This window comes from Microbacterium candidum (assembly GCF_030315975.1).
Taxonomy (GTDB): Bacteria; Actinomycetota; Actinomycetes; order Actinomycetales; family Microbacteriaceae; genus Microbacterium; species Microbacterium candidum.
This window is the reverse complement of record NZ_JASXSZ010000001.1, coordinates 171,309-1,087,096: the sequence shown is the minus strand read 5'-3', so window position 1 is coordinate 1,087,096 and position 915,788 is coordinate 171,309. Positions and strand designations below refer to the sequence as shown.

Below are 915,788 nucleotides of genomic sequence, written 5' to 3'. Positions count from 1 at the left end.
TCGCACGAAGTCCTCGACGGGCGTGAAGTCGACGTCGTAGCCGAATCGCCGTGGACCGGAGAGCTTGAGACCCTCGGGCGAGCGCCAGCGCGCGTCGCACGGGAGGCCGATGATGGCGACGCGGAACCCGTAGCGGATCTCCTCCGCGGGGATCGGTTCGCCCGAGTCGAGCTCCAGCGCCATGATGAGGTCGGGGCTCGTCGCGATGATCGTTCCATCGCGTTCGGCCATCAGATTCTCGTTCTGGAAGTGGACGACCATCTCGCGGCCCTTGTCGTCGTTCAGTCCGCTGATCTCGGCGCGGCCGATCGTCCACCCGCCCTCGTTGCGCCGTTCGACGTGTTCGACCTTGCCTTCGAACAGCAGGATGCCGTTCTGGCTGTCGATGACGGCATCCACAGCGGAACGGTGGTCTGCGCGAGCCTCGCGGATCGCACGGCCGACGTCGGCCGCGGCGCTCAGCACACCCCGCACGAGCCAGGCCTTGGCCTGCGCTCCGGTCATCGGATACAGCGCCAGCGTCGTGTTCGCCCCGCTCGTCACCACGGCGGCCCGGGCGATCAGCTCGACCCATGCGTTGTCGTCGCAGTTGAGGAACATGTTGTTGCCGTGCTCGTCGACCATCACGAGTGGGGTCGCCTTGCCGCCGTACAGCGTCGGAGTCACCATCTCGAGGTGGGGGTAGGCGCGCCCCATGCCATCGGCATCGATCACGGGCACGCCGACGACGGCTGCCGTCGCGAATGGAGTGACCGCGTTGAGCCCGCCCGCCTCCGCGGGGCACACGTAGTCGTACTTCTTGCCGGTGTGCTTCTCAAGCTCACGCAGCACCCTGTCGTACTCGTGCGCGCGCGGCACCTTCTCGGTCAGGACTCCCGGCGCGCCCATGCCCGCGATGAACACAACGTTCGCGTCATCGGGCACTTCTTCGACGTCGACGAGCGGCACGGGGCCGAAGCGACGGATCGCATCGCGCGCGAGGAGCTTTCCGATGTACGGATCGCCGCCGCCGCCGGCGCCGAAGATCGTGGAGCCGAGGGTGATGTCATCGAGGGCTGCCTCGTCGATGAGTCGCATGTCAGTTGCCTTTCTTGAGTGCGATGAACGGTCCGACGGCCTTCACGCGGGCGTGCACGGCCGTGCCTCCGGGAAGGTGAGTGAGCGGGACCTCCTCCGCCTCGATGATCCGGACATGCTCGGCGTCCGCGCCGGCTTCCACGGCCCGGGCGACTGCGAGTTCCTTCGCCTCCTCGAGCACCTGTGCACGGGTCTTCCCCTCGAGGCTGTAGACGCTGTCGACTTCTCCGCCCGCCTCCGCGTAGGAGGCGCCGACTGCGTTGGCGACGCCGGCGTTCTCCGGGATGATCATCCCCTCGAGGCCGCCGATGGCCTTGAGCAGCGGCGCGCCGCCGCCGACGGCGATGATGGGCACGTCTCCCGAAGTGAGCTTGGCCTTCTCCACCGCCCTGACGAGCATCTCGCGGACGACGTCGAGACCGCGTCTGACGGTATCGGGATCCAACCCGGTGACCAGGTGGGGGTCGCCGATGGGATCCGCGCCGGCGGCCACGCCAATGTCCGTGAAGGTCGTCGTCCCGCCTCCGAAGACGAGAGCCTCGGTTCCGATGCGGTACCCGACGCTCTGCGGCCCGACGGTCGCACCGTCGTCCGAGATGATCGTGCCACCGCCGAGCGCGAGCGAGAGCACGTCCGGGATTCGGAAATTGCTTCGCACTCCAGCCAGGCTCATGGCGATCGTCGACTCACGTGGGAACCCGTGCCGCAGCATGCCGATGTCCGATGTGGTGCCTCCCACATCGATCACGACGCCGTCGGTGATGCCCGCGAGCAGCGCTGCTCCGCGCATCGAGTTCGTCGGCCCGGAGGCGATCGTGAAGATCGGGAAGAGCCGCGCGCGCTCCAGCGTCATGACGGTGCCGTCGTTCTGCGACAGCAGAATCGGCGCGGTGATGCCGACGCCGCCGACCACGCGCTCGAGTCCGCTGATCACGCGATCCGCCAGATCTCGCAGCGCTGCGTTCAGGATCGTGGCGTTCTCGCGCTCGAGGAGACCCACACGGCCGACGAGCGCCGATCGCGTGATGGTGGACTCGGGCAACTCCTCTTCGAGGATCTCCGCCGCGCGGATCTCGGGGTCCGCGTTGACCGAGGAGAACACCGAGCTGAGCGCGACGTGGCGGATGCCCGCCGCGCGGATCTTCCCAGCTACTTCGCGCAGACCCTTCTCGTCGAGCTCGTTGAGCAGTCGGCCGTCGAACTGGGATCCTCCACGAACGACGTGGAAGTTGTCGCCGATCACCGGCAGCAGGCGGTCCGGCCAGTCGATCGTCGGCAGGAGGGACTGTGGCGGGGTCGCGATCCGGACGGCCGCGACCGTCGCGAGGTCCTTGCCCTGCGCGATGGCGTTGATGAAGTGGGTGGTTCCGATGAAGACCGCATCCACCTGGGCGACGTCGATCGCCGACAGCACTTCGATGAGGGCGTTCAAGATGCCGGTCGTGACGTCCTCGGTTGTCGTCGCCTTGGTCGCGGCGACGACCGTGTCGCCGTCGAGGACGGCGGCGTCGGTGTTGGTGCCGCCGACGTCGATGCCGATGCGCAGGCCCATAGTTTCTCCTGTCGTGGTTGGGGTGAGCGGATGTCAGTCTTTGCGCGTGCGGTCGAGCGCGACGGCGAGGATGAGCACGAGACCGGAGGCGGTGCCTTGCCAGAACGAGCTGATGCCCGCCGCGTACAGCAGACTGTTCAGTACGCCGAGGAAGAGCACGCCGACGAGCGTGCGGGTCGCGCTGCCATAGCCGCCGGAGAAGCGTGTGCCGCCCAACAGGACCGCTGACAGCGCCACGAGCTCCATCCCGGACCCGGCGGTGGTTTGCGCCGAACCGAGGGTTCCGACCGTCAGGATGCCTGCGACGGATGCCGCGAACGCGCTGATCGCGAACGAGATGATGACGACGCGCGCGACCGGGATGCCAGCAAGTCGTGCGGTCTCGGGGCTCGCACCGACGGCGTATAGTGCCCGGCCGAACCCGGTGCCGCGCAGGACAAGGGTCGCGACGACGAACACGACGAGAGCAATGATGACGAGATTGGGGACGATGCCGACGTAGCCGTTGGACAGGGTCTGCAGCCAGCTGATGTCGACGTTCTGGCTCTGGCCGCCGAGCAGAACCTGCACCTGGCTGCGCAGGATGGAGTAGAGACCGAGTGTCACGATGAGGAAGGAGATCCTCACCTTCGTGATGATGATGCCCTGCAGAGCGCCGATGAGCGTCCCGATGATGATGGAGAGTGCCACGGCTGGCACCGCGGGCATAGTCGTCGAGAGTACGGCGAGGATGGCGCCGGAGAGGCCGACCATCGAGCCGACGGTGAGGTCGGCGGCGCGACCGAGAACGACGAATGTCTCGCCGATCGCGACGATCAACAGCACCGACGAGAACGTGAGGATGTTGAAGAAGTTCGTCACCGACCGGAAGCTCGGGAAGAGGACGAGGCCGATGATGATGAGGACGACGAGCGCCGCGGGAAGCATGATGTCCGTGGTGTGCGCGCGGACGTACTGTCCGGGCCCTCGGCGGGTAGACATCAGAGTCGTGGTGTCGATCATCACAGCTGTCCGTTTCGAGTCGGGTCGTTCTCAGTCAGATGGGGGATGTCCTGCTCGGCCGACGCGCCGTCGTCGAGACCCGATGCCAAGGCCACCAGTCGCGCATATGGGGTGTCGGCGGGCACGTCCGCGACGACGCGGCCGTCCACCATCACGTAGAGCCGGGATGCGATCTCCTGGAGCTCCTCGAATTCGGAGCTGACCACGAGAACGCCGCCGCCGCGCAGGACGAAATCGCGCATGAGGTCGTGGATCGCGGCTCGACCGGCGCGGTCTACGCCCTGGGTGGGCTCGTCGGCGACCAACAGCCGTGGTTCGTTCATGAGTTCCCGTGCGATCACGACGCGCTGCGCGTTGCCGCCGCTGAGCGCGGTGACCTCGACGCTCTGAGACGGCGTCTTGATCCCGAATCGATCGATGGCCCGCTGCGTCGCGGACTTGCTCGGGCTGAATCTTGTGACGCTGGCGAGGCTGCGGCGAACGAGATCGCCCACTTCGATGTTCATCGCAACCGAGAGCGGCGGAAAGAGGCCTTCGTTCAGGCGGTCCTCGGGGATATACGCGATGCCCGCCCGACGCGCCGCACGCGCCGAACGCGGCGGGCGTCCACCACGGAAGCGCACGCCCTGCGGATCCCCCAGAACCCCGGCGACGAGCTTGCACAGACGAGTGCGACCGCTTCCTGCCATGCCGACGAGCCCCACGATCTCGCCGGAGCGCACCGACAGGTCGGACACCTCCAGCCCAGAGTGCGACCGATCGGTTGTGACGCTGAGCACGTCCTCGCCGAGGACCGGTGCGTCGGTCGGGCGCTCGTGGGCTGAGACGGCCACTCCACGGCCTGCGGCCAGCGAATCGATGATCTCCTCGATGGACACGTCCGCGACAGCGGCGTCCAGTTTCAGCTTCCCGTCGACGAGCACCGCGACACGATCGGCGAGGCGGACGATGTCGCGTAGCCGATGACTGACGATCACGACCGCTCCCCCTCTCGCGGTCACTCCACGCGTGATCTGCTCGACCAGTTCGACGCCCCGGTCACCGAGAACGGCTGTCGGCTCATCGAGCGCGAGCACGTGAGGGTCTGTCAGCATCCCGCGTGCAAGACCCAGCACCGCGCGATCCGCTTTGCGGAGTTCGCCTGCGGGGATGTCCGGGTCGACGTGCGGCAGCACCTCGCGGACGCGATCACGGGCCGAGGCTCGCGTCGCGCGATTCGGCGCCGGACGCCACAGATGGGTCTGACCGACGATCAGGTTCTCCCACGCCGGCAGCGTGGGTGCCATCAAGGGCTCCTGCGGTACAAGCGCGACGCCCGCCGCGAGGGCGGCCGCCGGCCGGTCGAAGACGATGTCCCCGTCCGGGCCGACGACCGATCCTGATGTCGGTCGGCGCTGGCCCGTCAGCACGCTCAGAAGCGTTGTCTTCCCGGAGCCGTTGGCACCGACGATGGCGAGCACCTCCCCGGGATTGATGTCGAGTGTGACCTGGTCGAGAGCCCGGTTCCCGGGATACTCCACCGTCACGTCGCGGAGTCCGATCAATGTCGACACGGAACTCAGCCCATGGGGATCTTGACGTAGTTGACGAGCTGCTCCGGCGACTTCCACTCGGATACGTTGTCCTTGGTCACCATGCACTTCTCCGCGGACGGGGAAGGGATCTGCTCGGACTTCGTGTACGTCTTCCGGCCGGTGATCTCAGCGACGATGGCCGTCGCCAGCAGCTCGCCCATCTGCACAGGCTGGATGTCGCACGTGCCGAGCAAATCGCCCGCCTTGATCGCATTGATCGCGTCGATCGTGGCGTTCCGGCTTGTGAACAGGATGTTCTTGCCAGCCTGCTTCGCGACGGCGATGGCCCCGAGAACCGTCTCGTCGTTGTATACGAACACGCCCTTGACATCGGGATTCTGCTGCAAGATGCCCTGCATGACCGTCTTGCCGCCATTGGCATCGTCCGTGAGATTCCGCTGCTGCTCGACGTTGCCCACGATGGTCATGCCGGCCTCCTGAAGCGCCTTGGTCGCGCCGGCCACCTCGTCGTTGACGTTGATGACGTTCGGGCCGCTGATGATGGCGACCTTGTCCCCCTTCTGCAGTTGCGACGCGAGGTACTTCGCCGACGTGTAGCCCTGCTGGTTGTCATACAACGCGATGAAGGCGTTGACATCGAAGGACGGCTTGCCGAATGCTGCGAAGACCGGGATCTTCGCCGTCATCGCCTGCTCGACCTGAGGTCGCGAGGCGGTCGGGTCGAGCATGAAATACGCGATCGCCGCGGGGTTGCTCTGGATGGCGCGCGTGATCGCCTGGGACTGGGCGCCGATGTCGAGCTGCCCTGTCGTCGGGTCGACGGCGAGCGAGCGGGTCATCTTCACGCCGTTCTTCGAGAAGACCGAGTTCATGCCCTGCGCGACGGCGACGGTCGTCGGGTTCGAGTCGATGACATCGGCGTACCAGACCGACTTCCCCGAGGCGCCCGCCGCGCTCGAACTGTCGCCGGCCGTGGTCTCGGGCCCCGTGCAGGCCGTCAGCACCAATGCGAGCGCGCTGGCGGCGGTCGCCGCGGCAAGGAGGAGTGACTTCTTCATGGCGTTCCTAGGTTCGGGAGATGGAACAGGACAGTCAGCAGATGCTGATGCTGCATCGCACGTCGTCGTGCGTCACAACTGTCCCAGCTTGGCCCAAATCCTTCTCGAATGGAAGAGGAACGTCAAAAATACTTTGTATCTGTATGGTGTCGAATGTTTGATCCGACGCGTTTGTAATGTTTCTGGAGGGCTGGGCTACTCCGCGATCGTGTCACGCTCGTCATCGTCGGAGGTGAGCAGCCGGGCGGTCAGTGACTCCAGCGGGATGCCGCCGAGTCCGAATGTCGTCTCCATCCGGGAGACGTTCGGCAGCTGCCAGAGGCGATCGAGGAGGAGCTCGCGCACGTGCGCATGGTCGCGCAGACGGAAGCGCGCGATCATGTCGTAGCGACCGGCGAGGACCGTGAGGTCCTCCAACTCCTCGATCGCACGCAGCGCGTCCGTCGTCGGTTCGATGTCGTTGCCCGTGTCCAGGACGATGAGGACGAAGACGAGCACGCTGTACCCGAGACGGTCCCAATCGATCGCTGCCGCGTACCCTTTGATGACGCCCAGCCGCTCGAGACGCGCGACGCGCTCAGCGACTGCGGGTGCCGACATCTGAACGTTGCGGGCCAGCGCGCGATGCGACAGCCTCGCATCCGCCGATAGCTCCAGGAGGATCGCGCGGTCGATCGCGTCGATCGCCACCGATTCGGCAGGCCGCTCGACCAGCCGCGAAAGGGCCGCCGTGTTCCTGTACTTCTTCGCCACTTCGCCTCCTCGGGCGCTCTGCCCGCGGTCAGTGTAGCCGCGACCCGGCGGACTCACTTCGCGCCGTACCAGGCGAGATACCGCTCAAGGCCGATGCGCAGGGTCTCCCGGCTGCTCGCGAGCGAGACGCGCAGCCGGTCGGCCGCGACCGCGCCGAACGCGGTGCCCGGTGCCATCGCCACGCCGTGATCGATCAGTTCCAGAGCCGCGTCGCGCGCGTCCCGCCCACCCGGGACGGGAAGGAGCGCATAGAACGCGCCGGCGGGCGGTTCGATTCGGATCCCGGCTGCATCCAGTTGCGCGACCAGGAGGTCACGACGCGCGCGGTACTCGTCGCGCATCTCCGACACGGCGCCCTGTGGCCCCTCGAGTGCCGAGAGCGCACCCACTTGCACGATTGGCGAGAGACAGGACGTGGTCGCCTCCTGCGCGTAGGCGAAGCGCGTCGACATCTCGGGCGGCACCAGCAGATAGCCGACACGCCACCCCGTCATCGCGTAGGTCTTGGAGAAGCTGAACGCTGCGATCACCGCATCCGGTTCGAGGAAGGCGGCCCCCGCAGATCTGCCCTCGTAGATCAGCTCGTCGTATACCTCGTCGGATACGACCATGATTCCGCGCGAACGCGCGCGGGCGACGATCTCGGCGACGAGCGCTCGCGGCATCACCGCGCCGGTGGGGTTCCCCGGAGAGTTCAGGACCAGCACGCGCGTGCGGTCGTCGGCGAGCGCGAACAGGGTATCGACGTCCGGCAGCCAGCCGTTCTCTGCGCGCAGCGAGTACGCGAGCGGACGTGCGCCGAGCTCGCGCGCGACGTTGACGTAGTTCGGCCACGCAGGGTCGGGCACGAGGATCGAGTCGCCCGCCCGCAACAGCAGAGAGAACGCCAGCGCGATGCCCTGGGCTGCGCCGTGCGTGACGATGATGCGAGCGGGGTCGACCTCGCTGCCATACCGGCGGGTGAGGGACTTCGCGATCGCGACCCGCAGTTCGGGGACGCCTGCCCCCTGGACGTAGCCGACCGGGGCGATGCAGGCCCTCACACCGGCCTCCGCGATGTGCATCGCACAGGGGGAATCCGGTTCCCCGACCTCCAAGCGCGCGATGTCCTCGCGCCCCATCGCGAGCTCCATGATCTCCCGGATGCCGGAGCCGCCGGAGCGTGCCGAGGTCGCCGCTGATGCCGCGACGGTCGTCTTCGCCATGGAACCCCCTGAGTTCGAACGTGAAGTATGAACGCCTACAACTTTACGTTCAATAAGTCGTGTTCCAACAGAGATTTCATTTGAACTCCACCGTGATGCGTACCGTCGATCGGAGTAGACATGAGCGGCGCCCCGAGGATCGGCCCGTCGTTGCTGCGCGACGACGTCGGCGCCCCGCGTGGATGTGCTGCTCGTATGGCCGGTCGATCGTCAGATGTCGGTGCGGCCGCCGGCATCACCGCGTCCGCTCAGCCTGCATCCAGGGGCTTTCCATCCCTTCGCGTGGCTTCGCCGTCCGTGTTTGATCGGGGGACCTGTCGACGTCAGGAAGCGATCCGGACGACGATCTTGCCCATCACTCCGCCCTCGATGAGCCGTGAAAACCCGCGCGGCGCCTCGTCGATGCCGATGACCTCGGCGACCGGGGGACGGATGCCGTGCGTCGTCACGAACCGCAGCATCCGGGTGAACTCGTCGAACGTGCAGCCGGTGGAGCCGACGACCGAGAGCTGGTTGAAGAACACGCGGGCCAGATCTGCCGAGGGCATCGCCCCACTGGTGGCGCCGGCGATGACCACCGCGCCCCCACGGCGCAGGACGCGCAGCGAGTGGGCCCAGGTCGCTTCCCCCACTGTCTCGATAACCAGATCGACGAGCTCGGGCAGCCGCGCCCCCGTCTCGAGGGCGATCGCACCGAGCGACGCGGCGAACGCGCGGCCCGCCTCGGTCCTGCTCGTCGCGTAGACCTCCGCGCCGGCCGCCCGCGCGAGGAGGATCGCCGCGCTGGAGACGCCGCCTGCGGCGCCCTGGACGAGAACGCGCTGTCCCGGCACGAGGCGTCCGCGCGTGAACAGCATGCGATACGCGGTCCCGAAGGTGACGGGCAGGGCCGCCGCCTCCTCGAACGACAGGAACTCGGGCTTGGGCGCCAGATGCCCGCGAGGGACGGCCACCTTCTCGGCGAGGGTCCCGTCCACGGTCTCCGACAGGAGGCCCCGCGCAGGGTCGAACGTGATGTCGCCGAACCCGGCATCCGGATCGCCGAGGGTCGGGTAGATGACGACGGGGTTCCCGGCCTCGTCCCAGCCGGCGGCATCGCAGCCGAGCGTGATCGGGATGCGCTCCGCGGGGTGCCCGACGCCGCGCAGCGTCCACACGTCGTGCGGGTTGAGGGCCGCCGCGGCGACCCGCACCATCGTCCACCCCGCAGGCGGAATCGGCTCCGGGACGTCCTCCAGGCGCAGACCGCTCAGCGGCTCGTCGTAGTCCTGGGAGACCGCGCGCACGGCCCGCATGTCAGACCGTCTCGATCAGCATCGAGACGCCCTGGCCCACGCCGACGCAGAGCGTCGCGAGGCCGAGCGCCGCATCCTCGCGCTCCATCCGGCCGAGGAGCGTCACGACGATCCGGGCGCCGCTAGATCCCAGCGGATGACCCAGCGCGATCGCGCCGCCGTCCGCGTTCGTCCGTGCCTCGTCGAGTCCGAGACGGCGGATGACGGCCAGGGATTGGGCTGCGAAGGCCTCGTTGAGCTCGATCGCGCCGATGTCGCCGAGCGACACGCCCGCGCGGGCGAGGAGCTTCTCGGTCGCCGGGACCGGCCCGACGCCCATGATCTGCGGCGGCACGCCGGCCGAAGCCGCCCCGACGATGCGCGCGCGCGGCACGAGCCCGTACCGGCGGACCGCGTCCGCCGAGGCGACGACAACCGCGGACGCGCCGTCGTTGAGCGTGCTGGAGTTGCCCGCGGTCACCACCGACCCGCCGCGCACGACGGGGCGCAGGGCGGCGAGCACCTCCGCGGAGGTCTCCCGTCGCGGCCCCTCGTCGACGTCGACGATGCGCGGCTCGCCGCGCGACGGCACCGGCACGGGGACGATCTCGTCGACGAAGCGGCCGCCGTCGATGGCGGCGATCGCGCGGCGCTGCGAGCGCAGGGCGAAGTCGTCGGCATCCTCCCGGGAGATCCGGTCGCGCCGCGCGACCTGCTCCGCCGTCTCGGGCATCGAGAAGGTCGTCCCCTCCTGGGCCGCGAACACCGGGTTCACGAACCGCCAGCCGAGCGACGTGTCGAACGCCTCGCCGGGCTTGCCCCACGCCCGGTCGGGCTTGGCGGTCACCCACGGCGCACGGGTCATCGACTCGACGCCGCCGGCGACGACGACATCCGCTTCCCCCGCCCGCACCGCCTGCGCGGCGTTCGCGATCGCTGTCAGCCCGGAGGCGCACAGCCGGTTTACGGTGTAGCCGGGCACGGAGTCCGGCAGCCCCGCGAGGAGGAGCGCCATGCGGGCGACGTTGCGGTTCTCCTCGCCCGCGCCGTTGGCGTTGCCGAGGATCACCTCGTCGATGTGCGCGGCCTCCACGCCCGCCCGCCGCACGGCCTCGCCCACGACGAGGGCGGCCAGGTCGTCCGGACGCACGCCGCTCAGCGCGCCGCCGTAGCGGCCCACCGGGGTGCGGACGCCGCCCACGAGATACACGTCGGTCATGTCATCCTTCTTCCGTCTTCAGGAGAACGCCGAGAGGCCCGTGATGGCGCGCCCGATGAGCAGTTCCTGGATCTGCGCCGTGCCCTCGTAGGTGTGCACGACCTCCATGTCGGTCAGGTGACGCGCCACATGGAAGTCGAGGAGCAGCCCGTTGCCGCCGAGGAGGTCGCGCGCCTGCTGGCAGATGCGGCGGGCCTTGTCGGCGGTGGCGAGCTTCGTGATCGAGGCCATCGTGCCGGTCCACGTCCCCTCGGCCTGCAGCTCCGCCATGCGGTGGCACATCAGCTGGATGGCGGACAGCTCCGCCACCATCTGCGCCAGCGTCGACTGCACGAGCTGGAACCGGGCGATCGGTCCGCCGAACTGCTCCCGCCGCGACGCGTAGGCGGCGGCGATCTCGAAGGCGGCGAGGGCGTGGCCGAGCGACTCCCACGACGCCCCGCCGCGTGTGCGCTCGAGCACGCGGCCCGCGTCACGGAACGAGTTCGCGCCGGGCAGGCGGTCGGATTCGGGGATGCGCAGCCCGTCGATGCGGATGTCCGGCTGCAGGATGGCGCGCTTGCCGATCTTGCCGGTGATCACCTGCGCGTCGTACCCCGCGGGGAAGCCCTCGTCGGGCTCGCGGTGCATCACGAACGCCTTCACCTTGCCGTCGGCCTCGTCCCGCGCCCAGATGACGACGACGTGCGCGTAGCTCGCGTTGCCGATCCAGCGCTTGGAGCCTTGCAACACCCATTCGTCGCCTTCGCGGCGCGCCGTGGTCTCGAGGCCCACCGAGTCGGATCCGTGCGCCGCCTCGGTCAGCGCGAAGGCGCCGATGAGCTCGAGTGCCGCCATCCGCGGCAGCCAGCGCTGCTTCTGCTCCTCGCTGCCGAGGAGGGCGATCGTGCCCATCGTGAGGTTCGACTGGACGCCCATGAACGTGTTGAGGGAGCCGTCGCCGCGCGCGAGCTCGGTGGTCACGATGCCGGCCTGCAGCGGCGTGAGCCCGGGGCAGCCGTAGCCCTCGATCTGCGACCCGACGACCCCCAGCTCCGCGAACGCGGGAAGGACCTCGAACGGGAACTCCGCGCGCTCCCAGTAGTGGTTGATGACCGGCAGCACGCTGTCCTCGACGAACCCGCGCACCTTCGCCCGGAGCGCGAGTTCGGCGGGGCCGAGCCGGTCGTCGAGCCGGAAGAAGTCGGTGTCGCGCGCGTCGGCGATTCCCTCGGCGAGGGCGGCGACGAACGGATCATCGAGAGTCATAGTCGTACCATCCCTTGCCTGTCTTGCGGCCGTAGTCGCCCTTCTCGTACAACGCGACGAGCGCGGGGTGCGGCAGCTCGGCCTCGTCGCCGGTCTGTTCGTACACCGCGATCTTGTTGCGGTATGCAACGTCATTGCCGACGAGATCCATGAGCTCGAACGGCCCCATCGGGTGCCCGAGCGCCTCTCGCGCGGCGGCGTCGATGTCCTGGTAACTCGCGATGCCGTCGCCGTACATGCGCAGCGCCTCCTCGCGGATGGCCCACAGCAGCCGGTTCGCGACGAACCCGGGGATTTCCCGGTTCAGCACGACCGGGGTCTTCCCGAGCCGCTCCGCGAGTGCGGTGGTCGTCGCCACCGTGGCGTCGCTCGTCTCCGGGCCGCGCACGACCTCGACGGCCCGCATGACCAGCGGCGGCATGAAGAAGTGCAGATTGCACACCCGATCCGCGCGCCCGGACGCGTCGGCGAGCTCCGAGGACGGGATCGTCGACGAGTTCGTCGCGAGGATCGCGTGCGCCGGGGCCGCAGCGCCGAGCCGTGCGAACAGCTCGCGCTTGATGTCGATCCGCTCGATGGCCGCCTCGATGACGTAGTCGGCCGCGGCCGCCGCGGTCTCCAGCTCGGTCGTGAATCGCAGCCGCGCGAACGCGGCATCCACGTCCTCCTGCGTGCGGCGTCCCTTCGCGACCTGTCCCGCGAGGCGGTCCCGCAGCTGCGCCTCGGCGCGCGGGAGCTGCTCGGCGGAGACGTCCTGCACCGTCGTGTCGATGCCGGCGAGAGCCGCGACCATGCCGATCTGCGAGCCCATCGCGCCCGCGCCGACCACGAGGATCCGCTCCACCATGTCACGCCCCCCGGAACTGCGCCGGCCGCTTGTCGATGAACGCCTGAGTGCCCTCGACCTTGTCCGCCGTGCCGTACAGCAGCGCCTGCGCCAGCCGCTCCAGCAGCAGGCCCGTCCGCTGATCGGTCTCGAAGCCGTTCGACACAACGAGCTTCGCGAGCCGCACGGCGAGTGGTCCCTTCGTGAGGATCGCGTCGGCGATGCGCTGCGCCGCGGCGAGCTGCTCGCCCTGCGGCACGACCTCGGTGACGAGCCCGACGCGCAGCGCCTCCTCCGCTCCGACGAAGCGACCCGTAAGGATCAGCTCGATCGCGCGGCCCTTGCCGATGAGGCGCGAGAGCCGCTGCGTGCCGCCCGCGCCGGGCAGCACGCCGAGGTTCGGCTCGGGGAGCCCGAACTTCGCGCTCTCCGTCGCGATGCGGATGTCGCACGCCAACGCCAGCTCGTTGCCGCCGCCGAGCGCGAACCCGTTGACCGCGGCGATCGTCGGCTTGTCGTATGCCTCGACGGCGTCGAAGAGCTTCTGGAGCCGTGCGTTGAGCCCGTCGACGACGGTGTAATTCGTGAGCTGCGCGATGTCGGCGCCCGCGGCGAAGGCCTTCTCGCCCGCGCCGGTGAAGACGACGACGCCGACGGCCGGGTCGTCGCGGAACGCGTCGAGGGCGGACTGGATGCCGTCCCACACCGCGTAGTTGAGCGCGTTCAGGGCCTCCGGCCGGTTGAGCGTGACGATGCCCAGCCGGCCCTGGACCTCGGTCTCGACGGCGCTCACCGGAAGGCTCCGATGCCGGTCAGGTGCTGGCCGAGGATGAGCGTGTGCACCTCGTCGGTGCCCTCGTAGGTGCGCACGGACTCGAGGTTGGCGGCGTGCCGGATCGGCGAGTGCTCGATCAGCACGCCGTTGCCCCCGAGGATCGTGCGCGCCTCACGCGCGATCTTGATGGCCTCGCGCGTGTTGTTGAGCTTGCCGACCGAGATCTGCACCGGGTCGAGCGTGCCGGCATCCTTCAGGCGTCCGGTGTGGAGGGCCAGCAGCGCGCCCTTCTGGATCTCGAGCACCATGTCCACGAGCTTCTGCTGCGTGAGCTGGAAGCCCGCGATCGGCTTATCGAACTGCGTGCGCTCGAGGCTGTAGCGAAGCGCCGCCTCATAGCTGTCGCGCGCGGCGCCCAGCACGCCCCAGATGATGCCGTAGCGGGCCTCGTTGAGGGCAGAGAACGGGCCGCGAAGACCCTTAGCCCCCGGCAGCATCGCGGATGCGGGCAGGCGGATGTCGTCGAAGTGCAGCTCCGCCTGGATCGACGCGCGCATCGACAGCTTCGGCTCGAGGGTGATCGCCTCGTACCCGGGCGAGTCGGTTGGGACGATGAATCCGCGGATGCCGTCATCCGTCTGCGCCCACACGACCGTCAGCTGCGCGATCGGCGCGAGGCCGATCCACCGCTTCGCGCCGGTGAGGATCCAGTCGTCGCCGTCGCGCCGCGCGTACGTCTTCATGCTCGACGGGTCGGAGCCTGCGGTCGGCTCGGTCAGCCCGAAGCTGCCGATGATCTCGCCCGCCGCCATGCCGGGCAGCCACTGCTGCTTCTGCTCCTCGCTCCCCCAGCGGTGGATCGAGCTCATCGCGAGCGAGCCCTGCACCGAGACGAAGGTGCGAAGACCCGAGTCCCCCGCCTCCAGCTCCAGGGCGGCGAGCCCGTACTCGACGGCGCTGCGACCGGGGCATCCGTACCCCTTCAGGTGCATGCCGAGCACACCGAGCCTGCCGAATTCGCGCGAGATCTCGACCGGGAAATGCGCGCTCGCGAACCAGTCAGCTATGTTCGGGCGGATGTGCTCGTCGACGAACGCGCGCACGCGGTCGCGCGTCGCGCGCTCCTCGGCGCTGAGCAGCGCGTCGATGCCGAGGACGTCGGATCGCCCGCGCAGCTCGTCGATGTCGGCGACGGTCATGCGGATGCCCCCACCTGTCGCACCGTGTCCGTCACGGTGACGGTGCCTTCGAGCTGCGCGCGCAGCTGGAACTTCTGGATCTTGCCGCTCGGTGTTCGCGGCAGGCTCTCCACCACGACGACCTGCTCCGGCCAGTACGGCTTCGCGACGCCCTTCTCGGCGAAGTACGCGCGGAGATCCTCGAGGGTGAAGATCGGCGAGCCGGGGTTGATCGTGACGACCGCGCACGCGATCTCCTGGAGGCGCGGGTGCGGCAGGGCGACGACGGCGACAGTGTCGATCCACGGGTGCCCGTAGAGGATGTTCTCCACGTACGCGACCGGGATGTTCTCGCCGCCCCGGATGATGACGTCCTTCGTCCGGCCCTGCAGCCGGATGTAGCCTTCGGCATCCATTGTCGCGATGTCGCCCGTGTCGAACCAGCCGTCCTCGTCGATGAGGTCGCGCGCGGTCTGCAGGTCGTCGCCGACGTAGCCCTGGAACAGAAACGGCCCGCGCACCTGCAGTCGGCCCTCCTCGCCCACAGGCGACAAAGCGCCGTCGGCGGTGAGGACTCGCACCTCCATGCCCGGGAGTGCCTTGCCGTCGGTCGCGGCGATCTTCTCGCGCAGGTCGTCGGGGTGGCCCATCGTGACGAGGCAGCACTCCGTCTGCCCCCATCCGCCGAACACGGTCATGCCGGGGATGCGCTCGGCCGCCTCGGTCAGGAACACGCCGGGGATCGGCGCCCCCATGCAGCAGAATCGCCGCAGCGACGACAGGTCGCGGACGGCGAGGCCGGGCGCGTTGATGAGGTCGTGCAGGAACGGCGTGGCGCCGGAGGTGTGCTGGATGCCGTGCTCGTCGACGAGTGCGAGGAACTCGTCGACGTTCCACACGTCCTGGAAGACGCCCGTCCCGCCGAGGATCGTCGGAAGCGACACACCGTACAGGTACCCGGTGAGGTGCCCGAAGGTCGACGCCATGTGCACGACGGCGGTGTGGTCCATGCCGAGCCGGTCCGGCCAAGGCATCGACCCCGCGATGAGCGTGTTGTGCGTGTGCATCACGCCCTTCGGGCGGCCGGTCGTGCCCGAGGTGAAGATGAGCAGCACCAGCTCGTTGGGGTCGGGTCGCAGGCCCGCCAGCTGCGCCGGGTCGCGGCGCTCCTCCCACGGCGTCGCGGCGAAGTCGTCCCAGCTCTGCGCCCAGTCGGGCAGTTCGGCGGTGGGGCGCACGACCAGCACGTGCTCGAGCGACGGGATGCCGGAGCGCAGGCGCCCCGCCATCGCGACGTAGTCGAATCCGCGGAAGTCGCCGGTCGTGACGAGCAGCTTCGTCTGCGCCGCCTGCATCATGTAGCCGACCTCGTTGTCCCGGTAGATCGGGATGAGGGGATTGGTCACCGCCCCGATCCGCACCGCGGCGTAGTGGGCGATGAGCCACTCGCGCCAGTTCGGCAGCTGGATCGAGATCGTGTCGCCGGGGACGATGCCGAGCTCGAGGTATCCGAGGGCCGCGCGGTCCACCTGCTCGCGGAACTCGCGATACGTGATGCTGCCGCGCGCGTCGACGATGGCGGTCTGATCGGGGTGCGCGTCGGCCGCGGCATCCAGGTAGTCGGTCAGGACGGTGTTCTTCCATCCGCCGCTGCGGGTGAACTGCTCGATCTTCTCGTCGGTGAGAAGCGTGTCGAAGGGCATGACGGGGTTCCTTCCACTCGTCGTTGAGTGCGTGCGTGCTGTGTTCAGCTCATGGTGAGTCCGCCGCTGACCGACAGCGTCTGGCCGGTCACGTAGGCGGAGGAGTCCGCGGCGAAGAACGCCACGGCGTTGGCGAGGTCGGACGGCTGGGCGAGCCGCCGCATCGGGATGGCCTTCTCCAGCGCGGTGCGCAGGTTCGGGTTCTCCTCGCTGATCCCGGCGAACAGCGGGGTGTCCGCGGGGCCGGGGCAGACGGTGTTGACGCGGATGCCGTAGCGGGCGACCTCGCGGGCGAGCGTCTTCGAGAACGCGATGATCCCGCCCTTCGCGGCCGAGTACACCGCCTCGCCCGACGAGCCGACACGGCCGGCATCCGATCCGATGTTGACGATGGCGCCCGCGCCCTTCTCCTTGAGGATCGGCAGGACGGCCTGCGACATGTGGAGGGTGCCGTACAGGTTGATCGCGATGACGCGGTCCCAGTCTGGGACCTTGCTCGTCATGAACGGCTCGACCTTGTCCCACCCGGCGTTGTTGACCAGGACGTCGACCGTGCCGAACTTCTCGAGCACAGCGGCCACCGCCGCATCCACGCTCGCCCGGTCGGTGACGTCGGTGCGGATGCCGAGGGCTCCGCCGCCCAGTTCCGCCGCCGTCGCGACGGCCGCCTCCTCGTTGATGTCGCTCACGACGACGCCGGCCCCGTCGGCGGCGAGTCGCGTCGCGATCCCCTTGCCGATGCCGCTCGCGGCCCCGGTGACGATGACGATCTTTCCTTCCAGCGCTCCCATGCGCCTACTCCCTTCCTCGGCGCCGCTCACGGCGCGAACTCCCGCCCGACGGCCTGCCGGGCGATGATGAGCTTCATGATCTGGGCCGTGCCGTCGCCGATCTCGAGACCCATGACGTCGCGCAGGCGCTGGCCGATGGGCCGGTCGGTCTTGTAGCCGTACTGGCCGTGCAGCAGCAGGCACTCGTGAAGGGTCTCCACGGACACCCGCGGGGCCCACCACTTGACCATGGCCGCCTCGCTCGTGTGCGGCAGGTCGTTGTCCTTCAGCCACAGCGTCTTGTAGCTGAGCTGCTTGGCAGCCTCGATCTTCGTCATCGCCTCCGCGAGCGGGAAGGCGACCCCCTGGTAGGTGCTCAGGGGCTTGTCGAACGCATCCCGTCTGCTCGTGTACTCCCACGTCTCCTCGACGGTGACCTCGGCGACCGCGAGACACTGCAGCGCGATGAGCGCGCGGCTGAAGTCGAAGCCCTGCATCACCTGCGTGAAGCCCTTGCCCTCGTCCCCGAGGAGGTTCTCCTCCGGGATCCAGGTGTCCGCGAAGTGCACGAACCCGCGCCCGACGGCGATCGTCCCGAGGTCGCCCACCGGGTCGCGGGTCACCCCCTCGGCTGCGAACGGCACGAAGAACGCGCTGATCCCGCGGCCGCGCTTGCGCTCGTGCGGATCCGTCTTCGCGAAGACGATCACTCCGTCGGCGACGCGGTTGAACGACATCGACTTCGTGCCGTTGAGGACCCAGCCGCCGCGCTCGCGACGCGCGGAGAGGTGCGGGTTGCCGGCATCCGATCCGCCGTGGGGCTCGGACAGCCCGATGCCGACGATCGACGTGCCGGCGATCATGCGCGGAAGCCACTCGTCCTTGACGGCGTCCGTGCCGTTTCGCGCGATGACCTGGCCGACGAGGGAGGCGACCACCTGCACGTACGCGACGTTGAAGTCGCCGCGGCTGATCTGCTCCGTGATGAGACCGCTCAGCAGGCGCGGCGCATCCCGCCCGCCGTAGCGCGACGGAAGCTCGGGGGCGATGAAGCCGAGCTCGCCCATGCGGGCGATGATCTCAGGCTCGATGCGGCCGTCCCGCTCGCGCTGCTGATAGCGCGGAGCGAGCTCGGCGTCGGCGAAGGCGCGGGCCTTGGCCTGCCAGTCGCGCTGGTCGGCGTCGAGGGCGAAGTCCATGTCAGTGCCAGGCCACGTAGCTGTCGAACTCGGGGGCGCGCTTCTCGGCGAACGCGGCGGCGCCCTCCGCGCCCTCCGGCGACGAGGTGAACAAGTCGAGCGCGGTCATCGCCATGTTGCTGAGACCGGCCTGGTGGTCGGTGTCGGCGTTGAACGACTGCTTCAGCATGCGGATCGCGGTCGGGCTCTTCTCGGCGATCTCGGCGATCCACGCCTTCGCTTCGTCGAGGAGTCGTTCGGGGGCCACCACCGCGTTGACCAACCCCCAGCGCTCGGCAGTCTGTGCGTCGTACTGACGGCACAGGTACCAGATCTCCCGCGCGCGCTTCTCGCCGACGATGCGGGCGAGGTACGCCGACCCGAACCCGGCGTCGAACGAGCCCACCTTCGGGCCGGACTGGCCGAAGCGCGCGGTCTCGGAGGCGATCGACAGGTCGCACAGCACATGCAGCACATGGCCCCCGCCGACCGCGACGCCATTGACAGCCGCGATGACCGGCTTGGGGATGTCGCGAATCGTCTTGTGTAGGTTGCCGATCTCGAACATGCCCGACTCGCTCGGACCGTAGTCGCCGGTCTCCGCACGCTGCTTGACATCACCGCCGCTGCAGAACGCCCTGTCCCCTGCACCCGTGAGGATGACCCCCCGCACCTGCGGGTCCGACCACGCGGATCGGAACGCCTTGATCATCTCCTCGACGGTCCGGGCGCGGAACGCGTTGTAGCGTTCAGGCCGATTGATCGTGATGATCGCGGCGTGGTCCGCGATCTCATAGGTGATGTCTTCGTAGTCGGTCATCATCGTCCTCCTGTGGTGTGAGGCGCCGCTGACGGGCGGAGCAGCGCCGGATAGTCCGCTCGGCGCTCGGGGACGATGAGGCCCCCGAGAACGATCGCGGTCTGATGGGTGACATATGCCTCGAGATCGAAGGATCGCTCGAAGTACCAGTGCTTGAGCGCCCACGCGTGGGCGAGCATCACCAGGTCATAAGTCATGAGTTCCGCGTCCACCGCGGTGAACAGGCCGGCGTCGATGCCGCGACGCACGGCGCCCACGAGCGGCTTCATCGTCGCGACCTCGCGTCGCTTCAGCTCGCTCTGGCCGTCGGCGCCGAGCGTCTTCGACTCCCGGTAAGTGAGGACCGCCGCGTGCCTGTGCTCGTCGATCGTCTCGCAGTAGGCACGGAATCCGGCCGCGAGGGCGAGCACAGCATCGTCTCCCGCTCGGTCGACGGCCGCGGGAACGCTCATGGCGACGTCGTCGAGCACCTGGACGGTGATCGCGAGAACCAGATCCTGCTTGTTACCGAAGTACTTGTAGATCAGCCCCACGCTGACGCCGGCTTCATCCGCGATGGCCTGCATCGAGACCGCGTCGGCGCCTTCGCGGCCCATCAGCCGGGCCGCGGCCCGCAGCACCTGCCGTGTACGCAGATCGGCGCGAGCCGCCCGAGCGGTCCTCATCGCCTCCGCTACCTGGGCATCCGTCATCTCAAGCCCCCAAATAATGAATCTGTGTTCATTTGAAATGAATCTAGATTCATTTTGGTGTCATGTCAAGACACGGCGCACATTCCCCCGAGCCCCTACCGCTGCATTCACCGGCCGGTTCGTGCGGTCAGGCAAGCGTGGTTGCGTGAATGTCCAGGGACACCGTCGGGGCGCGAAGCAGTCGCTCCCGCCGGTTCACTGGGCGGGTGAGATCTCCTGGGTCCCGATGACGGCGAGCAGTCGCAGACGCTCGTAGCTTTCGGTGCCCGGGGTCGCGGTGAGCACGAGAAGGGTCTGTCCCTGTTCAGGATCGACCAGGAGTTGGCAATGCATGTCCATCACGCCGACCTCGGGGTGCTGCAGCCCCTTCTCGCGCGAGTGCGTAGACGTCACCTCGTGCGACTCCCACAGCGCCGCGAACTCCGCGCTCTCCGCGAGAAGGGCATCGACGATGGCGCCAGCGCGAGAGTGTGCAGGATGCTTCGCGTACGCGGAGCGGATGTCGGCGGTGAAGGCCCGCGACAGCGCCGCATGGTCCTCGGGTGGATACACATCGCGGGTTGCGGGGTCCATGAACCAGCGGTAGCCGATGCTTCGCATGGGGCCGACGAATCGGGTCTCGTCCCCGAACGGTGCCCGTGCAGCCGGCGTCTAGTACGCGCATCAGACCGGGTGACACGTGCTCGCCGCGCAGGGCTCGTGCGGGTGCCGTGTGACTCGCGAGGCGAAACAGGTGGTCGCGTTCGTCGAGGGTGAGTCGCATGCCGCGGGCGATCGCGGCGAGCATCTGCCCGGAAGGCCGCGGACCGCGGGCCTGCTCGAGTCGACTGTAGTAGTGGACCGACATGTCGCAGAGGGCGGCGACCTCTTCACGCCGTAAGCCCGACGTGCGGCGCCGCGGGCCGCGCCGAAGACCCACGTCCTCCGGCTGCAATGCCTCTCGGCGACGCCGGAGGAAGTCGGCGAGAGGCGCTCTGTCCATGATTCGAGTCTCGGGCAGACGTCGGCTTTCAGCCAGGCATCGCGGATTCGTCCGTGACGCCTGTCGGCTCATGCCCTGAAGCGGATGCCGGTGAGCTGTTCGGAGATGTCCCACACTCGGACCGCGTCGCGCTCGCTCTGTAGTCGCGTGTACAGCGGCTGCTCCGCCGGCAGCCCGCCCAGGTGCCGAAACCCCCTCGGCCCATACAGCCGACCGCCGCGCGCGTCCGGGTCCGTCGCCGCGTACACGGCTGGCAGCGCCGCGGACGACGGCGTGCCGACGAGGAGGCCGCGTGCCGACATCCATCGGATCGCCTTCACCACCGTGGTGTCTTTCGGGCGCCCCATTCCCGGTTGCGCGGCGAGAAGATTCGTCTGCACGATGCCGGGGTGCGACAGGTTGCTCCGCAGCCGCCAGCCCGCCGCATCCGATCGCCGTTGCAGCTCCATTGCGAACAATCCGAATGCGATCTTCGACGAGCTGTATGCCTTCATCGGGTCGTACCCATGCGCCCAAGCGAGGTCGTCCCACCTCATCGCTCCTTGATCGGCGGCGATGCTCACCTGGCTCGTAATGCGCTCGAGACCTGCCTTCAGGAGCGGCAGGACTGCGCGATGAGCGCGAAGTGCCCGAGATGGTTGGTCGCGAACTACAGCTCGTTCCCATCGACGGTGAGCTGTCGACTGGGCGGGTTCATCACCCCCGCGTTCGCGATCAGGATGTCGATCGTGCTGCCGTCCCGCAGCAGCGTGTCGGCGAACGCGGCGACCGACTCGAGCGACGCGAGGTCCAGCGGAAGGACCTGGATGCGCGCACGGGGTGTACGCGCACGGATCCGCTCGGCGGCAGCTTCCCCTTCGCCTCATCGCGCACGGGCACGACGATGGCCGCGCCGGCCCGCGCGGGACGTGCCGCAATCTCGAAGCCGACACCGTCGCTCGCACCCGTGACGAGCGCGCGCCTGCCGTTCAAGTCGGGAACTCGGATGTCGAGCGGTTGCGGCATGAGCCTTTCCCTCCGGGTAGTCGTCACTCATCCTGCGCGCACTTCGCACCCTCGTTCAGGGTCCGATCAACCAGGGATCGACGATCCTTCCCTCGCGACCCAGCTCTTGTCCTGCTCGCTCGTGGCCGGACCCTCGTTCCAGAGCACGCTCCTTCACGTTCGCGCGGGAGGCCTGCTCGCAATCGGGGTGCGGTAAGCAAGCGAGAGTCCGTCCTCTGGCCCCGGCACTTCGCGTCGTCTGCAGCAAGCAGACGTACTTTCCTTGCCCGTGAATTCCGCGGTCGGCGTGCTGTGCAGATTGCACGCCGACCGTTCACTGGACGGACATGTGGCCCAGTGCCTCCCGGACTGGTGGCGCCTACCTTCTGAGCAATCGCCCTCAACGCCTCGTTGAGTCCCAGGAAGGTGTACCCGCATGAACCGGAAGGTCCTTACCGCCTCGCTTGCACTGATGGCCACGGCGGTTGCGCTCGTGGGATGCTCCAATACGGCGTCCACTGCGTCGCCCTCCGACTCCCACACCCTCGAGATCGCGTTCTTCAATCCCGTCGCGACCAATACCTACACCGCCGCGAACCTGCGCGGCGTCGAGGCGGCCGCGAAGGAGGTCGGCGCGCACGTCACGAAGTTCGACGCCGCCTTCGACCCGACCACGCAGGTCAGTCAGGTGCAGGACGCGCTCACGAAGGGCGGGTACGACATGTTCGTCATCAACCCGCTCAACCCGGCCGCGCTCGCCCCGGTCATGACGCAGGCGCGGAGCAAGGGCGTCGAGGTCGTGTCGCTGCTGTCGACGATCGGAACCGACAACACGACGCTCCAGTCGTCCGTCGACGGCCTCATCACCGTCGGCGTTGACCTCGCCCAGACCGGCAAGTACATCGGCGGTCTCATCGTCGACGCGTGCGCCGGCATCGACCCGTGCAAGGTCGCGTACATGCCCGGCGACTCGGCGCAGGCATCCGACCAGCTGCGCACCGCCGCCGTCAAGAAGACGCTCGCGGCCCACAGCTCGATCGAGCTCGTCTCCGAGCAGCCCGGCGGCTTCGACCGCGCGACCGGCCTCGCGACGGCGCAGAACATCCTCACCGCCCACCCCGACCTCAACGTCATCGCGGCCGCGTCGGGCCAGCCGATCGCCGGCGCCATGCAGGCCATCGAGCAGGTCGGCCGCACCGGCAAGATCACGGTCGTGAGCAACGGCGCCACCGAGGAGGACATCGCCGGGATCCGCGCGGGCACGATCTACGGAGCCCCGCTCTCCCTGCCGTACACGGAGGGCTACGAGGGGGTCAAGCTGGCGCTCAAGGCCCGCTCCGGCGAGAAGGTGCCGACCGCGGTCAGCGTGCTCGACTACTCCAAGATCGGCCCGGTGGCCACGAAGAAGACCCTCAGCACCGACGCCGGCAAGGCGTTCCAGGCGGAGTGGACCGCCGGATGAGATCGCGGCCGGGCGGCCCGGCGACGCCCCCCCGCGCCCGCGCCCGCACGGCCGCCCCCAGCATCCGACGCCGGACCCAGGACGGGGAATCGTGAGCACCGAGCATCAGGGCGTGGACACGCCCCACATCATCCGTCTCACCGGAGTGACGAAGCGGTTCGGCGGCCAGGCCGCGGTCTCCGACGTCGACCTCGCGTTCCGGCGCGGCGAGATCCACGCCCTCGTCGGAGAGAACGGCGCGGGGAAGTCGACGCTGTGCTCCATCATCGCGGGCGCGCAGTCCGCGGACGAGGGCGAGCTCGTCGTCGACGGACGGACGGTCTCGTTCGACACGCCCGCCGCCGCGCTCGCCGCCGGCATCAGCCTCATCGCGCAGGAGGTCGCGCTCGTCCCCGCCCTCACGGTCCGCGAGAACGTGTTCCTCGGCCGCGAGCCGAACGTGGCCGGGGTGCTCACCACCAAGGAGCTCGAGCGGCGGTACGCCCAGCTCGACGCGCGCATCGGCTTCGGCATCCCGAGCCGCGCCCGCGTCGGGAGCCTCCCGTTCAGCAGCCAGCAGAAGGTCGAGATCCTCCGCGCGCTCGCCCGCGAGTCACGCGTCATCATCCTCGACGAGCCCACCGCCGCGCTCGGTCCCGGCGACGCCGCGCTCCTGTTCGACGCCCTCGAGGAGCTCCGCGCCGACGGCGCGACCATCGTCTTCATCTCCCACCACCTCGACGAAGTGCTCGCGATCTCGGATCGGGTGACGATCCTCCGCGACGGCCGGGTCGTGCGCACCGCGGACACCGCCGACGAGACGCACGCGAGCCTCATCGCCGGGATGCTCGGCCGGCCGCTGACGTCCGTGTTCCCACCCAAGGCGCCCGCCGGCGCCGGCGAGCCGATCCTGTCGGTGCGCGGCCTCACGCGCCGCGGCGCGTTCGAGGACGTCTCCTTCGACCTGCATCCGGGCGAGATCCTCGGCGTCGCGGGGCTCGTCGGCGCGGGGCGCTCCGAAGTGGCGCGCGCGATCTTCGGCGCGGACCCGGTCGACCGCGGCGAGATCCTCCTGCGCGGCCGGCGCATCCGGGCCCGCTCGCCCCGGCATGCGAAGACCCTCGGCCTCGCCATGGTGCCGGAGTCGCGCCGCAATCAGGGCCTCGTGCTCGCGCTTCCCGTCGACGACAACCTCACGATGGCCACGATGGACCGCGACCAGGTCGCCGGCATCGTGCGCACCCGCAAGGTCGCCAAGGCCGCGACCGACATGGTGCGGCGGCTCGACATCCGTCTGAAGAAGCCCGGAGTCGCCGTCGAGCGGCTCTCCGGAGGCAACCAGCAGAAGGTCCTGTTCGGCAAGTGGCTCATGACCGACCCCAAGGTGCTCATCGTGGACGAGCCCACCCGGGGCGTCGACGTCGGCGCCAAGAAGTCGATCTACGAACTGATCGCGGATCTCGCGAGCAACGGCGTCGCGGTGCTGCTCATCTCGAGCGAGCTCGAGGAGATCCTCGGCCTCGCTCACCGGGTCGTCGTCATGAACCGCGGACGCGTCAGCGCGCAGCTCGAGGGCGACGACCTCACGGAGCGGTCGATCATGAGCGCCGCGTTCGCGAGCGAGCAGCAGCACGGATGAGGGAGGAGACGGCGATGGACGTCAAGACGGAGACCGCGACGCGCACGGCCGCATCGGCGAAGGATGCGAAGACGGAGGCGCCGCCCTCCCGGGGCGCGCTGCACAGGGCGGGAGGGTTCCTCTCGCAGAACGTGATCGTCGTGATCTGCATCCTGCTGTTCGCGTTCATGTCGATCGCCTCGCCGGTGTTCCTGTCGCCGATGAACGTCACGAACCTGCTCGATCAGTGGGCGAGCGTCGGCATCATCGCGTGCGCCGGCACGTTCGTGCTCATCAGCCGGATGTTCGACCTGTCGGTCGGCGCGATCTACGCGCTGTCGGGCGTGGTCGCGGCGACGATCGCGAACGCGACGGGAGTCGCATGGATGGGCTTCGCCGCCGGCATCGCGACCGGGATCGTCGTCGGACTGATCAACGGCATCGCCGTCGCCGTCGTCAACATCAACCCGTTCATCGCGACGCTCGCGACCTCGCTCATGCTCGCCGGCATCGCCGTCGCGATCTCCGGTGGCCTGCTCGTGAGCGTCACCGACCCCGCATTCACGGCCCTGGGCCAAGGGGTGGTCCTAGGACTCACGATCCCCGGGGCGGCATTCGTCGTCATCTTCTTCATCGCGTGGTTCGTCCTCGCACGCACCGTCTACGGCCGCCGCGTCTACGCGGTCGGCGGCAGCCCGGAGGCGGCGCGTCTTTCCGGCATCGGCGTGCGACTCGTGCACACCAGCGTCTTCGTGCTGTCGGGCCTCGCCGCCTCGATCGCGGGTGTCCTCGCGGCGAGCAAGATCGGCGCCGGCCAGGCGGACGTGGGCGCCAACCTGCCGCTCATCGTGATCGCCGTCGTCGTGGTCGGCGGCACCAGCATCTTCGGTGGCGAGGGCGCCATGTGGCGCACGGCGCTCGGCGTTCTGCTCTACGCCATGATCGGCAACGGGTTCTCGCTCCTGAACGTCAACACCACGATCCAGCAGATCGTGCAGGGCTCGATCCTCCTCGTCGCCGTCGGGCTCGACGCCTGGTCGAAGAGGCGCCGCGGATGACCGACGTGCCGAAGCTCGTCGATTTCGCGAGCGACAACGTGGCGGGCGCGCATCCCGACGTGCTGGCGGCGATCGCCGCAGCGAACACCGGCGCCGCGGCGTCCTACGGAGCGGACGACGTCACGGCGCGCCTCGCCGAGCTCGTCACGTGGACCTTCGGCCCCGCCGCGACGGGATTCCCCGTCCTGACGGGGACAGGCGCCAACATCGTGGCGCTGCACTCGATGGTCGGCCGCTGGGAGTCAGTGGTCACACCCGTCAATTCGCACATCAACACGGACGAATGCGGCGCCGCCGAGATCGGCGGACTCAAGCTCATCACCAGCCGCTCGGCGCATGGCAAACTCACACCCGCCGACATCGAGCGCGCCGCCGCTGAGATCGAGAATCGCCACCGTTCCCATCCCGGTGCCGTCTCGATCAGCCAGTCGACCGAGCTTGGGACGTCCTATAGTGCTTCGGAACTGACCGCACTCGCTGCGACCGCCCATGCCGCCGGGCTCTCGGTGCACATGGACGGGGCGCGCCTCGCGAACGCGGCCGCGCATCTGGGGACCTCGCTTGCGGCGCTCACCACCGATGTCGGCATCGACCTCGTATCGTTCGGCTGCACGAAGAACGGGGCGATGGCGGCGGACCTCATCGTCGTCCTGAATCAGGATGCCGCCCACGGCCTGCCTTCCATTCAGAAGGCAGACACGCAGCTCTCCTCCAAGATGCGTTTCGTCTCAGCACAGATCGTAGCGCTGCTCGAGAACGACCTGTGGCTCGCCAACGCGCGCCGGGCCAACCGCCTTGCAAGCCGGCTGGCGGCGGGCCTCGCGGCGATCGAGGGAACGACGATCATGGCACCCGTCCAGTCGAACGCGGTGTTCGCGCGCTTCGCGCGCGAAGTCGAGGCGCGCCTCCTCTCGCGCTACGCCCTTCATATCTGGGACGCCGATCTCCGCGTCCTGCGGATCATGACCTCGTTCGACATGACGGATGCCACAGTCGACGAGCTGCTCGCGGTGGCGCACGGCTCGTAAGCCGCCTGACCTCGCCCCGGACGTCGAATGGACGCCTCCGGGCATCAGCGCTCGCCCGCGCGAGCCATGCAGACCCGCGTTCACCACGCGATCCGTACCCGCGCTTACTCAGAGAGGGTGCACCCATCCGCGTGTGTCCTCGACGACGCCCTCCTGGATGCCGAGCAGCCGCTCGCGCAGACGCGCGCTCCACTGTCCCGCGCAGCCGTCGCCGACAGTGAACTCGCCGTCGCGATGACGCACACGCCCGATCGGTGTCACGACGGCGGCGGTACCGCACGCGAACGCCTCGAGGACGGTGCCGGCCAGCGCTCCCGACTCCCATTCGGCGAGGTCCACGCGGCGCTCGGCGGTCGTCAGACCAAGATCCGGGGCGAGCTCGAGAAGGGATGCGCGGGTGATGCCGTCGAGGATCGTATCCGAAGTCGGCGGCGTCACGAGAGTCGGGCCGCCGCCCTCATCGACGACGAGGAAGATGTTCATCCCGCCGAGCTCCTCGAGGTAGCGCCGCTCGATCGCGTCGAGGAACACCACCTGATCGCAGCCGTGCTCCGCGGCGACCCTCTGGGCGATCATGCCGCCCGCGTAGTTGCCCGCGCACTTCGCCGCTCCAGTGCCCCCGGGCGCCGCGCGGACGTAGTCGTGCGTTGCCCACACGGTGATCGCGTCGAAGCCGCCGGAGAAGTACGGGCCTGAGGGCGAGGCGATGATGCTGAACAGATATTCGTTCGCGGGCCGGGTACCGAGCGTCGCCTCAGTCGCGATCATGAACGGCCGCAGGTACAGGCTGTGACCCGCCTCTACCGGCACCTGCTCCCGCTGAGCGTCCACGAGCAGCTCGGCCGCGGCAACGAACGTCTCCTGCGGCAGTTCTGGCATCGACATCCGCCGGGCAGATGCCTGGAACCGCGCGGCGTTGCGCTCAGGGCGGAACAGCCGGACGTCGCCCGCCGCGCTGCGATACGCCTTGAGCCCCTCGAAGATCGCCTGTCCGTAGTGGAAGATCATCGTCGCCGGGCTCAGGGAGAGGTCGCTGAGCGGGTCGAGACGCAGCTCGCTCCAGCCGTCGGCGACCGTCCAGCGCGCCGTAACGGTGGCGGGCGCGAACGCGACACCGAACGGGCGGGACCGCGGTGCGGAGGACGAGGCAGCGATTGTCATGGTCCCACGCTAGGCGCCACGGTCAGCCCCGCCGAGAGGGGGTGTGCACAGTCGGAGCGGCATCCCCGTGCACGGTGCACGACGCCCGCTCAGCCCGCTGGCGGCACTCCCGGCGCCGACTCGAGGAGCTCGCCGAGTCCGTGGCGGAGCGCGTCCACGTCACTGCCGAGCGCCAGCAGCGACACGTCCCCGAATCGCGAGGTGATGTCCGCGTTCCCGCTGTAGATCCCGCTCACCAGGCCGCGGCCGCGGGCGCTGTCGACGACCTTTCGCGCCGCCTCGATGGTGCGCGGGTCCGCGACACCGTCGGTGCCGAGAGACAGCGACAGGTCATACGGTCCCACGAAGACGCCGTCCACGCCGGGCACGCAGAGGATCTCGTCGAGCGCCGCGAATCCCGCCGCGGTCTCGATCATCGGCAGCAGGAGCGTGTGCGAAGCCGCGCGCGCGACGCCGAGCGATGTGCGAGAGATGCCGCTGCTGCGCGCGCCCGCCGGCGGGAGCCGGACAGCCCGGACGAGAGCCGCTGCCTGTGCGGCGGAGTCGACCGCCGGTACGATGACGGCATCCGCTCCACCGTCGACGACACGGGCGATCAGCGCCGGGTCGTGCCCATCGATGCGCACCGCGACCGGGAAGCCCGCGGCCTCGCACGCGCGCACGAGCGGCGGCAGCGCGTGAAGCGGGATGTCGCCGTGCTGCAGGTCGATGCCGATCCAGTCCAGCTCGAAACCGGCCAGGGCCTCGATCCCGAACGGACCGAGCATCGTGACCCACAGGCCGATGCGCGCCGGTCCGGTCTTGGCCGGGTCGACGCGCATCGGGTGCTCCGGAGGGAGGGTGGTCACAGGTTGCGGGCCTTCGCGGGCGGCGCCATGTACGTCAACCGGCTCGGTGTGAGGCCCATCCGGACCGAGCTCTCGATCCACGTGACGGCGGCCGCGGTCGGGTCGACGACCGGGACGACGAAGCCGCGGCCGGCGAGCCGCGCCTTGAGGGCGTCCGCCACCCCGAGCATGCCTGTGCATCCGAGGATGATGACGTCCGCCTCGCCCGCCTCGATCGCCGAGACGGCCTGCTCCTCGAGTCGGTCGAGGAGGATGCCGTCATCCCCGTCGAGGCCGAGCACGGGGATGTCGACGACGCGGATCGTGCCGATCCGATTGTCGACGTCATAGCGGCGCGCGAGGCCGCGGATCATCGGAAGCACATTGGGCAGGACCGTGATGATCCCGACCTTCTCGCCGAGGCTCAGCGCTGTCAGCACGGCGGGCTCGAAGCCTCCTACGACCGGCGCGTCGATGATCTCGCGCGCCGCGTGCACACCCGGGTCCCCGAAGCAGGTGATGAAGACGCCGTCGACGCCGTCGACGGCGCACTCCTCGATGCGATCCAGGATGCCAGGCGCCGACAGCGCCTCGTCGTACTCGGACTCGATGCTCGCTGTGCCGCGGGCGAGCGAAACGACCGATACTGTCGTCGTCGGCAAAGCCCACGCCTCCACCTCGGTGCGGACATGCTCGATGAAGCCGTCTCCGATGACGGGCAGGATGACGCGGAGGTGCATGGAAAACTCCTTCGTTGTGCGACTAGTGGTCTTGAGGAGACGCTAGGCCTGCGGCCCGCCGTGGCGGCTGTGCCGCATGCACACCTCGAAAAGACGGCTGTGCGTCCTGCACCGGTCGCCCGGGCGGATGCCGATCAGGGTGCGGGCGGATGCGACGGACCCGCGTCGATGGCGCGCACGGCCATCTGCAGAGCCAGGCGCAGGCTCGCGTCGTCGAGGTCGACGCCGAGCCTGTCGCGCAGCTGCTGAAGGCGCGCCGTCACCGTGTTGCGATGCACGTTCAGCGCCTGAGCGGTGAAGACAACGGATCCGCCGTTCTGCAGGTACGCCGTGAGGGTCGCGAGCAGGTGGCTGCTCGCGGGGTCGCTGATCGGAGCGAGCGCCGACTCCGCGAAGGCGCGCGTGACATCGGACTGCTGCAACGTCGCCAGCAGCTGGGCGACTCCCAGCTCGTCGGTGTGGTCGACGGAGGGCCGGAACTCGCGGCTGCGGGCGAGGTATCCGGCATTGCGAGCCTCGGCGAGCGTATCGGCGAGTCCGCGGCTGCCTCTGTGATGCCGACCGACGCCGACGACGAGGCCCCACTCGCGCGGCAGGTCGGCGAGCGCGAGGCGGAGCCCGCGCACGAGGGCGCGCACGTCATCGGCCGACGGCTCAGCACGATCGGTGACCCACATCGCCCACCCTCCGGAATGGTCGGCCATACCGCCAAGCCGGATGTCGTGCCTCGCGAGCTCGCGCCGCAGCTGCGCCGCGGTCGAGTCGCGGTCGGAGGGAGCACGAGGGTCGTCGGTGACGACGTAGATGCCGGTGTGCCACTCTTGGAGGCGCCAGCCGACGCTCGCCGCCTTCTCGATGACGTCACGGCTCGGATCATCCGCCTCGCCGATGACCGAGTTCAGCAGATGCGCGAGGAACACGGCGTCGCGATCGAGCCGAGCGGCCTCGCCCACGAACCACGCGCGCACGTATGGCTCTGCGAGCGCCAGGATATCGGCGACGATCGTCCGCCGCATCCCATCGAAACCGTCCACCACAGCGACGAGCCATGCCCCCGCGGCCGACGCCTGCGGGAGCACGACGGGCTGGGCGACGACGCGATCGCCGCGCTGGGCGACCGCCAGATCGAAGCGGATCTCGCTATCGCCGGCGGCGTCGCCCGCGATGCGGCTCCCGTCTGCCGTGAGCACCGCGACCGACGTCTCAGCGAGCGCCGCCGTGCGCAGCGTGATCGCATCGAGGTCTTTCGCGGTCGCGAGCGCTTCGGGGACGCGCAGCAGAGCGTCCGCCCGTGTCACGTGCGGCGTGCGCACGCGCACGGCCAGCTCGACCGCGAGAGGAAAGGGATCCTCCTGCACGATCCACAACACGGGGAGCCCGAGCCGGTCGGCAAGGCGGATGCCGGACAGCAGCGGATGCCCGTGTGCAGCGATCACGAGCACGGCGGACGCGCCCAGGTGGTCGGCGCGCCGCACGAGCGCGTCGATCTTGTACGCGGGCGTCACGTCCGCCTCGCCGCACACGACGAGCGCTCCGGCAGCGCCGTCAGCGGTCGGGATGTCTCGGGCGGAGGCGTACATCACGACGTCGTCCACAGCGCGGTCGACGCCTGCCCCGCCCGCGACGACCGACGCCGATGTGAGGACGGGTTCGGAGAGCAGCTGGGCGACGGAGGTCATACGTGCGTCTCCTCGACCTCGATGCCGTACGCCGCCGGTCCGACCGTCGCGATATCCGCGACGGCCCATGGATGCAGCGGCGCGAAGCTCATGAGCAGCACCGTATGGCCGCGGCGCAGTTCGTCGGATCGCATCGGCGTGAGCGTCACGTGATCGATCACGACGATGACCTCGGGCGCTCCGGTCACGATCGTCCCGTCGACAGTCGCGAGCGCATACTCCTCCAGGAAGTCGACCCGGATGATGGCGCCGGTCACGACGTCGTGCAGCGTCGCACTGCCGACGTGCCTTCCATCGCGCGGGCGCACCTCGTCGATCCGGGCGGTCGCGACGGGAGTCGCACCGAGAGCCCGCGCGAACTCCTCGAGATCGCCCGCGCGATGGCTTGCAATGTACGCACGATAGCGGTGTCCCAGTTCGCAGGCCGTGCGGACGCTCCCCCGGATGCCGTGCGCAGCGAGGTCGCCCGCGCGGATCGGGTACATCGCGGTCGCTGCGAGACCGCCCATCGCGGCGGCCCCGCTGGAGAGCAGACGCTGGGTCGCTCCCGTCGTTGCGCCATCGTAGACCGCGACATCGCCGGCCGGAGAGGCGATCGCGATTGGCTCCGGGCGGTGTCCGGCGACCGCGAGGGTCGTCTGCGTGATGAAGGGGAAGGCGCGCCCCATGATGTCGCCGTCGATGAGCGGCACCTCGAGTTCCAGAGCGCAGGTCGCGCCGAGCACCGCGTTCAGCCCCCCTATCTCGATGATGCCGATCGCACCGATCGCGGACTGCAGGCGGTCGGCGAGTGCCCGCACTGCCAGCCGGATGTCATGCGGGTCTACCAGCCGTTCCGAGTAGACGTCCGGCGAGCCAACCATCCCGACGTGCACCACGAGGAGGTCGGGCGGCAGCTCCGCCGCCGGGACCAGGCGGAGCTGCCGTCCCTCGTCCGCGGCGATGCGCAGCTCGGTCGTCAGCAGGAGTCCCCCGATGCGCACGTCCCCGCCGCCCCCCGAGGCCAGGAGGCGTGCGCCTGCGACGAGGTCCTCCGCGTCTTCTAAGCCGAACCGGTCCTTCCTCACGACTCCATGATCTCAACAAGGAAGGCGCCGCGGCGAGGCATCTCAGACGGGCTGATACTCGTGCGCGTAGCCGAAGTAGGCGGGGCCGGCGAGCTCGAGACCCTCCGGCGAACGCCAGCGCGGGTCGCACGGGGACGCGATGACGCTCACGCGCAGTCCATACCGGAGCTTCTCCGTCGTGACGGCCTCACCGCTCTCGGTATCGAGCACCGAGATGAGGTCGGGCACGCTCGCGAGGACCTCCCCTCCCCGCCGCGCAACGAGGTTCTCGTTCTGGAAGTCGATCTCGAGCGTCGCCCCGACATCTCCCCCGACGCCGTCGAGCCGCGCGAGACCACGAGCAAAACCGCCGACCGTATTGCGCTCGACGTCGGTGATCTTGCCCTGGAAGAGCTGCCTCCCGCCCGTGACCGACACGGCGGCGAGCACCGGGTCCTCATGCGACTCCCGCGCGAGCCGCACGGCGTGGCCGATCTCCTCGCACAGCGTCAGTGTGTCGTGCACCATGAGGTCCTTGAGCTGACGCCCGGTGAGCACGTAGAGGCTCATGCCGCCGCTGCATCCCATGTCGGTCACAACCGAGCGGGCGAGGCGCTCCGCCCACGCGTTGTCGATCGTGTTGAAGGCCACGGCGTTGCCACGCTCGTCGGCGAGTGCCATAGGGCTCGCGGTGATTCCACCGAGCGTCGGAATGAGCATCTGCAGTTCGGGGTAGGCGCGCCCCATCCCGTCCGCGTCGATGAGCGGGATGCCGAGCTCAGCCGCCGTGACGATCGGGATCATCGAATTGAGCCCGCCCGCCTCGAGCGAGACCGTGTGGGTCGCTCGGCGACCGATGACCGACTCGATGGCGCGGAGCGACGTGACCATCTCGTTCCCGGTCGGCAACTTCTCGAGCATGACGGTCGGAGCACCCATGAACGCCGAGGGCACGACGGTCGCGTCGTCCGAGACCTCGTCCGCCGACAGGAGCGTCACCGGACCGTGCCTGCGGATCGCCTGCTCAGCCAGCAGCAGCCCGACGTACGGGTCGCCACCGCCGCCCGTGCCGAGGATCGCGGCGCCGCGCGCCATGTCGGCCAGGTTCTCGACATTGATCTCACGCATGTGTGCCTCCCACGGCGACTTCGACATTGAGGGTTCCGACGGCCTTGACGCGAATGCGGGCGGCGCTGCCGGGCAGGTACGCTAGCGGCACCTCCTCGACGTCGACGACCCTCACGCTCGAGGGGTCGGCACCCGCGGCGACCGCCCGGTCGACGGCCTCCTGGCGCGCGTCGTCGAGCACCGACTGCCGCGTGCCAGGGGTGACGCTGAACACCCGGTCGACCTCGCCGCCGATCTCCGCGATGGCGGCGCCGATCGCGTTGGCGACGGCGTAGTGGTCGGGTCGGAGGACGACCGATGCGGCGAACATCTCGTCGGGCACGAGGAAGCTTCCCCCGCCGACGGCGACGACCGGCACGGGCTCCGCGGACACCTTCATCCGATCCACGACGTCGTTGACCCGCTCCGCGATGTTCGCAAGCGTCGACGTCACCAGCGCCCGATCGAGATGGCGAACGAGAGAGCCGTCCCCGACCTCGGCGATGCCGTGAGCGACGGCGATGTCGGTCGCGGTGAGCTGCACGCCGCCGAAGACGAGCGCCTCCGTCGTGAGGCGGTGACCGACGCTCTCGGGGCCGACACGGAGGCCGATCTCGGCATCCTTCACGAGGCTTCCTCCACCGATGCCCACCGAGAGGACGTCCGGCATCCGGAAGTTCGTCTGCACATCGGCGACGGAGACATCCGTCGTGGCCTCGCGCGGGAAGCCGTTCTGAAGCATCCCGACGTCGGTGGTGGTGCCGCCCACGTCCACGACGACGCAGTCCTGCTGCCCTGAGAGGAAGGCTGCGCCACGCATCGAGTTGGTGGGGCCGGATGCGAACGTTGCGACCGGGTAGCGCCGCGCGTAGTCGATGTCCATGAGCGTGCCGTCGTTCTGGCTGAGGAAGACCTGTGACGTGATGCCCGCCTCGGCGACCGTGCGACGCAGGCCCGCGGTGACGTGCTCAGCGAGCTCGCGAAGCGACGCGTTGATGATCGTCGCGTTCTCGCGGCCGAGGATGCCCATCCGGCCGATCTCGTGTGAAAGGCTCACGGCGGCGTCGGGCAGCTGCTCGGCGAGGATCTGCGCGGCGCGCTGCTCGAACTCCGCGTTCACTGGGGAGAACACCGATGAGATTGCGAACGAGCGGATGCCCGCACCGTGCGCATCCTCGATCGCCCGGAGGAACTCGCCCTCATCGAACGGGGAGAGCTGCGAGCCGTCGTACTCGTGCCCGCCATGGCACAGGTAGCTACGGCCCTGAATCGCGTCGACGAGCCGCTGCGGCCATCCGATGAGCGGGGGGAGGGAACTGGTGGCCGGCAGCCCGAACCGAATCGCGGCGGTCGGGGCGAGACGGTTCGCCTCGACGAGCGCATTGATGAAGTGCGTCGTTCCGATCATCACCGCCGAGATGGCACCAGGGTCGACCTTCGTCGACTGCGCGATGCCGGCGATCGCCTGCACCATGCCCGTCGTCACGTCGGCACTTGTGGCCGCCTTAGTCGCGCCGAGGACCTGTTTGCCCTCGACCAGCACGGCATCCGTATTGGTGCCGCCGACATCGATACCCAACCTGAGCACTGCCCACGCTCCCTTCGCTGCGTCGCAAGACGCACAGTGTCACCTTCCAGACAGTAGAGCGAGGGGTGCGCCAGCAGATTGGGCAGTTCGCCCAGGTGCGCGTCGTCCGCGAGGCACGACGCACCGGCGGGATGCCGACGCTCGCCGCGTCCGGAACCATCCGCGCGGCACCCAGCGCGCGTCGAGCCGTCGTCCTTTGCACGACGATCGGACCGCAGTCGCAGATCGCCGACCGCGAGATCGACCAGCCGGGAACGCCGACGGACGCCGAATGTCATGAGCGCGGTCCAGGTGATGCTGCGCTGGCATCTGCAGGAAGGCCGCTCCGCGATCCCAAGTCGGTCAAGCTCGCCCGCATCGCGGAGAACTCCGACATATTCGGCTTCGAGTAGACGTAAGCGATCCCCGCACAGTGCATCACCCCTGCGGGGTGGCGTCCCCTCGCGGGACTCCGCTCAGCTGTTCCGCGGAATGACGCGCCGTGGGACCCTCCATCCGCTCTGACGAGGGCAGGTTGAGCGTCCCAGATGTCCCCCAGGTATCCCCGCAGGGGACACCTGGGAGGCACAAATGGCGAGATTTGAGGTCCGAGATAACGGGCAGTAACCCTGGCAAAAAACGCTTCTGACCAGGTATTCTTTGGCGGAGACGGAGGGATTTGAACCCTCGGTCCCCTTACGGGGACTCCACCTTAGCAGGGTGAAATGGCCAATCCGGACCTCCGTTGACCGAAGGTTCGCTTTGTCGCGGAATCATGCGGCATTCCAGGCATGATCAGGTGATTTCACCTTGACAGACGGTCACTCGTGACACACTCCACACACTCGAGACTCACGGAGAATCGGCGTCCTCAGGATGCTCGGGGACACCTGGGGGACACCTGGCACGAATCGGAAGCGGTTGCCGTTATTGCAGATAGGAGTATCATGGTGGACATGGCAGCACATGCACTCGCGACCGTGCTCGACCCGGTCGACCCCGCCGTGCGCGCCGACGCGAAAAGTCTCGCGGCGCGGCTCGTCGGCGACACCCCGGTCGAAGCCGCGGTGCGCTCCATGCTTGACGACGTCGCCCACGGGGCGCGGATCGTGGTGCTGCGAGCCGAGGACGAAGTCACACCCGCCGAGGCCGCCGAGCTCCTCGGCGTGACCCGCCAATTCGTCGACCGCCTCTGCGAAGACGGCGTGCTCCCCTTCCGCCGCCTTCCTGGCAGCAGGCACCGCCGCATCCGCGTGCAAGACGTCCTCGACGTCGCCGCCGAACGCGAACAGCGGCGCACCGGCCGCGACGCGCTACGCGCAGCACTCAGCGCATAAGGGATGGCACGTCAGCAAAGGGTCTTCATCGACACCAGCGAGCTGTTCCCGTTCACGATCATGGACGTGCTGCTCACCCTGTCCGAGGACTTCCTCTTCACCTGGGTCTGGACCGACGAACTCCTGGACGAGTGGGAGCACGTCATCGTTCGCGAGGGCATCCGGACACCTGAGTCCGCACACTCGGTCACGGATGCGGTGCGTGCGCATTTCGGTCGCTACCGGATCGACCCGGGTCTGTATCGCGACAAGGTCACCGATGACCTCTCCCCCGACCCTGGCGATCGCCTCCACGCCGCGGCGTGCGTGTACGGCGACGTCGACGTGCTGCTCACCCGGAACCTTAAACACTTCCAGGCTCCGGCCATCGGTCAGGCCGGGGTGCAGGTGATGACCTCAGACTCGTTCCTGAGCACCCTGCTCACCCGCCGGCGCGTCGCGGTGATCGAGTCCTTCACCCGCGCCGCGCTAAGCAAGAAGAACCCGCCCGTCACGCCGGTCCAGCTGGCCGCAGGATCGCCACCGCGGGCGCCCCACGATTCACTGAACGACTTCGGCCTCACCTCTTGCTCCGAAACGCAAGGCCCCACGTGCTCCCGCTCGCCCATCGCAACGAATCTGGCGGGCGAAGCGAGGAACCCTCGCACATCGGCATCACACATCGAACCCATCCAGATCCAACGGGCTCACCCGGTAACCCGGAGTGGAACGTCACGCCGAGCGGCGGGCCTCGAGAAACCGCGCCGCCTTGTCCGAGCGTACGTGGCCAGCAGGGACGGCGCGGCCCTCCAGAGCTGCGCTGGAACGAGTTGATCGCTCTACCGCACGACGGAGCGCGTCACTGTCCACCTTCTTGCGCATGGCCGGGTCACCTCCATCCGTATTCCAATCTGCACCCTACTGTCGACGACCGATAAACATCGGCCCCGAAGCCGGGCGCTTAGGGAGATCCGCTCGCGGGCGCTGTTCGATGAGACGACGTCACGCGCCCTCGGACCCCTGGCGGGCCGAGTGCTCAGGACAGCTGCGACCTGAAAAACTCGTCTGCGAGGGCGCGGCTTCGGCTGGTGTCACCCGTCGGGGGCATCGATTCGAAGTGTTCGGCGCGCTCGAGCTCTCGCGCGACAAACCGTTCCAGGATGCCCGGCGGGGTTCCCGAGCCGAGCTCACGGGTGTGGGACTTCAAGGCGATGACCTCTTGTGCGGCGTCCTGGGTGACGGCATCGACGTCTCCTTCCTCGAGAAGGGTCGGCAAGTCCATTGGCGGCACCGCGCACGTCGGGTGCGTGTCGAGCCACCTCAACGCCGCGGCAGGACGCAGCACATAGAAGAGCCGTTTGAGTGTTGGCGCGTTCGCCCGCTGTCGGGTGGCGACGTGGAGATAGTGCCTGCCGATCGCACTGCGCTCCGCGATCCCGTTCGCCAGCTCCAGGAGGCCGTCACGGAATGCCGCGTCGCCGGTGTAGACGATGGGCGATCGCAGCCACTCGATCGCGGTGGCGTTACCTTTCGCGACAAGACGAACGGACTTGGCAAGGTCCCATCCGTTGACATCGAAGGTGTTGTCGAGTGGGGTCTCGATCACGTCTCGCTCGGGCCAGAGCGAGAGGTACCGGTCGCGGGGACGAACAAAGAGGAACCTGCAGTCGTAGTCGCTGTCAGGTGACGGGAATCCCCACGCGCGACTGCCGCTCTCGATCGCCCAAGGAATGCGCACATCATGATCGTGCTCGATCGCCGCCAGCCGACGATCGATCTCGGCGACGACCAGCGGGTCCATGGAGGGAGGGATGTGTCGCACGGCTCGACGATATCGCCCGTCCGCCGATGGGCTGCGACGCCCCCTCTGCGGTGTGTAGCGTCCGACGCCTGGCTACCCGGCGACGCTTCCCCATCGCACGTCGCCATGCAGGAACACGACACTCGCCCCCTCGCCAGTCCACAGATCAATCCATGTCGGCGAGCCGTACTCGTGGGTGAACTGCGGCTTGCCCGCGGAGACTGCCTTCGCGATGTCCACAGGATCCGGCCACGACGGCCTGCAACCGCCACCTCCTCCGCAGCCGCATCCTTCAAATGCGACGCGGGCGCCGAGCCGCACAAGGTCGGTCGCCTGGCGCGGCGTCACGTTGGCCTTTGTTCGCCGGACGACCATGCCCTCCGGTGTAAAGAAGTCCCCGTTGAGGTTGAAGGTGCCAGGCCGAATGGCTGCTCGACCGACCGCGGGTGCGGAAGAAGTCGTATCAAGCTCCACCACGGATTCGCGATTGAGCTTGCGCTTGCGGCTCTTGGGCACTGTCCGATCTTCGCACGGGCGACGCGAGCGCACCCAAAGGCCAGCCAGAAGCCGCTCGTCCTGCGAACCGAGATCGCTGTTGTCGATCACATCGCACATCCCCCGCGATCCGCGGAGGGGTGCACCACCCGTGCAAATCGGGGGACACCTGGGGGGACCCTTGTCGCAAACGGAATGCGAAATCGCCAGATTCCGGATCGAGAATAATCACCAGAAAAGCACCGCTGACCGGGGATTTGTGGCGGAGACGGAGGGATTTGAACCCCGCCGCTGAGACCGCACCCGGGTGTGTTGAGGTGCGTTCGCGTTGATTCAACGTGGGTGGCGGGCACCTTCGATGACGCTGACGACGTGTGATGTCTCAGGACATCGGTGACAGTTCTGCATCAGGACATCGGTGACGGTTGGTGTCTCAGGACATCGGTGACAGTTCCCTTGGTTGGGGGCCTCGCGGTTTCCCGTTGCCGACGTACTTGACGCCCGGTGGTGGCCAGAGGTGTTCGATGATGAGGGTGCCGCGGTCGTCGAAGACCATGATCCCGGCGGACTCGTAGAGGACGTAGGCCTCTTTGCCCCGCAGCGGGTAGCTGACGTTGAAGCTGCAGCCGCGGGCCTTGATCGACCCGTTCGGGTGGACGGTGGCGACGCGGATCCCGTCGAGCACGCGACCGTTCAGGGACGGCGATGGTGCGGGCGGGAGCGGGTCGTTCGGTTTCCGGGTGACCGGCCGAGGTCTCGGCGGGTCGGCCTTCGGCGTCGTTTCCCAGGCCTGCAGTGGCGTGATCCGGCCGGGCAGCGACTGGTGCGGGGCGCTCGGTGTTGTAGATGTGGTCGAACGCGTCGACCTGCGCCTGCAGCTCGCGGAGGTTGCGGGCGAGGGGCTGCTTGTCGAGGTAGCGGAACAGGGTCTGGTGGAACCGCTCGTTCTTGCCCTGCGTGGTCGGCTTGTACGGTTTCCCGGTGATCGGCTCCACCCCGAGCCGGGTGACATACTCGACGAGCTGGCCGATGATCCCGCGCCGCGACGGGTTCAGTGCGACGCCGTTGTCAGACAGTAATCGCTGCGGGACCCCGTGGTGCTTGATCGCCTTGCGCACCACGCGGATCGCATCCTTCGAGGTCTCCCCGACGGCGGCGTGGGAGGCGACCGCGTACCGGGAGTGGTCGTCGATGAGCTGGAAGATCACGCACTTGCGGCCGCCGGCGAGGACGTACTCGGTCGCGTCGAGCTGCCAGCACGCGTTCGGCGCCGGATACACGAACCTCCGGTATGCGGCCCGCGGCTTCTTCCTCGGCTCCGCGCGGGCGACACCGGCCTGGCGGAAGATCCGCGCCAGCGCGGCGATCGACGGCACCGGGGTCATCCCGAGGGCGATCATCTTGTCGTGCACGCTGATCGGCCCGTGATCCAGCCCCGACGATTCCAACGCGGCACGCACCCCGATCGCCTGCTTCTTCACCTCGTCGCTGATCGTGGTCGGGCTGGTCTTCGGTCGCCGGGAGCGCGGCTCGAACGCCGCGGCCTGCCCCTCCACGATGGCCCGCTTACGGATCGCGTAGAACGTCTTCCGCGAGATCGAGTACTCCGCGCAGAACGTGGTCACCGCCCCGCGCGGCGCGTCCGGCGGCCACTGCGCGATCGCGAGACGGACACGGGGATCAACAGGCTCAACACGACTCATCCCTCACAGATAGAGGAACAAGTGTCACCACCAACGAGCGCCGAAGTGTCACCGATGTCCCGATACAGAACTGTCACCGATGTCCTGAGAGATGACAATGACGCTGACGACGCACGAACTCGTTCAGTTGTTCGCAAATTCTTCGCATGTCGGGCACCTTCAGGTTGCCGACACGTGTTCGCGGTGGATGGAGGACGGAGGACGGAGGACGGACACGGTCACGACGTCAACACTGATAGTAGGCGGTCGCGCCGGACCGACTCGTGGGCGAACGACTCACCGAACATCGAGGTTAGTGTCGTGGGGTGACAGTCGAGACCACTCGGGCCCGGAATGTCGTCGACGAAGTTCGCTCCTGGGCCGGAAGCGACGCGATGGCGGCACTCCTGGCGCTCGTAGAGCGCGCCGGCACTGACGACGACGCCCCCTGGCTGCACTTGAACGAGCAACTCCCCGTCTGGCTCGTCAAGCTGCTCGCAGACACGGATGGTGCAAGCTCGGATCCGACCATCCAGCTAGTCGACAGCCTGATCGCGCTCGAACGGCGCGCCGCCGACAGTTTCAACTTCCGCAGTCGCGACGGCAGCACGTACCGCGAGCGTTCAGAGGCCGTCGAGGCTGATTTCGACGATGCGACCCGTGCACGCATCGTTGAATACACCGCAACACTGGGACTCGTCGAAGCGACGCCGCCCGCACACGATACGTATGACATGACGCTCATTCTTGGCGGCGGATTCCGTTCTCCTCTGCTGCGGACCAGGTATGCCGCACTCCTCGAGCGGCAAGGCATCGGCCTCGGCGATGTTTACCTTCTCGGCAGCCCCCGATTCCTAATCACCAACGACCCCGCGGAGAGGCCAGTGACCTCTCAATACGCTCCCGGCGCGGTCGACGAGTTCGACCTCATGGTCGCGGCGGCTACCAGCGAGTTCGGCTTGTCCCCGCAACCAATGACGTTCTTGTGCGGTTGCGCCTCCGTCTCACTGATCTGCCCGAGTTGGCGTCATCGCGACTCCATTGGCGCTGCCGAAGTCCCACCCGAATACACGCACGAGCGGTCGACTAGCCTCACTTTGAGTGATGGGCGTGTATGGGGCTCTGCCATCTCGGCGAGTACCAGTCGGCCCCCTTACCGCCCAGACACTTCCGACACACTCGAATTGTTGGTCCGACACGCTGATCCGACGCCCGGGCAACGCGTCCTCTTGGTTACCACACAGGTCTTCGTCCCGTTTCAGCGATTCGACGGCCTCAGACGGCTCTACCTGCCTCATGGGCTCAATGTCGATGCGGTTGGTTTCGGCGCAGACTGGGGCGACCGACCGCAGACAGCGGAGTACCTCCTCCAAGAAACGCTGTCCGCAATCCGATCGGCTCGTCGCCTGTTGGTAGATGCGGTGGCAATTCTGCTGAGCCACGCCGGACATCCTGTGCAGGCTCCGCCTGCCGACAATCGATGACGGGGCGATCCGCGTCGAGGTGTTCCCTCTCGTGTATTGGTGTACCGCTTCGAGGTGGTTGATTCCGTATTTCGTGCGGGTCGCGAGGCAGAGGCGGAGCACGGTGTTACGCGCCGGTAACCGCGCGCGTTCCGCGAGGTCGCTGAACACGTGGCGCAGCACCGCCCGGCGTCCTCTCCGCCCTGCACCCCGCCAGCCGCTCCCGCTGGACCGGCATCGTCCTCGCCGCGATCGGCAGGATCCGCGCGCTGCCCGCACCCGCCCGCTGAACCCCCGGCACCGCCAACCACCATGACCCCGAGGACCGTAGACCCGCGACCGCAGCGCCACGCAGTCACGTCGTACCCTCATGCCAGAATCAGCACCACAACCCCGGCAACGACGCCGAACAAGCCCGATCAACGAGCCGATGAAAGATCGAGGCTAGTCTCATTACCCGACGATCTGTATGTCATTAGCGACGGGGCCCTTTTGCCCGCGCCCCGTGTTGTAGGCGAGTCTTGCTCCGTGCGTTACTCTTTCTCGCTGATCCGCTGGCACGTTACTCAAGTGGAAGAAGACGTCGGGGCCACCATCGTCTGGGGAGATAAAGCCGAACTCCTTCTGGGCGAAGAAGCGCGCGACGACTCCCGCCTGTGACGGTACGCGTCGACTGTTGATGAGGCGGGGGTGAGCTCGTCGCAACCGTGGTTGTTCGGGTTCTGGTACCCTGTCGATAAGAAGCTCCCGAATGCCATCTCCACGCACATGGACTCGCGATTTGAGGCGATCGCTCGGGTTCATGTCAGAACTCCAGCTCAACCGCCCTTCGTGATGGCGGTATTGACTTCGTTCGAAGTCGAGAAGGCAGATCCCCTCATCTGACGCGGGGAGTTCGACCTTGCTGAACGTGAACTCTTCCTCAAAATGCAGATACGTGAGTTCTGTCCACCCCTGAAAGATTCTCGCGATGGAGCCGTCCGCGAGCAAGTAGAGACTGGCTGTTTCGATTTCTTCTCGCTGATACCAAGACTTCCCACCCAGCTTCTCAATACGCGAAAATCGCCTGGATTCGAGGAGCCAGCCAGGGACGTCCAGCGCTTCAGCGGAAGGGCCACCACTGTGAGGCACCTTATACAAAATGGGGTAGGCTGTTGGTGTGAGGACAGAAGCTACGTCACGCCCAAGTCGGGTTAGAAGATGAGGGTCCAGTTCGGTCTTCGCGTATCGTGCTTTTCGCTCAGCCCAATGGTCCGTTGGCCGCTGATCAGTCATCAATGCTCTCTCTTACGCTCTACGGCCATCGATTGGCCCTTGGCCCCCCACTGAGCCTGGACACGATCGCTCCTCCCGCAGCTTTGGGCAAGCAACCGTACCAATCGCTCTGGATACTCGCGCATATCATCGCCCGCCGGTTCCCGGGTAATTGATGGTTTCGTGGAAGCTGTATCGCACACGTGGGGGGGTCGCTGCTGCATCGTCGCGTGTACTGGTGAGCAGGGTACCGAAGTCTTCCCGCCAGACGCTGTAGAGTTTGCCGCTGCGTTCGTCGAGCACGTCCCAGACACGTGATCTAGGCTGTACGAGACCCATCGCGCCGGCTGTCCATCCGCGTTGGATGAGCCAGTCGGTGAGTAGGGCGATGCGCGTGTACGTCATGACTGTCTGGCATTCCGGGTCGGCGATCTCTTCCGGCGTGAGGACTCTCGTGAGGGCGTCCTTGTCGACAAGTGCGCCGTTGAGCGTGTCGTATTTCAGGGCGGGGAGCACTCCACCGGACAGGAAGCTGTGCCAGAGCATCGAGTGCATCAGCCGCGGTAGCTCAGATACCGAAATTGGCTTGTCGATGGTTGTGACGGCGAGGTGTACCTCGTTCAGTTCGCTTTTGTAGTCGCGGGACCTGAGTTGATTATCGAGTTTGAAGGCCGCGGCGGCGGTGGCCGCAGCGCAGGTGCACCGGTAGAGGATGTCCCAGGCGCGAAAGAGGAAGTTCTCGTCGGCGAGGAATCCATCCGAGTAGCGTTGCGTGGCGAGTTCCCCGTCAGCGTGGAGTTGTTCAATGATCTCGACGGCACGAGTGGAGTGATGCAGTGCCGCGTTCGTTAATTGGGTCCATTGGCGCTGCTCTATCCCTTCCTGCCACTCGGGATCGCCGCCCAGCATCTGCTCCAGCCACTGCACAGCCGAGCCAGCGAGGTTCATGCACAGCTGCTCTTCCATGATGAGCTGATCGCGAAGAACCTTCGCTCCGCCTTGGCGCTGACGTTTGAGGGTGTTGAGACCCTGCAGACCTTCGGTGATCGCGCCGTCATAGCTGCGCTTCTGTAGTGCGAGTGCGTCATTACGTCGCAACGCCGCTTCCATCGCCTCACCCTGGGTACTCTTCAGCAGCGCTGCCTTCAGATCGCGAAGCTGACCGTCCCACAACTTCTTCCGGACCGCCGGTGACGCGACCGCGAGGTTCGCGGCGTAGTCCGCAAGCTGGATAACGGCGCGGCCGTTGCCTCGTGTCCGGTCTGCCTCCCGGATCGCGCGGCGCGCGCTGATGTAGTCCCTTGCCTTCACCGGACCTGGCGCCATTCGGAGGAGATCGCTCTCGAAGAAGAGTTTCGCGACGGCGGGCGACACGTTCCGGATGAACGCGGGAAAATTCGGTTTGCTGACTATCTTCAGCTTCGGCAGCTCCGCCTGTTGCTTCCTGTGCGCAACCGCGCGCATCCGGTGGTTTTCCTCGGGACGGCTCGGGCTGAACGGCTCGAACATGTCGAGCGCGCGCCTGATCGTCGCTCCGGCGGCCTTCGGATCCCAGTCCCGCAACACGGTGTGGAGACACATCGCGGCGACAGCGGCGATGATCGGCTTGTCCGTCGCGCCGGCCTTCCGCGTCCCCGCACGCTCTTCCGGGGTGCGGAGATCCTCCATCGAATACCACTGCCAGAGGCGCACCACGTGATGCTGGTAATAGATCTTCGCTCCGGCGAGGTGACGGTCATCACGGATGTAGTCGCTGATAGCCTCTGCCGTGCGGCGCATGACGATGATCCGTTGCCGCTCATCCCCAAGTCGGGCGAGCTGCATAAGTTCGCCCAGTAGCCACTCAGCCATGTCCTTGAGCCAGCGCCCCTCACCATCCCGGGGCCAATCCTTTGGATCCGCTTCCTGCCACGTGGGTGGGGCGGGAGACGGGTGTCGTGGCAATGGAATCAGCGACGGCTCCTGCCGGCGATACCAGTCCTTCAGCGCGTCGAGTGCCTTCGAATTCGCAGCGACCTGGTCGGTCCACCGGGCGATACGTCTGTCTGCGGCTTCGCGCGCCTTTGGATCTTCGGGGCGTTCGACGCGGGGGAACCGGTCGACGCCCCACGCGGCACGGACTGCGGCGATCGCCGTTGCGGGTTCGATGCCGTGTGGTTTGAGGAATTCCTCCGGTTCGGTCTCCGCAGCACTGATCACAGTTCTCAAAGCTGAACGCGCCCGGGCGAGGAAGTCGAGCCTCCAGGCGCCGTAGGTGTCGTACACGACCAGCCCGGCTGCACTGCCCTGCTGCACGGTGTGAGCGCCTGGTTTCACTTGAGTGATGTGAGCGCGATACAGGTTGGCGAGGGCCGCGATGCTGCCATCCTGCGCGAATTCCTCCGGCAACTCGGTCTCGTCCCCGACGAGCTCGTCAGCGTTCAACTGCTGACGCCAGGTGGCGAGCCGCTCTGGGTCGAGTTCCACTGCCTCAACCCAGACTTCGACAAAGTCCGGGTTGTTCGCAATGGCATCAGCGTAGGCCGACAGAAGATCGATCTTCTCCTGCCGCGTGTAGCGCTTGCGTGCTGGCATGAGACCCAGTATGGCGATCGGACGCGGATTACCGCGAAGAATTCGGGTCCGGGAGCGGTGGATTCGCCCAGTTCTGACAATTCCGAACCGCTTGTGTCGGGACGGGAACCGCTCGCTCACGTCTTGCAGTCAATGTCGTTCAAGCTCGCTCACGCCACCCAGATAAGGAGATCGAGATGAACGAGAAGCCGCACACAATGGTTGCCCTCCCGCCCGTCCAGAACCGCCGGCACCGCCGTCGCAACGGCGCCGACACCGTCGGCCGTCACCAGCACCACCGTTGTAGCGCCACGGGCCTGATCCGCTACCGCGACTCGCACCAAGCCGCTCAGGCACTCGAAGGAGCCCGCCGCATGCGCGCATCTCAGGAAGCGTTCCTCGGCGAGACGAGTCGGCGTGAGACTCGTGCTTTCCGTTGCGATGCCTGCGGCGGATTTCACCTCGCCGGCGAGGTTCTCGGCGTCCGCAGGCCGCTGGTTGCGCACGACGGCATCTCCCTTGGCCGCGACCTTGTGAAGCTCCCGACCGGCCGCCGACGTCACCGGCGTATCACGGCCATTGCCCAGGTCGCCGCGGCGTGCGCGGCATGAAGCCCGGTGATAGGAGCCCCGCGCACCAATCTCGCCGACCGACTGCTCTCGACCTCGTGCGTGAAGCTTGTGCCGGTGCCCTCGCCCCTGAAGAACTCGCCGTTCGCCTCCGGAACCGAGTCTATGTCCCTCGTCGTCGCGTGTACGGGACTGTCCCGCAGGAGTTCCTGACGCCCGACAGCCTCGACGCCGTCGACGTCGCCTACTTTGACTGCGGCCTGCTCGGCGACGACGAGTATGCCGAGATCATGGAGTCCGCCGTTGTGCAGGACCCATCCTTGTCGTCCGGAGGGAGGTGATTCCATGGCCATCAACGCCCAACACACTGCGCGCGCCATGTACGTCTGCCGCGCCTGTGGCACGGAGTGCGCATACCCAGAGCGGTACATCCGATGCCCCGTGTGCGGCATCAAGTGGAGCTGACCGCACCACGGACACTTCCATCCCGTCCTGTCGGCTTCCGCCCATCGCTTCGGCGGAGGCCGACAGGACACCCTCAACTTGAACCCCACCCACATATGTCAGCAGATACGAAGGCCTACTCCTGTGAGCAACGAACGCAGTCTCAACCGACGAGATCCGGTCGAGGAGACGTACGCACTAATCGTCGAGCGGCTTGAGTCGTCACCCAGTCCCGCGGCGCCCATCCTGTCGATGGAGACCGTGGCCGCCGCATGGCACGAAGTCCTGGCGCAGATCCTCCAACTGCGCGTCGGTGAGCGTCTCAGTACAGGCATGACGTCGGCGCAGCTTGACGAGTTCGAACAGCTCATCGATGACGACCAGGACGACGCCGCCCAGGCATGGCTCGAAGAAAATGCACCCCACTACCCGCAAGTCGTCGACCATGTCATGACCGCGCTGGTTGTAGAGGCTGCCGACTGGTTTGGCTCGGGTCGCTTTCGGCTTCACGGTATGAACCAGGATGCCCGATGAACGAGTTCTTCGCCTCCAAGCCCCCTCTGATGGTGACACGGTACGACGTCGACGCGCTGCTGCGTGGGGATGACCCGGGCAAGCGTTCGTGCACGGACTCTCGCGACCTCGTCCACCTCGTACGGTACCTGCCCGAAGGCTCGGGTGTGCGGATCGTGCTACATTCCGCTGGTGGTTCCGGGCGTGTGACCGCGTGGCTGGAGTCGTTCGGGACAGGCGCAAGTGCACTGACCGCACCGGATCTCCGCTACGCGTGCGCGCTGTCGCTCGTGCTCAACGCCGGCAGGACCGTCCCCGTATCGGACTGGCCGTCGGGCGTCGTGTCCGCGTTCGAGTTGGAGCGCATCCAAATGGCGCCGATGTTCACCACGACGACAGAGGACAACGCGTTCCCCCCCGACTGGGTCATCGAAGCCAAGTCCGTGGATCAGGTGACCTTCGCGCAGCCGGTGCCGGCGCCGGATAGCGGGGCGGAATTGCTCGGCGCGCTGTCGCGCGCGACTCACGACATCTGGGTCGTGACCACTCTGGTCGCCCCGAGCGTGCTTGACCAGCGCCTGGTCCTCGACGAACTCGACGCCGTCATCAGCCGCGGCGTGCGGGCCGCGTACGCGGGCGCGATCGTGTGTGCGCGCACGATCGTGGCGAGCACCGGACCGGTCTCGCCGGCGGTGCTGTCCGGACTCGCGAAACGCTCCACCGAGGTCGAAGCCGTCCCGATCGACCCGCGCGAGGCCCGCACGCTATGGATCGACCCGACGCGGGCCGTGCAGGGCCACGCGGTCGCGGAAGGCCATGCGGTCGCCCTTACGCGCGTCCCCGCCGCAGGATCAGGCAAGGGTCTCGGCATCCCCAGCCGCGTACCCTCGCCAGACGCTCGTCCGCTCGACCCTCTGATGCCCGAGCCGGCGGTACCGATCCGGCTGGGCGTCGCAGTAGACATCGGCGGCGATGTGGTCGAAGTGCAACCGGATGCGCAGGACGCGCGGCGGCACTACTTCGTGGAGGGCAAGAGCGGGTCGGGGAAGAGCGCGTTCCTGAAGAACATGGCGATCTCCTGGCTCGACACCCCGTACCCACTGCTGTGCCTTGACCCGCACGGCGATCTCGCACACGCGATCGCCGCGCACTCGGCTGACCGTATCGACCGCCCCACCCTGTATGTGCGACACGGGGATACCGAGCATCCGATTGGGCTCAACGTGATCGCGGGCGCCAACGCCGACACCCGATCGCAGAACGTCGACGCGCTCCTGGACCACATGCAGCAGGTACTCGACCCCCGGCGGGAGGGCATGTTCGGCGATCGCGCGAAACGCACCTTCTGGCTTGTCGCGGAAGCAGCCTCGCACGTGTACGGCGACCGACTGACGGTCCAAGTCGTGCAGACCCTGCTGCTGAAACAGCAGCACATCCGCGACCTCGCCGACCGCATCCAGCGCGTCGCACCCGACATCGCGCTCCGCCTACGGTCGGAGCTCGTCAACCTTCACGAGAAAGAGTGGTCCGAACTCATCTCCTGGTACCAGTCACGATTCCAGATGTGGCAGCGAACGCAGGCCCTGCGCAAGATTACCGGCACAGGTGTCGACGCCATCGACATGCTCGCCGTCCTCGACGGTCACACCAACCTGGTCGTCGATCTCGCTTCACCCCAGCTCGGCGACCCAGTGGCCGGGATCCTCGGCGGCATCTACCTCCGCAAACTCCGGGAAGCGATGGGGTGTCGGAAGGACCGTGACGTCCCGGTACTCGTCCTGTTCGACGAGGCACACATCTTCCAAGACGAAGCCCCCGACCGGCTCCTCGCCGAAGGACGCAAGTATGGCCTGTCACTCGTGATCGCAACCCAATCGATCGACAACCTCACACCACGCCTCGCCCGCGCCATCGAAGCGAACGTCGGCTCCTACATCTCGCTCCGCACCGGACTGAACGGCGCAAGCACAGCAAGCGCGCGACTCGGCGGATGGCCCGCGAACGACCTAACCCGACTACCCGACCTGACTGCGGCCGCATCGCTGTCCTCACGCGGCATACCGACTGATCCGTTCACACTCCACGTGGACTACTACAAGCGGCTGGAAGCCGACGGCTGGACACCCGAACGCCTGGCGGATGCTGCCGAGGCGGTCGCCCAGCACACGCTGCAGAAGCTGTGGCTGCCGCACGCCGACATGACGGTACCCACCGATGACGAAGTGATCAGCAAACTGCAAAGGCCGAGCGCACCGCGCCCGAACACATGGACGACTCATCCCGCCGAACCTCGAGCGGACGTGTCGCGCAGACTGGACGCCTGGTTTGAGGCACGTTACGGCACGGCACCCGATACCGATGATCCGCGCGCCGACGACGACGAGCACTTCGACGTCATCCTGGACTCCCCGGGCTCCCGCACCATCGCGGTCATCAAGGTCATACGAAGGGTGACGGGTCTCGGCCTTGCCGGAGCGAAGGCAATCGTCGACTCGGCAGCCAAGTCCGACGGCGGGAATATCGCCGCCCTCACAGACGCGCCCCGAAATGTGGCTATGGGACTCGTCGACGACTTGTACAACCTTGGCGCCCGAGCGCACGCAACTCAATCAGTGCGAGCTCAATCGTGAGCTACGTCGAAGAGCACGACACGGCGGTCGTCGCGTCGAGCACGTTGCGGCGGATCAGCACTAACCTGACCACAGCTGGGAAGTCGTTTTGGCAACACTTCCGTGGCAACCACTGGGGACAGCAAGCACGACCTGTGAGGGGGACCAGCCAGTGAGCATGCATGAGCAGGATTCAATGTGGCAGGCCGTCGGGACGAACCCGAGCGGATGCAGGCCAGTTCGCCCTGTGGATTGGGCGCCACTCGGCGACGCGGAGTTCACGTTCGTCGAGATGATCCGCAACACGCTCCCAGACAGCGACAGGCTCCCAGAAGGCGTCGACAAATTCCAGGTTGCAGATGCGTGGGCTACGGGGCTGAAGCGGGTGCGCGGCGGCGCAGGATTCGAACACTCGTGGCGCGACGACTCCGACGAGATACTCAATCCCAGCTGGGTCACGTTCCTCTCCGTGGCGTTCGATCGCACGTCTGGACGGGTAGCGGCTGTCGGTCGCCTCACCCACGAGAACTGGGCAGCCTCGCCGGCCTACGATCTGGGTGCGATCACCGGTAGCAACGGCATGTCATGGGCCATGAATGGCCATCGTGACGGGTTGGCGTACCCGGTCTGGGGCCTGTACGTCGGGAGTTTCGCCACCGGTATGCTTGCACCAGCAGACTTCCGCAGCAACCTCTCTTCCGTCGACATCGACCCCGCCACCGGCACCATCGCGGTCTTCGAATCCCTCGGGAGCGTAGGCTGCGTCGCGGTGTACGACCACGGGTCACGGTCGCGTCGGCGGCTCACGGTAGTCGAGCCGATTACAGGAAACGAACGACTCACCTTCAGTGCGGACGGGCGCTGGCTCCTCGTCCCCAGAGACGACCGTAGCATCCTGTGCGAGGTGGCAACCGGACGGCACGTAGACCTCCCCATCGCGAATGCTGACTGGTGGCCCGCAGCCGACTCCATGCTGGTCACGATGCGCCGCTCAGACGACGGACAGTGGGCACCCTATCTGTACAACCTCGAACAGAACGCTTGGGTGCAGAAACTCCCCGACATTCACGTCGACGACACATCGCTCAGCGACGTCTATATGTGGGCCCCCGTCGTCAGCCCGGACGGGACGCGTGCATTGATCCGTACTCACGCAGGTGTCGATGACCAGTATCGGCAGGCTTACGGTGCCGGTGCGCATCTCATTCACGTCGATCTTCTCTCCGGGGAGGGGAGCTTCCCGGTAACCCCACTGCTAGACCGGACATATCCATGGGAACGGGATGTCTCGGACGCCCGCTGGAACGGGGAGCCGCGCAGGACGACCGTCCATGTTCACCCCGACATTGAGGCGGCAATGCAGGCGCCGACGTTCGAGAGCGAGCATCTCGCCCCGGACTTCTACTCCGAGGAAGCGGAAGAGTTCATGGTGAAGACCATCAACCGCGCGATCGAACTCACGCAGGCCGGACAGTCAATGGCCCATTTGATGCCCGACGCCATCGCCGCACTGGCCGTACTCCGCGCAAGCCGGGACCGCTGGGACGGTCAGCAGGAGTGGCTAGATGGCCTCACCGAAGTAACCTCGCGCATGGCCATGACTGGAGAACTCGCCGCAGTCGACGGTGACGCCTGGACAGACTTCGCCAAAGCATTCTGGCAACTCCGCGAAACGCCTGCGGATATCCCAAACCCAATCAGCGCGTCCTGGGTCTCGGGAGACAAGCACTGGAGGCTTTAGCAGCATCGGCCTGAAAGCCCGGGACCCGCACGCGCTGAAGTCCGGGCCACTCCCGAAGCGAAGCCGGACACAGTGGCCGTCCCGGGACCACTGGGACGCCCTCGGCGTGAGTGGCTGCGCCAACTCATGGCAGTCGCGAGGTCCTCGTGCTACTTGTCGCTCGGCGGCGCGAAGAGCAGCGCAGCCGTGAAGGACGACGATCTTGCCACCCGCAGGCGCATGCCCCCCACCCCGCGACCGGGACGCGACCGCACGGGTGACGGGTAGGTACATGGTAGAAGGAAGGTACTGCGCGAGGACCCAACTCACTCTGGCACCGCGGCCCACTCCGAAGAGCACCCAGTTCCTAACCGCGGCCGGCACGCCAATGTTTTGCCGCTGTGCATGCCATGGAGGCGCGAAATCGACCTGAGTTGGTTATGTGTTTGTGTTTGGGATGAACGGCGTTAGACGGTCGCTGAGTTGGGACCATCCAGAGTCCGCGATGCTCGGTACCAGATTCTCCGACCATGCTGCGAGCGACCACTGATTCGCTTGGCTTCGGATGGCCTCGGCGAACTCCGCAAACATCGGATCCTCCTGAACCAGCTCGCCGATCATCGCCACGATGCTGTCGATCCACGGTGTGATATCCCCGTTCCAATCAACCTCGTGAACTTTGGCGACGATCGCGCCTGTTCGCTCACGCTGATCGTCCGTCAGATCAACCATCGAATCTGCCTCTTCCTCTTGATGTGAAGCGCTCTAGGTCTGATGGAGACTCGCGCTATTTGATTCCGACCGGCAGTTCGCGGTCGTTGGGGACAGCATAGAACGCGTTCTCGAACTCGATGGGCGGGATGTCGGCGAGGTAGCCGTGGAGGGATTCCGTGTTGTGCCAGTGCACCCAGCCCAGAGTGGCGAGCTCGAGGTCCTCGACCGTTTTCCACGGTCCTGGATGCGTGGGTCCGTGGACGAGTTCGGTCTTGTAGTACCCGTTCACCGCCTCGGCCAGGGCATTGTCGTCGCTGTCGCCGACGGTCCCGATCGACGGCGTGGCACCGATCTCCGCGAGTCGTTCCCCGTAGCGGATCGACGTGAATCTCGTTCGCCCGACGCGGCTCCCGCACCTCACGCTCGAGATCCGCGATCCGCTGCGCGTCCGCCGTCGTCACTCCCGGCACGATGCCCCCGTCGACCTCGGCCTGCCGCACCCACGTGCGCAACGCCTCGGGGTGGATGCCGAGCTGGTCCGCGATCCGCTTGATCGCCCCGGTCTTCGACGCCGGATCGCGACGCGCGTCCAACGCGAGACGAGTCGCCCGCTCCTTCAATTCCTCGCTGTACTTCCTCGGTCCTGCCTTGACTCTCATCCTTCACAGGTTTGAGAGCCTGCATCACACCCGGGGCGCGCCAACTCATGGCAGTCGCGAGGTCCTCGTGCTACTTGTCGCTCGCCGGCGCGAAGAGCAGTGCAGCCGTGAAGGACGACGATCTTGTCACCTGCAGGCGCAATGCTCCCCACTCCGCCACTGGGACGCGACCGCCCGGGATGACGGGTAGGTGCACCAGCGAGCACTAACGTGAGCGTCGGCGAAGTCGGTGCCGGCAAGACCGCTGCGATCCACGCCACCTCCCGTGAGCTTGATCGCTCTGGCCACGAGATCATGGTGTTCCCCGACCCACCGTCCGGAACTGCGGCATCCAGTTTCAGATCCTGGCCGCCACGGCTGATCCTTGCCGCCCTCGCCATCTTCGACTAGCCATTTCCAACCCCGTACATGATCACCGGGGGCGTCGCCGACAACGGCCACAGTATCTGCAGCGACCCTAATTTCGCCGACCGGTCTGACCGGCTGTTCTGCTACGACGTGATCAACGATCCACGACGCGGGATTCAAATCACTGCCGCCCTCATCGCGACCAATGCCACCAGTAGGAACACCGTCGACGTCGGTATGGCAGGGCTCCCGAACGACGCGAGCTGCTGACGTTCCCGCGTCCTCGACAAGCGCGGTACCCGCGCAGTTCATTCGCTGCGGCGCCGCGACACCGAGCGGATCCGAACGCCTGCTGCGGACATTTCCGCTCTCGTTCTGTCGGGTCCCGCTACGCGGGTTCGGTTGGTGCCGGGAGGTCCCTCCAGACTGAACCCCACCACCACCCCCCACAAGGAAGAACGAAAGATGAATCGTCCCGGCAAGTCCCAAACTCCTGTCAGTACAGAGCGTCGGCAAGTGCGATTGACGGGCTTCCGCGTGTTTCCGAGCCGAACGTCCGAGATCCCGCATCCCGAGACGAAGTACCCCGTCGACCACAAGGTCAACGACCTCGGCCCGCACGAGAACGCGGACATGTTCCGTGAGACCGTCCGCGACATGGTCGCCGGCATGGCGGCCCGGGGCGCCTTCGACCAGGACAACCTCGAGGCCCTGTCCCACACGACCGATGGCTGGCTGCAGACCTGGATCGGCCTCGCACACCAGACGGCGGTGCGACGCCGGGAAGTCGCTGAGCAGCTCCTCGCGCAGTCCCTGCAGTACCAGCGCGAGGTCGTCCTCGAACTCGATGACCTGCACCGCCGCCTGGTCGAGGTCACCGCGGCCCGGGATGAGCTGCTCAACCAGTTGGGCTTCACCCGCGACGCGCTGCGCACGGAACAGCCCGCCGCCCCGGCGCGGGAGCTTCCCGAGTCCAGGATCCGCGCCCTCCGCACGCCCCCTCAGGACCAGGACACCCCCTCGTCCGGCGACACTCCGCCGGATGAGGAATTGCCGATGCCGCGCATCGGGCCGTCCCACCCGTCCCCGCTGCCAACCGCCGGGTTCGCCGCATCCGCCGAAACCACCCCCCTCATCGCCCACTAAGGACACCGATCACCCGTGAACACCACACTCGAACCCTCCATCACCCACTCCCCCGCTCCGGCGGACCCGCCCGATGCGCGCACCCCCGACGTGCACGCATACGCCGAAGCGCGCACGCGGCTGCGCAGTCGTGTCGTCCCGATCGGAATCACGACCATCCTGCTGGCCGTCGCGGGCGCCGCAGACGTGACGCTCGCGATCCCCGCCTTCAACGGGGTCCTCGGCCAGAACCCGCTATTGTCGTTCGTCTGTGGAGTCGCGTTCGTCGCGATCGCGATCGGCGCCGCGGTCAACGCCGGCCGAGAACTGCGCCACGGGAACCGGGTCGCCGTCTATGCGGCCGGAGCCGCCGTGCTGCTGCTCATCACCGGGCTCCTCGTCCTGCGCATCACCGCAGCCGGCATCAACTCGTCGGCTGCGGCATTCGAAGGATCCACACCCACCCAGAACGGGGCCCTCGCCGAGATCCCCGTCGCGATCGTGTTCGCCGCGCTGATGCTCGCGACCTCGATCCTCGCCGCGATCGACGGGTACCTGCTCACCGTGCCCCGCCAGGTGAAGAACCTCCGCGCGCTCGGTCAGGAACAGGACCGCCTCCGCGCCGCCATCGCGACCACGGACGCCGAACTGACCCGTCACGTAGAGAACACCGCGATGGCCGAGGCTCGCATCGAACACCTCCCCGAAGACCTGCAGAACGCCCTGGACGGGCTGGAGGCGTTCGCACGTGAACTGCAGGAGCTCGCACGCACCGAGATCACCCGGCTCCTCGGCTCCCCCACCGCGACCAGCGGGCTCGACAACCCCTCCACGAAACCCGCCACCGTCACTCCCCGGTCCACGACCACCCGCACCGCCACCACTCCTGAAGGAACCCCGGAATGAGTACTCTCACCACACCCCGTCCCGCTCACGTCCAGGCGATGAGCACCCGCCTGGTCGGCCCGATTCGCTACCCCCTCGCCGTCCGCCTCTACGACTCGTGGTGGATCGGACGGCGCGATGCGGACCCTCAACTCGCGCACACCCCTGCCCGCGGCGAGCAGCCGTCCGCCTCACTCCGGGCACTGGACGCCGTCCGCGGTGAACGGTGCGAACGCGAGTGGATGAGCGCCGAACTCCGCGCGGCATCGCTCATCGACCGCCGCACGGGCCTGACCCGCATGGCGGAAGCGCTGCGCGCGCAGATCGACGAGTGGACGACCCAGATCGAGGAGCAGGGCGCCGTGAGTCCGGAGGACCTCGCTCACGTCCCGAAGACGGAGGCACACCTCGATCCCGCGCAGCGCACCGCCCGCCGACAGCGCGAGGCGGCCGCCCGCGTCGCCCCTCTGGTGAGCGTGCGGGACGCTGCCCGCCGTGAACTCGCCGGCATCCCCCGGGAGCTCGCCGACATCGACGGGAAGCTGACGACCTTGTTCGACTCGCTCCGTGCCCGCGTCACGGCGATCACGCACTACTACGAACGCCGCTGCAACACCCTGATCCGCGGATACCTCCGCCGTGCCCCTGGCGACGCCGACCACCCCCTCAACACGCGGATCCCCCTGCGGCGCCCGGCCTGGGCCGACGCACCCAACCCGTGGGTTCCCACCGCCGCGACACCCACGATCAACGAGGAGCCCGAGAAGTGAACATCGTAAAAGCAGAATCCGCTCGTGCGCTCGTGAAGGAAAGGCGGCGATCCGTCCGCCGCCCGTCCAAGTGGTTGTTCGCCCTGCTCGCTGCCGCTGTCGTGCTGTTGACGGCCGGGTGCGGGGTCGTCGACGGGCCTCAGTCCACTGTGACACCGCGTGGGGCCGCGGATGCGCTGGTCGTGATCGCCGGCGTCCACCAGGGCATGCCCGCAGCCGACATCCCCGTGGAACTGCAGAAGACCGTCACCACCGCGGTGGAAGCGAAGGCACCGGTCACGGTCGTCGCGAACGACGGCACCCCCCGGGTCGTGTTCCACGCCGCCGACTACAGCATCAACACCGCCAACCCGCAAGCACACGACAACACTGTTAACGCCGTCGTCCGGGCGATGCTCACCGCGGTGAAGTCCGCGCGGGCATCATCCAACGGGGACAACCTCGGCGGGAGCCTGTCTGTCGCGAGCGACCAGCTGACCGCGGACAAAGCCAAGGCCGGCGCCATCATCATCGTCGACAACGGACTCAGCGACCTCGGCTACCCGGCGCTCACCACACCCGGACTCCTCGACACCAACGCGGGCAACCAGGTCGTGCAGTTCGCGCGAGACCACCACCAGATGCTCTCCCTGCCGCACGGCACCACCGCCTACCTCGTCGGGTTCGGGTACACCGCGGCGCCGCAGCAAGACCTCACACCCGCGCAGCGCGGGAACGTGACCGACACCTGGGGCGCCTACCTGCGCGCCGCGGGGGCGACGGTGACCACGATCACCGTGCCGCGGTTTGGTGACGGCCCGAAGACGACATACACCAGCACGCTCGTCACACCCGGTACCTACGCACAGCTGAGTGTCACCCACACCGGCACTACCGTGCAGGCGAACCTTCCCGCGGACGTGCTGTTCGACTACGGCAGCGCCGCCCTCCGCGGTGACGATGCGACGACCACCGCGCTCCAGGAGGCGGCCACGTTCCTTGCCGCCACCCCCGGCCCCGTCACGATCACCGGGTACACCGACCAGACCGGCACCGCCAGCAGCAACCTCGTGCTCAGCCGGGAAAGAGCGATCTCGATGCGTGACTGGCTCGTCGCCCATGGCGGCATCGACCCGAACAGGCTGACCGTCGACGGGAAAGGCGAGGCCGACCCGGTCATCCCGAACGCGACCACCCCGGAACAGAACCAGCAGAACCGTCGCGTCACCATCACCGTCGCGACCACGGCCGGCAGCAACTGATACCAAAACCCGCCATCATGAATCGAACGTCACTGGCCCGTCGCCGCCTCGGTACTCCGCGGCGGCAGGACAACACCAAGATCATCACGACGTCCCTTGACGGACAGCAGAAGAATAGGAGGACTCCATGCGAATCACCGGGCTCGGTCACGCCGGCATGTTCATCGAGACGAGGGGCGGCAGCATCCTCTGCGACCCCGTCCTCGGGCCGAGCTTCTTCGGCTCGTGGTTCCCGTTCCCGGACAATCGGGGCCTCGACTGGGAGCGCTTCGGGAAGGCCGATTTCCTGTACATCTCGCACCGGCACCGTGACCACTTCGACCCGCGTCTGCTCGAGCGGTACGTCCCGAAGGACGTCAAGGTCCTGCTGCCGGAGTATCCGACCGACGACCTCGAGACCGACCTGCGCGCGCTCGGGTATGACAACATCGTCCACACGCAGGCGGGTGTCCCGCTCGAGTGCGGCGACCTCAAGCTCATGGTCACTCCGCTGCGCGCACCGAGCGACGGACCGATCGGCGACTCGTCGCTGTCGGTCGACGACGGCACCGCGAGCATCCTCAACCAGAACGACTCGCACCCGCTCGACCTCGAGAAGCTGCTGTCGTTCTCGAAGCCCGACGCGTACTTCACGCAGGTAAGCGGCGCGATCTGGTGGCCGATGGTGTACGACTTGCCCCAGGATGCCAAGCGGAACTTCGCGAAGCTCAAGCGCGACGCGCAGAACAAGCGCGCCCTGTACTACATCGAGAAGGTCGACGCCGAGCATGTCTTCCCGATGGCGGGCCCGCCCATGTTCCTGCGTGAGGAGCTCTTCCGCTACAATGGCTGGGGGCTCGAGGACGACGCGATCTTCACGGATCAGCAGCAGTTCCTCGACCACATGGCCGTCGAGCGCCCCGACCAGAAGGGCTACCTGTTCGTGCCGGGCACGCAGATCGACCTCGTCAGGGTTGATTCAGAACGCGCTGACCTCACGGTGACCCAGACCCTCTACACGGACGCCGAGATCGCACGGATCTTCGGCGAGAAGTGGGAGTACCTCGCCGAGCAGCGCGACTCGCGCCAGGACGAGGTCCGCGCCGAGGAGGCACGGCGCGCGCCCGTGCTGCCGCCCGAGGAGATGCTCGCCGCCATCAAGGAATGGTGGGAACCGCTCCTGCGCCGCGCCCGCACCATCCGGGACGGCGTCGGCGGCAACGTCCGCTTCCGCATCGGCGAGCTCGACATGGTCGTCGACTTCCCGCGGGCGAAGGTGCGCGAGTACGCCGGCGAGGAGTGCATCTACTGGTACACGATCCCCGCCGACCTCGTCTCGACGAACATCGCCGACCACGAGATCGACTGGTCGAACTCGATCTTCCTGTCGATGCAGTTCGAAGTAGGGCGCTCGGGCAAGTTCAACGAGTTCCTCACGACGTTCCTGAAGTGCCTGTCGGCCGACCGCATCGAGTACGTCGAGAACTGGTACTCCGAGCAGACGGACCAGACCGAGGACGCCCAGCTCGGCGACTGGGTCGTGCAGCGCCGCTGCCCGCACCTGCGCGCCGACCTCACCAAGACGGGGAAGATCGAGGACGGCGTCCTCACGTGCAGCATGCACGACTGGAGCTGGGACCTCGCCACCGGCAAGTGCCTCACGAGCCAGGGACACCCCATCCGCGCGACACAGAACGCTTGAACGGAGACCGCCATGCCACTGTTCGGAAGGAAACCTGCGGAGCACAGCGCGACCGGCTACGACAACTGGCGCGACCCGCACGTCGAACCAGCGACGACCGACTGGGAACGTCGTGTCAACGCCTTCGCATCGAAATCCGCGCGCGCCCTCCTCAGCGCTGGCGTGCCCTTGTTCCGCAGCCAGTGGGCACGCGACGGAAAAGACACCTACCAGGAGGCGTTCTGGCTTGTTGCGGTCGATGGCGACTTCGCCAATCGACCGTACGTCAAGTTCTCCCCTGGCAAGAGTGGGGGGTCCAATCCGCCAAGTCGCGGACAAGGTGACTACGTCGGCTTTCTCCGGGGATCGGCGCTGCTGTTGACAAAGTCCGGGGTTCTGTGCGGGGCCGATGTCGAAGGGTTCATCACTCCCGCCGGCCGTGTTGACGGTCGATGCATGGACATGCTGTTCCACAACGTCCGCCGCGACACCTATATCCTCAGCGGCTCAGACGGGTGGGGCTGGTACAACCAGGGCCGCTGGCGCTCCGACCCGCGCTCCAACCTACGGGTGTACGGCGTCGATGCTCACGTCGACTCCATCAGATTCGACAGCCGCTACCGGCGCAACAATGAACCTGACCCCGGGTACGGGACCAGCGCGGCACTCTCGAGTTTTGTGAAGAACGGTGGGGCTACGCGATGGCCGCGCCACTTCATCACATTCGACTACTAGCCCGTCCCGTGCACGACGGCGAGGCCCGGACCTGCTGCCTCGGCGCCTAAGAGGAGCATCCGCAGATCCGGCACGTGAGCGACATGAGCAGGGACCAGCAACGACCGACGACGACAACTGAGCTGGGAGAGGGGGTGAGGAGTATGGCATGTGCATGCGTGAACGCGGGCAAGCCCCAGTGCGCGTGGTGCAAGGAGGCGATCCAGCTGGGTCGCCCCCCAGCACAACACAGCTGCCAATGGTACGGCGGCTGCTCATGACCGAGCACGGGTGTCGGCGCGTGAGGCGCCGGCACCCGACACGAACCACCTCACGAATCACGAAAGATGGATGATCACGAGCACAGCGAGCGCACCGTTCCACGGCGGCGGGGGCATGCTCGCGCGCCCAGTCATGGCGTGCCTCCTCTGGTTGAGTCTCATCGAGCGGGAGCCTGCTCACGACCTGCCTCGACGATCAACGCTGCTTGGGGAGTTCGTGTGGATCTCCGCGTGCGCTGTTGGCGGCATGCTCACCGGATACGGAGGGTGCATCGCGGCAGCCTCTGCGCCGGCGTTCGTGGAGGGGCGTGTGGGAGGTTTCGCACACGCGTCCGCGATGCATGTGGCGGACGTGGCCGGGAACGACTGGTTCGCTGATACCGGGCAGGTGAGGACGCGGTTCGCGTTCGTCACGAACACGAACAGCCTGGCGGCCGGCACCTTCGTCGTCCGAGCCGTAGGACCCCACGCCCGCCTGGACGCGGTCGCTATCGCGTGCCAGACGGCGGGGTATCGGAAGGTACCGGTCCGGAGCCAGACCATTGCGTACCTCCAAGGTGTCACCTGGCCATGCCACGCACTGCTGGTCGAGCTCACCCGCACGGACCCCCATGAGACCACCGTCGCCGAGATCGAACTCCGCGCTGACGCGCAGGAGGAGCTCAATGACACGCAGACCCCACGGCGGCGTTCGAAGCCTGTAAGAGGGAACTCGAATGTCGCATGAGATCGCGCCGCCATGGCCAGCGGATCTCACCTTCATCGTCGAGTGTCGGAGCTCCGCAGGCCGCTCGTCGGAGGTCCGGCATCCGGTGACGATCCACCGGGAATGGTCGGTGAGCACCCCACACGATCTGGATGCCGAGCGGGTCGCAGTCGCGTTCGGCGGGTACACGTCGTGTCTGGGCCTTGTGGACGAGACGATCCCGGCGCTGCGTCCCGTGATGCCATTGCTCGCGCGGACAGTGAGGCCCGCGATCCGCCAGGACAAGCGAGGACAGTTCCGGCCGGCCGTGCGTGATCTCATCGCGGGCTGTTGCCGGGGCCGGGCATTCCCGAGCATCGGTTCCGTCTGTGAGCACCTTCGTGATCCGGTGCACGTATGCGCAGCCCTCGGTGTCGCGTCCACCTGGCAGGTGCCCGACGTTCTCCGCGCAGTGGGCGCCGCCTGCGCTCCCACAGAAGAAGCCCTCTCTCGGGCCGTGCTGCGTGTGCGTGAACCGACCGGCGTGATGCAACTGTGGCGGGCTGGCATCCACCCAGCCGACATTCCGGCGCTGGCAGAACCAGCGGGATCGATACCCTGCCCCTTGCCGGTGTCGTACTACCTGGGTGTCGCGTACAACAACGTGGACACCATCTGGTTGAACGAGGTGCTGGTGCGCCATCCCGATGCCGACGCTGCAGCATGGCTCGCCTGGCTCCCCGCCGCACTCCAGGTGGATTCCGAGGAATGGGGAAGCTGGCTGAGCTTCGGGCTCCGACGCGACAACGTTGCGACCGCCGTGCAGGAGCGGATCCCCGCATCGACCGTGGGCCCGGTCGCAGAAACGGCGGGGTGGTCCCGGGGCCACGCGGCGCGGATGATCGTCGACTGGGCGAGAACAGGATGCTATCCAACTCCGTCCGACTTCGCCGCGCTCGTCCGCCTGGGCTTGGACTTCTCCGTCCCGTCGAAGAAGGTCCTCGATTCGCTCTCAACCACGATGAACACACAGCCCTATTCGCTCGACCCGAGGCAGCGAACGGACCTCGGCCTGCTGCTCGTCGCACTCGGCACCCGATCAGCCGTCATCGGGGCGCTGGGCGACGGCGTCCGCGCGTTGGCGGATCTGGATCGGAGCCGCGCAACCCTCCGGACCCGGAGGTCGAGATGAGCGACCTCGGTCCGGCACCGGCCGGTCAACTGCTGACGGTGAACGTCGAGTGCACAGGCAGTCCGGTCGACCGTTTCGGTGTGCTGCACCCGGTCACGATTCGTCCTGACTGGACCGTCCACACGGTGCATGATCTCGACGCGGAACGGGTCGGCGTCCTGTTCGGGGGATGGTGCTCGTGTCTGCACTTCGTCGAGCGGATCGTCCCGGCTTTCCGTGAGGGGTTGCAGCTGATGGCGGCGCCGCGTGGTCTGCCGCGCGACGGGGATGTCTGGGACAACTTCCCCTCGCAGGGGTGCCCGCAGTCCAAGCATTTCCACCACGATCTTGAGGCAGCTGTGCGGCACGAACTCTCCGCCGCCCACGTGTCCGGGCAATACGGCGCGGACGGGTGGGCGGATCGGCAGGTCGCGGCCGTCGCGGAGGCGCAGTTCCGAGCTGTGATGTCCGCCGCGGCAGCGGTCTGGGCGAACGCCGCCGATCCAGACCTTGTGACGGGTGGCCGTGACGGGTACCTCGAGTTGTGGGCGGCGGGGATGCTGCCCACCCAGGTCGCGGAGATCGCCGCCGCGTTCCCGGACCAGGCGCTGTCGTTCTCCACCGCGTTCTTCCGGCGGATCCATTTTCACGGCATCGACATCGACTGGCTGCAAGCTGTCGTCACTGCGTACCCGACAGGACTGGCAGAGTGGGCGGCGCAACTGGACAGAGGCTCCCTCCGGGTCGATCCTCGCGAGTTGCGCCGGATGCGAGACCTAGGGCTGACCGGGCACGACGCGATCGGACTGATCGAGGCGGGTGTTCCACTGGCCGCAGTTACCGAGCTTGCGGTGTTGCCGAACGTGAGCGGCTCGACCGCGGCACGCTGGCTCACTCTTTGGTACAAGATCGGAGTCCACCCAGGCCCCGATCATTATCAGGTCCTCGCCGCGCACCAGGCGCTTCACGATCGCCCCTCGCACAGCACGCTCGACATGCTCTGCAACTCGCTGGACAGTGTCGCTACGCCCCTCCCGGATCGTACCGAGGTTGCTGTCATGCTCGCCCTGACGGGCGACCCAGAGCGCGTCAGCCAGGCTGTCCGCCGCGGGGTGCGACGCGCCGTCGACCTCGTCCCCGCATCATCCGTCCCATCCGGCATTTCAAGGAGCATCTCGTGAGGATCCGCACCCGCACTGACTACGACAACGCCCTCATTGCGCTCGGCATCTGCGTGAGCGCCCGAATCCCGGTGCTCCTGTGGGGCAACCCCGGTGAGGGCAAAACCGCGGCGGTAGAGTCCGCGGGGCTGCGAGGCTGGCATGTAGAGACGGTGATCATCACCCACTCGGAGCCTTCGGATTTCGCCGGCCTCCCCGTGGTCACGCCGCAAGGCACGGTGACGTTGGCGCCGCCGGCGTGGGCGAGTCGGCTGGCGGCGTTCGAGGGGCCGTCGATCGCATTCTTCGACGAGTTCTCCACCGCATCCCCCGCCTTGCAGGCTGCCGCGCTGCGTCCGCTCACTCACTACCAGGTCGGGTCGGTGCAATTGCCTGCGACGGTGTCGTTCGTCGCGGCCGCGAACCCATCCGACATCGCGGCCGCCGGATGGGAACTCGCAGCCCCTACCGCATCGCGGTTCGTGCATCTCGACTGGGGCATGCCCTACGAGGTGTTCGCCGAAGGACTCGTCACGGGCAAATGGCCCACCCTCCCCGTCTATGACTCCCCGGACGACTACGACCGGCACCTCGACGATGAACGCGTCCTTGTGTCCGGATTCCTGCGGGCCCGGGAATCGCAGCTCAGCGTCATCCCCAGCAGCGCGGCCGACCGCGGCAAGGCGTTCCCGACCCCGCGGACGTGGGACTACGCGGCCCGGCTCTCCGCCCTCGCCCGCGCCGTGGGCGTCGGTGATGATGTGCGCAGGCTCGTCGTCGCCGGTGCCGTCGGTGACGCTGCAGCGTTCGAGTACCTGCGGTGGACCGCATCCCAGGACCTCCCCGACCCGGAAGCACTTCTCGCCAACCCTGATCCTGCACTCATCGCCGGGCTGCGCGCCGACCGTGTGTTCGTCACCCTCCAGGGAGTGCTCGCCGCGTACTCCCGTACCCCCAACACCGACCGGTGGCGGGCCGCGATCGACGTCTGCGCCGCCGCCGCGCAAGCCGTCGGCATCGACCCCGCCGTCCCCGTCGTCCGGTCACTCATGCGCCCAGGACTGCGCCCCGACGGCGCGCCCGTGCCCCCGTCGATCAAAGCATTCGCTCCCGCGCTCGCCCTCGCCGGCCTCCTCAACGCGCCCTCATGACCATGGATCTGCAGAAGCTCTCCGCCGCGAAACTCTGGCTGATCAGCACTCCGACGGGCACCCCGACCGCGGAGAGTCCCCGCGATCTTGCCTATCTCGCGCACGCCCTCTACGCGCTCATCCCGGTCCGCAACGACACCGTGCCTCGGATGACGTGCGACGAATGGTGGCGGATCTACATCAACCCCCACTGGCTCGACACCGCCCCCGTCAGCGACATCGCCGCGGAACTCGCGCACGTGACCTGGCACCTGCTCTCCGACCACACCGGCCGCGCACGCAGTCTCGGCGTCGACCGGACCACCGTCCACGACTGGACCACCTCCGCGAACATCACCATCGCCCACACCCTCGCCCCCGACCACCTCGCACCCAGACACCTCCCGACCTGGGAAGACACCCGCCTCGGCCCAGGACGACCGGCGGAGGAATACTTCGCCGCGCTCAGCAGGCTGCCGGTCGCCAACCCCACGCACAAAGGACCGGAACCTGAGGACCTGTCGGCTGGATGCGGGAGCGGGGCGGACGGACTAACCAGGCACGATGAGCACGGACCGGGCACCGACATCGGCGCCGTGACTGAGTTCGAGGCCCGTGAGATCCGCCGTCGTGTCGCGGTCGAGTACCGCGACCACCAGACTCGTCGCGGCACCACACCCCGTGACCTCCTCCGCTGGGTCGAGAACACCCTGCAACCCGAAACCCCGTGGGAACCCATCCTCACCGCAGCGGTCCGACGCGCCGTCGGCTGGGCCGCCGGTCGCGGCGACTACACGTACACGCGCCCCTCCCGTCGCGCCAGCGCCGTTCCACGAGTCGTGCTTCCTGGGCAGCACCGACCTGTCCCCCGCGTGTCGATCATCGTCGACACCTCCTACAGTGTCGACGATGCGCTCCTACAACGAGCCCTCGCCGAAATCGACGGGGTCATCCAAGCACTCGGCATCCCCGGATCCAGCATCACCCTGTACTCGGTCGACGCCGCCGTCCACACCACACAGAAACTCCGAAGCGCCGCAGGCGCGAAACTCATCGGCGCGGGCGGCACCGACCTCCGCATCGGGCTCACCGCGGCACAAGCCGAACGCCCCCGCCCCGACATCATCGTCATCCTCACCGACGGAGACACCCCCTGGCCCGCCACCCCACCACCCGGCGCAGCCATCATTATCGCCCTCCTCGGGCACAAAGGCGTCGCTGAACTGCCGCCCACACCCACGTGGGCCATCCGGGTCGAATGCCTTCTCAGCGAACGGTGATCCTGCACGTCTGGGCACGTCGCGGGACCCCACGCCCGGGCGACAGTAGAATCTGGCCCAGCAGCCGAGGGCTTCGGCGAGCGGAACGATGAGGGGAGAGCCGAGATGGCGGACTGGCGGCGGATTCGTACGGAATACGACCGCTCGGCCGTGGACTGGCAGAAGCTTCACGCCTACGCACGAAAGATTGCGAATGAAGTAGGTCGCCGCGACCCTCACGCCTCATCTTGGAAACTCATGTCGCGCTACTGGAGGCGTGCCGACAAGATGCCCTCCTACACGGAGACATTCCGAAACAGCATCGACTACCTGCTGCTACGCGACGGGACACTCGTTGTCGAGGTGGTTTCCTGGAGCGAAATGCTCAATCCCAGCTACTGGGAAACCCCAAAGGAAAGTTCCCGCCACCCGTTCGATGACGAGACCGTCCAGATGTTCGATTTCGAACCCAGATACTACCTGTCCAGGGACGGGAACGTTGAGACCAACCGTGATCACGGGCCTAAACTCCTCGTGCACGCGAAGGGTGTCGGTCTTTCCAAACGCCTCAAGGAACTACTCGGATCGTAGGGATCATTGTGTTGTCGAAAGCGTATATCGACCCCGACGAGTGGAGTGAGAGCTTCACGCCGTCAGCCATCAACACACTCCGGGAGCGGTGTAAAGAAGCCGCGAATACATTACGTGCGCGCGGGACGCAACCCACCGAGCTCGCAGCCGTGGACGAGGTGGTAACGGTCCCCCGCTCGTTCATGGGATTCAACCGACGCCCTGAATATCGACGAGAACGGCGAGTACTCCTGTGGGGGTGGCCGCTCCGCGAAGTACAGACGCTCATGGGAACCTCAGGGAACGAGTGGTTCCGCTGGACCGTGACCGCAGCTTTAGGCGTCGACGGCAACCTATACCGAGTCGAACTACATCGTGAGCAACGCAACGGCGTCCCGACCTCTGACGATGGAAAGGTCACAGTCTCCCTGCTTGCGGATACTGAGTTTGACTTGTTCGAAGTAGTGGATCCGGAGAACTTCCGCAACACGGGGCCGATCGGGTACTGGAACAGATTCCCGGGCCACCTCGGCAACATGGTCGACACGCTGCTGGCTTGAAGGTCATCCCGTGAACAGTGATTTCGGGGCGTCGCCGATCCAAGCGAACCTCTGGATTGGCGGCGCACCATTCGGTGGAATGCACGGCACCGACCAACAGATCACTGACGCCGCGGCCGCCGCGGGAGTCACCCTGGTCATGGACTGCCGCACTCGGGCGGACGACGGCAGGGACCGCTTCTCGAGACCGGCGGGTTCAGAGCCGCACACCCTGGATTGCGATGAGAAAACCTCCAACGACGATTGCGATACCCCGGGGAACTGCCATAGAGTTTCGGCTACCATCCAGAGGCTCGCAGCAAAGGAGAATCCGATGTCGATACTGACACTCCAGGCCACGGCGATGGACCGCGTCGACCTCCCGCTCAACGTGCAACTCGCCAAGCCAATGCCAATGTACGCTGGCGGCGACGACCCCACTGCGGCGAAATGGGGGACCCACGTTCCTACCGGCCCGGGCGATAACCATGACGACATAAACACGGACTACAGCATGGATTAACGCTTGGTGTTGATTATCACTGATGACCCTGGAGGAGTTCAGCCGGTTGTCCAGGAGCTGCGCCGCCGCGGGAGACGACCAACCGTTTTCTCACTGGGGGCATTAGGGACCGGCGAAATGACAGTTACGCTCCAGGTCACCAACCAAGGAGGAGCGTCAGGACTGTTACAGTGCGACGGGAGAATCTATCGAATGGGTGCGGGCGTCCGTGTGTGGCGCTGGAAGGACAAGGCGTACTCGCACCTACAAAGCTTGGATCCTGAACCCGCCATTAACGAGATGAAGATTGCTCAGCTCCGCTCGACTGTCCGCTCCATCTGGGAACTACCGGCGGACTGGATGAACCGACAATCTGCTGATCTTCGATTCGACCAGAACAAGATGTTGGGGGCCGAGGTCGGATTCCGGCACGGGTTGGTCTCTCCACCGAGCATTCTGTCCAATGACCCCTTGGCAGTAGGCAACTTCATTCGCGCGAGTCGCGCCAAGATGTTCGCCGTTAAGACCCCGGCTATGTGGGCCGCCAACGTTGAGGGCGGCGAGACCCTGGCGACGTACACTTCACGCCTCTCCAAGTCAGAATTGCTAGATCGCATCGGAGCAGTAAGACATGCTCCTGTGATCGTGCAGCCATACGTGTCCAAGGCGTACGAACTGCGCGTGACGGTGGTCGGCGATCATGTCTTCACTTGCAGGATTGACTCTCAGGGACTCTCCGAATCCGCCGTGGATTGGAGATCAGCGCACGTCGGGGAAATTCCACACACGGCCTTCAAATTGGATGCGGATTTGGAGCAACGCGTAAAGGGCTTTATGTGCGAGGCCGGACTCGAGTACGCAACCTTCGACTTTATTGTTACGCCACAAGAGGAGACTTTCTTCGTTGACTGCAATCCCGCCGGGCAATACCTATGGGTCGAGAGCCGAACGAGGCTTCCCATTACGACTGCGATAGCGGACTGGCTCGAAGGGTCGGCGAACTGAGCGACTATTGCATGGCGCTGTGATGCCCAACTGTCTGGGCCTCGGTCTATTTGTCCCACAAAGCTCGGGCCCCCGCACGAGATCGGTCCGCACGACCTACCTACCCCCGCATTTCGCGCGGCGCGGGAACCTGCTCGAGGACGGGCAGACCATCGAGACGATAGAGGACGTTCCTTTTCACTCTCTGGTGTGCGGCAGAGCCAGGGCCGTCGGGGCATACTCGGCTAATGGTCTAGCCGAGTACCTTCACATCTACCGCGCTCTGCCCCTTCGGGCCATTGCGGACGTTGAATGCGACGAGCGCCCCGGCCGCGAGCTTCTCACGTTGAGCTTCATCGACTTGATTCTCATGGAGAAAGACCTCTCGCGCGCCACCGTCGGGAGACACGAATCCAAACCCCTTCGCGCTGATCCATCGGACGATCGTGCCCTGTGAGGTCGGTACCCGCTCTCCTTCTTTCGAAAGCGTCGGAAAACGTCGGCGCAATACAGCCTGATGATCGGTATCCGCGAGTTCAATGAGCGCGGCCCGAATTCCGTCACCCTTGTGATGAACGAAGCTCTTGAGTCTGTCACTGGGGTCGCGATCGGTATTGAGCTGAGAATCGCCGTTCCTTCGACTCACCGATCTCTTTTCGAAGTCAAGTCGAGCCCGCAGCGTGTCGAGATCACATGGGTGGGCGTACGCCTTGTCTTCATTTTTGTACTGAATACTCGAGTCGGTGAGACTGCGGTAGACCTCAGCGAACTCTCCCGTGTCAAGAAGATACGTATCGTAGAGCACGATCTCTTCGGTAGCTTCCCAGTTGCTGCCACGCCCAGGTCTTCCGTATTCTGTTCGCATCGACCATCTTCTGAAGTCAATGAGCCAGCACGCGTCGCCGAGAACAGATTCACCTCTTGACGTCGAATGCTTATCTGGGTTGAAGGTGACGCGGTATCCAGGTTTGGCGGGATACTTTACGACTTCGACCGCGAGTGCATGGACAAGTTCCGGTCCGAGAACGGATTGATCATACTTGGCGCGACGCGCGGTCCAGTCGCTCCGCTTATCCATGTACGCCTCATTCGTGGGGCTTTCGCAAGCAGTAAGTTCTCCGGGTGCGCGCTGCGGATATCTTCGCGAGCGGACCACGGTATCGGCATGCTAGCGCATCTCCAGGCGCTCAGCGACGCGTGCAGTTTGGCTTCTAGCAGCGCACGTTGGGTCGCTGAGGCGAGCCGTGGAGCCTGTATCGAACACGAGAACCCGACCATTGCCGCAGGTCGGTGCTCCGGACGAACGCGACCCGTATGTCCGACTCGTCGGCGTTCAGGACTTGCCCGCCAGCGGTCGCCGCCGTACAGCGAGCGCGTTCGGTGGGGGCGCACGTCGGCAGCCTGATCTCGACGCCGCCGTCGCCGTCGCCGTCGAATCGCTCGCGGTGGACGCTCGGGCACGCCACCTCCATCGCTCCGCGCCCGTCTCGGACGTTGCTCAGCTCCGCCGACCCGGTCGTTGGGCGCCTCGTCGTTCGCGAGCTCCCGCACAGTCTCGACTCGGCTCGTCTCCCACCACGTCGGGGACTGTACGTTCAACGGTGTAACTCCGATCAAGGAGGAACATGATGAGCAAGCAGGTTGAGACGGTCTCGGCCGTTTCAGGAGGACTGAGCACGGCCGACGAAAAATCGAAGTTGGTTCACGGCGAGGATTTCGACTACCCAACTCAATTTGCTCTGCTCTCGAATCATCGAAAGGAACCCAATGAACGAACTCAGCTGGGAGAGCGCGCGCCGCGTCCTTCTGAGTGAGGGGGAGAATCAGTCCGGCATGACGCGGTCCTTCCTCGATGCAGCCGCGTCAGTCACCCCTCACCACAGCGTCAATGGCGGACCCTATCGCTCGTCGCGAGGGCTTGGCGCATGGCCGCTGTCCTATTACGGCTTCGGGGCTGGGCGACTTGGTGACTATCGAACGACGCTCATGCTCGAGCAGGATGGCACCTATTCTCATTTCCTCATCGGGGAAGACGGTGAGATGGAGACGGAGAGGCCTCACTTGGGACCAGGCGTTGATACCGACTCAACGGTTCTCGGGCCCTCACTATTCGTGCAGTTCGTAGTCCGATACGACGGTGCCGAGTCCTTTAGCATTGATCGCCCTGCTTGGGATGGGCCGTCCGGAGTGGAACCCATGGTGGACGTGCTGGTGCGAAGCCTGCTCGCGATCGCAGACCAAGGACTCCCCCCAATCTTCACTTGGGAGAGCCAACTGAACGGCGCTTAACTCGGCGCGGAGAGGTCCCGCCCAAGCGAGAAGGGTGGGATCGTGAAGAGTCGGTAGCGCAGACGCTTGGGTTCCTATCGGCGGGCCTCATGCTCGGGGGTGGGCGAGGAGCCCGGCCCACGCGATCAACGAACGCGTCGATCCCGCCACTCTTCTACGACGTGGCCGAACCGCTCTGGATCGGAGTTCCACGTCATCGTGTGGTCCGCGGCGAAGGTCTCGAGGCGAATAAGGTCGGGGCGCAGCGCCGCGACCCGCGCGGAAGCTGCGATCGGGGATGATCTGTCTCGAGTGCCGTGGAGAATCAACGTCGGAATGGACAGATCGCATGCACGATCGAGCCAGTTGAACGGCGCGAGGTGCACCGCGACGTGCAGTCCGACCAACCGGACGAGCGTCGGCCTCTCTAGCCAGGGGCCGCCCAACGGACCGAACCATGATGGCAGCCCCGCTCGAGCGCAGTTTGCGGCAATCGTGGCGCCCCAGTCCAGCACAGGTGACTCGAGGACCAGGGCGTAGATCGTGTCGGCGAACTCGGGGTCGGCGGCGAGTTGGAGAGCGATCGCGGCGCCCATCGACCAGCCGAACAGGACGATCCGCTGAGCGCCTTGAGCGATGGCGTAGCGAAGCGCCGCGGCAACGTCTTCCGTCTCGGTCGCGCCGAGCGTGGAGCGGCCAGAGCCCACCGTCGGTCCTTCGCCGTCGTTGCGGTAGCTGACAACTAGCGAGGTGAAGCCGAGGTCGGATGCCACGCGGACCCCGCGCAGTGCCCCCGCGCGCGGACTCCCCAGCCCGTGGATGTGGATGGCCCAGGCGTCGCCTTCGCCGTCGGCGGGACGGATCAGCCAGGCCGGCGCCGGACCGACGTCCGTCTCCACAGTTGCGTCCGCGGCATCCAGGCCGGCATCCGCGGGATCGCGGTAGTAGATGCCACTCCATGACGCGTGCTGCCCCGTACGCAGTGCACCATCCGGAGCAACTGACGTGATCTCGCGGGTGACCGTGACCGCATCCCCGTCGAGGACGGCCCCGAGCTTCACCCAGCCGCCGTTGTCGAGCCACAGGTTGTAGAGGCCGGGCGCGGCAGTGCGCGCCGTCCGGTCGAGGACCACGGCATCCTGATCACCGCGCCGGACGACGTCGCGAACCATCAGGTCGAAGACGCGCTCGCCGACCGGAGCCGTGAGTCGCCGGGCGATCATGAAGCCGATAGCACCGGCCGCCGCCGCGGCGGCACCCACCGCGACGGCAGCCGCGACGACCCACCTCACTGCGACTCCTTCGACCGATCGCCACGAGCGGGGTCGCCACCGATCAGCTGCGCCTCGGCCTCCTCGAGCAACTCTCGCTCATCGTCAGTCAGCGCGAACGACGCCTCCGGGTCGATGACCGCATCCCGAATCTCGACGATCTCGCGGTGGAGCTGCGTCTCGGCATCGGCGTCGTTGAAGCCGGCGTCCGCCACCTGGCTCAGCCCGGGACGCACCGCAGTCGCGCGTTGCCAGATCGGCGTGACCTGCTCCACCAGGTCCCGAGTGTGGTCGGCGCGGGAGCGAGCTTGTGCGCGACGCACGGCAGGCTGGCCTGCGAGGCCCGCACAGAGGAATACGAAGGTTGCAAGGTAGAGCGGCCCGTAGACCTCGCCGAGGCTGAGCATCAGGCCGAGGTCCCCGGTCACGTGCGCGACATCCATCACGATGATCACGATGGAGAGCGCGATGCCGAGCACGCTGCCCACCAACACGGAGAACGGAGGGACTCGCTCCGCTCCCTTCGTCCCGCGCACCTGGCGCGTGGTGACCGCGACCATCGCTGCCAGCACGATCGCGTCATACGTGAACTGGATCATCGAGTAAACGGCGGCGGCCGGCTGCGCGCCGAGGTCGAGCATGAACGTCGTGGTCGACGGACCGCGATCGATGAAGAAGAAGGCCACCACGACGCCGGCGAGTGCGACACCGAGAACCCCTCGCCCGAGCGCGATCCGAACCGCGCCGGACGTGTGCTGTGACGCTTTGGCGATCGCGCGACCGAGGAAGAAGATCCCGACCATCAGGGCGAGGTCGGCGAGCAGCGTTACGACATTGGTGCCGCCGAAGAGGCGATCCACCCAGAGGTACAGCCCGTCGATGTTGAGCGTCGTCGCGATCGCGATCGTCACCGCTGAGTAGAGGATGCTGCGCTCCGCCCGCCCCCGCCGCAAGATGAGCTGGCTCGCGACGAGCAGCCACATCAGCGCGGAGACGAGGATGGGGATCATCCGAAGATCTCTGAGAATCGCGACTCGTGCGCCGCCGAACCGCGGATGGCGGCGGCCAATCGGTCCGCGAGCGCTTCGGCGAGGATCTCGGGCTCCGTGTCGAGATGCTGCCGGCGAAGGAGTCGGCGGAGCGTTGCAGGTGGGATGTCGGGGAAGAGGACGTCGCACGGGTCGACGAGCAGATCGTCGCCATGGTTGAGAAGCATGTGCGCGAGCTCGTGCAACACGAACTGCTGTCGATGCAGCGCCGAGTCGGTCGGCACGCAGAGCACTACGTCGACGCGTTCGGTCGGGAGCCACAACGCGTTGATCCCCTCCCGCGGCGGGAGCTCCGCGCAGTCGACGATCGTCAGCGGGCGTTCCTGCCGACTCTGCATCGCCGCGAGGAGGTCGTCGTACGAGAACTCGTCGCCGAGACCGAGATCGTCCATGGCCGCCGCGACATCCGCTGCGATATTCACGGTCGTCACCTCCCGCGGCTGCACCAGCCGCTACGAATGGCTCAGCTGCTCGTCGAGGAACCGGGTGATGGCTCGCAATGCCTCTGGCGAGACATCCCCGAGGGTGCGCGCGGCGTACGACTTGACCTTTGCCGCGCGCATCGCCCGAACGAGGTCGAGCTGCGCCGCCACCTTCGCCGGCATCGCCGCGCCCTCCCCGCCGACGAGGAAGTCCGCATCGACGTCGAAGAACTCGGCGAGGCTCTCGAAGAGCCGCCGGTCCTGAACATACCGATGGCCGTTGACCATATAGGTCCACCGCGAGCGCGACAGGCTCACTCCACGCTCGCCGACGAACGCCGCGATCTGAGAGTAGGTGGGTTCGGCGCCAGTCTCGGCGATGGCGACGTCGAGCAGCAGACGCAGGCGCCGTGCGAGGTCCTGCGCCGCTTCCTTGCTCTCGTCTTCGGTCATCGCTCTGCCGATTGTCCTTCCGCGTCGCTCGGGTTGGGCATGCCCAACGGGGCCCACGGTACGCGTTGGTCATGCTCAATTCAAGGCTTGTGCAACTCGGCACAACGTGTCAGGCTCAACGTAACGCGCGTTTGAGCATGCTCAAACACTGGGGAGCGAACCGTCGGAGCAACAGCAAAGAAGGGTTCGGGATGCAGTACCCCAGCGAACGCGCGCGAAAGCAGGATTCGGAGCGACTAGAACTCTCCCAGCACCTGCTCGAGCCGCATCACCATCTCGGTGACCCGCTTGTCGTCCACGATGTATCGCACGCGCTGCCCGCGCACCGCGACGTCCCGCGGTGGGTCAGCGATGATGAGGCCCGCATCCAGGAGCTTCTCGAGTCCATTCGCCACCGTCATCTTCGGGATCTCGAGATCGTCGGCGATCTCGGCCCGCGTGCGCCCAGGGTTCTTCCGCAGGTAGCCGATGATGCTCGCCTGCATGATGTTCCCGAGAGCCTTGATGGGATCCTCCGCGTACTCACTGTTCGCGGGGCGGGTGTAACGCGGCACGGCTTCAGTCTGTCGCACGCTCGGACGCCCGTCCAGATGACAGAAGCAGAAAGTGCTTCACAATCAGAGTGTAGCGTTGTATGCTTCCCTCATGTCAACGGCAGCGATGGATGCGAAGGACTTGGGAGGTAGAAGATGACCGAGCCCCGCACCTGCAGCGGCCGAGGACTGATCTGGGCACTCATCGGAGGCGCTGTCATCGTCGCCGCGATCGCGGCGATCGTGATCGCGTCCCTCACCGCGGAGCAGCCCGTGGCGAAGTCCACGACCACGACGCGACCGACGAACTCGACCACATCCGCCGCAGCATCCGGCGCATACGTCGACGCGTCGGTCAAGCGGAAGGGCTGGGTCCCCGAGCCGATCACGACCGACCGCGATCGTTACACGCGGGCGGCGCTGGCCGCGGCATCCACTTTCGATACCCAGAAGAGCAGTCGGTCTGACTGGCTCGCGTTCCTCGACACGTGGTTCACCCCCGATATTCGCTACACCTCGGAAAGCGATCGGGCGGATGATATGAAGGCCTCGCAGCTCGAACTGCGGCAGGCCGTCGTACTTCCCGAGTCCGATTGGAACTCGCTCGCGAATGAGAAGGGTCGCGTCGTCGCGGCTGTCCCGGGCAAGATCACGTACGCGGATGTCCCCGGCGACAGCACCGGGACGATGAAGGTCGGCACTGCCGACGTCGTGCTGACGTACACGCGTTCGGACGCGAGCGGGAACGAGTCGTCGTACAACGAGACCGCGCGCGTCAGCGTTCAGGTCCTCTGCGGTGCGGGGTCGATCCCGACGCCGAACTCGGCGCAGCAGCCTGGCGACTGCAAGGTCGTCCGATTCATTTCGGGGTCGCAGGAGCCCTGACATGGGTGCCCCGGTCGCGGTGACCGCAGCCCTCGTGAAGACGAGGACTGGCCGCCGGATCGTGGTCGGGGCGCTCAGCATCCTGTTCATCGGGACCGCATTCATCCTCACTCCGCTCATCGCGATCCCCTTCGCGGTCGCGGGACAGTCCGCTGCCGCCGTGGTGACGCAACAGCAGCCCGTCCCGGTTGCCAACGGCGCGTGGGGCTATCCGCTCGCCGGCGGCTACTCGAAGGGCCGGGGGTTCGGGCTCAACCCGGTGCATGGCTGCAGCTACTGCACCGAATTCCACCCCGGCTATGACATGTCGCAGGCCTGTGGCGTGACCGTCTACGCCGCGGGCCCGGGTCGCGTGATCACGGCGGGCACCTACTTCGGCTACGGCAACGCGGTCCGTATCGACCACGGCGGCGGGCTCACCACCTTGTACGGGCACATGGCCTGGGGGTCCCTCCGCGTCGCGATCGGCGCCGACGTCGTCGCCGGAACTCCACTCGGCGCCGAAGGCGACACCGGACACTCGTTCGGCTGCCATGTCCATTTCGAGGTCCGCCAGAACGGGGTCGCCATCGACCCACAGCCCTTCATGGCCGCTCGCGGCCTTCCACTCAAGTGACGCAACCAGGGGGTACACCATGCACGCACAAATCGTTCCGGCGGTGAACGTCCCACCGATCTCACCGGACTTCTCCGCACCGTTCTTCCACGGCTTCCAGGTCGTGGCCTCCTACATCCTCGCGGGCGCCATGATCGTCGTCCTGATCATGCTGATCCTCGCCGGGACATCGCTCGCGTTCCGCGGCCTCGCCTCCGACCGCGTCCGGACCTGGGCGGGCGAGAACATCGCGTGGATCTTCGTCGCTGCGGCCGTCCTGGGCGGTGCGAGCGGCCTGTTCAACTGGTTCATCAACTTCAACTTCGGCTTCTGATGCGCGCGGCACGGCTCTTCACGATCGGATGCCTCGTCGGCATCGGATTGGCGATGAGCGCGCTCGCCCCCGCCCAGGCCGCCGGTCCGAGTTCGCAGCCGCCGCCTGCGGGCGCAGCATCCGTCACCGGTCAGCCGTGGTCCTCGCCCGCGTATCCCGTCGACTGCCACCAAGTCGGTAACCAGATCAGTTGCACCCCGCAGAACACGGCGGACGTGAAAGCTCAGCAGTGCTTCATCGACGTGTTCATCGCCGGCTCGAAGGCGACGCTCTGCACGACGTACGAGGGCCATGTCGGCGCGATCAAGCTGAGCGGCGGGAAGCCGCTGCTCGTCCAGTACGGGTGCCAGGTCGCGGATGTCGTCTGCCTGACGTTCGAGAACGCCGGCCGCGGGATGGCGCTCTCCGCGACCAGCATGATGTCGGTCGTCGCTCAGAACATGCGGTTCGACACCTCTTCCCTGCTGTGGAACGCGGCGGAGCACGAGTGGTCGTTCTGGCAATGGGCGATCCTCGCGGTCCTGTTCATCTCAATGGTGTGGGCGATCACCGCGGCGATCGTCTCTGGCGACCGCGCCGAGCTCGTCGCGGCATTCGTGCGCAGCTTCATCGCCTTCCCGGCGACGGCCGCCACCCTGTGGCTGTCCGGCAAGCTGCTCAACGCGATCGACGACCTCACCTGGTACGTCATGAACCGAGACGGGAAGGATGCGCTCTTCGCGACCCTGCAGTCGGTCATGTGGGCCGGCGGCCAGGCGAACTACTTCTTCGCCTTCGTCATCCACGGCCTGCTCATGATCGCGATGGTGCTTCTCATGCTCGTCTTCGCGTTCCGCAACATCGTCCTCGCGGCGCTGTTCGCCGTCGGGCCGATCGCATGGATGCTGTACCCCGTGCGGAGCGTCGGCCCGCAGTGGGTTGTCCGCTACTTCTCCGCCGTCGCAGTGCTACTGCTGACGGGCCCGCTCACCATCGGATTCCTCACGCTCATCATCAATGGCCTCGCAACCGTCAAAACGATCTGGGACCCGCAGTCCTGGCCGCTGCTGATCGGGCTCGTCCTTGTCGCCTTCGCACCCTTCGCGGTCTTCGGGCTGTTCAGCTTCGTCGGAGCCGTCGCCGCCGACTCGGTCGGCTCGCGCATCGGATCGGGTGCACGAAGCACCGCGACGAGCGCAGCCAGAACGGCCGGCCACATCCCGAGCCGCATCGGCGCCCTCCCCGCGGGAAAGTCTGGCGCGACCGCGGCAGCTGGGAAGAGCGGCCCCTCATCGGGTGGTCCACCGCGCGGCCCCTCCTCGCCGTCTGGACCGTCGACCACGTCGGGACCGCCTCGGCCGTCGTCGCCGACATCGACTGCGAAGAGCCCCACGCCGCCGACGAACACCCCGGCGACCAAGGCATCCACCGGCACTCCCCCACCGCCGCGAACTGAGAGGACCGCGTGATGACCGCTCAGGACCTCGCCCGCCCCGTGCGGCTTCCCCGCCGGTCGCGGCAGGGCATCGCGATGGGGATGGATGGATGGCAGCTGACCTGCGTCGCAATCGCCGCCATCATCATCCTGATCGCGGTCAACCGATTCGGCCCGCCCGGACTGCTGTACGCCGTGCCGATCTACCTGCCCATCGGCGCGTTCGCGTTCGTGACAGTGCACGGCGACTCGGCGCCGCACCAGGTCGGCCTCTGGCTCATGAAGCAGTTCCGCCACGCGACCGGCGCGACCAAGCAGCTGTATCGACCGGAGCGACCTCACATTGCCGGGACGCTGAACCTCCCCGGCATCCGCGCGTCCGTCCAGATCTGGGACGTCGAGGGCGTCGCGTGCGTCTACAACCCGCGCGACCGGTCCGCGTCGGTGACGGCGGAGGTGGATGTCGAGGGGTTCCTCATGAAGGACATTCCGGAGCGGTTCGACCTGGCGCAGCAGTGGTCACCGGTGCTCGCGTCGTTCACCCAGCGGCCTGGGATCAAACGCGCGGTGCTGCAGGAGCGCACCATCCCGACGACGATCCGCGCCGCCCGCGCGCACTACGACTCCGTGACCACCCGTCGGCGCGTGAACACCGACTCCGCGGTGAACCGGAACTACGAGCAGGTCATGGATCACGCGGAGCCGTTCGCGGTGTCTCACCGCAACTACCTCACCTTCACGCTCGACCTCATCGCGCTCGGCCCGCAGCTGAAGGCCCTCGGCGGCGGCGAGGCAGCGATCAAGTCCCTGGCGGCGCTCGAGGCACGAAACCTCGCCGATGCGCTCCGCGCGGCCCGCATCAACGTGCGCGGGTGGCTCTCCCCGCGCGACATAGCTGCACTTGCCCGAGTCGCGTTCGACCCGGAGTTCGCCGCGAACGTGCAGAACCGAGACACCGTCGCCCAGGGCGTCGACGTGCTCGCGATCGGTCCGATGTACCTCGAGGAGCCGCGCGGGAAGAACGGCGTCGTGTATAGCGACTCCGGCGTGCACACGACGATGTGGATCCACGAGTGGCCGCGATCGGATGCCGCAATCGGGTTCGTCGAGCCGGTCGTGTTCGCCCGGATGCCGACCACCGGGGAGGCGATCACCCACATCCTCTCGATCGTCCTGACCCCCGTGTCGGTGAAGAAGGCGATGAAGCGGATCGAGGACGACAAGAAGGTCTGGCGCGGCAACGAAAAGCTGCGCGCCAAGCGCGGCGCCGACGGCTCCGCGGCGGACGCCGCCGACTGGGAGGCCCTCGAGCGGCAGGAGGAGGAGATCGTCGCCGGGCACGGCGAGTTCCGGTACGGCGCATATCTGACCGTCACGGCTCCCGATGAGGAGAAGCTCGATCAGGCGATCGCCGGGATGCGGAATGCGCTCGCCCGTGCCGGGATGGAACCGCAGATCCTGTACTGTCAGCAGGCCGAAGCACTCATGGTCAACGCACTCCCGATCGGGCTGGGGATGAAGTGATGGCCCGCTACGCCGCAATGTTCGAGCCCGGAGACCTCTCCCGACACGACCGGCACGCCCACGAACGGCAGGCCGCGCGGGTGACCCGCGAGGCCGGGCCGAAGAAGGCGGCACGTCGCGACCGGATGCTGCCGGAGCCCGCCGTCCGCGGCATCTTCGGCCCGGGGCTGGTCAAGGGTGGCTACTGGAACCTCGCCCGCCCCTCCATCCCGGCGCACCAGGCCACGTCGCAGCAGCTCGCCGGCATCTACCCCTTCGTCGCAGACGCCGGGCTCGGGCACCGGGGACCGATCCTCGGGGTCGACCTCAATGCCGATGCGCTGTGGCACTTTTCGCCGTGGGAGGCGTACGTCGCCGACGCCGGCCGCGCCACCCTGTCCACGAACCTGCTCGTGCTCGGCGCGTACCGGGCCGGGAAGAGTGGCACGATCAAGACCCTCGTCGCCCGCTCGATCGCGTTTGGGCATCAAGCGGTCGTCCCCTCCGATCCCAAGGGCGAGTGGGTCGCCGTCGCCGAGGCCATCGACGGCGGAGTCGTCATCCGCATCGGCGGGGGCAGCGCAGCGCGCCTGAACCCGCTCGATCGCGGGCCGCGGCGCTCGGATGCCGACGATGAGCAGGATGCCCAGATGGTGCGGCAACGCCGCATCACCACCCTGGTCACGCTCATCGAGATGGCACTCGGCAGCGGGCACCTCACCGCCGTCGAACACGCCGCCATCCACGAAGCCCTCGAACGCTGCATCGCCGCAACCGGCGACCACCCGACCCTCCGCGGTGTGTACGAGCAGCTCGGCCGGATCGTCGACGATGCCGGCACCGACTTCCGACTCTCTGACGGCGCTGTCCAGCCCCGGTTCGTCCTTCGCCGGTTCGTCGAGGGCGACCTCTCCGGACTGTTCGAGGACGAGTCCACCGTTGCCTTCGATGCGGAGGCACCGATCGTCGTCGTCGACACCTCCGAACTCTTCGCGCGCAGCGAGCTCGTCGCCCAGCTCACCCAGGTGTGCACGACGGCGTGGATCCAGGCCGTCGTGTCGGACCGGTCCGCGCACCGCACCCGCTACCTGATCCGTGAAGAGGGATGGCGTGACATGACGAGCCTCGCCGCGCTGCAGATGTTCCAGCAGTGGCTGAAGCTCTCGCGCCACTACGGGATCAGCAACGTCGTCATCCTGCACAAGCTCGGCGACCTCGACGCGGTCGGCGACACCGACTCGAAGGAGCGCAACCTCGCCTACTCGATCGTCGGCGACATCGAGAACAAGTTCATCTTCCGCGTCAACCACCAGGAGACCGCAAGTCTCCGCGAGCGACTCAACCTCCCCGCGACCCACGCAGAGGATGCGCGACGGCTCCGGATCGGCGTCTTCCTCGCCTACGTCGGCCAGCACTCGTACGTCGTCGACTGCTTCGCCACCTCGACCGAGTGGGAGTACGAGCTCTTCAAGACGGATGACGCGGTCCGGCAGGACGATCACGTCGATGGGATGCCGGTCAGCATCCGCCCCGACGACCTCGACGCGTTCTGGCCCGAGCACCCTGACACTAGCCTCGACGGCTGGCTCGCCGCCACCGGGAAGGAGGGCTCACGATGAGCCTCGACACCCAACTCCACGCCCACGCCGCCGTCGCCGGCCCGATCGCCGAATTCACCACCCCCGACGGTCGCAGCGAACCCCTCACTGCCACCGCCGAGCAGGACATCCGCCAAGTCATCGTGCAGCGCGCCGCCGAAGAAGCGGCACGCGCCGGCATCCCCGTCGAACTCGTCACGAGCGGAGATCTCGGGGACCACCGCATACTCGTCGCCGCTGATGGCAGCCTCGCGAAGCCCGCCACCGCGGCTGAGCACGCGACCCCAACGCCAGACCGAGAGGAGGTGAACGAGAAGGCTCCGGAACGGCCGGGCTCGCCGGCTGTTCCGGAGCCGCACCCTCGTGCCTCCTTCATCACTCCGAACGCCGAGGCGCAGCCACGCGTCGGATTCCTCGCGCGCCTCGGCCTCGGCCGTCAATCGCGCGCCGAACTCGAGCGCGCTGAGAACGAGCGAGCCGTCTCGCAGCAGTGGGCCGGATGCCGCACCGTCGCGGTCGTCAACGGCAAGGGCGGCGTCGGCAAGACGATGACGACGGCGATGATCTCCGCCGTGTTCGCCCGGCACGGCGGCGGCAATGTGCTCGCCTGGGACAACAACGACACCCGCGGCACTCTCGGCTGGCGTACCGAGCCGGGGCTCTACGACTCGACGATCCGCGACCTGCTCCCGGCGGCCGAGGACCTGCTGTCGCCGACGGCATCCATCTCCGATATCGCGCGGTTCGTGCACCACCAGCCGACGGATCGATACGACGTGCTCCGCTCTAACCCGGAACTGCTCGCCACCGACCAGCGCATCACGACCGCCGACTTCGACCTGCTCATGCAGGTCGCAACCCGGTACTACCGGATCGTCGTGTTCGACTCTGGCAACGACGAGTCCGCCGACCGCTGGCTCCGGATGATCGACTCGTCATCGCAGCTCGTCATCCCCACCGTCACCGCTCCCGAGTCCGCAGAATCGGCCGCTCTGCTCCTCGATGCGCTCCGGCAGCGTGACGACCGGTCACGCTCGCTCGCCGACAACGCGGTGGTCGTGGTCACCGAGGCTGAGACGAGAGGGATGGCGGCGGCCCATCGGATCATCGACGGCTTCGCCGGCCAGGTCCGGGCCGTCGAGCGGATCCCGTTCGATCCAGCACTGAAGTCCGGGCCGCTGCGCCTCGACGACCTCCGTGCGCCGACCCGGGACGCGTGGATCCGAGTCGTCGCGGCGATCGCGCGGGGACTGTAGGAGCACGCCATGCGCGACGGAATGCTGGGCAAGGCGATGGCCGTCATCGCCGCGAGCGCCGTGATGCTGAGCCTCGTCTTCTCGCTCCTCACGGACACGGTTACCCAGGTCGCCTGTGACGCACGGCCGAGAGCGAGCAGCATGTTCTCCGGTCTCTGGCTCGGGCTCTCCGGCAATGCTGCCGTCTACCGCGCGCCGGCCGGATGCGCGCTTCCGGTCGTTGCCATCCGGATCGTCGACCTCGCCGCCGTGCTCGCGGTCATCGCCTTCGCCATCTGGGGTCTCGTCGCCTACCGTCGCTACCTGCAGTCCGACGCCGCGTTCGTCTCCGATCTGCGCTCGCGTACGGGCTTCGCCGAGGCCTCCGAGATCCGCGCCCATATTTCCGCGAAGGCCGTGCTGCGCCGCGCGCGTCAACTTCGCCCGGACGTGCCACATCCCAAAGCCACGGACGTCGGATGGCGAGTCGGTCGCTCGCGCGGGATGGATGTCTTCGTGTCCATCGAGGACTCCGTGGCGCTCGAGGGTCCGCCCCGGTCGGGCAAGGGCTACCGCGTCTTGATCTCCGCGATCCTCGACTGGTCCGGCCCGCTCATCACCACGTCGACCACGAACGACAATCTCACGGCGACAATGCGGATGCGGGAGCACCGCGGCGACGTCCACGTCTTCGACCCGCAGGGGCTGTCCGGTGTGCGGCATCCGTTGCGCGTCTCGCCGATCGAGGGATGTGAGGACCCGCTCGTCGCGATGCAGCGCGGATCAGCAATCATCACCGGCACTGCGCTCGGAGCCTCCGCAACGAACGGCGAATGGGCGCAGGCCTCCGGCGTCGTCCTCGGCCGACTCCTCCACGCCGCGGCCGTCGGCAACCTGACCATCGCCGACCTGTACGACTGGGGCACGAGCCCGATCGTCGCCCGCAAGGCTGTCGAGGTGCTCCGTGCCGACGGCGCACACGGCTGGGGCGACAACCTCGAAGCGACCCTCGCCGGCGACGACAAGCTCGTCTCGTCGATCTGGTTCGGCGTCCAGGGCGCGGTCGCGCCTCTCGCGGTACCGAAGATCCGCGAGGCCCTGATGCCACAGCGAGGAGACCGCATCTTCGACCCGCGCGAATTCCTGGATGCAGCGAACACGCTCTATCTCGTCGGGTCGGCGTCCGGCGCCTCGGCGATGGGTGGGTTCCTCGGCGCGATGCTCGACGACGTCGTCGAGGTCGCCCGCATCCGCGCCCTCGCCACCCCGGGCTCGCGTCTCACACACCCGCTGGGCCTCATCCTCGACGAGATCGCCAACATGTTCCGCTGGGGTAGCCTCCCTCAGGTGATGGCCGACGGTGGCGGCCGCGGCATCTGCACGTTCGTCGTGCTGCAGGCGCTCTCGCAGGCCGAGACCTCTTGGTCGCGCGCCGAGGCCGACACGATCTGGGGTGCGGCAACCGCGAAGGTGCTGCTGGGCGGCGCGTCCCACGTCAACCACCTGCGCGACGTCGAGGCACTGCTCGGCAGTCGCCAGGCGCGCCGCACGCAGCGGTCGTGGTCGACGCGTGAGGCCGGCCATTCGACCAGCGAGCAGCACGAACGCCTTCCGCTCATGTCGGTCGACGAGATCAGACGGATGCCGCAGACCATCGGCCTGCTCGCCTACCGGACCCGCCGCGGCGTGCTCCTCGACCTCTCCGGTTGGGACGAGCGCCGCGACGCCCGCGCCATCAAGACGGGCAAGCGCGAGACCGAGACGGAGCAGCGCGCGGTGTTCGACGACGCATACCGGCCGGCTCCCGGTCCGGTGGTCGATGACGATCTGGATGCTGGGGCGGTGACGAGCGAGTGACGAACCGCCGAAGATCCGGACTCCGGAACTCCTACAGATCTGAATTCCTCCGCTCCCCCGCCTGGTTCGCGCGCCGTGACCGGTGGTTCCGGAAGCAGCAGCGACTGGGCCGCCCGCTCGCATGCGCGGCCTGCGGGCGCGCCGCATCCAAGGACCAGCTCGAGCTGCACCACCTCGACTACCGCGGGGTCATCCGGGCGGACGGAACGTGGCGCGCCTTCGAACGCCACGCAGACCTCGTGCCGCTGCATCCGTACTGCCATGAGTTGCTGCACCGGCTGATCGACCGTGACGCCGTCCTAGCCAGGCATCGCTCCCGACGGGACGCGTCGTCACTCGCGCTGGAGAGGCTGCGGGTCAAGCTGACCACTTTCGAGGAGTCGCTATGAAGGAGCGTGACAACTTCGACACCGACGCGCAGGTCGCGGCGGAGATGGCAGGCTTTCACGCCGAATCCCGTGGCGGCGCGTCGGACCCGCTCGGTGCCCACGCGGTGAACTGGCGAAGGATGCCCGACGCCGACGCTCCGCGCGAGTGGGTGGAGCTGCGGGCCTGGGTCGAGTGGTTCACAGTCCGCTACAGCATCCCCGTGAGCGTCGTGCCGAACTGCTGGTGGAAGCACGGCGCCCTCGTAGAGGAACTCTCGGCTCTTCACGTCGCGCATCTCGCCTCCTTCGACGCGAGTGATAGCGGCTTCGGGGCGATCGGATGGCACGAGCGACTCGCGCTCGCCACTCCGCGGCTCAGCCGGGCCGGCGCCGGCTGCGCGAGCGGACACAGCGCGACACGCCCACGGTCATGGGCGGGCGCGACCGATGAGGCGGAATGGGCCGCGTGGGCCAGTCAGGCCCACGCTCGCTGAGGCACCGCGGTGCCTCTCGAGTGAAGGGAAGAAGGATGACGACGAAGATCCCGGTCACGATCGAGGGCAACCTCACCGGTGACCCCGAGCACGGCGCGAGCGAGTCGGGCAGCGAGTATGCCCGGTTCACGGTCGCCGTCAACGACCGCCGTCTCAACGAGACGACGAACACGTGGGAGGACGCCGGCACGGTGTTCCACCGCGTGGTGGTGTTCAACCAGCAGTCGCGGCACGTCGCCGACTCGCTCCGCAAGGGCGACTCGGTGATCGTTGCCGGCGACCTGCGTTTCGGCACCTACGTCGACAAGGAGTCCGGCCAGACGCGCGAGACCCGCGACGTCGTCGCAGACAACGTCGGCGCGTCGCTGAAGTTCGCCGATGTGTCGGTCGACCGCGCCCCAAAAGCCACGAGCCCCGCGGCTGACGCCTCGGGGCCGGTGGCTACGCCGGTCTCGTACACCGGCGCCGGGGTTGCCCGCTGACCTATCGCAACAGGAGAGCGGGGCGAGAGTCACAACAGGAGAGCGGGGCGAGAGTCACGATACTCTCGCCCCGCTATCCCTACTTGGTGTAGTGGTGACATCAGCCCTCGTCGAGAGGGTCATTGGTGCCCAGCAGATCTCGAATTCGGCGATTGACTCGCTCAGCCGCCGCGTGCCGTTCGCACATCCAGAGACCGTCGAACGGCTCGATCGCGACACCGCCGCAGTTCTCACCGAACTCAACTCTCTGCCCGCAGAAGTGCCTTACCTCCGGCTTGAGGCGCTCCGGCGCGAGATGGCTTGACCTCCACCAATTGCCGTTTCGCTTGTCAAGGTGCTCGGGGCAGTACCACGTCCAGTGGCCGCCGCCCGGAACATCCTGACTGCTCGTTGTCCAATGGCGAATCAGCGTCACGTCATGGATGTCGTACCAGGGGCGATTCTCTCCGATACCGCAGTAGCTGCACTGATTCTGGCTATCGTGACCGGGATGGTGATTCCGGTCATCGATATCCGCTTCGCAGACCGGGGTCTCAACGAGCATGTCCCACGTGTGCATGTGTCGCCCTCCTTAGCGCGCTGTCACTCGAGGCGCCGAAAGATCTGCAGCATCGCGCGCCTGAGCCAGGACCGCTGCATATTCAACATCTTCGAGCCCATAGATGGGCTTTCCCGTCGTGGGCTCAGTCCTGAACTGCCAGTTGACGTCGAACCCGACACGCCGACCCTTTCGACCTGACCACGCAAGGGCGCCTGGAATCTCCCGCGGCCCACCCAACTTGAGTGCATCGACAATCGCGTCGGCGGTGACCATCGAGGGCGCCGCGCTGATCCACAGACTCCAGATCGCGGCTTCCTTTGTTGTCAGCGACTTCCACCATGCGATCGCGGGCTCGAGCGCCACCTCCATGGGGCGGTCGTCAGCCTCGTCAATGCCGCTGACCTTGCCGTCGCGCCAGTCCGCGAACCATCGGTAGAACTCAGTCTCGCGTTCCACCGGAACGTGCACTCGCACCTCAACCATCGACACAGTTACTCCTTCGCTATCTATTCCTATCTATTAGATAGAGTAGAGCTCTGTACGCGACCGCGTCAAGGCCCGCGCGAAGTTACGTAGACCCGGGATCGGGAAGGCAGCCGCACGCGGCTCACGCGCGTGGGCACGGAGTCGGCTGGGCGGTCAAGGCGGGGTACATCACGAGATCCCTCCTCGCATGCGTTCACGGTCGCCGTCAACGACCGCCCGTCTCAGCGAGACGACGAACACATGGGAGGAGGCGGGCACAGTGTTCCACCGCGTGGTGGTGTTCAACCAGCAGTCTCGGCACGTCACCGGTGATGTCCGGTTCGGCAGCCACGTCGACAACGAGGCCGGCCCGACGCATGGGACCCGCGATGTCGTGGGGGAACAACCTCGGTGCGTCGCCGAAGTTCGCCGACGTGTCGGTCGACTGCGCCCCAAAAGCCACCGGCCCCGCGGCTACGCGTACAAGCGATGAACGTGCCAGTCGTCCCCGCCACGGTAGACATCGAAGACGAACGTCTCGCCCGCGTCATCCGTCGCCTGGAATCGCCATCCGTACAGAGGCGCATGAGGCTCGTCGAGCGGGACCGCCCAGATGCTCTCTCGCAGCCGCGTCGGGGTGTCTGTGACGCGCCAGCGGCGGCCCGCGTAGACCATGCGCGCGGGGACGTCGTTGACCATCCAGAGCGTCAGAGCCGTTTCGATAATCATACCGTCCATGACGCTTGATTCTAGAAGATTTGTTCGTATCGCGCTATCATCGATTCGTCAGGATGAAGGGCCGATGCGGTGGGGACGAACAGACGCTACGAGGCCGACTACGACAGGCTCGGCGAGGAGCGCACCCTCGCGGGGTACCTCGCCAAGGGCGGGTTGCAGACCCTCAAGGAACGCGAGCTCGACCTCGAGAAGGAGCCCGTGACCACCGACCCGGATCCGAAGCCGGTCCGAGCGTGGGTGAGGTTCTACGACTATCGGATGAACATCCCCGCCTACGCGCGACGGTGGGCGTCCCGCGCTGTCGAGATCGTGTTCACCGCGCGCGGCAAGGAGTACTCCACGTGGGTGTGGACCAACGCCGTCTCCGAGGACAAGGTGCCGCGGCCGCGGCCGGACAGGTAACGCTGCGGCGTTGCGTCTGGTCCCGGCGACTGGCGAGTAGTGGGCGAAACGTGCTGGACCCGGCTCGCGATGACGGCAAGGTATCCGTAGGGAGCGACAACTTGTCGTACGCATGAAGGTTCGCCCGCGGCGCGTCAGGGCAGGATGGCGTCGACGTAGCCGCCGTCGACACGCACCGCGTCGCCCGTCGTCGCGGAAGCGAGCGGCGAGCGGCGAGCGGCGAGCGGCGAGCGGCGAGGCCACGTACATCACCATACGGGCGATCACCGAGTGCTCTTTGGCGCTCGTCACGCGACCTTCGTGGCGAGGCGTCCGCGGCCGGATTGGTGCCGTCGCGCTCGTTCACGACCTGTTGGACCGGCTCTCCGGTGCCGCCCTGATCAGGGCGGGCACAGCGTGTACGACGCTTCGTCGTCGTTGGGGTCGAAATTCTGTCCGTGTTGCGGGAACCAGACCGCGAGGTGCAGATACACGCTCTTCCCCTGGCAGGTGCCGAGGTCGAATGCCTCGAAGAGTGCAGGCTCGGTCGTCCCCGCCGCCACCGGGGTCCCAGCAGGGACCCAGAGCGCGGTCCCGTGCCCGATGGCAGTCCCACTGCCCCAAGTGTCCCAGCTGATCGTGAAGTATCCTGTTGGGTCGCCGCCGTTGTTGACCACCTCGGGGCGGACGGTGCCGAACCCCTGCTGATGGAGAGATGGATCCCAGGGCATCCCCAGAAGCGGTGCGACCGGGGTGGGCGTCTGGCATGGCGGCGTGTAGGTCGGGGAAGCGCCGTCGTGGACGAAGGTCCAGGCGTTCATGGAGCCGAGGCCGGTCGAGGCGTCCCATCCGGGCTGGGGCAGCGGTGTGGCGAGGTCGCTGGTCCTGCCGTCACCGCCGGTGACATCGAACAGAGGGCGATTCTTCGCGGTGGTCGCGAGCCGGTAGAGCAACGGATTGGCGTTACCCAGAAGTTGGTCGTGGTGGGCTCGCGCATATTGGTCGAACAGCGCAGCGACCCCGGCCCATAGAGGTGCGGAGAGGCTTGTGCCAGTGCCGACGTCAACCCATCCCAGGCCGGTGTTCTCAATCTTGAGCCCCGTCTGAATGGCCGCGTCGGCGGAAACGTCAGGAACCATTCGCGCCGGGCCGACCGGGACGCCGGGACCGGTCTGCCAGCATGGTCGCGGGAAGTACCCGGATGCGCCACCACCAGAAGCAGCAGCTCCAATAGGCAGTGGGGCGAGAGGGCCGAGGGGATTGAAGTCCGAGTCCCAGGCGAGCTCCTGATTGATGTGATCATCGAGAACATCAAGTATCAAAGTTGTGCCGCCCACCCCGGTCACATTCGGGTCAGAGGCTGGAAAAGATGTCCCCGACAACAAGTCCGACTTGGTCGGCGATTCGCTGGACGTTACGAGCGGGCACCACGCACCCCAGTCGCCACTTCCGGCGAAGATTGAAACGTTCAGGCCGTCGGATTGGAAGACGCTGTCCAAGCCGTCCAGTTCCTGCACCGAGAATCCGGGATTGCCCGGCCCGCTGCGGGGCTGATCGCACGCGGTATCACTGATGGATGCCACCAAGTCGTTGTTCGCGGCCACGCGATCCATGAATTCGAGCAGATTCCCGGCAAACGAGGAAAAGTCACTCTCAGGCGAGAACTCATATACATCGATGGTCGCGCCGGGAGCCATGGTATGCACGGCATCAATGTCCTGCAGCACCTCGTTGATACATATCTGGCACGGGTTCGTCGACGGATATGGCGCGCGCTGGTCACCGTGATCGTCGGTGGCGTAGACGTGTAGATCGAGAGGGTATCCAGGCGTGTCCTTGCCGGCGAAGTTATCCACGTACTTCCTGTCGAAACCGCCCAGGGCATAGATGGCCACTCTGATGCCACGACCGTCGACATGTTCGCTCAGCAGAGGTGTCACGTGGTATGCAGTCTGGATCTGCTCGGCCGACAACGGGAATGGCTGGGGATCCCACGGCAAGGTTGGCGCTCCATGCACGGAGCGGTTCAACCCGTAGATCGCGGTGACGCGTGCGGCGATGTCGTCCGACAGGTGGGGTGTGGCGTCGGCGGCAACGTAAGTCCCGTCGGCGCCTTTCGCTTGCCAGTGGTAGAGGTGCGCTCTGAGCGCGGTGGCGATCGTGGCGGCGTCCGCCTGGACGACCAGCATCCGCCCGCGCAGGCCGGCGTGGAGGATGCGGAACCCTTCCTGCCGGAGGTACGTGCTGACGGCATCCTGATCCGAGGCTGACCGGAGGAGCACCTGCAGAACCTCGGACTGTGATCCTCTGACCGGTTCGAGCCGTGTCGCCGTCAACGACGTGCTTCGCGCGGAGGCGGTTCCGGGCAACTGTTGGATCCACGGGCCAGCGAGCACGGCTGCGGCGACGAGCAACAGGGCAATGACCCCGATGCCGATCCATAGGCCGCGATGTGAGTGGGCGTGCATGGCAGTAGACGGTCAAGGTGTGATGCGGGCGATCTGGTGAGCGGTGTTCTCGCTGAACCAGAGTGCGCCGTCGCTGCCTTTGACGATCGGACCGAGTCCACTTTGGCTGGTCGTGACGGGGAATGCGGAGAATTGACCGGTCGTCGTGATTCTCCCGATCTGGTTGGTCGCGTCTGCGGTGAACCAGAGGGCTCCATCGGGACCGGTCACGATGCCGCCGACACCGCTTTGCCCTTGCCCGGACAGCAAGGCATTCGGGAGGGGATACTCGGTGATCTGGCCGCTCGTCGTTATCCGTCCCACCTTGTTCGCGCCGGCCTCGGCGAACCAGAGCGCCCCGTCGGGGCCGACGGCCAGTCCGCGCGGTTCTGCCAGGTCAGTGGGCAGGATGTATTCGCCTACCTTCCCGCTGACGTCGACGCGTCCGACCCCGGTGGTCCCGAGAAACCAGAGGGCTCCGTCTGGCCCGGTGACGATATCGCTGATCCCCGAGAGTGTTCCGCTGAGCGCGTTAGGGAGGGGGAACTCAGCGGTGACCTGGCCCGAGGTGGTCATCCGTCCGATCCGATAAGCGCCGATCGTCGCCGTGCCCTCGGTGAACCAGAGGGCCCCGTCGGGGCCTTTCGTGATGCCGACGGGCGTGTCTCCGGAGGCGGGCAACGCGAACTGAGTGACCTGCCCACCCGTCGTCATCCGCCCGATCATGGAGCTGTCCTGCTCGGTGAACCACAGCGCCCCATCTGGTCCCGCGGTCAGGTCCGAGAGCGTGCCGGCAGTGTTCAGGCGGTACTCCGCGACATGCCCCGTCGTGGTCATCCGCCCGATCTGACCGGACTGGGTGTCCAGGAACCAGAGCGCCCCGTCCGGGCCGACTGTCAAGGCGCCCGTGCCGTTCGGCACCGGATACTCGACGATCTCCCCGGGCGTCGGTCTGGGCGTCGGTGGGGTCGGCGAGGGAGATGCGAGGTGGGGGGCCGGCCCCGAGCATGCGGTGAGAACCGCGACAAGCGCTCCCAGCGCCGCCAACAGGCCGACCGTGTGCCGACAACGCGTTCCGTCCATGAGGGAACCCCCCACACCGCTCACCCACGGCGTTCCCCAGGCACATCGGCTCGCTGTGGCTAACCAGCCGGGCACTCACCGCCCGCGATCACCTGAGGCTTCCTCCTCAGAGGTGGAAAGTACTCCCCAGTGGCACTCGAACTGCGCTCGGTTTGAACGCAAGAATCGTAGCACCAGGCAAGGTTCGCGGCGAGGGGGGTGCGCGTTGACTCATCAAAGACGATCGCGCCTCAACTCGGAAGGAAACTCCGCGCGCGGGTACGCCTGATCGTGTTGACGCTCTTGGTGCTCGGACCATGTTCATCTACCACTTTGTCAATCGATGCGGTAGCACTGATCACAGAGATGGGCGTGTCATAGAGATGGGCGGCCTGTCGGGGCGATCTCAGCTCAATATGACGAATCTTGTTCGGCTATGTCGGCGGCGACTGGGGGGGCACGCTGCTTCCGTCTGTGGGGAGGTCCGATATGTCCGGTGGCCTTGACGGTTACGCGGCGATCTGGAAGTACAAGCATTCGTTTGCCGCAATCGCATACTCCTCGTCGACACGTCAATGGGCGGGGTCCTGGCGATGTGAGAGCTCCGCCCAGGCCGACCTGGTGGCACTCGATGGATGCGGGCCTGGAGCTCGGATCGTGATCCATGCTCAGAATCTCGTCATCGCGCTGGCGGTCGGTGAGAACGGTGCCTGGGGCGCCGACGGTAACTCAAACCCGCGGTATGCGCGACGACGAGCGGTCGCCGCGTGTGCGAGGTTCGGCGGTACCAACCCGCACATCGTCCTCCTGATCCATCCACTCCACGGTGTACAGGAACGAGTGGAACCGCCGCTGTCGTCACGCGAAGCCGATCCCACGCCAAGATCGACAGCGTTCGAGCGGCAGTTGGAGATGACCGCCTGGGGTGCCATCTCGCTCTCCATTCGGGCTCGCGCCTACAGCTACGCCATCCAGAAGCCGTCAGCGCTCCTGGCTGAGGATGAAGCGATCCGCCAGCTCCAGCAGCGTGCCGGGACGGACGACGCGATGGCGGTCAGCGGGCACAGCACCTTCCTCGCGTTGGCCCAAGACATGGGCAGGTTCAGTTTCGGGTGCAACGAGATTGAGTCTCAGTCGGAGGCTGAGGCGCTGCAATCCATCGACGGGCATCGCTCGAGTGCTCGAGTCGTTCTCGTTATTCACACGCGAGCAGGGGTCCGAAAGACCGCTTGAGCATCTCTATGCAGGAGCCGGCCCAGATCCCGAGGATGTCGCTTGCTCCGGCCGTGTGACGCCGACAGCGACGTGGAACGGCTTGTTGCGGACCTGCCCGTCGCGGATCTTCACCACGATCGCGTCGATGAACACGACCAGGTGGTCCCCGGGTCCAGCGGCCGGTTCTGACGGTCTGCCATCTCCTCGATCACCCTTTTCGGTGATTTTCGAGATCGCGTCCTTCGACAGGGACGCTCCATAGACGTCGTCGAAGTGCGCCGCGACCTCCTCCGTCGTCACCCCCGCACGGTCAACCTGCTGGCTGGGACTGCAGCCTCCGCCCTATTCGACTTGTGGGCGAACTCCCGTCGTCTCGTCGATCATCGGGCGGGGCCGCGCGGGGGATAGCGATTTCGGAAGGAGCCTGGGCCCTCGCAGCCGACCATACCCTCGTGTGGTTGCGATACATCGCTCGGGGTGTCGTGCGAGTCAAATGCCGTTCGAGGGGCCGGGCCCCGTCTCGGCACGCGGAGCCACCGTATGTACGCATGCCCGCGCTCGGTCTTCGATCTTCCTGCCGGTATGGGACATGGCGGACCGCAAAGCGCGCTCCACGATCGCTGCGTCCGCAGTCCGCACCGCCCTTGAGTACTCGGCGCCCATCTGACGGAACGCGTGCCCGACCGTCTCAGTCTTTTCACCGAGCGCATGAGCGGTAGGAGTGGCATCCACCACGCTAACCCGGGCAACGTCGCGACCATGGGCACATGCCTCCTCCGCTCGACCCATGGCCGCCGCACCTGCCGACGCGACATCATTCCGCCTCATCCATTCCTGCATCACCTCAAGACGGTCGCGAAGCTCCCGCACCCGCGCACCACGCGACCGCACAACCCGCTCGATGTCGTCGACCGTACCGAACGGCCGCCTCACGCGATCGTTCCATGGTGGCACCTCGGCATCCCGCGCCGCCCGCCCCAGCTCGACCCGGGCCGCGCGCACCGAATCCTCAATCGACACCTCGGGCGTCCCGCGCATCATGCTGTCCGCGACCTGTTCCCTCGCCGCGGCCGCGGTCCACGCGATCGCGATGGCCTCGTTGTGCGCGCGGCCGCGGGTCATGCCGACGTAGAGGCCCGAGGCATCCACGCCCGGCCCGACGATCGAGGCATCCGTCGTCTCGCCCTGGATGCCGTGCACCGTCGACGCGTACGCGAGGTGCACGTGGCTCGCCGCGTAGTCGAGGCTCACCTGGCGCAGGTCCCCGCTGTCGCTGATGCTCGCGAGCTCGAGCGCATCGGGGAGGATGCGGCGGATCGTCCACAACGCGCGATTCTCGACGTCCGCGTTCCTGTCGTTCAGCCGGGTCTGCACGACGTCGCCCTCGAGGAGGCGCTGCTCGTCCTGCCCGACTGCGAGTCGCGCCTGAAGTAGCTGGCCAAGCTCGACCCGACGCTGCTGGATCGCCTCGTTGATCGCATCCGCCTCCTCGTTCGTGCTGGTGACGAGCGCGATGCGCTTGCGCTCGTTCACCCACCGGAAGTACGCCTCGACCATGACGTCGCGCGCTTGCCCGGCATCCGTCACACGGTGGATCTGCCCGCGCTCATCGAGTTCGGCCGCGACGGCGAGAGCGTGATCTTTGGATGCCGGTTCCCGCATGCACAGCGTCAGCGCGGCGTACTCGGGGTCACGGAAGCGGTGCACCGCGGTGAGCTCAACGACCGCGGTCGCGCGGCGGGTCATGCACGCCATCGCGCCGGCGTGCCCGACGGGCATCGCCTGCAGGTGGTCGCCGACCATCGCGATGCCGGCGCCGGTCTCCTCCGCGATGGCCGCGAGGGCGTTCGCCGTGTGGAGGTCGACCATCCCCGCCTCGTCGACCACGACCCGGTCGGCGGATCGCAGCTCGAACCGCCGCGGGCCGCTGAACGCGTATCCCGTGACGGGATCGAGTTCGCCGACGGCGAGGCGTGTCCAGACTTCGGCGCCGGCCTCGTCGCGACCCCATCTCCATCCGTGATCGGCGAGGAGTGCGTGCAGGCTGGATGCGGTCGCCCCGATCTCCCGGCCGGCGACGGATGCGGCCTTCTTCGTCGGGGCCACCACGACGAGGCGTCGCCCCTGGCGCGCGAGGGCGACCCGCACCACCCGGAGCATCGTCGTCTTGCCGGCTCCCGCCGGTCCCGTGACCGACACCAGCCGGTGCGTGCCGGCGATGGCGGCGGCGGCATCCACCTGACCCTGATCGAGCGTTGCCGCGTCCGCCAGAAGGTCCGCACCGAGCTTCTCGACCTCGGGACCGTCGACCGATACGCCCGCGTGGTTGAGCCTATCGAATGCCGCGGCAAGGCCGACCTTGAGCGCCGCCGTCGACGCAGCCATGAAGCCCTTGATGTGTGCGGGACGGTCGTCCTCGCCGTCGAGCAGATCGATCGCGTGCGCGTGGGCACGGCCGACGACGTCGTCGATGACTTCCTGCAGATCGTCTCGATCGGCGACAACTCCGGATGCGGCGACCGCACGCGTCGCGCCCGCGCGCACGTCGAACAGGCTGAACCGCCCGCCACACGCAGTCGACCGGGCATCCGCATCCACAATCGCCTTGGCCGCGAGGAGATCCCGGTCGAGGTCCTCGATCCGCATCCCAGCCGCGCTCACCCCCCGGCGATCCCTCGCAATCGCCGGGTCGAGCGCCGCGAGCTCGTGGCGGATGAGCTGCTCCCACTCCGACTCGTCGACGAGCCCGGGCTTGTTCGGCCGGTTCTGCGCCCACGCGAGCCGGTCGATCTGCTGCAGGATGTCGTGATCCGGCTCCTGCCCGGGATGCTCCGCCCGCCACCCGATGAGCAGCCTCGCGCGATTCGCCTCGATCTGATTCGACCGGCGCGAGAGCGGCCGCACCGCGCCCGCAAGTTCGGCGATCTCGCCATCCTCGTTGAGCGTGTACCCGTGTTCCGCGAGCGCGCGGATCCACCGGGAATCGGCGCGCGCGGCGAGTTCGCCCTCCGCGTTGATCAGCGTGTGCAGCTTCATCGCAACGCGGGAGTCGACGTTTGACCATTTGCCGTCTTCGCCCTGCACCTTCACGTTCAGCCAGAGGTGCCGGTGGATGTGCGGGTCGAGCGCGCGCGAGCGCCGGTGCTGCAGCTCGACGACTTCGATCTTGTGGAGTGATTCGCGGATGCGGCCGCCGGCGCCGCGCCGCGCGTTCAGCTCGCGCTGCCAGGTCGTGATGATCCGCTCGCGCAGCCGGTCTTGGAGAGCCTCGAACTCGCACGCCAGGTCCGGGTTGATGAGCGCCGCGATGCTGTACGACTTGGGCGCGTTGATCGTGCCGTCCAGGATGAGGTCCGCCGTCGGCGAGGAGAGTTCGCGGCCGCGGATCTCATCGGTGAGAGGGTCACGTCCGTCCACCCAGCGGCGGAGCTGCTCGGCGTTGAGGCCGTCTGTCGTGATGACGCCGGCCTCGACCGCGAAGCGTGCGACCTTTGCCACGTCCGCGTCGCTGTACGCCGCGAGCGCCTCGACGCCCGTGACGGTGCGGAGGTGGGAGTCGCAGCTTCCCTTGAAGGCGTAGGCCATCGCCTGCCGAACCCCCTGCGACTCGACACCCCGCTTCCACCGCTCGAGGCCCCCGCGCATGGCCCCAGAGTACGCCGTCAGTGTCTAACTAGCGAGTGCTTACACAGAAAGTGCCTGCGTGCATCGCACTCGGTCCTCGGTTTCCCGGGTCCGCCGCGTGGGTCAGGTAGGTCACGTCAGGTGGTCGCGGACGATGGCGATGTCACGCTCATGATCGCGGACGATCTTGTCAGCCCTTGTCGTGAACTCTGACTTGTGGATGACGATCAGTCGGATGCCCTGTTGCGGCAGGATCGCTGCCTTCCGTTGGTCATACAGCCGGCGCTGTTGACCGCGCGGGACACCAGAAACGGTCGCGCGACGGTCGAACAGCGGGACAACCTGGGTGTGTTGCTTTTCCTGGAACTCAACAACGAACTTCAGCGACGGCCAGTATCCATCAACAGGCAGCTTCCGTGCCCGGCCAGTCGTCGGCGACGTGTCTCCGACGAGCCACGGAAAGGTCGCTTGCCGCTCTCCACGGATCCCGACCACCTCGTCACAGAGGTCGAGAACGTAGTGCTCATCGCTATCTGCGCGCTTGCTCATGATCTACATGTACTCGATGACAGCAACGGCACGGATGACGCCATTGAACTCGTCTCCGCCCGCGGCGATGGACGGCGCAACGATGCGATGGAGCGGTCTACTTGATAGCTCTTGCGCAACTGCATCCTTGATCGACCCCCGCATGAAGTTGTCGACGCGCACCTCCACGATGTCCTGCGTAATGGTGAGCCCCTGAGGCATGACCGTCCTTTCGATGCATCCGAATGTATGCCCGCGACGATACTGCGCGCCTGCGACGTCGGCGCGGGCCGATATCGTGAGCTTGGCGAGAGGAACAGCACCACATGCCCCTGAGTCGCGATGAGCTGCAGCGCCTGCGCATGGCGATCGAGGAGGTCGGCGCGTGGTCAAAGCATGCGGCAGCCATCGCCAATCATCGCGCGCGCGTCACAGCTGAGGCCGACATCGCGTTTCGCGCTCTCCAGGTCCGCATGACTGGGGTGTCGGTTCGAAACGGGAGCCGATGGACCGTCCTGCCGCTGAGGGATACCGATAGCACTCAGCTCGGTCTGCTGACCCGGCAGACCTCGCTCCCCGTGATTGCAGGTACGGATGCGGCATTGTTCGCCCAGCTCACTCGCGAGGTGCCGCGGGCGCTCAGTGAAGCCGTGCAGAACTTCGGTTTTCGCAAGCTGTTCAGTGGCGCGCAGTCGAGAGCGACCGCCGAACGTGCGGGGCGGTACCTTGTCGAATACCAGATGTGGGGCGCGACTTCGGGTGTCGCAGCGACTCTGCAGAGGCTCGACGATCGCGCAAGCCCGGCACCGGGTGTGGCTCCCGCCTATGCACTCCGCCCTGTCGTCGGCCTCGCGCAGCGGCTCACATCGCTCGGTGTCGGAGATCTTGTGCCGGGTGCGAGCGTGACCGGTCTTCCGGCTGCAGTGAGGACGATCCAGGGCGCACTGGAAAGCGAGGGACGCTACCGCCAGCAGGCAGTCGACGCGGGCGTCGCACTCCGGAGAGCGGAGGCGCAGAAGGTCATCGCGGAGATGCCAGTCGATCGCCTCAGGGAGGCGACGCGTGAGCGGATCCGTATTACTCCGTTGTCGGACGCAGGGATCAGGACCGTCCAAGATGTGTTCACCTACGCGGACCGCTTGGCCTCGATTCCCGGGATCGGCGACACATCGGCACACCGAATTCGCGGTGCCGCCCAGACGCTCTGGCAGACCACCTACGAGGAGATGCCGGTACGCATCGACATCGCCAAGCCGAAACCACAGACCTTCGACCTGGTCAGGGAATTGGCAACCTGGGACGCGTCTCGCAAGACCAAGAACGCGACCGGTGACGTCGCGCGTGCGGTTGCGCTCGGACCGTTGGCAGCCGCGCTCGATTCTCATGTGATCCACCTGGCGGTCTTCGGCGCGGGCGCGCATGCGTTCAGTGCGACGGTGGACGCAGTCGTGCACCGCGCGGAGAGCATCTCCGGCGCTGCGGCAGGTTCGACTCCCTCCGACCCCTGGCAGGATTTTCTCGCCCGCCCAGCCGACTACTTCGCCATGCTGCAGGAACTGGGTTTTCTCACCGAAGATGAGGATGCCGTCGCGGGCGGGCTTCCCGAAGAGATCGTGGCCGCCGTCCGAGAGTTCGAGTTGGAGACGGAGAACCTTTCCGTCTCCCTGCGCGGATATCAGGGCTTCGCGGCACGGTTCGCGCTCGTGCAGCGGAAGGTCATCATCGGCGATGAAATGGGACTCGGCAAGACCATCGAGGCTCTTGCTGTGTTCGCGCATCTCCGCTCGAAGGGGTCACACCATTTTCTGGTGATCTGCCCGGCCGCGGTTGTCACCAACTGGGTACGAGAGGTGCACGCGAAGTCGGCTCTCAGAGCCCACCGGCTCCATGGCCCGAGCCGCGCCGATGCGTTGCAGACCTGGCAGCGGCAAGGCGGCGTCGCAGTGACGACGTATGAATCGTTGGGATGGTTGGAGCCACACCTCGCGCAGGTGGAGGAACTCGCGTGCGTCGCGCTCGATGAAGCTCACTACATCAAGAACCCGGGCGCACTCCGCGCCCGGAGGAGTGCACGAGTGATCGACCAAGCAGATCGCGCCGTGCTCCTCAGCGGTACCCCGCTCGAGAACCGCGTCGAGGAGTTCCGCACGCTGGTCGACTACATCCGGCCGGATCTTGTCGTCGATGCCAGCGAGCTGCGCCCACGATTGTTCCGGCAGCAAGTAGCCCCGGCCTACCTGCGGCGCAACCAAGAGGACGTCCTCACCGAGCTTCCCGAACTCGTCGAGGTCGAGGAGTGGTTGCCACTCTCCCACGCCGACGCGATCGCCTACCGGGATGCGGTGATGACCGGAAACTTCCAGGCGATGCGTCAGGCAGCGATGCTCCAAGGCGACGAGTCCGAGAAGCTCCAACGCCTCGTTGAGGTAGTCGAGGAGGCCGAGGACAACGGTCGGAAAGTCATCGTGTTCTCGAACTACCTCAACGTTCTCGATGAGGTCGCGGCGGCGCTTCCCGGTGCGGTGTTCGGGCCCCTGACCGGAGCCGTCCCTGCTGCGAAGCGTCAGACGATCGTGGACGAGTTCTCAGCAGCCGGAGCCGGCGCGGTGCTCGTATCGCAGATCGTCGCCGGGGGCGTCGGCCTGAACATCCAGTCCGCGTCGGTCATCGTGATCTGCGAACCGCAACTCAAGCCAACGACCGAATGGCAAGCCATCGCTCGCGCACGTCGGATGGGCCAGCTCCACACCGTGCAGGTGCATCGGCTCCTCTCCGAAGAGGGCGTGGACACGCGCATCATGCAGATCCTTGCCAAGAAGCGGGAGCTGTTCTCCGACTTCGCAGCAATCAGCGAGACCGCAGAAGCCGCACCCGAAGCGTTCGACGTGTCCGAGGCCGAACTTGTGCGCGAGGTCATCGAGTCCGAGCGCGAGCGGCTCTTCTCCGGCGCGATCGCGGAGGTATAACAGTCCCGGAGCAACGCGCCCGGATTCGTGGAGCTGCCGTGTTGGGTGAGTCAGTCAACGACGTGCAGTACTGCGCCCGAGCCGCTCCGCATTGACGTATGTACCGATGTCGTCCCAGGCATCCTCGTCTTCGATCGCCCACTTCGCGCTATACAAATCGTGGAATTGGACAACGTTCTCGGCGATCTCGGTGAGGTTCCAGGTCAGCGCAAGACTCGCGTCGCTGCTACGCGATGGTGCAATGCTGTGGAGACGGCTCTGCGGAGCGTCGAGAGCCCGCCAATACAACGAATACGTACGAAACACGTTGCGCGCGCGCTGGAGTGCCCAGATGAGCGCGAAGTACGCCTCGATGGACTCAGTCCGCGTCGGTTGGTCGCCCGCTTCATTCGAGTACAGCAGGGTGCCGATTGTGTTCCGCGCCCGCGCGGTTTCACCTGAGGTGAGTGATGCATGCAGGTCGGTAAGCGCCTGTCGACGCTCACGGCGCCGCAACATGACGAACGCGATCGCTGCGGACGCGCCAGCGATCAGGGTGAAGACAACCGAGACCCACGTCGCCAGGTCTCCAGGACCGGAAAACGCAAAGCCGAACATCGATCTCTACTCTGCCTCGAACTCGTTGGTGGTGAACTTCAGGGTGGTGGCGTTCTCGCGGATGGTGCGAAGCTGCTGCTCGGTGAAGCCGTCAGGATGGATGGCGTCGACAGACAGTGAGATCGTGAGTTTCGCTCCGGATGCCGCGAGGTTGGCGAGCACCTCAGTGGCGATCTTGGCGAAGTCGGCGGAGTACCGTTCGGCGCTGATCGGCGCGCTCCCGACGTACCGGGTCACCGCAGGCTTCTTCGTGGGGAGGGGCGCCACCGTGATCGTGGCGCCCCCTGCGAACGATGTCCCACCAGCCGGAGTGTCCGCGCCTGACGCAGTCGCACCGCCCGGCGTCGCTATTGTCGCCACATCCTTGGCGCGCTGAGCCTCGGCCAGTGCAGGCTTGACGATCAGCGTCGCATCGGTGACGGGCGCCCGGCCCGATTCGCCGGGCAGCCAGAGCCCGCTGTAGTGCTTGGTCGCCTCGTCGCAGCCGTCGGCGAGTGCGAAGCTCTCGCTCTGCCAGAGAAGGGGCTGGTTGTCGACGGCGTCGATCAGCACCTCGCGCGAGCGCAGTCGCGGCATGTACGGGTACTGCGCGTACAGGCTCCACAGGTCGCCGACGGTGATGTGACCGGTCGACCATGCTGCGGGCACCTTCGTGTCCAGTGCGAGGCGGATGGATCGTGCCGCGTGTTGGGTGGAGTAGGCACCTGCGCCGCCAAGCTTCTTGGCGACGCGCTCAGCGAGCGAGCCAGCCTGCCCGTCAGCCTTGACCTCCTCTAGCTCGAACGGCGAACCGGGATCCGGAGCAACGGGGTTCAGTACCCACTGGTATGTCAACGCGAGACGGTCGTCGACGGTGCGGCCGAACTGGTCACGCTTGTCGGTGGCCTGCGCGAGTTGCTGCGGCGTCAGGTTGAGCTCGTTCGACTTGTCGACGATCTCCTTCCAGGCCAGGAACGCCCGGGCGGCCTGGTCAAGTTCCGCGAGGCGCTCCTCATCCGGAGCGAGGAAGACGACCATGTTCCGGTTCGCGCGGTTCGCGGTCCCGCGGCGCTCGGTCGCTTGCTGGGCGAAGACACGGGCGGGCGAGTCGTCCTTCTTCCGGCGGTGCGGATACCGCGGGTGCAGGATGACGAGCCGGGCCTGGTCCGTGTCCGGGATGTCGCCCGAATCGGTGGGGCCGACGTGCACTCCCGCGAAGTCCGATCGCGCCCGCTCCTCGGCGCGGAGCCGTCGCACGATCTCGGCCCACACGTCCTCGGGGTGCAGCGCGTCTGCGGCATCCTTCGCCCTGCGCGTGATGTTCGCCTGGGTGTCATACCAGTGCTTACCTGCCGACGAGTAGTAGTACGTCGTACGATCACCGAGCTGGGTCAATGCCGAGTGGAAGTTGCCGACAACGTCGCCGGGCACCGCTGTGCCGATGAACACCCGCTGCGTATCGATGCCCTTGTGTGCGGTGCCGATCGTCGGCGCTGCGCCGAAGAACACAGTGCGGGCCAGGCGTTTGGTCGCCGACCGCTGCCCGAGCACCGGCTTGTCATTGTCGATGCGGGCGGGCTCGGAGTTGACCCCGTCCACGTCAGCGTCGATGACGGCCTTCCACGAGTCCTGGAGGTACTGCGTCAGCTCGGCGTTCACCGACGCGACCGACAGCGGGATGGAACCGGGCAGGATAAGCGGCCCCTGGTCCTCACCAACCCAAAGGGCGTGGATGACGGTGTTCATGAGCCTCAGCACACCACGGGTGCGCTGGAACCGCTCCAGCGATGACCAGTCCTCATAGAGGCGGTCGAACAGCTCCGGATGCAGCGGGTAGGTCTGCTCGATGCGCCGCCCGTACTGCGGGTCTCGAGCCTCCTTCGGGAACTCAGTCGCATTGGCCTGGTAGAACTCGCTGAACGCCTTCGCGGTCGCCGAGATCTGTGCGAGCGCCTGCGCATCCTCCGACTCAAACAGGCGCTGCTTCACGATCCGGTACGCCTCGTCACTCGAGGCTGGCCGCCACTGATCGGCCACCCGGCGCACAACGTTCTGAAGCCGCTTGAGCGCCTCCATACCGTTCGACCCACCGACCTCCTCAGCCGCACCTGCAACCTCGCCACTGTCGTCACCGTCATGTGAGGCGGGGATCGAGATTGCCAGCAGCACGCCGGGGATCGACTTCGCAGCCTCGGTCAGCGACTGCGCGAACGTGAACTGCGTGTCGAAGGTGCCGCCCGCGAGATCCTCGCGGCCATACAGCTGTCGCGCGTACGCAACCCACTCGTCGATCAGGATGACCGCGGGCGCGTACGTCGCCAGAAGCACATGCAGGTCACCGCCCGGGTTGGTGCGCTTCTCGTCGTGCTCTCGCACGATCTCAAACGCCTCGCGCCCGCCAAGCTGCCAGGCGAGCTCACCCCACAGCGTGTTCACGCGGGTGCCGTCGCCCTTCGTCTCGCCTTGCGGTGCGAAATGGTTGCCGACCAGAGCGACCCGGCCGGCCGTGATGCCTTGGGCCGGGTACCCGTTCGCAGTCAGGAGTTCCTGCGCCTCCTGCGGGAATCGGCTCAGCGGCAGACCACCGGCCAGGTGCCACAGCGCGAGCATCGAGTGCGACTTGCCGCCACCGAAGTTCGTCTGGAGGTTCACCACAGGCGAGGCATTCGCATCCCCAGCCAGGCGCTTCACGGCGCGGCCGATGAGGTCGCGCAGACCCTCCGTCAGATAGGTGCGGGCAAAGAACTGCGCCGGGTCGGAATACTCCCCGCTCGTCGCCGCGGGGTCTCGGGCGACCTTGTACAGGTCGGCGGCGAACTCGCTGGACTGGAAGTTGCCGGTCGCCACCTCGTCGCGCGGCTTCAACACCTGCCGCCACGGTGCCAAACCCGATGCGCCCGGCACGACCGACGAGGACTTCAGCGCGCGCGAATCCTGCTTGCCCGTCGCGATCCGCCGCAGGTCAAGCCGAATCGCATCCACCTTGTCGGCCGCGTATCCCTGGCCGATTGCTGCGAGGAGGAGCCGCGAGTAATCAAGCGCTCGGAGCGCCGCGTCGTCGTCGAAGCTCTTGTTGTGCGCCCAGTCGTTGCGCACGGCACGCAGGAGACTCGCGTACGCCTCGAGCTCGTGCGTGATGATGCCCTTGAACGGGTACCAGCCGTGCTTCACACGGCCCGTGATCCCCTCCGTGAGCATGCGGAGCTGCACCTGCGGGTCTTCGCGGCTGTACTCCTTGCCAACGACGTTGATGCCCTTGGCCTCATCGGCCAACTTGACGACGAGCGCCCAGTCGGAATCGCCGATCTCCGGCGCCAGCGTCTCCGAGATGAACGCGTCAAGCGCCTCCGCAAGGATCTCGAACATCCGCCCAATGCGGTCACGGTTGGTAGTCGCCATTTGGATATGCCCCCCGCAGATTAGGCTACTGGGCGTCTACGACAGCGTCGGGTGATCCAGGCCGGGCTGCTGCGATTCGTGGTTGCCCGAAGCTGTGGGGAAGGGATGCCGATGGACGAGAAAGTTGACGGTCTCGATGACCTCGCCTTTGCGAAGGCAAGACGCTACATGAGAGCCCTACGACGAGCGATCCTCACCTACTGGTACGCGACGATCGAGGACAAAGAGGCAGCATTGATCGAAGCGGCGAACGCATGCATGATCGTGAACATCCTCGACGAGTCGGTGTTCCAGGCCTCCCTCCCGGACACCTACCGCACCTCTCGTGCAACAACTCCGGGCGGCCTCGTCGTGATGGGACTCGAGCTCATCCGCAATTGTGAGACCCACGCGATCGTGACCTTCGATGACCTCCTTGTGGAGAAACGGCTCCACAGCGTCCCGCTCACCGATGGCGGCCAGGTGATCCGCACCCTGTGGCACTGGGCCAGCTTTGACGCCCTTCCCCCCGGGTACCTCGAGGTGAAAACCACAGCCACTGATCGCCAGAAGCGCGCACGCGGTGAGGCGCAGGACGGCTATCGGCGGTCCGTGCAATGCCGTTCCGTGCTCGAGACCCTCTTCGACGCGGAACGCTTCTTCACCGACATTGAGCCACGCCTTGCGCGTTCAAGTACAGTGCGTCTCGACTTCGCGTTCGCCGAGGTACCACAGGGCGGCGGAACGGTCCTGCATCGCCCTCTGGAGCACTTCACGAACGCCAGCACTCTCCCGGACCTCGCGACGCGGTGGGACGAAAGGGTTGCAGCGGACGCGCCACCGGCAGATCAGTACGTCCGAAACCTGTTCACACGCAAGACGAAGGATGTGCCGGCAGCTGACCAGCGCGTCGTAACCGACAGAATCACCGACGGCGGCAAAGTCATCGGTCTTGCAGGCTTCACGAGATGCGCCAACGCTAGCGCGAGGTGGGTGGAGCGCGCCGCACAGATTGGGCGGGACATTCACAACGGGTACAACTACGTCTTAGAGCTGGGAGAGGTAGGCGTGTCACTGACTGCCGATGCCAACCTCAAGCTTGCGGCCACGCTCGACGGCATCGATTTGGTCGGTTCGCTCCCTGTCGCTGATGCCGTGTACGGGCTTGACTACCTCCAGTTCGTCGAGGCCTTCCCCGACATGTACGTGACAATGCGGAATCAGTGTGATTAGGCGATTTGCGCGTCCTACTCGTTGAGTGTGTCGAAGTCAAGGGTCGCCGCGATACTGACCGGCATGGCCGTGCGCCTGGAGTCGAGCAGCTCCGACCAGGAGGTGGCGATGCCGTTAAACGAGATAGCGTCCTTCGTCCAGCCGTTCTTCTCGGCGACCTGGAACAGCAGGTACGCCAACTCCTTCACGAGGTCGAGGTCGACCGCGCCGTCGGATCGGCGGCTTGCGTCGTGCAGGAACGCGCCCGCAGCCGGGATGCCCTCGGCCTCCTGGATGCGGATGGTGTGCTGGAGCGCCTCCCACGCCGAGGTGCGCTGATCAGTCGTCACGTCGTAGTCGTCGGGCAGGTCGACGGGACGGTAGAGCTGCACCCTGCCCGCGCGGGCGCTCAAGATGCCTCCGCGCTCCATCGCCGAGACTGCCGTCGCTCGGGCTCGTGCCAGGTTCTCGGCGTCGCCGAACGCCCCGGCGTCATAGCCGTTACTCCGATACCAGGCGATGGCGAATCTCGTCGTCGGATCAAAGTCGCCCTCCTGTTCGGTCAGCAGCTCGTCCAGCACCTCGTTGATACGTGCGAGCGCGGAGCGCACCGTCATCTCCGAGCCGTCGGACTCGATGACCCTCGCGTACCGCGAGAACACTGCCATGCCGGGCCCGATGGCCGACTGCGGAAGGTCAACCGGCGCGATCCCGCCCTGCTGCAATTCGCGCAGCGCCGGGCCAAGCTCGCGCTTCATGGCAGCGATGAAACCACGCCGGTCAGTAATTGGAGCGCCTTCGGGGCGTGGTCGTAGGGAGAGCACAACAGATGTCGCGAGGGCATTGCTACCAATATTGCGAATGCGGGTAGCCAATTCCGACCGCATCGGCCACGTCGCGGTAACTTGCCATCCGGCCCGCACCATCGAGCCGAGTATCGTCTCCCACCCCGTGGAAGCATCGCCCCCTTCGTCCGTCTCGGACTGCTTGAAGGCATAGTAGACGGCTATCGGGTAGTCGCCCGAAGTTGAGTGTCGTGCTCGTGCGAAAACTTGCTCAAAGCCATGTTCGAAGAATCGCCTGGCGCCGTCCGCCCCGTCGTGTCGATACGGATTTGCTACGAGCTCTTCAGCCTTCGGAACCAGGATCGTGCTGAACAGGCCTGGATGGATGTCCCGCAGCGACCGTCGGAGCCAAACATAGAAGTAGTCCGACAAGTCCGAGTAGCCAATGTTGTCGTAGTAGGGCGGGTCGGTTGATATAAGAAGCGAATCGAAGTTTCTTGCTGCGGCGTCGGCAGCGTCAACGACCCCGCGGTTATGTCCCGGGAGGCGCTCCACTGCTTTGACCAGCCAAGCGAGACTGGCGTCGAAGCTCGCGCCTGCTCCTCCTAGAGGGTTGGACTCGGTGAAGTCCCAGGTCATCTGAACGGCCGGTCTCGAGAAGACGCTCCGTTCGTATTCCTTCTTGGGGCCGGAATCCCAAGTGGTCAGCAATGAGTGCCGGTCGCTCATCCGCGAAAGGGCGAGAGCCAGATAGGTCGCAACCGCGTCTGCGTAAGCTGCCGCGCCTGAACCGCCAGTCTCCAACCGTTCGCCTACTCCTGCGAGTGCGAGCTGAGCGTCTCCAAGAGCGCGGTCTCTGACTGCGCTGACGATGTCGCTGAGCGTCGTGAGGGTCACGAGCTGGCGATTCGTGAACAGATCGGCCCATTCCGTGAGCCCGTAAGCCTGCACACGAAAACCGAGCGCCTGTTCGGCAATCGCACCTTCGGGCAACTCATCAGGTCGATCCACCTCAGCGGCAGCGCGATGCGAAGCGTTCGGTGGGAGATAGGTGCGTGCACGGCCTCCCTCGGCGACGATTGCAATCAGGTCGCGTCCAAGCCGCCCTGCCCGCCCCTCGGCTCGAACATAAGACAGGTCAACCGCCGCGCCGCACGAGATGCAAGTTGCTCCGGTGCGGCCAACGGTGCCATCCGTGTCACCCGCGGGCGCATCCTCCGCGCTATGCCCCATTCCGTACTCCACGCGCGAGCCGACCACCCGCGGCACGATGTACGCCTCCTTGCCCTTCTTCTTGCCCAGCCACCATGACCGCACGAGGGGCATCTCGATGCCGCACGCCGGGTTCGGGCAGGAGACGGTGCGCGCCCAGATCCAAGCGATGACAGTCGCTTCACCGCCGCCGGGGAGTGTCGCCTTCGGGTAGAGATGACCGATGCGCTTCTGCGCCTCGTCCCGCATCCAGTCACCGTACCGTCGCACGTCTTCCGCAAGACCCGTCGCCTTCGGCCAGTTGGTGCGAGTGCCTGCAGCACCGGGAAACACCGGCTCGCGCCCGGCGAACTTCGGTGGGATCTCGATGAGCGCCTTGTTGATGAGCACCGCGACGGGATTGAGGTCGCTCGCGTGGGCCTCTAGCCCGAGGCGTTGCGCCTCCAGCGGGATCGTGCCTCCGCCTGCGAACGGGTCGAGGATTGCGGGCGGGTTACCGTTCGTGGACTTCATGATCTCGGCACGGACGGCGTCGAACAGGGCCTCGTCGCCCAGATTGTCCCAATCGACCATGCGCGTGATGAGGTCGAAAAGGCGCTCACGCTCCTGCTTGATGCGGTGGCCGGCCCAGCCTTCGGGGTCTTCGTACCCCTTCTGCCGCGCCTCGGCGATGAACTCGTCCTCTCGCACAGAAGGGTCATCAACGAGCTGCGCAAACAGTACCGCCCGCGCCGTCGCCAGTGGTCGCCGCGCCCACCAAAGGTGCAGCGTGCTCGGGTGCCCGTGACGTATCGACTTCTCGCGCGCCGACTGCTTGTTGATTTCGTCGAGCGGGATCGAGACCTCAATCAGCTTGCGTTTCGGTGCCACGCGTCGACCTCCGTCATATGATGCACGCCCCGCACAGAGATCGCGGGCGTTTCAGCCTATCCACGGCGTGCGACGTCACTGCGCCTTGGCAGCCGATGTCGTCACCCGAGCTTGCCGCTGGGACGCGTTGAACTCGCGAGTGGCGTCCTCAACCACGAGCCCGCCCTCAATCGCCCGCTTCGCCAGTTCAAGCGCTCTCGCGCTGAGACCCTGGAACTGGATGTTTCCAAGCTGACTGGTCATTGCGTAGTAGGCGCGATCATCGCTCTTCAGATCAAGCTTCCAGATGATCGCGTACCCCTGCTGACGGGTCAGCCCTAGCTTTGCACCGAACTGTGTGAGCTGGATGCCGAACTCGCGTTGCGGGTCCATGCGCCGGTAGGCGAGAGCTTCTTCACCGGGTTTGGCCGCCCGTACCGGTATGGCGTCGGCGGCTTTGCCTACACGCAACACGATCTCCTGCGCGCCCGTCTCGGGCGAAACTGGGTCGAAGCTCAGCGTCGCCAGGCCCGGCAGGACGCGCCGCCAGTCACCGCCAGCGCGTAGAAGCTTCTCCGCTTTCGCAACCTCGGCCTCTGAAGGAGGGTCCATTCGACCTGTCGCCGCACCGTCAAGGCTGAGCAACGGGCGGATGCGTGCACGCGCCTCCGGTCCCTTCCGCGTGTTGGGCGCCAGCAGAGATAGCACGGCTCGAATCTCATCCTCGACTAGTGCATGCATGTCCGTCACCGGTTCGGTGCTCACGGGGAGCACCCGCGCAGGCATCAGGACGGAGAGGTCGTCATCGAGGGAGTCCTTGAGCACACGCCGAAACAGCGTAATCGCCGAGCGAAGTCGAACCCAGAAGAGCTGCTCGCCGATCTCGAGGGTGTCATGCGTTGCCATGTCGCGGTCCTGCTTAACCGTGGCGAGGAGGGCGTGTTCGTCGGCGGAGATGATCTCAAGGTCGTCTTTGGCGATCGCGATGCACTTGCCGAGGCTGTGACTGTTCTTGTCCTCCCCCGGCTCGCGGACTGTGCCCCGAATCTGGAAGATGACAGCCTTCAACAACATCTCGAACCCGTGCCCGAGCAGGATCGGCACAGCATGGTTGCGGCCAATAGGCGAGGGTCGGTTATACAGCTCGATCGACAGCGTCAACGACTCCACCGCCGTGTCACGAAAGAGAAGGGTCTGACGTCGCTTCTGCACGGGTCTGGCCTATCTGCGCACGGGAAGTCGTGTGATCGTCGCGTCGCCTTGGCGCTGACGCCCTTCCGACCCAGAACTCTCCCGCCTGGTGAAGTCGACGACTGGGGCCACGCTCTGGTGTTGTTCAGCCGCGACTGACCACGTGATCCATCGTTCAAAGTGGCCGCGGCCGAGACCCAGTTCCACACAGGCACGGTCCGTCGGATCACCGACGCCACCAAAGCGTTGCTTTAGCGCCTTCTGCAGCCAGACCGCCGACTCGGTGGCAACCGGGACAGGTTCGTTCTTATTCCACCCTCGTGCGGATATCTGCTTATAGAGACTGCGTGCGTGATCATCGTCGATGACAGAAAGGTGCCGGAGGCGCAGCACAAGCGCCTTGATCGCGATCCCCCAAACTTCCTTCAGTTCGGCGAGCACGCTGAGTGTTGCGCGTCCGCCAAGCCGATCGAAGTCAGTCAGGAGCGGTTCAGCTGGCGCGAGGAAAGCTGCGGCAAACCGATGAGCTTGTTTCTCGATCTTGGCGGCATCTGACGCTGAGTCAGGTGGCCTACGCGCATGATGTAGCGCGAGGTGCCCGAGTTCGTGGGCCACGGTGAATCGCTGACGATCTCCCGGTACGCCACGCCCATCCGCGCTTCCAGGTCTACTCACTCGAATGACGGGAACGCTGTTCACGCGCGTCGAAATGCCAAGATGCCGCCCAAGTTCGCTGTCCATCGGCAACACGACGCATCCAAGGCGCTCGGCGGCTCGGATCGCATTGCCGATCACCGCGTCCTCTGTGACTCCCGCTTGGACGCGAACAAGGGTCGCGAATTCTTCAATCTCGTCGTCGTCGTTCAAGTCTCCATCGAAGGCCGGAACATCGTCGGCGACGAACCGCAGCTTGAGCGCCTCAGCCGCAGAGACCGCGGTCACGCTGTCGGAAAGAACTCGCTCGACCACCCGACTTGGCGCGTCCGCGTATGCGCGGAGCCACGGCCGTCCGACCACAGCTTCATGAGGCGCACCGCGAAGGTAGGCGGGGGTGCAATCCAGGACGTCAGCGAGCGACTCGATGACTTCGGATGTCGCGGACAGACGATTCGTCTCGATCATGGACATCGCGCCGGCCGATACTCCAGCGCGCTCCGCTAGCTCCGTCTGACTCATCCCGAGCGCGATCCGAAGGCGACGCACAGGCTCGCCAACCGGTTCGGAGTCAGACATTTCCGCTCTCCTTCCCGATTCTCCGCTCGCTCCCATTACCAATTCCCGGCATCGGCTTCGCCGTCAGATTCGTCGTCATCCTCGAACCCAGGAAGTTCCTCACCATGGTCACCGCGGAATCCTCCGCCACTAGAAGGCCCGTTTCCTTCGCCCAGTACAGTCTCCGCACCAAGAATCAGGCGCCCCGGTGCGCCTGGGGTGACACCGAGGACTTCAGCAACAAACAGCTCCTCGATCCAGTCCCCTTCCGCTACGTAACCGAACACCCACGGCTCCTCCGGCCAGAGCAACTCTTCGTTGATCGCTCCCCAAGAGGATGCGCTGTTCGCGACGATCACCGGCTCGCCGGTCATCAGGCGCGTCGCTCTCTTCACGCGGACGATCTGGTAACGAGACCCTGCGTCGACGCGGATCTGTACCGCGCCACCTCGCGCGAGTTCAAAGTCCATGCCGACACGGGCCGCACCAGCCCTTACTGCGTCGGACACAAGGCTCCTCGTGAGTTCGGAGCGAGGCCGCGATGACGTGTGAAACGCACGGTCCTGCCTGATCGCGCTAGAGATGCGATACCCGCGCTCACCGAACACCTCACGTACCTCGAAGGCGACGTCTTTCAGCTGCGCCAGCGTCTCGGGACTCAGATGTGACATGTCTCTGAGCATATTCCACGGTATGTCACATGTCGAGGGCCTGCTCGGAGTGTCGTATCGTTCCGCGGGCGAGACTAGAACGGATCCCTGCCGCGGGTCCACCAGTCATCCCATGAGAGGTTCTGAGAGACCACATTGAAGTCGGTGAGCCAACTGGGCTCGATGCCGTTGAAGGCGTCGCCTATGTAGCGAACCTCATCGCGCTCGGAGCCGAGGGCACTGACCTTGACGAGTGCGAGCCGATGGTCGGGCGCCGTGTTCAGCGCGGTCAGAACTTCGGTGCGTGTGATCGTGAACGTGTCGGCACCTTCGATGCGTGCCTTCACTTCGATGCGGACACCGGCCCCGTCGGTAGGGTACGACAGCACATCGAAGCCGGGGTTGTTGTGTGCCTGCTCGTGCGGGACCCGACCGAGCCGCATCTCGGCGGCGAGCACGGCATCCACCCCGCGTCTTTCGACGCGGGCCCGCGCTTCAGCATCCACGGTGGGTGCCGGCGAGGAAGTGGGCGTCGACGGGACTACGAGCGCAATTGCCGTGATCCGCGGGGACACGGGTGACATGGCGAGCTGGCGGTCGATCATCGCAACCCGGGTCGCGCGGCGCTCCTCAAGCTCCTCAGCACGACGACGCAGTGTCTCGCTCGAGTACCGGACGCGCTTGCCTGCCTGGACGTTCGCATCGGCTTTCAGTGCCTCGGTGTAAAGGCGGTTAGCTTCGCCGGTCAGCCTGGTAATGACGCGCTCGCGAACGCGTTCGAACTCCAACGTCCGCCGGGCGATGGCGTCGGAAGCGAACACAGGCAGCTGCGCCGAGATCACCCAGGAGACAGCATCCTTCTCGCGTTGTGCAAGCCAAGGGAGCCCGACCGCGGTCGCGGCGCCATCCTCGGGCGGCGCGAAGTCGAGGTATGGTGCGGGTCCGGCCTCCAACGAGATTCCACCTTCACCGATGAAGGAGTAGCCGAACTGCTTGCTCACTGTCTCGTTCATCGCATCCCGCACCTCGTTGACGACGCCAATCAACAGGGTGGGCGCGGCGATCGTGTCCGAAGCGAGAACGGTTCCGCGATCGAGCAGGGGCCCATATCGGTCGATAACGAGCTTGAGCGTCGCGTCGTGGAGCGGATGCCCGGGAGCGAGAAGCTCAGCCCTTGGTGCGCCCGGCAGCTCGATCGTCGTGACGTCGAAAGTGACGCGCTCGTATCGGCGGGAGACGGGCGCTCGCCCCGCGCGCTCGCGCACCGTAGCAGGCACAAAGGTGATCTCGAATCGTCCGCGCTCTCGGCGCTCGATCCGTCCGCCGTGTCGGCTGAAAGCTTCAATGAACGCGTCGCGGATGAAATGGGGCTGCAGGCGCCTTGCCTTCGCGTCCTCCATCTCCCGACGGAGCTGCTCGAGGTCACTTGCCGCGAGGACTTCATTGGCGAGCGCTTCGTCGTCCAGGAGCTCCTGCAACCCGGCGGAGACTCCCTCGTCAATCACCTGCCACATCCGCTCCCGGACTTCCGGCTGCTCTCCGTAGCGGATCGCATCACGGATCACTCGCGTGAGGTTGAGGTCTCCAAGCGATGTCCCGAGGACGTTGAAGATCTCACCGTTGTAGGCGCGGCTCTGCTCCTCGATCTTGTCGAGGAGCCGAATGAAGACATCGCCCTCACGGGTGTCTTCGGCGACGAGGTTCCAGAGCTGACAGACTTCCGTCTGCCCGATGCGGTGGATGCGTCCGAAGCGCTGCTCGATGCGGTTCGGGTTCCAGGGGAGGTCGTAGTTGACCATCAGATGCGCCGCCTGGAGGTTGAGACCCTCGCCCGCCGCATCGGTGGCGAGAAGGATCTGAACATCCGGATTCGTCGTGAACTCCGATGTGATCCGACGCCGCTCCCAACGCGGCACGGCGCCATGGATCGCGACCACCGCATCCTGCCGCCCCAGCAGCTGGACAATGCGGCGCTCGAGGTAGTTGAGCGTGTCGCGATGCTCGGTGAACACGATGAGTTTGCGTGGGCGTCCGTCCTCCTGCCGGAGCACTTCGCCATTGATCACCCCACGCAGTTCACGCCACTTCACATCCTGTTGTGAATACAGCAGGCGACGGGCGATCTCCGCAAGCCGCTGGAGATCACGAATCTCGGTCTCAAGTTCGACGGCCGTTCGGGCTGCGGTAGCCGAGTCCACGAGCTCCTCTTCAGCCTGCTCGAGTTCGGCCGCATCAAGCTCGTCGACATCCGGATCGTCCGCGGCGAGCACCGACGGAACATCGCCAGAGGTCGGCTGCACACCATTGAGCAGATCAACGCGCGCCCGTTCGAGTCGAGCCGCGCGTCGGCGGAGCGATTGATGGATCGCCTCCGGGCTGGAAGCGAGACGGCGCTGAAGAACCGTCAGCGCGAACCCGACCGTGTTCTTGCGTTTGCCCTCGAGGCGATCAGCGAGGTTCATGCCGTTTCGCACGTACTCAGTGACCTCGTCGTACAGGTACTGCTCGTCCGCAGACAGCCGGTAGGACGCTGTCTGCGCGACCCGCTCGGGGAAGAGGGGTCGCCCTTCGAATGTGACCAGACGCTCTTTCACCATGCGGCGCATCAGCCCATCGAGCGAAGTCGGCTGTGCACGCTTGTCACCTGGGCCCGCAAATCGGTCCCGGTCCAGCAGCGACAGGAAGGTCTGGAAATCTTCATCCTTGCCGTTGTGCGGCGTCGCCGTCATCAGGAGGAAGTGACGCGCTCGCTCGCTCAGCAGCTCGCCAAGTTGGAAGCGCTTGGATGCCTTCAGCTCGCCCGACCACCACGAAGCGCTCATCCTGTGCGCTTCGTCGACAACGACAAGGTCGAATTCGGCTTGCGCAATTTGGTCAAGCAGCGCCTCATTACGGGCGAGCTGGTCCATCCGCGCAATCAGCAACGGTTTCTGATCGAAGATTGTGCGCCCCGGGATCGGCTCTTCCGCCCCGGGCGCGAGGATCTCGAACTCCAGGCCGAACTTGAGCGCGAGTTCGTCCTGCCACTGCTCGACGAGACCACCGGGTGCGACAATCAGACAGGTCCGGACATCGTCGCGAAGGATGAGCTCCTTGATGTAGAGGCCGGCCATGATCGTCTTGCCGGCACCGGGGTCATCGGCGAGGAGGAAGCGCAGCGGTGTGCGCGGCAGCATCTCGCCGTACACGGCGCGGATCTGATGTGGCAGCGGCTGCACATCGCTCGTGGCAACCGCGAGCATCGGGTCATGCAACCCGGCGAGCATGATGCGCTGGGCCTCTGCTGCGAGGCGGAAGTCTCGCGGGTCGGCGTCGAAAGGGCGGCCGGACTCCAGATGCGGCGAGATCTTCGCCTCGTCATCCCGGAACAACACCACCTGGCCCAACGCGCCGTTGTCGTCCTGGTACGTGACCTCCACCGCGTTCGCGCCGTGCATTTGCGCCGCAAGCACAGTCACGGGCCGCCCGGGCACGATACCTGCCAGTCGTGCGGTTGCGGCGATTTCCTCAAGTCGCAAGGGTGCGTCCTTTCAAGCTGTCAATTGAGGGTATCGACCGATGGTGACGTATAGCCGGAGTCGAGGCGCCTGGGAGGACGACGACGTTGATCGGACGAGCGCCGCGAATTCGCGTTCCCGGAGTGCCGGCAGATTTCCGTGTGCCGCGTGGATGGCCCACGCCGACGGACAAGTGGATTCGCGAGAATGCCTTCTGGCAGCCCCCGCCCGGCTGGGCGCCCGTCCCGAACAGTACCGCGGCTCCGGCAGAGTGGCGGTTCTGGGTACCCAACAAACTGTGGTCCCGGGCGATGGGCAGCTACTTCGGATCGATCGCCATCTGGTCTCGCCTCTCGAACTGGTGCGGGCTCTTGTGGCTTGTGGCGTTGGTCGCCGGGCCCGTCCTCGGCTACCCGCCGGCGCTCCGGATCGCCGGGTTCTCCGCGGCGGTCGCGGCGATCGCATTCCTCATCGTCCATGAGACCCTCAAGTCCAGGAGGTCGAAGCAGTTGCTCGACCACTTCGCGACCGTCGCGGAACGAGGCCGACAGGAAAGACTCAGACGCGAGTATCAGCGCTACCTGACGGCGGTCGCATGACCCTCGACGAAGCTCGCGCCCAGCTCGGCGTGACCGCAGGCGCGACCGTCGATGAGATCCGGGATGCGTTCCGCCAGCGCGCACGCGAGCTGCATCCCGATCTGCATCCTTCGGCGGATGCCGCGGATCGAGCACGGCTTGGCCGCGAGTTCAACAGTGCGCGCGAAGCGCGTGACATCCTCGTGCGCTACACCAGCGATCCGCTCCGCAAGCCCTCCCATCCCAAACCACAGCCCTCGTACGCGTCAACTCCGCCACGTCAGGCGCCGACGCGGCCGCCGAGATCGGGATCCACCGCTCCCCCACCGCGAGTCACGATGCGTTTCGAGGAGTTCGTCGCATGGACGGATGCCGCCGGGTTCGGCGCAGGCGCCCGCTCAGGTCGCTATGTGGACTGGGCGCGGATCATCGTCTGGTCAACGCTCGGACTGGCCGTCGCAGGCGTTGTCGGCGGGGCGATCATCTACTCCGCGGTGATCTGAGAAGTGATGTGCGACGCATCCCGCCGCTCTCGTTGATCGCAATGTCTGTGCTTCGCTGGATCATCGCCCGGCGCCAGCTGAGCCGCTTCCTCCCACGCCTAAACTGACGACGAGAGGGAGGTTCCGTGGACAGCAATCACTCCGCGTGGCGCACAAATGACGTCGTCGCCTACGACGCGATGCGCGAAGCTGTGAACACGGCGATCGCGTTGCTGATGCGTCTCGCCGACGAAGGCGCAATGCTGCAGCGGATCGCGAACGAAGAAGCAGCGGAGATCCGGCGCGAGATGCTCCTCGTAGACGGGTACGACCGTACGGCGATCGACGCTGCCCGCGCAACCTTCGACGCTCGAGTCGCCAATCTTGCGGGTGCGGCACCGTGAGCGACTTCACGCCGTCGGATGCGGAGCGGCGGCGAATCTTCGAGGCGCAGATCGTCCCGGTCGTCTTTCCTGCGATGGCTCGGGCTGATAACCCGACGCTCCTGCTGCTCGGCGGACAGCCCGGCGCCGGCAAGTCGCGCGCAACGACTCGCCTCCTCGCTGAGTCGCCGGCCGGGATGGTGGCGCTAAGCGGGGACGACCTGCGGGCGTTCCATCCGCATTTCCTCGAGCTCACCCGATCGCGGTCTGTCGAGGCTCCGCAGATCCTGGCGGAGTCAACGGCCGGATGGCTGCGCGACTGCATCGTGCACGCGCGCACGACAGGACGATCTCTGCTGCTCGAGGGAACGTTCCACGATCCGGAGGTCGCGGTCGCGACGGCGGAGCTCTTCGCGCGCGAGGGGTTCGCGACGCGGGTCGTCGTCGTGGCAACACCACGCGCGGAGAGTCTCCTGGCGACCACATCCCGCTACCTCCTGGATGCGCGCGATGGACGGGCGTCCCGCTTCACGAGCGTTAGCGTGCACGAGGGCGGATGGGAGGGCACGCGCGCCCTCGTGCGCCACCTCGAGGCGACGCCATCCGTCGACCGACTGACCGTGCTCGGTCGGGACGGCGATGCGATCTTCAATGGCGAGCGGTCCGCGCCCGGAGGATTCGTGGGCGCGAGCGATGCGCTCGTCGGCGGGCAGGTGCCGTCGATGTCGAGCCCGGCCGCGCTGCGGTGGCTCTCCGAACTGCGCGCGATGACCGACTACGCCCTCGCGACGCGACGCCCCGCCGCGCCCGTCGCCGAACTCCTCATCGAACTGCACCGGGTTGCCGTCCGCGAGGTCCTCCCTCGGCTCAACCTTCCCGCGGACTCGCAGGCCCGTCCGGCGGTCGAAGTCACCCTTGCGACTCAGATCGTCGCGCTGCGGCGCGCGATCGCGGCGGAACGGCCGCGCGAGGATGTTGCGGCGCCTGTCGTCATTCCTGTGCAGCCTGACCTTGGCATCTCGCGATGACACCAAGGGCCGGCACTCGTCGAGCCGTCGAACTTCCGGTGATCATGCGTTGACGAAGTACCTTGTAGCTTCGGTGCCAAGCGCCGCGAAGGCGACGAACGCGAGCAGCACCAGGAGGATCGCGCAACCGGTGACGCGCATCATCCCCCTGCCGCTGCGGCGCGAGGCTTCCATGGCGACGAGCGGAACCACGCTGACGAGGCAGGCGGTGCAGACCGAGGCGACAACACACACCGTCGCCGTCATGACGTCAATATTCATGATGACCTCCTAAGGTTGTGACGACATGAACTACTGTCCTCGGCGCCTCTGACATCGTGCGCGAAGAGATCCGACGGCATCGCCGCCCTTCGAGACGCAAGAACGTCCGATCGTCAGCCCGTCCCGGTCTGGTACGGGAGGTCAATGTGCCCGGCGTACGCGCCGCTCGGGAAAGGACCGCGGTCCTCTAGCCATCCGCGCTCCTCGGTCAACTCAGCTCCCGCCATCGAGTCCAGGTATTCGATCAATTCCGTACTGCCCATGAACCAGTAGATGAAGAATAAGCCCGCCCCCATCCCTATCAACTCACGCATGGGATGAACGAGATCCTGAGGGGTAGCCCACGAGGCGGCGGGGATCCTGCGACAGGGGCTGTAGCGATACCTCACCGCTCTGCGAAAGAGTCTCCCGAACAGTTCAGGAGACGCCTGCCCGTCTCGCTCGCGGGGCCTACGGAATGGATCGAGCGCCTCAATGAGGGCGTCGCGTTTGTAGTACGCCAGTTTCTCCCCTGCATCGGCATTTGCGCTGTCGACCACGCGCGCTGGCAGGACCAAGCACAAATGGATGTACCGCGCGATCCGCGCGGCGTCTGTTGCGTCCGAGCCGCTCACGATTCCCCAGTCCACCGGCCGAGCAGCGGGCTAATCCGTACCGCCGCTACCGTGACAGAGGCGGCCAATGCGCTGTTTCGTACATTAAGCTCACACCCTGCAGGCGCCGCGGCGCCCCGCTCACAATCAGTCACCGCCCTCACTCGCGAGCCAGTGACGGATGACGTCGCCGTGCTCGGCATCCCAATCGGGTTCCGTGAGCGCCCAGCGGTGCATTAGGTGGGCGGCGACATCTGGATGCAGCCCGGCCTCGAGGACCTCGGCGAGCGCCTCGGCCTCCTCGAATTCGAGGCTGCAGATCAGCTCGTCGTGGCCCTGCCGCAGTTCGCCGAGCACGTGTGCGAGTTGGTCGACGGATTCTTCCAGGTGCTCAGGCCCGGTGATGGTGTTCATGTTCTTGCTCCTGACTTCTGAGGTGGCTTCCTGGCAAGTGGCGTCGTTGTCGACCGGAGCGGTGCGCAGTGCCGGGACCGTGGAATACCGGAGCCCCGGAGCGCCAGCGGAGGGGTGAGGATATGCCGCGAAAGCCCGGAATGGAGCACTGTAGAGGGAGGTACGATGACCGGCCAGGAAGCGCACAAGGTGGCCTACTCCTCGGCGAGGGCGGCCAACCGGGCGATGAAGGTTCGGCGGTCCGCATCCCGGTCAGTGATCATCGCGTGGATGTCGGCGCGCAGGCTGCCCGCGGTCTCGGCGTGGGTGCCGAGGGCAGCGAGGCACCACTCGACGTCGTCGCGGACGGAGAAGCCGGGATCGTCAATCTCCTTGCCCTCGTAGTAGGTGAAGGCGCAGATCGCGACGCGGTACAGCACGGTCTCGACATTCGCGCGGTCGACTGTGGTGAGTGTGGTCTTCATCGGTCCAGTCCCATCTGATGCTGTTGTTGAAGAAGTAGCGGATGCGGAGCCGCCGGGTCGTTGTGATGAACGCGCCGTGGCGGGTCGTGGTGGCGGAGCCGCTCGTTGACCTCCCGGCCGATCGCGTCGAGACGCTCTTCCTCGAGGCGCTTTGCCTCGCGCTCCTCGTCCGCGATGCGTTGAGCTTCGAGCCGCTCGCGCTCCGCGCTCGACATCGGCCCCGACTTGGCACGCGCGAGTTCCTTCTGCAGCCGCTCGAGCTCTTCCTTCTGCTCGGCGAGGTGGAACGTGGCGCGCGCTCGCGCGCAGTCCCTCAGCCAGGCAGTCACAAGTTCGGGAGGCGTAGCCGCGCCGGCCTTCCGCATCCGTCGAATCTCGCGACCGCTCCATCTGCGAGCGAAGAAGGCTCCTGCCGCATCCTCGTTCGCTTGCAACTCGGTGTGCGTCGCGGCGTGGATGCGGCGGACCGGAAGTCCGACTTCGCGACGACGTCGCTCGCGATCTCGCCACGCCTCCTGCCGGGCGAGTTCCTGCTCCTTGTTGGCGGCGTATCGCTCGCGACGCTTCGCCTTGATCTCCTCCGCGTGCTCGGCGTAGTACCTCGAGCGGCGCTCAAGGTGAGGCTGCGGATCGGCGCGGTACTTCGCCCGTTGCTTCGCGTTCTGATCCTCCTTGTGGCGGTCGTACCAGCGCTTCGCCCGGCCCCGCCGGAGCTCGGCATATCGTTCCGGATCGCTCTCGCGCTGTGCCTCGCGTCGCTGACGTTGGTACTCGAGTTGCTCCTCGCGGTGTGCGGCGTAGTACTGACGGGCGTATCGGCGCCGATCCTCGATCTGCTGCTTGCGTCGGTCGTACAGCTGAGCCTGCGCGTGCGCAATCTGGAGCCGCATGTACTCCGACTCCACGAAGACGCGATCGATCGGTTCGTCGTCCGTCATGACAGCACCTCCCGCGCGGCTTCGCGGATGCTGGTTGCCAGGTGGTCGATCAGGTCGGGACGGAACCCCGACCAGTGATGCTCGGGCTCATCGTCGACCACGACGATCGGCGCTTCGCTGTAGCCGAGGTCGTCAGTGACGTAGGCGCGAGCGTCGCGGCTGGTCGCATCGATGAGGTCAACGATCGTGAACGGGATGCCGGCATCCTCGAGCCGTCGAAGCGTAAGTCGACAGCGCTGGCATTGCGGGCCGGTCGAGTAGACGGTGACGGTGATCATCGCGACGCTCCGATGCCGCCGGCCCCGTCGGACGGGAACGCGTACGGCTGTGCCGCCGGGTGCGACGAAGGACCGGAGTCCGCGAACATCAGTCTTCGTGGGTTCGTGAGTGTCGGACTCTGTGAGTCCGGAGGTTGCGGACTCGGCAACTCTCGGGCTGCGGGGTCGGATGCCGAGACTCCCGCACGTCGTGAGTTGCTGACTTCGGTCCTTGTGTGTGCGGCACTCATAGAGTTGGGAACTTCGCGAGTACCGGACTTCGAGAGCTGCGGACTGACAGACTTTCGGAGTTCGTCCTCGTCCGATCCGCGGAGCTCGTCCTGGTGCGCGAGCAGGAGGTCGATCGCGACCCGGATCAGGGTGTTCTCAGTGATGCGCTCGACCTTGAGCCGCCGGCGGCGCATCAGGGTGCGGGCGAGGGCTGTGAGCGCCGCGTACTGGTCCTCGCGGACGCGGGCCTCCTTGCGCGTCAGCCGGGCGTAGAGCGGAACCGTGGGGTCCGCAGCATCCTGGCCTTCCGCCGCGATGCGCGCGCGGGTCTCGGCGAGCTTGCCGCCGAGGTCGATCTTGGCCACCGTCACCATCTCCCCTGCGTGGCTGGCGCGAGGCACTCGGCCATCTCGTGGCCGAGGCGTGTGACGTCGGCGATCGACCCGGATGTCCGTCGGTTGTCATGCATGCTCGTCACGAGCTGCCCGAGCACAGGCGCTTCCGTCTGCGCTTTGAACTGCCGGAGGCTGGCGTCGAACCTCGGGACGCCGAAGGTCGTGTCGAGCAGCTCCTGCCAGACGCGGAGCTGGTTCGGGATGCGGGTGTCGATCCGGTTGAGGAGCACCGAGTAGCGCAGCGCGCGCGGCTCGATCAGCCGGGTGATGGTCCGCATCGTCGGTTCGACGGCGAGGGGTTCGGGAGTCAGCGGCACGATGGCGAAGTCCGCGGTGTCGAGGACGGTCTCGAGGATGTGGGTGTCTTCGAGGTTGCCGGGCGTGTCGACGAGTACGAAGTCGTAGTCGACGTGGAGGCGGTCCAGGCGCCCGACGACGGCCGGATGCTGGTTGCCGGCAAAGTCGAACGGCAGAGCGGCCGCGGCGTTCTCGGCCCACCACATCGTCGAACGCTGCGGGTCGACATCCACCACCAGCACCCGGTACCGCCGCGACAGCGCGGCGCCGAGCTGCATCGTGACGGTCGTCTTACCGACGCCGCCCTTCTGGTTGGCGATGGCGATGGTGCTCATCGCGATCGCCATCCTCGCTCGGCATGACTTACGACGTTCGTGCCCATGTCAGCTCCTTACTGCGTAAGTTCCGATTGGTTCTACCTTAGTGAAGCACTATCTGCTACTCTCAGCAAGAGGGCATGCGAAAGCGCCGTGCGGTTAGACAAACTAGGGAGGTGAAGGTCGACGTGAAGACACTCGATGGTCAGGAAGTCACGGCGCAGCGCGCCACACAGCCCGTCGGGTCCGCACTGCGCATTGCACCCGAGTTCGTCGCCACGACCGTGGATACGGCGCTCGGCGTGCGCACAGCTCTCATCGCGCGATACCTGCGAGCCGAAGGTCGTTACGTCATCAAGAGCGTGACCAACGAGGCGGTCCGCGATGACGTCGAGCTGAACTATCCAACGGTCGCGAAGGTCGGGATGCAGGCGATCGTGCAGGTCGCCGCACCCCGCTGCATCTTCCTCACTTTGGAAGACGAGCAGGATCCGCTCGCGACGTGGGTCAGCATCGATGAGCTGACCACGGCGGAGGGTCGCATCCTGCCTCCGCCCCTCGCAGCCGAGGTCATCCGCCGAGGCGGCAGCGACGCGCGGATGGAGGTCATTGAGTTGCTCTATGGCAGCGCAGCCCTCGCCGGGCTGCCGCCGGCGAAGCTCATCGAGAAGGAGCTCGGCATCCCGCACCGCACCGCGTCGCAGTGGATCATCGACGCCCGCAAAGCCGGGCGCCTCGAGGGCATGAACTACAACGCCGGTCGACCGGCGCGTGACTGATCTCCGCGACGCGACGACTCACGAGGAAGAGCACCTTGAGTGCTTCTTCTACTCCGAGGCTGAGGCCGCGGACCGGCTCGGTATTCACCGGACGACGCTTCGCAGCCTCGCACTCGCGGGGCACGCCCCCGTGGAGCCGATCGCAGTCACCGAACATCGACGTGTTTACCGCCGGATCGACATCCACCGGCTCGCCGGCCTCGAGTCATGAGCATCGATACACGCAAGACGAAGACCGGGAAGACCTACTACTTCGTCCGCGTGAAGTATGGTCGCGAGGTCATCGGGACGAAGGCATTCCCGACGAGGCGAGAAGCTGAAGCCTGGGAGCGTGATCTGAAGCATCGCGCGGAGACCGGTCTCCCGCTCCCACCCAAGCGCTCCTTCACCCTGCAAGAGCTCGTGGACGACTTCCTTGCCGCTCGCGAGACCGGCAACCCGCACACGGTCGACACCGACCGGAACAACATCGCAGCCTTGCCCAAGGAGCTGCTGCGCCGTCCCCTCGCGTCCATTCACTCCGGTGACATCCGAACGCACCTGATTCGAGAGCTGCAGCTCAAGAAGCCCTCGACGGTGGCCCGTGAGAAGACGACGCTCAGCGCGCTCTTCACCTACGCCGCCGAGCTGGGATTGTTGCATCAGCCGCATCCCGTGCGGACGATGAAGAAGATCCCGGAGCTCAGCGCGAGCGCGGTGCGTGCGATCAGCGCGAAGGACGTGCCGACACCAGCCCGGCTCGCCAAGGTACTCGCGGCCGTCCGCGAGCGACGCCCCGACGTCGCCGACGTCTTCGAGTTCATGTCCCTCACCGGCATCCGGTGGGGTGAGGCGCGAGCGCTGCGCATCAACGCACTCACGGAGGTGCCGCTCCCCCAACTCCTCGTTGACCGCTCGCACTCCGACCGGTACGACGAGAAGGAGACGAAGACCTGGCGAGGAACCCGCACTCTCCCGCTCTCTCCGCGAGCACTCGAGATCTTCCGTCAATACGCCGCCGGGAAGTCCGCGGATGACTATCTGTTCACGAACCAGCACGGCAGGCAACTGTCAGTCGGCACAGTGCGGAAGTTCCCGCTCGGATTCGAACGGCACAACCTGCGCCACTACGCGGCATCGACGTGGCTTCGACTGGGCACCCCGGTGAACGAAGTCGCGGAGTACCTCGGCGATGACCCGCGCACCGTTCTCGCCGTCTACGCCCACATCCTGGGCGAAGGACAGCGCCGCGCTCACGCGCAGCGACTTGCCCATGCAGAGGCCCGAGAACGGGCGGGGGACACCTGGGGGACACCTGGAGCCGAAAACGGCCCGAACCCAGGAGCCACACTCTTCTGAGCAACCGCCAGAAAATGCCTTCTGACCAGGGATTGTTTGGCGGAGACGGAGGGATTTGAACCCTCGGTCCCCTTACGGGGACTCCACCTTAGCAGGGTGGTGCACTAGGCCTGACTATGCGACGTCTCCTTGTGTCCGCCGAGGCGAACACGTGCCCGCCGGAGCGGGCTCAGCACCCGCGAGCGGGCACGTCCGTCAATGATACCTGCTCGCCGAGGGGCCCGCGAACCGGCCGGGCAGAGCCCGCGCACGCGCCCCCGGCAGCGAGAGGCTCAGCCGTTGCCGTTGTAGACCTGCCCCTTCGAGCAGGTGTCCTCGGCTGCGGTGGTACCCGTGACCGTCGAGGGCAGCGTCGCCACCGGTGCCGGCGTCGCCGTCGAACCCGCGCCCGCGGTCGCACCAGGAGTCGGAGCGGTGGTCGGAGTGACTGGCGCGGTCGACGTGCCGGGCGCCGGGGTCTCCTGCACGGATCCGACGCCGTTGTTGCCGGTCAGCTGCAGCTGCTTGTTCTCCGAGAGCGCCGTCAGCAGCGCAGTCGCCGCCGCCTTGTTGGGGATGACGCGGTTCGGGTTCGTCGGGTCGTAGCCCGTCGGATACTGCACGAAGACGAACTGGTCGAACGGCACGCTCTTCATCGCGAGCGCGATCTGCGCGAGCGTGATCGGGTTCGCGAGGGTGTCGCTCGGCGTGATGTTGTTCACAGCAGTGTTCGCGAGCTTCAGCAGCATCGCCGGGTCGGAGAGCACGCCCTCGCCCATGATCTTCTTCACGAGGCGTGACATGTACTGCTGCTGATTCGAGATACGTCCGAGGTCGCTGCCGTCGCCGACGCCGTGACGCGTACGGAGGAACTGCAGCGCCTGGAGACCCTGGATGTTGTGCATGCCCGCGGTCATGTCGAGCCCCGTGAGGCGGTCCTTGAGGTGGCCGGACACACAGACGTCGACGCCGCCGATGGCGTTCGTGATCTGGATGACGCCACCCCACGTGATCTTGGCGGCGAACGGGATCTCGATCCCCGTCAGCTGAGTGATCGTCTTCGCGACGCAGCCGAGTCCGCCGATCTCGTACGTCGTGTTGAGCATGAGCTTGCTAGCGGGAGAGGTCTTGCCGCCGTTCTTGTTCGTGCACGACGGGACGGGGAGCATCATGTCTCGCGGGAACGAGATGACCGTGACGCGACGCGGGTTGCTGGAGATGTGCAGCAGCATGTCGACGTCGTTGTTCTCGGTGCCGGAATCCTTGCCCTTGCAGCGGTTGCCGAACATCGCGTCGTACGCGGGCTCGCATTGGTCCGTGCCGATGAGGAGAAGGTTGACGTCGCCCTGATAAGCGGCGATCCCCGGCGGCTGGGCCGGAACCGGCGCCTCGCCCTCGAGTTTGACCGAGCGCGTCTGGAGCGTCGCGGTGAGGTCGGTGACGGCGTAAGCCGCGACGCCCGCGCCGGAGACGAGCACGACCGCGAGGACCACCGCGAGGCCCTTGAGCAGCTGCGCGAACAGGTTCGGCGACCGCAACTGGCCGTGGCTGGCGATCGGCCGGCGGGACGTCTTGCCGGGCTTGGTCGTCTGGCTCACTCGGGTCCTCTCAGGGTGCGCCGCGGCGGAGTTGCGGAGGGTGTGGGATTCGAACCCACGGGACATCACTGCCCACTGGTTTTCAAGACCAGGTCCATCGGCCGCTCGGACAACCCTCCCGATGACACCGTGCGGGGGCACGGCATGCGTCGATCAGGAGCCGAGTCTAGTCGACGGCGATCCGCTCAATTCTCCGGGACGCGCCTGAGGAGGCCCTGTATGGGCCCTCAGAGACGTCGCAGGATGGCAGCGGCTCCACCGTCGGCGACGGATGCGGTGACCTCGCTCGCCGCATCCTTCACCTCCTGCGGAGCCTGCGCCATCGCGACGGCGCGTCCGCCGTGCTCGCGCGCCCACGCGAACATGCCGAGGTCGTTGCGTCCGTCGCCGACCGCGACGACGCGCGATCCGTCGACATCGAGCTCCCGACGCACGAGCTCGAGACCCGTGCTCTTGTCGACCCCGAGCGGGGCGATGTCGAGCCACGCCGTCCAGCCGATCGCGTAGGAGACATGGTGCAGCCCGATGTGCTCGACGAGCTCCATGAAGTCCTCGTCGGTCTGCCCCGGCGAGACCACGACGACGCGCGACACCGCCTGCGCGGACAGCTCGGCGAAGGGCACCTGCGTCGCGTCCGCGAGGTTCCAGTGGTCGAGCGGCTCCGTGTAGAGGCGGTGCCCGTCGGGCAGCTCGACCATGTAGTGCGCGTCGGGGATGTTCTGCACCAGCAGGTCCAGGACCTCGGACGGGTCGAACGTCTCGGTGTGGAAGCGCTCGTAGCCGTCGCCGTTGCGGCGCATGACGACGGCGCCGTTCGAGCACACGACGAACTCGGACTCGATGCCGAGCTCGCGCATGACCCACTCCGTACCGGCCCAGCTGCGGCCGGTCGCGAGCATGACCTCGTTGCCGGCGGACACGGCGTGCGCGATCGCGTCGACCGTGCCGGGGCCGAACGTCTTCTCGTCGCCGAGCAGCACCGTCCCGTCGACGTCGAGGGCGACGAGCCCGGTGACCTTCTGGGGGATGGATGCGGCGACGCCGGTCGGCAGCGTCACGCGATCGGCTCCATCACCTCGAGGCCGCCGAGGTAGGGCCTCAGGACCTCGGGCACGAGAACGGATCCGTCCTCGCGCTGATGCGTCTCCAGCAGCGCGACGATCCAGCGCGTCGTCGCGAGCGTGCCATTGAGCGTCGCGACGTGCTGCGTGCGCGCGCCCTCCTCCGGCCGGTACCGGATGTCGAGGCGACGCGCCTGGTACGTGGTGCAGTTCGACGTCGACGTCAGCTCGCGGTAGGCGTCCTGCGTCGGGACCCATGCTTCGACGTCGTACTTGCGCGCGGCGCTCGACCCGAGGTCGCCGGCGGCGACGTCGATCACGCGATAAGCGAGGCCGAGGTCCTGCAGCATCTGCTCCTGCATCTGGACGAGCCGCAGGTGCTCGTGCTCCGCATCCTCCGGGGTCGTGTAGACGAACATCTCGAGCTTGTTGAACTGGTGCACGCGGATGATCCCGCGGGTGTCCTTGCCGTAGGAGCCGGCCTCGCTGCGATAGCACGTCGACCAGCCGGCGTAGCGCTTCGGGCCCTTCGAGAGGTCGATGATCTCGTCCATGTGATACCCGGCGAGCGGCACCTCGCTCGTCCCGACGAGGTAGAGATCCTCCTTCTCGAGGCGGTACACCTCATCGGAGTGCTGGCCGAGGAACCCCGTGCCGCGCATGACCTCGGGACGCACCAGCGTCGGAGGGATCATCGGGATGAACCCCGCATCCACCGCTCGCTGGAGCCCCAGCGACATGAGCGCGTACTCGAGCCGCGCCCCGATGCCGGTGAGGAAGTAGAAGCGGCTGCCCGACACCTTGGTGCCGCGCTCCATGTCGATCGCGCCGAGCTTCTCGCCGATCGCGAGGTGGTCCAGCGGCTCGAAGTCGAAGGATGCGCGCTGCCCGTACGTGTGCATCTCGACGAAGTCGGCCTCGCCACCGGCCGGGACATCATCGATGACGATGTTCTCGATGCGGGAGAAGGCCTCCGTGAACGCCTCCTCGGCGGCGGTCACGGCGTGCTGCGCAGCCTTCACCTGCTCGCTGAGCTCCTTCGCCTCGGCGACGAGCGACGCCTTCTCCTCCTTCGGCGCCTTCGCGACGCGCTTTCCGTGCGCGTTCTGCGCCGCGCGGAGCTCTTCGAAGGACGTGATCGCGGCACGTCGCGCGCGGTCGGCCTCGACCGCGGCATCCACCGTCTCCGACGACTCTCCGCGCTTCTCCTGCGAACGCTTGACGAGCTCTGGGTTGTCGCGGAGAAGCACGGGATCGATCATCCGTCAAGTCTCGCACAGCCGTTCCGTGCGCCCGCGGGTTATGTTGTCCCCTATGGGCGACGATTCGGGGCGGCACAAGCGCGCCGCCCTCGTCTACAACCCCATCAAGGTCGACAAGCGCCGACTGCGGGCCGCGGTCGTGCATCACGCGAAGAAAGCGGGATGGCGGCATCCCCTGTTCTTCGAGACGACGGTCGACGACCTCGGCGACGGGGTGGCGCGGGACGCGCTGGATGCCGAGGTGGACGTCGTGCTCGTCGCAGGCGGCGACGGCACCGTGCGCGCGGTGACAGAGACGGTCGCCGGGTCCGGAGTCCCGCTCGCGATCGTGCCGAGCGGCACGGGCAACCTCCTCGCGCGGAACCTCGGCCTGCCGCTCGACGATCCGGAGATCATGATCGCGGCGGCCTACGCCGGCCGCGTGGCGCCGACCGACGTCGGCATCGCGCGGATCACGCGCGAGGGCGGCGACGTCGAGGAGCGCGCCTTCGTCGTCATGGCGGGGATCGGGCTGGACGCCGCCATGATCGCCAACACGCGTCCGGCGCTGAAGAAGTCGATGGGATGGGTGGCGTACGTCGACGGCGCGGCACGGTCGCTCCCCGGCGCGAAGCCGTTCCGCGTGATCTACGAGCTCGAGGAGCAGCGCCTGCACTCCGCGAAGGTGCAGAGCGTGCTGTTCGCGAACTGCGGGCAGCTGCCGGCGGGCATCGCCCTGATCCCGGATGCGACGATCGACGACGGGGTCCTCGACGTCATGCTGATCCAGCCGACCGGGATGTTCGGATGGCTCGGCGTGTGGCGCAAGGTGTGGTGGGACAACAGCGTGCTGCGGCGCTTCCGCGCCGGGCGGCGCATCGTCGAACGCCGCCGCGACACGTCGATCCGCTACCTCCGCGGCGCGCGGATGGAGGTCGCCACCACTCCCCCGCAGCCCATCGAGCTCGACGGCGACGAGTTCGGCGCGGGGCAGAGCATCCGGTGCCGCGTGGAGCACGGGGCTCTGCTCGCGGTCGTCCCGTAGCTCAAGCGTCGCTCTCGGGGGCGGTGGCAGGTTCGGCGGCGGTCTCGCCGGCGTTCTCGGATTCCGGCACCGGATCGAGCGCCATGATCGGGAACGGACGGCCGCGCCAGTCGGCATAGTCGCCGTAGTTCGGCGCGACGGCGATGAGCTTCGCGAGGGCATCCGCGTAGTGCTCGTCGTCGACCTCGCGGGCGATCCGCTTGAGCTCGACCCCGCCGATTCGGATCGTGCATTCCGGGTTCGCCTTGAGGTTCCCGTACCAGGCGGGCGACTGCTCGCGGCCGCCCGCTGATGCGCCGGTGAGCAGGGTGTCGCCGTCACGCGCATACGCGACTGCGACGGTCCGCGGCTCGCCGGACTTCCGGCCGATCGTCGTGAGCGCGGCGACGTCGAAGCCTTTGAAGGTGACGGTCTCTCCACGTGAGATCTTCGCGACGTGGTCGCGACTGAACATGCGGAACCCGAACGCGTAGAGGCGGGAGTTGAGGAGGACGGGTTTGCGCGCCATGGCCGGACAGTAACAGTGGATGCGGCGGGCCGATAGGGGCGGATCGCAACCGGAACGTGACGGACGAGCGGGTGGGGTGTCAGGAAGCGAGCTGTTCGAGCGTCTGGATGCGCCCGGGCGTGGCATCCGCCGGCTCGCTCTCGAACGCTCCGGCGACCGGCGAGATCATCACCTCGTCGAGGCCGTGCTGCTCGGCCAGCGCCGTGAGCCCCGCGCGCACCTCGGCGCCCGCGCCGATGAACCAGCGCTCGCGCATGCGCATCACCAGATCGTCGACGGCGGGATCCGGCGAGGACGCTCGCGCCTCCTCGACGGTCTCGAGCGGCCGGGCGGGGCGTCCGGCACGGAGCCGCCCCATCGCCCGTAGCTGGGGCAACGCACGGGCCTCGGCCTCCTCGGCGGTGGGCGCGGCGACCGCGTTCGCCGTCAGGAACGTCCGGGGCACGGGGTTCGCCTCGCTCGGGTGGTACTGCGTCCGGTACAGCTCGAGCGCACGCTCGAGACCCTCGCCGGAGAAGTGGTTCGCGAACACGTAGGGCAGACCGAAGGATGCCGCGAGCTGCGCCGAGTAGTCGCTCGATCCGAGCAGCCAGATCTCCGGGCTCCCCGCGGCGGCGGGCGTCGCGTGCACGGCGTACTCGCCGCCCGACGTGAACCGCAGCGTCGCGCCGTCCGGCGACACGAGCGATCCGATGTCGCGGACGTGCTCGGGGAAGCGCTCAACGTCGCTCGTCGTGCCCTGCTGGCGCAGCAGCTGCGTGATGACCGGATCGCTGCCGGGCGCGCGCCCGATGCCGAGGTCGATGCGCCCAGGCGCGATGGCCTCGAGGGCCGCGAACTGCTCCGCGACGACGAGCGGCGCGTGGTTCGGCAGCATGACACCCCCGGATCCGACCCGGATACGGCTGGTCCGCGCCGCGGCGGCGGCGATCAGCACGGGCGGCGTCGTCGAGGCCACGGACGGCATGTTGTGGTGCTCGGCGAACCAGTACCGACGGAACCCGAGCTCGTCCGCGCGGGCGGCGAGGGCGAGGGATGCGGCGACCGCCTCGGCGCTCGTCTGGCCGGTGCGGACGGGAATGAGGTCGAGGACGGAGAGTGCGATCATCCTCATCGGCAACGTCGCCGCATCCGCCCTTGTTCCCGTCAGCCCTCTGCTGACTTGCGGCGTATGGCGGTCATCGAGGCCCGCATACTCGCCGTTTGCCGCAAGTCAATGCACGCGGCGAGGGGGGGGAGGAGCAGGGCTGACGGTCAGCGCAGGGCGCCGACGCTGGCCAGTGCCATGCGGACGAGGGAGCCGCGGCCGCCCTCCATCTCGGCGGCGATCGCGTCGGATGCCGCCTCCTGCGGTGAGAGCCACGTGACCTCGAGCGCATCCTGACGCGGCTCGCACGTGCCCGTCACCGGGACGACGAACGCGAGGGACACGGCGTGCTGCCGGTCGTCGTTGAATGCGCTGACGCCCGGGATCGGGAAGTACTCGGCCACCGTGAACGGCGTCGGCTGCGGCGGCAGCAGCGGGAAGGCCATCGGACCCAGGTCGTCCTCGAGGTGGCGGAACAGCGCATCCCGCACCGTCTCGCCGTAGCGGACACGACCCGACACGATCGTCCGCGTGATCTCGCCGAGCGGGGTCGCGCGAAGCAGCATCCCGACTTCGGTGACCGCCCCCATCCCGTCGGTGCGGACCGGGATCGCCTCGACGTAGAGGATGGGCAGACGCCGGCGCACCTCGGCGAGCTCGATGTCGCTGAGCCATCCCGGGTTCGCCGCGGGGCCTCCAGGAGGCGGCCCGAACGTCGGCGATCCGCCGAGCGCACCGTTGAACGGCGTGCCCGCGCCGAGCGGGTCGTCGCCGTTGTCGCCGGGATCCGGATCTGGGGTGCGCACGGGCATGCTTCCTGTATACCCGTCGCGCCGCGAGCGCGCACGGAGGATTCCGCCATGTCGGCCGTCCGGGGGATGATGGGCGGGTGAGTCTGGATCCGGAGGTCGTGCGCTGGTCCGTACCCGAGGCCGAGCGCGCGGGGCGCCCGCTGCTCGTGCTGCTGCACGGCTACGGCTCCGACGAGAACGACCTGTACGGGCTCGTCCCGTACCTGCCCGACAGCTTCGTGATCGCCTCGGTGCGCGCCCCGCTGGCTCCGCCGTGGCCGATGCCGGGCAACGCGTGGTACCCGATCGACGAGCTCGGGCGCTCGGTGGGCGTGACGGATGCGGCGACCCGGTTCATCGCCTGGCTCGACGAGCACACCGAGGCATCCGCCGTCGGTCTCCTCGGCTTCTCGCAGGGCGGCGCCGTCTCGCTGCAGGCGCTGCGCCTGCAGCCCGAGCGCTTCGCCTTCGTGGTCAACCTCAGCGGGTACGTCTCCCCCGGAGCGCTGGAGACGGATGCAGCGCTCGCCGCGCGCAAGCCGCACGTCTTCTGGGGGCGCGGATCGCGGGATGACGTCATCCCGGCCCCGCTCGTCGAGCACAGCGTCGAGTGGCTCCCCGCGCACGTCGAGCTGTCGGGACGCGTCTACCCGGGACTCACGCACAGCGTGTCCGAGGAGGAGTTGGCCGATGTCCGCTCGTTCCTCGAGCACCGTCTTGACGACCTCGCAGAGTAGTGCGCTATCGTGGCCGGGTCCTTGTTCCCGACGTCAGGAATGAAATGACGGAGATCGTCGCCATCGCGCTGTAAGCGCCGATCGTCGATCCTTTCTCGCGCCTCCGGCGCGGATCCGACGTGTCGCGCTTGCAGATATCCATCTCGCGCTGACCGTCGACCTTCTCCCGGGCATCTGATCCCTCGGGCTCTGCTGTCGGCGCGCCCGACATCAGAGGAGGACCTCCATGCCCAGCATCACTCCATCCGTCGTCCTGGACCACGTGTCGTACACGTGGCCGGACGGCACCATCGCCCTCGACGGCGTCACCGGCGCGTTCGGCGCCGGCCGCACAGGGCTCGTCGGCCGGAACGGATCCGGCAAGTCCACGCTCCTGCGCCTCATCGCGGGAGAGCTCACGCCGACCGGCGGTTCCGTGACCGCAGGTGACGTCGCGTACCTTCCGCAGCAGCTGACGCTCGACGTCGACCGTCCGGTGTCGGCGCTCCTCGGCGTCGAACCGGTGCTCGCCGCCGTGCGGGCGATCGAATCGGGGGACGTCGACCCGGCGCACTTCGACACGATCGGCGCCGACTGGGACGTCGAGGCCCGCGCCGCGGCGGCCCTCGACGAGGCCGGCCTCTCCGGGATGCTCGACCGACGCGTCGGCGAACTCTCCGGCGGGGAGGCGGTGCTGGCCGCCGTCGCCGGCATCCGTCTTCGTCGCGCTCCCGTGACCCTCCTCGACGAGCCGACCAACAACCTCGACCGGGATGCGCGCGCACGACTGTACGCGCTCGTGCGGTCGTGGGCCGGCGCGCTCATCGTCGTCAGCCACGACGTCGCGATGCTCGAGCTCATGGACGACACGGCCGAGATCTACGGCCGTGAGCTGTCGGTGTTCGGAGGTCCGTACTCGGAATGGCGCGCATGGCTGGATTCCGAGCAGGAGGCCGCGCGGCACGCCGAATCCGATGCCCGCAAGGACCTGAAGCGGGAGAAGCGGCAGCGGATCGAGGCGGACGCGAAGCTCGCCACGCGGGCGCAGATGGGCCGCAAGGCCTACGAGGAGAAGCGCGTGCCGAAGATCGTCGCGAACGGCCGCCGCATGGCGGCCGAGGTGTCGGCCGGCCGGCTGCGCACCGAGGTCCGCGAGAAGGAGGCGGAGGCACGGGCCGTGCTGGATGCGGCGGAGCGCCGCGTCCGCGACGACGACACCGTGCGCATCGACCTGCCCGACCCGGGAGTGCCCGCCGGGCGCCGCATCGCGACGATCGGCACGCACATCATCCGCGGACCCGAGCGCGTGGCGCTCATCGGCCCGAACGGCGTCGGCAAGACGACGCTGCTCGAGCGGCTGGTGCACGGATCAGGACATGCAGCCGACGGTGACGGATATGTCGGCGGCCCGCCGCATGTCCTGAACGGCGGCCTGTCGGTCGAGCACGTGGGGTACCTCCCGCAGCGGGTCGACGGGCTCGACGAGCATGCGACCGTCCTCGAGAACGTCGAGGCGGCGGCGCCGAGCGTGCCGACGGCGGAGATCCGCAACCGGCTGGCGCGGTTCCTCCTGCGCGGCGACACGGTGCATCGGGCGGTGAACACGCTGTCGGGCGGCGAGAGGTTCCGCGTGGCCCTTGCCCGCCTGCTGCTGGCCGACCCGCCGCCGCAGCTGCTCGTACTCGATGAGCCGACGAACAACCTCGACCTCGACACCGTCGGTCAGCTCGTCGACGCACTGTCGGCCTACCGCGGCGCGGTGCTCATCGTCAGCCACGACGACGCGTTCCTGGAACGGCTGGGGCTCGACGCGACGCTGGAACTGGATGCGGACGGAGGGATCACCCCGCGGTGAGCACGCCGAGCGGCCGACCGACGCGCCGCCGAGCGCCCAGCGACCGGGGCCTCAACCCGCGGTGACGGTGCCCGGCTCCGCGCCCAGCAGCACCTCGCTCGCCCGAGCGAGACGCGCGACGAAGGGCGCGGGGTCGGCGCCGCGCGCCATCGCGTGGGCCGCGAGGCCGTCCATCATTGCGAGGAGCTGAGCGGCCACTGCATCCGGATCCTCCGTCGCGAAGACTCCGCCGCGGCTTCCGTCGGAGATGATCTCCGCGACGAAGACCTGCCAGGCGGCCATCTGCTCATCGATCGCGCCGGACAGCGCCGGATTGCGCCGCGCCTGCGCCCACGCCTCGACCCACACCAGGGTCACGTCGCGGCGGTCCCCACCGAGGATCGCGTCGAACAGCAGAGCGAGTCGGCGCTCGGGTGCGTCCGCGACGATGGTCCGGACGTCGGCGAGCTCGGCGCCCACGACGTCCGCGAAGGCCTCCGCGACGACATCGTCCATGCTCTCGGTGTAATGCGCGACGAGGCCCGACGCGACGCCCGCGCGCTCGGCGACGGCGCGGAGCGTGAGCGCGGCGAGACCCTGCTCGCGGGCGAGGTCGGCGGCGGCCGTGCGGATCTCGGCCGCCCGGGCCGCGGGGGTCTTGCGGGTGCGCTGTGGTGTTGACATCGTGAACGCCAGTGTAGGAAGATCTGTTGTTGATCGCTAGATCAATAAGCGCGAGCCGGAGCCGAAGGGGGCGTCATGGCCTGGAGAATGCCGCACGAGGGTGCGCCGCACGAACGCACGTGGATGGCGTTCCCCGCCGAGGGGCAGACGCTCGGCGACGATCCCGCAGAGCAGGAGCGCTTCTACGAGGCGTGGAGCTCGGTCGCCAACGCGATCATCGACTTCGAGCCCGTGACGATGGTCGTCGACCCGTCCGAGGTCGCGCGCGCACGGCGCATGCTGAGCGTCGAGATCGAGATCGTCGAGGCGCCGGTCGACGAGTTCTGGTTCCGCGACCACGGCCCGACGTTCGTCGTCGACGACGCGACCGGGGCTCTCGGCGCGGTCGACTGGGTCTTCAACGGATGGGGCGACCGCGGCTGGTCGGACTTCGAGAAGTCCGCCGAGCACGCGCGGCTCGTCTCCGGCCTCGTCGGGTCGGAGCTCGTCAGCTCGATGCTCGTCAACGAGGGCGGCGGCATCCACGTCGACGGCGAGGGCACGATCCTGATCACCGAGACGGTGCAGCTGGACAAGCGCCGCAACCCGTACGCCGACAAGGCCCGCGTCGAGGCGGAGTTCGCCCGCACGCTCGGCACGACGAAGACGATCTGGCTGCCCCGCGGCCTGACGCGCGACTACGACGACTTCGGAACGAACGGCCACGTCGACATCGTGGCCGCGTTCGGCCGTCCCGGCACCGTCATGCTGCACCAGCAGCAGAACCCCGAGCACCCCGACTACGAGGTCTCGAAGGCGCTGCGCGAGTTCCTGGACGGGCAGACGGATGCGGCGGGCCGCACCCTCGAGATCATCGACCTGCCTGCGCCCGAGACGATCCGCGACGAAGAGGGCTTCGTCGACTACTCGTACGTCAACCACCTCGTCGTCAACGGCGGCATCATCGCGTGCGGCTTCGGTGACGAGAAGGGGGACGCGCGGGCCCGCGAGATCCTCGAGGCCGCGTACCCCGGCGACCGCCGCGCCGTGACGATCGACGCCCGGCAGATCTTCGCCGGCGGCGGCGGCATCCACTGCATCACCCAGCAGCAGCCCGCCGTCCCCGTCCGCTGATCCGCACCGTCGGTCGCCGAGCTTGTCGAGGCGTCGGCACACGCAGTCAGACCCCCGCCCCACGACAAGCTCGGGGACCGGTGCCACGAAATGGAGCACGCAATGTTCGATGTCGTAGAAGCATCCATCGCCGATCTGCGCGCCGCGCTCGAGTCCGGCGCGACGACGAGCGTCGAGCTCGTGCACGCCTACCTCGCCCGCATCGACGCGTACGACCCGCTCGGCACTGAGACGGCCCTGAACGCCGTCGTGGTGCGCAATCCCGACGCGCTCGCCGAAGCCGAGGCATCCGACGTGCGTCGCGCTGCGGGCGAGACACGAGGCCCGCTCGACGGCATCCCCTACACCGCGAAGGACTCGTACCTCGTGCGCGGGCTCACCGCCGCCGCGGGCTCCCCCGCGTTCGCACAGCTCGTCGCGCAGCGCGACGCGTTCACGATCGAGCGCCTTCGCGCGGGCGGCGCGATCTGCCTGGGCCTCACGAACATGCCGCCGATGGCGAACGGCGGGATGCAGCGCGGCGTCTACGGCCGCGCGGAGAGCCCCTACAACGCGGCGTACCTGACCTCCGCGTTCGGCTCCGGATCGTCGAACGGCTCCGGCACCGCGACCGCGGCGTCCTTCGGCGCCTTCGGCCTCGGCGAGGAGACGTGGTCGAGCGGGCGGGCGCCCGCATCCTGCAACGCGCTCGTCGCCTACTGCCCGAGCCGCGGCGTGATCTCGGTGCGCGGCAACTGGCCGCTCGTGCCGACGCAGGACGTCGTCGTCCCCCACGCGCGCACGATGGCCGACCTCCTCGAGATCCTCGACGTCGTCGTCGCGGACGACGCGGAGACGCGCGGCGACTTCTGGCGCGCCCAGCCGTGGGTGGCGCTGCCGACGGCCTCGGCGGTGCGGCCGTCGTCGTATGCGGATCTGGCGCCTGAGGGTCAGGATGCGGCGCGCGCGACGCTCCGCGGCAAGCGCTTCGGCGTCCCGCGGATGTACATCAACGCGGACCCGGATGCCGGCACGGGCACCGGCATCGGCGGCCCGACCGGCCGCCGGGTCGAGACGCGGGAGTCCGTGATGGATCTCTGGCGGGCCGCACGCGCCGACCTCGAGGCCGCCGGTGCCGAGGTCGTCGAGGTCGATTTCCCCGCCGTCACGAACTACGAGGGCGACCGCGCCGGGGCGCCGACCATCGCCACCCGCGGCATCGTGCCCGCCGACTTCCTGCGCAGCGAGGTCGTCGAGCTGTGCGCGTGGAGCTGGAACGACTTCCTCGACGCGAACGGCGACCCTGCGCTGACCACGCTGGCGCAGGTCGACGGCGCGAAGATCTGGCCGGCTCCGCCGGGCGCTCTGCCCGACCGGTACGACGGCTTCGACGACGACATCAACGAGCTGCCGGCGCTCTTCCGGGCCCAGCCGATCACCGACATGACGACGATCCCCCACATGGCGGAGGGCGTGCGCGGCCTGGAGGAGACGCGGCGCATCGACGTCGAGGAGTGGATGGACGGCCTCGGACTCGACGCGATCGCCTACCCCGCGATGGCCGACATCGGCCCCGCCGACATGGACGTGAACCCCGCATCCGCCGACCTCGGCTGGCGCAACGGGGTGTGGGTCGCCAACGGCAACATCGTGCCCCGGCACCTCGGCATCCCGTCGATCACCGTGGCGATGGGGACGACGGCGGACATCGGGATGCCGGTGGGCCTCACGATCTCCGGACGGGCGTACGACGACACCGCGCTCCTGCGGATCGCTGCGGCGTTCGAGGCGACGGGGATGCGGCGCACCGAGCCGCCGCGAACCCCCCGGCTGTAGCCCCCGCCGCCCGTCGGCTCGCTGCGTTTCGTCTCGCTTCGCTCGCTCAACGACCCGCGGGTAATGCCGCCCGCCGGTCGTTGAGCGAGGGAGGAACGACCGAGACGAAACGCCGCAAGCCGAACTCGAAACGTCAGCGCGTTTCGACTCGCTTCGCTCGCTCAACGACCAGTGGGCATACGCACCACGCGTGGTCGTTGTGCGAGGGAGGAACGACCGAGACGAAACGCGCCGAACGTCCGAGGTCAGGCGGAGGGAGTCACCGTCGGCGCGGGCGTCGGCAGCGACGAACCCGAGCCCGACGCCTTCTTCGCGACGGGCGGGTGCGCTTCGGCGAGCCGCAGCAGCGCGCCGCGCAGGCCTGCGGGATTGGAGGCCACGACGGCGTCGATCGCGGCGAGGTCGCGCTTCGCGCGGAGCCCGTACTTCCCCGCGAGGACGTCGGCCTTGAGCTGCAGGAACGCGGCGGGGCGCTGCGCGGCGGGCAGCGCGCGGATGCCCTTCATGGCCGCGCGGAGGCGCGCCGCATCCGCCTTCGCCGTCCCAGCGGACGGCGCGGGGGTCGTGGCGGCGGCGGGGACGACCGCCGTCGTCGAAGCCGCGCCCGTCGAGGCGTTCGCATCGGCGACGGTGCCCCCGATGACCGCGACTCCCGCGATGCCCGCTCCGACGACCGCGGCGATGACGCGGTTGCGGCGGCGGGACCAGATGTTCGAGAAGGTGTTCATGCGCTCAGCGTGCGCCGCCTGTGCAATCCGTCGGTGAGAGTCATGTTCGAGGTGTGTAAAGCGTGCGGATTCACACCCTGCGCCAATGGACGCGCTGGTGGAATGTGACCGTGGATGCGCGCAACGGGCTCGTCATGCTCGTCGAGGACGAGCCGGCGATCGCCGACGTGCAGCGCCGGTACTTCGTCGACGCGGGCTATGGCGTGCACGTCGAGCGCGACGGCGCGGCGGCGCTGCGCCGCATCCGGGATCTTCGTCCGGTGGCGATCGTGCTCGACATCGGCATCCCGACGATGGACGGCCTCGCGGTCTGCCGGGCCCTCCGCGCGGAGGGCGACTGGACGCCGATCGTCTTCGTGACGGCACGCGACGACGAGGTCGACCGGATCCTCGGGATCGAGCTCGGCGGCGACGACTACCTCACGAAGCCGTTCTCCCCGCGCGAGCTCGTCGCCCGCGTCGGCGGGGTGCTGCGACGGACGGCGCGTCCGGCCGAGGAGCCGCTGCGCAGCGGCGACATCGTCCTCGACGAGCAGCGCCACAGCGTGTCCGTCGCGGGCGAGCCGGTCGACCTCACCGCCACCGAATTCGCGCTCCTCGCGCAGCTCATGCGCGAGCCGCATCGCGTCTTCTCGCGCGAACACCTGCTGTCGGCGGTGTGGGGCATGGCCTCCTACGCGGGCACGCGGACCGTCGACGTGCACGTCGCACAGGTGCGCGCGAAGCTCGGACGGACGGATGCCATCCGCACGGTGCGCGGCGTCGGCTACGGCATGGGCGAGCCGAGCGGCAGCTCGTCGATCGGTGGCGCCGGGTGAAGAAATGGATGCGGACCCTCAGCGCCCGCACGCTCCTCGCGACGACGATCGTCGCGATCGTGGCGGTCGTGGCGACGGCCGCCGCATCCCTCCCGCTCGTGTCGCTCGCTGTCGACCTGCAGGTGCGCCGCGAGCTCACCACTCAGGCGACGACGCTCGCCGCCGCATCCCCCGCCGTCCGCGACCGCGCGGTCGCCGCGAGCGGGCCCGGCGGGACGCGGCTCGCCGTCGTATCCCCCGACGGAACCCTGCGCGGCCCGGCCAAGGCACTCGTGCCGCCGCGCCTGCAGGCACGGCTCGACGTGCCGATCTCGACCACGGTGGATGCCGGCGGCAAGCAGTTCGTTGTGGTGTCCCGGCCGATCGCGGGCGGCGGTGCCGTGGTCGCGGCGCAGCGCGTCGACGATGTGCAGCAGACGAGCCGCGCGATCGTGCTGTCCGTGCTCGGCGCGCTCCTCATCGGTCTTCTGGTGGCCATCGGGGTGGGTGCGCTCCTCGCGCGCGCGACGGCGCGGCCGCTGCGGGCGACGGCGGCGCTCGCGCGCCGAATCGCCGCCGGTGAGCGGGGAATCGACATCCCGCCGCAGCCCATCACGGAGGTCGACGACGTCGCCTCCGCGCTGACGACGCTCGACCGGGCGCTGGCATCGAGCGAGGCGCGGCAGCGCGAGTTCCTTTTGTCCGTGTCGCACGAGCTGCGCACGCCGCTGACGGCGGTCCGCGGCTACGCCGAAGCGCTCGCCGACGGCATGATCGAGCCCGACGAGATGGCGTCGGTCGGCTCAACGCTCGTCGCGGAGACGACCCGCCTCGACAGCTTCGTGAGCGACCTCCTCGAACTCGCGCGGCTCGAGGCCGACGACTTCACGGTGTCTCCGACCGACGTGGATGCGGCGACCCTCGTCGCCGACGCGGGACTGGCCTGGTCGGGCCGGGCACGCGGGATGCAGGTCTCGCTGGTTGCCCAGCCGGGCGCGCCGGCGCTCCTGCACACCGATCCGATGCGTGCGCGCCAGCTCCTCGACGGGCTGATCGAGAACGCGCTGCGCGCGGTGCCCGCGGGAGGGAACGTGATCGTGGCGCGTCCGGATGCGCGCTCGATCGAGGTCCGGGATGACGGCCCGGGACTCACCGCCGACGACCTCGCGCACGTCTTCGACCGCGGCGTGCTGCACGACCGATACCGCGCGACCCGGCCGGTCGGGACCGGACTCGGCCTGTCGATCGCGGTCCGTCTCGCGACCCGTCTCGGCGCGCGGCTCGAAGCAGGACGCGCGCCGGAGGGCGGCGCATCCTTCCGCGTGACGTTCCCCGCGCCGTAAACCGTCAGGCCGGCGGCGCCTGCGGCTCCGGCGAGGCCGCGGGTGCCGAGGGCGCCGCATCCGTCGTCTTCGTCGCCAGCAGGTGATCGTTGATCTGCTGCGTGAGCGTCTGGATCTGCTGCGACATGTCGTGGATCGTACGCGTGAGGTCCGTGTTCTCGACGAGCAGCGTCTCCTGGTCGTTGTAGTCGCGGTCGGCCTTGGCCTGCTGGAATGAGGCTTGGCGGTTCTGTCCGATCATGACGAACGTCGACAGGAAGATCGCCTCGAGCGACACGATGAGGGTCAGCGTCGGCCAGGGGTTCTTCTCGATCCACAGCATCCACACCGTGAACAGGACGATGTGGATGTAGACGAACGCCATGGACCCCGCGAAGGCCGTGATCCAGTCCGCGATGCGCAGCTGGATACTGGCGGCCCGGTGCTGTGCCTGGGCGAGGACGGCGGGGTGCAGGCGGGCGGGGTCGACGTTCTTCAGAAGCCGAGAAGGTCGCAGATACGGACGGTGCGGTTTCGCGTTCGTCGTGGGTGCCGCCGTGGTGGTCATGTCGTCCTCCGCCCGGCAGGCGAGTCCTGCCACGGCGCGAGAGTACTCCCGCTTCTGCCGAATCCGCGTGGGGGTTACCCTCGGGGCGATTCGGGGGACAGCATCCTTACGACTTGCGCCTCGCCTTGCGAGGGTTGAGGCATGAACAACTTCGTGAGACCTCGTGACGGACGGTGGATCGCCGGAGTGTGCGCCGCCGTCGCCCACCGCTTCGGGCTGAGCCCCCTGCTCGTGCGCGTCCTGACTGTGATCGGCGTCGTCTTCCTCGGACTGTCGCTGTGGGCGTACGTGATCCTGTGGATCCTGATCCCGGGTGAGAAGGCGGCCGTCACCTCCTGACCCGTCCTATTGGTCCCGGGCGCCCGGATGTCGGCGGCCCGGACCAAGATGGTGGGATGGGCGACGTGCTCGGGCGCTTCGGCGCGGCCACGCAGGACTGGTTCCGCGGCGCCTTCGCCGCGCCCACCGACGCCCAGCGCGGTGCCTGGGAGGCCATCTCCTCGGGCAAGCACGCGCTCGTCGTGGCGCCCACCGGGTCGGGCAAGACGCTGTCCGCGTTCCTGTGGGCGATCGACCGGGTCTTCCATCCGGGGGCGGCGCCGCCCGAAGACAAGACGCGCACCCGCATCCTCTACATCTCCCCGCTGAAGGCGCTCGGCGTCGACGTCGAGCGCAACCTCCGCTCACCCCTCGTCGGCATCGGACAGTCGGCGCGGCGGCTCGGGATGCCGGCCCCCGATGTCCGTGTGGGGGTCCGGTCGGGCGACACGACGTCGTCGGACCGGCGGAAGCTGCTGACCGCTCCCCCGGACATCCTCATCACGACACCCGAATCGCTGTACCTCATGCTGACGAGCCAGGCGGCCGAGACGCTGCGGGGCGTCGACACCGTGATCGTCGACGAGGTGCACGCGGTCGCGGCGACGAAGCGCGGCGCGCATCTGGCGGTGTCCCTCGAACGGCTCGACGCCCTGCTCGACAAGCCGGCGCAGCGCATCGGCCTGTCGGCGACCGTGCGGCCGATCGACGAGGTCGCCCGCTTCCTCGGCGGCGCGCAGCCGGTCGAGATCGTCGCACCCCGCGCGTCGAAGACGTTCGAGCTGCGGGTGGTCGTGCCGGTTGACGACATGCTGAATCCCGGCGGTCTGGCGTCCCCGGTCCCGTCGGATGAGCCGGCCGAGAGCACCGAGATGACCGGCTCGCTGTGGCCGCACGTTGAGGAGGCGATCGTCGACCGCATCCTCGAGAACAACTCGACCATCGTCTTCGCCAACTCCCGGCGGCTCGCGGAGCGCCTGACCGGGCGGCTCAACGAGATCTACAGCGAGCGGCTCGGGCTCGACCTGCCTGCGCCGGTCGTTCCCGCGGCGACGATGGCACAGGCCGGTTCGACGGCCGGGGCGGACCCGGTACTCGCGAAGGCCCACCACGGCTCGGTGTCGAAGGAGCAGCGCGCCGAGGTCGAGGAGGAGCTGAAGTCGGGGATGCTGCGCTGCGTCGTCGCGACGTCGAGTCTCGAGCTCGGCATCGACATGGGCGCGGTCGACCTCGTGATCCAGGTCGAGGCGCCGCCGTCGGCGGCGTCCGGCCTCCAGCGCGTCGGCCGCGCGGGGCACCAGGTCGGCGAGATCAGCCGTGCGGCTCTCTTCCCGAAGCATCGCGGCGACGTGCTGCACACCGCGATCGTGACGGAGCGGATGCTGGCAGGCCAGATCGAGGCGATCTCGGTGCCGCAGAATCCGCTCGACATCCTCGCGCAGCAGACGGTGGCCGCATCCGCCCTCGGCTCGATCGAGGTCGAGGAATGGTTCGAGACCGTCAAGCGCAGCGCCCCGTTCCGCACCCTCCCGAGGTCGGCGTTCGAGGCGACGCTCGATCTTCTGGCCGGGCGGTATCCGTCTGACCAGTTCGCCGAGCTGCGGCCACGGCTCGTGTGGGACCGCGACAAAGGCACGCTGACCGGACGTCCCGGCTCGCAGCGGATCGCGGTCACGAGCGGCGGCACGATCCCCGATCGGGGACTGTTCGGCGTCTTCGTCGCGGGCGAGTCGCAGAACGCGCGCGTCGGCGAGCTCGACGAGGAGATGGTCTACGAGTCGCGCGTCAACGACGTCTTCACGCTCGGCACGACCAGCTGGCGGATCGTCGAGATCACGCACGACCGCGTCAACGTGCTGCCCGCGTTCGGCCAGCCGGGCAAGGTGCCGTTCTGGCACGGCGACGGCCTGGGCCGTCCAGCGGAGCTCGGCGAAGCGCTCGGCAGGTTCTCGCGCGAGCTGACCACCGGCCCGCGGCCGAAGGCCGAGGCGCGGCTGCGCGAGGCCGGGCTTGACGAGCGGGCATCGGCCAACCTGCTGGCCTACCTCGACGAGCAGCGGGAAGCGACCGGCAGCCTCCCGACCGACAAGACACTGACGGTGGAGCGCAGCCGCGACGAGGTCGGCGACTGGCGCGTCATCCTGCATTCCCCGTACGGCATGCCCGTGCACGCGCCGTGGGCGCTCGCCGTCAACGCGCGCATCCGCGAGCGCCTCGGGGTCGAGGGCTCCGCGGTCGCGAGCGACGACGGCATCATCGCGCGCATCCCCGACACCGAGACCGAACCCCCGGGTGCGGAGCTCTTCGTCTTCGACGCCGAGGAGCTCGACCAGATCGTCACCGACGAGGTCGGCGGGTCGGCCCTCTTCGCCTCGCGGTTCCGCGAGTGCGCGGCGCGGGCGCTCCTGATGCCCCGCCGCAATCCGGGCAAGCGCAGCCCGCTGTGGCAGCAGCGGCAGCGATCGGCGCAGCTGCTCGAGGTCGCGCGCGAGCATCCGACGTTCCCGATCATCCTCGAGACGCTGCGGGAGGTGCTGCAGGACGTCTACGACGTGCCCGCGCTGCTGCAGCTGGCGCGCGGCATCGCGGAGCGCCGCATCCGCCTCGTCGAGACCACGACCAACCAGCCGTCGCCGTTCGCGCGGGACCTGCTGTTCGGATACGTCGGCGCGTTCATGTACGAGGGCGATTCGCCCCTCGCCGAGCGGCGGGCCGCGGCGCTGTCGGTCGACCCCTCGCTGCTGTCGGAGCTGCTCGGCAAGGTCGAGATGCGGGAGCTCCTCGACCCCGATGTCATCGCGCAGTTCGAGCGCGAGGCGCAGCGCCTCGATCCCGAGCGGCGGGCGCGGGGCATCGAGGGCGTGGCCGATCTCCTGCGCGTGCTCGGTCCGCTGGATGCGGCAGAGGTCGCCGACCGGCTGCAGCCCGCCGACGGTTCCGCGGACGGCTCAGCGCGTTTCGACTCGGTCGTTCCTCCCTCGCTCAACGACCCGCAGGCAGACACCGACCCCCGGTCGTTGAGCGAGCGAAGCGAGACGAAACGCAGCGAGGACGGCGCAGCGCGTCTCGACTCGGTCGTTCCTCGCTCGCTCAACGACCCGCAGGCAGACACCGACCCCCGGTCGTTGAGCGAGCGAAGCGAGACGAAACGCAGCGACCAGTGGAGCGACACCTCCCTCTCGGAGGCATCCGCGCACCTCGAGGCGCTCGTCGCGGCGCGGAGGGCGATCCGGGTGACGGTCGGCGGGGTGGCCCAGTATGCGGCGATCGAGGATGCGGGACGCCTGCGCGACGCGCTCGGCACAGCGCTGCCGGTCGGCATCCCCACGGCCTTCCTCGAACCCCTCGCCGATCCGCTCGGCGATCTCGTGGCGCGGTACGCACGCACGCATGCGCCGTTCCGGGCGGATGCTGTCGCCACCCGCCTCGGCATCGGCGCGGCCATCGCGCGCCAGACGCTGCAGCGCCTCGAGGGACAGGGCCGAGTCGCGAGCGGGTACTTCCTGCCTGAGGGCTATGCCTCGGCGACCTCCCGCGGGTCGTCGAGCGAGCGAAGCGAGTCGACACGCACCGGGCCTCCGGACGACCTCGAATGGTGCGACTCCGAGGTCCTGCGGCGCCTCAGGATGCGGTCGCTCGCGGCGATCCGCGGGAGCGTCGAGCCCGTCCCGCCGAGCGCGTTCGCGCGGTTCCTGCCCGCGTGGCAGCACATCGACCGTCCGCTCGAAGGGATCGACGGGGTGCTCGCCGTCATCGAGCAGCTGGCCGGCGTGCCGATCCCGGCGAGCGCGTGGGAGTCGCTCATCCTGCCGATGCGGGTCTCCGACTACTCCCCCGCGATGCTCGACGAGCTGACCGCCACGGGCGAGGTCGTGTGGTCGGGGCACGGCGCGCTGCCTGGCCGCGACGGCTGGATCGCACTGCATCCCGCCGACTCGGCTCCCTACTCGCTGCGCCCCGAAGAGGATGCCGAGCTGTCGACCCTCGAGCAGCAGCTGCTCGAGGTCCTGACGGGCGGCGGCGCGTACTTCGCGAGCCAGCTCCAGCAGATCGTGCAGGCGGAGAACGAGCAGTCCGTCGTCGAGGCGCTGTGGGCGCTGACGTGGGCGGGGCGCATCACGAACGACACGTTCGCACCGGTGCGCGGGCTCCTCGGCGGCGGGTCGCAGGCCCACCGCGCCAAGCGCCGCGCACCGCGAGCCCGGCTGTACCGCGGCATCGCCCTCAACCCGGGCAGCGGTTCGGGCGTCGCGTTCGCCCCGGGCGGCACCTCGGCGGCAGCGGGAAGCCGCGGCGGCCCGGCCGCATCCCCACCGCCGCGACCGCCCGCTCTCGCCGGCCGCTGGTCGGCGCTGCCCGCCCCGGAGCCCGATCCCTCGCTGCGCGCAACCGCCACAGCGAGCATGCTCCTCGACCGCTACGGCGTCGTCACCCGCGGGTCGGTGCAGACGGAGGGCGTACCGGGCGGATTCGCGCAGACCTACCGCATTCTCGCCGGCTTCGAAGAGGCCGGGCACTGCCGCCGCGGGTACGTCATCGAGAAGCTCGGGGCGGCCCAGTTCGCCGCATCCGCCACCGTCGACCGGCTGCGGGAGTTCGCGAATCTCCCGGACCCGCCTCCGCACAGCGCGCTGACGCTGGCCGCGACCGACCCCGCGAATCCGTACGGCGCCGCGCTCCAGTGGCCCGCGCTCGAGGGCATCAGCCACCGCCCCGGACGCAAGGCCGGGGGGCTCGTCGTGCTCGTCGACGGCGCGCTCGTCCTCTACCTCGAGCGGGGCGGCAAGACCGCCCTCGCGTTCACGGACGATGAGCAGCTGCTCGCGGCAGCGACCCTCAGCCTCGCCGAAACGGCGCAGACCCGGCGCCTCGAGACCCTCACGATCGAGCAGGTCAACGGCGTCTTCGTCTACACGACGGAGGTGGGTCGCGCGCTACGGGCGGCCGGGTTCGTCGAGTCGACGCGCGGGCTGACGCTGCGAAGCCGGGCGGCCCATGCGTAGCGTGCGGATCCCGCGTGCCTGAGGGCGACACCGTCTGGCAGGCCGCACACCGGCTCGACACCGCACTGCACGGCGGAGTCGTGACGCGCTTCGACCTGCGCGTGCCGCGGGCGGCGACGTCCGACCTCACGGGCGAGACGGTCCATGAGGTCGTCGCGCGGGGCAAGCACATCCTGCACCGCATCGGCGACTACACGCTCCACACGCACCTCAAGATGGAGGGCGAATGGCACGTCTACGCGCCCGGGCAGCGGTGGCGCAAGCCGGGGTTCCGCGCCCGCGCCGTCGTCGCGACCGAGAGCGCCGAGACGGTCGGCTTCGATCTCGGCGTCGTCGAGCTCGTCCGCACCGCCGACGAGGACCGCATCGTCGGCTACCTCGGCCCCGACCCGCTCCAGGACGACTGGGATGCGGCGACCGCCGCCGCGCACCTGCACGCCGACACCCGCCCCATCCACGTCGCCCTGCAGGATCAGCGCAACATCGCCGGCTTCGGCAACGAGTACGCGAGCGAGTTGCTGTTCCTGCGCGGCATCCACCCGCAGACGCCCGCCAGCCAGACAGACGCGGAGGCGCTCGTCGCCCTCGGCGTCCGCACGATCCGCGCGAACCGCGATCGCGTGAACCGCACGTTCACGGGCGACATCCGCAACACGGACTGGGTGTACGGCCGCGAGCGGCGGCCCTGCCGACGATGCGGGACGACGATCCGGTCGATGTCGCTCGGCGCCGACGCGACCCGCGAGCGCCAGGTCTTCTGGTGCCCGAACTGCCAGCCCGACCGCGAACCGGCAGGCTGAAGCGCCGGCCGCGCCGCCTTCCCCGGCGCGTGCTGCCGATCACGAGCGTGCGCTGAGCATACGAGCGTCCGCTGACCACAACGGATCAGGACATGTCGTCGATCGTGCGCATATCCGCTCCGGCGGCCCGTATGTCCTGAATGGCGCCGGCGGGTCAGCGCCGGCGGGTCAGCGTCAGCCGCGTCAGCGCCGGGCCGCGTCAGCGGCGGCGGGTCAGCGCCGGCGGGTCAGCGCCGGGCCGCGTCAGCGCCGGGCCGCGTCAACGTCGGGCCGCGTCAGCGCCGCGACGACGCCCGCACGCGGAACCGCGCCGGGGTGACGATCGGCCCGGCACTCGGCTCGCCGGCGATGCGCGCCTGCAAGAGATCGAGCAGCGCCCGCATCGTCGCCTCCGGGTTGAGCTCGACCGCGGAGATCGCCGGACGGCTGTGCCGCGTGTGCTCGGAGTCGGACGCCGTCGCGATCATCGTGCGCTCGGGAACCGCGATGCCGTGGGCGTGGAGCCCCGCGAGCACTCCCGCCGCGTGGCGCCCCGTGAGGCACAGGACCGCGTCGGGGATGCCTCCATCCACGATCTCGCCGGCGACGGCCGTACCGCCCTCCTCCCCCGATCCCTCGGGAGCCGCGTGGACGCGGGGCTCGACGTCGTGGTCGGCGCACCAGGCGCGGTAGGTCGATTCGCTGTCGAGGTTCCACGCATTGGGGTCGGTGCCGTGCACGAGCACGATCGAGCGAGCGCCCGCGGCGTGGAAGTGCTCGAGGATGCGACGGAGGGTCATCGCCTCGTCCTCCGTCGCCCAGTCCGTGAAGCCCGGGCGGCTCGGGTCGCGCCCGAGCGTGACGTACGGGATGCCGCGACGCTCGAAGAGCCGCACGACGGGGTCGTCGAGGTGGGGCATCGCGACGATGTAGCCGTCGAGAGACAGCGCGAGCGGCGGGGTCGGCCGCCGCGTCGGGTCGGGCACGAGCATGACGCTGAGACCCCGGTCGGCCGCGAGCGAGGATGCGGCGCCGATGTAGCGCGTGAAGACGTCGACGCCGCGCGGCGCGTACTGGCCGAGCGAGTCGAGCGAGCGCATGACGATGCCGATCGCGCCGACCGAGGAGCGGCGGAGTCCCCGTGCGAGGGCATCGGCCTCGTACTCCATCTCCTCCGCGACGCCGCGGATGCGCAGGCGCGTCTCTGCGCTGAGCGTCCCGGTGTCGTTGAGGGCCATGGAGACAGCGGCGATCGAAACCCCGGCGCGCTGCGCCACATCGCGGATCGTGACCCCTTTGGTGCGCGGCATCCTGTCCCCTCTCACCGTCCCCCCGATATTAAACCTTTAATACCGTTGTATTAAAGGTTTTATGCACTTAGCGTGATTCCGCCAGTCGAGGACGACACCCGTCGAGGACGACGGCACGACACGGAAATACGCGATGAAGCTGCACACCCTGACGACCACCGCCACCTCCCCCGCCGAGCGCGGCCGCGAGATCGGCACTCGCTACGCCCTGCACGTGCGCGATGCCAGCGCGCGCTACCTCGCGCACTTCGAGCTGCTCGGGATCACCGAGACAACAGTGCGCGAGACGGCCGACGCGAGCCACGACGCGCTGCGCGCCTGGGCGCCCGGCATCGCGGAGGAGTCGGACGCGATGGCGGATGCCGCCGGCCTCGAGGCGTGGCAGGTCGCCGCTGTCGGTGCACGCACCGAGATCCTCGCGAAGGCGCCGACCCTCGGCGAGTGCACGACCGCCGTGTACGTTCCGCCGGCGGGCGGCGCCCCCGAGACGATCCAGACGTGGGACTGGCACGACACCCTCGCGCCCGACGGCCTGCTGCTCGCCTTCGCCACGAAGGGCGGCCGCGGCGTGAAGCTCTTCACCGAGTTCGGCACGGCCGCCAAGATCGGCGTCAACGACGGCGGACTGGGCCTGCACTTCAACATCCTGTCGCACCGCTCCGACGGCGTCGACGCCGGCGTTCCCGTGCACGCGATCGCCCGTCGGGTGCTCGAAGAGGCGACGACCGTCGCCGAGGCGCGGGACCTTGCCGCATCCGCCGCCGTGTCGGCATCCACCGTCCTCACGGTCGCGACCGTCCACGACGGCGCGGCCTCGATCGAGATGGCGCCGGACGGCATCGGCGTCGTCCGCCCCGCCGAGGACGGCTGGCTCATCCACACCAACCACTTCCTCGACCCGGTGCTCGCCGCCGGCGACACGATCACCGCCGACGCCGTGTCGACGGAGCGCTTCGAGCACACCCGCGAGGCCCGGGCGGCGATGGTCGCCCTGACGCCCGCGCAGCGCGCCGGCGCGTTCTGCGGCACCGACGGCGCAGGCGCGATCGTGTGCATGCATCCGGATGCCGCGAAGGCCGTGCACGAGCAGTGGGGCACCCTCCTCACCATCTCGCTCGACGTCGCGGGCTTCGGCCTCGACTACCGAGCCGGAACCCCCGACGAAGCCGCTCGCGACGGCCTCGAACGCTTCTGATCCCGACCGACTCCCGGAGGACGACGATGTCACCCCATCTGTACCGCAGCGCACGGATCTTCACCGCCGACCGGCGGCCGTGGGCCGATGCCCTGGTCGTGGTCGACGATCGGATCGCCTACGTCGGCGACGAGTCGACCGCCGCGCGCGTCGCGGGCCCCGATGCCGCGATCCACGACCTCGGCGGCGCGACTGTGCTCCCCGGCTTCGTCGACGGGCACGCGCACATCGTCGGCACCGGCGAAGCGGCCGGCCAGGTCGACCTGTGGGGCGCGGGCTCGCTCGAGGAGATCCAGCGCCGCATCGCCGACTGGGCGTCGGATCACCCGGACGTTCCCCGCATCCACGCGACCGGCTGGAAGCACGGCGACATCCCCGGCGGCACGCCCGACCGCAGCATGCTCGACGCCGTCGCCGCTGGCCGTCCCGTCTATGCGCAGACGTACGACTTCCACTCGATCTGGCTCAACACCGCGGCCCTCGCCGAGGTCGGCATCGACGACTCGACGGTCTCCCCGCCCGGCGGAACCGTCCACCGCGACGCCGACGGACACGCGACCGGCTACGTCGACGAGACCGCGATGCACCGGCTCGTCTGGCCCGTCCTCGACGGGTTCACCGGGGATGCCGAGCGCGACTCCGCCCTGGCCGCTGCTCTCGCCGGCTACGCCGAATCCGGGGTCACCGGATCGACCGACATGGCGCTCGGCGAGGACGACTACGCCGCCATGCGGCGGGCGGATGCGGCCGGCACCCTGACGACCCGCATCGCCGCGTTCTGGCGCATCCAGCCGACCGGCGACGCGGCCGCGAACCTCGCCCAGGTCGCCCGTGCGGCCTCGCTGGCGCAAGAGAAGGCCACGCCCTTCCTGAGGGTCACGGGCATCAAGGTCATGGTGGACGGCACCGTCGACGGCTGCACCGCCTCCCTCGGCCGCCCCTACGCCGACGGCTCGAAAGCCGACCCGGTGTGGAGCCTCGAGGAGCTCGCTCCCGTCGTCACGGCGGCGGATGCGGCGGGCCTGCAGGTCGCGATGCACGCGATCGGCGACGAGGCCGTACGCATCGCGATCGGCGCCGTCGAGGCCGCTGTCGCGGCGAATGGCCCCCGCGAGCGCCGCCACCGCATCGAGCACCTCGAGGTCGTGGAGGCCGCCGACATCCAGCGGCTCGCCGCCCTCGGCATCACCGCGAGCATGCAGCCCGTCCACGCGGATCCGGCCAACCAGGAGAACTGGCGCCACGTCCTCGGCGGTGACCACGACGCGCGCGTCGAGCGCGGGTTCCCCTGGCCGGAGATGACGGATGCGGGCGCCCGGCTGGTCTTCGGCACCGATTCACCGACCGCGCCGCATCAGCCCCTGCCGAACATGTTCATCGCCGCGACGCGGCGCTCGCCGCTCGACCCGTCGCTCCCGGCGAATTTCGCGCACTACGCGCTGCCGCTCGCGGACGCCATCGTGCACGCGACGCGGGATGCCGCATGGGCGAGCCGCTCCGACGACACCCACGGGCGCCTCGCCGAGGGCCTGTACGCGGACTTCATCGTGCTCGACCGCGACGTGTTCGAGGCGCCGGCCGACGAGCTGCTCGATGCGCGCGTCGTCCGCACGGTCGTCGGCGGACGCACGGTCCACCGCGCTGCGCCTGCGGAGGTCCGCTCATGAGCACGACGACCGTCGTCGCCGTCCAGCGGTCGTCACGGTGGGCGGGCTGGCCGACGGTCCGCTTCATCGGCGGCCGCGTCATCGGGCTCATCGTGACGCTGCTCATCGCGAGCGTCGTCGTCTTCGGCGCGCTGTACGCAGCGCCCGGCAACCCGATCACGTTCCTCACGCACGGCCGTACGATGAGCCCGGAAGCCATCGCCAAGCTGGCGGAGCAGTACCACCTCAACGACCCGGTGTGGCAGCAGTACCTGCTGTGGCTGCAGGGCGTGGTGCACGGCGATTTCGGCACGTCGATCATCTACAACCAGCCGGTGTCGTCGATCCTCGCCGCCCGGGCGCCCGCGACGATCCTCCTCGTCTTCATGGCGGCGATCGTCGTTCTCGTCGCCGGGCTGTCGATCGGCGCGTATGCGGGCCTGAAGCCCGGGTTCCTGTCACGGTCGACGATGGCCGGCGCGACCGCGATCATGGCCGTGCCGACATTCGTCGCGGCGGTGGTGCTGATCATCGTGTTCGCCGTGAACCTGGGCTGGTTCCCGGTCTTCGGGGCGGGGACGCCAGGGGTGGATGCGGTGTACCACACCGTCCTTCCGGCCATCTCGCTGGCGCTCGCCTCCGTGGCGTTCGTCGCGCGGCTCGCGCAGGCCGCGATCCGCGCGGAGATGTCGGCCGACCACGTGCAGACCGCCACGAGCCGCGGACTGCCGCGCAGCGTCGTCGTGCGCCGCCACGTCGTGCGCAACGCCGCGATGCCCGTCCTCACAGTGGCGGGCCTCACCATCGCCGGCCTCATCGCGGGCAGCGTCGTCGTCGAGCAGGTCTTCCAGCTCGGCGGCCTCGGCCAGACCCTCGTGAGCTCGGTGCAGCAGAAGGACTTCCCGGTCGTGCAGGCGATCTGCCTCGTCTACGTCACCGCGTTCATCGTGCTGAACACCCTCATCGACATCGCCTACACGCTGCTGGACCCCCGCGTGTCGCTCGGGAAGAGGGACTCATGACCTCGCTCTCCGCTGATGAGCACATGACGACGCTGTCCGCAGACGGGCAGATGCTCGCCCGCGAGGCTCGTCGCCTGCACCGCACCGGGAGCCTTGGCGCCTCGGGCTGGACCGCCGTCGGCGTCCTCGTGGCGGTCGCCGCGATGGCGATCCTCGCCCCCGTCCTCGCCCCGCAGGACCCGAACGCGGTCGACCTGTCCGCCGCGTACGAGGGCTCCGGCGCCGCGCACCTGCTCGGCGCCGACGCGAGCGGCCGCGACCTCCTGTCGCGCCTGATCTGGGGGTCGCAGACCGCGCTCCTCGGCCCCTTCCTCGTCGTCGCCGCCTCCACCCTCATCGGCGTCATCGTGGCCCTCGCGGCAGTGTGGTTCGGCGGCTGGTTCGACCAGGCATCCGTCCGCGTCATCGACGCCGTGTTCGCCTTCCCGGGGCTGCTCCTCGCGATCCTCGCAACTGCGCTGTTCGGCGCGGGCCTGGGTGCCGCCGTCGCGGCGCTGGCGATCGCCTACATCCCGTACATCGCCCGCATCGTGCGGTCCGCGGCGCTGCGCGAGCGGAACCTTCCTTATGTGGCGGCGCTGCGGGTGCAGGGCGTCCACGGCCTGTGGATCTCGCTGAAGCACATCCTCCCCAACGTCGCCGGCCTCATCGTCGCGAACGCGACGCTGGCATTCGGGTTCGCGCTGATGGACCTCGCCGGGCTGTCGTTCATCGGCCTCGGCGTGCAGCCGCCGACCGCCGACTGGGGCGCCATGGTCGGCTCCGGCATGGCCGGCGTGCTGCAGGGACACCCGCAGGAGGCCCTCTACGCCAGTGCGCTCATCGTCGCCACTGTCGCCGCGGTGAACGTCCTCGGCGACCGCCTCACCGAACGATCGGAGGCCCGCGCATGAGGACCCTTCTCGAGGTCGACGGCCTGACCGTCCGCCTTCCCGTCGCCGGCCGGCTCCGCACCGTCCTGAAGGACGTGTCGTTCTCGCTCGACGCCGGCCGCACGCTGGGGCTCGTCGGCGAGTCCGGTTCCGGCAAGTCGATGACGGTCCGCACGATCGACCGGCTGCTCCCCGACGGGGCCGCGGTCACCGGCCGGGTGTCGTTCGACGGCGCGGAGGTGTTCGATCTGCGTGGAGCCGCGCTGCGCTCCTACCGCTCCCGCGACGTCGCGATGATCTTCCAGGACGCCCGCGCGTACACGAACCCGGTGCGGCGGATCGGCGACTTCCTCACCGAGGCCCTGCGCACGAACGACAGGATGCCGAAGGCCGCGGCCGACCGGCGTGCGATGGAGCTCCTCGTCGAGGTCGGCATCACCGATCCGGAGCGGCGGATGCGACAGTACCCGCACGAGCTCTCCGGTGGTCTGCTGCAGCGCGTCATGATCGCCGCCGCGGTCGCCGCCCGCCCGCGGCTGATCCTCGCCGACGAGCCCACCACCGCCCTCGACGTCACGACGCAGGCGGAGGTCATGGGGATCCTGCAGCGGATGCAGCGCGAGTACGGGATGGCGATGCTGTTCATCACGCACGACCTCGAGCTCGCCGGCGCCGTGTGCGACGAGACGATCGTGCTGTACGCCGGGCAGGTCATGGAGCATCAGGCATCCACCCGCCTGCACCGCGATCCGCTGCACCCCTACACCGCCGCGCTCGTGCAGGCGCGCCCCGAGATCGACCGCCGGGCGGGACGCCTGCCGGCGATCCCCGGACACCCGACCACCGCATACGAGGCACCAGCGGGGTGTGCGTTCGCCCCGCGCTGCCGGTTCGCCCAGGATGCGTGCCGCGAGGGCGTCCCGCCTCTGCTGCAGATCGGGGCGCCGGGCAGCGGGGACGAGGGCGGGCTCACCCGCTGCGTCCGGATGCCCGAACTCCGCGGACGGATGCTGCAGCCCGAGCCCGAGCCCGCCGGAGAGGAGGTCGCATCGTGACCACGCCCCTGCTCGAGGTCCAGCACCTCACGAAGACGTTCGGCCGCGGCAGCGCCCAGGCGATCGCCGTGCAGGACGTCAGCTTCACGCTCGCCGAGGGCGGTGCGCTCGGCATCGTCGGCGAGTCCGGGTCCGGAAAGACGACGACCGCGCGCATGGTCATCGGCCTGGAGCGGCCGACGGGCGGCCGCATCCTGTTCCGCGGCGAGGACCGCACCCAGCCCGCCCGCGGAGCGCGGCGCCTGCGCGAACGCGGCCGGAACATCCAGATCGTGTTCCAGGACCCGTACACGTCGCTCGACCGCCGCCAGCGGATCGGCGACTGCCTCGCCGAGGTCGTCGCCGTGCACTTCAAGGTCGGCCGCGACGAGACGAAGCGCCGCGTGCGCGAGCTCGGCCAGCTCGTCGGGCTCGACGACCGCCAGCTCGCCGCCCTGCCGAAGTCCCTGTCCGGTGGGCAGCGGCAGCGCGTCGCGATCGCCCGGGCCCTCGCCGCCGAGCCCGAGATCCTCATCCTCGACGAGGCCGTCTCCGCCCTCGACGTCTCGATCCAGGCGCAGATCCTGAACCTCCTCTCCGACATCCGCGAGAAGCGCGGCGTGAGCTATCTGTTCATCAGCCACGACCTCGCCGTCATCCGCCAGGCCACCGACGACACGATCGTCATGCGCCACGGCGCCGTGGTCGAGCACGGACCCACAGCAGACGTGCTCGACAACCCGCAAGACCCGTACACCCGCCTGCTGCGCGACTCCGTGCCGCGCGAAGGGTGGGAACCCGCATCCATCACTGCTCGACGCTGAACAGGAAGAACCCGAACAATGCACTCGACATCCCGTCGCCTGCGCCTGGCGGCCGTCGCCGTGGGCGTGGCGTCCGTCCTCGCCCTCGCCGGCTGTGCCGGCGGCGCCAAGCCCGCTTCCTCCGGCCCAGACGCGAAGCTGACCACCATGACCCCGGCGGGCACCGCCGAGCTCGACAAGATCACGTGGAACGTCTTCCAGGGCGAGCCGCAGACGATCGATCCGTACCACGGCGCCGACTACACGCCGAACATGATCAACTCCAACATGTGCGAGAACCTGCTCGCGCAGACGCCGGACTTCCAGATCAAGCCGAACCTGGCCAAGTCGTTCTCGAACCCCGACCCGCTGACGTGGGTCTACGAGCTGCGCGACGACGTCACCTTCTGGGACGGCACGCCCATGACGGCGGACGATGTCGTCTGGAGCATGCAGCACAACATCGACGACAAGACGACGTTCTACGGATACCTCTACAACAGCGTCGCGTCGATCTCGAAGACCGGCGACCACCAGGTCACCGTGAAGCTCAAGACCCCGGACTACCTCTTCAACGAAGAGCTCGCGAGCTTCGCCGGCGTCGTTGTGGAGAAGAAGTTCTACGAGGAGAACGGCGCCAAGGTCGGCACGCCCGAGGTGGGCCTCATGTGCACCGGCCCGTACAAGTTCGTGAAGTGGACGCAGGGCCAGTCGATCAGCGCCACCCGCTACGACGGGTACTGGAACAAGGAGCTGCCGCTGAAGGTCAAGAACATCGACTTCACCTTCGTCACCGACGACTCGGCCATCACGTCGGGCCTGCTCTCCGGGCAGATCGACGGCACGTACGGCCCGCCGACCGCCGGCATCCCGCAGCTGCAGACGTCATCGGCCGGCAAGCTCTACAGCGGCCCCGCGCCGCTCGAGGTGACGCTCGTGGTGGCGAACACGAAGGGCGCGATGGGCAACGCGGATGTCCGCAAGGCCCTGCAGATGGCGATCGACTGGAAGGGCGTCGGCGCGCAGACCTACGCCGGCCAGGGCAAGCCGACGGCGCTGCAGACCGTCCCCGCCGTGTACGGCTTCGCGAAGGAACAGCTCACCGCGTACGCCGACACCGTGAAGACCGACGGCACACCGCAGATCGACGCGGCGAAGAAGCTCCTCGCGGGCGTCCCGGCCGACGTGAAGTCGCAGGAGATCAGCCTCGTGGTGCCGCAGCAGGCTGAGACGCAGCAGTTCGGCGTCGCTGTGAAGTCGGCCGCCGACAAGATCGGGCTGAAGTTCAAGCTCAACGTCGTCCCGGCGACCGGCTACTCGAACTACCTGTACGACCCGGCGACGCGCGGCAGCACCGACTTGCTCTACACACAGTTCTGGCCCAACATCCCGAACCCGCTCGACTGGCTGGGCCTGACGGCGGTCACCGGCGCCTCCTTCAACCAGTCCGGCTACACCGGCATCGACGACCTGTACGGTCAGGCGATCGCGGAGAAGGACGACAGCGCCCGCGCCAAGCTCGTGGTCGACATGGAGAAGAAGCTGCACGACGAGATGACGCCGATGTTCCCGGGCATCGAGCTGACGAACGACGTGTGGCTCGGCAACAAGATCACCGGCGCTCCGGCCGCGTTCGACTACGTGTTCTACCCGTGGGCGGCGTACCTCGCGGGCACCGGCAAGTAGTCGCATACGGCCTGGAGGGCGCGCATCCATCGGGGTGCGCGCCCTCTTCGCGTGCGGCCGACGGCGTTCGTTCAGACCCCGGACAAAGTCACGAGACGACAACGATTCGCCCGCACAGTTCGTCCTGGCGTGATCCGGTATGCCACGACGGGCGCCAGGACACCGCGACATCCATACCCCCGCGCGCGATGACGCGACCGGACACTCTGTCTGACCGACCTATGGACCGGATGAGATCGTCCGGTTCCGCATCAGTCGGATTGAAACCTGCGGAACCGACGTATTGAATCGCTGAGACGCGGCGCCGGTGCCGCGACGAGAGGTGCACCCGTGACAACGACGATGACGGACCCGACCGCCATTGGAGCGGTCCGCGACGAAGCCCCCGGCTCCGTCGTGATCGACCGCGTGACCAAGTACTACGGCGACCAGACGGCCGTCGACGACCTGTCGCTGACGATCCAGCCGGGCGAGTTCCTCTCGCTCCTGGGCCCGTCGGGATGCGGCAAGACGACGACGCTGCGCATGATCGCCGGCTTCGAGCGACCGGATGAGGGCGACATCCGCATCTCCGGCGCGTCGGTGCTCGGCGCTCCCCCGCACAAGCGGAACGTCAACACGGTCTTCCAGGCGTACGCGCTGTTCCCGCACATGACCGTCGCGCAGAACGTCGCGTACGGCCTGCAGCAGCGCCGCACGCCCAAGTCGGAGATCCGCGACCGCGTGTCGGCGGCTCTCGACATGGTGCAGATGCGCCGCTTCGCCGACCGCAAGCCCACGCAGCTCTCCGGCGGCCAGCAGCAGCGCATCGCGCTCGCCCGCGCCCTCGTGAACCGCCCGTCGGTGCTCCTCCTCGACGAGCCGCTCGGCGCCCTCGACCGCCAGCTGCGCGAGGAGATGCAGATGGAGCTCAAGCTTCTGCAGGCGCATCTCGGCATCACGTTCGTCTTCGTCACGCACGATCAGGGCGAGGCGCTGTCGATGAGCGACCGCATCGCGATCATGCGCGCCGGCCGCATCGAGCAGCTCGGCGACGCCGACACGGTGTACTCGCACCCGGTGTCGGCGTATGTCGCGGCCTTCGTCGGGCAGCAGAACTTCTTCCGCGGCGCGGTCTCCGAGGGCGGCACGGTCGTCACGGCCCCGCATGGCGCGGTGCGCGCGACCGTCCCGCTCCTCGCGGGCCACACGGTCGGCCAGGCCGCGGTGCGCCCCGAGTTCATCGCGATCGAGAAGGGCGAGGATGCGTCGGGCCCGAACACGCTGCGCGGCACCGTCATCGGCGTCTCGCACCTGGGCGACTCGATGCAGTACCTCGTGCAGGCCGCGGCGGAGGAGAGCGTGATCGTGCGCCGCCCGACCGCGGACGCGCCGCTGCTCGACCTCGGCGACCCCGTGGTCTGCTCGTGGCGCGCCGAGCACGTGCTGCTCTTCCCGGCCGACAACGCCGGCGACGACGCCACCGCCGGGGGCTATGTCGCCCCGCCGACGGCGTGACGGCCATGCCGGAACAGGTCAACGTCCTGGCGCACCGCAGCGCCATGCCCAAGATCACGCGTGAGCTCACGCGCCGCGGGTTCCTCGTGGGCGCCGGCGCCGCCGGCCTCGCCACGCTTCTCGCTGCCTGCACGCCCGGCGGCAGCGGCCTGCCGAACCCGGCTGCGAGCGGCGGCAAGCTCGAGGGCTCGCTGTCGATGTACTCGTGGGGCGACTATGACAGCCCCGACGTGCTGAAGGCGTACCAGAAGAAGTTCGGCCAGAAGCTCACGGTCTCCTCCTTCGGCTCGAACGAGGAGATGGTCGCGAAGCTCGTCGCCGCCCGCGGCACGTCCGGCTACGACATCGTCGTGCCGACGGGGTCGTTCATCGCGCCGATGGCCGAGCACAAGCTCCTCCAGAAGCTCGACCACGCCCTCATCCCGAACCTTGCGCACATGGACCCCGAGTTCCTCGGACGCTCGTGGGACCCGCACAACGACTACTCCATCTGCAAGGCGTGGGGCACGACCGGGTTCATCTACGACACGACGAAGATCCACCGCGAGCTGAAGACGTGGAGCGACTTCGTCGACGCGGCGCAGAAGGAGGCCAGCGGCTCGACGTCGGTCCTCGACGACCCGGCCGAGCTCACCGGCATCTACTTCTGGGGCCACGGCATCGACTGGAACACCACGAACAAGAAGGAGCTCGACGACGCCGAGACCTACCTGCTCAAGCAGCTGGCTCCGCACGTCGCGACCTTCGACTCGAACCCCGGCGGCTCGGGCGTCCCGCAGAGCACGCAGGCGCTGTTCCAGATCTGGAACGGCGACGCGCGCCAGGGGATCCTGAACAGCAAGCAGCCGGAGAAGTGGAAGTGGGTGCTCGGGTCCCCCGCGACCGAGCTGTGGATGGACAACTGGGCCCTCGCGGCGAACGCGCCGCATCCCGAGGCCGCCCATGCGTTCCTCAACTTCTGCCTGACGCCCGAGAACCAGCTGTCGAACGTCGACTACATCGGCTACCACACGGGTGCGAAGGACATCGAGAAGTCGGCGCAGGATGCCCAGATGCCCCTGCTCGACATGGTGTTCTTCACCCCCGAGCAGCTGGGCACGATGCACGACGGCAAGCTCACCTCCGCGCAGGACCGCCTCGTGGAGATCTACGACAAGATGAAGGCGGTGGCTGGTGCGTAAGAAGGCCGGATTCCTCCTCGCCGTGCCCGCCTGGGCATGGCTGCTCATCTTCTTCGTCGCGCCGGTGGCGCTCGTGGTCTGGTACAGCTTCGGCTACAAGCCCGGCATCTTCGGCACGCACGCGGAAGACCACCTGTCGCTCGACCGGTACGGCGAGGCCCTCTCGCCCACGTTCTTCGCGGTGTTCCAGAACACGCTGTGGGTCGGCGTCGCAGGCACCGTCCTGTGTCTGCTGATCGGCGCGCCGGTCGCATACTGGATGGCGGTGAAGGCCAAGCCGTCCTCACGCGGCATCCTCGTCGCCCTCGTGATGATCCCCTTCTGGACGAACTTCCTCGTGCGCACGCTCGGATGGCAGATCATCCTGGCGCCGCAGGGCTGGCTGTCGGAGGCGCTCCAGTTCCTGGGGCTCGGGCCGCTCGACATCCTGTATTCGCGTCCTGCGGTGCTCCTGGGTGTCGTGTACAACTACCTGCCGCTCATGATCCTGCCGCTGTTCGTGGCGTTCGACCGTGTGGCCCTGCCGCTGCGCGAGGCGTCGAAGGACCTCGGCGCCGGGCGCTGGCGCACCTTCTTCCAGGTGACGCTGCCGCTGGCTCAGCCGGGCATCGTGGCGGGCGTGCTGCTCGTCTACATCCCGCTCATGGGCGACTACATCACCGCGACGGTCCTCGGCGGCGCCAAGGGCAACATGGTCGGCCAGCTCGTGGCATCCCAGTTCCAGACGGCCCAGAACTGGGCACTGGGTTCGGCGATGGCGGTCGTCCTCATCCTCACGATCATGGTGACCACGGCGATCGGGTTCGGGCTCGTGTGGCTCGTGACCCTGCCGATCCGGTTGCGCAACAAGCTGGAGCTCGATCCGCCGGACGACGCGACGCAGGTCGTGCCCGCGCGGCAGGCAGTGGAGGTGGCCGCATGAGCGAGCTGACCACGCAGGCGGTCCTGACCGCCCGGTCTTCTGGACGGAAGCGACGCCGCGCGCGCCGCGACGGCGGGGATGTCGCGTTCTCGGTGTGGGGCGGGATCGTGCTGGCGTTCCTGTTCCTGCCGATCGTCGTGATCTTCGTCTACTCGTTCAACGTCGGGCGTCTGCTGACGTCGTGGCACCAGTTCGGGTTCGACTCGTTCGCTGCGATCTTCGTCAACCAGACGATCCGCGACTCGGTGCTGATCTCGCTGCAGACGGGCGTGATCGCGGCGTTCCTCGCGACGATCCTCGGCACGCTCGCCGGCATCGCGATGGCGCGCTACCCGGGCAAGTGGGTGTGGTGGTTCCTCGGGCTGCTGCTGCTCGTCTCTGTCACGCCGGAGATCGTGGATGCGGTGTCCCTGCTGCCGTGGCTCGTGACGCTCGGGCAGGACGCCGGCATCTGGATCCTCAACAACGGCATCGTCCGCCTCGTGATCGGCCACTCGCTGTTCTCGATCGCGGTCGTCTCCTACCTCGTGCGCGCACGACTGCTGGGGATGGATGCGCGTCTGGAGGAGGCATCCGCCGACCTGTACGCGCCGCCGATGCGCACGTTCTTCCGGATCACGCTGCCGCTCGCGATGCCCGCGATCCTCGCCGGCTTCTTGCTGTCGTTCACCCTCAGCCTCGACAACACGGTCATCGCCGCGTTCGTCTCGGTGTCGGGCTCGACGCCGTGGCCGGTGTACATCCTCAGCGCGCTGCGCGCGGGCCTGCGCCCGGAGATCGCCGCCGTGTCGACGATCATGCTCGTGCTGACGCTCGTCGCGCTCGGCATCGTGGCGATGATCCTCAAGCGTGCGGGCGACTCGGCGGCCGACATCGCGCGCACCATGGCGGGCGGCTGAGCGGACCCGAACCGCTCGACCGTCCGTGCGGGTCGTTGAGCGAGAGAGGGCCAGCGACCGAGACGAAACGCAGTGAACATCTCACTGCGTTTCGTCTCGCTCGTTCCTCGCTCGCTCAGCGCCCCGCAGTTTCACACCTCCCACCCCCGAAGGAGCCCCATGCCCTACGCCGATCTCGTCTTCACCGGAGGCCCTGTCTTCACCGCGAACACGGTGCGCTCGCGCGCGTCGGCGGTTGCGGTGGCGGGCGGACGCATCGTCGCCGTCGGCCACGACGTCTCGGACCTGATCGGGCCGTCGACGGAGGTCGTCGACCTCCGCGGACGGATGCTGGTGCCGGGCTTCCAGGACGCGCACGTGCACCCCGTGTGGGGCGGGCTCGACATGCTGCGCTGCAACCTCGCGCCGTACGACACCGCAGCCGAGTATCTCGAGGCCATCGGCTCCTACGCCGTGGCGCACCCCGATGAGGAGTGGGTGCTCGGCGGCGGCTGGAGCATGTCGGCGTTCCCCGGCGGGACCCCGACCGCGGCGGCGCTCGACACCGTCGTGCCCGACCGTCCGGCGTTCCTGCCGAACCGCGACGGGCACGGCGCGTGGGTGAACTCGGTGGCGCTCCGGCTCGCCGGCATCGACCGGAACACGCCCGACCCGGCGGACGGCCGCATCGAGCGGGATGCCGCGGGCGAGCCGACCGGCACGCTGCATGAAGGCGCGATGTCGCTCGTGAACCGCCTCCTGCCGGTGGAGCCGCCGTCGCGCCTCGTCGACGCGCTCCTCGAGGGCCAGCGCTACCTGCACTCGTTCGGCGTCACGGCGTGGCAGGACGCCATCGTCGGATCGTACGGGGATGCGGGCGACCCGGCGCCCGCGTACCTGACCGCCGCCGCATCCGGTGCTCTGACGGCGCGCGTCGTCGGCGCGCTGTGGTGGGACCGCACCGCGGGCCTCGAGCAGATCCCGTCGCTCGTGGAGCGTCGCCGCATCCTGGTTCCCGAGCGTGCACCGGTCCCCGAGCTTGTCGAGGGGCGTTCCGCCCGCTTCGCGGCGACCTCGATCAAGATCATGCAGGACGGCGTCGCCGAGAACTTCACGGCCTCGATGCTCGAGCCGTACTGCGACGGGCACGGGCACCCGACCGACAACTCGGGCATCTCGTTCGTCGATCCTGTCGTCTTGAACGAAGCCGTGCCGCAGCTCGACGCGCTCGGGTTCCAGGTGCACTTCCACGCCATCGGCGACCGCGCGGTGCGCGAGTGCCTGGATGCCGTCGGCCATGCGCTGGAGCGCAACGGCCGCAACGACAACCGCCACCACATCGCGCACCTGCAGGTCGTGCACCCCGAGGACATCGCGCGGTTCCGCGCGCTCGGCGTCGCGGCCAACATGCAGTCGCTGTGGGCGGCGCTCGAGCCGCAGATGGTGGAGCTGACGCTGCCGTTCCTCGGGTCGCCGCGCGACGCATGGCAGTACCCGTTCGGCGACCTGCAGCGCTCGGGCGCCGTGCTGGCCGCCGGCAGCGACTGGTCGGTGTCGTCGCCGAACCCGCTCGCGGCGATCCACACCGCCGTCAACCGGCTCGCGGCGCCGGAGTATGCCGAGGGCGATTACGAGCCGTTCCTGCCCGAGCAGGCGATCGACCTCGCGACGTCGCTGACCGCGTACACCGCGGGCTCCGCGTGGGTGAATCACCTCGACGATGTCACCGGCACGATCGAGGTCGGGAAGTACGCCGACCTGGTGGTGCTCGACCGCGACCCCTTCGCCGGCCCGTCCGACGAGATCGGCGCGACGCGCGTCCTGCAGACGTTCGTCGAGGGCGACCGCGTCTACCAGGCGGATTGACGGCGTCTCGCTGCTGTTCGTCGGGCTCTCCGCGTTTCGCAACCGCCGTCCACAACAGCGTGAGGCTCGACCACACGCAGATACACGAGACTGATCCCATGACCCGACTTCTGCTCATCATCGACATCCAGCGCGACTACTTCCCGGGTGGTCGCTACCCGCTGGTGGGTCCGGATGCCGCGGCCGACGCCGCATCCCGCCTGCTCGCCGCGTTCCGCGCGGAGGGCTCGCCCGTCATCCACGTGCAGCACGTGTGGGATGCCCCGGATGCGGCGTTCTTCGCACCGGGGACGCCCGGGGTCGAGATCGACGCGCGCGTCGCGCCCGAGGGCGACGAGCCGGTGCTCGTGAAGGCGCAGCCGAACGCGTTCCTCGGCACCGAGCTCGGCTCGCGCCTCGAGGAAGCGGCGCCCGATGAGGTCGTGATCGTCGGGATGATGTCGAGCATGTGCGTCGACGCGACCGTGCGCGCCGCATCCGATCTCGGATACGCGGTCACGGTCGCGCACGACGCGTGCGCCGCCCCTGATCTGACGTTCGGCGACGAGTCGATCCCCGGCGCCCAGGTGCACGCCGCGTTCATGGCGGCGCTCGCCGACAGCTACGCGCTCGTCACGACGGTCGACGAGCTCATCTGACGACGAGCGTCTGAGGCTCGACCGCGTGCCGCGGCTGCCAGCCGAGCGACCGCGCCTTGGCGCCGTACGCGCGCTGGTCGAGCAGGAGCGCGTCGGCGAAAGCGGTGCCGAGCCGCGCGCGTGCTTCGTCTGCAGTCTCGACGCGAGCCTCGGGGCCGGCGACGTCGCGCACCGCGACGGGAACGCCGTCGCTCGCGATGACCCGTCCGAGCGCCGTCGGGTGCTCGACGACGAGGCGGTAGAGGCGAGCGAGGTCGTCGACGTGCACCCATGTCCAGTGCTGAGCGCCATCACCGACTCCGCCTCGTGCGATCGGCAGGAGGCTCTCCCCGCGGCCGTACACGACGCCGGGCGCGACGATGGTCGTGGAGACGGGGCCGGCGAGCAGCCGGTCCTCGATGGGCACCCGCCAGGCGACGAGGTCCGCGGGCTTCGGGATGTCGTCATCCTGGATGTCGTCGCCGTCGCCGTAGATCCAGATGCCGCTCGTGAGGACGAGACGACGCTCGGTGCCCGCGTATGCCCGCTCGACCGCGTCCGCGATCGCCGTGTTGAGCGCGACCGGGTCGTCGGAGGCGGCGGTGTGGATGACGGCATCCGTCGTCGCGAGGAGTCCCGCGAGGCGGTCCGCATCCGCCGCATCGCCGATCTCGGCTCGCGCGTCCTTCGCCCGCACCTGCTCGGCGGCGGCCACGCTGCGCACGAGCGCGACCACCTCGTGGCCTGCGCCGACGAGCTCGTCGAGCACCGCCGAGCCGACGTATCCGGTTGCACCTGTCAGTAGGATTCTCATGCCGGACACGGTACGAACCGCTGTCCGGTTACTTCAACGGAAGTTCCCCCGAGGAAACCATGACCGACTGGGATGTCACGAGCACCGCGTGTCCGAGCCGTGTGATCTTCAGTCGCATCGGCGACCGCTGGACGATGTTCATCGTGCTCGCGCTCTCGCACGGGACCCTGCGGTTCGGAGAGCTCCGCGAGCGGGTGGGGCATGTCACACCGAAGGTGCTGACGGAGACGCTCCGAGCGCTGGAGGCCGATGGCCTCGTCGGGCGCGAATCGTTCCCGGACTCGCCGCCGCGCGTCGAGTACTCGCTGACGCCGCTCGGCCGCTCGCTCCTCGAGCCGATCGCGGCGATGCGCACCTGGGCCGAGGCGCACGTGCCCGAAGTCCTCGCCTCGCGCGAGCGCGCGGGGGTCTGATCCCGGCGGGCGCGCCGCGACGCCGCGACCTGTCCGGCAGACCAATACGTCCGCGGCCGCGCACGGATGGCGAGAGCTTGTACGGATGGCGAGAGATTCCGCCGGGTTCCGCCCGCCAGCCGTGAATCCTCTCGCCAACCGTGCGGCCGCGGGTCCTTGAGCGAGCGAAGCGAGACGAAACGCAATCCACCGGCGCACGACCTGTCCGGCGAGCACCCGGCTGCGCGGCCCGAACGGACACCCTGTCCGGACGGTGAAGGATGCCGCACACCCCGCCGCTGGCAGGAACCGGGATCCCCGGAGAGGATGGGGAGAACCCCTACCGCATCGGAGCTGATTCCCCGTGGGCACCACCGTCTTCGAACGACGCCGACCTGCCGCATCCACCATCGCGAACTCGCTGGAGAGCACCGCGCACTCGGTGTTCTGGCGCGATGACCTCCCTGCATCCCTGATGCCCGACCGCCCCGCGCTCGTCGGCGCGCACAAGGCCGACCTCGTCATCGTCGGCGCCGGGTACACGGGTCTGTGGACGGCCCTCCTCGAGAAGAAGCGCCGCCCCGACGCGCGCATCGTCGTGCTCGAGGGGCAGCGGGTCGGCTGGGCGGCCTCCGGCCGCAACGGCGGGTTCTGCGAGGCGAGCCTCACGCACGGTCACGAGAACGGCATGGCCCGGTGGCCGAAGGAGATGCCGCTCCTCGACCGGCTCGGGATGGAGAACCTCGACGCGATCGAAGCGTCCGAGGCCGAGTACGGGATGGACTTCCAGTTCCAGCGCACCGGCCAGCTCGCCCCCGCCGTCGAGCCGCACCAGGTCGAGTGGCTTCGCGACTGGGCGGCGGAGGACGAGCACGTCGTCTTCCTGGATGAGGCGGAGGTGCAGACATCCATCAAGTCGCCGACGTACCTCGCCGCCGTGTGGGAGAAGGACTCGTGCGCGATCGTGCACCCCGCGCGGCTCGCCGCGGAGCTCGCGCGCGTGGCCGAGGACCTCGGGGTCGAGATCTTCGAGCGCTCGGCCGTGACCGGGATCGAGACACCCGACAAGACCGGCGTCTCGGTGACCACGGTCGCCGGCCGCGTCGACGCAGCCCGCGCCGTGCTCGCGACGAACGTCTTCCCGTCGCTACTGAAGCGCAACAAGTTCATGACCGTGCCGGTATACGACTATGTGCTCATGACCGAGCCGCTGTCGGACGAGCAGCTCGCGTCGATCGGCTGGGCCGACCGCCAGGGCATCGGCGACATGGCGAACCAGTTCCACTACTACCGGATCACGAAGGACAACCGCATCCTCTTCGGCGGGTACGACGCGATCTACCACTACGGCCGCAAGGTCCGTCCGGAGTATGAGAACCGACCCGAGACCTGGGAGAAGCTCGCGGCGCACTTCTTCACGACGTTCCCGCAGCTCGAGGGTCTGAGGTTCACGCATCAGTGGGCCGGTGCGATCGACTCGTCGACGCAGTTCACGGCGTTCTTCGGCACCGCACGCGACCGCCGCGTGGCATATGCCGCAGGGTTCACGGGTCTCGGCGTCGGCTCGACGCGCTTCGCCGGCGACGTCATGCTCGACCTCCTCGACGGCGTGCAGAACGAGCGGACGCAGCTCGAGATGGTGCGCAAGCGCCCCATCCCCTTCCCGCCGGAGCCTGCTGCCGCGGCCGCTGTCAACGTCGTGCGCTGGTCGCTCGACCGCGCGGACCACAACAAGGGCAAGCGCAACATCCTGCTGAAGACGCTGGATGCGCTCGGCCTCGGGTTCGACTCGTGATCGCCGGGGCGCTCGTCGCGGCCCTCGACGTCGAGCTCGAGCACGAGCCGGTCGACGCTTCGCAGGTCGTCGCCGGGTCGCCGACGACGGGCTACGCCGCGCTCGACGAGGGCACGACCGAGATCGGCGTCTGGGAGATGACGCCTGGAGCGATGAGCGACACCGAGGTGTCGGAGGTCTTCGTCGTCGTCGCCGGTGCTGCGACGGTCGACTTCATCAGCCCCGCGCTCCCGTCGATCGAGCTCGCACCAGGTGCGATCGTGCGGCTGGATGCGGGGATGCAGACGGTCTGGACCGTGCGCGAGACCCTCCGCAAGGTCTTCATCGAGCGCTGACCGCGCGCAGGTGCTCGTCGAGCGTGCGGAAGACGACGTCGGACCCTCCTTCCCATGAGGGCTTCGGGTCGGCCTGCCCCGGCACCGGCTGGTACAGCCACCACAGGTTGCCCCAGGCATCCTGGACACGCGCGAGCGTGACCGCCCCGTAGAACGGCGTCGGCGGTGTGACGACGACGGCGTCGTGCTCTTCGGCCTGCGAGACTACGGATGCGACGTCGGACACCCAGACCTGGAACAGGCCGGGATGCGGCACCCATCCGTCGAGCGCGTCGGACAGGAGCAGCAGGCTGTCGCCGACCCGCAGTTCGGCATGGATCAGCCGCCCGTCGGGCGTCGGCGTGCGCGCCTCCGTGTTCTCGACGGCGCCGAAGACGTCGCGTGCGAAGTCGATGAACCCCGCCGCCCCGTCGAGGATCACGAACGGGTTGAGGGATCTTCCACGACCCGGGAAGTCGGTCAAGACGGTGCTCATGACGTCATTTGTAGTCCGGGGGTGGGACATCGCGACGGCCGCCGAGGAAGGACTTCGCGGGGCTCGGAGTTGTACCCTCTGCGCGCTGCCGCGCGTCCCGAGGAGGGCTCATGGATTACGGTCACGAACTCCAGTTCGGCACGTTCCTCACGCCGCGCAACGACCCGCCGCAGGCGCCGGTCGAGCTCGCGCAGCTGAGCGAACGTCTCGGGTACGACCTGGTCGCGATCCAGGACCACCCGTATCAGCCGCGGTTCCACGACACGTGGACGCTCCTCTCGTACGTCGCGGCGTCGACCTCGACGATCCAGCTGGCTCCGGATGTCGCGAACCTGCCTCTGCGTCAGCCGGCGGTGCTGGCGCGGGCGGCCGCATCCCTCGATCTTCTGTCGGGCGGGCGGTTCAATCTCGGGCTTGGTGCGGGCGGGTTCTGGGATGCGATCGAGGCGATGGGCGGGCGCCGCCTGACGCCGGGCCAGGCGGTGGATGCGGTCGCCGAGGCGATCGACATCATCCACGGCATCTGGGATCCCGAGGATCGCACGCAGCTGCACGGCGGTGAGCTGTACCCGGTGCACGGCGCGAAGCGCGGGCCGGTGCCGGCGCACCGCATCCCGATCTGGATCGGCGGGTACAAGCCCCGCATGATGCGCCTGACCGGCCGGCTCGCGGATGGCTGGCTCCCGTCGCTCGGGTACCTGCAGCCGGCGGATCTCGCCGCCGGCAACGCGCGCCTCGACGACGCGGCGACGGATGCGGGTCGCGACCCGCGCGACGTGCGCCGGCTGCTGAACATCTCCGGTGGCGACGGCGTCGGCGCGATCACGACGCTCGCGCTCGAGTACGGCTTCTCGACGTTCATCTCGAGCGGCGACGACCCCGCCTTCATGGAGCGTTACGCCGCCGAGACGATCCCCGCCGTCCGCGACGCCGTCGCCGCCGAGCGCGCCCGCCGGTAGCCGAGCGCGCCGCGCGACCAGCATCACTCCCGCACGCCGAGCACGCCCGCCGGTAGCCGAGCGCGCCGCGCGACCAGCGTCACTCCCGCACGCCGACCGCACGCCGACCGTAGCCGAGCGCGCCGCGCGACCAGCATTCACTCCCGCACGCCGAGCGTGTGCGCCGGTAGCCGGGCGCGCCGGCAGCGGAGCGCGCCGCGCGACCAGCATCACTCCCGCACGCCGAGCACGCACCCGCAGCCGGCGTCAGGCGGCCTGTACCCAATCGAACCGTGCACGTCCGCCGATGCGGGGTGTGCGAGCCGGGTCGATGTGTGGTGGCGGGATGAACCAGACGACTCCCGCGGTGGCGTGCGCACCCGGTGGGGTTTCGATACGGATCTCCCACCCATCGTTATGGATTCGATGGTGGCAGGCGGTACACAGCAGCACCCCGTTCGTCAGGTCGGTCGGTCCGCCGCGTGACCACCACTCCACGTGGTGGGCCTCGGCGTACGAGCCCGGCAGTCCGCAGAACACACAGCCTCCGTCGCGTTCTTCGAGGGCAAGACGTTGGGCTCGACTGAACGGGCGACGGGCCTTGCCGAAGTCGAGGATCTCGCTGTCGGCGCCGAGCACGAGCGGAATGATCTCGGCGTTCGCGCACATGCGGCGGGCGGTGCCCGCGTCGATGGGCTGGCTGACTCCGTCGATCTCCGCGACTCCCGTGCCGGTCGTCAGCGCCTCGAGCGGAACACGGACGATCACAGTAGTGTTCGCCAGCGTCGACCCCGACCGGTCACACCCCAGCGCATGACGGCACAGCGCCGCGAGAGCATCAGCCCGCAACTGCGGGAGCGTGCGCGTCTCCTCCGCTACCGGGCGTCCGAACTCTTCCAGCAGATCGTCGTCGAGCACGCTCGGCGCGATCTGCACTGATGCGGCCGCATCCATCGCCGCACCGCGACGACCCGGCGCCCCGGCGTCAACCGAGTCGGCCTTGCCGAGATCCCCCGACGTTCGTTCCGCTCCGTCGACCGACGCACCGCCTGCCACGGCATCGCTCCCCGCCGCAGCCTCCCCGAGCCGGTTGTGCCCCCGGTTCGTGCGCAGGCTTCGGGTCACCAGCGCATCGACGGCCGCGATGAGCGGCGCTCCGGTCTCGGGGTCGAGGACACCGTTGAGGTGGATCATCCCGTCTCGGTCTTCCCGCACCTTCAACGACCGCCGGGCGTGCAGGTCCTCGATCACCGGTTCCAGCCCGTCGGGGTCGAGGTGCGCCTGCGCCCGCTGCAGCAGAGCGCCCAGCTCATCCAGCGAGAGCAGGGCTGCTTGAGACACCAGCGTCTGCTCCGCATCCGCCAGCACCGCCCGCTCGACCCGCATCGCAAGCTTGTCGAGCATCGCCGCGATCGCCGCGGCCGCCGGCACACTGATCGCCCCGGATGCAACGGCGGCCTGCACGTGCGGATGCCGCGACGGCGCCCGCTCCCCGGAGAACAGAGCTCGCTCCGCGGTGGCCTCGCCGACCTGGATCAGCCGCGCTGCATCCCCCGCATGCCCACCCGTGGTCGCCGCGATCAGCCGTGCCGGGGTGCGATGCCCGGTCTTCCGCGCCAACGACTCCGATCCCAGCTCCGGCCGGGATCGGTCTGCGATGCCGGCCGCCACCCGCACATGCAGCGCATCAACCTGCCGACGCACCGCCGCGAGAGCCTCATTCACTGCGAGGATGCCCGCATCCGTCATCGATGTCACCGCCGACTGCGCGTCCGATTCCCCGCCGCGACTTGCGCCCGCCCACACCGCATCCAGCGCGGCGACAGCCTGCGCGAGCGACGTGGTCGGGTTCGATGTCATGTTCCCATCGAACCATAGTTCGAATCTCTTGTCTAGTACATTTCTACGATTCTTCTTCGTCAAGGCTGCGACAGAAGCGGATCGACAGTCGTGCGCACAACGCGGCGCTGGCAAGATCTTCGAACATCTGATCCAAACATCGGGAGCCTCGAACAGGTGCACGGCTCCCCAGCCGGCGAGCCAGGTCGCGCCATCTGAGGGCAGACACGAGAGGGACGCCGACGCACCGCCGGGACCGTTGGACAACAGTCTGAGACTGCGGGATGTCGCGGGCATGGGGCCCGCTCTGATCGAGGCGCAGCCGCTCCAAGCGAGACGAAGACGTGATCAGCGACCCCACCGCGTTTCGTCTCGCTCGTTCCTCGCTCGCTCAACGACCCGCAGGTGCCGATCCCACCGCGTTTCGTCTCACTCGTTCCTCGCTCGCTCAACGACCCACAGGTGCCAATCCCGGCGCGTCTCGCCACGCTCATTCCTCGCTCGCTCAACGACCCGCAGGTGCCGATCCCACCGCGTCTCGCCACGCTCATTCCTCGCCCGCTCAACGACCCACGGGTGCCGACCCCGCCGCCATCCCGGTCGCATCCTGAAAGTCCCCGTTGACACGGCGCCGCCGCATCCGTCATTCTGTAAGGCTGCGCCATCCGGCCAGCACACGCTGCGCCATCCGGCCCAGCACCTGCTGCGCCGCCCGGCGCAGCACATTCCGAGGAGACGACTCATGCTCGCAACGCAGAGCACCCTGAGCACGATGGCCCTGACGCTCACGCAAGACCAGCGACAGGACCGCTACGAGTCGACCCCTCCGGCGCACGCCGTGTGACAGCATCCACTGTTCTCACGCCCCGCACCGCAAGGTCCGGGGCGTTTTTCATTGCCCCGAGACCACGAATCACACACAAGGAAAGGAATCATGGAGAGGCTCTCCAACCGGCTGCTCTCGTGGGCGAGCCTGATCGACGACAAGACCGTCGAGCAGGCGCGCACCTCGTCGCGCATGCCGTTCATCCACCCGCACCTGGCACTCATGCCGGACGCGCACCTCGGCAAGGGCGCGACCGTGGGATCCGTCATCCCGACGCTCGGCGCCATCATGCCCGCCGCGGTGGGCGTGGACATCGGATGCGGCATGATCGCGGTCCGCACGCAGTTCACCGCGGCCGACATCACGAACCGCAAGGAGCTCAGGGAGCAGATCGAGCGCGCCATTCCGCTGTCCGCGGGCCGGTACAACAACAAGGTTGTGGCGACCGCGGAGCCCAGGATCGCGGAGCTCGAGGCCCTCGCAGAAAAGCAGGGATTCGACCCCGCGACGTACGCCGGCAACTGGCCGCTGCAGCTCGGGACGCTCGGCTCCGGCAACCACTTCATCGAGGTGTCGGTCGACGAGCTCGACCGGGTGTGGCTGTTCCTGCACTCCGGCTCGCGGGGCGTCGGCAACAAGATCGCGACGCATCACATCGCGGTCGCGCAGCGGCTCGCGAAGCAGTGGTGGATCGACCTCCCCGACTCCGACCTGGCGTACCTCGTGGAGGGCACGCCCGAGTTCACCCGGTACATCCGGGAGCTCCGCTGGGCGCAGCACTTCGCGCTCCTCAACCGCGAGGAGATGATGGACCGCGTCATCCGGCAGGTCTCGGAGGTCCTCGGCGAGCCGGTCGAAGAGCTGGAGCGCATCAACTGCCATCACAACTTCACCGAGCACGAGAAGCACTTCGGCAAGGAGGTGTGGGTGTCCCGCAAGGGGGCGATCCAGGCGGATGCCGGTCGGCCGGGACTCATCCCCGGGTCGATGGGCACCGCGTCCTACGTCGTGGAGGGCCTCGGAAACCCGCTGTCCCTCAACTCGTCGCCGCAAGGCGCGGGTCGTGAGTACTCGCGGTCGGCGGCGCGGCGCACCTTCTCGCACGAGCAGCTGCGTGAGGCGATGCAGGGCATCGAGTTCCGCGACACGGACGCGTTCATCGACGAGATCCCGCAGGCGTACAAGCCGATCGACCAGGTCATGGCGGACGCCGGCGACCTCGTGCGGATCCGGCACACGCTGCGTCAGCTCGTGAACGTGAAGGGCGACTGAGTGGATGCCGCGGGCCCGTGCCCGCGGCATCCCTCCGTTTCGCCGACCCACATTTCGCGGGTCGTTGAGCGAGCGAAGCGAGACGAAACGCACCGAGCAGACCCCAGCGCGTTTCGTCACGCTCGTTCCTCGCTCGCTCAACGACCGCGCGACAGCGCGCTCAGGTCACGGACGCCCGGTAGATGGCGTCGATGGATGCGGCGAGCACCTCCCCGAACTCCTCGTCGCTCTGGTCGGCGCGCAGCCCTTCGAGAAGCGCCCGGCTGAAGCTCGCGATGAGCCCGTGGTTCCGCGCGAGGTGGTCGATGGCCTCGGCCTGCGTGTAGCCGCCGGACAGCGCGACGACCCGTGCGATCCGCGGATGTGCGATGAGGTCGGCGTAGAAGTCGTCGACGACCGGGATCGAGACCTTCACGGCGACCTGCCGCTCGCCCAGCCCGTCGAGCCGAGCGAGGATCGCCTCCTTGAGCAGACTCTCGGCCGCCGCCCGATCGGGGATGGTGATGTCGACCTCGGGCTCCATGATCGGGAGGAGTCCCGCATCCAGCACGCGCTCCGCGAGGGCGAACTGCTGATCGACGATGCGCGCGATGCCGACCGGATCGGCGGCGTGGATCACCGACCGCGCCTTCGTCCCGAAGACGTCCGCATCCTGGCCGCGCTTCACCGCCTCGCCGACCGAGGGCGCGTCGCGCATGAGCTGCACGCCGTCCGCCGTATCCTCGAGTCCGGCGTCGATCTTGAGGAAGGGCACGACGCCCTTGACCTGCCACAGGTAGTCGGCGACGCTGCGGCCGTCGATCGTGCGGTCAAGGGTGCCGGTGAAGAGGATCGTCCCGATGATGCGGTCGGAGCCGAACGCCGGATTCGAGATGACCCGTGCGCGCATGGCCTGGATGAGGTCGAACATCTCGGCCTCCGTCGCGTACTGCGCAGGGTCCACGCCATAGGCGCGAAGCGCGCCGGGACTGCTGCCCCCGCTCTGGTCGAGCGCCGCGACGAACCCGCGACCGGTCGTGAATCGGCTGAGCTGCTCGAGATCCGTCATCGGACCACCTTCCTGAGGCCGACAAGGCCGACAAGGCCGACAGAGTCGGCGACACTGCCGACCCGGCAACGCCGAGCGTAGCCGCCGCAGCCGACATCATCCAGGCAGACCGTCAGCCTGAACAGAGTGGATGCCGCGGGCCCCCCGCCCGCGGCATCCATCCCCCGAACCCGCGGCCTACCCCGCCGAGTTCTCGACCGCCCCGCGCGCGACCTCCGCGACGCCCTTCAGACCCGCGGCGTCGGCGAACCGGCTCATCGCCGCGACCATCGAGACCTCCTCGGCCGTCAGCCACTCGGGCGGCGGTGGGGGAGGCGGGTATCCGTGGTGGCGGAGAATCGCCGCGATGATCTCGTCGATCGTCGGCGGGCACGTGCCCTCGTAGTCGGCGGCGAGGCCCAACAGCTCCGCCCCTGCCATCTCCTGCCCGCCGGCCTCGCGGCCGCCGAGCTCGAGGCGAGCCATCGCCGCGCCGGCGGCGCGCTGAAGCTCGGCTCGGACAGGCGCTACGCCGATGCGCGCAGCCCCGCGGCTCACCGCCACGAGCACAGCGCGTTGCACCTGGTCAGCCGTACGCGCGCGGATCAGCTCCGCCCACGGCACGGGACCCACGATGTCTTGGTCGTAACCGAACATCGCCTGCTCCTCCCATAGGCCGCCCCCTGCGGCCTTCTCACCAGGAAGGAGAGGTGGGCGCGAATCGCTAATACTGTGAGCCCGCTCGACACTCGTTATGGACCGGATGGATGCGGCTCCCCGCCGCCGACGCCGGCTCGCTGCGTTTCGTCTCGGTCGCTGGCGCTCCCTCGCTCAACGACCGGGAACGCCTACTCCCCTTGCGGGTCGTTGAGCGAGCGGAGCGAGTCGAAACGCGGTGAGGTCGGCTCGCTGCGTTCGTCTCGGTCGCTGGCGCTCCCTCGCTCAACGACCGGGAGCGCCTACTCCCCTTGCGGGTCGTTGAGCGAGCGGAGCGAGTCGAAACGCGGTGACGCCGGCTCACTGCGTTTCGTCTCGGTCGCTGGCGCTCCCTCGCTCAACGACCGGGAGCGCCTATTCCTCCGCGGGTCGTTGAGCGGGCCGTCAGGAAGCAGCGGCCCCGCGGGGCACAACGACCATCGGCACCGACAGCTCGCGGAGCATCTTCTCCGCGGTCGAGCCGAGGAAGAGCCGGCGCGGCTGGGCGAGACGGCTGGATCCCACGAGCACGAGCTCGCCCGGGAGCCACTCGAGGTTCCGGACGGCCTCTTCGATGCTGTCGCCGCGGCCCACCAGGACGTCGACCTCGCTCATCTCGGGGAGCGCGGCGCGCACCCGGCCGAGCACGTCGTCGGCGTGGGCGGCACCGGCGACGCGGACCACGCCGGTGTCGAGGGTCGAAGGAAGGTCGACGGTGACGAGCGAGACGAGCCGTACCGGCACGTTCAGCACACGCGCCAAAGACGTCGTGGTCTCGATGAGCGCCTCGGCGCCGGGGCGCGTGCCGATGGCGACCGTCAAGCGCGGGATGGGGGCCGCCGCATCCGTCTTGCGCTCTCCACCGGGCGCGAGCACGACCGGCACGTCCGACGAATGCAGCAGTTCGGTCGCCGTGGAGCCGAGGCGGTGATGGCTCCGCTTCGCGCCGTTGGCCGGGCCGATCACGATGACGTCGGCCTCGAGCTCGTCGGCGACGCCGATGAGTCCCTCCGCGAAAGACTCCGCCCAGCGGACGTGCTGCCGGCTCTCGATCCCTTCCGGCACGCGGGCGGCGGCACGGTCGAGCCAGCGCTGGGCCTGGTCGACGAGGTAGCCGTCGAAACCGGCGTCCGGGGGCACGAGCGTGCCGGCGTCGGTGGGCAGAACGAGGACGAGATCGAGCGAGGCGCCCGTGTTCCGAGCGAGACGGGATGCCAGGGCGACGGCATCCTTCCCGCCCTTGGTTGCCGTGTATCCGACGACGATCCGACCGCTCACGGGCGAGCCTCCTCCTGATCCGGGCCGAAGCGGGCGGGCCGCTGTGTTCGACGTTCTCGACGTTATCGACGTTATCGGTGTACGTGTCGGCGATCCACGGGACACGCACTGGCCGACGTGGCCATGCCTCCTGCAATACCCTGGCTTGGCGGCACGTTCATCGGCGCGTGCCTGAGGACAGTGCGAAGGCGGACCAGACATGACCCAGACCGCGGCAGCGCAGAATACGAAGCGAGCGCATCTCGCCCGGCAGCTCGGCCTGTGGTCCATCGTCGGGCTCGGCCTCGGCTACATGACCCCGACGACCGTCTTCGACACGTTCGGCGGCGTCGCGCAGGAGTCGAACAACCTCGTCCCGCTCGCGTACATCGTGGCGCTCGTCGTGATGCTGTTCACCGCGATCAGCTACGGCCGGATGACCCGCGTCTTCCCCTCCGCGGGGTCGGCGTACACCTACGCGTCGGAGACGATCCACCCGAACGTCGGGTTCGTCGTGGGCTGGTCGTCGCTGCTCGACTACCTTCTCCTGCCGATGGTGAACGCCCTCATCGGCAAGAACTACTTCGAGTCGTTCTTCCCGGATGCGCCGGTGTGGATCTTCGTCGTCGTCTACGTCGCCTTCATCACCGCGCTGAACTTCTGGAGCATGAAGGGCACGTCGAACATCAACCTCGTGCTCGTCGTCTTCCAGTCGGTCGCCATCCTGACCTTCTGCGTCCTCGCGTGGGTCCAGCTCACGCAGGGCGTCGGCAACGGAACCCCGTGGTCGATCAAGCCGCTCTTCCACAGCCCGGTCGAGCTCACCAACCTGCTCACCGCCGCGACGATCGTGTGCTTCTCCTTCATCGGATTCGACGCCATCACGATGTACTCGGAGGAGGCCAAGTCACCGAACACCGTCCCGAAGGCGATCGTCGTCGCTCTGCTGATCGGCGGCGCGATCTTCTTCCTCGGCGCGTGGTTCTCGCAGTCCGTGTTCCCGAACTACACCGACATCCTGCACTCCAACCCGGGCCTGAATGCCGACAAGCTCATCAGCGACTCGACCCTGCCGCCGATGGCGTTCGCGGTGGGCGGCACGTGGTTCAAGATCTTCTTCACCGCCGCATCCATGGGCGCGATGGTCGCATCCAGCCTGTCGTCGCACGCGAGCGTGTCGCGAATGATCTACGTGATGGGCCGCAACGGCAAGGGCCCGGTCTCGCGCTTCCTCTCCTACATCCACCCACGGTTCTTCACGCCGACGAACGCGGTGATCCTCGTCGGGTTCGTGTCGCTGCTCGCGATCCCGATGGCGCTCGATACGGCGTACTCGCTCATCAACTTCGGCGCGCTGATCGCGTTCAGCTTCGTGAACCTCACCGTCATCGTGTACTTCGCGATCCGGCGCAAGGAGGTCAAGACCTTCGTGCAGGTGCTGCGGAACGTCATCCTCCCCGCGGTCGGCCTCGGCCTCACGATCCTGCTGTGGATCAACCTCAGCGCCGACGCCCTCATCGCGGGCGCGGTCTGGCTCGTCATCGGCGTCTTCCTGCTCGTCTACCTGACGCGCTTCTTCAAGCGGCCGCTCACGATGAAGATGGAGGAGGAGGTCCTCGCCGAGGAGGGCACGCCCATCCCCCACGTGCACCACAACGACGACGCGATCGCGGGCTATTCAGACGAGGCGACGGATGCTTCGCCCGAGCCCGCCGGCGACAGCTCCTCCACTTCGGGTCATTGATTCACGCCGCTCGTTGAGCGAGCGAAGCGAGACGAAACGCGCTGGCTCTCCGACGTTCATTGCACTCCGCGGTCGTTGAGCGAGCGAAGCGAGTCGAAACGCAGTGAGAACGTTCATCGCGTTTCGTCTCGGTCGCTGGCGCTCCCTCGCTCAACGACCGGTGGCGGATGGGCGCCGCGCGCACTCCCCCCGGTCGTTGAGCGAGCGAAGCGAGTCGAAACGCGCTACTGTCCGCTCGGTGTTTACCCTTGCCGTTCGTTGAGCGAGCGAAGCGAGTCGAAACGCTGAGACCGGCTCAGCGCGTTTCGTCTCGGTCGCTGGCGCTCCCTCGCTCAACGACCGGAGACTCGGTCGTTCATCAACGAGCCGGAAGCAGCACCCGCCGCAAGAACTCGACCTCCGCATCGACAACCCTCTCGAGCAGCGGCGACTCCTCCCACAGCAGCCCGAAGTGCCCGCCCTCGATCCGCATCAACTCGCCGCCCGCCGCCGCAGCTGCCTCCCGAGATACAAAGGGCTCCGCCCCCGGCATCACGTCGTCATCCGCGACGACCCACAGTGACGGACACGCCACGCGCGGCGCAAGAATGCTCATGGTGAACGGAGCCGGCGCGCGCAGCGACCCCATGCGCGCCTCGTTGCGCCAGGTCGAGCCGGGCCGCATCCCGTATTCGCCGAACCACGCGACCGCTGACGGATCGGTCAGCAACGGCTCCACATCCTCTGGCGAAAGAGCGACGACAGGATGCGGATCCCCCACTCGCGAGGCTCCGATATCTGCATCTCGGGCGAACTCCCGCAGCGCCTCGAACTGCCCGCCCTCGTCGGGCGATCCGTACGTCGTCCCGCTCGCCGGTACCTGCACGACGAGCGCCGCGATGGACGGATCGAACGCCGCGAGCGCGATCGCCACTGCGCCGCTGAAGCTGTCCCCCCACAGCGCGACAGTCGACACGGAAGGATGCGCCCGCGCGAACGCGACCGCCTGCTCATATCCCCGCAGCTGCATCCACCGATTGATCACGCCACGCGGGCCGTCGCTGACCCCGAAGCCTTCATGGTCGAACAGCAGCACCGCGAAGCCTGCCTCATGGAACGCGGCTGCGTATATGTCGGCCGTCATACCGAATGCGGTGCAGGAGAATCCGTGCGCCATGACGACCGCCGGTCGCGGTTCGTCGTGGGTGTACAGGCGCCCGCGGATCGTGTCCGCAGCACCGGGGAATGAGACGTCGTTGATCACGCCCCCAGTCTGACAAGACAGGATGCGCCGGCGGAAGCCGCAGCCATTCGACTTCGTCCTCGCACTCGCGATCCCCCGCGTCAAGAGCTGCGAACCTACGAGTCGAGTCCGGCAAACCGACGAGCTGAGTTCTGCGAACCTACGACTTGGCGCGTAAGACGAGCTGACAGGGCGCGGCTTTCGGAGACCGGCTCTGGCCTACCTGTGTCCGCGCTCTGGGAACTCAGCGCGTCTGAGAGCCGGCTCGAGGCAGCGCACGCGCACGCGGTCGACCTCGAGCTGCCACGACGATCACTTCCCCGCGACATCGACTTGTGACTGCCCGGGTGGTGCGCCTACTCCCGATCGCGCCGTCGCGCGCCGGCACTCCCCGCCCACACCGCAAGACTGAACGCCGCCCAGATCGGCACGATCGTGATGACGAACGGCCGGATCGTGTCGCTCGCCGAATGGGAGTGCGCATCGAACGCGACGAACACGAGCACCGTGCCCACGAGAAGCAGCACCGACGCGGCGATGAGCAACAGCATCCGCATCCTCATGCGCGCGATCGTAACCCCGCCGGTCTCGCTCTACCAGACCCAACGCGGCCCCTCCCCGAATCCTCGGGAAGGGACCGCGCTCAAAAGGGGGCGGGTCAGCGCCCCGGGATCTGGAACGCCGTGAACGTCGGCAGAGTTCCCTCCGCCAGGTTCTCGGTGTCCTTGACCTGCAGCGCACCGGGGCCGAAGCCGGCCATCGGACCGGACACAGGCAGGTTGAGCGTCGTGCGCGCCAGGTCGACCGTGTACGGGTTGCGGGCGGTGTCGGGCATGATCACGCCGTTGTTGGCGCCGGTGATCACGAGTCCGAGCTGGTGCCCGGCCGGGACGACCACGTCGTTCGCGGCCAGTTCGACGGTGACGGTGTGGTCGCCGGCGCCGTCGAGACGGTGCCAGCCGCGCGCCAGGATCTGCAGCGCGCTGTTCTGGATGCGGCGGGTGACGTCGATGTAGCAGGCATCATCGGTCGCGCTGGCTGCTCCCCAGCACGACGAGGTCGCCAGGTTCATCGCGCCGTCACCGCTGGCGGAGACACGGTCCATCGTGCCGTAGTCGACCAGCATCACCGAGACCTGGCCTACCGCGGCCGAGTCGTTGACCGCGAGATCGACCGTCGGCGTGCCGGAGATCCGGACCTCGTGCTTGGTGGTGCCCGTCGTCCACAGCAGGCGGTTGGGGTTGTCGGCCAGCGAAACCGCCGCCGACTCCGACACCCGGCCGGTGTTGACGTACGAGACCGTGCCCTGAGCGGCGTTGCCGAGCATCATCGTGCCTTCGGCGTTCGGGTGCAGCTGCATCGTCCGGGGCCGAGGCGATCGGCCAGGTCTTGGACTGCTCCCAGCGGTTCGGGGCGACCTCGACGCTGACGGCGGGCTCGGAGTCGATGCCGTTCTTGATGCCCATCAGCTCGGAGTCGAACCAGCGGTTCAGGGTCTTCACCCAGAGCTCGCGGCTGTAGTCGAACGGGTCGACGTGGCCGAGGCGGCTCAGCCACATCTTGCGCTTGACGCCGACCTTCCCGAGGTCTTCCCACCAGGTGGATGCGTTCATCGTCTTGACGTTGTTGTCCTGCAGGCCGTGCACGACGAACACGCTGGCCTTGACCTTGCTCACGTCGTAGACGGATCCCTGGCGATAGTCGCGCTCCGCCCAGAAGGCGTTGTACGCGCCCGTGGCATCCCCATCCTCCGCGTTCATCCGGTTGAGGGTGGCGGAGCAGTCCGTCGGGATGGTGCGGCCTCCGGCGACGGTGCGCGACAGGCTGGATGCGTAGTGGGTGGACTTCACGGCCCCCTGCCACCGGTTGTAGTCGTACCAGGAGCTGATCGCGCTGATCGGCACGATGGTCTTCAGGCCCTCCACGCCCGTCGCGGCGACGCCGTTGGCGAGCGTGCCGTCGTACGACTTGCCGATCATGCCGGTCTTGCCGTTGGTCCAGTCGGCCTTCACGACGTTGCCGGCGGCGTCGTAGCCCGTGGCGTTGCCGTTCAGCCACTCGACGACGGCCTTCACCGACTCGACATCCGAGAGTCCGCCCTCATCGACGCAGCCGGTCGAGCGCGCGGTGCCCGCCATGTCGACACCCACGTACGCGTAGCCGCGGGGCACGAAGTAGTTGTCGTAGTAGAGCGGCATCTGGCTGATGTTGCCGTCGGCGTCGTACTTCTTGAGCTCCGACTCGTTGCCGCGACCGAGGCTCAGGTAGTAGGGGCTCGCATCCATGATGACGGGCACCTTCGCGTTGCCGTCGAGCTCACGCGGTCGGATGATGTCGGTCACGATGCGCTCGCGCTGGCCGTCGCCGTTGAGGTCGGGGGCATCCACCCACACGGTCTCGCGGATCGCACCCGCGTAGTCGTACAGGGGCGCGGTGACTCCGTCCTCCATGCGGACCGGCGGATTCTCTTCCGTGGCGGCGTACGCTGCTCCGCCTGCAGTGCCCACGGCGAGCGGCGCGACGAGCGCCGCCGATCCGATCAGGGCAAGGATCTTCGTCTTCATCGATGAACCCTTCCGAGGGGACTCCGGCGTCCCCTCCCAGCCAATTCAGTAATATTTCATACAGTACTGTCAGATTCACTTCTGTCACAGGGGTCACCGAAGACGGCCCGCCGAGCCTGGCGGGTATCACCCCATCCCGCCCGAACCTCCTCCTATCAAGACCACCGGCAGGAGGGGACGGATCATGGTCACCGAAGATCTGGGCACGGAGTACCACCAGCAGGACACGAACTACTACTGCGGCGCCGCGTGCGCGCAGATGATTCTGCAGGAGTGCGGCATGGGTCATATCGACCAGTCGTCGCTCTACACCGACAATCACGATCATTCGACGGCGGAGGCCGGCTGGTACACGGCACCGGACGGCCTCGCGTGGACGCTGAACCATCGTCAGTCGGGGCGATATTTCGTCCTGGATGCGCTGGCGACGGAGGATACGACATCCCGCATGATCGCGTGGACCATCCACCACTACCGCGTGGCACCGGCGGCGCTGGTGTTCGGCTCGGCGCACTGGATCACCATCCGCGGATATCAGGCGAACGGGATGCCGTCGAGCTCGATGGATGTGGGCTACTCGCTGCAGGGGTTCTTCGTGAACAACCCCTGGCCGCCGGTCCCGTCCGGGGCGGCGGAGCCTCCGCATTCGACGGGCGATGGATGCGGCTCCGGCGGCACCCGCGGAGTCGCCGACGAGTACATCAGCTACTCGACCTGGCAGGCCGACTACATGACCGGCGCGTCAGGTGGACTGTGGGGCGGGAAGTATGTCGCGATCTGCGACCCCGAGCCTCCGCCGGACCGCAACCCGGAGCGGGTGGAGCGCCAGCTTCCCAAGTTCGACGGACGCGAGCTGCTCGACTCGCGGGCGGCGGTGGAGCTGTCGCGGCGAGGCTTCGAGGAGGCCGGCCTCTACGAAGAGGACGCCTGGCGTCACGCCCTGGAGGGCACCGAGCCGGGTGAGCCGCAACTCGTGCAGCGCCTGGACAGGGCCGACCAGTTCTACTGGATCGTCCCGCAGATGCGGAACGGCCGCGCCTCCGCGGTACTGAACGTGGATGCGCGCTTCGGCGACTTCCGCCAGGGCCGCGCGCTCCCCGACTCGGAGAACACGGCGCTGCTGACGCTCACCCGCGAAGAGGTCGACGAGCGCCTGCACCGGAAGATGCACAAGCTGTCGAAGGGCCGCGGCGGCCTGACGCTGCGCCCCGGCATCGCGTGCATCAGCCGCCACTGGGTGTGGCGCCCGTGCGCACAGTCGCTGTCGCCGTACTACCCGTTCAAGATGGTGAGCTACGGCGATCACCGGCTGTACGTGCGCAGCGACGGCCGCGTGTTCACGGCGCTGACTCCCGCGGGCCGAGGCATCTGAGAGCGCGCGTATCGTGTGAACATGTCGCAGCCAGCGGAGCCTCAGGACGACGTCCGGGCATTGCTGGCTGCGGCGCGTCAGGCCGCGGGTGCGGAGGATGCGGCTCCTCTCGCGTGGCGCCGCGTCGAACGTGCTGACGGCCAGCCTTGGTATCTGCTCGTTGGTGTCGGATCCGGCTATTCCGGTCGTGTCGTTGCCGTGGGTCAGGATGCCGAGGTCCGCGTGATGGCGTCCGACCCCGCGGGTGCGAACGCGTGGTGGGTGGATGCCGAGGGTGACCTCGTGTGGGCGCCAGGGTCGTCGAGCCGCTCGCCGCTGTATCCGCTTAGGCGCGTGGGCGTCGGGGGTGAGGTCGTGTACAGGGATGTGGATGGGGCGGTTGTGCCGTTGTGGGCGGCTGGGCGGGGCTGACCGCCCAGCCCAGACCATCAGCCGCTGTTCCGGGCGCGCGTGCTTCGCGCCTACGCAAGCGCATGCACGATCTGCGATTTGAAGCACGCTGAACTGCTCGATGCTGCCCACATCGTGTCAGACAAGGAAGAACGCGGCGTCCCCCACGTGACGAATGGGCTGGCGATGTGCAAGATCCATCACGCCGCGTATGACCGCTCGCTCCTCGGTATCAGCCCCGACTATGAGGTAAGAATCGATCGCGATCTCCTGGACGAGATCGACGGGCCGATGCTGCGGCATGGGCTGCAGGACATGCATGGACGACACATCCGCCTGCCGGCGAATCGCAACGCGCGACCGGATCGAGAGCTGCTGTCGGAACGCTTCGCCCAGTTCGTTACGAAGTAGTACTCGGGTCGCTGCGTTTCGACTCGCTTCGCTCGCTCAACGACCGGGCTGAGCGGAGTGGAGCGACCCCTCGACAGGCTCGGGGACAAGTGACGGCTCGGGGACTCCGCCTCTCTACTCCGACGACTGCCGCACGATGATGCGGCCGTGCTCGGGAGCGGGCGCGTCGAACTCCAGGCCGGGCTCGAGCTGGCGGAGGACCAAAGCGGCGGCCTGGCGGCCCAGCGGCTCGGGCTGCAGGTCGACGGACGAGATAGACGGGACGGACGAGCGGAGGGACTCCGCATCCGAACCGCACACCACCTTCACGTCCTCGGGAACCCGCACGCCGGACTCCAACAAGCGAGGGACGATCCCCACAGCGTGCTCGCTCGTCAAGCAGTAGATGCCATCCACACGACCGGTCAACGAATCGGCGGCAGCCGACAAACCAGAGCGGTCGAGGTCCTCGGACAGACGGAGGACGACCGCATCCGGAACCCGCTCGACGAAGCGCGCCTCGGTCGCCTCGTTCCACTCGATCCGGTCGGTCCCGACGACCAGACCCAGACGCGAGCAGCCCAGGCCAAGGAGATAGTCGATCACGACGTCGGTGATGAACGCCGTCGCGATGTCGATGACGAACGCGTCATCCGGGTCGTTCACGTCCACGCCCACGAGCGCATAGGGGGTACGGCTCGAACGCAACGCCCCGATGAGGCGGTCGTCGGCGACCGGATCGGTGACGATGATGCCGTCGCACGCGTAGGCGGTGACGGGCGCTCCCGGCACGGTCGGGTCGGGAGCGAGCATCAGCGCGTATCCATTGGCCAAGGACGCCAGGGCAGCGGCACCGGCGAAACGCGGGAAGTAGTCGACATCCGCCGTCTGCTGCGGATGCTCCCCCACCGCCGGCCGCAGCACCAGGCCGATCACCCCGAGCCGGCTCCTGCGGAGGCCTGAAGCAACGACGTCCGGGTGATAGCCGAGCTCGGCCGCGGCGGCCCGTACCCGGGCCTGCGTCGCCGGGTTCACCGCACGGTTCCCGGAGAAGGTGTGCGAGACGGTCGTCTCCGAGACGCCCGCGCGGCGCGCGACATCCTTGATCGACGAGCGTTTCCTCCCCACATCAGGATTTTACCGCGAGCTTGTGCAAACCGATTTGCATACGTAGCGTCCCCATTCGAGCCCGAACGAAGACGTTCACATTCCCCTGGAGGACACTGTGTCGCAGATGACACCCACCGAAGCATCCGAACCGCAACTGACCACGCCGACCGACAGCGCCACGCGCGTCGAGACCCACGGCATCGACTGGATCCCGAACGCCGAGCGCCACGGCCGCGCCCGCGACCTGTTCGCGGTCTGGGCCGCGCCCAACGTCAACTTCCTCGCCGTCGTGATCGGCGCGACCCTCGTCGTCATGGGCCTGAGCCTGTGGGAGGCGCTCGCCTGCATCGTGATCGGAAACCTCTTCTCGATCATCACCGGCATCGTCGCCGCATCCGGACCCGCCGCCGGCACCCCGAGCGAGGTCATCACCCGCACGATGTACGGCATCCGGGGCAACAAGGTCAACGTCGCGATCGCCGGATGGCTCATCAGCGTCTGCTACCTCGCCATCAACTGGGCGGCCGCGACCACGGTCCTGGTGGGCCTCCTCGGCCGCATCGGCGTCCCGTCGAACGGCTGGACCATCGCGATCAGCGCGATCGTCATCGCAGCCGTCACGATGTACATCAGCGTGTACGGCCACGGCCTGATCATGCGCCTCTACCAGCCGCTCGCCCTCGTGCTCGCGATCATCTTCGCGGTCATGGCGTTCTTCGTCGTCAGCGGCGCGCACTGGAGCTTCGCCCCCGCCAAGCCCGTCGGCGGCATCGACCTCATCGCCATGATGGCCGCGGGCATCGCGCTCGTCGCATCCTCCCCGCTCTCCTACACGAATAGTGCGGACTTCGCGCGTTACCTCCCGGCCACGACACGGGTGCGGGATGTCGCGACCTGGACCGCGGCCGGCATGATCCTGCCCGGCATCCTCGCGACCTTCGTCGGCGTGCTCGCCGCATCCGCCGTCGACATGACCTCGCCCGAGGCGGGCCTCGAGAAGTTCCTGCCAGCGTGGTTCGCGCCGATCTTCCTCATCTCGGTCATCGTCGGCACGATCGCCAACAACGCCATGACCGCGTACAGCTCGGGCCTCGCGCTGCAGGCGATCGGCATCAAGCTCCCCCGTACGCGCACCGTGCTCGTCGACGGCACGGTCGGCGTCATCATGACCCTCTTCGCGCTGCTCGTGTTCAACTTCCTCGACAGCGTCTCGAACGCGCTGCAGCTGTCGGTCACGATCCTCGGACCCGTCATGGGCGTCTACCTCGCCGACATGCTGTGGCGCCGCAACCGCTACGACGGGATCGCCCTCACCGACGAGAAGCGCGGCTCGACCTTCTGGTTCAACGGCGGCGTGCACGTCGCCGGCGCGGTCGCGGTGCTCGTCGGGATCGCTGCTTCCCTTATGTGCTCGGCGACGCTCGTGTTCACCGGCCCGATCGCGGCTGCGATGGGCGGCATCGACCTCTCGGTCCCGGTCGGACTCGTCGTGCCGTTCGTCCTGTACCTGCTGATCGTGCGGGCGTCCGCGACCTCGAAGGAGTCGCTGTGAGTGCTGTCCACTACCGCGGAGGAGCGATCTTCACCTCGGATGTTTCGCCTTGGGCTTCATCGCTCATTGTTTCTGACGGCCGAGTCATGTTCGTGGGCTCGACTGCTGAGGCGGATTTGTTCGACGCTTCGGTCGTGGAGCTGGATGGTGCGGTCGTCCTGCCCGGCATCGTCGACGCGCACACGCACCTCGTCTCGCTCGGCGAGTCGCTCTCGCAGGTCGACCTGCAGGATGCGGCGGACCTGGCCGAACTGCAGGCCCGGCTTGCCGCTTTCGCGGATGCGAACCCGGATGCGGAGCGACTGATGGGCCGCAGCTGGCTCTTCTCGACGCTCGAGGGGCGCGCGCCGCATCGTTCGATGATCGATGCCGTGATCTCCGACCGCCCGGCCTACCTCATCGCCAACGACCACCACTCCGCGTGGGTCAACAGTGCGGCCCTGGCGGAGCTCGGGGTTGTCGACGCGACGCCCGATCCGATCGGCGGGACCATCGAGCGGGATGCCTCGGGTGCGGCGACCGGGATGCTGATGGAGAACGCGTCTCTCGGTCTCATGCGGGACGTGCTCGACTCGCTTGTCTCCGACGCCGACCGCGAGGCCTCCCTCTCGGCCGCGTTCGAGTCGTATCTCGCGGTGGGAGTCACGGCGGCGGTCGACATGGGACTCGGTGAGCCGGAGCTGCGTGCTCTGCTTGCTCTGCAGAAGCGCGATGGGCGCCTGCCGATGCGCGTCGCCGGGCATTGGGTGGTCAACCGCACCTCCTCCTCCGCCGGGGATCTGGCCGGCGTCGCGCGCGCTGTCTCGCTGGCCTCTACGCTTCGCGGACCCTGGCTGCGCATCACCGGCATCAAGATCTTCGTCGACGGCGTCATCGACAGCTGCACCGCCGCGATGCGCCACCCGTTCGCCGACGGGTCGCATCCTGATGCGCTGTGGGACCTTGCGTCGCTCTCCGCTGTCGTGACGGCGGCGGATGCAGCGGGCCTCCAGGTCGCGATGCACGCCATCGGGGACGCCGCATCCGCCCTCGCCCTCGACGCGCTCGAGGCGGCCGTCGCCGCCAACGGTCCGCGCGATGACCGGCGTCACCGCCTCGAGCACCTCGAGACGGTGGATGCCGCCACCCCCGCGCGCCTCGCGCGCCTCGGTGTCGTCGCGTCGCTGCAGCCGGTGCACTGCGACCCGGCGATCCAGGAGAACTGGCGCGCGATGCTCGGCGACGACCGCGTCGAGCGGGGATACCCGTGGGGCGAATTCGCGGATGCGGGTGCCACGATCGCGCTCGGAACGGATGCGCCGACGGCTCCCTACCAGCCGCTGCCGAACCTCTACATCGCCGCGACGCGGCAGTCGGCTCTCGTTCCCGGGCTGCCCGCGAACATCCCGCGCAACGCGATGCCCATCGCGGACGCCGTGCGCCGCGCCACCCGCGATGCCGCCTATGCCTCCCGGTGGGACGGCGAGCTGGGTGTTCTTCGGCCGGGCGCCGCAGCCGACTTCTTCGTGCTGGATGCCGACCCCTTTGTTGATGGGCCGGAGGTGCTGCTGTCGGCCGGGGTTCGGATGACGGTGCTCGCGGGCGAGGTCGTGCACTCCGCCGAGGCCGTCTCCGCCTGACTCGCGGCGGGACCCGCCGGTCCCCGAGCTCGTCGAGGGGTCGTAACTACCCGCGATGAGGACGACCCCTCGACAGGCTCGGGGACCGGAGGCGTCGCTGCGGTTCGACTCGCTTCGCTCGCTCAACGACCGGAGCAACGACCCCTCGACAGGCTCGGGGACCGGGTGAACTACCGGCGAGCCGCGCGGCGCACCAGGAGGGCGACGTGCAGGGCGGCCTGGGTCTCGCCGTCGTCCAGGTCGGTGTCGAGCAGGTCTTCGATCAGGGAGATGCGCTGGTAGAAGACCGAGCGCGACAGGTGCGAGGCGGAGGCCGCGGCGGTGCGGTTGCCGGGATGGGCGAGCATCGCACCCAGCACGTCGAGGAGGTCGCCGTCGCGGGCCAGGTCGTAGTCGATGAGCGGCGCGAGCATCCGCTCGCCGTGCTCGAGCAGGCGGTGGTCGTCGCGGAGTGTCGTCAGCAGCCGCACGAGCGGACGATCGTCACCCCGGCGCACACGTAGCCCGCGGCCCTCCCGCCACCCGCCGCCGGCGGCCAGGTCGATCGCTTCCTGCAACGAAGCCAGCGCCTCGTCCAACCCATAGGCGGCCGCACCCACAGAGAGCACAGACCGATCCGCACCATCCCCAGCGGCGGCGCGCGCGAACGCACGCGCAGTGCGGTCGTCGAACTCCACGCCCACCGGCAGCGACAGCAGGATCGCCGCCGCAGGTCCGGGAACGCCCGCGGGGGCTGAGCCCGTCAACGCCCGTCCGCGCAGGCCGCGGGCCGCGGCATCCACCGCTTCCGACACGATGGGTGCGCCGGAAAGCACGACGCCATGCAGGCGCGCCCCCGTCACGGGCAGTCCCGCCGCCTCGAGGCGCGCACCGGCGGCACCGGCGCCGGCAAAGCGCCCGGCGAGGAGCCCGTCAACGAGACGTCGACGGCTGAGGCGCGACCATTCGTCGGCCTCGCCCTCGGCCAACCTTCCAAGCGCGAGCGCGATCGCGCCCTGTTCGAGAACGCCGCGCCGGCCGGCGGGATGCGGCGGGCCCGGCAGCAGCAGCAGGTTCCCCCACCGCGTGCCCCGCGCCTCGACGGGCACGACGAGCCACTCCCCCGGGTCCCGGTGCGCCGCGCGCGAGCGGTACTCCCAGCCGGTGAGCAGCTCCTCTTCGAGAGCGGGCGGGATGTCGGCGGCGATCACCTCGTGCGCGAGGTTCTCGAGCACGACCGGAGCGCCGAGCGTCTGGGCGAGCTGGTGCACGACGTAGTCGGCGGGCGCACCGCGCAGGGCGAGCGCCGTGAACCGCTCGCGCACCTCGTCGCGGGCGCGCAGGGCCGCGATCTGCTCGGAGATGATGCGGTTGTGCACGGCCTCGGTGACGGCGACGAACTTCACCTCGCGGTGGAGGGTCACGAGCGCCAGGTCGCGCTCGCGCGCAGCCTCCGCGACGACGGCCGGCAGGTATCGGTAGTGCGTGCCGAGCTCGAGCACGAGGCCGGAGAGCCCTGCGGCGACGAGGTCGCCGATGAAGGTGCGGAGGGCGTTCGGGTCGGCGGGCCATCCGCTTCCGGTCGACAGCAGCAGCTCGCCGCCGTTCAGGAGTCGCGCGACGCCGGCGCTGTCGGAGACGTGCACCCAGCGCACCCGCGCATCCAGCGCGTCGCCGCCGACGATGACGTCCGGCAGGCCCTCGACGAGCTCGGGCAGCGCGAGCACCTCGCGAACAGTCGGGAGGCTGGCATCCGCCGCCGCATCCGTCGGACGATCCGTGCGGATCGACGCATCTTCGCGACGATCATCCATCGTCGTGCCCCTCTTCCCGGTGTCACACTTGAGTTCATAAGCTTATATGGGCCCCGCACGATCTGTCCGGCCCGGGAAGGGAATCATGAGCATCACTGAAACTGCGCCGAGCGGCGTGGAGACGAGCACCCCGGTCATCGGTCACTGGATCGACGGCGCGCTCGCCCCCTCGACCTCGGGCCGCACCGCTCCGGTCTTCAACCCCGCCACGGGTGCCGTGCAGGCCGAGGTCGCCCTCGCGGATGACGCGGAGATCGCCGCGGCGATCGCATCCGCCGTCCGCGGCTTCGAAGCCTGGTCGGACTACTCGATCGCGAAGCGCCAGGCCGTCATCTTCGCGTTCCGCGAGCTGCTGAACCAGCGCCGCGGGGAGCTCGCCGCCCTCATCACCGCCGAGCACGGCAAGGTCCACTCCGACGCGCTGGGCGAGATCGCCCGCGGCATGGAGGTCGTCGAGCTCGCGTGCGGCTTCCCGCACCTCATCAAGGGCGCCTACTCCGAGAACGTCTCCACCGGAATCGACGTCTACTCGGTCAAGCAGCCCCTCGGCGTCGTCGGCATCATCAGCCCGTTCAACTTCCCGGCCATGGTGCCGATGTGGTTCTTCCCGATCGCGATCGCGGCGGGCAACGCCGTCGTGCTGAAGCCGTCCGAGAAGGACCCGTCGGCCGCCCTGTGGATCGCGAAGCTGTGGAAGGAAGCCGGCCTCCCGGACGGCGTCTTCAACGTGCTCCAGGGCGACAAGCAGGCCGTCGACGGCCTCCTCACCAGCCCCGACGTGCAGTCGATCTCGTTCGTCGGCTCGACCCCGATCGCGCAGTACATCTACGAGACCGCCTCGAAGCACGGCAAGCGCGTCCAGGCGCTCGGCGGAGCGAAGAACCACATGCTGGTCCTCCCCGACGCAGACCTCGAGCTCGCCGCCGACATGGCGGTCAACGCGGGCTACGGCGCCGCGGGCGAGCGCTGCATGGCGATCTCGGTCGTCCTCGCGGTCGAGCCCGTCGCCGACGCGCTGATCGAGAAGGTCAAGGAGCGCATCGCGAAGCTCCACATCGGCAACGGGGCATCCACCCCCGAGCCCGACATGGGGCCGCTCATCACGGGCGTGCACCGCGACAAGGTGTCGTCGTACGTCGACATCGCCGAGGCCGACGGGGCGACCGTCGTCGTCGACGGCCGCGGGTTCACGGTGGATGGCGCGGAGGACGGCTTCTTCTTCGGCCCGACGCTGCTCGACAACGTGCCCACGACCTCCCGCGCCTACACCGAGGAGATCTTCGGACCGGTGCTCTCGGTCGTGCGCGTCGAGACCTTCCAGGAGGGCGTCGACCTCATCAACTCCGGCCAGTTCGGCAACGGCACCGCGATCTTCACGAACGACGGCGGCGCCGCCCGCCGCTTCCAGAACGAGATCCAGGTCGGCATGATCGGCATCAACGTGCCGATCCCCGTGCCGGTCGCCTACCACTCGTTCGGCGGCTGGAAGCAGTCGCTGTTCGGCGACGCCAAGGCGTACGGCGTGCACGGGTTCGACTTCTTCACCCGCGAGAAGGCCATCACCAGCCGCTGGCTCGACCCGGCGACCCACGGTGGCATCAACCTCGGCTTCCCGCATCACTACTCCCCTGGCGGGTCGTTGAGCGAGCGAAGCGAGACGAAACGCAGCACGCAGACTCACTGCGTTTCGTCTCGCTCGTTCCTCGCTCGCTCAACGACCCGCATGGAGCAAAGGAGCCCTCCAACATGACCGACACCCTCACCACCGCCGCGTACACCGACCGGCTCGGTGCGACGCACACCCTGCCCGACCCGGAGGCCGAGGCGCGCGTGCGCGCCGACGACCGCGGGCACGTGTTCCACTCGTGGAGCGCGCAGGCCCTCATCGACCCGCTGCCCGTCGCCGCGGGTGAGGGCTCGACCTTCTGGGACTACCAGGGCAACGCCTTCCTCGACTTCTCGTCGCAGCTCGTGAATCTGAACCTGGGGCACCAGCATCCCGATCTCGTCCGCGCCATCCAGGAGCAGGCGAGCCGTCTCGCGACGATCCAGCCCGCGATGGCCAACGATGTGCGCGGCGAGCTCGCGCGCCGCATCGCCGAGGTCGCCCCCGGCGACCTGAACAAGGTGTTCTTCACCAACGGCGGCGCGGACGCGAACGAGAACGCGGTCCGGATGGCGCGTGCCGTCACCGGCAAGCGCAAGGTGCTGGCGATGTACCGCAGCTACCACGGCAACACCACCACCGCCATCACGCTCACCGGCGACCCGCGTCGCTGGACGAACGAGCCCGGCGACGGCAGCGTGGCGCACTTCTTCGGCCCGTACGCCTACCGCTCGCCGTTCCACTCCTCTTCGGCGGAGGAGGAGGGGCAGCGCGCGCTCGAGCACCTCGAGCAGGTCATCGTGCTCGAGGGCGCGTCGACGATCGCGGCGATCATCATCGAGTCGATCGTCGGCACCAACGGCATCCTGGTTCCGCCGCCCGGTTACCTGCAGGGCGTGCGCGACCTGTGCGACAAGTACGGGATCGTGTTCATCGCGGACGAGGTCATGGTCGGCTTCGGCCGCGTCGGCGAGTGGTTCGCCGTCGACCGCTTCGGCGTCACCCCGGACCTCATCACCTTCGCGAAGGGCGTGAACTCGGGCTACGTGCCGCTCGGCGGCGTCGTCATCTCCGACCGCATCGCGGCGCACTTCGACACCGTGGCGTTCCAGGGCGGACTCACGTACTCGGGCCACCCGCTCGCGTGCGCCGCCGGCGTCGCCACGTTCGAGGTCTTCGAGCGCGACGGCATCCTCGAGCGCGTCCGCGACCTCGGCTCGCGCGTCGTCGAGCCGCGCCTCAAGGAGATGCTCGAGCGCCACCCGTCGGTCGGCGAGATCCGCGGAGCGGGCCTCTTCTGGGCGATCGAGCTCGTCCGCTCGAAGGAGACGCGCGAGCCGCTCGTGCCGTTCAACGCCTCGGGCGCGGATGCGGCGCCCATGGGTGCGCTCGCCGCAGCATGCAAGAAGGCCGGCGTGTGGCCGTTCACGCACTTCAACCGCCTGCACGTCGCGCCGCCGCTCGTCATCTCCGAGGAGGAGCTGCGCCGCGGGCTCGACGTCATCGACCGCGCTCTCGACGTCGCGGACGAGTACACCGCCTGACCCGCTCGGGACGGTCACGCTCGTTGACGTGCCCGAGAAGCACGACACGCCGGGCGTGTCGCGTACATCTGGGGCACGTCGACGAGTGAGAAGGGGGGATGCTGCGAATCGCAGCATCCCCCCTTCCGATCCTGTCCGGGATCAGCCCTTCATAGCTCCCCCACCGGACACCAACCGGCGCAGCACGAGCATGAAGAACACCTCCACGGGGAGCGAGCACGGATGCCGCCGTTCCCCCCGAAAATCCGCACCTTTCGTCACAGTGCTGACGGTGGCGGGCCGCACGGTCAGCGTGAACAACAACTGGTCCTTCATGTATACGCCCAGAAGGGCGCCTTGCGGGCGGTGTGACCGCGAACGCGCTGGACCGGCGGTGCGACGTCCGCCATGTCGAATAGGCTCGTTTCATGCAGCGCAACCCTGTTGCAGCATGCGCAACGAGATGGGATGCCCCGTGACGAACCTCCTGCCGCAGCCCGTCGTCGCCGCCCCCACCGCCGGGGAGTTCGCGCTCACCGACGCGACCCGCATCCGGTTCGATGCCTCCCTGCGCGATGCGGCCTACCTCCTGCAGGAAACTCTGCGGCGCGCGACGGGTCTGCCGGTGCCGATCGTCGAGGGTGACGCGGCTGTTTCGTTGACCCGGGATGCGGCGATGGATGACGAGGCCTACGCGCTCTCCGTCGACGCTGCGGGTGTGCGCATCACCGCCGGCGGAGCGCGCGGAGCGCACTGGGCCGTGCAAACGCTGCTGCAGCTGCTTCCGCCATCCATCTATCGCCGCGGCTCGGCTACTTCGGGCTGGTCTGTCCCGGCCGTCCGCATCGAGGACGCCCCGCGATTCGCGTGGCGCGGCCTGATGCTCGACGTCGCCCGGCACTTCTTCCCGGTGCACGAGGTGCTGCGGCTCATCGACCAGCTCGCGATGCACCGGCTCAACGTGTTGCAGCTGCACCTCACCGACGATCAGGGCTGGCGCGTCGAGATCCTTCGCCATCCGCGGTTGACCGAGGTCGGCGCGTGGCGCAGCGGATCGCAGCGCGGCGCCGGGCCCGACGCATCCTTCGACCCCACACCGCACGGCGGCTTCTACACGCAGGACGACCTGCGCGAGATCGTCGCGTACGCCGCCGCCCGCGGGGTGACGGTCGTGCCGGAGATCGAGCTGCCCGGGCACGTGCAGGCCGCGATGGCCGCCTACCCCGAGATCGGGCACGCGCGCGAGTCGGAGCCGTGGACCCGCTGGGGCATCAACCCGCACGCGCTCAACGTCGAGGAGTCCACGATCGCGTTCTTCTGCGACGTGCTCGACGAGGTCATCGACATCTTCCCGTCCGAGCTCATCGGCATCGGCGGCGACGAGTGCAAGAAGGACGAGTGGCGGGCGGATGCGGCGACCCAGGAGCGGATGCGGTCTCTGGGGCTGTCCTCGGAAGATGAGCTGCAGAGCTGGTTCATCGCGCGCATCGACGAGCACGTGCGCTCGCGCAGGCGACGCCTGTACGGCTGGGACGAGATCCTCGAAGGCGGGCTCGTCGAAGGTGCGACCGTGGCATCCTGGCGTGGATCAGCGGGAGCCGTCATCGCCGCGCGCCGCGGCTCGGACGTCGTGATGTGCCCGGAGGACACGGTGTACTTCGACTACCGGCAGTCGGACTCTCCGGACGAGCCGATCCCGACGGGGCTCGTGACGACTGTGTCTTCGGTGCGGGCTTTCGATCCTGTGCCTGCGGTGCTCGTCGGGGCAGAGCGGGACCGTATTCTGGGCGGCCAGGGGAACGTCTGGACCGAGCACATCGACTCGGCCCGGCGCCTCGACTACCAGGTGTTCCCGCGCGCGTGCGCGCTGGCCGAGGCGCTGTGGAGCGGTCCTGTGGGTCTGGATTCGTTCGATGCGCGTCTGTCTGTGCACCTGGAGCGACTGGATGCCGCTGGGATCGAATACCGTCCCGCATCCGGCCCGCATCCGTGGCAGAAGATCCCCGGTGTCCCCGGGAAGCACTACGACCGCGCCGAGCGCGCCGCCGAGATCGCCCGCCTGACCGCCAACCTGGAGTAGCGCCGCCACCGGTCGCTGAGCCTGGCGAAGCGACGACCCCTCGACAAGCTCGGGGACCGGAAGCCCCCCCCTGAACCCGAGAGCAGCTCAGAACCCCGGTCGCTGAGCCTGTCGAAGCGTCGACGCCGCACGACAACGACCCCTCGACAAGCTCGGGGACCGGGAGGGGTCAGGAGCGGGCGGCGACGATGAAGGCGCTGGCGCGGGCGGTCACCGCATCCCAGTTCCCGGATGCCACGTCCGCGGCCGAGACGACGCTCGAGCCGGCAGTCACGGCGAGGGCGCCGGCGCGGATGTACTCCCCCGCGTTGCCCTCGTGCAGCCCGCCCGACGCGACGAGCGGCATGTCCGGGAACGGCCCGTGGAGGTGCGTGAAGTACGCCGGACCCACCGTCGACGCCGGGAAGATCTTCACGGCCGCCGCTCCGAGCGACACTGCGGTGAGAGCCTCGGTCGGGGTGAACGCGCCCATGATCACGGGAACCGTGGCGGCCTCGGCCACCTCGGTGACGACACCGGGTGTCACCAGGAACGACGCGCCCGCGGCGATCGCCTCCCGCGCCTGAGCCGCGGTGACCACCGTGCCGGCCCCCACGCGCACCCCGTCCACATCGACCGAAGCGGCGATGACATCGGCGACCCCCGGCGTCGTGAAGGCGAACTCGACGACGTGGATGCCACCTGCCGCGAGCGCGCGCAGCAGCGCAACGGGCTCGGGGATCGAGGAGAGTCGCGGCAGCGCGAGCGCCGCATCCTGCTTCAGCAGTTCCAGAACGGTCATCCGGTTCCCTCCTTCGTCATCCGGAGCGAGCGCCCCGAACGACTGTCCGTGCGCTCGCCGTCGCGATACGCGAGTTCTCCGCCGACGAAGACTGCCGCGATGCCGTCCGCCGTCCGCCGGGGCTGATCGAATGTGGCCCGATCCAGTACCCGAAGCGGGTCGAACAGGACGAGGTCCGCGACGAAGCCCTCGCGGACGAGGCCGCGGTCCCGCATCCTGAGTCGTCGCGCGGGCGTGCCGCACAGGTGGCGGATCGCCTCCTCCAGCGAAAGCACGCCGAGCTCGCGGACGTACCGACCGAGGTAGCGCGGGAACGTCCCCCACGCGCGCGGATGCGGCCGATCGCCCACGAGGATCCCGTCGCTGCCGCCTGTGTGCACGGGATGCCGCATGATCGTCTGCACGTTCTGCTCGTGCCCGATGTGCATGAGCACGCCGGTCGCAAGATCGTCGGAGAGGAGGATGCGGATGACGGCATCCACCGGCTCCTCCCCCGTCTCCGCCGCGATCTCGGCAATGGTCCGGCCGACCAACGATGCCAGCACGGGGTTCGAGACGCCGGAGATCTGGATGGTGGTCCAGTCGGCGCGTTCGCCGTGGAATCCGTCGCATCCGTCGACGTCGAGCGCCCGCACGAGGGCGTCGCGGTCGCGGCCCGCGGCGAGCCGGTCGCGCAGTGCGTCGATTCCGCCCGCGGCGATCCAGCTCGGCAGCAGCGCGACGAGCGTCGTCGCTCCGGGGAGGTACGGGTACGTGTCGAGCGTGACGTCGACGCCGTCGGCCAGCGCCGCGTCGATCAGCTCGAGGAAGCGGGGGGCCGCATCCGCGTTCGATGCGAAGTTGAGGGTCGCATGCGTCAGGTGCAGCGCGCATCCCGTGTCGCGGGCGATGTCGATCATCTCGGTGTACGCCGCGAGCGCCCCGGCTCCGTACGAGCGCGTGTGCGGCGCGTAGTAGCCGCCCGCCTCCGCGACCACGCGGCAGAGGGCGGCCAGCTCGGCACTGTCGGCGTACATGCCGGGGACGTACGTCAGCCCGCTCGACATCCCGACCGCGCCGGCGGCCAGGGAGTCGGCGAGGATGCCGCGCATCCGGTCGATCTCGGCCGCGGTCGCGGGCCGATCGGCACTTCCGACGGCCAGAAGGCGCAGGTTCCCCTGCGGGACGAGCACAGCGGTGTTGAGCGCTGTTCCGCGCGCCAGCCGGTCGAGGTACTCCCCCATCGACCGCCAGTCGACGTCGAGTTCGGGGTGGCCGTTCCAGCCGGCGATCTGCCGGCGGAGGGCGGGCAGCACGGCGTCGTCGACGGGCGCGTAGCCGATGCCGTCCTGGCCGATCACCTCGGTCGTGACGCCCTGGCTGACCTTCGCGAGGTGCACGGGATCGGCGAGCACGGCGAGATCGGAGTGCGCGTGCATGTCGATGAAGCCCGGCGCGAGCACGAGGCCGGCGGCATCCCAGACCTCCGCGTCGGGCTCGATCGAAGCCTCGATCGCGGGGGCGATGCGGTCGATGCGGTCGCCGCGCAGCAGCACGTCGGCGCTGTACCGAGGCGCCCCCGTGCCGTCCACGACGGTCGCCCCGCGCAGCAGCCGGTCGGTCACTTCGCCGCGATCCGCTCGCTCAGCGAAGGCACGTCAGAACCAGGTGTCCACGACGTCGACGACCTCCGGGTCGACGGCATCCGCGTCCGCGACGACCGGCACGCGTCGCCATTTGTCGAGCACCGTGCACGGATGCGACAGTCCGAGACGCACGACATCGCCCACGTCCAGCGAGGCACCATCCGCGAGCCGCAGGAACGCATGCTGGTCATTCATCTTCACGACCTCGCTGCCCTCGAGCACGGCGTCGGCCCGGCCGTCGACGCGCTGGGCGACCGGCATCCCCTCGTCGAACGACGCGTCCCGCTTGCCGCAGTCGAGGATCGCGAGCCCCGGCTCCGGGCGCGACACGACGCGCGCCCACACGTGCATCGCCGAGCGGAACTCGGCGTCGCCGATCACCCGCCCCATCGGGCTCACACGCTCGTAGTAGCCGTTGTCGTGGATGTGGAAGGCGCCGGCGCGCACGACGACGTCCGCGTCCGGGCACAGGCCCGGAAGCACCGCGCCGACGCGGTCGAAGTAGGCGCTGCCACCCGCCGTCACGATCCCGCGTGCACCCGCGGGATAGAGGCCGGCGTCCGTGAACTCGCGGTGCAGCGCCGCCATGTCACGAAGGTACGCGTCGACGGCATCGAGGGATGCAGCCCCCCGTCCGTGCGCGATCGCCCCCTCGTACCCGCCCACGCCGCCGAGCTCGAGCGATGAGGATGCGGCGATCGCCTCGGCGATCTCGCGCGCGGTCCCCTGGTTGCGGACGCCCGTGCGGCCGCCGGGACGCCCGACATCCACGAGCACGCGCAGCCGACCGTCCGCCCCGCCGAGCGCGGCGGTCATCGCGCGCACGACGTCCACACCGTCGGCCCAGCAGAGGATGTCGACGTCCTCGTGTTCTGCGAGCTCCGCCGCGATCCAGCGCAGCGCGACCGGATCGACCACCTCGTTCGCGATCAGGATGCGGCGCACCCCGTGCGCGCGGGCGACCTGCGCCTGCCACGCGGTGGCGAGCGTCAACGCCCAGACGCCGGCGTCGAAGAGCTCCTGCCACAGCACGGGGGCCATCGTCGTCTTGCCGTGCGGCGCGAGGCGCACCCCGACCGCGGACGCCCACTCGGTCATCAGCGCGACGTTGTGCGCCATCGCCGCGCGATCAAGCGTCAGCAGCGGCGTCGCGAAGTCCGACCGGTGCGGCGAAGCAGAGAGGAACTGCTCGACGGAGAGCCCGTGCGAGGCGGGCGGAAAGGACTTGTCCCGAACCGAGAGCGGGAGCGCAGCGCGCGCGGATGCATCCACGCGACCATGATGCCACACCCCTGTTGCACATCACGCAATACTCGTTGCAGGATTTTCGGCGCCCGGATATCCTCGCTTCATGCCTCCGCACCCGACCGCGCCCGCCGTTCCGACCGCGGCCACGTTCGGAGAAGCACTCGTCGTGCTCGTCCAGGACGAACCCGGGCCCCTCGAGCAGTCCACGCGCTTCCGGCGGTCGCTCGGCGGTGCCGAGGCGAACGTCGCGATCGGCCTCGCGAGCCTCGGCGTGCAGGCATCCGCGATCACCCGGGTGGGCGACGACGGGTTCGGGCGCTACATCCGCGACGAGCTCGACCGCCTCGGGGTGGACGTCTCCGCCATCCCGGTCGACCCGAAGCACGCGACCGGGCTCTACGTCAAAGAGGTGGGCGGTGGTTCGGGAGCCCCCAACGACCTCGGCCCCGGCGGCAGCCGGATGCACTACTACCGCACGGCATCCGCGGGTGCGCACCTAGCGCCGGAGCTCCTCGACGACCCCGCCGTCGCGGCCGCGCTCGACGCATCCGCTCTCGTCCACACGACCGGCATCACTCCGGCGCTGTCGGACTCGGCGTTCGAGGCGCAGCGCGCGCTCGTCGAGGCCGTGCGGGGGCGTGCCCTCGTCTCGTTCGACGTCAACTGGCGTCCGCGACTGTGGACGGGGCGTGAGGATGCGGGCCGCCGCATCCTCTCCACGTTCTTCCGCTCCTCCGACATCGCGATGACCGGGCTCGACGAGGCCGAAGAGGTCTTCGGCCTCACCTCCGCCGAGGACGTGCGCCGCGCATTCCCCGAACCGCGGTGGCTCGTCGTGAAGAACAACGGCGGCGCAGTCGTCGCGTTCGACGGCGACCAGCGCGTCGAGGTCGCACCGCGAAAGGTCGAGGTCGTGGAGTCGATCGGGGCGGGGGATGCGTTCGCCTCTGGCCTGCTCGCCGGCATCCTGCACGGCCTGCCACTCGCCGAGTGCGTGCGGCATGGCCACGACACCGCCGCGTGCGCGCTCGCATCCGTCACCGACCACGTCGCCGGTCCCGCGGAGGTCGTCCGATGAACCAGAGCGTCACGCGCGCACTCGACCTCCTCTCCGCGCTCCAGGAGGGCGCGCAGACCCTCGACGAGTGTGCGGAGCGGCTCGACGTGCACAAGTCGACGATCCTCCGGCTCCTGCAGACGCTCGAGGCGCAGCGCTTCGTCACGCACGACGCGCAGCACCGCTACCGGCTCGGCAGCCGGCTGTTCGAGCTGGCCGGCGCGGCGCTCGCGCAGCGCGACGTCCGCGAGGTCGCCCGTCCGCACCTCGAGCAGCTGAACGCGCAGACCGGGCAGACCGTGCACCTCGCCGCGCTGGAGTCCGGGGATGCCGTCTACATCGACAAGCTCGAGGCGCGCAGCGGCATCCGGATGTACTCGCGTGTCGGACTGCGCGCACCCCTGCACTGCACCGCGGTCGGAAAGGTCCTCATCGCCGACAAGCCGCTCGCCGAGCGGCAGCAGATCGCGGAGAGCATCGAGTACGTGACCTTCACCGACCGCACCATCACGAACGCGGCCGACTACCTGGCCGAGCTCGAGCGCGTCCGCGCCGACGGGTTCGCGCGCGACAGCGGCGAGCACGAGTCGTTCATCAACTGCGTGGCCGCGCCCATCCGCGACGGGAGCGGAACGGTCGTGGCCGCCGCATCCGTCTCCGCACCGACGGTGTCGCTCCCGGCCCACGAGGTGCTCGGGCTGCTCCCGCTTCTGATGACGGCGACGCAGGGCGCATCCGCAGACCTGGGCTGGGCAGCATCCCGGCCCGTCCCGAGCCGAGAGGAACGGCCATGACATCCAAGACCCGCGTTTCGACCCCCGGCGCACCCGCTCCCGCGCACGTCTTCTCGCAGGGGGTGCGCAAGGGTCCGATCGTGCAGGTCTCGGGGCAGGGCCCGGTCGATCCGGTCACGAACGAGTACCTGTTCCCGGACGACGTGGCGGCACAGACCACCCGGACTCTCGAGAACGTCAAGGCGATCGTCGAGGCGTCCGGCGCGACGTTCGACGACGTCGTGATGCTGCGGGTCTACCTCACCAAGCGCGAGGACTTCCCGATCATGAACGAGGCGTACGGCGCGTTCGTCACAGCTCACACCCCGAGCGGGGTGCTGCCGTCGCGGACCACGGTCTTCGTCGAGCTCCCGCGCGCCGAGATGCTGGTCGAGATCGACGCCCTCGCAGTGGTCTGATCAGGGATTTTCGTGGGGGGGATGCCGCGGAATGCGGCATCCCCCTTGTGCTGCATGTGTGAACCCTGGGTACGGGAATGCCTGCTACCGCGTCGACGTTGCATCTATTCCGGCGCATACTGCGCCGACGGAGGAACTCTCTTGGGTAAGAACTACGTCGACATCGAGAAGGACAGCGGCGAGACGCTGCGATACCGCAAGCACGTCAACGGCCGGGGGCTTGTCGCGCACGGCGCGAAGGTCCACCCGACCGCTGTGGTCGAGACGGGCGCGTACGTCGAGCCCGGCGCGCAGATCGCTGCGGGAGTGCACATCCACCACGGAGCCTGGGTCGAATCCGACGCCGTCATCGGCCCCGAGGCGGACATCGCCGCACACGCCCACATCGGCCCGCACGCCGTCATCGGCGCGCGCGCGAAGATCGGGGTGCGCACGCACATCGGAGATCACGCCGTCGTGGCGCCCGGGGCTCTCCTGGGCGACGACGAGAGCGTCCAGGATGGCGAGCGCATCGCCACCGACAAGCGCGGCCTGCACCTCGCGGCCTGAGCCTTCGGGCACTGCGTTTCGACTCGCTTCGCTCGCAGGTGTGAATGCTGAGTCACTGCGTTTCGACTCGCTGCGCTCGATCAACGACCCGCAGGGTGATGAGCCTCGCCGGTCGTTGCGCGAGCGAGGAACGAGCGAGCCGAAACGCAGTAACTCTTGCGCCGGTCGTTGAGCGAGCGAGACGAAAGCGCTGAGCCTCCCTACGCGAAGAGCGTCAGCACGAAGCCGATGAGCGGCAGCGTGCCCTGGATCAGGGCCGCCCGCAGGTACTTCAGACCGCTCGTCATGAGGACGAGCGCGGCCGCCACCATCGACCCGAGGCTGAAGAGGACCAGGGTGCGCCCGGCGATCTCCCCGTCCGGGCTGCCGAACGAGAACAGCAGAATGCCGAGCCCCGCCCCGATCGCCAGGAACAGGTTGTAGAACCCCTGGTTGTACGCCATCGGACGGGTGATGTCGGCTGCGTCCTGACTCTCGACCCCGAACCGCTTCCAGATGGCCGGCCGCCGCCACGCGATGCTCTCCATGTAGAAGATGTAGACGTGCAGGAGCGCGGCGAGCCCCGCGAAGATGAAGGCGAGTGTCGCGACCATGCCGACACCGTATCGTGCGGACGAGCGGGCGTGCAGAACTCCACCGATGCGAGCGCCACAGCGCGGAATCCGCGCCGATCGGGCGCTGCCAAGCCCCGATCGGCGGAGTTCTGCACGCCCCGGCACGATGACCGGCGCGGCACGGGGATACTGTGGCGGTATGGCAGGCGGATCCGGCAGGCGGAACGGAGCACGACGAGGCACACAGGGCCCGAAGAAGCCGGCCGCGGGGAAGCCCGCGGCAGGCCAGCCGGCGCCCAGCCGGCCGAGACAGAAGCCCGCGCCGCAGCCGGTCGCGCCCGAGCCGGAGCCCGCCGAGTCGTTCGCGCTCGGCACGATCCCCGGCGCGACGCCCGGCAAGTGGATCGACATCTGGAACGAGCGGATGCCGCGCACCAGCCTCGATCTCATCCCGCTGAGCGTCGCCGAGCAGCGCGACGCGCTGATCCGCGGAGACGTGGATGCGGCTCTCGTGCGCGAGCCGATCGACAAGACCGACCTGCACGTCATCGCGCTGTACGACGAGGTGACGGTGGTCGTCGTCTCGGCCGAGTCGCACCTCACCGCCGCCGACGAGCTCGATGCCGCAGACCTCGAGGGCGAGGTGCTGATCGTCCCCCGCGACGACGTCCTCGGGCTGACGGTCGACGGCACCGTCGCGCCGCGATTCGACCCGCCAGAGACCACCGAGGAGGCGATCGCGACGGTCGCCGCGGGCGTCGGCGTCGTCATCGTGCCGATGTCGCTCGCGCGTCTTCACCATCGGAAGGATGCCGAGTACCGGCCGCTGCGCGATGCGCCGACCTCCCGCGTCTCGCTCGCCTGGGTCGCCGACCGCACGACGCCCGAGGTCGATACGTTCGTCGGCATCGTCCGGGGCCGCACCGCGAACTCCTCCCGCTGACCCCGAGTCGCGCAGCTGTCACTTCCTGCTCGCGCTGCGGAACCGGCATCCGCGGCCGAACGCATCAGGCGCGAAGGCCGCTATCGACCGCGCGAGCTGCCGAGGCGAGGAGACACCGCAAAGACGAAAGCGGGGGACATCGCCGACCTGGGTCTCTGCGACGTCCCCCGTGGAACTTCGATGACGGTCGGCACTCCCCGTGTGCCCCCCATGATGACCGCCCCGCTGCCCCCAGCACCACGGAACCCGATTCCGTGTACTGCAGCGTCGTTCCACAGTGTCAGAGCGGCCCGTCGCACGCCTGATACACGGACGCTCAGAAACCTGCGCCGTGCACCTGGAAAGACGACACCAGCCCCGTCCGCGCCGAGGCATCGGCAAGTGCGGCCGAAGGCCCGCGCCCCTCGGCGAGGCCCTGGTGCATCGCCCCGAGGAGCTCGCACGCGATGTCGTCGGCGACGATGACGGGCGTCGCGACCACCGCGCGCGTGCCGGCGTGGAGCCACACGCGCGCCATGCCCACGGCCTCCTCGCCCCAACGGACCGACGATCGCCCGACCTCGCACGAGGACAGCACGACGATGGTCGGCACCTGAGCGATGCGGTCGACGTCGTAGCCGAACAGGGTCCCGTCCGCGAGCTCGAACCCCGAGAACAGCGCGTTGTCGGCGGCGTGCCGCCCGTGCGCAGCCACATGCAGGAGGTCGACCTCCGGCGCCAGCTCGGCGACGGCATCCACCGTCGCCTTCGGGCCCCGCAGAATGCGCGCATCGGGCCACGCTGAGGCCGCCGCATCCACCTCTTCGTCGCCGCGCAGGACGCGCGGCCCGACCGCGAATCCCGCGGTCTTCGGGAATCGAGACGTTCCGGTCACCGACGCCCATCTCGTCGCCGAGGCGGCGAGCGTGAAGACCCGACCCTTGAGTGCAGGCATCATCGCCCACGGCAGCCCCTCCAGCTCACCGGGCAGCGTGATCACGAAGCGCTCGACGTCGGCGAACGCGACCGCGTCAGCGAGGAGCGCGTCGGAGATCACGGCCAGGCGGTCGTCGAGCGAGCGCTTGACGACGTCGGCCATGGGTCCGGTGCGGATGGACGCCGACATGTCCAGATCGGCGCGGAACCCGGAGAACGCCTTGCGCGCCGCATCCCATCCCGGCAGATCGATGACCCTCGCCTTATCGCGCGTGACGACGAGCGCTGTCAGGGCAGCCCCCGAGTAGATGAACGTGAGGAGGGCCGTGCGATCGTCGAGGACGTCGCGCAGGCCTTCCAGCGTGATGCGCTGATGGATGCCGGCGGCCCCGGTCGCGGACCACTGCCGTTCACGCGCGCGCTCCTCGAGCGCGAGCAGCCGCGGATCGCGCCGCCACGCCCCGGTCGGGTCGTCCGCCCGCAGCCTCCGGAGCTCCGCGAGGTCCGCGGCGAGCTCCGAATCCTGCGGAGGGCGGATCGCCACGACCTGCTGGCTGAGGTGTCTGGCGCGCTCGGACCATTCGAACAGAACATCAGGGCGCCGGGAACGCACTGCCGACGCGAGGCCGGTCACAATGAGGCTGCGTCCGTGCGCCGACACGGACGTCTGCAGATCGAGGCTGCCGAATGCCCCCTGCCACTCCGCGAGTTCGTCGAGCCCGGCTGACACATGCCTGCGCACCGCCGACTCGCGTCCCGACGCTGCGGCGCGGTGCGCCCGTGCCTCGTGCGCCAGGAGCCGGACCTCCAGGGAGGCCGTGCCCGGCACGCGAACCAGGGGCGGCGGAGCAGAATGCCCAAGGGGATGACGGGACCGCCAGATGTCGAGGGACAGCCGGAGCCCGGCGGCTTCGCTCGCGAACCCGTGGGCGGTGAGAGTTGATGCGACGGCCTCGGCCTCGGCGGGATCGACCGTCCGCCGCGGCTTGGCGCCCGAGGCGCCGGCCGTGGAGGCTCCCGCCGACAGTGCCGCGCGCAGGCGGATGGCGTCCGCACGAGCAGCCCAGGCCTCATTTCCCACCGAGCGGAACCGGCGGGCCGCCGCTGATGCGGTCTTCTTGGCCTTCGCCGGGTCGTGCATGAGTTGCGATCGCGCGAGTTGAAGTTCCGTGTCCGCACGGGACTGGGGCATGCGATGCCGCCCGAAGACGGGCGCGGAGGAGGCGAGCAGCGCTTCCGCCTCGCTCGTGAGGCCTGCGTCGCGCAGGACCTCTGCGCGATCCGTGTCGCAGATCGCGGTCGCCACGGGCGAGGATGCCGCGAGCGGTCGAGCGGCCCGCATCTCTTCCAGCGCGCGCACCAGGTCGCCGCGGAGGAGATGCAAGTAGCCGAGGTTGTGCCGAGTCTGAGCTCCGAGCGTCGTGTTGCCGCTCTGGTTGTGCGCTTCGACGGCGGCGGCGGCATCCTGGGCGGCCTCATCGAGGCGGCGCAGACCCATCCGCAGGACGGACCGATTGGCCAGGAGGATCGCCCGCTGCCCAGGTTCGCTCACCTGATCGAGCGCGGACGACAAGTAGGTCTCAGCCTCTTCCGGCCGACCGGCCAGGGAGGCAACGGTGCCGAGCTGGCCGAGCAGCATTCCAACCGTCTCGGTGTCGAGGCCCTCGGTCGCGAGAGCCGCGTTCGCCGCATCGAACGCGGCCGTGAATTCGCCGTGGTTCGCCAAGATCACGGCTTCGGTGCCTCGCACGCGCGCGAGCACTCCACGATCGGAGGTCCGGGTCTGCGCTTGTGCCAGCAGCCGCCACGCGGCTGCGTATCGACCACGGTTCGCCTGCTCCACGGCACGCCGGCGCAGGAGTTCGGCACCCTCATTCACAGCATCATCATGCCGCGCCGTTCGTCACATGGATGCAATCTCCGCGATATCCCAGTCGGCGATGACCGCTCCCTCGGCGGCGCGAAGGTTCGCGATCCGCTCCGACGCGAGATTCGCCTGTCCTCGCATGAGCGGATCCGTGATCGATCGCGCCATCGAGCCGGCGATGTACGGTGCGGCGAAAGACGTCCCGCTCCACACCGCATACCCGCCACGGAAGTCGTCGGGATCGAGGCTCTCACGCCTCAGACCCTCCCGATCGTTACGGGTGAGCGCCTGCGTGCCGCCGACGAAGCCGGGGGTGATGCTGAGGACCGAGACCCCCGGCGCGTAGACCTTCACCCAGCCTCCGATGTTGCTGAAGAGCGCCACCGAACGGTGCGCCGGGTTGAGCGCGCCCACCGCCGTGTGCGGCGCAGCATCCACGGAGTCATCGACGTAGAAATCGGCCCCGGTCCAGTTCCACAGCGCAGCAGGGAATGCCGGACGGTCCGTCGCATCGTTGCCCGCCGAACAGACGACAGCGCATCCGTTGCGCCGGGCGACGAGCAGCATCTCCGCGAGAGTCCGATCGAACAGATCGTCGTCCGGGGTCTCGTGGTAGTAGCCGAGGGAGAGATTGATGACGTCGATGAGACGTCCCCCGGCTGGTTCCGGTGTCATCATCCACTTCACGAGGGAGCGCACCGCCATCATGAAGTCGCCCTCGAGGAGCGCCCCCATGCTGTTCGCGACTCGGACGGCGACGATGTCGGCCTCCGGCGCCAGCTGGCGGATGATGCCCGCGATGAACGTGCCGTGTCCCGAGGCAGGATCCAGCATCCCGTCGTACGGCCCCGCCTGGTCGGGGAAGACCTCCGGATCGGTCGAGGGATCGGCGTCGCCGACGACTCGGCCGTCGACGACCGGGTATCTCGTCACGATGTCATCCGGCAGCCACTCGTGAGACCCGCATCCGGTGTCCAGGATGGCGACGACCGGGCGTCTGCCTCCCGCGCTCAGCACTGCCGACCGCTGAGGTCCGGCACCCGCGTAGTCGACGACCTGGCGTCCGCCCGTCCCCGGCACTGCGTATCCCACCATGCCGAGGTCGTTCGTCCGGCCGCCGAACGGGTTGGTCCCGCCGCCGAACGGATTCGTGCCCCCGCCGAACGGATTCGTGCCTCCACCGAACGGGTTGGTCCCGCCGCCGAACGGATCCACGGTCATGACGTGATCCAGGCTCACGCCGGGCACCGCTGGGCCGTCTCCGCGAGCCGCGGCCCGCGCGCGAGCGCGCTGCAGGAGCCGCCACGCGTCGATCGGCGGAACCGGCTGGTCGTCCTTGTCGGGGCTCGGCTGCGGGAAGATCTCGACGCGGTGGATGATCGGCAGGTCCATGGCCTCGCGCCACCGCTGTGCGCGGGCCGAGGCATCCTCCGGCGTGAGCTCGGAGCCATCCATGTTCTGCAGCTGGATTCCCCAGCCGAAATCGGACCCGGCGTCACGAAGCAGTGCGAGCCGATCATCGAGCTCACCGTCCGAGACAGTGATCAGCAGATGGGAGCGATCGTATGACGTCGGGTAGGCGTCGACTCCCTTGACCGGCTCACTCGACGGGTCCAGGGGGACTCCCTGCGCCCGCGCCGCGTCATAGCGGTCGCGCCAGGAACCGGTCGATCGAGATCCGGGGTCTGTCATCGTCTCTCCTCAGGGATCACACTTCGAATTGCGGAGTCTGGAAGTCGTGGAGGTCGCCGGCCTCGTCGCGCACGGCGAGCTTCATGCGCGAGACCCCGCCGGGCACGCCGTCGAAGGCGAACCGGCCGTGCTCGCCGAGTTCTGCAGCGAACTCGCCGGCATCCTGCACGAGCCGGACCGCAAGGGCTTCGGCATCGACCCATCCGTCGACCCGATGCTTCCCCGTGTCGGACTGCGTGACGTGCAGCAGGACGGTCGTCGTGCCGTCGCTGAACTGCAGCGTGAGCGTGTCGGTGTCGCTGCGGACGGCTGCGAGATCCGTCTCGACGAGGGTCAGGAGTGCGTACTCGCGCGACAGGTCCTCCACGGCGACCGCGGCCACCATCCTGTCGGCGAGATCTGCGGGCACGGGATCGACGTCCTCCCATGTCCGGCGAAGTCGTGTGAAGAGCGCCGTGTCACCGGCGAGGTCCTCGATGTCCATGTCGTCATTCCTCTCCCCATCCAGCGCCCTCGAGCAAGGCGCGGAGCTTGATGAGGCAGCGCTGACGTGTCGGCCCTATCGAACCGACGGGCATGGCCAGATCCTGGGCGATCCGGGCATAGTCAGGGCGCTCCTCGAACGCGATGATGCGCAGCAGCCGCTGGCACCGATCGTCGAGCCCACCGACTGCTGTCCACAGCCGGAGCTTCTCGTCATCGAGCACGGCGTCGTGCTCGGCCGACTCATTGGTCGGAAGATGTGGTTCGAGGTGCTCCACCTCGGTGGGATCGGCGCGGCGCTGCATCTTGCCTATGCGCCAGGCCTCGCGGCGGGCGCACATCGTGAGCCACCCGGACACCGCGCGCGGATCCTGGATCGTGTCGTGCCGGCGCACGAGCGTCAGCCACGTCGTCTGGACGACGTCCTCCGCGAGCGCACGGTCGAGCCCGTACGCACGCACGACGTGCCACAGCACGGGCGTCATCAGGCGCACGAGGGCGTCCATCGCGCGCGTCTCACCTTCGCGCCAGCGCAGGAACAGGGCGGCCGCGTGCTCCCAGCGAGCGGGCGCGGCAGAATCGTCGGATGCCACGGGCGGAGCAGTCCCCAAACGCTCTTCGCCCGGCTCCGACCGATCGATGTCGGTCATAGCGCCCATTGTGTCCACATAGGCAACGAGTCGGAAGAGGGCGCCCTGATACAAGGACTTCGGAAATCTTCATCGACGGATGCGGGGCACCGTGCTCGCCCTTAGAATCAGCGCCATGACCGCCCGGCTGCTGTACGTGTGCGTCCGTCCGCAGCGCGGGGCGGCGGATGCCGAGTACGAGTCGTTCCGCACCGCTGCAGGGGTCTCGGCGGAGGAGATGGATGCGCTCGACCTCGTCCGCTCGCCGCTGCCTGCGCTCGACGCGTACGACGGGTACCTCGTCGGCGGCAGCCCGTTCAACATGACCGACCCGGAGTCGACGAAGACCGACGAGCAGAAGCATGTCGAGGCATCCCTCGCGTCCCTCGCGTCCGCCGCGGCCGCCGACGACGGACCGGCCGCCCTCTTCACCTGCTACGGCATCGGAATCGCCACGCGGACGCTCGGCGGCGAGGTCAGCCGCGCGTATCCCGAGGACACCGGGCCCACGGTCGTCACGCTGACGCCCGAGGGCGAGCGCGACCCCCTCTTCGGCGGGCTCGCGACGCGCTTCACGGCGCTGACCGCGCACAAGGAGGGGTCGGCGGAGCCGCCGCCCGGCACCGTGCTGCTCGCCACCGGAGAGGCGGCCGCGGTGCAGGCCTACCGCTACGGCGATCGCCTGTATGCGACGCAGTTCCACCCCGAGGCATCCACCCGCGCGTTCACGGAGCGCATGGCGATCTACCGGGACGACGGATACTTCGCATCCGCCGACTACGACGTGCTGGCGCAGCGGGTGCTCGCGGCGTCGGTCACCGAGCCGATGCGGATCGTGCGCGCCTTCGCCCAGCGCTTCGCCTCCTGACCCTCCTCCACCAGGCCCCGCCCCCAGGCCCCGCCCCCAGGCCTCGCCCTCCGCGGCCCGGCCCCGCCCTCCGTGCCCCGCCCTCTGGGCATTCTCCTTGCGCCGACTTGCGGCGTATGGCGAGTATGCGAAGCATCATTCCCGCCATTTGCGGCAAGTCGGCGAGAAGGCAGGGGCAGGGGCAGGGGCAGGGGCAGGGGCAGGGGCAGGGGCAGGGGCAGGGGCGGTGGCAGGGGCAGGGGCAGGGGCAGGGGCAGGGGCGGGAGGGGTCGGGGGCAAGGCCGGCGACGCGTCAGGCGCCGGGGAGGGGATGCCGCAGCAGCTCGATCCGCTCGTCGAGGTAGCCGGCGAGCGGAACGAAGCCCGTGGAGTGGCTCCAGCGCACCATCGGCACACCGTCGCGGAGGGCCAGGGGGCCGGATGCCTCGCCGCGGGCGACCGCATCCACGTCGATCACGCTCCAGCCGACGTGCACCGTCTCGCCCTCGGCGAATCCTCCGCGCCGAGCGGCCGCCGCGAGCGCCGCACGTTGACGCTGGGACTCGGCGGTGTACCCGCGGCGCGCCTCGGTGCGCGCCCGCACGATCTCCCCCGTCTCCAGCAGCGCCATGTCCGGCGTCAGCAGGAGGACCCCGAGGTGCCACGCGTCGCCCGCCGGTCTGATGCGTGCGGCGCGCGGGATCCCGAGGATGCGCCGCTCGGGCTCGAGGGCTCCCAGCCGCTCCCGCGGCGCGCCGCTCAGCCGTCCGATCGCGTCGGCCATGAGGGCATGCACGTCACGTGGGCCCGCCGCATCCGTCATGCGCTGTCTTCCTCCTCCACGGTCGACACGAGGTCGCGCTCGCCGCGGAGGCTCATCCCGATGAGCGGGAAGAGCAGCACCGACAGCATGCCCGCGCCGACGAGCACCGCCGCGATGCCGGAGGAGATGAGGTGCTTGTCCACGCCGATGCCGGTGACGGCGACGATGATCGGGAGGCCGGTCGCTCCGAGCAGCGCGATCGAGAACCGGTCGCGGGACTTCGAGCCGACGGGGGCGGCCAGCATCGACGGGAGCCCGCGCACGATCAGGAGAAGGATCAGCGCGACCGGCACGAGAGCGAGGAGCACGGGGTTCTTGAGGAGCGACGCGAGGTCGAACGTCACGCCCGTGTAGACGAAGAACACCGGCACGAGGAAGCCGAAGGCGACGGCCTCGATCTTGCTCTCCACATGTTCGCGCAGCTGCTCGTCCGCATCCCGCAGCATGAGGCGCCACACGACACCGCCGATGAACGCGCCAAGCAGCATGTCGATGTCGAGCGCGATGCTGAGGAACGCGAGCGCGGCGATGAGGAAGATCACGATGCGCACCGCGAACTGACCTGACGTGTGCATGGTCGACGTCACGAAGTCGTGCAGCCGGCCCTGCGGCGCCCGGAACGCGTACCAGATCACGCCCGCGGCGATCAGAAGGAAGACGGCGAGGACGATCGTCGCCCGGCCGGGTGCGCGGGTCCCGAGGAAGATCGAGATCGCGAGGAGCGGCCCGAACTCGCCCACGGTGCCGAGCGCACTGACGGCCTTGCCGAACGGCGTCTTCAGCTCGCCGGCATCCCGGAGGATCGGAAGCAGGGTGCCGAGCGCCGTCGATGCCAGCGCGATCCCGACGATCACGGCGCCCTCCCCCGGCGCGATGAGGAACCCGACCGCCACGCCGACGGCGACGCTGATGAGCCATCCGATCCCGGCGCGGCTGCCGCTGCGCCCGCGCAGCGCCTGGAAGTCGATCTCGGTGCCCGCGACGAAGAACAGCATCGCGAGACCGAGCTGCGACAGGGTCGAGACGAAGTCGGACGGGAACGCCCACCCGAGCACGCTCGGCCCGATCAGGATGCCGAGGACGAGCTCGAACACGACGACGGGGATGCGGACCCATCTGCCGAGCCCGCGCGTCAGCAGCGGCGCGAGAACGGCGACGAGCGGGATCAGGAGCAGGTCGAGATCGAAGTGGACCACGCGCTCAGCGTACTGACGCCGCCGTCGTACGACTCGCACATCCGTCATCGACTTGCGCCTTATGGCGGCATCCGGGCCCGGAATACCCGCCGTATTCCGCAAGTCGATGAGGAGAAGGGTGAGTCAGCGCGGGATGACGGTGTTCCAGTGGCCGGGCTCGGTGAACTGCGCGTACTTAACGTCGAGATCGCCGGGCGCGACGCTGGCCACGCAGAGCAGGGTCGTCTGGGTGGGATAGCCGAGCGGCTCGTTGTCGCGCACGATCGCGCGCGCGTCCACGGGCGACAGGCCGCCGGACTCGCGCAGCACGTCGAGCCACGGCATCCACCAGTCGTCGTCCGAGCCCTCCGTCGACGCCGCCGTGAACGGCCCCCGCCACGCGATGATGCGCTCCGTCTCGGTGTCGTCGAGATCGCGGTGCGCGATCATGTGCGTGCCGGGCGGGATGCGGGTCTCGGTGCGATCCACGCCGTCCCACGTGACGATCACGGCACCGGCCGCATCCACCGTCACGAGGTTGAAGCCGGCGGTCGCGACGGTCGGCTGCGGCGGGCGTCCCGCGACCGCGTCGAGAGGGATGGCGCCCCGCGTCACGAGTGTGACACCGGGCGGCGGTTCGGGGCTCTGGCGGTTGAGGAGAACCGCGAGGCGACCTTCCGCCGCATCCGCCGCCAGCCAGGCGCCGCCCGCGCGAGCGTCGCGGACGCCGATGACTCCGGGACGCTCCGGCCAGTTCTCGCCGAGGGGGACCCAGCCGCGCGTCGGATCCTCATCGCGGACCGCGAGCATCCGGATCGGGCCCTCGGCCTCCGGAACCCGGATGACGACGGTGCACATGCGCGTCCCTTCCGCAGCGCGCCGGGCGTGGGAGGATCGACACGTGTTCGTCGTCGTCGGAGTCACGGGCGGGATCGCCGCATACAAGACGGTACAGGTCGTGCGTTCGCTGGTGCTCGCCGGGCACGACGTGCACGTCGTACCTACGGAGAACGCGCTGCGCTTCGTCGGGCAGCCCACGTGGGAGGCGATCAGCCGGCATCCGGTGACCACGAGCGTGCACGACGACGTCGCCGCGGTGCGGCACGTCGCGATCGGCCAGGCGGCCGACCTCGTCATCGTCGCGCCCGCCACCGCCAACACCCTCGCGAAGATGGCCGCCGGCATGGCCGACGACCTTCTCGGCACGACCCTCCTCGCGACGAAGGCCCCGGTCGTCGTCGCGCCCGCGATGCATACGGAGATGTGGATGCATCCCGCCACCGTCGCGAACATGGCCACTCTTCGCGAGCGCGGCGTCCACGTCATCGGGCCGGATGCGGGCGCCCTCACCGGCACCGACATCGGCCCCGGCCGCATGACCGAGCCCGACGAGATCGTCGCCTTCGCGCTGTCGCTCGTGGAGCGGGAGCAGGACCTCGCGGGCCTCCACGTCGTCGTGTCGACCGGTGGCACGCGCGAGCCGCTCGACCCGGTGCGGTACCTCGGCAACCGCTCCAGCGGGCGCCAGGGCACCGCCCTCGCCCGCGCCGCCGCGGACCGCGGAGCCCGTGTCACGCTGGTCGCCGCGCACGTCGACGACGGAGTGCTGGAGGATGCGATGTCCCCGCGCATCTCGCTCGTGCGCGCCGGCACGACCGCCGACCTCGGCGAGGCGGTGCGGACGGCCGCATCCGGCGCCGACGTCGTCGTGATGGCCGCGGCCGTCGCCGACTACCGGCCTGCCGAGGTCGCCGATCGCAAGCTCGCGAAGGAGTCGTCGCCCGGGGCTCGCACGATCGAGCTCGTCGAGACCGAGGACATCCTCGCCGGGCTCGGCCGCGACCGCGTGCCCGGCCGGACGATCGTCGGCTTCGCCGCCGAGACCGCGCCGACCCGCGACGAACTGCTCGAGCGCGGCCGGCGCAAGCTCGCGCGCAAGGGCGCCGATCTCCTCGTCCTCAACGAGGTGGGGTGGTCGGTCGGCTTCGAGAGCGCTTCGAACGCGGTGATCGTGCTCGGTGCCGACGGCGATGTGGCCGTCGAGGCATCCGGATCCAAGCGCGCCGTGGCCGACGCCGTGTGGGACGCCGTCCTCGCCTCCCGGATGGATCGACCGGCAGCATCGGAAGGCCGGACGATCAGCACGGGTGACCGGCCGGGGCACCCCGAGTAACGTCGGTGATGAGCCTTACGGAGGTCTTCATGTCGCTCACATCCGAACGAGCCACCCATACCGAGTCCGAACTGCAGGCCATGGCCCGCGACCACCTGTGGATGCACTTCTCGCGCCAGTCCGCGATGGAGCGCGACGGGGTGCCCATCATCGTCCGCGGTGAGGGCCACCACATCTGGGACTCGACCGGCAAGCAGTACATCGACGGCCTCGCCGGCCTGTTCGTCGTCAACGCCGGGCACGGCCGCAAGCGCCTCGCCGAGGTCGCCGCGAAGCAGGCCGAGGAGCTGGCCTTCTTCCCGATCTGGTCGTACGCCCACCCCGCCGCCATCGAGCTGGCCGACCGCCTGGCCGACCTCGCCCCCGGCGACCTCAACCGCGTATTCTTCTCCACCGGCGGCGGCGAAGCCGTCGAGACGGCGTTCAAGCTCGCGAAGTACTACTGGAAGCTGCAGGGCCGCCCCACGAAGCACAAGGTGATCTCGCGCGCCATCGCCTACCACGGCACCACGCAGGGCGCCCTGGCGATCACGGGTCTCCCGGGCATCAAGGGCATGTTCGAGCCGGTCACCCCCGGTGGCTTCCGTGTCCCGAACACGAACTTCTACCGCGCTGCGGAGATGGGCGCGCCGGCCGACGACCTCGAGGCGTTCGGCGTCTGGGCGGCGGACCGCATCGAGGAGATGATCCAGTTCGAAGGCCCCGACACGGTGGCCGCGGTCTTCCTCGAGCCGGTTCAGAACTCGGGTGGATGCTTCCCGCCTCCCCCCGGCTACTTCCAGCGCGTGCGCGAGATCTGCGACAAGTACGACGTGCTGCTCGTCAGCGACGAGGTCATCTGCGCGTTCGGTCGTATCGGCAACTACTTCGCGTGCGACACGTACGGCTACCAGCCCGACATGATCACGTTCGCGAAGGGCGTCACGAGCGGCTACTCGCCCCTCGGCGGCACGATCGTCTCGGACAAGATCTACGAGCCCTTCCGCCACGGCGACACGGCGTTCTACCACGGGTACACGTTCGGCGGACACCCTGTCTCGTCGGCCGTCGCGCTCGCGAACCTCGACATCTTCGAGGACGAGGGCCTGAACGCCCACGTGCGGGAGAACTCGCCGCTGTTCCGCGCCGAGCTCGAGAAGCTCCGCGACCTGCCGATCGTCGGCGACGTCCGCGGCGACGGCTACTTCTTCGGCATCGAGATGGTGAAGGACAAGACGACCCGCGAGACCTTCGACGACGACGAGGCCGAGCGCCTGCTGCGCGGGTTCCTCTCCAAGGCGCTGTTCGACGCGGGCCTGTACTGCCGCGCCGACGACCGCGGCGACCCCGTCATCCAGCTTGCCCCGCCGCTCACGATCGGGCCGGCGGAGTTCGCGGAGATCGGCCAGATCCTCCGCGGCGTCCTGACCGAGGCGTGGACCCGCCTCTAGAGACGTGCAGAGAAGGGGATGCCGCGGCCAGGTGCCGCGGCATCCCCTTCGTCGTTCCACGAGCCGAAACGCTCCGGTCGTTGAGCGAGCGGAGCGAGTCGAAACGCAGTGAGCCGACCTCACAACGCACCCACCTGCGCTTGGTCTCGGTCGTTCCTCCCTCGCTCAACGACCGGCAGCGTCCCATACCGCGCCGGTCGTTGAGCGAGCGAGCGAGACGAAACGCAGTGAGGCGAACCTGCGACGTCAGCGCGTTTCGACTCGTCGCTGCGCTCCTCGCTCAACGACCGGCACGTATGCGGTCGCTCAGGGCGCGGGAGTGGCCTCGGACCCGCCGGCCGCCCGCTCGTACAGGTAGATGACGCTCGAGTGCTCGCGCACCGATTCGGTGCGCCGGAAGCCGGCCGCCTCGAGGGCAGCGAGGCCATAGGTGTCGACGGTGCCGCCGGTCGCGTACTCCACGACCCACACGCGGGTGAACCCGTCGAGCCGGCCGCTGGAGATCACCTTCGCGATCGGGAGGGTGGCATCCGCCCAGTTCGCGACCTCGTAGTACGGCTTCGAAAGGCCGACGTCGGTGACGTTCGCGAAGCCCGCCGGGTAGGCGTGCATCGCGAGACGCGTCTTGCGCGACGGTCGCACGGTCTCGTCGAAGATGATGGCGTCGCCCGGATGCGCGCTCGCTCCGATCGTGTCGCTGATCTGCGACCAGTCGCTGTTGTTCTTCGCGTACGGAGTGCGCTGGTCCGCCCACGCCGGCACGACGAGAGCGACGAGGAGGACTGTCGCAGCGCCGGCCGCGAGGGCGGCGGGCCACCGCATCCTCGTCGTCGCCCGCTGCACGAGCAGCACGATCTCGCGCACCCCGAGCACGATCACGACCGCCACGGCGGGAGCGCACATCGTGAGATACCTCGACGTGAACGCCGGGATCAGCGCGTTGAGTGCTTCGAGCAGGATGAACGGGGCGAACGCCCATGGCAGCACGATCGCGGTGAGGCGGTCGATCGGGGTCCACGCGGTGCGCCGGATGCGACGCACGACGAACGCGACGATCGTCACGAGCGACAGACCCCAGCCGACGTACATGACGAGCCCCTCGGCGAAGAACGCGTTCGGCAGCACCACCGGGAGGGTCGAGTCGTTGCGATCGGCGAGGAACGAGATCTGCGAATGCTCGGATGCCGCGAGCACGACGAACGGCAGGGCGAAGGCTCCGGCGATGAGGGACGTCTTGAGCCACACGCGCCAGAAGGCGCGCGCAGGGCGCAGCATCGCCATCGCCATCGCGTGCGCGGCGGGGATGAGAGCGAGGTACAGGAAGAGCTGGGTGCCGAGCGCGAGCAGAACGCCGTACGCGATCCACAGGCGGTCACCGTGCCGATCGCGACGCATCGCCGCGACGAGGATGACGGTCAGCCACACCGCGATCGTCGCCGTCATCGCGTACGACCTGGCCTCCTCGCCCGCATACGTCATGCGCGGCAGCACGGCGCACGCGAGCCCGGCGAGGACGGCGAACCACGTGCGCGAGAAGAAGCGGACGAGCACGACGATCCCGGCGGCCGCGGCGCCGACCGCGAGCGCGCTCGGGAACCGGATCGAGAACGGCGAGTCGCCGAACACCGAGATCCAGCCGTGCAGGAGCACGTAGTAGCCCGCGTGGACGGCGTCGACGTGGTTGATCATCGTCCACAGGCTCGGCAGCGACCGCTGTGCGGAGAGCAGCGAGGCCGCCTCATCGCCCCACAGGTTCGGGATCCACGAGCCGACCGCGGACACCGTGAAGGCCGCGAGACCCACCAGCACGGGCGCGAGAACAGCGCTCACACGCAGGCGCGACTGCTCAGTTCCGGGCTGGGGCACGCGCTCGATCACACCACAGTCGCCTTAACGCGGCCTGAATGGGCCGCGCGGCGAGGCCGACTCCTCAGTCCGCGGCGTGCGTCGGAGCGAAGCGCGCGATCGCCCAGCGGCCGACGGCATCCAGTCCGATCACGAGGAACGGCACCAGCACCATCGCCGCGAGGGTGTCCGTCGGGTAGTGCACGCCGAGGTACACGCGCGACCACGCCGTGACGACCGCCAGCGCGACCGCGAGCACCACGGCGAGCGCCCGCATCCGCCCCGTCACGACGACGATCGCGATACCGGCACCGAGCGCGGTCGCGAAGGCGGTGTGGCCGCTCGGATAGCTGTAGGTCAGCGGGTCCGGGATGATGAGGTGCGTCATCGCGGACGGGTCGGGGCGCAGCCTCCCGACGATGGGCTTGACGATGTCGGCGATCGCCCACGCGAGACCCGCGGCGAACACGAGCCGCACCGTCACCCGCCACGATCGCGTCGAGATCCAGACGATCGCGGCGACGCCGATCGCGACGAACACCGCGCCCTGCGGCCCGAACACGACATTGATCGTCTTCGCCACGGCGTCGAGGAACGGCGTCCACGCCGCGTTGACGGCCACGACGATCTTCAGCTCCGCGGCCGACCAGGCGGGGTTCGCGACGATGAGGAGACCCGCCGCCAGGACGACGACGAACGCGGCGACCGCGAACACGACGGGGCGGATGCGGAAGGCGACGCGTTGTGCGGGCGGCATCCGCCCAGCGTGCCCGACTCCCGGCCCCACATGCGTGATCGCCGCGCCGATCACGACAGCATCACAGGTCCGCTCCCGACAGTGCCCGCCCGCCTTTTTCCAAGGTGGGTGCGGAAGACTGGGAGGATGCCCGCCTCCCCCGCCCGACTCACGAAGGCCGCGACGCGTCGCGTGGCGCGCTACGCCCGTCGCCTGCGCCGCGCCGGCGCCGCCGACCGCAACGCGTTCTACCGCTCCCGCCCGGTGCGGCCGGACACGGTGCTCTACGAGTCGTTCGCGGGCAACGGGATGCTGTGCAACCCCGAGGCGATCTTCCGGAAGCTCCTGCACGACCCCGACTTCCGCCGTTTCACGCACATCTGGGCGCTCGACGACGACGCGGCCGAGGCGGCGTTCGACGCCGAGTTCAGCCGGCATCCGCGCGTGAAGATGGTCAAGCGCGGGTCGGGTGCCTACTGGAAGGCCGTCTCGACCAGCCGCTATCTCGTCAACAACGCGACCTTCCCGCCGCAGTTCGGCAAGCGGGAGGGGCAGATCTACCTCAACACGTGGCACGGCACTCCGCTGAAGCACATGGGCTTCGACATGCCGGACGGCGCGTGGGAGGCGGGCAACACGCTGCGCAACTTCCTCTCCGCCGACTACCTCCTCGCCGCGAACCCGTTCATGGCCGAGGGCATGTACGAGGACGCGTATCGCCTGCACAACGTGTACACAGGGCGCATCGTCACCGAGGGGTACCCGCGGATCGACCGGCAGTTCCTCTCGGCGTCCGAGGAGCTGCGCACCCGCGACGCGCTGCGCGATCACGGGCTCGAGCCCGGCGACCTGCCGATCGTGCTCTACGCCCCGACCTGGAAGGGCGCCTCGTTCCAGGACCCGACCGACGACCTCGACGCCCTGGCGGAGCAGACGACGGCCCTGCAGGCGGCGCTGGGCGACGGCATCCGCGTGTTCCTCAAGACCCACCAGGTCGTGCACCGCCTCGCCGCGCAGCGGCCGGAGCTCAAGCGCCTCCTCGTGCCCAACACGATCCCGACGAATGCGCTGCTGGGGGCCGCGGCCGGTCTCGTCACCGACTACTCGTCGATCTTCTTCGACTACCTCGCCACGGGGCGGCCGATCGTCTTCCTGACCCCGGACGCCGACGATTATCACGACAACCGCGGCACCTACTTCTCCGACGACGAGCTGCCCGGTCCCGTCATCCCCGACGCGACGGATGCCGGCGCGCACCTGCGCGCGCTCCTCGACGGCACCGAGGAGCCCACCCCCCGGTACGCCGAGTGGAAGGCCCGCTTCACTCCCTACGACGACGGGGATGCGGCATCCCGCGTCATCGACGTCGTCTTCCGCGGACGCACGGACGGATACCGCGTCCGCCCGGCGCGCACCGACGGCCGCAAGCGCCTCCTCTTCTTCCTCGGCGGCATGAAGTCGAACGGCATCACGACGTCGGTCCTGAACCTCCTGAACGCCATCGACCACGACGTCTACGACGTCACCGCGCTGATGCCGCGCGTGCGTAAGCGCACGCTGCGCGAGAACCAGAAGCACGTCCACCCCGCCGTCCGCCAGGTGTTCCGCATCGGCGGGATGAACGGATCGAAGCTCTCCCAGCTGCGCCGCAAGGCCGACGACTGGCGCGGCACCGCGCCCGAGCCGCACTCGGACACGCGGCACTCCGACCTGTGGAACGACGAGTGGGTGCGCATCCTCGGCGACGCCGAGTTCGACTGGCTCGCCGACTTCAGCGGCTACAGCCCGTTCTGGTCGAACCTGCTGCTGCGCTCGCCCGACATGCCGCGCGCCGTCTGGCTGCACAACGAGATGGCTGCCGACCGCAAGCGCACCGTGGACGGGAAGCAGCCGTTCCTGCGCAGCCTCGGGCTCGTCTTCTCGCTCTACCGCTCGTACGATCAGCTCGTGTCGGTGTCACCGCTGCTCACGGAGCTCAACCGCGCCGAGCTCGAGGCGTACGCCCCGGCGGACCGGTTCGTCACGGTCCGCAACCTGCCGAACGTCGCGCGGGTGACCGCCGGCAAGGCGGTCGCGATCGAGGACCTGTGGGCCGACGCGCACGGCGATGCCGATGAGGACGCGGGCGCGGTCATCGAGCCGCCCGTGTGGGCCGCATCCCTCGCCTCCCGCGAGCGCGCCGAGAAGTGGTTCATCACCGTCGGCCGTCTGTCGCCGGAGAAGAACCAGGCGCGGCTGCTGCGCGCGTTCGCCCGGGTGCACGCTCAGCACCCCGAGGCGCGGCTGCTGATCGTCGGCGGCGGCCCCCTCCACGGAGACCTCGAGACCCTCGCCGCCGAGCTCGGGCTGACGGATGCCGCGTTCCTCGCCGGCCCGCAGAGCAACCCGTTCGCGCTCATGGCCGCCGCGGACTGCTTCGTGCTGTCCAGCCGCTACGAAGGCCAGCCGATGGTGCTGCTGGAAGCGGCGCTGTGCGACCTGCCGATCGTGTCGACCTCGTTCGCGTCGGTGCGCGATGCGCTCCCGAACGACACGATCCACGCCGTCGCCCAGAGCGACGAGGCGCTCCGCGACGGCATGCTCGCGTTCCTCGACGGGAAGGTCGACGCCAGCCACCTCGACATCCCGTCCTACGTGCGGGAGGTGACCCGCGAGCTCGACGCCGTCATCGCCGGCACGGTCGCGGCCGGCGGGCGCGGCGCGGCCGGTGCGGTCGCCGTGGCTCAGCCGAGTGCCGACCGGCAGGCCGAGTCCGGTGGCGCGGCCGGTGCGTCCGGTGCTGCGGATGCCGTCCCCTCCGCCGACCCCGTCGACCTTCCGCCTGTGCGCTGACATGCCGAACCTCCCGGCCCTCTTCCCCTCGGTGGTCGGGGTCGTGGTGCTCGCCGCCGTGACGGTCGGCGTGCTGCTCGCCTTCCGTGTGCGGGCCGCGTGGTCACCGGCCACCGCCATCCTGCGCGGTGCCATCCAGCTCGCGATCCTGAGCGTCATCCTCACCGGGATCATCACGAGCGCGCTGTGGATCGCCCTCGCGCTCGTCGTGATGTTCTCCGTCGCGTCGACCGTCGCCGCGCGCCGCATCGGCTGGACGTGGCGGACCGCCGGGATGACGGCATCCTCGATGGCCGCCGGCATCCTCACCGCCTGCACGATCGTCTTCGCGACCGGCGCGCTCGAGCTGACGCCGCGCTACGCGCTCGCCATCGGCGCGATCATCATCGGCAACTCCATGTCGATCGCGACGCTCACGGGGCGCCACTTCGTCTCCGGCGTCGTCGACCGGTGGGACGAGGTCGAGGGATGGCTCGCGCTCGGCGCCGTGCCGCGCCAGTCCACGCTGGAACAGGCGCGGCGCGCCGTGCGCGAAGCCCTCGTCCCGACGATCGACCAGACCAAGACGACGGGGCTTGTGGTGCTCCCGGGCGCGTTCGTCGGTGCGATCTTCGGCGGCATCTCCCCGCTGGACGCCGGACGCTTCCAGCTCGTCGTGCTCGCCTCGATCATGGCGGCGGGGTCCATCACCGCGGTGCTGACCGTGCTGTGGCTCGGTCCGGTGAAGGTCAAGCCCGCCGCCATCCGCTGACATCGCCCGGCGCTCGTTCAACGACCGGCGGAGTGGGGCGTACGGGTCAGTCGCTGTCGCGGATGTCGCGCACGAAGTTCGCGACGTTGACGCGCATCGCCTCGATGCGGCGCCGCCGCGCGGCCTCGACGTCGTAGCCGAGGTAGGCGGGCGGCGGCGTGCGCCGCGCGTTCACCTGACACTCGAACGCCTCGCACACGAGGGTGCCGACGGTGTTGCCGTTGCGGCCGGACTTCCCCGCGCGCTTCGCGCTGTAGAAGACGACGTCGTTCGGGAGGGTGACGTCCTCGCACCACGAGCACTGCGCGCGCGAGTTCGGCTTGGACTCGGCGCGGCGGAGCTGGATGCCGACGGGCCGCCCGTCGAGCTCGACGACGACGTACCCGACTCCGGCGAGCTTGGCGTCGCGCCAGCCCAGGTAGTCGAGCGAATCCCATTCGAGGCCGTCGAGGGCGGGAAGGGACATGACCGTCCGCTCGCGCTGCGAGGCGTTGACGAAGGAGGAGCGGAGCTGCTTCTCGGTGAGGGCGTGCATGGTGGATGACCTGTTTCTGCGTGTGCCCCGACGCGGGGCGAAGCGAGATGGATGCATGCGGCCGCTGCGCACCACGGAAGGTGGTGCGCTGCGGAGCAGGGTCATCTCATGCCGGCGAAGATGCCGCCGACGCCCTCCCTCTGCCCGATGGGCTGCGCAGAAACGGTGAACACGTTCTCCAGTGTGTCAGACCCGCCTGAGAGGATGGGCGGATCACGTGAGAGGACCCGCATGACCGACAGCACCCGCATCCCGATTCCCGGCACCTGGAACTTCCGGCCCGCCGGCGCCACCGTCGACGTCGCGATCCTCGCGCCCGGCCGCCTGTTCCGCTCCGACGCGATCGACGCGCTCGGTGACATCGGCCGCGCCGAGCTCGTCTCGCTCGGCGTCACCACGGTGGTCGATCTGCGGTCGGCCGAGGAGGTCGCCGCCCACCCCGACGACATCGCCGGCTCCGCGATGGATGGGCTGACGGTGCCGATCTTCACCGGCTCCGCCGCCGACTACGCGTCGCTCGACCCGTCCGCGTTCGGACTCGCGACGGTGTACGGCATCATGACATCCCGCAGCGGTGACACGATCGCCGCCGCCCTGCGTGCGGTGGCCGGCGCGCCGGGTGCATCGCTCGTGCACTGCACCGCGGGCAAGGACCGCACCGGCGTCGTCGTCGCCCTCGCGCTCACCGTCGCCGGCGCCACGCGCGACGAGATCGCCGCGGACTACGCGCAGAGCGAAGGCTTCCTCGCCGGAGAATGGGCCGACAGGTTCCGGGTGCGCGCGCAGGTCTACGGCTGGACGATCGAGCCCGGCCCCGCGGAGGAACTCGCCTTCCGCAGCCCGGAGAGCGCGATCCGCGGCATCCTCGCCGAGCTCGAGGAGCGCCACGGCTCGATCGACGCCTACCTCGATGAGATCGGCTTCGACGAGAGCGACCGCGCCGCGCTGCGCACCACCCTCGCGACGCCGATCGCGGAGACCGCGGTCGCGGCTCCCGTCGACTGACCGTCGTCTCGCCGCGGCCGCGGGCCATCGCCGCGGCGGGCACGGCAGCGCGCATCCGGCAGGATGGATGGGTGACTGACAGCAGGAGCGGCGACAGCTACACCGTCGCGACGGACGGCGCCTGCAAGGGCAACCCGGGGCCGACGGGATGGGCATGGGTCGGTGAAGACGGCCAGTGGGCCGCGGGATCCCTCCGCTCCGGCACCAACAACATCGGCGAGCTCCTCGCCCTGCTGTATGCGCTGCGCGACCACGGGAACGTGCAGAACCTCGTGATCCAGGCCGACTCGCGGTACGCGATCGACACGTACGAGAAGTGGATGCTGGGGCACGCCCGCCGCGGCTGGAAGACCGCATCCGGTTCTCCGGTCAAGAACCGCGAGATCCTCGAGCAGCTGATCGACGCCCGGCAGGCGCGCATCGACGACGGGCTCCCGCCTGCCGTGCTCGAGCACGTCCGCGGCCACGCCGGGCACGTCCTCAACGAGTGGGCCGACGAGCGTGCGGTGCGCGCATCCCTCCACGCCGAGAAGGGCACCGAGAGCCAGTGGTCCTCGCTCGGCGCACAGGACCCGATCGACGTCTCGTCCGCGCCGAAGAAGTCGCGCTGAGGTCCACCCCACAGCATCTGCGCGCGGTGCCAGGGTGAGAGCATGAGCACCCCTTCGCTGCGTTTCCTCGGCGCGACGGACACCGTCACCGGGTCGCGCTACCTCATCGAGACCGCGACCACTCGCGTCGCGGTCGACTGCGGGCTGTACCAGGGCTTCCGCGCCCTGCGCGATCGCAACCGGCAGCCGTTCCCTGTGGATGCCTCGAGCATCGACGCGGCGATCGTCACGCATGCGCATCTCGACCACACCGGGTATCTGCCTGCGCTCGTCAAGCAGGGGTTCGGGGGCCGCATCCATGCCACGAGCGGGACCACGGCTCTCGCCGGGCTCGTCCTCGCCGACAGCGGGCGCCTGCAGGAGGAGGAGGCCGAGCACCACGCCCGCCACGGCACCTCCAAGCACGAGGTCCCGCAGCCGCTGTACACGGAGGAGGACGCGCAGGACGCGATCGCGCGGTTCACGAAGCACGAGTTCGACGAGGCGTTCACGGTCGGCGATGTGCGCGTCACGTTCGTCCCGGCCGGCCATATCCTCGGCGCCTCGCAGCTGCGCATCGAGGTCGACGGCGTCCGGCTCCACTTCACGGGGGATCTCGGACGGCCCGACGACCCGCTCATGCGTCCGCCGCGCGGCCTCGAGGCGACCGACGTGCTGGTGACCGAGGCGACGTACGGGGACCGCATCCATCCGCACGTCGATGCGACCGCCGCCCTCGGCGAGATCGTCCGCCGCGTGTGCGGGCGGGGCGGTGTCGTCGTCATACCGGCATTCGCGATCGGCCGGGCGGAGACCATCCTGCTGCACCTCTCCCGCTTGCACGGCGCGGGGCAGATCCCCGACGTGCCGATCTACCTCAACAGCCCGATGGCGGTGGATGCGTCAGAGATCTACGCGCAGCATCCCGAGGAGCACCGCCTCAGCCGCGATGACTTCGCCGCGATGTACCGGCTCGCGCACCTCGTGCACAGCGTCGACGAGTCGAAGGCGCTGAACGCCCGCAAGGGCCCGATGATCATCATCTCGGCGAGCGGCATGATCGAGGGCGGGCGCGTGCTGCACCACGTGCAGGCGTTCGGACCGGACCCGAAGAACGCGATCGTGCTGACGGGATACCAGTCCGGCGGCACGCGCGGAGCGCGTCTGCAGCACGGCGAGCGGACGCTGCGGATCTTCGGCGAGGACGTGCCGATCAACGCCGAGGTCGACTCTCTCGAGATGATGTCCGCACACGCGGATGCGGACCAGATCGTCGATTGGATGCGGCGCGCCCCCGCCGCGCCGCGGCAGACGTTCGTCACGCACGCCGAGCCGGAGGGCGCCGACGCCCTGCGCCTGCTCGTCGCGCACGACCTCGGCTGGCGCATCCGATCCCCGCAGCTCGGCGAGACGGTGCCGCTGACCGCATGATCTGCGCTTGACAGGAAGTAGTTCATTCACAAAACTATGTGCATAACTGCTCGAAGGAGAGTCATGCGCATCGTCATCGTCGGAGCCGGAATCGGCGGCCTCGCCGCAGCCCTGAGCCTGGAGGCCGCGGGGTTCCGCGACATCCGGATCTTCGAGCGCGCAAGCGAGGTGCGCGGGCTCGGCGTGGGCATCAACCTGCTCCCCCACGCGATGCGGGAGCTCACCGAGCTCGGGCTCGACGGTCGCATCGCCGCACTCGGCGTGCCGCCGACGACCCTCGCCTACTTCAACCGCTTCGGGCAGCCGATCTGGAGCGAGCCGCGCGGACTCGAAGCCGGCTACCGCTGGCCGCAGATGTCGGTGCACCGCGGGCGGCTGCAGCTCGCGCTCCTCGACGCCGTGCGCGAGCGCCTCGGCGACATCGTCGCCCTCGGCCACACCCTCGTCGCCGTCGACGGGCTCACGAACACCGCCCGGTTCGACACCGCGGCGGGGCCTGTGGACGTCGATGCCGATGTGATCGTGGGGGCCGACGGCATCCACTCCGCCCTCCGCCGCCTCCGCTACCCGCACGACGGCGAGCCCGTGTGGAGCGGCCTGACCCTCTGGCGCGGAACCGCGGTCGTGCCCGCGTACCTCGACGGATGCACGATGATCATGGCGGGCGACGGCGACCAGAAGTTCGTCGCGTACCCCCTGTCGGCGCCGGATGCCGACGGCCGTGCGCGCGTGAACTTCATCGCCGAGCGCCGGGGCTCGGGCTCCCCGGACGTCGACTGGAACCGGTCCGTCGACCCCGCCCCGATCGAGGAGCTGTTCCGGGACTGGACCTTCGACTGGCTCGACGTGCCGGCCGTCATCGCGAACGCCGACGAGATCCTCGAGTACCCGATGGTCGACCGCAACGCGCTGCCGCAATGGAGCTTCGGGCGGACGACCCTCCTCGGCGACGCCGCCCACGCGATGTACCCGAACGGATCGAACGGCGCCTCGCAGGCGATCATCGACGGACGCACGCTCGCCTACCGACTCGCGACCTCGGCGACGGTGGAGGAGGCCCTCGCGGCGTATGACGAGGACCGGCGCCCCGCGATGTCGGCGCTCCTCGCAAGCACGCGGGCCACGGGCCCGGAGCGCGTCATGCTGCTCGCACACGAGCGGGCGCCCGAGGGCTTCGCCGATATCCACGACGTCATCCCCGCCGATGAGCTCGTCGAGGTGGCGACCGCATACAAGAAGGCGGCCGGCTTCGACCCGGCCTCGCTGAACGAGCGCGCGTCGCTCAACGCGCGGGAGGGCGCGTGACGCGCACGGTGGATGCGGCGGCCCGGGGCACTGCGGGAGCGGATGGTACGGGCGTGGATGCGGCGCGCCTGGCCGCCGTCGTGTCGCCGCTGCGCCGCGCGCTGCTCACCGCGGCGCGCGAGCGCGAGGGCCTGCCCGACATCCCGGACGCGCAGATCGAGGTCATCCGCGCTCTTCCGCGCGGGACCGTGGCATCGCCGGGCGAGCTCGCCGACCGGCTCGGCCTGCGCCGCCCGACCCTCAGCAACCTGCTCGCCGCGATGGAGGCCGCCGGGCTCATCGCCCGACGCAAGAGCGACGCCGACGGGCGCCGCGTCGAGGTCGTGGCGACGCCCGAGGCGCTCGGGTTCTTCGACCGGTTCGACGCCGCCTCCGCCGCGATCGTGGCGGAGGCCGCCGCATCCCTCCCCCCCGCCGATGCAGCCGCACTGGCAGCTGCCGTCCCGGCCCTCGAAGCACTGCGCGATGCGCTCGTCCTGAATCGGAGCACGAAATGACTCTCCCCGTCCCGACTCTCGAACCCGCTTTCGACGTCGTCGTGCGGCTCGGCGCCCCGCAGGATCACGGGGTCACGCGCGCAGGTCACAGGCGGGTGGTCCCGATCCTCGGCGGCGCGGTCTCGGGCGGGCTCGATGCCGAGATCCTGCCCGGCGGCGGGGACTGGCAGACGATCGGCGCCGACGGGACGATCTCGATCGACGGTCGCTACTCCGGTCGTACGACGGACGGCGAGCTCTTCTCCCTGCAGGTGACCGGCATCCGCACCGCGTCACCCGACGTGCTCGCTGCGCTCGGTCGCGGCGAATCGGTCGACCCGTCGGAGTACTACTTCCGCACGACAGTCGCGATCGAGACGTCGGCTCCGCGGCTGCGGCACCTCGAACGGTCGCTGTTCGTGGCATCCTGCGCCCGCGACGCGGACGCCGTGCGCTACCGCGCCTACCGCCTCACCTGAGTCAGCTCGACGTGGGGCTCTTCGCGAAGAGACCCACGATCCCCGCGACGGCCGCCGTTGCGATGGGCCACGCGCCCGAGGCGAGGTCGGCCTTGTTCTGCAGGATGAGCACCACGGCGGCGACGATGCTCGCCAGAGCGATCACGAGCACGCCGATGATGAGCGTCATCCACAGGAGCATCTTCTCCCGGTTGTCCGTCGGCTGCCCGACCGCGCTCGTCGGCTCGGAAGCCTGCGGTGCCGGCGTGGGCGTCGGTGTCGGCTTCGGCGGCGCCGCTGTGCCTCTGCTGGACCACTCCGTCTGAGACGCTCCGCGCCTGGGGCCGCGGTGGATCGACAGCGTCGTCATGATGCACCTCCGTTCGTGCGTCCTCGCTCTGAAGGAGGAGCGGGTCCCGGGCGCTGATACAGCCTGGCGCCGCCGCGACCGGCCGGCGCGTCCGGGAACAGGAGGTTCGGCGGGTGCAGGATCGACCGCTTCGGACTCGTCCTGCATTCATCGGAACTCCTGTTCCGGCGCGGGGCGCGTCGCGGACAACGGGGGCTACCGTGTGCACATGACACTGCAGCTGAAGGGCACGACGGCCCTCGTCACCGGGGCGAGTTCCGGCCTCGGCATCGCGTACGCCACCGAGTTCGCACGCCGCGGCGCCGATGTCGTGCTCGTCGCCCGCCGCGAGGATCGCCTCCGCGAACTCGCAGACCGGCTCGGATCCGAGTTCCGCGTGACCGCGACCGTCATCTCCGCCGACCTCGCCGCGCCCGGCGCGGCGTCCGCCCTCAAGGCCGAGACGGATGCCCGCGGCATCCGCATCCATGCGCTCGTGAACAACGCCGGCTTCGGCATGCACGACGACTTCATCGACGCGGATGCGGAGCGCACGGCCGAGATGATCGACCTCAACGTCAACGCGCTCGTCGCCCTGACCCGCGAGTTCCTGCCTGCGATGGTGACCGCGCGCAGCGGCGTCGTCGTCAACATCTCGAGCACGGGGGCGTTCCAGCCGTGCCCGGGGATGGCGGTCTACGCCGCGACGAAGGCGTTCGTGCTGTCCTTCACCGAGGCGCTGTCGTACGAGGTGCGCCACAGCGGGGTGCAGGTGCTGGCCGTCTGCCCCGGCGCGACCGCGACCGAGTTCCGGCAGGTCTCGGGACTCCACGCCGAGCGGATGAGCGAGTCGGGGTCGCAGACCGCCGACCAGGTGATCGCCGCGACCTTCAAGGCGCTCGACGGCGGCCGTAAGGGCAGCATGGTGTCGGGCGCCTCCAACAAGACGCTGGCCGTCCTCACGCGCTTCGTGCCCCGCCGGACGGCGACGTCGATGGCCGCGCGCGTCCTCTCTTAAGGCTCGCGTGTGTCCGGGCGCCTCGTTCAGAACCGGCGCGCGAAGGGCAGCGGGCGACGCATCCGCACGAGCAGCAGGATCGGCAGCAGCACGTAGGGCAGGTTGAACGCCAGGAACTTCGCCGGATTCGGCGTCACCCACTGCGGCTCGCCGAAGAACTCCACGCCGAACACGACGATGCCGGTGATCGTCGAGATCATCGTCGCGTAGATCACGGAGGGGAGCTGGATCCAGTTCCAGCCCTTCACGATCGAGATCACGAGCGTGACGTAGAACACCGGATAGACGAACGCGGACAGCCCGGTCACGAGACGCATCCACACCGGCGGCTCCATGAACAGGGGGTCGGTGTCGTGCGCGTACCACCAGTTCGAGTTCACGAAGAAGTTCGGCGACGGACTCGAGAAGTGGATGCCGAGAGTCGGCAGCATGTCGCTGATCATGCTCGTCACGGTGAACAGCGAGAACACCACGATGAACACCCAGTCGAACGGCCGCTCACGCAGCGACAGGGTGGTCGCGATGCGCGGATCCGCGCGGGGGATGTCTGCGGCCGGGGCGCCGATCGTTCGCGTGGTCATCGCAAGGAGCGTAGCGGCCCGACGGGCGATCGGCGGCGCGATCGGCACGAGTGCGATCGGCGACGTGCGAACGGCATGAGTGCAACCCCTCGACAAGCTCGGGGACCAGGAACGGCACGAGTGCGACCCCTCGACAAACTCGGGGACCGGGGTGGCCGGGACGGCCTGTGCGTCAGCGCTCGAGGACGACCGCGAGACCCTGTCCGACCCCGATGCAGATCGCGGCGACCGCGACGCCGCCGCCACGACGGGCGAGCTCGTGGGCGGCGTGACCGACGATGCGGCCGCCGGACGCACCGAGCGGGTGCCCGATCGCGAGCGCCCCGCCATGGATGTTGAGCTTCGCCGGGTCGAGGTCGGGCCAGCCGGCGAGGCACGCGAGCGACTGGGACGCAAAGGCCTCATTGAGTTCGACGAGATCGACATCCGCCCACGTCCGGCCGGCGCGGGCGAGCGCCTTGTTCGCCGCCTCGATCGGCGCGATCGGAAAGACGTCCGGGTCGACGCCATGAACGGCGCGGGACGCGATGCGGGCGAGGGGCTCCGCATCCACCGCCCCCTCGGCACCGATGAGAACGGCGGATGCCCCGTCGTTGATCGGCGACGAGTTGCCCGCCGTGACGGACCCCGCGCCGTCATCCGCGAACAGCGCCCTCAGACCGGCGAGCTTCTCGACCGACGTATCGTCGCGGATGCCCTCGTCCCGCGACAGCTCCGCCCCGGGGACCTGAACGGTCTCCGCCTCATAGATGCCGTCCGCCCAGGCGCGCGCGGCGAGTGTGTGCGAGCGGACCGCGAACTCGTCCTGGGCATCCCGCGTGATGCCCCACTCGCGGGCGATCTTCTCCGCCGATTCGCCGTTCGAGATCGTCCAGTGCTTCGGCAGCTTCGGGTTCACCATCCGCCACCCGATCGACGTGTTCCACATCGTCTGGTTGCCGACGGCGGGCCACCCCTTCGCAGACTTCTCCACGATGAACGGTGCGCGGCTCATCGACTCGACCCCGCCTGCGAGGACGATGTCGGCGTCGCCCGCCTCGACGGCGCGCGACCCCTGGATGACGGCTTCGAGGGACGAGGCGCAGAGCCGGTTGACCGTCGCTCCGGTCACCGTCGTCGGGAATCCGGCGAGCAGCGCGCTCATCCGCGCGACGTTGCGGTTGTCCTCGCCCGCCTGGTTCGCGTCGCCGAAGATCACGTCGTCGATGCGCGCCGGATCGAGACTCGTGCGCTCCACGATCGACCGCATGACGACGGCGGCGAGATCGTCAGGACGCACGCCGGAGAGCGCTCCGCCGGCACGCCCGAACGGAGTGCGGACGGCGTCGTAGACGAAGGATGCGGTCATGGATGTGTTCCCGTCTGTTGTGCGTTTTCGACTCTGCGTTTCGACTCGCTTCGCTCGCTCAACGACCGGCGGCAGCTACTGCGGGTCGTTGAGCGAGGGAGGAACGACCGAGACGAAACGCGACGACCCGATCTCGACCGCTCCTCGCTCAACGGCCGGCATTGAAGGTGAGGCCCGTGAGTCGTTCGAGCTCCTCCACCGTCGCCCCGAACGTCTCCCGGACGGCGAATCCGTCCGCGGAGACATCGAAGACGGCGTGGTCCGTGTAGACGCGCGTGACGCATCCGACCCCCGTCAGCGGATAGGTGCAGGATGCCACGAGCTTCGACTCCCCCGACCGGGTCAGCAGATCGGTCATGACGAAGACCTGTTTCGCGCCGATCGCGAGATCCATCGCGCCGCCGACCGCGGGGATGGCGTCCGGCGCGCCCGTGGACCAGTTCGCGAGGTCGCCGGCCTGCGAGACCTGGAACGCGCCGAGAACGCAGACGTCGAGGTGTCCGCCGCGCATCATGCCGAACGAGTCGGCGTGATGGAAGTACGCGGCGCCGGGGAGAGCCGTGACCGCCTGCTTGCCCGCGTTGATGAGGTCGGGGTCGACGTCGCCGGCGCCTGGGGCAGCGCCCATTCCCAGCATCCCGTTCTCCGTGTGCAGGATGACCTCCCGCCCGTCCGGGAGGAAGTCGGCGACGAGCGTCGGCGCGCCGATGCCGAGGTTGACGTACGAGCCCTCGGGGATGTCCGCCGCGATGCGCGCGGCGAGCTGCTCGCGCGAGATCCGGGTCATGCCGGCACCCCCGCATCCACCGGTCGGCCTTCGAGATCGACGCCGCCGACGAACTCGCCGTCCCGCAGCCACGAGCGCGACCCGACGGCGACGACGCGGTCGACGAAGATCCCCGGGGTCACGACCGTCTCCGGGTCGAGCGAGCCGACCGGCACGATCTCGTCCACCTGCACGACCGTGATCGCGGCGGCCGTCGCCATGATCGGACCGAAGTTCCGCGCGGTCTCCCGGTAGACGAGGTTCCCCCAGCGGTCGCCGCGCAGCGCGGAGATGAGCGCGTAGTCCGCCTTGATCGGGTACTCCAGCACGTACTCGCGCCCGTCGATGATCCGGTTCTCCTTGCCGTCGGCCAGTGACGTGCCGACGCCGGTCGGCGAGAAGAACGCCCCGATCCCCGCGCCCGCGGCCCGGATCCGCTCGGCGAGGTTGCCCTGCGGAACCAGCTCCAGCTCGATACGGCCCGAGCGGTACAGGTCGTCGAAGACCCACGAGTCCGACTGCCGCGGGAACGAGCACACGATCTTCCGCACGCGTCCGGCGGCCAGCAGAGCCGCGAGCCCCGTGTCGCCGTTGCCCGCGTTGTTGTTGACGATCACCAGGTCCGTCGCACCCTGTGTGATGAGCGCGTCGATGAGCTCCACCGGCTGCCCCGCACGGCCGAAGCCGCCGATCATCACGGTCGCGCCATCGGGGATCCCGGCGACCGCGGACGCCGCATCCATCACCGTCTTGTCGATCACGATTCCTCCAGCACGCGGTTCGCGATGCGGAACGCCGTGTTCGCGGCGGGGACCCCCGCGTACACCGCGGACTGCAGGATGACCTCGCGGATCTCGTCGATCGTCAGCCCGTTGCGCAGAGCCGCGCGCACATGCATCGCGAACTCCTCCTCGTGCCCGAGCGCGATGAGGCTCGAGAGGACCGCGATCGAGCGCGAACGGCGGTCGAGGCCCGGGCGCGACCAGACATCGCCCCACGCGACGCGCGTGATGAAGTCCTGGAAGTCGGCGGTGAACTCGGTCGTGTTCGCGATCGCGCGGTCGACGTGCTCGCCTCCCAGCACCTCGCGCCGCACGGCCATCCCCTGCTCGAAGCGGTCGTCGTCGGTCAGGCTCATACCCTGCCCCCTTCGGTGAAGAACGTGCGCAGCAGCCGCGTGACGGCGGCCGGGTCGTCGACGGGTGCCAGGTGCGAGGCATCCGGGATCCCGACGGCTCGTCCGCTCCGCACGCCGGAGGCGACCTCGACGGCGGACGCCTCGGTCGTCACGGCGTCGTGCGCCCCCCACACCGCGAGCACCCGCGCCGCGATCTCGCCGAGCCGGTCGCGCACGTCGTACGCGGCGAGCGCCTCGCAGCATCGCGCATAGCTCTCGTCGTCGGCGTCCTGCAGCGCGTGGAGCAGCCGTCCGGTGAGCTCGGGATGCGCGGTGATCGACCCGGGCGCGAACCAGCGCTGCGCCGAGCCCACGATGAGCGGCGACGTCGACTGCGCGCGCACCTGTGCGGCGCGGTCCCGCCAGCTCTCCGGGGTCGCGATGACCGCCCCCGAGCACACGATCGCGGCACGATCGATGCGCTCGGGATGGCGGAGCATCAGTTCGAGCCCGACGGCACCGCCGAGGGAGACCCCGGCGTACGAGAAGCGCTCGTCGCCGATCGCCGAGGCGACGGCGTCGGCGAGGTCGGCGACCGAGAACGGCTCGACCGCGGGGGCGGATGCCCCGTGCCCGGGCAGATCCCACGCGACGACGCGGTGGTCGGCCGCGAGCGCGGGGACGACGTCCTCCCACAGGATCGTGGAGGTGCCGAGCGACGGGCCGAGGACGACGAGCGGAGCGTCGGCGGGGCCGACGGGCTCGGTGAGGGCGAGCGACGGCCGCGTCATCCGACCACCGCCGCCACGATGCAGGACATGTCGCGCGCGGACCCGGATATGGCGGCGAGCCGTCGAATGTCCTGAATCGCGGATGCCTCGGTCCCGGCCAGGGCGGGCGCCGACGGCCTCATGGCCGGATCCCGTCCTGCATGGCGCGGCGGATCGCCTGATCGACCAGGCGGCCCGCCACCCCCGTGTACTGCCCGGGGTCGAGCAGGGCATCCACGTCGAGATCGGCCGCCTCGGGGAGGGCGCGGAGCAGGGCAGCAAGGTCAGCCCCGGTGGATGCCGCGACGATGAGCTCGTCGAATCGCGCGCGCCCGATCACCGGGACGAGCACGATCGCGAGCCGTTCGCTCACGATGAGTCCGTGACTGAGACCGAGGTTCGCTCGCGCCCTGTCGGCGTTCAGGGTGAGCCCCGCCGCCAGCGTCGCCGCGTGTGCGCACGCGCCCAGCGCGAGCTGCATGAGCTCCTGCAGCGCGGGCCATTCTGCATGCCACGCGCCGTCGGGCCGCTCATCGACGGCGAGCCCGGCCGCGAGGTGCAGCTGGGCGGCGAGCCCCGGCGCACGCATCGCGGCCGACCGGATCAGCACGGCGTCGACGGGGTTCTGCTTCTGCGGCATGGCGCTCGATCCGCCACCCGCCGCGACCGACGCCTCCCCCACCTCGGTGCGGGCGAGCTGCGCCACATCCGTCGCGAACACGCCGACCGCGGCGACGAGGGCGGCGAGGGCGTCACCGAGTTCGGTGATCGGCCGGCGGTCGGTGTGCCAGGGCCCCTCGGGCGCCCGCAGGTTCAGCACCTCGGCGAAGCGAGCCGGCAGTTCAGCGGCGACGGACTCGCCGAACAGCTCGACGAACGCGGCGAGCGTGCCGCCCGCGCCGCCGAGCTGCGCCGGCAGGCGGTCCGCCACCTCTGAAAGACGGCGTCGCGCATCCCCGAGTCCGCGCATCCAGGTGGCGGCTCGCAGGCCGAGCGTGGTGGGAACGGCGTGCTGCGTGAGCGTCCGCGCGGCGGCGGGGTCGTCGCGGTGTCGCTGCGCGAGCGCCATCAGGGCCCCCTCGGCAGCGCGAAGGTGATCCTGGAGGCGGTCCGAGACCTGCCTTCCCACGAGCATGAGGGCCGTGTCGAGGATGTCCTGGCTCGTCGCCCCGCGGTGGACCCAGGCCGCGGCATCCGGATCGATCTGCGCGACCCGTGCGCGCACAAGCGGGATCAACGGGATGACGGGGTTGCCGTCGGCGACAGCATCTCGCGCCAGGGCGCGGACGTCGAGGTCGAACCAGGGCTCCCGGATCATCGCGAACGCGGCTTCGCCCACCGATTCCGGCGCCACGCCTGCCGCGACGAACGCCCGCAGCAGCCCGATCTCGGCCTCGACCATCGCACGGGCGACGGAGCGATCGGATGCTTCGGCGACACCGTAGGTCACCGGCGAGAGCAGCCGCTCCTCCATGTAGCCGTAGCCGTCGTCAGAAGACAAGGAACACCGTCTCGTTCTCGCCCTGCAGGCGGATGTCGTGGTGCAGGCTCCCGTCCGGTCGGCGGGTCGCGATGAGCGTAGCGCGCTCGTCTTCCGCCAATGACGACAGGAACGCGTCGGTCGCGCCGGGCAGATAGATCCGCGTGTGCAGCTTGTCCGGCAGGCCCCGCGCGTACACGATGGCGGCGAAGAAGGATGCCTCGCCCCCGGGCTCGCGCGTCCAGAACTCGTAGCGGCCCTCATCCGTCGTGAACGAGCGGCCGAACCCGGTGAAGGTGTGGTCGTCGCGGCGGAACGCGCCGCGGGCGCGCGACACGTGCCCGTCGGCATCCGCTCCCCAGATCTCGATCATGGCGTCGGGGATCGGGTTGCCGTCGCCGTCGTAGACGGTTCCTGCCAGCAGCACGGCACCAGGGCTGAAGGGGTGCACGACCTCGTGCATCTTCGGGTACGCGGTGCCGTAGGCGAAGAACGGACCGACGGTCTGGCCTGCGGTGGGATCCAGCATCAGAGCTCGGCCTCCGCCCACGTGGCATCCGGCCCGTCGAGCACGATGTCCCACCGGTAGCCCATCGAGAACTCCGGGACCGTGAGGTCGTGGTCGTACGTCGCGACGAGGTTGTCACGGTCGCGCTGCCGCCGGATCGAGTTGTAGATCGGGTCGAGCGCGAACAGCGGGTCGCCCGGGAAGTACATCTGCGTCACGATCCGCTGCGTGAACGAACGCCCGAAGACGGAGAAGTGGATGTGCGCGGGCCGCCACGCGTTCGCGTGGTTCTTCCAGGGGTATGGGCCCGGCTTGATCGTGGTGAAGAGGTACTCGCCCAGATCGTTCGTGATCGCACGCCCGGCGCCGGTGAAGTTCGGGTCGAGCGGGGCGGGATGCTGGTCGCGCTGATGGATGTAGCGACCCGCGGAGTTCGCCTGCCAGATCTCGATCAGCTGGCTCGCGACGGGCTTCCCCCGCGAGTCGAGGAGGCGTCCGCGCACCGTGATGCGCTCGCCGAGCGGCTCGCCGGCGTGCTGGAGCGTCAGGTCGGACTCGATCGCGGCGACGTCGCGCTGTCCGAACGCCGGCGACAGCAGCTCGATCGTCTCCGGGTCGACGAGCTTCGGGTTCTTCGTCGGGTGCCGCAGGATGCTGGAACGGTACGGCGGGAAGTCGTGCATCGTCCGGGGCAGGACCTCGCCCGCGATCTCGCGCTCGTCGTAGGCGGCGTGGAGGTCGCGGATCTCCTGCGTGATCTGCGCCTGCGGCGCCTGATCGGGCGCCGCGAGCAGGGATTCGGGCGGGGCTGCGCGGTCCATCGGTCTCCTTCGACGTGTCGCCCCATCGTGCGTCGTCGGCGCGGGCGATGGATGCGGATTCCCATCCAATGGGAATCACGTCGGGATGCTGGCATCCTGGAGGCATGGCGAACTCCCCGTCCGGCGACTCGGTGACCGACCGTCTGCTCCGCGTGCTCGAGACGTTCACACCGACGCGCACTGTGCAGACGGCCGCGGAGATCGGGCGCCGCGCAGGGCTTCCCACCTCGACCGCGCACCGGCTCGTGGGCGAGCTCGTCGAGACCGGACTGCTCGAACGAGACGAGGATCGCCGCATCCGCATCGGCATGCGTCTGTGGGAGCTCGCGACCCGCTCGTCGCACGCGCTCCGCCTGAGGCAGGCGGCGATGCCCTACATGGAGCGCGTGCAGGGCCGGATCCGCGAGCACACGCAGCTGGCGATCCTCGAGCAGGACGAAGCGCTGTTCCTCGAGCGGCTCTCCAGCCCCGACTCCGGCTCCAACGTCACGCGGGTGGCCGGTCGCCTGCCGCTGCATGCGTCCTCGTCGGGCCTCGTGCTCCTCGCCTTCGGGACGCGCGAACTGCAGGAGCGGATCCTCGCCGGCGCGCTGCATCCCCTCACCCGGGAGACGATCGTGGATGCGGCGGCCCTGCGCCGCAAGCTCGCCGAAGTGCGACGCCTGGGACACGCGATCGCCCCCGGATACATCGAAGCCGTGTCGGTCGGCGTCGCCGTTCCCGTGCGCGACGAGACCGGTGCGGTGATCGCGGCACTCTCCGCGGTGCTCCCCCGCGACGCGCAGGTGGAGGTGCCGCTCTTCGAGCTGCACTCCGCCGCGCGCGACACCGAGCGCGCCCTCGGCTTCCGCCGCTGAGGCAGGAGCCCACCGCCGGTCGCTGAGCGAGCGACGCTGTACCGCACCGGCCGTTGAGCAAGCGAAGCGCTCCCCCTTGCCGCTCATTGAGCGAGCGAGGAACAAGCGAGACGAAACGCAGCGACGTCACGGGATCAGCTTCCTGCGTTGCGTCTCCGCGTTTCGTCTCGCTTCGCTCGCTCAACGACCGCGGCCAATTGCCGTTCAACGGGAATCAGCAGCCGCACCAGCAGCGGGATGGCGGATGCTGGGCTCCGTCGAAGGAGACCCATGACCACCACGATCCGCACCCGCGTGGCCATCATCGGAGCCGGGCCCGCAGGGCTGCTGCTCTCGCACCTGCTGGATGCCGCCGGCATCCCCTCGGTCGTCATCGACCGGCGCAGCCGCGAGGAGATCGAGCAGACGATCCGGGCCGGCATCCTCGAGCAGGGCACCGTCGATCTGCTCGTCGGGTCAGGCGCCTCCGACCGGGTACGCGAAGAGGCGCACCGGCACGACGGTATCGAGCTCCGTTTCGACGGCGGCGGGCATCGCTTCGACTTCCCCGCGCTGTGCGGGCGATCCGTGTTCCTCTACCCGCAGCACGAGGTGCTCAAGGACCTGATCGCGGCGCGCGTCGCCGCCGGGCAGGACCTGCGGTTCGGTGTCACCGCCCTCTCGGTCGAGGGCGCCGAGACCGCCCGCCCGCACGTCTTCGCCACCGGCGATGACGGCGACCTGCTCGACATCCAGGCCGAGTTCGTCGTCGGCGCCGACGGCTCGCACAGCGTCGCGCGGCAGGCCGTGAGCCCGATGGGCGGGCACTTCCGCGAATACCCGTTCGCGTGGTTCGGCATTCTGTGCGACGCGCCGCCGAGCAACGACGTCCTCATCTACAGCAACTCGGACAACGGCTTCGCGCTCATCAGCCAGCGCAGCGACGCCGTGCAGCGCATGTACTTCCAGTGCGATCCGGATGCCGCCCCCGATGCCTGGAGCGAGCAGCAGATCTGGGACGAGCTGCAGTCTCGCGTACCGGGGACGACGCTCAACGAGGGGACGATCTTCCAGCGCGACATCCTGCGCTTCCGGAGCTACGTCGCGCACGAGATGCGGCGCGGCCGGGTCGTCCTGATCGGGGATGCGGCGCACACCGTGCCGCCTACGGGCGCCAAGGGGATGAACCTCGCGATCGCCGATGTCGTGCTGCTGCAGCGCGCGCTGCGCGCGCTGCTGCTCGAGAACGACGAGCGCCCGCTCGACGCCTACGCCGACGTCGCATCCCGTCGCATCTGGAAGGCCCAGCACTTCTCCTGGTGGATGACGAGCATGCTCCACGTCGCGCCCGACGCCTCCGAGTTCGACCGCCGGCGTCAGCTCGGCGAGCTGCGCATGGTCACCGAGTCCGAGGCGGGCCGCCGCTACCTCGCCGAGGCGTACACCGGTTGGCCCTTCGAGACGGAGCTGTGACATGACCCGTTACGAGCCCCGGCTCGACCTCGATGAGCTGGTGGCGATCGACCTGCACGTCCACATCGAACTGGACGGGCACGGGCACGGGTCGCTCCCCGCGGACCTCGCAGCCGCCGCGAGCCGCTATTTCAAGACCGACGGCGTCACGCCCGACATCGACGGCATCGCCTCCTACTACCGGGAACGGCGGATGGCCGCGGTGGTGTTCACGGTGGATGCCTCGACGAACCTCGGGCACCCGGCCCTGTCCAGCGCGGAGATCGCCGCCGGCGCGGCGCGCAACAACGACGTTCTCATCCCGTTCGGATCGGTCGACCCCTGGCGGGACGGTGTCGCCGAGCAGGCCGCCCGACTCGTCGAGGAGCACGGCGTGCGCGGCTTCAAGTTCCACCCGACGCTTCAGGGCTTCGATCCGAGCGACCGCCGCCACTACCCGCTGTACGACGCGATCAGCCGTGCCGGCGCGGTCGCGCTGTTCCACACCGGGCAGACCGGCATCGGAGCGGGCACACCGGGCGGTCACGGTCTGCGGCTCGCGCTGTCGAACCCGATGCTGCTCGACGGCGTCGCCGCCGACTTCCCCGACCTCCAGATCGTGATGGCGCATCCGTCCGTCCCCTGGCAGGACGAGGCGCTGTCGATCGCGACCCACAAGAGCAACGTGTGGGTCGACCTCTCCGGATGGAGCCCCACCTACTTCCCCGCCGAGCTCGTCCGGTACGCCGGCACACTCCTCAAGGATCGCGTGCTGTTCGGCACCGACTTCCCGCTGCTCACGCCTGATCGCTGGCTCGCGGACATCGCGCAGACGGCTCTGAGGCCGGAGGCGCTCCCGGGCATCCTCAAGGACAACGCCGTGCGCCTGCTCGGCCTCGGAGGCGAACGGTGACCGAGATCATGTGGCGGCCCGACCCCGCCCGTCCGACGCGAATGGGCACCTTCATCGACTTCGCGGCCACGCGCGGCGCTCCGCTTCAGATCGGGGCACGCGACTATCGCGCGCTGTGGGAGTGGTCGGTCGGCGATCCGTCCGGATTCTGGGACGCCGTGCGTGTGCACTTCGAGGTTATGGGCGACGGCTTCGCCGGCCCAGCGCTTGCGGAGGAGCGGATGCCGGGTGCCGTCTGGTACCCCGAGGCACGCGTGAACTTCGCCGAGAACATCCTCCGCCCCGCATCCGATCCCGCCCGGCGCGACGAGACCGCCGTCATCGACATCACGGAGGACGACGAGATCACCCGCATCACGTGGGGCGAACTGGCGACATGGGTCGCCAGGGTCGCCGCGCAGCTGACGGATGCCGGGATCCGTCCCGGCGACCGCGTCTCCGCCGTGCTCCCGAACATCCCTGAGGCCATCGTGGCTCTCCTCGCCACGGCCAGCATCGGCGCCGTGTGGTCGATCTGCTCGCCCGACCTCGCCGCCGACGCCATCGTCGCGCGCATCGCGCAGCTGGAACCGCGCGTCCTCATCGGCACGACCGGATACGTCTTCAACGGGAGGCGGTTCGACCGGCGCGATGAACTGCGCGAGGTCGCCGAGCGGCTGCCGACGGTCGAGACGCTGCTCGTCGTCGGCGATGCGGATGGCGACATCCTGTTCTCAGGCTCTCGAATCGGCGCCCTCGCACCGCGGTCCGGGCAGATGGATGAAGTCCCGTCCTTCGTCCGACTGCCGTTCGATCATCCGCTGTGGGTGCTGTTCTCGTCCGGCACGACGGGGACGCCGAAGGGAATCGTGCACGGCCACGGCGGCATCCTCCTCGAGGCTCTCAAGGGCACCGGCCTGCAGCAGGACATGGGCCCCGGCGACGTCTACTACGTCGCCGCGAACACGTCCTGGATGGTGTGGAACACCCTGGCGACGAACCTCGCCTCGGGTGCGACGGTCGTGACGTATGCGGGGTCGCCGACCCTCGGCGATCCCGCACGCCAGTTCGACGTCATCGAGCGCACCGGCGTCACGATGTTCGGCGTCGGCGCCGCGTACCTCTCGCTCGTCGAGAAGAGCGGCGCGCGGCCCCGCGAGCGCTGGTGCCTCCGCACGCTGCGCTCCATCCTGTCCACCGGCTCTCCGCTGCCCCCGTCGACGTGGCGCTGGGTGCACGAGGCGGTGAAGGCCGACGTCCACCTCGGGTCGGACTCCGGAGGCACCGACATCTGCAGCGGTTTCGTGGGCTCCAATCCGCTCTCGCCCGTCCACCTCGGGGAGTCCCAGGGCCCGCTCCTCGGCGTCGCCGTCGAATCGTGGGATGCCTCCGGTCGCCGCGTCGTCGGCGAGGTCGGCGAGATGGTCGTCACGCGGCCGATGCCGTCGATGCCCGTGCGGCTGTGGAACGATCCGGGCGACGCCCGCTACCGCGAGAGCTACTTCGCCCTCTTTTCCGGCGTGTGGGCGCAGGGCGACTGGATCGAGGAGACCGCGCGGGGCGGATTCATCGTGCACGGCCGCTCCGACGCGACCCTCAACCGGCAGGGTGTGCGACTCGGAAGCGGAGACATCTACGCGGCGATCCAGGACCTTCCCGAGATCGCGGACTCCGTCGTGCTCGGGATCGAGACTCCCGACGGCGGGTACTGGATGCCGCTCTTCGTGCGCCTCACCGCGGGGGTCGACCTCGACGATGCGCTGCGCGATCGCGTCAACACGACCATCAGGACCCGCACCTCGGCCCGCCACGTGCCGGACGAGATCATCGCGTGCCCCGACATCCCCGTCACGCACGCGGGCAAGCGCATCGAGGTGCCGCTGAAGAAGCTGTTCATGGGACGACCGCTCGACCTCGACGCGGTGCGCGGCACGCTTGCGGATCCGGACAGCCTCGCGTGGTTCCTGGAACGCGCGAACCCCTGATACCCGGCACGTCCCGCGGATCGTCTCCGCATCCGTCCACAGAGAAAAGGAAATCGACATGTCGACATCGCCTGCTGTTCTCCTCGTCCACGGCGCCTGGCACGGCTCCTGGTGCTGGGACGCCGTCCGGCCGCTGCTCGAATCGAGCGGCCGCGCCATCCATACCGTCGATCTGCCGACCGTGCACGCCGAAGACAAGACGTCCCGCGGCGTCGCCGACGACGCCGTCGTCGTCCGCGAGGCGATCGAGGCCATCGACGGCCCGGTCGTCGTCGTCGCGCACTCCTACGGCGGGATCCCCGCGTCCGTCGCCGCTGCGGACCAGCCGTCCGTGCGCCACATCGTGTACGTGACCGCCTTCGCACTCGATGAGGGCGAGTCCCTCCTCGGCGCGGTCGGCGGTGTCGCGCCCAGCTGGTGGCGTATCGATGGCGATCTGGTCTCCACCGGCACCGAGGAGGATCCGGCCGCCCACGTGTTCTTCAACGACGTCAGCGCCGACGTGGCGGAGGCCGCCGTCGCGCGGTTGAAGCCCCAGTCGCTGCGGGCGTTCACCGACACCTTGACCGCCGCTGCCTGGCACACCGTCCCGTCGACGTACCTCATCACCGAACGGGACAACGCGATCCCCGTGTTCGCGCAGGAGCAGCTCGCCGCGCGCGCGGGATCGACCGTCCATCGCATCGACACGGGCCATTCACCGTTCTATGCGGCGCCCGAAGCCGCGACCGAACTCATCCTCGCGGCGGGTCTCGACGCCTAGGGAGCAGCTCAGTTGACAGCTCGCCGAGGCTGACACCGGCCGGCCCTTCGAGCCGGAGCTGTGGGCGCCTCAGCCGAGGAGAGGAAGATCGAGATCGACCGTGAGGACGATCGCCGCCGCCCGTTCGGCCTCCTGGGCGTCGTGGAGGAAACCGATCGTCTCGCCGAGCCGCGACACCGGGATGGTGAGCACGTTGTCGATGACCGCGACGCACTCATGGTCGAGTCCGTTCGCCGGCCGCACCCGATGCAGAGCGGAGCGAGATCGCCTCGGCGACGGATGCGGCATCCTCGCCCACGCCGTAGAGGAACCCGGAGCGGCGTCGCGTCATGAAGTGCACGCCGCAGAAGTACAGACCGGGGACGTCCGGCACGGCCCCCTCGACCGTGATCGGGTAGCCGACCTCGTCGAACACGGGGAAGTCGATCCACCCGTAGTCCGGGCGGAATCCGGTCGCGACGATGACGGCTCCGAATCCGGACAGGTCGAGCGTCGTGATCGGCTCCACGTCCGGGAACGGCTCGATCGCCGGCAGCGTCGGGACGTCGTAGCCCGCATCGGGCAGCCTCGTCTCGAGGAGCGCGAAGGCGTCCGCGCACCGCGCATCCCCGAACGCGACCGATGCCGCGAGGTCGTCCGCGAAGTGCGCACGCGTGCCGTCCATGCCGGCGAAGCGGCCGAGCAGCGTGACGCCGAGCGCGAGCATCGTCCGGTAGTGCAGGTCATGACCGCCGGCCGCGCCGGTGAACTGCGGGTTCGCGAGCAGACGGATGGCCGGCGTGATGTCGGCGAGCCGCTGCTCGTAGAACCCGGCGCGGTACAGCCACGTCACGATGTCCGCGTCGCCGAGCCGCCGCGGATACCACGGTGCCCGGCCGCAGGACAGGTAGACGTCGCGTCCGGATCCTTGGAGCTCCTCGGCGATCTGGCAGCCCGTCTCGCCGCAGCCGATGACGAGGACGGGACCCGCCGCGACCGAGTCCGGGTTGCGGTAGCTCAGCGCATCGATGACCGCGACGCCGTCGGGGAACGCCGCGCCCGATGGACGGAAGGGCCTCTGGAAGGCGCCGGAGCACACCACGACGGCGTCCGCATCCACCGCGCCCTCCGACGTCGCGAGCCGGAACCCGCCATCCGTCGCCGCGGAGAGCCGGTCGACCGCGACGCCCTCCCGCACCGGCACGGCCCAGCGGTCGCGATAGCGCTCCAGGTAGGCGACGATCTCGTCCCGCGGAACGTGACCCTCGGGGTCGTCGCCGTCGTACGGGGAGCCGGGCAGGTTCAGCGTCCAGTTCGGGGTCACGAGGGTGAAGCTGTCCCAGCGATCGCGCCAGGCCTGCCCGACGCGGGAGCGCTCGAGGACGACGTGATCCACCCCGCGGAGCCCCAGCTCGCGGCTGACGGCCAGTCCCGCCTGGCCTGCACCGATGACGATGACCGGCATGCATCCAGTCTCCTCTCGTCGACCCTCCGTGTCTCTTACGGTCTGGAGACAGCGCGCTCGACTCCGGGAGGTCGCCCTACAGCCGCCGCGGCTCGTGCCGTTTCGCCGGTCCGATTCCGCCGCCATTCCGGCGCAGAGCGACGGATCCAGACCGGCGAGCGGACGGTGGATGTCGTCATCCACCGTCCGCTGCACGTCAGGCCCTCTTGCGCTGCCAGACGCCGAACCGGTTGCCGGCCGGGTCGCTCAGGTGGGCGAAGAAGATCGCCCCGTTGTCGACGACCGGCAGAACGATGCCCGCGCCCGCCGCCTGCGCCGCATCCAGGGTCGCGTGGATGTCGGCGACCTCGATGTAGAAGACGGCCCAGCGGCCGCCGCCGACATCCGTCGTGTCCCACAGGCCGCCGGCGTTCTCGTTCACCATGGCGTAGCCGGCCGGGCTCGCCGGGCCGAACTGCCAGCCGAACACGTCGCCGTAGAACGCGCGCGCCGCCTCGGGGTCCGGCGTGCCGATCTCGAAGTAGTTCACCGGGTTGTCCATGTCATGCCTTTCACGTCCGTGGCGTCCCGGACGGGTCGCCACGCACGAGTCTCCGGCCTGCCACAGTGTGAGGGTCAAGCGTCACGCGACCGGGACATTGACCTCGGTGATCCAGGCGTCCGGATTCGGCTCCCGACCGGGTCCGACGACGTAGACGTTGAACATCGGGCCGACGCGGGTCAAGCCCCTGCTCGCGACCCAGGCGCCGATGGCCTCCGTGGTGCGCCCGATGGTGTCGAAGCCGCCGCGGTGCGTGGCCCACGCGACGCTCTGGACGGGTAGAGATGCGATCTCGAAGCCGGATCTCGGGGCGAGGTCGCCCGCGTACTCGCGCCAGATCGCCATCTCCACGTCCTCGTCGCGGAACTCCTCATCGAAGTAGGTAGCGCCGATCGCATCGCCGAATCGGCTCTGATCCACCTCGCTCGGCTGGCCGAGGAGCCGCCGCAGATCGGCCCACAGCTCTCCTTCGGCCGGGTAGTCGGCGACGGTACGGCGAAGGAGAAGAACCCGGAGGCCCGGGAACTCGCGCCGGCGGACCGCGACCGGCGCAGCACGCTCATCGATCGCGGAGGTGAGGGATGCGGTCAGCGATCGCTGCGCGTCGAGCCGGCGGGCCTCGACGTCGAGCGCTTCGAGGTGCGCCTCGAGACGGCTCTTCAACTCATCGGGTTCGTCGAACAGCGGCAGCAGCTCGGCGATCTGCGCGATTCCGCAGCCGGCGTCCCGGAGGCTGCGGATACGTCCCGCCCGCCACAGCTGCGCCGGTTCGTACCACCGGTAGCCCGTCGAGGGATCGACCTCCGCGGGGGTGAGCAGCCCGCGCTCGTCGTAGTGGCGCAGCATCCTGATGCTCAGCCCGGCGTACCGCGAGAAGTCGCCGATACTGAGCATTCCGGCCCGTTCACCGCTCATCGCTCCACACTGTCACACGGTGGGCGGCTGCGAGTTCGGCTCTTGTGCGACCCGGATCAACGAGCGGAGTCCATCCGGCGAAGGGAGTCCGCGATCGGCGGGCGGGCTGACTCCGCTCCTCGAATCGACTCCGCTCGCATGCCTGCGTGCGACGCGGGGCGACGACGTCAGGTCCAAAGGTCGGCGATCGGGATGCTGCGCCCCACCACGTTCTCGGCGGCCCGGTGTCCCGAGCACAGCGCGGCGGTGACGGTCGCGGGGTCGTCGGTCCACGTCGCCTCGCCGGCGAGGTGGAGCACTCCGCCGACCGGCGTCGCGAGGTCGTCGTGGTCGGCCGTCGTGGACCCCACCGTCATGTACGCGTAGGAGCCGCGGGCGAACGGGTCGCCCTGCCAGTCGGTGCGGTGCACCCGGATCGGATCCGGGACGTCGCCGTACAGCCGCCGCAGCTGGGCCAGCACCGAGTCGACGACCTCCTCGTCGCTCCAGTCGCGCGTCTCGACCGCGGCCGGTCCGGCGGCGAAGGTGAGCAGGGTAGGCGTCCCGTGCAGCGCCGTGAGGTCGTACCAGGAGTGCCACCAGCGCCCCTCCGGCCCCTGCTGGCGGATGGCGTAGACGCCCTCGTCCCAGAACTTCGCCGGGAATCGCAGGAACACCTTCTCGAACGCGTTCATCTCGAGGCGCCCGAGCGCCCCCGCGACCGGGTCCGGCAGCGGCGGCTCGATCACGAAGTCCCCGGACTTGAGCACCCCGACGGGCACCGTCACGACGGCATTCGCGGCGGCGAAGGCGCCCGCATCCGTCGTCACGAGCACCTCTGTTCCCCACTCGACGCGCGTGACGCCGTGCGAGAGACGGATGTCGAGTCCCTCGGCCAATCGGGCGGGAAGGCGGTCGTAGCCCTCCGGGAAGACGACCTCGTCCCCGTCGACGACGTCGTCGTCGAGGCCGTGCGCGGCGAGATCCTCGATCCAGGCGCCGTACTGCTCTTCTGAGCGGTGCTCCAGGTATTCGCGCACGCGCTGAGCCCGGTCGGCCTCCCAGGCGTGCTGCGCGATCGCGACCTCGGTCACGTCGCGGTACGAGGCATCCGCCGCCGAATCGGCGACCACGAGGGCGAGGGTCGCGTCGACGGCGTGGACGTCCTGTGCGAAGGCGCGCGCCTCGGCATCCGTCATCCGCTCGCCGGAAGGCGAGTAGTACGCGATCGGCCGGCTGTCGACCTGGTACCCACCGACGGTGAACTCGACCGTCGGCATGCGGAACGCCTGGGCCGCGGCGGCGACCGCGCTGTCGGTGATCCCGTGGATCCAGGACGCCCCGAGATCCGTGAGGTCGCCGCCGGTGCGGTCGGTGTGGACACGCCCGCCGACGCGGTCGCGCGCCTCGAGCACGATGACCCGCCGTCCCGCTGTCGCCAGCAGCCGGGCGGCGGTCAGCCCCGCGACTCCGGCACCCACCACGATCGTGTCGACGCGCTCCATGCGACCATCCTGCCCGGCGGTCGATCACGCAGAGACAGGACGGCCCCGGCATCCCATCCGGAATGCCGGGGCCGTCGATACGCAGCGTCAGGAGACGACGGCGAACCCGCCCGTCCATGCGACCTGCTCGCGCACCGCGAGCACCATCTGCAGGAAGCCGAGAGCCTCGAGCTCGCGGGCGCGCTTGAGCGAGCCGGCATCCGCCACGGCCACGCCGCCCGCCTCGACGAAGCCGCGCACGAGCGCCTTGGCCTCGTCGTCGTCGCCGGCGAGGATCACGCGCGTCGGGACGTCGCCGAGTTCGCCGGTGGCGAGGGATGCGGCGAAGTTCGTGTTGAACGCCTTCACGATCTTCGAGCCCGGAAGGAGGGCGGCGAGCTCTGCCGCGGCCGAGCCGTCTGCCGGCACGACCAGCCCGTCGAACGTCTCGAAGTCCACGGGGTTGGAGATGTCCACGACGACCTTGCCGTCGAGCTGTGCGCCGTAGGTCGCGGCGAGCTCCGCGAGTGCGGGGTACGGGACAGCGAGGACGACGACGTCGCCGGTCAGCGCGTCGCCGGTCGTCGCGGCCGTGCCGCCGATCTGCGCCGCGAGCTGCGCGGCGCGCTCGTCACGGCCGACGATCTGCACATCCGCGCCGCCCTTCGCAGCGATTCCTGCGATGGCCGAACCCATGTTCCCTGCTCCGATGACGGTGACCTTGCTCATGCGTCCTCACTCCTTCAAAGTTTGTTGTTGAGGCAACTACATGCTTCAAGCGAGTTGCCGCGGAAACTATTCCCGATCTCCTGAGACAATGTGGACATGTCGTACCAGGTCCCCCGGATGGATGCGGCCCAGTCCCGCGCGTGGCTCGCGATCGTCGGCACCGCCGAGCTCCTCCCGGCCGCGCTCGACGCCCAGCTGCAGGCCGATGCGCAGCTGACTCACTTCGAGTTCATGGTCCTGACGACCCTCCGCCGCTCCGGCGCGACGCGGATGACGCGCCTCGCCGCCGCGACGAACGCGACGCTCCCGCGCCTCTCGAAGGTCGTCTCGCGCATGGAGGCACGCGGCCTTGTCGAGCGCGCCAGCGGGGATGCCGACGGCCGCGCCGTCTCCGTCTCCCTCACGGGCGACGGGCGCCGCGCGCTCGTGCGCGCGACGCCCGGGCACCTCGACTACGTCCGCAAGCTCGTGATCGACCGGCTGACTCCGGAGCAGCTGGAGGCCGTCGCGTCCGCCCTCGAGCCGGTCGTCGAGGCCCTCGACCCCCAGCATCGCTTCGGGCCCGCGGCATCCTGACTCGGCCCGCCGAGGCAGCGATCACGAGGCGGGCCGCACCGAACGCTGCCGGGGATCACGCCGCACCGAAGTCCGCGCGGTGATCCCGCGCCCACTGCGCGAGCGTGCGGCCCGGGCGGCCGGTGAGCGGAGTCACCGGACGGACGCGGTCGGGCGTCGTGAGGGTGTCGCTCCAATAGTCGAGGAGCATCGTCATGATCGGCTGCGGGATGAACGCGGACGTCTCGGCGCGGAACTCGTCGGCGGAGATGTCGACGAGCTCGATCGGGCGGCCGATCGCCGCGGCGATCGCCGCGACCTGGTCCGCGCGGGTGAGCGCCCCGGGACCCGTCATCGCGATGGCGTGACCGACCCACTCCTCCGAGCGGAGCGCGGCGGCGGCCGCATCCGCGACGTCCGCCTCGTGGATGGGCGCCTGCGCGGACTGCACATAGGGCGCGCGGACCGGGAAGCCGTTCGAGATCGGATACGCCCACGACAGCAGGTTGTTCGCGAACGTGCCCGGGCGCAGGATCGTCCAGCGATCCGTGCGCGACGTCACCGCTGCCTCGACCGCCGCGTGGTGCACCTGGCTGGCCGACCCGTGATCGCGCGGGAACTCCTCGGCCGCGGCGAGCGACGAGAGCACGACGAACCGGTCCACACCCGCGGCCACCGCCGCCTCCATGAAGGTGTCCGTCGCATCCGACGGGAAGACGAAGGCGCGGTCGACGCCGGCGAAGACGTCGTCGTCGAGGCTGCTCGCGTCGGCGAGATCGGCGGCGACGACGTCGACGCCGGAAGGAAGCGCGGCCTTCTCCGGGTCGCGGCTGACCGCGCGCACGTCCTCGCCCGCGGCGAGGAGCACTGCAACGAGGTGGCGGCCGACGGCGCCCGTCGCGCCCGTGATGAGGATGGTCATTTCGCACCTTCTCCTTTGGTGGTTTCCCTTGCGAACAACACTCTCCTCGTTGATCAGGTCAGATCCTGTCCTGATTGGCGGGAGAATTGGAGACATGTCCGAGATCTCTCCGACGAGCCGTGCTCTGCACCTTCTCGAGCTGCTGCAGGCGCGGCGCTTCTGGCCGGGCCCGGAGCTCGCCGACCGGCTCGGAGTCACCGAGCGCACGCTCCGCCGAGACGTCGAGCGGCTGCGCACACTCGGGTATCACGTGGCCGCGCGCCGCGGTCCCGAAGGCGGCTACGAGCTGGCGACCGGCGGTGAGCTCCCCCCGCTCGTGTTCACTCCCGATGAGGCTCTCGCGCTGGCAGCGGCCGCCGCGTCCTCCGCCGCCGCAGGGTCGACCGGGGAGGTGACACTGACGGCCCTCGCCAAGCTCGAGCAGGTCATGCCGCAGGGGCCGCGCGGTCGCGTGCGCGCGCTCCGCGCCGCGGTCTCGCTTGGCGCGCCACCAGACGCCGCTCCCCTCGATGCGTCGGTCCTGGCGATGCTCGCGCTCGCCTGCCGTGACGGCGAGCGGATGCGGATCCGCTACGTGTCGGCGCCGTCGGTCTCAGGCGAGGGCGATGGCGAGGAGCGCACGCGCCGCGTCGAGCCGGCAGGCCTGGTCCCCCGGAACGGGCGCTGGTACCTCGTCTGCTGGGACGTCGAGCGGGAGGACTGGCGGCTGCTGCGGGTCGACCGCGTCCACCGCGCCGAGCCCACAGGCCTGCGCTTCCCGCCCCGCGCGGTGCCCGGCGGGGATGCGGCCGCGTTCGTCGCGGAGCGGATGCGGGCGCAGCCTGTGTTCGCGGCGACCATCCGGATCGCGGCGCCGATCGACGCCGTCACCCAGCGGATGGCCGGGTACGCGCGCGACTTCACGGCCGTCGCCGGTGACGCGGGAGCGACGGACTGGCGGATCGCCGACGTGCGGCTCGAGGTCCTCGCGGGGGCGCTGCTGTGGCTCGTATGGCCCTACCGGGTCCTCGATTCGCCGGAACTGTCTGCGCTCCTGGCCGATCGGGCGGCGCGGTTCGCCGCAGCATCCTGAACCGGAATCCCGTGAGCGGCCCGCATGTCCGCGGGCGGGTCTAGCGTGGCATTCATGACCGCTCGCGAGCAGCGACTGGTGCTGCTGATCGCCATCCTGGCGTCGTTCGTCTCGTTCCTCGACGGAACCGTGGTGAACGTCGCGCTCCCTGCCATCCAGCGAGAGCTCGGCGGCGGGCTCGTGACCCAGCAGTGGGTCGTCGACGCCTACTTCATCACGCTCGGCTCGCTGATCCTCGTCGCAGGGTCCCTCAGCGACGTGTTCGGCCGCATCGTCGTCCTGCGCGTCGGGCTCATCGGGTTCGCGATCACGTCGGTCGCGATCGCGGCTTCGCCCGACCCGCTGTTCCTCATCGTCTGCCGCGCCCTCCAGGGCATCGCCGGCGCGCTCCTGGTGCCGAGCTCCCTGGCCCTCATCACGTCGAACTTCCGCGGCCCTGCGCAGGCCCGCGCCATCGGCATCTGGACAGCCTCGACCACGGCGGCGATGCTCGTCGGCCCGGTGATGGGCGGCCTCTTCGTCGACTTCCTGTCGTGGCGACTCGTGTTCCTCATCAACGTCATCCCGATCGCCGTCACAATGTGGCTGCTCGCCGTCCTCCACCACAAGGACGTCCGGGAGCCGGGCGTCACGGTCGACTGGGCGGGCGCCGTGCTGTGCACGTTCGGCCTCGGCGGCACCGTCTTCGCGCTCATCGAGCAGGAACGCCTGGGATGGAGCAACCCTGCGATCTGGGGATCGATGGTCTTCGGCATCCTCTGCCTCATCGGCTTCATCGTCCGACAGGCCACCGCCCGCCAGCCGATGATGCCGCTGTCGCTCTTCAAGGTGCGCAACTTCTGGAGCGGCAACATCGCCACCCTCTTCATCTACGGCGCGCTCTCCCTGAACGGACTCGTGCTGACGGTCTACCTGCAGCAGGGCGCCGGGCTGTCGGCCACGCTCGCCGGGCTCAGCACCCTCCCCGCGACGATCATCATGATGGCGCTGAGCTCGCGCATCGGCACCCTCGCCGGCAAGTGGGGTCCGCGCATGTTCATGACCGTCGGCCCTGCGCTCATGGCGGGCGGCTACCTGCTGCTGCTCACCGTCAAGCCCGACTTCGACTACTGGACGCAGGTGCTGCCGTCGGTCCTCCTCACCGGATTCGGCCTCGTCATCACCGTCGCCCCGCTCACCTCGGCGATCCTCGGCTCGATCGACCCGCAGCGCGCCGGCATCGCTTCGGCGACGAACAACGCGGTGGCCCGCATCGCAGGACTCATCGGCGTCGCCCTCCTCGGGCTCATCTCCGGCGGCGTCCTCGACCTCACCGGCTTCCACCGCGTCGCGATCTTCACCGCAACCCTGATGGTCGCCGGCGCCGTCACGTCCTACCTCGGCATCCGCAATCCCGTGCACGCGGTCGAGGAGAGCCCGGTTCCCGGATCCCCCGCGCCGGGCGCGCCGGCGCCGGGCTCGCCCGCATCGAGCTCCCCCGCATCCGGCTCGGCCTCATCCGGCTCCCCTGCATCCGAGCACTGACACCGCCGCCGTCGCGGGCCCGCTGTCGTCGCACGGTGTCGATAGAGTGCGTCGTACAGGCAGAGAAGGGGATGCGCCATGGCGATCGAGGGGACTCCGGGAGCGGGACTGACGACAGAGCAGTTGGCGGCGGAGGTGACTCACCTGTCGACGCCGGATCTCCTGAAGACGCCGTTCGGCGATCTCGAGTTCTTCGACGGTGTCCCGAAGGCCGCGTCCGTGCAGACGATCTTCGACGCGCTCGATCTGCTGCGCGGCATCGATGCATTCCTCACAGCCGTGCCCGGAGCGTCCCTCGTAGCGATGCGGCGCGGTCTGCGCACCGTGGGGATCGACAGCCCCGAGAAGATCGGCTACACGGACCCGCGCGGGAACTCGGGCGGCCTCTTCCTCACCCCGAACACCGAGACCACTTATGGCACCGCCGTCCTCGACCTGAATGCCTGGGGACCGACGGTCATCGAGTCGCCGCCCGAGTCGATGTGCGTCATCGACGACTTCTGGTTCCGCTACGTCACCGACATGGGCATCCCCGGACCCGACAAGGGCGCGGGCGGCAAGTACCTCTTCCTCCCGCCCGGCTATGACGGCGAGCGACCCGACGGCTACTACACGTTCGAGTCGCCGACGTACTCGAACTGGGTCGTGCTGCGCGCGCTCGGGGGCGTCCCCGCCATGAAGCAGACGCGCATCTATCCCCTGTCAGAGGCGGACGCCCCGCGCGAGAACACCTTCATCAACATCGCGGACGTGCTGCAGAACACCGTGCACGCCAACGACTTCTCGTTCTTCGAGGAGATCGCCCAGCTCATCGAAGAGGAGCCCGTCAGCGCCCTCGACCCGGAGCGAGCCGGGACGCTCGCCGCGATCGGGCTCGAACACGGAAAGCCCTTCGCACCGGACGACCGGCTCCGTGCCATCCTCGACGACGCGGCCCGTATCGGCGCCGCGATCTCGCGCGCCCTCGTCTACAAGCCGCGTGACCCCGATGCCTTCTTCTGGGAGGGCGTCTCCTGGAAGAACGCGTTCGTCGGTGGCAGCTACGAGTTCCTGCGGAACGGCGCGCGCAACCTCGACGCGCGCACGCAGTTCCACTACTTCGCGACCGTGATCACGCCCGCGATGGCGCACGCGATCCCCGGTGCCGGTTCCGCTTACGCCTATACGGCGGAGGACGCCGACGGCCATGTGCTCGACGGATCCGAGACCTACTCGCTGCGCGTCCCCGCGAACCCGCCGGCCAAGAACTTCTGGTCCGTCGACTTGTATGACACGCAGACGCGCTCGCTGCTGCAGTCGACGATGTACCCGGCGCTCTCGAGCCTCTCCGGGACGATCCAGGCGGAGGAAGACGGCTCGTCCGTGCTCTGGTTCTCGCCGACCGCACCTGCGGGCAAGGAGTCGAACTGGATCCCCACGATCCCCGGCAAGTCGTGGTTCCCGATGCTGCGCCTGTACGGGCCGCTCGAGCCGTGGTTCGACGGATCGTGGCGCATCCCGGAGATCCAGAAGCAGAGCTGACGGAGACCCAAGGCCACCGAACGACCGACTGAGCCAGGGGGCAGCAGATGGCGGTCATCATCCTCGTCGGGTTCGCCGCGGTGGCCCTGTGGTCGCTCGTCGCCCACCGCTTCGAGCGCATCGGCATCGCCGGCCCTGCCGGTCTCGCGCTCCTCGGCGCGCTCGTCGTCCTCATCGACATCCCCGACTTCGTCAGCGCGATCGACGGCGAGGTCGCCCAGCACGTCGTCGAGCTGATCCTCGCCGTGCTCCTGTTCGTGGATGCGTCGGAGGTGCGCGGCGGTGTCTTCGGCCGGCAGGGCCGGTCGGTGCTGCGGCTCGTCCTCATCGCCCTGCCGCTGTCGCTCGCGCTCGTCGTGATCGTCAGCGGGTGGATGCTGCCGGCCGCCGACGTGTTCGTCCTCCTCGTGCTGGCGTGCGTCGTCATGCCCACCGACTTCTCGCCGGCGACCGCTCTGCTGCGCTCCCCGCGGATCCCGGCCCGCATCCGACAGATCCTGAACGTGGAGAGCGGCTACAACGACGGCCTGATCTCACCGGTGTTCGGGATGTCGCTCGCGATCGCGCTCGCGTTGCCGACGCTGCTGGAGGCCGCGAAGACCGGCAAGGACGTCACCGGGGCGAGCGAGGCGGAACTCGAGAAGAACGCCGAGGAGTTCATCCGTGCGTTCCTCGGGGCCGTGCCGTCGACGCTGTTCGCCATCCTGGTCGGCATCGCCGTAGGGGCCTTGTTCGGCTGGCTCACCCGGCTCGCGTCGGAGCGGGGGTGGGCGAACGCCTCTGGCATCCGCTACGTGATGCTCATCGTGCCGCTGCTCACGTACGGCATCGCGATCCTGCCGGTCATCGAGGCGAACGGGTTCGTCGCGGCGTTCGTGGCCGGCATCATGTTCCGGCTGCTGCGCACGCGACGGGGCACCGACCGGGCGATCGACCATGCCGAGCTCCTGCTCGTCGAGGAGGCCAGCACCGTCGCCGCCGACTTCGTGTGGTTCGTCCTCGGTGCCATGACGACCGCGGTGATCGTGAGCGGCATCGACTGGCCGGTGCTCCTCATCGCGCTCCTCGCTCTGACGCTGTTCCGCATGGTCCCGGTGTACCTCGCCATGCTGTGGTCGCCGATCGGATGGCGCGACCGCACGTACCTGGGCGCCCTGGGGCCGCGCGGAACCGCGTCGATCGTGTTCGGCCTGCTCGCCGTGAACCGCCTGCCGGACGCCGACGGCGACGTCGTGCTGCAGGCGATGGTGCTCACCGTCGTCGGCAGCATCGTCCTGCACGGCGTGGTCGCCCCGCTCGTGCTGCGGCGCTTCGCGCCGGTTGAGCGAGTCGAAACGGCCTGAGATCGGCTTGCGGCGTTTCGTCTCGTCGCTGGCGCTCCTCGCTCAACGACCACCACCGGTCGATGAGCGAGCGAAGCGAGACGAAACGCGGCGAGGGTCGGCTCAGCGCCCCGCGGCGCGCCTGTCGGCCTGACGCCGCAGCTCTTCGCGAGCCAACGAGTTCATGTGGACCTCGTCCGGGCCGTCGGCGAGCCGCAGTGTGCGGATCGCGGCGTACAGCTCGGCGAGCGGGAAGTCCTGCGACACCCCGCCGGCGCCGAACAGCTGGATCGCGTCATCCAGGATCCCCTGCACGACCCTCGGCGTCGCGATCTTGATCGCCTGGATCTCGGTGTGCGCGCCGCGGTTGCCGACGGTGTCCATGAGCCACGCGGTCTTCAGCACGAGCAGCCGTAGCTGCTCGACCTGCACGCGCGCGTCGGCGATCCAGGACCGCACGACGCCCTGCTCCGACAGCTTCCGACCGAAGGCCTCCCGGGAATCGGCGCGCTCGCACATCAGCTCGATCGCGCGTTCGGCGACCCCGATCGCCCGCATGCAGTGGTGGATGCGGCCGGGCCCCAATCGCGCCTGCGCGATGGCGAACCCCATCCCCTCCCCCGCGATGAGATTCGAGGTCGGCACCCGCACGTCGTCGAAGACGACCTCCGCGTGTCCGCCGTGCTCGTGGTCGTCGTAGCCGAGCACGTGCATGCCGCGCACCACCGCGACCCCGGGCGTCGTCCGCGGGACGAGGATCATCGACTGCTGCCGGTGGCGGTCGGCCGCCGCATCCGTCTTCCCCATCACGATGAAGATCTGCGCGTTCGGGTTCATCGCGCCGGTGATGTACCACTTATGGCCCGTGATCACGTAGTCGCCGCCGTCGCGGACGATCGACGTCTCGATGTTCGTGGCGTCCGACGACGCGACGTCGGGCTCGGTCATCGCGAACGCCGACCGGATCTCGCCGCGCAGCAGGGGCTCGAGCCAGCGAGCCTTCTGCGAGTCGGTGCCGAACTCGTTCAGCACCTCCATGTTCCCGGTGTCGGGTGCGGCGCAGTTGAAGACGGCCGGTGCGAGGTTCAGGACCCGGCCCGTGATCTCGGCGAGCGGCGCGTACTGCAGGTTCGTCAGCCCCGCACCCGCCGAACCCGGCAGGAACAGGTTCCACAGCCCCTGTGCACGGGCCTCGTCGCGCAGTTCGGCGAGGATCGGCACCGAGTCCCACGCCCACCGATTCTCGAGCGCGTCGATCTGGCCGCGGAACGCCTCCTCGGCGGGGAGGATGCGGGTGTCCACGAACTCGCGGACGCGCTCCTGCAGCGCGAGCGTCTGCGTGTCGAACTGGAAGTCCATGCGGGGTGCCTTTCAGTCGAGGGCGTCGAGCCCGGCCTGCAGCAGCGGATCGACGAGGTCGCCGATGCGATCGAAGCCCGGGCCGACGGTCTGGCCGTGCTGATAGCGATAGTGAATGCCCTCGAGGATCCCGGTGAGCTTGAACGCCGCCAGCCCGAGGTAGAACCCGAAGCGGGACAGATCGCGATCGGACCGCGACGCGTACCGCTCGACGATCTCCGCCTCGGTGAGGAATCCCGGCGCGAGGTTCGCGTCGGCGACGATCGCCCCCGCTGCCGCCGCCATCCGCCCGTAGACGAGCATCAGGGCGAGGTCGGTGAGCGGGTCGCCGAGCGTCGCCATCTCCCAGTCGATGACCGCCGCGGGCCGGTCGGCGGCATCGACCAGCACATTGTCCAGCCGGAAGTCGCCGTGCACGATCCCGACGGCACCATCCGGCGGCACATCGGCCGACAGACGCCGGTACAGCTCGTCCGCCGCGGGAAGGTCGCGCGTGTGCGAGGAATCCAGCTGCTTCTTCCACCGCTCCACCTGCCGGCCGAGGAACCCCTCGGGCCGTCCGAAGTCACCGAGCCCCACCGCATCCGGAACCACCGCGTGCAGGTCCGCCATCGTGTCGACCATGCGCGTCGAGATGGTGCGCGTGCGATCGGCGCCGAGCGCCTCCAGCTGCGCCGCGCGGGTGAAGGCCGTGCCGTCGATCCGCTCCATCACATAGAACGGCGCCCCGATCACCTCAGGGTCGTCGCAGAACGCGAACATGTGCGGCACCGGCACCGCGCTTCCCTGCAGCGCCGACATCACCCGATACTCGCGACCCATGTCATGCGCCGTCGCCAGCACATGCCCGAGCGGCGGGCGCCGTACGATCCAGCGGCTCGTCCCGTCGGTCACGTCGTACGTGAGGTTCGACTTGCCGCCCGCGATGACGGATGCGGTCACCTCGCCGCCCGCTCCGGGCACCGCTGAGACGAGCCACGCGCCGAAGCGATCGAGGTCGAGCCCGGGAACCGGCTCAGCCATGTGCGGTCCCGAGCGTCTCGGCGCTGCTGAGCGTCGCACCACCGTCGATGATGAGCGTCTGCCCCGTCATCCATCCGGCGTCATCCGACAGCAGGAAGGCCACGACGCTGCCGACGTCGTCCGGGACGCCGAGCCGCTTCAACGGATACGCGCTCGCGACCTGCTCCTCGCGGCCCTCGTACAGCGCGCGGGCGAACTGCGTCTTCACGACGGCTGGTGCGACCGCGTTGACACGGATCTTCGGCCCGAGCTCCACCGCCAGCTCCTCGGTGAGGTGCACGAGCGCCGCCTTGCTCACCCCGTACATCGCGATCATCGGCGCCGCGCGCACGGCCGCGACCGAGGCGATGTTCACGATCGATCCGCCGTGCTCGCCCATCCACGCCGCCGCGAGCTTCTGCACCCACGAAAGCGCCGCGATCACGTTCACGTCGAGGATCTTCCGCGCGATGCCGAGGTCGAGCTCCATGAGCGGCCCGTACGCCGGGTTGATGCCCGTGTTGTTCACCATGAGGTCGGCGCTGCCGAACTCCGCGAGCGCGGTCGCGATCACCTCGTCCTGGTGCGCCAGGTCATCCGCCTTGCCGGCGACGAACCGGGCGCGCGGGCCCAGGGCGGCCGCCGCATCCCGCAGTGCTTCTTCTCCGCGCGCCGTGATGACGACGTTCGCGCCCTCCGCGACCAAGCGCTGCGCGACGGCGAATCCGATGCCGCGGCTCGCGCCGGTGACGATCGCGGTCTTCCCCTCGAGACGTCCGGACATCCGACTCCTTCGTCGTCCTGGGCCTGGCGTCATCGCCGGACCGTTCGTGACTCAAGGATGCCGCACCGTGCGGCATCCCGAAGACCACACTTCAGGCGGGCACGAGGAGGGCGAGCGCCTCCGCGACGCACGCGGGCTTCGCTGAGCCCTCCAGCTCGATCGTGACCGACACCGTCGCCATGACACCGCGGTCCGTCCGCTCGGCTGCGACGAGCACGATGTGGCCGCGCACCCGCGAGCCGACCGGCACCGCCGCCGGGAACCGCACCTTGTTCATTCCGTAGTTGATCCCCATCGAGATGCCGTCGACGCTGTACACCTCCCGCATGAGCATCGGCAGCAGCGACAGCGTCATGAAACCGTGCTGGATCGTCCCGCCGAACGGGCCCGCCTTGGCGCGCTCGACGTCGAGGTGGATCCACTGGTGATCGTCCGTCGCATCCGCGAACAGCTGCACGGACTCCTGCGTGACCGTGTGCCACTCGCTGAAGCCGAGGTCCTCCCCCGCCGCTGCGACGACGTCGTCGAGACCCGCGAAGACGCGCATCAGTCCCTCGGCCCGCCGGCGACGTAGATGACCTGGCCGCTGACGAAGCCCGCGTCTTGGCTGCACAGGAAGGATGCGGTCGCCGCGATGTCCTCCGGCTGCCCCACCCGCTGCACGGGGATCTCCTTCGCCGCCGCCTCGAGGAACTGGTCGAACGGGATGCCGACGCGCTCGGCGGTCGCAGCGGTCATGTCGGTCTGGATGAAGCCGGGGGCGATCGCGTTCGCGGTGACGCCGTAGCGGCCGAGCTCGATCGCGAGCGTCTTGGCGAGCCCCTGCATGCCGGCCTTCGCCGCGGCGTAGTTCGCCTGGCCGCGGTTGCCGAGCGCCGACGTGCTCGAGAGATTCACGATGCGGCCGAAGGCGGCGTCCTTCATGTGCGCCTGGCACGCGCGCGACATCAGGAACGCGCCGCGCAGGTGCACGCTCATCACAGCGTCCCAGTCGTCGACCGTCATCTTGAAGATGAGGTTGTCGCGGATGATCCCCGCGTTGTTGACGAGGATCGTGGGCGCGCCGAGCTCGGCGGCGACGCGTGCGACCGCGGAGGTCACGGCATCCTCGTCGGCGACGTCGCACCCCACCGCGAGCGCCGTGCCGCCCTCCGCGGCGATGCGGTCAGCGGTCGCCTGACACGCTGCCTCCTCGAGGTCGAGGACGGCCACTCGAAGGCCATCGCGTGCGAAGCGCAGGGCGATCGCGGCGCCGATGCCGCGGGCAGCTCCCGTGACGATCGCCGTGCGGGTCTCGTTGGTCATGGGTGTCCTTCCGGGAAGCGTCAGCGAGGGTGTCCAGCGCGACGATACCCCCTCGCGCCAAGGGGTGGACGGGCTCCGGGTCGCAAGGGATGCTGGGACCATGACCGCATTCCAGACCTCCGGCGTGTTCAGCGGCTTCAGCGTCGACGACATCGAAGCCGCCCGCACCTTCTACGGCGAGACCCTCGGCTTGGAGGTGTCGACGAACCCGATGGGCATGCTCGACATCCGCCTCCCGCAGGGCGGCTCGATCCTCGTGTACCCGAAGCCGAACCACACTCCCGCGAGCTTCACGATCCTGAACTTCCCGGTCGCCGACGTGGAGGCCGCCGTCGACGAGCTCAACGCGCGCGGCGTCGTCACGAAGATCTACACCGACCCCGACTTCGGCACGGACGCCAAGGGGATCGTCCACGGCGGCCCCGATCGCGGCCCCGACATCGCATGGTTCACCGACCCGGCCGGCAACGTCCTCTCGGTCCTCTCCGCCGGCTGATCAGGGGTGCGCCGGCTCACGCGCAGGGAAGAACGCGCGCACCGGCAGCAGCAGACCGACGAGCGACAGGACGATGAACACGACCTGGTGGATGTGGTCCTTGCCGGGCGGAGGGCCCGCGACGAGGTGGATCGCCCAGAACACCGGGTAGATCCAGAACGCGAACCACGCCCAGCGCTCGCGGCTGCGGTACGGTCCGATCGCGATGAGCGCTCCGAAGAGCCCGAAGCCGATCGACGCGAGCCCGTCAGCGCGGTAGACGAGTTCGTCGGCGCCCATCGGCACGATCGCGATCACGAGGCCGAAGACGAGGATGCCGAGGCTCACGACGAGCAGGCAGATCCATCCGATCCGCAGCAGCCAGCGCATCCGGCCACCATACGCCGCACGCGTGCCTCCGGCACCCCCTGCGTTCAGGCCCGCCGGTACTGAGCGGTGACGGGGCAGTCGAAGGGGTCGCGCGCCGCAAGCCCGACGCGGTTCAGGTAGTCGATCACGATCGCATACGAACGCCCCAGCGACGTCTCGGTGTACGGCACGTCGTTCACGGCGCAGTAGTCGCGGACGATCTCCCGCGCCTTCGCGAGATGCGGTCGCGCCATGCTCGGGAAGAGGTGGTGCTCCACCTGATAGTTGAGGCCGCCCATGAGCCAGGTCGCCCACCAGCCGCCGCGGATGTTCCGAGAGGTCCTGACCTGCTTCGAGAAGAAGTCGAGCTTCGCGTCCGGCGCGATGATGGCCATGCCCTTGTGGTTCGGAGCGAACGAGGCACCCATGTACACGCCGAAGATCGCGGACATGACGCCGACGAAGGCGAATGCCATCCCGAGCGGGAGGAACAGGAAGACCGGCGTCAGCACCAGGGCGAAACGCAGGGTCAGCATCCCGAGCTCCGCCCAGCGGCCCTTGACGGGCTCCCGGCGGACCAGGTGGCGGATGCTCAGGAAGTGGAGGTTGAACCCCTCGAGCGTGAGGAGCGGGAAGAAGAGCCACCCCTGCTTGCGGGTGATGAGACGACGCAGACCGCGAGCCTGAGCGGCGTCCTCATCCAGGAACGAGATGGTGTCGACCTCGATGTCCGGGTCCTTCCCGACCCGGTTGGGATTCGCGTGGTGGCGGCTGTGCTTGGAGTCCCACCAGGAGTAGCTCATGCCGACGATGGCGCCGAGCACCCGCGCGAGGCGATCGTTCGCCGGTCCGGTCACCAGGATCTGACGATGGGCGGCCTCATGCGCGAGGAACGCCACCTGGGTGAAGAGGATGCCGAGCGCCCCGGCGATGAGCAGCTGGAACCAGCTCTCGCCCAGCAGGATGAAGCCGGTGATGGCGCCGCCGAACGCGACGGCGAGCGCCGCGCCCACGAGCCAGTAGAACCACGGTGTGCGCCGCAGGAGGCCCGTCTCTCGCACGACTTCCGAGACGTGGGTGTAGGCGCGGGTGATCGGCGGGAAGTCCTCCGCCCGCGCGTAGGTCTGCCGGACGGGTCCGAGCCGAGAAGGTGCGATCGCGGGTGTCGAGGAGATGATCGGCGCCTTTGCATTGGCCATCCGCGAGAGGGATGGGGTGAAGCCACAGGCGGATGCCGATTGCTTCCCGCCCACGCTACGTCAGCGTTCATGCCCCAACCTGAATAGACGACCGGCATGCGCTGGGAAAGACAGAGCGGGCCGGCGGGCCGAAGCCCACCGACCCGCCCAGGTCAGCGCTCGCTCAGAGCGGGCGGATGTTCGCCGCCTGCGGGCCCTTCTGACCCTGCTCAGCGTCGTACTCGACCTTCTGGTTCTCCTCGAGGTTGCGGTGACCGGAGCCCTGGATCGCGCTGAAGTGCGCGAACAGGTCGGCCGAGCCGTCATCGGGAGCGATGAAACCGTAACCCTTGTCGGAGTTGAACCATTTGACGGTGCCAGTGGCCATGACGTCATTCCTTCGTTGTCTGGGACCACGGGAGTGATCCGTGATACCGCGGCGGCGGCGCCGTCGCGGAGTGCGGGTGCGGGATGCGGAGGCTTCCGCGGCCCAGGGGTCGGCATCCGCCTCGAGCGCGGCGCGCGCGGCGGCGAGCGAGGACCATCGACCGAGTCGATGCCCGACGGAGCCGAAGACGAGGAAGCCGAGATCGTCATCCGCGACGACGTGGCCGGCGAATTCGCCGTCGCGCGTGGCGACGTGCACATCGTCGGCGGCTTGGAGCCAGCGGAGGACGGGAGGCGGGGGGACAGCAGGTACGGAAAGAGAGATGAGAAGCCGATCGGATGGGTGACCTGGCCGCCATCGGCATGGTCACGATATGGAGAGACGGGGCGCACGCTGATCGTGGATCAGGCGCCGGGGACTGCGGTCGTCGCGGAGACATGACAGGACCGGAAGTCGCAGATGTACGTGAACACGCTATCACGACGCTATGTGCCACTTCATGCGTCCGGACTCTGCCGCCCTCGCCGGGTGTCGATCATCCCCCCGGAATGCCGCCCGTGTCGACTACGCCGTGACGGCTCTCGCCGACTGCCGCCCCGGGATCGGCCCGAGTCGATCGATGACGGGCAGCCACCGCAGGATCGGCATCCCGATGAGATTCCAGACTCCGGCGAAGAACACCGCCGCGGTGGCGGCGACGAGCACCGACCCGATGACGTCGGTCAGGTAGTGACCGCTGACGTACAACCGCGCGGCGCCCATGATGAGAACCGCCGCGACGCCGCCGACGATCGTCGGGACCTCCCACCGGGCGCGGCGGGCGAGCACCCAGCACGCGATCGCGTACGACGCGATGAACGTCGTATGGCCGCTCGGGAAGCTGTCGTGGCCGATCTCGGCGAGGAGCGGATGGTCGAGCAGCGCGCCGTTCGGGCGCGGCTCGGCGACGACGAGTTTGAACAGCTCGGAACTCAGCCAGCAGAAGGCGGCGAGGCCTGTGAACGCGAACGCGTTGACGGGAGCGCGGCGCACGAACAGCAGGAAGAGGAACGACAGCGCGAGCAGGACGACCGCACCGGCCGGCGAGAAGATCGTCGAGAGACCGATGCCGACCGCGTTCAGGAACGGCTGCTGGATGTCGGTGAGCCCCTCGTCGAGGGCGAGCTCCGCAGGCAGGACGCCGGGAGTGAGCTTCACGGCGAAGCCCAGCGCGAGGATGGCGACCGTGCCGATGAGGCTGACGAGGAGCCAATGCTGCGGAGCCGGGAGCCGGGAGAGCCGGGTACGGGGGTCGGCGGCGAGCGAGCGGCGGGTCGAAGTCACGAGGACCACCGTCTCACGCCGGGTTGAGCGCATCCTGGATGCGGCGCCCCCATCCGCCGGCCGGCTGCCGGCATCCCTCAGTCGTCGTCGAAGTCGACGTCCTTGCCGCGGAGAGCGGCGATCGCTTTGACGAGCAGCTGGACCGCGGCGATCGCGATGAGCGCGGACACGGCGAGCGCGAGCACGGGATCCAGCCAGTAGAAGCCGTTCGTGACGAGGATGACGGCGCCTGCGACGGCGATCGCGGCAGCGGATGCGGCATCCGCGAGCGCATCGATCAGGACTGACCGCATGTGCAGATCCTCGTCGGCGGCCGACCTTCCGAGGACGACGGCGCCGACGAGCATCACCACCATCGTGATGACGGCGACGATCACGACCGGAAGGCCCTCGACCGGCGGCGACCCCTCCAGCAGGCGCGCCACAGCCTCCGCGACGACGGTCGCCGTCACGATGAGCAGGAACACGGCATTGATCAGGGCCACGATGGCGATCGGGCGGTTCGCGTGCGGATGATCGGGGTCGCGGTCGCGCAACCGGATGGCGATGAGCCCGAGGACGAGTCCGACGCAGTCGGCGATGGTGTCGCCCGCCGCCGCGAGGACGCTGACCGAGTTCGCGACGACTCCGGCGACCACGAGCCCGACGATGAGCGCCGCATTGAGACACAGGACGATGAGGATGCGTCGTCGCTGGCTCCAGCGCGGGGTCGGCGGCTGCGCATCCTTCTCGTCGGTCACCGGTCCATCCTGCCGGACCCGGGCATTGCGACATTCCTGGGCGCCGTCTTAGATCGCAGGTGATGTCATGGGCGCGAGGAGGTGTGCGGATGAGCGAGGCGCTGCCGGCGCTGCTGTACGTCGAGGACGACGCGGACATCGCCGAGATGACGATCGAGGCGCTCTCCGACGCGTACCGGATCGACCATGTCGCCGACGGCGAGGTCGCCCTGCAATGGGCGCTGCGCAACCGGTACGACGTCATGGTCGTCGACCGCCGGCTGCCGGGCCGCGACGGTGCGAGCCTCGTCGAAGCGATCCGCACGGCCCGGATCACGACGCCGATCTTGATGCTCACCGCGCTCGGCAATGTCCCGGACCGCGTCGAAGGACTGGATGCGGGCGCCAACGACTACCTCACGAAGCCGTTCGACTTCGACGAGCTGCTCGCGCGACTGCGCGCGCTGCGTCGCGGATTCCAGGCCGAAGGACGCCGGCGCGAGGTCGGCGAGTGGATCTTCGTGCCCGATTCCCAGGCGGTGCACTCGCCATCCGGCCTGCGTGTGACGCTCACGGCGACCGAGAACGCGCTGTTGGAGCTGCTGTCCGCGAGCCCCGAGCGCGTGTTCAGCCGCGAGGAGATCATGCAGGTCGTGTTCACCACGGCGGACGGTGTGGGCGCCGTCGACACGTACGTGCACTACATCCGCCGCAAGACGACGCCCGAGATGATCGAGACCGTGCGGGGCCGCGGATATCGGCTGGGGATGCCCTCGTGAGCGACTCCCCCGACGAGCGGCGCGTGCGCAGATCCGCAGGGCAGATCGCGCTGTGGACCGGGATCGCGTCGGCGGTCGTGCTGGCTGTGGGGGTCGGCATCCTCGTCGCCGTCATCCTCCTGACCGCACGTCCGGAAGGTGGACCCGACCCGGACGACCCGCGCGGCACCAACCCCGATCACATCGTCGTGGACGTCGACCGCGTCCTGCCGTGGGTCGTGCTGCTCGGCATCGTCGGGGTCGTGCTGCTGGGCCTCGTGGCGTGGCTGGCGGCGCGCCAGGCGGTGCGCCCGCTCGGGGAGGCCCTGCGGGTGCAGCGGAACTTCCTCGCCGACGCGAGCCACGAACTGCGCACGCCGCTGACCGCGCTGACGAGCCGCGTGCAGATCCTGCAGCGCCGCCATGCGCGCGGGGAGCCGATCGACGACACCATCCAACGACTGCGACGGGATGCCTCCGCGATGGACGACATCCTCACGGAGCTGCTGCTCGCCGCGCAGGACGACCACGCCCCCGCGAGCGCGGAGCCCGCCGACGTGCACGCCGCGATCGCCGCGGCCGTCGACACCGTGCGCCCCATCGCCGACGAGGCGGGCGTCGCGCTCGAGCACGCGGCGGCCGGAGCGCCCCACGTCGCGGTGCCTGCGGTCACGCTGACCCGCCTGTGCGTCGCGCTCCTCGACAACGCGGTGCAGCACTCACCTGCCGGGGCCACGGTCGTCGTGACCGCGGAGCGCGACGGGCGCTCGGTCGAGATCCGCGTCGCCGATCAGGGGCCGGGCGTCGCGGCGGAGGATCGCGACCGCGTGTTCGAGCGGTTCGCGCGGGGCGCGGACACGGGACGCCGCCGCGGTTTCGGCCTCGGTCTCGCCCTCGTCCGCGATGTCGCGAACCGCTATGACGGGACGGTGGCGATCGACTCGACGTCGGCGGAGGGGACGACGTTCCTGCTGTCACTGCCCGCCGCGCGCTGATCAGTGCAGGCGCCGCGGCGCCCGCACCCACGCCGCATCCCGCTCGGCCGGCGAACCAGGGGGCTGCGGTCGAGACCAGGTGCTCCACCCCCGGTCTCGACGCGAACCCCCGGTCTCGACGTCATGGCTCCGTCGCGCGGGGGACGGGCGCGCCGCGGGCACGCGGCGGCTCAGGCGTGCGCCGCGTCGATCGCGCTCTGGAGCGACTGCACGTAGCCCTGGCTCGTGTACGTCGCGCCGGAGACCATGTCGATCTGCGCGCTCTGCGCCTGGACGGTCTCGGATACGAGCTGCGGGAGCGCGTACGAGTTGATCTCCTGGTCGCGTCCGCCGCTGTCCGGATACCGCGGAACGTCGACCTTCGTGATGATGCCGCTCGCAACGGTGATCTTCACCTGCACAGGCCCGTACGGGGTGTCCGTCGACTGCCCGGTGAACGTGCCGTTCTTCAGGCCGCTGGTCGTGGTGGTCGTGCCTGAAGAGCCGGACGTCCCCGTCGAGCCCGAAGAGCCGGAGGAACCGGCCGAGCCCGAGGAACCGGATGCCGCAGACGCAGACGGGGATGCGGCGGCCGTCGGAGCCGCGGCAGGCGCCGTCGTCGTCTTAGGGACGGTGCCGCTCGAGACGGGCGCTGCGATGGTCTGGTCGAGGGAGGTGCGGTAGCTGAAGAGCAGGACGACGCCGGCGACGGTGGCGAGGATGCTCCAGACGATCTTCTTCATGTCGGCTCCCGGTTCAGATGTCGAACGATTCGCTGTGGATGCGGTCGGACCGCACGCCCGCGGCGCGCAGGTCCTGGTCGACGCTGCGCATCCAGGGCACCGCACCGCAGAGGTACACGTCGTAGGACTCCAGGTCCGGAGCGATATGGCGGAGCAGTTCGACGCCGCCCCACGCCTGATGCGAGGCGGGAAGCCACGTCGATCCGTGCTGTGCGCGGCGCCCGTGCAATGAGTAGTGCACCAGTCCACGGGTCGACACGAGCCGCGTGATCTCACGCCCGCGGATCGTGTGCGCGTCCGTGTGGTCGCGCGTGACGAGGATGGCCTCGCCCGGCGCATACTGCTCGGACTCGAGGATCGCCACGAGCGGTGCGACACCGGCGCCCGCGCCCAGCATGAGGAGCCTCGGACCCTGCCGCGTCTCTCCGGTCATCCCGCCGTACGGACCCTCGATCAGCACACGGGTGCCGGGATGCAGCCGGCTCAGCCGGTTCGTCCCGTCGCCGATGCGGCGGGCCGAGATGACGAGCTCGTCGCCGGTCGGAGCAGCCGACAGGGAGAACGGGTGCCCGCGCGACCAGCCGGGGCCGTCGAGGAACCGCCAGATGAAGAACTGGCCGGGAAGGGCCCGGAGCCGGTGCACCGCGCGTCCCCGCATCCGCACCGCCACGCCGTCGCGACCGTCGCGCTCGACGGCGACGACCCGCAGCTGGTGTCGGAGGCTGCGCAGCAGCGGCACCGTCACCCGGAACCACAGGACGCACGCCGCGGTCACGGCCCACAGCGTCCACCAGTACACGGTCGCCGGCGTCGAGCCGACGAAGTCGCCGCCGGTCCACAGCATGTGCGGGATGGCGAGGCCGACGCCGAGGTACCCGTACAGGTGCAGCAGGTGCCACGACTCGTACCGCATCTTGGCGCGGCGGCGGCGCGTCGAGGTCACCACGATCATGATGAGGAGGATCGTGCCGGCGGTGGCCAGCAGCATCCCCGGGTAGTCCCACACGAAGTTCCACGCCTGCACGAACACGTTGATGTTCGCTGTGATCGCGTAGCCGATCGTGATCAGCACGATGTGCGCGACCAGAAGCCAGAACGACCAGAAGCCGACGAGGCGATGCATCCGCGTCATCCCGTCGCGCCCGAAGCCACGCTCGAAGATCGGCACCCGCGCCATGAGCAGCACCTGGTACAGCAGGAGATTGGCGGAGACGAGCCCCGTCAGCCGGCCCAGGGTCGTCACCGTGTAGCCGTTCATCGCGAACAGGTCCTGCACACCCGCGCCGTGCACCCACAGCACGAGGACCGCGAGGCTCGTCGCCCAGATCACCGCGACGGCCGCCAGATTCCAGGCGCGGCGCGCACCGCCCCGACGCTCGGGAAGCAGGTCGGGGAGGGACGCGGATGCCAGCGAAGCCATACCGAGATCGTCCGGCCGCCGATGACAGACAGCGCTGAGAATCGGGCGGATGCGGACACCTCACGGAATCCTCATAGGGAGGGCATCGTTCGGCACGGCGGCCGAACCCAGCTACGATATCTGCGTATGAGCGCAGATAAGCAGGGATGCGGATACTCGACCGAGAGCCCGTACGTCGAGCTCGCCGTCGAGGTGTTCGCAATGCTCGCGGACGCGACGCGCGTGCGGATCATCCTGGCCCTCCACGACTCCGGCGAACTCTCCGTGAACCACCTCGCCGACATCGTCGACAAATCGCCCGCCGCCGTGTCGCAGCATCTCGCGAAGCTGCGACTCGCGCGGATCGTGTCGACCCGCCAGGAAGGGCAGCGCGTCTTCTACCGCCTCGAGAATGAGCATGCCTCACGGCTCGTCGCCGACGCGATCTACCAGGCGGAGCACTCCGTCGGCGGGACACCCCGCCATCACCACGCCGACCGGGAATCCGTATGAGCCGCACGCACGATCACGCCACGCGCACGCACGACGACCACGACCACCACCACGACCACGACCACGACCACCACCACGACCACGACCACGACCACGACCACGACCACGACCACGACCACGACGATCACGGGCACAGCCACGGTCACGGGCATGCCCACGACCACGGGCACGAGCACCCGACCGGCTTCACGGGCTTCCTCTACGGCCTGTTCGTGCCGCACACGCACGATGCCGCGGAGTCGATCGACGACGCGATGGAGGCCAGCCGCGCCGGCATCCGCGCCCTGATCATCAGCTTCGCGATCCTGCTGGTGACAACGATCCTGCAGGCGGCCGTCTTCTTCGTGAGCGGCTCGGTCGCGCTCCTCGCCGACACGATCCACAACTTCTCCGACGCGCTCACCGCCGTCCCACTGTGGGTCGCGTTCGTCCTCGGCCGCCGCGTCGCCACGCGCCGGTACACCTACGGTTTCGGCCGTGCGGAGGACCTCGCGGGCCTGTTCATCGTCGCCGTCGTCGCGCTCTCCGCGATCGTCGCCGCGTGGCAGTCGATCGACCGCCTGCTGCACCCGCAGCCGCTCGAGAACGTGTGGTGGGTCATCGTCGCCGGGTTCATCGGCTTCGCCGGCAACGAGGCGGTCGCGATCTATCGCATCCGCGTGGGGCGCCGGATCGGCTCCGCGGCCCTCGTCGCCGACGGCGTCCACGCCCGCACCGACGGCTTCACGTCGCTCGCGGTCGTCATCGGCGGCATCGGCGTCCTCCTCGGCTTCCCGCTGGCCGACCCGATCGTCGGCATCGTCATATCGGCCGCGATCTTCGTGCTCCTCATCGGCACGATCCGCTCCATCGGCCGTCGGCTCATGGATGCCGTCGAGCCGGACCTCCTCGAGCGCGCAGAGCACGCGCTGGAAGACGTGGACGGCATCACCCGCGTCGAGCGCGTGCGCCTGCGCTGGGTCGGGCACCGCCTGGAAGGGGACGCGATCGTCACCACCGCCGAGGACCCGACGGCCGTCGGCGCCGAGGCCGAGCGGAGCGTCCGCGACCACCTGAAGAACCTCGACGAGTTCCTCGTCAGCGTCCGCCGATCATGACGACGATGGATACGGAGCGCCTCCGCCGCGGGGGTATCGGGCTCGAGATCACAACGCTCGCGTGGAACGTCGTCGGGGTGGTGCTGCTCGCGATCCTCGCCTGGCAGTCCGCATCCGTCGCCCTCCTCGGGTTCGGGCTCGACAGCCTCATCGAGATCGGCGCCAGCACCGTCGTCATCTGGGAACTGACCGGCACCGACGAGAAGCGGCAGCACGTCGCACTCCGCCTGATCGGCTGGGCGTTCATCCTGCTCGCGGTGTACCTGCTCGTGCAGGCCGCCGTCGCGCTCATCAGCGGACACCGCGCCACGCCGCTCCTCGGCGGCATCGGATGGACCGCGGCCACCGCGATCGCGATGTTCCTCCTCGCGTGGGGCAAGCACGTGGTCGGGCGGCGACTGGGCAACCCGGTCCTCGTCACCGAGGGACGCGTCACGCTGATCGACGGCATCCTCGCCACGAGCGTGCTGCTCGGCATCGTGCTCGACTACACCCTCGGCTGGTGGTGGGCCGACCCCGTCGCCGGACTCGTCATCGTCTTCTACGCCGCGCGCGAAGCCGTCCACATCTTCCGCGGCGACGCCTGAACGCCGTTCGGCGCTACCGTGGCTCATGTCCTCCGCACCGGCCGCCATCGGAGTCGCGGTCGCGCTGTTCGTCGGCACCAACCTCGATGACATCGTCGCGCTGGCGCTTCTGAACGCCTCGTCGAGCGCGACCGGGCGGCCGCGGCGGTGGCACATCTGGGTCGGTCAGTACGTCGGCCTCGGCATCCTCGTCGCGGTCTCAGCGATCGCCTCGGTGGGCCTGGCCGCCGTGCTCGGCGGCTGGATCTGGACGATCGGCCTCATCCCGCTGACGCTCGGCGTGATCCGCCTGATCGCCGCGATCCGCTCCCACGGCGCCGGGGTGGGGAACGTGTCCGCGGCGGCGCACGGCATTCTCGGTGTCGTCGGGCTGACCCTCGCCAACGGCGGTGACAACCTCGCCGCCTACACCCCGGTGTTCCACACGCTCTCGCCTGCGGAGTTCACGATCACGATGGGCGTGTTCGCCGTCGGCGTGGCCGTCTGGTGCACGCTCGGCCGCATCGTCGTCTCCCACCGGCGCGTGACCGCGGCCCTCCAGTCGTGGGGCCGGTGGATCATCCCCGCCGTGTACATCGCCATCGGTCTCTGGGTGATCGCGAAAGGCTGGATGCCGCATCCCTGATCCGCGGACACGCGGGCGTCCGCGAGAATCGAGGATGTGACGACCGGTTCGGGAGGCGGCGCCCTTGTGCGGCGCGTGCGGCTCGGCGACGCCGTCGTCATCGGCCTCGGCTCGATGATCGGCGCCGGCATCTTCGCGTCCTTCGCGCCGGCGGCCGCCGCCGCGGGCGCGGGACTCCTCATCGGCCTCGTGATCGCAGGATTCATCGCGTTCTGCAACGCGACGTCCTCGGCGCAGCTGGCCGCCCAGTATCCGACGTCGGGCGGCACGTACGTCTACGGCCGGGAGCAGCTCGGCGCCTGGCCCGGGTTCCTCGCCGGCTGGTCGTTCGTCATCGGGAAGACGGCGAGCTCCGCGGCGATGGCGATCACGTTCGCGACCTACGCCGTGCCCGGCCCGTGGGTGAAGCCCGTCGCGATCGCCGCCGTCATCGTGCTGACCCTCGTCAACACGCTCGGCATCACACGCACGGCCCTCGCCACCCGCATCCTCGTCGCCCTCGCCCTCGTCGCGCTGACCGTCGCGGTCGTCATCGGGTTCAGCCATACGGCGCCCACCGCCTCCACCCCCGGCACCGCGGTCACTGTCTACGGGGTGCTCCAGTCGGCGGGCTTCCTCTTCTTCGCGTTCGCGGGGTACGCGCGCATCGCGACGATGGGCGAGGAGGTCGTTGATCCCGTCCGCACGATCCCCCGCGCGATCACGACGGCACTGACGATCACGCTCGTCGTCTACGCCCTCGTGGCACTCTCCGCCCTCCACGCGCTCGGCCCGGCGGGGCTCGCCGCCTCGGCCGCTCCGCTGAGGGCGGTCGCCGACACGTCGGGCGCCGCATGGCCGGGGATCGTCATCCGCATCGGCGCCGCCGCGGCATCGCTCGGAGCGCTCCTCGCGATGATCGCCGGAATCGGCAGGACGAGCCTCGCGATGGCCCGCAACAGCGACATCCCGCGGTGGTTCTCGGCCGTGCATCCGCGATTCTCGGTCCCTTATCGCGCTGAACTCGTCCTCGGCGGCGTGGTCTGCATGCTCGTCGCGGTCACCGACCTGCGGGGCGCGATCGGCTTCTCGTCGTTCGGCGTGCTCCTCTACTACTTCGTCGCGAACGTCTCGGCCTGGACGCAGACCAGGGAGAATCGGCGCTACCCGCGCGCACTCACCGTCGCCGGGGCGATCGGATGCCTCGTCCTGGTCGTGACGCTCCCGCCCGCATCCGTCGTCGCGGGCGTCATCGTGATCCTCGTCGGCGTCGCGTACCGCGCGATCCGACTGCGCGTGCAGCGCAACGGCACGGATGCGGACCGGACCTCGCCCTGATCGATAAGGTGAGCACGAGCACCACTCGGACGCCGTCGGGGAGGGTCATGGCCGTGGAGCAGCATCGTTCACCGGGGATGCGCCCGGCCCGGGCGAACGGCTCCGATCGGCGCATCGGCGTGCGGCTCGAATCGCTCTCGACCCGCTGGGCCATCACGGCGTTCGCCGCCGGCGGGGTCATCACCGTCATCGTGATGTTCGGATCGCGCTGGCCGCTCGCCGACGGCGACCTGTCGGTCGGCAACGTCGCCGCCTGGATCACGGCTGCCTTCGCCGGCCTCGCGTTCGCGAGCGCCTTCGTCGTCGAGGCGCGCCGCGGCTACGACTCGTGGCGCCGCGGACTGCCGATGATCAAACGCATCCTGGATCTCGTCGCGATGTCGCTCGCGATGGCGATGCTGTCTTACCTCATCGTGCTGGCGGTCGCGAGCCTCTTCCAGCTCGGCTTCCACGGGCTGACGATCGACCCCTGGGGCGGCGGCGCGCTCGCCGGAGCCGCCGCGGCGACGTTCACGTATGTCGCGGTGCTCGCGGGAGCACGCGTCACCTCGGAGGGGCTCAGCATCCTCGCGACCCTCGTCATCTTCGTCGGGACCATCTCGAGCATGCTGAGCGCACCCGACCAGTCGTGGTGGCAGCTGCACTTCTCGAAGCTCGGCAACAACATCGCCGCATCCGGCTACCGCTTCAACCTCTCCCTCATCCTCACGGGCCTCGTCATCACGGTCCTCGCCAACTACGTCGCGCACGACATCGAACTGGGGCTGCGCGCCCGCAAGGTCGAACCCGAGAAGCGGGTGCGCCTCTTCGCGTGGGTGTACGCCGGCATCGGCATCGGCATGGCGGTCGCGGGGTCCGTGCCCGACGACGTCAGCTTCCCCACGCACGTCTCGGCGGCGACCGGCATGGTGGTCATGGTCGGCATCTTCGTGTTCCTCGCCTTCCGGTACCTGCCCGGGCTCCCCCGCGACGTCGCGGTGTTCTCCCTGCTCGCGCTCGCCGGAGTCGTCGTCGCCGTCGTGCTGTGGGTGCCGATCGGCTACTACAACCTGACCGGAATGGAGTTCATCGCGGCGGGCCTGCTGTTCGCGTGGCTCACGGTGTTCGTGCGCGCGATGGAGGTCTACGCGCGCCCTCCGCGCGAAGCGCTCTGAACCCGCGAGACGACCTCACGGGTTGACACGATGGATGCCGCGTGGTTTGGTTAGTTAGTCAAGTAATTAACCAACCATCCGAAAGGTGCCCTGACGCTGCATGGATGAGTCGCGACCGATCTTCCTTCAGATCGCCGAGCAGATCGAGAACGAGATCATCGACGGCATCCTCCCGGAGGACGCCCAGATCCCGTCCACGAACGAGCTCGCCGCGTTCCATCGCATCAACCCGGCCACCGCCCTGAAGGGAGTGAACATGCTCGTCGACGACGGCGTGGTGGAGAAGCGCCGCGGCATCGGCATGTTCGTCACCGTCGGAGCCCGTGCGCGCCTCATCGACCGGCGGCGTGCGGAGTTCGCGGCCGAGTACGTCCGGCCGCTCGTGGCCGAGGCGGCCAAGCTCGGCATCGACCTCGACCAGCTCACCGACATGCTCCGCGCGCAGACGGTCTCCCTGCGCACCCCGACCGAAGGGATCCCCTCATGACCCTCGCTCCCGTGGTCCGCACGCGCGGACTCGTCCAGCGCTACGGCTCATTCACCGCGCTCGACGGCGTCGACCTGGAGCTCGGCGCCGACCGCATCTACGGCCTCCTCGGCCGCAACGGCGCCGGCAAGACCACCTTGATGCAGCTGCTGACCGGACAGATCTTCCCGAGCGGCGGCGCGCTCGAGGTGTTCGGGCACGCACCGGCCGAGCACGCGGGCGTCCTGCGCCGCCTCTGCTTCATCGCCGAGTCGCAGCGCTACCCGGACAACTTCAGCGCGCGGCACGTGCTCAAGGCCGCGCCGTGGTACTTCGAGAACTGGGATGCCGCGTTCGCCGAGCGTCTCGTCGCCGACTTCGGGGTTCCCCTCGGCCGCCGCATGAAGAAGCTCTCGCGCGGTCAGCTCTCGGCGGTCGGCGTCATCGTCGGCCTCGCGTCCCGCGCCGAGCTGACGTTCTTCGACGAGCCGTACCTCGGCCTCGACGCCGTCGCGCGGCACATCTTCTACGACCGGCTGCTCGAGGACTACGCGGAGCACCCGCGCACGATCGTGCTGTCGACTCATCTGATCGACGAGGTCGCGAACCTCCTCGAGCACGTCGTCGTCATCGATCAGGGCCGCATCCTGCTCGATCAGGATGCCGACGAGGTCCGCGGGTCCGCGACCACCGTCGCGGGCGCATCGGCCGCGGTCGACGCGTTCGTCGCCGACCGCCCGGTCATCGCCCGGGAGCGGCTCGGGGGTCTCGCATCCGTCACCATCGACCAGCGACTCGACCGCGACGAGCGCGTCGAGGCCGCCGAACTCGGGCTCGAACTCGCTCCCGTCTCCCTCCAGCAGCTCATCGTCCACCTCACCGGCGCCGCCATCGACGGCTCCGACGCGGAAGGGAAGGCAGCATGACCACCGTGACCGCACCCTCGATGTCGGCGACATCCACCTCGAGCGCGAACCGCAATCCGATCTGGCGCACCGTGCGCCTGCACGCCGTCAACCCGTCCGTGTTCTTCGGCATCCCGTGGCTCATCGTCGGAGCGGCGTGGGCGCTGTCGATGGTGATCGGCATCATCCTGCACGGGTCCGGCGTGGTCCCCGCCGGCGACATCCCCGGGATGCGGTATTCCTGGGCCGTCCTCTCCCCGCAGTGGTACCTGATCGTGGTGGGAGTGCAGGCGATCGGGCTCACGTTCCCGTTCGCGCTGGGCTTCGGATCGACGCGCCGCGACTTCTGGCTCGGGACGTCGACGATGTTCGTCCTCGTCTCGACCGAGATGGCGGTCGCGATCGCGACGCTCGTCCAGATCGAGAAGGCGACGAACGGATGGGGCTTCGGCGTCCATGTGTTCGACGCGCTCTGGTACGGCCAGGCGGGCTGGATGCAGGACTTCTACACGACGTTCGTCCTGCAGCTGTTCGTCCTGTTCGTCGGCGCGACGGCCACGACGATCTACATGCGGTGGCGCATCCCCGGCATGCTCGTCTTCGCCGCCTCGGCGATCGTCCTCGTGGTCGCGCTGATCGCCCTGCTGACCTTCACCGGGTCGTGGGCGCCGGTGTCGGCGTGGTTCATGAGCATCGGGATCGCAGGCGCCTTCACGGTCCTCCTCGGGCTGACCGTGGTGTGGGCGATCGTCGGATACCTCGTCATCCGCCGCGCGACCACGCGCTGACGCAGCTGACGTTTCGACTCGCTTCGCTCGCTCAACGACCCGCAGATACCTGCGGGTCGTTGAGCGAGGAGCGCCAGCGACGAGACGAAACGCAGTTCGCGAGCGGACGACAGCGGCCCCGTGGGGCTGCCGCCATCCGCATCCCCGCCTCCGTCAGCGGACGGTCTTGATCGGGATGACCGCGAGGCCGCCCAGGACGCCGAAGACGATCGCCGCGATGAACAGGGCGCTGTAGTTCTCGGTGCCGCCTCCGATCGACAGGAGAGGCAGCGCGATGAGCGGCACGAGCAGCTGCGGCAGCTGGAACGACAGCGACACGATCCCGAGGTCCTTGCCGGCGTCCTTGAACGTCGGCAGCACCTCGGTCATGAGCGCGACGTCGACCGAGACGTACGCGCCCTGGGCCGCGCCGACGATCACGATGCCGATCGTGAAGACCGTGATGTCCGGGGCGAGGAGCGCGATGACGAGACCCACGGCCGACAACAGCGACGAGAACAGGACGATCGGCTTGCGCCGGCCGGTGCGGTCGGAGATCCAGCCGAACAGGAGTGTCATGAGGATGTTGCCGACGGTGAACATGATCAGCATCCCGGCCTGCACGCCCGACGCCTGCTCCTTGGGGATGCCCAGCCGGTCGATGATGAAGAACAACAGGTAGCCGGCGACCGACACGATCGACATCGTGACGAGCAGGCGGCACATCCATGCCCAGAAGAAGTCGCGGTACTTCACCGGGTCGAGCCAGTACGTCGACAGGATGTCGGACCACCGGAGGCGCGCCGGCCTGTCGGTGCGCACGATGTCGTGCAGACCGAAGAACAGCAGGAAGCTGAAGATCGCGCCGAGGAACCCGGGGACGATGAACCACGTCCACTGCTTGTCGTTGGGCATGGCGGCGACGAGGACGGCCCCGACGATCCCCGCGATCCCGCCCGCAGCACTCGCGAACGCCGACACGCGGGCACGGATGCGGGTGGCGATCTGATCGGCGAGGAGCGCATGCACGGCGACGTTCGTCGCGCCGAATCCCGCCTGCACGATGACCCAGCCGAGGACGACGACCCACAGCTCGACGGAGAACGCGAGCACGACGATGCCGACGCATCCCACGATCGTGCCCCACAGGATCCACGGCCGGCGCTTGCCCATGCGCGCCATCGTCCGGTCGCTGAGTCGTCCGAACAGCGGCGTGATGACCATGACGACGATGCCGCCGATCGCGGCGGTGACGGAGAGGTCGATGCCCTTGCCGTGGTCGTCGGTGAAGGCGAAGAGCTTCGGGATGGAGGAGCCGATGATCGTGTTGATCGACAGCGTCAGCCCGAACCACGCCAGGACGTAGAGGGTCAGGAAGGCGCGGGGCTGCGGTGAGCCGGGGACCTCGTCGATCCCCGCGGCGGCGACGGGTTCGGCGAGCATCTCCTCGAGCGTCGGAGCGGTGCCGAGCGGTTCGGGTTCGAGCGGGTGGGACATCGTCGTCCTCTTTCGGGTGGGGTGTTTCCGGGGGTGGGTTGTTTCAGGGGTGGTAGACCGCGGCGAGCATGCGCGTGTGCGCGGCGAACGTGTCGCGCGCGGCGGCGAACGTGCGGGTGAGCCCGAGACTGCCGTGCACGTGGCCGGCGCCGACGACGAGGTCGACGTCGACGCCCGCCTCCGTGAGGCGCTCGGCGTAGGCGATCCCGCCGTCCCGCAGCGGGTCGAACTCGGCGACGAAGATCGAGGTGGGCGGCAGGCCGGAGAGGTCCTCGACCTCGAGCGGCGATGCGCCCGGAGGGATATCGCTCCCGCCGACATAGACGCCGACGAGCGACGCCGCATCGTCGACGCCGTAGCCCTGCCCGTACAGCTCGAACGACTCCCCGAACGGCAGGAGGGATGCGGCGGGCACCTCGAGGTCCTGGTGGATGAGCACGTCGTCTCCGGCGTCCCGGATCATGAGGGCCGCGCTCGCGGCGATCGTCGCCCCGGCGGAGTTCCCGCCGATGCCGATCCGCACGGGGTCCGCGCCGAGCGTGGGATCGATCGCGAGCGCGCCGACGGCTGCGACGGCGTCCAGGGCTGCGGCCGGGTACGGATGCTCGGGCGCGAGCCGGTACTCGAGGGAGCACACCTGGATGCCGGCATCCTTCGCGCGCGCCGCGCACAGCCGGTCGTTGAGGATCTCGTCGACCGTGCCGCCGAGGAACCCCCCGCCGTGCAGGACGAGCTGCGTGGGCGCCATGCGCGGGAGGCCATCGGGCCGGTACCGGCGCATCCGGAGCGGTCCGCCCGGCCCCTCGATCCAGACGTCGTCGATCGCGACGCCGTCGGGCACGGGCAGCGTCACCTCCTCGGCGAGGAGATCCGACATCCGCAGCATCGCGGCCCGGCGCCCCGCCCAGTCGTCCGGCGCGACCGCCGCCACATCCGCCGTCAGGTTCGCGTGCAGCTCGGCCCACGCGAGGATCGCGGGGTCGAGCGCGACGACGGTCACGCGCGGGCCCGGGGGTCGGCGTACTCGACGGGCTCGTCGTGCAGCGCCCGCAGCGTCGCGATGACGTCGCGGTGCATGTGATCGGCGGCCGGGACATACCCGGTCAGTCCGCCTGATTCGTGCGTCTGGCCGATGATCCGGACCGCGGTCGCGGGCACCCCGTCGGCGACGAGCCGGCGCGCGAACGCCTCGCCGTCGCCGCGCAGCGGGTCGAGCTCGGCGGTGTAGATGACGGTCCGCGGGAACCCCTCGAGCGTCTTCGCGAGCATCGGCGACGCGTACGGATTCTGCTGCGCGCTCTTGCGCTTGCCGAGGTACTGGCGCACGAGCATCCGGCCCACGCGCCGCAGGATGAAGCCGGGGACGTTCGAGTCGAGGCCCTTCGCATCGACATGGCCCATCGTGAGGTCGAGGGCGGGCGCCTCCAGCAGCACCAGCCGGAGCCGGTGGTTCGCGCGGTCGCGGTTCATGAGCGCGGTCGCGGCGGCGAGGTTGCCGCCGGAGGATGCGCCGCCCAGAGCGACCCGCGCGGGGTCCCCGCCGATCTCGCCGGCGTGTGCGACCGCCCACTCGAGCGCCGTCCAGCACTGCTCCGGCTGTGCGGGGAACTTCACCTCGGGCGCGTGCGAGTAGTCGACGGCGATGACGATGATGCCCGACTCGTGGGCGCGGCGGCGGAAGCCCGCATCCCATCCGACCCAGTCGATGCCGGCGAGCGTGAAGCCGCCGCCGTAGCAGTAGACGAGGATCGGCAGGCCCGTGGTCTCGCCCGGGGCAGGCCGCTCGGCTGTCGGCCAGTACACGCGGATGCGGACGCTCGGGTGGCCGCCGGCGACCGGCAGCACGTGCTCCTCGGTCGCCACGTCGATCGGCGCGATGCCGAGGAGCCGGCTCTGCGCGACGTCGAGTTCGGCCGCCTGCCTGCGGCGCTCGGCGGGATCGCGCGGTTCGGGGCGGCGCAGCGGGGCGATGCGCCGCTCCATGGCGGTCACGTACGCATCGACGGTGGGGGTTCGCTCGGTCATCGTTGACGGACCTCTTCGGCTCGGGATGTCGTGGAGACTATTGTGAGCAATCGAAGAACTTCGATGAAGTGTTTCTACAACGAGGTGCGATGGACGGTGCAGTCGGCAAGGTCACCATCTACGACGTCGCCGAGCGCGCCGGCGTCAGCATCTCGACGGTGTCGCTCGCGATCAACGCTCCGCACCGGGTCAGCGACGAGACCCGCTCCCGCGTGATCGAGGCGGCGACGCAGCTCGGCTACCGCCGCACGCCGTCGCGGCAGCGCGCCGAGACTTCCGCGCTGCGGATCGCGGTCGCGGCCCCCTTCACGAGCTACCCGTCCTACTACCGGCGCCTGTCCGGGATGCTGCTGCACGCGCGACGGGCGGCGGTCGACCTCATCCCCCACGACCTGGATTCCGCCGCGAGCGCTGCAGATCCGCTCCTCCACGCGCTCCCCGCGCGCGGCGACGTCGACGGGCTGATCGTCATGGGGGTGCCGCTCAGCGCGGCCGCGCTGCGCGCGAGCCGGACCGCGCGGCTCCCGGTCGTGCTCGTCGATATCCGGCGGGAGAGGCCCTCGCTCGGCGCCCCCGTCGTGCTCATCGACGACGAGGCCGGCGGGCGCCTCGTCGGCGAGCACCTCCGCGCCGCCGGGCATCGCCGCGTGGGGTTCGTGCACGAACGGCAGCTCTCGTCGGACTACGTGTCGGCGGGGATGCTGCGAGCCCGCGGCATCCTGGAGTCCGTCGAGCTCGTCGACGTCCCGGTCGACGTGTTCGGGGAGCCCGGGCCCGCGCTCCGCGAGGCGCTGGCGAAGGATGCGGGCATGACCGCCGTGTTCGCGAACCACGACGGGCTCGCCGCGCACACGTGGCGGGCGATCGAGGAGACCGGCCGCCGCGTACCGGACGACATCGCGGTCGTCGGCTACGACGACGGCGAGCTCGCCGCGTCCCTCGGTCTCACGACCGTCCGCCAGCCGTTCGTGGAGTCCGGGCGCGCAGCCCTCGACCTCGTGCTCGCGGAGCTCTCCGGAGAGGGCACGCGCGTGTCGCACGTCGAGCTCGCGCCCGAGCTCGTGGTGCGCCGCAGCGCGTGATGCGCCCCGCTATGCCCGGGCGGCCTCGCGGATGAACGCCTCGACCGCATCGCGGTCAGGGTAGGACGATTGCGCGCCCTTCGAGGTGACGGCGATCGCCGACATCGCGGTGGCGAACCGCACGGCGTCGCGCAGGTTCGCACCGCGGGCGAGCTCGCACGCCGTCGCGCCGACGAAGGCGTCTCCAGCGCCCGTCGTGTCCACGACCTCCACGCGATGGGCCGGCACCACCTCGACGCCGTCCGCGTCGCCGACCACGGCACCCGCGGCGCCGAGCGTGATGACGACCGAGCGCGCTCCCGCCGCCAGCAGATCGGCGGCGAGCTCCTCGAACGTCGCCTCGCGGTCGCTGCCGAGCACGATCCGCGCCTCGTACTCGTTGACCACCAGCGGGTCGCAGGCCTGCAGGACCACGGGGTCGAGGTGCGCGGCCGGCGCCGCGTTCAGCAGCACGCGCACGCCCTCGGCGGCAGCCCGGCCGACCACATGCACGACGGTCTCGAGCGGCACCTCGAGGTTCAGCACGAGCACGTCCGCGGCGAGCCACGCGGGGGCGAGCTCCTCCGCCATCGCGACATCGATCGAGTAGTTCGCACCCGGCGACACCACGATGGAATTCTCACCGTCCGGCGTGAGCAGGATCATCGCCGTGCCCGTCGGGCGCTCCCCCCGGCGCACGCCATCGACCTCCACCCCGGCGTCCGCCAGGTTCTGCAGCAGAAAGTCCGCGTGCGCGTCCCGCCCCACGCAGCCGAGGAAGCGCGTCGCCGCGCCGGCACGCGCGGCCGCAGCCGCCTGGTTCGCGCCCTTGCCGCCCGGGAACAGATGAAGATCCGACCCGAGCAGCGTCTCGCCGCCCGACGGACGCCGCGGCACCTCGACGACGAGATCCGCGTTGGCGCTGCCCAGGACCATGACGTTGCTGACCATCATCCGATTCTTCCGTTCTCGACGTGCTGTCGTCCGACGGGCCCGTCCGTGTCGCGCTCGCCCCGCGACCCCGCCACGAACGACTCGATCTCCGCTGCCGACACGGCACCGGAACGCGGTCCGAGGAGGGTCGCCGCACGCCCGGCCGCCGCGGTCGCGAACCTCGCCGCCGTGATGGGCTCGTCGCCGCGCAGCCGGCTGAAGACGTAGGCAGCGAGATACGTGTCCGAGCAGCCTGTCGTGTCGACGACATCGACGCGCAGGGCGGGGACGACGTCGATCCGATCGCCCTCGAACACGGTCGATCCGCGGGCGCCGTCCACGACGATGACCTCGCGACCGGAGGCCAGTTCCCCGGGGACCTGACCGACGGCATCCAGTGCCTCCGCGTTCGTGATCACCCACCTCGCCGCGGCGATGCTCCCGGCGTCGAGTTCGGCATCGCCGATGCCTGCGGGCTCGACGTCGATGGCGAGCCGCGCACCGCGCGCGACGGCGCCCAGGACCAGGGAGCGGATGAGGGGCTGACGCAGCTCGGCGAGACTCGTGACGATCGCGGACGCCTGCTCCAGCGTCGGACGGAGACGCTCGTCGGGCGCGATCGTCTCGCGGCCGTCGTCGTCGATCAGGATGGACCGCTCGCCGCCCACCCGCACGACCTGGCACACGCACGTGCGCGCGGTGCGGCTCACCTGCACGAGCGACGTGTCGACGCCGTGGTCCTGCAGCGATGCGAGCACGCCCTCGGCACCGTCGGCGCCGATGCGTTCAAGATGGATGGTGTGCGCACCGAGTCGCGCGAGGACGCACGCCGTGTTGGCGATCATCCCCCCGTACGTGGTCGAGTGCGACCGCAGCAGGCCCTTGCCGCCGAGCGCCGGCCAGGCATCCGCCTCGTAGTAGTGGTCGACCCCGCTCGGCCCGATCGTGACGACGGTCGGCGCCGGCTCCCCGCCGCTCACGCCGCCCCCAGGTGACGCACGGCGACCAGGTCGCGGGCGAGGCCGGCGAGGTCCATGTCGTTCACGCGGACGACGGTCTCGGCGAGCTCGCGTGGGAACGCTCGCGATCCCGCGACCGACCCGGCCAGGGCACCCACGATCGTGGCGACCGTATCGGTGTCATCGCCGGCGTTCACCGCGGCGGTGACGGCGCTCATGGCATCCGGCGCCACGGAGAGGATGCCGACCGCCGCAGGGACCGCCTCGTTCGCCATGAGCCCGCACCCCACCACGGCGGCGATGCGCGCGGCCGCATGCTGCACGTCCACCGAGTCGCGCGCGACCTCGATGGCCAACTCGATCCGCGCCGCAAGCGACGCGCCGGGCACGATGTGGGTCGCCGTCTCCGCGGCTCTCGAGGCGGGGCCCGCGAAGGCGGCGCATGTCATCGCCACGAGCGCGAACGGGGTCTCGTCGCCGTGCGGCACGTGACTGAGGCCGACGTTGACGCCGATCGCGACGATCGCGGCCGCAGCCGCGGCGAGGTGGTTGTCATGAGTGGGAAGCGACACCGCGATCGCACTGTGAAGCGCATCGGTGACGTTCTCGGCGACGCACCCCACTGGGGCGATCCGCATCGCCGCGCCGTTCGTCGCCTGTCCGCCGCGGTAGCGGAAGAACGGCGTCTCGACCTCTTCGCCGGCGAGCCGGAGCACGGACGCCCGGGTCGTGGGGCCGGCGAAACGCTGATAGCGCTCATCCGCCCACCACGCGAGGATCGCGTCGCGTCCGGTGTCCCACGACGTCTCCCCGCCGCGCGCGACGATCGTGCGCGCGAGGTGGTAGGCCTGCGAGAAGTCGTCGGTCACCTGCCCGGGCGGGCATCCCCGCGCGAACGTGTCGTCGGGCGGGACGACGAAAGACGTCACCTCTCCTCCGAAGTGCTCGACGATCTGCTCGCGGGTCCGCAGCTCTGTCGCCGCCCCCATCGCATCGCCGATGGCCGCGCCCAGCAGCACGCCGAGCACCCGGTCCTCGAGCGCGCTGACGTCGGCGGCGGGGCCGTCGAGCGGAGCTGTCACAGCGTGGCCCCCGCATCCACCACGAGCGTCGTCCCGGTGATGTACCGGGCTTCGTCGGACGCGAGCCATCGGATGGCGTGCGCGACGTCGATCGGCTCCATCCGTTCGATCGGCATCGGCAGCGCGAGCGTGTCGCCCCCGCCGAAGCCGGCCTGCCATTTCTCCGCCTGCGGGTTCTCGGTCATGTAGGTCGAGGTGCCCCCGGGCTCCACAACGACGACGCGGATCGACTCGGGCGCGAGCTCCAGCGCGAGCGACTTCGCCATGCCGACGAGCCCGCTCTTGGCCGCCGCGTAATGCCCGATCGTGGCGAGCGGACGCACCGCCGCAGTCGAGCCGACGATGATGATCGCTCCTCCCCGACCGCCCGCGCGGAGAGCGGGCACGGCTGCGCGGACCGTGTTCCAGGTGCCGGTGAGGACGACGTCGAGCATCGTCCCCCACTGCTCCTCGGTGGCCTCCCATGTGGTGGGGGGCCACGATGCGATCCCGGCGTTCGCGACGACGGTGTCCAGGCGTCCCCATTCGGCGAGGGCACGGTCCACCGCGGCTCGCAGCTCGGCGACGTCGCGGACGTCCGCGTGTGCGGCGATCGCCTCGCCACCGGCGTCCCGGATCAGGTCGACCGTGGCGTCGAGCTCGGATGCGCCCGCCGTCTCGTACGTCAGTCCCTCTACCTGCGCCCGGACGTCCGTCACCACGAGTCGCGCACCGGAATCGGCCAGAGCGAGGGCGGTCGCCCGGCCGATGCCGCGACCGGCGCCGGTCACGAGAGCGACCTTGCCGGCGAAGTCGATCATGACTCCTCGCCCGGCCTCCGGTAGGCGGCGATGAGAGCGAGCACCTCGTCTGCGATCGACTCCTCGATGTCGAGCAGCACGGTGCAGTGCGCGCCCTCCTGCGGGGGGAAGCCGGCGTAGAGGCCGCGCATGTCGCACACCGTCGCTCCATGCGACGGTCCATCGGAGCAGTCGATCTCGACGTTGACCACGGGCGCCGTGTTGATGGTCAGGGTGCCTGCGGCGGCCGCGACCGCGATCGTGTCGTGCATCGTGGCGATCCAGCCGCCGAAGCTCTGCCCGATGAAGTCGCCGTAGTGCTGCATGATCCGCGACATGTACTGTGCGGCCTTGCCGCCGGCATCCAGCACCGCGCGGCGCTCGGGAGTGATGACGACCTTCATGGTGACGTCGAGGCCGGCCATGATGATCGGCCACGGCGCCCGGAAGACGGCGGCCGCCGCCTCGGCATCGTGCGCGATGTTCGCCTCCGCGACGGGGGTCGCGTTGCCGGGAGCGAGCGCGTTGCCGCCCATGATCGACACGCCTGCGACGAGACCCGGCAGCTCGGGGTCGAGGGCCAGCGCCGTCGCGATGTTCGTGAGCGGACCGACCGGCACCAGCCAGACCTCGCCGGGGTTGGCGTGCACGATGTCGATGATCTGCTGCGCGGCCGTGGTGTCGGCGGCCGGGCCGACGGGGGCGCCGTCATAGACGTTGCCCTGGCCGTCGTCGCCGTGCACGAAGTACGCGAAGTAGGTGTCCTTGCGCAGCAACGGTCCTGCTGCCCCCTGCGCGACCGGGACGTCGCCTCGGCCGACGAGCTCGAGCGTGTGGATCGTGTTGCGCGTCGCGGTCGGCACGTCGACGTTGCCCCACACCGACCCGACAGCCAGCAGATCGATGTCGGGATGCAGCGCGGCGTACATGATCGCCATCGTGTCGTCCACCCCGGTGTCGCAGTCGAGGATCATCTTGACGGTCATCAGTCCTCCTTCAGGGTCGCGTCGAGCACCGAGAGCCGGTCGTCGAGCAGCCTGCGGAAGCGTTCGACGTCCACCCCGAACGCGACGTCGCAGTTCGGTTCGCCCCAGCGGTCGAGGTAGTCGACCACGGTCATGCCCGTCGTCAGCCGGCCGGTGTTCTCGACGTCGACGAAGAGCCGGCGGGTGGTGATGACCTCGGGGTCGATCACGGCGGCGATGGCGAGCGAGTCGTGCTGAGCCATCCCCGCGCCCTCCTCGTGGTGGCTGTCCCCGTAGCCCGCCAGCAGGTGGTCGACCATCTTCGCGGCGGGGCCTCCCGAGGTGAGCAGCTGAGGCAGGTGATGCGCGCCGACGAGAGCCTGGTGGGTCGCATTCAGACCGACCATCGTGAGCGGCACGCCGAACCCGAACACGCGGACCGCAGCATCCGGATCGAACCAGATGTTGAACTCGGCGGTCGGCGTCGCGTTGCCGAGCACGTCGAGGGTGCCGCCGCCCATCAGCACGATCCGCTCGATCTTGCGCGCGGTCTCGGGGTACTCGTTCATCAGCTTGGCGATGTTCGTGAGCGGACCGATCGCGACGACGGTCACCGGATCCTCGCTCTCCTCGATGAGGCGAGCGAGCAGGGGTACGCCCGGCTCGAGAACGCGCGGGGACTCCGGCAGCTCGTATCCGCCGAAGCCGTTCTCGCCGTGCACCTGCGCCGCGTTCGACGGAGTGCGCCACATGGGCAGCGCGGACCCGCGGCCCACCGGGACGTCGAGCCGGAGCAGATCTGCCAGCGCGGCGGCGTTCGGCGCGGTGTTCTCGATTCCCACATTGCCGGCGACGGCGACGACTCCGAGGATCTCGACCTCGGGGCTCGCCGCCGCGAGCATGATCGCGAGGGCGTCGTCGATGCCCGGGTCTGTGTCGATGATGATGGGTCGGGCCATGATGCTCCTCTGGGCGATGTCGGGGAATGTCGGATTGTCGGAAGGGATGGCGGGTGGCGGCATCCGCCCGGCCCTGGGCGTTGCCGGGTCCCGGCGAAAGCCGGGAGGACTAGGTCAGGACGGCGGTGAGCCGTGCGATCGAGTCGACGATGAGATCGCTGAATCGCTCGTGGTCGAGCCGCATGGCGATGTGCGTGCGGAAGTCGGTCTGACCGAGTGCGCTGCCGTTCGAGTGGTGCATCCCCGGGGTGTCGGCGAAGTTCACCACGGTGGTGCCCCTCGTCCACTCGCCGCGCAGTTCGACCCGCACGTCCGCCGTCGCGGTCGTGAAGACGGCCGGGTCGATGAGCGCCGCGACGCAGCAGGCGTCATGGATCGGCGGGTGGTCGAACTCGTACTGCCTCTTGTAGGTGCTGCCGACGAAGTCCCACACCGCGAGCGCGAACTCGCTGATCGGTCCGCCCACGGCGCGCACCCGGTCCTGCAGCTCCGCGGACGCGAGCGCCTGATGGGTGAGATCGAGCCCGACCATCGTGACGTCCCAGTCTGCGCGGAACACGGCCTCGGCCGCCTCGGGGTCGACGTAGATGTTGAACTCGGCGCCCGGCGTCGCATTGCCGCGCGTGTACGCCCCGCCCATCACGACGACGGACTGCACGCGCTCGATGATGCGCGGCTCGAGCCGCATCGCGAGGGCGATGTTCGTGAAGGGGCCGACCGGCACGATGCTCACCGTGTGGGGCTCGTGCGCCATCACGGTGTCGACGATGAACTGCGCCGCATGGCGCGCATCCAGGTCGAAGGCCGGCGGCGGCAGGTAGGGCCCGTCCAGGCCGGTCTCGCCGTGGATGTCCTCCGCCACCATCTGCGGTTCGACGAGCGGCACCGACGCACCCCGGGCGACGGGGACGGTGATGCCCGCGACCGCGCACACCGCGAGGGCATTGCGGGTGACCTTCTCGATCGTCTGGTTGCCTGCGACGGTCGTGATCCCCAGCAGCTCGATGTCCGGGTTGCCGGCCGCGAGCAGGATCGCGATCGCGTCGTCGTGGCCGGGGTCGCAGTCGAGGATGATCTTCTGCACCACGTCACACCCCCACGGATGCGAGGGCCTTCCTCGCCCTCGCCTTGTACGCGGAACGGACCCGCAGAGCCGCGAGCACGAGCGCGATGATCGTGATCACATACGGCGTCGTCAGCGCGAGCGAGGAGTTCACTCCTGCCAGTGCGAGCCGGTCGGCCAGGGCGTCCGCCGCGCCGAAGATGAGACACGCGAGCATCGTGAAGTACGGCCTGCCGAGTCCGAAGGTGAGGGCCGCGACGGCGATGAAGCCTCGGGATGCCGTCATGCCCGCCGTGAACGAGCCGACCGTGGACATCGCCAGCTGCGCGCCTGCGATGCCGCAGAAGGCCCCGGAGAGCAGGATCGAGATGAACTTGACCCGCGTGACGTTGATGCCGGCGGCCCGGGCCGCGGACTCGTCCTCGCCCACGGCGCGCAGGTGCACGCCGTACGGGGTTCGGTAGAGCACGTACGAGTACACCGGCACGAGGAGGAACGCGAGCCAGACGAGCAGGGTCTGGTCGTTGAGCATCGGCCCGATGATCGGGGTGTACGCGAGCGCGCCCAGATCGATCTTCGGCAGGATCGCCTTGATGTTGCCGGGAGTGACGCCCGCGTTCCCGAACATCACGGTGAGCAGCAGCACCGTGACTCCCGCCGCGAGCAGGTTTATGCCGATGCCGACCACGATGAAATCCGCCTTGAACGTCAGCGTCGCCAAGGCGAACACCAGCGCGAGGATCAGCGCGGCGGCGATGGCGCCGATGATGCCGATGAACGGGTTGGTGACGGCCCCGACCACGATGGCGGCGAACGCGCCGACGAGCATCATGCCCTCGAGGCCGATGTTCAGGATGCTTCCCATCTGGGTGAACGCGCCGCCGATCGCCGCGAGCAGCAGCGGGGCCGTCTTGGTCAGGATGACGGCGAGCGTCGCGATCGTGAAGACCTGCGCGAAGATGCCGTTCACTGTGCGACTCCCTTGTTCATCTCTGCCTTGTCGAGCTGGACGGGTTCGGTCGGCTGTCGCCGCTTGCCGCGTTTGCGGTTGAAGATGAAGGTGGCCGTGATCGTGATGATGATGAGGCCCTGGAGGACGTTGACGATCGGGAACGGAACGCCCGCGGTCTGCAGACCGGTCGTTCCGGCCATCATCGTCGCGTAGAACAGCGCGGCCACGAGGGACGCCCAGGGGTTCAGCCGGGCCAGCAGCGCGACGGTGATCGCGAGGAATCCGAAGCCGGGCGAGAACGCCTGCAGGAAGCGGCCGCCGTTGGGCCCGATGATGTACAGCGCGCCGGCGATGCCGGCGGCGGCGCCTGAGACCATCAGCACCTGCATCGACATCGACTTCACCGACACGCCGGTGTACTCGGCGAACCGGTTCATCTCACCCAGCTGCTTCACCTTCAGACCCCACGGGGTGCGCATCAGCACGAGGCCGAGGAGGACCGCCACGATGAGTGCCAGGATGAGGTCGGGTCCGATCCCGTACTCGGGGTTGAACATGTTCAGGTTGTACGCTTCGTCGATCTTCGGGGAGGCTGCGGCGCCGGCGGTCTTGTCTTGGAACGGCCCGGTCACGAAGAAGTTCGTGATGAGCATCGCGACCGTGGACAGCAGGAGCGTCGTCACCACGATGTCGACGCGCCAGAACGCATACAGCGCACCGGGGATCAGGCTCCACAGGGCGCCGGCGATCGTGCCGACGATGAGGATGAGCGCGATGCCGACGATGGGCGGCAGCCCGTGGAACGTGAACCCCACCCAGGCGCCGAAGAACGCGCCGAAGTACAGCGACCCCTCTCCCGCGATGCTGAAGAAGCCCGCTCGGAAGGAGATGATCGTGCCCGCCGACATGATCGACAGCGGGATGAACATCGCGATGATCGTGCCGATGCCGTAGGGGGTGCTCCAGCCGGACGCGAACAGCTGCACGTACGCCGTGATCGGATTCTGCCCGATCAGCAGGATGATGACGGCGCCGATCGCGAGCGCGACGAGCACCGCGACCACCGGCTGGACGGCTCCGCGCAGCGCCTTCGTGGCGAAGTCGGCGAAGACCGCGGTGCGTTCGGTCTCCTTTGTCGCGCGAGCCACGGCCTCCGTGTCCAGGGGGGCGAGGATGGATGTCGTGTCGACGGCATCCACCTCCGCGACCTGCGCCACCTCGGCGGACTCGCCCTCGGCGAGGGTCGCACCGGTCGCCTCGAGCTCGGCGGCCACGCGTTCGCGCTCGGCCTCCGCTTCGGCGAGGGCCTCGGCGGTCGGCACGACCCCGGCCATCGCGAGCCCGACCGCGACCTCGCTCATCGTCTCCTGGGTGAACTCGGCGATGATCTGACCGCGATACATGACGAGGAGCCGGTCGGAGAGGCTCATCACCTCGTTCAGATCGGCGGAGAACAGCAGCACGCCGGCGCCCGCATCGCGCGCCTTGACGATCGAGTTGTGCACGAACTCCATCGCACCGACGTCGACGCCGCGGGTCGGCTGCGACACCATCAGCAGCTTGGGGTCGGACTCGAACTCGCGCGCGATGATGACCTTCTGCATGTTGCCGCCGGACAGGGTGCCGATGGGCGTGTCCGGCCGCGCGCCACGGACGTCGAACTTCGTGATCAGCCCCTGGGCGTACGTCCGCATGGCCTTCACGGAGAGCCAGCCGGCCTTCGCGATCGGCGGGTCGAGGTGCGTCGCAGCGATGTTCTCCGCGATCGTCAGCGTGGGACCCGCGCCCTCGTCCTGACGGTCCTCCGAGATGTAGGCGAGCCCCTTGCTGCGGCGCTCCGCGACGGGCGCCGAGGTGACGTCCTGATCGCCCAGGGTCACTCGCCCGCGGGGTGGGAGATACATACCGGCGATGGATGCGGCGAGCTCGGACTGGCCGTTGCCCTCCACGCCCGCGATCCCCACGATCTCACCGCTGCGCACCGAGAGGGAGAGGTTGTTGACCGCGATCGCTCCGCGCTGATCGACCGCGTAGACGCCCTCGACGGCCAGCACCTCCGCCTGCGGGTCCGGAGGGGTGTGCATGATGCGCAGCAGCACCTCGCGGCCGACCATCATCGTCGCGATGTCGGTCTGGGTGAGGCCCTGCGCCGGACGGGTGTCGACGACCTCGCCGTCGCGGATGACCGTGACGACGTCGGCGATCGAGAGCACCTCACCGAGTTTGTGGGAGATGAACAGCACCGCACAGCCCCGCTCCGCGAGCTGGCGGACCACCACGAACATCTCGTCCGTCTCCGCCGGAGTGAGCACGGCGGTCGGCTCGTCGAGGATGAGCACACGTGTGTCGTGGGAGAGGGCCTTGATGATCTCGACGCGTTGGCGCTCGCCGACCGAGAGGTCCTGCACCTTGTCCTTCGGGTTGATCTTCAGCCCGAAGGTCTCGGAGAGCTCGCCGACCCGCTGCTCCATCGCACGCTGGTCGAGCTTGCCGAATCCGTTCGCCTTCTCCTTGCCGAGGAAGATGTTGGCCGCGACCGTCAGGGAGGGCACGAGCTTGAAGTGCTGGTGCACCATGCCGATGCCGAGCGCATCAGCCTTCGTGGGGTCGGAGAGGATGACGGATTGTCCGTCGAACATGATCTCGCCCGCGGTGGGCTGGAGGTTGCCCGAGATCATGTTCATGAGCGTCGTCTTGCCTGCACCGTTCTCGCCGACGATCGCGTGGACGCGGCCGGGTCGGATCTCGAGCGAGATGTCATTGTTGGCGATCTTGTCGCCGAACGCCTTTGTGATGTGGCGGAGTTCGAGGATCGTGCTGTCCATGCGAGCTGCCTTCCGGGACGGACAGAGGAGGGGAAGCGAAGCGAGGAGAGGGCCCGCGCGGTGGGGGCGGGCTGCCGCCCCCACCGCGAGATCCCGAGGTTCCGGGGGCTCAGCCCTCGGCGGTCGGAACCGTGATCTTGCCGTCGATGACCTGCTGCTTGAGGTCATCGATCTTCTTGACGATCGCGTCCGGCACGAGGTTCCCGTTGTTGTCGAAGTCGAGACCGACGCCGTCGTTGGCGAGGCCGTACGAGGTGGTCTTGCCGTACGCCAGCTTGCCGGCGTCCGCGGCCTTCACCGCGAGCACGATCGACGCCCCGACGTGCTTGAGCATCGAGGCGAGCACGTGACCCGGCTGCAGCGCGTTCTGGTTCTGGTCGACGCCGATCGCGTACTTGTCGGCGTCCTTGGCCGCCTGCAGCACGCCGATGCCGGAGCCTCCGGCGACCTGGAACACGACATCCGCGCCGTTCGCGTACATCGCCTTGGCCTGGTCGTAGCCCTTTGCAGAGTCCGAGAAGGAGCCCACGTAGCTGGTCTCGACCTTGATGCTCGGGTCCACCGCCTTGACACCCGCCTTGAAGCCGGCGACGAAGTCGTTGATCACGGGGATGTCCATGCCGCCGACGAGACCCACGGTCTTGCTGCCCGACGAGAGGGGGAAGCTCGCCTTGTCGGTCGTCGCCATGGCGGCGAGGACACCGGCGAGGAAGGAGCCCTCGTTCTGCTTGTAGGTGATCGAGGCGACGTTCGGCGCATCGACGACGGTGTCGAAGATGATGTACTTCTGGTTCGGGAACTTCTTCGCCGTGGCCGTCATGATGTCCGTCATCTGCGACGTTCCGGCGACCGCGATGTTCCACGTGCCCGTCGAGATCGACTCGAGGTTCGACTTCCACTGCGCCGGGTTGTTGGCATCCGCCTGCAGCGTCTGGGTCTTGTGCCCGTCCGACTTGAGCTGATCCATGCCGCGCTGCGCGTCGTCGAAGAAGCCCTGGTCGCCCAGCGCGCCGTTGACGGCGAGCGCCACGGTGGCCTTGCCCCCGTTGGACCCGCTCGACGACGGCGTGGACCCGCCGCTGCAGGCGCTCAAGGCGAGCGCGAGTGCTGCTGTGACGGCGAGGACGCCGTAGTGCCGCTTGTTCATTTCACTCCTCAGCTGAGATTGGTGTTTGGGTTTTCTGTTGTGGTGCATGGAGCCCGTCGTGGGCGCGACCGCAAGGTCGCCCTCAGGTCGCCGCGAGCGGCAGACAGCCGCAGGACTCACGGATCTCCAGCCGCGTGGGCAGGATCCGTGGTTCCGTGTCGACCTGATCCGGGTTGTCGATCAGCTCGACCATGAGCTCCACGACCGTTTTGGAGAGGTCGCGGAACGGCTGAGCCACCGTGGTCAGCCGAGGACTGATGTACTCGCCGAGGCGGATGCCGTCGAAGCCGACGACCGACACGTCCTTCCCGGCCGTTCGGCCGGAATCCGCGATCGCGCGCAGGGCGCCCACAGCCTGGAGGTCGGACCCCACGAAGAGCGCGTCGATCCGCGGCTCGCGTCGCAGCAGTTCCCGCGTGGCTTCCCATCCACCCTCCGCCGAGAAGTCGACGAAGGCGAGCAGGTCGCGGTCGACGTCGATATCGGCATCGCGCAGGGCCTGCTCCCAGCCCGCAGCGCGCGCCTGGGCGGGTGACATGTCGCCGTGGCCCGAGATGCAGGCGAACGTCGTGCGTCCGTGGCCGATGAGGTGTTCGGTCGCCGTGCGGGCGCCGACTTCGTTGTCGACGACGACGGCGGGCAGCGCCGATTCGCGGCTGACTCGGTCGGTCGACACGACCGGGACGGCTGCGGCGACGAGCTCGTCGAATCCGTGCGAGAAGTCGTTGCTCGGGCACACGATGACCCCGTCGACCTGGCGGTCGAGGAACGTCCGCACATACGTCATCTCGCGTTCGACCACGTCGTCGCCGTTGCCGAGCAGCACCGTGAAGCCGGCGGCGAACGCGGCGTCCTCGATCGCCGACGAGAGCTCGGCGAAGTACGGGTTCGACGAATCGGGGAGCAGCAGCCCGAGCGTGTGCGAGCGCGAGGTCGCGAGGCTGCGCGCCAGCGCGTTCGGTCGGTAGCCCAGCTCCGCGATCGCGGCGAGCACGCGGGCACGGGTCTCGGCGCCGACGGCGTGCGAGCCGTTCGTGACGTACGAGACGACGGCGGGGCTCACGCCCGCAAGTCGCGCGACATCTGCTCGTCCAGCCACAGACCCACTCCATCGTGATGCGTGTGTTACTCGGGTTTCGTTACCCGCGTTTCGTTACGCGGGTAACGTCGTGGCACACAGCCTGGGTCGCCGACATGGGGACTGTCAATCGCTCGTTACCGAATCGTGACATCCGATGATCGTCAGCGCAGAGCCAGGTCGTCCTCCAGCGCGTCCAGCTCATCCGCGAACGCCGCGCGCAGCTGCATCCGCTCCGACTCGTCCAGCCACGAGGCATCCACCCCGTCCAGGCACATCCGCCGCATGCGGTCGAGATCGAGATCCAGTTCGAGTCCGGCGATCCGGTACTCCTGCGCGAGGGTCGTCGGGAACATCCCGGGATCGTCCGACGACAGCGTCACGGTGAGACCGCTCCGCACCATCTCGGCGATGCTCGCTCGCCGCCACGGCCGCCACGATCGCCGCGACGTGGTGAAGATGCACGTGAACGGCACGCCCTCGTCGCGGCAGCGCGCCACGACGGCATCGTCCTCGAGCACGAAATAGCCGTGATCGATCCGGTCGCACTCGAGCAGATCGAGGCACGTGACCGTGTTGGCCGCGGTCGGGGCGTGCTCCGACGAGTGCGCGGTGCGCTTCAGGCCCGACCGCTTGGCGAGCCGGTAGGCGTCGGCGAAGCGCTCCGGCGGACCGGCGGTCTCGAGGTTGTCCAGGCCGATGCCGACGACCTCGTCGCGACGGTGCTCGACGACCTCCTCGACCACCGCCAGCGCCTCCGCGCCCGACCGGCTGCGGTCGATCGCGGCGATCAGCCGCGATCGGATGCCGAAGTCGGTCTCAGCCGCCCGCATCCCGTCGATGTAGGCGTCGAGGATGTCGGCGTACCGGAACGGCCAGACCTTCGGATCAACCGGATCGATGAACAGCTCCGCGTACCGCGTCGCGCTCTTGTCGTGCGCATCCGCGAGCGCCTCGTACGCGATGCGCGAGAAGTCCTCCAGGCGCGTGAGACTGCGCTTGACCCAGTCGGAGACCTGGAACAGCGAGTACGACGGATCCGGTTCGTCCGCTGCCGGCCCTTGGGGAACGGGGATGCGGGTGTTCGCGTAGAGCGCGGCATCGACCGGTTTCGAGTTGACCCGGGCGTAGATGTCGAGCGGGTCGGCGGGGAGGTCGAGCCCTGCCCGGCGGGCCAGGTCGGCGAACGTGGTCGCCCGCACGGTCCCGATCAGGTGGCAGTGCAGCTCCACCTTCGGCATGCGGTCGAGGTACTGCCCGTACAGTTCGCGGTCCATCGGATCACCTCTCTCTTCGCGTTCCCGATCTCCCTCGCGCCGTGCCGACGGGTCCGTCGTCTCGGGTGGTCGACCCGCGCACGACGAGGGTCGGTGCGAGCAGGCTCCGTCGCACGGGCGAGTCGTCGCCGCGCATCCGGGCCAGGAGGAAGCCGATGGCGTCCGCGGCGATGGCATCCACCGGCTGCGCGACCGTCGTCAAGCCCGGCGAGAAGATCTCCGCGAAGGGGATGCCGTCGAACCCGGTGACGAGCACATCGCGCGGGATGACGACGCCGTGCTCCCGCAACCGTGCGACCAGGCCGAAGGCGATGAGGTCGGATGCCGTCACGACGGCGTCCGGCAGCGCCCCCCGCCCGACGAGCTCGTCGGCTGCCGCCGCGCCGCTCGCGACGCTGAACTCCCCGCGGATCGGCGCATATGCCTCAAACGGCATGCGGTCGATCAGCCCGCTGAACGCCTCGAACCGCTCCACTCCGTTCGACGTGACGTCATCGGCACCGACGTACGTGAGGGTGCGGGCGCCGCGATCGCCCACGTGCTCCAGCGCAAGGCGCATCCCCACCTGGTTGTCGACGCCGACGGCGTCCGTCGCGGAGCCCTCGGAGGTCCGGTCGACCTGCACGACCGGGGACCCGGCGCCGGCGAGCGCAGGACCGGAGCGTCGGCGGTCCGACGGAACGGCCAGAATGCCGTCGACGCGCCGGTCATCGAAGACCGCGAGCCGGCGCGCCTCCTCGGCGAGCTCTCCGTGCGAGTCGGCGAGGAGAAGTTCGAAGCCCTCCTCATGGAGACGCTGCTCGACGGCGTCGACGAGCTGTGCGAAGAAGGGATTGCCGATGACCGGCACGATCATGCCGACGATGCGCGTCGAGCCTGCCCGCAGCGCACGGGCGATGGGATCCACGCGATAACCGAGCTCAGCCGCCGCCCGCCGCACGGTCGCGACGGTCTGGGCCGAGACGCGGCCCGTGCCGGCGAGCGCGCGCGATGCGGTGGCCAAAGACACCCCGGCGGCCTCGGCGACCGCATGAAGGGTGACATCGCGCGGCATCGTTCTCTCGCTCCTCCCGCGCCGCACCGGCTGCGCGGCTCCCCCAGCGTACGACTTCGCGCCGCGCGGAACGAAGCCCTTGACAGGGTCAGACGCACAGTGGTGCAATCGTTTCCGCAAACTTTTCTCACACAGGAGGACTTGTGGCAACGCCCATCATCATCGACTGCGACCCCGGCCACGACGACGTGTTCGCCATCTGGCTCGCCGCCGCGAACCCTGCGATCGACCTGCTCGCGATCACCACCGTCGGCGGCAACGGGCTGCTCGAGCACACGACGCTGAACACACGGATCGCCTGCACCGTCGCCGGCATCGACGGCATCCCGATCGCTGCCGGCGCGGCCGGCCCGATCGAGGGCCGGCTGCGCCCCGCGGACTGGATCCACGGGGCCAACGCCCTGGGCGGACCCGTGCTCCCCGAGCCCACCGTGCCGCTCGACGAGCGCTCCGCGCAGGAACTCATCCGCGACGTCCTGCTGGCCTCGCCGGAGCCGGTCACGATCGTCGCCACCGGACCGCTGACCAACGTCGCGATCCTCCTGCGGGATCAGCCCGATCTGCAGGACCGGATCGCAGCCGTGGTCTGGATGGGCGGATCGACCGCCCGGGGCAACGCGACGCCCTACGCGGAATTCAACGCGTGGACCGACCCCGAAGCGATCCAGATCACGCTCGATTCCGGCGTCGACTTCACGATGGTGGGCCTGAACATCTCGCACCAGGCGCTCATCACCCGCGACGTGCGCGACCGCATCGCCGCCATAGGCACGGAGACGGCGAGCTTCGGCGTCGAGCTGCTCGAGTTCTTCTGCTCCACGTACCTGAAGGCCGAGAACATGCCGGACGGCCCGCTGCACGATCCCATCACGGTGGCGATGCTCATCGACCCTGCCGTCGCGACGACGGTGCGCACGCGCATCGACGCCGAGCTCACGGGAACCGAGACCCGTGGCGCCACGTGCGTCGACCTGATCGACATCCTCGGACGTCCGCACAACGCGACGGTCGCCATGGAGCTCGACGTGGACCGCTTCTGGGCGTTGATCGACGATGCGGTGCGAACGCTGCGGTGACTCCGCGCTCAGTCCGCCGGCGCGGCGAGGATCGCACCGGGGATCATCGGCTGCGGCAGGCTGATCTCCTCGGCCTCCGCCGCCGACCCGAGACGGCGCAGCCAGGCGCGCCCCGACGCGCCGGCGGTGTCGGCGGGCTCGAGCACGAGCGCGGACAGCCGGTATCCGGCGTCGAGGTACTCGCGCAGCTGCGAGAACACGAACCGCAGGGACGCGGCATCCTCCCGCGCCATGCGGCGGCGACCGGCGGCATCGCTGGATTCGGCGAGGCGGTAGCCGGCCACGGGCAGCTGGTAGAGCCCGTGGCCGTGCTCCGCCGCCCACCGCACGAGGGCGCGTGCCCGGTCGAGGGTTCCGGGCTCCGCACCGGGCAGAGGATTCAGGAGGCCGTGCCCGACCAGCACGAGCGAGTACTCCCGCAGATCATCGTCGGACGGCGTCATGACAGCCCCGGCCGCACCGGGATGCGGTCGCCCGCGAGGAACACCGCGCGGCGATGATCGGCACTCGCACGCTGGGCCGCAGTGGGCGTCGCCGCCCCGTCGGGATACACGCGTCTCGAGCGCGGATCTCCGAAGACCGTGGCGGGGTCGTCCGGGCGGAATGCGGCATCCGCCGTCTTCGGGACCTGCCAGTGCGTCTCGATGACGATTCCGGCCGCCTCGGCCGCGGCGAGGATGTCGGTGATCCAGTTGCCCGTGTCGGGATCGCACGAGGGGCTCCCCTGGACGTGCATCCCTCCGACGATCCGGTACCCCGCATCCTGATACCGCCGGAGCTGCCGGATGACGGGATCGAGGATCTCCCGATTGCTGCGGTGGAAGTCTTCCGTGTTGTAGCCGTCGAACGTGTCGCGGTCCCGCAGCGGCCCCCGCGCGCGGAACTCCGGGCAGGGGAGCTGATAGATGCCCCATCCCTGCTCGAGCGCCCAACTCGCCGCGTCGAAGAGCACACCCGAACTGCGCGCGAGGGGCTGGACGACGGCGTTCTGGTTGAGGATACAGTGCGACACGAGCAGGATGCAGGGCCGCGATTCCGTGGCGGGCACAGCGCCATTGTCGCATCCGGACACGGCGCGCGAACCGAATGTAGCGTGAGGTGACGCGTCGTCTGCGACGCCGTCCGACGAAGGAGACGAGCATGAGCTCACAGGTGCTGAGGGACGTCGCCGTCTGGGACGGAGAGAGGTACCGCGGATTCGGAGCCCTCACGTGGCAGGACGGCCGCATCGCCGAGGTACACATCGAGGACGGCGTGGACGCCCCCGATGATGCGCTCTCGGTGATCCCCGGCCTCGTCGACACCCACGTGCATCTCGAGGGGTATGCCGGCACCGGATCGGTCGATTGGATGACGTGGCCGATCATCACACCGGCGCCCGAGCGTGCGCTCCACGTGCTCGCCCACGCGCGCCGCGCCGCCGCCTCCGGAGTGACGACGCTGCGCGACCTCGCAGGGTCGGAGGTGCAGCTGGGGGTCGCCCGCGGGCTCGACGCGGGGCTCGTGCCCGGGCCGCGCGTGCTGGTGAACGGCCCGGTCGGAATGACCGCCGGGCATGGGGATCTGTTCACTCCGCCGCACTACCCGCATCGGCCGCCGGTCGCCGACTCGCCCGACGAGTGCCGCAAGCTCGTGCGGCAATGGGCGAGAGCCGGCGTCGACGGGATCAAGATCTTCACGAGCGGCGGCGTGCTCTCGATGGGTGACCGAGTCGGCTGGCGCAACCAGACGCCGCAGGAGATCGCGGCCACGGTCGATGAGGCGCACGCGCTCGGCATGCTCGTCGCCGCCCACACGCACACCGCCGAGGGCGTCGACATCGCGCTCGAGTTCGGGGTCGACTCGATCGAGCACGGCACGGGCATCCAGGAGCGGCACTGGGACGCCCTGCGGGAGCGCGACATCCCGGTCGCGCCGACGCTGATGATCAACGACGTCATCGCGCAGCGGCGGGTGCCTGTGAGCGACGAGGCGGCGCACAAGGCGCAGGCCGTCGTCGCGGAGCGCGATGCGCACTTCGCGGCTGCCGCGGAAGCCGGTGTCCGCTTCGTCCTCGGCACCGACGCGAACGGCGTCTTCGTGCGGTTCGGCGACCAGCTCGAGGAGCTGCGGCTCATGCGGCGCGCCTTCGGGTGGACATCGGAGCGGACCCTCATCGCAGGCACCTCCGACGCGGCGGACGCGATCCGGCTGACGACGACGACCGGGCGGCTGGAGGCGGGGCTCGCGGCGGACTTCGTGGTCGTGCGCGGCCGTCCGTGGGTCGAGCTCGGCGACCTGACCGACGACAGCATCGTCGCCGTCGTCGCCCGTGGCGAGCTGGTCAGCGGCAGCCTGCCTTCCTGATCGCGCTGGATCGACCGGCCGGCCGCCGTCCGACCGCGTGCGCCCCGCCTAGCGGGCGAGGATCTCGACCGCCATCTCGCGCATCTCCACCTTGCGCACCTTGCCGGTGACCGTCATCGGGAACGACTCGACGATGTGCACGTAGCGCGGGATCTTGAAGTGCGCGAGCTTCCCGGTCGCGTACTCGCGGACGGCCTCCGCCGTGAGCGGCTCGGCGCCCGGACGCATGACGATCCACGCCATGACCTCCTCGCCGTAGCGGTCGTCGGGCACGCCGATCACCTGGACGTCGCCGATGTCCGGGTGCCGGTAGAGGAACTCCTCGATCTCGCGGGGATAGATGTTCTCACCGCCGCGCAGGATCATGTCCTTCGTCCGGCCGACGATGTTGAGCCGCCCGTTCTCGTCCATCGTCGCGATGTCGCCGGTGTGCATCCACCGTCCTGCGTCGATCGCCTCCGCGGTCTTCTCCGGGTCGTCCCAGTAGCCGAGCATCACGGAGTATCCGCGCGTGCAGAACTCGCCCGGCACGCCGCGCGGCACGACGAGCCCCTCCTCGTCGACGATCTTGACCTCGACGAAGGGCATGACGCGGCCGATCGTCTGCGTCCGGGCGGCGACGTCGTCGTCGCGCGCGGTCATGGTGGAGACCGGCGACGTCTCGGTCATCCCGTAGCAGATGGCCACTTCGGGCATGTGCATCAGCTCCATGACGCGCTCCATGACCTCAACCGGGCAGGGCGAGCCGGCCATGATCCCGGTGCGCAGCGACGTCAGGTCGAACTCCGCGAACCGCGGGTGCGCGAGCTCCGCGATGAACATCGTGGGCACGCCGTACAGGGACGTGCAGCGCTCGTGATGGACCGCCTCGAGCGTCTTCTCCGCGTCGAAGACCGGCGCGGGCAGCACGACGCAGGCGCCGTGCACATGGGCGCCGAGCACCCCCATCACCATCCCGAAGCAGTGGTATAACGGCACCGGCACGCACACACGGTCCTCCGGCGTGTAGCCGGCGCCCACGCCGACGAAGTAGCCGTTGTTGAGGATGTTGTGGTGCGACAGGGTCGCCCCCTTCGGGAACCCCGTCGTCCCGGACGTGTACTGGATGTTGATCGCCTGGTCGAACGTGAGCCCCGCCGCACAGTCGTCGAGCGCGGCAGGATCCGCCGTCCTCCCCTGCTCGAGCAGGCCGCCCCATTGCGGCGTGCCGATGAAGACGACGTCCTCGAATCCGACCTCGGCGAGCATCCCGGCGTAGTCGGTCGTGCGGAAGGTCGTCGCACTGACCATGAGCCGCATCCCGGACTGCCGGATGACGTACTCGACCTCGCTCGTCCGGTACGCGGGGTTGACGTTCACGAGGATCGCCCCGATCCGCGCGGTGGCGTACTGCGTGAAGATCCACTCCGCGCAGTTCGGAGACCAGATGCCGACACGGTCGCCCTTCTGCACGCCGAGGGCGAGGAGGCCGAGCGCGAGCCGGTCGACCTGCTCGCGCAGCTGGGTGAAGGTCCACCGGCGTCCGGTGGCCGATTCGACGAGGGCTTCGCGGTCGGGATGCCGGTGCACGGCGGCATCCAGCATCTCTCCGATGGTCATGCCGAGGAGGGGTATGTCCGACGGGCCGGACGCGTACGACACGTGTGCTTCATTGCGCATGTGCACATGATGCGTCCGATGGATGCGGCGCACCAGACCCTCTGTTCGGTCAGTGCGTTTCGACTCGCGACGCTCGCTCTACGACCCGCGACAGCTACCTGCGGGTCGCCCCGCGAGGGAGGATCGACCGAGACGAAACGGAGCGGCCGACCGGGCTACAGCGGGCGGACCGTCAGGATCTGCTGGACCGTGCCGATCGGGCCGGTGACGTCGTGCAGCACGCTGTCGGTGAGGCCGAGACCGGCGGGCCCGACCGTCACCGTCGTGTCGAATCCGATCCACTCCCCCTGCGGCTGGGCCACGAGGTGGCATGTGAGGTCGACGTTCGGGAAGGCAACCTCCGACGGCGCGAGTCGCGGAGTCACGCCGTTCGCCGTGTCGACGAGTCCGAGGAGGCGCGCGGTGGGGCTCACGGGCTCGTCCGCCAGGAGAGGGATGCGGGGCCGCATCCACGTCCATGCGCGGCCGGGCTCGACCTGCCGGCGGTGCATGTCGACGGACCTGACGTACTGTCCCGGCCAGATCTCCCCCGCCGACCATGGCTCGAGCTGCTCCCGGTCGGGCATCGCGGGCAGCGAGCTGCCGGCGAGCGCCGCCGTGTCGGCGACCTGCATGAGCCAGGCGCGGGCGATCACCGCGGCCCGGCCGTCGTGGCTGAGCACGGCCTCGACGAGTTCGATCGTGCGGCCGGGGCGCAGCATCCTGACCTCGATGTCGACCTGGTCGATCGGCATCGTGCCGAGGATGTCGAAGGAGATCCGCCCGAGCTGCAGGTCGCTCCCCCGGCGGGCGTGGTGATCCTGCTCGATCACGTGCGCGATGAGCCCGAGCGCCGGCGCGATGTGCTGCTCCTCGACGCTCCACGCTCCCTCGACCGCGGGCGTGGCGTGGAAGGAGGACGCGTCGATGCGCTCGAAGTAGGCGTTCACCTCCGCATCCTACGTCCGAGCGTCACACCGCGCCCGGCTCGCGCTTCGCCTCGTCTCCGACCGTCGAGCCGCGCACGATGAGCTCAGGCATGAGCCGCTGCGAGGCGACCTGATGTCCTGCGATCAGATCCAGCAGCGTCTCGAGCGCCACACGGCCCATCTGATGCATCGGAGACCGCACGGTCGTCAGCGAGATCGTGATCGACTCCGCCAGCGGTGTGTCGTTGTAGCCCACGAGCGCGACGTCCTCCGGGATGCGGAGACCTTTGTCGCGCAGCACGCCCATGGCGCCGATGGCCGCGAAGTCGTTCGTCGCGAACACGGCGTCGGGATACGGCTCGGCAGCGAAGATCCTCTCGGCGGCCGCGCGCCCGGCCGCCGCGTCGAACCCGTTCTGGATGATCCATCGATCGGGGATGTCGAAGCCTGCCGCGCGGACCTCGTCGACCAGACCACGGGTGCGCTCCAGACCTGTCGAGGCGAACGGAAGCCCCGCTATCACAGCGATCTTGGTCCGGCCGAGTTCCAGCAGATGGCGGGCGACGAGTCGACCGCCTTCGAGGTCGTCGCACGTCACGGCGAGGTGATCGCCGCTGCGGCGCGAGGTCAGGACGAACGGGATCTCCTGCGCCTCGAGCTCATCCAGGAAGGGATCGCCATAGTGCGCGTCGCCGAAGATGAGACCGTCGACGCGACGATCGAGCATGCTCTGCGTGCGCGTCCGCTGCAGGGCCGGATCGTCCATAGAGTTCGTGACGAAGGTCGAGACCCCGTGTTCTGCGGCGGCCTCATCGATCCCTTCGTAGATCGTGGCGAGCACGAAGTCCTGGAGTCGCGGGACGAGGACGCCGATCAGGTTCGACCTCGCGGTTCGCAGGCTCGCGGCGTGGGGATTGCGCCGGTAGCCGCCCTCTTTCGCGGCCTCCAGAATCGCCGCGATCGTCTCGGGCGATGCCCACCGCTCGGGCTGGGCCTCGTCTTGATTGAGCACACGAGACACCGTCGTGACGCTCACTCCGACCCGCTCGGCGATCATGCGCTGCGTCATGGGGCGACGTACCGTCATCGCTCCTCCTCATGTGCCTCCTCAGACTAAGGGATCTCGCAGCCCTCGAAGGGCAGCCCTCGCGGAAGGTCGCATTTTCCCTCAATCGTTCTCCTCAATCGATCGCGTCAATCGATTGACGTAAACGATTGAGTGGTGCACACTGAGGGTCGGGTCACGGCTCACAGCGAGCTCGGATCCGCAATCCAGGAAGGTCGCAATGGCGCACATCGTTGTCCTCGCCACCGGCGGAACCATCTCCTCGCGGAGTGGTGCGGCCGGGTCGGTGGCCACTGACGGCGCCGTGGCGCTGCTTGGCGCCGCCCTCGACTCATCGCAGGCATCGACGGTCGAGGCCGTGGACGTCCTCCGCAAGAACTCGTTCAACATCACACTGGCCGACGTGCGAACGCTCGCCGAAGCCATCCGCACACAGCTCGATCGAGCTGATGTCGACGGCGTGGTGGTCACGCATGGCACCGACACGGTCGAGGAGTGCGCCTTCCTCGTCGACCTCGTCCACGATGATCCTCGCCCCGTCGTCTTCACGGGCGCCCAACTCAGCGCCGACCGCCCCGACAGCGACGGCCCCGCGAACCTTCGGGATGCCATCGCTGTGGCATCCGCTCCGGCCGCTCGCTCGCTCGGTGTCCTGCTGACCTTCGCGGGCCGGATCTTCGGCTCACGGGGCGTCCAGAAGGCCGACACGCTCGCGCCCGACCCCTTCTCCTCGCGCGATGGCGGCCCGATCGGCCGAGTGATCTGCGGCGTCGTCCATCTGACGGCGCGCCCCGCACGTACCTCCGTGCTGCCGATGCCGGGACCGACGTTCGGCGACGTCCCGGTCGAGATCCTCCACTGTCATCTCGGGTCGGGAGATCACGCGTTCCGTCGAGCGGTGGAATCCGGCGCCCGCGGAATCGTCCTGGCCGGCACGGGGGCCGGCAACCTGAACACGGATCTGGTCGCCGCGGTCGCCGACGCCGTCGCGGCCGGAGTCGTCGTTGCGCTCGGTACCCGGGTCTCCCAGGGGCCGGTCGTGCCCTTGTACGGCGGCGGCGGCGCCGTCGACGCGCTCGCCGCCGGTGCCGTCTCGCTCGGAACGCTCTCGTGCGTGCAGGGAAGGATCCTGCTGGCACTCCTGCTCGAACACCACACCCCGAGAAGAGCAGCAGAGCTCCTGTCGGAGTACTGCGCAGCGGTCTGACCGCATCCACCCCCACAGAAAGGAAGCAATCATGGCGAAAGAGATCTTCGTGTCATTCGGCATCGACGTCGATGCCGTCGGAGGATGGCTCGGCTCCTACGGCGGAGAGAATTCTCCCGGGGACATCTCCCGTGGCATCTTCGCCGGCGAGGTCGGAGTCCCTCGGCTGGCCGAGCTGATGCGCCGCAATGAGCTGCCGGCGACCTGGTTCTGGCCTGGCCACTCCATCGAGACGTTCCCGCAGCAGTTCGACCAGGTCGTCGATGCCGGGTTCGAGATCGGCGTGCATGGTTACAGCCACGAGAATCCGATCGCCATGTCTCGTCAGCAGGAGTCGGACATCCTCGATCACTGCATCGATCTCATCGAGCGCCGAGCCGGACGCCGCCCGAGCGGATACGTGGCCCCCTGGTGGGAGTTCTCCCCAGTGACGAACGAACTGCTCGTGGAACGCGGCATCCGCTACGACCACTCCCTCATGCACCGCGACTTCGTCCCCTACTACGTGCGCGTCGGCGACAGCTGGACCAACATCGACTATGACCGTCCCGCGGCGGAGTGGATGAAGCCGCTGGTGCGGGGCCGGGAGACCGACCTCGTCGAGATCCCGGCGAGCTGGTACCTGGACGACCTGCCCCCGATGATGTTCATCAAGTCGAGCCCGAACAGCCATGGCTTCGTGAACCCCCGGCACCTCGAAGAGATGTGGCGCGACCAGTTCGACTGGGTGTATCGCGAGATGGACTACGGGGTCTTCACTTTCACCGTCCACCCGGATGTCTCGGGGCGCCCCCAGGTGCTCCTGATGCTGGAACGCCTCATCGAGCACATCAACAAGCACTCCGGTGTGCGGTGGGCGACTTTCGACGAGATCGCCCAGGACTTCCAGACCCGGTTCCCGCGCACCGCCTGACGGAGCGCGCGTGGGCCGCCGCGGAGACGGCGGCCCGCATCCCCTTTCGCATCCCCTCGACCGAGCCTTCACCCGAACGACCGAGCTAATGACACAAAGGAGTCATCATGAGCACGACATCTGAACGAGACGCGACGGGCATGCGCACCGTCGGCGTGAAAGAGACGAGGCGGGCGACGTCGATCGCCTTCTTCGCGTGGGCGATCGCCGTCTACGACTTCATCATGTTCGGCACCCTGCTGCCGGATATCGCGAAGAGCTTCGGCTGGGACACCAGCTATGCACTCCTCATCTCGACGTTGGTGAGCGTCGGAACGTTCATCGTCGTGATCTTCGTCGGTCCGCTCGTCGATCGACTCGGCCGACGCAAGGGAATGATCATCTCCGTCACCGGGACGGCTTTGTCATCAGCGGCGACGGCGCTGACGATGTCCGGCGCATATCTCGTCGGCGTCCGCTCCATCAGCGGTCTCGGCCTCGCCGAGCAGTCGATCAACGCCACGTACCTGAACGAGCTCTACGAGCGCACCGAGGACGAGAAGATCAAGCGCAACCAAGGCTTCGTCTACTCGATGGTGCAGACCGGCTGGCCTCTCGGCGCGATGCTTGCGGCAGGCTTCGTCGCGATCATCATCGCGATCTTCGGTGTCGACAGCTGGCGGATCGCCTTCCTCCTCGCGACCATCCCGGCGCTCATCGTCGCGCTCATCTGCCGTCGCCTGCGCGAGAGCCCCCAGTTCGAGGCCCAGCACCGGGTGCGCCTCCTCCGCAAGAGCGGCGATGCCGAGGGCGCAGCCGCGCTGGCACGAGCACTGGGTCTCGACGAGCACTCCGCCGCGCCGCTCAAGCGCATCTTCCAGGGCAAGCACCTGCGGAACACCTTGGTGCTCTCAGCCGCCTGGCTCGTGAACTGGTTCGGCATCCAGACGTTCTCCGTGCTCGGCACCACTGTGCTGCAGACAGGAAAGGGCATCGAGGCCTCCAACGCACTGATCCTGGTCGTCATCTCGAACATCGTCGCCGCGCTCGGCTACCTGACCCACGGTTGGCTCGGGGACCGCATCGGGCGCAAGAAGGTCATCGTCGGCGGGTGGATCCTCGGCGGAATCTGCTTCGGTGCCCTCATGCTCGGGCCGAGCCAGCCCGTCTTCGTCCTCGTGACCTACATGGCGGGTCTGTTCTTCCTGCTCGGCCCGTACGCGGCGATCATGTTCTTCCAGGCCGAGTGCTTCGACGTCGACTGCCGTGCGACGGGCAGCACCTTCATCGGCGCGATGAGCCAGCCGGGCGCGATCATCGGCGGATTCATCCTCACCGCGATGACGGCCGCCGCGATCCCGTTCGCGACCGCGGCTCTCTGGGTGGGGGCGATCGGCACGCTCGTCTCCGGTTTCATCATGCTCGCCGCCCGCTCCGTGACACCCAAGACCGCCGGCGTTCCGGTCGCCGAAGCCCTGGAGGGTGCCGGCTCATGACGGGCGCATCGGTCTCTATCATCAGCGGAGGAGCCTCCGGAATCGGGCGCGCGACCGCAGAGCGGCTCGCCGCGCGTGGCGACCGGGTGGTCATCGGGCGGTTCCCGGGAGATCCGCACGATGCCGGCCTCACACTCGAGCGGGTTCATGCCGTAGGCGGTGAGGGCCTCGTCGTCGATCTCGATGTGAGCCGCACCGACTCTGTCGAGCAGTTCGTCGAGGAGGCGGTACGCGCTTTCGGCCGGGTCGATCACGTGATCGCAGGCGCCGGAATCCTGCGCCGCGCTCCGTTCGAGAGCATGACGGACGCGCAGTGGGAGGAGGTCCTTCAGGTCGATCTGCACGGTGTGATGAGGATGGCGCGTGCCGCGGCGCCGCACCTCGGCCGCGGCGGTTCCATCACGGCGATCTCGTCGATCGCAGGCGGTGTCTACGGCTGGCAGGAGCATGCGCACTATGCGGCGGCGAAGGCCGGGGTCCTCGGCCTCATCCGCAGCATCGCCGTCGAATACGGCCGCCGCGGAGTCCGTGCGAATGCGATCATCCCCGGCCTCATCGAGACACCACAGTCCCTGGACGGCGTCAACTCGCTCGGCGCCGACGGGCTGCGTCAAGCCGGCGACTACATCCCGTGGGGACGAGTCGGGACGGCCGAGGAGGTGGCGTCGGTCATTGAGTTCTTCAGCTCGGATGCCTCCGCCTACGTGAGCGGCCAAGCCCTCACCGTCGACGGCGCGCTGACCGTCGCGATGCGGGATTGAGGGAGGCGGCATGACGAACAGCGGAACGCTGGCCGGCCGCACGGCACTCGTGACCGGGGCCGCGAGCGGCATCGGGCTCGGAATCGCCCGACTCTTCATCACGGAGGGAGCATCGGTCGTGCTCGCCGACCGGAACCCCGCCGTCGACGACGTCGCACGCGAGATCGGTGCCGCCGGGTCGGTGTCGTTCGACGCGACCGACGAAGAAGCCGTTGCAGCGGGCACGGCCAGGGCGGAGGAGACGCTCGGGCGCATCGACACGTTGGTGACCTCGCACGGCATCCTGACGGAGGCTCCGCTTCATGAGATGAGCCTCGCCACGTGGGACCAGACGATCGCCGTCGATCTGACGAGCGTCTTCCTGCTGAACCGAGCCGTGCTGCCGAGCATGCTCCGCCGGAGCGACGGGCGCATCATCAACGTCGCATCGCAACTGGCGATCAAGGGAGGAATAGGGCTCGCGCACTACTCTGCCGCGAAGGCCGGGGTGATCGCCCTGACCAAGTCGCTGGCGCTGGAGGTGTCGCGCAGCGGCGTGCTCGTCAACGCGATCGCCCCAGGGCCGATCGAGACGCCACTGGTCGACGGAATCAGCGAGGACTGGAAGGCAGTCAAGCGCACCGAGCTCCCGCTCGGCAGGTTCGGTCGCGTCGACGAAGTCGCGCCGACCGCGGTGCTGCTGGCATCCGATCCCGGCGGCAACCTCTATGTTGGCCAGGTACTGGGACCCAACAGCGGGGACGTGATGCCCTGATGTGCGGGGCGTGCGGAGTCTCCTTCGACGACCGGCTGACGGCCGCGTTGTCCGGCGGCTACGCACGCACAGTCGTCGCGCGGTTCGCCGACGCCCTCCCGGCCGGACTCTCGGTCTCCGCGAGTCCGGCCGGGTGGACGACGACCACGCGGGGCGGACGGGCCGCCGTGCACCGCGGGGCGACCTCGCTGGCTCGTGAGATCGCTGATGCGATGCGCCGACGCGATCCGGGACCTGACCTCACGTCGCGGATGCATGTCCTCGCAGACGCCGCTCGAGGGCACCGAGATATGCCGCCGTCCGTGGCGGGAAGCTCGCACTGCGCTGGGTGCGGGCGCCTCGTCCATCCCGATGCTCGCCATCGGTGGATCATCGAGTCCGTCGCGGAGCTCATCTGCGTCGAGCTCACCCGGGCGACGCCGGCGCCCGCGAGTGCCGCTGGAGCCTGATGTCGACCGTTGGTCACAGCGCGAGCCATGCGCGGAGGACCGATGCCACATCCTCCGGCCGTCCCTGCTCCTTGCGGTTCTGCGTCGCGGAGTGGCCGGCGCGGGCGATGCTCGCCGACTCGGCGCCGGGGAGCAGCTCGCGCAGCCGCGCGACCGCGTGGCGCAGGTATGCCGGCGACTTCTCGGCGGAGATGAGGAGCGTCTTGCCCTCGAGCATCCGGTAGCGGTCGATCCGGTCGGCGTACCGGGCGACGATCTCCATGTCGTACGGCACGTCCGCGGCGAGCTCGGCCATGGTCGCGCCCCCGACCGGCAGGGGACCCGCATCCTTCGCCATCATCTTGCGGGTGCTGGACTCGAGCATGCGCCGTGGGAAGAACCGCAGGAAACCGGGACCCATCTGCGTGCCGAGGAGGGCGGTGACCATGTAGGCGGGCACATCGCCGCGCGCGACCTCGGGCCGGAACTCGGCGAGGAAGCCGTCGAGGTCGAGCGACCCGTCGGCGACGAGCGCCGGCTCGAACAGGGCGACGGCGAGGTTCGGGTCGCGCAGCCCGAGCTCGGCGGCGATGATCCCACCGGAGCTGATGCCGAGGACAGCGCCCGCGCCCGTCGCGCGGACGACCGCTGCCATGTCGTCGACCTCGATCGCCGGGTCGTAGTCGCCGATCGCCGGGTAGGCGCCGCTGCGACCGCGTCCGCGGCGGTTCACGAGGTGCACGGTGTGCGAGCCGGCGAGGAGCCCGGCGAGCTCGCTCTGGCTGGCGGCCGACTGCATCGTGCCGTGTACGATCACGATGCCGGGGCCGGCTCCGGTGCTGAAGTACTCGATCGGCGTGCCGTCGGTCGAGGTGGTGAGGTGTGAGGTGAGGACGGACGCCGCGACATCCGTCGTTCCGGTGAAGGACATGTCGATCCCTTTCTGGAGCGAGATTTATCTTAGGTACTAAGATACTTACTTACTGAGAGAAATGGAAGAGGCAATTCCCATGGCGGATCGCGAGGAGCTGATCACCCGGCTCGGCGACCTCGGCGCGCGTTCGGCGACGATGACGGCGCTGTTCCAGCAGAAGGCCGCCGCGAGCTATGGCCTGGGCGTCACCGACATGAAGGCCCTCGACGTGCTCATGCGCGGCGGTGCGCAGACGGCGGGGCAGCTCGGCACAGCGCTGTCGCTCACGTCGGGCGCGGTCACGGGCGTCGTCGACCGGCTCGTCAAGCGCGGGCTCGCGAAGCGCGAGGCGGATGCCGGCGACCGGCGCCGCGTAGTGGTGGTCGCCGACTTCGCCACGATCGCGTCCGGTGCGAACGTCTACCAGGGGATCGGCGAAGCCTTCCGGGAACTGCACCAGTCACTGACGACCGAGCAGCTCGCGTTCCTCGTCGACTACACCGAGCGCTCGATCGCGCTCACGGAGCAGGCGATCGACGAGCTGCCCTGACGCCAGCCCGACGTTCACCGCGAGACGCACGTCACGACTCCCGGCGAGACACAGCAGTCGTGTCGAGACAGGGCGTTCGCGGCGAGACCGGGCGTTCTGCGCCCTGTCTCGGCGCGAACCCCATGTCTCGGCGTGCGAGCGGGAGGGGGCGAGGGGTGACGTCAGGCCACGAGGGCGGCGGACAGCGCGTCCGCGACGGCTGAGCGCGGGATGCCGGGACCCTCGACGAGCATCGAGCCGAACGTCGCCGGATCCCACTTGAGATCGAGTGCCGCATTCGCCTCGGTCAGCACGCCGACGAAGCGGTCGACGGGACCGAAAGCGAGCATTCCGCTGAGCAGCCGCGCGCCGCGGATCGCGCGCTGCGACGTGCCGATCAGCTTCACGACGCCGCGCGCGTTGATGCTGTACTCGCCCGGGCAGTACTCCCCCGGCACCTCGCCGAGCCGCGCGTCGACGCCGAGCTCGCGCAGCGCGTCGGCGATCGTGTTGCCGGCGCTCGCGAAGAAGTGCCCGGGGTCGAGGGTGTCGTGCACGCGGTCGACGAGGTCGAAGACGAGGCACGACTCGTCGTACGCGACCGCGCGCCCGCCGGTCGGGCGGATCGCCGGTGCGAAGCCGAGCCGCTCGGCAGCCGCGACCGCGACCGGGTAGCCCGGCATGCGGCTCTCACGCCTCGTCATCGCGAGCGTCGGCACCGGAGCGTAGAGCCGCAGCACGCGGTCTTCGGCGATCCCGCCCGATGCCACGGCCCGCAGCAGCCGCACCGACTCCTCGAGGTCGTCGGGACCTGCGGCATCCTGCCGGATCACGAGGCCCGGCAGGCGTTCGAGCCGGGCTTCAGGGTTCGCGGTCACGCGATCATTCTCGCGGCACGCGGCCGCATCCGCTCTCGGAAACGACTACTGCGGGCCGAAGGCCGCGAGGAAACGGTCGCGGAAGACATCCATCCGCCACGTCGGCGCTGCGGCGCCGGGCTCCAGGCCCGCTTGCCAGTGCCAGCCGGAGATCGGCTTCAGGACAGCAGGATCCCGCGCGATGATGCTGACCGGCACGTCGTGGTTCGCAGCCGAGCCGCTGACGATCGTCGACGGCTGGTGGTCGCCGAGGGCGACGACGACGAGGTTCGGATCGTCGACGTTCTGAAGGAACGACAGCAGCGAACCGACGGAGTACTGGATGGCCTGCCCGTACGCCGTGCGGATCGACTCGGTGTGCTCCCACACCGCCGCGGGCTGATCGCCCTGCGCCGGCTGCCCCGCATACACCGATCCGTCGCCGATCGCGTCCCACGGCTCGAGCTGCGGCAGCGGCGCGAACGGAGTGTGTGACGAGAGCAGGTCGATCTCGGCCATCACCGGCGTGTGCCCGGACGCGAGCTCCCGATCGGCGAACGCCTTCAGCGTGTACTGGTCCGGGATGCGGGCGTACCCGAAGCTCGGCCCGCGGTATCCCGAGTTCCGCGCATCCAGGAACGAACCGTAGTGATAGAACGACACACCGTCCGCCCACGGCCCGGTGTCGCGCGGAACATCGCTCACCGTCCGCCAGCCCGCAGTGCGGAACGCGTCGCTGAGCGTGAAGCGCTGCGTGCCGACGATCGTGTCGTACGACGACTGGGTGTCGATCCACAGTCCCGTCTGGAGCGTCGAGTGCGCCAGCCAGCTGATGCCCCCGAACGTCGGCGACGTCATCCACGCGCTCTCGCTCGCGTATCCCTGCGCAGCGAGGTCGGCCGTCCCCTGCCGCAGGACGGCGTCGACGCCCGGCGCGAAGCTGGAGCCCTCGACGGCGGAGCGCCCATAGCTCTCGATGAAGACGAAGACGACATCCTTGCCCCGCAGGGCGGTGAGGAGATCGGATGCGGGCGCGCGCGCATAAGGGTCGTCCGCGGCCTGCGCGACGAGCCGTGCCTGCGCGGTCGCGCCGGCGGAGGCGAGGGAGACCGCGGACCCGATCGCGTCGGCGGATGCGGCGGCGGCGACCGGCGTCGCAGTCGTCGTGGTTCCGACGAGCGCCGACACGATCCAGACCGTTGCAACCCCGGTGAGAGCGGCGGTTCCGGCACGCACGTGGCGACGGATGCCGGCATCCACCCGCAAGGCGGACCACGCGAGGAGTGCGGCCGTCCCTGCCGCGAGCGCCGCGACGAGGACCACCACCGCGATGGCTGTCGGTGCGCCGAGCGCGTCGGACACGAGCCCGAACGCGGAGATCAGCTGCTGCCCGTCGGCGGGATCGAACCGGATCGAGAGTGCCGACTCGTAGCCGCGGTCGATGGCGGCGAGGAGGATCGCGGCGACGACCGCGGCGCCGAAGATCGATGCGACCGCGATGCGCGCGGGACGCCACGGCAGCAGAGCGAGCACGAGGAGGACGAGGAGCGACTCGACCGGGATCCGCACGAACCCCGTGAGCGAGCCGCTCGAGAGTGCGCCCGGGACGAGCGGCACGACGACCAGCGCGAGCACCGCGAGGACGAGGGTGGTCGCGGAGCGCCGCGGGACGTCAGGCACCGCCCTCACCGCGTTTCGACTCGCTCGAGGCAGGCTCCATGTCGGTCGTTGAGCGAGGGAGGAACGACCGAGACGAAACGTCGCGAGCCGATCCCGGAACGTCACCGCGTTTCGACTCGCTTCGCTCGCTCAACGACCCGCGGGCAGGTATCTCCGTTTCGGCCGTTGAGCGAGGGAGGAACGACCGAGACGAAACGTCGCCAGCCGATCCCGGAGTCTCACCGCGTTTCGACTCGCTTCGCTCGCTCAACGACCCGCGGGCAGGTGTCTCCGTGTCGGTCGTTGAGGGAGGGAGGAACGACCGAGACGAAACGTCGCGAGCCGATCCCGGGACGTCGGGGTCGAAGCGGTCGGAGAGCGCGTAGCGGAGCAGGACCACATCCCCGATCTGCTCGCTCGAGGCGAGGGTCGCCCGACGGGAAGCGGTCCACGGGAAGCGCGCGGGCCGGACGAACCGCGGCGCGTCGGCGTCCCCGACGAAGAACGGCGCGACGACCAGGTGGAGCTCGTCGACGAGGTCCGCGGCGAGGAACTGCGTGAGCACGTGTCCGCCGCCCTCGACCATCAGCCGGCGCACTCCGCGGTCACCGAGGTCGTCGACGAGCCGGGCCATGTCGACGCAGTCATCGCCCATGCCGACGACCGTGGCGCGGTCGCCGAGCGCCGTGCGCAGCCGCGCTTCGACACCCGCCGGGCAGTAGACGAGCCGCGGTCCGTCGCCGGTCGTGAAGAAGGCCGCGTGCGGCGAGAGGCGTCCGCTCGCGGTGACCGTCACCTTGACCGGCGAGCCGGCGAGGCCGGCCGCGATGCGGTCGCGGCGGCGCGTCGCATCCCTCACGAGCAGTCGCGGGTCGTCCCGCCGCACGGTCGTCGCACCCACGAGAATCGCGTCGCTGCGCGCCCGCACCTCGTCGACGCGATCGAAGTCGGCCGCGTTCGACATCGTGAGGCGCTCGGGCCCCGCGCTGTCGAGGTAGCCGTCGATCGACATCGCACTGCTGACGGTCACATAGGGGCGATCCACGCGAGGCCGGCGTTCGACACCGGGTGCGCCTGCGGTCTCCGGGATCATGCCGGCGTCCTCTCGTGCGGGGCGCGGACACGACCGCGGATGCGGTCCGCCAGCAGGATGACCGCGCCGGGCGCCAGTGCCGCCATCGCCAGCACTCCGTAGGCGGTGGAGACGGAGACGCCGGCCCCTCCGCCGAGACCCGCGATCGCGAACGCCGCCGCGCTCGCCGCCTCGCGCGGGCCCCACCCGCCGACGTTCAGCGGGATCGTCGCGGCCGCGAGCACCACGAGCGCCATGAGCGAGAGCTCGCGCGGACCGGCCGGAACGCCCACCGCGTACCCGGCCACGACGAAGAGCGTGACGTGTGCGCCCAGGACCAGGACGGATGCGGCGACCACCGCGAACAGCGCGCGCGGGCGCGCGAGGAGGGGGCGCAGCATCCCGAGCTCTCGCCTCAGGATGCGGCGGGCTCGCGGGATCGCGAAGAGGCCGACGAGCGCCGCGACGATGACGGCGCCCACGGCGAGCACCGGTGCGAGAGACACGGCGAGCCCGAGCGGGAGGAGGATCGCGACGGTCACCGTGCACTGCACGATCTGCCCCGCGACGCGTTCGGCGGCCACCGCGCGGGCGGCGTCCCCGACCCGGCCCTCAGGCCGCCCGTGGGCATAGGCACGATGGACATCGCCGAGCACTCCGCCGGGCAGCACCGTGTTGAGGAACTGCGACCGGTAGTAGGCGCCGACGGCGGAGCCCCACGGAAGGGGAAGCCCGAGCGAGCGCGACACGACGCGCCAACGCCAGGCCGCCGCGACGGTCGCGATCGCCGCGAGGACGAACGCGAGCGCGATGGACAGCGGCGTGAGGGACGCGATGCCCTTCAGAAACGGCCCCACCCCGACCGCGACGACCGTCGCCGCCACGACGACCAGTGTCGCGGTGATGCGGACCGCCCGGTTCACGGCCATGCCAGGACGTCCTCGTGTCCGACGATCACGCACAGGACACCGGAGTCCCGCCGCGCACGGGCCGCGTCCGCCAGCTCGGGGCGCTGTTCGACCGCCGCATCCAGCCACCCGTCGAGCCATTCCGCGATGAGCGGCTCATCCTCGTGTCCGAGTCGCCACGGGGTGTCGTCCGTCTGCACGTTCCAGCCTGCGGCTGCGAACAGCTCGGAGATGAAGGGGACGGCATCCGGACCGAGACGCCCGTCGCGGCGCTGATGGTCGTCGAAGGCGGCCGCGAGCTCGGCATCGAACGGGGTCGGCGGGGCGAGCACTACCGACCCCACCACGGTCAGACTGAAGAGCGCCGGCATGCCGGCCGCGACGCACGCGGCGACGATCCGTTCCGCGTCCGCGCGGGTGAGCACGTCGAGGAGCGCGGAAGCGGTGAGTGCGGATGCTCCCGCGAAGGCGTCGGGCTCGAGTGCGCCGAGCGGTCCGATCCGCGTGTCGACGGCGATCGGGCGCCCGTCGCGGTCGCGGACGCCGGCCAGGTCCGCGTGCAGGAGGATGCCGGGATCCCCGTCATGCAGCACCCACTCCTGCGGTCCCGGCAGCTGCGGTGCCAGCCAGCGGACCATCGCGCCCGTTCCGGATCCGAGGTCGTGCAGGGTGAGGGCGCCTGCCTCCGGCAGCCGCTCGCTCAATCGCGCGGCCAGCCGGCTCGAGCGGGCGCGGTCGTCGGCGCCGGCCCGCAGGGCGAGCCAGTCCGGGGTGGCCGTCCGCGGATGCGGGCCGCTCGGGGCCACGCCGGTCCCGTCGGCGACCTGCGGATCGGGTGCGGGAAGGGCGGTCATGACAGCGCCGCCTCGATGAGGTCGATCGTGTCGTCCCAGCTCGGCAGCGCGGCCCGGACGCCTGCCGCTTCGCGGCGCAGACGGTCGCGCAGAGCGGGGTCCGTCATCCACTCCCCCAGCGCGTGCGCGAGCGCCGCCGGATCGCCGGGGCGGACGAGGATCGCACCGCCGCCGGAGACCGTGTCCGCGATGCCGCCGACGTCGGCCGCGATGACGGGGATGCCGCGGGCGCGCGCATCGGCGATCGCCATGCCCGCACTCTCCACGCGCGACGGCGCGACCACGACGGCGCTGCGCGCGTACTCGTCCGCGAGCGCGGCGCCGGTGAGGACGCCCGTCATGCGGACCCGCCCCCCGAAAGCGGAGGCATCGCGGGCGATCTGCCGGGCGAACGCGGGAGCCGGCGCGGGCGAGCCGACGAGCACGCACGTCCAGTCGTCCCCGCGCAGTTCCGCGAGGGCGTCGAGCAGCACGTCCTGTCCTTTGTGGGGAGCGATGACGCCCACGCACAGGAGCTCGCGACCCTGCGCGGCGGCGAGGGAGGCCGCGTGCGTTCCCGGCGGCGCGACGGCGACCCGCGCGGCGGGGATGCCGCTCCGCTCGAGTTCGGCGGCGGTCCACCGGCTCGTCGCGATCACGCGGTGCGCGGCGGCGAGAGCGCGGCGCTCGGCCTCGATCGCGGCGGACGTCACGCCGGGGAAGGATGCGGTGACCATGTGCGCGAGGACCACGACCGGGCCCGCCGCATCCTCGACCGCCTCCGGCGCCCCTGCGGCGCAGAGGCCATCGACGAGCACGAGCCCGGTCGCGTCCGCGAACGCGGTCGCGACGCCCCCCGGCGCGACCTCGCGGACGTCCACGGTCCAGCCGCGGCGACGCAGGCCGTCGCGGACCTCCCGGTCGTACACGTTGCCTCCGCTGACGCGCAGCGGGTCATCCATCCCCTCCGGAACGACGAATATGACGTGCCTCATAGCGCCACCCCCGGATGCCCGTGCCCCGTCGACCCGACCGCCACCTCGTACGACGCCCACGCGATGTGCGACTCGTGGAGCGTCACGGCGATCCCGGTGACGCTCGCGGGGACGGATGCGGCGAGCCTGTCGCCGATGATCTGGCACAGGCGCTCGGTGGTCGTGTTGACCCCCTGCAGGTCAGGCTCCTCGTCGAGGTTCCGGTACGACAGCGACCCCACGATGCGCCCGAGCTCGGCTGTCGCCCAGCCGATGTCGACGACGACCCCGTCCTCATCGAGGTCGGCGGCGCGGAACGTCGCGTCGACGACATAGGTCGCGCCGTGCAGCCGCTGCGCGGGCCCGAACACCTCGCCGCGCAGGCTGTGGGCGACCATGAGGTGGTCGCGGACGGTCACCGAGAAGCTCACGTCGGGTCGCTCCAATCGATCGTGTGGCACAGGTCGTCGGCGGTGCCGGCCGCGAGCGCGGCGACGACGTCGGGAGCCTGCATCCACGGGGTCGTCCCGCCGAGGAGGGCATCGAAGTCCGTATCCTCGAGGAGTCGCAGCGCGAGGGTGAGCCGCTCGCGGGTCGTCGTCCTCGCGCGGCGGGCGACGGCGACCACCCCGACCTGCGAGGAGCGGATCGTCAGGCGCCGCGAGTGGAAGTCGCCGCCGAGCTCGACCGGCACGGCTCGACTGCCATACCAGCTCGCGACGACGACCTCGCCGTCGTCGGGTGCGAGGCGCAGCGCCTGCTGGAGCCCTGCCGCCTGTCCGCTCGCCTCGATCACGATGTCGGGGTCGGCGGAATCCCCGAACCGCACCCCGAGTGCGTCCGCGACGGCGCGCTTGCCGTCGTCGACGTCGACGAGCGTGACGGAGACTCCGGGGATGCGGCGCGCCACCGCCGCGATGGCGCCGCCGATCATGCCCGCGCCGACGATCGCGATCCGGTCGCCGACGAGCGGACGCGCGTCCCACAGGACGTTGACGGCGGTCTCGACCGCACCCGCGAGCACGGCGCGACGTGCCGGAACACCGGCGGGCACCGGGACGAGGGCCGTCTCGGGAACGACGAAGCGGGACTGATGGGGATGCAGCGCGAACACCATGCGGCCCGCGCTCTCGCCGACGGCGAGATACCCGTACTTCACCGGGAAGGGGAAGTCGCCCGCCTGGAAGGGGGCCCGCATCCGGTCCTTCTCACCGTCGGGCACCTCCCCGCGCGCCACGATCGTCTCCGTGCCGCGGCTGACGCCGGTCCAGAGGGTCTCGACGAGCGCCTCACCCGGCTGCGGCTCGGGGAGCTCCTCGGCCTGCAGCGCACCGACGCCGGGCGCGGTCGTCCACAGGGCGACGGCATCCCGGTCCTCTACGCGCAGCGCCATGCGGGAAACACGGAGCCCGCCGCGCGTTGGTTCACCCGACACGCGTCGACGGGGCGACCCGATTCCTCGGATCGCCCCGCCGTCATGCGTGCAACCGCGTCAGTTGGCGCTCGCCGTCCACCGCTGGCTCGTGGCCCCGGTGTCCGTGCGCTGCACGACCAGCCCGCCGGCGTCTGCCGTGAGGCTCAGCCCGGAGTTCTTGTTCGCGAGCTTGAGCGTGCCGTCGGCGTTCTTCGACAGCACCCACGTCTGGTTGTCCGTGCCGCCGCAGGTGTACTGCCCGACGACTGCCCCTTCGCTCTTCGAGCTGTAGAACACGTCGACGCAGTAGCCGCTCGAGGCGTTCTTGACGGTGTACTCGCTGCCGCCGAGCCGCGTCACCACCCACTTCTGGCTCGCGTCGCCCGCGGCCGCCGGTGCGACCGTCAACTGCGCGGCATTCGTTCCCGGTGCCGTCAGCACGCCGCCGGAGCCGACGGTCAGGGCGTACTGCCCATCCGCGATCGGCGGCGGGATGATCACCTGGGTTCCGACGGTCAGCGCGAACACGTGCACGGATGCGTTGCCGGGCAGCGTCACCGCGATGACCTTCTTGTCCGGGTCGATCTGCACGGTGTTCGTGTACAGGCGGTACTCCGTCGTCGGGTAAGCCGGCCCTGTCGGGGTGTTCTTGCCCTTCGTGACGACCGCGATCTTCGCGCCGTACGCGTTGGTCGCGAGGCAGCACCAGTTCGGCATGCCGAGGGTGCCGGCGCTCGTGGAGCCGTCCGCGTAGTGCACCGTCACCGCATCCGTCGCCGAACCGCTCGTCCCCGTGCCGAGCACCGCCAGGGCGTTGCCCTGACCGCTCACCGGCACCGTGCGGGCGCCGCCGGCGACGTTGTCCGGGTTCCCCGCTGCGACGTCCGGCATCGTGAACGAGAATCCGTTCGCCGTGACCGTCGCGCCGCGCCCGGCTCCCGCCGCCGCCAGGCGGTCGGCGATGAAGCTCGACCCCCCGCCGTCGATGTTCGCCGTGGCAGGGGCGTCCGCCGTGCTGATGCCGTTGTTGTTGAACGCGGCGTTCAGGCTCGCGTAGGCGACCGTGGTCTGCGCCTGCGCGCCGACCGTCCACGACGCCGAGCGGACCGTGTATCCGACCTGCGCGGTCACCGTCTGGGCGCCCGGCGCCGCCGACGCGGGCACCGACACCGTGAACGGCACCGTGAACGTCGCCCCATCCGGCACGAGGGTGTTCGTCGTCGCGCCGGTCGCCGTCGCCGTCCAGCCCTGCGGGAGCTGGAGCGCCGTCGAGGTGACCTTCAGATCCGCACCGGTGTGGTTGGTCGCCGTGACGGTGGCGTTCGCGCTGCCGCCCGCCATGCTCAGCGCGTCGACGGACACGGCCGCATCCACCGCCCGGTTCTCCGGGTGCACACCGCCGACGGCGGTAGACCCGGTGATGTCGACCGCGAACTCCGCGCCCGTGGACCGGGAGTCGGTCTGGATGCGGAGCACCCCGGCCGCCTGGTCGTAGAAGTAGCCCGGGCCCTTGTCGAGGTCCGCCGACGACGACACCTCCGTCAGCTTGGCTCCCGCCAGGCGCACCGTCGACGGACGCGTGTCGGTGTGCACCGACAGCCGGTAGCTGCGCGCATCCGGCTTGCCCGCGTAGTCGCCCTTCAATGCGCCGACCGAGACGTGGATCTGTCCGCTGCCCTCCGCGGGGGCGGTGACGGCGATCTTCTGCGTGGCGTTCTTGCCGTTCTCACCCGCCTGCGACCGGCCGTCGTCCTCGTACAGCGAGAACGACGACGTGCCCTTCGGGTAGAGGTCGACGTCGAGCCGTCCGGCCTTCTTGCCGGCGGCCCAGTCGGTCGTCCCCTGCGGGAACATCGGCACGACGGCGCCCGCCTTGACGAACAGCGGCAGTCGGTCGAGCGGCGCCGCGTACCCGTCGACGGTCGTCGGCCCGGTGAACGTGCGGCCGCTCCAGTAGTCCACCCACGTGCCCTCGGGCAGGTAGATGCCGTTGCGCACGGTCGTGTCCGAGTACACCGGGGCCACGAGGAAGCTGTCGCCCGCCATGAACTCGTACTTCACCGCGTCGCCCCACGTGTTGGGGTCGTTCGGGTAGTCGACGTACAGCGGCCTCGTGGAGCCGAGACCCGTGGCGTGGGCCTGCGCCTGATACGTGTACAGGTACGGCAGCAGCCGCTCGTGCAGCATCAGGTAGTCGCGGTTGATGGTCGTGTAGGGCTCGCCGTAGCGGTACGGCTGCTTGTCCGAGGAGGCCCAGCCGCTCATCGCGTAGGTCGTCGGCAGGAACATCTTCCACTGCAGGTCGCGCGTGTAGGTGTCCGCGCTGCCGCCGAAGATGCCGTCGATGTCGCCCGTCGAGTTGGGCTGACCCGACATCGTCGTGCCCGCGTAAGTCGGGATCTGCCAGCGGATGTAGTCCCAACTGCCTGACTGGTCGCCGCTCCACACGGCGCCGCAGCGCTGCGTGCCCGCCCAGCCCTCGATGGTGAGGACGGTCGAGCGGTCGGTGGTGTTGTCCTCGATGCCCTTCTGAGCCTTCTCGCACGCGGAGAGGGCGAACCGGTAGCCCGGGCCGACCCACGCGACGTCGGTCTTGCGCACGCGGACACCGCTCTGGACCTCGTACTGCTGGTTGGTGAGGTCGCTCTGCGTCCAGAGCCCGAGCTCCGAGTCGTGCGAGGTCAGCATGTCGTGCACCTGGGGCAGCTGCTCGTAGCCGCATCCGTAGCCGTCGTTCACGAGCATCCAGCCGAGCGGCATGCCGTTCTGCTGGTAGCCGTCCGCGATCGCGGTCGCACCGGGCAGCGTGTGGCGCTCGCCGCGGTTGGCGTTGTGCAGGTAGCAGTCGGCGTCGCCGATCTCCATGCTGTACATCGGCAGCATGGCGGGGCGCCCGGTGAGCTTCGTGTAGTCATCGAGCACCCCACGCGTGTCGCCGACGAAGTAGTACGCGTCGAACCGCTGCTCGCCGTGCGTCGTCGCGACGGGGTCGCCGAAGCTGTAGCTTCCGGACGCGAAGGTGTCGCGCAGCACGCCGTAGCCGTTGCTCGACAGGTAGAAGGGGGCTGCGTTGGGGTTGCCGCCGTCGTTCCAGTTGTAGTCGCGCGAGATGCTGATCGTCTGGTCGCGGTGGGAGAAGCGGCCGTTCTGCATGCCGCCGCCGAAGAACTGCTCGGTGGCGCCGCGGGTGAGGTGCTGCGTCATCCCGTTCGCGTTCCAGCTGAGCGGCGAGGTCTCCGCCCACAGCGTCTTCCCGCTGCTGTCCTTCAGCGACATCGTCAGCGGCGACTTCGCGACGGTCAGCGTGGCCTTCGCGGTCGCGATGCTCCAGCCGTCGGCGGTGGTGCTGAGCGCGCTGCCCGCGTGCCCGCCGAGGTCGCCCACGACGATCTTCGCCGCCGGGTCCGCAGGGTTGCTCGGCTTGTCGTTTGCCGGGTCGGTGAACGTGCCCGTGGGCGCCAGCTCCACCCGCACGGCGTCGGCGCTCTCGAACGTCACGCGCAGTCGCGCGTCGCCGGCCGTGAACGTGTACGCGTCGCCGTCCTGCTGGACGTCGGTGGCGGTGCCGAGCGACTGGTCGCCGGCCGCCTGAGCCGCGCCGCCGGGCAGGGCCGTGAGGACGCCGGCGACGCACGCGGCGGCGGCGATCGCGCCCCACCATCTGATGCGTGCACCGGCTCTGAGGGCGATTGGAGGAGAACTCGTGCGAGTCATCGCGAACCTCTCGGTTAGAGCGACGACCCCCAGCATCATCGCTGTAATTGATTGAATCTGCTTGTTTCAAGCAGATTCCACACATTAGCGAACATGAAACATGCAGACAAGGATCAATTGAACCCGGATACGGTGCCCACCCGTGTTCTCATCGACGGTCACCGAGAGGATCCGGAGTGCGCATGTCGAAGGTGCAGAGGATGCCGTGGTGGTGGGCCGCAGGCGGATGCGCAGGCCTCGTCGCCGTCACGCTGGTCGTGCCGCTCGGCACGGCCGGATGGGTCGCCGGCCTCGCGTATCTCGTCGTCTCGTCGGCGCTCCTCACCCGTGGCCTCGTGGGCGCCCCGCGCTTCGGCCCCGCCAACGGCATCACCGCGACCCGGTCCGCGCTCGTCGGAATCGCGACCGCGCTGGCCGCGGCATCCTTCGCCCACGCGATCAGCACACCCCTGTTCGTCGCGATCGCGAGCGTCGCTCTCGCCCTCGACGCGGTCGACGGATACGTCGCCCGCCGGACGGGCACCGCCACCGAGCTCGGCGCGCGTTTCGACATGGAGGTCGACGCGTTCCTGCTGCTCGTCCTGAGCGTCTACGACGTGCGGTACGTGGGCGCATGGGTGCTGGCGATCGGCCTGATGAGGTACGCGTTCGTCGTCGTCGGGTGGATGCTGCCGTGGATGGGCGCCCTCCTCCCCGCGCGCTACTGGCGGAAGGTCGTCACCGCGGTATGCGGCATCGCGCTCATCGTCGTCGCCGCCGGCATCCTCCCGCCCGTCCTCGACCTCGCCGCCGTGGCGATCGCCCTCGCGCTGCTCGTCGAGTCGTTCGGGCGCGATGTGATCTGGCTCGCGCGATCTGAACTCACGCGGCGTCGAACCCGTGTTCTCTCCAAGGCGTCAACCGACGGGAAGGCGGCATGACATGAGCGGTTTCCAGTGGACGATGCGGATCCTCAGCGCCCTGGTGCTGCTGACCGTGGGCGGCATCCATCTCTTCCTCGTGTTCGACGGGGTCGGCGGCGTGCTGGGCGTCCTCTTCGTACTGAATGCGATCGCCGCCCTCGCGCTGGCGATCGCGATGGTGGTGCTGCGCGGCGTCCTGCTGCGCTGGGCGGTCGTGCTGAGCCTGCTGTTCGTCATCGCGACGCTCGTGTCGCTGCTGCTCGCGCTCACGATCGGCCTCTTCGGCATCCACGAGGTGTGGACGTTCACGCTCGTCCCGCAGACGATCGTGATCGAGTCGATCGGCATCGTGATCCTCGCGGTCGCGTGCATGGCGCTCCTGCGCCGGCCCAGCGTCGCCCGCGTCGCGAGCTGAGCGCGGGCGGGCGCTCTGACGGGCGCCTCCGGGGTCAGACCGCGCGGGCGTGCAGCAGCACCGATCGGTCGGGGTCGAGCGATGGCATCTCGAGACCCACGGCCCGCAGCACGCGACCGGGAAGGCGGATGCCGTCGGCGAGCCACGGCACCGGTTCGCCGGACGGGCGCGCGCCGTCGGGCGAGACGAGCGCCACGGCGTAGAGCCGGTCGTCGTCGAGGCCCGGAAGCCCGATGCGACCGACGGGCCACGTCCGGGGGCGCTCGGTGACGGAGAACGCGTACAGCGCCTCGCCGCGATCGGCGGCGACCACTCCCTCGAGACGGCACGCCGGATCGATGGCGTCGGCATGCACCACGAAGCCCGAGTGCAGCAGCGCACGGTGCTGCTTGTGGAAGGCGATCCAGGCGGCGAGCCGCGCTCTCGTCTCTTCGTCGACCTCCAGCAGGTTCGTCTCGATGCCGAGGTGGCCCCAGATCGCCTTCTCGGCGCGGTACTCGAGCGGGTGCACGCGCCGCGTCGTGTGCGATTCCTCCGCCCCGATGTGCGTGCCCTGGCGCTCCGGGGGGACCAGCATCCCGGTCCATCGCTGGATCTCCAGCCGTTCGTGGGGGTCGTTGCAGTCGCTCGGCCACACGCGCTGCGTGCGCTCCAGCACGCCGAGGTCGATGCGCCCGCCGCCCGACGCGCACGACTCGATCTCGAGGCCCGGATGGCGTTCGTGCAGCTCGTCCATGAGCCGGTAGGCGGCGAGGGTCTGCGCCCGCATCCCGGGGCCCCCTGAGGGGGTGTGCCCGGCGTCGAGCAGATAGCGGTTGTGGTCCCACTTGATGTAGGCGATGCCGAGGCGATCGACGAGGTCGCTCATCCGATCGCGCACGAGCGCGTAGGCGCCGGGGTGCGCGAGATCGAGCACGTGCTGGTGGCGCGACGGCAGGCCCGGCCCGTGGCCGGCGTCGAAGATCCACTCCGGATGCGCGCGCGCGAGCTCGGAGTCGAGGTTCACCATCTCGGGTTCGAACCACAGTCCGAAGTCCATCCCGAGCTCCCGGACGCGGTCTGCCAGGGGCTCGAGTCCGTCCGGCCAGATCTCAGGATCGACGATCCAGTCCCCGAGCGAGGACGTGTCGTCCCGGCGTCCGAGGAACCAGCCGTCGTCGACGACGAACCGCTCCGCCCCGACGGCGGCGCCCGACTCCGCGAGCGCGGCGAGCGTCCCGAAGTCCTGCCGGAAGTAGACGGCCTCCCACGTATTGAGGATCACGGGCCGCGGCCGAGAGGGATGCGAGGGGATGCTGCGCACGTGGCGGTGGAACCGGGCGGCCATCTCGTCGAGGCCGTCGCCCCACGAGCCGTACTGCCATGCGGTCGCGTACGTCCGGCCGGTGTCGAGCACGACCTCGTCGGCGAGAAGGACCTCGGATGCCGCGAGCCGGCGCGTGCCCGCCGGCATCCGCTCCGCCGTGAGCGCCTGGTTGCCGGACCACCCGAGATGCGTCGCCCACACCAGGCCCGACCGGAACCCGAACCCCGGAACACCCGCCGCGACGAGCAGGGTGTGCTCGAGCCCCGGCTTCCCGCCCCGCGAGACCCGTGTCCACTCGCCCACATGGAAGGGATGCCGCTGCGGCACCCGCTCGAGCGACCAGCGGCCCGTCAGATCCAGCAGCTCGTCGGCCGCCGCCGGCACCGGCAGCGCAAGCTCCAGCCCGCCGACCCGGAACGGCTCGTCCCCGTGGTTGCACAGCGTCGCTCGCTGCCGCACGAGTCCGCTCGCCCGCAGCACCTCGAGCTCGAAGCTGAGGGACAGCGCGAACGCGCGGTCGACCGCCTCGACGCGCAGGGCCACCGACTGCTCGCCGTCCACCACGTCGACCGCCACCACGGAGAACAGCGATGCCCACCGCATCCCCGCGCCGTCGCCGACGAGTCCAGGGCGGCCGAGCCAGCCTTCCGCGAGCTGCGCGAGCGCCGGCACAGGCTGCGGGTACGTCACCGCGCTGTCGCCGATCGCGGGCTGCGCGGCCACGACGATCGCCGCGAGCGCGGACGCGTCCAGCTCGCCGAGATCCTCACCCCAATGGAGGATGCGGGGCAGGCGCGCCGCATCCGTCTGCACCACGACGCTCGTCCCGCCCGCTCGCAGGTGCACGGCATCCGGAATCTCGGTCATGCTCGGGCCTTTCGGGTCCGTCGGATAATGTTTGCGTTGACATGAATCCCGTGCCCACCGCCGCCGGTCGCGCGTCGATGAACGACGTCGCGGCCCTCGCCGGCGTGTCCGCACAGACCGTATCGCGTGTGGCCAACGCCCACCCGCGGGTGCTTCCGGAGACGAGGGAGCGGGTACTCGAGGCGATGCGGACGCTCGGATACCGGCCGAACAGCGCGGCGCGCAACCTCAAGTCCGGGCGATTCCGCAGTGTGGGGTTCGTCACCTTCAACCTCACCACACTGGGCAACAAGCGCACCCTGGATGCCGTCGCGAGCGCGGCCGGTGCCGCCGGCTATACGACGACGCTGCTGTCCATCGCGGATCCCACTCAGCTCGACGTCGTCGGCGCGTTCAGCCGCCTCGAAGAGCAGGCGGTCGACGGCATCATCCTCGTCATGTCCGCGGAGGTGGGTCCCGTCGATCAGCTCACGATCACCGCGGGGCTCCCTGTCGTCGTCGTCGATTCGGACGCGATCCTGCCGTATCCGATCGTGGACACCGATCAGGAGGGCGGCACGACGCTCGCCATCGAGCATCTCATCGGGCTCGGGCACCGCGACATCGTCCACGTGTCCGGTCCGGCGTCCTCGTACTCCGCGCGGCGACGGGCGGACATGTACCGTCGCCTGGTCGTCGAGCGCGGGCTCCGCGACCGCGAGGTGCTCGTCGGCGACTGGTCCGCGCAGTCGGGGCTCGCCATCGGTCGCGCGATCATGCAGTCCGGGTCGATTCCCACCGCGGTGTTCGCCGCGAACGACCAGATGGCGCTCGGTCTTCTGAAGGCCGTCCACGAGCACGGCCTGCGCGTGCCCGAAGACATCAGCGTCGTCGGCTTCGACGACAGCGACGAGGCCATCGCCTTCTGGCCGGCCTTGACGACCGTGCACCAGAACTTCGACGCCGTCGGGCGCAAGGCCACCGACATCCTCCTGTCGCTCATCCACGGACGCGAAGTGGTCCACGAGACGCAGCTCATCGCGACGAGCCTCGTCGTGCGCGACAGCACGGGGCCTGTGCCCGGCTGAGGTCGTCATATGTCGACGGGCCCGAGGTCCGGCGCGGCGGCGAAGCGCACGACGGCGTCGGCGATGCCCGCGAACTCCACGACGAGGACCTCGTTCTGACCCGCCCGCAGGACGGGCGCGGGCACGTACAGGGTGTGCTGCGGCCCGCGGGTCGAGTAGCGGCCCAGTGCGAAGCCGTTGATCCACACGGCGCCGCTGCCCCACCCGGCGGTGTCCAGGTGCAGGTCCACCACGGCGTCGGCGCACAGTTCGAACGCACCGGTCGCGATGGCCGGCCCCCTCACGGAGCCGCCGGGTGCGATCGGGTCCCCGGCACGCTCGAGCACGGCCCGCAGGTCTGCGGGCCGCACCGAGACCGGGCCGGCGGTCCAGTCCTCGAGCTCGCGTCCCTCGATCGAGACCGGCCCGATGAGTCCCTTCGGCTCACCCAGGCGGGGGCCGTAGTCGACGCCGCCGAACTGCTCGACGAGCAGGGAGACGCGTCCCGCCCGCGGGATCGAGATCGTCCGCTCGCCGCGTTCGCGGTCGATCACCCCGATGGGTCCGCCGTCGAGGAAGACATGGGCGCGGTCGCGCACGTCGGCGAACGCGAGCAGCCCGCCGCGCGCGACGACCGTCTCGTAGTGCGTCACGGGATACAGGCAGCCGAACGCCGTGGCATCCGGCAGGCGGTCGTAGGGATGGGCGTCAGGGCGCGCCGCGGACAGCGGCGCCGTGCGCATGAGCGGGGCGGACAGCACCGGCGCCGGGACCCGCTCCGCCGGACGCTCGTCCGGAACCGGCGCGTAGCGCGAAATGACCTCGCGGAACCGCCAGTACTTCTCGGTCGGCGAGCCGTCCTCGGCGAGCGGCGCGTCGTAGTCGTAGGACGTCGCGATCGGACGGAACATGCCCTTGTCGTTCGCGCCGGCGGTGAACCCGAAGTTCGTGCCGCCGTGGAACATGTAGATGTTGACGGACGCGCCGGCCTTCAGCAGAGCATCGAGCTCCGCCGCGGCATCCTCCGCCGTCGTGACGTGGTGGCGGTCGCCCCAGCTGTCGAACCAGCCGCACCAGAACTCCGAGCACATGAGCGGCCCGGTCGGCTGGTGGCGCCGGAGCGCGGCGAGGCGCTCGACGGCGCGCGAGCCGAAGGATGCCGTGAGGTGCGCGCCCTCGACGGATCCGTACTCGAGCATGTCGTCGAGCGGCTGGTCGACGGTCGTCAGCGGGACGACGACGCCCGCTGCGCGGGTGACCTCGACGAGCCGGCGGAGGTACACCGCATCCGACCCGTACGCGCCGTACTCGTTCTCGATCTGCACGAGGATCACTGGTCCCCCGGCGGTGATCTGCCGCGGCACGACGATCTCGTAGACCTGCGCGAGGTACTCCTCGACCGCCTCGAGGTACGCCGGATCGCTCGACCGCAGCCGGATGCCCGGCTCCGCGAGAAGCCACGAAGGAAGCCCGCCGTCGTACCACTCGGCGCAGATGTACGGACCGGGACGCACGATCACGCGGAGGCCGAGCTCGTGCGCCGTGTCGATGAACCGCGCGAGATCGAGCCCACGGTCGGTGCGGAACCGCCCGCGCTCCGGCGCGTGGTGGTTCCACGCGACATACGTCTCGATCGTGTTGAGACCCATGAGCCGCGCCTTCTCGAGCCGGTCGCGCCACTGGTCCGGATGGATCCGGAAGTAGTGCAGCGCGCCGGAGATCACCTGGAAGGGCTCCCCGTCGAGAAGGAAGTCGTCGGTGCCGATGGAGAAGGAAGGCATGTCGTCTTTCGTAGTTCGGTGTCCGTGCACGCCATGGGGGCCTGCCCGCGCGGGCAGGCCCCATGGTCCCGCATCACTGGTTGACGGAGAAGCCCTGCTGCTTGCCGTAGTCGACCAGGGTCTGCTGCCACTGCTGCAGTGCGGTGTTCAGATCCGTCTTGGCGCCGAGCGCCTTGCCGACGGAGTCGCCGAACACGTTGTTCGCGTAGCCCTGGTAGGGCAGGTACTGCCAGCCCTTGATGACCGAGGCCGCGGATGCCGCACCCTCCTTGTTGGCCTGCTGGCCGCCGAAGCCCGGGAACTCCTTCTGGAGGAACGTGGGGTTCGTGAGCTCCTTCATCGTGGACGGGAACGCCGTCGCGTTGATGATGTCGCGGCCCTCGCCATCCGCCATGAACTCGAGCACGCCCGCGGCGGCCGCCTTGTTCTTGCTCTGCTGCGTGACCGAGATGGCGCTGCCGCCGTTCTCCGCCGAGCCCGGCGTGCCGTCCCACGTGGGCACGGGGGCGACGACGAAGCGACCGGCCGGACCGTAGCCGTCCATGCCGCCGCCGATCATCCAGGAGCCCATCATGATCGTGGCGAGCTTGTCCTGGGTGAGCGCCTTGGTCCACTCGTCCGACCAGGTCGCGAGCGGCGAGAGCTCGCCCTTCTGGTTGAGCGTGTTCCAGTAGTCGGCGAACTTCTTGGTGCCGGCATCCTGCAGGTTGATCGTGACGTTCTTGCCGTCGGTCTTGAACGGCTGGCCGCCGGACGCCCAGATCATGCTCGTGATGAAGCCGGCGTCGCCGCCCGTGGCGATGTACGCCTCGGGGTCGGTCTTGTGGATGGCAGCGGATGCGGCCGCGTACTCGTCCCACGTCTTGGGTGCCGCGGTGATGCCGGCCTTCGCGAGCATGTCCTTGTTGTAGATCATGACCATGGGGCCGGAGTCCATCGGGATGCCGACGAGCTTGTCCTGCACGTGCACGGCGTTCCACGTCGACGGGGTGAACTGGCCCTGGTACTTGGTGTCGAGGCCGTACTTGCTCATGTCCGCGAGGCCCCCGCCGAGCGTCAGCTGCGGCAGGGTCTGGTACTCGACAGGGAGGATGTCGGGCGCGCCCGTGCCGGCCTTGACCGCGTTCTGCAGCTTCGTGACCGCCGCATCCGGGTTGTCGACCTTGACGATGTTGAACTTGATGTGCGGGTACTTCTTCGTGAACGCATCGGCTTCGGCCTTCGTGCCGTCGCTCCACGTCCACCACGTCAGCGTGGTGTCCTTCTGCAGGGCCGCGTCGATGTCGGCCTGCGTGCCGCTGTCGCCCGACGTCGTCGCGCCGCCGGAGCAGGCGGAGAGCGCGCCGACCAGGATGGCGCCGACGCCGACGGCGACGCCCGCCCGCTGCCAGAGGCGGCGGGTGCTGTTGCTGTTGTACTTCACGTGCTTTCCTTTCCTAGGGTTCTCGAGGTGCACGAGTTCAGGGGGTTACTTCACGCTTCCGGTCGTGAGACCGGCCTGCCAGTAGCGCTGGAGGTAGAGGAAGACGGCCGCGATGGGCAGCACCGTCAAGAGGGACCCGGTGATCACCAGGTGCGGGATCGGCACGGTGCCGATGGAGCTGGATGCGGATGCCCACTGGCTGAGGCCGACGGTGAGCGGATACCACTGCGAGTCGCTCAGCATGATGAGCGGCAGGAAGTAGTTGTTCCACGTCGCGACGACGGCGAACATCAGCACCGTGATGAGGGCGGGTGCGAGCTGGCGGAGCGAGATCGAGAAGAAGATCCGCAGCTCGCCGGCGCCATCCAATCGCGCCGCCTCGATCAGCTCGTCGGGGATCGCCTCCTGCGCGTACACCCACACGAGGTAGAGGCCGAAGGCCGAGACCAGCGACGGGATGATCACCGAGAACGGCGTGTTCGTCAGGCCCAGCTTGCTGAACATGAGGAACTGCGGGACGGCGAGCACCGAGCCTGGGATCGCGAGGGCGCCGAGGACGACGGCGAAGACGAGCCGCCGGCCGGGGAAGCGGTACTTCGCCAGGCCATAGCCGCCGAGGGCGGCGAGGAGCGTCGCGCCGCCGGCGCCCACGGCGACGTACAGGAGCGTGTTCGCGAACCAGCGCAGGAACTCGCCGTTGTTGTACGTGAAGACCTGCACGATGTTGTCGAACAGTGAGAAGCGGGGCGTGAACCACAGGGCGAACGAGTTGTACAGGTCGTCGCGCGACTTCGACGCGTTCACGATCAGCCAGAACAGCGGCACGACGCAGTACAGGACCATGAGCGTCATGACGATCGCGAGGACGATCGAGGGGCGACGGCGGCGCGGGTCGCGCGAGCGGTGCGCGGGCTCCTTCGGGATGCGGCCGGTCGCGAGCCGGCTCGGCGGGCGACGGCGGGTCGTCACGGCTTCGGTCGCGGTCATCGGTTCCGCTCCTTCCCGTTTCCGATTCCCTGAGCGACGTACGCGATGACCATCGTGATGATGCCCGAGACGATCGCGATCGCCGCGGCGTAGTTGAACTGGGAACCCGCGAACGAGAGGTTGTAGGCGTACATGTTGGGCGTGTAGTAGCTGCTGATGACGTTCGGGGCGATCTTCTGCAGCACGGAGGGCTCGTTGAACAGCTGGAAGCTGCCGATGATCGAGAAGATCGTCGCGACGACGATGGCGCCGCGGATGGACGGGATCTTGATGCTGAAGATCGTGCGGAAGGGGCCCGCGCCGTCGATCTCCGCGGCCTCGTACTGCTCCTGCGGCACCGCCTGGAGAGCGGAGAAGAAGATCAGCATGTTGTAGCCGACGAACTCCCACGTCACGATGTTGCCGATCGCGGCGAGGACGAAGGTGTTGGACAGCGGTGCGGGGATGGCAGTGCCGAGCCACCGGTTGAGATCGGCGACCAGCCCGAACTGCGACCCGTACATGTAGCCCCAGATCATGACCGCGACGACACCCGGCACGGCGTACGGCAGGAAGATGCTGAGCCGGTAGAAGGGCACGAACCGCAGGCGCGCGCTGTCGAGCGCGAGCGCTGCGACCATCGCGAGCCCGAGCATGATCGGCACCTGCACGAACAGGAAGACGGTGACGCGGAGCGTCGCGTCCCAGAACTTCGGGTCGGTCAGCGCCGTGGCGTAGTTCTCGAACCCGACGAACTGCGTTCCCCCGATGAGCGTGTCGCGGAAGAGGCTCAGCGCGACCGCGTAGACGAGCGGGGCGATCAGGACGATCGCGAAGACGAGCGAGAATGGTCCGACGAACCACCAGCCCGCCCAGTCGCGCCGGATGCGTCGGCGCGGCCGGATCGCTCCGACTGCAGCTTGCGTCGTCATGTGCCGTGTCACTCCTTCGTGGGCATGTTTGCGTTCACATGGAGTATACGCAAGGATCGTGTTTACGCAAACATGTTTTCTCGATGAGGAGGATCACGAGTTGATCTCGACCGTTCACGTCGTCTTCAAGACACACCTCGACGTCGGATTCACCGACCTCGCCGCCGAGGTCACGAATCGCTACGTGCATTCCTATCTCCCCCGCGCGATCGCGCTGGCCGAGGAGCTCGACGCCCGCGGCGGCGACGCCCGCTTCGTCTGGACGACCGGGTCCTGGATGATCCGGCACGCCCTCGACGCCGGCACCGACGACGAGCGCGCGCGCCTGGAGGCGGCCATCGAGCGCGGGGCGATCCGCTGGCACGGCCTTCCCGTCACCACCCACACGGAGGTGATGGATGCGGGTCTCGTCGAGCACGGCATCCGGATCGCACGACGACTCGACGAGCGCTTCGGCACGCGCACGATCGCCGCGAAGATGACCGACGTCCCGGGACACACGATCGGGCTCGTGCCGTTCCTCGCCGACGCGGGCATCGAGTTCCTCCACCTCGGGGTGAACGGCGCGTCCGCCGTCCCGGACGTCCCCGAGTTCTTCCTCTGGCGCTCCCCCGACGGCCACGAGGTCGTCGTGAACTACGCGCGCAGCTACGGCGCCTTGGAGCTCGGTGTCGCCGTCGCCCCCGGAGGGACGAGCGCTCTGCACCTCGCCCACACGGGCGACAACTTCGGTCCGCCGTCCGCCGACGAGGTCGAAGCGCTCTTCGCCGCGCTTGCCGAGGCGTACCCGGGTGCGCGGATCGTGGCATCCACCCTCGACGCCTTCGCCGCCGACGTGCTCCCCGCGCGCGACCTCCTTCCCGTCGTGGAGGACGAGATCGGCGACAGCTGGATCCACGGCGTCGGCAGCGACCCGCTTCTCACGGCGGGCCTGCGGAGCCTGCTCGCCCTGCGCACCCGGTGGGTGGACGGCGGCGAGCTCGACCCCGAGTCCGCGGAGGGCATCGCCTTCTCCGACGCCCTCCTGCTGGTCGCCGAGCACACGTGGGGCGAGGACCTCAAGACGTTCCTGCCCGACTACGTCAACTACACGAAGGCGGAGTTCGGGGCGGCGCGGGCGAGGGATGCCGTCGACGTCTCCCGCAATCCGGCCGACACCGCCGCATACGCATGGGCGTACGAGGATCACCCGGGCCGCGCGCTCACCTACTCGGGCTTCGAGGGGTCGTGGGCCGAGCAGCGGGGCTACCTCGGGCGGGCGATCGCGGCGCTGGCGCCCGAGCGCGCCGAGGAGGCGCGCGCCGCGCTCCGGGCGCTGCAGACGGCCGTCGCTCCGCTGTCCGGCACCGTCGTCGAACCCGGCGAGGAGGTCGTCGCCGGACGATTCCGGGTCCGGCTCGCTGAAGACGGATCGCTCGTCTCGGCAGTGGATGCCGCGGGCCGGCAGTGGGCGGGCGACGAGCACCGGCTGGCCGCCTACCGCTACCAGACCTTCGACGAGCGCGACGAGCGGCTCTGGCTCGACCAGTACTGCCGCGATCTCGATGAGACCGGCGTCTGGGCGATCCCCGACCAGTCCAAGCCGGGACTCTCAATCGCGGCGACGCATCCGGCCCGCGTGTTCGAACCCCGCGTCGCGGGCGCCCGCCTCCGGACCGAGGACGACCACGACGTCATCGACGTGTCGCTCGACCTGCCGCCCGAGGCATCCACCGTGTGGGGCGCCCCGCGCGACCTGCGCCTCGAGTACCGCTTTCCGCACGGCTCCGGCGGGATCCGCGTGACCCTGACGGCTGCGGGGCGCGATGCGTCGCGACTGCCCGAGGCGAGCTGGCTCGGCTTCCGCCCGGCGCCCGCGGACGGCGAGTGGAAGCTCGAGAAGCTCGGCACCCTCGTCGATCCGACGCACGTCGTACGGGGCGGCAACCGCAGCCTGCATGCCGTGTCGGGCGTGCACCGCGAGGGTGCGGACGCCTTCCGCCTGGCGACGCTCGACGCACCGCTCGTCGCCGTCGGCGACCCACAGCTGTACCGGTTCGAGAACCGCGTCGCGCGCCCGGAGGACGGCTTCAACGTCAACCTGCACAACAACATGTGGGGCACGAACTTCCGCATGTGGTTCGACGACGACCTGCGCTACCGCTTCGAGCTGGAACTCGGATGAGCGCCCCTCTCGTGACGACGCCGGCCGTGGTCATGGCACCGCGTGCCGACGGCTTCGAGGTCGTCTGGGCGGTGTCGCGCCCGGCCCGGGGCTGGGTCGAGTGGGATGCCGGCTCCCGGCACGGCAGCGCCCGATCGGACGCCTTCGGCATGGTGCCGCAGGGCGTCGAGGTGCTGCGCGTCCGGGTGTCGGGGCTGGCTCCGGGCACCGCCGTGCGCGTGCGCGCCGTCACGGAGGCCGCCGACGATCGCGAACGGCACGTCGGAGCCTGGAAGACGACGCACACACTGGATGCCGCGGCATCCACCGCCCGGATCGCCGTGTGGAACGACACGCACGAGCACGACGACACACTGCGCCGCCTCGACGACGTCACGCCCGCGGCCGACCTGCTGGTGTGGAACGGCGACGTGTGCAACGACTGGAAGCGGCCGGATGCGTTCACGTCGACGGTGCTGCATCCCGCCGGCCGGGATATCACCGCCCGCCGCCCGCTCGCCCTCGTGATCGGCAATCACGATGTGCGCGGCGCGTGGGCGCACCGGCTCCAGGAGTTCGTCGCGACCCCTGCCGGCTCGCCGTACTGGGCCGCGCGCCTCGGCCCCGTGGCCGCCATCGGGCTGCACACCGGCGAGGACAAACCCGACGCCCACCCGACCTTCGAGGGCCGTGTGGCGTTCGAAGCGCTGCGCGCCGAGCAGGCCGAGTGGCTGGCGGAGACGATCCGCCGTCCGGAGATCGCCGACGCACCGTTCCGCATCGTGTTCTGCCACATCCCGCTGCGATGGGTCGACGAGACGGCTCCGGACTACGACGACGACGGATACGACTGGTTCAGCCGGATGAGCCGCGACGCGTGGCATGACTCGCTCGTCGCATGGGGCGCGCAGCTCGTCGTGTCCGGCCACACCCATTACCCGGCCTTCCTGCCCGCCGATGCGCTGTTCCCCTACGCGCAACTCGTCGCGGGTGGCCCCGATGCGGACCCGGCGGCCGCGGAGGCCGCCACGTGGATCGACCTCTCCGCCGACGCCGCGGGCCTCACCGCAACGATGGTGAGGCTCGACGGCGCGGTCGTCCACCGTGTGGAGCTGCCTCCGCTCGCCTGATATCCGACCGCCTGTCATGATCGTCCGGTATACGAAACGGAGCGGACATGACACCCACGACGGCCATCGATGCGCACCGCGTCGCGACGGGCGACCCGGCGGATGTGTCGGGGCTCGCGGCGCTCATCGATGACGGACTGCTGCGTCCCGACGACGTCGTCGCCGTCACCGGCAAGATCGAGGGCTGGGAGCCCGGCGACACGGGGCGCGTCGACGCCCACAATGCGGTGCGCCGACTGCTCCTCGACCGCGGCACGCGTTCCGCGGACCGGATCGAGCAGATCCCGATGGCCTTCAGCGCCGGGGTGGGCACGATCCTGACGCCGCACCTCGTCGTGTACACCCGCATCCCGTCCGAGCCCGCCGCCGACGGTGCACCACGCCTGGCACTCGGCACGTCCCGGTCCGAGGTCATCCGGCCGGAGTGGGTCGGCACGGCCCGGGCGGTGCAGGTCAACGCGGACGCCGTGCGCGCCGGGGCGGCGGACGCCGGCATCCGTCCCGAAGAGGTCGAGTTCGTCGTCGGCAAGTCGTACTACCCGACTCCGGCGGAGATGGATGCGGCGCGCGCCGTCGATCCCCTCGTCCTGGATGCCGACGACGAGACGATGTTCCGGATCGGCAGCGGCAGCGCCGCGCTCGGCGTGGGCGTCGCCACGGAGGGACTCGCGATGCCGTCCGACGATCAGATCGGCAGCGACCTCGACGTGTGGTCGGGCAGGCTTTCGGTGTCGTGCAATCCGTGGGAGGGCACCGGCGGGCCCGGCCCGCAGTCGCAGCTCATGGTGTTCGGCAACCGCCCGGGTGCGGGCGGGCGGCTGCGGGTCGGCCACGCCGCGTTCGCCGATGTGCTCGACGTCGGCGCCGTGCCGCGGGCGCTGCGCCGGGCCGGCGTCGAGGTCGGCGACGGCCCGCTGACCGCGGAGCAGTCGGCCCGGATCGTCGGCGTCTACATCAAGTTCGAGAACCCCGTCGGCGGAGAACTCCGCGGCCGCCGCCAGGTCACGCAGGACCCGTCCTACAGCCGGACGATGCGCAGCGTCATCGCCGGCGCCTTCGCGTCGATGCTCCAGGACACGATGATCTGGGCATCAGCCGGAGCGGTGCAGCAGGGGCCGGCCGGCGGCGGGACGCTGGCGATCGTCACCGACGTCGGATAGACCGCGCGGCGCAGCGCCCTCGAACGGAGTGCGCTGGGCGGGGCACCGGCGGCAACCCGATGGGTGCCGCCGCTCTGGTGTTCTCGCTCTCAGTCCTCGGCCTCGCGTGCGAAGAGGAGCAGCTCCGGCAGGCTCGTCGCGAAGTAGTCGGTGACGCCGTTCTCGTGCCGGGCGACGGGGGCGACGTACTGCGCCCGGGTCTCCCCGAGGCTCGCCGGGGGCTCGGTCGCGGGCCGCCCAAGCGCCGCCAAGGTCGCATCCCATGCGGCGACAGCCCTGCCCTCGCCTCCTTCCCACGGATGGAAGGCGCGGGTGCTCAGGATCTCGTACGCCTCCGGAGCGCGCCCTCCGGCGACCAGGAGCGTGACGTACTCGATGGCGAGATCGTCCCGCTCGAGCACGATGTCGCGCACGGGCGACAGCCGCTCGAGCCGCTCCGCCACGGAGTGGGCGAGACGCAGCGCGAGCTGATCCTGCTCGTACCGCAGGCGGGGATCGGTGGGCGCGAGCTCGACAGCCTCGGCGTAGAGCTCCCAAGCCCGGTCGTCGTCGTGGGTGATGTTGTAGGCCGCGAGCGCGGCGTTCCGCAGCAGCACCCGGTCGCGCAGGCCCAGCTTGATCGCCCGCTCCCAATGCCGGGCGGCTTCGTTCCGGCGACCCAGCGAGTACAGGAGCATGCCGATCAGGGAATGGGCGACCGCATCCGTCTCGTCGGCGGCGAGAGCGCCCGTCAGGATGTCGAGGGCGTCGAGCCCGTTCGGGAACGCCCGGATGAGCTCGCTGCCACGGGCCCGCGCCCGCTCCGTTGCGGCGTCCTCGAAACGAGCGAGCTCCTCGAGCACGGCGGCGGAGGCGTAGTGGGCGAGCGCCCGCACGTTTCCGGACGGCGGGATGGGCGCGGCCGCCGCGCGGGCGAACACATCGAGCGCGTCCTCCGCGAAGCCCGCATCACGCAGCTCGAGGGCGACGTCGAACAGGATGCCGGCATCCTCCGGCGCGCGCTCGCTCGCGAGGACGCGCAGCGTCGCATCAAGCGGGTCCGCGGCGAGAGCGGCGTCGATCATCGCGCGCGCCTCGGTCTCGCGTCCGTCCCGTCTGAGGAGCAGTGCGCGGAGGGCGGCACGCCGCGCGTCGTGTCCGACGACGCCGTCGATCGAGTCGAGCACGCGGAGCGCGGAACGATTCCGACCGCGCTCGCTGAGGGATTGCGCGAGCGCGAACCCGCTCCCAGCCGCCCATGTGCCGTCCCAGCCCGCCTTCCCGAAGGCCTGCTCCGCCTCGGTCCTGCGACCGAGCCGTCTCAGGATGAGGCCGAGCAGGTGGAACACCTCCGCATCCTGCGGCTGCGCGTTGCGGCGGGTCAGGCGGGCGAGTGCCACCACGGCACGCGCATGCGCCTCCTCATAACGGCCTGCGCGGTAGTCGCGATCGGCGATCGCGAGGTTGGTGCGCGCATCTCCGGGGTCGCGTTCCAGCGCCGCATGCCAGTAGGGCAGCGGCGACCGCGTGGGATGCCGGTACTGGCTGAGGTGCAGACCCGTGAGATAGAGCTCCTCGACGGTGTCGATGGCCTCCGGCAGCGGCGGCTCGTCCGCGACCCACGGCTCCTCGTCGGTGCCCTGCCGCGCAGGCTCCCACCGTACGAGCGTGCGTCCACCGGCGTCGAGCAGCTCGACGACGGTCGCGCTCTCGGATGCGGCCGCCTCGATCGATGCGACGTTCCCCGGCACGAGGTCCACCGAGCGGGACGCGACCACCTCTCCGCCCTGCACGACCCGCAGGATGGCTCCCGGCTGCGGTCGGGTGACGGCGAAGGATGCGGCGATCGCATCGCCGCGCTCGACGTGCACGGCTGCGTCGGGCGTCGCCTGGTGGGCGGGGCCGATGGCCGGGATCGGATACCAGTACTGCGTGAAGGTCTTCGTCTCGCCCGGGAGGAGCCACGTGAAGTCGGGTTGGTTGTCCGTGTAGACGCCGGCCATCAGCTCGACGTACGGGCCATCCTCATCGGTGAGCTGCGCGTCCCAGGCGTGGCCGAACGGCGCGTCACCCCACGTCCACTGCTTCTTGCCGGGCGACAGCCGCCGTTCCGCCCAGTGCACGAAGCCCGCCCCCGCCGCGTGGTCGTAGCCGCCGAAGAAGTCCTGCTGCGAGTCGACGATCATGTAGGACGTGGGGACCGGGATGTTGCGGTACCAGTCGATGCGGTCAGCACCCGGCTTCTGCTCCGCGAGCGCGGGATAGTCCACGCCGTAGTACGCCCGATCGGCCTCCGGGAACGCCGTGAGCGCGCGGCGCGCATGGTCGGCGACGTAGTGGACGTCTTCGGGGAAGAAGGACTGGTAGTCGTCATGCACGCGAGCGGCGACGTTCGCCCACCACAGGAAGGTCTGCCGTTCGTCCGTCCGGTTGTGAAGGCGCACCGCGAGCTCCACCACCGAGCTGCCAGGGCGCAGCCGGACGCCGTGCTGTGCCGACATCCGTGCGAACGGGTCGTGATCGTGGCACCAGACGGTCACCGATCCGTCGTCGCCGTGCTCGATCGCCGTCTCGACGGGCAGGTAGGTCGCGGGGCGATGGTGCTGCGGCCAGTTGAACTCGATGCCGCCGCTGATCCACGGACCGGCGAGGCCCACCAGAGCCGGCTTGATGACGTTGTTGCGGTAGAAGAAGTCGTAGCCGGTGGTCTTGTCGAACCCGATGTGGATGCGGCCCCCGAGTTCAGGGAGGACGACGAGACGGACGAACTCGTTCTCGAGGTGGACGGCCTGCCACTCGCGGAGCACGGGCACATCCGAGACACTCTCCGTGAAGGGAATCGGATAGACCTTTCCGCTCGATCCCTGATACACGCGATGGTCGAGGTACATCGGGTATTCGCTGGGCTCGCCGGCCTCATAGGTCCGGATGGCGACAGGCTCTTCCCACGCGATCGCAGCCCCCTCGTCGAGCGTGGCGCGCAGCGCCGCGGGGGCATCCGGCAGCACGATGCGGGTGTGCGCATGCGGTGCGAGGGCGGCACCGGCGGGTGATGTCGACGGGGAGGTCGTGGGGGCGCTCGTCATGCCTCTGAGGCTATGAGCGCGTCCATCACCGGGGTATGGTCAGAATGAGGGAATACATGGATGAATCGATGATCGGCGACCATCCGCCATATCGGCGTGAGGGGTTCCTGAACCAGCGGCTGTGCGTCATCCCCAGACCTCAGGTCGAAGCGGCTCTTTCGCGGCCCGGCACACGGAGGCTGACCGTGACGGATGCGGGCTGCTTCCCCGCGGCAGCAGGCCACCGCCGTGTGCGTGCGAAGGGCGCGCCGGAGACCATCGTCATCCTGTGCGTCGCGGGTTCGGGCAGCGTCACCATCGCCGGCGAGACGCATGTGATCTCGCGTGGATCCTGCGTCACCATCCCCGCGCACACCCCGCACGAGTACCGGGCGTCGCACACGGACCCATGGACGATCTGGTGGCTGCACGTGCGGGGCACGGATGCGGCCGAGCTGACCGGTCCGATGCTCGGCCCGCCGGAAGCGGTGAGCAGACTCCGTTCCGTCGATCGCGTGATCGCCCTGTTCGACGAGCTCATCTCGATCCTCGAGCGACGCCCGACGCCCGCCCATCTGCTTGCGGCATCCGGGATCGCCTGGCAGCTGCTGACGCGGATCGCCGTGGACAGCATCCTCCCGGCCGAAGGATCCGCTCTCGAACGTGCGATGCACTACCTCGATGCCCGCGTCGACGGGACCATCAGCGTGCCCGAGCTCGCCGCGCTCGTGGGCGTGTCCGCGTCTCACCTGAGTGCGATGTTCCGGCAGGCGACGGGCAGCGGTCCCGCGGCCTATCACGCCTCATTGAAGATGGCGCGGGCGCGCAGCCTCCTCGACACGACGGACCTGACCATCGCCGAGGTGGCCGCGACCGTCGGTTACCCGGACCCGCTGTACTTCTCGCGTCAGTTCCGACGCACCCACGGAATGAGTCCGTCCACCTATCGGAGCCAGCACAAGGGCTGACCCGCCCGATCTCTACGGGGTCGTGGACGGGCTGGGCGCGGGCGTGGGCCCGGCCTTCAGGTCGGCGATCGCCTTCTCGAAGGCGCTGACCGTGGCCGCATCCACCGTCCCCGTCGGCTCGACCCCGAGCGCGGTCTGGAAGGACTGCAGCGCTTTGGTCAGCTCGGGCGTCCAGACGCCGTCGACGGGTCCGTCCCAGTAGCCGACGAGCTTCAGCGTCTGCTGCAGAGCGGCGGTCGAGGCGACGGATGCCTGCGCGGCAGAGTCGCCCTTCGCGACGAGGTCGTTCTGCAGGGCGGCGGCGGTCGCCTTGTCGACCGTGCCCGTAACCGGCAGATTGGCCGCCTGCTGCAGATTCCGCACCGCGTCCACGGTCATCGGTCCGTAGATGCCGTCGATCGGGCCGGTGTAGAAGCCCGCCGTCGCGAGGTCCTGCTGCAGCGCCGACGTATAGGCGGCGACCGACGTCGCGGCCTGCTTCGCCTGCGCGTCGGTGAGGCATCCCGCGTCCGCGTACAGCTTGAGCCACGACATCTCGAGCGCGACGACGGCGGCGTTGAAGGTCTCCGACGCATCCTTGAGGGACGTCTGGTCGGAGATCGACTTCTGCGCGTCGGCGAAGTCGGCCTCAGCCTGCTTCACCCGGTTGACGGATGCCGCAGGGGCCAGCGGCGTGAGCGACGGCGCGGGCTCCGCAGGAGCGGGAGACTCCGTCGAACCGGATTCCGCGTGGGCCAGGCGCGCCTTCGCCTTCGCGAGGTCCTGCTGGGCGGCGGCGAGGTCCTGCTGCGCCTTCAGCGCGGCCTCGGCACCGTCGAGGGCGTTGCCCTGCGGCGCGGCCAGATCCTTGCCGGCGGTCTTGACGTCGCCGACGGTCGGTGCGGTCGAGTGCAGCACATCTCCATAGCGATCGAGCGCAGAGATGTAGTCCTTGCTCGCGCTGCAGAACGCCTGCGACGCGGAGGTCATCGCGGCCTGGGCATCGGACACCGCCTTCTCCTTCGCGGTGACCTGCGCCTTCGCCTTGTCGACGTCGCTGACGCTCCCGGAACAGCCGGCGAGCCCCACGACCGCGACCGCGGCCCACACCACGACGGCGGTCAGGCGCGTCTTCGAACGTCGAGTCTCCACGTGAGGCCTCCTGCAGCTGGACGGAAGATGCCGCCCATCATGACAGTCCGGGCCGTCGGCGCCATAGACCTGTCGCCGGGTTGTGACCAAGACGGCACACAGGCGCAGCTCTTCCGACACGAATCGGCGCCCCTCCGAGGAGGGGCGCCGATCGGAGTAGGCGTGTCAGTGCGCGGACTCGACCTCGGCGTCGTCCTCATCGGAGGACTCGCCGTCAGCCCGGTCGTCGTTCTCCTCGGGCTCGCCGCTCTCGGTCTGCGCGGCCTCGGTCTGCGCGGCCTCGAGCTCGGCGTCGACGATCTCCGTGGCGTCCTCGATGACCGCGTCCGACGCTTCCGCGTCGGACGCCTGGGTCTCGGCAGCGGCCGTCTCGACCGCGGCGACGGCGTCGAGCGGCGCCTCCGGGCGGATGAGCTCCTGCACCTCGGCCATGAAGCTCGTGAGCTGGTGCTGCTGCCAGCGGAGCTGACGCGTGCGGTCCTCCGCGTCGCGGAGCACGGCCTGCGAGTGCGAGGTGACCATGTCGATGATCTTCTGCGCCTTCTCGTGCGCCCGGTCGAGGTGCTCGCGAGCTCGGATGCGCGCATCCGCATCGATCTGCTGCGCCTGCGCGCGCATGAGCTTCTCGAAGTCGTCGGCCTTCGTCGACACGCGCTGCGCGTGGTCGAGGGATGCGGCGACCTGCTCGTTCGCGTCCTGCGTGATGCGCTCGGCGTGGGCGACGGCCTGGTTGTGCAGCACGAGGAACTCCTGCTGCGCGTCATCCTGACGTCGCGTCAGCGACTCCTCGAACTCGAGCGCGCGCACGCGCAGCTCGCGCACGGCCTGCTCGGCCTCGGCACGGTCGCGCGTCGTCTCGCGCGAGACCATCGAGCGCAGGGCGGCGGCGCCCTTCTCGGCCTCCGAGCGGATGGCGGCGGCCTCCTGTTCGGCCTGCGACACCTTCTCGGCGGCGTGCGCCGACTCGCGCTCGAGCTGGGCCTTGTGCGCGGTGAGTTCGGTGTCGACCCGCAGACGCACCTGCTGGGCGTCGTGCTGCGCCTGCGCGAGGATCGCCTCGGCCTCGGCCTGGGCGTCCTTGCGGCGGTTCAGGATCTCCTCGCGCGCCGCCTCGAGCAGGCGGTCGCCCTGCACGGTGGCGTTGCGGATGAGCACGCTCGCCTGCTCCTCGGCGACGTGCAGCACCTCGTCGAACTGGCGCTTGTTCGCGGAGTCGCTCTCGGTGCCGCTCAGCTCCGTCGTGAGCGCCTGCACCTTCTGCTCGGCGACGTTGGCGCGGGCGGTCTCGGTGGCGAGCTCCGCCTCGAGACGCTCGACGACGTCGCTGTCGCCCGCGGTCGCCTCGGCGAGATCGGCCTTCAGCTTGTCGGCCTCCTCACGCACGGCGGCGCGCGCCTGCTGCATCGCGGCGAGGCGCTTCGCCGTCTCCCGGTACTTCGCGTCGGCGGCGGCGAGGTCGGCCTCGAGACGCTCGACCGTCTTGCCGTTCTGCGCGATGGCCGTCTGCGCCGCACGCTGGTAACGCTCCTCGAGCCGGCTCGCGTCCTCGTTGCGGGCCTGCAGCTTCGCGTTCAGCGCGGAGATGGCGGCATCCACCTCGTCGCGGTCGTAGCCGCGGAAAGCGGTCGTGAACGGAGCATTGCCCTGCGAGCCGCCGGAGGCGACGAGGGCGTCGAAGGGGGATCCGGAGGCGGACTGGTCGGGCATGCGGTTCTCGATCTCGCGTAGAGGTTCTGTCCGGGCGCAGGAGGGAGACGACCGGAATGCTCGCGTGCGACGACGTCGTCGGATCGGGTCCCGGCGCGGATTCGCCGTCGCGGTGAGCAGAGGGGGGTGATGGAAGGATACCCCGCCTGATCATGAGAAATGAATGGGGGATGCGGTGACTTTCTTCGGTCGCCGTGCGGCGCGCACTACTCCTCGGGGATCCCCGGCTCCGCCATCTGCTCGAGGGCGCTGAGCGCGGCGGCGATCGCGGCGCGCTGCTGATCGTCGAGCGACGCCATGAGGGCGCCGATCCGGTCCGCGCGCTCGGCGCGGGCGCGCAGGATCGCCTGCTCGCCGAGCACGGTGCCGTGCACGAAGAGCGAGCGGCGGTCCGCCGCATCCGGCACCCGTTCGACGAGGCCCAGCCGTTCGAGCTCGGCGACCAGGCGCGTCACCGTCGGAGGCGCGGTGGACTCGATGCGGGCGATGTCGCCGGGCCTGAGCGGGCCGCGCCGCACGATCGTCGAGAGCGCGGAGAGCTGGCCCTGCGTCAGCCCGTCGCCGGACGGGCGGATGCGGCGGTTGATGCGGCCGACCGCGATCGCAAGGCGCGCCGCATCGTGGTGGTCCTGCTCGCGCGTCATCTCGCCTCCGTCGCCGGCTCGGGAACCGGGTGCTTCCTCTCAGTGTGCCGGACGTGGCGCCCCCTGCTGAAGGACGCGATCGCTCCGACGAGCGACATGAGTCCCGCCGCCGTGAAGACGACGACGAGTCCGTCGTGGAACGCCTGCGCGATGAGTTCGGGGAAGAAGGTCTTCCCGATCAGCGTCGCCGCCTGGGCGTGCGGCAGAGCGGCGAGCACGCCGGACGGGCCGAGCAGGCTCTGGATCGGGTTGTAGCCGAGGAAGGCGGCGAAGACGCTCCCCACCGGCGGAAGCCCCGCGATCTTCTGCGCCGCGACGGACGGCACCCCGTGCGCGGTCAGCCCGTCGTACAGGGCGGACGGGAGGGATGCGGCGAGCCCCGCGATCAGCAGCGAGAAGAAGAGGCCGATCGACAGCGACGTTCCGGCGTTCTGCACGGTGCCCGCCATCCCCGATGCCGCCCCGCGCTGGTTCGCGGGAACGCTGTTCATGATCGCCGTGCGGTTGGGGGCGCCGAACATCCCCGAGCCGATGCCGGAGAGCCCCGTGATGATCGCGAACTGCCAGTACTCGAAGTTCACCGGGATGAGCAGCAGCAGGAAGAAGGTCGCGGTCACGATGAGAAGGCCGACGGTGGCGAACAGCCGCGCGCCGTAGCGATCCGACAGCGTGCCGGAGATGGGCCCGGCGATGAGGAATCCGATCGTGATCGGGAGCATGTAGATGCCCGCCCACAGCGGAGTGTCCGCATACGAGTACCCGTGCAGGGGCAGCCAGATCCCCTGCAGCCAGATGATCAGCATGAACTGCAGACCGCCGCGGCCGACCGCCGCGAGGAGCCCCGCGAGGTTCGCCATCGCGAAGGCGCGGATCTTGAAGAGCCGCATGTTGAACATCGGCGACTCCGACCGCAGTTCGATCGCGACGAACACGACGAGGAGCAGGATGCCGCCGACGATGCCCGCGATCACCCAGGGGTTGCCCCATCCGGTCGTGCTGCCGCCGTAGGGCTGGATGCCGTACGTGATGGCGGTGAGCAGCGCGGTCAGCCCGATCGCGAAGGTGATGTTGCCGGGCCAGTCGAGCTTGCCCGGATTGCGCGTGCCCACCTCCTTGAGGGAGATGTACGACCAGATCGTACCGATGATGCCGATCGGCACGCTCACGAAGAAGACCGCGCGCCAGTCGACGACCGCGAGGAGTCCGCCGACGATCAGGCCGATGAAGCTTCCCGCGATCGCGGCGACCTGGTTGATGCCGAGCGCCATGCCGCGACGATGGGCGGGGAAGGCGTCCGTGAGGATGGCGGTCGAGTTGGCGAACAGCATCGCACCGCCGATGCCCTGCACGAACCGCCAGATGATCAGCCAGTCCGCACCGGCAGCGCCCGTGAACGGGTCGAACGCGAGCGCGATCGAGCCTCCCGTGAAGACGACGAAGCCGAGGTTGTAGATCCGCACGCGGCCGTACAGGTCGCCGAGGCGCCCGAAGGTGACCACGAGGACGGCGGTCACGAGCATGTAGCCCATCAGCATCCACAGCAGATACCCGACGTTGCCCTCCTGCAGCGGGTCGAGCCTGATCCCCTGGAAGATCGCCGGCAGCGAGATGATGACGATCGACGCGTTGATCGTCGCCATCAGCATGCCGAGCGTCGTATTGCTGAGGGCCACCCACCGGTAGTGCGGGTGGTCGTGCCGGAACATCGACCGGTCGGGGGCTGTGGCGGTCCGGCTCATCTGATCCCGCCGACACCGCTCGAAAGTAGTTGCTTCACATGAAGTAACTTACTCCGGATGCTGCCTCCGGGGGCGAGACGCGGTCACCGCTGCATGGCGCGCAGAGCGAGCCACGCGGCGGCGCGGTCGTCGGCATCCGTCATGGATAGTCCGGTCAGCTCCTCGATCCGGCGGATGCGAGCCGCCAGCGTCTGCCGGTGGATGCCGAGACGCGAAGCGCTGACCCCCCACGCGCCGTTCTCGGCGAGGAAGACCCGGAGGGTCTGCGTGAGCCCTCCTTCTGCACCGTCCTCCCCGAGCGGATCGAGGAGGTGCGCAATACGGCGGGTGGTGGCCGTGTCGAGCCGCTCGAACAGGTAGTGGATCGTCGAGATGCTCTCGTAGCGCACGACCCTCCTCCCCTCGGCGCCCGCCACATCCACCGCCTGCCGCGCCTCGCCCGCGGTGCGGTCGAGGGTCTCGACGGGCGCCGGCGAGCCGATCCCGAGGAAGAGGGTCAAGGAGTACTCCGCGACGCGGGCGGCGAGCGCGTCCGCGAGGTCGTCGCGGACGAACCCGATGACCGACCCGCTGCGCTCGGTGAACACGTGCGTCACTGCGAGCTCGGTGAACCAGAGCGCGACGAGCCGCTCCAGATCGACGCTCGACGTCCGGGCCGTCAGCACGAAGCCGGTGAGGGTCCGCTCGCGGATGCCCCAGCGATGAAGGATCGAGGCGGCGACGGCACCGCCCTCGATGAGGCCGTCGATCAGGACCGACCGCCCGAGACGCTCCGTCCTGCTGGGGTCGTCCGTGCGGAGGACCAGGTCCAGGAGGGCCGCGGTCTGCGACGCGAGCTCCCGACCGCGACCGGACGCATCGTTGCGCGGCGCGGTCACCAGCAGCGCATCGATGTCGTCCGAAGCGCCGACCGGATGCACCTGCAGCTCGCGGTGACGAACCCTCACGGGGCGGCCGAACGCGACGGCCACGGCGTCGCGGATGTGCAGCGAGCCGGCTCCGGCGGTCGTGATGACCTCGCCGTGGCGGTCGAGCAGCACGACCCACCCGTCGATGCGGTGCGCCAGCTCGGCGACGACGCCGGCGACGCCGCTCCGCCGCGCAGCGAGAGTCAGGACGCGCATCGCCGACGTGACCGCGCGCTCCTCCGCGGCACGGTCGACCGCGAGCAGGGCCGTCAACAGCGGATGGAGCAGCTCATCGTCCGGACGGGCGCCGACGATCGCGGTCACGCCCGCATCGGCCACCGCGGCACGGATCCGCGCGTCGCCGGCATGGGTCACGAGCACCGTCTCGCGAAGCAGCCTGCCGCGGTCGGACTCCTCACCCAAAGCCGCAAGCGCGTCGTCGGCCGTTGCCGTGACGAGGGTCACGAACCTCGGGTGCGCAATCACGGCGAGCTCGGACAGCCCGATGACCGCGTCCACCGGCGCCGCCGCCTCACGTCCCGCCACCACGACCTCTGCGTCGAGGTAACGCGCGACGGACGCGACGTCTCGGACCATCAGCCCATTGTACGAAACGTTGATGATGGCGGCCAGGAACCACAGAGATGTCCAATGACACCGACGGATGCGCGTGCATACGATCATCCACGTTCCCCTTTCCCCAGCACCAGGAGACAGCCGATGCACGCCGTCGTGTTCCGTGACCCCGAGACGCCCGTCGAGTACACGGAGGTCGATCTCGCAGCCCCCCGGGCCGGGGAGGTGCGCGTCCGGATCGAGGCCGCCGGTGTGTGCCACTCCGACCTGCACGTGAAGCGGGGCGAGTGGGATGCCGCGGCGCCGCTGGTCATGGGCCACGAGGGTTCCGGGGTCGTCACCGCATTGGGCGACGGGGTCACGAGCCTGGCCATCGGCGATCATGTCGTCCTCAGCTGGGTCCCGCCGTGCGGCGAGTGCCGCTACTGCCGCTCCGGCCACGAGGCGCGCTGCCAGCTCGTCGCGAACCTCGTCGCGCCGAAGGGCGTGCTGTTCGACGGGACCTCGCGTCTGTCGTCCGGCGGTGAACCCATCCACCACTACCTCGGCGTCTCGTCGTTCGCAGAGGAGGTCGTCGTCCCCGCGTCGGGTGCGATCAAGGTCCGCGACGACGCTCCGCTCGATGTGATCGCCGTCGTCGGCTGCGCGGTGGCCACCGGTGTCGGGGCCGTGCTCAACACCGCGGCCGTCGAACCCGGGTCGACGGTCGCCGTGATCGGCTGCGGCGGCGTCGGCCTGAACGTCGTGCAGGGTGCACGGCTCGCAGGCGCCGAGCGCATCGTCGCGATCGACGTCCGCGCGGACAAGACGCTGGTCGCGATGCAGTTCGGCGCCACGGACCGCATCGACGCGTCCGAGGGCGACGCCGTCGAGCAGCTGGCCGCGCTGCTCCCGGACGGCGTCGACTACGCGTTCGACGCGATCGGACGCACCTCGACGACCGAACAGGCCATCCGGATGCTGGGACTCGGCGGCGCGGCCGTGATCGTCGGCCTGCCCCCGACGGGCGCGAAGGCGTCGTTCGAACCGCTCGTCCTCGCGGAGGCCGATCAGCGGATCCTCGGCTCCAACTACGGCTCGGTGCGTCCCTCGATCGACATCCCCGCCCTCGTCGACCGATACATGGACGGGCAGCTGAAGCTCGACCCGCTCATCTCCGGGCGTCGCCCGCTGTCCGAGGCCGCCGCCGCACTCGACGAGCTCGAGTCGGGCGAGGCGCTGCGTACGCTCCTCATCCCCTGAACCACCTCCTCCCCCGCGCCGATCACGATCCGGCTGTTCCAGCACCCACCCGAAACCCCCACGATTCGAAGGAGAGTTGTATGTCCACCACGCGAGAGGCGACGAGCGCGTCGCCGACCGACGCCGGGCTCCGCCATGGCGTGATGAGCGGCCCGGAACTGGCCGCTCAGGCGATCGCCAACATCGCCCCCAGCGCGGTGATCGCCTTCACCGCCGCCGCGATCTTCATCGGCGCCGGCAACGGCACGATCTACTCCTTCGCGCTCGCGACGATCGTGATCCTGGCGGTCGGATACTGCGTCGTCGTGTTCGCCCGCCGCCATGCATCCGCCGGCTCCCTCTACACCTACGTCGCCAAGGGGCTCGGCCCGACCGGCGCCTACCTCGCCGGCGTCTCGCTCGTCATCGGCTGCTGGGGCATCGCGGCAGGGTCGCTCGGCGGCTCGGTGGCGTACGTCCAGCAGTTCCTGCACCTGCTCGGGCTGCCCGTCGATGGCGTGGGGTGGCAGATCGTGCTCGCGATCGTCCTCGGCGGGCTCGCGACGCTGTTCACCATCCGCGGCATCCGTCTCTCCGCGCGCGTGTCGCTGGTTCTCGAACTCGTCTCCGTGACGATCATCACCATCCTCCTCGTGAGCGCACTCGTCTGGGCAGGTCCGAAGGCATGGGACCCCGCGCAGCTCGTCGCCGCCGGCTCCAACTTCCAGGGCATCGCCGCAGGCATGGTCCTCGGCATCCTCGGTTTCGTGGGCTTCTCATCCGCCGACGCTCTGGGTCGTGAGGCGAAGAACCCGTACACCGCGATCCCGCGCGCCATCATGTGGAGCGCACTGGTCGTCGGCATCCTCTACGTCTTCGCGGCGTACACGCAGATCGCCGTTCTCGGCGACGCGCTCGCGACCAGCGCGAGCCCGCTCGAGGACATCGCCTCGAAGATCGGGATGCCGGTCTGGTTCGCGCCCATCCTCACGTTCGGCGTCGGCGCGTCGTTCTTCGCCGTCGTCGTCGCACCCTTGAACGTCGTCGGGCGGGTCCTGTACGTGATGGGGAAGGAGGGCGTCATCCCCGAGCGCTTCGGCCGCACCCACGAACGGCATCTGACGCCGCACCGCGTTCTGCTCGTCGCCGGTCCCCTCGCGATCCTCGCGGTGGTCGTACTGCTGGCCGTGGGATCCCAGCCGATGGACATCACCGTCTGGATCGACACCTACGGGACATACGGCTACATGATCGCCTATGCCCTCGTCGCGATCGCGTGCGTGGCGTACACGAGGCGGATGGGCATGCCGAACAAGCTCGTCTGGGCCTGCGCGATCATCGCGGTCGGCGCCATGGCATATGTGTTCTTCGCCAACGTCTGGCCGGTCCCGGCGTTCCCCCTGAACGTCATCCCGTATGTCTTCCTGGTGACGATCGCGATCGCCGTCGGCTGGTTCGCAACGCTGCGCCGTCGGCACCCCGAGGTGGTCGCCCGCATCGGCAACACCGAGACCGACACGCTCGAGGGCGTCGGCTGAGGTCCGCCCCCACTGCGGCTGGTCCCCCCGGGTCAGCCGCGGTGGTGCCGGGCGACGACCGCCACGGGCTGGTCGTTCGGCGGCGGCAGGGTCGTGCCGTCGTTGAGGATGACGGGACCCACCGGCACCGACCCGCCTGCGGGCGGCGCGGGAAGCGGATGCGGCGCCGGAGTCGGAAGCGGCGGCGAAGGCTGCACCACCGCCGAGCCGAATGCGGGCGGGGTGGGCGCGGGCGGAGCCGACGGATCGACGAGGTCGGCGAGGGATGCGGCGCCGTCGACGCGCGGCACGCCGAGCGGGGGCAGTCCGAGAAGGTCGAGCGCGGTCTTCGGGATCGATGTGTGGCCGTTCCAGCGCGAGTCGATCCCGGCCTTGACGGGCCCGCCGAACATCAGCAGGGGCACCCGCGGACCGAACGCGAGCTGGACGCCGTCGGGCGTGTGCTCGACGTCAGGCGTCGCGACGTGATCGTCGAATCCGCCCCAGTCGTCCCACGTCAGGAGGCACACCGTCCGATCCCACAGCCCGCCGCGGACGATCGCGTCGACAGCGCGCCACACGGCATCCTGTCCGATCGTGACGTCGGCGACCGGATGCTCGTCGGCGGGTGAGTCGTGCCACACCATCGAGAGGTCAGGCAGCGTGCCGGCGGCCGCATCCGTCTCGATCTGCGCTGACGGGACGATCTGCGGCGAACCCTTCAGCTGCGAGTAGAACGCGACGGGGTAGTCGCTCGTGCCGGTGTACGCCTTCCAGCTGAGGCCGCTCGCGGCGGCGTGCGCCGGGAGGGACGGCATGTCCCACAGGGGCTCCGGCGACGTGCGCTGCGGATTGCGCAGCGTCGGCGTCTGGCCGCCGACGATCAGCAGGTGGTTCGGGGTCGAGTTCGTCCCGAACCCCGAGCAGTGGTTCTCCAGGAACGCGCCGCTCTTGGCGAGCCACGAATAGAACGGGAGCACCGCATCCGTGTCGATCTGCGTATGCGCAGCGGGAGTGGGGGTCCCCGCCTGCTGCGCCTTCAGCCACTTCGCGTAGGCGGCGCGCGTGTGCGCCTGGTCGTGCGCGGGCGGGTTCGGCTGTGCGGGCCAGCCGGTCGCGACGTTCGCGCCCCACGCGCGCAGCGATGAGAAGTAGTTGTCCGTGGTGTGGTTCTCCTGCACGAACACCACGACGTGGTCGACCGTCCGAGCCATGCCTCCACGATCCCGCGGCCGCCCGGGCCCCGCAAGACCCCGCGCGGCGAACCGTGACGGCGATTTATGCATGCGGTCCAGATATGGGTACGGTGGCCGGGTCGCGCCGTTCCCATCGAGAGGATGCCATGCGCCGGACGATGCTCAAGTCGAAGATCCACCGCGCCACGGTCACCGCGAGCGACCTGCACTACGTCGGGTCGATCACCATCGATCCCGATCTGCTGGAGGCCGCCGACATCCTGCCCCACGAGCAGGTGCACGTCGTCGACGTCGACAACGGCTCACGCTTCGAGACCTACACGATCGCCGGCGAGCGCGGATCGGGTCAGATGCAGGTCAACGGCGCCGCCGCCCGGCTCGTCCAGCCCGGCGACACGATCATCGTGATCTCGTACGCGGACTACGACGACGCCGAACTGGCCGCCTACGAACCGGTCGTCGTGCACGTCGATCGCGCCAACGCCATCATCGGCGTGGACGCCGCCGTGGCGGAGCTCCTCACGCCCGCGCGCTGAGCGGCCGCACGGCGGGCTGCATCGCGTAGGCGAACGTGCCGCGGTAGCCGTACACCTCGCCGAGGAGCGGCATCCGGATGCGCACGTCGACGTGCTGCATCCCATCGTCCGCGGTGCGTTCCTCGAGAGCGACCTTCGCAACCGGCGGGAGCGGGATGCGGCGCCCCGCCGCGCGGAGCGCGAGCGAGCGGGACTCCATACGCAGTCCACCCTCTGACACGGACGCATCGAGCACGACCTCGAGGATGCCGCGTACGCCGAGGTGATCGATGAGCCGGCCGTCGACCATCCGAAGCTCGTCACGCATCACCCGGGTCCGCCCCGGGAAATGGAAGGTCCGCGTGGCGCGGAGCGTTCCCTCGGCGCCTGGCGTGTTCTCGATCTCGAAGAGTACGTCCGCGCCGCTCTCGGGGAAGGCGATCCCCCACCGGGCGAGCAGCGCGAACACGGGACGGAGAAGGCGGATGCGGAGCCCCGCACTGTCGAAGACGCCGGCGCCGACTCCCCGGCATCCATCCGGAATCGCGCCGAAGTACGCCCGGAGCCGCGGATCGAGGGCGTCCAGTTCGTCACCGAGCGCACGCTCGTAGACGGAGCGAAATCCATTACTGAACATGTTCAGAACTGTATTACGGTAGAGGCATGGACGACAACGGGCGACCGGTGGCGGTCGTCGCCGGGGCGAGCGGCTTCATCGGGCGGGCGGTCGCGGCGGCGTTCGAGGAGGACGGATACGAGCTCCGCCTCGTCGGGCGGAGCGCTGCGATCGGGTGGCAGGATGCCGCCTCCCTCCGCCGTGCGGTCGACGGCGCCGACGTCGTCGTGAACTTCGCGGGGAAGTCCGTCGACTGCCGGTACACCGACCGGAACCGGCAGGAGGTCCTCGACTCGCGCGTTCTGACCACACGCGCCCTGCGCCGGGCGATCGCGGAGGCGGAGCGTTCGCCCGGGGTCTGGCTCAACGCATCCACCGCCACCATCTATCGGCACGAGATGGAGCGCCCGAACACCGAGGCCGACGGTCGGATCGGCGAGGGCTTCTCCGTCGATGTCGCGACGTCGTGGGAGCGCGAGTTCTTCGCGGGCCACCTCCCCGACACCCGGCGCGCGGCGCTGCGGATGGCGATCGTCCTCGGCGACGGCCCGGCCACCCGCATGCTGTTCACGCTCGCCCGCCTCGGCCTCGGCGGCACGCAGCACGACGGCTGGTGCCCGCCGCACCGCCGATATCGCGGGATCGGCGAGCATCCGACCGGCTCCGATCGAGCGCCATGGCACCGCACGCACGGGAGACAGCACTTCAGCTGGGTGCACATCGACGATGTCGTCGGCGCGGTCCGCTTCATCCGTGACGATGAACGGCTCGCGGGCCCGATCGACATCGCGTCGCCGCATCCGTCCGACAACCGCTCGCTCATGCGGGCGGTGCGGCACGTCGTCGGGGCGCCGATCGGGATGCCGTCGGCGCGATGGATGCTGGAGCTCGGCGCATGGGCGCTGCGCACCGAGGCGGAGCTGCTCCTGAAGAGCCGGTGGGTCCTCCCCCGCGCCCTGGCAGATGCGGGCTTCACGTTCGCGCACCCGGACCTCGAGGCCGCCCTCGCGGATATCCGGGCACGTCTGCGGACGTCGGAGGCGGCGCCTACGCTCGTCGGGTGACGACTGTCGGCGAGCTTCCCGGGCCGTGCCTGCTGTGCGGCGGCACCGGCGGGGTGCGCGACGGGGACGGCTGGGCGTGCGCGGTATGCGGATGGCGATACGGCGACGCGCCCGATCCCGACCTGCCGCCGCCCGTCGTCGAGGTCGTCTACTACCTGCGCTACCGCGATCGCATCAAGATCGGCACGTCGCGCAACCCCAAGCAGCGGCTCGCCGCGATCTGGCATGAGGAGCTGCTGGCCTTCGAACGCGGCGGGCGCCCGCTCGAGCAGCAGCGACACCGCGAGTTCTCAGACCTCCGCGAGGGCGGCGAGTGGTTCACGGCTGCGCCTGAGCTTCTCGCCCACATCGAGCGGGTGCGCGACGGAGAACTCGACGACGATCCCTGGCACGCCTACGCCCGGTGGATCGCGGACGCCTTCCGATAGACGGCGTGGAGCGCGCCGCCTCGCTCACTCCACCGGGACGAGCGCGCCACGGCTGAGCAGCCGGACCTGGTCGGGCGTGAGCTCTGCGACCGACGCGACGCCGAGGAGCTGCATCGTGCGCTCGACCTCGGAGCGGAGGATCTGCACCGCCCGGTCGACGCCTGCTTCTCCTCCGGCCATGAGGCCGTAGAGGTACGCGCGCCCGACGAGGACGAAACGCGCCCCGAGGGCGATCGCAGCAACGACGTCGGCCCCCGTGCGCACCCCCGAGTCGAGGATGATCTCGGTGTCCGCGCCGACCTCGCGGACAGCCGCGGGCAGCAGCAGCAGGGGTGGCGCGGTCCGGTCCAGTTGCCGGCCGCCGTGGTTGGAGAGCACGATCCCGGCGGCTCCCGCGTCCGCCGCGCGGCGCGCGTCCTCGAGCGTCTGGATGCCCTTGATCACGAGCGGACCGTCCCACGCATCGCGGATCCACGCGAGGTCGTCGAACGTCGTCGTGTTGTCGTTGAATCCGGATACCTGCAGCTCGGAGCGAGAGACTCCGGGCTCCTCGTACGTGAACGTGTACGGCTCGGTCGTGAGCAGATTCGACCACCACTCGACCCGGTAGGACGCGTCTAGGAACGTCTTGACCGTCAGCTGCGGCGGGTAGGACATGCCGTACTTGAGATCGCGGAGCCGGTTGCCGGAGACCGGCACGTCGACCGTGACGACGAGCGCCTCATAGCCGCGCTCCTTCGCCTGCGCGATCATCCGCAGCGACGTCTCGCGATCCTTGAGCAGATACGTCTGGAACCAGCGTCTGGCGGCCGGCGCCTCCGCCGCGAAGTCGGCGATCGACGTGGTCCCGACGCTCGAGAGGGCGTAGGGGATGCCGGCGCGGGCCGCCGCGCGCAGCACCGCCCGTTCCCCCGCTGAGTGCATCATGCGGGTGCCCCCGGTGGGCCCGAACCCGAAAGGCAGTGCGCTCGCCTCATCCAGGACCGTCGTCGTCGTGTCGACGGCGTGGACATCGCGGAGGATGCGGGGCCGGAACTCGAGGTCGCGGAACGCCTCCCGCGCCCGCTGCATGCTGACCTCCTCCTCCGCGCCGCCGTCGACGTAGTGGAAGGGGCCTGACGGCGTGCGCCGCTTCGCGATCCTACGCAGGTCGTCGATCGTGTAGGCCGACGCCACCCTCCGCTCAGCACGGTCGAGACCGCGCTGCGACTTCAGTGCGAGGAACGGCTTGAGGTCGGCAGGCCGGGGGATGCGGCGCTCAAGCTTCGCGTATTTCGGCATTGCAGTGGCTTCCTCTGCCGTCGGGCTCACCGGGCGATGAAGAGCGCGTCGACGAGGGTGATCTCGCCGGTCCCCTCCCTGATGAACGTCGGGTTGAGGTCCGCCTCGACGATCAGGTCGCCGAGGTCGGCCGCGAGCGCGCTGAACCGCGCGATGACGTCCGCAAGCGGTCCGACGTCGGTCTGCTCGGCGAGCCTGCGATAGCCGTCGAGCAGCCGCCCGAGATGGGTCTGCGCAATCAAGTCGCGAGCACCCTCCGGGGACACCGGCGCGAGATCGACCGCGCGATCGGCGACGAGCTCCGCGAGCGATCCGCCGGAGCCGACCACGACCATCGAGCCGAGCGGAGCCTCGTGGGTGAACCCGAGGATGGCCTCGATGCTCCCGGAGACGGCCGTCTGGACCTCATAGCCGTCGATCACGGCGTGCGGGATGGCCCGCATCCGGTCCCGGATCTCGCGGACAGCCGTCCGCAGAGACTCCTCATCCCGGATCCCGACGACCACTCCACCGACGTCGACGCGATGCGGGACGTCCTGCGACGTGATCTTCACGACGAGCGGGAAGCCGACCTCGCGGGCGAAGGCGACCGCCGCATCCTCGTCCGGGACGACCCGCGAGCGAGCGTATGGGAGGCCGTATGCCGCGAGGATCCGCTGCACGAGTGCGTGCGGGAGCGGCCCGTGCTGCTCGGCGATCTCGTCTCGGAGGCCGACGACCAGATCCGCGGCCACGATCGCCCGCGCGTCGGCGTCCACGACGGCGGGTGCGGTCGCCAGGGTGCTCAGCGCCACCAGGGCAGGCTCGAGTCCCCGCAGGATCGTCACATTCGTCCCCGCGACGAGGTCGGTGAGCATCGGATGCACCGGCGCCGCCGTGCTCGACACGACCACCACCGGCTTCGCGGCGCTGCGCGCGCCCGCCACAATCTGCCGTATGTGATCGATGTAGTCGTGGTCGGGGGTGAGCGGCAGCTTCTCCTGCGCGTCCTGCACGACGACGATGCTGTCGACCCCCGGGTCGTCACCGACCGCCTCGACAGCGGCCGCGGTCCGTCGCTCCCGCTCGTCGATGCTGGCGCCGATGTCGACGGGATTCTCGCCCGTCGTGCCGGGAAGGGCCTCCCGGACGCGCTCAGCGGTCGCCGGGGCGAAGTCGGCGATCGTCGCGCCGATCTCGGTCGCGATGTCGCACGCGAGGGCGCTCTGTCCGCCGGAGATCGACATGACGGCGAGCCGGTCTCCGCCGACGGGGCCCGATCCGAGCTGCGAGTACAGCTGCAGCGTCGCCACCAGTTCGTCATAGTCGCGCACGAGCGGCACGCCCAGCTGCCGGAACAGTGCGCGGTAGGCGTCGTAACCGGTGACGAGGGCGCCCGTGTGCGCCTGTGTCGCCCGGCCGCCGGCGGACGTGCGCCCGACCTTCACAGCGACGATCCGCTTGCCGGCAGCGTGCACGCGGCACACCGCCGCACGGAACTTCTCGGGCTCGTTCAGGGACTCGACGACGAGCCCGACCGCGACGGTCGCATCGTCATCGGCCAGCCACGAGAGATAGTCGGCCGCCGTCAGCGACAGCTCGTTGCCGCTCGAGACCACGCGCGAGAAACCGAGATCGGAGGTGGTGGTCACCGAGATCGCGGCGGAACCCGACTGCGTGATGAGCGCGATGTTCCCGGTGCGGAAGTCGCTGCGGATATGGGCCGTCCACAGCGGTGCGGAGGCCGCCGCGCTCAGCGTGCCGAGGCAGTTCGGGCCGTTGACGACGATCGGCAGGTCGCGCAGCGCACCCTGCAGCTCCGCCAGCTCCTCGGCGCTGAAGCCCGCTGCCGGGAGCACGGCAGCGGGGCACCCGCGCTCGGCGAGCTCGCGCAGCACGCCCACCGCTCGCGACGCGCGCACGCTCACGACGGCGACGTCGACGCCGTCCGGCAGATCGGCGACGCTCGGGAGCGCGGCCCAGCCCTCCAGCGCCTCAGCCCTCGGATGCACCGGGATGACGGTGCCTCCGAAGCCGAAGATCCGCAGGTTCCGCAGCACCTGGTTGCCGAGCGTGCTGCGCTCCGGCGAAGCGCCGATGACGGCGATCGTGGTCGGCTTCAGCAGCCCCGTGATGCCGCGGGCGGCCAGCTCTTGTCTCGTGGGGGACGCGGTGATCATTCGACGCCCAGCACTCGCGCGGCGTTGCCGTACAGCCACTTCTCCTTGACGGAGTCCTTGAGCGGCAATGCGAGGTACTCGTCGATGATTGCCTCCATCGACATCCCCAGCAGCCCCCAGGAGAGGCCGACCATGACCTTGTCCTGGATCAGCGTGTTGCCGAACTGCATGAACTGCTCCCACCCGGACCCGGGCTGGCCGAGGTACTTCGGCCGGTGCGCGGCGGTGTCGCAGAAGAGGTTCGGGTGGCGGCGCAGCAGGCCCACCATGTCGTTGATCCACGGCCAGCCGGACAGGCCCGCGATGATCGTGAGCTCGGGGAAGTCGATGGCGATCTGGTCGAGGTGCCGCGGGTGGGCGAGGTCGTAGGGGCGGTCGTTCGCGTACGGCATCGACGTGTAGATCCGCACCGGGATGCCGAGCTCCACCGCCTTCGCGTACAACGGGTAGTAGCGCCGGTCGCTCGGCGAGATCGTGTCGTACAGCGCGGCGACCGAGAGACCGCCGATGCCCTCCTCCGTGACGAGGCGCGTGAGCTCGCGGGAGGCCCGCATCCCGTCGTAGGGGCTGAGGTGCGCGAAACCGATGAAGCGGTCGGGGAACGCCTGCACGACCTCTGCGGTGACGGCGTTGGATGCGGCGGCCACCACGCTCTTGACGACACCGGCCGCATCCATCAGGCCGACGAGTTCTGCCGCGCGCTCGGCGGGCGACCGGGTGTCGGTCACCGCGTTCACGTCCGGCGCCTCCGGAACATCCGAGCGCGTGAAGATCGTGTCGTAGTTCGACCATCCGTAGCCCGGCGGGTTCGGCAGCCGGTCGGGGCCGGCGGGGCCTCGCTGCCCGGTGCCCGGGTGCTCTCCGTCGCCGCCCGGGAGGACTGTTTCGAGGTCGATGACACGCATACTGAGGCTTCCTTCGTCGATGTGCAGGTGCTTAGGCGGCGTCGGACGCCGGCGGGGTGAAGACGATCTTGAGCTGGCCCGGTCGCGGGTTCACCGCGCGCTCGTAGGCCGACGTGATGTCGTGCGTGCCGACGATGTCGGTCACGTACGCGGCGGCGAGATCCGGATGCCGGGAGAGGTACTCCTCGGCGGCCGACAGCCAGTGCCGGCGGTTCCGCGTGAGCCCCGAGATCAGGGTGAGGTCCTTCGCGAGGAACCGGTCCATGTCGAACGGATAGATCCGCTCGTCGGGGATGCCGAAGTAGTAGATGCGACCTCCCGGTGCGACCGCCTCGACGGCGTCATTGAGGGTCGCGGTCTGATGGCCGATCGCCTCGATGACGACGTGGGGGCGGCTGTCGTCGTGCTGGTTCCGCGCCCAGCGGTCTGCGGAGGCCCAGACCATCTCGTCCACCCCGAAGGTCGCGGCGACGTCTCGGCGGTCGACGCGATCGACGCCGGTGACGTGCACGGCGCCCGAGGTCTTGAGGACATGGCTGAACAGCACGCCGATCGGGCCCTGCCCGAGGACGGCCGCCGTGCAGCCCGCGACATCGCCGAGGCGCGAGACAGCGGCGAGCACGCACGCGAGCGGCTGCAGCATGACGGCCGTCACGATCGGCAGTGCGGCGTCGAAGGTCGTCAGTCCGTCTCCGCGCGTGACGACGTACTCCGCGATTGCGTCGTAGCCGGTCGCCCAGCCGACGACGGTCTCGCCGACGCGGACGTCGTCGTGCGCCGAGGCCACGACGACACCGACGACCTCGTGGGCCGGGAACCCCGCGGGAGCGGGCAGGTTGCCCCGTTCGGGGGCGTCGAGCTGCCGCACCCCGCGGAAGAACTGCAGGTCGCTGCCGCAGATCCCTCCCGCGAGCATGCGCAACAGCACGTCGCCGGCCGGCAGGTCTGCCGCATCCGGTTCCCCGACATCACAGGCCTCGAAGCGCTGCGGCGCGACGAGTCGCATCGCCCACATTCAGGCCACCCCGTCCGGGCTGATCTTGATGTCGATGAGCAGCGGACCGGTCCGCTCCGCGATGACGCCTGCGAGCCCGTCCAGCTCCTCGACGGACGCGACCGTGACCGCGGAGCCGCCGAGCGCCTTCGCCACACTCTCGAACGACGGCCAGGCGAACAGCGTCAGATCGCGATCCTTCCCGCGGCCGCGGAACTGCCCCTCCTCGGCGCCGTAGCAGCCATCGTTCAAGACGATGCAGACGAGGTCGCGGCCGTACCGGACAGCCGTGTTGAACTCTGTCAGGCCAGTCATCATGAAGCCGCCGTCGCCGCAGACGAGCAGCGTCAGGCGCTCCGGGCGGGCGAACCCGGCGCCGATCGCCGAACCCATCCCGATCCCGACGGCGCCGAAGCTCGCTCCGTAGACGTATGAGGCGCCGTCGGGCGCGTGCACGCGGCGGACCGTCTCCTCCATGAACCGGCCGACGTCGACGACGAGCGTCCGCTCTGCGGGCACAGCACGGTCGATGGCGTCGAGCGCGGTCCGGATGTCGACCAGCCCGCCGCCGCTCGTGTCCGCGAACGCCGGTTCGCGAGCCGCGTCGCGCAGCTGCTGCGCCTCCGCGCGGAAGTTCGTCGCGTCGATCTCCGCGAGGTCGAGGTACTCGACGATGCGACGGGCGACGGATGCGGCGTCCCCCGCGATCACGGCATCCACGTCGAGGTTGAGCCCCAGACGCGACGGGTCCGCGTCGCACTCGATGACGGTCTTGCCCTGGAAGAGGGCACCGCGGTCGGTCGTGAGCTTGGACAGGCTCGCGCCGAGCGCGATGATGCAGTCCGCGCGGTCGATGACCGCGGATCCCTCAGGGCTCGACAGGCTGCCGCAGATGCCGATGCTGCGCGGGTCGCCCGTGAAGAGCTCCTTGCCGCGCAAGGTGGTCGCGACGGGTGCGCCGAGCCGGTCGGCGAGCGCAAGGATGTCATCCTTCGCGTCGCTCAGCACGGCGCCGTACCCGGCGAGCACGAGCGGGCGGCGCGCGACGCTGATGATGCCGAGCGCAGCTTCGAGCTCCTCGTCGTCGAGCGCGACGTCGGCGGCGGCCGGGCACGCATCCACCTCGCGGTAGGTGACCTCGTCGTCCTGGATCTCGACGGCGATGTTGAGGACGATGGGGCGACGCTCCCGGTGTGCGCGGCTCACCGCCCGCGCGACGTCGTGGAGCACGGAGTGGCGCGACTCCACATTGATGAAGCCGGCGCCGGTGGGCGCGAAGTACTCCGCCTGCTCGATGAACTGCTTGTTCTCGCGGTCGTGCGTGGCACCGGCGACGATGACGACCGGCGCGCCCGCGCTGACGCACTCGCGCACCGCCGTGATCGTGTTCGTCACGCCCGGGCCCTGGGTCACCGTGGCGACCCCGATCCGCCTGCCGGCCTGCGCATATCCGTTCGCCATCGTCACCGCGCCGAACTCGTTCGCCGACGCGACGTACGTCAGGCCGAGCTCGTGCGCGAAGTGGTCGATGATGAGGAGATTCCCCTCTCCCATCACGCCGAACATGGTGTCGACGCCGTGGTCCGCCAGCGCCTTCGCGACGGCCGCACCGAGTTTCACTCTCGTCAGTCCTCTCTGCCTCGTGACCTGCGTCACGCCTGCTGTTCGTGCATCGCGCGGGCGAGGAAGGCCCTCGTGCGCTCTTCCTGCGGATTCGACAAAACCTCCTGCGGGGTTCCGCGCTCCACGACCTTCCCGTTGCTCATGAACGTGACGGTGTCGGCGACCTCCTTCGCGAAGCCCATCTCGTGCGTGACGACGACCATGGTCATTCCGTCGCGCGCGAGCTGCTTCATGACGTTCAGGACCTCTCCCACCAGTTCCGGGTCGAGTGCCGAGGTCGGCTCGTCGAACAGCATGAGCTTGGGGTCCATCGCGAGCGCGCGGGCGATCGCGATGCGCTGCTTCTGCCCTCCGGACAGCTGCGCGGGGTAGGCCTTCGCCTTGTCGCTGAGGCCGACCCGGTCGAGCAGCTCGTGGGCGCGCGCCTTCGCCTGCGCCGCCGGGATCCGCCGGACCCCTCGGGGCGCCTCGGTGATGTTCTCCAGCACGTTCATATGCGGGAACAGGTTGAAGTTCTGGAAGACCATCCCGATCTGCTCGCGGTTGCGGCACACCTCCGCGTCCCGCAGTTCGTGCAGCCGTCCGTCGACCTCCCGGTAGCCGACGTTCTTCCCGTCGACGTAGATGCGTCCGGCGTTGACCTTCTCGAGATGGTTGATGCAGCGGAGGAATGTCGTCTTCCCCGACCCGGAAGGGCCGATGACGACCGACACCTCGCCGCGCTGGACCTCGAAGTCGACGCCGCGGAGGATCTCCAGCGATCCGAATCGCTTGAAGACGCCCGTGGCCTTGACCATCGGCCCGTCGTAGGGCGCGTCGCGGTCGTTCTCGTGTCTGCGGAACATGATGGGTCCTCCTCTCTAGCCCTTGACCGGAAGCTGGCGCGCACCGGGATGGAAGTCGCCGAAGAACTTCCGCAGGTTCTGCATCGGCGTCGGCGGCAGATTTCTGGACGAGCCCCGCGCGTAGTGCCGCTCGATGTAGTACTGGCCGACGGTGAGGATCGACGTGATGAGCAGGTACCAGAGGCTCGCGACGATCAGCAGCGGAATCGTCTCGTAGTTCGCGGAGTAGATCAGCTCGACCGAGTGGAGGAGCTCCACCACCGTGATGACGCTCGCCAGCGACGACATCTTCAGCATGCCGATCGTCTGGCTCCCGGTCGGCGGGATGATCACCTTCATCGCCTGGGGCAGGATGATGCGCATCATCGTGCGCCGCCGCGGCATCCCGAGCGATGCCGCGGCCTCCTCCTGTCCTTCGTCGACGGAGAGGATGCCGGCACGCACGATCTCGCACATGTAGGCGGCCTCGTGCAGCCCCAGTCCCAGCAGCGCAGCCAAGAACGGCGTGATGAACGCGTTCGCGTTGAGGGACGCGAAGATCGGCCCCCCGAACGGGATCCCGATGTTGATCACCGGGAAGATATAGCTGAGGTTGTACCAGAACAGGAGCTGCACGAGGACGGGCGTCCCGCGGAAGAACCAGACGTAGGTCGTGCTCGCCGAGGAGAGGATCCCGTTCGGCGACAGCCGCATGATGGCGAGGACGACCCCGATCACGATCGCGATGATCATGGCGGACGCGGTCAGGAGGAGCGTCATCCCGAGCCCGGTGAGCACGATCGGGTCGAAGAGGTACTGCCCGACGACCTCCCACCCGAACCGCGTCTGCCACTGGTTGCCGCGGAGGATCTTCTCGAAGCCGAGCGTGTAGACGCCCCAGGCGCCGATCATCAAGACCGCGACGATCGCCACCCACCGCCACGGCTGCGGCACGGGGACCGGCTTCTCGTCGATGAATATCGTCGTCGTCACCGGCGACGACGACACCTGATCCTGGGTTTCCACTTTCCGGCTCCTTCTCGATCGCCCTGCTTTCGTGCCCTCCGCGGGTCAGCTGGCCGGGTTGCCCGTGTCGTTGATCGCGGGCTGCTTGATGGTGATCGACGACACGCCCCACTTGTCGAAGATCTTCTGATAGCTGCCGTCGGCCATCATCTCTTCGAGCGCCTTCTGGATCGCCTTGTCCAGGCCCGTGGCCTTCGCGACCGCGATGCTGCTGGGCACGGTGGCGTCGATCGGCGCGCCCTGCATCTTGTACTGGCCGTTGGTCTGCTTGATCAGGTACGAGATCGTCTCCTGGCTGTCGAACCCGACGTCCGCGCGCCCGCTGCCGACGGCGAGGACCTCGTCGCTGCCGTTGCCGAACGTGAGGATGTTGACCGCGGGCTTGCCGGCGGCGGTGCACTTCTTCGACTGCTCCTCGAGCTGCGTCTGCAGCGAGGTGCCGAGCTGCACCGCGACTCCCGCGCCGCACAGGTCCGCGAGGCCGTTGTACGTCTTCGACGAGGAGCTGCTCGTGAACAGCGTCGAGCCGATGAGGGCGTACGAGATGAAGTCGGCGACCTGCATGCGCGCGGGCTTCGCGTACATGCCCGCCTGGCCGACGTCGATGCGGCCGCTCGCGAGCCCCGGGATGATCGTGTCGAAGCCGGCGTTCTCGAGCTGCATGTCGATGCCGAGCTTCTGGCCGATCGCCTTGATGAGATCGGCCTGGTAGCCGACGATCGTCTTCCCGTCCTTGTCGACGTACTCGCCGGGAGGGGTGGATGCATCCAGCCCGACGATGAGCGTGCCCTTGTCCTTGAACTGCTTGGGGACGAGCTTCGCCGCCTCACCCGCCATCGACGGGTCCGCGGGCGAGGAGTTCCCGCTTGCCGCCGCCTTCGCGGACGCGCTGCCCGCTGCGGCGGGCGCGGTGCTCGACGAGCACGCGCTCAGCGTCATCGCGATCGCAATGCCTGCGGCTGCGAGGGCGAGGGGACGGATCTTCGACGAGGTCGGGGAAGACTTCTGCCGGCTCATGGACTGCATGCTTGAACTCCTTCGGTCGCGCATAAGGGGGGCGGGTGTCGAGACCGGTGCTCACCCGATCCATTGGTCAAGAAGACTGATCAACGGATCGCTTTGCTGAGGACTCTTGCTGTCCCGCCTGACGATGGACACTTCGGGGCACCATCGTCTGCATTCTGGTTTTATCTGTTTATCAGGGATTTATCGAACCCATTCCCTGAGATTCCGCATCCCTCATGAGGACCGGTGAGTGCTACGGTATCCCTAAACAACTGTTTAGACAAGACTCGACTCCACCACGAAGTACGCGTCCATCGACGAGGAAGTTGGCAAAACATGAACGAAGCGAGCGTGCTCGTCTCCCGCGATGACGCGGTGATGACTGTGACCCTCAACCGACCCGATCGGCTCAACGCCATGACGGCCGAGATGCTCGATCGCACGGTCGAGGTGTTCACGGATGCGGCGCACGACGACAGCGTCCGGGTGCTGATCCTGACGGGCGCAGGCCGCGGGTTCTGCGCCGGCGGCGACTTGTCCCAGGGTCCGGGCGGGGGCGTGGCCTCGGCGTTCCCGCCCCCGGAGCGCGCACGGGCGCTCCGGGCGTTCATGGAGACGTCCCGCCTCCTGCACACGATGCCCGCCGTCACGATCGCCGCGATCAACGGCGCGTGCGCCGGCGCGGGGCTGTCCTGGGCGTGCGCCACGGACCTGCGGTATTCCGCGGATACCGCCCGATTCAACGCCGCATTCCTCAACGCAGGCCTCTCCGGCGACTTCGGTGGAACGTGGTTCCTCCCCCGGATCATCGGCTACGGCCGCGCCCGCGAGAAGTACCTCGAGTCACAGCCGTTCGACGCCGCCGAGGCGCTGCGCATCGGCCTCGTCTCCCGCCTCTTCGCACGTGAGGAACTCATGGACGGCGTCGGCGAGATCGCCCGCAGACTTGCCGAGGCGGCGCCCCTCGCCCTCGCCCGCATCAAGCAGAACTTCATCGACAGCGCCACCGCGACCCTCGAGGACGCCCTCGACTACGAGTCGGTGCGCCACACGTTCTGCGCAGAGAGCGCTGACGCGTCCGAGGCCGCCGACGCCTTCATCGGCAAGCGCACGCCCGCGTACGCCGGTCGCTGAGCACGGACGAGGCGGGCCCCGGGATGCGGGGCCCGCCTCGTCGTCTCCAGCGGTTGCGTACTGATCGATCGTTCAGAAAGATGTGGGCTCGATGGTCATGCCGCCGTCGTACGCCGGAAGCTCCATATGCGGTCCGCGGACCGCGCGCACGAGCGACAGCGCCATGTGGCCGTAGCGCCAGCTGATCTCCTCCGCCGACAGCGGCCCGCCCGGCCGGTACCAGCGGGCGACGAACGTGCACATGACCGTGACGGCGCGACTGGCCTCGAGCGGCCACGGCGTCTCGAAGAGGCCCTCGCGGCATCCGTCCTCGACGGCGCTGTCGAAGATCCGCTGCAGCTCGTCGCGCTTCGGGATGTGCTTTGCGCGGTTCTCAGGACTGAGGCTGCGGATCTCGCTGTTGACCACGAAGCTCGCCGCGATGTCGGACGTGTTCCACAGCACATGCGACTGCGCCGCGGCGAACAGGCGGGCGACCGGGTCGGAGCCCGCCCGCGCAACGGCGTTCTTGGTCGCCGTGATCGACTTCGCGAGGAAGTCCTCCATGATCTCCATCAGGAGATCCTGCTTGGAGTCGTAGTAGTGGTAGACGGCGGCTCCGGTCACGCCCGCAACCTGCGCGACGTCGCGGATCGACGACCCCTCGTAGCCGCGTTCGTGGAAGCACTGGAGCGCCGCGGCGATGATGGCGCTCTTGCCGGGCCGAGATGAGGTCCGTGGACCCGTTGACGTCATCATGAACTCCCTGTGCGCCGGTTAGCTCCACACCCTAACGACTGTTCGCACCGTTGTCGACGGCGTCGCGAGGCGGATTCCCGCTCCGTTGAACGCATTGCGCCTTGAACCGGCAGCGATTCTCGGGTTCAATGATACTCGCTATTGATCAACTGTTTAGAACTTGACGAACGGGACGACAGGATGACGACCGACATCAGGACCAGCGCCCTCGCCGCCATCGCCGGGCTCGCCGCTGCACCGGAGCTCATCGACGGGGCACTCAGGACCGGCGACGGGGACCGCGAGCTGGTCGTGCGGGATCCCTCCCGCGACGAGGTCCTCGCGCGGGTCCGGGGCGCGTCGGACGCGCAGCTGGACGAGGCGGCCGAGGCCGCCAGGCGCGCCCAGCGCACCTGGGAGGATGTCGCGGCCGTCGAGCGCGCACGGCTCCTCCGCGCGCTCGCCGACGCCGTCGAGGCCCGCACCGATGACTTCGTCGGCGTCATCACGGCCGAGCTGGGCGCTCCCCTCACACTGTCGCGGCGGCTCCACGTCGACCTCGCCGTGCGCGACATCCGGGCAGTCGCCGACGCGCTCGAGGCGTTCGAGTTCGAGCATCGCATCGGCAACTCCGTCGTCACGGAGCGGGCGGCAGGCGTCGTGCTCGCCATCACGCCGTGGAACTATCCGCTCCACCAGGTGGTGGCGAAGGTGGCGCCGGCGATCGCAGCCGGATGCACGGTCGTGCTGAAGCCGAGCGAGAACGCCCTCGCGACCGCGGCCCTTTTCGCCCGCTGCGTCGTAGAGAGCGGGCTCCCCGCCGGCGTCCTCAACATCGTCCAGGCGGGCGGCCGCCAGATCTCCGACCACTTGATCGGCCACCCGGCGATCGACGTGGTGTCGTTCACCGGGTCGACCGAGGTCGGCGCCGCGATCGCGCAGCGGGCCGCCGCATCCATCACTCGCGTGCACCTCGAGCTCGGCGGCAAGTCGCCGAGCCTCGTCGCCCCGAGCGCCGATCTCGCGACCGCCGTGAAGGTGACGCTCGCGAACTGCTTCTTCAACTCCGGGCAGAGCTGCAACGCATGGACCCGGCTGCTCGTGCCGCGCGCCTCGCTGTCCGAGGCGAAGCAGCAGCTGGCCCAGCTCGTCGGGCGACACCGTCCGTCCGACCCGTGGTCCGAGGACGCCCGCATGGGCCCGGTGGTCTCGACCGAGCGCCAGTCCGCGATCTGGGCGGACATCGCGGCATCCATCGACCGCGGCGAGGATGTCGTGGCGGGCGGCCTCGGGATGCCGGACGGGACCGAGCATGGAGCCTTCGTCCGCCCCACCGTCGTGTTCGACGTCGACCCGCAGAGCCCCATCGCGCAGGAGGAGGTGTTCGGGCCGGTGCTCACTGTGATCGGCTACCGCGACCTGGAGCATGGGATCGAGCTCGCGAACGCCACCCGCTACGGGCTCGGCGGCAGCGTGTGGGCGGCGACGAGCGACGACGCCGCCCAGATCGGACGGCACGTGCGCTCCGGCCAGCTCGACCTCAACGGCGGACCGTTCAATCCGGCCGCACCCTTCGGCGGATTCAAATCGTCGGGGTACGGTCGCGAGCTCGGCGGCTATGGCATCGCGAGCTTCCTCGAGCCGCAGTCGTTCCAGTACTGACACGCCGGTGCACCGCGTGCGACGCGGTCAGAGCTCGATCTGGGAGCCCATCACGATCACGCGGTCCCGCGGCAGGCCGAAGTGGTTGCTCGCGTCGGCGGTGATGTGGGATGCGGCGAGGAACAGGCGCTTGCGCCACCGGGCCATGCCCGGGCTGTCGCCCTCGCGCAGTTCGATCTTCGACAAGAAGTAGGTCGCGTTATCCAGGTCGAGCGGTCCTTCCGACTGCTCAGGCGGCAGCGACCGCAGTGCGAGCGGCACATCCGGAGTCTCGATATAGCCGAACCGGGTCCTGACGTACAGGATGCCGTCCGTCGGGTCGCCGAGGTCGTCGACGCGGAAGCGATCCTCCTCGTCGAGGCGCGGCACGGTGTCGACATCCACGGACAGGATGATGACCCGCTCGTGCCGGACGTGGTTGTACTCGACGTTCGCGCGCAGCGCGAGCGGGGTCGTCGCACTCCCCGGGTTCAGGAAGATCGCCGTCCCGGGCACCTTGTCGACGAGATTCGGCTTGGTACGCAGGTTCTGCACGAACTCGACCAAGGACCCCTCGGCCTGGGTGCGCCGCGCGGTGATCAGCTGCCGTCCGCGTTGCCACGTGGTCATGACTGTGAACGCGGCGAGACCGATCGCCAGCGGCAGCCACGCCCCGTGGAGGAACTTCGTCAGGTTGACGGCCACGAAGAGCAGGTCGACGGTCACCAGCACGACGGCTCCGCCCCACAGCACCCATCCGGGCGTCGTCCAGCGTTGTCGGGCGAGGTAGAAGAACAGGATCGTCGTGATCGTGATCGTCCCCGTGACCGCCATGCCGTAGGCGAAGGCGAGGGCCGCGGAACTGCGGAACGCGAAGACGAGCGTGATGACCGAGACCATCAGGAACCAGTTGATCCACGGCACGTAGATCTGCCCGTGCGTCGACGAGGAGGTGTGCGCCACGCGCAGCCGCGGCAGATAGCCCAGTCCACTGGCCTGCGCGGCCACCGAGAACGCCCCCGAGATCACGGCCTGGGATGCGATCACGGTCGCCGCCGTCGCCAGGATGACGAGCGCGAACTGGCCCCACCCGGGAGCCAGCAGGAAGAACGGCGCAGACAGGTTCTTCGGGTCCTTGAGCAGCAGCGCCCCCTGCCCGAGATAGCTGAGCGCGCACGCGGGGAACACCAGGAACAGCCAGCCCAGAGAGATCGGGCGGCGTCCGAAGTGGCCCATGTCCGCGTACAGCGCCTCGGCTCCCGTCACCGACAGGACGACCGCGGCGAGAGCGAAGAACGCGATCTGGAAATGCCCGACGAGGAACCCGATCGCGTAGGTCGGGAGCAAGGCGAGGAGGATGCCGGGGTCCTGCGTGATCCCGCCGATCCCCAGCACCGCGATCACCACGAACCACAGCAGCATGACCGGCCCGAACAGTCGGCCCACGGCCGCGCTGCCGAACTTCTGCAGGAGGAAGAGCACGAGGAGGATCACCGCCGTGATCGGGACGACCCACTCCGTCAGCCCGGGGTTGCTCACCTTGAGGCCCTCGACCGCCGAGAGCACCGAGATCGCGGGAGTGATCATGCTGTCGCCGAGGAACAGCGCCGCGCCGAGCACGGCGAGTGCGGACAGGAAGACGACCGTGCGCGTCCTGCCGCGCGGCGCCCACCGGCGCAGCAGGGTCAGCAGCGCCATGATGCCGCCCTCGCCGTCGTTGTCCATGCGCATCGCGAGGAGGACGTACGTGACCGTCACGATGAGGGTGACCGACCACACGATGAGCGAGACGACGCCGTAGAGGTTGTCCGTCGTCAAGGGCACAGGATGGGGGTCGTTCGGGTCGAACACCGTCTGCAGCGTGTAGATCGGGCTTGTGCCGATGTCGCCGAAGACGACGCCGAGCGCGCCGACGATCAGGGCGAGCCGCAGGGGACTCCGCGCCCTTCCGACAACGCTGGTCGGATCCGTCACGGTGGTCACGAGACGAAGCGTAGAGCGCCCTGCGGGCGAGCATGCCGGTCCCTAACGAGATCCTTACGGCGGGCCGGATCACGCCAGGAGAACGAGCACTCCTGCGTCATCCTCGCGCGTGGCCGTAGACGAGCGCCATCCGCGGTCCTAGCATTGCGCTGTCGCACGCCGACGGCCCCCAGCGGACCGGGTCAGACGAACGGCCCGAGCAGAGCGGAGCCGAAGATGGCTGATGCAGCAGTGGAAACCGTGAAGACGGACACCGGACTCATCCGGACGGTGGGGTTCTGGGGGCTGAGTTTCGTGTCCCTCGGTTCGATCATCGGGTCGGGCTGGCTGCTCGGCGCGCTCACCGCGGCGTCGGTCGCGGGCGGCGGCGGGTCACTCGTCTCCTGGGTGATCGCGGCGATCATGATGATGGTCCTCGCCCTCATCCATGCCGACCTGGGTGCCGCGTACCCCGTCGCGGGCGGAACCGCCCGGTACCCGCACTACGCGTTCGGCGGGTTCGCCGGATTCACAGCCGGATGGACCACATACCTCCAGGCGGTCGCGATCGCGCCCCTCGAGGTCGAGGCGTCCCTCAGCTACATCAACTCGGTCGGCAACGTGAAGAACGTCTTCCCGCTGGTGCACACCGACGGCACCCTGACCATCCAGGGCATCATCGTCGGAGTCCTCGCCATGGCGCTGTTCGCCTTCATCAACCTGGGCGGCGCGAGATGGCTGTCGGACAGCAACACCGGGATCGTCCTGTGGAAGATCTTCGTCCCGGTCGTCACGATCATCACGCTGCTCGCGCTGAACTTCAACATCGGCAACTTCACCGCCGGCGGCGGGTTCGCCCCGTTCGGCTGGCACGGGATCTTCGCCGCTCTTCCCGCGGGCGTCGTCTTCGCCCTGCAGGGGTTCGAACAGGCGACCCAGATGGCGGGCGAATCCGTGAACCCGAAGAAGCACGTCGCCAAGGCGATCATCCTCGCCATGATCGTGGGCGCGGTCATCTACATCGGCCTGGAGATCGCGTTCGTCGGTGCCCTGAACCCGACGGAACTGGCCAAGCACGGCTGGGCGCACCCGATCGGCGTGGGCGACTACGGACCGTACTACACGCTCGCGATCTCCCTCGGGGTGACGTGGCTGGCCGTCATCCTGATCATCGATGCCGTCCTGTCTCCCGGCGGCACGGGCCTCATCTACGTCGGCACGACGTCGCGCATCTCCTACGCGCTCGGCCTCCCGGATGCCCTCACGCGCACCTCGAAGCGGGGCGTGCCGACGTGGTCGGTCATCGTCGCCACAGTCTTCGGCATCCTCTTCCTCCTACCTGCGCCGAGCTGGCAACAGCTGGTCACCGTGATCACCGGCGCCACCGCGATCATGTACGGCTTCGCCCCTGTGGCGCTCGGCGCCCTGCGGAAGAAGGACCCGGACCGCACGCATCCCTACCGGGTGCCGTTGCCGTCCGTCATGCTTCCGCTCGGCTTCATCTTCGCCAACCTCATCGTCTACTGGGGCACCTTCATGGTGACGTGGGAGCTCGCGATCGGCGTGGCCGTCGGGCAAGTCATCTTCATCGTCGCGGGCCTGTTCCGGCACCACCGGGCGGACCTGTCCACGGCACGGTGGAGCTCGGCGATCTGGATCTGGCTCTGGATGGCCGGCCTCATCGTCATCGGCTACTTCGGCAACTACGGCGGGAAGGGCATGATCCCCGGCGACTGGGACATCGTCGTCGTCGCGGTCTTCTCCCTCGCGGTCTTCTACTACGCCGTGAACACCGGACAGCACACGGCGAACATCAAGCTCGCCGTCGCTCAGGATCTCGCGAAGGATGCCGGCGTGGAGCTCGCGCCCCAGCCCGGCATCGCCTGACCGCGATCTGCGCAGGAGACGACTCGGCGCCCCTCCCGGGGAAGAGGGACGCCGAGACGGGCTGGTGGAACGACTATGCGTCGACGGTCTCGCCGGTGACGACCTGCGCGCGCAGCGGCATGAGGGCAGCGGCGACCTCGCCGATCGTCTCGTCGTCGACGCCCGCCTCCGAGAGCGCTGCGGCGGCGTGGCCGATGACGCTGTCGAAGTCCGCGTCGGTGATGCCGCGTCCGGCGTGCGCCGCACCCATGTCGAGTCCCTTGTAGCCGTTCGGGCCGCCGGTCGCGGCCGCGAGGAACAGGGCCATGTGACGCTTCTGGTCGATCATGCGGGTCTCGGTGAAGTAGGGCGCGAGGGTCGGGTCGCCGGCGATCCGCAGGTAGAGGCCGTCGACGACGGAAGCGATGCCGGCGCCTTCGCCGAGCTGCTGGTAGAGCGTCTTGTCGGTCATGGGGGTGCTCCGATTCGGTGGGGGTGGGGGTTTCGCGGGGCTCAAGCAGGAGGGGCGGCGGGCGGGGTGCTGCCGAGGCGGCCGAGCTCCCGCTCGATCGACTCGAGCAGCGAGTGCGCCTGCGCAGCCGCCATCCGCGTGAACTGGCGTGCGCGGACGACGTCGTCGGGGGATGCCGCGCCGGCGGCAGCCAGGTCGTCGGTGGCGAACGCGGCGGTGGGCGCCTGGTCGGCGGCCCACTGGCTGCCGGCCGCGGCATCCTGAACCGGCGCACCCTCAACCGACGCGCTCTGAGCCGTGCCCGCCTGCTTCTCGATCTCGTGTGCGGTCTGCTGCGCTCGCTCGATGATCTCGCGGTACTGGTTGCGCGCGGTCTCGATGAGGTCCTTCGAGTACGCCTCCGCCTCGGTGACGGCATCGTCGGCGATGCGCTGGGCGGAGCTCAGGAGGAGGACGGCGCGGCTCGAGATGTCGGTGTCCTCGGAGCTGAGGCTCGCCGTCAGATCGTGCTTCTCGCGCCAGGCGAGCTCGAGGGCGTCGGCGGCGGCCGCGAGGAGCGCACGCACCTCGTCCCGTTCGTAGCCGTCGGTCTCGCTGGAGAACGACACGGTTCGCAGCTGTTCCGGTGTGATGGAGACGGATTGAATCCCTGACATGTATGTCGCCTTCTAGGAGATGCCGAGCCCCACGCTCGGCTGGATGACATCGCGCGCGCCTGCCTGTGCACGCGCTTCGCTGGCCTGCTGGGTAAAAGGGTCTTCGTACTTCTCGCAGAGGATCCGGTCTGCGGGGATCCCGGATCGCTGCAGGGCTGCGGTGGTGTGGTCGACCATCCCGGGCGAGCCGCAGACCATGGCGGCGTAGTCGTCCCAGGGCCCGTCCGCGGCGGCGAGGTCGCCGACGAGTCCGCGCGGGCCCGGGTACGACGGGTCGTCCGAGACCGCGAACCGCGTCGTCAGCCACGCGGCGTCGCGGTGCTTCTCGAGCTCGGGCTTGGCGTAGAAGCCCCAGGGATGCCGCACGCCGTGGTAGAGCGCGACGCGAGGCCCGCTCCCCGTCGTGCGGTGGCGCTCGGCGACCTGGTCGAGCACCGCGAGCAGGGGCGCCAGCCCCGTGCCTCCGCCCACCAGGAGCAGGTCGGGCCAGGCGCGGTCGGCGGGCAGGGTGAGCAGCTCGCCGATCGGCGGGCCCAGGCGCACGCGATCGCCCGCCTTGACGTCGCGCAGGATCGCGCCGCTGACCTGTCCGCCGGCGACGAGCTGGACATGGAAGGTCACGGTGCCGTCGGGGCGCGGTGCGTGCGTCGGCGAGAGGTAGCGCCACTGCCGCGGCCGCTGCGGGACCTCGAGCGCGAGCGACTGGCCGGCCCGGTAGGCGTACTGGGCGTCCGGCCGCACCGTGAGGGTGCCGACATCCATCCCCCGCCGCTCGGTCGCGACGACTTCGCCGGCCCACGTCGCCGGTTCCGACTCGACCTCTTCGGCGGCGGTGATCATCGTCGTGGCGATGAGGTTGTACGCCTCCGCCCAGTCCGACGCGAGCTCGGGCGTCCAGGTGTCGCCGAGGAAGTGCTTGAGGGTCGCGAGCAGCGACGCGCCCACCATCGGGTAGTGGGCTGCGACCGTGCCGAACTTCCGGTGGTCGCGGCCGAGATCCTGGATGTAGGGCACGACGTCGCCGACGTGATCTACGTTGCTGACCATGTGGCCGAGCGCCTTGACGAGCCGATCGCGCTGTGTCGCCATCGTGACCGGGAAGAGGTCCCGCGCCTCGGGATGGGCGAGGAACAGGTGCGCGTAGAAGTATCCGGGGACCGCGTCGCCGTGAGCTGCAACCTGAGCCCAGCTCCGCTTGAGCGCGTCTGTATCCACTGCGTCGTGTCCAATCCGTTACAAAGCCGAACCCGCCCGACGCTAACCGGGCCGCTCGGCGCGCCACAAACCCCGGCGGGCTTTCTCACGCTCTTCTCACGAAACGGTGGACGAAGCGGGCAGCACGAAGCCGCAGGAGTGGGGCCCCCGCGGTCTCATTTCTGTACCCGACGGTGGACGTCGAGGCGACGGACCGCCCTCAGGAGGCGAGCTGTGCTCGAATGACGGCGCCCGCGCGCCCCATGACCGCGAGCACGCGATCGCGCACCTCGGCGCCCCGCTCCCAGTTCGCGAGCACGGCGTACGCGATGCGGCGGTCCGGCGACATCACGAGGCCCGTGTCGGCGCGCACGGTGGAGATCGTGCCGGTCTTGTTCCACAGCCACACGTCGCGGTCGAAGTAGTAGTGCGCGAGCGGATCGAGGCCGAACGCGGACGCGACCATGGACAGGTCCATGCCCGCCCCGAGCCAGCGCTGCAGCGTGTCGGCGGAGGCGGGGCTGAGATCCGCCGCCGTCGCGGTCCGCGTGACGAACCTCACGAGCTCCTCGGCGGTGGCGTGCGATAGCCGGCGCGGTGCTCCCGGCGGCAGCGGCCAGCGGACGACGTCGTCGAGCCCGGAGTGCTCGTAGCCGAGGGCGCGAGTGTGCTCGTGCACCACGGGCAGCCCGATGACGCGGCACAGCGTGTTCGTGGCGGCGTTGTCGCTGACCGCGCCGATGAGCGCCGCGACATCATAGAGAGACAGCGTGTCGGCCTGCAGGAGGTACCAGAGACCGGAGTTGTCCATCCACTCCACGGGACGCCGCGTGACGCGCTCCTCGAGCGAACGGGTCCCGGCATCCACCTCGGTGAGCAGTCGGTGCAGCAGGAAGACCTTCCCGACGCTCGCCGTGTCGAGTTCGACCTCCGGATGGTGGCGGAACAGCGTCTCCCCCGAGTCGACGTCGATGGCGAGCGCGGAGAACCGCAGGCCCGGCACCTCCCGCTCGAGCTCCTCGAATCCGATGCTCACGGCATCCTCCTGTCCAGCTCCCTGTTCGGACTGCTGCTCATGCGAACCGCTCGTCGTCGCGCGCCCGCCCGGTCACGTGCGCGCGCAGCTGCTCGCCGATGGCGTGCATCGCGTCCAACACGGGCGCGCGAAGGTCGTCGTCGGAGTCCTTGAAGTTCGCAGCGACGGCGTACGCGACGGATGCCGCGGGCCCCGACAGATGCCCGATGTCGATACGAGCGAACGAGACGCTTCCCGTCTTGTGCCGCAGGACCATGCCCTGATACTCGGCCTCCACGTGCGCGAGAGGGTCGAGCAGCAGCGCGTCGGCGACGAGCGACGTGTCGGTGTCCGCAGCCAGCCAGTCGAGGACCCGCGCGCTCGCCGCCGGCGAGACGACCTCGCCCGCTCCGAGGCGCCGCATGAGCTCGGCGAGCTCCGCCCCCGTGCCGTAGGACGGCGTCCAGGGGAGGTCGGGGGTGCGCTCGTTCCGGATGTAGTCATGCAGCGACGTGTGCTCGAAGCCGAGCTCGGGTCCCACCGCGCGGACGGCATCCACTCCGCACAACCACAGCAGCGCGTTGGTCGCGAGATTGTCGCTGACCGCGCCGACGAGGAGCGCGGCATCCTCGACCGTCACACGCTGGTCCCGCATGCGATACAGGAGTCCGGAGTCTTCCACGCGGTGCTCGTCGGGGATCTCGATCCGCTGCGCGGGGTCGAGCTCGCCGGACTCCAACCGGCGCGCCACCTCGATCAGCAGGAACACCTTTCCGATGCTGGCCGTCTCGCACATGACGTCCGGCGTGTGCTCGGCGAGCACGTCGCCGGAGGCGGCGTCCAGGATGCGGATCGACCAGCGCACGCGCGGATCGAGGTCGGGCAGCACAACAGTCATCGGAGGGCCCCTCCGACGCTGAGGCGGACGGGCTCCCCCGGTCGCGCGGACAGGACGCCGTCGACGTTGAGCGGGATGGTGAGGGCGTTCGGGTCGTGCCCGAATCCCTGCTCCCACAGCACCGGCACGCCGAGCCCGCCCAGCTGCTCCTCCGCGAGCGCGCGCACGCGCTCGAGCGATGCCACGGGGTCGGGGCCCTCGGGGCCGTTCGGGCCGCCGCAGTTGTGCCACGACCCGAGGACGATCCCGGATGCGGCGCCGAGGCGGCCGGAACGGCCGATCGCCACGAGGAATCCGTCGAGCCGGTAGGTCTCCTCGTCCGTGTCCTCGAGGAAGAGGATGCCGGAGGGCGCCTCCGCCGCCTCGGGGGCGCCGAGCGCACCCGCGATCAGGGACAGGTTGCCGCCGGTGAAGCGTCCCTCGGCCTCGCCCGGGGCGAGCACCTCGGTGAGCGGGCCGACGATCTCGCGACCCCGCCACGGCTCGAACAGCCACCGGTTCACGTCTGCGCGAATCGCCTCGGAGTCGCGGAAGACGTCGTTCCCGGCCATCGGGCAGTGGAGGGTCGGGACATCCAGGTGGAACCGGAACGCCTCATGGAGCGCCGTGATGTCGGACGAGCCGGTGAGGAGTTTCGGCCGCCCGTCGCGGCGGAGCGCCGCATCCTGCATCCTCCCCCAGTCGATGCCGTCGAGAAGACGCATTGCGCCGTACCCGCCGCGCACGCACACGACGGCGTCCGTGTCGGGGTCGAGCCACGCGTCGACGAGGTCCTGCCGACGCAGGTCGTCCGCTCCCGCGAGGTACTTCGCCCGGGGATGCGGATCGAGCAGATGATCGCCGACGACGACGTCGAGGCCCCACTCGCGGTAGTACCCGACGGCGCGCTCGAGACTCTCGGCGCTGCCCGGACCCGATGGCGACACGAACCGCACACGGTCACCCGGCTTCAGCGGCGCCGTGTCGAGGTACGCGGAGCGGCCCGCGGCGATGAGCGGGGCGGTCATGCGATGCGCCGTTCGATGCTCGGAGCGGCTGCGAGGAGCCGGCGCGTGTAGGCGTGCTGGGGATCGAGCAGCACCTGCTCCGTCGGCCCGTACTCGACGAGCGCACCCTCGTACATGACGGCGACGGTGTCGGCGATGTTCCACGCGAGGCCCAGGTCGTGCGTGATCACGAGGGCACTGAGGTCGAGCCGGTCGCGCAGCGATAGCAGGAGGGCGAGGATCTCGCCCCGCACCGACGCGTCGAGCGAGGCGACCGGCTCGTCGGCGACCAACAGCTGGGGCCCGACGGCGAGGGCGCCGGCGATGACCGCTCGCTGACGCTGCCCGCCGGACAGCTCCTGCGGGATCGCACTGAAGAACCGTTCAGGCGGGGTCAGCTCGGCATCCGTGAGGCTCTGCGCGACCCGCTCCTGCTCGTCGCCGGAGTAGCGCTGCACGCGCAGGCCCTCGGCGACCGACTCGTAGACGCTGATCTTCGGGTTCAGCGCCGCGGACGGGTCCTGCAGCACCATCTGGACCTCGCTGCGGAAGTCGCGCAGCGCCCGGCCCTTCTTCGGGATGTCCTTCCCGCGGAAACGGATCGTCGACCCCTCGTCGGCGTGCTGGAGACCCACGATCGTGCGGGCGAGCGTGGTCTTACCCGAGCCGGACTGCCCGACGAGGGCGAGGATCTCCCCGTTGCGCAGGTCGAGGCTGACGTTCTTCACCGCGGCGAGCGGCTTCCCGCGGCCGTGATACGTCACGGTGACGTCACGGACCTCGAGCAGCACCTCGCCCGAGATCTCCCGCGACGGGGCACGGACGGCATCGCCGCGACGGGTCACCGGATTGAGGCGGGACGCCGGGTCACCGATCGTCGGGAAGGCCTCTGCGAGCTGGCGGGTGTACGGGTGCTGCGGGTTCGTGCACACCTCGTAGGCGTCGCCGACCTCGACGAGCTCTCCGTCGCGCATGATGGCGATGCGCTCGCACGCCGTCGCGAGCACCGACAGGTCGTGGCTGATCATCATCATCGAGATGCCGCGCTCGGCGACCAGGGAGCTGATCATGTCGAGGATCTGCTTCTGCACGATTACGTCGAGAGCCGTGGTCGGCTCGTCGGCGATGATGATGTCCGGCTCGCAGGCGAGGGCCATCGCGATCATGACCCGCTGCTTCTGGCCGCCGGAGAGTTCGTGCGGATAGGAGTCGGCCTTCGTCGGGACGAGATCGACTGCGCTCAACAGCTCGATCACGCGTGCCTTGCGCGCCTTCTCGGTGCGCCACCCGTCGGCGACGTGCAGCTCGAGCGCCTCCATGATCTGCTGTCCCACGGTGCGCACCGGGTTCAGCGAGTGCATGGCGCCCTGGAAGACGATGGATGCTTCGGCCCACCGCACGGCGCGGAGCTCGCCGAATCGCAGGTCGGCGATGTCCGTATCGCCGATCAGTACGCGGCCGCTCAGCTTCGCGTTGGGCGGCAGCAGGCGCAGCACGCTCATGGCGAGCGTCGACTTGCCGGAGCCGGACTCCCCCGCGACCCCGAGCGTGCCCCCGATGGGCAGCTGCAGGGAGACGTTCTTCACGGCCGCGACCGCGCCCTCGTCGTTGCGCCCGACGGTGCGGTAGGTGATCGAGACGTCGTCGAATGTCAGTTCCGGCATCTCAGCGGCTCCTCAGAGTGGGGTTCACGATCGTCTCGACGGCACGGCCGACGAGGGTGAAGGCGAGCACGACCAGGACGATCGCGATGCCGGGCACGAGGACGTACCACCAGAAACCGGCGGTCGCGGCCGACACGTCCATCGAGTTCTTCAGCACCGTGCCCCACGACTGGAGGGTGGCGTCGCCGAGCCCGAGGAACGACAGCGTCGACTCGGCGATGATCGCCGATCCGACCGTGAGGGTGGTGTTCGCCAGCACGAGCGGCAGCACCGCCGGAAGGAGATGCTTGCCGATGATGTGCCAGTCGCCGGCGCCGAGCACCCGCGATCGCTCGATGTAGTCGCGCGACTCGACCGACAGCGTCTGTGCGCGCACGATGCGCGCCGTGCCCGCCCAGGATGCGAGGCCGATGGCGATGACGATCGTCCACACCCCGCGAGAGAGCACCGACGAGAGCACGATCGCGAGGATCAGCGAGGGCAGCACCAGGAAGAAGTCGATGATGCGCATGAGCACGCCACCGGTCCACCCGGTGAAGTGCCCTGCTGCCATGCCGACGACGGTGCCGATGATCATCGACACGGCGGTGGCGGCGAAGCCGACGAGCAGCGAGACCCGCGCCCCCCAGATCATGCGCACCCACAGCTCGCGACCCTGATCGTCGGTGCCGAGCGGGTGGGCCCACGACGGCGGGGCGAAACGCGGCTGATCGAGGAGCTTGGTGACGTCCAGCATCCATGCCGGCGCGAGCAGCGGCGCGAGCAGCGCCAGCAGGATGATCACCACCAGGAAGCCGAGGCCGACCATGCCGGCCCGGTTGCGTGCGAACTCTCGGCAGAAGCCGCCGAAGGCGCGGCGGCGGCGCGTCCAGGCGACGCTGCGCGTGGACCGCGCGGCTGTAGCGACGGAGCCGGTCATCCGCGCCTCACTCTCGGGTCGAGTCGGCGGTACACGAAGTCCGCCGCCAGATTGGTGACGATGATGATCGTCGAGAAGACGACGAAGGTTCCCTGCAGCAGAGGAAGGTCGGGGCCCTGGATCGCCTCGTAGGTGAGCTTGCCGAGGCCGGGCCACGAGAACACCGTCTCGACGGTGACAGCGCCCGCGATCAGCCCTCCGATGTGCATGAAGACGAGGGTGACGGTGGGCAGCAGCGCGTTCGGCACCGCGTGACGCTTGCGCAGGTCGTCGTCCTTGAGCCCCTTCGCGCGCGCCGTGATGAGGTAGTCCGCGCTCTTCTCCTCCGCGACGGAGGCGCGCATGACCATGACGTACTGCGCATAGACGACCGCGACCATCGTGGTGACGGGCAGCACCATGTGCGACGCGACGTCGAGGATCTGGCCGATCGCATCCGGCGGAGGGTTCGGCGAGGTCATTCCGCCGGTCGGGAACCAGTGGAGCGTTCCGCCGAACACCATGAGGAGGAGGAGCGCCAGCCAGAAGGTCGGAACGGACCAGAGCACGAGCGAGGTGCCGGTCGTCGTCCTGTCGAACTTCGATCCGGGCCGCCATCCCGCCTTCTGGCCGAGCCAGAGGCCGAGGCTGATCGCGATGACCGCCGAGGTCCCGGTGAGGAGGATCGTGTTCCAGAAGTACTCGTTGATGAGCGATGCGACGCTCTGCTTGTAGACGTAGCTCTGGCCGAAGTTCAGCGTGATGACGTTGATGAGGTAGTCGCCGAACTGCTGCCACAGCGGCTTGTCGAGGCCGAGCTGGGCGCGCAGCTGCGCCATCTGCTCGGACGACATGGGATGCTGCTTCGCCATCGCGGCGACGGGGTCGCCCGGCAGGATCTTGAAGGCGAAGAACCCGAGGATGATGACCATCACGAGGCTGATCGCCGCTCCGCCGATCTTGCTGAGGGCGTATTTCAGAGCGGGCGCGCTGCGGACGGCGGCCTCGCCCTGCTCCTCGAGGATCACCGCCTCGGTGACGGGTACTGCGTCAGTCATGTTGCATCTCTTCTATGCGACGGGAGGCGCGACGGGAGCCCGGTGGCCGCGGCGGGCGGAGCCCGCCGTTCCATCATTTCCCGGGGGGGGGCCGGCGCGGGGCCCCCGGGGGCCCGGGGGGGGGGGCCCCCCCCGCGGCCACCGGATGGATCACTCGACGTCCGCGCTCTTGCGCCTGCGGACCACGATGAAGATGATCGCGCCGATGATGACGAGGAGGATCACGCCGCCGGTCACGAGGAGGCCGACGTTCGGGCCCGGGTCGCTGCCCGCGCCGTCACCGACAGGGGCGACATCCATGAAGCCCCAGTAGCCGGACTGGTTGGCGATGATGCCGCCCTTGGCCGGCATCATCCGGAAGTCGGTGAACCGGTCCGAGCGGTATGCCTCGAGTCCGTTGGCGAACCAGTACACGACCTGCGCCGTGTCCGTGTAGTTCAGCTGCAGCATCTTCTGGACGATCGCCTCGCGCTTGGCCTGGTCGGTCTCCGTCAGCGACTGCTTGTACATCGTGTCGTACTCCGGGTTGCACCACCCGTCCTGCGAGGTCGCACCGGTGCCGTCGGTCTTCGTCGGCAGGCTCGAGCACGTGTTGATGCTCAGCTGGTAGTCGGGGTCGGGCCCGACGCTCCAGCCGCTGAAGTAGATGTCGTAGTTGCCCGCGAGCGTCGCCGCGTTGATCGTGTCGGAGTCGGTCGCGACCTGCTGGATCTCGACGCCGATGGTCTTCATCCACGGCTGGAAGTACTGCGCGATGGCCTGCTCGGTCGGGTCGGTCGAGTCGACGAACAGACGCAGCGACAGCTTCTTGCCGTCCTTCACGCGGATGCCGTCGGGGCCGACCTTCCAGCCCGCGTCATCGAGCTTCTGCTTCGCCTTCTCGGGGTCGTAGGCGAGCGCGGTGACCGACGGGTCGTCGGTCGGGAGCGTCCACTGCGGGTACGACGACGGGATGAAGCTCGTGCCCGGGTTGCCGAGGCCGTTGAGCACCTTGTCCAGCAGCGTCTTCGTGTCGGTGCCCAGTCGGATCGCCTGGCGGACGTTGACGTCCTGCAGCGCCGGGTTGCCGTCGCCGAAGGCCTGGCCGTCGACCGTCTTCAGCCCGGAGTTGAAGCTGAGGGACGAGAAGCGGCGGCCGATGCCGGAGTGCTCGGTGATGCCGGTCGCGCCCTTCAGCGCCTGGAACTGCGTGGGCGTGAGGCCGGACACGAAGTCGACGTCCCCCGAGCGCAGCGCCTGCACCTGGGCGTCTGAGTTCGTGTAGTAGATGTACTGGATCTTGTCGATCTTCGGAGCACCCCGCCAGAACGTCGGGTTCGCCTTCAGCGTGATGAACTGGTTCGGCTTGTAGCTCTCCAGCAGGAACGGACCCGACCCGACGACGTCCTTGTCGTTCGCGTACTTGGCGGGGTCGGAGATCTTCTCCCACACGTGCTTGGGGAGAATCGGGACCTCGATGCCCGGGTTCGGCGCCTGCGCCGCCTTCAGGTCGATGACCACCGTCTTCTCGTCGGGGGCCTTGACGTCGGCGAAGTTGGAGACGAAGCTCCCGTTGGCCACCGCGAGGTCGGGGTTGGTCATCATCTGCTCGTACGTGTACTGCACGTCGGCCGAGGTGATCGGCTTGCCGTCGGACCACTTCAGGCCGTCCTGCAGGGTGAAGACCCACTTCTTGCCGCCGTCCTCCACCTTCCAGTGGTCGGCGAGACCCTTGGTCGGCGAGCCGTCGACGTCGCTGTTCTGCACGAGGTTCTCGTACACGTAGCGGAAGATGTTCGTCGGCAGCAGGTAGATCGACGTCCACGGGTTGAAGCTGTCGACGAAGCCGGAGGTCGCGATCCGCATCGTCTTGGCATCCTTGCCGGCAGACGGAGTGGCGGACGGATCGGCGGCGTGGACGCGGCCGGGAGCCGCGGCGTTCGCCGCGCTGATCGGCGTGATGACGATGGCCGCGGCGGCGGCCAAGGACAGAGCGCGGATCAGATGTTTGCGCTGTCGGGTAGGCATGTGAGTCCTTCCATCGATGCGGGGCCGGATGCGCGGCCCCGGGGGGATGAGTAAATGGAACAGTATGTCCAGCGTCTGGTCAACGTATTCGTACCAGATATTCCTTGAATCGTGACGTTCTGGAAACACCACCGGGGTCGGATGCCGAGACTCAGAAGTGAGCATGCTGGCGTATGCTCCTTCCGACATGGCCGATCCTCTACGCAGAACGCGTTATCGAAGGGCAATCTATGCACCACATCGCTCACCAGTGGAGCGCTTGACCGCTGGAGTATCGTGATCGATGATCCGTATCGGATCATCTGCTTATGGATGGAGCGATCGTGTCCGAGCCCTCGTCGACAGCCGTCTCGACTCGCGCACGCATGTGGCGCACGCGACTGGTGCGCGCCGACATCGGTGTCGGCTGGGACGGGCGACGCTGGACCTCCGGCGTGCTGGCGGCCGGGTTCCCTGACGGCGTGCTCGCGGATCAGGCGGTCGCGTCGTGGAATCTCGCGCCCGGCGTCACCGCCCGGATCGAGCTTCGCGCCCGCACCATCGACGGTACCTGGTCTTCATGGCAGCCCCTCGCCGCCTGGGGTGCACCGGGCGATCGACGCAGCGCGTCAGCCACCCCCGACGCGGCCGGTCCGTACGTCGACACGGACGTCCTCACGGCGGATCCCGGCGAGGGCTTCGACGCCGTCGAGCTGCGCCTCACGCTGGACGAGACGACGGACGCCGACCCGCTGCGTCTGGCCGCGGTGAGCTTCAGCGCACCCGAGCCGGACAGCCGCCCCGCCGCCGGCGACGCTGTCGCGGCACCGGCGATGGCGGTCGCAGTCGAGCCGCTCTCTCAGCGGGCCTACCCGGAACGCGACGACCTCGGCGGCGGCGGTCCGGCATGGTGCTCGCCGACCTCGCTGACGATGGTCGCGGCGTTCTGGGGCGCCCGCATCCCGTCCGCCGCCCCTGCCGATGTCCCGGTCGGCGCCGATCCCCGGGTGCCATGGGTGGCGCGAGCGGTGTACGACTCGGTCTACGACGGCACCGGCAACTGGTCGTTCAACGTCGCCGTGGCAGCCGAACTGGGCCTCGACGCCGTCGTCTCCCGGTTGCGGTCACTGGAGGACGCTCGGGCGCTGACGGATGCAGGCATCCCCCTCATCGCCTCGATCTCGTTCGGCGCGGGCGAGCTGCCCGGCGCCGACTACGAGACGGCGGGCCACCTGCTCGTCCTCCGCGGATTCGATGCGGCCGGCGACGTGCTGGTGGCCGATCCTGCGAACGCGGGCGGCCAGGACGGCCTGCGCACCTACCCGAGTGCCGCGTTCGACGCCGCATGGGCGCGCAGCCGGCGGACGGTGTACCTCGTCACGTCGCGGGGACATGCACTGCCCCCGAGCGGCGTCTCCGGAGCGTGGTGACGCAGCCCGGCCGACTACAACACGGGGGCGTCCGCGAGGACAGCCTCGAGCAGGTCGATGCGCTCTTCCAGCGACGACAGGAAGGCATGTTCGGTGACGGCGTGCGCACCGCCTCCCCGCGGGCCGAAGCCGTCGACGGTCGGGATGCCGAGGCTCCCCAGGAGGTTCGTGTCGCCCGCGCCGCTGGCCGGACGCCCCGTGATCTCCTGCCCGATCCCGCGACCGGCCGCGGCGATCCGGCCGAGAAGCCGGTCGTCGGCCGCCGACGGACCCCAGGCGGGGCGGTGACTGAGGATGCGCGCCTCGATGACGGCACCGTCCCGCACGGGCTCGAGCGAGCGCATCGCGTCCAGCACGCGGCGCTCCGTCGCCGCATCCAGGAATCGCAGCCCGATCTCCGCCGTCGCATCGGCAGGGACGACGTTCGCGCGCCCGCCCCCGGCGATCGTGCCGACGTTGCAGAGGACTTCGGATGGCAGGCCCGGCTCGGTGACGATGGCGCGCACCGCGACCAGCTGATCCACCAGTTCGTCGATCGCCGAGACGCCGTTCGCAGGATCCAGGGCGGCGTGCGCCGCGCGACCACGCACGGAGAGCCGCACGCGGGTGCTGCCGCGGCGTCCCACCTTGAGGGCGCCGTCGGGATGCGGGGACTCGAAGCCGATCGCAGCGGCGACGCCGTCCGCCCAGGTGCGCAGAACGTCCTGCGTCGTGGGCGAGCCCACCTCCTCATCGCACACGATCACGGCGCGGACCGCTCGATGGCGGCGAGCGCGGACGCGTTCGACGGCGGCGATCATGACGAGGAGCCCGCTCTTCATGTCGTAGACGCCAGGCCCCCGCACGGTGTCGCCGTCGACGGACCACGGCACGTCACCGTCGAGGGCGCCGTGCGGCCAGACGGTGTCGGAGTGTCCGACGAGCAGCAGCGGTGCGCCGACGCCGTCGACCTCCGCGATGAGGCTCGTGCCGGCATCCGTCCGCTCGAGGTGCACCCGCGCACCCGCGGCCTCCCACCACTCGGCGAGAACCGCGGCCATGCGCTCGCTCGCGGGCACGTCCCACGAGGGCGACTCGATCCGCGCGAGCCGCTCGAGCCGCACGAGGGCGTCCGTCCGCGCGCCCATCTGCACCGGCGTCATGTGTTCTCCCCTCATCGCTCTTACGAATCATATCCTTCGCTTGATCGGTGGCTCCACATGCGATAATTTCGCTATCCAGACCCACCACGCCAGAACATAGGAAACGTATCGTGCCCCACGCATCCCCGTCCCCGCTTCGCGTCGAGACGTTGCGCTCGGGCGAGGAGTTCCACGCGGCGGCCGCCCTTTATACGCGGGTCTTCGGCTATGACAGACCCGAGTTCTCCCTCAATCCGAATCTTCTCAGCGCGCTCGCCCGCAACGGCGGCTCCGCGATCGGCGTGTACACCCCCGCGCACGACCTCATCGGGTTCGCCTATGGGTTCGCCGGACGCGACGAGCACGGGCACGACTTCCATTACTCGCAGGCGGCGGTCGTGGATGCGGCCCACCAGGGCGAGGGGATCGGGCGGATGCTGAAGGTCGGCCAGCGCGCGGTCGCCCGGGAATGGGGGCACCGCGCCATGCGGTGGACCTTCGACCCGATCCTTGCGCGCAATGCGCACTTCAACTTCTCCTCGCTCGGAGCCGAGGGCGTCGCGTTCGTCCCCGACTACTACGGCCGCCCGGGCACAGATCGCATCATCGTCGAGTGGGCGCTCGATCGGGCCGCCGACCCATACGGCGATCTGCGCCGCCCGGAGCCGCCCGCGCTCGGGCCCGCCGACTGGGGATGCGTCGTCCGCACGACGGTCCCCCGCCCGGAGGGAGGCGCCCAGGACGTCTCGTGGCTCGCCATCCCGGCAGCCGCGCCGTCGGTCTCCGACGACGAGGAGGAGCGCGCATCCCATGATCGCCTCCGCGCCCGCGTCCGCGACGCGCTGAGGTCGCTCTTCGATGCCCGTAACATACTGGTCGCCTGCGTGAGAATCGATGCCGAGACCGCCGCCTACCTGGCGATCGCCCGACCTGAGCACGAGGAGTCGCGATGACGAGCCACACCGACGACATTGACGACACGGAACGCGACCGCGCCCTCACGTCCCCGGGCGAACGGTACGGCGAGCGGTTCCGCACGAACATCTCCGCCGAGGCCCTCCAGGCCCGGGTCATCGAGGCCGAGACGCGCGCCCTCGCCCGCACGTTCGAGGAGCTCAGCCGCAGCGGGGACGTACCCCGCGCGGCGGCCCTCATCCTCGGCGCACGCCGGCGCTACATCAGCGGCCGCGGCAAGGCCGCCGCGTACGCCGAGCTGCTCGGAGCGGACCTGGGCGCCACGCTCTCGAACGTGTTCCTCGTCGACGGCCGGGCGCTGACCCCGCTCACCGTGCTCACCGACGTCCGTTCCTCCGACGTGCTCGTCGCCTTCACGATGCGCCGGTACCGCGAGGAGACCGTGCGCTTCGGAGAGCTGTTCCACCAGGCCGGCGGACAGCTCGTGCTGATCACCGACAGCGAGGACGCTCCCCTGACCGACCTCGCGACGGCGCTCATCCACGTGCACACCCATTCGGCCTCGTACGCCGACTCGCCGACATCCGTCGCTGCCGCGTGCCATCTCTTGAGCACCATCACCACCGCGAGCGCGAAGGGTGCACGACGACGGCTCACAGTGCGCGACGAGATCGCCGCGGACCTCCGCCTGTACCACCCCGACAAGGAGACATCCGCATGAGGATCGACCGGATCCGCCTGTTCGAGGTGAATCTGCCCCTGGTCCACAGCTTCGAGACGAGCTCGCACCGCAAGACGGGCCTCACCCATCTGCTCGTGGAGGCGACCGACGCCGACGGGCTCGTCGGCTGGGGCGAGATCGCGTCGCCGGCCGACCCCTTCTTCGGGCCGGAGACGACCGACACCGCATGGCTGACCGCGGAGCGGTACCTCACGACGGCCGTCCTCGGCACCTCGTGGGACACCCCTGAGGAGCTCGAGGCCACGTGGCGGCGGATCCGCGGGAACGAGTTCGCGAAGGCGGGATTCTCCGCCGCGGGCTGGGACCTGCACGCGCGCGCGTCCGGTCGGTCGCTCGCGAGCGCCCTCGGCGGCACACGGACGGAGGTCGCCGCCGGCGTCTCGCTCGGCATCGAGCCGACGATCGACGAGCTGATCGCACAGGTCGCGCGCCAGGTGGATGCCGGGTACCGCCGCGTGAAGCTGAAGACCGCACCCGGCTGGGATGTCGAGCCCGTCCGGGCCGTGCGCGCGGCCTACCCCGGGCTCGACCTCCACGTCGACGCGAACGGGGCGTACCCCGACACGTCCGAAACGGCCGCGGCGCTCCGCGAGCTCGATGCGTTCGGGCTCACGATGATCGAGCAGCCGTACGCACCCCGGGACTTCCTCGCGCACGCCCGTCTGCAGGCGACGATCGCGACGCCGATCTGCCTCGACGAGTCCATCGTCGACCTCGGCGACCTCCGCACGATGCTCGCGCTCGACGCCGGCCGCGTGCTGAACATCAAGGTGTCGCGGATGGGCGGACTGACCGCGGCCCGCGACGCGCACGACCTCGCCCGCGACGCGGGCGTGCCGGTGTGGTGCGGCGGGATGCACGAGTTCGGCGTCGGGCGGGCGGCGAACGTCGCGATCTCATCGTTGCCGAACTTCACGCTCCCGTCCGACGTCTCCGGCTCCGACAAGTACTACGCGCGCGATGTCGTCGTCCCGCCGATCGTCGCCGACGCCGGCATCGTGCTGGTCCCGTCGGCGCCCGGCATCGGCCACGAGGTCGACGTGGACTGGGTCCTGCAGAACGCTTCGCGGACCCTCGACGCCTCGGCCGTGGCCGCCTGATCACGAGGAACCCATGCACACGCTCACCCTTCACCGCCTCGACCTCGGCTCGGAAGCCGCCGTCGAGGACTGCCTCATCGGACTCGACCCGCACGAGACGCTCCTGACCGCGACCGACCTGTCGGCGACGCGCGGCGACGGCATCTTCGAGACCGTCGTCGTGGTCGACGGCATCCCGCAGGCCCTCGACGCGCACCTCGACCGCTTCGAACGCTCCGCGGCGATGCTCGACCTGCCGGCGCCCCGCCGAGACCTGTGGCAGCACGCGGTCACCGTGTCGGCCGGCGCGATCCGCGCGCACACCGCGCGCGGCGCGGTGAAGTTCGTGATGTCCCGCGGCGACGAGGCGGGCTCGGGCGCACCGACCGGATGGGCGCTCGGCTTCGCCCCGCACAGTCGTCCTGACGGCAGCGCGCCGTCCATCGACGTCGTCCTGCTGGACCGCGGCTACCGGCACGACGTCGCCGAGACGTCGCCGTGGCTGCTGCAGGGCGCCAAGACGCTCTCGTACGCGGTGAACATGGCGGCGCTCCGCGAGGCCCACCGCCGGGGAGCGCAGGACGTGGTCTTCACGAGCATCGACGGCTATGTCCTGGAAGGCCCGAACTCCACCGTCATCGCCCGCATCGAAGGTGTCTATACGACCGTGCCGACCGAGCTCGGCGTGCTCCCCGGCACGACGCAGGGCGACGCGTTCGCCGCGCTGGAAGGATGGGGAGCGCCCGTCGAGACGCGACTGCTCTCGGTGGACGAGCTGCGCACCGCTGACGCGATCTGGCTGTGCTCGAGCACGCGGGGCGCCGCCCCCGTGCGCTCGCTCGACGGCGAGCCGTGGTCGGTGGACAGCCTTGTCACCGTGCGGCTGAACGACGCTCTGGACGCACGAAAGGCGTAAGCATGATCCCCGTCATCGACGGCCACAACGACCTCGCCTGGGCGCGCCGCGAGCGGCACGGCTACGAGACGGCGGGGTTGGATGCCTCCGTCCCCGACCTGCACACCGACCTGCCGCGGCTTGTGTCCGGCGGCGTCGGCGGGCAGTTCTGGTCGGTGTGGATCGACCCCGTCCTGACGGGCGCCGAGCAGGTGACGGCGACGCTCGAGCAGATCGACTTCGTACACAGGCTGGTGGCCGCCTACCCGGACCGGCTGCAGTTCGCGCGCACCGCGGACGACGTGCGCGCTGCGATGGCAGACGGGCGCATCGCCTCCCTCATCGGCGTCGAGGGCGGCGCTCAGATCGACGGCTCCCTCGCGGTCCTCCGCCAATACGCGCGGCTCGGCGCGCGTTACCTCACCCTCACGTGGTCGCGGACGATCGACTGGGCCGACTCCGCCACCGATGAGGCCCGCCACGGCGGACTCACTGACTTCGGACGCGAGGTCGTCCGCGAGATGAACCGCATCGGGATGGTCGTCGACCTCGCCCACGTCGCGCCGTCGACGATGCGCGATGCGCTGGCCGTCACGACGCGTCCCGTCATGGTGAGCCACTCCTGCGCGCTCGCGCTGTGCGACCACCCCCGGAACGTGCCCGACGACGTCCTGGCCGCCATCGGCGCCGCCGGCGGAGTCGTCATGGTGGCGTTCGTGCCCTCCTTCCTCTCCCCCGCGCGCCGCGACTGGGTGCTCGCGGGCGAACAGGGCGCGGCTCCCGAGGTCGGCATCGCGGATGTCGCGGACCACATCGAGCATGTGCGGGACGTCGCGGGCGTCCACGCCGTCGGTCTCGGCGCCGACTACGACGGCACCGATGCCATGCCGGCCGGGCTCGAGGACGTCTCGCGGTACCAGGACCTCCTCGACGAACTGCGCCGTCGCGGCTGGTCCGAGGAGGACCTCGAGGCCGTCGCGCACGGCAATGTGCTGCGCGTGCTCGCCGCATCCGACGCCGATCATCTCGCCTTCCTCGACGGCACCGCGCCCGCCCCGCGCGCAGCGGCCATCGCACCCGCAGTCGACACCACGGCGCAGGCGGAGCGACCCCGCGTCCTGGTCGTCGTCAATGCGGAGACCTCCGCCCCGCGCCGGCTCGGCGTGTGGCTCGAGGAGGACGGCTTCGCCGTCGACGCCGTCTTCGGCGGGAACGGGCTGCCCGAGTCCCTCGACGACTACGCGGGTCTCGTGATGCTCGGCGGCGGGCTGATGCCCGAGGACGACGACCGCGCCCCCTGGCTTGCGCAGGAGCGAGCGCTCGCGCGAGCGGCCATCGACGCCGATCTGCCGACCCTCGGGATCTGCCTCGGCGGGCAGATCCTCGCCCACGTCGCCGGCGGCGAGGTGCGCCGGTCGTTCGGCCCCAAGGAGCGCGGGTCGACCGTCATCCGCACCTCCGACGCCGGTCGCGCCGACCTCCTGCTCGGCGGGCTGGGGGATGCGGCTCCCATGATCGAGAACCACCAGGACATGATCACGGCGCTGCCTCCGGCCGCCGTGCTGCTCGGGTCGAGCGAGGCGATCGCCAACCAGGCGTTCCGCCTCGGCGCGCGGGTCTACGGACTGCAGTTCCATCCGGAGGTGTGCGCGGAGGATCTGCTGCGGTGGGAGGAGCCGACCGACCCCGCTCCCGGCGACCGGTCCGTCGCCGACCTCGTAGCCGACGCCCGTGCCGTCGACGAGCAGAACACCCGCACCAGCCGGGCTCTCGTCGCCGGCTTCGCCGCGCACATGCGTGCGTACGCGGACGAGCGGACAACTCGATGACCACCCCTGCCGAGGCCGGCCGCGCCGCGCTGGCCGCCCGGCTCGACGAGCCGACGCTGCGGCGGGCGCCCGCATCCATCGCCGCCGTCGTGCACGACGGCGCGATCGTCGCCGTGTCCGCCCATGGCGAGCCGCGCCGGGACGGCGCGACGACGACCCCGGACACGATCTTCCGCATCGCCTCGATGTCGAAGAGCTTCCTCGGGGCGACCGCCCTGTCGCTGCGCGACGAGGGCCTCCTCGATCTGCATGCGCCGGCGACCGACTACGTCCCCGGGCTCGCGTCCGCCCGGTTCGGCGCCGAACGCGTCGGCCTCACCCTCGACGCGCTGCTGTCGAACCGCGGCGGCTTGACCGAGGACAATGCGTGGGGCGACGAGCACCTCGGCGAATCGCGTGCCCATATGGCGGCGGTCGTGTCGGACGGGCTGGCCCTCTCCACCCGGTCAGGCACCGACTACCAGTACTCGAACCTCGGGATCTCGCTCGTCGGCCGCGCGATCGAAGCCGTCACCGGACGACCGGTCGAGGACGTCATCCGCGAGCGCATGCTCGACCCGCTGGGTCTGCGCGACACCCGTGCTGCAGCCGACCTCTACGCCGCCGGCGCCGACCTCGCCGCGGGGTTCCGCACGTTCGACGACGGCGCGTCCTTCACTCCCGAGCCGTATGTCGGCTCCGGCGCGCTCGCGTGCATCGGCAGCCTGTTCAGCACGGTCTCCGACATAGCGGCATGGATGCAGTTCCTCGTCTCGGCGTTCGACGACGATCCGGCGGACGACGTGCTGCGCGCTGCATCCCGTCGCGAGATGCAGACCGCGCGGACCCTCATGCCGACGAGTCCGTGGCAGTCCACCGGGCGAGTGCTCGACGGCGCCGGGTACGGCTACGGGCTGGTCGTCGAGCACGACCGGCGGTTCGGCCGGATCGTCCAGCACGCCGGCGGACTCCCGGGCTTCTCGTCGCACATGCGGTGGCAGGCGGCCACCGGCGTCGGGGTGGTGGTCTTCGGCAACTCGGACTCGTTCGGCGCCGGCACGATCGCCGGAGACCTGCTCGCGGACGTGCTGACGCGGCTGGACGCGCCGGCCGCGATCGTTCGCCCGTGGCCGGAGACCGTGGATGCGGCGCGCCGGATCGATGAGCTCGTGCGCACGGGCCGGCCATTGTCCGAGGCATCCGCACTGCTGGCTCGGAACGTGCTGCACGACGTCCCGGAGCCCGTTCGCGAACGGCGACTCGCCGAGGCGCTCGCGAAGACGGGCCCGGTGCGGACGGATGCGGCGCCGTTCGCCGCGCGGATCCTTGCCGCCCCGGATCGCTCCGCCCTGCGCTGGAGCGTGCCGTGCGAGCGCGGCGCCCTCGTCTGCGACGTCCACCTCGTCGGGCTGCGTGCGCCGATCGTGCAGGAGGTCGAGATCCAGGTGGCCGAGGCGGGCGGCCGCAAGCCGGTCGACGAGACCGCGCGCGTCACCGACCACCACCGCGTCATCCTCGATTGATGCCTGCCCCTGCGCCGTAGCCGAGGTCGTCCGAGATGTCGCGCAGGATCCGCAGGAAGAGATCCGTCGGCCGCGCGGGCGCCGTCGGCGAGACGAGTGCGTAGACCTCGCGCGACAACTGCACTTCTGGAACCTCGAGCACCTCTACCCCGGCGGGCACCTCGCCGAGCGCGACCTCGGGCATGACCGTCGCGGCGTAGCCGGCGGCGACGATGTCGAGAGTCACGGCGAAGTCGTCGGAGCGCGCGACGACCCGGGGGCGCAGCCCGTGCTCGTCGAGGACGGCATCGATCACCGCTGCATCGCTCGATCCCGGGTGGTGCAGGATCCACGGCCTCCCCACGAGCTCGTCGGCCGCGACGGCCCCCAGCCCGTGCAGGCGCCACGATGTCGGCACGACGACGCGCATGGGGTCGGCGCCGAGGCGGACGGGCGTCACGGAGCGCGGCCACGTGAGCGCCGCATCCCCGACCCAGTAGACCAGCGTGACGTCGGTCTCCTCCCCGCGCCGCAGCGCCTGGATCGCCGGCGACGGATCGCGGATGCTGAGCCGGAGGGCAGCGTCGACCGCCAGCCACTGCGGCGAGCGCAGCAGACGCGGCAGGAACATCCGCGCGAGGCTCGGGTAGACGCTGACGCGGAGCTCCGCCTGCGGGCGCTCCGCCGCGCTGCCGGCGGCCTCCAGCAGCCGGTCGATGTCGGCGAGCACGGTCGTCGCACCCTCCGCCATGACGACCGCCGCCTCGGTGGGGCGGATGCTGCGCGCAGTCCGCTCGAACAGCCTGATGCCGGCGTCGTTCTCGAGGGCCGCCATCTGCTGAGACACCGCCGACGCCGTGTAGCCGAGGCGGTTCGCCGCAGACGCGAACGATCCGAGGCGCACGACCTCGAGGAGCGTGCGGAGATGGATGGGGTTGAGCATCAGCATCCCTTACTCTCAGCGTCGAAGACTGCCGCCCCCGATGCGTAGATCGAGCGTACCGGCGCTGACTAGGGTGGCAGGACGCGCAACGCCGCGCACTCGAATCGCAAGGAACGCTGATGGTCACTACTCTGTATCGCCACCCGAGGATCCACTTGCTCGATGGTCGCGGCGGCAAGGCGGGTGCGATGCTCGTCGTCGACGGCGTGATCTCGGCGATCGGCGCGGCGGATGTCATCACCGACGCCGCTCCGACGGGCGCGGCCGTCGTCGACCTCCCCGGGGAGGCGGTGATCGCGGGGTTCCACGATGCGCACATCCACACCGCGAGCCTCGCGCGCAGCCTCGACGCCCTGGACCTCCGCGATGCTCCGACGCTCGCTGCCGCACTGACGCAGATCGAGCAGCACCTGGCCCAGCACCCCGGCGACGGCTGGCTCACCGGCGGGCGCTGGGACGCGAATCGCTGGAGCGACGGCGTCCCCACCCGTGCCGCGCTCGATCGACTCGCGCCGCACCGTCCCGTATCACTGCCGAGCGTCGACGGGCACTCCGTGTGGGTCAACGGCGAGGCGCTCCGCAGGGCCGGGATCGACGCATCCACCCCCGATCCCGTCGGCGGTCGCATCGAGCGTGACGTCGACGGCGAGCCCACCGGGCTCCTCCGCGAGACCGCCGCCGACGCCGTCATCGAGCGCGCGGAGCGCGAGACACCCGTCGACCTCGTCGCCCTCCTCGAGCGCGCCCACGGGCGGCTCCTCTCCGAGGGGATCACGCACGTCACCGACCTCGACGGCGAGGATGCGCGCGCCGCCTACCTCCGGCTGAAGGCCGACGGCCGCCTGCGCCTCCGTGTCCACAAGGGCACGCCGGCCGACGCGCTCGAGGCCGCCGTCGCCGAAGGCCGCCGCACCGGCGCGGGCGACGACTGGTTCACGAACGGCCCCGTGAAGCTCTTCTCCGACGGCGCCCTTGGCTCGCACACCGCCCATATGGGCTTCGACTTCGCCGGCGAACCCGGCAACCACGGTGTCGAGGTGCTCGACCTGGACGAGCTCGTGCGCCTGGTCGACCTCGCGGTGGGCGGCGGCATCGCCGTCGCGACGCACGCCATCGGCGACCGCGCGAACCGCACCGTGCTCGACGCGTACGAGCACGCGCACGACGCCGCCGTCCGCGCAGGCCTTCGCCTGCGCATGGAGCACGCGCAGCACCTCGAGCCCGCCGATGTCGCGCGATTCGCGCGCCTGGGCGTCATCGCGTCGCAGCAGCCGACGCATTGGGCGAGCGACATCCCGCTCGTCGAGAGCATGCTGCACGGTCGCGATCTCGCGAGCTATGCCTGGGCGGCGCTGCGGGATGCGGGCGCCGTCGTCGCCTTCGGCTCCGATGCCCCGGTCGAGCCGTCGGCGCCCCTCCTCGGCGTCCGCGCCGCCGCCGTCCGCGGGACGGATGCCTCCCCGCTGGGCGCCGAGCGCGGCATCCGTCCGCTCTCCGTCGAGGAAGCGCTGTCCGCGTACACCGCGGGCCCCGCCGACGCGGCGGGCCTCGGCCACCGCGTCGGTCGTCTGGCCTCCGGGCAGCTGGCCGACTTCGTCGTGCTCGACCGCGACCCCTTGAGCGTCGAGCCGTCCGAGCTCGGCGAACTCGCCCCCGTCGCCACCGTGGTCGGCGGGACGCCCGCGTTCGGCCTCGACTGAACGTCCGCACAACCCATCCACAGAGAGAGTCCCTCATGCGATCCACAGCCCTCGTCCGCATGCCGTTGGTGGCCGTCCTCACCGGCATGGTCGTCCTCGCCGCCGCAGGGTGCGGCGCGCAGAGCCTCAGCGACGCCGGCGCCAAGAACGCGGCGCCGGCCGCAGCCGCCTCTCCCGTGCCGTCCGACGAGCAGGCCAAGTCCGTCATCGAATCGGTCAAAGCCGACAAGACGCTCACGTCCCAGTTGTCCGACGCGATGCGCACCGAAGGCATCAAGTGGACGACATCGGTCGGCTACCCGCCCATGGAGGAGTGGGGCGCCAACGGCAAGGAGGTCATCGGAGTCGACGCCGCGATCGCGCAGGCGATCACGCGCCGGCTCGGCACCGGGATGTCGATCCAGGACCAGGAGTTCAACTCGATGATCCCGGGCCTCATCTCCGGCCGGTACGACGCCCTGATCTCCTCGATGACCGACAACGCCGAACGCCAGAAGACGACGACCTTCGTCGACTACGTCAAGGCGGGCAATGCCTTCCTCGTGAAGGCGGGCAACCCCGAGGGCGTCTCCGTCCCGAACGACCTGTGCGGCAAGACCGTCGCGGTCGTCGCATCCGGCTCGTCCGCCGCCCTCGCCGACCAGTACTCGGCGAACTGCACCGCCGCCGGCAAGGCCGCGTACGACACCCTGAAGTTCGAGGGCGACAGCGAGGCGAACCTCGCCGTGCAGAGCGGGCGGGCCGTCGCCACCATCACCGACTACCCGGTCGCCGAAGACCGGGCCGCCGACCCCGCCAACAACATGGCCGCCGTGAAGATCGACGGCGACGAGTCGCTGTGGGGCATCGGGATCGACAACGCGCACAAGGACTTCGCAACCCTCGTCCAGAAGGCCCTCCAGTCCCTCATGGATGACGGCACCTACGGCAAGATCCTCGCCGCGTACCACGTGAACGGCATGGCGATCGATTCCGCGTCCCTCAACGGCGGCGGCAAGTGATGACGGCCCCGACGACCCGGATGCGCCGGTGCCGCGCATGAGCGCGCGCCACGAGCCGATCCTCCGGCCGGACGGCACCGCCGTGCCGATCGTGCCCCGACGGCACGTCGGACGCTGGGTCGTCGGGGCGATCGCCATCCTCCTCGTGGGCTGGGCGATCTCGATCGTGGTGCTGAACCCGCACATCCGCTGGAGCTACGTGTGGGAGTACCTCTTCTCCCCGCGCATCCTGAACGGCGTCGTCGTGACGCTCTGGGTGAGCGTCGCCGCGACCGCGCTCGGGCTCGTGCTCGGCGTGATCCTCGCGGTCATGAAGCTGTCGAAGAACCCGGTACTGAAGTGGATCGCGGAGGGCTACATCTGGTTCTTCCGCGGCACGCCGGTGCTCGTGCAGCTGATCTTCTGGTTCAACCTCGCGTTCCTGCTCCCCTACCTGACGCTGCAGATCCCGTTCACGCAGATCGGGCTGCGGTGGGACACCAACGTCGTCATCAGCGGCTCCGTCGCGGCGCTGCTCGGCCTCGGCCTCAACCTCGCCGCCTACTTCGCCGAGACGGTGCGGGCCGGCATCCAGGCGGTCGACCGCGGTCAGACGGAGGCCGCCCTCGCGGGCGGGATGACGCGCGGCCAGGCGATGCGGCTCGTGGTGCTCCCGCAGGCGTTGCGCATCATCATCCCGCCCACCGGCAACGAGTTCATCTCGATGCTGAAGACGACCTCGCTGATCGTCGTCGTCGCCGGCAACGACCTGATGACCAACGCCAGCAACATCTACAAGCAGAACAACCTCATCATCGAGCTGCTGATCGTGGTGAGCATCTGGTACATGTTCTTGACCGCGGTGGCGACGTACCTGCAGTCGCTGCTCGAGAAGCGCTTCGGCCAGGATCGCGTGCGGCTCGTTCGCGGCCCGGGCTTCAGCCAGCAGCTCCTGCGCATGGCGACGGGTGCCATCCCCGTGCAGCGGCGACGCGCACCCGCCGGCGCCGAGATCACCGGGGCCGAGATCCCCAGGGCCGAGAAGGAGGTCGCATCATGACCGGCACGCTCGTCGAAGCGCGCGGGCTCTCCAAGTCGTACGGCGACCACGAAGTCCTGCACGGCGTGGACTTCACCGTCCGGGCAGGAGAGGTGAGCTGCATCATCGGGCCGTCCGGGTCCGGGAAATCCACGTTCCTGCGCACGATCAACGGCCTGGAGACGGTCGACGGCGGAAGCCTGATCGTGGACGGCGAGCAGGTCGGCTACGCGTTGGAGGACGGGCGTTACCGTCCGTGGCGCGACCGCGACTTCGCCCGGTTCCGCGCGCGCATCGGCATGGTGTTCCAGCGCTTCAACCTCTACGCGCACCTGGACGCGGTCGAGAACGTCGCGGCAAGCCTCATCCATGTGAAGCGCGTCCCGAAGGCCGAGGCGCACGAGCGCGCGGAGTTCGAGCTCGCGCGCGTTGGCCTCGCCGATCATGTGCTCAAGCGCCCGCACCAGCTCTCCGGCGGCCAGCAGCAGCGCGTCGCGATCGCCCGCGCCCTCGCGATGGACCCGGACCTCATGCTTTTCGACGAGCCGACCAGCGCACTCGACCCCGAGCTCGTCGACGAGGTCCTGGAGACGATGCGCGCGCTCGCCGGTCGCGGCATGACGATGATCGTGGTGACCCATGAGATCGGGTTCGCCCGCGAGGTCGCCGACACGCTGTCGTTCTTCGACGGCGGCCGCGTCGTCGAACAGGGCGACCCCGAGCAGGTGCTGACGGACCCGGCGAACGACCGCACCCGCAGCTTCCTGGAGAGAGTCCGTTGACCACCGCAAGAGCACGGCTCGCCGACGTCGGCATCGGCCCCGGCGCGTACCCGCGCGGACGTCACAACACCATCACGGACGTCCCGGGCGTGCTCGTCGGCCACGCCACCGTGCACACCGACCGACTGCACACGGGTGTCACCGCGATCGTCCCGGAGGCGCTGGGCGCGCAACGCCGATGGATGCCGGCGGCCCTCGCCGTGGGCAACGGGTTCGGCAAGCTCGTCGGCGCGACGCAACTCCAGGAGCTCGGCGCAATCGAGACGCCCATCCTCCTGACGAGCACCCTGTCCGTCTACCGCGTCGCCGACGCCCTGCTCGGCCACATGCTCGCCCGCCCCGGGTACGAGGACACCACGACGCTCAACCCCGTCGTCGGCGAGACGAACGACGGGTTCCTGTCCGACATCCGCTCCCGCCCGCTCGGCGAGGAGCACGTCGAAGCGGCGATCGCCGCGGCCGCCAAGGGACCCGTCGAGGAGGGCAGCGTCGGAGCCGGCTCCGGGACCGTCGCGCTCGGTTTCAAGGGCGGCATCGGCACGTCATCGCGCCGCGTGCCCGTCGGCGACGCGGAGTTCGCCGTGGGTGCCATCGTGCAGTCGAACTTCAGCGGTACCCTGACGATCGCAGGCGTCCCGATGCCGGCGCGCGACCTCGTCCCGGGGCCGGCGGCGGAGACCGTCGGGAACTCCTGCATGATCGTCGTCGCGACGGACGCGCCGCTCGACGCCCGGCAGCTCGCGCGGGTCGCCCGCCGCGCAGTGTTCGCGATGCGCGGCGTCGGCGCCGACTACGCGCAGGGCAGCGGCGACTACGCGATCGCGTTCTCGGTCGGAGCGGGCTCCCCGCCACAGGATGCGGAGCTCACCCCGATGTTCCGGGCGGCGATGGATGCCGTCGAGGAGGCGCTCATCAACTCCGTCCTGGCAGCGACGACCCAGGTGCATGCGAGCGGACGTGTGGCCCACGCGATCCCCCTCGACGCCGTCCGCGCGCGTCTGGCAGCGGCGGGCGCCACCGCCTGAGCCGCACGAGGCTCAGTCGCCCTCGGCCCAGCCCGTCGGCGGGGCGGCGAACGCATCGCGGATCGCCGCGACGAGTTGGCGCACGGCTGCGGACGGCTGGCGCGGGGACCCCTCCCCGGGGGTCGCGACGAGAATCGAGCGCACGAACGACGGATCGTCGATCGGCCGCAGGACGATGCCCGGATGAGCACCACCCGGCACGAGTCCCGGAACGAGGCCGACGACCATGCGGGCGGCCACCATTCCGAGCATGACCTGGAAGTCGTCGGTCCGGATGGCGACCTCCAGCGTGTGCCCTTCGGCGGCGAAGGCGTCGACGACGATCGTGTCCATGGGGTCGTCCGCGGCCGTGGCGAAGAGCCAGCGCTCATTGCCCAGTGAGAGCAGCGCCGCCACGTCGACCGAGCTGCGGGAGGCGAGCCGATGCCCCACAGGCAGCGCCAGCATGAGCGGATCGCGGTGCACCTCGCGCCACGCGACGTGCGGCCGGAACGGCAGTTCGTACCCGGGCACGGTGTAGACGATGGCCGCGTCCAGCGCGCCGCGGTTGATGCGGTCGACGAGCGAGGGGACCTCGTCGAGCACGGCGTCCATCTCGATGCCGAGGTCGGTGAGCCGCGCGGCGACGGACGGCAGGATCTTCGCGGCGGCGGTCGGGAACGTGCCGAACCGCAGGCGCACGCGACCCATCTGCGTGAGCTCCCGCGCGTCCCGCACGGCTCGCTCGCTCAGCGTGAGGATCTCCTGCGCGCGATCGACCAGGAGCATCCCGACGGGGGTGAGCCGGCTGCCTCGCGGCGAGCGCACGAGGACGGGCGAGCCGATCAGCCGCTCGAGGTTCTTCAGGTGGTAGTCGACGGTCGGCTGGCCCCAGCCGAGCCGGCGCGCAGCGGCCGTGACGGAGCCCTCCGCATGCACCGCCCTGAGCGCCTCGAACTGGCGCAGATCGACCATGGGATATCAACTTTCTGTGTAGATAATGGCCCGCCAGAGGACTGAGCCACATACAGAATATGTGGCCTGCGCGAACTTCGGGGGATTCCTGCGGTGGGTGTCTCGGATGACGATGGTGGGATGCTGCTGTCCTCCGAGTCCGCGACGATCGACCGATCGCGTCCGCTGCCGTCCTCCGCATCCACGGATCTCCGTCAGTGGGAGACGCCGTATGCCGACGCGCTCGAGCGCCACGTCGCGCGCGGGCCGATCCAGCTGATGGTCCCCGGCCACGGCGGCAACGACCTCGGCCTCAGCGCGCGGCTCGCCGACTTCATCGGCACGCGACCGCTGGAACTCGACGTCCCGATGCTCATGGATGACATCGACCTCGGCGACGGATCGCCGCTCTCGCGGTCGCTCGACCTCGCCGCCGAGGCGTGGGGAGCCCGCCGCACGTGGTTCCTCACCGGCGGCGCCTCGCAGGCCAACCGGGTCGCGGCGCTCGCCGTGCGCAGCCTCGGCGCGAACATCCTGTCGCAGCGGAGCGCGCACTCGAGCTTCAGCGACGGCATCCTGTCGGCGGGCCTCGCACCCGCCTTCGTCCTGCCGTCGGTCGACCTGCACCACGGCATCGCGCACGGCGTCTCCCCCGCGGCGCTCGACGCCGCGCTCGACGCCGCCGAGCGCGAAGGCCGCCCCGCCGACGCCGTCTACGTCATCTCGCCGAGCTACTTCGGATCCGTGGCCGACGTCGCGGGCCTCGCCCGCGTCGCCCACGCGCACGGCGCCCCTCTCATCGTGGACGGCGCGTGGGGTCCGCACTTCGGCTTCCACCCCGATCTTCCCGAGTCGCCCGCGCGCCTCGGCGCCGATCTCGTCGTCTCGAGCACGCACAAGCTCGGCGGCTCGCTGACGCAGTCCGCGATGCTGCACCTCGGCGACGGCCCGTTCGCCGACCGGCTCGAGCCGCTCATCGAGCGCGCGGTCGCGATGACCGCCTCCACGTCGTCCTCCGCGCTGCTGCTGGGCTCCCTCGACATCGCGCGCCATTCGCTCGCCACGGGCGAGGATCTCATCGGCCGTTCGATCGCCGCCGCGGACGCCTTCCGCGCGGCACTGCGCGAGGATCCCCGCTTCGCGGTCCTGAGCGACGGCTTCGGCGCGTTCGACGACATCGTCGGCACCGACCCGCTGCGCATCCCGATCGACGTGTCGGCGACCGGTGTGACGGGCCACTGGCTGCGCCAGCGCCTCATCGACGTCGACGCGATCTTCGTCGAGATGTCCACCGCCACCTCCATCGTCGCGCTCATCGGCGCGGGCAAGACGCCGGATCTCGACGCGACACTGCGGGCGCTCGTCGCCGCGGTCGAGTCCGCCGAGGCCGACGCGGAGCGCGCGACCGAGGACGCCGCGCACTTCCCGGCGCTGCCCGCCTCCGGCCGCCTCCGCATGCTGCCGCGCGACGCCTTCTTCGCCGACACCGAGCTCGTCCCCGCGGCCGAGGCGGTCGGGCGCATCTCCGCCGACAGCCTGGCGGCCTACCCGCCCGGCATCCCGAACGTGATCCCGGGTGAGGAGATCACGGCCGAGACGGTGGCGTTCCTGCAGGCCGTCGCCGCCTCGCCGAGCGGCTACGTCCGCGGCGCCGTCGACAGCCGCGTCGCGCACATGCGCGTGACGCGCGACTGAACTCCCGCACCCGGGTCACCCGAGACCCGGCGGAATCCACCAATCGAAGGAGACTGGTATGCCCACAATCGCCCAGCAGCTGCTGCGCCGGAAGCCGACGACGCCCGTCGGCGCCGACGAAGTGCACCTGAAGAGGAGCATCGGGCTCTTCTCGCTGACGATGATCGGCGTCGGCGGCACCCTCGGCACCGGCATCTTCTTCATCCTGTCGCAGGCAGTTCCCGTCGCCGGGCCCGCGGTCATCTGGTCGTTCGTCATCGGCGGCGTCGTGGCGGGCCTCACCGCCCTCTGCTACGCCGAGATGGCCGGCGCGGTACCCGTCTCCGGATCGACGTACTCGTACGCGTATGCGACGCTCGGCGAGGGCACGGCCATGGCGGTCGGAGCCTGTCTCCTGCTGGAGTACGGCGTGTCGACGGCGGCGGTCGCGGTCGGCTGGTCGCAGTACGTCAACCAGCTCCTGCAGAACCTGTTCGGGTGGCAGCTCCCGGTGCAGCTCTCCCAGGCTCCTGAGCAGGGCGGGATCGTCAACATCCCCGCCGTCATCGTCATCGTGCTGTGCTCGCTCCTCCTGCTGCGCGGCGCTCGCGAGTCGACCACGGTGAACAGCATCATGGTGGTCATCAAGATCGCGGTCGTGCTGTTCTTCTGCGCGGTGGCGTTCACCGGCTGGAACGCGGACCACTTCCACAACTTCGCCCCGGCGGGCTTCGCCGGCATCGTGGGCGGCGCCGGCATCATCTTCTTCTCGTTCGTGGGATTGGATGCCGTCTCCACAGCCGGTGAGGAAGCGAAGAACCCGAAGCGGAACCTGCCGCTCGCCATCATCTTCGCGCTCGGCATCATCATCGCGCTGTACGTGCTGACCTGCCTCGCAGCCCTCGGCGCGCAGGCGCCGGCGAAGTTCGCCGGTCAGGATGCGGGTCTCGCCGTCATCCTGCAGAACATCCTCCACTCGAGCTGGCCGGGAACCGTCATCGCGATCGGGGCGATCATCTCGATCTTCTCGGTGACCCTCGTCGTCCTGTACGGCCAGACCCGCATCCTGTTCGCGATGTCGCGCGACGGCACGGTGCCGAAGGTCTTCGCGAAGGTCAATCCGCGCTCGATGACGCCGGTGCAGAACACCGTCATCGTCATGATCGCGACCAGCATCCTCGCCGCCGTCGTGCCGATCAACTTCCTCGCCGAGATGACCTCGATCGGCACGCTCGTCGCGTTCATCGTGGTGTCGGTCGGCGTGATCATCCTGCGGGTGCGCGAACCGCACCTGGAGCGCGGGTTCAAGCTGCCGTTCGGCTGGACGATCCCGATCCTGTCGATCATCGGCTGCATCGCGATCATCACCCAGCTGCGCCTGATCACCATCGTGGTGTTCCTCATCTGGACGCTCGCGTTCCTCGTCTTCTACTGGTTCTACGGCCGGAAGCACTCCGAGCTCGAGGTCGGCCACCCCGTCGTCGAGGCGGACGTCGCCTACACGACGAACGTGGCCCAGCCGAGCACCCGCGAGATCCGCGAGGCGGGCGCCGCACGCCGGAACGCGGACCAGCCATGAGCATCGTCGTCGGGGTCGACCCCGGACACCGATCGGCATCCGTCCTCCATCTGGCAGCCGTGCTCGCGCGGTCGATCGGCACCGGACTCGTCGTGGTCGCCGTCGTCCCGAGCTCGTGGCCGACGACCGCGGGGCCGGCCGACGCCGAGTGGCAGCGGTACACCCGGGACAATGCGAACCACGCGCTGGACCACGCCGCTGCGGTGATCGACGGGTCCGTCCCGGCCGAGTACGTCCTGCATGAGGCGCCGTCGGCGCGGCGAGGACTCGTCGAGGTCGTCGAGCAGCGTGACGCGACCTTCGTCGTAGTGGGCTCGTCGACGAACGGGCCGGTGGGGCGCATCGCCCTCGGCTCCGAGAGCGACACACTGCTGCACGCCTCTCCCGTGCCCGTGGCGATCGCCCCGCGCGGTTACCGCTCGGCGGAGGGTGCGCGCGTCGGCCGGGTGACCGCCGCGTACCGCGGGACCGGCTCGTCGACGGAGCTCGTGCTGGGAGCAGCGGAGGTCGCGGCCTCGATGGGCGCCGAACTGCGCGCCGCGTCGTTCGCGGTCGTCCCGCGCGAGTCGGGCACCTCGGGCGCCGGGTTCGACGCCGAACAGAGCATCGCGGGCACGTGGACCGCCGACGTCCGCCGCCAGGCGCAGCGGGTGCTGTCCGACGTCTCCGCCCTCCCGGACCCGCCGCGGATCGCCGACACCGTGATCGGCGTCGGCGACACGTGGGACGCGTCCATCGGCGACGTCGACTGGCTGCCCGATGAGCTGCTCGTCGTCGGGTCGAGCAGCCTCGGGCCGCTGGCCCGCGTGTTCCTCGGATCACGGGCGGCGAAGATCGTGCGGAGCTCCCCCGTGCCCGTCGTCGTGGTCCCCCGCGGCGCCATCGCGGACAGGGGCTGAGCCGCCCGAACGCGGACGGAGAGACGCCGAAGGCCCCCGGGACTCCCCGGGGGGCCTTCGCCTGTCTCAACCCTCGAACGCGTCGGGGTGCGGGCCGGTGCGGCCGTCACGGTCGAGCGCGTCGATCGCGCCGAGCTCGTCGGCGGTCAGGTCGAACCCTAAGACGTCGAGGTTCTCCGCGATCCGCGACGGAGTGACCGACTTCGGGATGACGATCCGCCCCTGCTGCAGGTGCCAGCGCAGCACGACCTGCGCCGGCGTGCGGCCGTGACGGTCCGCGATCTCGACGACGGCCGCCTCGCGCAGCACACCGCCCTGCGCGAGCGGGCTCCACGCCTCGGTGGCGATGCCGTGACGCTCGCCGGCCGCGATCACGGCGCGGTTCTGGAGGGCGGGATGCAGCTCCACCTGGTTCACCGCGGGCACGATCCCGCTCTCGCCGATGAGTCGCTCGAGGTGGGCCGGCTCGAAGTTCGAGACGCCGATGGCGCGGACGCGTCCGTCCGCGTAGAGCTTCTCGAGGGCGCGCCACGAGTCGAGGTAGAGATCGCGCGCGGGCGACGGCCAGTGGATCAGGTAGAGGTCGAGGCGCTCCAGCCCGAGCCGGTCGAGCGACGCGTCGTGGGCGCGGAGGGTCGCGTCGTACCCCTGGTCGGCGTTCCACAGCTTCGACGTGACGAACAGGTCGTCGCGCGCGAGCCCCGAGTCCGCGATCGCGCGCCCGACGCCGCGCTCGTTGCCGTACACGGACGCCGTGTCGATGCTGCGGTAGCCCGCATCCAGCGCCGTCGACACGGCGGCGGCGGTCTCGTCGTCGGGCACCTGGAAGACGCCGAAGCCGAGCTGCGGCATGTCGATGCCGCTGTTGAGGCGAATGGTGGGGACCGTCGTCGTGGTGGTCATGGATGTTCTCCTTCTTGGGGACGAGAGGTTCAGCGGGCGACGAGGACCGGCGCGGTGGTGGCGGATGCGGCGAGCCCGCGATCGCGCGGTGCGCGGCGTGCGAGGGCGGCGGTCGCGATCATGACGAGGAGGGCCGCCAGGGTGATCGCCGCGCCGATCCAGATCGGCGCGGTGAAGCCGAGGCCTGCGGCGATGCCGAGTCCGCCCGCCCACGCGCCCAGGGCGTTGCCGATGTTGAAGGCGCCGATGTTGGCGCCGGACGCGAGGGTCGGCGCCTGACCGGCGTAGCGCATGATGCGGCTCTGCAGGCCGGGCACGGTGCCGAAGCCGAAGGCGCCCATGAGGACGAGGGCCACGATGGTCGCGAGCTGCGACCCTGCGAAGAGCGCGAAGCCCGCGAGCACGACGACGAGGGCGGCGATGAAGCCGATGAGCGTTCCGTCGATCGACCGGTCGGCGAGCTTGCCGCCGAGCCAGTTGCCGACGACGAGACCCGCGCCGAAGAGCATGAGCAGCCACGGGACGGATGCGGTCGCGAAGCCGCTCACGTGCGTGAGCGTGTACGCGATGTAGGTGAAGGCGCCGAACATCCCGCCGTACGCGAGGACGGTCACGAGCAGCGAGAGCCAGACCTGCCCGGAGCGGAAGGCGCGGAGCTCGGAGCGGAGGCTGAGGGATGCCGCGGCCGAGGGCGCGACGCGCACGAGGGTAGCGATGCCGATGAACGCGATCACGCCGATGCCGGCGATGGCCCAGAACGTCGACCGCCAACCGTACTGCTGGCCGAGGAACGTGCCGAACGGGACGCCGAGCACATTCGCCGCAGTAAGGCCGGTGAACATGATCGCGATGGCTCCCGCCTTCTTCTCCGGGGCCACGAGATCGGCGGCGACGACCGAGCCGATGCCGAAGAACGCGCCGTGGCAGAGGGCCGCGATGAGTCGGCCGGCCATCGCGACGCCGTAGCCGGGAGCCATCGCCGTCGTGACGTTGCCGATGATGAACAGGACGATGAGGCCGAGCAGCACGGGCTTGCGGGGCAGGCGGCTGGTCGCCGCGGTGAGGCCCAGGGCGCCGACGACCACGCCGAGCGCATAGCCCGAGATGAGCCAGCCGGCGGCGGCCTCGGAGACGCCGAAGTCGGTCGCGACCTCCGGCAGCAGTCCCATGATGACGAACTCGGTGAGGCCGATGCCGAACGCGCCGATGGCGAGTGCGAGGAGGCCGAGAGGCATGACGTATCTCCTGGTAGAGTTAGTTGCAGACGCGGCATATCGCACCGCGCAAGCAATACTTGCACATGCCGATATAAAGCGCAAGCAACTACTTTGGGAGGACACATGGGGATCGCGGACGACGCCGTCGAGATCCGCGCGCAGGGATGGCGCACCCTCGCCGCGCTGCACGGGCTCATCGAGTCCGAGCTCGAGCGGGTGCTCGCATCCGAGGTGGGCCTCTCCGTCGTCGAGTACACGGTGCTCGACGCGCTCAACCGCCAGAACGGCTGGCACATGCGGATGCAGCAGCTCGCCCGCGCCACGGCGCTCAGCGCGAGCGCGACCACCCGCCTCGTCAACCGGCTCGAGGACCGCGGGCTCCTCACCCGCATCCTCTGCGCGGACGACCGCCGCGGGATCTACACCGAGCTGACGCCTGCGGGGCACGCGCTGTACGACCGCGCGCATCCCGTGCACGATGCGACGCTCGACCGTGTGCTCGCCGAGGCGAAGGAGCAGCCCGAACTGGCGCCCGTCGTGCGCGCGCTGGAGGCGCTTCCCGTCCCCGCCTGAGCGCACTGCTGCAAGTCAGCCCACTCGCTGACTTGCGCCTTATGGCGGCTTACGAGGCCGGAACAGTCGCCATTCGAGGCAACTCGAGGTTGCCTCGCCCTCAGCGCAGCCGCAGCGCGTGCTCCACCGCGAGTGCGATCGCGAGCTGTCCGCTGGAGGTCGGGTGGAAGGGCGCAGCACCGTTCACCCCTTGCACGTACGGGAACGAGGTGCACACCCCGTGCCCGGTGAAGTCGGGAGCCGCCACCGCGAAGTCGGCGGCCTTCGCGCCCCGGCCGAGGATCATGTTCAGCGCAGCGAGGTCGGCCTGCAGCGATGCCTGCTTGTCGGGCGTGATGTGCTGCTGCTTCAGGCAGTCGACGCTCCCGGGGACGGGGTCGTAGTACAGGTTGATCACGACGGCGGGATGCGACGGCAGCAGCTGCAGCTGGTCGAGGAGCTGGAGGTAGTCGCTGCTGAACGTCGCGAGCTGCTGTTGGAAGAACGCCTGCTCGGCATTGTCGGAGCACGATGCGGAGATCGCGCAGAGCTCCAGCATCGAGGTCCACTGCACGTCGTTTGCGCCGATGCTGACGATGACGACCTGCGCCTTCGCGACCTCCGGGTCCTTCAGCTGTGCGGGGATGGTGCGGTCGCCGACGCTCTGCGAGTCGAGGAGTCCTTCGCGGATCGTCGCGCCGCTGCATGCGAGATTCGTGACCGTCCAGCCGTTCACGAGCGCGAGGTCGACGGCGAACGCGTCGCGGCTGCGACCACACGCCTTGTCCTCCTCGGTGCCTTTCGGCAGCGGCTGGTTGCCGAGTCCGGCCGCGGTCGAGTCGCCGACCACGACGACGCGCTGCACGACATCGGCCGGGTTCGTCGGGACCGGGCGCAGGACCGGCGCCGGCGCTCCGCCGACGAGGTCCTGGAGCGAGCCGATCCTGGCGAGCTTCGCGGGGGCGCTGTAGGCCGTGACCATGACCCCGCCGAGGTCGACGCCGAGCGCGAGCACAAGACTTCCGGCGAGCAGGATGCCGGTGCCCCGCCATCCGCGCCGCAGCCATCCGGCGGCCGCCCCCGCGAGCAGGAGCGCCGTGAGGGCGACGATGACCGCCTGCCAGATGAAGAAGCGCTCCCAGCCGCCGATCAGGGCGTCTTCGAGTGTGGCGGCCGCGTCCTTCCCCGCGGCGAACTGGGTGAGCTGCTCGGAGAGGGTGATGCGGGACAGCGTCAGGCGCGGGCGGATCGGCCCGTCGAACTGGATCGTCGTCGGGAGCGACTGGCCGAACAGATCCAGCTGGCCAGGTCCCGAGAGGCTCCACGTCGGCTCCGTGACGCCGACCGCCACCGTCTGACCCGCCGTCGACACCTCCTGCATCGGCGTCAGCCACAGCGAGAGAGTGATGGATGCGGCCGCCACCAGCACGATGACCAGAGCATCGACGAGGATGCGGCGCCGGGTCGGCGCAGGCCGCAGTCGATCCCCGTCGGAAGGTCGATGGAAGAGGTTGCGCATGACGACGTCGGGTTTCGCTGAGTTCTCCATCCTGCCATCCAGTGCTCCGCCCGGGGCCTCATCTCAGGCGATTCCCGAATCGCGAACGGCACCGCACCCGAGTAGTTTCGATGGGGGGTTCGACGGCCACGAACCAGACCCCCGGATGGGACGATGAGGTTCATGAGCACGACTGCATCCACCGAGATCGACGACGCGATCGCCGGCCTCGACCCCGAACTCGGTGCCGGGCTCCGAAGCCTCATCGCCGGGCTCGACCCGGAGGATCTCGCCGAGCGCGATGCGCGCGACGTCGTCGGGGCGGCGATGTCGATGCGGGCCCTCGCCGATCGCCGCGCGCACGGACAGACGCACGTGGCGGTGTTCACCCCGACGCTCGCCGAGCACGGCTGGAGCTCACGCCGCACGATCGTCGACGTCTGCACCGACGATGCGCCCTTCCTCGTGGACTCGGTGATCGCGGCGGTCGCGCGCCAGGGGCTCGCGGTCCACCTCCTGGTGCACCCGATCGTGGCGGTGCGCCGCGGCGACGACGGCACCCTGCTCGAGATGAACGCACCCGGTGGCGGCCTCGAGTCGTGGATCCACCTCGAGGTCGATCGCCTGCCCACCGACGAGGCGCGGGCCGAGCTCGCGGAGCGGCTGCAGTCCGTGCTCGCCGACGTCCACGTCGCCGTCGACGACTGGGAGGCCATGCGCCGGGCGTGCCTCGACGTCGTCGCCGAGCTGCGCACAGCGCCGCCGTCGACCGCCGCCCCCGAGACCATCCAGCCGGCCGTCGATTTCCTGTCCTGGCTCGCCGACGACAACTTCACGTTCCTCGGCTATCGCGAATACGCTCTGCAGACCAACGGGACCGGTGAGGACGTGCTGGTGCCGGTGCCCGACACCGGCCTCGGCATCCTGAGCAAGCCCACCACGGCGGTCGCCCACCTGCGGCCGGAGGCCCAGCGGACAGCGCGGGAACCCCGCATCCTCACCATCACGAAGGCGAACTCGCGCGCGACCGTGCATCGCGACGTCTATCTCGACTACATCGGGGCGCGCACGTTCGACGAGGCCGGGAACGTGACGGGCGAGCGCCGCTTCCTCGGCATGTTCGCCTCGGGCGCGTACGCGGCATCCGTCATGACGCTCCCCATCGCCTCGAACAAGGTGCACGCGGTCCTCGACGCGTCCGGCTTCGCGCCGATGTCGCACACGGGCAAGGACCTGCTGCAGATCCTCGAGCAGTACCCGCGCGACGAGCTGTTCCAGGACACGCCCGAGCACCTGCTCGAGGTCGCATCGGAGGTCAGCCGCCTCCGCGAGCGCCGCCGCGCCCGCGCGTTCCTGCGCCGCGACGAGTTCGGGCGATTCGTGTCCGCACTCGTCTACCTGCCGAAGGACCGGTACAACACGACGGTGCGTCTGCGCATCCAGACACTGCTGCAGTCGGTGTTCGCCGCGGAGAACGTCGACCACGCCACGTGGGTCGGCGACGCCCCGCTCGCGCAGCTCCACTTCGTCGTGCGCATGCCGCGCGGAGCGTCGCTCCCCGACGTGGACGAAGCCGCCCTGCAGGCGCGGCTGGCCGACGCGGTGCGGGGCTGGGATGAGGGGCTCGTCGACGCGCTCCACCTGACTCAGGGCGAGGAGGAGACGGCGCGGCTGCTGGCCCGTTACGGCGACGCGTTCCCGCTGGCGTACAAGGAATCGGTCACCCCCGAGGAGGCCCTCGACGACATCGCGCTGCTCGAGAGCCTCGAGGCGCGCGAGTTCGCGGTGCACCTCAACATCCCCGAGCGCGACGACCCGGACGAACGCGTCCTCACGGTCGTGTCGCACCGTGAGTACCCGCTCACGCAGGTGCTCCCGATCCTGACGGACCTGGGCACGGACGTCGTCGAGGAGCGTCCGTACACGATCACCCTCCCGAACGGCGAGGTCCGATACATCTCGGACTTCGGTCTCACCGTCCCCGCCATCGACGCGGCCACGGCCGAGCGCTGGAGCGACCCGGCGTGGGGCGCTGACTTCGAGGCGGCGTTCACCGCATCCTGGACGGGCGCGGCGGAGAGCGACCGCCTCAACTCGCTGGTGCTGCTCGGCGGGCTCGACTGGCGCCGCATCGTCATCCTCCGCTCGATCGCGATGTACCTGCGGCAGATCGGGTCCGCGTTCTCGGTCGAGTACATCGAGCAGGCGCTCGTCGCGAACCCCGCGCTCGCGCGCGACCTCGTGCGGCTGTTCGAGCTCCGCTTCGACCCCGCGCTCTCCGCGGATCGGCACGAGCAGTCGGATGCGGCCGAGGCCGCGCTGCTGCAGGCGCTCGACGGCGTGTCGAGCCTTGACGACGACCGCATCCTGCGCTCGTTCATCGGCGTGATCGGCGCGACGTGGCGGACGAACTTCTACCAGCCAGCATCCGACGGCTCGCCGAAGCCGTGGGTGTCGATGAAGCTCGACTGCGCCCGCGTCCCCGGGCTCCCGAAGCCGCACCCGATGGCCGAGATCTGGGTCTATTCGCCCGAGGTCGAGGGCGTCCACTTGCGCTTCGGCAAGGTCGCCCGCGGCGGCCTGCGCTGGAGCGACCGTCGCGAGGACTTCCGCACCGAGGTGCTGGGCCTCGTCAAGGCGCAGATGGTGAAGAACGCCGTCATCGTGCCGACCGGCTCCAAGGGCGGGTTCTTCGCGAAGCGCCTGCCCGCGCCGAGCGACCGCGGAGCGTGGATGGATGCCGGCAAGGCCGCCTACCGCACGTTCATCCGGGGCCTCCTCGACATCACCGACAACCGCGTCGGCAGCGAGATCGTCCCGCCCGCCGACGTCGTCCGCCACGACGGGGACGACTCGTATCTGGTCGTCGCGGCGGACAAGGGCACCGCATCCTTCTCCGACATCGCGAACGCCATCTCCGAGGAGTACGGCTTCTGGCTCGACGACGCGTTCGCTTCGGGCGGCTCGGCCGGATACGACCACAAGGGCATGGGCATCACCGCGCGCGGCGCGTGGGAGTCGGTCAAGCGGCACTTCCGCGAGCTCGGCGTCGACACGCAGACCGAGGACTTCACGGTCGTCGGCGTCGGCGACATGTCGGGAGACGTGTTCGGGAACGGGATGCTGCGCTCCCCCTGCATCCGCCTCGTGGCCGCGTTCGACCACCGCCATGTCTTCGTCGATCCGGACCCGGATGCCGCGGCATCCTTCGTCGAACGTCAGCGCCTCTTCGACCTCCCCGGCTCGTCGTGGGACGACTACGACCGCGAACTCATCTCCGCGGGCGGCGGGGTGTTCCCGCTGTCGCTGAAGTCGATCCCGGTCACGCCGGAGATGACGAGGGCGCTCGGGCTCGACCCGTCGGTGAGGAAGGTGACCCCGCTCGAGCTGAAGCGTGCGGTTCTTCTGGCCCCCGTCGACCTGTTCTGGAACGGCGGCATCGGCACGTACATCAAGGCGGGCGCCGAGACGCATGCCGAGATCGGCGACCGCGGCAACGACGCGATCCGCGTGAACGGCGACCAGCTGCGCGTGCGCGTGGTCGGCGAGGGCGGCAACCTCGGTGTGAGCCAGCGCGGCCGCATCGAGGCCGCGATGGCCGGTGTCGCGATCAACACCGACGCGATCGACAACTCCGCCGGAGTCGGCACGAGCGACCGCGAGGTCAACATCAAGATCCTGCTGGGCGCGCTCGAGCGCGCGGGGCGGCTCGACCGGTCCGCACGCAACGAGCTGCTCCGCTCGATGACCGACGAGGTCGGGGTCCAGGTGCTGCGCGACAACTACGAGCAGAACGTCCTCCTCGGCAACTCGCGCGCGAACGCCGCGGTGATGCTGCCGGTGCACGAGCGTCTCATGGAGCTGCTCGAGCAGCGCGACGAGCTCGACCGCGAGCTGGAGTTCCTGCCGAGCTCGGCCGAGGTGCAGGTGCGCGGCACTGAAGGGCGCGGGCTCACGCGCCCCGAGTTCGCGGTGCTCGTCGCATACGCGAAGCTCGCGCTCAAGGCCGACCTCACCGCATCCGACCTGTCTCGCGACCCCTGGTTCGCGGGCACCCTCGCGGAGTACTTCCCGGGTCCCATCCGGGAGGCCTACGCCGGCGACCTCGATGCGCATCCGCTACGCACGGAGATCATCGTCAACTCGATCGTGAACTCGATGGTCAACCGGGGCGGCATCACGTTCGCCTCCCGGGCGGCCGACGAGACCGGCGCGTCGAGCGAGCAGATCGCCCGCGCGTACGTCGCCGTGCGCGAGATCTACGACCTGCGCGGCTTCGTCGTCGCGGTCGAGGCCACCGACAACGTGGTGCCGACCGCGGTGCAGACCGACCTGTACCTGACTTTCCGCCGGCTGCTCGACCGCGCGACGCGCTGGTTCGTGCAGCACCGTCCCGACGGGTTCGACATCGGCGAGCAGATCGCCGACTTCCACGCGCCGATCGCATCGTTGTGGGCCGAGATCGGCGACCTGCTGCGGGGCAACGACCTCGAGCGCTTCGAGCGGAGGATGCGCGAGCTCGAGAATGCCGGCGTCCCCGCCGAGCTCGCCCGCCACGGCGCAGGCACCCTCGACGTCTTCTCGCTGCTCGACGTCATCGAGTGCTCGCGACTGCGCGAGTGGGACCAGCGGGAGCTGGCTGCGCTGTACTTCGCACTGTCGGCCCGACTGCGGTTCGAGCAGATCCTGACGAAGACGACCGCGCTGCCGCAGGACGACCGCTGGGGATCGATGGCGCGTGCCAGCGTCCGCGACGACCTCTACGCCATCATGATCGAGCTCACCGCCACGATCGCGCAGCAGACGCCCGTCGCCGACCCCGACGTGCGGATCGAGTCCTGGCTCGAGCAGGGCGGCGCCACCGCCCGACGCGTGCTCGAGGAGGCGCTCGCCGCCGCGCATGCCGAGGACGGCTCGCGGCTCGCGACGCTGTCGGTCGCGGTCAGGCGTCTGCGCTCCCTCATCCGCTGAGCGCCTCAGCGCCCAGGCGCGCGTCCTAAGAGCTGGTCGCCGCCTGCGGGCGCGCGGTGGACGAGCGCACGATCAGCGTGGGCTCGGTCTCCGGCAGGTCGCCGACGGCATCCCGGCCCTCGATCTCCGCGATGAGCCGCAGGGTCGCCGCGCGGCCGAGCGCTTCGAACGGCTGGCGGACGGTCGTGAGCGCGGGAGAGGCGTACGCCGCGAGCGCGATGTCGTCGACGCTCACGACGGAGATGTCATCGGGAACGGTCCGCCCCGCCTCGTGCAGGGCGCGGAGGAGGCCGAACGCCATCTCGTCGCTCGAGACGAAGACCGCCGTGACGCCCGGGATCGCCGCGATGGTGCGGCCCGCGCGATAGCCGGACTCGGGCGTCCAGTCGCCCGGGATGACGGGCGGCGGCGTGATGCCGCGTTCGAGCAGCGTCTGCTCCCACGCCTCGCGGCGGTGCTGCGACTCGAGCCAATAGTCGTCGCCGGACACGTACCAGACGGTCTCGTGGCCGAGATCGAGCAGGTGCTCGACGGCGAGGCGCGCGATCGCGTGCTGGTCGACGGCGAGCGGGGCGTCTTCGGCGAGGGACGCGCGCTCGCTGCGGATCGATGGCGTGCGATCCATGCGCATGCGCATCGCGGGGCTGTTGAGCTCGACCGGGACCCCGATGACGACGCCTTCGGCGCCCTGCCGCTCGAGCCGGTCGAAGGCCTCGAAGAACGCCTCGCCGGACGCGTGGTCGGGCACGGCCGCCGTCGTGACCGTGTATCCGTTGGCAGCGGCGGCGTGCTCGATGCCGACGCCCAGAGCGCTCGAGGAATACCGGTCGGTCGAGACGACGAGGACGCCGAGGAGCCGCGTGCGGCCGGAGGCGAGGGATGCCGCGGCCGCATGCACGCGGTAGCCGAGCTGATCGACGACCGCCATCACGCGCCGGGCGGTCTCGGGCCGCACGCTCCCCTGGCCGGAGAGGACGCGCGACACCGTCTGGGTCGAGACGCCGGCCAGACGCGCGACGTCGACCTGGCTGGGAGACTTGTCCGGCTGGCGCGGTGACATGTAGCCAATGGTAGCGATCAACCTCCGGAAAATCATGTCTTTCCGGACGTCCTTGATGCAATAATGTGAGCGCAAACATTTTGATGGCCAGCATCGGGAGAAGCATGACCGACACCGTCGCCACGACGCCGCACGACCTCACCGCGGGCGGTCCTGCCCTGACCTGGAACGAGGAAGGCCTCCGCCGATACGGGCGGGAGCACCGCATCCTGTCGGGCGCGGTCCACTACTTCCGCGTCCACCCCGACCAGTGGGGGGATCGCCTCCGCCGCCTCGCCGCGATGGGCGCGAACACGGTCGACACGTACGTCGCCTGGAACTTCCACGAGCGCACCGAGGGGGATGTCCGGTTCGACGGCTGGCGCGACATCGAGCGGTTCATCCGCATCGCGGGCGATCTCGGCCTCGACGTCTTCGTCCGCCCGAGCCCCTACATCTGCGCGGAGTGGTCGAACGGCGGCATCCCCGCCTGGGTGAGCGGGCGCGCCCGCGCGCTGCGCACGACCGACGAGGGCTTCCTCGCGGCGGTGGATGCCTGGTACGACCGGCTCATCCCTCGCCTCGTGCCGCTGCAGGCGGCGTTCGGCGGCCCGATCGTCGCGATCCAGGTCGAGAACGAGTACGGCTCGTTCGGCAGCGACGCCGCCTACCTCGAGCATCAGCGCGAAGCGCTGCGCTCCCGCGGCATCGTCGAGATGCTGACCACCGCCGACGGCATCACCCGTGACATGGTCGAGCACGGCAGCGTCGACGGCGCGATGACGACCTTCACGTTCGGCACCGGGGTGTCGCGCGCGCTCGAGCTGCGCCGCGACGGCCACGCGTTCATGTGCGCGGAGCTATGGGGCGGATGGTTCGACCATTGGGGCGAGCGGCACCACGTGCGCTCGGCGCAGAGCGTGCGCGAGACGCTCGACGAGCTCCTCGACGCGGGCGGGTCGCTGAGCCTGTACATGGCGCACGGCGGCACGAACTTCGGCCTGTGGAACGGCGCCAACCACGACGGGCGGCTGCAGCCGACGGTCACGAGCTACGACTCGGATGCGCCGATCGGCGAGGACGGCACCCTGAACGAGAAGTTCCACGCAGTGCGCGCCGCCTTCGCCCCCTTCCACGACGGCCATCTGCCGCCGATCCCTGCTCCGCCGAGGCTCCAGGCGCCGCAGACGGCGGCGCTCGCTCCGCAGGCCACGCTGCTCGACGTCGTGCGTGCGACGCCGGTCGCCGCGACCCGACCGCGCCCCATGACCTACGAGGAGCTCGGCGCGGAGGACGGTCTGGTCGCGTACGAGACCGACGTCAGGTTCGAAGCCGGGGCGCGCCTCGAGATCGCGGGCCTGCACGACCGGGCGACCGTGTTCCTCGACGACGAGCGGCTCGGCACGCTCGAGCGCGACGGGGCGACCTCCCTCGCCCTCCCCGCCGCCGGCGGGGCGGGACGCCTGACGATCGTCGTCGAGAGCCTCGGCCGCATCAACTACGGCCCGCTCCTCGGGGAGGGCAAGGGGATCATCGGAGGCGTCCTCATCGAGCGTCGCTACGTGCACGGGTGGGCGCACCGCATCCTGCCGCTCGACGCCCCCGCGTGCACCGGCGACCGTGGAGCCGACGGGCTCGCGATCGCGACGTTCGACGTCTCGGATCCGGCCGATGCCTGGTTGGCGTTCCCGGGCGGCGCGAAGGGCATGGTGTGGCTGAACGGCTTCCTGCTTGGCCGCTACTGGGAGGCAGGTCCCCAGGTGACGCTCTACGCTCCCCGCCCGCTGTGGCGCGCGGGGCGCAACGAGGTGCGCGTCCTCGACACCGACCGGCTCGGCGACGTCGTCGAGATCCGGGAGCGGCCGTCGTTCGGGCCGACCGAGGAGTTCATCGGGTCCTGACTCCCCGACCACGAAGAAGGGTCGCTCCCCTCGGGAGCGGCCCTTCTTCCTGTCCGGTGGTCAGCCCTTGACGGCGCCCGCAGCAAGCCCCGAGCGCCAGTAGCGCTGGAGCGTGAAGAACAGGATGACGAGCGGAATGACGCCGAGCAGCGCGCCGAGCATCACGGCGCCCTTGTCGGGCGCGAAGTAGCTCATCATCCCGTAGAGGCCGAGGGTGACGGGCTTGAGCTCGGGGCTCGAGATCATCATCAGGGGCAGCAGGAAGTTGTTCCAGGTCGCGACGAACACGAACAGGAAGATCGTCACCATCGCGGGGGCGAGCAGGCGCAGCACGATCGTGAAGAAGATGCGGATCTCCCCCGCCCCGTCGATGCGCGCCGCCTCGAGCAGCTCCGTCGGCACCGACGACTCGGCGTAGACCATCCCGAGGAACACGCCGAACGGCGAGACGGCGGCGGGGATGATGATCGCCCACACCGTGTTCGTCAGACCGAGCGCATGGAACTCGATGTACAGCGGGACCGTGAGTATCGCGACCGGCAGGAGGAGCCCCGCCATGATCACTCCGACCGCGATGCGTTTGCCGGGGAACGAGAACTTCGCGATGGCGTAGCCGGCCATCACGGCGATCAGCGTCCCGATCACGCCGGCGGCGGTCGAATAGACGATCGAGTTGCCCACCCAGTGCCAGTACAGGCCCTGCGTCCAGGCCATGAGCTTGTCGTAGTTCGTCGCGAGGTTCCACTTCGCGAACCAGAAGCCGAAGCTCGACGTCAGGTCGGCGTTGCTCTTCGTGGAGGCGACAGCCAGCCAGTACACCGGCACGAGGAAGTACAGCGTCGCGACGACGAGCGCGATGATCCCGAAGGTCCGCGCGACGGGGCCCGGCGCGATCGACGACGGCAGCGCATCCACCGCCTGCGGCCGACGCCGGCGCTGCGGGGAGGATGCCGCGACCACGGCGCGGGTCTCGAGGCTCGACGTGGTCATGCATCCCCCTTGCGGCGCTGCAGTAGCGCGTAGACGATCGCGAGCACGCCCGCGATCAGGGCCATCAGCAGCGAATACGCGGATGCCGGGCCGCTCCCCGAGGGCGAGATCTCCCCCATCATCGAGTTATAGGTGAGCATCATCGGCGTGTAGTCCTTGCCCATCCAGGCGTTCGCCGTCTGCATCACCATCGGCTCGTTGAAGAGCTGAATCGTTCCGATGATCGACAGGAGCACGGCGAGGAGCGCCGCGCCGCGCACGAGCGGCATCTTGATCCGCGTCGCGATCTGGAAGCCGCTCGCGCCGTCGATGCGCGCGGCCTCGTACAGGTCGCGGGGCACGGCCTGGAGCGCCGCCAGGAAGATCAGCATGTTGTAGCCCGTGTAGGTCCACGTGGTCATGTTGGCCATCGAGAAGAGGATCGTGCCCGGCGCCATCAGGTCGACGCCCTCGGGGAGGAACTTCATGAGCGGCGACACCTGTGGCGTGTACAGGTAGAGCCACATCATCGCGGCGATGATGCCCGGAACGGCGTAGGGCAGGAAGAACGAGAGCCGGAACAGCGCCGGGCGGCGCACGATGAACGAGTCGAGCAGCAGTGCAAGGGCGAGCGCGACGATGATCATCACCGGGATCTGGATGGCCGCGTAGAGCACGACGCGGCCCATGCCGATCCAGAACGCGCTGTTGCCGATCGCCGCGGTGAAGTTCGCGAGGCCGACGAACGCGTCGACCTGCCGGCCGCCGCCGTAGAGCCCGCCGCCGGAGGAGACCTGGGCGAACAGCGACGAGCGGATCGAGACGCCGATCGGAACCAGGAACACCATCGCGAAGAGGATCGCGAACGGCGCCAGGAACATCCATCCGGTGAGCGCTTCCCGCCGGGCGCCGCGCCCCGTGCGGCCGCGCGCCACCGGTGGACTGTCGCCTCCTGCCGGCCCGCTCGAGCGCGGGGTGCGCGTATCGGTCACTGTGGCCATGCTCATCCTTCCGTCCGACGGGTTCCGGATGCGGGATCCCGACATCGGCGGCGGAGTGCAGCTGGGCATGCACTCCGCCGCCGGCGGGTCATCCGATCATTGTGCGACGGGAAGCCCGAGGTCCTTCAGGGATGCGACCGCGGTCTGCTGGGCGGTCTGGAACACGTCCGCGACCTTGGCCGATCCGGCGACCGCGGCGGCAGCCGTCTCGCTCATCTTGGACAGTGTGGCGAAGCCCGGGGCGTAGGGGAAGTCCGGGTTCAGGTTGCCGGTCGCCGTCGCGAGCTCGGCGAGCACATCCTGTCCGCCGAACTGCTTGAGCATCTTCTCCGGCGTCTTGACTGTGCCCTTCGCCGCGACGACCAGGCCCTGCGACGCGAGGTCGTTGACCTGCGTGTTGAACCAGTTGTCGAACTCCATGGCCTGCTCGGGGTACTTGCAGCCCTTCATGACGGACACGCCGGAGCCGCCGTCGGGGCCGGTCATCGCGCCCTTTCCGTAGTCGGGCAGCTGCGCGACCCGCCACTGGCCCGCGGCGGGGGTGCCGTCGAGCGAGTCGAGCATGAAGCCCGCCTCCCACGCGGCGCCGACGTGGCCGATGAGCTGGCCGTCGTTGAGCGCCTTGGTGAACCCGTCGCCCCACCGTTCGGTGGCGAGGGTCTGCTTGTTGTCGAGGAGGTTCTGCCAGAACGCGGCGACCTTCTGGGAGCCCGGGCCCGTGGCATCCACGCTCCACTTGCCGTCCTTGGCCGCGAACCACGTGTCGCCGGCGGCCGCCGACTGCGCGCTGAGCCAGTTCTGCGCCTCATCCGGGGTGAAGGCCGTGACATACTTGCCGGCCGCCGCGGCCTTCGCGGAGTCGGCGGTCAGGTCGTCCAGTGTCTTGGGGACGGTCAGGCCGAGCTGATCGAACGCGGTCGCGTTGTAGAAGTACACCAGCGGGCCGGTGTCCTGCGGGAGGCCGACGATCGCGTCGCCCACCTTCATGCCGCTGAAGGCGCCCGCGGAGTAGTTGTCCTTGTACTTCGCAGCCTCCTTGGCGACGTCCTCGAGCATGCCCTTCGCATACAGCTGCGGGACCTCGGCGTAGCCGGTCTGCGCGAGGCACGGCGCGGTTCCCGACTTCACGTCGGTCTCGAGCTTCAGGATCATGTCGCTGGACTTGCCGTCGAACTTGGTCGACTTCACCTGGATGTCGGGGTGCTCCTTGTTCCAGCGTGCGACGATGTCAGCGACGGGCGTCATGCCCTCGCCGTCCGGCAGGCGGTGCATGTACTCGATCGTGATCGGACCGCTCGGCGCGGTGCCGGACGAGCCGGTGCCGCTCGAGCTGCAGGCTGCGAGGCCCGCGACGGCCAGCGCGCCCGCGCCGACGACGGCCGCGGTGCGGATGATGCGGTGTGTGGATGCCATGCGTACTCCTCGTTGAGGTCAGGACCTCCCGGCTGGGCCGGGACGCGGGACGATCGCCTCGGTACGCGACGTCCTCAGACGCCATTGTGCATCAAAATGTTTGCGCTCACAAGCGCGAATCATCGCGAACTCTGCCTAAGAGTGTTCGCGCTAACAATGAGCGCGAGATGGCGGGCTCGATGGCGCGTCGCTCGCCCTGCACACGCGCGGGTGTCGACCCTGGCAGATGCGGGGATGACAGGCTGCGCGCCTGACGCGGATGGGTCAGAGCTTGTCTCGCGGGATGAACCCCGCGACCGGGATGTCGCTCGTGACGACGGCTTCGACCCTGCGATCGGCGAAGTCCGTCGCGAGCGCGGTCACGACGTCCGCCGTCACGACAGCGGACTGGGTGGCTTCATGCCAGAACAGCAGCAGCGCGGTGAGGCGCTCCGGGGATACGCCGGTCGGACGCACCGCCGCGTTCTCCGGGTCGCGGATGCCGTCGACGGCGAGCGTCGTCGCCAGCAGCCGTTTCAGCAGTCCGTCGATCGGCTCGTCCGCCGCGCGCGCGACCCTGACCTGCACCTGGCTGCGGCGCACACCCTGCGCGGAGTGGTTCACGACGGAATCCGAGAGGAGCTTCGCGTTGGGCACATGCACGGTGCGCCCGTCGTACGTCACCAGCACGACCGAGCGCGAGTTGAGCTCCGTGACGATCCCCGTCATCGCTCCACCCGGCGTATCGACCTGGATCTCATCCCCCTCGCGCACCGGGTGCCGTGACTGGATGAGCACGCTCGCGGCGAAGTTGTCGGCCGTGCCCCGCATCACGAGGACCCCGACGACCGCGACGATGATCACCACGGCGAGCAGCGGCTGGATGTTCGCACCGAGGACCGCCAGAGCGATGCCGAGACCGACCGCGACGATCAGGTACTCGGTGATCCGCGCCGCGGTGATCGCGTAGATCTCCAGTCCGTTCGTACGCTGCATCAGCGCGAGCACGCCCTTCCGGGCGAAGTGGCCGACGATCCACCCCGCGATGGCGACGATCAGGGCGATCGCGACCTGCCACCACTCGATCCCCTGCATCCAGGTCGAGAAGTCCACACTCGCGAGCGCCCGCACGCTCTCACGCTAGAGGCCGCACCGGACCGCCCGCGGATGCCGCGCCGCGCGCATCCGCGGCGGTCAATGCGGGGCCGGGATCACGCGTCCCAGACGGCCCGGACCTGCTCGGCGACGCGGTGCGCCTGGGCGAGCCCCGCTTCGGCGGACGGCCTGCGCGCGGCAGGGTCGAGGGAGTTGCGACCTCTGGCGACCTTCGCGTCCGCATCCGGCGTGATGATGGCGGTCCGCACGCCCTGACCGAGGGCACGCAGATCCTTCGTCAGGCCGATGTTCTCGGGAGCGATCACGACGATGCGGTCGCACCCCTTCGCGAGCTGGACGTTCGTGCCCGACCACATCCCGCCGTCCATGTAGAGGCGGCCGTCGATCTCGACGACCGGCCATACGAGCGGCACAGCGCAGCTCGCGGAGACCGCGTCGACGAGGCCCACGCCGGATGCCGGGTCGAACACCCGCAGCGCCCCGGACTCAACGTCCACCGCGGTGATCCGGAGGTCGCGGTCGGGCCACTCGTGTTGCGGCAGCCGCTGTTCGATGACGCCCCGCCGCTGGCCGACCATCGCGGGGTCCGTCGCGCGGACGGCCTTGCGCCCGAGACGCCGGAGCCCGGCCTCCTTGTCGATCGCGAGCATGAGGTCGACCACGAGCTGGACGGTCCCCCGGAAGCCGAGCGATCCCGGGATCTCCGTGCTCGCGCCCTCGACCTGCCTGCGGTACAGCTCCTGGAGCGGCGTGGAGCCTGCGACCTGTGCGGAGACGACCGAGCCCGCCGACGTGCCGACGAGGCGATCCGCGTCGCGCAAGCGCAGCCCCTCCTGCTCGAGCCCGTACAGCAGCCCCGTCTCCCAGGCGACGCCCGTGACGCCACCGCCGCCCAGCACCAGTGCTCGCATCATCGCGCTCCGTTCCCCGTCGTCGCAGATCACGTTCCACCCGCAGAGTAGGGCTCACCCGCAGACGGCCGCCATCCGGTGACGGTCTGCGGGTGGATCTCGGCGTTGTATGCGGAGAGGCTTCGTCTAGTGGTGGCCCCGTCCGTGCGGGTTCGACGGGTTCTGCTGGCCCGGCGACGTCATCGGATTGGAGAACTTCAGCTGGCCTTTGCCATGGGGCTGGGATCCCCTGCCGTTGCCGTTGCCGTTGCCGTTGCCATTGCCATTCCCGTGGCCGTTGCCTTGACCGTTCCCGTGGTCGGCGCCGTTGTTGGGGCGACCGGGATTCGGCTGAGGCGGACGCGCGGGCTTCGTGGCGCCGAGGCCATCTTCCGGAGGCAGGCCCGGAGTGACGGGCGCGACCACGGCAGGTCCGGTGGGGATCTGGCTGCGCGGCTCCGGAGTCTGCCGGACGTCATCGCCGCTGACCGCGTGCGGCTCTGGCGCCGGCACGGTCTCGAGCTCCTGCATGGACGCCATCAACTCCAGCCCGAGATCTGCGGGTTGCGAGGGTCCTTCAAGGGTCAGGCCGCTGCCGACGACGATCGTGGTGTCGGCGTATGACGCGGTATTGAGGAGCACGGCGGGGGTGAAGATCCCGGCGATGCCCAGCAGCGCGCAGACCGACGCAGCGAGCACCCTTCTGCGCGGGCGACGGCCCCCCATCGGGCCGTAGAAGGCGTAGGCGGACTGGGATGTCTCGGCAGGCATGTGATCTCCAGGTGTGCGAAGACCTCGGCCTTCGCTGTGCACGTTCACCTGCACCTATCGGCAACTCGCGGCGTTTCGACAGCCCTGGCAGCATCGCGTGCCAGACGAGGAACCTGCTGGTATACCAGCATATAGCGAATCGAGCTTTGCGCCCGCGTGCGCATCGAGTCCCCCTCGAGAGAGACTCATTCCCCAGATGGTGCCCCGCCGCCTGCGTGCTCCGGCGGGTGCCGCGAGAGCCCGTTCCCCAACGCGACTCGCGGCACCCGCCCTCGACCCTTCGCCCTGGCGAAGGGGACGATCAAGCCCGCACCGGTGTGCGCCCCAGTCGCACACCGGTAACCGGTGCTTCGAACATCGCGCCCCCAGAGCGTGTGTCCGGATCTCAATGTAGCGACTCCTTGTCCCCCTTTTGGGGGACAAATGCCATTCTTCAGGAGATCTTCAGCTTTGCTGATGCTTCGCCGCCGGGGTGCTCGCCCGGCCCTCTGCTGAGTCGCTTCGGCCCCACTGCGCGTCACGGGCTCAGCGGAAGACTCGAGACTCGCCACACGAGGACAGTGAGGGTGTCATCGGCATCACGGCCGCGGCTGCCGGTGATCGCAAGCAGAGCGAGCCGGACCCCACCCAGAATCAGCTCGTTCGTGCGATCCGGGCATGCGCGCACCCCTCCACGGCCGCCCGTCTGCTCGGCCCGCGACATCCGCTGAGACACGCCCGAACGCAGCAACGGACGGGCGGAGAATTGCGGGAGGCAATCCCACCAGCCGAGGAGGCCGATGCCCACTCCCGCCCATGCCTTAGGCCGCTATCTCCGTGCCCGGCGGCACATCACACAACCCGAGGACGCGGGTCTCGTCCGGCAACCCGGAAGGCGAGTCGCCGGGCTTCGCCGGCAGGAGGTCGCTGAGCTCGCAGGGATCAGCGGGGAGTACTACCTGCGCATCGAGCAGGGGCGCATCGGGCGCCCCTCGGAGCAGGTCCTCTCCGCACTCGCCCGTGTGCTGCACCTCGACGACGAGTCGATCGCGTACATGCACCGCCTCGTCGACGGGCAGCCCCCGCGCCAGGTCGCACCCGATCCCGGAGCCGCGGAGCGGATCGCGCGGACACTGTCCCGCTGGTACCGCACCCCGGCCTACATCTCGGATCCGCAGCGAGACATCGTCGCATCCAACGCGCTCGCGGCTGCGCTGGGACACGGAGGGCTCGCCGTCGGCGTCAACCAGGTCGCCGCCCTCTTCAACGCACGCATGAAGAGCACCCTCGTGGAGTGGGAGGCGATGGCGCGCTCAGCCGTCGCCACGCTCCGCCGGGACGCCGATCCGGACTCGCCGCGCCTCGCGGAACTGGTGCGCCAGCTGTCCGCGGATCCGGACTTCGTCCGCATCTGGGCGCGACACGACGTTTCCGGCCCCGAGGACACGACGTTCCACATCCTCATCGAGGGGTTCGGCGAGGTCGCGGTCGACGCGCACAACTTCGCCGTGCGCAGCCTGCCGGGCCACCAGCTCACGGTGCTCTCCGCTGTACCGGGCGGGATGGCGGAGACGCTCTTCGCCGGGCTCGCCGCATCCGTCCCGCTCACGAGCGAGCCTGCTCCTGGGGCCTTCTCGTCGACTGCGAAGGGCGCCGGAGGGTAGTACTACGCGGGCCTCTCTGTCGGACCGGGCCCGCGCATAGCGTGTGTTCCGTGGCCGCGCGACGTGTTCGTCGCCGTCTCGCGCCGCAACCCCTCCCCCTTGAAAGGACACACGATGCCCTACATCACGACGCCCGACGGCACAGAGATCTACTACACCGAGCTCGGCGAAGGCCGCCCCGTCATCTTCAGCCACGGCTGGCCGCTCAACTCGGACGCCTGGCAGAAGGAGTTGAAGATCTTCGCCGACGCCGGGTACCGAGTGATCGCGCACGACCGCCGCGGCCACGGCCGCTCTTCCCGCACGTACCGCGGCAACGACATGGACACCTACGTGGCCGACCTGGCGTCGCTCGTCGAGCAGCTCGACCTGCAGGACGTGCTTCTGGTCGGCCACTCCACCGGTGGCGGCGAGGTCGTCCGCTATGCGGCCACCCGCGGCGCCGGGCGCGTGTCGAAGGTCGCGACGGCCGGTGCGGTCCCGCCCGTCATGCTCCAGTCGGCGACGAACCCCGAGGGCACCCCGCTCGAGGTGTTCGACAGCATCCGTGCGGGCGTGCTCAACGACCGCTCGCAGTTCTACAAGGACCTCGCGGAGTCGTTCTTCGGCTTCAACCACCAGCCCGAGAAGCGATCGCAGGGCCTCGTCGACGACTTCCAGCGCCAGGGCATGATGGCCGGCCTCAATGCCGCGTACGACTGCGTGAAGGTGTTCTCCGAGACCGACTTCACCAAGGATCTGGAGGCGCTCGACGTCCCCATCCTCCTCGCTCACGGCGATGACGACCAGATCGTCCCGATCGCCGCGGCCGCGGAGCGGGCCATCACCCTCGTCTCGCAGGGAACGCTGAAGGTCTACCCCGGCGCCTCGCACGGCATCTGGGGCGAGTACCAGGTCGCCCTCGACGACGACATCCTCGCGTTCTTCGCCGAGTGATCCGGAAGCGGCGAGGGTCTCCCGACCCTCGCCGCTTTCGCCGCGCGCGCGTGCTGGGCGCTCGTCCATGCCGAGCCGCGACCCTCGTGCGGCCCGGCTGCTATCGACCTGCCGCGACCGCGTCGGCATCGGCCGCCATCTGAGCGAGGTCCGCTCTCACGTCCGCCGCATTGTCACCGACCGGTGTGAGAAACCACGTCTGAACATCTCCGGGGAAGGGGACGGCGGCCCACCTGCTGAGCGAATCGGGTTGCCCTTGTGGGTAGAGAGCCTGCACCTGGTCGAGGACTGCCAGCTCTTCCTTCGCGATTCGAGTGGCGTCGCCGAAATTGGTCCACCAGTCGAGCTCTGCCGACGTGCCCGCGAGAGCCTGTCCGCGCTCGTACTCAGACGTGAGGCGGACGTCCTCCGCTCGGAGGATGGCGGCGGCCTTGGCGTCCACCGCTGCGTTCGGCGTGGTGGAACCGGATCCGTCACCCGCGTTCTGAGATGACGGGGATTCACTCGAAACAGCCCCGTCGGTCGGCGCGGTTCTGCTCGGCAGGTCGGTGGGCCACGCCAGTGAGGAGCATCCGGCGAGAACCGTCAGCGCGACGCACCACGTCACGGCAGCAATGATTCGTCCGGCCACGGCGCATGCCCTCTCGACCAGGTGAGGTTACTCCGTGACGACGGCCCTCTCCTGACAGCTCTCGTCTCCGCGGTGCGGATGGTTCTCGAACGCTCGATCCTCAGCATCGTCTTGGGATCCAGGCGCGAAGCTGGATCCGCGAGACAGTGTTGAGCATGTCGCCGCGTGCGCTGACGCGCATCCGGCACATGCGGTGGGAGGCGTTGGTGATTGAGGCGCGGCTGCGTGTTCTGTTGATCGAGGATGACCCGAGGTTGGGCCCGCTCATCGAGCAGGTGCTCGGCGAGGTGTACGACGTGACCCGGGTCTCGGACGGAGAAACGGGCGTCGAGACCGCGGTGTCGAGGATGTTCGACGTGCTGGTCGTCGACCGGCGACTGCCAGGCCTCGACGGTGTCGGGGTCGTCACGGCCCTGCGCGAACGCAGGATCGTCGCGCCGATCCTGATGCTCACGGCTCTGGGAACCGTCCGCGACCGGGTGGATGGGTTGGATGCCGGAGCGAACGACTACCTCGTGAAGCCGTTCGAGTTCGACGAGCTGCTCGCCAGGCTCCGCGCGTTGACGAGACGGTTCACCGGCGAGGGCAAAGAGCTGGGCATCGGGGAGTGGCGACTGTATCCGGAGAGCCGGATGATCTACTCCCCCTATGAAGGTCGGATCGTCCTGACCGACCGTGAGTCCGCCTTCCTCCGGCTGCTCGCGGAGAACCCTCTCCGCACGTTCTCCCGCCGCGAGATTCTCGAGACGGTCTTCGATTCGGACGAGCAGGAGGGCACGGTGGACACCTACGTGCATTACCTGCGCCGCAAGACGGATCCCGACATGATCCTGACGGTTCGGGGCCAGGGATACCGGCTGGGCGAGCCGTGAAGCACCGCGACCGCCTACAGGGAGACGCCCGCGAGGTGACCCGGGCATCCCGCGCGGTGGGCGTCCAGATCGCCATCGCGTCCGGTGCGCTGGTCATCGCGGCCCTCGGCATCGTGTTCATCTATGTGCTCGACCAGCTCCGCCCCTCGGAGGCGAACGAGATCCCGCCCCCTTCGGAGCACCGGATCTACATCGACCCCACGCAAGCGACCGTCGCGTTCGCCATCATCGCGGTGCTCGCGATCGCCATCGCGGGAGTGCTCAGCATGATCGTCACGCGGCGCGCCGTGCGCCCCCTGGGGCGGGCGCTTCAGCTGCAGCGGGACTTCGTCGCCGATGCGAGCCACGAGCTGCGCACGCCCCTCGCTGTGCTCGACGCTCGCCTGCAGGTGCTCCAGCGCGCCCTGCCCGCCGGTGACCCGTCCGCCGCGACGGTGACGGAACTGCGCGCAGACACCAAGACGCTGATCGACGTGGTCAACGACCTCCTGCTCGCGGCCGACCCCGAGCGCGACACGTCCGGCACTGCGTCCCCGATGTTCGACCCCGTCGCGCGGGCCGTCGAGTCACTGCAGGTGCTCGCTCGGGACGCGTCCGTGGAGCTCATCCTGACCGAGGAGACAGAGTCGGCGACGACAGTCCCGCCGGCCACCCTCCAGCGCTGTGCGACGGCCCTCATCGACAACGCACTGTCCCACTCGCCCGCGGGCGGCCGAGTGGGAGTGACGATCGGGCGGGACGGCGCCGCCGCTGTGCTCACCGTCTCCGATCAAGGCCCCGGGATCACGGGCATCGACCCCCGGCGCATTTTCGACAGGTTCGCGCGGGCCGCGCCGGATGCTCCGAGGCTTGCGGGCGCAGGCTTCGGGATCGGGCTCGCACTCGTCCGCGAGATCGCGGCCCGCCATGGCGGCAGCGTTGCGGTGCTCTCGACCGGGCCGAGCGGAACGGCCATCCAGATGAGGGTCCCGTCGGCGTGACCGACGGGACCCTCATCCGGGTTCACGCGTCGACGCTCAACGTGCGGGCGCTCGCAGTCTCCTCCGAGCGCGCCTGCCCGGCGCGGCTTCGGCCCGTGAGTGTGACGTAGATCACGATCGCGACGATCGCGAGGAGGAAGATCAAGCTCGTCACGACCGTCCCCAGCCCGAGCCCGCCGTCGGCGACGGGCTGGGACAGCAAGTCGCCCAGGGAGGCGCCGAGCGGCCGGGTCAGCACGTACGCGGCCCAGAACGCGACGATCGCGTTCAGACGGAACGTGAAGTGCGCGAGCGCGACGAGGCCGATCGCCGCCGCGAACACGCCAACGGAGACGAGGTAGCCGAGGTCGAGCTGCTCGGCGACCAGGTCTCCTGCCGCCGTGCCCAGCGCGAACGTGAACAACACCGCCAGCCAGTAGAACGCCTCCCGTCGACGCGTCACGATCTCGTGGATGGAGAGGGTGCGTTCGACCGCGTACCAGATCGCGAACGTGGCGCCGAGGGCGACCGCGAAGATCGTGGTCGACACCCAGAGGGGCACGCCGAGCCCATCGGTCAGGTTGTCGGTGATGAGCGTGCCCACGACGCTGATCAGCACGACGGTCAGCCAGTAGATCGCGGGGATGTACCGGCGGCTCGCGAACTGGAACGCGAACACCACGAGGAAGACCGCAGCCATCACGACCGAGGTCACCTGGGTTCCCAGGTGCAGGCTCGACGACAGGAGGTCGGCCGCCGTCTCGCCGACGGTCGTCGCCAGGATCTTGATCGTCCAGAACGATGCGGTGGGCTCGGGGACTTTGTTCTCACGGAGAGTGACGCGGTTCGGCTCGGTCATGTGGGGACCTTTCGGTTGATCGGGTCGGACCCACCGAACCTACGGATGCCGGCGCAAGCCACCGCTAAGAATCCCCTCCTTGAGGCCGCAGGTGAGGCGGGCCGGCAAGAATCATGGTGCCCTTTCGTACAGGGTGATCAGTCCTCTGTGCGTGGGGATGCGAGTCGACGTCGCGTGGTAGCCGATCGCCTCAAGATCGCGCACCCCGTAGGTGTCGGCGTGCCCGGGAGAGGGCGCGTACTCGATCATCCACACCCGGTCGACGCCGTCGAAGCGTCCCAGGATGGCTGCGCTCTGCACTGTGAACGCGTAGTCGCGCAGCGTCAGCCCGTCCAGGTAGGACGTCTGCAGTGTCACGTCTTCAAGGTCGTCGAAGCCGGCCGGATAACCGTACTTGGCGAGCCGCGGCCGCCGCGAAGGACGGGTGGACTCGTCGAACACGACCGCATCTCCCGTCTTGGCGTGCGCGCCCAGAACCGCGGAGATCTCGGCGTAGTCGGCGTCGTTCTTCGCGTACGGGGTGCGCTGGGCCGCATACACCGGAAGCGCCAACAGGATGACGAGAGCGCCGGCGGCGCTGCCGATCCAGCGGCGGACGGCGAAGAGGTCGTCGACCCCGCTCGCGACGAGCAGCGCCGCAGCGGGCGCGCAGAACGACACATACCGGGCCGTGAAGTCCGGTACGAACGCGTGCATGCTGATCAGTACAAGGGTCGGCACAAGCAGCCACACCAGCCCTACGAACACGAGCGACGGCGCCCCACTCTCGTCGAGAAGCACCGGCATCCGCGAGGCGCGGCGGGTGCGCATCCGGCCGACCTCGACGATCACCGCGACGACGATCGTCCCCCACGCGATCACTGCGAACGTCCACTGCCCGAACCACAGACCGCTGAACAGCGTGTCGGGTGCGAGCTGCTCGATGGTGCCCAGGTAGGCGACCTGCCCGTGCTCGCGGAAGGCGTAGACAAGCACCGGGGCCGCCGCGAGCAGTCCGGATCCGGTCGCGATGGCCCAGCGGGCGATGATGCGGCGCGACACCCGCGCCGTGAAGACGACGATGGCGTGGACCACTGCGAACAGCGCCACGTAAAGAAACACGAAGATGCCCACGGCGAGTAGCGCGCCGTACAGGACCCAGATGGCCACGGCCCGGCCCTCGCGACCGAGCGCGACGATGAGGAGGAACGTCAGCCATGCGACGATGGCAGCGGAGAACGCAAAGGACCGCGCCTCCTCCCCCATGTAGGTCACGCGAGGCAGGAGCGCACACACGACCCCGGCGAGGACCGCGACCCGGCGCGAGCCGAGCCGGTCGGCCAGAAGCACGACCGCAGCAGTAGCGAACCCGACGGCGACGGCGCTCGGAATCCGCACGGAGAACGGGGAGAACCCGAAGACCGAACCCCACGCATGCAGGCCCGCGTAGTAGAGCCCGTGGACGGCATCCACCTGGCCGAGCATCTGCATCAACGAAGGAATCGACCGCTGCGCCGACATGATGCTGGTAACCTCGTCGGCCCACAGCGAGGGAATCCACGACCCGGCCGCCGCGACCCCAGTACCGACAAACCCGAGCAGCATCGCGACGAGCACACGCCCGCGGGCAGGATGGGGATCCGCCACGACTGTCGGGGTGGATGTCGTCAGGGACACGACCGCACCGTCCTTCCAGAGCGACCCCCGACACCACGCTACGTCCCGCGCCCCCAAGAATCTCCCCAGGCCACGTCACCGCGGAGTCTTAGGCGATCTTCAGGGAGCCGCACGCCGGCGTTTCGGAAGGCTTGGTGGACTGGCGGCATCCAGTAGGAGGAGCCGACATGTCCATCTCTCACGCACGTCTCTTCGCCGTCAGCGTTCTGGCGGCCGGTGCGATCGTCCTTCCGGCGGCGATCGCGTACAGCTCGTCACCCGCCACGCCGAGCCCATCGACCACGAAGGCGAGCATCTCCGCGACATCCGCCGAGTTCGCGGCCCTCGCCGCCTCGGCGGGCATCAGCGAGAGCCGCCTGCAGGACGGCCTGGTAGCCGCCAAGAAGGCCGGCGGGAACAACCCGGACGGCGTCACCGCGTTCGCGGCGGCCACGGGCGTGTCGCCGGCAACCTCGCAGCGGGTCGTCACGAGCGTGTTCGGTGAGCATGTCGACCGGAGCATCACGGGCCCGTCCGCGGCGGATGCTCTCGCCGCGCGCCTCGGTGTGAGTGCCGCTGCCGCGCAGTCCGCGCTGCATCGGATCGCAGCGCTGAGCGGCAAGGACGGCGTAGATCCAGGCTCGCCCGGCTTCGCAGCTATTGCGCACGACCTCGGGACGACCCCTGCGGGTCTGGCTTCCGCACTCGATGCCATGAAGCGAGTCCAGGCTGGAAAGTGAGGCCCACCGGGTTCGGGTACAGCCGCGGATAATGAGTGGCGTGCGGGTGCTGGTGGTCGACGACGACGAGGCAGTGCGCCGATCGCTGGCGGTCGCGCTCGGCCGCGACGGCTATGACGTCCAGCTCGCTGCAAGCGGGGACGAAGCGCTCGCGTTGGCCGCGGCGGAACAGCCCGATGCGATCGTGCTGGACGTCGCGATGCCTGAGCCGAACGGGCTCGAAGTCTGTCGGCGGTTGCGCGCCGGCGGCGACCGCACCCCGATCCTGATGCTCACTGCCCGCGACCTCATCGACGACCGGGTCGCAGGACTTGACGCCGGCGCCGACGACTATCTCGTCAAACCCTTCGCCCTCGCGGAGCTTCGTGCGCGCCTGCGTGCGCTGTTGCGCCGCACCGGCGCGACCGACGAGCGCCTGAGCTACGCCGACGTGGTCATGGACCTGGCCGCGGCCAGTGTGACCCGCGGTGGGCGGATGTTGACTCTCACCCGCACGGAGTACCTTCTGCTCGAGCTGTTCCTACGCAATCCCGGTCGCGTGCTCAGCCACACGGTCATCTACAACGCGGTGTGGGGGTTCGACTTCGGTCCGCGTTCGGCGAACCTCTGGGTGTACATCAGCTATCTGCGTGGAAAGCTCGAGGCCGGCGGCGAGCCCCGCGTGCTGCACACGGTGCGGGGTCTCGGATACGTGCTGCGGGAGCTGCCATGACGCTGCGCAACAGGGTCGCGTTGGCCGCCGCGATCGGTGTGCTCATCGTCGTCGGCGCGGTGAGCGTGCTGCTGTATTTCATCTACGCGGCCAGCCTCCAGTCCCAGGTGGACGCGTCACTGGTCGACGTCGCCCAGCAGGCGACGAGCATCGAACGGCAGATCAAGCAATCCATCAGTGACAAAGGCCCGACACCCGACATCGGCAAGACCATAACCGTGGGTACCGTCGAGATCCAGCTGTTGCCCGGCCCCGTGTGGGCGGGTCATCCCGCCCGGTTCGGCGCATTGGACAGCCGCGATGTCGCGGTCGCGAACCGGGCGAGCCCCGCGTACTTCTCGGACGCGCGCGACGGCGGCGACCGGTTCCGGGTGTATACCGCCGCCATGCCCGACGCCTCTGTGGGCGCGCTCGTCCGCACGGGCCGCGCGGCCAACGCCGACGATGCGGCGCTCCTGAACGCTGCTGTGCTGCTGGGCGCGCTCACCGTCGCGGCGGCCGCGTTCACGTACCTGGTCGGACGGCTCAGTGCCGGCCGCATCCTGCGCCCGATCAGCCGGCTCACCGAAGCTGCCGAGCACGTCACCGCGACCCACGACCTGTCCGCCCGGATCGGGGTGACCGGAACGGACGAAGTCGGACGGCTCGGCGCGTCCTTCGACGCGATGCTCGCCGAGCTGCAGAACTCGGTCACCGCACAACGCCAGCTGGTTGCCGATGCCTCGCACGAACTGCGCACGCCGTTGACGAGCCTCACCACGAACCTCGATCTGCTCGACGAGGGTGCCGGTCTTGCAGACCTTCAGGCTCCCGGGCTGGTGCGTGCCGCACGGGAACAGGCCGGCGAGCTGCGCACGCTCATCGACGACCTCCTGGATCTCGCCCGCTACGAAGAGAAGCAGCCCCACCGCACCGCCGCCCGGCTCGACCTGATCACCGCGGACACGGTCCGCCGCGTGCGTCACCGCATGCCTCACGCACTGATCAACACCCGCCTGGAAGAGTCCCTCGTCACGGTCGACCCAGATGCCCTTGACCACGCCATCGCGAACCTGATCGAGAATGCGATCGCCTGGTCCCCATCCGGCGAGCCGGTCGACGTCACCGTGAGCGGCAGGCAAGTGTCTGTCACAGACCACGGCCCCGGCATCCATCCCGACGATCTCCCCCACATCTTCGAACGCTTCTACCGCGCCTCGACCGCGCGAAGCCGACCCGGCTCCGGACTCGGACTCGCCATCGTCGGCACGGTGGTCCGCGCGAACGACGGCGACATCCAGGTGACCACCAGCTCGGAAGGATCTACCTTCACCATCGCGTTGCCGGTCGCGCCGACGCCGTAGACGTCTGGGAGCGAGCGGAAACGCCCCATGAGCGCTTTCGCACGGCAGATCCTTGATCCGCCCGTTCTCCTTCGCCCCACCGGCCGAGACAGTCGCGTCGGCCGGTGTTGGGGCGAGGGTGTTCATCGTGATCGCCGAGCGCTCAATCGCTCACCAGGGCTGGTTCGCCGGGCCCACGGTGAACTCGTTCACCGTGGTGTCGGCGGGCAGATTGAGTGCGAAGGCGACGACCTCGGCGATCCGCTCGGGCGCGATGCCGTACTGCTCGTAGAGCGCCTGCATGCCTTCGGCCGCACCCGGGTCGGTGATCGTGTCGAGGAGTTCGGTGTTGATCGCTGCCGGGTAGAGCGTGGCGGTGCGGATGTTGGTGCCCTCCATGGCGGACTCCATGCGGAGCACTTCCATGAACTCGCGGACGAACCACTTGGTTCCGCCATAGACAGCGCCGTTCGGGTAGGCCTTGAGGCCGGCGACGGATGAGGTCGCCAGCACATGCCCGGATTTCTGCTCGATGAAGGTCGGCAGGACGGCGGCGACGCCGTTGAGGACGCCGGTGATGTTCACGTCGACCATCCGGTGCCACTCATCGGTCTTCAACGCCGAGATCGGACTGGACGGCATGAGTCCGGCGTTCAGGAAGATCGCGTCGAGACGTCCGTAGGTCTCCAGGGCGAGCCGCACGATGGCGTCGTTGTCCGCCTGCACGGCGACATCGAGCGCGTGGGCGATGGCGTGGCCGCCGTCGTTCGTGATGTCGGAGACGACCTGCTGCAGCTTGTCGTCGCGGCGGGCGCCGAGGACGACCTTCGCGCCCCTACTCGCGAGAAGCTTCGCCGTGGATTCGCCGATGCCCGACGAGGCGCCGGTAATGATGACGACCTTGCCGTCGATGTTGTTGTCTGTCATGAGGTCGGTTCTCCGTTGTCGGTGGTGTCGAAGAGGTTCTTGGCGACCGTCATGGCGCTCATGCCGTTCGGCCAGCCGGTGTAGAAGGCGAGCTGCAGAATGGTTTCCTTGAGCTCCTCCTCGGTGACCCCGTTCTTGCGGGCATAGGCGAGGTGGAAGTTCAACTGCTCGGTCTTGCCCAGCGCGGTCAGAGCCGCCACGGTGATGAGGCTGCGGTCGCGCGGGGACAGGCCCGGGCGCTCCCAGACCTCGTCGAAGAGGACCTTGTCCGTGTAGTGGACCATCGCTGGGGCGAAGTCGCCGAAGGCGTTCTTGCCGCCCGTCCAGCCGGTCGTGGGCTCGCTCATGCCTGGCCCCCCTCGTACTCGGCGTCGGTGACGTGCTCCTTCCACATCGTCGTGCCGGCAGGATCGTCGGCGTTCTCGAGCATCGCGATGTGCTCCATGAAGCAGCCCGGCGCGGCCGCGTGCCAGTGGTCCTGGCCCGGCGGCGTGTAGAGCGTCTGACCGGCGTGGACCTCGACGATGTTCCCGTCGCGGTCGCCGAAGCGGGCAACGCCCTGGGTCACGCGGAGGTACTGGCCGCGGGCGTGACTGTGCCAGGCGGTGCGGGCACCCGGTGCGAACCGGACAGTCGCAACCACCATGCGCTGGTCGCCCTCGTGCGGCAGCGCGATGGCGTCGAGCCACACGTCGCCCTGGAACTGCTCGGGCGGGTTCTTCGAAGTGGGGATGGAAGGTTCGATATTCATCGTGGATCTCCTTGTCTGTTTCGTGTCGTGGGCGCCCGCACGGGCGCGCGCGGATCATGCGGGCGAGTGGGACACCGTCACGCAACCGCTTCCTCGTCTGCGCAAGGTTCCGTCGCGAACGCCGCGCGGATCAGCTCCTCGGACGTCGCCATGAGCTGGCGGTGCCGGATGACGGGCACAGCAAGCTCGAGCGGGGCCAGGACGACGAAGCCTTCCAGGATGGTTCTCATGGTTGCGATGAGCCGGGACATCGGCACTCCCTTCGTTGACCCGACAAGCCAAACAAGGACGCGAGCGTGCAGGGAGTCACCATCGAAACGTGTACTGGCGGGGCATCCCTCATCCGGATAGGTCGGCGTAGCGTCGAGGGCGTGGACAACCGGAACGAAGTGCGCGAGTTCCTCACGACCCGACGCGCCAACGTCAGCCCCGAGCAAGCCGGCCTCACGGCGGGAAGCAATCGGCGCGTCGCGGGCCTGCGTCGCGGCGAGGTGGCGATGCTCGCCGATGTGAGCGTGGAGTACTACGCGAAGATCGAGCGCGGCGACATCGCCGGCGTCTCCGAGATCGTGCTGGACTCGATCGCCCGCGCTCTGCAGCTGGACGACGCCGAGCGCGAGCACCTCTTCGACCTGGCTCGTACCGCGAACGGCCCGGCCCTGGTCGTACCGCGACGGTCGCCGAAGAAGTGGACGACCAGACCTGGGCTGCAAGTCGCGCTCGACGCCATCACGGCGGGCCCGGCCTTCGTCCGCAACGGGCGCATGGACATCCTCGCCACCAATGCCCTCGGGCGGGCGTTCTACGACCAGGTCTTCGACGGACCAGGGCAGGGCAATCTGGCACGGTTCAACTTCCTCGACGAGCGTTCCCACGAGTTCTACCCGGACTGGGCCGCTGCGTCCGACATCAGCGTCGCAATCCTGCGGACCGAAGCCGGCCGCGACCCGCGCGACAAGAAGTTGCACGATCTCATCGGAGAACTCTCCACTCGCAGTGATGAGTTCCGCACCCGATGGGGGGCGCACAACGTCCGCCGCCACGGCGCGGGGACCAAGCACTTCCACCACCATGAGGTCGGCGACCTGACCCTCAGCTACGAGGGAATGGATCTGACCGCGGAACCGGGGCTGTCGTTCCTCATCTACACCGCCGAACCGGGCAGCGCGTCAGAGGAACGCCTCAGACTGCTCGCCAGCTGGGCGGCGACGCACGTCGCTCCTGCATCCACGATCGAGCACGAGCGGACCGAAGACGCGACGAATCCCCGTTAGCCCGGCTTTGCGGACCAGAAGGCATTCACCCGGGAACGGTTGATCCGGCGCCCGAAGCGGGCCGCGCCCATGGACGGGATCGACGGTTCATCCAGGTACTGACAGTCACTGTTCATCCGATTCCAGCGCGCCTACCGTCGAGGTCATGAGCACTCTCACCCTGAACAACGGCGTCGTGATGCCGGCGCTCGGCTTCGGCGTCTTCCAGACCCCGCCCGCCGAGACCAAAGAAGCCGTCGCCTCAGCCCTCGCCACCAGGTACCGACTGATCGACACAGCCGCGGCGTATGCGAACGAGCGCGGCGTCGGCGACGCGATCCGCGAGTCCGGGCTCACCCGTGACCAGGTCTTCATCGAGACGAAGATCTGGATCAGCGACTACGGCTACGACCAGACCCTGCATGCGTTCGACAAGAGCGCCCGAAAGCTCGGCGTCGACCAGATCGACTTGCTCCTGCTGCACCAGGCCCTCCCCGGCGAGTTCGACAAGACCCTCGGCGCCTATCGCGCCCTCGAGCAGCTGCACAAGGACGGCAAGGTCCGCGCCATCGGCGTCAGCAACTTCATGCCCGCCCACCTGAACGCGCTCCTGGCGGAGACCGACGTGGTGCCGGCGGTGAACCAGATCGAGGTGCATCCGTTCTTCACGCAACCCGATGTGTAGGCCGCCGATGCCCAGTACGGGATCGTCACGCAGGCGTGGTCTCCGATCGGGGGGATCACCTCCTACCGCGGTGAAGACGCCACCAGCACGTTCAACGACCCCACCATCCTGGAGATCGCCGGGAGGTACGGAAAGAGCGCAGCACAGGTGATGCTGCGCTGGCACCTGCAGGAAGGCCGCTCCGCGATCCCCAAGTCCGTCAAGCCCGCCCGCATCGCGGAGAACTTCGACGTGTTCGACTTCGATCTCACGGGCGACGAGCTGCGCCTCATCGACGCACTGGACCGAGGCGTGCGCGGCGGCCCGGAACCGGAAGCGATCACGCTCGAGGCATTCGGCCGAGACATCCCCGAAGAATGACGCGCCCTGACGAGCACCGTGTGGTGCGCGCCCCGACCGTGTGATCAATCTCCATCGCAACAAACGAAAGCCCCTGATGAACAGGGTCTTTCGTCATGGCGGTGACGGTGGGATTTGAACCCATACTCCAGAGGAGTGCAGGCGAAGGTTCCCCCTGTTTCGCCTTGATTTGCCGCGGTTCGCCGAGATTCACGGTGCGGCTCGCGGCGGGTGGATGTCGTTCGCATCTTCTCAAGATCCCCTCACGTCAGGACGCCCCCGATCTTCGTTGATCGCTTCCCGCGATCAGTCGCAAGATGGTCCCCGAGCGATGCGCACAGGACCACAGATCAGGCGCCCCTATCCGTTCAACAGACCCCGAACAGCCGCGTGGTCGGTCCGGTTTCCTGGACAGCGTTGTCGGGTCGTCGCACGCGAATACCGAGGCGGCGTGATCTACTCCAACGGGATCTTCATCCTCAGCTCACGACCGAGCATCGTCGCCCACCCCTTGGCGCTGCCGAATTTGCCTTCCTCCTTCAAGCCCTGCAAGCTTGCCGAGGACGTCGGCCTCCAGATCAGCCCTGCCCATATCGCGCGCGATCACCAGAGCACCAACGAACCGTGCGGGGTGATTGCCCTCAAAGAACCGGGTAGTCACGTGTCCGCGGCGCACATTGTCGCGCGATGCCAGCAGGAGACACAGGTCTTCACGGCTCTTCACAAACCGGGCCGCTTCCCCCAGACCGTTTCTGAGGAAGGTCGTCAAGTTGTCATCGACACGAGTCGGCCAAGGCATCGAGTAGGGCTCACCCATGATGGGCACGCTCAGCATGCCGCCCTCGACGTCGGGGAAATTCGCATCGCCAACCCACAAGGTCCATGCGAGGTCCTCATCCTCCCTGTAGACAAAGCCAATGTAGGAAAAAGTTTCGGACTTCCATTGCACGGATCCATCGCGACGGATCTCCGCATGGGATGGGACCAACCCGAGTTCAACGGCGAGCCGGACGACACCCGGTGCGGTCACCTTTCGGCTCCCGGACATCACTCGATCCTCATCAGAAACTCCGACCTCATCAACTCGCCACCCTGCGAACCTGCGAACTAAGTTCTGGAACCAGCATCCCACTCGCCTTCTTGAAGAGGTGGCTCAGGACTTTGCCCATTGCGCACCCGAGAAGCGCCCGGCGACCAAACCTACGATCGAGGCTAGTAGGCGTGTACTGCGATCATGGCGACGAAAGCCAGGGTGAATATTCCGCACAAAATCAGTGGTAGCCCCGCCGAAGTGTACGCTCGGCGCTTGTCATCACGACTCTTCTGATGCGCGGATCGCACAGCGGCATATATCCCCAAGGAAAGTTCCGCTAGCCCAACGATGAATGGAGGAATCAAAGCCACGAGTGGGAGCGCCTCACCGAGACGCAAGGTGCACGCCACAAGCAACACCCCACCAATCCCGGCGAAGCCGATACCCAAGAACCCGACCATTTTCGGCGTCGAGTTCTTCTGGGCATTCCTGGTTAGGCGTTCGCCGTTGAACGATTTACCCATTTCGAGTATTTGCACATTCCACCTGCCAACAGCAGCTCGATTTAGAAAAATGAGCGTACCGACTGTAATACCCAGTGACGCGACAGTGAGGAGCAGTGCGCTATTTCCCGTTGTCGTCATTAGCAACCTTTCATCGCGTTCATGGTTACCACCAGTTGATGTTCTGGTTCACCATCAGGGCACATCCCCCCTTGAGCCCGAGTCCGACTCCCACTCCGACAGGCACCGACTAAGCCTCCGGCAGTTGAAGTGCGCGGTTCAACGCATCTACCTCATCGGTCAGTTGCTCCGCTGACACCCGCCAAGGGAACAAACCCCAAACGGTCCGGATCGGCAACAGATTGAGAGCAAGTTGCCCACCGTCGGACCCAAAGTCGATCTGCAACGTTTTCAGGACATAGAAACCCTGTGTGGCGGGAGCGGCAGACGCAACAGTGCCTGCGGGAAGAGCGAACGAGGCAAGTACCTTCGGGGATCCGCCGATTCCGAAGAGCGTGCCGCCGAGCACGTCAAGCCTGCGGTCATCGATGCACAGCGTCGCCGCGATGCGAGACTGTAGCGGACGCTGTTCTCCGCCGAAGGCAGCGACAAGCGCTTGTACCTGTGAAATGGCGTCAGGATAGATCTCCACGGTCGCGGCGAACGCATCAGGGCGCATGCGCTTCACAACCTTCAGTCGGCCCTCGTTTCGTGCACTCAGGAGCCAGAAGGTAAGAAGAATGAACGCGACGGGCGGAAGAACAATGAGGGCGATCGGGACGCCTGAAATGTCACCAGCCGTAGCGAAGCGAACGATCGACAAGACCAAGAGGTCAACCGCGAACAGCCAACTCACGAGCACAACCTTCGTACGCGCCAACTTCGGCGTGCGAGCGTCCTGCATCATCTGTAGTCCCATCCGTGGAGCATTGCACCGCCGCATGCTGCTCTCGATTCAACAAGCCAGTGTTGCAACGACCGGTTGAATCCGGGCAATACATGTCGCTGCGCTTCTCCGAGGGCCCCAACCGTGGTCTGGGAGCGCGACGTAGTAGCGTCTACAGCCCCCATTCACGGAGGGATGGCACTGTTGTCGCCCAATGGCTCAATCCGCGCGCCCCGCGCGTGGTACACGAGATTGCAGGTCTGCCGCGAGGCGGTCTGCGCGCCCTACCGTACTCAGCGTGACTGGGAGGTCCAGCGTGCGGTCCGCTTTCCCCAGACGTGCACTAGTGATTCTCAGCATCCCAAACCAATCGCCTGAACGATCGAGATTCCCCCAATTCAGAAGCCCACTGTAAGAGTCAGCCTCGACCCTTACGATGTCCGATAGTGGAATTTTGTACACTCGGAACCAGCTCACCACACGAATATGCGTGGAGTCCACCGCTACCCTGAAGAATAGACTGCGAAGGAACAGCAACAATAGAGACACGATGAATACTACTAATATGATGAATGCCGCTGAATTATGAGTATCCGCCGAGTTCAGCAGCAGCGCGGCGGCAACGGAGATCAACGCGGAAATCGTCGCCAGGACGCGAGCACCAACGCACCAGTATAGGACTCGCCATTTGTGATCATTCAAAATGCGCGCCGACCATGAAGAACATTCGACGTGACATAGTTCGCACCTCCGGCAACGACAGTTGAGGCCATCCATGTTTGGAGAGCAAATCGATCGGTGTGCCTCATTTTAAGCGCCATCCTCGGGGCGCGGGGGTGAATTATGTGGTGAACCACCCTGCGAACCTGCGAACGAATTTCTGGAACCAGCATCCCAGTCGCCTCCTTGAAGAGGTGGCTCAGGACCTTGCCCATTGCGTACCCGAGAAACGCCCCGGCGACCAAACCTACGGCCGTCGCTGCCGCGCTTGCGAGATCCCCGCGAGCCAGATATGCGAGCCCTTGTACAACCCCGCATGCAATCGCCACGGCGCCCCAGGCGAACATGCATCCGATGTTGATGAGATCACCAACAGGCCCGGTGGTTAGGAAGCGGCCGATGTCGGCGAGGCTGACCTTCCCGCTGAGGTCGGTCATGTTGATGGGGTCGTTGGGGTAGTTGTAGTCGTTGCTGTTCCCTCCGGCGACTGGGTCGGTGGAAAGGAACCGGCCAAGCGCGGCGACGTATTGACGGGCGCCCATTTCGATGCCGGTGATGTCGCCAGCATGGTCGGTGAGCTTGTCGTGTGATCCTTCCCAGCCCAGCGCGTTCGCCGTGCCTGACAGGTTGCTGGGCTGGTCGCCGTCGGCCGCGAAGGTTCCGATCGTGTGGGTGGTGGGATCGATCGGAGAACCGAACGGATCGAACAACCCGATGTTCCCGGTCCGGGCCCCGGTCCCGTCGCAGGTGACGACGACATCCCCGTGGACGTCGGGGTACGACCAGGCGGATCCTGTCCCCGTGGCATTGAACATCACACCGCCAGCCAAGGACAGCAGGCGGTCGGTGATCGCCCCGGTGGTGGTGAGGATGTAGTCGGGGCTGTCACCGCCGCCGGTGTAGGAGTACTTCTGGGTCGTGGTGTTCCCGCCGCTGGTGACGGTCTCCTGGATGACCCGGTCGGTTGCGTCTCGTACGTAGCTGATCGAGGCCGCGTTGGCCGGGTTCGCGCCTCCCGTGGAGGTGATCGAGACCAGCCGGTCGGACCCGTCCCAGGTCAACGTCTGATCCGCGAGTTGGGTCGTGTTCCCGTGCGCGTCGTAGGAGAGGTTGCTGCCGCTCAGGTTCGTCGACGCGAGGGTGTCCGCCCCGGCCTGCGGGTTGGTGATGGTATCGCCGGTGAGGCGGTCCGCGTTGTCGTAGCAGTACGCCACTGACCACGCGGTCCCCCCGGTGGGGGTGTCCGTGAACCCGGTCCGGTTCCCGTCCGCGCCCGCCGCCGTGTTCGCCCCGCATCCGCCGGTCGCGGCATACGACCAGATTTCCTGGTTGCCCGGCACGGTCGCGGCGGTGAGCCTGTCGGCCGCGTCGTACGTGTAGGACGACGCGTACTGGGTGGCCCCGTCCGCGAGCGTGTCGGTAAGGACCTTGCCCGACTGGGAGCGGGTCACCTGGTCGGAGACCGCGGCCTGCCCGTTCGGGAACGCCCACGACATGCCCGACACCGCACCTGTCGGGCCCTGGGTGAACGTGCCCGTCACTCCGTTGCCGGCATTCCCGGCACCGGAGGGGGCGGACACCGCGCTCAGGACCCCGGTCGTATAGGTCATGGTCTGCAACACGCTACCGCCGTCAGTGATCTGAGTGACCTGACCATCGATGTTGTACGTGTACGCCTGCGTCGCCGCGGCCTGGCCAGAGGGCGTTGAGGTCACGGACGTGACCTGTGAGAGCTGGTTGTACGAGGTCGTCGTCACCGTGCCCCACACGTCCGTGTAGGACAGGGTGCGGTCCAGCAGGTCAGACACGGTCTTCACCGTCCCCTGCGGGTCCGTGACGCTCGTCGTCAGCGGGTCTCCCGTCGCGGTCCCGTCGGAGGTGTAGCTCTCCGATACCGTGCGGGCGGGCGCTGAACCGAAGGCGGGAATCGAGGTGCTCGAGATCCGGCCGCGCGCGTCGTACGTCATGCACGTCCACGCGGTATCAGAGGCGTTCTTCTCTCCGACAACCCGACCCAGAATGTCGTACACGTACGTCACCGACTGCGCGGACCCCACTGCGGGCGTCGGGCCGGTGCCGGACTTCAGCATCCCGAACTGGTTCGTCCCCGCCGGAATACCGCACGCCGCCTGATCCGTCGTGGCAGCCACACCGGACTGCCCATAGTAGACGTTCGTCGTGGTCGTCGCCGACCCTGCGGGCTTCGTCGCGGTCAGCTGACGGAAGTACCCGGAACCGGCCGCCTCATACGTCGCCGAACTCGTCAGATTGAGTCCGGTCGGGTCGATCGTCTTGCCCGAAGCAATCCCGTACCAGGGCTTGCTGTACGACGTCGTTGCGGTGGTCGAGGCCACCTGTGACGCGGTCGCCGTTGAGCTCGTCGCATCCTTCGCCGTCGTCGATGTCGTCAGGTTGTATGCCGGCGACAACCACGACGCGGGGATGACGGTCGACGCGGTGGGCGAATACGTCGACGGGACGCTGCCATTCGTCGTCGCGCCGAGCTGCAGCACGGAGCCTCCGGTCAGCTGCAGGTAGGCGAGCCGGATCCGCAGCGTCTGACCGGCGGTGACGGTGAAGCTCTTCGTCGCGCCGGCGAAGTGCGGGCTGCTGGAGGAGAGGTTGTTGATGATCAGCTGGTCGTTGATCCACAGGTCGGTGCCGTCGTCCGCGTACGTATAGAACGTGTACGTGCCCGCGGTGGGGAACGTGATCAGCCCACTGAACATCGCAGTCCAGTTCGCGCCGCCGCTGCCGCCCACGATGGTGCCGGTGTCGCCGGTGATCGGGGATACCGCCCCGGTGTTGGCCGTGTTGGTCCAGGTGTAGTTGATCGAGCCGTCGGTCGCGCCCCCGGTCGCGCCCGGTGCGGCGGGGATGCCGAGCGAGTACGCGGCAGGAGCTCCGGAGAGCAGCGTGTTGTTGTACCAGGTCGCGGCAAGCCCGTGCAGGTTGCCGTCAAACGTCGCGTCCGTCTCTGCGACCGGCAGCCCCGTCGCCGCGCACGTCGACGATGCCGGAAGCGGCCCATTGGCCGGCTGTGTCGCGGTCGCGGCCTGGACGCCGGTGAAGCAGGACGACGGTGCCGACCCGTAGGAGGCGACCGCCCGCTCTTCCTGGTCGTAGACGGTGGACGACTCGTGGCCTAGCGGGTCGATGCTCGCCAGCTTGTTGTCGTGGCTGTTCCACATGGACTGCGCGATCAGCCCTGACGCACCCGTGGCGGTGAGCTCCTGCAGGTTCTGGTTGTAGGTAACTGTCGCCGCGTGTCCGTTGCTGCCGCCCGTTGTCGGCACGGACAGCCCGGCGACATCCACGTACGTCGTCCCGGTCCCGTAGGTGTAGGTCTTCTGCGGGGCCTTCGCCGTCGTCACCCCATCGGGGGCGGGAAGCGTGACCGTAGTGGCACGGTCGGACGCGTCGTAGGCGATGTTCGTCGTCACCGGTCCGGCGGGGTTGCGGGTCGTGTCCGCGGCCAGCCAGTCGTTCGCCAGTGGATTGCGAATCGCGCTCAGCAGGTAACGACCTGTGCTCGAGTCATACGTGTATCCGAGGTTCGTGACTTCGCTGCCGGGGTCGACGATCTCTGCGAGCTGCCCGTTCACGTTGTAGTACAGCTGCGTGGTCGTCCCGTCCGGGTAGAGGATCTGGCACAGCATCCCCGCATCCGACGTCGACGGATAGGCGGTGCTGTCGGTACCGGTGGTGATGCCCTGGTTCGTGATCTGCCCGAACGTGGTATTCGTCGACGACGGTGGTGCGCACGCGCCGGCAGCGTAGTTCGAGCCCGACTTCGTCGACGAGGCGATCGTCGTGGACGACAAGTAGGAGAACTGAACCTGACGGCTGTAAGTGGTCGTGCCGTTTGACGTGGTGCCCGACAATGGGTCGGACAGGCTCGTCAGCTGGCGGGAGGCGTTGTAGTTCGGAACCGGGGTCGCCGGTTTTGCGCCCGCGTCCACGGCCGGGGTCGCGGATGTGACCAGACCCGCCGCGTTGAACTGGTACACGGTGCCCGACTCGTCCGTGAGGACAAGGTTGCCATTGCCGTCCGTCGTGAGAACCGACTGCTCACCGGGAGGCGGGGTGTACCCGCCGGTCGAGGCGAGAGCGTACGTGTGGGTGCCGCCGGCTGCGTCGGTGACGACGACGGAGCCGCCCTGCTTGGATGCCGAAACGTAGGTGCCCGCGTCTCCGAGAATTGCCCCCGACGACGCCCATCCGCCGGGGAGCAGAGTCGGAGTCTTCGAGAACCACGAGGCGGGCACGATCTGCGGGGTGCTCCACGTCGAGCCGGACATGGTCTCGGCCTCGAGATACACATCCGCTGAGCCCGTTTGCTGGTAGTAGTTCACGGTCACAGGGATCGGAAGCTGACCCGACTGACTCCCGATCGTCCACGTCGATCCCGAGACTGTCAGGATCTGCGCCGCCGCATTCTCCATGACAGGCGAGGTATCGTGCCGAGGCGTCCATTGATCGGTGATGATCGCGGTGTTGCCCAGGGAGAGCTCGACGCCGTCGTCGGACTGGAACCCAAACGCATAGGTCCCAGGGGCGGGCGTCAGGTAACCGTTCCACTGCACCTGGAAGTCCGTCTGATTCACCGCGGAGTCCGGTGCGGCTCCGCCCCAATCGAAGTCGATCGCCGAGTCTGTGCGGACGAGCGCCTGCGTCCCGGCCGGGTTCGTGTAGTTGAACGTCGGCGACGACTGGGACTCGTTGTAGTACGTGCCGACGAGGCCCTGATTCGACGCGAGAAGCGAGTTGTAGGAGAAGTTCAGCCCCATGCTCCCCCCGACGGTCGAGACCGTCGGGGACGTGAACGCGGCCGACACGTTCCCGTTGGCCAAGTTGACCGACACCGGGCCCGCGCTGTCCGTCGGGGACGGGCCGGGGGTGGCGATGCGGGTGTTCACGGTGAGTCGGTTGACCCCGGTCGTCGAGTTCGCGGTCTGCGTGTAGTCGCCGTAGCCGTCGTTGATGACTTCCACCCACGTGTAGGAGGCGCCGTCCTGCAGGATCGAGGCCGGCACCGGCCACGACACCGTCCCCGCGGACGTGTTGATCACACACGCCGACCCGCTCGTCGCACACAGGGGCGACTGGGCGATCTGCCCCGACGACCCGTCCGAACCCGACGTCAACCGGATCTCATATGACAACGGCTGCCCGTTCGTCGCGGTCGCCAGCGGTGCTACCAGGGTTGGCGTCGTCGACGCGACCACGGACCCGTCCTGCGGGGAGAACACGCCCGTCGACCCGTACGTGGGCAGGCTCGTGGTCTTGAACGAATACGTCGGCGACCAGGCCTGGATGCCGTTCTGGTCCTGCACCACCGCCGTCCAGTAGTACTGGGTGCCGGGACGGAGCACGCCCGCCGGAACCGTCGCGTTGAGCCCCTGGACGGAGGATCCGGCGGGGCCCGTCTGCCACGGCGTCCACCACATCGGATTGGGATACACCGTCGAGTTCGTCGAGACCATGAACTGGTACTGCAGAGCGTTCCCGTTCGACCCATCCTGCGTGGCGTTGATGTTCAACGTGGGCGTCAGCGAGGTCACCGGCGGAGCCGCGGTCGGCGCGCCGGACGAAGTCGCCCCAGGCGCGGACTGCTGGGACGGGAACCCCGGGTTCGGGTCCGCGATGGTCGTCGGGCTTCCGTTCACCAGGGGCGGGGTTTCGTAGCTGATCCAGAGGTCGCTGCTGACCGCCTTGTATGTGTACAGGCCCGGGTTCTCATCCCCGCGCAGGCAGAACGGCTGCGCGCTTGTCTTGTTCGACACCCACGTGTTCACGATGCTGGTCACGTCGAACGACGCGGTGCCGTAGTAGCCGTACGTGAAACTCGTCGTCGACTCATTCGACGTCTGGCAGTTCCACGTGTTCGCGTGCGCCCAGCCGGCCTCACTGGAGGTCACGTTCGCGGTGCCGGCGTCGGCCTCGGTCTCGTTCAGCTTCGCCGACAGGATCTGCATGCCGAACAGCGACTCGTACGGATAGTGCACCACAGACCGCCACACGCTCGGCGCGCTGTTCAACCGCGAATTGCCGATCCACGCGTGAGGTTCGGTGATGTTGACAGACGCCCCGTTGTTCAGCGACTCAAACGCGGTGAAGCTGTCTCGCCCGCTGTCGATCGAGGGGTCCACAGACACCGGATACACCCGCGACGGATCATTCAGCCACCCGGCATCCGGCGTGAGGGTGATCGTCCAATCGCTCCCGGAATCGTGACGGATCGTCACCGGGATCGTGGCCAGGGCGTCCCCGGATACTCCCTCCGTGCCCGACGAGTCGGTCATCACGGGTGTCGGGATGTAGAACACCTGCTCGCCGTGCTTGTTCGTGAACACGACCGTGTCGTTGTCGCCCTTGGACAAGGTCAGACCCGGCGCCCTCACTGTCCACGAATACGACGGGTGCGCCGAGGTCGGCGCGGCCTGGAGGATCAGCACCTCCTTCACCCCCGCCGAATCCACCTGGTAGCTCGCATCGGCCCCCGGCAGGATCCCGTCATACGCCACCCCATGCGACGCGGACGCACCGGCCTCGTCAGACGCCTTCACCTCTGCCTCCCGAGGGGACCTTGCGGAGACATGCTTCTCACCCTGCAGCTGGAACGAGACCTGATCGCCGGTCTCGGCCGACGTCACGGAGAAATCCGACGACCCGGAGCCGGTGGATGCGGTGAACCGCGGCCGCACCGGGTTGTTCGGGGCGGAGTACTCCCCCGAACTCGACTTCGACAGGGTCGAATCGATTCCCACCCACTTGCCGGTCGCGTCCTTCACGTTCAACGGGTTCGCCGACATCTGCGCGGTCTTCGTCCCATCCTGGTTCGACCACACCGTCTCGTACGTCGACCGCGACGACAGCTTCGCCCCCGCCTGCGGAGACGGTGCGACCGTCGGGGCGGCCGCCGGCGGCGGCGTCAGGTCAGCTTTCGTTCCCGTCTTCGACGCCCGCGAACCCAGCACGCCCGGCGCGACCTGCTGAGCGCTCAGCTTCGACCCGGCGGGCACACCCGTCTCGGAACCCTTCGCCTTCCCGACACCCAGACCCGGCAGATCCTGCACCGACCGGTGCTGGCGCGTCGACTGCACCGTAGCGGCCTCCGCAGGGCTCAGGCCGGCGACGAGCACCGCGGCCGTGGCGAGCATCGAGACCGTGGTCATCGTGAGCGCGCGTGCGGCGGGAGACCAGGTGCGCGGCGTGGTCACTCGTGCGCCTCGCCGAGTCATGCCGCGAGCCCTTCGGGTTGCGCCCGCTGAGGACGGGCAGACGTGGATCCGAGACGAGAGGCACCCGGGGCGAATTCAAACATTCCGTGAATATAAGGAACTCGCAGGTACGCGATCCATAGGACTGCGGTCCTATTTTTCTCGCCGCGCGGCGGTGCCCGCGGGGGATCCCGCGCCCGCGAATGAGCCGCTGAGGGCCGCGTGCGGGAGAATTGCTCCATTCTGCTTACAATCTTCCGGTGCACAGCGCAGAGGCGACGGCGACGACCGGGAGAGACCTTCCCGTCATGCTGCTCCCGCGGCGTGTTTCGGAGGACTTCGTGGACCGGCTGGCGATGCTCGGCAACCCGCTCGTCGGGGATGCCCTTCGAGGTCGACGCACCGCCGCGCGAGCCGAACAGATCGTGGATCAGGTCATCGCGGATGTTCTCAGCAAGGGCAGCCAGCCGCGCACCCCAGGTGACCCCTGGTTGTTGATGAGCGACCTTCACGCTGCCGGCATCAGCATCTCTGCTGTGATCGAAGCGAAGAACGTGCTGTTCGAGACGGCATTTCCCGCTCTCCTCGATGTCATGTCGGATCATCCGAGGTGCCTGGCCGGAGCGCTTCACCGCGGGGTCAGCGCCAACCTCGACGCGCTCAGCACGGCACTCCACACGTCAGGCGCTCTCAGCGTTGCCACGAAAGAGGTCATCGACACGGCGGTGCTCGCGTCCCACCTGACCGACCGACAAGCGCAGATCTTCGAGATGCTGTGGAGCGGGCACTCGATCCGCTCGATCGCAGCGAAACTGCACATCTCCGTCAAGACGGCAAAGAATCATCAGACGGACATTGCGAAGAAGCTCGGCGTGATCGAAGGCGGGCGCGGCTGGGCCATGGTCACCACACGCGCCCGCGAACTGAAGATCCTGGTGATCGTTCCGCTGCTCGGAGCGGCCGCGCTCATCGGGGAGGCCGCCGACGCGATCGGTTCGCTACTGACCTGACAGGCTTCAGAAGACCCACGTTGTCAGCGCCGAGGGGTCTCGAATGTTCGTTCCCATCGAAACCTACGGTGGGGCAGATTCCCACCGTAGGTGCGCCGACTTCCGCGTGATTCCGCGGATGTTGGCCACGTCGGCGGCGCTCTTGACAAGACTTGAGAAGAGACGCGGCCGTGCCGAAACTAAGAAAACCCCTGATCAACAGGGGTTTTCTGTGGCGGTGACGGTGGGATTTGAACCCACGGTAGGGGGTTACCCTACACAACTTTTCGAGAGTTGCACCTTCGGCCGCTCGGACACGTCACCGCGGACAAGTGTACGCGACGCCGCGCCACGCCGCGAATCGAGAGGATCGGAGCACAAAGCTCACGACACCCGCGCGAGCGCACCCCCGAGCACCTCCACGACGGCAGAGGGCTCCGGCATCCCGACCGCGAACCAGTAGATCGCCGTGAAGCCGGCCTCCCGCAGGCGCTCCGTCTCACGGGCCACGTCGTCGACGGTCGACGCCGGCGTGAGGTGCGCCATGGCGGTCTTCTCGATGTCGCCGTAGTCCCGGCCGACCGTGTCGCAGTGCCGTCGCAGAACATCCAGCTTCGCGGCGACATCCATGGACGCGGAGATGTTGCACGCATCCGCGTGCCGCGCCACCAGCCGCAGGGTCTTCTTCTCGCCTCCCCCGCCGATCATGAGGTACGGATGCGGCCTCGAGATGCTCTGCGGTGAGTTGAGCGTGCGCTCCAGGTGGTAGTAGGCGCCGTCGAACGGCTCCTCGGAGTCCGACCACATCTGCAGGCAGATCTGGATCGCCTCCTCGAGCCGGCCGAATCGCTCCGCGATCGGCGGGAACTCGAAGCCCAGTCCGCGCGACTCCCACTCGTTCCACGCCGCGCCGATGCCGAGTCCCATCCGTCCGCCGGACAGGACGTCGAGTGTCGTGACGGCCTTCGCGAGCAGCGCCGGCTCTCGGTAGACCACACCGGTCACGAGCGTGTGCAGTCGCGCAACAGACGTGTGCGCGGCGATGAAGCCGAGCGCCGCATACGCCTCCAGCATCTCGTTGCTCTCCGGCCCGATCATCCGCAGCTGCCAGAAGTGGTCCATGACGGTGATGCGCTGGATGCCGGCGTCCTCCGCATCCCGGACGTGTTTCGCGAGAGCCGGCCCGAGCTCGGCCGGACCGCTGTTCCAGGTGAAGTCTGCGATGTGCAGGCCGTACTCCATACGTCTCCGCTTCGTTCGTCAGAAAGGTTCAGGCGTCGAGGAACGGCCGGTGGTGGTAGCCGGTGGGGTCGAGCACCGCGACCGTCGACTCGGGCACCTCCAGGAAGACGCCGGGCAGGTCGTTGAGCGGCTCGGAGACGACGACCTGGGCGTGGTCGCCGAAGAGCTCGAGCCGCTCGGCCTCCGGGTACATCGTGCGCAGCGCCGGCACGTCGGCCGAATGGAAGAGCGTACGGGATCGCCCCTGCGACGAGTAACGGAACGCCCACAGTGTCTCGCCGTCCGACACCGCGAGCGTCCCCTGCATCGGGAACGGGATGCCGGCGGCATGCCCGGCCTCTTCGACCCGGCGGATGGCGGCTCCGACCGCTGCGACCGGGTCGTCCATGAGACCGAGCGTCAGCGCCAGATGGAAGAGGACCTCCGTATCGGTGGTGCCTTGGATGCCGGTGTACAGCGCGGGATCGACCGCGAACGTCAGCTCCCGCTTGATGAGACCGAACTGCGAGATCGCCCCGTTGTGCATGAACAGCCAGTTCTCGTGCCGGAACGGGTGGCAGTTCGTCTGCTGGATGGGCGGGCCGGCCGCCGCGCGCACGTGCGTGAAGAACAGCGGACTCAGGACGGCGCGGCTGATCTCACGGAGATTCTGGTCGTTCCAGGCCGGCTCGATGCTGCGGAAGACGGCGGGATGCGGGGACCCCGCCGCATCCTCCGGATACCAGCCGAGCCCGAACCCGTCGCCGTTGACCGTCTCCGCGCCGAGAGGCGAGTTCAGCGACATCGCGACGACCGAATGCTGCGTGTCGAGGATGAGGGCGGAAGGCCGGATCGGCTCCCCCGTGTACGCCAGCCACCTGCACATCTCGTCCCCCTCACACGCCGAATGTCGCCAGCGTATGCCCCGGACCACGCCTCCCGCATCCCTCGTGCGCGGGGCGTCGGAGGGATGTCGGGGCTCCCGCATACCCTGAATCCATGGCGTCCCGACGAGCATCCGCCCCCACGCCCTTCCGGTGCACCGAGTGCGGCTGGACGACGTTGCGCTGGGTCGGCCGGTGCGGCGAGTGCCAGCAGTGGGGCACGGTCGTGGAGACCGCGGAGCAGACCGGCATCGTGAAGGCGGTCGCCTCCGTCTCCCCCGTCCGCGCGGCGCTTCCCATCACCCGCATCGATACGACGGATACCCCGCGCCGCACGAGCGGGGTCGACGAGTTCGATCGCGTCCTCGGCGGCGGCATCGTCCCGGGCGCCGCGATCCTGCTGTCCGGCGAGCCCGGAGTCGGCAAGTCGACGCTGCTGCTCGAGGTCGCGGCGCAGAGCGCCCGCGCGGGCCGGCGCGTGCTCTACGCGAGCGGCGAGGAGTCCACCGCGCAGGTCCGGCTGCGTGCCGAGCGCACGGGTGCGCTCCACGACGAGCTGTACCTCGCGGCCGAGACCGACCTCGCGACGATCCTCGGCCACGTCGACGACGTGCAGCCCGAGCTGCTGATCGTCGACTCCGTGCAGACGGTGTCCTCGGCGCAGTCCGACGGCCTGGCCGGGCATCCCAGCCAGGTGCGAGAGGTGGCGGCGTCCCTCATCCGCGTGGCGAAGGAGCGCAACCTGCCGATCGTCATCGTCGGCCATGTCACGAAAGACGGGTCGATCGCGGGCCCCCGCATCCTCGAGCATCTTGTCGACGTGGTGTGCCACTTCGAGGGCGACCGGCACACGGCGCTCCGGTTCGTGCGGGCGCTCAAGAACCGGTTCGGGCCGACCGACGAAGTGGGCTGCTTCGAGATGACCGGCAGCGGCATCGCCGAGGTGCCCGACCCGAGCCGGCTCTTCCTCGGCCACGGCTCACCCGAGCCCGGCACGTGCGTCACGATCGCCCTCGAGGGCCGGCGTGCCATGCCCGTGGAGGTGCAGGCGCTGACCGTGCCGTCGACCGCGCCGAACCCGCGCCGGGTCGTCAGCGGAGTCGACTCGGCGCGCGTGGCGATGATCCTCGCCGTGCTCGAGCGGCGCGCGAACATCAAGCTGTCCGACCAGGATGTCTACGTCTCCACGGTGGGTGGGGTGCGGCTCGTAGAGCCGGGCGCCGATCTCGCCATCGCGCTGGCGATCGCGAGCGCCGTCCGCGGCCAGCCGGTGCGGCATGACATCGCCGCCGTCGGCGAGCTGAGCCTCGCCGGCGAAGTCCGCCCGGTCACGAGTGCCGCGCACCGCCGAGCCGAAGGCGCGCGGCTGGGTTACAAGACGTTCATCGACGAGGCATCCGAGTCGCTGGCGGGCGCCCTGCGCGACCTCACCGTGCGGCCGGTCCGGTCGATCCGCGACGGCGTGCCGGCCTTCTGAGGGTCTTCTGGAGCACGACGCTGACAGTCGGGTGCAGCTCAGGCTTCGAGGACGCGCAGCAGCTCGTCAGGTGTCGCCTGCATGGGATGCGGGCCGGCGACGTCGAAGTACACGGCCGAGATGGTGTCGCGGTGCGACGTGAGGTACTGCTTCAGCCACGCGGGCGAGTGCAGGCCCACGCCTGCGGGAATCATTGCGGGTCGATGCTCCGCGTCGCTGAACAGCAGCAGCGCTCTGGCGCCGGTCTCCGGATCGCGGAACGTCCAGACATCCCCGGCATCCAGGGACACGTCCCCTGCATCGGTGCCGGTCAGCGGCACGACGGTCGGTCCGTGCCGGAGCGCGAACGCGATCGCCGCCATGTCCCGCGTCTGGAGGGCATCGGCGAGCGCGGTGTTGCGCCGGTCGGGAGCGTGCTCGGGGTGAACGTTCCAGGGTGCCTCGGCCATCATTCCAGCGTAGATCGGCATGACGCGCGAGTCGCCGCATCCGCCACGAGCGAACCGCACATGCCCTGAAAAAGTAGAGGACCCCCTCCAGGCTCTGGGGAAGCCTTCCGGGGGTCCTGGCCACATTCGGTCGTGGTCGGTCGAAGTTATCGGGCCGGCATTGGCGCTGCTGGGGACAGCTACGACGTCGAACGTGACAAGTCAAGAGTATGTGACCGTCAACATCCCTCGCGTCCCCCTTTTGGGGGACATTTTGTATGTACAAGGGTCAGGACCCGACACACCCTGCCGGGGAAAATGAAGGACCCCCTTGGCGGCTCTGGGGAAGCCATCAGGGGGTCCGGATCACACGGTGTCGTGGTCGGTTGAAAGATTCAAGGCCGGCTCGGCGCTGCTGGGGACAGCTACGACTTCCTGCGTGACAAGTACAGGGTACGTGAGCGTCCAGAGACCTCGCGTCCCCCTTTTGGGGGACATTTGAACGTGCCAATAAGTACTAATACAGGATGAATTGCGCGGTTCCGTTCGACGCGATCCCGCCGATCTCGACCGCGAGATGGTACGACGCTCCCCCGCCGGGGGCTTTCGGACGCGTAGTCGCAGAGCACGTGGACACCGACGATCGCGTGCGGTCCCAGACGATCGGCGTCGCGCTCTGGACGGTCTGGCCGGCCTTGATGAGCACCGTCATGTCGCTCGGCTCCGACTGGCAGTCGGTCGAGCGCCACCAGGTGTCGCTGCCGCTCGTGACCGTGAACTTCTGCGTCGTCGTGCCGACGTTCATGGTGCAGTCCGTCGAGCCGTGATTGGTCAGCCGGATCGAGAACTTGGGGCTCTGCCCGCTCGGATACGTGGTCTGGTCCGTGACGGCATCCACCGCCACGTTCGCCGGCGTGCAGGGCGCCGCGGTCGCCATCGCATGCGCCGTCGGGGTGGATGCCGGTGGCACTGTGGTGGGCTGCGCGTCGGCCTCGACCGTCGGCGTCGGCGTGTCCGACGGCGACGCGCCCGTCGGCACGGGCAGCGAAGTGGCTCCAGTCGACCCGGCGACCGGCGGCGGAGCGTTCCGCGTCTGGGCCTTGCTCGACCACGGCTGCGCGATGGCGAGCCACACGCCGGCGGCGATCAGGATCAGCACCAGCAGCACCGCGAGCCGGCGACGCCGGTACACGGCCGGCGAATGCCGGCGCCGCGGGTGCTGAGTGGTCATGCATCCAGGCTAAGCCGGGCGCAGACCGGCTCCCGTATCGGCACGCGCCGCGGTTCAGAGGCGCTTGAGCATCCGCGTGTTGCCGAGCGTGTTCGGCTTCACATGCGCGAGATCGAGGAACTCCGCCACGCCCTCGTCGGGGCTGCGCAGCAGCTGCGAGTACACGTCGGGGTCGACGACCTGCTCGCCGATGGGCGCGAACCCGCGCCGCGTGAAGAAGTCGACCTCGAACGTGAGGCAGAACAGGCGTGTGAGCCCGAGCGCGCGTGCGTTCGACTCGAGCCCCACCACGAGCTGCTTGCCGACGCCGTGGTGCAGCCACGCGTCGTCGACGATGAGCGTGCGGATCTCACCGAGGTCCTCCCACATGACGTGGAGGGCGCCGCATCCGATCAGCACCCCGTCCGCCTCGGCGACCAGGAACTGCTGGAGCGATTCGTACAGCAGGACGATGTCCTTGCCGAGCAGGATGCGTCGCTCCACGTACGGCTCGAGCATGGCCTGGATGCCGCGGACGTCGGTCGCGCGCGCCGGGCGCACGATGAAGGAGCTCACCCATCAAGCGTAGAACCCCGCGCCCCTCTCCTTGACTTGCCTCATCTGTACGCGACACGCCTGGCGTGTCGCACGTTTGGGGCAAGTCAACGTCAGGTCGCGGTGCCCGCGGTGAACGACGAAGAGGCGGATGCCGCTGCATCCGCCTCTTCGGAATCGGTCCCCCGACCGGGGTCAGTCGCTCGTGATCGCGAGATCCGGCGTGGCCGGGATCTCTCCCGCTGTCGCGACGCCGACCGCGACCTTCTCGCCGCGCGGAGCGGTCTCGAAGACGAACTCGCCGTCCTTCGCGTCGACCCGCACGTGGTCGCCGGGGTTGAGCTCGCCGTGCAGGATCTGCTCGCTGAGGCGGTCCTCGACCTCACGCTGCATGGCGCGGCGCAGCGGACGGGCGCCGAGCGTCGGGTCGAACCCGATCTCGATCAGCTTGTCCTTGGCGGCATCCGTCAGCTCCACCGTCATGTCGCGGTCGAGCAGGCGCTCGCCGAGGCGCTTGGTGAACAGACCCACGATCTCGCGCAGCTCATCCTTGTTCAGCTGCGGGAAGACGATGATGTCGTCGACGCGGTTCAGGAACTCGGGCTTGAAGTGGCGCTTGAGCTCCTCGTCGACCTTGCCCTTCATCCGCTCGTACGAGGTCTGCGAGTTGCCCTCGACCTGGAAGCCGACCGGGCCGCCGGCGATCGCCGACGATCCGAGGTTCGTCGTCATGATGATGACGGTGTTCTTGAAGTCGACGACGCGGCCCTGACCGTCGGTCAGACGACCCTCTTCGAGGATCTGCAGCAGCGAGTTGAAGATGTCCGGGTGGGCCTTCTCGATCTCGTCGAAGAGGACGACCGAGAACGGCTTGCGGCGCACCTTCTCGGTGAGCTGGCCGCCCTCCTCGAAGCCGACGAACCCGGGAGGGGCGCCGAACAGACGGGAGACGGTGTGCTTCTCGCCGAACTCCGACATGTCGAGGGAGATCAGCGCGCCCTCGTCGTCGAAGAGGAACTCCGCGAGCGCCTTGGCCAGCTCGGTCTTGCCGACGCCGGTGGGGCCGGCGAAGATGAACGACCCCGACGGACGCTTCGGGTCCTTGAGGCCGGCACGCTGACGGCGGATCGTCTTCGCGAGGGCGGCGATCGCCTCCTCCTGGCCGATGACCCGCTGGTGCAGGGCCTTCTCCATGAAGACGAGACGGCTCGACTCCTCCTCGGTGAGCTTGAACACCGGGATGCCGGTCGCCTGCGCGAGGACTTCGGCGATCAGACCCTCGTCGACGACGGCGTGGGATGCGACATCCCCGCTGCGCCACTGCTTCTCGAGGCGCAGGCGCTCGGCGAGGAGCGACTTCTCCTCGTCGCGCAGGGAGGCGGCCTTCTCGAAGTCCTGCTCCTCCGACGCCTGCTCCTTAGCGGCACGGACGGCGGCGATCTTCTCGTCGAACTCGCGCAGCTCCGGGGGGCTCGAGAGGATGCTGAGGCGCAGACGCGCACCGGCCTCGTCGATCAGGTCGATCGCCTTGTCCGGCAGGAAGCGGTCCGAGATGTACCGGTCGGCGAGGTTCGCCGCGGCGACGATCGCGCCGTCGGTGATCTGCACCTTGTGGTGCGCCTCGTAGCGGTCGCGCAGGCCCTTCAGGATGTTGATGGCGTGCGGCAACGACGGCTCGGCGACCTGGATGGGCTGGAAGCGGCGCTCGAGCGCAGCATCCTTCTCGAAGTGCTTGCGGTACTCGTCGAGCGTCGTGGCGCCGATCGTCTGGAGCTCGCCACGGGCGAGGAGCGGCTTCAGGATGGAGGCCGCGTCGATCGCGCCCTCGGCGGCGCCCGCGCCCACGAGCGTGTGGATCTCGTCGATGAAGACGATGATGTCGCCGCGGGTGCGGATCTCCTTCGTGACCTTCTTCAGGCGCTCCTCGAAGTCGCCGCGGTAGCGGGAGCCCGCGATGAGCGAGCCGAGGTCGAGCGAGTAGAGCTGCTTGTCCTTCAGCGTCTCGGGGACATCGCCCTTCACGATCGCCTGCGCGAGGCCCTCGACGACGGCGGTCTTGCCGACCCCCGGCTCGCCGATCAGGACGGGGTTGTTCTTGGAGCGGCGCGACAGGATCTGCATGACGCGCTCGATCTCCTTCTCGCGCCCGATCACCGGGTCGAGCTTGTTCTCGCGCGCGGCCTGCGTGAGGTTGCGGCCGAACTGGTCGAGGACCTGCGAGCCGCCCTGGGCGGTCTGCTGGCTCTCGTGCGCGGCACCGGAGACGGCGGCGGGCTCCTTGCCCTGGTAGCCGCTGAGCAGCTGGATGACCTGCTGGCGGACCTTGTTGAGGTCGGCGCCGAGCTTGACGAGCACCTGGGCGGCGACGCCCTCGCCCTCGCGGATGAGGCCGAGCAGGATGTGCTCGGTGCCGATGTAGTTGTGGCCGAGCTGCAGCGCCTCGCGCAGGGACAGCTCGAGGACCTTCTTGGCGCGCGGCGTGAACGGGATGTGGCCTGTCGGCTGCTGCTGACCCTGCCCGATGATGTCCTGCACCTGCTCGCGGACGGCGTCCAGCGAGATTCCGAGGGATTCGAGCGCCTTGGCTGCGACGCCCTCGCCCTCGTGGATGAGGCCGAGCAGGATGTGCTCCGTCCCGATGTAGTTGTGGTTGAGCATCTTCGCCTCTTCCTGGGCGAGCACGACCACACGACGGGCACGATCCGTGAATCTCTCGAACATCGTCGACTCCTCCGGGCGCACTGGTGGCGCCGTGCTTCGAGCGTAACCAGCAGGGGCTGGGCGCGCGCCCGTGTTCGCCAGGGGCATACCCGTTGACAGCGGGGGTCCAGACTCTTATCGTTTGTCGATAACAACGACTATCGATAAGGGGATGCGGATGTACGTACCGTGGGAGTTCCTCGCCTTGTGGGTAGGCGTGCCGGTCGTGATCGCGGGAGCGGTCATCGTGCTCGCCGCGCGGAGCCGACGGGGGGCCTCCCGTACTGGCCTCTCGAGAGCCGACATGATCGGCATCGCCATCACCGGAACCGGTGCGTTCCTCGTGGCCGGCCTTAGCGCTGCGGCCGTGGTCGGGACAGCGTTCTTGACGTTCTCGAGCGAGCCGACCCGTATCCCGCGCATGCCGGTCTCGAGCGATCGGACCCCAGCGTTCGCCGACAAGTCGGACGCGATCGTCGGCGCCGGGTACGAAACTGCCTGGCTGGAGGTCGCAGGACTGCCCATCGGTCCGCGATGGATGCTGTTCCTCGAAGGAGCGCTGCCGTTGGTGGCCTCGTGCGCGATCGGGGGCGCAATCTTCTGGCTCTCGATCGCGCTTCGCCGCCGCAAGCCGTTCACGCGGCTCCTTCCGCTCGGAATCGGGATCGCCGCTGTCGCCGTCATGATCGGCGGGATGGGGGCTCAGCTCGCGGGCGCCTACGGCCGGGCCATGGTCGTCAACTTCTTGGGTGCGGCAGAGGTCACGGCGGGCGGCGACGGGACGAGCACGTACGAGAGTCTCGCCGGGTTCGCCCTCAACCTCGACGCGGCGCCTATCGGCTGGGCCTTCGGCCTCGCCCTCGTCGCGATGGCGTTCCAGATGGGCACTCGGCTGCAGAAAGACACCGAAGGCCTCGTGTGATGAGTGTTTCGACGTTCTTCTCGTCTGAAAGGAGCGCCTGATGGGTGCGTTCTCGTGGGCTCACATCCTCGTGCTGCTCATCATCGTGGGGGTGATCGTCGCCCTCTTGGTGCTGGCCGCCCGGTCCTGGCGGCGGCGGGGCATCGACCCCACGATCGGGCTCACGTTGACTGTTTCCGCACTCGCCGCGCTGTTCGGCGTGGTGGCGGCGATCATCGTGCTCGTCGGCTCCCTCATGGATACGCAGCTGCACATCACCATCCCGGTGTCGCCCTTCTGGCCGACGCTGCCACCGGGGACGACGATCTCCGGTACAACGGCGACCCTCGCTCAGGGCGGCTTCGTCGAGGCCGACGTCTGGGTCGAGGGGGCGTCTTCGGGCGCCCGCGTGCTGTGGGGCATCGGTCAGGCGCTCGGCGCCCTCGTGCCGGCTGCCATCGCCGGCCTCATCGCCGTGGCCTGCTTCCAGCTGCTCCGCGGTGCGGCCTTCGCGCCGGTCGTGGCACGTATGGCCATGATCACCGCCGTTGTCGTCCTCGTGGGCGGGATGGCTTCCGGGATCATGAGCGACATCGCCGGATCGATGGTGTCGCACGAGCTGCTGGCGTGGACGGGCGCGACGGGGGGCACGGGTGACCCGAACGACGATCCCCTCCAGAACTGGCCGATGGCGACGTCATCCTTCACGCTCCCCCTCTGGCCGATCGGGGCCGGCCTGGGATTCGCGGCCCTCGCCGCAATCCTTCGCTATGGCACACGCCTTCAGAAGGACACCGAGGGACTCGTGTGACGCCCGCCGAGGAGGACGAGCTCAGCGGCATCCACTGCCGGCTCGACGAACTGCTGGCGGAGCGCGGGATGACGCTCACGCACCTGAGCGAGCTCGTCGGCGTCTCGATCGTCAACCTGTCCGTGCTCAAGAACGACCGCGCGCGCGCGATCCGCTATTCGACGCTGTCGGCGATCTGCCGGGCGCTCGACTGCGAGGTGGGCGACCTGCTCGTGCGCGCCGACTGAGCCTTCCCGAGCGGAGGGCACCGCGCTGAGGGAGGATCGAATCGGCTCCTTCAGCCCTCCGCAGGATCGCGCTCCTCCGCTCAGCGGGAGGAGCACGCAGAAGCGGTGCCCGTCAGCGGGTGCCGAGCATCTTGGTCGAGCCGGTGATGCCGTCGCCCTCGAAGGACACGGTCACGTCGGCACCGGTCACCGTCGGTGGGCTCACCGCGACCGCGGCACGCGGCGCCATGTCCATCGTGCACGTCTTCTGTCCCGGAGGAGCCGCGAGCACGACGGTGATGTCGGATGCGCTCGCCGCCGTCACCGCGGCGAGCGCGGGCGGACACGTCGACGACCCCCAGGTCACGAAGGCGAAGGCTCCCGCGGACAGCTCACCGCCGCTCTGCATCCCCTCGATCCAGCCGGCCGTCGGCGTCTGGTCTGCCGTCGCGACCCCTTGAGTGAGTCCCGCCAGCGTGACCGTGCCGGTCACCGACCCGTTCGCGGTCACCTGGACGTTCTGAGCGGGGTTCACGCCGTCTGGGAGAGCGACGTACGTCGCGCGCGGCACGAAGTCGGACGTGCACGCCTGGTTCGCGGGCGGAGCCGCGAACTCGACCGTGACCTTCTGCCCGCTGGCCGAGATCGCCCCAGCAGCCGGAATGCACGACGAGCTGCCCATGCTCACGACCGCCACCGCGTGCCCGCCGTCGAGCCACGCCGCGCCTGCGACGGCCGTCGACGACGTCGGCGCCGACGAGGTCCCGGCGGGCGAGGGCGACCCTGATGAACATCCCGCGAGCGCCAGAAGCGCCAGCCCGAACACCGCTCCGATGATGACACCACGCCTGGATCGCGACATGGGATCCCCTTTCCCCGTTGAGGTACATCGTGCCCGATCGCGGGCGAAATTCCCACGTCTTCGGGTGGATCATGTCGCGGGTCGGATTCCCTGTTCCGCCCGCGCGCCCTCTGTGGAAAGATGACGGCACCACGGACGCGATGGGGGTCCAGGCATGGCACGCAGGACGAGCACACGAACGACGGTCGCGGAGCGGTCAGCCGCGGACGAAGAGTCGAAGGATGCGGCTCCGCCGCCATCAGGAGACGCGCTCAAGCTGCTCACCCGTACGGGCCGAAAGCGCACGGCGAGCGCCCGGAAGGCCAAGAAGACCGGTGCCGAGCACGCCCTGCGGAACATGTCGGAGATCCGCCATCACTTCCGCACGAGCCCGCAGCCCGTGTTCTTCGTCGGGGCGACGGCGTTCAACCTCCTCGGCCTCGACCGGATGGTGCGCGGCTTCTCGTACATCGTGTACTACGACGCGTGGCAGGGGATGCATCCCCGGGTCTTCAGTCCGCACGACAAGCCGTACATCGAGTTCGAGAGCGGCGAGCACATCAACAACTGGCTCCTGCGCAACGCGGAGGTGCGCGCGCACATCGCCCGGCGCACCCCGCCGGGGCTCCGGCCGCAGATCGTCATGGTGTTCTTCGACCGTGAGACGGAGGAGATCTGCGAGGAGCTGGGGTACGACCTCATCCTCCCGTCCGCCGAACTGCGCGAGCGGCTCGACTCCAAGATCGTGACCACCCAGCTCGGCAACGAGGTGGACGTGCCGAGCGTGCCCAACGTGCTGACGACCGTCGAGGGATGGAGCGACGTCAAGGCTGCGGCGAAGAAGGCGAAGCTCGGCACCGACCTCGTCATCCAGACCGCCTACGGCGACTCGGGCAAGACCACATACTTCGTCACCGGCGAGGAGGACTTCGCGAAGATCGCGGGCGACCTCGTCGGGGTCGAGATCAAGATCATGAAGCGGATCAACAACCGCCCGATCGCCGTCGAGGCGGTGATCACGCGTCACGGCACGATCGTGGGCCCGTTCATGACCGAGATCACCGGTCATCGCCAGCTGACGCCGTACCGCGGCGGGTGGTCCGGCAACGAGATGTTCCCCGACGTGCTCGACGAGCCGACGCGCAAGACCGCCGCGGGGCTCGTGGAGCGATTGGGCAACCGGCTCGGTCAGGAGGGCTACCGGGGGTTCTTCGAGGTCGATGTGCTGATCGACACCGACACGAACGACGTGTACCTCGGCGAGCTGAATCCGCGTATCAGCGGCGCCTCGGCGGTCACCAATGTCACGGCAGGCGCGTACGCCGACGTCCCGCTGTTCGCCTTCCATCTTCTGGAGTACTCCGGCGTCGACTTCGAGCTCGACGTCGCCGAGATCAACGAGCGGTGGGAGGAGCTGGCGAGCGAGGACGAGTGGTCGACGATGGTCATCAAGCACACGCAGGCGACCGTCGAGCGCATCAACTCCGCCCCGCCGACCGGCAGATACGTGGTGGCGCAGAACGGCGCCCTCGTGTTCTCGCACGCCGAGCTCGACTGGCATCTGCTCAACAATGAGCACGAGGCGTTCTATCTCCGCGTCTACGGGCCGGGCGACTACCGCTGGAAGGGCGCGGATCTCGGCATCCTCGTGACCAAGGGCCGTCTGCAGACCCCGCGCGGCGCGCTCACGATCGGTGCCACGCACTTCATCGACTCGATCCGCGCGATGTATTCGGTGACGCCGCTCGAGCAGCGAGCACCGGCGCGCTCGGAGCAGGGGAAGGCGTCCTGACAGGGCGGTATGGCACAGTTGAGCGGGTGTATTCCAGCAGTGAGCCGTACGAGCTCGTGATCGGCGGACGCGCCAGCAGGCCTGCCGGCCCTCCGCTCGACCAGTGGCAGACCGCGGGGTTCCTCGCGTGGTCGATGCAGAACATCGCGAGCTTCCTGCCTGTCCGTGCGATCCCCCGCGGAGCGCGCACGACCGCGTTCGGCAGCACCCCGCACGATCTGTCCGACGTGCCCGTTACCCTGCCGTGGGATGCCGGAACCTCGACGTTCGCGCAGATCATGGCGAACACTGCGACCGACGCGTGGATCGTCACCAAGGACGGCGCCGTCGTCGCCGAGGAGTACATCGAGCCGATGAGCCCGCAGGGCGTGCACCTGCTGATGTCGGTCAGCAAGTCGCTCACGACCGCCACCGCGGGCACGCTCATGGGGACGGGCGAGCTGGATGCGGCGCTCCCCGTGTCCGCCTACGTTCCCGCCCTGGCGCTCTCCGGCTACGCGGGGGCGACGGTGCGCGATCTTCTCGACATGCGCACCGGCATCCGCTTCTCCGAGAACTACCTCGATTCCTCGGCCGAAGTCCGCCTCCTCGAAGAGGCGATCGGATGGGCGCCGCGCGTCCACGAGGGCGTACCCGACACCCTGCTCGGCTTCCTCGCCACACTCATCGCCGACCGGATCCACGGCGGCCGCTTCGACTACAAGTCGTGCGAGACGGACGCGCTCGGCTTCGTGATCGAGGGCGCCACGGGACGTCACCCGGCTGATGTCATGTCCGAGCGGCTGTGGCAGCCCATGGGCGCGGAGTCCGACGCCCACGTCGGCGTCGACGGCGTCGGCGAGGGCATGTTCGACGGCGGCATCTCCGCATCCCTGCGCGATCTCGCCCGATTCGGATCGCTGTTCCTGCGCGACGGCTTCGCCCTCGACGGCGTTCCGGTGCTGCCCACGTGGTGGGTGGAGGACACCGTGACCGGCGCCCCCGACTCCCGCGAGGCGTTCGCGGCGGCCTCCGAGCCGACGCTCATGGACGGCGGTATGTACCGCAACGGATTCTGGTTCCCGCGCGCCGGGTCGGACGTCTTCCTGGCACTCGGCATCCACGGGCAGATGATCTACATCAACCGCGCCGCCGGCGTCGTCGCGGCAAAGCTGTCGACCTGGACCACGCCGCAGGACGGGATGAAGCTCCTGTCCACGATCGCCGCGTTCGACGCGGCCGCGTGGGCGCTCGTGTGAGCCGGCCGACCGCGCTCGCCCGCGCGGTCGTCATCACGATTCCGGCGGGGCTCGCGGCGCTGCTGGTCGCGGTCCGCTGGAGCAACGCTCCCCTGTGGCGCGATGAGTTCGCGACATCGATGTACGCGTCGCTCTCCCCCGGGCGACTGCTCGAGGCGACATCCCATGTGGACGGCGTGCTGGCGCCGTACTACCTCCTCGTCCATGCATTGGCACCGCTCGCCGGTCTCGGTGAGGGGATGCGGTGGGCGTCTGCATTCGGATTCGTCGCCACGTCGGCGCTCGTCGGGATTCTCGGCCAGCGCTGGTTCGGTACGGTCTCGGGGCTCTTCGCGGGCTCCGCGTTCGCCATCGGGGCGGCGGGAATCGCTTCCGGCGCGAATGCCCGCCCCTACGCGCTCTCGATCCTGGCCGTCGCCGTCGCCATCCTCGCCCTCGATACGACTCGGACCGCGCGCAGTCCGGCTGCGGGATGGATCGTGTATTCGGCGGCAGGCGTGGTCGCGGTGATTCTTCAGCCTCTCGCCGCCCTTCCACTCGCGTTGACGGTCATCCTCTCCGTCTCCGCTCCCCGCGCGCGGAACGCCGCGATCTGGGCGGCGGTGAGCATCCCCTGGTTCGTTGCGACGCTCCTCATGATCCTGCGCGGGCTCGGGCAGCGGGGACAACTCGATTGGCTGTCGCGCGTCGATGCCCGTGATGCCGTCCAGACGCTCGCGGCAGCGCTGTCGCTGTCGCCGGGGAGAGCGGTCGCCTTCGACGCCGTCGTCCTCGCTGTCTTCCTCGCGGTCGGTCTGCTGACGCTCGTGCGCGGTACCCGGTCATGGAGGCGACCGTTGCTGTTCGCGCTCGCACTGGCGGTCGCGCCGACGGCCCTCCTCTTCGCCATGTCTGTGACGATCCGGCCCCTACTCGCCGAGCGATACGTCCTCTGGTCCTCGATCGGCGCCGCTCTCGTCATCGGCGCCGCCGTCGGGCGGCTCGCCGTGGAGCACCGTCTGTGGGATGTCGTCGGAGCGTGCGCGGCGATCGTGCTCCTCATCGTCGGCGGCGCCCGCGGTGCGGAATCCGCGCTGTACCCGCTGCGCGGGGACGACTTCCCCGCGATCGCCTCGGATATCCGGTCCTCAGCGCAGCCCGGTGATCTGCTCGTGGTGGTTCAGCGATACGAGCAGGGCGGAGTGGCCTACGGATTCGCGGAGGCCTCCGGCGACCGAGGATATCGCCGTGAGATCCTCCAGACCGTGCCCGACGGGCCGCTTCCTGTCCTCGGCGTGCGTCGTATCGAGAGCGTGGATCCACTGCGGACCAGCCCGGTGGCGTCGAAGGATGCCACGGACCCTTCCCGCACGATGTGGATCGTGAGCATCTGGCCTCCGACCCTCGAGGATCGCTCCGGCCTCGACCCGGCGATCGCCGCCTGCGTGTCGCACGCTACTCCCTCGACCGGGCGCTTGATTCACGGCAGTTGGCTCTTCCGCGTTCCTTGTCCGGGTTGACGAGGCCGCCGTCTCAGCGCAGCGCGGCAGGATCCGCCGCGGCACCGTTGTACGCGTCGGCGTCAGGCGCCGGCATCCCCCACAGCGACTGCGCGAGCAACACCAATGCCGGGATCTCCTCACGCACCATGGCATCCACTCCAGCGCTCCCTCGCCCCTGCGGATCGACGATGTCGTCGTCGGACGGGCGGGATGCCGCGGCGTCGTGCCGGAGATCGGCCATCGCCGCGACGACCGAGCGGAGATAGGACAGATAGGTCGGGTGCCCCGGCGGCACGAGCGCCGCGATGCGCCCCGCCTCGCGGATCGTGAACGTCCGTCGCATCGCGCGCGGCACACGGCGGACGACTTCGTCGCTGTGCGCGCGGGACGCGGTGAGCACGAGGTCGGCGCTCTCGATGAGGTCGTCGGTCAGCATGCGCGCCGTGTGCTCGCCACCGGAGACGCCGAGCGACGTCGCGACCCGGCGGGTCATCACGCCCATGGGCTCACCCACGGGCGCTCGTGTTCCCGCGCTGCCGACCACGACCTGACGGCGCAGCTCCTCCGGGAGATACCAGTCGGCCCACGTGGACATGAGCTCGTCGGCGAGCGCCGAGCGGTGGACGTTCCCCGTGCACACCACGAGGACGCGGAACTCCTCGTTCATGCCTGCTCCCCCGGCCGTCCGCCGCCCCGGCTCACGAGGTCACACTCCGGTGCACCGCCGACCACACGTCCTCGTAGAACGCTGCGTGCTCGGCGGCGATCTCGGCATCCGTGCGCAGCCCTTCGGTCTCGGCGGCTGCGCGAGCGAGGGCCCCTCGCTGCGCATCGTCGGCTCCGAGTTCACCCAGGACGGATGCGAGCGCCTCGACATCGCGGGGCGCGAACCTCCGCCCGTTGACACCGTCGTCGACCCACTCGGTCGGTCCGCCCTCGTCCGCGACGACCGTGGCACAGCCGGCCGCGAGGTACTGCAGCACGTTCTGGCCGAGGGGTTCCGGGCGCGTGGAGGCCTGCACGGCGATGTGCCAGCGCGCGAGCACCGCGTCGACGTCGTCGACGTGTCCGAGGAGCTCGACCCGGTTCGACACCCCCAGATCCGCCGCCCGACGGCGGAGGTGCTCGGCGTAGTCCTCATGGCCGAACGGGGCGCCGCCGGCGAACTCGAGCCGCTCGTCGCCGTCGGGGAAGGCGCGCGCGAACGCGTCGAGGAGCAGCTCCTGCCCCTTCCACGGGTCGATGCGCGCCAGCATCCCGAGTACGACGGGGCCGTCGCCGCGATCGCGAACGGGCCCGCGCGAGATGCCGGAAGCGCTCGGGATGACCGACACAGGCGTGCCGGGACGCACGAACGGCAGAGCGGAGGCCAGCGCACGCTCGGTGTCGGCGACGACGCCGTCCGCGCGGGGCAGGACGATCCGCTGCATGATGGCGGCTCCCATCCCGCCGATCGCCTCGGCCTCCACGAGGTCCCGCACGTGCACGACGAACGGCGTGCGCGACGTGCGGGCCGCGAGCGCGCCGTACGCGGCCGCGCGGGTCGTGTTGGCCACGACGACGTCCGCCGTGCGGAACGCGCGGTGGATGCGGGTCGCCGCCGCCTGCGCGGCGAGCCTCGTGGCGTTGTCCGCCTGGGCCAGACGCCCCGCGCTGCTCGCTCCGAAGCGCTGTGTCACGCCGTTGCGCATAAGGGGCGCGTTCGGCGGGAGATCGGCGAACACACCGTCGCCGGACGAACCGGGGCGCGCCAGGAGCACGACCGCGTTCCAGTCGGTATCGGCTCGCAGCATTCGCACGAGCGCGAACTCGGCCCCCCCGGGCACAGTCGTGTGATTCAGGAAGAGCGTGCGCAGACGTCGCTCCCGGTCGGCCACATTCGCCTCCCCAGCCGCGTGGTCGGACGGACTCCTCCCGAGCTTACGCCCGATAGAGTTTCGCCAGCCGAAGGTACGGGGGTGAGCCGTGCGCGTGCTGCGGATCTCGCACAGCGCCGTGGTCGACGCATGGCGCGGACGCGAGCGCGCCCTCGCCTCCCGCGGCGTCGACGTCGAGGTTCTGTGCGCCGAGCGGTGGGTCGAGGGCGGCGTGTCCGTGTCCCCGCATCCCCTCCCCGGCGAGCGGGTGACGGGCGTGCGCACGTGGGGTTCGCATCCCGCCCTCTTCGTCTACGACCCACGCCCCGTGTTCCGGGCGCTGCGCGCCGGATGGGATGTCGTGGACGTGCACGAGGAGCCGTTCGCCCTCGCGACGGCGGAGATCCGGTTCCTGCGCTGGCTGTCGGGTGTCCGGTCACCGTTCGTCCTGTACACCGCCCAGAATCTCGACAAGCGGTACCCGATCCCGTTCCGGTGGCTCGAGCGGTCGGCGCTCCGCGCCGCATCCGGCGTGTCGGCCTGCAACACGGAGGCGGCGGACATCGCCGAGCGCAAGGGGTTCGCCGGCCGCGCGCGCGTCATTCCGCTGGGGGTGGATGCGGCGGAGTTCGCGCCGAGGGAAGCGGCGGACTCCCCCGATGACCGCGCCGGCCTCACCGTCGGCTTCGTCGGGCGGCTGGTCGCGGAGAAGGGCGTGCTCGTACTGCTCGACGCGGTCGCCGGCGATGAGCGGATGCGGGTCAGGATCGCCGGCGACGGGCCGCTCGCAGCCGCCCTCCCGGCGGAGATCGCGCGCCGCGGACTCGAGGGGCGCGTCGAGCTCCTCGGGGCGCTGCAGCCGGACGACGTGCCGGCGTTCTATCGGTCGCTCGATGTCCTCGCGGTGCCGTCGCTGCCGACCGCGACGTGGACTGAGCAGTTCGGCCGGGTCGCCGTCGAGGCGATGGCGTGCGGCATCCCCGTCGTCGCAAGCGATTCCGGTGCGCTCCCCGATGTCGTCGGCGGCGCAGGCATCGTGGTCCCGCGGGGGGATGCGCCGGCTCTCCGCAGGGGTCTGCTCGACGCCGTGTCACGCTCTTCCGAGCTCCGGGCGGCGGGCTTCGTACGGGCGGCGGAGTGCTCGTGGGATGCTGTGGCGGGGGACTATCTCGCGCTCTATCGCTCGGTGATGCACGAGCCCGCGCCCTCCGTTGCGCACGCCAGCGAGACCGAGCCGCGCGCAGTCGAGATCATCGTCGTCGCCTACGGGGCGCCGGACCTCCTGCGCGCGGCGCTCGAGCCCGTACGCACCCTCGCGGTCACGGTCGTCGACAACTCGTCGCTGCCCGAGATCGCGGACCTCTGCGCCGAGCTCGGCGTGCGCTACTTCGACGCCGGTCGCAACGGCGGCTTCGCGGCGGGCGTCAACCTCGGACTCGCGAACCGGCTCCTCCCCGACGCGGACGTGCTGCTGCTGAACCCGGATGCACGGATCGCTCCGGATGCCATCGCCGCTCTGCAGGCCGCCTTGCACGCGGACCCGCGACTCGCCAGTGTCGCACCCCAGCAGACGGATGATGGTGGCCATGCCGCGCGCGTCGAGTGGCCGTTCCCCTCTCCGCTCAACTCGTGGCTGGAGGCGGCGGGGCTGGGTCGGTTCGAGGCCGGCGGCACGTACGTGATCGGGGCCGTCATGCTCCTGCGCGCCGAGGCCCTCGAGCAGGTCGGAGGCTTCGACGAGCGGTTCTTCCTCTACGCCGAAGAGACCGACTGGGCGTATCGCGCCTGGCGACTCGGCTGGCGGCATGGGTGCGCGGCGGGCGTGGCGGCACTCCACGAAGGCGCCGGGACCTCGAGCGACGAGCGGGTGCGCGAGGCCCACTTCCACGCGTCGCAGGAGCGGTATCACCGCAAGCACTTCGGCCCGGCCGGGTGGTCGCTCGCCCGCACGGCCGTCTGGCTCGGCGCGATGGCGCGTTCGGTGCTGCTCCCCGGCGAGCGCGGCCGGTCCGCGCGCCGCCGCGCCGCCCTCTACCGACTCGGACCCGTCCGCGTGGAGGCGCGCCTGTCAGGCCGGTGACGGCGCTTCGGCGGGCGGTCGCTCGCCGTGCAGGCTCTCGTAGATGTCCCCGACGAAGTCGTCGATGGCCTCATGCCCCGTCACGGGACCGCCTGCGAGCAGGCCGTCCCCACCGAGGAGAACGGCGGACGGTGTGGCCCAATCGCTGATCGAGCCCCGCACATAGCCGCCCACGTCGTGGAGAGACTGCGGCTCGGTCGTTTCGGTCCACCCGGATTCGTCCGAGGACACGGTCAGCAGCAGCCTCACGTCGACCTCCGGCAGAAGTTGCCGATACTCGTCGCGTTTCACATACACGGGCTCGCAGACTCCGCACGTCGACGACACCGCAAGAAGAAGGATCGGCCGGGTCATGCTGAGCGTCCGGAGGTTCACGATCGAGCCGTCGGCGAGCGTCACCGGCACCGCGGGCGTGCGGGTGCGGATGTAGTCGAGCTCGTCGTCACCCTGTGCGTCCGCGATGGCTCGAGCCATCGCATCCGACAGACCCCCGGCATCCGTCGCCTTCGTTGCATCCTCGGCCTCATCAGGCCACAGCACGAACGCCGTCGTCACACCCGCGACCGCGAGCGCGACGAGCCAGGACCAGTCCGGGATACCCGCGGACAGCGCCCCGCCGAGGAGCGGCGTCGTCCAGATCACCGCCGTCGATGCGACAGCCAGCACGGTCAGCCACACGTTGCGCGCGACTGTCACGCGCGTCACCCGCTTGCGCGCACCGAAGCACGCACACGAGGTGTCGTCGGCCCGCGCCGCCACGCGCGCCACGAGGACCGCATAGACGAGCATGAGCGCGACCGCGGCGAGTGCGGCGAGGAGACCGAGCCACCCTCCGAGGAGTGCGACGGCCAACCCCAGCACGAGCTCGCCCCACGGATGCAGGCGGCGCAGCCAGTCCCGACGGAACGCCGCCGGCACACCGAGATCCGCCCAGCCCGCGAGATCGTCGGGCGTGCGCAGCTTCGCGATGGCGCTAGCGACGAGAACGGCCGCGAGCACGAGCGGGAACGCGATCGGGAAGGCTGCCGGCATGGGTTCAGGGTAGTGCCGCGGCGGCGGAGGTGGCGCAGGATACAGCGCAGGAGCGCGCGGATAGGCTGAGGGCAGCATGCCGAGGGGAGGGCGCCGCATGACACGGATCGTGCAGGTCGTTCCCTTCATGAGCGCCGGCTCCGGCGTCGCCGGAGTGGCGTGGAATCTCGATCGCGAACTGCGCAGGCTCGGGGCGGACGTCGAGGCGTACACGTTCCCCGACATGCGGCGGGGCAAGGGCGACGTGATCCGCATGCGCGGGCGCAAGACCGCACGGATCGTGACCTCGTGGCGGGTCGTCTGGATGTCGACGGTTGGTACACGACGCACCCGCGCGTATCTCGCCGCCCAGCCCGATGCGGTGTCGATCGTCCACAGCAACGTGACGATCGGAGATGTCTACGTCAATCACGGGGTGCTGTTCGCCGCGATGCGCGCGCGTGGGCGTGCCGGGCTCCGCCTCCTCATCGATCCCGCCCGCGTGTACGTCCACTTCCGGGATCGGGCGCGTTATCGCGGCCACGCGCACCGACGGATCGTCGCGTTGACGAAAGCCGAGGTCCAGACTCTCCGCAACAGCTACGGGCGCATAGGGATGCCGGTCGCCGTCATCTCCAACGGGGTCGACCTCGACGCGTACCGCCCGCCGTCCCCCGCCGAACGCGCCGAGGCGCGCGAGTTGTTCCGACTCGACGATGAAGACCGCGTCGCGCTCTTCATCGGCCACGAATTCGACCGCAAGGGTCTCCCGACCGCGATCGAGGCGCTTGCGCACGCGCCGACGGTGCTGCTGCTCGTCATCGGGGGCAACGCGAAGATGGTCGCCGACGCACAGCAGCTCGCCGAGAAGCACGGTGTTGCCGATCGTGTGATGCTCCTCGGCCAACAGACCGGTGTGCAGAAGTACCTCGCCGCCGCAGACATGTTCGTCCTGCCGAGCGTCTACGAGTCGAGCGGCCTGGTCTTCCTCGAGGCCCTCGCCTCAGGGCTTCCGGTCGTGGCGACGCGTGTCGGCGTCGCCCCCGAGGTCGTCGTCGACGGCGTCAACGGATACCTCGTGGACCGCGAGCCGGTCGAGATCGCCGACCGGCTCGAGCGCATCGCCGCCCAGCTCCCTGGCACGTACGCCGTCGCCGCGCGTGAGAGCGTCGAGGGGTATTCCTGGGCGGCCATCGCCCAGCAGTACCTGGACCTCGCGAATGAGATCGCCGCGGAGAAGGCCGCCGAGTCGGCGGCGAGCGCGAGACGCGCATGACGCGCATCATCCAGATCGCACCGGAGATCGCACCGGGAAGTGGAGTGGGCGGCGTCGCCTACGAGCTCGAGCGCGCGTTCGATCATCTCGGAGTGCAGACCTCGCGATTCACCCTGCGTGACAGCGGGCTCGCTGCGTCCCACGGCTCGGTCGGCCGTCTGACGCGCGCGCGGAACGTCCTCTGGTTCAGCACGGTGGGGACGATCCTCGCTCGTCGCCGCCTCCGCAGCAGCGCGGATGCCATCGCGATCTGCCACAACGACGTGATGGCGGGAGACATCTACGTGAATCACGGCGTGCTGCAGGCGTCGCTGCGTGCCCGCGGGCACTTCGCCTGGCGCATCGTCCGCAATCCGTTGCACATCTTCACCATCGCGCGAGACCGCATCCGCTATCGGGGCTCTGTCCACCGTGCGGTTGTCGCGCTCACCCAGGGCGAGGCCGCGGCACTGCGCGCAGAGTACGGTCGGGTGCATCCGCCGATCACCGTGATCCCGAACGGCGTCGATCTGGAGCGCTTCCGCGTCCCTTCGCCGACGGAGCGAGAACGCGGACGCGACGCGCTGCAACTTCCGCGTGACGCCTTCGTCGCCGTGTTCGTCGGCCACGAGTTCGATCGAAAAGGCCTTCCTCTCGTCCTGGCCGCGCTTCCGGCCGCGGCGGGCGTGCACCTCGTCGTCGCGGGGGGCTCACCCGCTGACGTGCGGCAGGCCCGAATCGCGGTGGAAGCGCAAGGGCTGGATGCCCGAGTGACCTTCCTCGGCACACTGCCCGATGTTCTTCCGGTCCTGCACGCTGCTGACGTCCTCGTGCTGCCGAGCGCCTATGAAGCCAATGCTCTCGTCGTCCTCGAGGCGCTGGCGTGCGGCGTGCCCGCGATCGCGACCCCGGTCGGCGCCGCCCCCGAGCTGCTCGCCGACGGTCGCGCGGGAGAGATCGTGCACCCCGAGTCGGCCGCGATCGCGCAAGCCCTCCGAAACGCCGCCGCGCGGGAAAGGGACGAAGCGGCGCGCGCCGCCCGAGACGTCGCCGAGCGCTACGGCTGGGCTCAGATCGCGCAACGGTACCTGGATCTCGTCCGCACGCTCGAGGTCGCTGGAGCGCGCCAGTGAGGGTCCTTCATGCGATCCGCTCGGACGGTTTCGCCGGTGTCGAACGCTACGCCCTCAGCCTCGCCGTCGCCCAGGCGGCGCGCGGCGACGAGGTGCACGTCATCGGTGGAGACCCGAAGCGGATGCGGCCCGCGCTCGACGCCGCGGGAGTGGCCCATACGCCCGCGGTCACGACCGCGGACGTGACGCGGGCCGTGCGGCCTCTCCGTGAACGGTTCGATGTCGTCAACTCGCACATGACCGCTGCGGACCTCGGCGCGGTCCTGGCACTCCGAGGTGGACGGTCCCGGCCGCCGATCGTGTCCACGCGGCACTTCACGAGCCCGCGCGGCACGATCGGCCCGATCCGGATCGACGCCCTCATCGGCAATCGCATCGATGCCGAGATCTCCATCAGCCGCGCGGTCGCGGAGGCGATCGGCCGGCCCAGCACCGTCGTGCACTCCGGTGTCGAGAATGTGGAGGACGCCGGGGTCTCGCGGCAGAGGATCGTCCTGATGGCGCAGCGGCTCGAGGTCGAGAAGCGCACCGACCTCGGCATCCGCGCATTTGCGAGCTCCCGTCTCGCCGACTCCGGGTGGACCCTGGACATCGCGGGCGACGGCGCCCAACGTGTGCGGCTCGAGGCGCTGGCGGCGGAACTCGGCGTGAGCGCCCGTTTCCTCGGCGTCCGCACCGATGTCCCGTCGCTCATGCAGCGCGCGGGCGTCTTCCTGGCGCCGTGCACCGTCGAAGGCCTCGGGCTCGCGGTGCTCGAGGCGATGGCATCCGGGACCCCGGTCGTCGCGGCCGATGCCGGCGGGCACACTGAGATCCTCGACGGGCTCGATCCGCGGGCGCTCTACGAGGCAGAGGACCCGGATGCGGCTGCCCGCAGCCTCATCTCCCTCGTGGCGGATGAACCCGGCCGCGCCGCGCTCGGCGCGGCGGTTCGGGAGCGCCAGCGCACCGAATTCTCCATCGCCGCGCAGGCCGCCGGAACCGAGGCCGTCTACCGCGCCGCGATCGAGCGGAGGCATCACTGATGGACCTCGTCGTGATGTCGCTCGAGCCGTGGGACGACGTGTGGCGCCGCAATCAACACCTCGTCTCGCGCCTGCTGGACACCGATGCCGCGCTGCGCGTGCTGTTCGTCGAGCCCGCGGCCGATCCGCTGCACGATGTGGTGTCGCGCCGCCGCCCGTCCCGTGGAATGCGAGTGACGCCTGCCGGCTACGGCGGGCGCCTGCTGCGGTTCCGGCCGATGAAGATGCTGCCACGTCGCGTCGATCCGCGCGCCGATCTGCGCCTCGCGCGTGCGGTGCAGGCCGCCGTGCGGCACGCAGGGATGACGCATCCTTTCCTCTGGGTCAACGATCCGGGCGCAGCTCCCCTCGCCCGCCTCACGGGGTGGCTGGCGCTGTATGACATCACGGACGATTGGGTGGCGGCGGATCGTCCCGCGGCCGAACTCGACCGGGTGCGCGCAGACGAGACGTGGCTGCTCGCGCATGCAGAAGCCGTCGTGGCGTGCTCGCGCGAGCTGGTGCGGCGCAAGTCCGGCGAGCGCCCCGACGTCGTCCTCATCCCGAACGCGGTCGACGTCGACGCCTACCGCGTCCCGCACCCCCGGCCCGCCGATCTGCCGGAGCGCTCCGCCGTCTACGTCGGGACGCTCCACCGCGATCGGCTCGACGTCGATCTCTGCGTCTCGACGGCGCGCACCCTGGGAACCGACAGTCGGCTCGTCCTCGTGGGCCCGAACGCCCTGGACCCCGCCGACACGGCCCTCCTGCGCGACTCGGGCGTGCTGCTGCTCGGTGCACGCCCCCACGACGACGTCATCGCCTACCTGCAGCACGCCGATGTGCTCGTCGTGCCGCATGTCGTCACGCCGTTCACGGACAGCCTCGACCCCATCAAGCTGTACGAGTACGAGGCCGTGGGCCGGCACGTCGTCTCGACCGCCGTGGCGGGCTTCCGGGAAGCGGTGGGCGGCCGCATCCGCGTCGTTCCGCCGTCGACCTTCCCGCTGGCCGCGGCCGCGGCCATCCCCGCGTCGACCGTCTTCCCCGAGGGTGCGGATGCCGACGTCCCCGGATGGGACGATCGCGCGGCCGCGATGCGCGCCGTCATCGACCGCCTGAGCTGAGGCGCTCGGCGCGCGACGACGACGGCCGGCGATCACAGACCGTCGAGCACGTGCGAGAGATGCGTCCACGACCACGACCAGTCGCGTGCTTCGGCGCGTGCGCGAGCCTTCTGCGACCACCGTCCGCGGGCGTCGGGATCGGCGAGCAGACCCCTCAGCGCGGCCGCCAGCGCCGGCGGGTCGTCCGCTGGTACGAGCATCCCCGCATCGCCCAGCATCTCGGGAATCCCGCCGATGTCGCTCGCGACCGTCGGCAAGCCGGTGGCGAGAGCCTCCCCGACCGTCAGTGTCGCCGGTTCGTTCCACCGGGAGGGGACGACGAACACGTCGACGGCGCGAAGCTCTTCCGCGAGCTCCGTGCGGGCGGCGAATCCCGCGAACCGCACCGGGATCCTCGACTCCCCCGCCAGCCGGCGGAGCTCTCGTTCGTAGTCGCTCAGGGGCGCATCGGCGGCGAAACCCGGGCGGCCGATGATGACGATCTCCGCATGCGCGCTGTCGAGTTCGGAGGCTGCGCGCAGCAGCACATCCGGGCCCTTGTCCGGAATGACCCGGCCCATGAAGGCGATGCGGACGGGGCCGTCGGCCCGCGCGACCCGCGGGGTGAACTGCTGCGGGTCCACCCCGCTGCGGACCACGTGGATCCGCTCGGCGATTCCCGCGGGCACCCGCTCGCGAGTGGTGCTGGCGAGCGACTCGCTGACGCAGACGATGGCCGCAGCATCCCTCAGCGCCCGACCTGCTTCTGCGCGCGAGTAGGTCCCCCAGAGGTCGTTGTGCGCGTATAGGACGACGGTGTGGGCGCTGTCGCGGAGGAGCCACGGCACGATCGGCGCATTGTGGGCGAGGACGACACTCGGCGGCAGGTCGCTTACGGCCGCGGCGAGCGGCTCGTAGTATCGGGCGCCGGCTGCGCGTGGCATCCCCATCCGTCCGCGCAGGGGGTCCGTGTACCGCTCGAGCCTGGTCGGTCCCGGCGCGCGTACGTATTCGATGATGTCCGCGCTGTCGTACCGCGGCGTCCAGGTCGATTCGTCGAGGACGACCGCATGCCGGGGCGCACCGGCCCGCTCCGCAGCGCGCGCGAGACCATCGACGACGGTCGGGATCGCCGAGCCCGTACGGGGAGAGAAGTGGTCACCAGGCGTGATCAGATGGATGACGCGCTCCCCCGGCATGCGGCCATCCTACGGAAGGGCACGCCGGTACGATCGTTGGGTGCGTCCCACCGTCATCACGCCTCCCGGCCGGCTCGCGCTGCCGCCGTGGCGGGAGCTGTGGGAGGCGCGAGAGGTCGCGATGCGGTTCGGCCAGCGCGACATCGTGCTGCGCTACCGCCAGACATTCGTCGGCGTCGCCTGGGTGCTCATCCAGCCGCTCGCGTCCGCGGGCATCTTCGCGATCATCTTCGGCGCGGTCGCGAAGATCTCGTACGGCGGCATCCCGCCGTTCCTGTTCACCTTCATGAGCATGCTCGCGTGGACGCTGTTCTCGAGCACGCTGTCGCGTGCCGCATCATCGCTGGTCGCGAACCAGGCGCTCGTATCGAAGGTGTTCTTCCCGAGGATGCTGGTGCCCCTGTCCGGCGCCGCGTCGACCGTGCTCGACTTCGGCGTCGGTTTCGCGCTCGGCATCGTGCTGCTCGTCATCTACCGGGTGAATCCCGGCTGGCCGGTGCTCCTCGTGCCGGTATGGGTGCTGATCTTCCTACTGACGGCGCTCGGCATCGGACTCGCCGCGTCGGCGTGGATGGTCAAGTACCGCGACGTGCAGTACGTCCTGCCGTGGGTCCTGCAAGTCGCGCTGTATGCGACACCGGTCGCGTATCCGACCGACGCCGTGCCCGCGAATCTCCAGCCGTTGTTCCTCGCCAATCCGTTGGGATGGATGCTCGACGGCTTCCGATGGTCGGCGCTCGGCGCGCCGATCCCGCCCGCATGGCAGCTGATCGGTTCGCTCGTCGTCGCCGTGCTCGTGTTCTTCCTCGGCGCGATGGTCTTCCAGCGCTACGAGCGCACCTTCGCCGACCTCATCTGACGGCCGCTCGGCGAGAGCCTCGACATGTCAACGCAGAACGCCCCGGTCGAAACCGGGGCGTTCTGCATCACCTGACGGACAGGCAACGTGTCCTAGCACTTGCCGCCGGAGAACGGGAACTCGCACTGCGAGAAGCCGGCGGACGTCGGCGTCGGCGTGCAGTTCACCGTGAACGGTACGACCACGGGCGGGTGGTTGTCGGGGTCGGGGCCCGGGAAGTTGTGTCCCCATCCCACGGTCAGGGTGCCGGTGAAGCTCAGGTTCGCGCTGCTGGCGCCGTTCGCGAAGATGAGGACGACCACGGTGTCGCCGTTGTTGATCGGCGTCCCGAAGTCCGGGACGATGCCGACCACGTCGAAGGTCACGTTGGCGTTGGTCGCGACCGACGCGTTGTAGAGGAAGATCGTCTTGCCGGTGTTGTTCACCACCTTGGCGGTGAGGACGTAACCCTTGTTCGCGTCGAGATTGGCGGGGTGCGGGAAGTTGTTGCAACTCGCTCCCGGCCACTTGTAGGCGTTGCCGACCGTGATCGTCGGAGGGTTTCCCGATGCGGCGAAGGCCGGAGCGGGTGCGGCGATGGCGATGACCGGAACGGCCCACGCCATGGCCTTGGTGACGGTTCGACGGCTGATACCGTCGGCAGGCGGCTGCTCGAGCTCGCTCATTTTGGTGACCCCCAGGATCTGCGGGGCCGACGCGCCCCGGTGCGGAAGACGATATTACGTTGCTGTGCCGGGACACGATGATGCAAGTCCACGGGCCGTCTGGTGCCCCAGCCGCCAGACGTCCATACACCCAGAGGGTGCGATACCCGCGATGATACCGTAAAACCCCGGCGAAGGAACTCCCCCTTTCGCCCGACCGAAAGCGGAGGGCACATGGCGCAGGGCATCGCCGCGATCACGGCGACCAACGTCTCCAAGACCTACCGCATCAACCACCGCAGCAGTTCGAACCGTGCCACGGAGGCGCTCGTCGAATTCGCGAAGCAGCCGTTCCGCAGACCGGAGGTCGAGCACTTCGACGCCCTGCACTCCCTCGACTTCGAGATCCCACAGGGCGAGGCCGTCGGCATCATCGGCCGTAACGGCGCCGGCAAGTCGACGCTGTTGAAATTGCTGACGCGCATCACCGCGCCCACGACGGGACGGATCGAGCTCAACGGCCGCGTCGGCAGCCTGCTGGAGGTCGGCACCGGCTTCCACCCCGAGCTCACCGGACGCGAGAACATCTTCCTCAACGGCACGCTCCTCGGGATGCGCCGAAAGGAGATCGTGCGCCGCTTCGACGAGATCGTCGACTTCTCGGGCGTCGAGAAGTTCCTCGACACCCCCGTCAAGCGGTACTCGTCGGGCATGTACGTGCGCCTCGCCTTCGCCGTCGCCGCCCACCTCGACACCGAGATCCTCGCGATCGATGAGGTGCTGGCGGTCGGCGACGCCGAGTTCCAGCGCAAGTCTCTGGCGAAGATGAGGGATGCCGCGGCCGACGGCCGCACTGTCCTGTACGTGAGCCACCAGATGCAGACGGTGCTGAACCTCTGCACCTCCGCGATGTTCCTGCAGGCGGGAACGCTCGCCTACCAGGGCGATGTGAACTCGGCGATGGCACGTTATCGGGACTCCTTCGACGATCACGCCGCGGCGCAAGTCGAAGCGTCCCGCCGCCCCGGAACGGGTGAGCTGCGCGCCGAGGCCGTCACGATGGATCCCGCGTTCCATGTCGCCGACACGAAGGTCGTCGAGATCGAGATCGGCGACAACGCCGACTCGAACCTGCCGTACTTCGTCTCCGCGCATGTCAACGATGCGAATGGCGTCGTCCTTGCCCAGTGCGACTCCCGTGTCCACGGGGTGTGGCTCGACCCCGCACGAGCTCAGCGGCTGACCCTCTCCATCGACGGCCTGTGGCTGCGCCCTGGGCGCTACTCGGTCGACGTGTTCGTGTGTCGGGCCGGCATCCTCGACTCGTGGGAGGGCGCGGCGTCCTTCGAGATCCTTCCCGACCTGCCCTATCCCGAAGTCGGGTCGGAAGAGGCCGTCGCGGGCGGCGCGGTGCTCACCGACTTCACGTACAGCGTCGGCTGACTCCGCGCTTCACGTGAGGCGCGCATACACCTCGCGGTACGCCTCCGCCGTCGCCTTCCACGTGAAACCCCGAACGCTGCGGCGGCCCTCGTTCCCCAGCGATGCCGCCAGATCTCGGTCGGACAGCACAGCGCCGAGAGCGCGAACGATGTCGGCAGGTGTATCCGGCCGTGCGAGCAGGCCGTTGCGGCCCTCGTCGATGAGGTCGGCGGGACCACCGTTGCTCGTGGCGATCACGGGTATGCCTGCCCGCCAGCCCTCGAGGACGGTGATGCCGAACGCTTCGACCCGACTCGGAACGACGAGGGCGGACGCTCCTTGCATCACGGCCCCCACGCTGCCGCGATCGAGAGCGCCGACGAAGCGCACCCGCGCAGAGATCCCCTCCTCGGAAGCAAGGGATTCCAGTCGGCCTCGATCCGGCCCATCTCCGGCGAGAACGAGGTCGTGCGATGCCGAAACGGATCCGCTGCGCAGGAGAGTCGCGAATGCGCGGATCAGCGAGTCGAAACCCTTGACCGGCACGAGCCGGCCGATGCCGAGCACGTATCGCCGGCCGATCAGGTCCGGCGGCATCACTCCGATCGGCTCCGACAGGTCGACACCGTTGGGAACGATGTCGACCGCCCGCGGGCCGGCCCAACGATCGAGGTCGCGCGCGGCGAACGCCGAGCACGACGTCACTGCGTCGGCCCGCCGGAGCACCCGCGACAGGCCGTTGCGCAGGAGCCGCGACTGTTCGAACACATCGTCCATGAACGTCTCGCCGTGGTGGCTGTAGACGAGAGGGCGGTCGCCGGCCAGCGCGTTCGCGTAAAGCCCGTTGGGACCGAAGCACTGGATGTGCCAGATGTCTGGCCGATCCGTGCGATTCGCGCTGCGCCAGGCCGCGAGCGCAGCCGGTGAGCGAGCCGCGAATCCGACGGCCGGCCGCAGCGAGCGAGCGGGAAGCGGACACGGCAGGTAGCGCACCGGGAAGTCCGTCTCGCTGACCGGCTCGTCGCCCTGGTCGACAGCCCATACAGCGACCTCGTCCCCTGCGGCGTGCAGTTCCCGTGCGACGTTGGCGACGTGCTCTTCGACGCCGCCGATGCGAGGCGCGTAAGAACTCGTGATGAGCGCGACCCGCGCCATGCGCCCCCCTGCCGGCGCCGTCTCGCCTCGACGCTCGGGCTAGCCTAGAGCCGAAAGGGGGGTGGATGCCGACACTGACGCTGGCGACGACGGCATCCGCGAACCCCATGGGCGCTCAGCGCTACGAGCGCGAGCTCGTGACACGGGCACCGCAGAGCCTCCCGGGCTGGGCGGTGCGGCACGAGGTGTTCCGTTCGCTGCGGTCGCCGCTCGACGGCACCCGGCGCATTCCGATCGGCTGGCTCGCCCGTGCCGAGGGCGGCACCCGACGTTCCGCGGGCGCGCTGCTGTACCCGGCGAAAGCGGGCATCGTCCACCGGATGGACCTCGTCCTTCCCCCCTCGCGGCACGGGGATGTCGTCACGATCCACGACACGGTCGCGTGGGACTTCGATGACGAGTCCGCTCCCATCGGTGCGGCGGCAGCCGAGGCGCGGGCCGCCGACGCTGTGATCTGCGTGTCGGAGTTCACCGCCGATGCCGTGCGGACGCGCCTGGGCGTGCGCGATCCGGTCGTCATCCCGAACGGAGTGGATGACCGCTTCTTCGAGGCGGCGCTGCTTCCGCGAGGGCCGATCGCCGCGCTCGGCATCACGGGGCCGTACATCCTTCATGCCGGCGGGGCGTCCAAGCGCAAGAACCTCGAGGCGCTCGCCGAAGCGTGGCCGATCGTGCGGCGGGAGTTCCCGGATCTGACGCTCGTCCTCGCCGGCCCACCCCATCCCCGTCGTACGGAGCTGTTCTCCGGCGTGGCCAGTGTACGGCTGCTCGGAAAGGTGCCGGACGCGGTCATGCCCGAACTGGTGCACAGCGCCGAGGCCGTCGTCATCCCCTCCCTCTACGAGGGCTTCGGCCTGCCTGCACTGGAGGCGATGGCCGCCGGGACACCGGTCGTCGCAGCCGACACGTCCGCCCTGACCGAGGTCGTCGCCGATTCAGGGGTGCTCGTGGCCCCGGACGCCTCGGGGGTTTCCCGCGGCGTGATCGACCTCCTCCGCGACGCGGCGTTCGCCGAGGACCTGCGACGGAGGGGCTCCCGACGCGCGACCGCCTACACGTGGGACGCCTGCGCCGCCGCTCACGCCCGCGTCTGGTCGGCGATCGGGGGCTGAGTCCCGTCCAGCGCGCGCAGGAACGCGTCGACGGATGCCGACCACGTGAACGCCTCCGCCGCCGCGGCAGCATCGCGCCGGGCGGCGATGAGACTGTCCCCGACGAGCGACCGGATGGCCGAGGCGAGCGCGTCCGCATCGTCCGGCGGAACGTAGATCCCCGCGTCGCCCACCACTTCGGGTAGCCCACCCAGTGCGGTCGCCACGATGGCACAGCCCGACGCCATGGCTTCGAGCGCCGCGAGCCCGAAGGGTTCGTCCACGCGAGGAACCGCGCAGGCGACGTCGTGCTGCCGCAGCTCGAGGGCGAGCGCATCGTGGGCCAACCAGCCCAGACTGCGGCTGCCCGACGCGCGGAGGGAGCTCCGTACGGATCGGTCGTACGCCTCGGCGACGGCCGGGTCGAATCCGAATGTGCGGAGTTCGCCGATAAGGGTCAGCTCCACCGGGAACCCGTCGTTCCGCAAGCGCGCGATCGCGGCGGTCACGACATCCTGCCCCTTGTTGGGGTCGATCCGGCCGTGGCAGACGACTCGCACGGGTTCGTGCGGCGCGTGTCCATCGGGGTGGAAGAGCGCATGGTCCACCGCGTTGTGCACCACGGTCGGGGAGATGGACGGCACCGCCGTGACGATGGCCTGGGCGACGGAGTCGCTGACCGCGACGACGAGGACCGCTTCGGGGAGCTTCCCCAGTTCGCGTACGGTCGCCGCGTCAGGGTAGTTGTGCATCCAGAGCACGACGGACGCACGGCGGAAGCGGCCGGCCAGCGCACGTGCCGTGGGCGCGTCGTGCGCGACGAGGGTCGGATCCGCCACTCCGACTCCGCGCACTCCACGATGCACGGCACGTCGATACGCCGCGTAGTCACCGCCCGGGAATCGGCGGATGCGCGCCTCGATCGCGCCGAGGACGCGGGCGACCCGGCCCCGGGGCACGGCAGGCCCGTAGCGGAGAGCGGTCGGCGCACCCTCCGCGTAGAGCGCGACCCCATCGTCCGGTGCGAGCACCGCCACCGGCCGATCGCGGGCATCGAGTTCGCGGACGAGGTTCCTGATCACCGTCGCGACGGCGCCGGACCATGCCGCGGTGTAGTGCTCCTCGCGCGGGAGGACGAAGACGATCGGCGAGGTCATCGCGCGGGTCGCCGCCCGTCTCTGCGCAGCTGGACGAGTGCGGCCGGAAAGCCCGCGACCGTTCCGGCCAGGACTGCGCCCGCACGGGTGACGCCGCCTCCGACCTGCCTCACCGTCTGTCGCGGCGGAGTCCGCAGCGACCGCGTGAGTCCTCGGGCGGATCTCCGGAGCTCCTGGCCGATCTCCCGCGTCGCCACCCGGAGATAGCGGCGCACGATCGGATCGCTCATGCCGTACACCCGGGACAGGAGCACGATCGTATTGCGGTTGGCGTAGTACGAATAGCGTCGATCGAATCGGCGGCCCTTCGCGTATTCCCCGGGGAGGTGGTCGACGATCGCATCGGGCGCGTAGACGAGACGTCCACCCAGCCGGCGGATGCGCAGCGCGATGTCGCTCTCTTCGCGGAGACACGTCCCGGGGTAGCCTCCGCGGATGCCGCCGGCCCGCTCGATCGCGCTGCGCCGGAACGACATGTTGGCCCCGAGCAGATGATCGACCTCCACGTCTCGCCCCGGGTCGGCGGCGAAGTTCCCGGTCAGCCGTCCGTCGGGCAGGATGAGGCCGATCTCCCCGACACCGCCTTCCCTCTCCCCCGGGATGCCGTTGAGCGCACAACCCCCGACACCGTCCACCGTCGGGTCGGCATAGCGGGAGAGGATGCGCTCCAGCCAGTCCGCGCGTGCGTTCGCGTCGTCGTCGAGGAAGGCGATCACGTCCTCACGGCACAGGGAGACCCCGATCGCTCGCGCCTCCGGCGTCGTGCCGCGACCCAGCGGGTTCCGCACGTACAGCACCCCGGGATTCTCCTCGACGACCGCGCAGGTACCCGGCTGGTCCGACGAGTCCACGACCACGATGCGATCCGGGCGGCGGGTCTGCAGAGCGAGGTGCGCGAGGCAGTCGCGCACTCGGTCCGGCCGGTTGTATGTCGGGATGACGACGGCGACGGTGGTCACGAAGAGCTCTCCACTTCCTCGGTCCGGACGAGACCGACGCCCCTCCGGGCGTATCGTCGCGGCTCGTGTCGCAACGCGAGCATCTCGCGATGGAATGCGGAGTCGCGGACAAGCGCCAGCAGACGTTCATCGTACGGGTTCCCCCGCACCGCCAGGCGGCGAGCCGCGGCAGCCATCGCATGGAACGCGATCCGCAGGCGAGGCAACCGGAACGATGCGTGGAGCCAATGATGGAAGTAGTAGGCGTCGCATCGCCCGTAGCCCTCTGCCTGGCGCCGCAGCCGCGCCGGGTCCAGGCGACTGGGATCGAATCGGTGCTCGACGACGGCACCCCGCACGCCGCGGATGGTGAAGCCGGCCTCGATCGCCTGCACGTAGACCAGAACGTCCTCGCTTCCCGGCCAGCGCGCGGTTCCCAGCCGTTCGTCGAAGGGGATGCGTTCGCCGAGCCTCCGCACGAATCCCATGTTGGCGCCGATGAACCCGGGACGGTCAAGCGGTGGTTCCGGGACATGGGCGAAGTAGCGGGCGGCGAGGTCGTCGGTCATCCACGGCCGCCGGAGCGACGGAGACATGGACACCCCTCCGACGACGGCGTCGGCATTCCCCTCGAGTAGCGGTCGCGCCATCGTCGTCACCCACTGGCTCGGTACGGCCGTATCGTCGTCGGTCCAGAGGACGACATCACCCCGGCATGCGGAGAAGCCCTCACGGCGTGCCCGCCCGATCCCCGGCTGGGGCTCGAGGACGTATCTGCACCGTTCATCCCGTGCCGCGAATCCGGCGACGACGTCACGTGTCGTATCCGTCGACCCGTTGTCCACCACGATGAGTTCCGCCGCCATCCCCATCCGCGCGGCATCGTCCACCGCGGCAAGGACCGCGCTCACGGACTCCGCGAGACGGCCGGCGCGGTTGCGGGTGCAGATGACGACGGAGACCTGGGGCGCGCCGGCTCCCGGTGATCCGGTCATCGTGACGACCTCGCACCTGCTTCAGCCGCGGCGACGACGTCTGACAGCCGCTGCCACGACGCCTCCCACGAAAGCTCGATCGCTCGCGCCCGCGCCGCGTTCCCCATCGAGAGGCACCGCTCCGGCGACTCGACGAGGAGCTGCACCGCGTCCGCGAGCGCCCTGGCGTCTTCTCTGGGGACGAGGCTTCCGACGCCTCCGAGCACTTCGGGAGTTCCCCCGGTCGCGGTCGCGACGATCGCCTGGCCGCTGGCCATCCCCTCGAGCAGCGCCAGAGAGCAGGGTTCATCCCACCGCGAGGGCAGCACATGGATGTCCGAGCCCGCCAGTGCAGCGGGCAGATCGGCCCTCTGTACATGGCCGAGCGCCCGCACCGCGACCCCCGTAGCGCGGAGCTGGTCGAAGAGGGCTGCGACACGTGCCGAGTAGGGGTTCGCCCTGTGCTCTCCCCAGTCGGTGTCCCCGACGAGCTGGACGTCGAAACCGACCCCCCGATCGGCGAGGATCAACGCGGCCTCGAGAAAGGTATCGACGCCCTTCTCCACCGCCACGCGGCCGAGGAATCCGATGACCGGAACACGGTCGGGCCGCAGCTCGCCCGTGCCGAATGCGGCGGCGTCCACGCCGTTGAGGCTCGTCACCACGGCCCCGGGCGTCATCCGGTACACCTGCTCGACGGCCCGAGCGAGATACCCGCTCACGGCGATGGAAGTGATCCCCTTGTCCATCGTGAATGCGCGCCGGTACCGATCGGATGCGAGCTCGAGGTTGTGGAACCAGTGGATCACCGGAACGTCCTTGAACACACCGCGCAGATGGACCGCCAGTTCGGGGTCGTTGTTGACCACAACGGCAGCTGCGGGCTCGGCTTGGAGGTTCTGGACGACGTCGTGCGCGTACTCCCATTGATCGGGGCGGGCCCACCCGGTCAGCCGCCGGCGGGCCCGGTCCACTCGCCCGAGGACACCGCTTCGCTCATCCCGCCGCGGCGGCAAGAAGGTGATGCGGTCGTGCTCGAGAACGCTGAGGGAGTCGTCGGCGTGCCTGCGGGTGACGATCCGCAGGGGAACACCACCGGACGCCGCCCGACGTGCCATCTCGTCCACGCAGGTCGCGATGGCCCCGCTGTGAGTCCGTGTGAACGTCTCACGACTGTTGTTGATGAGGACGACGTCGTTCACGACTCACCGCGCCACGTCCGGCGATAGGGCGGGAGCACCGTCATCCGGTGCCATTCGCGGTCTCGTCGCGTCCAGCCGAGAAGAACCGCTGCGACGGGATGCCTGGTGCGCCAGCGCCACATCGACAGCATCCGCTGATACGTGTCGCTGTGCCCCGACCACGCCGCCTTCCTGACCATGTAGGCATCGTCTCGGACCCAGCTGTAGTGGAGGATCGCCTGGTCGGCGCGGACGACGCGGTGGACGACGGCATCTCGTGGATGGGTCGGGTCGGTGTTGGACGCCGCGATGTCCACGCGGAGGATCGGCAGGTTCGACTGCCTGCAATGTACGAGAGTCGCACCCGACCGGATCACGACAGGGCCGGGATACCCGGAGCGACGCCTCCAGAAGCTGCGCGTCGTCTCGAGGAATCGCCCCCGAGCCGTCCGCGTGTAGAGGTAGCGGGCGGGAAACTCGATCGCCTCGCATCCGATCGCCTCGGCTTGATCGATCGCCTCGAGGAGCGCGGTCGTGTCTTGAAGCACCTCGTCGGTGTCGAGCTGAACAACCCAGTCGGCGCCAGGCGACGCGGCGGCGAGCGCCGCCTGTCGCTGCGCGGTATCGCTCTCCAACGCCGTCCGGCCGGGGTCGTAGAACGCTCCGGGGACGAAGCGCATCTTCTGTGCGCTGTCGATGGCGCGGAGACGTCCCAGGCACTCTTCGATCGGCAGCGGCGTGCCCGTCCAGGACCGGCCCGTCTCGTCGTACGAGACGACGATCTCGTCGACGATGTCGTAGTAGCTCAGAACGCTGTCCTCGAGCCACCATGGGTCGGCGGCGAGTACGTACGCATGGATTCGTCTGCGAGCTTGGGGGGACTCCCATACCGCTCGCGTCGGCGGGGAGCCATCCCGATCAGCCACGGCGGGCGCGATGGCGGCGCGCTGTCGTGCCCGAGGCGTCGGTCGCGTTCTCGGGCGAGTCCGCATTGAGGAGCGAATCGAACGCGCTCAGCCCGATGTTCTCGTCCGCATCGGACGCATCCGCCGGGGCGACGAGATGGAGAGATCCAGCCACGGCCGCCACCGGGGGCGCCTCGGTCTCCGCGTTCTTCGACGCGGCCACCGCCTGTTTCTTGGACGCCGGAACAGCTGCGACCGGCTCCTGCGCAGTGGGTATGGAGGCCTGCTCCGGCGGAGCGGCGAGGGCCGGGTCACCCACGAGGATCGCGGGAGCCGGCGTGATCGACCGTGAGCCGGCGGTGACGGACGGTATCCGCACCGGGATGGGCGGCGCGGCGGCCTCGTCGGCAACCGGATCCGCCCCATACTGCCTCCGGTACTCGTACGAGTACGGCGACGCGTCCGCCCCCTTGAGCGGCACCTTGTTGAGCACGATGCCGAGGGCCCGTCCGCGCGCCTTGCGCAGCGTATCCAGGGCCTTCTCCACCAGATCGTAGGTGGTCTTTCCGACGCTGACGACGATGAGCGCACCGTCGGCCTGATGCGTGAGCACAGCACCATCGGTCACGGGGATCAGCGGCGGCGCGTCGATGATGACGGTGGAGTGTGCCGCCAACTCCTCGAGGACCGCCTTCATGCGCGCGGATCCGAGCACCTCGCTCGGGTTGGGCGGAACGCTCCCGGCCGCGAGCACATAGAGGTTCTCGGACTGCGGCGCACGCTGCAGGACGTCCCCGATGTCGGCTCGACCGGCCAGGATGTCGCTGAGCCCCGCGCTCGACGACAACCCCATCGTCTGTGCGACCTTCGACCGGCGCAGGTCGCCGTCGACGAGGACGACGTTCGATCCGTTCTCTGCGAGCGTCAACGCGAGGTTGCAGGCAATCGTCGATTTGCCGTCCCCGGGGAGGGGGCTGGTGACGACGATCGTGCGCGGCGGGTTGTCGACGTCCATGAACTGGAGGTTCGTCCGCAGTGTGCGCATGGCCTCCGCGACGGCGAACCCGGGGCCTTGACGACCCGCGGCCGGGTCGAACAGCCGCATCTCGGAATCATCCTGCTTGGAGAGAGGGATGGTGCCGACGACAGCGACGTCCGTCTTCTTCTCGACCTCGTCCGCAGCGCGCACGCGACGGTCGGATGCTGTCCGCATGAGCGCGAACCCGACGCCGAAGCCGAGCCCGATGACGGCACCGACGAGCAGCGCAGTCCGCAGGTCGGGGAAGACCGGTGACGTCGGGAGCGATGCCGAACCGACCGGTGTGATGTTGACGGCAGCCGACCCCGGTTGCCCGGTCGTTCCGTACACCTTGTCGATCGTCTTCACCATGCCGCGGATCCACGCTTCGGCGAGCGCGCGCGCCGAAGCAGGACTCGATCCCTGTGCGACGATCCGGAGAACTGTCGTACCCGGCGGGTTGGTGACCGTCACGAGGTTCACCAGCTGTTCCGGCGTGGTGTTGAGGTTGAGGTCGGTGATGACGTTCTGAGCGACTTCCCGATAGCCGGCCAGGTCGAGATATGCGGCGACTTTGTTCTGGGCTGCCGTGTCGTTGGTGCCGAAGAGCGACTGCTCCTGAGGACCCGTCGGCACCGCTACAGTCTTGATGACGCCGCTGGCCGCCGCCTCATAGAGGGGGGTCTGCAATTTCGCCCAGCCGAAGGCCACGCCCACACCCACGATGATCATCATGAGGATCGCCAGCCAGTGGCGTCTCAGGCCTCGCGCGTAGTCCCGCAGCTCCATCAGTCCCCCAACGGCCCGGTACCCTCAGCCAAGTAGGCTCACGGTATGTCTGCCGCGTTCACGATACGTGTGCTCGATTCGATCATACGCATCGAGTTCGACGCGACGCTGGGAGACGACGGCGCCTCGGCCTTGAGGTCCCCCTGGGTCGCTCTCGGGGCGGATGGGCGACCAGACGCGACGATCCGTGTCGTGATCGGCGAATCAGAGGCCTCTGCGACCGGCACGACGATCGTGCGCGCGACCGATGTCGATCACGCGGCACAGTATCTGGCGACCGCGCTGACGTTGGAAGGAATCAGAGGTCTTCGCGGCCGAGCGCTGCTCCTCCATGCAGCCGCCATCGCCTTCGACGACGGTCGCGTGATCGGCTTCGTCGGTCCGAGCGGACGCGGCAAGACCACTGCCTCGAGAGCGCTCGCTCAAGCGGCGGGCTATGTCACCGACGAGACATTGGCGGTCCTCCCCGACCTCTCCGTCATTCCGTACCCCAAACCGCTGTCCGTCCTCTCGGGACCGCCACCGAAGCGCTCGATCGATCCCGCCGGGTTGGGAATGCAATCTCTGCCGGACTCACCGCTCCGTCTCGGCGCGCTGGCGCTCCTCGAACGCCGCCCCGATATCGTCGAGGCGTACGTCGAGAATGTGGAGTTGTCGGAGGCGATCGGGCTGATCGTCCCTGAGACGAGCTCGTTGATCGCCATGCCACGGCCGCTCGGCGACCTCGTCGATGTGATCCAGCGCACGGGCGGCGTGCGGCGGGTCATCTACAGCGAGGCCGGTCAGCTGCCCGCGCTTCTCCCGGAACTCCTGGCTCTCGCAACCCCTCCGCGTGAGGATGTGGAGGTCGTCACGCCTGTCGCTGCTGAATCGCCTCGACAGGACGGCATCTACCGACGTGCGCCCTTCCACGACGCGGTGCGGATCGGCCAGCGTCTGGCGATCCATGACGGTGAGCGGGTCGTCATCCTCGATGGCCTCGGACCGGAGCTGTGGGAGTCGGCGGACGGTGCGTCTCGCGCAGATCTCGTTGCACGCGTGACCCGGCTGGACCCGCCCCCGGAGGGCGTGGATGCGGGGGCCGAGGTCGAACGGCGACTCATTGCACTCGCGGAGGCAGGCCTGCTGATCCGCGACTGACTCAGACGAGCGCCGCCTCCGCCTTCAGCAGCTCTTCGTCCCGTGTCCTCTGCAGCGCCTGCGCCCCGAGACAGATGCCCGCGATGACGAAGGGTATCGATACGGCCGCCGCCACCCAGAAGAGATCGAACTGCGCCTGCACCAGCCGGCTGAGGATCGCGGCGAACGCCAGTGTCCCGTAGACCGGATCGACACGCCACAGGACGATCAGCATGCCCACCCACATGACGAGGAAGGCGAGCAGGCCGACCGCGCCGACCGACACGAGCACCTCGATCTCCGCCTGCGGGGGCTGGAAGTCCGCCCAACCGCCTTGCGTCCAGAACCGCAGCCCGTGGCCGAAGACGGGCGCCTCCTTCCAGTACCCGTACATCGCGCGCAGCCACTCGAAACGCTGATGGACGGAGTTGAAGACGTTGTCGGAGCTGATCTGGTCGAGCACCATCGACACGATCATCCAGACGCCTGGAATCAGGAGGAGCAGGATGAAGCGGGAGTGACGGACTCCGCCGGCGCTCTTCCGCAGCGCGATGATGACGATGGCGACGATGAGTCCCGCGAGCGCCTGTCTGGACTGCGTCATCACGATCCCTATGCACAGGAACCAGAAGGTGAACCGCGCCCAGCCGATGGACAGCGCCATCCATGCCGGGTTCGCGTAGGCGATCAACGCGACGAACGCCATGACGGTGCCGGCGAAGTTCTTCTGCATGCCGAAGGGCCATGACGGGTAGACCGGGCCGAAGTCTCCATGCACGTACTGGACGAGCCCTCCGATGACGGTGCCGACTGCGATGACGCAGCCCGCCCAGATCATCAGGAGGAAGGCCAGCCGCGCATAGCCTCCGCGGCCGAGCGCCCATCCCGCGATCAACGCGCCCGATACAAGAAGCCACGCATGGAACCATTCGACCGTATTCGCCGTGTAGGGCACCACGATGACCGTGAGCAGCGTTGCGAACTGGTAGACGAGATCGAGCCAGAGCATCGCGCGCAACGGACGGCTGTAGTTTCTGTTCCCGAGCAGTATGGCGGTGCCGAATGCCGCGGCGAGTGCGAGATCGGACACCGACAGGTCGGCACCGCCGAGGCCCGCGCGCAACGGAATGAACAAGGCGGGCACGGCCATCAGCGCGATCGCGAGCGATGTCCGCGCTGTGAGCGCCGCCGCGATGACGAGCCCTGCGAGCGCGATGCTCGTGACGAAGCTCTGGTCCGGGACACGCGTCAGCAGAATGTAGACCGCGACGACGGCCCCGGCCGCCATCAGCATCCAGCGCCACGCACCCGCCCACCATTCGGCGAGGCGAGCGAACCAGACGTCCGTGCGCATGGAGTGGCCCTCCCCTCGGCCGATCCGACCCCTCTAGTATCACCCTCCGGGCGGCGGCTCCAGAAGGTGCCGGCCGACCAGGGTCGAGAGGAACGCGCCGACGTCCATCGCGATGTCGGAGGAGCGCGCGCCTACCCGGAGCGCGACGCGGTCGACGATGTCTCCTTCCGAGTCGGAGAGCGCTTCGCGCCAGACGACCGCGGCCGTTCCGTCCAACCGGACTATCGGACCGTCTGGCAGGCGGGTGACGAACAGATCATCGCCGCGCTCGACCACGGCGACCCGCGGGGCGACCTCATACCCCGTCACTTTCCGCGCCCTTCCTTCGCCTCGCGCAGAGCACGCGACGTTCGTGCGAAGAAGGCCGCCGCGATCTCGGACCGCGACGGTCGACGGCCGAAGTCGTGCTCGAGCTGCTCGACGTTGACGAGCGGCGCACGCGCCGCGATCCGCACCGCCTCGTTCAGGGACGGAGCGGCACGAACGCGCGCCCACCATTCCTGCGAGCGCGTCCCGCCTTCCGTGATGACCTTCCACAGCCGGTAGTCCGACGCTCCCCGACGGCTCTCGAGGCATCCGGATGCCGCCGCGAACGCCGTCCGCGCCTGCAGCGCATCCACGCACCCCTGCACAGTCTCCCTGTCGATGCCTGGATCATCCACCCACCGCCCGACCGGGTCGTCGGCGCCGTTCCGGGCGGAGTTCAACACGAGAAGTGTCGCCTGCATCTCGAGCGACGGTGTGGATGCACGGGCGCCCGGCAGCTCGACCTCCTGCCGTCCGGTCCACATGAGATCGAACGCGACAGAAGGCTCGCGCCGAACGCCGGGGAACAGCCGGTGAAGATCGAAATAGCCCCACATCGGATGGTGATACGTCTGCGCATGCCCGAACGGCGAACCGTACGTGAACGTGCTGTACACCGTCCACTCATGGGCGCGCAGCGCCGTGTCGAGCCGCGCGACGTGGCTCGGCCGCACCAGCGCATCGACGTCGGTGCCGGTCATCGCGACCGCACGCAGACGCGGGTCGACGGCATCCCCTTTGATGTGAAGGATGTCCGCACCCACATCGTCGGCGATCACCTGGATCGCTGGGCGGGCGAGCGCGACGCGCACGTCGAGCGGGATGCTGACCCCGGGCGCATCGTCCACCGGGCCAGCCTAACGACTCACAGAATCTCCACGAATGCGGTCGCCCGGAGGACGTCCGGCGATGATCGTCGAAAGTGTGCGTTCCAGGGCCGCCCGATACTGCTCACGCCCGTAGCGCGCACGCGCCCATTCCGTGATCAGCGGATCCGCCCCGCCGGGTGTTCTCAGTGCCAGCGCGGTCTCGCGAGCGAACCTCCGTGCATCATCGACGACTGCGAACGGATGCGAACCTGTTACATCGATGACCCCCTCCGCGCCGATGGATGTCGCGACGATGCGCTTCCCGCGCACGAGCGCCTCGATGGTCTTGAGCTTCACACCGGCTCCAGACCGCAGCGGGACCAGGACGACGCGGGCGCTCGCGTAATACGGATCGAGCGAGTCGACGAACCCGGTGACGGTCACGCCAGGGGTGCGCGCCGCGAGGTCGACCAGATGACGGGGCGGACCATGTCCGGCGAGGACGAGCTCCGCGTCCGGATGCTCTGCGCGAACCAGCGGCCACACGTCGTCCAGGAGCCACACGGCGGCCTCCGCGTTCTCCCTGCGACCGAATGAGGCGACGAACAGCGCGACTTTCGCGACATCCTCTCTCGCGCTCTCATCGCTTCCGAGCCAGATCACGGGGTCGATGACCGAGATGCGAGACGCCCGCGTCGAGCGTGCGGCGAGCGCTGCGTCCTTCTCGCTGAGGACCAACGTGATGTCCGCGGCGCGCAACGCCGGAATCTGGGTGACCGAGACGACCGCTGTCCGCCAAGATCGCCAGATGAGTTTCCGCGGCGAACGCTGCCGCCACGCCGCCTGCAGCCAGCGCCACTCGCGCTGGGCGGGGATATCGTGCACCACGAGCACGCTTCCCTGCGTCCGATGCCTGCTTCCCAGAGCGAAGGCCATCTCGGCCCATTGGGCTTCGACGACGTCCGCAGCATCCACGGCGTCACGCACGGCGGTATCAGCGCGAAACGCGCGCCGCATGCTCGGCCTGATGGCGTCGGGGCGTGCCAGAGCCCAGATCGCATCCGCCGACGGCCGCATCCGGTCGGGATGGACGAGGATCAGCGACGGGGGCGCGCCTGGTCGGTCGGCTGCACGCCTGTTCAACTCGGTCGACGGCGCGACGACGGTCACGCTGTGCCCCAGTTCCTCGAGAACAGTCAGGTGCCGTAGATAGAGCTCTCCCCCAGCGTGCGGGATCCCGACATACGGGACGACGAGCGAGAAGCTGACAACCCTCACATCGGCATGTTAGGGCCGGAGCACCCGCATTCCGTATGCTCATCGCGGAGGAACCATGCAGCCGATCTCGCCTGTGCGTTCACCGTCGGGCGACCCGGCCGCTCCTCGGCGGATGAGATGACCACCGCCCGCGGGCTGATCCGCCGAGCGTTCTTCAGTTCCGCCGGCCAGCGGGTCGCCAACGCCGCATGGTTCGCGGCGGCACGTGCGACCACGCCGCGCCATCGTCGCCCGCGTCGCGTGCACGTCGTGATGCTGCCCGCAGGCGGCGGCAACATCGGCGACCAGGCGATGTTCGAGGCCTACTTGGCGCATGTCGACGGTCCGATCGTGGCGGCGATACCGAATCACGCTTCCTACACGGTGCCGCCGCATGAGGCGGAACGGGTGCGCGTTCTGCTGACTCCCCTCCTCAGCGCAGGCACCTACCGGGGCCGTCTCCCCGAGTTGCAAGCGTTCGTCGAGGTGCTGCGAGAGGCGCGCACCTTCAGCGTCATCGGTGCGGACATCATGGACGGCGGATACAACCGCTCCGAAGCCGTCACGCGCTCAGAACTGCTGAATCTCGCCGCGCAGTGCGGCGTGCCGTCGAGGGTGCTCGGCTTCAGCTGGGGACGCTCTCCCGATCCGGCCGCGCGCGGCGCCCTCCGGCGGGCATCCCGCCGAGCTCACCTGTTCGCGCGCGATCCGGAGACACTCGCCCGCCTCCGGCAGGCGCGCATCTCCGCCGGACTCAGCGCCGACCTCGCCTTCACGATGACGTCGACGGTCCCTCTGCCCGATTCAGAGCTTCGGCTGGCACCGACATCCTCCCGTACCGTCATTCTGAACATGAGCGGGCTGATCAACCGGCAGTTCGATCTGAAGGAGGAATTCGCCGCGCTGATCGACGAGGTCGTCGCGGATGGGGGCCACGTCATCCTTTTGCCGCACACCATTCGGGCGGCTGACGACGACCTCGACGTCTGCCGCGCTACGCTCGCCCAGGTGCGCTCGAGCTCAGGCGTCACACTCATCGACCGACTGCTGCGCCCGGCCGAGGTGCGCTGGATCGCCGGTCGCGCGGATGCCGTCATCACGGGACGGATGCACCTCGCCATCCACGCCCTGGGCGCAGGCACGCCGGCCATCGTCCTACGCACGCGCGACAAGGTCGAGGGCCTTCTCCACATGTTCGAACTCGACGAGTTCGGGCTGGATCCCGGCCACGGCGTGACGGAAGCCGTCCGGGTGCTCTTGGGGCGCGCGCTGTCGGACGCCGCGGTCCGCCAACGGGTCGAGGCGAACCTGCCGATGGTCAGAGAGTTGGCGGCCCGGCAGTTCGATCCACAGGACCGACGATGAGCCTCACTGCAGTGCGCTCGTGAGCCGTGCGAGGTTGTCGAGCACCGTCGAGCGCAGCGGCTGCTGCATCCATTCGTCGAGCGTGAGTTCGCGGCTGAGGTTCCGGTACTTGTCCTCGACGCCTCGCAGCTCCTCGACGAACTCCTCGCCGCGCACGAGCATCGAGATCTCCATGTTGAGACCGAACGAGCGCATGTCCATGTTGCTCGAGCCGAAGATGGCGATCTCGTCGTCGATCGACATCGACTTCGAGTGCAGGATGTAGGGCTTCTTGTACATCCAGATCTTCACGCCCGCCCGCAGCAGCGTCTCGTAGTACGACCGCTGCGCGTGATAGACGATCGCCTGGTCGCCCTCCTCGGAGACGAAGAGCTCCACCTGCAGCCCGCGGTGGCACGCGGTGGTGATGGCCAGCAGCAGCGCCTCGTCGGGGACGAAGTACGGGCTCACCACGATGATCTTCCGCTGCGCCGAGTACAGCAGCCCGAGGAACAGTCGCAGGTTGTTCTCGAACTCGAACCCCGGTCCGGAGGGCACGATCTGGCAGTCCAGGTCGCCCGGCCCGGTGTGGATCGAGAAGAGACCCCGCTCGTCGTCGAGGACCTGATCGGTCTCGCTGTACCAGTCGCTCAGAAACACCGCGTCGACGGATGCCACGACCGGGCCCTCGAGCCGCGCCATGAGGTCGACCCAGTGCAGGCCGCGCTTGATGTTCTTCTTCAGGTTGTACGTCGAGTCGGTGATGTTCTGCGAGCCCATGAAGGCGACGACCCCGTCGACGACCAGGAGCTTGCGGTGGTTGCGGAGGTCTGGACGCTGGTATCGGCCCTTGAGCGGCTGCACCGGAAGCATCAGGTGCCATTCCGCGCCCATGTCCGTGAGGCGCTTCAGGGTCTGCCGATAGTAGGGCTTGCCGCGGTTGGCCCAGTGGTCGAGCAGCACGCGCACCTGCACGCCGCGGGCCGCGGCATCCTCGAGCGCTCGGAAGAATCCCTCGGTGGATGCGTCCGCCTGCAGGATGTAGAACTCGCAGTGCACGAAGCGCTCCGCCGCACCGATGGCGTCGGCCATGGCGTCGAGGCTCTCCTGGTAGTCCGAGATGAGGTGCGCGGCGTTGTCGCCAGTGAGCGGCATCGCGCCGAGCGTGCGGTTCAGCGTCACGATCGAGGTGAACCACTCGGGCGCGTGCGGGCGCAGCGTGCCGAAGGCGAGGTCTTCGCTGATCTCCCGGATGTTCTCGTTGATGAGCTTCTGTTTGCGGCGGCGCTTGCGCGGCAGTCGCGGGTTGCCGATCAGCAGGAAGAGCAGCACCCCGAGGAGCGGGATGAAGTAGATCGCCAGCAACCACGCCGTCGCGGCGGTCGGTCGGCGGTTGCGCGGCACGATGATGATCGCGGCGATGCGCACGACGACGTCGAAGATGAAGACGAGTACGAGCCACCACGTCGCAGAGAACGTGATCGTCAGCACCCGCGCCTCCCGTGGACAGTGCCTCCACTGTACTGGGGGGTATCCGACACGGATGGCTCTGGCCCGGGTCGACCCGCGCGATACTCTCGGTGCCGTGAGCGACGCGCCCTCCGTCTCCGTGATCGTCCCTCTCCACAATGGAGCGGGCTTCATCGTGGAGACGATCTCGTGCGTTCTCGGCCAGACTCATCCGGACATCGAGGTGCTGATCGTCGACGACGGTTCGACGGACGACGGTCTCGACCGCGTGCGGCCGCTGCGGCGTGACCCCCGCGTTTCGGTCGCGGCCAAGCGGTGGTCCGGTATCGCCGATACCCGCAATGCCGGACTGTCACTGGTCGATGCGGCGAGCAGCTACGTCCTTTTCCTCGACCAGGACGACATCATCGCCCCCGATCTCATCGAGACCCTGTTCGTCCTGCTGTCGACGCATCCCGAGGCGGTGGCCGCTTATGCGATCGCCGATTTCATCGATGCCGACGGGCGGCCACTGCATCCGGGGGCGTTCGCAGGCGGCATGCGCACGAGGCGGACGGCTGTGGAAGGCGCCCTGCGCGCGATCGCACCGGATAGCCCAGCGACATTCTGCGAGCTCTTCGTCTCGAATCCGATCTACCCGCCGAGCGGAATCCTCATCCGAAAGGCGGCCCTCCTCGAGATCGGCGGCTTCGATCCGTCTTATCGGGTGGCGGACGACTGGGATGCGCTCGTCCGGCTCGCGCGGCTCGGGCCGCTCATCCCCCTCGATGAGATCAAGGTCGGTTACCGCAGGCACGGTGCGAACGCATCCGGGAACACCCCGTTGAATGTGCGCGAGACACGGGCGGTGTGGGCGAACACCTACTACGATCCGATGAACTCACGTGAGCAGCGAGGGGCGCTGCGCGACGCTTGGCGGGCACTCCAAAGGGACAAGGCGATGACGAAGTCAGAGGCTGCGAAAGCGAGTCTCCGGTCGGGCGCGCCGGGGCGGGCGATGTCCCAGGCAGTGGATGCACTCGCGCATCGCGTGCTGTTCGCACCGCTTCGGGCGTGGCGGACGCGAAACGGAAGCTCGATGAGCCTCGTCGTGCGGGCCCCCGCGGTGACGCTGCCGGATTGAGGCGCCTTCTCGGCGCCGCGCGCGTCAGCGGCCGGAGCCGGCGACGGGCGGCAGCCCGCGCTTCGCGCGCTCCTCCGCCTCGATCTTCGCGTGGACCTTGCGCTCGGTGCGATCGGCGCGGACCACGGCACGCAGGATGAAGAAGAACAGGGCGCACACGATCAGGGTCGGGGCGATCGACCACACCGCGGCTGACCAGTAATCCATGCGTCCATCGTACGCCGTCTCTCTGACCGGCCCCGCGGGCAGCCGGCCGTCGAGGAATCCTCCCCACCCCCGGCGTCGGCACAGCCTCTCCCCCGCCGGATGATCCACCCGTTCGCGTGACACCCGCCGTCTCAGGCTCGACGTATGACCACGATCGTCCGCGCCAAGGGCGCCGCACACTTCCTGTCCCTCGTTCCCTCGATGCTCGGCTTCACCCCGAGCGAGAGTCTCGTGCTCATCCCGTTCGAGCGCGGCAGGAGCATCGGCGGGATGCGGTTCGACCTGCCCGCATCAGATGAGCCCGCCGATGCGGTCGACCGCATCGCGGCCACGATCATCGGCATGGTGTGCCGGGTGGCCCAGGCCGACGCGTTCGCGGTCGTCGTCTACACCGATGCCCCGTACGGGTCGATCGGCGAGCCGCCGCAGGCCGCCCTCGCCGCATCGCTTCTCGCGAAGGCCGACGCGTGCGGCCTCACCCTGACGGACGCGCTGTGCGTCGCCGTCGATGCATGGGGGTCGTACGTCGACCCGGACTGCCCCGACGACGGTCGTCCGCTCGAGCTGCTGCCCGGCTCGCGAGACCTCGGCGTCGGCCGGCTCGATCGCGATCAGGCCGCTGGCGCGGAGCTGCCGGCATCCGAGCCGACCGAACGTGAGCAGGTCGCGCGCGCTGTCGACAGTCTCACCCATGCGGTCCTGCTCGTGACGGAGCAGACCGCCGAGACGGATGCCCGCATCGATCCCGCGGCGCTGTCGGCGCTGTGCGCACTCAACGACCTGCCGCTCCTGTTCGAGACCGCGCTCGACTGGCATCCCGCATCCCTCGACCCGTTCGACGCCGCGAGCATGATCTACTGCCTCGCCCGTCCGGCCTTGCGGGATGTCGCGCTCGCGCAGTGGTGCGATGATCTCGCCGCCGGCGACGCCGCCCTCGACGCGCAACTGCGGTGGGAAGAGGGCGATGGGTTCCCCGACGAACTGGCGTGCCGGATGTGGGGCGAGGGAGCGCAACCGTCGCCCGACCGACTGCGAGCCGCGCTCGAGCTCTGTCGTCGGCTGGCTGCTGTGGCCCCGGAGGCGGCGAAGCCCGGCCCGCTCGCCGTGTGCGCGTGGCTGTCGTGGGCGCTCGGCAGATCGACGCACGCCGAGGTCTACAGCAGGCAGGCGCTCGAGATCGAGCCCGAGCACGGACTCAGCGAGATCGTGCTCGCCTTCGTGATGGGCAGCCACCTGCCCGACTGGGCGTTCCAGCGCCCCACCCGGCCGGCGCTCGCGAGCGCTACTTGACCAGCGGGAAGAGGATGGTCTCACGGATGCCGAGCCCGGTGATCGCCATCATGAGACGGTCGATGCCCATGCCCATGCCGCCCGACGGCGGCATACCGTGCTCGAGCGCACGCAGGAATTCGTCGTCGATGCGCATCGCCTCGTCGTCGCCGCGCGCAGCGAGCTTGGCCTGCTCGACGAAGCGCTCGCGCTGGATGACGGGATCGACGAGCTCCGAGTACCCGGTCGCGAGCTCGAAGCCGCGCACGTACAGGTCCCACTTCTCCACGACACCCGGGATCGAGCGGTGGTCGCGTACGAGGGGGCTCGTGTCGACAGGGAAGTCCATCACGAAGGTCGGCCGGGTGAGCCCGCCCTTCACGAAGTGCTCCCATAGCTCCTCGACCCACTTGCCGTGGGTGGGGTGCGGGGGCTCGTCGACGCCGTTCGCGGCACCGAGCGCCGCGAGCTCGGCGACAGGGGTCTGCGGCGTGACCTCGACGCCGGCCGCCTCGGAGAGCGAGCCGTACATCGAGATGCGAGCCCACTCGCCGCCGAGGTCGTAGACCGTGCCGTCGGCCCACGTCACTGTGGTGGACCCGGCGACGGCGACCGCCGCGTTCTGCACGAGCTCCTGCGTGAGGTCGGCGATGCCGTTGTAGTCGCTGTATGCCTGGTAGGCCTCGAGCATCGCGAACTCCGGGCTGTGCGTCGAGTCGGCGCCCTCGTTGCGGAAGTTGCGGTTGATCTCGAACACGCGGTCGATGCCCCCGACGACGGCGCGCTTGAGGAAGAGCTCGGGCGCGATGCGCATGAACAGCTCGGTGTCGAAGGCATTGGAGTGCGTGATGAAGGGTCGAGCGGATGCCCCGCCCGGCTGCGTCTGCAGCATGGGCGTCTCGACCTCGACGAAGTCGTGGTCGTCGAACGTGCGGCGAAGGCTCGCGTTGACCTTCGCGCGGGCGCGCACCGTCTGGCGCGCCTGGTCGCGCACGATCAGATCGAGGAAGCGGCTGCGGACGCGGCCCTCCTCGCTGAGCTCGGTGTACATGTTCGGAAGCGGAAGGAGGGCCTTCGACGCGATCGCCCAATCGGACACCATGATCGACAGCTCGCCGCGACGGCTCGAGATCACCTCGCCGGAGACGAACACGTGGTCGCCGAGGTCGACGAGGTCCTTCCACGCCTGGAGGGACTCCTCACCGACGGCCGCGAGTGACACCATCGCCTGGATGCGCTGCCCGTCGCCCGACTGCAGCGACGCGAAGCAGAGCTTGCCGGTGTTGCGGCTGAAGACGACACGGCCCGCGACCGCCGCCGTGACGCCGGTCTCCGCGCCGGCCTCGAGGTCTGCGAACCGCTCGCGCAGCGCGGGGATGGTGTCGGTGACGCCGAGGCTGACGGGATACGCGCCGCCGGCAGCATCCACCCGCTCGGCGATCAGACGCTCGCGCTTGGCCATGCGGACGGCCTTCTGCTCGATAACGTCTTCTTCGGTCGGCTCGGCGGGCGCGTCGGCAGGCGCAGTCGTGTCGGTCATCAGGCTCCTCGGGATTCGCCGTCCAGTTTATCGGCGCGGGATGCGGGCTTCCTGGGGCCGGCCCGTCTGGCCTGGTCGGCCTGCGGCGGCCGGCAGGCGGCCGGCGGCGGGCAGGCGCCTCGGTCAGCCGAGGACGACCTCGGTGCTGTCGACGAAGCGGCGGCCGCCGATGGTCCCCGCGATGAGGACAAGGGCGGGCCCCGTGCGGTTCTCGTCCGCGGACTGGAAGCTGTCGGGATCCACGACGCTGAGGTATTCGAGCCGGATACGCGGGTCCCCCATGAGGGCGGACTGCGCGGCGGCGATGCATGCGTCGACGCCGCGGTCGGCGTTGGCGGCGGCATCGTCGAGGGCCGACGTCAGCTTCGCGGCAGCCGCACGATCCGCATCCTCCAGGATGCCGAGCCGCTTAGACACGGGCACGCCGTCGTCGGAGCGGACGGTCGGGACCGCCTCGATCTCGACGTCGAGGAACAGGTCCTGCACCATCCGTCGCACGAGGAACACGCGCTGACGGTCGCGCTCGCCGTAGACCGCGACATCCGGCCGGACGATGTTGAGGAGGATCGCCTCCACCGTGAGGATCGCATCGAAGTACGTCGCCCTGCGGCTGCCTTCGTACCGGAGGCCCCGGTCTCCCGCCGACACCTTCGTCGTGTCCCGTCCGTGTGGCAGGAGTTCAGCGGCATCCGGGGCGAAGACGATGTCGACGCCGAGCGACTCGAGCAGCCGCTCGTCCTCCTCGAGACTCCGCGGATACGCGTCGAACTCGGCGTCGCCGCGGAACCGCAGCGGGTTCACGAACACCGTCACCACGACGACGTCCGCGATCTCCTTCGCGCGGTGCACGAGGTCGACGTGCCCCTCGTGCAGCGCGCCGAGCGTCGAGATGTGCGCGATGCGCGGGACCCTGCCTGCGCCGCGCGAGGCGGCGGCAGACGCCGGGTCGGCGAGCGACGCAGATGCCGGATCGGCGAGCGACGCGGATGCGGGATCGGCGAGCGTCGCAGGATCCGAGACCGACGCAGGATCGGCTGGCGACGCGGGATCAGGTCGAGCGGAGCGGATGCTGTCGAGCCGGGCGCGCAGCGCGTCGACGGTCGTGATCATCCGTCGAGCGTATCGGGCCGGATGTCGTCGACCTCGGAGGCCGGATCCGCATCCCGCAGCGCGAGATCGACCGTGGCGTGCACGAGCACCGAGAGATACGAGCCCGGATTGGTCACTCCGGCCTGCCGCAGCAGGGCGGTGGCCTGGCGCACGATCGACCTGGAGAACGTCGTCGCAGTCGCGATCCCCTCCGCGTACGCGGCCCGGTCGGCGTCGGCCACGACGACCGGTTCGCAGCCCATCTCGACCGCGAGAGCCTGGGCGATCGGCAGCACGGGCGCGGGCGCCGTAACGGCGGCGTACGCATCGCGCAGCATCCTGAGGTCCATCGAGGTGCCGGTGAACGCGATCGCCGGATGCACCGCCAACGGGATCGCTCCGCGCCCGACGGCGGGCGCCAGCACATCGAGCCCGTGCGCCGGATCGGTGTGCAGCACGAGCTGCCCCGGCTGCCAGGCGTCGAGTTCGGCGAGGCCGGAGACGAGCCCGGGAAGTTCATCGTGCGGCACGGCGACGATCACGAGTTCGCTGCGCCGCGCGATCTCCAGCGCGTCGAGCACGGGCGCTCCAGGCAGGACAGCCTGGGCGCGGTCGTCGTTCGATCCGCTGGTCAGACCGGTGATCGCATGCCCGGCGCCGGCGAGAGCGGCACCCAGTACGGGGCCGACCCGGCCCGCGCCGATGATGCCGACGCCGAGACGCCCGTCGCGGGCCAGGCGGTCGCCGCTCATGCCGTCGCTCCCACGGAGTCGGCCGGCGAGTCCCCCGCGCGGTCGGCTTGCGAATCGACAGCAGGACCCGCCGGCGAATCACCCGCAGGACCCGCCGGCGGATCTCCCGCAGGACCCGCAGGCGGATCTCCCGCCGAGTCCGCCGGCGAACCCGCCGCAGACTCGGCCGACGACGCCCGGGAGTCCGCAGGTGACCCGAAGGCAGAATCCTCCGGACCGATGCTGCCCCAACGATGGCTGCGATCGACGGACGCGGCGGCGATCCCATCGCGCTCGACATCCCCGAACGCCTGCACCGCGGCATCCCGATCGATCCCGGTCAGCCGGCCCGAGACGCGGCCCGCGACGGTGTGGACGTGCAGGGCGGCGACGGTGAACGCCCGGGCGATCGGCCCTTGGGAGAGCCCGACGCTCTGCGTGCGCGCGAGAGGGAAGATCGCGAGCCGTCGGTGCAGTCGGCCGCGGCGGAGGAAGATCGCGTCCGGCGAGAGCAGGAACCCGTTGCGCCGCCACGACAGCAGATGCAGCAGCCGCGCGCGTCGAGGCGTCGTCGTGTAGTTGTCGTCGTCCGCCCCGAGGATGCCGTGGGCGACGATGAGCGACCAGTCGTCCGCCGGCAGGCCGGGCAGGAGCAGCCTCAGCACCCGCTCGACGTCCGCTCGGGTGCCGACCGGCAGCACGCGCGTCGCCTCCTCTTCGGCGCGGCTGTCGCTGGACGCGCGATGCCCGGAGAGCCGGTTGATCGTGACGCGCCACCATCCCGCCGGGCGCCACAGCAGCGGCTGCGTGATCTCGACCGCGTGCACGCGGCCAGGGGGAAGGATCTCGGTGATCGTGGTGAAGAACCCGAACGTGATGCGCACCCCGTCGGGCGTCGGGGCGATCGAGTACCGCAGCGCCCGCGTGATCCGGCGCAGCCAGTACGCGCCGAATCCGAGGAGGGCCGGGATGAAGCTGACGAGCAGCCATGGCGTACCGACGCTCGCGCCCCAGATGATGAACGTGAGGAGCAGGGCCAGGACGACCGTCGACCAGCTGAGCAGGTGCGAGAAGACGAGCCGGAGGATGGGGATCGCGACGACGGATGCGGGCTCGGCGACCGGTGCCTCATCGCCGAGGATGATGCCGTTCAGCGCCGCGGAGACCGTCGAGGTCGCGCTCTCGACGAGCCCCGTGCGGCCCGGCGCCGCCCCCTCCTTCTTCGCGAGCCGCAGGCCGGAGGCGAGCCGCAGGATGTCGGCGCGCACCGCTTCGGCGTTCGCCGTCGACAGGTACTCGAGCTTGACGTTGGCATCCGTGCCCGCACCGACGACCTCGAGCTTCGCCATGCCGCACAGGCGCGCGAACATCGGGCGGGTGAGGTTGACGCCCTGCACGCGGTCGAGCGGTGCCCGGCGGTGGCTGCGGAACAGCACGCCGTGACGGACCTCGACGTGGTCGCCCGTGATGCGGAACGTGTGGAACCGCCACGACAGCAGGAACAGGCCGATCAGCACGATGACGACGACCAGCACGATCAGCAGCGCCCACAGCACGAGGTTGTGTCTCAGGATGAAGTCGACCGGGTCGCCCGGCACCTCCTGGACCGGCACCTCCGGCGCGAACACCGGCAGGAAGAGCGCGATCAGCCGTTCGCGCAGGTTCGAGATGATGAGACCGGCGACGACGACCAGCACGAATCCACCACGGAACAGCGGCGTCAGCGGATGCATCCGGTGCCACTCACCGTCGCTCAGCGGCGTGTGGCTCGCCTGTCCGGGGAAGAGCGCCATCAGAGTCCGGTCCGCCGCGATTCGGAGACGGCGATGAGGGTGTCGCGGAGCTCTTCCGCCGCGTGCTGGGTTAGGCCCGGCAGCTCGACGCCGGTCGAGGCCGCCGCGGTCACGAGCTTCAGCCGGGCGATGTCGAACGCCCGGTCGAGCGGCCCGTGCTCGATGTCGACGAGCTGCATCCGCCCGTAAGGCACCGCGACCGTGCGCTGCCACAGGATGCCGCGGCGGAAGACGAGGTCGTCCTGACGCAGCTTGTACCCGAACGCGCGGACCTGTCGCGGCGCGATGATGAGGAGAACGCCGACGATGACGAGCACGATGCCGGCCGGGATCCACACCCACTGCGCCTGCCAGAACAAGGTGATGAGGAACGCGGCCACCGCGACGCCGATGAAGAGCGCCCCGAGCGAGATGAGCCGCACCCACATGTACGCGCGCGCGAGCTGGTGCCACGTCCCGTCGCCGAGCGGGAGCCGGGACGCCGACCGCGGCTCGAGGATGTGGTCGTACGTGTCGGCGTCGAGGCGCGACGCAGCCTCCCCGGATGCAGGCCGCTGCTGCTGCGGGGTCGCCTCAGTGGGAGTGGGCGTGGGGTTCGGAATCGCCGGCTCCGGGCTGCTCATCGTCGTGGTCGTCCTTCCGGATGGTGCACATGTGCTCCGCGACGAGCCCGGCGACGACGAGGACGCCACCGCACACGGCCGTCGCGATGATGACGCCCCACGAGCCTACCGAGGGGGTCACGGGTCGCGTCGAGAGGAAGAGCACCAGTCCCAGCGCGAATCCGCCGATCGCCGCGCCCAGGATGCTGGACGCCTTCGCGAGCATAGCGATCCGGAGCGCCCGGAACGGGTTCACCCGCACCTGGACGATCCCACGCGTCGCACGCTGGACTGGCCACGCGAGGATGATGTCCGCAGCCCCCAGCAGCACGAGGAGCAGCGGCAGCATCACCGTCGGCACGAAGGTCGCACGACCGGCAGAGGTCAGGATCTGGTCGACGATGAAACCCGCCGCGACGCCGATGACGCCGCTGAGGACAAGGGTGAGCGGGCTGGTGCGCTTCATGCGCCCCCTTCGGTCCGGCGCAGCAGCGCGTCCACGCGGCCCGCGCCCGGGAGCACCGCATCCGGATCGATCTCGAGCCAGGGGGCGAGCACGAACGGACGCTCGGCGGCACGAGGATGCGGGAGGGTGAGATCGGGATCGGCGCTCACGACATCGCCGTAGGCGATGAGGTCGAGGTCGAGGGTGCGCGAGCCCCAGCGCGGCTCGTTCGCGCGATCGCGCCCGTGCCGCGCCTCGATGGCGTGCAGGTACGACAGCAGGACCGACGGCGCGAGCCGTGTCGTGACGAGGGCGACGCCGTTGAGGTAGGCGGGCGCATCGGATCCGTCGAGGGTGACCGCGACCGAATCGACAGGGGTGGATGCCACCACCCGGTCGACGAGCGGGAGCCGGCCGAGCTCGTCGACGGCGGCCGCATACGTCGCCGCCCGATCGCCGAGGTTCATGCCGATCGCGACGACCGCAGTGACCGTCGTGGGAGAAGCGGTGGAGCCGGGACCGCGATACCCGTCCGCGAGCCTGCGGTCCATGCGTCGGAGGTCGTCGCTCACGCCGCGCTCCGCTGGATCGTGACGGAGACATCGCCGAACGGCACCGTGATGGGCGCCTGCGGCTTGTGCACGGTGACCCGCACTCGGTGCACGAGGGGCTCGGCGAGGAGGGCGTCTGCGAGGCGCTGCACGAGCCGCTCGAGGAGGTTCACGGGCTCGCCCTCGACGATCGCGACGATCCGCTCGGCGACCTCGCCGTAGTGCACGGTGTCGGTGACCTCATCGGTCTCGGCCGCGCGCGACGTGTCGAGGAAGAGCGTCGCGTCGACGACGAATTCCTGCCCCTCGCGGCGCTCGTGGTCGAAGACGCCGTGGTGGCCGAACGCGCGCACGCCGGTCAGGGTGATCTCATCCACGGGCGTCTCCCCACAGCTCGGCGATGGTCAGCGCGTCGCGGGTCGCGGCCACGTCGTGCACCCGCACCGCCCAGACGCCCGCCTGGGCGGCGAGCACGCTCGTGACGGCGGTCGCGAGGTCGCGCCGGGGGGTGGATGCGTCGTCCCCCAGAGCATCGGCGAGGAACCGCTTGCGGCTCGTGCCGACGAGGACGCGGGGCCCGAGCGCGGCGAAGGCGTCGAGGTTGCGGAGCACATCCCAATTCTGCCCGCCGCGCTTGCCGAAGCCGATTCCCGGATCGACGATCATCCGCTCCACGGGGATGCCGGCGGCTGCCGCATCCTGCATCCGTGCCGTGAGCTCTCCCACGACCTCCGCGACGATGTCCGCATAGTCGGCGTGCGCGTACATGTCGACGGACGGCCCGCGCCAGTGGCCGAGGGCGATGTCGGCGTCGGTGGCGGCGACGGCGGCGAGCAGCGCAGGGTCCGCGAGACCCCCCGAGACGTCGTTGACGATCCGCGCGCCGGCGGCGACGGCGGCGATGGCCGTGGACGCGTTCATCGTGTCGATGCTCACGACGGCGCCGTCCGCGGCGAGGGCCGCGACGACCGGGATGACGCGCTCGCGCTCGGCCTCGGGCGGCACGCGCTCGGCGCCGGGACGCGTCGACTCTCCGCCGACGTCGAGGATGTGGGCGCCTTCGGCGAGCAGCGCCCGGCCGTGCGCGATCGCGGCATCGCGGTCGAGGTAGCGCCCGCCGTCGCTGAAGGAGTCGGGCGTGACGTTCACGATCCCCATGATCAGGGTCATCGGGCCACTCCCCTGCGGCTGCTTGAGCAACCGGCGGTCGTTGAGTGAGCCTGCGAGTCGAAACGCAGAATCGAAACGCGGTAAGGACTCGAGGTCGACGCACCGCGTCTCGTCTCGGTCGTTCCTCCCTCGCTCAACGACCCGAACCGCCCGCTCAACGGTCTGCTCCCGCGGCGATGAGGGCGATGAGCTCCGCTCGGGCGGCGGGCTCGGCGAGCTCACCGCGCGCAGCGATCGTGACCGTCGAGGCATCCGCCTGCTGCTCGCCGCGGGTCGTCACGCACTGGTGCGTCGCATCGAGCACGACGAGGACGCCACGGGCGTCGAGGGAGGTCGCGATGGCATCGGCGATCTGCTCGCCGAGGCGCTCCTGCACCTGCGGACGGGAGGACAGGATGCCGACGACCTTCGGCAGCGCGCCGAGTCCGACCACCTGCTCTCCCGGCAGGTATGCGATGTGCGCGTGGCCGATGAAGGGCAGCAGGTGATGCTCGCAGACGCTCCGGAACCGGATGTCGCGCAGCATCACCGCACCCGACGGGACCGTGTCGGGCGCGGGCCCGGACGACACCGAGATCGTGTGCGCGAGCGGGGCGGATGCATCCTCCCCCACTCCCTCGAAGAACTCCGCATACGCGTCGGCGACGCGCTGCGGAGTCTGACGAAGGCCGGGGCGATCGGGGTCCTCCCCGATCGCCTCCAGCAGTTCGTGCACGAGCGCGCGGACGCGCTCACGGTCGACGCTCACGCCGGCCTCCTATGCGGTCGCGGGGCGCGCCTGTCCGCTCGGGCGGCGGCGCGGAGTCTTCTCCTGCGTGCCGTCCGCTTCGGTCGAAGCCGCCACGCCCGCGGGCTGAGCGCGACGCGGGACCTCCACAGGGGGGAGCGCGGAGACCGGGCGCTCGCTGCTGGAGAGCCACTGCGGACGCGGCGGTAGCTTCTTGACGTCCTTGAAGATCTCGGCGATCTCGTTGTGGTCCAGCGTCTCCTGCTCCAGGAGCGCGAGAGCCAGCTTGTCGAGGACGTCGCGGTTGTCGTTCAGGACCTGGTAGGCCTCGTTGTGGGCCTGCTCGATGAGGTCGCGCACCTGCACGTCGACGCGCTCGGCGACCGTCTCCGAGTACTCGCGGCCGTGGCCCATGTCGCGGCCGAGGAACATCTCGCCGGAGGCGCTGCCGAGCTTGACGGGGCCGACATCCGTCGTCATGCCGTACTCGGTGACCATCTTGCGGGCGATGCTCGTCGCCTTCTCGATGTCGTTCGACGCGCCAGTGGTCGGGTCGTGGAAGACGATCTCCTCGGCGACGCGGCCGCCCATCGCCCACGCGAGCTGGTCCTGCAGCTCGTTGCGGGTGACGGAGTACTTGTCGTCGAGCGGCATCACCATCGTGTAGCCGAGCGCCTTGCCGCGCGGGAGGATCGTGATCTTCGTCACCGGGTCGGAGTAGTTCATCGCCGCCGCCGTGAGCGCGTGACCGCCCTCGTGGTAGGCCGTGATGAGCTTTTCCTTGTCCTTCATGATCCGCGTGCGGCGCTGCGGACCGGCGATGACGCGGTCGATCGCCTCGTCGAGGGCGCGGTTGTCGATCAGCTGCGCGTTGGAGCGCGCGGTCAGGAGCGCCGCCTCGTTGAGGACGTTCGCGAGGTCGGCGCCGGTGAAGCCCGGCGTCTTGCGCGCGACGACCTCGAGGTCGACGGAGTCGGCGAGCGGCTTGCCGCGGCCGTGCACCTCGAGGATATGCACGCGGCCCTTGAGGTCGGGCGCGTCGACGCCGATCTGGCGGTCGAAGCGGCCAGGGCGCAGGAGCGCCGGGTCGAGGATGTCGGGACGGTTCGTGGCGGCGATGACGATGACGTTCGCCTTGGGGTCGAAGCCGTCCATCTCGACGAGCATCTGGTTCAGCGTCTGCTCGCGCTCGTCGTGCCCGCCGCCGAGGCCCGCGCCGCGGTGACGACCGACGGCGTCGATCTCGTCGATGAAGATGATGGCCGGCGCGCTCTCCTTGGCCTGGTTGAACAGGTCGCGCACGCGGCTCGCGCCGACGCCGACGAACATCTCGACGAAGTCGGAACCGGAGATCGAGTAGAACGGCACGCCCGCCTCGCCGGCGACGGCACGCGCGAGGAGGGTCTTGCCGGTTCCGGGAGGGCCGTACAGCAGCACGCCCTTCGGGATGCGGGCGCCGACGGCCTGGAAGCGCGCCGGGTCCTTGAGGAAGTCCTTGATCTCCTCGAGCTCTTCGATCGCCTCGTCGGAGCCGGCGACGTCGTTGAAGGTGACCTGCGGCATCTCCTTGGTCACGAGCTTGGCGCGCGACTTGCCGAACTGCATGACCTTGCTGCCGCCGCCCTGGGCGCTGGAGAGGAGGAACCAGAACAGTCCACCGAGGAGGAGCATCGGCAGGAACAGCGAGATGAAGCTGTCGAACCACGTCGTCTTCGGCACTTCGTCGTTGAAGCCATTCTTGGGGTCGGCGGAGTTGATCGCCGAGACGACCTCGCTCGCCCGCGCCGTCACGTAGTAGAACTGCACGTCGGATGCGCCCTGGTACGGCTCGGAGAGCTTCATGTCCACGCGCTGGTCGCCGTCGGTGTTCGTCACCTGCGTCACGGTGGTGCCCTTGAGCAGCTGCAGGCCCTCCTGCGTGGAGATCTGCTTGGCTCCGCCGAGGCTCGTGATGAGCGAGAAGCCCGCGATCAGCAGCACCACGATCAACAACACATAGATGACCGGGTTGCGAGAGATCTTCTTGAAGTCCATGGTGCGGGGAGAACCCCCCGACCCCTTTCGTCGCCTACCGCCGGCGCCGACGGTCTTCTCAGGCTAGCGCGGCGTCATGGACGAGGCCTGTGGATTCGCCCACGGCTGAACGTGCGGATCCGCGGAATCAGGCGTACACGTGGGGCGCGAGGACGGCGACGTCGCGCAGGTTGCGGTAGCTCTCCGCGTAGTCGAGCCCGTAGCCGACGACGAACTCGTTGGCGATGTCGAAGCCGACGTACTTGCACTCGACGTGCACCTTCGCCGCCTCCGGCTTGCGCAGCAGCGCGAACACCTCGACGGAGGCCGCGCCCCGCGACTCGAAGTTCTCGAGCAGCCAGCTGAGCGTGAGACCCGAGTCGATGATGTCCTCGACGATGAGCACGTCGCGGTCGTGGAGGTCCTCATCCAGGTCCTTGCGGATCTGCACGACGCCGCTCGACTTCGTGCCGGCGCCGTAGGAGGAGACCGCCATCCAGTCCATCGGCGCGACCATCGGAAGGCACCGCGCGAAGTCGGCCATCACCATGACGGCGCCCTTCAGGACGCCAACGAGCAGCAGGTTCTTGTCGGCGTAGTCGATCGCGACCTGCGCGGCGATCTCGCGCAGCCTCTCCTGGATCTGCTCCTCGGTGACGAGGACTTCGGTCAGCTGGTCGGAGATCTCGGCCGCGCGCATGCGGAAAGTCTAGGCGTGCAGGTCGGCGATCACGATCTTCTTCATCTGCAGCATCGCGCCGAATGCGCCCGGTGCGGCGAGGAGCTCCGGCATGTTCTGCGGCACGACCTGCCAGCTCACCCCGTACGCGTCGCGGCACCATCCGCACTGCTCCGCATCGGGATGCTGCGACAGCACACCCCATAGGCGGTCGATCTCCTCCTGGTCGGCGCAGTTCACGATCAGCGAGAGGCCCTCGCTGAACGTGTAGTCCTGCTCCATCCCGGAGTCCATCGCGGCGAACCACTGCCCCCCGAGTTCGGCATCGCCGAACATGAGGGCTCCGGCGGCGGCGGGACCGGTCTGCTCGGCGTAGGGCGCCATCGTGCCGAGCTGCCCGCCGAAGAGATCGACGTAGGCGTTGAGCGCCTCGGACGCGCGGTTCTGGTTGGCGCCGCAGAACATGAGGCTCGGCACCACGGGAGGCCGCAGACGCCCGCCCTCGGGCGCGAGCATCAGCTGCCACGAGACGCCGTAGCGGTCCTGCACCCATCCGTACCGAGGGCTGTACGGGTACTCGCCGAGCGGGATCAGGATGGTGCCGCTCTCGGCGAGCCCGATCCACGCGTGGTCGAGCGCAGCACGGGCGGCGTGCTCGCCGTCGTACGCGGCGGGGTCGAAGTCGACCATGAACGAGATCGACGGATTGGGCGTGAACTCGTCGCCGCCGTTCAGGAGGTTCAGGCGGAAGCCGCCGATCGACAGGTCGATCGTGATCGTCTTGCCCGCCATGGCCTGCTGGAAGTCGAGAAGCCCTTCGGTCGGGTAGCGGTCGCTGTGCACGATCCGCGTGTCGGGGAGCGTCGCGGCGTAGAACGCCGCCATGTCGTCGGCGTTGCCGGCGCACCAGACGCTGGGGATGATCTTCTGCATGACGTGAGTCCTCTCAGATCGTGCTTCCAGCGTCCGCCCCTCGGGCGGAGGGATCAAGGGGATGCCGTGAAGACGATCCGCCCAGCCTCGCGGCGCGCACGGCAGCCGGGGAGGTCGATCGGCCCCTGCCCGGCCCAATCGGTCGCAAGGCGCGCGACCTCGACCGTCTGCACGCGCGTGAGGCTCGCGCCGAACTCCGACGCGACGACGTACCGGATGATGCGGTTCCGCAGCGCGGCGGGGTTCGCCGCGAGCGCGGCCGCGGAGACGGAGATCCCCGCCTCGGCGTGCTCCACGATGTCCTCGATCGTCTCGTCGATCATCTCGGCGAAGGCCTCGGCGTCCTCTCGCAACTGCTCCGCGGTCCGGGCGAGCGCCTCCGCCACCCCCGGGCCGAGTTCCTCCTCGAGCACGGGGAGCACCGTGCGCCGCACGCGTACCCGCGCGAAGCGGGCGTCTTCGTTGTGCGGGTCGTCCCACGGCTCGAGACCCTCGGCGGCGCACGCGGCGCGGGTGGTCGCGCGACGGACGCCCAGCAGCGGGCGAAGGAGGAGGATGCCGTCGAGATCGGATGCCGGCGCCATCCCCTGCAGGCTCGTCGCTCCCGAGCCCCGGGCGAGGCCGAGCAGCACGGTCTCTGCCTGGTCGTCGAGCGTGTGGCCGGTCAGGATCGCGGACGCCCCCGCATCCCTCGCCGTCCCCGCGAGGGCGCGGTAGCGCGCCTCCCGCGCGGCGGCCTCCGGCCCACCCTCGCCGTCCACCTCGACGCGGACGACGGATGCCTCGACCCCGAGCCGGCGGACGGCGGCGGCCGCCGCATCCGCGATCCCGGCGGAGCCGTCCTGCAGTCCGTGGTCGACGACGACCGCGTGGATCGTCAGGCCGAGCTTCGGCGCCTCGAAGGCGAGCCCGGCGGTGAGGGCGAGGCTGTCGGCTCCTCCGGACAGTCCGACGATCACCGTCCCCTCGACTGCCTGCAGCGCCCGCCGCACGGCGAGGCGCACTTCCGCGACGGACGGGTCGAGTCCAGGTCGATGCATGCCTCCAGTCTGTTCCGTCGCGCGCGTTCCTCGCATCCGCCTTCGTCGTGCCCGCTGCGACCGCTGGTTGTATGGAGGCAGGGAGCCCACATGACTCGGACCGACACACTCGGCGGCGCATTCGCGCGCTACTGGGTCGCGGTCGCGATCAGCGCATTCGGCTCGGCCGTGACAGCGGTCGCGATGCCGGTGCTCGTCGTCCAGGTGCTGCACGCGACCCCGGTCCAGGTCGGGATCGTCAACGCCACGCAGATCCTCCCCTATGCCGTGATCGGCCTCTTCGCAGGGGTGGTCGTGGATCGGACGGCACGCCGCCCGCTGGCGATCTGGGCGAGCGTCGGGCGGGCGATCGTGCTGGGGCTCATCCCGGTGCTCTGGGCGCTCGGCATGCTCGAGATCTGGACGCTCGCCGCCCTCCTCTTCCTCTTCGGGTCGTTCTCGGTGTTCGGGTTCGCCGCGACCCAGTCGCTGCTTCCTTCGCTGGTGTCGAAGGGCCAGCTGCTGCGCGCGAACGGCCGGCTGGATCAGACGGATGCCGCGGCCCAGACGGCGGGTCCCGCGCTCGGCGGTGCGCTCGTCGGTCTCCTCGGGGCGCCGCTTGCGATCCTGGTGGATGCGGCCTCCTACCTCACCGACGCGGTGCTGCTGCTCTTCGTGCGGGTGGCGGAGCCGCCGCGCGAACGCACGCGGCGGCGGGTGTGGGCGGATATCCGCGAAGGACTGCACTGGGTCTACGGCCACCGCACGCTGCGGGCGCTCGCGGTCTCGGCGCAGGTGTGGTTCTTCGCGAACTCGCTGGTGCTGACGGCGTTCGCGATCTTCGCGCTGCGCACTCTCGATCTGAGTCCGGCCGTGTACGGACTGCTCTTCGCGGCGAGCGGAGTCGCCGCGTTCGTCGGCGCGACGTTCGCCCCACGAGCGGGTCACCGCTACGGCGAGGGGCCGGTGATCGTCGTCGCGATGGCGCTGTACCCGGTGGCATGGATGGCGGTGGCCCTCGCCCCGCATGGCGGGGGACCCGCATCCATCGCCGTCATCGCTGCGGCGCTCGTCGTCCACGGCTTCGCCGGCGGGCTCTCCAACGCGAACGAGATGGGCTACCGGCAGGCCGTGACGCCCGACGAGCAGCTCGGTCGAACGAACGCGACGATGCGCTCCGCGAACCGGACCGTCGCCGCGGTCGGTGCGGTAGCCGGCGGCGCGCTCATCGCACTCCTCGGTCCGACCGTCGCACTGTGGTGCGGTGTCGCCGTGTACACGGCGGCGCTGGCGATCGCCCTCTTCTCGCCGATGCGCACGGCCCGTGTCGATCGGCCTGCGGAGGCGGTATGAGCCGCGACTAGGCTTGTGCCGCATCCCCTTGATCTTCCGAAGGAGCACACATGGGCGCGTACGACGCCGTCATCGAGATCCCGCGCGGCAGCCGCGTGAAGTACGAGGTCGACCACGAGACGGGCAACGTCTTCCTCGACCGTGTCCTCTACACGGTCTTCGGCTACCCCGCCGACTACGGCTTCTTCGACAAGACGCTCGGCGAGGACGGCGACCCGCTCGACGTCCTGGTGCTGCTCGACCAGACCCTGTTCCCGGGCGTGCACGCGACCGTCCGCCCCGTGGGCGTCCTCAAGATGAGCGACGAGGCCGGCGGAGACGACAAGGTCGTGGCGGTCCTCGCGAAGGACCCGCGCTGGGCGCACATCCAGGACGTCGACGACATCCCGGAGTTCACGAAGAAGGAGATCGCGCACTTCTTCGAGCACTACAAGGACCTCGAGCCCGGCAAGTGGGTCAAGGTCGACGACTGGGCGAACGCCGCCGAGGCCGAGCGCCTGGTTGGCGAGGCGATCGCGCGCTACAGCCACGGTCACTGACAGACGCTGAAACGAAGGGATGCCGCGGGCCTGTGCCCGCGGCATCCCTTTCTCGTTTCAGGATCAGACCGAGATGCCTCGGTCTCGCATGAAGGGCACCGGGTTGACCGGCCGCCCGTTCACGTGCACCTCGTAATGCAGGTGGCAGCCGAACGAATGACCCGTGTTGCCGACGTACGCGATGACCTGCCCGACGCTGACGCGCTGACCGTACCGCACCTGAATGCCGCCGTTCACGATGTGGCCGTAGCCGGTCTCGATGCCGCCGCCGTGGTCGATCTGGACGTAGTTCCCGTAGCCGCCGTTGTCGCCTGCGTAGACGACGGTGCCGCTCGCCGCCGCGACAATCGGGTATCCGCAACCCGGCGCGAGGTCGACGCCGTAGTGGTACGAGGTGGCGCAGTAGCCGTTGCCGCACTGCACCGACCGCGGTCCGAAGCCCGAGGTCTCGGGGCCTCCGGTGGGGCGGCACCAGCCCGATGCCGTGACCTTGCCCGAACCCCCGGCGGCTGCCTCGGCAGCGAGCTCCTGTTGACGCTTGATCTCCGCCAGACGCCGCGCCTCGACGCCGGCCTGATACCCGGCGACGGTCTTCGCCGTGGTGTCCTGCAGAGCGGCGAGCTGTGCGTTGAGGTCGTCGAGGTGCTGGCTCTGCGCAGTCAGGGCGGCCTGCGCCGCATCCGACGCCGCCTGCGCCGCGAGCATCTTCTGCTGCGCGACCTGCTGGAGGCGGTCGCGCTCGTCGCGCGCAGCCTTCGCCTGCGCGCTGAGGTTCTTGGCCGAATCGCGGGCGGTCACTGCGTTCGCGTAGACGTCCTGGTTTCGCTCGAGGAGCTTGTCCATCGTGCCGAGCTTGGCGAGGATCGTGTCGGCCGATGCAGCAGACCCGGACAGGAACAACTGCATGGCCGTGCTGTCGCCGCCGTTGCGGTAGAGCTGCGCGGCGACGCGGCCTGCGTGGTCCGCGGCCTCCTTCGCCTTCGTCTCCTCCCCATCAGCCTGCTGCTGAAGGAGATCGGCGCGCTGCGCCGCCTCGTAGTAGTTCTGCTGCGCCGTGAAGTACTCGTCGCCCGCTTGCTGCGCGGCGGCCTGCTTCGCAGCGAGGTCTGCCTGCATCCCCTGGATGAGGCCCTGGATGCGCGTGACCTCCGCACCTGCCGCGGCCTGATTCGCCTTGGCGCGCTGCACGTCATCCCAGGACGGGTACGCATCGGCCCATGCTCGCGGGACGGCTCCGCCGCCGGTGGCGGCCGCGAAGGCGGCGATGCCGAGGATGCCCGCACCCAGCGCAGCACGCCGGCTCATCGGCCCCCACAGGGCGCGGCGTTCTCGCGCGGTGGGCGCGCAATCGCAGTCTTCGGCGTTGGTTTCGTCAGTGACCAGGTCGTCGGTCGGCATCGTGCCTCCTCCCGCCTTTGGGCGCAACATCAATCACAGTAGCAACATCTGTCACAGCCGTGGGGTCGGGCCCCTCATCCATGATGCGCCTTGAACGTTCGAAGCGACACCCTCAATCGCGCGGCGCAGCGGCCTCCATCGTGTGGTGCGACACCCTCCATCGTGCGGGCTGGAGGGATGGATGCGGCGGCGACTCGCCCTCGATTCGCGTTCCCGCAGTTCTTCGCTTATGCTTGGTCCTCGGTAAGCGTGAGCCTCCGAGGTTCACCCGGCCCCATCGTTTAGCGGCCTAGGACGCCGCCCTTTCACGGCGGTAGCACGGGTTCGAATCCCGTTGGGGTCACCACTTACCGGCACAATTAAACAAGCATGGCCCTGTAGCGCAGTTGGTTAGCGTGCCGCCCTGTCACGGCGGAGGTCGCGGGTTCAAGTCCCGTCAGGGTCGCTCCGAGCGACGGGCCCTTTGTTAGCAGAGGGCCTTTCGTCTAGGACATGGCTCTTTCGCCATGCGGCTCTGTAGCTCAGTTGGTAGAGCGCACGACTGAAAATCGTGAGGTCACGGGATCGACGCCCGTCGGAGCCACGGAACCCCTGCGATGGCTTCTACATCGCGGGGGTTCTTTTGTTCGGTTGACCAGGGTTCCTTTCTGCGACGATTCACGCAAGGACCGCGAAGCGTCAGCGGATGGACATCCTGCGGATCGTCTCTGCGTATGCATCGAGCACCGCGAAGATGCCTCGGTGCTCCCAGACGCGGCTGCGCGTCCTGCCCGTGGTCTCGATGAGGACGTCCCGCTCGGTCAGGGCGTCGAGTGCACGCAACGCCGCCATCTCGCCGAGGCCGAGCGTGTGGATCAGGTACTTCGTGTTCACCGCGGGCTGGCCCACCAGTGCGGGCAGCACCCGCCACGCCGCGGCGTTCGCCCGGATGCCCCGCATCTTGTCGCGAGACTCGTCGAGCTCGCGGACCAGATCATCGACGAGCCGGGCGGCGGTCGTCGCCGCGATCCGGCTCGCGGATGCGAACTCGCGGATGATGGGCCCGGCGTCGCCGTCCCGGAATGCCCCGAGCGCCGCGAAGTACCGGTCGACATCAACAAGCAGCCCCGCGGAGAGCGGCACCGCGGTGGATCCCACCAGGCCCTTGTTGCGGAGGACCGACTGCGCGAGCGCTCGACCGGTTCTGCCGTTGCCGTCGACGAACGGGTGGATCGTCTCGAACTGGGCGTGGGTGACAGCGACCTGCACGAGCACGGAGACGTCCTGTCGGCGGGCGAACGCGATCAGGTCCTGGATCGCACCGGGGATCCTGTCATGATGCGGCGGGACGAACTCAGCGTGCCGCGGGCCCGCGTTCCCGGCCCCGATCCATACCTGCTCGCGGCGGTACGTGCCGGCCTCGTGCTCGAGGCCTGCCTGGTGGCTCATCAGCGCCTGGTGCATGGCGAGGATCATGTCTTCGCTGATGTCGTCAGCGAGGGCGAGTGCCGCTTCCATGGCGCGGACGTTGCCGACGACGGTCAGAGCATTCCGCTTCTCGCCCTCGTCGATCTCGGCAAGCGCGAGCTGCTTCGCCGACGTCGTCAAATGTTCGATCTGCGACGACGACGCAGACTCCGTGCGCAACAGGATCGCGGTCATGGGCCCCAGCGCCGGGCTGCCGGTACCGAGCGTGCGCTGCGCGTGCTGGTCGAACGCGACCAGCTGCCGGGTCGCATCCTCGACGTCGGCCACGTCCTCACCGGATAGGCGGGCATCCCAGTTCGCGATCGACGCGGTGATCGAGGCTTCATAGGGGCCGGTCTGGCGCTCCACCTCGGCACGCGAGTACATCTCCGGCGCGCGGGGCTTCCACTCGAAGGTCTCGTGCGAGACCGGATCGACGGGGATCCGAACGCCGGCAGGAAGTGTGCTCACCACCCCAGGTTACCAACACTTAATGCAATATGTGTTGGTAAGTGTCGGAGAAAGCAACGGAATGTGGCCCCGCTACCAACGCTTGCGTGCGCATCTGTTGCTAGTGCGGTTGTCATTCAACGTTGTGTCGCGGCCTTACCAGTCCATGTGAGGTTGTCGACGGCGGGGGTTGGGCGGATGCGTCGGGCGCCAGTTGTAGGACCGGAACAATGAATCTCCTCGTTCCGAGCGCGGCCGGGCTAATCTCGCGGAATGACGCCCTCACCGCGCGGCGGCACGGTCGCGGCGACACAGGAAGCCGAGAGCGCCGAGGATGACTCCCAGCGCGAGGTGCTGCGAGGATCCCGCCGGCGCAGCAGTGCTCGGATTCAGATCGCCATCGCCATCTCGCCGTAGCCCATCGCGATCAGGAGGGAGAGCGCGGCCAGGAGGATGGATGTCGGAACCATCGTGTTGCGCTCCGGCTTGCTCCGCGAAACGGCATTCATGGCAATGCCGAGAACGAAGAATCCGAAGACGATCCACATCGCGACGATTGAGAGTGTCTGCGTCAGGAGGTCGAGCGCGCCGATTCTGTCCCAGGCGATCGCGACGATGAGCGCGTAGACGAGGATCGTCACCGCGCTGCCGATCCGAAGCCTGGCCGGGAGCACTCGCTGTTGTCCGCCCCACGCGAAGCGGCCGAACGGCGCACCGAGGACGAGCGTCAGCTGGAAGATCGCTAGCAGGGCGAGCAGACCGGTGAGAACGAGCGCGAAGGGCATGGTCTCAACCCTGACCCGGGGCGCCCCACGAACCGCCGCCCGGGACGGGCGGGCACGTAGCACCCTGCGCGAGAGCCGCGATCTGGGCTCGCACGGCGACGCCCTCGTCGTTCTTCGCGAGGGTGTAGACGATCCCTTCCTGCGCGTCCGGCCGGGGGATGTACCCGACGATCGCACCCGTGATCTTCGGGTCATCGGGAACGGGCCCGCCCGCCGTCGACAGGAGGTTCGCCGTCGGATGCGCCCTCAGCCAGTTCGCCGCACCGGCTACGGTCGCGCCGGGGATCGTCCAGAAGGCCTCGATTTGCTCGACGGGTCCGCACGGCCATGCTGTGTAGGAGTCAAATCGGCCGGTGCTCACTGAGGAGCGCACTGCTCCCGGCGGGAGGGCCGCCGCGTCGAGCCACGCCTGCGCCTGCGCCCGAGCGTCGATGCCCGCGAGCCCTGCGGCGGTGGGCACAGCAGTACCGCTCGGTGCACTGGTCGGGCTGGGCTCACTCGCTACAGGCGTGTACTCGCCATACCCGCCGCGACCTGTCGGCGACGAGGCGCAGGCGGTCAGCGACAGGGCAAGACACAACACACCGATGGACAAGGCTGAGCGACGCTGCATGCCCTCACCGTAACGGCTGCCAGAGGGCTGTCCTTCAGGCGCGCTGAAGGATACCTCAACAGGGCAGCGGCTTGTCCGGCCGCAGCGTGACGAACCTCACGGGGTGTCTGTCGTCGATGCCTCAACGGAAGTCCCGGCCCTGCCCGCAGCGCCGGACTTCGTTCGAGCTGCAGCAGAGATTGCGTCAGCCGACCCGCACGGCGACACGAGCCGGCGCCGTTTCGGCTGCGCGGACGCCCTTCACCGTGAGCCAGACGCCGAGGCTCAGTTCCCACACGGCGATCGGCAGGGCGGATGCGGCGCCGATGGGCGATGTCTGCGTCCAGGCGCCGAAGAGCACGCCGATCGACGAGGCGAGCAGGATCGGTGCATCGATCAGCCCGATGGCCGGGATGAGCGGCGGAACGAGGCGCGCGCGCAGGAGCACCGTGCCGAGCAGCAGCGCGTTGACCGAGGCCATCACGGCCGGGCCGAGCAGGAACGTCCATCCGTGCAGCGCGCGGAGTGCCGCATCCGCGCTGCTTCCGTGCAGGGAGGCGAGCGCCATGACACAGAGGACCCCGACGAGGATGAGCGATGCCTCGAGCGTGCGCGAGACGACGAAGCCGACGGCGAGCGGTTCGTTGTGGCGGCGAGTGATGGGCAGGAGCGTGATCGCCGTGCCCACACAGGCGAAGGCCAGCAGGATCTCCAGCAGCGCACCCCACGTCGCCAGCTCGGGCTGGGCACCTTCCTGCAGCAGCGGAGTCTTCAGCGCGAGCGCGGGGATGGAGGTCGCGAACGTGACGAGATAGAGGATGCCTGCCGTGCGAGCGAGCGTGCGGTCCTGGTTCATGGGCGGTCCCTTCGATGTGCGGGTTGGTGTACGCCGTACACCTGGTGAGACAGAGCATAGGTGTACTCTGTACACCAGAGCAAGAGGGAATGCGGATATGCCACCGAAACAGGGACGCGCGACACCGTTGGATCGCACCGCCGTGCTGGCCGAGGCCGTGGTGCTCGCCGACGAGGGTGGCCTTGCCGCGATCAGCATGCGGGCGCTGGCCGCGCGCTTGGGCGTGGTTCCGATGGCCCTCTACAAGCACGTGGCCGACAGGGCTGACCTCGTCGGCGGGATGATCGACACCGTCGTCCAGACCTATCCGACGCCGGATGACGACGGCTGGCAGGCGCGCGTGCGCGCCCGCGCCCTGGCCGCGCGCGACGCTCAGGAGCAACATCCATGGATGCGGGCCGCCATCGATGAGGCGGAGCGGCCGACCCTCACGACGCTCGCTTACATGGATGCCGTCGCGGCAGACTTCATCGACGACGGGTTCAGCGTCGATCTCACGCACTACGCGATGCACGCCCTCGGGCACCGGATCTGGGGGTACTCGACAGAAGCCTTCCGGTCGGCGCCGGCAGGCGCAGATGACGAGGCCGCCGCGGCAATGCTCGCGGCACAGTTCCCGCATGTGGCATCCATCGCCATGGACACGGCGATGCGCAACCCCGCCGGAGCCTGCGACGAACGGCACGAGTTCGCGTTCGGGCTCGACCTGCTGCTCGACGCGTTCGCACGGCTCCGCGAGGCCGGGTGGGTGTCGGCCGTGCCCGACGCATCACTCTCCCGACCCGCATCCCCCAGCACCTAGGCCCCGGGCCGCATCTCGGTCAGTGTGGGCAGCTGAGCCGCCACATGGTTCGGGAAGGCGGTCAGCCCCAGTAGGCGATCTGCGCGCCGCCGTCGGGCGGAGAGAGACTCATCCCGTATCGCCCATCCTTGATGGCGCTGGCAGGATCTTCAGAGCCGATTGCCGAACAGGGGAAGCTGCAGCGCCTCGCGACCCCACGTGTAGGTCAGCGCGAGCCAGATTAAGAGCCCCAGGATCCCGGCAATCGGGAAGAGGACCGTCCGACGCCCCGCGCCGCGGAACATATGAGCACCAACCCCGCTCCCGACCAGCAGCAGGAACGCGCCGAAATAGAACGCGTTCAGTCCGGTCATGAACGCCGAATAGTCGCACAGATCCTCGGCGCAGCTGTCCATGCTCATCTGCGACCAGAACATGTCCCAGACGGCCACGAGCGTGAGCACCAGCTGCGTAAGCCACAACCACACGACGACGTGTGCTGTGTTCTTGCCCTCGGCGGTGTTCATCGCTGCACTCTTCCGACGGGTCGCGGCCGAGAAGCGCAGCAACCCAAGTCAGGCAGTCTTCCGAGATCGCGTGATGCCTGTGGAGAGGGCGGTGACGACGTAGGCGGAGACGAGCGCCGCGGACTACAGCCCCGACCGCCCGAACACGATGATCCCGCCGATCCCGCCTTCCGGCCGGCTGCTGGGGTGGATGCCGATCGTGACGAAGAAGGAGAGCATCACGACGCCGAGCAGCCCACCCGCGACAAGCCCGGCAAGCGGAGACGACCGCGTCACGAGGATTGCTCCGGCAACCACGACGACGGCCAGCAGGAGCCCGAGCCAGGCGAGTCCCTCACTGAGATAGAGCACGGCCGCGGCGCCGGAGCAGAAGTAGGTCACAGCGGCCGCAACGACGCCGACCACGATTCGCGCGAGGACGCCCGCCTGGGATTGCGCTGTCGTGACTACAGTTTCAGAGGTCATGAAGCCGAGGCTATGACGAAGGAAATCTAGGCACAATGCCTGAGATTCCAGTGCACTTCCATTGCGATGTCTCTGCAGTAGCACGGATGGGCGACGGAGTCCTACGCGAGCAGGCGCGCGATCGTCGTCTCGGTGTCGGCCGGGTCCGGAGTCGGGTCGGAGTAGATCTCCCACGTGGATCCGCCGGACTTCCGCTGGTTCGCCGACATCCACCTGTCGATCGCTTGGTAGCCCTCATTCATCCGGTCGTACAGGCCCCGGTGGACGACCAGCGCCACCTCGCCGGCGGGTGTCTCGGTCGAGCGCACCTCGCCCGCCGGCTCGAACGCGTGCGTCACCTCGACGCCGAAATCGCAGACAGTGAGTCCAGGCGTCGCGCCCGAGCGATAGATGAAGACGTTGTGCCCGCCGTCCCACAAGTCGGGATGCGCGCGTAGGAACGCCCACACCTGATCGAGCGCGGGCTTCCACGCGGAGCCGATCTCGCTCGCCGGCAGCTCCCGCCGCACCGCCGCGAGGATGCGCGACGAGACGGTGAGCACCTCGACCTCGGCCGGCATGCTCCCACGGTAGGCCGAAACGCCGCTCTCCGGAGGGGTTCCCTTGTTTGTTGAATCCGCCGGACCATATGCAGGGAGAATTCACGGATGCAGGCCGATTCGGGCCGGATTCTCTCGCCAACCGTTCGATCGGCCTGCATTCGGTACGGGCTCCCACCCTCCGACACCGCGGGCGTAGCGTCGGAGCATGGACGCTGACGTCTGCATCTCCGGAGGCGGGCCCGCGGGGGTCATGCTCGGACTCCTGCTCGCGCGGCAGGGCGTCGAGGTGGTCGTGGTCGAGAAGCACGCGGACTTCTTCCGCGACTTCCGCGGCGACACGGTGCATCCGTCGACGCTGAACCTCATCGACGCGCTCGGGCTGCGCTCTCGGTTCGACGCCATCCCGCACGACCCTTTGCCGCGACTCGACGCCGTGATCAACGGCATCCGTCTGCATGCGATCGACCTCTCCTCGCTCCCCCGCCCGAATGACTTCCTCACACTCATGCCGCAGTGGGACCTCCTCGCCCTGCTCGCGGAGGCGGGCGCGGAGCATCCATCGTTCCGTTTGCGCATGGGCGTCGAAGCCGCCGGCGTCCTCCACGAACGCGGCCGGGTCGCCGGCATCCGGACCACCGACGGCGAAGATATGCGTGCAGCGCTGACGGTCGCCGCGGACGGGAGGGACTCGACGGTCCGCCGCGCCCTCGGCCTCACCCCGCGGTCGTACGGCGTGCCGATCGACGTGCTGTGGTTCCGGCTTCCGCGGCCGACCGAGCCGCTCCCCGACACGCTGCTGTGGGCGAACGAGAACGGCCTGCTCGTCACGATCCCACGGCCCGGCTACCTGCAGTGCGGGCTCCTCATCCCGAAGTCGGGCTTCGCGCGGGTGCAGGCCGACGGGCTCGAGGCGTTCCGCCGGCGCATCACAACGATCACGCCGCGGCTCGCGGGCCCTGTGACCGAGCTCGCGAGCCTCGACGACGTGAAGCTGCTCTCGGTTCAGGTCGATCGCCTGGAGCACTGGTGGCGGCCCGGTGCGCTGTGCATCGGGGATGCCGCGCACGCCATGTCGCCCGTGTTCGGCGTGGGCATCAACTACGCGATCCAGGATGCCGTGGCGGCGGCGCAGCGCGTGGGCCCGGCGCTGCGCGATCGCTTTGCGCGTGACCATGCCGTGGATCGCGCCTGCGCAGCAGTGCAGCGGCGACGCGAGCTGCCGACGGCGGCGATGCAGCGGCTTCAGCGAGGCGTCCACGGGGCCATCGCGACCGGTGCACTCGCCCGCGTCGTCGACAACCCGCCGACGCGCGGCCAGCGCGCTGCGCTCCGCAGCATCCTGCCCGCTCTCCTTCCGCTGGCCGCACGCATGATCGGCTACGGCTTCCGCCCGGAGCGCATCCGGTAGGCGCCCCGCCGGGGCGTCATCCGTCGCGAACCGGGTTGCCCGCCCCGGGAACGTGACGGATGAACTCGGACGCTCTGCGTCATCCGTCACGAACCGGGTTGCCCGCCCCGGAACGTGCCGGACGAAACCGATCCGCGCGGCGACGCGAACCTACAGACGCCGCCGCACCGCGCGAGCGACGTCGACCAGGAGCGCGCCGACCTTCGTGCCGATGCAGAGGCTCACGAACGTCATCGGGGTCGCCGACAGCGCCTGCGGGTCGAAGGACGCGAGCGCGACGAGCCCGACCGTCCCTGGCACGAGCAGCAGGAACGCCGACTGGAACGACACCGTCGCGGGCACGGCCAGCGTCAGGCGCTCGAGCACGCGCGCGGCGACGAAGAGTGCCGCGGCGGCCACGCCGACGGCGACGACGCTGCCCACGATCGGACCGATCAGCACCAGAACGGCGTAGGTGCACGCCATCACGACGATGCCGACGACGGTAAGTCGGAAACCCGACCCGAACGCCATCCCGATGCCGATCGCGACCAGCACGACACCGACCCACGCGAGCCACAGCGGCGGCAGAGCCTCCCACCCCGAGCGCTCCGAGGAGACCCCGACGGTCTCGCCCACGAGCGCCGCCGACGTCGGATCGACGCGGAGCCCGGTGAGGGCACCCCCGGCGACGATCCCCGCGGTCATGAATCCCAGGATGATGATGCCGTAGACGAGCCGCGCAGACCCGGTGACGATGTCGGTCGCGGTGAGCTCGAGGAGCGCGTTCGTGATGAGCGCACCGGGCACGATGATCGCGATCGGCGCGCAGACGGCGAACAGCGGCACGGGGCCGAGCTCGAGCCATCCGGCGGACCATCCGACGAGGATCGTCGACACGAACGTCGCGACGAACGGGATGATCGCGGCGGCCGAGGGGACCCGGGTCATCAGCCGCGTGATGAGGCCGACCACCGCGCCCACGAGGGTCGCGACGACGATCGCCCACCACGGACACCGGAACAGCACCGCAAGACCCGATGAAATTAGTGCAGCGCCAGCGATCCACTGCAGGGCGGGATGGTGCCGACGGATGCCGCGGATCCGCGCGATCTCCGCCGGCACGTCGGCGAGCCCGAGGGTGCGTTTCTCCAGTCGCTGCGTCAGCCGGCTCGCGTGGGCGGCCTGGCGGAACGACAGCTCCTCCCCGCCCGCGTTCGACATCGATACCGCGCCCGGGACCTCCGGCTCGTTCACGATGACGAGCTCCGGCAGAACCGAGAAGGCGGCCCGCGAGCCGGGGGACGCCGCATCCCTCACCTGCTCGAGCGCATCGCGCACGTCGGTGACGGACGTGCCGGCATCCAGCAGCAGCGCTCCCAGATGGCCGAGCACGACGTCCGTCTCGCGGGCCTCGCTTCTCAGTTCAGGGGGCATGCCCCCATTGTGACGGTTCGCCCGCCTGCTCATCCGCCACGTCCTGGGCGATCTGACGCGGAACGTGACGGACGAGCGATCGACGGGCCCCTTCATCCGTCACGATCTGCGCCGGAAGGCCCTATTCGTGACGGACGAACGCCGCCCTATCGGCCGAGGAGCTGCTTCATCTGGGCGATCTCGGCCTGCTGCGCTGCGACGACCGCGCGGGCGAGGGCGACAGCATCCGGGTTCTTCCCGTTATCGATCTCGGTCTTCGCCATCGCGACCGCGCCCTCGTGGTGCGCGATCATCTGCGTGAGGAACAGACGGGATGCCTCGGGCCCACCTGCATCCTTCAGCGCAGCCAGGTCGGACGGGCTCATCATGCCGTCCATGGCGTGGTCCATCGGCATCGATTCGTCGGCGCCCCAAGAGGCGAGCCACGAGCGCATCTTCTCGATCTCGGGCGCCTGTGCCGCCTTGATCGCGCGGGCGAGGTCGGCGACCTCGGGGGTCACGTCGCTCTTCGCGAGCACGATGTCGCTCATCTCGACCGCCTGCTGGTGGTGCGGGATCATCATCGCCGCGAACATCACGTCGGCGGAGTTGGACGTGGATGCGGTGGCCGACGGCTTCATGCCGTGGCCGTCGTGGGCTCCGACGTTCGATGCCGGAGCGCACGCGGTCAGGGCGAGGGCGGCGGTCAGGGTCAGCGCGGCTGCCGCCGCGATGCGGTTGTTCATGAGTTCTCTTTCGTCTGTCGTGTGAAGTCGGGGCTGGAGACCAGCCCGCATCACCTGCGACAGACGCCCAGAGCAGTGAGGGTGGGAGGGTCGGCCGCGCGCGTCTCGACCGGCGCGACGGCGGATGCCCGCGACACTGGCGCGGTGACGAACGTCGCTGTCGACGGCGGCACCGGCACCACGTGGGCGGGGGCCGGTGCCAGCGCGCACATCGGGCCGGAATGCGTCCCGCCGTGGGCCGCTCGATCACTCGCGCCCGGGGGCATGTCCCAGAACACGCGGGATGCCGGCTGCGTGTGCGGCGTGTTGTGAGACATGGACTCACCCGCGCCGGCGGGCATGTCCCAGAACACGCGAGATGCCGGCTGCGCATGCCGCGTGTTGTGGGACATGCGGTCACCGGCGACAGCTCCCTCAGCTCCGGCGGCGGCAGCTCCGGCGGCAGCATCCGCCGCGGCGGGCATCGCCATCGCGTGCCCGGCGCCGGGGGACCCGGCATCCATCCCGTGCATCGCGAGGAGGCCCGCGATCGCGACCGCCGCGATGACTGCGGCACAGACCGAACGGCGCAGCATCCACCCGATCGCGGTCATGCGATCAGGATACCCCCTGGGGGTATGTCAGAGTTCTCCGGGAGACATCGCCTGGGCGTCGATCTCCTCGAGCAGCTCGCGCGTCGCGCTCTTCGCACCGACCTTGCGGGGTGCGTAGACGACGAGCGAGTGGAAGAGGAAGCGGACGACGAACGCGAGCATGAGGGTGATCGCCGCGGCGATGACGCTCGAGATATGCCAGCCCTGCACCATCGCGGCCATGATCGGGATGCGGATCACGGCCTCGCAGTTGTTGAACGCGAACGACTTCGCGAAGCGAGACCAGACTCCGCTCGCGTCCTCGCGCATGTCCTGGAAGACGAACCGCTCCTGGGCGAGGAAATTGCCGACGATCGTCACCTCGGAGGCGATGATCGCCGCCCAGATGTACTCGACACCCATATGCGTCAGCGCCCACATGATCGCGAGGTTCGCGACGGCACCCAACGCGCCGATGAATGCGAACAGCGACATCTTGCCGAACCGCAGCATCGTCAGCTGCAGCAGGAAGTGCACGCCCTGCGTGAAGGACGCCTTCGACTCCCCTGCGTGCCGGTCGGCGAAGGCGAACGGCACCTCGGCGACGCGCAGCGGCTTGCGCGCGAGGATCTCCAGGAGGATCTTGAAGCCGCGCGGCTTGAGCCCATCGAGATCGATCGCCGTGCGGTCGACGAGGAAGAAGCCCGTCATCGGATCGGAGACGTTCCGCAGCCGGATGGGGAACATCGCCTTCGTGAGCGCCGTCGACCCCCGGGAGACCAGCACGCGCCACTTGTCGGCGAGGCCGCCGGCGTCGCCGCTGCCCACGTAGCGCGAGGCGACCACGAGGTCGACATCGCCCCGACGGAAGCGGTGCTCCATCATCGGGATCTCCTCCGGCGGATGCTGGAGGTCGCCGTCCATGACGACGCAGACATCGGATGCGGCAGCGCGCATGCCTTCGACGACCGCGCCGCCGAGACCGCCGGACGGATCGTCACGGTGGATCATGCGGACCGGCAGCGGGGCGGATGCAGCGACCTCGCGGATCACGTCGGGCGTGGCATCCGTGCTGTCGTCGACGAAGAGGATCTCGGTGTCGGTGGTGTCCACCGCTTCGGCGACCCGGCGCACCAGCTCTGCCACATTCGGTGCCTCGTTGTAGGTCGGCACGATGATGGTGAGGTTCATCGGGGGATCTTCCGGATCGGCGGAGCCACTAGCAGATGCTGAAGGCGTATGTCCATGGTTTCATGTCGGCTCGCCCAACGCCTACCCGAGCGCAACACTCATGAAATCCGCACAGGATCTGCTGAGGAACCCGCGCCGGGGAGGAATCGGCGTCCAGCGCCTGCTCAGTCCGCATGCGGGAGAATGGATCCATGACCTCCTCGACCATCACGATGTATGGCGCCGACTGGTGCCGCGATTGCACCCGCACGAAGAAGCAGCTCGATGAGCTGGGTGTCGACTACCGCTATGTCGACCTCGTTGCGGACCCGGCCGCGGCCGATGTTGCCCGTGACATCTCGGGGCGCACCAGCATCCCCGTGGTCGTGTACCCGGACTCCTCGCACCACGTCGAGCCCTCGAACGCCGACGTCGAGTCGAAGCTGCGCGAGCTCGAGCTCATCTGAGACAGGCCGCGGCTCGGGCCTGACGAAGTGCGCCGTCGCCTCACTAGGCTGAGGCCGTGGCCGACGGAGTCGAACGAAACACCCGCACGATCGAGCAGTCGGTGGTCACCGACTTCGCCGACAGGATGAGCTACGGCGGATACCTCGAGCTGCCGATCCTGCTGTCGGCGCAGCATCCGCTGAGCTCGCCGGAGCACCCGGACGAGCTACTGTTCATCATCCAGCACCAGACCACAGAGCTGTGGCTGAAGCTCGTGCTGCACGAGCTCGAGGCCGCGAGCGCGCACCTGCGCAACGACGAGCTCGCGCCCGCGCTCAAGGGGATCGCGCGGGTCAAGCACATCCAGAAGACCCTCACCGAGCAGTGGTCGGTGCTGGCGACGCTCACCCCGACCGAGTACGCGCAGTTCCGCGGCGTGCTCGGCAACGCGAGCGGATTCCAGTCCGCGCAGTACCGCGCGATCGAGTTCCGGTTGGGGAACAAGAACGCCGGGATGCTGCGGGTCTTCGCGAACGACCCGCCGAACCTCGAACTCGTCACGGCGGCGCTGGAGGCGCCGAGCCTGTACGACGAGTTCCTCCGCCTCCTGTCGCGTGCGGGCTACGACGTTCCCGCCGACATCCTCGAGCGCGACGTCACGCAGGCGTGGGTGCTGCATCCCGAGCTCGTGCAGCTCTTCACCGCGATCTACGCGGACCCCGACGAGAACTGGTCGGCCTACGAGACGTGCGAGGAGCTCGTCGACCTCGAGGACAATTTCCAGCTGTGGCGCTTCCGGCATCTGAAGACCGTGGAGCGGATCATCGGCTTCAAGCGCGGCACGGGCGGATCGAGCGGCGTCCCGTTCCTGCAGCGCGCGCTGAGCCTCACCTTCTTCCCCGAGCTGTACGCGGTGCGGACGGAGATCGGGACATGATCGACGTCGACGAGCTGCAGGAGCTGCTGGGTCCGGGGGCGCATCCGGTGCACCTCGCTCTCGGCGGCGAGCAGGGCACTGCGCTCCCGCCGCTCATCGACCACCACGTGCACCTGCACCTCACCGACGAGACGATGCTGGCTGCGCACGGCATCGCCGGGGTCGTGGATCTCGGCGGCGATCCGGTCGCGCTCGCGCAACGGCAAGACGGCATGCCGCGCGTGGCATATGCCGGCGCCTTCCTGACCGCCCCAGGTGGATATCCGACGGATCGGGCCTGGGCGCCGGTCGCCACGTGGCGCGAAGTGCGGTCCGCATCGCCGGCGCCGGGGGTGCCCGGAGGAGCCGCGACGCTCGTCGACGAGCAGGCGGAGTTCGGCGCGTCCGTCATCAAGGTCGTCCTGCACGCGGATGCCGGGCCGGTGCTGGATGCCGGCACGCTCGATGCGATCGTGGCACGTGCCCACGAGCGCGGCCTTCCCGTCGTCGCCCACGTGGAGGGCGTCGGGATGGCGCGACTCGCCATCGAGGGCGGCGTCGATGCGCTCGCCCACACGCCGTTCTCGGAGCTTCTCGATGCGGACCTCATCGAGCGGGCCGCCGTGGCCGGACAGCGCTGGATCTCGACGCTCGACATCCACGACGGCGCGGCGCGCGCACAGGCCGCCGCGAACGTCGCGACCTTCGCGCGTGCGGGTGGCGCGGTGCTCTACGGCACCGACCTCGGCAACGGACCGCGCGCGCCGGGGGTCGACACCGCCGAGCTGCACGAGCTCCACGAAGCCGGCGTCCAGGGGCACGCCCTCATCGCGACGCTGACCGATCCGTGGCCGCAGGCCGCCGCGCCCTCGGGCGTCGCGACGTTCGTGCCCGGACTGCCGCCCGGGGCCGCATCCGAGATCCCGGCCTGGCTCGCCGGTGCACGGGTCGTCCCGCGCGAAGAGCTCGTCCCGAGGCGCTGAACGCCCGGGCATCGACAGACGGGAGTTGCGATGACCGAACTCGATCCCACCCTCGAACGAGAGGCCGCGGCGCTCGACGCCGCCGACCCGCTGCGCACCTACCGCGATGCGTTCGTCGGCGCCGAGACCTCGCTCGTCTACTTCGACGGAAACTCGCTCGGGCGGCCCCTCCGCGTCACCGCCGAGCGCCTCAGCAGTTTCGTGACCGAGGAATGGGGCGGACGCCTCATCCGCGGCTGGGACGAGGCCTGGATGCAGCTCCCCTTCGAGATCGGCGACACGATCGGCCGTGTCGCCATCGGTGCGCAGCCGGGCCAGACGATCGTCGGCGATTCGACGACCGTGCTTCTCTACAAGCTGATCCGGGCGGCGTTCGACGCCCAGCACACGGCTGACCCGGCGCGCGTGGAGATCGTCGTCGACCGCGACAACTTCCCCACGGACCGCTACCTCATCGAGGGGATCGCTGCCGAGCGCGGCGGCGCTGTGCGCTGGATCGACGTGGATCGCGCCTCCGGTGTCACCGAGGAGGCGCTCCGCGCCGCCGTCGGGCCGCAGACCGCCGTGGTCGTGCTGAGTCACGTCGCCTACCGCTCGGGTTACCTCGCCGACGCCAAGACCTACGCGGACATCGCGCACGACGCGGGCGCCCTCATCCTGTGGGACCTCTGCCACTCCGCCGGCTCCGTGCCGGTCGAGGCGGACGCCTGGGGTTTCGATCTCGCCGTCGGGTGCACGTACAAATACCTCAACGGCGGCCCCGGCTCACCCGCGTTCGCCTACGTCGCGCACCGACACCAGGCCTCCCTCGCCCAGCCGATCCAGGGGTGGATGGGGACCGCCGACGTCTTCGCGATGGGTCCGGAGTACGTGCCGGCCGACGGGATGCGCCGCTTCCTCTCCGGCACCCCGCCGATCACCGGCATGCTCGCGATGCAGGACACGCTCGCACTCATCGACGAGGTCGGCATCCAGGCCGTCCGAGACAAGTCGATCGCGCTGACGGAGTTCGCCGTCGCGATCGCCGACCGCGACCTCGCCCCGCTCGGCGTGACGGTGGCCTCCCCGCGGAATCCCGCGCATCGGGGCGGGCACGTGACCCTCGCGCACCCGCTGATGCGGGAGGCGACCGCTGTGCTGTGGGAGCGGGACGTCATCCCCGACTACCGCGATCCGCATGGCCTGCGCATCGGTCTGTCACCCCTGTCGACGAGCTTCGCGGAGACCGAGGCCGGACTCCTGAAGGTCGCCGAGGTGCTGCGCGACCTCGGCGCCGACGGCCCGTGAGCCACGCGGCCGGTCAGAGTCTGAGCTGGTACCCAGTCGCACAGGTGACGACACTCAGTCTCGCGACGTAAGCTTGGCTCAACCCGCCCGAAGGAGAGCGCTGTCGTGACACCTGCGAAGACGAAGACCAAGGCCGCATCTGCCGTCGACCTCGCGCCGGAGGTGCGCGGGCCGATCGACGCCGCGATCGCCGATCTCGAGAACGGCACGCGGACGTGGGCGGCCCTGACGCTCGACCAGCGCGCGCGACTCATGGAGCGCGTTCGCGCAGCAGTCGTCGCGAGCGCGGACGACTGGGCCGATGTCGCCGCCACCTCGAAGGGCCTCGAGCCCGGGCACCCGCTGCGCGGCGAGGAATGGATGTCGGGCCCCTACGCCGCACTCGGCGGCCTCGACGGCTACGTCTCCACCCTCAAGGCGCTCGCCCGCGGCGCGAGCCCTCTCGACGGGGTCAAGACGGGCACGGCGCCCGGCGGCCGCACGAAGGTGCAGGCCTTCCCCGCCACGGGCATGGACCGCGTCCTCCTCTCCGGCTTCAGCGGCGAGCTGTGGCTCGAGCCCGGGGTGACGGCGGCGCAGGCGCGCACCGAAGCCGGCCTCGGTCAGCTCCATGCGACGCAGAACACGGGCGTCGGCCTCGTGCTCGGCGCAGGCAACATCACCTCGATCCCGTTCCTCGACGTGCTGTACGAGCTCCTCGCCGAGAACCGCGTCTCGATCCTCAAGGTCAACCCGACGCAGGACGCCGTCGTCCCGGTGTTCGAGCGGGCGCTCGCGCCGCTCATCGAGCTCGGGCTCCTGCGCATCGTGAAGGGCGGCGGGGATGTCGGCGCCTACCTGACGCAGCATCCCTCGATCGCGCACGTCCACATCACGGGGTCGGCCGTCACCTTCGACGCGATCGTGTGGGGCGTCGGCGCTGAGGCCGCGGAGCGGCGCGAGCGGAACGACCCGAAGCTCACCGTGCCGATCACCGCCGAGCTCGGCGGCGTCTCGCCGATCATCGTCGTCCCGGGCCAGTGGACCGACGCCGATCTGACGTATCAGGCCGAGCACGTCGTCACGATGCGCATGCACAACTCCGGACACAACTGCATCGCCGGCCAGGTGGTCATCCTCTCGAGCGACTGGGCCCAGCGCGACGCCTTCCTCGCCGCCCTGCGCACTGCGTACGACAAGGCCCCGGAGCGCCCGGTCTGGTATCCGAACAGCGCATCGAAGATGGATGCGGCAGCCGCCGACTACCCCGACGCCCGCTGGAACCCGGAGCACACCCGCGCTCTCGTGACTCTGCCCTCCGAGGCCTCAGCGCTCGAGACCACCGAGTACTTCTCCCCCGTGCTCGGCGTCGTGCAGGTGCCCGGCACCGGCCAGGAGTTCCTCGACAACGCCGTCGCGCACGCGAACGACAAGCTGGTCGGCACGCTCGGTGCGAACGTCCTGATCGACCCGGCGACCGAGGCGGCGCTCGGCGCGGGCTTCGAGCGGGCGATCGCCGACCTGCGCTACGGCGGCATCGCGATCAACACGTGGACGGGAGTCGTCTTCGCGACCCCGATCCTGTCGTGGGGCGCCTTCCCCGGCGCGACCCTCGAGGACGTGCAGAGCGGCCTCGGCATCGTCCACAACACGCTGCTGCTCGACCGCGTCGAGCGCTCGATCCTGCGGGGGCCGTTCCGGCCGTTCCCGCGCGCGGTCGGCGGCAAGGGCATCTTCACCGTGCTTCCGAAGCCGCCGTGGTTCGTGGATGCGCGCACCGGCGCGTCGGTCGGCGAGGGTCTCACCCGCTGGCACATGGACCACAGCGTGCCCGGTCTCGTCGCGACGCTCACGAAGGCGATGCGCGCATGAGGGTCGACCTCGACGCCGACTACATCGTCGTCGGGGCAGGATCGGCGGGCGCCGCGCTCGCCGCGCGACTGAGCGAGGACCCATCCCTCTCGGTGCTGCTGCTCGAGGCCGGCGAGCCGGACAAGGCGATGGAGCTGCACGTCCCGGCGGCATTCTCGAAGCTCTTCCGCGGCTCGTACGACTGGAACTACGACACGGTCCCGCAGCCGAACCTCGAGGGCCGTACGATCTTCTGGCCGCGCGGCAAGACGCTCGGAGGATCGTCGTCGCTCAACGCGATGATGTGGGTCCGCGGGTTCGCCGCCGACTACGACGAGTGGGCGCAGACGGCCGGAGACGCGTGGTCGTGGGAGTCGCTGCTGCCGTTCTTCCGCGCCGTCGAGCGCACGCAGGACCCGGTCGACGACACCCAGGGCGCCGACGGTCCGCAGTCCGTCGAGCACCAGCGCGACCCGCGCCCGCACACCGCCGTGTTCCTGCGCGCCGTCGCCGAGGCCGGGTTTCCCGTGACCGCGCCGAACCTGGCGTCCGGCCAGGGCTTCTCGCAGACGATGGTGAGCCAGCACCGCGGGGGCCGCGCATCCACCGCCGACGCGTACCTGCGTCCGGCCCGTGGGCGGAAGAACCTGCGCGTCGTCACCGGCGCGCACGTGCGGAAGGTGACGTTCGGCCCCTCGACGGGCTCGGGGACCGTGGGTGCGGGCTCGGGGACCGTGGGTGCGGGCTCGGGGACCGGTGGCTCAGGCTCGGGGACCGGTCCGCGCGCGACCGGCGTGTACGTCGACATCGACGGCATCACGCGGCACGCCACCGCACGGCACGAGGTGATCCTCGCCGGGGGCGCGATCAACACACCGCAGCTGCTCATGCTGAGCGGAATCGGCCCGGCGGAGCACCTCGCAGAGCATGGCATTCCGGTCGTCGTCGACGCCCCCGAAGTCGGCGCGAACCTGCAGGACCACCTCGTCGCGGGTCTCGCGCCCAACGCGAAGGGCGGCACGCTCTACGGTGCGGAGAAGCCCGCGCAGCTTGTGAAGTACCTCACGCAGCGCAAGGGGATGCTGACCTCCAATGTCGCCGAGGCATACGGATTCGTGCGCACGTCGGTCGCCGAAGGGCGTGGCGAGCCGGAGGGCCTGCCCGACATCGAGATCATCTTCGCGCCCGTCCCGTACGTCGGGGAGGGACTCGTGCCGACGCCCGCCGAGGGGCTCACTGTCGGCGCGATCCTGCTGCGTCCGGTCAGCCGCGGCAGCATCCGTCTCGCGTCGGCCGATCCGCTCGACAAGCCCGTGATCGACCCGGCATACCTCTCCGATGAGGAGGGGATGGATGCGGCAGCCCTCACCGCGGGACTGCTGGCCTGCGAGCGGATCATCGCCACCGCGGCGTTCGACGAGATCCGCGCGCCGGGCTGGGTGCAGCCCGACGACGGCGACTCCCTGACGCCCGAGGAACGCGCCGAGCTGTCGATGCGCCGCTACTCGCACACCCTCTATCACCCGGCCGGGACCGTGCGGATGGGGATGGATGCGGCTGCCCCCGTCGACCCCGAGCTCCGTGTACGCGGTGTCGAAGGACTGCGGGTGGCGGACGCATCCGTCATGCCGACCGTCATCCGCGGCCACACGAACGCCCCGTCGATCGTCATCGGCGAGGTGGCGGCGTCGCTCCTGCGGGGCTGAACCGCTCGGGGCTCCCTGCGTTTCGACTCGCTTCGCTCGCTCAACGACCGGCAGATAGCGATCTCGGAAAGATCACTACCGCGGGTCGTTGAGCGAGCGAGGGACGAGCGAGACGAAACGCAGCGGACGACGCCTCGACAAGCTCGGCGACCGGGGTTGTCCGGCGACCGGGCCTACTCCGCGAAGCGGTCGGTCGCGGCGCGGAGCGCCGCGGCGATCCCGGGCTCGGATGCGGAGTGCGATGCATCCGGCACGATCGTGAACTCCGCCTCCGGCCACGCGCGGTGCAGGTCCCACGCGGTCATCATCGGCGTGCACACGTCGTAGCGGCCCTGCACGATGACGGCGGGGATGTCGCGGACCTTGTCGACCTGCGCGATGAGCTGCCCCTCGTCGAACCAGCCGCCGTGCATGAAGTAGTGGTTCTCGATGCGGGCGAACGCCGTCGCGCCGCGGGGCTCGGTCATGGAGGCGACGAGGTCGTCGTCGGGGAGCAGCGTGAGGGTCGACGCCTCCCACCTCGACCACGCGATCGCCGCCGGGACATGCACGGCCGGGTCCGGGTCGTTGAGCCGGCGGTGGTACGCCTCCACGAGCCGCGCGCGCTCGAGCAGGGCGATGGGCGCGAGGAAGTCCTCCCACTGGTCAGGACGGATCGCACTCGCGCCGCCCTCGTAGAACCACTCGATCTCAGCGCTGCGCAGGGTGAAGATGCCGCGCAGCACGAGCTCGGTCACGTGCTCGGGGTACGCCTCCGCATACGCGAGGGCGAGCGCGCTCCCCCACGATCCGCCGAAGACCTGCCACTTGGGGATCCCGAAGTTCTTGCGCAGCAGCTCCATGTCGGCGACCAGGTGCCAGGTCGTGTTGTGCTTGAGGTCGGCCTCCGGCTCGCTCGCGTGGGGCGTCGAGCGCCCGCATCCGCGCTGGTCGAACAGGATGATGCGGTAGGCCTCAGGGTCGAAGAAACGCCGCTGCCAGGGCGACGTGCCGCTGCCGGGTCCACCGTGCAGGAAGACGACGGGCTTGCCCTCGGGGTTGCCGCTCTGCTCCCAGTACACGCGATTGCCTTCGCCGGCCAGCAGCATGCCGGTCTCGTATGGCTCGATGGGCGGGTACAGGATGCCGTCCAGGTGCGCGGGTCCATCCGTCATAAGGCCTCCCCCCGGGGGCCGACGTTCTCGAGTCTGTTGAACGTCATGCTTTTACGCTACCTTGCATGCCCGGATGCGACCTGGATTTCCGGTCTAGGCTCGGGCCATGGCCCCCACTCCGACCACGATCACCATCACGGGCGCGGGAGGTCAGATCGGCTACGCGCTGCTCTTCCGCATCGCCGCAGGCGACATGCTCGGCCCCGACAGGACGGTGCGCCTGCGACTCCTGGAGATCCCGCAGGGAGTGCGCTCCGCCGAGGGCGCGGCCCTCGAACTGCAGGACTGCGCATTCCCGCTGCTGCGCTCCGTCGACGTGACCGATGATCCGGGCCGTGGCTTCGACGGCGCCGACGTCGCGCTCCTCGTCGGCGCCCGTCCGCGCACCGCGGGCATGGAGCGCGCCGACCTGCTCGCCGCGAACGCCGGCATCTTCGGGCCGCAGGGCGAGGCGATCGCGGCACATGCCGCAGACGGCATCCAGGTCGTGACCATCGGCAACCCGGCGAACACGAACGCGCTCATCGCGCAGGCGTCGGCCGCCGGCATCCCGCCCGAGCGGTTCACCGCCCTCATGCGCCTCGACCACAACCGAGCCGTCGGGCACCTCGCCGAGGCGCTGGATGCGGGCGCCGACGGCATCCGCGACGTCACGATCTGGGGCAACCACTCGGCGACGCAGTTCCCCGACGTCTCGCACGCGACGGCCGACGGCACACCCGTCATGGCCCTGCTCGCCGAGCGCCTGGGTCCCGATGGGGCCGCGCAATGGCTCGACGACGAGTTCGTGCCGCGCGTCGCGAAGCGCGGAGCGGAGATCATCGAGGTGCGCGGCTCGTCGTCGGTCGCCTCCGCCGCGAACGCGACGATCGACCACGTGCGCGATCTCGTGCTCGGCCGCCCGGCCGAGGCGGGATGGACGTCCGCCGCCCTCGTCTCGCAGGGCGAATACGGTGTACCCGAAGGCCTGGTGTGCTCGTATCCGGTCACCTCGGACGGCACCGGATACCGCGTCGTCGAAGGGCTCGAGCTCGACGGACGCGCTCGCGCTCGCATCGACGCGTCGGTGGCGGAGCTCGTCGCGGAACGCGATGCCGTGAGGGCGCTCGGCATCCTCTGATGGACCTCCTCGTCCCGCTGCTGCTCGGCGTCCTCGCGATCGCCGCGTCGACAGCCGTGGGACGGAGGCTCGGGGTCGCGTCCCCGCTCATCCTCCTCGGCATCGGGATCGCGGTCGGCTACCTGCCCTTCGTGCACATGCCGCCGGTCGACCCCGAGTGGATCCTCGTGGGGGTGCTGCCGCCTCTGCTGTACTCCGCGGCCGTGAATCTCCCCGCGGTCGAGTTCCGCCGTGACCTGCGGCCGATCGTCGGCCTGTCACTCGTGCTCGTCGTGATCAGCTCACTCGTGCTCGGACTCTTCTTCGCGGCCGTGGTTCCGGGCCTCGGCCTCCCGATCGGCATCGCGCTCGGCGCCATCCTGAGCCCGACGGATGCGGTGGCCACCACGATCGCGAAGCGGCTCGGCATCGCGCCCCGCGTCATCACGATGCTCGAGGGCGAGAGCCTGCTGAACGACGCGACGGCACTCGTGCTGCTGCGCACCGCGATCGCCGCCATCGCAGGCGCGTTCCACTTCGGTGAGACGTTCTGGACGTTCGTCTGGAGCGTGGTCATCGCGGTCGTCATCGGCGCGATCGTGGGCTGGCTGACCCTGCTCCTCCGGGTCTGGGTGCGCAACTCCGCCGCGAACACCGCCATCAGCTTCACCGTCCCGTTCATCGCGTACCTCCCCACGGAGCACCTCGGCGGATCCGGGCTCGTCGCCGCGGTGGTCGCCGGCATCGTGACGAGCCAGCTCGCCGCGCGCCGTCTCACGCCCGAGCAGCGGATGTCCGACACGCTCAACTGGCGCACGATCGAGCTGATGCTGGAAGGCGCGGTCTTCCTCCTCATGGGCCTCGAGCTGCGCGACATCGTGCGCGAGAACCTCGCGAGCGACGAGGGCCTGTGGCACGGGATGTGGCTCGCCCTGGCCGCCCTCGGCATCGTGCTCGTCGTGCGGGCCGCGTACGTCACCTTCATCGTGTGGAACTCCAAACGCCGTGCTCGGCGCCTGGACCGCGAGCGCCTCGAGCAGTTCGGGGAGCGGCTCGACGCGTACGCCGCGGGGGCGGCGCCGCCCGAGCGTGAGGGGGGCGCCCGCCGCCGCGGCCGGCTCCCCGAGGACCCGGAGAAGCGCGAGCAGATGATCGGTCGCGCGCGTACGCGCGTCAGTCGCGCCCTCGCCGACACCGACTATTACCAGGGGTCCCCGCTCGACTGGAAGCAGGGAGCGGTCATCGTGTGGGGCGGGATGCGGGGCGTCGTGACGCTCGCCGCGGCCCAGACCCTCCCGCGTGAGGAGGATCGGGCGCTGCTGGTGTTCGTCGCGTTCCTCGTCGCGGCGGTGAGCCTCACGCTCCAGGGGTTCACGCTGCCGGTCCTGGTGCGGATGCTCGGGTTGTCGGGCACGTCGAACGAGCCCGCCGGCGCGGGCTCGGAGGAGCTCGACGACGAACTTCGGACCGCCGCATCCTCCGCCCTCCTGTCCGGGTCGCTCGTCGACAGCGAGGGCCGTCCGTTCGATGCGGAGCTCATGGCGGGCCTCGGGCGCCGCTTCGCGGAGCGTCCCATCGAGAACGACAGGGATGCCACGCGCACGGCCCTCGAGCTGCGGCTCGCCATCATCCTGGCTCAGCGCACGCGGCTCGAGGAGCTCACGCACGACGGCCGGTACCCCACCGCCGTGCTGCGGCACGCGCGCGCCGAGCTCGACGCCGACCAGATCGGCGTGCAGCTGCGTCTCGACGCCGCCTCCTGAGCGACACCCGAGGAGGCGGGACCCCGCCGGCGTGGGAGAATCGTGCGTAGGGGGTTCCAGTGACGAACAAGACGGATGCCGCGACCGTGCGGACCACGCCGGACGACGGCGCGGGCGCCGCGGCGCTGACGAGCCCCATCCACCTGCCGCACGCCGCCGCGGACTGCCCCAAGTGCTTCACCGAGCTGCAGGCCGACCGCAACTGGTGGCTCGCCCGCCCGGCCGGCTCCCGCCTCGTCGGCCTGGTCGTCACGCGCGACGACATGCCGTCGGTCGTCGAGCAGCGGGGCGACCTCACCCGCTTCGGCGTGCCGATCGAGGGGTTCCGTCACCCGGCTCCGGAGACGCTCGAGTCGTGGGAGGAGCGGCTCGTGCGCCTGTTCGGCACCCTCCGCCGCGGCGATGTGCTCGTCGTCGCGAGCCGCCACGCGCTCGGCCGCGACACCGACGAGGAGACTCGGACGCTCAAGGCCCTGCGCGGCCGCGGGATCGTCGTGAAGGTGCTCGACCACGGCGAGCGCCACCTGCACGACGCGGAGTGAATTAGGCCGCTTCGGGCTCGAAGTACGCGGCGGTGGCGATCGCGTCGAAGAACTGCACCATGAGGTTCGGGATGTCGCCGAGCGCGGTGGTCATGCTGACCAGCAGCACATCCTTCGTCCCGGGCACCGCGTACCAGTAGTCGGCACGCAGGCGGTGGATCTCCAGCCGCTCGCCCTCCTCCTCGACCGCCTCGTATCCGGTCGTGAGGAGACGCAGGACGTCGCCGCCCGGCGAGCCGAGCCGGGTCGCGTCGTCGATCCCCTCGACGTCGAGTTCCCGGAATGCCGCCTCGAGCGTCTCGATGACTGCGGCCGAGGAGGTCCCGATCGCCGGGCTCATCCGCATCCCGTCCGGCAGATGCACGGTGATGGACGCGGGGATCGGCATCCCCGCGATCTCCCGGCACACGAGGACCTTCTCCGCCTCCGCCTCGCGAGCGGACCGGACGACCTCGCCGAACGTCTCGCGCACGCGCGCCCTGGCGATGGCCGCGTCGTCGGCCGTGCCCGCGACGTCCCTGGCGATCGCGGCGATCTGGGCTGCCGCCGTCTCCTCGTCGCGCGGGTCGAGCGCGAACCACTCTCCAGGCAACCGCAGCTGCAGTCGCGCGCTCACTTCTCGGCGGCCAGGCGCTTGATGTCGGCCGGGCTGAGGGGCAGCGACTCGACCGCACGCTGCTCCTCGAGGCCGAGATCGCGGGCGACGGGCTTGAGCACGTCGCTGCCGACCCGGAGGAAGGACGTCTGGGAGCCGGCGGGCGCGTCGGTCGTGAAATACAGGCGGACCGGATGCTGGGCGACATCCGTGGCCGCGATTCCCGCGATGGCGGCGCGTGCGGCCGCTTCAACGGGTTCCGCGGAACCGTCCGCGATCCGCAGCGTGATCAGCGTCTCGGTGTTCCAGGGCGCACCGGGATGGCCGACGACGACCTGTGCCGACTGGACACCGGGCACGGCTTCCAGCGCCGAGCGCACCGGGGCCGGATCCGCGGAAGCGCATCCGGCCAAGCCGAGAACGGTCGCGAGCACGCCTGCCATCAGAATCCCCTTGCCCCTCATCACCGTCGAGAATATCTCTCCGTATAGGTCACTTCGTGGGTGCCTGATTGAGCGTCCGCGAAGTACTTCTCGTCGCCCGGCCGCGGCTTCGGCACGACCCTGTCGGCGCCCTGCGCATACATCTCGCCGTTGTGCACGCGGCCATCCTCGATCCAATAGGTGCTCCACTTCGGCGGAAGGGCGCCGTCCGCCGGGCCGAGCCCGACGAATTCGAGGTGGTGCACGGGGTCGACGAGGTTGTTGATCTGCGTGACGTTCACGGCCGGGCCGATGCGGTCGCGGTACTTGTCGATGGCCGATCCCGCGGTGACGACGGCGCCGACGCGGTCCGCATACTGCGGGGTCGTCGCGAGCTTCGCGGCCTCCATGCCACCGAGGCTCCAGCCCGTGAACATGATCGGCGCATCGCTCTTGTCGACGCCGGCGCGCTGCATCGCGTCGAACACCGCCTTCTCGTACTGCGTCCGCATGCCCGGGAAGAAGGACAGCATGGCGTCCGTGGCGAGGTCGTTCATGCCCGCCTTGTTGAAAGGGCTCCAGTACTGCGTGCTCGGACACTGCACCCGCCAGGCGATGATGGTGCCCGCGTCGTCCGTGATCGCCACGACCTTGACGTCCATCGCGTCGGCGGCGAGCCCCGACGCGTCCTTGTCTGCGACCTGCCGGATGAGATCGCCGTAGTCGTGGGCGGCATCGCCGTCGGGCGTGACGTGCCTGCCGAGGTCCGGATCCTCCGATTCATCGTGGCGGCGCGGCTTGCCGGTGAGCTCCTGCACGACGAAGGCGACGATCAGGGCGGGGATCGCGGCGAGCGCGACGGCCGCCGTCGCGAAGACGAGCGTGAGGAAGAGCGGCCCGAGAGGACCGAGCAGCAGCGCGAGGGCCCCCACGATCTGGACGAGAAGGAGGACGGCGATGATCAGCGCGGCCGCGAAGACGATGATCGCCGCCAGAGACATCAATGCACTGGCGAGCTGCCTGACGACCTCGGCGATCACGGTCTTCGCCCATTGCGCCACCGCCGAGAAGATCGTGACGGCGCCGTCCCAGACCTGCGCGATCCGGTCGAGGATAGAGTCCGCGCCGTCGGAGATGACGTCTTCGATGGCGCGGATGGCACGGTCCGCCGCATCCTCGCGCGCCCTCTCGTCGGCACGCAGCGCCGCGAGCGCCGACGACACGTCGCCGTACGCGTTCTGGACGTGGGCGTTGGCGAGCCGCGCCTCGCGCTGCAGCCGCTCGATGTCGGCGTCGGAGCCACCGCCGTACGACGTCGTCCGCAGCCGGTCGTTCGCATCGACGAGTGCGACATCGGCGTGGTCGCTGCGCGACTGGGCGTCGATGAGGTCCTGGATGTGGCCGCGTGCGCTGCGGTGGATCGGCTCGAGCTCGACCGCGAAGGTGTGGAGCGCCGCACCCGTGCCGCTGTAGCGCCGTTCGGCCCGCGTGAGCGCGCCGCGCACGTCATCGGCGGCGTGCTGCAGCGCGTCGGTCGCGTCGCTGTGCTGTCCGTACGCGACGTCGGTGAGCGCGAGCGTCGCCTCGAGGATCGCCGCGGCCGCCCGCGTCAGCTGCGCCGCATCGGCACCGAGCGCGGCGGGCTCGCCCTGCAGAAGGTGATCCCACGCGTCGTGGACTGCCTGTGCGGTCACGGATGCGTGCCCTTCGCGATCGCTCCGCCGACCTCGCGGCCCAGGCGGTGGTCGACGTCGGCGAAGGTCTCCTCAATGGCGGCGATGCTGTCCTCGAGGTGTCGCAGGCTCGCGAGGAGCCGGGAGCGGTGGATCGCCCAGTTGCTCGCGAAGTCGCGCACCTTTCCGGCGAGACGGGGATGCCCGGTCAGGTCGGCCAGACGGTCGCCCATGAGCTGGGCGCGGCGCAGCGTGTCGGCGGTCGTCGCCAGCTGCTGCTTCGCGTGGTGGAGCTCGGCGAAGTCGACTTCGAGCCTGTCCATCGGCGCTGTTCCCCCGTCTGTGTATGGGAAAGGGCGAGAGCCCCCCGCCCTCGCCCTTTCCGATGCGCGTGTGTCAGTGGCCGCCGATGCCCTGGGCGAGCTGCGAGTCGACCTGCTGCAGCGTGTCGGCCGCCTTGTTCAGGAACTGGCTCATGCCGTCGAGACCGTTGACCGCCTGCGTGGTGCCGGTCGTGAACTGCTGGTAGGACTCGTGGAAGGCGCCCGATGCGGAGTCGGTGACGAAGCCGGAGCTCACGAGGTTGTTCACGAGGGCCTGCAGCTCGTGCAGCTTCGAGATGATGTCGTCCTTGCCGGCGTTGAGACGGCCCGCGGCCTGCTGCATGTCGGCGTAGGTGACGTTCATGTTCGCCATGAGTGTTTCTCCTTGGGATTCACCGGGTGGCCCATCCGGCCGACCTCATGTCTTCGACGCTACCTGCGCCGTTTGGATAATCACATGGGGAGGACTCCCCATGCGATCTACTTCGCGCGCGCGGCGCCTTTGGGGGCGGGCTTGCGGGCCGGCTTCTCCCTGGGACGGTTCGGCCACGAGCGCTCGTAGGGGGTGCCTCGGTAGGCCGCGGGCATGATGTCCGGATACGCGCGTCGGCTGCGCCACACGAAGTACACGAACACCGCGAACAGCAGGACGCTGACGACCGCGCAGACGAGGGATGCGGCGCCCTGCGCCGGCCACAGCATCCAGCACACGGTGAAGACGTAGAACCAGCCCCACCACGCACCGAGGACCCACAGGGTCACGTTCACGACGAGGCCCTGGGACGTGAAGATCGTGACGAGCTTCGTCCACCGGGTCAGGCGCACCGGCACGAGCGAGAACGCGGTCGAGAGCCCGGCGATGGATGCCGGGCCCGTCGCCTCGGCCCGGACGCTCCGCGCCGAGAAGGACAGCTTCTCCTGCCGGAAGGCGGGATTCAGGCTCCGGAGGAGATAGGTCGCGGAACTGAGGAACGAGCCGACCGAGACCGTCAGGATCACACCGAACAGCGCTCCGATGAGCGGGGCGATGAGAAGGAGGGCGAAGACGCCGCCGATGAGGTTGCCGCCCGAGAATCCCGCGGACTGCCCGAGCGGCCCGACATCGTCGGAAGAAAGGCGCCACGGAAGGACGGCGAACACGACCGCGAGGACGATCACCGCGAGGACGAACCACACCACGGTGAGGAGGAGATAGCCGAAGGGGCGCCAGCCGACGCCTGTGGACGTCGTCGCGCGGGCCTCGGGGGCGAGGAGGTACACCGGCTCGCGGAGGTCGGCGTAGGAGGCGTCGTTCGTCGCACGTGCCCGCTTCGGCCCGCCTGCCGACGTCATGAACCGCCCTCGGGCGTGCGGGGGTCGGTCCAGAACACGCTTGCCGCGACCGCGTCGAAGAGCGCCGTGATCAACTCGGGAGCCTCGCACTCCGGCACCGAGACCATGAGGCATGTGAGGGACCCGGTCGGATCCGCGAACCAGTACTCGAGGTCGAGCATCTGGGTCTCGGTCTGGCCGATCTCGCGCGTGCGCACGTCCGCCCGCCGGACGTGCGGCACGGTGGCCGTCGGCATGGCGACCGAGCCCGGGAACGCGGCGACGAGGAGCCCCACGACCTCCTCGGCCGAGCCGGCGGCGGCGAGGGCCTCGACGCTCATCGGCGGCCACGGCTGCACGAAGCCGATCATGGATGCGGGGAACGGGATGCCGGGCAGGATCTCCAGCGACAGGGCGTACAGGTCGGCGCCCGCCTCCGCCGCGCTCTTGGCGCTCGCGAGGAGGTCTTCGCGGACGTCGCGCCGCAGGGCGGCCAGGCGGTCGTCGCGCGGCATCCGCTCCTTGACGATGCGCGCGACCGTCGTGCGCATCGTGTCGGCGTCCGCCATCGGCACCGATGCCCAGGTCCCCGGGAGGATGATGGAGAACCGCTGCCGCGTGTCGGCGACGACGACGGGCCGATCGACCTCGGCGGTCATGCGGCGACTCCGTACGCGAGGCCGAGCGTGCGCGCCACGGCCTCGGTCTGCCCGGGCATGTCCTCGAACGCCGTGATGTTCTCGGCGGAGAACACGATCTGGACGAACTGTGCGGCGTCATCCGGGAAGACGACGAACTCGGTCATCTCGACGACGTCGTGCTCGTCGCCGTCTTCGCGCGGCCGGAGCCGCACGGCGTGGCGGGCGGCGAACGGGCCCGCCGGGAGCTCACCCTCCCAGACGGTGCCGTAGACGGCGTCGTCGACGGATTCGGCGAGGAAGGCCGCTCGATCGACGTATCCGCCGTCGCCGACGTTCCAGACGGTGATCGACATCAGCGCGGCGGCGTACCCGGACTCGGGGACCGGGACCCACACCGCGGCGGTGCCGCCGTCGCCGATCTGCGCGCCGACGACCTCGGCGAGGGAACGCAGGCGTGCTTCCAGGAGCTCGGCGGCCGGGTCCTCGACGTTCGCGTCGACGACGATCTGCCGAGCCCAGCCGTACGGGTCGGTGCCCTCCGCGGGCAACTCATGCCAGTCGGTGCCGACGGAGAGGGTGTAGTCGACGATCTGCTTCACTTGCCCACCATCGAATCAAACATATCGTGGGCCTTCAGCACCCGCTCGCCGACCTGTCCGACCGGCTCGGGGAGGAAGTTCTTCGCGACGCCGTTCGCGTCGCCGGCGATCTGCCAGGGCAGCGACTTCGAGCCGTTCTCCGTGAAGGTGTTGTAGCCCTCGAGGCCCATCTGCCCGACTTTGAGCGCCGTCACGCCGACCGTCGAGGCGACCAGCGGAGCGTCGTGCGTCAGCCCGGCGATCCCGATCGTCTTGTACGTCTGCAGCAGGTCCCGCTGCCCGAAGTTCTTGAGCTCCATCATGAAGCGGGTGCCGTTCTCGCGCATGCCTGCGCTGAACCCCTTCTCGACGAGCGCCGTGACGTAGTCGCTCTTGTACGACTCCTTGAAGGCGTCGACGACCGCGTTCCCGAACCCCTTCGGGCTGCCGAGCGCCTCGCGCAGCGCTCCTTCGGCCGAGGTGGCACCGCGCTGCGTCATGTACGCGAGGCGCCCCATGCCCTGGATGGACCGCTCGCCGCTGAGCACCGCACCGCCGATCTGGCGGCCCGTCTTGCCCGCGGCGACCGCGGCTTCGCGGAAGACCGCCGCCGACCGCAGGACAGCCATGCCGCGCACGCCCTTGATGGCCATGTCGATGAGCTTGCCGCCGAAGACCGTGAGGACGGCGCCGACGACCGCGAAGATGGCCTCCCCCCAGCTGCCGCCCTGGAACGCCTTCACCACGGCCTCGATGGCGGTGAGGACGGCGCCGACGGCCGCGAGGATCATGAGCGCCTGCCCGAGGAACGGCACCCAGGCGAGGAAGATCGCGAGGACGCCGGCGATATCGCAGATCGTCTTGAAGACGTGGTAGACCGCCTCCAGCGCCTTCTCCCACCAGGACGGATCCTGCAGGCCGTGGTTGTTGCGGTCGACGACGTCGGAGATCGCGCCGCGCGCCGTGTCGGCGGCATCCGTCTTCGCCTTCAGGGCATCGCGCCACCGCTGCTGCGCCGCGGCGAGCTCGTCGGAGGCGCCCTGCAGGTGGCGGCGCGCCGCATCCGCGTCGTCGGCGGCCTGCGTCTTCTCCTCGAGCGTGGCCTCCGACTTCCACCGGGTGTCGTAGGCGAGGTTGTCGGCGTTCTGGGAGCGGGAGGATGCCGAGTCGTAGGCGCTCTGCTTCGCATCGATGTCGGCGATCGCGCGCCGCGCGTCCTCCTGAGCGGCGCGCAGTGCGGCGGCGTAGGTCAGCAGCGCCTTCGCCGTCGTGTCGTACCGGTCGTGGGCCTTGTCGATGTCCTTGCGGACGTCGTCGGCCTGTGACTTCAGAGCCTCCGTCGCCTGGCTCTTCATGTCGTCGACGTCGTGGATGCTCTTGAGCGTCAGGGTCGACCGCTGGATGGCGTCGGCGATGTCGCGGTAGTGGCGGGCCTTCGTCTCGAGCAGGCTCGGGTCGCCGGTGAGGGGCTGGTAGGGAACGTCGCTCATGTCTCTCCTGCCGATCAGATCGCCGGGCGGCCGTGGCCGGTCGCCGAGCGGCCGGACGGGTTCGCCGCCGCCTGCTTCGACGCGCCGTCTTCCAGCGCCTTCGCGAGCCCCTGGTCGACCTTGGTGAAGTTCTCCGTGATCGCGCCGACGGCCTTCTGCAGCCCCTCGACGCTCTCGGTCATGTTCTTGCGCTTGTCGTTCCACCGGTCGGCGAAGTCGCGCACCTTGTCGGCGAGGTGATCGTCTCCGGTCGCGTGGGCGACGTCGTGCGAGAAGTCGGACGCGTTCTTGAACTCGTCGATGACCGCCTGCAGGTCCCGGTGCAGCTGATCGAGGCGCTGGAGATCGAGGATGAGATCAGACACGCGTTGCTCCTTCCGTCCGCTCGCTCACAGTAGGCGCGACCGGAACGGCCGCGCGATGGGGAGACATCCCCATGGGTCACCCCACCATCGGCAGCTGGGCCCTTTCGTGCCCGCCCTTGGCGATGTACACGCCGCGGCCCGGGGGGAACTCGGCGCGCTGCATGCGCGGCAGCGGGGTCTTCAGCAGCAGGTCGCCCTCGAGGGCCTCCGGCTGCAGGAGGAGCCCGCGGCGCCCGTTCTTGACCTCCGCCAGCAGAGGCCAGCTCGACCCCCACGCACTCGTCTCGGCCTCGGCGAGCATGAAGTGGTCGCTGCGGCGCACCGCCTTGATGAGCTCGACGAGCGGCATGTCCGCGGACGACTGGAGGTAGTCGCCGATCGCCTCGACGAACACGCCGATCCTGCCCTCGGTGTCGGGGTCGGTGATGGCCGCCTCGAGATTGCGGGCGAGGGATGCGGCCTCCTCCGGCGATGTCGCGGTCGCTGCCCACGCGCGCGCCCGGACGAGCGGAGATCGCGCGCCGCCGATGAAGTACAGGCGGGCGGCGGGGTCGAACCGGCCGAGCGCCTCGGCCACGGCGGCGATCGCCGTCGTGCGACCGCTCGCGGGGGGACCCGCGAGCAGCATCGTGCCGCTCGGCTCGAAGCCGAGCGCGCCGAGGTCCGACTCGCCGATGCCGAGCACCGGACGGCCGCCGGCCGACGACGGCAGCTCGGACTGCGCGTACTCGACGGGCATCGCGCCGATGCGCGGGACCTCGGAGACGCCGGCCCGGCGCATGGCGTCGGCGAACTTCGCCGTGTGCGCGGCCTGCTCGGAGACGCTGCGCGTGCCGCCGAGGACGGCGAGCTGCGTCTCGTACCCGTCGACGACCGCGCGTCCGGCCGGCGACGACGGCGACAGGATGTCGCCCGGCACGTCGAGGAGCGAATAGCCGTCGTCCGCGAGGCGCAGGACGACGCGCTTCTGGATGCTGGAGGCCACCGAGGTCGGCACGGCGCCCGCGCGGTCGGCCGTCATCGCGACATGGATGCCGAGCTGCCGGCCGTCGCTCAGGACATCGCGGAACACGTCGTACCACTGCGAGCGGCCCGCGGCCGTCTCGTAGTCGTCGCGGAAGTTCGGGAACCCGTCGACGAGCAGCAGGATGCGGGGCTCGTCGGGGCGGTTCGCGAGGCGCCGGTACTCGGTGATGCTCGCCGCGTTGGCGGCCGCGAATCGCGCCGCACGGTCTTCCAGCTGGCCCTTGAGCATGCGCAGCAGGCGGATCGTGCGCTCCGCGTCGTCGGCGCCGATGACGGCTCCGACGTGGGGCAGCTGCTCCAGCATCCGGAGCCCGCCCGCGCCGAAGTCGAGGGCGTACACGTGCACAGGGCCACCGCGGGGCGTGATCGCCGCGGCGCACGCGAGGGTGCGCAGCGCCACCGACTTGCCCGATCCGCCGGTGCCAAAGATCGCGATGTTGCCGTCGGTGTCGGGGTCGAACGAGACCGGCGCCTGCTGCTGCCGCTCGGGCATGTCCGCGACGCCGAGGAGCAGTTGGGCGTCGGTGCGCTGACGAAGGAGCGACAGGTCGTAGACCGCCGCCAGCTCGTCGAGCCACGGGCGGCGCGGCGCCGGGATCGAGGCGACGCGCTGGGCACCGCGCATGGATGCCACGAGCCGCTGCTGATCGGTCGGGCCGGGATCGCGCGGGGCCGCATCCTCGTTGCGGCTCGGCTCCTCCCAGCGCACCTCGCCGCCGAAGCGGAGCTCGGCGACCTCGACGGCCGCCTGCTCGGGCTCGCGGCTCGTCCAGCCGCCCGCGTAGCCGGACTGGAAGAGGGCAAGGCGGCCGGGGCCGGTCTTCGCCATGCCGCGTCCGGGCAGGCCCGGGTCGAAGTGCGCGGCATCCTTGACGCCCACGACGTCGTCGGAGTCGGACTCGTCCGCCATACGCAGCGCGACGCGGAGGTTGGTGTTTGCGCGCAGGTTGTCGCGGATGACGCCCGCGGGTCGCTGGGTCGCCATGATCAGGTGGATGCCGAGCGACCGTCCGCGCTGGGCGATGTCGACGACGCCGTCGACGAACTCCGGGACCTCGCCGACGAGGGCGGCGAACTCGTCGATGACGAGGACGAGCGCGGGCGGGCATTCCGGGTCGCCGCGCTTCTCGAGCTCGAGCAGGTCCTTCGCCTTCTTGCGGTTGAGGAGGTGCTCGCGGTGGTGCAGCTCGGCACGCAGGCTCGTGAGGGCGCGGCGGACCAGGTGCGGGCTGAGGTCGGTGACGAGACCGACGCAGTGCGGCAGCTCGACGCAGTCGGCGAAGGCCGAGCCGCCCTTGTAGTCGACGAAAAGGAACGTCACACGGTCGGGGCTGTACTCGGCGGCCATGCCGAGGACCCACGCCTGCAGGAACTCCGACTTTCCGGCGCCGGTCGTGCCGCCGACGAGGGCATGCGGACCCTGGGCGCGCAGGTCGAGGTGCATCGGGTCGACACCGGCCGAGCCGACGATCGCACGCAGGCGCCCGGCGCGCCGCGGCGCGGGAGCGGTGCCCGAGCGGTCGTGAATCGACGCGTTCTGGCGCCAGCGGTCGACGACCGCGTCCGAGGACTCGGCGAGGTCATGGCCGAGGAGCGTCACGAGGGAGACGGTGCGCGGCAGGTCGCTCGAGTCGACGGCGAGGGCGCCCGCATCCACCACCGCCGCCATGCGGCGCGCGAACTCGAGAGCGTGCGCCGTGGGCACCTGCTCGGTGACGACGTCCTCGATCGTCTCGCCGAGACGGACGAAGCCGACCGTGGCGATGCCGGGACGCTCGCCGAAGGCGACGTAGGTGCGGCACGCGGCGGGGAGGGAGGCGGTGTCCCCCGCGATCCAGATCGGGTAGACGCCCGCGTCCGCGGCGCGTTCGGTCAGCTGAACGAGGCGGGCGCGGTCGACGGCGGCGTCGTCCGAGATGAGCACGACGACCCCCGGGACGGGCGCCTGCTGCGTCTGGTCCTCCTGGCCGACCTTGCCACCGCGGGTGAGGGCCGCGGCATCCCGCTCGATCGCCCCGCGAGCGGCGGCATCCCGCTGCTTCAGGCGCGTCTCGACGAGCTCCTCGAGCGCCGACAGCAGCGTGCCGGAACTGGCCGCACCGTCCGCGAGGTGCCCGCCGCTGATCGGGCTCTGCGCGGACGTCGTGTGCGGCATCCACTTGAGCCACTCGAGCGGGGCGGACCACGCCGGCGTCACGATGGCGGCGACGACGAGCTCGGCCGGAGAATGCAGACCCGTCAGCTGCACCAGCACCGAGTTGACCGCACCCGCCGCCTGGTCGGGCGTGCCGGCGATGCCGAGCGCGCCCGCGTCGTGCAGATTGTCGATGATCGGCACATCGGGGATCGTGCGGTGGTCGTCGACGATGACGTCGAGGCGCTCCTGGAACTCCTGGAGGATCTCGCCGCGGTTCGCCGTCTTGATCGTGTTGCGGCTCGGCATCGCGCCGACGCCGAGACGCACATTGAGGAACGACCAGTGCTCGGGGCGGCGCGTCCACAGCATCGGACCGCGCTCGAGCGCCTGCTGGTAGGTCTCGAGGGTCGACGGCGACTCCTGGTGGCGCTGCGTGTGCTCGCTGACGCGCTCCTCGCCGAGCAGCGCGCTGAGGCTCGCGAGGCGCTCGTCGAACACGGCGATCGACTTCTTCAGCTTGCGCTTGTCGCGCGACCGCGTGTTGAGGTAGTTGCCGACCAGCATGACGGGCGTCATCGCGACGAAGAGGAGCGAATACGGCTGGTGGGTCGTGAAGAGCATCACGCCGCCGAGGAGGAGCGGGATGATCATCGCGAGGAGGGGGAACGGCTGGTTCTCCTTCTCGGTCGGCACCTCGGGTGCGCCGAACTCCTCGCCCGCGTACCGCGCCTCGACCTTCGGCGACCGGTTGAAGAACACCGGGCCGGCCTTGACCGGGACGACGCCGGAGACGATGCGGGTGGGCGCGACCTCGACGACGAGGGTCGAGTCGCCGACGAGGAGCGTCTCGCGGCGGTCGACGCGCACGCGCTGGACGAGCCCGCCGTCGACGACGAGACCGTTGGCCGACCCGAGATCGACGACGTCCACGACATCGGATGCCTCGAACCGGATGTGGCGCTTGGACACCATCGGGTCGTGCAGCTCGATGTCGCACGCAGCGTCCCGGCCGAGGATCGTCGTGCCCGCGGAGAGCGCGAACTCGGCACCCGCGTCCGGACCGGCGATGACGCGCACGCGCGCCACCGCGGGGCCGTCGCCGGTGGGTGCGGCGCCGGCCTCGACGAGCCCGACGGTCGCACCCGAACCGATCGGCGATTCGCCGATCGGGGCGTCGGGCGGGAGCACCGCGGCGGCGCTCTGGCCGGGGACGGTCGCAGCGAGGGTCAGCGGTCCACGGCCCTGACGCACGAGACGGTCGCCGGTCGGGTCGAGTCGCGCGATCGCCTCGGCGACGTCGGAGATGGATGCCGCGGCATCCGTCGTCACGACGATGTCGGCGGGCGGACCCGCGACGCGGTTGAGGGTCAGCTTCAGGCGCACGTGTTGCCTCTCGGGGTCACGATTCGTCGGGGTCGGCGGAGCGCGCCGGGTCGTCGAGCAGCGGAAGGTCGTCGCGGGTGACGAGCCGCGCGGCGACGGCGTACTCGACGAGGCGCACACGGCGGTTCGTCGCGTACGAGCCGACGCCGCCGCGCAGGCCCGGCACGCCGATGCGGTCGAGCTTGTCGCACACGTTGTCGAGCTTGCGGTTGAAGCGCGTGATCGTCCAGCCGAGGCGCGCCGCTGCGTTCGCCGACGTCGGCAGCTCGCTCATGCCCGCGCCCTCGCGGCGCAGGATCGGCTCGGCGAGCGCGAGGATCATGAGCCGCTGGCTGAGCGTCAGCGGCACGTCGCCGATCGTCGACTGCCCGTCCGACTCGTCGAAGACGGGCGCAGGCCGGAAGGTCGGCTCGGCGGCATGGATGGTGAGCTCGTACGTCGTGGCGCCGGCGCTGAAGATCACCGTGGTCGTCGCGAAGACGATCGGCAGGCGGGCGCCCGGGGCGAGCCAGGCCTGCACGCGGCCACCGCCGTCGGTGACGGTCGCGGCGAGACGGCTGCCCACGTTCGACAGGACCCAGAGACCGTCGGCCCGCTCGATCGTCAGGAAGTGGCGGTGCAGGAACGGGTTGTCGTCGATCTCGAGGTCGCCCTCGCGTCCGACGGTGAAGACGGCGTCGGGGTCGACGTCGAACAGCTCGCCGGCGAAGTCGACCGTCAGGGCGCTCATTGAGCGCATCCCGTCGTGTCGGCCGATCCGGTGCCATCCGGATGCTTGACGCTCACCGTGATGCACGTGCGGCCGGTCGGATCGGCGGGCACCGTCACGGTGGTCTTGTCCGTCTGCGCCAGCTCCGTGTCCTGGCCCGGCACGGTGACGCCCCACAGGTAGGTGTCGCCCTTGTGCGGCTCCGGGTTGGTCCACGTGAAGGTGACGCCGTTCGGCCCGACCGTCCCCTTGAGGTCGGTCGGCGCCGCGACGTACCCGGACAGCGGATCCTGCGGCTGCGCCGTCGCCGACGAACTCGGCTTGGCGGCGGGCTCGCCGCCGTTCAGCAGGGATGCGACCACCACGATGCCCGCAATGACGATGACGGCGGCCCCGGCGATGAGGACCCACATCAGGCCTCGCCTACGGGGTGCCCGCTCAGCGGACTCGGGCTCGACCACGGCCGGTGCGGCGGTCTCGAACATCGACGGCGTGGGAGACACGGAGACGGGCGGACGGACGACCGTCGCGTCGGACGCCGCGGGCGCGGCAGTCGGGGCCGCATCCCTCCGCACCGTCTGCTCCGCCTGCTCGGTGAAGGCGGGCACGCCGGCCGGGCCGCGGCGCACCGTCTGGTCGACGGCGGGGGCCGGGCGCGACACCGGAGTCGTGAGCGCCGAGGGCCGCGTGTGGCCGGCCGCGGGCGTCGTCTCCGGGTTGATGCTCATGACGCCGCGCACGCGGGTGCGGCCGTCGTCCTCGTCCTCCTCGATCTCGTCCGGAACACCGTCGTCGAGGATGTCGATCGGCGTGACGGAGTGCGCGAGCTCGATCTGGACGGTCTGCAGCGCCCGGGCGAACGCGAGCGCGCTCTCGTACCGGTCGGCCGGGTTCTTCGCCATCGACCGCTCGAGCGCGTACTGCAACGACGACGGGATGTCGGCACGGCCGATCGCCGGCAGCGGCAGCGTCTCGATGCGCTCGATGAGGTCGACGCCGGAGTTGCGCTGCCCGGGCAGCTCGAACGGCGACCGGCCGGCGAGGAGCGAGTAGACGGTCGCGCCGAGGGCGTAGACATCGGAGCGCGCGTCGCTGCGCGGGGTGTCGGCGAACGACTCCGGCGGCGACCAGGGGATCGACAGTCCGGCCGACTCCCCCGCCGCGCCGCTCGTCGACGCGATGCCGAAGTCGGTGAGGGCCGGCCGGTTGTACTCGGTGACGAGGATGTTGGCGGGCTTGATGTCGCGGTGGAGGACTCCGGCGCGATGGGCGGTCTCGACGGCCGCGGCGACCTGGATGCCGACCCGCAGCGACTCGGCGACCGAGAACGCTTCGCGCCGATACCGCGCCTGCAGGTTCGGCTTCGGGCAGTACTCCATGACGAGGTACGGACGCCCGTCGCGGGAGACGCCCGCCTGATAGATCGTGACGATCGCGGGATGCGTCGACAGCATCGCCATGACGTTCGCCTCGTCAGTGAACTCCTGCACCGAGGAGCTCGAGATGCGGTCGGTGAGGAGGACCTTGACGGCGACGTTGCGGCGCGGGAGCTCCTGCTCGTACAGGAACACGTCGGCGAACCCGCCCGACCCGAGGACGTCGAGGTACCGGAAGCCGGGAAGATCGGGCGGCGCCATCGGGGCGCGTGCCGCGCTCATGCCGTCTCCTCGATCGTGACCGTCACCCCGTCGCCGAGGTCGACGACATCCCCGATGACGACCACCGTGGACTCGCCGGGATGCAGCCGCACGGGGTCGCTCCCCGGCCGCAGCAGCATCGAGCCGTTCGTCGTGTGCAGGTCGGTCGCGACGATGGCACCCGCATCCACCCGCAGCTCGAGATGGCTGCGAGAGATGTCCTGCTGCGGGCTGTCGACCGCGACGAGGTGCGGCAGATCGGTGCCGGAGACGCGGGTCGAGCGCGGGCGGCGGCCGATGACGACTGTCCGGTCGAGGTTCAGCACCTGGCCGGTGGACAGCCGGATGCGCGCCGGCGCCGGAAGGCGCGGCGGCGCGAGGGGCGCGGGCGGCTCCTGACGTTCGGCGCGCAGCGCACGCGCCTGCGCGATCGAGATCGTCGCTCCGTCGTGGTCGCCCTCGTCGAGTGTCGCCGGTGCCGGCGCTTCGTCTTCCGGCTCTTCCTCGGGGCGGACCGCCGCATCCTCGACGGACCGCACGATCGTCGCGCCCCACAGGTGGTCGTATCCCGCGGTGTCGGAAGGCGGCTCGGGCCGGGCGTCCGCCGTCTCCAGCGGGAGGAGGGTGTCGCCCGTGTCGCGCAAGCCCGCGGCGGCGGAGAGGACGGCGGCGGAGTCGATCATGCTCGCCGCGGCGGGCGCCTTCGTTGGCGCCGGGGACGACCCCTCGACAAGCTCGGGGACCGAAGGGGACGACCCCTCGACAAGCTCGGGGACCGAAGGGGACGACCCCTCGACGGGCTCGGGGACCGAAGGGTATTTGGATCCCGGGACGGACTCCGCCGATGCGACCAGCGATGAACCACCGTTCGACGACCCCCGACCGGTCCCCGAGCCCGTCGAGGGGTCGTCACCCCGCGAGGCAACGGACGACTGCTCGATCCCCACGCCCGCCGAAATACTCCAGGAGACACGGGACGCGAAGACGATGCCCCCTCCGGCGGGAAGGACGGCATCATCCTCCGATCCGGAGACCGCGACGGTCACAGAGGTGGCACCCGGCAGTGCCCGCTCCACCCAGGTGCTGACGTCGCCGGCAGACAGCGCTTCGGTGCCGGCCTGCACCGTGACACCACCGCGCAGGGCGATCCGGACGCCGCCCTCCTCGGCGAGCGCGACGGCGAAGTCGGGCAGTCGCGTCAGACCCGCTCCGCTGGCGTCGGCGATGAGACCGAGCACCGAGCCGAGGTCGGCCGCCGCATCCAGACCGCGCCAGACCGTGGTCAGCGCGGCGAGTGCGAGATCGGCATCGACGACCACGAGCGCGCGGGCGCTGACGATGGCCGCCGCGCGGCCCGGTGCGTAGAGGGCGTTCATGAGGCCACCTCCGTCGCGCCCGCTCGCGGGCGCGTGTCGCTGTCGGCATGCGCTGCGAGCGACGTCCGTGAGACGCCGCCCGGGATCGTCGCGACGTCTTCGTCGCCCCGGATCCGCACCGCGGTGACGTCCACGACGAGCGCCGTGACATTGTCGCGCCCGCCGTGATCGATCGCCGCCTGCACGAGACGCTCCGCGGCCGTCTGCGGGTTCGGCTCCGCACGGAGGATCTCCGCGATCGCCTCGCCGTCGACCTCGCCGGACAGGCCGTCCGAGCACACGAGCACGCGGTCGCCGCGCGAAGCGGGAAGCAGCCAGAAGTCGGGTTCTGCAGCACTGCCGGCGCCGAGCGCGCGCGTGATGACGTTGCGGCGCGAGTCGTGCGCGGCGGCGCCCGGATCGAGCTGGCCGAGGTCGATGAGCTCCTGCACGACGGAGTGGTCGACCGAGATCTGCTCGAAGTCGCCGTCGCTGAGGAGGTACGTGCGCGAGTCGCCGAGGTTCACCGCGAGCCAGTAGCCCTCGCCCTCGATCTCGGCGACGACGACGCCCGCGAGGGTCGTGCCGGCGCCCTCGGAGCCGCTCGACTCCGACAGCTCGTCGACGCGCACCCGTGCGCGGCCGAGCGCCGACTGCACGTCGTCGATCGTGACGCTCGCGCGTCCGACGAGCGTCGTGAACTCCTCGATCACGATGGCGCTGGCGATCTCGCCGGCCTGATGGCCGCCCATCCCGTCCGCGACGATGAAGACCGGCGCGGCGCTCAGATGCGAGTCCTCGTTCACCTTGCGGCGCAGGCCGATGTCGGTCGCGGCCCCCGCGACGACGGTGATGGGCGCCTCGGCGCGCGCTGCGGAACGGCTCGACGCGTCGGCGAGCGGGACGGGGGTGGATGCGGTCGCGCTCATGCGACCGCCTCGACGGTGATGGAGCGGTCGCCGATCTCGACGCGGTCGCCCGCCTGGAGGCGGAAGCGCTCGCCTGCAGCCAGGGTCGTCTCGGTCCCGCCGCGGAGCACGACGGTGCCGTTCGTGGAGTGACGGTCGGTGATCCACGTGCCGTCGGTGCCCGCATCCACCTCGAAATGCGTCTTCGAGAGGGACAGGGTCTCGTCGCGCACGGCGACCGCCGTCGCTCCGTCGGCCGCGGGATTGCGGCCGAACACGGTGCGTGCGTAGATCGCGGTGTGGGTCCCGTCGTCCCACACGAGGGCGAGACGGGCCCTCGCGGATGCCGCTGCCGGGGCGGACGCGCGGGTCGCGTCGAGGTCCTCGTCATCGGTGGTGCTCACGAGCGACGCCGCCGCGGAGGCGAATGGGGAGGCTGCAGAACGTGCCGCGGTCAGCAAGCGTTCGGCAGCGGTCCCCGAGCTTGGGGCCGCGCGCCCGGAGGCTCCGCTCGACGCGCCAGCGGCGAGTGGAGTGTGCGTGGGGAGCGAGGGGTCGTCACCACCGCTCGACGACGACCCCTCGACGGGCTCGGGGACCGGCAGGTATTCGACGCTCGGAAGAGACTCTGCCGGGGCGACGGCCGCCGACGACGTGCCGGGCACGCTCGAGATGATCCCGCTCGTCACTGGAAGGACGCGACCCGCCGGAACCGGCTGTGGGGCCGGAGCGGCGGTCGCGGCATCCTGAACCGGATCGGTGTGCGTGAGGTCAGCCACACTGCCCGCGCGCATCGTCGGGAACGTCGTCGGGGGGGCCGTCGAGCCCGGCGCCGCAGACGCGGCGACGAACGGGTTCGCGGCGGAAACGGCGGGCACGGGCACCGGCTCCTCCGCCGGGGCGGATCCGCCGCGGAGCGCGGCGAAGAACGGATCGGTCTGCTCGGCCGCGGGCGCCGACGCCGACGCCGCGAGGAACGGGTTCGACGGCGCCGCAGGAGCCGCCGCGGGCGCCGCGAACAGCTGCGACGCAGCGGGCGCAGCCGCCGCACGGTCGACGACGACGGCTCCGGATGCGAGGTCGTGCCATCCGCGATGGCGCGCGCTCCCGTCGAACAGCGGAGTGAAGTAGCCCACGACGATCGAGCAGGCCGCAGCCCACACGATGTTGCGCAGCAGCGCGCGCCAGAAGCCGATCCGCTCGCCCGTCTGCGCGTCCGCGAGCGCGATGTGCAGCAGCCGCTGGCCGATCGACCCGGTGCCCGCCTGCATCGCGGTGTAGACCATCGTCCACGCGAACAGCACGGCCATCGTGAACAGGTAGGCGAGCATCACACCCACCGCGGCGGTCACCGCGTTGGCGGGCGAACCGCCGATCGCGACGAACACCGCGCCGAGGCCCATCGCGAGAGCCCCGATGAGTCCCGCGATGACGGCGTCGATCGCGTACGCGCCGGCACGCCGCCCCAGCGGGGCGGCGGCGACGCCAGGAGGCGTCAGGGTCATGGGCGTTCCTTCGGGACGGTGCCGGGAGGCGGAGGGGTGGTGTCGGTGGATGCGGGGCGCCGGCCGCTGCGCAGTGATCGGATGCTGAGTCTGGCACCCAATCGGCGCCAGAACGACCGCTGCGCCGTCATCCCGCCGACGATCTCGTCGACCTCGCCCCAGAACCGGGCGATGTCGTCGGGCGTCGGCTCGGACGGGCCGAACACCTGTGCGTCGGCCTGCCGGGCGAGGGTCGCGACCGCGGGCTGGTCGAACGCGGAGGCGACGGTCGCCGCATCCTCTCCGCGCGTCGCGCCCGATGCGAGAGGCGTGCCGAGGTCGAGCGCGCGGTCCATCAGCTCGTCCCAGCCGCCGCTGATGCGGTCGCTCGGGCGCGCGGCGTCCTTGCGCCTGCGGCGTCGCGTCCCCTTCACGATCCCCATCGCGACGAACGGCGCGAGCAGCACGGCGATGACGGCGAGCGTGCTGCCGCCGACGGTCAGCGCGGTGCCGATCCAGCCGGGCAGGGTGTTGTTCTTGTTGTCCTTGCCGCGGTCGTCGGGAATGCTCGGCGGCTCGTCGGCCGGCTTCTGCGCGGGCGGCGGCGGCTGCAGCACCTGCGGCTTCGGCTGCTGCTTCGGCTTCGTGGTCTCCTGCGTCGGGACGCGGTCCTTGTCGGGCGTAGGGTCGAACGGCACCCAGCCGACGCCCTGGAACGCGACCTCGACCCACGCGTGCAGCGTGTCGCTGTCGGCCTTGAATACACCCGAGGCAGCGGCGTCCTTCGGCGCGTGGAAGCCGAGCACCACGCGCGCCGGGATGCCGAGTTCCCGGGCGAAAAGGGCCATCGCGACGGCGTACTGCTCGTCGTCGCCGACCATCTGGTCGGCGCCCAGCATCGCGGAGATGCGCCCGGCGCCGTGGCCGGCGAGCGAACGCGGCTGCCCCTCGAGCCCGTCGCTGAAGTACCCGCCCTCGGCGAAGTGCTTCTGCAGCGCGCGGACCTGCGCGATCGGCGTGCTCGCGTCGCCGACGGCCTTGTTCGCGAGGTCGGCGAACGCCTGGGGCACGCCCTGCTGCTTGGGGAGCGTGACCGGCGCGAACGGCGTCTTGGCGAGGCTCGCGTCCGACGGGACCGACGGGACGACCGCGTCGATCTCGTACGCGTCGCCCTTGTGCAGCGGTGTCGTGTCGACGGCGGTCTGCGTGGACGCGTTGTAATACGCCGCGCGGCGGAGGGCGTCGGCGTTCGGGCCCTGGAACGTGATGCTCTGCGCGGCGCCGACACCCGGCATCCACACGCCGCTGTATCCGTCGATCGTGACCTTCACCGTCGCGGGGGTGCCCGCGGCTGAGCCGGACATGTCGGAGCGCATCGGGATGAACGCGCTCGAGGATCCGGCACCGGCCGAGGACACGTCGTACACGGTGCCCGAGTACGCATCCATCGCCGCGATGCGCACGCGCGCGCCCTTCGGGAGGCCCGACACCGTGAAGAGCGGCTCCTTCGTGTAGTCGCGCACGTAGCTTCGGTACGACTGCAGGGGGCTCGCGTACTGGTGCACGTCGAACGGCGGGATGACGACGTCGCGCAGCACATACCGCGTGGTGGGTGCCGGGGCGATGGCACCGGCCGCGACGCCGGACCCGAGTGCGATGGCGAGGATGCCGGCACCCGCCGCGATGCGGCGTCCGGCTCCGACGCGGGTCGGGGCGCCGTCGGCGGAGATCGCCGCGGCCACGGCGGACGGGGCCCACGCCTGACGGATCGCGAGCCACGAGATGGCGACGACGCCGAAGACGACGCCCTGAGCGATCGGGAACGCGGGCTCCGAGGCGCCGAGGGCGATGCCCGCGGCGAGGTAGGCGGACGCGGGAATGAGCGCCCACGCGGGCGTGCGCAGGCGCAGGCCGAGCGAGCCGACGAGCACCGCCGCGACGAGGCTCAAGAGATAGGGGACGACGAGGAAGCCGTCGGTGGCGGGGACCGGCAGCGGCGTCGTCAGGAGGATCTTGAACGACTCCACAGCGCCGATCGCGAGTCCGCGGAACGTATCGAGGGTCGGGATAACGCCGGCAAGCGCCGTCGCAGGAAGTGCGAGCGCGCCGAACACGAAGTACACGACGACGGTGGCGGCCGCGACGAGCAGCACGCCCCAGCGGAAGCGCGCGCCGAGTGCGGCGATCGCGAGTCCGAGGACCGCCGCGCCGACGGCCGCGGGCAGGTAGGCGGGACCGCCGAACGTCGTCCAGAATCCGGCGATCGGCACCGCCAGCAGCAGCGCCGAGGCGGAGAGGTCGAGCGCCCAGCGGCGCGCGGAGAGCGGCTCGGCCGCACGCCGGGCGGGAGCAGCGGACCGGGCGCGACGCGCGCGGGTGGGGGCGTCCGTGGAGGTCGCGGTCACGAGAGCACCTTCGCGAGGGCGGCGGGAAGCTGGTCGAGCGCGCCGATCGTCACGACGTCGGCATCGCCCATGCGGCGCAGGGTCGGCTCCGCGCCGAGGTCGGCGACGAGTGCGAGCACGCGGGCGCCCTGCGGCGCACGGCTGGATGCGGCACGCAGGCGCGCCGCATCCACCGCGGACCCCGCCACGAGCACGACGACGGCCGCTGTCGGCAGCGTCGCGACGACCGTCGAGGCGAGGTCGTCGATCGACCCCTGCCGCGGCTTTGACGGCTCGAGCCGGGACAGCCCGTCGAGGTACTGCTTGCCGGTCTCTGCGGGGATCGTTGCGCCCTGCACGTGCACGTCGAGGCGTCGGGAGTCCTTGAGGGCGCGCAGGCCCATCGACCCCGCGGCCGAGACGCCGAGCTCGAACTCGTCGGAGTCGCGGTAGTCGGCGGGGTTGCGGCTGAGCCCGATCGCGAAGTGCGAGCGGCGCGTCTCCTCGTACTGGCGCATCATGAGCGTGCCGGTGCGGGCCGTCGAGCGCCAATGGACGTGGCGCAGGTCGTCGCCGGGCGCGTACTCGCGCAGCGCATGGAACGACACGTCGTCGCGCGAGAGGTCGCGCGCCGCCATCCCCTCGAGGTCGCGCACGAAGCCGAGCGACTGACCCTCGAAGAGGACCGTGCGGGGATGCACGAACAGGTCGACCCCCTCACCGCGACGCTGCACGCGCTCGAAGAGGCCGAGCGCATCGCCGCGGACGACGCTCACCGGGCCGATCTTCAGCACCCCGCGGCGCGCGGTCGGGACGGCGAACAGCTCCTCGACGGACTCCTTGGCCGCGAGCCGCTTCACGCCGAACTCGCCACGTCCGGCGCCTACCGGCAGCACGACGCGCGAGGGCAGGATCGCCCGCGTCCCCTCGTTCGTGAGCGTCAGCGAGCCGACGGCCCGCTCCCCCACGACGACGCGCGTGCGACCGAGGTCGAGATCGACGCCGTAGGTCGACCGGCCGATGAGGAACAGGATGCTGAGCAAGAGCGCCGTCGTCACGACGACGGCCGCGATGAGGAGCTCCTGCCAGCCGAGCGCCGCGCCGAACACCCACAGGGCGACGGCTCCGGCGATCAGGATCCACCCGATGGGACGCACGACCCCCAGGACCGCGCGGACGCGACCAAGGACGCTGGATGCCGCTGCTGACGCGGCCTCCCGCCGTCCTGTCGCGCGGCTCGCACCGAGAGTCTGCGTCGCCATCACGCGGCCGCGCGCGCCTGCGGCGCCGGGATCTGCTCGAGCACGCGCGCGACGACCGCCTCGGCGGTCGTGCCGGCGAACTCGGCCTCGGGCTCGAGGACGAGACGGTGCGTCCATACGTGCGCGGCGAGCGCCTTGATGTCGTCCGGGACGACGTAGTGGCGGCCGGCGGCCGCGGCGACGACCTTCGCGATGCGGACCATGGCGATCGCGCCGCGCACCGAGACGCCGAGGCGCGTGGCCTGGTCGTCGCGGGTGGCCTGCGCGAGCTGCGCCGCGTAACGGAGGACCGCGGCATCCACGTGCACCGTCGAGGCGAGGTCCGCCATGTCGGCGATCGCGCTCGTCGTGATGATGGCGGGGAGGTGCGCCGACGGGTTGCGGTCGGCGGCGCCGGCGAGGATGCGCTCCGTGACATCCAGGGTCGGGTAGCCGATCGACGTGCGCACGAGGAAACGGTCGAGCTGCGCCTCGGGAAGCTTGTAGGTGCCCGCCTGCTCGATCGGGTTCTGCGTCGCGATGACGAGGAACGGGCGTCCGACCTCGTGCGGCTGGCCGTCGACGGTGACGCGCGACTCCTCCATGACCTCCAGCAGCGCCGACTGCGTCTTCGGCGAGGCGCGGTTGATCTCGTCGGCGAGCACGATCGAGGCGAAGACCGGCCCGCGGTGGAACTCGAAGCGGTGGCTCTGCTGGTCGTAGATCGTGACGCCGGTCACGTCCGAGGGCAGCAGGTCGGGCGTGAACTGGATGCGGGTGCTCGTGCCCTGGACGGTCGCGGCGAGCGCCTTCGCGAGGCTCGTCTTGCCGGTCCCGGGGGCGTCCTCGAGGAGCACGTGGCCCTCGGCGAGCATCGCGGAAAGGACGAGGCCGACGACCTCGCGCTTGCCCATGAGCGCCTGGTCGACGTTGTCGACGAGACGCGCGAAGGTGCCCTGGAACCAGGCGGCCTGTTCGGGGGTCATTGTCATGAGTGGGATCTTCCGTTTCTGGGGAGAGCTGGGAGTGAGGATGCCGGCGCTACCAGATCACGGATCTGGAATTGCCCGAACCGCCTGGTCCGCTGTACCCGACCCACACCGGGCTGCCGGTGTAGCCGGTGTAGCAATACAGCTGGACCGACCCGTTCGCGGGGACGTAGTAGGTGTTGTAGCTCCATGAACCGGTGTTGTCGTGGCAGTTCAGCGTGTAGTTCCCGGCGACCCAGTTCTTCACGTTGAAGACCACATAGGCGCACCCCGAGGTCGAGCAGTCGGAGGTGTACACGGACGGTCCGCGGCTCGCCCATGAGTCGGGCTGCGGTGGGGGCGGCGGATCGACGGTGCGGGCGGATGCCGAGGCCGTCGTCGTCTGCCCGGCCGCGGTCGTGTGCACCGTGATCGTGTGCGTCTGGCTGTAGGGGTAGCTGCGCGTGATCGACCCGCTCGCGTTGCTCGAGGCGGCGGCGCCATCGATGAGCACCTGCGTCGTGATGTCTCGACCGTTGCGAGCCGGCGAGCTCCACGAGAAGGTGATCGAGGTGCCGTTGGCACCGGCCGTCGCCGTCGGATTGCCGATCGGCCCGTACGGCTGAGCCGCGTTCGACTGCGCCGACCCGTTCCCCGAGTACGTCACGCCGTCGAGCGTCGTGTATGCGCGCACCGAGATCTTGTACGTGCCGTTGTTGTTCACGTGCCCGTTGCCGATGACCCCGGTGATCGTGGCGCCGGTGCCCGAGCCCCCGCTCACCCAGTCGCCGAGCCACGCTCCGCCGTTGACGGAGTACTGGTACTTGACCTCGGATGCCGTGGCCCCGTTGCCATCCGCCGCGGCGAACGACACGGTCACCTGGTTGTTCCCGTCGGTCGCGGTGGGCGTCCCGGGGGTGCCGGGGGTCGCGAAGGCGCGGCGCGGCGCCGACGTCGGGCTCCACGCACCGGGGCCCGCCTTGTTCGAGGCGCGCACGCGGAACGTGTAGTCGGTCGTCGAGTTCGGCAGGTTGATCGCCTGCGACGTCGACGTGCCCGCCACCGTGAGGGAGTTCACGACGTTCGTCCCCTGCATGACGTCGAGCTGGTAGTTCGCGATCGCGTCGCCGTTGTTCGCGGGGGCTGCCCAGTCCACCTCGATCTGCGACTGGGTGCCGAGCGGCTGCAGACGCTGCGTCGTCGGCTGCGCGGGCGCGGCGGGAGGAGCCGCGGGGATCGTCGACAGCGAGTAATCGCTCCAGCTCGACGGATCCGGCGCGAGGTTCCGCGCCTGCACGCGCACCTGGTAGGCGGTGCCGTTCTCGAGGCCCGACCACGTGATCGAGTTGCCCGTCACACCCTCCTGCTCCGCGACACCCGAGGGCGGTGCCGGCGAGATCTGCAGGTTGTACGACTGCACGGGCGAGCCTGGCGTCGACGGCGTCGCCCACGACACCTTGATGCTCTTGTCGCCGAACACCGTCGTCGGCGCCTGCGGCGTGTCGGGACGCGCGTCGGGGCGGGCCGTCTGGCTCGGCAGCGACGGGTCGGACGTGCCGACGCTGTTGGTCGCGGTCACCGTGAAGTTGTACTCGACGTTGTTCGTCAGCCCGTCGAGCGTGCACGTCGTGGACGCGCACTGCTTGCTGTAGCCGCCGGCGACCGACTGCACGGTGTAGCCCGTGATCGGCGCGCCGTTGTCGACCGGCGGCGTCCAGTTGAGCACCACGGTGCGGTCCTGCACGCTCGTGACGGTCGGCACCCCGGGCTGGCCGGGCCGGCCCTGGACGGTGAGCAGGATGCGGCCCTCGACCTCGCGGTCCGGGTCGCCGGTCGCATCCTGGACGCGATAGCGGACGACCATCTGGCCGACGTAGTCCTTCGCGATCGCGACGTCGACCTTCGAGCCGTTCACGGTCGCGGTGCCGGAGCCTGTGGCGACGGCCGCGGCGAGGAGCTTCAGCGGCTTGTCCGGGAACGGGTTGAAGTCGTTGTCGAGCACGGAGACCGACACCGTCGTGCCCTGGTGCGCCTGGTCGACGACGTCGTCGTTCGCGGTCGCGAGCGGGCGCGTGGATGCCGCGACGGTGACGGTCACCGTCCCTTCGACGGGCGTCGTGACGCCGTCGGTGAGACGGATGCGCAGAGTCGCGACCGTCCCCTTGGGCGTGCTCGCCTCCGCGCTCACCTTGAGCGTGCCGCCGTCGATCGACGCGCTGACGCCCTGCGGCGTCCCGCCCTCGATCTGGTACGTGACCTTCGCCAGGTCCCCCTTGTCGGGGTCGCTCGTGAGGCCGCGCAGATCCAGCGAAGATGCCGTCTCGCCGGGGGCGACGCTCAGCTGGCCGTTGATGAAGGTCGGCGGCTGGTTGTCCGGCGGGAGCACCGTGATCGGGATCGTCAGCGTCGCCTTGTGCCCGTTGGGATCGTCGGGGCCGGTGCCGTCGGTGACCTCGAACGTCAGCGCGTCAGGACCGAAGTAGCCCGGCGCCGAGGTGTACACGAGCGTCGTCGCGTCCTTGGCGAGCGAGCCGCCGTTGCTGTGCACGGCGGAGACCTTGGCCGCCTCGGTGAGGATCACCCGGCCGCCGCTCGCGGAGCGCACGTACTGCGCGAGTGGGAGCTCGATGCTCTGACCGCTCTTGACCTCGACCGCGCTGGTGGAGACGAGGCTCGGCGGCAGCGAGTTCTTGCCGGGCACGTGGATGAAGGCGGACCCGGTCAACCCGTCGGGGTCGGTGACCGTGTACATGATGAGCTGGTCCGCATCCGTCAGCGTCACGTGCACCTTGCCGCCGGACACGACGCGGACGCCGGGGTCGTCGAACGTCAGCTTCAGGTCGGAGACGGTGCCGTCCGGATCTTCGTCGTTCGCGAGGACGTCGATGTCGGCGCCGCCGTTCTTCACGTCTGCCGCGCCCACGTAGTCGTCGCGCGCGATCGGCGGGACGAGGGGCACATCGGCCTTGACCGTGATCTGCACGACACCGATCGCCTGTGCGCCGTGCGCGTTGCGGATCGTGTACTGCAGCGAGGTCTGCTCGGGATGGTTCGGCGCGGTCACCTCCACACGGGAGCCCACGACCTTCGCGGTGAAGTCGGCGTTCTGCGGCAGGATCAGGCCGTTCGCGACGAGCCCGATCTGGTCGCCGTTGGGGTCGGAGTCGTTCGCGAGGACCGGGACGGAGATGGTGCGGCCCGGACGCACGGTCACGGCATCCTTCACCGCGTACGGCGCCTGGTTCACGGTCGGCGACGGCGCGATGCCGACGCGGATCGTCGCCGTCGCCTCGGCGCCGAGGCGGTCGCGGACCCGGTAGGTGAAGCTGTCGCCGCCGAACGCGGTGTCGAACGCCTGATAGACGATCTCGGCGGGGCCGACGCTCACGACGCGGCCCTGCGACGGGGCCGACGCGATGCCCTCGAGCGTGACGGAGTCGCCGTCGGGGTCGATCCCGTCGAGCGGCACCTGGATGTGGACGGTCGTCCCGGCGAGCACGCGGGCGACCAGCTCCTTGGGCTGCGGCGCCTGGTTCGTCTCCTTGTTGACGGGCACCACCTGGATGGTGATGTACGCGGCATCCTTCTGTCCGGAGTCGTTCACGACCTCGTAGGTCGCATGCACCGTGCCAGGGGTGTCGGATGCGCGGAACCGGACGGTGTCCTGGGCGACGAAGATCTCGCCCGACTTCGGGTCGGGAAGCGGTGCGACGAGCTGCGGCACGACGTGGAGCGTGCCGCCGTCGGGGTCGGTGTCGTTCTCGAGGACGGGGATGGTGACGACGTCTCCGGCGCGCACGACCGCGGTGTCGTCCCGGGCGACCGGCGGCCGGAGGACCGACGGTGCGGGCAGCGGGATGACGACGATCGAGCCGTTCGCGGATTTGCGGCCGTTCGAGATCGTGTAGCTCACGATCACCTGGCCGGCGGCCATCCCCTGGTCGCCGATGCGCACGGTGTCGTGGTTCAGGACCGCGGCGGTCACGCCGGAGCCCGCCGGGACCTGCACAGATTGGACGACGAGGATGCCGCCCGACGGGTCGGAGTCGTTCGCGAGGACGTTGACGAGCGTCTCGCCGCCCGCGTGGACGAGCGCGATGTCGCGCACCGCGACCGGCGGCAGGTCGCTCTGCGCCGAGTCGATGACGTCGACCCGGACGACTCCGGCTGCGGTCGGCGATCCGGCCGCCACGAGGTACTGCACGTAGTAGGTGCCGACGATGTCCGAGCGGACCGTGAAGGTGCCCGCGTTGTAGTCGGGCGTGAGCGTCAGCCCCGGCACGTTGTCGATGCGGGTCAGCCGCAACGGCTCGACGCCCGTCGTGTAGTCGTTGGCGAGCGGCGAGACCGTCGCGGTGTCGCCGGCGCGGACGACGATGTGGTCGGCGTTCGCGACGGGCGACGTCGAGCCCGCCGTCAGGACGTTGACGTGAAGGACTCCGGTGCCGACCTTCGAGCCGTCGGACACGTGGAGCGTGAGATCGCGCGGACCGAGCGCACCGCTGACGGCACGGTAGGTGATGGTCCCGTCCGGCGTGAACTGCACCTCGTCGCCCTTGGGCGCTTCGACGCCGAGGAGCATCATCTCGTCGCCGTCCGGGTCTTTCCAGTCCGGCAGGACGTTGTAGGAGAGGGTGCCGCCGGTCTCCATCGTGAGCGTGGTCTGCCGGCTCTGCACCGGGGCGCTGTTCTCGCTCCAGGGGTGCACCGTGAGGGTCACCGTGGCCTGCGATGTGCCGCCGCGGCCGTCGTCCGCCGTGTACTTGAAGGAGTCACCGCCGGTCGCGTCGGCCGGGACGGTGATCTGCAGGGCGCCGCCGTCCTGGATCCGCTGGATCGTCCCGAGGCGCGTCGTGGGCGGGGCGGATGCGGTGAGCACGTCGCCATCCGGATCGGTGTCGTTCTCCAGCACCGGCAGGATCGTCGTCCGGCCCGGGCGGACACCGTAGTCGTCGGGGTTGGCGGTCGGCGGGTGGTTGATCTCGCTGCGCTTGGGGAGGGACGTCTGCACCGTCTGGTCGGTCTGGTCGTCGGTCTGCTGGTCCTTGCCCTCCGGCGGGGTCACGTCGTCCCAGTTGTCGACCCGTTGCAGCTTTCCGCTCACCGCCCACGCGGTGCCGCCGGCGACGTCGTTGAGCACGACGACATCGCGATTCGTGCGGAACAGCAGCTTGGCGCTGCTCGTCGCTCCCGGCACCGCCTTCACCAGGTCGTCCCCGGCGCCCGGGCACTCGCGCACGAAACGCGCCGACCCCGACCACACGCCGTACGAACAGCCGGCCAGCTGCACGGGCGCGGCGGCCGTTCCGGTGCCGCCGGCGGACTTCTTCTGCACCGCCGACCCGTCGAAGGGCACGCGCAGGAGTGCGTCGGAGGTGGCGATGACGACGCCGTCGGCGTCCGGCGAGGGCTGCTGCAGCACGGCGCCGTCCGGGCGGTCGATCGTCGCCTTGAGGCCGTCCTCGGTGAGCACGGTGCCGCTCGTCGCATCCAGCACGACGGCCGTCGCGCCCACCGCGGTGATCGTCGGCTTCGCCTTGTCGCCGAGATCGCCGAGCCCGTGGCGGGCAGGCTGCCCCGGCTGCCCTTGCGGGTCGGTCGGGATGTCGACGATCTCGCGCGTCTTCGCCGACACGGCGTGCACCGTGCCGTCGGTGCCGACAGCGACATCCGCCCCCGGTCCGAGGTCGACGACGGGCTTGACCTTCGCGGCGTCGAAGGATGCCATCGTCGAGGCAGGCACGATGCGCAGCTCCCCGTCGTTCAGCACCGCCACCGTGGAGCCGCCGAGCACGACCTTCGCTCCCGCGGGGAGGTGCCCGCTGCCGCCCAGGGTGACCATCGCGGGGTCGACGACCGTCGCGGTCGACGCCGAATCGTCGACGACCACCACGGTGTTGCCCGACTGCAGGACGTCGATGTTCCGGGATGCGGCGCGCACGCCGCCGTCGAGCAGCTTCGACTGGTCGTTGAAGTGGCCGACGAGCATCGCACTGGTCTTCGTCACCCAGACGCCGCCGTCGTTGAGATCGACCTTCGCCGTCGGCATCCCCTGATACAGGAACGCCATCGTCGTGAGCGCCACGGCCGCGACCGTGACGATGCCGCCGGACGCCAACGCGCGCGGGCGCGCGCGAAGCCAGCCGAACACCTTCATACTGGGGACCTCCGGGTGGGGCGAGGGCTTCCCGATGACCGCCTGATCAGAGGCGGAAAGGGGATGGGAAGCCGTTACACCATATCCCGGACTATCAGCGCATCAGAAACTCCGGCATGGGTCCTTCTCCCCATCCCCCTCACTCCGCGTCGTTGCGCGCGACGCCACCGTGCTCGAACGGTGAGACCACCCCGACGTATGCCAGATGCGTCACCATGCCGAGCGCCGCGTGCTCGAGATTGTGGCAGTGATCCATCCAGATCCCGCGGTTGTCCGCGACGAATGCGACCTTCCAGACCTGGCCCGGAAGCACGTCGAACGAGTCGAGCCACAGGGGCGCCTGGGGCTTCCGCCCGTCGACGGAGAGGACGAGGATGCGGTGCCCGTGCGGGTGCATCGGATGGACGTCGAACCCGCGGTTCACGATCGTGAGCTCGACGGTGTCGCCCTCCCGCACGACCGTCGGCGGGATCTGCGGGTACACGGCGCCGTCCACCGTGTATGCGTATCCCGGGCCGTCCTCGGTGAGCCGAGGCAGGCGATCGAGCACGAGCGTGTCTGTCACGGCGAACGCCCTCCCCGACCACGCGGGGAACGCGCCGTCCCCGTAGGCGAGCGGGTCGAAGGTCCTCGTCGTGGGGGTCGCCTTCGGCGGTTCGGCATCCTTGCGGGTGACGAATCCGAGGTACGCGTTCGCGGATGCCGCGTCGTCGATGCGGGCGCCGCCCTCCGGCATCGTGAACGCGACGTCGTATCGGCCTCCTGCCGGGATCTTGAGGCTCTCGCCTTTCACGTCCGTGGGCGTGCCGACGTCAGAGCCGTCGATCGCCGCGACCCGGAACGACGTGCCGCTCACCGTGACCGTGTGCGTGAGCTGGTCGGTGTTGATGAGCCGCACCCGCACCGGCGTGCCCGGCGCGACGGTCCGGATGTCGGGCCTGTCGGTGCTCCCGATGACGAGGGTGCGACCGAATGTGTGCAGGGCGGCGGTGACGTCGAGGCCCTTCTCCGCCGCCTTCGGATGCACGACGAACGTGCCGTAGAGGCCCTTCACGACGCCCGTGGAGGAGACCTGGTGCGTGTGGTACCAGTAGGTCCCCGGCACCGTGGCGACGAAGCGGTAGGTGAACGAGCCGCCGGGACGCACCGCATCCTGGGTCACGCCCGCCACCCCGTCGTCGCCGTTCGGGACCGGATAGCCGTGCCAGTGGATCGTGACGCCATCCGCGATGTCGCGGTTGCGCAGGGTGACCTGCACGGTGTCGCCGACGGTCGCCTCGATGGCCGGGCCGCCCAGTTCGCCGTAGCTCCAGACCGGGATGACGGTCCCCGACGGCAGGGTCGCGTCGGACTGCCGCGCCTCGAGCGTCGTCTCGACGTCGGGCTTCGCCGTGGACGTGTCGCGCAGGTTCGTGACGGACGTCGGCGCACCGCTGCCTGGGTAGCCCTGGAGCGGGCTCTCCCCCGTCACCGCCGCGGCGCTCGCGCCGTGCTGATGCGCCGCGGCGACGAGCGGGTCCGGCTGCGACTGGGCGACGATCCCGGCGGTGGCCGCGGCGATGACGACGGCCGCCGATCCCGCGATGACCGCCGCGAGCGGGCGACGGCTGCGGGTCTTCGCCTGCGCGAGCGCGACGATCGCGGTCGCCCCGGCGACGAGGAGCCACACCGCGCCGATCGCCCACGGGGACGCGGGTGCGCCGATCGCAAGGGCGGTGACGAGCCCGGCGGCGGATGCGGCGCATCCCGCCCACGCGGCCGTGCGCGTCGGCGACGACGCATGCGTGCGGGCCGGAGAGCCCGCTCGGCGCAGATCGCGCAGCAGCGATACGGCGAACCACACGAGCGCGATGAGCGACAGCGGGAGGGATGCCTCGACCCGGTCCGCGGCGAACCACCAGTCGTGCGCCCACAGCCCTGCCGTCGTGGCCGCCGTCCCCAGCACGACGACCACGGCGCCCATGGCGGGGGCCCACCACCCGATGCGGGTGATGGGCCCCCGAGTCGTGGCCACCGTCGCCCAGGTCCCCGCTCCCGCCAGCCCCAGTGCGAGGGCGACGACCTGCAGGACGGTGGCGGTCACTGTGCGAGCGTCGCCGGCTCGGCGTCGGTGTCGGAGTCGGTGTCGGTGTCGGCGATGGGCTCGGCGGCATCCTTCTTCTTGTCGCTCACACCCGGAAGAGTGCGGAACGCGAGCAGGAAGGCACGCCGGGCGATGACAGATGCCGTGAACAGCACCGCCAGCCCGTTGACGACGTGCAGGCTGACGACGGCGACCGCCGCGAACGGGACGTTCTGCGTCTCCGGGCCGAGGCCGAAGATCAGCCCGGTGAGGATGAAGATGATCGTCTGGAACGCGAGCAGAAGGATGGCGAGTGCCGTGTACCAGATCGTCCTCTTCCCCTCGCGCGCGATGGCGGCGAGGATCAGGCTCAGGATGAAGAGGATCGGCAGCACCATGCGCCCGTTCGTGGCGTGTGCCGCGAATCCCGCCTCCTCCTGGTGGCTGAACAGGCCGACGCCGGCGAGGTAGAACTGCGTGACGATCGCCGCCACGACGATCATGCTGAAGGCCGAGTAGAACTTGCGCATCATGGTTTCCCCAGATTCTGTGAGTGCGCGGGCGCGGGGGTGCGCCCTTTCATCCATCAAGAGCAGTTATTCGTGCGGCTGATACCTCCTCCTCGATTCCCTCCACGACGAGCCCGACGGAGTCGTATCCGGCCAGCAGTCGCTGCACCTCGGCGACGCGGCCCCGCATCCGGTCGTCGGCGAGCGCTCGGTCGGCTCCCCGCCGGATGGCTCGCACGCTCGGGGTCTCGGTGCGGAGGTCCACGGCGAGGCCGCGGTACGCGAGCCGCGCATTGATGTCGCCCTTGCCCTCACGCGTCCCGGCGGTGAGCATCGGAACACCGTGCGTCAGCGCCAGCAGCACTCCCCCCATCCCGCCGTTCGTGACGTAGAGATCCGTGGTCGCGAACGCGCGCTCGAAGTCCATGAAGTCCTCGACGACGACGTCCGGGCCGGCGAAGCGCCGGCGCAGCTCGTCGGTCCGCATCCCGCCCGTCGCGGCGACGATGAGCGCGCCGCTGCCGCGCAGCGCTTCGATCGTCGGGACGATGAGCTTCTCCGGGTCTGTGTCGACCGTCCCCTGCGTGACGACGATCACGCGGCCGGGCCACGAGGCGATCCGCGGGTCGAGCGGTACGGCCGTCCGCCGCGGCTGCGGGAGGAGGGCGCCCACCCACTCGTTGTTCGGCGGCAGCGCCAGGCCGGGGAACTCGAGCTCGGGGATGCCGACGACGAATGTCCGGCGGGCCGCATCCGGCTGCATCGTGCAGTCCATGAACTCCGCCTCGCCGATCGGCGGGAGCCCCTCGTCGGCGAGCACCGCATTGAATCGGTCGGTCCCCTGCCGCCCGCTCGCGATCACCACGCTCCGCGCGATGCGGTTGACCACACGGCCGACGGCGGTTCGCGGGGGCCGCAGGCTGAAGAACGGCGTGACGTCGCCGGGGTTGCGCACCGACGGGGCTGCGATCGAGCCTTGCGCGAAGACCGGGACGCCGAGCTTCTTCGCGACGAGATAGCCCGCGTAGAAGGCGCCGTCGATGAACATCGCGTCGAAGGGGAATCCTGCCCGGATGGCGCGGACGTCGTCGAACATCGCGCGCACCGGGCGCGAGAAGAACGCGTCGGCATCGAAGGCGATCGCCTTCGGCCCGTGCAGACGGGCGCGCTCGGGGAACAGCTCGTTCAGGTTGTCGGCGGTGATCTCGACCGCCTCCCGGTACGGGATGACCGGGATGCCGAGGGCCTCCGCCTTCGGCCCGTAGATCGGCCCGGCGTACCACCGCACGTCATGGCCGCGCTCGTGCAGCCGGACGGCCGGCGCGGTCAGCGGATTGAAGTGACCGGCGGCCGGAACGCTCGCGATGAGGATGCGCATCTGACGCTCACCTTTCCCGAGTGGCGGCCGCGTGCGCGTGTCGTCGCCCGTCCCAGGATGTGATCAAGTAGCCTGATATTCAGGCATCCTTCTTATAGGCGGTAGTGTGACACCCTCGGAACCCGAGCGCAAGACCCCGGATCATCGCGTCAACACGATCGCGATGCTGGGGCAGGCGTACAGCCTGCTCGGATTCCGGATCGTCGACGGCGTCGTCGGCGCCGGCTACCCGCAGAAGCCGAAGCACTCCGCGGTGTTCGCGCAGCTCGGGCCCGAGGGGGCGCGGCTGACCGACCTCGCCCGCGGGGCGGGAATGACACCGCAGGCCATGGGCGAGGTCGTTGACGAGCTCGAAGAGCTGGGGTACGTACGACGAGAGCCCGACCCGGCCGACCGGCGAGCGAAGAGAGTGATGCTGACACCCCTCGGGATCGACTGCGTGCGGGCGGCCGTCACGACCATCGACGGCATCGAGGCGGACATCGAGTCCGTCATCGGAGCAGACGGTCATGCGCGGCTGCGTGAACTGCTCGCCGCGCTGCTGGCCGGCTGATCGCAGGCGCGCTGTGCCCGTGCGTCAGGCTGCACCGGTCATGCGCGCCAGCATCCTGCGACGTGGTCGTCGACCATGCCGGCCGATTGCATGAGCGCATACAGCGTCGTCGGCCCGACGAACCGGAAGCCGCGCTTGCGCAGCGTTTTGCTCGCCGCCTCCGACTCGGGGGTCGTGGCGGGCACCTCCGCGAAGGAGGCGGGTCGCCTGCTCGTGGGCGCCGGGGCGAACGACCACATCAGAGCGTCGAGCTCGCCCTCATCCATCGCCACCACGATCTTCGCGTTGGAGATCGCCGCCTCGATCTTGGCGCGATTGCGGACGATGCCGGCATCCCCCATCAGCCGTTCGATGTCGCCCTCGTCGAACGCGGCGACGATCTCGGGTTCGAAGCCGCTGAACGCGGCCCGGAACGCGGGGCGCTTGCGCAGGATCGTGATCCAGCTGAGGCCGGCCTGGAACCCCTCGAGCGTCAGCTTCTCGTAGAGCGGCCGGTCGCCGTGCAGAGGCGTGCCCCACTCCTCGTCGTGGTAACGCGTGTACTCCGGATCGCTGCCGGCCCACGCGCACCGGGCGCGGCCGTCTTCGCCGGTGACGAGGTCGCTCATGCGCCCACCCTAGTGATGCGCGCCGACACGTGCGGACCCGGCACCTACCCCCGTGACCTGCCCCAGATGTGCGCGACACGCCTGGCGTGTCATACACCTGGGGCAGGTCATCGAGGCGCGTGGGCCCACGTGCTCGGCGTACGCTGATCGGTGGCGACGGAGCCGGCATCATCCGGCACGCCGCATCCCGGTCCACTCCCACAAGGAGAACAGATGAAAGCCCTGCTCAAGCCCGCTCCCGGCCCCGGATTCGAATGGGTCGATCGCCCCGAACCCGAGATCGGCCCGTCGGACGTCAAGATCCGCGTGCTGCGCACCGGCATCTGCGGCACCGACCTCCACATCCTCGGATGGGACGACTGGGCGGCGTCGACGATCAAGACACCGCTGGTCCCGGGCCACGAGTTCAGCGGCGAGGTCGTCGAGGTGGGCGAGCTCGTGCACGACATCTCGGTCGGAGACTTCGTGTCGGGCGAAGGGCACATCGTGTGCGGCATGTGCCGCAACTGCCGCGCCGGACGCCGGCAGATGTGCATCCGCACGCAGGGCGTGGGCCTCCACCGCGACGGCGCGTTCGCGGAGTACATCGTCATCCCGGGCGCGAACGTGTGGGTGCACCACGCGCCGATCGACCCGGACGTGGCCGCGATCTTCGACCCGCTCGGCAACGCCGTCCACACAGCACTCGCGTTCAACGTCGTCGGCGAGGACGTCCTGGTGACCGGATGCGGCCCCATCGGCCTCATGGCGATCGCCGTCGCCCGTCACGCCGGCGCCCGTTTCATCGTCGCGACCGACATCAGCCCGGCCCGCCTCGAGCTCGCGAAGGGCATGGGCGCAGATGCCGTCGTCGACGTGTCGCGGGACTCGATCGGCGATGTGCAGCACGCCCTGAAGATGCGCGAGGGCTTCGACATCGGCCTCGAGATGAGCGGTGCGCCTTCCGCGCTGTCCTCGATGATCGACAACATGACCCACGGCGCGCGGATCGCGATGCTGGGCCTGCCGAGCGAGCCGTTCCCCATCGACTGGGGCAAGGTCGTCACCCACATGCTGACCCTCAAGGGCATCTACGGCCGCGAGATGTTCGAGACGTGGAACTCGATGAGCGCCATGATGCAGACGAGCGAGGTGCTGCGGAACCGCGTGGCATCCACCATCTCGGACCGCTACCCTGCCCGCGAGTGGGAGACCGCGTTCGCGGCGGCGAAGTCGGGCGGCGTGGGCAAGGTCATCCTGGACTGGACGGAGATCTGATGTACGGAGATGTGCGTGCGCAGCTGCGCGGAGAGCTCGACGACATCGAGGAGGCGGGCCTGACGAAGCGGGAGCGCGGCATCCGCGGTCCGCAGGCGGCCCTCGTGGACGTGGCGGATGCGGAAGTGCTGAACTTCTGCGCCAACAACTACCTCGGACTCGCCGACGACCCGCGCATCGTCGCTGCCGCGCACGCGGGCCTCGACGAGTGGGGCTACGGGATGGCGAGCGTGCGGTTCATCTGCGGCACGCAGGATCAGCACCTCGCTCTCGAGCAGCGACTGGCCTCGTTCCTCGGCTACGACGACGCGATCCTCTTCTCCTCGTGCTTCGACGCGAACGGCGGCGTCTTCGAGGTGCTGTTCGGAGCGGATGACGCGATCATCTCCGACGAGCTCAACCACGCGTCGATCATCGACGGCATCCGCCTGTCGAAGGCCCGCCGCCTGCGGTACAAGAACCGCGACATGGCGGACCTGGAGGAGCAGCTGCGTTCTGCCTCGGATGCGCGTCGGCGGGTGATCGTGACGGACGGCGTCTTCTCGATGGACGGGTACTTCGCCCCGCTCGAGGAGATCTGCGACCTCGCCGAGAAGTACGACGCGCTCGTCTTCGTCGACGACTCGCACGCCGTCGGCTTCGTCGGCGCCGGCGGGCGCGGCACCCCGGAGCGCGCGGGGGTGATGGACCGCGTCGACATCACGACCGGCACCTTCGGCAAGGCGCTCGGGGGCGCCTCCGGCGGATATGTCGCCGCCCACCAGGAGATCGTCGACCTCCTGCGCCAGCGCGCGCGGCCGTACCTGTTCTCCAACTCGCTCGCACCGTCGATCGTCGCCGGGACGCTGGTTGCGCTCGACCTGCTCGCGTCGTCGGGCGAGCTGCGCGAGCAGCTGGAGCGCAATGCCGCCCAGTTCCGTGCCGGGATGGAAGCCGCGGGCTTCGACCTCCTGCCGGGTTCGCATCCGATCGTGCCGGTGATGTTCGGGGATGCGGTGCTCACCGGCCGCATCGCGGCCGAGCTGCAGAAGCGCGGCGTGTACGTGACGCCGTTCTCCTACCCCGTCGTGCCGAAGGGGCAGGCGCGCATCCGCGTTCAGCTGTCGGCCGCGCACACCGAGGATCAGATCCGCCGCTGCGTGGAGGCGTTCGCCGCCGCCCGCGACGCCGTCGCCTGAGCCCCGGACCACCCATACCGGGCCCACATTCGCCCCGGGGCTCGCTCTGTCCCTCCCTCGGTTCGCGTCGAAACAGGGGGAACCCGTCGAAACAGGGTGGCGTGCACCCTGACTCAGCCCGAACCCCCGGTCTCGATGAGACCGGGGGTTCGTGCGTGCCGTGCGTGCGGCGTGCACCGCGTGCGGGCCGGCTCAGCTCTCCGCGGGCTGCTCCGCGACGCCGTCGACCGGCGCCTCGGTCGACTCAGCGACGTCCTGGCCTCCGACCAGGGCGTCGAGGTCGGCGTCGAGCTCGGCCGCGGCCTGCTCGAACTGGGCCTGATACAGGCGCCAGTACGCGCCGTGCGCGGCGATGAGCTCGTCGTGCGTGCCCTTCTCGACGATGTCGCCGTGCTCCATCACGAGGATGAGGTCGGCGTCGCGGATCGTCGAGAGCCGGTGCGCGATCACGAACGATGTGCGGCCTTCACGAAGGGCCGCCATCGCATGCTGCAGCAGCAGCTCCGTGCGCGTGTCGACCGAGCTCGTCGCCTCGTCGAGGATCAGCACGGCGGGCTGCGCGACGAACGCGCGGGCGATCGTGATGAGCTGCTTCTCGCCCGCCGAGACGTTCGACGCGTCTTCGTCGAGGACGGTGTCGTAGCCGTCCGGCAGCGAGTGCACGAAGCGATCGACGCGCGTCGCGACTGCCGCCGCGGCGACCTCGTCGTCGGTCGCCGACTGGCGCCCGTACCGGATGTTCTCCCGGATCGTGCCGGCGAACAGCCACGGGTCCTGCAGCACCATGCCCGTGCGCGAACGGACGTCGTCGCGCGTGAGCTCGGCGATGTCCTGCCCGTCGAGCAGGATGCGCCCGCCGTCGAGCTCGTAGAACCGCATGAGCAGGTTGACGAGCGTCGTCTTGCCGGCGCCGGTCGGACCGACGATCGCGACCGTCTGCCCGGGCTCGACACGGAACGAGAGGTCGCTGATCAGCGGGCGCTCGGGCGTGTACGAGAACTTCACGTGCTCGAACTCGATGACACCGTTGCCCTCGACGAGCGCCGGTGCGTCTGCCGCATCCGGCTCCTGCTCGTCGGCGTCCAGCAGCTCGAAGACGCGCTCGGCGGACGCCGTGCCCGACTGGACGACGGCGGCCATGCCGCCCAGCTGCGACAGCGGCTGGGTGAACTGCTGCGAGTACTGGATGAACGCCTGCACATCGCCGAGCAGCAGCGAGCCGTTCGCGACCATGATGCCGCCGACCACCGCGATGCCGACATACGTGAGGCTCCCGATGAACTGCATGCCGGGCATCATGATGCCGGACAGGAACTGCGCCTTGAAGGCGGCCTGGTAGAGCTCCTCGTTCTCGACTCCGAACTTCTCGGCCGAGTCGACCTCGCGGCCGAACACCTTCACCAGCGCGTGGCCGGAGAACGACTCCTCGACCCGGGCGTTGAGGCGTCCGACCTTGTTCCACTGCGTGGTGAACGCCTTCTGCGATCGCGGTCCGATGACGCCGAAGATCACGCCCATGAGCGGAAGAGCGACGAGCGCGATGAGCGCCAGCTGCCACGAGATCGAGAACATCATGATGAGGACGCCCACCACGGTGAGCACCGAGGTCAGTGCGCTAGAGAGCGACTGCTGCATCGTCTGGGTGATGTTGTCGATGTCGTTCGTGACGCGCGAGATCAGCTCGCCGCGCTGCACCTTGTCGAAGTACGACAGCGGCAGACGGTTGATCTTCGCCTCGACGTCTTCGCGCAGCTGCCACATCGTGCGGACCATGATCACGTTGATCACATAGCCCTGGATCCACGACAGGAACGACGATGCGACGTAGATGACGAGCACCCACACGATCACGATGCGCAGCTGGTCGAAGTCCACACCCGCGCCGGGCGTGAAGTTCTGGAACGCCGCGATCATGTCCGCGTACTGGCTGTTTCCGCTCTTCTTGGCGAATTCGACCGCCTGCTCCTGCGTGATCCCGGCGGGGAACTGCTTCGAGACGACTCCCTCGAAGATGATGTTCGTCGCCTGGCCGAGAACCTTCGGTGCGATGACGGCGAGCACGACGCCGACGGCGCCGAGGATCGACACGAACGTGAAGGCCCAGGCGTGGGGCTTCAGCAGACCGATCATGCGGAAGAAGCTCGCGCGGAAGTTCTTCGCCTTGCCGGGCTTGACGCTGTCCCAGTCGCCGGACGACTGGCGGGCCTGCTCGGCCATCTCGGCCTCGAGGATCTCCTCCTCGGTGGGGATGTCGGGCGTGCTCATGCGTCCACCCCCAGCTGCGACTCGACGATCTCGCGATACGTCTGATTGGACGCCACGAGCTCCTCGTGCGTACCGATGCCTACCATACGGCCGCCGTCGAGCACGATGATGCGGTCGGCGTCGGTGATCGTCGACACGCGCTGCGCGACGACGATCTTCGTCACATCGGGCAGCTCCCTCCACAGCGCTTGCCTGAGTCTTGAGTCGGTCGCGAGGTCGAGTGCGGAGAACGAGTCGTCGAAGACGAGGATGTCGGGCTGGTGCACGATCGCCCGGGCGATCGCGAGGCGCTGGCGCTGACCGCCGGACACGTTCGTGCCGCCCTGCGCGATGCGGCCGTCGAGCCCACCCTCCATGTCGGCGACGAAGTCGCGACCCTGCGCGATCTCGAGCGCATGCCACAGGTCGGCGTCCGTCGCCTCCTCGCGCCCGAAGCGGAGGTTCGACGCGACCGTGCCGGTGAAGAGGAACGGCTTCTGCGGGACGAGTCCGATGCCCTTCCACAGCAGGTCGAGATCGGCATCGCGCACGTCGACGCCCGCGACGCGGACGGTGCCGCTGCTCACGTCGAAGAGGCGCGGGATGAGTGAGACGAGCGTCGTCTTGCCGGCTCCCGTCGACCCGACGATCGCGACGGTCTCACCTGGCTCGGCGCGGAAGGTGATGCCGGAGAGCACCGGCTCCTCGGCGCCCGGGTAGGTGAACGACACGTCGTCGAACTCCACGGTCCCGCGCTGCGGGAACGACGCGACGCCGTCCTCCGGACGCTCGAGGGTCTCGCGCACGTCGAGCACCTCGCCGATGCGCTCGGCCGAGACGGCTGCACGCGGGATCATGATCGTCATGAAGCTCGCCATGAGCACACCGCCGAGGATCTGACCGACGTACTGCATGAACGCGAACAGCGTGCCGATCTGGATCTCGCCCGCGTCGACGCGGATGCCGCCGAACCAGATGACCGCGACCATCGTGATGTTGAGCACCAGCATCGCGAGCGGGAACAGCAGGACGAACAGCGAGCCGACGCGGCGGCCGATGTCCATGATGTCGGTGTTGGCCAGGCGGAAGCGCGCCTCCTCGATGCGCTCGCGCACGAATGCGCGCACGACGCGCACGCCGGTGAGCTGCTCGCGCATGACGAGGTTCACGTTGTCGAGCTTCACCTGGTAGACGCGGAAGAGCGCCACCATCCGGCTCGCGATGATGCCGATCAGGATGAGGATCGCGCCGACCGAGACGGCGATGAGCCAGCTCATGCTGGGGGCCTGCTGGACCGCCATGATGATGCCGCCGATCGCGAGCACGAGGGCGCTCACCAGCATGCTGAAGCCCATCATCGCGAGCATCTGCACCTGCTGCACGTCGTTCGTGTTGCGGGTGATCAAGGTGCCGGCGCCGAACCGCGACACCTCGCGCTCGGAGAACGAGCTGACCTTCTTGTAGACGTCACGACGGATGTCGCGACCCGTGGCCATCGCGACGCGCGCCGCGAAGTAGGTGGCGATGATGGCGGCCACGATCTGCGCGAACGCGACGACGAGCATCAGCGCGCCGTGCGACCAGACGTAGCCGATGTCGCCCTTCGTGACGCCCTGATCGATGATGTCGGCGTTCAGGCGCGGCAACGTCAACGTTGCGTAGGCCGACGCGAACTGGAACACCAGGATGCCGACGATCAGCCAGCCGTAGGGTTTCAAATAGCGCAGGAGGATTTTCCAAAGCATTGGCTCAGCCTGACACGATCCTCCGACATCCTGCAGGGTCGGAGGGCGTCTATTCGCTGTCAGCGGAACATCAAGCCGAGCCCCGGATTTCTTGCACGGAGTCCGGAAAACAAGGGCGCGACCGGTCGCGTGCAGAACTCCTCAGATCCGATGCGGAGCAGCCCGAATAGGCGGCCGCGATGCGATCGGCGCCGGATCTGAGGAGTTCGTGCCGCGTGGTCAGTGCTTCTTGAGCGACTTCTCCGAGACGGGAGCCTCGCCGGAGGCGGCGAGCGCGGCGTAGTAGGCGCGGGCCTCCTCCTGGCGGGCGGTCTCCGCGCCGGTCGCGATGGGCGCACGGACGTGCTCGGGCTCGAAGCCCCATGCGTCGACGAGGTCCTGCGCATGCGGCCGCAGACGGGTCAGCAGACGGTCGATGTACGACGAGACCGCGGCTGCGCGCTGCGTCGACAGGCGCCCGTTGATGAGGTGCCATGCGAGGTGCTTCTCCACCAGGGAGAGACCGAAGAGGTCGCGCAGCCACGTCAGGACCTCGCGCGTGCCCGGATCCGTCACCGAGGTGATGGCGTCCGTGAACGCCTCCCACTGCAGCAGTTCGCCGTGGGCGCGAGCGGCCTCGATGAGCTCCGACTGGTTCTCGTTGAAGACGGCGGCTGCCTCGGCGGGCGAGAGCTTGGATGCGGGGCGCAGGCGCGCCGCGATGTCCGCCACCATCTGCTGCACGCGGCCGGCGAGCAGCTCGTGCTGCTGGTCGGCGCGCAGGCCGCGCTCCACGGAGCGTGCGGTCGATCCGAGATCGCCGACGGCCTGGCCGAGCTGGCGGAGCCCGGCGCCGTGGAACACCTTGCCCGCGGTCTGGCCGACGGCGAAGCGGGCGAGGGCCGCCGCATCCTTCCCCTTGAACTGCTTGGCGTAGTCGCTCAGCAGCCGCTTGCCGACGAGCTGCAGCAGGATGTTGTTGTCGCCCTCGAACGTGACGTAGATGTCGAGGTCCTGGTGGAGGCCGACGAAGCGGTTCTCGGCGATGAACCCGGCGCCGCCGCACGCCTCGCGCGACTCCTGGATCGTGTCGAGGGCGTGCCACGTGGACAGCGGCTTCAGCGCCGCGGCGAGGGTCTCGAGGTTCTCGCGCTCGTCGGGGGTGTCGGTGCGACCGCTGAAGACGCCGTCGAACGTGCGCAGCAGCTCGTCGTGCGCGAACGCCTGCGCGTAGGTCTGCGCGAGGCGCGGCAGAAGGCGCCGCTGGTGCCTGGCGTAGTCGAGCAGCACGACCTCGGGCGTGCCCGCGCCGGAGTCGAACTGGCGGCGCTGGTTCGCGTACGTGATCGCGATGGTGAGGGCCAGGGCGGATGCGGTGGTCGACGCGCCGTCGAGCGACACGCGACCCTGCACCAGGGCGCCGAGCATCGTGAAGAAGCGGCGGCCGGGAGACGGGATGTCGCTGGAGTACGAGCCGTCCGCGGCCACGTCGCCGTACCGGTTCAGCAGGTTGGTGCGCGGGATGCGGACGTGGTCGAACGTGATGCGCCCGTTGTCGATGCCGTTTAGCCCGCCCTTGACTCCGTCGTCCTCGGTCGTGATGCCGGGCAGGTCGGCGCCGGACTCGTCGCGGATCGGCACGAAGAAGCAGTGCACGCCGTAGTTCACGCCGCCCGTGATGAGCTGCGCGAAGACCGTCGCCGCGCGGCCGTGCAGGCCGGCGTTGCCGAGGAACTCCTTCGTCGCCGCGCGGAACGGCGTGTTGATCACGAACTCCTCCGCGTCGGCGTCGTACGTCGCCGTGGTGCCGATGGCCGCGACATCCGAACCGTGCCCGATCTCGGTCATCGCGAAGGCGCCGGGCAGGGCGAGGCTGATGACGTCGCGCAGCCACGCGTCGTGGTGCGGCTTGGTGCCGAGCTGGTAGATCGCCGAGCCGAACAGGCCCCACTGCACGCCGGACTTGATCTGGATGCTCGGGTCGGCGAGCACGACCTCCTCGAAGCCGGCGATGTTGGCGCCGTTGTCGCCGAGGCCCCCGTACTCCTCCGGGAAGGCACGGCGCGAGCCGTTGTTGTCGACGAGCACGTGCATGGCCTGGAGGGCGCGCTCGCGGTGCTCCTCCATCGACATCCCGTCGACGCGCCAGAACAGCGGGTCCTTGATGAGCTCGCGGGCCTCGCGGCGCGTCGCCGCCCACGTTCCGAGCAGCATGTCGTTCACGAGCGCCTGATCGATGCGCGCCTCGTGCGCCTCGGCAGCGGTGTGCGGGGCAGTGGGGGCACCGCCGGCGGGCGTGTGACGGGACTTCGCGGGCGTGTGCGGACGGACAACGGCGTCGACCATGACGGGACCTTTCAAGGACGGCTGGGGATGCGTCAACGGTAGGACTCCCACAAACCGAATGCGAGTCGGTTGGTCTTACTGCACAAACGTCAGCGGCCGCGAGCGCGCGATCGGTTGTGGAGTCCTGCAAACACCGCCCGCGGGCACCCTGGTCGTAGAACCTGCTGCGCACTCCGGCCTACCCTGATGCAGTGGAACACGACATCCTCTCCCTCCTCCCCGACGGCACGACGGTGGATGCCGACGGCACGCTGCGGCTCGGCGGATGCCGCGTCGACGACCTCGCCGCGAAGTTCGGGACGCCCGCGATCGTCGTCGACGAGGGCGCTCTGCGCGCCCGCGCCCGCGAGTACCGCGACGAACTCACCGCACGGTGGCCGAACGCCCGCGCGGTGTTCGCGTCGAAGGCGTTCCCGGCGACCGCGGTCCAGCGCGTCATGGTCGAGGAGGGCCTGGGCCTCGACGTCGCCGGAGGCGGCGAGATCAAGAGCGCCCTCCGCGCGGGCGTCGCCCCGGCGCTCATCGTGCTGCACGGCAATGCCAAGTCGACCGAGGAGATCGAGCTCGCCGTCGCGGCCGGCGTCGGGCTCGTCGTCGTCGACAACGCCGACGACGTCGACCGGCTCGAGGCGATCGTCCCGGTGGGGAGTCGTCAGGGCGTGCTCGTGCGGATCGTGCCGGGGGTCGAGTCATCCACCCACGCTCACGTGCAGACCGGGCAGGTGGGCTCCAAGTTCGGGCTCACGCCGCCCGCCGCGAGCGCCCTGATCGACCGCATCCGGCGGAGCGATCGCATCGAGATGCGGGGCGTGCACGCGCACGTCGGCTCGCAGATCATGGATCCCACGGAGCTCGCCGCCGCCGTGGCGCCGCTCGCCGCGATGGGCGAGTTCCCGGTCTACGACCTCGGCGGCGGGCTCGGCTCGCGCTACACCTACGGCGAGCGCCCGGCATCCGTCGCCGAGTATCTCGATGCGCTCATCGGAGCTGCCCGCGACCACCTGCCGGCGTCGGCGGAGCTCATCATCGAACCGGGGCGCAGCATGGTGAACGGGGCGGCCGCGACGCTGTACACCGTGACGACGGTCAAGCGGGATGCGCGCACCTTCGTCGCCGTCGACGGCGGAATGGGAGACAACCTCGAGGTCGCGCTGTTCGAGCAGCGATACGAGGCGGCGCTCGCGCAGCGGCTGGGCGAAGAGGCGACCGAGGAAGCCGTCATCGTCGGGCGGCACTGCGAGAGCGGCGACGTGCTCATCGACCCGATCACCCTGCCCGAGGCGCGCGTCGGGGACCTGCTCGTCGTGCCGGCCACAGGTGCGTACACGCACACGATGGCCAACAACTACAACGGCTACCGTCGCCCGCCCGTCGTCTTCGCGCACGACGGCGAAGCCCGCGCGGTCATCCGGCGCGAGACATGGGACGACCTCTTCGCCCGCGACCTGGTCGACTGAGCGCTGCGCCGCGCTGCTCGCCGCGCGCCCCGCGGACGCTGCCGCCGGGTGTCTTGCGGGCTCTGCTCGCTGGGAGGATGCTGTGAGGCACTTCGGTCGCCGACGACCGTCGCCGTCTCACAGTGAGGAGCGGACATGCCCACCGTCGCCCAGCAACTGTTGCGCCGCAAGCCCACGACGCCTCCCGGTGCCGAGGAAGTCCATCTGAAACGGAGCATCGGGCTCTTCTCGCTCACGATGATCGGCGTCGGCGGCACCCTCGGCACCGGCATCTTCTTCATCCTGTCCGAGGCCGTGCCCGCCGCCGGCCCCGCCGTGATCTTCTCGTTCGTCATCGGCGGGATCGTGGCCGGCCTCACCGCCCTCTGCTACGCCGAGATGGCCGGCGCGGTACCGGTCTCCGGTTCGACCTACTCCTACGCGTACGCGACGCTCGGCGAGGCGACCGCCATGGGCGTCGGCGCGTGTCTGCTCCTCGAGTACGGAGTCTCGACCGCCGCGGTCGCGGTCGGCTGGTCGCAGTACGTCAACCAGCTCCTCCAGAACGTGTTCGGCTGGCAGCTGCCCATACAGCTCTCTCAAGCCCCCGAACAGGGCGGGATCGTCAACATCCCCGCCGTCATCGTCATCGTGCTGTGCTCGCTGCTGCTGATGCGCGGGGCGAGTGAGTCGACGACCGTGAACAGCATCATGGTGGTCATCAAGATCGCGGTCGTGCTGTTCTTCTGCGCCGTCGCCTTCACCGGATGGAACGCCGACCACTTCCAGAACTTCGCCCCGGCCGGCTTCGCCGGCATCATCGGCGGCGCCGGCATCATCTTCTTCTCGTTCGTCGGATTGGATGCCGTGTCGACAGCCGGTGAGGAGGCGAAGAACCCGAAGCGGAACCTGCCTCTCGCGATCATCTTCGCGCTCGGCATCATCATCGCCCTGTACGTCCTGACCTGCCTCGCGGCTCTCGGTGCGCAGGCGCCGGCCAAGTTCGCCGGTCAGGATGCCGGGCTCGCCGTCATCCTGCAGAACATCCTCCACTCGAGCTGGCCGGGCACCGTGATCGCGATCGGGGCGATCATCTCGATCTTCTCCGTCACCCTCGTCGTCCTGTACGGGCAGACCCGCATCCTGTTCGCGATGTCGCGCGACGGCATGGTCCCGAAGGTGTTCGCGAAGGTCAATCCGCGGACGGTGACACCGACGCAGAACACCGTCATCGTGATGATCGTCACCAGCATCCTCGCCGCGGTCATCCCGATCAACTTCCTCGCCGAGATGACCTCGATCGGCACGCTCGTCGCGTTCCTCGTCGTCTCGCTGGGCGTCATCATCCTGCGGGTGCGCGAGCCGAACCTCGAGCGCGGCTTCCGGCTGCCGTTCGGCTGGACGATCCCGATCCTGTCGATCATCGGCTGCATCGCGATCATCACGCAGCTCCAGCCGATCACGATCATCGTGTTCGTCGTCTGGACCGCCGTGTTCCTCATCTACTACTGGTTCTACGGTCGCACCCACTCCGAGCTCGAGGTCGGCCACCCGGTCGTACCGGATGACGACGAGGTGCCGTACACCTCGAGCGTCCTGCAGCCGTCGCCCGGCGAGCAGCGCCGCGCGGCCGCCCGGCGCAAGAAGGAGGGCGAGGGATGAGTCTCCTCGTCGGGGTCAACCCGGGGCACCGCTCCGCCTCGGTGCTCCACCTCGCCGCAATGCTCGCGCGCTCGGCCGGCACGGATCTCATCGTCGCGGCCGTCGTCCCGCAGACATGGCCGCCGTCGGCGGCGCGCGTGGATGCGGAATGGCAGAGCTACGCCCGCGACACGGCGAACACGGTGCTCGACCACGCCGCCGCGGTGCTGGGCGACAGTGTGCGCGCCGAGTACCTGCTCGTCGAGGCGTCCTCGGCCAGGCGCGGCCTGCTCGAGCTCGCCGAGGCGCGCGGCGCCGAGCTCATCGTCGTCGGCTCGTCGTCGGCGGGGTCGTTCGGGCATGTCGCGCTCGGGTCGGTGAGCGACGCCCTGCTCCATGCATCCCCCGTTCCGGTCGCCGTCGCGCCGCGCGGCTTCCGCACCCGCGGGCAGGCGCGCGTCGGACGGGTGACCGCCGCGTACGGCGGGACGGATGCCGCGGCCGACCTGGTGATCGGAGCCGCCGGCATCGCGGCCCAGGTCGGAGCTTCGCTGCGCATCGCGTCGTTCGCCGTCGCTCCGGCGGTCTCGGGCACGTCGCGCACCGGCATCGGCTCGGAGCGCGGCGTGATCGACGAGTGGGCGAACGAGATCGGGGAGCACACCGCTCAGCTGCTCTCGGATGTCTCCGCCCTGCCGAACCATCCCGAGAGCGCCGAAGCCGTCGTGGGCCTCGGCGACTCGTGGGCGGCGGCGATCGAGGACATCGAGTGGAACGACGACGACGTGCTCGTAGTCGGATCGTCCTCGCTCGGCCCCGTCGCCCGGGTGTTCCTCGGATCGCACGCGACGAAAGTCGTGCGCCACTCCCCCGTGCCCGTCGTCGTCGTGCCGCGGCGGCAGTCCGAGGAACTGGCCGCTCGCGCCGAGTTCGGCTGAGGCCGGCCGGTTTCCGGACCTGAGCCCCCCCGGTCCCCGAGCCTGTCGAGGGGTCGTCGCCGCTCCACAGGTACGACCCATCGACGGGCTCGGGGACCGCATCCCTGTACTTCGAACGTCGGAACTCCGCCCCATAGACGGAGAATCGCGCGGGACTCCTCCGGGTCTTGCGCGATTCTCCGCTTTTCAAGGAGCTGCTGGAACTACAGCGAGAGGCCGTGCCCGAAGCGGAAGAGCGGGTCCTCCGTGTCGAAGGGGACGTCGGGACGGGATGCCTCGACGGCCGCCATGCTGCGCGGCACGTCGAACGGCAGCTTGCCCTGCGCCGGAACGGCGCCGGAGAGGACGTCGAGCAGAGCCGCGGCGGAGGCGCCCCAGTTCGCGACGACCGCGTCTGCCGACGCGACCACCGGCGCGAGGATCGCCGGACGGTCGAGGAACACGTCCACCACGGTCGGCACGGCGGCCGACACATCGGCGACGTGCGCGAGCGCGTCCTCGGGGAAGTCGAGCGAGCCCGCGTGGAAGAAGTTCTCGAACATCGAGCCGCGCTCCTCGTAGGGGGCGGTGATGCGCAGGATGGCGACATCCGCCTCCGCCGGCGAGGAGACGACCTGGCCGTACTGCGCCGCGATCTCGGGCGCGATGCCCTCGATGTAGAGCTTCGCGCCGCGGCTGAAGGGAAGCGCCGTCTTGTTGGAGAGGACGGCGATGGATGCGCGCTGCGCGGCGTCGGCGGCGGCGCGGAACTCCGCGTTGCCGACGATCGCGTCCGCCGCCGCGGCATCCACGTACGGGTTCTCGAACAGGCCGAGCTCGAACTTCTCGCGGAGCAGGCGCCGGGCCGAGACATCCAGGCGCTCCTCAGAGACCGCGCCCGACTCGACGAGCTCGATGAGCATCGACGGGTCGTGCTCTCCGCCGAACTGGTCTGCGCCCGCATCCAGGATCTTGATCATGCGCTCGGCGGGAGTCAGGTGCTCGACGCCCCACGCGCGGGCGGCGAAGTCCGTGCCCATGATGGGCTGGTCGGTGACGAGGCCCCAGTCGGTGCAGACGATGCCGTCGAAGCCGTAGCGCTCGCGCAGGAGGCCCGTGAGCACGCCCTTGTTGAAGCCGAAGCCGACCTCCTCGTACTCCGTGCCGACCGGCATCCCGTAGTACGGCATGATCTGGCGGCCACCGGCCGCGAAGACCGCCTCGAAGGGCTTCAGGTGGTGCTCGAAGTTGTCGCCGGGGTACACCTGCTCGCGGCCGTAGTCGAAGTGCGGGTCCTCGCCGTCCTTCTGCGGGCCGCCGCCCGGGAAGTGCTTCGTCATCGTCGACACCGATCCGGCGCCGAACGAGCCGCCCTGGAAGCCGCGCACATATGCGGCGCCGAGGGAGCCTGCGAGGTCGGCGTCCTCGCCGAACGTCTGCAGCTGGCGCGCCCAGCGCGGTTCGGTGGCGAGATCGACCTGCGGATGGAGGGCGACGCGGATGCCGACCGCCGTGTACTCCTGGCGGGCGATGTCGGCGAAGCGCTCCACGAGCTCGGGGTCCGCGGTGGCGGCGAGCCCCAGCGGCTCGGGCCACTGCGAGAACGGACCGGCGAAGAACGCGGCGCCGGGGTTCTCGCTGAACGAGTGTCGCGGATCGGTCGAGATGGACACCGGGATGCCGAGGCGGGTGGATGCCGCGAGCTCCTGCAGCTTGTTGTGCCACGCCGCCATGTCGCTCGCCTTCGGCGCACTGCCGAAGAGGTTGAAGTGGTTCATCCGGCGCTCGACGACGTAGTCGCGGTTGGACGCGATGCCGAACACCGGGTCACCCTCGGAGAGCTCGCCGCCCTCGCCCATCACGATCATCGTCTGGAAGAAGAGGCCCGCCTTCTCCTCCAGCGTCATCTGGCTCAGCAGGATCTCGACGCGCTCGTCCACGGAGAGGGATGCGTCGCGGTAGCGGGTGTCGAGTGCGGTGTCGATGGAGGCGTCGTTGCTCATGCCTTCAGCATAAACCGAACGTCGCTAGGTTTTCCAGACTCGTTCCGGTGAACTCCCTCAGAACAGGCCGGTGATGCGGCCGTCGTCGTCGACATCGATCGCGTTGGCGGCGGGGGATGCGGGCAGCCCCGGCATCGTCATGATGTCTCCGCAGATCATCACGATGAAGCGGGCACCGGCCGCCAGCCGCACCTCGCGGATGTCGACGACGTGGTCGCGCGGCGCGCCGCGGAGCTTCGGGTCGGTCGAGAACGAGTACTGCGTCTTCGCGACGCACACCGGATATTCGCCGTAGCCCTCCTCCTGGAGGCGGCGGATCTGCGTGCGCACGGCGGTCGAGGCGATGATGTCGCTCGCGCCGAAGATCCGCGTGGCGATCGCCTTCATCTTGTCCCACAGGCCCGACTCGTCGGGGTAGGTGAACTGCAGCTCGGACGGCTCTCCGCAGAGGCGCACGACCTCGCGGGCCAGCTCCTCGGCGCCCGCGCTGCCCTCCGCATAGTGCTTCGCGACGATCGCCTTGGCCCCTGCCTGCTCGACGCCGGCGATGAGCGCCGCGATCTCGGCGTCCGTGTCCTCCGCGCGGTGGTTGATCGCGACGACGGCGGGGATGCCCCACGTCTGCGTGACGGTCTTCACGTGGCGGCGCAGGTTCGCCATTCCGCGTTCGAGCGCGGCGACGTCGGCGGCCTGCAGATCGGCGACCTCCACGCCGCCGTGGAACTTCAGCGCCCGGACGGTGGCGACGATGACGGCTGCGGAGGGGCGGAGCCCTGTCGTGCGGCACAGGATGTCGACGAACTTCTCCGCGCCGAGGTCCGCCCCGAACCCGGCCTCGGTGACGACGTAGTCGGCGAGGTGCAGCGCCGTGCTCGTCGCGACGACGGAGCTGCAGCCGTGCGCGATGTTCGCGAACGGCCCGCCGTGCACGAAGGCCGGGGTGTTCTCGAGCGTCTGGACGAGGTTCGGGGCCAAGGCATCCCGGAGCACCGCGGTCATCGCGCCGTGCGCGTTGAGGTCGCGAGCGCGGACCGGCATCCGCCCCCGGGTGTACGCGACCACGATGTCGCCGAGCCGTTCGCGCAGATCCGCGATGCTCGTCGCGAGACAGAAGATCGCCATGACCTCGGAGGCCACGACGATGTCGAAGCCGGTCTCGCGGGGGTTCCCGTTCCCCAGCCCGCCGAGGCCGATCACGACATCGCGCAGCGACCGATCGTTGACGTCGAGCACGCGGCGCCACGTCACCCGACGGGCGTCGATGTCGAGCGCATTGCCGTGGGTGATGTGGTTGTCGATGAGCGCGGCGAGGAGGTTCGTCGCTGCTTCGATCGCGGCGAAGTCGCCGGTGAAGTGGAGGTTGATGTCCTCCATGGGCACGACCTGCGCGTACCCGCCGCCGGCAGCTCCCCCCTTCATCCCGAACACCGGCCCGAGCGCCGGCTCGCGCAGGCAGATCATCGCCTTCTCGCCGATGCGGGTGAGTGCGTCGCCGAGCCCGACCGTCGTCGTCGTCTTCCCCTCGCCCGCCGGCGTCGGGGAGATCGCGGTCATCAGGATGAGCTTGCCCTGAGGCCGGTCGCGCAGCGACGCGACATACGGAAGGGCGATCTTCGCCTTGAACCGGCCGTACGGCTCGAGGCTGTCCGCCGGGATGCCGAGGCTTCCGGCGATCTCTCCGATGGGGCGCATCTGCGCGCCCTGCGCGATCTCGATGTTGCTGAGGCTCATCGTCGAACCCTTCCGGCCCGCACGGGTGACGCGAGCGCTCCGATACCGGGCCCTCGTCGGCCCGTCCCGCCAGCCTAGGGGCGACGCGAGAGGTTCACGCGGATGCCGCGGCGACGACCGCGAGCACGGACGCGCCGTACACCTCGCGCTTCTTCGCGCCGATGCCGGGGATGACGCCCAGGCCGTCGAGCGAGGACGGGCGGTGCTCCGCGAGCGCGCGCAGCGTCGCGTCGTTGAACACGACGTAGGCAGGGACGCCCTGCTCCTTCGCCGTCTCGGCACGCCAGGCGCGCAGCGCCTCGAAGAGCGGACGATCGGCCTCGCCGAGCGTCGCCGACACACTGCTCTTGCGCACGGCGGAACCGCCGCGGCCGAGCACATCGCGCCGCAGCGGCACGGGCGTCTCGCCGCGCAGCACGCCGGAGCTCGCATCCGTCAGCGCGAGCGTGCCGTATTCGCCCCGCGCGACGAGGAGCCCACGGGCGAGGAGCTGACGGATGACGCTGCGCCAGTCCTGTTCGGAGAGGTCGGCGCCGATGCCGAAGGTCGCGAGCGTGTCATGGCCGAGCTGGCGGATGCGGTCGGTCGATGCACCGCGGAGGATGTCGATCAGTTGCCCGGCGCTGTACGCCTGACCACGCTCGCGCTGGAGCCGCACGATCGTCGAGAGGAGCTTCTGGGCCGGGATGAGACCGTCCCACGTCTCGGGCGGAGTGAGGCACGTGTCGCAGTTGCCGCACGGCTCGGATTCCTCGCCGAAGTACGCGAGGAGGTTCTGCCGGCGGCATCCCACCGTCTCGCACAGGGCGAGCATCGCATCCAGATGCCGGCCCAGCCGGGTCTTGAACGCGCGGTCGCCCGGAGACTGGTCGATCATGCGGCGCTGCTGCACGACGTCGCCGAGGCCGTACGCCATCCAGACGACCGACGGCTCGCCGTCGCGGCCCGCACGGCCGGTCTCCTGGTAGTAGCCCTCGACGGACTTCGGCAGGTCGACGTGCGCGACGAACCGGACGTCGGGCTTGTCGATGCCCATGCCGAAGGCGATCGTGGCGACGATGACGACCCCGTCGTCGCGGAGGAAGCGCGACTGGTTCGCCGCGCGCACCTCGGGCGGGAGCCCCGCGTGGTACGGCAGCGCATCGACGCCCTGGCCGGCGAGGTACTCGGCGATCTGCTCGACCGACTTGCGGCTGAGGGCGTAGACGATGCCGGCGGCGCCGGGGAACGAGCGGATGAAGGCCAGCAGCTGTCGGCGCGGGTCGACCTTCGGGTCGATGCGGTACTGGATGTTGGGTCGATCGAAGCTCGCGACGAAGTGCTTCGCGTCCGGCAGCCGGAGCCGCTCGGTGATCTCGCGGTGCGTCTCGCGGGTCGCGGTGGCGGTGAGCGCCATCCGCGGGACGTCGGGGAAGGCATCGGCCAGCCCGCCGAGGGCGAGGTAGTCGGGTCGGAAATCATGGCCCCATTGCGACACGCAATGGGCTTCGTCGATCGCGATGACGCTGAGCGACCCGCGCTGCAGGAACGCGAGCGTCTGCCCGTTGCCGAGGCGCTCGGGCGCGACATAGAGGAGGTCGAGCTCCCCCCCGAGGTACAGCCGCTCGACCATGCGCCGTTCGTCGATGCTCTGCGTCGAGTTGAGGTAGGCCGCGCGCACGCCGTTGGCGACGAGCGCATCCACCTGATCGTGCATCAGGGCGATGAGGGGGCTGACGACGAGCCCCGTGCCGGGCCGCACGAGCGCGGGCACCTGGTAGGTGACGCTCTTGCCGCCGCCGGTCGGCATGAGAACCACGGCATCTCCGCCGCCGATGACCTGCTCGACGATCGCCGCCTGGTCGCCGCGGAAGTCGTCGTAGCCGTAGACCTCCTGCAGGACGGCGCGCGGGTCGGACCCCGTCAGATCACGACGCGGCGGGATATCGACCGCCGGCATCCGCCCGTCGTCCTCCGGCGGCGCCCATTCGTCGTCGGGGATCGGGGCGTACTCGTCCTGTTCCCACTCGAGACCGGCATAGGGATCTGCACCCGGCCCGTATGTCTCGACATCCACCCGATCCACGATAATCGCGCCCCCTGACAACCCCGACGGCGGCGGTGATCTGTGGAGAACTCTCATAACACTGGGTCATGTGAAGTAACACCGATTGGCATGTTTCGTTGGTATTCCATACGCTTGAAGGAACCCCAAAGGAGTCTCCCCGCATGTCCACAGCTTCCTCCGCCCGCCGCACGAAGGCGCCCGACACCCGCAGCCCGCTGCGCAAGGTCCTCACCTCGTTCGGCTTCCAGATCGTCGTCGCCCTCATCCTGGGTGTCGTCCTCGGTCTCGTCGCCCGCAACTCCGGCGCGAGCGCGGCCAACCACACGCCGCTGTCCGACACGCTGGCGACGATCGGCACCTCGTACGTCACTCTGCTGCGCGCCGCGGTCGTGCCGCTGATCTTCACGGCGATCGTCGCGAGCATCTCGAACCTCCGTCGCGTGCAGAACGCCGCGCGCCTCGCGGGCCAGACGATCCTCTGGTTCGCGATCACGGCGTTCATCGCGGTGTCGATCGGCATCGTGCTCGGTCTCGTGATCCAGCCCGGCAGCCGCGCCGGCACGGGCCTCGAGCCCGGCCAGCCGTACACGGTCGGCACGTGGTGGAACTTCCTCATCGGCCTGATCCCGCAGAACTTCCTCGGCCTGACGGTGAACACCGCACAGGATCCGGTCACGCACGCGCTCACGTCGGGCGTGAGCTTCAACATCCTGCAGGTCATCGTCGTCGCCGCCGCCGTCGGCATCGCGGCGCTCAAGGCCGGCAAGAAGGCGGAGCCGTTCCTCGCCTTCACCGAGTCGCTGCTGAAGGTCATCCAGCGCGTGCTGTGGTGGATCATCCGCATCGCCCCGCTCGGCACCCTGGGCCTCATCGGCTCGGCCGTCGTGAACTACGGCTGGGAGAAGCTGACCGCGCTCGCCTGGTTCGCCGGCGCCGTCTACATCGGCCTCGTGCTCGTGCTGTTCGTGGTCTACCCGATCATCCTGAAGACCAACGGCCTCGGCATCCGCCAGTACTTCTCGGGTGTCTGGCCGGCCGTCCAGCTCGGCTTCGTGAGCCGTTCGTCGATCGGCACCCTGCCCCTCACCGAGCGCGTCACCGAGCGCAACCTCGGCGTCCCGCGCGGCTACGCGTCGTTCGCCGTGCCGCTGGGTGCGACGACCAAGATGGACGGCTGCGCCGCCATCTACCCGGCCATCGCCGCGATCTTCGTCGCCCAGTTCTACGGCATCCACCTCGAGTGGTGGCAGTACCTCATGATCATCGTTGTGTCGGTCGTCGGCTCGGCGGCCACCGCCGGCACCACGGGCGCCGTCGTCATGCTGACGCTGACCCTGTCGACCCTGGGCCTCCCGCTCGAGGGCGTCGGCCTGCTGCTCGCGATCGACCCGATCCTCGACATGGGCCGCACCGCGGTCAACGTCGCCGGACAGGCACTCGTCCCGACGATCGTGTCGAAGCGCGAGGGCATCCTCGACCAGGAGCTGTATGACGCTCCCCGCGACGGTCAGCCGTTCGCCGAGGACCTCGACGAGGACGGCGACGTCGACCTCGCGTCGCAGGAGGCGCACTCGCTCGCGACCGTCACGCTGCAGGAGCAGGCGGACGCCGCGCCCGAGGCCGTGGCTGAGGAGGACGCCGCGCTGACGCGCTGATCCGCTCATGCGACAGGGGCGGCATCCGGTTCTGACCGGATGCCGCCCCGCTCTTTCGCCCCGGCCCGTCGACGGCATGGTTGAGTTGTCGCATGGATGCTGCTGACATCGAGGTCGTTCGCAACGACGAGACGCACCGGTACGAACTGACGGTGGGCGGCGTGCTCGCCGGTTTCACCGAGTTCATCGTCGACGCCCACGGACGTCTCGTGTTCCCGCACACCGTCGTCGACCCCGCCTTCCGCGGGAGGGGCCTGGCCGGGATCGTGGTCGAGCGCGCGATGACGGATGTCGCCGAGCGCGGCGAGACCGTGGTGCCGCGCTGCCCGGTCGTCGTGAAGTACCTCCGCGAATACGACGTCCCCGGCCTCACCATCGACTGGCCCGACGGGGTCTGATCCGTCAGCTGCGGGCCTTGGCCTCCACGACGCGGCGGGCCGCGTCATCCACCTGCTTCGCGAAGACGGGATCCGCCTTCGCCTTCGCGAGCACCGCGTCGTACATCGGCGCGTAGACGCGGGGGTCGGCGGACACGAGCACGACGTCGACACCCGCCTGGATCGACTGGATCGCCCGGTCGGCGGGCGACCATGCCTTCATCTGCGCGGTCGCGGACACGTCGTCGGTCATGACGACGCCGTCGAACCCGACCTTCCCGCGCAGCAGATCCGTCACGATCGCCTTCGAGAAGACGGCGGGGACGCTCGGGTCGATCCGCTGGTAGACGGCCGTCGAGAGCATCACGGCGGAGACCCCGTGGCTCGTCAGCTGGCGATAGACGTCGACATCCGGAGCGTCCGCCGTCACGGTGTCGTCGACGATCCCGGCATCGAAGTCGGTGTTGCCGCCGACCCGGCCGAGGCCCGGGAAGTGCTTGAACGTGGGGACGACGCCGGCGGACCGCATCCCCTCCGCGAACGCACCCGCGTGCGCCGCGACGGATGCCTGGTCGAAGCCGTACTCGCGATTCAGCGCCCCGATCGGCGGATTCGCCCGTGCGGCGCCCGGGCTCGTCACGATGTCGGCGACGGGCGCGAGGTCCATGTTGACTCCCACCTGCGAGAGCTGGGAGCCCCAGGTCTCCCCCTGCTTCTCGAGGTCGGGGAGCGCGCTCTGCGAGAGCGCCGACGGCATGCGGTCGAAGCCGGGCCCCTGCAGGACCTGCACCTCGCCGCCCTCCTGGTCCGTCGCCACCCACAGGGGGACGCCCGCTGTCGTCGCCGGGCCCACGAGCGATGTGAACGAGCGCACGAGCGCGGCGGTCGCCGCCGCGCCCGCCTGCGACCGCCCGTGCAGGAAGATGCTGCCGGCGTGGCGATCGACGATCGCGGAGATCGTCACGGGGTCTGCGCCACGGACACTCGTGCCGACCATGAAGAGCTGCCCGACGCGCTGCTCGAGGGTGAGCGCGGCGATCGGGTCGACGGGAGTCGGGGGCGCCGTCGGGGTCGCGCTCGGCGCCTCGGTCGGAGAGGATGCCGGCCCCCTCTCGGGAGCGCAGGCGACGGCTGCAGCGCCCAGCGCCACGACGAGCGCGAGCGCCGCCGCTGTTCTCCCCCCGGCACGCATGCTCCGATTCTCGCGTGCCCGGCTGAACGCGCGGTTACAGTCGCCGTCGGCGGCTGACCTCCGCCACCGTTCAGGACATGCGGGGTGCGGACGGCATATCCGACATGGCATCCCGCATGTCCTGAACCGCGGCGGAGCTGTTCGGGGAGCGGGCGGCAGAGCGCGCGGGCGGGCGCGCGGGCACGCGGGCGGGGCTTAAAGCCGCACCATCTCCGTCACGCGCACGACGGCGGTGCCGGCCTCCTCGGATGCGGCGAGGTCGACGATGCCGCGGATGCGCCAGTCATGGTCGCCGGCGGGGTCGTCGACGGTCTGCTCGACGCGCCACTCGTCGGGTCCTTCGGCGATGGAGACCAGCGCAGCGGAGCGCGCGGGGCCGCCGGTGAGGATCTCGTCGTGCTCGTCGTAATAGGCGTCGAGGGCCTCGGGCCAGCTGGCATCCGGGTCCAGCTCGACGAGGTCGTCGTCACGCTGCAGAGCCGCGAGCTGCACGCGCCGGAACAGCTCGTTGCGCACCAGCACGGTGAACGCGCGGCGGTTCGTCAGCACGGACGGCGGCGCAGGCGGCACCACCGGGGCATCCGGGTCGAGGGCGGGATTGATCAGGGACTCCCACTCGTCGACGAGGCTGGAGTCGACCTGCCGCACCATCTCGCCGAGCCACGCGATGACATCGAGGAGCTCGGGAGTCTGCGCATCCGCGGGCACTGTCTGCCGGATGGCCCGGTACGCATCGCTGAGGTACCGCAGCACGAGGCCCTCGCTCCGCGCGAGCTGGTACAGCGAGATGAGCTCGGAGAAGGACAGCGCCTGCTCGAACATGTCGCGGACGACGGACTTGGGATGCAGCGCGAAGTCGAGGATCCACGGCTGACTCGACGCGAAGACCCCGTACGCCTCGGTGAGCAGCTCCTCGAGGGGCTTCGGGTAGGTGATCTCCTCGAGCGCCTCCATGCGCTCGTCGTAGTCGAGGCCGTCGCGCTTCATCGCGGCGACCGCTTCGCCGCGCGCCCGGAACTCCTGCTGCGAGAGGACCGGTCGCGGGTCGTCGAGCGTCGCCTCGATGACGCTGACGACATCGAGTGCGTAGTGGCCGGTGCCGACGGCGCCCGGGGCGTCCAGCGGATCGAGCAGCTCGATGGCCGCGAGCGCGAAGGGCGACAGCGGCTGGTTGAGCGCGAAGTTCGGCTGCAGATCGACGGTCAGCCGGATGACGGGGATGTCGGCGACTTCCCGCGGGACGCTGAGCGAGGGAGGAACGACCGAGACGAAACGCGGTGACGTCTCGAGATCGTCTTGCTGCGTTTCGTCTCGCTTCGCTCGCTCAACGACCGGGGAGGTGTCCCGCTCGACGACGACGATCTGCGCGACGACGAGGGTGCGGAAGATCGCGAGCGCGCGACGGGTGAGCTCGTACTGCCGGGCGCGCGGCTCGTGGTTGTCGAACACCAGAGAGCGGACGTTCGCGAACACGTCGCCGCCGCGGGCGATGACGTTGATGAGCATCGCGGCGGTCAGCTGCATCCTCGGGACGAGCGGCTCGGGCTCCGCGACGACGAGCCGGTCGTACGACGACTCGGTCCAGTTCACGAAGCCCTCCGGCGCCTTCTTCCGGATGATCTTCTTGAGCTTCTTCGGGTCGTCGGCGGCCTTGGCGATCTGGACCGCGTTCTCGATCTCGTGCTCGGGCGCCATGACGACGACGGTCCCCGCGGTGTCGAAGCCGGCGCGCCCTGCGCGTCCGGCGATCTGGTGGAACTCGCGGGCGGTGAGCTGCCGCATCCTCTGTCCGTCGTACTTCGTGAGCGCGGTGAGCAGCACCGTGCGGATGGGGACGTTGATGCCGACGCCGAGGGTGTCGGTGCCGCAGATGACGCGGAGAAGGCCGCGCTGCGCGAGCGTCTCGACCAGCCGGCGGTAGCGCGGCAGCATCCCGGCGTGGTGCACGCCGATGCCGGCCCGCACGTAGCGCGAGAGGGTGCGGCCGAAGGCCGTCGTGAAGCGGAAGCCGCCGATCGCCTCGGCGATCTCGTCGCGCTGCTCGCGGCTGATGATCCGCAGCGACGACAGCGCCTGCGCACGCTCCATCGCCGCGGCCTGCGAGAAGTGCACGATGTAGACGGGCGAGCGGGCCGTGTGCAGGAGCTCCTCGACCGTCTCGTGGATCGGCGTGCGGACGTACTCGAAGTGCAGCGGCACGGGCCGCTCGACGCCCGTGATGCGGGCGACGGGGAGTCCCGTGCGACGCGTGAGATCATCGGCGATCGCCGTGACGTCGCCGAGCGTCGCCGACATCAGGATGAACTGGGTGCGCGGCAGGAGCAGCAGCGGCACCTGCCAGGCCCACCCGCGGTCCGGCTCGCCGTAGAAGTGGAACTCGTCCATCACGACCTGGCCGACGTCGGCGGCCGCGCCCTGCCGGAGCGCGAGGTTCGCGAGGATCTCGGCCGTGCAGCACACGATCGGCGCGTCCGCGTTGACCGATGAGTCGCCCGTCACCATCCCGACGTTCTCGGCGCCGAAGATGTCGACCAGCGCGAAGAACTTCTCGCTGACCAGCGCCTTGATCGGCGCCGTGTAGTACGTGCGACCGCCGCGGGAGAGGGATGCGGCGTGCGCCGCGACCGCGACGAGCGACTTGCCGGTGCCGGTCGGGGTGGACAGGATCACGTGCGATCCGGACACGATCTCGATGACGGCTTCGTCCTGCGCCGGGTAGAGCGTGAAGCCCTGCCCCTCCGCCCACTCCACGAAGCCGAGATAGACGTCGTCGGGCGAAGCGCCCTTCGGAACGGCGTCGAGAAGCGAGAGGGTCACCGTCCGAGTCTGCCAGGCGAAAGGCGCGGGGCTGGATGCCGCGGGGACGACATCCAGCCCCCGCCGTCTAGTGCAGGGAGGCCGCGACGATCGCGGCCCACGCCTGCTGGCCGGCGGCGTTCGGGTGGAACCCGCGGTCGCTGCTCGCCGTGCCGTTGGCCAACCCGCTGATCCAGCGGGATCCGGTGTCGCACAGGCTGTGACCGGCGAAGCCGGCGGCGACATCCTGGTACGAGACGGCAGGATCGGGGTGACCGAACCTGCCGGTGAACGCGGATTGGTAGGCGCCCACACCCATATTGACGGCGGTGTTCACACCGCCGACGCCGGCGTTGACCAATCCGGCCTGCACCGCCGTGAACTTCACCGTGGTGCCCTGGAAGTTGCCGACCGTGCACGACGAGGTGACCGCGCCGAACAGCATCGGGTATCCCGTCACGACGATGCGCGCATTCGGCGCTGCCGCGCGGATCTGTCCGACCAGGGTCCCGATGCTCTGCGGAATCCCCGCGACGGCGGCCAGAGCAGCCGCGTACGCCTCCTGGCACCCGATGGGTGTCCCGGCATTGCTGCAGGCCATCAGCACCGACTGCCACCCGGTGTCGTTCACGCCCGCGGTCACGGTGACCAGCTGGGTGTTCGGCCCGAGCGCGCCGGCCTGAGCGAGCCCGCCGACCTGCTCCTCCGTCTGCGCGACCGTGGCGCCGGCGCACGCCGCCGAGACCACCTGCGTGCCGAGCGAGCTCGCGAGCAGCGCCGGATACGCCCGCGCCGACCGCAGGCAGTTCGCGTCGACGTACGGGAGGTTGCCGGTGCCGGCGGCCTCCGAGTCGCCGACGGCGACGTACAGGGCCCCTCCGGGCGGGGAATCGGCGAAGGCGGCGCTCGATGCGCCGAAGAGGGTGGTGACACCCAGAGCCAGTGCCGCGATCACGGCGAGAACACGTCGTCTCATGATTCCCTCGAATCCGTGAAGTAGCGATTCTCCCCAACGAATCGCGCCGGGGCCCCCAGCGGCCCGGATGCCCCCGACCATAGACCCGCGATAAATCCAGCGCCAGGGGTCTATGTCGCCTGCCCAGGCCATGCGACGCGACAAGGCCACCGTCCCCGCCTGCAGAGCCGCCTCGCGAAGTCTCGGCCGACCGCCCATGCGCGGGCGTAGCCTGGCGGGATGACGCGCTTGGATGCCGGACCTCTCGAAGCGGAGGCCGCCGCGGAATGCGACGGCCCGCGGACCCTCCTGCTGGAAGCCAGAGAGGTGCCGCTGGGCGGCGTCCGGGCGATGGAGGTGCGCCGGTCGCTGCCGCAGCGCGACCTCCCGATGATCGGCGCGTGGTGCTTCCTCGACCGGTTCGGACCGCAGCCGACCCGCATGCGCGTGGAGCCGCATCCGCACATCGGGCTGCAGACGGTGACGTGGCCGCTGATCGGCGAGGTGCGCCATCGCGACACCGTCGGCAGCGACGTCGTCGTCCGGCGAGGCCAGCTCAACCTCATGACGAGCGGTGCGGGCATCGCACACTCCGAGTACTCCGTAGGCGAGGACCCGATCCCGCTCGACGCGCTCCAGCTGTGGGTCGCGCTCCCCGAATCACGTCGGCATGAGGGCCCTGCGTTCGAGCAGCACACCGAACTGCCCGCCGTCGACCTGGGCGGCGGAGCACGCGCCACCGTCGTCATGGGCGAGTTCGCGGGCGCGGCGTCCCCCGCCTCCGCCTACACGCCGATCGCGGGCGTCGAGATCTCCCTGCCCGCGGGCTCCACCGTCACCCTGCCGCTCACGTGGGACTGGGAGTACGGCATCGTCGGGGTGACGGGCACGGCGACCGTCGAGGGCACGGATGTCGGCCGGGATCATCTGCTGTACCTCGGCATCCATCGCGACGCCGTCGAGGTCGCCGCGGAGGAGGACGCCACGATCTTCCTCCTCGGCGGGATGCCCTTCGAGGACGAGATCGTGATGTGGTGGAACTTCGTCGCCCGCACGCACGACGAGATCGTCGAGGCCCGCGAAGCGTGGGAGGCCGACTCGCCGCGGTTCGGACACGTCGTCGGGCACGGCGACGAGCGCATCCCGGCTCCTCCGATGCCGGCGGTGCGACTCACGCGACGCCATCGACGCATCTGACGAGTTAGGCTCCCCTTACTTCGCCCGATAGGCTGGACCGGTGGCCCCCTCCCGCATCCTCTCGACGCGCGTTCTGCTGATCTGCGCGGCCATCGGCGTCGCCACGGGTCTGCTCGCCGCCGTCGCCGGATACGTGAGCCCGTTCGTCTTCGCGACGGCGCCGATCCTCTACGGCCTCGTGCTCGGCTCCCACGTCATCCCCGGCGTGATCGCGCAGGCGCTGCTGCGCCTCCCGTGGGTCGCTCTCCTCTCTCACCTGTTCGCCGCGCTCATCGCCAGCGCGTTCGCGCCGCAGTGGATCGGACGCTACCTCGGCACCGCCCTCCTCATCGGCGGTCTGCAGGAGGGCGTCGCCGCCCTCACCCGCTACCGCTCGTGGCAGTCGTGGCGCTACTTCATCTCCGCGATCATCGTCGGGGCGGCCCTCGCGGTCGTCATGGGCTTCGCGCTCAACGCCGCCGAACTCCCCATGTGGGCGACGATCACGCTCTACGTCGTGCTCCTGCTCGCGCCCGTCCTCTGGACCTGGATCGGTCTGAAGATCGGCGACGCCCTGCGCACCGCCGGCGTCGCCCGCACGGTCCGTCGCTGACCCGTGGCGGCCACCGTCCTGGCGCGCGTGCGCGGACTCGCGATCACGTACGAGGATGCGGGTGACCCGTCGCGCTCGGCGGGCGGATCCGGCCGACGCGGGGTGGATGCGGCGACCCCGGCCGACGTCTCGTTCGACGTGCACGCCGGGGACGTCGTGCTGGTGCTCGGTCCGAGCGGGTCGGGGAAGTCGACGCTGACGCTCGCCCTCAACGGACTCATCCCGCACGACATCCCTGCGCGCGTCGACGGTTCGATCGAGATCGAAGGGCTGTCCACGGCGGACTCCACGGTCGCCGAGCTCAGCACGCACGTCGCGATGGTGTTCCAGGATCCGGATGCGCAGCTCGTCACCGGGACGCTCCTCGACGAGGTCGCGTTCGGGCCGGAGAATCTCCTCGCACCGGTGTCGGACGTGCTGGCCCGCATGGAAGACGCCCTGCGCCGCGTCGGACTGTGGGAACGCCGGCACGAGAACCCCGACCGCCTCTCCGGCGGGGGACGCCAGCGGCTCGCCATTGCGGCGGCCCTCGCGATGGGGGCGCCGCTCCTCGTCCTCGACGAGCCGACCGCGAACCTTGACCCCGTCGGGATCGAGGAGGTCTATGCGACCCTCGTCGACGTCATCGCGGCCGGTGACCGCGCCATCGTCCTCGTCGAGCACAACCTGGATGCCGCGGTCGCCCTCGCGACGCGGGTCGTCGTGCTGGACGCCGCAGGCCGGCTCGTCGCCGACGGCCCGGTCGACCTGCTGCGGTCACGGGCCGCGGAGTTCCACGACCTCGGCGTGTGGCTCCCCGTCTCGACACTCGCCGCACTGCGGCTGCGGGATGCGGGGTACCCGCTGGATCCGCTGCCGCTCGCTCCCGCCGAGCTCCGTGCCGCCCTCGAGGCGTCCCCTGCTCTCCATGTCAACGTTCATCGCGGGTCGTCGAGCGAACACCCGAACGGCTTTCCACCTCGCGGGGCGTTGAGCGAGGGAGGAACGACCGAGACGAAACGCAGTGAGGATGTGAACAGCTCTCCGGCCGTCGATTCACCGCGTCTCGACTCTGCGTTTCGACTCGCAAGCTCGCTCAACGACCGTCACTCGCTCAACGTCCGTCGCGAGGACGCCGACCCATCACCGGTCGCCGAGCTCGTCGAAGCGTCGCCCGTCGGCGCGACGTCGGTTCCGCTCCTCGACGACCTCGGGGCCCAGCGAACCGACCCCCTCATCCGCATCCGGAACCTGACGCTCGCCCGTCGCCGCACCGAGATCCTGCACGGCATCGACCTCGACATCCGCCGCGGCGAGTTCGTTGCGATCGCCGGCGCGAACGGCGCCGGCAAGACGACGCTGCTGCAGGCTCTCGCCGGTGTCCTGAAGCCGCCGCGCGACGCCGTCCGCATCGACGGGAGGGATGTCTCGCATCTCTCCTCACGCGAACTGACGCGCACGATCGGCTTCGTCTTCCAGAATCCGGAGCACCAGTTCGTCGCGCACACGGTCGCCGGCGAGCTGGCCTACGGCGGCGCATCCGCCGAAGCCGTCGACGAGATGCTCTCCCGCTTCGGCCTCGCGGACAAGGCCGATGTGCATCCGTTCCTCCTCTCCGGGGGCCAGAAGCGCCGTCTCTCCGTCGGGACGGCACTCATCGCGGGCGCGCCGATCCTCGCCCTCGACGAGCCGACCTTCGGCCAGGACCGCGGCCGCGCCGAGGAGATCCTGGCGATCCTGCGCGACCTGCACGCCGCCGGGACGACCGTGATCGTCGTGACGCACGACATGCAGCTGATCGCCGACCACGCGGACCGTGTCGTCGTCCTCGCGGAGGGACGGGTGGCGGCGGATGCGGACCCCCACGCGCTCTTCGCGGACGACGCCGTACTCACGCGGGCCGGTCTGAAGCCCCCGCCTCTGCGACAGGCGCTCGGCGGGCTGACGCAGCATCCCGAACTCGCCGGCGCGGTGCGCCTCGCCGACCTTCCCGGAGGCGCGCGGTGACCGTCGATCCGTACGCGGAGGGCGCGGACATCGCCGGGGGTGCGGCATCCCCTCGGTTCCTGTACGCGCTGAACCCGCTCGCGAAGCTCGCCGCACCCCTGCCCGCGATGCTGCTGCTCGTCTTCGTCCGCGATCTCGCCACCCCGCTCGCCTTCATCGCGCTGGCGTATGTCACGCTGCTGATCGGGATGCGGTTCACCCGCACGATCGCCCTCACCCTGTTCGTTGCCCTGCCCGTTGCGGTCGCGATCGTCGGATTCGGTCTCGCGGTGTGGACCGATCCCGCCAACGTCTCCCATGACGTGGTCGTGCTGCAGATCGGCGGCTGGACGCTGTACGGCGGTGCCGTCCAGGTCGGACTCGCGACCGCGCTGCGGCTCGTCGCGATCGTGGCGCTCGCGCTTATCGCCGGCACGACGACGACGGGGCCGGACCTCGCCCGATCACTCGTGCAGCAGCTGCGCGTGCCCTACCGCGTGGGCTACACGGCCATCGCGGCCTTCCGGTTCGTACCGCGGTTCCGCCACGAACTCGACCTCATCCGGCAGGCCCACCGCATCCGCGGCGCCCACGGCGGGCGCGGGCCGTTCGCCGCGATCGCGCGGGGCGCCGGCTACGTCGTCCCCCTGCTCGCGGGCGCGATCCGGCACGCGGAGCGGGTGGCACTGGCGATGGATGCGCGCGCCTTCGGCGCCCATCCGACCCGCACGGAGCGCCACACCGTCCCGTTCCGCGCGCGCGACGTCGTCTTCATCCTGATCTTCTGGGCTGTCTCGGCCGCGCTCTTCGTGCTCGTCTGACCGCGACACGCGCCGCATGCGGCGCAGAACTCCACCGATCCGGCGTGGTTCCGGTCGAACCCGGCAGTCCGAACGCGCTCATGCGCGAATCGGTGGAGTTCTGCACGCGGGTCCACGCGTAACGATGCGGTGACGGGCCTGGCCGCCGCATCCACCCCCGGATCACGATGGATGCGGAGGAGCCATGCTGCACCTGATCGTCCCGATGTCGTGCGCGGTCGCCGGATGCGACGACACCGCTGCCTACCCGGACTTCACGTCGGCGTGGGCGGGGCCGGTCGCGCTCGCGATCGTCGGCATCGTCGTCCTCGTCGCCGTCGTCGTCGGAATCCGCGCGCGACGCTCCCGGCGCTGAAACGCGGAACGCCGCCTCCGAAGGAGACGGCGTTCGCGCGATCTGATGTCAGCGCTTGCCGACGATCTGGCGCGAGACGAGGTCGCGCATGATCTCGTTCGTGCCGCCGTAGATGCGGTGCACGCGGGCGTCCAGGAACGCGCGCGCGATCGGGTACTCGGTGATGTAGCCGTAACCGCCGTGCAGCTGCACGCCGGTGTCGAGGAGCTCCCACTCGCGATCGGTCGCCCAGAACTTGACCTTGGCGGCTTCTTCGGCGGTGAGCTTCGCGTCCTTGTACAGCATCATCGCGCGGTCGACGTAGGCCCACATGACGTCGACCGTGGTCGCCATGTCGGCGAGCTTGAAGCGCGTGTTCTGGAAGTCGGCGACCGGCTGTCCGAAAGCCTCGCGGCTCGACACGTAGTCGCGCGTCCAGGCGAACGCCGCCTCACCCGCGGCGGCGGCGGCGACGCCGATCGACAGGCGCTCGAGCGGCAGGTTCATCATGAGCTGGATGAAGCCGAGGCCCTCGCGGCCGCCGATGAGGTTCTCCTCGGGGACGAACACGTCGGTGAACGACATCTCCGCCGTGTCCCACCCGTGGAAGCCCATCTTCTCTAGCTTCTTGCTGTGGTCGAAGCCCTTCATGCCGTCCTCGAGGATGAGGAGGCTGAACGCGTCCGGGCGGTTGCCCTCGCCGGTCTTCACGAACGTCACGACGATGTCGGCGGTCTTGCCGCTCGAGATGAACGTCTTCGCGCCGTTGACGATGTAGCCGCCTTCGGCCCGCTTGGCCGTGGTCTTGATGCCGCGCAGGTCGCTTCCGGCGCCCGGCTCGGTCATCGCGAGGGCGCCGAGGATCTCACCGGTCGCCATGCGGGGCAGCCACTTCTCCTTCTGCTCCTGCGTGCCCATGTGGGCGATGTACGGCACGGCGAGGTCGTCCTGGATGCCGAGGGCACCGGCGAGCGACCCCTGGCCGGCGCCGATGGTCTCCTCGAGGACGATCGACCGGAAGCGGTAGTCCTGCAGCATCCCCGCGCCGCCGAACTCCTCCGGCACGCTCAGCCCGATGATGCCGGCCTCGCCCGCAGCGAGCATGGTGGCGCGGTCGATCTCGCCGTCGCGCTCCCACTGCTTGCGCTTCTCGTCGGTGGCGTAGCGCTTGATGAATTCCTTGACGACGTCGCGGAACGCGTCGTGGTCCTCGTCGTAGATGCTCCGCTCCATCGCGGCGTCCTCCTCTTTGTGTTTGAAACTCACTCTCACCGTCTATGGTACTCAGTCTCACTGGGTGCTGGTCCAGCGTCGGCCCAGCACGCGTTCGGGGCCGGTCGTGCGCCGGATTCGGACGGGCCGCTCAGGCAGGTGCGGCACAATGGGGGCCGTGACGGATCCCCCTACCGGCACGCCGCTGACTCGACGCGCCGCGCGCGCGGCGGCCGAGGCCGCTCGCACCGCGGACATCGTGGTCCCCACGACAGCGGTTCCGGAGCCGACGCCGCAGCCGGCGCCGGAACCCGAGCCGATCACACTCGAGGCCTTCATCAACGCGCCTGCGCGCGGCACCATCGGCAGCACAGGGATGTCGCGAGCCGGCATGCGCACGCACACCGCAGCGCACACCACGGCACCTGCGCCCGCGCGCACGCGGCATGTCCGTCCGTCGCGGCATGCGAACGCCGACATCCTCGGCGATGCGGTGGATGAGGTCCGCACGGCCGCAGTGCGGCGGGCGCGCCGCATCCGGGGTCTGTTCACCGTCGTCGCCGCCGCGACCCTCCTCGTCGGCGGGACGATCGCCGTCACCGCCGCCGCACTGGCGCAGACGAGCACGCCCGCCGCGGCCGCGACGCACTCGCATCGTCCCGTGACCAGCACCGCACCGGTCGCCGCCGCCGCGACCCCTCCTCCGGCGGCGAAGAGCCTCTGCGACAATGCCGCGTTCACCGCCGCACTGGCCGCCCACGACACCGAGGCGGCCGTGAAGGCCGCCGGAGGAGGCACGGAGTTCCGCGACACCGTCGTCTCCGGCGGCGCCCCGTGCGTCCACCTGGACGATCCCCACTTCACGTGGGTCGTCGTCAACAAACAGCGCCCTTACTCTCCGAAGGACTACGCCCCCTCGCCCCTCGTGATGCCTGCCGGAGTCCGCGACCTCGGACGCCAACCGCTCCGCGCGGATGCGGCCGCGGGTCTCTCGAACCTCGTCGCGGCGGCGAAGCAGGCAGGGGCCGGCGAGATCGCGGTCAACAGCGGCTATCGCTCGTATCAGACGCAGATCGGGAACTACGGGATCCAGGTGCACACGCGCGGCACCGCGAACGCCGACCTCGTGAGCGCGCGCCCGGGGTTCAGCGAGCACCAGTCCGGTCTCGCGACCGATGTCGAGCCGTGCAACGGTTCGTGCGGGAACCTGGACTCCCTCGCGGGCACGCCGCAGGACCAGTTCATCCTCGACCACGCGTGGGAGTACGGCTTCATCGTGCGGTACGAGCAGGGCCATACGCCGGTGACCGGTTACGACTCCGAGCCGTGGCATCTGCGCTTCATCGGCGTCGGGCTCGCGAAGGCCTACCACGATGGCGGGTTCCACACCCTCGAGGAGTTCTTCGGGCTTCCGCCCGCCCCCACCTATTGACCCCGCGACTGGTGCATGATCGACGCATGAGAGCCGTGCGATACGACGAAGTGGGCGGACCGGAGGTCCTGTACATCGCCGATGTGACCGAGCCCACGCCGAAAGACGGTCAGGTCGTGGTCGCCGTGGAAGCCGTCGGGCTGAACTACTGGGATGCGAAGGCCCGCTCCGGGATCGCACCCCTGAAGAGTGCGTTCCCGCGCGGTCTCGGCGGAGACTTCGCCGGAACGGCCACCCGCGACGGCCTGGGCGCGCAGTACTTCGACGGGTCCTACGTCGAAGCCGACGACGAGGTGCTCGGATGGGGAGGATCGACGCTGCGCGAACGGCTCGCCGTCGCATCCGCGAACCTCGCGCGCAAGCCCGAGAACCTTCCGTGGGGGGTCGCCGCATCCCTCGCCACTCCTGGGCTGACAGCCGTCTCGTGCCTGCGCGCGATGCCCGTCGGCGAAGACGACACGGTGCTCGTGGGGGCCGCCTCCGGCGGGGTGGGGTTCCTGTACGCCCAGCTCGCACGCCGCAAGGGCGCCCGCGTGATCGGCACGGCGAGCCCGCGGAACCACGAACGCCTCCGCGAGGTCGGGATCGAGCCGGTCGCGTACGGCGAAGGACTCCTGGACGCCGTGCGCGCGCTCGGCCCGGTGACGGCTGTGATGGACGCACAGGGTCGCGCGACGGTCGAGGTCGCACTCGCGCTCGGCGTCGACCCGAGCCGGATCTGCACGATCGCGGACTACCCGGGCGCCGAGGAGTTCGGGCTGGTGACTCCGGGGAGCGAGCGCTCGGCGGAGGTGCTGCAGAAGCTCGCGGACTACGTGGCGAACGGCGAGCTCTCGTTCTCCGTGCAGGAGGAGTTCGCGCTGGACGACGTGCAGGACGCCTTCCGACTCCTCGAGAGCCGTCATCTGACCGGCAAGGTCGTCGTGCGTTTGTAGTCGATATCTTCGAAGCTCGCTTGACACTTTATCGCACTCATGTTCTACTTGTCGCATGCGATGGGCAGGGCAGGAGTTGGGTGTTGCGGATGCCGCGGCGCTGCCGGGGCTCGAACGCATCAACGGCCTCGTCCGCAGTGTGACGACGCCCGAATTCGCGGGCATCACGTTCCATGAGGTGATGGCGCGGAGCGCGCTCAACCATGTGCCCGGCGCATCGGCGATGCCGTTCGACTGGACGGTGAATCCTTATCGGGGATGCACCCATGCGTGCACGTACTGCGTCGCGCCCGACACGCTCGTCCTGTGCGCGGACGGGCGACACCGTCCGATCGGCACGCTCGCTGTCGGCGACGAGATCGTCGGCACGGAGAGGCAGGGCGACTACCGGCGCTACGTCCGCACCGCGGTCAAGGCCACCTGGACGACCCGGAAGCGCGCGTATCGCGTCACTCTCGCCGACGGCACCATCGTCATCGCGAGCGGTGATCACCGATTCTTGACCGAACGCGGCTGGAAGCATGTCACCGGAGCGATGAACGGCGCTCGCCGTCGCCCGCACCTCACCACATCCAACCGGCTCCTCGGCTTCGGCGGCGTCGACGCGTCTCCGGACGAGTCCGAGGAGTTTCGCCGCGGATATCTGTCGGGCATGATCAAGGGCGACGGGATGATCTTCCACGGGCGCTACCCGTCCGCGACGCGCACGCGCGACATCCACCTCTTCCGGCTCGCCCTCGCAGATGTCGAGACGCTCGATCGTACTCGGGCGTACCTCCTCGCAGAAGGGATCGAGACCCGACGGCGGCCGTTCGCACCAGGATCGGATCGACGGCGCCCGGTGGAGGCGATCCACTCCGGACGCAGGACGGATGTTGCCACGATCGAGAAGCTGATCGAGCCACCGGACGACGTGAGCGCCGTCTGGCAGGCCGGTTTCCTGTCCGGGATCTTCGATGCGGAGGGCTCGCATTCGCGGGGTGTCCTACGGATATCGAACAACGATGAGAGCATCCTTCAGCTCGTGGTCGATGCCTTGACCCGGCTGTGCATTCCCGCGATCCGTGAACCCGCGAATTCCATCGGAGTCGCGAACGTCCGGATCACCGGCGGACTCCCTTCGCGTCAGCGCTTCTTCGCGGCGACCCGGCCCGCGATCAGCCGAAAACTGTCGATCCTCGGGACCGCGGTGAAAACCGTCGCCGACCTGCGCGTCGTATCGATCGAAGACGTGGGCGTCGACATGGAGATGGTCGACATCACAACCGGAACCAACGACTTCATCGCGAACGGCGTGATCAGCCACAATTGCTTCGCCCGCGGCACGCACGAGTACCTCGATCTCGACGCCGGACATGACTTCGATTCGCAGATCGTCGTCAAGATCAATGTCGCCGACGTCCTGCAGCGGGAGCTGCGGCGCGGCACGTGGCAGCGAGACCCGGTCGCCCTGGGCACCAACACCGACCCGTATCAGCGGGCCGAAGGCCGCTACCGGCTGATGCCCGGGATCATCTCCGCACTCACCGAGTCGGGCACGTCGTTCTCGGTGCTCACGAAGGGCACCTTGGTGCGGCGCGACCTGCCGCTGCTGAAGGAGGCCTCCAGCCACGTCGACGTCACGCTCGCAACCTCGATCGCGGTGTTCGACGATGCGCTTCAGCATTCGATCGAGCCGGGAACCCCGAGTGCATCCGCACGCCTCGAGACCGTGCGCGCGGCCGCGGAGGCGGGGTTCGGCGTCACCGTCTTCATGATGCCGATCCTCCCCCACCTGACCGACTCGACCTCCTCGATCGACGAGGCGCTCACGCGCATCAAGGATGCGGGCGCCCGCAGTGTCGTGTTCGGCGCACTGCATCTGCGACCCGGCGTGAAGCCGTGGTTCTTCCAATGGCTCGAGCGCGAGCGTCCAGACCTGTTGTCGTCGTATCGCGGCCTGTATCCCGGGGCCGCGGCGGCGGCGCCCAAGGCCTACCGTCAGTGGCTCGCGCGGCGCGTTCGACCGCTCGTGCGCGCCCACGGCCTCGACGGCCGCGACGAGGAAGACGGTCCTCGCCGCGGACCGGTCTCCGGTCTCGCGGCAAGCGCGACGATCCGCAAGACGGGGCCGCCCCTCGGCGCGCTGGCGGCCGACCGACTCTTCTGACCGCGCGCGTGCTCGGGTATCACTGACATGGGAGCACGGCGCGGAATGTATCGCGCCGGGGGTCTGCACGCTCTCGTGCGGTGACGGGTGCCGCCGGCGGGTTCGGTGCGCCCACGAGCGGGTGGGCGCAAGGCACAGGAGGTGGCGCATGGCGCGCATCATGATGGCGGCGATGCCCTTCACAGGGCACGTCGCCCCGATGCTCGCCGTCGCCGAAGAGCTCACCGCGCGCGGGCACCACGTACGGTTCTACACGGGCGCCGCGTTCCGTTCGAGGGTCGAGGCCGTCGGCGCACAGCACGTCCCATGGACGACGGCATCCGACTTCGACGAGAACGACCTGCCCGCCACCTTCCCGCGCATGGTCGGCAAGAAGGGGCTCGACCAGGTCTTCATCAACATCGAAGACCTCTTCATCAGCACCGCGCCGGGTCAATGCGCCGATCTCCTCGACGAATGGCATCGGGATCCGTGGGACCTCCTCGTCATCGAGGACTCGGTCGGCGGGGGCGCCCTCGCCGCTGAGAAGACCGGATGCCTGTGGGCGACGGTGGCGATCCTCCCATTGAATCTGCCGAGCCGATACGCGCCGCCGAGCGGCCTCGGCCTCGCGCCGGGGCGCACACTCATCGGCCGGGCTCGGGATGCACTGCTGCGCAGCACCGTGCCGCTCATGATGCGACGGATGCGGGCACCGCTCACCCGGGCACGCGCGGCCGCCGGCCTTCCGCCATCGGACGTCAGCTTCGCGGAGGCGACGTTCTCGCCGCACCGCATCCTCGCGAGCGGCGCACCGCTGCTCGACTTCGACCGGCCCGATGCGCCCGCCCAGCTCACCTATGTCGGGCAGCTGTCGAGACGGTCCACCGCTGCAGCGCCCGCGGGGACTGCGGCGTCCTCCCTGCCGTCCTGGTGGGCGGATCTCGACGGGCGGGAGGTCGTGCACGTCACTCAGGGCACGCAGAACATCGACCCGGGCGACCTCATCCGGCCCGCGATCGAGGCGCTCGCCGACACGGACGCGCTCGTGGTCGTCTCGACAGGCGTCCCGGGGCGCGACGAGCTGCCCTTCGCGGTGCCGGGGAACGTGCGGGTCGCGGGGTTCCTGCCGTACGCGCAGCTCCTCCCCCGCACCTGCGTCATCGTCACGAACGGCGGCTGGGGCGGTGTGCTCGCCTCGCTGGCGCATGGCGTCCCACTCGTCGTCGCGGGCGGCGATCTCGACAAGCCCGAGACCGCCGCCCGCGTGGCCTGGGCCGGCGCGGGGGTGAACCTGAAGACCGGCACGCCGACGGCGGCGCAAGTGCGCGACGGCGTCTCGCGCGTGCGCACGGAGCGCGGCTTCCGTGATGCCGCCGCCTCCCTCGCCCGTCAGCTCGACGGGCTGGGAGGCGCGCCGCGGGCCGCCGAGCTCCTCGAAGAGCTCCTCTGAGCGCCTCCGCGCGCCAGGCCCGGCTCAGGCCGCGCGTTCGTCGCCCGCGGCATCCGATCCGCCCGACGCGTCGGCGGCCGCACGCACGAGACGCACAGCCTCGTCGACGCCGCCCGACCATGGGGCGCCGTGTCCGGGGAGCACCCAGGTGACACCGAGTCCCGTGAGGTGCCCGAGCGCCTCGAGTGCCGATGCGGGGTCGTCGGTGAAGGGTGCCGGCGCGGGGCCCTCGACGCCCGTGAGGACATTGCGGGTCGTGAGCGCGTCGCCGACGAAGACGGCGTCGACCTCGGGGACGTGCACCGCGATGCTCCCCGGCGAGTGCCCGGGCATCGAGATGATGACGGGCGACCCGGGCAGCGGCAGCGTCTCGCCGGCCTGCACGGCGACGACCTCCTTGACGTAGACGGGGCGGAGCCCGCCGCGCCGCGCGGAGTACCAGAGGAAGCCGAGCGTCGGACCGAGGCGCATGCTGCCCCACGCGCCCGACGACTTGCCTTCGCCGCGAGCGCGTGCGGCGTCCGCTTCGTGGACGTACACGGGGATGCCGTGCTCGGTGCGCAGCTTCTCGGCGAAGCCGATGTGGTCGCTGTCACCGTGGGTGAGCACGATGCCGCGCACGTCCTCGATCGGTCGGCCCATGGCCTTCAGCTCGTCGAGGAAGTCGTGCCATTGGCCGGGGATGCCGGCGTCGATGAGGGTGATGCCGTCGTCGTCGGAGACGAGGTAGCAGGCGACGATGTCGTTGCCGATGCGGTTCAATCCGGGGCGGAGTTCCATGTTCGCTACGATATGTAGCTATCATGGCTATTGTCAATAGCTTTGACGGGGAACGACGGGGGACGATCGGATGCCGACACCAGAACGCACCAACAGAGAAGCGATCGTCGCGGCGGCCACCGGCATCCTCGAACGCGAGGGGCTCGACGCGCTCACGATGCAGGCCGTCGCTGCGGCCGTCGGGGTGCGCGCACCCTCGCTGTACAAGCGGGTGCGCAGCCGCAACGACGTGATCCGACTCGTGATGGAGGGGGTCGCCGAGGATCTCGGGAATGCGCTCGACACCGCGGTTCGCGGCATCCCGGATCCGCGGGAACGGGCGCTCGCCCTCCTCGACGCGACGCGCGCCTTCGCGCACGCGCGGCCGAACGCGTATTCGCTGCTGTTCGCCCGCCTCCCCGACGACGCCCTCGCCGATCCCGAGGTGCTCGCCGGCACGATCGCCGCCGTGCTGAGCGTGTCGACCGACCTCGTGGGCGAGGAGGACGCGCTGGCCGGCGCCCGCACGCTCACCGCGTGGGTGCACGGATTCGTCACGATGGAGCTCGCGGGTCGCTTCCGCATGGGCAGCGACCTGGACGACGCATTCGCCTACGGAGCGCGGCATATCGCCGACGCCCTCGCGCGCGCGTAGCCCTCCTCCCCACGGCGGGGGTGCAGAACTCTTCGCCCGTCCCGTTCCGTCGCCATCTCGCACCGCAGCGACGGAACGGGACCGATGAGCGTCTTACTCGGTCAGCTCTGCGGCGGTCGGGATGCGGCCGGCGATCTCCTCGATGATGTCGTCGCCGGGACGCGCCTCTTCGAAGGGTGCTTCGATCTCGGCGCGCTCGAGCATCTCCGTCATCCGACGGCGACGAGCCCGCGGGATGAGCGTCACGACGGTGCCCGAGCGTCCCGCGCGGCCGGTGCGGCCCGAGCGGTGCAGGTACGTCTTGTACTCGTCGGGCGCGTCGGCCTGGATCACGAGGTCGATGTCATCGACGTGGATGCCGCGAGCCGCGACATCCGTCGCCACCAGCACGTCCACCCGGCCCGACGTCAGCTTGTCGAGGTTGCGGGTGCGCTTGGCCTGATTGAGGTCACCGTGGAGGGCCACGGCGCGGATGCCGGCCTCGTCGAACTGCTCGGCGAGCATCTCCGCGTACGCACGTGTGCGGGAGAAGACGAGCGTCTTGCCCTCGCGGTCGACGAGGGACGCGAGGATCTCGGCCTTGTCACGGTGGTCGATGACGAGCACGCGGTGGTCGATCGTGCCGGACGCCTGGTCCTCCCCAGCGACTTCGTAGACCTCGGGCTCGACGAGGAACTCGTCGACGAGGGCTGCGACCTCACGGTCGAGCGTCGCGGAGAAGAGGAGCTTCTGCGCGCCGTCGGGGACGCGGCGGAGGATCCGCTGCATCGGCTCGAGGAACCCGAGCTCTGACATGTGGTCGGCCTCGTCGAGCACGACGATGCGGATCTGCGAGAGGTCGAGCTTGCCCTGGTCGATGAGGTCCTCGATGCGTCCCGGCGTGCCGATGACGATGTCGACGCCCTTCTTCAGCGCGCCGACCTGGCGCGCCTGCGGCACACCGCCGTAGATCTGCGTCGTGAACAGGCCCACGCTGCGGGCGATCGGCTGGATGGTGCCGTCGATCTGCAGCGCGAGCTCGCGCGTCGGGGCGAGGATGATCGCCTTCGGCGACCGGCCGAACTCGCGCTTCTGGCCCGCCTGGGACTTCAGGATCGACTCCACGAGCGGAGCACCGAACGCGATCGTCTTGCCCGAGCCGGTGCGGCCGCGCGCGAGGACGTCCTTGCCCGCGAGGATCGGCGTGATCGTCGCGGCCTGGATCGGGAAGGGATGCTGCGCCCCCATGTCGCCGAGGGCCTTCACGATGTTCTGGCCGAGGCCGAGATCACCGAAGCCCTGGCCGGCGACGGTCTGGGCCTCAACGGCCTCCGCCTGCAGACGCTCGTGTACGACGTCGATGTGCTCGTCGTGCTGCTTCGGCTTGGCGTTCCAGTCCGCGCGGTTCGGGCGGTCGTTCTCGTACCGACGGGGACGGTCGTCGTGGTTGCGCGCCGGACGGTCGCTGTGGCTGCGACGGGGACGGTCGTCATAGGAACGAGCCGGACGGTCATCGCGACGCGGACGGTCATCGTACGAGCGGGCCGGACGGTCGTTGTAGTCACGACGCGGACGGTCATCGTAGGAGCGGGCCGGACGGTCATCGCGACGCGGACGGTCATCGTAGGAGCGTGCCAGACGGTCATCGTAGGAGCGTGCCGGACGGTCATCGTACGAGCGGGCCGGACGGTCGTTGTAGTCACGACGCGGACGGTCATCGTACGAACGAGCCGGACGGTCCCCGGTCGTCGAGCGAGCGTAACGAGACGAAGCGCCCCGATCGTTCGACTCCCGGCGCGGCCGATCGTCGTACGAACGGGCCGGACGGTCGCCGAAGTCACGACGCGGACGGTCATCGTACGAACGCGCGGGACGGCCGTCGTAGGACCGCCGATCATCACGCCCGTGCGAGCGGATGGCGCGAGCTTCGTCGCGACCGGCCTTCTCCTGAGCGGTCCAGCGGCGCTTCGGCTCCGCAGCATCTTCGGCCGGCGCGCGGTACCCGCGGTGGTTGGGGCTCTTGCTGCCCGGCTTGGCGGCAGCATCCGTCGGCCGGCGCTTGCGGTCCTGGAACGACGTCTTCGCGCCGTAGCGCGGCTCGAAGTTCTTGGCCGCGCGTCCGCCGGCGGGCTTCTTGTTCTTGGGCATGGGTGTGTCCTTCTGGGTTCTCTGCGCACGAGAACAGCGCCCGCTCCCCACGTCTCAAGCGTGGAACCCAGCGGGCAGACCCGGACTGTCGTCGGCCGGGGCCATTCATGTGATGGTCATGCACGCCGATCGGCGCTCACCATCGGCCCCTTGGACTCACAAACCCATCCGCAACGCGCGGTGTCCAGAGCCGACCCGTCCAGCGTAGCGCCCGCGCCTGGGAGAACTCCGGCGCCATCAGCGGTCATGGCGCCCGGCTCGGAACGATGGTCGCCTACATGGGCGCGCCCGGCATCATCGTGGTCCCTGGAATCGCGTGCGGTGCGATGAGCACCAGCACGGCCAGCCCGACGAGCACCCCCGCGGTGACGGCCGTCGCCGTCCGTCGCCATGGCAGCAGCTTCTCGAGAGCGATCAGCACGGCGACGGACCCCATCCACACGATGTTCATCACGCCGAGGGCGAAGAGAGCGGCCATGAGCGCCCAGCAGCAGCCGAGACACCAGGCTCCGAGCTTCGCTCCCATGCGCACCGCCCCGAACCAGCCGTCGCGCCATGTGCCGAGAAGGAATCCGAGCGGGCTGCGGCACTTGCCGAGGCACGCGCTCTTCCACGGAGTGAATTCGTACGCCGCAGCGACGACGAGCGTCGCGATCGTGAGAGGCCGACCCGCGGCATCCCACGCGAGGGCGTCGTGCGGGAGGACACCCGCGAGGCCGGCGAGCGCCAGGGCGAGCCCGCCCACCGCGCTCCAGACCAGGAGGTATCCCATCGTGAACGCCGCCGGGAGAAGCGGTCTCCGCATCCCCGTCATGCGCGCGTAGAGGGCGACGGTGGGCGCGACCGACGGGAACATCATCGCCGCCATCATCACGGTCCACGCGACGAGGAACCAGCCGGCCGATCCGAGCGGGGACCACGGACCGCTGTCCATGCCCGCCATCTGTCCGGCGGTCCACCACCAGCCGAGCGCCGCGGCCGTCAGCAGGACGACGACCGCGCCGAGCTGCGCGCGGACCGCGTGGAAGGCGGCCCTCATGCCCCTGCGTTCGTCCGCCGCCTCGGAAGGCCCAGCGGACACGTCCTCAGCCCGCCCAGGAGAAGTCCGCGTACGACAGTCCCGTCTTCGCCTCATAGGCGATTCCGTAGGCGTCGATGTGCGAGCTCTTCGCCTCCGCCATCGTGAGGTCGGAGCCCACGGGGTGGAACATCCCGTCGAACTTCACCGGCGTGCCGTCGGTGACGCCGAACGGAACGATGTCCTCGACCTCGAACACGATGCTGTCGTCGACGCGTACCGAGTGGCTGAGGCCGTCGTCGGACATCGTGATGGCCGCCTGCTGCACGCCCAGCATCTCTCCGATCAATGGCGCCAGCCCCGCCATGGGGCCCCCGCGCTGGCCGCCGAACACCTCGACGAGCCGGTCGAACTGCTCGGTGGTCGCATCCTGATCGACGAACACGCCGACCTTCCAGTTGCCCTCGGTCATGACCTTGGGCGTATCGGCGATGAGCACGACCTTGCGGCCGTCGACATCCGTTCCCTCGATCGCGCCCTCACGGATGTTGAACGCGAGGGTGACCCGGCAGTAGTCGTACGTCGCCCCATGGTCCAAGGACGTGTTGCACGGGCACATCAATTCGCATGAGCAGGTCTCCGCGTAGCTGCCCGTCAGTTTCCACGACATCTTTCATTCCCCAGAATGTCGGGATCGCGCGCGGCGGCGAAGGTCAGCCCCGGCAGAGATCACCGCGGGGCGCTCGATCATGCTGCAGTCACCGAGATCGGCGACCGCTCCAGGGCGACGGCTGCTCTGTCGCCACCCTGCGCCGACGGTTGATCGACATCATCTCCTCGCGTCCGCGTCGACGCACGCAACAATGGTACGCGGACCACGCGGCTGCGACCAGGGATCCGGCGAGGACACGACCAGCCCTAGCATTGCTGCATGGCTTCTGACCCCACCGGCCGCCGCTTCGTCCTCGAGCGCGGCGACGTCCGCGCCGAGGTCACCGAAGTCGCCGCATCCCTCCGCGCCCTCTCCGTCGGCGGCATCGACCTCGTCGCAGGATTCCCGGACGGGATGCCGGCGCCCGGCGCGTCCGGGATCGTGCTGGTGCCGTGGCCGAACCGCGTGCGCGATGGGCGCTGGATGCACGACGGCCGGGAGTATCGGCTCGCCGTCACCGAGCCCGCGCTGAACAATGCGATCCACGGTCTGCTGCGCTTCACGCCGTACGTCGCGACCGAGGAGGAGACCGGGGAGATCACGCTCGATGCGGAGGTCTTCCCGCAGACCGGATACCCGTTCCACCTCGACACGTCCGTCACGTACGCGCTCACCGAGGACGGCGTCACCGTCACGCACCGCATCGAGAACGTCGGAGAGGATGCCGCCCCCGTCGCGCTCGGCACTCACCCCTATCTGCGCCTCGGCGCGGGTCCGTGCGCGGATCTCACGATCGAGCTCGACGCGGCCACGCAGTTCCTCGTGGACGACCGGCTGCTCCCGATCGGGGAGGGGCCGGTGGATGCGGCGACCGACCTGCGCACGCCGAGGCGGCTCGGCGATCTGACGCTCGACACGGCGTACGCCGACATCGCGCGCGGGGACGACGACCGCATCCGCGCCGTGCTCCGCTCCCCCGGCGGGCGTGCTGCAGAGCTGTGGGCAGGACCCGGCTTCGACTACATGCAGCTGTTCACGAACCGCAGCTACCCCGGGGCCGACATGGCGGTCGCGGTCGAGCCGATGACCGCGCCCGCCGACGCGTTCAACTCCGGCCGAGGCCTGCGCTGGCTCGCGCCCGACGACCTGTGGACGCTGGAGTGGGGCATCCGACTCCTCCCGTGAGCTGCCCGCCGGTCATCGAGCGGGGCGGGACCCCCGCGACACCCCCCGGTCGTTGAACGAGTTGCGGAACATCCTTAGCGGCCCCCGGTCGTTGAGCGAGGGAGGAACGACCGAGACGAAACGCAGTGAGCGTCCGAGGATCAGCTCACTGCGTCCCGACTCTGCGTGTCGTCTCGCCTCGCTCGCTCAACGACCCACGGAGGGTGAAGTCTCGTCAGTCTCGATGAGACTCGTCGCCATCGTTCTTGACGTCGGGCTTGGATGCATCGTCCTCAGGGGTCTCACCCTCTTCGGACTCGCTCGGCTCAGCAGACTCCGTGGACTCGATCGATTCGGTGGATTCCACAGCGCCGGCGGAATCAGCCGCCTCCACGGCCTCCACGGCCTCCTCGGTCTCCACTGCCTGCTCAGCCGCCTCGGCCCCCTCGCCTGACTCAGCTGACGCAGCCGGCTCCGCCGAGTCACCGACGATCGTCTCGGCCTGGTCCGGCGGCTCGACCTCGTCCACGCGCTCCGACTCGGACGACGCGGGCTCGGCCTCCTCGGATCCGGGGGCCGCATCCTGCTCGTCGGCCGGCTTCTCCTCCGCAGACTCCTCGTCCCCGGAAGAAGCCGACTCCGCCGCGGCGGCCTTCTCGGTGCCGTCAGCCGACTCCTCGGACTCGGCCTCTTCGCCCGACTCCTCAGGCTCGGCCTCTTCCGCACCCTCGGATGCCGCGACCGCACCCCCGGCAACGGCAGCGGCAGTGACAGCTCCCGCGGCGGCACCCTCCCCGGTGGCCTCGGGCGCAGCGTCCTGCGCCGCATCCGTCGCCCCAGCCGCCGCATCCGTCGCCCCGGCCGCCGCTTCGCGACGCGAGCGCCGCGTCGGATACGCCGCGGCCGCGACGCCCGCCGCACCGGCAGCAGCCTCGGCATCGCCGGCCTCAGCACCACCTGCGCCAACCGCGACGAGCTCAGGCTCAGCCTCCACAGCATGTTCGGCCTCCGCCGCGCGAGCAGCACGCCGGGCGGCACGGCGCTCCTTGGCGCCCTCGACGAGGTTGTAGAGCGTCGGCAGCACGAGCAGCGTCAGGATCGTCGACGAGATGAGACCGCCGATGACGACGATCGCGAGCGGCTGCGAGATGAATCCGCCGTGGCCGGTGACGCCGAGCGCCATCGGGGTCAGGGCGAAGATCGTCGCGAGCGCCGTCATGAGGATCGGGCGGAGTCGGCGCGAGCCTCCCGCGACGACGGCATCGTGGGCGGTGAGCCCGCGGACGCGGTACTGGTTCACGAGGTCGACGAGGACGATGGCGTTCGTCACGACGATGCCGATCAGCATCAGGACGCCGATGAGGGATGCCACACCGAGCGGCACGCCCGTGATGATCTGCAGCAGGATGGCGCCCGTCGCCGCGAACGGCACGGACACGAGCAGCAGCAGCGGCTGACGCAGCGATCGGAACGTCGCGACCATGACGATGTAGACGATGAGGATCGCCGCGAGCATCGCGAGCCCGAGCTGCGTGAACGCGTCGGTCTGCTGCGAGAGGACGCCGCCGAGCGTCGCGGTGGCCGACGCGGGCAGGTCGACGGTCTTCAGCGCAGAGTTCACCGACGTCGACGCCTCGCTGAGGTTGTCGGTGGACGGCGTGACGGTCACGGTCGCGGTGCGCTTGCCGCGGTCGGTCGTGATCGAGACCGGGCCGACGCTCTGCTCGACCGTGGCGATCGAGTCGAGCCGCACGGGGCCGCCGAGCGACGGCACGTCCATGGCCTTCAGCGCGTCGACGGTCGTCGGGCTGTTCGACGCCGACAGGTAGACCGTGAGGTTCGTCGAGTCGATCTCGACGGTGCCGATCTGCTGCGGCTGCATCTCGTTGGCGACGAGCGAGCCGACCGCGACCTCGGACAGCCCGAGCCCGGCGGCCTTCGCGAGGTCGACGCGGACAGCGATGTACGGCAGCGACGCCGACAGGTTCGACGACACCTGGCCGATGCCCGGCTGCCCCTTGACTGCGGACACGACCGAGTCGGTGGCGGTCTGCAGCGTCTTGTCGTCCGGCGCCGTCACGTCGATCGTGATGTCGCTCGAGCCGAATCCGCCGCCACCGGAGGAGACCGTGAGGGTGCCGGCATCCTCGGGAAGCCCGTCGACGGCCTTCTGCACGTCGGCCTTCACCTGCGTCTGGTCGGCGTTGGGGTCCGTCGTGATGGAGTACGTGACACCGCCTGCGCTGCCGCTGAACGCGTCGCGCAGCGCGGATCCGGTCGAGCCGATCGAGGTCTGCACGGTCTGGATGCCGTCGACGCCCTTGAGCGCGTGCTCGACCTGCTTCGACGCGGCATCCTTCGCCTCGAGGCTTGCGCCCGGCGCGAGGGTCTGCGTCATCGTGAACGTGTTCTGCCCCGAGTCGCCGAGGAAGTTCGTCTTCATGAGCGGCGCGACCATGATCGTGACGATGAGCACGACCAGCGCGAGCGACACCGTGATCCACGAGTGCCTGAGCGTCCAGCGGATGATCGGCAGGTACGCCTTCTGCAGGCGAGAGGGCGGTGCTTCCGGCGATTCGGGGTCGATCTCCGCGCCGGCCGGGTCGAGCAGCGGCTTGCCGGGCTTCAGGAACCAGTACGCGAGCACCGGGACGATCGTCAGCGCGACCAGCAGCGACGCGAGCATCGCGATCGTGACGGTGAGCGCGAACGGCCGGAACAACTCGCCCGTCACGTCGCCGACGAACGCGATCGGCAGGAAGACGGCGACCGTCGTGATGGTGGATGCGGACACCGCCGTCGCGACCTCGCGCACGGCGCGCTTGATCGCGGTGAGCTTGTCGGCGCCGCCGATGTAATGCCTTCGGATGTTCTCGATCACGACGATGGAGTCGTCGACGACGCGTCCGATCGCGATCGTCAACGCTCCCAGAGTCAGGATGTTGAGGCTGTAGCCGAACGCCTGGATGCCGATGAACGTGATCAGGACGCTCGTCGGGATCGAGATCGCCGCCACGAGCGTCGAGCGCACCGACCACAGGAAGATGAAGATGATGATGACCGCGAACAGGAGGCCGAGCAGGCCCTCCTGGGCGAGCGAGTCGATCGACTGCTGGATGTAGGGCGCCTGGTCGAATACAACCGTGTAGTGCACGCCGGGCGTCTTCTTCTCGATGTCCGGCAGCGCGTTGTTCACGGCCTTGGAGACGTCGACGGTGTTGGCCGACGGCAGCTTCGTGATCGCGATCGAGATCGCCGGCTCGCCGTTCACGCGGGAGATCGAGGTGACCGGATCCTGCTCTTGGCCGACGGATGCGACATCCCCGATCGTCTTCGCCCCGGCCTGCGCCTGCGCCGGCGTCGAGGGCACGAGCGGCAGCTTGTTGATCTGGTCGATCGAGACGAGCTTGTCGCCGGTCTGCACCGTGAGGGTCTGGTCGTTCTCGGTGATCGAGCCGCCCGGGAACAGCACGCCGTTCTGCTTCAGCGCGTCGCGGATCGCCTGCTGCGTGTAGCCGGCCGCGGCGAGCTTCGCCGTGTCGGGGGTGATCGTCACCCGCTGGCCGCGAGCGCCGACGAGCTGCGCCGCGTTGACGCCGGGCAGGTCGTTCAGCGCCGGGATCGTGGTCGCCTCGAGCTGCTGCTGGACGGCCACCTCGTCGGTGTAGCCGGTCACCGCGAGCTGGACGACGGGGAAGTCGTCGATGCTGACCGTGACGACGTTCGGCTCGACACCGGTGGGCAGCTGGTCCTTGATGCGCGCGATCGCGAGCGTGACCTTCTGCTCGGCGGTGGCGAGATCAGTGCCGTACACGAACTCCGCCTGCACGACGGAGGCGTTCGTCGTGCTCGTGGCGGACGTGGTCTTCAGGCCGGGCACGCCCTGGATCGCCGTCTCGATCGGCGTCGACACGTCGTTGTTCACGACCTCGGGCGACGCGCCCGGGTAGGTCGAGACGATCGAGAGCTGCGGGAACTCGATCGAGGGGATGAGCTCCTGCTTGAGGTTCAGGAGCGCGAGACTGCCGAACACCGCCGCCACGATGGTGACGAGCGCGATCAGCGCGCGGTTCTTGAGACTCAGGACGGCGAGGTTCGACACAGGCGGCCTTCGTGAGAGCTGTGGGAGTCGATACGGAGACGTATCGGGTTCAGTATCCCATGAGCACTTCTGAAGCTTCACGGTCGTTGAGCGAGGGAGGCACGACCGAGACGAAACGCAGTGAGCCGATCTCTCAACTCACCCCGTTTCGTCTCGCTTCGCTCACTCAACGACCGCGGCTCGCTACAGGTTGGCGTCCGCGTACGTGCGCAGGGCGTCGCGCACGAAGGTCGCCCCCTCGAGGCCGCCGTAGTTCTTGCCGAACCGCGGGTCCGCGACGTACATGTCGCCGAGTCCCGTGACGTACGCCTTGAGGTTCCCTCCGTCGCCGGCAGGCGTGCCGGGGATCGAGGACAGCCACTCGACGTGGCGCTTCGCGAGCGCCTGCGCCTCGTCGCCGTCCGGTGCGAGGCCGCGGGCCGCCGCATCCGTCCAGTCGCTCGAGAGCTGCGAGACGCGCTCCTGCCACTGCACCTTCTCCTCTGCGCTCATCGAGCGCCACCAGGCGTCGCTGCGGGCGTAGGCGTCCTTGCCCCAGCGCTCCTCGACCTCCTCCTTGTACCGGGTGTGGTCGAAGCCGTCGAACATGTTCTCTGCCATGGGTCTTTCACCTCCTCTCAGTGCATCGATGGTGTGCTCGACCGACGCGATCTGCCGCGTCAGCCGGTCCTGCTCCTGACGCAGCAGCGCCAGGTGGGTCGTGAGGGCGTCCGCCTCGTCCGTCGAGCGGTCGAGCACGTCGGCGATCTGCGGCAGCCCGAGGCCGAGCTCGCGCAGGAGCAGGATCCGCTGCAGCCGGACGAGCGATCCGTCGTCGTAGTACCGGTACCCGTTGTGTCCGATGCGCGACGGAGGCAGCAGCCCGACGTCGTCGTAGTGCCGCAGCGTGCGGCTCGTGGTGCCTGCGAGGCGGGCCACATCCTGGATCGACCGGTCCATCGGCCTCCTCCTTCCCTTCGCCATCGACGTTAGAGGTTGACGTCGCGTCAATGTCAAGCGGACTTCTTGACATAGACGCGATATATCGTGTTATTCTCGTCACACGCGATATATCGCGAATCGACTCTCAACACAGAAGGAGCAGGACATGGCTCAGGAGAAGTGGCTCATCCACCCGGGGGAGACGCGCGTCATCGACCTCGACGACATCCGCCGGATGAAGATCGGCCTCGTCGGCGGGCAGGTCGACGTGGTCGCCCACGACGAGCCGGGCGTGCGCATCGAGGTGCACAACGTGACGCAGAAGGACCTCCGCATCGAGGCGAACGACGACTTCGTCGAGATCGATCACCCCCAGCTCGGGTGGGACAACTTCCTCGAGGTCTTCCGCAACTTCAGCTCGTCAGGGCCGAAGGCGGAGATCAGCGTGGCGGTCCCCCGCCACATCGCCCTGACGCTCGGTGTCGTGAGCGCGAGCGCGCTCGTCTCGGGCATCACGTCGGACGCGAAGCTCAACACGGTCTCCGGTGACATCATCGTCGACGGCGTCACGGGCGACCTCGCTCTGAACGGCGTCTCCGGCGACGTGCAGATCCGCGAGCTCGTCGGTTCGCTCAACGCCAACACCGTGTCGGGCGACGTCGCGACCACCGGCGCCGTCCGCAAGATCTTCATCGACTCGGTCTCCGGCGACATGATGGTGGATGCGCGCGGCCCGATCACGCAGGTCAGCCTCAACTCCGTCAGCGGCAACGCGATGGTGCGCCTGGATGCGGCGGTCCCTGCGAACTACGTCGCCCGCAGCGTCAGCGGCAAGGTCGTGATCGACGGCGTCAAGCGGTCGGGTGCGGCGGCCATCAGCGGCAGCTTCGGAGTCGGCACGAGCTACTCCGGATCGGTCGGCGAGCTCAGCGGCAGCTTCGTCGACGTGCGCGTCAACTCGGTCTCCGGCGATCTCACAGTGCTGCGCCGCGACACGGCCGACGCGGACGCGCCGGTGGAAGGGCTGGCCTGACATGGCTCCCGTCTTCTCCCACGGAGATCTGCGTCTGTACCTCCTGAGCCTCCTCGACGAGGAGCCGCGGCACGGGTACGACCTCATGCAGGCCCTCGCCGACCGCACGGGCGGCACCTACACGCCGAGCGCCGGAACGGTATACCCGCGCCTCGCGAAGCTCGAGGAGGAGGGCCTCGTGACCAAGACCGTGGACGGCCGCAAGACCGTCTACGCGATCACTCCGGCGGGCCACGCCGAGGTCCATGCTCGCCAGGCCGACCTCGAGGGCATCGAGGCGGGGCTGGCCGATTCGGTGCGGCTCATCGCCGACGAAGTGCGGGGCAGCGTCCGCGAGGCGATGAAGAGCCTCCAGGCCGACCTCGCGGCCGCGCGCACGGCACAGCCGGCGCGCGAAGCCCCGCCCGCCTCGGACGACCCGCGCGTGCGCAGCCGCGAGGAGCTGCGCCGGGCGGATGCCGCGATCAACGAGTTCCGCGGGCAGGTGCGCGCCGATCTGCGCACCTACGTCGCCCGCGGCGGCGAGCTCGCCGCATCCGTCGTCGACGACCTCACGACGGCCCTCGACGCCGCCGCACGCGAGATCACCCGCGCGATCCGCCGCTGACGCGTCCGTCATCGCCGGCGAACCCCGTGTCTCAGCGCGATCTCCCCGCGCGAACCCTCTGTCTCACGCGAGACCGGGGGTTCGCGCCGAAACACCCCGTGACGCGCCCGGTTTCGACCAGAAGTCCCGGTTTGGTGGGGGTGCGGCGTGGGGGTGCCGCGCGACGACCGAGACGCGAGTCGGTCGGGTCAGACCCACTCGTCCTGGTCGTCGGGCACGGGCTCGCCGAGCGGGATGACGAGGACCGGACGCGACTGCCGATGCGTGAGGCGCGCGGCGACCGACCCGGTGAAGAACTCGCGGATCGATTCGCCGATCCCGCGCTTGCGCGTGCCGACGACGAGGAGCCGGGCGTCGATCTGCTCGGCCAGATGCTTCATCGCGAGCGCCGGGTCGCCCACGAGCTGCTGCACCGACCACTGCAGGTCCGAATCGCCGAGAGCCTCGGATGCGGCATCCTTCACGGCCGTGAGATCCGACTCGCCGGCGACCACATTGATGTCGATCGGCGCCGAGTGCACGTAGCCGTCCGGGTCCTCGTAGGTGACGAAGCGGGTCACGTCGACGTGGGCGACGACCAGCGGCGCGCCGAAGAGCTTGGCGTACCGCGCGGCCTCCTTGAGCACCCGCGCCGACTGGCCGGGGACGACGCCGACGATCACTGCGCCGTGCGCAGCCGGATCCGGTTTCACCCCGTCATCGGCCGACTCGGGAGTGATGGATGCCTCGTCCGACATATGTGGCGGCCCTTCTTTCGGCAACGCGGCCGAATCGCGGTTCCCCACCTCGGCCTGGCGGCCGGGTCACGAGGGCCGCGTGTTATCCTGAATGCTACTCTTCCCGGTGCGAAGCCGGATTTCGTGAATGCGTCGGGCACCCGCGAGGAGCCCGCGAGTCAATATGAGGGGGTTGCGCATGGGGCGTGGCCGTCAGAAGGCGAAGCACACCAAGATCGCCCGTGAACTCAAGTCCTACAGCCCGAGCGTGAACTACGCCGCGCTGGAGCGTGAGCTCGGTCACCACGAGGACGGCGAGCAGTACGTCGACAAGTGGGCTGACCAGTACGACGACGAGGACGAAGAAGAAGACCAGTACTCCGCGGTCTGATCTTCGTCTGGTCCTCGACGTCCGGCTCGGTCACCGAGCCCGTCGAGGTGTTGAAGCCGGCTGGAGCACGTCACCACTTGCCGTGGTGACGCTCCCAGTCGGCTTCGACCGTATGCGGGCGCACGACGACGATGCCCGCGGGGGCCGCCACGAGGGCGACGACCGCCAGGGTGATGAGCACGGCGGTCCATCCCCCGGTGGCGGCGTGCAGCAGGCTCACGAGGAAGGTCACGGCCGCGCCGATCCCGTAGCCGAGGCTCTGCACGAAACTCGACAGAGCGACGGATGCCTCGTGCGTGCGTGTGCGCAGGTTCAGCAGGACGAGCACGAGCGGGAAGAGCAGGTTCAGGAGCCCGAGTCCGATCGCCCACAGCCAGGGCGCGGCTGCGGGCGCGAACGTGAGTCCCGCCACCCCCATGAGGCCGCCCAGGATGCCGATGGCCAGGAGCACGCCGACGGAGTTGCGGTAGCGGGCGACGAGCACCGGGATGAGCAGCGAGCACGGCAGGCCGACGGCGCCGAAGAGGGCGAGGAGAAGCCCCGCCTGTACGGCGTCGACACCGGCGAGGTCGGTCATGATCGCGGGCAGCCAGCCGAACGAGACATAGGCGTAGATCGAGGATGCGGCGAACGTCACGACGAGCGCCCACGGCAGAGACAGGCGCCACAGGCGTCCGGTGACCGATGCGCGGGTCCGCTCCAGATCGTCCGTGGCCGTGCGGCGCCGGAGCAGACCGATCCACGGCAGGAGTCCGGCGAGGGCGAAGACGCCCCACACGAGCAGGGAGTCGTGCCAGTCCGTGGCATAGGCGACCGGCACCGCGACGAGCGGCGGGAGGAACGATCCGGTCGCGAGCATCGTCGCGTACAGGGCCGTCATGAGGCCGATGCGATCCGGGAAGTACGTCTTCACGAGCGGCGGGAGCAGCACGTTGCCTGCGCCCACGGCGGCGAAGATCACGATCGTCGAAGCCAGCAGCATCCACGCGGACGACGAGAACGCCCGCGCGGTCATGCCGATCGTCACGACCGACATCACGACCACCGCGAGCTTCTGCAGTCCGAACCGCCGCTCGAGCGCGGGAGTCGCCATGCCGACGAGCGCGAAGCACAGCGGCGGAGCGGTGCCGATGAGGCCGACGACCCACGCGGGGATCGACACCTCCGCCTCGATGAGCTTCAGCATCGGGGAGAGGGATGCGACCCCCGATCGCATCGAGAAGGCCATCAGCAGGATGCCGAAGACGGCGAGAACCCGCCCGTGCCAGAGGGGGCGGACAGGTTGACTCACCAGCCAAGCTTACGCTTGAAACTTTCGGTATACCAAATACCGGTTCTCGGCACCGACGCCGACCGGACGCGCCGGGCTCAGGACTCCTGCGAGCCCTCCACCCACGCGAGGTACTCCTCGGTGACGGTGCCGGTGACGTAGCGGCCGTCGAAGCAGCTCATGTCGAGGTCGGTGATGTCCGATCCCTCGAGGATCGCGGCCTTGAGGTCCTCGACCTCCTGGTACACGAGGTAGTCGCAGCCGAGCTCCTCGGCGATCTCCGGGATCGTGCGGTTGTACGCGACGAGCTCGTGCCGCGAGGGCATGTTGATGCCGTAGACGTGCGGGTAGCGGACGGGCGGCGCGGCGGACGCGAACGTCACGGTCTTGGCTCCCGCATCCCGTGCCATCTGGATGATCTCGCGGCTCGTCGTGCCGCGGACGATCGAGTCGTCGATCAGCAGCACGTTCTTGCCGGCGAACTCGCTCGGCATCGCGTTGAGCTTCTGGCGGACGCTCTTCTTGCGCACCGCCTGGCCCGGCATGATGAAGGTCCGGCCGACGTAGCGGTTCTTGTAGAAGCCCTCGCGGTACTCGATGCCGAGCTTGCGGGCGACCTCCATCGCGGAGGGCCGTGACGAGTCCGGGATCGGCATGACGACGTCGATCGCGTCCTTCGGCGTGTACTTCGCGATGGTGTCGGCGAGCCGCTCCCCCATGCGCAGCCGCGACTCGTAGACCGCGATGCCGTTCATGACCGAGTCGGGCCGGGCGAGGTAGACGTACTCGAACGAGCAGGGCAGGAGCTTCGGGTCCGCCGCGCACTGGCGCGACCAGAGCCTGCCGTCGAGGTCGATGAACACCGCCTCGCCGGGCTCGACGTCGCGCACGACCTCGAAGCCCGCGTTGTCGAGGACGAGCGACTCGGAGGCGACGGTCCACTCGTCGCGCGAGTCGTCCTCCGACCGGCGCACGCCGAGGATCAGCGGACGGATGCCGAACGGGTCGCGGAAGGCGAGGAGCCCGTATCCGGCGATGAGCGCGATCGCGGCGTACGAGCCCTCGACGCGCTCGTGGACGCGGGCGACGGCCTGGAACACCTGCTCGGGGTCGAGCTGGAGACCGGAGATGGATGCCTGCAGCTCGTTGGCGAGGACGTTGACCAGCAGCTCGGTGTCGGAGCTCGTGTTGAGGTGACGGCGATCCTTGTGGAAGAGCTCGTCGGTGAGCTCACGCGTGTTGGTGAGGTTTCCGTTGTGCACGAGGACGATGCCGTACGGCGCGTTCACGTAGAACGGCTGCGCCTCCTCCTCGCTCGACGCGGTGCCCTTCGTCGCGTAGCGCACGTGCCCGAGGCCGATGTTGCCCAGGAGCGCGCGCATGTCGCGCGTGCGGAACGCCTCGCGCACCTGGCCCTTGACCTTGTGCTCGTGGATGACGCCGTTCGCCTCGGCGGTCGCGATGCCCGTCGAGTCCTGCCCGCGGTGCTGCAGCAGCAGCAGGGCGTCGTAGATCTCCTGGTTGACCGAGTCGTGCCCGACCATTCCGACGATGCCGCACATGTGCCGCTGCTGCTCCTACTTGTATGAACCGACGAGCCGCACAGCACCGCCGTCGACGCCCTTGGCGCCCTCGATCCAGTCGCCGGCGGGACGTGCTCCGTCGCCGACGACGCCCACCTGCCAGGTGTCGATGCCCTGGGCCGAGAGGGCGGATGCCGCGGCCGCGGCGTGCGCCGCATCCACCACCACCAGGAACCCGATGCCGAGATTCCACGTGCCCTCGGTGTCGACGAGGTCGAGCCGGCCGCGCTCGGCGAGCACCTGGAAGACCGCCGGAGGCGCCCACGTGGAGCGGTCGATCTCGACGTGCGTGCGCTGCGGGAGCACGCGCGCGAGGTTCGCCGCGATGCCGCCGCCGGTGACGTGGCTGAGCGCGTGCACGGCTCCGGGCAGGTCGTCGATGAGCTGCAGGAGCGGCGTCGTGTACAGGCGGGTGGGTTCGAGGAGGGCCTCGCCCCACGTCGTGCCGAACTCGGCCGCGTTGTCGCCGTAGTGGATGCCGGCGCCCGCGACGATGTGACGCACGAGCGAATAGCCGTTGGAGTGCAGACCGCTGCTCGCGAGCGCGAGGACGACGTCGCCCGCCGCGACGCGTTCGGCGCCGAGGACGCGGTCGGCCTCGACGATGCCGGTCGCCGCTCCCGCGACGTCGTAGTCGTTCTGGCCGAGGAGTCCGGGGTGCTCGGCCGTCTCGCCGCCGACGAGGGCGGTGCCGGTCTCCGCGCAGCCCGCCGCGATGCCGCTCACGATCGACGCGATGCGGTCGGGGAACACCTTCCCGCACGCGATGTAGTCGGTCATGAACAGCGGCTTCGCGCCCACCACGACGATGTCGTCCACGACCATGCCGACGAGGTCGCGGCCGATCGTGTCGTGCTTGTCGACGGCCTGCGCGATCGCGACCTTCGTGCCGACGCCGTCGGTGCTGGTCGCGAGCAGCGGTCGGTCGTACGCCTTGAAGACGCTCGCATCGAAGAGGCCCGCGAACCCGCCGACGCCGCCGAGGACCTCGGGACCGTGGGTGCGGCGGACCGCCGACTTCATCAGCTCTACCGCGAGATCGCCGGCAGCGGTGTCCACGCCGGCGGCGGCATAGGGATCGGTGGACGCCACGACTCCAGCCTACCTGGGCGGAAGCATCCCCGTTTCCGCACGTCCTTGTCGTTGACTTGGCTGAGATGTCCGCGACACGGCGGGCGTGTCGTACTTCTGACGCAAGTCGACGTGCCTGATCCGGTGGGGATGGCCGGTCCTAGAATGGCGGCATGAGCGGCGCCGGGGCTCCGGAATGGGTGATCCGTGAGGATGCGGGTCAGCCGGTGCTCGTCGCGCTCTACCTGCGGCAGATGCTCGGCATCCGCTCCCCCGACGAGCTGCCCGCACTGCGCGGCATCCCGCCCGTGCCGCCCATGGCTGCGCGCACCGAGGCCGAGCAGGACGTGCTCGAGGCGCAGTGGCGCGACTTCTGGGAGATGACCGTCGAGCCGCAGGGGCATCGCTCCACCGTGCCGCTGGACCTCGTCGACGGCTTCGACACGCTCGTCGCGCTGCCGATCGAGGGCGCGGACGAGCTCCGCGAGGCCATCCTCCCCTTCGGGCCCGCGGCCGTCGCGTTCGCCCAGTCGGTCAACGCGCGGTACGCGAAGGATGCCGCGGCGAAGCCCGGCGTGTCCTACCGGGCGTATGCGAGCGCCATCGCGGAGCACGAGCGCCAGGTCGGCCGGCGCGCCCACGCGTTCGAGCTCAACGTGCAGGTGCTGCCGCTCGCCCAGCGCGGAGTGTGGTGGATCGGCGCGCTGACGGTCGCGGTGACCGACGGCCTGCGCGGCGACGTCGTCGCGTTCGACGCCGCCATCCACCCGATCATCGCCGAGCTGGCGTGATCGCTCCGTCCGTCGTCAGTCGATGGTGAGGTGCTCTTCGCGGTCGACCACGACCTTGTGCGTGCGGCGGCCGAGCGTGCGCTCGAAGATGAGCGCGATGATGCCGCCGAGCGCGAGGCCGATGACCCCGCAGACCAAGGCGAGGAAGCCGAAGACCTGACCCTGCGTGAAGCTCATCGTCTGGCCGATCGCGGGGTTCGCCTGGCCGTCGAACGCGAAGGTGAGGATCATCGCGACGAACACGCCGAGGGCGGCGCCGAGAGCGAGGAACACCGAGTACTTCGGCGCGCGGCGCACGGTCGCGGTCTCGACGCCGTCGTCGATCACGACTTCTTCTGCGGGTTCCTGCTTGTCGGACATGCGTCCATTGTCCCACCGCTGCCTGAGCGCGTCGCCGTGAGCCGGTCGTCGAGCGAGGAGCGCCAGCGACGAGACGAAACGCAGCGAGCCGACCGCGGAAGGTCACCGTGTTTCGACTCGGTCGTTCCTCCCTCGCTCAACGACCGGCCGCGCGGCCTCCCCTTCACCGGCCGTTGAGCGAGCGAAGCGAGACGAAACGCAGCAAGCCGACCGCGGAAGGTCACCGCGTTTCGACTCGGTCGTTCCTCCCTCGCTCAACGACCGAGTCGGGAGGGGTCAGGGCCGAAGCGGAAGCAGGTCGGAGAGATCGGCGCGGGTGCCGGAGGCGGAGATCCGGCCGGAGGCCGCCGCATCCTTCCACCCCTCGTCGCCGAGGGCGAGCGCGATCCAGGTCGCGGCATCCATCTCGACGACGTTCGGGGGCGTGCCGCGCGTGTGCCGAGGGCCCTCGATCACCTGCACGGCGCCGAAGGGCGGCACCCGGACTTCGACGGTGTGCCCCGGCGCCTTCTCGACGAGGAGCTGCAGGAGGTACCGGACGGCGGTCGCCGTGTCGGTGCGCGCCGCCGACCCGTCGCGCACCGCCGCGAGCGCGGTGCGCCCGGTCTCGGTGTCGATGCCGCGGGCCACGCCTCCACGGTAACGCCCGGGTCCGACGGAGAACCCCGCAGATAGGCTGGCGGGGTGAAGATCCTGGTCCTCGGCTCGGGCGCGCGCGAGCACGCCATCATCCTCGCCCTCCGCTCGGAAGAGCAGGAGCACGTGATCTTCGCGGCTCCCGGAAACGCCGGAATCGCGGAGGATGCGGCGATCGTCGCCCTCGACCCGAACGGCCCCGAGGCGGTCACGGAGTTCGCCATCGAGCACGCCGTCGACCTCGTCGTGATCGGCCCCGAGGCCCCGCTCGTCGCCGGCGTCGCGGACGAGGTGCGCGCCCAGGGCATCCCGGTGTTCGGCCCCGGCAAGGCGGCCGCGCAGCTGGAGGGCTCGAAAGCGTTCGCGAAGCGGATCATGGATGCCGCGGGCGTGCCGACGGGGCGCGCGGTCCGCGCGCACACCCTCGCCGAGGCGGAGGCCGCGCTCGATGAGCTGGGCGCTCCGCACGTCGTGAAGGCGGACGGGCTCGCCGCGGGCAAGGGTGTCATCGTCACATCCGATCGCGCCGCGGCCCTCGCGCACGCCGAGGCGTACCTTCCGACCGGGCCGGTGCTCGTCGAGGAGTTCCTCTCCGGCCCCGAGGTCTCCCTCTTCTTCCTCAGCGACGGCGACCACGTGCTGCCGCTCTCCCCCGCGCAGGACTACAAGCGCCTCCGCGACGGCGACGCCGGCCCCAACACGGGCGGCATGGGCGCGTACTCCCCGCTCCCCTGGCTCGACGGTCGCTTCGGCAGCGAGGAGGAGTTCGTCGACCTCGTCACGCGCGAGGTCGCGGAACCGGTCGTGCGACGCATGGATGCCGAGGGCACGCCGTTCATCGGCCTCCTGTATGCCGGCCTCATCATCACCGAGGAGGGCGTGAAGGTCATCGAGTTCAACGCGCGCTTCGGCGACCCGGAGACGCAGGTCGTCCTGCCCCGGCTCATCGACCCGCTGTCGGAGCTGCTGATGGCCGCCGCATCCGGCAACCTCGAGGACCACCCGCGTCCTGCGTTCGCCGAGGCGACCGCCGTCACCGTGGTGCTCGCGAGCGAGGGGTATCCGGAGAAGCCGCTCGTCGGCCGGGCGCTGGCGGGGCTGGATGCCGCGGCATCCGTCGACGGAGTCCACGTCGCGCACGCCGCGACCACACGGTCCGACGCGGGTCTCGTCGCGAGCGGCGGGCGGGTCCTCAACGTCGTCGCGCTGGGCACGACGTTCGCGGAGGCGCGCGATCGCGCCTACCGCGCGCTCACGCACATCACGCTCGAGGGCGGTCAGTACCGCACCGACATCGCAGAGCGGGTCGTGGAGCACTGATGTTCGAGCGCGAGCGCACCCGGCATCGGTTCACCGCGCGCGAGGCGATCGTCACGGCGGTCACGACGGTCGGCGACTACGTGCGGGTCACGCTGAGCGGCCCGGACTTCGCGGACTTCGTCTCGACCGGCCCGACCGACCACGCGCGGGTGTTCTTCCCGCACCCCGTCTCGGGCGAGCTGCTCGCTCCCGTCGCCGACGGCGAGGAGGGAATCGTCCGGCCCGACGGGCCGACCTTCGGCCGCGACTTCACCCCGCTGAACGTACGGCCGGCCGGCGACACCCGGGAGTTCGACCTCGACGTCCTCCGCCACCCCGACGCCGGACCCGCGGCCGCATGGGGCGAGCGCGCGGCCGTCGGCGATCGGCTCGTCGTCGTGGGTCCGCGCGGGTCCGCGCGCGCTCCTCAGGATGCGGCGCGCGCCCTGCTCGTGGTCGATGGGACGGCGCTTCCGGCGGCATCCCGGTTCGTGGCCGACCTCCCCGCATCAACCGCCGTCGATGTGCTCGTGTACGGCGACCTGACCGCCGCGGCTGCCGATGAGTACATCGGCGATACCCGCGCGGTGTCGGTCTTCGAGGCGGAGGGCGACCTCGTCGATGAGGCCCGTGATCTGGTTCCGGATGCGGAGACCTTCGTGTTCGCGGCGGGCGAGGCCTCCGTCCTCGCGCCGCTGCGCCGGTACCTCCGCCGCGAACTGGGCCTGCCCGCCGAGCAGATCGCGATGAGCGGGTACTGGCGGCGCGGCGTCGTGGCCTGGGACCACCACGCGCCGATCGATCCCTACGACCCGGACTGATCTCCCGCCGAGCCCCGGTCGTTGAGCGAGGAGCGCCGCCGCCGAGACGAAACGCAGGGACGCTCGAGTTCGGCTCATCGCGTCCGCACGAGAGCGCCCGCAGGCCGCCGGTCGTTGAGCGAGGAGCGCCAGCGACGAGACGAAACGCAGCGACGACACGAGAACCGCTCATCACGTTTCGACTCGCGGAGAGCCGGGCTGTCCGACTTCATAGGCGGCTCAAATGCCGCGGTCCAGCCGGGCGAGGCAGACTGAGTGCATGACCGAGACCGCCCCCACCGCCGTTCAGGTCGGAGACCTGCACGTCGAGGTGCGCGGAGACGGTCCGCCGGTGCTGCTGATCCACGGCAACTCCGGCGACCTGCACTACTTCGATCACAACGTGCCTGCGCTCGAGCGGCACTTCCGGGTCGCGGCGATGGACTGCCGCGGCCAGGGCAGGTCTGCGCGCGGCGACGGCCCGCTCACGATCCGGCGGATGGCGGATGACGCAGCCGACGTGATCCGGACCCTGCAGATCGACGACGAGCCGTTCGACGTCGTCGGCTTCTCCGACGGCGCGAACGTCGCGATGACGCTCGCCGTCCATCACCCCGAGCTCGTGCGCAGGCTCGTTCTCAATTCGGGCAACATCACGCGGCAGGGGATGCACATGAGTCTGCGGGTGCAGCTGCGCTTCGCGGACGAGCTCCTGCAGCGCAAACGCCAGCACGGCGTGCTCCCCGTGGTCAGGCACGAGCACGAGCTGATGCGGCTCATGCTCGATCAGCCCGGAATCACCACGGAGCAGCTTGCGGGCATCACCGCTCCCACGCTCGTGATGGCCGGGTCGAAGGATCTCATCCGCCGCGAGCACACCCGCCTGATCGCGAAGCTCATCCCGGGCGCCCAGCTGCGGATCATCGTCGACGGCACGCATTTCGTGATGCGGGACATGCCCGGCGTCGCGAACGCCGTGGTCGACGACTTCCTGCGCGCCGGAGCGGCGCCGGTCGACGGCGTCCGCATCCTCGATCGCTGACTCGGGCCCCCCGCGAGCGGGCTACACCTCGCGCGAGCGGGCTACACCTCCCGCGAGAAGGCAGACGCCCGCGCCACCTGGTCGGGCGTGATCGCGACGCCCGTGTAGCGCTCGAACTGGCGTGCGGCCTGCAGGGCGATGACCTCGGCGCCGGTGATGACCGGCTTGCCCGCCGCCCGGGCGGCCAGGATCAAGGGCGTCTCCGCTGGGAAGGCGACGACGTCGAACACGGTGTGCGCTGCATCCACGTGCGCCCGGTCGAAGGCGAGGACGGCCGCATCCGTCCCGTTCATGCCGAGAGGCGTCACGTTGACGATGACCGCCTCCGTGGGCCCCGGGTCGGACTCGACGCAGCGGTAGCCGTACTTCTCGGCGAGCGCGACCCCCGCGGCACGGTTGCGCGCGATCACGGTGAGGTCGTCGAAACCCGCTCCGCGGAACGCGGCGACGACGGCTTTCGCCATGCCGCCGGATCCGCGCACGAACACCGGCAGAGCGGGGTCGACCGCGTGTTCGGCGAGCAGCTGCGCCACGGCTTCGTAGTCGGTGTTGGATGCGGTCAGCGTGCCGCCGTCGTTCACGATCGTGTTGACCGACTCGATGGCGGCGGCCGACTCCTCGATGACGTCGACGAGCGGGATGACGGCCTCTTTGAACGGCATGGAGACCGAGCATCCGCGGATGCCGAGCGCCCGCACCCCGCGGATCGCGCCCTCGATGTCGTCTGTCGTGAACGCCTTGTAGATGAAGTTCAGGCCCAGCTCGTCGTACAGGTAGTTGTGGAACCGCGTGCCGAGGTTCGACGGGCGACCCGACAGCGAGATGCAGAGAGTCATGTCCTTGTTGAGGATCGGCATGGGGGCCCCTTCAGACAGAGACGGGATGCCGCGGGCACAGTGCCCGCGGCATCCCTCAGTCTGCCTCGCCGGACCGATCAGTCCAATGCGTCCGCCTGGGCGCCGGTCTCGGCCGCGGTCGAAGCCGAGACCCACTCGTGCTTCTCGCCGGGCTTGAGGAGGTGCGACGGCCGCTTCATGAAGAGCACGACGATCACGCCCAAGGCCATCACCGCGGCCGGCAGCAGGATCGTCTGCGCCATCGCGGTGGCGAAACCGTCCACGATGAACGACGGCAGCTTGCCCGTGCCGAAGCCGCCGCTGTGCGCAGCGGCGTTCGGGAACTGGGCGTCCAGCCTGCCCTGCATGAACGCGGCGATCGCCGCCGAGCCGAGGACCGAGCCGACCGTGCGCGTCGTGTTGTAGATGCCGGCGCCGGCGCCCGCCTGCCGCGGCGGGAGGTTGCGGGTCGCGGTCGTCGCCAGCGGCCCCCACATCCCCGCGCTCGCGATGCCGATCATGAGCGACGGCAGCAGGAACAGCCACACCTCGGTGCTGGGGTCGCGCATGAGGTACGCGTTCCACGTGATCGCGATCACCATGAGCGACAGACCCGGCACCAGCAGGACGCGCGGGTCGACGTGGTCGAGGATGCGGCCGGCGATCGGCGACAGCACGCCCGCCGCGAGCGCCATCGGCACCATCAGCAGGGCGGCCTCGGTCGGCGTCAGGCCGCGGGCGAGCTGCAGGTAGAACATGTACGGCAGCGACATGCTCGTCACCACGAATCCGACGATCGCGATGCCGCCGTTCGAGACCGAGAAGTTGCGGTCGCGGAACAGCTCGAGGGGCACGAGCGCCTCGCTCTTCGTCTTCGCCTGCTGCCAGATGAAGATGCCGAGCAGGAGGATGCCGGCAATGAGCATGGTCCAGATGCGCGCGTCCCAGTTCCACGACTGGCCCTCCTGGAGGGAGAACACGATGAGGAAGAGGGATGCGGCGCTGAGGAACACGCCGACCATGTCGAACTTGTGCTCGTGGGTCTGGAGCTTCGGGACGAGGATCGCGGCGAGCACGAAGCCGATCACGCCGACGGGGAGGTTCACGAAGAAGATCCACTCCCAGCCGAGGCCGTCGACCAGCAGACCGCCGGCCAGCGGGCCGACCAGCATCGCGACGCCCGAGGTGGCGCCCCACAGGCCCATGGCCGCGCCGCGCGACTGCGCGGGGAACGTGCGGGTGATGACGGCCATCGTCTGCGGGGTCATCATCGAGGCGCCGAGACCCTGGACGGCGCGGAACGCGACCAGCATCCCGAGCGACGTGGACAGCCCGCAGCCGAGGCTCGCGAGCGTGAACACCGCCAGGCCGATGAGGTAGATGTTCTTCGGACCGAACCGGTCGCCGAGACGGCCGGTGATCAGGAGCGGCACGGCGTAGGCGAGCAGGTACGCGCTCGTCACCCACACCACGTTGTCGAGGTTGTTCGACGAGGGATCGAGCGCCGCCTTGATCGCGGGATTCGCGACCGAGACGATCGTCGTGTCGACGAGGATCATGAAGAAGCCGATGACGAGAGCCCAGAGGGCGGGCCACGGGCTCTTCGGCTTGTGGCCGTGCGCGTACGCGCCGGTGATCGGGCCGTGCGGGACGGCGGTGGATGCGGGGGCCTCCGCGACGACGTCGGCGGCGGCGTTCGCCTTCGCCTCTGCTCGCGTGCTCGGCGGGATGTGGTCGGTCATGTCGTTGCCTTTCATACGTTCTGCGAGTCGGAGACGGCCGCTGTGGCGGCCTGCTCCGCGAGATCGGCGGCCTCTGCGGAATCGACGTGGACGCCCCACGGATATCGACACTCTTCGAGGGTGAGCAGGAAGTCATCGAGCCACGCGAGATCGGCGGCGAGGAGCTCGGCCTGACGACTGGTCTGGACGAGGTACTGCTCGGGGACACCGCGCTCGCGCGCCTTCGCCACACCGTCGGCGAAGAGGCGGTGCTCGCCCGTCAGCGCCGCGCGGCGCTGAGTGAGCAGGTCGATGACCTCTTCCCTGTCGATGTTGTGCGATTCGGCGAGGGCCACTCGGAACTCGATCGGGCGATCCATGCGGGGCAGTTCGGTGCGCACCCACTCCGCGACGGCGTGCTCGCCGTCATCCGTCAGCGCGTAGGTCGTGCGCTCCGGCCGCTTGCCGTCGCGATCGACGCCGACCTCGGCGAGCAGCCCCTGCCGCTCCAGGCGCGAGACCGTGTGGTAGAACGTGCCGTTGGTGATCGGAACGAGCCGGTCGTGATGGCGCGTGCGCATCAGCCGGATCATCTCGTACGGGTGCATGTCGCCCTCGCGCAGGAGTGCCAGCACCATCACGCCGAGGGGCGTGAGCTTGCACGTGGCGTCCTTCACGGGTTGCTCCATTCCGATTAGTCCAGATGGACTATACGCCCCTTCGGGCCGGTATGTCGACCCCGGCTTCGAAGCCGTGCGCTCCGTCGCGCGCGTAGCCTGACGTCATGATCAGCCGAGAGCTCGCACTCGCGCTCAAGGCGGCGGGACTGCGGTGGCACCCGGAATCGGGCGACCGCTTCCAGCTCGACCTCCCGGACGACGTGGAGGCCGAGGTCGAGGCGGACGTCTTCACTGTGAGCGAGATGACGATCGAGTCGCATCGCACGCCGAGCGGCGTCACGATCCTGGGGTTCAACGGCACCACCGAATGGGCGCTCGACGCGGTCACTCTCGACGATGCGATCTGGCTGCCCGGCGAGGGCCAGCTGCGTGAGCTTCTGCGGGGGACGTTCCGCAGCCTTCGCCGACTCCCCGACGCGTTCGAGGTCGAGGTCGAGATCGCGGGCGGACTGCGCCGGTTCGAGCATCCGGATGCGGCCGAGGCGTACGGAATGGCCCTGCTCGAACTCATCAGGCAGTCGCGCTGACCGGGGCGGCTCCGGTGGCCGGTGCGGTGTACGAGGCTCGGCGTACCCTGTGCGCATGGCTGGTGCAGGCGAGACGCGGCGCGAGAAGTTCCCCGAGTCCTACGCGATCTTCGACCCTCTCGCGGCGGAGTACACGGCGCGCGACGGCGTCGCGCTGGGACGCATGTTCGGCTCCGAGGGCCTCAGCGTCCGCGGCAAGGTGTTCGCGTTCGTCGGCTTCTCGGGCAGCCTGTTCGCGAAGCTGTCGGAAGAGCGCGTCGGAGAGCTCGTCGAGGCGGGGGATGCGGAGCCCGCCGTCATGCGCGAGCGCCCGATGCGGGAGTGGGTCACCGCTCGCACCGACCGTCCGGAGACGTGGCCGGGCATCGTCGCCGAGGCGTACGCGTTCGTCGACTCCATCACGCCGTAGCGCGCTGTGCCACGCGGGATAATGGGCGCGTGAGCGAAGAGATCGCCGGTTGGCGGCATGTGTATTCCGGCAAGGTGCGCGACCTGTACGTCCCCGAGGACCCCTCCACAGGGCCCGGCGCGGACGGCGACGGGCCGGGCCGCATGCTCGTCGTCGCGAGCGATCGCGTCAGCGCGTTCGACCACGTCCTCTCCCCTGGCATCCCGAGCAAGGGCGAGCTCCTCACGACGCTCTCGATGTGGTGGTTCGAGCGACTCGCGGGCGCCGACGGAGGGCGCAGCATCCCGAACCACCTCCTCGTCTCCTCGGTCACCGAGTCCGTCGACGTGCCGGATGCGGTCGCCGGGCGCTCGATGATCGTGAAATCGCTCGACATGCAGCCGATCGAATGCGTCGTGCGCGGCTACATCACCGGGTCCGGCTGGAACGAGTACCGCGAGCACGGGACGGTGTGCGGCATCCGCCTCGAGTCCGGCCTGCAGAACGGCGACAGGTTGCCGGCTCCGATCTTCACACCGGCGTACAAGGCGCCGCTCGGCGAGCACGACGAGAACATCACCTTCGCGCAGACCGTCGACATCGTCGGCGCGGCGCGCGCCGAGGAGCTGCGCGACCTCTCCCTCGAGATCTACGAGCGCGCGGCGGGGACCGCCGAGCAGCACGGGCTGATCCTCGCCGACACGAAGTTCGAGTTCGGCATCGACGGCGACGGGGTGCTGACCCTCGCGGACGAGGTGCTCACGAGCGATTCGTCGCGATACTGGGATGCCGCGGCCTGGGCGGGCGGCACGACCCCCGACGAGCGGATGGCGAGCTTCGACAAGCAGATCGTGCGCGACTGGCTCGCGGCGAACTGGGACAAGAGGGGCGAGCCGCCGGCACTCCCGGACGACGTCGTCACGCGGACCGCGGACCGCTACCGCGAACTGCTCGAGCGCCTCACCGTCTGAGGCAGGCCATGCTCACCGACGACGAGTCCGCGGAACTGGCGGAGCTGCGTCGCCGGGCATGGGGCGAGGATGCAGACATCCTCGACGATCCCACCGCGCTCGCGCGCCTCGAGGAGCTCGAGGGCAAGGCTCATCCGCCTGTGCCGCTCGTTGAGCGAGCGAGGAACGAGCGAGACGAAACGCCGCAAGCCGATCTCGGAGACTCAGCGCGTTTCGACTCGCTTCGCTCGCTCAACGACCCGCGGGCAGGAGTCTCCCCTTCGCTCGTTGAGCGAGCGAGGAACGAGCGAGACGAAACGCCGCAAGACGATCTCGAGACGTCGCCGCGCGTCGACCCGCGGGCGGACGTCCGACCGCACCGCCGGCGGCGGGCGTGGCTCGTCGCCGGCGGGATCGTCGCGCTGGTCGTGGTGGCATCAGTGGGCGGCAGCATCCTGACCAGCCGTCCGTCCGCGTCGCCGACGCCGTCGCCGACCGACATCATTCCGCCCGTCGCCGCCCCGGTGCCGGCGCCCACCTGCGGGGGCGGATGGGGCCCGGAAGGCACCCTCGACACCCCCGATGACAAGCCGGTCTGGAGCCGCTCCTTCGACGAGCCGCCCACGTCGATCACCGTCATTCCGAAGCATGGCGGGCGGGTGTTCGCCGAGTGGGTCAACCTGGATGTGCGACCGAACACCATCGCCGACGTCACCGTCGTCAAGCCGACGACCGCGCGCCTGTTCTACACCGATGTGGCGACCTGGACGCGACCGCCGACACAGGAGCAGATCCTCGCGGACGGGCTCGAGAGTGTGATCCTCCCGACCTGCCCGAACGGCGACAGCTACCCGGGCTTCATCCTCGTCCCCGCCCCCACGTGCGTCACGCTCGAGTTCACGATCGACGGCACCAGGCACTACACGGTGAACACCGCGGTCGGCATCGACGAGGGCGCGCGCTGCCCCGCACCGTGAACCGGGAGGCCCGGGATCACGCGACTTCCGGGCCGGACGCATCCGAACCCACGAATTCCCTATGCACGCGCGCCCACCGCCGATATCGTGAATCAACTTTTCCGCCGAACCGAGGAGCGCGCATGCCCATCTGGACCCTGCACGGCAACGGACGAACCGTCGAACCAGGCGAGGTGGTGCACCCCGGCGAACGGCTGAACTGGCCCGCGACCGTCGCGATCGGCGCGCAGCATGTCGTCGCGATGTTCGGGGCGACCTTCCTCGTCCCGATCCTGACGGGCTTCCCCGTCTCGACGACGCTGCTGTTCTCCGGCATCGGCACGATCCTCTTCCTACTGATCACGCGCAATCGCCTCCCCAGCTATCTCGGGTCGTCGTTCGCGTTCATCGCACCCGTGACGGCGGCAGTCGCCTCGTCGAAGGAGACCGGGATGGGGACGGCCCTCGCCGGCATCGTCGCGGTCGGCGTCCTCCTCGCGATCATCGGCTTCGTCGTGCAGTTCGTCGGCGTCGGCTGGGTCGACAGGTTCATGCCGCCGGTCGTCGCGGGTGCGATCGTGGCCCTCATCGGCCTCAACCTCGCGCCGGCCGCCTGGAACAACTACAAGGTGCAGCCGCTGACGGCGACGATCACCCTGGTCGCGATCATCCTGTTCAGCGTCCTCTTCCGCGGCTTCCTCGGCCGGATCTCGATCTTCCTGGGCGTCGTCGTCGGCTATATCGTCGCGGGACTTCAGGGCCAGATCGACTGGGCGACCGTCGGGAAGGCGGACTGGGTCGGCCTCCCGACGTTCCACTTCGCGAACTTCACCGCCCCCGGTACATGGGGTGCGATCGCGATGTTCCTCCCGGTCGTGCTCGTCCTGATCGCCGAGAACGTCGGCCACGTGCGCGCCGTCGCCACGATGACGGACAAGTCCGTCAACAAGCAGACCGGCCGCGCGCTCATCGCGGACGGCGTCTCGACGACGATCGCGGGCGTCTTCGGCGGCTCGGGCACCACGACGTACGGCGAGAACATCGGCGTCATGGCGGCGACCCGCGTCTACTCGACGGCGGCATACTGGGTGGCCGGCATCGTCGCGATCCTCTTGGCCCTCTCGCCCAAGATCGGCGCGCTGTTCAACACGATCCCGCAGGGTGTGCTCGGCGGCGCGACCACCGCGCTGTACGGCCTCATCGGCATCATCGGCATCAAGATCTGGGTCGACAACCGCGTCGACTTCTCGCGCCCGGTGAACCAGTACACGGGTGCAGTCGCGCTCGTCATCGCGATCGCGAACTTCACGATGGCCTGGGGATCGTTCCAGCTCACCGGCATCGTGCTGGGAGCCGCAGCGGCCCTGCTCATCTACCACCTCGGCAACGCGATCGCGCGGTGGCGGAAGACGGGTGCGGATGACGGCGGCCCGATCCCCGCGGTCGGCCCGCTCGGCGGCGACCCCGTCGAGGCCGCGGCGGAGTAGCCACCGCGGCCCCGCATCCGTCGGCTACATCCATCGAATCCGCCGACATCAGCGGGTCCCGCCGACGCGCGCCGCGCCGCGCGCCGTGTCGGCGGAGCCCGCTGATGTCGCGAAAGTAGTTGCCGCGGGAACAAAATAGGGACCGGGCGGGTTGGGGAGGGTATGAGCGACTTCACGATCGAGAACGATGACCGGGATGCGGCCGACCGCATCGCCGCAGACACCGCGATGGGTGCGGTGACGCTGCTGGTCGCCGACCTCGACGCGATGATCAGGTTCTATCGGGATGCCGTGACCCTCGAGCTGATCTCGGCCGACGGCGACACGGTGGTGCTCGGGCGCGCGGGACGCGCCGTCGTGATCCTGAAGCACGAGCCCACGCTGCGGCACGCGGTCCGCGGATCGGCCGGCCTGTACCACACGGCGATCCTGTTCGACACGCAGGAAGCCCTCGCCGCGGCGCTCTACTCCACCGCGCGCAACGCCCCTGGGACGTTCACCGGCAGCGCCGACCACCTCGTCAGCGAGGCGTTCTACTTCACCGACCCGGAGGGCAACGGTGTCGAGCTCTACTACGACCGCCAGCGCTCGATGTGGTCGTGGGCGCACGGCCAGGTGCGCATGGACACCATCTACCTCGACCCCAACCAGTACCTGCGCGAGCACCTCACCGAGGCGGCGGTCGCCGGTTCGACGGGGAAGGATGCCGCATCCGTCGGGCACGTCCACCTGTCGGTCGGGGACGTCCGCACCGCGCGTGCGTTCTACGTCGACGCGCTCGGCTTCGACGCGACCGCCAGCCTCGGCGATACGGCCCTGTTCGTGAGCGCGGGCGGCTACCACCATCACATGGCGATGAACGTGTGGGAGTCGCGCGGCGCCGGCCCGCGGATGCCCGCGCTCGGCCTCGGACGGATCGATGTGACGCTTCCGGATGCCGATTCCCTCGGCGCACTCGAGGAGCGCCTTCGCGACCACGGCTTCGTCGTGCGCGACGACGGTCGCACGCTGAGCTTCGACGACCCGTGGAACAACGCGCTCCACGCCGTCGTCGGCTGATCGGCCTCCCTGCGTCTCGACTCGCTCCCACCGGTCGTTGAGCGAGGGAGGAACGACCGAGACGAAACGCACTGAACATACGAGAACGGCTCGGCGCGTTTCGACTCGCTTCGCTCGCTCAACGACCCGCGGGTAGGTGCCGAGCTTTGGCTCGCCCCGCGAGGAGCGCCAGCGACGAGACGAAACGCTGCAAGCCGACGCGTTTCGACTCGCTTCGCTTGCTCAACGACCCGCGGACCGGTCCCCGAGCTCGTCGAGGGGTCACACCTGCCGAGCAGCGACGACCCCTCGACGGGCTCGGGGACCTGCGTTCGCTGAGGCGAACCGTCAGGCGGACTCGCGGACGACCAGGCCCGTCGGCATGATGCGCGAGTGCGGCGTCGCGATGCCGGCGAGGCGGTCGATCAGCATGCTCGCCATCTCCTCGCCCTGCAGGAACGACGGCTGCCGCATCGTCGTGAGCGCCGGCTGAACCGCCGTCGCGATGGGCGAGTCGTCGAAGCCGATCACCGCCACATCCTGGGGCACCTGCAGTCCCGCGGTCGCGAGCGCGTGCAGCGCGCCGCGGGCCATGAGATCGCTCGCCGCGAACACCGCGTCGGGACGGTCGCCGGGGGCGGCGAGGATGCGGCGCATGGCATCCGCCCCACCGTCGTCCGTGAAGTTGCCGTCCACTGCCGGCCCCGGCTCGAGCCCGGCGGCGGCCAGCGCATCCTGCCATCCGGTCAGTCGTTCCATCGCGGCGCGCATCGTGAGGGGGCCGGTGATCGTCGCGATGCGCTTGTGTCCGCGGCCGATGAGGTACTCGGTCGCCTCGCGCCCGCCGCGCACGTTGTCGACGTCGACGTAGTAGTCCTCGTCGTTCAGGACGACGGGCCGCCCGCCGTAGACGACCGGGACGGCGGCGGCGATGCGGTCGATGTACGTGTCGCTCGTGTGGTGCGACACGATGATCGCCCCATCGACGTTGCCGCGGCTGAAGTAGCTCGTCATCTTGTCGCCGGGGTCGTCGTTGGCGATGAAGAGGTTCAGCACGTAGTCCGACCGCGCGATGCGCGCGTTGATGCCGGACACCACGGCCGCGAAGAACGGATCGCCGAAGAACCGGGTGGTGTCCTCCGGCACGACGAGCGCGATCGCGAGCGTCTGGCGGCTCGCGAGCGAGCGCGCGGCGCGATTGGGCACGTAGTTCAGGTCGGCGATCGCGCGCTTGACGGACTCGAGAGCCGAAGGGCTGACCGCGGACGACCCGTTGACCACGCGCGAGACCGTGGAGCGGGAGACGCCCGCCGCCGCCGCGACCTCTTCGATCGTGGCGGGAGGATGCGGCGCCCCGGCGACGCTCGCGCCGCGTCTCAGCGACCCTGCGCTCATGTCGTCCCCCCTCGCCGAGGCGCGCTCAGAGCGAGCGTGCTTCTGCGATCCGAGCGTACGCGAGGCCGCTGTCCTTGATGGCGCGTTCCTGCGTCTCGTAGTCCACGCGGACGATGCCGAACCGCTTGTCGTAGCCCCACGCCCACTCGAAGTTGTCGAGCAGCGACCAGTAGAAGTAGCCGCGCACATCGACGCCGGCGTCCACCGCATCCAGGATCGCCGCGAGGTGCCCCTCGACGAAGTCCGCACGCCCGTCGTCGTGAACGCGCGTCTCACCGTCCTCCGTCACGGCGACGTCGTCGAAGGCGGCGCCGTTCTCGGTGACGTACAGCGCGGCGCCGGCGTCCGTCGCGTACTCCCGGCACACGCGCACGAGGAGTCGCGTGAGCCCTTCGGGCTGCACCTCCCAGTTCATCGGCGTGCGCGCGAGCCCGCGGTCGTGCCAGAAGATGCCGTCGTGCGACGGGAACGGCGAGTCGCCGCGCCGGTCGGTGGGCGCGTCACCGCCCGCCGGAGGGACGGCCGGCGCATGCCCGCCGACGAACTCCCCGTGGTAGTAGTTCACGCCGAGTGTGTCGATGTGCGCCGAGATGGCCTCGAGATCACCGGGCCGCACGGCGGCCTCGAACTCGGCGACCGCCGCCGCATCCACCTTCCGGATGTCGTCGAGGACGTCGGCCGGGTAGGACCCGCGGAACACCGGGTCGAGGAACCAGCGGTTGAACTGCCCGTCGATGCGGCGGGCGGCGTCCGCATCCGCGTCGTCGGAGGGGTCCACCGCGTCCGCCACCGTCAGGTTCAGTGTGAGCCCGAGGTTCAACGACGCATCGCGACCCCGGAGCTCCTGCACGGTCTGGCCGTGGCCGAGAAGCAGGTGGTGGGATGCCAGCATCCCTTCCGCCACGCTGTAGTGCCCCGGCGCGTGCAGACCCGCCGTGTAGGAGAGGAAGGAGGAGCACCACGGCTCGTTGAGCGTCGTCCACACGTCCACGCGGTCACCGAGGGCGTCGTGCATCCCCAGCGCGTACTCGGTGAACAGCGACGCCGTGTCGCGGTTCGCCCAGCCGCCCTTGTCCTGCAGCGCCTGCGGGAGGTCCCAGTGGTAGAGGGTGAGCCACGGCAGGATGCCCGCCTCCAGCAGCTCGTCGACGAGGCGCGAGTAGAAGTCGACGCCGAGCGGGTTGACACAGCCGCCGTCCGGCCGCACGCGTGACCACGACGTCGAGAACCGGTACGTCTGCAGGTTCATGTTCTTCATGAGCGCCACGTCGTCGCGGTAGCGGTGGTAGTGGTCGCACGCGACATCCCCGTCGTCCCCGCCGAGCACGGCCCCGGGCACGCGGCAGAACGCATCCCAGATCGAGTCGCGGCGACCGTCCTCGTGCGCGGCGCCCTCGATCTGGAAGGCCGCCGTCGCGGCCCCGAAGAGGAAGTCGTCGGGGAACGCGCGAGGTGTGGACGTCATCGGTGTTTCCTTTCCGAGTGCGATGAGAGTCATCCCTTCACCGCGCCCGCCATAATGCCACTGACCAGCTGTTTTCCGGCGAGGATGAACACGACCAGCAGCGGGAGTGTCGCGAGGACGGCGCCGGCGAGCACGACTGCGTAGTCGACGTACTTCGCCGACTGCAGCTGGCTGAGCGCCACCTGCAGCGTGGGATTCTGGGGCGACACGAGCAGCGGCCACAGGTAGTCGGTCCACGCCGTCATGAACGTGAAGAGCGCGAGGATCGCCATCGCGGGGCGCGCGGCGGGCACCCCGACATGCCAGAACGTCGAGATCATGCTGGCGCCGTCGACGCGGGCGGCCTCGATGAGCTCGTCGGGGATCACGTCGACGAGGTACTGCCGCATGAAGAAGACGCCGAAGGCGGTGACGAGCGACGGGATGATGATGGCGCCGAGTGTGCCGGTCCAGCCGAGCTGCTTCATCAGCATGAAGAGCGGGATGATGCCGAGCTGCGTCGGGACGGCGAGCGTCGCGATGACGAACACCATGAGTCCTTCGCGTCCGCGGAACCGCAGCTTCGCGAACGCGTATCCGGCGAGCGTCGAGAAGAAGACGACGGATGCCGCCACCACCGTCGAGACGATGATCGAGTTCGCGAGCGCCTGCCAGAACGGGACCGTGTCGAACACGACGGCGACGTTCTTCCAGAACTGTCCGCCCGGAAGGAGCGGCGGCCACGGGTCGGTGAGGGCCGACTTGTCGCTCGACCCCATGATGAAGGTCCAGTAGAGCGGGTACGCGCCCGCGATGAAGAACACCGCGATGAGCGTGTAGCTGAACCATCCCGGGCGGCGATCGACGCCGAACCCGCGGTTCTTGCCGGTGCGGCCAGGGCCGCCTGTGCGCGCGGATGTCGTGCGCGTCGGGGAGGCGACGGCCGGGCGCGGCTTGGTCACGGTGGTCATGCGCGCTGCTCCTCAGGGAGGACGGGTTCGAGAGGCGGGGAGAGGATCGGCCCTGCGGTGACGGCGGGGCGGTCGGCGATGGCCAGGGCCTCGATGCGCGCCAGCTTGCGCCGCATCCGCCTCGTCGACGCCTTGGTCTCGCCGCTCGCGATGGAGCGGGAGAGCAGGAAGTTCAGCACGCCGATCGCGACGATGATGAGGAAGAGGATCCACGCGACCGCCGCGGCCTTGCCGAAGGACTCCCGGTTGAAGGCGAGATCCCACAGGTACAGCACCGTGGTCTGGTACTGCCGCTGCGGACCGCCCGGGACAGAGCTCGACGCGTTGAAGAGCTTGGGCTCCGTGAAGATCTGCAGCCCGCCGATCGTGGCGGTGATGATGACGAAGATGATGGTGGGCCGGATGCCGGGGACGGTCACCGAGAAGAAGCGCCGCACCGCGCCCGCTCCGTCGATGGCCGCGGCCTCGTGGATGTCCTTCGGCACCGCCTGCATCGCGGCGAGGAGGATGAGGGCGTTGTAGCCGGTCCACCGCCAGTTGACCATCGTGGCGATGGCGATGTGGCTCGGGAAGGTGTCGGTCTTCCACATGACCGGGTTGAGCCCGATCGACTGGAGGATGTTGTTGATGAGCCCGTACTTCTCGTCGAACATGCTCGAGAAGATGAGGGTCACGACCACCGGGGTCACGATGTACGGCAGGATCACGGAGAGCCGCCAGAAGGTCTTGGCGCGCAGGTGCTGGTCGAGGACGGCGGCGATGACGATCGCGACGATCAGCTGCGGGATCGCCGACAGCAGGAAGATGCTGAAGGTGTTGTAGACCGAGTTCCAGAACAGCGGGTCCGTGAGCTCAGTGGTGAAGTTCTTGAAGCCCACCCACTCGCCGGGCCCCGTCAGCAGGTTCCAGTCGTTCAGCGACACGACGAACGTGTAGACGAGCGGGAACAGGCCGACGAGCCCGAAGAGCAGGAAGAAGGGCGCCACGTAGGCGTACGGCGAGTACCGCACGTCCCAGCGGCTGAGCCGCTGCCGGAAGGTCAGTGTCGAGGTCATCTCGGTGTCTTCTCGTTTGGTGGATGCGGGTCCCCCGGCGGTCCCGGGGACCCGCATCCGTTCTGCTACTTGTTGACGACCAGCTGGTCGAGCAGCGTCATCGCGTTGTTCCAGGCCTGCTCGCCGTTGGCCTTGCCGGCGTCGAGCTGCTGGATGGAGGGACCGAAGACCTGCTCCTGGATGACGGAGTCGTCCGGGCCCTTGTACTGGGCGACGACGCCCTTCGCACGGTTGGCGAGGATCTCACCGACGGGCGCGCCCTGGAAGAACTTCGTCAGGTCGCTCTGGCCGGTCACGCCGGGGTCGCTCTGCGCCTCGACGACGCTCGGGAACGTGCCCGCCGCCTGGAAGGTCGCGACCTGCTGCTTGGCCTCGGTCAGCCATGCAGCGAGGGCGGCGGCCTCCTTCGGGTGCTTCGACGTGGTCGGGACCGTCAGGAACGATCCGCCCCAGTTGGCAGCGCCGCCCGGGAAGACGTCGGCGAAGTCCCACCCGCTGGACGCGTCGCCGCCGGCGGACTCGACCTGGCCCTTGACGACGCCGAGCATCCAGCCCGGGCAGACGAACGTCGCGAACGAGCCGTCGGTGAACGCCTTGCCCTTGCCCCAGTCCCACTGGGTCTGGTTGGAGGAGAGGCCGGCGGCCGCACCCTGCGCGAGGATGTCCCAGCGCGCCTTGAGGTCGGCGTTGTCCTTGACGTTGAGCTTGCCGTCCTTGGTGTAGTAGCCCTCGGGCAGCTGGTTCACCATGGCGTTCCACACGAAGCCGGACTGGTCGTACCACGCCTTGCCGGTCTTGGCCTTGTACTCCTGGCCGACCTTCATGAAGGTGTCCCACGTGGCGTTCGCGCCGCCGAGGAGCGCCTCGAAGCTCGCACGGTCCGTCGCGAGGCCGGAGGCGGCGAGGAGCTTCTGGTTGTAGCAGATGCCCTCGGGACCGATGTCGGTGCCGTAGCCGATGATGCGGCCGCTCTTGTCGGTGGCCTGCTTCACCTTCCAGTCGACCCAGCGGCTCTTGATGTCGTTCGCGCCGTAGTCGCGCAGGTCGACGAACGAGTTGCTGACCTGCATGACCTTGGAGAGCCAGCCCTCCTCGACGGCCTGGACGTCGGGGAGACCCGCGCCGGCGGCCTGCTTGGTCTGCCAGTCGGTCTGCGCGTTGCCGCCCGTGTCGATGTTGGTGGCCTTGATGGTGATGTTGGGGTGGGCCTTCTCGTACTCCTTGTAGAGCTTGTCGAACCCCATGGTGCCGAACGTCGTGACGGTCAGCGTGATCTTGTCGTTGCTCGACGACGAGCCGCCGCTGCCGGCGCAGCCGGCGAGCACGATGGCCGCGGTCGATGCCGCGGCCGCGATCATCGCGGTACGGCGCAGTGCGCGTGTGTTCACGTGTCACTCCTTTGTGGATGTGGTGCTGTTGTGCACGGTCTGCGGGACGCGTCGTGGGAGCGCTCTCACCGTACGTTGTGACACGTTATGGGATCGCTCCCACGATGTCAAGGGAGCGCTCCCACGAATGTGGTCACGATCCGGGAACGGGGATGCCGAACCCCCACGTAGACTGGGATGCATCCCCCGCCGCGACATCCGTCGCCTCCTGAGCATCTAGGGAGCCCGCAATGCCCACGATCGTGGTCGACGTCATGCCCAAGGCCGAGCTTCTCGACCCGCAGGGGAAGGCCGTCGCCGGCGCCCTCGCCCGGATGGGCGTCGAGTCGTTCAGCGGCGTCCGCATCGGCAAGCGCTTCGAGCTGACCGTGGACGGCGACGTCTCCGACGCGGTGCTCGACCAGGTGCGCGAGATCGCCGCCGACGTCCTGTCGAACTCGGTGATCGAGGACGTCGTGGGCGTCGAGGTCGTGGAATGACCGCCCGCATCGGGGTCATCACGTTCCCCGGTTCGCTCGACGACCGCGACGCGCAGCGCGCCATCCGCATCGCCGGCGCCGAGCCCGTCGCGCTGTGGCACGGCTCGCACGACCTCGAGGGCGTCGACGCCCTCGTGCTGCCGGGCGGCTTCAGCTACGGCGACTACCTGCGTGCCGGCGCGATCGCCGCGCTCTCCCCGATCATGACCGAGGTCCGCTCCGCGGCGGAGGCCGGGATGCCGATCCTCGGCATCTGCAACGGCTTCCAGATGCTCGTCGAGGCGCACTTGCTGCCCGGCGGGCTCATCCGCAACGCGCACCAGCAGTTCATCCGCCGCGACCAGCGCCTGCGCGTCGAGAACGCATCGACGGCCTGGACGAGCGAGTTCGAACAGGGGCAGGAGATCGTCGTGCCGCTCAAGAACGGCGACGGCGGGTACATCGCGGATGCCGAGACCCTCGCGCGCATCGAGGGCGAAGGCCTCGTCGCCTTCCGCTACCTCGGCGTGAACCCGAACGGCTCGCTCAACGACATCGCCGGCCTCACGAACGAGCGCGGCAACGTCGTCGGCCTCATGCCGCACCCCGAGCACGCGACCGAGCCCGGCTTCGGCCCCGACACGCCCGCCGCGATGCGCTCCGGCGTCGACGGCCTCGGCTTCTTCCAGTCGGCCATCGCGGCCGTGGCGGCCGTCGCCGCCTGATCCTCTTCGCCTCCCCCGCCGGTCGTTGAGCGAGCGAAGCGAGCGAGCCGATCTCAGGACGTCACCGCGTTTCGACTCGGTCGTTCCTCCCTCGCTCGACGAGCCGCGGGATATCTTCGAGAGATGGTCGCTCCGTCTCTCGTCGTCACCGTCCCGGAAGAGGGGCTCGCCCGTGATCTGGGAGAGCTGCCCGACGGCGTCGAACTCCTGCTGTGGGACATGCGGACGCCTCCCCCTCGCGACCGGATCGACATCGTCGTGCCGCCGTACCTGAGCCTCCCCGCGGTCCTGCCGATCCTGGCCGGCGCCACCGTCCGTCTCGTCCAGGGGGAGTCCATCGGCTTCGACGGCGTCGCGGAGCACCTGCCTCCCGGCAACGTCTTCGCCAACGCGGCATCCGTCCACGAGGCGTCGACGGCCGAACTCGCGGTGGGGCTCGCGATCGCGGCGCAGCGGCGCATCCCCGAGTTCGTGAGAGCGCAGGAGGACGGGCGGTGGATGCAGTCGTTCTCCCCGAGCCTCGCCGACCGGCGCGTGCTGCTCCTCGGCTACGGCGGCGTCGGCAAGGCGGTCGCGGCCAGGCTCCTGCCGTTCGAGGTCGAGCTCACCGTCGTCGCGCACACAGCCCGCGTCGAGGACGGCGTCCGCGTGCACGGCACCGATGAGCTGCCGGCGCTGCTGCCGCAGGCCGAGATCGTCATCGCGACCCTCCCCGGCGGCGAGTCGACGCGGCACATCATCGACGACGCCGCGCTGTCGGCGCTCCCCGACGGCGCGCTCGTCATCAACGTCGGACGCGGTCCGCTCATCGACACCGAGGCCCTCGTCGACCACGTCTCCCGGTGCCGCATCCGCGTCGCGCTCGACGTCACCGACCCGGAGCCGCTCCCGGCGGACCATCCGCTCTGGGCGCTGCCCGGTGTGCTCATCTCCCCGCACGTCGGCGGTGCGTCCACCGCGATGCAGCCCCGCATCGCGCGGCTCGTCCGCCGTCAGATCGACAGGATGCTGGCGGGCGAGCCGCCGGTCAACGTCGTGCTGACGACGTAGGTCACACGACGAAGACGGAGTGCACGTCGCCGCCGAGCACAGCGCGTCCGCCGAGCGCGGCGATCTCCATGAGGGCGGCGGTGCCGGTCACGGTGCAGCCGATCTCGCCGAGCACCTCACGCCCCGCGCGCAGGGTGCCGCCGGTCGCGAGCACGTCGTCGACGAGCAGCACACGCATGCCGCGCGGCAGACCTTCGGGCACCTCGACGACGGCCTCGCCGTATTCGAGCGAGTAGGAGACGGATGCCGCGACCCGCGGGAGCTTCCCGGCCTTGCGGATCGGCACGAGCCCGACGCCTGCGGCGATCGCGGCGGCACCGGCGAGGAGGAAGCCGCGCGCCTCGATGCCTGCGACGGCATCGAACTGCCCGGCGAAGGGCCCGGTGAGCGCATCCACCGCGACGCGGAGGGCAGCCGCATCCGCCAGCAGAGGAGAGATGTCGCGGAACACGACGCCCTCCTGCGGAAAGTCCGGAATGGTCGCGATGAGGCGCTCTGCGCGGTCGAGCTCGTCCACCCCTCGACCCTACGCGCCCGATGCCTGATGTAAGCGCTTGCAGTCTTGCACTACAGTAAGTGCATGACTTCGGGCACAGAGTGGTGGCGCAGCGCCGTCATCTACCAGATCTACCCCCGCTCGTTCGCGGACGGGTCGGGCGACGGCATGGGCGACCTGCCCGGCATCACGGCGCGTCTCGACGACCTGCGCGACCTGGGCGTGGACGCGATCTGGCTGAGCCCCTTCTACACGTCGCCGCAGAAGGATGCCGGCTATGACGTCGCCGACTACTGCGACGTCGACCCCCTCTTCGGCACGCTGGCCGACTTCGACGCGATGCTCGCCGCGGCGCACGACCGCGGCATCCGGGTCATCGTCGACATCGTCCCTAACCACTCGTCCGACCAGCACGCCTGGTTCCAGGCGGCTCTGGCCGCGGCCCCCGGCAGCCCAGAGCGCGCGCGTTACCTCTTCCGCGACGGCAAGGGCGAGCACGGCGAGCTGCCGCCGAACAACTGGGAGTCGGTCTTCGGCGGCGACGGCTGGACCCGCATCACCGAGCCCGACGGAACACCCGGCCAGTGGTACCTGCACATCTTCGACGAGTCGCAGCCCGACTTCGACTGGTCGAACGAGGAGGTGCGCGCCGAGTTCCGCCGCATCCTGCGCTTCTGGCTCGACCGCGGCGTCGACGGCTTCCGCATCGATGTCGCCCACGGCATGATCAAGGCCGAGGGCCTGCCCGACAACATCCCCTCGACCGGCTCGGAGGCCGAGGAAGAGGGCGGCTCGATGGGCGGCAACGCGCATGAGGCGCCGTTCTGGGGCCAGGAGGGCGTCCACGACGTATTCCGCGACTGGCATGAGGTCGTCGGCGAGTACGACGGCGACCGTGCACTGTGCGGCGAGGCGTGGCTGCCCACGCTCGAGCGGACCGCGCTGTGGGTGCGTCCCGACGAGCTGCACCAGACGTTCAACTTCATCTACCTCGAGACCGAGTGGGATGCCGCGGCCCTTCGCGGCGTCATCGACGAGTCGCTGCGCGCGTTCGGGTCCGTCGGCGCTCCGAGCACCTGGGTGCTGTCGAACCACGACGTCGTCCGGCACGCGTCGCGCCTCGCGCTGACGGCGCCCAACCCCCAGGGTCAGGGCCTCGGCCCGAACTCGCCCGGCAAGCCGATCCCCGAGCTGGGCCTGCGCCGCGCACGCGCCGCGAGCGCGCTCATGCTGGCGCTCCCCGGCTCCGCCTACCTCTACCAGGGCGAGGAGCTCGGCCTCCCCGAGGTCATCGACATCCCCGACGAGGCCCGCCAGGACCCGTCGTGGTTCCGCACCAACGGTGAGCGCTACGGGCGCGACGGATGCCGCGTCCCGCTGCCGTGGACCGCGGACGCTCCGGCGTACGGCTTCAGCGCGACGGGTGCGTCGTGGCTCCCCCAGCCGGCGGAGTGGGCGCAGCACGCCCGCGACGTCGAGGCGGCGGACCCGGCATCCACCCTTTCGCTGTACCGCGCCCTGCTCGCCGAACGCCGTGCGCGCGACCTCGGCGCCGGTACCCTGGAGTGGATCCCGACGGGCGACGGCGTGCTGTCGTTCCGCAACGGCACCGTCACGGTGGTCGCGAACCTCGGCTCCGAGCCGGTCGCGCTCCCGGCCGGTCGCGTGGTCGCCACGAGCGGTCCGCTCGATGCGGGCACGGTTCCGGCAGACACGACGGTCTGGCTCGCCGCGGACTGACGCGGCCTGGGGAGGCCGGAAGGATCCGGCGACGGGAGAGCAATGGTCGGCATCGATGAGGTCGCACGGCTGGCGGGTGTGTCGACCGCGACGGTGTCGCGCGCGCTGAGCGGGCGCGGCAATGTGTCGGATGCGTCGCGCGTACGCGTGGAGGCGGCGGCGCAGTCGCTCGGATACGTCGTCTCGGCGTCGGCGTCGAGCCTGGCGTCGGGACGAACGCGCAACGTGGGCGTCCTCGTGCCGTACCTCGACCGCTGGTTCTTCAGCACCGTGCTCTCGGGCATCGCGAGCGAGCTGATGGCGCACGGCTATGACATCACGCTGTACTCCCTGTCCGCAGACCGCGAGCAGCGCCGGCAGGTCTTCGAGACGTCGCTGCGCCGCCAGCGCGTGGACGGCGTCATCGCGATCTCCATCGAACTCGGCTCCGAGGAGAGCGGACGCGTCGGCGAGCTCGGACTCCCGGTCATCGCGATCGGCGGACCGAACCCGGGCCTCGCAACCCTCACGGTCGACGACGTCGCCGTCGCGCGGCTTGCGACCGAACACCTCCTCGCGCTCGGACACCGGGAGATCGCGCACATCGGCGCGAGCCCCGAGTTCGACATCGACTTCCATATCCCGACCCAGCGGCGCCAGGGCTTCGAGCTCGCGCTGGGCGCCGCCGGCATCACGCCGAATCCGGCGCTGTACGAGCCGGCCGACTTCACGATCGAGGGCGGGTTCCGCGCCGGGAAGCAGCTGCTCGGCCGCCCGGGCGACCGCCCCACGGCGATCTTCGCCGCCTCGGACGAGATGGCGATCGGGGCGCTCCTGGCCGCCCGCGAGCTCGGCTACCGCGTTCCCGAAGACCTCTCCATCATCGGCATCGACGGGCACGAGCTCGGCCGGTTCTTCCAGGTGACGACCGTCGACCAGTTCCCGCACGACCAGGGCGTGCGGGCGGCGAAAGCTCTCCTGAAGGCGCTCGAGGCGCACGAAGAGCACGGCGAGCAGCCGACCGTGGTCCCGGGACAGCTGCCGTTCGAACTCGTCGTCCGCGCGACGACGGCCCGATTCGACCGCTGAGTCGCCGGCGGCCACCGCATCCACCCGCCGAGAACAGGTGTTTCGGCGAGAACAGGTTGTTCGATCGATCGAAAGTCCTGTAATCGCCGAAACACCTGTTTCCGGACGCCGGGATGACGCCGGGATGATGCCGGGATGATGCCGGGGATGACGCGGGCAGCGAGAGACGCGCGACCCGTAGGCTCGGGTCATGAGCATCGACCTCGAAGGCCTCTACACCGACCTGCACCAGCATCCCGAGCTGTCCTTCCAGGAGCACCGCACCGCCGGCATCGTCGCCGACCACCTGCGCACTCTGGGGCTCGAGACCACCGAAGGCGTCGGCCGCACCGGCGTGATCGGCGTACTGCGCAACCCCTCGACGGGCTCGGGGACCGCCGGGCCGGTCGTCTGGCTCCGCGCCGACATGGACGGACTGCCCGTCGAGGAGCACACGGGTCTCCCCTACGCGAGCACCGCCCGCGGAACGGACCCGCACGGGATCGACGTCCCCGTGATGCACGCGTGCGGCCACGACATGCACGTGACGGCGCTGCTCGGCGCGCTCGAGAAGCTCGTTGCGGAGAAGGACGCCTGGAGCGGCACCGTGGTCGCCGTCTTCCAGCCCGCCGAAGAGTACGGCGCCGGCTCGCGGGCGATGCTCGACGCGGGCGCGCTCGACCGCTTCCCCCGTCCCGACATCGTCCTCGGCCAGCACGTGACCCCGCTCCCCGCGGGCACGATCGGGGTGCGCCCCGGGACGCAGATGGCCGCCTCGGACGGCCTCACCGTCACGCTCCGCGGCCGTGGCGGCCACGGCTCCCGGCCGCAGGCGACGATCGACCCCGTCGTGATGGCGGCGGCCACGGTCATGCGGCTGCAGACCATCGTCTCGCGCGAGGTCGACCCCCGCGACGTCGCCGTCGTCACCGTCGGCTCGATCCACGCGGGCCTGAAGAACAACATCATCTCCGACGAGGCGAAGCTCGAGCTCAGCCTGCGCTACCCGGACGACGAGATGCGCGACGCCGTGCTCGCGAAGGTCGAGCGCATCGTCAACGCGGAGGCCGCCGCATCCGGCGCCACCGAGCAGCCCACGATCGTGACCGACCACACCCTCCCGCCGACGATCAACGACGCGGATGCCACCGCCCGTGTCGTCGCCGCCTTCGAGGGCGCTTTCGGCGAGGGCACCGTCATCAACCCAGGCATGTTCACCGGCAGCGAGGACGTCTCCTGGTTCGCCCGGGATGCCGGCGTGCCCCTCGTCTTCTGGTTCTGGGGCGGTGTCGACCCCGAGGCCTACGCCGCCGCGGCCGCAGCCGGGCGTCTGGAGACCGACATCCCGACGAACCACTCGGCGCACTTCGCCCCGGTCCTGCACCCCACGATCGAGCGCGGCGTCGACGCGCTCGCCCTCGCCGCGCGCGAGTTCCTGGGCTGACGCGCGGCCGACTCGGCTGACCCGGTCGAGGAGCGGAGTCGATCCGACGGAGGGAGGAGGCATCCTCCCCGATTCGGTCCTCCGCTCCTCTGTTCTCCTCCCCTCGTCGGGCCCGGAGGCCCCGTCGATGCGCCCGCGTATCCGTGCCGGCGAAACATCGACCGGATAACGTACGCCGCGTCACGTTGCATCCGGGGGACGATCAGCGTAATTTTGCCCGCCGTGACGAACGAGAGTCGCGAGGACGAAGTCGATGAAGTCCCGATCGCGAAACGCATCCTGATCGGCGACCCGCTGGCGTCGACCAACGCGGAGAGCCACCTCCTCCCGAAGCGCATGGCGCTGCCGATCTTCGCGTCGGACGCGCTGTCGTCCGTCGCGTACGGTCCGCAGGAGATGATGATGATCCTCCTCACCGGAGGACTCGCCTTCCTGGCGTTCAGCCCGTGGATCGCGCTCGCCGTCGTCGTGCTGCTCGCCGTCATCGTGCTGAGCTACCGGCAGCTGATCAAGGCGTATCCGTCCGGCGGCGGCGACTACGAGGTCGCGCGCAAGAACCTCGGCGAGATCCCGGGCGTGGTCGTCGCATCCGCCCTGCTCGTCGACTACGTCCTGACGGTCTCGGTGTCGGTCGCGTCCGGCGTCGACAACATCATCTCGGCGCTGCCGGCGCTGAACCCGTGGCGCGTGGAGATGGCCGTCGGGTTCGTCATCCTCATCGTCGTGGTGAACCTGCGCGGCGTGCGCGAGGCGTCGCGCGCCTTCGCGATCCCGACGTACATCTTCATCGGCTCGGTCGGCGTGATGGTCGTCACGGGCATCGTGGAGATCCTCCTCGGTCACCCGCCGGTCGCCTCCAGCGCCCAGTACCAGGTGCACGCGGACTCGATCACCCAGGCGGCGGTCATCCTCCTCGTCCTGCGTGCGTTCTCGAGCGGCTGTTCGGCCCTCACCGGCATCGAGGCGGTGTCGAACGGCGTGCAGGCGTTCCGCAAGCCGAAGATCCGCAACGCCCAGACCACGCTCGCGATGATGGGCACGATCGCCATCGTCCTGTTCTCCGGCCTCACGCTTCTCGCGCTCGTGGCGGGCGTGCACTACGCGGAGAACCCCTGCACCGAGCTCATCGGCTGGGACTGCAGCAATCCGCAGCCGAGCCTCATGGCGCAGGTCGCCGCCGCCACGTTCGGCATGGACAGCATCCCGTTCTTCGTCATCCAGGCGGCCACCGCGGTCGTCCTGCTCCTCGCAGCCAACACGGCGTTCAACGGGTTCCCCCTGCTCGGGTCGGTGCTCGCCCGCGACGGCTACGCGCCGAAGGCGCTCAACACCCGCGGCGACCGCCTCGTGTACTCGAACGGCATGATCATCCTCGGCCTCGTCGCCATGGGCGTGCTGATCATCTACCAGGCGAACCTCACGAACCTCATCCAGCTGTACATCATCGGCGTGTTCGTGTCGTTCACGCTCGGTCAGGTCGGCATGATCCGCCACTGGCGGCGGGGGCTGCGCGGCATCCGCCTCATGCCGGAGAATCTGCGCGACACGAAGGCGACCCGCAAGGAGGCGTTCGGGCTCCGGAAGGGCCTCGCGATCAACTCGCTCGGCGCGACGCTCACCTCGATCGTCCTCGTCATCGTCACGATCACGAAGTTCACGCACGGTGCCTGGCTCGTCTTCCTCGCGATCCCCGTGCTGTCGTTCCTCATGATCGGCGTGCACCGGTACTACCGCGACGTCGAGCACGAGATCGCGATGGATGACGACACCCACTTCGGCTCGCAGGGCGACGTCGCCCTCATCCTCGTGAACAAGCTGCAGAAGCCCGTCGTCAAGGCGATCGACTACGCCCTCGCCGCCAAGCACGAGAAGACGTTCGCCATCCATATCGCGGTGACGGCGGAGGACGCCGCCGATCTCGAGAAGGAATGGCGGGCGCATCGGATGCCGATCCCGCTCAAGATCATCGAGTCGCCGTTCCGCACGTACGCCGGCCCGATCGCCGAGTACATCAAGAAGTACCGGGCCGAGAACGGATCGGCCGTCATCACGGTCTACCTCCCGCAGTACATCGTCGGGCACTGGTGGGAGAGGATCCTCCACAACCGTCGGGCCAGCCGCATCGCGCAGCAGCTCATGCTCCTGCACGGCGTGTCGATCACGCTCGTGCCGTGGCTGCTCGACTCGTCCGAGCTCATCTACGGCCGACGTTCCCGAGCCCTTCCCGGCCAGGACCGCGCGGGGCGCTATTACGACGACAGCGTCGTCCAGAAGGGCCGCCGCGTCATGCGTCCGGCCGGACCGCCGAAGACGGCCTCCATCGACCTGAAGGAGCGCGACGGGAAGTAGCCCGCCGCATCCTGCTCTTCTCGAATCCCCTGGTTCACGCGAACCAGGGGATTCGTGTCGAAACGGGGTGCGCTGCGCCCTGGGTCGGGGCGAACCCCCGGTGTCGGAATCCAGGATGCCGAGACCGGGCCGGGCGTGAGAGGTCCGTAAGGGACCGCCGGGGCGCTGTATGGATTCCGTCAGGACGGCGGATCCGGCTCTCGCACAGGAGTTGCATCGGATCCCGGGACGCACCCGGCGGCCCGGATGGAGGCTTCCCGTGCTCGATGTGATCTGCATCGCCGCGACGATCGCGCTGTTCGCTCTCGTCGCCCTCGTCGCGAAGGCGGTGGAGAAGATCCGATGATCGTGTTCTCGCTCATCGCCGCCGCAATCGGCATCGCCGCGATCGTCTACCTCGTGGTCGCCCTCGTGAAGCCGGAGCGCTTCTGATGTCGCCCGACTCGGTCGTCCTCGGCATCCTGCAGGCTGCCACCCTCATCGTCCTGCTCGCGCTGCTCTACCGGCCGCTCGGCGACTACATGGCGAGGGTCTTCACGACCCGCAAGGACTGGGCCGTGGAGCGCGGCGTCTACCGCCTGATCGGCGTGGACTCGCAGTCTTCGCAGTCGTGGCCCGCGTACCTGCGCGGCGTCATCGCGTTCTCGCTCATGGGCGTGCTGTTCGTCTACGTGCTGCAGCGGATCCAGGCGATCCTGCCGTGGTCGCTCGGCCTGCCCCCGGTGCCGGAGGGCCTCGCGTTCAACACCGCGGTCTCGTTCGTCACGAACACGAACTGGCAGTCCTACTCGCCCGAGACGACGATGGGCTACACCGTCCAGTTCGCCGGGCTCGCGGTGCAGAACTTCGTCTCGGCCGCCGTCGGCATCGCCGTCGCGATCGCCCTCGTGCGCGGATTCGCCGCCCGCCGCAGCGGCACGATCGGCAACTTCTGGGTGGATCTCGTCCGCGCGAGCGGCCGCATCCTGCTCCCCCTCGCGGCCGTCGCGGCCGTCGTCCTCGTCATCGCGGGCGTCGTGCAGAACGTCGCCGGCTTCATGACCGTGCACACGCTGAGCGGCGCGGCGCAGTCGATCCCCGGCGGGCCGGTCGCCTCGCAGGAGGCGATCAAGCTCCTCGGCACGAACGGCGGCGGCTTCTACAACGCGAACTCGGCGCACCCGTTCGAGAACCCGACGCCGTGGACGAACCTGTTCGAGGTCCTGCTGCTGCTGGTCATCCCGTTCAGCCTTCCCCGAGCGTTCGGCCGCATGATCGGCGACAACCGTCAGGGGACCGCGATCGTCGCGGCGATGGCCACGATCGCCGTCGCCTCCCTCGCGGTCATGACGTGGTTCGAGACGACGTCCGGCGGAGCAGCCGTGAAAGCCGCGGGCGGCGTCGCGATGGAGGGCAAGGAGCAGCGCTTCGGCGTCCTCGGCTCGACGCTCTTCGCGACCGGGACGACCCTCACCTCGACGGGTGCGGTCGACTCGATGCACGACTCGTACACCGCGCTCGGCGGCATGATGGCGATGTTCAACATGATGCTCGGCGAGGTCGCGCCGGGCGGCGTCGGATCGGGCCTGTACGGCATCCTCGTCCTCGCGATCATCGCGGTCTTCGTCGGCGGCCTCATGGTCGGGCGCACCCCCGAGTACATCGGCAAGAAGATCGGTCCGCGCGAGATGAAGCTCGCGAGCCTGTACATCCTCGTGACGCCGACGCTCGTGCTCGCGGGCACGGCCCTGAGCTTCGCCCTGCCGGGCGTGCGCCAGAACGTCGAGAGCGTGTCGATCCTGAACCCGGGGCCGCACGGCATGAGCGAAGTGCTCTACGCCTTCACGTCGGCGGCGAACAACAACGGATCCGCATTCGCCGGCCTGACCGCGAACACGCCGTGGCTGAACAGCGCGCTGGCGGTCGCGATGCTGCTCGGCCGGTTCGTGCCGATGGTCTTCGTGCTCGCCCTCGCCGGATCCCTCGCACAGCAGGACATCGTGCCCTCGACGGCCGGCACGCTGCCCACCCACCGGCCCATGTTCGTCGGGCTCCTCGTCGCCGTCACCCTGATCGTCGTGGCGCTCACCTATTTCCCGGTGCTGGCGCTCGGACCCCTTGCGGAAGGACTCTGACATGACCACCGCCGTCTACGGACACGCCACTTCGACACAGCCCCCGATGTCGCCGCGCAAGAACCGCGCGTTCGGGTGGTCGCAGCTCTGGCAGGCGCTTCCCGGCGCCCTCCGCAAGCTGAACCCCGCCGATCAATGGCGCAACCCGGTCATGATGCTCGTGTGGGTCGGTGCCGCGCTCACCACGGTCATCGCGATCGCGCAGCCGTTCATCCCGGGGATGCAGACCTCGGGCGGCGCGGTCATCCCGCCGATCTTCACGTGGGGCATCGCGATCTGGCTGTGGATCACCGTGGTGTTCGCGAACCTCGCCGAGTCGGTCGCCGAGGGCCGCGGCAAGGCGCAGGCCGCCACGCTCCGCAAGACGCGCGCGACGACGATGGCGACCCGCGTCGTCGCGTACAGCGCTCAGGATGCGGCGGCCCTCCGCGCCGCCACGGAGCAGGTCGCCTCGACCGACCTGAAGCTGGGGGACATCGTCGTCGTGACGGCGGGCGAGCTCATCCCCGGCGACGGCGACATCGTCGCCGGCATCGCCACGGTGGACGAGTCGGCGATCACAGGCGAGTCCGCGCCGGTCGTGCGCGAATCGGGCGGCGACCGGAGCGCCGTCACGGGCGGTACGCGCGTGCTGTCCGACCGGATCGTCGTGAAGATCACGTCGAAGCCCGGCGAGACGTTCGTGGACCGGATGATCGCCCTCGTCGAGGGCGCGGTGCGGCAGAAGACGCCGAACGAGATCGCGCTCAGCATCCTGCTCGCGAGCCTCACGATCATCTTCGTCATCGTCGTGCTGACGCTGAACCCCATCGCCTCCTACGCGGCGCAGCCGGCCAGCATCCCGGTCCTCATCGCGCTGCTGGTGTGCCTCATCCCGACGACGATCGGTGCGCTGCTGTCGGCCATCGGCATCGCGGGCATGGACCGGCTCGTGCAGCACAACGTGCTCGCGATGTCGGGGCGCGCGGTCGAGGCCGCGGGCGACGTGACGACCCTGCTCCTCGACAAGACCGGAACGATCACGTACGGCAACCGCCGCGCGACCGCGTTCCTCGCGCTCCCGGGCGTCACCGACGAGGAGCTCACGCGGATCGCGGCCGAATGCTCGCTCGCCGACCCGACCCCCGAGGGCACCTCGGTCGTCGAGCTCGCGGCGAGCCGCGGCATCCACGTCTCCTCCCCCGCCGATGCGGAGGTCGTGCCGTTCACGGCCCAGACCCGGATGAGCGGACTCGACCTCGCCGACGGCTCGCGGCTGCGCAAGGGCGCGGGTTCGGCGGTGCTGGCGTGGCTCGCCGAGAACGACGCGGAGGTGACGGATGCCACGCGCGCGGCGCTCACGCGGATGGTCGACGGGATCGCGGCCGACGGCGGCACCCCGCTCGTCGTGGCGGTGGCCGGCCCACTGGTCATCGAGCCCGTCGAGGCGTCGTCGCTGCCCGCCGGGGAACGACCCCTCGACAGGCTCGCGGACCGTGGGCGCTCGGGGACCGCGGGCGCGCGGCCGCTCGGGGTCATCCACCTGAAGGACATCGTCAAGGACGGCCTGCGCGACCGTTTCACGGAGATGCGCGCGATGGGCATCCGCACCGTCATGATCACGGGCGACAACCCGCTGACCGCGGCGGCGATCGCGAAGGAGGCCGGCGTCGACGACTATCTCGCCGAGGCCACCCCCGAGGACAAGCTCGCGCTCATCCGGCGCGAGCAGGAGGGCGGCAACCTCGTCGCGATGACCGGTGACGGCACGAACGACGCGCCCGCGCTCGCGCAGGCCGACGTGGGTGTCGCGATGAACACGGGCACGTCCGCGGCGAAGGAGGCCGGCAACATGGTCGACCTCGACTCCGACCCGACGAAGCTCATCGACGTCGTCCGCATCGGCAAGCAGCTGCTCATCACACGCGGAGCGCTCACCACGTTCTCGCTCGCGAACGACATCGCGAAGTACTTCGCGATCATCCCCGCGATGTTCATGGCGGTGTACCCCGGGCTCGGCGTGCTCAACATCATGGGCCTGCACTCCCCCGCATCCGCCGTGATGAGCGCCATCATCTTCAACGCGATCATCATCGTCGTCCTGATCCCGCTGGCGCTGCGGGGCGTGAAGTACCGCGCCGCGAGCGCGTCGCAGATCCTGGGGCGGAACCTCCTGATCTACGGCCTCGGCGGCATCATCGCGCCGTTCATCGGCATCAAGCTCATCGACCTCGTGGTCGGCCTCATCCCTGGATTCTGACCCGGCCTGTGAAGGAGACGCTCATGTCCACCACCATCGCTCCCGCCCGACCCGCGCGTTCGAGCCGCCGCGGCACCATGCGCACCCTCGGCGCGGCCTTCCGCGCGATGCTCGTCGCGACCGTCGTGCTCGGCCTCGCCTACCCGCTGCTGATCACCGGGATCGCCCAGTCCGCCCTCTCCTGGCAGGCGAACGGATCGCTCATCGCCGACTCCCACGGGAACGCCGTCGGCTCGGCCCTGCTCGGCCAGACCTTCGCGGACGCGTCGGGGAAGCCGCTCGCGACCTACTTCCAGCCGCGGCCGTCCGCGGCGGGCAAGGGGTATGACGCCACGGCTTCCGGCGGCACGAACCTCGGGCCGAGCAACAAGACCCTCGTGAAGCAGATCGATGCGAACGGCGCGGCGATCGCCGCCTTCAACGGAGTCGATCCCTCGGCCGTTCCGCCGGATGCGGTCACGTCGTCCGGGTCGGGCCTCGACCCCGACATCAGCGTCGCGTACGCGCTCATCCAGGTCGACCGGGTCGCGCAGGCGCGCGGGATGTCGGATGCTGCGGTGCGCGCGCTCGTCGAGGCGAACACGCTCCCCCGGGACATCGGGTTCCTCGGCGAACCGCGGGTGAACGTCCTGAAGCTCAACCTCGCTCTGGACTCGGCGAAGTGAGTGCCCCGAGACTCGCCCGTGTCCCACAACATGCGGCTCGGCTCCGTCGATACCCACGCGTTGTGGGACACGTCATCCCGAGGTGTCCCATCAGACGCGGGGCGGCGCACGGGCTGGCCGCATGTTGTGGGACACGGGGCCGGGCGGCTCGTGGGCCCGAGCGACCCTGCGTCCGCGGGCACCGCCGCGAGCGCGCGCACCGCACGGCGCACTGCCCGCGACGAAGCCCGCACGGGAGAATGACACCATGAAGCGCGGCAGGCTGCGCGTCCTGCTCGGCGCCGCACCCGGCGTCGGCAAGACGTACGAGATGCTCGAGGAGGGCCGCACGCGGCTCGCCTCGGGCGTCGACGTCGTCATCGGCATCGTCGAGACGCACGGACGCAGTGCGACCGCCGCCCTCACGGAGGGTTTCGAGCAGGTGCCGCGGCGGCGCGTCGAGTATCGCGATGTCGAACTGGAGGAGCTCGACGTCGATGCCGTCCTCGAGCGCTCGCCCCAGGTCGCGCTCATCGACGAGCTCGCGCACACGAACGCACCCGGACTCCGGCACGAGAAGCGCTGGCAGGACGTCGCGGAGATCCTGGATGCCGGCATCGACGTCATCACCACCGTCAACGTGCAGCACATCGAGTCGCTCGGCGATGTCGTGGCGCAGATCACCGGCGTCGAGCAGCGCGAGACGGTTCCGGATGCGGTGGTCCGCGGCGCCGACCAGATCGAGGTCGTCGACCTCGCCCCGCAGTCCCTCCGGGACCGGCTGTCGGCGGGACAGGTCTATCCGGCCGACCGGATCGACGCAGCCCTGTCGAACTACTTCCGCCTCGGCAACCTCACCGCCCTACGCGAGCTCGCCCTGCTGTGGCTGGCCGACGAGGTCGACAGCGCGCTGAACACCTACCGCGCCGAGCACGGCATCGAAGGCACGTGGCGCGCCCGAGAGCGTGTCGTCGTCGCCCTGACCGGAGGAGCCGAGGGCGAGACGCTGATCCGGCGCGGGGCGCGGATCGCGGCGCGCGGTGCCGGCGGGGAGCTGCTCGCCGTGCACGTCTCGACGCAGGACGGCCTTCGCGCCGGCCCTCCCGGCGCCCTCGCGGAGCAGCGCGCGCTCGTCGAGTCGCTCGGCGGCTCGTACCACCAGGTGGTGGGCGACGACGTGCCGCACGCGCTCGTCGAGTTCGCCCGATCCGTGAACGCGACCCAGCTCGTGATCGGCGTGAGCCGTCGAGCGAGACTCGCGGCGGCCCTCGCCGGTCCCGGCATCGGCGCGACCGTCATCCGCGAGTCCGGCGACATCGACGTCCACATCGTGACGCACGCGGCGGCCGGCGGGCAGTTCGCGCTCCCCCGTGTCCGCGGCGGATCGCTCAGCGTGCGCAGGCGTGTGTACGGCTTCATCCTGGCGCTCGTCGGCGGTCCGCTGCTGTCGCTCCTGCTCTTCGCGCTGCACAGCGACAGCGCGATCACCGTCGACGTCCTCGCCTACCAGCTGCTCGTCGTCGTGGTCGCGCTCGTCGGCGGCATCTGGCCGGCCCTGTTCGCGGCCGTGCTGTCCGGGCTCACGCTCGACTACCTGTTCGTCGCGCCGGTCTTCACCGTGACGATCGCCGACCCCCTGCACGCCCTGGCGCTGGGCCTGTACGTCGTGAACGCCCTGCTCGTCAGCTGGATCGTCGATCAAGCCGCCCGGCGCACGCGCATGGCGCAGCGCGCCACCGCCGAGTCCGAGCTGCTCGCGACCGTCGCGGGCTCCGTGCTGCGCGGGGAGAGCGCCGTGCCCGCCCTCGTCACCCGCACGCGCGAGGCGTTCGGGCTGAGCGGGGTGCGGCTGGTCGCGGGCGAAGGTCCGGATGCGGTGGTCCTCGCCACCGACGGCGAGCCCATCCCGGGCGCGCAGCCGATGCGGGTCCCGATCGGCGGCGACGGCGCACCGCGCGCGACGCTCGAGCTGCACGGCGGAACCCTCGACGGACCCGAGCGACGATTGCTCGACGTCATCGTCGCCCAGCTCGGGGCGGCGATCGAGCACACCGACCTCTCAGAGACGGCGCGCGAGGCGGACGCCCTCGCCGAGGCCGATCAGGTGCGCACCGCGCTCCTGTCCGCGGTGAGCCACGACCTGCGGCGGCCGCTCGCGGCCGCGGTGGCCGCGGTCGGCGGGCTCCGCACGGCGGGCGACGCCCTGTCCGAGTCGGACCGCAAGGAGCTTCTCGCGACGGCCGATGAGAGTCTTGCCACCCTCTCCACCCTCGTCACCGATCTCCTCGACGTCAGCCGTGTGCAGGCCGGGGTGCTGGCCGTCTCGCTGAGGCCGACGGATGCCGCGGGCGTCGTGCTCGCGGCGGTCGACGAGCTCGGCCTCGGACCTGTCGCCGTCGAGCTCGCCCTCGATCCGGACCTCCCGCCGCTGCATGCCGACGCCGTGCTGCTGCAGCGCGTGATCGTCAATCTCCTGGCGAACGCCCAGCGCCACTCGCCGGAGGGCGAGCGCGTGCGCATCTCCACGAGCCGGCTCGGCGACACCGCAGAGATCCGGGTCGTCGACCACGGCGCGGGCGTGCCCGTCGACGAGCGCGACGCGATGTTCGCCCCGTTCCAGCGCATGGGCGACACCGACAACACCGCCGGACTCGGACTCGGCCTCGCCCTCTCCCGCGGCTTCGCGGAGGGGATGGGCGGGTCGCTGTCCGCGGAGGACACCCCCGGCGGCGGCCTCACGATGGTGGTGGCGCTGCCCGTCGAGGGGGCGGCCGCATCCTCATCCTCCGAAACTCGGACACCCGCGCGGAATCCGGATGCGATGCGCGCGGACTCTCCGCGATCGGGCGAGAACTCCGAATTCGGGATGCCGCAGCACGGCGCCCCGCACAGCTCACGGGAACCGCATCCCGGATCGGGCAAGGTGGAATCGTGAAGGTCCTGATCGCGGACGACGATCCGCAGCTCGTCCGGGCGCTGCGCATCACGCTCGCCGCTCACGGCTACGACGTCGTCGCGGCGCCGGACGGCGCGGCGGCCATCACGCTCGCCGCGCAGGCGCACCCGGACATCGTCCTGCTGGATCTCGGGATGCCGAAGCTCGACGGCGTGCAGGTGATCCACGCGCTGCGCGGCTGGACGGACGCCCCGATCATCGTCGTGTCCGGTCGCACCGGCTCGGCCGACAAGGTCGACGCCCTGGATGCGGGCGCAGACGACTACGTGACGAAGCCTTTCCAGATCGACGAGCTGCTCGCGCGTCTGCGGGCACTGTCGCGGCGGGCCGTGACATCCCCCGCCGGCGCCGTCGTCCGTTTCGGCGACGTCACGGTCGACCTCGCCTCCCATGCGGTGAGCCGCGGCGCGGCGCCGGTGCATCTCACGCCCACGGAGTGGCGGATGCTGGAGTTCCTGGCCCGCAATCCGGGCGCCCTCGTGACGCGGCAGACGCTCCTGAAGGAGATCTGGGGCACCGAGCAGATCTCCGACTCCGGATACCTGCGCCTCTACATGTCGCAGCTGCGCAAGAAGCTCGAGCCGGACGCCTCCGCCCCGCAGTTCCTCCTGACCGAGGCGGGCATGGGCTACCGCCTCCTCGCCGAGTAGCCCGGTGACACGCGGATAGCCGTTGCGTAGGCTTCGGCTATGAGCCGGCAATGGGTGTGGTGGGTCCTCGGGGCCATCGGGCTCGTGCTCGTCGCGATCCCGGCCGTGCTGCTGACGATCGGCTCCGTGTGGGCGACCGCCGACCACACCGCCGCCGCGACGCGCATCTGCGCGTCGCTCGCGGGAGCATCGCATCTCGACGCGGTGACCTGGGAAAGCGGTCTCTCCCCGCACTGGACGTGCGAGTGGTCGAACGACGCCGCCCGCACGGCAGGCAGCGCGAACATCCGCTGGTACGAGATCCTTCGGTAGGTGGGACCGCCCTGCACCCAGCCAGGCAAGGCAGACTGGATGCATCCCCCTTCCACCGAACGAACGGACACCGTGACCCGCGCTGACTTCCCGCTGCTGGCCGCGCATCCCGAGCGCATCTACCTCGACTCCGCGGCGACGTCGCAGCGCCCCGCATCCGTCATCGCGGCTGAGCGCGCATTCGTCGAGAACGACTACGCCGCCGTCCACCGCGGCGCGAGCGAGGCCGTCGGCCGGTCGACGGAGGCCTTCGAGGGAGCCCGCGAGCGCGTCGCCCGGTTCGTGGGCGCGCAGCCGAATGAGATCGTGTGGGCCGAGAACGCGACGGATGCGCTCAACATCGTGGCGCTCGGGATCTCCGACGCGAGCCTCGGCCTGGGTCCACGCGAACTCGCGCTGAAGGAAGGCGACGAGATCCTCGTCACCGAGGCCGAGCACCACGCGAACCTCATCCCGTGGCAGCGACTCGCGGCCCGCACGGGCGCCCTCCTGCGGTGGGCGGAGGTCGACGACGACGGCATCTGGACGATCGACGCGCTGCGCGCGGCATCCTCCCCCCGCACCCGGATCGTCGCGTTCGCGCACGTCTCCAACGTCACCGGGTACATCGCCCCGGTGGCCGACGTCGTCGCCCTCGCGCGCGAGCTCGGTGCGATCACGGTGCTGGATGCCTGCCAGTCGGCGCCGCACCTCTCCCTCGACCTCGCCGGGCTCGGCGTCGACTTCGCGGCGTTCTCGGCCCACAAGATGCTCGGGCCGACGGGTATCGGCGTGCTCTACGGGAGATCCGAGCTGCTCAACGCGCTGCCCCCGGCACGCACCGGCGGATCGACGATCACGACCGTGACGATGACCGAGGCGAGATTCCTCCCCGCGCCGCAGCGATTCGAGGCGGGCACGCAGCCCGTGTCGCAGGCCGTCGGACTGGGAGCCGCCGTCGACTACCTGGAGAGCTTCGGGATGCAGCGCCTGCACACGCGCGAGGTCGAGCTCGCGGGGCTGTTGACGGATGCGGTCGCCGCTGTTCCCGGGGTGCGTCTCCTCGGCCCCCGCCCCGGCGCCGCGCGCGCATCGCTCGTGAGTGTGGACGTCGACGGGGTCCATGCCCACGATGTCGGGCAGTTCCTCGACTCCCGCGGCATCGCGGTCCGCGTCGGGCACCACTGCGCACAGCCGCTGCACCGCCGCCTCGGGATCACGGCATCCACCCGCGCGAGCGCCTATCTGTACTCGACCTCCGACGACATCGCCGCCTTCGCGGCCGCCCTCGGCGAGGTCCGCCCGTTCTTCGGAGCCGGCCGGTGAGCGGCGGGCTGGAGGGCCTGTACCAGGAGGTCATCCTCGATCACGCGAAGCGTCGTGTCGGTGCGGGGAGCGTCGAGGGCTGGGCGCATACGCACCACGAGGTCAATCCGACGTGCGGCGACGAGATCACGGTCGGCGCAGTCGTCGACGACGGTCACGTGGAGCTCGTGTGGGACGGGCGTGGATGCAGCATCTCGACCGCCTCCGCATCGGCGATGTCGGAGCTGCTGGCGGACGCATCCCCCGCCGACGCGCACGAGGCCATCGACGCGTTCCGCACGATGATGCGCTCGCGCGGCGAGGGCGAGCCGCCCGAGCTCCTCGGGGACGCGGAGGTGTTCCAGGGCGTCGCCCGCTACGTCATGCGCGTCAAGTGCGCGATGCTGCCCTGGGTCGCGCTGGAGGCCGCGCTCGCCCAGGCCGAGGCCACCTGACCGGCGTCGGGTCCTCGAGTCCAAGGACCACCGGTCCCCGAGCCCACACATCGGTCCCCGAGCCCACACATCGGTCCCCGAGCTTGTCGAGCGGTCCCCGAGCTTGTCGAGCGGTCGTCGCTGATCGCGCGGCAACATCCACCGCCCGGGTCGTTGAGCGAGGAGCGCCAGCGACGAGTCGAAACGCGGTGACCTTTCGAGGTCGGCTCCCTGCGTTTCGTCTCGCTCGTTCCTCGCTCGCTCAACGACCCGTGGGGGGGGTATTTCACGGTCCCCGAGCTTGTCGAGGGGTCGTCGTAGCTGCTCAATTACGACCCCTCGACGGGCTCGGGGACCGGCGGCGGGTCAGCGGTCGAGGACCTCGCGCAGGCGCACGCCGAACTCGACTGGGATGCCGGGGTACATCGGCTCGTCGTGGAACGATCCGTGGCTGCCGGGGAATTCCGTCGGCTCGATCCCGACCGCCGCGGCGATCGCGCGAGCCCCGCGCGCGGCCATGGTCTGGCCCGACTCGACGCCGTAGGCGAGGACGAGCCGGTCGCCCAGCCCCCGCAGTGCGTCGACGTCGACCGGGTCGACGATGATCGACGGCATGTTGCGGAACAGCGGGTTCGTACGATCGCGGTCGTCCTCCGCCGACATCCCGAACATCGCCGGGTCGGGCGCGGGCTGTTCCAGGTAGCCGGCCGGCACGACCCCGTCATACATCACGAACCCGATGAACTTGGCCATCGCGGGGCCGTTGCCCTCCTCCGCGTAGGTGCGCTTGAGGTCGGAGATGACCGCCCGCACCTCGTCCGCATCCGGCAGCAGCGGAGCCGACGGCGGCTCGTGCGCGACGACGGTCCGAACATCGGCGGGATGCCGCGCTGCGAGCGTGAGCAGGTTCACCGCCCCGCCGCTCGACCCGAACGCATCAACCGGCCCGACCCCGAGCGCCTCGATGACCCGGTGCACGTCCTCGGCGTGCTCCGCCGTCGTGATGTCGGCGACTCCTGTCGCATTGCGGCCCGTCCCGCGCGGATCGTACGTCACGACGGCCCGGTCGGGGAACTGCTCGGCGAGCTGGCGGAAGCCGGAGGCATCCATCGGCGCTCCGAACAGGAAGAGCGGAACCCCAGTGGAGAGGTCGCCCTGCACGTCGTACGTGATCGCATCCTGGCCCTCGCCGACGACGTGGGTCGAGATCGTCAATTCAGTCATGTCGAAATCCTTTCGCGATACAGAGGTCAGACGGATGCCAGGACTTCGCGCTCGAGGCGCTCGTAGCTGGTCTCCATGCCTTCGGTCATGCCGGTCGCGAGGACCATGTCGCGGGTCGCGGCATCCGGGTACGTGATGATGAGGGTGAGCAGCGTCGCGCCGTTCTCTTCGTACAGCTGGAGGTCGTTGACCGTCGACGGATAGTCGGTGCCGGTCATGTGCTCCGTCGTGACGCTGCGGCGCGGCGCATCCACCACGAGGTTCTCCCCGTCGAAGCCGAACGACTCGCCCGGGCCCTCCCACGCGTAGCGGTAGCTGCCGCCCACCGCGGGGTCGACCTCGCACACCGTCATGCGCCAGCCGTCGGGGCCGAGGAGCCACTGCTTGAGGAGCTCCGGCTCGGTGTGCGCGCGCCAGACGAGTTCGCGCGGGCCGTTCACGAGGCGCGTGATGCGCACGTGCTGGTCGTCGAGCACCTCGACGCGGGTGCCCTTGCCCTCGGCGTAGGCGCGGAGGTCCTGGAGCACGGTGTCGAGCTGGCCCATCGCCATCCGCATCCCCTCGACCATGCCCATCGCGACCTGCTGCTCGAGCGACTCGAGCGACTCGAAGTGCGTCACGCCGTGGAATCGCGTGCGGGAGCCCTCGGCCGTGAACGTGAAGACCATCCGCATCGGAGCCATGCCGGCGATGAGGTCGCCGTCCTCGTCGGCGAACCCGTCGAGGACCTCGTACGAGTCGGGCGCGTCGATGCGGAGGAACTCCCAGCGCGCGTGATGCGTCTGTCCGTCAGGGCCGGTCAGCGAGTACTTCGCCACTCCTCCCGGCTCGAAGTCGAAGGCACGGAAGGTCGCCGGCCACCCGGGAGGGCCCCAGAAGCGCTCGAGCTGGCGCGGGTCGGTGAAGACGCTCCACACGCGCTCGACGGATGCGTCGAACTCGGCGTGGACGTTCATCGTGAGCGCCTCCGGGTCAGGGGTGATCTGCGTGACGGGCATTGCTCTCTCCTTCGGTCGGCTCGGCGAGCAGCGCATCGATGGCGGCGATGCGGTGGCGCCACAGCTCCTGGTAGCGCTCCAGCAGCTGCTGGGCGCGGGCGATCATGCGGGGATCGGTGCGCACGAGTCGCTCCCTTCCCTCAGCCCGCTTGATGATCAGGCGGGCGGCCTCGAGCACGGCGACGTGCTTCTGCACCGCGGCGAACGACATGTCGTACTCCGCCGCGAGCGCCGAGACCGACTGTTCGGCCTCGATCGTGCGGCGCAGGATGTCACGCCGCGTCGCATCCGCGAGGGCCCGGAAGATCCGGTCCACCTCGTCGTCGCTGAGCTCTTGTTCTACAACCATTTGGTTGTAGGTTATGCCTGGCGCCCAGGACTGTCAACCCCTCGTGCAGAACTCCACCCGTCCGGCGACTTCCGGCCGGAGAACGCACCCTTCGCCGGTCAGCCGGCGCGGATCGGTGGAGTTCTGCACCAACCGACACCGGGAACACGACGGCCCCGGGGCCGAAACCCCGGGGCCGTCGTGTGCGGAGCAGGATTACTGCGCGTCACCGTCCTGCGACGGGTTGACCGACTGCACCGAGCCGTCGGCGTTCAGCAGGACACGCGGCGCGGACGCCTGGCCGAACTCGAACATCGGGTTCAGCGAGCCGGCGGTCGCGTCGAACGACGAGTCCCCCACACGGCCGATCTTCCAGTTGTCCTCGATGAACTTCAGGATCGACGGCTGCGACGTCTCGTTGTGCGCGATGAAGTTCGTCTTCGCGTACGGCGAGATCACGACGAGCGGCAGGCGCTGGCTGGGGCCGCAGCGGTCGGCGTAGCCGCCGAGCGTCGGAGCCGTCGACGACGAGCACACCGCGAGGTCGTGCGCCGCGCTGTGCGACGCGTTCGAGATCGCCGGAGCGACGTGGTCGTACCAGCCGTCCGAGTCGTCGTAGGAGATGACGACCGCGGTCGACGCCCAGTCCTTCGACTTCTGCAGCGCATTGATCTCGTTCACGATGAAGTGCTGCTCATCGATCGGGTCGGAGTAGCCCGCGTGGCCGTCCTGGTACTCGGACGCCTTCAGGAACGACACCGCCGGCAGGCGTCCAGCCGCAAGCGCTGCGTCGAAGTCCGTCAGGTCGTAGTTGTGGTTGGCCTGGTCGGTCTTGCCGATCATGGCCACCGACGACGGAGCGACGTGGTGCGGGTTCGACGTCGACGCGTAGTACGCGAACGGGTTGTGGTGCGGGCTGTAGTCGACGACGGAGGCGCCGGCGAGGTTCGTGTGGGTCGCACCGCACACCGAATAGGTCGCGCCGTTGCCGGCGCTGGTCGTGGGACGGAAGCCGCCCTGGAACCATCCCCACGTCACGCCCTTGGCGTTCAGCAGGTCGCCGACGTTCTTGCCCTGGCCGGCGGCGAGGGTGTTCGTCGACGTGTGGTTCTTGTCGGAACAGTCGTCGTAAGCGGGGTCAGGGTCGTTGATGACCGTGCCGACGCCCGCGGCATTCGGGTCCGCCAGCGTGTAGGAACCCGGCGTCGCGACCTGCTTCAGCGTCTTCGAGTCGACCTCGGTGAAGCCGTGCGTCTGGCCCGAGATGAGGTTCAGCGCACCGGGCGTCGAGGGACCGAACGTGGCATCCCACGAGTTGTCCGACATCGCATAGTTCTGCGCGTAGTTCCACATCGCGGCGACGGTGTTGCCGTCGTAATAGTCCATCGCGAGGCCGGGCGCGCCGTAGAGGCCCGTGCACGTGTCGACGGAGACGCTCTGCACGAAGCGGTCCATCGCCCCGCCGTTCACGGCCTTCTGCTCCGGCGTGTACGCGTGGTTCTGGTCGCACGTCGCGGCCTGCGCGGGCGTGAGACGCGACGGCAGGTAGACGTTCGGGTTCGACGTCAGGGCGCCGGACGTCACGAGGTTGTCGTTGCGCGGGGTCTTCGCCGCGGCCGTGAACGTCGTGCCGTCGGTGTTCGCCGCCTGCGGGTAGGTGCCGTAGTAGTGGTCGTAGGACACGTTCTCGCCGAAGATGACGACGACGTGCTTGATGGGCGTCTGGGTCTGGGCGGACCGGTCGGCCGGCTGCTGGGCGGAGGCCGCGGACGCGCCGCCGATCGCGAGACCGGCGACGGCGAGAGCCGCACCGGCGGCGATCAGGCCGCGGCGCGAGAGCTTCGGAGTGGATGCCACGACGAAGTCCTTTCGGGAGGGATGGGGATGCGGGTTCATCCTTCGCCTCGCGTGTGACTGGCTGGATGCCCGCAGCCTGAACATCGGATGAACGATCGCTTCAGCGTCCGAACAGTGCCCGCCCGTATCGGTCCGACGCGTCGCGCACCCCCGGCAGCGCGAAGAAGTACCCTCCCCCGACGGGCGAGATGTAGTCGACGAGCGGCTCGTCGGCGAGCCGCTTCTGCGTGGCGACGAACTGCCGGTCGAGGTCCTGCACGAACGCGTTGAAGACGAGCCCCATGTCGAGGTTCCCGTCGACGTCGGTGCCCAGGTCGTAGTTGTATCCGCGGCGCAGGAGGCGCGAGGCATCCGTCGCATGAGAGCGGGGGTTCGCGAGCCGGATGTGCGCGTCGAGCGGGATCGCGGACCCCTTCGGATCGTCGGCGTAGTCCGGCGCGTCCGTCTCGCGGCTGCCGCTGAGCGGTGCGCCGGAGTCGCGGCGGCGCCCGATCATCCGCTCCTGCTCGGAGATCGTCACTCGATCCCAGAATTCGACGAGCATCCGGATGATGCGGATGACGTGGTACGAACCGCCCGCTGCCCACGCCGGCTCCCCGCCCCCATGCACCCACACGAGCCGGTCGGCGTCCTTCGCGGCGGGGTTGACGATGCCGTCCTTGAAGCCGAGGAGGTTGCGGGAGGCGCCGCTCGGGCGCGAGGGCGAGTCGAATCCGTCGATGCGCCAGCGCACCTGCATCCCGCCGCGCGTGTGCCGTGCGATGTCGCGCAGGGCGTGCAGGACGACGTCACGGCTGTCGGCGCACAGCTGCAGGAGGAGGTCGCCTCCGGTGCGGGCCGGGTCCAGATCGTCGTTGACGAAGACGTCCATCGGGCGCAGGTGCGCCGGGCGGAGCGACGGGATGCCGAGCACGTCGAAGAACGAAGCGCCGACGCCGAGCGTCACGGTGAGCCCGCCCGCGACGACGTCGGGTCCGAGCAGCCCGGAATCGGACGGCGGCGCCGAGATTCCGAGGTTCGGCGGGGTGCCGCCGGTCGTGAGGAACCGGGCGCGCTCGGTGATCGTCCCGAGCAGATCCGCGGCTTCCGCAGGCGTCGAGACGGTGAGGTCGAACGCGACGAAGGCGGCCGCGGCCTGCTTCGGCGTGAGGATGCCGGCCTGGTGGGGGCCGTGGAACGGCTCCGGCGCGGCGGCCGGCGCGGACTCCCCGTGCAGAGACGGCGCCCCGTACCCCGCGAGCGCCGCCGCGCCCGACGCAGCCGCAGCCCCGATGGCCCCGCGCAGGAATCCCCGACGCCCCAGCTCGGCACTCATCCGTTCGCCCTCCGCGGCTCGAGCATTGATGCGACGGGCGCGAGGTCTTCCGCGAGCTGCGAGACCTCCGCGTCGATGCGCTCCCGCTGCGCCCGCGAGAGGCTCGCGAGCGGTGGGAGGGATGCGGCATCCTCCCGCGTCCGCTCCAGCAGGGCGAGCGTTGCGGGCAGCTGCGAGAAGCGCGGGCCGAGCAGGGGTTTCAGGATGCCGAGCACCGCCACCGTCCCGTCGAGATTCGCGCCGACCGTCTGCAGGGAGCTGCCGCTGCCGAAGTCGGTGCGGCCGGTGAGCTCGAACTGCAGTGCGTTCTCGGTGATCTCGTGGGCGCGCAGCGCGAAGGTCAGCGGGTCGATCTGGTCGTGCTCGAAGGTCTGCTGCAGCCGGGCGACGGATGCCGCGAGCGCATCCGCGACGGGACGGAGGGTCGCCGCATCCTGCCCGCGCCACAGGCCGTACTCGAGCCGGTGGAAGCCGGTCCAGCCCGGGTCGGAGACGCCCTGCGGCAGGCCCGAGGGCAGGCCGTTGATCGCCCCGTCGAGGTCGCCGAACGCGCCGTACGCAGCGCCGAGTGTCTCGTACTGAAGGTGGGCGGGCAGCCAGTCCGTGCGGGCCGCGGCCAGATCGCCTCGGGCGATGTCTGCCTGCAGCGCGGCGACGGATGCGCCGAGAGCCGGCAGCCGCCCGGAGACGTAGTCCTGGTAAGCGCGCGTGGCGACCAGCAGATCGGCCTGGGCGACGGCGGCCACCGGCGACGGTGAGGTCCGGGGCCCACCGGTGATCGTCACGGTCGGCCCGGTCACGGTCTGCTCGTCCTCCATCGCACAGCGGAAGGCGTACGCCCCGCGCCCGAGCGTGATGTCCAGGGTCTGCGTCGTGCCGGCGCCGAGCGGATCGACCTCGGCGTAGACGGCTCCCGAGCCCGCATCTGTCAGATACACCTCGCCGGCGCGCGTGTCCGTGTTGTGGAGGACGAGATGCTGCGGGCCCGCACCGGGGTGCCCCCATCCCGTCCCGCACCGGTCGACCGATACCTCCACGGTGGTGGCGCCGGCGGACGCAGCAGCCGAGCACCCGGAAAGCAGGAGCGCCACGCCCGCAAGGCATGCGAAGGCGGAGCGGGCGGACACTGCGACAGCGTATGCACCGCCGTCCTCGCGGCCGCCCGTCTTCGCCGGATGTTCACCCGCCCGTCACTGGACGGACGCTTGGAGCCCAGCGCCTAGACTGGAGGGGTCCGGCATCCCCGATTCTTGGAGCTCAGCCGCGTGACCACCACAGTCTTCGACACCGTCTCCCATGCCGCCGAGACTCCGGAGCGCGAGCTGCCGTATGCGGCCCTCGGCCTGAAGGACGACGAGTTCGCGCAGATCAAGGAGATCCTGGGTCGGCGCCCCACCGGCGCGGAGCTCGCGATGTACTCCGTCATGTGGTCGGAGCACTGCTCCTACAAGTCCTCGAAGATCTACCTGCGCCAGTTCGGCCAGAAGGTCTCAGACGAGATGAAGGAACGGCTCATGGTCGGCATGGGCCAGAACGCCGGCGTCGTCGACATCGGCGAAGGCTGGGCGGTCACCTTCAAGGTCGAGTCGCACAACCACCCGAGCTACATCGAGCCGTTCCAGGGAGCCGCGACCGGCGTCGGCGGCATCGTCCGCGACATCATCTCGATGGGCGCGCGCCCCGTCGCCGTCATGGACCAGCTGCGCTTCGGCGCCATCGACAACCCCGACACCGCGCGCGTCGTGCACGGCGTCGTCAGCGGCATCTCGTTCTACGGCAACTGCCTCGGCCTGCCGAACATCGGCGGCGAGACCGTCTTCGACGCGGTCTACCAGGGCAACCCGCTCGTCAACGCCCTCGCGGTCGGCGTCCTCCGGCATGAAGACCTCAAGCTCGCCAACGCCCACGGCGCCGGCAACAAGGTCGTCCTGTTCGGCGCCCGCACCGGCGGCGACGGCATCGGCGGCGCCTCCATCCTCGCGTCCGACACGTTCTCCGAGGGCGGCCCGACCAAACGCCCGTCGGTGCAGGTGGGCGACCCGTTCGCCGAGAAGGTGCTCATCGAGTGCTGCCTCGAGCTGTACCGCGACGAGCTCGTCGAGGCCATCCAGGACCTCGGCGCCGCCGGCATCTCGTGCGCCACCTCCGAGCTCGCGGCGAACGGCGGCTCCGGCATGCGCGTCGACCTCGAGAACGTGCTGCTGCGCGACCCCACGCTCACGCCGGAGGAGATCCTCATGAGCGAGAGCCAGGAGCGCATGATGGCGATCGTCGCTCCGGAGAAGCTCGACGCGTTCCTCGCCGTCACCGGCAAGTGGGATGTCGAGACCTCCGTCCTCGGCGAGGTCACCGGCGACGGGCGCCTGCAGATCTTCTGGCACGGCGAGCAGATCGTCGACGTCGACCCCTCGACCGTCGCGGTCGACGGCCCCGTGTACGAGCGCCCGGTCGCGTACCCGGTGTGGATCGACGCGCTCCGCGACGACACTGCGACGGCCCTCGAGCGCCCGACGGATGCGGACACCCTGCGCGAGCAGTTCGTCCGCCTCGTCGCGAGCCCGAACCTCGCCGACACGTCGTGGATCACGAACCAGTACGACTACTACGTCATGGGCAACACCGCCCTCGCCTTCCCCGACGACGCCGGCATGATCCGCGTCGACGAGGAGTCCGGCCTCGGCTTCGCGATCGCCACCGACGCCAACGGCCGCTACTGCCAGCTCGACCCGTACCAGGGCGCGCAGCTCGCCCTCGCAGAGGCCTACCGCAACGTCGCCGTCACAGGCGCCGTGCCCGCCGCGGTCACCGACTGCCTGAACTTCGGCAGCCCGGAGAACCCCGAGGTCATGTGGCAGTTCTCGCAGGCCGTCGCCGGCCTCGCCGACGGATGCCTCGAGCTCGGCATCCCGGTCACGGGCGGCAACGTGTCGTTCTACAACCAGACGGGCGACACCCCCATCCACCCGACGCCGTTGGTCGGCGTCATGGGCATCATCGACGACGTCGCCCGCCGCATCCCGAGCGGGTTCCAGGATGCGGGCGAGAACCTGTACCTCCTCGGCGTCACCGCCACGGAGCTCAGCGGCTCACAGTGGGCCGCGACCGTCCACGGCCACCTCGGCGGCCGGCCGCCGGCCGTCGACCTCGCCGGCGAGAAGCGCCTCGCGGAGCTGCTGCGCGCCGCATCGGACCAGGGTCTCGTCTCGAGCGCCCACGACCTCTCCGAGGGCGGCCTCGCGCAGGCGCTCGCCGACACGACGATGCGCTTCGGCATCGGCGCCCGCGTCTGGCTCGACGAGCTCATGGAGCGCGACGGGGTGGATGCCGCATCCGCTCTGTTCTCGGAGTCCACCGGCCGCGTCCTCGTCTCGGTGCCGCGCGAGGACGACGTCAAGTTCCGCGGCCTGTGCGAGGGCCGCAACTACCCCGTGCTGCGCATCGGCGTGACCGACGCTCCCGCCGAGGGCGACACCACGCTCGAGGTGCAGGGACTGTTCACCATTCCGCTCGCCGAGCTGCGCGCCCTCTCCGCGGCGACCCTTCCCGACGCCTTCGGCCCGACCATCGCCGAGCCCACCGGCACGTCGGCACCCGGTCACTGAGCGGGCTCGCGTACCGTAACGCAGAGACGAAACGCTTCCAAGGAAAGAACATGTCGAACGACGAAGACGAGTACGCCGAGCTCAACGAGGGCCGCAACCGCCGCATGAAGATCATCGCGTGGGTGGTGATCGTCGCGCTGATCCTCGTCGGCGGCGGGGCGACGGTGCTCGCGCTTCTCGTTCCCGGCGCCTGATCCGGGCCGCCGCACTTCGCTCTCCGCGTACGCGCTGACGAACACCTGAGCGCCCGGCAGAGACGTCACCTGCCGGGGATACGATGAACCCGTGCACCCCCCCGACATCTGGGCTTTCTGGTGGCTCATCTTCCCGCTCATGGGAGTGATGGGCGCGATCGGGCGTGGATTCGAGCGCAACGCGCGTCGCCGGCACGCTCGGCGTCTGGAGATCATCCACGCGAAGAGCGAAGCGCGGGCGATCGCCCGCGGCTACCCGCTCCCCACCGGGGCAGTGCCCGTGCAGCAGCCGTACGGAGCCCCGGAGGAGTCGCTCGAGGCGCGCCTGCAGCGCCTGTTCGACGCACAGGATGCCGTCACCCACCGCTGGCTCGAATACGAGCTGGATGTCGCGAAGGTCATCTCGTACCCCGCGATGAGCGACGGCCGCCAGCCGCTGACCGCCGCGTTCCTCCGCGCGAAGAAGGTCGCCGACGGGCTGCGCCCCTCCTCCGCGAAGGCGAAGATCACCAAGGAGCAGTTCGACGAGTACCGCAACGCGGTCACCGACTACGAGGTCGCGTTCGATGTCGCGGAGCGCGATGCGCGCCGCATCCAGGACTCGAACTTCACGAGTGACGAGCGCAAGCGTCTCGACACCGCCAAGCAGCTGCTGTCCGTGGCCGTCGATCAGGCGGCGACGCCCGCCGAACGGCAGATCGCTTACAAGCGCGTGCGCGAGGAGCTCGACGGACTCATCTCGCTGTCCGACGGCGCGATCGACCGGCTCGAGAAGCAGGTCTCCCTCGAGCTGACCACGGGGCCCTCGGCAGTGCGGCCGGACCCGATGATGACGGCCGCCGCGCCGTCGGCGCCGCCTCCCGCGCAAGCTCCTCCTGCTGCCCAGCCGCAGCAGAGCGCCCCGCAGTCGCAGTCGATGCCCGCGCCGTGGCCCGTCCCATCGCGGTCCGCGAAGCGCCCCGAGACCCGCTGAGCGGAGCATCGCCGTCGGTCTTGCACGGCGGTGTCCGGCGCAGGCGTCGCGTTCGCGGCGCCTGCTGCCGATCAGGAGCGTCAGCTGGTCGGTGAGCGCGAGCTCACCGATCTCTCTCACGTCCTCGCCGACGACCGCCTGAGCACCGCGTGCATCTCGCGGAGCTGGGTGTTCTCGTCCTCCAGGTCCAGCACCATCGCGATGCCGGCGATGTTCAGTCCCGCAGCGAGGAGTTCGCTGATCCGGCGCAGCCGGGCCAGATCGTTGGCGCTATAGCGGCGGGTGCCGCCCTGCGTGCGCCCTGGTTCGAGCAGGCCGCGAGCCTCATACGCACGCAGGTTCTGCACACCCATGCCGACCAGCTCGGCGGCCACGGAGATGCCATACACCCCGCGCGCGTCATCCACGCCGGTCTCCGTCATGGCATCGCACCCCTCACATCCGCGTTCCGCGAATTCCTCTTGCCTCAGCATGCCACGTGTGCTACAACAAATCTATAGCGCAGGGCACAGATCCTCGTGGGAGCTGTGCCGGTTCGGAGCATCAACAGAACATGGAGGTGGATACGATGCTGATGCGCACAGACCCGTTCCGCGAACTGGATCGGCTCACCCAACAGATGTTCGATGGCACACTCGCCCACCCGTCGGTCATGCCGATGGATGCCTGGCGTGACGGTGACACCTTCCACGTCGAGTTCGACCTGCCCGGCGTCGCACCGGACTCGATCGACCTCGATGTCGAACGCAACGTCATCACGGTCAAGGCCGAGCGTCCGCACCGCGCCAGCGATGCGCAGCTGATCGCCGCAGAGCGTCCTCGCGGCATCTTCAGCCGGCAGCTGTTCCTCGGTGACAACCTCGACACCGACCACATCACAGCCGGATACGAAGCCGGTGTGCTGACGCTGCAGATCCCGGTCGCCGAGCACGCGAAGCCGCGCAAGATCACGGTCAGCACTGGCGAGAACCTGCAGGCGATCAGCGCCTGAGCCCCGGCCCCAGCCGGCGCACCGACCTCGAGAGGTGGCGACTCGCCCCGCCCGCGCCGTTTCCGTTGGCCGCCGTCGCGCCATCGCGCCCGGCGCCCGCACCCGAACGGTGCCTGATCCAGGCGGGCCGGACGGCCGCCCTCCTCCGAGGTCGGTGCGCGTGCGGGAAAGGCCGTCCCCATGAAGAAGGACGGTGACGCCCGGCGTCACCACAGAAGTCGATGGACGAACGATCATGACCGAGAACAGCAGCCGATTCGAGCTGATCAGCGTGACCCCCAGCGAATGGGTCATCGTCGACTCGCACGACGGGCCGCAGGACGCGTACGGCACAGTTGCCCGGATCTGGGAAGTCGACACCAACGAGTGCGAAGTGACATGGATGCGAGACCTCGCCCGGCCCACCTGGTACGCGACAGCGGAGGACGTGCTCGCCGACCTGAACACGACCCCGCACCGCACCAAGCCGGTGCCCATCCCCCACTTCGCCCCGCACCGAGTGGAAGCCATGGATCTTGCGGGAGTCTGAGTCCTCGTGCAGGTAGGCGATGACAACAGCAGAAGGAGGCGGGGCGGTGGAAGAGAGTCCGAGTGGCTGGCGTCGGTACGACTACGCGTTCTTCCCGGTGTTCCACGAGCGGTTCGAGCAGCGCTTCGGGGAAGGCACCGCTCCGTTCCTGGACCCGGCCGTGTACGACGCCGACCAGCCTCGACCGCGTGCGCAGTGGATCAACGTGGACACCGGGGCGGCCGTCGCCGTGGTCCCGGTCTGGGAGGACGATCAGTCGGCCCGCTCGTTCGCCGTCTTCTACCTGCCCCCATACGGGGGCATCTGGGTGCTGCGGCCGCCCGGGCTGACCGGGTACGTCGAGACGCCGGGCAAGGCCATGGCGGACGATGCCGCGCTCGCCCTGCGCAACGACTCCTTCCGCAAAGCGGTCGAGCACGCGGAGAAGTTCATCTACGGCCGATGAGGCGCGACCGCGGCACCGTCCGGGTCAGCGGCCTTCGGCGGCGTCCGTGTGGTGGCGGATGACCTCGGCCACGACGAAGTTGAACCACTTCTCCGCGAACTCGGGATCGAGGTCGGCCTCCTCGGCGAGGCGGCGCAGACGCGCGGTCTGCTGCTCTTCGCGTGCCGGATCGGACGGCGGCATCCCGTATTCGGCTTTCAACTGCCCCACCTGCTTCGTGCACTTGAAGCGCTCGGCGAGCAGGAAGATGAGCGAGGCATCGATGTTGTCGATGCTGCTGCGCAGGCGCAGCAGGGTCTCGTTCGGGTCGGCGGTCATGGCATCTCCTCCGCAACGACGATACGGGATGCGGGTTGCCGTATTTCCCGCATATCGCATGAGGCTGCGGGGATGCCGACCCATATAGTTGCAGACATGACCGACGACACGCGTGCCGGTGGGGCCGTAGACTCCATCCCCACCGCCACTGCCGCTGCCTCCGCCGAGGCGCCGGCTCCCGCCGAGGCGCCCACGGAGGTCGTCGAGACCCCGGATGCTGCGCCGACGGCTCTCATCGAATCGACCGACGGCGCGGCCGCCGCGCGCGGCGACTCGGGGTCCAAGCCGCTGTGGGCGGCGCTGAGCAACCCCTTCGCGGTGGGTCTCTCGCTGACGCTGGGCGGCCTCGTCGCGTTCGCGCTCGGCACCGCGTTCGTCAACCTGTCGACGATCATCATCTACGTCGTCTTCGCGCTGTTCGCGGCCCTCGGCCTCGACCCCGTCGTGCGGATGTTCGAGCGCCACAAGGTGTCCCGCGCGTGGGGCATCGTCATCGTCTACAGCGTCTTCGCGCTGGTGATGACGGGTGTGCTGCTGCTCGTCATCCCGGCTCTCGTGACCCAGATCACCAAGTTCTTCGCCGACCTGCCGCAGACGATCGCCGACTTCGAGAAGACGCCGTTCTACGCGTGGCTCGTCAGCACGTTCGGCTCGCAGGTGCCCCAGATCGTCGACCAGGTGCAGAAGTTCCTGACCAACCCGGCGAACCTCGCGAAGATCGGCGGCGGCGTCCTGAACTTCGCAGTGACGGTGGGAACGACGATCTCGGGCCTCATCATCGTCATCGTGCTGAGCCTGTACTTCCTCGCGACGCTGCCGACGATCAAGCAGTCGCTCACGATGCTCGCGCCCGCCCGCAACCGGGCCAAGACGACCGACCTCACCAACCACATCACCGACTCCATCGGCGGATATCTGATGGGCATGGTGATCCTGGCGTTCTGCAACTCGATCGTCGCCTTCTTCCTGCACCTGTTCCTCGGGCTTCCCTTCCCGGGCGTCATGGCGCTGCTCGCGTTCCTCATCACGCTGATCCCGCTGATCGGCTCGGTGCTGTACTGGCTGACCGCCACCGTCATCGCCCTGTTCACCGGCGGGTGGGTCCCGGCGCTGATCTTCGCCGTCATCTACTTGGTCTACATCCAGATCGAGGCCTACGTCCTGACTCCGCGCGTCATGAACAAGACGATCTCGGTCCCCGGCTCGCTCGTCGTCATCGGCGCACTCGTCGGCGGCACGCTGTTCGGCCTGCTCGGCGCACTCGTCGCGATTCCGATCACGGCGTCGATCCTGCTCATCATCAAACAGATCGTGATCCCGCGCCAGGACGCGAAGCGCTAGCGAGCGCTCCGGCCCCACAGCCGGAGCGCCGTTGCGCTTGCGGGCGCGAGGTCGCGCGCGGATACTGTGCGCATGGCCATCCGCGAGGCCTCAGTCATCGACTGGACCGGGCGTTTCGAGCAGTACACCGCACGCGAAGCCGAACTCACGCCGCAGGAACTGGCCGAGTTCGGACAGGCGGCGTGGTTCATCGGTCGCGATGACGTCTCGGAACGGGCCTGGGAGAGGGCGCATCTGGGGTTCCTGGATGCGGGGGATCCCGCATCCGCCGTCCTGTGCGTCTTCTGGCTCGGCTACACCCTGGCCGAGCACGGCGAGGCGGTGAAGTCGCGGACGTGGATGGCCCGGCTGTTCGAGCTGTGCGCGCGATTCGCCGGCGACCCCCGCATCGACGCGTGCGCCGCACTGTGTCGCGCGCACGGCTCGTTCCTCGCCGATGACGCGGCAGCATCCGTCCCGCTCTACCGCGAGGCCGCACGGCTGGCGGGCGCGGCATCCGACCCCGACATCGAGGTGCTGGCGGCCATGGGCGAGGGGCGCGCACTGATGCAGGTGGGGAGGTTCGACGAGGGCGTCGAATGCATGGACCGGGTGATGCTGCTCATCGGCGCGGGGCGCGTCAGCGACCGGGCCGCCGGCCCGGCGTACTGCGCGGTGATCGCGAGCCTCCTCGGGCGCGGCGACATCGAACGCGCGCGCGTGTGGACGCGTGACCTCGGCGACTGGTGCGACACGCAGCGAGGCCTCGAGCCGTTCCGCGGCGAGTGCACGCTGCATCGCGCGACCGTGATGCAGGTGGGCGGGGAGTGGGCGTCCGCCACGGACGCCGCCGATCAGGTCTGCCGCTCGGACAAGCGCCCGGAGACCCTCGCGAACGCGTGGTACCGGCTCGCCGAGCTGCACCGCGTCAGCGGGCGGGCCGCACAGGCCCGCGACGCCTATCGTCAGGCGGCTGCGCTGGGCCGCGAGGTGCAGCCCGGTCTCGCTCTGCTCCACCGCGACGCCGGCGAGCTCGACGCGGCGTGGTCAGGATTGCAGCGCGCCCGCGCCGTCCCTGCGAGCCCCGCCGTGCGAGCTGAGCTGCTGGCGGCCGCGGTGCGGATCGCGCTGGACCGCCGCCAGGCTCCGGCCGCGCGGGATGCCGCAGCCGAACTGGCGGCATGCGCCGACGTGACCGAGGCCCTGTACCTGCGGGCGCTGGCCACGCAGGCGGACGGTGAAGTGGCCGTCATCGAAGGGCGGATCGCCGATGCGCTCGGGCTGCTGCGCGCCGCCTGGTCGCACTGGCGGCGACTGGATGCGCCGTACGACGCGGCGCTCACCCGCTTCGCACTCGGACGCGCCGCCCGCGCCGCCGGCGACGAAGAAGGGGCGCAGCTCGAGTTCGACGCCGCGCGCGAGGTCTTCGAGTCGCTCGGCGCCGTGCCGGACTTGGCGCGGCTCGAACGTGCGGCGTCCATCTCGACAGGGGTGCTGACGCCCGGATCCGGGCTCAGCCGCCGCGAGCGCGAGGTGCTCGATCTCGTCGCGCACGGATGGTCGAACCGCCGCATCGCGGAACGGCTCTTCCTCAGTGAGCGCACCGTCGCCCGGCACGTGGGCAACATCCTCGCCAAGCTCGACGTCCCCAGCCGGTCTGCGGCGACCGCGTATGCGTACGAGCACGGCCTGGTGCCCACATCCTGAATTGGTCATTTCTGCCGATGCCGCAGTTCCGCGCGCTCCGTAGCGTTCAGCGGGAAGGAGGGCATCATGTCCACGACATCACTCGACCTGGCCATCGTCGGCGCGGGCCCCGCGGGCCTGCACGCCGCCCGTCTCGCGAGCCGCCGAGGGGCGACCTACACGGTCTTCGACGACCACGCCCGCATCGGCGACCCCTGGCGGGAGCGTTACCGCTCACTCCGCCTGTTCACGCCGCGCCGTTGGGCGAGCCTGCCGGGGATGCGGATCGACATCGGCTTCTTCGACTACCCCACGGGCGCACAGCTCGCCGACTACCTCGAGAAGTATGCGGCGGCCTTCGACCTGCCCGTCCGGACGTCGACGCGGGTCGATCGTCTGACCCCGGACGCGTCAGGCGGATTCCACCTCGATCTGTCGACCGGTGAGGAGGCGATCGCCGATCGGGTGATCGTCGCCGCGGGTGCTCACCATCGTCCGATCGTCCCGAGGTTCGCGGGAGAACTGGATGCCGGCATCCGCCAGCTCCACTCGACCGTCTATCAGGGGCCGGAGGATCTTGCGCCGGGGCTCGTCCTCGTCGTCGGCGCCGGCAACTCGGGGACCGACATCGCCCTGGACGCGATCAAGGCCGGACACCCGACCGTGATCGCCGGGCGCAATCCGGGTGAAGTCCCGGCACCCATCGACACCCCCATCGGGAACCTGATGGCCAGCATCTTCATCCGCCGGCTGCGCAACACGACCATCGACACCGAGCGGGGCCGGAGGTTCCGCGACGAGCACGCCGGACACGGTGTCAACCTCGTCCGCAATCACATGGCGCAGCTCGAGAAGGCGGGGGTCCGCCATGTCGGCCGAGTCGCGGGCGCCGTCGACGGCTGGCCCGTGCTGGACGACGGCGAGCCGGTGGATGCGGCGACTGTGATCTGGTGCACCGGCTCGCTGCCGCGACTCGACTGGGTCGACATCCCGGCGGCCTTCGATTCGCACGGGTGGCCGTCGCACGAACGCGGCATGGCCACTGCGGTCCCGGGGCTCGCATTCATGGGACTGCCGTTCCAGTATTCGGTCGCCTCGCCGACTCTGATGGGCATGGGCCGCGACGCCGAGTACGTCGTCGAGCACCTCTTCGCGGGCGACCGCGTGTCTGCCGTCGTCCGGCGCTGACCCGAGGGTCGCCCGCGAGCGCCGGCGCGCAGACGAAACGCAGCTCGCCCTCGCTGCGTTTCGTCTCTGCGTTTCGACTCGCTTCGCTCGCTCAACGACCCGTGATGAGATGCCGATCCGTGCACGCGCCGCGAGGAGCGCTGACGACGATACGAGCCGAAGACCCGCCGGTCGTTGAGCGAGGAGCGCAGCGACGAGACGAAACGCAATGTGCGTCCTCGCTGCGTTTCGACTCGCTTCGCTCGCTCAACGACCCGCGACGAGATACCGAGCCGTAGTCGCCCCACGAGGAGCGCCGGCGACCACACGAGCCGAGGACCCGCCGGTCGTTGAGCGAGGAGCGCAGCGACGAGACGAAACGCAATGTGCGTCCCAAGGACAAGGGGGCGTCAGGGCAGGATCGCGATGCAGGTCGGCGACGGCACGGCGGTGCGGTAGCGCACGCGTCCGGGCACTCCGGTGCGCGTGTCGAGGGTCAGCGATGCGACCTCGTCGGAGAGCTGACCGGCCACGAGCAGCGTGTCGCGCACGACGAGGTGGTGGCGCGGCCAGTCCACCCCGGACTCGACGAGAGCGACCGGCTCCAGCGACTCCCCCGCCCCGCGCACGCGCAGTGTCGCGATGGTGTTCGACCCGCGCACGCCCGCGTACAGGAACTGTCCGTCGAAGGATGCCGCGAGCTCGGCGGCGGTGTCGGTCGGAAGGATGCCGGAACCCAGCGGCGTTCCGCCCACGATGCCCCACGCGCCCTCGCGGGAGGGCGCGAGCACGAAGACCTCGTGCGAAAGCTCGGTCACGACGTACAGGTGGCCGCTCGGATGGAGCACCATGTGCCGCGGACCGCTGCCGCGCGGCATCACGATCTGCTGCACCGGGGTCAACCCGCTCGCGCCTGAACGCCAGAAGCGCACGAGGTCGAACCCCATGTCGGTCGTGGCGATCAACCCGCCCGGCAGGAACACCGTCTCGTGGGCGCGCGAGACGCGGGGGTCTGCGGCGGCGAGGGATGCCTCGGCCTCCGCCTTCGCCAGATCCTCGTCGGACTCGTCCGTGCCGGGGATCAGGTGCGCATACTCGCCGGCGACCTCGCGCAGCGCGCGGGCCGCGGCCGCGATGTCGACGGCGGCCGCCATGTCGGCCTGCCGGTCCCCGAGCCCGTCGAGGGGCGCATCGGGCCCGTAGGGGTCCTTCGCGGCGGGGGCGATCGTGGCGGTACCGGGGCGGCCGGCTGCATCCAGTCCCACGCGCACCACGCGCCCGTCGCCCCAGCACGAGGCGATGAGGTACGAGCCGTCGCGGGCGACGGCGAGGTGGCACGTGAGCTCCCCGGTCGCGACGGGCTCGCCGAGCGCGACGAACGACGCCTCCCCCGTGCGACGGAACGCCTGGACGGCACCCGTGCCCTCGAGCGCCGCGTAGACGACGTCGCCCCTCGACAGGCTCGGGGACCCGTGACTGCTCGGGGACCCGTGGCTGCTCGGGGACCCGGGATGCAGCGTCACCCATGAGGGCGAATCGGCCGGAGCGACCGCGCCGGCGAAGCCGAGCGGTCCGCCCGCGAGCGCGTCGTCCGCGGCGCCGGCGAGCAGCATCCCGACGCCGGATCCCGAGCCGTCCATGTCGGCGGTGTACCCGCCGGTCAGGAACCTCATACGAGGTCGTGACGCACGACGACCTCGTCGCGGGCGGGACCGACGCCGATGACCGAGATGCGCGTGCCGCTCATCGCCTCGAGCGCCAGGATGTACTCCTGCGCCTCGACCGGGAGGTCGTTGAACGTGCGCGCGGTGGAGATGTCCTGCTTCCAGCCGGGCAGGTACTCGTAGATCGGCTTCGCGTGGTGGAAGTCGGTCTGGTTCACGGGCATCTCGTCGAAGCGGACGCCGTCGACGTCGTACGCGACGCACACCGGGATCTGGTCGAGCCCGGTGAGGATGTCGAGCTTCGTGAGAACGAGGTCGGTGATGCCGTTGATGCGGGTCGCGTAACGCGTGACGGGCGCGTCGTACCAGCCGACGCGGCGGGGGCGCCCGGTCGTCGTGCCGAACTCGAAGCCCCGTGAGCGCAGCCAGTCGCCGCTCTCGTCGAAGAGCTCCGTCGGGAAGGGCCCCGAGCCGACGCGGGTCGTGTACGCCTTCACGATGCCGACGATGCGGTCGAGACGGTTCGGGCCGACGCCGGCGCCGGTGGCCGCGCCGCCGGCGGTCGCCGAGGAGGACGTGACGAACGGGTACGTGCCGTGGTCGACGTCGAGCATCGTGGCCTGGCCGCCCTCGAACACGACGACCTCGCCCGCATCCAGCGCCTGGTTCAGCAGGAGGGACGTGTCGGCGACCATCGGACGCAGGCGCTCGGTGTACGACAGCAGGTCGTCGACGATCTCGTCGCACGTGATCGCGCGGCGATTGAAGACCTTCACGAGGAGGTGGTTCTTCTGGTCGAGCGCGCCTTCGACCTTCTGCCGCAGGATGTTCTCGTCGAACAGGTCCTGCACGCGGATGCCGACGCGGTTGATCTTGTCGGCGTATGCGGGGCCGATGCCGCGACCGGTGGTGCCGATCTGGCGCTTGCCGAGAAAGCGCTCGGTCACCTTGTCGAGGGTGCGGTGGTACTGCGTGATGATGTGCGCATTGGCGCTGATGCGCAGCCGCGAGGTGTCGACGCCGCGGGCGTTGAGCGCCTCGAGCTCGTAGAAGAGCACCTCGAGGTCGACGACCACGCCGTTGCCGATCACCGGGTTGACGCCGGGAGTCAGGATGCCGCTCGGCAGCAGGTGCAGCGCGTACTTCTCGTCGCCGACGACGACGGTGTGCCCGGCGTTGTTGCCGCCGTTGAACTTCACCACCCAGTCGGTGCGCTCGCCGAGGAGGTCGGTGGCCTTGCCCTTCCCCTCGTCCCCCCACTGGACGCCGATGATCGCGATTCCTGGCATGAGAGCCCCCGGTTCGTGTGTAGGACGGGTTACACCCCATCCTATCGGCGGTGGACGAATCACCCCGCAGCCCGTGGATACCGTCGCCGCGACCCGGTCGCGCGGACGATGCTGCGCCTCCGGTCGGGCGGTTCCCGCCTGCCGTAGGGTGAGCGCCATGACCCGAACCCCCGCGTGGGCTCAGACCTGGACCGTGCTGCGTGCCCTCGTCGCCGTGCTCATCGCCGCGGCGATCGTCGCGCAGGCGGTCAGGACGATCGGCGGAGCGATGGATGCGGGCCGCGACGTCGGCACCACGGTCACGAACTTCTTCAGCTTCTTCACGATCCTCTCCAACGTCGGGGCCGTCATCGTCCTGCTGTGGGCGGCCGTGTGGTTCTGGACGCGAGGCCGGAATGCGGCATCCGAACCCCGGGGTCTCGGCCTGATGCTCGCCTCGGTCACCACGTACATGATCGTGACGGGCATCGTCTACAACACGCTGCTGCGCGGCGTCGAGCTGCCGCAGGGCACGACCGTCCCGTGGTCGAACGAGGTGCTCCACGTGGTGGGGCCGGCGTTCCTGCTGCTCGATCTGTTCCTCGCGCCGCGCCGCCGCTGCCTCGGCTGGGGCGCGATCGGCGTCGTGCTGATCTTCCCGCTCGTGTGGGTCGCCTACACGCTGCTGCGCGGCGAGAACGTCGTGAACCCGGTCAACGGCGACCACTGGTGGTACCCGTATCCGTTCCTGAACCCGCACCTCGGGAGCTGGGCCTCGGTCTGGTTCTGGGTGGGCGTCATCGCCGTCGCCCTCGGCGTGGCCGCTGCCGGAGTCGTCTGGGTGAGCCGCATCCGTGGACGGGTCCGTCAGCCGGAGCCGGCCCTCGCCACCTGAAACCCCCTCCCGTACAGATGGCGAGAGCCTGTACGGATGGCGAGAGCATCCGGCCGAATCGGCTCGCCACCCGTGAATCCTCTCGCCATCCGTGCGGGCGTCATCCACCCATGAGCAGCTGAACCGCGGGGATGTCGGCGGGTGCCCAGTCGAGATCCGCGAGGGCGTCGGGTGCGAGCCAGCGGAGCTCCGAGTGCTCGAAGGGATGCGGCATCCCCTCGACCAGCCGGCAGTAGTACGTCGTCAGCGTGACGTGACCGTGGTCGGTCGAGGTGACGCGATCGCCGACCTGGACGGTGCAGCCGAGCTCTTCGACGAGCTCACGGCGGAGCGCCTCCTCGGGCGTCTCGCCGGGCTCGATCTTGCCACCGGGGAACTCCCACACGCCGGGCACGGACATCCCGGGCCCGCGGCGGGCGGCGAGGATGCGGCCGTCCCGCACGATCACCGCGCCGACGACCTCGATCCGCTCCATCCCGCCACCGTAGCCCGCGGGGCGGGTCCGTCGGCTGCTCCAACTCCTCAGATTCGGCTCCGCCGCGCCATACCCGGACGGCGCGCGTCCGTTCTGCGCAAGATCTGAGGAGATGGTGTCAGGGTCACTCGGCCGGGCGGAAGCGGATGGGGAACCGGATCGGACCGGTGTTGCCCGATACCGGGAGCCATTCGCCCAGGCCGTCAGGCTCAGCATCCGGCATCCGGGCTGCCAGGAGCGGCAGGGCGACCGACATGTCCGTCCGCGCGACGAAGTGGCCGAGGCAGTGGTGGATGCCGCCGCCGAAACCGCTGTGCGGCGGGCGGTCGTCGACCGTGATGTCGAACCCCACGTGGTCGACCATCGCCCGCGGGTCCGTGCCGATCGCGTGCGAGAGCACCTGCACGATCCCGCCCTCCCGCACGTGCAGGCCGTTGAGGTCGACGTCCTCGACCGCTTCGCGCGTCACCCACGTCACCGTCGGGTTGACGCGCATCACCTCCTCGACCGCGCGGGCTCCGAGTTCGGGCCGCGCGCCGAGGAGCGCCCACTGATCCGGGTAGGCGAGCAGGGTCTGGAGGGCGAGGCCGAGCTGGTTGCGGGTGGTCTCCATCCCCGCGAAAGCGAGGAACACCAGCGCGACGCTGAGCTCACGACGCGACAGAGACTCACCCTCCTCCTGCGCGGTGACGAGCGCCGTGACGAGGTCGTCCCGAGGGTTCACCTGGCGGTCGGCGATGACCTCCTCGATGTATCCGGTGAGGCCCTCCAGAGCCGCCTCGATCCGCGGGAGGTCGCGACGGACGTTGATGCCGAACGATTTCCCGAGATCGTCCGCCCAGTGCGCGACCTGCGGCCACTGCTCATCGGGGAGCCCGAGGAGCAGGCACAGGATGCGGGATGCATACGGCTCGGCGAACTGCGAGACGAACTCGACCCGGCACCATCCGTCGGCATCGGGACGCGCGAATCCGTCGATGAGCTCGTTCGCGAGCGCTTGGAACTGCGGACGCATCGCCTCGATCGTCTTGTTACGGAACGCGGGGCCGAGGAGGCGCCGCAGGCGAAGGTGGTCGACGCCCTCGAGGCTGAGGAGGGTCTCCTGCCACCACTCGCGCCACGGGCCGTCGTGGATGCCGTTCTGGTCGGGCCACTGGGCATTGCCCTGCCGGAATCGACGGTCCTTCAGGAGCGCCGTGCCCTCCTCGTATCGGAGGACCGCCCAGCCGTAGGGCGTCTCGGCGTACCAGCTGTCCTGCTGCGCGCGATGGACGGTGTCGCTCGTGACGTCGAAGGCGGTGTCGGCGAGGTCGAGGTAGGGAACAGCGCTGTTCATCCCGCGATTCTAGGGCGGTATACCAGGGCTGCCCGGCCGCATCCGCGCACCCGCGTCTGCCGGGGCAGACATGCCGACGATCCGCCCCCATCCGCCACGCACCCTTCGACTCCGCTCGATGAGCGGAGGAGATTCGACGAAGGGAGGATGCATCCGCATGATCCGGTCCTCCGGTCGTCTGTTCTCCTCCCTCCATCAACAAGGCCCACGGAAGGACACACACTCCGATGCACCCACCGCTCCCAAATAGACTGGGAGGCATGTCGAAGGTCCTCCAGTCCCTGCCCGTCGGCGAGCGCGTCGGCATCGCCTTCTCGGGGGGTCTCGACACCTCCGTCGCCGTCGCGTGGATGCGCGACAAGGGCGCGATCCCCTGCACCTACACGGGCGACCTCGGCCAGCCCGACGAGGACGACATCGCCGCCATCCCGAGCCGCGCCCTGCAGTACGGCGCCGAGGTGTCGCGCCTCGTCGACTGCAAGACGGCGCTCGTCGAGGAGGGCTTCGTCGCCCTCGCGTGCGGAGCCTTCCACATCAGAAGCGGCGGACGCACGTACTTCAACACGACCCCCCTCGGTCGCGCGGTCACCGGCACGCTGCTCGTGCGTGCGATGAAGGAGGACGGCGTCGACATCTGGGGCGACGGCTCCACGTACAAGGGCAACGACATCGAGCGGTTCTACCGCTACGGCCTGCTCGCGAACCCCGCCCTCCGCATCTACAAGCCGTGGCTCGACGCCGACTTCGTCACCGAGCTCGGCGGCCGCCAGGAGATGAGCGAGTGGCTCGTCGCGCACGGCTTCCCGTACCGCGACTCCGCCGAGAAGGCGTACTCGACCGACGCCAACATCTGGGGCGCGACGCACGAGGCGAAGACGCTCGAGCACCTCGACGTGTCGCTCGAGACCGTCGAGCCCATCATGGGCGTCCGCTTCTGGGATCCGTCCGTCGAGATCGAGACCGAGGACGTCACCATCGCCTTCGCCGAAGGGCGACCGGTCGCCCTCAACGGCCGCGGGTTCGATGACCCGGTCGAGCTCGTCTTCGAAGCGAACCGCATCGGCGGCCGCCACGGACTCGGCATGAGCGACCAGATCGAGAACCGCATCATCGAGGCGAAGTCGCGCGGCATCTACGAGGCGCCCGGGATGGCGCTGCTGTTCACGGCGTACGAGCGCCTCGTGAACGCCATCCTGAACGAGGACACGCTCGCGACGTACCACGAGCAGGGTCGCCGCCTCGGACGCCTCATGTACGAGGGCCGCTGGCTCGAGCCGCAGTCGCTCATGCTGCGCGAGTCGATCCAGAAGTGGGTCGGTTCGCTCATCACCGGTGTCGTCACCCTCCGTCTGCGCCGCGGCGAGGACTACACGGTCCTCGACACGATCGCCGCGCGGTCGTCGTATCGCCCCGAGAACCTCTCGATGGAGCGCGTGGGCGACGCCGCCTTCGGCCCGACCGACCGCATCGGCCAGCTCACGATGCGCAACCTCGACATCGCAGACTCGCGCACGCGCCTCGAGCAGTACGCCGAGCAGGGCCTCATCGGCGGGGCGACCGGCGCGCTCGTCGGACACCTCGAGCAAGGCGTCGCGGGCGAGATCACCGATGCCGGCGACACGACGGCGCTCGAGGATGCGGTGGAAGAGGCATCCGAGTCGGCCGCCTTCGACGCCGGAACCGACTGATCTCAGCGAACTTTTAACTTGCACACTCGCGTGCAAGTTATAGTGGTGGTGTGACGAACACCACTTCTTCCGCGCGCCGTCCGCGTCGCGATGCCCTCGAGAACCGAGCCGGCATCATCGCGGCCGCCACCGCGGCGATCGCGCACGACCCCCGCGCATCCCTCGATGTCATCGCGCGCAACGCCGGCCTCTCCCGCCGCGCGCTCTACGGGCACTTCGAGGACCGCGACGCCCTCATCCGCGAGATCCTCGCCGCCGGCGCCCCGCGCTTCAACGAGATCGCCCTCGACATCCACGACGCCGACGCCCCGGTCGCGCTCGCCCGCCTCACCGCGCGGCTGTGGCGCAAGGCCGCGATGGTCCAGGTGGCAGCCGCCATCGCCCTCGACGACGCGCACGTGCAGGAGACCGCCGACTTCCTCGCCCCGATCCGTCGCACCGTGCTCGACATCGTGCGACGAGGGCAGGATGCCGGCACCCTCCGCGCCGACATCCCCGCCCCGACCGTCGCCCGCCTCATCGAGGAGACCGCGCGCACCGTCGTCGGCCACCTCGACGCCGACTCGCCCGACTCGGCCCCTCTGGCGGTCAAGGCGGTCCTCAGCATCGCCGGGCTCTCGTGGCGCGAGAGCGTTGCACTGCTGACGCGGCATCCCGACATCCTCGACATCCCCGCGACCGAGAAGGCCGCCTGATGCGCGTCGAGCTGCGGGAGGTGTCCAAGGGGCTCGCTCTGCCGGCCACGTCCGTGTCCTACGCGTCCGGCGAGGTCGCCGTCGCGGTCGCCGAGACGGAGCAGCGCCCCACGGTCCTCGGGCTCATCGCGTCCGGCCGGATGCGCCCGGCGAGCGGCGTGGTCGTCGTCGATGGGAAGACGGATGCGGCGGCCCTCCGCCGACGCGTCGCGCTCGTCGACGCCCCCGACGTGAGCGACCCCGCGCCGAACGTCACCGTCGCGGGGGTCACGGCCGAGGAGCTGATGTTCGCCGGACGCACGGCGAACCCCATCGCCGTGCGGCGCTGGCTGGATGCCGCCGGCTACGGACACCTCGCGCGCGTCCCGTTCGGCGACGTCTCCCCCCGCGAGCGCATCGGTCTGCTCCTCGAGCTGACGGCCCTGCGCGAAGGGATCGAGGGCATCGTCCTCGTCTCCCCGGACCGCCACGGCGGTGATCCGCGCGAGAGCATCGACCTCGTCGAGGCCTTCGCCGCGCGCGGACTGGCGATGCTCGTCATCGTGGGTCAGGCTGCGGCATCCCTCCTCCGCATCCCTGTGTCGTCCGACGTGGATGCGGATGCCGACGCCGTGATCGAGCCGGCTGCCGTCCCCACGGACGACGCCTCGACAGGCTCGGGGACCGAAGAAGACGACTCGCGAGAGGACGGCATCCGTCCGTCGCAGCCGCTGCCCGAGGCAAAGAGTCCGGCGCAGACAGAAGACCACCGGTCGCCGAGCCCGTCGAGGCGTCGCAGCCCCGACGAACAGGAAGACGACCCCTCGAGAAGCTCGGGGACCGGAGACGACCCCTCGACAGGCTCGGGGACCGACGAGCCGGAAGCCGAGGAGCGCGCATGAAGATCCCGGCGATGATCGCGGCGGAGCTGCGCCGCCTGACGTCCACGCGCATGTCCGTCATCGCGCTGATCGCGCTCATGCTCGTGCCCGTGCTCTACGGCGGGCTCTACCTCTGGGCGAACCAGGACCCGTACGCGCGGCTGTCCCAGGTGCCGGTCGGCCTCGTGGTCGCCGACGAAGGCAGCGGCGATCAGAACTACGGCGACCGCGTCGCCGACGAACTCGTCAAGGGCGGCGCCTTCGACTGGCGGATCATGTCGGCGGATGCGGCGACCGAGGCGCTCCACGACGGCACCGTCGACTTCACCGTCACGCTGCCGAAGGACTTCTCCACGGCGCTCACGTCGGTCTCCACGGACAGTCCGCACCAGGCCAAGATCCTCCTCGAGACGAACGACGCCAACAACTACCTCGCCTCGACGATCGGCTCCCAAGCCGTGGAGAAGATCCGCAGCTCGGTGGCGAAGCTCGTCGGAGAGGAGGCGGCATCCACGCTGCTGACCGCGATCTCCGACATCCGCGCGAATCTCGTCACGGCGGCCGACGGCGCGGGCAAACTCGCCGACGGGGCGGCGACCGCGCATGACGGAGCCGCGAAGCTCCACGATGGCGCATCCCAGCTCGCGACCGGCACCGCGACGCTGTCGCAAGGCGCCCACCAGGTCGCCTCCGGCGCCGCCCAGGTCGCCGCGGGCGACAGGCAGATCGCGGGATACGCCGACAAGGCGGGCACCGCGGCGCAGGACGTCACGGACGCGCTCCCCCAGGCCCGTGCGGACATCATCGCGGAGCTCGAGAAGCAGGGCCTCGACCAGGCGCAGATCGACGCGGTCGTCGCGAAGCTCGACGTGCTCGGCGACAAGGTGCGCGCCGGCAACACGACCGTTCAGGGCGCCGTCGGCAAGATCGATCAGCTCGCCGCGGGAGCCGACCAGGTCGCGGCGGGCGCGGCGCAGGTCGCGTCGGGGGCGGATGCGGCGGCCGCAGGCTCCGCGCAGCTGGCGACCGGCTCCGCGGCCTTGGCGGACGGTCTCGGCACGCTGACGAACGGCGCCGACCAGCTCCGCGACGGTCTCGATGCGGGCGTCGCGAAGATCCCGGACTCGTCCGCCGCACTGCGTGCGGCGCAGGCCAAGACGATCGCCGACCCCGTCCAGGTGTCGTCGGGCAAGCTGGCGGCCGCATCCAACTACGGCTCAGGACTCGCGCCGTTCTTCGCGGCCCTCGCCGGCTGGATCGGCATCTACGCGCTGTTCCTCATCGTCAAGCCGATCTCGCGCCGCGCCGTCACGGCGCTCCACAAGCCGATCCGCATCACCGTCGCCGGCTGGCTGACCCCCGCCGTCCTCGGCGGGATCCAGATGGTCGCGCTCTTCGGCATCCTCGCCGTCGCGCTCGGCTTCGGGTTCGCGCATCCGCTCGGGACGCTCGGCGTCATGATCGCCGCATCCTTCGTCTACGCGTCGATCATCCTGGCGCTGAACGTGTGGCTCGGCTCCGTGGGCCAGTTCCTCGGCCTCGTGCTCATGGTGCTGCAGCTCGTGACGGCCGGGGGCACCTTCCCGTGGCAGACGCTGCCGCAGCCGCTCGAGGGCCTGCACCACGTACTGCCGATGGGATACGTGGTGGATGCGATGCGCCAGCTCATGTACGGCGGCGACCTCGCCCGCGCCGGCACCGACATGCTGGTGCTCGCCGCCTGGCTCGTGGGAGCCCTCGTCCTCTCGGCGATCGGTGTCACGCGGATGACGCACCGCCGCACGCTGCGCGATCTGCAGCCGAGCCTCATCGGCTGACGCCTCTCGTTGACTTGTCCCACATGCACAACACGCCAGGCGTGTCGTGTGCATCTGGGGCAAGTCAACGATGGAGGGGGCCGCGCCGGCGCCGGAATACCGCCTGGGGCTCCGCGGATCGGGCCGCCCCGGGTTACGATTCGGAAAGCGCCCGGACAAACCCCCATCCTTCGGGCGCCCAGGCAACCCTCCCCCGAAAGAGCTGTCGATGACGAAGCCCGACCCGGCGTCCACCGCTGCCCACGCAGTCCCCAAACCCCAGCGACATGTCGGCCGTGGCATCGGCCTGACGCTGTTCGGCATCGTGTCGGGCATCGTCGTGATCGCCCTCATCGCGGCGGGCTTCGGCCTGTGGGTCGTCCAGCGTTCGTTCCCGCAGACCGACGGCACGATCCAGGCGAAGGGCCTGCACTCCAACGTGACCGTCATGCGCAACGACCGCGGCATCCCGAACATCACCGCCGGCGACACGCACGACCTGTTCTTCGCGCAGGGGTACGTGCACGCGCAGGACCGCTTCTGGGAGATGGACTTCCGCCGCCATGTCACGAGCGGACGCCTCTCCGAGCTGTTCGGCACGTCGCAGCTGCCTACCGACGAGTTCCTGCGGACGCTCGGCTGGCACCGCATCGCGCAGCAGGAAGTCGACAAGATGGATGCGGCGACCCGCGCCTACTACCAGGCCTATGCCGACGGAGTGAATGCCTACCTGTCCACGCACCAGGGGTCGGCGGTCTCCCTCGAGTACGCGGTCCTCGGCCTCCAGAACCCCGACTACACGATCCAGAAGTGGACACCGGCCGACTCCGTCGCGTGGCTGAAGGCGATGGCCTGGGACCTCCGCGACAACGTCGAGGCCGAGACCGAGCGCGCGACCCTCGCCCCGAACTACAGCACCGCGCAGCTGCACGAGCTCTACCCCGACTACCCCTACGACAAGAACCCGGTCATCGTCCCGACGATCTCGACGACCGCACCGGCGCCCGCCGCCGCGCAGCCGGCCACGGCCCCGGCGTCGACGATCCAGTGGAAGAGCGTGGACACCGTCGTCGAGGCGGCGGGCGCTCTGCTCGGCGGAGTCGGCGAGGGCATCGGCTCGAACTCGTGGGTAGTATCGGGGGCGCTCACCGCATCCGGCAAGCCCATGCTGTCGAACGACCCGCACCTCGGCGCCGCCATGCCCAGCGTCTGGTACCAGGTGGGCCTGCGCTGCGCGAAGGTCACTGCGGACTGCCCGTTCGACGTCGCCGGCTTCAGCTTCTCGGGTCTCCCGGGCGTCGTGATCGGCCACAACGCGAAGATCGCGTGGGGCTTCACCAACCTGACCACGGACGTCACCGACCTCTACATCGAGAAGGTGCAGGGCGACACCTACTGGCGCGACGGTCAGCTCGTCCCGCTCGAGAAGCGCACCGAGACGTTCAAAGTCGCGGGTGGGCCCGACGTGAAGCTCACCGTCCGCTCGACCGTGCACGGGCCGATCATCTCGTCCAGTGGCGACTTCGCCACCGTGGCGAAGACCCCGGCCGTCGGCTCCTCGACCGGCGAGGTCGGCCCGCCGCAGGGCGCACCTGAGGGCGAGACCGCCGTCAGCCTGCAGTGGACCGCGCTCCAGCCCGGCACCACCGCCGAGGCGATCTTCGCGCTGAACACGGCACAGGACTTCGCGGGCTTCCGGCACGCGGCATCCCTGTTCGACGTCCCGGCGCAGAACCTCATCTACGCCGACACCAAGGGCAACATCGGCTACCAGACTCCGGGGAGGCTCCCGATCCGCGGGGCGGGCGACGGATGGATGCCGCAGCCCGGCTGGGACTCGGCGTACGACTGGAAGGGCTACATCCCCTTCGACCAGCTGCCGGTCTCCTACAACCCGACGTCGGGATTCATCGTCACGGCGAACAACGCGATCGTGCCTCCGAACTACCCGTACTTCCTGACGAAGGACTGGGACTACGGATGGCGCGCGGCGCAGATCACCGACATGATCGAGCGGCTCTCGTCCGACCACAAGCTGACCGCGGACGACATGCGCACCATTCAGGCGGACACCTCGTTCTGGATGGGCAAGCGCCTCATCCAGGCGTACGCGGACGTCAAGGTCGACGACAAGGGCACGGCGTCGGCGCTCGCGCTCCTGCAGAACTGGGATGCGCGCAACGAGGCGGACTCTCCCGCCGCGACGTACGCGAACGTGCTGTGGGACGAGCTCGCGAAGGACCTGTTCACCGAGCGCGAGCATCCCGTCTCCCTCGACGGTCAGGGCCGCCTGTTCCTCGTCGTCGACAAGCTGCTCAGCACCCCCGACTCCCCGTGGTGGAAGAACGACCGCATCGGGGTGACCGATCAGCGGGCGATGCTCGAGAAGGCCGCGACCGACGCGTACCACCGACTCGTGAAGCTCCAGGGCGACAACACCTCGAAGTGGAACTGGGGGACGCTGCACGCCCTCACCCTCACGAATGCCACGTTCGGGAAGTCGGGGATCGCGCCGATCGAGTGGCTGTTCAACCGCGGGCCCTTCCCGGTCTCCGGCGGCGCCTCCGTCGTGGACGCCACCGGATGGGTTCTCGGCGAGGGCTTCCAGACCGTCACCGTCCCGTCGATGCGGATGATCGTCGACCTGTCCGGCTGGGACAAGTCGCAGTGGAACCACCTCACCGGTGAGAGCGGGCACGCGTTCCATGCGAACTACTTCGACCAGACCGAGGACTGGCAGAACGTGCAGCTGAGGTCATGGGCGTTCTCGCCGCAGGCCGTCGCCGCCGACAGCACGCACTCCCTGATCCTCACCCCGTGAGCGCCCGGCAGGTCCATCCGTCGCGTGGATGGGCCTGCCAGGGGTCTTGGATGAACCGTCCAGACTGGCTCTTTAGCGTGGATGAGTTCGTCACCCGCACCCGAAGCGGGGGACGGATGCCTCGGCACGTCCGCTCGCGAGCGGTCCGGTACTCAGCATCCCGACGATCGCTCACGCGTTCTTCACATCACCCGCCCGAGGCGATCCGCCTGCCCGGGCGGCACGTGCTGGCGTGCGCGCCCGTTGCTCGTCGCGCCTGAAGCGCAGACGGGTGGACCCGCAGGGAAGTCCGAACATTGGAGTCCCGTGCGCGTTCGCACCCGCATCCACGCCATCGCCATCCCCGTCGTCGCGGCCATCGCGGCGATCTCGATCCCCTTCGGCGTCGCCTCAGCCGCCGCCGCTTCCGAAGTCTCCGCCGCCAACGTCGCGCATGACCGCGCGGTCGACACCGCGGCCACCCTCCTCGCCACCCTCGCGCACTCCACCGCCGTCGAAGCGGCCGCGAAGGTCGACACGAGCTCCCTCACGCGCCAGGTCGCGACGCTCGACAACTCGGAGGGTCTGCCCACCGAGTCGGTCCAGGCGATCACCGACCTCGTGCGCACGAACACCGCGCGCATCTCGCAGCAGTTCACCGACATCCAGGCGCAGGAAGCCGCCGCCGCGCAGGCTGCGGCCGCTGCACAGGCGGCTGCTGCGGCCCTCGCCAACGCCAACACGCCTGACGGCGCCCGCGCGACCGCGCGCGCCATGGCCGCCAACCAGTACGGCTGGGGCGACGGGCAGTTCTCGTGCCTCTCCTCGCTGTGGCAGAAGGAGTCGGGCTGGAACTACCAGGCCTACAACAAGGGCGGCGGAGCCACCGGCATCCCGCAGGCCCTCCCCGGCTCGAAGATGGCCGCTGCGGGCGCCGACTGGCGCACCAACGCCGCGACGCAGATCGCGTGGGGCCTCTCCTACATCAAGGGCTCGTACGGCTCGCCGTGCGCCGCATGGGCGCACTCCCGCGCCGTCAACTGGTACTGAAATCCCCCTTCAGCACCCCGCACGCCGTCTCACCATCTGGTGGGGCGGCGTGCTTCTTTTTGCTCGCGACCCGATTCAGCCGCCGGCGCCGGGCGGAGTCTCGCGCGACTCGGCGAGCTCGTCGACGTACAGCGAGCGCTCGTCGATCGTCCCGTTCCGGTACGCCTGACGGCCGACCATGTGGGCGGCGAGCGGGGCGGTCGCCAGCTGGATGAGCACGACCACGACGAGGAACGCCACGACGGGCCAGGACCGCAGCGACAGCGCGATCGCCACGCAGATCAGCAGGAATCCGAGCACCTGCGGCTTCGTCGCGGCGTGCAGGCGCGTCGGCACGTCGCGGAAGCGGAGCAGGCCGATCGCCGCCGACAGGCAGAGCGCCGCGCCGACGAGGATCAGCAGCAGGGATGCCGCATCCAGGATCTCGTTCATCTGTCGTCACCGTCCCTCCGCGCCACGAACCTCGCGATCGCGATCGACCCGAACACGCCGACGGCGGCGATGATGAGCATCGCCGGCAGCGACCGGGTGTGGTGGTTGATGGCCATGTCCGCGCCGAGCACGCACATGACCTCGGTGAGCAGCACGTCAGCCGCGACCGCCCGGTCGAGGATCGACGGGCCTACCGCGATGCGCCACAGCGTCAGCAGAGCGGCGACGCCGAAGACGGCGTAGATCACGATCAGCACGATGTTCACGCGGCCCTCACAGCCTCGACCTGAGCGCGCGAGCCGACCGCCATCACGATGCGGCGCTCCCACCTCAGGACGCTGGCGCGCTGCATCTCGAGATCCGTCGCCGAATCCACGCCCACGACGTGGAGATAGAGGATGCGGCGCTCCCGATCCGCCTCGAGAATGAGCGAGCCGGGGATGAGGGATGCCGTGACCCCGACGTGCGTCATGATGAGGTCGTCGTCGGTGCGCAGCGGCACCGCGATGACGGCGGTGCCCGGGTAGCGGAACGGATTCACGATCTGCCATGCGACGGTGAGCGATCCGCGCACGAGCGCGCCGAGGAAGGTCACGACGAAGACGAGACCCCACCAGAGGTTCACCCGTCCGGACAGCTCGACCGGCGGCAGCCGGAACACGCGCGTCACGACGACCGCGACGACGACCCCGCTGAGGAACGCGAGCGGTGTGAACTGGCCCCACAGGAGCATCCACAGGGCGACGAGCCAGACGAAGAAGGGCAGCTGGCGCCAGAACCGCTTGAGGTTCACTGCGACGCCTCCTTCTGCAGCTGGACGAGGCTGACCGGCTCGAGCAGCGAGGCGCCGATGCGGTTGCACACGTCGTAGAGCGGCCCGGCGAAGATCGTCAGGGCGACGGTCACCGCCACCATCCCCGCCGTCGCGCCGGTCATGATGCGCGGGATGACGCGGCGCTCCGTCTGCACGAGCGCCTCGGGCGCGTCACCGAGGTACGCGACGCGCGCCTCCGTCTCGGGCTCCGCGAGGTCTTCGTCGCTCTCCCGCCAGAACGACAGGTTCCACGCGCGCATGAGGGCGTAGAGCGTGAGCAGCGACGTGACGATTCCGCCGACGATCAGCACCATCATGATCGGGGTCCCGACCTGGGCGGCCGCGTCGAACAGCGCGTACTTCCCGATGAACCCCGAGAACGGCGGCAGGCCGCCCAGGTTGATCGCCGGGATGAAGTACAGCACCGCGATGACGGGCGCCGCGCGCATGAGGCCCTTGACCCGCAGGATCGACGTCGACCCCGCCCGGCGCTCGATGAGGCCCACCGCGAGGAACAGGGTCGTCTGCACCACGATGTGGTGGACCATGTAGTAGATCGTCGCGCCGATCGCGGCGGGAGTGGCGACGGCGAGCCCGAACACCATGTACCCGATGTGGCTGACGAGCGTGAACGACAGGATGCGCTTGAGCTCCGCCTGCGCGACGGCGCCGAGCACGCCCACGATCATCGTCAGGAGCGCGACGACGAGGAGCAGCGTGTTGACGCTGTTGTCCGCGAACATCTCCGTCTCCGTGCGGATCATCGCGTAGACGCCGACCTTCGTCAGCAGTCCTGCGAACACCGCCGTCACCGGCGCCGGCGCGGTCGGGTACGAGTCGGGCAGCCAGAACGAGAGCGGGAAGACGGCGGCCTTGATGGAGAACGCCAGCAGCAGCATGAGGTGCAGGACGAGCTGCGTCTGCTGCGGCAGCTCCCCCATCCGCTCGGAGATCTGCACCATGTTGACCGTGCCGAGCGCCGCGTAGATCATGGCGATCGCGGCCAGGAAGATCACCGACGACACGAGCGAGACGACGATGTACACGACGCCGGCCCGGATGCGGCCCGCGGTGCCGCCGAGCGTGATGAGGACGTACGAGGCGACGAGGAGGATCTCGAATCCGACGTAGAGGTTGAACAGGTCGCCCGCGATGAACGCGGTGAAGATGCCCGCCGCGAGGATCAGATACGTCGGATGGAATATGGAGACCGGGGTGTCGTCGTCCCCGTCGGCGGCGCCCTGCCCCACGGAGAAGAGGAGGACCGCGAGCAGCACGACGCTCGAGACGACGACCAGCAGCGCCGCGAGGCTGTCGACGTAGAGGACGATCCCGAACGGGACGGGCCATCCTCCGACCGACACCGCGAGCGGCTTCCCGCCCGTGTCCACCGCGACGAGCAGGACCGCCGCGATCACGAGGACGCACGTCAGGGTCACGATCGACACGAGGATCTGCACGCGTCTGTGGCGCCCGGCGATGAGCGCGACGGCGGCGCCGAGCAGCGGGAGGGTCACGAGGAGCGGGATGAGCGCGTTCACGGCTCCTCCCCTCGATCGGTCGGAGCATCGTCGTCGATGCCGGCGATGTCGCGGTGGTGGAGCACAGTCAAGGGAGCCGTGGCATCCCCGACGAAGTCCGTCGTGTCCTCGTCGTCCGCCTCTTCGAGCTCCACCTCGTCGTCGAAGGCTTCCTCGATGTCCTCGCCGCGCTCGCGCACCTCGACATCGGCCTCGTCGTCTTCGACGGTGTCAGCCTGACCGAGCTGCCATGAGCGGTAGATCAGCGCGAGCAGGAACGCGGACACGGCGAACGTGATGACGATCGCCGTCAGCGTGAGCGCCTGCGGCAGCGGGTCGGAGGTCTTCCCCGACGCCCCGTGGAACGGTGCCTGGCCGGGGACGCCCATGACGATGAGCAGCAGCAGGTTCACCGCGTTGCCGAGGAGCAGGAAGCCGATGAGCACGCGGGTGAGGCTGCGCTCGAGCATCGCGTAGACGCCGCACGCGAAGAGCACGGCCATGATGACGATGAGGATGCCGGACGCGCTCATGGCACGCGCACCCCCTGCCCGCGCTGCTCGAGGAGCTGCCGGTCGACCTCCGCGCCGAGGCTGCGCAGCACGTCGAGGACGAGCCCGATGACGACGAGGTACACGCCGATGTCGAAGATCGTCGACGTGACGAACTCGATGTGCCCGAGCCCCGGGATCGTGATCTCGTAGAACGCGCTCGTGAGCGGCGCGGCGCCGAACAGCACCGGCACGATCGCGCAGCCGATGGCGAGCGTCATCCCGACGCCCAGGAGGCGGCCGGCGTCGGCGGGCGCCGCGGCGCCCAGCTCGTACCTGCCGCCGGCGATGTAGCGCATGACGAGCGCCATGCCGGCGACGAGTCCGCCGGCGAATCCGCCGCCGGGCGCGTTGTGCCCCGAGAAGAGCAGGAAGAGCGACACGACGATGATCGTGTGGAACAGGATGCGGACGATCACCTCGAGCATGAGCGACCGGTTCTCGCTGCGCACATGGCGGCCGCCGACGAGCCACGCCCGCCAGCCCTGCGTGTCCGCCGACTGCGGCCGCACACCGTCGGCCGTCTCGACCATCGGCCGGCGCGAACGGACCGGGAGGGCCGCGAGGCTCGACAGCCTGTCGGTGCGGTCGGTGACGAAGACGAGGGATGCCACGCCGGTCGCCGCGAGGACGAGCACCGACAGTTCGCCCATCGTGTCCCAGCCGCGCAGGTCGACGAGTGCGACGTTGACGACGTTCTTGCCGTGGCCGAGCTCATATGCCAATTGCGGAAAGCGTTCCGAGATGGGATGGGCCACGCGTGCGCCGGTGGCCACGACGGCGACCGCGGCCATCGTGATTCCGACCGCGGCACCGATCACCGCGCGGACGATCGGCATGACCGATGCGTTGTGCTCGCCCATGCGGGACGGGATGCGGCGCAGCACGAGCGCGAAGGCGACGAGCGTCACGGTCTCCACCAGGACTTGGGTGAGCGCGAGGTCGGGCGCCCCGCTCGTCGCGAAGAGCACCACCATCCCGAGCCCGGTGACCGAGACGAGAACGACGCCGGTGTACCGCTTGCGGGCGCGGATCGCGAGGATGCCGGCGATGATCATCAGCGGCGCCACGAGGAGCTGCGCCGGTGTGTGCCACGCGTCCAGCTGCGTCCGCCAGTCCGTGCCGGCCAGCAGCACCGTGCCCTCGGACGCGACGAAGACGAGGAAGATCGTGCCGACGTAGACGGGCAGCGAACCCGTCTGCGTGAGGCTCGTGACCCACACCGACACTCGCGCGGTGCCGCGCAGCGCGGCGTTGTAGACGTCCGGGGCGGTGAAGGGGAGCAGACGGCGGCGCCTGTCCCACCCGATGCGCAGCGCGAACCAGAAGAGCACGGCGCCCAGTGCGATGGTGGCGAGCGAGATCCACAGCGCGGGCTCGATGCCGTGCCACACGGCGAGGTGCGCGGGCGGCTGCGGCGGCACGCCCGGCGGAGAGGCGGGCGCTGTGTCGGCGTATCCACTGAAGGCGATGTCGAGCAGCGGGGCGGCGAGTCCGGCCGCGATCGTGAGGCCGGACAGGATGACGGGGGATGCGAGGAACCCCATCGGGGGGTCGGGCCACCTGGTGGGCTCGAGCGGCTGCCTCGCGGCATCCCGCTTCGTCCAGAAGGCGCCCCACACGAATCGGATGCCGTATGCCGTGGTGAGTATGGATCCCAGAGCGATCCCGCCGACGGCGACGATCGCCCGCGGCGCGCCGGCGGAGGCGTCGTACAGGAGGGCCGACAGCGCCCCTTCCTTCGCCACGAACCCGATCGTCGGGATGATGCCGATCATCGAGGCCACGGCGATCATCGAGAACGTCGCGAGGGTCGGCGCCTGCCTGCCGACACCGCTCAGCTCGTTGATGTCACGGGTCGTGAGCTGACGGTCGATGACGCCGACGACGAGGAAGAGGCTCGACTTGAACAGTGCGTGGCCGAGCAGGAGCGCGAGGCCCGCCAGCGCGGCATTCCGCGTCCCGTAGCCGAGGACGACCGTGAGAAGGCCGAGCTGGCTCACCGTGCCGAACGCGAGGATGCGCTTGAGGTCGGTCTCCCTGAGCGCCTGGAATCCCCCGAGCAGCATCGTGAAGACGCCCAGCCCGATGACGATCGGACGCCACGGCCCCGCCTCCGCGAACGCCGGAGCGAAGCGGGCGATGAGATAGATGCCCGCCTTCACCATGGCGGCCGCGTGCAGGTACGCGCTCACCGGCGTGGGCGCGGCCATGGCGCCGGGGAGCCAGAAGTGGAACGGGAAGATCGCCGACTTGCTGAGCGCGCCGACCAGGATCATGACGAGCGCCGCGTTCGCGAGCGCGCCGCTCGGCGGGTGGGCGAGGATCGTCGACAGGCTGCTCGTGCCGGAGAGGACGACCATGATGACGACGCCGACGAGCATCACGAGACCGCCGACGCTCGTGACGAGCAGCGCCTGCAGGGCGGCACGCCTGCTCGCCCCACGGCGGTGCGCGTAGCCGATGAGCAGGTAGGAGAGCACGCTCGTGATCTCCCAGAACATGACGAGCACGACGATGTCGTCGGTGAGCACGAGCCCGTACATCGCTCCCGCGAACGCGAGCAGCACCGCCGAGAACTGCCCGAGCCCCTCGCGCTTGCCTCGGAAGTACCAGCGGCAGTAGAGCATCACCAGGGCGCCGACGCCCGTCACGATGAGCGCCATGACCCAGCCGAGGGTGTCCATGCGCATCGAGAGCCGGATGCCGAGGCTCGGGATCCACTCGTACGTCTCGGTGGGAACTCCCCCGGCCAGCACGACCGGCGTCTGCAGCACGGCCTGCGCGAACGCGATGAGCGTCAGCGCCGCGGCGATGTAGAAGGTGCGGGCGCCGATGCGCGCGACGAACCACGGCAGGACGATGGGGACCACCGCGAACGCGACGAGGAGAGTCAGCAGAAGGCGACCTCCTCGGAGTCGTCGGCCGGGAGGACGAGCTCCGGCTCGGGCGATTTCGGGTGTTCCCCCACTCTATCGGCGGGCTGTTGCGCTCATGTTTCCTGCATCATGCGGGCTCGCCTGCGGCTCGCGCGGCGCGGCCGTCGTGTTCCCGCCGCGGAAGGTGCACGTGAAACGGAAGGATGCAGCATCCCTCCCTTCCATGCGCGCCGCCACGGCCTCGCCCGCCGCCCGGCCCTTGTCGGTCGCCGGCTGCGCCATCGTGGTGAGCTCATAGGGCGCGAGGCCGTCGACGGTCACACCGTCGAACCCGGTGACCGAGAGGTCCTCCGGTACCCGCAGGCCCGCCTCCTCGGCCGCCCGGATCATCCCGGCCGCGAGCAGGTCGCTCTGCGCGATCACGGCCGTGGGAGTCCCCGCGGCGAGGATCGCGCGGCCGGCGGCGAAGCCCTCGTCGATGGAGCTCGCCGTGGCGGCGAACGCCTTCGCCTCCGGGAACACGTCGCGCGCGCCCGCGAGCCGGATCCGCGTCACGTCGGTGACGATGTCCTCGTCGTCGCGGATCCACCCCGCGGTGCGCCGCGCGTCGGCGGGAAGCGTGAGGGAGACCACGTCCGTGTGCCCGAGCCGGCGCAGGTGCTGGGCGACCTCCCGCTGCGCCTCGCGATTGTCGAGATCGATGCGTGCGACGCCAGGGCCCGCATCCCCCTCGATCACCACGACCGGGATCCCGCGCGCGGCGAGGATGTCGAGCTGGTCACGCAGCCGCGGACTGCATCCGATGAGCACGGCCGCGTCGATCGGGGCCGTCGTGATCGACGGCTCCGATGACGCCTCTGCGGCGGGGTCGTCGCGAAGGAGGAGCAGGCCCGCGCCGAGCGGGGCGACCGCATCCGCGAGCCCGTCCATCATGTGGGTCACGACCGGATCGAGGAAGACGCGGCCGAGGTGGTCCTGGAAGACGACACCGACGATCCCCGAGCGGCCGCGCCGCAGCGAAGCGGCGAGCGGGTCGGGACCGGTGTAGCCGAGAGAGGATGCGGCATCCAGCACCTTCCGCCGCGTCGCGTCCGACACCGGCGTCTTGCCGCTGAAGACGACGGATGCGGTGGATGCCGACACCCCCGCCTCTCGGGCGACGTCGGCGATCGTGGCTCTGCGCGAACTCATGGTCCTCCGATGGTAGCCCGCATCGGCCTGACAGGATCGAATCGATTCGATATGCTGTCCGGATGGACACCGCCCTCACCCGCTCCCAGCTCGTGCACTGGCGCACGGCGGTGTTCGCGATCTTCTTCGCGACCGGGCTCGGCTTCGCGACGTGGGCGTCGCGCGTCCCGACGGCCAAGGCCAACCTCGGGATCGACGACTTCCAGCTCGGGCTGCTCCTGTTCGCGTCGGGCGCCGCATCGATCATCGGCCTGTCGCTCGCGAACGTGCTGCTCGCCCGCTGGGGCGCCCGCCGCGGACTGTTCCTCGGCATCGCGATCTTCGCCGTCGGCATCCTGCTCACGGGCCTCGGTGCGCAGACGTTCGAGTCGTACGCGCTGACCGGCACGGGCCTTGCGATCATGGGCCTCGGGATGGGGTCCACCGACGTCATGATGAACGTGGAGGGCGCCGCGATCGAGCGTGCGACCGACCGCACGATCATGCCTCTCTTCCATGCGCTGTTCAGCCTCGGCACCGTCGCGGGCGCAGCCATCGGCGTCGCGATGACGTGGTGGGGCGTCGGCATCGGCTGGCACCTGTGGATCGTGGGCGCCGTCGTCGTGATAGGCGGCATCGTGGCGGTCGCCTTCGTACCGGTGCGCGAAGCCGTCGAGGATCCCGTGGCCGACGAGGCTGCGCCCAGCCGCCGGGACAAGTTCGCCGCGGCCGTCGCCGTGTGGCGCGACCCCCGCACCTATGCGATCGGCGCGATCATGCTCGGCATGGCGTTCGCCGAGGGCGGGGCGAACGACTGGCTCCCGCTCGCCGTCGTCGACGGGCACGACGGCACCGTCGCGCAGGGCGCGATCGCGCTGACGGTGTTCTCCATCGCGATGACGACCGTGCGGGCGCTCGGTGGCCCGCTCGTCGACCGGTTCGGACGCGTGTGGACACTCCGCATCCTCGCGGTCGCCGCCGGCATCGGCCTCATCGTCTTCATCCTGGCGCCTTCGCTGCCTGTCGCCCTGGTCGGCGTCGCGCTGTGGGGCGTGGGGGCTTCGCTCGGCTTCCCGCTCGGCATGTCCGCCGCCGCGGACGACCCGACGAAGGCCGCAGCCTCCGTCAGCGCCGCGGCGACGATCGGCTACATCGCGTTCCTGTGCGGCCCGCCGATCCTCGGCTGGATCAGCCACCACATCGGACTGCTCAACACCCTGTGGATCCTCGTCGGCCTCATCGCACTGTCCGGCTTCGCATCGGGAGCCGCCAAGCCGATCGCCGGCTCGACGGTCGGCGCCGGCCGCGCTCAGTCCGAGGCCTGATCCCGCACCGACTTGTCGCGTAGGGCGAGTATGCGAGGGATCATTCCCACCACTCGCGGCAAGTCGGCGAGAAGGGGGAACGGTGAACACACCTCAGCCTCCAGCACTCCGGTCCCCGAGCCTGGGGCCCCACGCCCGGAGGCTCCGCGCGGCGCGCCAGCGCCGTGTGGAGTGGGCATGGGGAGCGAGGGGTCGCAGCTGTGCAGCATCGGACGACCCCTCGAGGGGCTCGGGGGCCAGTATCCAGGAGTCCCCGAGGCGCGCAATCACGCCCGGCGCCGACGGATGACGGATGCCGCGATCAGCGTCACAGCGAGGTGCACCACGCCGATCGCGACGGCTGCGACGACCACCGCGGCCCAGGATGCGGCATCCACTCCGCTCGCGATGAGGCGCCCGAGGACGACCGTCGCGATGATCGCGCCGAGGTAGCGCGTCGACTGCAGGAGGCCCGACGCGACGCCGACCGCGTGCGGGGGCGCCGACCTGCGCACGGCCTCCGTCATCGCGAGCGAGCCGATGCAGTACGGGATGCCCATGACGGCGGCCATGACCAGCATCCATCCCGGCGCCGTGGTGACCACGCCGATCCCGAGCAGTCCCGCCGCGACGAGCAGCAGGACGGCGCCCGTGACGAGCACGGGGATGAGGCCTCGCCGGTCGATCGCGCGAGCGACGAGAGGCGCGAGCGCGACCGTCATGCCCGACAGCGGCAGCAGGAGGAACCCCACGATCGCCGTCGAGTACCCGCCGAACGATTCGAGGAACTGCGGCAGTCCGAAGAACGCGAGGTAGAACAGCGCGCTGAAGATCGTGAACGCGACGTATGTGAAGGACAGCGCGGGGTTCGCGGCGAGCATCCGCACGTCGATGAACGGCGCCACTGCAAGCAGCTCGCGCCAGACGAACAAGCCGAGCGCGACGACGCCGACCGCGACGAAGACCCAGACGGCGTCACCGGCGGCGCCGAGGAGCGCCATCAGCAGGGCCACGGCGGCGATTGCGAAGGTCAGGACGCCCGGCGGGTCGAGCACCCGGATGACGGCTGATGCCGAGACCCCGGTGCGCTTCTCGTCGCGCGGCGCGAGCCGCCAGACGCCGACGAACGCGCCGATCGCGAGGGGGATGTTCACGAGGAAGATCGCCGGCCATCCGGCGACGGCGATGAGGATGCCACCCACCACCGGCCCCAGCGCGGCCGCGGCCGTGTTGGCGATCTGGATGCGGGCGAGCAGGCGCGGCGGGGTGGCGCCGCTCGCCGCGGCCAGCGGCCCGACGAGCGCCACGGCGGCGGGGAACGCGACGGAGGTGCCGAGCGCCAGGATGCCGCGCGAGAGGAGCACGAGCCAGAACCCGCCCGTCGAGGCGAGCGGCGCCATGGCGGCCGCGACGACCACGACCACCATGCCGATGCAGAACACGCGACGTGGCCCGAACGCGTCGATCACACGCCCCATGAGCGGCTGGCCGATCGTCGAGGCGATGTAGAAGACCGTGATGACCCACGTCACCGACGCGATGTCGAGCCCGAAGTCCTGCTGCAGCGACAGCAGCGCCACGGCGATCATCGACGAGTTGAGCGGATTGAGGGTCGTGCCGAGCGCAAGCGCGACGATGGTCCACCGGGCGCGGCGGGGCACTACGTCCGTCGCTTCGCCCTGACCCATCCTCCGAGTTTCTCGCATGCACGCGCGGGTAGGCTCTTCGGGTGCGTCTCGTCATCGCCCGCTGCTCGGTGGACTACTCCGGGCGCCTCAACGCCCACCTCCCGCTCGCGACCCGCCTGCTCGTCCACAAGGGCGACGGAAGCCTGCTCGTGCACTCCGACGGCGGGTCCTACAAGCCGTTGAACTGGATGAGCCCGCCCTGCACGCTCACGGTCGAGGAGCCCTCGGGCGAGGGCGTCGCCGAGCAATGGCGCGTCACGCACGCGAAGACGGGCGATGCTCTCGTCGTCCGCATCCACGAGATCCTGCACGACTCGACGCATGAGCTCGGCATCGATCCGGGCCTGCAGAAGGACGGCGTCGAGGCCGACCTCCAGCGCCTGCTCGCCGAGCAGGTCGGGGTCATCGGCGAGGGCCTGACGCTCGTCCGTCGGGAGTTCCCGACGGCGATCGGCCCCGTCGACCTCCTCCTGCGCGATCCCGCCGGCGGAACCATCGCCGTCGAGGTCAAGCGCCGCGGCGACATCGACGGCGTCGAGCAGCTCACGCGCTACCTCGAGCTGCTCGGACGCGACCCGCATCTCGCCCCCGTCTCGGGCGTCTTCGCGGCACAGGAGATCAAGCCGCAGGCCAAGGTCCTCGCGAACGACCGCGGCATCCGCTGCGTCACCCTCGACTACGACGAGATGAAAGGGATCGAGTCCGGTGCACCCCGCCTCTTCTGACGGCCCCCGCTCCCCCTGGACCTGCATCCTCTGGGACGTCGACGGCACGATCGTCGACGGATCGGTGGCGATCCTCAAGCGTCTGGCGCTGACCCTCGAGCACTTCGGCCGGCCTCCGGTGCAGCGCGAGGAGCTGGCGCACTGGATCGGTCCGCCGATGTTCCTGTCGTTCCAGCAGAACGTCGGGATGACGCCCGAGAAGGCGTCCGAGGCCGTCGCCTTCTACCGTTCGCTCAGCAAGCAGGAGGGGTACACCGCCGGCGCACGCGTCTACCCGGGCGTCGGCGAGCTCATCGCCGAGATCCACGCCGCCGGCATCCCGCAGGCGACGGCCAGCTCCAAGCCGGAGAACCAGGTCGTCGCCCTCATGGACTTCTTCGGCCTCGACGGCGATTTCACGACGATCGCGGGCGCATCCCCCGACGAGAAGACCCTCGGCGCGAAGGCCGACATCGTCGCAGAGGCGCTGCGCCGGCTCGACGCGGCGGGCGTCGACACGAGCCGCCCCGTGCTGATCGGCGATCGGCACCACGACATCGAAGGCGGCGGCGCCAACGACGTCCCCGTGATCTTCGTGCGGTGGGGTTTCAGCTGGCCGTACGAGGAGGCGGGCGCGCAGGCCGCTGTCGACGACGTTGACCAGCTGCGAGCGCTTCTTCTCGTCGCTGCGTGACCGGGCATTGCGGCGTGATCCGAAGTTCCTGCGTGATCGGCGGTTTCTGCGTGACAGGGCAGATACTCGGCATCCCCTTCATTAGGCTCGATTCGTGACGGATGCCGTGCCTCGGACTGCGAACCGCGTGATCGCGGTGCTGAGGCGTACGCCCGGGACGATCGCGATGATCGCGGCGATCCTCATCGTCGGCGTCGTCTCGCAGGGGCTGTGGCATCCCTTCCGCAAGAGCCCCTGGTGGGGGACGTTCGCCTACGGCCTGCCCGCCTTCGAGGCGGGGCGCTGGTGGACGCCGTTCACCGGCACCTTCCTCGTCGCCTTTCCGTGGATCTACGTCATCGTGATCATCGGCTTCGCCGGCATGGCCTTCCTCGAGTTCCGCCGCGGCTGGCGCGTCGCACTGTCGTATTTCTGGGTCGGCCAGCTGTTCGCGATCTTCGCGGCCGCCCTCCTGCTGTGGATCCTGCGATTCACGCCGTGGGAGTGGGCGCAGGATCAGGCCGCCCGCATCGACGTCGGGCCGGGCGGCGGGGTGATGGCGTGCATCGCCGCCGCGATCGGCCTCTTCAAAGCGCCGTGGCGGGTCCGCGGCTGGGCACTGCTGCTGGCCTGGCTGTTCGTCGCGATGCTGTTCTGGGGCAATGTGCTCGACCTCGAGCACCTCCTCGGGGTCCTCCTCGTCCTCGCCTTCGACCGCTCTCTGCGCCTGCGCCGCACCACCGTTCGCGAGCAGCGGCTCCTCGCCTTCCTCGGGCTCATCACCCTGGGTGCCATCGAGATCATCGTGCTGATCGTGCCGACCGACGGCCTGTTCGGCCCCACGGCCCCTGTCTCGGGTTCGGCGATCGACATCCTGACCGACGTCGTGATCATCGGCCTCGCCGCCAACGGCCTGCGCCGCGGCCGCCGCTGGGCATGGATCGTGAGCATCGCCCTCGCGCTCGTCAACATCCTCAGCATGGCGCTGCTGATCCTGCTCATCGCGCTCGAGGGCTGGGTCGAGATGAAGGATCTGCTGCGCGGCGACCCGTCCGTGTCTCTGGCGACCGGCGTCCTGTGGATCCTCGCGTTCGTCTACCTCATCCTCGTGCGGGGCGCGTTCCGCGTGCGCCGCAGGTCGCGGGTCGGCGCGCACACCGAGCCGACGGTGGACGACGTGAAGGCCGAGATCCACACGTACGGCGGCGGGACGCTGTCGTGGATGGCGACGTGGGACGGCAACAGCTACCTGCGCACGAGCACCGGCATCGTGGCGTACCAGAAGCGCTCGGGAGTGGCGATCGCGCTCGGCGACCCCCTCGGCCCGTCGTCCGGGGTCGCCCGATCGACGCGCGAGTTCATCGAGGCGGTCGAGCACCAGGCGCTCATCCCCTGCTTCTTCAGCGCCACCGCGCCGACGAAGGCGGCCGTGCCGCGCGGATGGCGGAGCCTCGTCGTCGCGGACGACACCATCGTCGACCTCCCCGGCCTCGAGTTCACGGGCAAGCGCTGGAACAACATCCGCACGGCGCTGAACCGCGCCGAACGCGAGGGGGTCACGTTCCGGCTGACGCATCTGAAGGACGAGCCGTGGGGCGTTCAGCAGCAGCTGCGCGCGATCTCCGAGATGTGGGTCGGCGACCGCGGACTCCCCGAGATGTCGTTCACGCTGGGCACGCTCGACGAGGCGGAGGACCCGGAGGTCCGCCTCGCCCTCGCGGTGTCGGAGAACGGGGATGTCGAGGGGTTCCTCTCGTGGCTCCCCCGCTACGCCCCCGGTGGCGAGGTGTACGGCTGGACGCTCGATCTCATGCGCCGCCGCGAGGGCGGTTTCCAGACGGTCATGGAGTTCCTCCTCGGCTCGTCGGTGCGCGCGTTCCGCGACGAGGGCGCCCAGGTGGCTTCGCTCTCCGGCGCGCCGCTCACGCACGAGGGTCCGCGCGAGCCGGGCATCATCGGTGATCTCACCGAGCGCCTCGCGACGGCGCTCGAGCCGGTGTACGGCTTCCAGGCATTGCACCGCTTCAAGCAGAAGTTCCACCCGCGCTACGACCGGATGTACCTGCTGTACCGCGACGAAGGCGACCTCGCGGGCATCGCCACCGGCCTCACGCGGGCGTTCCTCCCCGATGCGACGCTGCGTCAGTTCGCGGGCGCGGGACTGGATCTCGTCCGCCGCGATTGACCGCGACGCCTCGAGTACGAAGAAAGGACCGGATGCCTCAGCATCCGGTCCTTCCTCTTACAGCCGATCTCAGATCGGGCGGATGTTCTCCGCCTGCAGACCCTTCGGTCCCTGCGCGACGTCGAACTCGACGCGCTGGTTCTCTTCAAGGCTGCGGTAGCCGTTGGCCTGGATCGCGGTGTAGTGGGCGAAGACGTCGGCTCCGCCGTCATCCGGCGCGATGAAGCCGAAGCCCTTCTCCGAGTTGAACCACTTGACGGTGCCCTGCGTGCTCATGTACTGCCGTTCTCTGCACTTCCCGGCACGACTTGCACCGGTCTTGCGGTCCACCGTAACGAAGAAACCAACCCCGCACATGTGCTAAGTCGTAAGGTGACGGAAACGTTGCATGGAATTAACATGCAAAACCATAGACTTGGGGAGCCTATGAGCATCGACGCCGCCTTCTCCCGCCTCGAACCGAGGGGCGCGACTCTGCGTGAGGACGTGTACTCGGTCATCGCCGAGGCCATCCTCGACGGGCGGCTGGAGCCGGGCCTCACGCTGAAGGACGTCGATCTGGCCGAGAGCCTCGGGGTGTCGCGCACGCCGGTGCGCGAGGCGCTCCAGCGGCTCGAGCGCATCGGACTCGTGGAAGTCGCGGCGAATCGCTGGACCCGCGTGTCCGTGCCCGACCACAAGCTCTACGAGGACTCGCGCGAGTTCATGGTCTACATGATGGGCAACGCGCTCTCGATGGCCCTTCCCCGATGCTCGGACGAAGACCTCGAGACCGCACTGCGGATGCTGGACGACGTGATCGCGGCATCCGATGCCAATGACCACGGCCGCCTGGTGCAGACGAATGCGACCTTCTTCCGCTTCGTCATGGATGCCGGCGGCAACGCCGTCATGCGCACGGTGATGGATGAGGCGGACTACGCGATGCGCCGCAACACCGTCGGCTGGCAGCCGTACGGGGAGGACCCGGTCGAGCGCCGGGTCGACTACCTCGCCCTGCGGGAGGCGGTCGCCGCCCGCGACGGGGAGTCTGCGGAGGCCCTGATCCGCCTGCGGCATCGGGTACCCCTGGGAATGACGCGCCGCTAGTCTGCCGCTGTGAGGCACATCGAACTGCGCGACCTCGACGACGACGACCTCGACGCGGTCTTCGAGATGATGCGCGACCGCGATGCGATCGCGCAGGCGGCGTTCACGGCGTCCGATCCGGACGATCGCGAGGCGTTCGACTCGTGGGTCGCGCGGAACCGCGCGAACCCGGACACCGAGATGCTGGTCGTCACCGAGGACGGCGGCTTCGCGGGCACCGCGGGCGCCTTCACGATCGACGGCGACCGCGAGGTGACGTACTGGATCGCCCGGCACGCACGGGGCCGCGGCGTCGCGACGGCGGCGCTCCGGCTGCTCGTCTCTCACGAGGCGACGCGCCCGCTGTTCGCGCGGGTCGCGTCGCACAACGCGGCATCCATCGCCGTCCTGGAGAAGCTCGGCTTCACCGAGGTGTCGCGCATGACCTCGTTCGCTCCGGGCGTGGGACGTGACGTCGAGGAGCGCGTGTACACGCTCGTCCCCGCCGTGGAGTGACCGTCGAGAGCTGACGCCACCGGGAGCCCGCCGCGCTGGGGTCGTGGCAGGCTCCCGGGGTGACCCGTGGTCAGTTCTTTCGGGTGCGGCGCCGGCGCGTCACCAGCACCAGCAGCAGTCCGCCGCCGAGCAGCAGGGAGCCTGCAGCAATGGGGAGGATGCTGATCGTGCCCCCCGTCGGGGGCAGACCCGGCGGCGGGTCTGCCGGACCCGTAAGGGTGACGGAATCGGTCACCGCCGGGGCGCGGTCGCTCGTCGCGGTCGCCGTGTTGGCGAGCGACAGTTTCGCGATGTCAGCGGCGGTCAGCTTGTACGTCGCGGTCGCGGTCGCCGTCTGTCCGGGGGCCAGGACTCCATCCTTCCCCGGCCACTGGTAGGTGATCGTCGTGAGGCCCGGCAGCGGGTCCGTGATCACGACGTTCGACAGCGTCACGTTGCCGGTGTTGCCGACGATGAACCCGTATGTGACGGTCTCGCCCGTCTTCCACGCCCCTTGCGCGATGGACCCGGCCTTGTGGAACGCGAGCTTCGCATCCCCGGGCAGCACCCGTGTCACCGTGGCGTTCGACGTGACCGGGTCACCGGCCGACGGGTCACCCACCACTGTTGCCGTGTTCACGACCTTGCTCGCATCGACGTCCGCCTGAGTCAGCGTGTAGGTCGCGGTCGCGGTGATCGTGCTCCCGGGAAGGAGCGTGCCGACTTCCCCGTCCGGCCACGTGCCGTATCGGATCTTCGACAGCCCCACCATCGGGTCCTTGATCGTCACACCGGTCAGGGTGACCACGCCGAGGTTCGTCGCCGCGAAGTGGTATGTCACCACATCCCCGACCTTCGGAACACCCGTGCCGCGATCCGCGGTCTTCACCAACTGGATCCCGGACGTCGCCGGCGTATCCATGTGTTTGGTGGAGGTCGCGCTCGGGCTCGCCCCGTTCGGCGCCATGGACGTCACCGTCGCGGTATTCGTGACACCCTTCAGGCCATCCACGTCAGCTTGGGTGACCGTGTACGACGCGGTCGCCGTCACCGACTGCCCGGGCAGCAGGAGACCCGCCGTGCGATCCGGCCAGTCACCGTAGGCGATCTTCGACAGACCCGGCAACGGGTCGGCGATCGTCACAGCGGTGAGGGTCGTGTTCCCCGTGTTGGTGGCCGTGAAGACGTAGTTGATCTTCTCCCCCGCCTTCCCCGTCTGCCCGATGCCGTACGTCGCCGTCTTGTCGAGCGTGATCCCCGCCGTCCGGGCGATCGACAAGGGAACCACCACCTTGGCGGACGTGACATCCACGCCCGCCGACGTCGTGCCGTCCGCGGTCGCCGTATTTACGATCGTCCCCGCGTCCACGTCCGCCTGCGTGGCCTTGTAGGTCGCGGTCGCGGACACCGATTGGCCCGGTGCCAGCATCTTGTCCTGGCCCGGCCAGTTGCCGAAGACGATGTCGGACAGGCCCTTCATCGCGTCCACGATCCCGACCGTCTTCAGCGTCAAAGGACCCGTGTTCGTGACGAGGAACGTGTAGACCACCGGATCACCCGCCTTCGCGACCACCGACGACGTCGACTTCACCAACGAGATCGACGGCGCGGCGGTGCTCGTCACCTCCCTATGGCCGGTCGCCGTCACGTCGTTCACGCCGCCGGGGGTCGAGCCCGTCACCGTCGCGATGTTGTCGACCTTCGTGGCGTCGAGGTCTCCCTGGGTGATCTTGTACGTCGCAGTCGCAGTGATGGTCTGACCCGGCGCCAGCACCCCATCGGTGCCTGCCCCACCGGGCCAGATGCCGTATTTCACTGTGCTCAGGCCCGGCAACGGGTCGCTGATCGCTACATCGTGCAGCGTCACGTCACCTGTGTTCTGCGACGAGAACGTGTACGTGACGACATCATCGACCGCCGCGAACGTCGGGGTGGACGAGCTCTTCACGAGTGTTAGCTTCGGGTTCGTCACGACGTTGTCGACGTCCGTCGCCACGGCGGAGAGCGTGGTCCCGGCGAACGCGGGGTCCGGTGCCGAGACGGTCGCGCTGTTCGTCAGGGTCGCCATCGCGATCGTGGTGAGCACCTTCACCGTCACGGTCCTGGTCACCGTGCCGCCGCCGGGCATGTCCGGCAGCGTCCAGGTCACTACGCCATTGCTGAGCGCACCGCCGTTGGAGGACGAGACGTACTGCACCCCGCCGGGCAGCGTGTCTTTCAGTGTCGGCGCCACGAGGGTCTCGAAGTCGAGCGTGTTCGTCCCCGTGATCGTGTAGGTGAGCGTGTCGCCCGGCTTGGCGGTGGTGACCCCGTCGTCCTTCGTCAGCGCGATCCCTGCTGCAGGAGGCGTCGGCGTCACCTGCTCGATAGCATCGTTGTTCGCCGGGTTCTGATCGAACATCCGCCCCGAGACGTGCGCGGGGATGGTGAGCCGACTCGTCGTCGTCGGCTGCACCGCGAGGTTGATCGCCTGGGGGACGCCGAGAAGCAGCGGGCTCTTCGGCGTGCACGTCAGGGTCGCCGGACCGGTCGCGGTCCCGTACACCGGGTTCCCGGAACCGTCCACGGCGGTGCACACCCACCCCGTCGGGGTGAACGACGTCACCTGCAACCCGGCCGGGATCTTGAACGCGGCCTCGCCCGTCGTCGACGGCGCGCCGCCGTTGTTCACCACCGTCCACGGCAGCACCCCCGGACGCCCGTCCTGCAACTGCGGGGTCCCCGCCGTGATCTGAAGGTCGGTCTCCTCGATCGATGCGCACACCGGCGCCGGCTCGGACACCAGGGACAGGCCGACCGCCTTCACGGCGAATGAGTTGCACGCGACGGCGCCGAAGCCGGGCGCATTATTCACGGCAGCCGTGTACCCCATCGAGAACGAGGTCCCAGGAGCGAGCACCCCCGCGCGGGACAGCCGTATCGCCTGTGCGCCCGTCGAGGTGATGTTGTTCCAGTCGTCGGTGCACGCGGGAGGGGTCAGCGAGCTCACCTCGGCACGGCACGGTTGCGTCGACGTCGAGAACGCTGCGACCGCACCGTTGGTCGGAGTGGTCACCGACTGCACGGTCTCATCGAAGGTGGAGCCTCGCTGGTCCCCCGCTGTCGCGTCACTCGTCCCGGTGTCGCCCGGGTACGGCAAGACGTCGTATCCGACCACGTCGGAGAGGTTCGTGTTGCCGGTATTGATCACGGAGATGCGGTACTTGATCGACGTCGAGTTCGGCGGCACGCCGACGCGATTGTTCGGGTCGGCGTACCACTTGCACCCGTCGGCCTGGGTCGCGTCGGGCTGACAGATCTCCTTCAACACCTGCATCGCCGCGACGGCTGCGACCGGAACGACCGTCGGCGGCGTCGACTCACTGAACCGCAACGTGGCCGGATTCGAGTCGATGTCGGGTGCGTCGAGGAATTGATTGCTGAACACGTCACCGGCGATCACGTTCGCCGTATTGGTGAGGAACCCGCGTGCCACGCTCTGGGTCCCCGCCGGGACCGCCGAGGTGGGACGCGCAATCACGCTCATGCACGGCAGGTTCGTGTTCTTGCCCCATGAGGTGCCCGCCGGCCATGTGGCAACCGCGACCTGACGCGGCACGCCCGCGACGGTCACCGTGTTGTAGGCGAACGTCACGCCCGCCGGCACACTGCCCGCAGGGAACGACGCCGAACCGGGCGTGATGTTCCACCCGACCGGCGCCATGAAGACGTACTCCGGCGTCATGTCCCGGTTCAGCGGCACGTTCGCGGTCGCTCCGCACACAGTGAAGGTGACATTCGACGCGGTGGTCGCCTGCGACGCGCCGTCCGAGATGGCCGGAGCTCTCATCGTCGCCGTCATGGTCTGCGCCTGGCCCACCAGGTGGATGGTGTGGGCTGTGTCCTTCGTCAGCGTTCCCAGCGACGTCGTGCCGTAGTTGAGCGATCCGGTCGCGTTGTTCGTGAACCGCGAATCCGGGACTGCAGCGTCGCTGATCGACCCCCAGAACGTGACGACGAACGCGTTGTAGTTGGTGTCCGTGGGGAAGGTCGACCCTCCGGTGACCTGCGGCACGCTGGTCACCGTGGCGGAGACGATGCGCCGACCCGCAGGTGCCCACCAGTCGGCGCTCGTCACCGTCCCGGTCGTACCGTCATCCAGCTTGTACTGGATGTTCGCCTGCACCTGGACGTAGCCGCCGTTCCAGCCATAGCGGATGTAAGGGATGATCCTCACGGTCGAGACACCGAGGAAGTCGAGATTGGGGTCCGTGACGGTCGCCGTGGCAGGTGCGTTGCCGAAGTTCCCCACGTACACGTTCCAGTAGAACTGCTGGGCCGGTGCACCGGTAGCGGGGATGGTGGCGTCGGTCGTCGTCGGCGGGTGCGGCTGGTCGGTCGTATTGCTGCCAGAGCCCCACGCGCCCTTCCAGGTGTCGATCTTGCCGAACGGCGCGATGAGCGTGACCGCTCCGGAAGTCGGGCCGAGCTGCGTGTCGGGGAACTGCGGGTAGTCGGGCCATTGCATCACTGCGGACGCTGTGTTGATACGCCGGAGCGTCGGGTTCGTGGCGCCGGGCGTGACGCGGTACTTGTAAGAGACCGTGAAGTTCGTCCGGTACGTCTGCTCCGGAAGCTGGTTCGGCGGAGCCAACCGCGGCGACGTCACCGTCGACGTGACGAAGTGGAACCCCACAGGAGCGTTCGCCGTGTCGGTCGACGTCCCCGACACGGTCGTCGTGCCGTCCGTTGCGGTCCAGCGAATCGTCGATCCGGTCGCCGAAGTGGTGATCTGATAAACGGGCAGATCCGGAAGGTCCAGGGTGTTGTCCGTGACGACGGCGACGCCCCAGATGTTCGCCGTGTTGGCGACCGTGACGTTCCACTGCTTGTCGTTCTCACCCGTCGTCGGGATCACCACGGTCGCATCCGCCGTGACGGGGCGCTGCGCGCCGTCATATGTCGACTGCTTCGGGTCCATCAGCGCGCGAGGGAACGGGTCGACGCATCGGATGACGTAGCCGGAGTTCGCCGGCTGGTTCGCCGTGCGGACGTCTCCGGGCGTGCCGGGCATGCTGATGTACGTCGCAGTCGCGTTCGCGACCGGTCCGTTGGTGGTCGTGGAGTAGTTGCACTCCTGTGCCGGAAACGGCGCGAGGTTGGCGCGTGGGAACTTGATCGTGATGACCCGCGGAACGGCGCCGGTGTAGCTGTCGAAGCCGTTGGCCGCGCCCCACCCGATCGCGGACGTGTTCGCCCCAGGCTTCGACCATGCGGGCCCCGTCCAGGTGAGGATCTGACCGGTCGCCCACGTGCCGGAGACCGTGGGGCTGCCATCGCCCGATGACGGGACGTACACGGCGCCGATCGGAAGCTGCTGCGTGACGGTGTAGCCGCTCGCGCAGATATCCGGGAGAGGATCGACGACGAGATACGCGGTCACCCGCCCCCACACGCACCCACTCGCGAAGTTGACATTGAAGCGGTAGTCGGTGTCGGTGGAGAGCGTTCCGCCGGCGGGAATGTGGGTGCCGTTCGCGTCGTACATGTCGCCGTACGCGACCGTCGGAGACGGGGTCGGGATGGTCCATTGGACGGTGGCGCTCGTGGCGACTTTCTCACCCGAAGCGGTGTCTGCATTGCCGCGCACCGTCTGCGTGATCGGGAAGCCGTTAGGGAAGTTCACGACGGGACAGTTGGTGTACTGCCCGTCACGTCCAACGTTCCAGTCCCAGCAGCCCGACGCACCGGTCTGATACTCGAGCGTGAACTGGCCGGACTGACCCGCGGCCAAGTCGTTGAGAGAGACAGTCCAGCCGGCAGTGTCGGAGCCGGACAATGTGCCACCGGACAGCGGCGGCGTGAAGCCGGACTTCGTCAGCAGCCGGTAGTAGTTGTAGTTCGGATCGAGTGCGGTCGGGTCGAACTTCACCGTGGCGTTGTCGCAATTCGCGCTCACGCACGAGAAGTCGACCCGGAACGCGATCTTCTGGGTCAACCCGGGATATGCCCCAGGCGCCAGGCTCGTGATCGGAGTCCCGGTGCTGGCATTCACCGCGACCACGCTCACCGTCAGCTGCGCGCTTCCGGCCGCGGAGGCCGGCGCTGCCGTGCCGAGGATGAGCGCCAGCACGGTGAGCGGGGCGACCACGGCCGCCACCAGCCGCCGGAGCCGCAGCCGCGAGCGCTTCTTCGCCCATTCAGATGCCGCGCGTCTCGTGCGGGCATATTCGATCATCGCCATTGCGCCGGCCCCCCGTGTTCGCATTCGACGCTCAGCGCACAGCAGGGACCCCAAAACGCATCCATCGTCTGCGTTCAGCTGGGGTCTTCGCGCATCGACGTCGTTGGACCAGGCCAAGCTATCGGCCAGCTGTGAACGGGTTCATCACGCGATATGGGTGAAAGGAGGGAAAACGACTGAAGGGGCCCCTTCCGGGACCCCTTCAGTTCGCAACGTGCGCGAGGGGGGAGTTGAACCCCCACGCCCTTTCGGGCACTGGCACCTGAAGCCAGCGCGTCTGCCTATTCCGCCACTCGCGCGAGTCGTGGTCGCCCACGTACTCAACTTCACGAGGGTATCACGACGCCGGCCTGTCCTCGAATCGGCGTCGGCCCTCACCCGGGTTCATGGCCTCCCCAGCCTCTACAACTAGCATGTAGCCACCGGACCGACCCGAGGAGTCGCGTGGGACTACTGGACAGCTTCGAGAAAGGTCTCGAGCGCGCCGTCAATGGCGCGTTCGCGAAGACCTTCCGCAGCGGCATTCAGCCTGTCGAGATCGCCTCGGCGCTCAGAAGCGAGCTCGACAAGAAGGCCGCCGTGGTCACACGCGACCGCATCCTCGCCCCGAACACCTTCACCGTGCGCCTCGCGCCGTCCGACAGTGAGCGGATGTCGGCGCTCGGCTCCACCCTCGTCGATGAGCTCCACGACATCGTCGAGAAGCACGCCAAGACCCAGGGCTACTCCTTCGCCGGGCCCGTCACGATCCGCCTCGTCTCGGACGAGCAGCTGAGCACGGGAACGCTCCGGGTCGAGTCGCAGACGGCCGAGGGCCGCGTCTCGTGGCGCGCGGTCGTCGACATCGAGGGAAAGCGGCATCCTCTCGTGAAGTCGCGCACGGTGATCGGGCGCGGCAGCGACGCCGACATCACGATCGCGGATGCGGGCACGAGCCGCAAGCACGTCGAGATCCTGTGGGACGGCGAGCGCGCGATGGTCCGCGACATGAACTCCACGAACGGCACGATGCTCGACGGCCGCAAGGTCACCGAGGCCGGGCTCCCGCCGGACTCCACCATCCGCATCGGCCACACCGACATCGTCTTCCGCGTGGTGGCGCAGGCCGCGCCCCCGCTGCCGCCGCCTCCTCCGCCCACCGCGTACACGCAGCTCTTCGACCAGGGGGCCGGGTCGTGAGCGAACTGACTCTTCTCCTTCTGCGCGTCGGGTTCCTCGTCCTGATGTGGTTCTTCGTCTTTGCGGTGGTCTACTCCCTCCGCGCCGACCTCTTCGGTGTCAAGGTGCGTCGCATGCCCGACACGGGACCGACCCAGACGGCTCCTCCCGCACCGGCGGCGAACATCGCGGCACCGGCCGCAGCGACTGCGCCCGCCCCCTCCCTCCCGAAGGCGGCCCCCTCCAGCGCGGGCGAGCCCGCGACGCTGGCGACCGCATCCCGCATCGTCATCACGAGTGGGCCGAAGGCGGGCCTCGAGCTTCCGCTCGGCCGCGAGCCGCTCACGATCGGGCGATCCAGCGAATCCGGACTCGTCATCCGCGACGACTACACCTCCAGCCACCACGCACGCCTCGTCCTGTGGGGCGAACAGTGGATGCTGCAGGACCTCGACTCGACGAACGGCACCTGGCACGACGGCAACCGCGTGGCGGCCCCTGTGGCGGTCAAGGTGGGAGCCCCGATCAAGGTCGGTGCCACGACCTTCGAGCTGCGGAAGTAGCCCGAGCCGAGATGGTCTTCGAAGGATCGAGCGCCGCGCTCTCCCACACCGGCAAGGTGCGGTCGAACAACCAGGACTCCGGGTACGCCGGGTCCAACCTGTTCGTCGTCGCCGACGGCATGGGCGGTCACGCCGGCGGCGATGTGGCCTCGAGCCTGGCGATCAGCCGCATCGAAGACCTCGACCGCGCGTACAACACGACCGCCGAGGCCGAGCGGGCGCTGCAGGATGCGGTCTCGGATGCCGCCCACGACCTCATCGCGACGGTCAAGGCGCGCCCCGAACTCGCCGGCATGGGCACGACCGTGAGCGCCCTCATCATGGTCGACGACTATGCGGTCATCGCGCACATCGGCGACTCGCGCATCTATCTCTTCCGCGACGGCGCGCTCACGCAGATCACCACCGACCACACGTTCGTGCAGCGCCTCGTCGACTCGGGCCGCATCACGCCGGAGGAAGCGCGCTATCACCCGCGCCGCTCGGTGCTCATGCGCGTGCTCGGCGACATGGACCCCGACCCCGAGATCGACACGTTCATCATGCCGACGCAGCCCGGCGACCGCTGGCTGCTGTGCTCCGACGGCCTGTCGGGCGTCGTCGACGACACCCACACGTCGAAGGCGATGGCCCTCGGCCTCGCTCCGGGCCGCACCGCGGACCTGCTCCTGAAGCAGGCGCTGGACGGCGGCGCCCCCGACAACGTGACGATCGTCATCGTCGACGTGGGGGGTCAGCATCCCAAGTTCTCGGGAACGCCGACGATCGTCGGCTCCGCATCCAACCCCCGTGGCGTCGAGGTCCCCGCCGCCCGAGCCGGGCGTGCCGGATGGCTGCACGCCGCACGGGTGGCGGCGAACGAGCCGACGCACTTCGAGCCGGCACCGGAGTTCCTCGAGGAGCTCATCGAGGAGGACAAGCGCCGCGCGCGCCGTCGGCGCATCGGCTGGGTCGTCGGCCTCGTCGTGGTGCTCGCCGCCTTCGCCGCAGGTCTGTTCGCGGCCTATGAATGGACGCAGACGCGCTACTTCGTGGGCGCCGACAAGGACACCGTCGTGATCTTCCGCGGCATCCAGCAGGATCTCGGACCGATCTCCCTCTCGTCGGTGTATGAGGACACCAACCTCCGCCTCGACTCGCTCTCGGAGTTCGACCGCGAGACGGTCGAGGGCACCATCCCCGCGTCGTCGCTCCCCGAGGCCCAGAAGATCGTCGATCGCCTCAAGTCCGTGTCGGGAGGTGGACGATGACGGATGCCACCGCCGACACCGCGACGGACACCGCCGTCATCCGCGCGCTCAAGAAGATCCGCGTCCCGCAGACGCGCCGCAATCGCGAGCTCGCGCTGCTCATCTTCGCCTTCGCGATCAACGGCGCCGCGGTCGCCCTCGTCCAGCTGGGCGCCGCGGGCGTCATCGACGCGAAGTTCCTCATCTACTGCGGCGGACTGTCCGCGCTCGTGCTGGCGCTCCACATCGTGCTGCGGCTGCGGGCGCGGGATGCGGACCCCTTCGTCGTCCCGATCGCGACGCTGCTGACCGGCCTCGGTCTCGCCGAGATCTACCGCATCGACGTCGCACAGCATGTGCACGGCTGGGCGGCGTACTCGACCAGGCAGCTCGCGTGGGCGGGCATCGGCGTGGTCGGCGCGATCCTCGTCGTGATCTTCCTCAAGAACTACCGGGTGCTCTTCCGCTACACCTACGTGTTCGGGTTCACCGGTCTCGCGCTGATCCTGCTGCCGCTCGTGCCGGGTCTCGGCGCGAAGGCGAACGCGGACGTCTGGGTGTCGCTCGGCATCTTCTCGTTCCAGCCCGGCGAGCTCGCGAAGATCGCGATGGCGATCTTCTTCGCCGGCTACCTCGTGCGCACGCGTGAGAGCCTCACCTCGACCGGCACCCGGTTCCTCGGCATCACGTGGCCCCGCGCCCGCGAGCTCGGCCCACTGCTCGTGATGTGGGCGCTGTCGGTCGGCATCATCATCCTTCAGCACGACCTGGGCACCGGGCTCCTCATGTTCGGGATGTTCGTCGCGATGCTCTACGTCGCAACCGGCAAGACGAGCTGGGTGCTGATCGGTGTCGTGCTCGCGGGCGGCGCCGCGTACCTGGCCTCCCGCATCCTCCCGTACGTCGGCGGCCGCTTCGAGAACTGGCTGGGCGCGTTCGATCCCGCCGTCATCGCCAAGACCGGCGGCAGCTACCAGCTCGTGCAGGGTATCTTCGGTCTCGCTCAGGGCGGCCTCATCGGCACCGGGCTCGGCCAGGGGCGCCCGTACCTCACGCCGCTGTCGCGCAGCGACTACATCTTCGCCAGCCTCGGCGAGGAGCTGGGCCTGTTCGGCGTCTTCGCCATCCTGTGCCTCTACATGGTGTTCGTGAGCCGCGGCATCCGGATCGGACTGGCGGGCCAGGACGACTTCGGCAAGCTCCTCGCGACCGGGCTCTCCTTCGCGATCGCCCTCCAGGTGTTCATCATGGTCGGCGGCGTCACGCGCATCATCCCGCTCACCGGTCTCACGACGCCGTTCCTCGCGGCGGGCGGTTCGTCGCTCGTCGCGAACTGGCTGATCGTCGCCCTGCTGCTGCGGATCTCGGATGCCGTGCGCAATCGACCGAGGGTGGTGATCGGCTGACATGACGAAGGAACTGCGGCGCTTGAGCATCCTGGTGCTCTTCATGTTCCTGGCGCTGTTCGCCTCGACGAGCATCATCCAGGTGGTCCAGGCGGACGCCCTCTCCCAGAACAGCAACAACACCCGGGCCCGCTACGACTCCTACGAGGTGCAGCGCGGATCGATCGTGGCGAGCGGCTCGGCGATCGCGCTGTCGGTGCCGTCCAAAGACGTGTACGCGTGGCAGCGCCAGTACGTCGACAGCAAGATGTGGGCTCCGGTGACGGGCTACTTCAACCCGGCGCTCGGCTCGGCGACGGGCATCGAGAAGGCGATGAACGCGCAACTGGGCGGCACGAGCGGCTCGCTGTTCATCTCGCGCATCGAGCAGATCCTCAGCGGTCAGCCGCTGCGCGGCTCGAATGTGGTGCTCTCGCTCGACGCGAACGTGCAGAAGGTCGCCTTCGACGCGCTCGGCAGTCTGCAGGGGGCGGTCATCGCCATCGAGCCCAAGACCGGACGCGTGCTCGCGATGGTCACGAGCCCGTCCTTCGACGCGAACACGATCGCCACGCACGACGCGAAGGCGGCGAACGCGGCGTATGACGCGCTGAACGCCGACCCGACGCATCCCCTCTACAACCGCGCCATCGGCGGCGACCTCAACCCGCCCGGGTCGACGTTCAAGCTCGTGACGGCTTCCGCGGCGCTCGCCAGCGGCAAATACACGCCGCAGTCGACCCTCCCGAACGTCGCCGCCTATCAGCTGCCCGGATCCACGGCCGTCGTGCACAACGACACCGGCGGCACCTGCGGCCCCGGCGACACCGTGACGATCGCGGACGCGCTGCGGCTCAGCTGCAACATCCCGATGGCCGAGCTCGCGGTGCAGCTCGGGGACGACGCGATCCGCGCGGAGGCGGAGAAGTACGGCTTCAACAAGAGCTTCGACCTCCCGTTGACGTCGACGCCGTCCACGTACCCGCACACCATCAGCGACGACGCGCAGACCGCGCTGAGCGGCTTCGGCCAGGGGCAGGTGCTCGCGACCCCGCTGCAGATGGCGATGGTCTCGGCGGGCATCGCCAACGGCGGCATCGTCATGAACCCCCGGATGGTGGATCGCGTCATCGCACCCGACCTCTCGGTGCAGCAGACGTTCGACAACACGGAGTTCGGGCGGGCGCTGAGCAGCGACCTGGATGCCGAGATGGTTCAGATGATGGTCGCTAATGTCAGTAGCGGTATCGCGACGAATGCAAGAATAGACGGGGTCGACGTGGGCGGTAAGACGGGCACAGCACAGAACGGACCGGACAAGCCGTACACGCTCTGGTTCACCGGATTCGCGCCTGCTGAGAACCCGCAGGTCGCCGTCGCCGTCGTCGTCGAGGACGGCGGCGGACGAGGACAGTCGGGCAGCGGCAATGCGATCGCCGCGCCCATCGCAAAGAAGGTCATGGAGGCGGTGCTGGGCAGATGAGACCGACGCAGGGAGTGACCTTCGGCGGGCGCTACGAGCTGGAATCTCGTATCGCGATCGGCGGCATGGGCGAGGTCTGGGAGGCCACCGACCACGTCATCGGGCGCACCGTCGCGATCAAGATCCTCAAAGACGAGTACATGGGCGACCCGGGCTTCCTCGAGCGCTTCCGCGCCGAGGCCCGCCACGCCGCACTCGTCAACCACGAAGGCATCGCCAGCGTGTTCGACTACGGCGAGGAGAACGGCAGCGCCTTCCTCGTCATGGAGCTCGTGCCCGGCGAGGCGCTGTCGACGATCCTCGAGCGCGAGGGATCGCTCTCGACGGACAAGACTCTGGATGTCGTCGCCCAGACGGCAGCCGCGCTCCAGGCCGCGCACGCCGCCGGCCTCGTCCACCGCGACATCAAGCCGGGGAACCTTCTCATCACGCCCGACGGGCGGGTCAAGATCACCGACTTCGGCATCGCCCGCATCGCCGACCAGGTGCCGCTGACAGCGACAGGTCAGGTGATGGGCACGGTGCAGTACCTGTCGCCGGAGCAGGCGTCGGGGCACCCCGCATCCCCCGCCACCGACATCTACTCGCTCGGCATCGTCGCGTACGAGGCCCTCGCCGGCAAGCGCCCCTTCACGGGCGAGTCGCAGGTCGCGATCGCGATGGCCCAGATCAACGAGCAGCCCCCGCCGCTGCCGCCGACGGTCGCCGAGCCGGTGCAGAACCTCGTCATGGCGATGATCGCCAAGAAGCCGGAGGAACGTCCCGCGACGGCCGCCGACGTGGCGCGCGCCGCCACGGCCCTGCGGCGCGGCGACGTCGCGGCGGCAGCAGCCGTCGTTCCCGCCATCGCGGCCGGCGTCGTCGCCGCTGACGGCTTCACGCAGCTCCTCGGCACGCAGGACACGGGTGCGGCCACGCAGCTCATGCCTGCGGCGGGTGCCGAGGACGCGGCGGCCGAAGAGGAGGGCGAGAAGAAGAAGCGCAGCCCGTGGACGTGGCCGCTCATCGCTCTCATCGCTCTGCTGCTGGTCGTCCTCATCGGCACCGTGTGGGCGATGCTCGCCAACGGCGGCGGCAACGCTGCGCCGCCGACCTCGCCCAGCTCACCCGCAGCGTCGACCCCGTCAACTCCCAGTCCGACACCGATCAATGTCACGGATCTGAAGCTCGTCGGCATGAACTGCGATGCCGCGATCGAGGCGGCGAAGGCCGCTGGGCTCACCGCGGCAAAGGATCCGAACTCCCCGACGCCGACCTCGTCCTCTCAGTTCAACACCGTCGCATCCACCAGCCCTCCCGGCGGAACCGCATATGCGGGTGACCCGATCACGATCACCTGCTACGGCAGCAGCCTGCCCAGCCTTCCCGATGCCGCGCAGCCGAAGCTCAACGGGCAGACCGCGGGCAACGTGCTGGCTGGATCGAATCAGACCGTCACGTGGCCGGCATACGGCTGCCCCGCCGGCTCGGCGCTCGGCAGCTACACCGTGACGCTGACCAGCGGCGCCGGCACGAGCTCGCCGCCGCCGGTGGCAGGCACGAGCGTGCAGGTCACCATCCCGTCGACGCCGGGGAACCTCCAGGTGTCGTACACGGCGACCTGCACCACGAGCGGCCAGCCCGATCGTGTCGCGAAGTCCGCGCCGAGCACGTTCCTGATCCAGGCTCCGGCGACGCCGGCGCCGACGCCGACGATCACTCCGTGACGCATCCGTCCGGCCTGACCGGCGGGGGTCTCTCAGCCCCCGTCGGTTAGGCTGTGTCGAACCCAGGGAGTGATGTGTCAGCTGAGCCACGCGTGCTTTCCGGACGCTATCGCGTCGACGAGCCGATCGGTCGCGGCGGCATGGCGAGCGTCTACCGGGGCTACGATCTGACGCTCGGCAGGGACGTCGCCGTCAAGCTCCTCAACCGCGATCTCGCGACGGATGCCTCGTTCCGCACGCGCTTCCGCCTCGAGGCACAGGCCGCTTCGCGCATGGCCCATCCGACGATCGTCCGCGTCTTCGACGCCGGCGAGGACAGCGAGACGGGTCCCGACGGCGCGCAGCTCCCGGTCCCGTACATCGTCATGGAGCTCGTCGAGGGCACGCTCCTGAAGGACATCATCGCGGCGGGCCCGCTGAGTGTGGCCGACGCGATCGGCTACGCCGACGGCATCCTCGAGGCGCTCGAGTACTCGCACCGCGCGGGCGTCGTGCACCGGGACATCAAGCCCGGCAACGTCATGATCACCACCGCCGGCCAGGTGAAGGTGATGGACTTCGGCATCGCACGCGCCGTGTCCGACTCGTCGTCCACGGTCGCGGAGACCACGACGATCCTCGGCACGGCCGCCTACTTCTCTCCCGAGCAGGCGAAGGGGGAGTCCGTCGACGCCCGCGCCGACCTGTATTCGACGGGCGTCGTCCTGTACGAGATGCTGACGGGCCGACAGCCCTTCCGCGGCGAATCGCCCGTGGCGGTGGCTTATCAGCACGTCAGCGAGACGCCCGTGCCGCCGAGCGAGCTCACTCCCTCGATCCCGCGCGCGCTGGACGCCGTCGTCATGCGGGCCCTCGCGAAGGACCCGTTCCAGCGCTACCCCGACGCGGCGGCGTTCCGCACCGCGCTCGACGCATCCGTGTCCGGAGCGGGGCCTTCCAAGCGCCAGGTCGACACGCTGACGAACGAGCTGTACGGCCCGAGTACGAAGCACGCGGCCGAGACGGCGCGCTCGCTCAGGCAGCTGAGCACGGACACCACGATGGCCCGCACGCAGTCCGCGCCGCCGGTCGCGTGGATCTGGGCCGGCGTCGCCCTCATCGCGGTGCTGCTCATCTCGCTGCTGTTCTGGGTGCTGACACTGCGGCCCGGCGACGGGCCGCCCACGAACGCGAACCAGGTCCCGAACGTCGCCTCGATGTCGTACCAGAAGGCGAGCGACACCCTCACGAAGAGCGACCTCGTCCCGCAGCGGCTCGACGAGTCGAGTGCGTCGGTGCCTTCGGGGAGCGTCATCCGCACCGACCCGGCCGCAGGAACAGCGGTCAAGCGCGGGCAGAAGGTCCAGGTGTACGTCTCGAAGGGCCCCGACACCTCCACGGTTCCCACGCTGGCAGGCCTCCCGCAGCAGGGTGCTGAGCAGTCGATCACGGATGCCGGACTGCAGGTGGGCACCGAGACATCTCAGGACGATCCCGATGCACCGGCGGGCACCGTGCTCTCCGCGGATCAGCAGGCGGGCGCGACGATTCCGAAGGGCACGGTCGTCAACCTCGTGATCGCGTCCGGACAGGTCGTGATCGTGGATGTCACGGGATACACGGTGGATGCCGCGACCCGTACCCTCCAAGCCGACAAGCTGACCGTCGCGACCGTGACGACACCGGCCGATCCCACGACGTGCGCGGTCAACACGATCAAGGCTCAGTCGATCCCGCCGGGCAAGGCGCCGATCCACTCGACCGTCACCCTGACGGTCTGCACCGGCTGACTCAGGCCCGTCGGGGGTGCAGGCCCGCGCCGCGTTCCGCGGCGCCCCTGAGCCCCGTCCCCTCGAGCCAGTTTCCGAGCAACCGGTATCCGCCCTCGGTGAGGACGCTCTCCGGATGGAACTGCACGCCCTCCACCGGGGCATCGCGATGACGGATGCCCATGATGACTCCGCTGTCGGTGCGCGCCGTCACGACGAGTTCGTCCGTGAGCGTGCCGGGAACGACCGCGAGCGAGTGGTAGCGGCCGGCCTCGAATGGGTCCGGGAGGCCGGCGAAGACGCCCTCGCCGTCATGGTGCACGAGCGACACCATCCCGTGCATGAGCTCCGGCGCATGGTCGACGCGTGCGCCGAACGCCTCGGCGATCGCCTGATGGCCGAGGCACACCCCGAGAAGCGCGACGCGGGCAGCCGCGGCCGCACGCACCACGGGGATCGACGCCCCCGCGTCGGCCGGCGTACCCGGACCGGGAGAGACGAGGATGCCGTCGAATCCGGTGAACGCCCCGGGCAGCGCGGTCGCATCGATCTCGTCGGCTTCGGTGAGCGTCACGCCCGCACCGAGCTCCCTCACGTAGTCGACGAGGGTGTGGACGAAGCTGTCGTGGTTGTCGACCACGAGGATGCGGGTCACGAGACGGTGACGTCCTGCGGGTCGATGAGCGTCGACACCCAGGGGAAGACGTACATGAACAGGCCGTAGAGCACGGCGACCGCGAGCACGAGCAGGATGAGGATCCGCACCCACCAGGGTCCGGGCAGGACCCGCCACAGCGCGGCATACATCAGCTCACCGCCGCGAGGGATGCGGGTGCGCCCGCCGAGCGGGGGGTGAACGACTCGAACGAACTGTAGGCGACGATGCGCTCGGCCTTGGAGTACATCGGGCTGCAGCTTGTCATGGTCAGGTATCGACCGTTCGCCTCGACGCCGATCTGCTGCGGCACCGGGGCGAGCACACCGATCGCGTCGGGCTTCACGTACTCCAGCGTACGGAACCGGTAGGTGTACCACCCGTCCTGCGTCTCGATGACGATGGCGTCGCCGACGTGGAGCGTCGCGATGAGGTTGAACGGCTTGCCGAACGTCGTGCGGTGCGCGGCCAGGGCCATGTTCCCGATGTCCCCCGGCATCGCCGTCCCCGGGTAGTGCCCGATGCCGATCGGGTCCAACGTCTTCGGCCGGGTGACTCCGCCGGCCATGCGGACGGCGTAGTCCGATCCGAATCGCGGAATGTGCATGACGGCGAACACCTGTGCATCGGCAGGCTGCGCCATCCCGATCGGATTCGACGTCCCCGGATCGGTCGCCCCCGTGGTCGGTGCGTCTCCCGGCGTGGGCGTCTTCGTCGGCCCCGCGGCGGCCCAGTGCTGCGAGAGGGAGTTGCCGATCGCGTCGTTCTGCGACCCGATGATGAGGTCGCCGATCCACAGCTGCCACGCGACGAAGAGCAGTGCGACGACGCCGGCCGTGATGAACACCTCGCCGATGACGCCGATGACACTCACGCGCGGGCGCGCGCGGCGGCGGGATGCAGCATCCCGCCGCAGTCCCCCGTCAGCCCCGGTCACAGCGGGGATTCTTCCACAATCATCTGAGATTCAACGGGGACGGTGTTCGGCCTAAACTGGTCGTCATGGCACGATCTGGCAAGGGTGACGAGCAGCTCACCGAACGGAACGACGCAGAGGCAGCGCCGAACCCGGTGTGGTTCAAGCCCATCATGATCGGGCTGATGCTCGTCGGGCTGGCATGGGTGCTCGTCTTCTACCTCAGCGGCATGCAGTACCCCATCCCGGGCATCGAAGCCTGGAACCTGGTCATCGGCTTCGGGATCGCCTTCGTCGGCTTCCTGATGACCACGCGCTGGCGCTAGGAACCACACGAATTACACCGGTGTTATTCATCCCCACCTGGGGATGAACCTGTGGATAAGTCACCGGGGAATGAACAGCCCGCCGACCATCAGGGCGATGAGGACGACCGAGATCGCGATCGTCAGGCCGATCTGGGCCCCGCGCTGACTCCGCGCGCGAGTCCGCGCGTAGACGAAGCCGACGGCCGCTCCCGCGACGAGCCCGCCCACGTGCGCCTGCCACGCGACCCCCGCGCCGGGCAGGAACCCGATCACGAGGTTGATGCCGATCACGATGGCGATGCCCGCGACGTCAGCGCCGATGTGCCGCCCGATGACGAGCAGCGCTCCGAACAGGCCGAAGATCGCACCCGATGCGCCGACGACCTGGGTTCCCGGCGCGATGAGCGTGACGCCCACGGCGCCGCCGAGTCCGCTGATCAGATAGAGCACGACGAAGCGGCTGTGCCCGACGAGCGGCTCGAGGATACGGCCGATCATCCACAGCGCGAGCATGTTGAGCCCGATGTGGATCCAGCTGGCGTGCACGAACAGCATCGTGATCGCGCGCCACGGCTGGATGAGCTCGACCGGGGCGTAGAAGAGCAGCCAGTTCGCGAGGGTCGGCACCAGCTGCTGCACGAGGTAGGCCGCGGCGGTGATCCCGATCAGCCAGTACGTGGCCAAGGGTCGGGTGTCGACGACGGAGGATGCCGCGCGGACACGCGGCATCCTCTTCCTCGCCGCCTGATGGCTCGCCTCGGCGTCCCTGCGCTGATTGGCCAGGCATTCGGGGCAGATGACGCCTACCGGCGCCTGCGTCTGGCACTCGGGGCAGATCGTGCGCAGGCACCGCTGGCACAGCACGAAGCTCTGCCGATCGGGATGCCGATAGCAGAAGTTCTCGCGGTTCTGCGCGAAGTCCCCCGAGGTCACAGGTGCATTCAGACCGCGACGACGTCGATCGACTCGATGACGACGGGCTCGATCGGACGGTCCTGCGCGCCTGTCGGCACCTGGGCGATCGTGTCGACGACGGCGCGGGACGCGTCATCCGCGACCTCGCCGAAGATCGTGTGCTTGCCCTGAAGCCACGGGGTCGGGTCGGTCGTGATGAAGAACTGCGAGCCGTTGGTGCCCTCCACGGCGCCGGTGATCGCGTTACGACGCAGCCCCGCGTTCGCCATCGCGAGGATGTACGGCTGCGCGAAGGTGAGCTCGGGGCTGATCTCGTCGTTGAAGGTGTAGCCGGGGCCGCCGGTGCCCTGACCGAGCGGGTCGCCGCCCTGGATCATGAAGCCGGGGATGATGCGGTGGAACACGACGTTCTGGTAGAGCGCGCCCTCTCCGGGCTTGCCGGTGGCCGGGTCGGTCCAGGAGCCGGTGCCGTCGGCGAGGCCGGTGAAGTTCTGGACGGTGCGGGGCGCGTGGTCCCCATAGAGGTTGACGACGATGTCGCCGTGATTCGTGTGCAGAGTGGCGACAGCGGTGTGGTTGACCATGGCACATATTCTTTCAGAGTTCTGTACAGGCGCTCCTCGAACGGGGCACCTCTGGCAAGATGAAATGCACCAGTCATTGACAGGAGGGCACCCCGTGAGCCTCAGCCGCAAGCGCAAGAAGGAACTCCGCCAGCTGCAGAGCCAGGCGAACAAGCTGTGGGAATCGCAGCAGGTGCTCGTCGGGGAGGCGCGTTCCGTCGCCCGCGAAGCCGGCCGTCAGCTGGGCAATTACAACCGCGAGACGGTCAAGCCTGCGGTGCAGGAGAATTACGCGAAGTACGCAGCGCCGTATGTCGACAAGGGCAAGCAGTATTCGCGCCACGTGTATGAGAACCGTGTCATTCCCGCGGCCGGTGCGGCCCTCGGATCGGCTTTGACCGTGTGGGATGCCGCGAATGACGCACGCGCGAGCGCGGCGGCAGGTCGTGGGGTCCGTGTGGAGGACGCGAAGAAGTACGCCGCCCTCGCCGCCGCCTACGGTGCGGATGCGACCAAGAAGCTGTCGAAGAAGGTCGTCGTGGTCGAGCCCGAGCGCAAGGGAATGGGCGCCGGCGGCGTCATCGCGATCATCCTCGGCATCGCGGCCGCCGTGGGCGTGCTGTATGCCGCCTGGCAGACGCTCCGCGCCGACGACGAGCTGTGGGTCGCGGACGACCCGCTGCGCGCCCCCGAGGAGTGAGCGACATCGATCCCGTCGGGCGGGCGCGGGAGGCCGCATCCGCCCGAGGCCTCGAGATCGAGGTCCGCGAGCGTCCCGCGGCGAACAGCCTGCCGGAGGCGGCGGCGATCCTCGGCCTGCGCCCGGCGGACATCGTGAAGACGCTCGTCGTCAAGCGTGCGGACGACACATTCCTGTTCGCGCTGATCCCCGGCGATCGCGGCATCTCCTGGCCCAAGCTGCGCGCCGTCGTGGGCGTCAACAAGCTGCAGCTGCCCGACCCGCAGCGTGCGCTGGACGCGACGGGTTACGAGCGCGGGACGATCACCCCGCTCGGCAGCACCAACGACTGGCCTGTGTACGCCGACACCGACATCGTCGGCCGGCGGATCGCGATGGGCGCCGGCGCGCACGGCTACAGCGTCTTCGTCGACGCCGACGACCTCATCGCGGCATACGGTGCGACGGTCGCGGACATCTCGCTCCCCGTCGAAGACCTCGGATCGTAGGTCCGACGCTCGTCGCTGCGACGCTGTCGCTCAATCGAGGGCGCCGGACATGCGCAGCGCGATGTCGACGAGCCGCACGCGATGGAGCGACCGCGATTCCTCCAGCGTGAACCACGCGGCGCGGTCCGTCGAACCGCCGGTCTCGTTCCGCAGCGCGCCCCCGGTGATCGAGGCCCGGTACACGATTCGCAGCGTGTGCAGGGGGCCGTCGGCATCCGGCGAGATGCGGTGCGCCTCGGGGATGACCTGCGAATGGATGCCGAGCAGCTCATCGACGCGGACCTTGTAGCCGGTCTCCTCGCGCACTTCGCGGCGGGCCGCATCCTCCGGGTCCTCCCCGGCCTCGAGCCCGCCGCCCGGCATCGTCCAGCCCGATCGCCCGGATTCGTTCCAATGCGCGAGCAGGACCCGTCCCGCCTCGTCTTCGATGACGGCGTATGCGGCCACGCGCATGTCCATGACGTCAACCTTACGTCCGACTGAGGGCTCGCTTCAGTCGGCCGCTTCGCACGGGCCACGGGGTGGCCTGCGGCGGTAGAGTCCACACAAGGAGGCACTGGTGTCCTTTTCGCACGAGGAAGCCGCGGAAGCCGCCCGTCGCCGTCCGCGCTGGTCGGAGCTGTGCTGGATCGGCGTCCTCGCCGCCATCGGCGTGGTCCAGGTCATCCGTGGGCAGTGGTTCGACGCCGTGGTCTACGGCCTGCTCGTCACCGTCCTCACGACGGATGCGGTCGGCCTGGTGCCCGAGCGCACGCGGACACGAGCGATATCGCTTCGGGTCCTTCTCGTCGCGGCCGTCGCGTGCGGGGCCGCCCTGATCGCCCTTCCTCGGCACTCCCCCGTCATGATGGTGGCACTCGTGCTGGTCGGACTCGGTGCAGTCGTCGTCGCATGGCCCGGTTCCCGCGTACCGGCGGCGGGACGCTGGCCGGTGGGGCTCCGCCGGCTCGCGTGGGCGTGGGCCGGGATCGTGATCGCGGGGTGCGTGTGGGAGCTGGGCGAGTTCATCGCGGGGATCCTCACATCGCATCAGGATTCTCAGGCGTTCAGCGACCTCGCCGACCCGGCGCTCTCAGCCCTGTGGGGGAAGGTGATCTTCGTCGTGGTGTGGGTGGCCGCCGGTGTCTGGCTCCTGCGGCGAGGACCCGGGCGGGGACGTTCGCGGTGATCATCACCGGTGGCTTCTTCGTGACCTGCGCCCTCGCGCTCGTCGTGACGACGTGGTGGCTGCACCGAATGGATGCCGAGGCATCCGTCACCGCGCTCTTCGACCGAGTGATGACCTCTCGCGCGGCACGCATGGCGATCATCGTGATGTGGTGGTGGCTCGGGTGGCACTTCCTCGCGGGGCAGACGATCGACGTCTGAGTCCTCAGGTCTCGTACGCCATGAGCCGGATCTGCTGCGCGAGAGCGTGCGCGTCGGCGCGATCGTCGTCGTCCGCGGCGAACACGCGGCCGACGACGAGGGCCGATCCATGCGGGATCACGATCCGCGTCATGCCGTCGGGAACGCGCCCGGGCCACTCGGGTGCGCACAGCAGGGTGTCGGCGGCATCCGTCCCCGTCGCCCGCGTCCCGACGTACGCGAAGTTCGCGCCGGTCGCCGGGTCGGTGAACTGGACGCTGTAGTAGCGCCCTGCCGAATCGGGGACGTGCAGCACCAGAGGCGACGCCTTCACGTCGATCCAGCCGCCGATGTACAGGAGGTCGTCGGTTCCGGTCGCCATCACGCTGCCGGCAGAGGTGGATGCGGATGAGCGAGCGGATTCCGCGTACAACGTGTTCACCGGGATCGGACCGCCGCCGAAGCCGCGCTTCACGATCGCCCGCTTGAAGCCATTGATGGTGATCCGCGGCCAGAAGAGGACGAACGCCACCGTCCCGAGCGCCCACACTATGACGGCGGCGATGGCGAGGGTCGCGATCGCCTCGACCCCGCGCGCGAGCCGGGACGCGATGACCCACGCGAAGATCAACAGGATGACGACCGTGATGGGCGTGCCGTATTTGAGGATCAGACGGTTCATGTCACGAGACCCTGTCGATCGGCGGGAGCGCGTAGTGGCCATGCACGATGGCTGAGCCGGGGAGGTACGCGCGCATCATGAGCTTGAACCTGCCGGACGGAGTCCGCAGCCAGTTCCCGCCCTCATCCGCAGACGTGGACGCCTGCAGCAGGACGTCCACCGACCCGTCTGCGTTGACGACGAGCCCGGAGTGGTCGTCGACGCTCGACCTGCCTGTCGGGCCGCTCACCATGTACCCGACGGTGTCGGTCGCCGTGAGCGACCAGAAGGCGTCGGTCGGCGGGAGGCCGCCGGGCGGGAAGTGGATGCGGTAGGCACGATCCCCCCGGAGCCTGCCCCCTGCGCCGTCGGTCTCCGCGGTCCAGTAGGCGGCCTCCTCGAAGACGTTCACCGCGGGCAGAGCCTTCTGCAGCGCGGCGCGCACCAGCATCCCGTTTCCCGGCCGGCCGGCGTTGCGGATCGCGCTCCAGCCGTTGACGGTCGTCGTCTGCGCGCGGGCGACGGCGTTCAGCAGCAGCACCGTCGTGAGGAATGCGAGCGTGGCGCCGATGATGACGCCCTGGACGACGCCGGAGCCCGCCACCCAGGCGAGGAAGCCGCTCATGTTCAGACGATATCCCCACCCGAACCCGCCTGCGCGGGGGTGTCGGTGATAGCTTCGTGAGCGTGTGGGGGGCCGTCATCCTCGTCGTGGCCGCATATGTCGTCGTGCTCCTGATCGTGCTGTGCGGGCGAGGTGTCATCAAGGTGAACGGCGCCGTCGGGCTGCGGGTCCCTGCGCTGATGGCCTCGGAAGGCGCCTGGGAGGCGGGTCATCGCGCGGCCGTCGCCCCAACGATCGCCGGCGCGCTCGTGGCGACGCTCTTCCTGTCGGCGGCGACGTTGATGACCGGGATGCGAGACATCGTTGTGCTGCCGGTGCTGCTGGCGCTCGTCGGTGGTGTCGCGTGGGGTGCCGTGATCGGCTCCCGCGCGGCGGGGGATGCCCCGGCCGAGCTGCCAGCGAAGCCGGATCCATACTCGCTCTCGCCGGATCCGCCGGTGCGGGAGCTCGCGTCGGAGCACATCACGCACTCGGGCGGCTTGATCCCGGCGGCGATGCTGTCCTGGTTGCCTGCGATCGTCCTCGTCATCGCGCGGATCACGGCACATGATCTGCCCGCGATCGTGCCGATCCACTGGGGCCCGGACGGCCCGGACAACTGGGCGCCGGTCGACGCCGCCTTCTGGTTCGCATTCGCCTTCGCGGTCGGAAGCGCGGTCGGAGTCACCGCGTTCGTGGTCTTCGTCGGTGATGACCTGCCCGTGCTGCGCGGTGCACTGGGACTCGGCACGATGAGCGGAACCGGGACGCTCGTCGGGCTCCAGTGGATCCTCGAAGCGCACATCTCATCCGACCCCGCCGGCATTCCGGACTACTTCGTCCTCGTACCGCCCGCACTCCTGTTCGGCGCCGTCGTCGGCGCCGTGAGCGCGATCCGCCACGCGCCACCGCCACGGATGTCCGACGGGTCCGATTCCGGTGGCGGTCCGGCCGACGTGGGCAATAGCGTGGACGGGTGAGCACCCTCCCCTTCTCCCCCGACGTCTACGCCGCGCGCCTCGATCGGGCGCGCACCCTGACCCGACAGGCGGGCCTCGATGCCGTGGTCGTGGGGCCTGGCCCCGACCTCGTCTACCTCGTCGGCCTCGAGGGCGACACGATCGAGCGGCTCACGGCGCTCGTCATCCCGGCGGAAGGCGATCCGACGATCATCGTCCCCCGCATGGAGCTCGCGAAGGTCCGCGGCACCGCGGTGGGCCCGCTCGACATCGGCGTCATCGACTGGGTCGACGGCGATGACCCGCACCTGCTGGTCATGTTCGCGATCCCCGGCGATCCGGTCCGCGTCGGCGTCTCCGATGCGCTCCCGGCCCTGCACGTCGTCCCCATCGGCGAGCGACTCGGGGTGCAACTTGAGCTCGCGACCCCCGTCCTCCGCGAGGGTCGCATGATCAAGGATGCGGAGGAGATCACAGAGCTCCGGCGCGCCGGCGCCGCCATAGATGCGGTGCATCGCCGGGTGCTCGGGATGCTGCGCGCCGGCCGCACAGAACGCGAGGTGGCGGAGGATATCGCCGCGGCCATCGTGGAAGAAGGCCACGAGCGGGCCGATTTCGTCATCGTCGGGTCGGGCCCGAACGGCGCCGATCCGCACCACGAGGTCTCGGATCGCGTCATCGGGGACGGCGATATCGTCGTGGTCGACATCGGCGGCCCGGTCCCTTCCGGCTACAACTCCGACAGCACCCGCACCTACGTCGTCGGAACGCCCGATCCCGAGGTCGCGCGGCAGATCGCCATCCTCGAGCGCGCGCAGCAGGCTGCGGTGGATGCGGTCCGCCCCGGCGTCACGGCATCCCAGATCGACGCGGCCGCACGCGATGTGCTCGCCGCGGAAGGACTCGCCGACGCGTTCCTACACCGCACGGGTCACGGGATCGGCGTCTCCGTGCACGAGGAGCCCTACATCGCTCCGGGCAACGACCTCCCCCTCCGCGAGGGCATGGCCTTCAGCATCGAGCCCGGCATCTACTTCGGCGGGAAGTGGGGCGCGCGCATCGAGGACATCGTCGTCGTGACCGCCGATGGCTGCGAGCGCCTCAACGTCACCCCGCACGGCCTCACGCCCGCCGGCTGACGTCAGCGGCGATCGGCTCCGCGGTCCCGTGCTCGGCCGCCCAGGACACGTCGCGTAGAGTCGGGCCAGGCTGTCGCTCTGAGCGACCTCATTCGATGGCGAAACAGCGGCGGAGCGGAGATTTCGGTGGCGAGAGTGCCTGTGGCAGAGCGGCGCGCCATGCTCACTGAAGCCGCGATCCGCGTCATGTGCCGCGAGGGTGTCATCGGCGCGACGACCCGAGCGATCGCCACCGAGGCGGGTGTTCCGCTCGGCACCATCCACTACGCGTTCCGATCGAAGGCCGAGCTGTTCGAACAGGTCATCGATGCGATCGCGGACCACACCATCCGGCCGGTGGAAGACGCCCTCGCCCGTGGCGTCGATCCGGAGAAGCAACTGCTGGGCGCGCTCCGCGGGTATGCAGATCACGTGCGGGACTTCTCGGATGAGACCCGGCTGACGTACGAGTTGATGACGTATGTCGCCCGGGTGCCGGAGCTCGCCGACGTCGCGAAGCTGCAGTACGACCGTTACATGGACGACGTCGGCCGCCACCTGGAGGATTTCGCATCCCGCAACGCGCTCGAGTGGACGGTGCCGTTCAGTGTCGTGCAGCGGTACCTCGCCTCCGTGCTCGAGGGCGCAGAGCTCCAGTACCTCAACGATGCCGACGACGCGGACGTCTGGGCGATTCTCGAGCTGGCCGGACGCCATGTCCTGTCCCTGGCTCGACGGAAGACCTGACGTCGACATCCACTTCTTGGTCAATTGACTCGGTCACTTGACCAAGTATGCCCTCCTCCCGCATCATGTGATGGCGGAAGGGGGCGACGATGCCTGCGGAACTGGTTGATTCGACGGATGCCTGCGAGGGCGGAGGATTCCTTGCGGGGCGGGGAATCGGAGACATCACCGGCCAGCCGGCGGGGTGCGGGATGCAGGGATACGCCAAAGCCGCGCAGCGCACGACGGGCATCCACCTGCGACAACGGGCCCGCGCATTCGTCATCGCGTCCGGTGGGAGCCGAGTGCTCCTCGTGGTCTGCGACCTCTGCGAGATCACCGACGTGCTTCGCGATGAGGTCATCCGCCGGCTCGGCGCCGTGTACGGCGAGACCTACTCGACCCACAACGTGTGCATCACGGCGACGCACACGCATGCAGGCCCCGCGGGCTACGGGCGGGAGATGGCGTTCTTCTCGAACTCCGGCGGGATGCTCGAACAGAACCACCAGGCTGTCGTCGACGGCATCGTCCTCGCCGCGCGGGCCGCGCACGACGATCTCGCGCCGTCGGAGCTCGCGCTCGCGCACGGCGAGCTTCATGACGCGAGCACCAACCGTTCACTCGCCTCCTGGCTGCGCAATCCCGACGACGAGCGGGAGGTCTTCCGTGGCGCCGTGAATCCGCAGACCACGGTGCTGACCATCAAGCGCGATGGCGACTTGGTCGGCGCCGTCAACTGGTTCGCGACGCACGGCACCAGCATGACGAATCGCAACACCCTCATCAGCGGCGACAACAAGGGCTACGCGGCGTATCACTGGGAGCGCGCGGTCGCGGGCGTCGACTATCTCTCCGGACGTCCCGGCCTCGTTGCGGCGTTCGCGCAGACCGATGCCGGAGACATGTCTCCGAATCTGAATCACGCACCGGGGAGCGGACCGACCGCCGACGAGTTCGAGAACACTCGACAGATCGGCCTGCGCCAGTATGAGGCGGCCGCAGCGCTCGTCGACGGCGCCGAGCGCCTCACAGGTGGAGTCGATGCGCGCACGATCTCGGTGCGCTTGTCCGACGTCACCGTCTCACCGGAGTACACGGGCGACGGGCGATCGCATCGCACGCTGGGTGCGATCCCCGGTGCAGCCGAGTTCGCCGGGACGGACGAGGGACCGGGCTTCGCCGGGTTCTCCCAGGACCGCAACCGGTTCCCCGAACTCTGGTCCGCGATCGCCTACAGACTGTGGCCCCGGCTCCGTGATGCGCAGGCGCCGAAGTCGCTGATGATGCCGGCCTGGCTCGTTCGCAGACTCGGCCTCGTACCGCACGTGGTCCCCATCCAGCTCATCCGCATCGGGAGTCTCTACCTCGTCTGCTTGCCCTGCGAACCCACCATCACCGCGGGACTGCGGATCCGTCGCGTGGTGGCAGAGATCGTCGGCGCGGACCTGAACGACGTCCTGGCTGCCGGATACTCCAATGAGGACGCCGGCTACCTCACGACTCCCGAGGAGTACGGACAGCAACGATACGAAGGCGGCGCCACCTTCTTCGGCCGCTGGCAGCTCCCCGTCTATCAGGAAGCCGTCGCACGCCTCGCCACCCAGATGCGTGACGGCATCCCGCTGGATCGGACTCCGTCTCCCGCGCGTGCGCGTGTGACGGGCAAGCGGACGACGCCGAAGCCGGACCGCGCCATCCCGGGGCACGCCCTCGGTGACGTGCTGGCGGCTCCCGCCGCGCAGCACGACCGCGGGTCCACCGTCACTGCTGTCTTCCTCGGCGCACACCCCAACAACCGACTCCGCAACGGCGGCACCCACCTCGAGGTGCAGCGCGCGGAAGGCACCGGCTGGAGGACGATCGCCGATGACGGCGACTGGTCGACCACTTTCCGCTGGGAGCCGCTCGGCGCCGGTGCCTCCCGCATCACGCTCACCTGGACGATCCCCGCCGACGCCGTACCCGGCAGATACCGACTCCGCTATCTGGGCGATGCGGTGGATGCCGGAGGTAGGCGTCGCGGACTCGATCGTGCAACCGATCCCTTTGACGTTCGCTGAGATCCGTCACCGCAAAGGAGCGCAATCCGGATGACCACCACCCAGACGACCCCGTCAGCCTTGGCGGAACCCGATGTCGACGTCAGACCGAGCTGGATCGGCATGCTGTGCCTCGCCAACATCGGCCTGTGGATGGCGTCGATCAGCCCCGCCCAGCTGCTGCTGCCCGCGCAGCTCGATCACATCGCCCCCGCCGACAAGGTCGGCGCACTCGCGCTGATCTCCTCGCTCGGGTACTTGATCACCATCGTCATCACCCCCCTCACCGGCCTCGCCTCCGACGTGACGACGTCCCGGTGGGGCAGGCGCCGTCCGTGGATTCTGGCGGGGACGGTGATCGGCGCGGCCTTTCTCGTGCTCCTCGGCGCCCAGACCACCGTGGCCGGTGTGCTCGTCTGCTGGGTGTCAGCGCAAGCGGGCTTCAGCCTCGTCGCGGCCGCCATCGCCGCGAGTATCCCCGACCTCGTCCCGCGCCGCCAGCGCGGCGTCGTCTCCGCGTGGGCAGGATTCCCCCAACCCCTCGGCGCGCTCCTCGGCGTCGCCCTGGTCGCACTCGTGTTCACGACGACGTTCGCCGGCTACGCCGCCGTCGCGATCCTCGGAGCGGCGCTGACCCTGCCGTTCGTCTTCTTCACCCGCGAGATCCGGCTCCTGCCCGGCGAGCGAGATCGGCCGACCGTGGTCGACTTCCTCCGCTCGTTCTGGGTGAATCCGATCGCCCACCCCGACTTCGGATGGGCGTGGATCTGCCGGTTCCTCATGCAGCTGGGCACCACCGTGCCCATCGTTTACCTGTATTTCATCGTGCAGGACACCCTCCACATCGAAGACCCGAGCACCGAAGTGCTCGTCCTCATCGCGCTGTCCACCCTCGGCGCGACCGTCTGCTGCCTCGTCGCGGGCTATCTCTCCGACCGTCTTCGCCGTCGCAAGCCGTTCGTCTGGAGCAGCTGCGTCCTGCTCGCCGTCGGCACCGTCACGCTCGCCCTCGTACCCACCTGGGCAGGAATGATGATCGGCGTGCTGATCTTCGGATGCGGTCTCGGCGCCTACCTCGCCGTCGACTACGCGCTCGTCACCGAGGTCCTTCCCGAGGCCGGCGAGCGCGGCAAGGATCTGGGCGTGATGTACGTCGCGAACACCCTCCCGCAAGTGCTCGCCCCACTCCTCGGCGGCGTCATCGTCGGCATGCTCGGCGGTTACAGTGCGCTGCTCATCCTCTCCGGGCTCATCACCGTGGGCGGCGCGCTGGCCGTGCTGCCGATCCGCGCTGTGCGCTGAGGCGGCGAGGTGGCCACCGCCGGCTCACGCCGCGACCGCACCCCACCGCTGATCGGGAGTTCTGTCGTGCCGCGTCAGCGGGTGCGCCCGTGGGCCTCCTCGATGTGGCTCGTCCAGGAGGCGGGCGCCTCGGAGGCCGGTGCCGCAGGCAGCGCGCCTTCGCCGTCCGGATGCGGGATGGCCGCGAGCAGCGCTTCGGTATAAGGGTGCACCGGGTGGTCCCAGACCACCTGGGTCGACCCCGACTCCACGATCCGCCCGCGGTACATGACCGCCACCCGATCGGCCATCAGCCGCACGACGGAGAGGTCGTGGGAGATGAACAGCATCGCCGCACCCGAGGCGATGCAGAGCTCTCGCATCATCCCCGCCACAGACGCCTGGGCGGATGCATCCAGCGCCGAGATCGGCTCGTCGGCGACGATGAGATCGGGGCGTGCGGCGAGCGCGCGGGCGATCGCGACGCGCTGGCGCTGTCCGCCGGAGAGCTGATACGGATACCGGTTCTCGAGCGCGGGTGACAGGCCGACGGCCGACAGCCAGTGCGAAGGCGTCTCCGTGTCCAGACCGCGCAGGCGCGCCGCACGCGATCCGTCGGCGATCAGCTGGGCGACCCGACGGCGCGGATTGAGGGACGAGTTCGGGTCTTGGAAGACCATCTGGATGGCGGTGAGCTCCTTCGGCCTCGCGTGGAAGCTCAGCGGCTTCACCGGCATCCCGCGGTAGAGCACCGTGCCGGAGTGGGGTCGTTCCATGCCGATCACCGCACGCGCCGTCGACGACTTGCCGCACCCGCTCTCGCCGACGAGCGCGAGCACTTCGCCGGCCGCGATCTCGAGAGAGATGCCGTCGACGGCGCGGAATGCCGTACGGCCCCCGTATTCGACGACGAGGTCGTCGACACGAAGGACGGGGCGGGCGGTCTCTGAAGCGAAGTCGCTCACGTGTCATCCCCCTCGGGTGCGTCGACGAGTGACTCCTGCGCGTCGGGCATCGCATCCAGCAGCTCGCGCGTGTACGGATGCTGCGGATCCGTGAAGATCTGGCGTCGACTGCCGGTCTCCACGATCCGTCCGCCGCGCATCACCGCGACGTCATCGGCGATGGCGCTCATCACGCCGAGATCGTGCGTCACCAGCAGAACGGCGAGACTCTTCTCTGTGGCCAGATCGCGGAGGAGATGGAGGATCCCGGCCTGGACCGTGACATCCAGCGCCGTCGTCGGCTCATCGGCCAGCAGCACCTCCGGCTCGCACGCGAGAGCGATCGCGATCGCGATGCGCTGCCTCTGACCGCCGGAGAACTGGTGCGGATACTTGCCGAGCGCCTCCTGCGGAGACGGCACGCGGACCAGCTCCAGCAGTTCCACCGCCCGTGCCCGGGCCTGCGCCTTCGAGAGCGGAAGGTGTGCGCGCATCCCGTCGGTCAGCTGCGAGCCGACGGTGATCTGGGGATGCAGGCTCGCGGACGGGTCTTGGAAGACCATGCCGATGCGGCGCCCGCGGATCTTCCGGTACGCCTTGTTTCGCATGCCGACGAGCTCCGTGTCGTCGCCGAGCCGGATGGAGCCGGTCGCGACTCCGCCCGCGGGCAGGAGCCCGAGGATCGCCATGGCTGTCATGCTCTTGCCGGACCCCGACTCGCCGGCCAGGCCCTGGATCCTCCCGGCGGCGAGGTCGAGATCGATGCCCTTCACGACCTCCGCACGGTTGCGCTTGTCGTTCCCGAGGAGGACATGGAGGTCCCGGATCTGCAGCGCGGTCATGCGACACGCTCCAGAGACGTGGGGATCTCGGCTTCGCGCTCGCGCGCGGCCAACGGGTCGAGCGCGTCGCGGAGCGAGTCGCCGATGAAGTTGAAGGCGAGGACGACCGTCAGGATGGCGAGGCCGGGGAACGCCCCGAGCCACCACGCCGTGGTGTTCTGCATGGCCGACGAGATCATCGCGCCCCACTCCGGCGTCGGCGGCTGTGCGCCGAGACCGAGGAAAGAGAGTCCCGACAACAGCAGGATCGCCGTGCCGATGTCGAGCGACGCGAGCACGAGCACCGGGCCGGCGATGTTCGGCAGGACGTCCCGCCGCAGCGACCGGAACGGCGACGATCCCAGGAGTCGACCGGCGACGACGTAGTTCTGGGTGCGCAGCCCGAGCACCAGGGAGCGGGTGATGCGGGCGTACGGGGGCCACGCGACGATGATTCCCGCGATGACCGCGTTCAGGATGGACGGGCCGAGGGATGCCGCGATCACCATCGCGAGAATCACGGTGGGGAACGCCATCACCATGTCCGTGATGCGCATGAGCACCTCGTCGACCGCGGCGCCGAAGTAGCCGGCCGCGGCCCCGATGATGGTGCCGATGATCATGGCGCACACGACGAGCGCGAGGGCGAGCGGGATGGTGGTCTGTGCGCCGTAGAGCAGACGGGAGAAGACATCGCGGCCGTTCCCGTCCGTCCCCATGATCGCCTCCGCGCTGGGCGGGGCGAGTCGCGGCAGATCCTGGGCGAGCGGATCGTGAGGAGCGATCCACGGTGCCAGCAGGGCGACGATGATCCATCCGATCGCGATGACCGCGCCGATCACGGCGAGCGGCGTGCGCCACGCGGCGGGGATGAAGCGCCGCTTCTTCTTCACGTCGGGCATGCCCGGAGTCAGGAGTCTCATGACAGTCGCACCCTGGGGTCGAGGACGCCGTACAGGATGTCGACGATGAGGTTGATCACGACGAAGATGATCCCGACGACGAGACCGACACCGGTGACGGCGAGGAGGTCGAGATTCTTCGACGCGTTGTACGCATACGTCCCGAGTCCTGGCCACGCGAAGACGGCCTCGACGAGGACGGTTCCCGAGAGGAGGCTGCCGAAGGCGATGCCGACGAGCGTGAGGATCGGAAGCGCAGCGCCGCGCAGCACGTAGCCGACGACGACGCGGCGCGTCGGCAGTCCCTTCGCCCGGGCGGCGCGTGCGTAGTCCATGTCGAGCACCTCGAGGACGGATGTCCGGACGAAGCGGGTGAGCGTCGCGATCGTGAACAGGCTCAGCACGAGAACGGGCAGTGCGAGGTGGCTCGTGGCGTCGAAGAACCCGACGGGGTCGCCGTTGAGCATGTAGTCGATCGTGTAGAACCCGGTGATGTGCGGAGGGGGATTGATCGTCGGAGAGATCCGTCCGGACCCGCTGACCCAGTGCAGGTTCATGAAGAAGAGCTGGTAGCAGAGGATCGCCATCCAGAACGTCGGGACGCTCAGTCCGATGAGCGTGACGACGCGCACCACCTGGTCGCCGACCTTGCCGCGTCGGTACGCGGCGAACGTGCCGAGGACGATCGCGACGGCGAGGCTGATGATGATCGCGTAGAACGCGACCTCGCCGGTGGCGGGGACTGCCTTGGCGAGATCGCTCGAGATCGGCTGACCGGTGGTCATCGACGTGCCGAGATCTCCGCGCAGCAGATTCCCGACGTATTTGAGAAACCGGATCGGGACGGGCTCGTCCAGTCCGTACTTCTGACGGAACGCGTTCACCGTGGCCTGATTGGACGAGGCGCCCTCGCCGAGAGCCGCGCGGACAGGGTCGCCCGGGACGATCACCGTGAGCGAGAACGTGACCAGGACGATCCCGAACAAGAGGATGACGCTCGTGATCAGGCGGCGGCTGAGGAATCGCCGCAGCTGGTGCTGCGACTGTACCGTCTTCCGTGTGGCGATGGCCTGTGTCTCCGTCACGTGCACGCTTTCCTATGGGAGAAGGAAGCGGTGGGACCGGATGCTCCGGCCCCACCGCGTCGATCAGCTCGCCGGCTGCAGCGTCCGGAGATCGAGGGTCCAGGTCACGTTGTACTGGAGACCCGAGACCTTCTTGTCGCTCGCGAGGTTGCTGCCGGGCACGATCAGCGGGACGAACGGGCCGCTCTGCTGCATCGCCTGGGCGTAGTCGCCGAACGCCGTGTTCCGCGCATCCACCGTCGTCGCGTTCTGCGCCTTCGTGACGAGATCGGCGATCGACGGGCTCGCGGTCGTCGGCCACCCGGCGCGGAGGCCGACCTTCTGGCCCGGACCGAACGGCAGGAACGAGGACGAGTCGGCGTAGTCCGGACCCCAGTACCAGAGCGAGAAGGCTTCCTTCGCGTGGACGTATGGGTCGACCTCGGTCGCGAACGGCGCGGGTGCGAGGGTCACGTTGATGCCGACGGCCTTGAGCTGCTCCTGCACGCGCTCGGCGACGGGGGTGAACTCGACACCGCCGACCGGGTTGTCGTTCGGGAACTGGAGCTTGACGTCCTCTCCGTTGTAGCCGGAGTCCTTGAGCGCCGCCTTGGCCTTCTCCAGATCCTGCTTGACGCCCTCCTTGTTGGCTCCGGGGAACATCGGCGGGATGACGCCGGTGGCCTGGACCGAGCCCGCACCGGCGAGTTCGAGCAGCTTCGGGTAGTCGAGCGCGTAGCGGACGGCCTCGGCGAACTTGGGGCTCGCCGTCACGCCGCCTACGGCCTTGTCCTGATTGATGAGGAGGAACAGCGTCTCCGCCGACGGCACCGACTTGACGACGTATCCGTCGCCGAGCGTCTTGACCTGGTCGCCGGAGAGGTCCACGGCGACGTTCGAGTCGCCGCCCTTGAGGTTCGTGAGCTGCGTCGACGACTGGCTGATGTTGCGGACGACGATCTTGTCGTACGCCGGCTTGTCCGTCCCGTTGTACTTCGGGTTCTTCACCATGACCACCTGCGTGGTCAGGTCGAGCGACTGCAGGTTGTACGGACCGGAACCCGCGGAGTTCGCGTCCAGCCACGACTTCGCGGCGTCGGAGTTGTCGGTCGTGCCGCCGTGCTCCTTGACGATCTTCGAGTTGAGGATCGCGAGGGAGGGGTTCGTCATGATCGCCGGCAGCTGCAGCGAGGGGGTCGCCGTGGTCAGCTTGACCGTCTTGTCGTCGACCTTCGAGACCGTGATCCCGGTCATGAGGAAGTTGGCCTTCGAATCCGTGATGCCGGCGACCCGATCCAGCGAGAACACGACGTCATCGGCGGTGACGGGCGTCCCGTCCGAGAACGTGCGGCCGTCCTGCAGCTTGAAGGTGAACTCGGTGGCATCCGAGTTCTGCGTCATCGTCGCGAGATCCGGCTTGGGCGTCGACGAGTCCGAACCCTGGAAGGTGAGCAGGGTGTCGTACACGGCGTGCAGCACCATGTTCCCGGTCGGGACGTAGTTGCGACCCGGGTCGCCGGTCTCCAGTGAGAACGCGGTGTCGACGACGAGCGTGCCGCCCTTGGCGGAACCGCTGGAGTTGTTCGACGAGTTGCCGCCGGAACAGCCGGCGAGTGCGACGGCGGCGACAGCGGCCAGTGCGACCGCGGCAAGGCGAAGTCTGCGAGTCACGGGCTCCCCTCCTCTTCGTTGAGTTTTGGACAGGTCGGAAGATCGGATCCTGTTTTGCGGCACTATATCCGAAAGAGCGCCGGTGATTCGACTTCCCGATTGTCACAAGTGCGTTACTCCGGCAATATGTCCAGCATGATTGAAGCGGAACCCGGTTCGTCTGGACGATCAGCGCCCGCGATCGATGAAATCGCGTACGACATCCTCCGGACCCTTCGGCAGAACGGGCGCGTCTCGATCGCCGCGCTCGCCCAGGAGGTCGGCATCTCGCGCGCGAGTGCGTACTCGCGTGTCGAGGCGCTCACGCGTGCAGGAATCATCACCGGCTTCACCGCCGAGGTGGACATGGCGAAGCTCGGACTCGGGGTGAGTGCGCTCGTGTTCTGCACGATCCAGCCGCAGCGCTGGACGTCGTTCCTCGCCGCCGTGAGCGATCTTCCCGACCTCGAGTCGGTGCGGATCATGACGGGCGAACACGACGTCATGCTCACCGTGCGCAGCATCGACATGGAGTCCATGCAGTCGCTCGCGATCGGAACGATCGCAGCGCTTCCCGAGGTCACGAAGATGGAGACGGTGATCGTGCTCGGTGAGGTCTTCCGCCGACCCTACGTCCTGCCCGGCGACATCCCGCCGCGTGAGCGGTTCTCCGTCGACAAGGGACTCATGCGCTTCACGCGCACCGATCAGAATCGCGACAAGCGGGTGTGACTCACAGCTGAGCCGTGACGCTGACGTGCGGCACGCCGTCGATGACGAAGTCTTCGACCAGCATCATCCTGCCGTCGTCCGCGTGCTCGACCCGGCTCACAGCATCCCCGCGCACGACGGATCCGTCGTCGACGAGGGCGTGCGCGAACGAGATCCGCACTTCCGCCTCGACGACCTCGCCCACGAACCGGCCCTCGGTCACGGTGTCGCCGGTGTACTCGCCCCAGACGAGCCGCCCGCTCTGGTGGTAGTCGAAGGTCGTCGGAGCCGCTTCGTCCACGGCGCTCGCCGTCGAGGAGACCATGGCGAATCGGAGACCGTCGAGTGAAAGGGTGGAAGGCATGAGGAAGAGTATGGACCCGTGCGCATACGATCGCGCAATCGGCGGGTGGGGTGAATGTGGAGCCTAGGAGATTCGAACTCCTGACATCCTGCTTGCAAAGCAGGCGCTCTACCAACTGAGCTAAGGCCCCGGGATTGTGTTCTGTGGGGGTACCAGGACTTGAACCTGGGACCTCTTCATTATCAGTGAAGCGCTCTAACCGCCTGAGCTATACCCCCGTATCAGGCCCGTTCGCACGCGCCGTCAACCTGCAAGACTTTACCGGAATCCAGGCGATTTCAGAAATCGAGGGCCGCTGAGCACAGCCTTTCCTTCGTGGACGCGCGATCCCGAGGGTGGTTGACTCTCGCACATGACGACGGATGATGCGATCCACTCCGGTGAGGCGCACGGCGGGGGTGTGGGCCAACGGTTGAATTGGCTTCGCGCCGGCGTGCTCGGAGCGAACGACGGCATCGTTTCCGTCGCATCCATCGTGGTCGGCGTCGCGGGTGCGACCGCGGCCACGGGGGCCCTGCTGACCGCGGGTCTCGCCGGTCTCGTCGGCGGTGCCGTGTCGATGGCGCTCGGCGAGTACGTGTCGGTCTCCAGCCAGCGCGACAGCGAACGCGCGCTCATCGAGAAGGAGCGGCGCGAGCTCGAGGAGATGCCCGATGAGGAGCTCGAGGAGCTGACGCAGCTGTACCGTGACCGCGGACTGACGGACGCGACCGCCCGGCAGGTGGCAGTGGAGCTGACGGCGCACGACGCGCTCGCCGCCCATCTCGAGACCGAGCTGCACATCGACCAGAACGATCTCGTGAGTCCCTGGCACGCGACTTTCGCGTCCGCGATCGCATTCACGATCGGCGGCATCCTCCCGCTGCTCGCGATCCTGCTCCCGCCTCCCGAATGGCGCGTCCCGGTGACCTTCATCGCGGTCCTCATCGCGCTCGCGCTCACCGGTACCATTTCCGCGTGGCTCGGCGGGTCGTCGCCGGCACGCGCTGTCATCCGTCTCGTCATCGGCGGGGCGCTCGCGCTGTTCGCGACCTGGATCATCGGCACTCTGCTCGGACAGAGCGGTGTGGTCGCCGCCGCACTCCGAGCCGCCGGCATCGGCTGACGCCCCAGACGACTCGGATACGACTGAGGCCCGGACTCCGTGGAGTCCGGGCCTCAGTCGATGAATGTCAGTTGGACGTGAAGCCGACGAGCAGGCCGCCCGTGATCTTCACGGCGAGGTTGTAGATGCCCGCGACGACGGCGCCCATCACCGTGATGACGACGAGGTCGAGGATCGCGACGATCGAGCCGAACGCCATGACCTGCGGCAAGCCGACGAACTGAGACAGCGTGACGCTACCGTCCGAGAAGCTCTTGAAGAAGTCGTCCATCTTGCCGATGAGGCCGGTGCCCTGGAGGACGAGGTAGAGCAGGAAGTACATGACGATCGTGGCGATGGCCACGGCGACGGCGGCGAGGAAGCAGAGCTTCACTGCCGACCAGAAGTCGATGTAGACCAGACGCAGGCGGACCTGCTTCGCGTTCGTCGCGGTGCTGGACTTCCTCGCGAGCTTGTCCGCTACTGTGCTCATGCCTCAGTACTACCTTCCGGGGTCTCGGTCGACGCATCCGCCGCGCCCTCGTCGGAGTCCGCGTCTGCGGCCTCCTCTTCGGCGAGCGCTCGCTCGCCGTTCCGGGCGATGGCGAGGATGCGGTCATTGTCATCGGGCCGGGCGAACACGACTCCCATCGTGTCGCGACCCTTGGCAGGCACCTCGGCCACGGCAGAGCGTACCACCTTGCCGCTGGCAAGAACCACCAAGACCTCGTCGTCCTCGGAGACCATCAGACCCCCCGCGAGATCGCCCCGCTCGTCGTTCAGCTTGGCCACCTTGATGCCCAGACCGCCTCGGTTCTGCATGCGGTATTCGCTCACCGCGGTGCGCTTCGCGTACCCGCCCTCAGTGACGACGAACACGTATCCGTCGGCCTGCGCGACCGACGCCGACAGCAGGCTGTCGCCGGCGCGGAAGTCCATGCCCTTCACGCCGGACGTCGAGCGGCCCATAGGCCGGAGAGCGGAATCCGTCGCGGAGAACCGCAGCGACATGCCGTGCCGGCTGATGAGGAGGATGTCGTCGCCCTCGTCGACGAGCAGGGCGCTGACGACCTCGTCGTCGGACCCTGTCTCGACATCCTCGCCCTCTTCAGACGCCTGGCCGCGCAGCTTGATGGCGATGATGCCGCCCTGGCGGTTCGTGTCGTACTCGGTCAGACGCGTCTTCTTGACGAGACCGCTGCGGGTCGCGAGCACGAGGTAGGTCGCGACGGAGTAGTCGCGGATGTCGAGGATCTGGGCGATCTCCTCATCCGGCTGCAGCGCGAGGAGGTTCGCGACGTGCTGGCCCTTGGCGTCGCGCCCGGCCTCCGGCACTTCGTACGCCTTGGTGCGGTAGACCCGTCCCTTGTTCGTGAAGAAGAGCAGCCAGTGGTGCGTCGTCGTCACGAAGAAGTGCTCCACGACGTCGTCGGCACGCAGCTGCGCGCCCTTGACGCCCTTTCCGCCGCGATGCTGCGAGCGGTAGTTGTCGCTGCGGGTGCGTTTGATGTACCCGTCGCGTGTGACGGAGACGACCATCTCCTCCTCGGCGATGAGGTCTTCGACCGAGACGTCTCCGCCGAACCCGTGGAGGATGTGGGTGCGCCGCTCGTCGCCGAAGCGCTCGACGATGGCGGTGAGCTCCTCGCGGATGATGCCGCGCTGGCGCGCGGGGTCGGCGATGATCTCCTTGTAGTCGATGATCTTCGCGGCGAGCTCAGTGGCCTCGTCGATGATCTTCTGACGCTCGAGCGCCGCGAGGCGGCGCAGCTGCATGTCGAGGATCGCCTGTGCCTGATCGTCGTCGATGTCGAGCAGCGTCTTCAGACCCTCGCGCGCCTCCTCGACCGTCGGCGAGCGGCGGATGAGGGCGATGACCTCGTCGAGCGCGTCGAGCGCCTTGAGGTAGCCCTCGAGGATGTGCATGCGCGCTTCGGCCTTGCGCAGGCGGAACTGCGTGCGGCGGACGATGACGTCGATCTGGTGGTCGAGCCAGTGGGTGATGAAGCCGTCGAGCGCGAGGGTTCGCGGCACGCCGTCGACGATCGCGAGCATGTTCGCGCCGAAGTTGTCCTGCAGCTGCGTGTGCTTGTACAGGTTGTTCAGCACGACCTTCGCGACGGCGTCGCGCTTGAGCACCACGACGAGGCGCTGACCGGTGCGATCGCTCGTCTCGTCGCGGATGTCGGCGATACCGGTGATCCGGCCTTCGCGGACGAGGTCGCCGATCTTGACGGCCAGGTTGTCGGGGTTCACCTGGTACGGCAGCTCGGTGATCACAAGGCACGTCCGGCCCTGCAGCTCCTCGACATCCACGACCGCGCGCATCGTGATCGAGCCGCGGCCGGTCCGGTACGCCTCCTGGATCCCCTTCGTCCCCAGGATCTGCGCCCCGGTCGGGAAGTCCGGCCCCGGAACGCGCTGGATGAGACCCTCCAGCAACTCCTCGCGGGGGAGGTCGGGGTTGTCCATCGCCCATAGCGCCGCCTCCGACACCTCACGGAGGTTGTGGGGCGGGATGTTCGTCGCCATGCCGACCGCGATGCCGATCGATCCGTTGACGAGGAGGTTCGGGAAGCGCGCCGGGAGGACGTCGGGCTCCAGCGTCTGGCCGTCGTAGTTCGGGGAGAAGTCGACGGTGTCCTCTTCGATGTCCCGCACCATCTCCAGCGCGAGAGGAGCCATCTTCGTCTCGGTGTATCGCGGCGCCGCCGCGCCCATGTTGCCGGGCGAGCCGAAGTTGCCCTGGCCGAGTGCCAGCGGATAGCGCAGCGACCACGGCTGCACGAGCCGGACGAGGGTGTCGTAGATCGCGGTGTCGCCGTGCGGGTGGTACTGACCCATGACTTCGCCGACGACGCGCGCGCACTTGGAGAACGACTTGTCGGGACGGAAGCCGCCGTCGTACATGCCGTAGATCACGCGGCGGTGCACGGGCTTGAGCCCGTCGCGCACGTCCGGAAGCGCGCGGCCGACGATGACGGCCATCGCGTAATCCAGGTACGAGCGCTGCATCTCCTCCTGCAGGTCGACCTGATCGATCTTGCCGTGGTTGTGCTCGTCGCCGGCGCCTGTGCCGGAGTCCGTCGGGGGAACGTCAGTCATGTGTCTCTCTCAGTGCCATCTCGTCTCGCTTCGCTCGCTCATCGACCCGCGCGGGTCAGATGTCGAGGAAGCGGACGTCCTTCGCGTTGCGCTGGATGAAGTTGCGGCGGGACTCGACGTCCTCTCCCATCAGCACGCTGAAGATCTCGTCGGCCGCGGCCGCATCCTCGATCGTGATCTGCCGGAGCGTCCGCGTGGTGTGGTCCATCGTGGTCTCCCACAGCTCTTTGGCGTTCATCTCGCCGAGACCCTTGTAGCGCTGGATGCCTGCATCCTTCGGGATGCGCTTGCCGTTCGCGAGACCGTCCTGCAGGAGGGCGTCGCGCTCCGCATCCGAATACACGTACTCGTGCGCCGCGTTCGTCCACTTGAGGCGGTACAGCGGCGGCATCGCGAGGAAGACGAATCCCGCCTCGATGAGTCCGCGCATGTAACGGAAGAGGAGGGTCAGCAGCAGCGTCGTGATGTGCTGGCCGTCGACGTCCGCATCCGCCATCAGCACGATCTTGTGGTAGCGCGCCTTGCCGAGATCGAAGTCCTCGCCGATGCCCGTACCGAAGGCCTGGATCATGGCCTGGACTTCCTTGTTCGCGAGCGCCTTGTCCAGGCGCGCGCGCTCGACGTTCAGGATCTTGCCGCGCAGCGCAAGGATCGCCTGCGTGTGCGGGTCGCGACCCTGCACCGCCGAGCCGCCGGCGGAGTCACCCTCGACGAGGAAGATCTCCGAGATCGACGGGTCCTTGCTCGTGCAGTCCTTCAGCTTGTCCGGCATCGCAGCGGACTCGAACACGCTCTTGCGGCGGGCGGTCTCGCGCGCCTTGCGGGCGGCCATGCGGGCGGTCGCCGCATCGATCGCCTTCTTGATGACGTTCCTCGCCTGCGCCGGGTTGCGGTCGAACCAGTCGCCGAGCTGGTCGCCCACGACCTTCTGGGTGAACGCCTTCGCCTCGGTGTTGCCGAGCTTCGTCTTGGTCTGGCCCTCGAACTGCGGCTCGCCCAGCTTGATCGAGATGACGGCGGTGAGTCCCTCGCGCACGTCGTCTCCGGAGAGGTTGTCGTCCTTCTCCTTGAGCAGGTTGTTGGCGCGCGCGTAGCGGTTCACCAGCGTCGTGAGCGCCGCACGGAAGCCTTCTTCGTGCGTGCCGCCCTCGTGGGTGTTGATGGTGTTCGCGTAGGTGAAGACGTTCTCGGTGTAGCCCGTCGTCCACTGCATCGCGACTTCGAGCGAGATCTTGCGCTCGGTGTCTTCCGACTCGAAGGCGATGACCTCGTCGTTGACGACCTCGGCGCGGCGCGCGTGGTTCAGGTACTCGACGTAGTCGACGAGCCCGCGCTCGTAGAGGAACACGTCTTCGCGCTGGCGCGTCGTGACGACGCCGTCGATCTCCTGCTCGACGACCGCGGAGGCGCGCTCATCGTGCAGTTCGATGCGCAGCCCCTTGTTGAGGAACGCCATCTGCTGGAAGCGCGTGCGCAGCGTGTCGTAGTCGAAGTCGACGGTCTCGGTGAAGATCGCCGGGTCCGGCCAGAAGGTGATCGTCGTGCCGGTCTCGTCCGTCGGCTCGCCGCGCTCGAGCTGCTGCTGCGGGCGCCCGCCGTCGGCGAAGCTGTGCCGCCAGACGTATCCCTGCCGCTTGATCTCCACCTCGAACCGGGTCGAGAGCGCGTTGACGACGGACGAGCCGACGCCGTGCAGACCGCCGGAGACCGCATACCCGCCGCCGCCGAACTTCCCGCCCGCGTGCAGGATCGTCAGCACGACCTCGACGGTCGACTTCGACGGGTCGGATGAGTGCGGGTCGACCGGGATGCCGCGGCCGAAGTCGACGACCCGGATGCCGCCGTCGGCGAGGATCGTGACGATGATGGCATCGTTCGCGCCGGCGAGGGCCTCGTCGACCGAGTTGTCGACGATCTCGTACACGAGGTGGTGGAGGCCGCGCGGACCGGTGGACCCGATGTACATGCCCGGACGCTTGCGGACGGCCTCGAGCCCCTCGAGCACCTGGATGGCGTCTGCCCCGTAATCGCTCCGAGGGGTGGGGGGCTGTGCGGGAGTCTGCTCCTCGGGGACGTTCTCGGGGATGTCTGACGTCATAGGTTTCGCGCTCTCCGATTCGTCCGGCCGCTGAACTTACATCCTACCGTGCCGGAGACCCCCTATGGAGGCGGAAACGCCCTCTGACGCGCTGAAATCCGCGTGAACGACTGCCGAGACCGATCACCCGTAGGTATCGCGCGGACCGCGGCCCTGAACGGCTCTCGTGCCCCATTTCCAGGAGGGGACGTCCGGCCCCAGGAACCGGAGGTTATCCACACCCGCATCCGGGAAGCGCCGCAGGATCTCGGTGAGCACGTGCGCCCGGATCAGCTGAAGCTGCTTCGCCCACGCGGTCGAGTCGCACTTCACGGTGAGCGTGCCGTCCGTGAGGTCGACGGGATGCGTGTGCCGCGCCGTCTCGGCTCCAGCGACTTCATCCCAGCGACGGACGAGGTCTTCACGCGCGAGATGAGGATTCCACCCGGAGTCGCGCGTCAGCGCGCCGAGCACTTCGTCGATGCCCCGCGGATCGCGGCCGGGCATGAAGGGCTGCGCATCTTCGTCGACCTGGCGCCGCGCGCGGCGCTTGCGCCTGGCCGTCGGCTCCAAGCCGCGGAGGCGCAGATAGGTGGCGATGGTCTCCGGGACGTCGGGTTCCGGATCACTCATCGTCGATCCCCACGATCGTGCCCGCCTCGATGCGGATGACACGACCCCGCAGATTCGCCGGCACGTCCTGCTCGACGGCGGCGGTCACGATCACCTGCTCGAAGCCGACCGCGATGGCGGCCAGCCGCGTCCGCCGATCGGCATCCAGTTCGGCGAAGACGTCGTCCAGGATGAGGACCGGGTCGCCCAGAAGGGATTCCGCCCGCAAGAGCTCAGCGGATGCCAGGCGCAGGGCGAGCGCCATCGACCACGACTCGCCATGGGATGCGTACCCCTTGACGGGGAGCCCGCGGACTCTCAGCAGGAGGTCGTCGCGATGCGGTCCGACGAGCGTGATCCCGCGGTCGAGCTCGGCCGACCGACGCGTGCCGAGCGCTGCGCGGAACAGCTCCGCGGTCCCGGCATCCGCTGTGGTCTGCGCATCCGTCGGCTCGTCGTCTTCGGGGTCCGCGCCGCGCACGGACAGCACCCACTCGAGCTGCGCACCGTGGTCCGCGCCGGCGATCACGGTGTAGGCGTCGGCAAGGGGCTGGGCCAGATCCGCGGCGAGCGAGGCACGCGCGTCGATGACCTGCGTGCCGAGCGAGACGAGCTTGTCGTCCCACACCTCGAGCGTCGACAGCGCGTCTCCCTTGATGCCGCGCGCGCGGGCCGACTTCAACAGAGCGTTGCGCTGTCGCAGGACGCGGTCGTAGTCGGCGAGAACGGCCGACATACGCGGCGATCGCTGCACGAGGAGCTGATCCATGAACCGGCGGCGGGCCGAGGGGTCGCCGCGGACGATCTGAAGGTCTTCGGGCGCGAAGAGCACCACCTGCGCATAGCGCGGGAGCTCGGCCGGTCGCACATTCGCTCCGTTGACCCGCGCCTTGTTCGATCCCTGACGGTTGATCTGCACCTCGAGGCCGATGTGGCGCTCGCCATGAGCGAGGCGAGTGCGCACGATCGCGGCATCCGCCCCGTCGCGGACCATCGGCGCATCAGTGGACACCCGGTGCGACCCGACGGTCGCGAAGTAGGCGACCGCCTCGGCGAGATTCGTCTTGCCCTGACCGTTGCGGCCGACGAAGACCTGAGGACCGGGACCGAGCGACACGTCGGCGGCCGCATAGTTGCGGAAGTCGACGAGACTCACATGCTCCACGATCACCGAGTCAGCCTAATTCGAGTCGCGGACATCGCCGCGGGATGGATGCTGCTGCCGGGTCTGCGTCGCCGCGCGGCTCAGCGCAGGAGGAGATTCGGCTGCAGGAGGTACTTGAAGGAGTCCTCGCCGCCCTTGTCGACAGACGTCTGCGGGGTGATGAGGACGGGGCTCAGCTTGTTCTGGTTCTCGCTCGAGGTGAACGTGATGCGGGTGAACTCGCTGCGCACGGCGCCGAGGGCCTCGAGCAGATACTGCGGGTTGAGGCCCAGCGTGACATCCTCGCCCGTGAGCGTCGCGTCGACGGACTCGGATGCGCGCGCCTGCTCGGTGCCGGAGGCATCCATCGACACGCCTTCGTTGGTGAAGGTGAATCGCAGGGGCGCGGAGCGGTCGAGCACGAGCGACACACGTCGCACCGCCTCGATGAGGTCGGCGGTGTTGACGACGGCGTGGTGGTCGGTCTGCTCGGGGAACAGCCGGCGGACCGGCGGGAAGTTGCCCTTGATCAGAAGAGAGGTGACCGTCTTGTCGCCTGCGGTGAAGGCGATGATCTCGCGGTCGCCTGTTCCGGAGAACGCGATGGAGATGTCGCCGCCGTGCGCGAACGTCTTGCCGACCTCGGTGAGGGTGCGCGCGGGAACGAGTGCGGTGGTGGTCTCGTCGGCGGCGGCGCCTCCGTCCCACGGGATCTGGCGGAGCGCGACGCGGTAGCGGTCTGTCGCGACGAGGCTGAGGTGGGTTCCGCTGACCTCGAGCTGCACGCCGGTGAGGACAGGCGTCACATCGTCGCGCGACGCGGCGAAGGCGACCTGCGCGATGGCGGTGCCGAAGTCTTCCGCCGGGACGAGCCCGGACTCGCCGGAGACCTCCGGGATCGCCGGGTACTCCTGGACCGGCATGGCCGCGAGGGTGAAGCGGGCGGATCCGCACGTGAGCAGGATGCCGCCGTCCTCGTCGACCGCGATCTGGATCGGCGCATTCGGGAGCTTGCTCGCGATGTCCGCGAGGAGTCGCCCGTGGACGAGGATCGTGCCGGGTTCGTCGACAGTGGCCTCGATGGTCGTGCGCGCGGACGCCTCGTAGTCGAACGCGGAGAGCGACAGGCCGGCATCGCCGGCCTCGATCAGCACCCCCGCGAGGATCGGCTGCGGGTTGCGCTGAGGCAGGAGCTTCACCACGAACGACACGGCTTCGCTGAACACATCGCGATTGACGTGGAACTTCACGGGACGCTCCCTCGACATCTGACTGGGCCTCCCATGCTAGTGCCCGCGCCGAGTCGGTTCGGAAGTTCTTGTCATTGCGGCGCCGGTCGCACCCGAGGTCATCGGGGAGCCCTTCATAGATCTATCTCTGTCATGTTGTTAACAGTTGTGGAAACTGTGGATAAGTCCGTGGATAGTAGACGGCTCATGGGAACTACATGGATGTGAGTTGTGGAAGACATGCGGAATCATGCGGGTATCCGGCCGACGGCATCTCGGATGCGTCCGACACTTGTCCACAGCCGGGGGCCATCTGCTCACAGTGTTAAGACCTCGAATCCGAGTTATCCACAAGTTATCCACACTGTGCAGAACACAGATGCTGGCGTGGCGGAGCGGGCCTGTCAAGCGGCGATGATGTATGCGCGGGCGCGCATAGGCGCGCGGAAGAGACGGCCTCAGCCGTCGTCCCGCGCAGAGGTGCGGAAGCGCGCGCTCAGCGGCGGCCGAGCTGCGTGGTGATCTCCGTCACCTGGTTGTAGATCGAGCGGCGCTCCTTCATGAGGTCGCTGATCTTCTTGTACGCGTACATGACGGTCGTGTGGTCGCGATTGCCGAAGAGCTGACCGATCTTCGGCAGCGACAGGCTCGTGCGTTCGCGGCACAGATACATGGCGATCTGCCGCGCTGTGGCGACGGCCTGCGACCGGCTCGAACCGTAGAGGTCATCGACGGTGAGCTTGAAGTAGTTGGCGGTCGCCGTGATGATGTCGGTCGGCGAGATGACGTTGGCGTCGTCCTGGTCGACGATGTCGCGCAGCACGGTCTGGGCGAGGGAGATGTCGAGCGTCGAGCGGTTGAGGCTCGCGAAGGCCGAGACCCGGATGAGGGCGCCCTCGAGCTCGCGGATGTTGGACGAGACGACCGTCGCGATGTACTCGAGGACCTCGTCGGGGATCTGCAGGCGCTCGCTCTGCGCCTTCTTGCGCAGGATCGCGATGCGGGTCTCGAGGTCGGGGGCCTGCACGTCGGTGATGAGGCCCCACTCGAAGCGGCTGCGCATCCGGTCCTCGAAGCCGGTGAGATGCTTCGGCGGCACGTCGCTCGTGATGACGACCTGTTTGTCGTGATCGTGCAGCTGGTTGAACGTGTGGAAGAAGGCTTCCTGCGTCTCGGCCCGGCCCTGGAGGAACTGGATGTCGTCGATCAGGAGGATATCGACGTCGCGATAGCGGGCCTGGAAGGCGGAGCCGCGGTTGTTCGCGATCGAGTTGATGAAGTCGTTCGTGAACTCCTCGCTCGAGACGTATCGGACGCGGATGCCCGTGTAGAGGTTCTGCGCGTAGTCGCCGATCGCGTGGAGGAGGTGTGTCTTGCCGAGGCCCGAGTCGCCGTAGATGAAGAGCGGGTTGTACGCCTTCGCCGGCGCTTCCGCGACCGCGACGGCCGCTGCGTGCGCGAAGCGGTTGGACTGCCCGATGACGAAGCTGTCGAACGTGTACTTCGGGTTGAGACGGGTGTCGCTGCGCGGCGGCGTCTGATCGACGGGCTCCGCGGCCATCGGGCGGGTCAGAGAAGGCTCGATGGTGGGCGTCAGGGATGCGGCGGGCGCACCGGGGGCGGGGCTGTCCGTGATGTCGGGGTTGACCACGACACGGAACGTGCTCACGGGCGGGTGGGCATCGACGTGCTCGAGCGCCTCGAGGATGGGGGCGCGCATCCTCTTGTTGATCTGCGCCGCCGTCAGGTCGTTCGGGACGTCGAGATACAGCGTCCCGCCCATGACCCCCTGCGGCACCGCAAGGTTCAGGAATCCGTGCAGCTGAGGGGTGATCCGATCGTCATCGATCAGGACGTCGAGGACCGCCGTCCATACCGGAACGTCCGGAATCTCCTGCGGTGTCATTGCCCCCCCGGGTCTCAAGTGGATGACGGCCTTCTGGGGTGCCGCGAACCTGTGGATAACTGCCCGTGCAACGCTAGTCAGAGGCACGTCGCAGAGCAAACTCCACTGTAGAACCGGGCAGCGTGTCCCTGCCAGGGGTTGCCCACAGGTTGTGGATAATGGCGCGCGGCGCGCGCTCGGTTTGAGTTCTCAAGCCTGCCGACGTAGTCTTAATCGGTTGACTTATGCCTGTACGGCAGTCCATCCGACCTTCCCGGAGCGAGCCTTCCGGTGAGACCTGATCCGGAGTGATCCCATGAGCAAGCGCACTTTCCAGCCCAACAACCGTCGTCGCGCCAAGAAGCACGGCTTCCGCGCCCGCATGCGCACGCGCGCCGGCCGCGCCATCCTGTCGGCTCGCCGCGCCAAGGGGCGCACCGAGCTCTCGGCCTGAATCCACACGGTGCTGGCGCGGCCGAATCGTCTCACCCGCGGCGCGGACTACAAGGCCGTCGTTCGTCGGGGGCGCCGGTGTGCCGGTGCGCACGCGGTCGCCTACGTCACCTCCACCCGTGACGACGAGACCCCGCGGTTCGGCTTCATCGTGAGCAAGCAGGTGGGTTCGGCCGTCGTCCGCAATACGGTGCGACGGCGTCTCAAGGCGATCTGCGCTGAGGCCCTGCCGTCCATCCGACCTGGATCGGACGTCGTCCTGCGCGCTCTGCCGAGTTCCGCGGAGGCGTCCTTCCAGGATCTGCGCTCCGATGTGCAGCGATGCCTCGCCCGGAGGGCCGCATGAGCACGTCGACGCTGCCCGCCGCATCCATTGGAACGGCACGATTCTCCGCCTCCGATCTCGGACAGGCGATTCCCCTTCTGCCGCGCAACGCCCTTCTCGCGCTTCTCCACGGCTATCGTGCGACGATCTCCCACACATACGGAGACGTCTGCCGCTACTACCCCTCGTGCTCGGCCTATGCCGTCGGCGCGGTTCAGCAGCACGGCGCGCTGAAGGGCTCAGCCCTCGCCGCCCTGCGCATCGCTCGCTGCCACCCGTGGGCGGCCGGCGGTGTCGACGACCCGCCGGCGCACAAGCACTTCCGTCATGAGCTGACCCCGCACGGTTTCGTCGTGCCCCTTGGAAAGGACTGATCCGTGCAGGATCTGCTGTTTCTCGCCACGAGCACGCCGACGCCGGCCGCGTCGAGCGGAGGCTTCGATCTGCTCCAGACGATCCTCTGGCCGCTGAAGTGGGTCGTCGAGCTCATCCTCGTGGCGTGGCACGGCCTCTTCACGTTCCTCGGCATGGCGCCGGCCGACGGCCTCACCTGGGTCCTCGCGATCATCGGCCTCGTCGTCGTCGTGCGCGCTGCGCTCATCCCTCTCTTCGTCAAGCAGATCAAGAGCCAGCGCAAGATGATGGAGATCGCGCCGGAGCTCAAGAAGATCCAGGAGAAGTACAAGGGGAAGCGCGATCAGCTCTCTCGCGAGGCCATGAGCCGCGAGACGATGGCGCTGTACAAGAAGAACGGCACGTCCCCCGTGTCCGGATGTCTCCCGATCCTGGTGCAGATGCCCGTCTTCTTCTCGCTCTACAGCGTGCTGAACGGTGTGTCGACCAACGCCAAGGCCGGCCACGGCGGTGTCGGCCCCCTGACCCCCGAGCTCACCCTCGAGTTCTACAACGCCAAGCTCTTCGGTGTGGCGTCGCTGCACGAGTCGCTCGTCGACACCATCAAGACGCAGCCGGCCGGGTGGCAGGCGACGGTCGCCATCATGGTGACGCTGGTCGTGCTGATGATCGCGTCGCAGTTCTTCACTCAGCTGCAGATCGTCTCGAAGAACCTCTCCCCCGAGGCCAAGCAGGGCCAGGCGTACCAGATGCAGCGCATCATGCTCTACATCCTGCCGTTCGCCTTCGTCTTCTCGGGCATCTTCTTCCCCCTCGGCGTCGTCATCTACTGGTTCACGTCGAACATCTGGACCGCTGTGCAGCAGTTCCTCGTCATCCGGAATCTGCCGACGCCGGGTTCGCAGGCGGCCAAGGAGCGCGAGGAGCGGCTCGCTCGCAAGGGCAAAGCGATCGACGCCAACGGCAAGATCGTCTCGATGGAGAAGTACCAGGCCGAGCAGCAGCGGCTCCTCCAGGAGGCGGAGGCCGCCCGCGCCATCGCTCCCAAGCGTCAGCAGCCGGTGAGCAAGCAGCGCTCGAAGAAGCAGGCTCAGCGCGGCGGTCCGACCGCAGGCGGTGGGGCGGCGAAGGATGCCGACACCGACAACGCCAAGACGTCCTGACCCGACTCAATCCTAGGAACGAGCTATGACCGACTCCCCCGCCGCACCCGCCGAAGTCTCTGTCGCCGACCTGGAGCGGGAAGGCGACATCGCCGCCGACTTCCTGGAGGGTCTGCTCGACATCGCCGACATCGACGGCGATCTGGCCCTCGATGTGCGCGCCGGTCGGGCGTACGTCTCGGTGGAGGCCGATGGTGACGGGTCGCTCTCGAGGCTGGCGGAGCCGGAGACGGTGCAGGCGCTGCAGGAGCTGACGCGCATCGCGGTGCAGACGCAGACCGGCCGCTTCTCGAGGCTGATCCTCGACATCGGCGGTTCGCGGGATACGCGGGAGCAGCAGCTCGCCGGACTCGTCGACCGAGCGATCGCGCGACTCGAGGAGGGCGCCTCTCAGGCGTCGCTGCCTGCCATGTCGAGCTACGAGCGCAAGCTCGTCCACGACATCGTCGCCGACCGCGGATATGTCTCGGAGTCGTACGGCGAGGGCGCCGACCGCCACACCGTGATCCGTCGCGGCTGAGTCCGTCGATGACGGAGCTTGAACAGGAGCCGGCAGAGGCCGCCGCGCTGTTCGGAGATCGGATCGAGGTCGCACGCTCGTTCGTGTCGGCACTCGCGGAGCACGGCGAGGAACGCGGCCTGATCGGGCCGCTCGAACTTCCCCGTCTCTGGACCCGACACATCCTGAACAGCGTCATCGCTGCTCCGCTCTTCTCGGGACGCGTCGGAGATGTGGGATCGGGTGCGGGGCTCCCGGGGCTCGTCCTTGCGATCGCACGACCGGATGTCGAGTGGGTGCTGATCGAGCCGATGGAGCGCCGGGTGGCATGGCTGAATGAGCAGGTCGCCGCACTCGGCCTGGGGAACGTCGAGGTCGTCCGCGGACGCGCGGAGGACTGGAAGGGCGGTCCAGTGCTGGACGCGGCGACCGCCCGCGCCGTGAGCGCTCTGCGCACGCTCATCCCCCTCACCGCTCCCCTGGTTCGAGACGGCGGGCAGCTCATCCTCCTCAAGGGCGTGAATGCGGATGCGGAGATCACTGCGGCCGAGAAGCAGATCCGCAAGTTCCGACTGTCGGATGTCGCGGTGACGGTGCTGGGCGAGGGCGTCATCGGTGAGCCGACGCGTGTTGTGACGGCGACCGTTCGCTGAGTTCTGCGGCCGGGCTGGGTGCCTGGATGCTTTGGGCATGCGTGGGCTGCCTTCGGTCGGGGTCGCCGTTCGTCCTGGTCTGTTTTGTCCCGATGAACCAAGGCGCGCAGATCAGGTGTCCGATCCGTGCGGGACGGCCCCCATTGCTGCGCAGGTAGCTCCCGATTGAGGCGTCTGGCTGCGAGGCCTGAGTCACGTGCCGATCTGGAATCCCTGCCTGACCCCTGCGAGGGCCGGGATCCATGCGACGAGTAGGTACGAGACGCCGATTGCGAGCGAGAGCAACACGATTCCCGTGATGCGTGCTGCAGGGGCGCTCCGCGGCGAGAGTATCGCCCACAACGCGGAAAGCAGGCCGATCGCGAAGATGCCAGATGTTGGAATCACGGCCGCCTCAACCCGGCTCGTGATCGTGCAATTGCGAGGACCCGGAAGCGACAGGACACATGCCTCGGGCCCGACCGGCACCATGACCAGCCAGATCAGAGCCAGACCGGCGAGAGCGACCAGGACCATGGGCAACCAGCCTCGTTTCGGTCTCGCTGGCCTGCTCTGAGGACTCGTATCGTTGGCCACGGCTCGAGGGTAACGGATAACCGCGAACCACCTTCGGGTGTCAAGGATTCGGGTCGTTCGCGTGATTCAGTACCGACGGTGGCACCTTCAGCGGGAGCCTCCTCCTGGATCAGCTCACGCGAGAAGACATCCGGAACCACGCTCAAGCCGTGGCGCCCGCTTGAGTACCACGGCACGACGTTCTCGATTGCTCGACGTTCGTCTTTCACGGGGCGTCGCAGCATTCCGGCTGGTTGCGTAGAGCGCGCCGGAGTAGGTGCGGTTGGTCAACGAGCTGCCGGGGTGGGTTGCCCGGCGCCTTCTCCCTCGCCGCTCCCTGGCGGGTTGTTTCACGTGAAACACGTCCTGCGCGATGAGGAGAGTTTGCTCTCCGCCGCGGTGCTCACATGTCCCTCTGGCCTGGGCGGGACCGACACCGCGGCCGTTCCGAATCGAGAATGTGCCGAGGTGGGTGTCGCTGATCCCAATTCGTCGCCGCTGGATCTTTCCCTCACGCCTCCCCCGCCGCCACTGCTGGGTGTTTCACGTGGAACGGTTACTCCGATGACGCTGCATAGAGTGCCTCCGCCCGGTCCCACCGCAGGTCATGGGCGACAGTCTGGCTTCGCCTCCAGGTTTGCGTCTTCTGGAACGTGGACGCGAACAGTGTTCGCGTGAGTATCGACGCTGGTCGCGGCTGCGAGTATGGGATGACGATCATCTTTCGATCCCCTGCCCTTCCCTGCCCTTCGGGGGGCTCGGAGGCCACATCACGTGAAGCGGATCTCTGCCGCCGTCAGGAGGGCGCACCGCTCGGAGGAGCGGTTCGCGGTGGAGCGTGTGCTCCGATGACGCTGCAACGACTGCTTTCGCCCGGTCGCACCGGATGTGGGTGATCGTCTGGCGCCGCCGGATGTGGCTCATCGTCCGGCGCCGCGTCCGGGGTTGCGTCTTCTGGACCGCGGGCGCGAACAGTGTTCGCGTGAGTATCGATTCCCTGCCCTTCCGTGCACTACGGAGACCGCGTCGCGTTAAGGGGTTCTCTATCGCCGTCAGGAGGGCCCAGCGGTCTGAGGAGTGTTTCGCCGTGGAGCGTGTATTCCGATGACGCTGCAGCGAGTGCTGTCGCCCGGTCGCACCGGATGTGGATGATCGTCCGGCGCCGCATCCAGGGTTGCGTCTTCTGGACTGTGGGTGCGAACAGTGTTCGCGTGAGTATCGACGCTGGTCGCGGGGTGCGCGTTTTGGGATGACGATGATCTGTCGATTCCTTGCCCTTCCTGGGACTACGGAGACCACGTCACGCGAAGCGGCGCTGTGTCGCCGTCATGAGCGCGCATCGGTGCGAGGAGCGCTTTCGTGGTTGGGGAAGGCCGCTTGGCGCGTGCCAACCGAGACCCGGCGGTGAGCTCCGACGGCTCCATGCTGAACCAGCCGGCAGAGGGGCCCGGGTAATCGTTGTGCAGCGACCGCGTGTGCGGCCTGGATTCCCGGCTCGGCTCACGTCAGCCCCTCGGACTGTTTCACGTGGAACATCCCTCGGCAACACGATGGTGGGAAGGGCTTCCGCTCCCCCACGAGCGCTCCGGTCCTGTCGGAACTGAGCAGTCTCGCTTCCGGTGACCGGCGTTGGGCTGTGGGGGGCGGACGCCTTAACCGGAAGAGTGCACTGCGGTGGGATGGGCGACGATGGGCCCGCTGGCGCGAGCAGGGGCGTTCTCGAATATTCACGTAGGTGCCCGCAGCGCGATGTTTCACGTGAAACGAGGCTGCGGCGAGCGGGGTCCGCGGCATCGTGCGGCACCGCGTGCGGTACCGGTCAGCACTCGACAGCGAGTGTTCGCGCCAGTCCCGTCGAAGAGGTGTCGGAGTTGAGGACGGGTGCGTTCCATGTGAAACATCTGCGCCGCCACGCCCTTCGGTAGACCATGATCGTCAACTCCCCCCTCTCCCGCCGGCGGGCGTGGCGGCGGGGGAAGCACGACAGGATGAACGCTCTGCGATTGGAAGACCTCACCCAGCCCCGCCGGGTAGAAGACGCGGTCGGGATGTCTTGAGTGTGGCTCGCTCACGACGTCCGATCTGACCCAGATCCTCATTGGGGAGATCACACGGTGGGTGGGCTGTCGAACTGGTGAAGTCAAGGGGCGAGGCGGTCGTGAGAGGGCGCCCGTACCATCGCGCCGCTCATCGAGTCTTGCAGGGCGAGTGCCCGTTTCACGTGAAACAGTCCAAGACTCTCCGCACCGTTGCTGGTCCACTGCTCGGATGCCAGAAGCATGAGGCGGGGGTGGAAGCCAGGGATGCTGACGAGATAGCGATGTCCCGGATGCTGCACCATTCACTGCGCAGAATGCGGGGCGGTTCCCACACGGCCCATAAGGACCGCGGGTTTCGCAATGCTGGGCATGGCGTCCACAGCCTCCTCCGTGAGCGTCGGCATGCGGCACGCTCCAGGGCGACGGGGTGAGCTCCGTGGGTCGCGGCCGCTCACCGCACTCCACGTTGGGTCGGTCCGACGGCCGTTTCACGTGAAACCAACGATGGAATGCGCCGGCAATGCACCAACGCACTTGGCGTGATCCGCGGCCTACAGAAAGGTCAGGAACCAGTCGGAGTGGACGTTCATGCTCGCCTCACTGATCGCCATGCGGCACACGCCGTGCGAGCTCGAGCCCGAATGTCCGCCGTCCCCGTGATGTGTGCGGCAGTGACGTGAATGCGGGTAGGGCCCGCTGAACTTGCGTTCGCCCCGAGCATCGAGTGCCGTCGCGCTGTTTCACGTGAAACAACGCAGGGGAAGCGGCGGCGCAAGCCTTTCGACTACGAGATCGCCACTCGGTCGGGTTGCGAGTCGGCCGGTCGCTGCAGGCCCGAGGCTCCGCGGGCGGGCCGGGCGGGATTCCGATGCCCGGTCGTAGCAACACACGGCGGAAGCCAGGCGCGCGCAGGCTCGCCCGGTGAACGCCGCCTACGTGGCCAGGCGTATCGCCGTCCTGCGCGAGCAGCAACCGATCCGGATTGAGACGCGGATGGACCACCTGATGTGATGGATCGGGTGAAGTGCACGAAGGTGAACGTTTCACGTGAAACGGACTGCCCACGCGATTCTCTGGGATGGAGTTCGGCGATCTGACGCACACGCGGGACGTGTTGGGCGCACCCCCGTGGGTAACAATCGCTACCACTGTCGGCGCGGCGGAGCCTGGACCAACTCCATGGACGCCCGAACGCGACGCCCGCCGCTGGGGGGGGGGGTTCAAGGGCGATCCGCCGTGCCCGAAGGTCCGACCAGGATCGCTGACGACGATGCGTGGAGCTAGACGGGTTGCCGACACAGCAGGAGGTCTCCCCCACTTGCGTGGGCGTGACGGCCGTGAGGTGAGACGTAAGCGACCAGGCTTGCGGCGCACACGAAGCTGGTGATGTTTCACGTGAAACAGCGAGCTGATGAGGAGAGCGTTCGATCCAACACGGGTTCCGAACACGGAACTGCGGTGTGCGTGGGGGGCTCGCGTCGGACATCAGCGAGCAGGCCGAGCGCATCATCGTCCGTCGGTTGCGGCGTGCGGGCCCAGCCGGGCGTGCAATTGATGCATCGAGGCGTTGATAGCGGACTCGTCGCGCGAGAACAATCAGCAGTCCGTGGATCCCTTCCGGCCGGCGGCGCGGCCAGCGGCCGGGCCGCACGCCCTCTCGTCTCTACTGTTGCGGTGCCGAACCAGGAGGAGGGGGCGACCTAGAAGACCGGCCATCGCCATCCGCCACACGCGCAGGATCCACCTGCATCGGGTTCAGCGACCACCGAACACCCCTGCCGCGAATCGCGGGAGTGCGGTGCAGGCGGACCCTGAGGAGCCACCGACTACGCACCCTCACGGTGCTCCAATGCCGCATGGGCATCGATGCAGGCATCGGGGTGACGTGACGCCTCACGTGAGAGCGTCGACGTTGCGCCGCTGGGATGGCGGGGGCGCGACCAAGATCAGTCCCAAGGGTCGATCGACACAGCAGGACTCAGGACTCAAGCCGTCTGGGCATGGCTTCGTGCCGCGCAGCGACGCTGCAGACCTCCGTGAAGCGCTCCGCCGTTGCACTGCCGCGGATCGCAGGGAAGCGGCCAAGTTTCCTCCCGGGGTGCATCAACAAGGCCGCTCTCTGAGCGCGTGGGCCGCCTGGACATGGCCTCGTGCCGCGCAGCGACCGTGAAGTCTTACGCGCAGCGCCCCCGCTCCCCTGGTCAAGATCGCGGGGTCGTTGCTAAAGGTCCATTCCCACAGGTCTGCCACCTTCGCCTACCCCGCGCGGGCAGCGCCGCACGCGGCGTAGTGACGTTGATGTCGCGCGTGAACTCCGATGGTGCCCGGGTTCCTGAGAATCGGGGGGGGACGGCGGCCAAGGTCGTCGCTGAAGGTTTATCGATGGTAAGTCCACTGTTCGCCGGCAATCGGCCGCGTGGGGCGGTGACGTTGATGTCTCGGGTGAGCGCGCTGGTGTGCTGGGCTGCTGAGGATCGCGGGATGCGGTCAGGGTCAGCCCTGGAGGTCTATCGATGGGAAGCTTGCTGTTCGCCGGCAATCGGCCGCGTGGGGCGGTGACGTTGATGTCTCGGGTGAGCGCGCTGGTGCCGGGCTGCTGAGGATCGCAGGGATCGCGGTCAAGGTCGGCCTAGACATTTATCGATGGGATGCCCAATCTGCCGGGCTTGGCGCGCCAGGCAGTGAGGTTGATGTCTCGGGTGAGGCCGTTGGTGCCGGGTTCCTGAGGATGGAGGGGGTCGCGGCCAAAATCGGCACTGGAGGTCTATCGATGGGACGCCCGATGTGCTCGGGCTTGGCGCGCGTGGGGCAGTGAGGTTGATGTCTCGCGTGAACCCGTTGGTGCCGGGTTCCTGAGGATCGAGGGGCGGCGCGCGGCCAGGATCGGCACTGGAGATCCATCGATGGGATGCCCAATCTGCCGGGCTTGGCGCGCGGCGTAGTGAGGTTGATGTCTCGGGTGAGCGCGCTGGTGCCGGGGTGCTGAGGATCGCAGGGGTCGCGGTCAAGGTCGGCCTTCGAGGTCTACCGACGGGACGCCCCGTCTGCGCGCGCAAGCCACCACGGGTATGACTGCGGGCGGAGGAGCGACCCAGACACCTCCGTGAGCGCGCCGACGCGCCGCCCCTGCGGACCCGTGGGCTTGCAGCGACATTCAGCACCCGTGTGCCCCCTGCACGGAGGGCCATCAGAGGACCCAGACCGCCTAGGCCGGGCTGGATGCCGCGCGTGAGGTTGACGTCCTGCGTGAATCGCGGAGCTGTTGCGTTGCCGCGGAGCGTGGACATGCGGACAGTCCAGTCCAGGGCTCGCCCAACAAGCCTCATCAGAGCACATCGGCCCCCTGGGATAGCCGCACGCGCCGCAGTGACATTGAGGATTCACGTGCCTGTGCCGCCGCTGCGGATTACGGGAAGTCGGCCATGGTGCAGTTCCCGGTTCTATCGACAGTCGCCACCAGCCGCACCAAGCCGCTCGGCATCCCCCGCCTGCGGCACGGTGACGCTGAAGCCTCGCGTGAAAGTGTCGAGGCTGCACGGCTGCGGATTCCAGCGAAGTGGCGAAGGTCAGGACCAAGGTGCGGCCGAACACGATGCCTCATCTGTGTACGCACGCCACATGGCATCGCTGCGGCGCCGCAGCGGTGACGCCCCAGGAAAAGCGCGCCGACGTTGCACTGCTACGGGGCGGGGGGCCGGCCAGGTTCAGTCCCGTAGCTCCGCGACCCGGCGGGCCACCTGAGTATCCAAGCGACTAGGACATCGCATCGCCGCACGCGGCGCCGCGACTTTGACGTTTCACGTGAAACGTCACCGCTCCTGCCACGCCGCCGATGATGGAGAGTGACCAAGTTCCGACGCGTTGCCCAACGACAGCGCGCTGCCGGCTGATGACTCAGGCCATCACGGCAGCCGCACACGGCGCGGCTACGTAGACGCTTCACGCAAACGTGGCGGTCGGCATCCTGCTGCGGATCGTGGAGGACCGACCGTCCAACTCCAGACAAGGCATCCACCGGTCGCGCGCCATCACGGCCACACTCCCAGCCGCCAGAACATCGCCGAGCGCGAGAACGTCATCGTTCCACGTGAAACATCGTCGCTCGTGCCCAGCAGCCCTGACCCCACCAGTTCGCCGAGCAAGTCCAACTCGACGCCGACCGTCCTCTGCGCGAACGACAGCGCCGAACGCCGATGTAGGTGACGAGAATCCTCGAAACGGAAGCGCCGGACCTGGGCTCAGTGCGCGAGAGGACTTCTGCATCGACGCGGTCAACCCCAAGCCGCCTGCGCCCGTGAGGACTGAGAGGCGCCGCGATAGCGCGAAGACCACGGGGAACGTGATCCCGAGTGCATGCGTTTCACGTGAAACGCTGACGCGAAGAAGGCGATCAACGTCGACCGCAACCCCGAACCCGTGACATTCGTGACGAGATCGGCGATGAACACTGTCAGGCTCACGGAACGCCGACGGTCGAAGGTGGGCTGTCCGGACTCGCGGGTAGAGTGGAACGCGTTGTGCGCGGCCGGCGAGAAAGAGAGTGTTTCACGTGAAACTTCCTGAGGACGCCGCAGTCCAGACGCCCTTCGACGATGAAGAAGACACTCCCCTCGCACGTGAACTCGCAGCGCTGAACGCTCGCCGCCGGGCGCTCGAAGGCGCTGTCGTCGAGCTTCAGGATGAGACGCGCATCATCACGGTGTCGAACCAGAAGGGCGGCGTCGGCAAGACCACGACGGCCGTCAATCTCGCCGCATCCCTCGCCGACCTCGGTGCGCGCGTCCTCGTGATCGATCTCGATCCGCAGGGGAATGCCTCCACCGCGCTCAGCATCCCGCACTCCGCCGACACCCCGAGCGTGTATGACGTCCTGATCGACGAGTTCCCGATGGCGGACATCGTTCAGACCAGCCCGGAGTCGGCGAACCTCACCTGCGCCCCGAGCACGATCCATCTGGCCGGTGCCGAGATCGAACTGGTGACCCAGGTCGCGCGCGAACACCGATTGAAGACAGCGCTGGAGGACTATCTCGAGGGGCTCGAGGAGAAACCGCACTTCGTCATCGTCGACTGCCCGCCGTCGCTCGGACTCCTGACGATCAACGCCTTCACCGCCGCACACGAGGTGCTCATCCCCATACAGTGCGAGTACTACGCGCTGGAAGGTCTCAGCCAGCTGCTCGGCAACGTCCGCATGATCCAGAAGCACCTGAATCCGGTGCTGCACGTCTCGACGATCCTCCTCACGATGTACGACGGGCGAACCCGCCTGGCGCAGCAGGTCGCCGAGGAGGTGCGCGAGCACTTCGCACGCGAAGTGCTCGAGACCGTCATCCCCCGTTCCGTGCGGGTGTCGGAAGCCCCGAGCTTCGGGCAGACCGTCATCGCATACGATGGGCAGTCGGCCGGAGCGATCGCCTACCGCGAAGCGGCGGTCGAGATCATCCAGCGCGGAACACTCAACACAGCAGAGAGGGCATCCTGATGGCGAAGCGAACGGGACTCGGTCGAGGCATCGGGGCACTCATCCCCACCACCGAGTCGAGCGAGAACCGCCCGGTGGATGTCTTCTTCCCCGCCGTGAGCACGTCCGCGCCCGCAGACAAGAACGCCACGAAGGCGAAGACCACGACGACGGCGGAGCTCGGCGATGCTCCCGCGGTCGACGAGACGCAGCTCGTGGAAGTTCCGGGTGCGCGCCTGGCACACATCGATCCGCACAGCATCGTCCCGAACCCCCGTCAGCCGCGCACGCACTTCGACGCCGACCACCTCGCGGAGCTGGTTCATAGCGTCCGCGAGTTCGGCGTGCTGCAGCCGGTCGTCGTGCGAGCGGCGGAGGGCGGGACCTACGAGCTCATCATGGGCGAGCGCCGCACCCGCGCCGCACGCGAAGCGGGTCTCACCTCGATTCCCGCCGTCATCCGAGACACCGCCGACGAAGATCTCCTGCGCGACGCGCTGCTTGAGAACCTCCACCGGTCGGAGCTGAACCCGCTCGAAGAGGCGTCGGCCTATCAGCAGCTCCTCGAGGACTTCGGCATCACGCAGGAGGAGCTCGCGACGCGCATCGGCCGGTCACGGCCCCAGATCAGCAACACGATCCGGCTTCTGAAGCTGCCCCTTCCCGTGCAGCAGCGGGTCGCCGCCGGCGTCCTGTCGGCAGGCCACGCCCGGGCGATCCTCTCGCTCGACGACCCGGAGGCGATGCAGAAGCTCGCCGACAAGATCGTGAACGAGGACCTGTCGGTGCGCGCGGCGGAGGCGATCGCGAAGGGGACGGATGAGGGCGCCATCCGCCGCCCGGCACCCAAGGCCGGCGCGCGACGCGGGCACCTCGATGAGATCGCAGAGAGGCTCGGCGACCGCCTCAACACCCGCGTCAAGATCAGCCTCACGGCACGCAAGGGCCAGATCAACATCGACTTCGCGACGATCCAGGACCTGAACCGCATCCTCGCCGTGATCGGCGAAGAGTCCTACGGCGACTGAATCAGCTCTGCCGCGCGTCGGCGGAGGTGCACGGCTTCGGCTTCGTTGCCGGGCAGCTCCGCGGCAGCGAGGAATGCTGTGCGCGCCGCATCCCGCTCCCCTGCTCTCTCGAGCAGGTCGCCCTTGACCGCGAGGAGCGGACGGTAGTCCACGAGCGACCCCTCGTGCTCGAGTGCGGCGACGAGATCGCGAGCGGCGACAAGCTCCCCCGCCATCGCCAAGGCGACGGCCCGATTGAGACGCACGACGGGCGAGGGCTCGACCGCGTCGAGGTGCGCGTACAGGGCGGCGATCGCCGCCCAATCCGTGGCGTCGACTGATGCTGCGCGTGCGTGCTCGTAGGCGATGAGCGCCTGCAGACCGTACGCCCCCGGCACGGAGTCGAGGGACCGGGCGGTCTCCAGAGCCGTCCGACCGCGGACAACAGCCGAGGCATCCCACAGCGTCCGATCCTGTGCATCCAGGGTGACGAGCTCGCCATCATCGGAGCGCCGGGCCCCGAATCGTGACGACTGCAGCTCCATCAGGGCGAGGAGCGACCACGCGTCCGCGCTCCGCGGGGCGATCCCGACGAGGAGCCGGGCGACGCGGAGCGCGTCGGCGGCCACGTCAGCGCGAACGGCGGCATCGCCGACGCTCGGTGCGTATCCCTCCGTGAACATCAACTGGAGCACGTGCAGCACGCTGCCGAGCCGCGCCGGGCGCTCCGCGCGGTCGGGCACCTCGAAGGGGACGTCCGCCGTACGGAGGTCGCGCTTCGCGCGCACGATCCGTTGCTGCACGGACGGCACGGTAGTGAGCATCATCCGCGCGATCTGCTCCGTTGTGAGGCCGGCGACGACGCGCAGGGTCAATGCGAGCCGGGAAGCGGGCTGAAGGATCGGGTGGCAGCACACGAAGACGAGACGCAGAGTGTCGTCGTCGATGCGATCCGGGTCGGCGAGCTCTCCCACCGGATCGTCGTCGAGGTCACGCAGGTCGGCGGCGAGGAGTTCCTGACGACGAGCCAGGCGCTCGCCGCGGCGCCATGCATCCATCGCCCGCCTGCGGCCCACCGTCACCAGCCATCCGGCGGGCGAGTCCGGGATGCCGTCGACGGGCCAGCGCGCGAGCGCCTCGACGAGCGCATCCTGCGCGAGGTCTTCAGCCCACACGACGTCGCCCGTGTATCGGGCCAGCGTTCCGACGATGCGCGGCGCTTCCGCGCGCCACACGGCCTCGACGTCGAGGGTGGAGTCGGTCACCTGCCCAGGCTAGGGCACGCGCCCGCGTCCGCGACCACGCAGGACAGACATCATCATCCGTTCCTCTGGGCCGCGTCACCTTCGCTGAAAACAGGAGTTTCGATGACGACAGGAAGAATCGGGGCGGAACCATGCTGTCTTCGCGAAAGCTCCTGTCTTGGAGACCAGGGAGAAGGAAGGCGGCTGCCGGAAGGGCGGGATTCAGCGGATGGCGAAGCGCGGATCGGGTCGATGCGGGCAGGACCCCAGGACAGGGGCGATTACCCTGGAAGGATGAACGACCGGGATGTCGCACCCGCGCGCCGCGCGAGCCTCGAACTGCTGAGGGCGGAGGCATCCGACGAGCTCTCGGTCGTCGTGGAGGAGCGCCTGCGTGCCGGCGAGGACCCGTGGGAGTTCATGGGCGACCTGCCGAGCGTCGACGAGCTGGTCGTCTTCATGCTGCGTGCCGAGAACATCGAGGCCAACGGCGGCATGCGACCCAACGCATCCCGCCACTACCGCGTGCTCCGTCAGATCGCGCTCGACTATCCACCGCTCACGCGCGCCGTGTGGAAGCTTCTCGGCGACTCCAACACCTCCCGGCGTTGGGATGCCGTCGTCCGCGACGCATCGTAGATGCAGAAATCCCCGGTGACCTGGGAAAAGTCACCGGGGATCGAGGTGATCAGCCGAGGTAGGCGGCCAGATCCTGCTCGAGAGCGAACTTCGGCTTTGCGCCGATGATCGTGGTCTTGACCTCGCCGCCCTGGAAGACCTTCATCGCGGGGATCGAGGTGATCTGGTACTTCATCGCGAGGTCGGGGTTCTCGTCGACGTTGAGCTTGAGCACGGTGATCTTGTCGCTGTTCTCGGCCTGGATCTGGTCCAGGATCGGCGAGACCATGCGACACGGGCCGCACCACTCGGCCCAGAAGTCGACCAGAACGGGGCCGTCGGCGTTGATGACGTCCGCTTCGAACGTCGCGGAGGTCGTGGCCTTCGCACTCATCTGCTTCTCCTATCTCGGAAGTCTGTCAATCGGGGTGAACGCGGATCACGCGGATTCTGTTCCCCGGGAGGTTCAGTGCGGTTCGTCTCGCGCGTTCCTCGCTCGCTCAACGATCCGCGGAGGGAATCGGGTCAGACCGCGACCGGGTCGGCCTCGGGGAGACCCTCGATCTCGTCGCCGTGGACGTCCGGCGCGCCGGCCTCTCCTAACGCCGCGAGGAAGTGCTCCGCGTCGAGGGCTGCGACGGTGCCGGATGCGGCGGCCGTCACCGCCTGACGGTAGGTCGGGTCGACGACGTCGCCCGCGGCGAACACACCCGGCAGCGACGTGCGCGAAGACCGGCCGTCGACATGGATGGTGCCCTCCGGGGTGAGGTCGAGGATGCCGTGCACGAGGTGCGTGCGCGGGTCGTTGCCGATCGCGACGAACACGCCCTCCAGCGGCAGCTCGCGGCGCTCCCCCGAGATGGTGTCCTCGAGGATGACGCCGGTGACGGCATCCGTCCCGAGGATGTCGACGACCTCGCTGTTCCAGACGAACTCGATCTTCTCGTTCGCGAAGGCGCGCTCCTGCATGATCTTCGAGGCGCGCAGCTCGTCGCGGCGGTGGATGACATAGACCTTCGACGCGAAGCGCGTGAGGAAGGTGGCCTCCTCCATCGCGGAGTCGCCGCCGCCGACGACAGCGATCGTGCGCTCACGGAAGAAGAAGCCGTCGCACGTGGCGCACCACGACACTCCGCGGCCCGACAGGCGCTCTTCGCCCTCGATGCCGATCTTCCGGTAGGCGGAGCCGGTGGCGAAGATCACCGTGGTGGCCTCGTGCACCGCGCCGCTGCCGAGCGTCACGCGCTTGACCGGGCCGTCGAGGTCGACCGACACGACGTCGTCGTAGAGCACCTCGGCGCCGAACTTCTCCGCCTGCTCCTGCATCTTGGTCATGAGCTCGGGGCCCTGGATTCCCTCGGGGAACCCCGGGAAGTTCTCGACCTCGGTCGTGTTCATGAGCTCACCGCCCGCCTCGACGGAGCTGGCCACGACGAGCGGCGCCAGGTTGGCGCGGGCTGCGTAGATGGCCGCGGTGTACCCGGCGGGGCCGGAGCCGATGATGATGAGCTGGCGCACGTGCGATCTCCTTCAAGACGTCCAAGGATGCTCAACACATCGTAACCGCGCGACATTCCGGGACTTCTGTGCGTGACGGCGCGTGAAGCGCGCCGTCACGCAATCACCGGCGGATGCGCCGGCGGACGAGGCTCATGACGGGTGCGAGCTCAGGCGCTCGCAGCGCGGCGAGGATCGCGATGTACACGACTGCGACGACCGCGCCGATGATGACGGTGCCGACGGCGCCGAGGAGCTGCGACGAAGTGGTCCAGCCGTCGACCCCGCCGAGGAGCAGGAACGTGAGCCAACCGAGCGCGCCCGCGGGGATCGCCGCGACGAGGTAGCGGCCGAGGGACAGCATCCACACCCGCACGCGCAGGTTCCCCACGGTGCGGCGGAGCAGGATCGTAGCGATCACCACCTGCACGAGGATCGAGATCGACTGGCCGAGCGCGACGCCGGCGGTGCGGAACTCGGGTGCGAGCTGGAGGGATGCCGCGGCCAGCGCGGCGGCGACGGCAGCCTGCACGGCGGTGAACCAGAAAGGGGTGCGGGTGTCGTTGTATGCGTAGAACGTCCGCTGCACCGTGAACAGGATGCCGATGGGGATGAGGCCGACGAGATAGGCGAGCAGCACGATCGCCGCATCCACCGCCTGCGACTGGGAGGTCGTGAAGAGGCGCGAGACGGGGACGGCGGATGCCACGAGGGCCGCCGTCGACAGGACGATCAGCAGCGAGATGGAGCGCACGCTGGACGACACGTCTTTGGGGACGTCGTCGAAGCGATCCTGGGCGACGTGCTCGGACAGCCGCGTGAAGTAGGGCGTCCCGATGGACAGCGCGATGATCGAGTACGGGAGGATGAAGATCAGTCCCGCGTTCAGTGCGATTGTCTGCCCCGCTTGATCATCGGCCGAAGCGGTCGATTGGACCTGCGACTGCACGATGGCGGCGAGCTGCGTCACGAGCACCATGAGGAACGTCCAGCCGGCGAGTCGGCCGATGTGGCCGAGCCCCATGCCGCGCCAGCGGAAGTCGGGACCGATGCGGATGCCGGTGCGCTTCCAGAACAGGAAGAGGACCACGGTCTGCAGGATGATGCCGAGGGTGGCGCTTCCGCCGATCAGGGCGATCATCTCCGGCGTCCAGGCGGTCGGAGCCTTCTGCCCCGAGCCGAACAGCACGATGAACAGACCGAACCCGGCGATCGAGACGATGTTGTTGACGATCGGCGCCCACGTGTACGGCCCGAAGATGCGGCGCGCGTTGAGCGTCTCCCCGACCATCGCGTACATGCCGTAGAAGAAGATCTGCGGGAGGCACCAGTACGCGAACGCGGTCGACAGGTCGATCTGCGCCGGGGTGAACTTGGCGGCATACAGGCGGACGAGCAGCGGTGCGAACGCGGTCGCGACCACCGCGACGACGAGCAGGATGACGGTTCCGAGCGTGAAGAGCTTGGAGATGAACGCGCGCCCGCCGTCCTCGGCACGGCTAGCCTTCACGATCTGGGGGACGATGACCGCCGTCAGGATTCCCGTCGAGACGATCATGTAGATGGCGTTGGGCAGTGAGTTGGCGACGTTGAACGAGTCGGCGGATGCCGCCGCGCCGAGCGCCGTCACCAGGACGACGGACCGCAGGAGGCCCGTTGCGCGCGAGGCGAGCGTGCCCGCGCCGATCAGGGCGCTCGCCCGTCCGATGCTGCTCACGTCTCGTTCTCCTCGGGTACGGGCGCCGGGTGAACCTGGTCGGTGCTCGCGGGTACGTCATCCACCGATTCGACGGCGCTCGGTTCGGGGGTCGCAGGCTCGCCCGCATCCACCGGCTCGCCCGCATCCGCCGGGTCGCCCGCATCCGCCGGGTCACCCGCATCCATCTGCTCTCCAGCCGCATCCGCCGTCTCGTCGCCCGCGCGCTGCGTGCGACGACGCCTGCGGAGCATGCGGAAGACGCCGATGCCGAAGAAGGCGATCACGAGGACGGCGAGTCCGGCGATGCCGAAGCCCTCCCAGTCCGCGCGCACGTTGACGTTCGCCGTCTGGGGAGTGCCGATCGCGACGCCCGTCGGGCTGCGCAGAGACAGCGAGATGCTGACCTCGCCGTTGCCGACCCGCGCGCGAACGGGGACGACGACCCGCGTGTTGCTCGCCGCGCTCCCCCGCACATCGGTCGTCGGCTGCACGACGAGCTTCGGCGAATCCGGTGACGCGTAGAGCGTGACGTTGACCGGCCAGGGGAGGTCGTTGCGCACCCAGAAGCGGAGATCCGCGCCCGAGCTGACGATGAGGAGCTCGCTCGGGGCGAGGATGCGAACGGAATCCAGCGTCTTCGCGGTCTGCACGCGGTGCGCGGCGAGCGCTGCCGTCCAGCCGGCCGTGTCCGGAAGCCAGCCGCCGCCGATGAGCTGCAGGATCTGCGCACGCTCGGGTCCGGCGAGCACGGCCGGGACGTCGAGGATCGAGGCGAAGTTGTGGAGCGCATCCTCGTCCGTCTGCAGCGACACGAGCGCCGCAGTGCGCGCCGAGTCGGGCTCCGTCGTGCCGAACGTCGCCGTGTGCACGGTCGCCGACGCGAGCGTCGCGAAGTTCGCGTTGAGTGCGCCGTTCAGTGCCGTCTCGATCGCCGCGCGCAGTCCCTCGCCGTTCGGCAGGCCCGAACGGTCGACCGTGACGAGCAGCGGGGCGCCCGCGGCATCCTTCCCCGCGAACACCAGGTTCGCGGTGGCGTCGGCGAGCGCGTTGCCGCGGTGCTGCTGATCCGGCGTGACGGAGGCCTGGCCGAGCGCCGTGGAGATGGTGCTGTCGTAGACGAGCGCGTGGGCGTCGTCGATCGTGGCGTGCGCGGCCTCGGTGGCGTTGTCCGCCCCCTGCGTCGTCGACGAGGAGCCCACGAGGGTGATCGCGGATCGGTCGGCGTTGTTGAGGGTCGTCAGGACCTTGCTGTTCGCCGTGCCTGAGAAGGGCCAATAGACGTTCGGCACCGCCGTGCCGATGTCGGTGAGCGTGTGCATGTCGGGCAGACCCGATGCGCTCGGCGTGGGGGTGGGGGTGGCTGCGCCGGCGTCTGCGGTGAAATTGACCGGATCGAGGAACGAGGTGAGCTCGAGCGGCGTGACGAGGGAGGCGTGGCCGGCATTGACCTGAGCGGCGATGTCGGCGTCGCCGAACTGCAGGGCGAACCGCTGGTTCGACAGCGTCATGAGTCGCTCGAGCCACGCAGTGGCCTCGGGCGGCGCCGCCGACCCGAGGGCGCGGATGGCCGCGGGGATGGCCGGGTCGACGGCGAGGATCGCGCCGGTGCCGGCGACGGCATCGAGCTCCGTGGACAGCTCGCCGTCCGCTGCCGTCATCGTGGCGAGCTGGTCGGAGGTGAGCATGCCCGCGGACAGCGGCCCCGCCGTGACCGGCACCACCACGGCGACCGTCGCCTGCGGCTGCGCCGGATCCGGCACGATCATGACGCTCGGGGACGACAAGGGTCCGCCCGGCGCCGCGACGGTCGCCAGCAGGGGGTATACGCCGGGCGCGCGCTGCGTCTGCGCCTGCGGGACTTCGAGGAGCACCGGGTTGGATCCGCCGGAGGCCACCGGGGGCATGGAACTCGTCGTCATGTCTTCGAGCTGTACGCCGTCGCGGGAGCCCGACATCCAGGCGGCCAGCGCGGCGCGGTTCGCGAGGGGCTGGGATCCGGCGGCGAGCGTGATCGCCCCGCCGTCGTTCGCGGTCGCGGTGCCGTTGTCGAGCGTCACATAGACCGGCAGGCCCGCATCCTGCTGCACGACCCCGCCGCCCACCGGCGAGAGCGTGAGCGTCGCCTTCCCGGAGAGGTGCGTCGGGGAGGGACTGGGAGTCGGATCGGCGGCGAACGCGGGGCTCGCGACGACGAGGGATGCGGCCGCCACCGCCGCCACGAGACCCGCGGCGAACGCGCGCGCGAGGCGGCGTGCGCGTGGGCGCAAAGAGGTGGGGGAGGTGGCGGTCATGCTCGGCTTCTGCTCGCGTGCGGTCCACGCACATGCTCGTGCTCCGGCGATTCTACGGGGCGCGCTTCGGCGGACACCGTGAGACGCTCCCACCGCGGGCACGCGAGCGAATGGGCACGGGGAGAATGGAGCGATGCCGACACCCCACCCCACCCCCGTTCCGGACGCCTTGCTCTGCAGCGGGCTGGCCGCCGATCTCGCAGCCGGCGGGTACACGACGGAGGGCCTCCGGCGCTTGTGGGGAGCGGCCGCGGATGGTGCGATCGGCCGTGGCCACGCCCTGCCCGCACGCCGTCTGCTCGCGGGTGACGACTCCCCCGCCGCCGTGATCGCGCGACTGTTCGGGCTCGGCGACGTCGTGGAGGGCGCGGATGCGGCCTTCCCGAGCATCGGCGTCGACGGCCTCGTCGCCCTCAGACTCGTGCAACGGGACGGCGACTCGGTGCAGCCGCTCGCGCTCGTGCGCCCGCAGGCCTTCGTCGACGACGACGGCGCCGGTGAATGGTGGATCGCGAGCGATCTCGACGAGGCCGCACTCGGCGGCCCGCTCCCCGAAGATCACGTGCTCGGGGTGGGCGGTGCGTCGCTCACCCTCGCCGGGCTCCAGCTGACGATGCCCGCACGCCGAGCCCTGGATCTCGGTTCGGGATGCGGCATCCAGGCCCTCCGCGCGCGGCGCCAGGCCTCGGAGATGGTCGCGACGGACGTGTCCGAACGCGCGCTGGCGTACACCCGGTTCAACGCGCTGTTGAACGGAGTCGACGGGATCGAGACGCGCCGAGGCGACATGTTCGAACCGGTGCGCGGAGAGCTCTTCGACCGCATTGTCTCGAACCCGCCGTTCGTCATCACGCCGCGCGCCGCCGGCGTCCCCGAGTACGAATACCGGGATGCCGGTCGCATCGCCGACGGGATCGTGGCGGAGTTCGTCGGCACCGTGGGCGTCCACCTCGAGCCCGGCGGCACCGCACAGCTCCTCGGCAATTGGGAGACGCGCGAGGGCGTCGCAGGGCTGGATAGGGTGCGCGCATGGGTCGAGGCATCCCCCGTTCCGCTCGACGCCTGGGTCGTAGAACGCGAGGATCTCGATCCCATCGCCTACGCCGAGCTGTGGATCCGCGACGGCGGCACCGTGCCCGGCATGGCCCGGTTCGATGAGCTCCTCGGCGCCTGGCTCGACGACTTCGCGTCGCGGGGCGTGTCGTCGATCGGGTTCGGCTACATCCTGGTGCGTCGCCCGCTCGCAGGCTCCCCGACGCTCGCGCGGTACGAGCGCGTCATGCAGCCCGTCGCCGAGGGCGGTCTCGGGGCTCACGTCTCCGCGGCGCTCGCCGCGCACGACCGGGCGGAGCTGCTCGACGACGAGGGGCTCGCCGCATCCATCCTCGTCGTCGCGCCCGACGTCACCGAGGCCCGCCACCATCTGCCGGGGGCCGAGGATCCGAGCGTCATCGAGCTGCGCCAGGGCGGGGGATTCGCGCGCGTCCTCGACGTCGACCCCGCGCTCGCGGCACTCGTCGGCGCGTGCGACGGCGACCTCGCCGTCGGGCCGCTCCTCGACGCGATCGCCGAGCTGCTGGAGACGGATGCGGCAGCCCTCCGCGCAGACCTCCTCCCCCGCGTGCGCGAGCTGCTGTTCACAGGGTTCCTCGCGTTCGCCGATTGAGCCTGCGGGCCAGTCGGCGTCGGGCGCCCCGGATAGGCTCGAGGGCATGCTGAACATGGCCGAGGGTGTCGCACGCCTGGGCGCTCTCGCGGAGTCGCCCGTCGTCGCCGCGCTCGCCGCCGCGTTCGAGAAGGCCGGTTTCGAGCTGTCGATCGTCGGCGGGCCGGTGCGCGATGCGCTCCTCGGCCGGGACGTGCACGACCTCGACTTCACGACGGATGCGCGACCCGATGACATCCTGCGGATCGTCACGCCGATCTCGACCGCCCAGTGGGACATCGGCCGTGCCTTCGGCACCATCGGCGCCCGCGTGCAGCGCGAGCAGGTCGAGATCACGACGTACCGCGCCGACAGCTACGACGGCGCGACGCGCAAACCCACCGTCGAGTTCGGCGACACGATCGAGGGCGACCTCGTGCGTCGCGACTTCACCGTGAACTCCATGGCGCTGCGGGTGCCCGGACGCACTCTCGTCGACCCGACGGGCGGCGTCGAAGACCTCGTGCGCGGGGTGCTGCGGACGCCGACGGATCCGCGGGTCAGCTTCGGCGACGACCCGCTCCGGATGCTGCGCGCGGCGCGCTTCTCGTCCCAGCTCGAGTTCGAGGTCGACCCCGACACGCTCGCCGCGATCGTCGACCTGCGCAGCACGATCGAGATCGTGAGCCCCGAACGCATCCAGGGCGAGCTCGTGCGCCTGCTGCAGACCAACGACCCGGGCCGTGGCATCCGCCTCCTCGTCGACACGGGGCTCATGGCGGAGTTCCTCCCCGAGGTTCCGGCGCTGCGGCTCGAGATCGATGAGCACCACCACCACAAGGACGTCTACGAGCACTCGCTGACCGTGCTGCGGCAGGCGATCGAGCTCGAAGCGCAGCGGCATCCGGGTGCCGAGCCCGACGTCGCCCTCCGCCTCGCCGCCCTGCTCCACGACATCGGCAAGCCCTCGACGCGCAAGCTCGAGGCCGGCGGCGGGGTCTCGTTCCACCATCACGACGCGAAGGGCGCCCGCCTCGCGCGCAAGCGCCTGAAAGAGCTCCGTTTCGACTCCGCGACGATCGACTCGGTCTCGCAGCTCATCGACCAGCACCTGCGCTTCTTCGGATACGCGGAGGGCGCATGGACCGACTCCGCGGTCCGGCGGTACGTGCGGGATGCGGGGCCCGAGCTCGAGCGCCTCCACATCCTCACGCGTGCCGATGTGACCACGCGCAACAAGCGCAAGGCCGCGAAGCTCGCGGGCGCCTACGACGACATCGAGCGCCGCATCGCGGAGCTCGCCGCCCAGGAGGAGCTCGACGCCATCCGGCCCGAGCTCGACGGCAACCGCATCCAGGAGATCCTGGGCATCAAGCCCGGCCGCGAGGTCGGCGAGGCGTACCGCTTCCTCCTCGACGTGCGGCTCGATGAAGGCGTGATCGGCGAGGATGCCGCGGAGCAGCGCCTGCGCGAGTGGTGGGCCTCCCGCAACTGACGTTCACGGTGCGAGCGGTGACGGCGCGACGCGTGCGAGGCCGCCCGATTCAGGGCACGACGACCGCGCGCCCGCGGACCGCCCCGTGGTGCAGCCTCGTGTACGCCTCGACGGCATCCTCGATCCCGTAGCGCTCGACGTGCACCGAAACGGCGCCTGTGCGCGCGAGGTCGAGCACCTCGATGAGCTCGCTGCGCGACCCCCAGTACGGCGCCCGCACAGCCGCACCGAACGGCGTCGAGAAGAAGCCGGTGGGCAGCAGACCGCCGCCGATGCCGACGATGTGGATGTACCCGTCGACCGCGACCGAGGCGCGTGCCGTGTCGATCGTCGGCTGGACCCCCACGAAGTCGAAGACGGCATCCGCGCCGACGCCCCCCGTGAGTTCGCGGATGCGGGCGGCCGCATCCGGTCCCGACACGACGGTGTGGTGCGCGCCCACCTCCGTCGCGAGCGACAGCTTCTCTGCGCTGACGTCGACCGCGATGACCGTGGCCTCACTGATCGCGCGGATGATCTGGATGCCGACGTGTCCCAGCCCGCCGACCCCCAGCACGAGCGCGGTCGCACCCGGGAAGAGCTTGTGCTGCGCGGCCTTGATCGCGTGATACGGGGTGAGGCCGGCATCCGTCAGCGACACCGTCTCGACCGGGTCGAGGTCGCCGAGCGGCGTGAGGTGCCGGGCGTCGTCGACGATGACGTACTCGGCCATCGCTCCGGGCGCACCGAGTCCGGGTGGGGCGATGCCGAGTTCGGCGGCGCGCGTGCAGTAGTTCTCCTTGCCCTCGGCGCAGTTGCGGCACACGCCGCATCCCCACGGGCCGTAGATCGCGTACGACTCCCCCACCGTGATGCCCGTGACGCCTGCGCCGAGCTTGTCGGCGATCCCGGCGCCCTCGTGGCCGAGAGTGAGCGGCAGTCCGTAGGTGTACTGCTCCTCGGGGAGATCCATGACGAACCAGTCCGAGTGGCACAGCCCGGCAGCGGTGACCTTCAGGCGGATCTGGCCGGGACCGGGCTCCGGAACGTCGATCTCCACGATCTCGGGCCCCTTGCCCACCTCGCGATACTGCACAGCCTTCATGACGACTCCTCTCCTCATCGCCACTCTTGCATCGCCCGCGCGAGACCGACAGGGGCATCCGATGAACACCCGGCCTACACTGGCGTGAACCCGTCCCGCTCCTTCACCGCAGAAGGGGGCGCCATGTCGTCGCCGTGGTCGCCGCGCCGCGAGGGCTCTCCGGACTCCTCGCGCCTGCTGATCGAGCGCGCCCATGAGGAGTTCGTGCGCGGCAACAGTGCGGATCCACGGATCGCCGACGTGCGCGGGATCGTCCGCGACAGCTGGCGGCGGTCGTTGGACAGCCTGGTCGGCGTCGAGGGACTTCCTCCCCTCGCCCTCGACGCGGAGCAGCTCGAGCGTCTGCGCAGCGAGCACCCGCTCGCGGGGGTCATCGACATGATCCGCGGCCTGCTGATGCCGGGTGACGTCTCGGACTCCGGGGTGCTCATCGCCGTCGGCGACGCGGCCGGGCGCCTCCTGTGGGTCGAGGGCGACGCGCACGTCCGTGCGCTCACCGGCGACATGGGGTTCGTGGCGGGAGCCGACTGGTCGGAGGATGCCGTGGGGACCTCGGCGCCGGGCACGGCCCTCGCCCTCGATCGATCGGTGCAGATCCGCGGGGCGGAGCACTTCAACCGGCTGGTCCAGCCCTGGTCGTGCACCGCCGCACCCGTGCACGACCCGGAGACGCGGCGCGTGCTCGGTGTGATCGACGTCACGGGCGGAGACCCGGTGGTCTCCCCTCAAGCGCAGCTGCTGGTGGATGCCACGGCCCGCGCTGTCGAGGGCGAGCTGCTGCTGACCCGCATGCGCGAGCGGGCGCAAGCCCAGTCCAGGAGCAGTCGGCCGCCGATCCGCGCGGCGAAGGGCTCGACGTCGGTGCGAGCGACCCTCACCGTCCTCGGACGCAGTCGCGCGCTGCTCGAAGCGGTCACGGAGGACGGCGAGCGTGTCGCGGAGGTCACCACCCGGCACGCCGAGCTGCTCCTCATGCTCGCGACCCATCGACAGGGCGTCTCCGCGGAGCGGCTGGCCGAGCTCGTCTACGGCGACCCCGGTGCGACGGTCACCCTCCGTGCCGAGATGGTGCGCCTGCGCAAGATGCTGGAGCGGCTCGGTCCTGGGCTCGCGCCCGCATCCAAGCCGTACCGGCTCGACGTTCCGATGGAGACGGATGCCGAGCAGGTCCTCTCCCTCCTCGACCGCGGTGCGCACCGCGTCGCGCTCGCGGCTTATCGCGGGGATGTCCTCCCAGAATCGGTCGCTCCCGGGGTCGAGGAGTATCGCGAGACGGTGCGTGGCGCGCTCCGGGAGTCGCTCATGGCGGAGGCGAGCGTCGACGTGCTGCTCGCGTTCGCGGAGACGGATGCGGCGGCCGACGACGTCGAGCTGCTCCGGCTGTGTCTGTCGATGCTGCCGGCTCGTTCACCGCGCCGAGCGGGGCTCGTCGCGCGGATCGAGCGTCTCGAGCAGTAGGTGCGAGTCATCCGCGTGCTGCGGGGAGAGCACGGACCCGAGAGGAGTGCAACGGGATGAGACCGCTTCGATATTCGATCAATGTCACGCTCGACGGCTGCTGCCATCACGAGGCAGGGCTCCCGCCGGACGAGGAGTCGATGCGCTTCTGGACCGCCGAGATGGAACGGGCCGATGCCCTGCTGTTCGGCCGGGTGACCTACCAGATGATGGAGTCGGCATGGCGAAGGCCGACCACAGGCGCCTGGCCCGACTGGATGGACGAGTCGCAGACTCCGTTCGCCGACGCCATCGATCGGGCGAAGAAGTACGTCGTGTCGAGCACGCTGAGCGAAGCCGATTGGAACGGCGAGCTGGTGCGGGGCGACGTGGGACAGGCGATTCGCATGCTCAAGCAGGAGCCGGGCGAGGGCTTGTGGGTGGGCGGAGTGACACTCCCCCTGGCGTTGGCGGATCTGGGACTCATCGACGAGTACGAGTTCCTCGTGCAGCCGGTGCTCGCCGGACATGGGCCGACCTTGCTCACGGGTCTGCGTGAGCGCATCCAGCTCGAACTCGTGGATCGCCAGGAGTTCCGCTCGGGCGCCGTCGCCGTGCGGTACCGGCCGCGTGCGGGTGACCGACCGGCCTGACCGGTACGCCACATCGGGCGCCATCTCGCGACGGAGTGGCGATCTGCGCCGTTGCGACCCGGCGTCGCAACGTTCTGCAACCTGCCGGCGCCTACCTTCGGCACCAGCGACGACGACCGTCGCCAGAGTCGAAGGAGACACCACCATGACCATCGTCGAAGAGGGCGTCTCGAGCGTCTACGCCGCGCCGGGCGAGCGCGGCTCGGTCGCCGAGTACCGCACCCGGTACGGCCACTACATCGGGGGCGAGTTCGTCGAGCCGATCAAGGGCGAGTACTTCGAGGACATCACCCCCGTCACCGGAAAGCCGTTCTGCGAGGTCGGACGCGGCACCGTGGAGGACATCGACCGTGCGGTGGATGTCGCGTGGAAGGCGTTCGAATCGTGGGGCAAGACGACCCCGGCCGAGCGCGCCGTCATCCTCAACAAGATCGCCGACCGCATCGAGGCGAACCTCGAGAAGATCGCCGTCGCCGAGACGTGGGAGAACGGCAAGCCCGTCCGCGAGACGCTGGCGGCCGACATCCCGCTCGCCGTCGACCACTTCCGCTACTTCGCGGGCGTGCTGCGTGCGCAGGAGGGCTCGCTCAGCCAGCTCGACGAGAACACCGTCGCGTACCACTTCCACGAGCCGCTCGGCGTCGTCGGCCAGATCATCCCGTGGAACTTCCCCATCCTCATGGCGACGTGGAAGCTCGCGCCCGCCCTCGCCGCCGGCAACTGCGTCGTGCTGAAGCCGGCGGAGCAGACACCCGCCAGCATCCTCTTCCTGTTCGAGATCATCGGCGACCTGCTGCCGGCGGGCGTCGTGAACATCGTGAACGGGTTCGGCATCGAGGCGGGCGCGCCGCTCGCATCGCACAAGCGGATCCGCAAGATCGCGTTCACGGGCGAGACCACGACCGGCCGCCTGATCATGCAGTACGCGTCGCAGAACCTCATCCCCGTGACGCTCGAGCTCGGCGGCAAGAGCCCGAACGTCTTCTTCGAGGACGTCGCGCTGTCGACGGACGACGCGTACTACGACAAGGCGCAGGAGGGCTTCACGATGTTCGCCCTCAACCAGGGCGAGGTCTGCACCTGCCCGTCGCGCGCGCTCATCCAGCGGTCGATCTACGACCGGTTCCTCGGTGACGGCCTCGAGCGGGTCGGCCGGATCAAGCAGGGCAACCCGCTCGACCCCGAGACGATGATCGGCGCGCAGGCGTCGAACGACCAGCTCGAGAAGATCCTGTCGTACATCGCGATCGGCAAGGAGGGCGGCGCCCGCGTTCTCACCGGCGGCGAGCGGGTCGACCTCGGCGGCGAGCTGTCCGGCGGCTACTACGTCGCCCCGACGGTGTTCGAGGGCACGAACGACATGCGGATCTTCCAGGAGGAGATCTTCGGCCCGGTCGTCTCGGTCACGTCCTTCGACACGTTCGACGATGCGATCTCGATCGCCAACGACTCGCTGTACGGCCTGGGCGCCGGCGTGTGGAGCCGCAGCGGCGACCTCGCGTACCGGGCGGGCCGCGCCATCCAGGCCGGTCGCGTGTGGACCAACACGTACCACCAGTACCCCGCGCACGCCGCCTTCGGCGGGTACAAGCAGTCGGGCATCGGCCGCGAGAACCACCTCAAGATGCTCGACCACTACCAGCAGACGAAGAACCTGCTCGTGTCGTATGCCGAAGGGGCCATGGGCTTCTTCTGAGCCGACGGACCCGGTCGTTGAGCGAGCGAGTGCAGCATTGCGCCGGTCGTTGAGCGAGCGAGGAACGAGCGAGACGAAGCGCGGTGGGCCTGAGAGATCGGCTCACCGCGCTTCGGATCGCCTCGCTCGCTCAACGACCGGCAGGGGATGGAGGAGAAGAGATGACAGAACGCGTGGCGGTGACGGATGCCGCGGCATCCCTCCTGCGCGAACTCACCGCGCAGCACGGGCCGCTGATGTTCCACCAGTCCGGAGGATGCTGCGACGGCAGCTCCCCCATGTGCTATCCCGTCGGGATGTTCCTGACCGGTCCGGGCGACGTCGAGCTCGGTGCGCTGGACGTCGGTCTCGACGACCCGATCCGCGTCTTCATGTCGGAGTCGCAGTTCGAGTACTGGAAGTACACGCACCTCACCATCGACGTCGTCGAGGGTCGCGGTGCGGGCTTCTCGGTCGAGGGTCCGACGGGGATGCGGTTCCTCACCCGCTCCCGCATGCTCGACGACGCCGAGCTCGATGCCCTCGGACTCAGGGCCTGATCAGAGCCAGCCGTTCGCGTCGGCGATGCGAGCGGCGTCGGCGCGGTTGCGGGCGCCCGTCTTGCCGATGGCGTTCGACAGGTGGTTGCGCACCGTGCCCTCGGACAGATGCAGCATGCCCGCGATGTCGGCGATCGAGCCGCCCGTCTGGGCGGCCGCCAGCACGTCGGTCTCACGCTCGGTGAGCGGGGAGTCGCCCTGGGCGAGCGACTCGGCAGCCAGGACCGGGTCGACGACGCGCAGCCCCTGAGACACGCGGCGGACCGCATCCGCCAGCTGGGCGGCAGGGGTGTCCTTCACGACGAACCCGGACGCCCCGGCCTGCATCGCCCGCTTGAGGTATCCCGGCCGGCCGAACGTCGTGACGATGAGCGCACGGCAGGTCGGCAGCGCGCGGCGCAGCTCCGCCGCCGCCGCGATGCCGTCGACTCCCGGCATCTCGATGTCGAGCAGGGCGACGTCGGCGGAGTTCGCCACGGCGGCCGCGACGACCTCGTCGCCGCGCCCCACCTCGGCGACGACCTCGATGTCCGGCTCGAGCCCGAGGAGCGCCGACAGCGCGCCGCGCACGAGCGCCTGATCGTCCGCGACGAGCAGTCGGATCACAGGGTCACCTCCAGGCGGAAGCCGCCGAGATCGCTGCGGCCCACCGCCAGTATTCCGCCCGCGGCATCCACGCGCTCGCGCAGCCCCGAGAGCCCCGTTCCCGAGTTGGCCCCGGCAGGTCCGACACCGTCGTCCTCGATCGCGATGCGGTTCGACTCCAGGCGGATGCGGCAGCGCTTCGCCTCGGCATGACGGACGACATTGGTCACGCCCTCACGGACGACCCATCCGGCCAGCTCGCGCCGGTCGGGGGGCACCGCATCCGTCGTCGTCGGCGCATCAAGCGCGACATCCGCCGCCGCCAGCGCCACGCGTGCCGCCGCCAGCTCACCGCTCACGCTCACCCCGCGGAAACCGGCGACCGTCGCCCGCACATCTGCGAGTGCGGCACGGGCGAGCGCCTCGACCTCGGCGATCTCCGTCTTCGCGCGCTGCGGATCAGCGTCGACGAGACGGCCGGCGAGCTCGCTCTTGACCGTGATGACCGTCAGCGAGTGGCCGAGGATGTCGTGGATGTCGCGTGCCACGCGCCCACGCTCGCGCTCGGCGGCGAGGCGCTCGACCTCCCGCTGTGCCAGCCGCATCCGGTTGACGGAGTCGATGGAGCGGATGAAGGCAGCCATCATGAGGGAGATCGAGCCGATGATCGCGGGGACCCAGAGGATGTTCGTGTTCCACCCGACACCGAGGACGCCGAAGACGAGGGCCAGCAGCGCGAGTCCGAGGATCGATGGCCACGTGACGCGCCAGGGGAAGACCGCCGCCGCGATGAGGACGCCGACGTAGGTCCAGATGCCGGACAGACCCCACTCGAGCCACGGCCAGAGCGAGAACGACAAGGCGAAGACGACGGCGATCGCGATGAAGCGTCGCGACACCGCCAGGGTCCAGTTGATCGGGGCGGCCCCCAGGAACGCGATGGCGAACAGGCCGAGGAGGACCAGGCCGAGGGCGGCGGATGCGGCGGAGCCCGACGCATGGACGATCTCCGTGCCCGCGGCCCCCAGCCAGATCAGGGATATGCCGCCGCCCGCATACCAGCGCAGGGCGGTCTGGGACCGCAGCACGGACGGGAACGTGTGACGCACGCCCGCCACCGAGTCGCTGGGTCGCAGCACCCAGACCGGGCCCCACTGCTGCTCGTCCATCGCCTCACCTCTTCCTTCACCCTAGAACCGCCCGCCACGCGCTCACCCCCTGATGCCCGGAGCGGATCAGAGGGTGAGCGGCGGCTCTCAGACGCGCTTCGTGTCGCGGCGGAAGAAGTACACCGTGCCGACGAGGAAGATCCCGAACCACACGATCACGTTCACGAGCGCCCAGATGTCGAACGCGTCGCCGGTGAGGGGTGCGCGGGCCAGCTGTCCGATGCCGTAGACGGGCGTGAACTTCGCGATCGTCTGCAGGAAGTCGGGCATGTTGTTGATCGGGTAGAAGATGCCGCCGATGAACGACAGGATCACGATCACGAGACTCGTCACCTGTGCGGCGTTCTCGCCGGGGACCATGTAGCCGACCATGAGCCCGAGCGTCGTGAAGACCGCGCTCGCGAGCAGCCAGCCGATGAGCCCGGTGGCGATCCACTGCACCGGGGTGAGGTGCACGCCGGCGATCGCGCCCGTGATGTAGGTCGCGACCACGGCCAGCAGGCCCAGCAGCATCCCCGCGATCATCTTGATGATGACGTTGACGAACGGGTTCAGCGGCGTCAGACGCAGCTGCCGGCTCCAGCCCTGCGCGCGCTCGACGGCGACGGAGGCGCCCGTCTGCGTGGCCGACATCATGGCGCCATAGACCGCCATCGAGACCATGATGTACGCGGCGACCGACGGTCCCCCCTGCGACACCGGGGTCGACGTGATCGGGATCGTCAGGAACCGCGCGCCGACCACGATGAACATCACGACCGGGAACGCCACCGTGAAGATGAGCGTGCGGCGGTTGCGGAGCTTCCGTTTCAGCTCGATGCCGAGATACGTGAGGTTGAAGCCGCCGAACGGAGGAACGCGGCGGTCGAGCTGCACGCGGTCGGTGGAGGATGTGCCGGTCATTCTTCGTCTCCTTCGGAGGTGAGCGCGAGGAACACGCTCTCGAGGTTCTGCGCGGTGATCTCGATGTCGCGCGCTTCCGTCTGGGTGAGGAGGTAGCGGGCCAGCGCATCGGAGTCGCTCGTCTGGACGGCGACCCGCCCGCCCTGCGTCTGCACGCTGTCGACGCCCGGCAGGCCAGCCAGGGCGACCTGGTCGGCGTCGGGGAGCGTGAAGCGCACCACCCGGCCGGAGACGAGGTTCTTGATCTCGGCCGTGGTGCCGTCCGCGACGATCTTGCCGCGGCTCATCAGCACGATGCGGTCGGCGTATTCGTCGGCCTCGTCGAGATAGTGCGTCGCGAACAGCACGGTGCGGCCGCGCGCGGCATCCGCGCGGATCGCGCTCCAGAACGCGCGCCGGCCTTCGACGTCCATGCCCGTCGTGGGCTCGTCCAGGATGAGGAGCCCGGGGTCGGAGAGGAGTGCCATCGCGAAACGGAGCCGCTGCTGCTGGCCTCCCGAGCAGACGCCCACCTTCCGGTCGCCGATCTCGCGGATGCCGGCGCGCTCGAGGACCTCGTCGATGGGACGCGTGTCCGCGAAGAGCGAGGCCGTGAGCTGCAGCGTCTCGCGCACCGTGATGTCCTTGAGAAGACCGCCCGTCTGCAGCACCGCCGAGACGAGACCGTGGGCGATCGCACCGCGCGGTGAGTGGCCGAACACCCGCACGGAACCGGCATCCGGCTCAGAGAGGCCGAGCAGCATGTCGATCGTCGTCGTCTTGCCGGCGCCGTTCGGTCCGAGGAAAGCGACGATCTCGCCGGGGCGGACCGACAGGTCGACGCCGCGCACGGCGCGCACCTTGCCGAAGCTCTTGACGAGACCGGATGCGGCGATCGCCGATCCGGCCGCGGTGCGCTCGGCACTCGAGCGCAGTTCTGTGGTTTCCATGCATCCACCCTCGCGTTCGGAGGCGGGGTGCGCTTCGTCCGGCAGTCATGTTCCGTCCGTGACATTCGTCACCCACCGCGCGTGACGATCGGCCTCCGTCACCTGATCAGGGGCAGGATCGGGCGCTTTGCACACCCTCCCCTATGCTGAAGTCCGAGCGATGGAGCCGCACATGGCGTGATGAAGGGGGTGCGCTCTTGGATGCGAGACGCGCTTCCCGCGGAGACAGCCACGGCAACCTCCGCAACGAGGTCGAGAACATGCTCAGCACGGCGATCGTCATCGGCGAGCTCGCACCGGGCACCCTCGTGACCGTTCCGTCGCTCGCCGCGCAGTTCGCCGTGTCGGCGACCCCCGTCCGCGAGGCGATGGTGAATCTGCAGCATCGCGGCTTCGTCGAGCCCGTGCGCAACAAAGGATTCCGCGTCACGCATATGAGCGAGCGCGAGACAAGGGAGATCACGACCGTGCGGGCGTGGCTCGAGTCGTCCGCGATGGCGGCGATTGCGCCGATCTTCCCCCGTGACCGCATCGGGGAGTTCCGGGCCCTCGCAGACCAGGGCGTGCGTGCCATCGACGAGGGCGACCTGGCGGGGTATCTCGACGCCGATCAGGGCTTCCATCGAGAGATCCTCCGCCTGCTGGAGAACGAGCGGCTCTCGCAGCTCGCGACCTCACTGCGGCAGGAGACGCGCCTCGGCAGCCTCGCATCCCGCATCGAGACGCCCGAGCTGCGGCAGTCCGCCACCGAGCACCACCTGATCCTGGATCGGCTCATGGAGGCGGATGCGGCGGGGCTCCTCGTTCTCGTCCGCGATCACGTGCTGCGGGATGCGGCAGCCTGCCCGCACTGACACGGATCGGCATCGGGCTCGACTCCGGGCTGCCCCATCGCCATCGCGGCGTCGAACGCCTCGGCGAGTGCCGCGCGCACGACAGTGAGCATCGGCAGATCCACCGTCGTCTCCCGCGCGGCGCTGAAGAGCTCGCGCCCGGCCGTCAGCGGCAGACGGTGCAACGCCACGTCGGCCCGCATCGACGCGAGGATGAGCTGGGGGAGGATGCCGACCGCGAGCCCGGCCTCGATCATGCGCAGGTGCGTCACGAGGTCGTTGGTCTCGTAGCGGACGTCCGGTTCGAACCCGGCGGCCCGGCAGAGCTGGGTGAGCCAGATCCGCGACGCGGTCCCCCGCGGCTCGGCGATCCAGGGAAGGGACTCGCCGGCGGCGAGCGTCGTGACGTGGAGGGGGCCCGAACGCGCGGTCACCAGGAACGGCGCATCCTCGCCGAGCGTCACATGATCGAGACCGGATCTGCGCGGACGGGTCACGCCCGGGTACTGCTCCGCGATCACCAGGTCGAACTCGCGGGCGGCGGTCTCGAACAGTCCCTGCTCGGGCTCGCGCTCGACGATCTCGACGCGAAGCTGCGGGTGGCGCGCGGACAGCCCGGCGATCGCGCGCGGCAGCACGGTGTGCGACACGGACTGGAACACCGCGATGCGGCAGGTCCCGGTCACGACGTCCGCGTAGGCGGCGAGCTCGGCGGAGGCCCGCTCCATCCGGTCGAGGATCTCCCCGGCGCGGGTGGCCAGCAGCTCCCCCTGCGGGGTGAGCTGTGCGCGACGGCCCGTACGCCGCAGGAGGGCGGTCCCCGCCTCGCGCTCGAGCGTCGCGATCTGCTGCGAGATGAACGAAGGAGAGTAGGAGTATGCGCGGGCGACGGCGGCGAGCGTACCGCGCTGCTGGAACTCGTAGAGGAACCGCATCCGGCGTAGATCGAGCATGTCCCCCAGGACTCCTTATTAAGGATGACTTCACAGCATTGGTTAGATTCTGGCACTTCCGGTTACGCCGGGGTACCGGCACACTGGGCGGAACGCGCCGATATCGGCCGCACGCGAGGCCGTCGGATCAGGATGAGAAGAGGACCACATGATGAGTGCGACCATCGGCGAGCGTGTGACGGACGAGCGGATCGGCGACGGCGACGGCGAGGTCGACCGCATCCTCGCCGACATCGCGGCGGCCGCGCGGGACTCCCTTCGCGAGTCCGATGTCGATCTCCTGCGCGGAGCGATCGCGGTCGACGAGAGCGCCTGGCTGCGCCTGCGTGCCGGCGGGCATCGAGCCCCGATGCGCATCGCGGTGCGCGCTGCCGACGGAACGGAGCTGCGCGACGTCCTGCGGGTGCTGCTCGCGGCCATCCGCGGCGGGACGCGGATCGATGTCAGCCTGGGCTGGCCGCTGTCCGACCGGCTGCACCGCGCGCTCCTCCGTGCCGGCGCGCAGGTGCGGGTCGAATCGCTGCGCACGTGGGGATGCCGCGTCGGCCACGGAGGGGACCGCATCCGCGTCGTGGGTCCGCGGCGCTCGCGGTCGACCGCGCTCCGGCGCGCCATGCCGCGTCCCGAGGAGTGGGCATCGGGCGCGGATGCGACGGATGTCGACCTCGACGGCGCGAGCGAGCTCGAGCGCCTCTTCCGACCCATGGATCTGCGCGTCGCCGTCTGAGCGGCGCGTGGGAGGCACCGGAACGCCCCGCGCGGGAGGCGCCGGAACGCCCCGACCTGCCCTCAGCCGGTGATGACGTTCTCGAGAGCCGTGCGCAGCTGGTCTCCGGATGCGCCGCCCGGCCACATCCGCACGATCCCGCCCGAGGTGTCGATGAGCGCGGTCATGGGCGGCTCCTTCACCGCGTAGTCGCGCCAGATCGATCCGGTGCGGTCGACGATCACGGGACCGGTGACCTCGTTGTCGTCGAGGTACTTCTGGATCGTCGCGTTCGGCTCGTCGAGAGCGACGTGCACGACGAGGAGGTCGTCGCCGTAGGTCTCGGAGAGGGCGCGCAGATCCGCCTCCGCGGTCGTGCACTGCGTGCACCACGTGGAGGTGAACTGCACCACGAGCGGGCGGCCCTTCCACAGCGATGCGAGCTCGACGCGCGTGCCGTCGATGAGCGTCGCGGTGGCCTTCGGCGCGGGCACGGCGTCGGCCACGGTCGTGAAACGGTCCGCCGCCGGTGCCGAGCTCGGGATGGCCTCGACCCCGCCTCGTGCGGGGGAGGCGCAGCCCGTCAGCGTCAGCCCGGCGAACACGGCCAGGCCGGCTGCGGCCGCCGTCAGTCGCGTCATCCTGTTCATCGGTCTCCTCCCTGCACCGCCGCGGGATCTCCGAGGGCGGGGTAGTCGAACCGGAATCCGCCGGACGCGTCGGGCTGGAATGCCGCGCTGCCGAGGGAGCGGCCCTCGATGCTGAAGTCGTACGTGCTGCCGGCCTCGAGCCCGGCAGCGGCGAAGTCGAAGGTGCAGAAGGTCGGCACGCGGGCGGCGTTGCCGTAGTCGTTGTCGTCGGCGCGGGTCGCGGTGCCGGACGGCAGCGCCGCATCCAGCACGACACCGCCTGATCCGTCGGTCACCGTCAGATGCACGCCGGCGTGCACGAAGAGATACTGCCCCGACCCGGAGCAGGCCGTGCCCGGTGCGCGCAGCGCGCCATCGCGCACGACGAGAGTGGAGTCGGATGCGGCCGACCCGCCGGCGGTGCCGGCGCACCCGGCGAGCAGGGCGACAGCCGCGAGAGAGAGGGCGAGCGAAGCGGCTCGCCGCGCCGACGGGGATGTGGTGTCCGTCATCCGCCGTCCTTCCTTTCCAGAGCGTGGTGGCCCGCCCTGAGGCGGGACACCACGCGAACGCATGCTCGGGTCAGCCCTGACCGGTCGCGGCGTTCATCTTGTAGGTGACCGTCTGCGTGGCCGACGGGTCGTTCTCGCTCGTGATCGTGACGGTGACCGTCCCGCTCGCGTTCGAAGACGTGCCCGTGCGGTGTAGGTACACCGGAACGTCGACCGTCTCGCCGGCCTTGGCCGTGACGATCGAGTTCGGCGTCTGGACCTCCCAGGCGCCCTTGCCGCCGTCGATCTTGGCGGTCACCCGGTAGATGTCGCTGTTCGCGCGAGCGTCATCGACAGCTGCACCGGTGTTCGTGACGGGAACGGTCAGCCCGCGCAGACCCTCGCCCATCTTGCCGCTCCACTCGGCTGCGCCGAGCTTGACCCCACGGGCCTGCGGGCCTGCGCTGTCGAGCGAACGGACGGCGACGCCGTAGTGCAGGATGCCGCGACTGTCGCGGCTGCGGTTCACGATGTAGAACTGCAGCCGGTTGGCCTGGTCGACGTACTCGAACTGCGAGCCCGAGTTGTTGCCGGCGTGGAACAGCGCGTCGTTCAGCTGGCGCTGGTCACCGCGCGTGATCGGCACCGGGGTGCCGTCGGCGCGCACGTAGTCGAGCGTCGCGATGTCCTGCGGGTTCGCGTCGACCGTCCAGATGAACGGGTTGCGGTCGGCGTTCTTCGTCTTGGAGATCATGACGCCGCTGTCGGGCTGGAACGAGTCCGTGCCCATGCGGTCGATCACCTCGAGCGTGTAGTTGTCATAGCTGCCGCCGTCGCAGTCCCACTTGCCGACGCGGGTGCACGACCCGTTCGACTTGTCGCCGCCGTCCAGCTTCAGGTTGATCCCGAGCGGGACGCCGTCCTCCTGCAGCTCGCGCGACTGGAGGTCGGCGGTGATCGAGCCCAGCGCGTTGAGGTCCGTGCGTGTGAGGTTGACGACGCTCGACGGGTCGATCATGTTCAGCTTCAGACGGTTGCGCAGCGCGAGGCCCGCCGGCTGGGATGCGCCCGCGAGAGCGGGGACGTTCCAGCGCGTGTGCGTGCCGCCGGGACCGTTGAACGAGCCGCGGGCGAGCACGTCGAAGGGGCCGCTCGTGTCGCGCAGCGGTCCGCCGTCCGCAGCATCCGTGCCGTACGGGTTCCCGTAGTTGTCGGCGATCCCGAGGATGTGGGCGAACTCGTGCGCGAACACGCCCATGCCGCTCGACTCCGCCTGAGTGGAGTTGCCGGCGCGGATGACGTTGCCGTTGGCGTCGGTGACGGGGAAGTTGGCGTTCGGCCAGTGGTTGGTCGCCGCAGCCCAGCTCGTCCAGGGGACGTAACGGGTCTTCGACCAGTTCGCCATCTCCTTGCCGTTCTGGTCATAGGCCTTGCCGTCCGCGCCGCGCGGCGGACCGAACTGGTTGGTCACGTCCTCCTTCGTCGCGAAGATCTTGGGGCCGAACTCCTCCCACGTGCCGGACTCGTCGTGGCCCGCCGTGACCCAGAACACCTCGTCGAACGTGCTGAGCGGATCGGTGATCCCGGTCGCTGCGGCCCATGCCTTGAGGGCATCCGTCCGGATGTCCTTGTTGCACGTGTCGCCCTTCGGGCAGACGGTCGCGTTCGAGCCGTTCGTCTTGTTGAACGAGTCGTTGAGGCCGTACTCCTCGATGTTGCCGGGCAGCCGGTAGGGCCCGAACGCCTTCACGTCGACGCTCAGGCGTCCGCCGGTCTGCTCCATGTAGTACTCGTTGATGGTGCGGCCGTGGTTGAGCTGGCTCGGGGTGTTCAGCAGGTTCCGGTAGAACTCCGGGACCTGATCGCGGGGGACCGAATTCGCGAGCCCGGAAGGCGTGCCGAACACGTCGGACCCTTCCTTCTGGCTGATCACGAAGTCCTGGTTCTGGAAATCGACCAGCACGATCGCACCGTTGAAGTGCCGCTTCGAGCCGGTCGTCTTGTGCGCCCAGTCCGTTCCCGGGACGGGGACGTAGTCGTCCCACGTCATGTCGTCCATGTTGACCCAGTTCTGCGGGTCGACCGGATTGAGTACGTCCGGGTCGATGCCGCGGTCATTGGCCGCTTGGGCGACGCCGTTGCCGAGGAACATCATGCTCGTCGCCGTGGCGACGGCCACGAGGGCCGCTGCCGTCCGGCGCCTGCGGGATCGCGGGGGGCGATCCGTCGGTGAGGATGCCATGGGCTCTCTCCTTCCCTTGTAGGTGGTGTTGCACACCAGCGCGTCGTCAACTGTCGACGGGGAGCGGTGGGGAGATCGACGTCGACTCCGGCAACGGCAGTAGCATCGCACTAAACCTCGGATAACTGAAGAGATTCCTAAGAATCAGCCGAGAGCGCTTCGATGAAGATTCGGCGCGATGCGGAAGCAACACCAGGTCAGAAGATAAAAATGGACCATCGAACGATGTTCGATGGTCCATGCCCTGGACGAGCCCTAGGCCTCAGTACGATATTAGTGTATGCTGATCCCACGTCGGGCACCCGGCGCACAGCAAAGAACGACCGTCGGTGCGGTGAAGCACGTGCACGGATACCCCGGCCACGTGTCGCACAGACGAGCGGACCCGACAAAAGAGGTACGTCCCATGTCATTGAAGACATCCACGCGTGCACGCGCCCTCATGGCGCTCGGCGCGCTCTCCGCCTCGGCGATCGTCCTCGCCGGCTGCGCGAGCAGCAACAACAGCGGCGGTGGCAGCACCGGCGGCTCCACGCAGCCGCTCATCATCGGAACCACCGACAAGATCACGTCGATCGACCCGGCCGGCTCGTACGACAACGGCTCGTTCGCGGTGATGAACCAGATCTACCCGTTCCTGATGAACAGCAAGTACGGCACGGCCGAAGTCACGCCCGACATCGCCACGTCCGCCGAGTTCACGTCGCCGACCGAGTACACGGTCAAGCTCAAGCCGGGTCTGAAGTACGCCAACGGCGACGCGCTCGACTCGTCCGACGTGAAGTTCTCGTTCGACCGCATGGTCAAGATCAACGACCCCAACGGCCCGGCATCGCTGCTCGGCAACCTCGAGAGCGTCGAGACGCCGGACGCCACGACCGTCGTCTTCCACCTCAAGAACCCGAACGACCAGACCTGGGCCCAGGTGCTGTCGAGCCCCGCCGCCCCGATCGTCGACGAGAAGGTCTTCTCGGCCGACAAGGTCACGCCGGACGACACGATCGTCAGCGGCAAGGCCTTCGCGGGTCAGTACGAGATCAAGTCGTACAAGGTCAACCAGCTGATCGACTACGTCCCCTACAAGGGCTACCAGGGCGAGCTCGGCGCGGCCCAGAACTCCGGTGTCACGGTCAAGTACTACGCCGATGCCTCGAACCTGAAGCTCGACATCGGCCAGGGCAACGTGGACGTCGCCTTCCCGAGCCTGTCGCCCGCCGACATCTCCGACCTGAAGACGAACAGCAAGGTGAAGGTCGTCGACGGCCCCGGTGGCGCCATCCGCTACATCGTGTGGAACTTCAACACGATGCCGTTCGGCGCGACCGCCCAGGGCGCGGACGCCGCGAAGGCGCTCGCGGTCCGTCAGGCGGCGGCCGACCTGATCGACCGTTCGGCGATCGCGAAGGACGTCTACAAGGACACCTTCACGCCGCTGTACTCCTACGTCGCGCAGGGCTTCACCGGTGCCAACGAGTCCCTGAAGGGCCTCTACGGCGACGGCAAGGGCGGCCCCAGCCTCGACAAGGCCAAGCAGACGCTGGCAGCCGCAGGGGTCACCACGCCCGTCACGCTGAACCTGCAGTACAACGGCGACCACTACGGCCCGTCGTCGGGTGACGAGTACGCGCAGATCAAGTCGCAGCTCGAGAACGGCGGCCTGTTCACCGTCAACCTCGCGCAGACCGAGTGGGTGACCTACCAGAAGCAGCGCGTCGACGGCTACCCGGTGTACCAGCTGGGCTGGTTCCCGGACTTCTCGGACGCCGACAACTACCTGACGCCGTTCTTCTCGAAGGAGAACTTCCTGTCGAACCACTACGACAACGCGCAGGTGCAGGACCTCCTCGCCAAGGAGGCCACGAACACCGACCCGGCATCGCGCAAGCAGCAGATCCAGCAGATCCAGGACCTCGTCGCGAAGGACCTCTCGACGATCCCGCTCCTGCAGGGCACGCAGATCGCGGTCGTGGGCAAGGACGTGCAGGGCACGACCCTGGACGCCTCGTTCAAGTTCCGTTACGCACCGCTGCACAAGTAGAAGGCACGAACGCGGGCCGGGGTGGGATCTCCCGTCCCGGCCCGCGTCGTCACGTCCTAAGGTTCACTCATGGTCACTGCGGTCGACGCCGCCGATTTCGCCAAACCCCTCTCCGCGAAGCGCGGGCTGTGGCGCTACATCCTGATCCGCCTCCTGCTGATCATCCCCACCGTCTTCATCCTCGTGACGGTCGTCTTCATCCTGATGCGGGTCACCGGCGATCCCATCACCGCGGCGCTCGGCGGTCGCCTGGCACCCGACGAGCTCGCGAGGCGCATCCACGAGGCCGGCTATGACAGGCCGATCTTCATCCAGTACGTCGATTACCTCGGAAGCCTCCTCCGCGGGGATCTGGGCACGACCCTCACCGACAACCGGCCGGTCACCCAGATCCTGCTGCAGTACGGCAGCGCGACCCTCGAGCTCGCGTTCTACGCGCTCATCGTCGCGTTCCTGATCGGCATCCCGTTCGGCCTCATCGCCGCGTACAAGCGCGAGCGGTGGCAGGATGCGGTGCTGCGCACCGGCGCGATCCTGGCGTACGCGACGCCGATCTTCTTCGTCGCGATCCTGCTCAAGCTGATCCTCGCGGTGAACCTCGGCGCCTTCCCGGTGGCCGGTCGCGCCTCCACCCGCGTGGAACTCGCGCTGCAGAGCCTCCAGAATCCGAGCGGCATCTATCTCATAGACGCGATACGGCTGGGGGATCCGGCCGCCGTGGCGGATGTGCTCTGGCACGCCGTGCTGCCCGCTGTCGCGCTGGGCCTCCTGACTGCGGGGATCTTCCTGCGTCTGGTCCGTACGAACGTCATCGGCACGCTCGGTGCGCAGTACGTGACGTCGGCGCGCTCGCGCGGCGTCGGCGAGTACCGCCTGCTGACCAAGCACGCGTACCGGCCGGCGCTCATCCCGATCGTCACGCTGATGGGCCTGCAGATCGCGGCGCTCCTGTCCGGCGCCGTCCTGACCGAGACGTCGTTCGAGTGGAAGGGCCTCGGATTCATGCTCTCCGAGTACCTCAAGGCGCGAGACTTCGTCGCCGTGCAGGGCATCGTCATCCTGATCGCGATCATCGTCGCGGTCGCGAACTTCATCGTCGACGTCATCGCCGTCATGATCGACCCGCGAGTGAGGTACTGATGTCCGGTCCGACCACCGTGGCCATGGGCGCGGTCGCCCCGCAGAAGAAGCGCCTCCTCGACCGCATCCCCGTCCTGTCGCAGCTGCGGCAGAGCGTGGGTCTGCAGCGGGTCATGCTCATCGCCGGCCTGTCGCTCGGCACGCTCTTCGTGCTCGTCGCGATCTTCGCGCCGTGGCTCGCCCCCTACGGGTGGGCGCAGCTGGGCGTCGACGGCAAGGCCTTCGGCACGCGCCAGCCCCCGAACCCGGTGAACCTGCTCGGCACCACCGTCAGCGGGTTCGATGTTCTCTCGCGCACGATCTGGGGTGCGCAGACCGCGCTCCTCGCGATCATCTGCGCGATCGTCTTCTCGATCTTCATCGGCGTGACGGTGGGCCTCCTCAGCGGCTACTTCGGAGGGTGGCTCGACCGCGCGCTCGTGGTCATCGCCGACGCGATCTACGCCTTCCCATCGCTGCTGCTCGCGATCGTCATGTCGATCGTGATCACGCAGGGTCAGGCGAACCTGTGGGGAGGCATCCTCGCCGCCGCCATCTCGATCACCGTGGTCTTCGTGCCGCAGTACTTCCGGATCATCCGCGCCGAGGTCGTCCGCGTGAAGGCCGAGCCGTTCGTCGAGTCGGCGCGCGTCATCGGCGTGCCGACCGGACGCATCCTGTTCCGCCACGTGCTGCGCAACTCGACCCGCACAATCCCGGTCATCGTCACGATCAACGCGTCGGAGGCGCTGCTCACCCTCGCGGGGCTCGGCTTCCTCGGCTTCGGCATCGAGCCGACGTCCGCGGCCGAATGGGGCTACGACCTCAACCGGTCGGTCGAGGACGTTACGAGCGGCATCTGGTGGACCGCCATCCCGCCCGGCGTCGCGATCGTGCTCGTCGTGCTCGGCATCACCCTCATCGGCGAAAGCCTGAACGACCTCAGCGACCCGCGCCTGCGTCGTCGCCGCCGCGCCGGAGGTGCCGCATGAGCCCGCTCGACACTGCCATCGATGTCGCCCGCATCGACGATCTCCGTGTGGTGTTCGCCACCGACGCGGACCCGGTCGTCGCCGTCTCCGGCATCTCCCTCCAGGCGCACGCCGGTGAGGTGCTCGCGATCGTCGGCGAGTCCGGCTCCGGCAAGACCGTCACCGCGAACACCCTCTTGGGCCTCCTGCCGGAGACCGCCACGCTCTCCGGCGCGGTCGTCATCAACGGTCGCGAGGGCGAGGAGACCGACATCGTGCACGCGACGCCCGCGCAGCTGCGCGCGATGCGCGGGCGGGATGCGGCGATGGTCTTCCAGGAGCCGTCCACCGCGCTGAACCCCGTCTTCACGATCGGGGACCAGATCGCTGAGGGGCTCCTCGCCCACGAGAAGCTCTCCAAGAAGGAGGCGAAGTCCCGCGCGATCGAGATCCTCCGGAAGGTCGGCATCCCCGACCCGGAGCGTCGCGTCGACGAGTATCCGCACCAGTTCTCCGGCGGGCAGAAGCAGCGCATCGTCATCGCGATGGCGCTCGTGCTGGATGCCGGGCTCATCATCGCCGACGAGCCGACCACCGCGCTCGACGTCACCGTCCAGGCGGAGATCCTCGACCTGCTGCGCACATGTCGCGACGAGTTCGGCGCGACGATCGTGATCATCACGCACAACATGGGCGTCGTCGCCGACCTCGCCGACCGGGTCATCGTCATGTACCAGGGGCAGATCGTCGAGCAGGCGCCCGTGCGCGAGCTGTTCGCAGACCCGCGACAGGAGTACACGAAGGAGCTGCTGGCGGCGGTCCCGCACGTCGGGCGCGGCAAGAGCGCGGTCCAGGATGCGGCATCCCCCGCACCCGAGTCGGCGCCCGCCGACGCGGTGGTCGTCGCGGAGAACCTGCACATCGCGTACCCGGGACGATTCGGCAGCGCCGGCGTCGTCGCGGTGAAGGGCGTCGACTTCTGGATCGCTCCCGGCGAGGTCGTCGGCCTCGTCGGCGAGTCCGGATCGGGCAAGACGACGATCGGCCGTGCCATGGTCGGGCTCACGTCCGTCGTCGAAGGATCGCTGCGGGTGCTCGGCACCGAATTGCGCGGCGCGCGCGGCCGCCAGATGGCGAAGCTCCGGCCCGACGTCGGTTTCGTCTTCCAGGACCCTGCGACGAGCTTCAACCCGCTCCTGACGATCGCGGAGTGCATCGCGGAACCGCTCGTCGTCCACAACCGGGCCCGGAGCGTCGCCTCGGCGCGCCCGCGCGTGAACGAGCTCCTGGATGCGGTGAACCTCCCCGTCACGTTCGGCGACCGGTACCCGCACGAGCTGTCCGGCGGGCAGCGGCAGCGCGCATCCCTCGCCCGCGCTCTCGCGCTCGACCCGAAGTTCCTGATCGCGGACGAGCCGACGAGCGCGCTCGACGTGTCCGTGCAGGCGAAGGTGCTCGAGCTGTTCAGCGAGCTGCAGCGCGACCTCGGCTTCGCGTGCCTGTTCATCAGCCACGACCTCGCCGTCGTCGACGAGGTCGCGGACCGCATCGTCGTGCTGCGGCACGGCGTCATCCGCGAGCAGGGCACGACCGTCCGGGTGCTCACCGATCCGCAGGACGACTACACGAAGCGGCTCCTCGCATCGCTGCCCGTGCCGGACCCGGTCGCGCAGGCTGCGCGCCGCGCCGCCTGGGAGGCGACCCGCCCCTGACGCTCGGTTTCGATCTTGGTCCCCGAGCCGCATCCCGGTCTCCAAGACGCGACCCGGTCCCCGAGCCGCATCCCGGTCCCCGAGACGCGACCCGGTCCCCGAGACGCGACCCGGTCCCCGAGCCGCATCCCGGTCCCCGAGCCTGTCGAGGGGTCGTACCGCTGCCCGACGGCGGCGCCTCGACAGGCTCGGCGACCGGTGAGTTCAAGGTCGTCGGCCGATGCCCGCATCCCTGACCCCGGCTCGGTAGCATCTGACTCGTGACCGGACCCGTGAACGCCAAGGAAGGGCTGTTCGGCGCGGAGCGCGCGAAGGCGTTCATCGACGCCGTCGTCGCGATCGCGATGACGCTCCTCATCCTGCCGCTCATGGAGAGCGTGGCGGAGGCGTCGGCCAAGGGCGAGAACGCGGGCGCGTGGGTGACGGGTCACACCGATCAGCTGTTCGCGTTCGTCCTGAGCTTCGCGATCATCGCGATGTTCTGGATCAACCACCACCGCGTCTTCACGCTCGTCGAACGGGTGTCGACCGCGCTGCTGTGGATCACGATGGGATGGCTCCTGTCGATCGTGTGGCTCCCCGTCGTCACCGCGATGGTCGGCCAGATGCCGTCGACCGATCGAGTGCTCATCTCGATGTACATCGGCAGCATGATCCTGACGACGGTGCTGGGCCTCGCGACGATCCTCTATCTGCGTGCGCATCCGTCGATGCACGACATCTCGCGCGACCGCGTCCTGCGCTGGATCGCGGTCGACCTCGCCATGATCGCACTGTTCGCGGTGTCGCTCCTGGTCGCGGTCCTCGTGCCGGTCGTCTCGTACTTCGCCCTGTTCCTGATGCTCTTCACGCGTCCCGTGCAGGTGATGTTCGCCCGCGCGATCGGCGCCGGGCGCGCCAAGCCGGAGGACGCCGCTACGGACGATTGAGGTCGTCGGCGTCCCAGGACAGGTCGGCGTCCGCCGGCAGCACCTGGACCTCGAGTCCGGGAGTCCGCAGCAGTTCGCCGAGCAGCGCCTGGTCGCAGCCGACGATGGTCGAGTCGAAGTCGACCTCGCTGACGACGATCCAGGCGCGATCGGCCGGCCACACGATGCCGGGGGACTCGGGGTTCGATGGCAGACCGTGTGCGAGGAGCTCGTGGTCGGCCCACGGCATCCGCGCCGGCCAGCCGTCTTCCGTGAGCTCGGCGACGCCTCCGCGGAACAGCACGTACGGCCGGCCGGGCAGCTCCAGTCGCGCACCGCGCGAGATCTCGTCGGAGAGGATGCCGGTCTGCCACGTCGGCTTCTTGAAGACGTCGTTGAACATGTCGCGCGCAGCGTGCGCGAGGAACTCAGCGTGCTGGATGTCGGCGCCCGCCTCGAACAGCATGCGGGATGCGCCGTACCCCATCCCGCCGACGAGGCCGCCCCATCCCTCCCACACGGCGACTCCCCCGTCGTCCGGCGTGGTCGTGTGCCGTGCGAGGACCCCAGCAAGGACAGCCCAGGATGCCGCATCCAGCTGTCCTCGCGGCGGATCGGTGTATCGGTGGCCGGCGCCGTCGCGCGGAGTCCCGCCCGAATAAGGCGAGTCCGACCGGACGAGCCGATTCCACTGCGCGAGCGGATGCATCCGCGTCTCGAACGCCTCGGCCGTCTCCGCCCACGTCACCGGCTCCACGTCGATCTCGTGGGGGACCGCCATGAAGGCCTGCCAGCCGCGGCGGTCGTCTTCCGCGGGCCACACGCCGTCCACCGGGCGCTCACGGGTGGCGGGGTGGAACACCCGCGCGTAGGCCGGGAAGCCCCGCGGGACGACGTCATGGATCGTCCCGCGCCAGGGGGCATCCAGACCCTCCCGGATCCAGTCGCCGTTCGAGACATCCGCCGTCCACTCCATGACGACACGGTAGCCGCATCCGCTCGATTCACGGCCAGCGGGTCGCATCGGGTAGACTCTTCAGGTTGCCTGGGCGCACCTGTGTTCCGGGCACGTGCAAACACACCCTCCTGCTGCCGGGAAATGCCCGGCAGCCGTTCTAGTCCGAAGGAGGTGGGTAAGTGACGCACCAGTACGAACTCATGGTCATCCTGACCCCTGAGCTCGACGAGCGCCAGGTCGCCCCGAACCTCGACAAGTTCCTGAAGGTCATCACCAACGATGGTGGCTCGATCGACAACGTCGACGTGTGGGGTCGCCGCCGTCTCGCCTACGAGATCCAGAAGAAGTCCGAGGGCATCTACGCCGTCGTCAACTTCACCGCGACGAGCGAGGCCACTCAGGAGCTCGACCGCCAGCTGAAGCTGAGCGAGCTCGTGATGCGCACCAAGGTGCTCCGCGCCGAGGAGGCCATCGCGCAGGTCGCCGCCGAGAAGAAGCGCTCGGACGAGAAGGCCGCCCGCAAGGCTGCCGCTCCGGCCAAGGTCGCGAAGGCGTAATCGAACATGGCCGGCGAGACCGTCATCACCGTTGTGGGAAACCTCACGGCTGACCCCGAGCTGCGCTACACGCAGAACGGGCTCCCCGTCGCGAACTTCACGATCGCGTCGACGCCGCGCAACTTCGACCGTGCCGCGAACGAGTGGAAGGACGGCGAAGCGCTGTTCCTCCGCGCGTCCGTCTGGCGCGAATTCGCCGAGCACGTGGCGGGTTCGCTGACGAAGGGCTCCCGCGTCATCGCGACCGGTCGTCTGCGTCAGCGCTCCTACCAGGACCGCGAGGGCCAGAACCGCACGTCCATCGAGCTGGAGGTCGACGAGATCGGCCCGTCGCTGCGCTACGCGACCGCACAGGTCACGCGCGCCGCGAGCTCCGGTGGTGGCGGCAACGGCGGCGGTCAGCAGCGCTCGTTCGCAAACCGCGACGACGAGCCGTGGTCGACCCCCGGGTCGAACAACGGCGGCTCGAACAGCAACCGCGGTGGATCGGACAACGGGTCGGACGCCTGGGCCACTCCTGGCTCCTACGGCGACGACACCCCCTTCTAAGAGATTCGCGGATGCTCCGGCATCCGTACAGGTAAAGGACCAAACATGGCTGGAAAGGCAACCGGCGATCGCCGGAAGCCGCGGAAGGGCGCGAAGAACGCAGCCCCCGCGAAGGCGATCCGTGTCGGCGTCATCGACTACAAGGATGTCGCCACGCTTCGCAAGTTCATCTCGGAGCGCGGCAAGATCCGCGCCCGTCGCATCACCGGTGTCTCGGTGCAGGAGCAGCGTCTGATCGCCCGCGCGATCAAGAACGCGCGCGAGATGGCGCTCCTGCCCTACGCCGGCGCTGGCCGGTAAGGAGTACCGATATGGCAAAGCTGATTCTCACGAATGAGGTCGCCGGGCTCGGTAGCGCCGGTGACGTGGTCGAGGTCAAGAACGGGTACGCCCGCAACTACCTCATCCCCCAGGGCTTCGCTGTGGCGTGGACCCGCGGTGGCGAGAAGCAGGTCGCGTCGATCCGCGCGGCCCGCGAGGCGCGCGCGATCCACGTCCACGAAGAGGCCGTCGCGCTGAAGGACGCCATCGAGGGCACCAAGGTGCGCCTGGCCGTCAAGGCCGGTGCCGAGGGTCGCCTGTTCGGTGCCGTCAAGACCGGCGACATCGCGGACGCCGTCAAGGCCGCCGGCCTCGGCGACCTCGACAAGCGCAAGATCCACATCACCTCGGCGATCAAGTCGGTGGGCGAGCACGAGGCGACCGTTCGCCTCCGCGACGACCTCACCGCCGTGATCACCCTCCAGGTGGTCGCCGCGAAGTAATTCGCGCACTTCTTCGGAAGCAACAGGATGCCGCGGGCCTTCGGGCCCGCGGCATCCTGCGTTTCGCGGATGTCCCGTCCCATCGTGTGCACGATTCAGGACATGCGCGCACTCGTGCTGGAAATGCGCACGACCGTCGGCATGTCCTGAACGGTGGAGGGCTGGGCTCAGAAGATCCAGTCGGCTCCGGCGGCGACCGGCCACGACCAGGCCGCAGCAGCCGTGGCGAGCTTCCGCGGCGTGCGCACCTCGACCAGCCCCGCCTGCGCGAGGGAGGCGAGCGACGTCGATCCGAGGTGGGCGGCGCCGAGCTCGCGGATGTCCATCACGAGGTCGGGTGCGGCATCCGTGCGCGTCACGGTCGCGTGCCCCCACGCGCTCGCCCGCATATGCCAGCGCCCGGCGTTGGCGGGCAGCATCCCGTCCGTCACCTCCAGGATGACGTCCACGTCGCCCGCGTAGCGGCGCTCGGCGAGCGCGGTCGGCAGGTCGACGATGCGGATCCAGGTGTGGTCCTGGTAGTCGGGGAGTGCGGCGCGGATGTCGACGAGCAGCGTCACGATGGGGTCGTCGACCGGGATGACGTCGATCTTGACGCGGCTCGTGAGGTCGAGGTCGAGGAGGATCGACCACAGGCGGTGTACCGAGGCGGGCGTCGTGCCCACCGCTTCACGCACGTGGACGGTCCCCTCCGCGCCGGCGCGCTCCCACGCGACGGTCCGGCGGAACATCGCGTACGCCAGGGGAGTGCTGTCGGCGTCGCGGACGATGAGCACGCGCAGCGACTCGCGCCCGGTGCGCAGCATCAGGGTGTCGGTCTCGCGCTGCGTGCGCAGGCCCTCGGTCTCGCGGGTCGCCCATCCTGGCCGCCCGAGACCCTCGGGCAGGCGTGCATACGCCTGATGGATCGTCGCCACGATCGGGCCGTGGACCGCCGCATCCCACTCCGCGATCTCCGCCTCGAGGGCATCGGACCCGGCGACGGGGCGCAGCGCGGCCCCGCGCGGGATGGACAGGGCGAGCGCGGTCGATGCCATCCCGTAGCCGAAGCGGCCGTAGATCTGCGGCTCGGAGGCGGTCAGTGCGGAGAACGCCTCGCCGTGGGCTGCGCAGTCCGCGAGGTGGTACTCGATCATGCCGCGCAGGATGCCGCGCCGACGGTGTCCGGGATGCACCCCCACCCACGTCAGCCACCCGCAGGCGACTTCCGCGCCCGGCACCGGATACGCGCGGAGCGGGTACGTCGCGTGGAAGCCGGCGATGTCCGGGGCATCCGGTCGCTCCACCGCGTAGGCGCGGTCCCAGCTCAGAGAACTCGGCAGTTCGCGGAGCTGCTCGACGGTGTCGCCGGTCGGGAACGCCCACGTGTCGAGACGAAGGACGTCCTCCAGACGATCGGCGCCGACGGGCGTCAGGCGGTAGGGATCTGAGATCGGCATGCTCTCACCCTGGCCGGGTTGCGCGTTCCGTGCAACGCAGGCAGGAGGATGCGGGTGCATGCGCGGTTTGGGGACATGCGCATGCACCCGCGGGTGCCACCGAGTCAGCCGCCCCAGGTCGGGCGCATGACGCGTCTGCTCAGGGATGCCGCGCAACGCGGCCGATCCGACTGCTCGATGACACCGGCGGCGGAGCTGTCACCTCGGGCCCCCCGGGCCGCGGCGTGCTCCGCCTGACGTCGGGGGCGGGCCCAGGCAAAGCCCACCCCCGACGGGTCGTGCGGCTAACGCCGGGCGACAGCCGTCCAGCGCTTCGCGCCGAAGGCGGCCCCGCCGAGCACCAGCAGTGCGATCGCGACGTAGAGGGCGCCGAGGGCTCCCGTTCCGCCGGTCGTCGCGAGCGAACCGTTGTCCGCGCTCGCCGTCACCTCCGTGGCGGGACCCGTGGATGCGGGCGTACCGACCGTGCCGGGGGTCCCGGGGGTGCCGGGCGTGCCGGGCGTGCCAGGCGTTCCGGGGGTGCCGGGGGTGCCGGGCGTGCCCGGGGTGCCGGGCGTGCCCGGGTTCCCGGGGGTGCCGGGGGTTCCCGGGGTGCCAGGCGTCGTCGTGTCGCTGTTGCCGAGCACCGAGATCGCGTTGCCGCCGATCGTGATCGGTACGCTGATCGGAAGGCCGATCTGCGTGCCGCCGAGGATCCCGCCGAGACCGCTCGTGAGGTCCACGCCCCCGGTCGGGGTGCCCGGCGTGCCGGCCGTTCCCGTGCTGGTGGCGGTGGAGTCGCCGAGGATGCCGATGGCGTTGCCGGTGGCGGTGATGGGTGCGGTGATGGGCGCGATCACCTGGGTGCCGCCGAGGATGCCGCCGGTTCCGCCGGTGGTGTCGGTGCCGCCGGCTGCCGGTGCGGTGGTGCCGCTGGTTCCGGTGGTGGTGGCGGTGGAGTCGCCGAGGATGCCGATGGCGTTGCCGGTGGCGGTGATGGGCGCCGTGATGGGCGCGGTCACCTGGGTGCCGCTCGCGAGCCCGTCGGTTCCACTGGTGGTGTCGGTGCCGCCGGCCGGCGTACCGGTGGTGCCGCCGGCTCCAGTCGTGGTGGCGGTCGAGTCGCCGAGCAGCCCGATGGCGTTGCCCGTGACGTTCACCGGCGCGGTGACCGGTGCGTTCGCCTGGGTGCCGCCGAGGATGCTGCCGGTTCCGCTGGTGGTGTCGGTGCCGCCGGCTGCCGGTGCGGTGGTGCCGGTGGTTCCGGTGGTGGTGGCGGTGGAGTCGCCGAGCAGCCCGATGGCGTTGCCCGTGACGTTCACCGGCGCGGTGACGGGCGCGGTCACCTGGGTGCCGCTCGCGAGCCCGTCAGATCCGCCGGTGGTGTTCATGCCTCCCGTCGAGCCGGGAGCGGGAGCCGTGGTCGCCCCGCCGGACGCGCCGGACGTGCCGAGCACGCTGATGGCGTTCCCGCTGACGGTGATCGGCGCCGAGATCGGCGCGTCGACCTGGGTGCCGCTCGCGGCGCCGTTCGACCCGGACGTGCTCTCGGGGGCCGGCGCAGTGGCCGGCGACGGCGACACGGGTGCGCTCGACGTGCTCGACGAGGTGCCGAGGACCGAGACGCCGTTGCCGCTGACGGTGACCGGAACGCGAACGCTCACGAGCGCTTGCGAGCCCGATGCCGTTCCACCGGCTCCTCCGGTGTTGAGCGAGACGGACGGAGCCGCCGCCGGGGCGGGCGCTGCGGCGGGTGCCGCGGCGTTCGAGGTACCGAGCACCGAGATCCCGTTCCCCGTCACGGTGATCGGTGCGGAGACGTTGATCAGGCCCTGCGTCCCGGACAGGATGCCGTGATCTCCGGTGGTGTTGTCTGCGGCGTTCGCCGCGGTCGCGCCGAGCAGCGTGATGCCGCCGGCGATGAGCGTGCCCCATATGGCGCGCTTGTAGAAAGTACGCATGAGAAGTTCTCCCTGAGTGATCGATTTCCGGCGCGCGAGAGCGCACCGATGCCTGCCGTGCCGCGGTGCGCAGAGCGCACAGATGCGGCCGGGGCGCGATCAGTCGGGAGAGACGTCGGTGTCGTAGACCGGCGCAGAAGGCGTCTGCTGGTCGTCCGTGACGTGTCGACGCACCCAGGCACGGTGTGCGAAGAACAGTCCGAACGCAAGCAGCGCGGCTGCGCCGCCGGGTCCTGCACCAGAGGAACCCGCGGATGACCCGCCCGGCGCGACGCCGAGAACGGGCGAGGAATCCCCGGCGAGGCGCAATGCGCCGTCGACAGGGGAGAGTGTGAGGGCGACGGAGGCCGCTGCATCCGCCACCGTGACGGCGTTGCGGGCGGCCAGGAACATCGCGTCCAGCGCGCGCTGAGACGCGGCGGAGACGGATGCGGTGACCGCTGCAGCGGCATCGGCGACCGGCGTCAAGACGCCGCCGGCGCCAGGGGTCGCGGACCCGCCCGGAAGGCCGGGAAGACCCGGAATCACGGGGGTCCCCGGGGTCTGGCCGGGGGCGGTGACGACTCCCGCGACCGTTCCGGTGACGCTGCCGACGGTGCCGTCGACGACTCCCGTGACGTCTCCGATCGTGCCGGGCAGGTTCACGACATCCACGACACCCGAGACCGCGTCGACGACGGGCGCGACCACCCCTCCCACGACGGGGACCGGGGCGGTGGCGGACTTCGTCGTCTGCAGCACGATCGTCACGGTGTCGTCGACGGCCTGAACGACCGGCGCGGTGGTCTTGGTGACGACATCCTTGGTCGCCGCGGTGACCGGCGCGATGACGGAGGCGACCGTGTTGGTCGTCGTCGTGATGGCGGTGGATGCGGCCGGCCCGACGACCGGCACCGCTGCCGTCGTCTTCACCACGGCCTGCACGACGGGCGTCGTGACCACGGACGTCGTGTTCGTGACAGCCCCCACCGTCTTGTCGATCATCGAGGTGACTCCGCCGAGCAGGCCGCTGCCGTTGCCGACGGTGCCGTCTGCGGCGCGCGCCTGCGAGGAGCCGAGTCCGATGACGATCGAGAGAGCGAGCCAGGCGAACGCGACGGCGACGCCGATCAGAATCCAGGCACCCCAGCGGGGCCGCGAGTGGGCGGTCTCCACGTTCACCTCCAAAGCGATGCTCTGCCGCGTCTGCCTGAGCGCAGACGAGCTGGGTGAGGGTGCCTGGACCGCTCACGATACACGCGTCGCGGTCGCGCGTCCATACGTTTGAGGAACTTCGGCGACCGCGTCCTCGTTGTGCACAGGTGCACACGGGGGAGGAAACCTTCAACGTGTACTTCAAGTCGCATTCCATCCACAGGGTGTGGATTCATAAACCCCAGGTCACAAGGGTCAATCGTGAAGAAATTCCCTTGAGGCCCCCGAGTTCTCCACAGCAGTTCTGCACAGGACCCACGGCGTTTCCCGCAGGAAGTCCACAGAGTTATCCACAGGCGGTGTTGCATGTGGAAACCGTCCTGCCTAACGTGGGGCGAGGCCCGCGGGGGGATCAACGAACATGCGTCGTGCGCGCGACGCGATGTCCGAGGTCTGTGTTGTGCTTGGCCCGTCGAAGTGCCCGAGCAGCAGAGGAGGACGCCGCACGTGTCCATCGCCGACATCGCCCCCGAACGACTCGGTACCCCCCGCGAGCATGAGCGCACACCTCCGCACGACCTGCTGGCGGAGCAGAGCGCCCTCGGCGGCATGCTCCTGTCGAAGGATGCGGTGGCCGATGTCATCGAGACGCTGCGCGGGGCCGACTTCTACATTCCGAAGCACGAGCTGATCTTCGAGGCCATCCTCACGCTGTACTCGCACGGCGAGCCGACGGACGTCGTCGCCGTGACGGACGAGCTCATCAAGACGGGGGAGCTCGAGCGCGCCGGCGGCGCCGACTATCTCCACACGCTGACCTCGATCGTGCCGACTGCGGCGAACGCCGGGTACTACGCGTCCATCGTCTCCGAGCGCGCACTCCTGCGTCGTCTCGTCGAGGCGGGCACTCGCATCGTTCAGATGGGGTACTCGGGTCAGGGCGAGGCGCTCGACCTCGTCAACAATGCGCAGGCCGAGATCTACTCCGTCACGGGCGCCGAGGCCACGGAAGACTACGTACCGCTGACGGTCGCCGTCGACGCGGCTGTCGAGGAGATCGAGGCGGCGCGCGGGCGGGACGGTCAGATGACCGGCATCCCGACCGGCTTCGCCGGACTCGACCAGCTGACGAACGGCCTGCATCCCGGTCAGATGATCGTCGTCGCCGCGCGACCGGCTATGGGCAAGGCTCTCGCCCTCGACACCCCATTGCCCACCCCGACCGGCTGGACCACGATGGGTGCGGTCAGCGTCGGCGACGAGCTCTACGACGCGGACGGCCGACCCACGCGAGTCGTCGCCGCGACCGAGGTCATGGTCGGCCGCCCCTGCTACGAGATCGAGTTCTCGGACGGCTCGACGATCATCGCCGACGCCGAGCACCAGTGGCTGACCGAGACGCGAGCGGCGCGGCGAGGAGCGCGGATCGGTGCCTCTGTCGTCACGACGGAGCAGATGCTCGCGACACTCACCGTCGGCGCCGAGGAGCGGGCCAATCACTCGGTGCGGAATGCCCTGGCGCTGCAGGCGCCCGAGGCTGATCTGCCCGTCGCGCCCTACGCCCTCGGCGCGTGGCTCGGCGACGGGCACAGCGACGGCGCCCGGCTGACGAGCGAAACCGACGAGATCCCCTCGTTCATCGCGCGCAGCGGGATGCGGGTCCAGTCCCGTGGGGGCATGCTTCATTCGCTCCAGCTCCTCGAGCGGGAGTCGCTCGTCCGCACCTGCGAGGTGTGCAGGACCGAGTTCACGGCACGTCACCCGCACGTGCGCACGTGCGGTCGCACCTGCGGGCCGAAGAACAAGGGGGCACACCCCGAGCGCCTGTCGTGCCCCGACTGCGGCAAGCCCTACTCCGGCGAAGCGCAGCGGTGCGCCGACTGCCATCGTGACCACGGCTCGTTCACGGCCCTGCTGCGCAAGGCCGGCGTGCTCGGCGACAAGCACGTGCCGATCGCCTACCTGCGGGCGTCGGAGGCGCAGCGCCGCGAACTGCTGGCCGGTCTCCTGGATACCGACGGCACGGTCGTCAGGGGAGTCGGCTCCTGCCAGTTCGCCGTGACGAACGAGAAGCTCGCCGACTCGGTGTACGAGCTGATCGTCAGCCTCGGCTACCGCTGCGGGCGCACGACCAAGCGCGTGAACGGCCGCTCCGAGGCATCCTCCACCTGCTATATCCTCAACTTCTCGACGACCGACGACGTGTTCTGGCTCGAGCGCAAGCGCGCGTTGCACGAGCAGGAGCGCCCGGCGGACACGCGCCGCACGAGCAGGCGCTACGTCAAGGCGATCCGCGCGATGGCGAGCGTGCCGGTGCGCTGCGTGCAGGTCGACAACGACGAGCACCTGTACCTGGCGGGTGAATCGATGATCCCGACCCACAACTCGACGTTGGCTCTGGATTTCGCGCGGGCCGCTTCGATCAAGGCACAGATGCCGACCGTCGTGTTCTCACTCGAAATGGGGCGGTCGGAGATCGCGATGCGCCTCATGAGCGCCGAGGCCGCGGTGCCGCTGCAGAACATGCGCAAGGGCACGCTCGACTCCCGCGACTGGACGACCATCGCGTCGACCCGTGGACGCATCGACCAGTCGCCCCTGTTCATCGACGACAGCCCGAACATGACGCTCGTGGAGATCCGCGCGAAGTGCCGCCGCCTCAAGCAGAAGCACGGCCTCAAGATGGTGATCATCGACTACCTGCAGCTCATGACGTCGGGCAAGCGCGTCGAGAGCCGCCAGCAGGAAGTCTCGGAGTTCTCACGTGCGCTCAAGCTCCTCGCGAAGGAGCTTCAGGTGCCGGTCATCGCGCTGTCGCAGCTGAACCGTGGTCCCGAGCAGCGCGCCGACAAGAAGCCGGCCCTCTCCGACCTACGTGAGTCGGGCTCGATCGAGCAGGACGCCGACATGGTGATCCTGCTGCACCGCGAGGCGGCCTATGAGAAGGACAGCCCCCGCGCAGGGGAGGCCGACCTCATTGTCGCGAAGCACCGAAACGGTCCGACCGACACGATCACCGTCGCGTTCCAGGGCCACTTCTCCCGCTTCACGGATATGGCGCCGGGCGGCGACTTCCAATAGTTCCTCAGAGTTTCTGTCCGCGGTGTGTGGTCGTGCCTGCTAGAAACCCACACGAAACGCGGTCTGCTCTGATGTCTTAACTGCATCCCGGCTGGCGAGACCACGGACTCTCCTGAGACTGAGGCCCTCGAGGGGTCGGGGGCGTGAGCGGATTCGCGTCCCGTCACCGCTCGACGGGCGGAACGCGAACCCGCACCACGCGCTCCTCAGCGGTCGAACTCGGACTTTGTCTGGCGCGACCGGGATGGGTCCCGTCAGCCGCAGGTCATGTTGAACTTGTCGAAGTTCACGGTGACGGTGCCATCCGCGTTCATGACCCACACGGCGGTATCGTGCGCGAAGACAGTCGATCCGTCTGATCCAGTGGCCTTGATGGTGAGGGTGAACGCGTTGTTGGCGTTGCGCTCGTTCATGTTGAAGTTGCCCCACGCCGTCGCATGCCCGCTGTAGGTGACGCCGTTGCCGTCGTCGATGCCGAGGATCGCTCCGGTCTCGGTGAACGTCATCCACACCTCGTCGCTGTTCGTGAAGAAGGTGATGTGGTTGACCAGGTTCCCCGTGAACTGGATCCCCTTGCCGCCGTTGAAGGTGTCGCCCGTGCACGGGTTGGTGGCCTGCTTCTCCCAGAAGACGCCGTGGACGTTCTGGGTCGACGTCACTGTCTGGCCGTTCGGACTGGCGGCGGATGCGGGGCCTGCCACGGCAATCACCGACCCCAGGGCGAGAACGACCGGCAGCGCTGCCCATCGCGAGATCTTCATGATGAATCCCCAGTCTCGTGGCCGGACCCCGGGCGCTCCCGGACCACGCTGTCTCGACGGCGCAGGGAGCACTCCGGCATCCACGCGACCCGGCGTTACGGTGACCGGAGAACCACCGGGACACCCGGCTGTCAATGGGTGGGTCGAGACAACGAGCGGGTTGTTTCACCACGCCCCGACGACGCCAACGGATCGAGGAAGCGTTCGGGCGGCACCGAGCCGCCGCAAGGCGCTATCGCTCACACGGAGAGAGCGAGCGGGACATGCGCACTTCGAATCGTGGGTCGTCGGGGCTGACGGATTGGCGTTCGCCGGTCATGGTGAAGCCCGCGCGGAGGTAGGCGGCTTGGGCAGGGGTGTTGTCGTCGACGACCCAGAGGCGCAGCGTGCGGGCGCCCTCCTTTCGAGCCCAGTCGGCGACCGCATCGATGAGCATTCCGGCGACCCCGTGACCTCGCGCCGACGGCGCGACCCAGAGCGACAGCACTTCCCGATCGCTGCTGGGGCTGTCGGGCATCCGTCGCCCGCCGACGAGCCCGATGACCTGCGAGCCGGCATCCCGCGCGACGAAGTTCCGGGTCGTGGCGGTGCGTCCGCGCCAGGTCTTCTCGTCGAACGCCACCTCGCGTGCGTACGTGGAGCTGAATGCCTCGGGCGCATCCCGGAGTGCGGTCAGACGGGCATCGCGCAGCACCTGCCAGTCGGCCTCGGTGATGAGCTGCATCGTCGTCGTCACGGCCGAGCTCTGTCGAATCGTCGCCCCGCCGGATCGGAGCGCAGCGCTTGGATCACGATCACGATGATCCAGCCGATGATCGAGATCAGGCTCAGCAGCCACCAGGCTCCGCTGCGATTCGTGTCATGAAGTCCCTCCCCATGAAGTTTGATGGGCGCCGGATCCGACGGGTATTCGATGAATCGGCCTTCTTCCGCACGCAAGCAGATCATAGGACCCGCCGACCTCGAACGACCGTTGCGCCAGGGGGACCGTCCATGCCGTGCCCGGATGGACATTCCACCCTCCGTACACTTGGCCGCATGATCGACACGGTCCCTGCGCTGAGATGACGGATGTGCAGGGCCTCCAGCATCCGCGGTTCCGGCTTGTCGCGACCGACCTCGATGGGACGCTGCTCGACGAGTCCGGACACGTGACCGCGCGAACGCGCGCCGCCCTCGATGCCGTGCGAGCAGCGGGGATCATCGTCGTCCCCGTCACGGCGCGGCAGCCGATCGGGGTACGGCAGATCGCGGAGGAGGCGGGCTTCGACGGCTGGATACTGTGCGGCAACGGCGCCTATGCGGTGCATCTGGGCACGCGCGAGACGCTCTTCGCGGACGAGCTCGAGGTTCCGGTGCAGCAGAGGATCGCGCGCGAGCTCGGCGCCCGCATCCCGGATCTCGTGTACGCCAGTGTGCGCGAGGCCGGCGAGGTCTTCGTCGCCGAGAGGGGCTACGCCGAGCTCGCCGCGTACAGCGATCACAAGCGGGAGCCTGCCACGATGGACACGCGTCCGCTCAGCGAGGTGCTGGCGGCCCCGAGCCTCAAGCTGGTGATCCGCCACCGCACGATCCCCACCTCGGCGATCTTCGCGACGCTCGACGAACTGGATCCTCACGGATTCGAGGCGACGCTCTCCGGCGCCCCGTTCGTCGAAGTCATGGCCGAGGGCGTCACCAAGGCGACCGGGCTCGCGCATCTGTGCGCCAAGCTCGGGATCGACCGGTCCGAGGTGCTCGCGTTCGGCGACGCTCTCAACGACGTCTCGATGCTCCGGTGGGCGGGCTGCGGCATCGCAATGGCGAACGCCGAACCGGAGGCCCTCGCTGCGGCGGACGAAGTCGCGCCGTCGAACTCCGAGGACGGGGTGGCGGTCGTGCTCGAAGGCGACCCGCGCCTGCGCTGAAGTGCCGCGGGCCCCTCGAGGTGAGGAGCCCGCGCCGTTCGTCAGCCGGACGCGCCCTTGCGTGGCTTGATGAACGCTCGTGATTCCTGGCTCGCGCGCTTCTCGGCGCGCTTCTCCTTCGGCGTCAGCTGTGCGGGTTTCTTCGCGTCTCGTGCTCGAGGTGATCTGCCTGACATGACGACTCGCTTCCCCTGGTCGGCTGGCGGGTGAACTCACGACCATAGCCGACCCCCGGTAAAAGTCAACTCGCTGGACTCAGGGTAGAAAATGTCGGCTGACTTGCCCTTTTTATGAACTCGGCTATGGTGATGGCCATGATCACGAAGGCCCGCCGGCATCCCGCGAAGCGTCCCGACGACGCTCCCGTCGTGGCGCCGGGGGCCGACATCGCCGCGTCCGTCACAGGGTCTTGCGTGCCCTGGCGGAGCGACGCGGCAAGAAGCAGGCACTCTCCGACCTGCGTGAATCGGGCTCGATCGAGCAGGACGCCGACAGGGTGATCCTGCTGCACCGCGGGGCCGCCTACGAGAAGGACGGCTCGCGCGCGGGGGCTACGCCCCCTCGCCTTGCGTCGGCACGTCCGCATCAAGCCCTCGAGGACTGAGCGCCGGCCTCGTCACTGATTGCTGAAGGCGGCGTCGAAGGATGCTGCGGGCTGCGGCCATAGCAGCGACCTCACGTAATCCACCGCCTGGGCGGCGCCATGCAGGCGGTCCATTCGAGCATCCTCCCACTCGATCGAGATCGGTCCGGTGTATCCGATCGCCTCGAGCGCGCGGAACGCATCCTCCCAAGGGACGTCGCCGTGCCCTGTGGACACGAAGTCCCAGCCGCGGCGGGGGTCACCCCACGCGAGGTGGGAGCCGAGCACGCCGGCGCGCCCGTTCTGCGGGCGCATCCGCGTGTCCTTGCAGTCCACGTGGTAGATGCGAGTCTGGAAGTCCCAGATGAACCCGACCGGATCGATGTTCTGCCACATCATGTGTGATGGATCCCAGTTGAACCCGAACGCCTCGCGGTGCCTGATCGCCTCGAGGGTGCGCACGCTGGTCCAGTAGTCGTAGGCGATCTCGGACGGGTGCACCTCGTGCGCGAACCTGACCCCTTCCGCGTCGAACACATCCAGGATCGGGTTCCAGCGGTTCGCGAAGTCCTCGTAGCCGGCGTCGATGACGGATGCAGGCACGGGCGGGAACATGGCCACGTACGGCCAGATGCTCGACCCGGTGAACCCGACGACGGTGTCCACGCCGAGCTTGCGCGCGACCCGCGCCGCGCGCTTCATGTCGTCGGCCGCACGCTGTCGCACGCCCTCGCCGTCCCCGTCGCCCCACACGTACGGACGCACGATCGCCTGGTGGCGAAAGTCGATCGGGTCGTCACACACCGCCTGCCCGGCGAGATGGTTCGAGATCGCGTAGACGTTCAGCCCGTGGCGGTCGAGGATGTCGAGGCGCGACTGCACGTACTCCGGATCCGCTTCGGCCCGCTGAAGGTCGAGGTGGTCGCCTGACGCCGCGATCTCGAGGCCGTCGTACCCCCAGGAGGCGGCGAGCCGCGCAACTTCCTCGAAGGGCAGGTCGGCCCACTGACCGGTGAACAGGGTGACGGGGTGCGTGCTCATGAGGCCATCGTCTCGCGCACCCAGCGTGCTGTGTAGTGGGCGCTGTCGACCGGGTCCATCGACGCCCGGTCGACCTCGATCAACACCCAGCCCCCGAAATCGTCAGGCAGAGCCGACATGATGTCGGGCAGATCGAGGTCTCCGAGTCCCGGCTCCTTGTAGAGGCCGAGATCGGTGGCGCGCTCGTAGGTGAGGCCCTCCTCGCGGCTGCGCCGGGCTATGCCGAGGTCGAGATCCTTGAGATGGACATCCTGCACCCGGTCGCCCCACGTGGCGAGCGCGGCCTTCGCGTCGATGCCGGCCCACTCCAGGTGGCCGATGTCGAACGCGGCGCCGAGACGCGACGCGCCGATGCTGTTCAGCACGTGTTCGTACTCGGCTTCGGTTTCGATCCACGTCCCCACGTGATTGTGCAGTCCGGGCCTGACGCCCTCGGCGTTGAGCACATCGACTGCCTCGTCGATGAGATCGGTGAGCTCGTCGAGACGATCCTGAGAGAAGTCGTATCCGACCGCGGGGCGCTGCCATCGGATGGCATCCTGATTCACCTCGGCCGCGAGGAAGATACGCGACAGGCCCATGTAGTTGGACTCCTCTGCCTTGCGCCGGACCGAGTCGAACCAGTGGATGCGTTCGTTGGTGCCGCGCTCGAGACGTCCGCCGTGCTCGGACGCCAGCGGCACCTGCACGTAGCCCGGCGCGACCTTGAGGTCCGCATCCTTGATCATCGCCTCGTAGTTCTGCAGCGTCTGCGTCTCGAGCACCTCGAGCATCGTGGCGGCGAAGCCGGCATCCCGGATCGCACGCAGCACGCCGGGATATTCGGCGATGAAGGTGGGATCGGTGAAGCGCCACAGGCTCTCGCTGTCGAGATCGTCCGGGTCGGCCTTCACATTGATCCACTGAATCGCGTTGAGTGCGAATTTCGCGTCTTTCATCTGCACGAGGAGACAGCCTTTCTGACTACTTGAGGCCCGCCGTGGCGACGCCCTGGATGAAGTACTTCTGGAGAAAGAGGAACAGGATGAGGATCGGCAGCAGGACGACCATGGAACCGGCCAGGAGCACGCCGAAGTTGATCGTGTTGGACGCCTGCGAAGCGACCGCCAGTCCGACGGGTGCCGTGTATACGTCCTGCGACTGCGCGACCACCAGTGGCCACAGGAAGTTGTTCCAGGCTGAGAGGAACGACAGGATCGCCACCGTCGCGAGACCGGGGCCGCATAGGGGCAGGAACACGCGGAAGAAGATCCGCGCCTCACCTGCGCCGTCCAGGCGTGCGGCCTCCATGAGCTCGAACGGCACGCCGTGCGCGAACTGTCGCATGATGAACACGCTGAGCGGCATGACCAGCAGCGGCAGCATGATCGCGATGAGGGTGTTGACCAGCCCCATCTGCACAACGATGACGAACTGCGGCACGAACAGCGCGACGTAGGGCACGATCATCGACACGATCACGAGGGGGAAGACGAATCTCTTGCCGCGGAATCGCAGCTTCGCGAGGGCGTATCCCGCCATCGCCGCGAAGAGGACGTTGGCGAGCACGACGACGACGGCCACGATGATGCTGTTCGCCATGTACGTGCCGAAGCCGCCGTCGGTGAACAGCTTCACGTAGTTCTGCACCTGGAACGACGTCGGGAGCCAGGCCCCGGGGTCGTGGAAGAACTCGGCCTGTGTCTTGAACGAGCCGAAGAACACCCAGACGAAAGGCAGCAGCATGAGCACCGTGATGACGGTGAGCGCCGTGTAGGTGAGGGCGAGACGGGTGGGCGATGTCTTGTTCAATGCTTCGGCCTCAGCATTCGGAACTGGATGACGGCGACGACCCCGACGAGGATCAGCAGCACCACGGAGCCCGCCATGGACGCCGAGATGTTGCCGAAGCCGAACTGCTGGTAGACCCACAGCGCGATCGACGTGGTCGCGCTCAGCGGCCCGCCCTTCGTGAGCAGGAACGGCTCCTCGAAGATGTTCAGGAACGACACCGTCATGAGGACGGTGACCAGCAGCGTCGTCGGACGCAGCAGGGGAAGCGTGATCGACCACAGCCTGCGGGCGCCCGACGCCCCGTCGGTCTGCGCCGCTTCGTATATCTCTTCGGGCACGGCCTGCAATCCGGCCAGGAACAGCACCATGCACGTACCTGCGGTACGCCACACGCCCATCATCACGACGGTGCCGAACGCCCACTGTGGCTGCCCCAGCCAGTTGACGGCCTCGATGCCGATGTTCGAGAGGGCGTTGTTGACCGGCCCCGAGATCGAGAACGCGTACTGCCAGATGACGGCCGCAGCCACGATGTTCGTGATGACCGGAGCGTAGACCGCGGCGCGGAAGAACGTGCGCAGGCGCCGGATGGCGCTGTTGAGCATGACGGCGAGCGCGAACCCGAGCGCCATGCTCAGCGGGACGCACAGCACGACGAACAGGACCGTGTTCCAGAACGCCCGCTGGAAGCTGGGGTCGGCGAGGATCGAGCCGTACGATGCGAGGCCGGTGATGTTGACGTCGAACGGGTTGCGGATGTCGCGAGCCCGCATGTCGGTGAGGCTCGTGCCGAAGGCGATGATTGTCGGGATCGCGGTGAAGACCACGAAGATCACAAGGAACGGCACGAGGAACAGCCACGCGGTGGCCGTCTCGGAGCGGGAGCCTTCCTGGATGCGACGGGCCGGGCCGGTCCCTCTGGGACGTCCGTCGGACGCCCCAGAGGTGACCATTGCCCGCGTGGCGGTCACAGACATCGGTCTATTGCTTCCCAGCGACGCCGATGGCTTCGGCCTGCTTCTGCGCCTCGTCGAGGGCCGCCTGGGCGGTCACACCGCCGCGGACGACCTTCTCCATCTGCTGACCGATGATCTGCCCCACCTGGTTCCACGTGGCGACGTTCGGCTGAGCGACGCCGTAGTTCAGCGCCTCGTGCACCTGGTCGAGCATCTTGCCCTTGAGGGCCGGGTCGTTCCACGCCGTCTTCAGCGCCGGCATGTTGCCGAAGATCTTGAACCACTCCACCTGCTGCGGAGCCTCGGACATCCACCGCACGAACTTCCACGCGGCATCCTTGTTCTTGGCGTCCGTCGGGACCATCCAGCTGCCGCCGCCGGTCGTCGCGCCCTTGCCGCCCGAGGGGCCGGACGGGTTCTGCGCGTACGTCATGTGCGCGTCGTTCCAGCCCTGGCCGTTCGCGCCATCGAACCACGACGCGAACCACGGGCCGCCATCGACGATCGTGGCGGACTTGCCCGAGCTCATCCACGGCACCGTGTCGAGGAAGGCAGGGCCGTCGGCCGACGAGAGGCCCGACTTGATGAGACCCGCCCAGTAGTCGAGCGCCTGGACGACCTTCGGGTCGTCGAGCGTCCACTTGGTCTTGTCGGCGTTCAGGAACGAACCGCCGTTCTGCGCCGCCATCACCTGGAGCTGCCCGGCGGAGTACTTGTCGTAATTGACCGCCAGCACCAGCGGGTCGGCGACGCCGGAGTCCTTGAGCTTCTGGGCGAATGCCTTCTGCTCGTCCCACGTCGCAGGCGCGGCGGTGATGCCCGCCTTCTGGGCGAGATCGCTGCGGTAGATCAGCATGTTCGCGTACGTGTACCACGGAACGCCGTACTGCTTGCCGGCGGTCACGGAGTTCGCCCAGATACCCGGAAAGAAGTCGGACTCGTTGACGAGGCCAGCGGGGACGGTGTCGAAGCCGCCCGTGGCGAGCAACGCGGCCTGGTCTTCCGTGAAGCTGAAGATGAGGTCGGGCACGGTGCCCGCGGTGATCGCGGCGGTCATCTTGGACGCGAACTGGTCCTGCGGCACCTTGGTCAGCTGGATGTCGACGTTCGGATTGGCCTTCTTGAACTCCGCGATCATCGTCGGCAGCTTGTCGCCGTCGGCGCCCTCTGACCAGAGCTGGACGGTGCCGGTGGCGGGTTTGTCGTTGACTGCGGGTCCGGTCGACGCGCTGCTGCTGGTGTCTCCGCCGGACCGGCCGCAGCCGGTGAGCATCAATGCGGTGGCGAGGACTGCGACGCCGAGCGTCGTCGCTCGGCGTCGCGTGGTCAGGTGAGTCATCCTGATCAGCTCCTTAATGGTGTGTGGTGGGTGTTTCGGGTGGACAGGGTCAGTTGGCGGCGACGAGCGCGCGCACGATGCGGATGGTGAGCGTCGCGCCGGTGAGGGTGGAGTTGCAGGTCAGTGCGGTGGGAACCACGCCGTTGCCGAGCAGGAAGAGGTTGTCGAAACCCCACACGCGCCCGTCGGTGCCGCACACGCTGGTGCCGTCGTCGACGGGTCCCATGCGAACGGTGCCGGTGTAATGCAGAGATGCTCCGGGCGGCAGCAGTTCGCCCTCGCGCTCTCCGAAGTCGCCGATCGCATTGGCGGCGGCGCGCTGCACCTCCTTGGTGCGCTCGATCACCTCGAGGTCCTTTGCGGAGTACGAGAAGTGCACGGTCATGTGCGGCATCCCGAGAGAATCGGTGAGCTCCTCGGAGAACTCGATGCGGTTCTCAGGGCGGATCTCCGTGACGCAGTACCAACCGACCCCCAGCACGTGGCCCATGCCGTCGACGTCACGCTCCATCAGCTGGCCGTGCGCGGGGCGGGCCTCGCCGATGGACGGGCTCCAGTAGGACCCGATGAACGGCTCGCCGTCGGGCGGGGTGGGGATGTCGGCATCCGTCAGCCCGAACCGGGTCCCGTCGATGACGACGTCGCCGTCGATCGATGCGTGCTCGTTGAGGCGAACGCCCAGAGCATCGGGCCGGATGTCGGAGGCCCACAGCAGCTGCGGGGTGCGCAGCGCGTCCGCGGCGATCACGTACTGACGGCCGGTGTACACGCTCTCCTCTCCAGTGACGACGTCACGCCCGGCGATCCCGGTGACGACTCCGCCCTCGTGCAGCACGCGCGTGGTGAGCACGCCGGTCACGAGGGTGACGTTCGGGACACTGCCGTCGAAGAGGAATGGCGCGATGTCGCGGGGGCCCGTGCGCGCGAACGGCCGGTCGGGGTGCGCAACCCCGGCCATCGGCATGTAGCCGAACTGGCGGTCGGGGTCCGGGCTCGGCACAGCTTCACGCAGGGCCGCGAACATCGGCTCGGTGAAGGGGTTCGACCATCCCCCCGACAGCAGCGGTCCGTTGTAGGTGCGCAGGTGCCTGCGGGCGGTCTCGAGGTCGGCTTCCCATTCGTCGCGAGGCAGGAAGTCGGGGATCTCGTGGGCGTATGGCCACGGCGTCGCGCACGTCCAGTGCACGCCCATCCCGCCGATGTTCCATGCGATGGAGGCGCCCGGGAATTCGGCGAAGTTGTGCCCGAGGAAGGCCGCCGGGAAGACGCCGGTCATGTCTGCCGCCCAGCGGTCGCCCTCGATGTCGTTCATCGACACGGCACCCTTGACGTATTCGATCTGACGGGCGCGACGCATGAGGTCCTCGTACGACGCGTTCATCGCGTTCTCGTCGGCCTCGACGAGGTGCTCGCCGTCGTGTGCAGTGATGTGGCGACCCGCTTCGACCACGAGAATCGACGCCTCCGGCAGGTCCTCGTGCAGTTGTGCGGCAGCGATGGCGCCGTTGATTCCGCTGCCGACGATCACGTAGTCGTAGGTGGGCATCGTCATTCTCCTGTCTCGATCCAACGGCCGCTCGCGGCGGACTCCAGCACGGCTTCGGTGAGGCGTGCGGCGCGCAGCCCGTCCGCGAACACCGGCATGCCTTCGGGCGCCTCGCCTCGCACGGCGGCATAGGCATCGGCGATGAAGTTGTCGAAGGCGTCCTGGTAGCCCATCGCGTGCCCGGCCGGCACCGGCTGCAGGCGCGCGGAGTCGGGGGCGGCGGTTGCCGGATCGCGCACGATCACGCGGGACTCGGTCCGTCCGCCGAGCCACAGGCGCTCGGGGTTCTCCTGGTCGAACCGCAGGCTCTCGTTCGAGCCGTGCAGCTCCACGGTGAGCGCGTTGCGGCGGCCGGCCGCCATCTGCGAGATGAGCAGAGTGCCGATCGCGCCCGAGGCGGTTTCTACGAGGATCGCGACGATGTCCTCGTTCTCGACCGCGCGGCCGCCGCGCTCGTCGAAGATGCGCCGCGTGCGGGCGCTCAGCCGCACGATGCGCTCCCCGGCGATGAACTCGAGGAGGTCGCACAGGTGCGAGCCGATGTCGGCGAACGCGCGCGACGATCCGCCGGCCGCCGATGTCGCCCGCCAGTCGTCATCGGTCGGCAGTAGCATCCAGTCCTGCAGGTATCCGGCGTCGACACTGAGGAGCATTCCGAGGTCTCCACGAGCGACTCGGGCGCGGGCCTCGCGCACCATCGGGTGGTACCGGTAGACGAAGGGGACGGCGGCGACGAGCCCGGCTGCATCCGCCTGCGCCGTCAGCGCCTCAGCATCGGCGACGGCGACGGCGAGCGGCTTCTCGCAGATCACGTGCTTGCCCGCCGCAAGCGCGGCCGCGGCGAGCAGCGCGTGCGTGCCGTTCGGGGTGCAGATGTGCACGATGTCGACGTCAGGCGACGCGATGAGTTCATCGGCGCTCTCGGCGGCGGCCTCGAAGCCGAGTTCGTCGCTGTACGCGGCGGCTCGCGCCGGTGTCGAAGCGGCGATTTCGGCGAGACGTGCGGCGTTCACGCGTGCAGCGTGGGCGTGGACACGGCCCATGAATCCGCCGCCGATGATGCCCGCGCTGATGGCGGTGCGGGTGTCCGCGTCAATGCGGCTGGGGCTGACTTCCGTCGTCATACGGCTCATTCTGATCCAACCCCATGATCTTTTGCAAGCCTTTCGTCAAAAGTCAGAGGTTCGGCACCAAAAGGTTCTCGAGCTTCGTCATTTCATCCATCAGCTGTGGTTGACTTGCGCGCATGGTCGATGCAGCACGCGCCGGGGCGCCAGGGATGGGCGCCGGAGAAGTGTTCCAGATCTTCCGAGACGGGCGCGCGCGAACCAAGGCGGAGATCGCGACCTTGACCGGGCTCGCCCGTTCCACAGTCGCACCCCGCATGGACGCCCTTCTCGCTGCCGGCTTGTTGAAGCCCGCAGGCGAAGCGGTATCCACCGGAGGCCGTCCGCCCGCGCGCGTCGCCTTCAACGCACTCGCTGGGCTGGTGCTGGCGATCGACCTCGGCGCCACCCACGCGACCGTCGCGGTGGCGGACCTCAGCGGAAGCATCCTGGTCTCGACTACACACGGCGTCGATATCGCCGCGGGCCCTGAACCCGTGCTTGACCAGGTGCTGGCCGAGGGCGTGGAACTGCTGCGAAGAGCGCCGGACGCGCCGCTGGTCGGTGTCGGCATCGGCGTTCCCGGGCCGGTCGAACATTCGACCGGCATGCCCACGAACCCGCCGATCATGCCAGGCTGGGACCGCTTCAACGTCCCCGCCTACGTGCAGCGGCTCTTCGCCGTGCCGGTGCTCGTCGACAACGACGTCAACATCCTCGCGCTCGGCGAGCAGGCGCTCAGCTGGCCGGGCGTGCAGGATCTCGTCTTCGTCAAGGTCGCCACGGGCATCGGCGCCGGGATCATCTCCGGGGGTGCTCTGCAGCGGGGCGCCCGAGGCTCGGCGGGCGACCTCGGCCATGTGCAGGTGCCGTACAGCCATGACTCGCCCCGTCCTCCGGAGGACGAACGTGACCTCGAGGCCATCGCGAGCGGACCGGCGATCGCCGCCGAGCTCCGCAACGACGGGATGGATGCCATCAGCGCCGCCGACGTAGTACGGCTCGCACGGAGCGGGGATGCCGCCGCGGGCGCAGCCGTACGCCAGGCTGGGCGGGAGGTGGGTGAGGTGCTCGCCACGGTCGTCAACCTGCTCAACCCGCGCGTGATCGTCATCGGAGGGGCGGTCGCGCACGCCGGCGAGCATCTGCTGGCTGGGGTGCGCGAGGTCGTATACCGGCGCAGTATCCCACTCGCGACGCAGCACCTCGCGGTCGTGCAGTCGCAGGCAGGCGAGACCGCAGGCGTTCTTGGCGCCACGATCATGGTTACCCAGCAGGTGCTGTCATCGGAAGCGGTCGAGGAGTGGGTCGCGCGCGCCTGACGGTCGCTGGAAGCCGCGCTACCGCCGCACTCACGCCGCCCGCCGTGTGGTGTCCGCCTCGTCGAACACCACCCACTCAACCCCGCGGGACGAGGGAGGCCTTCGCGAGCGGGGTACCGACAGGGCATCCCACGCGGGAGTGGTCGCGCGTAGCGTCGACGGCATCGACGACTCCGCTGACGGCGAGGAAGGACTGATCATGCACACGCGCACACTCGGACAGGGGCTCGACGTCTCGGCCGTGGGACTCGGCTGCATGGGGATGTCGCAGAGCTACGGGCCCAACCCCGGCGACCGGGCCGAGATGATCGCGGTGCTCCGGTCCGCCGTCGACCTCGGCGTCACGTTCTTCGACACCGCCGAGGTCTACGGTCCGTATGTCAACGAGGAACTCGTCGGCGAAGCACTCGACCCGGTCCGCGACCGGGTCGTGATCGCGACGAAGTTCGGGTGGGACATCCAGAACTGCAAGAGCGTCGGCCTGAACAGCCGGCCCGAGCAGATCCGCGCCGTCGCGGACGCCTCGCTGAAGCGACTGCGCACCGAGGTGATCGACCTCTTCTACCAGCACCGCGTCGACCCCGCCGTGCCGATCGAAGACGTCGCCGGCACTGTCGGCGAACTCGTCGCCGCGGGCAAGGTGCGCCATTTCGGACTCTCCGAGGCATCCGCCGTCACGATCCGCCGCGCGCACGCCACGTTCCCCGTGACCGCGCTGCAGAGCGAGTACTCGCTGTGGACCCGCGATCCCGAAGCCGCGATCCTGCCCACCCTCCTCGAGCTCGGCATCGGGTTCGTGCCGTTCAGCCCGCTCGGCAAGGGATTCCTCACCGGCACCGTCGACGAGAACACGTCCTTCGCCGACGGCGACATCCGGTCGACGATCCCGCGCTTCACCGCGCAGAACCGCGAGGCGAACCACGCCCTGGTCGCGCATGTCGCGGCGCTGGCCTCCTCGAAGGGAGCGACCCCCGGGCAGGTGGCGCTGGCATGGCTGCTCGCACAGCAGCCGTGGATCGTCCCGATCCCCGGCACCCGCCGCACCTCCCGCATCGATGAGAACACGGGTTCCACCGCCGTCGCCCTGTCCGCCGACGAGCTCGCCGACCTCGACACCCTCGCCCAGCGGATCGGCGTGCGAGGCGACCGCTACAACCAGGCCCAGATGGGGTACGTGGACCGCTGAGCCGCCTCCGGCGCCTCGCCGCGACGCCTCCGCACGAGCCCTAGACCCACTCCTCTGCTGCCGGGTCGCCCGTGAGGAACGGATCGGACAGGACGAGCTCCTGCGCCGCGGCGAGGGCGCCGCGGATGACGACCTCGTCCCCGAGCAGACCCTGCGCCGTTGGCACCCGGGTGTTGCCGACGTGTGCCGGGAGGATCCGTGGCGCCAGCGAGGCTCCCGGTCCGGTGAGGACGACCACCTCGGGGTTCAGGAGCGACGCGACGATGTCGCCGAGCTGCTCGAGCGCGGTCGCCGCATCCGCCAGTACTGCGGTCACGCGTTCGTCTCCGCCTGCGGCTCGGAGGTCGAGCTCGGCGGCGTACTCCGCCTTCGTCGTCGTCTCCAGGATCTCCGGCTCGCCGAGCAGCTCGGCGAAGCGGAGCAGGGAGACCGAGCGCTCCGCGCACCCCCGAAGTCCGCAATTGCACTCGACGCCGTGCGGGTCCAGCACGGTGTGCCCGAACCCGGGGGCGGTCGCTGCTCCTCGGATGAGCGCGTCGTCGATGACCGCGCTCCCGCCGAGACCTCGTCCGAGGAAGAGCACGACGGCGTTCGCATGGCTGCCGGCCGCCCCGAACCGTGCCTCCGCGAATGCAGAGAGGCTGCCGTCGTTGCCGACCATCGGCTCCGGCCAGCCCCGGTCTCTCAGGGGCGCGAGCAGCGGGGCGGCCGACTCTCCCACCCACTCGAGTTCGGTGGCGCCGATGCCGTCGAAGCGAATGCCGCCGGGCAGTGCGATGACCACGCGGGGCGCGCCGGACGGGCGCACGCGGCCATCGATCGCCTCGTCGATCGCCGCGAGGATGGCGGATGCGGCGTGCTCCACCGACGGGGGAGCCGGGAAGGAGCGCACCGCTCGCCCGAGCTCGCGACCCCGCAGCGTCGCCGCGCGCGCCTCGACCTGTCCCCGCTCGAGGGACACACCGACGATGTCGGCCCACTCATCCGCGAGCTCGACCGCGCGCTTGGGACGACCGCGCGTGCGCGTGGGTGCGGCGTCGCCCTGCACGAGGATCTGCGCGTCGAGCAGCTCGTTGACGAGCGAGCTCACGGCGGCGATGCCGAGGCCGGTGCGGGCGGCGATGTCGTTCTGGCTGCTGCCGGGCTCCGTGCGGGCGACGTCGAGCACGCGGTGCAGGTTCTCCCGACGGATGCCGGCGAGGTCCGTTCCGCGGCCGCGATCAATGGAAGTGCGCATAGCCCTTGACTTTTGTTTCGGTCTCCGAAAATAATACGTGAAGCCGCTCAGCACCCGACTGAGCACAACGACGAGGAGGTCGCCGATGTCCGACACTACCCAGCCTGCTGGCATCCAGCAGTCCGCCGCACCCGCAACGTCTGCGGGCGCACCGAAGATCATCGGAGGCGCGCGCTTCGTTGTGACGTTCTTCCTGGCGAACGCCGGTATGTACGCGATCTTCCAGGGGATGCAGCAGATCGTGCTCCCCACGCAGATCGCGGCGATCGACCCGTCCGGCAAGGTAGCCGCGTACGGCATCCTGGCATCCATCGGCGCCGCGGCCGCGGCGATCGGCAACCCAGTTTTCGGCGCGCTCTCCGACCGCACCCGCAGTCGCTTCGGTCGCCGTGCGCCATGGCTGCTCATCAGCGCGATCGTCGCGCTCGTCCTGCTGGCGATCCTCGGCGGGATGACGAGCCTGTTCTGGCTCGCGGCCGCGTATCTGCTCGTCATGGTGACGATGAGTGCCTTCCAGGCCGTCATCACCGCCGTCATGCCCGACCGTGTGCCCGCCCAGCGCCGAGGCTTCGTCTCGGCCATCGCCAGCTTCGCGTTGGCGGTCGGCGTCATTTACGGGCTCAACGTCGCACCCGTCTTCATCGCCACCCCGGTCCTGGCGTACCTCCTGATCGGCGCGCTGCTGATCGTCGGCACCCTGCTGCTCGTCTTCCTCGCCCCCGACCCGACGGCGAAGCTGGATGCGGAGCAGAACGTCGCCGAACGGCAGTCCATCCGCCACTTCTTCACGGCGCTGCGCGACCACGACTTCGCTTGGGCCTTCTGGTCGCGCGCGACGATCATGATCGGGTACTGGACGGTCTCGACCTACCAGCTCTACACATTGACCGACTACATCGGTGCGAAGAATCTGCCCGGCGGCAATGCAGCGACCGCGGTCGCCCTGCTCGGCACGATCAACCTCGCCGTCTCGGTCGTGGCATCCCTGGTCTCCGGTCCCCTGTCTGACCGCCTCGGCCGCCGCAAGGTGTTCGTCATCGTGGCATCCTTCGGCATCGCGGCCGGTGCGCTCATCCCGGCGATCTGGCCGACCTGGACCGGCATGCTGGCCTACTCCGTCGTGGTCGGGCTGTTCTTCGGCGTCTACATGGCCGTCGACCAGGCGATCATGACCCTCGTGCTCCCGGACCCCGAGAACACAGCGCGCGATCTCGGCCTTCTCAACGTCGCGACGACCGGGCCGCAGATCGCGGGACCGTTCCTGGCAGCCCTCGTCATCCTGCTGACCGGCGGCTACGCCCCGCTGTTCATCTTCACCGCTGTCGCCGCTGCGCTCGCGGCGTTCTTCATCGCCCCCATCCGGAAGGTTCGCTGATATGCCATACACCACCGTCACCGTCGACTCGGGAGAGCTCCGCGGCATCGACAACGCGGGCGTGCGCAGCTTCCTCGGCGTGCCGTACGGCGCCTCCACCGGCGGGGCGAACCGGTTCCGCCCGCCGCAGCCGGTCGAGTCCTGGGACGGAGTCCGCGACGCGCTCGTCTTCGGCCCTTCGGCCCCGCAGGCCGACACCCGGCTCACGGAGGGTGCGCGTGGGGAGAAGCTCCTGTCTCTCCTCTATCCGCGCACGGGATCGCCTGTCGAGGGATCTCCCATGGATGAGGACTGCCTGCGGCTGAACATCTGGACGCCGAGCACGCCGTCCGCTGACGGGCTCCCGGTGCTCGTGTGGCTGCACGGCGGCGGGTTCACGCACGGCTCCGGCAACGAGATGGCCTTCAACGGGGACGTGCTCGCCGCGGCGGAGGACATCGTCGTCGTCACGGTGACCCATCGCCTCGGGATCCTCGGCTTCATGGACCTGCGAGAGTTCGACGAGGCGGGCTCCGCGAACGCCGGCATGCTCGACATCGTCGCGGCGCTCGAATGGGTGCAGCGCAACATCGCGGCCTTCGGCGGCGATCCCGCCCGGGTCACGATCAGCGGTCAGTCAGGCGGCAGCGCGAAGGTCGCGACGCTCGGTGCGATGCCCGCCGCCGAGGGGCTCTTCGCCCGGTCGATCATGATGAGCGGCCCCATCGCGCGCGCGAACAAGGCGGATGCGGCAGCATCCCTCCGTGCTGACGTGTGCGGAATGCTCGGCGTGACCTCGTCCGAGGAGCTGCGGGCGATTCCCCTCGAGCGGCTCATCGAGGCGCAGGCAGAGGTGTTGCGCCGAATGCCGCTCGAGCCCACGGGCGACGACGGGCGGGTCTCCTTGGAGGGGATCGCCGGGTTCGCGCCGTCGCTCGACGCTCGTGATCTGCCTCGCGATCCGTTCGGGGATGACGCTCCGGCCGCGCTCGCGGACAAGGCGCTCCTCATCGGCTGGACGACCCACGAGGCGGGCATGTTCCTCGCGAACGATCCGACGTTCGGCCCGCAGATGACGGCGGGGGATGCGGCGGCGCGGGTCGCGGCGATGCCCTTCGGCGCTTCGTACGACGAGCTCGCGGCGGCTCACCCCGATGAGCCGCCGTTCCTCCTCTATGCGCGGCACTTCAGCGCGCAGATGTTCCAGGTGGGCGCCCGGACGATCGCCGACCAGGCCGCCGACCGCACGGCTGATGTGTGGGCTTATGAGTTCCGGCAGCCGACGGAAGTACTCGGCGGCATCCTCGGCGCCTGCCACAGCCTCGAGCTCGCCTACGTGTTCGGCACGGTGGACCGCGTTCCGCTCACCGGGCGCAGCCTCGACCGCCTTGCCGTCTCGCGCGACATGATGCGCGCGTGGGCGGCGTTCGCCCGCATCGGCGACCCGGGCTGGCCGCGGTGGTCCTCCGGCGACCGCGTCGTCCATCCGTTCGGCACGACGTACGGACCAGATCTCTCGTTGCCGGACGATCTCGATCTGGCTGCCGCCTGATGTGAGGCGTGTGCGTGGTGCGATCCCCGCACCACGCACGTCGGCGTCGATCCGTGAGAGCGCACGGGCACCGCTGCGGAATTCATCCGACTGCTATCGTTCGGGCAGCGCTTCGCCATCACCGCCGATCACGAGGACTCTCATGAGCGACCCTGTTCCTCCTCAGCCCGAGCCCTCGTACGGACCGCCCGCCTATCCCCCGCCCCCGCAGCCGCAGTACGGCGCACCGATGTACGCGAGTGGCCCCGGCGCATGGCTGGTCCGACCGCTGCGCGGCATCGGCGGGGCCACCCGCGGGCTGATCGTGGCGTACGCGGCGCTGTCCGGGGTGACGATCATCGTCAACCTCTGGGGAATCGTCTCCCTCAACGCGTACAGCACCGGGCTGGTCGGGATCGACGCCCTCGAGGCGTACGACGCGATCTCGAGGCCGGTCAGCATCCTGTCGCTGCTCGTCCTCCTGGCATCCGGCGTCTGCTGGATGGTGTGGCAGTACCGCGCCGCGGCCTCCCTTCCCGCCGGCTCCCTCCGGCGATCGCCCGGCTGGCACGTCGGATCGTGGTTCATCCCGATCGTCTCGCTGTGGTTCCCGTTCCAGAACGTCTCGGACATCGCGCGCAGTTCACGAGCCGACCTGGACGGTGGGATCCGGGGAATCTGGTGGGTGCTGTGGATCGCGGGCAACCTGACCAGTGGGATCGGCGGACGGATGCTGCTCACCGGCAACTCGCTCCCGGGCTTCATCGCCGGCTTGACGATCTCTATTGTCAGCGATGCGCTCGTCATCGTCGGCGCGGTCTTCGCCTGGATCGTCGTCGCACGCATAACGGCGGCCATCGACCCCAGCGCTCGCTGACCGCCCGTCTCAGTCCGTGAGGTCGGCCGCGTAGGCGGCGAGGGCGCGGCCGTAGCGAGGCAGGTGTACGGACAACGCTGTGAGGGCGGTCTGCAGTGCCGCATCCGCGCGACCCACGCTGTGCAGCGCAAGTGCGAGGAAGGCGGCGGGGGCATCGCCGAGCTCGGGGGCGTCGAGGTTCTGCAAAAGCTCTATCGCCTCGTCGAACCGCCCCAGGTTCCGCAGAGTGCTCGCCAGCTGCAGCGTCACCTGATGCGCGGCGATCGGCTCCAGACCGATCTCGAGTGCACGGCGATACGGGCCGACCGCATCCTCCTCGAGGCCCAGTGCGTCATGCACACCACCCCACTCGGCGAGCGCGTGGGCGTCGCCCGGGGGACGTTCGTCGACGAGCACGCGCATGGCGGCGAGCATCCTCGGTGCGTCGCTGTCGTCGAAGCGCGCCCAGAACTCGTCGACGCGGGTCTGCCAGTCGTCCGTCACGCGATCATTATCCATTCGCTACGCCACGGACTCGCTACGCCACGGATTCGTCGACCCGACGGAGGGCGCGTCTGCCGGCCTGGGCGGAGCCCAGCATCCCGATCGCTCCGCACGCGACGGCGGCGATCGTGATGCCTGCCGACGTACCCGCCGCACCGAGGATCTGCCCGGTGAGGATCGTCCCTCCCGCGTTGCCGACGGCGAACGCCGAGATGACCCACGCGTTCGCCTCGTTGCCGTGATGCGCATCCACGAGCGCGGGCGTGAGGGCGAACACCTGCGTGAGCAGCACGGGGAGGAGGAGCCCGGAGATCGCCGCGAACGTGAGCCACAGCCACACCGGGGCCCCGAAGAACGCGGTCGGCAGATACAGGGCGGCCATCATGACGCCGAGCCGCCGCACAAGGCGCTCCGGCGCCGCCCGGAACGGGAACCGCGCCGTCAGGAGGGCACCGGTCAACGCGCCGAATCCGTTGAGCGCGATCGCCCACGACGAGATGGAGGGATCGCCCGCCATCTCGGCGTAGGCGGTCGCGTTGATAGTCAGCGCGCCGACCGGGGCCGCGATCGCGATGACGAGGATGAGGAGACGGACGAACGGGGCGCGCAGCAGCGGGGATCCGTGTGCGCCCTCCGGCTTGATCGGATCGGTGCGACGGATGCGGGGATGCGCGGCGAAAGCGACCGCGCCCACGAGGCCGGCGGCCGCCATCGCGAAGACGTTCCCCGCTGCGCCGAACACGAGGATGCCCACCGCCGTGAGCAGCGGACCGATGACGAACGCGAGCTCCTGGACCGCCGCATCCACGGCGTACGCGGAGTTCCGCTCGACCGGATCGAGGAAGAGGACCGTCCACAGACTGCGCAGGACGGACTCGAGGGGCGGGGTCGCGAGGCCCGCCACGAGGACCGCCCCGAGGGCGAGCCACGGCAGCGACGCGACGGTGAACGCCGTGACGACGAAGCCGATGGTCGCCGCGACCGCCGCGCCGACGAGCACGGGCCGCCGCCGCCCGGTCCGGTCGACCACCCGCGCGAGGACGGGTTGACCGATCATCCCGCCGAGGATGTAGGTCGCCGTCACCGTCGATCCGAACGCGTATCCGCCGCCTGCATCCACCACCAGCCGTACGAGGGCGAGTGCCGCCATCGACGACGGCAGCCGTCCGACGAACGACGTCGCGAGCAGATACGGGACGCCGGATCGGCGGAGGACAGTGCGCACGGGAATCCATTCCAGCATGCGGGCGATGGTGCGCGGACCCGTCCGGGGTGAGCCGAGCCCCTCACTGACCCCAGGGGCGGTGCCGGCAGGCCTGCCGCGCCGACTGCTCGGCGAGGTCGACCATCAGCAGCTCCGTCACGGGTGGAGCACGCCACCAGCGGCACATGCAGCGTCACCAGGGTCGGCGCAGCCCGCCGCCCATCCGGTCCGGCAGACTGAGGCAGGTGGAGATCACCGCGGCCCTCGTGAGCGAGCTCGTCACCGCGCAGTTCCCGGAGTGGGCGGGGCTGCCCGTCAGGCCGGTGCCGGCGCAGGGATGGGACAACCGGACGTTCAGGCTCGGCGACGACCTGTCGGTCCGGCTGCCGAGCGGTGAGGCTTACGTCCCCGGGGTCGCGAAGGAGGAGCGCGTGCTGCGTGCGCTCGCCGGGCGGATGCCGGTGGCCATCCCCGAGCAGCTCGCGTCGGGCGCGCCGGGAAGCGGCTACCCCTACCCATGGTCGATCCGCCGGTGGCTGCCGGGCGAGACCCTGACCGATGCGAGGGACGTCGACCGGCGAGCGCTCGCGGCGGATCTCGGTGCCGCGCTGCACACCATCCGTGGACTTCCGACGGATGCGGGACCCGCGGCCGGTGCGCACTCCCACTTCCGAGGCTGCCATCCGAGCGCCTACAGCGATCAGGTCGACATCGCCCTCGAGCGGCTCGGAGCGCGTGTCGATGCGACGCTGTGCCGCGAGATCTGGCTCACCGCGACGACCAGCGCGTGGCCGAGCGCGCCGGTCTGGTTCCATGGGGATGTCGCTTCCGGGAACCTTCTGGTCGAGGATCGGCGCCTGTCGGCCGTGATCGACTTCGGCACGTGCGGGATCGGTGATCCCGCGTGCGACCTCGTGATCGCGTGGACCTTCTTCGAGGGCGGCGAGCGGCAGGAGTTCCGCGGGGCCGCCGGACTGGATGATGCGACGTGGCAGCGCGCTCGTGGCTGGGCGCTGTGGAAGGCGCTCGCGACGATGGCGGGCCTGTCGAGCCCCGACCCGCAGCGACTCCACGACCGCGTCCTGACCGAGGTGCTCGCCGACCCGATCGTCTGACGAGCTGGGCGCCGACGTATCCGGGACGCGGTGGGGCCCGCCGGGCCGGGTCTTGACACCTAGAATCTCTATGCCTAGATTTCCTAGGTATGGCGAACGATCGGATCAAGGGCAACCTCGAGCTCCTGCTGCTCGCCGCGCTCGCGACGGGTCCGGCGCACGGGTACGAGCTGGCATCGGCGATCAAGGACCGCAGCGGAGGGGAGTTCGTGCTCGCCGAGGGCACGATCTATCCCGCCCTGCACGGACTCGAGCGCCGCGGCCTCGTCAGCAGCTCGTGGGAGGTCGTCGGCGGGCGCCGTCGACGGGTCTACGAGCTGAGCGGTTCGGGCCGCGAAGCCCGCGCGCAGCAGGCGGCGGACTGGGCGCGCTTCGCGCGCGGTATGGACATGGTGCTGGGAGGAACGGCATGAACGACCCCATCGACGACTACCTCGACGACCTCTTCGACCGGCTCGAGGGCACGCCCGCCGAGCGCCGGCGGATGCTGAACGAGACCGAGACGCATCTGCTGGACTCCGCCGATGCGTTCCGGCGCGAGGGGATGGCGCAGCGCGATGCCGAGCGCGCGGCCGTCGCCGCCTTCGGCGACGCACCCGTGATCTCCCAGGCGGAGAATCGCCGCAGCCCGCGCGCCATCCTCGTCGCCACGGTGACCGCCGCGGCCCAGCTCGGCCTCTACGGATTCGCGGCGATCGGGCTGGCCGCGCTCGCCGCACGGGCCCTCGCGCAGCTCACGTCGACGCAGTGGGTCTACGGGGCGCCGGTCGGCTACTCGTTCCCCGCGGCGCGATGCGCGCACTGGCTCGCCGTGCAGCCCACGGCCACGGACTGCAGCACCGCCGCGGCGCTGGAGAGCTCGGATGACTCCTTCCTCTTCATCCTGTCTGCCGCTGCCATCGGGCTCGTCGTGGCCGCCATCGTCCTCGGGGTGGCTCGGATCGCCCGCCGCGGGAACACCGCTGCACCCCGGCTGCCGCGTGCGGTCGTCGCGGCGGTCGGCGTCACCGCGTTCGTCGGCGCCGGGCTCGCGCTCGTCGTGGCGGCCGCGGCCGACGGCATGACGCGAGGGATCTGGGGACAGGGGATGCTCTACGCCGACGGGGTCGTCGCGCTGGCCTTCGGCATCCTCTTCCTCGTCCGGTTCCTGCTCTCGATCCGGCCGGTCGCGAGGGCGACGGCATGGTGACGGATACAGGGTCCCGGGCCGCCTTCGTCCTGGTCAGCGCCGCGGTCGGGGCGGGCCTCGGAGCGCTCAGCGGGCAGATCCTCTTCGGCGGGACGGCGTGGACCCTCATCCCGTGGGCGCTCGGCGCCATCGCGATCGGGATCTTCGCGAACCGCATGGGGACCGCGATCCTGGCCTCCGGTCTCTACGGCTACCTGCTCGTCGCGCTGTTCCTCCTGACGGCCAACACGAGCCACACAGCGCTGCTGCCCCGCATCCTTTTCGCCCTCGGCCTCGCGTTCGTCGGGCCTGTGTGCGCGATCCCGGCGGCCGTCGTCGCACGACTCATCACGAAGCGGGTGCGGTCGCGTTCATGAGTCGTTCCTGCGCCGGGCGAGCCCGGTACTGACGGAACCTCCCTCACGCGGATGCGGCGGCGTAGCGTCGGGGACATGGACCACCGCAGCGATGTGCGCGAGTTCCTCTCCAGCCGGAGGGACCGCATCACGCCCGAGCGCGCAGGCCTGCCGGCCTACGGCGGCAACAGGCGCGTGCCCGGGCTCCGCCGCGAGGAGGTCGCGCTCCTCGCGGGCGTGAGCGTCGACTACTACACCCGGCTCGAACGCGGTGATCTGTCCGGCGCATCCGACAGCGTCCTCGATGCGCTCGCGCGGGCGCTGCAGCTGGATGACGCGGAGACCGCACACCTCTTCGACCTCGCCCGCACGGCCAACGCGTCTCCAGTGGCGCGCAGACAGCGCAAGCGTGCCGAGGCGATCCGCCCCAGCATCCAGCGCCTGCTCGACGCGATCGACGCGCCGGCGCTCATCCGGGACAACCACTTCGACTACGTCGCGGCCAACCGCCTCGCCCGTGCCCTCTACTCCCCGGTGTTCGCCGAGCCGGTTCCGAACAGCGCGCGATTCGCCTTCCTGAATCCCGCCGCGCCGCACTTCTACCGGGAGTGGGACCAGACCACCCAGGAGCTCGTCGCGACGATGCGCGGCGAGGCCGGGCGCAACCCGTACGACAAACGCCTCACGGATCTCGTCGGCGAGCTGTCCACGCGGTCCGACCGGTTCCGCACCCTGTGGGCCGCGCACAACGTCCGCTACCACCGCACCGGCGTCAAGAAGCTCCACCACCCGGTGGTCGGCGACGTCGACCTCACCTACGAGGCGTTCGAGCTTCCGGCCGATCCCGGGCTCACGCTCTCGACCTATACCGCCGAGCCCGGCACCGCATCCGCCGACGCGCTCGCGATGCTCGCGAGCTGGGCGGCGACCACCGACCTGCCCGCGCCCAGTCGCGAGAACGCTGCGTCCTGAGAGGCACGCACATGGAGATGATCCCGAAGACGCCCACCGCGAAGGGCCCGGCCGAGTGGTTCTCGGGCGACGTCTATTTCGACGTCATCGCGAGGGGGGAGCACATGCGCGTCAACATCGTGCGTTTCACGCCCGGCGCGCACACCGCGTGGCACCGGCACGCGAACGGCCAGACGCTCCACGTCACCGAGGGCGTCGGGTACGTCCAGTCCCGCGACGGGGAGCTCGTCGAGCTCCATCCGGGCGACACCAGCTACACGCCGCCCGGGGAATGGCACTGGCACGGCGCCGCCCCCGGCCACTTCATGAGCCACCTGGCCATGTGGGAGGCCGCGGACGACCCTGCAGGTGTCGAGACCGAGTGGGGCGCCCACCTCACCGACGACGAGTACCCCGGGGATGCCGCGTGACCTCGTGGACGGCGGCCGAGCTCGACGCCGTCGGACGGGCGGGCGAGTTGCGGGTCGGCGGGGTCCGCGATGACGGGACGCTGCGGCCCCTCGTCATCGTGTGGCAGGTGCGCGTCGGCGACGACCTCTACCTCCGCTCCGTCCGCGGCCCCGAGGGCGCCTGGTATCGCGGCGTGCTCCGCCACCTCCGCGGACGCATCCAGTCGGGCGGCGTCACCAAGGACGTAAGGTTCGCGCGCGATACGGAGCATGACGACGAGGTGGATGCGGCCTACCGCGCGAAGTACGGCACCGGCAGCGCCGTGCGGAGCATCACCTCGGACCTCGCGAGGCAGACGACGCTGCGCGTGACGCCTGCCTGACCGGGCGTCCACGCCCCGCCCTAGACTCGCCGGATGGCTCTCATCGACCACCTCGGCATGACCGTCGACGACATCCCCGCCGCGATCGCCCAGTGGGACCCGATCCTCACCGAACTCGGCTACACCCGTCGCGACGCCGACAACGGCGTCTCGTGGGACAACGGCAGCGAGACCGAGCTGATCCTCCGCCCCGCCCGCGCGGCCGGAACCGGCCCGCACGTGCACGGGCACGTCGGCTGGCAGCACCTCGCGTTCGACATCCCCTCGCCCGAGGAGGTCGACCGCCTCCACGCGATCGCGGTCGACGCGGGCTGGACCGTCGTGCGCGACCCCAAGAAGTACCCGCGGTTCAACGAGCGGTACTACGCGTCCTTCGTCGAGGACGCCAACGGGATCCGCATCGAGTTCGCGTACAACCCGCCGCGCACCTGACCTCATCGAGCAGGATCCGAGAAGGATGCGCGCGCCTCCGCTTCTAGCTTCGAGACATGAACATCCACGCCATCACCATCGAAGTCCCGGCCGCGGGCGAAGCCCCGGCCGCCGAGTCGTTCTACGCCGACGCGCTGGCCGTGGGAGACCGCGTGCATGTGCGGGTCGCGACGGGGCCGAGCTCGGGCTTCCGCGGCTTCGCGCCGTCCCTCATCCTCATGCAGCCCGGTGACGTCGATGCGACGTTCGCCCGCGCTCTCGCCGCCGGCGCGCGCGTCCTGAAGCCCGTCGTGAAGAGCTTGTGGGGGTACGGCGGATCCCTCGTCGCCCCGGACGGGACGACGTGGCAGATCGCCAGCGCCAACAAGACGGCGACCGGTCCCGCGGTCGGCGAGGTCGAGAAGCTCGTCCTGCTCCTGGGTGTCCAGGACGTCAAGGCCAGCACCGCCTTCTACCGTGAGCAGGGTCTGGCCGTGAACAAGAGCTTCGGAGGCAAGTACGCCGAGTTCTCGTCGGGTGACATCACGCTCGCCCTCTACAAGCGCTCCGGGCTCGCGAAGCAGGTCGGGATCGCTGCTGAAGGCACGGGCTCGCACCGGCTCGAGGTCGGTGCCGACGCCGACTTCACCGACCCCGACGGCTACGCGTGGGCGACGAGCGCCATGGCGGACCGGGGTCGACGGCTGTAGGGAAGGGCCCGCATCCAGGATCGGATGCGGGCTCCTTCGGCGTTGCCGCCCTTACTGCACCGACCACCCGCCGTCGGAGGCGAGGATCGCGCCGTTGATGTTCACGCCGTCGTCCGACAGCAGGAACGTGATCGACGCGGCGAGCTGCTCGGCGGTCGCGACCGTCGGGATCGCCTGCTGGAACGGGGCGAGGCGACCGGAGCCGTACTCGGACACGTGCGGCGGGAACGGGATGCCGGTGGCCACGCCGCCGGGGGCGACGGAGTTCACGCGGATGCCCTTCGGCCCGTACATGAACGCGGCGGACTTCGTGACGCCGACGATGCCGTGCTTGCTGGCCGTGTAGGCGTTGCCCGACGCGTTGCCGCGCAGGCCCGCCTCGCTCGAGACGTTGAGGATCGCGCCGCGGCCGGCGGCCTCCATGAGAGGCAGCACCGCGCGCATGAGCTTGAACGGCGCGGTGAGGTTGATCGCGATGACGCGGTCCCACACGGCGTCCGGGGTCTCGCCTGCAGGGGAGAAGTCGTCGTTGATGCCCGCGACGTTCGCGAGGCCGTCGATGCGGTCGCCCGCGGCTGCGATCACGGCGTCGATCGCGTCCTGCTGCGTCAGGTCGCCCGCGACGGTGACGATGTCGGCGGTCGGAAGCTCGGCGCGGAACGCATCCAGCTTCTCCGCCGCGATGTCGCACGCGATCACGCGTCCGCCTTCGCGGGCGATGCGGGATGCCGTGGCCTTGCCGATGCCGGATGCGGCGCCCGTGACGATCACGGTCTTGCCTGCGAAGCGACCGGGCACGACCTGCTCGGCCCCCGTGGCCTCGTCCTCGATGGGGAGCTCGCCGCCGTTCGCCGCACGCACGAGGTCGTCGACGACGGACTGCGGCATCGCGCCTTGGCTCATGGCGACCAGCTGCTGCAGGGGCAGGCCGAGGATGGGGGTCAGCTGCTCGGCGTTCGCTCCCGACTGAGCGAGAAGGCTGCGCACGAGTTCGCCGCCGACCGGGTCGTTCAGCCAGTCGCCGATGGATGAGTTCGCGGTGAGTGCCATGGGGTCTCCATTCATTTCGCAACGGCGCGTCCACTTATGGTTCAGGCTACACCCGGCTACCCTCGGAGGGTGCCGCGTCCCCGCAGTGAAAAAGCCCAGCAGGCGGTGCTCGCCGCCATGCGGCGCGCGGTCGCGGACGGCGGCTACGAAGCCGTCACGATCGAAGGGCTCGCAGCCGAGGCCGACGTCTCGAAGCAGACGATCTACCGCTGGTGGCCGTCGAAGGCTGCGATCCTCGGCGAGGCGCTCCTCGAGGGCGAGATCCCTGGCGAGCCGCTCGAGCTGCCGCCGACGGGCGACCTCGCCGGCGACCTCCGGGCCTGGTTCAGGGCCGCGCACGCACACCTCGCCCGCCCCGAGAACATCGCCCTCGCTCGCGCGCTCATCGCCGTGACGGCGACCGACCCCGACCTCGGCGCCGCGCTCAACCGGCGCTTCGCCCGCCAGACGGTCGCGTGGGTGAGCGACCGCATCGAGAGCGCGCGCGAGACGGGCCAGGTGCGGGCGGATGCGGATGCCGCGGCGATCGCCGATCAGATCGTCGCGATCACGTCGTACGCGGCGCTGCTCGGCCGCCCGCTCGATGACGCGCACGCGGACGCCTTCGTCGAGGTCTTGCTGCACGGCATCGCTGCGGGTTGACTCGTCGGGGGTTCCGGCCGCTGGTCGACCCTGGAAAGGGAGGCTCGCCATGAAACTGCTGCTCACTTCCGGGGGAGTGCGCAATCCCAGCATCCGCGCCGAGCTCGTGCGGCTCCTGGGCAAGCCGATCGAGGAGAGCGGCGCCCTGTTCATCCCGACCGCTCAGTGGGGTCAGCCGATGTGCTCGCCGCAGTCGGTGTACGCATCCATCGCGGGCGAATGGCCGGATCAGGAGGGCCTGTGCGACCTCGGCTGGGCCTCGGTCGGGGTGCTCGAGCTCACCGCGCTCCCGAGCATCGGGGCGGACCGCTGGACCTCCTGGGTCCGCGACGCCGACGTCCTGCTGGCGGACGGCGGCGAAGCGGTCTACCTCGCGCACTGGATGCGGGAGTCCGGTCTCGCCGGCCTTCTGCCGGAGCTCGACGACACGGTGTGGGTCGGGGTGAGCGCCGGGAGCATGGCGATGACCCCGCGGATCGGCCGGCTCTTCGTCGACTGGCGGCCCGACGGCTCCGACGAGACGCTCGGGGTCGTCGACTTCTCGATCTTCCCGCACCTCGACTACCCGGGCTGGGCGTACAACACGACCGAGAGCGCCCGGGCCTGGGCCCCGACGATCGGCGGTCCCGCCTACGCGATCGACGACCAGACGGCGATCTCGGTGGCGGAGGGTGAGGTCGCGGTGATCTCCGAGGGCCACTGGGAGCACTTCCCCGGATGAACCGGGCCAGATGCGGGTAGCCTGGTGTAGAACCATTCGGTTGAGCACGGGAGGCGTCCATGGCGACGATGATCGATGATCCGCTGAGTCGCACGTTCTCGGCGCTCGCCGATCCGACGCGGCGTGCCATCCTCGCCCGCCTCGCGCTCGGATCAGCGAACGTGGGCGACCTCGCGGAGCCGTTCGACATGAGCTTCGCGGCTGTGTCGAAGCACCTCCGCGTGCTCGAGGGTGCGGGGCTCATCTCGCGCGGTCGCGATGCGCAGTACCGGCCGGCGATGCTCGACGCGCGGCCCCTGGCGGCCGCATCCGCGTGGATCGACGACTATCGGAAGTTCTGGGGCGACAGCTTCGACGCGCTCGACGACTTCCTGGCGTCGGCGCGCTCGAAGGCGGGCGCGACGAAAGGCTCGGCGACGGACTCGCCGACGGAGAAGGAAGAGGCATCGTGACCGGGATCACCGAGGCGGGCATCGAGATCGACCGTGAGTTCGCCGCGACGCCCGAAGCGGTGTTCGCCGCATGGACATCGCCCGAATCGTTCGCGCGCTGGTTCGGCGGGCGCGAGGTGCAGGTGCCGTTGGACGGACTCGACTACCGCGCGGTCGCCGGCCGGGCGTGGTCCGCGATGATGGTGCTCCCCGACGGCAACACGATCGACTGGGCGGGAGAATTCCTGGAGGTCGACCCGCCGTCGCGCCTGGTCATGACCCTCACGGATCGTCCGGCGGACACCGCCCGTGCGGTGCTGACGATCGACCTCACTCCGACGGCCGCCGGCACGCTCATGCGGATGACACAGGAGACCCCCGGATTCACGCCGGAGCAGCGCGAAGGCGTCATCGCGGGCTGGCAGACGTTCCTCGACGTGCTCGGGGAGATCGCCGGGAGCTGACGCCCTTCAATGCGGGGAGGCGGGGGCTGCCGCAACCACTTGCTCAACCTACTAGTTTTAAACCAACTAGTTGAGTACACTGAAGCGATACCGACTCCCGAGAGGAATCCATCATGCGCAAGCTGATCGTGTCCGCGTTCGTGTCCGCCGACGGCGTCGCCCAGGGTCCCGGCGACGACCCGGGCTACCCCAACGCGCGCTGGACCATGACGGGCGTCGAGGTCGACCTCGCCGCCTACGAGCTGAAGGGCCGTGAGCAGGAGGAGGCGGGCGCGGTGCTGCTCGGTCGCCGCAGCTACGAGATGTTCGCGCCGATCTGGCCGTCCATGGCGGAGTTCGGCGGCTACAACGCGATGCCGCGCTACGTGGTCTCTACGACGCTCGAACACGACGACGACCGCTGGCCGGCCGGCATCCTCCGCTCCCTTGAGGAGGTGGCAGCGCTCAAGGAGACCGACGGCGCGCCCATCATCGTGCACGGCAGCCTCGCGCTCGGCCACGCCCTCGCCGACGCCGGCCTCGTCGACCGGTACCACGTGCTCGTCTTCCCGGTGCTCCTCGGCTCCGGCACGCGCCTGTTCAGCGACTCGGCGCACGACACCGTCAAGGTCGCGATCGCGGAGCATGAGGTCTACGGCAACGGTGTGCAGAAGCTCGTCTACGACGTCGTGCGCTGACCGTCGCGCGGGGTGGGCGGGGATGCGAGGATGGCTCGGTGACCCAGGCAGCGCTGCAGACCGAACGCATCACCCTCGTCCCGCTCACCGATGAACACTTCGAGCTCGAGGTGGAGCTCGACTCCGACCCGGAGGTCCAGCGGTTCATCATGGGCGAGGCGCGCACGCGCGAGCAGATCGCGCACGCGCACGGGATGCGGATGGAGACGGCGAAGCCCGTCGACGGCCTGGGGTTCTGGATGGGATTCGTCGACGGCGAGTTCGTCGGCTTCTGGATGCTGCAGCCCGCCGGCTGGCCTGAGACCGACGTCCCCGGCGAGGCGGAGATGGGCTTCCGCCTGATCCGCAGCCAATGGGGCAAGGGGCTCGCCGTCGAGGGCGCGCGCGAGATGCTGCGCCATGCGTTCGAAGACCTCGGCTTCACGCGCGTGTTCACGCTGACCATGAAGGTCAACGAGCGCTCTCAGAAGACGAGCGCCGGTGCGGGGATGACCTACATCCGCACCTTCCAGGAGGACGACCGCGAGGGCCCCGAGGGCATCGAGGAGGGCGGCGTCGAATACGCGATCACCGCGGACGAGTGGCGCGCCGCTCGGTCCGCCTGACTCACCACCTCTTGTCGGCCTTCCACCGCACGGGCGGCGGATAGACATAGCGTGCGATCGTCGCCGAGATCCAGCAGATCGCGAACCCGGCGAACACCAACGCGAAGGTGGGCAGCTTCTGCGCGTCGACGATGGCGACGATCACGAAGATGATCGCCCAGGCGACGGCGAGTCCGACGCTGTACACCCAGTAGTTCCTGCGCATATCTGAACGGTACCGCCGACGCTGGGACCTGCGCCCCCGGCGTGAAGACTCATCGAGAACTCCGAGGGCGTCGGCCGGCCGGACCGCCGTCGGGTACCGTCGATGTGATGGCGGCATCGGTCGCGATCGCGAGCACAGGGGAGTTCATGAGCGACAAGTCGCGCACCGCATCCGGCGCCCAGCGCAATGCCCTGGCGCCGGGCCTGCTCGCGGCGGCGGTGCTGTTCTCCGGGCCGTTCCTTCTCAGCGTGTGGCCGCAGATCCTCCTGTACGCGGTCTCGATCCTCGCGCTCATCGTCCTGTACTTCGCCGCGCAGGCGAAGCAGTGGTGGTGGATCCCGGTCTTCGCCGTCATCGCCGTGCTCTGGAACCCCGTCTTCCCGTTCCCGTTCTCGGGGCCGCTCTGGCTCATCGCCCAGCCCGCAGCGGCCGTGGTGTTCATCGCGGCGGGCGCTCTCATCAAGACGCCGCGAAATTAGTTGACACGTCACCGAACGTCCCCTAGCCTCGGTTGAGCACGCCGACGAGGGAGACGACATGAGCGACGCAAGCGGCTGGACCGACCCGACGATCGCGGAGTTCCGCGCCAACAAGGGAAAGGTCGGCGGCTACTTCGAGGGCAAGCACCTCGTGCTCATGCACCATCGCGGGCGCAAGAGCGGCCACGAGCGCGTCACTCCTGCGGTCTACCTCCCGAACGAGGCCGACCCGAGCAGCATCTACGTCTTCGCGACGAAGGGCGGTTCGCCCGACAACCCGGGCTGGTACTACAACCTCGTGGATGCGGGCACCGCCACGGTCGAGGTCGGTGAGGAGACGTATCCCGTCACCGTGCACGAAGTCACCGGTGCCGATCGCGACCGCATCTACGCCGAGCAGGTGCGCGCCGTGCCGAGCTTCGGCGAGTACGAGGTGAAGACCGCCGGCATCCGCACCATCCCCGTGCTGGAGCTGCGCCGGGCGTAAGCCGGGTCAATCGGCCTTGCGGCCGCCGGCCTCCAGCACGTCGCCGGCGGGGAGCTCCTGGTGCCCGCCGAACTGCTGCCTCATCGCGGACAGCACCTGATTGGCGAAGTGGTCCTCGTCTCGCGAGGCGAATCGCTCGAACAGGGATGCTGCGAGCACCGGCGCCGGGACGCCCACATCCACCGCCGCCTTGACCGTCCACCGGCCCTCGCCGGAGTCTGACACGCGGCCCGCGAGGCCGTTCAGGGTGGGATTCGCCTCGAGGGCGGCTGCCGTGAGGTCGAGGAGCCACGACGAGATCACCGAGCCGCGCCGCCACAGCTCGGCGACCTTCGCGGTGTCGATGTCGAACTGGTAGAACTCGGGCTCCTCGAGCGGCGCGACCTCGGCGGAATGCTCGGCCTCGCGCACGCCCGCGTCCGCGTTGTGCAGGATGTTGAGACCCTCCGCGAGGGCCGCCATGATGCCGTACTCGATTCCGTTGTGGACCATCTTCACGAAGTGCCCGGAGCCGGACGGGCCGCAGTGGAGGTAGCCGAGCTCCTCGGGCGCCAGTTCGCCGCTGCGGCCGGGCGTCCGGTCGATCTCGCCGGGGCCGGGCGCGATCGTCCGGAGGATCGGCTCGACGGTCGACACCGCCTCGTCCGGCCCGCCCACCATCAGGCAGTACCCCCGCTCGAGGCCGAACACACCGCCGCTCGTGCCGATGTCGACGTAGTGGATGCCGGTCGGCTTCAGGGCGGCGGCGCGGCGCACGTCGTCGCGGTAGTTGGAGTTGCCGCCGTCGATGATGATGTCGCCGGGCTCGAGGACGGCGGCGACCTGCTCGACGACCTGGCCGGTGAGTCCCGCCGGAATCATGAGCCACACGACGCGCGGCGCCTGCAGCTTCGCAGCGAGGTCAGCGAGGCTGTCGGCACCCGTCGCGCCCTCGGCGGCGAGGGATGCCACGGACTCCGGATTCACGTCGAAGGCGACGCATTCATGTCCGTCGCGCATCAGGCGTCGCACGATGTTGGCGCCCATGCGCCCGAGGCCGACCATACCCAGCTGCATGACTTCTCCTCCGTCAGGTGTCTCGACCCATTGTTCCGCGCGCGCTGTTGTGCGCTCTATGCATCCGAACGGCGGATGCCGAGCCCTTCGAGCCATTCGATGACGTTGCTGCGCTGCGTCCCGTGCATGGATGCGGCGTCGACCACGGTGCCGTGCGCGTACTCGGGTGAGACGGCGAGGTCCGCGCCGCGGTCGACGAGCAGCTCCGCGGCGCGGCGCTGCCCACCCGCACAGGCGTGCCAGAGGGCCTGGTCGATCAGCTCCTGCGGCGGGTCGGCATCCAAGAGCTCGCGCAGCCGGTCGAGCAGACCGAGAGCCGCCGCCTGCCACGGCTTGTCGACGACGGCGCCGCGCTCGACCAGGAGCCCGGCGACGTTCCAGCAGCCGTAGCCGACGGCGTTGTCGAGCGGTGTCCCGATGGAGCCGGCGGGCGCCTCGATGTCCGCTCCGGCGTCGATGAGCACGCGCGCGACGTCGGCGTCGTCACTGCTCGCGGTCCAGTGCAGCGGTGTCTCTCCGGTCCCGTCCGGTCCGCGCCAGTCGACGTCGGCGCCCGCCGCGATGAGCAGCTCCGCGACGGCGGGTCCGTTCGGGAAGTAGCCCGGCCAGTCCGTGACGAGGTGCAGTGGCCGGCGCTCCCGACCGGGAGGCCCCAGCATCCAGGAGGGGAGGTCCGGATGCGCCGCGAGCAGGACGCGCAGGCGCTCCACGTCCCCGCCGCGGATCGCTGTGTATGCGTGCAGGTGCTCGTCGTCGCTGGCCATGTCAGCTGCCCGTCGCTGTCGCCGTCGGCGTGGAAGCGGGCGTCGACCAGTTCTCTCCGACACGCGCCGGAGGGGGTCCCGCGATCGACGTCAGCCCAGTGAGGTAGTGCGAGCCGGAGTACACCATCGCGATGTCGCGACGGCGGTAGCCACGCGGAGACTCGTGCCAGGTCGCATCCGGGCGCACCTCCCACAAGTAGAACCATCGGCCGAGGATCTCGTCGGGTACGCCGATCCATGTGCAGGACGGCCTCTTCGCTGACTCGATGCCCACGAGCCGGCCGGGCTGAGGGAAGGTTCGGAGCACGCCGAGCGTGGAATCGAGGTCGATCTCGGCGGCGCCCTCGGGCCGGCTGGGTGGCCATTCCGGCCGGGTCCGTGAGAACCGTGACTCGAAGCTGGTGTCGATGCGCAGCCTTCGGATGTCATCGATGCGAATCGCCGCATGACCGTCGAAGTAGCCGCCCTCCATCGTGCGCGTGAGCAGCATCCACGTCTTACCGACGCCGACGACGAATCCGTCGTACGTCTGACGGTCCGATGCGCGTTGGACGCGCACGATGATCTGGTCGCGCTGTGCCTCGCGCAGTCGGGCTCGTATCCGTGTCATCCGACCCATAGATCGATTCTGATGCCGCCCTCACTACCCCAGTCAAGTCCCCGTCGCGAGCGTAGGCTCTGGCCATGCGTGCGCTCATCCAACAACAGTTCGGCGACCCGGCCGAGGTCCTCGCCGTCGAAGACGTCCCCCTGCCCGAACCGGGACCGCGCGAGGTCCGCATCCGCGTGCTCCTCTCGCCCATCCACAATCACGACCTCTGGACCGTCCGCGGCAGCTACGGGTACAAGCCCGAGCTGCCGGCGCGCGCCGGCACGGAGGCCGTGGGCGTCGTCGATGCGGTCGGCGCCGAGGTCCAGGGCTTCGCGGTCGGGCAGCGGGTCGCGACAGGCGGCACGTTCGGAGCCTGGAGCGAGTACCTCATCGCGAAGGCCGGTGCACTCGTCCCGGTGCCGGACGGCATCTCCGACGAGGTCGCGGCGCAGCTCGTCTCCATGCCGTTCAGCGCGATCACGCTCGTCGACTTCCTCGAGGTCGGCGCAGGTGACGTGATCATCCAGAACACAGCGAACGGCGCAGTGGGCCGGATGGTCGCGCAGATCGCGACGAGTCGCGGCATCCGCGTGATCGGGGTCGTACGTCGGTCGGAGGATGCGGCGGCACTCGCCGTCTCCGGGATCGACGACGTCGTGGCGACCGACCAGGAGGACTGGAAGGTGCAGGTGCGAGAGCTCGCCGGCGATCGCCCCATCCGCGCCGCGGTGGACTCCGTCGGCGGGCGCGCGGCGGGAGATCTCCTGCACCTGCTCGGCGACGGCGGCATGCTCGTGTCGTTCGGTGCGATGGCGTCGCCGCAGCTCGAGCTGCTCTCCGGAGACCTCATCTTCAAGCAAGCCGTCGTCAAGGGGTTCTGGGCGAGCAAGATCTCCGAGGCGATGCCCACCGAGACCCGGCAGGCGCTCTTCGGCGAGCTCGTCGGCCTGATCGCCGGCGGACGGCTCACGCTGCCGGTCGACAGCATCCACCCGCTCGAAGATATCCGTGCCGCAGTCGCGGCGAGCGGGCGACAGGGTCGCGCAGGGAAGGTGCTGCTGCGGCCGTGAGCCGGTTCGTGCCGCGCGATGTCGGAGTCTGACGCCGTCTTCGGGGGATGACGGGCCGCAACTCCGATTTCCGCGCGACTCTCCGAATCCCGCCGTGACAGAAATAACACAAAAAACTGTCATTAAAGTCATTCGAGGCGTAGAGTGCCGACATGACGACGATGGAGGAGCGGCTGGCGTACGCGGATCGCGTGGCCGAGGTGTGGGCATCGAGATATCGGGTCCCGCCGATCGCCGGCCGGATCGCGGGCTATCTGTACGTGTGCGACCCGGCGGCGCAGAGCATCGACGAGCTGGCGATGGCACTGCAAGCGAGCCGCAGCGCGGTGGTCGGCAGCGTCAAGGTCCTCGAGTTGAACGGACTCGTGCGCCGCGCCCGCGGCGCGGGTGAGCGCGCCGATCGGGTCCGGCTCGTCTTCGACGAGACCCGCGGATTCGACGCGACCCGCTACCGGGAGGCGGCCGAGATCGCGCAGGCCGGGCTCGGGCTGACCGAGGATGCCGGCCAGCGCGCGCTGCTCGAGGCGACCGCATCCCTGAACGCCTTCTTGGCGGCTCGGATGCCGCAGCTCCTCGACGAATGGCAGGCGACGCGATGAACGAGATCACGCTGCACGATGGACGGGCCCTGGCATGGCACGAGTTCGGGGATGCGGCCGGCCGGCCGGTGCTCTTCTTCCCGGGCTCGTCGAGCTCGGGGCTCGCGGGGCGCGGGATCGACGCGCCGGCGCAGGCCGCCGGCATCCGTCTGCTGTCGATCGATCGGCCGGGTCTCGGGCACTCCGATCCCGCGCCCGCACGCAGGCTCGTCGATGTGCCGGACGACATCGCCGAACTCCTCGACCAGCAGGGGCTCGAGCGGGTGGGCGTGCTCGGGCACTCCGCCGGCGGCGCGACCGCGCTCGCGGTGACCCACCGGCTGCCTGATCGCGTGACGGCGACCGTGATCGGCGCAGGGTCGGGTCCCTACGCGGAAGAGTGGTTCCGCGCCGAGGCGGAGATCCCGGGGATGTCGAAGACGTTCTACGGCCTCGCCCGGCGTGCCCCGCGCGTCTTCGGTGCCGTGCTGCAGAGCAGCACGCCGCGGACGGCGAAGTCCATCGACCGGACGATCGGCATGATCTCGCGCGGCGACTCGCCCGACGCCGTGTACGCGCGGACGCATCCCGACGAGACGCGGGCTGCGCTCGAGGCCGTCGCGGACGGTTTCCGGCAGGGCTCGCGCGGGCCGACGGAGGATGCGCGGGTCGTCTGCCTGCCCTGGGGGTTCCGCGTCGAGGACGTGCACGGGCACGTCGAGTGGTGGCACGGACTGCAGGACGGCAACGTGCGTCCGGCGGCGGGGCGCGCGATCACCTCGCGCCTCCCGGACGTCACCGCGCACTTCGTCGACGGCGGGCACTTCACGCTGCTCGACGGCGCGCATCCCATCTGGGAGGCGCTGGGGAGCAGCTGAATCAGTCGGCGAGGCGTCCGGCCTGCGCGACCATCTGGGCGGCGAGGACGTTCGCGAGGGATCCGGATGCCGGGTCGCCGAGGTACCCGCCCAAAGCCGTGAGCGCCCGGCGGGCGCGGGGTCGAGTGTCGTCGTCGACGGCATCGCGCGCGTCCTCGAGCAGGGCGCGGACGACGACGGCGCTGTCTTCCGGGAGCAGGGGAACCGCCTGCGTCGCCGCGTCGAGCACGTCGGTCACGTCATTCCGCCAGTCCGCCGACACCGTGGGCGTAGACGGAGCCGCCGGCCTTGCCGAAGCGCGTGCCGTCGGCGCGGGCGGGACGATCGCGCGGGCGCGCAGGCCGTCGTACTCCGCGGCCTTGATCTTGCCCGGTGCGGTCATCTGCACCTCGCGGACGCCGCCGGACATCGTGATCTGCGCGAATCCCTGGCGTTCGAGGTCATCGAGCACGGCCGGAACCGAGCCCGCGGCATCCGGATCGTCCTGAAGCAGTTCGATGACGGATGACTCCGCGACGGGCGTGCGGGTCTTCGCGCCGGTCGCATCTCGCAGCGCGATCAGCACCCGCAGCAGCCGCGACTCCGTGGCAGTCAGCATCTCAGCAGACTAACCGCCCCCGCGTGCGTACCGAAGGTGCGGCCCGCGCCGGTCGTCGCGGAGGCGGAAGATTCAGGCGTGTGTAAGAAACACCCAATCTGCTATTGTCTGGACAAATCTGATGAGGCGCGGCGACGCACGGTCGACGCGCCCATCGGCCGAGAGCGACGGCGCTCGAACACGGGTGGCCGCGCCGCGTCAGCGAAGGAGCAGGACGGACGACATGCGCAGGATGAAGAGCAGATTCAAGGTGATCGCGGGAGCGGCTGCGATCGCCGTGGCGGCGACGATGGCGGGCGCGGCTCCCGCGCTCGCGGCCGACCCCGCAGCGACTGCATCGGCAGGCGCGACGGACACCGGTCGCGCCGCGCCCGCAGATGCGAACCACCGACACCGCGCGACGAACGCCGTCAAGGCGCTCGTCGGCTTCTACAACCCGGACAACGGACGGTTCGACCCGGGTCCCTCGTGGTGGCAGACCGGCAACTCGCTGCAGGTGGTGCTCGACTACGAACAGCGCGCGCACGACCGCAGCTACCTGCCGCTCATCGAGCAGGCCGTGCAGACCCTGCGTGCACCGCAGGACTGGTGGCCTCAGGGCGGCGGCGACTTCCGCACCGACTCGACGGACGACACCGGCTGGTACGCGCTCGCGATGGTGCGGCTCTACGAGCTGACCCACGACACGCAGTACCTGGACATCGCCAAGCGCGACGAGGCGTACATCCACAGCTTCTGGGACGACCGCTGCGGGGGCGGAGTGATCTGGGACATCCCGTCGCTCGGCTACAAGAACGCGATCAGCAACTCGCTGTACCTAAAGCTCGCCGCATCCCTCCACAACGCGATCCCCGGAGACACGTACTACCTGTCCCGTGCGACCGAGACGTGGGACTGGTTCCGCGGCAGCGGCATGATCAACGCCGACCACCTCGTCAACGACGGCCTCACCGACGGCTGCGTGAACAACGGCGGGACGACGTGGACCTACAACCAGGGCGTCCTCGCGGGCGCACTCACCGAGCTGTGGAAGGCGACCGGGGACCGGAGCCTCCTGACGCAGGCCCGCCAGATCGCGGACGCCACGATCTCGAGCCCGGCGCTGTCACCCGCAGGCGTGCTCACCGAGCCGTGCGAGGCGACACGCTGCAACTCCGACCAGTCGGCGTTCAAGGGCATCTTCGCCCGCAACATCGCGGAGCTGAACGACGTGCTGCCGGGGCATCCGTACACGCCGTGGCTGCGCACCCAGGCGGCGACGGCCTACGCCGCCGACCGCACCGCGACCGACCTCTATGGCCTGAAGTGGGGCGGCCCGTTCGACCGCTCCGACATCGGCCGGCAGGACTCGGGCGCATCCTTGATGGTCGCAGCGATGTGACGCGATCGGGCGGGCCGCACGAGCGGCCCGTCCGATCACTTCGCGACGAGCGTCGTCTCGAAGCTGTACATGTCGGGGCGATAGCAGTGGTGGCCGTACTCGATGGCCCTGCCGGAGTTGTCGTAGGCGACCCGCTCCATGGTCAGGACGGGGCCGCCCTTCTCGATGTCGAGAAGCTCGCCCTCGTCGCCCTGCGCGCGTCGCGCGCCGATCTTCTGCTGCGCCACGCGGATCGTCACGCCGCGGGCGCGGAGCACCTGGTAGAGGCCGTGCGACTCGAGCTGACCCGTCGTGATGTCGGCGAACTCCGGCGGGAGGTAGTTCTCGAGCACCGCCACGGGGACGCCGTCGGTGCGGCGCTGCCGGCGGAGATAGATGACGTCCGAGCCCTTCGCGACGCCGAGCTTCTCGGCAACGACGGCGGTCGCGGGAACCGTGTCGTGGGCGAGCACCGTCGTGCCCGGCTCATGATGGGCGCTCTGCAGATCCTCGTAGAGGCTCGTCAGCTCGACCTGGCGGGTCACCTGGCCCTGCACCACCTGCGTGCCGATCCCGCGCCGGCGCACGAGCAGTCCCTTGTCCACGACCTCCTGGATGGCGCGGCGCACGGTCGGGCGCGACAGCCCGAGGCGCTGGCTGATCGAGATCTCGTTGTCGAGCCGCGCGCCGCCCGGGATCGCGCCGGAGCGGATCGCCTCCTGCAGCCGGCTCGACACCTGGAAATACAGCGGCACCGGCCCGGTGCGATCCAGATCGGCGAACAGCTCGTCGGGCCAGTAGACCTCATCGCCGGCCATCAGTGTCTCCTCGGCATCGGACAGAATGTCGCGACAATCATACGTTCGTGGGGGTTTGTCGCCTCGGATTCCGCGTCAGCGGAGCGTCGGGGGCCCACATTGGACTAATTGGTGAATATGTGTGAACATTAGCTCAAGTTACGGTCAACGGCGAAAGGGACGGCATGAGCGGCATCGGTGAGCGGATCACGATCGGGCTGATCGGAGCGGGCACGATCTCGCAGTCGGTCCACGTGACGAGTCTGCGCCGGGCAGGATTCGACCTGCGCATCGTGTGCGACCTGTCGCCGTCCCGCGCCGCCGAGGTCGCCGCATCCTGCGGAGCGATCGCCATGACGGACCCCGCCGATGTGTTCGCCTCCGACGTGGATGCCGTGCTCATCGCCACTCCGGGCTCGCACGCGGAGCTCGCCGCTCAGGCGATCCGCGCGGGCAAGCACGTGCTGGCCGAGAAGCCGCTGGCGTTCACCGTCCGCGAGGTGGAGGAGCTCGAGGCGCTCGCCGCCGAGGCGGGCGTCATCACGCAGGTCGGCTACATGAAGATGTTCGACCCGCTGCTGCCGAAGGCGGCGTCGGAGGTCGGCGAGCTGCACGGCATCCGTCTCGTGCGCGTCACCGTGATGCATCCGGCCGACGAGCCTCAGATCGCCCACCTGCGTCTCGACCCGCCCGCCCCGGACGCCGATCCCGCACGCATCGCCGCCGCCGTCGCGTACGACCGCGACCGTGCCCGCGAAGCGCTGCCCGGCGCGAGCGACGCCCTGCTCTCCTACTACTCCAACGTGCTGAACGGGTCCGTGATCCACGAGCTCAGCCTGATGCGCGCGCTCGACCTGCCCCTTCCGCAGGAGTGGACCGCGCAGACCGTCACGCCGCTCGACGGCACGGAGCCGCCGAGCCTGCTGGCGACGGCGACCGTGGATGACGCGGCCTACGTCCTCAGCTGGAACTGGCTGCCCGACTACCCCGAGTACGACGAGGAGCTGACGGTTCTCGCGGCGAACGGACGGCTCGAGTTCCACCTCGCGAAGCCGTACCTCGTCGAGGAGCGCAGCCGGCTCACGAGCCGTCGGCACGACGGCGAGCTCCGCGCCGACACGGACTACACCGCGGGCCACGAGACCGGGTTCCTGCGCCAGCTCGACGCATTCGCCACGGCGATCCGCACCGGCGAGCTGAACCGCGCAGCGTTCGCCGGCGCCAAGCAGGACATCGCACAGCTCCAGCGCCTCGCGCAGGCGGTCGCCGCATCCCTCGGCCAGCAGGTCGGGACGGAGGCGTGATGCGCTTCGCGAACGCACCCGTCTCCTACGGCGTCTTCGGGGACATCACCGTCGAGGGCGCGACGACGACCGAAGAACTGCTGCGGACGATGGCCGAGACCGGCTACGAGGGGTCGGAGCTCGGTCCCCCCGGATTCTTCGGCGAGATCCCGCACATGGTCGCCTCGTTCGCGGGTGCCCCGATCGCTGCGGTCGGCGCCTACGTGCCGCTGCACACCCAGGAGCCCGGCGCGGTCCTCGACCGCGATCTCGCGCGCATGGCGATCACCCTCGACGAGATCGAGGCGGTCGACCGGTCGGCCCTCGTCATCCTCGCCGACGAGGGCGACGAGATGCTGCTGCGCTCGCCCCGCAAGGACCCGAGCCTCAGCCTCGACGCCGACGGCTGGCGCCGCCTCGTCGACACGGTGAACCGCGCCGCGGGGCAGGCCCGCGACCGCGGCCTCGAGGTGTCGTTCCACCCGCACATCGCCACCTATGTCGAGCTGCCCGACGAGATCGAGCGTCTGCTCGAGTCCACCGACGTCGGGCTCACGTTCGACGTGGGGCACGTCGTCCTCGCCGGCGGAGACGGCGTCGAGCTGTTCCGCCGCTGGCGCGACCGCATCAACCATGTGCACATCAAGGACGTGCGCATCGACGTCCTGGAGGACGCGCGCCGCGAGGGGCGCGAGGACTTCGACGCCTGGTGGTCGGGTGTCTCGACCCGCCTCGGCGAAGGCGACTCCGATCTTCCCGCCTTCGCAGCGGCGCTGCGCGACACCCGCTACGACCGCTGGGTCGTGGTCGAACAGGACCGCGCACCCCTCGTGGTCGAGGAGTACGCCGCCGTGGTCGCCGACCAGGCCGCCAACCTCGATTGGCTCCGCCGGCACCTCGGCGCCTGAGCCCTCCAACGCTCGACATACCCGATCTGATACCCGAAAGGAACACCATGCCCATTCGCAGAGGAATGCGCACCGCGATCGCCGCGGCATCCACCGCGGTCGTCGTCCTGGGACTCGCCGCGTGCAGCGGCCCTGGCGGCGGCACGAAGACGGCTGCAGCCGGCGGCGAGCAGATCACCGCCCCCATCACCGCCGAGCAGGTCGCCAAGCTGGGGAAGGTCAACCTCAGCGTGTGGGCCGACCAGGGCGAGCAGCAGTTCATGCAGGACTTCGTCCCCGCGTTCGAGAAGAAGTACCCGAACGTCACCGTGAAGATCCAGTTCAAGAGCTTCAACGACCTGACGGCCACCGTGCTGAACGCGATGAACTCGAACAACGCCCCCGACGTCGCCCAGGGCAACCAGGGCTGGGCCACCGACGGCGCGCTCGTGAAGGCCGGGCTGGTCCGCCCGCTCGACGACCTCGCGACCGCCTACGGCTACCAGCAGGTCGCCGGCGAGGCCATCTCGCAGCTGAAGTGGTCGAAGGACGGCAAGCAGTTCGGCACCGGTTCGATCTACGGCCTGTCGCCCGACAACCAGATGGTCGGCCTCTTCTACAACAAGGAGAAGCTGCAGAAGCTCGGCCTGTCCGTGCCGAAGACCCTGCCGGAGCTCGAGGCGGCCATGGCCGCGGCGAAGGCCGGCGGCGAGGTCCCGCTCGAGCTCGGCAACTCCGACAAGGGCTCGGCGATGCAGTCGCTGTCGATCATCCAGGGCGCGCTGACCCCGGCCAAGGACACCCGCTCCTGGATCACGGGCGTCGACGGCACCTCGTTCGACAACGCGAGCAACGCCAAGGCGCTCGACACGTTCGCGGGCTGGGTCAAGGACGGCTACGTCTCCGCCGGATACGACGGCACGAGCCCGGATGACGCGGCCGCCGCGTTCTCCAAGGGCAGCGGCGTCTTCTTCGTCGGCGGGAACTGGTACGCCGGCACCATCACGGACGGCGCGAAGTACGGCTTCACCGCCGGCCTCGAGGACGGCAAGTACGCGACCAACGGCTCCTTCGGCCTCGACTGGCACGTGAGCTCGCAGACGAAGTCGGAGCTCGCCGCCCTCGCCTTCGTCGGCATGGTGAACTCGGCCGACGCAGCCCCCATGCTCGCCAAGGTCAACCGCGTGCCGATCCACACGGTCGACGCGGGATCGAACGCGATGTTCGGCGAACTGCTGAAGGCGTCGTCCGACCAGCTCTCCGGTGCCGGACCGCTGTTCTGGTACGACTGGGCGACCGACACGATGTTCGACACGTTCACGAGCGGCCTCCAGTCCGTTCTCGCCGGCCAGATGTCTTCGCAGGACTTCCTGCAGAAGGTGCAGGCCGACTGGACGAAGTTCCACACCAAGTGATCAACACCCGGCCGGGCGAGGACCTCGCCCGGCCGGGTCCCCAACCCTGTCCAGGAGAGCCGAGATGAGCAATCCGACCCGTCCCCGGCGGGCGTCCCTGTTGCGTCGCTACGACTGGGACGCGTACCTCTACCTGCTGCCGGCACTCGCGTTCTACGCGGTCTTCCTCCTGCGGCCGGTCTTCGAGTCGGGGTACATCTCCCTCTACGACTGGGACGGCATCACCGCGAGCACCTTCGTGGGACTCGGCAACTACGCCGACGTCCTCACCGACCCGCTCATCGGCGAGGCGCTGCTGCACTCGTTCGTGTTCATCATCTTCTACGCGCTGCTGCCGATGGTGCTCGCGCTGGTGTTCATCGGCGTCATCGCGCGGGTCCGCGTACGCGGCCTCGCGTTCTACCGCGCGGCCCTGTTCATCCCCTACATCCTCTCCACGGTCGTCGTCGCGATCGCCTGGCGCTGGATCTTCGCGATCAACGGACCGCTCAACGCCGTGCTGCGGGCGATCGGCCTCGGCGACCTGACCAGGGCGTGGCTCGGCGACTTCGCCACCGCGCTCCCGTCGGTCGGCGTGATCGGCACGTGGATCATGTTCGGCCTCGCGTTCGTGCTGTTCCTCAGCGGCCTGCAGAACGTGCCGTCCGAGCTCTTCGAAGCCGCACGCCTCGACGGCGCCGGGCCCGTGCGCGAGTTCTTCGCCGTGACGCTGCCGTCCCTGCGCGGTGAGATCCAGGTGGCGCTCGTGCTCATGATCACCGCGGCCCTGCGCAACTTCGACATCGTGTGGAACACGACCTCGGGCGGTCCCGGCACGTCGACCACCGTGCCGTCGTACTACATCTACCGCGAGGCGTTCCTCACCCACCACGTGGGCCGTGCCTCGGCGATCGCCATCGTGCTGACCGTCATCATCTTCGCCTTCGTCGGCCTCGTCATGCGTCTCACGCGGAACCCCGACACCGTCTCACGCAAGGGGGTCCGCGCGTGAAGGTCAAGGCATCCGAGCGCACGTTCGCGTACGTGCTGCTCGTCCTCGGCGCGATCCTCGCGCTGACCCCGTTCCTGTCGATCGTGCTGCTCGCGGTGACCCCGAAGGGTCAGCGCGCGGGCGGGCTGTCGCTGCCCACGACGATCACGTTCGACAACTTCATCGAGGCCTGGACGCGCGGCGCCTTCGGCCAGGCGCTGTGGTCTTCGCTCATCGTCGCCGTCGCGGTCGTCATCGGCGCCATCCTCGTCGGCATCCTCGCCGGCTACGCGTTCGCGGTGCTGCGCTTCCCGGGCAAAGGACTGATCCTCGCCATCCTGCTGATCGGCGTCATCATCCCCTACGAGGGCATCATCGTGCCGCTCTACTACCTGCTCGACGGATTCGGTCTGCTGAACACGTACTGGGCGCTCATCCTGCCGCAGATCGCGACCTCCGTCCCGCTCGGCGTGCTCTGGATGCGGACCGCGTACGAGGGCGTGCCGCGCTCGCTGTCCGAGGCGGCGGCCATCGACGGCGCCTCGCGGTGGAAGATCCTGTGGACGGTCTACTTCCCGATCTCCCTGCCCGCGATCGCGACGCTCGGCACCCTGCTCTTCCTGTACACGTGGAACGAGTTCCTCATGGCGCTCGTCCTCGTGCCGCAGAACCCCGCGGTGCAGACCGCACCGCTGGCGCTGTCGTTCTTCGCCGGCGCGACGCGCAACTTCGACCCGTCGGTGACCGCTGCGGCCGCGGTGATCGTGGCCCTGCCGATCCTGGTCGTCTACGCGATCTTCCAGCGACGCTTCATCACCGGAATCGCGGCCGGCGCCGTCAAGGAATGAGGCGCGAAGACATGAAAGAGGAACCCATGACGTCCACGACCCGCATCCTGCCCGACGCCGAGGCCGTCGGCCGCGAGGTGGCCGGCACGATCGCCGACCGCATGGAGGCCGCCCTGGCCGCCGGACGCCGATTCATCCTCGGCTGCCCGGGCGGGCGCACCCCGCAGACGACGTATGCAGCGCTGGCAGCCGAGGCCGCCGAGCGCGGGCTCGACCTTCGCACCGTGGTCATCGCGATGATGGACGACTACGTCGTCCCGGCGGGCGACGGATGGATGCCGGTCGACGCGGACGCGCACAACTCGTGCCGCCGCTTCGCCCGCGAGGAGATCCAGGCGGTGCTGAACGCCGCCGTCGGCACCGACCGCGCCATCCCCGACGAGAACGTGTGGTTCCCCGACGTCGCCGACCCGGCCGCCTACGACGCACGTCTGCGCGATGCGGGCGGCATCGACTTCTTCATCCTCGCCAGCGGCGCCAGCGACGGGCACGTCGCGTTCAACCCCGCGGGATCGGCACGTGACTCGCGCTCGCGCATCACGCCGCTCGCGGAGGCCACGCGCACGGACAACATCGCGACCTTCCCGGACTTCGCCGGGCTCGACGCGGTCCCCACGCACGGCATCACGATGGGCATCGCGACGATCGCGGAGCTCAGCGCGGAGGGCGCCATGATCGTCCTCGGCGCGGACAAGCAGCTGGCCTTCGAGCGGCTGTCGGCCGGCGACGACTACGACGAGAGCTGGCCGGCGACCGTCTACCACCTCATCCCGGGTGCGACGCTCTACGCCGACGCGTCCGCGGCGGGGTCCTCGGCATGACCGATTGGGTCCTGTCCGTCGACGTCGGGGGCACGAAGACGCTCGTCGGCGCCATCGGTCGCGACGGCGCCGTCCTCGGCGAGTGGATGCAGCCGACCCGTGGTGCGGGCGACGACGAGATCGCCGCTGCGATCGGCTTCGCGGCCGCATCCGCCTCCGACCTCTCCGGCGCTCCGCTCGCGGTGGCCGTCGGCGTGCCCGAGTATGTGACCGCCGACGGGCGGGTCGTCTCGGACGAGGTGCTGCGCTGGCACGTCGACCCGAGCGAGGCCCTTCAAGCGGCGTTCGGGATGCCCGCCGAGCGGTGCGTGATCGGATCTGATGTGCGCTTCGGGGCGCAGGGCGAGGCCGTGTACGGCGCCGGACGCGACGTGCCGTCCTTCCTCTACGTCTCCCTCGGCACGGGACTCTCCTCCGCCTTCGTCGTCGACGGACGCGTGTGGCCCGGTGCCCGAGGCGAGGCCATCGCGCTCGGCGAATGCCGCCCTGCGGCCGCCGAGGGGCTGAACATCGAGCAGTACGCCTCGGGCGCCGGCATCGAGGCCCGCTATGCGGCGGTCACCGGTGAGACCCGCACCGGCCGCGAGCTCGTTGCGGCCGCGGCGAGTGGCGACGACCGGGCTCGCGCGGTCCTGGTGTCGGCGGGCGAAGCGCTCGGCGACATCCTCGCCGACGTCGTCGGCGTGCTCGATCCGCACGGAGTCGTGCTCGGCGGCGGCCTGGGATCCGCGGACACGCTCGTGCGTCACTCCTTGATCACGCGGTACCGTGCGCGCACCGGGCGTCGCCCCGGGGCGGCCGAGGTGGCGATCGCCACGTGCGGCCACCGCTCGGGCGCGATGGGCGGAGCCGCCGCGGCGTGGGCCGCAGCAGAAGCAGCCGGCGAGCTCGCCGGGACTCGGACGAGGAGCACACAGCGATGAACGGCACTCTCGACGTGCTGGCGATGGGCCGGCTCGGCGTCGACCTCTACCCGCTGCAGAGCGGCGTGGGCCTCGAGGACGTCGACACGTTCGGCAAGTTCCTCGGTGGCAGCGCGGCCAATGTGTCGGTCGCCGCGGCCCGTCACGGCCGCGACGTGGCGCTCGTCTCCCGCGTCGGCGACGACCCGTTCGGCCGCTACCTCACCCGCGAGCTCGGACGACTGGGCGTGGATGCGCGGTACGTCGGGGTCGACCCGCTGTACAAGACTCCGATCACCCTGTGCGAGATCTTCCCGCCGGACGACTTCCCGCTCTACTTCTACCGCGAGCCCAAGGCACCGGATCTCGACATCGAGCCCGGCGACCTCGACCTGGATGCGGTCCGCTCGGCCAGGATCATGTGGCTGACGGTCACGGGTCTCAGCCAGGAGCCGAGCCGCGCGGCGCATCATGCCGCCCTCGCGGCGCGGGCGGCACGCGAGCACACCGTGCTCGACCTCGACTTCCGCCCGATGTTCTGGAGTGATCGCCAGGCGGCGCACGAGCAGGTGGAGAAGGCGCTCTCCCTGGTCACCGTCGCGGTGGGCAACCGCGAGGAGTGCGAGGTCGCGGTCGGCGAGACCGACCCGCATCGTGCCGCGGATGCGCTGCTCGAGCGCGGCGTGCGCCTGGCGATCGTCAAGCGCGGACCGGAGGGCGTGCTCGCAAAGACGGCGGAGGAGACCGTCGAGGTGCCGCCGCATCCCGTCCAGGTCCTCAACGGACTCGGCGCCGGCGACGCGTTCGGCGGTGCTCTCTGCCACGGCCTGCTCGAGGGATGGGGCCTGGAGCGGATGCTGCGCTTCGCCAACGCGGCCGGTGCCATCGTCGCATCCCGCCTGGAGTGCTCCACGGCGATGCCCACCACGACCGAGGTCGACGACCTCCTGGCGGAGGACCGCGCATGACCCTGCGACACCTGACCGAGGACGACTTCACGCGCCTCCGCGACCTCCGCGCCGACCGGCCGGAGGCGGTGCGCGAGGCGCTCGCCGGCCGTCGGCGCCGGGAGGTGCTGCGTGGCGACGGGCGCCTGTTCATCGTGGCCGCCGACCACCCGGCCCGCGGAGCGCTCGCGGTCGGCGCGGATGCGTCCGCGATGGCCGACCGCTACGACCTGCTCGACCGCCTCGCGATCGCGCTCGAGCGTCCCGGCGTGGACGGCGTGCTCGGCACGCCCGACATCATCGACGACCTCGCGGCGCTCGGCCTGCTCGACGACAAGATCGTCGTCGGGTCCATGAATCGCGGCGGCCTGCGCGGGGCGACGTTCGAGATGGACGACCGCTTCACGGGGTACGACGTGCCGCGGATGGTCGCCTCCGGGGTCGACTTCGCCAAGACGCTCATGCGCGTGAACCTCGACGACCCGGCGACTGCGCCGACGCTCGAGGCGACCGCGCGCGCGGTGTCCGAGGCGGCGGATGCGCGCCTCCCGATCATGTTGGAGCCGTTCCTCAGCCGGTGGGTGGATGGTCGTGTGGTGAACGATCTCTCGCCGGACGCCGTCATCCTCTCCATCGCGATCGCGGCCGGGCTCGGCGCCTCGAGCGCGTACACGTGGATGAAGCTGCCCGTGGTGGCCGACATGGAGCGCGTGATGGCCGCGACGACCCTTCCCACGCTCCTCCTCGGCGGAGACTCCGGCGTCGACCCCGACGAGACCTTCGCGTCGTGGGAGGACGCGCTGTGCCTTCCGGGCGTGCGCGGGCTCACGGTCGGACGGACGCTCCTGTATCCGCCCGACGGCGACGTCGCCGCGGCGGTCGACATCGCCGCGGGGCTCGTGCATCCCGGTGTGGGCGCGCTCCGCCGGAGCGAGACGCGATGACCGACGCGCACTGGTTCCACCGCCGGGGCGAGCTCGCCCGCGACGGCTGGCAGAGCGTCGTCGACGGCGACATCCCGGGCTGGGCGCACACGGGCCTGCGCATCGGCGAACTGGATGCGGACCGCCGGCTCGACCTCGAGGGCACGGGCGTCGAGCGGATCGTCGTGCCGCTCGAGGGGTCGTTCCGCGTCGAGCACGTCGAGGACGCCACCACGATCGTCACCGAACTCGCCGGCCGTCCCTCCGTCTTCGCGGGCCCGACCGACGTCCTCTACCTCTCGAGCGCGGCGACCGCGACGATCACCGGGACCGGGCGGGTCGCGGTGGCGGAGTCGCCGACGGATGCGGTGCACCCCACCCGCCGGATCGCGGCATCCGAGACGCCCGTCGAACTGCGCGGCGCCGGCGCATCGAGCCGACAGGTGCACAACTTCGGCACGCCCGACGCGCTCGACGCGGCGCGTCTCATCGTGTGCGAAGTGATCACGCCGGCGGGGAACTGGTCGTCGTACCCGCCTCACAAGCACGACGAGCACGCTCCGGGCCACGAGTCGCGGCTCGAGGAGATCTACTACTTCGAGGCGGCGCCCGAGCGCGGGGCGAATGCCTCGCCCGCGGCCGACCCGTTCGGCGTGTTCAGCACCTACTCGTCGCCGGCCGGCCGCATCGAGATCGACGCGCGCGTGCACACCGGCGACATCGCGCTCGTTCCGTTCGGCTATCACGGCCCCGCCGTCGCCGCCCCCGGGTACGACCTCTACTATCTGAACGTCATGGCTGGACCCGACCCCGAACGGGAATGGCTGATCACCGACGACCCGGCGCACGCCTGGGTGCGGGACACGTGGGCGGCTCAGCGCCCGGACCCCCGCCTGCCGTACACGAGAGACGAGAAGGACGCGGACTGATGGCGCAGACGAGACGGATGACGGTCGGTCAGGCGCTGATCGAGTTCCTGGCGCACCAGTGGACCGTCGATGGCGACATCCGGGAGCGCACCATCCCCGGGGTCTTCGGCATCTTCGGCCACGGCAACGTCGCCGGCATCGGTCAGGCGCTGGCCGAGGTCAACGCGACGCGCCCGGATCTCATGCCGTACCGCCAGGCCCGCAACGAGCAGGCGATGGTGCACCAGGCCGTGGGCTATGCGCGCATGCACCGCCGGCGGGCGACCTTCGCGTCCACCGCATCCGTCGGACCCGGCGCGACCAACATGCTGACCGGCGCGGCGCTCGCGACGACGAACCGCCTCCCCGCCCTCCTGCTGCCGTCCGACACCTTCGCGACGCGCGTCGCCGACCCCGTGCTGCAGCAGCTCGAGCAGCCGCACGACATCGGCCTCACGGTGAACGACGCGTTCCGTCCGCTCTCGCGCTTCTTCGACCGCGTCCAGCGCCCCGAGCAGCTCTACTCCATCGCGCTGTCCGCGATGCGCGTGCTCACCGACCCCGCCGAGACGGGCGCGGTGACGATCGCGCTCCCCGAGGACGTGCAGGCGGAGGCCCTGGACGTCCCCCTCGAGTTCCTGCAGGACCGCGAGTGGCGCATCCGCCGTCCGCTGCCCGAGCGCGAACCTCTCGCGCAGGCCGTTGCCGCGATCCGTGCAGCGCAGCGGCCGTTCATCGTCGCCGGCGGCGGAGTCATCTACTCGGGCGCGGAGGATGCGCTGCGCGCCCTCGTTGAAGCCACCGGCATCCCGGTCGGCACGACCCAGGCCGGCGGCGGCTCGCTGCCGTGGGACCACCCGCAGTACGTCGGCGGCGTCGGGGCCACTGGATCGACGGCCGCCAACCGACTCGCCGCCGAGGCCGATGTCGTGATCGGCATCGGGACCCGCTTCAGCGACTTCACGACCGCCTCGCGCACGGCGTTCCAGGACCCGAACGTGCGGTTCGTGAACATCAACGTCGCTGCCTTCGACGCCTACAAGCACGGCTCGCAGCTGCCGGTGATCGCGGACGCGCGCGAGACCCTCGAGGCGCTGGCGCGGGAGCTCGATCGCTTCGCGGTCGCGCCCGCGTACGCGCAGCGCGTCGCCGGGGAAAAGAGCGGATGGGATGCCGCGGTCGACGCCGCGGTCGCCCCGACCGGCGCCGCCCTTCCCGGCCAGCCGGAGATCATCGGCGCCGTCAACGCGGCGATCAGCCCGCGCGATGTCATCGTGCAGGCCGCAGGTTCGCTTCCGGGCGACCTGCACAAGCTGTGGCGCACCAGCGATCCGCTCGGTTATCACGTCGAGTACGCGTTCTCCTGCATGGGCTACGAGATCGCCGGCGGGCTCGGCGCGAAGCGCGGGCTCGAGGCCGCCGGGGACGACCGCGACGTCGTCGTCATGGTCGGCGACGGGTCGTACCTCATGCTGAGCTCGGAGCTCGCGACGATCGTCGCCGAGGACGTCAAGCTCATCGTCATCATCGTGCAGAACCAGGGGTACGCCTCGATCGGGCATCTGTCCGAGACGGTGGGATCGCAGCGCTTCGGCACGAAGTACCGCACGTACGACGCCGAGACACGCGGCTTCCAGGGCGACGGGCGCCTGCCCGTCGATCTCGCGATGAACGCTCGCAGCTATGGGCTGGACGTGGTCGAGATCGAACCGGGTCCGGATGCGGCCGCCCGGCTCGGCGCCGCGATCGCCACCGCCAAGGCATCCCAGCACGCGACGGTCATCCACATCGAGAGCGACCCGCTCGTCTACGCGCCGGATGGCGAGGGCTGGTGGGATGTGCCGGTCGCCGAGGTGTCGGAGCTCGCCTCGACGCGCGCCGCCCGTGCGGAGTACGAAGGCCAGGTCGTCGCGCAGCGGCCGCTGCTCGGCGACGCTCCGCTCTCCTGAGCGCCTCGCCGGCGGCCGATGTCCGTGCACGCCGATAGCGTGAAGCGGTGAACAGCGCAGTCCCTGCAGCAACCGTCGTCGCACGCATGGCGGAGGCGATCGACGCCGAGTCGCTCGGCGCCTACGGCGTGCACGTCCTCATCGGCGACGACGAGGCGCAGCAGCGCTGGCGCAGCGATGACCGCGTGAACGTCTACTCCGTCTCGAAAGGCGTCTCCGCACTCGCGGCCGGCATCGCGATCGACGAGCGCATCCTGACCCTCGACACCCGCGTCGGCGAGATGCTCCCCGACATGGAGCTCGGCGATGGCGTGGAGAACGTGACTCTGCGGCATCTGCTGACGATGACGAGCGGGATCGACTTCTCGTGGTTCGGCAGCGACGAGGCTCCGTGGCCCGACGTCGCGCAGGAGATGCTGCGGCACCCGACCGCCGGGCCGGGCACGCGCTACCAGTACACGGACGCGAGCATCTATGTCGCGATGCGCATGGTGGCGGCCGCCGTCGGCGACGTGCGCGACTGGCTTCTGCCGCGCCTGTTCGACCCGCTCGGCATCCACAACCCGCAGTGGCACCGCTGTCCGCGCGGATTCATCGTCGGCGGCAGCGGACTCGAGCTGCGCACCGAAGAGCTCGCGCGCATCGGACGTGTTCTCCGCGACCGCGGCGAGTGGCGCGGGCAGCGGATCGTGGATGCGGCCTGGGTCGACGCGATGCACAGCGACTGGGTCGCGACCGGATGGGGCGGCGACTCCGCGCTCTACGGCCTCGCGGTGTGGTCGGGCCCGGGCGACGGATGGCGCCTCGACGGGTTCTACGGGCAGTACGTCTACGTCGATCAGGCGCGCGACGCTGTCGTGACCATCACGGCCCACGAGGACCCGGACTATGATCGGCTCGTCCAGATCGCGGCGGAGGCGCTCGCGGGCTGAGGCCCGGGATGCGGCATCCCCCCACGCGGATATCGTTGGCGTATGGTCTCGATCGGTCGTGCGCTGTCGTGGTGGGCCCGCGACTATGTGTACGCGGCGTACTGGCAGGTGCGCGCGACCGTCCATCCCGGGCGCGTAGACGTGCTCCGCACCGGTGACGCGCGGCCGGTCGTGATGCTGCCCGGCGTCTGGGAGACGTGGGGGTTCCTGCGGCCGCTCATCGATGCGCTGCATGACGCAGGTCACCCGGTGCACGTCGTTCCCGAGCTGCATCGCAACAACCGTCCGGTCGCCGACGCCGCGGAGATCGTCGCGGCGCACATCGCCGGCGAAGACCTGCGCGACGTCGTGCTGGTCGCGCACAGCAAGGGCGGCCTCATCGGCAAGTACCTCATGGCCGAGTTCGATCCCGACGACCGCGTGCGCTCGATGGTCGCGATCTGCACGCCCTTCGAGGGGTCCGACTACGCACGGTTCATGACCGTGCCGGCGCTGCGCGAGTTCTCGCCGGAGCACCCGACCACGGTCCACCTGCAGGAGCTGCTCGAGATCAACTCCCGGATCACGACGATCACCGGCGAGTTCGACCCGCATATTCCGCATACGGCACGTCTCGACGGCGCGCGGAATCTCACGCTCGACGACGGCGGCCACTTCCGTGTGATGGCGAACCCCGAGGCGATCAGCACGGTGCTGGAGGTCGCGTCGGGAGCCTGGCCGCCTGAGGACTGAACGGCCCTCCGGGCTGAGCGCGACGGAGAGACGGATGCGGGGCGCGATCGCTCGCGCCCCGCATCCGTCTGTCAGAACTCAGTGCTGGTTGCCGTTGTTGAAGTGGTAGCCGCCGTTGCCCTGGTTGCCCTGCGTGCCGTTCGTGCCCGGGCCCTTCGCGTCGGTGCCGGGTTCGACGTGGTTGGTCGGGGTGTGCACGATGTCGTAGTAGACGCTCGTGTCGGCCGCGTTCGGGAAGACGCGGTAGGTGAACGCGTGCTTGTCCAGCTCGACGATCGGCACGACGCGCTGGAAGAGCACGTTGCCGTTGGCGTCCTTCGCCGCGATCCAGCGCGACGAGCCGTCGGCCGGGACGGTCCAGTCGCCGTGCATCTTCGGGCTGTTGTCGAGGTTGTACATCGTGAAGGTGCCGTCGGCCTTGAAGTAGGCCCAGCCCACGAAGTTCGAGACGGCCGGGTTGTCGAGGGCGACCTTGTTCCCGTTGGCGTCGAGCGCGCTCGTCGTCTTCCACGGGGTCGAGGCGAGGACGTCGGACGGCGTCTGGGCGACGGCCTTCTGGCCGGCCGAGACGGTCGCCGTGGCGGGCGCGTCCGCGAACGCGGCGGTGGCGGGAAGGACGCCGACAGCGGCGATCGCGATGGTGGATGCGGTGAGCACCGCGCGGCGTGAGATCGTGTTGAGGTTCATGTCTTCCACGTTATGAACCGAATTCGCGCGACCCGTCAATCGAAAGGTTGAACCTCCCTGCGAGCTGACTGGGGCACGCGGCTCAGAGCCGGATGAGGCCGAGCTTCACCGCCGTGGCGATCGCGGCCTGTCGGCTGTCGGCGCCGAGCTTGGTGAACGCGTGGTGCAGATGCGTCTTGACCGTCGCTTCGCTGACCTGGAGGCGGCTCGCGAGATCGCGGTTCGACAGGCCGGAGGCCGCGAGGGTCAGCACCTCGAGCTCGCGGGGCGTGAGGGTGTCGTCGGGGCGATCGAGCCGTTGCATCAGCCGCGCGCCGACCCGGCCGCCGAGGGCGGAGTCACCGGCCGCGGCCGCCCGTACGGCGCCGAACAGCTCGGGCGGGCGGCTGTCCTTGACGAGGTAGCCGATGGCACCCGCATCCATCGCCTTCACGATGTCGGCATCCGAGTCGTACGCGCTGAAGATCAGCACCTTCGTGCGGGCGCTCGCGCGCAGGATGCCCCCGGTCGCGTCGAACCCGGTCGGCTTGTCGGCGCCGAGGTCCAGGTCGACGAGGGCCACGTCGGGCAGGTAGGCCTCGGCCATCCGTGTCGCGTCGTCGGCCGATCCGGCCTCTGCGACGACCTGGAAGTCGGGCTGCGTGCCGAGGAGCGCGACGACGCCGTGGCGGAGCACCGGGTGATCGTCGACGAGCAGGATGCGGATCACGGAGCCGCCCCTTCGGAGGGGACGGTCGGCACGCTGGCGGCGACCACCGTTCCGCCGCCGGTGCGCGACTCGATCGTCAGTTCGCCGCCCAGATTCTGGATGCGCCAGGTCATCGCGCGGATGCCGAACCCATCGGCGTCGTCCGCCTTGTCCGCGGCGGCGAAGCCGACGCCATCGTCCGAGACGTCGATGCCGACGGCATCCGGGAAGTAGGTGAGGGTGACGCGGACGGTCTCCGCATCCGCGTGCTTTGCGATGTTGATCAGGGATTCCTGAACGACGCGCTGCAGCGCCTGGGTCACGGTGCCGGGCACCGCTCGCTCCTCGCCGACGATGGCGAAACCCGCACCGGCGGCCGCGGCCTGAGAGGCGAGAAGCGCGGGCAGCGACTCGGTCGCGGGGCCGGCGTCGGCGAGCCCGTGCAGCAGCTGCCGGGTCTCGACGAGCGCCTCCCGCAGTCCCTCCCGCGCCTGTACGACCACCGCGGACGATCCGCCCGGGCGCTGATCGTCCGCCTCGAGCAGCAGCAGCGCGCTCGCGGTGCGCTGGACGACGGTGTCGTGGAGTTCGCTCGCCACCCGGTTGCGCTCCGCGAGGGCGCCGGCGTCCCGCTCAGACCGCGCGAGCTGCTCGCGCGTGTCGAGGAGTTCGGCGATGAGCGCCCGTTGCGACGAGATCGCCCGGTCGAGGGCGGCATAGGCGTACGTGAGGACCAGTCCGCCGAAGAACGGCCCGAGGACGAGTCCGAGATCCTCGCCCTCCGACATGATGAACAGTCCGATGCTGACGGCGATCACGACGAGGCTCGACACGACGTACGCGATGGGGCCGCGCAGCACGCGGTGAACGGCGAAGAAGAGCGCAAACGCGCACCACCCGAAGGACGGCGCCAGGATCGTGAGAGGGATCCAGAACGCCGTCGCCGCGAGGAGGCCGATGCCCTGCCGGGTCGCGAACTCGCGGAGCGCCGTCGATCGCGAGGTGGGCGCCCGGTGCGGACCGATGACCGCGACCGCGTAGCTCACCCCCGCGCCGATCGCGAGCACGAGGACCGTGATGGATGCGGCGTCCCCGCGCAGCGGATGGTGCGAGAAGTAGCGCGCACCCGAGACGATGAGGAGCACGAAGAACCCGATGTCGACCGCGAGGTCCATCGCCGGCAGGTGGATGCGCGGCGCGCTCGTGACGTCGGGGGTCATCGCGTGTCAGCCCGCGAGAGGGACCGTCTCCCCGCACATCCCGCAGATCCCCGTGGGCGGCACCTCGATGAAGCAGTTCGGGCAGACCGCGCGCGGGCGCTCGGCGGCCGGAGTCGGCCGGGGCGTCCGCGGTGCGCGCACCGCACTCGAGCGCGGGGAGGAGCGTTTCGCCGGCTGTGCGATGGGCTCGGGGGCGGCCTTCGCCGCCGGCACGTGCTCCGCGCAGTAGAAGCGCACATCGCCGTCGTGGTGCTTGGGATGGTGCAGCTTCACGGCCCACAGCTCGGTGCGCGGCCACGGATCGGTCCCATACACGCACAGCGAGCACCTCGCCGGTTCACCGGGAAGGATGTCTGCGACCAGCACAGGAGTGTCGAACTCCAGGTTCCCCCGCCAGTCGGCGCTCGATGTGACCCGCATCCGTCGGCCTCCGCTCTTCCCTCCCAGGCTAATCGACGTGCACGCGGGCGTAGGTTGAACAGATGATGACCCGCATCCTCGCCGTCACGAACGGCTACGTCGTCCCTGTCTCCTCCGACCCCATCTCCGGTGGGACCGTCGTCGTCACCGACGGCGTTATCACCGCGGTGGGCGGGCCCGAGACCGTGATCCCGGAGGGCGCGGAGGTCGTGGATGCCGCGGGCAGCTGGGTCGTCCCCGGCTTCGTCGAGGCGCACGGCCACCTCGGCGTGCACGAGGACGGCGAGGGCTGGTCAGGAAACGACACCAACGAGATGACCGACCCCAACGGCTCGCGGTTCCGTGCGATCGACGGCATCGACATCGAGGAGGTCGGCTTCCGCGACGCCCTGCGCGGCGGCGTGACGACGGTCGTCGTGAAGCCCGGTTCGGGCAACCCGATCGGCGGTCGCACGGTCGCGATCAAGTCGTGGGGCGGCCGCACGGTCGACGAACAGGTGCTGGCGTCGGACGTCTCGGTGAAGTCCGCGCTCGGCGAGAACCCGAAGCGCGTGTGGGGCGACAAGAGCAAGACCCCCGCGACGCGTCTGGGCGTCGCATCCGTCATCCGCGACGCGTTCGTGGCCGCGGAGGCATACGCGGCGAAGCGGGATGCGGCCGCCGCGAAGGAGGAGCCCTTCGAGCGCGACCTCGGCAAGGAGACGCTCGCCGCCGTCCTCGCCGGCGACCTGCTCTGGGACCAGCACTGCCACCGCCACGACGACATCGCGACCGCCATCCGGATCTCCGAGGAGTTCGGCTACAAGCTGGTCGTCAACCACGGCACCGAGGCGCACAAGATCGCCGACGTGCTCGCGGAGAAGGACATCCCCGTCATCTTCGGGCCGCTGATCACGTCCCGGTCGAAGGTCGAACTGCGCGACCGCGCGATCGGCAACCTGGCGCTCATCGCCGCCGCCGGCGTCAAGGTCGCGATCACGACGGATCACCCGGTCGTGCCGATCGACCAGATCCGTCTGCAGGCGATCCTCGCGGTGCGGGAGGGGCTGCCGGCATCCACCGCCCTCGCGGCGCTGACGTCGAATCCGGCTGACATCCTTCGGCTTCAGGAGCGGGTCGGGGCTCTCGAGGTCGGCCGCGACGGCGACGTCGTCGTGTGGTCCGGCGACCCGCTCGACGTCGATTCGCGCGTGCAGCGCGTCTTCATCGAGGGACGCCCGGTGTACGAGCCCTCCGCCGACGGCGGTGCGCCGAAGGTCGTCGAGCGCTGGGAGCGCTTCGGCCGCGACTCCTGGATGGGGTGATCCTGTGCCATCGACTTGCGGCTTATGGCGGGAATGCGCTGTGCGATTCCCGCCATATGCCGCAAGTCAATGAGAAGAGGTGATCACACCGAGATCCCGTTAGATCGTGCAGGGGATTTTGCCTGGAACGACAGGCGGGTCCCCTCAGTCGGCGAAGGTCTGGATGATGGTGTCGGAGGCGTGGATGCCGAGGAGCTGCAGCTTCCCGGGGCCGGCGTTGACGAAGCCGTGCCACGTGTTCGGCGGAACGGTCGCGGTGTCTCCGTCGCGCAGGATGAACTCGTCGCCGCCGATCGTCGCGCGGGCGGTGCCGCTGATGACGAGCCACGTCTCCGGATACGGGTGCCAGTGCAGGTCGGCACCCTCGCCGGGCTGGTTGTCGACGAAGAAGTAGGAGATGCCGGCGCCGAAGTCGCGCCCTTCGAAGCGGCGGGTGCCACGGGTGCCGATGAGGAGTTCCGCAGCGGTGGCGAAGGTCGGTGCGGTGCTCGAAGCGGTAGGTGAAGTGGTCATGAGGTGAGCCTCGTCCCCGCGCTGCGGTCGCTCCAATGTTTCGATGTCGATCGAAACATCACGCGCGCGCCGAGCCGACTTACAGTGGAGCGGTACTCGACGAAGGGAACGACATGGATCTTCGGCTTGATGAGCGCGTCGTGCTCGTCGTCGGCGGGCACGGGCTCATCGGGAGTGCGGTCGTCGAGCGGCTGCGCGCCGAAGGAGCGGTCGTGGTTCCCGCATCGCGGCACGCCCAGGACGGGATCGTCATGGATGCCGCGAGCGACGAGTCCGTCGCATCCGGACTCGCGCGGATCCGTGAAGAGCACGGGCGCCTCGACGCCCTCGTCGTCGCCGCGGCGCCGAGCGCGCGCACCCTCGACCCGGCGCGCAATTCGGACCCGGAGCAGGTCCTCGAGGCCTTCGCCGCCAAGACGCTCACGTTCCTGCGGCTCGCGAACGCCGTGATCCCCGGGATGGTGGATGCGGGCTACGGCCGCGTGATCGGAGTCAGCGGTCAGAACGCGTTCCTCATCGGCAACGTCACCGGCTCCGTGCGCAACGCGGCACTCGTCATCGCCGCGAAGAACCTCGCCGACGCGGTCGCAGGGTCGGGGGTGACGGTCAACGCCGTCAGCCCGGGGATCGTCGTCGACATGCCATCTCCCGACGTCGAACTCGGGCGCAGCGGTCAGTGCACGCCGGCGCAGGTGGCCGATCTGATCGCCTTCCTCGCCTCCCCGCTGGCGGGCTCCATCAGCGGCGAATCCATCGCCGTCGGCCACCGGGTGCGCGGCGCCACCGGCCTCTGACGACGCTCAGGACGCCGCATCCAAGGCCCGCGCGCGGACCTCGGAGAGCGTGACGATCCCGGCGATCACCACCGCCATCGCGGCGGCGGCCCAGACCGCGGGAACGACGAGAGCCAGGAAGCCGACCGCGAGCGGCAGGATGATCGCCGGTATCGCCCACGGCAGGACGGTGCGCCACGGCGTGCCGTAGCGGAGGGAGATCGCCGCGTTCGTCGCGTAGAAGAGGATGACGCCGCCGCCGAGCGCGGCGGCCGCGGATGCCGGGAGCGGCACTGCCGGCGCGTCGATGGCCAGCGACACGGCGCCCGCGAGCATCATCACCCCGGCGACGAGCAGGAATGGCAGGAACGCGACCGTCTCGACGACTCCGCGGGCGTCGCTTCGGGCGACGAGCTGACCGAGTCCGGTGCGCATCGCGTCGATGCCGAACATGAACATCGCCCACGCGAGGCCGGCGGTGATCACGAGCGCGAAGAGTCCGGCGAGCGCGGACATCGGGGTGAACGACGTCGACACCGCGATGACGATCGCGAGCACCGATTCACCGAGCGCAATGATGACGAGCGTGCCGAACCGATCGGCGAGGTGCTCGACGTTGATCGCGCCGATGCGGCGCAGCAATCCGGGGGCCGAGACGAACAGCAGGACGATCTCGATCGCGATGGCCACGGCCCACAGCACGAACCGCGCGGGCGACGGAACGAACGCGGAGACGAGCCAGATGATCCCGGTGCCGCCGTTGTAGGCGAGCACCCGGATGCGGGAGCCGACACCGGTGCCCCAGCTGTTGCGCACCCACAGGCCGAGCATGATGGCGCGCAGCGCCGCGTTGCCGAGCGCGAAGAGCCACGCACGGTCCCCGACGGCTTCGGGCGCGGCGACGGCGATGACGCCGACGGCGGCCATCGCCGCGAGCATGAATCCGGCCAGGGCGCGACGTGACATCCCGACCTGGATGTTGACGGTGAACGTGAGATTGACCCACGACCACCACACCGAGGCGAACAGCGCGAGGAAGATCCCGAGCGCGGCGAACGTCGGGGTCGTGCGCGGTCCTGCCGAGAGCTGGCCGATGAGCGCGACGAAGACGAGGTCGAAGAAGAGCTCCATCCAGTCCGCGCGCGACGCATCCCGCTCCTGGAAGCGCAGCCGCCCGCGATGCATGCGACCATCATCCCGCCGTGGCGGGTTCCATCGTGAGGGGGAGGCGGATCGGCGCTGCCGCGCGTAGCGTGAAGGTGTGGACGAAGTGCTCGGATGGGGGTCGATCGCGGTCGTGGTCGCGGTGCCGATCGTGATCATCGCCTCCGCCTTCTCGACGCGCCGGCGTCAGCACCGCGGCCGCGGAATCGCGGGCGGCGGCCTCTTCGGGATCGAAGAGGTCTTCTCGCCGACCGCGCACGACGCCCGCCAGGAGTGGGATGTCGAGCAGGAGATCCCCGCGCCCGCACCATCGCCCGACAAAGGCCCCGGGGTCATCGAAGCGGGAAGGCGCATCACGATCGTCTTGCGCGACTGACTCGGTCCGGATGAGACGACTCCCATCACTGTGGAGGACACCATGCGCATCTTCGTCACCGGCGGAACCGGACTCATCGGCTCCGCGGTGGTCGCCGAGCTGATCGAACACGGGCACGACGTGATCGTCCTCACCAGGTCCGACGCGTCCGCGGATGTCGTGCGAGCGGCGGGTGCCGAGCCGGTGCGCGGCGATCTCGCCGACCTCGACGTCCTCCGCGCGGTCGCGGGCGGGGCAGACGGGGTCATCCATCTCGCCTTCGACAACGACTTCACGACACCGGAGGCGATCGTCCGTGCGATCGCACAGGAGGCGGCGGCCGTCGACGCGATGGCGGGCGCCCTGCGCGGCGGCGACCGTCCTCTGGTGACCGTCGCGGGAACACCCGCGGTGCCTGGCCGTGCGTCGACCGAGGACGACCCGCAGCTCGCGTCCGGCCCCGTGGCCGGTCGCGCCGTCACGGTGCAGTCGGTGCTCGACCTGGACGGCGTGCGGGGCATCGCCGTGCGGATGCCGCGCACGGTGCACAACAACGGGACCGGTGGCTTCGCGGGCCTTCTCACGCAGATGGCCCGGCGATCGGGCGTCGTCGGCTATCCGGGCGACGGCGCGCAGCGCTGGCCCGCGGTGCACGCCCTGGACGCGGCGGCGGTCTTCCGTCTCGCGCTCGAGTTCGCACCGCCCGGCACGGCGTGGCACGCGGTGGATGACGAGGGTGTCGCTGTGCGGGACATGGCCGAGGTGATCGGGCGCCGGCTGGGCCTTCCGGTGAGATCACTCCCTGAGGAGTCGTTCGGGCCGCTCGGGGTCGCATTCGCCACTGACCAGCCGTCGACGAGCATCATCACGCGCGAGGCGCTCGGGTGGGAGCCGACGCATCCCTCGCTCCTCGAGGATCTGGAGAACCTCCAGCCCTGACTCAGTCGTCGTCCTTCTTGCGGCCGTAGCGGCGGATGTACTGGACGACGAACACGACGAGCGTGCCGGCCAGGATGATGACCGTCGTCCCGAACAGGAGCGACTGCTCCAGGGCACTCATGCCGTCTCCGGAATATGGGCGAGGCCGAGTCCGGGCTGCCCGTAGGTCGAGAGCACTTCGCTGAGGACGACGCGATAGGGGCCGATCCAGCGATCGTGGATGCTCTTCGCCTCCTTGTGGACGGGCATCCCGATCAGCTGCTGCATGGCCTCGCGACTCTCCCAGTAGTAGACCTCGGAGTGCAGGCCGGTCTCCTCGTTGTACCAGTCCTCCTCGCCGAGGAATCCGGGGATGAGTCGTGCCCGTGCGGCGATCTCGTCGTTGAAGCGGTGGAATTCCGCGTCGTACGGCTTCGCCTCGAAGATGAACGTCGACGTGTACACGGCTGCCTCCTCAGGCCTCTCACCTACAGCAAACACCAGTGACGGTGGATCGGGACAGAGTGGGGGCCATGGAGTCGGCCCGGCGCGTGTGGACGGGCCTAGAGTGGGCGCCATGACAGTCGACGAGGAGCCCCGCATCCCCCTCGATCTCGCGGACGCTCCGCCCCCGTCGGGGACCGGATGCCTCGAGTGCGAGGCCGTGGATGGATGGTGGGTGCACTTGCGCCGCTGCGTCGAGTGCGGGCACGTCGGATGCTGCGACGACTCCCTCGAACGGCACGCCCGCGCGCACTTCGCCGCGACGGGGCACCGCTACATCCGCAGCTTCGAGCCTGGCGAGCAGTGGTATTGGGACTACCTCGATGACGCGGAAGTCATCGGCATCCCGCTGCCGCCTCCGGAGCATCACCCCGACGATCAGACCGTCCCCGGTCCCGCCGACCGCGTGCCCGACGGCTGGCAGCGCATCCTCCTGCAGCGCCGGATCAGCGAGGGCTGACACCGGCGAGATCGGCGTGCGGCGTTCGGCTGGTCGCCGGCGCTCCTCGCTCGACGACCGGTCGTCAGGCGATGCGCGTGTCGTGGATGTCCGAACTGAGGCTCGTGCCGTTCAGCTCGAGGTACACGCGGCGCTCGGTGACCGACAGGGTCAGTGCGTTCCGGCGGGACACCGCTGCGGCCGCGGCATCCACGAATCCGGCATCGAAGTTGTGCAGCACGATCGCGTCCGCATTGTGGATCTTCTTGCCCGACCACTGCGCCGCGACCTTCACCGGATCGCGGTGCGTGTAGACGACGACCCGGCCGGCGAGTTTGCTGCCGTAGTGGAGGCGCTCCGCATCCGGGGATCCGACCTCGGTCCAGGCCGTGACCGCGCCGGTCAGGTCGCGCACGAGCACCGCCGGTTCGTTCGTCGCGGAGATGCCCTCGCTGAAGACGATGCCCTCCTCGTATTCGAGGAGGTACGCCAGCACGCGCGTCACCATGAACGCGTCCGTCTCGGAGGGATGCTGCGCCACGCGCAGCGACAGGGATTCGTAGACGCCGTGGTCGACGTCCGCGAGTTCGACGTCGAAGGTGAGGATCGTTGCGCCCGCGGCCATGGGCAACGAGCCTACCCGGGTCGGTTCAGCCGAGGGTCTCGCCGAGCCACTCCAGGATGTCGGCCATCGCCTCCGGGTCGAGCTCGGCGGTGTCGTCGTTGTAGGGCGTGCCGAGGCCGGCGAGCACCTCCTCGCGTGTGTGCGACTCGTGCTTGAGGACGTGGTTCGCATCGGCGGGGAACGTGAACTCCACGTTCTCCATGCCGTCGGCCGCCGCCTGCAGCGGGTCGCCGTCGGCATGGACGTCGATCTGGAGGTCCTTTCCCCCGATCAGCACGAGGGTCGGCACGGTGACACGCGGCAGCGAATCCGCCGCATCCTCGTTGAACAGCTCACGCGCGAAGGGGAGGTTCGCGGGCGTCTCGAAGCCGAGGAAGACGTTGCGCACCGGCTCCGGGAGTCGCTCGTCGGGGGCGGCGGGCTCGCCGGCGGCGTACCGGGCGACGGCCTCGTTCACGAGCACCATGAGGTCGGGCGTCGCCGCGAGCTGCTGCGACAGCTGCGTCACGAGGACGGAGCCGATCGAGCGGCCGGGCGCGCCGGTCAGCACGAGCGCGGTGAAGGGATGCGGCTGCTCCGAGGTCGCGTAGTGCAGGACGTGGAGGCATCCCTCGCTGTTCCCGAAGCCCGCGAGCCGCTGCGCGTCGACATCCTCGTCGGCGGCGAAGGCCGCGACCGCGGCGACGAGCTCGTCGAGGTGCGACTGCATGCTGATGTGCCCGATCATCGCCGGCAGGTTCTCCATGACATGCGGACCCGAGGCGCGCTTGTCGTAGCGGATGGATGCGTACCCCGCCCGTGCGAGCGCCTCGGCGATGAGCTTCGCGCTGCCGTTCGTGCCGGGCAGCAGCGGCGAGTTCCAGTCGCGATCCGTCGGGCCGCTGCCGGCGACGAACACGACTCCGGGGAACGGCCCGTCGCCGGCCGGCTTCGTGATCGTGCCGAACATCTCGATACCGTCGAGCCGCCAGGAGACCTCGGTGGAAAGCGTCATGTCGGCGATTCTTCCAGCGTGCGTGTCGCGATCACATCCCCCTTGCGACGGAGTCCCCGCCGCCCGGGACATGCGTCGACGCCGACCGCACGGTACGTTCGCTCCGGGAAGGCCGGCGCATGGCGAGCAGACATGACAGTGGGACCGGCATCCCTTTCTCGCGGCCGGCCCACGCCGTCGCGGTCTCCCGGAAGGATCCGCCGTGCCTGATGTCGACCCCGCCCTCGTCGATCGTGCCGCCGCCCTCGCGTCTCGGGGCGATCGGGTCGTCCTCGGAATCGTGGGCGAGCCAGGGGCCGGCAAGACAACGGTCGCCCTCGGGCTCATCGACGCGCTGCGGGCACGCGGGGTGCCCGTCGCCTGGCTGCCGATGGACGGCTTCCACCTCGGCGACCGCAGCCTGGACGAGCTGGGCCTCCGCGCGCGGAAGGGCGCGATCGAGACGTTCGACGGATGGGGGTACCTCGCCACCCTCCGCCGGGTCATCGCGGAGGCCTCCCACCCGGTCTACGTGCCGGGGTTCGAGCGGACCCTCGAGCAGCCGATCGCGGCAGACCGCGTCATCCCGTCCGGTCCCGCGCTCATCGTCACCGAGGGCAACTACCTGCTCGACGACGCCGAGCCGTGGTCGCTCGTGCGCGAGGTCGCGGTCGAGGTCTGGTACGCCGACGTCCCGGACGATGTCCGCCGTGCGCGGCTTGTCGACCGGCACGTCGAGTTCGGGAAGTCGCGGGCGGATGCCGAGGCGTGGGTGGCGACCGTCGACGAGCCGAACGCCGCCCGCATCCGCGCCCGCCGCCACACGGCGGACGTGATCGTCGACGTTCCGAGCTGAGGCGTCCGGTCAGCGGAAGTTCGGCGGGGCGCTGGTCGACCGCACGTGCAGGGTCGTCGGAAGGGTGCGCGCGACCGCCGGTCCCTGGCGCCCGCCCGCGAGCCGCTCGTCGATGCGGCTCATGAGGAGGCGTCCCGCGACGGCGCCCTTCGCCTGCAGCGGCTGCTCGATCGTGGTGAGGCCCGCGGCCTCGGAGCGCTCGATATCGTCGACGCCGACGATGCTCACGCGTCCGGGCACGGCCATCCCGAGGTCCGTGGCCCGGGCCAGGGCTCCGAGCGCGAGCTCGTCCGACAGGCAGAACACGGCGGTGAGGTCGGGATGCCGTGACATCAGCGCCTCGAACCCGGCGGCGCCCGCCTGCTCGCTCGAGACGGTCCGCTCCTCGATCGGAAGGTGCACGACCCCGAGATCGGCGAAGACCGATCGGAAGCCGGCGATCCGATCGCGCAGCACGGCGTAGGCGGGCTCCTCATCGCCGGGCCAGGGGCCGTTCCGGCGAGTGCGGCCCAGCCGCGGGGTCACGAGGCCGACCGACCGGTGGCCGAGGCGCGCGAGGTGTTCGGCCGCCGCGCGACCCGCTGACACATGGTCGATCCCGACCCAGTCCCACGCGGGATCGGCGTGCGGCTGATCGACGACGACGATCGGGATGCGGCGCCCCTTCGCCGCGGCGAGCACGGGGTCGTGATCGGCGACCGAATAGACGATCACGCCGTCGATCGCCACGGTTCCGAGCGGCGGGGCGCCGGACGGGCCGGACGGCAGCATCACGAGGCTGCGGCCGCTCTCCTCGCACGTCTGGGCGACGCCCGCGAGGAATCCCACGGCCGCGTGGTCCTCGAAGGCGAACGGAAGTTCGTCGGTCAGGACGAGCCCGATCGCGTCGGCGCGCCCGCGCCGCAGCTGACGCGCGGCGGGGTCCGGTCCGCCGTAGCCGATCCGGTCCGCTTCGGCGTGGATGCGCGCGAGCGTCTCGGCACCGACCCGTTCGGGCCGGTTGAAGGCGTTGGAGACCGTGGCTGTCGAGAGCCCGAGTGCCCGGGCGATCGACAGGAGCGAGGCATCCGATGCGGGTCTGCCCATCGCTGCACCATCCCTCCAACAGTTAACCATTCACACTACAGATACTGCCGATTCCGTTGAGAAATCGGCAGTCCTAGCCGCACGATTCATTCGTTACACAACGAAGGAGAGGACGGGCATGGCCATCACCGCCGACGTCGTCGTCATCGGCTCCGGCATGGGCGGCGGTGTCACGGCCCTCGCGCTGGCGCGTCGGGGCATCGACGTGCTGCTCGTCGAGCGCGGTGAGCGCATCCGGCGAGAGCCGCAGAACTGGTCGCCCGAAGCGGTGTTCCGGGACCGCCGTTACAAGCCCGACGAGACATGGCTCGACGAGCGCGGTCATGCCTACAGGCCCGGCGTGCACTACGTCGTCGGCGGCAGCACGAAGGTCTACGGCGCGAGTCTGCCGAGATTCCGCGAGAGCGACTTCACCGCGACCGAGCATGCCAACGGTCTCTCGCCGGCATGGCCGTTCACGTACGCGGACCTCGAGCCGTACTACGCGCAGGCCGAGGAGCTGTTCCGCGTGCACGGCACCACGGGGCAGGACCCGACGGAGCCGTGGCGCAGCTCGCCGTATCCGTTCCCGGCGCTCGAGCACGAGCCGTACATCGCCGATCTCGCGGACCGGCTCCGCGGGCAGGGCGTATCACCGGCAGCCAACGCGATGGGCGTCGACCTTCGCCCGGGCGGGCTGTGCATCCGCTGCGGGACATGCGACGGGTTCCCGTGCCTCCTGGGCGCGAAGAGCGACGCCGAGACGTGCGCCGTCGACCCCGGGCTCGCCACCGGGAACCTGCGACTGCTCACCGGCGTGCGCATCGATCGCCTCGAGACGGATGCCGCCGGCCGGACCGTGGTCGCGGCCGTCGGCAGTGGCCCCGATGGGGAGGTGCGGATCTCCGCATCCCGCTTCGTCGTCTCCGCCGGCGCTGTCAACTCGGCCGCTCTTCTGCTGCGGTCCGCCGACGAGAAGAATCCGAACGGGCTCGCCAACGCCTCCGGCCGCGTCGGACGGAACTACATGATGCACAACAACGCGCACATCGCGGCGTTCGACGTGCGCCGGCGCAGCGACGTCATCTTCCAGAAGACGCTGTCGGTCAACGACTGGTACCACGACGAGGATGCGGCGGGCGTCATGCAGCTCGTCGGCAAGGTGCGCGGCTCGATGATGAAGCTCGAGGTCCCGCTCGCGCCGACCGCCGCTCTCGAGCAGTTCTCCCGGCGCAGCGTCGAATGGCTCGTGATGGCCGAGGATCTGCCGTCCCCGGACAATCGCGTGCTCGTCGATGCGAGCGGCCGCATCGTCACGCATCGGCGCGCCCTCGGGGTGACGACGCACCGTCGCCTGATGCGGAACGCGAAGAGGCTGCTCCACAGCGTCGGCTATCAGATCATCGGCACGCAGTGGTTCGGGATCGAGATGAACAGCCACATGTGCGGAACGACGGTGGCGGGCGACGACCCCGCGACCTCGGTGGTCGACGGATGGTGCCGCGCCCACGACATCCCGAACCTGTGGATCGTGGACGCGGGGTTCTTCCCGTCGAGCGCCGCGATGAACCCCGCCCTGACGATCGCAGCGCAGGCGCTGCGCGTCGTCGCCGAATCCGACCTCGCCGCCTGAAGGAGCTCCGACATGCCCGAGCCCACCCCGCTGATGCCCGCTCTGACCGGGTCGTTCTCGTCGCCGGCCGGCGACAATCCGACCGGTGCGATGGTCGAGGCGGCGTATGCCCATCACGGCATGCTCGCTCGCTACGTCAACTGCGACGTGCCGCCCGGTGCGCTCGAGGCGGCCGTCCGCGGCGCCGGCGCGATGGGGTGGATCGGCTTCAACCTCTCCCTCCCGCACAAGCAGACCGTCATCCCTCTGCTCGACCGGCTCGCGCCGTCGGCAGAGCTCATCGGCGCGGTCAACTGCGTCGTGTCAGGACCCGATGGTCTCACCGGGCACAACACCGACGGCCAGGGCTTCGTCGAGGCCCTGCGGGAGCGCGTCGACCCGCGCGGGCGGCGGTTCACGGTTCTCGGGGCGGGCGGAGCCGCGCGCGCCATCTGCGTCGAGATCGCGCTCGCGGGCGCCGCATCCGTGACGGTCGTGAACCGCACACTGGATCGCGCGGAGGAGGTGGCCCGCGTCGTGCGCGAGCATACGTCGACAGAAGCCGCGGCGCGCGCGTGGCAGGGCGCGTACGCGGTGGATGCCGGCACCGAGGTCGTCGTCAACGCCACCTCGATCGGGCTCGTCCCCGCGGACGGATCGCGCGTGGCTGTCGTCCCGGAGACGATCACCGCCGGGATGCTGGTGTGCGACGTCATCCCGAATCCCCCCGACACGTCCTTCCTGCGGGAGGCGCGCGAGCGCGGCGCCGAGACGCTCGACGGTCGCGCGATGCTCGTGAATCAGGCGGCCGTCAACGTGCGGCTGTGGACGGGTCTCGACCCGGATCGTGCGGTCATGCACGCGGCGCTGGATGCGGCGATCGACGAAACGTCCTCCTGATGGAGACGGCGCCGGCGACCGTCAGGGCCTGATCTCCCCGGAGCCCCGCGGGATCAGGTCGACCGGGATGACCTTCGCGGCGGGCGGCAGGCGATGGCCGGTGTCGAGCGACGCGAAGAGGCGATCAGCCGCCACCCGGCCCATCTCCTGCGGTCGCTGGGCGACGACGGTGAGCCCGGGCTCGAGCAGATCGGCGAGCTCGACGTCGTCGAACCCCACGAGGGCGACGTCGTGGTGCCGTCCGAGCCGCCGGAGCGCGTGCACCGCCCCGACCGTGATGAGGTTCTGGCCGCTCACGATCGCGGTCGGTGCGTCCGGCACGCTGAGGAGCGTCGTCACCGCGCGCTCCGCCGCATCCTGATCCGAGAGATCCGCGACGATCGTCGCGGTGTCCGCGGAGACGCCGAACTCGGCGAGCGCCGCGAGGAAGCCGCGCTCGCGCTCGCGGGCGGTCCAGATCTCGCGGCGGTCGATGAGCAGCGCGAGCCGGCGGTGGCCGAAGCCGAGGAGGTGTCGCGTCGCGAGCTCGGCGCCGCCGACGTTGTCGGAGTGGACGGTGTCGGCCGCGAAGTCCGCGGGCTCGCGGTCGATGAACACGACGGGCATCTCGGGCGGGACGAGCTCGGTGAGGTACGCCTGGCTGTGCGCCGCGCACGTGAGGATCAGTCCGTCGACCTTGCGCCGCACGAACGCCTCGACGGCCGCGATCTCACGCTCGGGCTCATCGTCGAGGCTGGAGGCGAAGACGGCGACGTCGCGATGGATGGCGATGTCCTCGATCGCGCGGTGGATGGTCGCCGAGAACGGGTTGGCCACGCTGCCGAGCAGGAGCCCGACGGACTTCGTCCGCGTCGTCGTGCGGCGGAGGTTCGACGCGTGCGCATCCGGTTCCCACTTGAGCTCGTCGATCGCGGCCCGCACGCGCGCCGCCGTGGCCGGCGCGACATTGGGCTCGTTGTTCACGACGCGTGACACCGTCTTGATCCCGACGCCCGCGCGGTGCGCGACCTCACGGATCGTCACACGGGGCGGCCGGTTCGTTGATAACGATGTCATGAAGGATGTCGTATTTCTCGCTCAGCTCTTGCGCGGCCCAGACGGATGGGATAAACATACATCTGACACCGTTGTCAGGGTGTCAGCACCCACCAGCAAAGGACAGCAAAGATGCCCCTCCGGATGACTCGCCGCACGAAGCTGATCGCGGCCACCTCCCTCGCCGCTGTCGCGGCTCTCTCCCTCGCCGCCTGTTCCGGCGGCGCGAGCGGCGCCTCCACCGCCGGCGCCAACGACAAGGTCGGCGTGACGCTCATCGTCAAGACGACCAGCAATCCCTACTTCGTCTCGATGGAGGACGCGGCCAAGAAGGACGCGCAGTCCGCCAACGTCTCGCTCACCCTCGCCGCGGGCAAGAAGGACGGTGACACCGACAGCCAGATCCAGGCCATCGAGAATGCGATCTCGCGCGGAGACAAGGGCATCCTGATCACCCCCAACGGCGATGCGGTCAACAACGAGATCGCGAAGGCCCGCAAGGCCGGTCTGTATGTCATCGCGCTCGACACGGTGCCGACGCCCCCCGACACCGTCGACATCACCTTCGCGACCGACAACTTCGCCGCCGGCGAGCTCATCGGCAAGTGGACCGCCGCGAAGCTCGACGGCAAGAAGGCGACCATCGCGATGCTCGACCTGTTCTCCGACCAGATCGTCTCGGTCGACACGAACCGCGACCAGGGCTTCCTGAAGGGCCTGGGCATCACGGTCCCGGACAAGAGCAAGAACGGCTCGGAGGCTCCGACCGGCACCTACACGGGCGGCAAGGGCGGCGACTACCAGGTCGTCGGCCACCAGCCCACCCAGGGCGCCGAGGACGGCGGGCGCTCGGCGATGGAGACCCTCCTGTCGAAGAACCCCGACATCAACGTCGTCTACACGATCAACGAGCCCGCGGCCTACGGCGCGTACCAGGCGCTGAAGGCGGCCGGCAAGGAGAAGGACGTCATCATCGTCTCGATCGACGGCGGATGCACGGGCGTCGGCTACGTGAAGGACGGCGTCATCGGCGCCACCTCCCAGCAGTACCCGTCCAAGATGGCGTCGCTCGGCATGGAGGCCATCGCCAAGATCGCCCGCGGCGGGGCGAAGCCGCAGACCACGGAAGGCCTGAACTTCTTCAGCACCGGACAGCAGCTCGTGACCGACCAGCAGATGGCCGGCCTCGACAGCCTGACCTCCGCCCAGGCCTCCAGCACCTGCTGGGGCAAGTGATCCAGGCGGGGCGCCGACGCAGACGTCGGCGCCTCGCATCCACCAGAACTCGGGAGAAAGTCATGTCAAGCACTTCGTCACCGTCGCAGGCGGCACCTCCGCCCCCGACGTCGTCCCTTCACCTGGCGGACGAGTTCCTCGCCCGCCAGACCCCGATGATGCGCGTGCGCGCGGTCCTCTACCGCTACCCCGCGATCAGCCCCGCGATCGTGCTCGTGATCTCGGTGCTCATCTTCGGCCTGATCAACCCGCGCTTCCTCGCGCCGAACAACCTGTCGCTCATCACGCAGCAGGTCGCCGTCATCGGCACCCTGGGCGTCGCGGAGACGCTCGTCATCCTCACCGCCGGCATCGACCTGTCGGTCGGCGCGGCGATGGTCCTCAGCTCCGTCGTCATCGGCAACGCCGCCGCAGGCCTCGGGCTCCCGGGCGGCATCGCCCTGCTCCTCGGCCTCGTCACGGGCCTCGCGACCGGGCTGCTCAACGGCATCCTCGTCACACGTCTGAACCTGCCGCCGTTCATCGTCACACTCGGCACGCTCAGCATCTTCACCGCGCTGACGCTGCTGCTCTCCAACGGCGCCACGGTGCAGGGCAACAAGCTGCCCGACATCATCACGTGGACCGGCTCGACCTTCCACCTCGGCGTCGACATCACCTTCGGCGTGCTGCTGATGATCCTCCTCTACGTCGTCATCTCCTTCGCGCTGGGCCGCACGGCCTGGGGCCGCCACGTGTACGCGGTCGGCGACGACAAGGAGGCTGCGCGCCTGAGCGGCATCCGCGTCACCCGCGTGCTGCTGAGCGTCTACGTCACCGCCGGCGCGGTCGTCGCGCTCGCGGCCTGGATCCAGATCGGCCGCGACTTCGGATCGAGCCCCAATGCGGCGGTCGACGCGAACCTCAACGCCATCACCGCCGTGGTCATCGGCGGCACGAGCCTCTTCGGCGGCCGCGGCAACGTGTGGGGCACTCTCCTCGGTGCACTGATCGTCGGCGTGTTCCGCAACGGCCTGGCCCTCGCGGGCCTCGACGTCCTCTACCAGACCTTGGCCGTCGGCATCCTCGTCATCGTCGCGGTCTCCATCGACCAGTGGATTCGGAAGGTGCGCAAATGAGCGACACGACCACCGAGACGCGCACACCCGTCCTCGCGGCCAAGCGTCTCGTCAAGACCTACGGACACGTCGTGGGACTCGACGGGGTCAGTCTCGAGCTGTACCCCGGGGAGGTCCTCGCGATCATCGGCGACAACGGCGCCGGTAAGACGACCCTCATCAAGTGCCTCACCGGGGCCGAGATCCCGGATGAGGGCGAGCTGAGCCTCGACGGAAAGCCGGTGCACTTCCGCCGGCCGCAGGACGCCCGGGAGGCCGGCATCGAGACCGTCTACCAGTCGCTCGCCGTCTCGCCCGCGCTGGACGTCGCCGCCAACATGTATCTCGGCCGCGAGCTTCGCCGTCCCGGGATCCTCGGGTCGACGTTCCGCATGCTCGACACGAAGACGATGCGCAAGAATGCGCGGGCGGAGCTGACGGAGCTCGGCATCTCGACCCTGCAGGACGTCACCGTGCCGATCGAGAACCTGTCCGGCGGCCAGCGCCAGGCCGTCGCGGTGGCCCGCGCGGCGGCGTTCGGGTCGAAGGTCGTCGTGCTCGACGAGCCGACCGCGGCCCTCGGCGTCCGCGAGTCCAATCAGGTGCTCGAGCTCATCAAGCGCCTGCGCGAACGCGGAGTGCCCGTCATCCTCATCAGCCACAACATGCCCCACGTGTTCGAGGTGGCGGACCGCATCCACATCCAGCGGCTCGGCAAGCGCGCCGCGACGATCACGCCGCAGTCGCATTCGATGACCGACGCGGTGGCGATCATGACCGGCGCCCAGGTGGCATGAGCGTCGGCAAGCACCTCTACGCGGAGTTCCGCGCGGTGCCCGGGGCGGGGGATGCGGTCGCAGCCCTCGTCGCCGGGTACCGGCGGGACGTCCGCTCAGAGCCGGGGAACGTGCGCTTCGACGCGCACCGCCTGGCGGACGAACCCGAGCGCTTCTTCGTCTACGAGGAGTACGCGGATGCCGCGGCCTTCGAGGCGCACCTCGCGACCGCGCACTGCGCGCGGTTCAACGAGGAGTTCGCGCCGCTCGTCGTGGGCGGCGGATCGACGCTGACCTGGCTCGACCCGGTGCCGGCATGAGCGGGCGCGTCCTCGTGGTCGGCGAATCCCTCATCGATGTCGTCGATCGGGACGGAGCCCGGACCAGGCACGTCGGAGGCAGCCCGCTCAACGTGGCGTTCGGACTCGGGCGGCTCGGCATCCCCACCGTCTTCGCGACCGAGTTCGGCGACGACGAGGACGGCACCGCGATCGCGGCGCACCTCGCATCGGCGGGCGTCGAGATCGAGCGGACGGATGCGGGGACCCGGCCGACCGCGTCGGCAGTGGCCTCGATCGGCCCGGACGGATCGGCGTCGTACGAGTTCGACCTCGACTGGGAGTTCTCCCGGCCGCCCGTCGTGTCCGGGATCCAGGCCGTGCACGTCGGGTCGATCGGGGCGCTGCGCCGACCCGGGGCCGACGGCGTGCTCGCGCTCGTCGAGGCGCTGCCGGCGGAGGTGCTCGTCACGTTCGACCCCAACATCCGTCCTGCGCTCGTGCCTCCGGTCGCGGCTTCGCGCGAACTGGTCGAGCGGTACGCCGCGCGCGCGTCGGTCGTGAAGCTGAGCGACGAGGACGCCGGCTGGCTGTACCCGTCCGGCGATGCCGTTGCGCGGCTCCTGGAACGCGGCGCGAGCATCGTGGCGTTGACGCGGGGAGCGGAGGGCAGCACGCTCCACGCCGCGGGCCTCGTCGTCGATGTGCCCGCGCGCCCGACCGTCGCCGTCGACACGATCGGCGCCGGCGACGCGTACATGTCGGGGCTCCTCGCCGCTGTGCTCACGGCCGGCATCCCCACCCTCCTCGGCGGACGCCTCGCGCCGGCGGACCTCGCCTCGATCGGACGCGTCGCGGCGGTCGCGGCGGGCATCACCGTCGGACGTGCAGGGGCCGTGCCCCCGACCGCGGCTGAGCTCGAGCGCGGACTGAGAGCCGTGGGGGCGACGGCCGGAGCGGCCTGAACAGACTCCGCGGCCGCCGGCCGCGGCAATCCGGACCGGTGATCCGGTCCTCCCACCCGATGAAGGATGGTCCCGTCGATGAAGACACCCCCGAGACGCAGGATGCTGATCGCGCTCACCGCCGCACTGGGGCTGATCGCCGCAGGTGTCCTGCCCGCGAACGCGAGCACGACCTCGGATGACGGCCGCCCCGTGTATCACTACACGCCGGCGCAGCACTGGATGAACGACCCGAACGGCCTCATCTACTCAGGAGGGAAGTACCACCTCTTCTACCAGTACAACGCGTTCGGCGACACGGGCGGCAACGCATCGTGGGGGCACGCGGTGAGCACCGACCTCACGCACTGGACGGAGATGCCTGTCGCGATCCCGATGGATGCGACCGAGGAGGTGTGGTCGGGGAGCGTCGTGGACGACTCGTCGAACACGAGCGGGCTGGGCGCCGGCGGAGCAGGTCCGCTCGTCGCCGTGTACACCAGCGCGGTGAAGGCCACCGGCGTCCAGCGCCAGGCCATCGCGCACTCGAACGACGGCGGCACGACCTGGATCAAGGACGGGCCTGTGCTCGACATCGGGTCGCACAACTTCCGCGACCCGAAGGTGTTCTGGTACGCGCCGGCCAAGCAGTGGCGCATGATCGTCGCCCTGTCCGACCAGCACAAGGCGTCGATCTACGGATCGCCCGACCTCAAGACGTGGACGCACCTGAGCGACTTCGGCCCGGACGGTGTGACCAGCGCGGTGTGGGAGTGCCCGGACCTCTTCCCGATGCAGCTGGACGGCGACAAGAAGCAGACGCGCTGGGTGCTGGGCGTGAACGTCGCGGGCAAGGCGGAGTACTTCGTCGGGGCGTTCGACGGCACGACGTTCACGAACAGCGAGGGCGCATACGTCCCGCCGACGGGCACCGTGCTCAACGATTTCGAGGGAGCGACGTACGGTCCGGGATGGACCACGACGGGCACCGCCTTCGGTGACGGCCCCGCGCACGATACGGGTGCGACCGGAGCGATCGGCGCGGGATACATCGACACGTTCCACGGCTCGGATGCAGAGACAGGAACGCTCACCTCGCCCGCCTTCACGATCGACAAGGGGTACCTCAACCTCCTCATCGCCGGCGGCCACCACCCGTACGTGCCCGGCGGATCGATCGCGCCGCCTCCCGGTGACGTGTTCGAGGACTTCGAGGGCACGTCGCTCCCGGGTTGGACCGGGACCGGCGACTTCGCCGGCATCGCGCCGTCGCACGAGACGTTGAGCGGCCAGGTCGGTTCGGGAGTGCTCGACACGTTCGGCTCCGGGGACGGCTCGAAGGGGACGATCACGTCGCCGACCTTCACGGTGACCCACCCGTACATCGACCTGCTCACCGCCGGCGGGAATCACCCGTGGGGACAGCCGAACCCGACGTCGGTGAACCTCGTCGTGAACGGGCAGGTCGTCGACAGCGTGACCGGCAACGGCACTCCCAATATGGACTGGGTGCACCTCGATGCCTCCAAGTACGTCGGCCAGCAGGCGTCGCTCCAGATCGTCGACGACAACGACGGCAGCACGGGATGGGGCCACTTCATGGTCGACGAGATCGTGTTCTCCGACCAGATCGCTCAGCCGTGGAACACCGAGACCGGCGTCAACCTCCTCGTCGACGGGCACGTGGTCCGCACCGCCACCGGCAACGACGGCGGGGGCATGGACTGGGCGAGCTGGGATGTGCGCGACCTGCAGGGCCAGCAGGCGCAGCTGCAGTTCGTCGACCTCAACACGGGCGGATGGGGGCACCTCATCGCCGACGAGCCGACGCTCGCCGACGCGCCGGCGCAGAGCGCCGTGCAGCGTGCGCACTGGCTCGACGACGGCCACGACTTCTACGCGGCAGTGAGCTACAACGACGCGCCGAAGGACCAGCGCATCGAGATCGGATGGGTGAACAACTGGGATTACGCGAACACCATCCCCACGTCCCCGTGGCGCGGCGAACAGTCGGCGCCCCGCATCCTGTCCCTCCAGACCGTCGACGGGCAGCCTCGCATCGTGCAGTCGGTCGTGCCCGGCATCGACGCGCTCGCGGACAACGGCCGCGCCGTGAAGGTGAAGCAGACCGCGGTCTCGGGGACGACGGCGCTCGCGGCCTCGCCGAGATCGGCTCGCGTCGACGCCGTTCTCAGCGCGGGCTCGGCCCAGACGTTCGGACTGCAGCTGCTGCGCTCGGCGGACGGCACCCAGAATGTGTCGCTGCAGTACGACACGCGCAGCGGAACGCTGAGCCTCGATCGCACGCACAGCGGAAACGTCGCCTTCAACCCGGCCTTCCCGGCCGTGGACACGGCATCCGTCCCGCTCGTGAACGGGAAGCTGAACCTGCGGATCTATCTCGACGCCGACACGATCGAGGTGTTCGCGCAGGACGGGCGGGTCGCGATGACGCAGCTGGCGTTCCCGGATGCCGCGAGCACCGGCATCGCGGCGACCGCGTCCGGCGGAACCGCGCAGGCGCAGCTGGTGGTGACCCCCCTGCGCTGACAGACCGCGGCTCCGGTCGTGCGCATCCCGAGTCGCGCGGCCGGAGCCGCAACCACGCGTGTCCGACGACGCCAATAGGCTCGGAGGATGACCACCGTGACCACCCGCCGCATGCAGGACCTCACCGTCGAGGACCACACGATCACCGTCCCGCTCGTCTGGGGCGATGCGTCCGATCCCCGAACGATCGACGTCCATGCGGCCGTCGTGATCCGGGAGGGCGGCGAAAACCTGCCGTTCCTCGTCTTCCTGCAGGGCGGTCCGGGCCATGAGGCGCCGAGGCCCTTCCACTCGCCGACCGGTCCGTCGTGGCTCGACGCCGCGCTCGAGCACTACCGCGTGGTGCTCCTCGACCAGCGCGGCACCGGCCTGTCGACGCCGGTCGGCGACGCCGACCTCGCGCTCGGCACCGACGCGCTCGTCGAGCGCATCACGCACCTGCGCGCCGACGCGATCGTCCGCGACTGCGAGGCGATGCGGGAGCACCTGGGTGCCACGACCTGGAACTCCCTCGGGCAGTCGTTCGGCGGGTTCACGACGCTGGCGTATCTGACGACGGATGCCGCATCCCTCGACACCTCCTACATCACCGGCGGCCTCAGCGCCGTCGGCCGGCACCCCGACGACGTCTACGCGCTCACCTACGACAAGATGCGCGCGGAGTCCGAGCGGTACTACCGGCGCTTCCCGGAGCACCGCGACGCGATGCGGCGGCTCGTCGACCTCGCCGCCTCCGGCGACATCGTCCTCCCGGACGGCGAGGTCGTCTCGGTCTCGCGCCTGCGCTCTGTCGGGTCGGCCCTTGGGACGAACGACGGATGGCAGAAGCTGTGGGCGCTCCTCGAACTCGAGCCGCACACGAACGCGTTCCGCCACGACCTCGCCGCCGCGATGCCCTTCGACGCGCGCAATCCGCTGTACTTCGTGTTCCATGAGTCGAGCTACGCCGACGGCTACGCGACGCGCTGGTCCGCCGACCGCGTCGAGCCCGACGACTTCCGCGACGACCCGACGCTCTTCACGGGAGAGCACGTCCGCCGCGACTGGGTCGACACCGTGCCCGGGTTCCGCCCGTGGCGCGACGTGACGCTGGCGCTCGCCGACCACGAGTGGCCGAAGCTGTACGACGCATCCGCGATCGCCGCCTCCGGCGCACGCGGGGCGGCAGCCGTGTACGTCAACGACGTCTACGTGCCGCTCGAGTTCTCGATGGAGACCGCGGCCCTCGTGCCCGGCATCACCACGTGGATCACGAGCGAGCACGAGCACAACGGCCTGCGCGCCGGCGATGTGCTGTCCCGGCTCATCGACCTCGCCCAGGGCCGCCGCGTCCGCTGAGCCGATGGACGCCAAGAGCGCGTACGACCTCGTCGCAGCCTCGTACGCCGAGATCATTCCGGACACCCGATACGAGTCGGCCCTCGACCTCGAGATGGTCGAGCTGTTCGCGGAACTCGTCGGAGAGGGTCGTATCCTCGACGCTGGATGCGGCACCGGCCGGATGACCGCGCACCTGCTTGCGCGGCATCCGTCACTGTCACTCGTCGGCTCCGATCTCTCGCCGGAGATGCTGCGGCAGGCACGACTCGCCGTCCCCGACGTGGAGTTCGTCGAGGGCGACCTCGCCGCCCTGCCCTTCGACGACGCGTCGTTCGACGGAATCCTTGTCTGGTATTCGACGATCCACACGCCCGACGAGGGACTGCCCACCGTGTTCGCCGAGCTCCGGCGGGTCGTGCGCGACGGCGGTGCGGTGCTGCTCGGGTTCCAGGCGGGGTCGGGCGAGCGGCTGATCGAGCAGGCGTACGGCCACGACGGGCTCGATCTCGTCGCGTACCTGCGGGAGGTGGATGCCGTGGCGGGCGGTCTCGCGGACGCGGGCTTCGTCGTGCACACGAAGCTCGAGCGCGGCCCGCGCGGGGAGTTCGAGAAGCGCCCGCAGGGTTTCGTCCTCGCCGTGGCCTGATCGCCGCCGACTGCACTCTGCGTCAGCTCGCACCGTCGGCCTTCTCCCGCGGCCTCCAAAACAGGAGCTTCCGCGAGAACAGGATGGTGGACGGGGTCATCGTCCTGTTCTCGCGAAAGCTCCTGCTCAAGCGCGCCGCGTCCGGACGCTCAGAGCAGGACGATGAAGCCCAGCACAGCGCTCGCGATCGACAGCGTGCACATGACGAGCGCCGGCGCGAATCCCTCCTTGCGCCGCACGTGCACGGTCACGGCGCCCGCTGTGATCGCCGCGAGGCACACGGCGGCGATCGGCGTGAGCACGGGGAGGATGCCGGTGGCCATCGGCACGATCAACCCGACCGCGCCGGCGAGCTCGGCGACGCCGAGCAGGCGGATCGTCGGCGCGGAGAAGTCGTCCGTCCAGGCGATTCCGCGAGCTCGAAGCGTCGGCTTCGGGACGAACGCCTTCAGCGATCCGGTCCCGAGGAACCCGATCGCGGTGACGATGTTGACGATCCACAGGGCCATCACCATCCGCATCCCCCTTCCGCTCTCATGATGCGCTCTTCGCACGAATCCCGGGTCGGGGAGGAGCACCGGCGCTCACAGGCGCTCGCGCAGGAACTGCACGGTCCGCTCGCGCGCGGCGAACGCCGAGTTCGGCGGATCGGTGCGGACCTCGCGGGTGAGCACGGAGTGCGCACCTCGGCTGTAGCCGTCCGGATTCCCGCGCGCGGAGTCCAGCTCGATCACCTCGAACGCGTCCCCGAGGCTGCGCCGCAGCGTGTCGAAGCGCGCGCCGGGGGATGTCGCATCCTCGCTGAACCGCAGACCGAGGACGCAGAGTCCTTCCTCGGTCCGGCTCTGCAGGGCTGTGAGCTCTTCGGGCGACACTCCAGGGTCGACTTGACGGGCACCACCCAGCGGGAAGGGAACGGCCGGCTCGGCCATGACCGGCGCGAGGACCGCGGGCTCGACCGCCGTCGCGAGGGCGAACCCGCCGGTGAAGCACATCCCGATGACGCCCACGCCCCGGCCCGGGGTGCGCGCCGCGAGATCTGAGGCGAGGGCGCGGAGATAGTCGGTGACGGGCCGGTGCGCGTTGCGTGCGAATGCCCGCATCTCGGCCGAGATGCACAGACGCACGATCGTCCCGAGCGAATACGCGAGGGAAGAGGCGTGCCCGGGTGTGCCGAACAATGAAGGGATCACCACCGTGAACCCGGACTCCACGAGATGCTCGGCGAGCCCGAGGACCTCGGGCGTGATCCCCGGCACCTCCGGGATCAGAACGACTCCCGGCCCGGCGCCCTTCTCGAAGCACTCATACGTGCGTTCGGGGGTTCCGAACTCGAACCGCGTCCAGCCTTCGAGTGTGGATGTCGGGCCCATGATGCCTCCTCGCCGTGCCTCAGGCGAAGATCGCGCCCGGGTTCAAGATGCCCGCGGGGTCCAGCGCATGCTTGATGCGGCCGGCGACCTCGAGCACATCATCGCCGACCTGGTCGCGCAGCCACGGCCGCTTCATCCGCCCGACGCCGTGTTCGCCGGAGATCGTTCCGCCGAGGGAGATCGCGAGGCTCATGATCCGGCCGTAGGCGAGTTCCGCGCGCTCGGCGGCTTCGTCGTCGGCCGGGTCGAAGACGACGAGGGGATGCGTGTTCCCGTCGCCCGCGTGGGCGAGCATCGCGATCGTCACCTCATGCTCGGCCTCGAGCCTCGAGATGCCGAGGAGGAGTTCGCGCAGACGCGGCAGCGGGACGCCGACGTCGGACAGCAGCAGTCGCCCGCGGCGCTCGACCGCCGGGATCGCGGCGCGCCGCGCGCCGGCGAGCGCGGCGCCCTCCTCGGGGGAGGTCTCCACGACGTCGTATGCGCCATGGCGCATGAAGGCGTCCGTCATGAAGGCGATGTCTCGGCCGTCGGGGTCGAGGTCATCGGATCCGCCGAGGACGAGGGCCGCGGCATCCCGATCCATGCCGAGCGCCAGCACGTCCTCGACCGAGTCGATGCACGTGCGGTCCATGTACTCGAGCATCGACGGGCGGATCGTCGTCGAGATCTCGGCGATCGCGGCCGCCGCATCCTCGATGCTCGCGAACCAGGCCGCGACGATGCGCGGGGCGGGCGGCGCCGGCAGCAGCCGCAGCGTGATCTCGGTGACGACGCCGAGGGTGCCCTCGCTGCCGATGAAGAGCTTCAGGAGGTTCAGACCCGCGACATCTTTGATGAGCGGACCGCCGAGGCGGAGGGCGCGGCCGTCGGCGAGGACGACCTCGAGTCCCAGCACGTAGTCCGCGGTAACGCCGTACTTGACGCAGCAGAGACCACCCGCGTTCGTCGCGATGTTCCCGCCGATCGAGCAGATCTCGAACGACGCCGGGTCCGGCGGGTACCAGAGCCCTTCGGCCGCGACCGCAGCCTTCAGCTCCGCGTTGAGGAGCCCGGGCTGCACGGTCACCGTGCGCGTCCCGCGGTCGATCCGGATCTCGCGCATGCGCTCGGTCGACAGGACGATCCCGCCGTCGACGGCGGTCGCGCCGCCGGACAGTCCCGTGCCCGCACCGCGTGGGACGAGGGGGATGCCATGGTCCGACGCCCAGCGGACGATCGTCTGCACCTCGTGCGTGGTGCGCGGCCGCGCCACCGTCAGGGGCACACCGGCTGCCGGGTCGAGGGCCCGGTCGCGGCGGTAGGGCTCGACCGCGTCCCCGCCGGTCAGGAGCGTGTCATCGGGGAGCTGCGCCGCGAGATCGGCGAGGGCGTCGTTGCTCATCTCCCGATCGTATGGCGCCCTGGATCCGTCGCCGTGCCCGTTCTCGGTGTTCCCGTTCTCGTCACGCGCCCCCGAGTGCACGTGGCTCGTACGCCCGTCACGATCAGGGTGTCGGCCCAGATCGTCACGGATGGGGGCGAGCGACACGGTTCATCCGTCACGATCCGGGGGTGTCAGCCCAGATCGTGACGGATGAATCCGCGGGCGCGCCGCGCGCGGGCAGTTCAGGCCGCGGCGCGCTTCACGAGCTCGGCGATGCGCTTCTCGGTCGCCGGCGTCAGCGCGAGGATGGCGAACGACACGGGCCACATGTCGCCGTCGTCGAGCGCTGCGGGGGCCTCGAACTCGAACGTCGCGTAGCGGACCTTGAACTTGCTCGACGGCTTGAAGAAGCACACGACCTTGCCCTCGGCGTTCGCGTAGGCCGCGAAGCCGTAGTACGTCTTCGGCACGAGATGCGGCGCGACCTCGGTCACGATGCGGTGGACGCCGGCGGCGAGCTCCTGGTCGAGGCCCTCCAGCTTCGCGATCGCCTCCTCGACGGCGGCGAGGCCGGCGGCGCGGTCCTTGCCCGCCTTCTCCTGGGCGCGCAGCTCCTTCGCACGGTTCTTGACTGCTTCGCGTTCGATGTCGGACAGCGTTGCGGACATGTCGTCTGCTCCTTGGTCTCGGTTGATGTCTCCAGGCTAGGAGGGCCTCCGCGGCAGGGCTTCTCCGATCCTGACCGATCGCCGCATCTTCGGATCCGCGCGGGCCTCTGCCTCGGGCGGGGTGGGCTTGAGCGGTCCCCACCTGCCGTTCTGCGGCCGGATGGCGACGGAACGGGACGGCCGCCCGAACCCGACGATCAGCCCCGCCGCGATGAGCGCGATCCCCGCCCACACCGTCGGCGACGGCAGCGCCGCGCCGAGGAACGCTGCGGTGAGGACGGATGCAGGGGCGGCGATGCCCGCGCACAGGCCCGCCCCGTCCGCGCCCAGCCGGTCGATGGCCGTGAACCAGAGGACGAACGCGGCCGCCGTGACGGCGACTCCGAGGTAGAGGATCGGCTCGACGATGCGCGCGTCGATCGCCGGACGCTCTGTGACGGCGCTCAGGACGCCGAACGCCGCCGCCGCGACGGCGCACGTCCCCGCGGTGTACGCGAAGACGCCGGTGCGGGCGACCGCCCTGGCCGCACACAGGGTGAACGCGGCCTCGCAGGCGATGAGCCCCGCGGCGCACAGGATGCCGACGGCGTCTGTGCGCCCCCATCCCGTCACCAGCATCGCGCCGACGGACACGACCGCGCCGCCCGCGACGATCCGCCCCGACGGCAGCCGACCGGCTCCGAGAGGGGCGACGATCGCGAGGACGAGAGGGATGCACGCGACGGCCGACCCGAGCACGGCCGGCTCCGCGTGCCGGACCCCGAGGATCATGAGCAGGTTGAAGCCGACCAGTCCCGTCGCCGCACCGGCGCCGGCCCACGCGACATCGGCCAGGCGCACGCGCCTGCGCGACGGCCGCGAACTCCCGGGCGCCGTGCACGCCACAGCACGATCGCACCGACGATGACAGCGGCGATCGCGTACCTCGCGGACTGCACGGCGAAGACGGGCAGGGCGGCGGTCGCCCCGATGACGGCGACGCTGCTGCCGGTGAGGATCATGGCGAGGATGCCGCACGCCAGTGCCGCCGCGCGCGAGGAGTCGAGGGAGGGTCTCATGGCACCAGGCTCCCCGCATCCTGGATCATCGACCAGAGCCACAGGACGCACGATAACTTGGTCCAGTGATCTTCGAGCTCGATCCGTCGGATGCTCCGCTCGGCCGTCGTGCCGATTGGCTGGCCGACCGGCTGCGCGCGGCCATCGCCGACGGCACTCTGCCTGAGGGGAGCATGCTCCCGCCGGGGCGCGCGCTCGCGGCCGACCTCGGCTTCGCCCGGGGAACCGTCGTCGAGGCCTATCAGCGCCTCGTCGAGGAGACACTCGTCATCGCCGAGCCGCGGCGGGGGATGCGCGTGGCCGCCGTGGCCGCGCGCTCCGAGAGCGCGCACCCGCATCCCGCCGATCCCGACCTCCGGCCGCGGATCGACCTCGCCCACGGCATCCCCGACGTCTCCGCATTCCCGCGCGCGGCGTGGCTGCGCGCGGAGCGCGAGGTGCTCTCGGGTGCGACGGCCGCGCAGCTGGGCTATCCGCCTCCCGCCGGTGCGCACGAACTCCGCGAGGCGCTCGCCGCGTGGCTCGCGCGTTCGCGCGGGGTCGCGGCATCCCCGGATCGCGTGGTCGTGACCGGCGGCGTCGCCGGCGCGCTGAGCCTGCTCGCCCAGATCCTCGGCGCGCGCCGCGGCGACGCGCTCGCGACCGAGGACCCCGGCACCGCGGGCACGCGCACGCTTCTCGAGCGATGGATGCCGCGCGTCCCCGGCATCCCTGTCGACCTGGACGGACTCGACGTCGAGGCGCTCCGTGACGACGGCGCAGGTGCCGTCCTCGTGACACCGGCGCACCAGTATCCGACGGGGGTCGTCCTCGCTCCCGAGCGCCGGCGTGCCCTCGTCGCGTGGGCGGACGAGCGTGACGGGCTCGTCATCGAGGACGACTACGACGCCGAGCATCGCTACGACCGGCGGCCGGTGCGGGCGGTGCAGCCGCTCGCCCCTGAGCGGGTCGCGTACACGTCGAGCCTGTCGAAGACCCTCGCGCCGGCGCTGCGGATGGGATGGCTCGTGCCCCCGGCATCCCTTCTCCGTGACCTCGTGGAGCTCCGCTGGGCGACCGACCTCGGCGGACCGGCCGTACCGCAGCTCGTCCTCGCGCTGCTCCTCGAGCGCGGCCTCGTCGAGCGGCACCTGCGCACCGTCCGCCTGCACCATCGCCGGCGGCGCGATGCGCTCGTGGCGGGGCTCAGACGCGAGCACCCGGGCGTGCGCATCGGCGGCATCGCCGCGGGCCTCCATCTCGTCGTCGAGGCGCGCGACGACGTCGAGATCGCCGATCGGCTCGCCGGCGAAGGCATCGACGTCCTGCCGCTGTCGACGCTGTACGCGGGGGAGGCGGCGCGCGAGGGACTCGTGCTGCACTACGGCGGACAGCCTGAGCACGTGCTGGACGCGGCATCCGTCCGCATCGCCCGCGCGCTGCGGCACGGTGCCACGATGAGGGCATGACGAACGTCCCCGAGATCTCCGCCCTCGCGATCAACGTCGCCATCCCCGAGGACCTGCAGTGGACCGACGAGCGCCGCGGGGAGACGTTCCGGCTCCTCACGATCACCGTGCGGATGCTGCCCGACGGCACCCTCGCGGCGAAGGCGTACGGGCGTCCCGTTGCGGGTGGTCGCGGCGGATACGTCTCCTTCAACGTTCCGGCCCGCCCCGAGTTCACGGCGCTGATCGAGTCGGCCGCGACCCGCGCCGGGGAGCTGTGGTCCGCACACCGCGGACTCGGGTGAGTCCGCCCGCATCGAAGACGGCGGTCGCCGACCGGGCAGCGCCCGCCCCGAAAGGGCCTCCGCCGCGCGCGACGTAGACTTGAGGCATCCCCTCTCGCGAACGAGGAACATCCGTGTCGTCACGCCCTGTCGCGCGCACCTTCGAGGTGCGCCACCTGCAGCTCGTCCGTGCGCTGCTGGCAGCGCTCGCGGCTGCCATGGTCACCTTCTCCGCCGACCACTCCGCGTCCTTCGGGCTCGCGGTGTTCAGCGGCTACGCGATCACGAGCGGCCTCGTCCTGGCCATCGCCGCGTGGCTCCTCGGGCCGGCCACGCGTCCCACCTTGGGCGCGATCGGGATCATCTCGATCATCGTGGGAATGGTCACCGGCATCCCGCCCTGGCGCACCATCCCGATGTTCTTCTTCATGGTGATCGGCTGGGCGCTCATCACCGGCCTCATCGAGGGGATCATGGGATGGCGCGCGATGCGTCAGGCCCCGCTCCGTTCGACCGCGCGATCCGACGGCCGCGACGGCCTCGTCGTGGGCGCGATCACCGTCCTGCTCGGCCTCGGCCTCCTGCTCGTGCCGGCTCAGTACGCGCTGAACTACACGATCACCGAGGCGCACCAGACCTTCACGCTCACCGGCATCGCCATCGCCGTGGGCATCTTCGGCGGCTATGTCGCCGTCATCGCCGTCTACCTCGGCATCGCGGGCTTCTCGCCCCGTCGCGAAGCGCCCGCCGCCTCGGCCGAGGTCACGACATCCCCCACCGACTCGGAGGAATCCGCATGAGCGACCGCCCCACGCGCCGCGACCTGATGAAGCCCATGCAGCTGCTCGGGCTCGCGTTCCTCGCGGCCGCGTTCGCGTTCTTCGTGACGCTGATCTCGATGGGCTTCTTCCAGCAGCGGTACGCGTCCGAGTCGTCGCACGCGCTCGTCGTCGCCGCGGTCGTGGGTGGCATCACGTTCATCGTGACGCTCCTCGTGATCGCCCTGCTGCTCCTCGCGATCGACCCCGCGCAGATCGTCAAGCCCGTCGACCGCCCGGTGCTCCTCCCGCCCGAGGCTGAGACGGCGGAGGATGCTGCCGCCCCCGGTTCGGCGCCCGCTCCCGCCGAGTCCGCCGCTGATGAGGGCGACCAGGACGAGTCGAAGGATGCCGCGACGGGCGACGAGACCTCCGCATCCTGACCCCACCCGCTCTGACATGAGGGACGGCAGCGCCATCGCGCTGCCGTCCCTCTCGTCTGTGTGAAGCTCGGGTTACGGCCAGTTGAATCCCGAGCAGGTGCCCTTGTCGGAGTACGACTGGGTCGAGATTCCCGTGGTCGCGTCGTAGCTCCCGGTCGACCAGATCTTCACCTGGCCCGCGAGACCGCCGTCCGCGTAGTGCACGGTGAAGACGTCTGAGCCGGAGCCGACATAGCTGTAGTCGGCAGCGGAGAGGTCGTGCGCATGCGACGTGCCGTTGATGACGTAGTCCTGTCCCAGCTCGTCGGACGACGACGGACGGTGGGGCAATACGACCGCCGGCGCGTACGTCAAGGAATTTTTGTCACGATTTCGTGAGAATGTGTTAGTTTCGCTCGTTAACGAGTCGATTCAGCCACGGAGTCACATTGTCGAGCATTCCTCTCACCTCTCTTGGTTCCTCGTCGCATTCGTCGCCTTCGCCTGAGCGGCTCGCTCAGGACAACATGCCGCTGGCCACGTATCTCGCGGTCGAGAAGGCCCGGACCGTGCCGCACGTCGACCTGGACGACCTGCTCTCGGCCGCCCGTCTCGGGCTCGCCCGGGCGGCTCTCGCGTACGACGCCGAGCGCGGCATCCCGTTCGGCGCCTTCGCTCGCAACCACATCAACTGGGCGATGCTCGATGAGATGCGCGCCGCGGACCCCGCCGGTGAGCGAGGACGGGCGAAGATCGAGAAGGTGCGTGCGGCGGCCGACGCCGTTCGCGAGCGCACGGGTCGTGCCGCGACGATCGCGGAACTCGCGCGGGAGTCGGGCCTGGATGCGGATGCGGTCAGCGAGATGCTGAAGCTCGACGAGATGGTGCGGACGGGCACGAGCTTCGAGGCGCACTTCGCGGCCGACGAGGGACGACAGGCCGCAGACCTCACCGACAGCGTCATCCTGCCCGAGCTGGCCGCCGAACAGGCCGAGAGCCGCAGGATGCTGATGCGCGTCGTCGAGGCGCTGCCCGCCGCGATGCAGCGGGTCATCCGCGGAATCTATCTCGACGACCGCACCGTGAAGGACATCGCCGCAGACCTCGGGGTCAGTCACGCGTACGTGTCGAAGCTGCGCACCACAGGCCTCACGCTCATGCGCGAGGCGATGGAGGCGTGGGAGACCGGCGGCACGTGCGACCGCTCCACGAAGACGAAGGCGGAGTTCTTCGACACCGTCTTCGACAAGCCGGCATCCGCGGGCGTGCTGGCCGCCGCATCCTGAAGTCTCCGGCGCGTGGTTACGGCCACGCGGAGACGTCGCGAATGTACGTTCCGCAGGGCCACGGAAGGGCCTGCATCCGACCCCAGCCACGGAGGTAATCATGGGTCTTCAGATCGCAACCAACGTCGGAGCGCTCAACGCGTACCGCAACCTGTCCGCCAACCAGAACAACGTCTCGAAGTCGCTCGAGAAGCTGTCGAGCGGTCTGCGCATCAACCGCGCCGCAGACGACGCCGCAGGGCTCGCGATCTCCGAGGGCCTGCGGTCGCAGGTCAACGGACTGAACGTCGCCACGCGCAACGCCCAGGACGGCATCTCGGTCATCCAGACCGCTGAAGGTGCGCTCACCGAGGTGCACTCGATCCTGCAGCGCGTCCGCGATCTGGCGGTCCAGGCCGGCAACGACTCGAACAACGTCGATTCGCGCACGGCCATCAAGACCGAGATCGACGCCCTCGGCGACGAGCTCACGCGCGTCGCCGCCGGCACGAACTTCAACGGGATCAAGCTGCTCGACAGCACCAACACCCTGACGTTCCAGGTCGGTGCGGGCTCGACCGCCGCCGAGGACCAGATCGGCGTCACCCTCACGGACTTCTCGGGCCTCGGCGCCACGATCAAGGGCCTCGACGTCACGTCGGCGGCGAACGCCCTCACGTCGATCGCCTCGGTCGACACCCAGATCAACAACGTCTCGACGGCCCGCGCGGGCTTCGGTGCCGCGCAGAACCGCTTCGAGTCGACGATCAACTCGCTGCAGGTCTCGGCCGAGAACCTGTCCGCCGCGAAGAGCCGCATCCGCGACACCGACATGGCCTCGGAGATGGTGAAGTACACCGCGTCGAACATCCTGCAGCAGGCGGGCACCGCGATGCTCGCGCAGGCCAACCAGTCGGGCCAGGGCGTTCTGCAGCTGCTCCGCTGATCAAGCCGCGTTGTGGGGCCGAAAATCCCCCGAGGACCCCAGAGCCTCGATTCATCCGGCGCCCGAGCTTCCCCAGAGCTTCGATGCAGCCGGTGCCTCACGCGCACAGACGCCCGGGCGGGTCGCGCACCCGCCCGGGCGTCGTCCCACCCGACCCGCGATGCACGAGAGGAAAGGCGATGGCATGCAGATCGACGGCATGGTCTCGGGCTTGAAGACGGCCGACATCATCGACTCCCTCATGAACGTGGCGGCGATCCCGAAGAACCTGATCACCGCGAAGATCACCGATCGCAACACGATGATCGGGAATCTGCAGACGCTCAATGCCTCGCTGCAGGCCCTCGCCGCGAAGGCGAAGACGGCCGCATCGGCGCAGTCGCTCGCGGCATTCGCCGCGACATCGTCGGCCGACGGTGTGACGGTCACGGCAGGGCCCACCGCAAGCCCGTTCTCGACGAGCGTCGTCGTCGACGCCGTGGCATCCGCCCACTCGGTCGTGACCGCGGCCGCCGGAGTCGACGCGTGGGGCGGGACGTTCACGCTCGTCGCCTCCGACGGCACGAAGACCGAGGTCGCCTCGCCCGGAACGACGGCCGCCGAGTTCGCGAACGCCGTCAACGCGGCGAAGGCGGGCATCACCGCGAGCGTGGTCCCGGGCGGGAAGGATGCCTCCGGGAATCCGCTCTTCCGCATCCAGCTGTCCTCCACCGCGACCGGCCGAGCGGCCGCGTTCACGCTGTACCGCGGCTCCGCCGCCGGCGTCGACGCCGGCGTCGCCCCTGACATGGCGACCGAGCCCGGTGCGGCGATACTCGCGCAGGGCGCGGACGCCCGCATCCGCCTGTTCGCAGGCACCGCGGCCGAGCAGACGCTGACGAGCGCGAGCAACACCTTCTCCGGCATCGGCCAGGGCATCGACGTCACCGTCTCGAAAGCGAGCATCGACCCGGTGACGGTCTCGGTCGCATACGACCCCAAGGCCCAGAGCGCGACGGCCGAGTCGTTCGTCAAGGACATCGCGAGCCTCCTCACCCGCATCGACAACGGGTCGAAGGCCACGGTCGCGGCCGCGGGAGAGAAGACGACGCTCGGCGTGTTCACGGGCGACAGCACGGTGCGGTCGCTGCGCAGCGCGTTGGCGAACGCCGTGCAGTACCCCGTCGGCGGGGTCTCCCCGTCGTCCGTCGGCATCTCGATCGACCGCTACGGCGCGCTGTCCTTCGACTCCGAGAAGTTCGGGAAGGCGATGGCGGCGGACCCCGAAGGCACGCAGGCGATCTTCACCGCGGTCGCCGGCCGGGTCGCGCAGACGGCGAGCCAGTACTCCGACACGTACGACGGGATGCTGACCCGACGCATCACCGGCCAGGAGTCCGAGGTCAAGACCCTCAAAGACCAGGTGACGCAATGGGATCGACGTCTCGAAGACCGCCGCGCCGCCCTCGAGCGGACGTACGCGAGCCTCGAAGTGCAGCTCTCGGGCTTCCAGTCGCAGTCGTCCTGGCTCACCTCTCAGCTCGCCGGCCTCAGCAAGTCCGCGTCATCCTGACCCATGGGAGCCCCGATGTCCGCCGCATCCCTCGCGCACGCGAAGCAGCAGTACCTCGAGCAGCAGGTCGCATCGGCCTCGCCGGAGCGGCTCGTCACGATGCTGTACGACCGGCTGCTCGTCGACGTCGACCGAGCCGCTGCTGCGCAGGACGCCGGGCTCTGGTCCGCCGCGGGAACCCACCTCATGCACGCGCAGCAGATCGTGGGCGAGCTCAGCGCCTCGTTGACGGATGCGTGGGACGGCGCCGCGGAGCTGCGTGGCCTCTATACGTATCTCACCGGCCGACTGGTCGTCGCGAACGTCTCGCGCGACCGCGCCGCCACGACCGAGTGCCGCGACATCGTCGCGCCCCTGCGCGACGCGTGGCACGCCGCCGCCGACGCGCAGACCCCGGTCGGGGCATCCGTCGCCGCCCTCGCCTGAGCCGCCCATGTCGGAGAACCTCGCCGCCTGGCTCGCCGTCCTCGACGATTTCGAACGCGCGCTCGACGCCGCTGACGAGCAGGTGTCCTTCGAGCCGTTCCAGCCGCCGCCCGGACCGCCGCCTGCGGAGATCGTGGAGCGCGCGCGCATGGTGCTGGCACGCCAGCAGGCGATGATCAACGGTCTCGTGCTCTCGCGGGCGAACGTCGCGCGCGAGCTCGCGGCACTGCGCCGGGTTCCGTCCGGCCGCGAAGACGCCCCCGCGTATCTCGACGTCGAGGGCTGAGCCGGTTACGCAGGCGCGGTGCTGTCGCGATAGTCGGCCGAGAGCAGGGATCGCTCGACGCCTCGGCCACGGATCGGCTTCGCCACCCACGTCCGGAGTGCAGCCGTGCTCGAATCCGTCACCGCCACCGCGCTCTCGAGCGCCCTCGACGGCCTGTCCCTGCGACAGCGTTCGATCGCCGAGAACATCGCGAACATCAACACCCCCGGGTATCACGCCAAGCGCGTCCAGTTCGAGGATGCGCTGCGCGCCGCCGTCGCCGACGGGTCGGGATCCGCGCAGGCGAGCGTCGAGCGGTCGCTCGAGCCGACGCGTCTGAACGGGAACAACGTGAACCTCGACACCGAGACGCTGTCGAACATCGACACCGTCCTGCGCTACCAGTTCGCCACGCAGGCCTTGGGCGCCCAGGCGTCGGCGGTCACCAAGGCGATCGGGCAGGCGTCGGCATGACCTTCGACGCGATCGGCATCGCCGGCACGGGCCTGAACGTCCACCGCAAGTGGCTGGACGCGCTGAGCGACAACATCGCCAACGTGAACACTGCGACGCCTCCCGGGCAGGCCGCGTTCCGCGAGAAGTACGTCGTCGTCGCGGAAGGCACGCAGAGCCCCGGCGTCTACGTCTCCGGGGTCGTGGAGTCGCAGGCGCAGGGCAAGCTCGTCTACGAGCCGGATCATCCGTACGCGGATGCGAACGGCTACGTGCAGTACCCGAACGTCGACCTCGGCGACCAGATGAGCATGCTCATCCTCGCCCAGCGCGGCTACCAGGCGAACGCCGCGGTCGTCGACCGCGCCAAGACCAGTTACGAAGCCGCGCTCCAGATCGGGCGAAGCTGATGTCCCTTCCCGTGGACGCCGTCTCGGCGGCGGGAGTGAGTCCGCTCTCGGCCTTGAGTTTCGAGCGGGCGGGAGCCGCGGATCCCGTCGGAGCCGCGACCCCCGCCGACCCCGCGTCGGCGGGACCGTTCGCGACCGCGCTCACGGGTGCGGTGGACAACCTGCAGCAGCTGCAGTCCACGGCGAACGATCTGGCCGTCAGGGCCGTCACAGGCAACCTCGAGGACATCCACCAGGCGACGATCGCCGCCGCGCGCGCATCCGTCACCCTCGACCTCGTCGTCGCGGTGCGCGACCGGGGCGTGGCCGCCTTCAACGACATCATGAGGATGCAGGCGTAGCCGATGCCGCACATGCTCACCAGCTTCGTCGACCGCGTCAAGCGCGTCGTGTCGGGGTTCTCCGTACCGCAGCGCACGATCGCCGTCATCGGGGTGGCGCTGCTCGTCATGGGCGCCATCGCGCTCGGCGCGTGGATCACCCAGCCGAAGATGAGCCCGCTGTTCACCGGCCTGAGCGCGACGGATGCGTCGGCCGTCGTCGAGCAGCTGAAGTCCGCCGGTGTCCCGTACGAGCTGACCGAGGGCGGCGCCACGATCCTCGTCCCGGACGACCAGGTGTACACGCAGCGTCTCACCGCCGCGGCGGCCGGTCTTCCCGGCGACACCACCGGCGGCTACACCCTGCTGGACAAGATGGGGGTGACCGCCAGCGAGTTTCAGCAGGACGTGACGTACAAGCGTGCGATCGAGGGCGAGCTCGCCAACACGATCAGCGCCATGAACGGCGTCACCGGGGCGAGCGTCAAGATCGCCACTCCGAAGGAGAGCGTCTTCGTCTCGCAGAAGCAGGACCCGACCGCGTCGGTGTTCATCAAGACCCAGAAGGGCGGCACCCTCAGCGACGAGCAGGTGGATGCCATCGTGCACCTGACCAGCGCGGCCGTCCCCGGGATGAAGCCGGACGACGTGACGGTCACCGACCAGGCGGGCAAGGTCCTGTCGGCGGCGGGCGCCGGCCTCACCGGCAAGGCGTCGAAGCAGGCGACCGAGTACGAGACGAAGGTCGAGGCAGCCGTCGGGCAGATGCTCGAGACCATCGTCGGCCCGGGCAACGCGACCGTCACGGTCGCCGCCGACGTCGCCAACTCGACCTCCGAGCGGATGCAGGAGACCTACACCGCGCCCGGGGGGAACCTCAGTCAGGCCGAGAAGGTGAAGAAGGAGACCTACACGGGAGGCGCGGGAGGAGGCACCGGTGTGCTCGGCCCCGACAACATCGCCGTGCCGGGCGGCGCGAACGGAACCGGCTCGTTCCAGTCCGAGGAGGCCACCCGGAACAACGCCGTCGACAAGACGACCGAGAAGACCGTGACCCCCGCGGGGGAGGTGCGGCGCCAGACCATCAGCATCGCGGTCAACCAGGCCGCCGCCGGCACCGTGACGGCCGCGCAGGTGCAGGCGCTCGTCGCCAACGCCGCAGGCGTCGACGCCGCACGCGGCGACACGGTGACCGTCGAGTTCGTCCCTTTCAGCACGGCCGGCGCTGCGACCGCCGACAAGGCGCTCGCGGACGCGCAGGCGGAGAAGGACGCCGCGCGCACGGCCGATCTCGTCCGCACCGCGATCATCGGCGGGGCGATCGTGCTGGCCGCCATCATCCTTGCCGTGTTCGTCGCGGTCCGCTCGCGACGCAGGCGCGACGCAGAAGAGGATGCTGCTGCGCTCAAGGCGCTCGGCGCGATGACCGAGACCGAGGAGCAGAAGCTGCGCGCGCTGCGCGCCCTCTCCGAGCCCATGGCGCTGCCCGCATCCGACCCGCCGAAGGCGCTGCCGACCGCCGTGCTGGAGATCCAGGAGCCCGAGCCCGAACCCGACCAGGTGCTCGTCGAGCGCCGCCGCCGCGAGATCGACCAGATCGCGCGGACGGACCCCGAGGCCGTCGCGGTGGCCCTCGTGAGCCTGATGGACGAGGCGACGGTATGAGCCTGCTCGCCCCCTCGTCGACCACGGTCCCAGCGGCCACGGCGGCCACGGCGGCTACGGCGGCGCCGGCGGTGCAGCCGGTGCCTTCGAGCGCCGTCGTCCCGGCGATGAGCGGCCTGCGCAAGGCCGCCATCGTGCTGCTCAACATGGACCGCGCGACGAGTGCGGAGGTGCTGCGGCGTCTCGGGGAGGCCCGTGCGGAGCTGCTGGCCGCCGAGCTCACGCAGCTCGGCGGGGTGGACGTCGCCTCCACGGCGCGCGCGCTCGGCGACTTCCGCCGGATCGCGTCGGGCGGCTCGGTGCCGTCGCGCGGCGGCCAGGAGCTCGCCACGGGTCTCCTCGAGACGGCGTTCGGCCGCGAGAAGGCCGTGGGGATCGTCGGCCGCGTCATGTCGCAAGGGGCCGTGTCGTTCGACTTCCTGAACGCGGCCGACCCCGCACAGCTCGCGACGATCCTCGAGGGCGAGCTTCCCACGACGGTCGCCGTCGTGCTCGCCAACCTGCGCGCCGATCGCGCCGCGGCGGTGCTCGCCGCCCTGCAGGACCCCTTGCGCACCGACGTCGCCCAGGCGATCGCGACGATGGGCACCGCCACACAGGAGGCGATCTCGATCGTGGCGGACTCTCTGCGGACGCGCACCGGCGTCTTCGCGACCCGCGACGCGCATGAGGCCATCGGCGGGGTGCAGCCGCTCGTCGAGATCATCAACCGGTCCGACACGGCGCTCGAGAAGTCGCTGCTCGCGAGCCTCGAGGGGCGCGATCAGGCGCTCGCGGAGGACATCCGCAGTCGCATGGTCACGTTCGCGGACATCGCGCGCCTCGAAGACCGCGACGCCCAGCGCGTGCTGCGCACGCTCGATCTGCGCGTGCTCGCCCTCGCGCTGAAGGGCGCGGACGAGCAGATCGGCGAGGTCGTCAACCGCAACATGACCGAGCGCAACCGCGAGAATCTGGCCGAGGAGACGCGGACCCTCGGGCCCGTGCGCATGCGCCAGGTCGACGAGGCGCGCGCGGAGGTGGTCCGCGTCATCCGGGAGATGGAGGCGGCGGAGCAGATCACGCTCTCGCGCGACGACGAGGACGAATTCGTCGAGTAGGCCGCGGTTACCGCCGCCCGCGCGTGTCGCGATAGTCGGCACCGAGCACGGATCGCTCTTCGACCTGGCCAGGGACCGGCACCGAGATCTACCTCCGGGATGACCGCCGTGTTCGACTCCGCCTTCACGCCGCTCGTGGCGCCGCGTATCGGCGACGCGCCCGTCGACATCCGCGACGAGACCGCGCGGGCCCGTGCGCGCGGCTACGCGGACGGGTTCGCCGAGGGCCGCAGGGCGGCGCTCGAAGAGGCCCAGCGCGAGCTGGCGGTGGAACGCGAGCGGGAGCGGATCAGGGATGCCGAGGCCCGCCGCGCGCTCTCCTCCGCCCTCGTCGCGCTGCACGGCGCCCGGACGGAGTTCGACGCGCGCGCCGACCGGCTGTCCGGCGTCGCGGCCGCTCGGATCGAAGAGCTGGCCGTGGAGCTTTCGACCACGATCCTGGATGCGGAGCTGTCGGATGCCGCGCGCTCCGCGGCCCATGCGCTGCGTCGCGCGCTCGCCCAGACACCGGTCGCCGCGTGGCGGCGCGTCTCCTTCAACGAGCGCGACGTGGAGACGCTGCGGGCGAACGGCATGCTGCCGCGCGTCGAGGTGAGCTCGTCCGCCGACGTCGATCCCGGCGGCGCGATCGTCGAGATCGAAGACGGCGCAGTGGATGCGCGGATCGCCGCGGCCCTCGACCGCGCGGCCGGGGCGCTGCGCGGCGACGACGGGGACACGGCGTGACGACCTCGACATGGCAGCGGGTGCTCGGGGCTGCGCGGCCCGAGCGCTCGGGCGTCGTCGCGGCCGTCGTCGGGCTCGGCGTCGAGGTGCGCGGTGTGGACGCCGCCGTCGGCGACCGGGTGCGGATCGACACGGAGGGCGGCAGGCCGGTGGATGCCGAGATCGTCGCGGTCGAGGGCAGAACCGCGCGCTGCATGCCCCTCGGCCCGGTCGAGGGCATCACGGCTCGCGCGCGAGTCCGGCATGCCGGGGCGCCCATGCTCGTGCCGACCGGCGACGCCGTCCTCGGCCGCGTGCTCGACGGCCTCGGGCGGCCGATCGACGGCCGGGGCCCGATCGGGCCGGACGCAGCCTACGTCCCGCTCGGCAACGACGCGCCCAGCATCCTCGCCCGCCGGCGCATCGACCGTCAGCTGGGACTCGGGGTCCGCGTGCTCGACACCATGACGCCCGTCGGCATCGGGCAGCGTCTCGGCCTGTTCGCCGGCTCCGGCGTCGGCAAGTCGTCGCTCATGTCGATGATCGCCCACGGCTCGACCGCCGATGTCAACGTCATCGCGCTCGTCGGCGAGCGCGGTCGCGAGGTCCGCGAATTCCTCGAGGACGACCTCGGCCCCGAGGGTCTCGCACGCTCGGTCGTCGTCGTCGCGACCTCCGACCAGCCTGCGATGGCGCGCCTGCGGTCGGCGTTCGTGGCGACCCGCATCGCCGAGCACTTCCGCGAGTCCGGTCTCGACGTCGTCCTGATGATGGACTCGATCACGCGCGTCGCCATGGCCCAGCGCGAGATCGGCCTGTCCGCCGGCGAGCCGCCCGCGACGCGCGGCTACCCGCCGTCGACGTTCTCCGTGCTCGCGCGGCTCCTCGAACGAGCCGGGACCGGACCGGTGGGCTCGATCACGGGGCTCTACACGGTGCTCGTCGACGGAGACGATCACAACGAGCCGATCGCCGATGCCGCCCGCGGCATCCTCGACGGACATGTCGTGCTCGACCGGGCGCTGGCGGTCCGCGGTCACTACCCCGCCGTCGACGTGCTCGCCTCCGTCTCGCGGGTCGTCTCGGCGATCACGACCGCCGAGGAGCGGCAGGATGCCGTGACCCTCCGCAGCGTCCTCGCCGCCCGCCGGTCGGCGCAGGACCTCATCGACATCGGCGCCTACCGGGCGGGCGCGAATCCGCTCGTCGACGCGGCGCTCGCGAACGAGAAGGCGATCGACGGCTTCCTCACCCAGCGCATGGACGACCTCACCGCCACCGCCGATTCGTGGCGGCGGCTGCATGCACTGACCACCGAATTCGGAGGAGCGACATCATGACGACCTTTCCTCTGGCGGGCCTGCTGCGCGTGCGCGGGGCCCAGGAGCGCGTCGCGGCGGAGCAGCTCGCGCGCGCGACGGCCGACGTCGCGCAGGCGCAGTCCGGCGCGCAGAACGCCGCGGCGAGCCTCGCCGGAATCAGCAGCGACATCGGGGACGGCCCCGCGCTGCTGGCGATGGCGGCGGCTCGCGCCGCCGGACGCAGCGCCCTCAGCGACCTGCAGACCCTGACCGAGCTGCGCCGCTCCGAGGCCGACGCCGCGAAGGCTTCGCACGTCGAGGCCCGCCGCGAGCTGCGCGGCCTCGAGCGGCTCGAATCCGCCCACATCGCGGTCACGACGAAGGCCGAGCTGGATGCCGAGCAGAGCGCGCTCGACGAGGTCGCCGTCGTGCGCGCGCTGCAGACGGGGAGCGCCGCGTGACGCTCGTCGACCTCTTCTCTGCGCCAGCTCCTGCCTCGCCGGCCATAACGGCAGGGGGCGCGTCGGACGAGTCCGGCGCGCTGTTCGGGGCGCTCCTCGCGCTCGCCGGCAAGTCGATGGATGCCGTCCGGCCGGGGGATGCCACGTCCCTCGTCGGAAGCGGGCCTGCGGCAGCCGGACATCCCGCTGCCGGACACGCGTCGGAGCCGGACGCCTCGGAGACGGAGGCGGCTTCCCCCGCAGCCGTTCTGTTGGCGCAGGCGTGGCCACTCGCGGATGCGGTCGGGATCGTGACCGCGCAGGCGGCGGGCGGCCCGATGCCCGCCGCCGGCGACCCGGGAGCGGGTGCGCAGCGCGCGGCTGTGTCCGTCTCGGCGGCCGGCGCGGTTCCGACGTCGACGGGGGTCGGGGCGGTGCCGGCGGATGCGGCCGCCAGTGCCGTTGGTGCCGCTGCCGCCGGCGGGCGTGCACCGACGGCGCTGGGAGCCGGGGCGACTGCCGGCGCGGGCGCCTCCGCACAGCCGTCCGATGCGCCTCGGTCCGACGGGCGGCCGCACGTCGGGTGGTCCGTCGCGGCAGTGCCGGCAGTGCCGGCGGCGCCGGCGGGTGCCGTGCCGGAGCCTGTCGCCGCGCCCATCCCTGCCGCATCGCCGCGCGCAGCGGCCGCCACGGCGGGCGGGGAGCCGGCATCCGCTTCGTCGATCTCGGCCGCGAGCCCGCAGGCTGCGACCGTGCAGGCCGCAGTCCGGCCCTCTTCGCCCTCGCACGAGTCCGCTCCTCCACCAGAGCAGGTCGGCGCTGCCACCCCCGGGGCATCCGCCCCCGTCGCGCCGGTGCCCGCGGCGCCTGCGCCTGCGGCCGCTCCGGCCGACCCGGCTGCCACCCTCGCGGCGGCCACCCGCCGCGATGTCGCGGCACAGATCTCGCCCGTCCTCGTCAGCGTCGCGCAGCGGCCGGCCGGCAGCCACCGCATCACGATGACGGTGCACCCCGACGCCTTCGGCCCGGTGACCGTCCGAGCCCACATCAGCCGGACCGGCGACGTGCAGGTGGAGCTGCTCGGAGCGACGGATGCGGGGCGCGACGCCCTGCGCGCCATCGTCGCCGATCTGCGCCGTGACCTCGCCGCCGCCATGCCCCATGCGACTCTGAGCCTCGGGTCCGGGTCGAGCACCGGCGCGGGAGCGGGAAGCGACGCCGGCCCGCAGACCGGAAGGCAGCAGGACGAGCGGTCGGATGCCGGCGCGCGGCGCGACGATGCGCATCATCGCCGGGCCGCCACCACGACGGCCGTCGTGCGCGGCATCCCCTCCGCATCCTCCGTCGCCGGAGGCGTCGGACTCGACATCTTCGCCTGAAAGGACCAGAACATGACCGTCGATGCCGTGAGCGGTGTCAGTTCGATGTACACCGCCGGGGCGGCCGAGCCCGCAGCGCGCAAGCAGAAGCTCGATGGCGAGACGTTCCTGCGGCTGCTCGTGACACAGCTGACCAACCAGGATCCGTCCAGCCCGATGGACACCAACGCGATGATCTCGCAGACGACGCAGCTCGCGATGATGGAGCAGCTCACGTCGCTGACGAGCAACAGCACCGAGGCCTTCGCGCTCAGCATGCGCCAAGCGGCGACGGCGCTCATCGGCCATCAGGCCAGCTACACGGACGCCTCCGGCCGGACGGTCGCCGGCGTCATCTCGAAGGTCTCGTTCGACGGGACCGTCCCCACCGTGGCGATCGGCGACAAGACGGTGTCCCTCGACGCCGTCACCGGCGTCACCTCCGCGAACTCCTGACCGTCCACCACAGGAAAGAGACACCCATGCTCCGCTCGCTCTACTCCGGCATCTCCGGTCTGCGCTCGCACCAGACGATGCTCGACGTCACCGGAAACAACATCGCCAACGTCAATACGGCAGGATTCAAAGGCTCCTCGGTCCTGTTCGAAGACTCCCTCTCGCAGCTCATCGGCAACCCGGGCATCCCGAGCGGCCAGGTCGGCGGGCGCAACCCCGCGCAGGTGGGTCTCGGCGTGCAGGTCGCCGGTGTCCGCACGAACTTCGCACAGGGCTCGACGCAGTCGACAGGGCGCGCGGGCGACCTGATGATCTCGGGCGACGGCTTCTTCGCGGTGCGTTCGGGCGGCGAGACGCTGTACACGCGCTCAGGCGGGTTCTCGTTCGATCTGACCGGCAAGCTCGTCAACGCCGACGGCGCGATCGTGCAGGGCTGGGTCGCGCAGGACGGTGTCGTGAACACCGGCCAGGCACCCGGCAACGTCGTGCTGCCGAAGGGCGTCGTGTCGCCGGCCAAGGCCACGACGTCCGCGACCGTCACAGGCAACCTGCCGTCGACGGCCGCCGTCGGCGACGAGCTGATCCGGGACATCACGGTGTACGACGGGCAGGGCGGCCCGTCCACGCTGAGCCTCACGTTCACGCGGACAGCGACCGGGTGGGATGTCACGGAGCCCTCGAGCGGCGCGACGGGTGCGCTGTCCTTCGTCGACGGCAAGCAGGTCGGCGGTCTCGTGCTGCCGGCCGGCGCCGTCACGGTCGATCTCAGCGCGGTCACCGGCTATGCGGGCATGTCGACGGTGGCCGTGACCGGCCAGGACGGCGCTGCGGCCGGTTCGCTGCAGTCGTACGCCATCACGAGCGACGGCTCGATCGTCGGCACGTTCAGCAACGGCAGGACCCAGACCCTCGCGAAGATCGCCATGGCGACGTTCGCCAATGCCGAGGGACTCGAGAAGGCGGGCGGCACGTCGTACCGGACGAGTGTCAACTCGGGTGCGGCGCAGATGGGCGAGGCCGGTCAGGCAGGCTACGGCGGGCTCGTGTCCGGCGCGCTCGAGATGAGCAACGTCGACCTCTCCCAGGAGTTCACGAACCTCATCATCGCGCAGCGCGGATTCCAGGCGAACGCGCGCATCATCACGACGAGCGACGAGATCCTGCAGGAGCTGACGCAGCTCAAGCGCTGACCCGCGCCCGCCGCACGCGGCCCGCCCCGGTTACCCGGGGCGGGCCGCGTCGCGATAGTCGGGCCTGAATCCGCCCCGTCCGATCCCGGAGACCGCTCGATGATCACCGTCACCCGCCTCGACCAGACACGGTTCGCGGTCAACCCGGATCTGATCGAGCGCGCGTACGCCTCCCCGGACACCACGCTGCACATGGTCGACGGCGGGGTGTTCGTCGTGAAGGAGAGTCTCGACGAGCTCACCGGGCTGATCGTCGCGTACCGCGCGCGGGTGCTGGCCGCCGCATCCGGCCTCACCGCGCAGCCGGAGGGATGACATGGATCCCGCATTCATCATCGGCGTGATCATCGCCTTCGGCGCGCTGATGGGGACGATCTCGCTGGAGGGCGCGAGCCTCAACGCGCTGCTGCTGCCCGCACCCATGCTGCTCGTGATCGGGTCGACGATCGGCGTGGGCATCGCCAGCCACACGATGCGGGACTCGGTCCTGGCAGTGAAATCCCTCGGCCGCATGGTGCGCGGGCCGAAGTCGTCGCCCGCGGCGGTCATCCCGATCCTCGTCGACTACGCCGAGAGGGCGCGCGCGGACGGCCTCCTCTCGCTGGAGCAGCAGGTCGAGACCGCCTCAGACGACTTCACCCGCCAGGCCCTGCAGGCGCTGGCCGACGGGACGGACGCCGAAGACCTCCGCACGGTGATGGAGGACGAGATGGCGGCCGTCACCACCCGCAACAACGTCGCTGCGAAGTACTTCTCCTCCCTCGGCGGCTACGCGCCGACGATCGGCATCGTCGGCACCGTCGTCTCGCTCACCCACGTGCTCGAGCAGCTCGACCAGCCCGACCATCTCGGGCCGATGATCGCGTCCGCGTTCGTCGCGACCCTGTGGGGCCTCCTCTCGGCGAACTTCATCTGGAACCCCATCGCCGGGCGTCTGAACCGCATCGCCGCCGTCGAGCTCGAGCGCATGACGATCGTCACCGAGGGGATGCTGGCCATCCAGGCGGGCGGAGCTCCGCACCACGTGCAGGAGCGTCTCGAGGCCCTCGTCAGCGTCTCGTCGAAGTCAGGTTCGAAGTCGGGCTCGAAGTCGGCTTCGAGCGCGACGTCCGATGCGACGTCGGCGAAGACCGGCAAGGCGAAGGCCGGCGCGGCGAAGGCCGCGGAGGATGCCTCGTGAGCCCGACGCGCAGGACGAGCCGCCGCGCGCGCGGCTCCACCGCCCACGTCGAGCCGGATGAGCGGTGGGCGGTGTCGTATGCCGACATGGTCACCGTGCTCATGTGCCTGTTCATCGTGCTGTTCGCCGTCTCGAACGTCAACAAAGGCAAGTTCGAGATGCTCGCCAACAGCCTCGCCACCGGCTTCGGGCACGAGCGCACCAAGGCCGGCGCCGACACGACGCCGGGCCTCGTCATCCCGCCCGAGCTGGTCGACAAGAAGGGCGTCGAAGCCCTAACCGCGCGGGCCACCGTCGAATACGAGTCGCTCGAGGCCCTGCGCGACAGGATGTACGCCGCGCTCGCGGCCGAGGGGCTGCAGGACACCGTCGAGTTCAGCATCGACGACCGGGGGCTGAAGGTCGGACTCGTCGGCGCCGAGACGTTCTTCACCGACAACAGCACCGCGCTGTCGGCGAAGGCCGACGCGGTCCTGAATGCGATCGGCGGCGTCCTCGGCGGCGTCTCCAACCAGCTCAGCATCGAGGGCCACGCCGATCACCGCAGCGCCGCCTTCCCGTTCCCGACGAACTGGGAGCTCTCCGCCGGCCGCGCGACGCAGGTCGCCCGGTTCCTCATCGAGCAGAAGGCCATCCCCGGCGCGCGCGTGCGCGCCACGAGCTTCTCCGACACGAGACCCGTCGCCCAGGGCGACAGCCCCGAGGCGCTCGCGAGCAACCGCCGCGTCGACATCGTGGTGGAGTCCAACGAGCAGGACCAGGTCCGCGCCCTCATCCCGTCCGTCGCCGCGGCGCAGGGCCGCGCCGCCCTGCGCGGCCCCGGGAACGGCGGCTGAGCAGCGTGCCCATGATCTTCGAGGAGACCGCCATGGTCGGAGCCCGCATCCTGGACGATCCGGCGCTCCGGTACCCGGTCTACGACTTCCGTCGTCCCGCGCAGCTCGGTCGCGAACACCTCCGCCGGCTCGAGGCCGCCTTCGAATCGTTCGCACGGCAGTGGTCCTCGCAGCTGACGGCGAAGATCCGGGTGCACGCGCACGTCGTGCTCGAGGCGGTGGATGTCGTCACCTACGAGGAGTATGCGCTCACGCTCCCCGGCACGACGGCGATGGTGACGGCATCCTTCGCGGATCGCGACGAGCCGTGCATCGTCCAGTTCGACCTCGGCACCGCGCTCCTGTGGGTCGTGCAGATGATGGGCGGCAAGAGCACGTCGCCCCCCGAGGCGCGCACCTTCACACCGATCGAGCTCGCGCTCGTCGGACACGTCATGGACGGCACGTTCGAGCATCTCTCCGCGAGTCTCGGCTCGCTGCTCCCCGGCGAGCCGGCGTTCAGCGGTGTGCACTACAACCCGCAGTTCCTGCAGGTCGTCTCCTCCGGCGCGGCCGTCATCGTCGCGCGCTACACGATGCGACTCGGCGACGCCGAGACGACGGCGACCGTCATGCTGCCGGCCTCCGCCGTCGTCGACCGGCTGGCCGAGACGGGGGATGTCGGCCCTTCTGCGCACACCGCGAGCGTGACGCTCGAGCAGGTGCGCAGCGCACCGCTCGATGTCACGCTGCGCCTCGCGCCGATCACGATCGGCGCAGGTGAGGTGCTGGACCTCGCACCCGGCGACCTGCTGCGGTTCCCCCATCCCGAGACCAAGCCGTTCGAGCTCGTGGCCGGCGGCGTCCCCATCGCCCGCGCCACCGCGGGCAGCCGGGGTTCGAGGCTCGCCTGCACGATCATCACCATCGACGAGGAGACCCACCGATGAGCACCTTCCACGAGACCGCGATCGCCGCCACGATCGCAGCCAGGCTCCCGCTCGGATTCCCCGTCATCCCGGCGCCGTCGACGGACCCGGGCGCGGCAGGCGAGGCGGTGGCCGTCGCGTTCACCGGGACGCCCGGGGCGACGATCGCCATCCAGGTGGCCGACCCGGACGCGCTCGAGGACGGCTCCGCCGACGCACCGCTCGAAGACCGGCTTCATCCGGTCTTCGAGGCGGCCGTCGCCGTGCTCGGCGTGGGGACGCTCGGCGACGGCGTACGCGTGAGCGCCGTCGAGAGCTTCACGGCACCCGGCACGCAGGTGTTCGATCTCGTGAGCGAGGACGGCACGGTCGTCGCGCGCGCCGCGGTCCGCATCGACGACGAACGCGTCGCCGGAGCCTCCGCCGCACCGGGCAGATTCAGCCGCATCGCGGGCGTCGAGATGGAGGTCGTCGTCGAGATCGGGAGGACCAGGATGCCGGTGCGCGACGTGCTCTCGCTCGAGCCCGGCCGCGTGGTCGAACTCGACCGGGCTGCAGGCTCGCCCGCGGACATCAAGCTCAACGGGCGGCTCATCGGACACGGCACGGTCGTCGTCGCCGACGGCGATTTCGCCGTACGCGTCGAGCGCATCCTCGAGCACGCCGAGAGCTTCTGACATGGGCGATCTGCTCCTCGCGCTGCGCACGATCGTCGCGCTCGCCGCGGTGCTCGGCCTGCTTCTGTGGCTGAACCGCCGCCTGCAGAAGGGCAAAGCGGCCGGCGGCAATCCGTTCGCGGCCCTGCTGCCGAAGAAGCTCAAGGGGATGGGCGCCATCCTTCCCGCGCGACAGGATGCCGGTCCCCGTCCCCGGGCGGAGAAGATCACCGTCGTCGCACGCTCCGGCCTCGGCGGCAAGGCGCAGCTGGTCGTGGCCGAGTTCGACGGCATCCGGTACGTCCTCGGGGTGACCGAGCACGGCGTCAATGTGGTCGACACGCAGGAGACGATCCCGGCGGACGTCGCGGAGGAGATCGCGCAGCCGGAGGTCGACGCGGGGCCGATCGCGAAGACCCGGCGCGCGCTGAAGTCCGTCGCCTGAGCCGCGGTTACCGCGGATCCGTCCCGTCGCGATAGTCGGCGGAGAGCACGGATCGCTCGACAACCTGGCTACGGATCGGCCTCGACACCCACGTCCGGAGTGCCGCGTGCCCGCATCCGTCACCGTCGTGGCGCCGGCGCCGCGTCCCCGTCGACGTGCGTGGCGGGTGGCCGCCGTCGCGATCGGCCTCGCGCTCGTGCTGGTCGTGCTCGGTGCCGTCGGCGCGCACGCGGCCGTGGCGACGCCGGCCCCGCCCGCGACGCCCGACCCGGGCACGGGCGGGATCACGATCAACGGCGTCAACGGCACGCCGTCCGACAGCGTCATGGTGCTGCTCGGCATCACGGTGCTGAGCATCGCGCCGGCTCTGCTCCTCATGATGTCGAGCTTCACGAAGGTCTTCGTCGTGCTCGCGCTGACGCGCAACGCGCTGTCTCTGCCGTCCATCCCGCCGAACCAGGTGCTCGCCGGGCTCAGCCTGTTCCTGACGCTGTTCATCATGTGGCCGGTGCTGACGGACATCAACACCATCGCCGTCGTGCCGTACACCGCGGGCCGGATCGATTTCGCGCAGGCGTTCGACCTCGCCCAGGTGCCGCTGCGGGCCTGGATGCTGGGCAATACGCGCGAGGAGGACATCGCCCTGATGTACCGTGCGGCCCAGCTCCCGAACCCGGCCGACCCCGCGAGCATCCCGCTCTACACGCTCGTGCCGGCGTTCATGCTCAGCGAGCTGCGGGCGGCGTTCCTCATCGGGTTCATCGTGTTCGTCCCGTTCCTCGTCATCGACCTCGTCGTCTCGAGCGCGCTCATGTCGATGGGCATGATGATGCTGCCGCCGGTGATGATCTCGCTGCCGTTCAAGATCCTCCTGTTCCTGCTGGTCGACGGGTGGGGCCTGGTGATCACGTCGCTCGTGCAGTCGTATGGAGGCAGCGGATGAGCCCCGAAGCGGTCATGGACATCGGGCAGGAGGCCCTGCTCCTCGCGGCGAAGCTGTGCGCGCCGGTGCTGATCACGGCCCTCGTCGTCGGTTTCACGGTGTCGCTCCTGCAGTCGATCACGCAGGTGCAGGAGATGACGATCTCGTTCGTCCCGAAGCTCATCGCCGTCGGGATCGCGCTCCTCGTGTGCGGCAACTGGATGATCGCGGAGATCGTGGCGTTCACGCACGACCTGTTCGCCCGCATCCCGACCCTGCTGAGCGGTGGATGATGAACATCCCCCTCGACTTCGCGTGGATCGAGGCGACGTCGCTCGCGTGCGTGCGGATCACCGCGTTCCTCGCCGTCGCCCCGCCGTTCAGCAACGGGTCGATCCCCATGCGCATCCGCGCGATGCTGGGGGTGGGGCTCGCTCTGGCCGTCTCGCCGGTCGTGACCGCCGGCTACGTGCGGCTCGGCACGGGGGTGTTCCTGCTGGCCCTCGTCGGCCAGGCGATCACGGGCGCTCTGCTCGGGTTCCTCGTGATGCTGCTGTTCAGCGCCGTCCAGGGCGCCGGAAGCCTCATCGATGTGTTCGGCGGCTTCCAGCTCGCCCAGGCCTACGACCCCGGCATAGGGATCAACGCGGCGCCGTTCACGCGCCTGTTCCAGATGACCGCGATCGTGCTCCTGTTCACGTCCGGCGGATACCAGCTGGTGCTTGGCGGTCTGTTCCGCTCGTTCGACGCCGTGCCGGTCACGGGAATGATCGACCTCGACCGTCCGACGGCCGCGCTCGTCGGGGCCGCGGGACAGATGCTGGTCAGCGCCGTGCAGATCGCGGGCCCGCTGCTCATCGTGCTGTTCCTCGCCGACGTCGGCCTCGGACTGATCACGCGCGTCGCGCCGGCCCTGAACGCGTTCGCGCTGGGCTTCCCGATCAAGATCGGCCTCACCCTCCTGCTGGTCGGATTCGTGTACGCCGTCCTCCCTGGCGTGGTCGACGTCCTCGCCGGGGACGCGGCAAAGCTCCTGCTGGGGGTGACCCGATGAGCGACGCCGGGGAGCGGACCGAGAAGGCCACCGAGCGCCGCCTCGCGGAAGCCCGCAAGAAGGGCCGTATCGGTCGCAGCCAGGACTTCACGGCGTGGGTGTGCATCGCCGCGGCCGCCGTCATGATGCCGAGCATGATCGCGTCCGCGGCGCAGGTGCTGACCGGGCAGCTCCTCACGGTCGTGCGGGTGGCGAAGCATCCCACCGACCTGGCAGCGCTCGACGCGATGGCCTCGGCGCTGGCATCGCTCGGCGTCGTGCTCATGCCGCTGCTCGTGGTCGTCCTCGTCGCGACCACGGCGACGGCGATCGCGCAGGGCGGGATCCACCTGCGCGGCATCCCGATGCGCACGGAGCAGTTCGACGTCTTCGCGGGTCTGAAGAGGGCGTTCAGCGGGCATTCGCTATGGGAGGGCGTCAGGGCGCTCCTGAAGACCGTGGCGATCGGCGTCGCGCTGTGGATCGTCGTCTCCGGGCTCGTCCCGGTGCTGATGGCGAGCGGCGACCACACCGTCGCCTGGCTTGTCGAGCAGGCGACGAACGGCGTCGTCGCACTCCTCGAGGTCGCCGTCGCCGTCGGTCTGCTCCTCGCCGCGATCGATGTGGCCGTGGTCGTCCGGCGCAACCGCAAGCACACCCGCATGACGAAGAAGGAAGCGAAGGACGAGCACAAGAAGAGCGAGGGCGACCCTCTGGTGCGCTCGCAGCGGCGCTCGCGACAGCTCGCGCTCAGCCGCAACCGCATGATCGGCGCCGTCAGCGACAGCGACGTCGTGCTCGTGAACCCCACGCATGTCGCGGTGGCACTGCGCTACGAGCCCGGCCAGTCGGCCCCGCGGGTGGTCGCGAAAGGCGCGGGGGTCGTCGCGCAGAAGATCCGTGAGAAGGCGGAGGAGGCCGGCATCCCGATGGTCCGCGACATCCCGCTGGCCCGTGCGCTGCACGCCGCCTGCGATATCGGCCGGGAGATCCCGACCGAGCTCTACACCGCCGTCGCCCAGGTGCTGGCCTTCATCGACCAGCTGAAGCGTCGCGGATCGGCGCGCGGAACGCACACGATGCCGACAGCCGCCACCCGCGGTCGGGGGCTGTGATGCCCGGGCTGCACGAACACGAACAGGAAAGAGGCGCCTGATGGGTCAGCTGCTGTCCAAGGGAGTCGTGCCGGTCGGCGTGGTCGGGATCATCCTGCTCCTCATCGTCCCCATCCCCACCGGCCTTCTGGACGTGCTCATCGTCCTGAACATCTGCATCTCCCTGCTCATCCTGCTGACGGCGATGTTCGTCAAGAAGCCCCTCGACTTCTCGGTGTTCCCGAGCATCCTGCTCGTCGCGACGCTCTTCCGGCTGGGGCTGAACGTCGCGTCCACCCGGCTGATCCTCAGCCAGGCGCACGCCGGCCAGGTGATCCAGGCGTTCGGGCAGATCACGGTGAGCGGATCGCTCGTCATCGGCGCGGTGATCTTCCTCATCCTCACCGTCATCCAGTTCGTCGTCGTCACGAAGGGCGCGGAGCGCGTCGCGGAAGTCGGCGCACGCTTCACCCTCGATGCCATGCCGGGCAAGCAGATGGCGATCGACGCGGATCTCAACGCGGGACTCATCACGGATGCGGAGGCGCGGGCGCGTCGTGCGGAGGTCGCGGCCGAGGCCGACTTCTACGGCGCGATGGACGGCGCGTCGAAGTTCGTCAAGGGGGATGCGATCGCCGGCATCGTGATCGTCGTCATCAACTTCTTCGGCGGGATCGTCATCGGCATGTCCACGCACGGCATGGACATGAACGAGGCCCTGAAGACGTACAGCCTGCTGACGATCGGCGACGGCCTCGTCACGCAGATCCCCGCACTCCTGATGGCGGTCTCGACCGGCATCATCGTCACCCGCGAGAATGCCGAGGCGGAGTTGGGCCACGCCGCCGGCCGCCAGCTGATGCAGTCCCGCAACGCCCTGCTCATCACCGGGGTCGCCGCGATCGCGATGGGCCTCATTCCCGGGATGCCGATCCTCGCGTTCTTCGCGATCGGCGCGGTGCTGCTGTTCGCCGCATCCCGCGTCAAGGCCCACCAGGCGCGCCTCGCCGCCGCGGACGCCCACGCCCAGGAGCTCGAAGCGGCCGAAGCGGCCGCCGACGGTCCGGACGACCTCATGGACCGGATGCGGGTCCACGCGCTGGAGATCTCGCTCTCACCCGACATCGTCGATCTCGCCGCCGGTGGATCGGGGGACCTGCTCACGCGCGTGAAATCCCTCCGCCGCAAGATCGCCCTCGAGATCGGCATCATGATGCCGCCGGTGCGCACGCGCGACAACATCGAGCTCCCCAAGGAGACCTACGCGATCCTCATCGCGGGCGTCGAGGCCGGCCGCGGCATCGTCCCGCGCGGGCATGTGCTCGCGATCGGCACCGGGCTCGAGGAGCTGCCCGGGACGGCCGTCGCCGACCCGGTGTTCGGCCTCGAAGGCAAGTGGGTGCCCACCGAGATGTCGCACGCGGCGGACATGGCGGGTGCGACCGTCATCGACCGCGCGAGCGTCATCGTCACGCATCTCTCCGACATCGTGCAGGCCCAGGCGTACCGCCTCCTCTCGCTCGAGGACGTCCGCCTGCTCACCGAGCACCTCAAGCAGACGAACGCCGCCGCGGTCGAGGAGCTCACCCCTGCGGTGCTGTCCTTCGCCGGCATCCAGCGCGTCCTCGCGGGCCTCCTCGTCGAGCGCGTGCCGATCAACGACCTCGGGCGCATCTACGAGGCGCTGGCGCTGCGCGCCAAGGTCTCGACCGACACGGCAGGTCTCATCGAGGCCGCCCGCGGTGCCCTCGGACCGGCCATCGCCGCCCGCTTCGCCCGGGGCGGGCGCCTGCGGGTCGTGATGTTCGACCCGATGCTCGAACAGCAGATGCTCGAGGGGATGCGGGTCTCCGACGGGGGGGCGCAGATCGTGCTGAGCCCGCAGACGACGATGCAGGTGCTGGAGGGGGTGCGCCGTACCGTCGACGAGCTCGACAGGAGCGGTCCCGAGCCGGTGCTGGTCTGCGCGCCGTCGCTGCGCCAGGCCGTGCGGAACCTCGTCGCGGCCCAGGTCGTCGGCCTTCCCGTTCTCTCGTACGACGAGGCCGCCGCAGGCGGCTTCGCCACCGACGTGGTCGGCGTCGTCAGGCTGGGTCCCACCGCCCTCACATCCGTCGAATCCACTCATATACCAAGCTAATGCCGGTATGCTGAGGGTGAAGGACCCGCGCGAGCGCGCAGCCATGGAAGGCGAACACACATGCTGGTATTGACGCGGCGCCCGAACGAGAGCATCCGGATCGGCGACGACATCACCGTCACGATCCTCGGGGTGACGCCCGGAGGGGTGCGCGTGGGCATCGACGCCCCGCGTGACAAGCGCATCAACCGCACCGAGATCGTGGTCGCGGTGGGCGACGAGAACCAGGTGGCGGCACAGGCCTCGTCCAGCGACTCCGCCGAGGCCGCGCTCCTGAGCGCCCTGGGCCGCACCGCGTCCTGACGGTTACGCTCGCGCGCTCGCGTCGCGATAGTCGGGGATGCGACGGGATCCGTCGCGGAAACGGCTACCTGGGGGTATGGGATTGTCCGCTCATGAACTGAGCATGCAGCTGATGCGCGAGCGTGATCTGCTCGAACTGATGCTGTTCAAGCTCGAGGAGCAGCAGATGCTCCTGGCCACCGGACGCAACCGGTGGATCAAGCACGCGGCCGACGAGCTCGGCCGAGTCGCCGCCGCGATGCCGGCGGCGGCGATGAAGCGCGACGGCCTGGCGGCCGCGGTGGCCGTCGAATGGGGTGTGCCGGATGGGACGACGCTGCGGGACCTCATCGACGTGGCGCCGACGGATGCCTGGCGCGAGGTCCTGCAGGGCCACCTGACGGTGATGACCGGCCTCGCCGACGAGATCCTCGAGATGAAGAAGATCAACGAGCAGCGACTGCGCACCGCCCTCCGCGTCACCCAGGAGACCATCGCGGGGCTCGGCGTCCCCACAGGCGAGTACGACCTCGCGGGCGGCGTCGTCCGCGGCGGCCGCTCGCAGCTCCTCGACACCCGGGCCTGAGGGAAGACATGTCGACATTCGCAGGACTTCAGACGGCCGCATCCGGGCTGGCCGCGGCGCGGGCCGGCATGACCGTCACCGGACAGAACATCTCCAACGAGAACGCGCCCGGCTACACCCGTCAGCGCATCGAGCAGTCACCGGTGCCCGCGCCGGGCCTGACGAGCCTCTGGGCGGTCAGCCCCCACGTCGGCGGCGGGGTGACTGTGACGAGCATCTCGCGCCTCGGCGACG

At 69.4% G+C, this 915,788-nt stretch carries 841 protein-coding genes, 10 tRNA genes and 8 pseudogenes (3 of these 859 running past the window's edge); 424 read left to right on the top strand and 435 right to left on the bottom strand.

Going from position 1 to position 915,788, the window contains the following annotated elements; genetic code table 11:
• Position 1: a 1-nt sliver of a metal-dependent hydrolase family protein gene (locus QSV35_RS05075; protein ID WP_286287329.1), read on the bottom strand. 1,220 nt of this gene lie to the left of the window's left edge; just 1 of its 1,221 coding nucleotides falls inside the window; only part of the start codon is in view: it crosses the left edge, with 1 base visible at position 1; its stop codon lies beyond the left edge, outside the window.
• On the bottom strand, positions 1-1,077 hold the 5' portion of the coding sequence (locus QSV35_RS05070; RefSeq protein WP_286287327.1) for a DUF917 domain-containing protein. It extends 3 nt beyond the left edge of the window; only the first 1,077 of its 1,080 coding nucleotides appear in the window; it begins with the start codon at positions 1,075-1,077; its stop codon lies off the left edge, out of view. The genes QSV35_RS05075 and QSV35_RS05070 overlap by 4 nt, the downstream gene beginning before the upstream one ends.
• A 1-nt stretch (position 1,078) precedes the next feature.
• Positions 1,079-2,629, bottom strand: coding sequence for a hydantoinase/oxoprolinase N-terminal domain-containing protein (locus tag QSV35_RS05065; RefSeq protein ID WP_286287325.1), 1,551 nt, complete (start codon positions 2,627-2,629; stop codon positions 1,079-1,081).
• 33 nt (positions 2,630-2,662) lie between these two features.
• Positions 2,663-3,610: an ABC transporter permease gene (locus tag QSV35_RS05060; RefSeq protein ID WP_286287323.1), complete on the bottom strand. Its 948-nt coding sequence runs from the start codon at positions 3,608-3,610 to the stop codon at positions 2,663-2,665.
• Between the two features lie 20 nt (positions 3,611-3,630).
• Positions 3,631-5,184: an ATP-binding cassette domain-containing protein gene (locus QSV35_RS05055; RefSeq protein ID WP_286287321.1), complete on the bottom strand. Its 1,554-nt coding sequence runs from the start codon at positions 5,182-5,184 to the stop codon at positions 3,631-3,633.
• A gap of 5 nt (positions 5,185-5,189) precedes the next feature.
• Entirely contained in the window at positions 5,190-6,224 is a 1,035-nt protein-coding gene (locus QSV35_RS05050; protein WP_286287320.1) for a sugar ABC transporter substrate-binding protein, read from the bottom strand.
• 195 nt (positions 6,225-6,419) lie between these two features.
• The gene (locus QSV35_RS05045) at positions 6,420-6,977 is read right to left on the bottom strand and encodes an Lrp/AsnC family transcriptional regulator (RefSeq protein WP_286287318.1); all 558 of its coding nucleotides are present in this window, start codon (positions 6,975-6,977) and stop codon (positions 6,420-6,422) included.
• Positions 6,978-7,030: 53 nt separating this feature from the next.
• Positions 7,031-8,182 carry a pyridoxal phosphate-dependent aminotransferase gene (locus QSV35_RS05040; protein WP_286287317.1) on the bottom strand — a complete coding sequence of 384 codons (1,152 nt, stop codon included), beginning with the start codon at positions 8,180-8,182 and terminating at the stop codon, positions 7,031-7,033.
• A 323-nt stretch (positions 8,183-8,505) separates the two neighbouring features.
• A complete protein-coding gene (locus QSV35_RS05035) occupies positions 8,506-9,477 on the bottom strand; it encodes a zinc-binding dehydrogenase (protein WP_286287315.1) in 972 nt (323 codons plus the stop codon).
• Position 9,478: 1 nt separating this feature from the next.
• A complete protein-coding gene (locus tag QSV35_RS05030; RefSeq protein WP_286287313.1) occupies positions 9,479-10,675 on the bottom strand; it encodes a thiolase family protein in 1,197 nt (398 codons plus the stop codon).
• An 18-nt stretch (positions 10,676-10,693) separates the two neighbouring features.
• Positions 10,694-11,923: an acyl-CoA dehydrogenase family protein gene (locus QSV35_RS05025; protein ID WP_286287311.1), complete on the bottom strand. Its 1,230-nt coding sequence runs from the start codon at positions 11,921-11,923 to the stop codon at positions 10,694-10,696.
• Positions 11,910-12,770, bottom strand: a complete 861-nt coding sequence (locus tag QSV35_RS05020; protein ID WP_286287309.1) for a 3-hydroxyacyl-CoA dehydrogenase family protein — start codon at positions 12,768-12,770, stop codon at positions 11,910-11,912. The genes QSV35_RS05025 and QSV35_RS05020 overlap by 14 nt, the downstream gene beginning before the upstream one ends.
• A 1-nt stretch (position 12,771) precedes the next feature.
• A complete protein-coding gene (locus tag QSV35_RS05015; protein ID WP_286287308.1) occupies positions 12,772-13,542 on the bottom strand; it encodes an enoyl-CoA hydratase/isomerase family protein in 771 nt (256 codons plus the stop codon).
• The gene (locus QSV35_RS05010) at positions 13,539-14,723 is read right to left on the bottom strand and encodes an acyl-CoA dehydrogenase family protein (protein ID WP_286287305.1); all 1,185 of its coding nucleotides are present in this window, start codon (positions 14,721-14,723) and stop codon (positions 13,539-13,541) included. Before QSV35_RS05010 ends, QSV35_RS05015 begins: the two co-directional genes overlap by 4 nt.
• Positions 14,720-16,405, bottom strand: a complete 1,686-nt coding sequence (locus tag QSV35_RS05005) for an AMP-binding protein (RefSeq protein ID WP_286287303.1) — start codon at positions 16,403-16,405, stop codon at positions 14,720-14,722. Before QSV35_RS05005 ends, QSV35_RS05010 begins: the two co-directional genes overlap by 4 nt.
• 44 nt (positions 16,406-16,449) lie before the next feature.
• Positions 16,450-17,196 (bottom strand): SDR family NAD(P)-dependent oxidoreductase, encoded by a 747-nt coding sequence (locus tag QSV35_RS05000; protein WP_286287301.1) that lies wholly within the window; start codon positions 17,194-17,196, stop codon positions 16,450-16,452.
• A gap of 26 nt (positions 17,197-17,222) precedes the next feature.
• The gene (locus QSV35_RS04995; protein WP_286287298.1) at positions 17,223-18,374 is read right to left on the bottom strand and encodes an acyl-CoA dehydrogenase family protein; all 1,152 of its coding nucleotides are present in this window, start codon (positions 18,372-18,374) and stop codon (positions 17,223-17,225) included.
• Position 18,375: 1 nt separating this feature from the next.
• Complete coding sequence (locus QSV35_RS04990) at positions 18,376-19,173, bottom strand: enoyl-CoA hydratase-related protein (RefSeq protein ID WP_286287296.1); 798 nt, start codon at positions 19,171-19,173, stop codon at positions 18,376-18,378.
• The gene (locus tag QSV35_RS04985; protein ID WP_286287294.1) at positions 19,173-19,838 is read right to left on the bottom strand and encodes a TetR/AcrR family transcriptional regulator; all 666 of its coding nucleotides are present in this window, start codon (positions 19,836-19,838) and stop codon (positions 19,173-19,175) included. Before QSV35_RS04985 ends, QSV35_RS04990 begins: the two co-directional genes overlap by 1 nt.
• A 222-nt stretch (positions 19,839-20,060) precedes the next feature.
• On the bottom strand, positions 20,061-20,465 hold the full coding sequence (locus tag QSV35_RS20045; protein ID WP_353618958.1) for an MmyB family transcriptional regulator: 405 nt from the start codon (positions 20,463-20,465) through the stop codon (positions 20,061-20,063).
• 190 nt (positions 20,466-20,655) lie between these two features.
• A pseudogene (locus QSV35_RS20040) lies at positions 20,656-20,847 on the bottom strand (helix-turn-helix domain-containing protein); the annotation flags it as partial.
• Between the two features lie 68 nt (positions 20,848-20,915).
• Entirely contained in the window at positions 20,916-21,410 is a 495-nt protein-coding gene (locus QSV35_RS20035) for a Rossmann-fold NAD(P)-binding domain-containing protein (RefSeq protein ID WP_353618957.1), read from the bottom strand.
• Between the two features lie 893 nt (positions 21,411-22,303).
• Between QSV35_RS20035 and QSV35_RS04970 the strand changes: the two genes are divergently transcribed.
• From QSV35_RS04970 to QSV35_RS04955, 4 genes are all read left to right on the top strand, one after another.
• Positions 22,304-23,293, top strand: a complete 990-nt coding sequence (locus tag QSV35_RS04970) for a sugar ABC transporter substrate-binding protein (protein ID WP_286287293.1) — start codon at positions 22,304-22,306, stop codon at positions 23,291-23,293.
• Between the two features lie 112 nt (positions 23,294-23,405).
• The gene (locus QSV35_RS04965) at positions 23,406-24,911 is read left to right on the top strand and encodes a sugar ABC transporter ATP-binding protein (RefSeq protein WP_286287291.1); all 1,506 of its coding nucleotides are present in this window, start codon (positions 23,406-23,408) and stop codon (positions 24,909-24,911) included.
• 14 nt (positions 24,912-24,925) lie between these two features.
• Positions 24,926-25,948, top strand: a complete 1,023-nt coding sequence (locus QSV35_RS04960) for an ABC transporter permease (protein WP_286287289.1) — start codon at positions 24,926-24,928, stop codon at positions 25,946-25,948.
• Positions 25,945-26,976 carry a threonine aldolase family protein gene (locus QSV35_RS04955; protein ID WP_286287287.1) on the top strand — a complete coding sequence of 344 codons (1,032 nt, stop codon included), beginning with the start codon at positions 25,945-25,947 and terminating at the stop codon, positions 26,974-26,976. Before QSV35_RS04960 ends, QSV35_RS04955 begins: the two co-directional genes overlap by 4 nt.
• A 108-nt stretch (positions 26,977-27,084) precedes the next feature.
• Here QSV35_RS04955 and QSV35_RS04950 read toward each other — a convergent pair whose 3' ends face one another.
• From QSV35_RS04950 to QSV35_RS04920, 7 genes are all read right to left on the bottom strand, one after another.
• On the bottom strand, positions 27,085-28,137 hold the full coding sequence (locus tag QSV35_RS04950) for a branched-chain amino acid aminotransferase (protein ID WP_286287286.1): 1,053 nt from the start codon (positions 28,135-28,137) through the stop codon (positions 27,085-27,087).
• A gap of 89 nt (positions 28,138-28,226) precedes the next feature.
• Positions 28,227-28,985 carry an HpcH/HpaI aldolase family protein gene (locus tag QSV35_RS04945; RefSeq protein WP_286287284.1) on the bottom strand — a complete coding sequence of 253 codons (759 nt, stop codon included), beginning with the start codon at positions 28,983-28,985 and terminating at the stop codon, positions 28,227-28,229.
• Entirely contained in the window at positions 28,982-29,704 is a 723-nt protein-coding gene (locus QSV35_RS04940; RefSeq protein WP_286287282.1) for an aspartate/glutamate racemase family protein, read from the bottom strand. Before QSV35_RS04940 ends, QSV35_RS04945 begins: the two co-directional genes overlap by 4 nt.
• A 134-nt stretch (positions 29,705-29,838) precedes the next feature.
• Positions 29,839-31,383 carry a PucR family transcriptional regulator gene (locus QSV35_RS04935; RefSeq protein WP_286287280.1) on the bottom strand — a complete coding sequence of 515 codons (1,545 nt, stop codon included), beginning with the start codon at positions 31,381-31,383 and terminating at the stop codon, positions 29,839-29,841.
• A complete protein-coding gene (locus tag QSV35_RS04930; RefSeq protein WP_286287277.1) occupies positions 31,380-32,450 on the bottom strand; it encodes an S-methyl thiohydantoin desulfurase domain-containing protein in 1,071 nt (356 codons plus the stop codon). The genes QSV35_RS04935 and QSV35_RS04930 overlap by 4 nt, the downstream gene beginning before the upstream one ends.
• A 42-nt stretch (positions 32,451-32,492) precedes the next feature.
• Entirely contained in the window at positions 32,493-33,557 is a 1,065-nt protein-coding gene (locus tag QSV35_RS04925) for a DUF917 domain-containing protein (protein ID WP_286287273.1), read from the bottom strand.
• Entirely contained in the window at positions 33,550-35,124 is a 1,575-nt protein-coding gene (locus QSV35_RS04920; RefSeq protein WP_286287271.1) for a hydantoinase/oxoprolinase N-terminal domain-containing protein, read from the bottom strand. Before QSV35_RS04920 ends, QSV35_RS04925 begins: the two co-directional genes overlap by 8 nt.
• Positions 35,125-35,189: 65 nt before the next feature.
• Here QSV35_RS04920 and QSV35_RS04915 point away from each other — a divergent pair, with 65 nt between their 5' ends.
• A complete protein-coding gene (locus QSV35_RS04915) occupies positions 35,190-35,516 on the top strand; it encodes a hypothetical protein (RefSeq protein WP_286287262.1) in 327 nt (108 codons plus the stop codon).
• A gap of 248 nt (positions 35,517-35,764) precedes the next feature.
• Here the strand turns inward: QSV35_RS04915 and QSV35_RS04910 are convergent.
• Positions 35,765-35,847 (bottom strand) — tRNA-OTHER (locus QSV35_RS04910).
• A gap of 212 nt (positions 35,848-36,059) precedes the next feature.
• On the opposite strand from QSV35_RS04910, the gene QSV35_RS04905 reads away from it, so the two are divergent.
• Positions 36,060-36,440: a helix-turn-helix domain-containing protein gene (locus QSV35_RS04905; protein WP_286287260.1), complete on the top strand. Its 381-nt coding sequence runs from the start codon at positions 36,060-36,062 to the stop codon at positions 36,438-36,440.
• A gap of 3 nt (positions 36,441-36,443) precedes the next feature.
• Positions 36,444-37,253: a PIN domain-containing protein gene (locus tag QSV35_RS04900; RefSeq protein ID WP_286287258.1), complete on the top strand. Its 810-nt coding sequence runs from the start codon at positions 36,444-36,446 to the stop codon at positions 37,251-37,253.
• A gap of 202 nt (positions 37,254-37,455) precedes the next feature.
• Here the strand turns inward: QSV35_RS04900 and QSV35_RS04895 are convergent, their stop codons facing one another.
• The 3 genes and pseudogenes from QSV35_RS04895 to QSV35_RS04885 form a co-directional block, all read right to left on the bottom strand.
• Positions 37,456-38,220, bottom strand: coding sequence for a nucleotidyltransferase domain-containing protein (locus tag QSV35_RS04895; RefSeq protein ID WP_286287254.1), 765 nt, complete (start codon positions 38,218-38,220; stop codon positions 37,456-37,458).
• 93 nt (positions 38,221-38,313) lie between these two features.
• Positions 38,314-38,826, bottom strand: coding sequence for a hypothetical protein (locus QSV35_RS04890; protein WP_286287252.1), 513 nt, complete (start codon positions 38,824-38,826; stop codon positions 38,314-38,316).
• A gap of 322 nt (positions 38,827-39,148) precedes the next feature.
• Positions 39,149-40,418, bottom strand: a pseudogene (locus QSV35_RS04885) (integrase core domain-containing protein).
• Between the two features lie 305 nt (positions 40,419-40,723).
• On the opposite strand from QSV35_RS04885, the gene QSV35_RS04880 reads away from it, so the two are divergent.
• Positions 40,724-41,881, top strand: a complete 1,158-nt coding sequence (locus QSV35_RS04880) for a hypothetical protein (RefSeq protein WP_286287251.1) — start codon at positions 40,724-40,726, stop codon at positions 41,879-41,881.
• 432 nt (positions 41,882-42,313) lie between these two features.
• On the opposite strand, the gene QSV35_RS04875 is transcribed toward QSV35_RS04880, so the two are convergent.
• The 3 genes from QSV35_RS04875 to QSV35_RS04865 all read right to left on the bottom strand — a co-directional run bounded on the left by QSV35_RS04875 (position 42,314) and on the right by QSV35_RS04865 (position 46,230).
• Positions 42,314-42,664 carry a cold-shock protein gene (locus QSV35_RS04875; RefSeq protein WP_286287820.1) on the bottom strand — a complete coding sequence of 117 codons (351 nt, stop codon included), beginning with the start codon at positions 42,662-42,664 and terminating at the stop codon, positions 42,314-42,316.
• A gap of 597 nt (positions 42,665-43,261) precedes the next feature.
• Positions 43,262-45,688, bottom strand: a complete 2,427-nt coding sequence (locus QSV35_RS04870) for a hypothetical protein (RefSeq protein WP_286287248.1) — start codon at positions 45,686-45,688, stop codon at positions 43,262-43,264.
• 149 nt (positions 45,689-45,837) lie between these two features.
• On the bottom strand, positions 45,838-46,230 hold the full coding sequence (locus QSV35_RS04865) for a hypothetical protein (RefSeq protein ID WP_286287246.1): 393 nt from the start codon (positions 46,228-46,230) through the stop codon (positions 45,838-45,840).
• Between the two features lie 188 nt (positions 46,231-46,418).
• On the opposite strand from QSV35_RS04865, the gene QSV35_RS04860 reads away from it, so the two are divergent.
• The 4 genes from QSV35_RS04860 to QSV35_RS04845 all read left to right on the top strand — a co-directional run bounded on the left by QSV35_RS04860 (position 46,419) and on the right by QSV35_RS04845 (position 51,543).
• Entirely contained in the window at positions 46,419-46,577 is a 159-nt protein-coding gene (locus tag QSV35_RS04860; RefSeq protein ID WP_286287245.1) for a hypothetical protein, read from the top strand.
• A gap of 247 nt (positions 46,578-46,824) precedes the next feature.
• A complete protein-coding gene (locus tag QSV35_RS04855; RefSeq protein WP_286287243.1) occupies positions 46,825-47,214 on the top strand; it encodes a DUF5663 domain-containing protein in 390 nt (129 codons plus the stop codon).
• Complete coding sequence (locus QSV35_RS04850; RefSeq protein WP_286287242.1) at positions 47,211-49,823, top strand: ribosomal protein L7/L12; 2,613 nt, start codon at positions 47,211-47,213, stop codon at positions 49,821-49,823. The genes QSV35_RS04855 and QSV35_RS04850 overlap by 4 nt, the downstream gene beginning before the upstream one ends.
• A 175-nt stretch (positions 49,824-49,998) precedes the next feature.
• Positions 49,999-51,543 carry a hypothetical protein gene (locus tag QSV35_RS04845; RefSeq protein ID WP_286287240.1) on the top strand — a complete coding sequence of 515 codons (1,545 nt, stop codon included), beginning with the start codon at positions 49,999-50,001 and terminating at the stop codon, positions 51,541-51,543.
• Positions 51,544-51,960: 417 nt separating this feature from the next.
• Here QSV35_RS04845 and QSV35_RS04840 read toward each other — a convergent pair whose 3' ends face one another.
• From QSV35_RS04840 to QSV35_RS20030, 3 genes and pseudogenes are all read right to left on the bottom strand, one after another.
• Positions 51,961-52,254, bottom strand: coding sequence for a hypothetical protein (locus QSV35_RS04840; RefSeq protein WP_286287237.1), 294 nt, complete (start codon positions 52,252-52,254; stop codon positions 51,961-51,963).
• Positions 52,255-52,309: 55 nt separating this feature from the next.
• A pseudogene (locus QSV35_RS04835) lies at positions 52,310-52,630 on the bottom strand (integrase core domain-containing protein); the annotation flags it as partial.
• Positions 52,631-52,688: 58 nt separating this feature from the next.
• Positions 52,689-52,895 (bottom strand): annotated as a pseudogene (locus QSV35_RS20030) (transposase); the annotation flags it as partial.
• A 210-nt stretch (positions 52,896-53,105) separates the two neighbouring features.
• On the opposite strand from QSV35_RS20030, the gene QSV35_RS04830 reads away from it, so the two are divergent.
• The 17 genes from QSV35_RS04830 (at position 53,106) to QSV35_RS04750 (ending at position 67,940) form a co-directional block, all read left to right on the top strand.
• A complete protein-coding gene (locus QSV35_RS04830) occupies positions 53,106-53,285 on the top strand; it encodes a hypothetical protein (protein WP_286287234.1) in 180 nt (59 codons plus the stop codon).
• 18 nt (positions 53,286-53,303) lie between these two features.
• A complete protein-coding gene (locus tag QSV35_RS04825; protein WP_286287233.1) occupies positions 53,304-53,513 on the top strand; it encodes a hypothetical protein in 210 nt (69 codons plus the stop codon).
• 267 nt (positions 53,514-53,780) lie between these two features.
• Positions 53,781-54,389: a hypothetical protein gene (locus QSV35_RS04820; RefSeq protein WP_286287231.1), complete on the top strand. Its 609-nt coding sequence runs from the start codon at positions 53,781-53,783 to the stop codon at positions 54,387-54,389.
• A gap of 15 nt (positions 54,390-54,404) precedes the next feature.
• On the top strand, positions 54,405-55,274 hold the full coding sequence (locus QSV35_RS04815) for a hypothetical protein (protein WP_286287229.1): 870 nt from the start codon (positions 54,405-54,407) through the stop codon (positions 55,272-55,274).
• On the top strand, positions 55,271-56,023 hold the full coding sequence (locus tag QSV35_RS04810) for a hypothetical protein (RefSeq protein WP_286287228.1): 753 nt from the start codon (positions 55,271-55,273) through the stop codon (positions 56,021-56,023). Before QSV35_RS04815 ends, QSV35_RS04810 begins: the two co-directional genes overlap by 4 nt.
• Entirely contained in the window at positions 56,020-57,264 is a 1,245-nt protein-coding gene (locus QSV35_RS04805; protein WP_286287226.1) for an OmpA family protein, read from the top strand. The genes QSV35_RS04810 and QSV35_RS04805 overlap by 4 nt, the downstream gene beginning before the upstream one ends.
• A 127-nt stretch (positions 57,265-57,391) precedes the next feature.
• Entirely contained in the window at positions 57,392-58,945 is a 1,554-nt protein-coding gene (locus QSV35_RS04800) for a Rieske 2Fe-2S domain-containing protein (protein WP_286287224.1), read from the top strand.
• 12 nt (positions 58,946-58,957) lie between these two features.
• Positions 58,958-59,659, top strand: a complete 702-nt coding sequence (locus QSV35_RS04795; protein ID WP_286287222.1) for a hypothetical protein — start codon at positions 58,958-58,960, stop codon at positions 59,657-59,659.
• 330 nt (positions 59,660-59,989) lie between these two features.
• Positions 59,990-60,646: a hypothetical protein gene (locus tag QSV35_RS04790; protein ID WP_286287221.1), complete on the top strand. Its 657-nt coding sequence runs from the start codon at positions 59,990-59,992 to the stop codon at positions 60,644-60,646.
• Positions 60,636-61,796: a hypothetical protein gene (locus QSV35_RS04785; RefSeq protein WP_286287220.1), complete on the top strand. Its 1,161-nt coding sequence runs from the start codon at positions 60,636-60,638 to the stop codon at positions 61,794-61,796. Before QSV35_RS04790 ends, QSV35_RS04785 begins: the two co-directional genes overlap by 11 nt.
• Positions 61,793-62,956: a hypothetical protein gene (locus tag QSV35_RS04780; RefSeq protein ID WP_286287218.1), complete on the top strand. Its 1,164-nt coding sequence runs from the start codon at positions 61,793-61,795 to the stop codon at positions 62,954-62,956. The genes QSV35_RS04785 and QSV35_RS04780 overlap by 4 nt, the downstream gene beginning before the upstream one ends.
• On the top strand, positions 62,953-64,086 hold the full coding sequence (locus QSV35_RS04775) for an AAA family ATPase (RefSeq protein WP_286287217.1): 1,134 nt from the start codon (positions 62,953-62,955) through the stop codon (positions 64,084-64,086). Before QSV35_RS04780 ends, QSV35_RS04775 begins: the two co-directional genes overlap by 4 nt.
• Positions 64,083-65,345 carry a vWA domain-containing protein gene (locus tag QSV35_RS04770; protein WP_286287215.1) on the top strand — a complete coding sequence of 421 codons (1,263 nt, stop codon included), beginning with the start codon at positions 64,083-64,085 and terminating at the stop codon, positions 65,343-65,345. The genes QSV35_RS04775 and QSV35_RS04770 overlap by 4 nt, the downstream gene beginning before the upstream one ends.
• A 105-nt stretch (positions 65,346-65,450) precedes the next feature.
• The gene (locus QSV35_RS04765; protein WP_286287213.1) at positions 65,451-65,915 is read left to right on the top strand and encodes a hypothetical protein; all 465 of its coding nucleotides are present in this window, start codon (positions 65,451-65,453) and stop codon (positions 65,913-65,915) included.
• A gap of 11 nt (positions 65,916-65,926) precedes the next feature.
• Positions 65,927-66,454, top strand: a complete 528-nt coding sequence (locus tag QSV35_RS04760; protein ID WP_286287212.1) for a hypothetical protein — start codon at positions 65,927-65,929, stop codon at positions 66,452-66,454.
• Positions 66,455-66,464: 10 nt separating this feature from the next.
• Complete coding sequence (locus QSV35_RS04755) at positions 66,465-66,956, top strand: hypothetical protein (RefSeq protein WP_286287210.1); 492 nt, start codon at positions 66,465-66,467, stop codon at positions 66,954-66,956.
• 192 nt (positions 66,957-67,148) lie between these two features.
• Entirely contained in the window at positions 67,149-67,940 is a 792-nt protein-coding gene (locus QSV35_RS04750; protein WP_286287209.1) for an MvdC/MvdD family ATP grasp protein, read from the top strand.
• Between the two features lie 232 nt (positions 67,941-68,172).
• On the opposite strand, the gene QSV35_RS04745 is transcribed toward QSV35_RS04750, so the two are convergent.
• Entirely contained in the window at positions 68,173-68,997 is an 825-nt protein-coding gene (locus tag QSV35_RS04745) for a cold-shock protein (RefSeq protein WP_286287207.1), read from the bottom strand.
• A 547-nt stretch (positions 68,998-69,544) separates the two neighbouring features.
• Here QSV35_RS04745 and QSV35_RS04740 point away from each other — a divergent pair.
• Entirely contained in the window at positions 69,545-69,733 is a 189-nt protein-coding gene (locus QSV35_RS04740; RefSeq protein WP_286287206.1) for a hypothetical protein, read from the top strand.
• A gap of 600 nt (positions 69,734-70,333) precedes the next feature.
• Here QSV35_RS04740 and QSV35_RS04735 read toward each other — a convergent pair.
• From QSV35_RS04735 to QSV35_RS04715, 5 genes are all read right to left on the bottom strand, one after another.
• Positions 70,334-71,479 (bottom strand): alpha/beta hydrolase family protein, encoded by a 1,146-nt coding sequence (locus QSV35_RS04735; RefSeq protein WP_286287204.1) that lies wholly within the window; start codon positions 71,477-71,479, stop codon positions 70,334-70,336.
• Complete coding sequence (locus QSV35_RS04730; protein WP_286287203.1) at positions 71,476-72,468, bottom strand: hypothetical protein; 993 nt, start codon at positions 72,466-72,468, stop codon at positions 71,476-71,478. Before QSV35_RS04730 ends, QSV35_RS04735 begins: the two co-directional genes overlap by 4 nt.
• On the bottom strand, positions 72,465-72,929 hold the full coding sequence (locus QSV35_RS04725) for a hypothetical protein (RefSeq protein ID WP_286287201.1): 465 nt from the start codon (positions 72,927-72,929) through the stop codon (positions 72,465-72,467). The genes QSV35_RS04730 and QSV35_RS04725 overlap by 4 nt, the downstream gene beginning before the upstream one ends.
• 30 nt (positions 72,930-72,959) lie before the next feature.
• On the bottom strand, positions 72,960-73,382 hold the full coding sequence (locus QSV35_RS04720; protein ID WP_286287200.1) for a hypothetical protein: 423 nt from the start codon (positions 73,380-73,382) through the stop codon (positions 72,960-72,962).
• Between the two features lie 236 nt (positions 73,383-73,618).
• Positions 73,619-73,936 (bottom strand): helix-turn-helix domain-containing protein, encoded by a 318-nt coding sequence (locus QSV35_RS04715; RefSeq protein WP_286287198.1) that lies wholly within the window; start codon positions 73,934-73,936, stop codon positions 73,619-73,621.
• A gap of 135 nt (positions 73,937-74,071) precedes the next feature.
• Between QSV35_RS04715 and QSV35_RS04710 the strand changes: the two genes are divergently transcribed.
• From QSV35_RS04710 to QSV35_RS04660, 11 genes are read left to right on the top strand one after another with little or no spacing between them, the layout of a single operon-like run.
• A complete protein-coding gene (locus tag QSV35_RS04710) occupies positions 74,072-74,800 on the top strand; it encodes a hypothetical protein (RefSeq protein WP_286287196.1) in 729 nt (242 codons plus the stop codon).
• A 1-nt stretch (position 74,801) separates the two neighbouring features.
• Entirely contained in the window at positions 74,802-75,416 is a 615-nt protein-coding gene (locus QSV35_RS04705) for a M23 family metallopeptidase (protein ID WP_286287194.1), read from the top strand.
• A gap of 43 nt (positions 75,417-75,459) precedes the next feature.
• Positions 75,460-75,729 (top strand): hypothetical protein, encoded by a 270-nt coding sequence (locus QSV35_RS04700; protein ID WP_286287192.1) that lies wholly within the window; start codon positions 75,460-75,462, stop codon positions 75,727-75,729.
• Positions 75,729-77,177 (top strand): LTA synthase family protein, encoded by a 1,449-nt coding sequence (locus QSV35_RS04695; protein ID WP_286287190.1) that lies wholly within the window; start codon positions 75,729-75,731, stop codon positions 77,175-77,177. The genes QSV35_RS04700 and QSV35_RS04695 overlap by 1 nt, the downstream gene beginning before the upstream one ends.
• Positions 77,177-78,667 (top strand): SCO6880 family protein, encoded by a 1,491-nt coding sequence (locus tag QSV35_RS04690; RefSeq protein WP_286287188.1) that lies wholly within the window; start codon positions 77,177-77,179, stop codon positions 78,665-78,667. The genes QSV35_RS04695 and QSV35_RS04690 overlap by 1 nt, the downstream gene beginning before the upstream one ends.
• Positions 78,667-80,265 (top strand): P-loop NTPase family protein, encoded by a 1,599-nt coding sequence (locus QSV35_RS04685; protein WP_286287186.1) that lies wholly within the window; start codon positions 78,667-78,669, stop codon positions 80,263-80,265. Before QSV35_RS04690 ends, QSV35_RS04685 begins: the two co-directional genes overlap by 1 nt.
• On the top strand, positions 80,262-81,500 hold the full coding sequence (locus tag QSV35_RS04680; RefSeq protein ID WP_286287185.1) for a MinD/ParA family ATP-binding protein: 1,239 nt from the start codon (positions 80,262-80,264) through the stop codon (positions 81,498-81,500). The genes QSV35_RS04685 and QSV35_RS04680 overlap by 4 nt, the downstream gene beginning before the upstream one ends.
• A gap of 9 nt (positions 81,501-81,509) precedes the next feature.
• On the top strand, positions 81,510-83,336 hold the full coding sequence (locus tag QSV35_RS04675) for a type IV secretory system conjugative DNA transfer family protein (RefSeq protein WP_286287184.1): 1,827 nt from the start codon (positions 81,510-81,512) through the stop codon (positions 83,334-83,336).
• The gene (locus QSV35_RS04670) at positions 83,333-83,725 is read left to right on the top strand and encodes a hypothetical protein (protein WP_286287183.1); all 393 of its coding nucleotides are present in this window, start codon (positions 83,333-83,335) and stop codon (positions 83,723-83,725) included. The genes QSV35_RS04675 and QSV35_RS04670 overlap by 4 nt, the downstream gene beginning before the upstream one ends.
• Positions 83,722-84,198 (top strand): hypothetical protein, encoded by a 477-nt coding sequence (locus QSV35_RS04665; RefSeq protein ID WP_286287182.1) that lies wholly within the window; start codon positions 83,722-83,724, stop codon positions 84,196-84,198. The genes QSV35_RS04670 and QSV35_RS04665 overlap by 4 nt, the downstream gene beginning before the upstream one ends.
• A 35-nt stretch (positions 84,199-84,233) precedes the next feature.
• Positions 84,234-84,680, top strand: coding sequence for a single-stranded DNA-binding protein (locus QSV35_RS04660; RefSeq protein ID WP_286287181.1), 447 nt, complete (start codon positions 84,234-84,236; stop codon positions 84,678-84,680).
• Between the two features lie 100 nt (positions 84,681-84,780).
• Here the strand turns inward: QSV35_RS04660 and QSV35_RS04655 are convergent, their stop codons facing one another.
• From QSV35_RS04655 to QSV35_RS04645, 3 genes are all read right to left on the bottom strand, one after another.
• Positions 84,781-85,239: a hypothetical protein gene (locus QSV35_RS04655; RefSeq protein ID WP_286287180.1), complete on the bottom strand. Its 459-nt coding sequence runs from the start codon at positions 85,237-85,239 to the stop codon at positions 84,781-84,783.
• A 12-nt stretch (positions 85,240-85,251) separates the two neighbouring features.
• Entirely contained in the window at positions 85,252-85,710 is a 459-nt protein-coding gene (locus tag QSV35_RS04650) for a hypothetical protein (protein ID WP_286287179.1), read from the bottom strand.
• A 450-nt stretch (positions 85,711-86,160) separates the two neighbouring features.
• A complete protein-coding gene (locus QSV35_RS04645) occupies positions 86,161-86,424 on the bottom strand; it encodes a hypothetical protein (RefSeq protein ID WP_286287178.1) in 264 nt (87 codons plus the stop codon).
• A gap of 69 nt (positions 86,425-86,493) precedes the next feature.
• Here QSV35_RS04645 and QSV35_RS04640 point away from each other — a divergent pair, with 69 nt between their 5' ends.
• Positions 86,494-86,826 (top strand): hypothetical protein, encoded by a 333-nt coding sequence (locus tag QSV35_RS04640; protein ID WP_286287177.1) that lies wholly within the window; start codon positions 86,494-86,496, stop codon positions 86,824-86,826.
• 380 nt (positions 86,827-87,206) lie between these two features.
• On the opposite strand, the gene QSV35_RS04635 is transcribed toward QSV35_RS04640, so the two are convergent.
• On the bottom strand, positions 87,207-89,273 hold the full coding sequence (locus tag QSV35_RS04635; protein WP_286287176.1) for a S53 family peptidase: 2,067 nt from the start codon (positions 89,271-89,273) through the stop codon (positions 87,207-87,209).
• Between the two features lie 12 nt (positions 89,274-89,285).
• Positions 89,286-90,335 carry a Vgb family protein gene (locus QSV35_RS04630; protein WP_419956813.1) on the bottom strand — a complete coding sequence of 350 codons (1,050 nt, stop codon included), beginning with the start codon at positions 90,333-90,335 and terminating at the stop codon, positions 89,286-89,288.
• A 468-nt stretch (positions 90,336-90,803) separates the two neighbouring features.
• Between QSV35_RS04630 and QSV35_RS04625 the strand changes: the two genes are divergently transcribed.
• The gene (locus QSV35_RS04625; RefSeq protein WP_286287174.1) at positions 90,804-91,547 is read left to right on the top strand and encodes a DUF4189 domain-containing protein; all 744 of its coding nucleotides are present in this window, start codon (positions 90,804-90,806) and stop codon (positions 91,545-91,547) included.
• Positions 91,548-91,553: 6 nt separating this feature from the next.
• On the opposite strand, the gene QSV35_RS04620 is transcribed toward QSV35_RS04625, so the two are convergent.
• The 4 genes from QSV35_RS04620 to QSV35_RS04605 form a co-directional block, all read right to left on the bottom strand.
• Positions 91,554-91,829, bottom strand: a complete 276-nt coding sequence (locus QSV35_RS04620) for a transposase (protein ID WP_419956812.1) — start codon at positions 91,827-91,829, stop codon at positions 91,554-91,556.
• A 189-nt stretch (positions 91,830-92,018) separates the two neighbouring features.
• A complete protein-coding gene (mobF, locus tag QSV35_RS04615) occupies positions 92,019-95,174 on the bottom strand; it encodes a MobF family relaxase (RefSeq protein WP_286287173.1) in 3,156 nt (1,051 codons plus the stop codon).
• Positions 95,175-95,285: 111 nt separating this feature from the next.
• Positions 95,286-95,702: a hypothetical protein gene (locus QSV35_RS04610; protein WP_286287172.1), complete on the bottom strand. Its 417-nt coding sequence runs from the start codon at positions 95,700-95,702 to the stop codon at positions 95,286-95,288.
• A gap of 3 nt (positions 95,703-95,705) precedes the next feature.
• On the bottom strand, positions 95,706-95,903 hold the full coding sequence (locus QSV35_RS04605; RefSeq protein ID WP_286287171.1) for a hypothetical protein: 198 nt from the start codon (positions 95,901-95,903) through the stop codon (positions 95,706-95,708).
• 104 nt (positions 95,904-96,007) lie between these two features.
• Between QSV35_RS04605 and QSV35_RS04600 the strand changes: the two genes are divergently transcribed.
• Positions 96,008-98,647: a DEAD/DEAH box helicase gene (locus QSV35_RS04600; protein ID WP_286287170.1), complete on the top strand. Its 2,640-nt coding sequence runs from the start codon at positions 96,008-96,010 to the stop codon at positions 98,645-98,647.
• A 54-nt stretch (positions 98,648-98,701) separates the two neighbouring features.
• On the opposite strand, the gene QSV35_RS04595 is transcribed toward QSV35_RS04600, so the two are convergent.
• Entirely contained in the window at positions 98,702-99,244 is a 543-nt protein-coding gene (locus tag QSV35_RS04595; protein WP_286287168.1) for a hypothetical protein, read from the bottom strand.
• A gap of 6 nt (positions 99,245-99,250) precedes the next feature.
• On the bottom strand, positions 99,251-102,589 hold the full coding sequence (locus tag QSV35_RS04590; protein ID WP_286287166.1) for a DUF499 domain-containing protein: 3,339 nt from the start codon (positions 102,587-102,589) through the stop codon (positions 99,251-99,253).
• Positions 102,590-102,733: 144 nt separating this feature from the next.
• On the opposite strand from QSV35_RS04590, the gene QSV35_RS04585 reads away from it, so the two are divergent.
• Positions 102,734-103,834, top strand: coding sequence for a hypothetical protein (locus tag QSV35_RS04585; protein WP_286287163.1), 1,101 nt, complete (start codon positions 102,734-102,736; stop codon positions 103,832-103,834).
• 14 nt (positions 103,835-103,848) lie between these two features.
• On the opposite strand, the gene QSV35_RS04580 is transcribed toward QSV35_RS04585, so the two are convergent.
• From QSV35_RS04580 to QSV35_RS04560, 5 genes are all read right to left on the bottom strand, one after another.
• Positions 103,849-106,680: a DUF1156 domain-containing protein gene (locus QSV35_RS04580; RefSeq protein WP_286287161.1), complete on the bottom strand. Its 2,832-nt coding sequence runs from the start codon at positions 106,678-106,680 to the stop codon at positions 103,849-103,851.
• 75 nt (positions 106,681-106,755) lie between these two features.
• Entirely contained in the window at positions 106,756-107,871 is a 1,116-nt protein-coding gene (locus QSV35_RS04575) for a DUF3644 domain-containing protein (RefSeq protein ID WP_286287159.1), read from the bottom strand.
• 9 nt (positions 107,872-107,880) lie between these two features.
• Complete coding sequence (locus QSV35_RS04570; RefSeq protein WP_286287156.1) at positions 107,881-109,083, bottom strand: helix-turn-helix domain-containing protein; 1,203 nt, start codon at positions 109,081-109,083, stop codon at positions 107,881-107,883.
• A gap of 35 nt (positions 109,084-109,118) precedes the next feature.
• Complete coding sequence (locus tag QSV35_RS04565) at positions 109,119-109,733, bottom strand: hypothetical protein (protein WP_286287154.1); 615 nt, start codon at positions 109,731-109,733, stop codon at positions 109,119-109,121.
• Between the two features lie 74 nt (positions 109,734-109,807).
• Positions 109,808-113,230 (bottom strand): helicase-related protein, encoded by a 3,423-nt coding sequence (locus QSV35_RS04560; RefSeq protein WP_286287152.1) that lies wholly within the window; start codon positions 113,228-113,230, stop codon positions 109,808-109,810.
• A 290-nt stretch (positions 113,231-113,520) separates the two neighbouring features.
• On the opposite strand from QSV35_RS04560, the gene QSV35_RS04555 reads away from it, so the two are divergent.
• The 4 genes from QSV35_RS04555 to QSV35_RS04540 all read left to right on the top strand — a co-directional run bounded on the left by QSV35_RS04555 (position 113,521) and on the right by QSV35_RS04540 (position 115,680).
• Complete coding sequence (locus QSV35_RS04555; RefSeq protein ID WP_286287151.1) at positions 113,521-113,808, top strand: hypothetical protein; 288 nt, start codon at positions 113,521-113,523, stop codon at positions 113,806-113,808.
• Positions 113,805-114,290 (top strand): J domain-containing protein, encoded by a 486-nt coding sequence (locus QSV35_RS04550; RefSeq protein WP_286287148.1) that lies wholly within the window; start codon positions 113,805-113,807, stop codon positions 114,288-114,290. Before QSV35_RS04555 ends, QSV35_RS04550 begins: the two co-directional genes overlap by 4 nt.
• A 125-nt stretch (positions 114,291-114,415) precedes the next feature.
• Positions 114,416-114,673, top strand: coding sequence for a hypothetical protein (locus tag QSV35_RS04545; RefSeq protein ID WP_286287146.1), 258 nt, complete (start codon positions 114,416-114,418; stop codon positions 114,671-114,673).
• Complete coding sequence (locus QSV35_RS04540) at positions 114,670-115,680, top strand: zeta toxin family protein (protein WP_286287144.1); 1,011 nt, start codon at positions 114,670-114,672, stop codon at positions 115,678-115,680. Before QSV35_RS04545 ends, QSV35_RS04540 begins: the two co-directional genes overlap by 4 nt.
• A 42-nt stretch (positions 115,681-115,722) precedes the next feature.
• Here the strand turns inward: QSV35_RS04540 and QSV35_RS04535 are convergent, their stop codons facing one another.
• From QSV35_RS04535 to QSV35_RS04505, 7 genes are all read right to left on the bottom strand, one after another.
• Positions 115,723-115,941 (bottom strand): hypothetical protein, encoded by a 219-nt coding sequence (locus QSV35_RS04535; protein ID WP_286287142.1) that lies wholly within the window; start codon positions 115,939-115,941, stop codon positions 115,723-115,725.
• A gap of 740 nt (positions 115,942-116,681) precedes the next feature.
• Complete coding sequence (locus QSV35_RS04530; protein WP_286287140.1) at positions 116,682-116,948, bottom strand: hypothetical protein; 267 nt, start codon at positions 116,946-116,948, stop codon at positions 116,682-116,684.
• 194 nt (positions 116,949-117,142) lie between these two features.
• Positions 117,143-117,412, bottom strand: coding sequence for a hypothetical protein (locus QSV35_RS04525; RefSeq protein WP_286287137.1), 270 nt, complete (start codon positions 117,410-117,412; stop codon positions 117,143-117,145).
• A complete protein-coding gene (locus QSV35_RS04520; RefSeq protein ID WP_286287135.1) occupies positions 117,409-118,350 on the bottom strand; it encodes an FUSC family protein in 942 nt (313 codons plus the stop codon). Before QSV35_RS04520 ends, QSV35_RS04525 begins: the two co-directional genes overlap by 4 nt.
• Positions 118,347-118,628 (bottom strand): glutaredoxin family protein, encoded by a 282-nt coding sequence (locus QSV35_RS04515; RefSeq protein ID WP_286287133.1) that lies wholly within the window; start codon positions 118,626-118,628, stop codon positions 118,347-118,349. Before QSV35_RS04515 ends, QSV35_RS04520 begins: the two co-directional genes overlap by 4 nt.
• The gene (locus QSV35_RS04510) at positions 118,625-119,203 is read right to left on the bottom strand and encodes a hypothetical protein (RefSeq protein WP_286287131.1); all 579 of its coding nucleotides are present in this window, start codon (positions 119,201-119,203) and stop codon (positions 118,625-118,627) included. Before QSV35_RS04510 ends, QSV35_RS04515 begins: the two co-directional genes overlap by 4 nt.
• Positions 119,204-119,205: 2 nt before the next feature.
• Positions 119,206-119,865, bottom strand: a complete 660-nt coding sequence (locus QSV35_RS04505) for a ParA family protein (RefSeq protein WP_286287129.1) — start codon at positions 119,863-119,865, stop codon at positions 119,206-119,208.
• A 170-nt stretch (positions 119,866-120,035) separates the two neighbouring features.
• Here QSV35_RS04505 and QSV35_RS04500 point away from each other — a divergent pair, with 170 nt between their 5' ends.
• The 3 genes from QSV35_RS04500 to QSV35_RS04490 are packed head-to-tail and all read left to right on the top strand — an operon-like array spanning position 120,036 to position 121,964.
• A complete protein-coding gene (locus QSV35_RS04500) occupies positions 120,036-120,626 on the top strand; it encodes a hypothetical protein (RefSeq protein WP_286287127.1) in 591 nt (196 codons plus the stop codon).
• Positions 120,619-120,837 carry a hypothetical protein gene (locus QSV35_RS04495; protein WP_286287125.1) on the top strand — a complete coding sequence of 73 codons (219 nt, stop codon included), beginning with the start codon at positions 120,619-120,621 and terminating at the stop codon, positions 120,835-120,837. The genes QSV35_RS04500 and QSV35_RS04495 overlap by 8 nt, the downstream gene beginning before the upstream one ends.
• Positions 120,834-121,964 (top strand): tyrosine-type recombinase/integrase, encoded by a 1,131-nt coding sequence (locus QSV35_RS04490; protein ID WP_286287124.1) that lies wholly within the window; start codon positions 120,834-120,836, stop codon positions 121,962-121,964. Before QSV35_RS04495 ends, QSV35_RS04490 begins: the two co-directional genes overlap by 4 nt.
• A 37-nt stretch (positions 121,965-122,001) precedes the next feature.
• Here QSV35_RS04490 and QSV35_RS04485 read toward each other — a convergent pair.
• The 5 genes from QSV35_RS04485 to serS all read right to left on the bottom strand — a co-directional run bounded on the left by QSV35_RS04485 (position 122,002) and on the right by serS (position 125,864).
• Positions 122,002-122,093: transfer RNA gene (locus tag QSV35_RS04485), tRNA-Ser, on the bottom strand.
• Between the two features lie 143 nt (positions 122,094-122,236).
• Positions 122,237-123,541, bottom strand: a complete 1,305-nt coding sequence (locus QSV35_RS04480) for an LCP family protein (RefSeq protein ID WP_286287121.1) — start codon at positions 123,539-123,541, stop codon at positions 122,237-122,239.
• Between the two features lie 34 nt (positions 123,542-123,575).
• Positions 123,576-123,660 (bottom strand) — tRNA-Ser (locus QSV35_RS04475).
• A 108-nt stretch (positions 123,661-123,768) separates the two neighbouring features.
• Positions 123,769-124,599 (bottom strand): HAD family hydrolase, encoded by an 831-nt coding sequence (locus tag QSV35_RS04470; RefSeq protein WP_286287119.1) that lies wholly within the window; start codon positions 124,597-124,599, stop codon positions 123,769-123,771.
• Complete coding sequence (gene serS, locus QSV35_RS04465; RefSeq protein ID WP_286287116.1) at positions 124,596-125,864, bottom strand: serine--tRNA ligase; 1,269 nt, start codon at positions 125,862-125,864, stop codon at positions 124,596-124,598. Before serS ends, QSV35_RS04470 begins: the two co-directional genes overlap by 4 nt.
• A gap of 52 nt (positions 125,865-125,916) precedes the next feature.
• On the opposite strand from serS, the gene QSV35_RS04460 reads away from it, so the two are divergent.
• Entirely contained in the window at positions 125,917-126,888 is a 972-nt protein-coding gene (locus tag QSV35_RS04460) for a diacylglycerol/lipid kinase family protein (RefSeq protein WP_286287114.1), read from the top strand.
• Position 126,889: 1 nt separating this feature from the next.
• Here the strand turns inward: QSV35_RS04460 and QSV35_RS04455 are convergent, their stop codons facing one another.
• The 3 genes from QSV35_RS04455 to QSV35_RS04445 form a co-directional block, all read right to left on the bottom strand.
• The gene (locus QSV35_RS04455; protein WP_286287112.1) at positions 126,890-127,396 is read right to left on the bottom strand and encodes a nitroreductase/quinone reductase family protein; all 507 of its coding nucleotides are present in this window, start codon (positions 127,394-127,396) and stop codon (positions 126,890-126,892) included.
• A gap of 79 nt (positions 127,397-127,475) precedes the next feature.
• Positions 127,476-128,510, bottom strand: a complete 1,035-nt coding sequence (locus tag QSV35_RS04450) for an MsnO8 family LLM class oxidoreductase (RefSeq protein ID WP_286287110.1) — start codon at positions 128,508-128,510, stop codon at positions 127,476-127,478.
• A gap of 140 nt (positions 128,511-128,650) precedes the next feature.
• The gene (locus tag QSV35_RS04445) at positions 128,651-129,295 is read right to left on the bottom strand and encodes an NUDIX hydrolase family protein (RefSeq protein ID WP_286287108.1); all 645 of its coding nucleotides are present in this window, start codon (positions 129,293-129,295) and stop codon (positions 128,651-128,653) included.
• 77 nt (positions 129,296-129,372) lie between these two features.
• Here QSV35_RS04445 and QSV35_RS04440 point away from each other — a divergent pair, with 77 nt between their 5' ends.
• The gene (locus tag QSV35_RS04440) at positions 129,373-130,011 is read left to right on the top strand and encodes an alpha/beta hydrolase (RefSeq protein WP_286287106.1); all 639 of its coding nucleotides are present in this window, start codon (positions 129,373-129,375) and stop codon (positions 130,009-130,011) included.
• A gap of 226 nt (positions 130,012-130,237) precedes the next feature.
• On the top strand, positions 130,238-131,845 hold the full coding sequence (locus tag QSV35_RS04435; protein WP_286287105.1) for an ABC-F family ATP-binding cassette domain-containing protein: 1,608 nt from the start codon (positions 130,238-130,240) through the stop codon (positions 131,843-131,845).
• Between the two features lie 51 nt (positions 131,846-131,896).
• On the opposite strand, the gene QSV35_RS04430 is transcribed toward QSV35_RS04435, so the two are convergent.
• Complete coding sequence (locus QSV35_RS04430) at positions 131,897-132,508, bottom strand: TetR/AcrR family transcriptional regulator (protein ID WP_286287102.1); 612 nt, start codon at positions 132,506-132,508, stop codon at positions 131,897-131,899.
• A gap of 75 nt (positions 132,509-132,583) precedes the next feature.
• Between QSV35_RS04430 and QSV35_RS04425 the strand changes: the two genes are divergently transcribed.
• Both QSV35_RS04425 and QSV35_RS04420 read left to right on the top strand, forming a co-directional pair.
• A complete protein-coding gene (locus tag QSV35_RS04425) occupies positions 132,584-133,621 on the top strand; it encodes an agmatine deiminase family protein (RefSeq protein ID WP_286287100.1) in 1,038 nt (345 codons plus the stop codon).
• Positions 133,622-133,723: 102 nt separating this feature from the next.
• Positions 133,724-135,436 carry an amidase gene (locus tag QSV35_RS04420; protein WP_286287099.1) on the top strand — a complete coding sequence of 571 codons (1,713 nt, stop codon included), beginning with the start codon at positions 133,724-133,726 and terminating at the stop codon, positions 135,434-135,436.
• A gap of 245 nt (positions 135,437-135,681) precedes the next feature.
• On the opposite strand, the gene QSV35_RS04415 is transcribed toward QSV35_RS04420, so the two are convergent.
• Positions 135,682-136,164: a hypothetical protein gene (locus tag QSV35_RS04415; protein ID WP_286287097.1), complete on the bottom strand. Its 483-nt coding sequence runs from the start codon at positions 136,162-136,164 to the stop codon at positions 135,682-135,684.
• Between the two features lie 62 nt (positions 136,165-136,226).
• On the opposite strand from QSV35_RS04415, the gene QSV35_RS04410 reads away from it, so the two are divergent.
• Both QSV35_RS04410 and QSV35_RS04405 read left to right on the top strand, forming a co-directional pair.
• A complete protein-coding gene (locus tag QSV35_RS04410; RefSeq protein ID WP_286287095.1) occupies positions 136,227-136,982 on the top strand; it encodes a response regulator transcription factor in 756 nt (251 codons plus the stop codon).
• Positions 136,983-136,990: 8 nt separating this feature from the next.
• Positions 136,991-138,304 carry a sensor histidine kinase gene (locus QSV35_RS04405; protein ID WP_286287094.1) on the top strand — a complete coding sequence of 438 codons (1,314 nt, stop codon included), beginning with the start codon at positions 136,991-136,993 and terminating at the stop codon, positions 138,302-138,304.
• Positions 138,305-138,308: 4 nt separating this feature from the next.
• Here the strand turns inward: QSV35_RS04405 and QSV35_RS04400 are convergent, their stop codons facing one another.
• On the bottom strand, positions 138,309-138,884 hold the full coding sequence (locus QSV35_RS04400; RefSeq protein WP_286287092.1) for a DUF1003 domain-containing protein: 576 nt from the start codon (positions 138,882-138,884) through the stop codon (positions 138,309-138,311).
• A gap of 108 nt (positions 138,885-138,992) precedes the next feature.
• Here QSV35_RS04400 and QSV35_RS04395 point away from each other — a divergent pair, with 108 nt between their 5' ends.
• From QSV35_RS04395 to QSV35_RS04385, 3 genes are read left to right on the top strand one after another with little or no spacing between them, the layout of a single operon-like run.
• The gene (locus tag QSV35_RS04395) at positions 138,993-139,190 is read left to right on the top strand and encodes a PspC domain-containing protein (protein WP_286287090.1); all 198 of its coding nucleotides are present in this window, start codon (positions 138,993-138,995) and stop codon (positions 139,188-139,190) included.
• Between the two features lie 56 nt (positions 139,191-139,246).
• Complete coding sequence (locus QSV35_RS04390) at positions 139,247-144,172, top strand: Lhr family ATP-dependent helicase (protein WP_286287088.1); 4,926 nt, start codon at positions 139,247-139,249, stop codon at positions 144,170-144,172.
• Positions 144,173-144,186: 14 nt separating this feature from the next.
• The gene (locus tag QSV35_RS04385) at positions 144,187-144,972 is read left to right on the top strand and encodes a DNA-formamidopyrimidine glycosylase family protein (protein WP_286287086.1); all 786 of its coding nucleotides are present in this window, start codon (positions 144,187-144,189) and stop codon (positions 144,970-144,972) included.
• A 275-nt stretch (positions 144,973-145,247) separates the two neighbouring features.
• On the opposite strand, the gene QSV35_RS04380 is transcribed toward QSV35_RS04385, so the two are convergent.
• Positions 145,248-146,261 carry a LacI family DNA-binding transcriptional regulator gene (locus QSV35_RS04380; protein WP_286287084.1) on the bottom strand — a complete coding sequence of 338 codons (1,014 nt, stop codon included), beginning with the start codon at positions 146,259-146,261 and terminating at the stop codon, positions 145,248-145,250.
• A 133-nt stretch (positions 146,262-146,394) separates the two neighbouring features.
• Here QSV35_RS04380 and QSV35_RS04375 point away from each other — a divergent pair, with 133 nt between their 5' ends.
• The 13 genes from QSV35_RS04375 (at position 146,395) to QSV35_RS04315 (ending at position 161,501) form a co-directional block, all read left to right on the top strand.
• Positions 146,395-147,456: a C45 family autoproteolytic acyltransferase/hydrolase gene (locus QSV35_RS04375; RefSeq protein WP_286287082.1), complete on the top strand. Its 1,062-nt coding sequence runs from the start codon at positions 146,395-146,397 to the stop codon at positions 147,454-147,456.
• Between the two features lie 26 nt (positions 147,457-147,482).
• Positions 147,483-149,123 (top strand): amidohydrolase, encoded by a 1,641-nt coding sequence (locus QSV35_RS04370; RefSeq protein ID WP_286287080.1) that lies wholly within the window; start codon positions 147,483-147,485, stop codon positions 149,121-149,123.
• Positions 149,120-150,124 carry an ABC transporter permease gene (locus QSV35_RS04365; protein ID WP_286287078.1) on the top strand — a complete coding sequence of 335 codons (1,005 nt, stop codon included), beginning with the start codon at positions 149,120-149,122 and terminating at the stop codon, positions 150,122-150,124. The genes QSV35_RS04370 and QSV35_RS04365 overlap by 4 nt, the downstream gene beginning before the upstream one ends.
• On the top strand, positions 150,121-151,017 hold the full coding sequence (locus QSV35_RS04360; RefSeq protein WP_286287076.1) for an ABC transporter permease: 897 nt from the start codon (positions 150,121-150,123) through the stop codon (positions 151,015-151,017). The genes QSV35_RS04365 and QSV35_RS04360 overlap by 4 nt, the downstream gene beginning before the upstream one ends.
• On the top strand, positions 151,014-152,051 hold the full coding sequence (locus QSV35_RS04355) for an ABC transporter ATP-binding protein (protein WP_286287074.1): 1,038 nt from the start codon (positions 151,014-151,016) through the stop codon (positions 152,049-152,051). Before QSV35_RS04360 ends, QSV35_RS04355 begins: the two co-directional genes overlap by 4 nt.
• Positions 152,048-152,854 (top strand): ABC transporter ATP-binding protein, encoded by an 807-nt coding sequence (locus QSV35_RS04350; protein WP_286287072.1) that lies wholly within the window; start codon positions 152,048-152,050, stop codon positions 152,852-152,854. The genes QSV35_RS04355 and QSV35_RS04350 overlap by 4 nt, the downstream gene beginning before the upstream one ends.
• An 18-nt stretch (positions 152,855-152,872) precedes the next feature.
• On the top strand, positions 152,873-154,519 hold the full coding sequence (locus tag QSV35_RS04345; RefSeq protein WP_286287070.1) for an ABC transporter substrate-binding protein: 1,647 nt from the start codon (positions 152,873-152,875) through the stop codon (positions 154,517-154,519).
• A 342-nt stretch (positions 154,520-154,861) separates the two neighbouring features.
• Positions 154,862-156,016 (top strand): ABC transporter ATP-binding protein, encoded by a 1,155-nt coding sequence (locus tag QSV35_RS04340; RefSeq protein ID WP_419956819.1) that lies wholly within the window; start codon positions 154,862-154,864, stop codon positions 156,014-156,016.
• Between the two features lie 5 nt (positions 156,017-156,021).
• Positions 156,022-157,197 (top strand): polyamine ABC transporter substrate-binding protein, encoded by a 1,176-nt coding sequence (locus tag QSV35_RS04335; protein ID WP_286287065.1) that lies wholly within the window; start codon positions 156,022-156,024, stop codon positions 157,195-157,197.
• Positions 157,190-158,119, top strand: a complete 930-nt coding sequence (locus QSV35_RS04330; protein ID WP_286287063.1) for an ABC transporter permease — start codon at positions 157,190-157,192, stop codon at positions 158,117-158,119. Before QSV35_RS04335 ends, QSV35_RS04330 begins: the two co-directional genes overlap by 8 nt.
• Positions 158,116-159,018, top strand: coding sequence for an ABC transporter permease (locus QSV35_RS04325; RefSeq protein ID WP_286287061.1), 903 nt, complete (start codon positions 158,116-158,118; stop codon positions 159,016-159,018). Before QSV35_RS04330 ends, QSV35_RS04325 begins: the two co-directional genes overlap by 4 nt.
• Before the next feature lie 159 nt (positions 159,019-159,177).
• Positions 159,178-160,863 carry an amidohydrolase gene (locus QSV35_RS04320; protein ID WP_286287059.1) on the top strand — a complete coding sequence of 562 codons (1,686 nt, stop codon included), beginning with the start codon at positions 159,178-159,180 and terminating at the stop codon, positions 160,861-160,863.
• A gap of 98 nt (positions 160,864-160,961) precedes the next feature.
• Positions 160,962-161,501: a cysteine hydrolase family protein gene (locus QSV35_RS04315; RefSeq protein WP_286287058.1), complete on the top strand. Its 540-nt coding sequence runs from the start codon at positions 160,962-160,964 to the stop codon at positions 161,499-161,501.
• On the opposite strand, the gene QSV35_RS04310 is transcribed toward QSV35_RS04315, so the two are convergent.
• Positions 161,494-162,294, bottom strand: a complete 801-nt coding sequence (locus QSV35_RS04310) for an NAD-dependent epimerase/dehydratase family protein (RefSeq protein ID WP_286287056.1) — start codon at positions 162,292-162,294, stop codon at positions 161,494-161,496. The two genes, QSV35_RS04315 and QSV35_RS04310, sit on opposite strands and share 8 nt — an antisense overlap.
• 59 nt (positions 162,295-162,353) lie before the next feature.
• Here QSV35_RS04310 and QSV35_RS04305 point away from each other — a divergent pair, with 59 nt between their 5' ends.
• From QSV35_RS04305 to QSV35_RS04295, 3 genes are all read left to right on the top strand, one after another.
• Positions 162,354-162,707, top strand: a complete 354-nt coding sequence (locus QSV35_RS04305; RefSeq protein WP_286287054.1) for a winged helix-turn-helix transcriptional regulator — start codon at positions 162,354-162,356, stop codon at positions 162,705-162,707.
• A gap of 343 nt (positions 162,708-163,050) precedes the next feature.
• Entirely contained in the window at positions 163,051-164,481 is a 1,431-nt protein-coding gene (locus QSV35_RS04300; RefSeq protein WP_286287053.1) for an NAD(P)/FAD-dependent oxidoreductase, read from the top strand.
• Positions 164,478-164,816, top strand: a complete 339-nt coding sequence (locus QSV35_RS04295) for a cupin domain-containing protein (protein WP_286287051.1) — start codon at positions 164,478-164,480, stop codon at positions 164,814-164,816. The genes QSV35_RS04300 and QSV35_RS04295 overlap by 4 nt, the downstream gene beginning before the upstream one ends.
• Here QSV35_RS04295 and QSV35_RS04290 read toward each other — a convergent pair.
• Entirely contained in the window at positions 164,803-165,291 is a 489-nt protein-coding gene (locus QSV35_RS04290) for a VOC family protein (protein WP_286287048.1), read from the bottom strand. The two genes, QSV35_RS04295 and QSV35_RS04290, sit on opposite strands and share 14 nt — an antisense overlap.
• Positions 165,292-165,401: 110 nt before the next feature.
• On the opposite strand from QSV35_RS04290, the gene QSV35_RS04285 reads away from it, so the two are divergent.
• Complete coding sequence (locus QSV35_RS04285; RefSeq protein ID WP_353618956.1) at positions 165,402-166,250, top strand: LLM class flavin-dependent oxidoreductase; 849 nt, start codon at positions 165,402-165,404, stop codon at positions 166,248-166,250.
• 246 nt (positions 166,251-166,496) lie between these two features.
• Here QSV35_RS04285 and QSV35_RS04280 read toward each other — a convergent pair whose 3' ends face one another.
• Positions 166,497-168,089, bottom strand: coding sequence for an HNH endonuclease (locus QSV35_RS04280; protein WP_286287047.1), 1,593 nt, complete (start codon positions 168,087-168,089; stop codon positions 166,497-166,499).
• 913 nt (positions 168,090-169,002) lie between these two features.
• On the opposite strand from QSV35_RS04280, the gene QSV35_RS04275 reads away from it, so the two are divergent.
• Positions 169,003-170,166 carry an RtcB family protein gene (locus QSV35_RS04275; protein WP_286287045.1) on the top strand — a complete coding sequence of 388 codons (1,164 nt, stop codon included), beginning with the start codon at positions 169,003-169,005 and terminating at the stop codon, positions 170,164-170,166.
• A gap of 160 nt (positions 170,167-170,326) precedes the next feature.
• Here the strand turns inward: QSV35_RS04275 and QSV35_RS04270 are convergent, their stop codons facing one another.
• The 3 genes from QSV35_RS04270 to QSV35_RS04260 form a co-directional block, all read right to left on the bottom strand.
• The gene (locus QSV35_RS04270) at positions 170,327-171,214 is read right to left on the bottom strand and encodes a fructose bisphosphate aldolase (RefSeq protein WP_286287044.1); all 888 of its coding nucleotides are present in this window, start codon (positions 171,212-171,214) and stop codon (positions 170,327-170,329) included.
• A 177-nt stretch (positions 171,215-171,391) separates the two neighbouring features.
• Complete coding sequence (locus QSV35_RS04265; RefSeq protein WP_286287043.1) at positions 171,392-171,850, bottom strand: hypothetical protein; 459 nt, start codon at positions 171,848-171,850, stop codon at positions 171,392-171,394.
• Between the two features lie 444 nt (positions 171,851-172,294).
• Positions 172,295-173,167, bottom strand: a complete 873-nt coding sequence (locus QSV35_RS04260; protein WP_286287041.1) for a universal stress protein — start codon at positions 173,165-173,167, stop codon at positions 172,295-172,297.
• Between the two features lie 199 nt (positions 173,168-173,366).
• On the opposite strand from QSV35_RS04260, the gene QSV35_RS04255 reads away from it, so the two are divergent.
• Positions 173,367-174,890 carry an APC family permease gene (locus QSV35_RS04255; RefSeq protein ID WP_286287039.1) on the top strand — a complete coding sequence of 508 codons (1,524 nt, stop codon included), beginning with the start codon at positions 173,367-173,369 and terminating at the stop codon, positions 174,888-174,890.
• Positions 174,891-175,248: 358 nt separating this feature from the next.
• On the opposite strand, the gene QSV35_RS04250 is transcribed toward QSV35_RS04255, so the two are convergent.
• From QSV35_RS04250 to QSV35_RS04235, 4 genes and pseudogenes are all read right to left on the bottom strand, one after another.
• Positions 175,249-176,133, bottom strand: coding sequence for an alpha/beta hydrolase (locus tag QSV35_RS04250; protein ID WP_286287037.1), 885 nt, complete (start codon positions 176,131-176,133; stop codon positions 175,249-175,251).
• A gap of 335 nt (positions 176,134-176,468) precedes the next feature.
• Entirely contained in the window at positions 176,469-176,675 is a 207-nt protein-coding gene (locus QSV35_RS04245) for a hypothetical protein (protein WP_286287034.1), read from the bottom strand.
• Between the two features lie 95 nt (positions 176,676-176,770).
• The gene (locus QSV35_RS04240) at positions 176,771-177,439 is read right to left on the bottom strand and encodes a CocE/NonD family hydrolase C-terminal non-catalytic domain-containing protein (RefSeq protein WP_286287032.1); all 669 of its coding nucleotides are present in this window, start codon (positions 177,437-177,439) and stop codon (positions 176,771-176,773) included.
• Positions 177,440-177,491: 52 nt separating this feature from the next.
• Positions 177,492-178,562: pseudogene (locus QSV35_RS04235) on the bottom strand (CocE/NonD family hydrolase); the annotation flags it as partial.
• A 298-nt stretch (positions 178,563-178,860) separates the two neighbouring features.
• On the opposite strand from QSV35_RS04235, the gene QSV35_RS04230 reads away from it, so the two are divergent.
• Genes QSV35_RS04230 through QSV35_RS04220 form a run of 3 tightly spaced genes read left to right on the top strand, consistent with a single transcriptional unit; the run spans position 178,861 to position 180,849 of the window.
• Complete coding sequence (locus QSV35_RS04230; RefSeq protein ID WP_286287030.1) at positions 178,861-180,048, top strand: cysteine peptidase family C39 domain-containing protein; 1,188 nt, start codon at positions 178,861-178,863, stop codon at positions 180,046-180,048.
• A 21-nt stretch (positions 180,049-180,069) separates the two neighbouring features.
• Positions 180,070-180,459 carry a hypothetical protein gene (locus tag QSV35_RS04225; protein ID WP_286287028.1) on the top strand — a complete coding sequence of 130 codons (390 nt, stop codon included), beginning with the start codon at positions 180,070-180,072 and terminating at the stop codon, positions 180,457-180,459.
• Between the two features lie 39 nt (positions 180,460-180,498).
• Positions 180,499-180,849 carry an HNH endonuclease gene (locus QSV35_RS04220; protein WP_286287027.1) on the top strand — a complete coding sequence of 117 codons (351 nt, stop codon included), beginning with the start codon at positions 180,499-180,501 and terminating at the stop codon, positions 180,847-180,849.
• Between the two features lie 114 nt (positions 180,850-180,963).
• Here the strand turns inward: QSV35_RS04220 and QSV35_RS04215 are convergent, their stop codons facing one another.
• Positions 180,964-181,956: a LacI family DNA-binding transcriptional regulator gene (locus tag QSV35_RS04215; RefSeq protein WP_286287024.1), complete on the bottom strand. Its 993-nt coding sequence runs from the start codon at positions 181,954-181,956 to the stop codon at positions 180,964-180,966.
• A gap of 106 nt (positions 181,957-182,062) precedes the next feature.
• Here QSV35_RS04215 and QSV35_RS04210 point away from each other — a divergent pair, with 106 nt between their 5' ends.
• Together QSV35_RS04210 and QSV35_RS04205 are read left to right on the top strand one after the other, a co-directional pair.
• Entirely contained in the window at positions 182,063-183,490 is a 1,428-nt protein-coding gene (locus tag QSV35_RS04210; protein WP_286287022.1) for a purine-cytosine permease family protein, read from the top strand.
• A 134-nt stretch (positions 183,491-183,624) separates the two neighbouring features.
• Complete coding sequence (locus QSV35_RS04205) at positions 183,625-185,109, top strand: amidohydrolase (RefSeq protein WP_286287020.1); 1,485 nt, start codon at positions 183,625-183,627, stop codon at positions 185,107-185,109.
• A 170-nt stretch (positions 185,110-185,279) separates the two neighbouring features.
• On the opposite strand, the gene QSV35_RS04200 is transcribed toward QSV35_RS04205, so the two are convergent.
• Positions 185,280-186,902 carry a PucR family transcriptional regulator gene (locus tag QSV35_RS04200; protein WP_286287017.1) on the bottom strand — a complete coding sequence of 541 codons (1,623 nt, stop codon included), beginning with the start codon at positions 186,900-186,902 and terminating at the stop codon, positions 185,280-185,282.
• An 85-nt stretch (positions 186,903-186,987) separates the two neighbouring features.
• Between QSV35_RS04200 and QSV35_RS04195 the strand changes: the two genes are divergently transcribed.
• Together QSV35_RS04195 and QSV35_RS04190 are read left to right on the top strand one after the other, a co-directional pair.
• The gene (locus QSV35_RS04195) at positions 186,988-188,652 is read left to right on the top strand and encodes a CoA-acylating methylmalonate-semialdehyde dehydrogenase (RefSeq protein WP_286287015.1); all 1,665 of its coding nucleotides are present in this window, start codon (positions 186,988-186,990) and stop codon (positions 188,650-188,652) included.
• On the top strand, positions 188,649-190,052 hold the full coding sequence (locus tag QSV35_RS04190; protein WP_286287013.1) for an aspartate aminotransferase family protein: 1,404 nt from the start codon (positions 188,649-188,651) through the stop codon (positions 190,050-190,052). The genes QSV35_RS04195 and QSV35_RS04190 overlap by 4 nt, the downstream gene beginning before the upstream one ends.
• Before the next feature lie 141 nt (positions 190,053-190,193).
• Here QSV35_RS04190 and QSV35_RS04185 read toward each other — a convergent pair whose 3' ends face one another.
• Entirely contained in the window at positions 190,194-190,367 is a 174-nt protein-coding gene (locus QSV35_RS04185) for a hypothetical protein (RefSeq protein WP_286287011.1), read from the bottom strand.
• Positions 190,368-190,506: 139 nt separating this feature from the next.
• On the opposite strand from QSV35_RS04185, the gene QSV35_RS04180 reads away from it, so the two are divergent.
• A complete protein-coding gene (locus tag QSV35_RS04180) occupies positions 190,507-192,111 on the top strand; it encodes a beta-N-acetylhexosaminidase (protein WP_286287009.1) in 1,605 nt (534 codons plus the stop codon).
• A gap of 169 nt (positions 192,112-192,280) precedes the next feature.
• On the opposite strand, the gene QSV35_RS04175 is transcribed toward QSV35_RS04180, so the two are convergent.
• The 3 genes from QSV35_RS04175 to QSV35_RS04165 are packed head-to-tail and all read right to left on the bottom strand — an operon-like array spanning position 192,281 to position 195,789.
• A complete protein-coding gene (locus QSV35_RS04175) occupies positions 192,281-192,892 on the bottom strand; it encodes a bifunctional 4-hydroxy-2-oxoglutarate aldolase/2-dehydro-3-deoxy-phosphogluconate aldolase (RefSeq protein WP_286287007.1) in 612 nt (203 codons plus the stop codon).
• Positions 192,889-194,496, bottom strand: a complete 1,608-nt coding sequence (locus QSV35_RS04170; RefSeq protein ID WP_286287006.1) for an N-acyl-D-amino-acid deacylase family protein — start codon at positions 194,494-194,496, stop codon at positions 192,889-192,891. Before QSV35_RS04170 ends, QSV35_RS04175 begins: the two co-directional genes overlap by 4 nt.
• A 33-nt stretch (positions 194,497-194,529) precedes the next feature.
• Positions 194,530-195,789, bottom strand: coding sequence for a type III PLP-dependent enzyme domain-containing protein (locus QSV35_RS04165; protein WP_286287005.1), 1,260 nt, complete (start codon positions 195,787-195,789; stop codon positions 194,530-194,532).
• 79 nt (positions 195,790-195,868) lie between these two features.
• Between QSV35_RS04165 and QSV35_RS04160 the strand changes: the two genes are divergently transcribed.
• The 4 genes from QSV35_RS04160 (at position 195,869) to QSV35_RS04145 (ending at position 198,563) form a co-directional block, all read left to right on the top strand.
• The gene (locus QSV35_RS04160) at positions 195,869-196,843 is read left to right on the top strand and encodes a sugar kinase (RefSeq protein ID WP_286287003.1); all 975 of its coding nucleotides are present in this window, start codon (positions 195,869-195,871) and stop codon (positions 196,841-196,843) included.
• Complete coding sequence (locus QSV35_RS04155) at positions 196,840-197,616, top strand: IclR family transcriptional regulator (protein ID WP_286287001.1); 777 nt, start codon at positions 196,840-196,842, stop codon at positions 197,614-197,616. Before QSV35_RS04160 ends, QSV35_RS04155 begins: the two co-directional genes overlap by 4 nt.
• Entirely contained in the window at positions 197,613-198,014 is a 402-nt protein-coding gene (locus QSV35_RS04150) for a RidA family protein (protein WP_286286999.1), read from the top strand. The genes QSV35_RS04155 and QSV35_RS04150 overlap by 4 nt, the downstream gene beginning before the upstream one ends.
• A gap of 141 nt (positions 198,015-198,155) precedes the next feature.
• Complete coding sequence (locus QSV35_RS04145) at positions 198,156-198,563, top strand: transferase (protein ID WP_286286998.1); 408 nt, start codon at positions 198,156-198,158, stop codon at positions 198,561-198,563.
• 200 nt (positions 198,564-198,763) lie between these two features.
• Here QSV35_RS04145 and QSV35_RS04140 read toward each other — a convergent pair whose 3' ends face one another.
• A complete protein-coding gene (locus QSV35_RS04140; protein ID WP_286286995.1) occupies positions 198,764-199,156 on the bottom strand; it encodes a DUF1304 domain-containing protein in 393 nt (130 codons plus the stop codon).
• Between the two features lie 160 nt (positions 199,157-199,316).
• On the opposite strand from QSV35_RS04140, the gene QSV35_RS04135 reads away from it, so the two are divergent.
• A complete protein-coding gene (locus QSV35_RS04135; protein ID WP_286286994.1) occupies positions 199,317-200,060 on the top strand; it encodes a LysR substrate-binding domain-containing protein in 744 nt (247 codons plus the stop codon).
• 316 nt (positions 200,061-200,376) lie between these two features.
• Here QSV35_RS04135 and QSV35_RS04130 read toward each other — a convergent pair whose 3' ends face one another.
• From QSV35_RS04130 to QSV35_RS04115, 4 genes are read right to left on the bottom strand one after another with little or no spacing between them, the layout of a single operon-like run.
• Positions 200,377-202,854, bottom strand: a complete 2,478-nt coding sequence (locus tag QSV35_RS04130) for a CHAT domain-containing protein (RefSeq protein WP_286286992.1) — start codon at positions 202,852-202,854, stop codon at positions 200,377-200,379.
• A 24-nt stretch (positions 202,855-202,878) separates the two neighbouring features.
• Positions 202,879-204,534 (bottom strand): S8 family peptidase, encoded by a 1,656-nt coding sequence (locus tag QSV35_RS04125; RefSeq protein ID WP_286286990.1) that lies wholly within the window; start codon positions 204,532-204,534, stop codon positions 202,879-202,881.
• Positions 204,535-204,550: 16 nt separating this feature from the next.
• Positions 204,551-205,018: a hypothetical protein gene (locus QSV35_RS04120; RefSeq protein ID WP_286286988.1), complete on the bottom strand. Its 468-nt coding sequence runs from the start codon at positions 205,016-205,018 to the stop codon at positions 204,551-204,553.
• Between the two features lie 4 nt (positions 205,019-205,022).
• Complete coding sequence (locus QSV35_RS04115; protein ID WP_286286985.1) at positions 205,023-205,667, bottom strand: RNA polymerase sigma factor; 645 nt, start codon at positions 205,665-205,667, stop codon at positions 205,023-205,025.
• 115 nt (positions 205,668-205,782) lie between these two features.
• Here QSV35_RS04115 and QSV35_RS04110 point away from each other — a divergent pair, with 115 nt between their 5' ends.
• Positions 205,783-206,514, top strand: coding sequence for a glutamine amidotransferase-related protein (locus QSV35_RS04110; RefSeq protein WP_286286984.1), 732 nt, complete (start codon positions 205,783-205,785; stop codon positions 206,512-206,514).
• A gap of 292 nt (positions 206,515-206,806) precedes the next feature.
• On the opposite strand, the gene QSV35_RS04105 is transcribed toward QSV35_RS04110, so the two are convergent.
• From QSV35_RS04105 to QSV35_RS04095, 3 genes are all read right to left on the bottom strand, one after another.
• On the bottom strand, positions 206,807-207,316 hold the full coding sequence (locus tag QSV35_RS04105; protein WP_286286982.1) for a glutaminase: 510 nt from the start codon (positions 207,314-207,316) through the stop codon (positions 206,807-206,809).
• Complete coding sequence (locus QSV35_RS04100) at positions 207,313-208,512, bottom strand: cation:proton antiporter (protein ID WP_286286979.1); 1,200 nt, start codon at positions 208,510-208,512, stop codon at positions 207,313-207,315. The genes QSV35_RS04105 and QSV35_RS04100 overlap by 4 nt, the downstream gene beginning before the upstream one ends.
• 123 nt (positions 208,513-208,635) lie before the next feature.
• Positions 208,636-209,349, bottom strand: a complete 714-nt coding sequence (locus QSV35_RS04095) for an NRDE family protein (RefSeq protein ID WP_286286977.1) — start codon at positions 209,347-209,349, stop codon at positions 208,636-208,638.
• 43 nt (positions 209,350-209,392) lie between these two features.
• On the opposite strand from QSV35_RS04095, the gene coaBC reads away from it, so the two are divergent.
• Together coaBC and QSV35_RS04085 are read left to right on the top strand one after the other, a co-directional pair.
• Positions 209,393-210,664, top strand: a complete 1,272-nt coding sequence (coaBC, locus tag QSV35_RS04090; protein WP_286286975.1) for a bifunctional phosphopantothenoylcysteine decarboxylase/phosphopantothenate--cysteine ligase CoaBC — start codon at positions 209,393-209,395, stop codon at positions 210,662-210,664.
• Positions 210,665-210,693: 29 nt separating this feature from the next.
• Positions 210,694-212,094 carry an aspartate aminotransferase family protein gene (locus tag QSV35_RS04085; protein WP_286286974.1) on the top strand — a complete coding sequence of 467 codons (1,401 nt, stop codon included), beginning with the start codon at positions 210,694-210,696 and terminating at the stop codon, positions 212,092-212,094.
• A 306-nt stretch (positions 212,095-212,400) separates the two neighbouring features.
• On the opposite strand, the gene QSV35_RS04080 is transcribed toward QSV35_RS04085, so the two are convergent.
• Positions 212,401-213,972 carry a glycosyltransferase family 39 protein gene (locus tag QSV35_RS04080; protein WP_286286972.1) on the bottom strand — a complete coding sequence of 524 codons (1,572 nt, stop codon included), beginning with the start codon at positions 213,970-213,972 and terminating at the stop codon, positions 212,401-212,403.
• 52 nt (positions 213,973-214,024) lie between these two features.
• Complete coding sequence (locus tag QSV35_RS04075) at positions 214,025-214,696, bottom strand: phosphatase PAP2 family protein (RefSeq protein WP_286286971.1); 672 nt, start codon at positions 214,694-214,696, stop codon at positions 214,025-214,027.
• A gap of 126 nt (positions 214,697-214,822) precedes the next feature.
• Between QSV35_RS04075 and QSV35_RS04070 the strand changes: the two genes are divergently transcribed.
• Positions 214,823-217,507, top strand: a complete 2,685-nt coding sequence (locus QSV35_RS04070; RefSeq protein WP_286286969.1) for a glycosyltransferase — start codon at positions 214,823-214,825, stop codon at positions 217,505-217,507.
• Position 217,508: 1 nt separating this feature from the next.
• Positions 217,509-218,258 (top strand): ABC transporter permease, encoded by a 750-nt coding sequence (locus QSV35_RS04065; RefSeq protein ID WP_286286968.1) that lies wholly within the window; start codon positions 217,509-217,511, stop codon positions 218,256-218,258.
• 46 nt (positions 218,259-218,304) lie between these two features.
• Here the strand turns inward: QSV35_RS04065 and QSV35_RS04060 are convergent, their stop codons facing one another.
• The gene (locus tag QSV35_RS04060) at positions 218,305-218,793 is read right to left on the bottom strand and encodes an FBP domain-containing protein (RefSeq protein ID WP_286286966.1); all 489 of its coding nucleotides are present in this window, start codon (positions 218,791-218,793) and stop codon (positions 218,305-218,307) included.
• A gap of 231 nt (positions 218,794-219,024) precedes the next feature.
• On the opposite strand from QSV35_RS04060, the gene QSV35_RS04055 reads away from it, so the two are divergent.
• The 6 genes from QSV35_RS04055 (at position 219,025) to QSV35_RS04030 (ending at position 224,079) form a co-directional block, all read left to right on the top strand.
• Positions 219,025-219,798 (top strand): tyrosine-protein phosphatase, encoded by a 774-nt coding sequence (locus QSV35_RS04055; RefSeq protein ID WP_286286964.1) that lies wholly within the window; start codon positions 219,025-219,027, stop codon positions 219,796-219,798.
• Between the two features lie 71 nt (positions 219,799-219,869).
• Positions 219,870-220,409 (top strand): ribonuclease H family protein, encoded by a 540-nt coding sequence (locus QSV35_RS04050; protein ID WP_286286962.1) that lies wholly within the window; start codon positions 219,870-219,872, stop codon positions 220,407-220,409.
• A 42-nt stretch (positions 220,410-220,451) separates the two neighbouring features.
• Entirely contained in the window at positions 220,452-221,819 is a 1,368-nt protein-coding gene (locus tag QSV35_RS04045; protein WP_286286960.1) for an MBL fold metallo-hydrolase, read from the top strand.
• 63 nt (positions 221,820-221,882) lie between these two features.
• The gene (locus QSV35_RS04040; protein ID WP_286286958.1) at positions 221,883-223,124 is read left to right on the top strand and encodes a flavin-dependent oxidoreductase; all 1,242 of its coding nucleotides are present in this window, start codon (positions 221,883-221,885) and stop codon (positions 223,122-223,124) included.
• Positions 223,121-223,621: a MarR family winged helix-turn-helix transcriptional regulator gene (locus QSV35_RS04035; protein ID WP_286286956.1), complete on the top strand. Its 501-nt coding sequence runs from the start codon at positions 223,121-223,123 to the stop codon at positions 223,619-223,621. Before QSV35_RS04040 ends, QSV35_RS04035 begins: the two co-directional genes overlap by 4 nt.
• Positions 223,618-224,079, top strand: a complete 462-nt coding sequence (locus tag QSV35_RS04030) for a DUF3237 domain-containing protein (protein WP_286286955.1) — start codon at positions 223,618-223,620, stop codon at positions 224,077-224,079. The genes QSV35_RS04035 and QSV35_RS04030 overlap by 4 nt, the downstream gene beginning before the upstream one ends.
• A gap of 1 nt (position 224,080) precedes the next feature.
• On the opposite strand, the gene QSV35_RS04025 is transcribed toward QSV35_RS04030, so the two are convergent.
• Complete coding sequence (locus tag QSV35_RS04025; protein WP_286286954.1) at positions 224,081-224,428, bottom strand: hypothetical protein; 348 nt, start codon at positions 224,426-224,428, stop codon at positions 224,081-224,083.
• Between the two features lie 208 nt (positions 224,429-224,636).
• Here QSV35_RS04025 and QSV35_RS04020 point away from each other — a divergent pair, with 208 nt between their 5' ends.
• Positions 224,637-225,425, top strand: a complete 789-nt coding sequence (locus QSV35_RS04020) for an SDR family NAD(P)-dependent oxidoreductase (RefSeq protein WP_286286952.1) — start codon at positions 224,637-224,639, stop codon at positions 225,423-225,425.
• Between the two features lie 26 nt (positions 225,426-225,451).
• Here the strand turns inward: QSV35_RS04020 and QSV35_RS04015 are convergent, their stop codons facing one another.
• The 9 genes from QSV35_RS04015 to pcaH form a co-directional block, all read right to left on the bottom strand.
• On the bottom strand, positions 225,452-226,006 hold the full coding sequence (locus QSV35_RS04015; protein WP_286286950.1) for an EXPERA domain-containing protein: 555 nt from the start codon (positions 226,004-226,006) through the stop codon (positions 225,452-225,454).
• 172 nt (positions 226,007-226,178) lie between these two features.
• Positions 226,179-227,354, bottom strand: coding sequence for a thiolase family protein (locus QSV35_RS04010; RefSeq protein WP_286286948.1), 1,176 nt, complete (start codon positions 227,352-227,354; stop codon positions 226,179-226,181).
• A gap of 148 nt (positions 227,355-227,502) precedes the next feature.
• On the bottom strand, positions 227,503-228,141 hold the full coding sequence (locus QSV35_RS04005; protein WP_286286946.1) for a 3-oxoacid CoA-transferase subunit B: 639 nt from the start codon (positions 228,139-228,141) through the stop codon (positions 227,503-227,505).
• On the bottom strand, positions 228,138-228,881 hold the full coding sequence (locus QSV35_RS04000; RefSeq protein ID WP_286286944.1) for a 3-oxoacid CoA-transferase subunit A: 744 nt from the start codon (positions 228,879-228,881) through the stop codon (positions 228,138-228,140). The genes QSV35_RS04005 and QSV35_RS04000 overlap by 4 nt, the downstream gene beginning before the upstream one ends.
• The gene (pcaC, locus tag QSV35_RS03995) at positions 228,878-229,258 is read right to left on the bottom strand and encodes a 4-carboxymuconolactone decarboxylase (RefSeq protein WP_286286942.1); all 381 of its coding nucleotides are present in this window, start codon (positions 229,256-229,258) and stop codon (positions 228,878-228,880) included. Before pcaC ends, QSV35_RS04000 begins: the two co-directional genes overlap by 4 nt.
• On the bottom strand, positions 229,255-230,028 hold the full coding sequence (locus tag QSV35_RS03990) for an alpha/beta fold hydrolase (RefSeq protein ID WP_286286938.1): 774 nt from the start codon (positions 230,026-230,028) through the stop codon (positions 229,255-229,257). Before QSV35_RS03990 ends, pcaC begins: the two co-directional genes overlap by 4 nt.
• Before the next feature lie 118 nt (positions 230,029-230,146).
• Positions 230,147-231,508 (bottom strand): lyase family protein, encoded by a 1,362-nt coding sequence (locus QSV35_RS03985; RefSeq protein WP_286286937.1) that lies wholly within the window; start codon positions 231,506-231,508, stop codon positions 230,147-230,149.
• Complete coding sequence (gene pcaG, locus QSV35_RS03980; protein ID WP_286286935.1) at positions 231,498-232,016, bottom strand: protocatechuate 3,4-dioxygenase subunit alpha; 519 nt, start codon at positions 232,014-232,016, stop codon at positions 231,498-231,500. The genes QSV35_RS03985 and pcaG overlap by 11 nt, the downstream gene beginning before the upstream one ends.
• Positions 232,016-232,816, bottom strand: coding sequence for a protocatechuate 3,4-dioxygenase subunit beta (gene pcaH / locus QSV35_RS03975; protein WP_286286933.1), 801 nt, complete (start codon positions 232,814-232,816; stop codon positions 232,016-232,018). Before pcaH ends, pcaG begins: the two co-directional genes overlap by 1 nt.
• A 104-nt stretch (positions 232,817-232,920) precedes the next feature.
• On the opposite strand from pcaH, the gene QSV35_RS03970 reads away from it, so the two are divergent.
• The 5 genes from QSV35_RS03970 to QSV35_RS03950 all read left to right on the top strand — a co-directional run bounded on the left by QSV35_RS03970 (position 232,921) and on the right by QSV35_RS03950 (position 238,744).
• Positions 232,921-233,673: an IclR family transcriptional regulator gene (locus QSV35_RS03970; protein ID WP_286286931.1), complete on the top strand. Its 753-nt coding sequence runs from the start codon at positions 232,921-232,923 to the stop codon at positions 233,671-233,673.
• 270 nt (positions 233,674-233,943) lie between these two features.
• The gene (locus tag QSV35_RS03965) at positions 233,944-235,125 is read left to right on the top strand and encodes a 4-hydroxybenzoate 3-monooxygenase (protein ID WP_286286930.1); all 1,182 of its coding nucleotides are present in this window, start codon (positions 233,944-233,946) and stop codon (positions 235,123-235,125) included.
• Position 235,126: 1 nt separating this feature from the next.
• A complete protein-coding gene (locus QSV35_RS03960; RefSeq protein WP_286286927.1) occupies positions 235,127-236,017 on the top strand; it encodes an amidohydrolase family protein in 891 nt (296 codons plus the stop codon).
• The gene (locus QSV35_RS03955) at positions 236,014-237,981 is read left to right on the top strand and encodes an acetoacetate--CoA ligase (protein ID WP_286286925.1); all 1,968 of its coding nucleotides are present in this window, start codon (positions 236,014-236,016) and stop codon (positions 237,979-237,981) included. The genes QSV35_RS03960 and QSV35_RS03955 overlap by 4 nt, the downstream gene beginning before the upstream one ends.
• A 58-nt stretch (positions 237,982-238,039) precedes the next feature.
• Positions 238,040-238,744, top strand: coding sequence for an alpha/beta fold hydrolase (locus QSV35_RS03950; protein ID WP_286286923.1), 705 nt, complete (start codon positions 238,040-238,042; stop codon positions 238,742-238,744).
• A gap of 69 nt (positions 238,745-238,813) precedes the next feature.
• On the opposite strand, the gene QSV35_RS03945 is transcribed toward QSV35_RS03950, so the two are convergent.
• From QSV35_RS03945 to QSV35_RS03920, 6 genes are all read right to left on the bottom strand, one after another.
• The gene (locus tag QSV35_RS03945; protein ID WP_286286921.1) at positions 238,814-238,936 is read right to left on the bottom strand and encodes a hypothetical protein; all 123 of its coding nucleotides are present in this window, start codon (positions 238,934-238,936) and stop codon (positions 238,814-238,816) included.
• Between the two features lie 22 nt (positions 238,937-238,958).
• A complete protein-coding gene (locus QSV35_RS03940) occupies positions 238,959-240,188 on the bottom strand; it encodes an NAD(P)-binding domain-containing protein (protein ID WP_286286919.1) in 1,230 nt (409 codons plus the stop codon).
• A 196-nt stretch (positions 240,189-240,384) separates the two neighbouring features.
• Entirely contained in the window at positions 240,385-240,729 is a 345-nt protein-coding gene (locus tag QSV35_RS03935) for a VOC family protein (RefSeq protein ID WP_286286917.1), read from the bottom strand.
• An 81-nt stretch (positions 240,730-240,810) separates the two neighbouring features.
• Positions 240,811-241,644, bottom strand: coding sequence for a MerR family transcriptional regulator (locus tag QSV35_RS03930; RefSeq protein WP_286286915.1), 834 nt, complete (start codon positions 241,642-241,644; stop codon positions 240,811-240,813).
• Between the two features lie 167 nt (positions 241,645-241,811).
• On the bottom strand, positions 241,812-243,128 hold the full coding sequence (locus QSV35_RS03925) for a flavin monoamine oxidase family protein (protein WP_286286913.1): 1,317 nt from the start codon (positions 243,126-243,128) through the stop codon (positions 241,812-241,814).
• Between the two features lie 87 nt (positions 243,129-243,215).
• Positions 243,216-243,836 (bottom strand): NADPH-dependent F420 reductase, encoded by a 621-nt coding sequence (locus tag QSV35_RS03920; protein WP_286286911.1) that lies wholly within the window; start codon positions 243,834-243,836, stop codon positions 243,216-243,218.
• A 96-nt stretch (positions 243,837-243,932) separates the two neighbouring features.
• Here QSV35_RS03920 and QSV35_RS03915 point away from each other — a divergent pair, with 96 nt between their 5' ends.
• Positions 243,933-244,412, top strand: coding sequence for a MarR family winged helix-turn-helix transcriptional regulator (locus tag QSV35_RS03915; RefSeq protein WP_286286909.1), 480 nt, complete (start codon positions 243,933-243,935; stop codon positions 244,410-244,412).
• A gap of 55 nt (positions 244,413-244,467) precedes the next feature.
• On the opposite strand, the gene QSV35_RS03910 is transcribed toward QSV35_RS03915, so the two are convergent.
• Entirely contained in the window at positions 244,468-245,313 is an 846-nt protein-coding gene (locus tag QSV35_RS03910; RefSeq protein WP_286286907.1) for an SDR family oxidoreductase, read from the bottom strand.
• 94 nt (positions 245,314-245,407) lie between these two features.
• On the opposite strand from QSV35_RS03910, the gene QSV35_RS03905 reads away from it, so the two are divergent.
• From QSV35_RS03905 to QSV35_RS03890, 4 genes are all read left to right on the top strand, one after another.
• Positions 245,408-246,385: a helix-turn-helix transcriptional regulator gene (locus QSV35_RS03905; protein ID WP_286286905.1), complete on the top strand. Its 978-nt coding sequence runs from the start codon at positions 245,408-245,410 to the stop codon at positions 246,383-246,385.
• A gap of 54 nt (positions 246,386-246,439) precedes the next feature.
• Positions 246,440-247,909, top strand: coding sequence for an MFS transporter (locus QSV35_RS03900; protein ID WP_286286904.1), 1,470 nt, complete (start codon positions 246,440-246,442; stop codon positions 247,907-247,909).
• Between the two features lie 78 nt (positions 247,910-247,987).
• Positions 247,988-249,430 (top strand): DUF1254 domain-containing protein, encoded by a 1,443-nt coding sequence (locus tag QSV35_RS03895; RefSeq protein WP_286286901.1) that lies wholly within the window; start codon positions 247,988-247,990, stop codon positions 249,428-249,430.
• 47 nt (positions 249,431-249,477) lie between these two features.
• Positions 249,478-250,773 (top strand): cation:proton antiporter domain-containing protein, encoded by a 1,296-nt coding sequence (locus QSV35_RS03890; RefSeq protein WP_286286899.1) that lies wholly within the window; start codon positions 249,478-249,480, stop codon positions 250,771-250,773.
• A gap of 102 nt (positions 250,774-250,875) precedes the next feature.
• On the opposite strand, the gene QSV35_RS03885 is transcribed toward QSV35_RS03890, so the two are convergent.
• From QSV35_RS03885 to fabG, 5 genes are all read right to left on the bottom strand, one after another.
• On the bottom strand, positions 250,876-252,111 hold the full coding sequence (locus QSV35_RS03885) for an acyl-CoA dehydrogenase family protein (RefSeq protein ID WP_286286897.1): 1,236 nt from the start codon (positions 252,109-252,111) through the stop codon (positions 250,876-250,878).
• Positions 252,112-252,123: 12 nt separating this feature from the next.
• Positions 252,124-253,134: a phosphotransferase family protein gene (locus QSV35_RS03880; RefSeq protein ID WP_286286895.1), complete on the bottom strand. Its 1,011-nt coding sequence runs from the start codon at positions 253,132-253,134 to the stop codon at positions 252,124-252,126.
• Positions 253,127-253,897 (bottom strand): SDR family oxidoreductase, encoded by a 771-nt coding sequence (locus QSV35_RS03875; RefSeq protein ID WP_286286893.1) that lies wholly within the window; start codon positions 253,895-253,897, stop codon positions 253,127-253,129. The genes QSV35_RS03880 and QSV35_RS03875 overlap by 8 nt, the downstream gene beginning before the upstream one ends.
• 91 nt (positions 253,898-253,988) lie before the next feature.
• Complete coding sequence (locus tag QSV35_RS03870) at positions 253,989-254,444, bottom strand: MaoC family dehydratase (protein ID WP_286286891.1); 456 nt, start codon at positions 254,442-254,444, stop codon at positions 253,989-253,991.
• A complete protein-coding gene (fabG, locus tag QSV35_RS03865) occupies positions 254,444-255,202 on the bottom strand; it encodes a 3-oxoacyl-ACP reductase FabG (RefSeq protein WP_286286890.1) in 759 nt (252 codons plus the stop codon). Before fabG ends, QSV35_RS03870 begins: the two co-directional genes overlap by 1 nt.
• 100 nt (positions 255,203-255,302) lie before the next feature.
• Here fabG and QSV35_RS03860 point away from each other — a divergent pair, with 100 nt between their 5' ends.
• Positions 255,303-255,698: a VOC family protein gene (locus tag QSV35_RS03860; RefSeq protein WP_286286887.1), complete on the top strand. Its 396-nt coding sequence runs from the start codon at positions 255,303-255,305 to the stop codon at positions 255,696-255,698.
• On the opposite strand, the gene QSV35_RS03855 is transcribed toward QSV35_RS03860, so the two are convergent.
• The 3 genes from QSV35_RS03855 to QSV35_RS03845 form a co-directional block, all read right to left on the bottom strand.
• Positions 255,699-256,067, bottom strand: a complete 369-nt coding sequence (locus QSV35_RS03855; protein WP_286286884.1) for a hypothetical protein — start codon at positions 256,065-256,067, stop codon at positions 255,699-255,701.
• A 44-nt stretch (positions 256,068-256,111) separates the two neighbouring features.
• Complete coding sequence (locus tag QSV35_RS03850) at positions 256,112-257,245, bottom strand: fatty acid desaturase family protein (RefSeq protein WP_286286882.1); 1,134 nt, start codon at positions 257,243-257,245, stop codon at positions 256,112-256,114.
• Positions 257,246-257,408: 163 nt separating this feature from the next.
• Positions 257,409-257,612, bottom strand: a complete 204-nt coding sequence (locus QSV35_RS03845) for a cold-shock protein (RefSeq protein ID WP_286286881.1) — start codon at positions 257,610-257,612, stop codon at positions 257,409-257,411.
• 168 nt (positions 257,613-257,780) lie between these two features.
• Here QSV35_RS03845 and QSV35_RS03840 point away from each other — a divergent pair, with 168 nt between their 5' ends.
• Positions 257,781-258,053, top strand: coding sequence for a hypothetical protein (locus QSV35_RS03840; RefSeq protein ID WP_286286879.1), 273 nt, complete (start codon positions 257,781-257,783; stop codon positions 258,051-258,053).
• 123 nt (positions 258,054-258,176) lie between these two features.
• On the opposite strand, the gene QSV35_RS03835 is transcribed toward QSV35_RS03840, so the two are convergent.
• Both QSV35_RS03835 and QSV35_RS03830 read right to left on the bottom strand, forming a co-directional pair.
• A complete protein-coding gene (locus QSV35_RS03835; RefSeq protein WP_286286872.1) occupies positions 258,177-258,935 on the bottom strand; it encodes a phosphatase PAP2 family protein in 759 nt (252 codons plus the stop codon).
• 77 nt (positions 258,936-259,012) lie between these two features.
• Positions 259,013-259,675, bottom strand: coding sequence for a cation diffusion facilitator family transporter (locus tag QSV35_RS03830; protein ID WP_286286870.1), 663 nt, complete (start codon positions 259,673-259,675; stop codon positions 259,013-259,015).
• Between the two features lie 89 nt (positions 259,676-259,764).
• On the opposite strand from QSV35_RS03830, the gene QSV35_RS03825 reads away from it, so the two are divergent.
• Positions 259,765-260,433, top strand: a complete 669-nt coding sequence (locus QSV35_RS03825; RefSeq protein ID WP_286286869.1) for a response regulator transcription factor — start codon at positions 259,765-259,767, stop codon at positions 260,431-260,433.
• Positions 260,430-261,407, top strand: a complete 978-nt coding sequence (locus QSV35_RS03820; RefSeq protein ID WP_286286867.1) for a sensor histidine kinase — start codon at positions 260,430-260,432, stop codon at positions 261,405-261,407. Before QSV35_RS03825 ends, QSV35_RS03820 begins: the two co-directional genes overlap by 4 nt.
• A gap of 170 nt (positions 261,408-261,577) precedes the next feature.
• Here QSV35_RS03820 and QSV35_RS03815 read toward each other — a convergent pair whose 3' ends face one another.
• Positions 261,578-262,129, bottom strand: a complete 552-nt coding sequence (locus tag QSV35_RS03815; RefSeq protein WP_286286866.1) for an FMN-binding protein — start codon at positions 262,127-262,129, stop codon at positions 261,578-261,580.
• Between the two features lie 13 nt (positions 262,130-262,142).
• Positions 262,143-263,549 (bottom strand): ferredoxin reductase family protein, encoded by a 1,407-nt coding sequence (locus QSV35_RS03810; RefSeq protein WP_286286864.1) that lies wholly within the window; start codon positions 263,547-263,549, stop codon positions 262,143-262,145.
• Positions 263,550-263,675: 126 nt separating this feature from the next.
• Between QSV35_RS03810 and QSV35_RS03805 the strand changes: the two genes are divergently transcribed.
• The 9 genes from QSV35_RS03805 (at position 263,676) to QSV35_RS03765 (ending at position 270,980) form a co-directional block, all read left to right on the top strand.
• Positions 263,676-264,041 carry an ArsR/SmtB family transcription factor gene (locus QSV35_RS03805; protein WP_286286862.1) on the top strand — a complete coding sequence of 122 codons (366 nt, stop codon included), beginning with the start codon at positions 263,676-263,678 and terminating at the stop codon, positions 264,039-264,041.
• Positions 264,038-265,138 (top strand): cation diffusion facilitator family transporter, encoded by a 1,101-nt coding sequence (locus tag QSV35_RS03800; protein ID WP_286286859.1) that lies wholly within the window; start codon positions 264,038-264,040, stop codon positions 265,136-265,138. The genes QSV35_RS03805 and QSV35_RS03800 overlap by 4 nt, the downstream gene beginning before the upstream one ends.
• A 5-nt stretch (positions 265,139-265,143) precedes the next feature.
• Entirely contained in the window at positions 265,144-265,725 is a 582-nt protein-coding gene (locus QSV35_RS03795; protein ID WP_286286857.1) for a cation efflux transmembrane domain-containing protein, read from the top strand.
• A 25-nt stretch (positions 265,726-265,750) separates the two neighbouring features.
• Positions 265,751-266,350, top strand: coding sequence for a cadmium resistance transporter (locus tag QSV35_RS03790; protein ID WP_286286856.1), 600 nt, complete (start codon positions 265,751-265,753; stop codon positions 266,348-266,350).
• Positions 266,351-266,386: 36 nt separating this feature from the next.
• Positions 266,387-267,667 (top strand): APC family permease, encoded by a 1,281-nt coding sequence (locus QSV35_RS03785; protein ID WP_286286853.1) that lies wholly within the window; start codon positions 266,387-266,389, stop codon positions 267,665-267,667.
• A 53-nt stretch (positions 267,668-267,720) separates the two neighbouring features.
• Entirely contained in the window at positions 267,721-268,821 is a 1,101-nt protein-coding gene (locus tag QSV35_RS03780; RefSeq protein ID WP_286286852.1) for a DUF998 domain-containing protein, read from the top strand.
• Positions 268,822-268,921: 100 nt separating this feature from the next.
• Positions 268,922-269,308, top strand: a complete 387-nt coding sequence (locus tag QSV35_RS03775; RefSeq protein WP_286286850.1) for a GntR family transcriptional regulator — start codon at positions 268,922-268,924, stop codon at positions 269,306-269,308.
• The gene (locus QSV35_RS03770) at positions 269,305-270,213 is read left to right on the top strand and encodes an ABC transporter ATP-binding protein (RefSeq protein WP_286286848.1); all 909 of its coding nucleotides are present in this window, start codon (positions 269,305-269,307) and stop codon (positions 270,211-270,213) included. Before QSV35_RS03775 ends, QSV35_RS03770 begins: the two co-directional genes overlap by 4 nt.
• Positions 270,210-270,980 (top strand): hypothetical protein, encoded by a 771-nt coding sequence (locus QSV35_RS03765; protein WP_286286847.1) that lies wholly within the window; start codon positions 270,210-270,212, stop codon positions 270,978-270,980. The genes QSV35_RS03770 and QSV35_RS03765 overlap by 4 nt, the downstream gene beginning before the upstream one ends.
• 153 nt (positions 270,981-271,133) lie before the next feature.
• Here QSV35_RS03765 and QSV35_RS03760 read toward each other — a convergent pair whose 3' ends face one another.
• The 3 genes from QSV35_RS03760 to QSV35_RS03750 are packed head-to-tail and all read right to left on the bottom strand — an operon-like array spanning position 271,134 to position 274,481.
• The gene (locus QSV35_RS03760; protein WP_286286845.1) at positions 271,134-272,456 is read right to left on the bottom strand and encodes an MFS transporter; all 1,323 of its coding nucleotides are present in this window, start codon (positions 272,454-272,456) and stop codon (positions 271,134-271,136) included.
• Positions 272,457-272,499: 43 nt separating this feature from the next.
• Entirely contained in the window at positions 272,500-273,456 is a 957-nt protein-coding gene (locus QSV35_RS03755) for an alpha/beta hydrolase fold domain-containing protein (RefSeq protein ID WP_286286843.1), read from the bottom strand.
• Positions 273,453-274,481, bottom strand: coding sequence for an alpha/beta hydrolase (locus QSV35_RS03750; RefSeq protein WP_286286840.1), 1,029 nt, complete (start codon positions 274,479-274,481; stop codon positions 273,453-273,455). The genes QSV35_RS03755 and QSV35_RS03750 overlap by 4 nt, the downstream gene beginning before the upstream one ends.
• A gap of 89 nt (positions 274,482-274,570) precedes the next feature.
• On the opposite strand from QSV35_RS03750, the gene QSV35_RS03745 reads away from it, so the two are divergent.
• On the top strand, positions 274,571-275,563 hold the full coding sequence (locus QSV35_RS03745; RefSeq protein ID WP_286286838.1) for a LacI family DNA-binding transcriptional regulator: 993 nt from the start codon (positions 274,571-274,573) through the stop codon (positions 275,561-275,563).
• Between the two features lie 9 nt (positions 275,564-275,572).
• Here QSV35_RS03745 and rbsK read toward each other — a convergent pair whose 3' ends face one another.
• The 13 genes from rbsK to QSV35_RS03680 all read right to left on the bottom strand — a co-directional run bounded on the left by rbsK (position 275,573) and on the right by QSV35_RS03680 (position 290,615).
• Positions 275,573-276,493, bottom strand: a complete 921-nt coding sequence (gene rbsK, locus QSV35_RS03740) for a ribokinase (RefSeq protein WP_286286836.1) — start codon at positions 276,491-276,493, stop codon at positions 275,573-275,575.
• On the bottom strand, positions 276,493-277,455 hold the full coding sequence (locus tag QSV35_RS03735; RefSeq protein ID WP_286286834.1) for a carbohydrate kinase family protein: 963 nt from the start codon (positions 277,453-277,455) through the stop codon (positions 276,493-276,495). The genes rbsK and QSV35_RS03735 overlap by 1 nt, the downstream gene beginning before the upstream one ends.
• On the bottom strand, positions 277,452-278,516 hold the full coding sequence (locus tag QSV35_RS03730; RefSeq protein WP_286286833.1) for an ADP-ribosylglycohydrolase family protein: 1,065 nt from the start codon (positions 278,514-278,516) through the stop codon (positions 277,452-277,454). The genes QSV35_RS03735 and QSV35_RS03730 overlap by 4 nt, the downstream gene beginning before the upstream one ends.
• On the bottom strand, positions 278,513-279,316 hold the full coding sequence (locus tag QSV35_RS03725; RefSeq protein WP_286286832.1) for an SDR family oxidoreductase: 804 nt from the start codon (positions 279,314-279,316) through the stop codon (positions 278,513-278,515). The genes QSV35_RS03730 and QSV35_RS03725 overlap by 4 nt, the downstream gene beginning before the upstream one ends.
• Positions 279,313-280,281, bottom strand: coding sequence for a nucleoside hydrolase (locus tag QSV35_RS03720; RefSeq protein WP_286286829.1), 969 nt, complete (start codon positions 280,279-280,281; stop codon positions 279,313-279,315). The genes QSV35_RS03725 and QSV35_RS03720 overlap by 4 nt, the downstream gene beginning before the upstream one ends.
• The gene (locus QSV35_RS03715) at positions 280,281-281,219 is read right to left on the bottom strand and encodes a nucleoside hydrolase (protein WP_286286827.1); all 939 of its coding nucleotides are present in this window, start codon (positions 281,217-281,219) and stop codon (positions 280,281-280,283) included. Before QSV35_RS03715 ends, QSV35_RS03720 begins: the two co-directional genes overlap by 1 nt.
• Before the next feature lie 109 nt (positions 281,220-281,328).
• Positions 281,329-282,306 carry a nucleoside hydrolase gene (locus tag QSV35_RS03710; protein ID WP_286286826.1) on the bottom strand — a complete coding sequence of 326 codons (978 nt, stop codon included), beginning with the start codon at positions 282,304-282,306 and terminating at the stop codon, positions 281,329-281,331.
• Position 282,307: 1 nt separating this feature from the next.
• Positions 282,308-283,252: an ABC transporter permease gene (locus QSV35_RS03705; RefSeq protein ID WP_286286824.1), complete on the bottom strand. Its 945-nt coding sequence runs from the start codon at positions 283,250-283,252 to the stop codon at positions 282,308-282,310.
• Positions 283,249-286,059, bottom strand: coding sequence for an ATP-binding cassette domain-containing protein (locus tag QSV35_RS03700; protein ID WP_286286821.1), 2,811 nt, complete (start codon positions 286,057-286,059; stop codon positions 283,249-283,251). The genes QSV35_RS03705 and QSV35_RS03700 overlap by 4 nt, the downstream gene beginning before the upstream one ends.
• Before the next feature lie 109 nt (positions 286,060-286,168).
• A complete protein-coding gene (locus tag QSV35_RS03695) occupies positions 286,169-287,206 on the bottom strand; it encodes a BMP family lipoprotein (RefSeq protein WP_286286819.1) in 1,038 nt (345 codons plus the stop codon).
• An 82-nt stretch (positions 287,207-287,288) separates the two neighbouring features.
• Positions 287,289-288,305, bottom strand: coding sequence for a LacI family DNA-binding transcriptional regulator (locus QSV35_RS03690; RefSeq protein WP_286286817.1), 1,017 nt, complete (start codon positions 288,303-288,305; stop codon positions 287,289-287,291).
• Positions 288,306-288,448: 143 nt separating this feature from the next.
• A complete protein-coding gene (locus QSV35_RS03685) occupies positions 288,449-289,561 on the bottom strand; it encodes an adenosine deaminase family protein (protein ID WP_286286815.1) in 1,113 nt (370 codons plus the stop codon).
• 4 nt (positions 289,562-289,565) lie between these two features.
• Complete coding sequence (locus QSV35_RS03680; RefSeq protein ID WP_286286814.1) at positions 289,566-290,615, bottom strand: LacI family DNA-binding transcriptional regulator; 1,050 nt, start codon at positions 290,613-290,615, stop codon at positions 289,566-289,568.
• A gap of 143 nt (positions 290,616-290,758) precedes the next feature.
• On the opposite strand from QSV35_RS03680, the gene QSV35_RS03675 reads away from it, so the two are divergent.
• Positions 290,759-291,691 (top strand): nucleoside hydrolase, encoded by a 933-nt coding sequence (locus tag QSV35_RS03675; protein ID WP_286286812.1) that lies wholly within the window; start codon positions 290,759-290,761, stop codon positions 291,689-291,691.
• 8 nt (positions 291,692-291,699) lie between these two features.
• On the opposite strand, the gene QSV35_RS03670 is transcribed toward QSV35_RS03675, so the two are convergent.
• Complete coding sequence (locus tag QSV35_RS03670) at positions 291,700-292,134, bottom strand: hypothetical protein (RefSeq protein WP_286286811.1); 435 nt, start codon at positions 292,132-292,134, stop codon at positions 291,700-291,702.
• Positions 292,131-292,739, bottom strand: coding sequence for a hypothetical protein (locus QSV35_RS03665; protein ID WP_286286808.1), 609 nt, complete (start codon positions 292,737-292,739; stop codon positions 292,131-292,133). The genes QSV35_RS03670 and QSV35_RS03665 overlap by 4 nt, the downstream gene beginning before the upstream one ends.
• A 92-nt stretch (positions 292,740-292,831) precedes the next feature.
• Here QSV35_RS03665 and QSV35_RS03660 point away from each other — a divergent pair, with 92 nt between their 5' ends.
• Positions 292,832-294,037: a metal-dependent hydrolase family protein gene (locus QSV35_RS03660; RefSeq protein ID WP_286286806.1), complete on the top strand. Its 1,206-nt coding sequence runs from the start codon at positions 292,832-292,834 to the stop codon at positions 294,035-294,037.
• A gap of 48 nt (positions 294,038-294,085) precedes the next feature.
• On the opposite strand, the gene QSV35_RS03655 is transcribed toward QSV35_RS03660, so the two are convergent.
• The 3 genes from QSV35_RS03655 to QSV35_RS03645 form a co-directional block, all read right to left on the bottom strand.
• Complete coding sequence (locus QSV35_RS03655; RefSeq protein WP_286286804.1) at positions 294,086-295,696, bottom strand: AMP-binding protein; 1,611 nt, start codon at positions 295,694-295,696, stop codon at positions 294,086-294,088.
• A 155-nt stretch (positions 295,697-295,851) separates the two neighbouring features.
• Positions 295,852-296,625: a thioesterase family protein gene (locus QSV35_RS03650; protein WP_286286802.1), complete on the bottom strand. Its 774-nt coding sequence runs from the start codon at positions 296,623-296,625 to the stop codon at positions 295,852-295,854.
• A 22-nt stretch (positions 296,626-296,647) separates the two neighbouring features.
• Complete coding sequence (locus QSV35_RS03645; RefSeq protein WP_286286800.1) at positions 296,648-297,691, bottom strand: LacI family DNA-binding transcriptional regulator; 1,044 nt, start codon at positions 297,689-297,691, stop codon at positions 296,648-296,650.
• A gap of 199 nt (positions 297,692-297,890) precedes the next feature.
• On the opposite strand from QSV35_RS03645, the gene QSV35_RS03640 reads away from it, so the two are divergent.
• The 5 genes from QSV35_RS03640 (at position 297,891) to QSV35_RS03620 (ending at position 302,780) form a co-directional block, all read left to right on the top strand.
• Complete coding sequence (locus tag QSV35_RS03640; RefSeq protein ID WP_286286797.1) at positions 297,891-298,877, top strand: asparaginase; 987 nt, start codon at positions 297,891-297,893, stop codon at positions 298,875-298,877.
• A gap of 31 nt (positions 298,878-298,908) precedes the next feature.
• Positions 298,909-299,790, top strand: a complete 882-nt coding sequence (locus QSV35_RS03635) for a polysaccharide deacetylase family protein (protein ID WP_286286795.1) — start codon at positions 298,909-298,911, stop codon at positions 299,788-299,790.
• Between the two features lie 107 nt (positions 299,791-299,897).
• Positions 299,898-301,265, top strand: coding sequence for an MFS transporter (locus QSV35_RS03630; RefSeq protein WP_286286793.1), 1,368 nt, complete (start codon positions 299,898-299,900; stop codon positions 301,263-301,265).
• Entirely contained in the window at positions 301,262-302,026 is a 765-nt protein-coding gene (locus QSV35_RS03625) for an SDR family NAD(P)-dependent oxidoreductase (RefSeq protein ID WP_286286791.1), read from the top strand. Before QSV35_RS03630 ends, QSV35_RS03625 begins: the two co-directional genes overlap by 4 nt.
• A 10-nt stretch (positions 302,027-302,036) precedes the next feature.
• A complete protein-coding gene (locus QSV35_RS03620) occupies positions 302,037-302,780 on the top strand; it encodes an SDR family NAD(P)-dependent oxidoreductase (RefSeq protein ID WP_286286790.1) in 744 nt (247 codons plus the stop codon).
• Between the two features lie 462 nt (positions 302,781-303,242).
• On the opposite strand, the gene QSV35_RS03615 is transcribed toward QSV35_RS03620, so the two are convergent.
• On the bottom strand, positions 303,243-304,139 hold the full coding sequence (locus tag QSV35_RS03615; RefSeq protein ID WP_286286788.1) for an alpha/beta fold hydrolase: 897 nt from the start codon (positions 304,137-304,139) through the stop codon (positions 303,243-303,245).
• Positions 304,140-304,218: 79 nt separating this feature from the next.
• On the opposite strand from QSV35_RS03615, the gene QSV35_RS03610 reads away from it, so the two are divergent.
• Positions 304,219-304,671 (top strand): MarR family winged helix-turn-helix transcriptional regulator, encoded by a 453-nt coding sequence (locus QSV35_RS03610; RefSeq protein WP_286286786.1) that lies wholly within the window; start codon positions 304,219-304,221, stop codon positions 304,669-304,671.
• Between the two features lie 161 nt (positions 304,672-304,832).
• Here the strand turns inward: QSV35_RS03610 and QSV35_RS03605 are convergent, their stop codons facing one another.
• The 9 genes from QSV35_RS03605 to QSV35_RS03565 all read right to left on the bottom strand — a co-directional run bounded on the left by QSV35_RS03605 (position 304,833) and on the right by QSV35_RS03565 (position 316,081).
• Positions 304,833-305,528, bottom strand: a complete 696-nt coding sequence (locus QSV35_RS03605; protein WP_286286785.1) for a lipoate--protein ligase family protein — start codon at positions 305,526-305,528, stop codon at positions 304,833-304,835.
• Between the two features lie 45 nt (positions 305,529-305,573).
• Positions 305,574-307,187 (bottom strand): alkaline phosphatase family protein, encoded by a 1,614-nt coding sequence (locus tag QSV35_RS03600; RefSeq protein WP_286286783.1) that lies wholly within the window; start codon positions 307,185-307,187, stop codon positions 305,574-305,576.
• Complete coding sequence (locus tag QSV35_RS03595) at positions 307,180-308,259, bottom strand: RibD family protein (RefSeq protein WP_286286780.1); 1,080 nt, start codon at positions 308,257-308,259, stop codon at positions 307,180-307,182. Before QSV35_RS03595 ends, QSV35_RS03600 begins: the two co-directional genes overlap by 8 nt.
• On the bottom strand, positions 308,256-309,167 hold the full coding sequence (locus tag QSV35_RS03590; protein ID WP_286286777.1) for a lysylphosphatidylglycerol synthase transmembrane domain-containing protein: 912 nt from the start codon (positions 309,165-309,167) through the stop codon (positions 308,256-308,258). The genes QSV35_RS03595 and QSV35_RS03590 overlap by 4 nt, the downstream gene beginning before the upstream one ends.
• Complete coding sequence (locus QSV35_RS03585; protein WP_286286774.1) at positions 309,158-310,000, bottom strand: SAM-dependent methyltransferase; 843 nt, start codon at positions 309,998-310,000, stop codon at positions 309,158-309,160. The genes QSV35_RS03590 and QSV35_RS03585 overlap by 10 nt, the downstream gene beginning before the upstream one ends.
• The gene (locus tag QSV35_RS03580; protein ID WP_286286771.1) at positions 309,997-310,974 is read right to left on the bottom strand and encodes a glycosyltransferase family 4 protein; all 978 of its coding nucleotides are present in this window, start codon (positions 310,972-310,974) and stop codon (positions 309,997-309,999) included. Before QSV35_RS03580 ends, QSV35_RS03585 begins: the two co-directional genes overlap by 4 nt.
• On the bottom strand, positions 310,971-311,384 hold the full coding sequence (locus QSV35_RS03575; RefSeq protein WP_286286769.1) for a 6-pyruvoyl trahydropterin synthase family protein: 414 nt from the start codon (positions 311,382-311,384) through the stop codon (positions 310,971-310,973). The genes QSV35_RS03580 and QSV35_RS03575 overlap by 4 nt, the downstream gene beginning before the upstream one ends.
• Positions 311,381-312,346, bottom strand: a complete 966-nt coding sequence (locus QSV35_RS03570) for a zinc-dependent alcohol dehydrogenase (protein ID WP_286286767.1) — start codon at positions 312,344-312,346, stop codon at positions 311,381-311,383. The genes QSV35_RS03575 and QSV35_RS03570 overlap by 4 nt, the downstream gene beginning before the upstream one ends.
• A gap of 99 nt (positions 312,347-312,445) precedes the next feature.
• Positions 312,446-316,081, bottom strand: a complete 3,636-nt coding sequence (locus tag QSV35_RS03565) for an RICIN domain-containing protein (protein ID WP_286286764.1) — start codon at positions 316,079-316,081, stop codon at positions 312,446-312,448.
• A 182-nt stretch (positions 316,082-316,263) separates the two neighbouring features.
• Between QSV35_RS03565 and QSV35_RS03560 the strand changes: the two genes are divergently transcribed.
• On the top strand, positions 316,264-317,001 hold the full coding sequence (locus QSV35_RS03560; protein ID WP_286286762.1) for a CDP-alcohol phosphatidyltransferase family protein: 738 nt from the start codon (positions 316,264-316,266) through the stop codon (positions 316,999-317,001).
• Position 317,002: 1 nt separating this feature from the next.
• Entirely contained in the window at positions 317,003-317,398 is a 396-nt protein-coding gene (locus tag QSV35_RS03555; RefSeq protein ID WP_286286760.1) for a hypothetical protein, read from the top strand.
• A gap of 34 nt (positions 317,399-317,432) precedes the next feature.
• On the opposite strand, the gene QSV35_RS03550 is transcribed toward QSV35_RS03555, so the two are convergent.
• Positions 317,433-319,571 carry an alpha-galactosidase gene (locus tag QSV35_RS03550; RefSeq protein WP_286286758.1) on the bottom strand — a complete coding sequence of 713 codons (2,139 nt, stop codon included), beginning with the start codon at positions 319,569-319,571 and terminating at the stop codon, positions 317,433-317,435.
• A gap of 41 nt (positions 319,572-319,612) precedes the next feature.
• Between QSV35_RS03550 and QSV35_RS03545 the strand changes: the two genes are divergently transcribed.
• Entirely contained in the window at positions 319,613-320,638 is a 1,026-nt protein-coding gene (locus QSV35_RS03545) for a LacI family DNA-binding transcriptional regulator (RefSeq protein ID WP_419956811.1), read from the top strand.
• Positions 320,639-320,643: 5 nt separating this feature from the next.
• On the opposite strand, the gene QSV35_RS03540 is transcribed toward QSV35_RS03545, so the two are convergent.
• The 4 genes from QSV35_RS03540 to QSV35_RS03525 form a co-directional block, all read right to left on the bottom strand.
• A complete protein-coding gene (locus QSV35_RS03540; protein ID WP_286286754.1) occupies positions 320,644-322,398 on the bottom strand; it encodes a glycoside hydrolase family 35 protein in 1,755 nt (584 codons plus the stop codon).
• A gap of 73 nt (positions 322,399-322,471) precedes the next feature.
• Positions 322,472-323,821, bottom strand: coding sequence for an ABC transporter substrate-binding protein (locus QSV35_RS03535; protein ID WP_286286753.1), 1,350 nt, complete (start codon positions 323,819-323,821; stop codon positions 322,472-322,474).
• 45 nt (positions 323,822-323,866) lie between these two features.
• The gene (locus tag QSV35_RS03530; RefSeq protein ID WP_419956810.1) at positions 323,867-324,808 is read right to left on the bottom strand and encodes a carbohydrate ABC transporter permease; all 942 of its coding nucleotides are present in this window, start codon (positions 324,806-324,808) and stop codon (positions 323,867-323,869) included.
• A complete protein-coding gene (locus tag QSV35_RS03525) occupies positions 324,805-325,719 on the bottom strand; it encodes a carbohydrate ABC transporter permease (protein WP_286286751.1) in 915 nt (304 codons plus the stop codon). The genes QSV35_RS03530 and QSV35_RS03525 overlap by 4 nt, the downstream gene beginning before the upstream one ends.
• A gap of 100 nt (positions 325,720-325,819) precedes the next feature.
• Between QSV35_RS03525 and QSV35_RS03520 the strand changes: the two genes are divergently transcribed.
• From QSV35_RS03520 to QSV35_RS03510, 3 genes are read left to right on the top strand one after another with little or no spacing between them, the layout of a single operon-like run.
• On the top strand, positions 325,820-327,883 hold the full coding sequence (locus QSV35_RS03520) for a DUF5054 domain-containing protein (RefSeq protein ID WP_286286749.1): 2,064 nt from the start codon (positions 325,820-325,822) through the stop codon (positions 327,881-327,883).
• Positions 327,880-328,992, top strand: coding sequence for a metallophosphoesterase family protein (locus QSV35_RS03515; RefSeq protein ID WP_286286747.1), 1,113 nt, complete (start codon positions 327,880-327,882; stop codon positions 328,990-328,992). Before QSV35_RS03520 ends, QSV35_RS03515 begins: the two co-directional genes overlap by 4 nt.
• A 47-nt stretch (positions 328,993-329,039) precedes the next feature.
• A complete protein-coding gene (locus tag QSV35_RS03510) occupies positions 329,040-330,152 on the top strand; it encodes a ring-opening amidohydrolase (RefSeq protein WP_286286746.1) in 1,113 nt (370 codons plus the stop codon).
• 89 nt (positions 330,153-330,241) lie between these two features.
• Here the strand turns inward: QSV35_RS03510 and QSV35_RS03505 are convergent, their stop codons facing one another.
• Entirely contained in the window at positions 330,242-333,217 is a 2,976-nt protein-coding gene (locus tag QSV35_RS03505) for a DUF5107 domain-containing protein (protein WP_286286745.1), read from the bottom strand.
• Between the two features lie 56 nt (positions 333,218-333,273).
• Between QSV35_RS03505 and QSV35_RS03500 the strand changes: the two genes are divergently transcribed.
• Positions 333,274-334,164: an AraC family transcriptional regulator gene (locus QSV35_RS03500; RefSeq protein ID WP_286286743.1), complete on the top strand. Its 891-nt coding sequence runs from the start codon at positions 333,274-333,276 to the stop codon at positions 334,162-334,164.
• A 12-nt stretch (positions 334,165-334,176) separates the two neighbouring features.
• On the opposite strand, the gene QSV35_RS03495 is transcribed toward QSV35_RS03500, so the two are convergent.
• The 5 genes from QSV35_RS03495 to QSV35_RS03475 all read right to left on the bottom strand — a co-directional run bounded on the left by QSV35_RS03495 (position 334,177) and on the right by QSV35_RS03475 (position 340,890).
• Positions 334,177-335,295, bottom strand: coding sequence for a peptidoglycan-binding domain-containing protein (locus QSV35_RS03495; protein WP_286286741.1), 1,119 nt, complete (start codon positions 335,293-335,295; stop codon positions 334,177-334,179).
• 165 nt (positions 335,296-335,460) lie between these two features.
• Entirely contained in the window at positions 335,461-337,002 is a 1,542-nt protein-coding gene (locus QSV35_RS03490) for a coiled-coil domain-containing protein (RefSeq protein ID WP_286286739.1), read from the bottom strand.
• 206 nt (positions 337,003-337,208) lie between these two features.
• Positions 337,209-337,646, bottom strand: coding sequence for a MarR family winged helix-turn-helix transcriptional regulator (locus QSV35_RS03485; protein ID WP_286286737.1), 438 nt, complete (start codon positions 337,644-337,646; stop codon positions 337,209-337,211).
• On the bottom strand, positions 337,643-339,385 hold the full coding sequence (locus QSV35_RS03480; protein ID WP_286286735.1) for an MFS transporter: 1,743 nt from the start codon (positions 339,383-339,385) through the stop codon (positions 337,643-337,645). Before QSV35_RS03480 ends, QSV35_RS03485 begins: the two co-directional genes overlap by 4 nt.
• A gap of 83 nt (positions 339,386-339,468) precedes the next feature.
• A complete protein-coding gene (locus QSV35_RS03475) occupies positions 339,469-340,890 on the bottom strand; it encodes a PucR family transcriptional regulator (RefSeq protein ID WP_286286733.1) in 1,422 nt (473 codons plus the stop codon).
• A 123-nt stretch (positions 340,891-341,013) separates the two neighbouring features.
• Between QSV35_RS03475 and QSV35_RS03470 the strand changes: the two genes are divergently transcribed.
• Positions 341,014-342,111 (top strand): Zn-dependent alcohol dehydrogenase, encoded by a 1,098-nt coding sequence (locus QSV35_RS03470; RefSeq protein WP_286286731.1) that lies wholly within the window; start codon positions 341,014-341,016, stop codon positions 342,109-342,111.
• Between the two features lie 80 nt (positions 342,112-342,191).
• Positions 342,192-343,628, top strand: coding sequence for an APC family permease (locus tag QSV35_RS03465; protein ID WP_286286730.1), 1,437 nt, complete (start codon positions 342,192-342,194; stop codon positions 343,626-343,628).
• Positions 343,629-343,660: 32 nt separating this feature from the next.
• On the opposite strand, the gene QSV35_RS03460 is transcribed toward QSV35_RS03465, so the two are convergent.
• Positions 343,661-344,821 (bottom strand): alkaline phosphatase family protein, encoded by a 1,161-nt coding sequence (locus QSV35_RS03460; protein WP_286286728.1) that lies wholly within the window; start codon positions 344,819-344,821, stop codon positions 343,661-343,663.
• A gap of 128 nt (positions 344,822-344,949) precedes the next feature.
• On the opposite strand from QSV35_RS03460, the gene panD reads away from it, so the two are divergent.
• Positions 344,950-345,339: an aspartate 1-decarboxylase gene (gene panD, locus QSV35_RS03455; protein ID WP_286286726.1), complete on the top strand. Its 390-nt coding sequence runs from the start codon at positions 344,950-344,952 to the stop codon at positions 345,337-345,339.
• Here panD and QSV35_RS03450 read toward each other — a convergent pair.
• Positions 345,323-345,955 (bottom strand): DUF4166 domain-containing protein, encoded by a 633-nt coding sequence (locus QSV35_RS03450; RefSeq protein WP_286286724.1) that lies wholly within the window; start codon positions 345,953-345,955, stop codon positions 345,323-345,325. The two genes, panD and QSV35_RS03450, sit on opposite strands and share 17 nt — an antisense overlap.
• Positions 345,956-345,981: 26 nt before the next feature.
• Here QSV35_RS03450 and QSV35_RS03445 point away from each other — a divergent pair, with 26 nt between their 5' ends.
• Both QSV35_RS03445 and QSV35_RS03440 read left to right on the top strand, forming a co-directional pair.
• On the top strand, positions 345,982-346,998 hold the full coding sequence (locus tag QSV35_RS03445; RefSeq protein WP_286286722.1) for an epimerase: 1,017 nt from the start codon (positions 345,982-345,984) through the stop codon (positions 346,996-346,998).
• Positions 346,995-347,426, top strand: a complete 432-nt coding sequence (locus tag QSV35_RS03440; RefSeq protein WP_286286721.1) for a GIY-YIG nuclease family protein — start codon at positions 346,995-346,997, stop codon at positions 347,424-347,426. Before QSV35_RS03445 ends, QSV35_RS03440 begins: the two co-directional genes overlap by 4 nt.
• 24 nt (positions 347,427-347,450) lie before the next feature.
• On the opposite strand, the gene QSV35_RS03435 is transcribed toward QSV35_RS03440, so the two are convergent.
• The 8 genes from QSV35_RS03435 to QSV35_RS03400 are packed head-to-tail and all read right to left on the bottom strand — an operon-like array spanning position 347,451 to position 357,255.
• Complete coding sequence (locus tag QSV35_RS03435; protein WP_286286720.1) at positions 347,451-348,707, bottom strand: alpha-hydroxy acid oxidase; 1,257 nt, start codon at positions 348,705-348,707, stop codon at positions 347,451-347,453.
• Between the two features lie 26 nt (positions 348,708-348,733).
• A complete protein-coding gene (locus QSV35_RS03430; protein WP_286286719.1) occupies positions 348,734-350,866 on the bottom strand; it encodes an acetate--CoA ligase family protein in 2,133 nt (710 codons plus the stop codon).
• Entirely contained in the window at positions 350,863-351,771 is a 909-nt protein-coding gene (locus QSV35_RS03425; RefSeq protein ID WP_286286717.1) for an amidohydrolase family protein, read from the bottom strand. The genes QSV35_RS03430 and QSV35_RS03425 overlap by 4 nt, the downstream gene beginning before the upstream one ends.
• Positions 351,772-351,802: 31 nt before the next feature.
• Entirely contained in the window at positions 351,803-352,777 is a 975-nt protein-coding gene (locus QSV35_RS03420; protein WP_286286716.1) for a zinc-dependent alcohol dehydrogenase, read from the bottom strand.
• Between the two features lie 9 nt (positions 352,778-352,786).
• Positions 352,787-354,385, bottom strand: coding sequence for a thiamine pyrophosphate-binding protein (locus QSV35_RS03415; protein ID WP_286286714.1), 1,599 nt, complete (start codon positions 354,383-354,385; stop codon positions 352,787-352,789).
• 32 nt (positions 354,386-354,417) lie between these two features.
• On the bottom strand, positions 354,418-355,233 hold the full coding sequence (locus tag QSV35_RS03410) for an amino acid ABC transporter ATP-binding protein (protein WP_286286712.1): 816 nt from the start codon (positions 355,231-355,233) through the stop codon (positions 354,418-354,420).
• Between the two features lie 15 nt (positions 355,234-355,248).
• Positions 355,249-356,238 (bottom strand): amino acid ABC transporter permease, encoded by a 990-nt coding sequence (locus QSV35_RS03405; RefSeq protein WP_286286710.1) that lies wholly within the window; start codon positions 356,236-356,238, stop codon positions 355,249-355,251.
• 45 nt (positions 356,239-356,283) lie between these two features.
• On the bottom strand, positions 356,284-357,255 hold the full coding sequence (locus tag QSV35_RS03400) for an ABC transporter substrate-binding protein (RefSeq protein ID WP_286286708.1): 972 nt from the start codon (positions 357,253-357,255) through the stop codon (positions 356,284-356,286).
• Between the two features lie 324 nt (positions 357,256-357,579).
• Here QSV35_RS03400 and QSV35_RS03395 point away from each other — a divergent pair, with 324 nt between their 5' ends.
• Positions 357,580-358,377: an enoyl-CoA hydratase-related protein gene (locus tag QSV35_RS03395; RefSeq protein WP_286286705.1), complete on the top strand. Its 798-nt coding sequence runs from the start codon at positions 357,580-357,582 to the stop codon at positions 358,375-358,377.
• Between the two features lie 72 nt (positions 358,378-358,449).
• Here the strand turns inward: QSV35_RS03395 and QSV35_RS03390 are convergent, their stop codons facing one another.
• Entirely contained in the window at positions 358,450-359,112 is a 663-nt protein-coding gene (locus QSV35_RS03390; protein WP_286286703.1) for a TetR/AcrR family transcriptional regulator, read from the bottom strand.
• A gap of 183 nt (positions 359,113-359,295) precedes the next feature.
• Between QSV35_RS03390 and QSV35_RS03385 the strand changes: the two genes are divergently transcribed.
• The gene (locus QSV35_RS03385; protein ID WP_286286701.1) at positions 359,296-360,756 is read left to right on the top strand and encodes an aldehyde dehydrogenase family protein; all 1,461 of its coding nucleotides are present in this window, start codon (positions 359,296-359,298) and stop codon (positions 360,754-360,756) included.
• A 27-nt stretch (positions 360,757-360,783) separates the two neighbouring features.
• Here QSV35_RS03385 and QSV35_RS03380 read toward each other — a convergent pair whose 3' ends face one another.
• Positions 360,784-362,718, bottom strand: coding sequence for a potassium transporter Kup (locus QSV35_RS03380; RefSeq protein WP_286286700.1), 1,935 nt, complete (start codon positions 362,716-362,718; stop codon positions 360,784-360,786).
• 216 nt (positions 362,719-362,934) lie between these two features.
• Here QSV35_RS03380 and QSV35_RS03375 point away from each other — a divergent pair, with 216 nt between their 5' ends.
• The gene (locus tag QSV35_RS03375) at positions 362,935-364,584 is read left to right on the top strand and encodes an APC family permease (protein ID WP_286286698.1); all 1,650 of its coding nucleotides are present in this window, start codon (positions 362,935-362,937) and stop codon (positions 364,582-364,584) included.
• A gap of 73 nt (positions 364,585-364,657) precedes the next feature.
• On the opposite strand, the gene QSV35_RS03370 is transcribed toward QSV35_RS03375, so the two are convergent.
• The 10 genes from QSV35_RS03370 to QSV35_RS03325 all read right to left on the bottom strand — a co-directional run bounded on the left by QSV35_RS03370 (position 364,658) and on the right by QSV35_RS03325 (position 375,411).
• Positions 364,658-365,035 (bottom strand): group I truncated hemoglobin, encoded by a 378-nt coding sequence (locus tag QSV35_RS03370; protein WP_286286697.1) that lies wholly within the window; start codon positions 365,033-365,035, stop codon positions 364,658-364,660.
• Positions 365,036-365,076: 41 nt separating this feature from the next.
• Positions 365,077-365,691 carry a DivIVA domain-containing protein gene (locus QSV35_RS03365; protein WP_286286695.1) on the bottom strand — a complete coding sequence of 205 codons (615 nt, stop codon included), beginning with the start codon at positions 365,689-365,691 and terminating at the stop codon, positions 365,077-365,079.
• A 12-nt stretch (positions 365,692-365,703) separates the two neighbouring features.
• The gene (locus QSV35_RS03360) at positions 365,704-366,906 is read right to left on the bottom strand and encodes a globin domain-containing protein (RefSeq protein ID WP_286286693.1); all 1,203 of its coding nucleotides are present in this window, start codon (positions 366,904-366,906) and stop codon (positions 365,704-365,706) included.
• 199 nt (positions 366,907-367,105) lie between these two features.
• Positions 367,106-367,921: a serine hydrolase gene (locus QSV35_RS03355; protein ID WP_286286691.1), complete on the bottom strand. Its 816-nt coding sequence runs from the start codon at positions 367,919-367,921 to the stop codon at positions 367,106-367,108.
• 37 nt (positions 367,922-367,958) lie between these two features.
• Positions 367,959-368,798, bottom strand: coding sequence for a serine hydrolase (locus QSV35_RS03350; protein WP_286286690.1), 840 nt, complete (start codon positions 368,796-368,798; stop codon positions 367,959-367,961).
• On the bottom strand, positions 368,795-369,805 hold the full coding sequence (locus tag QSV35_RS03345; protein WP_286286688.1) for a S66 peptidase family protein: 1,011 nt from the start codon (positions 369,803-369,805) through the stop codon (positions 368,795-368,797). The genes QSV35_RS03350 and QSV35_RS03345 overlap by 4 nt, the downstream gene beginning before the upstream one ends.
• Positions 369,802-371,448: an ATP-binding cassette domain-containing protein gene (locus tag QSV35_RS03340; protein ID WP_286286685.1), complete on the bottom strand. Its 1,647-nt coding sequence runs from the start codon at positions 371,446-371,448 to the stop codon at positions 369,802-369,804. Before QSV35_RS03340 ends, QSV35_RS03345 begins: the two co-directional genes overlap by 4 nt.
• A gap of 1 nt (position 371,449) precedes the next feature.
• Entirely contained in the window at positions 371,450-372,367 is a 918-nt protein-coding gene (locus QSV35_RS03335; protein WP_286286683.1) for an ABC transporter permease, read from the bottom strand.
• A complete protein-coding gene (locus QSV35_RS03330) occupies positions 372,364-373,404 on the bottom strand; it encodes an ABC transporter permease (protein WP_286286681.1) in 1,041 nt (346 codons plus the stop codon). Before QSV35_RS03330 ends, QSV35_RS03335 begins: the two co-directional genes overlap by 4 nt.
• Positions 373,405-373,554: 150 nt before the next feature.
• Positions 373,555-375,411, bottom strand: a complete 1,857-nt coding sequence (locus tag QSV35_RS03325) for an ABC transporter substrate-binding protein (protein ID WP_286286679.1) — start codon at positions 375,409-375,411, stop codon at positions 373,555-373,557.
• Between the two features lie 323 nt (positions 375,412-375,734).
• On the opposite strand from QSV35_RS03325, the gene QSV35_RS03320 reads away from it, so the two are divergent.
• Positions 375,735-376,820, top strand: coding sequence for a C39 family peptidase (locus QSV35_RS03320; RefSeq protein WP_286286677.1), 1,086 nt, complete (start codon positions 375,735-375,737; stop codon positions 376,818-376,820).
• 14 nt (positions 376,821-376,834) lie between these two features.
• On the opposite strand, the gene QSV35_RS03315 is transcribed toward QSV35_RS03320, so the two are convergent.
• The gene (locus QSV35_RS03315; RefSeq protein WP_286286675.1) at positions 376,835-377,962 is read right to left on the bottom strand and encodes a M20/M25/M40 family metallo-hydrolase; all 1,128 of its coding nucleotides are present in this window, start codon (positions 377,960-377,962) and stop codon (positions 376,835-376,837) included.
• Positions 377,963-378,072: 110 nt separating this feature from the next.
• Between QSV35_RS03315 and QSV35_RS03310 the strand changes: the two genes are divergently transcribed.
• Genes QSV35_RS03310 through QSV35_RS03280 form a run of 6 tightly spaced genes read left to right on the top strand, consistent with a single transcriptional unit; the run spans position 378,073 to position 384,903 of the window.
• Positions 378,073-378,894 (top strand): hypothetical protein, encoded by an 822-nt coding sequence (locus tag QSV35_RS03310; RefSeq protein ID WP_286286673.1) that lies wholly within the window; start codon positions 378,073-378,075, stop codon positions 378,892-378,894.
• Positions 378,891-379,577 carry a MurR/RpiR family transcriptional regulator gene (locus QSV35_RS03305; protein ID WP_286286671.1) on the top strand — a complete coding sequence of 229 codons (687 nt, stop codon included), beginning with the start codon at positions 378,891-378,893 and terminating at the stop codon, positions 379,575-379,577. The genes QSV35_RS03310 and QSV35_RS03305 overlap by 4 nt, the downstream gene beginning before the upstream one ends.
• A complete protein-coding gene (menC, locus tag QSV35_RS03300) occupies positions 379,574-380,698 on the top strand; it encodes an o-succinylbenzoate synthase (RefSeq protein ID WP_286286669.1) in 1,125 nt (374 codons plus the stop codon). The genes QSV35_RS03305 and menC overlap by 4 nt, the downstream gene beginning before the upstream one ends.
• Before the next feature lie 13 nt (positions 380,699-380,711).
• A complete protein-coding gene (locus tag QSV35_RS03295) occupies positions 380,712-381,593 on the top strand; it encodes an aminodeoxychorismate lyase (RefSeq protein WP_286286668.1) in 882 nt (293 codons plus the stop codon).
• A gap of 2 nt (positions 381,594-381,595) precedes the next feature.
• Positions 381,596-383,401: a membrane dipeptidase gene (locus QSV35_RS20025; RefSeq protein WP_353618955.1), complete on the top strand. Its 1,806-nt coding sequence runs from the start codon at positions 381,596-381,598 to the stop codon at positions 383,399-383,401.
• Positions 383,398-384,903, top strand: coding sequence for a serine hydrolase domain-containing protein (locus QSV35_RS03280; RefSeq protein ID WP_286286666.1), 1,506 nt, complete (start codon positions 383,398-383,400; stop codon positions 384,901-384,903). Before QSV35_RS20025 ends, QSV35_RS03280 begins: the two co-directional genes overlap by 4 nt.
• Here the strand turns inward: QSV35_RS03280 and QSV35_RS03275 are convergent.
• A complete protein-coding gene (locus QSV35_RS03275; RefSeq protein ID WP_286286664.1) occupies positions 384,890-385,825 on the bottom strand; it encodes a LysR family transcriptional regulator in 936 nt (311 codons plus the stop codon). The genes QSV35_RS03280 and QSV35_RS03275 overlap by 14 nt on opposite strands.
• Positions 385,826-385,980: 155 nt before the next feature.
• Here QSV35_RS03275 and QSV35_RS03270 point away from each other — a divergent pair, with 155 nt between their 5' ends.
• The 5 genes from QSV35_RS03270 to QSV35_RS03250 are packed head-to-tail and all read left to right on the top strand — an operon-like array spanning position 385,981 to position 391,351.
• Positions 385,981-387,525, top strand: a complete 1,545-nt coding sequence (locus QSV35_RS03270; RefSeq protein ID WP_286286662.1) for an amidohydrolase — start codon at positions 385,981-385,983, stop codon at positions 387,523-387,525.
• A gap of 35 nt (positions 387,526-387,560) precedes the next feature.
• The gene (locus QSV35_RS03265; protein WP_286286660.1) at positions 387,561-388,526 is read left to right on the top strand and encodes a transporter substrate-binding domain-containing protein; all 966 of its coding nucleotides are present in this window, start codon (positions 387,561-387,563) and stop codon (positions 388,524-388,526) included.
• Positions 388,527-388,563: 37 nt separating this feature from the next.
• The gene (locus tag QSV35_RS03260) at positions 388,564-389,565 is read left to right on the top strand and encodes an amino acid ABC transporter permease (RefSeq protein WP_286286658.1); all 1,002 of its coding nucleotides are present in this window, start codon (positions 388,564-388,566) and stop codon (positions 389,563-389,565) included.
• Positions 389,562-390,326, top strand: a complete 765-nt coding sequence (locus QSV35_RS03255) for an amino acid ABC transporter ATP-binding protein (protein ID WP_286286656.1) — start codon at positions 389,562-389,564, stop codon at positions 390,324-390,326. Before QSV35_RS03260 ends, QSV35_RS03255 begins: the two co-directional genes overlap by 4 nt.
• On the top strand, positions 390,323-391,351 hold the full coding sequence (locus tag QSV35_RS03250; RefSeq protein ID WP_286286654.1) for a P1 family peptidase: 1,029 nt from the start codon (positions 390,323-390,325) through the stop codon (positions 391,349-391,351). The genes QSV35_RS03255 and QSV35_RS03250 overlap by 4 nt, the downstream gene beginning before the upstream one ends.
• Before the next feature lie 12 nt (positions 391,352-391,363).
• Here QSV35_RS03250 and QSV35_RS03245 read toward each other — a convergent pair whose 3' ends face one another.
• Entirely contained in the window at positions 391,364-392,305 is a 942-nt protein-coding gene (locus QSV35_RS03245; protein ID WP_286286653.1) for a LysR family transcriptional regulator, read from the bottom strand.
• 120 nt (positions 392,306-392,425) lie between these two features.
• Between QSV35_RS03245 and QSV35_RS03240 the strand changes: the two genes are divergently transcribed.
• Genes QSV35_RS03240 through QSV35_RS03230 form a run of 3 tightly spaced genes read left to right on the top strand, consistent with a single transcriptional unit; the run spans position 392,426 to position 396,436 of the window.
• Positions 392,426-393,979 carry an aminotransferase class I/II-fold pyridoxal phosphate-dependent enzyme gene (locus tag QSV35_RS03240; protein ID WP_286286651.1) on the top strand — a complete coding sequence of 518 codons (1,554 nt, stop codon included), beginning with the start codon at positions 392,426-392,428 and terminating at the stop codon, positions 393,977-393,979.
• 58 nt (positions 393,980-394,037) lie between these two features.
• The gene (locus QSV35_RS03235) at positions 394,038-395,537 is read left to right on the top strand and encodes an amino acid permease (RefSeq protein ID WP_286286649.1); all 1,500 of its coding nucleotides are present in this window, start codon (positions 394,038-394,040) and stop codon (positions 395,535-395,537) included.
• Entirely contained in the window at positions 395,534-396,436 is a 903-nt protein-coding gene (locus QSV35_RS03230) for a universal stress protein (RefSeq protein ID WP_286286647.1), read from the top strand. Before QSV35_RS03235 ends, QSV35_RS03230 begins: the two co-directional genes overlap by 4 nt.
• Positions 396,437-396,502: 66 nt before the next feature.
• Here QSV35_RS03230 and QSV35_RS03225 read toward each other — a convergent pair whose 3' ends face one another.
• Positions 396,503-397,339, bottom strand: coding sequence for an aldo/keto reductase (locus QSV35_RS03225; RefSeq protein WP_286286645.1), 837 nt, complete (start codon positions 397,337-397,339; stop codon positions 396,503-396,505).
• Between the two features lie 29 nt (positions 397,340-397,368).
• Positions 397,369-398,574 carry an MFS transporter gene (locus tag QSV35_RS03220; protein WP_286286643.1) on the bottom strand — a complete coding sequence of 402 codons (1,206 nt, stop codon included), beginning with the start codon at positions 398,572-398,574 and terminating at the stop codon, positions 397,369-397,371.
• Between the two features lie 105 nt (positions 398,575-398,679).
• Here QSV35_RS03220 and QSV35_RS03215 point away from each other — a divergent pair, with 105 nt between their 5' ends.
• Positions 398,680-399,129, top strand: coding sequence for a MarR family winged helix-turn-helix transcriptional regulator (locus QSV35_RS03215; protein WP_286286642.1), 450 nt, complete (start codon positions 398,680-398,682; stop codon positions 399,127-399,129).
• Positions 399,130-399,229: 100 nt separating this feature from the next.
• Here the strand turns inward: QSV35_RS03215 and QSV35_RS03210 are convergent, their stop codons facing one another.
• On the bottom strand, positions 399,230-400,657 hold the full coding sequence (locus QSV35_RS03210; RefSeq protein WP_286286640.1) for a GDSL-type esterase/lipase family protein: 1,428 nt from the start codon (positions 400,655-400,657) through the stop codon (positions 399,230-399,232).
• Positions 400,658-400,789: 132 nt separating this feature from the next.
• Between QSV35_RS03210 and QSV35_RS03205 the strand changes: the two genes are divergently transcribed.
• The gene (locus QSV35_RS03205) at positions 400,790-405,577 is read left to right on the top strand and encodes an NAD-glutamate dehydrogenase (RefSeq protein ID WP_286286639.1); all 4,788 of its coding nucleotides are present in this window, start codon (positions 400,790-400,792) and stop codon (positions 405,575-405,577) included.
• A gap of 25 nt (positions 405,578-405,602) precedes the next feature.
• On the opposite strand, the gene QSV35_RS03200 is transcribed toward QSV35_RS03205, so the two are convergent.
• Entirely contained in the window at positions 405,603-406,637 is a 1,035-nt protein-coding gene (locus QSV35_RS03200) for a LacI family DNA-binding transcriptional regulator (RefSeq protein WP_286286638.1), read from the bottom strand.
• Between the two features lie 104 nt (positions 406,638-406,741).
• On the opposite strand from QSV35_RS03200, the gene QSV35_RS03195 reads away from it, so the two are divergent.
• On the top strand, positions 406,742-408,517 hold the full coding sequence (locus QSV35_RS03195; protein ID WP_286286636.1) for a beta-galactosidase: 1,776 nt from the start codon (positions 406,742-406,744) through the stop codon (positions 408,515-408,517).
• 60 nt (positions 408,518-408,577) lie between these two features.
• Here the strand turns inward: QSV35_RS03195 and QSV35_RS03190 are convergent, their stop codons facing one another.
• From QSV35_RS03190 to QSV35_RS03165, 6 genes are all read right to left on the bottom strand, one after another.
• Complete coding sequence (locus tag QSV35_RS03190) at positions 408,578-409,507, bottom strand: carbohydrate ABC transporter permease (protein ID WP_286286634.1); 930 nt, start codon at positions 409,505-409,507, stop codon at positions 408,578-408,580.
• Positions 409,504-410,487, bottom strand: a complete 984-nt coding sequence (locus QSV35_RS03185) for a carbohydrate ABC transporter permease (RefSeq protein WP_286286632.1) — start codon at positions 410,485-410,487, stop codon at positions 409,504-409,506. The genes QSV35_RS03190 and QSV35_RS03185 overlap by 4 nt, the downstream gene beginning before the upstream one ends.
• Before the next feature lie 96 nt (positions 410,488-410,583).
• Positions 410,584-411,900, bottom strand: a complete 1,317-nt coding sequence (locus tag QSV35_RS03180) for an ABC transporter substrate-binding protein (RefSeq protein WP_286286630.1) — start codon at positions 411,898-411,900, stop codon at positions 410,584-410,586.
• A gap of 264 nt (positions 411,901-412,164) precedes the next feature.
• The gene (locus tag QSV35_RS03175) at positions 412,165-413,010 is read right to left on the bottom strand and encodes a mechanosensitive ion channel domain-containing protein (protein WP_286286628.1); all 846 of its coding nucleotides are present in this window, start codon (positions 413,008-413,010) and stop codon (positions 412,165-412,167) included.
• An 80-nt stretch (positions 413,011-413,090) separates the two neighbouring features.
• Positions 413,091-413,909 carry a patatin-like phospholipase family protein gene (locus QSV35_RS03170; protein WP_286286626.1) on the bottom strand — a complete coding sequence of 273 codons (819 nt, stop codon included), beginning with the start codon at positions 413,907-413,909 and terminating at the stop codon, positions 413,091-413,093.
• A gap of 123 nt (positions 413,910-414,032) precedes the next feature.
• Positions 414,033-414,656, bottom strand: coding sequence for a hypothetical protein (locus tag QSV35_RS03165; protein ID WP_286286624.1), 624 nt, complete (start codon positions 414,654-414,656; stop codon positions 414,033-414,035).
• 779 nt (positions 414,657-415,435) lie between these two features.
• On the opposite strand from QSV35_RS03165, the gene QSV35_RS03160 reads away from it, so the two are divergent.
• Complete coding sequence (locus QSV35_RS03160) at positions 415,436-416,299, top strand: helix-turn-helix transcriptional regulator (protein ID WP_286286622.1); 864 nt, start codon at positions 415,436-415,438, stop codon at positions 416,297-416,299.
• Between the two features lie 114 nt (positions 416,300-416,413).
• Positions 416,414-417,235 (top strand): alpha/beta fold hydrolase, encoded by an 822-nt coding sequence (locus QSV35_RS03155; protein WP_286286620.1) that lies wholly within the window; start codon positions 416,414-416,416, stop codon positions 417,233-417,235.
• 100 nt (positions 417,236-417,335) lie between these two features.
• Here QSV35_RS03155 and QSV35_RS03150 read toward each other — a convergent pair whose 3' ends face one another.
• On the bottom strand, positions 417,336-417,677 hold the full coding sequence (locus QSV35_RS03150) for a hypothetical protein (RefSeq protein WP_286286619.1): 342 nt from the start codon (positions 417,675-417,677) through the stop codon (positions 417,336-417,338).
• A gap of 344 nt (positions 417,678-418,021) precedes the next feature.
• Here QSV35_RS03150 and QSV35_RS03145 point away from each other — a divergent pair, with 344 nt between their 5' ends.
• Together QSV35_RS03145 and QSV35_RS03140 are read left to right on the top strand one after the other, a co-directional pair.
• On the top strand, positions 418,022-418,738 hold the full coding sequence (locus QSV35_RS03145; RefSeq protein WP_353618954.1) for a response regulator transcription factor: 717 nt from the start codon (positions 418,022-418,024) through the stop codon (positions 418,736-418,738).
• A gap of 35 nt (positions 418,739-418,773) precedes the next feature.
• Entirely contained in the window at positions 418,774-419,718 is a 945-nt protein-coding gene (locus QSV35_RS03140; protein ID WP_286286617.1) for a sensor histidine kinase, read from the top strand.
• Between the two features lie 22 nt (positions 419,719-419,740).
• Here QSV35_RS03140 and QSV35_RS03135 read toward each other — a convergent pair whose 3' ends face one another.
• A complete protein-coding gene (locus QSV35_RS03135) occupies positions 419,741-420,556 on the bottom strand; it encodes a COG4705 family protein (RefSeq protein ID WP_286286615.1) in 816 nt (271 codons plus the stop codon).
• A gap of 111 nt (positions 420,557-420,667) precedes the next feature.
• Positions 420,668-422,212, bottom strand: coding sequence for a glycosyltransferase family 39 protein (locus QSV35_RS03130; RefSeq protein WP_286286613.1), 1,545 nt, complete (start codon positions 422,210-422,212; stop codon positions 420,668-420,670).
• Positions 422,213-422,379: 167 nt separating this feature from the next.
• Between QSV35_RS03130 and QSV35_RS03125 the strand changes: the two genes are divergently transcribed.
• Genes QSV35_RS03125 through QSV35_RS03115 form a run of 3 tightly spaced genes read left to right on the top strand, consistent with a single transcriptional unit; the run spans position 422,380 to position 424,986 of the window.
• Entirely contained in the window at positions 422,380-422,931 is a 552-nt protein-coding gene (locus QSV35_RS03125) for a hypothetical protein (RefSeq protein ID WP_286286611.1), read from the top strand.
• 31 nt (positions 422,932-422,962) lie between these two features.
• The gene (locus QSV35_RS03120; protein WP_286286609.1) at positions 422,963-423,643 is read left to right on the top strand and encodes a response regulator transcription factor; all 681 of its coding nucleotides are present in this window, start codon (positions 422,963-422,965) and stop codon (positions 423,641-423,643) included.
• Between the two features lie 20 nt (positions 423,644-423,663).
• On the top strand, positions 423,664-424,986 hold the full coding sequence (locus tag QSV35_RS03115; protein WP_286286607.1) for a sensor histidine kinase: 1,323 nt from the start codon (positions 423,664-423,666) through the stop codon (positions 424,984-424,986).
• Positions 424,987-425,136: 150 nt separating this feature from the next.
• Here QSV35_RS03115 and QSV35_RS03110 read toward each other — a convergent pair whose 3' ends face one another.
• From QSV35_RS03110 to QSV35_RS03095, 4 genes are all read right to left on the bottom strand, one after another.
• On the bottom strand, positions 425,137-425,892 hold the full coding sequence (locus QSV35_RS03110; protein WP_286286605.1) for an SDR family oxidoreductase: 756 nt from the start codon (positions 425,890-425,892) through the stop codon (positions 425,137-425,139).
• The gene (locus QSV35_RS03105; protein ID WP_286286603.1) at positions 425,889-426,239 is read right to left on the bottom strand and encodes a carboxymuconolactone decarboxylase family protein; all 351 of its coding nucleotides are present in this window, start codon (positions 426,237-426,239) and stop codon (positions 425,889-425,891) included. Before QSV35_RS03105 ends, QSV35_RS03110 begins: the two co-directional genes overlap by 4 nt.
• On the bottom strand, positions 426,236-426,643 hold the full coding sequence (locus QSV35_RS03100; RefSeq protein ID WP_286286601.1) for a (R)-mandelonitrile lyase: 408 nt from the start codon (positions 426,641-426,643) through the stop codon (positions 426,236-426,238). The genes QSV35_RS03105 and QSV35_RS03100 overlap by 4 nt, the downstream gene beginning before the upstream one ends.
• 77 nt (positions 426,644-426,720) lie before the next feature.
• Positions 426,721-426,894: a hypothetical protein gene (locus QSV35_RS03095; RefSeq protein WP_286286599.1), complete on the bottom strand. Its 174-nt coding sequence runs from the start codon at positions 426,892-426,894 to the stop codon at positions 426,721-426,723.
• 120 nt (positions 426,895-427,014) lie between these two features.
• On the opposite strand from QSV35_RS03095, the gene QSV35_RS03090 reads away from it, so the two are divergent.
• Together QSV35_RS03090 and QSV35_RS03085 are read left to right on the top strand one after the other, a co-directional pair.
• Positions 427,015-427,917, top strand: a complete 903-nt coding sequence (locus QSV35_RS03090) for a helix-turn-helix transcriptional regulator (protein ID WP_286286597.1) — start codon at positions 427,015-427,017, stop codon at positions 427,915-427,917.
• A gap of 145 nt (positions 427,918-428,062) precedes the next feature.
• Positions 428,063-428,941, top strand: a pseudogene (locus QSV35_RS03085) (aldo/keto reductase).
• A 463-nt stretch (positions 428,942-429,404) separates the two neighbouring features.
• Here the strand turns inward: QSV35_RS03085 and QSV35_RS03080 are convergent.
• From QSV35_RS03080 to QSV35_RS03065, 4 genes are all read right to left on the bottom strand, one after another.
• Positions 429,405-429,968: a hypothetical protein gene (locus QSV35_RS03080; RefSeq protein WP_286286595.1), complete on the bottom strand. Its 564-nt coding sequence runs from the start codon at positions 429,966-429,968 to the stop codon at positions 429,405-429,407.
• Positions 429,969-430,132: 164 nt separating this feature from the next.
• Positions 430,133-430,597, bottom strand: coding sequence for a hypothetical protein (locus QSV35_RS03075; protein ID WP_286286593.1), 465 nt, complete (start codon positions 430,595-430,597; stop codon positions 430,133-430,135).
• A gap of 109 nt (positions 430,598-430,706) precedes the next feature.
• Positions 430,707-431,312, bottom strand: coding sequence for a hypothetical protein (locus tag QSV35_RS03070; protein WP_286286591.1), 606 nt, complete (start codon positions 431,310-431,312; stop codon positions 430,707-430,709).
• A gap of 728 nt (positions 431,313-432,040) precedes the next feature.
• A complete protein-coding gene (locus QSV35_RS03065; protein WP_286286589.1) occupies positions 432,041-439,285 on the bottom strand; it encodes a beta strand repeat-containing protein in 7,245 nt (2,414 codons plus the stop codon).
• A 260-nt stretch (positions 439,286-439,545) separates the two neighbouring features.
• Between QSV35_RS03065 and QSV35_RS03060 the strand changes: the two genes are divergently transcribed.
• Positions 439,546-440,295, top strand: a complete 750-nt coding sequence (locus QSV35_RS03060) for a helix-turn-helix transcriptional regulator (protein WP_286286587.1) — start codon at positions 439,546-439,548, stop codon at positions 440,293-440,295.
• A 212-nt stretch (positions 440,296-440,507) separates the two neighbouring features.
• On the opposite strand, the gene QSV35_RS03055 is transcribed toward QSV35_RS03060, so the two are convergent.
• The 3 genes from QSV35_RS03055 to QSV35_RS03045 form a co-directional block, all read right to left on the bottom strand.
• Positions 440,508-440,598, bottom strand: a tRNA-Ser gene (locus QSV35_RS03055).
• 60 nt (positions 440,599-440,658) lie between these two features.
• Positions 440,659-441,516 (bottom strand): LLM class F420-dependent oxidoreductase, encoded by an 858-nt coding sequence (locus tag QSV35_RS03050; RefSeq protein WP_286286586.1) that lies wholly within the window; start codon positions 441,514-441,516, stop codon positions 440,659-440,661.
• Positions 441,517-441,544: 28 nt separating this feature from the next.
• Positions 441,545-442,381: a class II glutamine amidotransferase gene (locus tag QSV35_RS03045; RefSeq protein WP_286286584.1), complete on the bottom strand. Its 837-nt coding sequence runs from the start codon at positions 442,379-442,381 to the stop codon at positions 441,545-441,547.
• 113 nt (positions 442,382-442,494) lie between these two features.
• On the opposite strand from QSV35_RS03045, the gene radA reads away from it, so the two are divergent.
• Positions 442,495-443,856: a DNA repair protein RadA gene (radA, locus tag QSV35_RS03040; protein WP_286286582.1), complete on the top strand. Its 1,362-nt coding sequence runs from the start codon at positions 442,495-442,497 to the stop codon at positions 443,854-443,856.
• Between the two features lie 38 nt (positions 443,857-443,894).
• On the opposite strand, the gene QSV35_RS03035 is transcribed toward radA, so the two are convergent.
• The 4 genes from QSV35_RS03035 to QSV35_RS03020 all read right to left on the bottom strand — a co-directional run bounded on the left by QSV35_RS03035 (position 443,895) and on the right by QSV35_RS03020 (position 448,770).
• Positions 443,895-444,305: a dehydrogenase gene (locus QSV35_RS03035; protein ID WP_286286581.1), complete on the bottom strand. Its 411-nt coding sequence runs from the start codon at positions 444,303-444,305 to the stop codon at positions 443,895-443,897.
• A gap of 496 nt (positions 444,306-444,801) precedes the next feature.
• Positions 444,802-445,515 carry a RodZ family helix-turn-helix domain-containing protein gene (locus QSV35_RS03030; RefSeq protein WP_286286578.1) on the bottom strand — a complete coding sequence of 238 codons (714 nt, stop codon included), beginning with the start codon at positions 445,513-445,515 and terminating at the stop codon, positions 444,802-444,804.
• Positions 445,516-445,569: 54 nt separating this feature from the next.
• Positions 445,570-446,070, bottom strand: coding sequence for an amino-acid N-acetyltransferase (locus QSV35_RS03025; RefSeq protein WP_286286577.1), 501 nt, complete (start codon positions 446,068-446,070; stop codon positions 445,570-445,572).
• 174 nt (positions 446,071-446,244) lie between these two features.
• Positions 446,245-448,770 (bottom strand): ATP-dependent Clp protease ATP-binding subunit, encoded by a 2,526-nt coding sequence (locus tag QSV35_RS03020; RefSeq protein ID WP_286286575.1) that lies wholly within the window; start codon positions 448,768-448,770, stop codon positions 446,245-446,247.
• Positions 448,771-448,927: 157 nt separating this feature from the next.
• On the opposite strand from QSV35_RS03020, the gene QSV35_RS03015 reads away from it, so the two are divergent.
• The 3 genes from QSV35_RS03015 to QSV35_RS03005 are packed head-to-tail and all read left to right on the top strand — an operon-like array spanning position 448,928 to position 450,688.
• Entirely contained in the window at positions 448,928-449,671 is a 744-nt protein-coding gene (locus tag QSV35_RS03015; RefSeq protein ID WP_286286573.1) for a hypothetical protein, read from the top strand.
• A 40-nt stretch (positions 449,672-449,711) separates the two neighbouring features.
• Positions 449,712-450,461 (top strand): hypothetical protein, encoded by a 750-nt coding sequence (locus QSV35_RS03010; protein ID WP_286286571.1) that lies wholly within the window; start codon positions 449,712-449,714, stop codon positions 450,459-450,461.
• Positions 450,458-450,688: a helix-turn-helix domain-containing protein gene (locus QSV35_RS03005; RefSeq protein WP_286286569.1), complete on the top strand. Its 231-nt coding sequence runs from the start codon at positions 450,458-450,460 to the stop codon at positions 450,686-450,688. Before QSV35_RS03010 ends, QSV35_RS03005 begins: the two co-directional genes overlap by 4 nt.
• Before the next feature lie 112 nt (positions 450,689-450,800).
• Here QSV35_RS03005 and QSV35_RS03000 read toward each other — a convergent pair whose 3' ends face one another.
• Positions 450,801-451,529 carry a hypothetical protein gene (locus QSV35_RS03000; protein WP_286286568.1) on the bottom strand — a complete coding sequence of 243 codons (729 nt, stop codon included), beginning with the start codon at positions 451,527-451,529 and terminating at the stop codon, positions 450,801-450,803.
• Positions 451,530-451,683: 154 nt separating this feature from the next.
• Here QSV35_RS03000 and QSV35_RS02995 point away from each other — a divergent pair, with 154 nt between their 5' ends.
• The 3 genes from QSV35_RS02995 to QSV35_RS02985 are packed head-to-tail and all read left to right on the top strand — an operon-like array spanning position 451,684 to position 456,037.
• Positions 451,684-453,300 (top strand): biotin carboxylase, encoded by a 1,617-nt coding sequence (locus tag QSV35_RS02995; protein WP_286286566.1) that lies wholly within the window; start codon positions 451,684-451,686, stop codon positions 453,298-453,300.
• 26 nt (positions 453,301-453,326) lie between these two features.
• Entirely contained in the window at positions 453,327-454,538 is a 1,212-nt protein-coding gene (locus QSV35_RS02990; protein ID WP_286286563.1) for a serine hydrolase domain-containing protein, read from the top strand.
• Entirely contained in the window at positions 454,535-456,037 is a 1,503-nt protein-coding gene (locus tag QSV35_RS02985; RefSeq protein WP_286286561.1) for a hypothetical protein, read from the top strand. Before QSV35_RS02990 ends, QSV35_RS02985 begins: the two co-directional genes overlap by 4 nt.
• Before the next feature lie 13 nt (positions 456,038-456,050).
• Here the strand turns inward: QSV35_RS02985 and QSV35_RS02980 are convergent, their stop codons facing one another.
• Both QSV35_RS02980 and QSV35_RS02975 read right to left on the bottom strand, forming a co-directional pair.
• Positions 456,051-456,686: an arsenate reductase/protein-tyrosine-phosphatase family protein gene (locus QSV35_RS02980; RefSeq protein ID WP_286286559.1), complete on the bottom strand. Its 636-nt coding sequence runs from the start codon at positions 456,684-456,686 to the stop codon at positions 456,051-456,053.
• 31 nt (positions 456,687-456,717) lie between these two features.
• Entirely contained in the window at positions 456,718-457,896 is a 1,179-nt protein-coding gene (locus QSV35_RS02975; protein ID WP_286286556.1) for a glycosyltransferase family 4 protein, read from the bottom strand.
• An 88-nt stretch (positions 457,897-457,984) separates the two neighbouring features.
• Between QSV35_RS02975 and QSV35_RS02970 the strand changes: the two genes are divergently transcribed.
• The gene (locus tag QSV35_RS02970) at positions 457,985-459,955 is read left to right on the top strand and encodes a glycosyltransferase (protein ID WP_286286555.1); all 1,971 of its coding nucleotides are present in this window, start codon (positions 457,985-457,987) and stop codon (positions 459,953-459,955) included.
• Here the strand turns inward: QSV35_RS02970 and QSV35_RS02965 are convergent.
• Positions 459,944-460,987 carry a MauE/DoxX family redox-associated membrane protein gene (locus QSV35_RS02965; protein ID WP_286286553.1) on the bottom strand — a complete coding sequence of 348 codons (1,044 nt, stop codon included), beginning with the start codon at positions 460,985-460,987 and terminating at the stop codon, positions 459,944-459,946. The two genes, QSV35_RS02970 and QSV35_RS02965, sit on opposite strands and share 12 nt — an antisense overlap.
• A gap of 97 nt (positions 460,988-461,084) precedes the next feature.
• On the opposite strand from QSV35_RS02965, the gene QSV35_RS02960 reads away from it, so the two are divergent.
• Genes QSV35_RS02960 through QSV35_RS02945 form a run of 4 tightly spaced genes read left to right on the top strand, consistent with a single transcriptional unit; the run spans position 461,085 to position 465,485 of the window.
• Positions 461,085-462,242 (top strand): glycosyltransferase, encoded by a 1,158-nt coding sequence (locus tag QSV35_RS02960; protein ID WP_286286552.1) that lies wholly within the window; start codon positions 461,085-461,087, stop codon positions 462,240-462,242.
• On the top strand, positions 462,239-463,354 hold the full coding sequence (locus tag QSV35_RS02955) for a glycosyltransferase family 4 protein (RefSeq protein ID WP_286286550.1): 1,116 nt from the start codon (positions 462,239-462,241) through the stop codon (positions 463,352-463,354). The genes QSV35_RS02960 and QSV35_RS02955 overlap by 4 nt, the downstream gene beginning before the upstream one ends.
• Complete coding sequence (locus QSV35_RS02950; protein ID WP_286286548.1) at positions 463,351-464,379, top strand: glycosyltransferase family 4 protein; 1,029 nt, start codon at positions 463,351-463,353, stop codon at positions 464,377-464,379. Before QSV35_RS02955 ends, QSV35_RS02950 begins: the two co-directional genes overlap by 4 nt.
• The gene (locus QSV35_RS02945; RefSeq protein WP_286286546.1) at positions 464,379-465,485 is read left to right on the top strand and encodes a glycosyltransferase; all 1,107 of its coding nucleotides are present in this window, start codon (positions 464,379-464,381) and stop codon (positions 465,483-465,485) included. The genes QSV35_RS02950 and QSV35_RS02945 overlap by 1 nt, the downstream gene beginning before the upstream one ends.
• A gap of 32 nt (positions 465,486-465,517) precedes the next feature.
• Here QSV35_RS02945 and QSV35_RS02940 read toward each other — a convergent pair whose 3' ends face one another.
• On the bottom strand, positions 465,518-466,663 hold the full coding sequence (locus QSV35_RS02940; protein ID WP_286286544.1) for a glycosyltransferase family 4 protein: 1,146 nt from the start codon (positions 466,661-466,663) through the stop codon (positions 465,518-465,520).
• Positions 466,664-466,703: 40 nt separating this feature from the next.
• Here QSV35_RS02940 and QSV35_RS02935 point away from each other — a divergent pair, with 40 nt between their 5' ends.
• Entirely contained in the window at positions 466,704-467,522 is an 819-nt protein-coding gene (locus QSV35_RS02935; protein WP_286286542.1) for an ABC transporter permease, read from the top strand.
• A 92-nt stretch (positions 467,523-467,614) separates the two neighbouring features.
• Here the strand turns inward: QSV35_RS02935 and QSV35_RS02930 are convergent, their stop codons facing one another.
• Positions 467,615-468,187 carry a hypothetical protein gene (locus QSV35_RS02930; protein WP_286286540.1) on the bottom strand — a complete coding sequence of 191 codons (573 nt, stop codon included), beginning with the start codon at positions 468,185-468,187 and terminating at the stop codon, positions 467,615-467,617.
• A gap of 213 nt (positions 468,188-468,400) precedes the next feature.
• Between QSV35_RS02930 and QSV35_RS02925 the strand changes: the two genes are divergently transcribed.
• On the top strand, positions 468,401-469,609 hold the full coding sequence (locus QSV35_RS02925) for an ABC transporter ATP-binding protein (protein WP_286286538.1): 1,209 nt from the start codon (positions 468,401-468,403) through the stop codon (positions 469,607-469,609).
• A 9-nt stretch (positions 469,610-469,618) separates the two neighbouring features.
• Here the strand turns inward: QSV35_RS02925 and QSV35_RS02920 are convergent, their stop codons facing one another.
• Positions 469,619-470,743, bottom strand: coding sequence for a glycosyltransferase family 4 protein (locus QSV35_RS02920; RefSeq protein ID WP_286286535.1), 1,125 nt, complete (start codon positions 470,741-470,743; stop codon positions 469,619-469,621).
• Positions 470,744-470,808: 65 nt separating this feature from the next.
• On the opposite strand from QSV35_RS02920, the gene QSV35_RS02915 reads away from it, so the two are divergent.
• On the top strand, positions 470,809-471,855 hold the full coding sequence (locus QSV35_RS02915; protein WP_286286534.1) for a glycosyltransferase family 4 protein: 1,047 nt from the start codon (positions 470,809-470,811) through the stop codon (positions 471,853-471,855).
• Here the strand turns inward: QSV35_RS02915 and QSV35_RS02910 are convergent.
• From QSV35_RS02910 to QSV35_RS02885, 6 genes are read right to left on the bottom strand one after another with little or no spacing between them, the layout of a single operon-like run.
• Positions 471,822-472,991 (bottom strand): glycosyltransferase family 4 protein, encoded by a 1,170-nt coding sequence (locus QSV35_RS02910; RefSeq protein ID WP_286286532.1) that lies wholly within the window; start codon positions 472,989-472,991, stop codon positions 471,822-471,824. The genes QSV35_RS02915 and QSV35_RS02910 overlap by 34 nt on opposite strands.
• A complete protein-coding gene (locus QSV35_RS02905; RefSeq protein WP_286286531.1) occupies positions 472,988-473,950 on the bottom strand; it encodes a glycosyltransferase family 2 protein in 963 nt (320 codons plus the stop codon). The genes QSV35_RS02910 and QSV35_RS02905 overlap by 4 nt, the downstream gene beginning before the upstream one ends.
• Positions 473,947-474,924 carry a glycosyltransferase family 2 protein gene (locus QSV35_RS02900; RefSeq protein ID WP_286286528.1) on the bottom strand — a complete coding sequence of 326 codons (978 nt, stop codon included), beginning with the start codon at positions 474,922-474,924 and terminating at the stop codon, positions 473,947-473,949. Before QSV35_RS02900 ends, QSV35_RS02905 begins: the two co-directional genes overlap by 4 nt.
• Positions 474,921-476,105 carry a glycosyltransferase family 4 protein gene (locus QSV35_RS02895; protein ID WP_286286526.1) on the bottom strand — a complete coding sequence of 395 codons (1,185 nt, stop codon included), beginning with the start codon at positions 476,103-476,105 and terminating at the stop codon, positions 474,921-474,923. Before QSV35_RS02895 ends, QSV35_RS02900 begins: the two co-directional genes overlap by 4 nt.
• Complete coding sequence (locus QSV35_RS02890) at positions 476,102-477,010, bottom strand: hypothetical protein (protein WP_286286524.1); 909 nt, start codon at positions 477,008-477,010, stop codon at positions 476,102-476,104. Before QSV35_RS02890 ends, QSV35_RS02895 begins: the two co-directional genes overlap by 4 nt.
• Entirely contained in the window at positions 477,003-478,796 is a 1,794-nt protein-coding gene (locus QSV35_RS02885; protein ID WP_286286522.1) for a tyrosine-protein kinase domain-containing protein, read from the bottom strand. Before QSV35_RS02885 ends, QSV35_RS02890 begins: the two co-directional genes overlap by 8 nt.
• Positions 478,797-478,988: 192 nt before the next feature.
• On the opposite strand from QSV35_RS02885, the gene QSV35_RS02880 reads away from it, so the two are divergent.
• Positions 478,989-479,936 (top strand): hypothetical protein, encoded by a 948-nt coding sequence (locus QSV35_RS02880; protein WP_286286520.1) that lies wholly within the window; start codon positions 478,989-478,991, stop codon positions 479,934-479,936.
• Position 479,937: 1 nt separating this feature from the next.
• On the opposite strand, the gene QSV35_RS02875 is transcribed toward QSV35_RS02880, so the two are convergent.
• The 4 genes from QSV35_RS02875 to QSV35_RS02860 are packed head-to-tail and all read right to left on the bottom strand — an operon-like array spanning position 479,938 to position 483,662.
• Positions 479,938-481,269, bottom strand: coding sequence for an O-antigen ligase family protein (locus QSV35_RS02875; RefSeq protein ID WP_286286518.1), 1,332 nt, complete (start codon positions 481,267-481,269; stop codon positions 479,938-479,940).
• Positions 481,270-481,308: 39 nt separating this feature from the next.
• On the bottom strand, positions 481,309-481,578 hold the full coding sequence (locus QSV35_RS02870; RefSeq protein WP_286286516.1) for a PqqD family protein: 270 nt from the start codon (positions 481,576-481,578) through the stop codon (positions 481,309-481,311).
• The gene (locus QSV35_RS02865) at positions 481,575-482,423 is read right to left on the bottom strand and encodes a nucleotidyltransferase family protein (protein WP_286286514.1); all 849 of its coding nucleotides are present in this window, start codon (positions 482,421-482,423) and stop codon (positions 481,575-481,577) included. The genes QSV35_RS02870 and QSV35_RS02865 overlap by 4 nt, the downstream gene beginning before the upstream one ends.
• A gap of 9 nt (positions 482,424-482,432) precedes the next feature.
• A complete protein-coding gene (locus QSV35_RS02860) occupies positions 482,433-483,662 on the bottom strand; it encodes a glycosyltransferase (protein WP_286286512.1) in 1,230 nt (409 codons plus the stop codon).
• A gap of 117 nt (positions 483,663-483,779) precedes the next feature.
• Between QSV35_RS02860 and QSV35_RS02855 the strand changes: the two genes are divergently transcribed.
• A complete protein-coding gene (locus tag QSV35_RS02855; RefSeq protein WP_286286510.1) occupies positions 483,780-485,006 on the top strand; it encodes a polysaccharide pyruvyl transferase family protein in 1,227 nt (408 codons plus the stop codon).
• Between the two features lie 3 nt (positions 485,007-485,009).
• Here the strand turns inward: QSV35_RS02855 and cls are convergent, their stop codons facing one another.
• Positions 485,010-486,467 (bottom strand): cardiolipin synthase, encoded by a 1,458-nt coding sequence (gene cls, locus QSV35_RS02850; protein WP_419956818.1) that lies wholly within the window; start codon positions 486,465-486,467, stop codon positions 485,010-485,012.
• 103 nt (positions 486,468-486,570) lie between these two features.
• On the opposite strand from cls, the gene QSV35_RS02845 reads away from it, so the two are divergent.
• Entirely contained in the window at positions 486,571-487,578 is a 1,008-nt protein-coding gene (locus QSV35_RS02845; protein ID WP_286286507.1) for a glycosyltransferase family 2 protein, read from the top strand.
• Between the two features lie 24 nt (positions 487,579-487,602).
• Here QSV35_RS02845 and QSV35_RS02840 read toward each other — a convergent pair whose 3' ends face one another.
• Positions 487,603-487,785 (bottom strand): hypothetical protein, encoded by a 183-nt coding sequence (locus tag QSV35_RS02840; RefSeq protein ID WP_286286506.1) that lies wholly within the window; start codon positions 487,783-487,785, stop codon positions 487,603-487,605.
• A 144-nt stretch (positions 487,786-487,929) separates the two neighbouring features.
• Between QSV35_RS02840 and QSV35_RS02835 the strand changes: the two genes are divergently transcribed.
• On the top strand, positions 487,930-489,075 hold the full coding sequence (locus tag QSV35_RS02835; protein ID WP_286286504.1) for a DUF4192 family protein: 1,146 nt from the start codon (positions 487,930-487,932) through the stop codon (positions 489,073-489,075).
• Here QSV35_RS02835 and lysS read toward each other — a convergent pair.
• The 14 genes from lysS to tilS all read right to left on the bottom strand — a co-directional run bounded on the left by lysS (position 489,068) and on the right by tilS (position 502,367).
• Positions 489,068-490,594 carry a lysine--tRNA ligase gene (gene lysS / locus QSV35_RS02830; RefSeq protein ID WP_286286501.1) on the bottom strand — a complete coding sequence of 509 codons (1,527 nt, stop codon included), beginning with the start codon at positions 490,592-490,594 and terminating at the stop codon, positions 489,068-489,070. The genes QSV35_RS02835 and lysS overlap by 8 nt on opposite strands.
• A 123-nt stretch (positions 490,595-490,717) precedes the next feature.
• Entirely contained in the window at positions 490,718-491,704 is a 987-nt protein-coding gene (locus tag QSV35_RS02825) for a pantoate--beta-alanine ligase (RefSeq protein ID WP_286286499.1), read from the bottom strand.
• The gene (locus QSV35_RS02820; RefSeq protein WP_286286497.1) at positions 491,701-492,435 is read right to left on the bottom strand and encodes a DUF2520 domain-containing protein; all 735 of its coding nucleotides are present in this window, start codon (positions 492,433-492,435) and stop codon (positions 491,701-491,703) included. Before QSV35_RS02820 ends, QSV35_RS02825 begins: the two co-directional genes overlap by 4 nt.
• A complete protein-coding gene (locus QSV35_RS02815; RefSeq protein WP_286286495.1) occupies positions 492,432-494,207 on the bottom strand; it encodes a PH domain-containing protein in 1,776 nt (591 codons plus the stop codon). The genes QSV35_RS02820 and QSV35_RS02815 overlap by 4 nt, the downstream gene beginning before the upstream one ends.
• Positions 494,207-494,830 (bottom strand): PH domain-containing protein, encoded by a 624-nt coding sequence (locus QSV35_RS02810; protein WP_286286493.1) that lies wholly within the window; start codon positions 494,828-494,830, stop codon positions 494,207-494,209. The genes QSV35_RS02815 and QSV35_RS02810 overlap by 1 nt, the downstream gene beginning before the upstream one ends.
• Positions 494,781-495,275: a DUF3180 domain-containing protein gene (locus tag QSV35_RS02805; RefSeq protein WP_286286490.1), complete on the bottom strand. Its 495-nt coding sequence runs from the start codon at positions 495,273-495,275 to the stop codon at positions 494,781-494,783. Before QSV35_RS02805 ends, QSV35_RS02810 begins: the two co-directional genes overlap by 50 nt.
• Positions 495,272-495,805, bottom strand: coding sequence for a 2-amino-4-hydroxy-6-hydroxymethyldihydropteridine diphosphokinase (folK, locus tag QSV35_RS02800; RefSeq protein WP_419956817.1), 534 nt, complete (start codon positions 495,803-495,805; stop codon positions 495,272-495,274). Before folK ends, QSV35_RS02805 begins: the two co-directional genes overlap by 4 nt.
• Positions 495,806-495,822: 17 nt before the next feature.
• Positions 495,823-496,182 (bottom strand): dihydroneopterin aldolase, encoded by a 360-nt coding sequence (gene folB, locus QSV35_RS02795; protein ID WP_286286488.1) that lies wholly within the window; start codon positions 496,180-496,182, stop codon positions 495,823-495,825.
• Positions 496,175-496,975: a dihydropteroate synthase gene (folP, locus tag QSV35_RS02790; protein ID WP_286286486.1), complete on the bottom strand. Its 801-nt coding sequence runs from the start codon at positions 496,973-496,975 to the stop codon at positions 496,175-496,177. The genes folB and folP overlap by 8 nt, the downstream gene beginning before the upstream one ends.
• Positions 496,976-497,129: 154 nt before the next feature.
• The gene (folE, locus tag QSV35_RS02785) at positions 497,130-497,723 is read right to left on the bottom strand and encodes a GTP cyclohydrolase I (protein ID WP_286286484.1); all 594 of its coding nucleotides are present in this window, start codon (positions 497,721-497,723) and stop codon (positions 497,130-497,132) included.
• Positions 497,724-497,732: 9 nt separating this feature from the next.
• The gene (gene ftsH / locus QSV35_RS02780; protein ID WP_286286482.1) at positions 497,733-499,736 is read right to left on the bottom strand and encodes an ATP-dependent zinc metalloprotease FtsH; all 2,004 of its coding nucleotides are present in this window, start codon (positions 499,734-499,736) and stop codon (positions 497,733-497,735) included.
• 127 nt (positions 499,737-499,863) lie between these two features.
• Entirely contained in the window at positions 499,864-500,415 is a 552-nt protein-coding gene (hpt, locus tag QSV35_RS02775) for a hypoxanthine phosphoribosyltransferase (RefSeq protein WP_286286480.1), read from the bottom strand.
• Positions 500,416-500,424: 9 nt separating this feature from the next.
• Positions 500,425-501,327, bottom strand: coding sequence for a VOC family protein (locus tag QSV35_RS02770; RefSeq protein WP_286286477.1), 903 nt, complete (start codon positions 501,325-501,327; stop codon positions 500,425-500,427).
• Positions 501,328-501,380: 53 nt separating this feature from the next.
• Positions 501,381-502,367 (bottom strand): tRNA lysidine(34) synthetase TilS, encoded by a 987-nt coding sequence (gene tilS, locus QSV35_RS02765; protein ID WP_286286475.1) that lies wholly within the window; start codon positions 502,365-502,367, stop codon positions 501,381-501,383.
• Positions 502,368-502,457: 90 nt separating this feature from the next.
• Between tilS and QSV35_RS02760 the strand changes: the two genes are divergently transcribed.
• Positions 502,458-503,699: an MFS transporter gene (locus QSV35_RS02760; RefSeq protein ID WP_286286472.1), complete on the top strand. Its 1,242-nt coding sequence runs from the start codon at positions 502,458-502,460 to the stop codon at positions 503,697-503,699.
• Between the two features lie 50 nt (positions 503,700-503,749).
• The gene (locus QSV35_RS02755; protein WP_286286470.1) at positions 503,750-504,238 is read left to right on the top strand and encodes an inorganic diphosphatase; all 489 of its coding nucleotides are present in this window, start codon (positions 503,750-503,752) and stop codon (positions 504,236-504,238) included.
• Positions 504,239-504,301: 63 nt separating this feature from the next.
• Here QSV35_RS02755 and QSV35_RS02750 read toward each other — a convergent pair whose 3' ends face one another.
• Positions 504,302-505,636 carry a M23 family metallopeptidase gene (locus QSV35_RS02750; RefSeq protein ID WP_286286469.1) on the bottom strand — a complete coding sequence of 445 codons (1,335 nt, stop codon included), beginning with the start codon at positions 505,634-505,636 and terminating at the stop codon, positions 504,302-504,304.
• 270 nt (positions 505,637-505,906) lie between these two features.
• Between QSV35_RS02750 and QSV35_RS02745 the strand changes: the two genes are divergently transcribed.
• From QSV35_RS02745 to QSV35_RS02735, 3 genes are all read left to right on the top strand, one after another.
• Positions 505,907-505,982 (top strand) — tRNA-Glu (locus QSV35_RS02745).
• 25 nt (positions 505,983-506,007) lie between these two features.
• Positions 506,008-506,081: transfer RNA gene (locus QSV35_RS02740), tRNA-Asp, on the top strand.
• Between the two features lie 65 nt (positions 506,082-506,146).
• Positions 506,147-506,219: transfer RNA gene (locus QSV35_RS02735), tRNA-Phe, on the top strand.
• A 95-nt stretch (positions 506,220-506,314) separates the two neighbouring features.
• Here the strand turns inward: QSV35_RS02735 and QSV35_RS02730 are convergent.
• From QSV35_RS02730 to QSV35_RS02715, 4 genes are all read right to left on the bottom strand, one after another.
• Entirely contained in the window at positions 506,315-507,553 is a 1,239-nt protein-coding gene (locus QSV35_RS02730) for a Fic family protein (protein ID WP_286286465.1), read from the bottom strand.
• Positions 507,554-507,921: 368 nt separating this feature from the next.
• Entirely contained in the window at positions 507,922-508,317 is a 396-nt protein-coding gene (locus QSV35_RS02725) for a hypothetical protein (RefSeq protein ID WP_286286463.1), read from the bottom strand.
• Between the two features lie 4 nt (positions 508,318-508,321).
• Positions 508,322-508,777 carry a hypothetical protein gene (locus QSV35_RS02720; protein ID WP_286286461.1) on the bottom strand — a complete coding sequence of 152 codons (456 nt, stop codon included), beginning with the start codon at positions 508,775-508,777 and terminating at the stop codon, positions 508,322-508,324.
• A 337-nt stretch (positions 508,778-509,114) separates the two neighbouring features.
• Complete coding sequence (locus tag QSV35_RS02715) at positions 509,115-509,765, bottom strand: DUF4386 domain-containing protein (protein ID WP_286286458.1); 651 nt, start codon at positions 509,763-509,765, stop codon at positions 509,115-509,117.
• A gap of 97 nt (positions 509,766-509,862) precedes the next feature.
• Between QSV35_RS02715 and QSV35_RS02710 the strand changes: the two genes are divergently transcribed.
• Positions 509,863-510,567: a TetR/AcrR family transcriptional regulator gene (locus tag QSV35_RS02710; RefSeq protein ID WP_286286456.1), complete on the top strand. Its 705-nt coding sequence runs from the start codon at positions 509,863-509,865 to the stop codon at positions 510,565-510,567.
• Positions 510,568-510,716: 149 nt separating this feature from the next.
• Here QSV35_RS02710 and QSV35_RS02705 read toward each other — a convergent pair whose 3' ends face one another.
• The 3 genes from QSV35_RS02705 to QSV35_RS02695 all read right to left on the bottom strand — a co-directional run bounded on the left by QSV35_RS02705 (position 510,717) and on the right by QSV35_RS02695 (position 512,098).
• On the bottom strand, positions 510,717-511,073 hold the full coding sequence (locus QSV35_RS02705; RefSeq protein ID WP_286286455.1) for a hypothetical protein: 357 nt from the start codon (positions 511,071-511,073) through the stop codon (positions 510,717-510,719).
• A 123-nt stretch (positions 511,074-511,196) separates the two neighbouring features.
• The gene (locus tag QSV35_RS02700) at positions 511,197-511,538 is read right to left on the bottom strand and encodes a hypothetical protein (RefSeq protein WP_286286454.1); all 342 of its coding nucleotides are present in this window, start codon (positions 511,536-511,538) and stop codon (positions 511,197-511,199) included.
• Between the two features lie 101 nt (positions 511,539-511,639).
• Complete coding sequence (locus QSV35_RS02695) at positions 511,640-512,098, bottom strand: GyrI-like domain-containing protein (protein WP_286286452.1); 459 nt, start codon at positions 512,096-512,098, stop codon at positions 511,640-511,642.
• A gap of 187 nt (positions 512,099-512,285) precedes the next feature.
• On the opposite strand from QSV35_RS02695, the gene QSV35_RS02690 reads away from it, so the two are divergent.
• The gene (locus QSV35_RS02690) at positions 512,286-513,488 is read left to right on the top strand and encodes an FAD-dependent oxidoreductase (RefSeq protein WP_286286450.1); all 1,203 of its coding nucleotides are present in this window, start codon (positions 512,286-512,288) and stop codon (positions 513,486-513,488) included.
• A 150-nt stretch (positions 513,489-513,638) separates the two neighbouring features.
• Here the strand turns inward: QSV35_RS02690 and QSV35_RS02685 are convergent, their stop codons facing one another.
• From QSV35_RS02685 to QSV35_RS02670, 4 genes are all read right to left on the bottom strand, one after another.
• Entirely contained in the window at positions 513,639-514,904 is a 1,266-nt protein-coding gene (locus tag QSV35_RS02685; RefSeq protein WP_286286448.1) for a threonine/serine exporter family protein, read from the bottom strand.
• Between the two features lie 146 nt (positions 514,905-515,050).
• Positions 515,051-515,629 (bottom strand): DUF305 domain-containing protein, encoded by a 579-nt coding sequence (locus QSV35_RS02680; protein ID WP_286286446.1) that lies wholly within the window; start codon positions 515,627-515,629, stop codon positions 515,051-515,053.
• A 50-nt stretch (positions 515,630-515,679) separates the two neighbouring features.
• Positions 515,680-516,222: a hypothetical protein gene (locus QSV35_RS02675; protein WP_286286445.1), complete on the bottom strand. Its 543-nt coding sequence runs from the start codon at positions 516,220-516,222 to the stop codon at positions 515,680-515,682.
• Positions 516,223-516,249: 27 nt separating this feature from the next.
• Positions 516,250-517,392 (bottom strand): glycosyltransferase, encoded by a 1,143-nt coding sequence (locus tag QSV35_RS02670; RefSeq protein WP_286286443.1) that lies wholly within the window; start codon positions 517,390-517,392, stop codon positions 516,250-516,252.
• A 191-nt stretch (positions 517,393-517,583) separates the two neighbouring features.
• Here QSV35_RS02670 and QSV35_RS02665 point away from each other — a divergent pair, with 191 nt between their 5' ends.
• The 6 genes from QSV35_RS02665 (at position 517,584) to QSV35_RS02640 (ending at position 524,540) form a co-directional block, all read left to right on the top strand.
• The gene (locus QSV35_RS02665) at positions 517,584-517,838 is read left to right on the top strand and encodes a glutaredoxin family protein (RefSeq protein WP_286286441.1); all 255 of its coding nucleotides are present in this window, start codon (positions 517,584-517,586) and stop codon (positions 517,836-517,838) included.
• A gap of 56 nt (positions 517,839-517,894) precedes the next feature.
• Positions 517,895-518,755 (top strand): tryptophan 2,3-dioxygenase, encoded by an 861-nt coding sequence (gene kynA / locus QSV35_RS02660; RefSeq protein ID WP_286286439.1) that lies wholly within the window; start codon positions 517,895-517,897, stop codon positions 518,753-518,755.
• Positions 518,752-519,717: an amidohydrolase family protein gene (locus tag QSV35_RS02655; RefSeq protein ID WP_286286437.1), complete on the top strand. Its 966-nt coding sequence runs from the start codon at positions 518,752-518,754 to the stop codon at positions 519,715-519,717. Before kynA ends, QSV35_RS02655 begins: the two co-directional genes overlap by 4 nt.
• Before the next feature lie 30 nt (positions 519,718-519,747).
• Positions 519,748-521,004 (top strand): kynureninase, encoded by a 1,257-nt coding sequence (locus QSV35_RS02650; protein WP_286286435.1) that lies wholly within the window; start codon positions 519,748-519,750, stop codon positions 521,002-521,004.
• 105 nt (positions 521,005-521,109) lie between these two features.
• Positions 521,110-522,855 (top strand): aldehyde dehydrogenase family protein, encoded by a 1,746-nt coding sequence (locus QSV35_RS02645; RefSeq protein WP_286286433.1) that lies wholly within the window; start codon positions 521,110-521,112, stop codon positions 522,853-522,855.
• A complete protein-coding gene (locus QSV35_RS02640) occupies positions 522,852-524,540 on the top strand; it encodes a GMC family oxidoreductase (protein WP_286286431.1) in 1,689 nt (562 codons plus the stop codon). Before QSV35_RS02645 ends, QSV35_RS02640 begins: the two co-directional genes overlap by 4 nt.
• 173 nt (positions 524,541-524,713) lie before the next feature.
• Here the strand turns inward: QSV35_RS02640 and pip are convergent, their stop codons facing one another.
• On the bottom strand, positions 524,714-525,694 hold the full coding sequence (pip, locus tag QSV35_RS02635; protein WP_286286429.1) for a prolyl aminopeptidase: 981 nt from the start codon (positions 525,692-525,694) through the stop codon (positions 524,714-524,716).
• Between the two features lie 106 nt (positions 525,695-525,800).
• On the opposite strand from pip, the gene QSV35_RS02630 reads away from it, so the two are divergent.
• The 3 genes from QSV35_RS02630 to QSV35_RS02620 all read left to right on the top strand — a co-directional run bounded on the left by QSV35_RS02630 (position 525,801) and on the right by QSV35_RS02620 (position 529,098).
• Positions 525,801-526,814, top strand: coding sequence for a malate dehydrogenase (locus tag QSV35_RS02630; RefSeq protein ID WP_286286427.1), 1,014 nt, complete (start codon positions 525,801-525,803; stop codon positions 526,812-526,814).
• Positions 526,814-528,556: a cation:proton antiporter gene (locus tag QSV35_RS02625; RefSeq protein WP_286286425.1), complete on the top strand. Its 1,743-nt coding sequence runs from the start codon at positions 526,814-526,816 to the stop codon at positions 528,554-528,556. Before QSV35_RS02630 ends, QSV35_RS02625 begins: the two co-directional genes overlap by 1 nt.
• Positions 528,557-528,699: 143 nt before the next feature.
• A complete protein-coding gene (locus QSV35_RS02620; RefSeq protein ID WP_286287815.1) occupies positions 528,700-529,098 on the top strand; it encodes a recombinase family protein in 399 nt (132 codons plus the stop codon).
• Between the two features lies 1 nt (position 529,099).
• Here QSV35_RS02620 and QSV35_RS02615 read toward each other — a convergent pair whose 3' ends face one another.
• From QSV35_RS02615 to QSV35_RS02505, 23 genes are all read right to left on the bottom strand, one after another.
• Entirely contained in the window at positions 529,100-529,714 is a 615-nt protein-coding gene (locus QSV35_RS02615) for a hypothetical protein (RefSeq protein WP_286286423.1), read from the bottom strand.
• Complete coding sequence (locus QSV35_RS02610; RefSeq protein ID WP_286286421.1) at positions 529,711-530,136, bottom strand: hypothetical protein; 426 nt, start codon at positions 530,134-530,136, stop codon at positions 529,711-529,713. The genes QSV35_RS02615 and QSV35_RS02610 overlap by 4 nt, the downstream gene beginning before the upstream one ends.
• 20 nt (positions 530,137-530,156) lie before the next feature.
• The gene (locus QSV35_RS02605) at positions 530,157-531,809 is read right to left on the bottom strand and encodes a hypothetical protein (RefSeq protein WP_286286418.1); all 1,653 of its coding nucleotides are present in this window, start codon (positions 531,807-531,809) and stop codon (positions 530,157-530,159) included.
• Positions 531,806-532,111, bottom strand: a complete 306-nt coding sequence (locus QSV35_RS02600; RefSeq protein WP_286286416.1) for a hypothetical protein — start codon at positions 532,109-532,111, stop codon at positions 531,806-531,808. The genes QSV35_RS02605 and QSV35_RS02600 overlap by 4 nt, the downstream gene beginning before the upstream one ends.
• Positions 532,112-532,184: 73 nt before the next feature.
• On the bottom strand, positions 532,185-532,484 hold the full coding sequence (locus tag QSV35_RS02595) for a WXG100 family type VII secretion target (RefSeq protein WP_286286414.1): 300 nt from the start codon (positions 532,482-532,484) through the stop codon (positions 532,185-532,187).
• Between the two features lie 107 nt (positions 532,485-532,591).
• A complete protein-coding gene (locus tag QSV35_RS02590) occupies positions 532,592-533,443 on the bottom strand; it encodes a hypothetical protein (RefSeq protein ID WP_286286410.1) in 852 nt (283 codons plus the stop codon).
• A complete protein-coding gene (locus QSV35_RS02585; protein WP_286286408.1) occupies positions 533,440-534,081 on the bottom strand; it encodes a hypothetical protein in 642 nt (213 codons plus the stop codon). The genes QSV35_RS02590 and QSV35_RS02585 overlap by 4 nt, the downstream gene beginning before the upstream one ends.
• Positions 534,078-534,662, bottom strand: coding sequence for a hypothetical protein (locus QSV35_RS02580; protein ID WP_286286407.1), 585 nt, complete (start codon positions 534,660-534,662; stop codon positions 534,078-534,080). The genes QSV35_RS02585 and QSV35_RS02580 overlap by 4 nt, the downstream gene beginning before the upstream one ends.
• Positions 534,659-536,131, bottom strand: a complete 1,473-nt coding sequence (locus tag QSV35_RS02575; RefSeq protein WP_286286405.1) for a putative T7SS-secreted protein — start codon at positions 536,129-536,131, stop codon at positions 534,659-534,661. The genes QSV35_RS02580 and QSV35_RS02575 overlap by 4 nt, the downstream gene beginning before the upstream one ends.
• 14 nt (positions 536,132-536,145) lie before the next feature.
• Positions 536,146-536,496, bottom strand: a complete 351-nt coding sequence (locus QSV35_RS02570; protein ID WP_286286403.1) for a hypothetical protein — start codon at positions 536,494-536,496, stop codon at positions 536,146-536,148.
• Between the two features lie 76 nt (positions 536,497-536,572).
• Positions 536,573-541,042: an FtsK/SpoIIIE domain-containing protein gene (locus QSV35_RS02565; RefSeq protein ID WP_286286402.1), complete on the bottom strand. Its 4,470-nt coding sequence runs from the start codon at positions 541,040-541,042 to the stop codon at positions 536,573-536,575.
• A 16-nt stretch (positions 541,043-541,058) separates the two neighbouring features.
• Positions 541,059-541,772 carry an FHA domain-containing protein gene (locus QSV35_RS02560; RefSeq protein ID WP_419956809.1) on the bottom strand — a complete coding sequence of 238 codons (714 nt, stop codon included), beginning with the start codon at positions 541,770-541,772 and terminating at the stop codon, positions 541,059-541,061.
• Entirely contained in the window at positions 541,769-543,409 is a 1,641-nt protein-coding gene (locus tag QSV35_RS02555) for a serine/threonine-protein kinase (protein ID WP_286286398.1), read from the bottom strand. Before QSV35_RS02555 ends, QSV35_RS02560 begins: the two co-directional genes overlap by 4 nt.
• Positions 543,406-544,764 (bottom strand): FHA domain-containing protein, encoded by a 1,359-nt coding sequence (locus QSV35_RS02550; protein WP_286286397.1) that lies wholly within the window; start codon positions 544,762-544,764, stop codon positions 543,406-543,408. The genes QSV35_RS02555 and QSV35_RS02550 overlap by 4 nt, the downstream gene beginning before the upstream one ends.
• On the bottom strand, positions 544,761-545,672 hold the full coding sequence (locus QSV35_RS02545) for a PP2C family protein-serine/threonine phosphatase (protein ID WP_286286395.1): 912 nt from the start codon (positions 545,670-545,672) through the stop codon (positions 544,761-544,763). Before QSV35_RS02545 ends, QSV35_RS02550 begins: the two co-directional genes overlap by 4 nt.
• A complete protein-coding gene (locus tag QSV35_RS02540; RefSeq protein ID WP_286286394.1) occupies positions 545,669-547,156 on the bottom strand; it encodes an RDD family protein in 1,488 nt (495 codons plus the stop codon). The genes QSV35_RS02545 and QSV35_RS02540 overlap by 4 nt, the downstream gene beginning before the upstream one ends.
• Entirely contained in the window at positions 547,153-549,540 is a 2,388-nt protein-coding gene (locus tag QSV35_RS02535; RefSeq protein ID WP_286286392.1) for a transglutaminase-like domain-containing protein, read from the bottom strand. The genes QSV35_RS02540 and QSV35_RS02535 overlap by 4 nt, the downstream gene beginning before the upstream one ends.
• Positions 549,537-550,781, bottom strand: a complete 1,245-nt coding sequence (locus QSV35_RS02530; RefSeq protein WP_286286390.1) for a DUF58 domain-containing protein — start codon at positions 550,779-550,781, stop codon at positions 549,537-549,539. The genes QSV35_RS02535 and QSV35_RS02530 overlap by 4 nt, the downstream gene beginning before the upstream one ends.
• Positions 550,781-551,752: an AAA family ATPase gene (locus QSV35_RS02525; RefSeq protein ID WP_286286388.1), complete on the bottom strand. Its 972-nt coding sequence runs from the start codon at positions 551,750-551,752 to the stop codon at positions 550,781-550,783. The genes QSV35_RS02530 and QSV35_RS02525 overlap by 1 nt, the downstream gene beginning before the upstream one ends.
• 49 nt (positions 551,753-551,801) lie before the next feature.
• Positions 551,802-557,885, bottom strand: coding sequence for an Ig-like domain-containing protein (locus tag QSV35_RS02520; RefSeq protein WP_286286386.1), 6,084 nt, complete (start codon positions 557,883-557,885; stop codon positions 551,802-551,804).
• 139 nt (positions 557,886-558,024) lie between these two features.
• A complete protein-coding gene (locus tag QSV35_RS02515; protein ID WP_286286384.1) occupies positions 558,025-559,968 on the bottom strand; it encodes a multicopper oxidase family protein in 1,944 nt (647 codons plus the stop codon).
• Entirely contained in the window at positions 559,965-560,480 is a 516-nt protein-coding gene (locus QSV35_RS02510) for a DUF6220 domain-containing protein (RefSeq protein WP_286286383.1), read from the bottom strand. The genes QSV35_RS02515 and QSV35_RS02510 overlap by 4 nt, the downstream gene beginning before the upstream one ends.
• Before the next feature lie 46 nt (positions 560,481-560,526).
• Entirely contained in the window at positions 560,527-561,834 is a 1,308-nt protein-coding gene (locus QSV35_RS02505; protein ID WP_286286381.1) for a glycosyltransferase, read from the bottom strand.
• 106 nt (positions 561,835-561,940) lie between these two features.
• On the opposite strand from QSV35_RS02505, the gene QSV35_RS02500 reads away from it, so the two are divergent.
• Positions 561,941-562,387, top strand: coding sequence for a MarR family winged helix-turn-helix transcriptional regulator (locus QSV35_RS02500; RefSeq protein WP_286286379.1), 447 nt, complete (start codon positions 561,941-561,943; stop codon positions 562,385-562,387).
• A gap of 38 nt (positions 562,388-562,425) precedes the next feature.
• On the opposite strand, the gene QSV35_RS02495 is transcribed toward QSV35_RS02500, so the two are convergent.
• On the bottom strand, positions 562,426-562,995 hold the full coding sequence (locus QSV35_RS02495; RefSeq protein WP_286286376.1) for a DNA-3-methyladenine glycosylase I: 570 nt from the start codon (positions 562,993-562,995) through the stop codon (positions 562,426-562,428).
• Positions 562,996-563,208: 213 nt separating this feature from the next.
• Here QSV35_RS02495 and tdh point away from each other — a divergent pair, with 213 nt between their 5' ends.
• Both tdh and QSV35_RS02485 read left to right on the top strand, forming a co-directional pair.
• Complete coding sequence (gene tdh / locus QSV35_RS02490; protein ID WP_286286374.1) at positions 563,209-564,252, top strand: L-threonine 3-dehydrogenase; 1,044 nt, start codon at positions 563,209-563,211, stop codon at positions 564,250-564,252.
• A complete protein-coding gene (locus QSV35_RS02485) occupies positions 564,252-565,430 on the top strand; it encodes a glycine C-acetyltransferase (RefSeq protein ID WP_286286372.1) in 1,179 nt (392 codons plus the stop codon). Before tdh ends, QSV35_RS02485 begins: the two co-directional genes overlap by 1 nt.
• A gap of 192 nt (positions 565,431-565,622) precedes the next feature.
• Here the strand turns inward: QSV35_RS02485 and QSV35_RS02480 are convergent, their stop codons facing one another.
• The 3 genes from QSV35_RS02480 to QSV35_RS02470 form a co-directional block, all read right to left on the bottom strand.
• Positions 565,623-567,695 carry an ABC transporter ATP-binding protein gene (locus QSV35_RS02480; RefSeq protein WP_286286370.1) on the bottom strand — a complete coding sequence of 691 codons (2,073 nt, stop codon included), beginning with the start codon at positions 567,693-567,695 and terminating at the stop codon, positions 565,623-565,625.
• Entirely contained in the window at positions 567,692-569,419 is a 1,728-nt protein-coding gene (locus tag QSV35_RS02475; protein ID WP_286286368.1) for an ABC transporter ATP-binding protein, read from the bottom strand. Before QSV35_RS02475 ends, QSV35_RS02480 begins: the two co-directional genes overlap by 4 nt.
• A 219-nt stretch (positions 569,420-569,638) precedes the next feature.
• Positions 569,639-571,744, bottom strand: coding sequence for an acyl-CoA dehydrogenase family protein (locus QSV35_RS02470; protein WP_286286366.1), 2,106 nt, complete (start codon positions 571,742-571,744; stop codon positions 569,639-569,641).
• A gap of 191 nt (positions 571,745-571,935) precedes the next feature.
• On the opposite strand from QSV35_RS02470, the gene lysA reads away from it, so the two are divergent.
• The 3 genes from lysA (at position 571,936) to QSV35_RS02455 (ending at position 575,759) form a co-directional block, all read left to right on the top strand.
• Entirely contained in the window at positions 571,936-573,201 is a 1,266-nt protein-coding gene (lysA, locus tag QSV35_RS02465; RefSeq protein ID WP_286286364.1) for a diaminopimelate decarboxylase, read from the top strand.
• 135 nt (positions 573,202-573,336) lie between these two features.
• Complete coding sequence (locus tag QSV35_RS02460) at positions 573,337-574,842, top strand: amino acid permease (RefSeq protein WP_286286363.1); 1,506 nt, start codon at positions 573,337-573,339, stop codon at positions 574,840-574,842.
• Positions 574,839-575,759: a universal stress protein gene (locus QSV35_RS02455; protein WP_286286361.1), complete on the top strand. Its 921-nt coding sequence runs from the start codon at positions 574,839-574,841 to the stop codon at positions 575,757-575,759. Before QSV35_RS02460 ends, QSV35_RS02455 begins: the two co-directional genes overlap by 4 nt.
• Before the next feature lie 203 nt (positions 575,760-575,962).
• On the opposite strand, the gene QSV35_RS02450 is transcribed toward QSV35_RS02455, so the two are convergent.
• The 3 genes from QSV35_RS02450 to recQ form a co-directional block, all read right to left on the bottom strand.
• Positions 575,963-577,741 carry a glycoside hydrolase family 3 protein gene (locus QSV35_RS02450; RefSeq protein ID WP_286286360.1) on the bottom strand — a complete coding sequence of 593 codons (1,779 nt, stop codon included), beginning with the start codon at positions 577,739-577,741 and terminating at the stop codon, positions 575,963-575,965.
• Positions 577,742-577,798: 57 nt separating this feature from the next.
• Positions 577,799-579,472, bottom strand: coding sequence for a formate--tetrahydrofolate ligase (locus QSV35_RS02445; protein ID WP_286286358.1), 1,674 nt, complete (start codon positions 579,470-579,472; stop codon positions 577,799-577,801).
• A gap of 94 nt (positions 579,473-579,566) precedes the next feature.
• Positions 579,567-581,528: a DNA helicase RecQ gene (gene recQ, locus QSV35_RS02440; protein ID WP_419956808.1), complete on the bottom strand. Its 1,962-nt coding sequence runs from the start codon at positions 581,526-581,528 to the stop codon at positions 579,567-579,569.
• A 152-nt stretch (positions 581,529-581,680) separates the two neighbouring features.
• Between recQ and QSV35_RS02435 the strand changes: the two genes are divergently transcribed.
• A complete protein-coding gene (locus tag QSV35_RS02435; protein WP_286286356.1) occupies positions 581,681-583,174 on the top strand; it encodes a dicarboxylate/amino acid:cation symporter in 1,494 nt (497 codons plus the stop codon).
• 65 nt (positions 583,175-583,239) lie between these two features.
• A pseudogene (locus tag QSV35_RS02430) lies at positions 583,240-583,572 on the top strand (GNAT family N-acetyltransferase); the annotation flags it as partial.
• A 4-nt stretch (positions 583,573-583,576) separates the two neighbouring features.
• Here QSV35_RS02430 and QSV35_RS02425 read toward each other — a convergent pair.
• The 3 genes from QSV35_RS02425 to QSV35_RS02415 all read right to left on the bottom strand — a co-directional run bounded on the left by QSV35_RS02425 (position 583,577) and on the right by QSV35_RS02415 (position 588,515).
• Positions 583,577-584,743, bottom strand: a complete 1,167-nt coding sequence (locus QSV35_RS02425; RefSeq protein WP_286286353.1) for a glycoside hydrolase family 3 N-terminal domain-containing protein — start codon at positions 584,741-584,743, stop codon at positions 583,577-583,579.
• Positions 584,744-584,938: 195 nt separating this feature from the next.
• Positions 584,939-587,560 carry a DEAD/DEAH box helicase gene (locus QSV35_RS02420; RefSeq protein ID WP_419956807.1) on the bottom strand — a complete coding sequence of 874 codons (2,622 nt, stop codon included), beginning with the start codon at positions 587,558-587,560 and terminating at the stop codon, positions 584,939-584,941.
• Positions 587,561-587,627: 67 nt separating this feature from the next.
• Positions 587,628-588,515, bottom strand: a complete 888-nt coding sequence (locus tag QSV35_RS02415; RefSeq protein ID WP_286286351.1) for an SGNH/GDSL hydrolase family protein — start codon at positions 588,513-588,515, stop codon at positions 587,628-587,630.
• A gap of 219 nt (positions 588,516-588,734) precedes the next feature.
• Between QSV35_RS02415 and QSV35_RS02410 the strand changes: the two genes are divergently transcribed.
• The 5 genes from QSV35_RS02410 to QSV35_RS02390 all read left to right on the top strand — a co-directional run bounded on the left by QSV35_RS02410 (position 588,735) and on the right by QSV35_RS02390 (position 593,424).
• Positions 588,735-589,691, top strand: a complete 957-nt coding sequence (locus tag QSV35_RS02410; RefSeq protein WP_286286349.1) for a pirin family protein — start codon at positions 588,735-588,737, stop codon at positions 589,689-589,691.
• Positions 589,692-589,731: 40 nt separating this feature from the next.
• Positions 589,732-590,283 carry an ECF transporter S component gene (locus QSV35_RS02405; RefSeq protein ID WP_286286347.1) on the top strand — a complete coding sequence of 184 codons (552 nt, stop codon included), beginning with the start codon at positions 589,732-589,734 and terminating at the stop codon, positions 590,281-590,283.
• A gap of 3 nt (positions 590,284-590,286) precedes the next feature.
• Positions 590,287-592,269, top strand: coding sequence for an ABC transporter ATP-binding protein (locus tag QSV35_RS02400; protein ID WP_286286346.1), 1,983 nt, complete (start codon positions 590,287-590,289; stop codon positions 592,267-592,269).
• Positions 592,266-593,069, top strand: a complete 804-nt coding sequence (locus QSV35_RS02395; protein ID WP_286286344.1) for an energy-coupling factor transporter transmembrane component T — start codon at positions 592,266-592,268, stop codon at positions 593,067-593,069. The genes QSV35_RS02400 and QSV35_RS02395 overlap by 4 nt, the downstream gene beginning before the upstream one ends.
• 184 nt (positions 593,070-593,253) lie before the next feature.
• Positions 593,254-593,424, top strand: coding sequence for a hypothetical protein (locus QSV35_RS02390; protein WP_286286341.1), 171 nt, complete (start codon positions 593,254-593,256; stop codon positions 593,422-593,424).
• Positions 593,425-593,472: 48 nt separating this feature from the next.
• Here QSV35_RS02390 and QSV35_RS02385 read toward each other — a convergent pair whose 3' ends face one another.
• A complete protein-coding gene (locus tag QSV35_RS02385; protein ID WP_353618962.1) occupies positions 593,473-594,636 on the bottom strand; it encodes an acyl-CoA dehydrogenase family protein in 1,164 nt (387 codons plus the stop codon).
• Positions 594,637-594,793: 157 nt separating this feature from the next.
• Between QSV35_RS02385 and QSV35_RS02380 the strand changes: the two genes are divergently transcribed.
• From QSV35_RS02380 to QSV35_RS02365, 4 genes are all read left to right on the top strand, one after another.
• On the top strand, positions 594,794-596,047 hold the full coding sequence (locus QSV35_RS02380) for a M15 family metallopeptidase (RefSeq protein WP_286286337.1): 1,254 nt from the start codon (positions 594,794-594,796) through the stop codon (positions 596,045-596,047).
• 26 nt (positions 596,048-596,073) lie between these two features.
• Positions 596,074-596,982 carry an NADP-dependent oxidoreductase gene (locus QSV35_RS02375; protein ID WP_286286335.1) on the top strand — a complete coding sequence of 303 codons (909 nt, stop codon included), beginning with the start codon at positions 596,074-596,076 and terminating at the stop codon, positions 596,980-596,982.
• A 55-nt stretch (positions 596,983-597,037) separates the two neighbouring features.
• Positions 597,038-599,131: an intein-containing Rv2578c family radical SAM protein gene (locus QSV35_RS02370; protein WP_286286333.1), complete on the top strand. Its 2,094-nt coding sequence runs from the start codon at positions 597,038-597,040 to the stop codon at positions 599,129-599,131.
• 148 nt (positions 599,132-599,279) lie between these two features.
• Entirely contained in the window at positions 599,280-600,563 is a 1,284-nt protein-coding gene (locus QSV35_RS02365) for a glycosyltransferase (RefSeq protein ID WP_286286332.1), read from the top strand.
• Between the two features lie 24 nt (positions 600,564-600,587).
• Here QSV35_RS02365 and QSV35_RS02360 read toward each other — a convergent pair whose 3' ends face one another.
• Entirely contained in the window at positions 600,588-601,343 is a 756-nt protein-coding gene (locus QSV35_RS02360) for an MBL fold metallo-hydrolase (protein WP_286286330.1), read from the bottom strand.
• A 70-nt stretch (positions 601,344-601,413) separates the two neighbouring features.
• Between QSV35_RS02360 and QSV35_RS02355 the strand changes: the two genes are divergently transcribed.
• Positions 601,414-601,977, top strand: a complete 564-nt coding sequence (locus tag QSV35_RS02355) for a TetR/AcrR family transcriptional regulator (RefSeq protein WP_286286328.1) — start codon at positions 601,414-601,416, stop codon at positions 601,975-601,977.
• 93 nt (positions 601,978-602,070) lie between these two features.
• Here QSV35_RS02355 and QSV35_RS02350 read toward each other — a convergent pair whose 3' ends face one another.
• From QSV35_RS02350 to QSV35_RS02340, 3 genes are all read right to left on the bottom strand, one after another.
• Positions 602,071-604,104, bottom strand: a complete 2,034-nt coding sequence (locus QSV35_RS02350) for a DEAD/DEAH box helicase (protein ID WP_286286326.1) — start codon at positions 604,102-604,104, stop codon at positions 602,071-602,073.
• Positions 604,105-604,378: 274 nt separating this feature from the next.
• Positions 604,379-605,143 carry a DUF2182 domain-containing protein gene (locus QSV35_RS02345; RefSeq protein WP_286286324.1) on the bottom strand — a complete coding sequence of 255 codons (765 nt, stop codon included), beginning with the start codon at positions 605,141-605,143 and terminating at the stop codon, positions 604,379-604,381.
• A 46-nt stretch (positions 605,144-605,189) separates the two neighbouring features.
• Positions 605,190-605,792, bottom strand: coding sequence for a DUF1326 domain-containing protein (locus QSV35_RS02340; protein WP_286286322.1), 603 nt, complete (start codon positions 605,790-605,792; stop codon positions 605,190-605,192).
• A 261-nt stretch (positions 605,793-606,053) separates the two neighbouring features.
• Between QSV35_RS02340 and QSV35_RS02335 the strand changes: the two genes are divergently transcribed.
• A complete protein-coding gene (locus QSV35_RS02335; protein ID WP_286286320.1) occupies positions 606,054-606,959 on the top strand; it encodes an aldose 1-epimerase family protein in 906 nt (301 codons plus the stop codon).
• A gap of 214 nt (positions 606,960-607,173) precedes the next feature.
• Here QSV35_RS02335 and QSV35_RS02330 read toward each other — a convergent pair whose 3' ends face one another.
• Together QSV35_RS02330 and QSV35_RS02325 are read right to left on the bottom strand one after the other, a co-directional pair.
• Positions 607,174-611,040 (bottom strand): efflux RND transporter permease subunit, encoded by a 3,867-nt coding sequence (locus QSV35_RS02330; RefSeq protein ID WP_353618952.1) that lies wholly within the window; start codon positions 611,038-611,040, stop codon positions 607,174-607,176.
• Between the two features lie 183 nt (positions 611,041-611,223).
• A complete protein-coding gene (locus QSV35_RS02325) occupies positions 611,224-611,979 on the bottom strand; it encodes a MerR family transcriptional regulator (RefSeq protein ID WP_286286318.1) in 756 nt (251 codons plus the stop codon).
• A gap of 148 nt (positions 611,980-612,127) precedes the next feature.
• On the opposite strand from QSV35_RS02325, the gene QSV35_RS02320 reads away from it, so the two are divergent.
• Both QSV35_RS02320 and QSV35_RS02315 read left to right on the top strand, forming a co-directional pair.
• The gene (locus tag QSV35_RS02320; protein ID WP_286286316.1) at positions 612,128-612,994 is read left to right on the top strand and encodes a DUF4097 family beta strand repeat-containing protein; all 867 of its coding nucleotides are present in this window, start codon (positions 612,128-612,130) and stop codon (positions 612,992-612,994) included.
• A gap of 1 nt (position 612,995) precedes the next feature.
• Positions 612,996-613,601, top strand: coding sequence for a PadR family transcriptional regulator (locus QSV35_RS02315; RefSeq protein ID WP_286286313.1), 606 nt, complete (start codon positions 612,996-612,998; stop codon positions 613,599-613,601).
• Between the two features lie 188 nt (positions 613,602-613,789).
• Here the strand turns inward: QSV35_RS02315 and QSV35_RS02310 are convergent, their stop codons facing one another.
• A complete protein-coding gene (locus tag QSV35_RS02310; RefSeq protein WP_286286312.1) occupies positions 613,790-614,338 on the bottom strand; it encodes a universal stress protein in 549 nt (182 codons plus the stop codon).
• A gap of 178 nt (positions 614,339-614,516) precedes the next feature.
• Between QSV35_RS02310 and QSV35_RS02305 the strand changes: the two genes are divergently transcribed.
• Positions 614,517-614,708 (top strand): DUF3073 domain-containing protein, encoded by a 192-nt coding sequence (locus tag QSV35_RS02305; RefSeq protein WP_286286310.1) that lies wholly within the window; start codon positions 614,517-614,519, stop codon positions 614,706-614,708.
• Positions 614,709-614,778: 70 nt separating this feature from the next.
• Here the strand turns inward: QSV35_RS02305 and QSV35_RS02300 are convergent, their stop codons facing one another.
• The 3 genes from QSV35_RS02300 to purM all read right to left on the bottom strand — a co-directional run bounded on the left by QSV35_RS02300 (position 614,779) and on the right by purM (position 618,653).
• Positions 614,779-615,999, bottom strand: coding sequence for an MFS transporter (locus QSV35_RS02300; protein WP_286286308.1), 1,221 nt, complete (start codon positions 615,997-615,999; stop codon positions 614,779-614,781).
• Between the two features lie 77 nt (positions 616,000-616,076).
• A complete protein-coding gene (gene purF, locus QSV35_RS02295) occupies positions 616,077-617,540 on the bottom strand; it encodes an amidophosphoribosyltransferase (RefSeq protein ID WP_286286306.1) in 1,464 nt (487 codons plus the stop codon).
• 15 nt (positions 617,541-617,555) lie between these two features.
• On the bottom strand, positions 617,556-618,653 hold the full coding sequence (purM, locus tag QSV35_RS02290) for a phosphoribosylformylglycinamidine cyclo-ligase (RefSeq protein WP_286286305.1): 1,098 nt from the start codon (positions 618,651-618,653) through the stop codon (positions 617,556-617,558).
• A gap of 152 nt (positions 618,654-618,805) precedes the next feature.
• Between purM and QSV35_RS02285 the strand changes: the two genes are divergently transcribed.
• Positions 618,806-619,423, top strand: a complete 618-nt coding sequence (locus tag QSV35_RS02285; protein ID WP_286286303.1) for a zinc-binding alcohol dehydrogenase — start codon at positions 618,806-618,808, stop codon at positions 619,421-619,423.
• Positions 619,424-619,438: 15 nt separating this feature from the next.
• On the opposite strand, the gene QSV35_RS02280 is transcribed toward QSV35_RS02285, so the two are convergent.
• Both QSV35_RS02280 and QSV35_RS02275 read right to left on the bottom strand, forming a co-directional pair.
• The gene (locus QSV35_RS02280) at positions 619,439-619,783 is read right to left on the bottom strand and encodes a potassium transporter Trk (RefSeq protein WP_286286301.1); all 345 of its coding nucleotides are present in this window, start codon (positions 619,781-619,783) and stop codon (positions 619,439-619,441) included.
• A 276-nt stretch (positions 619,784-620,059) separates the two neighbouring features.
• Positions 620,060-620,413, bottom strand: coding sequence for a sterol carrier family protein (locus QSV35_RS02275; protein ID WP_286286300.1), 354 nt, complete (start codon positions 620,411-620,413; stop codon positions 620,060-620,062).
• A 54-nt stretch (positions 620,414-620,467) separates the two neighbouring features.
• On the opposite strand from QSV35_RS02275, the gene purD reads away from it, so the two are divergent.
• The 3 genes from purD to QSV35_RS02260 all read left to right on the top strand — a co-directional run bounded on the left by purD (position 620,468) and on the right by QSV35_RS02260 (position 623,560).
• Positions 620,468-621,739 carry a phosphoribosylamine--glycine ligase gene (gene purD, locus QSV35_RS02270; protein WP_286286298.1) on the top strand — a complete coding sequence of 424 codons (1,272 nt, stop codon included), beginning with the start codon at positions 620,468-620,470 and terminating at the stop codon, positions 621,737-621,739.
• Positions 621,739-622,539 (top strand): siderophore-interacting protein, encoded by an 801-nt coding sequence (locus tag QSV35_RS02265; RefSeq protein WP_286286297.1) that lies wholly within the window; start codon positions 621,739-621,741, stop codon positions 622,537-622,539. Before purD ends, QSV35_RS02265 begins: the two co-directional genes overlap by 1 nt.
• 259 nt (positions 622,540-622,798) lie before the next feature.
• A complete protein-coding gene (locus QSV35_RS02260) occupies positions 622,799-623,560 on the top strand; it encodes an alpha/beta fold hydrolase (protein ID WP_286286295.1) in 762 nt (253 codons plus the stop codon).
• A gap of 41 nt (positions 623,561-623,601) precedes the next feature.
• Here the strand turns inward: QSV35_RS02260 and QSV35_RS02255 are convergent, their stop codons facing one another.
• The 3 genes from QSV35_RS02255 to QSV35_RS02245 form a co-directional block, all read right to left on the bottom strand.
• Positions 623,602-624,417, bottom strand: a complete 816-nt coding sequence (locus tag QSV35_RS02255) for a shikimate 5-dehydrogenase (protein ID WP_286286293.1) — start codon at positions 624,415-624,417, stop codon at positions 623,602-623,604.
• A 77-nt stretch (positions 624,418-624,494) separates the two neighbouring features.
• Complete coding sequence (locus QSV35_RS02250; RefSeq protein ID WP_286286291.1) at positions 624,495-626,138, bottom strand: MFS transporter; 1,644 nt, start codon at positions 626,136-626,138, stop codon at positions 624,495-624,497.
• Between the two features lie 11 nt (positions 626,139-626,149).
• Entirely contained in the window at positions 626,150-626,806 is a 657-nt protein-coding gene (locus tag QSV35_RS02245) for a PadR family transcriptional regulator (RefSeq protein ID WP_286286289.1), read from the bottom strand.
• Positions 626,807-626,901: 95 nt separating this feature from the next.
• On the opposite strand from QSV35_RS02245, the gene QSV35_RS02240 reads away from it, so the two are divergent.
• The 6 genes from QSV35_RS02240 to QSV35_RS02215 all read left to right on the top strand — a co-directional run bounded on the left by QSV35_RS02240 (position 626,902) and on the right by QSV35_RS02215 (position 632,164).
• The gene (locus QSV35_RS02240; RefSeq protein ID WP_286286288.1) at positions 626,902-627,324 is read left to right on the top strand and encodes a pilus assembly protein CpaE; all 423 of its coding nucleotides are present in this window, start codon (positions 626,902-626,904) and stop codon (positions 627,322-627,324) included.
• A gap of 55 nt (positions 627,325-627,379) precedes the next feature.
• Entirely contained in the window at positions 627,380-627,733 is a 354-nt protein-coding gene (locus QSV35_RS02235; RefSeq protein ID WP_286286286.1) for a hypothetical protein, read from the top strand.
• A gap of 29 nt (positions 627,734-627,762) precedes the next feature.
• Positions 627,763-628,683: a phosphoribosylaminoimidazolesuccinocarboxamide synthase gene (locus QSV35_RS02230; protein ID WP_286286284.1), complete on the top strand. Its 921-nt coding sequence runs from the start codon at positions 627,763-627,765 to the stop codon at positions 628,681-628,683.
• An 8-nt stretch (positions 628,684-628,691) separates the two neighbouring features.
• On the top strand, positions 628,692-629,639 hold the full coding sequence (locus QSV35_RS02225) for a hypothetical protein (protein WP_286286282.1): 948 nt from the start codon (positions 628,692-628,694) through the stop codon (positions 629,637-629,639).
• A 122-nt stretch (positions 629,640-629,761) separates the two neighbouring features.
• A complete protein-coding gene (locus QSV35_RS02220; protein ID WP_286286280.1) occupies positions 629,762-631,105 on the top strand; it encodes a uracil-xanthine permease family protein in 1,344 nt (447 codons plus the stop codon).
• Between the two features lie 162 nt (positions 631,106-631,267).
• The gene (locus tag QSV35_RS02215; RefSeq protein WP_286286278.1) at positions 631,268-632,164 is read left to right on the top strand and encodes a VOC family protein; all 897 of its coding nucleotides are present in this window, start codon (positions 631,268-631,270) and stop codon (positions 632,162-632,164) included.
• A 327-nt stretch (positions 632,165-632,491) separates the two neighbouring features.
• Here QSV35_RS02215 and QSV35_RS02210 read toward each other — a convergent pair whose 3' ends face one another.
• The 5 genes from QSV35_RS02210 to QSV35_RS02190 all read right to left on the bottom strand — a co-directional run bounded on the left by QSV35_RS02210 (position 632,492) and on the right by QSV35_RS02190 (position 638,396).
• Positions 632,492-633,538, bottom strand: a complete 1,047-nt coding sequence (locus QSV35_RS02210; RefSeq protein ID WP_286286276.1) for a LacI family DNA-binding transcriptional regulator — start codon at positions 633,536-633,538, stop codon at positions 632,492-632,494.
• A 25-nt stretch (positions 633,539-633,563) separates the two neighbouring features.
• Positions 633,564-635,003: a glycoside hydrolase family 1 protein gene (locus QSV35_RS02205; RefSeq protein WP_286286275.1), complete on the bottom strand. Its 1,440-nt coding sequence runs from the start codon at positions 635,001-635,003 to the stop codon at positions 633,564-633,566.
• A gap of 29 nt (positions 635,004-635,032) precedes the next feature.
• Positions 635,033-635,953, bottom strand: coding sequence for a carbohydrate ABC transporter permease (locus QSV35_RS02200; protein WP_286286273.1), 921 nt, complete (start codon positions 635,951-635,953; stop codon positions 635,033-635,035).
• Entirely contained in the window at positions 635,950-637,008 is a 1,059-nt protein-coding gene (locus QSV35_RS02195; protein ID WP_286286271.1) for a carbohydrate ABC transporter permease, read from the bottom strand. The genes QSV35_RS02200 and QSV35_RS02195 overlap by 4 nt, the downstream gene beginning before the upstream one ends.
• 65 nt (positions 637,009-637,073) lie before the next feature.
• Entirely contained in the window at positions 637,074-638,396 is a 1,323-nt protein-coding gene (locus QSV35_RS02190; protein WP_419956806.1) for an ABC transporter substrate-binding protein, read from the bottom strand.
• Between the two features lie 230 nt (positions 638,397-638,626).
• Here QSV35_RS02190 and purS point away from each other — a divergent pair, with 230 nt between their 5' ends.
• The 3 genes from purS to QSV35_RS02175 all read left to right on the top strand — a co-directional run bounded on the left by purS (position 638,627) and on the right by QSV35_RS02175 (position 640,629).
• Entirely contained in the window at positions 638,627-638,875 is a 249-nt protein-coding gene (purS, locus tag QSV35_RS02185) for a phosphoribosylformylglycinamidine synthase subunit PurS (RefSeq protein ID WP_286286269.1), read from the top strand.
• Positions 638,872-639,579: a phosphoribosylformylglycinamidine synthase subunit PurQ gene (gene purQ, locus QSV35_RS02180; RefSeq protein WP_286286267.1), complete on the top strand. Its 708-nt coding sequence runs from the start codon at positions 638,872-638,874 to the stop codon at positions 639,577-639,579. The genes purS and purQ overlap by 4 nt, the downstream gene beginning before the upstream one ends.
• A gap of 123 nt (positions 639,580-639,702) precedes the next feature.
• Entirely contained in the window at positions 639,703-640,629 is a 927-nt protein-coding gene (locus QSV35_RS02175; RefSeq protein ID WP_286286265.1) for a 2-hydroxyacid dehydrogenase, read from the top strand.
• Between the two features lies 1 nt (position 640,630).
• Here QSV35_RS02175 and QSV35_RS02170 read toward each other — a convergent pair whose 3' ends face one another.
• Positions 640,631-641,146: an adenine phosphoribosyltransferase gene (locus QSV35_RS02170; protein WP_286286263.1), complete on the bottom strand. Its 516-nt coding sequence runs from the start codon at positions 641,144-641,146 to the stop codon at positions 640,631-640,633.
• A gap of 63 nt (positions 641,147-641,209) precedes the next feature.
• Between QSV35_RS02170 and QSV35_RS02165 the strand changes: the two genes are divergently transcribed.
• The 14 genes from QSV35_RS02165 to sufU all read left to right on the top strand — a co-directional run bounded on the left by QSV35_RS02165 (position 641,210) and on the right by sufU (position 658,359).
• A complete protein-coding gene (locus QSV35_RS02165) occupies positions 641,210-642,865 on the top strand; it encodes a glycoside hydrolase family 13 protein (RefSeq protein WP_286286262.1) in 1,656 nt (551 codons plus the stop codon).
• 42 nt (positions 642,866-642,907) lie between these two features.
• Positions 642,908-643,933: a LacI family DNA-binding transcriptional regulator gene (locus tag QSV35_RS02160; protein ID WP_286286260.1), complete on the top strand. Its 1,026-nt coding sequence runs from the start codon at positions 642,908-642,910 to the stop codon at positions 643,931-643,933.
• 190 nt (positions 643,934-644,123) lie between these two features.
• Complete coding sequence (locus QSV35_RS02155) at positions 644,124-645,356, top strand: amidohydrolase (protein ID WP_286286257.1); 1,233 nt, start codon at positions 644,124-644,126, stop codon at positions 645,354-645,356.
• Between the two features lie 210 nt (positions 645,357-645,566).
• Positions 645,567-647,705: an APC family permease gene (locus QSV35_RS02150; protein ID WP_286287811.1), complete on the top strand. Its 2,139-nt coding sequence runs from the start codon at positions 645,567-645,569 to the stop codon at positions 647,703-647,705.
• A gap of 169 nt (positions 647,706-647,874) precedes the next feature.
• On the top strand, positions 647,875-648,051 hold the full coding sequence (locus tag QSV35_RS02145) for a hypothetical protein (protein WP_286286254.1): 177 nt from the start codon (positions 647,875-647,877) through the stop codon (positions 648,049-648,051).
• On the top strand, positions 648,048-648,137 hold the full coding sequence (locus tag QSV35_RS02140; protein WP_286286252.1) for a potassium-transporting ATPase subunit F: 90 nt from the start codon (positions 648,048-648,050) through the stop codon (positions 648,135-648,137). The genes QSV35_RS02145 and QSV35_RS02140 overlap by 4 nt, the downstream gene beginning before the upstream one ends.
• Positions 648,137-649,819 carry a potassium-transporting ATPase subunit KdpA gene (kdpA, locus tag QSV35_RS02135; RefSeq protein ID WP_286286250.1) on the top strand — a complete coding sequence of 561 codons (1,683 nt, stop codon included), beginning with the start codon at positions 648,137-648,139 and terminating at the stop codon, positions 649,817-649,819. Before QSV35_RS02140 ends, kdpA begins: the two co-directional genes overlap by 1 nt.
• A 46-nt stretch (positions 649,820-649,865) precedes the next feature.
• The gene (gene kdpB / locus QSV35_RS02130; RefSeq protein WP_286287810.1) at positions 649,866-652,058 is read left to right on the top strand and encodes a potassium-transporting ATPase subunit KdpB; all 2,193 of its coding nucleotides are present in this window, start codon (positions 649,866-649,868) and stop codon (positions 652,056-652,058) included.
• A gap of 23 nt (positions 652,059-652,081) precedes the next feature.
• Complete coding sequence (gene kdpC, locus QSV35_RS02125; protein ID WP_286286247.1) at positions 652,082-652,723, top strand: potassium-transporting ATPase subunit KdpC; 642 nt, start codon at positions 652,082-652,084, stop codon at positions 652,721-652,723.
• A 247-nt stretch (positions 652,724-652,970) separates the two neighbouring features.
• Positions 652,971-655,637 (top strand): ATP-binding protein, encoded by a 2,667-nt coding sequence (locus tag QSV35_RS02120; protein WP_286286245.1) that lies wholly within the window; start codon positions 652,971-652,973, stop codon positions 655,635-655,637.
• Positions 655,634-656,308, top strand: coding sequence for a response regulator (locus QSV35_RS02115; RefSeq protein WP_286286244.1), 675 nt, complete (start codon positions 655,634-655,636; stop codon positions 656,306-656,308). The genes QSV35_RS02120 and QSV35_RS02115 overlap by 4 nt, the downstream gene beginning before the upstream one ends.
• A gap of 39 nt (positions 656,309-656,347) precedes the next feature.
• The gene (locus QSV35_RS02110; RefSeq protein ID WP_286286243.1) at positions 656,348-656,620 is read left to right on the top strand and encodes a hypothetical protein; all 273 of its coding nucleotides are present in this window, start codon (positions 656,348-656,350) and stop codon (positions 656,618-656,620) included.
• Between the two features lie 39 nt (positions 656,621-656,659).
• A complete protein-coding gene (locus QSV35_RS02105) occupies positions 656,660-657,925 on the top strand; it encodes an aminotransferase class V-fold PLP-dependent enzyme (protein WP_419956805.1) in 1,266 nt (421 codons plus the stop codon).
• Entirely contained in the window at positions 657,922-658,359 is a 438-nt protein-coding gene (gene sufU / locus QSV35_RS02100) for a Fe-S cluster assembly sulfur transfer protein SufU (RefSeq protein WP_286286239.1), read from the top strand. The genes QSV35_RS02105 and sufU overlap by 4 nt, the downstream gene beginning before the upstream one ends.
• 345 nt (positions 658,360-658,704) lie before the next feature.
• On the opposite strand, the gene QSV35_RS02095 is transcribed toward sufU, so the two are convergent.
• From QSV35_RS02095 to QSV35_RS02070, 6 genes are all read right to left on the bottom strand, one after another.
• Positions 658,705-659,562 carry an alpha/beta fold hydrolase gene (locus QSV35_RS02095; protein WP_286286237.1) on the bottom strand — a complete coding sequence of 286 codons (858 nt, stop codon included), beginning with the start codon at positions 659,560-659,562 and terminating at the stop codon, positions 658,705-658,707.
• 26 nt (positions 659,563-659,588) lie between these two features.
• Complete coding sequence (locus QSV35_RS02090; RefSeq protein WP_286286235.1) at positions 659,589-660,560, bottom strand: SRPBCC family protein; 972 nt, start codon at positions 660,558-660,560, stop codon at positions 659,589-659,591.
• Entirely contained in the window at positions 660,535-660,909 is a 375-nt protein-coding gene (locus QSV35_RS02085) for an ArsR/SmtB family transcription factor (protein ID WP_286286233.1), read from the bottom strand. Before QSV35_RS02085 ends, QSV35_RS02090 begins: the two co-directional genes overlap by 26 nt.
• Positions 660,910-661,104: 195 nt before the next feature.
• Positions 661,105-662,745: a phospholipase C gene (locus QSV35_RS02080; RefSeq protein WP_286286231.1), complete on the bottom strand. Its 1,641-nt coding sequence runs from the start codon at positions 662,743-662,745 to the stop codon at positions 661,105-661,107.
• 100 nt (positions 662,746-662,845) lie between these two features.
• On the bottom strand, positions 662,846-664,060 hold the full coding sequence (locus tag QSV35_RS02075) for a Dyp-type peroxidase (RefSeq protein ID WP_286286230.1): 1,215 nt from the start codon (positions 664,058-664,060) through the stop codon (positions 662,846-662,848).
• Positions 664,057-665,187, bottom strand: coding sequence for an EfeM/EfeO family lipoprotein (locus QSV35_RS02070; RefSeq protein WP_286286228.1), 1,131 nt, complete (start codon positions 665,185-665,187; stop codon positions 664,057-664,059). The genes QSV35_RS02075 and QSV35_RS02070 overlap by 4 nt, the downstream gene beginning before the upstream one ends.
• Positions 665,188-665,325: 138 nt before the next feature.
• Between QSV35_RS02070 and purL the strand changes: the two genes are divergently transcribed.
• The 3 genes from purL to QSV35_RS02055 all read left to right on the top strand — a co-directional run bounded on the left by purL (position 665,326) and on the right by QSV35_RS02055 (position 668,829).
• Positions 665,326-667,662, top strand: a complete 2,337-nt coding sequence (purL, locus tag QSV35_RS02065; protein ID WP_286286225.1) for a phosphoribosylformylglycinamidine synthase subunit PurL — start codon at positions 665,326-665,328, stop codon at positions 667,660-667,662.
• A 50-nt stretch (positions 667,663-667,712) separates the two neighbouring features.
• Entirely contained in the window at positions 667,713-667,856 is a 144-nt protein-coding gene (locus tag QSV35_RS02060; protein WP_286286223.1) for a hypothetical protein, read from the top strand.
• 91 nt (positions 667,857-667,947) lie between these two features.
• Positions 667,948-668,829 carry a hypothetical protein gene (locus tag QSV35_RS02055; protein WP_353618951.1) on the top strand — a complete coding sequence of 294 codons (882 nt, stop codon included), beginning with the start codon at positions 667,948-667,950 and terminating at the stop codon, positions 668,827-668,829.
• Positions 668,830-668,945: 116 nt separating this feature from the next.
• On the opposite strand, the gene QSV35_RS02050 is transcribed toward QSV35_RS02055, so the two are convergent.
• On the bottom strand, positions 668,946-669,251 hold the full coding sequence (locus QSV35_RS02050) for a MerR family transcriptional regulator (RefSeq protein ID WP_286286220.1): 306 nt from the start codon (positions 669,249-669,251) through the stop codon (positions 668,946-668,948).
• Positions 669,252-669,397: 146 nt separating this feature from the next.
• On the opposite strand from QSV35_RS02050, the gene QSV35_RS02045 reads away from it, so the two are divergent.
• From QSV35_RS02045 to QSV35_RS02035, 3 genes are all read left to right on the top strand, one after another.
• Entirely contained in the window at positions 669,398-669,820 is a 423-nt protein-coding gene (locus tag QSV35_RS02045; protein WP_286286218.1) for an Hsp20/alpha crystallin family protein, read from the top strand.
• A 235-nt stretch (positions 669,821-670,055) separates the two neighbouring features.
• Complete coding sequence (locus QSV35_RS02040; RefSeq protein WP_286286216.1) at positions 670,056-670,349, top strand: hypothetical protein; 294 nt, start codon at positions 670,056-670,058, stop codon at positions 670,347-670,349.
• A 46-nt stretch (positions 670,350-670,395) separates the two neighbouring features.
• The gene (locus QSV35_RS02035) at positions 670,396-670,794 is read left to right on the top strand and encodes a hypothetical protein (protein WP_286286214.1); all 399 of its coding nucleotides are present in this window, start codon (positions 670,396-670,398) and stop codon (positions 670,792-670,794) included.
• 24 nt (positions 670,795-670,818) lie between these two features.
• Here QSV35_RS02035 and QSV35_RS02030 read toward each other — a convergent pair whose 3' ends face one another.
• On the bottom strand, positions 670,819-671,112 hold the full coding sequence (locus QSV35_RS02030) for a chorismate mutase (protein WP_286286212.1): 294 nt from the start codon (positions 671,110-671,112) through the stop codon (positions 670,819-670,821).
• Between the two features lie 96 nt (positions 671,113-671,208).
• Here QSV35_RS02030 and QSV35_RS02025 point away from each other — a divergent pair, with 96 nt between their 5' ends.
• The 3 genes from QSV35_RS02025 (at position 671,209) to QSV35_RS02015 (ending at position 675,306) form a co-directional block, all read left to right on the top strand.
• Positions 671,209-672,453 (top strand): AI-2E family transporter, encoded by a 1,245-nt coding sequence (locus QSV35_RS02025; RefSeq protein WP_286286210.1) that lies wholly within the window; start codon positions 671,209-671,211, stop codon positions 672,451-672,453.
• Positions 672,454-672,525: 72 nt separating this feature from the next.
• Entirely contained in the window at positions 672,526-674,139 is a 1,614-nt protein-coding gene (locus QSV35_RS02020; protein ID WP_286286208.1) for a response regulator transcription factor, read from the top strand.
• Between the two features lie 66 nt (positions 674,140-674,205).
• Entirely contained in the window at positions 674,206-675,306 is a 1,101-nt protein-coding gene (locus QSV35_RS02015; protein WP_286286206.1) for a flavin-containing monooxygenase, read from the top strand.
• Positions 675,307-675,695: 389 nt separating this feature from the next.
• Here the strand turns inward: QSV35_RS02015 and QSV35_RS02010 are convergent, their stop codons facing one another.
• Positions 675,696-676,958, bottom strand: a complete 1,263-nt coding sequence (locus QSV35_RS02010) for a lactonase family protein (protein ID WP_286286204.1) — start codon at positions 676,956-676,958, stop codon at positions 675,696-675,698.
• The gene (locus QSV35_RS02005) at positions 676,955-678,238 is read right to left on the bottom strand and encodes an adenylosuccinate synthase (protein WP_286286202.1); all 1,284 of its coding nucleotides are present in this window, start codon (positions 678,236-678,238) and stop codon (positions 676,955-676,957) included. The genes QSV35_RS02010 and QSV35_RS02005 overlap by 4 nt, the downstream gene beginning before the upstream one ends.
• A gap of 157 nt (positions 678,239-678,395) precedes the next feature.
• Here QSV35_RS02005 and QSV35_RS02000 point away from each other — a divergent pair, with 157 nt between their 5' ends.
• Positions 678,396-679,112 (top strand): Pr6Pr family membrane protein, encoded by a 717-nt coding sequence (locus tag QSV35_RS02000; protein ID WP_286286200.1) that lies wholly within the window; start codon positions 678,396-678,398, stop codon positions 679,110-679,112.
• 100 nt (positions 679,113-679,212) lie between these two features.
• Here the strand turns inward: QSV35_RS02000 and QSV35_RS01995 are convergent, their stop codons facing one another.
• Positions 679,213-679,587, bottom strand: a complete 375-nt coding sequence (locus QSV35_RS01995) for a (deoxy)nucleoside triphosphate pyrophosphohydrolase (RefSeq protein WP_286286199.1) — start codon at positions 679,585-679,587, stop codon at positions 679,213-679,215.
• A 124-nt stretch (positions 679,588-679,711) separates the two neighbouring features.
• A complete protein-coding gene (locus QSV35_RS01990) occupies positions 679,712-680,923 on the bottom strand; it encodes a cytochrome P450 (protein WP_286286198.1) in 1,212 nt (403 codons plus the stop codon).
• Between the two features lie 260 nt (positions 680,924-681,183).
• Here QSV35_RS01990 and argG point away from each other — a divergent pair, with 260 nt between their 5' ends.
• From argG to QSV35_RS01960, 6 genes are all read left to right on the top strand, one after another.
• Positions 681,184-682,611: an argininosuccinate synthase gene (argG, locus tag QSV35_RS01985; protein WP_286286195.1), complete on the top strand. Its 1,428-nt coding sequence runs from the start codon at positions 681,184-681,186 to the stop codon at positions 682,609-682,611.
• A 50-nt stretch (positions 682,612-682,661) separates the two neighbouring features.
• Entirely contained in the window at positions 682,662-683,306 is a 645-nt protein-coding gene (locus tag QSV35_RS01980; RefSeq protein WP_286286192.1) for a TetR/AcrR family transcriptional regulator, read from the top strand.
• Complete coding sequence (locus tag QSV35_RS01975) at positions 683,306-684,187, top strand: hypothetical protein (RefSeq protein ID WP_286286189.1); 882 nt, start codon at positions 683,306-683,308, stop codon at positions 684,185-684,187. Before QSV35_RS01980 ends, QSV35_RS01975 begins: the two co-directional genes overlap by 1 nt.
• Positions 684,184-685,983, top strand: a complete 1,800-nt coding sequence (locus QSV35_RS01970) for a YhgE/Pip family protein (protein ID WP_286286186.1) — start codon at positions 684,184-684,186, stop codon at positions 685,981-685,983. Before QSV35_RS01975 ends, QSV35_RS01970 begins: the two co-directional genes overlap by 4 nt.
• Positions 685,984-686,191: 208 nt before the next feature.
• Complete coding sequence (locus tag QSV35_RS01965) at positions 686,192-688,783, top strand: penicillin acylase family protein (protein ID WP_286286184.1); 2,592 nt, start codon at positions 686,192-686,194, stop codon at positions 688,781-688,783.
• Between the two features lie 306 nt (positions 688,784-689,089).
• Positions 689,090-689,812 (top strand): aggregation-promoting factor C-terminal-like domain-containing protein, encoded by a 723-nt coding sequence (locus tag QSV35_RS01960; protein ID WP_286286182.1) that lies wholly within the window; start codon positions 689,090-689,092, stop codon positions 689,810-689,812.
• 75 nt (positions 689,813-689,887) lie between these two features.
• On the opposite strand, the gene mnhG is transcribed toward QSV35_RS01960, so the two are convergent.
• The 7 genes from mnhG to QSV35_RS01925 form a co-directional block, all read right to left on the bottom strand.
• Positions 689,888-690,244 carry a monovalent cation/H(+) antiporter subunit G gene (gene mnhG, locus QSV35_RS01955; RefSeq protein WP_286286180.1) on the bottom strand — a complete coding sequence of 119 codons (357 nt, stop codon included), beginning with the start codon at positions 690,242-690,244 and terminating at the stop codon, positions 689,888-689,890.
• Positions 690,241-690,510, bottom strand: coding sequence for an MrpF/PhaF family protein (locus QSV35_RS01950; protein WP_286286165.1), 270 nt, complete (start codon positions 690,508-690,510; stop codon positions 690,241-690,243). Before QSV35_RS01950 ends, mnhG begins: the two co-directional genes overlap by 4 nt.
• Positions 690,507-691,037, bottom strand: coding sequence for a Na+/H+ antiporter subunit E (locus QSV35_RS01945; RefSeq protein WP_286286163.1), 531 nt, complete (start codon positions 691,035-691,037; stop codon positions 690,507-690,509). Before QSV35_RS01945 ends, QSV35_RS01950 begins: the two co-directional genes overlap by 4 nt.
• Positions 691,034-692,599, bottom strand: a complete 1,566-nt coding sequence (locus QSV35_RS01940) for a Na+/H+ antiporter subunit D (RefSeq protein ID WP_286286160.1) — start codon at positions 692,597-692,599, stop codon at positions 691,034-691,036. Before QSV35_RS01940 ends, QSV35_RS01945 begins: the two co-directional genes overlap by 4 nt.
• Positions 692,596-693,111, bottom strand: coding sequence for a Na(+)/H(+) antiporter subunit C (locus QSV35_RS01935; protein ID WP_286286158.1), 516 nt, complete (start codon positions 693,109-693,111; stop codon positions 692,596-692,598). Before QSV35_RS01935 ends, QSV35_RS01940 begins: the two co-directional genes overlap by 4 nt.
• The gene (locus QSV35_RS01930; protein ID WP_286287808.1) at positions 693,108-696,029 is read right to left on the bottom strand and encodes a Na+/H+ antiporter subunit A; all 2,922 of its coding nucleotides are present in this window, start codon (positions 696,027-696,029) and stop codon (positions 693,108-693,110) included. The genes QSV35_RS01935 and QSV35_RS01930 overlap by 4 nt, the downstream gene beginning before the upstream one ends.
• Before the next feature lie 72 nt (positions 696,030-696,101).
• Positions 696,102-697,199, bottom strand: coding sequence for a LacI family DNA-binding transcriptional regulator (locus tag QSV35_RS01925; RefSeq protein ID WP_286286155.1), 1,098 nt, complete (start codon positions 697,197-697,199; stop codon positions 696,102-696,104).
• Positions 697,200-697,261: 62 nt separating this feature from the next.
• Here QSV35_RS01925 and QSV35_RS01920 point away from each other — a divergent pair, with 62 nt between their 5' ends.
• On the top strand, positions 697,262-698,503 hold the full coding sequence (locus QSV35_RS01920) for an MFS transporter (protein WP_286286153.1): 1,242 nt from the start codon (positions 697,262-697,264) through the stop codon (positions 698,501-698,503).
• 266 nt (positions 698,504-698,769) lie between these two features.
• On the opposite strand, the gene QSV35_RS01915 is transcribed toward QSV35_RS01920, so the two are convergent.
• Positions 698,770-700,170 carry an MFS transporter gene (locus tag QSV35_RS01915; protein WP_286286151.1) on the bottom strand — a complete coding sequence of 467 codons (1,401 nt, stop codon included), beginning with the start codon at positions 700,168-700,170 and terminating at the stop codon, positions 698,770-698,772.
• A 41-nt stretch (positions 700,171-700,211) separates the two neighbouring features.
• Here QSV35_RS01915 and nucS point away from each other — a divergent pair, with 41 nt between their 5' ends.
• The 3 genes from nucS to QSV35_RS01900 all read left to right on the top strand — a co-directional run bounded on the left by nucS (position 700,212) and on the right by QSV35_RS01900 (position 703,732).
• Positions 700,212-700,895, top strand: coding sequence for an endonuclease NucS (gene nucS / locus QSV35_RS01910; RefSeq protein ID WP_286286149.1), 684 nt, complete (start codon positions 700,212-700,214; stop codon positions 700,893-700,895).
• Positions 700,876-701,568 carry an HAD hydrolase-like protein gene (locus QSV35_RS01905; RefSeq protein WP_286286147.1) on the top strand — a complete coding sequence of 231 codons (693 nt, stop codon included), beginning with the start codon at positions 700,876-700,878 and terminating at the stop codon, positions 701,566-701,568. Before nucS ends, QSV35_RS01905 begins: the two co-directional genes overlap by 20 nt.
• A 94-nt stretch (positions 701,569-701,662) precedes the next feature.
• Complete coding sequence (locus QSV35_RS01900; RefSeq protein ID WP_353618950.1) at positions 701,663-703,732, top strand: bifunctional lysylphosphatidylglycerol flippase/synthetase MprF; 2,070 nt, start codon at positions 701,663-701,665, stop codon at positions 703,730-703,732.
• A gap of 69 nt (positions 703,733-703,801) precedes the next feature.
• On the opposite strand, the gene QSV35_RS01895 is transcribed toward QSV35_RS01900, so the two are convergent.
• The gene (locus tag QSV35_RS01895) at positions 703,802-704,008 is read right to left on the bottom strand and encodes a cold-shock protein (RefSeq protein WP_286286145.1); all 207 of its coding nucleotides are present in this window, start codon (positions 704,006-704,008) and stop codon (positions 703,802-703,804) included.
• 150 nt (positions 704,009-704,158) lie between these two features.
• Here QSV35_RS01895 and QSV35_RS01890 point away from each other — a divergent pair, with 150 nt between their 5' ends.
• Positions 704,159-704,821: a GntR family transcriptional regulator gene (locus QSV35_RS01890; RefSeq protein ID WP_286286143.1), complete on the top strand. Its 663-nt coding sequence runs from the start codon at positions 704,159-704,161 to the stop codon at positions 704,819-704,821.
• A 9-nt stretch (positions 704,822-704,830) separates the two neighbouring features.
• Positions 704,831-705,316, top strand: a complete 486-nt coding sequence (locus QSV35_RS01885; protein WP_286286141.1) for a GNAT family N-acetyltransferase — start codon at positions 704,831-704,833, stop codon at positions 705,314-705,316.
• 70 nt (positions 705,317-705,386) lie between these two features.
• On the opposite strand, the gene QSV35_RS01880 is transcribed toward QSV35_RS01885, so the two are convergent.
• Positions 705,387-711,518, bottom strand: coding sequence for a DUF7507 domain-containing protein (locus QSV35_RS01880; RefSeq protein WP_286286140.1), 6,132 nt, complete (start codon positions 711,516-711,518; stop codon positions 705,387-705,389).
• A gap of 215 nt (positions 711,519-711,733) precedes the next feature.
• Positions 711,734-711,817 (bottom strand) — tRNA-Leu (locus QSV35_RS01875).
• Between the two features lie 145 nt (positions 711,818-711,962).
• Here QSV35_RS01875 and QSV35_RS01870 point away from each other — a divergent pair.
• From QSV35_RS01870 to pknB, 7 genes are all read left to right on the top strand, one after another.
• Positions 711,963-712,697, top strand: coding sequence for an FhaA domain-containing protein (locus QSV35_RS01870; RefSeq protein ID WP_286286138.1), 735 nt, complete (start codon positions 711,963-711,965; stop codon positions 712,695-712,697).
• Positions 712,694-713,239 carry an FHA domain-containing protein FhaB/FipA gene (locus tag QSV35_RS01865; protein WP_286286136.1) on the top strand — a complete coding sequence of 182 codons (546 nt, stop codon included), beginning with the start codon at positions 712,694-712,696 and terminating at the stop codon, positions 713,237-713,239. The genes QSV35_RS01870 and QSV35_RS01865 overlap by 4 nt, the downstream gene beginning before the upstream one ends.
• An 11-nt stretch (positions 713,240-713,250) precedes the next feature.
• Positions 713,251-714,489: a PP2C family protein-serine/threonine phosphatase gene (locus QSV35_RS01860; protein WP_286286135.1), complete on the top strand. Its 1,239-nt coding sequence runs from the start codon at positions 713,251-713,253 to the stop codon at positions 714,487-714,489.
• The gene (locus QSV35_RS01855; RefSeq protein ID WP_286286133.1) at positions 714,486-715,874 is read left to right on the top strand and encodes an FtsW/RodA/SpoVE family cell cycle protein; all 1,389 of its coding nucleotides are present in this window, start codon (positions 714,486-714,488) and stop codon (positions 715,872-715,874) included. The genes QSV35_RS01860 and QSV35_RS01855 overlap by 4 nt, the downstream gene beginning before the upstream one ends.
• Position 715,875: 1 nt before the next feature.
• Positions 715,876-717,336 (top strand): peptidoglycan D,D-transpeptidase FtsI family protein, encoded by a 1,461-nt coding sequence (locus tag QSV35_RS01850; protein ID WP_286286131.1) that lies wholly within the window; start codon positions 715,876-715,878, stop codon positions 717,334-717,336.
• Positions 717,333-719,042, top strand: coding sequence for a serine/threonine-protein kinase (locus QSV35_RS01845; protein ID WP_286286129.1), 1,710 nt, complete (start codon positions 717,333-717,335; stop codon positions 719,040-719,042). Before QSV35_RS01850 ends, QSV35_RS01845 begins: the two co-directional genes overlap by 4 nt.
• A 92-nt stretch (positions 719,043-719,134) precedes the next feature.
• Entirely contained in the window at positions 719,135-720,811 is a 1,677-nt protein-coding gene (pknB, locus tag QSV35_RS01840; protein WP_286286127.1) for a Stk1 family PASTA domain-containing Ser/Thr kinase, read from the top strand.
• Between the two features lies 1 nt (position 720,812).
• On the opposite strand, the gene QSV35_RS01835 is transcribed toward pknB, so the two are convergent.
• The 3 genes from QSV35_RS01835 to QSV35_RS01825 are packed head-to-tail and all read right to left on the bottom strand — an operon-like array spanning position 720,813 to position 722,382.
• Positions 720,813-721,445, bottom strand: coding sequence for an anthranilate synthase component II (locus QSV35_RS01835; RefSeq protein WP_286286125.1), 633 nt, complete (start codon positions 721,443-721,445; stop codon positions 720,813-720,815).
• Positions 721,442-721,597, bottom strand: a complete 156-nt coding sequence (locus QSV35_RS01830) for a hypothetical protein (protein WP_286286122.1) — start codon at positions 721,595-721,597, stop codon at positions 721,442-721,444. The genes QSV35_RS01835 and QSV35_RS01830 overlap by 4 nt, the downstream gene beginning before the upstream one ends.
• A complete protein-coding gene (locus QSV35_RS01825) occupies positions 721,597-722,382 on the bottom strand; it encodes a class E sortase (RefSeq protein WP_286286120.1) in 786 nt (261 codons plus the stop codon). Before QSV35_RS01825 ends, QSV35_RS01830 begins: the two co-directional genes overlap by 1 nt.
• A 65-nt stretch (positions 722,383-722,447) precedes the next feature.
• On the opposite strand from QSV35_RS01825, the gene QSV35_RS01820 reads away from it, so the two are divergent.
• Positions 722,448-722,687, top strand: coding sequence for a cell division protein CrgA (locus QSV35_RS01820; RefSeq protein WP_286286117.1), 240 nt, complete (start codon positions 722,448-722,450; stop codon positions 722,685-722,687).
• A gap of 60 nt (positions 722,688-722,747) precedes the next feature.
• Here QSV35_RS01820 and QSV35_RS01815 read toward each other — a convergent pair whose 3' ends face one another.
• Together QSV35_RS01815 and QSV35_RS01810 are read right to left on the bottom strand one after the other, a co-directional pair.
• The gene (locus QSV35_RS01815) at positions 722,748-723,602 is read right to left on the bottom strand and encodes a rhomboid family intramembrane serine protease (RefSeq protein ID WP_286286115.1); all 855 of its coding nucleotides are present in this window, start codon (positions 723,600-723,602) and stop codon (positions 722,748-722,750) included.
• 8 nt (positions 723,603-723,610) lie between these two features.
• The gene (locus QSV35_RS01810; protein ID WP_286286113.1) at positions 723,611-724,168 is read right to left on the bottom strand and encodes a peptidylprolyl isomerase; all 558 of its coding nucleotides are present in this window, start codon (positions 724,166-724,168) and stop codon (positions 723,611-723,613) included.
• A 94-nt stretch (positions 724,169-724,262) separates the two neighbouring features.
• Here QSV35_RS01810 and QSV35_RS01805 point away from each other — a divergent pair, with 94 nt between their 5' ends.
• Both QSV35_RS01805 and QSV35_RS01800 read left to right on the top strand, forming a co-directional pair.
• A complete protein-coding gene (locus QSV35_RS01805) occupies positions 724,263-724,847 on the top strand; it encodes a DNA helicase (RefSeq protein ID WP_286286111.1) in 585 nt (194 codons plus the stop codon).
• Positions 724,844-725,335, top strand: coding sequence for an aminoacyl-tRNA deacylase (locus tag QSV35_RS01800; RefSeq protein ID WP_286286109.1), 492 nt, complete (start codon positions 724,844-724,846; stop codon positions 725,333-725,335). Before QSV35_RS01805 ends, QSV35_RS01800 begins: the two co-directional genes overlap by 4 nt.
• Before the next feature lie 30 nt (positions 725,336-725,365).
• On the opposite strand, the gene QSV35_RS01795 is transcribed toward QSV35_RS01800, so the two are convergent.
• Positions 725,366-725,794: an NUDIX hydrolase gene (locus QSV35_RS01795; RefSeq protein WP_286286107.1), complete on the bottom strand. Its 429-nt coding sequence runs from the start codon at positions 725,792-725,794 to the stop codon at positions 725,366-725,368.
• Between the two features lie 100 nt (positions 725,795-725,894).
• Here QSV35_RS01795 and QSV35_RS01790 point away from each other — a divergent pair, with 100 nt between their 5' ends.
• Positions 725,895-726,503 (top strand): hypothetical protein, encoded by a 609-nt coding sequence (locus tag QSV35_RS01790; protein WP_286286105.1) that lies wholly within the window; start codon positions 725,895-725,897, stop codon positions 726,501-726,503.
• Complete coding sequence (locus tag QSV35_RS01785) at positions 726,500-726,703, top strand: DUF6186 family protein (RefSeq protein ID WP_286286103.1); 204 nt, start codon at positions 726,500-726,502, stop codon at positions 726,701-726,703. The genes QSV35_RS01790 and QSV35_RS01785 overlap by 4 nt, the downstream gene beginning before the upstream one ends.
• A 4-nt stretch (positions 726,704-726,707) precedes the next feature.
• Here QSV35_RS01785 and QSV35_RS01780 read toward each other — a convergent pair whose 3' ends face one another.
• Positions 726,708-727,364, bottom strand: a complete 657-nt coding sequence (locus tag QSV35_RS01780) for a DUF1254 domain-containing protein (RefSeq protein ID WP_286286101.1) — start codon at positions 727,362-727,364, stop codon at positions 726,708-726,710.
• Position 727,365: 1 nt separating this feature from the next.
• Positions 727,366-727,968, bottom strand: coding sequence for a DUF1214 domain-containing protein (locus QSV35_RS01775; RefSeq protein ID WP_286286098.1), 603 nt, complete (start codon positions 727,966-727,968; stop codon positions 727,366-727,368).
• A 56-nt stretch (positions 727,969-728,024) separates the two neighbouring features.
• Between QSV35_RS01775 and QSV35_RS01770 the strand changes: the two genes are divergently transcribed.
• The 5 genes from QSV35_RS01770 (at position 728,025) to QSV35_RS01750 (ending at position 734,094) form a co-directional block, all read left to right on the top strand.
• Complete coding sequence (locus QSV35_RS01770; RefSeq protein ID WP_286286096.1) at positions 728,025-728,927, top strand: SdpI family protein; 903 nt, start codon at positions 728,025-728,027, stop codon at positions 728,925-728,927.
• On the top strand, positions 728,924-730,045 hold the full coding sequence (locus QSV35_RS01765) for a M24 family metallopeptidase (RefSeq protein ID WP_286286095.1): 1,122 nt from the start codon (positions 728,924-728,926) through the stop codon (positions 730,043-730,045). The genes QSV35_RS01770 and QSV35_RS01765 overlap by 4 nt, the downstream gene beginning before the upstream one ends.
• Before the next feature lie 159 nt (positions 730,046-730,204).
• The gene (locus QSV35_RS01760; RefSeq protein WP_286286093.1) at positions 730,205-730,771 is read left to right on the top strand and encodes a TetR/AcrR family transcriptional regulator; all 567 of its coding nucleotides are present in this window, start codon (positions 730,205-730,207) and stop codon (positions 730,769-730,771) included.
• 89 nt (positions 730,772-730,860) lie between these two features.
• Positions 730,861-732,813 carry a neutral/alkaline non-lysosomal ceramidase N-terminal domain-containing protein gene (locus tag QSV35_RS01755; RefSeq protein WP_286286091.1) on the top strand — a complete coding sequence of 651 codons (1,953 nt, stop codon included), beginning with the start codon at positions 730,861-730,863 and terminating at the stop codon, positions 732,811-732,813.
• Between the two features lie 30 nt (positions 732,814-732,843).
• Entirely contained in the window at positions 732,844-734,094 is a 1,251-nt protein-coding gene (locus QSV35_RS01750) for an MFS transporter (RefSeq protein ID WP_286286088.1), read from the top strand.
• 74 nt (positions 734,095-734,168) lie between these two features.
• Here the strand turns inward: QSV35_RS01750 and QSV35_RS01745 are convergent, their stop codons facing one another.
• The 5 genes from QSV35_RS01745 to QSV35_RS01725 form a co-directional block, all read right to left on the bottom strand.
• Positions 734,169-735,038 carry an ABC transporter ATP-binding protein gene (locus QSV35_RS01745; protein ID WP_286286086.1) on the bottom strand — a complete coding sequence of 290 codons (870 nt, stop codon included), beginning with the start codon at positions 735,036-735,038 and terminating at the stop codon, positions 734,169-734,171.
• Positions 735,035-735,859 carry an ABC transporter ATP-binding protein gene (locus QSV35_RS01740; protein ID WP_286286084.1) on the bottom strand — a complete coding sequence of 275 codons (825 nt, stop codon included), beginning with the start codon at positions 735,857-735,859 and terminating at the stop codon, positions 735,035-735,037. The genes QSV35_RS01745 and QSV35_RS01740 overlap by 4 nt, the downstream gene beginning before the upstream one ends.
• Complete coding sequence (locus tag QSV35_RS01735; RefSeq protein WP_286286082.1) at positions 735,856-736,740, bottom strand: ABC transporter permease; 885 nt, start codon at positions 736,738-736,740, stop codon at positions 735,856-735,858. The genes QSV35_RS01740 and QSV35_RS01735 overlap by 4 nt, the downstream gene beginning before the upstream one ends.
• Before the next feature lie 17 nt (positions 736,741-736,757).
• The gene (locus QSV35_RS01730) at positions 736,758-737,825 is read right to left on the bottom strand and encodes an ABC transporter permease (RefSeq protein WP_286286080.1); all 1,068 of its coding nucleotides are present in this window, start codon (positions 737,823-737,825) and stop codon (positions 736,758-736,760) included.
• A gap of 63 nt (positions 737,826-737,888) precedes the next feature.
• Entirely contained in the window at positions 737,889-739,475 is a 1,587-nt protein-coding gene (locus QSV35_RS01725) for an ABC transporter substrate-binding protein (RefSeq protein ID WP_286286078.1), read from the bottom strand.
• Between the two features lie 135 nt (positions 739,476-739,610).
• On the opposite strand from QSV35_RS01725, the gene QSV35_RS01720 reads away from it, so the two are divergent.
• Complete coding sequence (locus tag QSV35_RS01720; RefSeq protein ID WP_286286076.1) at positions 739,611-740,186, top strand: Lrp/AsnC family transcriptional regulator; 576 nt, start codon at positions 739,611-739,613, stop codon at positions 740,184-740,186.
• Between the two features lies 1 nt (position 740,187).
• On the opposite strand, the gene QSV35_RS01715 is transcribed toward QSV35_RS01720, so the two are convergent.
• From QSV35_RS01715 to QSV35_RS01705, 3 genes are all read right to left on the bottom strand, one after another.
• The gene (locus tag QSV35_RS01715) at positions 740,188-740,529 is read right to left on the bottom strand and encodes an avidin-fold protein (protein ID WP_286286073.1); all 342 of its coding nucleotides are present in this window, start codon (positions 740,527-740,529) and stop codon (positions 740,188-740,190) included.
• A 57-nt stretch (positions 740,530-740,586) separates the two neighbouring features.
• Positions 740,587-740,659: transfer RNA gene (locus QSV35_RS01710), tRNA-Ala, on the bottom strand.
• Between the two features lie 14 nt (positions 740,660-740,673).
• Positions 740,674-740,747 (bottom strand) — tRNA-Ile (locus QSV35_RS01705).
• A gap of 134 nt (positions 740,748-740,881) precedes the next feature.
• On the opposite strand from QSV35_RS01705, the gene QSV35_RS01700 reads away from it, so the two are divergent.
• Positions 740,882-741,634, top strand: a complete 753-nt coding sequence (locus QSV35_RS01700) for a VIT1/CCC1 transporter family protein (protein ID WP_286286070.1) — start codon at positions 740,882-740,884, stop codon at positions 741,632-741,634.
• Between the two features lie 67 nt (positions 741,635-741,701).
• On the opposite strand, the gene QSV35_RS01695 is transcribed toward QSV35_RS01700, so the two are convergent.
• From QSV35_RS01695 to dnaA, 7 genes are all read right to left on the bottom strand, one after another.
• Positions 741,702-742,106, bottom strand: a complete 405-nt coding sequence (locus tag QSV35_RS01695) for a DUF3566 domain-containing protein (RefSeq protein WP_286286066.1) — start codon at positions 742,104-742,106, stop codon at positions 741,702-741,704.
• Positions 742,103-744,718 (bottom strand): DNA gyrase subunit A, encoded by a 2,616-nt coding sequence (gene gyrA / locus QSV35_RS01690; protein ID WP_286286063.1) that lies wholly within the window; start codon positions 744,716-744,718, stop codon positions 742,103-742,105. The genes QSV35_RS01695 and gyrA overlap by 4 nt, the downstream gene beginning before the upstream one ends.
• A gap of 55 nt (positions 744,719-744,773) precedes the next feature.
• A complete protein-coding gene (gene gyrB / locus QSV35_RS01685) occupies positions 744,774-746,816 on the bottom strand; it encodes a DNA topoisomerase (ATP-hydrolyzing) subunit B (RefSeq protein ID WP_286286061.1) in 2,043 nt (680 codons plus the stop codon).
• Between the two features lie 123 nt (positions 746,817-746,939).
• A complete protein-coding gene (locus QSV35_RS01680) occupies positions 746,940-747,428 on the bottom strand; it encodes a DciA family protein (RefSeq protein ID WP_286286060.1) in 489 nt (162 codons plus the stop codon).
• A complete protein-coding gene (gene recF / locus QSV35_RS01675) occupies positions 747,421-748,578 on the bottom strand; it encodes a DNA replication/repair protein RecF (RefSeq protein WP_286286057.1) in 1,158 nt (385 codons plus the stop codon). The genes QSV35_RS01680 and recF overlap by 8 nt, the downstream gene beginning before the upstream one ends.
• A 74-nt stretch (positions 748,579-748,652) precedes the next feature.
• Complete coding sequence (gene dnaN, locus QSV35_RS01670; RefSeq protein WP_286286055.1) at positions 748,653-749,801, bottom strand: DNA polymerase III subunit beta; 1,149 nt, start codon at positions 749,799-749,801, stop codon at positions 748,653-748,655.
• 475 nt (positions 749,802-750,276) lie between these two features.
• On the bottom strand, positions 750,277-751,686 hold the full coding sequence (gene dnaA / locus QSV35_RS01665) for a chromosomal replication initiator protein DnaA (protein ID WP_286286053.1): 1,410 nt from the start codon (positions 751,684-751,686) through the stop codon (positions 750,277-750,279).
• Between the two features lie 295 nt (positions 751,687-751,981).
• Between dnaA and rpmH the strand changes: the two genes are divergently transcribed.
• From rpmH to rsmG, 6 genes are read left to right on the top strand one after another with little or no spacing between them, the layout of a single operon-like run.
• Entirely contained in the window at positions 751,982-752,119 is a 138-nt protein-coding gene (gene rpmH / locus QSV35_RS01660; protein WP_022879826.1) for a 50S ribosomal protein L34, read from the top strand.
• 9 nt (positions 752,120-752,128) lie between these two features.
• Positions 752,129-752,464 carry a ribonuclease P protein component gene (gene rnpA / locus QSV35_RS01655; protein WP_286286051.1) on the top strand — a complete coding sequence of 112 codons (336 nt, stop codon included), beginning with the start codon at positions 752,129-752,131 and terminating at the stop codon, positions 752,462-752,464.
• On the top strand, positions 752,461-752,817 hold the full coding sequence (gene yidD, locus QSV35_RS01650; RefSeq protein ID WP_286286049.1) for a membrane protein insertion efficiency factor YidD: 357 nt from the start codon (positions 752,461-752,463) through the stop codon (positions 752,815-752,817). Before rnpA ends, yidD begins: the two co-directional genes overlap by 4 nt.
• Positions 752,818-752,829: 12 nt before the next feature.
• Positions 752,830-753,960, top strand: a complete 1,131-nt coding sequence (gene yidC / locus QSV35_RS01645; protein ID WP_419956816.1) for a membrane protein insertase YidC — start codon at positions 752,830-752,832, stop codon at positions 753,958-753,960.
• Positions 753,961-753,985: 25 nt separating this feature from the next.
• Complete coding sequence (locus QSV35_RS01640; RefSeq protein ID WP_286286047.1) at positions 753,986-754,480, top strand: Jag family protein; 495 nt, start codon at positions 753,986-753,988, stop codon at positions 754,478-754,480.
• An 8-nt stretch (positions 754,481-754,488) separates the two neighbouring features.
• Complete coding sequence (rsmG, locus tag QSV35_RS01635) at positions 754,489-755,112, top strand: 16S rRNA (guanine(527)-N(7))-methyltransferase RsmG (RefSeq protein ID WP_286286044.1); 624 nt, start codon at positions 754,489-754,491, stop codon at positions 755,110-755,112.
• Between the two features lie 192 nt (positions 755,113-755,304).
• On the opposite strand, the gene QSV35_RS01630 is transcribed toward rsmG, so the two are convergent.
• The gene (locus tag QSV35_RS01630) at positions 755,305-755,628 is read right to left on the bottom strand and encodes a hypothetical protein (protein WP_286286042.1); all 324 of its coding nucleotides are present in this window, start codon (positions 755,626-755,628) and stop codon (positions 755,305-755,307) included.
• 6,618 nt (positions 755,629-762,246) lie between these two features.
• Here QSV35_RS01630 and QSV35_RS01625 point away from each other — a divergent pair.
• Positions 762,247-763,191 (top strand): ParA family protein, encoded by a 945-nt coding sequence (locus QSV35_RS01625; protein ID WP_419956804.1) that lies wholly within the window; start codon positions 762,247-762,249, stop codon positions 763,189-763,191.
• Positions 763,191-764,198 (top strand): ParB/RepB/Spo0J family partition protein, encoded by a 1,008-nt coding sequence (locus QSV35_RS01620; RefSeq protein ID WP_286286037.1) that lies wholly within the window; start codon positions 763,191-763,193, stop codon positions 764,196-764,198. The genes QSV35_RS01625 and QSV35_RS01620 overlap by 1 nt, the downstream gene beginning before the upstream one ends.
• Here the strand turns inward: QSV35_RS01620 and QSV35_RS01615 are convergent.
• Positions 764,186-765,442 carry an RNA polymerase sigma factor gene (locus QSV35_RS01615; RefSeq protein ID WP_286286035.1) on the bottom strand — a complete coding sequence of 419 codons (1,257 nt, stop codon included), beginning with the start codon at positions 765,440-765,442 and terminating at the stop codon, positions 764,186-764,188. The two genes, QSV35_RS01620 and QSV35_RS01615, sit on opposite strands and share 13 nt — an antisense overlap.
• A 273-nt stretch (positions 765,443-765,715) precedes the next feature.
• On the opposite strand from QSV35_RS01615, the gene QSV35_RS01610 reads away from it, so the two are divergent.
• Positions 765,716-766,060: a tryptophan synthase subunit alpha gene (locus tag QSV35_RS01610; RefSeq protein ID WP_286286033.1), complete on the top strand. Its 345-nt coding sequence runs from the start codon at positions 765,716-765,718 to the stop codon at positions 766,058-766,060.
• 49 nt (positions 766,061-766,109) lie between these two features.
• On the opposite strand, the gene trxA is transcribed toward QSV35_RS01610, so the two are convergent.
• From trxA to QSV35_RS01590, 4 genes are all read right to left on the bottom strand, one after another.
• Positions 766,110-766,433, bottom strand: coding sequence for a thioredoxin (gene trxA / locus QSV35_RS01605; RefSeq protein ID WP_286286032.1), 324 nt, complete (start codon positions 766,431-766,433; stop codon positions 766,110-766,112).
• A gap of 131 nt (positions 766,434-766,564) precedes the next feature.
• Positions 766,565-767,557, bottom strand: coding sequence for a thioredoxin-disulfide reductase (trxB, locus tag QSV35_RS01600; protein WP_286286030.1), 993 nt, complete (start codon positions 767,555-767,557; stop codon positions 766,565-766,567).
• 103 nt (positions 767,558-767,660) lie between these two features.
• Complete coding sequence (gene murJ, locus QSV35_RS01595; RefSeq protein ID WP_286286029.1) at positions 767,661-769,253, bottom strand: murein biosynthesis integral membrane protein MurJ; 1,593 nt, start codon at positions 769,251-769,253, stop codon at positions 767,661-767,663.
• The gene (locus QSV35_RS01590; protein ID WP_286286027.1) at positions 769,250-771,526 is read right to left on the bottom strand and encodes a DUF6049 family protein; all 2,277 of its coding nucleotides are present in this window, start codon (positions 771,524-771,526) and stop codon (positions 769,250-769,252) included. Before QSV35_RS01590 ends, murJ begins: the two co-directional genes overlap by 4 nt.
• Before the next feature lie 133 nt (positions 771,527-771,659).
• Here QSV35_RS01590 and QSV35_RS01585 point away from each other — a divergent pair, with 133 nt between their 5' ends.
• Together QSV35_RS01585 and QSV35_RS01580 are read left to right on the top strand one after the other, a co-directional pair.
• Entirely contained in the window at positions 771,660-773,192 is a 1,533-nt protein-coding gene (locus QSV35_RS01585) for a DUF7059 domain-containing protein (RefSeq protein ID WP_286286025.1), read from the top strand.
• A gap of 46 nt (positions 773,193-773,238) precedes the next feature.
• On the top strand, positions 773,239-774,666 hold the full coding sequence (locus QSV35_RS01580) for a CCA tRNA nucleotidyltransferase (RefSeq protein ID WP_286286023.1): 1,428 nt from the start codon (positions 773,239-773,241) through the stop codon (positions 774,664-774,666).
• A gap of 49 nt (positions 774,667-774,715) precedes the next feature.
• Here QSV35_RS01580 and QSV35_RS01575 read toward each other — a convergent pair whose 3' ends face one another.
• Positions 774,716-775,750, bottom strand: coding sequence for an NAD(P)-dependent alcohol dehydrogenase (locus QSV35_RS01575; RefSeq protein ID WP_286286021.1), 1,035 nt, complete (start codon positions 775,748-775,750; stop codon positions 774,716-774,718).
• 123 nt (positions 775,751-775,873) lie between these two features.
• Here QSV35_RS01575 and QSV35_RS01570 point away from each other — a divergent pair, with 123 nt between their 5' ends.
• The 4 genes from QSV35_RS01570 to QSV35_RS01555 all read left to right on the top strand — a co-directional run bounded on the left by QSV35_RS01570 (position 775,874) and on the right by QSV35_RS01555 (position 780,075).
• Entirely contained in the window at positions 775,874-777,208 is a 1,335-nt protein-coding gene (locus QSV35_RS01570; protein ID WP_286286018.1) for a GAF domain-containing protein, read from the top strand.
• A 56-nt stretch (positions 777,209-777,264) separates the two neighbouring features.
• Complete coding sequence (locus QSV35_RS01565; RefSeq protein ID WP_286286016.1) at positions 777,265-777,840, top strand: dihydrofolate reductase family protein; 576 nt, start codon at positions 777,265-777,267, stop codon at positions 777,838-777,840.
• A 145-nt stretch (positions 777,841-777,985) separates the two neighbouring features.
• The gene (gene exaC, locus QSV35_RS01560) at positions 777,986-779,536 is read left to right on the top strand and encodes an acetaldehyde dehydrogenase ExaC (protein WP_286286014.1); all 1,551 of its coding nucleotides are present in this window, start codon (positions 777,986-777,988) and stop codon (positions 779,534-779,536) included.
• Between the two features lie 161 nt (positions 779,537-779,697).
• On the top strand, positions 779,698-780,075 hold the full coding sequence (locus QSV35_RS01555) for a DUF779 domain-containing protein (protein WP_286286012.1): 378 nt from the start codon (positions 779,698-779,700) through the stop codon (positions 780,073-780,075).
• On the opposite strand, the gene QSV35_RS01550 is transcribed toward QSV35_RS01555, so the two are convergent.
• The 4 genes from QSV35_RS01550 to QSV35_RS01535 all read right to left on the bottom strand — a co-directional run bounded on the left by QSV35_RS01550 (position 780,076) and on the right by QSV35_RS01535 (position 783,661).
• Complete coding sequence (locus QSV35_RS01550; protein WP_286286010.1) at positions 780,076-780,681, bottom strand: response regulator transcription factor; 606 nt, start codon at positions 780,679-780,681, stop codon at positions 780,076-780,078.
• Positions 780,678-781,829 (bottom strand): sensor histidine kinase, encoded by a 1,152-nt coding sequence (locus QSV35_RS01545; protein WP_286286009.1) that lies wholly within the window; start codon positions 781,827-781,829, stop codon positions 780,678-780,680. Before QSV35_RS01545 ends, QSV35_RS01550 begins: the two co-directional genes overlap by 4 nt.
• 87 nt (positions 781,830-781,916) lie before the next feature.
• Positions 781,917-782,732 carry an ABC transporter permease gene (locus QSV35_RS01540; protein ID WP_286286007.1) on the bottom strand — a complete coding sequence of 272 codons (816 nt, stop codon included), beginning with the start codon at positions 782,730-782,732 and terminating at the stop codon, positions 781,917-781,919.
• Entirely contained in the window at positions 782,729-783,661 is a 933-nt protein-coding gene (locus QSV35_RS01535; protein WP_286286005.1) for an ABC transporter ATP-binding protein, read from the bottom strand. Before QSV35_RS01535 ends, QSV35_RS01540 begins: the two co-directional genes overlap by 4 nt.
• 197 nt (positions 783,662-783,858) lie before the next feature.
• Here QSV35_RS01535 and QSV35_RS01530 point away from each other — a divergent pair, with 197 nt between their 5' ends.
• Positions 783,859-784,515, top strand: coding sequence for a GntR family transcriptional regulator (locus QSV35_RS01530; RefSeq protein ID WP_286286003.1), 657 nt, complete (start codon positions 783,859-783,861; stop codon positions 784,513-784,515).
• Here QSV35_RS01530 and QSV35_RS01525 read toward each other — a convergent pair.
• Entirely contained in the window at positions 784,479-785,447 is a 969-nt protein-coding gene (locus QSV35_RS01525) for a LysR substrate-binding domain-containing protein (RefSeq protein WP_286286001.1), read from the bottom strand. The genes QSV35_RS01530 and QSV35_RS01525 overlap by 37 nt on opposite strands.
• Positions 785,448-785,595: 148 nt before the next feature.
• Here QSV35_RS01525 and QSV35_RS01520 point away from each other — a divergent pair, with 148 nt between their 5' ends.
• Positions 785,596-786,174 carry a hypothetical protein gene (locus QSV35_RS01520; protein WP_286285999.1) on the top strand — a complete coding sequence of 193 codons (579 nt, stop codon included), beginning with the start codon at positions 785,596-785,598 and terminating at the stop codon, positions 786,172-786,174.
• Between the two features lie 62 nt (positions 786,175-786,236).
• On the opposite strand, the gene QSV35_RS01515 is transcribed toward QSV35_RS01520, so the two are convergent.
• From QSV35_RS01515 to QSV35_RS01505, 3 genes are all read right to left on the bottom strand, one after another.
• Complete coding sequence (locus QSV35_RS01515) at positions 786,237-786,803, bottom strand: TlpA family protein disulfide reductase (protein WP_286285997.1); 567 nt, start codon at positions 786,801-786,803, stop codon at positions 786,237-786,239.
• Complete coding sequence (locus QSV35_RS01510) at positions 786,800-787,294, bottom strand: hypothetical protein (RefSeq protein WP_286285995.1); 495 nt, start codon at positions 787,292-787,294, stop codon at positions 786,800-786,802. Before QSV35_RS01510 ends, QSV35_RS01515 begins: the two co-directional genes overlap by 4 nt.
• Before the next feature lie 70 nt (positions 787,295-787,364).
• On the bottom strand, positions 787,365-789,515 hold the full coding sequence (locus tag QSV35_RS01505; protein WP_286285994.1) for a hypothetical protein: 2,151 nt from the start codon (positions 789,513-789,515) through the stop codon (positions 787,365-787,367).
• A gap of 406 nt (positions 789,516-789,921) precedes the next feature.
• On the opposite strand from QSV35_RS01505, the gene QSV35_RS01500 reads away from it, so the two are divergent.
• The 5 genes from QSV35_RS01500 to QSV35_RS01480 all read left to right on the top strand — a co-directional run bounded on the left by QSV35_RS01500 (position 789,922) and on the right by QSV35_RS01480 (position 796,284).
• Positions 789,922-791,553: an ABC transporter substrate-binding protein gene (locus QSV35_RS01500; protein WP_286285992.1), complete on the top strand. Its 1,632-nt coding sequence runs from the start codon at positions 789,922-789,924 to the stop codon at positions 791,551-791,553.
• Positions 791,554-791,622: 69 nt separating this feature from the next.
• Positions 791,623-792,693 (top strand): ABC transporter permease, encoded by a 1,071-nt coding sequence (locus QSV35_RS01495; RefSeq protein ID WP_286285991.1) that lies wholly within the window; start codon positions 791,623-791,625, stop codon positions 792,691-792,693.
• On the top strand, positions 792,693-793,664 hold the full coding sequence (locus QSV35_RS01490) for an ABC transporter permease (RefSeq protein ID WP_286285989.1): 972 nt from the start codon (positions 792,693-792,695) through the stop codon (positions 793,662-793,664). Before QSV35_RS01495 ends, QSV35_RS01490 begins: the two co-directional genes overlap by 1 nt.
• Complete coding sequence (locus QSV35_RS01485) at positions 793,661-795,355, top strand: dipeptide ABC transporter ATP-binding protein (RefSeq protein WP_286285988.1); 1,695 nt, start codon at positions 793,661-793,663, stop codon at positions 795,353-795,355. The genes QSV35_RS01490 and QSV35_RS01485 overlap by 4 nt, the downstream gene beginning before the upstream one ends.
• A 260-nt stretch (positions 795,356-795,615) precedes the next feature.
• Positions 795,616-796,284, top strand: coding sequence for a TMEM175 family protein (locus QSV35_RS01480; RefSeq protein WP_286285986.1), 669 nt, complete (start codon positions 795,616-795,618; stop codon positions 796,282-796,284).
• Here the strand turns inward: QSV35_RS01480 and QSV35_RS01475 are convergent.
• On the bottom strand, positions 796,271-797,239 hold the full coding sequence (locus QSV35_RS01475) for a hypothetical protein (RefSeq protein WP_286285984.1): 969 nt from the start codon (positions 797,237-797,239) through the stop codon (positions 796,271-796,273). The genes QSV35_RS01480 and QSV35_RS01475 overlap by 14 nt on opposite strands.
• 161 nt (positions 797,240-797,400) lie before the next feature.
• Here QSV35_RS01475 and rpsF point away from each other — a divergent pair, with 161 nt between their 5' ends.
• From rpsF to rplI, 4 genes are read left to right on the top strand one after another with little or no spacing between them, the layout of a single operon-like run.
• Complete coding sequence (gene rpsF / locus QSV35_RS01470; RefSeq protein ID WP_286285983.1) at positions 797,401-797,778, top strand: 30S ribosomal protein S6; 378 nt, start codon at positions 797,401-797,403, stop codon at positions 797,776-797,778.
• Positions 797,779-797,784: 6 nt separating this feature from the next.
• Positions 797,785-798,327 (top strand): single-stranded DNA-binding protein, encoded by a 543-nt coding sequence (locus QSV35_RS01465; RefSeq protein ID WP_286285981.1) that lies wholly within the window; start codon positions 797,785-797,787, stop codon positions 798,325-798,327.
• Positions 798,328-798,372: 45 nt separating this feature from the next.
• Positions 798,373-798,627, top strand: coding sequence for a 30S ribosomal protein S18 (rpsR, locus tag QSV35_RS01460; RefSeq protein ID WP_013584646.1), 255 nt, complete (start codon positions 798,373-798,375; stop codon positions 798,625-798,627).
• A gap of 11 nt (positions 798,628-798,638) precedes the next feature.
• Positions 798,639-799,091 (top strand): 50S ribosomal protein L9, encoded by a 453-nt coding sequence (rplI, locus tag QSV35_RS01455; RefSeq protein WP_286285954.1) that lies wholly within the window; start codon positions 798,639-798,641, stop codon positions 799,089-799,091.
• Positions 799,092-799,258: 167 nt separating this feature from the next.
• Here rplI and QSV35_RS01450 read toward each other — a convergent pair whose 3' ends face one another.
• The 3 genes from QSV35_RS01450 to QSV35_RS01440 all read right to left on the bottom strand — a co-directional run bounded on the left by QSV35_RS01450 (position 799,259) and on the right by QSV35_RS01440 (position 803,625).
• Positions 799,259-800,530 (bottom strand): GNAT family N-acetyltransferase, encoded by a 1,272-nt coding sequence (locus QSV35_RS01450; RefSeq protein ID WP_286285952.1) that lies wholly within the window; start codon positions 800,528-800,530, stop codon positions 799,259-799,261.
• A 284-nt stretch (positions 800,531-800,814) separates the two neighbouring features.
• A complete protein-coding gene (locus QSV35_RS01445; RefSeq protein WP_286285950.1) occupies positions 800,815-802,470 on the bottom strand; it encodes a chaplin family protein in 1,656 nt (551 codons plus the stop codon).
• 99 nt (positions 802,471-802,569) lie between these two features.
• Positions 802,570-803,625 carry a hypothetical protein gene (locus tag QSV35_RS01440; RefSeq protein ID WP_286285948.1) on the bottom strand — a complete coding sequence of 352 codons (1,056 nt, stop codon included), beginning with the start codon at positions 803,623-803,625 and terminating at the stop codon, positions 802,570-802,572.
• Between the two features lie 345 nt (positions 803,626-803,970).
• Between QSV35_RS01440 and dnaB the strand changes: the two genes are divergently transcribed.
• The gene (gene dnaB / locus QSV35_RS01435; protein WP_353618949.1) at positions 803,971-806,685 is read left to right on the top strand and encodes a replicative DNA helicase; all 2,715 of its coding nucleotides are present in this window, start codon (positions 803,971-803,973) and stop codon (positions 806,683-806,685) included.
• A 254-nt stretch (positions 806,686-806,939) separates the two neighbouring features.
• On the opposite strand, the gene QSV35_RS01430 is transcribed toward dnaB, so the two are convergent.
• From QSV35_RS01430 to QSV35_RS20020, 3 genes are all read right to left on the bottom strand, one after another.
• Entirely contained in the window at positions 806,940-807,446 is a 507-nt protein-coding gene (locus QSV35_RS01430; protein ID WP_286285944.1) for a hypothetical protein, read from the bottom strand.
• A 232-nt stretch (positions 807,447-807,678) separates the two neighbouring features.
• Positions 807,679-808,182: a GNAT family N-acetyltransferase gene (locus QSV35_RS01425; RefSeq protein ID WP_286285942.1), complete on the bottom strand. Its 504-nt coding sequence runs from the start codon at positions 808,180-808,182 to the stop codon at positions 807,679-807,681.
• The gene (locus QSV35_RS20020) at positions 808,179-808,394 is read right to left on the bottom strand and encodes a DUF805 domain-containing protein (RefSeq protein WP_353618961.1); all 216 of its coding nucleotides are present in this window, start codon (positions 808,392-808,394) and stop codon (positions 808,179-808,181) included. Before QSV35_RS20020 ends, QSV35_RS01425 begins: the two co-directional genes overlap by 4 nt.
• 116 nt (positions 808,395-808,510) lie before the next feature.
• On the opposite strand from QSV35_RS20020, the gene QSV35_RS01420 reads away from it, so the two are divergent.
• Positions 808,511-809,353, top strand: coding sequence for a Cof-type HAD-IIB family hydrolase (locus QSV35_RS01420; RefSeq protein ID WP_286285941.1), 843 nt, complete (start codon positions 808,511-808,513; stop codon positions 809,351-809,353).
• A 412-nt stretch (positions 809,354-809,765) separates the two neighbouring features.
• Positions 809,766-809,903 (top strand): annotated as a pseudogene (locus QSV35_RS20065) (DnaB-like helicase C-terminal domain-containing protein); the annotation flags it as partial.
• Between the two features lie 66 nt (positions 809,904-809,969).
• Here QSV35_RS20065 and QSV35_RS01410 read toward each other — a convergent pair.
• From QSV35_RS01410 to QSV35_RS01380, 7 genes are read right to left on the bottom strand one after another with little or no spacing between them, the layout of a single operon-like run.
• Positions 809,970-810,977, bottom strand: a complete 1,008-nt coding sequence (locus QSV35_RS01410; protein ID WP_286285939.1) for a sugar phosphate isomerase/epimerase family protein — start codon at positions 810,975-810,977, stop codon at positions 809,970-809,972.
• Positions 810,974-811,915: a sugar phosphate isomerase/epimerase family protein gene (locus tag QSV35_RS01405; protein WP_286285937.1), complete on the bottom strand. Its 942-nt coding sequence runs from the start codon at positions 811,913-811,915 to the stop codon at positions 810,974-810,976. Before QSV35_RS01405 ends, QSV35_RS01410 begins: the two co-directional genes overlap by 4 nt.
• A gap of 25 nt (positions 811,916-811,940) precedes the next feature.
• Positions 811,941-812,768, bottom strand: a complete 828-nt coding sequence (locus QSV35_RS01400) for a carbohydrate ABC transporter permease (protein WP_286285935.1) — start codon at positions 812,766-812,768, stop codon at positions 811,941-811,943.
• Complete coding sequence (locus QSV35_RS01395; RefSeq protein ID WP_286285933.1) at positions 812,765-813,727, bottom strand: carbohydrate ABC transporter permease; 963 nt, start codon at positions 813,725-813,727, stop codon at positions 812,765-812,767. Before QSV35_RS01395 ends, QSV35_RS01400 begins: the two co-directional genes overlap by 4 nt.
• Before the next feature lie 4 nt (positions 813,728-813,731).
• Positions 813,732-815,045, bottom strand: coding sequence for a sugar ABC transporter substrate-binding protein (locus tag QSV35_RS01390; protein WP_286285931.1), 1,314 nt, complete (start codon positions 815,043-815,045; stop codon positions 813,732-813,734).
• Positions 815,046-815,094: 49 nt separating this feature from the next.
• The gene (locus QSV35_RS01385; protein ID WP_286285929.1) at positions 815,095-816,591 is read right to left on the bottom strand and encodes a GMC oxidoreductase; all 1,497 of its coding nucleotides are present in this window, start codon (positions 816,589-816,591) and stop codon (positions 815,095-815,097) included.
• Between the two features lie 2 nt (positions 816,592-816,593).
• Positions 816,594-817,715 (bottom strand): Gfo/Idh/MocA family protein, encoded by a 1,122-nt coding sequence (locus QSV35_RS01380; RefSeq protein ID WP_286285926.1) that lies wholly within the window; start codon positions 817,713-817,715, stop codon positions 816,594-816,596.
• Between the two features lie 122 nt (positions 817,716-817,837).
• Here QSV35_RS01380 and QSV35_RS01375 point away from each other — a divergent pair, with 122 nt between their 5' ends.
• Both QSV35_RS01375 and QSV35_RS01370 read left to right on the top strand, forming a co-directional pair.
• Complete coding sequence (locus tag QSV35_RS01375) at positions 817,838-819,019, top strand: ROK family protein (protein ID WP_286285925.1); 1,182 nt, start codon at positions 817,838-817,840, stop codon at positions 819,017-819,019.
• Between the two features lie 199 nt (positions 819,020-819,218).
• Positions 819,219-820,205, top strand: a complete 987-nt coding sequence (locus tag QSV35_RS01370) for an aldo/keto reductase (protein ID WP_286285922.1) — start codon at positions 819,219-819,221, stop codon at positions 820,203-820,205.
• 40 nt (positions 820,206-820,245) lie between these two features.
• On the opposite strand, the gene QSV35_RS01365 is transcribed toward QSV35_RS01370, so the two are convergent.
• The gene (locus QSV35_RS01365) at positions 820,246-821,442 is read right to left on the bottom strand and encodes an ROK family protein (protein WP_286285920.1); all 1,197 of its coding nucleotides are present in this window, start codon (positions 821,440-821,442) and stop codon (positions 820,246-820,248) included.
• 85 nt (positions 821,443-821,527) lie between these two features.
• Between QSV35_RS01365 and QSV35_RS01360 the strand changes: the two genes are divergently transcribed.
• From QSV35_RS01360 to QSV35_RS01350, 3 genes are all read left to right on the top strand, one after another.
• Entirely contained in the window at positions 821,528-822,817 is a 1,290-nt protein-coding gene (locus QSV35_RS01360; RefSeq protein WP_286285919.1) for an MFS transporter, read from the top strand.
• Position 822,818: 1 nt separating this feature from the next.
• Positions 822,819-824,348 carry a carboxylesterase/lipase family protein gene (locus tag QSV35_RS01355; RefSeq protein ID WP_286285917.1) on the top strand — a complete coding sequence of 510 codons (1,530 nt, stop codon included), beginning with the start codon at positions 822,819-822,821 and terminating at the stop codon, positions 824,346-824,348.
• Positions 824,349-824,490: 142 nt separating this feature from the next.
• Positions 824,491-825,204, top strand: a complete 714-nt coding sequence (locus QSV35_RS01350; protein WP_286285915.1) for a DUF4328 domain-containing protein — start codon at positions 824,491-824,493, stop codon at positions 825,202-825,204.
• A 9-nt stretch (positions 825,205-825,213) separates the two neighbouring features.
• Here the strand turns inward: QSV35_RS01350 and QSV35_RS01345 are convergent, their stop codons facing one another.
• On the bottom strand, positions 825,214-825,687 hold the full coding sequence (locus QSV35_RS01345; RefSeq protein ID WP_286285913.1) for a tetratricopeptide repeat protein: 474 nt from the start codon (positions 825,685-825,687) through the stop codon (positions 825,214-825,216).
• Positions 825,688-825,721: 34 nt separating this feature from the next.
• Positions 825,722-826,930, bottom strand: a complete 1,209-nt coding sequence (locus tag QSV35_RS01340) for an MFS transporter (protein ID WP_286285910.1) — start codon at positions 826,928-826,930, stop codon at positions 825,722-825,724.
• Between the two features lie 206 nt (positions 826,931-827,136).
• Between QSV35_RS01340 and QSV35_RS01335 the strand changes: the two genes are divergently transcribed.
• The 9 genes from QSV35_RS01335 (at position 827,137) to QSV35_RS01295 (ending at position 832,395) form a co-directional block, all read left to right on the top strand.
• A complete protein-coding gene (locus tag QSV35_RS01335; RefSeq protein WP_286285908.1) occupies positions 827,137-828,006 on the top strand; it encodes an aminoglycoside phosphotransferase family protein in 870 nt (289 codons plus the stop codon).
• An 89-nt stretch (positions 828,007-828,095) separates the two neighbouring features.
• The gene (locus tag QSV35_RS01330; protein WP_286285906.1) at positions 828,096-828,419 is read left to right on the top strand and encodes a PadR family transcriptional regulator; all 324 of its coding nucleotides are present in this window, start codon (positions 828,096-828,098) and stop codon (positions 828,417-828,419) included.
• Positions 828,416-829,195: a permease prefix domain 1-containing protein gene (locus QSV35_RS01325; protein WP_286285904.1), complete on the top strand. Its 780-nt coding sequence runs from the start codon at positions 828,416-828,418 to the stop codon at positions 829,193-829,195. Before QSV35_RS01330 ends, QSV35_RS01325 begins: the two co-directional genes overlap by 4 nt.
• Positions 829,189-829,551, top strand: a complete 363-nt coding sequence (locus tag QSV35_RS01320) for a hypothetical protein (RefSeq protein WP_286285903.1) — start codon at positions 829,189-829,191, stop codon at positions 829,549-829,551. Before QSV35_RS01325 ends, QSV35_RS01320 begins: the two co-directional genes overlap by 7 nt.
• Positions 829,552-829,602: 51 nt before the next feature.
• Entirely contained in the window at positions 829,603-830,502 is a 900-nt protein-coding gene (locus QSV35_RS01315) for a helix-turn-helix domain-containing protein (RefSeq protein ID WP_286285901.1), read from the top strand.
• 11 nt (positions 830,503-830,513) lie between these two features.
• Entirely contained in the window at positions 830,514-830,912 is a 399-nt protein-coding gene (locus tag QSV35_RS01310) for a (R)-mandelonitrile lyase (protein WP_286285899.1), read from the top strand.
• On the top strand, positions 830,909-831,274 hold the full coding sequence (locus QSV35_RS01305; protein WP_286285897.1) for a DUF2255 family protein: 366 nt from the start codon (positions 830,909-830,911) through the stop codon (positions 831,272-831,274). Before QSV35_RS01310 ends, QSV35_RS01305 begins: the two co-directional genes overlap by 4 nt.
• Before the next feature lie 33 nt (positions 831,275-831,307).
• Positions 831,308-831,706 (top strand): VOC family protein, encoded by a 399-nt coding sequence (locus QSV35_RS01300; protein WP_286285895.1) that lies wholly within the window; start codon positions 831,308-831,310, stop codon positions 831,704-831,706.
• A gap of 56 nt (positions 831,707-831,762) precedes the next feature.
• Positions 831,763-832,395: a VOC family protein gene (locus QSV35_RS01295; RefSeq protein WP_286285893.1), complete on the top strand. Its 633-nt coding sequence runs from the start codon at positions 831,763-831,765 to the stop codon at positions 832,393-832,395.
• A gap of 51 nt (positions 832,396-832,446) precedes the next feature.
• Here QSV35_RS01295 and QSV35_RS01290 read toward each other — a convergent pair whose 3' ends face one another.
• Entirely contained in the window at positions 832,447-833,445 is a 999-nt protein-coding gene (locus tag QSV35_RS01290; protein ID WP_286285891.1) for an SDR family NAD(P)-dependent oxidoreductase, read from the bottom strand.
• Positions 833,446-833,514: 69 nt separating this feature from the next.
• Here QSV35_RS01290 and QSV35_RS01285 point away from each other — a divergent pair, with 69 nt between their 5' ends.
• From QSV35_RS01285 to QSV35_RS01260, 6 genes are all read left to right on the top strand, one after another.
• Complete coding sequence (locus QSV35_RS01285) at positions 833,515-834,087, top strand: TetR/AcrR family transcriptional regulator (protein WP_286285889.1); 573 nt, start codon at positions 833,515-833,517, stop codon at positions 834,085-834,087.
• Between the two features lie 49 nt (positions 834,088-834,136).
• Complete coding sequence (locus tag QSV35_RS01280; protein WP_286285887.1) at positions 834,137-834,808, top strand: Type 1 glutamine amidotransferase-like domain-containing protein; 672 nt, start codon at positions 834,137-834,139, stop codon at positions 834,806-834,808.
• A gap of 59 nt (positions 834,809-834,867) precedes the next feature.
• Positions 834,868-835,260 (top strand): ArsR/SmtB family transcription factor, encoded by a 393-nt coding sequence (locus QSV35_RS01275; RefSeq protein ID WP_286285885.1) that lies wholly within the window; start codon positions 834,868-834,870, stop codon positions 835,258-835,260.
• The gene (locus QSV35_RS01270) at positions 835,257-835,703 is read left to right on the top strand and encodes an SRPBCC family protein (RefSeq protein WP_286285884.1); all 447 of its coding nucleotides are present in this window, start codon (positions 835,257-835,259) and stop codon (positions 835,701-835,703) included. Before QSV35_RS01275 ends, QSV35_RS01270 begins: the two co-directional genes overlap by 4 nt.
• A gap of 113 nt (positions 835,704-835,816) precedes the next feature.
• Positions 835,817-836,380, top strand: a complete 564-nt coding sequence (locus QSV35_RS01265; protein WP_286285883.1) for a dihydrofolate reductase family protein — start codon at positions 835,817-835,819, stop codon at positions 836,378-836,380.
• 38 nt (positions 836,381-836,418) lie between these two features.
• On the top strand, positions 836,419-836,985 hold the full coding sequence (locus QSV35_RS01260; RefSeq protein WP_286285881.1) for a GNAT family N-acetyltransferase: 567 nt from the start codon (positions 836,419-836,421) through the stop codon (positions 836,983-836,985).
• Between the two features lies 1 nt (position 836,986).
• Here the strand turns inward: QSV35_RS01260 and QSV35_RS01255 are convergent, their stop codons facing one another.
• Positions 836,987-837,190 (bottom strand): hypothetical protein, encoded by a 204-nt coding sequence (locus QSV35_RS01255; protein WP_286285879.1) that lies wholly within the window; start codon positions 837,188-837,190, stop codon positions 836,987-836,989.
• A 146-nt stretch (positions 837,191-837,336) separates the two neighbouring features.
• Here QSV35_RS01255 and QSV35_RS01250 point away from each other — a divergent pair, with 146 nt between their 5' ends.
• Both QSV35_RS01250 and QSV35_RS01245 read left to right on the top strand, forming a co-directional pair.
• Complete coding sequence (locus QSV35_RS01250) at positions 837,337-837,669, top strand: DUF6804 family protein (RefSeq protein ID WP_286287805.1); 333 nt, start codon at positions 837,337-837,339, stop codon at positions 837,667-837,669.
• A gap of 58 nt (positions 837,670-837,727) precedes the next feature.
• Positions 837,728-838,156 carry a nitroreductase/quinone reductase family protein gene (locus QSV35_RS01245; RefSeq protein ID WP_286285877.1) on the top strand — a complete coding sequence of 143 codons (429 nt, stop codon included), beginning with the start codon at positions 837,728-837,730 and terminating at the stop codon, positions 838,154-838,156.
• Between the two features lie 6 nt (positions 838,157-838,162).
• Here QSV35_RS01245 and gnd read toward each other — a convergent pair whose 3' ends face one another.
• Genes gnd through QSV35_RS01230 form a run of 3 tightly spaced genes read right to left on the bottom strand, consistent with a single transcriptional unit; the run spans position 838,163 to position 840,586 of the window.
• Positions 838,163-839,212: a phosphogluconate dehydrogenase (NAD(+)-dependent, decarboxylating) gene (gene gnd / locus QSV35_RS01240; protein ID WP_286285875.1), complete on the bottom strand. Its 1,050-nt coding sequence runs from the start codon at positions 839,210-839,212 to the stop codon at positions 838,163-838,165.
• A 56-nt stretch (positions 839,213-839,268) separates the two neighbouring features.
• Entirely contained in the window at positions 839,269-839,976 is a 708-nt protein-coding gene (locus tag QSV35_RS01235; protein WP_286285874.1) for an ankyrin repeat domain-containing protein, read from the bottom strand.
• Position 839,977: 1 nt separating this feature from the next.
• Positions 839,978-840,586, bottom strand: a complete 609-nt coding sequence (locus QSV35_RS01230) for a hypothetical protein (protein WP_286285872.1) — start codon at positions 840,584-840,586, stop codon at positions 839,978-839,980.
• A gap of 74 nt (positions 840,587-840,660) precedes the next feature.
• Here QSV35_RS01230 and QSV35_RS01225 point away from each other — a divergent pair, with 74 nt between their 5' ends.
• The 3 genes from QSV35_RS01225 to QSV35_RS01215 all read left to right on the top strand — a co-directional run bounded on the left by QSV35_RS01225 (position 840,661) and on the right by QSV35_RS01215 (position 843,094).
• Positions 840,661-841,638 carry a zinc-binding dehydrogenase gene (locus QSV35_RS01225; RefSeq protein ID WP_286285871.1) on the top strand — a complete coding sequence of 326 codons (978 nt, stop codon included), beginning with the start codon at positions 840,661-840,663 and terminating at the stop codon, positions 841,636-841,638.
• A gap of 152 nt (positions 841,639-841,790) precedes the next feature.
• A complete protein-coding gene (locus QSV35_RS01220; RefSeq protein ID WP_286285869.1) occupies positions 841,791-842,237 on the top strand; it encodes a GbsR/MarR family transcriptional regulator in 447 nt (148 codons plus the stop codon).
• Positions 842,234-843,094: an alpha/beta fold hydrolase gene (locus QSV35_RS01215; protein ID WP_286285868.1), complete on the top strand. Its 861-nt coding sequence runs from the start codon at positions 842,234-842,236 to the stop codon at positions 843,092-843,094. The genes QSV35_RS01220 and QSV35_RS01215 overlap by 4 nt, the downstream gene beginning before the upstream one ends.
• Position 843,095: 1 nt before the next feature.
• Here the strand turns inward: QSV35_RS01215 and QSV35_RS01210 are convergent, their stop codons facing one another.
• Entirely contained in the window at positions 843,096-843,692 is a 597-nt protein-coding gene (locus QSV35_RS01210) for a hypothetical protein (protein ID WP_286285866.1), read from the bottom strand.
• A 232-nt stretch (positions 843,693-843,924) separates the two neighbouring features.
• Between QSV35_RS01210 and QSV35_RS01205 the strand changes: the two genes are divergently transcribed.
• Positions 843,925-845,073: a glycoside hydrolase family 76 protein gene (locus QSV35_RS01205; protein ID WP_286285863.1), complete on the top strand. Its 1,149-nt coding sequence runs from the start codon at positions 843,925-843,927 to the stop codon at positions 845,071-845,073.
• A gap of 35 nt (positions 845,074-845,108) precedes the next feature.
• Here the strand turns inward: QSV35_RS01205 and QSV35_RS01200 are convergent, their stop codons facing one another.
• The gene (locus QSV35_RS01200) at positions 845,109-845,870 is read right to left on the bottom strand and encodes a GntR family transcriptional regulator (RefSeq protein ID WP_286285862.1); all 762 of its coding nucleotides are present in this window, start codon (positions 845,868-845,870) and stop codon (positions 845,109-845,111) included.
• Between the two features lie 164 nt (positions 845,871-846,034).
• Here QSV35_RS01200 and QSV35_RS01195 point away from each other — a divergent pair, with 164 nt between their 5' ends.
• The 13 genes from QSV35_RS01195 to QSV35_RS01135 all read left to right on the top strand — a co-directional run bounded on the left by QSV35_RS01195 (position 846,035) and on the right by QSV35_RS01135 (position 859,366).
• Positions 846,035-847,153, top strand: coding sequence for a Gfo/Idh/MocA family protein (locus tag QSV35_RS01195; RefSeq protein WP_286285861.1), 1,119 nt, complete (start codon positions 846,035-846,037; stop codon positions 847,151-847,153).
• Positions 847,153-848,040 (top strand): sugar phosphate isomerase/epimerase family protein, encoded by an 888-nt coding sequence (locus QSV35_RS01190; protein ID WP_286285858.1) that lies wholly within the window; start codon positions 847,153-847,155, stop codon positions 848,038-848,040. Before QSV35_RS01195 ends, QSV35_RS01190 begins: the two co-directional genes overlap by 1 nt.
• A gap of 47 nt (positions 848,041-848,087) precedes the next feature.
• The gene (locus QSV35_RS01185; protein WP_286285856.1) at positions 848,088-849,434 is read left to right on the top strand and encodes an ABC transporter substrate-binding protein; all 1,347 of its coding nucleotides are present in this window, start codon (positions 848,088-848,090) and stop codon (positions 849,432-849,434) included.
• A 64-nt stretch (positions 849,435-849,498) separates the two neighbouring features.
• Positions 849,499-850,425: a carbohydrate ABC transporter permease gene (locus tag QSV35_RS01180; RefSeq protein ID WP_286285854.1), complete on the top strand. Its 927-nt coding sequence runs from the start codon at positions 849,499-849,501 to the stop codon at positions 850,423-850,425.
• Complete coding sequence (locus QSV35_RS01175; protein WP_286285852.1) at positions 850,422-851,252, top strand: carbohydrate ABC transporter permease; 831 nt, start codon at positions 850,422-850,424, stop codon at positions 851,250-851,252. The genes QSV35_RS01180 and QSV35_RS01175 overlap by 4 nt, the downstream gene beginning before the upstream one ends.
• A gap of 26 nt (positions 851,253-851,278) precedes the next feature.
• The gene (locus QSV35_RS01170) at positions 851,279-852,073 is read left to right on the top strand and encodes a 6-phosphogluconolactonase (protein WP_286285850.1); all 795 of its coding nucleotides are present in this window, start codon (positions 851,279-851,281) and stop codon (positions 852,071-852,073) included.
• Positions 852,070-852,996, top strand: coding sequence for an ROK family protein (locus QSV35_RS01165; RefSeq protein WP_286285848.1), 927 nt, complete (start codon positions 852,070-852,072; stop codon positions 852,994-852,996). The genes QSV35_RS01170 and QSV35_RS01165 overlap by 4 nt, the downstream gene beginning before the upstream one ends.
• A complete protein-coding gene (gene iolC, locus QSV35_RS01160) occupies positions 852,993-853,943 on the top strand; it encodes a 5-dehydro-2-deoxygluconokinase (RefSeq protein ID WP_286285845.1) in 951 nt (316 codons plus the stop codon). The genes QSV35_RS01165 and iolC overlap by 4 nt, the downstream gene beginning before the upstream one ends.
• The gene (locus QSV35_RS01155; protein WP_286285843.1) at positions 853,940-854,866 is read left to right on the top strand and encodes a class I fructose-bisphosphate aldolase; all 927 of its coding nucleotides are present in this window, start codon (positions 853,940-853,942) and stop codon (positions 854,864-854,866) included. The genes iolC and QSV35_RS01155 overlap by 4 nt, the downstream gene beginning before the upstream one ends.
• Complete coding sequence (gene iolB, locus QSV35_RS01150) at positions 854,863-855,774, top strand: 5-deoxy-glucuronate isomerase (protein WP_286285841.1); 912 nt, start codon at positions 854,863-854,865, stop codon at positions 855,772-855,774. The genes QSV35_RS01155 and iolB overlap by 4 nt, the downstream gene beginning before the upstream one ends.
• Positions 855,774-857,702, top strand: a complete 1,929-nt coding sequence (gene iolD / locus QSV35_RS01145; protein WP_286285839.1) for a 3D-(3,5/4)-trihydroxycyclohexane-1,2-dione acylhydrolase (decyclizing) — start codon at positions 855,774-855,776, stop codon at positions 857,700-857,702. Before iolB ends, iolD begins: the two co-directional genes overlap by 1 nt.
• 86 nt (positions 857,703-857,788) lie before the next feature.
• Positions 857,789-858,634 (top strand): serine hydrolase domain-containing protein, encoded by an 846-nt coding sequence (locus tag QSV35_RS01140; RefSeq protein WP_286287804.1) that lies wholly within the window; start codon positions 857,789-857,791, stop codon positions 858,632-858,634.
• Between the two features lie 42 nt (positions 858,635-858,676).
• Positions 858,677-859,366, top strand: coding sequence for an alpha/beta hydrolase family protein (locus QSV35_RS01135; RefSeq protein ID WP_286285837.1), 690 nt, complete (start codon positions 858,677-858,679; stop codon positions 859,364-859,366).
• Between the two features lie 78 nt (positions 859,367-859,444).
• On the opposite strand, the gene QSV35_RS01130 is transcribed toward QSV35_RS01135, so the two are convergent.
• The 4 genes from QSV35_RS01130 to QSV35_RS01115 form a co-directional block, all read right to left on the bottom strand.
• Positions 859,445-860,053, bottom strand: a complete 609-nt coding sequence (locus QSV35_RS01130; RefSeq protein ID WP_286285835.1) for a DUF4822 domain-containing protein — start codon at positions 860,051-860,053, stop codon at positions 859,445-859,447.
• An 82-nt stretch (positions 860,054-860,135) separates the two neighbouring features.
• Complete coding sequence (locus tag QSV35_RS01125; RefSeq protein ID WP_286285833.1) at positions 860,136-860,762, bottom strand: response regulator; 627 nt, start codon at positions 860,760-860,762, stop codon at positions 860,136-860,138.
• On the bottom strand, positions 860,759-861,961 hold the full coding sequence (locus QSV35_RS01120; protein WP_286285831.1) for a sensor histidine kinase: 1,203 nt from the start codon (positions 861,959-861,961) through the stop codon (positions 860,759-860,761). Before QSV35_RS01120 ends, QSV35_RS01125 begins: the two co-directional genes overlap by 4 nt.
• Before the next feature lie 6 nt (positions 861,962-861,967).
• The gene (locus QSV35_RS01115; protein ID WP_286285829.1) at positions 861,968-862,381 is read right to left on the bottom strand and encodes a glucose-6-phosphate dehydrogenase; all 414 of its coding nucleotides are present in this window, start codon (positions 862,379-862,381) and stop codon (positions 861,968-861,970) included.
• 62 nt (positions 862,382-862,443) lie between these two features.
• On the opposite strand from QSV35_RS01115, the gene QSV35_RS01110 reads away from it, so the two are divergent.
• Positions 862,444-863,685, top strand: coding sequence for an amidohydrolase (locus QSV35_RS01110; protein WP_286285827.1), 1,242 nt, complete (start codon positions 862,444-862,446; stop codon positions 863,683-863,685).
• Positions 863,686-863,829: 144 nt separating this feature from the next.
• Here QSV35_RS01110 and QSV35_RS01105 read toward each other — a convergent pair whose 3' ends face one another.
• The gene (locus tag QSV35_RS01105) at positions 863,830-864,198 is read right to left on the bottom strand and encodes a cupin domain-containing protein (RefSeq protein ID WP_286285825.1); all 369 of its coding nucleotides are present in this window, start codon (positions 864,196-864,198) and stop codon (positions 863,830-863,832) included.
• A gap of 113 nt (positions 864,199-864,311) precedes the next feature.
• Here QSV35_RS01105 and QSV35_RS01100 point away from each other — a divergent pair, with 113 nt between their 5' ends.
• Positions 864,312-864,992 (top strand): SDR family NAD(P)-dependent oxidoreductase, encoded by a 681-nt coding sequence (locus QSV35_RS01100; RefSeq protein ID WP_286285823.1) that lies wholly within the window; start codon positions 864,312-864,314, stop codon positions 864,990-864,992.
• A gap of 6 nt (positions 864,993-864,998) precedes the next feature.
• Here the strand turns inward: QSV35_RS01100 and QSV35_RS01095 are convergent, their stop codons facing one another.
• Complete coding sequence (locus QSV35_RS01095) at positions 864,999-866,156, bottom strand: low temperature requirement protein A (RefSeq protein WP_286285821.1); 1,158 nt, start codon at positions 866,154-866,156, stop codon at positions 864,999-865,001.
• 76 nt (positions 866,157-866,232) lie between these two features.
• On the opposite strand from QSV35_RS01095, the gene QSV35_RS01090 reads away from it, so the two are divergent.
• Positions 866,233-866,511, top strand: a complete 279-nt coding sequence (locus QSV35_RS01090) for a hypothetical protein (RefSeq protein ID WP_286285820.1) — start codon at positions 866,233-866,235, stop codon at positions 866,509-866,511.
• A gap of 42 nt (positions 866,512-866,553) precedes the next feature.
• Positions 866,554-867,429, top strand: a complete 876-nt coding sequence (locus tag QSV35_RS01085; RefSeq protein WP_286285818.1) for an SDR family oxidoreductase — start codon at positions 866,554-866,556, stop codon at positions 867,427-867,429.
• 117 nt (positions 867,430-867,546) lie between these two features.
• Here the strand turns inward: QSV35_RS01085 and QSV35_RS01080 are convergent, their stop codons facing one another.
• Positions 867,547-867,873: an antibiotic biosynthesis monooxygenase family protein gene (locus QSV35_RS01080; RefSeq protein ID WP_286285816.1), complete on the bottom strand. Its 327-nt coding sequence runs from the start codon at positions 867,871-867,873 to the stop codon at positions 867,547-867,549.
• Between the two features lie 112 nt (positions 867,874-867,985).
• Between QSV35_RS01080 and QSV35_RS01075 the strand changes: the two genes are divergently transcribed.
• Positions 867,986-868,372 (top strand): UBP-type zinc finger domain-containing protein, encoded by a 387-nt coding sequence (locus QSV35_RS01075; protein ID WP_286285815.1) that lies wholly within the window; start codon positions 867,986-867,988, stop codon positions 868,370-868,372.
• A 64-nt stretch (positions 868,373-868,436) separates the two neighbouring features.
• Here QSV35_RS01075 and QSV35_RS01070 read toward each other — a convergent pair whose 3' ends face one another.
• Complete coding sequence (locus tag QSV35_RS01070; RefSeq protein ID WP_286285813.1) at positions 868,437-868,976, bottom strand: YaeQ family protein; 540 nt, start codon at positions 868,974-868,976, stop codon at positions 868,437-868,439.
• A 25-nt stretch (positions 868,977-869,001) separates the two neighbouring features.
• Positions 869,002-869,970, bottom strand: coding sequence for an alpha/beta hydrolase family protein (locus tag QSV35_RS01065; RefSeq protein ID WP_286285811.1), 969 nt, complete (start codon positions 869,968-869,970; stop codon positions 869,002-869,004).
• Between the two features lie 202 nt (positions 869,971-870,172).
• On the opposite strand from QSV35_RS01065, the gene QSV35_RS01060 reads away from it, so the two are divergent.
• On the top strand, positions 870,173-870,805 hold the full coding sequence (locus tag QSV35_RS01060; RefSeq protein ID WP_286285809.1) for a nucleoside/nucleotide kinase family protein: 633 nt from the start codon (positions 870,173-870,175) through the stop codon (positions 870,803-870,805).
• A gap of 9 nt (positions 870,806-870,814) precedes the next feature.
• Here QSV35_RS01060 and QSV35_RS01055 read toward each other — a convergent pair whose 3' ends face one another.
• Positions 870,815-871,891, bottom strand: coding sequence for a LacI family DNA-binding transcriptional regulator (locus QSV35_RS01055; RefSeq protein ID WP_286285807.1), 1,077 nt, complete (start codon positions 871,889-871,891; stop codon positions 870,815-870,817).
• A gap of 118 nt (positions 871,892-872,009) precedes the next feature.
• Here QSV35_RS01055 and QSV35_RS01050 point away from each other — a divergent pair, with 118 nt between their 5' ends.
• Positions 872,010-873,503, top strand: coding sequence for a GMC oxidoreductase (locus QSV35_RS01050; RefSeq protein WP_286285805.1), 1,494 nt, complete (start codon positions 872,010-872,012; stop codon positions 873,501-873,503).
• A gap of 12 nt (positions 873,504-873,515) precedes the next feature.
• Entirely contained in the window at positions 873,516-874,382 is an 867-nt protein-coding gene (locus QSV35_RS01045; protein ID WP_286285803.1) for a shikimate dehydrogenase family protein, read from the top strand.
• Between the two features lie 21 nt (positions 874,383-874,403).
• Here QSV35_RS01045 and QSV35_RS01040 read toward each other — a convergent pair whose 3' ends face one another.
• The gene (locus tag QSV35_RS01040; protein WP_286285801.1) at positions 874,404-875,438 is read right to left on the bottom strand and encodes a LacI family DNA-binding transcriptional regulator; all 1,035 of its coding nucleotides are present in this window, start codon (positions 875,436-875,438) and stop codon (positions 874,404-874,406) included.
• Between the two features lie 111 nt (positions 875,439-875,549).
• Here QSV35_RS01040 and QSV35_RS01035 point away from each other — a divergent pair, with 111 nt between their 5' ends.
• The 8 genes from QSV35_RS01035 to QSV35_RS01000 all read left to right on the top strand — a co-directional run bounded on the left by QSV35_RS01035 (position 875,550) and on the right by QSV35_RS01000 (position 884,264).
• Positions 875,550-876,653, top strand: coding sequence for a substrate-binding domain-containing protein (locus QSV35_RS01035; RefSeq protein WP_419956803.1), 1,104 nt, complete (start codon positions 875,550-875,552; stop codon positions 876,651-876,653).
• A gap of 62 nt (positions 876,654-876,715) precedes the next feature.
• Positions 876,716-877,771, top strand: coding sequence for an ABC transporter permease (locus tag QSV35_RS01030; RefSeq protein ID WP_286285797.1), 1,056 nt, complete (start codon positions 876,716-876,718; stop codon positions 877,769-877,771).
• Positions 877,768-878,547 (top strand): ATP-binding cassette domain-containing protein, encoded by a 780-nt coding sequence (locus QSV35_RS01025; RefSeq protein ID WP_286285794.1) that lies wholly within the window; start codon positions 877,768-877,770, stop codon positions 878,545-878,547. The genes QSV35_RS01030 and QSV35_RS01025 overlap by 4 nt, the downstream gene beginning before the upstream one ends.
• A complete protein-coding gene (locus QSV35_RS01020; protein WP_286285792.1) occupies positions 878,544-878,846 on the top strand; it encodes a putative quinol monooxygenase in 303 nt (100 codons plus the stop codon). Before QSV35_RS01025 ends, QSV35_RS01020 begins: the two co-directional genes overlap by 4 nt.
• The gene (locus tag QSV35_RS01015) at positions 878,843-879,769 is read left to right on the top strand and encodes a carbohydrate kinase family protein (protein WP_286285790.1); all 927 of its coding nucleotides are present in this window, start codon (positions 878,843-878,845) and stop codon (positions 879,767-879,769) included. Before QSV35_RS01020 ends, QSV35_RS01015 begins: the two co-directional genes overlap by 4 nt.
• A 78-nt stretch (positions 879,770-879,847) precedes the next feature.
• On the top strand, positions 879,848-882,298 hold the full coding sequence (locus tag QSV35_RS01010; protein WP_286285788.1) for a GH32 C-terminal domain-containing protein: 2,451 nt from the start codon (positions 879,848-879,850) through the stop codon (positions 882,296-882,298).
• Positions 882,299-882,385: 87 nt separating this feature from the next.
• Positions 882,386-883,636, top strand: a complete 1,251-nt coding sequence (locus tag QSV35_RS01005; protein ID WP_286285787.1) for an alpha/beta fold hydrolase — start codon at positions 882,386-882,388, stop codon at positions 883,634-883,636.
• A 4-nt stretch (positions 883,637-883,640) separates the two neighbouring features.
• Positions 883,641-884,264: a class I SAM-dependent methyltransferase gene (locus QSV35_RS01000; RefSeq protein ID WP_286285785.1), complete on the top strand. Its 624-nt coding sequence runs from the start codon at positions 883,641-883,643 to the stop codon at positions 884,262-884,264.
• A 149-nt stretch (positions 884,265-884,413) separates the two neighbouring features.
• On the opposite strand, the gene QSV35_RS00995 is transcribed toward QSV35_RS01000, so the two are convergent.
• From QSV35_RS00995 to QSV35_RS00970, 6 genes are all read right to left on the bottom strand, one after another.
• The gene (locus QSV35_RS00995; protein ID WP_286285783.1) at positions 884,414-884,779 is read right to left on the bottom strand and encodes a DoxX family protein; all 366 of its coding nucleotides are present in this window, start codon (positions 884,777-884,779) and stop codon (positions 884,414-884,416) included.
• A gap of 69 nt (positions 884,780-884,848) precedes the next feature.
• Positions 884,849-885,637, bottom strand: a complete 789-nt coding sequence (locus QSV35_RS00990; RefSeq protein WP_286285781.1) for a dienelactone hydrolase family protein — start codon at positions 885,635-885,637, stop codon at positions 884,849-884,851.
• A 19-nt stretch (positions 885,638-885,656) separates the two neighbouring features.
• The gene (locus QSV35_RS00985) at positions 885,657-887,021 is read right to left on the bottom strand and encodes an FAD-binding oxidoreductase (protein WP_286285779.1); all 1,365 of its coding nucleotides are present in this window, start codon (positions 887,019-887,021) and stop codon (positions 885,657-885,659) included.
• Between the two features lie 224 nt (positions 887,022-887,245).
• The gene (locus QSV35_RS00980; RefSeq protein ID WP_286285778.1) at positions 887,246-887,671 is read right to left on the bottom strand and encodes a hypothetical protein; all 426 of its coding nucleotides are present in this window, start codon (positions 887,669-887,671) and stop codon (positions 887,246-887,248) included.
• A gap of 36 nt (positions 887,672-887,707) precedes the next feature.
• Positions 887,708-888,511: a DMT family transporter gene (locus QSV35_RS00975; protein ID WP_286285776.1), complete on the bottom strand. Its 804-nt coding sequence runs from the start codon at positions 888,509-888,511 to the stop codon at positions 887,708-887,710.
• Positions 888,439-888,729 (bottom strand): hypothetical protein, encoded by a 291-nt coding sequence (locus QSV35_RS00970; RefSeq protein ID WP_286285774.1) that lies wholly within the window; start codon positions 888,727-888,729, stop codon positions 888,439-888,441. The genes QSV35_RS00975 and QSV35_RS00970 overlap by 73 nt, the downstream gene beginning before the upstream one ends.
• A gap of 65 nt (positions 888,730-888,794) precedes the next feature.
• On the opposite strand from QSV35_RS00970, the gene pdxR reads away from it, so the two are divergent.
• From pdxR to QSV35_RS00950, 4 genes are all read left to right on the top strand, one after another.
• A complete protein-coding gene (gene pdxR / locus QSV35_RS00965) occupies positions 888,795-890,177 on the top strand; it encodes a MocR-like pyridoxine biosynthesis transcription factor PdxR (protein ID WP_286285772.1) in 1,383 nt (460 codons plus the stop codon).
• Positions 890,174-890,461 carry a hypothetical protein gene (locus QSV35_RS00960; protein WP_286285771.1) on the top strand — a complete coding sequence of 96 codons (288 nt, stop codon included), beginning with the start codon at positions 890,174-890,176 and terminating at the stop codon, positions 890,459-890,461. Before pdxR ends, QSV35_RS00960 begins: the two co-directional genes overlap by 4 nt.
• A gap of 113 nt (positions 890,462-890,574) precedes the next feature.
• Positions 890,575-891,240 (top strand): acyl-CoA synthetase, encoded by a 666-nt coding sequence (locus QSV35_RS00955; RefSeq protein WP_286285769.1) that lies wholly within the window; start codon positions 890,575-890,577, stop codon positions 891,238-891,240.
• The gene (locus QSV35_RS00950; RefSeq protein ID WP_286285767.1) at positions 891,237-891,641 is read left to right on the top strand and encodes an amino acid transporter; all 405 of its coding nucleotides are present in this window, start codon (positions 891,237-891,239) and stop codon (positions 891,639-891,641) included. The genes QSV35_RS00955 and QSV35_RS00950 overlap by 4 nt, the downstream gene beginning before the upstream one ends.
• A gap of 72 nt (positions 891,642-891,713) precedes the next feature.
• Here QSV35_RS00950 and QSV35_RS00945 read toward each other — a convergent pair whose 3' ends face one another.
• Positions 891,714-891,995 carry a hypothetical protein gene (locus QSV35_RS00945; RefSeq protein ID WP_286285766.1) on the bottom strand — a complete coding sequence of 94 codons (282 nt, stop codon included), beginning with the start codon at positions 891,993-891,995 and terminating at the stop codon, positions 891,714-891,716.
• A gap of 74 nt (positions 891,996-892,069) precedes the next feature.
• Here QSV35_RS00945 and QSV35_RS00940 point away from each other — a divergent pair, with 74 nt between their 5' ends.
• From QSV35_RS00940 to flgK, 30 genes are all read left to right on the top strand, one after another.
• Positions 892,070-892,906, top strand: a complete 837-nt coding sequence (locus tag QSV35_RS00940) for a sigma-70 family RNA polymerase sigma factor (protein WP_286285764.1) — start codon at positions 892,070-892,072, stop codon at positions 892,904-892,906.
• Between the two features lie 100 nt (positions 892,907-893,006).
• Complete coding sequence (locus QSV35_RS00935) at positions 893,007-893,831, top strand: flagellin N-terminal helical domain-containing protein (RefSeq protein ID WP_286285762.1); 825 nt, start codon at positions 893,007-893,009, stop codon at positions 893,829-893,831.
• A gap of 184 nt (positions 893,832-894,015) precedes the next feature.
• Complete coding sequence (gene fliD, locus QSV35_RS00930) at positions 894,016-895,383, top strand: flagellar filament capping protein FliD (protein ID WP_286285760.1); 1,368 nt, start codon at positions 894,016-894,018, stop codon at positions 895,381-895,383.
• Positions 895,384-895,398: 15 nt separating this feature from the next.
• The gene (fliS, locus tag QSV35_RS00925) at positions 895,399-895,809 is read left to right on the top strand and encodes a flagellar export chaperone FliS (protein WP_286285758.1); all 411 of its coding nucleotides are present in this window, start codon (positions 895,399-895,401) and stop codon (positions 895,807-895,809) included.
• Between the two features lie 7 nt (positions 895,810-895,816).
• A complete protein-coding gene (locus QSV35_RS00920) occupies positions 895,817-896,095 on the top strand; it encodes a hypothetical protein (protein ID WP_286285756.1) in 279 nt (92 codons plus the stop codon).
• Positions 896,096-896,200: 105 nt separating this feature from the next.
• Positions 896,201-896,548: a flagellar basal body rod protein FlgB gene (locus QSV35_RS00915; protein ID WP_286285754.1), complete on the top strand. Its 348-nt coding sequence runs from the start codon at positions 896,201-896,203 to the stop codon at positions 896,546-896,548.
• A complete protein-coding gene (locus QSV35_RS00910; RefSeq protein WP_286285753.1) occupies positions 896,545-896,937 on the top strand; it encodes a flagellar basal body rod protein FlgC in 393 nt (130 codons plus the stop codon). Before QSV35_RS00915 ends, QSV35_RS00910 begins: the two co-directional genes overlap by 4 nt.
• A complete protein-coding gene (gene fliE, locus QSV35_RS00905; protein WP_286285747.1) occupies positions 896,937-897,278 on the top strand; it encodes a flagellar hook-basal body complex protein FliE in 342 nt (113 codons plus the stop codon). Before QSV35_RS00910 ends, fliE begins: the two co-directional genes overlap by 1 nt.
• Positions 897,279-897,281: 3 nt before the next feature.
• On the top strand, positions 897,282-898,922 hold the full coding sequence (fliF, locus tag QSV35_RS00900) for a flagellar basal-body MS-ring/collar protein FliF (RefSeq protein ID WP_286285745.1): 1,641 nt from the start codon (positions 897,282-897,284) through the stop codon (positions 898,920-898,922).
• Positions 898,919-900,022, top strand: a complete 1,104-nt coding sequence (locus QSV35_RS00895; RefSeq protein WP_286285743.1) for a flagellar motor switch protein FliG — start codon at positions 898,919-898,921, stop codon at positions 900,020-900,022. Before fliF ends, QSV35_RS00895 begins: the two co-directional genes overlap by 4 nt.
• A gap of 99 nt (positions 900,023-900,121) precedes the next feature.
• A complete protein-coding gene (locus tag QSV35_RS00890) occupies positions 900,122-900,748 on the top strand; it encodes a FliH/SctL family protein (RefSeq protein ID WP_286285742.1) in 627 nt (208 codons plus the stop codon).
• Positions 900,745-902,067 (top strand): FliI/YscN family ATPase, encoded by a 1,323-nt coding sequence (locus QSV35_RS00885; protein ID WP_286285741.1) that lies wholly within the window; start codon positions 900,745-900,747, stop codon positions 902,065-902,067. Before QSV35_RS00890 ends, QSV35_RS00885 begins: the two co-directional genes overlap by 4 nt.
• A complete protein-coding gene (locus tag QSV35_RS00880) occupies positions 902,064-902,489 on the top strand; it encodes a hypothetical protein (RefSeq protein ID WP_286285738.1) in 426 nt (141 codons plus the stop codon). Before QSV35_RS00885 ends, QSV35_RS00880 begins: the two co-directional genes overlap by 4 nt.
• Positions 902,486-903,847, top strand: coding sequence for a hypothetical protein (locus tag QSV35_RS00875; RefSeq protein ID WP_286285736.1), 1,362 nt, complete (start codon positions 902,486-902,488; stop codon positions 903,845-903,847). The genes QSV35_RS00880 and QSV35_RS00875 overlap by 4 nt, the downstream gene beginning before the upstream one ends.
• A 12-nt stretch (positions 903,848-903,859) precedes the next feature.
• Positions 903,860-904,282, top strand: coding sequence for a flagellar hook assembly protein FlgD (locus tag QSV35_RS00870; RefSeq protein WP_286285735.1), 423 nt, complete (start codon positions 903,860-903,862; stop codon positions 904,280-904,282).
• A 26-nt stretch (positions 904,283-904,308) separates the two neighbouring features.
• Positions 904,309-905,472: a flagellar hook protein FlgE gene (locus tag QSV35_RS00865; RefSeq protein ID WP_286285733.1), complete on the top strand. Its 1,164-nt coding sequence runs from the start codon at positions 904,309-904,311 to the stop codon at positions 905,470-905,472.
• Positions 905,473-905,571: 99 nt separating this feature from the next.
• Positions 905,572-905,787, top strand: coding sequence for a flagellar FlbD family protein (locus QSV35_RS00860; protein ID WP_286285731.1), 216 nt, complete (start codon positions 905,572-905,574; stop codon positions 905,785-905,787).
• Between the two features lies 1 nt (position 905,788).
• A complete protein-coding gene (locus tag QSV35_RS00855) occupies positions 905,789-906,652 on the top strand; it encodes a motility protein A (RefSeq protein ID WP_286285729.1) in 864 nt (287 codons plus the stop codon).
• Positions 906,649-907,488: an OmpA/MotB family protein gene (locus tag QSV35_RS00850; RefSeq protein WP_286285726.1), complete on the top strand. Its 840-nt coding sequence runs from the start codon at positions 906,649-906,651 to the stop codon at positions 907,486-907,488. The genes QSV35_RS00855 and QSV35_RS00850 overlap by 4 nt, the downstream gene beginning before the upstream one ends.
• 11 nt (positions 907,489-907,499) lie before the next feature.
• The gene (locus tag QSV35_RS00845) at positions 907,500-908,417 is read left to right on the top strand and encodes a flagellar motor switch protein FliM (RefSeq protein ID WP_286285724.1); all 918 of its coding nucleotides are present in this window, start codon (positions 907,500-907,502) and stop codon (positions 908,415-908,417) included.
• Positions 908,414-909,073: a FliM/FliN family flagellar motor switch protein gene (locus QSV35_RS00840; protein ID WP_286285722.1), complete on the top strand. Its 660-nt coding sequence runs from the start codon at positions 908,414-908,416 to the stop codon at positions 909,071-909,073. Before QSV35_RS00845 ends, QSV35_RS00840 begins: the two co-directional genes overlap by 4 nt.
• Before the next feature lies 1 nt (position 909,074).
• On the top strand, positions 909,075-909,497 hold the full coding sequence (locus QSV35_RS00835) for a flagellar biosynthetic protein FliO (RefSeq protein ID WP_286285720.1): 423 nt from the start codon (positions 909,075-909,077) through the stop codon (positions 909,495-909,497).
• Between the two features lie 106 nt (positions 909,498-909,603).
• On the top strand, positions 909,604-910,440 hold the full coding sequence (gene fliP / locus QSV35_RS00830; RefSeq protein ID WP_286285718.1) for a flagellar type III secretion system pore protein FliP: 837 nt from the start codon (positions 909,604-909,606) through the stop codon (positions 910,438-910,440).
• Entirely contained in the window at positions 910,437-910,712 is a 276-nt protein-coding gene (gene fliQ, locus QSV35_RS00825; RefSeq protein ID WP_286285717.1) for a flagellar biosynthesis protein FliQ, read from the top strand. Before fliP ends, fliQ begins: the two co-directional genes overlap by 4 nt.
• Entirely contained in the window at positions 910,712-911,473 is a 762-nt protein-coding gene (locus tag QSV35_RS00820) for a flagellar biosynthetic protein FliR (protein ID WP_286287803.1), read from the top strand. Before fliQ ends, QSV35_RS00820 begins: the two co-directional genes overlap by 1 nt.
• Positions 911,470-912,567, top strand: coding sequence for an EscU/YscU/HrcU family type III secretion system export apparatus switch protein (locus tag QSV35_RS00815; RefSeq protein WP_286285715.1), 1,098 nt, complete (start codon positions 911,470-911,472; stop codon positions 912,565-912,567). The genes QSV35_RS00820 and QSV35_RS00815 overlap by 4 nt, the downstream gene beginning before the upstream one ends.
• A 40-nt stretch (positions 912,568-912,607) precedes the next feature.
• Positions 912,608-914,686 carry a flagellar biosynthesis protein FlhA gene (locus tag QSV35_RS00810; protein ID WP_286285712.1) on the top strand — a complete coding sequence of 693 codons (2,079 nt, stop codon included), beginning with the start codon at positions 912,608-912,610 and terminating at the stop codon, positions 914,684-914,686.
• Positions 914,687-914,746: 60 nt separating this feature from the next.
• Complete coding sequence (gene csrA, locus QSV35_RS00805) at positions 914,747-914,989, top strand: carbon storage regulator CsrA (protein ID WP_286285711.1); 243 nt, start codon at positions 914,747-914,749, stop codon at positions 914,987-914,989.
• A 37-nt stretch (positions 914,990-915,026) separates the two neighbouring features.
• The gene (flgN, locus tag QSV35_RS00800) at positions 915,027-915,554 is read left to right on the top strand and encodes a flagellar export chaperone FlgN (protein ID WP_353618948.1); all 528 of its coding nucleotides are present in this window, start codon (positions 915,027-915,029) and stop codon (positions 915,552-915,554) included.
• Positions 915,555-915,562: 8 nt separating this feature from the next.
• On the top strand, positions 915,563-915,788 hold the 5' portion of the coding sequence (gene flgK, locus QSV35_RS00795) for a flagellar hook-associated protein FlgK (protein WP_286285706.1). 1,181 nt of this gene lie beyond the right edge of the window; the window shows 226 of its 1,407 coding nt (coding positions 1-226); the start codon lies at positions 915,563-915,565; its stop codon lies beyond the right edge, outside the window.

Coding starts and splice junctions, on each gene's coding strand:
- QSV35_RS01235 (WP_286285874.1), bottom strand. CDS start 839,976: ATGGCCAGCGACGACGAGCACCTGCACGCATACACAGCGATCCGCGGC.
- QSV35_RS03895 (WP_286286901.1), top strand. CDS start 247,988: ATGGCGATCGAGGGGACTCCGGGAGCGGGACTGACGACAGAGCAGTTG.
- QSV35_RS02005 (WP_286286202.1), bottom strand. CDS start 678,238: ATGCCAGGAATCGCGATCATCGGCGTCCAGTGGGGGGACGAGGGGAAG.
- QSV35_RS04555 (WP_286287151.1), top strand. CDS start 113,521: ATGGGCAGCTACTTCGGATCGATCGCCATCTGGTCTCGCCTCTCGAAC.
- QSV35_RS04430 (WP_286287102.1), bottom strand. CDS start 132,508: ATGTCAACACCACAGCGCACCCGCAAGACCCCCGCGGCCCGGGCGGCC.
- pcaC (WP_286286942.1), bottom strand. CDS start 229,258: ATGAGCCTGACCGACGACGACCGCTTCGAGCAGGGGATGGCCGTGCGG.
- fliS (WP_286285758.1), top strand. CDS start 895,399: ATGTCCGCCGCATCCCTCGCGCACGCGAAGCAGCAGTACCTCGAGCAG.
- QSV35_RS02995 (WP_286286566.1), top strand. CDS start 451,684: ATGGCACGCAGGACGAGCACACGAACGACGGTCGCGGAGCGGTCAGCC.
- QSV35_RS02560 (WP_419956809.1), bottom strand. CDS start 541,772: ATGAGCGCCCTGACGGTCGACTTCGCCGGCGAGCTGTTCGACGTCGAC.
- QSV35_RS03365 (WP_286286695.1), bottom strand. CDS start 365,691: ATGTCAGGGATTCAATCCGTCTCCATCACACCGGAACAGCTGCGAACC.
- QSV35_RS04985 (WP_286287294.1), bottom strand. CDS start 19,838: ATGAGGACCGCTCGGGCGGCTCGCGCCGATCTGCGTACACGGCAGGTG.
- QSV35_RS03235 (WP_286286649.1), top strand. CDS start 394,038: ATGCCCACAATCGCCCAGCAGCTGCTGCGCCGGAAGCCGACGACGCCC.
- QSV35_RS02770 (WP_286286477.1), bottom strand. CDS start 501,327: ATGCAGAAGATCATCCCCAGCGTCTGGTGCGCCGGCAACGCCGACGAC.
- QSV35_RS02460 (WP_286286363.1), top strand. CDS start 573,337: ATGCCCACCGTCGCCCAGCAACTGTTGCGCCGCAAGCCCACGACGCCT.
- QSV35_RS04905 (WP_286287260.1), top strand. CDS start 36,060: ATGGCAGCACATGCACTCGCGACCGTGCTCGACCCGGTCGACCCCGCC.
- QSV35_RS03445 (WP_286286722.1), top strand. CDS start 345,982: ATGGACGACAACGGGCGACCGGTGGCGGTCGTCGCCGGGGCGAGCGGC.
- QSV35_RS03460 (WP_286286728.1), bottom strand. CDS start 344,821: ATGGCTCGGACGGTCGACCACGTCGTGGTGTTCGTGCAGGAGAACCAC.
- QSV35_RS03860 (WP_286286887.1), top strand. CDS start 255,303: ATGACCGCATTCCAGACCTCCGGCGTGTTCAGCGGCTTCAGCGTCGAC.
- QSV35_RS04610 (WP_286287172.1), bottom strand. CDS start 95,702: ATGAGCAAGCGCGCAGATAGCGATGAGCACTACGTTCTCGACCTCTGT.
- QSV35_RS03685 (WP_286286815.1), bottom strand. CDS start 289,561: ATGGACCGCGAACTGTACGGGCAGTACCTCGACCGCATGCCGAAGGTG.
- QSV35_RS04450 (WP_286287110.1), bottom strand. CDS start 128,510: ATGAGGATGATCGCACTCTCCGTCCTCGACCTCATTCCCGTCCGCACC.
- QSV35_RS01385 (WP_286285929.1), bottom strand. CDS start 816,591: ATGCCCACCTACGACTACGTGATCGTCGGCAGCGGAATCAACGGCGCC.
- QSV35_RS04570 (WP_286287156.1), bottom strand. CDS start 109,083: ATGTCTGACTCCGAACCGGTTGGCGAGCCTGTGCGTCGCCTTCGGATC.
- QSV35_RS01190 (WP_286285858.1), top strand. CDS start 847,153: ATGCGCTTCGCGAACGCACCCGTCTCCTACGGCGTCTTCGGGGACATC.
- QSV35_RS02365 (WP_286286332.1), top strand. CDS start 599,280: ATGGCGCGCATCATGATGGCGGCGATGCCCTTCACAGGGCACGTCGCC.
- QSV35_RS03010 (WP_286286571.1), top strand. CDS start 449,712: ATGGGTGCGTTCTCGTGGGCTCACATCCTCGTGCTGCTCATCATCGTG.
- QSV35_RS02120 (WP_286286245.1), top strand. CDS start 652,971: ATGAAGCGCGGCAGGCTGCGCGTCCTGCTCGGCGCCGCACCCGGCGTC.
- QSV35_RS02630 (WP_286286427.1), top strand. CDS start 525,801: ATGGCCCCCACTCCGACCACGATCACCATCACGGGCGCGGGAGGTCAG.
- ftsH (WP_286286482.1), bottom strand. CDS start 499,736: ATGGACTTCAAGAAGATCTCTCGCAACCCGGTCATCTATGTGTTGTTG.
- QSV35_RS04900 (WP_286287258.1), top strand. CDS start 36,444: ATGGCACGTCAGCAAAGGGTCTTCATCGACACCAGCGAGCTGTTCCCG.
- QSV35_RS02425 (WP_286286353.1), bottom strand. CDS start 584,743: ATGCGTGCCGGGGGGAGAACAGCGGCGGCGCTCGCGCTCGTCGTGGCG.
- QSV35_RS03450 (WP_286286724.1), bottom strand. CDS start 345,955: ATGTTCAGTAATGGATTTCGCTCCGTCTACGAGCGTGCGCTCGGTGAC.
- pcaG (WP_286286935.1), bottom strand. CDS start 232,016: ATGCTGGATCCCACCGCAGGCCAGACCGTCGGTCCGTTCTTCGCCTAC.
- QSV35_RS03570 (WP_286286767.1), bottom strand. CDS start 312,346: ATGGCGCTGCGCGTAGAGGACCGGGATGCCGTCGCCCTGTGGACGACC.
- QSV35_RS02835 (WP_286286504.1), top strand. CDS start 487,930: ATGACCACGATCGTCCGCGCCAAGGGCGCCGCACACTTCCTGTCCCTC.
- QSV35_RS01095 (WP_286285821.1), bottom strand. CDS start 866,156: ATGCATCGCGGGCGGCTGCGCTTCCAGGAGCGGGATGCGTCGCGCGCG.
- QSV35_RS01155 (WP_286285843.1), top strand. CDS start 853,940: ATGACCCTGCGACACCTGACCGAGGACGACTTCACGCGCCTCCGCGAC.
- QSV35_RS01220 (WP_286285869.1), top strand. CDS start 841,791: ATGACGACGATGGAGGAGCGGCTGGCGTACGCGGATCGCGTGGCCGAG.
- QSV35_RS01355 (WP_286285917.1), top strand. CDS start 822,819: ATGCCATACACCACCGTCACCGTCGACTCGGGAGAGCTCCGCGGCATC.
- QSV35_RS03950 (WP_286286923.1), top strand. CDS start 238,040: ATGTCGACATCGCCTGCTGTTCTCCTCGTCCACGGCGCCTGGCACGGC.
- QSV35_RS02510 (WP_286286383.1), bottom strand. CDS start 560,480: ATGATGCGCAAGTTCTACTCGGCCTTCAGCATGATCGTCGTGGCGGCG.
- QSV35_RS04345 (WP_286287070.1), top strand. CDS start 152,873: ATGCACTCGACATCCCGTCGCCTGCGCCTGGCGGCCGTCGCCGTGGGC.
- QSV35_RS00990 (WP_286285781.1), bottom strand. CDS start 885,637: ATGGGCCCGACATCCACACTCGAAGGCTGGACGCGGTTCGAGTTCGGA.
- QSV35_RS02040 (WP_286286216.1), top strand. CDS start 670,056: ATGACCGAGAACAGCAGCCGATTCGAGCTGATCAGCGTGACCCCCAGC.
- QSV35_RS04595 (WP_286287168.1), bottom strand. CDS start 99,244: ATGTTCGGCTTTGCGTTTTCCGGTCCTGGAGACCTGGCGACGTGGGTC.
- QSV35_RS02155 (WP_286286257.1), top strand. CDS start 644,124: ATGAGCATCGACCTCGAAGGCCTCTACACCGACCTGCACCAGCATCCC.
- panD (WP_286286726.1), top strand. CDS start 344,950: ATGCGCCGGACGATGCTCAAGTCGAAGATCCACCGCGCCACGGTCACC.
- QSV35_RS01315 (WP_286285901.1), top strand. CDS start 829,603: ATGCGGCGGCGTAGCGTCGGGGACATGGACCACCGCAGCGATGTGCGC.
- QSV35_RS03800 (WP_286286859.1), top strand. CDS start 264,038: ATGAGCCGCACGCACGATCACGCCACGCGCACGCACGACGACCACGAC.
- QSV35_RS04225 (WP_286287028.1), top strand. CDS start 180,070: ATGTCGCAGCCAGCGGAGCCTCAGGACGACGTCCGGGCATTGCTGGCT.
- QSV35_RS00980 (WP_286285778.1), bottom strand. CDS start 887,671: ATGTCCGCAACGCTGTCCGACATCGAACGCGAAGCAGTCAAGAACCGT.
- QSV35_RS00840 (WP_286285722.1), top strand. CDS start 908,414: ATGAGCACCTTCCACGAGACCGCGATCGCCGCCACGATCGCAGCCAGG.
- QSV35_RS03565 (WP_286286764.1), bottom strand. CDS start 316,081: ATGACTCGCACGAGTTCTCCTCCAATCGCCCTCAGAGCCGGTGCACGC.
- QSV35_RS01500 (WP_286285992.1), top strand. CDS start 789,922: ATGTCATTGAAGACATCCACGCGTGCACGCGCCCTCATGGCGCTCGGC.
- QSV35_RS03550 (WP_286286758.1), bottom strand. CDS start 319,571: ATGACCGAGATTCCGGATGCCGTGCACCTGCGAGCGGGCGGGACGAGC.
- QSV35_RS01590 (WP_286286027.1), bottom strand. CDS start 771,526: ATGACCGCCACCTCCCCCACCTCTTTGCGCCCACGCGCACGCCGCCTC.
- folK (WP_419956817.1), bottom strand. CDS start 495,805: ATGGACCGCAGGCTCGCGGACGGGTATCGCGGTCCCGGCTCCACCGCT.
- QSV35_RS04005 (WP_286286946.1), bottom strand. CDS start 228,141: ATGACCCGGATCTCGCGCGAGCAGCTCGCCGCGCGCATCGCGGCGGAC.
- QSV35_RS04825 (WP_286287233.1), top strand. CDS start 53,304: ATGATCACCGGGGGCGTCGCCGACAACGGCCACAGTATCTGCAGCGAC.
- QSV35_RS01215 (WP_286285868.1), top strand. CDS start 842,234: ATGAACGAGATCACGCTGCACGATGGACGGGCCCTGGCATGGCACGAG.
- QSV35_RS02145 (WP_286286254.1), top strand. CDS start 647,875: ATGGATTCCGTCAGGACGGCGGATCCGGCTCTCGCACAGGAGTTGCAT.
- QSV35_RS03630 (WP_286286793.1), top strand. CDS start 299,898: ATGAGCACGACATCTGAACGAGACGCGACGGGCATGCGCACCGTCGGC.
- QSV35_RS02085 (WP_286286233.1), bottom strand. CDS start 660,909: ATGGTTGTAGAACAAGAGCTCAGCGACGACGAGGTGGACCGGATCTTC.
- QSV35_RS03935 (WP_286286917.1), bottom strand. CDS start 240,729: ATGGACAACCCGGTGAACTACTTCGAGATCGGCACGCCGGACCCCGAG.
- QSV35_RS04795 (WP_286287222.1), top strand. CDS start 58,958: ATGCCACTGTTCGGAAGGAAACCTGCGGAGCACAGCGCGACCGGCTAC.
- QSV35_RS00810 (WP_286285712.1), top strand. CDS start 912,608: ATGGGTCAGCTGCTGTCCAAGGGAGTCGTGCCGGTCGGCGTGGTCGGG.
- QSV35_RS03790 (WP_286286856.1), top strand. CDS start 265,751: ATGTCCTCCGCACCGGCCGCCATCGGAGTCGCGGTCGCGCTGTTCGTC.
- QSV35_RS03850 (WP_286286882.1), bottom strand. CDS start 257,245: ATGGCCAATGCAAAGGCGCCGATCATCTCCTCGACACCCGCGATCGCA.
- QSV35_RS04950 (WP_286287286.1), bottom strand. CDS start 28,137: ATGACAATCGCTGCCTCGTCCTCCGCACCGCGGTCCCGCCCGTTCGGT.
- QSV35_RS04850 (WP_286287242.1), top strand. CDS start 47,211: ATGAACGAGTTCTTCGCCTCCAAGCCCCCTCTGATGGTGACACGGTAC.
- QSV35_RS04960 (WP_286287289.1), top strand. CDS start 24,926: ATGGACGTCAAGACGGAGACCGCGACGCGCACGGCCGCATCGGCGAAG.
- QSV35_RS01880 (WP_286286140.1), bottom strand. CDS start 711,518: ATGGCGATGATCGAATATGCCCGCACGAGACGCGCGGCATCTGAATGG.
- QSV35_RS02900 (WP_286286528.1), bottom strand. CDS start 474,924: ATGACCGGATCACCGGGAGCCGGCGCGCCCCAGGTCTCCGTCGTCATC.
- QSV35_RS03960 (WP_286286927.1), top strand. CDS start 235,127: ATGACCCGTTACGAGCCCCGGCTCGACCTCGATGAGCTGGTGGCGATC.
- QSV35_RS01575 (WP_286286021.1), bottom strand. CDS start 775,750: ATGAAGGCTGTGCAGTATCGCGAGGTGGGCAAGGGGCCCGAGATCGTG.
- QSV35_RS04360 (WP_286287076.1), top strand. CDS start 150,121: ATGACCTCGCTCTCCGCTGATGAGCACATGACGACGCTGTCCGCAGAC.
- QSV35_RS01140 (WP_286287804.1), top strand. CDS start 857,789: ATGGCGGAGGCGATCGACGCCGAGTCGCTCGGCGCCTACGGCGTGCAC.
- QSV35_RS02260 (WP_286286295.1), top strand. CDS start 622,799: ATGACCGAGACCGCCCCCACCGCCGTTCAGGTCGGAGACCTGCACGTC.
- QSV35_RS03410 (WP_286286712.1), bottom strand. CDS start 355,233: ATGTTCCGCAGACACGAGAACGACCGCGACGCGCCCTACGACGGGCCG.
- QSV35_RS01695 (WP_286286066.1), bottom strand. CDS start 742,106: ATGAGCACAGTAGCGGACAAGCTCGCGAGGAAGTCCAGCACCGCGACG.
- QSV35_RS02840 (WP_286286506.1), bottom strand. CDS start 487,785: ATGGATTACTGGTCAGCCGCGGTGTGGTCGATCGCCCCGACCCTGATC.
- QSV35_RS02750 (WP_286286469.1), bottom strand. CDS start 505,636: ATGCCGACCGACGACCTGGTCACTGACGAAACCAACGCCGAAGACTGC.
- QSV35_RS04055 (WP_286286964.1), top strand. CDS start 219,025: ATGACCGACAGCACCCGCATCCCGATTCCCGGCACCTGGAACTTCCGG.
- QSV35_RS03610 (WP_286286786.1), top strand. CDS start 304,219: ATGGCGGATCGCGAGGAGCTGATCACCCGGCTCGGCGACCTCGGCGCG.
- QSV35_RS01030 (WP_286285797.1), top strand. CDS start 876,716: ATGTCAAGCACTTCGTCACCGTCGCAGGCGGCACCTCCGCCCCCGACG.
- QSV35_RS02685 (WP_286286448.1), bottom strand. CDS start 514,904: ATGCCCCCTGAACTGAGAAGCGAGGCCCGCGAGACGGACGTCGTGCTC.
- QSV35_RS01290 (WP_286285891.1), bottom strand. CDS start 833,445: ATGGCACTCACCGCGAACTCATCCATCGGCGACTGGCTGAACGACCCG.
- QSV35_RS00860 (WP_286285731.1), top strand. CDS start 905,572: ATGATCACCGTCACCCGCCTCGACCAGACACGGTTCGCGGTCAACCCG.
- QSV35_RS01365 (WP_286285920.1), bottom strand. CDS start 821,442: ATGCGCACTTCCATTGATCGCGGCCGCGGAACGGACCTCGCCGGCATC.
- QSV35_RS03805 (WP_286286862.1), top strand. CDS start 263,676: ATGAGCGCAGATAAGCAGGGATGCGGATACTCGACCGAGAGCCCGTAC.
- tilS (WP_286286475.1), bottom strand. CDS start 502,367: ATGCATCGACCTGGACTCGACCCGTCCGTCGCGGAAGTGCGCCTCGCC.
- argG (WP_286286195.1), top strand. CDS start 681,184: ATGTCGAAGGTCCTCCAGTCCCTGCCCGTCGGCGAGCGCGTCGGCATC.
- QSV35_RS01005 (WP_286285787.1), top strand. CDS start 882,386: ATGACCACCGTGACCACCCGCCGCATGCAGGACCTCACCGTCGAGGAC.
- QSV35_RS01020 (WP_286285792.1), top strand. CDS start 878,544: ATGAGCGTCGGCAAGCACCTCTACGCGGAGTTCCGCGCGGTGCCCGGG.
- QSV35_RS02820 (WP_286286497.1), bottom strand. CDS start 492,435: ATGAGCGGCGACCGCCTGGCCCGCGACGGGCGTCTCGGCGTCGGCATC.
- QSV35_RS03765 (WP_286286847.1), top strand. CDS start 270,210: ATGACCACCGTGACCGCACCCTCGATGTCGGCGACATCCACCTCGAGC.
- QSV35_RS01245 (WP_286285877.1), top strand. CDS start 837,728: ATGAGCGACGCAAGCGGCTGGACCGACCCGACGATCGCGGAGTTCCGC.
- QSV35_RS02640 (WP_286286431.1), top strand. CDS start 522,852: ATGAGGGTCGACCTCGACGCCGACTACATCGTCGTCGGGGCAGGATCG.
- QSV35_RS03720 (WP_286286829.1), bottom strand. CDS start 280,281: ATGACCGTCAAGATGATCCTCGACTGCGACACCGGGGTGGACGACACG.
- QSV35_RS02960 (WP_286286552.1), top strand. CDS start 461,085: ATGACACGGATCGTGCAGGTCGTTCCCTTCATGAGCGCCGGCTCCGGC.
- QSV35_RS03160 (WP_286286622.1), top strand. CDS start 415,436: ATGCCCACTCCCGCCCATGCCTTAGGCCGCTATCTCCGTGCCCGGCGG.
- QSV35_RS03155 (WP_286286620.1), top strand. CDS start 416,414: ATGCCCTACATCACGACGCCCGACGGCACAGAGATCTACTACACCGAG.
- QSV35_RS01700 (WP_286286070.1), top strand. CDS start 740,882: ATGACGACGGATGATGCGATCCACTCCGGTGAGGCGCACGGCGGGGGT.
- QSV35_RS01810 (WP_286286113.1), bottom strand. CDS start 724,168: ATGGTCAACCACACCGCTGTCGCCACTCTGCACACGAATCACGGCGAC.
- fliE (WP_286285747.1), top strand. CDS start 896,937: ATGTCCCTTCCCGTGGACGCCGTCTCGGCGGCGGGAGTGAGTCCGCTC.
- dnaA (WP_286286053.1), bottom strand. CDS start 751,686: ATGACACCGCAGGAGATTCCGGACGTTCCGGTATGGACGGCGGTCCTC.
- QSV35_RS04420 (WP_286287099.1), top strand. CDS start 133,724: ATGTTCGATGTCGTAGAAGCATCCATCGCCGATCTGCGCGCCGCGCTC.
- QSV35_RS00995 (WP_286285783.1), bottom strand. CDS start 884,779: ATGGTGATGGCCCTGTGGATCGTCAACATCGTCACCGCGATCGGGTTC.
- QSV35_RS01570 (WP_286286018.1), top strand. CDS start 775,874: ATGTCGTCGCCGTGGTCGCCGCGCCGCGAGGGCTCTCCGGACTCCTCG.
- QSV35_RS03525 (WP_286286751.1), bottom strand. CDS start 325,719: ATGACGACGCAAGCTGCAGTCGGAGCGATCCGGCCGCGCCGACGCATC.
- QSV35_RS01375 (WP_286285925.1), top strand. CDS start 817,838: ATGGTCGATGCAGCACGCGCCGGGGCGCCAGGGATGGGCGCCGGAGAA.
- QSV35_RS03590 (WP_286286777.1), bottom strand. CDS start 309,167: ATGGCCGTGAACCGGGCGGTCCGCATCACCGCGACACTGGTCGTCGTG.
- QSV35_RS04460 (WP_286287114.1), top strand. CDS start 125,917: ATGGGCGACGATTCGGGGCGGCACAAGCGCGCCGCCCTCGTCTACAAC.
- QSV35_RS03390 (WP_286286703.1), bottom strand. CDS start 359,112: ATGACGTCAACGGGTCCACGGACCTCATCTCGGCCCGGCAAGAGCGCC.
- QSV35_RS03595 (WP_286286780.1), bottom strand. CDS start 308,259: ATGATCCCGGAGACCGCAGGCGCACCCGGTGTCGAACGCCGGCCTCGC.
- QSV35_RS00845 (WP_286285724.1), top strand. CDS start 907,500: ATGATCTTCGAGGAGACCGCCATGGTCGGAGCCCGCATCCTGGACGAT.
- QSV35_RS02980 (WP_286286559.1), bottom strand. CDS start 456,686: ATGAACGAGGAGTTCCGCGTCCTCGTGGTGTGCACGGGGAACGTCCAC.
- QSV35_RS04060 (WP_286286966.1), bottom strand. CDS start 218,793: ATGCACGCCCTCACCGAGAAGCAGCTCCGCTCCTCCTTCGTCAACGCC.
- QSV35_RS03910 (WP_286286907.1), bottom strand. CDS start 245,313: ATGACCATCCTCATCACGGGCGCGACGGGCGCCGTCGGCCGCCACCTC.
- QSV35_RS04210 (WP_286287022.1), top strand. CDS start 182,063: ATGACACCCACCGAAGCATCCGAACCGCAACTGACCACGCCGACCGAC.
- gyrA (WP_286286063.1), bottom strand. CDS start 744,718: ATGACTGACGTTCCCCCGACGGACTCCGGCACAGGCGCCGGCGACGAG.
- QSV35_RS03505 (WP_286286745.1), bottom strand. CDS start 333,217: ATGACGAGCGCCCCCACGACCTCCCCGTCGACATCACCCGCCGGTGCC.
- QSV35_RS04790 (WP_286287221.1), top strand. CDS start 59,990: ATGATCACGAGCACAGCGAGCGCACCGTTCCACGGCGGCGGGGGCATG.
- QSV35_RS03305 (WP_286286671.1), top strand. CDS start 378,891: ATGACGAGCCACACCGACGACATTGACGACACGGAACGCGACCGCGCC.
- QSV35_RS01630 (WP_286286042.1), bottom strand. CDS start 755,628: ATGGTCCTGGTCGCTCTCGCCGGTCTGGCTCTGATCTGGCTGGTCATG.
- QSV35_RS01890 (WP_286286143.1), top strand. CDS start 704,159: ATGAGCATCGACGCCGCCTTCTCCCGCCTCGAACCGAGGGGCGCGACT.
- QSV35_RS01610 (WP_286286033.1), top strand. CDS start 765,716: ATGAACGACCGGGATGTCGCACCCGCGCGCCGCGCGAGCCTCGAACTG.
- QSV35_RS01165 (WP_286285848.1), top strand. CDS start 852,070: ATGACCGATTGGGTCCTGTCCGTCGACGTCGGGGGCACGAAGACGCTC.
- QSV35_RS01915 (WP_286286151.1), bottom strand. CDS start 700,170: ATGGGTCAGGGCGAAGCGACGGACGTAGTGCCCCGCCGCGCCCGGTGG.
- QSV35_RS02600 (WP_286286416.1), bottom strand. CDS start 532,111: ATGGACAGGCTCGAAGTCGACTTCGCCGAGCTCCACCACGCGAAGCAG.
- QSV35_RS04535 (WP_286287142.1), bottom strand. CDS start 115,941: ATGAATATTGACGTCATGACGGCGACGGTGTGTGTTGTCGCCTCGGTC.
- QSV35_RS04505 (WP_286287129.1), bottom strand. CDS start 119,865: ATGAGCACCATCGCCATCGCCAACCAGAAGGGCGGCGTCGGTAAGACG.
- QSV35_RS02215 (WP_286286278.1), top strand. CDS start 631,268: ATGAGCGACTTCACGATCGAGAACGATGACCGGGATGCGGCCGACCGC.
- QSV35_RS01755 (WP_286286091.1), top strand. CDS start 730,861: ATGCCTGCGGAACTGGTTGATTCGACGGATGCCTGCGAGGGCGGAGGA.
- QSV35_RS03560 (WP_286286762.1), top strand. CDS start 316,264: ATGTCGAAGGTGCAGAGGATGCCGTGGTGGTGGGCCGCAGGCGGATGC.
- QSV35_RS02090 (WP_286286235.1), bottom strand. CDS start 660,560: ATGCCCGTCACGCAGATCACCCCTGACCCGGAGGCGCTCACGATGAAC.
- QSV35_RS02755 (WP_286286470.1), top strand. CDS start 503,750: ATGGGCGCGTACGACGCCGTCATCGAGATCCCGCGCGGCAGCCGCGTG.
- QSV35_RS01525 (WP_286286001.1), bottom strand. CDS start 785,447: ATGCTCGATCTACGCCGGATGCGGTTCCTCTACGAGTTCCAGCAGCGC.
- QSV35_RS01010 (WP_286285788.1), top strand. CDS start 879,848: ATGAAGACACCCCCGAGACGCAGGATGCTGATCGCGCTCACCGCCGCA.
- QSV35_RS01360 (WP_286285919.1), top strand. CDS start 821,528: ATGTCCGACACTACCCAGCCTGCTGGCATCCAGCAGTCCGCCGCACCC.
- QSV35_RS01170 (WP_286285850.1), top strand. CDS start 851,279: ATGACGTCCACGACCCGCATCCTGCCCGACGCCGAGGCCGTCGGCCGC.
- QSV35_RS05035 (WP_286287315.1), bottom strand. CDS start 9,477: ATGCGGGCCGTGCGCGCGGTCTCCCAGGACTACGACGAGCCGCTGAGC.
- QSV35_RS01225 (WP_286285871.1), top strand. CDS start 840,661: ATGCGTGCGCTCATCCAACAACAGTTCGGCGACCCGGCCGAGGTCCTC.
- QSV35_RS02340 (WP_286286322.1), bottom strand. CDS start 605,792: ATGTCGTGGAAACTGACGGGCAGCTACGCGGAGACCTGCTCATGCGAA.
- QSV35_RS01775 (WP_286286098.1), bottom strand. CDS start 727,968: ATGAGCGGCTTCCTCGCCTGGGTGGCGGGCTCCGGCGTCGTCCAGGGC.
- QSV35_RS02575 (WP_286286405.1), bottom strand. CDS start 536,131: ATGAGCGACGTTCCCTACCAGCCCCTCACCGGCGACCCGAGCCTGCTC.
- QSV35_RS05030 (WP_286287313.1), bottom strand. CDS start 10,675: ATGACCGACGTGTATCTCGTGGGCGGCGTCCGCACCCCGGTGGGCCGC.
- QSV35_RS03555 (WP_286286760.1), top strand. CDS start 317,003: ATGAGCGGTTTCCAGTGGACGATGCGGATCCTCAGCGCCCTGGTGCTG.
- QSV35_RS04175 (WP_286287007.1), bottom strand. CDS start 192,892: ATGACCGTTCTGGAACTGCTGAAGCAGGATGCGGCGCTCGCGCTGCCG.
- QSV35_RS01555 (WP_286286012.1), top strand. CDS start 779,698: ATGACAGAACGCGTGGCGGTGACGGATGCCGCGGCATCCCTCCTGCGC.
- QSV35_RS04955 (WP_286287287.1), top strand. CDS start 25,945: ATGACCGACGTGCCGAAGCTCGTCGATTTCGCGAGCGACAACGTGGCG.
- flgN (WP_353618948.1), top strand. CDS start 915,027: ATGCGACGGGATCCGTCGCGGAAACGGCTACCTGGGGGTATGGGATTG.
- QSV35_RS04745 (WP_286287207.1), bottom strand. CDS start 68,997: ATGGATAAGCGGAGCGACTGGACCGCGCGTCGCGCCAAGTATGATCAA.
- QSV35_RS03930 (WP_286286915.1), bottom strand. CDS start 241,644: ATGAGCGGTGAACGGGCCGGAATGCTCAGTATCGGCGACTTCTCGCGG.
- QSV35_RS02480 (WP_286286370.1), bottom strand. CDS start 567,695: ATGAGCACGCCCGACATCCCCACCGAGGAGGAGATCCTCGAGGCCGAG.
- QSV35_RS04940 (WP_286287282.1), bottom strand. CDS start 29,704: ATGCACCTCCGCGTCATCCTGCCCGTCATCGGAGACGGCTTCATCGAG.
- QSV35_RS03465 (WP_286286730.1), top strand. CDS start 342,192: ATGTCCACCACGCGAGAGGCGACGAGCGCGTCGCCGACCGACGCCGGG.
- QSV35_RS02945 (WP_286286546.1), top strand. CDS start 464,379: ATGGACCTCGTCGTGATGTCGCTCGAGCCGTGGGACGACGTGTGGCGC.
- QSV35_RS02485 (WP_286286372.1), top strand. CDS start 564,252: ATGTACGGAGATGTGCGTGCGCAGCTGCGCGGAGAGCTCGACGACATC.
- QSV35_RS03170 (WP_286286626.1), bottom strand. CDS start 413,909: ATGATGCGAGCACTGGTGCTGGGCGGCGGTGGCGTCACGGGCGTCGCC.
- QSV35_RS01485 (WP_286285988.1), top strand. CDS start 793,661: ATGAGCCCGCTCGACACTGCCATCGATGTCGCCCGCATCGACGATCTC.
- QSV35_RS04335 (WP_286287065.1), top strand. CDS start 156,022: ATGCCGGAACAGGTCAACGTCCTGGCGCACCGCAGCGCCATGCCCAAG.
- QSV35_RS04695 (WP_286287190.1), top strand. CDS start 75,729: ATGCGCGCGGCACGGCTCTTCACGATCGGATGCCTCGTCGGCATCGGA.
- QSV35_RS02445 (WP_286286358.1), bottom strand. CDS start 579,472: ATGAGCCTCAGCAACATCGAGATCGCGCAGGGCGCGCAGATGCGCCCC.
- QSV35_RS02015 (WP_286286206.1), top strand. CDS start 674,206: ATGTCCACGACATCACTCGACCTGGCCATCGTCGGCGCGGGCCCCGCG.
- QSV35_RS03340 (WP_286286685.1), bottom strand. CDS start 371,448: ATGCCGGAACTGACATTCGACGACGTCTCGATCACCTACCGCACCGTC.
- QSV35_RS04705 (WP_286287194.1), top strand. CDS start 74,802: ATGGGTGCCCCGGTCGCGGTGACCGCAGCCCTCGTGAAGACGAGGACT.
- QSV35_RS04730 (WP_286287203.1), bottom strand. CDS start 72,468: ATGATCCCCATCCTCGTCTCCGCGCTGATGTGGCTGCTCGTCGCGAGC.
- QSV35_RS03280 (WP_286286666.1), top strand. CDS start 383,398: ATGACCACCCCTGCCGAGGCCGGCCGCGCCGCGCTGGCCGCCCGGCTC.
- QSV35_RS01045 (WP_286285803.1), top strand. CDS start 873,516: ATGCCCGAGCCCACCCCGCTGATGCCCGCTCTGACCGGGTCGTTCTCG.
- iolD (WP_286285839.1), top strand. CDS start 855,774: ATGGCGCAGACGAGACGGATGACGGTCGGTCAGGCGCTGATCGAGTTC.
- QSV35_RS03940 (WP_286286919.1), bottom strand. CDS start 240,188: ATGCCGGTCATCGTCATCGGTGCAGGCCAGGCGGGACTGGCCGTCAGC.
- folP (WP_286286486.1), bottom strand. CDS start 496,975: ATGACCCTGATCATGGGGATCGTGAACGTCACGCCCGACTCCTTCAGC.
- QSV35_RS02140 (WP_286286252.1), top strand. CDS start 648,048: ATGATCGTGTTCTCGCTCATCGCCGCCGCAATCGGCATCGCCGCGATC.
- QSV35_RS02965 (WP_286286553.1), bottom strand. CDS start 460,987: ATGCCGGCAGCCTTCCCGATCGCGTTCCCGCTCGTGCTCGCGGCCGTT.
- QSV35_RS01580 (WP_286286023.1), top strand. CDS start 773,239: ATGCTGAACATGGCCGAGGGTGTCGCACGCCTGGGCGCTCTCGCGGAG.
- QSV35_RS03750 (WP_286286840.1), bottom strand. CDS start 274,481: ATGACCGAGCGAACCCCCACCGTCGATGCGTACGTGACCGCCATGGAG.
- QSV35_RS03205 (WP_286286639.1), top strand. CDS start 400,790: ATGAGCACGACTGCATCCACCGAGATCGACGACGCGATCGCCGGCCTC.
- QSV35_RS03770 (WP_286286848.1), top strand. CDS start 269,305: ATGACCCTCGCTCCCGTGGTCCGCACGCGCGGACTCGTCCAGCGCTAC.
- QSV35_RS03915 (WP_286286909.1), top strand. CDS start 243,933: ATGTCGTACCAGGTCCCCCGGATGGATGCGGCCCAGTCCCGCGCGTGG.
- QSV35_RS04680 (WP_286287185.1), top strand. CDS start 80,262: ATGAGCCTCGACACCCAACTCCACGCCCACGCCGCCGTCGCCGGCCCG.
- QSV35_RS01990 (WP_286286198.1), bottom strand. CDS start 680,923: ATGAACAGCGCTGTTCCCTACCTCGACCTCGCCGACACCGCCTTCGAC.
- QSV35_RS04515 (WP_286287133.1), bottom strand. CDS start 118,628: ATGATCACCGTCACCGTCTACTCGACCGGCCCGCAATGCCAGCGCTGT.
- QSV35_RS02495 (WP_286286376.1), bottom strand. CDS start 562,995: ATGAGCGACCTCGTCACCGGCGAAGACGGCCGCGCCCGGTGCGCGTGG.
- QSV35_RS04105 (WP_286286982.1), bottom strand. CDS start 207,316: ATGACGGATGCGGCGGGCCCACGTGACGTGCATGCCCTCATGGCCGAC.
- tdh (WP_286286374.1), top strand. CDS start 563,209: ATGAAAGCCCTGCTCAAGCCCGCTCCCGGCCCCGGATTCGAATGGGTC.
- QSV35_RS01135 (WP_286285837.1), top strand. CDS start 858,677: ATGGTCTCGATCGGTCGTGCGCTGTCGTGGTGGGCCCGCGACTATGTG.
- QSV35_RS01860 (WP_286286135.1), top strand. CDS start 713,251: ATGGTCTTCGAAGGATCGAGCGCCGCGCTCTCCCACACCGGCAAGGTG.
- QSV35_RS03135 (WP_286286615.1), bottom strand. CDS start 420,556: ATGACCGAGCCGAACCGCGTCACTCTCCGTGAGAACAAAGTCCCCGAG.
- QSV35_RS01965 (WP_286286184.1), top strand. CDS start 686,192: ATGACGAAGCCCGACCCGGCGTCCACCGCTGCCCACGCAGTCCCCAAA.
- QSV35_RS03050 (WP_286286586.1), bottom strand. CDS start 441,516: ATGGAGTACGGCCTGCACATCGCAGACTTCACCTGGAACAGCGGTCCG.
- QSV35_RS03045 (WP_286286584.1), bottom strand. CDS start 442,381: ATGTGCAGGTGGCTGGCGTACACGGGGGAGCCGATCCGGCCTTCCGCC.
- QSV35_RS00820 (WP_286287803.1), top strand. CDS start 910,712: ATGAACATCCCCCTCGACTTCGCGTGGATCGAGGCGACGTCGCTCGCG.
- QSV35_RS04770 (WP_286287215.1), top strand. CDS start 64,083: ATGACCATGGATCTGCAGAAGCTCTCCGCCGCGAAACTCTGGCTGATC.
- QSV35_RS01070 (WP_286285813.1), bottom strand. CDS start 868,976: ATGGCCGCGGGCGCAACGATCCTCACCTTCGACGTCGAACTCGCGGAC.
- QSV35_RS03885 (WP_286286897.1), bottom strand. CDS start 252,111: ATGGACTTCCAGTTCGACACGCAGACGCTCGCGCTGCAGGAGCGCGTC.
- QSV35_RS01255 (WP_286285879.1), bottom strand. CDS start 837,190: ATGCGCAGGAACTACTGGGTGTACAGCGTCGGACTCGCCGTCGCCTGG.
- QSV35_RS04270 (WP_286287044.1), bottom strand. CDS start 171,214: ATGACGGATCTCGAGCAGCTCAGCCGATTCACGACCGGTCGCGGGTTC.
- QSV35_RS02220 (WP_286286280.1), top strand. CDS start 629,762: ATGCCCATCTGGACCCTGCACGGCAACGGACGAACCGTCGAACCAGGC.
- QSV35_RS03030 (WP_286286578.1), bottom strand. CDS start 445,515: ATGACCACTCAGCACCCGCGGCGCCGGCATTCGCCGGCCGTGTACCGG.
- QSV35_RS02060 (WP_286286223.1), top strand. CDS start 667,713: ATGTCGAACGACGAAGACGAGTACGCCGAGCTCAACGAGGGCCGCAAC.
- QSV35_RS01130 (WP_286285835.1), bottom strand. CDS start 860,053: ATGAACCTCAACACGATCTCACGCCGCGCGGTGCTCACCGCATCCACC.
- QSV35_RS02160 (WP_286286260.1), top strand. CDS start 642,908: ATGGTCGGCATCGATGAGGTCGCACGGCTGGCGGGTGTGTCGACCGCG.
- QSV35_RS03020 (WP_286286575.1), bottom strand. CDS start 448,770: ATGTTCGAGAGATTCACGGATCGTGCCCGTCGTGTGGTCGTGCTCGCC.
- QSV35_RS04490 (WP_286287124.1), top strand. CDS start 120,834: ATGAGCATCGATACACGCAAGACGAAGACCGGGAAGACCTACTACTTC.
- QSV35_RS03255 (WP_286286656.1), top strand. CDS start 389,562: ATGACCGGCACGCTCGTCGAAGCGCGCGGGCTCTCCAAGTCGTACGGC.
- QSV35_RS04010 (WP_286286948.1), bottom strand. CDS start 227,354: ATGACCGCATCCTTCGTCTACGACGCCGTCCGCACTCCGTTCGGGCGT.
- QSV35_RS02725 (WP_286286463.1), bottom strand. CDS start 508,317: ATGCCCTTCGCGCTCGTTCTCACCGGTCTGCTCGCCCTGCTAGCGATC.
- QSV35_RS05025 (WP_286287311.1), bottom strand. CDS start 11,923: ATGACTCTCGATGATCCGTTCGTCGCCGCCCTCGCCGAGGGAATCGCC.
- QSV35_RS02930 (WP_286286540.1), bottom strand. CDS start 468,187: ATGAGCGAGCTCGAGCAGCCGCCTGCCGACGGTATCAGCCGTCGAACC.
- QSV35_RS04150 (WP_286286999.1), top strand. CDS start 197,613: ATGACATCCAAGACCCGCGTTTCGACCCCCGGCGCACCCGCTCCCGCG.
- rbsK (WP_286286836.1), bottom strand. CDS start 276,493: ATGGTCAGCAACGTCATGGTCCTGGGCAGCGCCAACGCGGATCTCGTC.
- QSV35_RS04370 (WP_286287080.1), top strand. CDS start 147,483: ATGTCACCCCATCTGTACCGCAGCGCACGGATCTTCACCGCCGACCGG.
- pip (WP_286286429.1), bottom strand. CDS start 525,694: ATGACGGATGGACCCGCGCACCTGGACGGCATCCTGTACCCGCCCATC.
- QSV35_RS03880 (WP_286286895.1), bottom strand. CDS start 253,134: ATGGCTGAGCCGGTTCCCGGGCTCGACCTCGATCGCTTCGGCGCGTGG.
- QSV35_RS03700 (WP_286286821.1), bottom strand. CDS start 286,059: ATGGACAGCACGATCCTCGAACTCCGCCACATCACAAAGGCGTTCGGC.
- QSV35_RS03215 (WP_286286642.1), top strand. CDS start 398,680: ATGGGGATCGCGGACGACGCCGTCGAGATCCGCGCGCAGGGATGGCGC.
- rsmG (WP_286286044.1), top strand. CDS start 754,489: ATGACGGAGCTTGAACAGGAGCCGGCAGAGGCCGCCGCGCTGTTCGGA.
- QSV35_RS02450 (WP_286286360.1), bottom strand. CDS start 577,741: ATGAGCAACGACGCCTCCATCGACACCGCACTCGACACCCGCTACCGC.
- QSV35_RS03035 (WP_286286581.1), bottom strand. CDS start 444,305: ATGGCCGAGGCACCCTGGAACGTTCACCCCGAGCACGCTCCCGACCGG.
- QSV35_RS04875 (WP_286287820.1), bottom strand. CDS start 42,664: ATGAACCCGAGCGATCGCCTCAAATCGCGAGTCCATGTGCGTGGAGAT.
- QSV35_RS02375 (WP_286286335.1), top strand. CDS start 596,074: ATGAGAGCCGTGCGATACGACGAAGTGGGCGGACCGGAGGTCCTGTAC.
- yidD (WP_286286049.1), top strand. CDS start 752,461: ATGAGCACGTCGACGCTGCCCGCCGCATCCATTGGAACGGCACGATTC.
- QSV35_RS02655 (WP_286286437.1), top strand. CDS start 518,752: ATGATCGACGTCGACGAGCTGCAGGAGCTGCTGGGTCCGGGGGCGCAT.
- QSV35_RS01025 (WP_286285794.1), top strand. CDS start 877,768: ATGAGCGACACGACCACCGAGACGCGCACACCCGTCCTCGCGGCCAAG.
- QSV35_RS04675 (WP_286287184.1), top strand. CDS start 81,510: ATGCGCGACGGAATGCTGGGCAAGGCGATGGCCGTCATCGCCGCGAGC.
- QSV35_RS04380 (WP_286287084.1), bottom strand. CDS start 146,261: ATGCCGCGCACCAAAGGGGTCACGATCCGCGATGTGGCGCAGCGCGCC.
- QSV35_RS04045 (WP_286286960.1), top strand. CDS start 220,452: ATGAGCACCCCTTCGCTGCGTTTCCTCGGCGCGACGGACACCGTCACC.
- QSV35_RS03640 (WP_286286797.1), top strand. CDS start 297,891: ATGGCGCACATCGTTGTCCTCGCCACCGGCGGAACCATCTCCTCGCGG.
- QSV35_RS04935 (WP_286287280.1), bottom strand. CDS start 31,383: ATGACCTCCGTCGCCCAGCTGCTCTCCGAACCCGTCCTCACATCGGCG.
- QSV35_RS01410 (WP_286285939.1), bottom strand. CDS start 810,977: ATGAGCACGCACCCCGTCACCCTGTTCACCGGTCAGTGGGCCGACCTG.
- QSV35_RS04155 (WP_286287001.1), top strand. CDS start 196,840: ATGAACCAGAGCGTCACGCGCGCACTCGACCTCCTCTCCGCGCTCCAG.
- QSV35_RS02910 (WP_286286532.1), bottom strand. CDS start 472,991: ATGACCTCGCCGATCGTCTTCGTCCTCCCGCGCGAGGAGCACTACACC.
- QSV35_RS03330 (WP_286286681.1), bottom strand. CDS start 373,404: ATGACTGACGCAGTACCCGTCACCGAGGCGGTGATCCTCGAGGAGCAG.
- QSV35_RS04315 (WP_286287058.1), top strand. CDS start 160,962: ATGACCCGACTTCTGCTCATCATCGACATCCAGCGCGACTACTTCCCG.
- trxA (WP_286286032.1), bottom strand. CDS start 766,433: ATGAGTGCGAAGGCCACGACCTCCGCGACGTTCGAAGCGGACGTCATC.
- QSV35_RS01495 (WP_286285991.1), top strand. CDS start 791,623: ATGGTCACTGCGGTCGACGCCGCCGATTTCGCCAAACCCCTCTCCGCG.
- QSV35_RS01390 (WP_286285931.1), bottom strand. CDS start 815,045: ATGACTCACCTGACCACGCGACGCCGAGCGACGACGCTCGGCGTCGCA.
- fliF (WP_286285745.1), top strand. CDS start 897,282: ATGCCGCACATGCTCACCAGCTTCGTCGACCGCGTCAAGCGCGTCGTG.
- QSV35_RS01250 (WP_286287805.1), top strand. CDS start 837,337: ATGAGCGACAAGTCGCGCACCGCATCCGGCGCCCAGCGCAATGCCCTG.
- QSV35_RS02020 (WP_286286208.1), top strand. CDS start 672,526: ATGGCCATCCGCGAGGCCTCAGTCATCGACTGGACCGGGCGTTTCGAG.
- serS (WP_286287116.1), bottom strand. CDS start 125,864: ATGATCGATCCCGTGCTTCTCCGCGACAACCCAGAGCTCGTCAAGCGT.
- QSV35_RS00985 (WP_286285779.1), bottom strand. CDS start 887,021: ATGAGCAACGACGCCCTCGCCGATCTCGCGGCGCAGCTCCCCGATGAC.
- QSV35_RS00935 (WP_286285762.1), top strand. CDS start 893,007: ATGGGTCTTCAGATCGCAACCAACGTCGGAGCGCTCAACGCGTACCGC.
- QSV35_RS04750 (WP_286287209.1), top strand. CDS start 67,149: ATGGGTGCGGGCGTCCGTGTGTGGCGCTGGAAGGACAAGGCGTACTCG.
- QSV35_RS03470 (WP_286286731.1), top strand. CDS start 341,014: ATGCACGCCGTCGTGTTCCGTGACCCCGAGACGCCCGTCGAGTACACG.
- QSV35_RS02000 (WP_286286200.1), top strand. CDS start 678,396: ATGACCCGAACCCCCGCGTGGGCTCAGACCTGGACCGTGCTGCGTGCC.
- QSV35_RS01760 (WP_286286093.1), top strand. CDS start 730,205: ATGCTCACTGAAGCCGCGATCCGCGTCATGTGCCGCGAGGGTGTCATC.
- QSV35_RS00865 (WP_286285733.1), top strand. CDS start 904,309: ATGCTCCGCTCGCTCTACTCCGGCATCTCCGGTCTGCGCTCGCACCAG.
- QSV35_RS03100 (WP_286286601.1), bottom strand. CDS start 426,643: ATGAATATCGAACCTTCCATCCCCACTTCGAAGAACCCGCCCGAGCAG.
- QSV35_RS04600 (WP_286287170.1), top strand. CDS start 96,008: ATGCCCCTGAGTCGCGATGAGCTGCAGCGCCTGCGCATGGCGATCGAG.
- QSV35_RS03475 (WP_286286733.1), bottom strand. CDS start 340,890: ATGGTCCGAGACGTCGCGTCCGTCGCGCGTTACCTCGACGCAGAGGTC.
- mobF (WP_286287173.1), bottom strand. CDS start 95,174: ATGCGCGGGGGCCTCGAGCGGTGGAAGCGGGGTGTCGAGTCGCAGGGG.
- QSV35_RS04320 (WP_286287059.1), top strand. CDS start 159,178: ATGCCCTACGCCGATCTCGTCTTCACCGGAGGCCCTGTCTTCACCGCG.
- QSV35_RS01320 (WP_286285903.1), top strand. CDS start 829,189: ATGGTGACGGATACAGGGTCCCGGGCCGCCTTCGTCCTGGTCAGCGCC.
- QSV35_RS02650 (WP_286286435.1), top strand. CDS start 519,748: ATGACCGAACTCGATCCCACCCTCGAACGAGAGGCCGCGGCGCTCGAC.
- QSV35_RS01935 (WP_286286158.1), bottom strand. CDS start 693,111: ATGAGCGCGTCCGGCATCCTCATCGTCATCATGGCCGTGCTCTTCGCG.
- QSV35_RS02540 (WP_286286394.1), bottom strand. CDS start 547,156: ATGACCCTGACGCCTCCTGGCGTCGCCGCCGCCCCGCTGGGGCGGCGT.
- QSV35_RS02550 (WP_286286397.1), bottom strand. CDS start 544,764: ATGAACGCCCTCTACGCACCGGGCCGCGCGGCGGCCATCGTCAGCGCC.
- QSV35_RS04645 (WP_286287178.1), bottom strand. CDS start 86,424: ATGGACGGTATGATTATCGAAACGGCTCTGACGCTCTGGATGGTCAAC.
- QSV35_RS02370 (WP_286286333.1), top strand. CDS start 597,038: ATGCGATGGGCAGGGCAGGAGTTGGGTGTTGCGGATGCCGCGGCGCTG.
- QSV35_RS03095 (WP_286286599.1), bottom strand. CDS start 426,894: ATGTCCCGGCTCATCGCAACCATGAGAACCATCCTGGAAGGCTTCGTC.
- QSV35_RS04525 (WP_286287137.1), bottom strand. CDS start 117,412: ATGAAGACCACACTCACCACAGTCGACCGCGCGAATGTCGAGACCGTG.
- QSV35_RS02350 (WP_286286326.1), bottom strand. CDS start 604,104: ATGCCCAAGAACAAGAAGCCCGCCGGCGGACGCGCGGCCAAGAACTTC.
- QSV35_RS01075 (WP_286285815.1), top strand. CDS start 867,986: ATGACAGTCGACGAGGAGCCCCGCATCCCCCTCGATCTCGCGGACGCT.
- QSV35_RS04435 (WP_286287105.1), top strand. CDS start 130,238: ATGCCCAGCATCACTCCATCCGTCGTCCTGGACCACGTGTCGTACACG.
- QSV35_RS02680 (WP_286286446.1), bottom strand. CDS start 515,629: ATGAACAACCGCATCGCGGCGGCAGCCGCGCTGACCCTGACCGCCGCC.
- QSV35_RS04015 (WP_286286950.1), bottom strand. CDS start 226,006: ATGACCACGCGAACGATCGGCGCCCCGGCCGCAGACATCCCCCGCGCG.
- QSV35_RS02105 (WP_419956805.1), top strand. CDS start 656,660: ATGCATCCCCCTTCCACCGAACGAACGGACACCGTGACCCGCGCTGAC.
- QSV35_RS04585 (WP_286287163.1), top strand. CDS start 102,734: ATGGACGAGAAAGTTGACGGTCTCGATGACCTCGCCTTTGCGAAGGCA.
- QSV35_RS03815 (WP_286286866.1), bottom strand. CDS start 262,129: ATGAAGAAGATCGTCTGGAGCATCCTCGCCACCGTCGCCGGCGTCGTC.
- QSV35_RS03660 (WP_286286806.1), top strand. CDS start 292,832: ATGAGCTCACAGGTGCTGAGGGACGTCGCCGTCTGGGACGGAGAGAGG.
- QSV35_RS01505 (WP_286285994.1), bottom strand. CDS start 789,515: ATGGCATCCTCACCGACGGATCGCCCCCCGCGATCCCGCAGGCGCCGG.
- QSV35_RS01740 (WP_286286084.1), bottom strand. CDS start 735,859: ATGACCGCGCTGCAGATCCGGGACCTCCATGTCCTCCTCGGGAACGAC.
- QSV35_RS02390 (WP_286286341.1), top strand. CDS start 593,254: ATGCTGCACCTGATCGTCCCGATGTCGTGCGCGGTCGCCGGATGCGAC.
- QSV35_RS04065 (WP_286286968.1), top strand. CDS start 217,509: ATGCCGAACCTCCCGGCCCTCTTCCCCTCGGTGGTCGGGGTCGTGGTG.
- QSV35_RS01535 (WP_286286005.1), bottom strand. CDS start 783,661: ATGGAAACCACAGAACTGCGCTCGAGTGCCGAGCGCACCGCGGCCGGA.
- QSV35_RS03795 (WP_286286857.1), top strand. CDS start 265,144: ATGGATACGGAGCGCCTCCGCCGCGGGGGTATCGGGCTCGAGATCACA.
- QSV35_RS04305 (WP_286287054.1), top strand. CDS start 162,354: ATGACCGACTGGGATGTCACGAGCACCGCGTGTCCGAGCCGTGTGATC.
- QSV35_RS04255 (WP_286287039.1), top strand. CDS start 173,367: ATGACCCAGACCGCGGCAGCGCAGAATACGAAGCGAGCGCATCTCGCC.
- QSV35_RS04800 (WP_286287224.1), top strand. CDS start 57,392: ATGCGAATCACCGGGCTCGGTCACGCCGGCATGTTCATCGAGACGAGG.
- QSV35_RS04185 (WP_286287011.1), bottom strand. CDS start 190,367: ATGAAGGACCAGTTGTTGTTCACGCTGACCGTGCGGCCCGCCACCGTC.
- QSV35_RS02475 (WP_286286368.1), bottom strand. CDS start 569,419: ATGCTTTGGAAAATCCTCCTGCGCTATTTGAAACCCTACGGCTGGCTG.
- QSV35_RS03480 (WP_286286735.1), bottom strand. CDS start 339,385: ATGAGCCGGACCGCCACAGCCCCCGACCGGTCGATGTTCCGGCACGAC.
- QSV35_RS02810 (WP_286286493.1), bottom strand. CDS start 494,830: ATGAGCAGCCCGGAGCCGGCGATTCCGAACCCCACGCCCACTCCCACT.
- QSV35_RS03110 (WP_286286605.1), bottom strand. CDS start 425,892: ATGACAGACAACAACATCGACGGCAAGGTCGTCATCATTACCGGCGCC.
- QSV35_RS04030 (WP_286286955.1), top strand. CDS start 223,618: ATGACTCTCCCCGTCCCGACTCTCGAACCCGCTTTCGACGTCGTCGTG.
- QSV35_RS04605 (WP_286287171.1), bottom strand. CDS start 95,903: ATGCCTCAGGGGCTCACCATTACGCAGGACATCGTGGAGGTGCGCGTC.
- QSV35_RS03400 (WP_286286708.1), bottom strand. CDS start 357,255: ATGAGCCGGCAGAAGTCTTCCCCGACCTCGTCGAAGATCCGTCCCCTC.
- QSV35_RS02355 (WP_286286328.1), top strand. CDS start 601,414: ATGCCGACACCAGAACGCACCAACAGAGAAGCGATCGTCGCGGCGGCC.
- QSV35_RS01820 (WP_286286117.1), top strand. CDS start 722,448: ATGGCACGATCTGGCAAGGGTGACGAGCAGCTCACCGAACGGAACGAC.
- QSV35_RS04245 (WP_286287034.1), bottom strand. CDS start 176,675: ATGAGGATGCGGATGCTGTTGCTCATCGCCGCGTCGGTGCTGCTTCTC.
- QSV35_RS03900 (WP_286286904.1), top strand. CDS start 246,440: ATGACCGCTCGCGAGCAGCGACTGGTGCTGCTGATCGCCATCCTGGCG.
- QSV35_RS01430 (WP_286285944.1), bottom strand. CDS start 807,446: ATGAAGATCTCGCGATGGGCAGCGCTGCCGGTCGTTCTCGCCCTGGGG.
- purQ (WP_286286267.1), top strand. CDS start 638,872: ATGACCGCCCGCATCGGGGTCATCACGTTCCCCGGTTCGCTCGACGAC.
- QSV35_RS00880 (WP_286285738.1), top strand. CDS start 902,064: ATGACGACCTTTCCTCTGGCGGGCCTGCTGCGCGTGCGCGGGGCCCAG.
- QSV35_RS02410 (WP_286286349.1), top strand. CDS start 588,735: ATGACGCGCTTGGATGCCGGACCTCTCGAAGCGGAGGCCGCCGCGGAA.
- QSV35_RS04660 (WP_286287181.1), top strand. CDS start 84,234: ATGACGACGAAGATCCCGGTCACGATCGAGGGCAACCTCACCGGTGAC.
- QSV35_RS04190 (WP_286287013.1), top strand. CDS start 188,649: ATGACCGACACCCTCACCACCGCCGCGTACACCGACCGGCTCGGTGCG.
- QSV35_RS04455 (WP_286287112.1), bottom strand. CDS start 127,396: ATGGCGCGCAAACCCGTCCTCCTCAACTCCCGCCTCTACGCGTTCGGG.
- QSV35_RS03580 (WP_286286771.1), bottom strand. CDS start 310,974: ATGAGGCACGTCATATTCGTCGTTCCGGAGGGGATGGATGACCCGCTG.
- QSV35_RS02385 (WP_353618962.1), bottom strand. CDS start 594,636: ATGGAGCGGAGCATCTACGACGAGGACCACGACGCGTTCCGCGACGTC.
- QSV35_RS04635 (WP_286287176.1), bottom strand. CDS start 89,273: ATGCACGCCCACTCACATCGCGGCCTATGGATCGGCATCGGGGTCATT.
- QSV35_RS03620 (WP_286286790.1), top strand. CDS start 302,037: ATGACGAACAGCGGAACGCTGGCCGGCCGCACGGCACTCGTGACCGGG.
- QSV35_RS03990 (WP_286286938.1), bottom strand. CDS start 230,028: ATGACGCGGCCGTCGCTCGCCCTCACCGAGCCCGTCGGCCCCGCCGAC.
- QSV35_RS04870 (WP_286287248.1), bottom strand. CDS start 45,688: ATGCCAGCACGCAAGCGCTACACGCGGCAGGAGAAGATCGATCTTCTG.
- iolB (WP_286285841.1), top strand. CDS start 854,863: ATGACCGACGCGCACTGGTTCCACCGCCGGGGCGAGCTCGCCCGCGAC.
- QSV35_RS03965 (WP_286286930.1), top strand. CDS start 233,944: ATGACCACCACGATCCGCACCCGCGTGGCCATCATCGGAGCCGGGCCC.
- QSV35_RS00920 (WP_286285756.1), top strand. CDS start 895,817: ATGTCGGAGAACCTCGCCGCCTGGCTCGCCGTCCTCGACGATTTCGAA.
- QSV35_RS03695 (WP_286286819.1), bottom strand. CDS start 287,206: ATGAACAAGCGGCACTACGGCGTCCTCGCCGTCACAGCAGCACTCGCG.
- QSV35_RS01680 (WP_286286060.1), bottom strand. CDS start 747,428: ATGAGTGATCCGGAACCCGACGTCCCGGAGACCATCGCCACCTATCTG.
- QSV35_RS04195 (WP_286287015.1), top strand. CDS start 186,988: ATGAGCATCACTGAAACTGCGCCGAGCGGCGTGGAGACGAGCACCCCG.
- QSV35_RS03080 (WP_286286595.1), bottom strand. CDS start 429,968: ATGTCCGGGAGCCGAAAGGTGACCGCACCGGGTGTCGTCCGGCTCGCC.
- QSV35_RS02285 (WP_286286303.1), top strand. CDS start 618,806: ATGAGCGGCGCCGGGGCTCCGGAATGGGTGATCCGTGAGGATGCGGGT.
- QSV35_RS03195 (WP_286286636.1), top strand. CDS start 406,742: ATGACCGACACCGTCGCCACGACGCCGCACGACCTCACCGCGGGCGGT.
- rpmH (WP_022879826.1), top strand. CDS start 751,982: ATGAGCAAGCGCACTTTCCAGCCCAACAACCGTCGTCGCGCCAAGAAG.
- QSV35_RS02110 (WP_286286243.1), top strand. CDS start 656,348: ATGAGCCGGCAATGGGTGTGGTGGGTCCTCGGGGCCATCGGGCTCGTG.
- lysS (WP_286286501.1), bottom strand. CDS start 490,594: ATGACCGACACGACTGCGCCTGCCGACGCGCCCGCCGAGCCGACCGAA.
- QSV35_RS02240 (WP_286286288.1), top strand. CDS start 626,902: ATGATCAGCCGAGAGCTCGCACTCGCGCTCAAGGCGGCGGGACTGCGG.
- QSV35_RS01850 (WP_286286131.1), top strand. CDS start 715,876: ATGACGAAGGAACTGCGGCGCTTGAGCATCCTGGTGCTCTTCATGTTC.
- QSV35_RS03295 (WP_286286668.1), top strand. CDS start 380,712: ATGCACACGCTCACCCTTCACCGCCTCGACCTCGGCTCGGAAGCCGCC.
- QSV35_RS02360 (WP_286286330.1), bottom strand. CDS start 601,343: ATGGAACTCCGCCCCGGATTGAACCGCATCGGCAACGACATCGTCGCC.
- QSV35_RS01735 (WP_286286082.1), bottom strand. CDS start 736,740: ATGCCCGACGTGAAGAAGAAGCGGCGCTTCATCCCCGCCGCGTGGCGC.
- QSV35_RS03105 (WP_286286603.1), bottom strand. CDS start 426,239: ATGAGCGAGCCCACGACCGGCTGGACGGGCGGCAAGAACGCCTTCGGC.
- QSV35_RS01110 (WP_286285827.1), top strand. CDS start 862,444: ATGATGACCCGCATCCTCGCCGTCACGAACGGCTACGTCGTCCCTGTC.
- QSV35_RS04230 (WP_286287030.1), top strand. CDS start 178,861: ATGGTCACCGAAGATCTGGGCACGGAGTACCACCAGCAGGACACGAAC.
- QSV35_RS05040 (WP_286287317.1), bottom strand. CDS start 8,182: ATGGCGAAGACGACCGTCGCGGCATCAGCGGCGACCTCGGCACGCTCC.
- QSV35_RS05065 (WP_286287325.1), bottom strand. CDS start 2,629: ATGGGCCTGCGCATCGGCATCGACGTCGGCGGCACCAACACCGACGCC.
- QSV35_RS01185 (WP_286285856.1), top strand. CDS start 848,088: ATGCCCATTCGCAGAGGAATGCGCACCGCGATCGCCGCGGCATCCACC.
- QSV35_RS03240 (WP_286286651.1), top strand. CDS start 392,426: ATGCTGCTGTCCTCCGAGTCCGCGACGATCGACCGATCGCGTCCGCTG.
- mnhG (WP_286286180.1), bottom strand. CDS start 690,244: ATGAACGAGATCCTGGATGCGGCATCCCTGCTGCTGATCCTCGTCGGC.
- QSV35_RS04655 (WP_286287180.1), bottom strand. CDS start 85,239: ATGCACACGTGGGACATGCTCGTTGAGACCCCGGTCTGCGAAGCGGAT.
- purF (WP_286286306.1), bottom strand. CDS start 617,540: ATGTGCGGCATCGTCGGAATGGTCGGGCACGACTCGGTCAACCAGGAG.
- QSV35_RS04020 (WP_286286952.1), top strand. CDS start 224,637: ATGACACTGCAGCTGAAGGGCACGACGGCCCTCGTCACCGGGGCGAGT.
- QSV35_RS02855 (WP_286286510.1), top strand. CDS start 483,780: ATGACCACCGCCCGCGGGCTGATCCGCCGAGCGTTCTTCAGTTCCGCC.
- QSV35_RS04280 (WP_286287047.1), bottom strand. CDS start 168,089: ATGACATCGAACCCGACCACGTCGCTCGCGCAGGCTGTCGCCGCGCTG.
- QSV35_RS00950 (WP_286285767.1), top strand. CDS start 891,237: ATGAGCGACCGCCCCACGCGCCGCGACCTGATGAAGCCCATGCAGCTG.
- QSV35_RS01855 (WP_286286133.1), top strand. CDS start 714,486: ATGACGGATGCCACCGCCGACACCGCGACGGACACCGCCGTCATCCGC.
- QSV35_RS03585 (WP_286286774.1), bottom strand. CDS start 310,000: ATGACCGCCCTTCCCGCACCCGATCCGCAGGTCGCCGACGGGACCGGC.
- QSV35_RS02675 (WP_286286445.1), bottom strand. CDS start 516,222: ATGACCGCGATCGGGTGGATGCTGCGCCGTTCGGTCTGTGCCGCAGTC.
- QSV35_RS04160 (WP_286287003.1), top strand. CDS start 195,869: ATGCCTCCGCACCCGACCGCGCCCGCCGTTCCGACCGCGGCCACGTTC.
- QSV35_RS02925 (WP_286286538.1), top strand. CDS start 468,401: ATGGCGCAGGGCATCGCCGCGATCACGGCGACCAACGTCTCCAAGACC.
- QSV35_RS03810 (WP_286286864.1), bottom strand. CDS start 263,549: ATGGCTTCGCTGGCATCCGCGTCCCTCCCCGACCTGCTTCCCGAGCGT.
- QSV35_RS02915 (WP_286286534.1), top strand. CDS start 470,809: ATGCCGACACTGACGCTGGCGACGACGGCATCCGCGAACCCCATGGGC.
- QSV35_RS03635 (WP_286286795.1), top strand. CDS start 298,909: ATGGCGAAAGAGATCTTCGTGTCATTCGGCATCGACGTCGATGCCGTC.
- QSV35_RS03715 (WP_286286827.1), bottom strand. CDS start 281,219: ATGGCCCGACCCATCATCATCGACACAGACCCGGGCATCGACGACGCC.
- QSV35_RS03375 (WP_286286698.1), top strand. CDS start 362,935: ATGGCTGATGCAGCAGTGGAAACCGTGAAGACGGACACCGGACTCATC.
- QSV35_RS02470 (WP_286286366.1), bottom strand. CDS start 571,744: ATGGTCGACGCCGTTGTCCGTCCGCACACGCCCGCGAAGTCCCGTCAC.
- QSV35_RS04265 (WP_286287043.1), bottom strand. CDS start 171,850: ATGTTCGGTTACGACCAAGACATCGTGGGTCCCGTGCCGTGGGCGGAG.
- QSV35_RS03890 (WP_286286899.1), top strand. CDS start 249,478: ATGGCGGTCATCATCCTCGTCGGGTTCGCCGCGGTGGCCCTGTGGTCG.
- QSV35_RS02345 (WP_286286324.1), bottom strand. CDS start 605,143: ATGAGGGCCGCCTTCCACGCGGTCCGCGCGCAGCTCGGCGCGGTCGTC.
- QSV35_RS03370 (WP_286286697.1), bottom strand. CDS start 365,035: ATGACCGACAAGACGCTCTACCAGCAGCTCGGCGAAGGCGCCGGCATC.
- QSV35_RS01205 (WP_286285863.1), top strand. CDS start 843,925: ATGAAGAGCAGATTCAAGGTGATCGCGGGAGCGGCTGCGATCGCCGTG.
- QSV35_RS02200 (WP_286286273.1), bottom strand. CDS start 635,953: ATGACCACCGTGACCAAGCCGCGCCCGGCCGTCGCCTCCCCGACGCGC.
- QSV35_RS02805 (WP_286286490.1), bottom strand. CDS start 495,275: ATGAAGCGCACCAGCCCGCTCACCCTTGTCCTCAGCGGCGTCATCGGC.
- QSV35_RS03075 (WP_286286593.1), bottom strand. CDS start 430,597: ATGACGACAACGGGAAATAGCGCACTGCTCCTCACTGTCGCGTCACTG.
- radA (WP_286286582.1), top strand. CDS start 442,495: ATGGCGTCCCGACGAGCATCCGCCCCCACGCCCTTCCGGTGCACCGAG.
- QSV35_RS04625 (WP_286287174.1), top strand. CDS start 90,804: ATGTCCGGTGGCCTTGACGGTTACGCGGCGATCTGGAAGTACAAGCAT.
- QSV35_RS04325 (WP_286287061.1), top strand. CDS start 158,116: ATGAGCGAGCTGACCACGCAGGCGGTCCTGACCGCCCGGTCTTCTGGA.
- QSV35_RS01035 (WP_419956803.1), top strand. CDS start 875,550: ATGCCCCTCCGGATGACTCGCCGCACGAAGCTGATCGCGGCCACCTCC.
- QSV35_RS01370 (WP_286285922.1), top strand. CDS start 819,219: ATGCACACGCGCACACTCGGACAGGGGCTCGACGTCTCGGCCGTGGGA.
- QSV35_RS01085 (WP_286285818.1), top strand. CDS start 866,554: ATGCGCATCTTCGTCACCGGCGGAACCGGACTCATCGGCTCCGCGGTG.
- kdpC (WP_286286247.1), top strand. CDS start 652,082: ATGTCCACCACCATCGCTCCCGCCCGACCCGCGCGTTCGAGCCGCCGC.
- QSV35_RS02175 (WP_286286265.1), top strand. CDS start 639,703: ATGGTCGCTCCGTCTCTCGTCGTCACCGTCCCGGAAGAGGGGCTCGCC.
- QSV35_RS01450 (WP_286285952.1), bottom strand. CDS start 800,530: ATGCCGATCTCAGATCCCTACCGCCTGACGCCCGTCGGCGCCGATCGT.
- QSV35_RS01395 (WP_286285933.1), bottom strand. CDS start 813,727: ATGTCTGTGACCGCCACGCGGGCAATGGTCACCTCTGGGGCGTCCGAC.
- QSV35_RS01475 (WP_286285984.1), bottom strand. CDS start 797,239: ATGGAGTGGACGGCGGATGTCTCGAACGGCGACTGGATCCGGGAGGGT.
- QSV35_RS04765 (WP_286287213.1), top strand. CDS start 65,451: ATGGCGGACTGGCGGCGGATTCGTACGGAATACGACCGCTCGGCCGTG.
- QSV35_RS03275 (WP_286286664.1), bottom strand. CDS start 385,825: ATGCTCAACCCCATCCATCTCCGCACGCTCCTCGAGGTCGTGCGCCTC.
- QSV35_RS03225 (WP_286286645.1), bottom strand. CDS start 397,339: ATGACCACCACGACGACGGTCCCCACCATTCGCCTCAACAGCGGCATC.
- QSV35_RS03545 (WP_419956811.1), top strand. CDS start 319,613: ATGAATCCCGTGCCCACCGCCGCCGGTCGCGCGTCGATGAACGACGTC.
- QSV35_RS04070 (WP_286286969.1), top strand. CDS start 214,823: ATGCCCGCCTCCCCCGCCCGACTCACGAAGGCCGCGACGCGTCGCGTG.
- QSV35_RS03515 (WP_286286747.1), top strand. CDS start 327,880: ATGAGCGCCCCTCTCGTGACGACGCCGGCCGTGGTCATGGCACCGCGT.
- QSV35_RS03870 (WP_286286891.1), bottom strand. CDS start 254,444: ATGCGCGTCTTCGCGGGTCTCGACGACGTCGTCGCAGCGGCGGGGGAG.
- gyrB (WP_286286061.1), bottom strand. CDS start 746,816: ATGACGTCAGACATCCCCGAGAACGTCCCCGAGGAGCAGACTCCCGCA.
- QSV35_RS04025 (WP_286286954.1), bottom strand. CDS start 224,428: ATGACGACGCTGTCGATCCACCGCGGCCCCAGGCGCGGAGCGTCTCAG.
- QSV35_RS04845 (WP_286287240.1), top strand. CDS start 49,999: ATGTGGCAGGCCGTCGGGACGAACCCGAGCGGATGCAGGCCAGTTCGC.
- QSV35_RS01585 (WP_286286025.1), top strand. CDS start 771,660: ATGCCGACACCCCACCCCACCCCCGTTCCGGACGCCTTGCTCTGCAGC.
- QSV35_RS02885 (WP_286286522.1), bottom strand. CDS start 478,796: ATGGAGCTGCGGGACTACGCGCGAGGCCTGAGACGCCACTGGCTGGCG.
- QSV35_RS04095 (WP_286286977.1), bottom strand. CDS start 209,349: ATGTGCACCGTCGTCATCCGGGTTCCGGAGGCCGAGGGCCCGATCCGG.
- QSV35_RS04125 (WP_286286990.1), bottom strand. CDS start 204,534: ATGACAGACCCCGGATCTCGATCGACCGGTTCCTGGCGCGACCGCTAT.
- QSV35_RS01330 (WP_286285906.1), top strand. CDS start 828,096: ATGGCGAACGATCGGATCAAGGGCAACCTCGAGCTCCTGCTGCTCGCC.
- QSV35_RS04445 (WP_286287108.1), bottom strand. CDS start 129,295: ATGCCCGTGCGCACCCCAGATCCGGATCCCGGCGACAACGGCGACGAC.
- QSV35_RS03670 (WP_286286811.1), bottom strand. CDS start 292,134: ATGACGCCGTCCGACGATGATCTGCGGGAGTACTCGCTCGTGCTGGTC.
- QSV35_RS05020 (WP_286287309.1), bottom strand. CDS start 12,770: ATGGTGGAGCGGATCCTCGTGGTCGGCGCGGGCGCGATGGGCTCGCAG.
- QSV35_RS02415 (WP_286286351.1), bottom strand. CDS start 588,515: ATGAGACGACGTGTTCTCGCCGTGATCGCGGCACTGGCTCTGGGTGTC.
- QSV35_RS02030 (WP_286286212.1), bottom strand. CDS start 671,112: ATGACCGCCGACCCGAACGAGACCCTGCTGCGCCTGCGCAGCAGCATC.
- QSV35_RS04375 (WP_286287082.1), top strand. CDS start 146,395: ATGAAGCTGCACACCCTGACGACCACCGCCACCTCCCCCGCCGAGCGC.
- QSV35_RS02025 (WP_286286210.1), top strand. CDS start 671,209: ATGACCGACGACACGCGTGCCGGTGGGGCCGTAGACTCCATCCCCACC.
- QSV35_RS20045 (WP_353618958.1), bottom strand. CDS start 20,465: ATGCGAAGCATCGGCTACCGCTGGTTCATGGACCCCGCAACCCGCGAT.
- QSV35_RS04895 (WP_286287254.1), bottom strand. CDS start 38,220: ATGGACCCGCTGGTCGTCGCCGAGATCGATCGTCGGCTGGCGGCGATC.
- QSV35_RS02530 (WP_286286390.1), bottom strand. CDS start 550,781: ATGGCGACGCAGACTCTCGGTGCGAGCCGCGCGACAGGACGGCGGGAG.
- QSV35_RS04120 (WP_286286988.1), bottom strand. CDS start 205,018: ATGGACATCGAGGACCTCGCCGGTGACACGGCGCTCTTCACACGACTT.
- QSV35_RS01275 (WP_286285885.1), top strand. CDS start 834,868: ATGGCGACGATGATCGATGATCCGCTGAGTCGCACGTTCTCGGCGCTC.
- QSV35_RS02670 (WP_286286443.1), bottom strand. CDS start 517,392: ATGAACCTCACCATCATCGTGCCGACCTACAACGAGGCACCGAATGTG.
- QSV35_RS04520 (WP_286287135.1), bottom strand. CDS start 118,350: ATGACGGACGACGAACCGATCGATCGCGTCTTCGTGGAGTCGGAGTAC.
- QSV35_RS01325 (WP_286285904.1), top strand. CDS start 828,416: ATGAACGACCCCATCGACGACTACCTCGACGACCTCTTCGACCGGCTC.
- QSV35_RS01970 (WP_286286186.1), top strand. CDS start 684,184: ATGAAGATCCCGGCGATGATCGCGGCGGAGCTGCGCCGCCTGACGTCC.
- QSV35_RS02045 (WP_286286218.1), top strand. CDS start 669,398: ATGCTGATGCGCACAGACCCGTTCCGCGAACTGGATCGGCTCACCCAA.
- QSV35_RS01405 (WP_286285937.1), bottom strand. CDS start 811,915: ATGAAAGACGCGAAATTCGCACTCAACGCGATTCAGTGGATCAATGTG.
- QSV35_RS02705 (WP_286286455.1), bottom strand. CDS start 511,073: ATGAACACCGCCGAGGGCAAGAACACAGCACACGTCGTCGTGTGGTTG.
- QSV35_RS03540 (WP_286286754.1), bottom strand. CDS start 322,398: ATGCCTTCCTTCTCCATCGGCACCGACGACTTCCTTCTCGACGGGGAG.
- QSV35_RS01265 (WP_286285883.1), top strand. CDS start 835,817: ATGCGCAAGCTGATCGTGTCCGCGTTCGTGTCCGCCGACGGCGTCGCC.
- QSV35_RS01925 (WP_286286155.1), bottom strand. CDS start 697,199: ATGAGTTCGCGCAGAGCCACGATCGCCGACGTCGCCCGAGAGGCGGGG.
- QSV35_RS01295 (WP_286285893.1), top strand. CDS start 831,763: ATGAACATCCACGCCATCACCATCGAAGTCCCGGCCGCGGGCGAAGCC.
- QSV35_RS02760 (WP_286286472.1), top strand. CDS start 502,458: ATGACTCGGACCGACACACTCGGCGGCGCATTCGCGCGCTACTGGGTC.
- QSV35_RS01050 (WP_286285805.1), top strand. CDS start 872,010: ATGGCCATCACCGCCGACGTCGTCGTCATCGGCTCCGGCATGGGCGGC.
- QSV35_RS03420 (WP_286286716.1), bottom strand. CDS start 352,777: ATGCGACTCGTCGCGCCGCAGCGCTTCGAGGCCTGTGATGTCGGGGAA.
- QSV35_RS02095 (WP_286286237.1), bottom strand. CDS start 659,562: ATGACTGAATTGACGATCTCGACCCACGTCGTCGGCGAGGGCCAGGAT.
- QSV35_RS02320 (WP_286286316.1), top strand. CDS start 612,128: ATGGCTCAGGAGAAGTGGCTCATCCACCCGGGGGAGACGCGCGTCATC.
- QSV35_RS01545 (WP_286286009.1), bottom strand. CDS start 781,829: ATGGACGAGCAGCAGTGGGGCCCGGTCTGGGTGCTGCGACCCAGCGAC.
- QSV35_RS01040 (WP_286285801.1), bottom strand. CDS start 875,438: ATGACATCGTTATCAACGAACCGGCCGCCCCGTGTGACGATCCGTGAG.
- QSV35_RS04925 (WP_286287273.1), bottom strand. CDS start 33,557: ATGCGTGAGATCAATGTCGAGAACCTGGCCGACATGGCGCGCGGCGCC.
- QSV35_RS02710 (WP_286286456.1), top strand. CDS start 509,863: ATGCCACCGAAACAGGGACGCGCGACACCGTTGGATCGCACCGCCGTG.
- QSV35_RS02050 (WP_286286220.1), bottom strand. CDS start 669,251: ATGACGGAGACCGGCGTGGATGACGCGCGCGGGGTGTATGGCATCTCC.
- QSV35_RS01280 (WP_286285887.1), top strand. CDS start 834,137: ATGAAACTGCTGCTCACTTCCGGGGGAGTGCGCAATCCCAGCATCCGC.
- QSV35_RS02505 (WP_286286381.1), bottom strand. CDS start 561,834: ATGCGCATCCTCATCGCGAGCGTTCCGGCCGCCGGTCACTTCAATCCG.
- QSV35_RS03500 (WP_286286743.1), top strand. CDS start 333,274: ATGGATGAATCGATGATCGGCGACCATCCGCCATATCGGCGTGAGGGG.
- QSV35_RS01105 (WP_286285825.1), bottom strand. CDS start 864,198: ATGACCACTTCACCTACCGCTTCGAGCACCGCACCGACCTTCGCCACC.
- QSV35_RS02435 (WP_286286356.1), top strand. CDS start 581,681: ATGTCCACAGCTTCCTCCGCCCGCCGCACGAAGGCGCCCGACACCCGC.
- QSV35_RS03180 (WP_286286630.1), bottom strand. CDS start 411,900: ATGGCATCCACACACCGCATCATCCGCACCGCGGCCGTCGTCGGCGCG.
- QSV35_RS01620 (WP_286286037.1), top strand. CDS start 763,191: ATGGCGAAGCGAACGGGACTCGGTCGAGGCATCGGGGCACTCATCCCC.
- QSV35_RS04565 (WP_286287154.1), bottom strand. CDS start 109,733: ATGTCACATCTGAGTCCCGAGACGCTGGCGCAGCTGAAAGACGTCGCC.
- QSV35_RS03825 (WP_286286869.1), top strand. CDS start 259,765: ATGAGCGAGGCGCTGCCGGCGCTGCTGTACGTCGAGGACGACGCGGAC.
- QSV35_RS02940 (WP_286286544.1), bottom strand. CDS start 466,663: ATGCCGGGGGAGCGCGTCATCCATCTGATCACGCCTGGTGACCACTTC.
- QSV35_RS05060 (WP_286287323.1), bottom strand. CDS start 3,610: ATGTCTACCCGCCGAGGGCCCGGACAGTACGTCCGCGCGCACACCACG.
- QSV35_RS01015 (WP_286285790.1), top strand. CDS start 878,843: ATGAGCGGGCGCGTCCTCGTGGTCGGCGAATCCCTCATCGATGTCGTC.
- QSV35_RS02585 (WP_286286408.1), bottom strand. CDS start 534,081: ATGACCGCCGAGGTCGATCGGCCCGTCGTCGTCGCCGACACGCGGCAG.
- QSV35_RS04970 (WP_286287293.1), top strand. CDS start 22,304: ATGGCCACGGCGGTTGCGCTCGTGGGATGCTCCAATACGGCGTCCACT.
- QSV35_RS03725 (WP_286286832.1), bottom strand. CDS start 279,316: ATGATCGACTTCGCCGGCAAGGTCGCTCTCGTGACCGGCGCCGGTCGC.
- QSV35_RS03265 (WP_286286660.1), top strand. CDS start 387,561: ATGCGATCCACAGCCCTCGTCCGCATGCCGTTGGTGGCCGTCCTCACC.
- QSV35_RS03760 (WP_286286845.1), bottom strand. CDS start 272,456: ATGTCCCACCCGCTCGAACCCGAACCGCTCGGCACCGCTCCGACGCTC.
- QSV35_RS01230 (WP_286285872.1), bottom strand. CDS start 840,586: ATGACACGGATACGAGCCCGACTGCGCGAGGCACAGCGCGACCAGATC.
- QSV35_RS03425 (WP_286286717.1), bottom strand. CDS start 351,771: ATGCGTGTCATCGACCTCGAAACAGTCCTCCCGGGCGGCGACGGAGAG.
- QSV35_RS00895 (WP_286285743.1), top strand. CDS start 898,919: ATGAGCCTGCTCGCCCCCTCGTCGACCACGGTCCCAGCGGCCACGGCG.
- QSV35_RS03335 (WP_286286683.1), bottom strand. CDS start 372,367: ATGACCGGCTCCGTCGCTACAGCCGCGCGGTCCACGCGCAGCGTCGCC.
- QSV35_RS02695 (WP_286286452.1), bottom strand. CDS start 512,098: ATGCCGGCCGAGGTCGAGGTGCTCACCGTCTCGTCGCGCATCCTCGCG.
- QSV35_RS01520 (WP_286285999.1), top strand. CDS start 785,596: ATGATGAGTGCGACCATCGGCGAGCGTGTGACGGACGAGCGGATCGGC.
- QSV35_RS03435 (WP_286286720.1), bottom strand. CDS start 348,707: ATGCCGAAATACGCGAAGCTTGAGCGCCGCATCCCCCGGCCTGCCGAC.
- QSV35_RS02235 (WP_286286286.1), top strand. CDS start 627,380: ATGGCTGGTGCAGGCGAGACGCGGCGCGAGAAGTTCCCCGAGTCCTAC.
- QSV35_RS04720 (WP_286287200.1), bottom strand. CDS start 73,382: ATGACCGAAGACGAGAGCAAGGAAGCGGCGCAGGACCTCGCACGGCGC.
- QSV35_RS04780 (WP_286287218.1), top strand. CDS start 61,793: ATGAGCGACCTCGGTCCGGCACCGGCCGGTCAACTGCTGACGGTGAAC.
- QSV35_RS02815 (WP_286286495.1), bottom strand. CDS start 494,207: ATGGCGCTCTTCCCCGGACAGGCGAGCCACACGCCGCTGAGCGACGGT.
- purS (WP_286286269.1), top strand. CDS start 638,627: ATGCCCACGATCGTGGTCGACGTCATGCCCAAGGCCGAGCTTCTCGAC.
- QSV35_RS03350 (WP_286286690.1), bottom strand. CDS start 368,798: ATGACTGTTGTGCTGCCCGACCTCGATCCGCGCGTGCGCTGGTCGATC.
- QSV35_RS02610 (WP_286286421.1), bottom strand. CDS start 530,136: ATGGCAGGCGTGCTCGCGACCGTTCTCGGCTTGGCCGGATGCGCTTCC.
- QSV35_RS04405 (WP_286287094.1), top strand. CDS start 136,991: ATGCGGACCCTCAGCGCCCGCACGCTCCTCGCGACGACGATCGTCGCG.
- QSV35_RS02205 (WP_286286275.1), bottom strand. CDS start 635,003: ATGACGTCCACACCTCGCGCGTTCCCCGACGACTTCCTCTTCGGGGCC.
- QSV35_RS03840 (WP_286286879.1), top strand. CDS start 257,781: ATGCCCGACGGAGCCGAAGACGAGGAAGCCGAGATCGTCATCCGCGAC.
- QSV35_RS03655 (WP_286286804.1), bottom strand. CDS start 295,696: ATGCGCAATGAAGCACACGTGTCGTACGCGTCCGGCCCGTCGGACATA.
- QSV35_RS02010 (WP_286286204.1), bottom strand. CDS start 676,958: ATGAGGTTCCTGACCGGCGGGTACACCGCCGACATGGACGGCTCGGGA.
- QSV35_RS02455 (WP_286286361.1), top strand. CDS start 574,839: ATGAGTCTCCTCGTCGGGGTCAACCCGGGGCACCGCTCCGCCTCGGTG.
- QSV35_RS04390 (WP_286287088.1), top strand. CDS start 139,247: ATGGGCGACGTGCTCGGGCGCTTCGGCGCGGCCACGCAGGACTGGTTC.
- QSV35_RS05000 (WP_286287301.1), bottom strand. CDS start 17,196: ATGGGAGCGCTGGAAGGAAAGATCGTCATCGTCACCGGGGCCGCGAGC.
- QSV35_RS02245 (WP_286286289.1), bottom strand. CDS start 626,806: ATGGAGCAACCCGTGAAGGACGCCACGTGCAAGCTCACGCCCCTCGGC.
- QSV35_RS04740 (WP_286287206.1), top strand. CDS start 69,545: ATGATGAGCAAGCAGGTTGAGACGGTCTCGGCCGTTTCAGGAGGACTG.
- QSV35_RS04550 (WP_286287148.1), top strand. CDS start 113,805: ATGACCCTCGACGAAGCTCGCGCCCAGCTCGGCGTGACCGCAGGCGCG.
- QSV35_RS03490 (WP_286286739.1), bottom strand. CDS start 337,002: ATGCCCGACCAGTCCGCCTCCGGATCCCCCTTCGACGCCCTCGTCGCC.
- QSV35_RS03970 (WP_286286931.1), top strand. CDS start 232,921: ATGGCGAACTCCCCGTCCGGCGACTCGGTGACCGACCGTCTGCTCCGC.
- QSV35_RS04135 (WP_286286994.1), top strand. CDS start 199,317: ATGGCAGGCGGATCCGGCAGGCGGAACGGAGCACGACGAGGCACACAG.
- QSV35_RS04075 (WP_286286971.1), bottom strand. CDS start 214,696: ATGCCGCCCGCACAACGCGTCGCCTTCCGCATCCGCCCCGTCGTGTTC.
- QSV35_RS03015 (WP_286286573.1), top strand. CDS start 448,928: ATGTACGTACCGTGGGAGTTCCTCGCCTTGTGGGTAGGCGTGCCGGTC.
- QSV35_RS04995 (WP_286287298.1), bottom strand. CDS start 18,374: ATGGACTTCGCCCTCGACGCCGACCAGCGCGACTGGCAGGCCAAGGCC.
- QSV35_RS05005 (WP_286287303.1), bottom strand. CDS start 16,405: ATGCCCTTCGACACGCTTCTCACCGACGAGAAGATCGAGCAGTTCACC.
- QSV35_RS02555 (WP_286286398.1), bottom strand. CDS start 543,409: ATGAGCGCGGCACGCGCCCCGATGGCGCCGCCCGATCTTCCCGGCTTC.
- QSV35_RS01000 (WP_286285785.1), top strand. CDS start 883,641: ATGGACGCCAAGAGCGCGTACGACCTCGTCGCAGCCTCGTACGCCGAG.
- QSV35_RS03855 (WP_286286884.1), bottom strand. CDS start 256,067: ATGCGCTGGCTGCTGCGGATCGGATGGATCTGCCTGCTCGTCGTGAGC.
- gnd (WP_286285875.1), bottom strand. CDS start 839,212: ATGCAGCTGGGTATGGTCGGCCTCGGGCGCATGGGCGCCAACATCGTG.
- QSV35_RS03645 (WP_286286800.1), bottom strand. CDS start 297,691: ATGACGGTACGTCGCCCCATGACGCAGCGCATGATCGCCGAGCGGGTC.
- QSV35_RS01100 (WP_286285823.1), top strand. CDS start 864,312: ATGGATCTTCGGCTTGATGAGCGCGTCGTGCTCGTCGTCGGCGGGCAC.
- QSV35_RS00910 (WP_286285753.1), top strand. CDS start 896,545: ATGACCTTCGACGCGATCGGCATCGCCGGCACGGGCCTGAACGTCCAC.
- QSV35_RS01490 (WP_286285989.1), top strand. CDS start 792,693: ATGTCCGGTCCGACCACCGTGGCCATGGGCGCGGTCGCCCCGCAGAAG.
- QSV35_RS01975 (WP_286286189.1), top strand. CDS start 683,306: ATGCGCGTCGAGCTGCGGGAGGTGTCCAAGGGGCTCGCTCTGCCGGCC.
- QSV35_RS04040 (WP_286286958.1), top strand. CDS start 221,883: ATGCGCATCGTCATCGTCGGAGCCGGAATCGGCGGCCTCGCCGCAGCC.
- QSV35_RS02825 (WP_286286499.1), bottom strand. CDS start 491,704: ATGATCACGACCGTCGACGCGCTGCGCGCCCGGCTCGACAGCATCCGC.
- rpsR (WP_013584646.1), top strand. CDS start 798,373: ATGGCTGGAAAGGCAACCGGCGATCGCCGGAAGCCGCGGAAGGGCGCG.
- QSV35_RS02255 (WP_286286293.1), bottom strand. CDS start 624,417: ATGCCGATCCTCAACAAGGACATGACTCTCTGCATCTCGCTGTCGGGT.
- kdpB (WP_286287810.1), top strand. CDS start 649,866: ATGTCGCCGCGCAAGAACCGCGCGTTCGGGTGGTCGCAGCTCTGGCAG.
- QSV35_RS04310 (WP_286287056.1), bottom strand. CDS start 162,294: ATGAGAATCCTACTGACAGGTGCAACCGGATACGTCGGCTCGGCGGTG.
- QSV35_RS01565 (WP_286286016.1), top strand. CDS start 777,265: ATGAGACCGCTTCGATATTCGATCAATGTCACGCTCGACGGCTGCTGC.
- QSV35_RS03210 (WP_286286640.1), bottom strand. CDS start 400,657: ATGGAGAACTCAGCGAAACCCGACGTCGTCATGCGCAACCTCTTCCAT.
- QSV35_RS02075 (WP_286286230.1), bottom strand. CDS start 664,060: ATGAGTGCCGAGCTGGGGCGTCGGGGATTCCTGCGCGGGGCCATCGGG.
- QSV35_RS01720 (WP_286286076.1), top strand. CDS start 739,611: ATGATTGAAGCGGAACCCGGTTCGTCTGGACGATCAGCGCCCGCGATC.
- QSV35_RS03925 (WP_286286913.1), bottom strand. CDS start 243,128: ATGGAGCGCGTCGACACGATCGTGGTGGGTGCCGGAGTCGCGGGGCTG.
- QSV35_RS05050 (WP_286287320.1), bottom strand. CDS start 6,224: ATGAAGAAGTCACTCCTCCTTGCCGCGGCGACCGCCGCCAGCGCGCTC.
- QSV35_RS04665 (WP_286287182.1), top strand. CDS start 83,722: ATGAAGGAGCGTGACAACTTCGACACCGACGCGCAGGTCGCGGCGGAG.
- QSV35_RS01715 (WP_286286073.1), bottom strand. CDS start 740,529: ATGCCTTCCACCCTTTCACTCGACGGTCTCCGATTCGCCATGGTCTCC.
- QSV35_RS04415 (WP_286287097.1), bottom strand. CDS start 136,164: ATGAACACCTTCTCGAACATCTGGTCCCGCCGCCGCAACCGCGTCATC.
- QSV35_RS02310 (WP_286286312.1), bottom strand. CDS start 614,338: ATGTCGGACGAGGCATCCATCACTCCCGAGTCGGCCGATGACGGGGTG.
- fabG (WP_286286890.1), bottom strand. CDS start 255,202: ATGACCAACGAGACCCGCACGGCGATCGTCACGGGAGCTGCCCGCGGC.
- QSV35_RS03745 (WP_286286838.1), top strand. CDS start 274,571: ATGGACGGTGCAGTCGGCAAGGTCACCATCTACGACGTCGCCGAGCGC.
- QSV35_RS01780 (WP_286286101.1), bottom strand. CDS start 727,364: ATGAACCGTCTGATCCTCAAATACGGCACGCCCATCACGGTCGTCATC.
- QSV35_RS20025 (WP_353618955.1), top strand. CDS start 381,596: ATGATCCCCGTCATCGACGGCCACAACGACCTCGCCTGGGCGCGCCGC.
- QSV35_RS02325 (WP_286286318.1), bottom strand. CDS start 611,979: ATGGACCGGTCGATCCAGGATGTGGCCCGCCTCGCAGGCACCACGAGC.
- QSV35_RS03875 (WP_286286893.1), bottom strand. CDS start 253,897: ATGTCCGGACGTCTCGAGGGGAAGACCGCGATCGTCACCGGCGCGAGC.
- QSV35_RS02690 (WP_286286450.1), top strand. CDS start 512,286: ATGGACGCTGACGTCTGCATCTCCGGAGGCGGGCCCGCGGGGGTCATG.
- QSV35_RS04285 (WP_353618956.1), top strand. CDS start 165,402: ATGGATTACGGTCACGAACTCCAGTTCGGCACGTTCCTCACGCCGCGC.
- QSV35_RS03395 (WP_286286705.1), top strand. CDS start 357,580: ATGAACGAAGCGAGCGTGCTCGTCTCCCGCGATGACGCGGTGATGACT.
- fliQ (WP_286285717.1), top strand. CDS start 910,437: ATGAGCCCCGAAGCGGTCATGGACATCGGGCAGGAGGCCCTGCTCCTC.
- QSV35_RS02225 (WP_286286282.1), top strand. CDS start 628,692: ATGCTCACCGACGACGAGTCCGCGGAACTGGCGGAGCTGCGTCGCCGG.
- QSV35_RS03125 (WP_286286611.1), top strand. CDS start 422,380: ATGTCCATCTCTCACGCACGTCTCTTCGCCGTCAGCGTTCTGGCGGCC.
- QSV35_RS02715 (WP_286286458.1), bottom strand. CDS start 509,765: ATGAACCAGGACCGCACGCTCGCTCGCACGGCAGGCATCCTCTATCTC.
- QSV35_RS01120 (WP_286285831.1), bottom strand. CDS start 861,961: ATGACCCCCGACGTCACGAGCGCGCCGCGCATCCACCTGCCGGCGATG.
- pcaH (WP_286286933.1), bottom strand. CDS start 232,816: ATGGACCGCGCAGCCCCGCCCGAATCCCTGCTCGCGGCGCCCGATCAG.
- QSV35_RS02920 (WP_286286535.1), bottom strand. CDS start 470,743: ATGGCGCGGGTCGCGCTCATCACGAGTTCTTACGCGCCTCGCATCGGC.
- QSV35_RS04115 (WP_286286985.1), bottom strand. CDS start 205,667: ATGACCGACATCGATCGGTCGGAGCCGGGCGAAGAGCGTTTGGGGACT.
- QSV35_RS03325 (WP_286286679.1), bottom strand. CDS start 375,411: ATGCCTACCCGACAGCGCAAACATCTGATCCGCGCTCTGTCCTTGGCC.
- QSV35_RS00960 (WP_286285771.1), top strand. CDS start 890,174: ATGACGAACGTCCCCGAGATCTCCGCCCTCGCGATCAACGTCGCCATC.
- QSV35_RS01195 (WP_286285861.1), top strand. CDS start 846,035: ATGAGCGGCATCGGTGAGCGGATCACGATCGGGCTGATCGGAGCGGGC.
- menC (WP_286286669.1), top strand. CDS start 379,574: ATGAGGATCGACCGGATCCGCCTGTTCGAGGTGAATCTGCCCCTGGTC.
- QSV35_RS01445 (WP_286285950.1), bottom strand. CDS start 802,470: ATGCGTACTTTCTACAAGCGCGCCATATGGGGCACGCTCATCGCCGGC.
- QSV35_RS03845 (WP_286286881.1), bottom strand. CDS start 257,612: ATGGCCACTGGCACCGTCAAATGGTTCAACTCCGACAAGGGTTACGGT.
- QSV35_RS04590 (WP_286287166.1), bottom strand. CDS start 102,589: ATGTTCGAGATCCTTGCGGAGGCGCTTGACGCGTTCATCTCGGAGACG.
- QSV35_RS01750 (WP_286286088.1), top strand. CDS start 732,844: ATGACCACCACCCAGACGACCCCGTCAGCCTTGGCGGAACCCGATGTC.
- QSV35_RS01795 (WP_286286107.1), bottom strand. CDS start 725,794: ATGGACATGCGCGTGGCCGCATACGCCGTCATCGAAGACGAGGCGGGA.
- QSV35_RS04240 (WP_286287032.1), bottom strand. CDS start 177,439: ATGCTCGGCAACGCCGCTCAGGGCACGGTCTCGTACGTCAACACCGGC.
- QSV35_RS01465 (WP_286285981.1), top strand. CDS start 797,785: ATGGCCGGCGAGACCGTCATCACCGTTGTGGGAAACCTCACGGCTGAC.
- QSV35_RS02165 (WP_286286262.1), top strand. CDS start 641,210: ATGACTTCGGGCACAGAGTGGTGGCGCAGCGCCGTCATCTACCAGATC.
- QSV35_RS03625 (WP_286286791.1), top strand. CDS start 301,262: ATGACGGGCGCATCGGTCTCTATCATCAGCGGAGGAGCCTCCGGAATC.
- hpt (WP_286286480.1), bottom strand. CDS start 500,415: ATGCGCGCGGCCGAGATCTCCGACCAGCTGACCGAAGTCCTCGTCACC.
- QSV35_RS03260 (WP_286286658.1), top strand. CDS start 388,564: ATGAGCGCGCGCCACGAGCCGATCCTCCGGCCGGACGGCACCGCCGTG.
- QSV35_RS00890 (WP_286285742.1), top strand. CDS start 900,122: ATGACCGCCGTGTTCGACTCCGCCTTCACGCCGCTCGTGGCGCCGCGT.
- QSV35_RS01515 (WP_286285997.1), bottom strand. CDS start 786,803: ATGAACAGGATGACGCGACTGACGGCGGCCGCAGCCGGCCTGGCCGTG.
- QSV35_RS04365 (WP_286287078.1), top strand. CDS start 149,120: ATGAGCACGACGACCGTCGTCGCCGTCCAGCGGTCGTCACGGTGGGCG.
- QSV35_RS01200 (WP_286285862.1), bottom strand. CDS start 845,870: ATGGCCGGCGATGAGGTCTACTGGCCCGACGAGCTGTTCGCCGATCTG.
- QSV35_RS03190 (WP_286286634.1), bottom strand. CDS start 409,507: ATGACCACGTCGAGCCTCGAGACCCGCGCCGTGGTCGCGGCATCCTCC.
- QSV35_RS02700 (WP_286286454.1), bottom strand. CDS start 511,538: ATGACCTCTGAAACTGTAGTCACGACAGCGCAATCCCAGGCGGGCGTC.
- QSV35_RS03165 (WP_286286624.1), bottom strand. CDS start 414,656: ATGCCTGCCGAGACATCCCAGTCCGCCTACGCCTTCTACGGCCCGATG.
- QSV35_RS03510 (WP_286286746.1), top strand. CDS start 329,040: ATGACACCCACGACGGCCATCGATGCGCACCGCGTCGCGACGGGCGAC.
- QSV35_RS20020 (WP_353618961.1), bottom strand. CDS start 808,394: ATGATCTGCTTGCGTGCGGAAGAAGGCCGATTCATCGAATACCCGTCG.
- QSV35_RS02525 (WP_286286388.1), bottom strand. CDS start 551,752: ATGACAATGACCCCCGAACAGGCCGCCTGGTTCCAGGGCACCTTCGCG.
- QSV35_RS01210 (WP_286285866.1), bottom strand. CDS start 843,692: ATGCTGACTGCCACGGAGTCGCGGCTGCTGCGGGTGCTGATCGCGCTG.
- QSV35_RS02545 (WP_286286395.1), bottom strand. CDS start 545,672: ATGAGCGCGACCGCATCCACCCCCGTCCCGCTCGCCGACGCGTCGAGC.
- QSV35_RS03920 (WP_286286911.1), bottom strand. CDS start 243,836: ATGAGCAAGGTCACCGTCATCGGAGCAGGGAACATGGGTTCGGCCATC.
- QSV35_RS01540 (WP_286286007.1), bottom strand. CDS start 782,732: ATGACCGGCACATCCTCCACCGACCGCGTGCAGCTCGACCGCCGCGTT.
- QSV35_RS02250 (WP_286286291.1), bottom strand. CDS start 626,138: ATGACCGACCACATCCCGCCGAGCACGCGAGCAGAGGCGAAGGCGAAC.
- QSV35_RS02335 (WP_286286320.1), top strand. CDS start 606,054: ATGGCTTCTGACCCCACCGGCCGCCGCTTCGTCCTCGAGCGCGGCGAC.
- QSV35_RS01340 (WP_286285910.1), bottom strand. CDS start 826,930: ATGCTGGAATGGATTCCCGTGCGCACTGTCCTCCGCCGATCCGGCGTC.
- QSV35_RS01310 (WP_286285899.1), top strand. CDS start 830,514: ATGGAGATGATCCCGAAGACGCCCACCGCGAAGGGCCCGGCCGAGTGG.
- QSV35_RS04140 (WP_286286995.1), bottom strand. CDS start 199,156: ATGGTCGCGACACTCGCCTTCATCTTCGCGGGGCTCGCCGCGCTCCTG.
- QSV35_RS04355 (WP_286287074.1), top strand. CDS start 151,014: ATGAGGACCCTTCTCGAGGTCGACGGCCTGACCGTCCGCCTTCCCGTC.
- QSV35_RS04990 (WP_286287296.1), bottom strand. CDS start 19,173: ATGACCGACTACGAAGACATCACCTATGAGATCGCGGACCACGCCGCG.
- QSV35_RS00970 (WP_286285774.1), bottom strand. CDS start 888,729: ATGAGACCCTCCCTCGACTCCTCGCGCGCGGCGGCACTGGCGTGCGGC.
- QSV35_RS03145 (WP_353618954.1), top strand. CDS start 418,022: ATGTCGCCGCGTGCGCTGACGCGCATCCGGCACATGCGGTGGGAGGCG.
- QSV35_RS03680 (WP_286286814.1), bottom strand. CDS start 290,615: ATGCCGCGCGATGTCACCCTTCATGCGGTCGCCGAGGCCGCCGGGGTG.
- QSV35_RS03230 (WP_286286647.1), top strand. CDS start 395,534: ATGAGCATCGTCGTCGGGGTCGACCCCGGACACCGATCGGCATCCGTC.
- QSV35_RS01115 (WP_286285829.1), bottom strand. CDS start 862,381: ATGCGGGTCACATCGAGCGCCGACTGGCGGGGGAACCTGGAGTTCGAC.
- QSV35_RS03220 (WP_286286643.1), bottom strand. CDS start 398,574: ATGCCTCTCGGCCTCCTCGCACTCGCCATCGGCGCGTTCGGCATCGGC.
- QSV35_RS04290 (WP_286287048.1), bottom strand. CDS start 165,291: ATGAGCACCGTCTTGACCGACTTCCCGGGTCGTGGAAGATCCCTCAAC.
- QSV35_RS04110 (WP_286286984.1), top strand. CDS start 205,783: ATGACCGCCCGGCTGCTGTACGTGTGCGTCCGTCCGCAGCGCGGGGCG.
- QSV35_RS01350 (WP_286285915.1), top strand. CDS start 824,491: ATGAGCGACCCTGTTCCTCCTCAGCCCGAGCCCTCGTACGGACCGCCC.
- QSV35_RS04785 (WP_286287220.1), top strand. CDS start 60,636: ATGTCGCATGAGATCGCGCCGCCATGGCCAGCGGATCTCACCTTCATC.
- QSV35_RS02210 (WP_286286276.1), bottom strand. CDS start 633,538: ATGAGCGCAGGGTCGCTGAGACGCGGCGCGAGCGTCGCCGGGGCGCCG.
- QSV35_RS02875 (WP_286286518.1), bottom strand. CDS start 481,269: ATGCGCACGGACGTCTGGTTCGCTCGCCTCGCCGAATGGTGGGCGGGT.
- QSV35_RS05010 (WP_286287305.1), bottom strand. CDS start 14,723: ATGACCGTCGCCGACATCGACGAGCTGCGCGGGCGATCCGACGTCCTC.
- QSV35_RS04810 (WP_286287228.1), top strand. CDS start 55,271: ATGAGTACTCTCACCACACCCCGTCCCGCTCACGTCCAGGCGATGAGC.
- QSV35_RS01300 (WP_286285895.1), top strand. CDS start 831,308: ATGGCTCTCATCGACCACCTCGGCATGACCGTCGACGACATCCCCGCC.
- QSV35_RS00815 (WP_286285715.1), top strand. CDS start 911,470: ATGAGCGACGCCGGGGAGCGGACCGAGAAGGCCACCGAGCGCCGCCTC.
- QSV35_RS00835 (WP_286285720.1), top strand. CDS start 909,075: ATGGGCGATCTGCTCCTCGCGCTGCGCACGATCGTCGCGCTCGCCGCG.
- QSV35_RS04340 (WP_419956819.1), top strand. CDS start 154,862: ATGACGGACCCGACCGCCATTGGAGCGGTCCGCGACGAAGCCCCCGGC.
- QSV35_RS02315 (WP_286286313.1), top strand. CDS start 612,996: ATGGCTCCCGTCTTCTCCCACGGAGATCTGCGTCTGTACCTCCTGAGC.
- exaC (WP_286286014.1), top strand. CDS start 777,986: ATGACCATCGTCGAAGAGGGCGTCTCGAGCGTCTACGCCGCGCCGGGC.
- dnaB (WP_353618949.1), top strand. CDS start 803,971: ATGTGGAAACCGTCCTGCCTAACGTGGGGCGAGGCCCGCGGGGGGATC.
- QSV35_RS04710 (WP_286287196.1), top strand. CDS start 74,072: ATGACCGAGCCCCGCACCTGCAGCGGCCGAGGACTGATCTGGGCACTC.
- QSV35_RS01055 (WP_286285807.1), bottom strand. CDS start 871,891: ATGGGCAGACCCGCATCGGATGCCTCGCTCCTGTCGATCGCCCGGGCA.
- QSV35_RS02625 (WP_286286425.1), top strand. CDS start 526,814: ATGGACCTCCTCGTCCCGCTGCTGCTCGGCGTCCTCGCGATCGCCGCG.
- QSV35_RS03315 (WP_286286675.1), bottom strand. CDS start 377,962: ATGACGCCGGTGCAGATGGGCGCGCGGACGGACGCCCTCGTGCGGCTC.
- QSV35_RS02590 (WP_286286410.1), bottom strand. CDS start 533,443: ATGACGTCGGCAGGCGGGCCGAAGCGGGCACGTGCGACGAACGACGCC.
- QSV35_RS04275 (WP_286287045.1), top strand. CDS start 169,003: ATGGAGAGGCTCTCCAACCGGCTGCTCTCGTGGGCGAGCCTGATCGAC.
- kdpA (WP_286286250.1), top strand. CDS start 648,137: ATGTCGCCCGACTCGGTCGTCCTCGGCATCCTGCAGGCTGCCACCCTC.
- QSV35_RS03185 (WP_286286632.1), bottom strand. CDS start 410,487: ATGGCCACAGTGACCGATACGCGCACCCCGCGCTCGAGCGGGCCGGCA.
- QSV35_RS03385 (WP_286286701.1), top strand. CDS start 359,296: ATGACGACCGACATCAGGACCAGCGCCCTCGCCGCCATCGCCGGGCTC.
- QSV35_RS02265 (WP_286286297.1), top strand. CDS start 621,739: ATGTTCGAGCGCGAGCGCACCCGGCATCGGTTCACCGCGCGCGAGGCG.
- QSV35_RS03615 (WP_286286788.1), bottom strand. CDS start 304,139: ATGTCCTTCACCGGAACGACGGATGTCGCGGCGTCCGTCCTCACCTCA.
- QSV35_RS01380 (WP_286285926.1), bottom strand. CDS start 817,715: ATGACGACGGAAGTCAGCCCCAGCCGCATTGACGCGGACACCCGCACC.
- csrA (WP_286285711.1), top strand. CDS start 914,747: ATGCTGGTATTGACGCGGCGCCCGAACGAGAGCATCCGGATCGGCGAC.
- QSV35_RS02955 (WP_286286550.1), top strand. CDS start 462,239: ATGACGCGCATCATCCAGATCGCACCGGAGATCGCACCGGGAAGTGGA.
- QSV35_RS01845 (WP_286286129.1), top strand. CDS start 717,333: ATGAGACCGACGCAGGGAGTGACCTTCGGCGGGCGCTACGAGCTGGAA.
- QSV35_RS04200 (WP_286287017.1), bottom strand. CDS start 186,902: ATGGATGATCGTCGCGAAGATGCGTCGATCCGCACGGATCGTCCGACG.
- QSV35_RS03430 (WP_286286719.1), bottom strand. CDS start 350,866: ATGATCACCGCGTCCCCCACGAGACAAGAGCTGGCCGCCCGCGGCATC.
- fliD (WP_286285760.1), top strand. CDS start 894,016: ATGCAGATCGACGGCATGGTCTCGGGCTTGAAGACGGCCGACATCATC.
- QSV35_RS02595 (WP_286286414.1), bottom strand. CDS start 532,484: ATGGCGAACATGAACGTCACCTACGCCGACATGCAGCAGGCCGCGGGC.
- QSV35_RS02305 (WP_286286310.1), top strand. CDS start 614,517: ATGGGGCGTGGCCGTCAGAAGGCGAAGCACACCAAGATCGCCCGTGAA.
- QSV35_RS02195 (WP_286286271.1), bottom strand. CDS start 637,008: ATGACCTCGACACTGACCTTCCGGCAGCGGCTCAGCCGCTGGGACGTG.
- QSV35_RS03530 (WP_419956810.1), bottom strand. CDS start 324,808: ATGACCGCGACCGAAGCCGTGACGACCCGCCGTCGCCCGCCGAGCCGG.
- QSV35_RS01180 (WP_286285854.1), top strand. CDS start 849,499: ATGAGCAATCCGACCCGTCCCCGGCGGGCGTCCCTGTTGCGTCGCTAC.
- QSV35_RS04085 (WP_286286974.1), top strand. CDS start 210,694: ATGTCGCTCACATCCGAACGAGCCACCCATACCGAGTCCGAACTGCAG.
- QSV35_RS04530 (WP_286287140.1), bottom strand. CDS start 116,948: ATGAACACCATCACCGGGCCTGAGCACCTGGAAGAATCCGTCGACCAA.
- QSV35_RS01995 (WP_286286199.1), bottom strand. CDS start 679,587: ATGGAGCGGATCGAGGTCGTCGGCGCGGTGATCGTGCGGGACGGCCGC.
- QSV35_RS01420 (WP_286285941.1), top strand. CDS start 808,511: ATGACGGATGTGCAGGGCCTCCAGCATCCGCGGTTCCGGCTTGTCGCG.
- QSV35_RS03775 (WP_286286850.1), top strand. CDS start 268,922: ATGGATGAGTCGCGACCGATCTTCCTTCAGATCGCCGAGCAGATCGAG.
- QSV35_RS03245 (WP_286286653.1), bottom strand. CDS start 392,305: ATGGTCGATCTGCGCCAGTTCGAGGCGCTCAGGGCGGTGCATGCGGAG.
- QSV35_RS04630 (WP_419956813.1), bottom strand. CDS start 90,335: ATGGACGGAACGCGTTGTCGGCACACGGTCGGCCTGTTGGCGGCGCTG.
- QSV35_RS03345 (WP_286286688.1), bottom strand. CDS start 369,805: ATGACCGCCCCGCTCATCGCCGCGGGCCGCTCCGCGTACCTCGACACG.
- rplI (WP_286285954.1), top strand. CDS start 798,639: ATGGCAAAGCTGATTCTCACGAATGAGGTCGCCGGGCTCGGTAGCGCC.
- QSV35_RS03000 (WP_286286568.1), bottom strand. CDS start 451,529: ATGTCGCGATCCAGGCGTGGTGTCATCATCGGAGCGGTGTTCGGGCTG.
- QSV35_RS04685 (WP_286287186.1), top strand. CDS start 78,667: ATGGCCCGCTACGCCGCAATGTTCGAGCCCGGAGACCTCTCCCGACAC.
- QSV35_RS02280 (WP_286286301.1), bottom strand. CDS start 619,783: ATGTCCGACAAGCAGGAACCCGCAGAAGAAGTCGTGATCGACGACGGC.
- QSV35_RS04840 (WP_286287237.1), bottom strand. CDS start 52,254: ATGGTTGATCTGACGGACGATCAGCGTGAGCGAACAGGCGCGATCGTC.
- QSV35_RS00855 (WP_286285729.1), top strand. CDS start 905,789: ATGGATCCCGCATTCATCATCGGCGTGATCATCGCCTTCGGCGCGCTG.
- QSV35_RS01640 (WP_286286047.1), top strand. CDS start 753,986: ATGACCGACTCCCCCGCCGCACCCGCCGAAGTCTCTGTCGCCGACCTG.
- QSV35_RS01510 (WP_286285995.1), bottom strand. CDS start 787,294: ATGACGGACACCACATCCCCGTCGGCGCGGCGAGCCGCTTCGCTCGCC.
- QSV35_RS04690 (WP_286287188.1), top strand. CDS start 77,177: ATGACCGCTCAGGACCTCGCCCGCCCCGTGCGGCTTCCCCGCCGGTCG.
- QSV35_RS01830 (WP_286286122.1), bottom strand. CDS start 721,597: ATGTATGCCGCGCTGTGGCGGGTCCTGCCCGGACCCTGGTGGGTGCGG.
- QSV35_RS03905 (WP_286286905.1), top strand. CDS start 245,408: ATGTCCGAGATCTCTCCGACGAGCCGTGCTCTGCACCTTCTCGAGCTG.
- QSV35_RS03120 (WP_286286609.1), top strand. CDS start 422,963: ATGAGTGGCGTGCGGGTGCTGGTGGTCGACGACGACGAGGCAGTGCGC.
- QSV35_RS00870 (WP_286285735.1), top strand. CDS start 903,860: ATGACCGTCGATGCCGTGAGCGGTGTCAGTTCGATGTACACCGCCGGG.
- QSV35_RS03485 (WP_286286737.1), bottom strand. CDS start 337,646: ATGACGCGCGAGCAGGACCACCACGATGCGGCGCGCCTTGCGATCGCG.
- QSV35_RS01895 (WP_286286145.1), bottom strand. CDS start 704,008: ATGAGCACGCAGGGCACCGTCAAGTGGTTCAACTCGGAGAAGGGCTTC.
- QSV35_RS04425 (WP_286287100.1), top strand. CDS start 132,584: ATGGCCTGGAGAATGCCGCACGAGGGTGCGCCGCACGAACGCACGTGG.
- iolC (WP_286285845.1), top strand. CDS start 852,993: ATGAACGGCACTCTCGACGTGCTGGCGATGGGCCGGCTCGGCGTCGAC.
- QSV35_RS02665 (WP_286286441.1), top strand. CDS start 517,584: ATGACCTCCTCGACCATCACGATGTATGGCGCCGACTGGTGCCGCGAT.
- QSV35_RS04395 (WP_286287090.1), top strand. CDS start 138,993: ATGAACAACTTCGTGAGACCTCGTGACGGACGGTGGATCGCCGGAGTG.
- QSV35_RS02520 (WP_286286386.1), bottom strand. CDS start 557,885: ATGAAGGTGTTCGGCTGGCTTCGCGCGCGCCCGCGCGCGTTGGCGTCC.
- QSV35_RS01920 (WP_286286153.1), top strand. CDS start 697,262: ATGGACACCGCCCTCACCCGCTCCCAGCTCGTGCACTGGCGCACGGCG.
- QSV35_RS03200 (WP_286286638.1), bottom strand. CDS start 406,637: ATGTCACCGCGCCAGCCGGACAAGTCTCCCAGCCAGGTCGACGTCGCG.
- QSV35_RS01065 (WP_286285811.1), bottom strand. CDS start 869,970: ATGACGCTTTCCACCGAGGTCTCCTGGCGGCTCGACGGTATCGAGATG.